This is a genomic window from Halobacillus sp. AWM4_238, assembly GCF_056158265.1.
Genome location: NZ_JBSWSY010000002.1, coordinates 2,658,903 through 3,442,500, shown reverse-complemented (window position 1 = coordinate 3,442,500; position 783,598 = coordinate 2,658,903). Strand labels below are relative to the sequence as shown.

715 protein-coding genes, 39 tRNA genes, 17 rRNA genes, 1 other RNA gene, 4 pseudogenes, 9 riboswitches and 4 other annotated features (2 of these 789 only partly in view) are annotated in these 783,598 nt (G+C 44.3%); of the genes and pseudogenes, 320 read left to right on the top strand and 456 right to left on the bottom strand.

Annotation, left to right across the window (positions count from 1 at the left end):
- The 15 genes from ACXACN_RS17205 to ACXACN_RS17135 form a co-directional block, all read right to left on the bottom strand.
- Positions 1-1,648: ribosomal RNA gene (locus tag ACXACN_RS17205) — 23S ribosomal RNA — on the bottom strand (it extends 1,268 nt beyond the left edge of the window).
- Positions 1,649-1,819: 171 nt separating this feature from the next.
- Positions 1,820-3,384, bottom strand: a 16S ribosomal RNA gene (locus ACXACN_RS17200).
- The 16S and 23S rRNA genes sit together here with 12 tRNA genes alongside, the layout of an rRNA operon.
- A gap of 120 nt (positions 3,385-3,504) precedes the next feature.
- Positions 3,505-3,581 (bottom strand) — tRNA-Ile (locus ACXACN_RS17195).
- An 18-nt stretch (positions 3,582-3,599) separates the two neighbouring features.
- Positions 3,600-3,673 (bottom strand) — tRNA-Gly (locus ACXACN_RS17190).
- A 31-nt stretch (positions 3,674-3,704) separates the two neighbouring features.
- Positions 3,705-3,781, bottom strand: a tRNA-Pro gene (locus ACXACN_RS17185).
- 4 nt (positions 3,782-3,785) lie between these two features.
- A tRNA-Arg gene (locus tag ACXACN_RS17180) sits at positions 3,786-3,862 on the bottom strand.
- Between the two features lie 69 nt (positions 3,863-3,931).
- Positions 3,932-4,019, bottom strand: a tRNA-Leu gene (locus ACXACN_RS17175).
- A gap of 48 nt (positions 4,020-4,067) precedes the next feature.
- Positions 4,068-4,149 (bottom strand) — tRNA-Leu (locus tag ACXACN_RS17170).
- An 8-nt stretch (positions 4,150-4,157) separates the two neighbouring features.
- A tRNA-Lys gene (locus ACXACN_RS17165) sits at positions 4,158-4,233 on the bottom strand.
- A gap of 105 nt (positions 4,234-4,338) precedes the next feature.
- Positions 4,339-4,413 (bottom strand) — tRNA-Gln (locus tag ACXACN_RS17160).
- 7 nt (positions 4,414-4,420) lie between these two features.
- Positions 4,421-4,497 (bottom strand) — tRNA-Asp (locus ACXACN_RS17155).
- Positions 4,498-4,511: 14 nt separating this feature from the next.
- A tRNA-Glu gene (locus tag ACXACN_RS17150) sits at positions 4,512-4,583 on the bottom strand.
- 9 nt (positions 4,584-4,592) lie between these two features.
- A tRNA-Ser gene (locus ACXACN_RS17145) sits at positions 4,593-4,683 on the bottom strand.
- 4 nt (positions 4,684-4,687) lie between these two features.
- A tRNA-Asn gene (locus ACXACN_RS17140) sits at positions 4,688-4,762 on the bottom strand.
- Positions 4,763-4,937: 175 nt separating this feature from the next.
- Positions 4,938-5,381 carry a SprT family protein gene (locus tag ACXACN_RS17135; protein WP_474966057.1) on the bottom strand — a complete coding sequence of 148 codons (444 nt, stop codon included), beginning with the start codon at positions 5,379-5,381 and terminating at the stop codon, positions 4,938-4,940.
- Positions 5,382-5,456: 75 nt separating this feature from the next.
- Between ACXACN_RS17135 and cmpA the strand changes: the two genes are divergently transcribed.
- Complete coding sequence (cmpA, locus tag ACXACN_RS17130; protein ID WP_474966056.1) at positions 5,457-5,567, top strand: cortex morphogenetic protein CmpA; 111 nt, start codon at positions 5,457-5,459, stop codon at positions 5,565-5,567.
- A 45-nt stretch (positions 5,568-5,612) separates the two neighbouring features.
- Here cmpA and ACXACN_RS17125 read toward each other — a convergent pair whose 3' ends face one another.
- From ACXACN_RS17125 to acpS, 15 genes are all read right to left on the bottom strand, one after another.
- Positions 5,613-7,754, bottom strand: coding sequence for a Tex family protein (locus ACXACN_RS17125; RefSeq protein WP_474966902.1), 2,142 nt, complete (start codon positions 7,752-7,754; stop codon positions 5,613-5,615).
- Positions 7,755-8,581: 827 nt separating this feature from the next.
- On the bottom strand, positions 8,582-9,157 hold the full coding sequence (locus tag ACXACN_RS17120) for a PP2C family serine/threonine-protein phosphatase (protein WP_474966054.1): 576 nt from the start codon (positions 9,155-9,157) through the stop codon (positions 8,582-8,584).
- Positions 9,158-9,177: 20 nt separating this feature from the next.
- On the bottom strand, positions 9,178-9,957 hold the full coding sequence (gene sigB / locus ACXACN_RS17115) for an RNA polymerase sigma factor SigB (RefSeq protein WP_474966053.1): 780 nt from the start codon (positions 9,955-9,957) through the stop codon (positions 9,178-9,180).
- Positions 9,929-10,405, bottom strand: coding sequence for an anti-sigma B factor RsbW (rsbW, locus tag ACXACN_RS17110; protein ID WP_474966052.1), 477 nt, complete (start codon positions 10,403-10,405; stop codon positions 9,929-9,931). The genes sigB and rsbW overlap by 29 nt, the downstream gene beginning before the upstream one ends.
- Positions 10,406-10,407: 2 nt before the next feature.
- The gene (locus tag ACXACN_RS17105; protein WP_474966050.1) at positions 10,408-10,737 is read right to left on the bottom strand and encodes an STAS domain-containing protein; all 330 of its coding nucleotides are present in this window, start codon (positions 10,735-10,737) and stop codon (positions 10,408-10,410) included.
- Positions 10,738-10,802: 65 nt separating this feature from the next.
- Positions 10,803-11,813 carry a SpoIIE family protein phosphatase gene (locus ACXACN_RS17100; RefSeq protein ID WP_474966049.1) on the bottom strand — a complete coding sequence of 337 codons (1,011 nt, stop codon included), beginning with the start codon at positions 11,811-11,813 and terminating at the stop codon, positions 10,803-10,805.
- Between the two features lie 15 nt (positions 11,814-11,828).
- Positions 11,829-12,230: an anti-sigma regulatory factor gene (locus tag ACXACN_RS17095; protein WP_474966047.1), complete on the bottom strand. Its 402-nt coding sequence runs from the start codon at positions 12,228-12,230 to the stop codon at positions 11,829-11,831.
- 2 nt (positions 12,231-12,232) lie between these two features.
- Entirely contained in the window at positions 12,233-12,589 is a 357-nt protein-coding gene (locus tag ACXACN_RS17090; protein WP_089654561.1) for an STAS domain-containing protein, read from the bottom strand.
- A gap of 4 nt (positions 12,590-12,593) precedes the next feature.
- Complete coding sequence (locus ACXACN_RS17085; RefSeq protein ID WP_474966046.1) at positions 12,594-13,463, bottom strand: RsbT co-antagonist protein RsbRA; 870 nt, start codon at positions 13,461-13,463, stop codon at positions 12,594-12,596.
- 313 nt (positions 13,464-13,776) lie between these two features.
- Positions 13,777-14,127 (bottom strand): type II toxin-antitoxin system PemK/MazF family toxin, encoded by a 351-nt coding sequence (locus tag ACXACN_RS17080; RefSeq protein WP_035511328.1) that lies wholly within the window; start codon positions 14,125-14,127, stop codon positions 13,777-13,779.
- A 5-nt stretch (positions 14,128-14,132) separates the two neighbouring features.
- On the bottom strand, positions 14,133-14,414 hold the full coding sequence (locus ACXACN_RS17075) for a CopG family ribbon-helix-helix protein (protein ID WP_027956786.1): 282 nt from the start codon (positions 14,412-14,414) through the stop codon (positions 14,133-14,135).
- Between the two features lie 162 nt (positions 14,415-14,576).
- Positions 14,577-15,737 carry an alanine racemase gene (gene alr, locus ACXACN_RS17070; protein WP_474966045.1) on the bottom strand — a complete coding sequence of 387 codons (1,161 nt, stop codon included), beginning with the start codon at positions 15,735-15,737 and terminating at the stop codon, positions 14,577-14,579.
- A gap of 222 nt (positions 15,738-15,959) precedes the next feature.
- Positions 15,960-16,982: a LolA family protein gene (locus ACXACN_RS17065; RefSeq protein ID WP_474966043.1), complete on the bottom strand. Its 1,023-nt coding sequence runs from the start codon at positions 16,980-16,982 to the stop codon at positions 15,960-15,962.
- A 53-nt stretch (positions 16,983-17,035) separates the two neighbouring features.
- Complete coding sequence (locus tag ACXACN_RS17060) at positions 17,036-18,535, bottom strand: NAD(P)H-hydrate dehydratase (protein WP_474966042.1); 1,500 nt, start codon at positions 18,533-18,535, stop codon at positions 17,036-17,038.
- A gap of 73 nt (positions 18,536-18,608) precedes the next feature.
- On the bottom strand, positions 18,609-18,968 hold the full coding sequence (gene acpS, locus ACXACN_RS17055; protein ID WP_474966041.1) for a holo-ACP synthase: 360 nt from the start codon (positions 18,966-18,968) through the stop codon (positions 18,609-18,611).
- 228 nt (positions 18,969-19,196) lie between these two features.
- On the opposite strand from acpS, the gene ACXACN_RS17050 reads away from it, so the two are divergent.
- Entirely contained in the window at positions 19,197-19,964 is a 768-nt protein-coding gene (locus ACXACN_RS17050) for a rhomboid family intramembrane serine protease (RefSeq protein ID WP_474966039.1), read from the top strand.
- A 241-nt stretch (positions 19,965-20,205) separates the two neighbouring features.
- Here the strand turns inward: ACXACN_RS17050 and cshA are convergent, their stop codons facing one another.
- Positions 20,206-21,684, bottom strand: coding sequence for a degradosome RNA helicase CshA (cshA, locus tag ACXACN_RS17045; protein WP_474966038.1), 1,479 nt, complete (start codon positions 21,682-21,684; stop codon positions 20,206-20,208).
- 218 nt (positions 21,685-21,902) lie between these two features.
- On the opposite strand from cshA, the gene ACXACN_RS17040 reads away from it, so the two are divergent.
- Together ACXACN_RS17040 and ACXACN_RS17035 are read left to right on the top strand one after the other, a co-directional pair.
- A complete protein-coding gene (locus ACXACN_RS17040) occupies positions 21,903-22,817 on the top strand; it encodes a DMT family transporter (RefSeq protein ID WP_474966036.1) in 915 nt (304 codons plus the stop codon).
- A 78-nt stretch (positions 22,818-22,895) separates the two neighbouring features.
- Complete coding sequence (locus ACXACN_RS17035) at positions 22,896-23,753, top strand: DegV family protein (protein ID WP_474966035.1); 858 nt, start codon at positions 22,896-22,898, stop codon at positions 23,751-23,753.
- A gap of 34 nt (positions 23,754-23,787) precedes the next feature.
- On the opposite strand, the gene ACXACN_RS17030 is transcribed toward ACXACN_RS17035, so the two are convergent.
- From ACXACN_RS17030 to ACXACN_RS17015, 4 genes are all read right to left on the bottom strand, one after another.
- Positions 23,788-25,062, bottom strand: coding sequence for an MFS transporter (locus tag ACXACN_RS17030; protein ID WP_474966033.1), 1,275 nt, complete (start codon positions 25,060-25,062; stop codon positions 23,788-23,790).
- A 14-nt stretch (positions 25,063-25,076) separates the two neighbouring features.
- A complete protein-coding gene (locus tag ACXACN_RS17025; RefSeq protein ID WP_474966031.1) occupies positions 25,077-25,769 on the bottom strand; it encodes an alpha/beta hydrolase in 693 nt (230 codons plus the stop codon).
- Positions 25,770-25,978: 209 nt separating this feature from the next.
- On the bottom strand, positions 25,979-26,374 hold the full coding sequence (locus tag ACXACN_RS17020; protein WP_474966030.1) for a YppG family protein: 396 nt from the start codon (positions 26,372-26,374) through the stop codon (positions 25,979-25,981).
- A gap of 137 nt (positions 26,375-26,511) precedes the next feature.
- Positions 26,512-26,793, bottom strand: coding sequence for a glutaredoxin family protein (locus tag ACXACN_RS17015; RefSeq protein ID WP_474966028.1), 282 nt, complete (start codon positions 26,791-26,793; stop codon positions 26,512-26,514).
- 296 nt (positions 26,794-27,089) lie between these two features.
- On the opposite strand from ACXACN_RS17015, the gene ACXACN_RS17010 reads away from it, so the two are divergent.
- Positions 27,090-28,187 (top strand): SDR family oxidoreductase, encoded by a 1,098-nt coding sequence (locus ACXACN_RS17010; protein WP_474966027.1) that lies wholly within the window; start codon positions 27,090-27,092, stop codon positions 28,185-28,187.
- Between the two features lie 85 nt (positions 28,188-28,272).
- Here the strand turns inward: ACXACN_RS17010 and abc-f are convergent, their stop codons facing one another.
- The 4 genes from abc-f to ACXACN_RS16990 form a co-directional block, all read right to left on the bottom strand.
- The gene (gene abc-f, locus ACXACN_RS17005; RefSeq protein ID WP_474966025.1) at positions 28,273-30,129 is read right to left on the bottom strand and encodes a ribosomal protection-like ABC-F family protein; all 1,857 of its coding nucleotides are present in this window, start codon (positions 30,127-30,129) and stop codon (positions 28,273-28,275) included.
- Positions 30,130-30,403: 274 nt separating this feature from the next.
- On the bottom strand, positions 30,404-30,868 hold the full coding sequence (locus tag ACXACN_RS17000) for a MarR family winged helix-turn-helix transcriptional regulator (RefSeq protein ID WP_474966900.1): 465 nt from the start codon (positions 30,866-30,868) through the stop codon (positions 30,404-30,406).
- Positions 30,869-30,962: 94 nt separating this feature from the next.
- The gene (locus tag ACXACN_RS16995; RefSeq protein ID WP_474966024.1) at positions 30,963-31,886 is read right to left on the bottom strand and encodes a YegS/Rv2252/BmrU family lipid kinase; all 924 of its coding nucleotides are present in this window, start codon (positions 31,884-31,886) and stop codon (positions 30,963-30,965) included.
- A 31-nt stretch (positions 31,887-31,917) separates the two neighbouring features.
- Positions 31,918-32,997: a hypothetical protein gene (locus tag ACXACN_RS16990; protein ID WP_474966022.1), complete on the bottom strand. Its 1,080-nt coding sequence runs from the start codon at positions 32,995-32,997 to the stop codon at positions 31,918-31,920.
- A 198-nt stretch (positions 32,998-33,195) separates the two neighbouring features.
- Here ACXACN_RS16990 and ACXACN_RS16985 point away from each other — a divergent pair, with 198 nt between their 5' ends.
- The 7 genes from ACXACN_RS16985 to ACXACN_RS16955 all read left to right on the top strand — a co-directional run bounded on the left by ACXACN_RS16985 (position 33,196) and on the right by ACXACN_RS16955 (position 42,915).
- Positions 33,196-33,648: a MarR family winged helix-turn-helix transcriptional regulator gene (locus ACXACN_RS16985; protein WP_474966020.1), complete on the top strand. Its 453-nt coding sequence runs from the start codon at positions 33,196-33,198 to the stop codon at positions 33,646-33,648.
- Positions 33,645-35,027 carry an MATE family efflux transporter gene (locus ACXACN_RS16980; RefSeq protein ID WP_474966018.1) on the top strand — a complete coding sequence of 461 codons (1,383 nt, stop codon included), beginning with the start codon at positions 33,645-33,647 and terminating at the stop codon, positions 35,025-35,027. The genes ACXACN_RS16985 and ACXACN_RS16980 overlap by 4 nt, the downstream gene beginning before the upstream one ends.
- A gap of 733 nt (positions 35,028-35,760) precedes the next feature.
- On the top strand, positions 35,761-36,432 hold the full coding sequence (locus ACXACN_RS16975) for a hypothetical protein (RefSeq protein ID WP_474966016.1): 672 nt from the start codon (positions 35,761-35,763) through the stop codon (positions 36,430-36,432).
- A gap of 23 nt (positions 36,433-36,455) precedes the next feature.
- Positions 36,456-37,709, top strand: a complete 1,254-nt coding sequence (locus ACXACN_RS16970) for an efflux RND transporter periplasmic adaptor subunit (RefSeq protein ID WP_474966014.1) — start codon at positions 36,456-36,458, stop codon at positions 37,707-37,709.
- Positions 37,710-37,949: 240 nt separating this feature from the next.
- A complete protein-coding gene (locus tag ACXACN_RS16965; RefSeq protein WP_474966012.1) occupies positions 37,950-38,963 on the top strand; it encodes an LLM class flavin-dependent oxidoreductase in 1,014 nt (337 codons plus the stop codon).
- A 1,249-nt stretch (positions 38,964-40,212) separates the two neighbouring features.
- Complete coding sequence (locus ACXACN_RS16960) at positions 40,213-41,166, top strand: BMP family lipoprotein (protein ID WP_474966010.1); 954 nt, start codon at positions 40,213-40,215, stop codon at positions 41,164-41,166.
- A 12-nt stretch (positions 41,167-41,178) separates the two neighbouring features.
- A complete protein-coding gene (locus ACXACN_RS16955) occupies positions 41,179-42,915 on the top strand; it encodes a methyl-accepting chemotaxis protein (RefSeq protein WP_474966008.1) in 1,737 nt (578 codons plus the stop codon).
- Positions 42,916-42,930: 15 nt separating this feature from the next.
- Here ACXACN_RS16955 and ACXACN_RS16950 read toward each other — a convergent pair whose 3' ends face one another.
- Together ACXACN_RS16950 and ACXACN_RS16945 are read right to left on the bottom strand one after the other, a co-directional pair.
- Positions 42,931-43,182 carry a DUF2164 domain-containing protein gene (locus ACXACN_RS16950; RefSeq protein WP_474966006.1) on the bottom strand — a complete coding sequence of 84 codons (252 nt, stop codon included), beginning with the start codon at positions 43,180-43,182 and terminating at the stop codon, positions 42,931-42,933.
- Between the two features lie 19 nt (positions 43,183-43,201).
- Positions 43,202-43,804 (bottom strand): class I SAM-dependent methyltransferase, encoded by a 603-nt coding sequence (locus ACXACN_RS16945; protein ID WP_474966005.1) that lies wholly within the window; start codon positions 43,802-43,804, stop codon positions 43,202-43,204.
- A 156-nt stretch (positions 43,805-43,960) separates the two neighbouring features.
- Here ACXACN_RS16945 and ACXACN_RS16940 point away from each other — a divergent pair, with 156 nt between their 5' ends.
- Genes ACXACN_RS16940 through ACXACN_RS16920 form a run of 5 tightly spaced genes read left to right on the top strand, consistent with a single transcriptional unit; the run spans position 43,961 to position 48,419 of the window.
- Positions 43,961-45,187: an ABC transporter substrate-binding protein gene (locus ACXACN_RS16940; RefSeq protein WP_474966003.1), complete on the top strand. Its 1,227-nt coding sequence runs from the start codon at positions 43,961-43,963 to the stop codon at positions 45,185-45,187.
- Positions 45,168-46,019 carry an ABC transporter permease subunit gene (locus ACXACN_RS16935; protein ID WP_474966002.1) on the top strand — a complete coding sequence of 284 codons (852 nt, stop codon included), beginning with the start codon at positions 45,168-45,170 and terminating at the stop codon, positions 46,017-46,019. Before ACXACN_RS16940 ends, ACXACN_RS16935 begins: the two co-directional genes overlap by 20 nt.
- Entirely contained in the window at positions 46,016-46,816 is an 801-nt protein-coding gene (locus ACXACN_RS16930) for an ABC transporter permease (protein WP_474966000.1), read from the top strand. The genes ACXACN_RS16935 and ACXACN_RS16930 overlap by 4 nt, the downstream gene beginning before the upstream one ends.
- Positions 46,813-47,778 carry an ABC transporter ATP-binding protein gene (locus ACXACN_RS16925; RefSeq protein WP_474965999.1) on the top strand — a complete coding sequence of 322 codons (966 nt, stop codon included), beginning with the start codon at positions 46,813-46,815 and terminating at the stop codon, positions 47,776-47,778. Before ACXACN_RS16930 ends, ACXACN_RS16925 begins: the two co-directional genes overlap by 4 nt.
- Positions 47,775-48,419, top strand: coding sequence for a TVP38/TMEM64 family protein (locus tag ACXACN_RS16920; RefSeq protein ID WP_474965997.1), 645 nt, complete (start codon positions 47,775-47,777; stop codon positions 48,417-48,419). Before ACXACN_RS16925 ends, ACXACN_RS16920 begins: the two co-directional genes overlap by 4 nt.
- A gap of 553 nt (positions 48,420-48,972) precedes the next feature.
- Here the strand turns inward: ACXACN_RS16920 and ACXACN_RS16915 are convergent.
- The 5 genes from ACXACN_RS16915 to ACXACN_RS16895 all read right to left on the bottom strand — a co-directional run bounded on the left by ACXACN_RS16915 (position 48,973) and on the right by ACXACN_RS16895 (position 53,829).
- Complete coding sequence (locus ACXACN_RS16915) at positions 48,973-50,055, bottom strand: FAD-dependent oxidoreductase (RefSeq protein WP_474965995.1); 1,083 nt, start codon at positions 50,053-50,055, stop codon at positions 48,973-48,975.
- Positions 50,056-50,110: 55 nt separating this feature from the next.
- Positions 50,111-50,467 carry a thioredoxin family protein gene (locus ACXACN_RS16910; protein ID WP_474966899.1) on the bottom strand — a complete coding sequence of 119 codons (357 nt, stop codon included), beginning with the start codon at positions 50,465-50,467 and terminating at the stop codon, positions 50,111-50,113.
- 33 nt (positions 50,468-50,500) lie between these two features.
- Entirely contained in the window at positions 50,501-51,316 is an 816-nt protein-coding gene (locus ACXACN_RS16905; RefSeq protein ID WP_474965994.1) for a DUF368 domain-containing protein, read from the bottom strand.
- A gap of 228 nt (positions 51,317-51,544) precedes the next feature.
- Complete coding sequence (locus tag ACXACN_RS16900) at positions 51,545-53,059, bottom strand: glycine betaine uptake BCCT transporter (protein WP_474965992.1); 1,515 nt, start codon at positions 53,057-53,059, stop codon at positions 51,545-51,547.
- Between the two features lie 203 nt (positions 53,060-53,262).
- Entirely contained in the window at positions 53,263-53,829 is a 567-nt protein-coding gene (locus ACXACN_RS16895; protein ID WP_474965990.1) for a nucleotidyltransferase domain-containing protein, read from the bottom strand.
- Positions 53,830-53,955: 126 nt separating this feature from the next.
- Between ACXACN_RS16895 and ACXACN_RS16890 the strand changes: the two genes are divergently transcribed.
- Together ACXACN_RS16890 and ACXACN_RS16885 are read left to right on the top strand one after the other, a co-directional pair.
- Positions 53,956-54,507 (top strand): GNAT family N-acetyltransferase, encoded by a 552-nt coding sequence (locus ACXACN_RS16890; RefSeq protein ID WP_474965988.1) that lies wholly within the window; start codon positions 53,956-53,958, stop codon positions 54,505-54,507.
- An 85-nt stretch (positions 54,508-54,592) separates the two neighbouring features.
- Positions 54,593-56,101, top strand: a complete 1,509-nt coding sequence (locus tag ACXACN_RS16885) for a BCCT family transporter (RefSeq protein ID WP_474965987.1) — start codon at positions 54,593-54,595, stop codon at positions 56,099-56,101.
- Between the two features lie 96 nt (positions 56,102-56,197).
- On the opposite strand, the gene ACXACN_RS16880 is transcribed toward ACXACN_RS16885, so the two are convergent.
- From ACXACN_RS16880 to ACXACN_RS16855, 6 genes are all read right to left on the bottom strand, one after another.
- Entirely contained in the window at positions 56,198-56,335 is a 138-nt protein-coding gene (locus ACXACN_RS16880) for a hypothetical protein (protein WP_474965985.1), read from the bottom strand.
- Positions 56,336-56,349: 14 nt separating this feature from the next.
- Positions 56,350-57,372 carry an AimR family lysis-lysogeny pheromone receptor gene (locus tag ACXACN_RS16875; protein WP_474965984.1) on the bottom strand — a complete coding sequence of 341 codons (1,023 nt, stop codon included), beginning with the start codon at positions 57,370-57,372 and terminating at the stop codon, positions 56,350-56,352.
- 157 nt (positions 57,373-57,529) lie between these two features.
- Positions 57,530-58,141, bottom strand: coding sequence for a metal-dependent hydrolase (locus tag ACXACN_RS16870; RefSeq protein WP_474965982.1), 612 nt, complete (start codon positions 58,139-58,141; stop codon positions 57,530-57,532).
- A gap of 109 nt (positions 58,142-58,250) precedes the next feature.
- A complete protein-coding gene (locus ACXACN_RS16865) occupies positions 58,251-58,535 on the bottom strand; it encodes an iron-sulfur cluster assembly accessory protein (RefSeq protein ID WP_474965981.1) in 285 nt (94 codons plus the stop codon).
- A gap of 148 nt (positions 58,536-58,683) precedes the next feature.
- The gene (locus ACXACN_RS16860) at positions 58,684-59,100 is read right to left on the bottom strand and encodes an organic hydroperoxide resistance protein (RefSeq protein WP_474965979.1); all 417 of its coding nucleotides are present in this window, start codon (positions 59,098-59,100) and stop codon (positions 58,684-58,686) included.
- Positions 59,101-59,173: 73 nt separating this feature from the next.
- A complete protein-coding gene (locus ACXACN_RS16855; RefSeq protein WP_474965978.1) occupies positions 59,174-59,455 on the bottom strand; it encodes a YkvA family protein in 282 nt (93 codons plus the stop codon).
- A 314-nt stretch (positions 59,456-59,769) separates the two neighbouring features.
- On the opposite strand from ACXACN_RS16855, the gene ACXACN_RS16850 reads away from it, so the two are divergent.
- Positions 59,770-60,321 carry an NADPH-dependent FMN reductase gene (locus tag ACXACN_RS16850; RefSeq protein WP_474965976.1) on the top strand — a complete coding sequence of 184 codons (552 nt, stop codon included), beginning with the start codon at positions 59,770-59,772 and terminating at the stop codon, positions 60,319-60,321.
- Between the two features lie 66 nt (positions 60,322-60,387).
- Here ACXACN_RS16850 and ACXACN_RS16845 read toward each other — a convergent pair whose 3' ends face one another.
- Complete coding sequence (locus ACXACN_RS16845) at positions 60,388-61,026, bottom strand: lytic transglycosylase domain-containing protein (protein WP_474965975.1); 639 nt, start codon at positions 61,024-61,026, stop codon at positions 60,388-60,390.
- A gap of 745 nt (positions 61,027-61,771) precedes the next feature.
- Here ACXACN_RS16845 and ACXACN_RS16840 point away from each other — a divergent pair.
- On the top strand, positions 61,772-61,963 hold the full coding sequence (locus ACXACN_RS16840) for a hypothetical protein (RefSeq protein WP_474965973.1): 192 nt from the start codon (positions 61,772-61,774) through the stop codon (positions 61,961-61,963).
- Positions 61,964-62,029: 66 nt separating this feature from the next.
- Here ACXACN_RS16840 and ACXACN_RS16835 read toward each other — a convergent pair whose 3' ends face one another.
- The 7 genes from ACXACN_RS16835 to ACXACN_RS16805 form a co-directional block, all read right to left on the bottom strand.
- A complete protein-coding gene (locus ACXACN_RS16835) occupies positions 62,030-62,473 on the bottom strand; it encodes a YueI family protein (protein ID WP_474965971.1) in 444 nt (147 codons plus the stop codon).
- 63 nt (positions 62,474-62,536) lie between these two features.
- The gene (locus ACXACN_RS16830) at positions 62,537-63,418 is read right to left on the bottom strand and encodes a diacylglycerol/lipid kinase family protein (RefSeq protein WP_474965969.1); all 882 of its coding nucleotides are present in this window, start codon (positions 63,416-63,418) and stop codon (positions 62,537-62,539) included.
- Between the two features lie 26 nt (positions 63,419-63,444).
- Positions 63,445-63,903 (bottom strand): GNAT family N-acetyltransferase, encoded by a 459-nt coding sequence (locus tag ACXACN_RS16825; protein WP_474965967.1) that lies wholly within the window; start codon positions 63,901-63,903, stop codon positions 63,445-63,447.
- 14 nt (positions 63,904-63,917) lie between these two features.
- Complete coding sequence (locus ACXACN_RS16820) at positions 63,918-64,193, bottom strand: GNAT family N-acetyltransferase (RefSeq protein WP_474965966.1); 276 nt, start codon at positions 64,191-64,193, stop codon at positions 63,918-63,920.
- A 304-nt stretch (positions 64,194-64,497) separates the two neighbouring features.
- Complete coding sequence (locus ACXACN_RS16815) at positions 64,498-65,940, bottom strand: carbon starvation CstA family protein (RefSeq protein WP_474965964.1); 1,443 nt, start codon at positions 65,938-65,940, stop codon at positions 64,498-64,500.
- 139 nt (positions 65,941-66,079) lie between these two features.
- A complete protein-coding gene (locus tag ACXACN_RS16810) occupies positions 66,080-66,808 on the bottom strand; it encodes a LytR/AlgR family response regulator transcription factor (RefSeq protein WP_474965962.1) in 729 nt (242 codons plus the stop codon).
- Entirely contained in the window at positions 66,805-68,550 is a 1,746-nt protein-coding gene (locus ACXACN_RS16805) for a LytS/YhcK type 5TM receptor domain-containing protein (RefSeq protein WP_474965960.1), read from the bottom strand. The genes ACXACN_RS16810 and ACXACN_RS16805 overlap by 4 nt, the downstream gene beginning before the upstream one ends.
- 729 nt (positions 68,551-69,279) lie before the next feature.
- On the opposite strand from ACXACN_RS16805, the gene ACXACN_RS16800 reads away from it, so the two are divergent.
- On the top strand, positions 69,280-70,062 hold the full coding sequence (locus ACXACN_RS16800) for a carbon-nitrogen family hydrolase (protein ID WP_474965959.1): 783 nt from the start codon (positions 69,280-69,282) through the stop codon (positions 70,060-70,062).
- Positions 70,063-70,127: 65 nt separating this feature from the next.
- Here the strand turns inward: ACXACN_RS16800 and ACXACN_RS16795 are convergent, their stop codons facing one another.
- Together ACXACN_RS16795 and ACXACN_RS16790 are read right to left on the bottom strand one after the other, a co-directional pair.
- The gene (locus tag ACXACN_RS16795) at positions 70,128-71,219 is read right to left on the bottom strand and encodes a nitric oxide synthase oxygenase (protein ID WP_474965957.1); all 1,092 of its coding nucleotides are present in this window, start codon (positions 71,217-71,219) and stop codon (positions 70,128-70,130) included.
- A 66-nt stretch (positions 71,220-71,285) separates the two neighbouring features.
- On the bottom strand, positions 71,286-72,614 hold the full coding sequence (locus tag ACXACN_RS16790; RefSeq protein WP_474965956.1) for an FAD-dependent oxidoreductase: 1,329 nt from the start codon (positions 72,612-72,614) through the stop codon (positions 71,286-71,288).
- 136 nt (positions 72,615-72,750) lie between these two features.
- On the opposite strand from ACXACN_RS16790, the gene ACXACN_RS16785 reads away from it, so the two are divergent.
- Together ACXACN_RS16785 and ACXACN_RS16780 are read left to right on the top strand one after the other, a co-directional pair.
- Positions 72,751-73,923, top strand: coding sequence for an aminotransferase class I/II-fold pyridoxal phosphate-dependent enzyme (locus ACXACN_RS16785; RefSeq protein ID WP_474965954.1), 1,173 nt, complete (start codon positions 72,751-72,753; stop codon positions 73,921-73,923).
- 235 nt (positions 73,924-74,158) lie between these two features.
- Entirely contained in the window at positions 74,159-74,335 is a 177-nt protein-coding gene (locus ACXACN_RS16780; protein WP_474965952.1) for a hypothetical protein, read from the top strand.
- Positions 74,336-74,388: 53 nt separating this feature from the next.
- Here the strand turns inward: ACXACN_RS16780 and ACXACN_RS16775 are convergent, their stop codons facing one another.
- Positions 74,389-75,843 (bottom strand): aldehyde dehydrogenase family protein, encoded by a 1,455-nt coding sequence (locus ACXACN_RS16775; protein WP_474965950.1) that lies wholly within the window; start codon positions 75,841-75,843, stop codon positions 74,389-74,391.
- A gap of 67 nt (positions 75,844-75,910) precedes the next feature.
- Complete coding sequence (locus tag ACXACN_RS16770; protein WP_474965949.1) at positions 75,911-76,354, bottom strand: GNAT family N-acetyltransferase; 444 nt, start codon at positions 76,352-76,354, stop codon at positions 75,911-75,913.
- Positions 76,355-76,574: 220 nt separating this feature from the next.
- Between ACXACN_RS16770 and ACXACN_RS16765 the strand changes: the two genes are divergently transcribed.
- Together ACXACN_RS16765 and ACXACN_RS16760 are read left to right on the top strand one after the other, a co-directional pair.
- Positions 76,575-77,954 (top strand): DUF2254 domain-containing protein, encoded by a 1,380-nt coding sequence (locus ACXACN_RS16765; RefSeq protein WP_474965947.1) that lies wholly within the window; start codon positions 76,575-76,577, stop codon positions 77,952-77,954.
- 175 nt (positions 77,955-78,129) lie between these two features.
- The gene (locus ACXACN_RS16760; protein WP_474965946.1) at positions 78,130-79,011 is read left to right on the top strand and encodes a cation diffusion facilitator family transporter; all 882 of its coding nucleotides are present in this window, start codon (positions 78,130-78,132) and stop codon (positions 79,009-79,011) included.
- Positions 79,012-79,052: 41 nt separating this feature from the next.
- Here ACXACN_RS16760 and ACXACN_RS16755 read toward each other — a convergent pair whose 3' ends face one another.
- Positions 79,053-79,478, bottom strand: coding sequence for a pyridoxamine 5'-phosphate oxidase family protein (locus ACXACN_RS16755; protein WP_474965944.1), 426 nt, complete (start codon positions 79,476-79,478; stop codon positions 79,053-79,055).
- A 208-nt stretch (positions 79,479-79,686) separates the two neighbouring features.
- Between ACXACN_RS16755 and ACXACN_RS16750 the strand changes: the two genes are divergently transcribed.
- Positions 79,687-80,532 carry an alpha/beta fold hydrolase gene (locus ACXACN_RS16750; RefSeq protein ID WP_474965943.1) on the top strand — a complete coding sequence of 282 codons (846 nt, stop codon included), beginning with the start codon at positions 79,687-79,689 and terminating at the stop codon, positions 80,530-80,532.
- 116 nt (positions 80,533-80,648) lie between these two features.
- Here ACXACN_RS16750 and ACXACN_RS16745 read toward each other — a convergent pair whose 3' ends face one another.
- Positions 80,649-81,269, bottom strand: coding sequence for a class I SAM-dependent methyltransferase (locus ACXACN_RS16745; RefSeq protein WP_474966898.1), 621 nt, complete (start codon positions 81,267-81,269; stop codon positions 80,649-80,651).
- Positions 81,270-81,500: 231 nt separating this feature from the next.
- Positions 81,501-81,674, top strand: a riboswitch (cobalamin riboswitch).
- Positions 81,675-81,818: 144 nt separating this feature from the next.
- Here ACXACN_RS16745 and ACXACN_RS16740 point away from each other — a divergent pair.
- From ACXACN_RS16740 to ACXACN_RS16720, 5 genes are all read left to right on the top strand, one after another.
- Entirely contained in the window at positions 81,819-84,032 is a 2,214-nt protein-coding gene (locus tag ACXACN_RS16740; protein ID WP_474965942.1) for a ribonucleoside-diphosphate reductase subunit alpha, read from the top strand.
- Positions 84,033-84,049: 17 nt separating this feature from the next.
- A complete protein-coding gene (locus tag ACXACN_RS16735; protein ID WP_474965940.1) occupies positions 84,050-85,090 on the top strand; it encodes a ribonucleotide-diphosphate reductase subunit beta in 1,041 nt (346 codons plus the stop codon).
- 214 nt (positions 85,091-85,304) lie between these two features.
- Positions 85,305-85,646 carry a P-II family nitrogen regulator gene (locus ACXACN_RS16730; protein WP_474965939.1) on the top strand — a complete coding sequence of 114 codons (342 nt, stop codon included), beginning with the start codon at positions 85,305-85,307 and terminating at the stop codon, positions 85,644-85,646.
- A 29-nt stretch (positions 85,647-85,675) separates the two neighbouring features.
- Entirely contained in the window at positions 85,676-87,079 is a 1,404-nt protein-coding gene (locus tag ACXACN_RS16725) for an ammonium transporter (protein WP_474965937.1), read from the top strand.
- Positions 87,080-87,297: 218 nt separating this feature from the next.
- Entirely contained in the window at positions 87,298-87,393 is a 96-nt protein-coding gene (locus ACXACN_RS16720) for a putative holin-like toxin (protein WP_146818406.1), read from the top strand.
- Between the two features lie 198 nt (positions 87,394-87,591).
- On the opposite strand, the gene ACXACN_RS16715 is transcribed toward ACXACN_RS16720, so the two are convergent.
- Positions 87,592-88,545 carry a YndJ family transporter gene (locus ACXACN_RS16715; protein WP_474965936.1) on the bottom strand — a complete coding sequence of 318 codons (954 nt, stop codon included), beginning with the start codon at positions 88,543-88,545 and terminating at the stop codon, positions 87,592-87,594.
- Positions 88,546-88,730: 185 nt separating this feature from the next.
- On the opposite strand from ACXACN_RS16715, the gene ACXACN_RS16710 reads away from it, so the two are divergent.
- Positions 88,731-89,297, top strand: a complete 567-nt coding sequence (locus ACXACN_RS16710; RefSeq protein WP_474965934.1) for a sigma-70 family RNA polymerase sigma factor — start codon at positions 88,731-88,733, stop codon at positions 89,295-89,297.
- Entirely contained in the window at positions 89,290-89,937 is a 648-nt protein-coding gene (locus ACXACN_RS16705; protein WP_474965932.1) for a hypothetical protein, read from the top strand. Before ACXACN_RS16710 ends, ACXACN_RS16705 begins: the two co-directional genes overlap by 8 nt.
- A 96-nt stretch (positions 89,938-90,033) precedes the next feature.
- Here the strand turns inward: ACXACN_RS16705 and ACXACN_RS16700 are convergent, their stop codons facing one another.
- The 4 genes from ACXACN_RS16700 to ACXACN_RS16685 all read right to left on the bottom strand — a co-directional run bounded on the left by ACXACN_RS16700 (position 90,034) and on the right by ACXACN_RS16685 (position 93,922).
- Positions 90,034-90,669, bottom strand: coding sequence for a uracil-DNA glycosylase (locus ACXACN_RS16700; protein WP_474965930.1), 636 nt, complete (start codon positions 90,667-90,669; stop codon positions 90,034-90,036).
- A gap of 37 nt (positions 90,670-90,706) precedes the next feature.
- Positions 90,707-91,693: a sodium:calcium antiporter gene (locus ACXACN_RS16695; RefSeq protein WP_474965928.1), complete on the bottom strand. Its 987-nt coding sequence runs from the start codon at positions 91,691-91,693 to the stop codon at positions 90,707-90,709.
- A gap of 147 nt (positions 91,694-91,840) precedes the next feature.
- Entirely contained in the window at positions 91,841-93,352 is a 1,512-nt protein-coding gene (locus tag ACXACN_RS16690; RefSeq protein ID WP_474965927.1) for a phytoene desaturase family protein, read from the bottom strand.
- A gap of 12 nt (positions 93,353-93,364) precedes the next feature.
- Positions 93,365-93,922, bottom strand: a complete 558-nt coding sequence (locus ACXACN_RS16685) for a methyltransferase family protein (protein ID WP_474965926.1) — start codon at positions 93,920-93,922, stop codon at positions 93,365-93,367.
- A 173-nt stretch (positions 93,923-94,095) separates the two neighbouring features.
- Between ACXACN_RS16685 and ACXACN_RS16680 the strand changes: the two genes are divergently transcribed.
- The gene (locus ACXACN_RS16680; protein ID WP_474965924.1) at positions 94,096-94,254 is read left to right on the top strand and encodes a hypothetical protein; all 159 of its coding nucleotides are present in this window, start codon (positions 94,096-94,098) and stop codon (positions 94,252-94,254) included.
- Here the strand turns inward: ACXACN_RS16680 and ACXACN_RS16675 are convergent.
- From ACXACN_RS16675 to ACXACN_RS16650, 6 genes are all read right to left on the bottom strand, one after another.
- Positions 94,251-94,472, bottom strand: coding sequence for a hypothetical protein (locus ACXACN_RS16675; protein ID WP_089654745.1), 222 nt, complete (start codon positions 94,470-94,472; stop codon positions 94,251-94,253). The two genes, ACXACN_RS16680 and ACXACN_RS16675, sit on opposite strands and share 4 nt — an antisense overlap.
- An 834-nt stretch (positions 94,473-95,306) precedes the next feature.
- Positions 95,307-96,545 carry a dicarboxylate/amino acid:cation symporter gene (locus ACXACN_RS16670; RefSeq protein ID WP_474965923.1) on the bottom strand — a complete coding sequence of 413 codons (1,239 nt, stop codon included), beginning with the start codon at positions 96,543-96,545 and terminating at the stop codon, positions 95,307-95,309.
- Positions 96,546-97,441: 896 nt separating this feature from the next.
- Positions 97,442-99,220, bottom strand: a complete 1,779-nt coding sequence (locus tag ACXACN_RS16665; protein WP_474965922.1) for a PLP-dependent aspartate aminotransferase family protein — start codon at positions 99,218-99,220, stop codon at positions 97,442-97,444.
- A 137-nt stretch (positions 99,221-99,357) separates the two neighbouring features.
- Positions 99,358-99,468: riboswitch (SAM riboswitch) on the bottom strand.
- A 73-nt stretch (positions 99,469-99,541) separates the two neighbouring features.
- Positions 99,542-100,687, bottom strand: coding sequence for a trans-sulfuration enzyme family protein (locus tag ACXACN_RS16660; protein WP_474965920.1), 1,146 nt, complete (start codon positions 100,685-100,687; stop codon positions 99,542-99,544).
- Positions 100,688-100,745: 58 nt separating this feature from the next.
- Complete coding sequence (locus ACXACN_RS16655) at positions 100,746-101,345, bottom strand: NUDIX hydrolase (protein ID WP_474965918.1); 600 nt, start codon at positions 101,343-101,345, stop codon at positions 100,746-100,748.
- A gap of 118 nt (positions 101,346-101,463) precedes the next feature.
- Entirely contained in the window at positions 101,464-103,638 is a 2,175-nt protein-coding gene (locus tag ACXACN_RS16650) for a sensor domain-containing protein (protein WP_474965917.1), read from the bottom strand.
- Between the two features lie 114 nt (positions 103,639-103,752).
- Between ACXACN_RS16650 and ACXACN_RS16645 the strand changes: the two genes are divergently transcribed.
- Positions 103,753-103,923, top strand: coding sequence for a hypothetical protein (locus tag ACXACN_RS16645; RefSeq protein ID WP_474965915.1), 171 nt, complete (start codon positions 103,753-103,755; stop codon positions 103,921-103,923).
- A gap of 905 nt (positions 103,924-104,828) precedes the next feature.
- The gene (locus tag ACXACN_RS16640) at positions 104,829-106,271 is read left to right on the top strand and encodes a hypothetical protein (RefSeq protein WP_474965914.1); all 1,443 of its coding nucleotides are present in this window, start codon (positions 104,829-104,831) and stop codon (positions 106,269-106,271) included.
- A gap of 33 nt (positions 106,272-106,304) precedes the next feature.
- Here the strand turns inward: ACXACN_RS16640 and ACXACN_RS16635 are convergent, their stop codons facing one another.
- Positions 106,305-107,069 carry an alpha/beta fold hydrolase gene (locus tag ACXACN_RS16635; protein ID WP_474965912.1) on the bottom strand — a complete coding sequence of 255 codons (765 nt, stop codon included), beginning with the start codon at positions 107,067-107,069 and terminating at the stop codon, positions 106,305-106,307.
- 156 nt (positions 107,070-107,225) lie between these two features.
- On the opposite strand from ACXACN_RS16635, the gene ACXACN_RS16630 reads away from it, so the two are divergent.
- Positions 107,226-107,804 carry an SCO family protein gene (locus tag ACXACN_RS16630; protein ID WP_474965911.1) on the top strand — a complete coding sequence of 193 codons (579 nt, stop codon included), beginning with the start codon at positions 107,226-107,228 and terminating at the stop codon, positions 107,802-107,804.
- 108 nt (positions 107,805-107,912) lie between these two features.
- Here ACXACN_RS16630 and ACXACN_RS16625 read toward each other — a convergent pair whose 3' ends face one another.
- Positions 107,913-108,815 (bottom strand): DUF1002 domain-containing protein, encoded by a 903-nt coding sequence (locus ACXACN_RS16625; RefSeq protein ID WP_474965909.1) that lies wholly within the window; start codon positions 108,813-108,815, stop codon positions 107,913-107,915.
- 460 nt (positions 108,816-109,275) lie between these two features.
- Between ACXACN_RS16625 and ACXACN_RS16620 the strand changes: the two genes are divergently transcribed.
- Both ACXACN_RS16620 and ACXACN_RS16615 read left to right on the top strand, forming a co-directional pair.
- Entirely contained in the window at positions 109,276-109,662 is a 387-nt protein-coding gene (locus ACXACN_RS16620) for a DoxX family protein (RefSeq protein ID WP_474965908.1), read from the top strand.
- A 45-nt stretch (positions 109,663-109,707) separates the two neighbouring features.
- Complete coding sequence (locus ACXACN_RS16615) at positions 109,708-110,232, top strand: type 1 glutamine amidotransferase domain-containing protein (RefSeq protein WP_474965906.1); 525 nt, start codon at positions 109,708-109,710, stop codon at positions 110,230-110,232.
- Positions 110,233-110,268: 36 nt separating this feature from the next.
- On the opposite strand, the gene ACXACN_RS16610 is transcribed toward ACXACN_RS16615, so the two are convergent.
- Complete coding sequence (locus ACXACN_RS16610; protein WP_474965904.1) at positions 110,269-111,435, bottom strand: acyl-CoA dehydrogenase family protein; 1,167 nt, start codon at positions 111,433-111,435, stop codon at positions 110,269-110,271.
- A 390-nt stretch (positions 111,436-111,825) separates the two neighbouring features.
- Between ACXACN_RS16610 and ACXACN_RS16605 the strand changes: the two genes are divergently transcribed.
- Complete coding sequence (locus ACXACN_RS16605; protein ID WP_474965902.1) at positions 111,826-112,695, top strand: dimethylarginine dimethylaminohydrolase family protein; 870 nt, start codon at positions 111,826-111,828, stop codon at positions 112,693-112,695.
- Between the two features lie 46 nt (positions 112,696-112,741).
- Here the strand turns inward: ACXACN_RS16605 and ACXACN_RS16600 are convergent, their stop codons facing one another.
- Entirely contained in the window at positions 112,742-113,212 is a 471-nt protein-coding gene (locus ACXACN_RS16600; protein WP_474965901.1) for an acyl-CoA thioesterase, read from the bottom strand.
- Positions 113,213-113,349: 137 nt separating this feature from the next.
- Positions 113,350-113,530: riboswitch (cobalamin riboswitch) on the bottom strand.
- A 130-nt stretch (positions 113,531-113,660) separates the two neighbouring features.
- Positions 113,661-113,762, top strand: a riboswitch (purine riboswitch).
- Between the two features lie 239 nt (positions 113,763-114,001).
- Between ACXACN_RS16600 and ACXACN_RS16595 the strand changes: the two genes are divergently transcribed.
- Positions 114,002-114,589: a xanthine phosphoribosyltransferase gene (locus tag ACXACN_RS16595; RefSeq protein WP_474965899.1), complete on the top strand. Its 588-nt coding sequence runs from the start codon at positions 114,002-114,004 to the stop codon at positions 114,587-114,589.
- Positions 114,586-115,878 (top strand): nucleobase:cation symporter-2 family protein, encoded by a 1,293-nt coding sequence (locus ACXACN_RS16590; RefSeq protein ID WP_474965898.1) that lies wholly within the window; start codon positions 114,586-114,588, stop codon positions 115,876-115,878. The genes ACXACN_RS16595 and ACXACN_RS16590 overlap by 4 nt, the downstream gene beginning before the upstream one ends.
- 92 nt (positions 115,879-115,970) lie before the next feature.
- Here ACXACN_RS16590 and ytvA read toward each other — a convergent pair whose 3' ends face one another.
- The 3 genes from ytvA to ACXACN_RS16575 form a co-directional block, all read right to left on the bottom strand.
- Positions 115,971-116,777: a YtvA family blue-light photoreceptor gene (gene ytvA / locus ACXACN_RS16585; protein WP_474965896.1), complete on the bottom strand. Its 807-nt coding sequence runs from the start codon at positions 116,775-116,777 to the stop codon at positions 115,971-115,973.
- Positions 116,778-116,857: 80 nt separating this feature from the next.
- Positions 116,858-117,427 (bottom strand): nucleotidyltransferase family protein, encoded by a 570-nt coding sequence (locus ACXACN_RS16580; RefSeq protein ID WP_474965895.1) that lies wholly within the window; start codon positions 117,425-117,427, stop codon positions 116,858-116,860.
- The gene (locus ACXACN_RS16575) at positions 117,424-118,272 is read right to left on the bottom strand and encodes a LysR family transcriptional regulator (protein ID WP_474965893.1); all 849 of its coding nucleotides are present in this window, start codon (positions 118,270-118,272) and stop codon (positions 117,424-117,426) included. The genes ACXACN_RS16580 and ACXACN_RS16575 overlap by 4 nt, the downstream gene beginning before the upstream one ends.
- Before the next feature lie 105 nt (positions 118,273-118,377).
- Here ACXACN_RS16575 and ACXACN_RS16570 point away from each other — a divergent pair, with 105 nt between their 5' ends.
- Positions 118,378-119,583 (top strand): MFS transporter, encoded by a 1,206-nt coding sequence (locus ACXACN_RS16570; RefSeq protein ID WP_474965892.1) that lies wholly within the window; start codon positions 118,378-118,380, stop codon positions 119,581-119,583.
- Positions 119,584-119,860: 277 nt separating this feature from the next.
- Here the strand turns inward: ACXACN_RS16570 and ACXACN_RS16565 are convergent, their stop codons facing one another.
- The gene (locus tag ACXACN_RS16565) at positions 119,861-120,334 is read right to left on the bottom strand and encodes a GNAT family N-acetyltransferase (RefSeq protein WP_474965890.1); all 474 of its coding nucleotides are present in this window, start codon (positions 120,332-120,334) and stop codon (positions 119,861-119,863) included.
- Between the two features lie 54 nt (positions 120,335-120,388).
- Positions 120,389-121,279 carry a LysR substrate-binding domain-containing protein gene (locus ACXACN_RS16560; protein ID WP_474965888.1) on the bottom strand — a complete coding sequence of 297 codons (891 nt, stop codon included), beginning with the start codon at positions 121,277-121,279 and terminating at the stop codon, positions 120,389-120,391.
- Between the two features lie 110 nt (positions 121,280-121,389).
- On the opposite strand from ACXACN_RS16560, the gene ACXACN_RS16555 reads away from it, so the two are divergent.
- The 3 genes from ACXACN_RS16555 to ACXACN_RS16545 all read left to right on the top strand — a co-directional run bounded on the left by ACXACN_RS16555 (position 121,390) and on the right by ACXACN_RS16545 (position 124,040).
- Positions 121,390-122,382 carry a YeiH family protein gene (locus ACXACN_RS16555; RefSeq protein WP_474965887.1) on the top strand — a complete coding sequence of 331 codons (993 nt, stop codon included), beginning with the start codon at positions 121,390-121,392 and terminating at the stop codon, positions 122,380-122,382.
- A 186-nt stretch (positions 122,383-122,568) separates the two neighbouring features.
- Complete coding sequence (locus ACXACN_RS16550; RefSeq protein ID WP_474965886.1) at positions 122,569-123,474, top strand: DMT family transporter; 906 nt, start codon at positions 122,569-122,571, stop codon at positions 123,472-123,474.
- An 11-nt stretch (positions 123,475-123,485) separates the two neighbouring features.
- Positions 123,486-124,040, top strand: a complete 555-nt coding sequence (locus tag ACXACN_RS16545; protein WP_474965884.1) for a cysteine dioxygenase — start codon at positions 123,486-123,488, stop codon at positions 124,038-124,040.
- A gap of 35 nt (positions 124,041-124,075) precedes the next feature.
- On the opposite strand, the gene ACXACN_RS16540 is transcribed toward ACXACN_RS16545, so the two are convergent.
- From ACXACN_RS16540 to ACXACN_RS16495, 10 genes are all read right to left on the bottom strand, one after another.
- Complete coding sequence (locus ACXACN_RS16540; RefSeq protein WP_474965883.1) at positions 124,076-125,227, bottom strand: AI-2E family transporter; 1,152 nt, start codon at positions 125,225-125,227, stop codon at positions 124,076-124,078.
- A gap of 61 nt (positions 125,228-125,288) precedes the next feature.
- Entirely contained in the window at positions 125,289-126,200 is a 912-nt protein-coding gene (locus ACXACN_RS16535; protein WP_474965882.1) for a DMT family transporter, read from the bottom strand.
- 112 nt (positions 126,201-126,312) lie between these two features.
- A 5S ribosomal RNA gene (rrf, locus tag ACXACN_RS16530) occupies positions 126,313-126,426 on the bottom strand.
- Positions 126,427-126,515: 89 nt separating this feature from the next.
- A 23S ribosomal RNA gene (locus ACXACN_RS16525) occupies positions 126,516-129,431 on the bottom strand.
- Between the two features lie 171 nt (positions 129,432-129,602).
- Positions 129,603-131,167: ribosomal RNA gene (locus ACXACN_RS16520) — 16S ribosomal RNA — on the bottom strand.
- Between the two features lie 537 nt (positions 131,168-131,704).
- Positions 131,705-132,724 carry a thiazole biosynthesis adenylyltransferase ThiF gene (locus tag ACXACN_RS16515; RefSeq protein WP_474965880.1) on the bottom strand — a complete coding sequence of 340 codons (1,020 nt, stop codon included), beginning with the start codon at positions 132,722-132,724 and terminating at the stop codon, positions 131,705-131,707.
- 21 nt (positions 132,725-132,745) lie between these two features.
- A complete protein-coding gene (locus tag ACXACN_RS16510) occupies positions 132,746-133,546 on the bottom strand; it encodes an SDR family NAD(P)-dependent oxidoreductase (protein WP_474965878.1) in 801 nt (266 codons plus the stop codon).
- Positions 133,547-133,735: 189 nt separating this feature from the next.
- Positions 133,736-133,891 carry a hypothetical protein gene (locus tag ACXACN_RS16505; RefSeq protein WP_202410145.1) on the bottom strand — a complete coding sequence of 52 codons (156 nt, stop codon included), beginning with the start codon at positions 133,889-133,891 and terminating at the stop codon, positions 133,736-133,738.
- A 305-nt stretch (positions 133,892-134,196) separates the two neighbouring features.
- Positions 134,197-134,964 (bottom strand): 3D domain-containing protein, encoded by a 768-nt coding sequence (locus tag ACXACN_RS16500; protein ID WP_474965877.1) that lies wholly within the window; start codon positions 134,962-134,964, stop codon positions 134,197-134,199.
- A 407-nt stretch (positions 134,965-135,371) separates the two neighbouring features.
- Complete coding sequence (locus ACXACN_RS16495) at positions 135,372-136,139, bottom strand: MerR family transcriptional regulator (RefSeq protein WP_474965875.1); 768 nt, start codon at positions 136,137-136,139, stop codon at positions 135,372-135,374.
- Positions 136,140-136,362: 223 nt separating this feature from the next.
- Between ACXACN_RS16495 and ACXACN_RS16490 the strand changes: the two genes are divergently transcribed.
- A complete protein-coding gene (locus ACXACN_RS16490; RefSeq protein ID WP_474965874.1) occupies positions 136,363-136,833 on the top strand; it encodes a DinB family protein in 471 nt (156 codons plus the stop codon).
- Positions 136,834-136,941: 108 nt separating this feature from the next.
- On the opposite strand, the gene ACXACN_RS16485 is transcribed toward ACXACN_RS16490, so the two are convergent.
- Both ACXACN_RS16485 and ACXACN_RS16480 read right to left on the bottom strand, forming a co-directional pair.
- The gene (locus tag ACXACN_RS16485) at positions 136,942-137,634 is read right to left on the bottom strand and encodes a Type 1 glutamine amidotransferase-like domain-containing protein (protein WP_474965872.1); all 693 of its coding nucleotides are present in this window, start codon (positions 137,632-137,634) and stop codon (positions 136,942-136,944) included.
- Entirely contained in the window at positions 137,631-138,539 is a 909-nt protein-coding gene (locus ACXACN_RS16480; protein ID WP_474965871.1) for a formate/nitrite transporter family protein, read from the bottom strand. Before ACXACN_RS16480 ends, ACXACN_RS16485 begins: the two co-directional genes overlap by 4 nt.
- Before the next feature lie 112 nt (positions 138,540-138,651).
- Between ACXACN_RS16480 and ACXACN_RS16475 the strand changes: the two genes are divergently transcribed.
- Positions 138,652-138,825, top strand: coding sequence for a hypothetical protein (locus ACXACN_RS16475; protein WP_474965869.1), 174 nt, complete (start codon positions 138,652-138,654; stop codon positions 138,823-138,825).
- A 55-nt stretch (positions 138,826-138,880) separates the two neighbouring features.
- Here the strand turns inward: ACXACN_RS16475 and ACXACN_RS16470 are convergent, their stop codons facing one another.
- From ACXACN_RS16470 to ACXACN_RS16455, 4 genes are all read right to left on the bottom strand, one after another.
- Positions 138,881-140,347 (bottom strand): HD-GYP domain-containing protein, encoded by a 1,467-nt coding sequence (locus ACXACN_RS16470; RefSeq protein ID WP_474965868.1) that lies wholly within the window; start codon positions 140,345-140,347, stop codon positions 138,881-138,883.
- A gap of 206 nt (positions 140,348-140,553) precedes the next feature.
- Positions 140,554-141,006 carry a DUF4064 domain-containing protein gene (locus ACXACN_RS16465; RefSeq protein ID WP_474965866.1) on the bottom strand — a complete coding sequence of 151 codons (453 nt, stop codon included), beginning with the start codon at positions 141,004-141,006 and terminating at the stop codon, positions 140,554-140,556.
- Between the two features lie 17 nt (positions 141,007-141,023).
- Positions 141,024-141,980 (bottom strand): ABC transporter permease, encoded by a 957-nt coding sequence (locus ACXACN_RS16460; protein ID WP_474965865.1) that lies wholly within the window; start codon positions 141,978-141,980, stop codon positions 141,024-141,026.
- Positions 141,973-142,893 (bottom strand): ABC transporter ATP-binding protein, encoded by a 921-nt coding sequence (locus ACXACN_RS16455; RefSeq protein ID WP_474965863.1) that lies wholly within the window; start codon positions 142,891-142,893, stop codon positions 141,973-141,975. The genes ACXACN_RS16460 and ACXACN_RS16455 overlap by 8 nt, the downstream gene beginning before the upstream one ends.
- A gap of 902 nt (positions 142,894-143,795) precedes the next feature.
- On the opposite strand from ACXACN_RS16455, the gene ACXACN_RS16450 reads away from it, so the two are divergent.
- The gene (locus ACXACN_RS16450; RefSeq protein WP_474965862.1) at positions 143,796-144,938 is read left to right on the top strand and encodes a conserved virulence factor C family protein; all 1,143 of its coding nucleotides are present in this window, start codon (positions 143,796-143,798) and stop codon (positions 144,936-144,938) included.
- A 12-nt stretch (positions 144,939-144,950) separates the two neighbouring features.
- The gene (locus ACXACN_RS16445) at positions 144,951-145,379 is read left to right on the top strand and encodes a BrxA/BrxB family bacilliredoxin (protein ID WP_474965861.1); all 429 of its coding nucleotides are present in this window, start codon (positions 144,951-144,953) and stop codon (positions 145,377-145,379) included.
- 36 nt (positions 145,380-145,415) lie between these two features.
- Here the strand turns inward: ACXACN_RS16445 and ACXACN_RS16440 are convergent, their stop codons facing one another.
- Entirely contained in the window at positions 145,416-146,606 is a 1,191-nt protein-coding gene (locus tag ACXACN_RS16440; RefSeq protein WP_474966896.1) for an MFS transporter, read from the bottom strand.
- 410 nt (positions 146,607-147,016) lie between these two features.
- Here ACXACN_RS16440 and ACXACN_RS16435 point away from each other — a divergent pair, with 410 nt between their 5' ends.
- Positions 147,017-147,163: a hypothetical protein gene (locus tag ACXACN_RS16435; RefSeq protein WP_474965860.1), complete on the top strand. Its 147-nt coding sequence runs from the start codon at positions 147,017-147,019 to the stop codon at positions 147,161-147,163.
- A gap of 46 nt (positions 147,164-147,209) precedes the next feature.
- Here ACXACN_RS16435 and mscL read toward each other — a convergent pair whose 3' ends face one another.
- Positions 147,210-147,701 carry a large conductance mechanosensitive channel protein MscL gene (gene mscL, locus ACXACN_RS16430; protein WP_474965858.1) on the bottom strand — a complete coding sequence of 164 codons (492 nt, stop codon included), beginning with the start codon at positions 147,699-147,701 and terminating at the stop codon, positions 147,210-147,212.
- A 211-nt stretch (positions 147,702-147,912) separates the two neighbouring features.
- Entirely contained in the window at positions 147,913-149,031 is a 1,119-nt protein-coding gene (locus ACXACN_RS16425; RefSeq protein WP_474965857.1) for an IscS subfamily cysteine desulfurase, read from the bottom strand.
- Positions 149,032-149,128: 97 nt separating this feature from the next.
- Between ACXACN_RS16425 and nadB the strand changes: the two genes are divergently transcribed.
- The 4 genes from nadB (at position 149,129) to ACXACN_RS16405 (ending at position 152,956) form a co-directional block, all read left to right on the top strand.
- Positions 149,129-150,694 (top strand): L-aspartate oxidase, encoded by a 1,566-nt coding sequence (nadB, locus tag ACXACN_RS16420; RefSeq protein ID WP_474965855.1) that lies wholly within the window; start codon positions 149,129-149,131, stop codon positions 150,692-150,694.
- Positions 150,675-151,526 carry a carboxylating nicotinate-nucleotide diphosphorylase gene (nadC, locus tag ACXACN_RS16415; RefSeq protein ID WP_474965854.1) on the top strand — a complete coding sequence of 284 codons (852 nt, stop codon included), beginning with the start codon at positions 150,675-150,677 and terminating at the stop codon, positions 151,524-151,526. The genes nadB and nadC overlap by 20 nt, the downstream gene beginning before the upstream one ends.
- Entirely contained in the window at positions 151,523-152,623 is a 1,101-nt protein-coding gene (gene nadA, locus ACXACN_RS16410) for a quinolinate synthase NadA (protein ID WP_474965852.1), read from the top strand. The genes nadC and nadA overlap by 4 nt, the downstream gene beginning before the upstream one ends.
- A 150-nt stretch (positions 152,624-152,773) precedes the next feature.
- Positions 152,774-152,956: an H-type small acid-soluble spore protein gene (locus ACXACN_RS16405; RefSeq protein WP_474965851.1), complete on the top strand. Its 183-nt coding sequence runs from the start codon at positions 152,774-152,776 to the stop codon at positions 152,954-152,956.
- A gap of 93 nt (positions 152,957-153,049) precedes the next feature.
- Here ACXACN_RS16405 and ACXACN_RS16400 read toward each other — a convergent pair whose 3' ends face one another.
- The 3 genes from ACXACN_RS16400 to ACXACN_RS16390 form a co-directional block, all read right to left on the bottom strand.
- Positions 153,050-153,664, bottom strand: a complete 615-nt coding sequence (locus ACXACN_RS16400; protein ID WP_474965850.1) for a PH domain-containing protein — start codon at positions 153,662-153,664, stop codon at positions 153,050-153,052.
- A gap of 124 nt (positions 153,665-153,788) precedes the next feature.
- Positions 153,789-156,878 (bottom strand): isoleucine--tRNA ligase, encoded by a 3,090-nt coding sequence (gene ileS / locus ACXACN_RS16395; protein ID WP_474965849.1) that lies wholly within the window; start codon positions 156,876-156,878, stop codon positions 153,789-153,791.
- 108 nt (positions 156,879-156,986) lie between these two features.
- Positions 156,987-157,214, bottom strand: a binding site (T-box leader).
- A gap of 769 nt (positions 157,215-157,983) precedes the next feature.
- Positions 157,984-159,174 carry an IS110 family RNA-guided transposase gene (locus ACXACN_RS16390; protein ID WP_474965780.1) on the bottom strand — a complete coding sequence of 397 codons (1,191 nt, stop codon included), beginning with the start codon at positions 159,172-159,174 and terminating at the stop codon, positions 157,984-157,986.
- Positions 159,175-159,588: 414 nt separating this feature from the next.
- Between ACXACN_RS16390 and ACXACN_RS16385 the strand changes: the two genes are divergently transcribed.
- From ACXACN_RS16385 to metH, 11 genes are all read left to right on the top strand, one after another.
- On the top strand, positions 159,589-160,365 hold the full coding sequence (locus ACXACN_RS16385) for a class I SAM-dependent methyltransferase (protein ID WP_474965847.1): 777 nt from the start codon (positions 159,589-159,591) through the stop codon (positions 160,363-160,365).
- A gap of 66 nt (positions 160,366-160,431) precedes the next feature.
- Complete coding sequence (locus tag ACXACN_RS16380) at positions 160,432-161,763, top strand: cytochrome ubiquinol oxidase subunit I (protein WP_474965846.1); 1,332 nt, start codon at positions 160,432-160,434, stop codon at positions 161,761-161,763.
- Positions 161,764-161,795: 32 nt separating this feature from the next.
- A complete protein-coding gene (locus ACXACN_RS16375; RefSeq protein ID WP_474965844.1) occupies positions 161,796-162,821 on the top strand; it encodes a cytochrome d ubiquinol oxidase subunit II in 1,026 nt (341 codons plus the stop codon).
- 843 nt (positions 162,822-163,664) lie between these two features.
- Complete coding sequence (gene glsA, locus ACXACN_RS16370; protein WP_474965843.1) at positions 163,665-164,633, top strand: glutaminase A; 969 nt, start codon at positions 163,665-163,667, stop codon at positions 164,631-164,633.
- Positions 164,623-165,069: a DUF4385 domain-containing protein gene (locus ACXACN_RS16365; protein WP_474965841.1), complete on the top strand. Its 447-nt coding sequence runs from the start codon at positions 164,623-164,625 to the stop codon at positions 165,067-165,069. Before glsA ends, ACXACN_RS16365 begins: the two co-directional genes overlap by 11 nt.
- A gap of 83 nt (positions 165,070-165,152) precedes the next feature.
- On the top strand, positions 165,153-165,485 hold the full coding sequence (locus ACXACN_RS16360; RefSeq protein ID WP_474965840.1) for a hypothetical protein: 333 nt from the start codon (positions 165,153-165,155) through the stop codon (positions 165,483-165,485).
- A gap of 54 nt (positions 165,486-165,539) precedes the next feature.
- On the top strand, positions 165,540-165,929 hold the full coding sequence (locus tag ACXACN_RS16355; protein WP_474965838.1) for a hypothetical protein: 390 nt from the start codon (positions 165,540-165,542) through the stop codon (positions 165,927-165,929).
- Between the two features lie 128 nt (positions 165,930-166,057).
- A riboswitch (SAM riboswitch) is annotated at positions 166,058-166,167 on the top strand.
- A 242-nt stretch (positions 166,168-166,409) separates the two neighbouring features.
- Positions 166,410-167,528, top strand: coding sequence for a methionine biosynthesis PLP-dependent protein (locus tag ACXACN_RS16350; protein WP_474965837.1), 1,119 nt, complete (start codon positions 166,410-166,412; stop codon positions 167,526-167,528).
- Positions 167,525-168,703 carry a cystathionine beta-lyase gene (metC, locus tag ACXACN_RS16345; RefSeq protein WP_474965836.1) on the top strand — a complete coding sequence of 393 codons (1,179 nt, stop codon included), beginning with the start codon at positions 167,525-167,527 and terminating at the stop codon, positions 168,701-168,703. Before ACXACN_RS16350 ends, metC begins: the two co-directional genes overlap by 4 nt.
- A gap of 3 nt (positions 168,704-168,706) precedes the next feature.
- Entirely contained in the window at positions 168,707-170,566 is a 1,860-nt protein-coding gene (locus tag ACXACN_RS16340) for a bifunctional homocysteine S-methyltransferase/methylenetetrahydrofolate reductase (protein WP_474965835.1), read from the top strand.
- Entirely contained in the window at positions 170,547-174,002 is a 3,456-nt protein-coding gene (metH, locus tag ACXACN_RS16335; RefSeq protein WP_474965833.1) for a methionine synthase, read from the top strand. The genes ACXACN_RS16340 and metH overlap by 20 nt, the downstream gene beginning before the upstream one ends.
- A 195-nt stretch (positions 174,003-174,197) precedes the next feature.
- Here the strand turns inward: metH and ACXACN_RS16330 are convergent, their stop codons facing one another.
- Positions 174,198-175,175, bottom strand: a complete 978-nt coding sequence (locus ACXACN_RS16330; RefSeq protein ID WP_474965832.1) for an NAD(P)/FAD-dependent oxidoreductase — start codon at positions 175,173-175,175, stop codon at positions 174,198-174,200.
- 661 nt (positions 175,176-175,836) lie between these two features.
- Here ACXACN_RS16330 and ACXACN_RS16325 point away from each other — a divergent pair.
- From ACXACN_RS16325 to ACXACN_RS16305, 5 genes are all read left to right on the top strand, one after another.
- Positions 175,837-176,160, top strand: a complete 324-nt coding sequence (locus tag ACXACN_RS16325) for a PadR family transcriptional regulator (protein ID WP_474965831.1) — start codon at positions 175,837-175,839, stop codon at positions 176,158-176,160.
- A complete protein-coding gene (gene chrA, locus ACXACN_RS16320) occupies positions 176,153-177,331 on the top strand; it encodes a chromate efflux transporter (protein WP_474965829.1) in 1,179 nt (392 codons plus the stop codon). Before ACXACN_RS16325 ends, chrA begins: the two co-directional genes overlap by 8 nt.
- Positions 177,332-177,460: 129 nt before the next feature.
- Entirely contained in the window at positions 177,461-180,259 is a 2,799-nt protein-coding gene (locus tag ACXACN_RS16315) for a sensor domain-containing phosphodiesterase (RefSeq protein WP_474965828.1), read from the top strand.
- Position 180,260: 1 nt separating this feature from the next.
- Entirely contained in the window at positions 180,261-181,895 is a 1,635-nt protein-coding gene (locus ACXACN_RS16310; RefSeq protein ID WP_474965826.1) for a thiamine pyrophosphate-binding protein, read from the top strand.
- 93 nt (positions 181,896-181,988) lie between these two features.
- Entirely contained in the window at positions 181,989-182,462 is a 474-nt protein-coding gene (locus ACXACN_RS16305; RefSeq protein ID WP_474965825.1) for a PCYCGC motif-containing (lipo)protein, read from the top strand.
- A gap of 72 nt (positions 182,463-182,534) precedes the next feature.
- Here ACXACN_RS16305 and ACXACN_RS16300 read toward each other — a convergent pair whose 3' ends face one another.
- The 7 genes from ACXACN_RS16300 to ACXACN_RS16270 form a co-directional block, all read right to left on the bottom strand.
- Positions 182,535-182,924, bottom strand: coding sequence for a VOC family protein (locus ACXACN_RS16300; protein WP_474965823.1), 390 nt, complete (start codon positions 182,922-182,924; stop codon positions 182,535-182,537).
- Positions 182,925-183,070: 146 nt separating this feature from the next.
- On the bottom strand, positions 183,071-183,820 hold the full coding sequence (locus tag ACXACN_RS16295; RefSeq protein ID WP_474965822.1) for a sulfite exporter TauE/SafE family protein: 750 nt from the start codon (positions 183,818-183,820) through the stop codon (positions 183,071-183,073).
- Between the two features lie 27 nt (positions 183,821-183,847).
- A complete protein-coding gene (locus ACXACN_RS16290) occupies positions 183,848-184,228 on the bottom strand; it encodes a hypothetical protein (RefSeq protein ID WP_474965821.1) in 381 nt (126 codons plus the stop codon).
- A 95-nt stretch (positions 184,229-184,323) separates the two neighbouring features.
- Positions 184,324-184,848: an RNA polymerase sigma factor gene (locus ACXACN_RS16285; RefSeq protein WP_474965819.1), complete on the bottom strand. Its 525-nt coding sequence runs from the start codon at positions 184,846-184,848 to the stop codon at positions 184,324-184,326.
- Positions 184,849-184,866: 18 nt separating this feature from the next.
- Positions 184,867-186,864 (bottom strand): DUF6449 domain-containing protein, encoded by a 1,998-nt coding sequence (locus tag ACXACN_RS16280; protein ID WP_474965818.1) that lies wholly within the window; start codon positions 186,862-186,864, stop codon positions 184,867-184,869.
- The gene (locus ACXACN_RS16275; RefSeq protein WP_474965817.1) at positions 186,839-187,738 is read right to left on the bottom strand and encodes an ABC transporter ATP-binding protein; all 900 of its coding nucleotides are present in this window, start codon (positions 187,736-187,738) and stop codon (positions 186,839-186,841) included. The genes ACXACN_RS16280 and ACXACN_RS16275 overlap by 26 nt, the downstream gene beginning before the upstream one ends.
- Entirely contained in the window at positions 187,731-188,108 is a 378-nt protein-coding gene (locus ACXACN_RS16270; RefSeq protein ID WP_474965815.1) for a GntR family transcriptional regulator, read from the bottom strand. The genes ACXACN_RS16275 and ACXACN_RS16270 overlap by 8 nt, the downstream gene beginning before the upstream one ends.
- A 209-nt stretch (positions 188,109-188,317) precedes the next feature.
- Between ACXACN_RS16270 and ACXACN_RS16265 the strand changes: the two genes are divergently transcribed.
- Complete coding sequence (locus tag ACXACN_RS16265) at positions 188,318-189,118, top strand: DUF2935 domain-containing protein (RefSeq protein WP_474965814.1); 801 nt, start codon at positions 188,318-188,320, stop codon at positions 189,116-189,118.
- 87 nt (positions 189,119-189,205) lie between these two features.
- Here ACXACN_RS16265 and ACXACN_RS16260 read toward each other — a convergent pair whose 3' ends face one another.
- Positions 189,206-189,802 (bottom strand): flavin reductase family protein, encoded by a 597-nt coding sequence (locus ACXACN_RS16260; protein WP_474965812.1) that lies wholly within the window; start codon positions 189,800-189,802, stop codon positions 189,206-189,208.
- A 143-nt stretch (positions 189,803-189,945) separates the two neighbouring features.
- Here ACXACN_RS16260 and ACXACN_RS16255 point away from each other — a divergent pair, with 143 nt between their 5' ends.
- Positions 189,946-191,361 carry an alanine/glycine:cation symporter family protein gene (locus ACXACN_RS16255; RefSeq protein ID WP_474965811.1) on the top strand — a complete coding sequence of 472 codons (1,416 nt, stop codon included), beginning with the start codon at positions 189,946-189,948 and terminating at the stop codon, positions 191,359-191,361.
- Between the two features lie 35 nt (positions 191,362-191,396).
- On the opposite strand, the gene ACXACN_RS16250 is transcribed toward ACXACN_RS16255, so the two are convergent.
- The 3 genes from ACXACN_RS16250 to ACXACN_RS16240 form a co-directional block, all read right to left on the bottom strand.
- Positions 191,397-191,654, bottom strand: a complete 258-nt coding sequence (locus tag ACXACN_RS16250; RefSeq protein WP_474965809.1) for a hypothetical protein — start codon at positions 191,652-191,654, stop codon at positions 191,397-191,399.
- A gap of 105 nt (positions 191,655-191,759) precedes the next feature.
- Positions 191,760-192,341 (bottom strand): cell wall hydrolase, encoded by a 582-nt coding sequence (locus ACXACN_RS16245; protein ID WP_474965808.1) that lies wholly within the window; start codon positions 192,339-192,341, stop codon positions 191,760-191,762.
- 130 nt (positions 192,342-192,471) lie between these two features.
- Entirely contained in the window at positions 192,472-192,909 is a 438-nt protein-coding gene (locus tag ACXACN_RS16240; protein WP_474965806.1) for an OsmC family protein, read from the bottom strand.
- A gap of 205 nt (positions 192,910-193,114) precedes the next feature.
- Here ACXACN_RS16240 and ACXACN_RS16235 point away from each other — a divergent pair, with 205 nt between their 5' ends.
- Positions 193,115-193,696, top strand: a complete 582-nt coding sequence (locus ACXACN_RS16235; RefSeq protein WP_474965805.1) for a CDP-alcohol phosphatidyltransferase family protein — start codon at positions 193,115-193,117, stop codon at positions 193,694-193,696.
- 123 nt (positions 193,697-193,819) lie between these two features.
- On the opposite strand, the gene uvsE is transcribed toward ACXACN_RS16235, so the two are convergent.
- The 6 genes from uvsE to ACXACN_RS16205 form a co-directional block, all read right to left on the bottom strand.
- The gene (gene uvsE, locus ACXACN_RS16230; RefSeq protein WP_474965803.1) at positions 193,820-194,776 is read right to left on the bottom strand and encodes a UV DNA damage repair endonuclease UvsE; all 957 of its coding nucleotides are present in this window, start codon (positions 194,774-194,776) and stop codon (positions 193,820-193,822) included.
- Positions 194,777-194,958: 182 nt separating this feature from the next.
- On the bottom strand, positions 194,959-195,783 hold the full coding sequence (locus tag ACXACN_RS16225) for an aldo/keto reductase (RefSeq protein ID WP_474965802.1): 825 nt from the start codon (positions 195,781-195,783) through the stop codon (positions 194,959-194,961).
- 115 nt (positions 195,784-195,898) lie between these two features.
- Positions 195,899-196,735 carry an SAM hydrolase/SAM-dependent halogenase family protein gene (locus ACXACN_RS16220; RefSeq protein ID WP_474965800.1) on the bottom strand — a complete coding sequence of 279 codons (837 nt, stop codon included), beginning with the start codon at positions 196,733-196,735 and terminating at the stop codon, positions 195,899-195,901.
- Between the two features lie 79 nt (positions 196,736-196,814).
- Entirely contained in the window at positions 196,815-197,303 is a 489-nt protein-coding gene (locus tag ACXACN_RS16215; protein WP_474965799.1) for a DUF1189 family protein, read from the bottom strand.
- A 14-nt stretch (positions 197,304-197,317) separates the two neighbouring features.
- The gene (locus ACXACN_RS16210; protein ID WP_474965798.1) at positions 197,318-197,566 is read right to left on the bottom strand and encodes a YuzB family protein; all 249 of its coding nucleotides are present in this window, start codon (positions 197,564-197,566) and stop codon (positions 197,318-197,320) included.
- Between the two features lie 33 nt (positions 197,567-197,599).
- Positions 197,600-198,532 carry a bifunctional riboflavin kinase/FAD synthetase gene (locus tag ACXACN_RS16205; RefSeq protein ID WP_474965796.1) on the bottom strand — a complete coding sequence of 311 codons (933 nt, stop codon included), beginning with the start codon at positions 198,530-198,532 and terminating at the stop codon, positions 197,600-197,602.
- A gap of 141 nt (positions 198,533-198,673) precedes the next feature.
- Here ACXACN_RS16205 and ACXACN_RS16200 point away from each other — a divergent pair, with 141 nt between their 5' ends.
- On the top strand, positions 198,674-199,213 hold the full coding sequence (locus ACXACN_RS16200; RefSeq protein WP_474965795.1) for an HD domain-containing protein: 540 nt from the start codon (positions 198,674-198,676) through the stop codon (positions 199,211-199,213).
- 39 nt (positions 199,214-199,252) lie between these two features.
- Here the strand turns inward: ACXACN_RS16200 and ACXACN_RS16195 are convergent, their stop codons facing one another.
- From ACXACN_RS16195 to ACXACN_RS16185, 3 genes are all read right to left on the bottom strand, one after another.
- A complete protein-coding gene (locus ACXACN_RS16195) occupies positions 199,253-200,746 on the bottom strand; it encodes a UDP-N-acetylmuramoyl-L-alanyl-D-glutamate--2,6-diaminopimelate ligase (RefSeq protein ID WP_474966895.1) in 1,494 nt (497 codons plus the stop codon).
- A gap of 265 nt (positions 200,747-201,011) precedes the next feature.
- Positions 201,012-203,078 carry a heavy metal translocating P-type ATPase gene (locus ACXACN_RS16190; protein ID WP_474965793.1) on the bottom strand — a complete coding sequence of 689 codons (2,067 nt, stop codon included), beginning with the start codon at positions 203,076-203,078 and terminating at the stop codon, positions 201,012-201,014.
- Between the two features lie 14 nt (positions 203,079-203,092).
- The gene (locus tag ACXACN_RS16185; RefSeq protein ID WP_474965792.1) at positions 203,093-203,431 is read right to left on the bottom strand and encodes an ArsR/SmtB family transcription factor; all 339 of its coding nucleotides are present in this window, start codon (positions 203,429-203,431) and stop codon (positions 203,093-203,095) included.
- Between the two features lie 204 nt (positions 203,432-203,635).
- Here ACXACN_RS16185 and ACXACN_RS16180 point away from each other — a divergent pair, with 204 nt between their 5' ends.
- The gene (locus ACXACN_RS16180; RefSeq protein WP_474965790.1) at positions 203,636-204,295 is read left to right on the top strand and encodes a type 1 glutamine amidotransferase domain-containing protein; all 660 of its coding nucleotides are present in this window, start codon (positions 203,636-203,638) and stop codon (positions 204,293-204,295) included.
- Positions 204,296-204,332: 37 nt separating this feature from the next.
- Here the strand turns inward: ACXACN_RS16180 and ACXACN_RS16175 are convergent, their stop codons facing one another.
- Entirely contained in the window at positions 204,333-204,563 is a 231-nt protein-coding gene (locus tag ACXACN_RS16175; protein ID WP_474965789.1) for a hypothetical protein, read from the bottom strand.
- Between the two features lie 148 nt (positions 204,564-204,711).
- Between ACXACN_RS16175 and ACXACN_RS16170 the strand changes: the two genes are divergently transcribed.
- The gene (locus ACXACN_RS16170; RefSeq protein ID WP_474965787.1) at positions 204,712-205,131 is read left to right on the top strand and encodes a VOC family protein; all 420 of its coding nucleotides are present in this window, start codon (positions 204,712-204,714) and stop codon (positions 205,129-205,131) included.
- A gap of 117 nt (positions 205,132-205,248) precedes the next feature.
- Here ACXACN_RS16170 and ACXACN_RS16165 read toward each other — a convergent pair whose 3' ends face one another.
- From ACXACN_RS16165 to ACXACN_RS16135, 7 genes are all read right to left on the bottom strand, one after another.
- Positions 205,249-206,373 carry an NAD(P)/FAD-dependent oxidoreductase gene (locus tag ACXACN_RS16165; RefSeq protein ID WP_474965786.1) on the bottom strand — a complete coding sequence of 375 codons (1,125 nt, stop codon included), beginning with the start codon at positions 206,371-206,373 and terminating at the stop codon, positions 205,249-205,251.
- A gap of 673 nt (positions 206,374-207,046) precedes the next feature.
- Positions 207,047-208,237, bottom strand: coding sequence for an IS110 family RNA-guided transposase (locus ACXACN_RS16160; RefSeq protein WP_474965326.1), 1,191 nt, complete (start codon positions 208,235-208,237; stop codon positions 207,047-207,049).
- Positions 208,238-208,647: 410 nt separating this feature from the next.
- Entirely contained in the window at positions 208,648-208,866 is a 219-nt protein-coding gene (locus ACXACN_RS16155) for a hypothetical protein (protein WP_474965785.1), read from the bottom strand.
- 61 nt (positions 208,867-208,927) lie between these two features.
- Complete coding sequence (locus ACXACN_RS16150; RefSeq protein ID WP_474965784.1) at positions 208,928-209,311, bottom strand: carbonic anhydrase; 384 nt, start codon at positions 209,309-209,311, stop codon at positions 208,928-208,930.
- 81 nt (positions 209,312-209,392) lie between these two features.
- Complete coding sequence (locus ACXACN_RS16145) at positions 209,393-211,102, bottom strand: DNA-binding protein (RefSeq protein WP_474965783.1); 1,710 nt, start codon at positions 211,100-211,102, stop codon at positions 209,393-209,395.
- Positions 211,103-211,192: 90 nt separating this feature from the next.
- Positions 211,193-212,152: an MBL fold metallo-hydrolase gene (locus tag ACXACN_RS16140; RefSeq protein WP_474965781.1), complete on the bottom strand. Its 960-nt coding sequence runs from the start codon at positions 212,150-212,152 to the stop codon at positions 211,193-211,195.
- Positions 212,153-212,642: 490 nt separating this feature from the next.
- Positions 212,643-213,833, bottom strand: a complete 1,191-nt coding sequence (locus ACXACN_RS16135; protein ID WP_474965780.1) for an IS110 family RNA-guided transposase — start codon at positions 213,831-213,833, stop codon at positions 212,643-212,645.
- Between the two features lie 422 nt (positions 213,834-214,255).
- On the opposite strand from ACXACN_RS16135, the gene ACXACN_RS16130 reads away from it, so the two are divergent.
- Positions 214,256-214,609 carry a hypothetical protein gene (locus tag ACXACN_RS16130; RefSeq protein WP_474965778.1) on the top strand — a complete coding sequence of 118 codons (354 nt, stop codon included), beginning with the start codon at positions 214,256-214,258 and terminating at the stop codon, positions 214,607-214,609.
- Positions 214,610-214,712: 103 nt separating this feature from the next.
- Here the strand turns inward: ACXACN_RS16130 and cydC are convergent, their stop codons facing one another.
- The 3 genes and pseudogenes from cydC to ACXACN_RS16115 form a co-directional block, all read right to left on the bottom strand.
- Positions 214,713-216,425 (bottom strand): thiol reductant ABC exporter subunit CydC, encoded by a 1,713-nt coding sequence (gene cydC, locus ACXACN_RS16125; protein WP_474965777.1) that lies wholly within the window; start codon positions 216,423-216,425, stop codon positions 214,713-214,715.
- A complete protein-coding gene (gene cydD, locus ACXACN_RS16120; RefSeq protein ID WP_474965776.1) occupies positions 216,422-218,149 on the bottom strand; it encodes a thiol reductant ABC exporter subunit CydD in 1,728 nt (575 codons plus the stop codon). The genes cydC and cydD overlap by 4 nt, the downstream gene beginning before the upstream one ends.
- A gap of 651 nt (positions 218,150-218,800) precedes the next feature.
- Positions 218,801-218,932, bottom strand: a pseudogene (locus tag ACXACN_RS16115) (hypothetical protein); the annotation flags it as partial.
- A gap of 374 nt (positions 218,933-219,306) precedes the next feature.
- Here ACXACN_RS16115 and cudC point away from each other — a divergent pair.
- Positions 219,307-219,861: a choline uptake/conversion transcriptional regulator CudC gene (cudC, locus tag ACXACN_RS16110; RefSeq protein ID WP_474965774.1), complete on the top strand. Its 555-nt coding sequence runs from the start codon at positions 219,307-219,309 to the stop codon at positions 219,859-219,861.
- A 155-nt stretch (positions 219,862-220,016) separates the two neighbouring features.
- Positions 220,017-221,606: a high affinity choline transporter 1 gene (locus ACXACN_RS16105; protein ID WP_474966894.1), complete on the top strand. Its 1,590-nt coding sequence runs from the start codon at positions 220,017-220,019 to the stop codon at positions 221,604-221,606.
- A gap of 68 nt (positions 221,607-221,674) precedes the next feature.
- Here ACXACN_RS16105 and ACXACN_RS16100 read toward each other — a convergent pair whose 3' ends face one another.
- The 10 genes and pseudogenes from ACXACN_RS16100 to ACXACN_RS16055 form a co-directional block, all read right to left on the bottom strand.
- Positions 221,675-222,193, bottom strand: coding sequence for a P-loop NTPase family protein (locus ACXACN_RS16100; protein WP_474965773.1), 519 nt, complete (start codon positions 222,191-222,193; stop codon positions 221,675-221,677).
- A 4-nt stretch (positions 222,194-222,197) separates the two neighbouring features.
- Positions 222,198-222,908 (bottom strand): nucleotidyltransferase domain-containing protein, encoded by a 711-nt coding sequence (locus ACXACN_RS16095; RefSeq protein WP_474965772.1) that lies wholly within the window; start codon positions 222,906-222,908, stop codon positions 222,198-222,200.
- Entirely contained in the window at positions 222,905-223,321 is a 417-nt protein-coding gene (locus ACXACN_RS16090; protein WP_474965770.1) for an NUDIX hydrolase, read from the bottom strand. The genes ACXACN_RS16095 and ACXACN_RS16090 overlap by 4 nt, the downstream gene beginning before the upstream one ends.
- A gap of 23 nt (positions 223,322-223,344) precedes the next feature.
- Positions 223,345-224,583, bottom strand: a complete 1,239-nt coding sequence (locus ACXACN_RS16085) for an MFS transporter (RefSeq protein WP_474965769.1) — start codon at positions 224,581-224,583, stop codon at positions 223,345-223,347.
- Complete coding sequence (locus ACXACN_RS16080; protein WP_474965767.1) at positions 224,580-225,629, bottom strand: ArsR/SmtB family transcription factor; 1,050 nt, start codon at positions 225,627-225,629, stop codon at positions 224,580-224,582. The genes ACXACN_RS16085 and ACXACN_RS16080 overlap by 4 nt, the downstream gene beginning before the upstream one ends.
- Before the next feature lie 189 nt (positions 225,630-225,818).
- On the bottom strand, positions 225,819-226,772 hold the full coding sequence (gene trxB, locus ACXACN_RS16075) for a thioredoxin-disulfide reductase (RefSeq protein ID WP_474965766.1): 954 nt from the start codon (positions 226,770-226,772) through the stop codon (positions 225,819-225,821).
- Between the two features lie 104 nt (positions 226,773-226,876).
- Complete coding sequence (arsC, locus tag ACXACN_RS16070; RefSeq protein WP_474965764.1) at positions 226,877-227,299, bottom strand: arsenate reductase (thioredoxin); 423 nt, start codon at positions 227,297-227,299, stop codon at positions 226,877-226,879.
- Between the two features lie 28 nt (positions 227,300-227,327).
- Positions 227,328-228,623 (bottom strand): arsenic transporter, encoded by a 1,296-nt coding sequence (locus ACXACN_RS16065; protein ID WP_474965763.1) that lies wholly within the window; start codon positions 228,621-228,623, stop codon positions 227,328-227,330.
- Positions 228,624-228,635: 12 nt separating this feature from the next.
- Entirely contained in the window at positions 228,636-228,983 is a 348-nt protein-coding gene (locus tag ACXACN_RS16060; protein ID WP_474965761.1) for an ArsR/SmtB family transcription factor, read from the bottom strand.
- 59 nt (positions 228,984-229,042) lie between these two features.
- A pseudogene (locus ACXACN_RS16055) lies at positions 229,043-229,240 on the bottom strand (helix-turn-helix domain-containing protein); the annotation flags it as partial.
- 192 nt (positions 229,241-229,432) lie between these two features.
- Here ACXACN_RS16055 and ACXACN_RS16050 point away from each other — a divergent pair.
- A complete protein-coding gene (locus ACXACN_RS16050) occupies positions 229,433-229,750 on the top strand; it encodes an ArsR/SmtB family transcription factor (RefSeq protein ID WP_474965760.1) in 318 nt (105 codons plus the stop codon).
- Between the two features lie 190 nt (positions 229,751-229,940).
- Positions 229,941-230,810 (top strand): permease, encoded by an 870-nt coding sequence (locus tag ACXACN_RS16045; protein WP_474965759.1) that lies wholly within the window; start codon positions 229,941-229,943, stop codon positions 230,808-230,810.
- Positions 230,811-230,960: 150 nt separating this feature from the next.
- Here the strand turns inward: ACXACN_RS16045 and ACXACN_RS16040 are convergent, their stop codons facing one another.
- Positions 230,961-231,287 (bottom strand): four-helix bundle copper-binding protein, encoded by a 327-nt coding sequence (locus ACXACN_RS16040; RefSeq protein ID WP_474965757.1) that lies wholly within the window; start codon positions 231,285-231,287, stop codon positions 230,961-230,963.
- Positions 231,288-231,413: 126 nt separating this feature from the next.
- On the opposite strand from ACXACN_RS16040, the gene ACXACN_RS16035 reads away from it, so the two are divergent.
- On the top strand, positions 231,414-231,713 hold the full coding sequence (locus tag ACXACN_RS16035; RefSeq protein WP_474965756.1) for a phospholipase: 300 nt from the start codon (positions 231,414-231,416) through the stop codon (positions 231,711-231,713).
- Positions 231,714-232,296: 583 nt separating this feature from the next.
- The gene (locus tag ACXACN_RS16030; RefSeq protein WP_474965755.1) at positions 232,297-233,445 is read left to right on the top strand and encodes an FtsW/RodA/SpoVE family cell cycle protein; all 1,149 of its coding nucleotides are present in this window, start codon (positions 232,297-232,299) and stop codon (positions 233,443-233,445) included.
- Between the two features lie 68 nt (positions 233,446-233,513).
- On the opposite strand, the gene ACXACN_RS16025 is transcribed toward ACXACN_RS16030, so the two are convergent.
- From ACXACN_RS16025 to sigW, 7 genes are all read right to left on the bottom strand, one after another.
- The gene (locus ACXACN_RS16025) at positions 233,514-234,050 is read right to left on the bottom strand and encodes a hypothetical protein (RefSeq protein WP_474965753.1); all 537 of its coding nucleotides are present in this window, start codon (positions 234,048-234,050) and stop codon (positions 233,514-233,516) included.
- Positions 234,051-234,167: 117 nt separating this feature from the next.
- Entirely contained in the window at positions 234,168-235,970 is a 1,803-nt protein-coding gene (glmS, locus tag ACXACN_RS16020) for a glutamine--fructose-6-phosphate transaminase (isomerizing) (protein WP_474965752.1), read from the bottom strand.
- A 494-nt stretch (positions 235,971-236,464) separates the two neighbouring features.
- On the bottom strand, positions 236,465-237,814 hold the full coding sequence (gene glmM / locus ACXACN_RS16015; protein ID WP_474966892.1) for a phosphoglucosamine mutase: 1,350 nt from the start codon (positions 237,812-237,814) through the stop codon (positions 236,465-236,467).
- A 58-nt stretch (positions 237,815-237,872) separates the two neighbouring features.
- Positions 237,873-238,865 (bottom strand): CdaR family protein, encoded by a 993-nt coding sequence (locus tag ACXACN_RS16010; protein WP_474965751.1) that lies wholly within the window; start codon positions 238,863-238,865, stop codon positions 237,873-237,875.
- A complete protein-coding gene (gene cdaA / locus ACXACN_RS16005) occupies positions 238,858-239,670 on the bottom strand; it encodes a diadenylate cyclase CdaA (RefSeq protein WP_474965749.1) in 813 nt (270 codons plus the stop codon). Before cdaA ends, ACXACN_RS16010 begins: the two co-directional genes overlap by 8 nt.
- 201 nt (positions 239,671-239,871) lie before the next feature.
- Complete coding sequence (locus ACXACN_RS16000; protein ID WP_474965748.1) at positions 239,872-240,528, bottom strand: zf-HC2 domain-containing protein; 657 nt, start codon at positions 240,526-240,528, stop codon at positions 239,872-239,874.
- A 15-nt stretch (positions 240,529-240,543) separates the two neighbouring features.
- On the bottom strand, positions 240,544-241,107 hold the full coding sequence (gene sigW / locus ACXACN_RS15995) for an RNA polymerase sigma factor SigW (protein WP_474965747.1): 564 nt from the start codon (positions 241,105-241,107) through the stop codon (positions 240,544-240,546).
- Positions 241,108-241,265: 158 nt separating this feature from the next.
- Between sigW and ACXACN_RS15990 the strand changes: the two genes are divergently transcribed.
- Positions 241,266-241,460 carry a Spo0E family sporulation regulatory protein-aspartic acid phosphatase gene (locus tag ACXACN_RS15990; RefSeq protein ID WP_474965745.1) on the top strand — a complete coding sequence of 65 codons (195 nt, stop codon included), beginning with the start codon at positions 241,266-241,268 and terminating at the stop codon, positions 241,458-241,460.
- A gap of 11 nt (positions 241,461-241,471) precedes the next feature.
- Here the strand turns inward: ACXACN_RS15990 and rocF are convergent, their stop codons facing one another.
- From rocF to ACXACN_RS15905, 17 genes are all read right to left on the bottom strand, one after another.
- Positions 241,472-242,374: an arginase gene (rocF, locus tag ACXACN_RS15985; protein WP_474965744.1), complete on the bottom strand. Its 903-nt coding sequence runs from the start codon at positions 242,372-242,374 to the stop codon at positions 241,472-241,474.
- 323 nt (positions 242,375-242,697) lie between these two features.
- Positions 242,698-242,770 (bottom strand) — tRNA-Ala (locus ACXACN_RS15980).
- A gap of 3 nt (positions 242,771-242,773) precedes the next feature.
- Positions 242,774-242,848, bottom strand: a tRNA-Gly gene (locus ACXACN_RS15975).
- 16 nt (positions 242,849-242,864) lie between these two features.
- A tRNA-Lys gene (locus ACXACN_RS15970) sits at positions 242,865-242,937 on the bottom strand.
- 182 nt (positions 242,938-243,119) lie between these two features.
- Positions 243,120-243,194 (bottom strand) — tRNA-Gln (locus ACXACN_RS15965).
- 109 nt (positions 243,195-243,303) lie between these two features.
- Positions 243,304-243,389, bottom strand: a tRNA-Tyr gene (locus ACXACN_RS15960).
- A 16-nt stretch (positions 243,390-243,405) separates the two neighbouring features.
- Positions 243,406-243,481 (bottom strand) — tRNA-Thr (locus tag ACXACN_RS15955).
- Positions 243,482-243,493: 12 nt separating this feature from the next.
- Positions 243,494-243,569 (bottom strand) — tRNA-Val (locus tag ACXACN_RS15950).
- A gap of 6 nt (positions 243,570-243,575) precedes the next feature.
- Positions 243,576-243,650: transfer RNA gene (locus tag ACXACN_RS15945), tRNA-Glu, on the bottom strand.
- A gap of 21 nt (positions 243,651-243,671) precedes the next feature.
- Positions 243,672-243,743, bottom strand: a tRNA-Thr gene (locus ACXACN_RS15940).
- A 3-nt stretch (positions 243,744-243,746) separates the two neighbouring features.
- Positions 243,747-243,821 (bottom strand) — tRNA-Asn (locus tag ACXACN_RS15935).
- Between the two features lie 42 nt (positions 243,822-243,863).
- A 5S ribosomal RNA gene (gene rrf / locus ACXACN_RS15930) occupies positions 243,864-243,977 on the bottom strand.
- A gap of 90 nt (positions 243,978-244,067) precedes the next feature.
- A 23S ribosomal RNA gene (locus tag ACXACN_RS15925) occupies positions 244,068-246,983 on the bottom strand.
- Between the two features lie 167 nt (positions 246,984-247,150).
- Positions 247,151-247,226, bottom strand: a tRNA-Ala gene (locus ACXACN_RS15920).
- 8 nt (positions 247,227-247,234) lie between these two features.
- Positions 247,235-247,311: transfer RNA gene (locus tag ACXACN_RS15915), tRNA-Ile, on the bottom strand.
- Between the two features lie 85 nt (positions 247,312-247,396).
- Positions 247,397-248,961, bottom strand: a 16S ribosomal RNA gene (locus ACXACN_RS15910).
- A 473-nt stretch (positions 248,962-249,434) separates the two neighbouring features.
- Positions 249,435-249,656 carry a hypothetical protein gene (locus ACXACN_RS15905; RefSeq protein ID WP_089654407.1) on the bottom strand — a complete coding sequence of 74 codons (222 nt, stop codon included), beginning with the start codon at positions 249,654-249,656 and terminating at the stop codon, positions 249,435-249,437.
- Between the two features lie 118 nt (positions 249,657-249,774).
- Between ACXACN_RS15905 and pdaB the strand changes: the two genes are divergently transcribed.
- Positions 249,775-250,533: a polysaccharide deacetylase family sporulation protein PdaB gene (gene pdaB, locus ACXACN_RS15900; RefSeq protein WP_474965743.1), complete on the top strand. Its 759-nt coding sequence runs from the start codon at positions 249,775-249,777 to the stop codon at positions 250,531-250,533.
- Between the two features lie 46 nt (positions 250,534-250,579).
- On the opposite strand, the gene ACXACN_RS15895 is transcribed toward pdaB, so the two are convergent.
- On the bottom strand, positions 250,580-251,179 hold the full coding sequence (locus ACXACN_RS15895) for a KinB-signaling pathway activation protein (protein WP_474965741.1): 600 nt from the start codon (positions 251,177-251,179) through the stop codon (positions 250,580-250,582).
- A 140-nt stretch (positions 251,180-251,319) separates the two neighbouring features.
- Here ACXACN_RS15895 and gerD point away from each other — a divergent pair, with 140 nt between their 5' ends.
- Positions 251,320-251,973 carry a spore germination lipoprotein GerD gene (gerD, locus tag ACXACN_RS15890; RefSeq protein WP_474965740.1) on the top strand — a complete coding sequence of 218 codons (654 nt, stop codon included), beginning with the start codon at positions 251,320-251,322 and terminating at the stop codon, positions 251,971-251,973.
- Positions 251,974-252,021: 48 nt separating this feature from the next.
- Here gerD and ACXACN_RS15885 read toward each other — a convergent pair whose 3' ends face one another.
- From ACXACN_RS15885 to spoIIE, 99 genes and pseudogenes are all read right to left on the bottom strand, one after another.
- Positions 252,022-253,074 carry an Mrp/NBP35 family ATP-binding protein gene (locus ACXACN_RS15885; RefSeq protein WP_474965739.1) on the bottom strand — a complete coding sequence of 351 codons (1,053 nt, stop codon included), beginning with the start codon at positions 253,072-253,074 and terminating at the stop codon, positions 252,022-252,024.
- Positions 253,075-253,155: 81 nt separating this feature from the next.
- Entirely contained in the window at positions 253,156-253,881 is a 726-nt protein-coding gene (gene cwlD, locus ACXACN_RS15880) for an N-acetylmuramoyl-L-alanine amidase CwlD (RefSeq protein WP_474965737.1), read from the bottom strand.
- A gap of 117 nt (positions 253,882-253,998) precedes the next feature.
- Positions 253,999-254,847: a VOC family protein gene (locus ACXACN_RS15875; RefSeq protein WP_474965736.1), complete on the bottom strand. Its 849-nt coding sequence runs from the start codon at positions 254,845-254,847 to the stop codon at positions 253,999-254,001.
- 184 nt (positions 254,848-255,031) lie between these two features.
- Positions 255,032-255,424 (bottom strand): 30S ribosomal protein S9, encoded by a 393-nt coding sequence (rpsI, locus tag ACXACN_RS15870; RefSeq protein WP_474965735.1) that lies wholly within the window; start codon positions 255,422-255,424, stop codon positions 255,032-255,034.
- Between the two features lie 18 nt (positions 255,425-255,442).
- Entirely contained in the window at positions 255,443-255,880 is a 438-nt protein-coding gene (gene rplM, locus ACXACN_RS15865) for a 50S ribosomal protein L13 (protein WP_075038156.1), read from the bottom strand.
- A gap of 218 nt (positions 255,881-256,098) precedes the next feature.
- A complete protein-coding gene (gene truA / locus ACXACN_RS15860) occupies positions 256,099-256,839 on the bottom strand; it encodes a tRNA pseudouridine(38-40) synthase TruA (protein ID WP_474965733.1) in 741 nt (246 codons plus the stop codon).
- Positions 256,840-256,855: 16 nt separating this feature from the next.
- Positions 256,856-257,652 (bottom strand): annotated as a pseudogene (locus ACXACN_RS15855) (energy-coupling factor transporter transmembrane component T family protein).
- Positions 257,645-258,517 (bottom strand): energy-coupling factor ABC transporter ATP-binding protein, encoded by an 873-nt coding sequence (locus ACXACN_RS15850; RefSeq protein WP_474965731.1) that lies wholly within the window; start codon positions 258,515-258,517, stop codon positions 257,645-257,647. Before ACXACN_RS15850 ends, ACXACN_RS15855 begins: the two are co-directional and overlap by 8 nt.
- A complete protein-coding gene (locus ACXACN_RS15845; protein WP_474965730.1) occupies positions 258,493-259,332 on the bottom strand; it encodes an energy-coupling factor ABC transporter ATP-binding protein in 840 nt (279 codons plus the stop codon). The genes ACXACN_RS15850 and ACXACN_RS15845 overlap by 25 nt, the downstream gene beginning before the upstream one ends.
- Before the next feature lie 190 nt (positions 259,333-259,522).
- Complete coding sequence (rplQ, locus tag ACXACN_RS15840) at positions 259,523-259,882, bottom strand: 50S ribosomal protein L17 (RefSeq protein WP_474965728.1); 360 nt, start codon at positions 259,880-259,882, stop codon at positions 259,523-259,525.
- 45 nt (positions 259,883-259,927) lie between these two features.
- Positions 259,928-260,872: a DNA-directed RNA polymerase subunit alpha gene (locus tag ACXACN_RS15835; RefSeq protein ID WP_089654419.1), complete on the bottom strand. Its 945-nt coding sequence runs from the start codon at positions 260,870-260,872 to the stop codon at positions 259,928-259,930.
- A gap of 179 nt (positions 260,873-261,051) precedes the next feature.
- Complete coding sequence (gene rpsK, locus ACXACN_RS15830) at positions 261,052-261,447, bottom strand: 30S ribosomal protein S11 (RefSeq protein ID WP_146818455.1); 396 nt, start codon at positions 261,445-261,447, stop codon at positions 261,052-261,054.
- A gap of 30 nt (positions 261,448-261,477) precedes the next feature.
- The gene (gene rpsM / locus ACXACN_RS15825) at positions 261,478-261,843 is read right to left on the bottom strand and encodes a 30S ribosomal protein S13 (RefSeq protein WP_146818457.1); all 366 of its coding nucleotides are present in this window, start codon (positions 261,841-261,843) and stop codon (positions 261,478-261,480) included.
- A 24-nt stretch (positions 261,844-261,867) separates the two neighbouring features.
- Positions 261,868-261,981 (bottom strand): 50S ribosomal protein L36, encoded by a 114-nt coding sequence (gene rpmJ / locus ACXACN_RS15820; RefSeq protein ID WP_002509257.1) that lies wholly within the window; start codon positions 261,979-261,981, stop codon positions 261,868-261,870.
- Between the two features lie 28 nt (positions 261,982-262,009).
- Complete coding sequence (gene infA, locus ACXACN_RS15815) at positions 262,010-262,228, bottom strand: translation initiation factor IF-1 (RefSeq protein WP_008636026.1); 219 nt, start codon at positions 262,226-262,228, stop codon at positions 262,010-262,012.
- Positions 262,206-262,541, bottom strand: a complete 336-nt coding sequence (locus ACXACN_RS15810; RefSeq protein WP_035511657.1) for a KOW domain-containing RNA-binding protein — start codon at positions 262,539-262,541, stop codon at positions 262,206-262,208. The genes infA and ACXACN_RS15810 overlap by 23 nt, the downstream gene beginning before the upstream one ends.
- Before the next feature lie 16 nt (positions 262,542-262,557).
- Complete coding sequence (gene map, locus ACXACN_RS15805) at positions 262,558-263,304, bottom strand: type I methionyl aminopeptidase (RefSeq protein WP_474965727.1); 747 nt, start codon at positions 263,302-263,304, stop codon at positions 262,558-262,560.
- Positions 263,301-263,954, bottom strand: a complete 654-nt coding sequence (locus tag ACXACN_RS15800) for an adenylate kinase (protein WP_474965726.1) — start codon at positions 263,952-263,954, stop codon at positions 263,301-263,303. Before ACXACN_RS15800 ends, map begins: the two co-directional genes overlap by 4 nt.
- 43 nt (positions 263,955-263,997) lie before the next feature.
- The gene (gene secY, locus ACXACN_RS15795; RefSeq protein ID WP_474965724.1) at positions 263,998-265,290 is read right to left on the bottom strand and encodes a preprotein translocase subunit SecY; all 1,293 of its coding nucleotides are present in this window, start codon (positions 265,288-265,290) and stop codon (positions 263,998-264,000) included.
- A complete protein-coding gene (gene rplO / locus ACXACN_RS15790; protein WP_089654425.1) occupies positions 265,290-265,730 on the bottom strand; it encodes a 50S ribosomal protein L15 in 441 nt (146 codons plus the stop codon). The genes secY and rplO overlap by 1 nt, the downstream gene beginning before the upstream one ends.
- A gap of 30 nt (positions 265,731-265,760) precedes the next feature.
- Complete coding sequence (gene rpmD, locus ACXACN_RS15785; RefSeq protein ID WP_089654426.1) at positions 265,761-265,943, bottom strand: 50S ribosomal protein L30; 183 nt, start codon at positions 265,941-265,943, stop codon at positions 265,761-265,763.
- 18 nt (positions 265,944-265,961) lie between these two features.
- Positions 265,962-266,456, bottom strand: a complete 495-nt coding sequence (gene rpsE / locus ACXACN_RS15780) for a 30S ribosomal protein S5 (protein ID WP_326315280.1) — start codon at positions 266,454-266,456, stop codon at positions 265,962-265,964.
- 23 nt (positions 266,457-266,479) lie between these two features.
- Positions 266,480-266,842 carry a 50S ribosomal protein L18 gene (rplR, locus tag ACXACN_RS15775; RefSeq protein ID WP_074736217.1) on the bottom strand — a complete coding sequence of 121 codons (363 nt, stop codon included), beginning with the start codon at positions 266,840-266,842 and terminating at the stop codon, positions 266,480-266,482.
- Between the two features lie 35 nt (positions 266,843-266,877).
- Positions 266,878-267,414 (bottom strand): 50S ribosomal protein L6, encoded by a 537-nt coding sequence (rplF, locus tag ACXACN_RS15770; protein WP_474965723.1) that lies wholly within the window; start codon positions 267,412-267,414, stop codon positions 266,878-266,880.
- A gap of 30 nt (positions 267,415-267,444) precedes the next feature.
- Positions 267,445-267,843 (bottom strand): 30S ribosomal protein S8, encoded by a 399-nt coding sequence (rpsH, locus tag ACXACN_RS15765; RefSeq protein WP_089654429.1) that lies wholly within the window; start codon positions 267,841-267,843, stop codon positions 267,445-267,447.
- A gap of 30 nt (positions 267,844-267,873) precedes the next feature.
- Complete coding sequence (locus tag ACXACN_RS15760; RefSeq protein ID WP_035511674.1) at positions 267,874-268,059, bottom strand: type Z 30S ribosomal protein S14; 186 nt, start codon at positions 268,057-268,059, stop codon at positions 267,874-267,876.
- Between the two features lie 26 nt (positions 268,060-268,085).
- Positions 268,086-268,625 carry a 50S ribosomal protein L5 gene (gene rplE, locus ACXACN_RS15755; RefSeq protein ID WP_115824707.1) on the bottom strand — a complete coding sequence of 180 codons (540 nt, stop codon included), beginning with the start codon at positions 268,623-268,625 and terminating at the stop codon, positions 268,086-268,088.
- Between the two features lie 26 nt (positions 268,626-268,651).
- Positions 268,652-268,963, bottom strand: coding sequence for a 50S ribosomal protein L24 (gene rplX / locus ACXACN_RS15750; RefSeq protein ID WP_474965721.1), 312 nt, complete (start codon positions 268,961-268,963; stop codon positions 268,652-268,654).
- Positions 268,964-269,003: 40 nt separating this feature from the next.
- Positions 269,004-269,372 carry a 50S ribosomal protein L14 gene (rplN, locus tag ACXACN_RS15745; protein ID WP_035511677.1) on the bottom strand — a complete coding sequence of 123 codons (369 nt, stop codon included), beginning with the start codon at positions 269,370-269,372 and terminating at the stop codon, positions 269,004-269,006.
- Between the two features lie 42 nt (positions 269,373-269,414).
- Positions 269,415-269,678: a 30S ribosomal protein S17 gene (gene rpsQ, locus ACXACN_RS15740; protein WP_035511679.1), complete on the bottom strand. Its 264-nt coding sequence runs from the start codon at positions 269,676-269,678 to the stop codon at positions 269,415-269,417.
- A gap of 24 nt (positions 269,679-269,702) precedes the next feature.
- Positions 269,703-269,903, bottom strand: coding sequence for a 50S ribosomal protein L29 (gene rpmC / locus ACXACN_RS15735; RefSeq protein ID WP_008636054.1), 201 nt, complete (start codon positions 269,901-269,903; stop codon positions 269,703-269,705).
- The gene (rplP, locus tag ACXACN_RS15730) at positions 269,893-270,327 is read right to left on the bottom strand and encodes a 50S ribosomal protein L16 (protein WP_027953416.1); all 435 of its coding nucleotides are present in this window, start codon (positions 270,325-270,327) and stop codon (positions 269,893-269,895) included. Before rplP ends, rpmC begins: the two co-directional genes overlap by 11 nt.
- A gap of 18 nt (positions 270,328-270,345) precedes the next feature.
- Entirely contained in the window at positions 270,346-270,987 is a 642-nt protein-coding gene (rpsC, locus tag ACXACN_RS15725) for a 30S ribosomal protein S3 (RefSeq protein WP_035511682.1), read from the bottom strand.
- 3 nt (positions 270,988-270,990) lie between these two features.
- On the bottom strand, positions 270,991-271,332 hold the full coding sequence (rplV, locus tag ACXACN_RS15720) for a 50S ribosomal protein L22 (protein WP_035511684.1): 342 nt from the start codon (positions 271,330-271,332) through the stop codon (positions 270,991-270,993).
- Between the two features lie 20 nt (positions 271,333-271,352).
- The gene (gene rpsS / locus ACXACN_RS15715) at positions 271,353-271,631 is read right to left on the bottom strand and encodes a 30S ribosomal protein S19 (protein ID WP_035511685.1); all 279 of its coding nucleotides are present in this window, start codon (positions 271,629-271,631) and stop codon (positions 271,353-271,355) included.
- Positions 271,632-271,688: 57 nt separating this feature from the next.
- Positions 271,689-272,522, bottom strand: a complete 834-nt coding sequence (rplB, locus tag ACXACN_RS15710) for a 50S ribosomal protein L2 (protein ID WP_474965720.1) — start codon at positions 272,520-272,522, stop codon at positions 271,689-271,691.
- Between the two features lie 36 nt (positions 272,523-272,558).
- The gene (gene rplW, locus ACXACN_RS15705; protein WP_474965719.1) at positions 272,559-272,846 is read right to left on the bottom strand and encodes a 50S ribosomal protein L23; all 288 of its coding nucleotides are present in this window, start codon (positions 272,844-272,846) and stop codon (positions 272,559-272,561) included.
- Complete coding sequence (rplD, locus tag ACXACN_RS15700) at positions 272,846-273,469, bottom strand: 50S ribosomal protein L4 (protein WP_474965717.1); 624 nt, start codon at positions 273,467-273,469, stop codon at positions 272,846-272,848. The genes rplW and rplD overlap by 1 nt, the downstream gene beginning before the upstream one ends.
- A 21-nt stretch (positions 273,470-273,490) precedes the next feature.
- Entirely contained in the window at positions 273,491-274,126 is a 636-nt protein-coding gene (gene rplC / locus ACXACN_RS15695) for a 50S ribosomal protein L3 (RefSeq protein ID WP_474965716.1), read from the bottom strand.
- 32 nt (positions 274,127-274,158) lie between these two features.
- A complete protein-coding gene (rpsJ, locus tag ACXACN_RS15690) occupies positions 274,159-274,467 on the bottom strand; it encodes a 30S ribosomal protein S10 (RefSeq protein ID WP_089654435.1) in 309 nt (102 codons plus the stop codon).
- A 573-nt stretch (positions 274,468-275,040) separates the two neighbouring features.
- Entirely contained in the window at positions 275,041-276,231 is a 1,191-nt protein-coding gene (gene tuf / locus ACXACN_RS15685; RefSeq protein ID WP_474965715.1) for an elongation factor Tu, read from the bottom strand.
- A gap of 128 nt (positions 276,232-276,359) precedes the next feature.
- Positions 276,360-278,438, bottom strand: coding sequence for an elongation factor G (gene fusA / locus ACXACN_RS15680; RefSeq protein ID WP_474965713.1), 2,079 nt, complete (start codon positions 278,436-278,438; stop codon positions 276,360-276,362).
- Between the two features lie 42 nt (positions 278,439-278,480).
- Positions 278,481-278,951 (bottom strand): 30S ribosomal protein S7, encoded by a 471-nt coding sequence (gene rpsG, locus ACXACN_RS15675; protein WP_160916734.1) that lies wholly within the window; start codon positions 278,949-278,951, stop codon positions 278,481-278,483.
- 51 nt (positions 278,952-279,002) lie between these two features.
- On the bottom strand, positions 279,003-279,422 hold the full coding sequence (rpsL, locus tag ACXACN_RS15670; protein ID WP_474965711.1) for a 30S ribosomal protein S12: 420 nt from the start codon (positions 279,420-279,422) through the stop codon (positions 279,003-279,005).
- A 94-nt stretch (positions 279,423-279,516) separates the two neighbouring features.
- Positions 279,517-279,768, bottom strand: coding sequence for a 50S ribosomal protein L7ae-like protein (locus ACXACN_RS15665; protein ID WP_474965710.1), 252 nt, complete (start codon positions 279,766-279,768; stop codon positions 279,517-279,519).
- Between the two features lie 142 nt (positions 279,769-279,910).
- On the bottom strand, positions 279,911-283,522 hold the full coding sequence (gene rpoC, locus ACXACN_RS15660) for a DNA-directed RNA polymerase subunit beta' (protein WP_474965708.1): 3,612 nt from the start codon (positions 283,520-283,522) through the stop codon (positions 279,911-279,913).
- A gap of 72 nt (positions 283,523-283,594) precedes the next feature.
- Positions 283,595-287,122, bottom strand: a complete 3,528-nt coding sequence (gene rpoB / locus ACXACN_RS15655) for a DNA-directed RNA polymerase subunit beta (protein WP_206948243.1) — start codon at positions 287,120-287,122, stop codon at positions 283,595-283,597.
- Between the two features lie 311 nt (positions 287,123-287,433).
- The gene (locus ACXACN_RS15650) at positions 287,434-288,039 is read right to left on the bottom strand and encodes a class I SAM-dependent methyltransferase (RefSeq protein WP_474965707.1); all 606 of its coding nucleotides are present in this window, start codon (positions 288,037-288,039) and stop codon (positions 287,434-287,436) included.
- 153 nt (positions 288,040-288,192) lie between these two features.
- Entirely contained in the window at positions 288,193-288,558 is a 366-nt protein-coding gene (gene rplL / locus ACXACN_RS15645; RefSeq protein WP_474965705.1) for a 50S ribosomal protein L7/L12, read from the bottom strand.
- Between the two features lie 49 nt (positions 288,559-288,607).
- Positions 288,608-289,108, bottom strand: coding sequence for a 50S ribosomal protein L10 (gene rplJ / locus ACXACN_RS15640; RefSeq protein WP_089654444.1), 501 nt, complete (start codon positions 289,106-289,108; stop codon positions 288,608-288,610).
- 43 nt (positions 289,109-289,151) lie between these two features.
- Positions 289,152-289,297 (bottom strand) — a sequence feature (ribosomal protein L10 leader region).
- Positions 289,298-289,348: 51 nt separating this feature from the next.
- Entirely contained in the window at positions 289,349-290,044 is a 696-nt protein-coding gene (gene rplA, locus ACXACN_RS15635) for a 50S ribosomal protein L1 (RefSeq protein WP_089654445.1), read from the bottom strand.
- Positions 290,045-290,161: 117 nt separating this feature from the next.
- A complete protein-coding gene (gene rplK / locus ACXACN_RS15630) occupies positions 290,162-290,587 on the bottom strand; it encodes a 50S ribosomal protein L11 (RefSeq protein ID WP_035511717.1) in 426 nt (141 codons plus the stop codon).
- A gap of 152 nt (positions 290,588-290,739) precedes the next feature.
- Positions 290,740-291,276 carry a transcription termination/antitermination protein NusG gene (gene nusG, locus ACXACN_RS15625; protein ID WP_474965703.1) on the bottom strand — a complete coding sequence of 179 codons (537 nt, stop codon included), beginning with the start codon at positions 291,274-291,276 and terminating at the stop codon, positions 290,740-290,742.
- A 128-nt stretch (positions 291,277-291,404) separates the two neighbouring features.
- Positions 291,405-291,581 carry a preprotein translocase subunit SecE gene (gene secE, locus ACXACN_RS15620; RefSeq protein WP_089654447.1) on the bottom strand — a complete coding sequence of 59 codons (177 nt, stop codon included), beginning with the start codon at positions 291,579-291,581 and terminating at the stop codon, positions 291,405-291,407.
- Positions 291,582-291,621: 40 nt separating this feature from the next.
- Entirely contained in the window at positions 291,622-291,771 is a 150-nt protein-coding gene (gene rpmG, locus ACXACN_RS15615; protein ID WP_074736204.1) for a 50S ribosomal protein L33, read from the bottom strand.
- Positions 291,772-291,850: 79 nt separating this feature from the next.
- Positions 291,851-292,507, bottom strand: a complete 657-nt coding sequence (gene sigH / locus ACXACN_RS15610) for an RNA polymerase sporulation sigma factor SigH (RefSeq protein ID WP_089654448.1) — start codon at positions 292,505-292,507, stop codon at positions 291,851-291,853.
- Positions 292,508-292,588: 81 nt separating this feature from the next.
- A complete protein-coding gene (locus tag ACXACN_RS15605; protein WP_474965701.1) occupies positions 292,589-293,098 on the bottom strand; it encodes an NYN domain-containing protein in 510 nt (169 codons plus the stop codon).
- 3 nt (positions 293,099-293,101) lie between these two features.
- Entirely contained in the window at positions 293,102-293,845 is a 744-nt protein-coding gene (gene rlmB / locus ACXACN_RS15600; RefSeq protein ID WP_474965700.1) for a 23S rRNA (guanosine(2251)-2'-O)-methyltransferase RlmB, read from the bottom strand.
- Positions 293,845-294,243 (bottom strand): Mini-ribonuclease 3, encoded by a 399-nt coding sequence (locus ACXACN_RS15595; RefSeq protein WP_474966891.1) that lies wholly within the window; start codon positions 294,241-294,243, stop codon positions 293,845-293,847. Before ACXACN_RS15595 ends, rlmB begins: the two co-directional genes overlap by 1 nt.
- A gap of 10 nt (positions 294,244-294,253) precedes the next feature.
- Entirely contained in the window at positions 294,254-295,654 is a 1,401-nt protein-coding gene (gene cysS / locus ACXACN_RS15590; RefSeq protein ID WP_474965698.1) for a cysteine--tRNA ligase, read from the bottom strand.
- The gene (cysE, locus tag ACXACN_RS15585) at positions 295,644-296,300 is read right to left on the bottom strand and encodes a serine O-acetyltransferase (RefSeq protein ID WP_474966890.1); all 657 of its coding nucleotides are present in this window, start codon (positions 296,298-296,300) and stop codon (positions 295,644-295,646) included. Before cysE ends, cysS begins: the two co-directional genes overlap by 11 nt.
- 78 nt (positions 296,301-296,378) lie before the next feature.
- Positions 296,379-296,598 (bottom strand) — a binding site (T-box leader).
- Positions 296,599-296,642: 44 nt separating this feature from the next.
- Positions 296,643-298,112 (bottom strand): glutamate--tRNA ligase, encoded by a 1,470-nt coding sequence (gene gltX, locus ACXACN_RS15580; protein WP_474965696.1) that lies wholly within the window; start codon positions 298,110-298,112, stop codon positions 296,643-296,645.
- Between the two features lie 57 nt (positions 298,113-298,169).
- Positions 298,170-299,360, bottom strand: a complete 1,191-nt coding sequence (locus ACXACN_RS15575) for a bifunctional 2-C-methyl-D-erythritol 4-phosphate cytidylyltransferase/2-C-methyl-D-erythritol 2,4-cyclodiphosphate synthase (RefSeq protein ID WP_474965694.1) — start codon at positions 299,358-299,360, stop codon at positions 298,170-298,172.
- A 98-nt stretch (positions 299,361-299,458) separates the two neighbouring features.
- A complete protein-coding gene (locus tag ACXACN_RS15570; protein WP_474965692.1) occupies positions 299,459-300,553 on the bottom strand; it encodes a PIN/TRAM domain-containing protein in 1,095 nt (364 codons plus the stop codon).
- Between the two features lie 154 nt (positions 300,554-300,707).
- The gene (gene disA / locus ACXACN_RS15565) at positions 300,708-301,781 is read right to left on the bottom strand and encodes a DNA integrity scanning diadenylate cyclase DisA (protein WP_474965690.1); all 1,074 of its coding nucleotides are present in this window, start codon (positions 301,779-301,781) and stop codon (positions 300,708-300,710) included.
- Positions 301,782-303,161, bottom strand: a complete 1,380-nt coding sequence (radA, locus tag ACXACN_RS15560; protein ID WP_474965689.1) for a DNA repair protein RadA — start codon at positions 303,159-303,161, stop codon at positions 301,782-301,784. It abuts the gene before it with no gap.
- Positions 303,162-303,418: 257 nt separating this feature from the next.
- Complete coding sequence (clpC, locus tag ACXACN_RS15555) at positions 303,419-305,878, bottom strand: ATP-dependent protease ATP-binding subunit ClpC (protein ID WP_474965687.1); 2,460 nt, start codon at positions 305,876-305,878, stop codon at positions 303,419-303,421.
- A gap of 18 nt (positions 305,879-305,896) precedes the next feature.
- The gene (locus ACXACN_RS15550; RefSeq protein ID WP_474965685.1) at positions 305,897-306,967 is read right to left on the bottom strand and encodes a protein arginine kinase; all 1,071 of its coding nucleotides are present in this window, start codon (positions 306,965-306,967) and stop codon (positions 305,897-305,899) included.
- On the bottom strand, positions 306,967-307,515 hold the full coding sequence (locus ACXACN_RS15545; RefSeq protein WP_474965683.1) for a UvrB/UvrC motif-containing protein: 549 nt from the start codon (positions 307,513-307,515) through the stop codon (positions 306,967-306,969). Before ACXACN_RS15545 ends, ACXACN_RS15550 begins: the two co-directional genes overlap by 1 nt.
- A gap of 20 nt (positions 307,516-307,535) precedes the next feature.
- Complete coding sequence (locus ACXACN_RS15540) at positions 307,536-308,000, bottom strand: CtsR family transcriptional regulator (protein ID WP_474965681.1); 465 nt, start codon at positions 307,998-308,000, stop codon at positions 307,536-307,538.
- A gap of 169 nt (positions 308,001-308,169) precedes the next feature.
- On the bottom strand, positions 308,170-308,859 hold the full coding sequence (locus ACXACN_RS15535) for an MgtC/SapB family protein (RefSeq protein WP_474965679.1): 690 nt from the start codon (positions 308,857-308,859) through the stop codon (positions 308,170-308,172).
- Between the two features lie 84 nt (positions 308,860-308,943).
- Positions 308,944-309,057, bottom strand: a 5S ribosomal RNA gene (gene rrf / locus ACXACN_RS15530).
- Between the two features lie 89 nt (positions 309,058-309,146).
- Positions 309,147-312,062: ribosomal RNA gene (locus ACXACN_RS15525) — 23S ribosomal RNA — on the bottom strand.
- A gap of 171 nt (positions 312,063-312,233) precedes the next feature.
- Positions 312,234-313,798, bottom strand: a 16S ribosomal RNA gene (locus ACXACN_RS15520).
- 117 nt (positions 313,799-313,915) lie between these two features.
- Positions 313,916-313,991, bottom strand: a tRNA-Ala gene (locus ACXACN_RS15515).
- A gap of 13 nt (positions 313,992-314,004) precedes the next feature.
- A tRNA-Pro gene (locus ACXACN_RS15510) sits at positions 314,005-314,081 on the bottom strand.
- 7 nt (positions 314,082-314,088) lie between these two features.
- Positions 314,089-314,165 (bottom strand) — tRNA-Arg (locus ACXACN_RS15505).
- A gap of 11 nt (positions 314,166-314,176) precedes the next feature.
- Positions 314,177-314,265, bottom strand: a tRNA-Leu gene (locus ACXACN_RS15500).
- A gap of 56 nt (positions 314,266-314,321) precedes the next feature.
- Positions 314,322-314,396, bottom strand: a tRNA-Gly gene (locus ACXACN_RS15495).
- A 6-nt stretch (positions 314,397-314,402) separates the two neighbouring features.
- Positions 314,403-314,484: transfer RNA gene (locus tag ACXACN_RS15490), tRNA-Leu, on the bottom strand.
- 7 nt (positions 314,485-314,491) lie between these two features.
- A tRNA-Lys gene (locus tag ACXACN_RS15485) sits at positions 314,492-314,567 on the bottom strand.
- Positions 314,568-314,741: 174 nt separating this feature from the next.
- Positions 314,742-314,817: transfer RNA gene (locus ACXACN_RS15480), tRNA-Thr, on the bottom strand.
- Between the two features lie 15 nt (positions 314,818-314,832).
- Positions 314,833-314,908: transfer RNA gene (locus ACXACN_RS15475), tRNA-Val, on the bottom strand.
- Positions 314,909-314,933: 25 nt separating this feature from the next.
- Positions 314,934-315,047: ribosomal RNA gene (gene rrf, locus ACXACN_RS15470) — 5S ribosomal RNA — on the bottom strand.
- 144 nt (positions 315,048-315,191) lie between these two features.
- Positions 315,192-318,107: ribosomal RNA gene (locus ACXACN_RS15465) — 23S ribosomal RNA — on the bottom strand.
- 171 nt (positions 318,108-318,278) lie between these two features.
- Positions 318,279-319,843, bottom strand: a 16S ribosomal RNA gene (locus tag ACXACN_RS15460).
- A gap of 376 nt (positions 319,844-320,219) precedes the next feature.
- Positions 320,220-321,710, bottom strand: coding sequence for a lysine--tRNA ligase (gene lysS / locus ACXACN_RS15455; protein ID WP_474965677.1), 1,491 nt, complete (start codon positions 321,708-321,710; stop codon positions 320,220-320,222).
- A 208-nt stretch (positions 321,711-321,918) separates the two neighbouring features.
- Complete coding sequence (folK, locus tag ACXACN_RS15450; protein ID WP_474965675.1) at positions 321,919-322,416, bottom strand: 2-amino-4-hydroxy-6-hydroxymethyldihydropteridine diphosphokinase; 498 nt, start codon at positions 322,414-322,416, stop codon at positions 321,919-321,921.
- Positions 322,413-322,778 carry a dihydroneopterin aldolase gene (folB, locus tag ACXACN_RS15445; RefSeq protein ID WP_474965674.1) on the bottom strand — a complete coding sequence of 122 codons (366 nt, stop codon included), beginning with the start codon at positions 322,776-322,778 and terminating at the stop codon, positions 322,413-322,415. Before folB ends, folK begins: the two co-directional genes overlap by 4 nt.
- 1 nt (position 322,779) lies before the next feature.
- Entirely contained in the window at positions 322,780-323,604 is an 825-nt protein-coding gene (gene folP / locus ACXACN_RS15440) for a dihydropteroate synthase (protein ID WP_474965672.1), read from the bottom strand.
- 122 nt (positions 323,605-323,726) lie between these two features.
- Positions 323,727-324,653 (bottom strand): cysteine synthase A, encoded by a 927-nt coding sequence (gene cysK, locus ACXACN_RS15435; protein WP_474965670.1) that lies wholly within the window; start codon positions 324,651-324,653, stop codon positions 323,727-323,729.
- 151 nt (positions 324,654-324,804) lie between these two features.
- Positions 324,805-325,695, bottom strand: coding sequence for an Hsp33 family molecular chaperone HslO (gene hslO / locus ACXACN_RS15430; RefSeq protein ID WP_474965668.1), 891 nt, complete (start codon positions 325,693-325,695; stop codon positions 324,805-324,807).
- Between the two features lie 5 nt (positions 325,696-325,700).
- Positions 325,701-326,492 carry a type III pantothenate kinase gene (locus tag ACXACN_RS15425; RefSeq protein ID WP_474965666.1) on the bottom strand — a complete coding sequence of 264 codons (792 nt, stop codon included), beginning with the start codon at positions 326,490-326,492 and terminating at the stop codon, positions 325,701-325,703.
- 129 nt (positions 326,493-326,621) lie between these two features.
- The gene (gene ftsH / locus ACXACN_RS15420) at positions 326,622-328,646 is read right to left on the bottom strand and encodes an ATP-dependent zinc metalloprotease FtsH (protein WP_474965664.1); all 2,025 of its coding nucleotides are present in this window, start codon (positions 328,644-328,646) and stop codon (positions 326,622-326,624) included.
- Positions 328,647-328,763: 117 nt separating this feature from the next.
- On the bottom strand, positions 328,764-329,303 hold the full coding sequence (gene hpt / locus ACXACN_RS15415; protein WP_474965663.1) for a hypoxanthine phosphoribosyltransferase: 540 nt from the start codon (positions 329,301-329,303) through the stop codon (positions 328,764-328,766).
- 11 nt (positions 329,304-329,314) lie between these two features.
- A complete protein-coding gene (gene tilS, locus ACXACN_RS15410; RefSeq protein WP_474965661.1) occupies positions 329,315-330,709 on the bottom strand; it encodes a tRNA lysidine(34) synthetase TilS in 1,395 nt (464 codons plus the stop codon).
- Between the two features lie 157 nt (positions 330,710-330,866).
- The gene (locus ACXACN_RS15405; protein WP_474965660.1) at positions 330,867-331,787 is read right to left on the bottom strand and encodes a protein kinase domain-containing protein; all 921 of its coding nucleotides are present in this window, start codon (positions 331,785-331,787) and stop codon (positions 330,867-330,869) included.
- Positions 331,768-332,505: a vWA domain-containing protein gene (locus tag ACXACN_RS15400; RefSeq protein WP_474965658.1), complete on the bottom strand. Its 738-nt coding sequence runs from the start codon at positions 332,503-332,505 to the stop codon at positions 331,768-331,770. Before ACXACN_RS15400 ends, ACXACN_RS15405 begins: the two co-directional genes overlap by 20 nt.
- Before the next feature lie 64 nt (positions 332,506-332,569).
- Positions 332,570-335,017 carry a stage II sporulation protein E gene (gene spoIIE / locus ACXACN_RS15395; protein ID WP_474965657.1) on the bottom strand — a complete coding sequence of 816 codons (2,448 nt, stop codon included), beginning with the start codon at positions 335,015-335,017 and terminating at the stop codon, positions 332,570-332,572.
- A 277-nt stretch (positions 335,018-335,294) separates the two neighbouring features.
- On the opposite strand from spoIIE, the gene ACXACN_RS15390 reads away from it, so the two are divergent.
- Both ACXACN_RS15390 and ACXACN_RS15385 read left to right on the top strand, forming a co-directional pair.
- Positions 335,295-335,371: transfer RNA gene (locus ACXACN_RS15390), tRNA-Met, on the top strand.
- 21 nt (positions 335,372-335,392) lie between these two features.
- Positions 335,393-335,464 (top strand) — tRNA-Glu (locus ACXACN_RS15385).
- Positions 335,465-336,204: 740 nt separating this feature from the next.
- Here ACXACN_RS15385 and ACXACN_RS15380 read toward each other — a convergent pair.
- The 25 genes from ACXACN_RS15380 to metG form a co-directional block, all read right to left on the bottom strand.
- A complete protein-coding gene (locus ACXACN_RS15380; RefSeq protein WP_089654586.1) occupies positions 336,205-336,591 on the bottom strand; it encodes a S1 domain-containing RNA-binding protein in 387 nt (128 codons plus the stop codon).
- Positions 336,592-336,669: 78 nt separating this feature from the next.
- Positions 336,670-337,053 (bottom strand): FtsB family cell division protein, encoded by a 384-nt coding sequence (locus ACXACN_RS15375; protein WP_474965656.1) that lies wholly within the window; start codon positions 337,051-337,053, stop codon positions 336,670-336,672.
- 15 nt (positions 337,054-337,068) lie between these two features.
- Complete coding sequence (gene yabQ / locus ACXACN_RS15370) at positions 337,069-337,656, bottom strand: spore cortex biosynthesis protein YabQ (protein ID WP_474965654.1); 588 nt, start codon at positions 337,654-337,656, stop codon at positions 337,069-337,071.
- Entirely contained in the window at positions 337,653-337,958 is a 306-nt protein-coding gene (gene yabP, locus ACXACN_RS15365; protein ID WP_474965653.1) for a sporulation protein YabP, read from the bottom strand. Before yabP ends, yabQ begins: the two co-directional genes overlap by 4 nt.
- 479 nt (positions 337,959-338,437) lie before the next feature.
- Entirely contained in the window at positions 338,438-338,701 is a 264-nt protein-coding gene (locus tag ACXACN_RS15360) for an RNA-binding S4 domain-containing protein (protein ID WP_089654590.1), read from the bottom strand.
- 3 nt (positions 338,702-338,704) lie between these two features.
- On the bottom strand, positions 338,705-340,171 hold the full coding sequence (gene yabN, locus ACXACN_RS15355) for a bifunctional methyltransferase/pyrophosphohydrolase YabN (protein WP_474965651.1): 1,467 nt from the start codon (positions 340,169-340,171) through the stop codon (positions 338,705-338,707).
- On the bottom strand, positions 340,168-341,754 hold the full coding sequence (locus ACXACN_RS15350; RefSeq protein ID WP_474965649.1) for a putative polysaccharide biosynthesis protein: 1,587 nt from the start codon (positions 341,752-341,754) through the stop codon (positions 340,168-340,170). Before ACXACN_RS15350 ends, yabN begins: the two co-directional genes overlap by 4 nt.
- A 91-nt stretch (positions 341,755-341,845) precedes the next feature.
- Positions 341,846-342,382, bottom strand: a complete 537-nt coding sequence (spoVT, locus tag ACXACN_RS15345) for a stage V sporulation protein T (RefSeq protein WP_089654593.1) — start codon at positions 342,380-342,382, stop codon at positions 341,846-341,848.
- A 531-nt stretch (positions 342,383-342,913) separates the two neighbouring features.
- Positions 342,914-346,450: a transcription-repair coupling factor gene (mfd, locus tag ACXACN_RS15340; protein ID WP_474965647.1), complete on the bottom strand. Its 3,537-nt coding sequence runs from the start codon at positions 346,448-346,450 to the stop codon at positions 342,914-342,916.
- A gap of 49 nt (positions 346,451-346,499) precedes the next feature.
- Positions 346,500-346,730: an anti-sigma-F factor Fin family protein gene (locus ACXACN_RS15335; protein ID WP_115824771.1), complete on the bottom strand. Its 231-nt coding sequence runs from the start codon at positions 346,728-346,730 to the stop codon at positions 346,500-346,502.
- A 76-nt stretch (positions 346,731-346,806) separates the two neighbouring features.
- Entirely contained in the window at positions 346,807-347,370 is a 564-nt protein-coding gene (pth, locus tag ACXACN_RS15330; protein ID WP_474965645.1) for an aminoacyl-tRNA hydrolase, read from the bottom strand.
- A 308-nt stretch (positions 347,371-347,678) separates the two neighbouring features.
- Positions 347,679-348,332, bottom strand: coding sequence for a 50S ribosomal protein L25/general stress protein Ctc (locus ACXACN_RS15325; protein ID WP_474965643.1), 654 nt, complete (start codon positions 348,330-348,332; stop codon positions 347,679-347,681).
- A gap of 79 nt (positions 348,333-348,411) precedes the next feature.
- Positions 348,412-349,365 carry a ribose-phosphate diphosphokinase gene (locus tag ACXACN_RS15320; RefSeq protein WP_474965641.1) on the bottom strand — a complete coding sequence of 318 codons (954 nt, stop codon included), beginning with the start codon at positions 349,363-349,365 and terminating at the stop codon, positions 348,412-348,414.
- A gap of 15 nt (positions 349,366-349,380) precedes the next feature.
- Positions 349,381-350,760, bottom strand: coding sequence for a bifunctional UDP-N-acetylglucosamine diphosphorylase/glucosamine-1-phosphate N-acetyltransferase GlmU (gene glmU, locus ACXACN_RS15315; protein ID WP_474965640.1), 1,380 nt, complete (start codon positions 350,758-350,760; stop codon positions 349,381-349,383).
- Between the two features lie 157 nt (positions 350,761-350,917).
- Entirely contained in the window at positions 350,918-351,217 is a 300-nt protein-coding gene (gene spoVG / locus ACXACN_RS15310) for a septation regulator SpoVG (protein ID WP_075038302.1), read from the bottom strand.
- 158 nt (positions 351,218-351,375) lie between these two features.
- On the bottom strand, positions 351,376-352,206 hold the full coding sequence (gene purR / locus ACXACN_RS15305; RefSeq protein ID WP_474965638.1) for a pur operon repressor: 831 nt from the start codon (positions 352,204-352,206) through the stop codon (positions 351,376-351,378).
- Positions 352,207-352,259: 53 nt separating this feature from the next.
- Positions 352,260-353,132: a 4-(cytidine 5'-diphospho)-2-C-methyl-D-erythritol kinase gene (ispE, locus tag ACXACN_RS15300; protein WP_474965637.1), complete on the bottom strand. Its 873-nt coding sequence runs from the start codon at positions 353,130-353,132 to the stop codon at positions 352,260-352,262.
- Between the two features lie 115 nt (positions 353,133-353,247).
- Positions 353,248-353,427 (bottom strand): small, acid-soluble spore protein, alpha/beta type, encoded by a 180-nt coding sequence (locus ACXACN_RS15295; RefSeq protein ID WP_089654602.1) that lies wholly within the window; start codon positions 353,425-353,427, stop codon positions 353,248-353,250.
- A gap of 168 nt (positions 353,428-353,595) precedes the next feature.
- Complete coding sequence (gene veg, locus ACXACN_RS15290) at positions 353,596-353,856, bottom strand: biofilm formation stimulator Veg (RefSeq protein WP_035511778.1); 261 nt, start codon at positions 353,854-353,856, stop codon at positions 353,596-353,598.
- A gap of 804 nt (positions 353,857-354,660) precedes the next feature.
- Positions 354,661-355,545 (bottom strand): sporulation peptidase YabG, encoded by an 885-nt coding sequence (gene yabG / locus ACXACN_RS15285; protein WP_474965635.1) that lies wholly within the window; start codon positions 355,543-355,545, stop codon positions 354,661-354,663.
- Positions 355,546-355,614: 69 nt separating this feature from the next.
- Entirely contained in the window at positions 355,615-356,484 is an 870-nt protein-coding gene (gene rsmA / locus ACXACN_RS15280; protein ID WP_474965633.1) for a 16S rRNA (adenine(1518)-N(6)/adenine(1519)-N(6))-dimethyltransferase RsmA, read from the bottom strand.
- Positions 356,474-357,037 carry a ribonuclease M5 gene (gene rnmV, locus ACXACN_RS15275; protein WP_474965631.1) on the bottom strand — a complete coding sequence of 188 codons (564 nt, stop codon included), beginning with the start codon at positions 357,035-357,037 and terminating at the stop codon, positions 356,474-356,476. Before rnmV ends, rsmA begins: the two co-directional genes overlap by 11 nt.
- Before the next feature lie 99 nt (positions 357,038-357,136).
- Positions 357,137-358,387: a ubiquitin-like domain-containing protein gene (locus ACXACN_RS15270; RefSeq protein ID WP_474965629.1), complete on the bottom strand. Its 1,251-nt coding sequence runs from the start codon at positions 358,385-358,387 to the stop codon at positions 357,137-357,139.
- Positions 358,388-358,594: 207 nt separating this feature from the next.
- Positions 358,595-359,371 (bottom strand): TatD family hydrolase, encoded by a 777-nt coding sequence (locus tag ACXACN_RS15265; RefSeq protein WP_474965627.1) that lies wholly within the window; start codon positions 359,369-359,371, stop codon positions 358,595-358,597.
- An 80-nt stretch (positions 359,372-359,451) separates the two neighbouring features.
- Positions 359,452-361,407: a methionine--tRNA ligase gene (gene metG / locus ACXACN_RS15260; protein WP_474965625.1), complete on the bottom strand. Its 1,956-nt coding sequence runs from the start codon at positions 361,405-361,407 to the stop codon at positions 359,452-359,454.
- A 416-nt stretch (positions 361,408-361,823) separates the two neighbouring features.
- Between metG and ACXACN_RS15255 the strand changes: the two genes are divergently transcribed.
- The gene (locus tag ACXACN_RS15255; protein WP_075038313.1) at positions 361,824-362,099 is read left to right on the top strand and encodes an AbrB/MazE/SpoVT family DNA-binding domain-containing protein; all 276 of its coding nucleotides are present in this window, start codon (positions 361,824-361,826) and stop codon (positions 362,097-362,099) included.
- 122 nt (positions 362,100-362,221) lie between these two features.
- Here the strand turns inward: ACXACN_RS15255 and rsmI are convergent, their stop codons facing one another.
- From rsmI to tadA, 21 genes are all read right to left on the bottom strand, one after another.
- On the bottom strand, positions 362,222-363,097 hold the full coding sequence (gene rsmI / locus ACXACN_RS15250) for a 16S rRNA (cytidine(1402)-2'-O)-methyltransferase (RefSeq protein ID WP_474965623.1): 876 nt from the start codon (positions 363,095-363,097) through the stop codon (positions 362,222-362,224).
- Positions 363,094-363,360 carry a GIY-YIG nuclease family protein gene (locus ACXACN_RS15245; protein WP_474965622.1) on the bottom strand — a complete coding sequence of 89 codons (267 nt, stop codon included), beginning with the start codon at positions 363,358-363,360 and terminating at the stop codon, positions 363,094-363,096. Before ACXACN_RS15245 ends, rsmI begins: the two co-directional genes overlap by 4 nt.
- A complete protein-coding gene (locus tag ACXACN_RS15240) occupies positions 363,350-364,093 on the bottom strand; it encodes a tRNA1(Val) (adenine(37)-N6)-methyltransferase (RefSeq protein WP_474965620.1) in 744 nt (247 codons plus the stop codon). Before ACXACN_RS15240 ends, ACXACN_RS15245 begins: the two co-directional genes overlap by 11 nt.
- Before the next feature lie 185 nt (positions 364,094-364,278).
- Positions 364,279-364,623 (bottom strand): DNA replication initiation control protein YabA, encoded by a 345-nt coding sequence (gene yabA / locus ACXACN_RS15235; RefSeq protein ID WP_474965618.1) that lies wholly within the window; start codon positions 364,621-364,623, stop codon positions 364,279-364,281.
- Between the two features lie 15 nt (positions 364,624-364,638).
- Positions 364,639-365,466, bottom strand: a complete 828-nt coding sequence (locus tag ACXACN_RS15230) for a PSP1 domain-containing protein (RefSeq protein WP_474965616.1) — start codon at positions 365,464-365,466, stop codon at positions 364,639-364,641.
- Between the two features lie 7 nt (positions 365,467-365,473).
- Complete coding sequence (holB, locus tag ACXACN_RS15225; protein ID WP_474965614.1) at positions 365,474-366,460, bottom strand: DNA polymerase III subunit delta'; 987 nt, start codon at positions 366,458-366,460, stop codon at positions 365,474-365,476.
- Positions 366,461-366,473: 13 nt separating this feature from the next.
- Positions 366,474-366,914: a YaaR family protein gene (locus ACXACN_RS15220; protein WP_474965613.1), complete on the bottom strand. Its 441-nt coding sequence runs from the start codon at positions 366,912-366,914 to the stop codon at positions 366,474-366,476.
- A gap of 18 nt (positions 366,915-366,932) precedes the next feature.
- On the bottom strand, positions 366,933-367,262 hold the full coding sequence (locus ACXACN_RS15215; RefSeq protein ID WP_146818749.1) for a cyclic-di-AMP receptor: 330 nt from the start codon (positions 367,260-367,262) through the stop codon (positions 366,933-366,935).
- 54 nt (positions 367,263-367,316) lie between these two features.
- Positions 367,317-367,946, bottom strand: a complete 630-nt coding sequence (gene tmk / locus ACXACN_RS15210; RefSeq protein WP_474965611.1) for a dTMP kinase — start codon at positions 367,944-367,946, stop codon at positions 367,317-367,319.
- A 2-nt stretch (positions 367,947-367,948) separates the two neighbouring features.
- Positions 367,949-369,364, bottom strand: a complete 1,416-nt coding sequence (locus tag ACXACN_RS15205) for an aminotransferase class I/II-fold pyridoxal phosphate-dependent enzyme (RefSeq protein ID WP_474965610.1) — start codon at positions 369,362-369,364, stop codon at positions 367,949-367,951.
- A gap of 265 nt (positions 369,365-369,629) precedes the next feature.
- A complete protein-coding gene (locus ACXACN_RS15200; protein ID WP_474965608.1) occupies positions 369,630-369,812 on the bottom strand; it encodes a sigma factor G inhibitor Gin in 183 nt (60 codons plus the stop codon).
- A gap of 172 nt (positions 369,813-369,984) precedes the next feature.
- Positions 369,985-370,098: ribosomal RNA gene (gene rrf / locus ACXACN_RS15195) — 5S ribosomal RNA — on the bottom strand.
- A gap of 90 nt (positions 370,099-370,188) precedes the next feature.
- A 23S ribosomal RNA gene (locus ACXACN_RS15190) occupies positions 370,189-373,104 on the bottom strand.
- A gap of 171 nt (positions 373,105-373,275) precedes the next feature.
- Positions 373,276-374,840, bottom strand: a 16S ribosomal RNA gene (locus tag ACXACN_RS15185).
- A gap of 529 nt (positions 374,841-375,369) precedes the next feature.
- A complete protein-coding gene (locus tag ACXACN_RS15180; RefSeq protein WP_474965606.1) occupies positions 375,370-375,633 on the bottom strand; it encodes a pro-sigmaK processing inhibitor BofA family protein in 264 nt (87 codons plus the stop codon).
- A gap of 71 nt (positions 375,634-375,704) precedes the next feature.
- Entirely contained in the window at positions 375,705-375,920 is a 216-nt protein-coding gene (locus ACXACN_RS15175; RefSeq protein ID WP_474965604.1) for a YaaL family protein, read from the bottom strand.
- Positions 375,921-375,935: 15 nt separating this feature from the next.
- Positions 375,936-376,532: a recombination mediator RecR gene (gene recR / locus ACXACN_RS15170; protein WP_474965603.1), complete on the bottom strand. Its 597-nt coding sequence runs from the start codon at positions 376,530-376,532 to the stop codon at positions 375,936-375,938.
- Positions 376,533-376,543: 11 nt separating this feature from the next.
- The gene (locus tag ACXACN_RS15165; protein ID WP_474965601.1) at positions 376,544-376,861 is read right to left on the bottom strand and encodes a YbaB/EbfC family nucleoid-associated protein; all 318 of its coding nucleotides are present in this window, start codon (positions 376,859-376,861) and stop codon (positions 376,544-376,546) included.
- 25 nt (positions 376,862-376,886) lie between these two features.
- Positions 376,887-378,614, bottom strand: coding sequence for a DNA polymerase III subunit gamma/tau (dnaX, locus tag ACXACN_RS15160; RefSeq protein ID WP_474965599.1), 1,728 nt, complete (start codon positions 378,612-378,614; stop codon positions 376,887-376,889).
- A gap of 135 nt (positions 378,615-378,749) precedes the next feature.
- Positions 378,750-379,015, bottom strand: an RNA gene (gene ffs / locus ACXACN_RS15155) — signal recognition particle sRNA large type.
- 50 nt (positions 379,016-379,065) lie between these two features.
- A complete protein-coding gene (gene tadA / locus ACXACN_RS15150) occupies positions 379,066-379,548 on the bottom strand; it encodes a tRNA adenosine(34) deaminase TadA (protein ID WP_474965597.1) in 483 nt (160 codons plus the stop codon).
- An 81-nt stretch (positions 379,549-379,629) separates the two neighbouring features.
- On the opposite strand from tadA, the gene ACXACN_RS15145 reads away from it, so the two are divergent.
- Positions 379,630-380,916 (top strand): glycosyl hydrolase family 18 protein, encoded by a 1,287-nt coding sequence (locus ACXACN_RS15145; RefSeq protein WP_474965595.1) that lies wholly within the window; start codon positions 379,630-379,632, stop codon positions 380,914-380,916.
- 48 nt (positions 380,917-380,964) lie between these two features.
- On the opposite strand, the gene ACXACN_RS15140 is transcribed toward ACXACN_RS15145, so the two are convergent.
- The 5 genes from ACXACN_RS15140 to acsA form a co-directional block, all read right to left on the bottom strand.
- Positions 380,965-381,756, bottom strand: a complete 792-nt coding sequence (locus tag ACXACN_RS15140; protein ID WP_474965593.1) for a DUF3891 family protein — start codon at positions 381,754-381,756, stop codon at positions 380,965-380,967.
- Positions 381,757-382,532: 776 nt separating this feature from the next.
- Positions 382,533-383,045 (bottom strand): type 1 glutamine amidotransferase domain-containing protein, encoded by a 513-nt coding sequence (locus ACXACN_RS15135; RefSeq protein WP_474966888.1) that lies wholly within the window; start codon positions 383,043-383,045, stop codon positions 382,533-382,535.
- A gap of 75 nt (positions 383,046-383,120) precedes the next feature.
- Positions 383,121-384,458 (bottom strand): lysine N(6)-hydroxylase/L-ornithine N(5)-oxygenase family protein, encoded by a 1,338-nt coding sequence (locus tag ACXACN_RS15130; protein ID WP_474965591.1) that lies wholly within the window; start codon positions 384,456-384,458, stop codon positions 383,121-383,123.
- A 30-nt stretch (positions 384,459-384,488) separates the two neighbouring features.
- On the bottom strand, positions 384,489-385,799 hold the full coding sequence (locus tag ACXACN_RS15125; RefSeq protein WP_474965589.1) for a purine/pyrimidine permease: 1,311 nt from the start codon (positions 385,797-385,799) through the stop codon (positions 384,489-384,491).
- Positions 385,800-385,957: 158 nt separating this feature from the next.
- Positions 385,958-387,667, bottom strand: a complete 1,710-nt coding sequence (acsA, locus tag ACXACN_RS15120) for an acetate--CoA ligase (RefSeq protein ID WP_474965588.1) — start codon at positions 387,665-387,667, stop codon at positions 385,958-385,960.
- A gap of 367 nt (positions 387,668-388,034) precedes the next feature.
- On the opposite strand from acsA, the gene queF reads away from it, so the two are divergent.
- Positions 388,035-388,529 carry a preQ(1) synthase gene (queF, locus tag ACXACN_RS15115; RefSeq protein ID WP_474965586.1) on the top strand — a complete coding sequence of 165 codons (495 nt, stop codon included), beginning with the start codon at positions 388,035-388,037 and terminating at the stop codon, positions 388,527-388,529.
- 37 nt (positions 388,530-388,566) lie between these two features.
- Here queF and aldA read toward each other — a convergent pair whose 3' ends face one another.
- The 4 genes from aldA to ACXACN_RS15095 form a co-directional block, all read right to left on the bottom strand.
- Positions 388,567-390,018, bottom strand: a complete 1,452-nt coding sequence (aldA, locus tag ACXACN_RS15110; RefSeq protein WP_474965585.1) for an aldehyde dehydrogenase — start codon at positions 390,016-390,018, stop codon at positions 388,567-388,569.
- A gap of 643 nt (positions 390,019-390,661) precedes the next feature.
- A complete protein-coding gene (locus ACXACN_RS15105) occupies positions 390,662-390,913 on the bottom strand; it encodes a hypothetical protein (protein ID WP_474965583.1) in 252 nt (83 codons plus the stop codon).
- Between the two features lie 105 nt (positions 390,914-391,018).
- On the bottom strand, positions 391,019-391,129 hold the full coding sequence (locus tag ACXACN_RS15100) for a YjcZ family sporulation protein (RefSeq protein ID WP_089650761.1): 111 nt from the start codon (positions 391,127-391,129) through the stop codon (positions 391,019-391,021).
- Between the two features lie 104 nt (positions 391,130-391,233).
- Entirely contained in the window at positions 391,234-391,890 is a 657-nt protein-coding gene (locus ACXACN_RS15095) for a M50 family metallopeptidase (protein ID WP_474965582.1), read from the bottom strand.
- A 97-nt stretch (positions 391,891-391,987) separates the two neighbouring features.
- On the opposite strand from ACXACN_RS15095, the gene modA reads away from it, so the two are divergent.
- Both modA and modB read left to right on the top strand, forming a co-directional pair.
- A complete protein-coding gene (gene modA / locus ACXACN_RS15090; protein WP_474965581.1) occupies positions 391,988-392,773 on the top strand; it encodes a molybdate ABC transporter substrate-binding protein in 786 nt (261 codons plus the stop codon).
- Positions 392,770-393,444 (top strand): molybdate ABC transporter permease subunit, encoded by a 675-nt coding sequence (gene modB, locus ACXACN_RS15085; protein ID WP_474965579.1) that lies wholly within the window; start codon positions 392,770-392,772, stop codon positions 393,442-393,444. The genes modA and modB overlap by 4 nt, the downstream gene beginning before the upstream one ends.
- Before the next feature lie 33 nt (positions 393,445-393,477).
- On the opposite strand, the gene ACXACN_RS15080 is transcribed toward modB, so the two are convergent.
- Positions 393,478-393,550, bottom strand: a tRNA-Arg gene (locus ACXACN_RS15080).
- A gap of 197 nt (positions 393,551-393,747) precedes the next feature.
- Here ACXACN_RS15080 and ACXACN_RS15075 point away from each other — a divergent pair.
- A complete protein-coding gene (locus tag ACXACN_RS15075) occupies positions 393,748-394,389 on the top strand; it encodes a deoxynucleoside kinase (protein ID WP_474965578.1) in 642 nt (213 codons plus the stop codon).
- The gene (locus ACXACN_RS15070; protein ID WP_474965577.1) at positions 394,386-395,069 is read left to right on the top strand and encodes a deoxynucleoside kinase; all 684 of its coding nucleotides are present in this window, start codon (positions 394,386-394,388) and stop codon (positions 395,067-395,069) included. Before ACXACN_RS15075 ends, ACXACN_RS15070 begins: the two co-directional genes overlap by 4 nt.
- Before the next feature lie 35 nt (positions 395,070-395,104).
- Here the strand turns inward: ACXACN_RS15070 and ACXACN_RS15065 are convergent, their stop codons facing one another.
- Positions 395,105-395,560, bottom strand: a complete 456-nt coding sequence (locus ACXACN_RS15065; protein WP_474965575.1) for an NUDIX hydrolase — start codon at positions 395,558-395,560, stop codon at positions 395,105-395,107.
- A 77-nt stretch (positions 395,561-395,637) separates the two neighbouring features.
- Complete coding sequence (locus ACXACN_RS15060) at positions 395,638-396,846, bottom strand: MFS transporter (protein WP_474965573.1); 1,209 nt, start codon at positions 396,844-396,846, stop codon at positions 395,638-395,640.
- 267 nt (positions 396,847-397,113) lie between these two features.
- On the opposite strand from ACXACN_RS15060, the gene ACXACN_RS15055 reads away from it, so the two are divergent.
- Positions 397,114-397,458, top strand: coding sequence for a winged helix-turn-helix transcriptional regulator (locus ACXACN_RS15055; RefSeq protein WP_474965571.1), 345 nt, complete (start codon positions 397,114-397,116; stop codon positions 397,456-397,458).
- 145 nt (positions 397,459-397,603) lie between these two features.
- On the opposite strand, the gene ACXACN_RS15050 is transcribed toward ACXACN_RS15055, so the two are convergent.
- The 6 genes from ACXACN_RS15050 to guaB all read right to left on the bottom strand — a co-directional run bounded on the left by ACXACN_RS15050 (position 397,604) and on the right by guaB (position 404,170).
- Positions 397,604-397,696 (bottom strand) — tRNA-Ser (locus tag ACXACN_RS15050).
- 244 nt (positions 397,697-397,940) lie between these two features.
- Positions 397,941-399,215: a serine--tRNA ligase gene (serS, locus tag ACXACN_RS15045; protein ID WP_474965570.1), complete on the bottom strand. Its 1,275-nt coding sequence runs from the start codon at positions 399,213-399,215 to the stop codon at positions 397,941-397,943.
- Positions 399,216-399,392: 177 nt separating this feature from the next.
- Positions 399,393-399,614: a binding site (T-box leader), on the bottom strand.
- A gap of 37 nt (positions 399,615-399,651) precedes the next feature.
- Positions 399,652-400,242, bottom strand: coding sequence for a pyridoxal 5'-phosphate synthase glutaminase subunit PdxT (gene pdxT / locus ACXACN_RS15040; RefSeq protein WP_474965568.1), 591 nt, complete (start codon positions 400,240-400,242; stop codon positions 399,652-399,654).
- Between the two features lie 17 nt (positions 400,243-400,259).
- A complete protein-coding gene (gene pdxS, locus ACXACN_RS15035) occupies positions 400,260-401,144 on the bottom strand; it encodes a pyridoxal 5'-phosphate synthase lyase subunit PdxS (RefSeq protein ID WP_474965567.1) in 885 nt (294 codons plus the stop codon).
- A gap of 119 nt (positions 401,145-401,263) precedes the next feature.
- On the bottom strand, positions 401,264-402,595 hold the full coding sequence (locus ACXACN_RS15030) for a serine hydrolase (protein WP_474965565.1): 1,332 nt from the start codon (positions 402,593-402,595) through the stop codon (positions 401,264-401,266).
- Positions 402,596-402,700: 105 nt separating this feature from the next.
- The gene (gene guaB, locus ACXACN_RS15025) at positions 402,701-404,170 is read right to left on the bottom strand and encodes an IMP dehydrogenase (protein WP_474965564.1); all 1,470 of its coding nucleotides are present in this window, start codon (positions 404,168-404,170) and stop codon (positions 402,701-402,703) included.
- Between the two features lie 173 nt (positions 404,171-404,343).
- Between guaB and ACXACN_RS15020 the strand changes: the two genes are divergently transcribed.
- Entirely contained in the window at positions 404,344-405,060 is a 717-nt protein-coding gene (locus tag ACXACN_RS15020) for a YaaC family protein (RefSeq protein WP_474965563.1), read from the top strand.
- A 17-nt stretch (positions 405,061-405,077) separates the two neighbouring features.
- Here the strand turns inward: ACXACN_RS15020 and ACXACN_RS15015 are convergent, their stop codons facing one another.
- The 8 genes from ACXACN_RS15015 to dnaA form a co-directional block, all read right to left on the bottom strand.
- The gene (locus tag ACXACN_RS15015) at positions 405,078-406,133 is read right to left on the bottom strand and encodes an HD-GYP domain-containing protein (RefSeq protein WP_474965561.1); all 1,056 of its coding nucleotides are present in this window, start codon (positions 406,131-406,133) and stop codon (positions 405,078-405,080) included.
- A 410-nt stretch (positions 406,134-406,543) separates the two neighbouring features.
- A complete protein-coding gene (gene gyrA, locus ACXACN_RS15010) occupies positions 406,544-409,099 on the bottom strand; it encodes a DNA gyrase subunit A (protein ID WP_474965560.1) in 2,556 nt (851 codons plus the stop codon).
- 81 nt (positions 409,100-409,180) lie between these two features.
- Complete coding sequence (gyrB, locus tag ACXACN_RS15005; RefSeq protein WP_474965559.1) at positions 409,181-411,103, bottom strand: DNA topoisomerase (ATP-hydrolyzing) subunit B; 1,923 nt, start codon at positions 411,101-411,103, stop codon at positions 409,181-409,183.
- A 65-nt stretch (positions 411,104-411,168) separates the two neighbouring features.
- Positions 411,169-411,453 (bottom strand): extracellular matrix regulator RemB, encoded by a 285-nt coding sequence (gene remB, locus ACXACN_RS15000; RefSeq protein WP_474965557.1) that lies wholly within the window; start codon positions 411,451-411,453, stop codon positions 411,169-411,171.
- Positions 411,454-411,462: 9 nt separating this feature from the next.
- Positions 411,463-412,581, bottom strand: a complete 1,119-nt coding sequence (gene recF, locus ACXACN_RS14995; RefSeq protein ID WP_474965555.1) for a DNA replication/repair protein RecF — start codon at positions 412,579-412,581, stop codon at positions 411,463-411,465.
- Between the two features lie 15 nt (positions 412,582-412,596).
- Positions 412,597-412,818 (bottom strand): S4 domain-containing protein YaaA, encoded by a 222-nt coding sequence (gene yaaA / locus ACXACN_RS14990; protein WP_474965553.1) that lies wholly within the window; start codon positions 412,816-412,818, stop codon positions 412,597-412,599.
- Positions 412,819-413,168: 350 nt separating this feature from the next.
- Positions 413,169-414,308 (bottom strand): DNA polymerase III subunit beta, encoded by a 1,140-nt coding sequence (dnaN, locus tag ACXACN_RS14985; RefSeq protein WP_474965551.1) that lies wholly within the window; start codon positions 414,306-414,308, stop codon positions 413,169-413,171.
- Between the two features lie 174 nt (positions 414,309-414,482).
- Positions 414,483-415,838, bottom strand: a complete 1,356-nt coding sequence (dnaA, locus tag ACXACN_RS14980) for a chromosomal replication initiator protein DnaA (protein WP_146814498.1) — start codon at positions 415,836-415,838, stop codon at positions 414,483-414,485.
- Positions 415,839-416,509: 671 nt separating this feature from the next.
- On the opposite strand from dnaA, the gene rpmH reads away from it, so the two are divergent.
- From rpmH to ACXACN_RS14940, 8 genes are all read left to right on the top strand, one after another.
- The gene (rpmH, locus tag ACXACN_RS14975; RefSeq protein ID WP_160910483.1) at positions 416,510-416,647 is read left to right on the top strand and encodes a 50S ribosomal protein L34; all 138 of its coding nucleotides are present in this window, start codon (positions 416,510-416,512) and stop codon (positions 416,645-416,647) included.
- A gap of 265 nt (positions 416,648-416,912) precedes the next feature.
- Entirely contained in the window at positions 416,913-417,266 is a 354-nt protein-coding gene (gene rnpA / locus ACXACN_RS14970) for a ribonuclease P protein component (protein ID WP_474965550.1), read from the top strand.
- Between the two features lie 112 nt (positions 417,267-417,378).
- Positions 417,379-418,137 (top strand): YidC family membrane integrase SpoIIIJ, encoded by a 759-nt coding sequence (spoIIIJ, locus tag ACXACN_RS14965; protein ID WP_089650737.1) that lies wholly within the window; start codon positions 417,379-417,381, stop codon positions 418,135-418,137.
- Complete coding sequence (gene jag, locus ACXACN_RS14960; RefSeq protein ID WP_474965549.1) at positions 418,137-418,751, top strand: RNA-binding cell elongation regulator Jag/EloR; 615 nt, start codon at positions 418,137-418,139, stop codon at positions 418,749-418,751. Before spoIIIJ ends, jag begins: the two co-directional genes overlap by 1 nt.
- 858 nt (positions 418,752-419,609) lie before the next feature.
- Complete coding sequence (gene mnmE, locus ACXACN_RS14955) at positions 419,610-420,986, top strand: tRNA uridine-5-carboxymethylaminomethyl(34) synthesis GTPase MnmE (RefSeq protein WP_474965547.1); 1,377 nt, start codon at positions 419,610-419,612, stop codon at positions 420,984-420,986.
- Positions 420,987-421,036: 50 nt separating this feature from the next.
- Positions 421,037-422,926, top strand: coding sequence for a tRNA uridine-5-carboxymethylaminomethyl(34) synthesis enzyme MnmG (gene mnmG / locus ACXACN_RS14950; RefSeq protein WP_474965546.1), 1,890 nt, complete (start codon positions 421,037-421,039; stop codon positions 422,924-422,926).
- Between the two features lie 17 nt (positions 422,927-422,943).
- Positions 422,944-423,660, top strand: a complete 717-nt coding sequence (rsmG, locus tag ACXACN_RS14945) for a 16S rRNA (guanine(527)-N(7))-methyltransferase RsmG (RefSeq protein WP_474965544.1) — start codon at positions 422,944-422,946, stop codon at positions 423,658-423,660.
- Positions 423,661-423,764: 104 nt separating this feature from the next.
- Positions 423,765-424,259 (top strand): metallophosphoesterase family protein, encoded by a 495-nt coding sequence (locus ACXACN_RS14940; protein WP_474965542.1) that lies wholly within the window; start codon positions 423,765-423,767, stop codon positions 424,257-424,259.
- Positions 424,260-424,285: 26 nt separating this feature from the next.
- On the opposite strand, the gene nei is transcribed toward ACXACN_RS14940, so the two are convergent.
- From nei to ACXACN_RS14915, 5 genes are all read right to left on the bottom strand, one after another.
- Positions 424,286-425,197: an endonuclease VIII gene (gene nei / locus ACXACN_RS14935; RefSeq protein WP_474965541.1), complete on the bottom strand. Its 912-nt coding sequence runs from the start codon at positions 425,195-425,197 to the stop codon at positions 424,286-424,288.
- An 18-nt stretch (positions 425,198-425,215) separates the two neighbouring features.
- Complete coding sequence (locus ACXACN_RS14930; protein ID WP_474965539.1) at positions 425,216-426,085, bottom strand: SDR family oxidoreductase; 870 nt, start codon at positions 426,083-426,085, stop codon at positions 425,216-425,218.
- 93 nt (positions 426,086-426,178) lie between these two features.
- Positions 426,179-426,646 (bottom strand): hypothetical protein, encoded by a 468-nt coding sequence (locus ACXACN_RS14925; protein WP_474965538.1) that lies wholly within the window; start codon positions 426,644-426,646, stop codon positions 426,179-426,181.
- Between the two features lie 23 nt (positions 426,647-426,669).
- On the bottom strand, positions 426,670-427,656 hold the full coding sequence (locus ACXACN_RS14920; protein WP_474965536.1) for a DUF3231 family protein: 987 nt from the start codon (positions 427,654-427,656) through the stop codon (positions 426,670-426,672).
- Positions 427,628-427,858 carry a hypothetical protein gene (locus ACXACN_RS14915; protein ID WP_474965535.1) on the bottom strand — a complete coding sequence of 77 codons (231 nt, stop codon included), beginning with the start codon at positions 427,856-427,858 and terminating at the stop codon, positions 427,628-427,630. The genes ACXACN_RS14920 and ACXACN_RS14915 overlap by 29 nt, the downstream gene beginning before the upstream one ends.
- A gap of 104 nt (positions 427,859-427,962) precedes the next feature.
- On the opposite strand from ACXACN_RS14915, the gene ACXACN_RS14910 reads away from it, so the two are divergent.
- Genes ACXACN_RS14910 through ACXACN_RS14900 form a run of 3 tightly spaced genes read left to right on the top strand, consistent with a single transcriptional unit; the run spans position 427,963 to position 431,652 of the window.
- Positions 427,963-429,474, top strand: coding sequence for a spore germination protein (locus ACXACN_RS14910; RefSeq protein ID WP_474965533.1), 1,512 nt, complete (start codon positions 427,963-427,965; stop codon positions 429,472-429,474).
- A complete protein-coding gene (locus ACXACN_RS14905) occupies positions 429,467-430,576 on the top strand; it encodes a GerAB/ArcD/ProY family transporter (RefSeq protein ID WP_474965532.1) in 1,110 nt (369 codons plus the stop codon). Before ACXACN_RS14910 ends, ACXACN_RS14905 begins: the two co-directional genes overlap by 8 nt.
- Complete coding sequence (locus tag ACXACN_RS14900) at positions 430,573-431,652, top strand: Ger(x)C family spore germination protein (RefSeq protein ID WP_474965531.1); 1,080 nt, start codon at positions 430,573-430,575, stop codon at positions 431,650-431,652. Before ACXACN_RS14905 ends, ACXACN_RS14900 begins: the two co-directional genes overlap by 4 nt.
- Before the next feature lie 88 nt (positions 431,653-431,740).
- On the opposite strand, the gene ACXACN_RS14895 is transcribed toward ACXACN_RS14900, so the two are convergent.
- From ACXACN_RS14895 to ACXACN_RS14880, 4 genes are all read right to left on the bottom strand, one after another.
- Positions 431,741-432,244: a hypothetical protein gene (locus tag ACXACN_RS14895; protein WP_474965529.1), complete on the bottom strand. Its 504-nt coding sequence runs from the start codon at positions 432,242-432,244 to the stop codon at positions 431,741-431,743.
- The gene (locus tag ACXACN_RS14890) at positions 432,241-432,714 is read right to left on the bottom strand and encodes a hypothetical protein (RefSeq protein ID WP_474965528.1); all 474 of its coding nucleotides are present in this window, start codon (positions 432,712-432,714) and stop codon (positions 432,241-432,243) included. The genes ACXACN_RS14895 and ACXACN_RS14890 overlap by 4 nt, the downstream gene beginning before the upstream one ends.
- Positions 432,715-432,937: 223 nt before the next feature.
- On the bottom strand, positions 432,938-433,966 hold the full coding sequence (gene splB / locus ACXACN_RS14885) for a spore photoproduct lyase (protein WP_474965527.1): 1,029 nt from the start codon (positions 433,964-433,966) through the stop codon (positions 432,938-432,940).
- The gene (locus ACXACN_RS14880) at positions 433,960-434,220 is read right to left on the bottom strand and encodes a transcriptional regulator SplA domain-containing protein (protein WP_474965525.1); all 261 of its coding nucleotides are present in this window, start codon (positions 434,218-434,220) and stop codon (positions 433,960-433,962) included. The genes splB and ACXACN_RS14880 overlap by 7 nt, the downstream gene beginning before the upstream one ends.
- A 169-nt stretch (positions 434,221-434,389) precedes the next feature.
- Here ACXACN_RS14880 and ACXACN_RS14875 point away from each other — a divergent pair, with 169 nt between their 5' ends.
- Entirely contained in the window at positions 434,390-434,914 is a 525-nt protein-coding gene (locus ACXACN_RS14875) for a GNAT family N-acetyltransferase (RefSeq protein WP_474965524.1), read from the top strand.
- A gap of 63 nt (positions 434,915-434,977) precedes the next feature.
- Here the strand turns inward: ACXACN_RS14875 and ACXACN_RS14870 are convergent, their stop codons facing one another.
- On the bottom strand, positions 434,978-436,162 hold the full coding sequence (locus ACXACN_RS14870; RefSeq protein ID WP_474965522.1) for an MFS transporter: 1,185 nt from the start codon (positions 436,160-436,162) through the stop codon (positions 434,978-434,980).
- Positions 436,163-436,822: 660 nt separating this feature from the next.
- On the opposite strand from ACXACN_RS14870, the gene noc reads away from it, so the two are divergent.
- The 4 genes from noc (at position 436,823) to ACXACN_RS14850 (ending at position 440,213) form a co-directional block, all read left to right on the top strand.
- Positions 436,823-437,689: a nucleoid occlusion protein gene (noc, locus tag ACXACN_RS14865; RefSeq protein WP_474965520.1), complete on the top strand. Its 867-nt coding sequence runs from the start codon at positions 436,823-436,825 to the stop codon at positions 437,687-437,689.
- A gap of 115 nt (positions 437,690-437,804) precedes the next feature.
- The gene (locus ACXACN_RS14860; protein WP_474965518.1) at positions 437,805-438,578 is read left to right on the top strand and encodes a ParA family protein; all 774 of its coding nucleotides are present in this window, start codon (positions 437,805-437,807) and stop codon (positions 438,576-438,578) included.
- Positions 438,559-439,407 (top strand): ParB/RepB/Spo0J family partition protein, encoded by an 849-nt coding sequence (locus ACXACN_RS14855; protein ID WP_474965517.1) that lies wholly within the window; start codon positions 438,559-438,561, stop codon positions 439,405-439,407. The genes ACXACN_RS14860 and ACXACN_RS14855 overlap by 20 nt, the downstream gene beginning before the upstream one ends.
- A gap of 101 nt (positions 439,408-439,508) precedes the next feature.
- Positions 439,509-440,213: a DUF554 domain-containing protein gene (locus ACXACN_RS14850; RefSeq protein ID WP_474965515.1), complete on the top strand. Its 705-nt coding sequence runs from the start codon at positions 439,509-439,511 to the stop codon at positions 440,211-440,213.
- 3 nt (positions 440,214-440,216) lie between these two features.
- Here the strand turns inward: ACXACN_RS14850 and yyaC are convergent, their stop codons facing one another.
- Entirely contained in the window at positions 440,217-440,843 is a 627-nt protein-coding gene (gene yyaC, locus ACXACN_RS14845; protein WP_474965514.1) for a spore protease YyaC, read from the bottom strand.
- Between the two features lie 89 nt (positions 440,844-440,932).
- Between yyaC and ACXACN_RS14840 the strand changes: the two genes are divergently transcribed.
- The 7 genes from ACXACN_RS14840 (at position 440,933) to rpsR (ending at position 445,808) form a co-directional block, all read left to right on the top strand.
- Positions 440,933-441,952, top strand: a complete 1,020-nt coding sequence (locus tag ACXACN_RS14840) for a YkvI family membrane protein (protein ID WP_474965512.1) — start codon at positions 440,933-440,935, stop codon at positions 441,950-441,952.
- Between the two features lie 52 nt (positions 441,953-442,004).
- Positions 442,005-442,931 carry a mechanosensitive ion channel family protein gene (locus tag ACXACN_RS14835; RefSeq protein WP_474965510.1) on the top strand — a complete coding sequence of 309 codons (927 nt, stop codon included), beginning with the start codon at positions 442,005-442,007 and terminating at the stop codon, positions 442,929-442,931.
- Positions 442,931-443,125 (top strand): DUF951 domain-containing protein, encoded by a 195-nt coding sequence (locus ACXACN_RS14830; protein WP_089650710.1) that lies wholly within the window; start codon positions 442,931-442,933, stop codon positions 443,123-443,125. The genes ACXACN_RS14835 and ACXACN_RS14830 overlap by 1 nt, the downstream gene beginning before the upstream one ends.
- Before the next feature lie 398 nt (positions 443,126-443,523).
- Positions 443,524-444,621 (top strand): redox-regulated ATPase YchF, encoded by a 1,098-nt coding sequence (ychF, locus tag ACXACN_RS14825; RefSeq protein WP_474965508.1) that lies wholly within the window; start codon positions 443,524-443,526, stop codon positions 444,619-444,621.
- 138 nt (positions 444,622-444,759) lie between these two features.
- On the top strand, positions 444,760-445,053 hold the full coding sequence (gene rpsF / locus ACXACN_RS14820) for a 30S ribosomal protein S6 (RefSeq protein WP_226582281.1): 294 nt from the start codon (positions 444,760-444,762) through the stop codon (positions 445,051-445,053).
- Positions 445,054-445,064: 11 nt separating this feature from the next.
- Positions 445,065-445,559, top strand: a complete 495-nt coding sequence (gene ssb, locus ACXACN_RS14815) for a single-stranded DNA-binding protein (protein ID WP_226593440.1) — start codon at positions 445,065-445,067, stop codon at positions 445,557-445,559.
- A 21-nt stretch (positions 445,560-445,580) separates the two neighbouring features.
- The gene (gene rpsR / locus ACXACN_RS14810; protein WP_115822996.1) at positions 445,581-445,808 is read left to right on the top strand and encodes a 30S ribosomal protein S18; all 228 of its coding nucleotides are present in this window, start codon (positions 445,581-445,583) and stop codon (positions 445,806-445,808) included.
- A 337-nt stretch (positions 445,809-446,145) separates the two neighbouring features.
- On the opposite strand, the gene ACXACN_RS14805 is transcribed toward rpsR, so the two are convergent.
- Complete coding sequence (locus tag ACXACN_RS14805; protein WP_474965507.1) at positions 446,146-446,583, bottom strand: Rrf2 family transcriptional regulator; 438 nt, start codon at positions 446,581-446,583, stop codon at positions 446,146-446,148.
- Between the two features lie 183 nt (positions 446,584-446,766).
- Here ACXACN_RS14805 and hmpA point away from each other — a divergent pair, with 183 nt between their 5' ends.
- Complete coding sequence (gene hmpA, locus ACXACN_RS14800) at positions 446,767-447,987, top strand: NO-inducible flavohemoprotein (protein ID WP_474965505.1); 1,221 nt, start codon at positions 446,767-446,769, stop codon at positions 447,985-447,987.
- Between the two features lie 76 nt (positions 447,988-448,063).
- Here hmpA and ACXACN_RS14795 read toward each other — a convergent pair whose 3' ends face one another.
- Both ACXACN_RS14795 and ACXACN_RS14790 read right to left on the bottom strand, forming a co-directional pair.
- Complete coding sequence (locus ACXACN_RS14795; RefSeq protein WP_474965504.1) at positions 448,064-448,699, bottom strand: YczE/YyaS/YitT family protein; 636 nt, start codon at positions 448,697-448,699, stop codon at positions 448,064-448,066.
- Between the two features lie 116 nt (positions 448,700-448,815).
- The gene (locus ACXACN_RS14790) at positions 448,816-450,480 is read right to left on the bottom strand and encodes a peptide ABC transporter substrate-binding protein (protein ID WP_474966887.1); all 1,665 of its coding nucleotides are present in this window, start codon (positions 450,478-450,480) and stop codon (positions 448,816-448,818) included.
- A gap of 278 nt (positions 450,481-450,758) precedes the next feature.
- Here ACXACN_RS14790 and ACXACN_RS14785 point away from each other — a divergent pair, with 278 nt between their 5' ends.
- The 3 genes from ACXACN_RS14785 (at position 450,759) to ACXACN_RS14775 (ending at position 455,199) form a co-directional block, all read left to right on the top strand.
- A complete protein-coding gene (locus tag ACXACN_RS14785) occupies positions 450,759-451,919 on the top strand; it encodes a pyridoxal-phosphate-dependent aminotransferase family protein (protein ID WP_474965503.1) in 1,161 nt (386 codons plus the stop codon).
- 2 nt (positions 451,920-451,921) lie between these two features.
- Positions 451,922-453,505 carry a phosphoglycerate dehydrogenase gene (gene serA, locus ACXACN_RS14780; protein WP_474965501.1) on the top strand — a complete coding sequence of 528 codons (1,584 nt, stop codon included), beginning with the start codon at positions 451,922-451,924 and terminating at the stop codon, positions 453,503-453,505.
- 176 nt (positions 453,506-453,681) lie between these two features.
- Positions 453,682-455,199, top strand: coding sequence for an AbgT family transporter (locus tag ACXACN_RS14775; RefSeq protein ID WP_474965499.1), 1,518 nt, complete (start codon positions 453,682-453,684; stop codon positions 455,197-455,199).
- Positions 455,200-455,256: 57 nt separating this feature from the next.
- On the opposite strand, the gene ACXACN_RS14770 is transcribed toward ACXACN_RS14775, so the two are convergent.
- Complete coding sequence (locus ACXACN_RS14770; RefSeq protein ID WP_474965498.1) at positions 455,257-455,781, bottom strand: NUDIX hydrolase; 525 nt, start codon at positions 455,779-455,781, stop codon at positions 455,257-455,259.
- Positions 455,768-456,583: a histidinol-phosphatase HisJ family protein gene (locus tag ACXACN_RS14765; RefSeq protein WP_474965497.1), complete on the bottom strand. Its 816-nt coding sequence runs from the start codon at positions 456,581-456,583 to the stop codon at positions 455,768-455,770. The genes ACXACN_RS14770 and ACXACN_RS14765 overlap by 14 nt, the downstream gene beginning before the upstream one ends.
- A gap of 163 nt (positions 456,584-456,746) precedes the next feature.
- On the opposite strand from ACXACN_RS14765, the gene ACXACN_RS14760 reads away from it, so the two are divergent.
- From ACXACN_RS14760 to dnaB, 4 genes are all read left to right on the top strand, one after another.
- Positions 456,747-457,691 carry a YybS family protein gene (locus tag ACXACN_RS14760; RefSeq protein WP_474965495.1) on the top strand — a complete coding sequence of 315 codons (945 nt, stop codon included), beginning with the start codon at positions 456,747-456,749 and terminating at the stop codon, positions 457,689-457,691.
- Positions 457,692-457,724: 33 nt separating this feature from the next.
- Positions 457,725-459,698, top strand: coding sequence for a DHH family phosphoesterase (locus tag ACXACN_RS14755; RefSeq protein ID WP_474965493.1), 1,974 nt, complete (start codon positions 457,725-457,727; stop codon positions 459,696-459,698).
- Positions 459,695-460,141 (top strand): 50S ribosomal protein L9, encoded by a 447-nt coding sequence (rplI, locus tag ACXACN_RS14750; protein WP_474965491.1) that lies wholly within the window; start codon positions 459,695-459,697, stop codon positions 460,139-460,141. Before ACXACN_RS14755 ends, rplI begins: the two co-directional genes overlap by 4 nt.
- A gap of 182 nt (positions 460,142-460,323) precedes the next feature.
- Positions 460,324-461,685 carry a replicative DNA helicase gene (gene dnaB / locus ACXACN_RS14745; protein WP_474965489.1) on the top strand — a complete coding sequence of 454 codons (1,362 nt, stop codon included), beginning with the start codon at positions 460,324-460,326 and terminating at the stop codon, positions 461,683-461,685.
- A gap of 120 nt (positions 461,686-461,805) precedes the next feature.
- Here the strand turns inward: dnaB and ACXACN_RS14740 are convergent, their stop codons facing one another.
- Both ACXACN_RS14740 and ACXACN_RS14735 read right to left on the bottom strand, forming a co-directional pair.
- Entirely contained in the window at positions 461,806-462,663 is an 858-nt protein-coding gene (locus ACXACN_RS14740; RefSeq protein ID WP_474965487.1) for a Cof-type HAD-IIB family hydrolase, read from the bottom strand.
- Positions 462,654-463,436, bottom strand: a complete 783-nt coding sequence (locus ACXACN_RS14735; protein WP_474965485.1) for a DeoR/GlpR family DNA-binding transcription regulator — start codon at positions 463,434-463,436, stop codon at positions 462,654-462,656. The genes ACXACN_RS14740 and ACXACN_RS14735 overlap by 10 nt, the downstream gene beginning before the upstream one ends.
- 304 nt (positions 463,437-463,740) lie before the next feature.
- On the opposite strand from ACXACN_RS14735, the gene ACXACN_RS14730 reads away from it, so the two are divergent.
- A complete protein-coding gene (locus ACXACN_RS14730; RefSeq protein WP_474965483.1) occupies positions 463,741-465,030 on the top strand; it encodes an adenylosuccinate synthase in 1,290 nt (429 codons plus the stop codon).
- A 117-nt stretch (positions 465,031-465,147) separates the two neighbouring features.
- Positions 465,148-465,687 carry an LOG family protein gene (locus ACXACN_RS14725; protein ID WP_474965482.1) on the top strand — a complete coding sequence of 180 codons (540 nt, stop codon included), beginning with the start codon at positions 465,148-465,150 and terminating at the stop codon, positions 465,685-465,687.
- 26 nt (positions 465,688-465,713) lie between these two features.
- Here the strand turns inward: ACXACN_RS14725 and ACXACN_RS14720 are convergent, their stop codons facing one another.
- The gene (locus ACXACN_RS14720; RefSeq protein ID WP_474965480.1) at positions 465,714-466,196 is read right to left on the bottom strand and encodes a hypothetical protein; all 483 of its coding nucleotides are present in this window, start codon (positions 466,194-466,196) and stop codon (positions 465,714-465,716) included.
- A gap of 124 nt (positions 466,197-466,320) precedes the next feature.
- Between ACXACN_RS14720 and ACXACN_RS14715 the strand changes: the two genes are divergently transcribed.
- The 9 genes from ACXACN_RS14715 (at position 466,321) to ACXACN_RS14675 (ending at position 475,609) form a co-directional block, all read left to right on the top strand.
- A tRNA-Asp gene (locus tag ACXACN_RS14715) sits at positions 466,321-466,397 on the top strand.
- A gap of 203 nt (positions 466,398-466,600) precedes the next feature.
- Positions 466,601-466,673 (top strand) — tRNA-Phe (locus ACXACN_RS14710).
- A gap of 376 nt (positions 466,674-467,049) precedes the next feature.
- The gene (locus tag ACXACN_RS14705) at positions 467,050-468,333 is read left to right on the top strand and encodes a M23 family metallopeptidase (RefSeq protein WP_474965479.1); all 1,284 of its coding nucleotides are present in this window, start codon (positions 467,050-467,052) and stop codon (positions 468,331-468,333) included.
- A 304-nt stretch (positions 468,334-468,637) separates the two neighbouring features.
- The gene (gene yycF, locus ACXACN_RS14700; RefSeq protein WP_160910528.1) at positions 468,638-469,342 is read left to right on the top strand and encodes a response regulator YycF; all 705 of its coding nucleotides are present in this window, start codon (positions 468,638-468,640) and stop codon (positions 469,340-469,342) included.
- Between the two features lie 7 nt (positions 469,343-469,349).
- Positions 469,350-471,188, top strand: coding sequence for a cell wall metabolism sensor histidine kinase WalK (gene walK, locus ACXACN_RS14695; RefSeq protein WP_474965478.1), 1,839 nt, complete (start codon positions 469,350-469,352; stop codon positions 471,186-471,188).
- Positions 471,185-472,558, top strand: a complete 1,374-nt coding sequence (locus tag ACXACN_RS14690) for a YycH family regulatory protein (protein WP_474965476.1) — start codon at positions 471,185-471,187, stop codon at positions 472,556-472,558. The genes walK and ACXACN_RS14690 overlap by 4 nt, the downstream gene beginning before the upstream one ends.
- A 14-nt stretch (positions 472,559-472,572) precedes the next feature.
- A complete protein-coding gene (gene yycI, locus ACXACN_RS14685; RefSeq protein ID WP_474965475.1) occupies positions 472,573-473,493 on the top strand; it encodes a two-component system regulatory protein YycI in 921 nt (306 codons plus the stop codon).
- 14 nt (positions 473,494-473,507) lie between these two features.
- Complete coding sequence (locus ACXACN_RS14680; RefSeq protein WP_474965473.1) at positions 473,508-474,302, top strand: MBL fold metallo-hydrolase; 795 nt, start codon at positions 473,508-473,510, stop codon at positions 474,300-474,302.
- Positions 474,303-474,382: 80 nt separating this feature from the next.
- The gene (locus ACXACN_RS14675; RefSeq protein ID WP_474965472.1) at positions 474,383-475,609 is read left to right on the top strand and encodes a S1C family serine protease; all 1,227 of its coding nucleotides are present in this window, start codon (positions 474,383-474,385) and stop codon (positions 475,607-475,609) included.
- A gap of 406 nt (positions 475,610-476,015) precedes the next feature.
- Here ACXACN_RS14675 and ACXACN_RS14670 read toward each other — a convergent pair whose 3' ends face one another.
- Together ACXACN_RS14670 and ACXACN_RS14665 are read right to left on the bottom strand one after the other, a co-directional pair.
- Positions 476,016-476,717, bottom strand: coding sequence for a DUF2306 domain-containing protein (locus tag ACXACN_RS14670; protein WP_474965470.1), 702 nt, complete (start codon positions 476,715-476,717; stop codon positions 476,016-476,018).
- 111 nt (positions 476,718-476,828) lie between these two features.
- Entirely contained in the window at positions 476,829-478,169 is a 1,341-nt protein-coding gene (locus ACXACN_RS14665; protein ID WP_474965468.1) for an alanine/glycine:cation symporter family protein, read from the bottom strand.
- 269 nt (positions 478,170-478,438) lie between these two features.
- Here ACXACN_RS14665 and ltaE point away from each other — a divergent pair, with 269 nt between their 5' ends.
- Together ltaE and ACXACN_RS14655 are read left to right on the top strand one after the other, a co-directional pair.
- Entirely contained in the window at positions 478,439-479,461 is a 1,023-nt protein-coding gene (gene ltaE / locus ACXACN_RS14660) for a low-specificity L-threonine aldolase (RefSeq protein WP_474965466.1), read from the top strand.
- Between the two features lie 41 nt (positions 479,462-479,502).
- Entirely contained in the window at positions 479,503-479,688 is a 186-nt protein-coding gene (locus ACXACN_RS14655) for a hypothetical protein (RefSeq protein WP_474965464.1), read from the top strand.
- Between the two features lie 36 nt (positions 479,689-479,724).
- Here the strand turns inward: ACXACN_RS14655 and ACXACN_RS14650 are convergent, their stop codons facing one another.
- A complete protein-coding gene (locus ACXACN_RS14650; protein ID WP_474965462.1) occupies positions 479,725-481,086 on the bottom strand; it encodes an FAD-dependent oxidoreductase in 1,362 nt (453 codons plus the stop codon).
- 289 nt (positions 481,087-481,375) lie between these two features.
- On the opposite strand from ACXACN_RS14650, the gene ACXACN_RS14645 reads away from it, so the two are divergent.
- The 9 genes from ACXACN_RS14645 (at position 481,376) to ACXACN_RS14605 (ending at position 490,877) form a co-directional block, all read left to right on the top strand.
- The gene (locus ACXACN_RS14645; RefSeq protein ID WP_474966886.1) at positions 481,376-482,479 is read left to right on the top strand and encodes an endonuclease; all 1,104 of its coding nucleotides are present in this window, start codon (positions 481,376-481,378) and stop codon (positions 482,477-482,479) included.
- Positions 482,480-482,653: 174 nt separating this feature from the next.
- On the top strand, positions 482,654-483,121 hold the full coding sequence (locus ACXACN_RS14640) for an NUDIX hydrolase (protein WP_474965460.1): 468 nt from the start codon (positions 482,654-482,656) through the stop codon (positions 483,119-483,121).
- A gap of 66 nt (positions 483,122-483,187) precedes the next feature.
- A complete protein-coding gene (locus tag ACXACN_RS14635) occupies positions 483,188-484,462 on the top strand; it encodes a M48 family metallopeptidase (protein WP_474965458.1) in 1,275 nt (424 codons plus the stop codon).
- A gap of 163 nt (positions 484,463-484,625) precedes the next feature.
- Positions 484,626-485,990 carry a sigma-54 interaction domain-containing protein gene (locus tag ACXACN_RS14630; RefSeq protein ID WP_474965456.1) on the top strand — a complete coding sequence of 455 codons (1,365 nt, stop codon included), beginning with the start codon at positions 484,626-484,628 and terminating at the stop codon, positions 485,988-485,990.
- Positions 485,991-486,194: 204 nt separating this feature from the next.
- The gene (locus ACXACN_RS14625; protein ID WP_160916565.1) at positions 486,195-486,890 is read left to right on the top strand and encodes a CoA transferase subunit A; all 696 of its coding nucleotides are present in this window, start codon (positions 486,195-486,197) and stop codon (positions 486,888-486,890) included.
- Between the two features lie 18 nt (positions 486,891-486,908).
- Positions 486,909-487,589 (top strand): 3-oxoacid CoA-transferase subunit B, encoded by a 681-nt coding sequence (locus ACXACN_RS14620; protein WP_474965455.1) that lies wholly within the window; start codon positions 486,909-486,911, stop codon positions 487,587-487,589.
- Between the two features lie 12 nt (positions 487,590-487,601).
- Positions 487,602-488,378, top strand: coding sequence for a 3-hydroxybutyrate dehydrogenase (locus ACXACN_RS14615; protein ID WP_474965453.1), 777 nt, complete (start codon positions 487,602-487,604; stop codon positions 488,376-488,378).
- A gap of 18 nt (positions 488,379-488,396) precedes the next feature.
- On the top strand, positions 488,397-489,575 hold the full coding sequence (locus ACXACN_RS14610; RefSeq protein ID WP_474965452.1) for a thiolase family protein: 1,179 nt from the start codon (positions 488,397-488,399) through the stop codon (positions 489,573-489,575).
- A gap of 18 nt (positions 489,576-489,593) precedes the next feature.
- Entirely contained in the window at positions 489,594-490,877 is a 1,284-nt protein-coding gene (locus ACXACN_RS14605) for a GntP family permease (RefSeq protein ID WP_474965450.1), read from the top strand.
- Between the two features lie 47 nt (positions 490,878-490,924).
- On the opposite strand, the gene ACXACN_RS14600 is transcribed toward ACXACN_RS14605, so the two are convergent.
- Positions 490,925-491,230 carry a hypothetical protein gene (locus ACXACN_RS14600; protein WP_474965449.1) on the bottom strand — a complete coding sequence of 102 codons (306 nt, stop codon included), beginning with the start codon at positions 491,228-491,230 and terminating at the stop codon, positions 490,925-490,927.
- Positions 491,231-491,393: 163 nt separating this feature from the next.
- Here ACXACN_RS14600 and rlmH point away from each other — a divergent pair, with 163 nt between their 5' ends.
- The 3 genes from rlmH to ACXACN_RS14585 all read left to right on the top strand — a co-directional run bounded on the left by rlmH (position 491,394) and on the right by ACXACN_RS14585 (position 494,830).
- Entirely contained in the window at positions 491,394-491,873 is a 480-nt protein-coding gene (gene rlmH, locus ACXACN_RS14595; RefSeq protein WP_474965447.1) for a 23S rRNA (pseudouridine(1915)-N(3))-methyltransferase RlmH, read from the top strand.
- Between the two features lie 292 nt (positions 491,874-492,165).
- Entirely contained in the window at positions 492,166-493,296 is a 1,131-nt protein-coding gene (locus ACXACN_RS14590) for a DNA methyltransferase (RefSeq protein WP_474965446.1), read from the top strand.
- A gap of 19 nt (positions 493,297-493,315) precedes the next feature.
- Positions 493,316-494,830 carry a DNA methyltransferase gene (locus ACXACN_RS14585; RefSeq protein ID WP_474965444.1) on the top strand — a complete coding sequence of 505 codons (1,515 nt, stop codon included), beginning with the start codon at positions 493,316-493,318 and terminating at the stop codon, positions 494,828-494,830.
- Positions 494,831-494,880: 50 nt separating this feature from the next.
- Here ACXACN_RS14585 and ACXACN_RS14580 read toward each other — a convergent pair whose 3' ends face one another.
- Positions 494,881-495,957: a phospholipase D-like domain-containing protein gene (locus ACXACN_RS14580; RefSeq protein WP_474965442.1), complete on the bottom strand. Its 1,077-nt coding sequence runs from the start codon at positions 495,955-495,957 to the stop codon at positions 494,881-494,883.
- A 222-nt stretch (positions 495,958-496,179) separates the two neighbouring features.
- Between ACXACN_RS14580 and ACXACN_RS14575 the strand changes: the two genes are divergently transcribed.
- Positions 496,180-496,497, top strand: a complete 318-nt coding sequence (locus ACXACN_RS14575; protein WP_474965440.1) for a hypothetical protein — start codon at positions 496,180-496,182, stop codon at positions 496,495-496,497.
- Positions 496,498-496,639: 142 nt separating this feature from the next.
- On the opposite strand, the gene istB is transcribed toward ACXACN_RS14575, so the two are convergent.
- Positions 496,640-497,359, bottom strand: a complete 720-nt coding sequence (gene istB / locus ACXACN_RS14570; protein ID WP_474965438.1) for an IS21-like element helper ATPase IstB — start codon at positions 497,357-497,359, stop codon at positions 496,640-496,642.
- On the opposite strand from istB, the gene ACXACN_RS14565 reads away from it, so the two are divergent.
- The 9 genes from ACXACN_RS14565 to ACXACN_RS14525 all read left to right on the top strand — a co-directional run bounded on the left by ACXACN_RS14565 (position 497,347) and on the right by ACXACN_RS14525 (position 505,965).
- The gene (locus tag ACXACN_RS14565; protein ID WP_474965437.1) at positions 497,347-498,543 is read left to right on the top strand and encodes a DUF927 domain-containing protein; all 1,197 of its coding nucleotides are present in this window, start codon (positions 497,347-497,349) and stop codon (positions 498,541-498,543) included. The two genes, istB and ACXACN_RS14565, sit on opposite strands and share 13 nt — an antisense overlap.
- 173 nt (positions 498,544-498,716) lie before the next feature.
- Positions 498,717-498,845, top strand: coding sequence for a hypothetical protein (locus tag ACXACN_RS14560; protein WP_474965435.1), 129 nt, complete (start codon positions 498,717-498,719; stop codon positions 498,843-498,845).
- On the top strand, positions 498,838-500,520 hold the full coding sequence (locus ACXACN_RS14555) for a recombinase family protein (protein WP_474965434.1): 1,683 nt from the start codon (positions 498,838-498,840) through the stop codon (positions 500,518-500,520). Before ACXACN_RS14560 ends, ACXACN_RS14555 begins: the two co-directional genes overlap by 8 nt.
- Positions 500,521-500,627: 107 nt before the next feature.
- Positions 500,628-500,828 carry a hypothetical protein gene (locus ACXACN_RS14550; protein WP_474965432.1) on the top strand — a complete coding sequence of 67 codons (201 nt, stop codon included), beginning with the start codon at positions 500,628-500,630 and terminating at the stop codon, positions 500,826-500,828.
- 289 nt (positions 500,829-501,117) lie between these two features.
- Positions 501,118-501,432, top strand: coding sequence for a hypothetical protein (locus ACXACN_RS14545; protein ID WP_474965431.1), 315 nt, complete (start codon positions 501,118-501,120; stop codon positions 501,430-501,432).
- A gap of 535 nt (positions 501,433-501,967) precedes the next feature.
- The gene (locus ACXACN_RS14540) at positions 501,968-503,086 is read left to right on the top strand and encodes a reverse transcriptase domain-containing protein (protein ID WP_474965429.1); all 1,119 of its coding nucleotides are present in this window, start codon (positions 501,968-501,970) and stop codon (positions 503,084-503,086) included.
- Positions 503,087-503,228: 142 nt separating this feature from the next.
- Positions 503,229-504,092 (top strand): hypothetical protein, encoded by an 864-nt coding sequence (locus ACXACN_RS14535; protein WP_474965428.1) that lies wholly within the window; start codon positions 503,229-503,231, stop codon positions 504,090-504,092.
- 13 nt (positions 504,093-504,105) lie between these two features.
- A complete protein-coding gene (locus ACXACN_RS14530; RefSeq protein ID WP_474965426.1) occupies positions 504,106-505,302 on the top strand; it encodes a HEPN-associated N-terminal domain-containing protein in 1,197 nt (398 codons plus the stop codon).
- 156 nt (positions 505,303-505,458) lie between these two features.
- On the top strand, positions 505,459-505,965 hold the full coding sequence (locus ACXACN_RS14525; protein ID WP_474965424.1) for a GNAT family N-acetyltransferase: 507 nt from the start codon (positions 505,459-505,461) through the stop codon (positions 505,963-505,965).
- A gap of 148 nt (positions 505,966-506,113) precedes the next feature.
- Here the strand turns inward: ACXACN_RS14525 and adhP are convergent, their stop codons facing one another.
- The gene (gene adhP, locus ACXACN_RS14520; RefSeq protein ID WP_474966884.1) at positions 506,114-507,136 is read right to left on the bottom strand and encodes an alcohol dehydrogenase AdhP; all 1,023 of its coding nucleotides are present in this window, start codon (positions 507,134-507,136) and stop codon (positions 506,114-506,116) included.
- A gap of 410 nt (positions 507,137-507,546) precedes the next feature.
- On the opposite strand from adhP, the gene ACXACN_RS14515 reads away from it, so the two are divergent.
- From ACXACN_RS14515 to ACXACN_RS14450, 14 genes are all read left to right on the top strand, one after another.
- Entirely contained in the window at positions 507,547-508,563 is a 1,017-nt protein-coding gene (locus ACXACN_RS14515) for a LacI family DNA-binding transcriptional regulator (RefSeq protein ID WP_474965423.1), read from the top strand.
- Between the two features lie 81 nt (positions 508,564-508,644).
- Complete coding sequence (locus tag ACXACN_RS14510; protein WP_474965421.1) at positions 508,645-510,759, top strand: amylo-alpha-1,6-glucosidase; 2,115 nt, start codon at positions 508,645-508,647, stop codon at positions 510,757-510,759.
- Between the two features lie 22 nt (positions 510,760-510,781).
- Positions 510,782-512,062 carry an ABC transporter substrate-binding protein gene (locus tag ACXACN_RS14505; RefSeq protein ID WP_474965420.1) on the top strand — a complete coding sequence of 427 codons (1,281 nt, stop codon included), beginning with the start codon at positions 510,782-510,784 and terminating at the stop codon, positions 512,060-512,062.
- Between the two features lie 146 nt (positions 512,063-512,208).
- Complete coding sequence (locus ACXACN_RS14500) at positions 512,209-513,093, top strand: carbohydrate ABC transporter permease (protein WP_474966883.1); 885 nt, start codon at positions 512,209-512,211, stop codon at positions 513,091-513,093.
- 12 nt (positions 513,094-513,105) lie between these two features.
- Positions 513,106-513,927, top strand: coding sequence for a carbohydrate ABC transporter permease (locus tag ACXACN_RS14495; RefSeq protein WP_474965418.1), 822 nt, complete (start codon positions 513,106-513,108; stop codon positions 513,925-513,927).
- A gap of 502 nt (positions 513,928-514,429) precedes the next feature.
- The gene (locus ACXACN_RS14490; protein WP_474965417.1) at positions 514,430-514,801 is read left to right on the top strand and encodes a CidA/LrgA family protein; all 372 of its coding nucleotides are present in this window, start codon (positions 514,430-514,432) and stop codon (positions 514,799-514,801) included.
- Positions 514,794-515,483, top strand: coding sequence for an LrgB family protein (locus ACXACN_RS14485; protein WP_474965415.1), 690 nt, complete (start codon positions 514,794-514,796; stop codon positions 515,481-515,483). Before ACXACN_RS14490 ends, ACXACN_RS14485 begins: the two co-directional genes overlap by 8 nt.
- Before the next feature lie 324 nt (positions 515,484-515,807).
- Positions 515,808-517,319 (top strand): malate:quinone oxidoreductase, encoded by a 1,512-nt coding sequence (locus tag ACXACN_RS14480; protein ID WP_474965414.1) that lies wholly within the window; start codon positions 515,808-515,810, stop codon positions 517,317-517,319.
- 325 nt (positions 517,320-517,644) lie between these two features.
- Positions 517,645-518,049, top strand: coding sequence for a VOC family protein (locus tag ACXACN_RS14475; RefSeq protein ID WP_474965412.1), 405 nt, complete (start codon positions 517,645-517,647; stop codon positions 518,047-518,049).
- A 171-nt stretch (positions 518,050-518,220) separates the two neighbouring features.
- Positions 518,221-519,483, top strand: coding sequence for an MFS transporter (locus ACXACN_RS14470; protein WP_474965411.1), 1,263 nt, complete (start codon positions 518,221-518,223; stop codon positions 519,481-519,483).
- Entirely contained in the window at positions 519,437-520,057 is a 621-nt protein-coding gene (locus tag ACXACN_RS14465) for a TetR/AcrR family transcriptional regulator (protein WP_474965410.1), read from the top strand. The genes ACXACN_RS14470 and ACXACN_RS14465 overlap by 47 nt, the downstream gene beginning before the upstream one ends.
- Positions 520,058-520,145: 88 nt before the next feature.
- Positions 520,146-521,132, top strand: a complete 987-nt coding sequence (locus tag ACXACN_RS14460; RefSeq protein ID WP_474965408.1) for an aldo/keto reductase — start codon at positions 520,146-520,148, stop codon at positions 521,130-521,132.
- 310 nt (positions 521,133-521,442) lie between these two features.
- On the top strand, positions 521,443-523,281 hold the full coding sequence (locus tag ACXACN_RS14455; protein ID WP_474965407.1) for a cell wall-binding repeat-containing protein: 1,839 nt from the start codon (positions 521,443-521,445) through the stop codon (positions 523,279-523,281).
- A gap of 201 nt (positions 523,282-523,482) precedes the next feature.
- Positions 523,483-525,480, top strand: coding sequence for an acyltransferase family protein (locus ACXACN_RS14450; RefSeq protein ID WP_474965406.1), 1,998 nt, complete (start codon positions 523,483-523,485; stop codon positions 525,478-525,480).
- A 205-nt stretch (positions 525,481-525,685) separates the two neighbouring features.
- On the opposite strand, the gene ACXACN_RS14445 is transcribed toward ACXACN_RS14450, so the two are convergent.
- The 3 genes from ACXACN_RS14445 to ahpC form a co-directional block, all read right to left on the bottom strand.
- Positions 525,686-527,563: an LTA synthase family protein gene (locus ACXACN_RS14445; RefSeq protein WP_474965404.1), complete on the bottom strand. Its 1,878-nt coding sequence runs from the start codon at positions 527,561-527,563 to the stop codon at positions 525,686-525,688.
- Positions 527,564-527,713: 150 nt separating this feature from the next.
- Entirely contained in the window at positions 527,714-529,249 is a 1,536-nt protein-coding gene (gene ahpF, locus ACXACN_RS14440; protein WP_474965403.1) for an alkyl hydroperoxide reductase subunit F, read from the bottom strand.
- A 15-nt stretch (positions 529,250-529,264) separates the two neighbouring features.
- Positions 529,265-529,828, bottom strand: a complete 564-nt coding sequence (ahpC, locus tag ACXACN_RS14435; RefSeq protein ID WP_474965401.1) for an alkyl hydroperoxide reductase subunit C — start codon at positions 529,826-529,828, stop codon at positions 529,265-529,267.
- A 520-nt stretch (positions 529,829-530,348) separates the two neighbouring features.
- Between ahpC and ACXACN_RS14430 the strand changes: the two genes are divergently transcribed.
- The 4 genes from ACXACN_RS14430 (at position 530,349) to ACXACN_RS14415 (ending at position 535,270) form a co-directional block, all read left to right on the top strand.
- Complete coding sequence (locus ACXACN_RS14430; protein ID WP_474965400.1) at positions 530,349-531,179, top strand: PRD domain-containing protein; 831 nt, start codon at positions 530,349-530,351, stop codon at positions 531,177-531,179.
- A 203-nt stretch (positions 531,180-531,382) separates the two neighbouring features.
- Positions 531,383-532,756, top strand: a complete 1,374-nt coding sequence (locus tag ACXACN_RS14425; RefSeq protein WP_474965399.1) for a sucrose-specific PTS transporter subunit IIBC — start codon at positions 531,383-531,385, stop codon at positions 532,754-532,756.
- Positions 532,757-532,858: 102 nt separating this feature from the next.
- Positions 532,859-533,815, top strand: coding sequence for an aminoimidazole riboside kinase (locus ACXACN_RS14420; protein ID WP_474965397.1), 957 nt, complete (start codon positions 532,859-532,861; stop codon positions 533,813-533,815).
- Between the two features lie 3 nt (positions 533,816-533,818).
- A complete protein-coding gene (locus ACXACN_RS14415) occupies positions 533,819-535,270 on the top strand; it encodes a glycoside hydrolase family 32 protein (protein WP_474965396.1) in 1,452 nt (483 codons plus the stop codon).
- 71 nt (positions 535,271-535,341) lie between these two features.
- Here ACXACN_RS14415 and ACXACN_RS14410 read toward each other — a convergent pair whose 3' ends face one another.
- A complete protein-coding gene (locus tag ACXACN_RS14410) occupies positions 535,342-536,844 on the bottom strand; it encodes an esterase/lipase family protein (protein WP_474965395.1) in 1,503 nt (500 codons plus the stop codon).
- A 197-nt stretch (positions 536,845-537,041) separates the two neighbouring features.
- Between ACXACN_RS14410 and ACXACN_RS14405 the strand changes: the two genes are divergently transcribed.
- A complete protein-coding gene (locus ACXACN_RS14405; RefSeq protein WP_474965393.1) occupies positions 537,042-537,410 on the top strand; it encodes a hypothetical protein in 369 nt (122 codons plus the stop codon).
- Between the two features lie 63 nt (positions 537,411-537,473).
- Here the strand turns inward: ACXACN_RS14405 and ymzB are convergent, their stop codons facing one another.
- Entirely contained in the window at positions 537,474-537,815 is a 342-nt protein-coding gene (gene ymzB / locus ACXACN_RS14400) for a protein YmzB (RefSeq protein WP_474965392.1), read from the bottom strand.
- Positions 537,816-538,041: 226 nt separating this feature from the next.
- On the opposite strand from ymzB, the gene ACXACN_RS14395 reads away from it, so the two are divergent.
- Positions 538,042-538,731 carry an LppM family (lipo)protein gene (locus ACXACN_RS14395; protein ID WP_474965391.1) on the top strand — a complete coding sequence of 230 codons (690 nt, stop codon included), beginning with the start codon at positions 538,042-538,044 and terminating at the stop codon, positions 538,729-538,731.
- 15 nt (positions 538,732-538,746) lie between these two features.
- Here the strand turns inward: ACXACN_RS14395 and ACXACN_RS14390 are convergent, their stop codons facing one another.
- Positions 538,747-540,207, bottom strand: a complete 1,461-nt coding sequence (locus tag ACXACN_RS14390; protein WP_474965389.1) for a DASH family cryptochrome — start codon at positions 540,205-540,207, stop codon at positions 538,747-538,749.
- A gap of 240 nt (positions 540,208-540,447) precedes the next feature.
- Here ACXACN_RS14390 and ACXACN_RS14385 point away from each other — a divergent pair, with 240 nt between their 5' ends.
- Positions 540,448-541,350: a hypothetical protein gene (locus tag ACXACN_RS14385; RefSeq protein ID WP_474965388.1), complete on the top strand. Its 903-nt coding sequence runs from the start codon at positions 540,448-540,450 to the stop codon at positions 541,348-541,350.
- Positions 541,351-541,397: 47 nt separating this feature from the next.
- Here the strand turns inward: ACXACN_RS14385 and ACXACN_RS14380 are convergent, their stop codons facing one another.
- The 5 genes and pseudogenes from ACXACN_RS14380 to ACXACN_RS14360 all read right to left on the bottom strand — a co-directional run bounded on the left by ACXACN_RS14380 (position 541,398) and on the right by ACXACN_RS14360 (position 546,558).
- The gene (locus ACXACN_RS14380) at positions 541,398-542,018 is read right to left on the bottom strand and encodes an NUDIX hydrolase (protein ID WP_474965387.1); all 621 of its coding nucleotides are present in this window, start codon (positions 542,016-542,018) and stop codon (positions 541,398-541,400) included.
- Positions 542,019-542,078: 60 nt separating this feature from the next.
- Positions 542,079-544,023, bottom strand: a pseudogene (locus ACXACN_RS14375) (ABC transporter permease).
- On the bottom strand, positions 544,013-544,774 hold the full coding sequence (locus ACXACN_RS14370) for an ABC transporter ATP-binding protein (RefSeq protein ID WP_474965385.1): 762 nt from the start codon (positions 544,772-544,774) through the stop codon (positions 544,013-544,015). The pseudogene ACXACN_RS14375 and the gene ACXACN_RS14370 overlap by 11 nt, the downstream one beginning before the upstream one ends.
- A 99-nt stretch (positions 544,775-544,873) precedes the next feature.
- On the bottom strand, positions 544,874-545,878 hold the full coding sequence (locus ACXACN_RS14365) for a sensor histidine kinase (RefSeq protein WP_474965384.1): 1,005 nt from the start codon (positions 545,876-545,878) through the stop codon (positions 544,874-544,876).
- Entirely contained in the window at positions 545,875-546,558 is a 684-nt protein-coding gene (locus tag ACXACN_RS14360) for a response regulator (protein ID WP_474965382.1), read from the bottom strand. The genes ACXACN_RS14365 and ACXACN_RS14360 overlap by 4 nt, the downstream gene beginning before the upstream one ends.
- A 202-nt stretch (positions 546,559-546,760) precedes the next feature.
- Between ACXACN_RS14360 and ACXACN_RS14355 the strand changes: the two genes are divergently transcribed.
- The 3 genes from ACXACN_RS14355 to clpP all read left to right on the top strand — a co-directional run bounded on the left by ACXACN_RS14355 (position 546,761) and on the right by clpP (position 549,321).
- Positions 546,761-547,828, top strand: a complete 1,068-nt coding sequence (locus ACXACN_RS14355; protein ID WP_474965380.1) for a branched-chain amino acid aminotransferase — start codon at positions 546,761-546,763, stop codon at positions 547,826-547,828.
- A gap of 240 nt (positions 547,829-548,068) precedes the next feature.
- On the top strand, positions 548,069-548,725 hold the full coding sequence (locus ACXACN_RS14350; protein WP_474965378.1) for a sigma factor-like helix-turn-helix DNA-binding protein: 657 nt from the start codon (positions 548,069-548,071) through the stop codon (positions 548,723-548,725).
- Between the two features lie 14 nt (positions 548,726-548,739).
- Positions 548,740-549,321 carry an ATP-dependent Clp endopeptidase proteolytic subunit ClpP gene (clpP, locus tag ACXACN_RS14345; RefSeq protein WP_474965377.1) on the top strand — a complete coding sequence of 194 codons (582 nt, stop codon included), beginning with the start codon at positions 548,740-548,742 and terminating at the stop codon, positions 549,319-549,321.
- A 27-nt stretch (positions 549,322-549,348) separates the two neighbouring features.
- Here the strand turns inward: clpP and dapA are convergent, their stop codons facing one another.
- Positions 549,349-550,245: a 4-hydroxy-tetrahydrodipicolinate synthase gene (dapA, locus tag ACXACN_RS14340; protein ID WP_474965376.1), complete on the bottom strand. Its 897-nt coding sequence runs from the start codon at positions 550,243-550,245 to the stop codon at positions 549,349-549,351.
- Between the two features lie 124 nt (positions 550,246-550,369).
- Positions 550,370-550,548: riboswitch (Lysine riboswitch) on the bottom strand.
- Between the two features lie 487 nt (positions 550,549-551,035).
- Here dapA and ACXACN_RS14335 point away from each other — a divergent pair.
- A complete protein-coding gene (locus tag ACXACN_RS14335) occupies positions 551,036-552,295 on the top strand; it encodes an MFS transporter (protein WP_474965374.1) in 1,260 nt (419 codons plus the stop codon).
- A 310-nt stretch (positions 552,296-552,605) separates the two neighbouring features.
- Here the strand turns inward: ACXACN_RS14335 and ACXACN_RS14330 are convergent, their stop codons facing one another.
- From ACXACN_RS14330 to desA, 3 genes are all read right to left on the bottom strand, one after another.
- Positions 552,606-553,214 carry a response regulator gene (locus tag ACXACN_RS14330; protein ID WP_474965373.1) on the bottom strand — a complete coding sequence of 203 codons (609 nt, stop codon included), beginning with the start codon at positions 553,212-553,214 and terminating at the stop codon, positions 552,606-552,608.
- Between the two features lie 2 nt (positions 553,215-553,216).
- A complete protein-coding gene (locus tag ACXACN_RS14325) occupies positions 553,217-554,347 on the bottom strand; it encodes a sensor histidine kinase (RefSeq protein ID WP_474965371.1) in 1,131 nt (376 codons plus the stop codon).
- A 68-nt stretch (positions 554,348-554,415) separates the two neighbouring features.
- Positions 554,416-555,465, bottom strand: a complete 1,050-nt coding sequence (gene desA / locus ACXACN_RS14320) for a Delta(5) desaturase DesA (RefSeq protein ID WP_474965370.1) — start codon at positions 555,463-555,465, stop codon at positions 554,416-554,418.
- Positions 555,466-555,698: 233 nt separating this feature from the next.
- Between desA and ACXACN_RS14315 the strand changes: the two genes are divergently transcribed.
- Positions 555,699-556,133 carry a universal stress protein gene (locus ACXACN_RS14315; protein WP_474965368.1) on the top strand — a complete coding sequence of 145 codons (435 nt, stop codon included), beginning with the start codon at positions 555,699-555,701 and terminating at the stop codon, positions 556,131-556,133.
- 160 nt (positions 556,134-556,293) lie between these two features.
- On the opposite strand, the gene ACXACN_RS14310 is transcribed toward ACXACN_RS14315, so the two are convergent.
- A complete protein-coding gene (locus ACXACN_RS14310) occupies positions 556,294-556,992 on the bottom strand; it encodes a bacteriorhodopsin (protein ID WP_474965367.1) in 699 nt (232 codons plus the stop codon).
- Positions 556,993-557,396: 404 nt separating this feature from the next.
- Here ACXACN_RS14310 and ACXACN_RS14305 point away from each other — a divergent pair, with 404 nt between their 5' ends.
- The 3 genes from ACXACN_RS14305 to ACXACN_RS14295 all read left to right on the top strand — a co-directional run bounded on the left by ACXACN_RS14305 (position 557,397) and on the right by ACXACN_RS14295 (position 561,483).
- Positions 557,397-558,314: a proline dehydrogenase family protein gene (locus ACXACN_RS14305; protein WP_474965365.1), complete on the top strand. Its 918-nt coding sequence runs from the start codon at positions 557,397-557,399 to the stop codon at positions 558,312-558,314.
- A gap of 33 nt (positions 558,315-558,347) precedes the next feature.
- A complete protein-coding gene (gene pruA / locus ACXACN_RS14300) occupies positions 558,348-559,895 on the top strand; it encodes an L-glutamate gamma-semialdehyde dehydrogenase (RefSeq protein WP_474965364.1) in 1,548 nt (515 codons plus the stop codon).
- Between the two features lie 283 nt (positions 559,896-560,178).
- Complete coding sequence (locus tag ACXACN_RS14295) at positions 560,179-561,483, top strand: PucR family transcriptional regulator (RefSeq protein WP_474965362.1); 1,305 nt, start codon at positions 560,179-560,181, stop codon at positions 561,481-561,483.
- A 32-nt stretch (positions 561,484-561,515) separates the two neighbouring features.
- Here ACXACN_RS14295 and ACXACN_RS14290 read toward each other — a convergent pair whose 3' ends face one another.
- Positions 561,516-563,165, bottom strand: coding sequence for an FAD-dependent oxidoreductase (locus ACXACN_RS14290; protein ID WP_474965361.1), 1,650 nt, complete (start codon positions 563,163-563,165; stop codon positions 561,516-561,518).
- Between the two features lie 199 nt (positions 563,166-563,364).
- On the opposite strand from ACXACN_RS14290, the gene ACXACN_RS14285 reads away from it, so the two are divergent.
- Entirely contained in the window at positions 563,365-563,715 is a 351-nt protein-coding gene (locus ACXACN_RS14285; RefSeq protein ID WP_474965360.1) for a YidH family protein, read from the top strand.
- A 47-nt stretch (positions 563,716-563,762) separates the two neighbouring features.
- Here the strand turns inward: ACXACN_RS14285 and ACXACN_RS14280 are convergent, their stop codons facing one another.
- Entirely contained in the window at positions 563,763-565,157 is a 1,395-nt protein-coding gene (locus tag ACXACN_RS14280) for a sodium/glutamate symporter (protein WP_474965358.1), read from the bottom strand.
- 291 nt (positions 565,158-565,448) lie between these two features.
- The gene (locus ACXACN_RS14275) at positions 565,449-566,663 is read right to left on the bottom strand and encodes a dicarboxylate/amino acid:cation symporter (protein ID WP_474965357.1); all 1,215 of its coding nucleotides are present in this window, start codon (positions 566,661-566,663) and stop codon (positions 565,449-565,451) included.
- Between the two features lie 335 nt (positions 566,664-566,998).
- Here ACXACN_RS14275 and ACXACN_RS14270 point away from each other — a divergent pair, with 335 nt between their 5' ends.
- The 3 genes from ACXACN_RS14270 to ACXACN_RS14260 all read left to right on the top strand — a co-directional run bounded on the left by ACXACN_RS14270 (position 566,999) and on the right by ACXACN_RS14260 (position 570,912).
- On the top strand, positions 566,999-568,417 hold the full coding sequence (locus ACXACN_RS14270; RefSeq protein WP_474965355.1) for an NAD(P)H-binding protein: 1,419 nt from the start codon (positions 566,999-567,001) through the stop codon (positions 568,415-568,417).
- Positions 568,418-568,478: 61 nt separating this feature from the next.
- Positions 568,479-568,646, top strand: coding sequence for a hypothetical protein (locus tag ACXACN_RS14265; RefSeq protein ID WP_474965354.1), 168 nt, complete (start codon positions 568,479-568,481; stop codon positions 568,644-568,646).
- A 982-nt stretch (positions 568,647-569,628) separates the two neighbouring features.
- The gene (locus ACXACN_RS14260) at positions 569,629-570,912 is read left to right on the top strand and encodes a globin-coupled sensor protein (RefSeq protein ID WP_474965353.1); all 1,284 of its coding nucleotides are present in this window, start codon (positions 569,629-569,631) and stop codon (positions 570,910-570,912) included.
- A gap of 124 nt (positions 570,913-571,036) precedes the next feature.
- Here the strand turns inward: ACXACN_RS14260 and ACXACN_RS14255 are convergent, their stop codons facing one another.
- The 4 genes from ACXACN_RS14255 to ACXACN_RS14240 are packed head-to-tail and all read right to left on the bottom strand — an operon-like array spanning position 571,037 to position 572,648.
- Positions 571,037-571,546 carry a YtxH domain-containing protein gene (locus ACXACN_RS14255; protein ID WP_474965351.1) on the bottom strand — a complete coding sequence of 170 codons (510 nt, stop codon included), beginning with the start codon at positions 571,544-571,546 and terminating at the stop codon, positions 571,037-571,039.
- A complete protein-coding gene (locus tag ACXACN_RS14250) occupies positions 571,546-571,770 on the bottom strand; it encodes a hypothetical protein (RefSeq protein ID WP_474965350.1) in 225 nt (74 codons plus the stop codon). The genes ACXACN_RS14255 and ACXACN_RS14250 overlap by 1 nt, the downstream gene beginning before the upstream one ends.
- Positions 571,767-572,216 (bottom strand): DUF948 domain-containing protein, encoded by a 450-nt coding sequence (locus ACXACN_RS14245; protein ID WP_474965348.1) that lies wholly within the window; start codon positions 572,214-572,216, stop codon positions 571,767-571,769. The genes ACXACN_RS14250 and ACXACN_RS14245 overlap by 4 nt, the downstream gene beginning before the upstream one ends.
- Positions 572,217-572,234: 18 nt before the next feature.
- Positions 572,235-572,648, bottom strand: a complete 414-nt coding sequence (locus ACXACN_RS14240) for a DUF948 domain-containing protein (RefSeq protein ID WP_474965347.1) — start codon at positions 572,646-572,648, stop codon at positions 572,235-572,237.
- 775 nt (positions 572,649-573,423) lie between these two features.
- On the opposite strand from ACXACN_RS14240, the gene glgB reads away from it, so the two are divergent.
- From glgB to ACXACN_RS14190, 10 genes are all read left to right on the top strand, one after another.
- Positions 573,424-575,343, top strand: a complete 1,920-nt coding sequence (gene glgB / locus ACXACN_RS14235; RefSeq protein ID WP_474965345.1) for a 1,4-alpha-glucan branching protein GlgB — start codon at positions 573,424-573,426, stop codon at positions 575,341-575,343.
- Entirely contained in the window at positions 575,333-576,493 is a 1,161-nt protein-coding gene (locus tag ACXACN_RS14230) for a glucose-1-phosphate adenylyltransferase (protein WP_474965343.1), read from the top strand. The genes glgB and ACXACN_RS14230 overlap by 11 nt, the downstream gene beginning before the upstream one ends.
- A 12-nt stretch (positions 576,494-576,505) precedes the next feature.
- Complete coding sequence (gene glgD / locus ACXACN_RS14225; protein ID WP_474965341.1) at positions 576,506-577,612, top strand: glucose-1-phosphate adenylyltransferase subunit GlgD; 1,107 nt, start codon at positions 576,506-576,508, stop codon at positions 577,610-577,612.
- A 121-nt stretch (positions 577,613-577,733) separates the two neighbouring features.
- Positions 577,734-579,164: a glycogen synthase GlgA gene (gene glgA / locus ACXACN_RS14220; RefSeq protein ID WP_474965339.1), complete on the top strand. Its 1,431-nt coding sequence runs from the start codon at positions 577,734-577,736 to the stop codon at positions 579,162-579,164.
- Between the two features lie 29 nt (positions 579,165-579,193).
- On the top strand, positions 579,194-581,632 hold the full coding sequence (locus tag ACXACN_RS14215; RefSeq protein ID WP_474966882.1) for a glycogen/starch/alpha-glucan phosphorylase: 2,439 nt from the start codon (positions 579,194-579,196) through the stop codon (positions 581,630-581,632).
- 24 nt (positions 581,633-581,656) lie between these two features.
- Positions 581,657-583,576, top strand: coding sequence for a glycoside hydrolase family 13 protein (locus ACXACN_RS14210; protein WP_474965338.1), 1,920 nt, complete (start codon positions 581,657-581,659; stop codon positions 583,574-583,576).
- An 11-nt stretch (positions 583,577-583,587) separates the two neighbouring features.
- The gene (locus tag ACXACN_RS14205) at positions 583,588-583,962 is read left to right on the top strand and encodes a PH domain-containing protein (protein WP_474965336.1); all 375 of its coding nucleotides are present in this window, start codon (positions 583,588-583,590) and stop codon (positions 583,960-583,962) included.
- 301 nt (positions 583,963-584,263) lie between these two features.
- The gene (locus tag ACXACN_RS14200; protein ID WP_474965334.1) at positions 584,264-585,628 is read left to right on the top strand and encodes an FAD-binding oxidoreductase; all 1,365 of its coding nucleotides are present in this window, start codon (positions 584,264-584,266) and stop codon (positions 585,626-585,628) included.
- 229 nt (positions 585,629-585,857) lie between these two features.
- Positions 585,858-587,174, top strand: a complete 1,317-nt coding sequence (gene rpoN / locus ACXACN_RS14195; protein ID WP_474965332.1) for an RNA polymerase factor sigma-54 — start codon at positions 585,858-585,860, stop codon at positions 587,172-587,174.
- A gap of 59 nt (positions 587,175-587,233) precedes the next feature.
- Positions 587,234-588,058, top strand: a complete 825-nt coding sequence (locus ACXACN_RS14190) for a YihY/virulence factor BrkB family protein (protein ID WP_474965331.1) — start codon at positions 587,234-587,236, stop codon at positions 588,056-588,058.
- A 69-nt stretch (positions 588,059-588,127) separates the two neighbouring features.
- Here ACXACN_RS14190 and ACXACN_RS14185 read toward each other — a convergent pair whose 3' ends face one another.
- Entirely contained in the window at positions 588,128-589,201 is a 1,074-nt protein-coding gene (locus tag ACXACN_RS14185) for a DmpA family aminopeptidase (protein WP_474965330.1), read from the bottom strand.
- Between the two features lie 366 nt (positions 589,202-589,567).
- On the opposite strand from ACXACN_RS14185, the gene gltB reads away from it, so the two are divergent.
- From gltB to ACXACN_RS14160, 5 genes are all read left to right on the top strand, one after another.
- A complete protein-coding gene (gene gltB / locus ACXACN_RS14180) occupies positions 589,568-594,148 on the top strand; it encodes a glutamate synthase large subunit (RefSeq protein ID WP_474965328.1) in 4,581 nt (1,526 codons plus the stop codon).
- 19 nt (positions 594,149-594,167) lie between these two features.
- Positions 594,168-595,655 carry a glutamate synthase subunit beta gene (locus ACXACN_RS14175; RefSeq protein ID WP_474965327.1) on the top strand — a complete coding sequence of 496 codons (1,488 nt, stop codon included), beginning with the start codon at positions 594,168-594,170 and terminating at the stop codon, positions 595,653-595,655.
- A 445-nt stretch (positions 595,656-596,100) separates the two neighbouring features.
- Positions 596,101-597,291 (top strand): IS110 family RNA-guided transposase, encoded by a 1,191-nt coding sequence (locus tag ACXACN_RS14170; protein ID WP_474965326.1) that lies wholly within the window; start codon positions 596,101-596,103, stop codon positions 597,289-597,291.
- 785 nt (positions 597,292-598,076) lie between these two features.
- The gene (locus tag ACXACN_RS14165) at positions 598,077-600,113 is read left to right on the top strand and encodes a catalase (RefSeq protein WP_474965324.1); all 2,037 of its coding nucleotides are present in this window, start codon (positions 598,077-598,079) and stop codon (positions 600,111-600,113) included.
- Between the two features lie 999 nt (positions 600,114-601,112).
- On the top strand, positions 601,113-602,462 hold the full coding sequence (locus ACXACN_RS14160) for a dipeptidase (protein WP_474965323.1): 1,350 nt from the start codon (positions 601,113-601,115) through the stop codon (positions 602,460-602,462).
- Positions 602,463-602,487: 25 nt separating this feature from the next.
- Here the strand turns inward: ACXACN_RS14160 and ACXACN_RS14155 are convergent, their stop codons facing one another.
- On the bottom strand, positions 602,488-603,123 hold the full coding sequence (locus tag ACXACN_RS14155) for a GrpB family protein (protein WP_474965322.1): 636 nt from the start codon (positions 603,121-603,123) through the stop codon (positions 602,488-602,490).
- Positions 603,124-603,233: 110 nt separating this feature from the next.
- Between ACXACN_RS14155 and ACXACN_RS14150 the strand changes: the two genes are divergently transcribed.
- The 5 genes from ACXACN_RS14150 to ACXACN_RS14130 are packed head-to-tail and all read left to right on the top strand — an operon-like array spanning position 603,234 to position 608,176.
- On the top strand, positions 603,234-604,163 hold the full coding sequence (locus tag ACXACN_RS14150) for a hypothetical protein (RefSeq protein WP_474965321.1): 930 nt from the start codon (positions 603,234-603,236) through the stop codon (positions 604,161-604,163).
- Between the two features lie 15 nt (positions 604,164-604,178).
- The gene (locus ACXACN_RS14145) at positions 604,179-604,817 is read left to right on the top strand and encodes a DUF4129 domain-containing protein (RefSeq protein WP_474965319.1); all 639 of its coding nucleotides are present in this window, start codon (positions 604,179-604,181) and stop codon (positions 604,815-604,817) included.
- Positions 604,814-605,941: a DUF4350 domain-containing protein gene (locus ACXACN_RS14140; protein ID WP_474965317.1), complete on the top strand. Its 1,128-nt coding sequence runs from the start codon at positions 604,814-604,816 to the stop codon at positions 605,939-605,941. Before ACXACN_RS14145 ends, ACXACN_RS14140 begins: the two co-directional genes overlap by 4 nt.
- Positions 605,938-606,867, top strand: coding sequence for an AAA family ATPase (locus tag ACXACN_RS14135; protein WP_474965315.1), 930 nt, complete (start codon positions 605,938-605,940; stop codon positions 606,865-606,867). The genes ACXACN_RS14140 and ACXACN_RS14135 overlap by 4 nt, the downstream gene beginning before the upstream one ends.
- Positions 606,818-608,176, top strand: coding sequence for a DUF58 domain-containing protein (locus tag ACXACN_RS14130; protein WP_474965313.1), 1,359 nt, complete (start codon positions 606,818-606,820; stop codon positions 608,174-608,176). The genes ACXACN_RS14135 and ACXACN_RS14130 overlap by 50 nt, the downstream gene beginning before the upstream one ends.
- Here the strand turns inward: ACXACN_RS14130 and ACXACN_RS14125 are convergent.
- Entirely contained in the window at positions 608,154-609,128 is a 975-nt protein-coding gene (locus ACXACN_RS14125; protein ID WP_474965312.1) for a stage II sporulation protein M, read from the bottom strand. The two genes, ACXACN_RS14130 and ACXACN_RS14125, sit on opposite strands and share 23 nt — an antisense overlap.
- Before the next feature lie 92 nt (positions 609,129-609,220).
- Between ACXACN_RS14125 and ACXACN_RS14120 the strand changes: the two genes are divergently transcribed.
- Positions 609,221-610,015, top strand: a complete 795-nt coding sequence (locus ACXACN_RS14120; protein WP_474965310.1) for an RDD family protein — start codon at positions 609,221-609,223, stop codon at positions 610,013-610,015.
- A gap of 101 nt (positions 610,016-610,116) precedes the next feature.
- Here the strand turns inward: ACXACN_RS14120 and ACXACN_RS14115 are convergent, their stop codons facing one another.
- Positions 610,117-610,281, bottom strand: a complete 165-nt coding sequence (locus ACXACN_RS14115) for a hypothetical protein (RefSeq protein ID WP_474965309.1) — start codon at positions 610,279-610,281, stop codon at positions 610,117-610,119.
- Between the two features lie 452 nt (positions 610,282-610,733).
- Between ACXACN_RS14115 and ACXACN_RS14110 the strand changes: the two genes are divergently transcribed.
- The 11 genes from ACXACN_RS14110 (at position 610,734) to ACXACN_RS14060 (ending at position 624,399) form a co-directional block, all read left to right on the top strand.
- Entirely contained in the window at positions 610,734-611,924 is a 1,191-nt protein-coding gene (locus ACXACN_RS14110; RefSeq protein WP_474965308.1) for a carboxylate--amine ligase, read from the top strand.
- Between the two features lie 122 nt (positions 611,925-612,046).
- A complete protein-coding gene (locus ACXACN_RS14105) occupies positions 612,047-613,594 on the top strand; it encodes a Mur ligase family protein (RefSeq protein WP_474965306.1) in 1,548 nt (515 codons plus the stop codon).
- A gap of 48 nt (positions 613,595-613,642) precedes the next feature.
- Positions 613,643-614,353: a cysteate racemase gene (cuyB, locus tag ACXACN_RS14100; RefSeq protein ID WP_474965305.1), complete on the top strand. Its 711-nt coding sequence runs from the start codon at positions 613,643-613,645 to the stop codon at positions 614,351-614,353.
- A 59-nt stretch (positions 614,354-614,412) separates the two neighbouring features.
- A complete protein-coding gene (locus ACXACN_RS14095) occupies positions 614,413-614,694 on the top strand; it encodes a hypothetical protein (protein WP_474965303.1) in 282 nt (93 codons plus the stop codon).
- A 448-nt stretch (positions 614,695-615,142) separates the two neighbouring features.
- Positions 615,143-616,036, top strand: a complete 894-nt coding sequence (ftsX, locus tag ACXACN_RS14090; protein ID WP_474965302.1) for a permease-like cell division protein FtsX — start codon at positions 615,143-615,145, stop codon at positions 616,034-616,036.
- 53 nt (positions 616,037-616,089) lie between these two features.
- Positions 616,090-617,442, top strand: a complete 1,353-nt coding sequence (locus tag ACXACN_RS14085) for a murein hydrolase activator EnvC family protein (protein ID WP_474965301.1) — start codon at positions 616,090-616,092, stop codon at positions 617,440-617,442.
- Positions 617,443-618,327: 885 nt separating this feature from the next.
- Entirely contained in the window at positions 618,328-619,290 is a 963-nt protein-coding gene (locus ACXACN_RS14080) for a S8 family peptidase (RefSeq protein WP_474965299.1), read from the top strand.
- A 400-nt stretch (positions 619,291-619,690) separates the two neighbouring features.
- On the top strand, positions 619,691-620,878 hold the full coding sequence (locus ACXACN_RS14075; RefSeq protein WP_115823108.1) for a ParM/StbA family protein: 1,188 nt from the start codon (positions 619,691-619,693) through the stop codon (positions 620,876-620,878).
- Between the two features lie 9 nt (positions 620,879-620,887).
- Positions 620,888-621,487 (top strand): hypothetical protein, encoded by a 600-nt coding sequence (locus tag ACXACN_RS14070; RefSeq protein ID WP_474965298.1) that lies wholly within the window; start codon positions 620,888-620,890, stop codon positions 621,485-621,487.
- An 861-nt stretch (positions 621,488-622,348) separates the two neighbouring features.
- Positions 622,349-623,041, top strand: coding sequence for an ABC transporter ATP-binding protein (locus ACXACN_RS14065; RefSeq protein ID WP_474965297.1), 693 nt, complete (start codon positions 622,349-622,351; stop codon positions 623,039-623,041).
- Entirely contained in the window at positions 623,041-624,399 is a 1,359-nt protein-coding gene (locus ACXACN_RS14060) for a hypothetical protein (protein WP_474965295.1), read from the top strand. The genes ACXACN_RS14065 and ACXACN_RS14060 overlap by 1 nt, the downstream gene beginning before the upstream one ends.
- 27 nt (positions 624,400-624,426) lie before the next feature.
- Here the strand turns inward: ACXACN_RS14060 and ACXACN_RS14055 are convergent, their stop codons facing one another.
- Positions 624,427-624,675 carry a DNA alkylation repair protein gene (locus tag ACXACN_RS14055; protein ID WP_115823113.1) on the bottom strand — a complete coding sequence of 83 codons (249 nt, stop codon included), beginning with the start codon at positions 624,673-624,675 and terminating at the stop codon, positions 624,427-624,429.
- A 144-nt stretch (positions 624,676-624,819) separates the two neighbouring features.
- Between ACXACN_RS14055 and ACXACN_RS14050 the strand changes: the two genes are divergently transcribed.
- The 6 genes from ACXACN_RS14050 to ACXACN_RS14025 all read left to right on the top strand — a co-directional run bounded on the left by ACXACN_RS14050 (position 624,820) and on the right by ACXACN_RS14025 (position 630,285).
- Positions 624,820-625,422, top strand: coding sequence for a hypothetical protein (locus ACXACN_RS14050; protein WP_474965294.1), 603 nt, complete (start codon positions 624,820-624,822; stop codon positions 625,420-625,422).
- Positions 625,400-626,056 carry a response regulator transcription factor gene (locus ACXACN_RS14045; protein WP_474965292.1) on the top strand — a complete coding sequence of 219 codons (657 nt, stop codon included), beginning with the start codon at positions 625,400-625,402 and terminating at the stop codon, positions 626,054-626,056. The genes ACXACN_RS14050 and ACXACN_RS14045 overlap by 23 nt, the downstream gene beginning before the upstream one ends.
- Positions 626,057-626,069: 13 nt before the next feature.
- Positions 626,070-626,501, top strand: a complete 432-nt coding sequence (locus ACXACN_RS14040; protein ID WP_474965291.1) for a GAF domain-containing protein — start codon at positions 626,070-626,072, stop codon at positions 626,499-626,501.
- Positions 626,498-627,835: a PAS domain-containing sensor histidine kinase gene (locus ACXACN_RS14035; RefSeq protein WP_474965289.1), complete on the top strand. Its 1,338-nt coding sequence runs from the start codon at positions 626,498-626,500 to the stop codon at positions 627,833-627,835. The genes ACXACN_RS14040 and ACXACN_RS14035 overlap by 4 nt, the downstream gene beginning before the upstream one ends.
- 321 nt (positions 627,836-628,156) lie before the next feature.
- A complete protein-coding gene (locus ACXACN_RS14030) occupies positions 628,157-628,630 on the top strand; it encodes a cytochrome c oxidase subunit II (protein ID WP_474965288.1) in 474 nt (157 codons plus the stop codon).
- Positions 628,627-630,285, top strand: a complete 1,659-nt coding sequence (locus ACXACN_RS14025; RefSeq protein WP_474965286.1) for a b(o/a)3-type cytochrome-c oxidase subunit 1 — start codon at positions 628,627-628,629, stop codon at positions 630,283-630,285. Before ACXACN_RS14030 ends, ACXACN_RS14025 begins: the two co-directional genes overlap by 4 nt.
- 160 nt (positions 630,286-630,445) lie before the next feature.
- Here ACXACN_RS14025 and ACXACN_RS14020 read toward each other — a convergent pair whose 3' ends face one another.
- Positions 630,446-631,018: a biotin transporter BioY gene (locus ACXACN_RS14020; RefSeq protein WP_474965284.1), complete on the bottom strand. Its 573-nt coding sequence runs from the start codon at positions 631,016-631,018 to the stop codon at positions 630,446-630,448.
- A 257-nt stretch (positions 631,019-631,275) separates the two neighbouring features.
- Here ACXACN_RS14020 and ACXACN_RS14015 point away from each other — a divergent pair, with 257 nt between their 5' ends.
- A complete protein-coding gene (locus ACXACN_RS14015) occupies positions 631,276-633,192 on the top strand; it encodes an LTA synthase family protein (RefSeq protein WP_474965283.1) in 1,917 nt (638 codons plus the stop codon).
- A 189-nt stretch (positions 633,193-633,381) separates the two neighbouring features.
- On the opposite strand, the gene ACXACN_RS14010 is transcribed toward ACXACN_RS14015, so the two are convergent.
- The 7 genes from ACXACN_RS14010 to ACXACN_RS13980 form a co-directional block, all read right to left on the bottom strand.
- Positions 633,382-634,158 carry a sulfite exporter TauE/SafE family protein gene (locus tag ACXACN_RS14010; protein ID WP_474965281.1) on the bottom strand — a complete coding sequence of 259 codons (777 nt, stop codon included), beginning with the start codon at positions 634,156-634,158 and terminating at the stop codon, positions 633,382-633,384.
- 79 nt (positions 634,159-634,237) lie between these two features.
- Complete coding sequence (locus tag ACXACN_RS14005) at positions 634,238-634,468, bottom strand: sulfurtransferase TusA family protein (RefSeq protein WP_474965279.1); 231 nt, start codon at positions 634,466-634,468, stop codon at positions 634,238-634,240.
- Between the two features lie 67 nt (positions 634,469-634,535).
- Positions 634,536-635,666 carry an MBL fold metallo-hydrolase gene (locus tag ACXACN_RS14000; protein WP_474965277.1) on the bottom strand — a complete coding sequence of 377 codons (1,131 nt, stop codon included), beginning with the start codon at positions 635,664-635,666 and terminating at the stop codon, positions 634,536-634,538.
- 44 nt (positions 635,667-635,710) lie between these two features.
- A complete protein-coding gene (locus ACXACN_RS13995; RefSeq protein ID WP_474965275.1) occupies positions 635,711-636,274 on the bottom strand; it encodes a sulfurtransferase TusA family protein in 564 nt (187 codons plus the stop codon).
- 44 nt (positions 636,275-636,318) lie between these two features.
- The gene (locus ACXACN_RS13990) at positions 636,319-636,615 is read right to left on the bottom strand and encodes a rhodanese-like domain-containing protein (protein WP_474965273.1); all 297 of its coding nucleotides are present in this window, start codon (positions 636,613-636,615) and stop codon (positions 636,319-636,321) included.
- A 17-nt stretch (positions 636,616-636,632) separates the two neighbouring features.
- A complete protein-coding gene (locus tag ACXACN_RS13985) occupies positions 636,633-637,112 on the bottom strand; it encodes a DsrE/DsrF/DrsH-like family protein (RefSeq protein WP_474965271.1) in 480 nt (159 codons plus the stop codon).
- Positions 637,113-637,173: 61 nt separating this feature from the next.
- Complete coding sequence (locus ACXACN_RS13980) at positions 637,174-637,431, bottom strand: metal-sensitive transcriptional regulator (protein WP_474965269.1); 258 nt, start codon at positions 637,429-637,431, stop codon at positions 637,174-637,176.
- Positions 637,432-637,584: 153 nt separating this feature from the next.
- On the opposite strand from ACXACN_RS13980, the gene ACXACN_RS13975 reads away from it, so the two are divergent.
- Positions 637,585-638,298 (top strand): DUF421 domain-containing protein, encoded by a 714-nt coding sequence (locus tag ACXACN_RS13975; protein ID WP_474965268.1) that lies wholly within the window; start codon positions 637,585-637,587, stop codon positions 638,296-638,298.
- A 61-nt stretch (positions 638,299-638,359) separates the two neighbouring features.
- Here ACXACN_RS13975 and ACXACN_RS13970 read toward each other — a convergent pair whose 3' ends face one another.
- Complete coding sequence (locus ACXACN_RS13970) at positions 638,360-638,743, bottom strand: DUF302 domain-containing protein (protein WP_474965266.1); 384 nt, start codon at positions 638,741-638,743, stop codon at positions 638,360-638,362.
- A 458-nt stretch (positions 638,744-639,201) separates the two neighbouring features.
- Positions 639,202-639,321, top strand: a riboswitch (SAM riboswitch).
- Positions 639,322-639,402: 81 nt separating this feature from the next.
- Between ACXACN_RS13970 and ACXACN_RS13965 the strand changes: the two genes are divergently transcribed.
- The 9 genes from ACXACN_RS13965 to ACXACN_RS13925 all read left to right on the top strand — a co-directional run bounded on the left by ACXACN_RS13965 (position 639,403) and on the right by ACXACN_RS13925 (position 649,831).
- The gene (locus ACXACN_RS13965; protein ID WP_474965264.1) at positions 639,403-640,431 is read left to right on the top strand and encodes a methionine ABC transporter ATP-binding protein; all 1,029 of its coding nucleotides are present in this window, start codon (positions 639,403-639,405) and stop codon (positions 640,429-640,431) included.
- Positions 640,421-641,083 (top strand): methionine ABC transporter permease, encoded by a 663-nt coding sequence (locus ACXACN_RS13960; RefSeq protein WP_474965263.1) that lies wholly within the window; start codon positions 640,421-640,423, stop codon positions 641,081-641,083. Before ACXACN_RS13965 ends, ACXACN_RS13960 begins: the two co-directional genes overlap by 11 nt.
- Positions 641,084-641,095: 12 nt before the next feature.
- Positions 641,096-641,932, top strand: coding sequence for a MetQ/NlpA family ABC transporter substrate-binding protein (locus ACXACN_RS13955; RefSeq protein ID WP_474965261.1), 837 nt, complete (start codon positions 641,096-641,098; stop codon positions 641,930-641,932).
- A 16-nt stretch (positions 641,933-641,948) separates the two neighbouring features.
- Positions 641,949-643,136, top strand: a complete 1,188-nt coding sequence (locus tag ACXACN_RS13950; RefSeq protein WP_474965260.1) for a M20 family metallopeptidase — start codon at positions 641,949-641,951, stop codon at positions 643,134-643,136.
- Positions 643,137-643,229: 93 nt separating this feature from the next.
- Positions 643,230-643,970 (top strand): Cof-type HAD-IIB family hydrolase, encoded by a 741-nt coding sequence (locus tag ACXACN_RS13945; RefSeq protein ID WP_474965258.1) that lies wholly within the window; start codon positions 643,230-643,232, stop codon positions 643,968-643,970.
- 1,047 nt (positions 643,971-645,017) lie between these two features.
- Positions 645,018-646,166, top strand: coding sequence for an acyl-CoA dehydrogenase family protein (locus tag ACXACN_RS13940; RefSeq protein ID WP_474965256.1), 1,149 nt, complete (start codon positions 645,018-645,020; stop codon positions 646,164-646,166).
- Positions 646,167-646,177: 11 nt separating this feature from the next.
- Complete coding sequence (locus ACXACN_RS13935; RefSeq protein WP_474965254.1) at positions 646,178-647,320, top strand: thiolase family protein; 1,143 nt, start codon at positions 646,178-646,180, stop codon at positions 647,318-647,320.
- 2 nt (positions 647,321-647,322) lie between these two features.
- Positions 647,323-648,090 (top strand): 3-hydroxyacyl-CoA dehydrogenase, encoded by a 768-nt coding sequence (locus ACXACN_RS13930; RefSeq protein WP_474965252.1) that lies wholly within the window; start codon positions 647,323-647,325, stop codon positions 648,088-648,090.
- 184 nt (positions 648,091-648,274) lie between these two features.
- A complete protein-coding gene (locus tag ACXACN_RS13925) occupies positions 648,275-649,831 on the top strand; it encodes a fatty acid--CoA ligase (protein ID WP_474965251.1) in 1,557 nt (518 codons plus the stop codon).
- A gap of 97 nt (positions 649,832-649,928) precedes the next feature.
- Here ACXACN_RS13925 and ligD read toward each other — a convergent pair whose 3' ends face one another.
- Positions 649,929-651,686, bottom strand: coding sequence for a DNA ligase D (gene ligD / locus ACXACN_RS13920; RefSeq protein WP_474965249.1), 1,758 nt, complete (start codon positions 651,684-651,686; stop codon positions 649,929-649,931).
- An 819-nt stretch (positions 651,687-652,505) separates the two neighbouring features.
- Between ligD and ku the strand changes: the two genes are divergently transcribed.
- The 6 genes from ku (at position 652,506) to ACXACN_RS13890 (ending at position 658,800) form a co-directional block, all read left to right on the top strand.
- On the top strand, positions 652,506-653,342 hold the full coding sequence (ku, locus tag ACXACN_RS13915; protein WP_474965247.1) for a non-homologous end joining protein Ku: 837 nt from the start codon (positions 652,506-652,508) through the stop codon (positions 653,340-653,342).
- 74 nt (positions 653,343-653,416) lie between these two features.
- Complete coding sequence (locus tag ACXACN_RS13910) at positions 653,417-653,596, top strand: hypothetical protein (RefSeq protein ID WP_474965246.1); 180 nt, start codon at positions 653,417-653,419, stop codon at positions 653,594-653,596.
- The gene (locus tag ACXACN_RS13905) at positions 653,589-654,197 is read left to right on the top strand and encodes a Fic/DOC family protein (RefSeq protein WP_474965244.1); all 609 of its coding nucleotides are present in this window, start codon (positions 653,589-653,591) and stop codon (positions 654,195-654,197) included. The genes ACXACN_RS13910 and ACXACN_RS13905 overlap by 8 nt, the downstream gene beginning before the upstream one ends.
- A gap of 211 nt (positions 654,198-654,408) precedes the next feature.
- Positions 654,409-655,914 (top strand): asparagine synthase B, encoded by a 1,506-nt coding sequence (asnB, locus tag ACXACN_RS13900; RefSeq protein WP_474965242.1) that lies wholly within the window; start codon positions 654,409-654,411, stop codon positions 655,912-655,914.
- Positions 655,915-656,148: 234 nt separating this feature from the next.
- Entirely contained in the window at positions 656,149-657,117 is a 969-nt protein-coding gene (eutB, locus tag ACXACN_RS13895) for a hydroxyectoine utilization dehydratase EutB (RefSeq protein WP_474965240.1), read from the top strand.
- Between the two features lie 12 nt (positions 657,118-657,129).
- Positions 657,130-658,800 (top strand): PucR family transcriptional regulator, encoded by a 1,671-nt coding sequence (locus tag ACXACN_RS13890; protein ID WP_474965239.1) that lies wholly within the window; start codon positions 657,130-657,132, stop codon positions 658,798-658,800.
- 18 nt (positions 658,801-658,818) lie between these two features.
- Here the strand turns inward: ACXACN_RS13890 and ACXACN_RS13885 are convergent, their stop codons facing one another.
- Positions 658,819-659,346 (bottom strand): DUF3221 domain-containing protein, encoded by a 528-nt coding sequence (locus ACXACN_RS13885; protein ID WP_474965237.1) that lies wholly within the window; start codon positions 659,344-659,346, stop codon positions 658,819-658,821.
- Between the two features lie 111 nt (positions 659,347-659,457).
- A riboswitch (TPP riboswitch) is annotated at positions 659,458-659,567 on the top strand.
- Between the two features lie 106 nt (positions 659,568-659,673).
- Here ACXACN_RS13885 and thiW point away from each other — a divergent pair.
- The 5 genes from thiW to thiE all read left to right on the top strand — a co-directional run bounded on the left by thiW (position 659,674) and on the right by thiE (position 663,171).
- Positions 659,674-660,162 (top strand): energy coupling factor transporter S component ThiW, encoded by a 489-nt coding sequence (thiW, locus tag ACXACN_RS13880; RefSeq protein WP_474965235.1) that lies wholly within the window; start codon positions 659,674-659,676, stop codon positions 660,160-660,162.
- Positions 660,163-660,167: 5 nt separating this feature from the next.
- A riboswitch (TPP riboswitch) is annotated at positions 660,168-660,273 on the top strand.
- Positions 660,274-660,315: 42 nt separating this feature from the next.
- A complete protein-coding gene (tenA, locus tag ACXACN_RS13875; RefSeq protein ID WP_474965233.1) occupies positions 660,316-661,002 on the top strand; it encodes a thiaminase II in 687 nt (228 codons plus the stop codon).
- Complete coding sequence (gene thiD / locus ACXACN_RS13870) at positions 660,999-661,811, top strand: bifunctional hydroxymethylpyrimidine kinase/phosphomethylpyrimidine kinase (protein WP_474965232.1); 813 nt, start codon at positions 660,999-661,001, stop codon at positions 661,809-661,811. The genes tenA and thiD (ACXACN_RS13870) overlap by 4 nt, the downstream gene beginning before the upstream one ends.
- Positions 661,802-662,560, top strand: coding sequence for a hydroxyethylthiazole kinase (gene thiM, locus ACXACN_RS13865; protein ID WP_474965230.1), 759 nt, complete (start codon positions 661,802-661,804; stop codon positions 662,558-662,560). Before thiD (ACXACN_RS13870) ends, thiM begins: the two co-directional genes overlap by 10 nt.
- Positions 662,557-663,171, top strand: coding sequence for a thiamine phosphate synthase (gene thiE, locus ACXACN_RS13860; protein ID WP_474965228.1), 615 nt, complete (start codon positions 662,557-662,559; stop codon positions 663,169-663,171). Before thiM ends, thiE begins: the two co-directional genes overlap by 4 nt.
- Before the next feature lie 212 nt (positions 663,172-663,383).
- Here the strand turns inward: thiE and ACXACN_RS13855 are convergent, their stop codons facing one another.
- Entirely contained in the window at positions 663,384-664,604 is a 1,221-nt protein-coding gene (locus tag ACXACN_RS13855; RefSeq protein ID WP_474965227.1) for a threonine synthase, read from the bottom strand.
- 190 nt (positions 664,605-664,794) lie between these two features.
- Here ACXACN_RS13855 and ACXACN_RS13850 point away from each other — a divergent pair, with 190 nt between their 5' ends.
- The 10 genes from ACXACN_RS13850 to ACXACN_RS13805 all read left to right on the top strand — a co-directional run bounded on the left by ACXACN_RS13850 (position 664,795) and on the right by ACXACN_RS13805 (position 675,481).
- Positions 664,795-665,997, top strand: coding sequence for a M24 family metallopeptidase (locus ACXACN_RS13850; RefSeq protein ID WP_474965225.1), 1,203 nt, complete (start codon positions 664,795-664,797; stop codon positions 665,995-665,997).
- Positions 665,994-666,986, top strand: coding sequence for a cyclodeaminase (locus ACXACN_RS13845; protein WP_474966880.1), 993 nt, complete (start codon positions 665,994-665,996; stop codon positions 666,984-666,986). Before ACXACN_RS13850 ends, ACXACN_RS13845 begins: the two co-directional genes overlap by 4 nt.
- The gene (locus ACXACN_RS13840; protein WP_474965224.1) at positions 666,967-668,160 is read left to right on the top strand and encodes a cystathionine gamma-synthase family protein; all 1,194 of its coding nucleotides are present in this window, start codon (positions 666,967-666,969) and stop codon (positions 668,158-668,160) included. Before ACXACN_RS13845 ends, ACXACN_RS13840 begins: the two co-directional genes overlap by 20 nt.
- Positions 668,161-668,172: 12 nt before the next feature.
- The gene (locus ACXACN_RS13835; protein ID WP_474965222.1) at positions 668,173-669,363 is read left to right on the top strand and encodes a M20 metallopeptidase family protein; all 1,191 of its coding nucleotides are present in this window, start codon (positions 668,173-668,175) and stop codon (positions 669,361-669,363) included.
- Positions 669,360-670,430: a homoserine dehydrogenase gene (locus tag ACXACN_RS13830; RefSeq protein WP_474965220.1), complete on the top strand. Its 1,071-nt coding sequence runs from the start codon at positions 669,360-669,362 to the stop codon at positions 670,428-670,430. Before ACXACN_RS13835 ends, ACXACN_RS13830 begins: the two co-directional genes overlap by 4 nt.
- The gene (locus tag ACXACN_RS13825; protein ID WP_474965218.1) at positions 670,427-671,866 is read left to right on the top strand and encodes an aldehyde dehydrogenase family protein; all 1,440 of its coding nucleotides are present in this window, start codon (positions 670,427-670,429) and stop codon (positions 671,864-671,866) included. Before ACXACN_RS13830 ends, ACXACN_RS13825 begins: the two co-directional genes overlap by 4 nt.
- A 78-nt stretch (positions 671,867-671,944) precedes the next feature.
- Positions 671,945-672,151, top strand: a complete 207-nt coding sequence (locus ACXACN_RS13820; RefSeq protein ID WP_474965216.1) for a hypothetical protein — start codon at positions 671,945-671,947, stop codon at positions 672,149-672,151.
- A gap of 733 nt (positions 672,152-672,884) precedes the next feature.
- Positions 672,885-673,658, top strand: a complete 774-nt coding sequence (locus ACXACN_RS13815; protein ID WP_474965214.1) for a CAP domain-containing protein — start codon at positions 672,885-672,887, stop codon at positions 673,656-673,658.
- 66 nt (positions 673,659-673,724) lie between these two features.
- Positions 673,725-674,420, top strand: coding sequence for an SGNH/GDSL hydrolase family protein (locus ACXACN_RS13810; protein WP_474965212.1), 696 nt, complete (start codon positions 673,725-673,727; stop codon positions 674,418-674,420).
- A 74-nt stretch (positions 674,421-674,494) separates the two neighbouring features.
- Complete coding sequence (locus tag ACXACN_RS13805) at positions 674,495-675,481, top strand: Gfo/Idh/MocA family protein (RefSeq protein WP_474965210.1); 987 nt, start codon at positions 674,495-674,497, stop codon at positions 675,479-675,481.
- Between the two features lie 47 nt (positions 675,482-675,528).
- Here the strand turns inward: ACXACN_RS13805 and ACXACN_RS13800 are convergent, their stop codons facing one another.
- Together ACXACN_RS13800 and ACXACN_RS13795 are read right to left on the bottom strand one after the other, a co-directional pair.
- The gene (locus ACXACN_RS13800) at positions 675,529-675,894 is read right to left on the bottom strand and encodes a winged helix-turn-helix transcriptional regulator (RefSeq protein ID WP_474965208.1); all 366 of its coding nucleotides are present in this window, start codon (positions 675,892-675,894) and stop codon (positions 675,529-675,531) included.
- A 16-nt stretch (positions 675,895-675,910) separates the two neighbouring features.
- Positions 675,911-676,108, bottom strand: coding sequence for a hypothetical protein (locus ACXACN_RS13795; protein ID WP_474965206.1), 198 nt, complete (start codon positions 676,106-676,108; stop codon positions 675,911-675,913).
- A gap of 349 nt (positions 676,109-676,457) precedes the next feature.
- Here ACXACN_RS13795 and ACXACN_RS13790 point away from each other — a divergent pair, with 349 nt between their 5' ends.
- The 5 genes from ACXACN_RS13790 to ACXACN_RS13770 all read left to right on the top strand — a co-directional run bounded on the left by ACXACN_RS13790 (position 676,458) and on the right by ACXACN_RS13770 (position 683,132).
- A complete protein-coding gene (locus ACXACN_RS13790) occupies positions 676,458-678,161 on the top strand; it encodes an ABC transporter ATP-binding protein (RefSeq protein ID WP_474965204.1) in 1,704 nt (567 codons plus the stop codon).
- Positions 678,158-679,975, top strand: coding sequence for an ABC transporter ATP-binding protein (locus ACXACN_RS13785; protein ID WP_474965202.1), 1,818 nt, complete (start codon positions 678,158-678,160; stop codon positions 679,973-679,975). The genes ACXACN_RS13790 and ACXACN_RS13785 overlap by 4 nt, the downstream gene beginning before the upstream one ends.
- A gap of 55 nt (positions 679,976-680,030) precedes the next feature.
- Positions 680,031-680,930 carry a vanadium-dependent haloperoxidase gene (locus tag ACXACN_RS13780; RefSeq protein WP_474965200.1) on the top strand — a complete coding sequence of 300 codons (900 nt, stop codon included), beginning with the start codon at positions 680,031-680,033 and terminating at the stop codon, positions 680,928-680,930.
- A gap of 1,021 nt (positions 680,931-681,951) precedes the next feature.
- Complete coding sequence (locus ACXACN_RS13775) at positions 681,952-682,407, top strand: cupredoxin domain-containing protein (RefSeq protein WP_474965198.1); 456 nt, start codon at positions 681,952-681,954, stop codon at positions 682,405-682,407.
- A gap of 68 nt (positions 682,408-682,475) precedes the next feature.
- Positions 682,476-683,132, top strand: coding sequence for a LysE family translocator (locus ACXACN_RS13770; protein WP_474965196.1), 657 nt, complete (start codon positions 682,476-682,478; stop codon positions 683,130-683,132).
- A gap of 214 nt (positions 683,133-683,346) precedes the next feature.
- On the opposite strand, the gene ACXACN_RS13765 is transcribed toward ACXACN_RS13770, so the two are convergent.
- Together ACXACN_RS13765 and ACXACN_RS13760 are read right to left on the bottom strand one after the other, a co-directional pair.
- Positions 683,347-684,903 carry a PTS transporter subunit EIIC gene (locus ACXACN_RS13765; RefSeq protein ID WP_474965194.1) on the bottom strand — a complete coding sequence of 519 codons (1,557 nt, stop codon included), beginning with the start codon at positions 684,901-684,903 and terminating at the stop codon, positions 683,347-683,349.
- 77 nt (positions 684,904-684,980) lie between these two features.
- Positions 684,981-686,333 (bottom strand): 6-phospho-alpha-glucosidase, encoded by a 1,353-nt coding sequence (locus tag ACXACN_RS13760; RefSeq protein WP_474965192.1) that lies wholly within the window; start codon positions 686,331-686,333, stop codon positions 684,981-684,983.
- A gap of 213 nt (positions 686,334-686,546) precedes the next feature.
- Here ACXACN_RS13760 and ACXACN_RS13755 point away from each other — a divergent pair, with 213 nt between their 5' ends.
- A complete protein-coding gene (locus ACXACN_RS13755) occupies positions 686,547-687,257 on the top strand; it encodes a GntR family transcriptional regulator (RefSeq protein WP_474965191.1) in 711 nt (236 codons plus the stop codon).
- A gap of 42 nt (positions 687,258-687,299) precedes the next feature.
- Here ACXACN_RS13755 and ACXACN_RS13750 read toward each other — a convergent pair whose 3' ends face one another.
- From ACXACN_RS13750 to ACXACN_RS13710, 9 genes are all read right to left on the bottom strand, one after another.
- Positions 687,300-688,409, bottom strand: a complete 1,110-nt coding sequence (locus tag ACXACN_RS13750; RefSeq protein WP_474965189.1) for a GerAB/ArcD/ProY family transporter — start codon at positions 688,407-688,409, stop codon at positions 687,300-687,302.
- A 17-nt stretch (positions 688,410-688,426) separates the two neighbouring features.
- Positions 688,427-688,639, bottom strand: coding sequence for a hypothetical protein (locus ACXACN_RS13745; RefSeq protein ID WP_474965188.1), 213 nt, complete (start codon positions 688,637-688,639; stop codon positions 688,427-688,429).
- Between the two features lie 11 nt (positions 688,640-688,650).
- Positions 688,651-689,847, bottom strand: a complete 1,197-nt coding sequence (locus tag ACXACN_RS13740; RefSeq protein ID WP_474965187.1) for a Ger(x)C family spore germination protein — start codon at positions 689,845-689,847, stop codon at positions 688,651-688,653.
- A gap of 2 nt (positions 689,848-689,849) precedes the next feature.
- Positions 689,850-691,409: a spore germination protein gene (locus tag ACXACN_RS13735; protein ID WP_474965185.1), complete on the bottom strand. Its 1,560-nt coding sequence runs from the start codon at positions 691,407-691,409 to the stop codon at positions 689,850-689,852.
- Between the two features lie 217 nt (positions 691,410-691,626).
- A complete protein-coding gene (locus ACXACN_RS13730) occupies positions 691,627-692,454 on the bottom strand; it encodes a carbohydrate ABC transporter permease (RefSeq protein ID WP_474965184.1) in 828 nt (275 codons plus the stop codon).
- Positions 692,455-692,469: 15 nt separating this feature from the next.
- Positions 692,470-693,783, bottom strand: coding sequence for a carbohydrate ABC transporter permease (locus ACXACN_RS13725; RefSeq protein ID WP_474965183.1), 1,314 nt, complete (start codon positions 693,781-693,783; stop codon positions 692,470-692,472).
- A 71-nt stretch (positions 693,784-693,854) separates the two neighbouring features.
- The gene (locus tag ACXACN_RS13720; protein WP_474965181.1) at positions 693,855-695,192 is read right to left on the bottom strand and encodes an ABC transporter substrate-binding protein; all 1,338 of its coding nucleotides are present in this window, start codon (positions 695,190-695,192) and stop codon (positions 693,855-693,857) included.
- 31 nt (positions 695,193-695,223) lie between these two features.
- Complete coding sequence (locus tag ACXACN_RS13715; RefSeq protein ID WP_474965180.1) at positions 695,224-696,240, bottom strand: LacI family DNA-binding transcriptional regulator; 1,017 nt, start codon at positions 696,238-696,240, stop codon at positions 695,224-695,226.
- Between the two features lie 174 nt (positions 696,241-696,414).
- Positions 696,415-696,906: a GNAT family N-acetyltransferase gene (locus ACXACN_RS13710; protein ID WP_474965179.1), complete on the bottom strand. Its 492-nt coding sequence runs from the start codon at positions 696,904-696,906 to the stop codon at positions 696,415-696,417.
- Positions 696,907-697,083: 177 nt separating this feature from the next.
- On the opposite strand from ACXACN_RS13710, the gene ACXACN_RS13705 reads away from it, so the two are divergent.
- The 9 genes from ACXACN_RS13705 to ACXACN_RS13665 all read left to right on the top strand — a co-directional run bounded on the left by ACXACN_RS13705 (position 697,084) and on the right by ACXACN_RS13665 (position 709,443).
- Positions 697,084-698,391: a lysine N(6)-hydroxylase/L-ornithine N(5)-oxygenase family protein gene (locus tag ACXACN_RS13705; RefSeq protein ID WP_474965177.1), complete on the top strand. Its 1,308-nt coding sequence runs from the start codon at positions 697,084-697,086 to the stop codon at positions 698,389-698,391.
- Between the two features lie 1,041 nt (positions 698,392-699,432).
- Positions 699,433-700,470, top strand: coding sequence for an N-acetyl-gamma-glutamyl-phosphate reductase (argC, locus tag ACXACN_RS13700; RefSeq protein WP_474965176.1), 1,038 nt, complete (start codon positions 699,433-699,435; stop codon positions 700,468-700,470).
- Positions 700,471-700,490: 20 nt separating this feature from the next.
- Positions 700,491-701,717: a bifunctional ornithine acetyltransferase/N-acetylglutamate synthase gene (argJ, locus tag ACXACN_RS13695; RefSeq protein WP_474965175.1), complete on the top strand. Its 1,227-nt coding sequence runs from the start codon at positions 700,491-700,493 to the stop codon at positions 701,715-701,717.
- Positions 701,680-702,489: an acetylglutamate kinase gene (argB, locus tag ACXACN_RS13690; RefSeq protein WP_474965173.1), complete on the top strand. Its 810-nt coding sequence runs from the start codon at positions 701,680-701,682 to the stop codon at positions 702,487-702,489. Before argJ ends, argB begins: the two co-directional genes overlap by 38 nt.
- Positions 702,486-703,646: an acetylornithine transaminase gene (locus tag ACXACN_RS13685; protein WP_474965172.1), complete on the top strand. Its 1,161-nt coding sequence runs from the start codon at positions 702,486-702,488 to the stop codon at positions 703,644-703,646. Before argB ends, ACXACN_RS13685 begins: the two co-directional genes overlap by 4 nt.
- Before the next feature lie 111 nt (positions 703,647-703,757).
- On the top strand, positions 703,758-704,822 hold the full coding sequence (locus ACXACN_RS13680) for a carbamoyl phosphate synthase small subunit (RefSeq protein WP_474965170.1): 1,065 nt from the start codon (positions 703,758-703,760) through the stop codon (positions 704,820-704,822).
- Positions 704,812-707,814, top strand: coding sequence for a carbamoyl phosphate synthase large subunit (locus ACXACN_RS13675; RefSeq protein ID WP_474965168.1), 3,003 nt, complete (start codon positions 704,812-704,814; stop codon positions 707,812-707,814). Before ACXACN_RS13680 ends, ACXACN_RS13675 begins: the two co-directional genes overlap by 11 nt.
- Positions 707,814-708,770: an ornithine carbamoyltransferase gene (gene argF / locus ACXACN_RS13670; RefSeq protein ID WP_474965166.1), complete on the top strand. Its 957-nt coding sequence runs from the start codon at positions 707,814-707,816 to the stop codon at positions 708,768-708,770. The genes ACXACN_RS13675 and argF overlap by 1 nt, the downstream gene beginning before the upstream one ends.
- 187 nt (positions 708,771-708,957) lie before the next feature.
- Positions 708,958-709,443: a GyrI-like domain-containing protein gene (locus tag ACXACN_RS13665; RefSeq protein ID WP_474965164.1), complete on the top strand. Its 486-nt coding sequence runs from the start codon at positions 708,958-708,960 to the stop codon at positions 709,441-709,443.
- Between the two features lie 104 nt (positions 709,444-709,547).
- On the opposite strand, the gene ACXACN_RS13660 is transcribed toward ACXACN_RS13665, so the two are convergent.
- The 4 genes from ACXACN_RS13660 to ACXACN_RS13645 all read right to left on the bottom strand — a co-directional run bounded on the left by ACXACN_RS13660 (position 709,548) and on the right by ACXACN_RS13645 (position 715,009).
- A complete protein-coding gene (locus tag ACXACN_RS13660; RefSeq protein WP_474965162.1) occupies positions 709,548-710,915 on the bottom strand; it encodes a PTS ascorbate transporter subunit IIC in 1,368 nt (455 codons plus the stop codon).
- Between the two features lie 40 nt (positions 710,916-710,955).
- Positions 710,956-711,225: a PTS sugar transporter subunit IIB gene (locus ACXACN_RS13655; RefSeq protein WP_474965160.1), complete on the bottom strand. Its 270-nt coding sequence runs from the start codon at positions 711,223-711,225 to the stop codon at positions 710,956-710,958.
- A 22-nt stretch (positions 711,226-711,247) separates the two neighbouring features.
- Positions 711,248-713,359, bottom strand: a complete 2,112-nt coding sequence (locus ACXACN_RS13650) for a BglG family transcription antiterminator (protein WP_474965158.1) — start codon at positions 713,357-713,359, stop codon at positions 711,248-711,250.
- 240 nt (positions 713,360-713,599) lie between these two features.
- Complete coding sequence (locus ACXACN_RS13645) at positions 713,600-715,009, bottom strand: Na+/H+ antiporter NhaC family protein (RefSeq protein WP_474965157.1); 1,410 nt, start codon at positions 715,007-715,009, stop codon at positions 713,600-713,602.
- Between the two features lie 133 nt (positions 715,010-715,142).
- On the opposite strand from ACXACN_RS13645, the gene ACXACN_RS13640 reads away from it, so the two are divergent.
- From ACXACN_RS13640 to ACXACN_RS13630, 3 genes are all read left to right on the top strand, one after another.
- The gene (locus ACXACN_RS13640) at positions 715,143-715,583 is read left to right on the top strand and encodes an SRPBCC family protein (RefSeq protein WP_474965155.1); all 441 of its coding nucleotides are present in this window, start codon (positions 715,143-715,145) and stop codon (positions 715,581-715,583) included.
- A 734-nt stretch (positions 715,584-716,317) separates the two neighbouring features.
- Positions 716,318-717,463, top strand: coding sequence for a DEAD/DEAH box helicase (locus ACXACN_RS13635; RefSeq protein ID WP_474965154.1), 1,146 nt, complete (start codon positions 716,318-716,320; stop codon positions 717,461-717,463).
- A gap of 80 nt (positions 717,464-717,543) precedes the next feature.
- Positions 717,544-718,248: a CAP domain-containing protein gene (locus tag ACXACN_RS13630; protein ID WP_474965153.1), complete on the top strand. Its 705-nt coding sequence runs from the start codon at positions 717,544-717,546 to the stop codon at positions 718,246-718,248.
- 99 nt (positions 718,249-718,347) lie between these two features.
- Here ACXACN_RS13630 and ACXACN_RS13625 read toward each other — a convergent pair whose 3' ends face one another.
- Positions 718,348-718,956 (bottom strand): hypothetical protein, encoded by a 609-nt coding sequence (locus tag ACXACN_RS13625; protein ID WP_474965152.1) that lies wholly within the window; start codon positions 718,954-718,956, stop codon positions 718,348-718,350.
- A gap of 270 nt (positions 718,957-719,226) precedes the next feature.
- On the opposite strand from ACXACN_RS13625, the gene ACXACN_RS13620 reads away from it, so the two are divergent.
- Positions 719,227-720,504 (top strand): diguanylate cyclase domain-containing protein, encoded by a 1,278-nt coding sequence (locus ACXACN_RS13620; protein ID WP_474965150.1) that lies wholly within the window; start codon positions 719,227-719,229, stop codon positions 720,502-720,504.
- A gap of 14 nt (positions 720,505-720,518) precedes the next feature.
- Positions 720,519-721,910, top strand: a complete 1,392-nt coding sequence (locus tag ACXACN_RS13615) for an amidase (protein WP_474965148.1) — start codon at positions 720,519-720,521, stop codon at positions 721,908-721,910.
- Between the two features lie 692 nt (positions 721,911-722,602).
- Here the strand turns inward: ACXACN_RS13615 and ACXACN_RS13610 are convergent.
- Positions 722,603-723,355 (bottom strand): alpha/beta hydrolase family protein, encoded by a 753-nt coding sequence (locus ACXACN_RS13610; protein WP_474965146.1) that lies wholly within the window; start codon positions 723,353-723,355, stop codon positions 722,603-722,605.
- Between the two features lie 153 nt (positions 723,356-723,508).
- On the opposite strand from ACXACN_RS13610, the gene ACXACN_RS13605 reads away from it, so the two are divergent.
- The 3 genes from ACXACN_RS13605 to ACXACN_RS13595 all read left to right on the top strand — a co-directional run bounded on the left by ACXACN_RS13605 (position 723,509) and on the right by ACXACN_RS13595 (position 727,319).
- Positions 723,509-724,549 (top strand): ATP synthase beta subunit C-terminal domain-containing protein, encoded by a 1,041-nt coding sequence (locus tag ACXACN_RS13605; protein ID WP_474965144.1) that lies wholly within the window; start codon positions 723,509-723,511, stop codon positions 724,547-724,549.
- Positions 724,550-724,719: 170 nt separating this feature from the next.
- Positions 724,720-725,892: an MFS transporter gene (locus tag ACXACN_RS13600; protein WP_474965142.1), complete on the top strand. Its 1,173-nt coding sequence runs from the start codon at positions 724,720-724,722 to the stop codon at positions 725,890-725,892.
- Positions 725,893-726,026: 134 nt separating this feature from the next.
- Positions 726,027-727,319, top strand: coding sequence for an alpha/beta hydrolase family protein (locus tag ACXACN_RS13595; protein WP_474965141.1), 1,293 nt, complete (start codon positions 726,027-726,029; stop codon positions 727,317-727,319).
- A 99-nt stretch (positions 727,320-727,418) separates the two neighbouring features.
- Here the strand turns inward: ACXACN_RS13595 and ACXACN_RS13590 are convergent, their stop codons facing one another.
- From ACXACN_RS13590 to ACXACN_RS13580, 3 genes are all read right to left on the bottom strand, one after another.
- Positions 727,419-728,141, bottom strand: coding sequence for a Bax inhibitor-1/YccA family protein (locus ACXACN_RS13590; protein ID WP_474965139.1), 723 nt, complete (start codon positions 728,139-728,141; stop codon positions 727,419-727,421).
- Positions 728,142-728,202: 61 nt separating this feature from the next.
- A complete protein-coding gene (locus ACXACN_RS13585) occupies positions 728,203-728,823 on the bottom strand; it encodes a response regulator (protein ID WP_474965138.1) in 621 nt (206 codons plus the stop codon).
- Complete coding sequence (locus ACXACN_RS13580) at positions 728,801-730,156, bottom strand: sensor histidine kinase (protein WP_474965136.1); 1,356 nt, start codon at positions 730,154-730,156, stop codon at positions 728,801-728,803. The genes ACXACN_RS13585 and ACXACN_RS13580 overlap by 23 nt, the downstream gene beginning before the upstream one ends.
- A 181-nt stretch (positions 730,157-730,337) precedes the next feature.
- Here ACXACN_RS13580 and ACXACN_RS13575 point away from each other — a divergent pair, with 181 nt between their 5' ends.
- From ACXACN_RS13575 to ACXACN_RS13565, 3 genes are read left to right on the top strand one after another with little or no spacing between them, the layout of a single operon-like run.
- Positions 730,338-730,943, top strand: a complete 606-nt coding sequence (locus ACXACN_RS13575; protein ID WP_474965135.1) for an anthranilate synthase component II — start codon at positions 730,338-730,340, stop codon at positions 730,941-730,943.
- On the top strand, positions 730,940-732,682 hold the full coding sequence (gene pabB, locus ACXACN_RS13570) for an aminodeoxychorismate synthase component I (protein ID WP_474965133.1): 1,743 nt from the start codon (positions 730,940-730,942) through the stop codon (positions 732,680-732,682). Before ACXACN_RS13575 ends, pabB begins: the two co-directional genes overlap by 4 nt.
- Before the next feature lie 20 nt (positions 732,683-732,702).
- Complete coding sequence (locus tag ACXACN_RS13565) at positions 732,703-733,074, top strand: thiol-disulfide oxidoreductase DCC family protein (protein WP_474965132.1); 372 nt, start codon at positions 732,703-732,705, stop codon at positions 733,072-733,074.
- 596 nt (positions 733,075-733,670) lie between these two features.
- On the opposite strand, the gene ACXACN_RS13560 is transcribed toward ACXACN_RS13565, so the two are convergent.
- Positions 733,671-733,832, bottom strand: a complete 162-nt coding sequence (locus tag ACXACN_RS13560) for a hypothetical protein (RefSeq protein ID WP_474965130.1) — start codon at positions 733,830-733,832, stop codon at positions 733,671-733,673.
- 111 nt (positions 733,833-733,943) lie between these two features.
- Here ACXACN_RS13560 and ACXACN_RS13555 point away from each other — a divergent pair, with 111 nt between their 5' ends.
- Positions 733,944-734,768 carry an STAS domain-containing protein gene (locus ACXACN_RS13555; protein WP_474965128.1) on the top strand — a complete coding sequence of 275 codons (825 nt, stop codon included), beginning with the start codon at positions 733,944-733,946 and terminating at the stop codon, positions 734,766-734,768.
- Between the two features lie 74 nt (positions 734,769-734,842).
- Here the strand turns inward: ACXACN_RS13555 and ACXACN_RS13550 are convergent, their stop codons facing one another.
- A complete protein-coding gene (locus tag ACXACN_RS13550; protein ID WP_474965126.1) occupies positions 734,843-735,847 on the bottom strand; it encodes an NADP-dependent oxidoreductase in 1,005 nt (334 codons plus the stop codon).
- A 101-nt stretch (positions 735,848-735,948) separates the two neighbouring features.
- Between ACXACN_RS13550 and ACXACN_RS13545 the strand changes: the two genes are divergently transcribed.
- On the top strand, positions 735,949-736,686 hold the full coding sequence (locus ACXACN_RS13545; protein ID WP_474965125.1) for a GNAT family N-acetyltransferase: 738 nt from the start codon (positions 735,949-735,951) through the stop codon (positions 736,684-736,686).
- A 70-nt stretch (positions 736,687-736,756) separates the two neighbouring features.
- Here ACXACN_RS13545 and ACXACN_RS13540 read toward each other — a convergent pair whose 3' ends face one another.
- Both ACXACN_RS13540 and adh read right to left on the bottom strand, forming a co-directional pair.
- On the bottom strand, positions 736,757-737,125 hold the full coding sequence (locus ACXACN_RS13540; protein ID WP_474965124.1) for a DUF779 domain-containing protein: 369 nt from the start codon (positions 737,123-737,125) through the stop codon (positions 736,757-736,759).
- Positions 737,126-737,177: 52 nt separating this feature from the next.
- Positions 737,178-738,698, bottom strand: coding sequence for an aldehyde dehydrogenase (gene adh, locus ACXACN_RS13535; RefSeq protein WP_474965122.1), 1,521 nt, complete (start codon positions 738,696-738,698; stop codon positions 737,178-737,180).
- Between the two features lie 195 nt (positions 738,699-738,893).
- Between adh and ACXACN_RS13530 the strand changes: the two genes are divergently transcribed.
- The gene (locus tag ACXACN_RS13530) at positions 738,894-739,769 is read left to right on the top strand and encodes a 5'-3' exonuclease (RefSeq protein WP_474965121.1); all 876 of its coding nucleotides are present in this window, start codon (positions 738,894-738,896) and stop codon (positions 739,767-739,769) included.
- A gap of 34 nt (positions 739,770-739,803) precedes the next feature.
- On the opposite strand, the gene ACXACN_RS13525 is transcribed toward ACXACN_RS13530, so the two are convergent.
- From ACXACN_RS13525 to ACXACN_RS13510, 4 genes are all read right to left on the bottom strand, one after another.
- Positions 739,804-741,075, bottom strand: coding sequence for a tetratricopeptide repeat protein (locus tag ACXACN_RS13525; RefSeq protein ID WP_474965120.1), 1,272 nt, complete (start codon positions 741,073-741,075; stop codon positions 739,804-739,806).
- Between the two features lie 151 nt (positions 741,076-741,226).
- A complete protein-coding gene (locus ACXACN_RS13520; protein WP_474965118.1) occupies positions 741,227-741,862 on the bottom strand; it encodes an SDR family oxidoreductase in 636 nt (211 codons plus the stop codon).
- Between the two features lie 83 nt (positions 741,863-741,945).
- Complete coding sequence (locus tag ACXACN_RS13515) at positions 741,946-742,884, bottom strand: PD-(D/E)XK nuclease family protein (RefSeq protein WP_474965117.1); 939 nt, start codon at positions 742,882-742,884, stop codon at positions 741,946-741,948.
- A gap of 44 nt (positions 742,885-742,928) precedes the next feature.
- Positions 742,929-743,240, bottom strand: a complete 312-nt coding sequence (locus ACXACN_RS13510; protein ID WP_474965116.1) for an MGMT family protein — start codon at positions 743,238-743,240, stop codon at positions 742,929-742,931.
- Between the two features lie 746 nt (positions 743,241-743,986).
- On the opposite strand from ACXACN_RS13510, the gene thiD (ACXACN_RS13505) reads away from it, so the two are divergent.
- Positions 743,987-744,790: a bifunctional hydroxymethylpyrimidine kinase/phosphomethylpyrimidine kinase gene (thiD, locus tag ACXACN_RS13505; RefSeq protein ID WP_474965114.1), complete on the top strand. Its 804-nt coding sequence runs from the start codon at positions 743,987-743,989 to the stop codon at positions 744,788-744,790.
- Positions 744,791-744,968: 178 nt separating this feature from the next.
- Here thiD (ACXACN_RS13505) and trhO read toward each other — a convergent pair whose 3' ends face one another.
- From trhO to ACXACN_RS13490, 3 genes are all read right to left on the bottom strand, one after another.
- Positions 744,969-745,910 carry an oxygen-dependent tRNA uridine(34) hydroxylase TrhO gene (gene trhO / locus ACXACN_RS13500; protein WP_474965113.1) on the bottom strand — a complete coding sequence of 314 codons (942 nt, stop codon included), beginning with the start codon at positions 745,908-745,910 and terminating at the stop codon, positions 744,969-744,971.
- 85 nt (positions 745,911-745,995) lie between these two features.
- The gene (locus ACXACN_RS13495; RefSeq protein ID WP_474965112.1) at positions 745,996-747,357 is read right to left on the bottom strand and encodes an MFS transporter; all 1,362 of its coding nucleotides are present in this window, start codon (positions 747,355-747,357) and stop codon (positions 745,996-745,998) included.
- Between the two features lie 227 nt (positions 747,358-747,584).
- Complete coding sequence (locus tag ACXACN_RS13490; protein ID WP_474965110.1) at positions 747,585-748,133, bottom strand: cysteine hydrolase family protein; 549 nt, start codon at positions 748,131-748,133, stop codon at positions 747,585-747,587.
- Positions 748,134-748,550: 417 nt separating this feature from the next.
- Between ACXACN_RS13490 and ACXACN_RS13485 the strand changes: the two genes are divergently transcribed.
- From ACXACN_RS13485 to ACXACN_RS13460, 6 genes are all read left to right on the top strand, one after another.
- On the top strand, positions 748,551-749,039 hold the full coding sequence (locus ACXACN_RS13485) for a PTS sugar transporter subunit IIA (protein WP_474965109.1): 489 nt from the start codon (positions 748,551-748,553) through the stop codon (positions 749,037-749,039).
- A gap of 22 nt (positions 749,040-749,061) precedes the next feature.
- Positions 749,062-750,471 (top strand): PTS system trehalose-specific EIIBC component, encoded by a 1,410-nt coding sequence (gene treP, locus ACXACN_RS13480; protein WP_474965107.1) that lies wholly within the window; start codon positions 749,062-749,064, stop codon positions 750,469-750,471.
- Between the two features lie 24 nt (positions 750,472-750,495).
- The gene (treC, locus tag ACXACN_RS13475; RefSeq protein WP_474965106.1) at positions 750,496-752,178 is read left to right on the top strand and encodes an alpha,alpha-phosphotrehalase; all 1,683 of its coding nucleotides are present in this window, start codon (positions 750,496-750,498) and stop codon (positions 752,176-752,178) included.
- An 18-nt stretch (positions 752,179-752,196) separates the two neighbouring features.
- The gene (gene treR / locus ACXACN_RS13470) at positions 752,197-752,910 is read left to right on the top strand and encodes a trehalose operon repressor (RefSeq protein WP_474965105.1); all 714 of its coding nucleotides are present in this window, start codon (positions 752,197-752,199) and stop codon (positions 752,908-752,910) included.
- A gap of 87 nt (positions 752,911-752,997) precedes the next feature.
- Positions 752,998-753,507 carry a DUF6933 domain-containing protein gene (locus ACXACN_RS13465; RefSeq protein WP_474965104.1) on the top strand — a complete coding sequence of 170 codons (510 nt, stop codon included), beginning with the start codon at positions 752,998-753,000 and terminating at the stop codon, positions 753,505-753,507.
- 248 nt (positions 753,508-753,755) lie between these two features.
- Entirely contained in the window at positions 753,756-755,153 is a 1,398-nt protein-coding gene (locus ACXACN_RS13460; RefSeq protein WP_474965102.1) for an MBL fold metallo-hydrolase, read from the top strand.
- A 181-nt stretch (positions 755,154-755,334) separates the two neighbouring features.
- Here ACXACN_RS13460 and ACXACN_RS13455 read toward each other — a convergent pair whose 3' ends face one another.
- The gene (locus ACXACN_RS13455) at positions 755,335-755,457 is read right to left on the bottom strand and encodes a hypothetical protein (RefSeq protein ID WP_474965101.1); all 123 of its coding nucleotides are present in this window, start codon (positions 755,455-755,457) and stop codon (positions 755,335-755,337) included.
- Complete coding sequence (locus ACXACN_RS13450; RefSeq protein WP_474965100.1) at positions 755,454-756,734, bottom strand: helix-turn-helix domain-containing protein; 1,281 nt, start codon at positions 756,732-756,734, stop codon at positions 755,454-755,456. Before ACXACN_RS13450 ends, ACXACN_RS13455 begins: the two co-directional genes overlap by 4 nt.
- Before the next feature lie 319 nt (positions 756,735-757,053).
- Between ACXACN_RS13450 and ACXACN_RS13445 the strand changes: the two genes are divergently transcribed.
- Positions 757,054-759,003 carry an aconitate hydratase gene (locus ACXACN_RS13445; RefSeq protein ID WP_474965098.1) on the top strand — a complete coding sequence of 650 codons (1,950 nt, stop codon included), beginning with the start codon at positions 757,054-757,056 and terminating at the stop codon, positions 759,001-759,003.
- 48 nt (positions 759,004-759,051) lie between these two features.
- On the opposite strand, the gene ACXACN_RS13440 is transcribed toward ACXACN_RS13445, so the two are convergent.
- Positions 759,052-760,005 carry a ring-cleaving dioxygenase gene (locus ACXACN_RS13440; RefSeq protein WP_474965097.1) on the bottom strand — a complete coding sequence of 318 codons (954 nt, stop codon included), beginning with the start codon at positions 760,003-760,005 and terminating at the stop codon, positions 759,052-759,054.
- Between the two features lie 80 nt (positions 760,006-760,085).
- Positions 760,086-760,790 carry a YqjF family protein gene (locus ACXACN_RS13435; RefSeq protein WP_474965095.1) on the bottom strand — a complete coding sequence of 235 codons (705 nt, stop codon included), beginning with the start codon at positions 760,788-760,790 and terminating at the stop codon, positions 760,086-760,088.
- Positions 760,791-761,027: 237 nt separating this feature from the next.
- Between ACXACN_RS13435 and ACXACN_RS13430 the strand changes: the two genes are divergently transcribed.
- Positions 761,028-761,639, top strand: a complete 612-nt coding sequence (locus ACXACN_RS13430) for a trimeric intracellular cation channel family protein (protein WP_474965094.1) — start codon at positions 761,028-761,030, stop codon at positions 761,637-761,639.
- 631 nt (positions 761,640-762,270) lie between these two features.
- On the opposite strand, the gene cysK (ACXACN_RS13425) is transcribed toward ACXACN_RS13430, so the two are convergent.
- The 3 genes from cysK (ACXACN_RS13425) to ACXACN_RS13415 all read right to left on the bottom strand — a co-directional run bounded on the left by cysK (ACXACN_RS13425) (position 762,271) and on the right by ACXACN_RS13415 (position 764,852).
- The gene (gene cysK, locus ACXACN_RS13425; RefSeq protein WP_474965092.1) at positions 762,271-763,200 is read right to left on the bottom strand and encodes a cysteine synthase A; all 930 of its coding nucleotides are present in this window, start codon (positions 763,198-763,200) and stop codon (positions 762,271-762,273) included.
- Positions 763,201-763,278: 78 nt separating this feature from the next.
- Positions 763,279-763,914 (bottom strand): YpmS family protein, encoded by a 636-nt coding sequence (locus ACXACN_RS13420; protein ID WP_474965090.1) that lies wholly within the window; start codon positions 763,912-763,914, stop codon positions 763,279-763,281.
- 17 nt (positions 763,915-763,931) lie between these two features.
- Positions 763,932-764,852 (bottom strand): SGNH/GDSL hydrolase family protein, encoded by a 921-nt coding sequence (locus tag ACXACN_RS13415; protein ID WP_474965088.1) that lies wholly within the window; start codon positions 764,850-764,852, stop codon positions 763,932-763,934.
- A gap of 173 nt (positions 764,853-765,025) precedes the next feature.
- On the opposite strand from ACXACN_RS13415, the gene ACXACN_RS13410 reads away from it, so the two are divergent.
- The 3 genes from ACXACN_RS13410 to ACXACN_RS13400 all read left to right on the top strand — a co-directional run bounded on the left by ACXACN_RS13410 (position 765,026) and on the right by ACXACN_RS13400 (position 768,735).
- Positions 765,026-767,305: a helicase C-terminal domain-containing protein gene (locus ACXACN_RS13410; protein WP_474965086.1), complete on the top strand. Its 2,280-nt coding sequence runs from the start codon at positions 765,026-765,028 to the stop codon at positions 767,303-767,305.
- A 215-nt stretch (positions 767,306-767,520) separates the two neighbouring features.
- Positions 767,521-768,015 carry a carboxymuconolactone decarboxylase family protein gene (locus ACXACN_RS13405; RefSeq protein WP_474965085.1) on the top strand — a complete coding sequence of 165 codons (495 nt, stop codon included), beginning with the start codon at positions 767,521-767,523 and terminating at the stop codon, positions 768,013-768,015.
- Positions 768,016-768,147: 132 nt separating this feature from the next.
- Positions 768,148-768,735, top strand: coding sequence for a biotin transporter BioY (locus ACXACN_RS13400; protein ID WP_474965084.1), 588 nt, complete (start codon positions 768,148-768,150; stop codon positions 768,733-768,735).
- A gap of 34 nt (positions 768,736-768,769) precedes the next feature.
- Here the strand turns inward: ACXACN_RS13400 and ACXACN_RS13395 are convergent, their stop codons facing one another.
- The gene (locus tag ACXACN_RS13395) at positions 768,770-769,171 is read right to left on the bottom strand and encodes a hypothetical protein (RefSeq protein WP_474965082.1); all 402 of its coding nucleotides are present in this window, start codon (positions 769,169-769,171) and stop codon (positions 768,770-768,772) included.
- A 181-nt stretch (positions 769,172-769,352) separates the two neighbouring features.
- Here ACXACN_RS13395 and ACXACN_RS13390 point away from each other — a divergent pair, with 181 nt between their 5' ends.
- From ACXACN_RS13390 to ACXACN_RS13340, 11 genes are all read left to right on the top strand, one after another.
- Positions 769,353-770,453, top strand: coding sequence for a M24 family metallopeptidase (locus ACXACN_RS13390; protein ID WP_474965081.1), 1,101 nt, complete (start codon positions 769,353-769,355; stop codon positions 770,451-770,453).
- Between the two features lie 248 nt (positions 770,454-770,701).
- Positions 770,702-771,049, top strand: a complete 348-nt coding sequence (locus ACXACN_RS13385) for a lmo0954 family membrane protein (RefSeq protein WP_474965079.1) — start codon at positions 770,702-770,704, stop codon at positions 771,047-771,049.
- 21 nt (positions 771,050-771,070) lie between these two features.
- Complete coding sequence (locus ACXACN_RS13380) at positions 771,071-771,712, top strand: PspA/IM30 family protein (RefSeq protein WP_474965078.1); 642 nt, start codon at positions 771,071-771,073, stop codon at positions 771,710-771,712.
- 66 nt (positions 771,713-771,778) lie between these two features.
- A complete protein-coding gene (gene liaF / locus ACXACN_RS13375) occupies positions 771,779-772,498 on the top strand; it encodes a cell wall-active antibiotics response protein LiaF (protein ID WP_474965077.1) in 720 nt (239 codons plus the stop codon).
- Positions 772,495-773,535, top strand: coding sequence for a sensor histidine kinase (locus ACXACN_RS13370; RefSeq protein WP_474965075.1), 1,041 nt, complete (start codon positions 772,495-772,497; stop codon positions 773,533-773,535). Before liaF ends, ACXACN_RS13370 begins: the two co-directional genes overlap by 4 nt.
- Complete coding sequence (locus ACXACN_RS13365; RefSeq protein WP_474965073.1) at positions 773,532-774,164, top strand: response regulator transcription factor; 633 nt, start codon at positions 773,532-773,534, stop codon at positions 774,162-774,164. Before ACXACN_RS13370 ends, ACXACN_RS13365 begins: the two co-directional genes overlap by 4 nt.
- Positions 774,165-774,714: 550 nt before the next feature.
- A complete protein-coding gene (gene rpiA / locus ACXACN_RS13360) occupies positions 774,715-775,413 on the top strand; it encodes a ribose 5-phosphate isomerase A (RefSeq protein WP_474965072.1) in 699 nt (232 codons plus the stop codon).
- An 82-nt stretch (positions 775,414-775,495) separates the two neighbouring features.
- Positions 775,496-777,022 (top strand): RQC-minor-2 family DNA-binding protein, encoded by a 1,527-nt coding sequence (locus tag ACXACN_RS13355; RefSeq protein ID WP_474965071.1) that lies wholly within the window; start codon positions 775,496-775,498, stop codon positions 777,020-777,022.
- A 321-nt stretch (positions 777,023-777,343) separates the two neighbouring features.
- The gene (locus ACXACN_RS13350) at positions 777,344-777,988 is read left to right on the top strand and encodes a DUF4166 domain-containing protein (RefSeq protein ID WP_474965069.1); all 645 of its coding nucleotides are present in this window, start codon (positions 777,344-777,346) and stop codon (positions 777,986-777,988) included.
- Positions 777,989-778,001: 13 nt separating this feature from the next.
- Entirely contained in the window at positions 778,002-778,838 is an 837-nt protein-coding gene (gene kynA / locus ACXACN_RS13345; RefSeq protein ID WP_474965068.1) for a tryptophan 2,3-dioxygenase, read from the top strand.
- Positions 778,839-779,510: 672 nt separating this feature from the next.
- A complete protein-coding gene (locus ACXACN_RS13340; RefSeq protein WP_474965067.1) occupies positions 779,511-780,896 on the top strand; it encodes a polysaccharide deacetylase family protein in 1,386 nt (461 codons plus the stop codon).
- Between the two features lie 75 nt (positions 780,897-780,971).
- Here the strand turns inward: ACXACN_RS13340 and metX are convergent, their stop codons facing one another.
- Positions 780,972-782,024: a homoserine O-acetyltransferase MetX gene (metX, locus tag ACXACN_RS13335; RefSeq protein WP_474965065.1), complete on the bottom strand. Its 1,053-nt coding sequence runs from the start codon at positions 782,022-782,024 to the stop codon at positions 780,972-780,974.
- Positions 782,025-782,047: 23 nt separating this feature from the next.
- Positions 782,048-783,598: the 3' portion of an O-acetylhomoserine aminocarboxypropyltransferase/cysteine synthase family protein gene (locus ACXACN_RS13330; RefSeq protein ID WP_474965064.1), read on the bottom strand. 144 nt of this gene lie beyond the right edge of the window; 1,551 of the gene's 1,695 nt are visible here — the last part of the coding sequence; its start codon lies beyond the right edge, outside the window; the stop codon is at positions 782,048-782,050.

The following is a 783,598-nucleotide window of genomic DNA, read 5'->3' as shown; positions in this document are numbered from 1 at the left end:
GGTACGGGCACCTCTTTCCTCACTAGAGGATTTTCTTGGCAGTGTGAACTCAGGAGCTTCGGTACTTTATTTCCCTCCCCATCACAGCTTGACGTTGCCGGACGGATTTGCCTATCCGACCGTCTCACTGCTTGGACGCGCACATCCAGTGGCGCGCTCTCCTTATCCTCCTGCGTCCCCCCGTCGTTCAAACGGAAAGGAGGTGGTACAGGAATATCAACCTGTTGTCCATCGCCTACGCCTTTCGGCCTCGGCTTAGGTCCCGACTAACCCTGAGAGGACGAGCCTTCCTCAGGAAACCTTAGGCATTCGGTGAAAGAGATTCTCACTCTTTTTTCGCTACTCATACCGGCATTCTCACTTCTAAGCGCTCCACCAGTCCTTACGGTCTGACTTCACAGCCCTTAGAACGCTCTCCTACCACTGATCATAAGATCAATCCGCAGCTTCGGTGGTGTGTTTAGCCCCGGTACATTTTCGGCGCAGAGTCACTCGACCAGTGAGCTATTACGCACTCTTTGAATGATGGCTGCTTCTAAGCCAACATCCTGGTTGTCTAAGCAACTCCACATCCTTTTCCACTTAACACACACTTTGGGACCTTAGCTGGCGGTCTGGGCTGTTTCCCTCTCGACCATGAACCTTATCACCCACGGTCTGACTCCCAGAACAAAGTCTATGGCATTCGGAGTTTGACTGAATTCGGTAACCCGATAGGGGCCCCTCGTCCAATCAGTGCTCTACCTCCATGACTTTCTATTCTGAGGCTAGCCCTAAAGCTATTTCGGAGAGAACCAGCTATCTCCGTGTTCGATTGGCATTTCACCCCTACCCACACCTCATCCCCGTAATTTTCAACTTACGTGGGTTCGGGCCTCCAGTCAGTGTTACCTGACCTTCACCCTGGACATGGGTAGATCACACGGTTTCGGGTCTACGACCGCATACTCACTCGCCCTATTCAGACTCGCTTTCGCTGCGGCTCCGCTTCTACTGCTTAACCTCGCATACGGTCGTAACTCGCCGGTTCATTCTACAAAAGGCACGCCGTCACCCATTAACGGGCTCCGACTACTTGTAGGCACACGGTTTCAGGTTCTCTTTCACTCCCCTTCCGGGGTGCTTTTCACCTTTCCCTCACGGTACTGGTTCACTATCGGTCACTAGGGAGTATTTAGCCTTGGGAGATGGTCCTCCCGGATTCCGACGGAATTCCTCGTGTTCCGCCGTACTCAGGATCCACTCCGGAGGGAGAAAGATTTCGACTACAGGGCTGTTACCTGCTCTGGCTGACCTTTCCAGATCGATTCGTCTATCTTCCTCCTTGGTAACTCCAATGGAGTGTCCTACAACCCCAGAAAGCAAGCTTTCTGGTTTGGGCTGATTCCGTTTCGCTCGCCGCTACTCAGGAAATCGCGTTTGCTTTCTCTTCCTCCGGGTACTTAGATGTTTCAGTTCCCCGGGTGTGCCTGCCTATACCTATGTATTCAGTATAGGATACTGTTCCATTACGAACAGTGGGTTTCCCCATTCGGAAATCTCCGGGTCAAAGCCTACTTACGGCTCGCCGGAGCATATCGGTGTTAGTCCCGTCCTTCATCGGCTCCTAGTACCAAGGCATCCACCGTGCGCCCTTATTCACTTAACTATCGTCGTGAAAAGACGTTTACAATTTCAATTAGATGTCTTGTCATCAAATGTCTCATCGTTAGATGAAGACAATGATTCCTTATCCAGTTTTCAAGGTTCACAAGTTGAAAGATCGTTTGATCTCTCAAAACTGAACAACCAACACAGTACGTTTCCGTTATATCCTTAGAAAGGAGGTGATCCAGCCGCACCTTCCGATACGGCTACCTTGTTACGACTTCACCCCAATCATTGGCCCCACCTTCGGCGGCTGGCTCCAAAAAGGTTACCTCACCGACTTCGGGTGTTGCCAACTCTCGTGGTGTGACGGGCGGTGTGTACAAGGCCCGGGAACGTATTCACCGCGGCATGCTGATCCGCGATTACTAGCGATTCCGGCTTCATGCAGGCGAGTTGCAGCCTGCAATCCGAACTGAGAATGGTTTTATGGGATTTGCTACACCTCGCGGCTTCGCTGCCCTTTGTACCATCCATTGTAGCACGTGTGTAGCCCAGGTCATAAGGGGCATGATGATTTGACGTCATCCCCGCCTTCCTCCGGTTTGTCACCGGCAGTCACCTTAGAGTGCCCAACTAAATGCTGGCAACTAAGATTAGGGGTTGCGCTCGTTGCGGGACTTAACCCAACATCTCACGACACGAGCTGACGACAACCATGCACCACCTGTCACTTGGTCCCCGAAGGGAAAGCCCTATCTCTAGGGTTGGCCAAGGATGTCAAGACCTGGTAAGGTTCTTCGCGTTGCTTCGAATTAAACCACATGCTCCACCGCTTGTGCGGGCCCCCGTCAATTCCTTTGAGTTTCAGCCTTGCGGCCGTACTCCCCAGGCGGAGTGCTTAATGCGTTAACTTCAGCACTAAGGGGTGGAAGCCCCCTAACACCTAGCACTCATCGTTTACGGCGTGGACTACCAGGGTATCTAATCCTGTTTGCTACCCACGCTTTCGCACCTCAGCGTCAGAAACAGACCAGAGAGTCGCCTTCGCCACTGGTGTTCCTCCACATATCTACGCATTTCACCGCTACACGTGGAATTCCACTCTCCTCTTCTGTCCTCAAGTTCCCCAGTTTCCAATGACCCTCCACGGTTGAGCCGTGGGCTTTCACATCAGACTTAAGGAACCGCCTGCGCGCGCTTTACGCCCAATAATTCCGGACAACGCTTGCCCCCTACGTATTACCGCGGCTGCTGGCACGTAGTTAGCCGGGGCTTCCTCGTTAGGTACCGTCAAGGTACCGCTCTATTGGCACGGTACTTGTTCTTCCCTAACAACAGAACTTTACGATCCGAAGACCTTCATCGTTCACGCGGCGTTGCTCCGTCAGACTTTCGTCCATTGCGGAAGATTCCCTACTGCTGCCTCCCGTAGGAGTCTGGGCCGTGTCTCAGTCCCAGTGTGGCCGATCACCCTCTCAGGTCGGCTACGCATCGTCGCCTTGGTGAGCCGTTACCTCACCAACTAGCTAATGCGCCGCGGGCCCATCTGTAAGTGATAGCAAGAAGCCATCTTTCAACTTTCCTTCATGCGAAAGAAAGTATTACCCGGCATTAGCCCCGGTTTCCCGGGGTTATTCCGATCTTACAGGCAGGTTGCCCACGTGTTACTCACCCGTCCGCCGCTCGTTCCACGAGCTTCACCCCGAAGGGATCCACTCGCTTCCCGCGCTCGACTTGCATGTATTAGGCACGCCGCCAGCGTTCGTCCTGAGCCAGGATCAAACTCTCCATAAAAGTTAAGTTTGACTTGCTCATTTGCACACCGAATGTGCTTTGTTTCAAATTCCTTCTATAAAGAAGAAATGTTTTGACGTACTGGTTGGTTCGTTCAGTTTTCAAAGATCAAATGAATCATGGTGGGCCTGAGTGGACTTGAACCACCGACCTCACGCTTATCAGGCGTGCGCTCTAACCAACTGAGCTACAGGCCCCGATGACATTCAATAAAATGGAGCGGGTGAAGGGAATCGAACCCTCATCATCAGCTTGGAAGGCTGAGGTTTTACCACTAAACTACACCCGCAAGTGTATCAAATTGTTATTTAGGATTTCGATGGTCGGGAAGACAGGATTCGAACCTGCGACCCCTTGGTCCCAAACCAAGTGCTCTACCAAGCTGAGCTACTTCCCGTTAATGGCGCGCCCGAGAGGAGTCGAACCCCTAACCTTCTGATCCGTAGTCAGACGCTCTATCCAATTGAGCTACGGGCGCATTAAAAAAGCGACATTTATTATCTTAACATCTTTTGTGTGTTGACGCAAGTACTTTTTTTAAAAAAGTTGGTGCGGCCGAGAGGACTTGAACCTCCACGGGATTACCTCCCACTAGGCCCTCAACCTAGCGCGTCTGCCGATTCCGCCACGACCGCAAAATTGCTGTAGTAAACAATGGGATGCTGATCATGATAATTGGATAATGCGGGTGGAGGGACTTGAACCCCCACGCCGTGAAGCACTAGATCCTAAATCTAGCGTGTCTGCCAATTCCACCACACCCGCATAATAAATGGTGAGCCATGAAGGATTCGAACCTTCGACCCTCTGATTAAAAGTCAGATGCTCTACCAGCTGAGCTAATGGCTCCTTTTAAAGGAATCTGTAACACTCAATGACGTTGTTGTTTTTTGAAGCACAAGAAACATCATATAACTTATTCAGCTTTTTGTCAACTCTTTTTTGAAAAGAAAATGGCTGGGCCAGCTGGATTCGAACCAGCGCATGACGGTACCAAAAACCGTTGCCTTACCGCTTGGCTATGGCCCAAAAAGAGTGGCGGTCCGGACGGGACTCGAACCCGCGACCTCCTGCGTGACAGGCAGGCATTCTAACCAACTGAACTACCGGACCTCTATAAGGTTAAGTGACCCGTACGGGATTCGAACCCGTGTTACCGCCGTGAAAGGGCGGTGTCTTAACCACTTGACCAACGGGCCAAAAATAAATGGCGGAGAAGGAGGGATTTGAACCCTCGCGCCGCTTACGCGACCTACACCCTTAGCAGGGGCGCCTCTTCAGCCACTTGAGTACTTCTCCGTGATGGCTCCAACGGTAGGATTCGAACCTACGACCGATCGGTTAACAGCCGATTGCTCTACCACTGAGCTACGTTGGAATAGTTCGTAATGTCCGTTGCTGTTTATCAGCGACGTTTTATATCTTATAACATTTTGTCCGCGGTGTCAAACCTTTTTTTCATGAATATTTAAGTCGTTTTTCATGTGTTTTTGGCTTGTTTTGTTAGGACTTACCTAATTTAACATGTGGTGAATCTTTCGTCAATGGAAAATTTACTTCTTTTTTATATTGCCTTTACATTTCCCACAACCGAAGCGTTTCGTGTCCACCCTTCTTTTCCGCTTGTATGTTTGTCCGCATTTTGTACAAACATAGTGGTGGAAGTTCCCTCTTTTTTCAGAAGGTAAAGGTGAACAATGTCTTGGGGAACCTGTTTCTTTTAATAATGCCTTGAACTCAGGATCACGATGCCCAAAACCTTTCCCTTCAATATGAAGGTGATAATGACAAAGTTCATGTTTAATGATGCCTTCTAATTCGACACCATCTAATTCTACTATATACTTCGGATTGATTTCAATCACTTTTTTAGAAGGAATGTATCTTCCTCCTGTCGTCCGAAGACGAGAATTGAAGTATACATCATGAGCAAAAGGCTTGTCAAAATGTTTTTTTGATAATTCGTCTGTCCATTGCTGCAATTCCTGATCTGTCATAGGAACACCTCCCTTGTCTTTTGCATACTGTATCATAAGAATGAAAAAAGTTGAATATGAAGGAGATGACTTCTTATGCCCTCCTGGTTGAAGAACCAAATGACAAAAGCATTCTTGAACAAAGACAAATATCAGATAAAAATGCTGAATCAATGCTGGTATTACTATCAGCATCTACACAAATAAAAAACTACCCGGAAAGAATCTCTCTCCAGGCAGTTTCATATAGAATCACCCTTGATTGATCATGGTCAAAGCAATCCTCTGTTTTTGTACATCCACTTGATCCACCCAAACGGTAACAACGTCCCCTACCGCTACTACGTCCATGGGGTGTTTTACAAACTTGTTGGCAAGCTTTGAGATATGGACAAGCCCATCTTGTTTCACACCAATATCTACGAAAGCACCGAAGTCCACAACATTTCTTACAGTTCCTTCCATCTCCATCCCCTGCTCTAAATCTTCCATTGAAAGAACATTTGTTTTCAACAATGGCTTAGGCAGGTCATCCCTTGGGTCCCGGCCAGGTTGAACGAGTGATTTCACAATATCCTGCAGTGTCAGTTCACCAATGTCCAGCTGTTCAGCTACCGAAGATATGTCCACATTTTTCAATTCTTCTGCTAATTGATCCGTTCCGATATCTCCCGTGGTAAATCCGAATTTCTTCAAAAGTTCCCTTGTCGCTTTGTAACTCTCCGGGTGGATCGGAGTGCGATCAAGAGGTTCTTTCCCATCTAGTATTCGCAAGAAACCAATACTTTGCTCAAATGTCTTTGCACCTAAGCGCGGAATATCTTTGAGTTCGGATCGCTTTGTAAACTTTCCAAGCTCCTCTCTCTTTTTCACTACATTGTTCGCAACCGTTTTACTTAGCCCAGATACATATTGCAATAAAGATGAGGATGCTGTATTCACATTCACTCCTACCTGGTTTACCGCCGTCTCAACAACGAACGTCAACGATTCATTCAGTTTTTTCTGAGTTACATCATGCTGGTATTGACCAACACCGATTGATTTTGGATCGATTTTCACGAGCTCTGCCAGTGGGTCTTGGACACGACGTGCTATAGATACTGCACTTCGTTCTTCTACTTGGAAATCAGGAAATTCTTCACGTGCAAGTTTCGACGCTGAGTACACGCTGGCCCCAGCTTCATTCACGATCATATAAGAGGCTTTCAGTTGATGCTTTTGGATCATATCTGCAATAAACTGTTCCGTTTCTCTGGAAGCTGTACCATTACCGATAGCCATTAGCTCAATGTCATACTGATCCATAAAGGAAAGGATCTTTTTCTCCGCTCCTGCCGTATCGTTCTTAGGTGCTGTTGGATAGATGACTCCAATATCCAACACCTTGCCGGTTTCGTCCACGACGGCAAGTTTACAACCAGTACGGTAGGCAGGGTCTACACCGAGAACCACTTTCCCTTTCAAAGGAGGCTGGAGTAAAAGGTTTCGCAAGTTACTTGAGAAAACTTCAATTGCCTGCTCCTCTGCCTGTTCGGATAATGCCCCCCGGATCTCTCTTTCAACAGATGGCTGAATTAATCGTTTATAACTGTCTTGGATCGCTTCTTCCAAAATAGAACGGATTCTTCCAACGGTGTGGCGTTTAATGACATTCCTCTCCAGGAATTGAACAATAGCTTCCTCTGGAGGCTGAACAGACACTTTAATGACCTCTTCTTTCTCCCCACGGTTAAGAGCAAGCACACGGTGGGAAACGATAGACCGAACAGGTTCTTGGTAATCATAATACATTTCAAAAATGCCCTTTTCGTCTTTATCTGCTTTCTTTTCAGAGGAAGAGATGACACCTTTGTCGTGTGTTTGCTTTCTAATCTTCTCTCGATATGTAGGGTCATCTGAAATCCATTCGGCAATAATATCGTTCACACCTGCCTGGACATCTTCAACTGTATTCAATTCGTGTTCATCAGAAAAGAAGTCTTTGGCTTCTGTCTCAAAGTCAATGTTCTGTTGTTCCCAAACTTGAATCGCGAGAGGCTCCAGCCCTTTTTCCTTGGCAACTGTTGCTCTTGTACGACGCTTTTGCTTATAAGGTCGGTACAAGTCTTCCACCTTTTGCAATTTTTCAGCGGATTCAATTTGATGGCGTAAGTCTTCCGTCAGTTTGCCCTGTTCATCAATGAGGCGAATGACTTCTTCCTTCCGTTGAACAAGATTCGATACGTAGTTCCATTGATCTTCAATTTCTTTGATTTGTACTTCATCCAATCCACCTGTCAGTTCTTTTCTGTAACGGGCGATAAACGGAACGGTATTTCCTTCTTCAAGCAGTTCAATCACTTGCTTGATTGTCTGATCTTTCAATTTCGTCTGTTTAGCTACGAGCTTCATAAGCTCGGTATTTTTATTTGCTTCACTCAACAAAATGACCTCCTTCAATGACGTCTCATCCATTGTATCAAATTTAAAAATAGAATACTTAAAGACTCCGCGCGTTGCATCTATGTATTTAATTAAAGCTCCCTTTTCTTGAAGACTCAGTTTCGAGGCGTTTGTAAGAATTTAGGGGCTCCGGGAAACCGTTCGCTTTCCATGGGGCGGGCGGTGAACCTCCTCAGGCTACGCCTTCCGGGGTCTCACCTGTCCCACACGTCCCATAGGAGTCTCACCGTTTCCCTCCGCCCCTTGACCATAAGAGGATCTCGAAACTATTTCCTGGTTAAGCTGCTTTACCTACAAAGAGTGGAGGATGTTAACTTCCATGGACTATTCTGGATATGAAGCGTGGTATAGAGCTCATTATGCCTACAACACCAATGTAGTAAAGGAAACTCTTCCCTCCTACGCGGGCATTAAACGCTATGTATCGAGCTTTTATGCCCTGAATACCCGACATAAAGAGGTTGTTATTCTCCTCTTTATTCATTAATATAATTTTCCAGAAGTGATTTCGAGAGACTTCCATGGCAAAGGGGCGGAGGGGAATGGGGAGACTCCTGCGGGAAAAAGTGCATGGTGAGACCCCACAGGACGCAATCCGAGGAGGCTCACCGCGCTCCCGCGGAAAGCGAGTCATTCCCCGAAGCCCCCATCCACTCAACAAAAGTCTCGAAATCAAGTCTTCCACAATCCTGCCATTTACTTTAATAAAATAAGACGATCGTTCAGACAAAAACAATAAAACCCTTCATTCTACCTGTTGGTTTGAATGAAGGGTTTTAATTATAAGCTATAGCAATCAGTGTAATATCGTCATCACGTGATTGACCGTATAATTCTTTATAGTGTTGAGTAATTTGCTCAACGTCTTTGGAATGAGTAAACTTTGAAGACAGACGACGGTCATTGACTCCGTCTGAAAACATAAGAAACACCATCCCTTTCTGCACAGTCCCACGAGAGATTCTGAGCCTTCGTGGATATCCTGATAGGTAACCAGCAAGTGGAATGTTTCGATTGCGTTTTCCATCAGGATCCACGGTGATGACTCCGATGTTACCAATCGATGAATAAGAGTAGGTAAGAGCTTTAAAATCTATCTTTAAAATCCCGAGAACAACTCCTCGTTTCCCTACCAACACTTCATTGCATTTTTTTACAAGGGCTTCTAATGTTAGATCAGGATGTTCCTCTATCACTTCCATAACCGCCTTGGATGATTCGCGGGCCATTTCGCCACTTCCGAGACCGTCGGCAAGCGCACAAAGGAATGAATCCTCTGTTTCCTTATAGAAATAGCTATCTCCGCAATAATAATTCCCTTTTTTGGCTTTTTGGAAAATTGATAAGTCCACCCGTTTATTCTCCTTTTCCACTAGAATACCTCGACAGACTCAGACTGCAAGGCTTCTCTCAGCTTCCTCAATGCTCTCCTCTGCAAACGGGATACGTGCATTTGGGAAATTCCCAATCGTTCACCTGTATCTTTTTGACTCATATTTTCAAAGTACGTGCATTGCAGGATTTCCTGTTCACGTTCGCTGAGAATCGGCAGAATCTTCTCTAGAAGCATTCTCTGATCAATGTTGGAATAGCCGTCTTCCTGGTTTCCAATTAAATCAAGAATAGTGACGGTACTTCCATCAGAATCTGCTTCAATTTTACGGTCAACAGAAAGAGCTTTGTAACTTTTGCCCATTTCCATCGTCTCCAGAACATCTTCTTCCGATACTTCTAACTCATCCGCGATTTCTTTAACGGATGGAGAGCGCTGCAGTGTATTCGTCAGCTCTTCCGATACTTTCTTGATTTTAGGCCCAAGCTCTTTAATTCTACGAGGGACGTGGACGCTCCATGTTTTGTCACGAATGAAGCGTTTGATTTCCCCAATGATCGTAGGAATGGCAAACGACTCAAAAGACTTTCCGAATTCGGCATCATACCTTCTGATAGCCGCTAACAATCCAAGCATGCCGACTTGAACCAAGTCTTCATGGATGGTGCTGTTTTTTGAGTATTTACGAGCAATGGATTCTACAAGATCCTTATATACGAGAACGACCTTCTCCTGAATCTCTTCATCTCTTGGATTTTCTTGTAGATGGGCGATCCATTCATATACTTCTTCATTGTGGTGTTGTGATTTGGTCGCCATCTTGACCCACCCCGGTTTCATGGAGATATTTTGTCATAAGGACAATGACTCCATATTTGCTATTGATTTCAACTTTGTCCATCAGAGCGTCAATGAGAAACAGGCCAAAGCCTCCTTCACGCAGTTCTTCAATATCATCATCCTGCTTGTAAGGACCGATATCCTCCTTGATCTCACCAAGGTTAAAGCTTCCACCGTGGTCAGCAACCATGACTTCAAGTCTGTCCTGATAAACACCGAAACCGATGGTGATTTCACCCTCCCCTGTTTCTTTGTAGGCATGTTTTACACCATTGGTAATGGCCTCTGAAATGGCTACTTTCAAATCTTCAATATCTTCATAAGTGAATCCCATCCGGTTGGCAATCCCTGATATGCTCAGGCGCACAACACCAATGTATTCCGCTTTGGCAGGTATCTTCACTTCAACAAAATCAAATGGTTCCATGTTTACATTCCACCTTGCACTGTAGACTCGATGTTCATGATTTCAGTCAATCCCGTAATCTTGAAGAGACGGTAAACACGGTCCTGCATATGGACAAGGCGCATCTTCGATTCATGCTCCTTCGTCGATTTCAATGCACTAATGAATACACCAAGACCTGTGGAATCCATGTAATTCACATCTTGAAAATCCACTTCTACCACCTGGCCTTTTTCTTTCGTCAACGGCAGCAATGTATCCTTTAATTTGGGTGCTGTGAATGCGTCCACCTCTCCGGTAAGAACGACATTTGAAACCCCTTCATTGTTCGTAACATCTATAGATAAATTCATCATAATCCCTCCCAATGTTTCCTAAAAAAACGCGTTACATGATCTGTACCCTTCATGATCATTCATTAAACGTTTCTTCGTAAAATAATCAGTGTGAAATCATCTCTCAGCTGGAAGTCCTGCAGACGCTCAAAATGTTTATACACTTGATCCACAATTCCCTGTGCCGGAAGATGGGAATACTGTTTGATGACATGTAGGATCTCTTCCTGATCGATGAAACGGTCTCCTTGCCTGCATTCGGTTACACCGTCAGTCAGAAGGATAATCATATCTCCCTTTTCTACTTTCTTTTCATACTGCTTATACGTAACCTCAGGGGATACACCCAGGACGAGTCCTGGCACATCGATTTCTTCAAACTCATCACGATCTTTATGATAATAATAACCTGGTTCATGACCGGCTGACGAAAAAGTGAACGTATGCTCGTTCGAATTATACAAGCCATAGAACATTGTAATGAACATGCTGGCATCCACGTTTCGCTCGACTACCCGGTTTAAACTGCCCAGAATGACACTAGGGTCTGTCCGCATACCTGAAAAACTGTCCATCGAATATTTGATCATGGACATACAGAGAGCAGCAGGGACACCTTTACCTATGACATCGGCTACAGCGATCCCAAGGCTGCCTTTCCCGTCATGGACGAAGTGGTGATAGTCTCCATTCATTTGCTTCGCAGGTACGCTCAAAGCCCCGACATCAATATCAGCTAAATCCGGTTTCACTGTCGACAGTAACGTCTTTTGCATATTGGCAGCGACAGAAATTTCCGATTTAAGCTCAAGCTGCTTTTCCCTCAGCGTCTGATACTCCTGATAGGCCAATCCATAAGAGATCATCGTCTCGAGAAGAAAGTTCATCGATGACTGAATATACTCCGGCATATCCGGGTATATCTCTTGTAGCGATTGGATATGAACATTAATGATCTCTTCAGGGGATATGTTCTGCTGCATGGAGTGCTTACTAAACTGTTCCGCTTGATATAGAGCTTGCTCATCCTGGGTTTTTATATACTCTTGCAATAGTTCTTTATAATTTTCTAAATCGAGCTTCAATGTGTCCATCACTTATTACCTCCTCTAACGGAGCCATTTGACGACAGTGATTTCCGTACCTTCTCCTTCTTGAGATACGATATCAAAGTCATCCATTAACCGTTTAACACCCGGCAGCCCTGCTCCGAGCCCTCCTGATGTCGTGAAACCGTCTTCCATAACTTGGCTGATATCTTTGATTCCAGGTCCTTCATCTGAAGCCACAATCCGAATCCCCTTTTTGTTCATATCTTCCAAGGCTTCGAAACAGACTCGTCCTGTTCCTGCATATAAATAAATGTTCCGTGCCAGTTCGGAAATGGCCGTGGCAATCCTTGCTTGATCGACAGTCCCGAAGCCGATCTTTCTGGATATATCTCGCCCAAGTTGCCTGGCTCCGACGATGTCCCACTCCTTCTTAATATTGACACAGGATTGAAAGTCCATAATCACTCCTCCAATTCCTGGCGAAGTTTGATCAATCCTTGTTCTAGATCTAACGCTGTCGGGACATCTTGCATGTGTATACCTAGGTCAATAAGAGTCATAGCGACTGCCGGCTGGATTCCCGTCAAAACAACTTTGGCCCCCATCAAATCCGACATCGTGACAACGTCTCCCAGTACTTTAGCAATGAAAGAATCGATAATATCAACGGATGTCAAATCAATGACGACACCTGTCGCTCCGCTCTCATGAATTTTGCTCAGAAGATCTTCCTGGAACTGAATGGCCGTTTGGTCATCCAAGTCGATTTGTATGGAAATGAGTAAATAGTTATGAAGCTTTAAAATAGGTATCCTCATGTTTTCACTCCCTATCTAGTGAATCAATTAGTTTTTCGATGTCTGCGTCATTGTTCTGGGTCTCTTCAATACGACGATTTGTTAATTCTAATGCTGTTTGGAACCCTTTCCGCAATGAACTCTTCGTAGGGAACTTCCCTAAATCGATTCCGAGGTTCACAATCGTCTGAGCAATTTCCGGACGGATTCCTACTAAAATGCACCGAGAACCGATCAGTCGCACAGCCTCAGCCGCCTGGATAATGTGGTGGGCAACCATCGTATCAACGACCGGAACACCTGTAATATCAATCAAAACAACTTCAGCGTTATGTTTGATCACTCCGTCCAACAGGTTTTCCATGATTAATTTTGCCCTCTCCGTGTCGATGGTTCCGATCAGAGGCATGATCGTGATATTTTCCATCACAGGAATCAAAGGTGCAGAAAGCTCTTGAAGAGCCACTCTTTGCAAGGAAACGATGTGCTCCCAGCTTCCTGAATATTCGTTGACAAGACGGTTGATAATCGGGTCGACCCATCCATCTACCCTTCGAAGGACTTCCGAAAAGTAGTCCGAGTCGATTTTTTCCGATTGTTTCAGGATGAAATCTGTTACGACCCGGCGAAAGACTTGCATCCCATCCGTCAAATAACTCAACGGCCACCCGAGATTAATCAAGCGTTCAGAGAAATCATCCAAATCAGAAGATAACCCCTGCTTCTCAATACTGGAAAAGATCACGTTGACAAATTCACGGTTTGTACTTTCGAACATCTCATCAGAAATCGTCGATGTATAATCATTCTTCTTATGGGTGTTGACTTCCTCTAACCACATTTTAACAATGTCATCACTGTGCTCTACTACTACATTTTTCAAACGTTCATCCATTATCTAAACCTCCGCCTCATAACCCTCTATTGTTCGTCCTTATGCTATTTGAATATAATGTTATCAGAAAAAGACTTTCTTTCACACCTTTTACCCCCTTGCGATCTTCAGGGCAGTATCCACGTCGCTTACACATGAGTATCCTTCCCAAACCCTTCGCAAAATTACAAGTCTATCCTATAAAAATCCGCAAATAAAAAAACACGCCAACAACGATTCCCTCTCTACTTCCATTATAAACTACAAAACCAAAAAAAAATAAAGTTACCCTTGAAAGGGAAACTTTATTTTTCATCCACGACGTGATTTCCGATTAAAAGTCGATCAAACCGAGGCTGATCTGCAAGGCTTTATTCACCTGCTGCATCATCGGTTCGTCAAGTTGAGTAATCTTATCGGTCAAACGCTGCTTGTCAATCGTTCTGATTTGTTCCAGTAGGATCACAGAATTTCGTTCGAACCCGTATTTTTCTGCATTAATTTCGACATGTGTTGGAAGTTTGGCTTTTTGTATTTGCGCTGTAATCGCGGCTACGATCACGGTAGGGCTAAAACGATTACCAATATCATTTTGAAGGACGAGTACAGGACGAACCCCGCCTTGTTCAGATCCCACAACTGGGGACAAATCAGCGAAATAAACGTCACCTCGTTTGACTATCACTGGCTTCACACCCCGCTCACTAGTTGCTCCAGGGTGTGTTCGGCCTCCTCTTCAGCTTGAAACGCTTCTGAAGCGATATTTAAATTGATTTTCGCCATTTCCATGTAGCCTCTACGCATGGATTCTCTAATATGTCGCTGTTTCTTCTCACGCAAATACATTTTCGTTGCTTGACACATGAAATCGCTCCGATCACTGTTATCGAGTTGAATGAAGCCATCCACTTCATTGAGTAGGTTATCCGGAATCCGGATGACAATCTCCTGCATGCTATCGGACAAAACCATACACCTCCACCATCTTCTCTCAAAAGAAACCAGTCAATTAGTCCACTCTAATCTTATCAAACGGGAGTGTCCATTGCAAAGGAGTGTTGGGATTTTTTCGTGAATTATGAAAGCTTTTATCCTTGCATCGGGAGAATTGTCCGGAAACAGGAGGAAGTTTCCTCACAACAAGGAGTTTCTCACTTCTACCGTTCTCCCATCTACTTGAAAAACTCTCGGCACCCTTTGGCTGATCATACAGGGAATCTCATAATTGATTGTTTCGAGATGCTCTGCTGTTTCATCGGCTGAAATCTCTTGATCCCCTTGTTTACCAATTAAGGTAACCTTTGTCCCTATAGGATATTCCTGATCCAGCCGAATCATGAATTGATCCATGCAAATTCTTCCGACAATAGGCTGACGCTTGCCGTCGACGAGCACTTCTGCTCCTTGAAGCTTTCGGATCCATCCATCCGCATAACCAAGCGGAATCGTGCCGATCCATTCTTCTTTTTCCGATGTGTACGTAGCCCCGTAACTGACGGATTCTCCGGGCTCAATTTTTTTCACATGAACCAACCGGCTCGACAAAGAAAAGGCAGGCTTTAAATCAATCGGCCGTTCTTTCTTGACGTGAGGGGAAGGGTAAAGTCCATACATACTGATGCCGAAACGGACAAAATGATCCATCCGCTCCGGGACCCTCATACTTGTCGCACTGTTACTCGTATGAATTTCGACATCTTCTGCCCAATTCCTCTTAAAATGAGAAAACATTTCGTCCCAGCGCTCTTGTTGTTTATTAAAGTAATCAAATTCATCCTCATCCGCTGTGGCAAAATGTGTGAACAAAGCTTTCAAATGAATCTCAGGGGTCTCAGCAAGAATAGTTAGGACATCTTCTAATTCCGACACGGTTCTTACACCGATGCGCCCCATTCCCGTATCGATCTTCACATGCAGTTTCAAAGGATTCGAACTCAAGAGACCCGAAGCTTTCTGCAGCCACTCTGTTTGAAAAGCCGTTAAAGCAATGTTGTTCTCCGCAGCGACTGGAGCATCCTCCGGGCGCGTCCAGCCCATGACGAGGACCGGGGCGTCAATTCCTGCCCTTCTCAGTTTCAATGCTTCATCCAGGAGTGCGACAGCAAGACTCTTCGCCCCCGCTTTCAAGGCAGCTTTCGCAACTTGCACATCCCCATGTCCATAGGCATCCGCTTTGACCACCGCACAAATGTCTGTCTCTTTTCCCAACCGTTGTTTCAATTGCTGTATATTATACTCAATTGCAGTCAAATCAATCTCTGCGATTGAATCTCGATAATACGTATCCCTTGCCACTATAACCGCTCCTCTCTCTGTATCTATTTATTATTGAATGAGAAGAAGTCGGTGTCAAATATCGTTGAAAAAGCAGGGATATTGCTTTGTTTTTATTTGTGGACTCTTAAGAAAGCAAGGACTCCTGGGAGCCTGAGGATTGGAGCTTGAGGTACATCTTCCTCATCAGATTGATGGAAGAGCAAAAAATAAAGCAGACCGTTAAGCCTGCTCCTTCCATTGTTATTTGACCATCGCAGCTGTGTTGATTGAGCTTGCGACAGCAATCATTTCATCTTGCGTCAGTTCATTGCTCGCCAGCTGGTAGGTCGTTCCATTATGGTTCCATTCCAGGCGGTTGTGTTCGAAGGCTGCAAAAACGCCATCCCAAAGCTGGACAGGATCACCGTTCACCTGAACCGAGTATTGAGCACTGGCTGCTTGAACTTCCGCTTTTTCCTGGACCAATGTGAAGTCTTTATCCCCCGCATAGGTCATAATGAATCGTTTTCCTTCTTCTGTTTTCACTTCACGCTCGTCTGCAAGTTCAGCACCGAACGTCTCTTGTGGATAAAGGACCTCCTCGAGCTCTTCCCCTTCCATGTTGGCAACAGGGGCTTCTGTCGGAGCCATGGCCATATTCTTATCAACATCAAAGTCTTCCTTCTTCATGGAATCATCCTTCGAGAAGTTTGCGAATTGGACTTCCACGAGAGCATTCATGTCCTGATCGAACACTTTCACCATTACAGGGTGGTACGTTTTCTTATCAAAATAAATCTCCTGGAACGGCAGGGTTTTGTTATTTTGATAGTTTGTCTTCGTCTTGAACACAAAGTAGTTTTCGGAAGCATTGAACTCTGCATCCGGATCGGCTTTAATGTCATTCAACAGCGAAGCATAAAGGTAAGGCTGACTGGTGTTTTGAGGCCACTCACTTTGGAACTTGAAGCTCTTGTTCAAGGCAGGCGTCAAGACATACACACCGCTGTCATTCTTTAATATGATCTGGCTTCCTTTTTCATCCTGATCATTTTGGAGCTTCACGCGGTAAAAATCATCTTTTTTATGCCAGACTTGAATGTTGTATTTCTGCTCTTCCTTTCCTGTACGCATCTTCATATTCGCTTCGGTCTTATAACCAGCCATCTCTTCCGACTGTTTTTCGAGCTTTTTGACGACATCTTCTTTCGACTGTGAGCCACAAGCTGTCAAAGCACCTAAGACGAACAAGCTGAACAACAGGATCAGAAAACGTCTTTGCATAAGACTCAACTCCTTTGTCTCTACTTAAGGACAAAGGGAACGTATGATATGGATCAAGAAGAAAATGTACGGAACGTCCGGGATAAACCTTCAATAACGTCAGAGGCGAGTAGGTCAACCTTCGAATGTCCGTCCTGCACGAGTAGATCAGCCGTCGATCCATGGAGGATGCAGCCATTGCTTAAGGCATCCATCACCGATTCTGTCTGCATCATCATGCTGAGCAGAATACCTGAAAGAACATCACCGCTTCCACCTTTAGCGAGGCCTGCATTGCCAGAGGTGTCTACCCGCTGTTCACCATCAGGACCCGTAATAATCGTGGAAGGTCCTTTGAGAACGAGGTACACGCCGTGCTTTTCAGCAAACTCTTTGGAATAGAAAAAAGGAGAATTCAAAATCTCATGGATAGAAAGACCCGTCAAGTGGGCGAACTCACCAGGGTGGGGCGTTAAAACGGTTGGAGCTTTCCTCTTTTCCAACTCCTGGAGAACACCTTTGATAAGGTACAGACCGTCGGCATCCACCAGTAATGGGGTTTCTTTTTCCTGAACCAACCGCTCCAGGACCGTTTCCTTCATAGAGGCGTGGCCCATTCCCATACCGACAGCAATGCCATCATATCCTTCTAGATCAGGAACTTGTCCTTCTTCTTCCTCTTCCACAAAAGTCGCTTCCTGCACAAACGGAGAAATCGACGGAATCGCTGCAGGGTCCGTGGATATCGCAATCAGTCCCGCACCGCTCCGCAGAGCTGCTCTTGCTGTCATAGCGACAGAACCGGGCATCAAGCGGGATCCACCGATGACCAACCCTTTTCCGTGCGATCCTTTATGCGAATGAGCATCCCGATCAGGCAAGGTCCTTTTGACATCAGACGCATCCCAAACCTTTCTTTTGTGCTCCGGAAATTGTTTGAGAGGGAGTCCGATCTCAACGACCGACCATTCACCATAGTATGGCTGTGTGTGTTGCAAAAAGGCACTCTGCTTCGGCGCTTCGATGATCGAAGTGTAATGAGCTTGAAACGCTTCAAATACGTCTTCTCCTTCATCGGCCGGCACACCAGAAGGGAGATCGACCGCAAGCCTTAAGATTGACTCCTCATTGCAGAGACGGACAATATCCGAGTAGGGCTCTTTCAGCCGCCCTTTCACACCGATCCCTAACATGGCGTCGATGCATACGTCTGCTCGACATAGAGAAGTATTCAAGTCTTCCGAACTCTTCAATAGTTTGTACGGGTGACCAGAAGCTTGGAATATCCTCTTGTGTGCTTCTGCATCTCCAGTGATCTTTGCGTCCGGAACGACTTGCCAAGCCTCCACATCGTATCCAAGGTTCAACAACGTCCTGGCAATGACGAATCCATCACCGCCATTATTGCCAGCCCCTATCAGGACGACAATCGCATGCTCTTTTTGAATGTGGCGGAGCAAGTCATACGTAACCGCTCTCCCAGCATTCTCCATGAGCATCTTCCCATCTAGTCCAGCAGCTTCCATGGCCACTCGATCCCGTTCGTACATTTCTTGTGCGGTAACAATATCCAATTCGTTCCCTCCTACCCGCATTACAATGTTATGAGACAACCTATGTAATTATGTCTGCCCTCCTATTCCCTCACTAGCACTCTTCCAAAACTACTTGAGCAATTGCATGTTCTGAACTATGACTGATGGATACCCACACATGGTAGTGGTCATAACCGTCCGCCCTCATCATCGGGGCGCCTGTCGTTTCATCTGATAGAATTTCGACGTCATGGAAACCAAGTGTTCCGATTCCCGTACCTGTGGCTTTGGCAAAAGCTTCTTTTGCTGCAAACCGCCCAGCCAAATATTCCACCTTTCTTTTTTCATTCAACGTATCGTACCGAAGTTGTTCCGCTTCAGTCAGTATTCGTTGAACAAAGCGTTCTCTTCGCTTTATACTTTGTTTAATACGATCCAATTCAATAATATCGACACCGATGCCTTTGATCACGATTCATCTTCCTTTTCATTAACAATCTATGAACAGTATACCCGAATCTTTTCACGGTAAAAAAGAATACGAGGAAGCAGCACAGATTACATTATAATAGGAGTGCCATCCCCCTTAGACACTCCCCCCTCAACCCGGGGTGCAGCATCGTGGATGTAGTGGAATGGGATGAGGGCCTGGATAAGGCTCGCCCCTCCCTTAATCTTGTACGTAAAAAGGAGATTAGTCATGTTTGTACGAACGGAGAGTTTTAAAGAATTTATACGGTTTTATCCGATTGTTTCATTTCTCGTCGGGCTTCATTTCGCCTTATGGCTGTTGATGGATTTTCTTCAGCTTGGTTTTGCGGTGGACTTGAAAGAATGGGGCATCGGGATGAACGCCCTGATTTTGAACGGAGAGTACTGGCGCCTCGTCACTCCTATTTTTTTACACGGCGACTTCACCCACGCCCTGTTCAACTCTTTTTCCCTCGTCCTCTTCGGTCCGGCCCTTGAGCAGATGCTAGGAAAAGGAAAGTTTATCATTATGTATTTATTTGCTGGCATTGCCGGCAACCTCGGCACGTTTATCGTCAATCCTGATGCCTACTATTGGCACCTCGGAGCCTCCGGAGCCATCTTCGGTATTTTTGGCGTTTATCTATTTATGGTCATGAATCGGAAGCACTTGATTGATACAGCTAACTCGCAAATCATCCTCGCCATCTTTGCCATCGGCTTATTCATGACGTTTGCAAGGCCAAACATCAACATTTACGGCCACCTATTCGGGCTGATCGGCGGATTCGCCATTGCACCTGCCATATTGAAAAACGCCCAACGCTTTTCTTTATGGCAAGTCCGCACGCGTCATTCACGTTCGGATAGTGATGAGATCGCTTTTGACCCGAATCGATGGCAGAAAAGAAAATACGGGAGGAAGAACACAGGGAAGTATATTTTCTGGGGCATCATCATCTTCCTTGCCTTGTTTGCACTTGTAAACCGCATGTAACGGCTTCACCCCTTGGGGTGGAGTCTTTTTTATAGCTCGCCTCCTGAAGCCTCATGATCTGCTGGCTGTTCCCGAAGTCACCGATAAAAGTGGTGAAGTCACTGATAAATAGTCAAAACCAACCGATAACTGCTGAAAACTCACCGATAAAATTCCGAACGACCACATAAAAGAATAATCTCCTTTGGAAGCAAAAAAAGTCAGCCCTCATACCGAGGACTGACTTTTTCAATAGCCTTATTTAGCTACGGCCTTTGCTTTGGTAACTGCCGCGCTTGCTTCCGCCTTTGCCGCTGAAGTTGCGGTTGCGGGATTTGTTTTTGTTGTTGAAGTTGCGCTTGCCGCCTCCGCCTTTGCGGTAGCCGCCTTTTTTCTTACTCTTGTCACGCTGGGCGTTTTTCACGCTAATTGGTTGAACTGAAGACAAACGAACAGGTACTTCACTGCGTTCTTTTGTCATCATTTTCAGTGCAGCTGCAACAAGGTCTGTAGACTCATACTGTTCAAGCAGTTCGTTAGCTGCCTGCTTGTAGTTATTCAAGTCGTTGTTTGCGACCGTTTCTGCCAGCTTCTCAACCGCTACTTTTTGCTGACCGCGTGCTGCTTCTTCAGAAGATGGAACTTTCAAGCGCTCCACTTTCTTCTTCGTGATCTTCTCAATCAAATGAAGCTGATCTTTTTCACGTGGCGTCACAAAGGAAATGGACTTCCCTTTACGGCCGGCACGTCCTGTACGACCGATACGGTGAACATAGCTTTCTGGATCCTGCGGAATATCAAAGTTGTACACGTGAGATACATCGGAAATGTCCAATCCACGTGCCGCAACGTCTGTTGCAACAAGGATCTCGATGCGCCCGCGTTTGAACTTGTTCAACGTGGACATACGCTTCCCTTGCGTCAAGTCACCATGGATACCTTCCGCACTGAAACCGCGTGCTTGAAGCCCGTCAGCTACTTCATCAACACGACGCTTCGTACGACCGAAAACGATCGCTAGTGCAGGGTCGTGGATATCAAGAAGACGTGTCAGTGTATCGAATTTGTGCTTCTCAGGAATTTCTACGAAGAACTGCTCGATGTTTTCCACCGTCATTTCTTTCGCTTTCACTTTTACTTCTTCCGGGTTGTTCATCAATGTCGTTGCAATGTCGCGGATTTCTTTCGGCATCGTTGCAGAGAAAAGAAGCGTTTGGCGCTCTTCCGGCAATGCTTTCAAGATATCGCGGATATCATCGATGAAGCCCATGTTTAGCATTTCATCCGCTTCATCAAGTACGGCAGTGTGAACTTCTTCCAACTTGATCGTTTTACGACGGATGTGATCCAGCAAACGTCCTGGTGTTGCTACGACGATGTGGTTGTTTTTCAGGGCACGGATTTGGCGCTCCATGTTGGATCCACCATAGATCGGCAGGACACGAATGCCTTTTCCTTTACCTAGACGGTTAAGCTCCTCTGCTACTTGAATAGCCAGTTCCCTTGTCGGGGCGATGACAAGTCCTTGAACGGCTTTCACTTGCTTGTTGATTTTTTCGAGCATTGGAATACCGAATGCAGCCGTTTTTCCCGTACCTGTCTGAGCTTGACCAATGACATCTTTCCCTTCTAGTCCTAGAGGGATCGTTTGTTCTTGTATTGGTGTTGTTTCCTCAAAACCCATTACGTCTAATGATTTTAGGATAGGTTTTGATAATCCTAGTGATTGAAATGTTGTCACAGTAATTTCATACTCCTTTATTGTTAAATCTTCTACCTATATACATGTAAAAAAAGCCTTCTGCCACAGGAAACGGGAGAGGCTTCTCTGGTATCTGCCTGATAGATTCATTCATCATAACACATATAACATAGTTAATTCTACACATTTCGGCTATGCTTTTCAATCGTAATAATGATAAAATGAGGAAAAACTGACGATACCAGAGGAGGGCTCACTTGGAAAAGCCTCCAGTTCAACCATATATTATTTTGTTTATTGGCGTCCTTTCCATTTCCACTTCCGCGATTTTCGTCAAACTCGCAGGAGATGCACCGGCTGCGATCATCGCTTTTTACCGTCTTGTCATTGCGGTCGGAATTATGGCTCCTTATGTATTATGGAAACATTTCGATGAAATAAAACAAACAAATAAGAAAGATTGGATACTCGCGATATTCTCAGGTGTTTTCCTCGCCTTCCACTTTATATTGTGGTTTGAGTCCTTGGATTATACGACTGTCGCAAGTTCCGTTGTCCTGGTTTCCCTCCAGCCGGTCTTTGCCTTTATGGGAACTTACCTCTTTTTTAAAGAGCGCTTCACAATCGGAGCCATTCTGAGCCTTGTCATTACATTGACAGGAAGTGTCATCATCGGATGGGGTGACTTGCAGATCAGCGGTATGGCTTTATTTGGTGACGTGCTGGCCATGTTTGGTGCTATCACCGTTACTGGTTACTTCCTGCTTGGTCAGAACCTACGTAAACGGCAGTCCATCATGACTTATACGTTCATTGCGTACGGAATGGCAGCGGTCACACTACTCCTTTATAACCTGGCACTCGGCTATTCGTTTACCGGTTACAGTGGAAATCAGTGGCTTATTTTCTTAGGTCTCGCGATCATCCCGACGTTCTTCGGCCATACCCTGTTCAACTGGACATTGAAATGGATAAGCACCTCAACAATCTCCATGGCTGTACTCGTCGAACCGATTGGGGCTTCGATTTTAGCCTATTGGATTTTAGATGAATGGATCACATGGACACAGTGGCTCGGAGGATCGATTGTGATTTTCGGTCTGATGATGTTTATATTGAGCACGATGAAAAAGGTGAAACCGAAATTCACTCATGAAACAGACCCTCGATAGACCGATAAGTTTGATATAATACGGAATAAGTATGGGGCTTCCCAAAAGTACGATGAATTTAAGAGAGCAGGTGAAGAAATGACGATACAACTGATTATAGATGGAGGCGGCGATCTGCCTCATGGAATGATGGAGGAACATAAGATCCATTATGTACCGCTAAACTTACACTTCGGAGACGAACATTTTAAAACAGGTGAAACGATTGATCTGCCTACGTTTTACGAAAAATTAAGACAGTCCGAGGAACTCCCTCGTTCTTCTTCTCCAAGCCCGAACGATTTTTACGAAAAATACAAACAAATCGACGCAGGCGATGAAATTCTTGTGCTTGCCCTTACCCAAGGTTTGAGCAGCACATATGAGAGTGCTGTCATGGGCAAAGACATGCTCCTTGAGGAAGAACCCGATCGTAAAATTGCTGTTCTTAATACGAAGACAGCCTCTTGCGGCATTGCATTGCTCGTGAATGAAGCGACGGCTCGCATGGATGAAGGCTACAATTTCGAGCAGCTCGTTTCCCATATGGAAGAACGAATTGAGAAGACAACGACGCTTTTCATTTTGAAGACGTTGGAAAATGTCATTAAAGGCGGACGACTGGATAAGGTCAAAGGAGCCCTTGCTAAGACGCTGAATATCAAGCTCCTTATGAAAGCAAGCGATGAGGAAGGCGCAGTGGAAGTGACGGAGAAAGTACGGGGAAACAAAAAATCTTTACGCCGCTTCGTTGAACAAATCGGAGAGTATGCTTCGAATCTGGAAGACCGCGTGATCGCCATGTCCCATTGCAACGATGAGGACAGAGGGATCAAAGTATTGGATCAAATCAAAGAACGTTATAATTTTAAAGATTCTCTTTTCATGGAGACCGGCCCACTCATCTCCACCTATGCAGGAGAAGGCGGGCTCGTCATCGCTTTCTTTAAAGATTAAAAGACGTCAGAGGATGCTTCCCTCTGACGTTTTTTCATGCATGGTAATCCTCATATTTCGGTTGGGGTGACAATAAGGCAAGGATACCTGCTGTCACCGGGAACAGAATCGTCAGCAATAGGACTTCCTGATACCCTCCCAGCCAGTCGAAAAATAAACCGAACGGTAATGGACCAAGTGCTGAACCGACGACCATGACCGTTTGCGCAAGTCCCTTGATGCTGCCGAGATGCTCCCGCCCGAAATAATTCGGCCAGACAATATTCAATACGATCCTTTCAAAGCCATTCACAAAGCCCCAGAATACGCCGAAGGCAACCGCCATCCACCATGAATTCGTAAACAAAAGGATGAGCAATGTGAAGATATGGCCAAAGAACGTAATAGCCAAAATATAGTGCACTTTGAAGCGATCGACCAGGTAACCACTCACGAAAGTAACCGGAAATCCGATCACGGCCATCAATGTGAGGACCATCGCAGCTACCCCTGTATCAAGCCCTCTCAAATCCATAATCGATACAATGTGAAAGGTGACCGCCGTGTTTACGAGCGCAGGGACGATGACACAAAACAATATGAACCAAAAAGCTCTCGTTGCCATCGCCTCTTTCAACGTCCAACTCTTTTCATTGACGTCAACATTCGGGTTATTCAGCTCTTCTCCTTTAACCGGTTTTGGTGTACCATCAGGCACTTCCCCGATCTGCTCCGGTTTGTTACGCACAAAGAAAAACGCCAAAGGGACAAAGAGAATCAGCAGGGCGCCTCCCCAAATCCCCCATGTCATCCTCCAGCCGAAAGATTCGATCAGCCATGTATTCAGCGGCGGCAGCAACGCGGAACTGGCGAATCCACCAATCGCCATGATGCTGAGAGCTCTCCCTCTCCTTCTAATAAACCACTGCGGCACAAGCGTATTCGGGATCAATGTCATGGACCCCTGCCCGAACAAACGAATCATAAAAAAGCCTAAAAACATCATGATCGGCCCGAGTAAAAAAGCATTCCAAAACAAAGCTAAAGCTAAACATGAACCTACGGCTACCATCATGGCCCTCTGCCCAAAACGGTCGATCAGGCGGCCCATCATAAACAAGGTGATGCCCGCTCCCAATGTCGCGGCTGAATAAATACCAGAAACCACCGAACGAGAATACCCAAAATCTTCTATGTAGTAATCAATAAAAATAGAGATTGAATAGGTTTGGCCTGGTCCTGAAAAGAACACACCTAAACCTGCAATCATCACAACAACCCATCCATAATAAAAAGGCGTCTGGATGGGTTGTCCACGATTATTTTTCATTATTTCCCTTCCCCCTAAGGTTGACTTACAAAGTCCATCACTTTGTCAAACAATTCCTCACTGTCATCCCCATGACAAATCAAGTGCTTCGACTTCTTCAAGAACAGGACCTCTTTTTCTTCAGAAGGAATTTCTTCTTCCAAATACAAAGCCGCTTTCCTAGGCACCATCCCATCCAGCTCTCCCTGGATGATGAGCACCGGACAGCGGACCTGTTGCAAATAAGGCCTAGTGAATTGTACACATTTCATAAATTCGAACGTAGAAAAAAGATAGGTATCCTGCATCTTTTTCTGGTACCTGAGAAAAAGTTCATTATCCGCAAGGACTCCATTCCACGCATCCGCAACCATGCCAAGAATATCCTTATACATTTGCGGTAGACTGACATACTTGCCTGCTGCTGATAAAAGAACCAAACGATCCAGATGATACTTGGCGGTCAAATAAGCAGCAATCATTCCGCCCATCGAAAAACCGATGATATAAATCGTATCGTGTTTCTTCATTAGATCCAGCAAAGCGAGCTCTGCCGCTGCAATCCATTCTTGATAATAGTGCCCTTCAAGGTCCAAGTCCTCCCCGTGCCCCGGAAGCGTTGGGTTGGCGATTTCCCAATCCGTCCGATTTTCCAAAAAGTCGACGAGGGGTTGGACTTCATCCGGGCTTCCTGTGTACCCGTGAATACATAAACACCCAATACTCATGTTCCTAAGCCTCCAACCGATCCTTATATTTCGTTATGCGAAACATTATAGCACAACCATTTTCCATCTTTTACCCTCTTACCGCCTGAAATTGCATGTCAAATAGACTGGGTTCTCATCTTAGTTGAGGTGAAGCATCGACACCTCCATTCCAAGGATGTAAATGATGGTTACTAAAGAAAATGCGCGCTAAATAAATAGCGCGCGGCTTACTTGATGCCTTTAACGAATGTACCGATCCCTTTTACAATTGGACTGACATCCTTCACGGTCTTTACGACCTGACCGGTGGTTGACATCATCTTATCAAAATCGAGCTGGCCGTCTTCTTTTTGAAAATAACTCATCACACCTTTGGACATCTGACCAACGTTGACTGAAGAGTTCGGATTCCCGCTCTCAGTATAACCTGTATAATCGTAACTATTCATATTCACATATGGATTTTGATAACCATACATGGCTTGATTATACGGGGCGTAACCCCAGGAGTTCCCCTGGTTATTCGGCAATTGCTGATAGTTCATCTGCTGATTGTAAGGAAGACTGGTCGGATACCGATACCAGTTGTTATTGTAATAATAGTAAGGATTATATGGGTACATGAATGTTCCACCTTTAACGTATGATACTTCAGCCTATGAAAAAGCACACGAAAAAGTGAAACGAAAGCGAATGACTTCTTGCGTTTTGAAGCTTTTGGACAAAAAAAACAAGTGATGATCATCACTTGTCGAAACCATTAGGAAAAGTTCATGGAGTCAGACCTCACATACGGAGGATTTTCTTTTATTCTCAGCTTCTGTTTCATTTTACGTTCCTGATAACCGAGTATTTTTTCTCCATCTATAAATACAGCGGGTGTACCATAAATGTTGTTGCTTTGCAGTTCTCTGAAATGGTCACGGTTCCTGGATACATTCCGCTCTTCATATTCAATTTCCCAATCTTCCAATGTTCCGAGTACTTTCTCACAATAGTGACAGTTCCGACTGGTGTACACGATCACTTCCGGGTTACCCAAAGCTCCCCCTCCTTGTAACTATTCCAATTCTATCTAGAATTTTTATACCCGTTTCCAAGGCAGCTAAACCTATTTCCTCATTAAAATCCGCTCATTTTTTGTCATGGTTTTGTTGTTTTCTTGTTGCACCTTTTACATTTAACTCTTTTGAATAGAGTGTCAGGGCGATGATCCAGGACGAACCTTCCCCGCATTCTTATCCCTGTACGCCGACGAATAAATGAATAGGAAAAAGAAGGAAGTCCGTCTGTTCTTCACGAAAAAAGAAGGATACCAATCAGGGAGGCGAAATGGACATGTCCAACACGTATTTGTTTACTGGTTTCCCGGGATATCTAGCTTCAGCGTTGATCAAAAATCTTTTTCAAAGCAGGAAGTCCTTAGAGAAAATCTACCTTCTTCACCTTCCTTCTATGGAAAAACAAGCGAAAAAGCAAATCGAGGGATGGCAAAAGGAAAAGGATGTGAATACAGAAAAAATCGAACTCGTACAAGGAGACATTACACAAGCCGGATTAGGGCTAGAGTCTTCAACGTCCACCCAACTCCTACAAGAAGTGACCCATGTTTTCCATCTTGCCGCCCTTTATGATTTGGCCGTCCCTCTCCTACCTGCATGGAAAGTAAATGTACAAGGGACGAGAGAGGTGAATCGTTGGCTTTCCAGATGTCTGCATTTGGAACGTTACATTTATTTCAGCACGGCCTATGTTTCAGGAAAACGGGAAGGGGTCGTGTACGAAACGGAACTTTCTCATGGACATGGCTTTAAGAATCATTATGAATACACGAAGCACGAAGCCGAAAAACTCGTTCACCGGATGTGTAAAGATATTCCGACAACCATCATTCGTCCCGGAATCGTGGTCGGCCATACCCGATCAGGTGCGACAGCCAAATTCGATGGACCCTATTTCATCTTGAATTTAGTAGAGGCTTTAAGGAGTTTACCCGTACTTCCCTATTTTGGAAAGGGGAAAGCGCGCGTCAACCTTGTCCCCCAGGATTATGTCATTGAAGCGACAAACTACCTGGCTCATCACCCAGAAAGCAGCGGAAAGACCTATCACCTTACAGACCCCAATCCTTACACAGCTAAAGAAATCTACGAGCAGCTTAGTTATGTCTATACGGACAAGTACCCTCGTTTATCTTTACCGCTCGGTCTTGCCAACCAATCATTGAAGATCCGTCCTTTACGGAAAGTGTTAGGCATTCAAAGAGAAGCTCTTGATTACTTTCTCTGTAGTGCAGACTATGACAATCGACAGACAGAAATGGACTTGGCTGGATCAGACCTCTTTTGTGCGGACTTTTTCTCCTATACCGACGCTCTCGTCGACTATTACCGTGAGAAAAAAGACGACCCAACTAAACATGTTTCCATTCTATAAGATTGTTGTTTCATATATTTACAAAACCGAAAACGGGCAGGAAACCTCTAAGTTTCCTGCCCGTTTTCTATCATGATACCGCTGATCACTGCGCTTCCATCCAATTTTCATAAAGAGTTTCCAAGTCTTTTTCCAACTCGTCTTTGTGATGTTGAAGTTTCATTAACTCATGAACATCGTCTCTGCTTAGCATCTGCTGATCAATGGTTGTGATCTCTTGCTCCAGACGAGCAATTTCATTTTCCCAATCGACTTTCGGTTCTTCCTTCACAGGCGGCCTTTCTTTTTTCTCCCGTTTGACCGCCCGCTCTTCTTCCCGCGCCTCTAAAAGGGAATGCCAATGTTTCTTCGTCTCTTCATACGTACCGATATACCGATGAAGTTTTCCATCCACTAGAAAAGCGGTGTGGGTGAAACATTGATCAAGGAAATGGCGGTCGTGGGAAACTCCGATAACAGTTCCTTTAAATTGATTGAGCGCTTCTTCAAGAACTTCCTGCGACTCGACATCGAGGTGATTGGTCGGTTCATCGAGAATGAGCACTTGAATATCCTGGTGCATGAAGATCGCGAGCTTCAAACGCATCTGTTCCCCACCGCTCAGGTGGCGGATCTTACGAAAGACGTCATATCCATAAAACATAAATCCCGCAAGCTTGTGACGCGCATCCCCTTCCGTCACCCGGATGTGGTCCCTGAAGTGGTCAATCATCCGCTGGTCTCGATCGGCTTCCTGTAGTGGATTTTGAGGAAGATAGCCCACTTTGATCGAAGGCGCCCGCTTGATTGTCCCCGAACTTGGTGTCTCTTTCTCTAATAACAACTTCAAAAGTGTTGATTTACCACTACCGTTAGCTCCAACAATGGCAATCCGGTCCTGATAGCGAACGTGAAGGTCGACATCGTTCAAAATCGTTTCGCTGCCATACTGCTTCTTCAGCGCTTCAACAGTGAAAACGTCTTTCCCCGTCCGTCCATCCACTTCAAGGGAAAGGTCCATTTTCTTCGGATCGATCAAGGGCCGATCGATTTTCTCCATTCGATCTAACGCTTTTTCCATGCTTTTTGCTTTTTTGAACAGTTTAGGGTTCGGAGGATTGGCTTCATTCGCCCACTGCCTCAACCGCCGGATTGCTTCTTTCATCTTTTTAATTTTCTTCTGCTGTTCTTCATATTGATGAAATTCAGCCAGTAGTTTTTCTTCTTTTTGTTTTTCAAAAGCGGTGTAGTTGCCTTTGTACGAATCAATTTCTCCGGATTCCAAATCCATAATGTCTGTAACGATATGATCAAGAAATGCGCGGTCATGAGAGATGATACAAATGGTTCCCTCGTAGTCCTGCAAGTACGCTTCCAGCCATTCGATCGCCTGTAGGTCTAAATGGTTAGTCGGTTCATCAAGCAATAGGACGTCAGGGTCTTCTAACAATAACTTAGCAAGGCCTAGTTTCGTTTTTTCTCCCCCGCTCAAACTGGAAAATGGCTGATCAAGCAGGTGATTGATCTTCAACCCGTTCGCCACTTGTTTGATGGAGGCATCCATTTCGTAGCCACCTCGCTGAGTGAACCGCTCCTGGATTTCCCCATAAGCAGCAATGGCTCTCTCCATTTTTTCAGGGTCTGTCATATCCTTTTCCAGTTCTTTCATCCGTTCAGCTAAAGAAACGAGTTCCGTAAAGGCAAGCTGCAAGTACTCTCTCCCCGTGTCTGTCCAAACCGTTGGAATCTGTTTCAAATAACCGATCGTCGCTCCCTTTTGAATAAAGAGATCGCCACCATCCAACGGTTCCTCTTTTGTCATGATTCTGAAAAGGGTGGATTTCCCGCTGCCATTTCGCCCGACTAATCCAACACGTTGATACGGCTTAATTTCCATATCTAAAGATTCGAACAATACTTCTCCACCAATAATTTTATATACATTCTTTAATGTCATGATCATTGCCAATTCCTCCTAAAGACTTTTTGAAAACACAAAAAAAGCCAGAGGTCCCGTTACCTCTGACTTTATCTGTGCATAATCAGGTATGAGACGCTACATTTCTTCACTATTCAGAACCCATTTTGGACATACGTGTCCCGTTGGCAGCTGAATCGTGAATAATCGCACGGCGTACATAGTTGATTTGGTAGTCAAGCACGTGCATCTGTAACATCTTCATACCCTCCTTTGTCTTTAGAATTACTCCCATTATATCCGATCGTCAGAAAATTGGCTACTCGTTTTTAGAATCTGCAGATTTCCCAAGTTTCTTCAATAATTCGATGGCATCGTTCTTCTCTTCATCTGTCAGACCATCCATGATGGACTCAATTTCTTTCCAATGATCAGGGAATATGCCATTCAACAGATCCCGTCCTTTATCCGTAATGGATGCATAAGTAATACGTCGGTCGTTTGGACATGGGACGCGTTTCAAATATTCCTTTTTCTCAAGCTTGTCCACCACATAGGTGATACTTCCGCTCGCGAGCAGAATTTTCTCCCCGATCTTCTGAAGTGGCTGATCTCCTTGATGATACAGAAGCTCAAGCACTCCGAATTCAGTCGGGTTCAACTCATATCGTTGGATATCGTCCTTGACTAAATCTGCGATGGTGCGCTGAGCTTTTGTCAATACGACAAACAGCTTCAACGAAGGATCTTGTTTCTTCTTGCGGTACAGTTCTTGTTCGTTCATCACGTTCGCCCATCCTTTACAAAAGATAAAGATAGTATAAGTTTAACAAATTCTAACTGTCAAACCACCCCTTTTCCGCAAATTCACGGTACCCTTAAGGGTTGACCATGTTTCGCAGGGCGTTCGGTCCTCCACTTAAGAAGGTGAAATGACCCGGAAGCACTTCCAATTTCTCCGGTGTCTTCCCTTTAATTTCCCCATCCATATCTACATTTTGTTTTAATTCAACATCGATGTTTATCCTCTCCCCTTGATAATGGAAGAGCTCTTGAAATTCGTCCTTATCGGTCTGCGGCCGCCCCATTGTCATAAGTTCTCTGAATAAGGTCAGGTTGGAATTTTTCACAATCAGGACGTCAAACTTCCCATCTTGTAAGTCAATAGAAGGGACGGGGAGTCGTCTTGTCCCTAAGAATTGGCCATTCATGACAAGGATCATCACCGCCTCTCCATCAACCTCCTCGCCGTCGACGGTCAGTTTGAAACGAAAAGGTGTGGCTTGATTCATCGTTTTCAATGCACTCATGAAATAACTGAGTACACCGAACCGGTTCTTTTGGTTTTCGTCAATGTTCGAAGACGTTTGCGTCACAAGTCCGATGCCCCAGAAGTTAATGAAGTAGTCGTCTTCTGTCTTTCCTGCATCAACAGAAACCTCTTCCCCTTCAATGATGGAGGCAGCCGCTTGATTGAGACGCTGAGGTGTATCCATCACACGACTGAAGTCGTTGCATGTTCCTCCAGGCAGCACACCAATCACCGGACGCTTTTCCATCGGCGCAAGACAGTTAATGACTTCATGCACCGTCCCATCCCCCCCAAAGATGAAAAAGACTTCAACCTTGGGGCCGTAATGCCTGCAGTTTTCATACAAATCTTCTAAGGATACGGTTTGGATGACCCTTAACTCCTTCACCTCTTTACTCAACACGGGCAATACTTGTGAAAGAGCCGTCTCTATCTCCGCTTCGTTCTTTTTTCCGTTATATATAAAGATTCCACTTTGATAACGAGGCATAGAATCCCTTCCTTCCTCTTATCATAATTGACTAAATGTCTTCCTTTGAAACCATACGTGCTTCATTTAATGCTTGTAAAAACCTCTCCGGCTCATCGACGGTCACGAATATTTTCTTCACTTCACGTTTTAGACCGAATACACGGGTTCCCTCCACCGAATCGCTCAACCGAAGCTCAAACTGCGGGGCCACTTTTTCAAGTCCTGAAAGCATCATATGGAAAGAATGATTATCTTCTGGTAGGGTCTCTCTATCATACCTGCGAATTTCCATCACTTTTTCTAATGGGACCGTCATGTGAAAACGAAGTCCTTTTTGAAAATGAAGGGAGTCATTTTGAATCACGACAGGACTCTTACGAATCGCCTGGTAGTCGGCTATTAAAAAAGCGAGGGCATAAAAATCAAGGATGGTCGCAACCCAGGCAATTGTGTGACTGTACTGCATGAGCATCACATGAACAGCAATGATTTCGATGAGCATGGCGTGGACGAGCATGAGAAAAACACCGAAGTACTCACTATTTCTATGGTAGCTGAAGGTTTGACCACCCCCAGGGACCTTATCGAGGTGCGGGAAAAAAGTGTAACGAATGACGGAAGCATCTGTGGAGATCAGTCCGATGAGACGCTCCAATTTGGGATATCCCATAAAGGTTTTTTGATTCGCTGAGGAAATTCTAGAAAGTAAGTGAGGCAAGGTATGGAACGATTGCTTGAAGTTATTTCTCCACACTTTTAGTTTTTTTACAAACAGCATGAAGAGGAAAAGTTCTAAGAGGATGAAACCTGCTTCAACGAGGATAATGGAAACATTCATGAATTGCAGGTGTTCTTTCGCATAGGTTGGTACAATCCAGTGGACGAAACCTGCCCCTAGAAGCCAGAGAGGAGCAAGCAATGACAGGGTCGGTTTTCTCCGAAGGACAAATAAGAAAAGGACGACCGGGAGCACAATCATGACATCAAAGACAGTCGCCCACACAAGAAGCGGCGGCACTGGACCTGTACCTTCTAATTTTTGAATGAAGAAGTTTGAAATAAGTAAGGCGCCAATGAAAAGCATGCCTCCGTAGAACGATTTCGGATGCTTTTTTATTGTTTCGACCATAACGATATCTCCCCCACCTTATTCTTTTTCCTTTATTTTACTATAGCGCAGCAGACATGATTTAGATTTGGTGGTGAAAATTCTGTCTCATTAAAAAATGTTCACCGGTCTGCCATATCTGCCCCAAAGCTAAGCACTTTTGTTTACTTCTAAGTGAAGTCCCATTATACTATTATTTGTTTAGGGGGCTAAGTAAATATGAAACAGAATTTGGATCAAAACTTAGGGTACCACATCAATATGGTCGCTCATTTTTTACAAAATATATATAACCAGAGGTTAGGAGAGTACGGCTTGACCCACTCACAGGCGAAAGTCATCTACTTCCTGGCTAAAGAGGGAGAGCAGTCCCAAACGGCTCTGCAAAAACAGCTACACATCAAAGCATCATCGATGAACGGGTTAATTGAAACCCTATCAAAGCACGAGCGGATTATAAAAAGGTCCTGTCCAAAAGACAAACGGACAAAGCTCGTAAACCTCACAGATAAAGGACAAGAGTTGCATGCCACCATTCTAAAGATCATCGCTGATATTGAAGAAGAAGCCAATCAGGGGCTATCACCAGAAGAACAGCAGGTGATGGTGTCCTGGTTAAAGAAGATGCAGAACAACTTGAAACCTAAAACATCAAGGAGCGAAGACAAATGAAACAACAAAGTCAACGGTTAGGGACCCAACCGATTCCGAAATTATTAACGAACTTATCTGTGCCCGCTATGATCGGTATGTTCGTCATGGCTCTATACAACGTCGTTGACACGCTTTTCATCGCACGCGGTGTAGGGATATTAGGAGTATCCGGTGTGAGTATTGCCTTTCCTGTCATGATGATCATCATGGCCATTGCCGCAGCGGTCGGTATTGGTGGTGCGTCCGTCATCTCCAGACGTTTAGGTGAGAACAAACAGGAAGAAGCCAACCAAGTTTTCGGGAACATCCTTTTTACGATCGTTCTCGTTTCAAGCTTCGGATTCATCGGTGCCTTTACTTTTCTTGAGCCGTTACTGAAGCTGTTTGGAGCGACAGACAACATTATGCCATATGCTACGGACTATTTGTTCCCGATTATGCTTGGATCTTTGTTCTTCTCTTTCTCTTTCACGACGAACAGTATCATCCGTTCAGAAGGAAACTCCAAATTTGCCATGATAACGATGATCATCCCAGCTGTACTAAATATGATTCTTGATCCGATCTTTATTTTCGGATTGGATATGGGTGTTCAAGGGGCTTCCGTCGCCACCGTCATATCCCAGGCGACCGTCAGTATCGTCGTTTTGAATTACTTTTTAAAAGGGAAATCTTCTCTGGTGGTCAAAGCTTCCTACTTGAAGCCGCAATGGACGGTGATCCGGGAAGTGCTGACTATTGGTATGCCAGCTTTTATCCGTCAAGTATCCGGAAGTGGAATGATGATTGCCATCAACCTGATGCTCATCAAATTCGGAGGCGAATTCGAAGTCGGAGTCTTCGGGATCGTCCACAAACTTGCGATGTTTACCATCATGCCGATGATTGGCGTCCTTCAAGGAATGCAGCCGATTATTGGATATAATTACGGAGCTAAGAATTACGAGCGCCTAAAAGAAACGGTCATGCTCGGTATGAAGGTCGTCACCGTCATTTCTGCAGGCATTTTCATTTTAATGATGGCGTTCCCCGAAGGATTGATGAACATCTTCACAGGTGATGCAGAGACCATTGAAACAGGAGCCTACGCCATCCGCATCATGTTCGCTCTTGCCGTTCTGATCGGGGCCCAGGTCGTCAGTGGTGGTCTTTATCAAGCATTGGGAATGGCAAGGCCGGCTCTTATTTTGTCAATGGCCCGCCAAGTCCTGTTCTTGATTCCACTTGTCTTGATCTTACCTAACTTCTTCGGAGTGACAGGTGTATGGCTCGCCTTCCCTATTTCCGATTTGTTCGCTTTTGCTCTATCCATGATCTTCCTCTATAAAGATCGCACACTATTTTTCAAAGCGAAAAATCAAGATCCACCCTACCAGACAGCGCCTACTCAAGGCTAAATGAAAAGCACGGTGCATCCAGCACCGTGCTTTTTCTGTCTCTATAAACGGTAATGTTAATCTTTAATACTAGAATTCGAGATGGTTCGGGGTTCGTTGCTGAGTTGAGCGTCAGGGGTGGTTGGGAAGCAACTCGCTTTCCTGCGGGGATGACGGCAAGCCTCCTCGGACTTCGTCCTGTGGGGTCTCGCCAGCCAATCCATTCCCGCGGGAGTCTCGCAGCTTCCCATCCACCCCATTCCATGTATTAGAGAAACGAACCCACGCACACGCATGGAGGGTCTTCCAAAATCACTGCTTCTTAACTGAAAAGCGCTATATAGCAAGCTTTAGAATACAATTGTCTCTTCTCATTAAGTTAAATCGACCAAATCCTATGACGCAGGAAAACTGCTTATTCTGGAAGTGGTTTCGAGATACTTATAAGAGAAAGTGGCGGAGGGGAATGGCGAGACTCCTGCGGGAAAAAAGTGCAGGGTGAGACCCCACAGGACGCAGTCCGAGGAGGCTCACCGCGCTCCCGCGGAAAGCGAGCTATTCCCCGTAGCCCTATCCACTCAAAAAACATCTCGAAACTGAGTCTTCAAGAGAAGGGAGCTTTTATGAAGAAACCTAATGGGGTTTGTTCACCTAACTTTTACCAAATAGTTTGTACGGTAATTATAGCAACAACTGACAATTTCCGTTAGAATAAGACAGAGAGTTTTATTTTATAAATTAAAGGATGGAACGCATGACATACTCGATTCATTTAATAAAGCTATTTACAAGCCGTGAAGATCATTTGTTCAAATTAAACGAAGCGGAACGGCTCAAAAACGTTTGGAATCTATTATTCTTCTTACTAGGTTTAACGATTCTTACATATGGCTGGACGGCGTGGCTTGGTCTCGGTACGGATGCGATTTCTGCCAATATGTCAGACTTGAACAGAGTTGAATATGAGATAAGGAAAGCTTGGTTCTTAATCGGACGCATCGGTTTCGCCATTCTTTTATTTCTATTCACGCTTTTCATTTCGTCTTTCTTTTTCTGGTTATTCAACAACGTGTCTTATAAAAAACTCTTTATACTGCAGATGAATGTATTGCTGATCATGCTGATTGAAAGGATTACCTGGATTCCACTAATGGTCTATGCAGGTATTGATTGGTACGTCTCCCCCTTTTCTTTCGGTGTGATCGCCTCTTATTTCACTACCATTGATTGGGTCATTTACCTATGCGGAGCCATTTCCATCTTCCAGCTTTTCATCATCTGGTACCAGGTCAAGTGCATTTCCTGGCTTTCCAATACGAAAATTGGCTGGATCTGGCTCGGGGTTGTTTTTTGGAACATGTTGTTGTGGGCAGGTACGGCCGCCCTCTCTAAATTCGATTTGTATCTCCTTTATCTACTCAGATAAGAAAGCAGCAGGTGTAAAGATCTATGAAAAAAATCAATGTTAAAGGCAGAATCCTGGGAATTTTGATTGTCGCCTTCGTTACGACCAATGCTTTCCTCATCTTCCTTGATGAAGGAGAACATGTGGACCGGAAATCATATATCCATGAATGGTCCAAGACAATCACCTATGATTTATTTAAAAAAAGGGATACGAAAGCTGTATTTACGTCAGAAGAAACAGAGCCTGTTTATTTCAATGAAGATGTTGGATCGTTTAATGAATTTCTTGTTGAAGAAGGGGACACCGTCAGCGAAGGGGATGACCTCTACACGTACGACGTATTGAACTATTATCAAGAAGAAGACCGTCTACAAGCTGAAGTCAACAGGTTAGAGTCGGAGATTGACGCCATCAATGACTTGATAAACGAAGTGGAGAGCTACCGGGTGCCAGATCCACCGGACACAAACAACAAAACAAATCCTTTCGGTACTAATTCCGATACGAGTGACGCTCTTCCCCCTTCCTACATAGAAACCGAGTACATGAAAGAAGAGAAGATGGCCGAACAAGAAGCAGAACTTGCGAAACAAGAAGCCATGCTCAAGATGGTGGAAGACCAACTGGACCAGCTTCAAAGCGATGGGGATCGCATAACCGTGACAAGCGCGTTTTCAGGTACGGTATCCAAGATTTCTGAAGACCTTCAAGCCCCCCTTCTAACATTAGAGTCTACGAACCTAGTATTAGAAGGAACTCTTCCTGAACAGGAACGAAAGAACGTTGAAGAAGAGATGGTCGTCGAAATCCATGTACCCGAACTAGAATATGAAACGACAGGGACATTAACATCTGTGGACGATTATCCAGAAGAAGTCGAGGTCCACAGATCCAGCCGCTATCCTTTCAACGTTTCCCTGGAAAACCCTTCAGAGGAATTGCTTGCTGGCTATCATGCGGATTTAAAAATCATTACAGATGAAGCATTAGGTGTAGTCACCGCTGTTGAAAAGGCGTTAGAAACGGAAGAGAACCTTTATGCATGGGTGATGACTGGAGAAGGAACATTAGAGCGACGCGAGATCGAAACAGGTATTGAAGAACAAGGACTCGTAGAAATATTATCAGGGCTCGAAGATGGGGAGTGGCTCGCAGTAGCGCCGAAAGATGAATTCAGGAATGAAGCAGTCTTTTTCACCCCACTACACACCGATGACCTCAGAGTGCGCCAAATGTTCAAGATGGAACGTCGTTCTATGTTGACTTACGGTTTACTAGGCATCCTTGCCAGATAACTTTAGAAAAACAGGCTGTCACCCAGACAGCCTGTTTTTTCTATATTCACCCACCATATATCCTTAATCCTTATTATGGAATATAGCAGGATTGTTGAAGACTTGATTTTGAGAGTTTTTAGTTAGATTCATTTAGAGAAAAGAATGAAAAGAATGGTTTAACATTTGCATCTGTACGTAGCAAATGGGACCATAGTAGTTAGATAGAATCATAACGAAAGAAATAAATGGGGTATGAAAATGAAATTAAGTGTATTGGATCAATCCCCAATCTTAACTGGGACAGACCCAAAAGAAGCCTTGAAACAAACGACAGAGCTTGCAAAATGGACAGACAAACTTGGATTTCATCGCTTCTGGGTGTCTGAACATCATAGTACGAGCAGTCTCGCAGGGTCGGCACCTGAAATCCTTGCTGCCCACCTGGCTGCCCGCACAAAAAATATTCGAATTGGTACAGGAGGCGTTTTGCTTCCCCACTACAGCTCTTATAAAGTAGCGGAATCTTTTCGAATTCTCGAAACCCTCCATCCTGATCGCATCGACCTTGGAGTAGGCCGGGCTCCTGGTGGAATGCCAAACGTCAACTTAGCATTAAACCGCGGGAAGGTACCTAGCATCGAAGATTATCCATCACAAGTGGAAGAGTTGATGGCTTATTTACATGGACAGGACCCGCACGGGATGGACGTATATGCTACACCAAAAGGAGAAACAGCACCACCCGTGTGGATGCTCGGTTCAAGCGGGACAAGTGCTCGCTTAGCTGCAGACTTAGGTGTCTCCTACTCCTTCGCCCATTTCATTAATGGACGCGGTGGAATTCGAGCCATGGATCGTTATCAAGATTATTTCGTTTCCTCGATGCAGCAAAACAAACCGGTCGGTAATGTTTCAGTGTTTGTTGTTTGTGCTGAAACCGATGAATATGCGGAATACCTGGCTTCCAGTCTGGACCTTGCCCTTCTACAAATTGAACAAGGTGGGAAACGGACACACTTCCCTACTCCGGACGAAGCGCTGAGCCATTCGTACACCATCTTTGAAGAAGAAAGAATTCAGGACAACAGAAACCGGATGATTGTCGGGTCTGTTGAAAAGGTAAAGGAAGAAATTGAACAATTAGCGGAGAGCTACAACGTAGATGAAGTCATCGTTAACACGATCGTCACTCCATTCGAAGATCGTTTGCGATCCTACGAGCTGCTCGCCGATGCTTTTCAATTAAGCCACACAAAAACCACGATGACGTAACGTCATCGTGGTTTTTCATTCCCATTATTCAACTATTTGGCAGGATTGTTGAAGACTTGATTTCGAGACTTTTGCGGGAGTTAAGGGGCTCCGGGAAAAGGTTCGCTTTCCGTGGGCGAGTGATGAGCCTCCTCGAGCTAACGCTCTGCGGGGTCTCATCTACCACGCACTTCCCACAGGAGTCTCACCTTTTCCCTCCGCCCCTTTACCATGGGAGACTCTCGAAATCACTTCTGGGAAAATCAGCTTTTATGATTGAGAAAAGTAGATCATATAACCTCTCCACAGCGGTCATACAGAATGCATAAGCTTGATACAGAGCTCTTTTATGCCTGCTAAGGAAGGGGAATGCGAGACAATCTCTCAAGGTATACGGGTTCGTTTTTATTACGAATGGGGTGGTTGGGAAGCCACTCATCTAGCTCCATAGCCCAGACACTCACGTCATAAGCAGAACAGCAAAGGAATGAAAGGGCACGTTCCTTTGCACTGCTTATGCCAGTCGTGTCTACCAGGGCGATTCCGCATTTGAACACTTTCCTGTGGGGGAGTGGCCAGCTTCATCGGGCGGTCTGCCCCACTAAAGGATCTCGCCGATCTCCTTTCTTCCACGGGAGTCTCGCAGCTTCCCAACCACCCCTTTGATAGTAAGGAGAAACGAACCCCTCTACCAGGAAGGAGCATCTTCCACCATCACTACCTACTGTAAGAAAGCGCTCTATAACAAGCGGTTATAAGCTCTATCCATACGATGGAGTTTTTTTGTTATTGCTCACAATTCGTATAGGAAACGCCTAATTCTGGAAGTGGTTTCGAGACACTAAAATGGCAAAGGGGCGGAGGGGAATGGCGAGACTCCTATCTTAAGTGTGCAGGCGCCTTGATCAGCGGCGTATGGACTGGACTGAGCTGGCGGAGATAAAGGAAACACGAAGAACGAAGTGATTCGATGTTGACTTATCGTACAGAAGCGAGGGAAGTCTCACTAGCCGCTAGGCACCGGAACCGGATATCTACGAGGAAAAAAGTGCTTGGTTAGACCCCACAGGACGCAGTCCGAGGAGGCTCACCGCGCTCCCGCGGAAAGCGAGCTATTCTCCGCAGCCCCATCCACTCAACAAACATCTCGAAACTGAGTCTTCCACTAAAGGGAGCAATTGTGGAAGGGAGAGATTAAGTCTTCCTTCCTATTTAAATCGTCCTGGTTGTTTCCGATATTTATAGATGTCAGACATCATAACAAGGAGTGGTGATTTTGCAACGTCTCTACATACCCTTCGTCCTCCTTTCCTTACTCGCAGGATTGGTCGGATGTGCGAACAATGAAACGAAAGAGAATACAGAAGAAACGATTAGCGCTGGTCTGATCGTTACAGACAGCGGGCTCGGCGATGATTCTTTCAGTGATTCTGCTTTTCAAGGACTCGAACAAGCCCGTGATGAGTTAGGCATTACTTTCGATTATCGCGAACCGTTCGATCAGGATTACGAAAAGAATGCTCGTGAGCTGTTGGAACAAGACCATGATGTCATCATTGGACTTGGATACAATTCACAAGCAGCTATTGAAGAATTAGCGAAAGAAAACCCTGACCAATCATTCGTCATGATTGATGCTGTTTCTGAACTTGAGAATGTAACGTCCATTACCTTTAAGGAAGATGAAGGAAGTTTTTTGATCGGCCTTATTGCTGGAATGAAAACAAAAACAGGCACCGTCGGTTTTATTGGGGGTGAAAAAATCCCGGTCGTGGAACGCTTTGAAGAAGGATTCCACGCAGGGGTGAAAGAAGCGAATCCAGATGCGAAAATCCTTAAACAATATGCAGGAACGTTTGATGATGATGAACAAGGAGCTTCCATCACGAACGACATGGTGAAAGAAGGCGCTGACTTCGTCTTTCCAGCCGCAGGTTTTACAGGGATCGGAGTTTTAAAAGAAGCTCAAAAACAAGGCATTTACGCCTTTGGTGTGGATAGCGATCAATTTTTCGTAGCCGAGGATGCTGTCGTCTCTTCCATGCTTAAAAATGTCAATGTCGCTCTTTATGATGTAATGAAACTCTTAAGTGATGGTCAAGAGCTCGATGGGGGCACACAAACACTTGGCATTCAGGAAAATGGCGTAGGTCTTGCTCCGATTCGCTTAATCGAGTTGTCGCCGGATGAACAAAAACGATTAAATGAAGCGACAGGAAAGTAAGGGGGAAACATAATGACCATCGGAAAAAGACTCTATACAATGACGCTCATTCCACTACTTTTATGCCTGGCCCTCATCAGTTTCATCGTTTTTCAAATGATGGATTTGCAACGCTCTTCCAATCAAGATGTTCAAATTTTACTTGAAGGCAAAGAACTGCATGGTCAACTCGTCAGTGTGGAACAGGCTTTAACGACTTACGGATACAACCCGTCAGAAGCTTCCCGTAGCGAAGCAGAAGGACTGATCGAACAAACCGCCGCTATCTTCGGGGATATCGAGCCGTTGATTGTAACTGAAAATCAGGAACAATGGTACAATCAGGCACAATCGAAATTTGAAAATTGGACAGAGATTGCTTCAGGAGCGCTGGCTAGCAACGATACCAATGAAGTGCAACGCCAGGCTGCACGCACAGGAGGAATCATAAACGATATCTTTATGCTTCAAAAAGAAGCCCAATCCTGGTACGACGCTCAAATGACGGACCAAAAACAGACGATTCAAAATTTGATCCTGTTCACCATCATCGCAGCAGCCGTACTGGTTGTTTCTACGATTCTATCAACGACAAGATTGACGAAACACATTGCGCGTCCCATTCGTTATCTTGCGGAGCAAGCATCTGAAGTGGCGAATGGAAATTTAAAAACTTCCATTGAAGTGAGTGATAAAGAGAAAGACGAAATCGGTCAATTGAAGCGATCGTTCCGTACGATGATTGATAACTTGGAAGGAACTGTCCAATCCGTTCATCATATCGGACAAAATGTACAAGATTTCAGCTCACGTCTTCACAATGAGATGGGTGGTCTTTCTGAAATCTCGAGCCAAGTAGCAAATTCAACGGATGAACTTGCGCAAGGGAGCCAATCCATATCGGAAGACGTCCAGGATGTGGCCAATCTCATGGATGACCTTCATCAAGGGTTTGAAATGAACCGGGAACAGGGGCAGGAATCCAGGAAGGCCAGTCAACAAGCCCTCACTTATGTGGATGAGGGACAAGCGAGCATTACAGACCAACGCGCACTCATGGATCGAAGTGCTGCGTCCATTGGAAACGTAGAGAAATCTGTCAATCATTTCATTCAATATACGGATCAAATTGAATCAACCGTCAAACTCGTCAATGACATTGCAGAACAAACGAATCTTCTTGCCTTGAATGCTGCCATTGAAGCAGCACGTGCGGGGGAACATGGAAAAGGTTTCGCAGTGGTGGCGGAAGAGGTCCGTAAACTTGCTGATCAGTCCACCTCAGCTACGGGACATATCACAGAAATGGTGGTACAAATTAGAGATGGGGTTCAAGTCATCGAACGGGAAATGCAGGAGACCATCCAAATTTCTGAGAAGCAGAACCATTCCGTAGATACGTCTAAGTCAGCTTTTGAGAGAATAAGCGCTCAAGTAGGGGCCATCGACAAACAATTGGAAGCACTCGTCAGCGGCTTGGACGAATCCAAAGATAAGAGTGCGAATGTTTATGTTTCTATAGAGAATGTGAGCAGTATTGTTGAAGAGACAGCCGCAGGCACAGAAGAAATTTCTGCGTCTACTGTCGAGCAGCAAGCAGCCTTCCGACAGATGATCAAAGAAACCGATCACCTGGAGAATATGGTGGCCGACTTGAACGAGCAGCTGGAACATTTTGAGTGGAAGAACCAAGTAGAAGAACAAATAGAAAAAAATCATGAAGAAGATTTCAAAGATGATGATGAAGAAATCCACACCGCTTCAGCTTAATGAAGCGGTGTTTTTTCACCTGCGTTTCGGCTTACCTGCTGGACGTTCAAGGGAACGGAGATCCTCATCGACATTCATAATTTTTTGTTCGACCATTTGCCTTGCGTCGTCTACTCCTTTGTTATAAAAAAAAGGTCCCATCTCTTCAGCTAATTTATGTACCCATTGTTCAGCTGCGAGGTCACCGATCACCTCGCCTCTCTCCAATTCAAAGTATTCTTTGACCTGCTCCACCATATATTCTCTTTCTTCCTTTTTCAATTTCATATCCCTTCCCCCTTTTCCCTTATCGTACCATACCCCTTTTCATACCTGTAACACTGACAGCATCATTCGGCTTCTCCGGTTTGTAGTGGATGCATACATGGCTAAATCCAGCTTTCACAAGAAGATTCTGCAATTGCCCCCCCAGTACTTCTGTCGTCTCATCCGTCGCTTCTTCTTCATGCGGGACAACTGTCAGTGCAATTTTTCCATTTTCACGGAGCAATGTACGTAGATGATTGAGAATTTCTATGGGTTGATGCCAAAAGGTGACGTTGTTAACGGCATAGATTTTGTCCAAAGGCTTTTGAAAATGAAGCAGTTGATAGGCTTCACCATGAAAAATACCGATTTGCTTTGTCCTCTTTTGCTTGTTTAACTTTCTTAATACCGTCTCAACCATCGTTTCTGAAGGGTCAATGCCATACAAAGCCTCCGTGCCTAGTGAAGCAACTTTATTTAAAGCTGCCCCCGAACCAAACCCCACCTCTAAAACCCGATCTTCCTTTACAACGTCCAGGAAAGAAATAGTCCAGTCATTCAACTCCCTGTTTTCACTTTCCATAAACATTCCTGCAAGCTTGCCTGCTACTCCTTCTGGTTTAGCAAATTGGTTGTAAATCATTTCTCTTTCCTCCTCTTCCTTCCTTTTACCCCTATCTATTCAGCATCACGCATTAAAAAGTAGTTTTGGTTTTTTTCTCATCGCTTTGTTTGTATGATAAATGACAGAGGTGTTTATGAAATTTTAGTATAATGTGAAGTATAGGGGGAGATTCGGTTGAAAAAGTTTATACCACTTTTCCTGCTGGCGGTCCTTGTTATGACAGCCTGCAGCGAAACATCTACAAATAATAAAGATTGGACAGAAGCTTCGTGGAAAGAAATTGAATCAGCAGCAGAAAGTACAGAAGTCCGGCTTTACATGTGGGGGGGCGATGAAGGAATCAACGCTTACATTGACGACTATGTCGCACCACAACTCGATGAGCGATATGATGTATCGCTGGAACGCATCCCCCTCAACACACCAGAGATTTTACAAAAGCTACAAACTGAAAAACAAGCAAACAAACAAGAAGGCTCGATTGATGTGATTTGGATCAATGGAGAAAACTTCAAAAATGCGAAAGAAAACGAATTGCTCATGGGATCCTTTACAGAAGTCCTCCCTAACTTCAACGAATACTACAATGCAGAAGACCCTGCTTTCCAAACGGATTTTGGGACAAAAGTAGAAGGAATGGAAGCCCCGTGGGGGAAAGTCCAGTTTGTGTTTCATTATGATTCAGAAAAAATAACCAATCCTCCTTCCACATTCGAAGAATTACAAACGTGGGTGGCTGAAAACCCTGGTCGGTTCACCTATCCGCGAGCAGAAGAATTCTCAGGGAATGCGTTCTTAAGGCACGTCTTATACGCCCAAGCAGAAATGCCTTCGGATATTTATGAGCAACCTTTAGAGGAGAGTGACATCACTGCAACTGCCGAGCGCACCTGGTCTTACCTTAATGAAATGGAGCCCCATTTATGGCGATCAGGAGATCATTACCCGAACAGCCTGACAGAGTTGGATCAGTTGTACAGCCAGGGAGAAGTATGGATGACGATGGGATACAACGAATCTCGCGCCGAATCACTGATCGAAGAAGGCGTGTTTCCTGAATCAACACGTTCGTTCGTCATGGAACCTGGATCCATTGGAAATACACATTTCCTTTCCATTCCTTTCAACAGCCCGAATCAACCCGGTGCGTTGACGGCCATCAACTTCATGCTTTCTCCAGAAGCCCAACTGGAAAAATATAAGCCGGATGACTGGGGAGAGAATACACCGATCAGCATCGATCAATTGCCGAAAGACATGAAAGAAAAGTTCGAAGCGGTCGAACGCGGGGAGAGCGTTCTATCAACAGAAGAACTGGAAGAAAGCTTCCTTCCAGAATCAGAAGCCGATTATGTCGATTGGATGAAGGAACAGTGGTTTAATGAAGTTGTTCAAAAATAGAACATTCCTGCTCTTTCTCCCTGCAGCCTTCTTTTTGGTTATCCCTTTCTATGGGTTCATCCACGCTGTCATCCAAAGCTTTGGTACAGAAGGTTTAGCGCATTACAAAGAGATTTTAAATTCAGAACGGTTTCTTTCTTCTGTCTGGTTCAGTATCCGAACTGCAGGAATAGCTACCCTCATTTCCATCATCCTTGGTCTTGGGTTCACCAAGTTGTTCTACCCATTGCTGCACAACGTCTCCCCTAGGTTGATGGTTTGGATTCCGATGCTTTTTCCTCATTTCGTGTGGGGATATATGGTCATTCTCATGCTATCGGAAACAGGGTGGATCGCGCAGGCCTTAACAGCGGTCGGTTGGTTGGAGAATACGTCGGGATTTCCCGTATGGACGCGGGATCAGCAAGGCATAGGAATAGTCATCACCTATGTATGGAAAGAAGTTCCTCTTGTTATTCTGCTTCTTTTTCCTGTGTATGCAGCCATACGCCCGGAATATTACGCTCTCGTAGACAGTTTGGGAGGAAACGCATGGCACCGATTTACTACAGTGGATCTGCCTCACCTCCTCCCCGTTTTAGTGGAGTCATTTTTAATCATTTTCTCCTTTACTTTGGCCGCCTACGAGGTTCCAGCTCTAATAGGCACTACTTATCCGGAGATGATATCCGTTCTCGGGTATGAATGGTTTTATGGAAGCTCATGGGACGACCGACCATTAGCCTTTGCCGCTATGGTCATGACTAGCTTATTCCTATTGTTCCTGACCTTAATGAGCTATTATGGCTTAAGCCGGCCTAGATGGAGAGCGATGAGGGGGGATCGACAATGATTCGAAAAAAAGCCATGTTTCTTATTCTCTCCACCCTCTTTGTCGTTACCCCGCTCACCGCTTTGCTTTTGCAAAGCATCAGCGCTCCCTGGCGCTTCCATACAGGACAAGGCATAGCATTCGGGGGACAAGGGTACTCCACCCTCTTTCAAAACCCACAATTGTGGGAGGCAACATTCATTTCTATCGGGATTGGATTTGCAGTGCTGTTGATCAATATCACCATCGGATTGTTTACAGGCAAAGCTCTAGCCTCCTATGCTTCCCGTGGCAAAGCCTGGCTGGAAGCTCTCGTGTTATCCCCCATTCTTATTCCGTCCTTGGCTATTGCAATGGGGTTGCATTTATTCATGATTCGAATCGGTCTGGCAGACACCATTTGGGGCGTCATCCTCATACACTTGGTGCCGACCGTTCCATACAGTATCAAGATCTTTCATAACAGTTATCAACAAATCGGAAAAAAAATGATGGAGCAGCCTCACATTCTCGGAGCGGGATTTTGGACGCAGGTCTTTACGGTAGAACTCCCTTTATTGAGGCCCGCAATCCGTAGCCTAACCTTCTTAACGATTGTGATCAGCTTGAGCCAATATGCCATCACCGCTATTATTGGCGGCGGCCGTGTACTAACATTGCCATTAGTCTTTTTTCCTTTTCTAGAAAATGCCAACACATCAATCATGGCGGCATTTTCGATTTGGTTCGCACTGATCCCGGTTTTCATGTACATCATCATTGAGGCTCTGATGATGTTTCTCCCATACTCTCAACTGCCATGGAGGAATCATCGATGACACAGACAAAATTAGAAATGAAAAAGATAACCAAAACTTTCCAACAGGATACGGTCTTGAATAATTTGAGCTTCCATCTGAAGAAAGGCGAAATCATGAGCATCGTCGGACCTTCAGGAAGTGGAAAAACGACATTGCTCCGTATTCTTGCAGGACTGGAGAAGCCAAGCGATGGCGTGATCATGATGAATGGAAAAGATATTACTAAACAAAAAGCGAACCGCCGTGATATCAGCCTTGTGTTTCAACAGCCATTGCTTTTCCCGCACATGACCGTTAAAGAGAATATCGCTTACGGAGCAAAAGTCTCAAAGAAGTACAAAGAAGACAAAGTAGAGTCTTTACTTGAAGCTATCGGGATGGCCCGTTTCCGCAGCCATTATCCTTCCGAAATATCGGGCGGACAGCAACAGCGTACGGCCCTCGCCCGTGCGATGGCGACAGAACCTGAAGTGATTCTGTTTGATGAACCTTTCAGCAGTTTGGATCCCTCTTTAAGACAAGAGCTAAGATACTGGGTCCGTGACTTTCTCGACTCAAGAGAAACAACAGCGGTGTTTGTCACACACGATATGGAAGAGGCAATGATAATGGGAGATCAAATTGCCGTCTTCCAAGAAGGAAAATTCCAACAAATCGGCACAGCTGAAACATTACACAAATCACCAGCAAACTTGAGGGTCGCTTCCTTTTTAGGCGGCCATCTCATTTTGAATGAACAAGAGTTTGCACCATTACATGCTGTTCGAATAGGCACTAGAGAAGCACCCGAAAGCGGAGTGAGCTTCCACGCAACTGTCGAGCATATCACTTACCAGCACGGCCAGCCGGTTGCCCATTTATATGTGAACGAACTGGAGAAAAAAATATCTCTTCCCATCGGGGATTCTTCTCTGAAAGGGGAAGTCCAAGTAACGATTGCGGATGATTCGATTCAAACTTTCAGTGGTGAGATCCTATGAACAAAAAAAACATCGTACGGACAGTTCTGTTCCTTGCCCTATTTATTGGTGTTGCATGGTTTGTCCGCTCCCGCTTTGACGTAAGCGCGGATAACATCCGCTCCTATATCCTTTCATTTGGAGCTATCGGACCAATCATTTTCATGGGACTGTATGCCATCGGCCCCATCGTCGTGTTTCCTACTTCCGTTCTTTCGCTTGCCGCAGCTTTTGCCTATGGAATCTGGCCAGGCATGTTGTATATCGTGATCGGGGCTACAGGCGCCGGTGTGACTGGGTATATCATGGGGAGATTTTTCGGAGACTCTGTACTCAAATTTCATCAGTCCAAATGGGCAGGGAATATTTATGAGCGAATGCAGGGACAAGGGTTCCTCTACGTGTTCATCCTACGCCTTATTCCTCTGGTCGGATTTGATATATTGAGCTATCTGGCTGGAATGACAAGAGTGAAGTTTCTCTCTTTCGTCCTGGCTACGGTGATCGGCATGCTTCCTGGAACGTTCGCTTACAGCCTCGTCGGAACGAGTCTCGCGAGCGGGGATCGTACACTGATTCTCATCGCTTTCAGTGTCTTCATCCTCCTACTCGTCACCACCTACCTCTTCCGCAACAAAGTAAGAACATGGCTGAAGCTCTAAACTCAATTCAACTAAATGGAAAGATTGTGGAAGACTGGATTTCGAGGTGTTTTCGGGGTTCGTTACTGAGTTGAGCGTCAGGGGTGGCTGGGAAGCAACTCGTCTAGCTCCATCGCCCACGGGAGTCTCGCAGCTTCCCAACCACCACATTTGATCATGTGAAAAAAGAACCCCTACACCAAGCAGGAGCACCTTCCACCATCAATCAATTATCTGTAACAAAGGTTATAAGTTCTACCCATACGATGGAGGGTTTGTATTATAGCTCCCCCAATACGTATAGTAAACGCCTAATTCTGGAAGTAGTTTCGAGATACTCTTATGTTCAAGGGGCGGAGGGGAATGGGGAGACTCCTGCGGGAAAAAAGTGCATGGTGAGACCCCGCAGGACGCAGTCCGAGGAGGCTCACCGCGCTCCCGCGGAAAGCGAGCCATTCCCCGCAGCCCCATTTACTCAACAAAAGTCTCGAAACTAATTCCTCCCAAACGGAAGCTTTAGTGTAAAAGAAAGAGTCTTTGAAAGTGTCCGGAGGGGACATTTCAAAGACTCTTTTTACTTATATTTGGCCATGAAATCACGATCAATTTTGTTTTTTAACTCCCATGCTTTCTTATTATGCGAACTGAGAGGACCGTACACAAGGAAGCCTTTTTTCCCGCCTGTAGATAAAATGTATAGTGCATTTTTCTGCGGAACGAAAGAGTCCAGAGGTAAGTTAGAAAGGTAGTTCTTTAAGTTCTGCCAAAGGACGGGACCTTGCCTCACTGCATAAACACCACTTTTCGGAAGGTTCGGATAGTCCATCATCGTGACACAATCACCCGCACCGAAAATGAAATCATAGTCACGGAACTGCAGTGTTGATCGTACAAGAGCGAAATATCGTTCGTCTATAGCTAGCGAAGACTTATCAAAAATGGGATCTCCGAGGGCTCCCCCGAGCCACAGCACACCCGTATGGCGGACTCGATTGCCTTTATCCGTTTTAACAAACTCTTCAAACACTTCTTCCACACGTTCGTTCTGCCAGATACGCACACCTTTCTTCTCAAGCAACCTTCTCAGTCTTTCTGATACCCACTTTGGTCCATCAGCAAGGATTCGATCAGAGGTGATCAAACGAACTTGCCCGGGGATTTTGTGTTTATCTTTATAGGCCTGGATCGACATTGCAAGTTCTGTTCCGGCCGCACCACCCCCTACGATCAGGGGCTTTGTAGACTCTCTCAATGTGTTCATTTGATCTGTAAATTTGTAATTCGGCTTAATCGTCCGGGCAGCAGTATCCTCAAACGATAGCGGCAAACTTTTCGATCCAATATCAAAACTGACGACATCAAAAGGATAAACAGACCCATCTTCGCACACGACCTTTTTTTGTATCGGTTTTATAAAGGCGGCTTTCTTAGGAATCCAATGGACGTTGGCTGAATGTGCTAACTGACGAATATCGACCCGAATATCCTTTTCAGAATAAATTCCTTCTGTGTACCCTGAAAACATTCCAGAATAATACTGAAAGGTCGAAGGGGTAATCATACAGACATCGACCTGTCTCCAACTGTCGTTCTGCAATTGTCTTAAGATTTCAAGGTGGGCGTGACCAGCTCCAACCAGCAATAACCTTTTTGACAAGAGAGCACCTCCTTACAGAAAACGCCCACATGGCAGAACCATGTGGACGCGTTTTTTAAAGACTTGCTTGTAGAAACTCCTCTACTTCTTCAGGAGTTTTAGCATTCGCACTATGAAGGTGGGCTTTTTTGTTGCCATCTTTAAAAATCAGGATACTAGGAATCCCCATGACCTCATACTTTTGTGCGATCTCTGGAAGTTCATCGCGATTGACGTTATACCAATCGTATCCGTTATACTCCTCGAGAATGTCTCCGATAAACATATCCATGCGTCGGCAGTCCGGGCACCAATCCGCTTCGAATTTCACAATGACAGGACGGTCACTTGCAATGGTTTCGTTAAACTTATCTGTTGTATGAATAGCTTCCATCAAACTCAATCTCCTTTGTAAATAGCTACTTCCTATCATAACCAAAATGTATGGATTTGTCTTTTATCAGGCTTACTTGTATTCTACTCTTCCTAAAAGCCACGCAGCAAGAAGACCACCAAGGAATGCAACGATGCTGACGATCATCATCGCTCCTGTTGCAGGGACTCCAGGAAAAATGACAAATACAGAACCGATGACTAGACCGATGATAACCGCAAAGGTTCCAGACGTATAGTTCTCAAGAAAGAACTTCACAATCTTACTCATCACAACAATTCCACAAACAATTCCTGCTCCCACAACAGCGATAATATCGATCCGGAAGTCAGAAATGCCTGAAGTTACAGTCGTGTACACCCCGATGATCAATAAGATGAATGAACCACTAATTCCCGGTAATATCATAGCACTACTGGCAATCCATCCAGAGAAGAATAGCAGCACGTATCCAGCAAACGTTAAGTTTTGCATCGGATCCGACTCTGCTGTCTGGAAAAATGCCATCGAGGCGACTAAGACAGCTCCGATCAACAGTAACAAAAAGTGTTTCGTTTTAAAGTTATGCTTCACGTCTGCTTTATGTGTTAAGTACGGCAACACTCCAATGATCAGCCCAAGGAAAAAAAACTGAGTCGGACCTGGATAGTGTTCAAATAACCACTCAATCAAGTTAGCCATCAATCCGATGGCGATAACCACTCCAATTCCGAGTGGCAATAAGAATTTTAAATGTGTTTTCCATTCTTTACTGAAGAATCCGTTAATAGCTTCAATCAGACGGTCATATATGCCGAGGACAACAGCTATTGTCCCTCCGCTCACACCTGGAACGACGTCACTCGCTCCCATTAGCATGCCACGGTAAATATTTCTCCATTCCCACATATCTTTGTCTCCTTTTATATCTAACCCTTTTCCTTTTTATTCTATCAGATTTTTTTTGGGTTTTAAGATACATTTTCATAAAAAATAGGGTGAGATTGAAATGAAGCTGGTGTTGTAATGATTTAGGCCCACTGTAAAAAGACCCACTGACTCTCCATCCAAAAAACCTAAAGCAAGCCTTACTGAAAAGGAACTTCCGCATTCGTCCCCGGAAGTTCCTTCGAAAAATCAGGCTGATGTTTTTTCTTCTTTGTCCTTCCCTCGATCGAGCGCGATTTTGTCAGCACGGATCGCTTTATACAAGGATACGACCATTAATATCATGATGAATGAGAATGGAAAAGCAGCTGATATGAGCGCATTCTGCAGCGCCTGCAGTCCACCTGAATACAAGAGCACAGCGGCCATTGATGATTGGATAATCCCCCATACGAATTTAACCATTGTTGGTGGGGTAAGTGATCCGTTTGTCGTCTGCATCCCCAAGACAAAGGTCGCAGAGTCCGCGGATGTAATAAAAAATGTCCCAATTAATACCATGGCGATGATCGACAAAATTAGCCCAATTGGATAATTATCAAACGTTCCGAACATGACCTGCTCTGTAGGGAGATCGGAAAGTCCTCCTTGGTCTTGTTGGACTTTAATCGCGGAAGATCCAAAAGTTGAGAACCAAAGAAATCCTATCGCAGACGGAACGAGCAGGACACCTGATAAAAATTCTCGAACTGTTCGGCCCTTAGATACACGTGCGATGAAAATTCCGACAAATGGAGACCATGCAATCCACCATGCCCAGTAGAAAACAGTCCAACTGTTGATCCATGTACGATTTTCTTCACTGTTCGGTGCCAAACGGAAACTCATGGACGGCAAGTTTTGCAAGTATGCGCCGATCGTGTCAGTAAACATATTCATAATGAAGAGAGTCGGACCAACAATCAACATGATTGCTAGTAAAGCGATTGCCAAAACCATATTCGTATTACTCAAATAACGAATCCCTTTACTTAACCCGGTATAGGCGGAAATCATGAATAAGACGGTAACGACCCCGATAATTAACAGCTGAACCCCAAATGAATCTTCGAGCGGGGTCAAGAATGTCAAACCACCATTGATTTGAGCTGCACCAAACCCAAGGGTCGTGGCTACACCGACAATGGTTGCAAAGACAGCGATAACATCGACCACTTTACCCCATGGTCCATCCATTTTATCTCCGAACAGGGGCTTGAGTGTCGAACTGATTAAGGCTGGTGCCCCTCGTCGGAATTTGAAGTAGGCGAGCACCAGAGCTACAATAGCGTAGATTCCCCATGCATGAACTCCCCAGTGAAAGTACACGAAACGCATGGATTCGTTCAAAGCGGCTGCTGTTCCAGTCTCTGCTGTCGGAGCATTATTGGCATAAAAGTATATCGGTTCTGCCGCTCCCCAGAATACAAGACCGATCCCCATCCCAGCACTGAATAGCATGGCGAACCATGTAGCGTAATTGTAATCTGGTTTGTCCTCAGGCTTTCCGAGTTTCATTTTTCCATAAGGGCTGAAAATCATATAAAGACAGAAAATCACAAAACCAGTAACAATCAGTAAGTAATACCATCCAAAGTGGACAGAGATGTAAGACTGAATATTTCCAGTGATGCTTTCAAGATTTTTCGGGGCAACTGCACCCCAAACGACTGAAAATAGTGCAATGGCTAATGTAACCCAAAAAACGGATGTGACTTTTTTCATTGTTAACTCCTTTCCGAAACTTGTGCGTATTTTCGTTACGAGAGGATGTACATTCGAGGGGGAAGCTTTTGATGTATAGTTAAACGAATACCCAAACGAAGAAAAACTAAACAATTTGTCGAGTTTTTTCTACATAAATATAGCCCAAAAGACGGATGCCTTCCGGGCTTTTATCTCTTTATAAATTTTATCGGTCGGTGTGTTCAGTAAAGCAAAGCTTCCAGCCACTGGTGTTCTGGTTGATGATGCATAAGTGCCTGCTTTAACCACTCCTTTTGATGTTCATTCAAGTATGAGAATACGTGCTGGAAGTCCTCCCTATCCTTTTCGTTTGTATAGGTGGATTTATAGAGAAGGACAAGCTCCGGGTTCAAATATGGATACCCATGCTCTGACTGTAAATGCATGCGACTGATTTCAAATGTAATGGAAGGGTCTCTTCTAAACTCCCATCGATGCTTTTTCTTTTCATTAAGAAGGATTTCTAATGTATGACCCTCTTGAGAAAAGGCATGGATTTCGTGGACAGGAAGGAGGAGGGTCTCCCCCTCCCAACGCTTCCGTTCCTTCTGTTCGACAACATACAAATCCCACGATTGTAATGCTCGGTATAGTTCGTGCTGATCTTCACGAAAGATTGCAATTTCTACATCCTCATGATGCCTGGTTTCTTCCCCAATATGAAGATCAATCGCCCATCCACCTGCAAACATCCAATCCCGATCAAATGCATGGATCCACTGGCAGACGTCATGACATTTCTCAAACATGTGCCACCTCCTCTCTTTCATCTTGTCCTTGTAGAAAAACTCTTAACCTCCCCCCTCCGCCTACTCTTTCATTTGGAAAAGCTTTCTTATACGATGGAATATAGTAGAAAACATGGAGGGACTCATATGCTAAAAGGTAATCTAGTTGAACTGCGTCCTGTATCAAAGGATGACTTAAAACACTTATTCAAATGGGCGAATGACGAAGAAATAGCAAACCTTGGTCACGGAAGCGCTTCTGCCTATCAGAACAATAATCCTAAAGAGGACCTAGAAGCTTTCTATGAAAAAAACCTTACCGCTCAACCTCTATGGGAAAACGGGCGTGTTTTCATTGTTTATACCATCAGTACAGGGGTGCCGATTGGAAAATGCAGCTACAGGCAACTCAATCCTGTGACACGCTCAGCAGAGATTGGTTTAAGCATCGGGGAAAGAGAATACTGGGGGCATGGGTATGGGGAAGATATCATCCAAACGTTGCTGAAACACCTCTTTTACACTCTGAATCTTGAACGTATTCAACTGGATACGTGGAGCGGCAATAGACAGGCACTAAGACTCTATGAAAAAGCAGGATTCCAGACAGAAGGAAGACTAAGAAAAAATGAATATGTGAACGGTGCTTATTATGACACCATCCTTATGGGGATGCTCCGTTCCGAATTCGATGTGTAATGTTTTTAATAGGAAAATGTAGGGAATGGTTATATCGACCATCTGATTCATGTTTATCGATTTTGATTCATGAAAGGAGTCCACGATGAAAGATCAACTCAAGAACCCTGTTTTCCTCATTTCTGCAACCGTCATCACTGTCCTCGTCATCGTTGGCGCAATCAACCCTGAAGGTTTCGGTACAGTAGCTGGGGCCTTATTTGAATTTACTACCATTAATTTCGGTTGGTTTTACCTCATCTCTGTATTCGGATTTGTCATTTTCCTGGCGGGTCTTGGACTGAGTAAATATGGAAAAATCAAGATCGGTCCTCAAGATTCAAAACCTGAATTTCCATTCTTTACGTGGATCGGCATGCTCTTCTCCGCCGGATTCGGTGTAGGACTCGTATTTTGGGGAGTAGCAGAACCGATGAGCCACTTTTTCGAAACACCATTTTCAGAAATGGATGCCCAAACCAATGAGGCTGCGCGTGTCGCTATGGGCTATTCCTTTTTCCACTGGGGCATCAACCAATGGTCTGTATTTGCTATTGTCGGTCTGCTTATTGGCTTCTTACAATTCAGAAAGGATAAGAATGGTCTCGTATCTACCGCTCTTGAACCCGTACTGGGAAAATCAAAGCCTGTCAAATACACCATCGACTCTTTAGCCGTTATCGCTACAGTGATGGGGATCGCCACGTCTCTTGGACTGGGAATCCTTCAAATGAACGGTGGATTGAACGCGGTTTTCGGCATTCCGAATAGTACAACCATTCAACTTCTCATTACAGGGGTGCTGCTCGTCTTATACTTAACTTCATCCAGTACTGGATTGGAGAAAGGAATCAAATGGCTCAGTAATTTAAACTTGGCCCTTTGCTTAGTCCTCCTCTTGTTCGTTTTCTTTGCCGGCCCCACTGTTTTTATTTTGAATAGTTTCACTTTGGGGATAGGAGATTACATTTCAAATTTTGTGGGGTATAGTCTAAGATTGACCCCTTATGAAGGAGGTACCTGGCTCAGGGAATGGACGATTTTCTATTGGGCGTGGGTCATTGCATGGTCTCCGTTCGTTGGAGCTTTCGTTGCCCGCGTTTCCCGAGGTCGAACCATCAGGGAATTCATTTTTGGGGTCCTTGTCGTCCCACCGTTGATCGCTTGTTTATGGATTGCCGTTTTCGGGGGTACAGCCTTAAATAGTGACCTGAACAACGGAACGAAGATTGCTGAAGCGGTCAACAATGATATAACAGTCGCTCTCTTTGAAGCCTATGAATATCTGCCTCTCACAGGTATTCTATCCTTTTTATCGATTTTGTTAATTGCGACGTTCTTGATCACATCGGCTGACTCTGCCACTTACATTTTGGCTAGTATGACAACGAATGGCAGCCTGACCCCCGCTCTTGCTATAAAAATCATTTGGGGTATTCTAATGGCAGCGATTGCCGGCGTGTTGCTTGTCGCGGGTGGGTTGGATGCCTTGCAGACAGCTTCTCTCGTTTCCGCACTTCCGTTTACGGTGATTATTATTCTATTCGTGTATGCGTTTACGAAGATGATCCGTCAAGAACCCCTGCCTGAACGACGCAAAAATAAGAAAGATTAGATAAGAACATCAGAAAACCAGCCATTGGATCATTTCCTGGATTACCAAAAAGGTGCCCTTCTCCAATACAGGAAGGGCACCTGATCTGTGTTAACTTTAAACTTCTGGATTCTCTATACTCCAATATCCTCCATCTCCTGGATCCACGTGAGTGGTCTTGGTCTCTCCTATTCCCCAAGCGGCTGCGATGGTAAGAAAAAGAACAACAACGAGTCCAGCTATTCTTCTCATCAAAGAAAAACCTCCTGTTATTTTTCTATTCTTTCTAAATAAGCAAGCGGAAGTTGGGCAAAGAAGTAATCCCCTTGTTCATGGATGAAACGTCGATAGGAATGCATCAGCATTTCCCTGTTTCCTGTAGCCAGCCCTAAATAACTTTCCTGAAAGGGCGTCAGGGAAGGCAACGTAAGCAAGACCTGCTGAGTTTTTTCATAATCTCCCCGCGCCAGAGCAAGGTGCGCCCCCTCTACAGGATCTGTAGTTGATACCCCTTCTGTTTTTTGGTGAAAAGCAGATATGAAGGGCAGAGAGCGATTTTTCACAGTTTCTAAAAATTTCAAGAGCTGATGATTTTCCGCAATTTCCATAGACTTTAATAACGATTCCATAGAAGATTCATAGCCGTTAAAGAGCTGACACAATGCCAAATCATGATGCATGCGACTTTTTCTCCTTGGCGAAACTTCTGTATTAATCATTTTATAGGCATAACGACTTGCAAGAATGGAGTTATTGGTCTTCCAATAATGATAAAAAAGCAGCTCTTGATAACGTTGATTTAAGTAATAATACATCAAAGGCTCGTCTACATGCTGAAGCGCCTGATCACATTCATCTAAATATTTGTCTAAAGCTGTAAACACTTTCAAATCCTGATACGAATAAACGAGAGTGAACAAATGCAGGCATCTCAATGATGGATGAGTAAAATGGAGACCTTTTAAATCATCTAAAACATATTTCTTTTGATCTCTGCCTGTCTGAGACAGGAGGACGCGATACAGATGCCCTGCCCCTTTATCGATGTACGGGGAAGCAATAATGACAGACAACTCTTTCAAAAAATCATTCATATAAAAAAATTCCATACAGACAATTTGTTCATCGATATGTGTAGGGAAGTGGGAAAGGATGTAATCTTTGGTATGTAAGACAGCGTCTTTTCTAGAGAATTTTTTTAAATAGCCCAGGTAAACATCATATAAAGAGGAAGTGCGGCTCATTTGAAGCTTCCGCAATGGGCTTGGTTCAATTAATTGGTCATCCGTCATCACACACGCCCTCCTTATCTTTCTTTACCTTTATTTTATTGAATTTTCGAAAATATGTCTATACAAAATCTTAAAGCTCTTGAAATATTAATGGAATATATTACCTTACCAAATTCTCAAATGCGGAAACAAAAAAAGACACTACTCCTTTGTAGTGTCAGAAAATGCTTGAGGTAAGGTACCACACGTTCCATAAAAGCAAGCTGTACACAATGAGACGCTCACTGTTGGATCCCGTGCGAAAAGTAAAGATAAATTGTAAATGTTTCTTTGAGAAGGGATAGGCCAACGGGATTCCCTTTTTTGTTATGTAATCACCGAACAAATGGGAAACCACTCCGATGATCAAGCCCCCAATATACATACGAGGAATGGCGAATGCTTGCTCAAGGATGATGCCGTATCCGATGAGTACCCCCACAAATAAGACAGAGTGGGTCATTTTTCTATGCCCACGAATCATAATGAGGATAGGTAACAGCAGCATAACAAATATTTTTAATTGGTCTCGATATGTATCCAAATACTCCGGCACAAACAAGTAACAAAGAAAGGCGACCGTAAAGATCGTCATGAGTCCCCGCCAAAACTTATGACCAAGAGTAGATGTTGGAGTGTCGATATCCGGCAAAAGCGAGCCGAATAGAACGAACACAAAAAATAAAACCGTTTGAAGAGGTTGTTCAGGCATCCACTCGAACGTAGGGAGTAAGGTCATTGCCCCAACCCCGAAAGTGAAGCCCACAACCTGGTGTCCTGATGCCATCATGATGTGCAGCGATCCTCTCTAACAAGTATGTACGATTCACTAAAAGTGGACCGCCCATTTCCGGGACGGTCCTTTTATAAAAATACACCCACGAACCTGTGGGTATCAATCAACAGTCTTTCTCAGGCAGCCCCAGCATCTGAAACTTCGGCCCTTCCATTGTCTGCTTTCCTTCAATGGTCAAGGATTCAGTCATATGGGCAATTCTACGATCTATGGCTACTGGAATAGCATTGATATGCTGAAGTTCATCATCGCCTTCCGGTTCACCAATCGTCATCCCAATATCTGGTTCCCCGCATCCGTAACCGGCAAAAAACAAACGCAGGCATGCTGCATCTTCATCTTCCAGGATTTGACTCAGCAAATCCCTGGCTTGGTCGGTGATTTTCATCGTCTTCACCCCTTCGACTATAAAATACCATAATTACCAAGGATCCTGGTAGTAATATGAATCGCTTCTCATACGTTTCCACTATTCTTCCCTTCCCATAAATAAAAATCCCTGGTGGAGGTTCCACCAGGGATGAAGGATTATTTTTTTATACGGCGCTCGCATTGATTTCAACGTCGATGTTTCCACTTGTCGCTTTAGAATATGGACATACTTTGTGTGCTTCCTCAGCAAGTGACTCCGCTTCTTCCTGAGAAACGCCTTTCACTTTCACATTGAGGACAACTCCCACTTTAAATCCATTGTCCGATTCATCTTTCAATAGGCTGACGTCAGCAGTGATTTCAGATTCGATCTCTTTCTTCTGTTTACTTGCAACCAAGTTCAACGCCCCATCATAGCAAGCGGAATAGCCAGCTGCAAACAACTGCTCTGGATTTGACCCTTTTTCATTACCTTCACCAGGCATAGAAAGGTTCAAATCGATTAAACCATCATCTGATTTTACATGGCCGTTTCTTCCACCTTGTGCTGTTGCGTGTGCGGTAAACATTACATTACTCATTATCCATCACTCCTTGACTTATTATTGAATCCACAACAATTACATACCTCATCTTGCCGTTGATTAAACATTTCTATTCATCATACACGCGATACTCCTTCTGCATGTCCACCGGAGCCATCTTCACCATCCATTGCATGATGTATGTGAACACCGCCAAATCATCGACAAGACCGAGAAATACGAGGAAATCCGGGATGACGTCCCATGGAAACAGAAGATAAGCCACTAAGAGTCCAACAGAAAACCACTTCTTCCCTGCACTCACATCTTTTGATTTAAAAAACTGCACAAGAAAAGGCACCGATTTTCTAACATTAAAAAGGAACTTAATTCTTCGCCATAAACGGATCATCGTCTTCCCTCCTCCCCCTATTATACACTTCTTATTTCGACATAAAGCAAGAGGAATCCTCACAATTGCTTAAATAAGACGTATACTTTACCATAAAAAGAAAAGAGACTATTCCACACCTGTCCCAATCGTCTTTTTTCATGCTTACCCAGAATGAAAAAAGACAGTTGAATTTCGAACCGCACCCACTAAGCAGAATTTCATAAGATAATCGGGCCATCCCAACACATACTACCATTAGTTACATAGCCCACTTTATATAGTTCTGCATACGATACAATAGCTCAAAGAAAATTGAAGGGGAGAAAGTTGTCATGAAGATCCTACTATTGAACGGAACGATCGTCGGGAAAAAGACCCGGACGCTCCTTGATGAAATCGAAAAATATATACAACAGCTGCCAACGGATCATACGACGAAGATTGTGGACCTCGAGAACTACGAGCTTCAATTCGTAGATGGCCGCCCTGCTGAAGAGTACAATGAAGATATGAAAAAATTGATCAGCGAAATTGAAGAAGCAGATGCTTATGTCATTGCCACTCCCGTTTTTCAAGGTTCAATTCCAGGCACCTTGAAAAACGTATTCGATGCTGTATCTCCACTTGCAATGCGCTATAAACCCGTGTCTATTGTCGCCAATGGAGGAACTTTGCAACATCACCTTGTCGTAGAAAATCAATTGAAACCCATCCTGAATTATTTCCGGTGCATGGTGACACCGAACTACGTCTACACTCATACCAATCACTTCTCCACACAAGGAGAGCTCATTGATGAAGACGTCCGCAACCGCTTGAAAGAAATGACGATCGTCTTTAATCAATACATGCAGATGAGTCGTGAACTTGAACCAGATAAATAGGAAATGGAGCGGATCTTCATTTCAATAGAAAGAAGTGCGGGATCTATGTAAGACTCCCGCACTTCTTTATGCTCTTCCGAGTATTTTGGTTATGTAATTCTGCGTTTCCCGGAATGGTGGTACCCCATCATGTTTATCTACGTTCCCAGGACCAGCATTATAAGCAGCGAGCGCTAATTCGATATTGCCATCATAGCGATCGAGCATCTGCCTCAGGTATTTTGTCCCACCCATCAAGTTTTGCTCGGGATCAAATGGATCCTTTACACCAAGACCCTCTGCCGTCGCAGGCATAAGCTGCATCAACCCTTGGGCCCCGGCGTGACTGACGACTCCAGCATCAAAGTTTGATTCAGCCTTCACGACAGAACGGACCAAATTCTCATCAACTCCATATCGCTCCGAAGCCTTTCTTATGAGCTGATCCACATCTACGTTCCCACCGGTGACCTTTGGAATATCATCCGACTCCTTAATATGTTGAGCAGGAACTGCCCCTTGATTAAAACTGACGCTGTGCACTGGTTGTGACCGTTGGCTTGACGAAGAAGGTACAGCTGAACGATACGATTGCTCCATCGCCGCGTTGAACAGGCTTTGAAACGTAATATCCTCCATACCGCTTGAAAAAGTGTTCGAATTCCGATTCCCTAACATAGACATGGCCTGCATTTGAATCATTAGCTGGATCTTACTGACATCCATGTACTCATCTCCATATCGTTAATAAATCAAGTGTACAAGATTCATGCTTTTTCAACAATCACTCTTATGAGTATATTTTACAATTTACCAATACTAGTCAAAACTTGAGAAAATCTTTTCTTAAAACCGCTATTCAGTTATCATTTTTGAGCGTTTTTTTCCCAAAGCAACACCCACTAAAAAGGTGATACAATATAAAATAGCAAAAGAGATACCGAATCGTGCTCGTGCCCTGTCGTGCTGGTTGTCCACGACATTGCACCTAACTTTTTTCAAATGTATTCATTTCTTTCTTGAGTACTCTCTTTTGTCTCTTACGTCGAATCACCCTATTATTTTTCCCCGCCAGGAAAAATACCTGTAAATTTCATGGTCTGTCTCCCTTCAATGAGAAGACACATACCATCTCCCCCTTTTGCCCATTCAAAAGGGGGCTTTTTTTATCCTCATTTATTCCTACTAATGCTCCCTTTACTTGAAGACTCCGTTTCGAGACTTTTGTTGAGTGGATGGGGGCTACGGGGAATAGCTCGCTTTCCAACCACCCCTGACGCTCAACTTAGCAACGAACCCCGAACCATCTCGAAAACTGAGTCTTCCACAAAACTGCCAAATTGTTGAATAAAGACTTAGGATTAGACAAGATTTGTGCTTTGTGTGGACAAGCTGGCAAATTATTTTTAAAAAGCTAAATATTCCACGTTTGTACATCATATATTTGAAGTACAAAGGAGGTGGAATAAAGATGGATTTCAACAACCGTGTCTTTTTGTTCCTAGCTGCTCTGCTTTCTGGGTATGCGCTTTACAGTCTCGGTGATAGTGGTGGAAACTTCTTCGATCAATTCTTGTTCTACGCCGGCTATATCGCAATGATACTTTTTTCTTTTGCTATTATTATCGTCGGGCTGGCAAGGTTCTTAAATCAGTACAAATAGAAAAATGGCCTCTCCCTGTGGGAGGGACGTGTGAAAAAAGGCTGCGGATCCTCCGCAGCCTTTCTTTTATTTGGGTGACTTGAAAAACGACTTGAAGAAGTTTGTCCAGCCATTCTCATCAGATGACTCTTCCAGTTCTTTGTGTTCTTCAACCTTTATATCCTCTTTTTCAATCGCGTAATCCAATGTGAGGACAGCCCCAAATTCTGAATGAGTACCCTGATTCGAAACGATCGAGTGGTGAATGTTATGCTGCTCGGCTAAATCCATGTAGGGAGATAAGAACCGGTAGCTCACATCACCGTTTAACAGCAACTCGGCATTTGGATAGCTTTTCATTTCGTCTGCTAACTCTTCCTGCCCCTGCTTCTGCATTACTTGCCCTTTTGTCAAGGCAACAAGGACTCGTTCTCTCAGTGTACCAAGGTATTGTTTTCTTTCTCCTGGTTTTGTCTGCCGGCTCCCATACATTCCTTCCTGTAAGTAATCTTCCATATCTGGTTTCTTCATAGTTGCACCTCATTCACTCCTAGTATGGTACAGAAAAAAGGCTGTACACATGACAGCCTTCCCCTATTTTACAACTACGGATATGTGAGATGGAAGAACGGACAACTCCACGGGCAGGGAATCGCCTTCTTCTCCGTCGACGTTGGTTACCATCCTGTCCTGTGATGTAATACGGATATGATCCGCTTGGAAGTATTCCACATCCTGCTCATCCTTAAGTCCACCTCTAAGAATGGCCGAAACAATGGATGCGAGACGAATCAAGTTCACTTTAGGCACGATATACCCATGAATTTTTCCGTCATTCACATTCGCTTCCGGGGATAGTTTTTCAAAACCGCCGGCAGAGTTTGTTAAAGCCGCCAGGAAAAGAAAGGACTCTCCTTCCCATGCTTTATCATCATATTCAATCCGCATGGGATAACTGCTATGCTGGGTCAAGGTTTTCATTCCTTCCATCATATAAGCAAACGGCCCAAATTTCGTCTTTTGTTCAGGAGTCACTTCATATGTTGCTTCAGCAAGGGCTCCCGCTGCGACGATATTAACAAAATATTGGTCATTAATTCTCCCGATATCTACGGATTTTGTCTGGTCGGAGCGGAGAACGTCAATCGCTTCTTCCACCTTCAATGGAATATTAAGGGCTCTTGCAAAATCATTAACCGTCCCAAGTGGAATGATTCCCAAAAGAGGTCGGTGACTTTCATCCACCATCCCATTGATTGTCTCATGCAGGGTGCCATCTCCCCCCATAGAAACGACAAGGTCAAACTCATCTCTGCAGGCGTTCTGGCAGTATTTTGTGGCATCCAGCTCTTTTTCTGTTTGAGCAACCTCCACATCGTATCCTTTTTCCGTCAATATTTCTTCTATTTCTTCAACATGATCGATGGCTTCTTCTTTTCCTGAAGAAGGGTTTACGATCAGCATAGCCTGTTTCATTCTCTTTCTCCTCTCACAAACATCCATCATTCTTCTGATTGGTATTCATAAAGGGTGCTGACAGAAGAGAAGCCGATTTTGCGGATGAATTCGCTCACTCCATTCTGATGCGGCCGGAGACTTGTCTGGATAGCTTTTGCATCCTGTTCTTTCATCCAGTTGACTAATTGGTCACACAGGCTTGTCCCTATGCCTTCCCGTCTATAAAATTCATCCACAAATACTTCCCGCACATAACCGTACACAGCCTCTTCCCCATGTGTTTCGATAATGCCCAGGACATATCCGATCATTCTTCCATTCATATCAGCAACCAGAAGTTTCTGTTTCGGGTTTTTTGCTAAAAATTGATCGGCCGCCCAGTACTTGCGGTTCTTCACTTCATCATTGGTCAGCCTTTCGGAGCTGGTCACATGAAGAAAATCAATGCTGTACCTTGTAAAATGCATCAAATCCTTTTCCTCAGGTTCCCTTATATCGACCATCAAAAACCCCTCCTCTACGCTTTTAACACCACTTGATATTCAGGTGTATTTTCTATAACGTCCCGGGCGAAGGAGCAGACCGGGTCGATTTTCAACTTATGTTTACGTGCGTAATTCACGGCATAATCAATCAATTCACCGCCTAGTCCTTGTTCACGTTCAGACGGCGCAACGAAAGTACTTGTAATGACCATTGTATTATCATTCTCTTCAAATAGAAGCTGAGCTTTTGGGTCTTGTTCCTCTCCTATATAAAACGTTCCATTTTTCTGTTGGATTTCTTGTTCCATGACAATCTCTCCTTTCCCTATAAAGGATACCCTTTCATCTTCAAGAAAAACATAACTGCTCAACGAGGAGCTTTGAAGATGAGATATTCGGTGATGCTATTTTAGAATTCGACACCTTTATTTGAGTATTCGACAACACAATTTTAGTATCCGACAGCGTTATTTGAGTATTCGACAACGCTTTTTTAGAATTCGACACCCTTATTTGAGTATTCGACACCAAAAGAGTGTTGCTTAACATTCCTCTTCCCTCATTAAATATAAAAAAAGAGCACCTACTATATATAGTAAGTGCTCTACAAAGTTATGCTGTTTGTTTTAAGTCTTCCTCTAATGGGATGTCCTTCTCTAATCCGCGGCGGGCGGCGATGATGAACGCTGTAACGACCGCAACCGTACCGAGTGCTGCAACGACGTAAGAAACATTCAGAGACAATCCGAATCCGATCGGAGCATTCAGGATATAGGTGAATGTGGCCATAGTCATGAAGGTCGCAGGCACGGCGGCGACGAAGTAATTTTTACGGGAAAGGAACAGGTACATGGCTCCTACCCAAAGCGCGATGACGGCTGTTGATTGGTTTGCCCAGGAGAAGTATCTCCATAGCAATGTGAAATCAATGCGTGTCAAAGCGAATGAGATGACGAACAGTGGAAGAGCAATCCATACACGGCTCATAATTTTCTTTTGTGGAACCTTAATATAGTCCGCTATAATCATACGAGCGCTTCGGAATGCTGTATCTCCGGATGTGATTGGCAGAATGATGACACCAAGGACAGCCAGAGTACCACCCACAGCACCCAACATAGCGATTGAGACTTCACTGACAACAGCTGCTGGTCCACCGCTTGCAAGAATCTCATTGAGTCCTGCAGAACCGTTGAACAAACTCATTGCTGCCGCTGCCCAGATCATTGCAATAATTCCTTCTGCAATCATCATTCCGTAGAAAATACGACGTCCTTGTTTTTCTTTTTGCGTCGTTCTTGAAATGATAGGTGTCTGGGTCGCATGAAACCCTGACAAGGCACCACAAGAAATAGTTAAGAACAACAATGGAAAAATCGGTGCGTTGTCTGGGTGCATATTAGTAAAGCTCAATTCTGGAATAGGTGCTCCAGTTACAACAAGGGATACTCCAACTCCAATGGCACTAATGAGCAGAAGAGCCCCGAAGATCGGATAAAAGCGGCCGATAATCTTATCAATTGGAAGCATCGTTGCTAATAGATAGTAAGCAAAAATCACAAGTAAAATAACAGGTAGAGCGAGCCAGCTGCTTGTCATGTTGTGTAAAAGATCCGCAGGTGCTGTAACGAATACAGTTCCTACAAGAACAAGTAAAAGGATCGCAAACGCGTTGACGACGTGTTTCATGACTTTCCCTAAAAACTTCCCTGCGAGTTCAGGAAGGTGGGCACCACGGTTACGGATGGAAATCATCCCTGTTAAATAATCGTGGACAGCTCCCGCAAAAATGGCTCCAAACACAATCCATAGAAAAGCGACCGGGCCGTATAGGGCTCCGAGAATTGGACCGAAAATCGGCCCCACTCCCGCGATGTTCAAGAGCTGGATTAAAGCATTCTTCTTCTCTCCCATAGGCAGGTAATCGACACCATCACCGTGGGAATAAGCAGGTGTTTCACGACCTGCGTTGACACCGAACATTTTTTCAACATATTTACCGTACGTAAGATAACCGACAATTAAAAGTGCAATACTCACTAGAAAAGTAATCATTTAGCATCCTCCTTTTCGCGCTCGTCTGTAATCGCTTACAAACAATATATCAAGAGAACGCTTACAAAAGGGGATTTAAGATTAACATGTCAAGATTGATGTTCAAGATGTCGAAAATCATGATCGAAATACAACCCCATTACAATTCCAGCTTCTTTCGTAATTCCTTCACATAGTTCCGACTTACGGAAAGCTTTTCCTCTGTATCCAGAAGTTCCAGCTGATAGGCTCCATTGAACCACGGAGTTAGCCGATGCACGTAATCCAGGTTCACAAGATAACTTTTATGGATTCTGAAAAAAGAAAAGCCATGAAGCCGCTTCTCTACATCTTTAAGTGCATCTTTTGTCTCGTAGACCCTTTGTTTGCCGACAATTTTCGTTACCCGATCTTCTCTGTGTACGTACATGATTTCAGCTGGGTCCAGGTACTCAATCGTGTCTTCTACTTCAACAGCCAATTTGGAAGGAGGTTGGACGGGCTTCACTTCCACAGGCTTACATTTATTTTCTATCCTTTCTACAGTTTCACTTAACTGTTCTTCATCGAAGGGTTTGAGTAAGTAATCGATCGCCTTTTGACGGAATGCTTCCACCGCAAAATCTGGGTAAGCGGTGGCAAAAACGATTTCCGGAACTTTCTTCAGCTCTTGAACCGCCTTCGCTACCGCCATTCCATCCATCTTCGGCATCTCTACATCAAGAAATAGGACATCCGGCTGAAGCTTCAACGTCTGCATGACTGCTTCATCGCCTGACCCAGCTTCTCCTACAACTTCTATGCTCTCATAACGTTCAAGTAAAAAATTCAATTCGTCTCGACTGAACCGCTCATCATCGACGATAAGCACGGTTATTTTTCCGTTCATGACTCTGACTCCTTTTTGTGAAGAGGGACCGTAAATGCAATGGTTGTCCCTTGTCCCTGTTCGCTTTCTATTCGTAGCTTCGCATTCTTTCCATGCATGTATTCTAAGCGTTTGTTGACATTATACAACCCAAATCCCGTCCCACTTTCAGACGATACCGATTTTTCTCCCAACGTTCGTAACCTGGTCGGCTCAATTCCTTGTCCGTTATCCGCCACACTGATATTGACATGTTCTCCATCCCTACGGATGGAGATCGTGATTTCAGCTCCCCCGTCCTGGTTTCTGATTCCATGCTTGATGCTGTTCTCGACCAGCGGCTGCAAGGTCAAGGGAGCGATTCGTGCTTCTAAGGCTGATTCATCAATATCATAATGAACATGCAGGCGATCGACGAAGCGTGTTTCTTCAATGAGCAGATAAGACTTCACATGTTTCAACTCTTCTTTTAAAGTCATCCATGTTTTTGTGGTTGCCCCTAAGTTTTGCCTAAAGAACCGGGAGAGAGCGATAAGAAGTGCTCTTGCGCGGTCAGGTTCCGTACGAGTCAATGACACGATGACGTTTAACGAATTGAACAAAAAGTGTGGATTGACTTGTGCCTGCAAGGCCTTCACTTCAGCTTCGCGTGCCAGTTCTTGTGCTTTTTCAGCATCAGCAAGCTCAAGCTGCTGACTAAGAAGAGCGCTCAACCCTTGAATCAACTCCAAAAGAACATTAGAGATGTCTTTTTGTGATGAAACGTAAAACTTCAATGTTCCGACGACTTCTTGCCGCTTCTTCAATGGAACGATCACGGCTGCCCCAAGCGGACAACCTGGATGTTGACATTGAATCTCTTCATGTCTGACTACGACACGCTCCCCAGTCTCAATGACATCACGGGTAGCGTCTGTTTGGATCGGCTCTCCCGCCTTATGATGATCATCCGCCTGTCCCACATGAGCGAGGATTTTTTGTTTATCCGTCATAGAAATTGCACTCACTTGGACTTCCCCATAAATGATCCGACACGCCTTTTCTGCAGAGTCCATCGTCAACCCTTTTCGAAGATGGGACACCGTCGATTCAGCTAATTTGAGTGCTTTTTGGGCCTGTAATGCTCCAACTTTCTCTTCTTCATGAAGAACATTGCGAATGATCAATAAAAACAACGCAGATCCAAGTCCATTCGCCACAATCATAGGAACTCCAATTTCCTGGACAAGGGACCATGCACGTGGATATGGATCAGCGATGAGGAGAATGATCCCCATCTGCACTGTCTCTGCAAGGGCCCCTACAAACAGCGCCGTCTTCAGTTTCAAAGGTTCCTCTTTTTTATGGAAGTAACCAGCGATGATCCCTGCTACTACGGCTGAAATTCCGCAAGCGACTCCCGTGAAACCTCCAAGAAAAAAGCGATGCAAGCCAGCTATGATCCCGGCCCCTATGCCAATCCGGTAACCTCCGAAAAGGCCGGCAGCCACAATGCCGATCACCCTTGAATTCGCCAGTGCTTCCGATTCGATAAGATTATAAGCCCACCGTCCATAATCAAGTGAACTTGTGTCATACGTGATGCCTGTATATGTACCAATAATTCCAAACAACCCGAAGAAAGCGATCGCCATGTATCGCTGACGTTGATCCAAAGTTTTTTGGTCGATCAACTCTCGGAAAAAACGAAAGCGAGTAATAATGAAAGCGACCGTTACAATAATTCCAAGCCTCTCAAGCATTGGGAGGAACAACTCAAACATAATCCCACCTCCTTCTTCCTTCCCTTTCTTTCATATATGCTCCCTTTTAGTTTAAGACTCAGTTTCGAGGCTTTTGTTGAGTGGATGAGGGCTGCGGGGAATAGCTCGCTTTCCGCGGGAGCGCGGTGAGCCTCCTCGGACTGCGTCCTGTGGGGTCTCACCCTGCACTTTTTTCCCGCAGGAGTCTCGCCATTCCCCTCCGCCCCTTTCCCATATAAGTATCTCGAAACTACTTCCAGAATAGCAGTTTTTCTGGGTCATAGGATTTGGTCTATATAACTGAAAGAAAGATCCAATTGTATTCTAAAGCTTGCTATATAGCGCTTTTCAGTTAGTAAGCAGTGATTTTAGAAGACCCTCCAAGCGTGTGCGTAGGTTCGTTTCTCTAATGCATGGAATGGGGTGGTTGGGAAGCTGCGAGACTCCCGCGGGAATGGAATGGCTGGCGAGACCCCGCAGAGCTTTAGCTGGCTTGCCTCAATCACCAAAGGAAAGCGAGTGGCTCCCCACCCCTGACGGTCAACTCAGCAACGAACCCCGAAACATCTCGATCCTGAGTATTCCACAATCCTGCCATATAGTCGAATAGTAGGTTATGTTTATTGTAGCATGGACGGTTTGTTTCGATACACAGAATAAAAGTAAGACCTTTCAGAAGAATGACGGTTAGAAAACATTAGGGAAACGTCAGAATTTTTTGATACACTAAAAAGAAAATGAGGTGATAGGATGACAACAAAAATAGCAATCATACAAATGGACATCGTCTTTGGAAATCCAGAAGAGAACCGGAAACACGCACAGGAGAAAATTAAAGAAGCCGCTGCACAAGGAAGCGAGGTCATCTTGTTGCCTGAATTATGGACGACAGGCTATGACCTTTCCCGTTTTGAAGAGATAGCTGAAACACTCGAAGGACCAACACATCAGCTCTTGATCTCATTAGCAAAGGAACTTGAGGTCACCATTGCTGGTTCTGTGGCAGAAGAAGAGAATGGGAAGTTTTACAACACATTCGTTGCCTATAACGCGGTTGGGGAGCGTCTCGTAACTTACCGGAAAGCGCATTTATTCCGTTTGATGAATGAAGAAAAGCATTTAGAATCAGGGAATCAAAAAGGAAACTTCGATCTTGAAGATGTGCCGGTAGCCGGTGTAATCTGTTATGATATCCGCTTCCCTGAATGGATGAGAACACACATGTTGAATGGTTCACGTGGGTTGTTTGTCGTTGCCGAGTGGCCAAAACCGAGGGTTGAGCATTGGCGCAATCTATTGATTAGCCGGGCCATTGAAAATCAATGCTTCGTCATCGCATGCAACCGTGTAGGTGCGGATCAAAACAATGAATTTGGAGGCCATTCCATCGTTGTGGACCCGTGGGGCAATGTGATCGCTGAAGGTGGTTTTGATGAGGAAATCGTATATGCGGAGGTCGACTTCACTGCTGTCGAAGCTATCCGTGAGCAAATCCCTATTTTTCAGGACCGACGTCCGGACCTGTATGAATGATTTCTTCTTTTATCACTGTTGATCAATACCATCTTTAAATAAGAAAATAAAAAAATCCTTCCGAATCAATCGGAAGGATTTTTTTCATAAGCCGGTGTTTGATAGAAATAGTTCGGAGTATCCATCCGGTTTTCGTATGCCGAATGGAAAATATGTGTCGTTGCTGGTGAAACCGGTGGGATGAGCCATGTCCAGTCACCGGTGACCTCACGTCCACATGCATGTTCTTTTTTCTCGAACTGATGGAACTGTTGAGCGGCTGTGTGGTGGTCAACAAGGGTTACACCATCGGATTGATAGGAAAACAGCACAGCCTGGTTAAGCTCAACCAAGGCTCGATCCTTCCATAAGGATGAATGTCGTTTCGTATCAAGTCCCATGGCTTCTGCTACAACGGGCAAAAGGTCATATCGAAAGTCATCGGCTAGGTTACGGGCACCAATTTCCGTTTCCATATAAAAACCGTTGAACGGAGCCGCTGTATAATCCAGCCCGCCGATTTCAAGTCGCATATCGGAAATAACCGGGACAGCATACCAACGCAGGTCTAAATCTTCAAACCATGTAAATTCAGGGTGACGCAGCGGAACTTCCTTCACCTTGTAAGAAGGAATATCGAACCACACGGGCCTCCGTCCATTCATTTGTACCACCAGAGGCAGCACATCAAATGCTGTGCCATCCCCTTCCCATCCTAGCTGCTGACATTCTTTCGTAAATGCTATAGAAGCAGGGTCACCTGTAACGTTTCCGTGTTCTTCATAGCCAGCGTAACGGACCAGTTGGTGATTCCAAACGCGTACATCTTCCTCTGAGGTCTTGGGTTTAAAGATGGTGATTGTTGAACGGATGCGCCCGCCATTCGTCGCATAATCCAAATGGTCAAGGAGAGCATCACGCATGCCTTCCTCTGTATCAATATGTCGGGCATCAAAAACATTCAATGTATTCCAGAAAAGACGCCCAATGCAGCGGTTGCTGTTCCGCCAGGCGACCTTGGCGCCGTATTCAAGTTCATGATAGGTATGGGTATAGCTCCCTGTCTCACTGATTTCCTGCTCAATTTCCTTGAGCCTCTCATCTGTACCAGTAAGCTGTTTTTCCTGATGATATTGGCGAAGAAACGCTTCCGCCTTTTTATATAAATCTGTATTCACAGCATGAATCCTCCTGTATGGTGCTTCATTCCTATCCTACCATACATGAAGACAGACCTACACGATTCAGTCTGCTTTACGGGCGGGCTGTTGTACAGGGTCCCACACGCTGTTATAAGGAGGAGCGTAGGCGAGGTCCAGGTCTTCCAACTCGTCTATCGTCATTTCATGGAAAAGAGCAGTGGCGAGGACGTCGATTCGTTTATCAGACCCCTGTCCTCCGATAATTTGAGCTCCAAGCAACTGCCTCGTTTGCTCATGATACACAACCTTTAATGTCATCGGGTCCTCTTTCGAATAATAGCCGGCGGCATGTGTCGATTTGATGGTCATCGTTTTAAATGGAATCTTTTCATTTTTAGCCTCCCGTTCCGAAAGACCGGTTCGGGCAAGCGTTAAATCAAAGAACTTTAATATCGAAGTACCCACAATCCCTCGGAACGATCTTCTCTTATCGATCATGTTGAGTCCTGCAATTTGTCCTTGCTTGTTGGCATGCGTACCTAATGGGATATAGTCCTCTTTCCGTTTGATCCGGTGATACTGGGTGGCACAATCCCCGGCAGAATAAATGTCCAAAATGCTTGTTTCCATAAAGGCATTGACGGAGATCGCGTCGTTTCTCCCTTTGTACACTCCTGTATTTCTCATAAAGGATAAATTCGGTGCGACCCCTACGGCAACAAGAACAAGATCCGATTCATATTCTCCTTGATCGGTGATGACCGAATGAACATGATCATCTCCTTTGAATCCTTCGACCGATTCTCCAAGGTGCAGTTCCACACCGTTTCGCTCTGCTTCTTCGTGGATTTTCTCCCCCATATCCTCATCGAAAATTTTCGCCAGTTGGGGCCCACGGTCAATCAGCCGTACTTTCTTTCCTACGGACACGAAGCTTTCGGCCATTTCAAGACCAATGTATCCTCCGCCGATGATGGTCACTTGTTTCTTTTCCTTTGTGGTTGCCGCCATGATCTCCTTTATATCGGGAATGGTCTTTAGTGTGTAAATGCCTTCAAGTTCCCGGCCTTCCCATGGAGGCATGACTGGTGACGCTCCAGAAGCGACTAAGAGACGATCATAAGACAACTCAAATTCACGTCCCTGGTCATCTTTTCCGTAAACAACTTTATGGTCACAATCCACTTCGGTGACTTTGTGATACGTTCGAACGTCGATGCCATATTTCCCTCGAAACGTTTCAGGGTCACGGGCGATGAGGTCATCCGTTGACTCTACCTCACCACTCAATACATACGGCAGTCCGCATTGTCCATAAGAGGTGATTCCTCCTTGTTCTAATACGGTAATCGTGTGCCCCTCGCTATTTCTAACAATTTGCATAGCTGCACTCATCCCGGCAGCATCTCCTCCGATAATAACAAAATCCAACCCAATCACTCCTTTTTACGTACCTTCTATTCTCTTATTCTTTGCCTATATGGTTCCCTCTCAAACTTCTCTCATGTTAAACTAACCATATTATCTTTTTGTACGACTTTTCAAAAAAATACCCGAGGTGAAAAACATGAAACAATTTCAAACATCCAAAGCCATCCAACGTCTTCCCGATCAATTTTTCGCAACCATGATTGATAAATTAAATCTATACAAGAATCGTGGATATGACACCTTGAACTTAGGGCAGGGAAACCCTGACCAACCCACTCCCTCCCACATTGTGCAGTCCCTAAAGGAAGGGGCCGAAAACCCTGATTTCCACAAATATCCTCCCTTCCACGGGTATGAATTTTTAAAGGAAGCTGTAGCAGAATTTTATAAACGTGAATATGATGTGGACATCGATCCAGAAACGGAAGTGGCCATTATGCCCGGCAGCAAAACGGGTCTCGTTGAGCTTAGCCAATGCTTTCTCGATCCAGGCGATGTCGCGCTTGTTCCTGACCCTGGTTATCCTGATTACTGGTCTGGTATTGAAATGGTAGGCGCAGAAATGAAATCCATGCCCCTTCGTGAAGAGAATGGTTTTTTGCCTGACTACGGAGAAATCGATGAAGAAAGCTGGAACAAAGCCAAGCTCATGTTTTTAAACTACCCGAATAATCCAACCGGAGCGATGGCCGATGCAGACTTTTTTGCAGAAACCATCGAAGAAGCAGAAAAGAACGATGTCTGTGTCGTCCATGACTTTGCCTATGGAGCCATTGGATTTGATGGGAATAAACCGCTCAGTTTCATGCAATTCGAAGGTGCAAAAAACGTCGGCGTTGAAGTTTATACCATGTCAAAAACGTACAATATGGCCGGTTGGCGGGTCGCTTTTGCTGTCGGTAACCCAAGCGTAATTCAAGCCATAGAGGTCATTCAGGACCACTATTTTTGCAGTATCTTCGGTGGTTTGCAGAAAGCTTCCGCCACTGCTTTATTGAGTTCACAACAATGTGTCACAGACCTTGCCGAAACCTATGAAAAAAGACGAGACCTTCTTGTCCATGGTCTGGAAGAAGCGGGATATCATGTAGCCCCTTGCCAAGGTTCCTTCTTTACTTGGCTGCAAGTGCCTGAAGGGTATACTTCTCAAGGGTTTGCGGACGATTTGTTGGAAGAGACAGGATTATTTGTTGCCCCGGGAATCGGATTCGGTAAATATGGAGAAGGCTATGTGCGAATTGGATTAAACAATTCTGAAGAAACTTTGCGTGATGCGGTTGAACGCTTTAAGGCGTTTAAAAAGAAATAAAACAAGGACAAAGACAGGACTTCCCTAAGAGGAAGTCCTGTCTTTTTTTACTTCTAAACAAATCGGCGACCCCTTATATTCATAAGCTTCAAAAACCACCGTTGACCTTCTCCTCCTGTCGAATAAAGTCTAAGCATTATAGAATTTTTTTAAAAGTAAATATTGAATACTTGTTCAAAATGTATTTTAATTAGTTATACAAACATTCTACATGAACTTTACAGGAGGGGTTCAAGTGTATGCGCTTGTAAGAAAAGATGACCGTGTATTAGAAATTCTGAAAGACCCGATCGACCGTAGAGAGAGGGTCTTCACCAAAGAAGAAGAAGCATTGAAATATGCTAAGAAGTTGAACCTATATATACAGTCCGGGCCAAAATGGGAAGTTGAGAAATATAAACTCAAACAATAAGAAGCAGAAGCTCTATCCTGAGAGCTTCTGCTTCTTTAATCCAATGCAATCACCTAAAATGGAAATTCGCGATAGCCGTTCATTACACCAATCCACTTGACGGTCGTAAACTTATCTAACGCCCACTCGCCTCCGAAACGGCCAAGACCTGACTCTTTTTCACCACCAAAGGCGACATGTGCCTCGTCATTGACGGACTGATCATTCACATGGATCATCCCCGTCTCTACGCGTTTGGCTACTTCCACACCACGATGCACGTCACGGGTGAATACAGAACCGCTCAACCCATACGGAGATTGGTTCGCCGCTTCGATCGCTTCCTGTTCCGTTGACACTTGGATAACGGATGCCACTGGCCCGAAGATTTCATTCGCAGCAATAGGCATGTCGCTCGTAACGCCCGTCAAGACTGTCGGTTGCATGATACTGCCATCCAAATCGCCTCCAGTGAGAATTTCAGCGCCCCGGCCTACACTCTCTTTTAAATCCTCTTGAATCCGCTCTATGGCATCATGGTTGATGAGTGGACCAATCACGGTATCTGCTTCTGATGGATCGCCAGCTTTCAGACGCTCTACCTTTTCTTTAAATTTCTCGATGAATGCATCGTGCACATGTTCATGAACAATGATTCTGTTTAACGACATACAAATCTGTCCCTGATGAAGGAACTTCCCGAAAGCCGCTGCTTCCACCGCTTGATCGATGTCCGCATCTTCAAGAACGATCATGGCATTGTTTCCACCGAGCTCTAAGGCTGTCTCCTTTATATATTTCCCAGCGAGTTCACCAATATGGCTGCCGACTTCGGTTGATCCTGTAAATGAAATCAACTTCGCTGCCGGATGTTTCACGAAAGCATCTCCAATTTCTGAACCTCGACCAACGACGACATGGATCACTCCTTCAGGAAACCCTGCTTCCTCGAAAAGGTCAGCAATGAGTAATCCAGATGTAACTGGTGCATCAGAAGCCGGTTTGACAACAACGGTGTTTCCGGTCGCCACAGCTGGGGCTATGGACCTCATTGCTAGATGAAAAGGGAAATTCCATGGGCCGATGACACCGATCACCCCTTTTGGAGAACGATACACCCGGTTTTCCTTTCCTGGTGTATTGGACGGGAGAATCTGTCCGCTCATCCGTGTCGGAAAACTGGAAGATTCCCGGATAATGCTGACAGCCGCTTGAAATTCCACTTCTGCTTTAACAAGCGTACTACCTGCTTCTTTCACAAGCCAGTCCACGATTTCGTCTTTCCTCTCGTGGACGATTTTTAGAAGTTGATCAAAATACGCCTGTTTTTTGGCAGGGGGTGTCATCATCCAGGATTCTTGAGCCTTTGTGGCTCCCTCATAGGCTTCGTTAAGGTCATCTTCGTTTGCAGAGGGAATCGAAGCAATCGTTTGCTGTGTATAAGGGTTAATATTCTCTACATATTTTTCACTGGAACCGTTCTTCCACTGACCATTGATGTATTGTTTAGTAAACGTTTTTGGACTCATTTCAAGACCTCCATTCGGAAACTTTTCACAAAGCTATCATTCCCGGTCATAGAGGAAGTGAAACGATTTAGACTTCCATCAGCATATCGACGTGTGGAATCCCGTCTTCAAGATAAACGTCTGAAACTTCTTTGAAACCGAAAGATCCATAAAACTGACGCAAATGCTCCTGCCCATGAAGCGAAATATGAGTGACCTTGTAATCTTCTTTCAATACTTCAATGGCCCGGTCCATTATTTTTCGGGCATATCCAAACCCTCGATGCCCCTCTTTGACGAGTACGCGTCCAATGCTGTGGTACTTCTCACCTTCCATTGGCGGAACGATGCGCAAGTACGCCACCATTTCCTTTTCTTTTTCCATCCAAATGTGGAGACTATCCTCGTCCCTTCCATCGATTTCTGGGTAAGGACACTCCTGTTCAACGACAAAAACCTCAACCCGTGTCTGCAAAATCTCATACATTTCCTTTTTTGAAAGTTGAGCAAACGTTTTATGTACCCATTCCATTCTATATCCCCCTCTTTCATGATTATCTATTCAATATACCTTACCGTTTTTGACCTGACAAAGCTTCATCTATGCAAATGTAAGAATTCACGACTATCCATTCCGTCTTCTCGATGATTGGGTTTGAAAGTTTTTGTAGAAAAATATCCTATTCTCGTTTTATTGATCCGGGTGAAGGGGAAACTACGATTACAATTCCTAGCAGGAAAGGAGGGAAACGATGCTTATGTTTCTAAAGTTATTACCCGTATCATTACGGAAATATATGAAAATGTCTAAACGGCAGCGAAAACATGAAATACAGATGACCTTATGGTACATGCCTTTTTACTATATTTTATTGTCTATTTTATTTGTTGTGGTGACTTTGCTGTTGGATCTCGTTTTCCAAATCGAGCAGTATACTTTTGAATTTTTTCGAATCAATGCAGAAATCACACGCATGCTTGTCAGTACACTCATCGGGGGAATTTTGACACTCAGTGCTTTTACATTGAACTCCCTGCTCGTCGTGTTGACGACATTTAGTGGTCAGTTCTCTCCACGAATGCTCCTCAACTTCGTATCAGACCGCAGGACGCAGCACGCGCTTGGGATTTTTAACGGGAATTTTGTCTATGTGCTTCTGGTCTTCCTATTTATCGGGAACACGAGACACGAATTTTTTGTAGCGGTTCCCATCGTCACGATATTCCTAGCCTTTACGTCCGCCGTTACATTCATCTATTTCATTAACCACGCAACTACTTGGATGCAAGTGCATAACATCACTGATACGATGAAACATTCTTCCGAGCAAATGATCAACCAAACCTTGAGGAAGGACCTCGAACCTTACCGAACAAAAGAACCAGGAGACTTAATGGAAGCGGAACGCTCGAATGCGAAACCGATCAGAGCCATTAAGTCTGGATACATTCAGCTTGTGGATTATAGAAGGATGATTGAAGAAGCAAGAAAAGATGACGTCCTGATACAATTCCATGCTCAAGTGGGAGATTACATCTTAAAAAACAACCTCTTGTTCAGCTACTGGGGGCCAGGGGCTGAATCCATTGATGAAGATAAGTATTGCAAAATGGTCATTATTGATTACAAAGAAACAGAACTGCAAGATATCCAAATGGGGATGCACAAACTAGCCGAAATTGCCATTAAATCTCTTGGTAATGATGACCCGAAAACCGCAACCAACACCATCCATCAGATGGCTGAGCTGATGCTTACGGTTGAGGATTATATTACATTCACCCCTTACTTGATGGATAAAGAGAAACAAGTACGAGTCATTCTGCTTTCTGAATCGTTTGAGTCCTACATCTATCGTGGCTTTGGCTATATTCGTCACTATGCTCGTGACAATCATCTGATCATTACGGAGCTCGTGGATGCCATTGCTATGGTCGCAGAATCCATCGACAGATCGAAGCACCAAATGTTATGGGGATTCGCGTGCAATACCATCGACCATATTGAAACTAAAGTCATTTATGAGCTGGACAAAACTTTTCTATTGGAAGCATTGGAGAGATTAGCAAGAGTAACAGGCAATAAGCTCGATTATTATTCGATTCAACGCCGGTTCTACCCCGTGGATTAAAATCATGGCATTGGGAAAAGTTCAGGAATCGTCTACCTGAACTTTTTCATGATTGTGGAATGGTAGAGGTCTATAGTCAGTTGGATGTCGATATAACCTATACGAATTGACATTGGCCTCCATTTTTCCTATCTTATATATATGAACATATAATCATATATGAGAGGTGAGCATCATGGGACATCATCACCACCATCACATCGATTCAACAACTGGCAAAATCAAAACCGCTTTCTTCCTTAATTTCTTTTTTACGATTATCGAATTGATCGGCGGTCTATTGACAAATAGTATGGCGATTCTCTCCGATGCATTACACGACCTTGGAGACTCCCTTTCTCTCGGTCTCGCCTGGTACTTACAAAAATTCTCCCGAAAAGGACATTCGGATCATTTTTCATTTGGTTACCGGCGATTCTCGCTTTTGGCGGCATTAATCAACAGTGTGGTCCTTATCGTCGGATCTGTCTTCATTTTGACAGAAGCCGTCCCTCGTCTATTGAATCCTGAGCAGCCGAACGTCGGAGGTATGATTGCTATTTCCATCCTGGGTATCCTCGTCAACGGGGCAGCTGTTTTCCGGCTTAAAGGCGGAGACTCCATGAACCAGAAGGTCATGACCTGGCACCTGCTTGAGGACGTCCTTGGCTGGGTAGCCGTCCTTGGTGTCAGTATCGTTATGCTGTTTTTTGATGTACCAATTCTGGATCCGATTGCTTCGATTGGCATTACATTATTCATTTTATATAACGTGGTAAAAAATCTTACCCAGACGATGCGACTCTTTCTGGAAGGGGTACCGTCCGGAATTAACCTTGAGGATTTGATTCAAGAAATAAATAATTTGGATGATGTGAGATCCAGTCACCACACCCACCTTTGGTCGATGGATGGAGAGAATCATGCGTTTTCCACTCACATCGTTGTACGTGCGGAAGCGACAAAAGAGGAGATTTGTAAGGTGAAGGAGGAAGTGAAAAAGATTTTACACCCTATTTCACTCGAGCACATTACTCTGGAAATTGAATACGAAGACGAATCTTGTTCCCTTGAATAAAAAAGTGGCCAGCTGCAAGCAGCTGGCCACTTTTTACTTTTTTATAGATCTAGACGTTCAGGTGTATCTTCGCCACGGTTCATATAGCGTATATTTTCAGGGAAGATTTCAAGGACCACATATTCTGGATCATCTTTGCCATCAAACCAGCGATCCATGTGATCGTTCCATAACTTATCTTTGATTTCCTGGTCTTCACGAATCTTTGCCTGTCCTTCGACTTCTAAATACGAATCTCCGTAACCTTCCCCTTCGTATCCGAGGAGAATATGGACATGTGGGTTCGCTTCGATTTCATCCGCTTTATGTGTTTCTCTGTTCGTCGGTGTGTAGAACGTGAATTCGTCATCATTCCAAAATGTCATATAACGCGAATGGGGTTTATTGTCCTTTACAGTGGCAAGTGTTCCAACTTTATGTTGCTCCATGACTTCGTGGATCTTCTTCCTTAATTCTTCTTGATTCAATGGAAAGCTCCTTTCCGTAATCCAATCTTTTTACAATTTCAGTTTTCCCCGAAAAATGGGAGATAAACCCTTCGATGTACACGGGTGGGTCAGGGTATGCTAAGGATATCTTCGACACATTGTCATTGTTTTTTCATAAATATACCAAGACGCGACACGCGTTACCCGTTACACTATTCATAGATCTGTTTTTCAGGAGGAAAACGTTATGCTATGGAAAAAATGGGCACCGATCTTGTTGGGTTCCCTGCTGATCGGTCTGCTCTTTTTCATGATCAACTCGAGACCGGGAAGTTCAGAACCCGTGGATCGTGAAGACCTTGTCCCCACTTTGTTCGTCCATGGCTTTAAAGGTGGACCACGCAGCTTTGAAACGATGATGGACCGGATGCAGAATCTCCAATGGGGACAGAAACATATGACGGTTTATGTTTCCAGTCGAGGACATGTCACCATTCGTGGCGATTTTGCAGACACGCACAACCCCTTTATTCAAGTGCTGTTTGAGAACAACCGCGCAAGTGTCTATAACCAAACGCACTGGCTTTCTGAAATCATGCGGCGTTTAAAGGCCGATTACAATATCCAACAAGTAAACCTCGTCGGCCATTCAATGGGAGGTCTAGCATCGGTCAATTACTTGCTGAGTGACCACCAGTACTCTGTGCCTCGAGTAGAGAATTTGTCCGTAATCGCAAGCCCTTTTGAAGGCATCGAGAAAGAAGGCTACTTCGCATCCAACTACGGAGCAGCAACGACTGACTTGCGACCGGACTCTGAAGCTTTAAAGCAGATGGTAAAGAACAAAGATCAGTTTCCAAATGATGTGGATGTATTCGCCATTGCTGGGGTCATTAACGTCGATGATCTTGAAGACGAGCATTGGGACGGCCTTGTCCACGCATCCAGTGTGAGTGGATTAAAAGAAATCGTCCCCTTTGGGCAGTATGAAGAAAAACGCCTCTACAACCCATTAGCCACACATTCAGGCCTCCACGAACTTGAAGAAGTCGACCAACTACTGAGAGAATTCCTGTGGAAGGATGGAGATTAACAAGGTGCAGACCAGGTCATACATTTTTTTACATTCATGTACGGAACTGGCGGACCAGGTCATACAAATATTCCCAAACAAAAAAGCACCCGCTTTTCGGGTGCTTTTTTTGATGTCTATTGCTTTTCAAAGATGAAGATCCACATAAAGGTTAAAGCTTGCTTTAATTCTTCATCCAGTTCAGCGATGTGGTGGTCTTCCACTCCACGCTTGTACACTCCTTGACCTTCTACATAGGTCCAGCTGGTTTCCTCTGCCATTTTTTGAAGTTCCCATGGCATCATCGTGTTGCAAATGACTTCTTCTCCGTATACCCTGCGGTAACTATTGATGCGTGGCATCGCTGTAGGTCCGAGTAATCCGATACATAACCGGCCTCCCGGCTTTAAGATCCGCTTCATTTCTTCCAGGCCTTTGTACGGAACCTCTGTCCACTCTAGTGAATTAATTGCCATCGCTGCATCAAAAGAGTCTCCCTCAAACGGCAGGTTTGTCAGATCTCCTTGAACAAATGAGATTCTTTCATCGTTCACTCGCTTGTTCGCACGCGTCACCATGTCCTCTGACAAATCGAGTCCTGTAACGTCAAAGCCCTCCTTGTAAAGCAAGTACGACCCATATCCATCACCGCATCCAAGATCAGCAACCTTCCCTCTCGTTATGTGTTTGGTCAAAAAAGGAACAATGCTGCTCCTGCTCCCGTCGTCCCACATCTCCCGACTTTTGGAATTCCACATTTCTGCACGATCGTTCCATTGTTTTTCCGCTTCCTTATGCCAATTAAATGTTTGAGCCACACCATCATCCCTTTCGAAAATATTTCCTATCCCCCATTATAGCGGATCATGAAAGAGAAGATAGCTCTATTCTTGTCGATGATCAATAAAAAAAGAGTTGCATGATTTCTTCTTCAGCGTTATGATGTAAACACAATATAAGCTAAACAAAATTAAAAAACACACTATATATAGTATCTACGAACAGAAGATGCCACTAGGCTTAATAGGGAATCCGGTTAAAATCCGGAGCTGCCCCCGCAACTGTCGCCACTCGCGAAATGGACATTCCACTGTGCTCAGCACGGGAAGGACCAGAGTAAGATCGAGTGCCAGCCAGGAGACCTGTCTTCGTTCGTCGCAGTTTCAACTTCTTCGGGGATTGAGAAGATGAAGCGATGGAACGAAGACTCTCATGTCTTCTCTTCGTTTCATGGTTTCATCCGCTCAATTTCTGTTGAGCGGATTTTTTATTTTTCTAAACCCTCACTTTTAAGGAGTGAAAAGAGAATGGAAACCATAACAAAAAACAGCTCATGGCAGGAGAGCATACAACAATTGAAAGCAGAGTTCCCCCATTTACATGTGCAGCAACTGATCGATAAATCACCGACCCTTAAGAATGATAAACACGCATTCATTCTGGAATGTCTGTCAGAAATCGATGAAACCAGTCCAGACTGGACGTATATAGCAAGCCGCATCCACCTCGAAGACCTGTACGAAACGTCTGCACACCATCGATCTACAACTGGCCCTTATGAGAACTTTCATGAGCTGATACAAACATTAATTGAAAAAAACATTTACTCCAAGAATCTTCTTACATACTACACGAAACAAGAAATAGACGAATTGGAAGCTTCCATCGTACCTGAACGCGACCATCTCTTCACATACATTGGCTTGAAAACGTTAAGTGACCGCTATCTTGCGAAAAGCAAAACGAAAGAAGTTTATGAACTTCCTCAAGAGCGTTTCATGATCATCGCCATGGTATTAATGGCGGAAGAAAAAGCATCCAAACGCCTTCCTCTAGTCAAAGAAGCATATTGGGCGCTGAGTCATTTGTACATGACTGTCGCTACTCCTACCCTCGCCAATGCTGGTAAACGATATGGGCAGCTGAGTTCCTGCTTCATTGACACAGTCGATGATTCCTTACAGTCCATCTATGACAGCAACACCGATATCGCCAACCTGAGCAAGCACGGAGGGGGCATCGGGGTTTACTTAGGTAAAATCAGAAGCCGTGGAAGTGACATCCGCGGATTTAAAGGGGTTTCTTCAGGGATCCTCCCATGGATGAAACAGCTCAACAACACGGCGGTCAGTGTGGATCAACTTGGTCAGCGCCAAGGGGCAGTCGCTGTCTATTTAGACGTATGGCACAAAGATATCTTTCCTTTTCTCGATAGCCGCTTAAATAACGGGGACGAACGCCAGCGAACCCATGACCTATTTACAGGAGTATCTATCCCCGACCTTTTTATGGAGGCGGTCGAAAACCGCGAGGACTGGTACTTGTTCGATCCTCATGAAGTCCGCAGCATCATGGGTTACTCGCTGGAAGACCATTATGATGAAAAAAAGGGGTCCGGGTCCTTCCGAGAAAAATATGCGGCATGTGTCGCCCATCCAGACCTTTCTAAAGAAAAAGTGCCCGCGATCGAAATTATGAAGCGCATCATGATCGGTCAACTTGAAACAGGTACGCCATATATGTTCTACAGGGATGAAGTCAACCGCATGAACCCGAACAACCACACGGGTATGGTTTATTGCAGCAATCTGTGTACTGAAATTACTCAAAATCAGAAACCGACCATTCAGGATGAACAATACGTCGAAGATGGCAAAATCGTCACCGTCAAGACACCAGGAGATTTCGTTGTCTGCAACCTGTCGAGCATCAATCTCGGACGTGCCGTTACGAACGGAGTTTTGAAGCGCTTGATTTCCATTCAAGTTCGTATGCTCGATAACGTCATCGACCGGAATACCCTACCTGTTTTACAGGCCCAACTCACCAACCAATCCTATCGTGGTGTTGGACTCGGAACGTTCGGATGGGCCCACCTTCTTGCTAAGAAGAAAATAGATTGGGAATCACAGGAAGCGCTCGACTATACAAAGGAAGTATATGAAGCCGTCGCTTATCATGCCATAGAGGCAAGTTCGGAGTTGGCTCGAGAAAAAGGAAGCTACCCTCAATTCGAAGGATCAGATTGGCAGACGGGAGAATTTTTCATTAAACGAACGCTTGACCAAGATGGCACATGGAACTGGAAAGCCTTACAGGACAAGGTATCCAAGGACGGAATGAGAAATGGATACTTGATGGCGGTGGCACCAAACTCAAGCACCTCTCTCATTGCAGGAAGTACAGCCAGTATCGATCCGATTTTCAAAAAGTTTTATTCAGAAGAGAAAAAAGATTACAAGATTCCTGTCACGGCGCCTGATTTAACTCATGAAACCTATGGGTACTATCCATCCGCCTACGATGTCGACCAACATGCAAGCATCAGGCAGAACAGCATCAGGCAGAAGTATGTGGATCAATCTGTCTCGTTTAATCTTTATGTAAGAAATAACATCCAGGCGAAAGAACTGTTGGATTTGCACTTGTCCGCATGGAAACACGGTTTGAAGACGACCTATTATACCCGCTCAACATCCAGTCAGGGAGAATTCGATGATTGTGAAGTCTGTTCATCATAAAAAGGAGGAAGTCTACCATGACAGCATCGATACAAAAAAGAAAACTGGTGGATTATGAAGCACCGAATGCCTCAACAGGAGTGATCAACGGAAGAAGTTCAAACATATTGAATTGGGATGACACCCGCTATCCATGGGCCTATCCGATGTACAAGACAATGCTTGCAAATTTTTGGATCCCCAATGAAATCAACATGAGCAACGACTTGAAGCAATGGCCAGAGCTCTCAGAGCAGGAACAAACCGCATTCAAGAAAATTATCGGACTGCTCGCTTTCTTAGATTCGGTACAGACCGATTATTCAGGTAAAATCGCTGAGTATTTAACCGACTCCAGTTTATCTGCCTTAATGCAAGTGCTTGCCTTTCAGGAAGTCGTGCATAATCAATCCTACTCTTACGTACTGTCCACGCTCGTCGATCAAAGAGAACAGGAACAGATTTTTGATTATTGGAAGCATGATGAAGTGCTCAAAGAACGCAATACCTTTATTACCGATGGCTACCAAACGTTTGCTGATGACCCTTCTGTAGACAGTTTTCTAAAATCCATCGTGTATGATGTCGTTCTTGAAGGACTCTTCTTCTATGCCGGATTCGCTTTCTTCTATAATCTCGCTCGGAATCAGAAGATGGTTTCCACAAGTACAATGATCAACTATATTAACCGTGATGAACAAATCCATGTCAGCTTGTTCGGGCATATCTTTAACGAAACCTTACGTGAAAATCCTGAATTGGACCGAGATTTCTATCTTACATTCGTAAGTGATACGTTTAAACAAGCAGCTGATTTGGAAATCAAATGGGCACGGCACCTGATCGGAAACCAATTCCCAGGCATACCCATCCAGGACTTAGAAGATTACATCCGTTACATCGCCAACAAACGCTGCCGGCTCCTCGGTGCAGAAAAACCGTTTCCTTCCTATACGGAAAATCCATTAAAATGGATCCGAGCTTACCAGGAAGTCGATGAAGGAAAATCCGATTTCTTTGAACAAAAATCACGCCAGTACACCAAAGTATCCGAATCCAACGGCTTCGACGATCTATAACGCAGTCACATACCAGAAATTACCTGACCAGGTCATCCATAATTTGGATGACCTGGTCTTCCTTTTAATCAAGTAAGCGCTTTTATGTCATCTTTTCTTACATATTATCAAAAAGTGTATTGATTTTTCAGAATATTTACTTTATAGTTAGTTTTAATTACTTACCCACCGTGTCAGGAAACCTTACACGGAATGAAAAAGGAGGACTATAGTCATGAAGAAGGTGGAAGCAATCATCCGTCCTGAAGCGTTCCAGGAATTGAGGCAGAGCCTTGATGAATTAGGCGTAAAAGGACTGACAGTATCCGAAGTTGCTGGATGCGGTCAACAAAAAGGGCAGGAAGGGATCTTCAGAGGCAGCCGATTTGAAATCAAGCTATACCCCAAGGTCAAAGTAGAAATGGTCGTAGAGAACAGTGAATTAGGATCTGTCATTGATGTCATTATCAATACCTGCGCTACAGATGAAGTCGGTGATGGGAAAATTTTCGTATCTACTATTGATGAAGTGTTCCGCATCCGAACAGGAGAAACAGGCAAGCAAGCACTAATCTAATACTTTATATCGAAAGGAAGATTTTATTTATGAGAAAAATCGTCCCTCTGTTCCTATTTGCACTTCTTGGATTCCCGGTTGTGGCAAGCGCTGAAACAGCCGTATCCGCAGAATCTGTCCTGCAGTCCGTCGACATGGTATGGGTCATGATTGCCGCTTTCTTAGTCTTCTTCATGCATGCAGGCTTTGCTATGGTTGAGTCTGGATTCACTCGTTCAAAAAATGCACTGAACATCTTAATGAAGAACTTCATGACGATGTCCATCGCTGCCGTTCTTTATTTTGTGGTCGGATACGGGATCATGTTTGGTACTTCTGGCGGCGGAATCATTGGGATCGATGGTTTCCTACTAAACGGTCAAGAAGATCAAATCGGATTTTTCGTGTTCCAGGCTGTGTTTGCCGCCACGTGTGCAACGATCATCTCTGGTGCCGTTGCTGAACGTATGAAACTAGGCTCTTATCTTCTACTTACTGTTGTAATGACCGGATTTATCTACCCTGTCGTCGGTCACTGGGTTTGGGGTGGAGGATGGCTTTCCGAGCTCGGTTTTGTTGATTTCGCCGGTTCAACAGTCGTCCACTTAACAGGAGCACTTGGTGCGATCGTCACCGTTATGTTTTTAGGACCACGTCTTGGTAAGTATAACGGCAAGAAAGTGAACGTCATCCCTGGTCACAACATCCCTCTAGGCGCACTCGGTGTCTTCATCCTATGGTTCGGCTGGTTCGGGTTTAATGGAGGAAGCACGCTAGCTGCAGATCCATCTCTCGTTCCTTCCGTTATTGCAACTACTTTGTTATCGGCATCTGCAGGAATTATCAGCTCCGCCTTCTATTCTTACGCAAAGTTCAAACGCATAGATGCATCCCTCACTTTGAATGGTGCCCTTGCAGGCTTAGTAGGAATTACAGCAGGGACAGCCAACGTTTCCTTAGCTGGCGCTCTTGCCATCGGTTTAATCGCCGGTATCGTGCTAGTAGAAGCCGTTCAGTTTCTTGATCGAATCGTTCGCATTGACGACCCTGTCGGTGCCATCGCTGTGCACGGAATCTGCGGCATTTGGGGTACAATCGCTGTCGGCCTTTTCGCTGTTGAAGGTGGTCTCTTCTACGGCGGCGGAGCCGGTCTTCTAGGCATCCAGGCAATCGGTGTCCTATCTGTCATTGCATGGACGATGCTTACTACAGCCGTCGTTGTCTTCATCGTAAAAAGTACGGTCGGTATCCGCGTTTCACGACAAGAGGAAATCTCAGGCCTTGACTTCTCCGAACACGGGTCCCAGGCCTACGAAACGAGCCGAGGAATTTTCAATGAGAACATCAACCCTAGCGCCGATGGTGACTTCGGTGTCGGATTGCTTCACAGACTTGATGGCTTGAACTCTGAACAAAAACCGCAAACACCTACAGAAACAAAGACAGCACAATAACATTTAAAAGTGGATTCACCTTGGTCCCCCTACAAACCCAAGGTCAATCATATAAAAAAACTCCGGCTTTCATTAAGGATGAGCCGGAGTTTTTTAGTTCCTTCTGTCTATTTTACGAACATACGTTCTTATTTTTCGGTAAATATGATATCCTTGTAGATAGATACCGTTCTCTATTAAAAGAAAAAGACTGTGATAGAAAGGGTGTGAGGCCATCGATGAGCACATATGAATCTCTTATGATCATGTTCGCGTTCGGAACGTTCATCATTACGCTCCTTGCGCTCATTATAAAAATGAACAATAAAAAATAGGCCCCACACGAAGTGAAGGCCTAAAATCCATTATATGCGAACGGTATCCTGGCGACAGTTGCAGCTGTCGCCATTTCACTTTTTATTATAGCATAAAACCTAAATAACTGAAGAGGAAGCTTTTGCTATAATCCTCACCAGGTTTTGACACATATGGACAGGGCCTCCTGAGTTCCACGTGAAACATACACCACCCAGTCATTCACTGTCAGAGATGATCCGTTGCGGCTTTTTCACTCCCCGCCACGCGAAAACAATCAGCCATAAAAAGAGCAAGGCCGAAAAGAAACCATATGGGGGAATAGTCGCAAGCAACCCCACACTACTCAAACGACCAATACTCAGCCCCTTCCACAGTGCACTGCCGACAATACTGAACCCCAAAATGCTCGTCAGAATCAGCGCCGTCTGTACCCAAGGCTTAAACTCAACCGATAACCAGAACCACCAAAGGCACATCCAAATAAATAAAACGGAAAAGATGACGATCGAGAGAATAATTGCTACCGTTCCATATAAAAAACTGAAGAAACCGATCACAGGACTGAGTAGGACCAACACAACTAAAGAGCGGTAAGCAGCATCGACTTTCGCACGCGGCTTAACTTCTACCTCTTTTCGATACCTCCCAAACACCCCGGTGATCACCGCCAGTAAGAAAACGACTCCATGAAAAAACAAAGCCAGTACCATCCATTCGCGGGTAGAAAATGAACCGATGTTTTGTATAGGGAGACGGGATAAGAAGAGAAAAAGGCCCGCGAAAGCAAAATAAAGAAAACCGACATCAATACAGACTTCTTCTACCTTCGCCCCTTGACGTAATCGGATGCGCCACACGCCCCCAGCGGCCACTGATACTGTATAAAGAAACCAAATCATTCCCCAAGCTGCCGCTTCCCAACCTGCCTGCATAGTTAAAGATAGAACCCCCGATATAGAAAATGGAAACAAACATAAGAGACAGTGCCACGTCCACTGACCTGCTCGATCCCCTCTTGATTCTTTGATGGCTTCTTCAAGCAAAAGTGGAACAAGGACAAATAAACTGAAACCTATAGAGAATTCGATCCAATCAATTGGAAAAGAGATTTTCCATAGGATCCATAAGAAAAACCCTCCAACAGCAAGCCAACGTCCAGGTCTTTGCATTCCATACCCCTCCGGTAATCGTAGAGAATTGTGCAGGCGTTCTTTCAAACACCTGCGATCCTCCCTCATTTTTTATAAAGGAAAACGGTTTTGTCTATCGAATACATAGATAAGCGAATTAGAAATGGAACAAAACGAAAACTTATTCTCGGGGAGTGTCGTCTAAACAGATGAGGTGGGAAAAATTGATACGCAACCAGCGCTCACAATCTACATATGAACCCGAAGAACTGGATGAGGAACAGCTAGAAGCATGGATTCAGGAATACGGCCATGATTTGAAATGGCTCGCTTATTCGTATGTAAAAGATTATGCGATTGCCGAAGATATTACTCAAGAAACGTTTATTAAAGCATACCAGAAATATGCCAGTTTCAAAAAAGAATCGACCATAAAAACATGGTTGTACAAAATCACAATCAACTTATGCAAGGATCATTTAAAGAGTTCGTACATGAAGAGAGTCGTCAAAAAAGGGACGGACCTATTCCGCTCCATCCCATCTACCAGGGAAACGCCAGAAGAATCCGTGCTGCAACAGGATGAGGACGAAACCCTTCTGGCTCATGTGCTGCAGCTTGAAGATAAATACAGAGAAATCATCATCTTATATTACTTTGAAGAGTTCGACATCAATGAGTTGGCGAACGTGTTGAATACAAGTCCGAACACCGTAAAGACTCGTTTAAGACGCGCCCGTCAACTATTGCAGGAACGGTTAACATCGGAAGGGAGTTCCCAGAGTGAGTGATTTAATTGATCGCAAATTAAAAAAAATGGACCGGAATGTGAAGTATGACCAGGTCCCATTTGATGAAAGACACATGAAAAAAATGGTGCTTAAATCTTCATATAAAAAGCAAAAAAAACAATTCTCACTAAGTATGAAAACACTACTCATCCCAACAGCAACCATTCTTTTATTTACAGGATGGCAACTTTCACAAAACCAAGAAACTCCAGGAACAGCTGGGTTACTGACAAGCAAAGACACGCCCCCCGAGTTGAAAACAGCTGTTGTAGAGCCACCTTCTACATTTGTGAAAGCGGACAACTCACAAAAACAACAGACGTCAAAGATGGTTAGGGAAACGTACGTGATCCATGAGGATGAGCAGTTTTTCCAAACAGCAAAGAGGGTCACTCCAAAAGAACTTGGAGAAGTCATCGGTACAATCAACCATCAAAACCACGACGAGGAGTCTGTTGCATTAGAGAGCGTCACCGCTTTTCTTCCTGAAACAAAGATTTACAGAATCAAAGGAGAAGAAGGAAAGGACAAAATCGCCATCCGCAGCTGGAGAAGTACAGGAATAGGTTCTGCAACGGCTAGCACAGAAGGCTACTTTGTTTTCGAAAAAAATAGCATGAATCACAAAGGAGATAGTTAATCCCCCTTCTCCATATAGAAAAAGAGCCACCGATCAAGGTGACTCTTTTTCTATATGGAGAAGCTCATGGTCGCTCACGGACGAAAAATCTATCGTTCATTTCTTTTCCTGTCTCATGTAAGCTTTCAAGCGATCAAGGGATTGATAGATAGCTTCCTTAATCTTCGGATTATAAAAAATGGCTGCCGGATGATAGAGGGGAACAATGGTATAGTCATTCTCTGTTACCTCATATCCCCCTCCCGCTTCTTTCTGTACAGGGGTACGGATGACTTCACCGACGACATTGCTGATTTTCCCTTTATCACCGGTCAGACGTTCGTAGGCCACTCCCCCAAGAGCGATGATGATCTCAGGATTCATTCTTTCAATTTGATAGTCAAGCAACTTGGCGTGGGCATAAATTTCTTTTTGGTTTGGTTTACGATTGGCTTTCCGCTTGCCTCCACTACCCTTCTTGTTCGTTTTCACCCATTTATAAGGCCGGCTCCTTACAACACTGGTAATGTAAACCTCTTCTCTGGACAAACCGAGGTAGTCCAGCTGTTTGTCCAGTTCATCCCCTGCCCGTCCAATAAAGGGCTCTCCTTTAACCGCCTCATTTTCCCCAGGGGCTTCACCGACAATCATGACCCTGCCACGATCATCCCCCTTGCCAAGAACGAAACCTTCAACAGCATAGGGTTCTATCCTTTGTTTTGCTTCATCCACTAGGCATTCAGGCCAATCCATCGACTTCCACCATCCTTTTAAAAGCAGTCATTTCCCATTATTTCATCTGAAATGCCAGGTACGTAGTAACAAAATAAGTCACAATGATGAGCAAGGAAGGAATTAAGTAATTCCATGCACGCGCGTGCTTCCTTGTAATGCTGTAAATGATTAATAGAATAAACACGATCGATGTCACCCCAGTGACCATGTTTGCAGGTGACGATTCTTGCAACAAGTTCCCTTTAAAATAAATGAAATCCGTAATTGCAAGAATCATTAAATTAAATGCGTTACTACCTAGTAACGAGCTGATTCCCAGATTAAAATTCCTTAGTTTAAGAGCTGTCCCTACACTGACGGCATCAGGTAAAGAAGTACTGATGGCTACTAAGAAGGCACCGATAAAGGATGCACCAATCCCTGTTATGACGGATATCCGTTCAGCTGTAATCGTTAGGACACTACCAATAACCATGATAAGAAAAGCATATAGAATGAAGCGCCAAAGCACCTGTTTGTATGAGTAGTCCTTGTAACGTTCATTTTGTCGTTTCACTTTTCTTCCTTGGTATTCTGTACGGTCATTGATGAACTTCGAACCAATAAAGTAGAGAGCTACAATAACAATTGACGTATAACTGATGTGAAAAATATGGGTGGGCAAAGTCAAACTCAAACCGGCGATGACAATGAGTGTCATTAAAATCACAAGCCAGCCGTATAACTTACTTTCCGCTGTGGCATGCGTCAATATTTGATAGCGACGATAGACAATATCAAAAATCGCAAGCCCCATGATATTGAAAAGGTTGCTTCCGATTAAATTTCCAACAGCCAAATCAGGACTGTCAATGACAATCGCCGTAACACTTGAGGTCAATTCAGGCAGCGAGATCGCTATCCCAATCATCGCCCCCATGAAAGCAGAAGATGCACTCGTTTTTTCCTTCACGGCATCCCCGAAGATTGCAAGTCTTGAGGCTATGAAAAAGGTTAAAATACCCGATATGAAAAACAGAGCAAAGATCATCCAGTCGCTCATAAAAAAACTCCTTCAACTCAACTTCAATATGGCATTTTACAACCATTCCCTACCTTCCGCAGACATAAACAGTAAATGAATGGAACACAGGATTTTCTTGCTTCTCATGCAAAAAGCTCAGTACCACGAAGGCACTGAGCTTTTGAATTATTGGTGAACCGGTTCAGACTCTCTCTCTTTAATCAAGTCCGCAGTCAACTGTCCAGACAATGTGACCATAGGGACGCCTCCACCTGGGTGAGTAGAGCCACCAACAAAATAAAGCCCGTCATAAATTTGACTCTTGGAAGGAATTTTAAACCCACCATTGGACTTGCGGTCAGCCGCTATCCCATAAATGGATCCGCCATTTGGACCATACAAGGTTTCTAGATCTTCAGGAGTGAAACGGTACTCAAACTCAATAGAATCGCGCAACCCTTCCATACCCATGCGTTCTAGCTTATCCAACACCGTTTCACGGTAAGCATCCCAGTCAATCGGTTTACGCTTTTTATTTTCAAGCGGTGGGACGTGTGTCAGTACAAAAAGGTTGTCCTTTCCTTCAGGTGCTTGAGTTTCATCAGATCTTGCCGAAATCCCGATATAGATCGTCGGGTCATCCGCAGGCTTGCCTTCTTCGAAGATCTGCTTGAATTCTTTTTCCGGATCTTCAGAGAAAAGGAAGTTATGATGCTTCAAGTTCTCAAACTTGCGATCCGTACCCAGCAATAACACCAGTCCTGATACCGTCGGGTCGAACTTCTTCTCGAGGGATTTTGTTTCTTTCTTCACCTTCGACGTTTGTGGCGCCAGCTTCCGATAAGCTGGAATGACCTCAAGGTTAGAGACGACGATATCCGCTTCGTGAATCGTGCCCTCCTCCGTTTCTACACCGATGACACGATCACCGTCAACGACGAAACGTTGGACTGGAGTATTTAAATCCACATCGATACGAAGCTCTTCCATAAGACGCCCCATACCTTCAGCAATCTTGTACATGCCACCTTTGACATAATGGATGCCGAGGCCAAGCTGAACATAAACAAGTTGATTCAAAATCGCCGGCGTCGCGTAAGGGTTGGAGCCGACATACATGACAAAATAATTGAAAAGCTGTTCCAAGTATTTATTATCAAAGTGTTTGTGTGTCGCTTTCGCCACCGTGTTCATCGGATCCATCTGGAACAATTCACTCAATTTATGATGCTTCTTCAAGTCTTTCAAGTCTTCAATACTGTATTTATAAAAACTCTTCATACAAAGTTCATACATATCCTGGCTGTAGGATAGGAAATCGGTCAGCTTTCGATTAGGTCGATCTGTAACCTTCGCCATTTCCTCCAGCATATTAGGAAGATCACTCGTCACATCCAGTTGTGTTCCATCTTCAAAAAGTGTGCGCCACTGAGGTTCAACACGTTCCACCGTTATATAGTCTTCTAAACGACGGTGCACACTTTCAAAAAGCTGTTCGAGCACCCATGGCATCGTTAATATGGATGGACCAGTATCAAATGTGAACCCTTTCCCCTCCCGGCGGTTCAACTTCCCACCGATGTTGCTGTTCTTTTCGATAATCTTCACATCATAGCCATCTGCTGACAGTCGAATAGCTGCTGACATGCCACCTAGACCTGCTCCAACTACAACCGCTGTTTTCTTTTTCAAATCCATCCACCTCCAAAATTAATAGACAAAAGGAATCAGCCGGTACCTCGAACGGCACCATTTCCTGTATCGGTCTCCATGCTGCTCCACGAGCATCGCTTCCTCAAGCTTGATTCTATGTAGTAACGCGATTGTCATGAAAATCCCACAAATAAGCGCGGCATACAGGTTGCCAAGCCCTGAACAAAACCCGATAATGATGAATAAAAGCCCTGTGTAGAGAGGGTGCCTGAGCAAACGATAAGGACCACTGCTAACGAGGCGGTCGCCTTCTTGAACAGAGACGTTTCTCGTAAATTGGTCTTTCAAATGAAGAATGCCCCAATATCTCAACCCCACCCCGAGAGCATATACCGCAAGTCCACTCCACCAGATGGCTTGATGATGGATAATGCCGATTTGCCATTCCTGCATAAAAAGAGAAAATATGAGTGTTAAGACAACGGCAGCGAGAATAAGTAGAAAAGAACGGCGTTCATAGGAGCCGCCACCTCCCGACCGATCATTTCTGAAAATAAAAAACTCTGCCAGCCATAGGGCTGTAATCATTAAAAACAATCCATCAAACAGGGTCATGGAGCACCCGCCTCTCTGGATACTATCTTCCATTGTTCCCTTTCCAACCTGTAGATAAACCACACCTATACCTTCCATTTTCCATACATCCAGATCCTTCCCTTCCCTTCCCTCGCATATAAGATCAATTTCCATTACAATAGCAACAATACGAACGAAAGAAGGGAAAGACCTTGGACATTTTTTATAGTGTTTTTATTCTATTGGCTGTGATTGCCACTTACTTCGTGATCTTTAAAAAGCTAACGAAGTCCACGTATTGGACGATGGCCATTGTAGGCACCTTGTACATAGCCATTCTAGTATTCAGTTTTTTCTATGATTTTCCTTAGAGGTTTTTGTTCTGTTTATTAATGGCTTCACGGATATGGTAGAGTTCCGCGTACATGGCTGTCGCATAGACACTGATGATACTCAAGAACATAGATAGCACGAAAACAGAGCCATCAAGACCAAATCCAAGGACGGAAGAAAACCCGATGATGGCGCCGATAATAATACCGATTCCTGTAAGAAAGATTATTTTTTGTAACGTCACTGAATAAAACATTGCATCACCTCTTCCAAGTTATCTATCTTTTACTATACCCATGTGAGGCTTTAGGTACACGTCACCCCTCTCCTATTCTTCGTTACTTATATTCTTCTTTCTCAACCAAAACCCTTTGTATCCAATCAACAAATCCAATAGCTTCCCATAAAAAAGTCCAGCTGTTTGCATAAAACAGCCGGACTCATCATAAAGTTCCCCTCTCTTCCATAAACTCTCCTGTTTGTGGAAGACTCAGTTTCGAGACGTTTGTTGAGTGGATGGGGGCTTCGGGGAATGACTCGCTTTCCGCAGGAGCGCGGTGAGCACACACCTCGCATCCTTAGAGGAAGCCTTGTCCTGTTGAAAGAATGAACAGACAATTCCTGGCCATGGATACGGGGTCAGGGAAACAACGATTTGCAGTGTTTTGGATCAGTCAGGAGAAAGACATACACGTTCGTGTTTCCATTCGGTTTTCATGCGGACGTTTCCCAGCCCCTGTTTCCTCGCTTTATTCATGCAGGACCTTTGGTTAAAACGATTCTAAAACGGCGTCGGTGTGCAGGTCTTCATTACATAACTCGTCCGGTTACGGTTAGAGGCGATTTCGAGAACCTCATATAGCAAAGGGGCGGAGGGAAACGGTGAGACTCCTGTGGGAAGTGCGTGGTAGATGAGACCCCGCAGAGCTTTAGCTCGAGGAGGCTCATCACTCGCCCACGGAAAGCGAACCTTTTCCCGGATCCCCTTAGCTCCAACAAAAGTCTCGAAATCAAGTCTTACAGAATCCTGCCACTTTATATAAAAATAAAAAGTGCAACCAAAAAAGGTTGCACTTTTGTGTAGAATGCTTTATGCTTCCATACGTTTGGCATCTTCATCAATGCCGTGTTTTCTTTCAGATTCAGCGACTACAACCGCACATGCAGCATCTCCTGTGATGTTCAAGGATGTACGCAGCATATCAAGCAGTCGGTCGATACCAATAATTAACGCGATCCCTTCAACTGGTAGGGAAACTTGGTTAAGAACCATTGCAAGCATAATCAGTCCGACACCAGGAACCCCAGCGGTACCGATACTCGCAAGGACTGCTGTAAGAACGACCATGACCAGTTGAGCAAAGGATAGGTCAGAACCGTACACTTGAGCGATGAAGATCGTGGCCACACCTTGCATGATGGCTGTACCATCCATGTTGATGGTAGCACCCAACGGCTGGACGAAACTACTGACTGGCTTCGGTACATTCAAGTTCTCTTGAGCTGTTTTCATGGAAATCGGCAGTGTTGAACTACTGCTGGACGTACTGAAACCGACCGTCATGGCAGGGAAGAACCCTTTAACGAACTTAATCGGATTCATTTTTCCAAGGAAAGCAACAGCAGAGCCGTATGTGACGATTCCGTGGATGATCAAACCGAGGATGACGACAATCATGTACATAGCCATCCCTTTCATTCCATCGATTCCCATTGTTCCAATTGCAGAAGCAAGGAGACCGAATGCACCATAAGGAGCAAAACGCATAATCAAGTTCACAAGGAACATCATGATTTCATTTCCTTGTTCGACAAGTTTGTAAATACCCTCTGTTTTCTTACCAAGCATCGCTAATGCGAAACCGATGAAGATGGCGAAGGCGATAATTTGAAGCATGTTCCCTTCGGTCATTGCCTGGATCGGGTTCGTCGGGATAATGCTTGTAAATGTTTCGACGACGCCAGGCGCTTCTTTAGCCTCATACTCTGCACCTGCTGGGTTAATGTCGATATTGCCCGGTTGGAAAAGATAAGCAAGTGAAATCGCGATACTAATCGCAATTGTTGTTGTGACAAGGAAGAACGCAATGGTCTTTCCACCGATTCTACCTAATTTCTTTGGATCACCTAGAGAAGCAGTACCTAGTGTGATCGAGAAAAACACGATCGGGACAACTAGCATTTTAATAAGATTTAAGAAAACTGTACCTAAAGGACCAAAAACAAAAGCATCTAACGTACTGAACAGATCTGGTGCAGCTAAATGAAGACCTAAGCCTACAACAGCACCAAGAATTAAACCTATAAAAATCTTGGTTGTTAGTTTCATGAAGGAACCTCCTAAACATTATGAATGCGCTTACTTATTATTTTGTTTAAAAAGTGAAAATTCTTTAAAGCGACATGACCCCAGTCATGTCCAAGAGCATTAAAAAAAGACTTGCTTACAATATGAAATTGAGTACCTTTGAGCCTCATCTTGAATGAGTATAAGACTCGTGATTGATGGTTGCAACCAACGCGTGTGGAAATGTGCTTTATAAATTATATCATAGAATGTTTGAAAATTGAATAGAATTTGCTGTTAGTTTCTTTTACAAGTATTTCCCCGATGGTGTTGTACAACTTTCAATGGCCATTGAAACCGCGAGGATTATAGTTATTTCTATATTGCTAGAATGTTTAGAATATATTATATATTCTAAAACCCCCGTTGTCTATGCATATAATTTTATCCTGCTGCATAAAAAAACGGCTGCGTCTGCGACAGCCGTTCTTTATTAAGAATACACTTTTGCCCGCTTCTTTAATTCCCAACGCAGTACTTTTCCGCTAATCTGCGTTATCGGAAGCTCTTCAATAATTTCAATTTCTTTGGGAGCGCAGTGGGGGACAAGCTCTTTTTTTCCAAAACGCTTAAAGATCTTCTCCTTTGTCAAACCCATCATTCACCACAACAACAGCTTTCACGATTTCTTCGCTTACCAGGTGGGGCTTTCCAACCACCCTAACTCCCGTATAGCCGGGTGCTCAAGCAATTTGCCCTCCACTTCAAAAGGACCGACCCGCTCTCCAGTAAAATAGATAACCTGTCATCATTCCTGCTCTGGAAGATTACGTATCCCTCCTCATCCATGTGAGCTAAATCCCCAGCCAGAAACACCTCACTATAACCTCAAAGTGATGAATGCCTTCTATAACTCCCACCCTCCTCTTTTTGGGTTATTAGATTTCACAGGCGTATGTGTCAATCGCCCCCCGCAAACGTTGGGCCTCTTTATACGTACAGCGGTTATGAACGACTTCAAGTCCTGCTTCACTTGCAATTTGGGCCGCCTTCGGTGCGATGACACCTTCTTGCAGCCAGAACACATCCGGGCGGATATCTGCCGCTTCTTTCGCAATTTCAATGGCTGCTTCTGGACTGCGGAACACTTGAACGACATCAACTTTGAATGGAATCGATCTCAGGTCTGGGTACGCCTTCTCTCCAAGTACTTCTGTTTCTCTCGGATTGACGGGGATGATTTGGTACCCGAGCCTTTGCATTTTTCGAGCAAGACGGTGGCTCGGACGTGATGGCTTTCCGCTCAATCCGACAACGGCTAAACGTTTAGGGCGCGTCTCTCCATCTTCTTTTGTTTTAGAAGAACTCAAAGCCCACTTGATCACACCCTCATCATTTTCAGTGATGGCTGTTTTCTCCGTCTCTCTTCCAGTTGCTTTCGCAATGGCACGATCAAGATCATTGATCAAATCTTTGCTCGATTCAAGTCCTATAGATAGACGAATTAATTCTTCCGTCACTCCACTTGCAGCAAGTTCTTCAATAGACAATTGCTGGTGCGTGGTGGAAGCGGGGTGAATGATCAATGATTTCGCATCTCCTACGTTAGCTACATGGGACCAAAGGGAGATATGATTGATCACTTTTCTACCCGCTTCCCTTCCGCCCTTGATGCCAAAGTTAACGATGGATCCGTAGCCTCCTTCAAGGTATTGATTTGCCAGCTTGTGAGCTGGATGTGAGGACAACCCTGGATATGCCACCCATTCCACATCAGGATGACCTTGTAAGTACTCCGCAATTTCCTGAGCATTGTCTCCATGACGAGCAACACGCAAATGCAACGTCTCCAGCCCTTGTAATAACAAGAATGCATTTTGAGGACTCAAGCAGGAACCAAAGTCACGAAGCAACTGAACACGCAGTTTCGTAATATAAGCGAGCGTTCCAAAGTCAGCGGTATAAACAATCCCGTTATAACTGTCATCAGGCTCTGTGAAAACCGGGTACTTGCCGTTTCCCCAATTGAATTGTCCCCCGTCTACAACGACTCCTCCGATTGCTGTCCCATGGCCTCCGATCCATTTTGTAGCGGAATGGATAACGATATCAGCCCCATGCTCTATGGGACGGCATGTATATGGAGTTGCGAATGTATTGTCGATGAGAAGGGGTATCCCGTGTTCATGAGCCACAGCCGCTACCTTTTCAATATCCAGTACATGAAGGCTTGGGTTTCCAATCGTTTCTGCGAAAACCGCTTTGGTTTGATCCGTGATGGCTTTGCGGAAATTTTCCGGGTCCTCAGGGTCAACAAAGCGAACTTTAATGCCATATTGCGGTAAAGTGTTAGCGAACAAATTATAAGTCCCTCCATAAAGGTTCGCTGCAGCAACGATTTCATCTCCAGAACCTGCGATGTTCAGAATGGACAGAGCGATGGCTGACATCCCGGAAGCCGTTGCAACAGAAGCCACTCCGCCTTCCAGGAGGGCCATTCTTTTTTCAAAAACATCGACGGTCGGATTACCGATACGGGAATAGATATTCCCAGGCTCATCAAGAGCAAAAAGGCTCTGGGCGTGTTCGGTGTCGTGAAAAACGTAAGAAGTCGTTTGGTAAATGGGGACAGCTCGTGATCCTGTCGTCGGATCGGGCGACTGTCCTCCGTGCAAAGAAATTGTATCGACATCATAGCTTTCAAAAGAATTCGTCATGATTATTTCCTCCTTAAAAAGTACTCCAACCTTATTGGCATAGTAGGCATTATACGTATGAAACGTCACTGAACCTTTTTTCGAACAGCAAAAAACCCTCTTCCAAATAAGAAGAGGGTTTGTCATTTCGGTTCCTCCTCTTATCTGCCAGATCCATGTGATCTGTAGGACTTGGCACCTTTTCAAACCGATGTTTGAAGGTTGCCGGGCTTCACAGGGCCTATTCCCTCAGCCTCTCTTGATAAGAGATGTATGCAGTTGAATGATTATGTTGAGAATTATAACGAATAACAATCAGAAAAGTCAATTATTTTAGAAAATTTAATATTCGGAACCTGCGATTGCTCTTGCCAGCTGTTTAATGATATCTTCATGATCTTCGATTCCAATCGACAAGCGGATGACATAGTTATTGATGCCGATTTTCTCACGTTCAGTGTCTGATAACGCGCGGTGAGAGGTACGGACAGGGTACGAAACCGTTGTCTCTACCCCCGCTAACGTAGGAGCAATTTTTATCCATCCAAGAGACCGGAAAAAAGCCTCTATATCAACGGAATCTTCAAGCTCAATGGTAACAATGGCCCCGTTTCCTCTTTCCGATACCCGCTCAGGATAATAGACGGCACGAACCGTATCATGATCACCAAGAGCTTTAGCTACCTGCTTTGCATTGTAGGATTGTTTCTTCATCCTAAGACCTAAAGTTTTGGCTCCTCGTTGAGTAAGCCAGGCTTCAAACGGACTGAGATTCGCACCAAACGTGACAACCTTTTGGGTCGCTGCTTGAATCAAATCCTCATTTCCGACTAGCACCCCGCACGTCACGTCACTGTGTCCTCCGATGTACTTCGTGCCACTGTGTACAACGAGATCGACGCCATGTTTGTACGGCTGCAATAAGTATGGAGTGGCGAATGTATTATCAACCATTGTTTTCACATTGTTCTCACGAGCAAGAGCGACTAACCCCTCTAAATCCTCAACCCGCAGGAAGGGATTCGAAATCGATTCAGTATAAAGGAGCTTTGTTTGGTCCGTGATCGCATTCGAAACATCGTCCAGATTTTGAAAAGAAACCATCGTAACTTCAATGCCAAAGGTGGGGAGCTCTTTTGTGATCAGCTTGTGTGAACCTCCATATACATCTTCTGCTGCAACAATATGATCTCCTGGTTTTGCAACAGCGAGAATACCGGCAAGGATGGCGGACATACCAGATGAAGACGCTACTCCGGCTGGCGCTTCTTCCAGTTCTGCAACCGTTCCTGCAAGTTCATCTGTATTAGGGTTCCGCTCTCGCGTATATAAATAAGGGCTGTCTCCCTCATAATAACTTTCTAAATGGTCCAAATCTTTGAATGTAAAAGCGGATGTCTGATAAATCGGTGTACTCTTGCTATTTGGGACAAGACTTTGATCCGTCTTATGATGGACTATTTTTGTATCAAAAGATGCATTCGTCATCGTTCGTCTCCTCTCTGTTCACTTAATGCAAAATTATATAGAACAACGAGGAATATTGTCAAAGTTTTGCGACATATTCACGGATCGCTTGCAGGATGTAACGAAAATAACCATTTTCATGTGGGACAAGGTTTTTACATGTCACTTCTTTTTCTTTACCGTTAAGAATTGAAACCCCTATCGCCCCGCATCTTTGATTCATCACACTTACCAAATCATTCAGTGACACAGAAACGATGTCCTCCACCTCTTCACCAATCGTAAAAGTCATGTCATCTGTCCACGGAAGGAAGTAAATACGACAAATCTCTCGGTCTATAGTAGCCCCATCCTGTAATTGTTCTTTAAAATTACCCTGATGGATGAACTCTTCAGGCAGAACCGTCAAACCGACTTCTTCCCTGATTTCACGGACACCAGCCAGAAGCACATCTTCCCCTGCTTCCATATGTCCAGCAGCGGTAATATCAAACAAACTCGGGAAATCCTCCTTGTGATCAGCTCTTTGCTGAAGCAGTACATGGGTAGTGTCACCTTTATTTGCGAACATCCAACAATGAAACGTTTCATGCCAATCCCCATCCAGGTGGACTTTGTTTCTTTCTTTTATTCCGATTGGCTGCTCCTTTTCATCAAAAATTGTTAACCACTCTTCCATAAGGCTCCCCTTTCTCTTTCCTAATTTAACCCTCTTCTGCTCTAGAATAAACGCTCTTCACACAAAACGAAAAGAGCTCAGAGCATGTTATTCTGAGCATGTTGCCCCCTTAAAGAAGTTAAAGGCCTTGAGTGGTATCTGAAAATCCTTGAATAAAGTCGATTACACAATCAGCCGGCACAGGTTTACTGAAGTAGTACCCTTGATATTCATAACAGCCTTTTCGTTTTAAGTAGGCAATATGATCACTTGTTTCCACACCTTCAGCAATTACTTGAAGATGAAGACTCTTCGCCATACTGATGATGGCATTAACGATCGGTACTTCTTCCTCACGATCATTAATTTGATTGATGAACGACCGATCAATTTTTATCGCATCAACCGGCAATCGATTCAAATAACTAAGGGAAGAAAAACCGACCCCAAAATCATCCAGATGAACTTTTACTCCTTTTGCCCGTAAACGGTTCAACGTGTCTGTGGTGCGACCGAAATCTTGAAGAACCATCGTTTCCGTAATTTCAATAATTAAACTTTCAGGAGTGAGCCCTGAATAATCGAGTGCTTTGAGTACTTTTTTTGTAAGATTCACATCTTTGAACTGATGGGCAGACAAGTTCACCGATACCTTCATATCGGTTCTTTCACTTTCCACCTGCCATCTTTTGGTTTGCTGACAAGCTTCATTTAATACCCATTCCCCGATGTCTATGATCATCCCCGTTTCTTCAGCAAGGCGGATGAAATAATGCGGAGATAACAAACCGTAATCCGGATGGTTCCAGCGGATGAGGGATTCATATCCGATTACCCGAGATGTTCTCCCGCACACTTGAGGTTGATAATAGAGCTCAAACTGATGTTTATCAAGAGCATGGTGAAGAGATTGTTTCAAGTGGAGCTCTTCTCTCATTTGTTGACTCATCTTTTCTTCATAAACCGCATAGCGGTTCTTTCCGCTTCTTTTCGCTTGATGCATCGCAGCATCTGCATTTCTAAGAAGCGTTTCCCCATCATAATAATCCCGCAGGTAAGCGGGTGTGAACGTGACACCGATACTCACGGTATTATAGAACTCTTTTTCTCCAATTAGGAAAGGGCGTCGCATCGAATGAATAACATGGTCACTGACTGCAATTAATTCTTCCATGCTTTGGACATCCTTGAGAAGGACAATAAATTCATCACTGCTGATTCTGGAAATTACCGCATCACGCTGAGCGAATGTCTGCCTCAAGTAACGGGAAAACTGACGAAGCAGCTCATCGCCTTTGGTATGCCCCCAAGAATCATTGATCATCTTGAAATTATCAATATCAATAAGCAAGAGAGCCCTATTGTTTTCTTTTTCATTGACAGACTGATTTTCATCTTCAAGGATTCCTGCCAGATAGCTGCGGGTAACGAGCCCTGTCAAAGGGTCGTACTGTGAGAGCATCTCCAGTTTCTTCTCCGCTTGCATGCGAGAAAGCTCATTCGCTGTCCGATCGACAAATATCTGAAAAAGAGCCTTGCTCAGAGGGCCACTCGTCTGTGCCCGGTTATCCATAATCGCAAGGATCCCTATCACTTCACCATCTGAGTTATGCAAAGCCTTCCCTAAATAACTCTCCACCTCATAGTCCTTGATTGTGAGGTCTTCAGGGAAAAGTTCCCCTACACCTTTCGGATAAAAACATTCACGATTCATCGTTACTCTCTCACAAGGCGTTCCTTTTAACGGATAGTGCAGCCCCGAACTAATTTTTCCTTTGTGAGAGAGGGATATAGCTGTCAATTCATCTTTAGCTACTCCAGTCAATTCTCCAACCAGCACGGTGTCTACACCAAGAACCGAAGATAAATACCCAACAAGAAAATCAAAGAACTCCTGTCCTTTATAAGAAAGGAAAGCATCCCCGATTTCCACAATCGCTTTTTTTATCCGATCCAATTCATCAATGTAAGCAGGATCACCCATCCCTGTATATCCAATCCTCTCCCCATTCTCATTAAAAAATGGCGTGACGAGATCCTTTTTCCATTCATATTCCCCATTGACCAAAAGACGGTAATTTAAATAAAAAAAATGACGATTCTCGTTCGTCATCTCATGATGGTGCACATATCCCCAGTCATCCTTATGTATGAACCGCATGACATCCTGACATTTTAAAACGGTTGAATTCAGCTTCCATTGATTCTTTAAACGTTCAGTCACATAGATGTTCTCTTCTTCAATATCAAAGAACCACATAGGGATGGAAAGCTGCTTGAGTGTGTCCCAGGGATGTTCAATGATTCGAGCCATTCCGTTCACCTACTCCAAATTTTTTAATTTCCCTCTACCTAGATATCGGAAAATTACAACTAAAGTTTAATCCTTTTTTCACGAGGAAAACTACCCAAAAAGGAGGAAGTACTTATGAAACAGAAAAAGCAAAGACGAGGGAAGGTTGAGCCCACCAATGAAATGGCACAAGTATTTAACCGAAAGTTAAGCTATAACCAATCCTTTTCTCACCAGGCGGATGATTCAGAAGTTCACTCTGAAAGCGAAGCCCTCTATCACCACTATTCAGACGATGAAGATTAAGAAAGTGATCTCGATATCGAGATCACTTTTTTTGTTCCTCCTCCCTAAATGACCGAAAATTCTGTTATCCTATGAATGGAACACCTACAAATTTTTACAAGAATTTAAAACGTTGTGATTATATATAGAGTCAATTGAAGAATATGGCAGGAATTTTGAAGACTCAGATTCGAGATGCTTTCGGGGTTCGTTTGCCGAGGGAGGCGTCAGGGGTGGCTGGGAAGCAACTCGCTTTCCTGCGGGGATGACGGCAAGCCTCCTCGAGCTAAAGCTCTGCGGGGTCTCGCTAGCCAATCCATTCCCGCGGGAGTCTCGCAGCTTCCCAACCACCCCATATGAGAGATGAGAAAAACGAACCCACCTATACGAATAGAGCGTTTTCCATTAACACTGCTATCCAATTAAAAAACGCTTCATAGCAAGCTTTATAATACAGATGACTGCTTGTTTGTAATTGGATTCGCCAACTTCCATTTCGCTGGAAAGCTGCTTATTCTGGAAGTAGTTTCGAGATACTTATATGGCTGAGGGGCTGAGGGGAATGGCGAGACTCCTATCTTAAGTGTGCAGGCGCCTTGGTTAGCGGCGTATGGACTGGACTGAGCTGGCGGAGATAAAGGAAACACGAAGAACGTAGTGATTCGATGTTGACTTATCGTACAGAAGCGAGGGAAGTCTCACTAGCCGCTAGGCGCCGAAACCGGATATCGAAGAGGGAAAAAAGTGCAGTGTGAGACCCCACAGGACGCAGTCCGAGGAGGCTCACCGTGTTCCCGCGGAAAGCGAGCTATTCCCCGCAGCCCCCATCCACTCAACAAAAGTCTTGAAACTGAGTCTTCAAGAAAAGGGAGCTTATGCGTAAAACGTATTCGAGATTTTCAACAAAAAGAAAGGGTTATTGACATATGAAGAAAGGCACCAATAAGAAAAAGTCGATATTAATTGTGGTTTCAATGATTGTTTTTGCCATAGGGGCTTACTTTTTCACGGGTAGCAGTGAAGAAAAGCTAGCTCTTAATCCAGATACAAAACCGATGAGAAAAGCAAAATCAGTAGACCTTGAAGAATTCCCTATCCAGTGGCGTGAAGTCGATACATTCGATCAGGTGAATGAGTTTTATGAAAAACAAATCCATGGTTTATCACTTGCCAGGGAAAAGAACTTAACCGTTCGTCCGCAGGAATCGACTCCGATCCCTGATAAAGATGGACGAATGCAAATCAATGAGGTTTGGCACAGCGGTACAACCATCCATGTTTTGTACAGCATCGACCTTTCTGCGTTAACGAGAAAAAAGGAGGAAGGTGATGACAACAAATACCTCATTCAATCTCCATCTGTAGAGAGCATAAACATTGAATCCTTGGATGAGAAAAACAAACAATCGTTCCAGCACCATTCGCAGCCTCTTCACCGACGCGATACCGTGGTTTATGAAAATCGAGTGTACAGTGTCATTCAGCTTCCTCCTATTACGGATGAATGGGGATACAGTTTTCACCCAAACGATATTAAGGACTATGACGAAGAATATTTAACCTCTTTCAACCTGCGAATTGACCATCGTACGATTGAAACCGAGGGAATGCCTATCCGTTATGTCCACGACCTAGACGAACATGTGCTTGAAAGTTATACAACAGATGAAGTGTATGCTGACGATCTAGTGACAGTGGAACCGAAGTCCGTCAACATCGGTGTTGCCTCAAGCTATGTAAAAATGAAGGTGAAGGCAGAAGGAAAAGAAATTGGCCAGTCCGTACATGCGATTGTGAAAACTGAGGAAGGACCTGATCACCCTGTGGTCTTTTATCTAAATGAGACAGAAGAAAAAGATGTGTATGAAGCTTGGTTTCAACCACCATCAGACCAAGTTGCAGGAGACATCAGCCTTGAACTTCAGTCTCTTCATATCCAAGACGATACGCCCTATTCGTTCACCGTTGATATGTCCACATTTAAGAACCATCTAAATGAATCAGTAGTTTTAGATAAAAAAGTGGGAGAAGCCTACAACACCGATATCATTCTTGAGCAGGTCGAGTCATTTTCAAGGACCAATATGAATCTTCAGCTGACGTATGAACCTCATGAAGCCGATCAAGAAGAAAAATTGGTTGGGGCTCAATTGGCACCCTTGAATCGACTCCCTGAAAATCGGGAGAACCATGTAAAAGTTGAAACGAATGAAGGGAAGACGACAGAAGCTACTATTTGGGGGCACGGGAAGAGAGGGGACATCCACTTCCAGTTTCCAGCATTACAAGACGCTGAGGAAATCACCGTTACTGTAAAGAAAATGGTATACGCTCATCAATTGAGTCATACCTTTGACTTGAACAAATAGGGAAAAGCAGAGGATGATTGCTCCTCTGCTTTTTTATATTTCTTCGTGAACAAAACGAATCAAGGCTTCATTGAAACGGTCATAATGAGTAGCGGGCGTTTGGTGGTAAGCATGTTCAATCACTTCCATTTTTACATGGGGACATACACGATAGTATTGGGAATGCTCATTGATCCAGAATTCTTTATTGCCGTACACGAGCAAAAGCGGTTGAGTCAGCCTACTCAATCGCCCACTGCAATCAAAAGAAAGAGCACGGTTGTAATAGGTGTACCAACATTCCGGGTCGGACTTCGCCATGTGTTCATTCAATTCACGTTTAATTTCGTCATCTTTAAAATGGGAATGGCTGAGTAACTTGGCGAGCGTCTCCGGGCTTTTATCCACCCAGTACATCCCACCTTGAAATTCAAACCGGAGTCCTCCTGTAGCAACCTTAGGGAAACCGCCCGCAAGAATGACCGCCTTCGTCCGTTCAGGGAAGGTAAGTGCAAATTCCTGAGCAATCATCCCTCCGCAAGAATAGCCGACAACCACGATTTGATCGAGGTTCAAATGATCGATAAGCTGAACGACTTCCCTTGCGTACATCGATACATCAGGCGCATGAGAAATTACTTCAGAATCTCCGTTTCCACTGAGGTCTGGAAAAATAACACGAAACTCTCTTGCAAGGGAATGCTGCATTTTGAATACTTTCCTCCCCATCCCAGGAGGATGAATAAAAACAAAGGCTTCCCCATTTCCTCGATCGTCATAAAACAATTGTGCCCCTGATTTTTCTGTAAAATAAGGCATTCGCTCTTCATCCCCTAACCGATATTCATGGAACCTTAGCATTCCCAGAAGGACTGAAATTATGTCCATTTAACGAATATATTAAGGTTCGATTGACCTTACTTTCATGCAGGCGTAAACTAGACCTGTATCATAATGTCCGGAAGGGGAAACAAAATGAAACGCTTTCTATTACTTAGCTTATTCGCATGTACAGTCATTTTCCTGACTGCTTGCGGATCGAATGAATTAGAGAATACGCTGGATTGGGAAGTTCAATCCTTTGAAGGAACCACACAAGCGGAGGAAAGCTTTTCTACGGATGAGATGGACGGAGAAGTTTGGCTCGCAAACTTTATCTTTACTAACTGCAACACAGTTTGCCCGCCAATGACAAGGAACATGGTCAAAGTTCAAGAGCAGTTGAAAGAAGAAGGTATCGATGTTGAAATTGTATCCTTCAGCGTAGACCCGACTGTGGATTCTCCCGAAGTTTTAAAAGAGTTTGGTGAAAAATATGGAGTTGATCACAGCAACTGGTCATTCATCACCGAATATACACAGGAAGAGATATCTAATTTCGCTCAAGAAAGCTTTAAGACTTCTGCAGTAAAAACGGAAGGCAATGATCAGGTTATTCATGGAACAGCATTTTACCTAATCAATGAAGAAGGCATGGTCGTAAAAAAATATAAAGGTGACACAGAAGTCCCTTTTGAACAAATAATTGAAGACACCAAAACCATCGCCAATTAAAGAGAACCTCCCCTCCATATAAGGAGCGGGAGGTTCTTTTAGAAGAAAAAACACCCCAGTCCATCCAAATAAAGATGACTGGGGCGGCAAAACTAAGGCAGAAGCTATCTAGTTGAATAGTGAGTTGATAAAATTACTTAAGGATTTAAAGAAATCTTGAACGGCATTCCGCAAACTGTTCCAAAACCCATCGTCATTGATTAAGTCCTGGATATTGCCCGTCAGGTCTTCCAATTGTTTTTGAACTTGATCAAAGTTGATGTTCAAGTTGCGCATCTGTTCAAATAAGTCGACCAAACGCTGGCGGTCTTCTTCACTCAATTCAATGTTCAAGGATTGAAGTTGATCTTGTACGATCTGCTCCACTTCTTCCCTTGTCACTGGGTCCTGCTCAGCAATTTGCTTCTTGATTTCGGTCAGCAATTCACTGATCTTATCCCGGTCGATCCCTTCCTCCTCGGCGATATCTGTTGCGATATCAAGCTCATCACTTGCTACCTTCATCCGTTCTTCATCCAGCTTCACGCCTTTTGCATCGTAAGCTTTATAGATGCCCGTAAGCGCAGAGTGACCACTGACCTTTACTGAGGAAGCGACCAGCACATCCGCATTCTCCACACCAGCCGTCAACAATGCATTTGTGTACATTTCTTTCGTCACCTGTGTTATGTTATCTGGTGTTACGATTTCAATGTTCAAGCCTTCTCCATTATCCTGATGAATGATTTTGACAGAAGAATACATATTCGAATTCGGGTTTCCCCCGATATAGTTGGCTAGATCCTGGCCATTTACAACAAATTCATCGACCTGGTCATGCTGATTCACTTCGAGCAGCTCGGTTACGTCATCTTTTTGTGCTTCAGACAAAGCTTCTCCATAAACAACAATCGGCAGACCTAACTTTTCGTTGATGCCCTGATCCCCTGTCGATGCTGAGATGCTTGAAGGCAAAGCGAAAGCTGTAAACAAAACGACGATCAACATCCATAGACTGACACGTGTTTTCATGTTCTCGACCCCTTGTGAAAATGGTAGATTCCCCTTACGTTATGCGGAACCTCCCATCTATTATACCCGATGCATAGATGCACGGGTTGTCATAATAGACGTACGAGGGAGAGAAAAAGTTTCAAACTAAACAAAACATTTCTTTACGATAGGCTTTATATGAACATCATAAAAGTTATCTAAATAATATAGCTAGATTGCAGAAGGCTCGATTTTTAGACTTTGAGTGGTTCGTTGCTAAGTAGAGCGTTAGGGGTGGTTGGGAAGCTGCTTATTCTGGAAGTAGTTTCGAGTAACTCATGTGTTTGGTGAGACCCCGCAAGACGTTAGCCTGAGGAGGCTCACCGCGCTCCAGCCCAACTCGCTCATCAAACGTCTCGAAACTAAGTCTCCAAGAAAAGGGAGCTTTTATGGAACTGTTTTATAGGATAGATAATTGAAAGAAAGGATGGACGATGTTATGAAGATTGCACGTCAAATCGGACTTTATGTATTTGCTGTGGCTCTGTTTTACGCAGGAATCACCCACTTCATGTATGACCACGGTTTTGCACGGATGCTCCCCTCCTGGGTGCCGCTTAAATTAATTATTGTATATGTAACTGGAATTACGGAATGGCTTCTGGCTCTCCTCCTCGTCTTCCCTCAGACTCGAAGAGCGGCCGGGTTCGCTACGGCGGCTTTTTTATTCATCGTTTGGCCTGCAAATTTTTATGCAGCCATTTATGGCATCCCAGCTCCATGGAGTGATGAAACAAACCAGACGGCTTTATGGATCCGTATCCTCTTCCAACCTTTGCTTATTTGGTGGGTGCTCATCGTTTCTAAAAATTCGAAAGAGGTGTAACCATCTGATAAAATGGGGATAGTGAAAAGGACAAGGAGGTTGTATATGCGATTAGAAGGAAAGAAAGTCATCCAATTGGTCAGTAAAGATTTCGAAGATCTTGAACTTTGGTACCCGGTTCTCCGCCTTCAAGAGGAAGGGGCAACCGTTCATCTCGTGGGTGAAAAAGCGGATGAAGAACATCCTGGAAAGTATGGCGTTCCTGCGACAGCTGATTTTGCATTTGAGGACATCGATCCGTCCGACTATGACGGGATTCTCGTTCCAGGGGGATGGTCTCCAGATAAACTCCGCCGTTATGATAAAGTCATTCAAATGGTTCAACACATGAACAATGAACGCAAACCAATCGGTCAAATTTGTCATGCGGGCTGGGTGCTGATTTCAGCCGATATCCTGAAAGGTCGCAAAGTGACCAGCACACCAGGAATTAAAGATGACATGATGAATGCGGGTGCGGAATGGGTCGATGAAGCGGTCGTCCTGGACGAACATATCGTTTCTGCCCGTCGTCCACCTGACTTGCCTCCATACGCTAAAGCATTCGCAGACTTACTCGCAGATCAATAATAAACGAAAACCAGAGCGTTAAACGCTCTGGTTTTTTTATTCTTCTTCCGCAATCGCTTGCTTAGCAAGCATCGAAACAACCGCATCATCCATTGGAGGGTTATGCAAACCTGCCCGTACATCACGGTAATATTTTTCAAAAGCATAGGTTTTCGATAGACCCCGACCACCCGCAATACGCATCGCTAGATCGACGACTTCATTTGCTGTATTCGTGACAGCGAGCTTGACGGCAGCAAGCTCTGCCCCCATATACTCCCGTTGCTCCGGTTCTTCATCCCATTTTCCAGCAATGGAATATAAGAAAGAGTGGGCTTGGAGCAGCTTCCACTCCATTTCCCCTATCTTATCTTGAATGTGAGCGACCTCAGATATAGGCGTATCCAGACTATTCGGTTGAAAGTCCTTTGCAAAAGCAATGGCATCATTGCGAGCGGCCACAGCAATTCCTAAATAACAGGCAGGAATATGCAACAGCCATCCTTTGGCCGAAGGTTTACTTCCCTTCTTCAATTCAACAAGATCGGATTCTTGAAGCTCTACGTCTTCCATCACAAGGTCATCACTTGCCGTCCCTCTCATCCCGAGTGTGTCCCATGTTTTATCAACAGATACCCCTGGCTGATGACGGTCAATTAAAAACCAACCGACGGTATCCTGGTCTTCTACATAGGCAGAAACAATATAATAATCCAAATGCTCAGCCATAGAAGTAAATGACTTTCTTCCATTTAAAATGTATTGATCTCCACGACGAGTCGCTTTGGTTTCCGGTATCCCTCCACGCGTCGGACTCCCGGTTGCAGGCTCAGTAGCTGCTCTATTTACCACTTTTTGCTCGGAAACCACTTCATTCACAAGGCGATCATACGACTCTTTGTCCCATAATTGTTCCTGAGCAAGTTCCATCATGATCCCCATGTGCCATCCGATTGATAATGCGACCGCTCCATCACCTTCCGCAATTTTTTCCTGCATGAGTAAGAATTCATATAAAGATAATCCGTCCCCACCCTCAGATTTCGGTAAAGACATCGATGGGTATTTCACTTCTTTGATCACTTTTAGTGTTTCATAAGAGAAAGATGCGTCACGATCCGTTTCTTCCCTATGGCTGCGAGCCTCTGCAGCAATGCGATCTGCTTTTTCAAACAATTCCTGCTGTCGATCGTTTTTTATCAAACGTTCCCATACACCTGCCAAATTCACCACTCCCGATTCCTAATTATAATTAAATCATACCTGACAACTCGGGATGAAGCCAATGCCATGCTTGTCTCAATCATTCCCTTACAACATACCCTATGTACAAAAAATCATTCTGTATCAGCAAAAGTCTCTCCACATCCGAATTTTGTCCATAACGCCCATTTCCCCAAATTTTCTCACGACATTTCCCGGGAAATGTCGAAACATAACGATGGTTCCCATGAGAGACTTGAAAAATGCCTGCTCTCTATACCTCACCTATTCATTCAGGTTTCATGTATGGTAAACGATACAATGGGATCGCTCTTCTTACATGGAAATTCTTGTTTGATTATCGAATAGCTGGGGAAGAAAAGGGATATGAACAAAAGGAGGATAAGAAACATGGTCGGAATAGTTTCCGAAAACACTGTTCAATGTGACACTGAATATACAAAGCTATATAAAGTGGTGGTCGCCAAACCTTCTTACATGAAAATCACGGATGTTATTAACGAAACTCAAAAACATTACAAAAAGGAGAACATAGATGTCCATTTAGCTCTTCAGCAACACGAACATTTCATAAAAATGCTGGAAGAACACAAGGTTGAAGTTATAAACCTTTCAAATCACCCCGAATTCCATGAACAAGTGTTCACGCGAGATATTGGATTCACCATTCATGATCGCCTGTTTATCAGCTCCATGAGCGAGAAGGTACGGAAAGAAGAAACAGAAGTCCTTCGAAATTGGGCAGGAGAGAATGACGTACACCTTGAAAAGCCATTCTCTTCATCCATCGAAGGGGGAGATATTCTTGTAGATGGGGCCACGGTTTGGGTCGGAGAAACAGAAAGGACGTCAAAAAAAGCGATTCATGAACTTCAATCACGCCTTCCCGATCATCAGGTCATACCTGTCCCTCTGAGGAAAGACATTCTCCATCTGGACTGCGTATTTAACATAATAGATGAATCAACTGTGATTCTGTATCCTCCTGCTTTAAAAAGAAAAAGCCTGGAAGCTATCGCTACGCGTTACAATATAATTGAAGTTACTGAAAAAGAGCAGTTCACAATGGGACCGAACGTTCTTTCCATAGGAAGCCGTAACGTGATCAGTTTGCCTCACAACGAGCAGCTAAACACACAGTTAATAGAAAAAGGATTTCATGTCATTCCCGTCAATCTCTCAGAAATCATTAAATCCGGTGGATCCTTCCGCTGCTGTACATTGCCGATAAAAAGAAAGGAAAAAGAAACCCCACTTTAAAAAAGTAGGGTTTCTTGGTGATTCATTTATTTTGATCATGGACCAGTCATCTAAGCGCAGGCCTGTTTTTTCGGTGTGCTCTCCTGAATGGAGCCGTATCATATAAACGTATTTCTTCTTCTGTCTCAGGTAAGATGGGAGGCACCGGTTTTGGTTTTCCTTCAACATCGACGGCGACCATCGTTAAAAATGATTCTGTCGTCATCACTTGGCGTCCTTTCAGCAAATCATCAGCAAAGACTTTCACATACACTTCCATTGATGTTCGTCCTGTACTCGTCACAGAAGCTTCCAAGGTCAAAGCGTCCCCTACCTTTGCAGAAGATAAAAAATCCACAGAGTCAATCGAAGCGGTGACAACCACACAGTTTGAATGCTTCATTGCGGTTAGTGCCGCAATCTCGTCAATATACGAGAGAACTTTGCCTCCGAAAATGGTATCCAGATGATTTGTGTCCGGTGGTAGTACTAATCTTGTTTGAGTCATGCGAGAATAATGGACAGGTAAAGATTCCATGAATGGGTTCCTCCTTTTAAAAAGTGACTAGCCCTCAAAGAGAGATACGAAGATAACCGATCTCCTTCGATTCATGGAACCGCAAAAAGCTCTTGATGAATCCAATACACGTAACATCCTCCTATCTCCCGTAGGAATTCATGTTCTTCCTCATGGCAGGTCTCCTGGCTCAGGTTCATCAGCGCATAGTCCTTCCCATTTGTGAGACAGTGGATCATCTATGCACCTCCCCATTACAGTGGCGGGACCGCGTTGGCTTTTCACCAAACTTCCCTTTTCAGCTTCAATGACGAAGCCACCATAAGGCGATCAATTTTTCAAAAAAATCTTTCTCTCAACCACTATCTCCCAAAGCTCCTCCCTTGTCAACACGAACAAAAACCTAACGATCGGCTAATAAATTCCATAATAAGGGTTGATTACGAACAATAAACTGTTATACTGTTCATATCATTCGAATATAAGTTTTCATATAATCGCGGGGATAGGGCCTGCAAGTTTCTACCGGTTTACCGTAAATGAACCGACTATGAAAAGCAGTACAAGACACCGGGGCATTTACGTCCACGGTTTTATTGTTGTTGTCTTCGTCATGCACGAAAAGACTTGCTTTCCATAGTGGAAACAAGCTTTTCGTGCTTTTTTATTTTCAAGTTTCCTTATGTTTCGCTCATTGGACAGAGTTTTGAAAAGATCCAATAAAACCACTCACATAAGGATTGAAATAAAATCATCACTGCAAGAGCTTCCATGGAAAAGCGGTACACAAAAAAGAAAGGTGTGTTGGATATGGAACAGTTGAAAAAGAAAATCATGGATGAGGGAAAAGTTTTATCTCCTTCTATCATTAAAGTGGATGCGTTTCTGAATCATCAAATAGACCCCGTGCTCATGAAAGAAATCGGCGAAGAGTTTGCGAGACGTTTCAAAGATACGGGGGTTACAAAAGTGCTGACCTTAGAATCCTCAGGGATCGCACCCGCTCAAATGACAGCACTCAGTCTTGGTGTTCCCATGGTTTTTGGAAGGAAGAAAAAATCCTTAACCATGAAGGACCACCTTTACACATCAAAGGTACATTCTTTTACAAAGCAGGAAACCAATGAAATTTCCATTTCCAAAGACTTCTTAACTGAGGATGACCACGTCTTGATTCTTGATGATTTTCTAGCCAATGGACAAGCAGCAAAAGGGCTGATCAACATTGCTGAACAAGCAGGAGCTTCCCTTTCCGGCGTGGCTATTGTCATTGAGAAAGGGTTTCAAGACGGTGGACGCCTATTAAGACGCCAAGGGATAAAAGTGGAATCCCTTGCCATCCTTTCATCGCTTGAAGACCAAACGATTCGATTTGAAACACAGGAGGTATCCACATGAAAACGACCGCTTTAGCTATTCAACATTTATTAGCGATGTATGCCGGGGCGATTCTTGTTCCATTGATTGTCGGTGGAGCGCTTGGACTGGATTCTAAACAACTCACTTACCTTGTCGCCATTGATATTTTAATGTGCGGGGTGGCTACCCTCCTGCAAGTTGTCCGCAACCGTTATTTTGGAATCGGCCTTCCTGTCGTCCTTGGCTGTACGTTTACTGCTGTCGGTCCAATGATCGCCATCGGAGGTCAGTACGGCATTTCGGCCATTTATGGATCCATTCTCGTTTCCGGGCTATTCGTCATCCTTATCAGCCGCTTCTTTGGAAAACTTGTCCGTTTCTTTCCCCCTGTCGTGACAGGAACCGTTGTAACCATTATCGGAATTACTTTGATTCCTGTTGCCATCAACAATATGGGGGGTGGCCAAGGAGCTGATGATTTTGGTTCACCAGCAAACCTAGCCCTATCTTTTGGGACGCTGATCTTCATCGTACTTTTGTATCGTTTTACAAAAGGATTCATGCGCTCAATCGCCATTCTGATCGGTATTTTAGGTGGCACCCTTGCTGCTGCTCTTTTTGGAAGAATAGATTTTTCAGCTGTCCATGAATCGGCTGTCTTCCATATGGTCGAACCTTTCTACTTTGGGGCACCGAGCTTTCAATGGTCAGCCATTTTAACAATGATTTTAGTTGCTATGGTGTCTCTTGTTGAATCCACTGGTGTATACTTCGCTTTAAGTGAGATGACCGAGAAGAAATTGAATGAAAAAGATTTAGCAAATGGTTATCGTGCAGAAGGAATAGCCATTCTCTTCGGAGGAATATTTAACGCCTTTCCTTATACCGCTTTTTCTCAAAATGTCGGTCTCATGCATATGACTGGTGTCAAATCTCGACTTGTGATCTTCGTTATGGGTGGAATGTTGATTGCTTTAGGGTTCATACCTAAAATTGCTGCCTTTACGACGATTATCCCCACCGCTGTGTTAGGTGGTGCAATGATCGCCATGTTCGGAATGGTCATTGCTCAGGGCATTAAAATACTCAGTCGAATCATCTCTGAATCTCATGAAAACTCCATGATTGTCGCCTGTTCCGTTGGCATGGGGCTAGGAGTCACTGTTGTCCCTGAATTATTTGCCAAACTCCCTGATAGTGTACAAATTCTTACAAGCAACGGCATTGTGGCAGGCAGCGTGACAGCCATCGCACTCAACATCGTATTCCATATGCTACCGAAACGCACAACTAAAGAAGTTCACCAATTACACGAAAAGAGCGCTTAGTAACTGACCAGGTCATACATATTTTGGAAATATCCTACAAAGAAAAAGCAGCGCCGAATCCATTGGTATTGGTTCGGCACTGCTTCTCTCTATTATGATTGCCCTCTTAATACTTTCAGGGCTTGTTTCACTGTAGCGTATGTCTGAAGCGACAGTTCACTAAAGTCTGCGTAAGGAGTACTTTGGATGGCAAACGACGGTTTGATTCCTGTAATCACGAGCTTGGTTCCCATCAGATCCAACAGCTGATTCATCTGATAGATCCCCATATGAACGGCTTCATTATAGGAATGCACGGCAGACATGTCCAGGATCAAGTAATCCTCTTTCGTTTCTTTCACATGGTGACTGACCGCTTCCAGCATTTGTTGAAGTCGATCATCATCAATGGTTCCCACAAGCGGGAGCACAGAGATATTGTCCTGTACGGGGACAATAGGCGTCGATAATCTTTTTACCTCAGACAAATAATGCGTGATTAGTTCTTCTTGTTCGCGACGTTTTGTCACATCCTTTTGGACGCCAACGAAATACACTTGATCCATCTGTTCGATATACACCGGAAAGATATGTAGTTCGTTCCAGAACATCGTACCGTCTTTACGATAGTTCTTTATTTCTACCTCTACAGGTACTTGCTTAGAAAGGCCTTCACGAAGCTGATCCACATGTTCAGGGTTCGTATCGCTCCCTTGCAGAAAGCGACAGTTACGCCCGAGAATCTCCTCTCGGTCATAACCCGTCAGGTCGAGAAACCCCTGATTGCAATAGATCATCGGGTTATCCTCTTGCTCCGGATCACTAATGACGACTCCAGCACCGACATGGTCGATGGCTGCTTTTATAAATTGATTTTGTTGAATCTCTTCTAATCTAGAAAACATAAGCTCTTCCGACACGTTAGAACATCCCCTCCGAGGTTGGAATGAATTACTTTAATAATAAAATGAATGGCACTGATTATGCAAGTGTCTTCCTTTTACCAGGGTAGAACCGTAAGCTCCGGCCATCGTTTCTTCCATTTCTCAGCCTTATTCCAATAAACTTTTTCTGGGATCAAGCGTTTATTCGGACGGATAATTCCTTGAAAAAGATCCTCTAAACCGAAAGGCGCATACACTTCATATTCACCCTTCCGACTTCGCTTGACTCCCACCGATGAAGCGGTCGTCGGCCACGTATCAATGGCATCTTGGACAGATGTGTATGGGCGGATTTTCTGGTTGAATTTTTCTTCATACCAAAGGTGTACAAGCGCCTCGTTTGTTACATCGATAGAAAAAGGCAGATCACTACAGGCAGCACTCCACTGTTTTTCGAGGTTTTTTTCTTCTTCCAGAGTCCCTGAAGCATCAAAATAAAGGAGGTCTGCATCCCCTATTCCGTAGTCTGCAGGATATCCGAATTGGTGATTCCATACGCTTTGGGTGATGACACCAGCACCGATCCAAAACTCGTGGTCATACATGTCAGAAATATCAAAGAGCGGACGGATATAAGGGGTCCACGCCTCAATGACCTTGACTAGTTGCTTTTCTCTCATATTCATTCCCTCACCTCATTTCTAATGTGTTCAAGAAATGCTTCAACCTGTGGCAATGCTCGACTTCCCGGTTTTACGCATGCCCATGTTTCCCTAACCATGGCTTCCCCTTCAGCCTCTAGTGGCAGCCAACTATAGGCCTGCTTATCTTCTTTGATAATGCTCTCTGGGAGGACTGTCATTCCCAGTCCCCGCTTCATCATTTCTTTGGCCGTTTCAAAATGATCGACTTTGATTGAACGTTTGACCAACATTCCAGGTTCCCGCGACATCCACGTTTCTATAAGCTTCTGAAAACCTGGATCACTCTTAAATTCAATGAACGGACGCTCTTCTTTTTCCATAGCGACAGAATCCAGGAGAAAAAGAGGATCACTCAACAGATGAACGATTTCGTAGTCTTCAATGGGTTCCCCTCGAACGATGGCAATATGGAAGGAAGATGCAGCCTGTCGTATTTCTTCACTCACTCCCGTAAATAAGTCAATCATTACGTCAGGGAATGCTTTTGTGAAAGATTGCAGCACATCCGGAAGAAAGTGTTGGCTGTACAAAGAAGAAGCGCCGAGTGAAAGTGTCCCGGCTACCTTCCCCTCCACTTGGGCCAATTTTTCTTTTAATAGATCTTCCTGGTACAGTACATGTTCCGCATGTGTAAGGACAACTTCCCCGAAAGGTGTTGGAAGCAAGCGCTTCGGTGTACGGAGAAAAATCTGCCCGCCCAGGTGTGCTTCGATGAATTTCAAACGCTGGGTAATAGCTGGTTGTGAAATCAAAATAGATTTGGCTGTTTTACGGATGGTTCCACATTGATTCAAATCAAGTAGAAGTTGGTAATCTTCGATTTTCATCTAAATCCCCCCCATAACGGATCGTTATCACTTTCTATCATAATGCAATATTATCCAAATCAGTAAAAAGAACGTACGATACATGTAGATGAAGGAGGGGAAAACATGAACAAGGCGAACACGAAAAGACTGATGAGCGGTTATTTTTTGTATGAAAGTGGTCGTGCGATGTATTTCGTCCTCATCACATGGTTTTTATATCAATGGACGGAAAATGCTTTTTATACCGGGTTATTCGTAAGCTTTGGTTTCATCCCCGGTCTTTTCTCCAACGTGATTTTCGGCGTTCTGGTCGATCGCAGCAACAGGAAGAAGCTTGCGATCCTCGCAGGTGTGACTAGCATCATCTGTTTAGTATTGCTAACGGGAGCATTCTTAGGGGGATTGGAACAACCTTGGCTGATGATTACTGCGCATATGGTTATGCAAACGGCAGGTTCATTATTTCGTCCTTCGTTACAAGCTCTAGTGGCTGAAGTATTTCCGAAAGATTATCTTCCAAAGATCTTCTCCTGGTCAGGGTCTTCGACTGTTGCTGGCAGTTTAGCGGGAGCGGGGATTGGAGGTTTGTTGGCAGGTCTTGTGGCTGTCGAAGCTTCGTTGTCTATCGTTATCCTCTTATTCGGATGTGCTACAGCCACCATTCAGACGATTCGTTACACGCCAGTAGAGAGGGGATCTCGCAGCGACGCTTCCTCTTTTTTGGATGAGATGAAAGAAGGGTTCCTTTATGTACATCAAAACCGGATGCTTTATGGATTGTTTGTCATGCTCATGCTCGGACAGCTCACCTTCCACACGACTCTCGGATTTTTAAGCGTCTACACAAGTTCTTACCTAAAGCAGTCGGCGCTCATCTATGGCTTGCTCGACAGCACATTCTCTATCGGCGGCATTCTGGCTGGACTCATTGGGACATGGTGGTGGGCGAAATCGCAAAACCGGATCGGAGTATGGTCGCTTCTCTTGACCGCTGCAGGGCTCGGGATCGTTAGTTTCACCACCCTTATTCCTACAGCTTTTATCGGCTTTCTTATGATCGGTATGGGGACATCGTTTGTTCGCGCCCTTTTGCAGTCTGTGCAGCAAATGGCAACAGATCCCCGTTTTCATGGCCGCATTTCCAGCTTGCGAATGCTATGCAATCAAACGTCAGTCGTGGTGACCGGCCCTCTATTCGGTATGCTTGCCTCTTCCCAAGGAGCATCTGCTGTTTTCCTAGCCCTCTTTTTCCCTATGATCGGTGGTGTCATTTGGGCCCATATCTATTCTAAACAGCCAGCATTCAAACAACTAACAAAATCGGCTTAAAAGCGCCAAGCAAAAAGGTATGCTTCTTTATGTAGGAGCATACCTTGAGTGGTGTCATTCAGCTCTGCTTATCTCGTCTCTTCCTTCGGTGTGCGATAAACCTTTTCGACCTCTACTCCCAGCGTCTTCAAATAGTCGACAATCTGGTCTAGTCTCTTCATTTTTTCACCTCAGTATTTGAAATAAGATTTGTCACAGAAACACATCCATTTTCCTTACGAACGGGAATGTACAAACGTTTCAACTTTTTCTATAAAGACGATACCCGTAGTTTCTACTACTTAAGCACCTTTTTAAACATTTGCACATTTTTCATCTCTATTTCTCCCAACCCTATTACCTGCTCTTCCTTGATGACGAACCCCCGCTTCTGAAAAAAAGGTCTCGCGACGGCACTCGCTTCAGTCGTGAGCACCTTCACACCTTTCTCCTTCGCACGTTCCTCTAAAAGGTCGAGCATCTGAGTGGCAAGACCTTTCCTTTGCTTGCCTGAAGCTACATACAAAAAATCAATGTGAGCATCCACAAGACTAGCGAAACCGATGATGTTGTTGTGATCGTCCTTGGCGACGAGTGCGTAGGCCTCAAGAAAACGTTGATGAAAATGAGGTTGATCTTTGATCCCTTCCGCCCAGGCTGTCCGTTGCTCTTGATTGTAAAACCTGGGGGATATGCCCAGAATCGATGTTCTGACCATCCCAATCACTTGGTGAATATCTTCTTTCTGTAGACGCTCGATGGCCCAAACCAAACTACTCTCTCCCCTCTATCATAACAAAGCTGCAAACAAATGCGTGTAATGGTTTTATGACAATTCATACAATTTCATGACGTGCTGAATGAAAACTTGAGCACCTTCCGTAATTTCTTCTTCATTTGATGGAGTGACAATCGAGAAATAGCGCGTTGTCGAGTGGATATAAGGAAGATCCATAATTAATTCTGCAGCATCTGTGTGTTCAACTACCGTTTTTGAGATAAAAGAAAGACCAAGCCCTTCCTTTACCCCTTGGACGACTCCGTGGTTGCTCCCAATCGTAATCGTCTTTTTCGGTCGGATGTTTGATGATTCCAACATATAATTAAGCATCGCTCTCGTCCCTGAACCCCCTTCACGAGTGATCCACGTATGATCCTGTAAATCTTGAAAGGTTACCTCCTCTTTCTTTCTCAAAGGATGCGTCCGGGGAACAATAACGACCATCTCGTCTTCCATGAATGGAAGAGAACTCAATCCCTGCTCCGTCACTTTCCCTTCCACAAGTCCCAAATCAAGTTCATGCTGCTGCACTTCCCGGTTGATTTGTTCAGAATTAGCAATACGCACTTGTAATTCTACCGCTGGATACAGGTCGTCAAAGGCTTTCAATATAGAAGGAATGATATATTCCCCAACGGTGTAACTTGCACCAATATGGATATGTCCCCCTACCTGCTCGTGAAACTGTTTTACTTCATTCTTGGCTTTATCCAGAACTCCAAGGACCTGCCTCGCCCTTCGGTACACCATCTCCCCTGTAGCTGTCACTTTGAAATGTTTCGGTGAGCGATCAATCAGGGATGTTTGAAAAAAATGTTCCAGATTCTTGATGTGTGCACTGACGGTCGGCTGCGACAGATTTAAAAGAGCAGAAGCTTTTGTAAAACTCTTTTCGTCAATGGCTGTGATGTAGGTTTTCAATGCTTCAAAATCCATTTCACCTGCTCCAATCATCAGTTTTTTCTATGATTACCATTATAAAGTTTTATTTTACGAATGACTAGGCAGCACGTATGATAAATGAAGGAAACAAAGGAGGTCCATCTATGAACCACACATCTTATTCACCTCTCCTTAAAGGAATCGGATTTACAGCTATCCTTGCTGCTGTAGGATTTCTACTCGCGATGCTGCCGCTGTTGAACCAGGTCGGTCCTCTCGCCACAGCTATACTCCTTGCCGTTTTGTACCGGCATTTTTTTGGTTATCCAGAAGGCATCCGATCGGGAATTCATTTTTCAGCTAAAAAATTATTGCGACTTGCAATTATTTTGTTCGGATTGAAATTAAATATTAATGTCATTCTTCAAGAGGGCTTTCCTCTTTTAATAAAAGGAACGATTGTCATCGTGTTTGCCATTGGTCTCATGCTCTTCTTAGCCAAACTATTTGATGCGGATCGGTCGATGATGGCCCTGCTCGGGATCGGAACAGGCATATGTGGAGCATCGGCCATCGCAGCCGTTACACCCATTTTGAAAGCCAAAGAAGAAGACACCGCCATCAGCGCAGGTGTGATATCTGTCGTCGGTACGTTATTCGCTATTGGATACACCCTCATTCGCCCTGTTTTACCAGTAGATGCAGAAGCTTACGGGATGTGGGCTGGAATTAGCTTGCACGAGGTAGCGAACGTGGCCCTTGCCGGAGAACCCGCTGGAGATGAAGGTCTGGGTATGGCACTTGTTGCCAAGCTCAGTCGTGTCTTCCTCCTTGTACCGTTCAGTCTGCTATTGATCTGGTATATGAACAATAAAGGAACAGAAGAAAGTCGTTCGTCTATTGCTTATCCCTGGTTCCTTGTTGGTTTTATCCTCATGAGCCTATTCGGAAGTTTTGTGAATGGCTCAATTTTCACGATACCAGATGCACTCATGAATGCCGTATCGACAGTAACTTCTTTCATTTTAACGATGGCTATGGTTGGTCTCGGTCTCAGCGTGAGTTTACACGACGTCAGACATCGAGCACTGAAGCCGATGCTCTTATTGATTGTGACATCCATCCTACTATCGGTACTCACCTATTGGATCATTTAAAAAGTTCAGGGATATCCTGGGCTTTTTTTGTATGGTCCAACGTTTCTTGTCTAACAATCAGAATATTCGTCGAAAAAGTAGCGCGGCACAGCCGTTCTGTTACGATAGAAGAGAGACACGGAGCCTCATGCTTGTCCTTTCCCTGCATATAGTGTAGGGAGACTAGATAAGGAAAGGACAAGGTCTATGAGCTCTCCTTCACAAATCAGCGCTTCGCTCTATGCATTTCTTTCTATTACCTTCTGGGGTGTGTCTTTTGTTTCTACTAAAGCCGTTTTAGGACATTTGGATCCCTTTTCCCTGCTTGTCGTCAGATTCGGAATTGGATCGGTCTTTTTATTGATGCTGGTACTTCTATTTCAATACCCGTTGAAAATACATATAAAGTACCTCCCACATGTACTCATCTTAGGGGTCCTCGGCGTATTTGTTCATCAGGTGGTCCAGGCGACAGCCTTACTGACCATACACGCATCCGATGCCGGCTGGCTCATTTCATTTTCTCCTGTGTTCACCGTCTTTCTGTCCTTTATATTCTTGCAGGAAAAGCTCAGTATGAAAAAAATTGTTGGCATTACTATTGCCATCACAGGAGTTTTGATGATTACAACCATTGGGAGCGGTCAGGCCATCAGTTTTTCTTTAAGTCTTGGCTATTTGCTTATGATTCTAAGTACGTTGAACTGGGCTGTTTACTCCGTGCTTTTAAAAAAGCTAGCTGTTCCTGTCCCTCCCCTCGTTCTTACTTTTTATATGAGTACGACAGGATTCCTTTTGACATTGCCTTTCTTTATTAGAAACCATGGATTGTACCAATTACGCACGCTCTCACCGGAACACTGGGCACACCTGCTTTTTCTCGGCATTTTTGTCTCGGCCATCGCTTACTGGTATTGGGCGAAAGCTCTAGAGGTCATGCAGGCGACGCAGGTTTCTGTGTTTCTTTATTTTGAACCACTGGCTACTCTGGTTGCTGCCATCATCCTTCTAAATGAAAAATTCATCGCATCCTCCCTGTTCGGAGGTCTTTTAATCATTGCAGGAGTGATGCTTGTCCAAGGGAAATTCCCATTAAGAAAACCTATTGAATAAGGAGGATTTCTATGACGATGATCAAACGTGTCGTGGGTGTATTCGAAAGTCTTGATGACCACTCACCAGAAACCTTGAAAAAAACATTGATTGAGCTTGGAATCACTTTAGATGAGTTAGCCCCGTACTTACAGGACCCCGAAGGAAAGCCCTATTACCGCCAAATGATATACGAAGATGACCACGTAGAAATGATCGTCATGAATTGGGCGGATATTGAGTGTGCGCCCCACGATCACGGACAGTCCACCGGTTGGATCCAGGTTATGAATGGAACGACAAAGCAAACCGTTTACCAGGCCCATGGCGAAGCCCTACCTTCTCCAATTTTCACAGAGTTCAAGGAGAATGGGAGTCTTTTTTTCGCCCCCGAAAAAGGAATCCACAAAATGGGCAAAGAAGGTTCAACACCTCTTGTGACCCTGCATTTGTATTCACCACCTATTCGCGGTATGCGGGTTTATGACCTTGAAACCTGTGCCGCCTGCGTCGTATCCAGCGACTGCGGAGCATGGTGGCCGGAAGAACAACGGCAGCGTTTGAAAGAAATCAAATTACAGAAATAAAAAAAGGAAGTGGTTGAACTCAACCACTTCCTTCTTTATTGAACCTTATATTGATTCTCTTCATCCACAAATCGGTTATATCGCTTTTGAAACCAGTAATAAATATGAGATACGAGGACTTTTAAGATCGCGTAGCCAGGGATGGCCAAAATAATCCCGACGATTCCAAATAAATGACCTGCTGTTAACAAAACAAAGATGATGGTAACGGGATGAACGTGCAAACTTTTCCCCATAATTTGTGGGGATATGAACTTCCCTTCCAACAACTGCACGATCGTCCAAACGAAGACTAGCTTCACAACCATAAAAGGTGAAGTCACAATAGATATAATCAATGCAGGTGTAATGGCTATAACAGGTCCTAAGTATGGAACCACACTTGTCACACTAGCGATAGCCGCGAGTAACAAAGCGTAATCCAGTCCGATAATGAGAAAGCCAATGTACATCATGATCCCGATGCAAAAGCTGACAATGATCTGTCCTTGAATGTAAGCCGACAGTTGATGATCAATGCCTTTGAATACACTGGAGATCTCTGGACGTATCTTCGGTGGGAACATCCTAATGATGAACGATGGAAGACGGTGCCCATCTTTTAACAAATAAAAGAGAATGAACGGCAAGGTCACTAGCGCAACGACTACATTCGTCACGGTGGATATGATATTCGTGATCCCTTCTACGGTCTCGGACGCATAAGAAGAAATATAATCAGGGATCTGATTCAACATGCCATCCACGTCTTCAAATAGATTCGTATAGTAGACAGAAAAAATCGAATTTCTTAACCACTCATCGATCGTATTCAACAAATCTTGTACGTAACGAGGCAGCTCTTCAGCCAGACTGATTAACTGCTTTTCAAGAAATGGAATAATGAGAACTACAAGCATGGTGATGATCCCGACCAATGCCATCAGGGTGAGCAAAATCCCCCAGATTCTTTTGATTTTCCAAGATTCAAGTAGATTGATGATCGGCCGCAATAAATAATAGACAACAATAGAAAGGATTAACGGCAAAGCTACCGTTTTAACAAAAATTAAAAATGGATCAAAGATGAATCCTACGTTTGAAAAAACGAGGATATTCAGTCCGATCAGCAGGATGACACCTAATATAAATAAAAGTTTCCGACCTCCGAAAAAGCGGATGACCGGCGTAGAATCCCAGCGGTTCATATACCATTCACCTCAACTACATCATTTATCACATTCTATCACACTCTTAAACAACAGAGCCCTAACTGGCTTTTTTCCCTACAAAAGGACCGTTCACACGTTTTTTCCTCGTAGACAGATATACCCCAGCAAAAATTACACCTAGTCCAAGAAGCAACTGACTTGTAACCGGTTCACCAAGCAGCAAGTTCCCCCAGAAGAGAGCCGTTACAGGGACAAGGTATGTGACCATACTCGCAAACTCAGCACTTCCTCGATCGATCATATAATAGAAAAGTAAATGAGCAATTCCAGAGCCAACACAGCCTAGACCGATGACGCTGATGGTAAAAGGAACATCCATATCTTGCCCGATAGAAGTGAAAAGTGTAGGTTGTGTCAAAAGAATACCAGTCAAACCAACCATTGCCCCAACGAGGAGAGCAATGCTAGTCAAAAGGATCACATCGAACCCTCGTAAGTATTTTCTCGTAAAGTGTGAGACAAATCCATAGCACGATGTTGCGAGAATCATTGTTCCAATACCGATGAAGTTATTGGATTGTATGTTCGTAAACTCAAAGCCGGTCAGTATCAAAATTCCGAGAAAACCGAGGAAGATTCCACCCCACTGCCATCTATTTAAGAATACCGAAAAGATAAGAAAACCAATCAAACCGGTCATGATCGGGGTGGTTGCATTGAGAACCGCTGCTGTATTACTTGTCACCACGGTCTGACTTAAGGCAATCAGTCCCCAGGGAAGACCCGCATTAAACACACCTACAACCATCAATACACCCCAAGGGATCGATGAAGGAAGCTGATGTTTCTTCCACTTATAAAAAACCAAAGGAAGAAGGATCGCGGCTCCTGCAAGACATCTGAAAAAGACTGTCCCCCATACCCCTGCTGTACCGATCAACGTTTCTATAAAAACAAAAGATAATCCCCATATCAAACTTAAGGAGAGTAGAGCACCGTATAGTCTCATCGTTTACTTCCCTTTCCGCTCTTGCCAATATTCCTATACTTTACCAAATCCAAAGGGAACTCACAATACAAAAACACCCCTTCAGGAAATATTCCTGAAGGGGTGTGAAATGACGTGGCGGCGTCCTACTCTCACGGGGGTAAACCCGACTACCATCGGCGCTGAAGAGCTTAACTGCTGTGTTCGGCATGGGAACAGGTGTGACCTCTTCGCCTTCACCACCACATCAATATAAAGTTTGAGGTAAACCCTCAAAACTGGATAAGGAAACATCTTTTTGAAAAAGAAACGCTTTTCACGACTGATTGAAATCAGATAGATAAGTCATCGATCCATTAGTATCCGTCAGCTCCACGTGTCACCACGCTTCCACCTCGGACCTATCAACCTCATCGTCTCTGAGGGATCTTATTACCTTATAGGTAAGGGAAATCTCATCTCAAGGGGGGCTTCATGCTTAGATGCTTTCAGCACTTATCCCGACCACACGTAGCTACCCAGCGATGCTCCTGGCGGAACAACTGGTACACCAGCGGTGTGTCCATCCCGGTCCTCTCGTACTAAGGACAGCTCCTTTCAAATTTCCAACGCCCACGACGGATAGGGACCGAACTGTCTCACGACGTTCTGAACCCAGCTCGCGTACCGCTTTAATGGGCGAACAGCCCAACCCTTGGGACCGACTACAGCCCCAGGATGCGATGAGCCGACATCGAGGTGCCAAACCTCCCCGTCGATGTGGACTCTTGGGGGAGATAAGCCTGTTATCCCCGGGGTAGCTTTTATCCGTTGAGCGACGGCCCTTCCATGCGGAACCGCCGGATCACTAAGCCCGACTTTCGTCCCTGCTCGACTTGTAGGTCTCGCAGTCAAGCTCCCTTGTGCCTTTACACTCTGCGAATGATTTCCAACCATTCTGAGGGAACCTTTGGGCGCCTCCGTTACCTTTTGGGAGGCGACCGCCCCAGTCAAACTGCCCACCTGACACTGTCTCCGGACCGGATCACGGTCCTGGGTTAGAATGTCCGTACAGCCAGGGTAGTATCCCACCAGCGCCTCCACCGAAGCTAGCGCTCCGGCTTCCAAGGCTCCTACCTATCCTGTACAAGCTGTACCAACATTCAATATCAGGCTACAGTAAAGCTCCACGGGGTCTTTCCGTCCTGTCGCGGGTAATGTGCATCTTCACACATAGTATAATTTCACCGGGTCTCTCGTTGAGACAGTGCCCAAGTCGTTGCACCTTTCGTGCGGGTCGGAACTTACCCGACAAGGAATTTCGCTACCTTAGGACCGTTATAGTTACGGCCGCCGTTTACTGGGGCTTCGGTTCAACGCTTCGCATAAGCTAACGCATCCCCTTAACCTTCCAGCACCGGGCAGGTGTCAGCCCCTATACTTCGCCTTACGGCTTCGCAGAGACCTGTGTTTTTGGTAAACAGTCGCTTGGGCCTTTTCACTGCGGCTCCTCGGCAGAGGAGCACCCCTTCTCCCGAAGTTACGGGGTCATTTTGCCGAGTTCCTTAACGAGAGTTCTCCCGCTCACCTTAGGATCCTCTCCTCGCCTACCTGTGTCGGTTTGCGGTACGGGCACCTCTTTCCTCACTAGAGGATTTTCTTGGCAGTGTGAACTCAGGAGCTTCGGTACTATATTTCCCTCCCCATCACAGCTTGACGTTGCCGGACGGATTTGCCTATCCGACCGTCTCACTGCTTGGACGCGCACATCCAGTGGCGCGCTCTCCTTATCCTCCTGCGTCCCCCCGTCGTTCAAACGGAAAGGAGGTGGTACAGGAATATCAACCTGTTGTCCATCGCCTACGCCTTTCGGCCTCGGCTTAGGTCCCGACTAACCCTGAGAGGACGAGCCTTCCTCAGGAAACCTTAGGCATTCGGTGAAAGAGATTCTCACTCTTTTTTCGCTACTCATACCGGCATTCTCACTTCTAAGCGCTCCACCAGTCCTTACGGTCTGACTTCACGGCCCTTAGAACGCTCTCCTACCACTGATCATAAGATCAATCCGCAGCTTCGGTGGTGTGTTTAGCCCCGGTACATTTTCGGCGCAGAGTCACTCGACCAGTGAGCTATTACGCACTCTTTGAATGATGGCTGCTTCTAAGCCAACATCCTGGTTGTCTAAGCAACTCCACATCCTTTTCCACTTAACACACACTTTGGGACCTTAGCTGGCGGTCTGGGCTGTTTCCCTCTCGACCATGAACCTTATCACCCACGGTCTGACTCCCAGAACAAAGTCTATGGCATTCGGAGTTTGACTGAATTCGGTAACCCGATAGGGGCCCCTCGTCCAATCAGTGCTCTACCTCCATGACTTTCTATTCTGAGGCTAGCCCTAAAGCTATTTCGGAGAGAACCAGCTATCTCCGTGTTCGATTGGCATTTCACCCCTACCCACACCTCATCCCCGTAATTTTCAACTTACGTGGGTTCGGGCCTCCAGTCAGTGTTACCTGACCTTCACCCTGGACATGGGTAGATCACACGGTTTCGGGTCTACGACCGCATACTCACTCGCCCTATTCAGACTCGCTTTCGCTGCGGCTCCGCTTCTACTGCTTAACCTCGCATACGGTCGTAACTCGCCGGTTCATTCTACAAAAGGCACGCCGTCACCCATTAACGGGCTCCGACTACTTGTAGGCACACGGTTTCAGGTTCTCTTTCACTCCCCTTCCGGGGTGCTTTTCACCTTTCCCTCACGGTACTGGTTCACTATCGGTCACTAGGGAGTATTTAGCCTTGGGAGATGGTCCTCCCGGATTCCGACGGAATTTCTCGTGTTCCGCCGTACTCAGGATCCACTCCGGAGGGAGAAAGATTTCGACTACAGGGCTGTTACCTGCTCTGGCTGACCTTTCCAGGTCAATTCGTCTATCTTCCTCCTTGGTAACTCCAATGGAGTGTCCTACAACCCCAGAAAGCAAGCTTTCTGGTTTGGGCTGATTCCGTTTCGCTCGCCGCTACTCAGGAAATCGCGTTTGCTTTCTCTTCCTCCGGGTACTTAGATGTTTCAGTTCCCCGGGTGTGCCTGCCTATACCTATGTATTCAGTATAGGATACTGTTCCATTACGAACAGTGGGTTTCCCCATTCGGAAATCTCCGGGTCAAAGCCTACTTACGGCTCGCCGGAGCATATCGGTGTTAGTCCCGTCCTTCATCGGCTCCTAGTACCAAGGCATCCACCGTGCGCCCTTATTCACTTAACTATCGTCGTGAAAAGACGTTTACAATTTCAATTAGATGTCTTGTCATCAAATGTCTCATCGTTAGATGAAGACAATGATTCCTTATCCAGTTTTCAAGGTTCACAAGTTGAAAGATCGTTTGATCTCTCAAAACTGAACAACCAACACAGTACGTTTCCGTTATATCCTTAGAAAGGAGGTGATCCAGCCGCACCTTCCGATACGGCTACCTTGTTACGACTTCACCCCAATCATTGGCCCCACCTTCGGCGGCTGGCTCCAAAAAGGTTACCTCACCGACTTCGGGTGTTGCCAACTCTCGTGGTGTGACGGGCGGTGTGTACAAGGCCCGGGAACGTATTCACCGCGGCATGCTGATCCGCGATTACTAGCGATTCCGGCTTCATGCAGGCGAGTTGCAGCCTGCAATCCGAACTGAGAATGGTTTTATGGGATTTGCTACACCTCGCGGCTTCGCTGCCCTTTGTACCATCCATTGTAGCACGTGTGTAGCCCAGGTCATAAGGGGCATGATGATTTGACGTCATCCCCGCCTTCCTCCGGTTTGTCACCGGCAGTCACCTTAGAGTGCCCAACTAAATGCTGGCAACTAAGATTAGGGGTTGCGCTCGTTGCGGGACTTAACCCAACATCTCACGACACGAGCTGACGACAACCATGCACCACCTGTCACTTGGTCCCCGAAGGGAAAGCCCTATCTCTAGGGTTGGCCAAGGATGTCAAGACCTGGTAAGGTTCTTCGCGTTGCTTCGAATTAAACCACATGCTCCACCGCTTGTGCGGGCCCCCGTCAATTCCTTTGAGTTTCAGCCTTGCGGCCGTACTCCCCAGGCGGAGTGCTTAATGCGTTAACTTCAGCACTAAGGGGTGGAAGCCCCCTAACACCTAGCACTCATCGTTTACGGCGTGGACTACCAGGGTATCTAATCCTGTTTGCTACCCACGCTTTCGCACCTCAGCGTCAGAAACAGACCAGAGAGTCGCCTTCGCCACTGGTGTTCCTCCACATATCTACGCATTTCACCGCTACACGTGGAATTCCACTCTCCTCTTCTGTCCTCAAGTTCCCCAGTTTCCAATGACCCTCCACGGTTGAGCCGTGGGCTTTCACATCAGACTTAAGGAACCGCCTGCGCGCGCTTTACGCCCAATAATTCCGGACAACGCTTGCCCCCTACGTATTACCGCGGCTGCTGGCACGTAGTTAGCCGGGGCTTCCTCGTTAGGTACCGTCAAGGTACCGTTCTATTCGCACGGTACTTGTTCTTCCCTAACAACAGAACTTTACGATCCGAAGACCTTCATCGTTCACGCGGCGTTGCTCCGTCAGACTTTCGTCCATTGCGGAAGATTCCCTACTGCTGCCTCCCGTAGGAGTCTGGGCCGTGTCTCAGTCCCAGTGTGGCCGATCACCCTCTCAGGTCGGCTACGCATCGTCGCCTTGGTGAGCCGTTACCTCACCAACTAGCTAATGCGCCGCGGGCCCATCTGTAAGTGATAGCAAGAAGCCATCTTTCAACTTTCCTTCATGCGAAAGAAAGTATTACCCGGCATTAGCCCCGGTTTCCCGGGGTTATTCCGATCTTACAGGCAGGTTGCCCACGTGTTACTCACCCGTCCGCCGCTCGTTCCACGAGCTTCACCCCGAAGGGATCCACTCGCTTCCCGCGCTCGACTTGCATGTATTAGGCACGCCGCCAGCGTTCGTCCTGAGCCAGGATCAAACTCTCCATAAAAGTTAAGTTTGACTTGCTCATTTGCACACCGAATGTGCTTGTTTCAAATTTCTTCTATAAAGAAGAAATGTTTTGACGTACTGGTTGGTTCGTTCAGTTTTCAAAGATCAAATGTTTTGTTTGCCGCTTCAAAACAGCGACTTAATTAATATATCATGCGTGGTTGTTTTCGTCAACAACTTTTTTATGATTTATTTTGTTAAGCTCTTTGCGGCTTGCCGCTCTGTTAACGCGACAAGTAATAATATATCATGGCATTCTGAATGACGCAATAGGTTTTTCAATACTTTTTTAGTTTTCTAGAGTACTAGAATATCATTGATGTGTTTCTTCCTTATTATATAGTGAGAAAATAAAAAGCGAGCAGATTTTTGCTCGCTTTCAGTACCGCCCTTTTCTTTTTCTCATGAATTTCTTTATGATCGGATAAACCACCGGTCCATACTTGAACACACGTTTTAAAATTCGTCCCATGTTGCACTCTCCTTATTAGTTGTTGGTCTACCTATTCCCTTTTCTCGTCCTACACAAACAGAATTAACCACCAACGATTTTATGATACAACGTCTTTGCTTCCGTTATATCTTTTGTGCCATGGATCAAAACGCGGCCGTCCCGAAAAAAGACCATGCGGTGCTGAGAGTTATTAAAAGATAACAGGAAAGGGTTCTCCTGAATCTTACCATCTGGAAGCCTGTTCCTTAACTCTGTAAAGTCTCTCCGTCCTTTGTTGCCCGGACGTATCTGCACCGTATCCCTCCCGCATAAAACAGCCACTTTTGTCATCTCGTCTCCATGAAGAAAAGGAAATGACGGTTCTTCCCCGCAAGATGGACAGTCTTTCCTTTGAATACGTCCAGTTTTAATAGAAGTATAGTCGTTCGTCCAAAGATCGAAAGTGACAAGGCCTTTTCGTATTGAATGAATATCTCCTACAAGGATCTTCAAAGCTTCCGTCACTTGATGGGCTGCAACCATTTGTACAACCGGACTGATCACCCCCACCGTATCACAAGTGGCTCCACCCAAGGGAATGCTTCTCATCAAACATGATAAACAAGGGGTGCTTCCAGGAATAATCGTATAACTCATGCCATGACTCCCTACACACCCTCCATAAATCCATGGAATTTGTTTTTTTTGTGTGAAATCGTTGATGAGCATACGTGTCTCGAAGTTATCTGTTCCATCTATGATCATATCAATGCCTTGTGAGTACTGTTCCAGCTCTTCTGCTTGTACATCATCTACAACTGCATAAATTTGAACGTTACTATTCACTTTTTCCAAACGATCTTTTGCAGCCATCGCTTTAGGCATGCGGTTTTCAGCATCTTTTTCCGTGAATAATTGCTGCCTCTGTAAGTTGCTGAATTCCACATAATCCCGGTCAATGATGGTTATTCTACCGACCCCTGCCCTTACAAGCTGTTCAGCACTGCTTGTACCGAGTGCACCAATCCCAATCAGAAGCACGTGCGATTCTTTTAAACGGCGCTGCCCTTTTTCTCCTATTGGTTTGAAAAGCTGTTGTCTTGAGTATCTGTCTTCTAGCAAAGGGGCAACCTCCTTTATTCCTTATCGCATGACGCTTCCTCCAGATATCTTCAAAGATTCCCCGACAATGTTAGTAGAAGCCTCTGATAAAAGATAGACAATAGACCTGGCCACTTCGTCGGGTTCACTCAATTTCCCTGAAGGAATGCCTTGTTCAGCCACTTTTCTTTGTTCTTCATAACTTCTGCCTTCCCGTTCCCCTTTTGAACGAATGGCTTCCTGCCCCATAGCTGTATCTACGTATCCGGGACATACGGCATTAACGCGAACGCCGTACTCGATCGCTTCATGTGCGAAAGACTGGGTGAAACCTGTAATTGCAAACTTCGAAGCGCTGTAGGCTGTTCCGGAATGCGTCCCTCTCAATCCAGAAAGGGAGGACAAATTCACGATACTTCCGCGTCCGTTCGCTTTCATATCTTTATAAACTTCCTGAGTGAAAAGGACGGTAGAAAAATAGTTAAGCTCCATCACTTTACGCAAGTCTTCTTCTTTTAAACCTTCAAGCGGTCCACCACCGATGATGCCAGCAGAATTAACAAGCCCAGTTACTGGTCCAACAGCCTCCCTGGCTTCTCTTACAACTTTTATCCTGTCTGCTTCATTGTTCAAATCACCGGGGCTTATGAAGACTTTCGCCTCTCCATTTATCGTAGCACATTCTTCTTTTAACGAGGCCAGTTTCTCCTCCCTCCTTCCTGTGATGGTCACATGACCCCCAGCTCGGACAACTTCCTTGGCTGTGTCATATCCGATCCCACCTGTCGCACCAGTAATAAGGATGTGTTCTCCACTAAATGCTTCGCTTGAAAAAATGTTCATGTTTTCGCCTCCTTAGCGGATACGATAACCGAACCCTTCTATATGTAAACCTTCCCTAAATAAAAAATCAGCGCTTCATGACTGATCTTGTCAATGAAACGCTGATCCACGGGACAACTTGCTTTAAAAAGTCGACCATGTTAATTCTTTTTTTGTTCCTTCTCATAGCTGCCTCCACGACTTCTAATGCTATTTCCGTTTGTTAGTCTGCTTACGGAAAGAGAATAGAACCTTTCCACTCCGTGTACGCTTTACGCCTTTAGCCTTTGATTGGACTTGGGCTTCCGGACTGTTTTTGTAATCCTGATCGAACAGCTCACGGGCTTTTGAGTATAGCAGAGTCATCGTGGTGTCCTCCCTTCTTTGTTAGTATATAAAACGATTCCCCTTGATAATATTAGTAAAACTTCGTATACGCAAGAAAAAAATACAATTTATACGTTTTTTTCTATTTATAGAGTCTATTTAAGGAATCATCATCTCTAATCAATATCCACACGGGTTGATTTTAAAACGTATTTATGTTGAAAAATGTCGTTTTTTATAATTTTATGAGTGATTCCAATGTTCTTTTCCAAGATAAGTTTTATCGTGCTTTTGAGCGGAAAAACAAAAAGAGACGACCCGCACCGGGATCGTCTCCATCTATATTATTCGTATACTTTTACTTGTACATTTTTACGTCCGAAGTCTAGAGCATCGGAACGATCTGCCATGAATACATCAATGCGGTTACCTTGAATAGCACCACCGATATCGCCGGCGATCGCTTTACCATAGCCTTCTACATAAACTTCAGAACCGAGCGGGATCACGTTCGGGTCTACGGCAATAACTTTTTGATCTGGATTTGCTCTCAAATCAATACCAGTATAAGTTGTTCCGGAGCAACCTTCACAGAAAGCTGTATAAGCTGTCGCTTCCATATTTAATGTTTTGACTACACCATCTTCAGCTGGTTGGCTGGATGTTTGCTCAGCTTCTGCTTCTTCGTTGCTTGAGCTCTTTTCAGATGTTGACTGCTCAACAACTTCTGCTCCATCAAGGGTTAATCTCTCTCCAGGAAAGATTAGGCTGGAGTTAAGATTGTTCCAAGCTTTCAACTCTTGCACACTTACTTTGTTTGCTTGTCCAATGCTGTATAGCGTGTCACCGGATTGAACCGTGTGAACATTGCTGGAAGTTTTAGCTTCTGCGTTCTCTCCCTCATTAATAGAAAGTACTTGATTAGGGAAGATCAAATTAGAGTTCAAACCGTTCTCATCTTTTATATCATTCACAGACACTCCATTGTTCTGAGCAATGCTCCAAAGAGTATCTCCTTTTTCTACTTTAATCTCATCTGCACTTACTGCTGTTGCTGTTACTGCCGAAACCGATGCGACCGCCGCCAAAGAAACAATTGTTTTTTTCATCATGTTTAATTTCCTCCTTGGAAAACAGCTTTCGCTCAGCCCTCGGCTAAGCGCTGTCTCAAAATCACAATTTCTACTTTAACACGCTCAGCTCATATGCCAATAACAGGAACACAACAATAACTTTTCAATCATTACATCATCATTACTCCATTGTAATAATTCGGTCGTAGTGGATAAATGTACCTACAAAATGTAGTGAAAAGGTGATTATATTTAAGGAACACCAAATATTGTGCGTCAATTAATGGGAATATTTGCAAGACCTGGTACGGTAGATAAAGGAAGAAAGCATGAGTAAACCCATCAAAAAACCGTTCCTCACAGGTTTTGTGCCTGTGAGGAACGGTTTTTTATTGGGATTAAATGTATGACGTGGTCACATCATTCATTCATTCTACATAGGGGTTCTATTGTTTTTCTTGTTGGTCGCAGTAGGTGTGCATGGCTTTTCTTAGAAATTCGGCATAGCCTTCTCTCCATTTGTCAATGTTTTTCGTGAAGCGAGGATCGTTGACGTACATATCTGCCAACCCTCTGAAAATCTCAAGGTTGCACTCGTAAAAATGATCCGTGATATGCTGGCGTTTTTTATCAATCAGCTGCTGCACGTCTAAATCAGAAGGGGCACGATCCATTAATTTCACAAGCTCCCGATCTATTTCTTCTCCTTCTGTTTGAATCTTGCTCCAATCCGCTTCTGTATATGTTGATGTTTTCTTTTTGGATTGTTTATAGGCGTCCGTACTTCCCCAACGCTCCTCCACTTCTTTTTCATACTTCTTCTGGTGAGCTTCTATTTCACTGTTATCAAACGGACGGAAACGGTCTTCATTCTTCATCCTTCCTTCTCCTTCCATCGTTTGGAGTGTGTGATCTACCGACTCAATGATCCGTTCCAAACGTTTTTTCTTTTCCTTCAAAATTTTTCTGTGATGCTTCAAGGCTTCTGCTTCATTAAAATCCGGACCATCCAGAATATCCTTAATCTTTTGCAACGAAAAATCCATTTCTTTAAAGAATAGAATTTGCTGAAGGCGGGCCACCTCCTCTTCACTATACAAACGATAGCCTTTTTCGTTCGTATAACTTGGTGACAACAAATCGATATGATCATAGTGGTGAAGTGTGCGCACACTGACACCCGTCATTTCCGCCATTTCTTTCACTTTGTACATAGGTGATCACCTCATCTTTAACAATAAGCTATGACGTAACGTTAGAGTCAACTCGCTGTTCGAAATATTTACGGAGGATGGATGTAGGACTTTTTACGGAGGGAAGAAACATAAACTTAGGGCGATTTTCGTCGTTTCCTGTAGTTTTTCGCTTTGAAAAGGGATTTAGTCGAACGTCGGAGAATAAAAGGAGGAATAACAATTTTAATAAGGTTGTGTTCCTATGAATATGTACTGTCAGAGCGCTTTTCATCAATTAGAAATCGTTATTGCATCCATTTCCGAAATGGTCGGTCAGTTATCAGAAGAAGATTTAACACTAAGACCGACGGAGGGAAAGTACTCCATCGGGGAATTGCTCGAACATATTGCAGCGATTCCTGCGGCGGATGGGCACATCACAGAAGGGGCTTCAAAAGAAGAGATGGAGCACTTCTATGAAACGGTATCCATGAAAACAAAAGAAGAAATTTTAGAACGCTTATTTGAGAACTTCGCCCAATTAAAAGCACAATTTGAAAACTACACCGAAGAGCATCTTTACACAATGACGACGTCTTGGTGGGGAGTGACCAATACCCGCTTTGAATGGCTCATCCAAACGGTCGCCCACATGTACCACCACCGTGGTCAATTGCACGCCATGTTAGTACACACCTATAAGAAAGATCCTGAGATCCTATTGTTTGAGTAGCTCTTGAAAACTACCGTGCCGATCCATCCCTATCTCGGATGATCCGGCCCACCTTTTTCCTACAAAAGAAACCCTCTCGTGCTGAATTTTCTGCACGAGAGGGTTTCTTTATCCTAAGTAATCCATCGTTTGTACATTTTCTTCAACTTCTCCGTCTTCCACTCTTACATAGTAGCCCTTCGCCTCTTTGCGTGAGCTTACACTTTTCACAGGTTCCGTATTCACGAAATGAACGGCCGCTCCGTCATCGAGCGCGTACCCTGGACGAATTGTTCCATCTTTTATAAAAGAAGTGTACTTGGGCTTCCGTTGTTCCTCCCCATCATAATGAGGACAGCAACTTCCAGGGAGAAAACCAAGGCATTCCAATGGTTCTAGCTGGTCGCCGTAGGAATCCGTCACCCCTTCATCAAACCAGCAAATGGCCCCGGCACTAATGCCGGCCAGAACGATTCCTTGTTCCCATGCTTCTTTCATGATCTCATCCAGACCCCATTCCCGCCAAAGGACGAGCAGGTTTTTGGTCGATCCTCCACCTACGTAAATGATGTCCTGATGGAGCAGGAAATTCCTTATATCCCTTGTAGGTGGCTTAAACAAGGACAAATGGGTCGCTTCTGCTTTTTCTTTGAATGCCTCATAAAAGCGTTCAATATAACTATCGGAATCTCCACTGGCCGTAGGGACAAAGCAGATTTTAGGTCTTTCTTTTTCCACTTGTTTCAACACGTAATCATCCAAAAGCGGGTTTTCGGGCTCCATGGAGAAGCCTCCCCCACCCATGGCTATGATTTGTTTCATTGTTTTTCCCCCTTCTTATTTTTCTTACTTCCCAGGGAAGTCTGGATGTCTTCTTTGTAAGCATAGGAGAATAGCAAGGATACCAGAATGGCTCCACCGATTAGATTTCCGATACTTGCAGGTACAAGATTGAAAAAGATATATTCATACCACGTGTATTTATCAGAAGCTAATATTCCCATGCTGAAATACCCCATATTCGCAGCACTGTGCTGGAAGTTACCTGCTACAAAAAGAACGACTGGCAGGGTAGTTCCAAGGATTTTACCTGTTAAATCCCTGGCGGAAGTGGTCAAGAAGGCTGCCATTCCGATGAGCCAGTTTGCGAGCACACCGGAAACAAGGACTTGAAACCACCCTTTTATTCCATGGTCCATAAATTTCATTTTGTGACCTAAGTACATTTCAAGTTCAGGGTAAAAGGTATTGGCGAATGATCCCGACCATTGAATGAGTACAGCTACAAGGAATGCTCCAATGATGTTCCCAATATAGGAAGACATCCAAAATTTATAAATGTTCCTTTTCATTAAGCCTGATTTGTTAAACAAATAGGATGGTAAAAGAACATTGATTTCTGTAAAGAGGACGGCCCCTGATATGAACACCATCGAGTATCCCGCAGCGAATCCAAGACCTGATAAAAGGTGATAGATTCCCTTTGTCTCAACTCCGACCGCGAGAAGAACTGAAAATACAGCTCCGAAAGTCATGAAAGCACCTGCCTTCAGAGCCAGTAAAAATTGAGCACGGAAGGGTTTGTTTAAGTGATCTCTTCCCTTTTCACCAAATTCATCTACAATCTGCGATGGGAGGTAAAATTGACGCCCAGGCCGATCTATTTTCTGGTTGGAATCATTGCTTTCATTTACATGCGTATTCTGTTCATTTTCCTCATTTGCCACGGTCATCCCTCCAATGATTTTCACATTCCCGATTCTTAAATAATGTAATCTTACCTGTATAACATGAGGCGTTTGAGAAATGGTAAGAAAAACAAGGAAAAGAGGTATGAAGATGCCCAGGGATGAATACTGCCTCGCTTGCGATGGAGAAGGTCTGCTGATGGATGACGAAGAATGGCGCTATACTTGCAAGGTTTGTGGCGGGAGTGGTTTCCGCCCGCAGGAAGGAAGGGTTTATGACCGTCAGAGTGCAGATGTGGATGCAATGAACAGGTACTTGGATTAACCCCACGTTCTTTGAATGATAAAAAAGCGCTCAGGCTCAGCCAAGCGCTTTTTCATTATAAGTCCCGCCTCATTTCATCTAAAAACAAATCTGCAAAATACGGATCCCATTGCGTCCCTTTTCCTTCTTCAATAATAGCTAATGCTTTTGTAACCGGCATTCCCTGTCGGTAAGGACGGTCAGATGTCATCGCATCAAACGCGTCTGCCACTGCCATCAGTCGTCCGAATAAAGGAATATCGTCTCCTGCCAGTCCATCAGGATATCCTTTTCCGTCGAACCGCTCATGGTGATGACGCACTCCTGTCAAAACAGGGGAAAGGGATTCAGGCAATTGAACTTGCAGAAGAATGTTAGATCCAATCACTGGGTGTTCCTTGATCTTCGCGAATTCTTCCTCGCTCAAACGTCCTTCCTTTAACAATACATCATCACGAATTCCAATCTTGCCAATGTCATGAAGCAAAGCGGATTTTTTTAATAGGTCCAATTGTTTCTCATCAAAACCCGCCTTGCGCGCAATGAGATCCGAGTATTCAGCTACCCGTTTAGAATGTCCAGCGGTATAAGGGTCCCGTGCATCCAGGGTCGCAGCAAAAACGGTAAAAAAACTTTCAAGCAGGCGCTCATTCTCTTCGTCTCTGTCTTTAATACCTGTGACCATATGATTGAACCCTGTGACCAATTCTGCAAATTCATCGACGTACAAGTTTTCCATCGACTTCATTTCTCCCTGACGCACATCAAGGAAACGTTCGCTCAAATGCTCCATCGGTTTCTGAATGCTCCTATAAAGCAAAAGAGCAGCGAGCGCTCCGATCCCCATAACAACAAGAGCAATGATCGACGCCCAGTTCCAATATCCATTGATCCCTTCTCCTTCAGACAAGCGGACTTGAGAGGCCAACAAGAATAGAACAACCGGGAAAACCGCTGTAAACATCGAACTCAAGAATAACTTCGTCTTAATACTAATGGAAGTTTCTCTCTTGTAATCCATAAAGCCGCCTTTCTCATAAATCGAGGGCAGCAGCAATTGAACGGCCCGGTCTGTCAAAAAGAATTCAATCAACGCATGCATAACGGCGATTAAGACAGCGCCCATCCATGCAAAGCCTATGTAATAAAGCGGAAGGTCTACAAGTCCGCGTTCAATCGACACCCATGCGAGGAGAGATGCAGGAATGGAAAGTCCGAATAAATGCGGTCCAAGAATTCGCCTTACCGTTAGCTGTGGGAATTTATGGGCTCTCAGCAAGGCATCTTTGACTGCCCTTCGAGAGTTGGAGTGCCCACGAAACAGTTGTTGAATAGGACGGACATGGCGCTTGTACATGATAATCTCACCCGTCAACATGACCCCAATGGACCCCAACATAATTAAAAGTAAGTATATGATTTCCTGAGAATTAAGCTGAAGGGTGTGAAAAATAAACAAACTTCCCACACCACCAACAGCGACAGCTGAACCCCATATGTAATTCATCAACATACGTCTTTGAAAAAAAGTGAATGGCTCCATCCGGTAAACTCCTTCAAATCATTCATTTCTTCTTTCTTTTTGTTATTCAACAAATTTCGTCGAATTCCTACAAAAGCGTGTCCCTTTTAATGAAAACTTCGTTCCAGCACCCGTGTGTACCCTACTAAACATTCATTTAATGAACGCATTGAATGTACGAATGGAGGCAAAAAAAAGCGTGGCAGAAAAGCCACGCCTCTTTCGACCTAATAACTGATTGCTTCATCGGTTGCCGTTTTTTTCGGTTTACGAACAAGCGCAACAATTCCGGCAATCAAGTATGCCACACCGCCGAACAGTCCCATGAATACCGTAGCAAACGTAAAGATAATGGCGGAAATGATTAAAATAATTCCCGCTGCTTTAGGTTTCTTATTCCCTTTAAGAAATACAGCTGAGAGAATACCTAAGCCCATAGCAATCAAGGACGCGATTAAGACAAACATCGCGAAGGACCCCATCATCTCAAACATCTGTGTCATATCTGCGGCACTCATCTCCCCTTCCATTTGAACTTCCGGGGAGTTCATGAAGTTTTCAATCTCTTGTTGTATTTGCGGGTTGTCTGCAGAGTTTAACAATAGACCACTCAACAGTACAGGAAGTCCAAATAGGACGATCCCAATGATCGTAATTACGATTTCTACCGTACGTTTCAATTCTTTCTCCTCCTTTATTATGCTCCTGCTACGTCACGCTTCGTAAAGAATCCCCATGATAATGCCATGAATACTATATAATATACCGCTAAAACTGTGACGGAAAACCCAAGAGAAGTTCCAGACACGAGCGGGGTCCCTGACATATATTGACTCAAGTCTGTGTTCGCAAACAGGATATATTTCGCCCACTCTTTTTCCATGAAGAACAGGACAATCGAGCTTCCAGCCATCATCAGGAAAATCGCTAAGCCGATGGCAAGGGAAGTATTTCTAAATACAGAGGCAATCATAAAGGCGAACGTAGCCATCATAATCAATTCTACAAAACTCCATAAGTATTGTGAAACAGTAAATGAAAAAATGCCGGCATCTTTGATCTCACCCGCTTGAGTATATACATACGTCTGTGAAAAGCTGCCCATGCCAAACAATAGAGATCCCACCAAAAAGGACAAAATGTATAAGAGGAAAAGCATCATCAACGCATATATAACCACCGATACGTATTTAGCTAATAAAATCTTCGTTCTTGAAATCGGACGAATTAATAGGAGCTTGATTGTCCCCCAGCGGAATTCATTGGCCGTGATCCCAGCGGCTACGATGATGGTAAATAGACTCACCAACGCCACCAACCCCCGGTTGTCACGAATGAAATCCCATGCATTATAGGCTGTCGGCTTCAGATCATTTCTAATCCGGTATTGATTCATCTCCACATTCGTATAGCCCGGATACTTAATCTCAGGAGGTTGCTCCCCCGCTGACATTAATTGTTCGTTCTGCTGTTGAAGTTCCTGTTTCCATTGATCACCAGTTGGTGATTCCCCACCGGTAATGGCATCATCAATTTTAAACAGCGTCCCTATCCCAACAATTAAAACAACTAACAAAATAGCCATGATCCAGGTCGCTTTTTGATTATAGAGCTTCATTTGTTCATTTTTAATCAGTTGAATAAAATTACTCAATGGCTCCCTCTCCAATCAAGTCTAAGAATTTGTCTTCCAATGTCGATCGGTTGACGTTCACACTATAGATTTGGATTCCTTTTTGCACGAGGTCTGCGACGACAGATGGAATCTGCTCCTTCTCCACTGTAAAGGTCAGGAGATTCTCGTTTTGATTCACATCCTTGCCGGTCATTTCTTTGAGAGCGACCATTGTTTGGTCGAGAGGTGTCGCTTCGATGGATACTTCTTTTTCATCTGTTTGCTGAAGCGCATCTTGAACCGTTTGAATCGAAATCAATTCTCCATTTTTGATGATGCCAATCCGGTCACACATCATCTCCATTTCTGAAAGAATATGACTGGATACAATAACCGCTACCCCTTCTTCTTCAGCCAATCTCCGGATATACGCACGAATCTCCCTGATCCCGGATGGATCCAACCCATTTGTTGGTTCATCCAGGATGAGGACGGATGGGTTATGTAAGAGTGCTTGAGCGATACCGAGGCGCTGACGCATTCCAAGTGAATATTTGCCTACCTTTTCTTTCATCCGTTTTTCAAGTCCAACAAGCTTGACGACTTCTTTAATCCGCTCTTCTGTAACCCCAGGCATCATCCTCGCATAGTGAACAAGGTTTTTCCAACCGCTCATGAAAGGATACATTTCAGGGTTCTCTACGATCCCACCCACATGACGAATCGCACCTTTGAAATTGTTCTGCACACTCTCTCCCTGGATAATCACATCCCCATCCGTCATCTTCATCAACCCGACCATCATTCGTATGGTCGTAGTCTTCCCGGCTCCATTAGGACCAAGAAAGCCAAACACTTCCCCGCCATAGATATTAAAATTCAGACCCTTAATAATCGTTTTATTTCCAATTGTCTTTGTGACATTCTTCAACTGCATCACAGGCTCCGCCATTCTTCCCCCTCCTTTTATTCAACACACCTATTGTACGACACAAAATGAATCAGGTTTCATGTTTTAGAAATTTCATACAATGTTCAGGTATATGGCAGGCTTCTGTAAGACTCAGTTTCGAGGCTTTTCGGGGTTCGTTGCTGAATTGAGAGTAAGGGGTGGTTGGGAAGCAACTCGTCTAGCTCCATCGCCCAGACACTCGCGTCATAAGCAGAACAGCAAAGGAATGGAGGGCACATTCCTTTGCTGTTCTGCTTATGCCAGTCGTGTCTACCAGGGCGATTCCGCATTTGAACACTTTCCTGTGGAGGAGTGGCGAGCTTCCTCGGGCGGTCTGCCGCACTAAGGGATCTCGCCGATCTCCTTTCTCCCACGGGAGTCTCGCAGCTTCCCAACCACCCCATTTGAGAGAGATTAACGAACCCACTTACACGAATGGAGCGTCTTCCATTAACACTGCTTTTCAGTTAAAAAGTCTTTTCATAGCAGGCCTTATAGTACAAATGACTGCTTGTATTTAGTTGGATTAACGAACTTTCATTATGCTGGAAAGCTGCTAATTCTGGAAGTGGTTTCGAGATACTTATATGGCAAAGGGGCGGAGGGGAATGGCGAGACTCCTGCGGGAAAAAAGTGCAGGGTGAGACCCCACAGGACGCAGTCCGAGGAGGCTCACCGCGCTCCCGCGGAAAGCGAGTCATTCCCCGCAGCCCCCATCCACTCAACAAAAGTCTCGAAACTGAGTCTTCCACAATCGGGAGCTTTATTGGAACATGGGATGAGGGTTGGACCTGATGCGTGGATGAGCTGGGGAATCTTTGATAAAATAGGAGCATGGAATGAGGGCAGATCCCTCGGAACCGGATGGAAAGATCACCAAACCGTATAGGGGGTTATACTCAATGAAAATCGTATCCATTGAACCGACACCTAGTCCAAATTCAATGAAGATCAACTTGAACGAGACTTTGCCGGACGGCGAGACTCATAATTATAAAAAAGATGACGATCTCCAAGGTGCTCCAGACTTTGTCCAGCATCTCTTCGAAGTTGAAGGTGTCAAAGGCCTCTATCATGTCACTGATTTCATCGCTTTAGAAAGGAATGCACGTGTTTCATGGGAAGCGATTCTTCCTGAAGTAAGGAAAGTATTCGGATCGGAAACAGATGAAGAAACCCCTTCACAAAAACAGGAAGAACCAGATGAGCATTTCGGAGAAGTTCGTGTGTTCGTCCAAATGTTCCGCGGTCTTCCGATGCAGGTAAAGCTTGAAGAAGGCGAAGAAGAAACGCGTGTAGGTCTTCCTGAACGTTTCATGGAAGCAGCTATGAAAGCAGCACCAGCTTCTCCGAATATGATCATGGAGCGTAAATGGGTGGAACAGAACCCGCGCTATGGTGATGTAACTGAAGTTGGTGAACAGGTAAAAGAGGAACTTTCTGCAAGTTATGACGAAGAACGACTGGAAACGCTTGTTAAACAAGCGTTTGATCAAGAGTCGGTTGATGTTGAACCGAAGAAAGAAAAGACGAAAATCAGCCTGGAAACGCTGGATCATGACGATTGGAAAGTTCGTTATGCGGCTTTAGACCGATTGGATCCGACAGCAGAAGATTATCGCCTGCTTGATAAAGCCCTGGATGATGAAAAGGCTTCGATCCGACGTCTGGCAACAGCTTACCTTGGAATGATCGAAGAAATGGAAACACTGCCTTATCTCTACAAGGCTCTCCATGACAAATCGGTCACTGTCCGACGCACAGCTGGTGATTGCATATCGGACCTCGGTTTCGTAGAAGCGATGCCGAAAATGATGGATTCACTTTCTGATTCCAACAAACTCGTCCGTTGGCGTGCAGCGATGTACCTGTATGAGCTTGGCGATGAAACGGCTCTTCCTGCCCTGAAGGAAGCAGCTGATGACCCTGAGTTTGAAGTCCGTCTACAGATCAATATGGCGATTGAAAGAATTGAAGGCGGCAAGGAAGCGAAAGGATCTGTATGGCATCAAATGACTCAGGCGACAAAGAAAAAACAACAATAGGAGGTTACAAATATGAACCCGTATGAAGCTTATATGAAAGAAATTTCCCAGCCGATGCGTGATGAATTGACGAACGCCGGCTTTACTGAACTGACAACCCCTGAAGAAGTGGACACGTTCATCAACGAAACGAAAGGAACGTCTCTTGTGGTAATCAACTCTGTTTGTGGTTGTGCAGCAGGGTTGGCGCGCCCATCCGCACGCGAATCCCTCAACAATGAAAAGCGTCCGGATAACATTGTAACAGTCTTCGCTGGCCAGGATCGTGAAGCCACCTCTCGCATGCGTGACTATTTGGAAGGATACGAGCCTTCTTCCCCATCTATGGCTCTTCTGAAAGATGGACAGGTTCTCCACTTTATCCCTCGTGAAGAAATCGAGGATTATGAAGTAGAAGAAATTGTAGCCAATCTCACGAACGCTTATAACCAATACTGTTAACAAAAAGCGCCTTCCGTCACAACGGAAGGCGCTTTTTCATGCGGTTTTTGGCTGGTCACCGCTTTTTTCCGGCTTAATCAAAATGAGAACAATCAATAAAAGAAGCCCACCTAAGGCACCACTGGCGATATAGCTAATATTTAAATACTCCTTCATCAGTAGCGACATAAGTGGCGGACCTGCAGCTACGCCTATGAATCTTGATGAGCTGTAAAACGAGGTAATGGTGCCACGCTCTTCTTTTTCAATTCCTTCTGTAATAAGAGCATCCAGGGTTGGAAGCATCCCGCCAATCGCTGTCCCTAATATACTTGTCACGACTAAAAGCAGGAACAACTTCTCGTTTACGTATCCGACAAAAATGACGCTTGCCGATACCATCATGAGAGCAATGACAAGCACCCATTTCATGACCGTTGTGTCGCCTTTGATTTTCTTTCCGGTCACAAAGGCCGACACACATAATGTGAATAGTGGAATCGCGAGAACAAAGCCCTTTTTCACCCCTTCGATGTTGTGGGTCTTTTCAAGAATATCCGACATGAAGAACAACACAGCAAACAAAATGAGCATGGCGTAAGCCCCTATTAGAAATACAGGATACAGCCATTTCCCTTCCTGTTTAAAGATTTCCTTCGTTTTCTTTAGGAACTGCTTGAACGGTTGAGGCTTTTCCTTTTTCTCTTTAGGAACCTTGATAAAAAAGAAAACGAGAACGATGGATATTAAACTGAAAAAGGAAATAGAAAAGAACGGTAAAAACCATAAAAACACAGCAAAGAGAGACCCAAGTATGGGACTGAGTACTTTTCCAAATGTATTTGATGTTTCAATGATACCTAGGCAAGAGCTCGCTTTTTCATCATTGTCTTTATATAAATCTCCGACAAGAGGCAGGATGATCGGAGTCGCCCCAGCTGCACCGATTCCTTGTAGAATTCGACCGATCGTAATCCATAGAAAGGGCTCATCTAATTTCCAAGACGAAAAACCGGCGATAATCCCTCCAATGAAAGCCAGGACTAAACTCGGAAGGATGATTAATTTCCTTCCGAAACGGTCGGATAAGTAACCGGCAACAGGAATAAGGATAATGGCCGCTACTGAATAACTGGTAATGATTGTGCTGGATTGAAAAGATGTGATGCCCACTTTTTTCTCGAAAATCGGCAATACTGGAATAAGCATTGAATTTCCGAGCGTCATTACAAGGGGGATCGAAGCCATACTGACTAGGCACCAACGGCTTACTTTGTTTTCCAATGCAATTCCTCCCACGTTTTCATAAACGTAGGATGCCCTATTCTAATGGATTAACGATGAGAAAAATCTGGATATCTTTACGTCGCTTTTATGTTCACTTTTATAGGCTCACTGGATAAACCAAAAGCTTGTCCCGCCTGTTCCCATTCATATTTTTCGTAGAACCCTTAACCGTGGCTAAACAAATAGGATCGATCGCTTATGATGAGAGTAAAAATGAATACGGTCTATTTATCCTTTATAAAATGACGACGCTAGTATTGACGTAGAACAACAACTGATTTCATTACCATATAATTACACTCTCTTCACTTTCCCTTAACAAAGGACGGGTATCTTTTATACGTAACTCACTTTGGAAAGGGGATATTTACATGTTGAAGAAATGGATGTTGGCATTAGGTTTAGTATCTGTTTTAACCCTTGCTGCTTGTGGTGGAGAAGAAGACGGAGAGATGGACGAAGAACAAACGGAAGAGCAGGAACAAAGTGACACCGAGAGCGAAGACAGCGAAGAATAATACAATTAAAGATCAAAAGGCGGATCCCTTTAAGGATTCGCCTTTTTTATTTGATTCGCCACTTCGTCTTCACTTGTTTGCGAGGAGAAGGGTTGATTTCAAGGGAAGATGAACAATTCGGGCAGATGATGGCCTGTGTCGGAATCGGCATGCAGCAGTAAGGGCATTCCTTTTTTGTCATTCCATGTAAAGGGTGCTGATGAGGCTTTTTCCATCGATTGATTTGGCGAACGACTAGAAAAACAGCAAATAAGATAATCATAAAACGGACGGAAGCTGTAACGAAAAGACCATAATTGATGGTAGCCGCTCCCGCTTCTTTAGCAGCTGAAAGCGAAGGATAGACCGAACCATCGAGACTGAGGAACATATTCTCGAAATTCATCCTTGTGTACAAAACACCGACGGGCGGAAGTAGAATATCGGTCACAAGTGAATCAATGAACCCACTGAAAGCAGCACCCAGGACCATCCCCACTCCCATATCGACTGCACTTCCACGGACGGTGAACTGTTTGAATTCATGAAACAATCCCAATTCAGGCCCTCCTCTCACCCATCATCCTATGAAACAAAAGGACAAACTATGATGCGGGAGGAAGAATTTATAGACCTGGCCACCTTCCTCACTGACTTTGGTACCAGATATGCGTTTCTTCCTGATGGTACCCGGTACGTATAGGAATCGTTCTGTACCTGGTACGCCAATAGAGCAGAGCGGTGCCAGGTACAGGAATTCCAAATTCGATTTACCTCTTCACGGTTGGCTTACGTAACTCACTTAAAAACAGGGCAAGTTTCTCCACCTCTTGTCTCGTCTGATGATGACTGAAAGAGAGACGGATGAAAGACTTGGCTTCTTCAGGATCAACCCCCATGGCGAGCAATGTACCCGGTGGCTCCTGGCTTCCTGCGCGGCACGCACTACCGACGGAAAAATGAAAACCTTGCCGGTTCCCCTCAAGCATTGCCCATTGTCCTTCCATTTCAGGTAAAAGCATTCCAATGATCGGTACAGCACTAAGTGACGTTTCTCCGACCAGTTTCCACTCCCCAGCTTCCAGAAATGTTCGTTTCAAGTCCAATACCTTTGCCTGGATCGACCTTGTTTCTTTGACCATTTTTTCAGCGGCAACCGTAAATGCCGCAATGCCCGGGATGTTGACGGTCCCCGATCTGATTCCTCCTTCATGCGTGCCTCCGGGTAGTTTAGGAGAAAAAGAAAGCGACGGCCGTATGTAAACCGCTCCGACTCCCTTCGGCCCGTATACTTTATGTGCACTGATTGACAGACTGTCCACATAAGGAGCTACTTCTTCCATTGGTACTTTTCCGAACGATTGAACACAATCACTGTGAAAAAGAATGTTGTACGCCTGGCAAAGATCAGAGAGTTGCCGAATCGGCTGGATCGTTCCGATATCTGAGTTCACATGCTGAATGGCGAGAAGAACGGTATCCCCTTGAATAGCTCTCGCAATGGCTGCCGTAGAAACGATTCCTTCCTCATTCAAAGGCACCCTTGTCACTGAATATCCTTCTTTTTCGTATTTATGAATAAGGTTTCGTACAGAAGAGTGCTCAGCTTCCGTTGTGATGATGTGCTTCCCTTTTCCGGCTTTTAAAAGAGCATCGATTGCAAGTTCGTTACTTTCCGAACCGCCACTTGTAAAGTAGACCCCATTTTGATCGATACCAAGGAGTTCAGCTAAAGTCTTCCGGCAATGCTCCAATAACGCATCAGCTTTTGTTCCGGGGTCATGTAAACTTTTCGTATTCGCAAAATAGTTGCTTGAAGCTTGAACGTATGCCTCTAGCGCACCTTCATCCACCGGGCATGTAGCCGCATAATCAAAGTAACCCTCCACATTTCTCTCTCCTTTTTCAACTAAATCTCTTGTCAATAGTTTAACAGTGTGTGAATATAGGTGTAAATACACATGTATAGTTATGGAGGTTAAATTCATGATGCGGACCGCAGATATCATCATCATCGGCAGTGGCGTAGCGGCCTTACAACTCGCCCGACATCTTGCTGCGGATAAAAATGTGATTCTTCTCACAAAGTCCTCACTCGGTCATGGGAATTCTCGTTTAGCTCAAGGTGGAATCGCTGCAGCCATTGGCGACAAGGATCACCCCTTTTATCACTTCATCGATTCGGTCACCGCCGGACGATCGTTGAATAACCATCAAGCCACACTCATGATGACTCAAGAAGCCCCTCAAATCATCAAAGAACTTGAAACAGAGGGTTGTGCTTTTGATTATGAAGAAAAGGGCGTCCTCGCTCTCGGAAAAGAAGGCGCACACACTCAAAACCGCATCATACACGGCGGTGGAGATCAGACAGGAAAAGTGATTATGGACTATTTGCAATCTTCCCTCCCCAGTCATGTCGAAGTGTTTGAAAACCATTCTGTCTTTGAATTGATAACTGATAAGAACGGACGCTGTTACGGCGTAAAAAGCAAAGATACTGATGGAATTCACGAATTTCGCGCCCCCCATACCGTCCTTGCAACAGGCGGATGCGGACAATTGTATGCCTCTACATCCAACGATTCAACCGTCACTGGTGATGGCATGGCACTCGCGTATCAAGCAGGCGCAGAACTCTCAGATATGGAATTCATCCAGTTCCATCCCACTCTTTTGTACATACAAGAAAAACCAGTCGGGTTGATTTCCGAAGCTGTAAGAGGAGAAGGAGCGGTACTTGTTGATGAATACGGAACACCGATCATGGAAAACGTCCACCCTCTTAGAGATCTTGCCCCCAGGCACATCGTCTCTCAAACGATTTATCAAAAAAGGAAAAACGGAAAGAGCATCTACCTGGACATTCGAGAGGTTGATGAATTTCAGCAAAGGTTTCCTCACATCACAAGCCTCTGTCTGAAGTTCGGTGTGGATATGAAAAAGGGGCGGATTCCTGTAGCGCCGGGCTGCCATTTTTCTATGGGTGGAGTAAAGACGGATATCGTCGGCAGGTCAACGATCAATGGTTTGTATGCGATTGGAGAAATCGCTTGTACGGGTGTGCACGGAGCCAATCGTCTCGCAAGCAACTCCCTCCTTGAAGGGCTTGTTTATGGAAAGAGACTGGCCAAACATTTGCAAGATTGTGCGGGACCTTCCTTTTATCCAAAGGAGGGAATCGAGAAAAGAAATCCCCCTGATCTTCCCCTTCCTTCTGAAACAGAGATCCAGGAGCGGATGATGGAATACGTCGGGATCGTGAGAAATGGCCTGAAGTTAAGCAGTCACCTGCAGTGGTTGGAATCTTTCGTGTATCCGCCTGAATGGGCCGACTATGACTTAAGTATGCTCACATTCGAACAAATGACGAGACTATTCATGCTGCAAACGAGCTGGTTCATTACAAAATCGGCCTTGGAGCGCGAAGAGAGCCGCGGCGGCCACTATCGCAGCGACTTTCCTGAAGAACAATGGGATTGGCAAAACAAACAAATCATCAGACAAAGAACATTAGAAATGAGGGAAGCTCATGAACCATTGGAGACGTAGACAACAGTTAGAGGCCTTTTTCACGGAGGACATCGGCGAACATGATTATAGCACCGACTTTTTATTTCCGAAAAATCACCAAGGCAGACTCACCTTCACATCTAAAGCAGAAGGAATTTTTTGCGGCGCCGACATCATCACGGATGGTTATCAACTGCTGGATTCCAGCATAAAAGTCGATCTCTTTATTGATGACGGAGATTGGATGCGTACAGGAGAAACGATCGCCACGATCGATGGCCCTGTGAGTGAACTATTAAAAGGGGAACGCGTCATCCTCAACCTCATACAACGGATGAGCGGTATTGCCACATTGACAAAGGAAGCCGTCGAAGCGTTGAATGATGAAAACATACGGATATGTGACACACGGAAAACTACCCCGGGATTACGCTCTTTTGAAAAGTATGCGGTAAGAACGGGCGGCGGCTACAATCATCGTTACGGACTTTATGATGCCGTCATGCTGAAGGATAACCATATTGCATTCTTCGGTTCGGTTCGTGAAGCACTCGCCAAAGCGAAAGAGGCGGTTGGTCATACCGTCAAAATTGAAGTGGAAACCGAAACGGAAGACCAGGTTCTGGAGGCTGTAGAAGCTGGTGCCGACATCATTATGTTTGATAACCGGACGCCAGCAGAAATCAAACATCTCGCTACATTGGTGCCCTCTTCGATTACGACAGAGGCATCCGGAGGAATCACTCTCGAAACCTTACCTTATTACCGCGGACTCGACATTGACTACCTTTCACTCGGATTATTGACCCATTCCGCCAAAGCTCTTGATATCAGCGCCCGTGTAGCCACAACAAAGGAGGAAGTACGATGAACCTTTTTGAAACGATTGAAAAAAACACCCTGCCAGATCGGTATAAAACGATGGAAACAGCGGAACTTGAGCAGAGAGTTCTCCAAGTAAAGAGAGCAATGGGAGAGAAACTATTCTTACCTGGTCACCATTACCAAAAAGATGAAGTCATCCAATTTGCCGATGTACGCGGAGATTCTTTAAAACTCGCCCAACTATCCGCTTCACAAAATGAAGCCGAAGCCATCGTTTTTTGCGGCGTTCATTTCATGGCAGAGACAGCAGACATTTTGACCCGGGCAGACCAGCATGTATACCTTCCAGATATGCGCGCAGGGTGTTCCATGGCAGATATGGCGAACATCCAACAAACGGAGAAGTCATGGGACCGTCTAATGGAAATGTTTGATGACACCATCCTGCCCCTCACCTATGTGAATTCAACAGCAGCCATTAAATCTTTTGTCGGTCGACACGGGGGTGCCACCGTCACTTCTTCGAATGCTGCAGATATGTTGAAATGGGCGTTTTCTCAGAAAGAACGAATCCTCTTCCTGCCGGATCAGCATTTGGGACGAAATACCGCCTACGACCTCGGCATCCCACTCGGTCAAATGGCTGTCTGGGATCCGATCAGAGAAGAACTCCTCTATGATGGACCATTAGAAGCCGTCAAAGTGATTTTGTGGAAAGGGCACTGCTCTGTTCATGAGAACTTTAGGGTCGCAAACGTGGAACAAGTGCGAGCGGATTACCCGAACATGAAAATCATCGTCCATCCGGAGTGCAGCCGTGAAGTCGTGGAGCTTTCTGACTTTTCAGGATCGACCAACGCCATCATCCAGGCGATCGAAAATGCACCACCCGGCAGTGAGTGGGCGATTGGGACGGAGATGAACCTCGTCAACCGAATCATCCAGGAACATCCGGAGCAGCAGATCATCTCCTTGAACCCGAGAATGTGTCCATGTCTGACAATGAACCGGATCGACCTCCCCCACCTCGCCTGGTCGCTGGAGTCGTTAGTGGAAGGCCAGCCACAGAACTTGATACGGGTCGAGGATTCCGTTGCTTCTGATGCACGAAAAGCATTGGACCGGATGCTGGCTCGTGCATAAATAGGAGGAAAGTGACCTAATGGACAGGGATAGCGACGTAACACGGAGGAAAAGTACCCGAACCCTTAGGGAAAGTGACTTAACGTTTGATATGGAGAATACCGCAGCCCTTTCTTGAGAATATTACGTTTAAAAGGAGGGGGTGCTGAGATGAACAAAGAACGTGCAAAAGAAATCTTCAAATCTGAAGACATGATTCCGGTCATGCACGAAGACCGCGAAATTTACATTGAAGAGGTAATTGAACGTAACGAAATGGCGCGTATTCATCCGACGGATCAGCCGAACATCGTTCAAAAAGTTCCTTTATATGAATTGAAGGAGCAGCAATAAGCCATAAGCCGCACTCAAAACTGAGGCGGCATTTCTTCTGAATGTATGTGAAGCAAAACCCGGATCATGTCACGACCATGATCCGGGTTTCTTTTAATTCTGAATATACTTTTTAAACACATCATCAAAATCTTTTCTGGTGTTCTCTTTGTATTTTTGGGTAAACCACTCATAGGCAAAGGCAGCCGCTTCACTGAATTCTTTCGAAATATCATTTTCATGGAACCGGTTGTCATGGATGAGATCCTGAGCCATTCCGATGCTGTCCTTTGCGAAAGCTGACTGACGCTGATTTTCCTCCTGAATGTGAGAAATCGCAACGAGGGACTTGTACAAGTCCGCAATGGCTTCTCCTTCATCCTTAGCGATATCAATGCTCAAATACTGATCACCGATATTAAACTTGATTTCCAAATCCAAATCAATCGTTCCCGCCGTTTCCACCGAGACATTCCGGATGGGGTGCTGATAATAGTCATAGCGGTGAATGTTCCGTTTACTGCTTGTCGCTTTTTCACCATCGAGATGGATGAGCGCCCGATTCGTAAAGCAGTATTCATCACTTTTTGATTTGATTAGAAAATGAATGTTCTCTCCATCCTCCGTCAGTACAAAATCATCGGACTGGGCTTTATCAAAATCTTCTTTTCTGATAATTTTTCCGATGTCACTCAATCCTAGTGCATCACTCGCCATTTTCTTGAACATGTTTATACCTCCCATTGATCGTACTCGTTAGTTATTTTCGATACAACAACTTCAAATCCTCCTTCTACATAATTTCTTTAAAAACGAAAAAGGCCTGAGCATTTTATGCCCAGACCTTTGTTCATTACTTTTGAAGCGCTAGTTTCAGCTGGTGATCACCGACTGTGTATTCTTTCATGAATTCTTTTTCACCGACCGTCAAATCGTTCACAAGAACATTATCACGGATCAGCTGCTCATTTTGTTGGATTGCTTCTTTTACGTCTGCATCCCCATCCAGAGCGATATCGACACGAAGATCGATTGGTAGGTCCTGCTGCTTCCGCTCATCCTGTATGACACGGATGACTTCACGCGCAAGGCCTTCAAGGCGTAGCTCTTCTGTAATTGTTGTATCAAGAACGACGTGGAAGTCCTGGTTGGATCCCATGGAAAGTCCAGCATCCGCAACGCGTTCCACGTTCAACAGATCCATCGTCACTTCGACTTCTCCGTCTCCCGTCGGTACAATTACTTTTTCGTCCTGGACGATTTTCGCTGCTTCTTCATCGGATAGTTTCTCGAGATACCCCTTCACAACGCCGACGTTCTTCCCTAGGACAGGTCCTGCGGCACGGAAATTCAGCTTCACTTCATAACGGACAAGGTCATCAGAAGATTGCTTTACGACTACTTCTTTGACGTTGATCTCATCACGGATAATGCTGCTGTATTCTTCGAGTGCTTTCCCTTGATCCGGGTTGACCGGGATGACGACCAGCTCAGATAGTGGCTGCTTCGTTTTTACGGACTCTGTATTACGGACACCTCGAGCAAGCTCAACTACTTGAAGGACGGCATCCATATCTTTTTCAAGTTGTGTATTTACAACTGTATCGTCCACTTTCGGGAAGTACGCCAGGTGCACACTTTCCCCCGTCAAGTTTTGATAGATGTCATCAGCAAGGAATGGCGTGTAAGGTGCCATCAGTTGACTCAGTTGTGCCAACACTTCGTGAAGTGTATGGTAAGCGGCTTTCTTGGACTCTGTCATGCCTGCTTCCCAGAAACGATCACGAGAACGGCGGATGTACCAGTTACTCACTTCATCGACATACTTCTCTAGAGCTTTCGCGGCTTTTGTGAAGTCGTAGTCGTTTAATGCTTCTTCGACAACACCTGTCACACTGTTCAGGCGGGAAAGAACCCATCGATCAAGCAAGGTCTTTTCGCCTTCTTCATTTTTATCAAATGTGTACCCATCGATATTGGCATACAGTGTGTAAAAACCATGCGTGTTCACAAGAGTGTCGATGACTTTCGATTTCGCTTCGATCACGACACGTTCGGAGAAACGTTTGTTGTTCCATGGCGCACTGTCAGCAAGCAGAGCCCAACGGAAGGCATCGGCACCGAATTTCGTTACAAGATCTGTCGGATTCAAGGCATTTCCTTTACTCTTGGACATTTTGCGTCCTTCTTCATCAAGGATATGACCGGTAGAAAGGACACGCTTGTATGGTGCTTTTCCTGTAAACAATGTAGAAACAGCGAGCAGGCTGTAGAACCATCCACGTGTCTGGTCGATTCCTTCACAGATGACGTCCGCAGGGAACTGCTTCTCGAACTGATCTTTGTTTTCAAACGGATAGTGCTGCTGGGCAAATGGCATAGAACCAGAGTCGAACCATACGTCGATGACTTCGGGTACACGGTTCATCGTGCCATTACACTTCTCACACGTCACCTGCACACGGTCAACATAAGGCTTGTGAAGCTCGACATCACCGATATCGCCGATGGCTTTTTCTTGTAGATCCGCTTTGCTGTGCGGTGCGTACTGATGGTCACAAGAATCACACATCCAGATTGGAAGTGGTGTTCCCCAGAAACGGTTACGACCGATGTTCCAGTCGACCATGTTTTCAAGGAAATTACCGAAACGGCCGTCTTTGATGTGGTTCGGGTGCCAAGTCACTTCCTGGTTGTTTTTGATGAACTGATCTTTCAGTTCGGTCGTCTTGATGAACCAGCTCTCGATTGCGTAGTAAAGCAATGGAGAATCACAACGCCAGCAATGCGGGTAGCTGTGCTCGTATTTTTCTTTATGGAAAAGCAGGCCTTCATTCGCCAGGTATTTCACGATGTCTACGTCACAATCTTTAACGAAACGTCCTTCAAACGGAGGGATATCCTCTGTATATCGTCCCTGACCATCAACGACGTTGAAGAAGGACAAGTTGTTTTCTTTCACCAAGTTGTAGTCATCTTCACCATAGGCAGGTGCGATGTGAACGACACCTGTACCGCTTTCAGCATTGACGAAGTCTGCTTCGACTACGAAGTGACCACGCTCAGGCTTCACGAACGGGAATGGCGGCTCATATTCAACATCTTTGAATTCGCTCCCTTTATGCTTGGAAACGACTTCGTACTCTTCTCCGAGGTTCTTCTCAGCAAGAGCTTCAGCAACGATGTACACTTCGCCATCTTTCTTAGCCTTGATGTAGTCAAGGTCCGAGTGCACAGCCAGTGTTACGTTGGCAGGCAATGTCCAAGGCGTCGTCGTCCACCCTAGGAAGAATTCATTTTCAGAACCCTTCACTTTGAACTTCGCCGTTGCGGAAAGGTCTTTGACATCTTCATAACCCTGCGCTACTTCGTGGGAACTCAATGTTGTCTGACAACTCGGGCAGTATGGCGTCACACGGTGACCTTTGGAAAGCAGGTTGCGCTTGTGAAGATCACTCAGGATATACCAGACACTTTCGATATAACGATCCTGAAGAGTCACATAAGGGTCATCCATATCAAGCCAGTAGCCGATGGATTCTGTGAATTCACGCCATTCTTTTTCATAGTTGAAGACACTTTCCTTACATTTCTCAATGAACTTCTCTACGCCGTATTCTTCGATCTGCTGCTTACCAGAGATGCCAAGCTGCTTTTCGACTTCCAGTTCAACCGGCAATCCGTGTGTATCCCAGCCGCCCTTACGGAGAACTTGATAGCCTTGCATCGTTTTGTAACGTCCGACAAAATCCTTGATGACGCGGCCAAGCACGTGACCTGCGTGAGGAAGACCGTTTGCTGTCGGCGGTCCTTCATAAAAAACAAATGTTTCTGCACCTTCGCGCTCGTTCATAGAGCGACGGAAGACATTTTCTTTATTCCAGTAATCTTTGACACGATTCTCGCGGTCTAATGCCGCTTCTTTCGTATTGACACTGCGCATTTCTTCCACCTCTTACCCTTTAATTTTGTATAGAAAAATCATTACGAACTTCCAAACGCAGCAGGTTCAGCGTCTTTTGAAAAAATAAAAATCCGCCCCTGCTGTAATAACAGGGACGGATTTGATTCCGCGGTACCACCCATATTCCGCACACCCCGTGCACGGCTCTCGGTTCACTAAACGGATAACGGCCGCCTACCGGTTCCACTTACTCTGCAGCATTTCAGCGGAACTTCTCAGAGATGATCTTCAGCTCATACCTGCCATCGCTTCACACCTACCAGCGACTCTCTTGAGGCATAAATAAAAGCCTACTCTTCTCGTCAACGAAACTATACGTATCTTCTCCATATCCTACAATGTAATCTTTTGTATGTCAAAGCTTTCTTACCCTCATCCTCGCCCATTTTCCATTAGCTTATACGTATTCACAAAAGCTTATCACTTTCTATAAAGAATCGATATTATCGCTAATCACCTGTTTTGCTTACAATAAAAATAAGCTCTGTTAAACGTTAATGAAAAGCTCCCGTTTGTTTAAGACTCAGTTTCGAGACGTTTGTTGAATGGATGGGGGCTGCGGGGAATAGCTCGCTTTCCGCGGGAGCGCGGTGAGCCTCCTCGGACTGCGTCCTGTGGGGTCTCACCCTGCACTTTTTTCCCGCAGGAGTCTCGCCATTCCCCTCCGCCCCTTTGCCATATATGTATCTCGAAACTACTTCCAGAAATAGGTACTATCTATACGTAATGGGAGCTATATCACAAAGCTTCCATCGTATGGATCGTGCTCATAACCGCTTATTATAGAGCTCTTTCTTGCTATAGGTCGTGATGGTGGAAGATGCTCCTTCCTGGTATAGGGGTTCATTTTTCACATAATCGAATGGGGTGGTTGGGAAGCTGCGAGACTCCCGCGGGAATGGATTGGCTGGCGAGACCCCGCAGTGCGAAGCAGGCTTGCCTCAATCACCAAAGGAAAGACCAGCTATAAAAAGTCAAGTTTGGAAAGTAAAATTTCATTATTCTTTATGAAGCATTCTGTCCATGCCAAATAAACCTCGTGGAAGAGGAATTTAAAAGCTTCTAGCCCTTTACTGATATGGCATTAATTTAGGCGAGGTTCGTAAGGCTTCTTATCCCTTAATATCGCAAAGATAATGTGAGTCAGCTTACGGGCTACAGCTCCCACAGCTGTTCCGTGAGCTTTCCCACGATTTCTTAGTTTCTTATAATGCTGAGATAAAGCGGGATCTTGAAAGCTAGCGACAAATGCAGCTTGCCATATGGCACGACGGAGATATGGAGACCCTCTCTTTGATATCTTCATCCTGTTTCCTTGGAAGTTGCCTGATTGGTGTACTGAAACATCTAGGCCTGCGTAGGCAACGAGTTGTTCAGGACGTTCAAAACGGTCAACGGAACCAATCTCCCCTAATATAGCTGCCGCCAGAACATCACTAATCCCTATAATTGTGGTTAAGTAGTGGTCCTGACGATTCGAAAGCTCTGTGAGCGATGTTTCTATCTCGCTGATTTGTCTGTCTAACAGGGATAGTTGTTCAAGAAGAAGGTGAATCTGCATCCGAAAAGCTTCACCACCTATGGATATTCCGAAACTTTCTTGTGCTTTTTCTTTCAATTGATCCGCCTTTTCATGAGCTCTTCTCTCGCCATATCTTCCTTTACTGGCTTGATTTAGGAGCTCAGCGAGCCTTTTTGTATCAATGGATAGAAGGTCTTCAGGTAATGGATAATGAAGGAGAACTTCGGTAGAGGATACACCGAAAATATCAGAAAACAACCGTTCATACTCCGGAAATACCTGATCCAGTAGAGAAATAATCTTTCGTTTGATATCTGAACTTTGATCTACTAAGGAGTATCGAAGTCGCTCCAAGTGCTTTAACTGAAGAAGGTCATCTTCAATAAATGGAGTAGCTGCCGGGTTATCAATTCGGATAACCTGAGCGATGAGGTATGCATCCTGTACATCTGTTTTCGTCTTTCGAATATAAAAATTGCGTAAGGCATCGGATTGTAGAGGATTGAACGAGGTCACTTTGAATCCAAGCTTATGTAAGAATGAAAACACGGATAACCAATAATGCCCTGTAGCCTCAAGTCCACATGCGCAATTGTCTGGTGTGATCTCATGTTGATTTAAGAACTTTAGAAGTTTGTCACTCCCTGATCTAGAATTGGAGAAACGCACGGTTTTACCTATGGCTTGACCATGTTCATCAATTAACCCAGCCTCATGATTCTGTTTTCCAATATCAATACCGAGATAATTCAAGCAAATCCACCTGCCCTGTAATAATTACCAGATGAGAGAGTTCCTCCGTATCTTTACAAGTATCCAGGCTCGTTAGATATACGACAACGATGTGTCATCCAGCTTATTCGGATCATCCTGTAAAGAGGGAGGTGTCATACTTTCCTACGAAGACGTGGCTTCAAGCGAGGTGTCGACACCTCCATCTGATTCCCCTCATTATACCTTGTATGAAGATAGTGAGGTCCACCAGAAGCAATCTGGTAACTATAATATACGAGCGAGTGGCTTCCCAACCACCCCTGACGCTCAACTCGGCAACGAACCCCGAAACATCTCGAAACCGAGTCTTCCACAATCCTGCCATATTCTTTAGGAACTATGAATCAACACCATTTAACAGAGGATAAATAAAAGGAAAGAAGGGGTCAAAAAATGTCAGAAGAAGTGAAACGTCAGGTCCAGGAAGTATTTTCGAAAAACAAACAGGCGTATATAGACAGCGCTTCACATAAGAAACAATCCGACCTTGATGGCATTGTCGAGTGGCTGAAGCCGGACTCTGCCCACAAAGCATTGGATATCGCTACAGGAGGCGGACATGTGGCAAAGGCCTTAAGCATCCATTGCGGAACCGTTTTTGCGACAGATCTTACGAAAGACATGCTCCAGAACACCGCACGTCATTTAAGCTATTTACCAAACATCGAATATGTTGTCGCAGATGCCGAACAGCTCCCATTCCTTGATGAAAGTTTTGATCTCATCACCTGCCGGATCGCTCCCCATCACTTCCCTTCCCCACACCATTTCATCGAAGAAGTAGCACGTGTCTTAAAAAGCGACGGCCGTTTTTTGATGATCGACAATGTGGCACCAGAAGATGATGAGTTGGATGCGTTTTATAACCAATTTGAAAAGGAGCGGGATTACAGCCACGTCCGAGCCCTCAAAATCAGTGAATGGGAACACCTTTTCCAAAACAGTCATTTGAAAATCAAGCAACATCTCACACGAAAGAAAGGCATGTATTTTCCAGACTGGGTCGGCCGTACATTGGACAACAAAGCTGATCAAAAAGCTGTCGAAGATCTTTTTAAACAAGCACCAGGTAAGGCAAGGAGGCACTTCTCCATTATTGAAAAAAACGGACGCGTTCAATCGTTTGCGATTGATGAGTATATGGTAATCGTAGAAAAACCTTCCTCCTGACGAATAATCCACCATCACATTGGAAAAATAAACGAGGTATTGAATTCGTATGTGAGGTGGAGATCAATGGATATCGTCGTAATGGCCCGGGCTCTGTTCGGAACGTCCCTTGGGTTTCATATTATTTATGCAACGATCGGCGTTGGACTTCCGGTCATGATCATCATCGCGGAAGTCCTGCATTTTATTAAAAAAGATCCGGATTATGCCTTGATGGCGAAACGATGGACGAAAGGTTTCGCTATATTATTGGCTGTTTCCATTGCTTCGGGAACAATTGTCGGTGTCATGATCTCACTCTTATTCCCTGACTTCATGGAAATAGTCGGACAGGTCATCGCTCTTCCATTCCAAATGGAGATTTTCGCTTTTCTCATTGAAGCCGTCTTCATGTCGATCTATTTGTACGCGGCCGACCGTCTGCCACCGACACTAAGACTCGTCAGTATCATTTCCGTCGCCCTTGGAGCCACAGCATCCGCTATTTTGATCACGGACGTACACGCATGGATGAACACCCCTGCAGGCTTCACAATCACACCAGATGGTGAAGTCACAAATGTCGATACGTGGGCTGCCTTTTTCAACCCGAGCTTCGGGGTCACCGCCATCCATGTCACTCTCTCAGCTTACATGACCGTTGCTTTTCTTGTCGCATCCATTGCCGCTCTTCGGCTCATGAGAAGTAAAATCACGAAAGCTGAGCGTGCCTACCATAAAAAAGCACTAACGATCGCTCTCTATTTTGGCGCCCTCATGTCTCTTGCGACAGCAATCAATGGGCACGAAACAGCTCAGATGCTCCATGAGTACAACCCTCGTAAACTGGCAGCTGCGGAAGGTTTGTTTGAAACGCAACGTTACGCTCCGTTATCTGTTGGTGGTTACACTTCTCTTGAAGATCAACGGGTGAAATATGCGGTTGAAATCCCATATGGACTCAGCTTTCTTGCTGGTGACCGATTGGATACAGAAGTGATGGGACTCAATGAATGGCCCGAAGAATTATGGCCGCCGCTCTATGTCCACATCCTCTTCAATGTCATGGTCGGAATCGGTACGGTCCTCATTATGATTGCGTTCATCGCTTTGTTCTGGAAACACGTGTTGAAAAAAGAGTTTCCAAGCTGGCTCCTGGCTACACTAGTTGTCAGCGGACCTCTCGCGATGGTTGCCATCGAATCAGGCTGGTGCTTCAGCTGTATCGGACGTCAGCCTTGGACAATCACAGACGTTCTCCGAACAGGTGATGCCGCGACCAAGTCGAACAGCGTGGGCTTTCTTTTCTACTTGTTCATGACTCTATACATTACTTTGCTTTTTGTTACTGGATTCGTGATGCGGTATTACTTCAAACGAAATCCGGTTAGCAACGACTTGAAGGCACGGGAAGCGTAAGAAAACAACATCCCAGAAAGGACGTACAACCTATGGAAGCATCCACATTAGCGATTACAATCTTATGGAGCTTGCTTTTTGTCTACTCCATCTTAGGTTCTCTCGACTTCGGTGCAGGATTCTGGGGCATGATCTATGGAAAGAACGAAGAAAAAAGCGCCGCCCAGATTGCGAACCGGTTTCTTTCTCCGACATGGGAAGTGACCAACGTCTTTCTCGTCATTTTCGTTGTATCTGTCGTCACTTTTTTCCCGTTTGCGACGACTCTGCTCAGTAATGTACTGCTCGGGCCGGTCGGGCTCGGGATTCTATTGCTGACGATCCGGACAACGTTCATGGTTTTCCAGCATCATGCTGATCGATACAAAGACCTGCTCCGACTGACTTCCGGCTTTACAGGATTGATCATTCCTGCCCTTCTCGTCAGTATTCTTCCGATTACTTTAGGAGGGTTCGTCAGTTTTGAAGATGACTATCCCCGCTTGCAATATGGAGAACTGCTCACCCACCCGACCTTATATATGCACATTTTGTTCGGATTATCGACTGAGTTGTTCATCTCTGCTATTTTCTTAATGGACTACGCCAAGGAAGCAGAAGACTGGAATGCATACGACACGTTCCGAAAGCATTCCCTTTGGCTTGGACCTGTCAGTATCGCCATCGCTATGTTGACCATCGGTACATTCCCTGAAGAAGCTTCCTGGATTGTTGAGAACATTCAGCAGAACTGGTTGGCCTTCGGTTTCTCCCTATTGTTCTTCATCATCGGTTATGCCCTCCTTTTCATCAGGAAAAAAGATGGCCGGAGAGGCTTGGCACGTCCCGCTGTCATCATGATCGGATTTCAATACGCCATCGCTATTTATGCGTATGGATCCGCGCACTTGCCTTACTTGATTTACCCGGATTTGACCATCGCAGACGGATTCACGAACCCGGATACGTTCTACCAGATGCTCATCGTATATGCCGTCGGATTCGGCATTCTCATCCCAGCCTTCTACCTATTCTGGCGCCTCTTCCTTAAAGATCGCCGCTACTTGAAACAGGAATAACACAGAACGGCACCCTCCCCATGGGTGCCGTTTTTCATGCTCTCAATGAGAGCACACCTCTGGTTTACCCTCTTTAAAGAAAGGGGTAAATACTACAAGACTCTACGTATGAAACAATATGCCAGGATTGTGGAACACTCGATTTCAAGACATTTCGGGGTTCGTTTGCCGTGGGAAGTCAGGGGTGGCTGGGAAGCTACTCGCTTTCCTGTGGGGGAGTGGCGAGCTTCCTCGGGCTACCGTCCTTCGGGATCTCGCCGATCTCCTTTCTCCCACGGGAGTCTCGCAGCTTCCCAACCATCCCATTCAGATATTGTGAAAAACGACTCCCTTCACCATGAGGGTGTGTCTTTCACTACCTCGGTAGTGAAGGCATAAAGCGCTCTATATCAAGCTTTCATATGTAGAATAGCTGCGTGGATGTAAACACTCTCCTATTTCCTTGTGTACTAAGCAACTTATCCGAGAAGTGGTTTCGAGACACTCTTATGATAAAGGGGCGGAGGGGAATGGCGAGACTCCTACCTTAAGTGTGGAGGCGACTTGGTCAGCGGCGTATGGACTGGACTGAGCTGGCGGAGATAAAGGAAACACGAAGAACGGAGTGATTCGATGTTGACTTATCGTACAGAAGCGAGGGAAGTCTCACTAGCCGCTAGGCGCCGGAACCGGATATCTACGAAGAAAAAAGTGCTTGGTGAGACCCCACAGGACGCAGTCCGAGGAGGCTCACCGCGCTCCCGCGGAAAGCGAGCTATTCCCCGTAGCCCCCATCCACTCAAAAAAAGTCTCGAAACCGAGTCTTCCACAATCGGGAGCGTATATGAAGAGAGGAGAACTGTTATGCAGGAATTGACGAACGATTATCTCGAGGAAGCTATTGAAGACAGCCGGCCGTTCGCTTCAAGTGGGAATGTCAATATGAGCATTCCCGGATACGACGATACGATCAAAGATTACCTCGGTGTGACCATCATTACGACAGACGGTGAATGCTTTGCCGCCGGTGATAATCACAAGTATATCCCGATGCAGAGCACCTCGAAAATCATCGGTCTTATGCTCGCCTTGCAGGACTTCGGAAAAGAGCGTGTATTCCAAACGGTGGGCATGGAGCCCATGGGGGATTTCTTCAATTCCATCAGTCAGCTGGAGTCTTACGATACAAGCAAACCTTTCAATCCCATGATTAATGCCGGAGCCATCGCCGTATCTGCTTTAATCAAAGGACAGAGCGTCGAGAAACGTTTCAACCGCTATATGGATTTTTTACGAAAGATAACGAATAATGATGAGCTCGAAATGAGTGAAGAAGTGTACGAAGCGGAGAAATCGAATGGTGCGCGGAACCGCTCTCTCGCCTACTTTATGCAGAGTACCGGAACATTGGTCACGGACGTAGAAGAAGCGCTAGACCTTTACTTTCGAATGAACTCTGTCATGATGTGCTGCCATGATTTTGCACGTGTGGGGCTGTTTCTAGCTAAAGGAGGACTGGATCTTGAAACAGGAGAAAAACTCATTCCCTCCCATCATTTACGCACGGTGAAAGCGATCATGATGACATCAGGAATGTACAACTCTTCAGGACACTATGCCGTAGAAGCTGGGTTTCCTTGTAAGAGCGGGGTATCCGGAAGCATCATCGGCTCATCCCCCGGCCGTATGGGAATCGGGGTCGTGGGTCCTGCGATCGATGAAAAAGGAAACAGCACCGCTGGTGGAGCCTTGATCAGAAAGCTTTCTCAAGATCTTGAACTAAATATGTTCGGAATCGAAAACACAGAAAGGAAGAATAAAAATGGCGTTTGATTACGACCTCGATTTTGATACAATCGATTTTCGCAAAAATCCAGAAAAATATCGAGTGGGCCGAGGTGAGCAAGGGGTACTTCTCGTCGAACCATACAAAGGTGAAATCCTGCCCCACTGGCGCTTCAAAACACCAGAGATTGCCAAGGAATCATCAGAAAAAATCTATCAAATGTTTCTCGACTATAAAGAAGAGGATGATTTTGTGGGCATGGATATGGCACGGAAGTTTTTGCAGATGGGATACACGCGCTCGCGAAGGTACGCGAATTATAAGGGCGGGAAGAAGTATGACAAAAATGGTGAAGTGAACGATCGCGACATCGACGATGAGAAAGCAGCATCCGCTGAAATTTTCGAGAAAAAGTGGATCGAGGTCAGGGAGGATGAGGACTATTTAAAGAAAAAGAAAGCCCATCAAAAAGAATACGGATGAAACGTTGACATATTTGATCGTTGAACGTAGGATAACATTAACCCGAGTAAACAAATCGGATTAATGAACCTAGGGGTGTGCCCGTGAAAACTTACCCACTTCTTGTTAACCTGCTGTTCATGATGATCTCCTGGTCGATTGGGGTTTATGCCCTATCTGTCATTTACACTTCAACGATCATCATCCCCTTCTTCAATGATTTCATCTGGATCCGCGACTACAAAGGACTCCTCGGCTTAACGACGATCTTCACCGTCCTGACGATTCCTCTGCTAGCATTTTTATATAACAAACGTAAACAGATGTCGAATAAGAGAATATGGTACGGGCTGAATGGGGCCACACTCCTGCTATGGGTCGGTACGCTTGCTTTACAAGTCAAAACCGTCCTGTACAATTTAGGCATTTGTCATTAATAGACAGGACTTCCACCTTCTCTGTCGAACCATGGAGGGAGAGGAGGAATGGATGTGGACTTTCTAACCTTTTATGAAGAGTATAAACGGAGAGCTAGTCAACAAGATTTGGATCACTTAAAAAGAGTAACATCGCGAAACCTCGAAGCAAGAGAGATTCGTCACGGCGAACGGGTGGATTATTCTTATGAAGAGTCGATCGAAGGATGGGCTCAAGCTTTTGAACACTTCCAAAATCAAGACATGATATGGATCTACACCGATCATTCCATCACCCAGCTGGACGAAAACAAACAACTGGCTGCTTTTTGGGTTTCCATTCGCTTAAACGGTGAACTCTTGGAAACTTCCAACCTTTTCTTTGATACATTCGAAAAACAAGAGGGTAAATGGCAGCTTGTCCGCTCCTACATCGAAGCCGGAGTACAAAACCCTTCCATGTAAGCCTGCTTTTGAAAAAGGAGGCTTTATTCTTATTCGGGAAAAGTTTTCGGAAAATTCTTTCTAGCATATTGTCAAAACTTTCTGAGTAGTGTAGAGTAATCAGCAATTAGAAAAAATTACAATTGAATCTCTTATCAAGAGAGGCAGAGGGACTGGCCCGACGAAGCCTCAGCAACCACTGGTTCGACCAGAAAGGTGCTAACTCCAGCAAGTTGTTTTACAACTTGAAAGATAAGAAGAAGAGCCGTCCACACAAAAGTCTTCTTCTTCGAGAAGGCTTTTTTTATTTTTATTTTACAGAAATTAGGAAGACCCACTTTCAAGACTTTAGTTTGGGTGGAGCATAGCGGCGGGAGTGACTCGCTTTCCCGAACCACCATCCAAACATACAAACGTCTCGAAGTTACATCTTACACGAGAGGGAGTTACTGTTTAACCAGCGTTTATTTTGAACCAATAACTTATAAAGGATGTGGTGTTATGTGTCCACACAGGGATACGAAATTCGTTCAGACTGGAAACCAGCGGCATGAGCCTACCGGCGCGATTAACCCTCCCATTTACCTTTCCACCCCTTACCGCCATCCTGGTTTAGGGGAGTCGACGGGCTTTGATTATTCGAGGACCGGAAATCCCACCCGCCAAATTCTCGAGTCTTCCATCGCAGATATTGAAGGCGGAGATGCAGGTTTTGCGTTCAGCTCAGGGATGGCTGCGATCCAAACCGCGTTATCTCTTTTTAAGAAAGGCGATGAGATCATCGTTTCCGAAGATTTGTATGGCGGGACGTTCCGTTTGTTTGAACATATGGAAGAACGTTATGACCTCAGGTTCCATTATTGTGACAGCAACAACCTTGAACGGATCCACGACTACATCAATGAGCGGACGAAAGCCATCTACGTGGAAACACCGACAAATCCGCTGATGCATACAGCAGACATCAAGCAAATTTCAACGGTCGCGAAAGCTCATCACCTTCTGCTCCTTGTCGATAACACCCTGTACACTCCGGTGTTGCAGCAGCCGATTGCAGAAGGTGCAGATGTGGTCATTCACAGTGCTACGAAATATTTGGCCGGTCATAACGATGTCCTTGCCGGTATTCTTGTTAGCAAAGGAAAAGACGTAACGGAGAAGCTCGCTTTTCATCAAAATACATCGGGCGCTGTCCTTTCCCCTTTTGATTCATGGCTTGTCATGCGCGGAATGAAGACCCTCCCTCTCCGGATGCGTCAGCATGAAAACAATGCAAAATCCGTTGTTGCCTTTTTAGAAGAACATCCGCACGTGACAGATGTTTTCTATCCTGGTCAAGGTGGGATGGTTTCCTTCAAACTTCAATCCGAAGCTTGGATCGATCCATTCTTACGGAACTTGAAGTTAATCAGTTTTGCCGAAAGCCTTGGAGGTGTAGAGAGTTTCATCACCTATCCTGCAACTCAGACTCATGCAGATATTCCAGAAGAGACCCGGATCAGCTACGGCGTCTGTAACCGACTGCTTCGTTTCTCTGTCGGCGTCGAACATATCGATGATTTGATTCAAGACCTTGATTATACCCTCACCCAACTACCGAAGGAGGAATCTGTACGATGACCGATCATTCTTTGCAAACGCGATTGTTGCACAGTGATTATAAATTCGACCCGCATACAGGCGCTGTCAGTGTCCCCATTCAACAGGCATCCACCTTTCATCAGCAGGATTTCGACAACCCCGGGGACTACGACTACAGCCGATCCGGAAACCCGACCCGACGAGCTTTGGAGGAGACCATTGCCGGTCTTGAGAGCGGCACAAACGGCTTTGCTTTCGCTTCAGGGATGGCTGCCATTTCAACAGCCTTCATGCTGTTATCAAAAGGCGACCATGTCGTCATCACCCAGGACGTTTATGGAGGCACCTTCCGCATGATCCACGATGTGCTCATCAGATTTGGAATCGATCACACATTCGTTGATATGACGGACCTTCATGAGGTGGCGACGGCGATTCAGCCTAATACGAAACTTTTGTATATAGAAACGCCGTCCAATCCCACGCTTGAGATTACAGATATTCGTGCTGTCGCAAAGTTAGCGAAAGCGAACGATTGCTGGACATTCGTCGATAACACATTCATGACACCCGCCCTTCAACGACCGCTCGAACTTGGGGCAGATCTCGTCCTCCATAGTGCGACGAAATTCATTGCCGGTCATAGTGATGTGGTTGCAGGCCTTGCCGTAACAAGAGATCAAGAGATTGCGGAGCAGCTCGGATTTTTACAAAATTCATTCGGATCGATTCTAGGCGCACACGATTGTTGGCTCGTGCTTCGCGGCTTGAAAACTCTCCATTGCCGAATGACTCAATCGTCAGCATCTGCTGTTAAGATTGCAGAGAAATTAAGCGCCCACCCGCACGTGGAACAGGTCTACTATCCTGGCTTCCGTTTTCATCCTGGCAGCTCGACCCAGACGTATCAGGCAGAAGGGGCCGGAGCGGTATTATCATTCCGTTTGCGGGATGAAGATGCGGTCCGGCAGTTTACAAAGCACGTGGAGCTCCCTGTTTATGCCGTAAGTCTTGGGGCGGTCGAATCGATCTTGTCCTATCCTGCCCGGATGTCTCATGCATCGATGCCGAAAGAAGAACGTGAAAAGCGAGGGATAACAGACGGGTTGCTTCGTTTATCTGTCGGTCTTGAGAACCCGGATGATTTGATCAAGGACTTTTACCAGGCATTAGAAAAATCAGGATCTCAAGCATTCTTACAAACAGGAGGTTGAACAATGGATCTACGCGAAGCTTTACACCACCAGACGATGATTGGAGACGGAGCTATGGGCACCCTCCTCTACTCTTATGGCATCGATCGATGTTTTGAAGAATTGAACCTCTCCCACTCTGAAGAAGTATTGAACGTCCACCGCGCTTACGTGAACGCTGGTGCGGACGTCATCCAAACGAATACTTACGGCGCCAATTATATTAAACTGGAACGCTACGGCCTTCAAGATCAAGTCAAAGAGATCAATGCCGCTGCTGTCAAACTTGCCAAACAAGCGGCCGGTGACGAGCAATACGTAGTCGGAACCATCGGTGGCGTCCGGGGGGCCCGCAAACAAGCCATATCGACAGAAGAAATCAAGCGCAGCTTCAGGGAACAGCTGTACTGTCTTCTTTTTGAAAAAGTCGACGGCCTTCTGCTTGAAACCTTTTATGATTTAGAAGAGATCAAGACTGTTTTAAAGATTGCTAGAAAAGAAACACACCTGCCGATCATCGCTCAAGTATCCATGCATGAGGCGGGTGTCCTGCAAGACGGCACCCCACTTCCCGATGCACTCAAACAGCTGGAAGACTTAGGCGCTGATGTTGTCGGCGTCAATTGCAGACTCGGACCTTATCACACGATTCAATCGTTAGAAGAGGTTCCGCTTCCGGAGCGTGCTGTGTTGTCAGCTTATCCGAATGCAAGTTTGCCCGCCTACCAGGATGGTAGGCTCGTTTATCCAACGGACCCGACATATTTCCAAAAAAGTGCCCAATCCCTTTTTGAGCAAGGCGCCCGTCTGATCGGCGGCTGCTGCGGAACGACACCGGAACATATCGAAGCCATTGCTGCTAGAGTCAAAGGAAAAGCACCGATACAGGATAAGGTGGTTCCATTCAAAAAGAAGACGGAGGTGCGGGTGTCCAATCCGATTGATCCACGTCCCCACCTTCATGAAAAAGCCAAAAAAGGCCGTTCTATCATCGTTGAACTTGATCCGCCGAAAAAATTGAAGACCGATCGCTTTTTTGAAGGAGCGAAAGCTTTACAGGAAGCGGGTGTCGATTCTGTCACACTCGCAGACAACTCTCTCGCTTCTCCGAGAATAAGCAACACGGCGATGGCATCAATCATTAAAGAGAAGTATCAGGTGGACCCACTCGTCCACATAGCCTGCCGGGATCGCAATTTACTAGGTTTGCAATCTCATTTAATGGGGCTTCATGCTCTCGGCATTCGTCAGCTCCTTGCCGTTACAGGAGATCCAACCAAAATAGGGGATTTCCCGGGGGCCACTTCGGTGTATGACCTGAACTCTTTTGATCTCATTCATTACATCAAGCAAATGAACAAGGGCATCTCTTTTTCCGGAAAAAATCTAGGTGAGAATACGTCCTTTTCGGTAGCTGCTGCGTTTAATCCGAATGTGCGCAACTTGAACCGTGCCGTCGGACGAATGGAGAAGAAAATCAAATACGGGGCTGACTACTTCATCAGTCAACCGGTCTTCAATGAAGAGCAGATCATCGAGGTCTATGAAGCGACCAAACACATCGATGCCCCGATTTATATTGGAATCATGCCGCTGACAAGCGTACGGAACGCTGAATTTTTACACAACGAAGTTCCCGGTATCACGCTTGCTCCTGAGGTCCTGGAAAAAATGGAACTCGCCGGCACAGACAAAGAGAAAGCACAGGCAGAAGGTCTTCGTATCGCAAAGGCACTCATTGATACAGCCCTTGACCTGTTCAACGGTATTTACTTAATCACACCATTTTTACGTTACGAAATGACCGTAGAATTGACGAACTATATTAAACAACAAACGGCAAAACGAGAAAGGAAGATTTCCGATGGCATCCACATCGTTTAACGAACAACTGAAACAGCGGATCCTCATACTCGATGGTGCGATGGGAACGATGCTGCAGGAAGCCGACCTTTCCCCTCAAGACTTCGGTGGAGAAGCGTTCGATGGTTGTAATGAATACTTAAACCTGACTTATCCAGACTTGCTCGATACCATTCACTCCCGCTATCTTGAAGCAGGTGCAGACATCATTGAAACGAATACGTTCGGGGCAACCAACCTCGTCCTTGATGAATATGATCTGGGTCACCTGGCAGAGGACATCAATGTGGCAGCAGCGAAAATCGCCAAAAAGGCTGCTGCCCGATTCCATACAACGGACCGCCCCCGCTTCGTCGCCGGCGCCATGGGTCCAACAACGAAAACACTTTCTGTAACCGGCGGGACGACTTTTGAAGCATTGGCCGGGGGCTATGAAGAACAAGCCCGAGGGCTCATCAAAGGCGGTGTCGATCTCCTTTTATTAGAAACGTCCCAGGATATGCTCAATGTGAAAGCCGCTTTTCTCGGCATCACACGTGCGAAAGAAGCCTTAGGCAAAGACCTGCCCCTGATTGTGTCCGGTACGATTGAACCGATGGGGACGACCCTCGCTGGTCAAAGCATCGAAGCTTTTTACCTTTCCCTTGAACATATGAACCCAAGTGTTGTCGGACTTAACTGCGCCACAGGTCCTGAGTTTATGCGTGATCATCTACGTTCCTTATCAGACCTCGCGACGTCCGCCGTCAGTTGTTATCCAAATGCCGGACTTCCAGATGAAGAAGGCCATTATCACGAAACTCCAGAATCACTGGCTGCGAAAGTAGGCGGTTTTGCTGAAAAAGGCTGGCTGAATGTCGTCGGCGGATGCTGTGGAACGACACCGGATCACATTCGCGCCATTGCAGCAGCGGTCAAAGGGTTCAAGCCGAGGGAAGCACCTTCCAGCCACGCCCATGCCGTTTCAGGAATCGAACCGTTGGTTTACGATGATCCCGGCGATCGGCCGATTCTCGTCGGGGAGCGTACGAATGTCATTGGCTCACGGAAGTTCAAGCGCCTGATTGCTGAAGGAAAATTTGAGGAGGCCTCCGAAATTGCCCGGGCACAAGTGAAAAAGGGCGCACAGGTTATTGATATCTGCCTCGCTGACCCTGACCGGGATGAAATTGAAGACATGGAAGCTTTCATGAAACAAGTCGTGAACAAAGTCAAAGTTCCGCTCGTCATCGATTCGACGGATGTGGACGTTATTGAAAAAGCGCTCACGTATTCTCAAGGAAAAGTCATCATCAACTCCATCAACTTGGAGGACGGAGAAGAACGTTTCAAAGAGGTCCTCCCCCTCGTCAAACAATACGGAGCGGCTCTTGTTGTCGGTACGATTGATGAAGAAGGGATGGCTGTAACGGCGGAAAGAAAACTTGAAATTGCCAAACGGTCGCATGACATTCTTGTGGAAGAGTACAGCATCAACCCGCAGGATATCATCTTCGACCCACTCGTCTTCCCTGTCGGCACAGGGGATGAGCAATACATCGGTTCAGCCGAGGCAACCATAAAGGGCATCCAGCTCATAAAAGAACACCTTCCCCTATGTCAGACCGTCCTTGGTGTCAGCAACGTCTCTTTCGGCCTTCCTCCCGTCGGCCGTGAAGTATTAAACGCCGTGTACTTGTACCACTGTACAAAAGCAGGACTGGACTACGCCATCGTCAACACAGAAAAGTTGGAGCGCTACGCCTCCATCAATCAGGATGAAATTGATTTGGCTGATGCCCTGCTTTTCAAAACCGATGCCGAAACTCTCGCGGCATTTACTGCCTTTTACAGGGGAAAGAAAAAGGAAACCAAAGTGCCAACATCGACGATGACTCTCGCTGAGCGTCTCGCTCATTATGTTGTGGAAGGTACAAAGGAAGGTCTGATTCCTGACTTGGAGCAGGCGCTGACTGAGTACGATGCCCCGCTCGCCATCATTAACGGACCATTGATGGACGGGATGGCAGAGGTTGGCCGTCTTTTCAATGACAACCAGCTGATTGTAGCGGAAGTTTTACAGAGCGCTGAAGTGATGAAGGCATCCGTCGCATTTTTGGAACCTCATATGGAAGCAGACGATTCATCGAACAAAAAAGGGAAAGTCCTGCTCGCCACTGTCAAAGGCGATGTTCACGATATAGGCAAAAACCTCGTCGAAATCATTTTAAGCAACAATGGTTTTGAAGTGGTCGACTTGGGGATCAAAGTGACCCCTGCTGAACTGATCCAGCAAATCAAAAAGGAACAGCCAACAATTGTTGGACTATCCGGATTGCTTGTTAAATCCGCGCAGCAGATGGTGTTGACGGCCCAGGATTTAAAACAGCAGAACATCTCTCTTCCCATACTCGTTGGAGGGGCCGCGTTGTCCAGGAAGTTTACGCATACGAAAATCGCACCCGAGTATGATGGACCTGTCCTGTATGCAAAAGATGCGATGGACGGTCTTTCCATTTCCAATCAACTCAGCAATGAAGAAGAACGGGATCAATTTTTACAGGAGCAGGAAGACAAGAAAACCGCAGCGATTACCCGTGCGGCAAACACTGCTTCACGGGACGGCGGCGGAACCGCAGTCGCTGCGAAACCTAAATCAACGGTATCCACAACGGTACCTGTATTCAAACCGCATGACTTTAAGAAACATATCATTCGGAACCACCCAGTTGCCCATATTGAACCCTATATCAATAGGCAGATGCTGATCGGACACCACTTGGGCCTGAAAGGAAAATTCGATAAACTACTCGCGGAAGGAAACGAGAAAGCTGTCCATCTAAAAAGTGTCGTCGATGGTTTGCTTACACGTGCGAAAACAGAAGCATGGATTCAGCCTTCCGCCATGTACCGCTTCTTCCCGGTCCAGTCCGACGGAGACGATGTCATCATCTATGATCCCAATGATCATCAGACGGTCATAGAACGCTTCACCTTCCCACGGCAAAACAAAGAGCCATTCCTCTGCCTTGCAGATTACTTGCGCTCTGTCGAGAGTGGCGAAATCGATTATGTCGGGTTCTTTGCGGTTACAGCAGGAAAAGGGATCCGTAAGCGTGCAGTGGAACTGAAGGAACAAGGACACTACTTGGAAAGTCACGCGTTGCAGGCGCTCGCCCTTGAGACGGCGGAAGGTCTTGCCGAACAGGTCCATCAGAAAATTCGCGACAAGTGGGGATTCCCTGATCCGACGGACTTTACGATGCAGGAACGTTTCTCCGCTAAGTATCAAGGTCAGCGCTACTCCTTCGGTTATCCAGCCTGCCCGGAACTGGAGGATCAGAAGAAATTGTTCCAGCTCATCCGACCTGAGGAAATCGGGATCGAGCTGACTGAAGAATGCATGATGGAACCGGAAGCATCCGTCACAGCGATGGTATTCGCCCATCCGGAAGCGCGTTATTTCAATGTGATGTAGGGTTGAGCTCTTAGCCTGAGTTTATCAGTAACTTTGAGACTTTTATCAGTGAGTTTTGGACATTTATCAGTAGGGTTGATGCTTTTATCGGTGGCTTTCGACCATTTATCAGTGAGTTGAGCCAATTTATTAGCAGTGCGCCTTTCTATTGAAAAAAACGCCGAACGACAGCATCAGCTGCAGTTCGGCGTTTTTTTATTGATGCTTATAAATGACGGTACTGTACACTTGTGATTTGGCTTTCGGATCCAAATGCTTGGCGGCACTGTTCACCGCTGCCATCGCTTCATTGAACCCGGAAGCGATGAGCATCGTTTTCGCTGGATACACGGTTGCATCGCCGGCGACAAACACGCCTTCCATACTTGCGCACATATCTGTCGAAACAGGGATTCTGCCTTTGTCGGTTTCAAGGCCCCATTCGTCATACAAGCTTTTATCGATCTGCAAACCCTCGTACACGAGGATATGATCGATCTCGAGAACCGCCCCGTCCTGGAGAAGCAATTCTTTCATATTTTCATCTCCACGCAGCTCTTCAATAGCCTGATTTTTATGGATGTGAACAGAAGAAGTCTCGACCTTTGCGACATCCTGTTCATATACCGCTTTGAACTCATCGCCGCGATTTAGGAGGTGAACCTCCTCAGCTACCCCTTCAAGGGCGAGCGACCAGTCGATCCCGACACGGTTTTGCGAAACGACGGCAACTTTTTGCCCTCGATACTGTTCCAGATTTTGAATGGTATAGTGGATCTGCTTCCCGTCATAAAATTTGCTGCCTTTTACTTCAAGCGGCTGCATTTCAAACGTGCCAAGACCTGATGCCACAATGACCGTCTTTGTATGATGCGTTTGGCCGTCATCTGTTTCCAACAATAAGGTTCCATCTTCTTTTCTCTCAATAGATGTCACCTTCACCCCTGTTACAAAAGCAGGCTGTATCATTTCCGCCTGTTCTTTCACGTTCGTAACAAGGTCTTCGCCTGTGATGCCTGGGAAGCCACCAACGTCATAGATTTTCTTTTCCGGATAGAAAAAGGAAACCTTCCCCCCGACCTGATGTTGGTACTCAATGACTTTTGTCTTTAAATCTCTCATTCCACTATAAAAAGCGGCGTATAAACCTGTTGTTCCTCCGCCAATGACCGTTACATCGTACAACTCTTCCATGGATGTGAGCTCCTTTTCTATTGGTTTCTATAAGCATTTAGATAAATTACGGGGCTGACCATCTCCACGACAACCCTATTTGAATCTCTGAAGGTGCGATGATTTTTTTCCGTTCCTATTAAAAACATAGCCCGGGCAATGCAGCTGATAGGAGCCTCTCATTGATATACCAAGCCGAAAGTTCTGCTGCCGAAAAGATCAAGGAAGGCGCTTCCTCCCCCAGCTATATCAGAGAAAAATGAAAGCAATCAACAAGGCTGGTGATCCTCTCAACCTATGTATCTATGATGTTACACTAATTGATAATGATTTTCATTATATTATCATAAACTTCCATAGAGGAACAAACCCATGTCAATAAAGGATCGTCACAAGAACCGCTATGAGGTAGAGGGTCTCTATAGAAAAAGGTGTGGCGCATCTCATTAGACAGAACAACTCGATTGGGCAGAACTCCCGACTGCGCAAGACGGTCAGTGGTACCTATTGAATGACCGGAGTTACTAGATCAATTGTCAACACCCATGGCATGACAAAGAAATGTTATGTAAATAGGATGTAAATCTTCGCGCAAACTCCGTAAAAATTGCGCGTTTTTCCTTGTCTTCTTTGTTTCGATATCGTATATTGATATCGGATTTCGATAGAGGAGGTGCTTACCTTGCTCAGGGACTTTTTCTTAGGATCCATAAAGATCCATATTCTCTATCATGCAAACATTGAACCGATCTATGGAGCATTTCTTATGGAAGAACTTGCTTCCCATGGCTACGACATCAGTCCGGGAACCCTCTATCCTACACTGAAACAACTCCATAAAGACGGATTGCTTGAGAAATATGAAGAAAAAGTAGAAGGAAAGATTAGGAAGTATTATGTCATTACGGACAAAGGCAGAGAAGTGCTTGCCGAAGGAAGAGAACAAGTCCGTGAACTGGCAGAAGAAATTTTAGGTAAAGATTGGAGGAATTTTGACGATGAATAAACCAAAAGGATCTCTTTTAGAAATATTTAAAGCATCCACAAAACTGGGACTAACATCTTTCGGTGGTCCAGTTGCTCACCTGGCTTACTTTAAGGATGAGTACATCGACAGAAAAAAATGGTTGGATGACAAAACATACGCAGACATCATCGCCCTGTGTCAATTTTTGCCGGGACCTGCAAGTAGTCAGGTCGGCATTGCAATCGGTATGCTCCGGGGAGGGTTGCTCGGCGGCATCATCTCATGGATCGGTTTCACCGCACCATCCATTATTGTTCTTGTTCTTTTTGCTCTGTTGTATCAATCGTTTGACCTCGCGGATGCGAATTTCATCCATAGCTTAAAGGTCGTAGCAGCAGCCGTTGTTCTCCATGCCTTAATTGGTCTTGGAAAGAAACTCACACCGGATCGTCCGCGAATTGCTATCGCGTTAGTGTCAGCACTTATATTACTTCTTTATCCATCCGCCTGGATGCAGTTATTGATCATACTTGCCGCTGGATTATTTGGTTGGAAAATGTTCTCAAGCATGGTAGAATCCAAAATCCAACCATTCCCTGTGACGTTTTCGAAAAAAACCGGCGTTGCTTCTCTTAGCGTATTGGTGGCTCTTCTCGCTATCTTGCCAATCCTTGCAAGAAACACTGAAAACGTACTGATCCAATTGTTCGATACATTTTTCCGTGTTGGTTCTCTCGTATTCGGCGGCGGCCATGTCGTCTTGCCAATGCTTGAGCGGGAAGTAGTGCCGACTGGATGGTTAACGGCCAATGAATTCCTTGCTGGCTATGGAATGGCACAGGCCGTTCCAGGTCCATTGTTCACGTTTTCAAGCTACCTTGGAACAATGATTGAAGGCATTGCAGGTGCTCTCGTAGCCACTGCAGGTATTTTCCTGCCATCCTTCTTGTTTTTAATAGCCGCTCTGCCATTTTTGAATGAATTAAGAAAGCGTCCAGCCTTCCAGGGCGTCCTCACAGGAGTTAACGCAAGTGTTGTCGGCATTCTTCTTGCCGCTTTTTATGACCCTGTGTTGAAAAGTTCAATCATGGAAGGAGCAGACTTCGCTCTTGCTGCCATACTTTTTGCTCTTTTACACTTCTTCAAAGTTCCAGCCTGGGCCATCGTGTTGATTGGCGTAGGAGCTGGTGCAATTTTGAATATAATGTAAAAAAATGGCGCAAAAACACCCTTTTTGCGCCTTTTTCTTTGTTTTTTGTAAAAAATTACGATCCTGATGCAGGAAGTTGATTATAATAGTCGAACTTTATCAAAACATGACAACTATGGAGGTTTTTCAATGGCTGAAGAACAAACTAGATATTCTCGCCTCGCTCAAATCACACAGCTCATTAACACAGAGCATGATTTAGGCGATGTATTAGAACACGTGGTCACAGCCATATCTGAAGAAATCATGAGGTGCGATTCTGTCGGCATTTATTTGCCTCGTGAGGATGGTACCTATCAAGGCTATGTCGGAAAACCGGCCTTGATCAATGGGATGACACTAGATATGCACATCGTAGACCCGGAATATGATCTCCTTGCTAAAGAGGTCATTGAAACAAAGAAAACCATTTACATACCTGACACATCCAAAGATGACCGACCAGACCAACGGGCCATTCAAGCATTCAAAATCAAATCTCTGCTCGTCGCTCCGATCTCATATGAAGATGAACTCTACGGCCTTGTCTTTTTGTTTGATTACGGGACGCCGATGAATTTAACAGGATCAGAAATTGAGTCGGTGAAGGCGTACGTCAACATGGCTGCTGTGGCTATTAGAAACGCAAACAATCTGACACGTAAAGAGAAATTGATCAGCGAAAAACAACTGTTGCTCAATGTTACCCGTGACCTTTCCTTATGTTCCTCTCTACAAGAAGCGCTGGACAAATGCTTCTATTATCTAGGTGAAGTCCTTGATAATCCGAATATCGGCGCCCACTTCATAGACCCCATTGCAGAACACAAGCTGAAGCCAGCGAGTCTCAGTAAAGAAAGCGAGTGGACAGAAGAAGACTGGAAGGAAACTCACCAAAAAGTCCATTTCAACCATAGAGAGGACCCCGTTTTCCAGGAAGTCATCGATACAAAGACCTCCATTCTTGTCCCGGATGTTATGAATGATCACCGCACGAACAAAGAAATCTGTGAAAAGTTTGGCATGAAAGGCTTGTATATGATTCCGCTTGTGTCGCTTGGTGAAGTGCTCGGTGCAGTTGCCATCGTAAACCTGAAACAAACCGGTCAGGTCTACTCTGACTCAGCCTGCCAATTAGCTGAATCGATTGTGGATACAACCGCACCCGTCCTTTTCAACCTCCTCTATATGGAGAAGCAGGAGATGATTATACAGGACCGCACTTCAGAGTTGATTCAGAAGAATGATGAGCTGGAAGAGGCGATTTCTGAACTAACGCAAATCAGTCGTGAGAAAGATTTGATTCTGAATTCTGCCGGGGAAGGGATTTTTGGAATCGATCTTGATGGACACATTACCTTCGCTAACCCTTCCGCGACCGAATTGTTGGGTTATGAAAGTGAGAAAGAAGTGATCGGTGCTCCTTATTCCCATGTATTTGATAATCAAAAAACGTTCTTAGAACATTACGAGCAAAAAGATGGCCATACAGACAAAGATCATTTTTTCTTTAAAAAGTGTGGAGGGACGTTCCCTGTAGAGTATGTCATTACCCCTAAACTGGAAAACGATCGTACCATCGGTTATGTGGTCACTTTTAAAGATGTAACTTCAAGAAAGCAAATGGAAGAAAAAATTAAATACCACGCCTATTATGACAGTGTCACAAATATTCCGAACCGCGTGCTGTTCCAGGACCGCCTCAATCAGGCACTTCAATATGCGGAGCTCGCAAATAAACCGGTGGCCATTCTCTTCCTTGATCTCGATCGCTTCAAGAAAATCAATGATACGTTTGGTCATAGTTTCGGAGATAAAGTTCTGCTTCATGTAGCAGAGCGTTTACAAAAGGCAGTGCCGAACGGAGCGACCGTCTCGAGACAAGGCGGTGACGAGTTCATTATCCTTCTGCCGACAATCGACCGGGAAGAAGGCGCTGTTAAATGTGCGAAAAAAATTCTAGAAGCCTTTAATGATTCATTTGTAATTGGGGATCAGGAAATTTCCATTAAAACGAGCATCGGCATCAGTCTATTCCCAGAAAACGGGGATACCGTCGAGACGTTAATCAAACATGCGGATGTTGCGATGTACAAAGCCAAAGACCTATCCGGCAACCAATATCAACTGTTTTCACCAGAAATTGAAAGCCGCACGCTTGAACAGATCCAGCTGGAGAATGACCTTTTCAAGGCGCTGCAGAAAAATGATGAATTTGAATTGTATTACCAGCCTAAATTTGATGTGCGCACAGAAAAACTCATTGGTATGGAATCACTGATCCGATGGAATCACCCACAACGGGGCACCCTCCCTCCCGGCAAATTCATTCCTCTCGCAGAGGAAACGGGTCTCATTACAAACCTGGGGGAATGGGTAATACGAGAAGCTTGTCAGCAAATGAAAAAATGGGTTTCTTCTGGATATACGGAATTGATTGTATCCGCTAATTTATCTCCTCAACAATTCAATCAACAGAACCTTGTGCGAACGGTGGCTGACATATTAAGTGAAACCGGCCTCCCTGCTAAGCACTTAGAACTTGAACTAACGGAGAATTTAATCATCCATAATACGGAGCACACATTAAGAACGATCGGACAATTGAAAGAATTCGGTGTTCAAATTTCCATTGACGATTTCGGTACAGGGTATTCTTCGCTTGGCTATTTGAAGGATTTCCCTGTCGATACTTTAAAGATTGACAAGTCCTTCATCAATGACGTCACGACAAATCAGAACAATGCGGCAATCACGAAAACCATCATCACTCTTGCTGACAGCCTTCAGCTCAATGTCATTGCTGAAGGGGTAGAAAAAGCAGACCAGGCCGCTTTTCTAGCAGAACACGGATGTCACTGGATCCAGGGGTTTTATTACAGTCATCCGTTACAAGCAGATACATTTGAAAAACAATTCTTAAAATCATTCATAAAAAGGGGATCATGATATGAAATCAGTTCGCGCTGTACTGGATTACTTTGTTGCTGGTAAGGTATCTTATATTTTTGGAATTCCGGCAGGTTCGGTAAATGCTTTCTTTGATGAACTTTACGATACGCCTTCCATCACACCAATTGTTACAAAACATGAAGGAGCCGCTTCTTATATGGCTGCTTCTTATGCTAAATACTCGAACTCCCTCGGTGTCTGTATCGGAAGCAGCGGTCCAGGAGGGACAAATCTAGTGACGGGAGCTGCAAATGCCATGCGTGAACATCTCCCTGTTCTATTCTTAACTGGAGCCGTTCCAGTCGATACTGTTGGTTTGAACGCTTCTCAAGAACTTCATGCGGACCCGCTTTACCACTCTGTGACGAAGTACAGCCAGAGAGTCGACCGTGCAGAAGATTTGCTTCCTGAAATTCACAAAGCCGTAGAGATCGCGATGACAGGAGTTCCCGGTCCCGTGCACATCGCCATGCCTATTGATGTGCAGTTGACAGACATTTTAGAACCGGCTATTCCGACATTCCCACAACGAACACCATTGCTTCCAACGGATGAGCTTGTCATGGAAACCGCTCAAAAGCTTGCATCAAGCGAAAGCGGCTATCTATTTGTAGGACAAGGGATTCGAGGAGCAGTGGATGATGTTCTTGAACTGGCCGAAACGTTGAACTGGCCGATTGTGACAACTCCACAAGCCAAAGGGTTCATTCCTGACCATCACCCTTTGAAAAAAGGAATCTTCGGTTTTGCCGGACATGAAGAGGCTTCCGACCTCATCAATAACGGAAAAGAAGAAACCGTGCTTGTGCTCGGCTCAAGCCTTGGTGAAACAGCCACAAATAACTGGAATCCAAATCTAGCGAAGAACCGGACCCTTATTCAGGTGGATTATGACGCGACTGTGTTCAATAGAAAATATCCTGTCGATCACCCTCTTCATGGAGACATCGATGTAACGGTTTCTTCTCTCATTACAGCCTTGAACGGACTGGGTGTTAAACGGTCACCTATCCCTGCTTTTGAGAATGCCGTTCCGGATGTAACAGAAGAGTACAACTCACAAAACGTCTTATGGTCATTGCAGGAAAAGCTCCCTGCGGACACTCGCTTCACCATTGACATCGGGGAGTTCATGGCATACGTCGTTCATTATATGGGAGTGAGAAGTGAAGATTCCTTTGATATCAACGTCCACTTTGGAGCGATGGGTAGTGGAATCGGAAGTGCTATTGGAGCAAAATTGGCAGACCCAGCACGTCCAACCGTAAGCATTACGGGGGATGGTTGTTTCTTCATGCACGGCATGGAACTGCTAACGGCGAAAGAATACGACATCCCCGTTCTGTTTATTGTCATGAACAACTCAAGACTCGGCATGGTCCATCATGGTCATACACTTCAATACAAACGAGCCCATGAGCGATTCGGTCAAGAAGAGGTTAACATCTCCCAAATGGCTGCATCCCTCGGCATTCCTAATGCACGTATTGAATCCATGGAAGACCTCAATGACGAACACTTATCAACGGTTCTTCACAGCGAAGGTCCTGCTGTCTTAGAGGTATCTCTCGTTGATGATAACGTCCCTCCTATGGGCGACCGGGTAAAGTTCTTGTCCTCTTTCGGAAAATAAATGTGACGGATGAACGAACTTTATAGAAAAACATTGAAACTACAAGCCACCCTCTTTATGATGAAACTATCAACATGAAGAGGGTGCCTTTTTATGAAAAAATCATTCGTGCTTATCCTTACGCTTTTGATCAGTACCTTCCTAACCGGGTGCTCGTCAGAATCCGAAGAGGAAGCCCATACCGAACACGCTCACGGGGACATTAGAGAAGAGACAGCATCTGTGACGACACTTCCATCATTCATGGACAATAAACCAGAGGAAGTGCACGACATCTACATGGCTGCTGCCCAGAATAAAGATTTGCTAGAGAACATCCCTTGCTACTGCGGATGCGGGGAGAGCGTCGGTCACCGGGACAACTATGACTGCTTCGTCCACGAAACTAAAGAAGATGGCAGCATTGTCTGGGATGACCACGGCACAAAGTGCGGCGTTTGTATGGAGATTGCTGCCCAGTCAATCCTAGACTACCAGGACGGGAAATCTATTAAAGAAATTCGTGAAAAGATCGACTCTAAGTACGAGAACGGATACGCAGAACCGACTCCAACACCATCCATATAAACTAAAAAAAGACCAGAGCTTCTGGTCTTTTTTTAGTTTACAGTGACTGTACGGCAAGCAATCCTAGGATGATCATTTTTCCTCCCTTGTTTCCATGACAGCAAAATAATTGTCTTCATTATCCGCAAAGTTAAATACCCTGCCTGACGGGAGATGGACAATTTCGCCCACCGTCATTTTTTTATTTAACAAGTCACGATGAAGTTGATCGAATTGTTCAGAGAAAAACATCAAAGAAGGTGGATCAAGGTTTAGTTCTGGAGACATTTCAGCAACGAACGCTTTATCGTGAAGGATTATGGTTGTTTCAACCCCCTCCTTAGGAGCAATCTCAATCCATTTCATCCCTTGACCGTTATTTTCTTCAGAAATGACAAGGAAACCTAATTGCTCGGTCCAAAATTTCACGGCTTCGTCCTGGTTATGGACATACAACATAATTTGACCTACTTTACTAATCACACATCCCACTCCCTCATAGTGATACTTAACTATTCGCTGTTTGGAGTGAATATCCTTCTCCCTTTAAAAGAGATCATGGAGATAGTACTTCTTAGATGGTTTCAAACTCAAATCTTCAACAACTCCTAAATGAAGATGGGCCATTCTTATGTAAAAAATAGTTTGATTGCCATGGCAACAACAGCGACGATCAGGAATCTTTGGATCCATTTGTCCCCATGCTTCACAGCGAATTTACTCCCTAGAAAAGCCCCGATACTTGTACCGATGGCAAGGGTAATTCCGTATCCCCAGTGGATTTGGTCATTAACGATAAAAACAACCAAAGCCGATAACGTGTAAACGGCAACGACAAAAACTTTAATGCTGTTAATCTTCACCAAGGACATTCCTGTTACTAACGTCAGGGCCGCGATGATGACAAAACCTACCCCAGCTTGAATAAACCCTCCATAGATTCCTATACAAAAGAAGATCAGAGCCAAATCGATTCTCTTCACCAGAGAGTCCGGACTGCTTGCACCAGACAGATTTTTGTGAGGTTTCCATATCATAATCACTAAAACGACAATCATCACGATTGATAATATCCGGTTGAATACGTCATCAGGGATATTCACCGCGATCCCGGCGCCAACGATGGAACCGATGAGGGCCGGAATGGCTAATAGGAGACTGAACTTGCCATCAAAATAACCGTCCTTGCGGTAAGAGACGATAGCCACAAGGTTCTGTGCCATCAAGGCAATCCGGTTTGTACCATTCGCTACTGCTGAAGGTAGCCCGAAGAAAATAAGGATCGGCAACGTCAACAAAGAACCCCCGCCAGCGATAACGTTAATAAAGCCTGCCCCCACCCCTACCGCTAAAATAGCGAGAAAAGATAGAATGGTCACGAACTCTCCCCTTTCCTTTTCTATAGATTATCGTGCACCTGCACGATCAATATAACCTGCAACATCATCCAAATTCGTCGTCTTTAAAACAATTCCTTCTCGATCTAAAATAATGTAAGTCGGAAAACGCGTAATCTCTTCTCCATGGGCTTGGATGGACGCTTCTTTCTTCACTTGAATATCCACCTGTGTAAGGTCGATCGCTTCATTGACCTGCATTTTTGCTACAAGATCATACATTCGTTCATATTCTGGATCCGCCTCCCCTTCTACAGGAACCTCCTCAACAAACGCCTGAAAGTGAATGTCTCCTTCTCGCTCAGGTAAAGGCAGAGAATCTTGATTACTGGTACACCCCGCGAAAATACAAGATAAAAGAATCCAGAATACGACATACGTTTTTTTCATAACCCTTCACCTCCTTTTCATTATTTCTTCATACAAAAAAATATAACATCCTTCCTCAAAAAAAGCAGAACCTCCGATTTGAGGTTCTGCTTGAATTATGCTGTAGAAGATTGATGATGCACCGCTTCTCCTAATTTCCCCTTCATCGCTTGTCTTGCCCGGTGAAGGCGTGATTTAACAGCTGCTTGGGTAATATGTAGCGTTTGTGCAATTTCCTTTTCCTGCAATTGTTGATCATAACTCAGTTGAAACACTGCGCGAAGTTTAGGAGACAACGTGCTGATCCGTTTTTTGACATCTTCTTCCAGATGACGACATTCACAAATATGTTCAACATCAGATGCCGTGTGGTCGTAAACCCCTTGAGACACCGGCACCTCCTCCATAGACAAAAGGACCGTCTTCTTTTCTTTGCGCAAAAGATCAATCGATTTACGATGGGCGATGGTGGAGAGCCACGCCCCCACCTTCCCTTCGTCACGGATCTCATCAAGCTTGTCGTATGCTTTAATAAATGTTTCCTGAAGAATATCTTCTGCCGAACAAGGGTTTTTCGTCACTTTTAAGGCTGCATAATAGACACGATGGTAATACTGCTGATACATCTCACAAAAGTCCATCTTCCTCAATCTCTCCCTTTATTCGAAGTGTTCCTTTACAAAATCCGGTGCTTCTCCTTCGCTGAAACTTAAGAGATCATAATGGTTTGAGTTGCGTTCATCAAAATAGAAAGCAACGATATAGTCCCCTGATTCTTGATTTTCCCGTCCTTGCAGCAACCGATTAATTTTGTCGTTATTACTAACTTCCAGTGGTTCCACATCTTCTTCTTTCAACTGATCAAACGCGTAATGGACGTAGTCGTGAGCAAATTCACGTTCCTCGGGCCACTTGTAAACTTCAGTACGCTCAATGTCTTCTGCTTGAATCATTATTTGTTCATACAACTCTTCCTGCTTCATCCATTCCATCGTTTTTTCAAACGTCGGGTAGAGTTGAACATGATAAGGATTCTCCCTCATACCGTCCACAGTAAACGATACGCCTGAAGACAGACCTCGGGGTGCGACCATCTGTTCATAGGATAATTGACTGATATCCTGCTTCAATGCTTCCATAAAGACTGAGATGGTTTCAGGGTCATAAAGCTCTCCCCCGCCCCGCCCTGCATTTGGATGAATCATCAACTGACCGATGTCCGAAGAGTCAAGGCCTAAGACTGGATATTGAATATTTTTGTATTCTTCCGTTTCATACACAGACTTTTTCTCTGCTTTTACGGCTTCTTCATCTACTCGATATTGACGGTAAACCTCACTTCCATCCTCCATTTGATAAACGAAAAAGAAACCGTCTTCCCCACGACTTAACGGATTGCTGACCTCAATAAGTTTTTCATGAAGCTCCAAGGAAGACTGGATGGCATCTTCCGACGTAATATATGGAATTTCCAAATCTTGATTGACAAGTTCTCGATAATTCCCGTACCCACTGCTAATGAAGATTTTTTCAACTTCACTCTTCTCCGGAACATAGGACTCGTAATTCTTCCAAAGAAGCGGAATCACGGTGATAAGGATACCCGCAGTTAAACCATACCCGACCCACCGTTTAAAATGCTTCCAATTAAATACTCTCCAAGTCTTTTCCAGCAACATGGTAGCTGCAGCAAACCCGAAGATTCCCCCGATTACATAACCTGTAACCATCCAACTGTACGAATGTTGCGAGCCCATAAAGTACATGCCACCGAAAAGGGCGAAACAGAACGTTACACCTAACGTGAAAACAGGGTTCAAGACGCTTACAGCCAGTGCGCGACCCGCAGATTCAATTGAACGCTTTCTGTATAGCCACAAGGACAACCCATAAAATGCAACAGCCAAGCAGCCATAAATCAACAAGGCTAGCATTTCAACAGGAACCATCGCTTGTTCAGGTCCATAACCTCCGTATTGTAAAAGGTCCGCGAGTGGTGAGAAATATTGAAAGGAGCTCTCCAGAATCATGTCAATTGAATACCCTTTGATGTAAGTACTAAGATGAAACGCGACCAACCCATACAAACCTGCAGGTAAGAACAAGAGGATATAAGTAAGGACCCCCTGCACCGCTGACAAACCCGTAAGTGTTCCAACAAAAACCCCTGCCATGAAAATTAGAAACGACATGGTCAAAAATATCCAAAGCCAGTAGCTGGCGTTTTGGATAGTGTAGAATTCAGTCACATCTGTTAGTCCACTTGCAATAAGAAGAATCAAATAGTTTAGTAGAATTGGCAAAAACAAGAGTATTATGCCTGAGAGAATATGATGGTTGAACATTTTCTCTCTTCTCATCGGAAAGCTATGAGCAAAATTTGCTGCTCCTTTTACATGTAGATAACGGAACAAGAATACCGCCATCAAGAGTGGCATGACGAGAAGAAACAGAAGTTGAAGCTCAAAAGCGAACACGTGACCAAATAAACCGGCATCATCGGTAATCATCGTTGGTTCTTCTCTACTCAATTCCATAAACAATTGCATAGGTACGATGAAGAACAACCCTAAAAAGTAAACGATACTGATCCATCCGACATTCCGGAAATCCTGCTTGATGATTTCTTTGTTAAACGAGGATGTTTTCGAACGCATACCCTACACCTCCCATTTCATAGATAAAGATCTCTTCCAGAGTAAGTGGAAGCCTGTCGTAAACGAGTGGGCGGTGCTTGTGTATCTCATCTGAAATGTCAGATTCACTTCCACGGACAATCAGCAACCAGACGCTGCCTCGTCTTTCTTTGTGAAGAATATCCAAATTCGTTGAGGACGGCTGGAATGAATCCTCATTGAAAGCGACCTGGATTTTATGAACATCGGCTTTCAAATCGTCCAAATCACGTTCTAGGAGAATTTCTCCTTTATGTAGGATTCCAACGTGATCACAGATATCTTCGACCTCCCTCAGATTGTGGGAAGATATCAAGACCGTCATTTCCCGTTCGGCCACATCCTGGATAATTAAATTCCGCACTTTTTGCCTCATAACAGCATCTAGACCATCAAATGGTTCATCGAGGATTAAAACATCCGGCATGGCTGACATCGACAACCAAAAAGCGACCTGCCTCTGCATTCCTTTGGAGAACTGACTGATTTTCTTCTTTTCATCCAGCTGAAAGACGTCCTTTAACTTCTCATATCGCTCTTCATTCCAATTGTCGTACATGGACCGGTGGTAATCTGCCATTTGCCTGGTCGTGTACTGAGGCAGGAAGTAAAGACTGTCAGGAATAAAAACCAACTTTTGTTTAACGGCTTCATTCTCAAACACGTCCCCTTCCAAAATATGAACCTGGCCGTTGTTTTGTTTGAGAATACCCGAAAGGATTCTCATCAATGTCGTTTTCCCTGCCCCATTGGATCCGAGCAGACCATAGATGGAACCTTTATTTACGCGGAAAGAAACACCGTTCAATATTTTCGTGCGATCGAACGATTTGTTCACTTCCTTGACCTCAATCATCCTGCTGACCCCCTTCAACTTCAGCGAGAAGAGCTGCGATCTCTTCTGATGTCATTCCTAAATAAATCGCTTCCGCAAACAGTTTTTTCAACTCTTCTCTCACTTTTTTCAACTCCTCTTTATTGTCCACTTTTCCAGAAGGATGCACGAAGCTTCCCTTCCCCTTCAACGAGTAGATGTACCCTTGCGATTCCAACTCCCGATATGCTTTTTGAATCGTATTCGGGTTGATCGTCAACTGTTGGGCAAGTTCCCTCACGGAAGGTAATTTTTCATCTTGTTTTAAAACGTCATTGATGATCAGTTGCTTCAGCTTTTCAACGAGCTGCTCGTAAATCGGCTTCCGGCTCCTGACGTCCAACTCAAACATCCAGCCACCTCCATCGGTGTATTTCATCTGTATTAACTGTATTATTACTTATAATACAGTAGTATATAGGAGAATATTCCATTTGAGAAGCCCCTTTTCACATTTTTTCCAAACCATCTTAAGCCTGATGCAGGAAACCTGACTGTTCATGAAGCGAGTATGAAATGAATACTATGGAAAGGATGACCAACAAAAAAAGGGTGATGGAGATGAAAACCTATACAGAACAAGCGAGTTTTGAGCATTTGTTCTGGTTGCAGATTCTTGGAGATCATGCGCGGTTTATCCGGGATTCTTTGTACGCGTCCGAAGAAGAATGGGTAAAGAAAGCACGGACATACGTTACCCAATGGGATGACCTTTTAAGACAAGTGCGCGAAGGTCAAGTTGAGGATATGATCGCTTTTTCAAAGAACGTTGGTGAAAAAGCACGCAAATTTCATAAGTTCAAACTGAACCTGATCGAACATTCCCTTTTTGGAAAAGTAAAGATTCATTTGAGTCCGACCTTTCTCAACCATATGGTCAATGAAGTAGAAGAATATTTGCTTGTGCTTGGATTTTTAGGTAAAGGGGAGGTCCCTCCGTTATTTCATGAACTCCACCACCACATGTTGTGGCTGATGGATGCCTCGGGGCATGCAGGGGCCATCTATTCGGAAACGGATGCTGTAGAAAAAAGATTGAAAGAAAAAAGCGAAACGTTCCGGGAGCATTTTGATCAGTTCTACATAAAAGCCGTCGAGATGAAAGGATATTTAAGAACAAACCAGCACTCCTTCCCAGCCCTGAAACGGTTTAACAACGAAGTGGAACTGGAGATGAAGATCTTCCGTACGTTTTTAAAAGAATTAGAAGAAATGGAAATGAACGAAGTCGTTCTCGGAACTTTTTCCACACTCATGGCTGATCATATGGCTAGAGAAGAATGTTACTACCTATACAAATTAGCAGAAACCACGAATGGGGAGTATCCCACATGCAGCCCCACCAAACCAAGGGTGGAGTGAATCACCAAATTACCAAATACTGTATGACCTGGTACGCCAGTAAATGGTAAAAAGCCGCAGGACCTGAATGGGTGCCTGCGGCTTTTTTTATTTGGGAAGGTCGTTGTTTGGCAGCGGGAAGAATTCACGGATGTAGCTGTAATCTCCGGCCATTCGTCCGACAGGTTTCAGTTTGTGTGGATTTACTTTGTCTGTTTCTTCGTAAACGTCATCCTTGATGTGGTATCCAACCAACTTTCCTAACACCAGGTGTCCTTCACCGATTTGGATGATTCGATCGAGCTCGCATTCCATGTGAACCGGGGAATTTTTCACTCTTGGTACGTGAACGAAATCTCCACTTTCTACTTCAGTCCCCGCCTCTTCGAACTCATCGACATCAGGACCATATGTTTTGCTGCTTTCATGCATCTGATTAGCCAAGGGTTCAGAAACGACATTGATAATAAACTGCTCCGTTTCTTTAATGTTTCTTAACGTGTCTTTTTCCTTTTTCGCACCTCCTACCGAAAAACAAAGCGTAATCGGACTCATGGATGCCACGGTAAAAAAACTGAATGGAGCCAAATTACGTGTGCCGTCCTGGCTTAAGGTTGATACCCAGGCAATCGGACGCGGCACGACAGCCCCTTTGATTAACTTGCTCATGGAATGGTCTTGAAAATTCTCTTTACTAATCCTCATCGGATCCCTCCTCTAGCTTTCATCTAGTGTACACCTTCTCCCCTCGAGACTCACACCTCTCATTCCATCCGTGATGGGTTTAACATTTTATGTAAAGGGAATATATGGGTATCTTACACAGTCTGTCGAAAGGGGAACTTTCATTGGGAGATTTATGGAATAGTATTAAAGAAGGGATCACCACTGTTTCCGACTTTTTATGGACGTATCCATTGTCGATCATTTTAATTGTGGGTGGGATCTTCCTCACCATTCGAATCAAGTTTTTTCAATTCCGCTTTTTTGGACACGTTCTACACCAAACCATTGGACAAATTTTCAAGAAAACGAAAAAGAAAGGAACCATAACCCCCTTCCAAGCTTTCACTTCAGCATTAGCCTCGACCGCAGGGGCAACGAATATCGTTGGGGTCCCTGTCGCTATTTCTTTAGGTGGTCCGGGTGCTCTATTCTGGATGTGGGTTGTTGCTTTGATTGGAATGGCCACAAAGTACAGTGAAATCTTATTAGGCATGAAATACAGGGAAAAGAATGAGAAAAACATTTGGGTCGGCGGACCGCAATACTACATAAAAAAGGCCCTGGGATGGAAATGGGTCTCTACCGCCTTCGCCTTTTTCTTAATGATTGAATTAATCCCAAGTACAATGGTGCAATCAAACTCCATCGCCACTCAGACGGAAGGGGCATTCGGGTGGCCGGTTGAAATGACAGGTCTCATTATGTGTGCCGCCATCGCCATCGTCGTTTTCGGTGGAATCAAGCGTATTGCCAAGGTCACAGATAAGATGGTCCCCGGCATGGTGCTTATTTATCTCGGTGTTTGTTTGTATGTTATTTTTGCCAACATCGATCAAATCCCTTATGTATTTGGATTGATTTTCACACACGCGTTTACACCGATTTCTGCCACTGGTGGTTTTGCCGGTGCTGCCGTTGCCCAGGCGTTAAGATGGGGGATTGCACGTGGCCTCTATTCTAATGAAGCAGGTCTTGGTACAGCTTCAATTGCCCACGCGGCAGCTAAAACAGATCACCCTTCCCGCCAAGCATTATGGGGAATCTTCAGCGTTTTCGTTGATACGATCGTCATTTGTACTGTCTCCGGTTTAACGGTCCTCGTCACCGGAGCATGGCAGGAAGTCGGTGGAAGCGACGCATCGAATATGATCAACGTTGCCATCGGTACTGAATTTGGTGATGCGTTCGGTGGCAGCTTCATCACGGTTTTTTTACTCTTTTTCGTCATTACGACGATTGGCGTTCTCGTCTTTTATGGGGAAAAACAAGCAGAATATCTGTTCAGCTTACGCGCGGCCAAAATAATGCGGATCGTCTACATTGCCGCTGTATTCGTAGGAGCCATTGGAGGACTGCAATTCGTCTGGCAGTTCCTCGACTTGATTTTAGCTTTCGTTCTTCTGACAAACATCATTCCTTTATTGTTCCTGCATAAGGAAATCGCTGCGTTGACAGATGACTATGTTAATCGCGTGTTCAAAAAGCGCACGAAGAAAAGGCAAGTCCAATTGTTTCATGAGGAAGAGGATGCGAGTTAAGTTATGCCAATCCGATTATAAAAGGAGATTCCCGTTTAGGAATCTCCTTTATCTTTTTCCCATTTCCCCTCTTTGATCAATTGCTCTTTAAGTACGTTGAATAAATTGTCATGAACACGCGCATAGGGAGTTCCATTCGCCTTTGTCCGCTCTGGGTGCTTAGAAGAATGCTCAATGGTCGTTACATGATGGGGCTTTTTTCCTTCTTTCACATTCAGCACATAGAGTTGAATCGTATGTTCATCCCGTTGATGAATATTCATTTCCATGCCATAAATCATTTGATTGCTCATCGCTCTCTCCCCTTTTCTTATATAGCCACACTCCTACATTCGTACGTCCCAGTGTAAAAAAAGTTACAAAAAAACAAGCACCTGAGAGGTGCTTGTTTAAAAGGTTTATCTAAGGAAAACGTGGTCACCGATAACTGTGGTTACTTCTTTGCTGCTCAAATAATCACTTTGAGCTTTATCTGGGTTGTAGAAAAAAAGAGACTCACGGTCATACCCCTGATAAGCAATGGCCTCATTGACCGCACGTTTTGACTCAGCGCTTGCCGGCTGATTGATCGTACCATTCAAAACGGGAGAAAACTGAATGCCATCATAAATTACGCCATATAAGGAGTCTGGGAAAAGGTCACTTTCTACACGATTCAAAACAACTGTAGCAACTGCAACTTTACCCGCGTAGCTTTCACCCTTCGCCTCTGCTTCTACTAGTCGAGCTAGTAGATCTTTTTCAGATTCGCTAAGAGCAACAGGAAGTTGAAGCTGCTCTCCAGGGTAAATTTGTGCATCCTTTTTATTGTTCATGGCTTGTACTTGTTGCGTAGAAACGCCATGTTTCATAGCAATTTTATAGATAGAATCGCCCTTCTGGACGGTATGAGTATCGGCATTGGCAAAACTCTCGACAGGAAAGGAGAAAGCAAGTAAACTAACGGCTGCAATTCCTGTAAAAAAGAACTTTTTAAACATTAAGAATCTACCTCCTCGTCAGGTTCTCTAATAAGGTAACACAGGAGGTAGAACGGTTTCATTATTAATTCTTTCCATCGTTTCCATGGAAATTATTTAAGCATAAGAAAAGGCCCCAAGGAGCCACTTCTTATGCTTTTTTCCAATCTACATTCAAGGTGATCCCTGCTGCTTTCAACGTTGTGAAAACAGGACAGCGCTGATCAACGGTTTCCTGGAGTTCATCGATACGTTCTTGGGATTCCGAAGTTTCTACATCCGCTCTAATGTTTACCGTATCAAAGTAAGGCTTCACATCAGCCGTACCCATCAACCCGCGCATATCCAGCGTTCCGTTAATATCAAAGGAGATGCTTTGAAGATCAAACTTCATTTCTTTTGCCACCATATTCGCAATTACCGTTTCACAGCCTGCAAGGGAACCTAACATGGCTGCAAGTGGGTCTGCACCTTCGTCTGTCCCGCCCATTTGCTTCGGTTCATCAATCGTCAATGAATGCTTGCCAGCCTCAATTTCCGATTTCATCCCTTGGGACTTACTCGAAATGGATACTTTATGTTCTGACATGTCTGATTCCTCCTTGTTCGTTATACAGGCACTTTTCACCCTGTTCGTATCATTCAAACCTTATTGACCCCGTATTGTAATCTGTCTTACATAAAAAGCAGAGTTCTTCTATATCCCCCAAACGTGTGCTATCGTCTAAAGGGAGATCATTTAGGGTAAATTGTTAATGAAACGTTGTTATTATTAGCTAAAGTAGGTGTTTTTTATGCTTGATACGCACGCAAGGAGGTTCGTCCAACCATCCATTGAACGGACAGCTTCATACTTTTTAAAAAAAGGCCGGACAGCCAACGAGATTACAGTGCTCGCTTTGTTCGTCGGCCTTTCCACAAGCGTACTCTATGTTTTGGGCTTTCCCATCTTAGCAGTGGTGTTTTTGTGGCTTTCCGGATTTTTAGATGCCGTGGATGGGACAATGGCAAGAAATACAAAAACCTCCCCCTTCGGAACCGTGATGGATATCACTTTCGATCGAGTCGTCGAAATCGGGATGATCGTCGCCATTGCATTCGTACATCCAGAGGTACTATGGCCGCTTCTCCTTCTTAGCGTTTCCATTATCCTTTCCATGACCATCTTTTTAGTTGTAGGAGCCGTGTCTGAGAAGGCAGGAATCAAATCCTTTTACTATCAGGCTGGACTTGCGGAGCGAACAGAAGGCTTCGTTCTCTTCAGTATCATGCTCTTATTTCCTTCCTTTCTACTCTGGTCCACGCTGTTATTCTTTGCTGTCGAATTGTTTACGGGGATCCAACGGTTCATGGAAGCAAAACGGATATTAAACTAAAACCCACCCCGGCTTAGACGTTAAGCCAAGGTGGGTTTTTCTTTTTTATGTGACAGCTACTCATTTTGTTTTCTTTTCGCTCCCTACAAACCTTGTCCTTCATCCAAAAAAGAGGACGCGAAGTTAAACGTCCAGAGTCGCCTCTCCTACTCTTTTCACACCACGAATATTTGAAAAATCTTCGACAAGCTTTGAAAGGGCACGATCTTTTTCTTTTGCTTCAATCATGAAGTCTACGGGGGTGTTGAGAGCTTTCAATTCTTTCAAAAGAGGACGAATAAAATCCGCATCCACAAAGTCCGCATGACTTCTGAATGCTTTTTCCGACTTTGGCGATGAGATATGAATCTTTGGTGGCAGGCCTAGTCTGTCCCACGTTTTATAGAAGCGTGGCAGGATTTCAGACAATGGTTCATCTTCCGTGTGATTGGCCATGTAATGATGATAATCGAACATCATCGGGATCTCCTCTTTTTCACACACATCAAGAGTTTCCGTTGTCGTATAGGTTTTATCATCATTTTCAAGCGTCATCTGTTTCTTAATGGGGTCCGGCAATTTCTTTATATTTTCATGAAAGCGAGCAACCGCTGCTTTTTTATCTCCATACGCTCCTCCCACATGCAAATTGATATGAGATTCATTATGAAGCCCCATCGCTTCAAGCATCGCATAGTGGTATTCCATATCTTGAACTGCATTGTCTGTTACATGGGGACGGTCACTTGTAAAAAGTGTGAACTGGTTTGGATGAAAACTCGTCCTCATTTGGTGTGCCCGCACTAATTCACCAATCTCTTCAAAAAGATGGCGAAATGGGGTGATGTAATCCCACTCTACCTCATCATGAGTCGCGAGCGGAATCAACGACGAAGAAAAACGATACAAATGGATTTCCCTCGCGATGTTGTAATGGATGATGCGGCGTGTACGCTGCAAGTTCATTTCTGCAATTTTGTGAAGCTGCTCCAGAGCTTCCTCATGCCCTAATTTCTTATATCGTGCAAACGTCATCGTTTTTGCCGGAGTCGCTTCCCATAAATCCAGCGCATGCGACACGTAACCGAACCGAATGATCATACAAAAGCTCCTTTACCGAAAAAAATGGATACCATTATGTTCCCCATATCTGACGGGAATAACATGGGGGTGGGTTTGTGATTGTCTGAGTGTTCTTCAGGGCATTGCTCATGGTCTTTGGGGCGACTCTGTCATTCATCCATAAAAAAAGACTGCCATTAAAGGCAGTCTTTTTCTATCTATTATCGTACGTTCATTTCAGATGGTTTCGGACCTTTGCGCTCCCCGCGGTCCAGTTTGTTGATAGCAGCCATGTCCTCAGCTGTCAGAGCAAAATCAAACACGTCGAAGTTTTCTTCGATGCGGTGTGGAGTGACAGATTTCGGAATGACGACGGTGTCGTTTTGCAAATGCCAGCGGATGATCACTTGCGCAGGTGTTTTGCCGTGTTTTTCAGCAATGGACTGGATGGTATCGTTTTTCAATACTTCTCCACCTTGCATCAAAGGACTCCACGCTTCAAGCAGAATGCCATTGTCGCGGCAGAAGTCTTTCAGCTCGTTTTGTGCCAAGAACGGGTGACACTCGACCTGGTTGACAGCCGGCTTCACTTCACACTCATCAAGCAGACGCTGCAAGTGGTCGATATCAAAGTTACATACGCCGATGGCTTTGACTTTTCCGTCTTTTTTCAGCTGTTCAAGCGCTTTATATGTTTCTACGTATTCATCAAATTCTGGTGTCGGCCAGTGAATCAAATAAAGGTCCACATAGTCTAACCCTAGTTTATCAAGACTCGTTTCAAAAGCCTTCAATGTATTTTCGTATCCTTGGTCTGTGTTCCAGACCTTTGTCGTAATGAACAATTCGTCACGAGCTACACCACTCTGGCGGATCGCTTCGCCGACCTGTTTTTCGTTTCCATAAATGGCAGCCGTATCAATGGAGCGGTAGCCTGTTTCAATCGCTTTTTTAACGGCTGGTACTGCGTCTTCTTCCTCGACTTGCCAAACACCAAAGCCTAGTTGAGGCATTTCGATGGTGCTATGTAGCGTAACTGTTTTCATTGATCATTCTCCTTTTCCAATGAGAGTTTTACATCGGTAAGTGTAGCATAGCAGGTCCCCACAAGCTTTTATTTTGCTCATGGACGAGAAAAAAACTCCCCGCTTCAACGAGGAGTTACTTTTCAAAGTGAATGGTCCAATTCGACCCTGTCCGAATGTTGTAGGCCCTTGCGAAAGATCCCTGGTTAATCGCAACAGCTAAGTTATCGAGACTGTTCACATAAACGAGCGGTTCACCTTTATGAGTATCTGCGAACGAGCGCCCGAAGGTCATAGAATTATAATAGACTTCATCTCCGTTATGCAAAATGGATACATTCAGCGTATCTCCATAATCGATGCCCATTTCCTTGAAAAGGTCTCGCGGTATGTTCGTCCAGAGGTTACCGAAACGGATATCGAGAATATCAATGATGCCTGAGACGGTAGATTCGTTAACAGTAGGATCTTTCACAGAAATCCGTTCAACCGAGTTTGTATCAAGCGCAGGGCCGACTTCTTCAAAAGTGATAACCCCGGCAGCTAAACGCGCCCCTGTATAAGCATAAACATCGCGTCCATGAAACGTGTAGGATTCTCCGGAACGAGGCAGGCGGTTCACTTTTTCATCAATCTCCCGCACTTCCACAATTCCTTCCGTTCGTGCAATGTGGGTCAATGTTCCGTTGTCAGGGGTGATCACATAGTGACCGGAACCTGTCTTTACCCCGATACTTTTGCGAGTCGAACCTACTCCAGGATCAACGACAGATACGAATACTGTCCCTTCTGTCCAGTAAGCCATCGTCTGCCATAGACGGTAGGATCCTTCCCAGATATTGAAAGGGGGGATGTCATGTGTCAAATCGAAGATCGACAATTCATGATCGACCGAATGGGCCACCCCATGCATGGCACTTACAGCTCCATCGCTGATTCCGAAATCTGATTGCAAAACTAATGCTCTTGTCATCGTACCCCCACCTTTTTTTCATTAAATAATGAATATTCTAACACATAAAAAAGCAAATAGAAAAAGTACCAGCACAAACTTAAGGTTTCGCTGGTACTTTTGGATAAACCGTAATCATCCGGTACATGTAGGAGACGAAAATCGCCATAAAGATAAGAGCACTGATGGCGTTCGGTACGGTCATATATTTTAAAAGTACGCTTAAAATTAAAGGCAGCGTACATGCATAGGCGGTCAACTTCCACAACTGCTGGTACGTTAGCTTACGGGAAAGAGCTTTTCTCATAAGCAGGCTTCCACCAGCAAGAATCGATACTCCCACAAGGATAAGAAAAACGATTAACAAAGGGTAGAATACGAGGAACTGCGCCATATACATCCCCCGTGACACCTCTGTCAGGTTCGTTTCTAAATACAAGATTGATGTGATCATGTCCGGTAAAAAGAGCAGCAGCAACAAAACGAACAAGTAACCGATCGTATGGGTGATGCCTTTCCGGTTCAAATGGAACATCGCTTCTTTTTTCGGCAAACGCAAGCTGTTGAAAAGTGAATCAAAAAACCCCATGGTCTTCTCCTGCCTTATTCAGCGTATATAGCTAATTCTTCTTCGATTTTCGTACGGATTTTCTGCAATGCTTCTTCGGGTGATTTTCCAAAAACCCGTTGGTTATTGACAAGTGCGTATGGGCGGAGGGCACACATGCCGCAGAAGGATAAGCATTCACTAATGAGTACCGCCACTTCCGGGTATTCGGATTCGATAATACTTTCGATATCCATTTCATTGATTAAGTTTCCATCACAAACTTCAACAACGACAATTCCCATGGTGCTTCCTCCTTTCTAAGGTGTTCATTCTATTTATATACCTAAAATCGTGCGTGCATCCTTTTCATCCTGGTGCATTTGTTGTATCAAGGCATCCATCCCGTCGAAATTCTCTTCATCGCGCATGTGACGCAGGAATTGGACGGTTACTTTCTGGTCGTACAAGTCACCGGAAAAATCGAGCAGATAAGCTTCCACTTTGTAAGAATCTCCGTTGACCGTTGGACGATAGCCAGCACTGATCAACGTGTAATAGTATTCTGGTGCTTCCTGAACTTTTTTCACAAGGCCAAGGTAGACGCCTGGTTTCACCTTGACATATTCTTGAATACCTCCGACGTTCAATGTCGGAAAGCCTAATTTCCGTCCAAGCTGTTCTCCTTTTTCTACGATCCCTGTGATTTCAAAAGGTCGTCCGAGCATCGCCTGAGCAGCTTCCATGCGCCCTTTTGTCACATGGTTGCGGATATCTGTACTGCTCACTTTTCTGTCATGAAGCTGGACACCCGGAACGATGGAAACATCGGCTCCGATTTGCTGACAAAGTTCTGCCAGTCCTTCAGCATCCGACCCTCTCCCTTTGCCAAACCGGAAGTCTTCACCCACAATGACATGACGAACATTCAGACGGTTCAAGTGCTGAAGCACAAATTCTTCAGGAGATGTCTTTGCATATTCTTTTGTGAAATGGACGTGATAATATCGATCGACACCGAACTGTTCCAATCGGGTTTGGCGATCTTCAATCTTCGATAGTGAATATTTAAATGACTCATCGCCTCTCAGCACCCATTTCGGGTGATCAGAAAAACCGTACACAGCGATTTTATCTTCCTCTGTTGCGAGTCTTTCTGCCTCTTGCAGGAGAGACTGATGCCCTAAATGCACACCATCCATTTTGCCGATGATTAATACGACGGGCTCTGAGTTGTGAGGCGGTTGTCCTTGTACTTCAATCATTTCCATTTGCAAAGCATCCCCTTCAACCTGTTGATTAAACCTATTAATTATATAACATCCATTCTTATTTAATCAACCTTTATCACTTTTTGCAATCATTCTGCCCCTTTATTTGTTATGATGAACAAAAAAAGGAGCGGGTAGTCGATGATTGAAAAAGCGAAAGCGTTCGCAGCCAAAGCCCATCAAGGACAAAAGCGGAAGAACTCTTCAGAAGACTATATCATCCACCCCACCCGGGTTGCTGAGCTCTTACGACAATCAGGATTCCGGAAAGAACTGATCTGTGCTGGCTACCTTCACGATGTGGTCGAAGATACCCCCTACACATCCATCGATATTGAGCACGCTTTTGGTGAAGATGTCAGCCGTCTTGTAGCCGCTCACACGGAAGATAAAAGCAAGTCTTGGAAAGAACGAAAACAACACACCATCGACACCGTCAGGAAAGGATCGTTTGATGTGAAAGCGTTGATTATCGCCGACAAGCTGGACAACTTACGCTCATTGTCTAAAGACATCGATACCTACGGGGACGAGGTGTGGAAAAGCTTTAACGCAGGGGCCCATGCTCAGAAATGGTACAACCAATCCCTCGTTGAGGTGATGACAAACGGACTGAATCCTGAAGAGGTGCCCGCGTACTTTGATGAGTACAAACAATTAGTTGAACAAACGTTTGATTAAAAAAACATCCAGCCTCGAGAGCAGAGGCTGGATGTTTTTTTATTGAGCGACCGAAGGGAAAAAGGTTTCTATGATTTTTTCATCCGAGTGAGGAATCTCTTCTCCTTTGACGATTTGCGAATTGTTAATACAACCACTCGTCAAAAGAATAATGTCTCCTCCCTCTCCTAACTGCATGGATTTACGAACGCCTTCTTCCCTCGTCAATGTCGGATGGATGTTTGGAGCGATAGGATCGACAAAGCCTGTCATCACTTGATCTACGATGGTTTGCGGGTCATGATAGCCAGGATGATCGACCGTGACAATGACTTCATCCGCTTTCCCCTCAATCGCTTTCGCCATTTTCGGCATCTTATTGAAATCCCGGATACCAATACCTGCAATCATGACGATTAAACGTCTGTGATCCAGCTTCTTAACCTCTTCCAACAATCGGTTCAACGCTACAGGAGTATGCGCATAATCCAAAATCACCTTTTGATTTAACGGCGTGTCTATAACCTGGAACCTTCCTTCCGGGCCTTCAAGGTTTGAAAGCACGTCCAACACTTCCCCTAAAGAATAGTTCAGATGGAAAGCTGTAGCGATCGCAGCCAATACATTCGCAACATTGTACGTGCCATAGACGGGTACGAAGACTTTTTTCGTCTCGCCTTTATAAATAAAGTCAAACAGTGACCCGTTTTCCATGACTTCAATGTTTTCTGCTGATAAATCAGCCTCTGGATGACCTTCGATACTGTAAGTCAAAAGACCATCCTTCCCAAGCGCTAACAGTTCAGCAGCCATTCCTTCATCATCAATATTGACAACCCGGTGGTTCGCCTGTTTGAACAGACGCATTTTACACTCTCTGTAATGATCGATGGTCCGGTGGTATTCCAAGTGTTCTTCAGAGAAGTTCGTATGGACAGCAACGTCATACTGAATTCCCTCTACGCGACACTGATCGAGAGCAATCGAGGAAACTTCCATAACCGCCCCTTCATCATCCAAGTTTCTGAGATCGCGGAAGATCCGGTGCAAATCCAAAGATTCCGGCGTTGTCGGGGTGCTTTTTTTATATTGTAACTTACGCTTTGAAGACCAGATCCCTGTCGTACCGATTGAACCAGTAGGAAGACCAAGCAAAGTCATTAACGACCTGATATAAGCCGTGACCGTCGTCTTGCCGTTCGTTCCGGTTACTCCGATGGTTTTGAGCTCTTCATCAGCCAATCCGAAAAAGTCCTTTGAAAAAACAGCCATCGCCGAACGTACATGATCTACGAGTAGGAAGGTTGTACGATCATACGTTTTTGAGAGGTCTTCCATTGCCTCTTGATCACTTCCGATAATCGTCGTCGCTCCAAGGCCGATGGCTTCTTCCATATACTCATGGCCGTCAAAGTTTTCCCCTTTCAAACAAAAAAATGCGGCTTGAGGTTCGACCCTTTTCGAATGAAAAGCAAGCGTTCGAACCTCCTGCTGCGGGGGACCGTATCTATGCTTCATATGAAGTTTTTTCATTTCATCAAATTGTATCTTCATAGCCATTATCCTCACTCTTTATATATGGTTTATCGTCGTCTTTTCATAGTAAAAGTATGTATGCATGGCAAGTGGTTTTGACGGAAACAAAGCCACTTTTTACCGTACGATCATGAGGTACTTTTCCCTTTAGACACCTCCTCACAAACACAAAAGCCATACACAAAACAAAAAAGGGCCACTTAGCCTATGCTTCTTCCATAAAAACCCACACCAGGTCATCCAGTATTTGGATGACCTGGTGTGGGTTTTATTTCTATATCGGTCACTCGTCTTTCATGAGGAGGATGGTCAGGCTGATAAGGGTAACAAGAATAGTTGCGCCCATATCGGCTAGAATAGCGAACCAAAGCGTGAGCCATCCTGGAATGGTGAGGAGAAGGGCCAATACCTTCAAACCAAGAGCAATCCCAATGTTCCATTTGACGACCGCATTCACCCGTTTAGCGATTCTGAATGCGTTTGGCAGTTTGCCAAGGTGGTCCTGCATAAGAACGATATCAGCCGTTTCAATCGCACTGTCCGTTCCTTTCCCCATTGCGATCCCTAAGTCAGCCATCGCCAGAGCTGGAGCATCGTTAATTCCATCTCCAATCATGGCAAGTTTAGATCCTCTTTTTAATTCTTCCACTTTTTCTACTTTTTGGTCCGGCAACAACTGTGTATGGATATCGGTAACACCGATCTCTTCAGCTACTTTTCCAGCTGTCTTTTCATGGTCTCCGGTCAGCATGATGGTGTGTTTGACACCTAAAGAATGAAGGCGTTTGATTAGCGTACGGCTTTCCTTCCGTACTTCATCCGCTACTCCGAACATCCCAAGTACTCCTACTTCATCAGAAACGATGACAAGAGTAAATCCATCTTCTTTAAAACGTGTGATGTCTGCTTTAACAGCCTCTGAGAGCGTTAAATGGCTCAGGGTTTGTTCGCTCCCCACATAGTAGGTCTTACCTTCAATGACCGACCGGACGCCTTTTCCAGGAATCGTATCCACAGAGGAAGGTTCCAAAACACTCGCTTGTTGCACACGTTCATCCTGTAAGATCGCTGTAGCAATTGGATGAGAGGAATGCCTCTCAACAGTATGAGCCACAGTGAAAAAGCGTTTATCTTCATAAACATTCACCGCATGAACTTTCGGTTCTCCCTTTGTCAGTGTCCCAGTCTTATCAAAAGCAATGCTCTCAATTTTCCCGAGCTGTTCAAGGAAAGCTCCGCCTTTAACGAGGATGCCATTCCGTGCATTTTTTGTAATGCCTGACAGAATGGCAATGGGGGATGACAAGATCAATGCACAAGGGCAGCCGACGATGAGAACCGCCAAGCCCTGATACAATGATTCTCCCCAAGAAGCAGAGAAAAACAAGGGAGGAGTGATCATAACAAACCCCGAGATCACCATGATCAACGGTGTATAATATTTAGCAAATCGGTTGATGAAGAGTTCTGTCGGTGTCTTCCTCTCCTGCGCTTCTTCAACTAACTGAAGAATTTTAGCGAGAGAAGAGTCGTTGTAAGCTTTCGTGATTTCAACTTTCAGTAACCCTTCATTATTGATACTTCCTCCGAAAAGATTTTCACCTGGCTTTTTGTCTACAGGAAAGGATTCCCCTGTAATCGCTGCTTCATTCACAGAACTGTATCCAGCGACAACCACTCCGTCGGATGGGATTTTCTCACCTGCTTTGACGTAGACTAAATCCCCCTCTTGTAACTCTTCAATGCCAACAATTTCTTCCATCCCATCATCGAGAAGTCGTGTGGCTTGTTTGGGGGCGACCTTCAATAATTGCCCCATTGAACGCCGTGCCTTTTCCATCCCAAGGCCTTCCAAGTATTCATTTAACCCGAAAAGAATGGCTACAAGCGTTGCTTCTTTCCATTCGCCGATAGCTACAGCGCCAACGAGAGCAATAGTCATCAGCGTATCAATGTTGAATTTCAACCGAGTTAAATTTTTCACGCCCTTCCAGAATGTCTGATATCCACTAATGGTGATGGCGGCCAAATACAGGATAATCATGACGAAAGGAGCAACGCTTCCTTCCAGTAAAAAGGTTGCTCCGAAAATGAGTGAAGATATAATGATGAGCTGCTTCATATTCGCGCCGTGACTATGATTGTGAGAAGCTTCTTCATCCACAAGAGAAGCACCGTCAGACTTCAGAATCCGGCGTACTTTCTCCATATCAACGCCGTCTTGAACTCTCAACTTACTGGATGAAAACTGAAGCTCAGAATCTTCCCCGTGATTGAGCTTCCGGATCTCCTCTTCCATCTCTGCTGCGCAATTCGCGCATGATAAACCTTGCAGTTTGTATTCCTTCATTCTCTTTATCCCCTTTAATGGTGAAGAGCGTGATTGATGGTTTGTTGCAATAGGTCGATGACGTGCTCATCATCGTGGGAATAAAATAAAGTCGTACCCGCCCTTCGATACTTCACCAAGCGTAGATTCTTCAAAAACCGCAGCTGGTGAGAAACGGTCGATTGGCGAAGTTCTAATGTATCGGCAATTTGATTGACGGACATTTCTTGTTCACATAGTAAATGTAAGATTCTGATACGAGTAGGGTCCGACAACGCCTTGAATGTTTGGGAAACAACAAACAATGTCTCTTCATCCAATTGATTGACGCGACTTTTCTTCTGATCTTCTGGTTTATTTTTATCTTCACTCATGATATCGACACCTTCCTTATATGCGCATATATTCATATATACAATTATCGTATGCACCACATTCCATTTTGTCAATGTGCGCACGCCTATGTTTGATCCATGTCAAAACGGGAAATTCAATCTATGTGCGACAAAGCAGAATGTTTGTCACTATTTGATTTCACATACTAAAATAACGATTACTATCAAAGGAGGAGTACAATCATGTCTAAAAAAGTACTGATGGTCGTAACGAATCACGACAAAATTACAGACGAGCAACCGACAGGAATTTGGTTATCTGAATTCGGCGAAGCATACAACGAGTTTCAAAAGCACGGCTATGAAGTGACGGTAGCAAGCCCGGAAGGTGGCCGCGCCCCTGTCGACCCAGGTAGTGTCAGCGAAGATGAACCACAAGAGATTCTTGATACAAAACCACACTTGGAAAATACAACACCCATTGCAGACGTAGAAGCTGAAAACTACGATGCCATTTTCCTACCGGGCGGTCACGGAACCATGTTCGATTTTCCGGAAAATGAAAAACTGCAAAAACTGCTGCGTAACTTCTATGAAGCTGATAAAACTGTTGCCGCCGTCTGCCACGGTCCTGCAGGCCTTGTCGGGGCGACGTTGTCTAACGGTGAACCGTTGGTCAAAGGAAAACGCGTCAACGCATTCACTGACGCAGAAGAAGTGGAAACGACGCTCGATCAACACATGCCATTCCTGCTTGAAAGCAAGCTGAATGAGCTGGGAGCAACATTCGTGAGTGGGCCAAACTGGTCCGAGCATTTTGAAGTGGACGGCCACCTGATTACCGGTCAAAATCCACAATCCACCGAAGCTGTCGCCAAAGAAGTCGTCAAACAACTAAACTAATATGTAAAGGGTCCTGTATTGCAGGACCCTTTTTTCATCATTCATCGTCGTCTTTCCAACGGCCAAACAAATATGCGTACAGCTTTTGGGATACACATACAAATGAAACGAGCCAGAGAATCAACAGGCCGATGACGATCCACCCTTTGATCCACGTCAATCCAGTAATAATAGTATAAGTCGCTGTTCCAAATAATAATAAGGTTACAGTCGCATGCAACACAAAGGATGACAGGATCTTGAAGCTATTGCTGATCCAGGCAGGCATATAAAATCACCTCCTGCTCTACTTTATGTGATAGATTCAAATTAGCTTGTACTCTTTGGTATATTATTCCTAAACAGATGCGTGACGGACATTTAATAGAAATGATTATGTTAAAATGGGGTCGAGTTTGCAGCAGAGGAGAATGAACGTGGAAAAGAAACTGGATCACATCGGAGTTGCTGTCCGCAATATTGAAGACAGCATTACCTTTTATACCAACATCCTTGGCGGAACATTAATAGACCGCTACCGTAGTGAAGCAAAAGGAGTAGAAAGTGAAATTGCTATCATCGATATCAAAGGCGATCGTACTGAATTATTGATGCCGACGAATAACACAACTTCCCCCATCGCTCGCTTCATTAAGCAAAAAGGAAAAGGGGTTCACCACATCGCGTATGATGTCGGAGATTTGGATCAAGCACTGAAAGAATTAGAGGCACGAGGCATCCGGACCTTGGAATGGTCGTTACGGACAAACAAACACGGGCGTCGCCTCATTTACTTAAATCCAGCTGATACAGAAGGAACGATCATTGAATACTGCGATTACCCTGACCAGAAGTAAGACACAGGAGTAGGAAGTCATCCCAAAGGACAGCTCTTTCTAATTCATCGGCATTATCGAAAAAGAAAACGAAAAATCCTTGCCGTCTCGTTGTACGGCAAGGATTTTTTTAGCTATTTACTTTGATCCAAGAGCTTCCGCCACATCATAATCAGCAGGATCAAGCTCCGTTTCTTTTCCAAGGACGAGACGGGCAAGCTCTGCTCCAAGGTAAGGTCCAGACGTAAGCCCTGAAGCGCCTAAACCGTTAGCGACATATAAGTTGGACCACTCAGGAATCCCACCAAAAACAGGCAGGGACCCAGGCGTGAACGGCCGAAAGCCGACACGTGTTTCAGCAAAAGTGCTGTCATGAAGCCCCGGTGCCACTTCAAGCGCTTTATCAAACACATAATGCAGACCACCTACGGTAGAACGACCATCGAAACCTGCATCTGTTTCATGTGTAGCACCAATAACAACACGGCCGCCCCCGAAGGAAAGCATGTACTGATTGTTCGGCGGCATAATGACAGGCCAGTTTTCGGTTTCCGTATCCGGCAGGTCCAGATGAACGATTTGTGCTTTTTGTGGGTGCACAAGAAAATCAATGCCGAGTGGCTGAAGAATCGGTTTGGCCCATGCACCAGCCGTCACAATGACTTCATCTGCTTCATGACGGATTCCGTCTACTTCCACTGCGGTAACCTTCTTTCCTTCATGAATAAGGCTAGCATCTCCATGCACCCGTTGTACCCCATGCTTCTCCGCGACACGAAGAAGAGCGTCTCTCAACTCACGTCCATTGACACGGGCCGCACCACTAACGTGAATCGCATCGTACCCATCCGCGAGTGGTGGGAACATTTTTTTTGCTTCTTCCGAAGAAATCCTTGTAATTTCACCAATTTCAGGAGCGCCATCTTCTCTCCGTTTCAAAGCACGCTCAATCGTTTTTTCTAATTTAGCTTCATCTCTTTGTAGACTGATCGCTCCTACCCGTCGATAGCCTGTCCGGGTTTCCCCTTCCACTTCAAGCTGACGGATCAATTCAGGATAGTACCGGGCACCACCTTTGACGAGACGGTACCACCGCTTGTTGCGCCGTTGGGCGAGCCACGGACAGACAATTCCAGCTGCCGCTTCTGTCGCCTGACCCTCATCTTTCCTGTCGATGATCGTGACATCAGCACCTTCTTTTGCTAAGTGGTAAGCGGTAGAGGCTCCCAGCACTCCCCCGCCCACAACGATATATTTCTTCATAGGTAAACACCTTTTCATTCGTATTTTCATTTCCATGACCATTGTATAAAAAAAGAAACCTCTACTCAAATCCCTCTTCAACTATATGGCAAGATGGTGGAAGGCTCAATTTCGAGACTTTTGTTGAGTGGATGGGGCTGCGGGGAACAGCTCGCTTTCCGCGGGAGTGCGTTGAGCCTCCTCGGACTGCGTCCTGTGGGGTCTCACCAAGCACTCTCTTCCCGCAGGAGTCTCACCATTTCCCTCGGCCCCTTTGCCATGGAAGATCATCGAAATCACTTCTTGAACAATCAGCTTGAATGACTGAGGAAAGTGGATTATATAACCTCTCCACAGCAGACATTCAGAATTTATAAGCTTGATACAGAGTGCTTTTTGCCTACCTTAGTATGGGAAATTGCAGACACTCCCTCTAGGTATAGGGGTTCGATTCTCACATGATCGAATGGGGTGGTTGGGAAGCTGCGAGACTCCCGTGGGAGAAAGGAGATCGGCGAGATCCCGCAGGGCGTTAGCCCGAGGAAGCTCGCCACTCCCCCACAGGAAAGACCAGCTATAAAAAGTCAAGTTTGGAAAGTGAAACTTCATTATTCTTTATGAAGCATTCTGTCCATGCCAAATAAACCTCGTGGAAGAGGAATTTAAAAGCTTCTAGCCCTTTACTGATATGGCATTAATTTGGGCGAGGTTCGTAAGGCTTCTTATCCCTTAATATCGCAAAAATAATGTGAGTCAGCTTACGGGCTACAGCTCCCACAGCTGTTCCGTGAGCTTTCCCACGATTTCTTAGTTTCTTATAGTGCTGAGATAAAGCGGGATCTTGAAAGCTAGCGACAAATGCAGCTTGCCATATGGCACGACGGAGATATGGAGACCCTCTCTTTGATATCTTCATTTTGTTGCCTTGGAAGTTGCCTGATTGGTGTACTGAAACATCTAGGCCTGCGTAGGCAACGAGTTGTTCAGGACGTTCAAAACGGTCAACGGAACCAATCTCCCCTAATATAGCTGCCGCCAGAACATCACTAATCCCTATAATTGTGGTTAAGTAGTGGTCCTGACGATTCGAAAGCTCTGTGAGCGATGTTTCTATCTCGCTGATTTGTCTGTCTAACAGGGATAGTTGTTCAAGAAGAAGGTGAATCTGCATCCGAAAAGCTTCACCACCTATGGATATTCCGAAACTTTCTTGTGCTTTTTCTTTCAATTGATCCGCCTTTTCATGAGCTCTTCTCTCGCCATATCTTCCTTTACTGGCTTGATTTAGGAGCTCAGCGAGCCTTTTTGTATCAATGGATAGAAGGTCTTCAGGTAATGGATAATGAAGGAGAACTTCGGTAGAGGATACACCGAAAATATCAGAAAACAACCGTTCATACTCCGGAAATACCTGATCCAGTAGAGAAATAATCTTTCGTTTGATATCTGAACTTTGATCTACTAAGGAGTATCGAAGTCGCTCCAAGTGCTTTAACTGAAGAAGGTCATCTTCAATAAATGGAGTAGCTGCGGGGTTATCAATTCGGATAACCTGAGCGATGAGGTATGCATCCTGTACATCTGTTTTCGTCTTTCGAATATAAAAATTGCGTAAGGCATCGGATTGTAGAGGATTGAACGAGGTCACTTTAAATCCAAGCTTATGTAAGAATGAAAACACGGATAACCAATAATGCCCTGTAGCCTCAAGTCCGCATGCGCAATTGTCTGGTGTGATCTCATGTTGATTTAAGAACTTTAGAAGTTTGTCACTCCCTGATCTGGAATTGGAGAAACGCACGGTTTTACCTATGGCTTGACCATGTTCATCAATTAACCCAGCCTCATGATTCTGTTTTCCAATATCAATACCGAGATAATTCAAGCAAATCCACCTGCCCTGTAATAATTACCAGATGAGAGAGTTCCTCCGTATCTTTACAAGTATCCAGGCTCGTTAGATATACGACAACAATGTGTCATCCAGCTTATTCGGATCATCCTGTAAAGAGGGAGGTGTCATACTTTCCTACGAAGACGTGGCTTCAAGCGAGGTGTCGACACCTCCATCTGATTGCCCTCATTATACCTTGTATGAAGATAGTGAGGTCCACCAGAAACAATCTGGTAACTATAATATACGAGCGAGTTGCTTCCCAGACACCCCTGACGCTCAACCAGGCATCGAACCCCGGAACATCTCGAAACTGAATCTTCAAGAAAAGGGAGCTTTCGTTTAAGAAGAAGGGCAAAGGTAAACCCCGGAGTAAGGACTCCAGGGTTTGGGGGTTGAGTTTATTTACTTTGATTGCACAAATAGTTGTAACAGGCTTCAATGTCGCTCACGCAATCATGAATGCCCTCTTTTTCAATTTCGATCAAAGCAAATGGATTCAAGGTAATGGTATAGGAAGCAATGTGTAGGATTGGGTTCTCCTCCGTTAAATTCTGCAGTTCTTCATAAACCGGATCCCGCTCTTTTTCAACGAAATCGAACCAGCTTGCTTGTTCCATACCGCCACTCCTTCACGAATGTTCTAGTAAGAACTATTCGCCATAAGGAAGAAAAATCCTCTTATGCAGTGATGACTTCAACTTCCCACTGATCGTTGACATAGAGACCAATGACTTCGACGTTGAAGCCCCAGGACTTCACGAGGTCTACTGATTCCTTGATTTGACCCGCTTTCTCTTCGCGACCGACAGGGTTTCCGGCACAGTTGTAGTGGCCGACAATCGCCACAACACCTGATCCGTGCTTATCTACAGAGATATCAATCTTTGTTTTGACAGCGGCCAGTTGATCTTCAGATCCTTCCAATAAAAACTTGGTCGGGCCTGCTTCTGTAATCATGTCGATGTATTCGGTGCCGTATCGTTCCTGCATCCAATGGATGACGGGGAGCTGTACGCGTCCGTCCATACAATTAATTGCTGTAGCAAACGTTTTTTCTGCCATAAAAAATCCCTCCAAATTAAAATTTATATTTATCTTATCATAACAAAAAAACAGCAGGAGTGGGTGTCCTGCTGCTTTTGATCAATTAATGCCTTGAATTTGCATCCCTTCTACTGTTGCTGTGCCATTTTCTCGGATACGTGCCTCGATATTCACTTGATCTCCTTCTCTTAGGAAAATAGCGAGAGGGGCTTTGCTTGTGCTGACCGTATAGATGGTCGTTTCCCCTTTTAATAAAAATTGGACAGACTGCCTGGAGTCGGTAGAAGTGACAAGCACGCGGTTGATGGTTCCTGACTTCTCCGTCAAGTCGACCCCTTGACTTCCCTCTATACTACTAGGGTCCTGGGCAATTTGCAGACGGTATGCGTTCAACGTCTGCTTGGCTGTATCTCCAAAAACAGCAAAGTCTGAATCCGCTGCCTTGATGTACGCGTACTGCTTGAACAAGCCATTGGGATCAAGTACGTTGACAATCCATGTCGGGTGACCGTCCACGTTGTAGAGAACCGGCATCGTCCCTGTCCAGTTCTTCTCAGGATACTGTTTGTTCACGATCTGCACAGCGCCTTTACTATCCATGATCCCTTGATTTTGCTGACCATTGTAATAGGTAAGGGCACCGGTCCGCGCATTGATCAACGTATATCCAAGGGCAGAATCAATATTTTCTTTTGGTGAAGCCATATCAGTAAAGTAGAACATTTCACCCGCTTCGTTGAAAATAGGAGTGACACTGCTTTCGGTTCCTGACTCATTCGGTATTTTTACATCTTTTTTCCCAAAGATTGAATTTAGCCATCCATTCACATATTTACCGAAATACTCGTTTTCAATAGCTGCAAGTTCAGAGCTGACCGACCCTTCGACGAAATCAGGAGCTTCAGAAGAATCATAGGTTTCGATGTCACCTGAGACCGGATCAACAATAGCCACTTTGATATCACTCATGTCCGGACGGTTGGAAAACAGGAGCGGCTTATAAATCGTTTGGACGTACCAAGGTTTGCCTTCGTCATCCACTTCGATCTGTGCATCACCACTCTGAATATAATCCGGATGTTTTCCATAAACGACACGCTGCACATTGTGATTGAAGAAACTAGAGTTCGTGTACCTCATTTTGCTCTGGACGAATTCAGGCTGTGCATTGATATTCGTAGCGGCAATTGTAAAGTACCCTTCTGTCTCATTTCCTCGTAAATAACGCCAGAAACTTGAAAACTCTACGGGAGCTACATAAGTAATTTCGCCATCAATTTGTTGGGCTTGTAGTTTTCCTAGATCATAGAATTGTGTATTCGGAACGACACTCATCGCTTTTTGTACTTTGTTTCTAGCTGATTCAGGTGCGACAGAAATAGGTGTATTTTCCTCATTCAAAGGACGCGCTTCTTCTTCTTCTGATTTCGAAATGCTTTCATAGCTGTCCTCCAGAGCTAAAATGCTGTAAATGAAAACACCAATGACTGCAACTGCTACGACTAATACAACGATCCCGGAAAGTGATTGATGCATCGTCTGATATTTCACGGGTACTCTTGCTCCACCGTACACTAACGGAACAAAAAGAACAGCCACAATTACATTGAGGATCAACATATTCGGCACCGTAATGGTCGGCATGAATGCGTAAACGATGAAGAACATTACGATAAGGCCGAACACTAGAACACCCAGTGCCGTTCTCATGATCTTCTTTCTTCTCATTCGATTTTTCACATAGACGATGATCGACAACGTCAAAAATAATAGAAAAGATAATACCGTTGTTAATAAGATTCCAATCATTCTACTTCCCCCTTCTTTCTCCATATTCATTACGTTGGAATATAGCGTTACGTTTCAATTATATATTCAATCATGAGAAAAAGCAGAACCTTACGTTCTGCTTTTCTTATTCAGATAGTCGACAAGCCCCATCGAACAAACGTCTATATCCAGTTTCAGAATATCATAGACCTCATGGTCCTGCGGTATCCCTTTTTCACTTAAATAAGACGATACACGGTTGTGAAGCCGCTCTTGAACGCCCTCCAACCCTTGACCTTGTTCTAAAGAATCCTTCGCTTCACTTACAAAAACGGGAATCCAGCCACTGACTTGGTCAAACGTTTGATCAGGATATTCCGTCTTCCCAAAATGCCCAAAATAGAGGCAGGAAGGGTTGATTTCCTGAAATCGGCGAATGGAATCAAGCATCGCTTCCGGGTCGAACTGATTCGGTGATGTCGTTGGCAAATAGAACGTAAGCCCATGATCTTCTGTGTGATGATAGCGGATCCCTGCTGTATCCCCCGTGAAAATCCCGTTGCTCATGGAATCATGAATCCCAAGGTGATGCTTCGCGTGTCCGGGAGTATCATAAAATGTGAGTGTACGGTTCTGTGAAAGCTTCAGAATGTCTCCATCTCCCTTTGTTTCCAGTCTATCTTCCGGGATCGCCAGAATTGGGTCGAACAATTCCTCAAACGCTTCCCCATAAACGGCTTTCGCTCCTTTAATTAAACGCGAAGGATCTGCGAGATGCCGCTTCCCCTTTTCATGGACAATAACTTGTGCGTTCGGGCATTCTTGCAAAAGCAGTCCCGCTCCTCCGGCATGGTCCAAGTGGATGTGAGTCAAAACAACATACGCTACTTTTTCTTTAGAAATCTCCAATTCTTCCAAACCAGCCAACACTCGAGCAACAGATGGGCTTGGACCCGTTTCTACGAGGGTAATGTCATCCCCTAATAAAACGTATGTACCTGTACGTCCTTCAAACCCCATATCATAGCCATCAATCAAAAACACATCGTTTCCTAAATCCATGGGCGCTCTTTTTTTCAATTCGTTCACCTCACCTTATGAATTATCTCTAGTGTACTAGAATTCAATCCATAATGATAACGCTTTCTTTTATAGGGGATATTCCTTCTTGTTGATTTTATTTTGGAAGGCTCCGTTTCGAGACTGTTGTAAGCATTTAGGGGCTTCGGGAAAAGGTTCGCTTTCCATGGGGCGGGCCTCCACAAATAAAATAAGAGGCTCCCCCTTTCCCTCTGCCCCTTTACCATTAGAAGACGCACCTTTAGGGTAAGGGGTTCGTTCTTCTCATCTCATGGGGTGGTTGGGAAGCTGCGAGACTCCCACGGGAATGGATTGGCTGGCGAGACCCCACAGGACAAAGTCCGAGGAGGCTTGCCGTCATCCCCACAGGAAAGACCAGCTATAAAAAGTCAAGTTTGGAAAGTAAAATTTCATTATTCTTTATGAAGCATTCTGTCCATGCCAAATAAACCTCGTGGAAGAGGAATTTAAAAGCTTCTAGCCCTTTACTGATATGGCATTAATTTAGGCGAGGTTCGTAAGGCTTCTTATCCCTTAATATCGCAAAGATAATGTGAGTCAGCTTACGGGCTACAGCTCCCACAGCTGTTCCGTGAGCTTTCCCACGATTTCTTAGTTTCTTATAATGCTGAGATAAAGCGGGATCTTGAAAGCTAGCGACAAATGCAGCTTGCCATATGGCACGACGGAGATATGGAGACCCTCTCTTTGATATCTTCATCCTGTTTCCTTGGAAGTTGCCTGATTGGTGTACTGAAACATCTAGGCCTGCGTAGGCAACGAGTTGTTCAGGACGTTCAAAACGGTCAACGGAACCAATCTCCCCTAATATAGCTGCCGCCAGAACATCACTAATCCCTATAATTGTGGTTAAGTAGTGGTCCTGACGATTCGAAAGCTCTGTGAGCGATGTTTCTATCTCGCTGATTTGTCTGTCTAACAGGGATAGTTGTTCAAGAAGAAGGTGAATCTGCATCCGAAAAGCTTCACCACCTATGGATATTCCGAAACTTTCTTGTGCTTTTTCTTTCAATTGATCCGCCTTTTCATGAGCTCTTCTCTCGCCATATCTTCCTTTACTGGCTTGATTTAGGAGCTCAGCGAGCCTTTTTGTATCAATGGATAGAAGGTCTTCAGGTAATGGATAATGAAGGAGAACTTCGGTAGAGGATACACCGAAAATATCAGAAAACAACCGTTCATACTCCGGAAATACCTGATCCAGTAGAGAAATAATCTTTCGTTTGATATCTGAACTTTGATCTACTAAGGAGTATCGAAGTCGCTCCAAGTGCTTTAACTGAAGAAGGTCATCTTCAATAAATGGAGTAGCTGCCGGGTTATCAATTCGGATAACCTGAGCGATGAGGTATGCATCCTGTACATCTGTTTTCGTCTTTCGAATATAAAAATTGCGTAAGGCATCGGATTGTAGAGGATTGAACGAGGTCACTTTGAATCCAAGCTTATGTAAGAATGAAAACACGGATAACCAATAATGCCCTGTAGCCTCAAGTCCACATGCGCAATTGTCTGGTGTGATCTCATGTTGATTTAAGAACTTTAGAAGTTTGTCACTCCCTGATCTAGAATTGGAGAAACGCACGGTTTTACCTATGGCTTGACCATGTTCATCAATTAACCCAGCCTCATGATTCTGTTTTCCAATATCAATACCGAGATAATTCAAGCAAATCCACCTGCCCTGTAATAATTACCAGATGAGAGAGTTCCTCCGTATCTTTACAAGTATCCAGGCTCGTTAGATATACGACAACGATGTGTCATCCAGCTTATTCGGATCATCCTGTAAAGAGGGAGGTGTCATACTTTCCTACGAAGACGTGGCTTCAAGCGAGGTGTCGACACCTCCATCTGATTCCCCTCATTATACCTTGTATGAAGATAGTGAGGTCCACCAGAAGCAATCTGGTAACTATAATATACGAGCGAGTAGCTTCCCAACCACCCCTAACTCTTAATAAGAGAGAACCCCGTAAATCTTATTGAAAGACGTCATGATCCTTCCATATCCTTTTACAAGTCAGAAGAAAATGGATTGTCACACTTTTGGGTTGGGTGAATATCATGGATTTTGAGGAGTTGGTTAAAATGACAGAAGAACGAGATATGCACCAAAAAGGTCATACGAAGCCGACCTATGAGCAGTGCAATAAAATGAAAGATTACCATGTCATGGTTCAAACCACGGATGGAAACAGCTTTGATGGAATCATCATCGACGTGAACAATGATAAGGTAACCATCTTGATCAGTGAAGACGTGATGGTGGATGAGGATGGCAATGAGATGGAGGAACGCCAATATGGATATGGGCGTCGTCGCGCACGCCGCTTCCGTCGCGGAGTATTTCCAATAGCCGGCCTTGCTACTCTGGCTCTATTCCCTTACTTTGCACGACCTTACCCCTACTACTACCCATATCCGTACCCTTACTACTACTAAGCCTTCCGATTCTAAAAGCCCCCGATGTTCACTTATCTCAATTACATGGAAAAAATTACCGTACCAGGTCATCCATATTATGGAATGTTTGGTACGGCATTTTTTATGTGCTGAAGATGTTTTTTTCGATTTGTTTCATTTCGTAGAAGTGTCCTTGTTTTTGCATGAGCTCATCATACGAACCTGCTTCAGCGACTTCCCCTTCAGCCATAACGATGATTTGATCCATCTTTTCAAGGCCGCTCAAACGGTGACTGATGAGGACGACGGTATCTTGAGAGGCCCGTTCATACAGGTGATCGAATATCATTCGTTCGGTCAAAGCATCGACAGAGGATGTCGGTTCATCGAGCAGCCAAAGACGCTTCCCTTTCAGAAAAGCCCTGGCTATGGACAAGCGCTGACGCTCTCCACCTGAAAGGTTTTCCCCTTTTTCGAAAACGGGTTGATCCAGATCAAAATCCAAACCGACCTCCTCGAGCACAAGCTTTATCTCTTCATCGGTCAGCTCTTCTCCTGCAAGCATGAGATTCTCACGGATCGTCCCGTAGAAATAATGGTTCTCCTGAAGAACGACGTTGCTGTTTTCCCATATGCTCTCTTCTGAAAGTTGCGTCATGTCCTTGCCATTGATCATTAGCTCACCCGTCGATGGGGTTTGAAACTTCATGAATAGTTGAAGCAGGGTTGATTTCCCGGAGCCACTTGCACCAATAACGGCAGTTTTACTGCCTGCTGGGATGGACAGGTTCACATTTGTAAGTGCCTCCCGTTCTTCGTCTGGAAAACGGTAACTGACATGGGATACTTGAAATTGAGGGGCCTGATCTTTCTCAAGGTTGTACGTTTCTGACACAGCCGTTCCGTCTTCCTCTACAATGGAAAAAAGTCGCTCCGCTGCCTGTTTGCTGTCGTCAAGGTGACTTGGCAGTACAGCCATAGGCGCTGCATTTTCAAAAACCGTCAAGGAGATCATGACGAGCATCGCCAGGAACAGCCCGTTCAAATCGCCTTCAGCAACTAGGAAAGCACCGAGAGCTGTGACGATCCATGAGACCAGGAGTGTTGCAAACGTGTTCCACGAATGACTCGCAAGCATCTGACGACTGTCCCGCTCATCCTCTGCAATATAATCTTCGGAAGTTTGCAAAAGCATCCCCTTTTTCTCTTCAAGCTGCTGGTAAATTTTTAGATCACGAAAGCCATAAAGCCATTCTGCTGCTTCGGTCGATAAATCTCCACGTGCCTGTCTTACATGGGTTGCTATTTTCCGCTGTTTAACCGTGTACCAAGCTGGAATCAGCACCCCCGTAACGACAAGGCCCAAGAGAAGGACGATGGCCACAGAAATCGAGAAGATGGATGTGAAAACAATCGTCCCCAAGAAGATGATGACAAGAACAACCGGTGGATAATAGACACGTAAAAAGAAATTTTGCAAGCTCTCGACATCACCGACAATGCGTGAAAGCAAATCACCACTTCGGAATCTCTGAAAAATCCTCGGGGCATGCGGCTCTAATTTTTTATAAAAAGCTACTCGCAAATTGCTTAAAATGGTAAAGGTCGCCCTATGGGAAAAATACCTTTCAGCGTATCGCCCAAGCGCTCTTGCAAATCCGAACAACTTCAAAAAGGCGATGAGCACCGTCAAGGCATACAAAGGAGGAATGAGTGCCGCTCGAGAGATTAAATATCCACTCGCACCAAACAATCCCACCGCTGACATACCAGCGAGAAAACCGAAAACGATGGAAAGCACGATATCCCTTTTTTCCATTACGACTAAACGGATGACTTCCTTCAGTTCTTTCATGCGGAATCCCCTCCTTGATGGACGGTCACCATATCCCTGTATTCCTGTACGGTTTCCAATAATTCGTCATGTGTCCCTTTCCCTATCAGATGACCACGATCAAGCAACAGAATTTGATCAGCCTTTTTGATCGTATGCAAACGGTGGGCAACAGTGATGATAGTCGCTGTTTTTGCAAGCTCCTCCATGGAGGCTTGAAGCACACGTTCCGTTTTCAGATCCAGACCTGTCGTCGGTTCATCAAACAGGATGACGGACGGCTTTTTCAAGAATGTACGAGCAAGAGCGAGGCGTTGCTTCTCTCCTCCAGAAAGCCCGCGTCCCGCTTCACCGACTGGGGTGTCGTAGCCTTTTTCCAGAGTGGCAATCAACGGAGCAATTCCCGCTTTTTCCGCGGCTTCCTGGATTTCTTCCTCTGAATGATTCCCGCTTCCTCCAATCGCAATGTTTTCAGCAATCGTTCCCGAAAATAAATACGGATGTTGAGAAATGTAGCTCACTTGTGAAAACCATTCCTTCTCCTCATAGTCAAAAAGAACCTGATCATTGATTTTAATAGATCCGTTTGACGGTTTAGCAAGGCCTGATAAGAGGTGCAGGAGTGTCGATTTACCCGCTCCGCTTTTACCGACGATTGCCACCTGAGTGTAAGGCGCGATGGATGCCGTCAAATCTTTCAATGCGAACCCTTCTTCGTAGTGAAAATTCACTTGTTCAAGCTTGATATCAGGAGAAGATTCTCCCTTTAACACACTACTCCCCCATTCGATGTTTTCCTCGTCTTTCTCAAGTTCTTCTGCCAGTTGGTTGGAAGCCCCTGATGCGCCCCTTCCTGTATGGAAAGCACTACCGAAGTCTTTTAGCGTCAAATAAAACTCAGGAGCAAGAATGAGTATGAAAAATGCAGAGAAGAAGGAGACACTCTCGTAAACAACGAGCCGGATGGCAATCTCTAATGCAATTAACCCAATGCTGAGCATGGAAATGAACTCAAGCATCAATGAAGAGACAAAGGCGACTTTCAACACTTCCATCGTCGCATCACGAAAACCGAGGCTGCTTGATTCAATCTCTTCCTTTTGCTGCTTGGAACGTCCAAAAAGTTTCAACGTCGTCAAGCCTTGAAGCGTGTCTAGAAACTTGCCGGAGAACGTGTTCAACTTCTCCATCTGCTCTTCTGATTTTTTCTTTGTCATGACACCGATAATCGCCATAAATAACGGGATGAACGGGGCTGTGATGATCATGATCAGCCCTGAATAAAGGTGCTGGGTAAAAACAACAACAAGGATCATCAATGGAATAATCATCGTCTGGATCATCTGTGGAATGTAGCTGCTGAAGTACCCGTCAATCTCGTCCACCGAATCCATCAGTAGACTAACCTTCCTCCCCGATTGCCCTTGTAAAGACGCTTGGACAGGATTGCGGGAGTATTTCTCAATGATGGACTGACGGAAATGACGTTTCGCTTTGGAAGCAAGCTTAATACCTGCGCGGCCATTCAGCCATGTGAACAACGTACGTCCAGCAAGCACAAGTAGCAATCCTGCCAGAAGTGGAAGGATAGTCTGAAAACGTTCCTCACCAAGGAAGATCCGGTCGACAATGGCAACAAAAAAGTAGGATTGACCAATGATCGTGGCACCAATCAACACGGACGTGAGGACCAACAGCATGAACACTTTTCGATCTGAGAAAGCAAGTCTGCTGAGGTACTTCATTTATATAAAACTCCTTATAAGCCATTTTGTGAAACAATTCACATTATCTACATTATAATTGATAAAGCAAAACATTGCTAAAAATAAAACCTGATGATTCTATGACAATTCTATATCATCGTCTCCTTAATAAACAGCTGTCATACGTAACCCTAAAGTCACCGGGGACGATACCTTTTCTACATCTTTTCCCTCTATTTATTTATGGACACCTTTTGCTATGTAAAAAGAAGCCCTCGATGTACCTCTTCCACTATTCTAGCGATCTTCAGCCTGCCATTCTCCTAAGGAAAGAGAGTGGTTTTATCTAGTAAAAGTTTCTTGGAATATGGACAAAATAAAAAAACCTACAGGGTTCATATCCCTGTAGGCTTGTGTGATTGATACCACCTGTATCTATATGTTGCGGCCGTATCTTTAACCGTCGTATGCCACAAGTCAGAAGCAAGCTTATTCGGCGTCTTTAATATGTTGGATCAATGAATAGAAACAACTCGGCCGATCTGGCCATTACTCGCAGTTTTACCAGAAGTCGACACAGGGATCTGGGGATTCCCTTATCAGCGATTGGGGATGACCAGAACCTTTCCTTCAGCCCCACTCTTATCCTTGGGATTCTCTAACTAAATAACCATTCAAAAATGGTGCACCCTATAGATAGCAGCCGTTATGCGATACAACGCCTACACAGGTACGCCCATCTACAAATTCTGCTTTTTTGCGGTCGCTTGACCAGTGAGAACCAGCCAGACCATATAAAGTAGGGTTAGCAAACAAAATGGCCTCCTCAACACTTGATTATTTCAATCAATATCCGGTCCCAACAACTATAGAAGGTCGATATGAATGGAATTACGTCCGTCTCCATTATAGGTGGGACCACCCTTAGGGGCATTCGTTATTCTTTCCTTCTGAGATACCGTTAACTTTGTTAATAAAAAATTTAACTTTTTGAATACTCTTTACGTTAACAACCCTCAGCAAGCTTGTCAAAGCGAAAAATTTTTTAAATCGGCTATAACCTATGAGATGATGGGGCTTAAGGCGATTTTATTAAATCATGGATTTTGACAAGCGATATTTATTCGTTAAGATTAAGTCTGTAAAGAAAAAATTTAATAAAGTTAATTGCTTTTACGCCTGTGAGGAGGTTTTTAATGACAAACCATCATGAAGAAAGCTCCAGACAGACCATTGAGCACGCGAAAGGACTTGTGATCGATTCCATTGCGGAAACGATGGATTTGTATGGAGTGACCCGGAGTGCAGGGACTTTATATGGGACCATGTACTTTGAAGATGATATGACGTTGGATGAAATGCGTGAAAAACTCGGAATGAGTAAGCCTAGCATGAGTACAGGAGTGAAGAAGCTCCAAAATTACAATATTGTCAAGCAAACGTTTCGAAAGGGAACACGCCGTCAGACTTTTGTAGCTGAAAAAGACTTCTTCAATTTCTTCTCCAACTTTTTTACGAAAAAGTGGTTGAGGGAAGCTAAAACCAATTTGGACGCGATCAAACTTGCCCAAAAGGAATTGAAGGATCTCCTGGAACATTCTGAAACCGACGAAGGGGTAAAAGAAGAAGCGGAGCAAGTCTATCAGCAACTCGAAGCATCCAAACCTTATTACCATTGGTTACAGAAGCTCGTTGATTCTATTGAGAGCGGAGAAATTTTCGAATTTCTTCCTGTCGACCAAGAAAAATAAAATACCGCCTCTCTGAATAACGGTCATCTGTTATTTAAGGGAGACGTATGGACTTTATAATTTGCAGAATATTCAGATAAAAATAAGTTAAAGGAGTGACGTCATTGCAATCAAATCAACAACCATCTTTTTTCGCTAAAAACAAAGCCGCAATTATGATCGGAACGCTCTTAGGTGTTTTCGTCCTCTACATGGCCTTCACAAATGAAAACATTCAATGGGGCGGTTTTATCGCCATGATTGTTTTTTATGCCCTCGTTTATTACATCGGTGCCGTCTTCGCCACAAATAAATCCGGAACTCTAGCAGACATGATGGTCGCAAACCGCAGCTTACCCCTCGGAGTCGCTATGTTCACAATGGCTGCCACATGGGTCGGCGGAGGTTATGTCAACGGTACGGCTGAATTTACTTACAGCGACGGTCTCGTATGGGCTCAAGCTCCATGGGGTTACGCTTTAAGTCTAATCATTGGGGGTATTTTCTATGCCCGTAAAATGCGCCGCTATGAATTCCTCACCATCATTGATCCACTAGAACAACGTTTCGGTAAAAAAATGGCGGGTGTCCTTTACATTCCTGCTTTACTTGGGGAAATGTTCTGGAGTGCCGCAATTTTAACCGCTCTTGGTACAACATTTGGGACCATCCTGAACATAGATTTCACCACATCCATCATCCTTTCAGGAATCATCGCCATCGCCTATACCGTGGCCGGAGGCATGTGGGCTGTCGCCTATACAGACGTCTTCCAAATGGCCATTCTATTAATCGGTCTCCTTTTAGTTGTTCCATTTACGTTGGGTCACGTTGGCGGCCTTGAAAATGCCTGGGGAGACTATTCAGCCGAATTCGGTTCTTACGCCAATCTATTTCCACCCTTGAATGGATGGCAGGATCCCGCATGGGGGAACTGGTTCTGGAACTGGATCGACTATGCCCTCCTTCTCATCTTTGGTGGTATTGCTTGGCAAGTCTATTTCCAGCGTGTCCTTTCAGCAAAAAATGAAAAAACCGCGATGTGGCTATCCATCACAGCAGGAATCATCTGTATCCTTGCAGCCATCCCTGCCGTTCTGATCGGAATTGTCGGCGTGAATATGGACTGGGCAAGCATTGGACTTCCAACTCCTGAAAACCCAGCTGTCATTCTGCCGCACATCCTAAGGTATTTAACACCTGAACTCGTATCCGCTATTGGACTCGGAGCTCTCGCAGCAGCGGTCATGTCCTCCATGGACTCGTCCATTCTTTCTGCATCTTCGATGGCTTCATGGAATGTGTATCGCCCTTTGCTTAAACCGAACGCAGACTCTGATCAATTGAAAAAAGTCATCAAGCGCACAATCATCATCGTAGGTGTCGGAGCTATGATTATTGCATTAAATGTGAAAAGTGTTTATACGCTGTGGTATTTAGCATCTGACCTCGTGTACACGATCCTTTTCCCGCAGCTTACCATGGCACTCTTTTACAAAAACGCGAACCTTTATGGATCCATCGCCGGATTGTCTGTCGCTTTATTCCTTCGTTTAGGTGGCGGTGAACCAGCATTAGGGCTGCCGGCATTCCTGCCATATCCTATGATCAACCCTGACGGAATCGTCCTGTTCCCGTTCCGTACCCTTGCTTGTATAGCAGCATTTATCATGATTTTCGTTGTCTCTGAATGGACGAAGAAAAAATGTAAACCTATGCCACTTCTCATGCCAGAGGAGAGAAAACAAGAGAATAAGGCTTCTTAATTGATACGAAAAGCGCTCCAAATCAGCCATTGGAGCGCTTTTTTATGAGGTAAGTTCCATCTTATTCTCTATGAAACGTGATGAAGGAATTTCTGTATATCTTTCTTCGATCTTAGTTGGATCACACGCTTCTCACGACCAATTTCCTGAAACGAGAGGAGTCGCTTCTGCATGTTCTTTTTTCGTTTCCGATAGGTCGTCAGAATAAACTTCAAAAAGTCTGCTTCCATTCGTTCGCTGCAGCCTTCCCCAAGGTCTGGACGCGTGCTTCCCCTGTATGTCCACCACCGCTTTAAGACCCGAAATAAACAGGTCGCTAAAGGAAGCTCTAAATAGATGATCGTGTCCGCTCTCTCTGCCCGTATCTCGTATGTATTTCTATAATTTCCTTCAATGATCCACTGGTCTTTTTCTACCACGTTTCTCTGTCTCTCCGAGAAGTCTTCAAGAGTCGCTTCCTGCCACCCCGGCTCCCAATAAAAACGATCCAGATGATACACATCGATCTCAAGCTTCTCTCCTAGTTTCTTTGCAAACGTCGATTTCCCAACACCTGAAGAAACACCAAGCACCATGATTCTCTTCATCCGTCTACCTCCTTTTCAATTTTCCGATAGAAAACCCCTCAAACAACCGACCTCCGTATGGATTCAGCACCTCATCAACCAATTCAATGACCCTCTCTTTCTCCCCACTTTTGTAAAAATGGTCAAGACACTGGATCAATCGCTCCGCAAAAAGAGCATCATAGTTTCGTAGTGACCGAGGCAGCCATTTTGATGAACCGCTCCATTGTCCATGCGCTCGTAAATAAAACTCACTCGTCTGCTCTGCTAGTTTCGCTGCAATAAAAAGGGATTCCCCAAGATCTGAACAGCCTACGAAGTCTTCCAGGGCATCGGTAAGAAAATAGCGCTTTTGGTCGAGTGTCTCATCTGACCAGGCGTCCGGTCCCTTCTTCAACAGATCCGCTGCTTCATTTTTGACAGCTTCCAATCGATCATCCCACTTCAGTACCTGCCCCTCCGTAACCATTCGCGGCATCGAAGGTTGTCCCCGCTCGCAATCACTTTCGAAAAAAGCACGGTAGGAGGACCAACTATGAACAAAAGCTTCGACCGGCCATGCACCCGCATAAAAAGACTCGCGAAAAGAAGACGGTACGTTCGAATCGAAGATCACCACGTCCAAATCGGATGTGCTTGTCGCCTCTCCCCTTACGACGCTTCCCGCGAGAAGGGCAGCCTCACAAGTTGGATAACGCTCAGCGATCATATGTTGTGCAGCTTCAAATGCCTTCATCCGCTCACCCTTTCCAAAATAACTTCCGCTCTCTTGTCGATTGCCTCAGGGAGAGCATTACAGCTGAAATACTTTAAATCCAGCGTTTCTACATCATCCACTTTGAAGTTTCCACGAATCCCGGACGCTGAAAAACAAGCAATGACATTGTAGACCTCATCTCCATTCGGGTACCGGTAGAAAAAGTCTTCCCCTGAAAACGTTCCGACTAAATGCACATCCCGGGCCAACAAGCCTGTTTCTTCTTCCAGCTCTCTGACCGCCGTCTGCTCGAGGGTCTCTCCTGGTTCCATCGCCCCGCCCGGAAGCCCCCATTCTTTTGTATCTTTCCGGTATTGAAAAAGCAGTTCTCGCTGATCATTCTCAACAAGAATGGTAGCACCTGCAACAACAAGTGGCTGTGTTCCAATCATTCTTCTCATTCTTTGAACGTAGTCTATTTCAATCCCTCTCCTTCAACCTTTTTCAAGGAAGGGTGCAAATAAATGAAAGAAGCGAAGGTGGAGATAATCCCTCCCATAACGAGAGTCATGGATGTGCTTATGTATTCACCAATGAACCCAGCCGTCAATGCAGCAACAGGCATCAATGCCCATGTCATGAACCGGCTCGTCGCCTGCACCCTTCCGAGTAAATGCTGCGGCGTCAGCTTTTGTCTTAACGTTACAATACATGGACTGCTGATGGAAGCGCAAATGGTCCCGACAGCATTCAATAGAGCCAGCATAAAGAAAGATTGATAGAAACTGAATAGGATGATGGAAAGACCACCTATTGTTCCACATCCAAAAAGGAGCGTACGGTAGGCTAATCTCTTTCTAAGAATAGGAGCAAGCATAGCCCCTCCAATGGCACCTAGGCCGCCAATCGAAAGGATCCATCCGATTGACACTCCAGTGAATCCAACTGTTGCTTTTAAATGAACGATGAGCATTGTTAAAAAAAGTGTCGTTCCAAAGACAGAGAAGAACATCGCAATATTTGTGTATAGAAGTGGCTTTTGATCTTTTACATAGCGGAACCCTTCTTTCATCTCATCGAAAAACGCACACTTGTTAACTTGGGAAGGCTCCTCTTCCAACTGCAAACTCCAAACCACTAGAAAACCAATGAAAAATGTAAGGCTGTTGATGATGATTCCCACTCCTGGATTGTAAAACGTTACAATCCAGCCCCCAAGCCCTGGAGCAAGAAAGACAGCCGTATGAAACATTCCTGTGTTCCATGAGTTTACAAGGTCGAGATCCTGCTTTCTTACGAGTTTTGGAACAGATGCAAATTGTGAAGTTTGATAAAGTTGTCCAAGCACACCAATAATGAACGCCGTCGGGTAGAGAACATAGACGGTGATCGTTCCATACAGGAACAATACGCCAATGCTGCCGAGTAAAAGAAAGCGGGAGAAATCACAAAACAAAAGAATCCGCTTCCGGTTGAGCCGGTCAGCAAAAACACCCGCAAGCGGCTGCATGAATACAGGGACTCGTTCGATAGCCGCGACTATTCCCATGCTGAGCGGTGAGCCGGTAAGAGCCAGTACCATCAAAGGGAGTGCGATCAAGTAGATTTGATCACCAAAAAAGGATACTAAATTACCTCCCATGAAACGGAAAGCCTGCCGGTTGGCCTTGAATGCCGGTTTCTCCTCGGCCTCCCATACCTCTGCTCTATTCATTTTTCCTCTCCTAAAAACAACTCCAATTCTTTCGGAAGCATTTCCCACGCGCGGGGACTAACATGGTACCGCGGGCCATAAGCGACGATGAGCCGGGCGGATTTCAATAACTTCAAATGATGATAAACCGTCGTTTTCCCCATACCGATTTCCTCGGTCATTTCTTTCAAGGTACGCCCGCCCTCCATCAGGATCTTTAACATGCGTAAGCGATTCTCATCTCCGAGTGCCTTGAATTTTTGAACGAGCATCTGATCCGGAACATAAGGATCATGAGGATGGATGTTTTCATTGGATACAGGGTAATAGAAGATCTTCGCTCCTTCAATATCCGCTTCCACATTCCAGGGACGGTATATGTATTGTGGAATCATGAGGACTTTATACACACTAGGTTCCGGCACGTAACGAATGCCCTGGGTCGCCCACTCCACAAAATCCTCCGCTTCCATCTTCGCTATCCGCTTATTCTTTGAATCGGCATCGCGTTCTAGAATCCCTCTAAGTTCTTCCTCTTGCGGCTGAACAACCGACTCAAACCAACCTGTCATCACCTGTTGGATATGACTCTTTAAATGGCTCCCATCCACCTGACTGATATAAGCGATGTAACGCGGGAAAAACACATTGTCTTTAGATGCTTCCTGGAGCCGGGCCACTGCCCTCTGATCTCCTTGAGAAGCAAGTGTTCGATCTTCCTGATGGTCTTTTCCTAGATAAGGAATCGCGTGGTAACGCATTTCTTCTTCTTCAAGTCCTTCGACGAAATGGTTGAATTCCGATACGGATTCCACATCCTTTTCATGAAGCAATAGCAAGATCGTTTTCCATGTATTCTGTTTCTGCACCATTTCTAAATGACCCAACATTTCCTCTGACAACGATTGTTTGATTGCCTGCCATTGTTTATCTGTGTACTCCAGCGTGTCCAATAGTTTTTCATTCGTGATCGCAGCGATGCCTAAGGCGGCTTCCCACAAAAGGGAATGCTTCACTTCCACTCGATACGTCTCTCGCTTTCTCGAACCCATAGAAAATACTTCCATCTCATCACCTCTTACAGCCATTCTATACTTGTAGAATTATAAATTCAATATAATTTGAACTAATATTCAAAAAATACACGAAGTTGTTTTTCCATTATTTGCATGACCTGGTACAACATTATTTGACAGATGATTATTGACACAAAAAAGCATCGATCTGTACGAACAGATCGATGCTCACTGTCATGATTAGGATAAGTTTTCGCTCCAGTCAATCGTGGCTTCCCCTTCAAGGAAACGCTCTGTGTCCATGGCTGCCATACAGCCTGTGCCTGCAGCTGTAATCGCTTGGCGGTACTTTTGATCCTGCACATCCCCACACGCGAAAATCCCTGGGATATTCGTATTGGTCGTACCTGGATCAACGAGAATATAGCCTTTTTCATCCATATCCAGTTTCCCTTTCACAAAGTCGGTATTGGGGTTATGACCAATCGCCACAAATATCCCATCCGTTTCAATGACATCTTCTTCTCCTGACTCATTGTCTCGAACTTTGATGCCACTGATTTTCATGCCATCCGACACCATTTCGACCGGCGTTTTGTTTAAGGCCCACGTCACTTTATCATTTTCTTGAGCTCTCGTTTGCATGATTTTCGATGCACGGAGCTCATGGCGACGGTGGATGACTTGGACCTCGCTCGCAAATTTCGTAAGGAAAGTTGCCTCTTCCATTGCGGAGTCCCCTCCACCGATGATGACGACTTTCTTTCCTCTGAAAAAGAACCCATCACACGTCGCACATGTGCTGACGCCTTTTCCGAGGTTTTCCTTTTCACCTGGAATGCCGAGCATTTTTGCTGATGCTCCTGTAGAAATAATCAACGTTTCCGTCTCTAGTTCACCTAAACCATCGACATGAAGCTTGAATGGACGCTCCTCTACTTCTACATCGGTCACCCATCCACGCTTGAAAGTGGCGCCGAAACGTTCCGCCTGCTTTTTCATGTTATCCATAAGCTCTGGACCCATGATGCCGTCAGGGAACCCTGGAAAATTTTCAACTTCTGTCGTAAGCGTCAACTGACCGCCTGGCTCCGGCCCCTCAATGACGAGTGGTTCCATGTCCGCTCTTGCTAAGTAAACGGCTGCCGTCAACCCGGCAGGGCCTGTGCCTAAAATAATGGATTTATAAGCCATTCCAAACTCCTCCTTCAACAAAAGGTTTCCTCCTTAGAGGTATAACCTTATTTGATGCGAGTCATGCCTATTTCCACTATATTCAGTTCAGCTTGGAATATTTTTCACTCACCCGTTTCAGCGAACGTTTGGATACGTGCTTCAATTTCGTCACGCACACGTTGGAAGAATGCCCACTTCTCTTCTTCTGTTCCTTCTGCTTTCGCAGGATCATCGAATCCCCAGTGGAAACGATTCACATGTGGAGGCGTCATCGGGCACTTATCGTTTGCATCTCCGCAAAGAGTAATCGCGTATTCAGCATTGTTCAAAATATCCGCGTCGATGATATCAGAGGTTTGATCTGTAATATCGACATCCACTTCGTTCATCGCTTTCACTGCGTTCGGGTTCAACCCGTGTGCTTCAATTCCTGCTGATTTGACCTCATACTTGTCGCTCAAGTATTTCTTACCAAAACCTTCCGCCATTTGGCTGCGGCAAGAGTTTCCTGTGCATAGAAAATAAATGACTGGTTTGTTAGACATGTAGCATTTCTCCTTTTTGTTTGTAAGATTAGAGAATCAATAACCATAGATATAGACCGACGAGTGTAATGAATAAGGTCGGCACGGTAAGGATGATTCCGACTTTGAAATAGTACCCCCATGAAATACGGAACCCTTTCATGGATAGAACGTGGAGCCACAATAAGGTCGCTAGAGACCCAATCGGTGTAATCTTCGGCCCAAGGTCTGATCCGATCACATTGGCATAAATGAGGGCTTCCCTCATCGTACCTGTCGTATTCGTATCAGCTATAGCAAGAGCATCAATCATGACGGTCGGCATGTTATTCATGATGGAAGAAAGAATGGCTGCAATGAAGCCCATGGACACTGTGGCAGTAAACAAGCCCTGGTCTGCCGTGTACTGAATGACATTGGAAAGGATATCAGTCAAACCGACATTTCGAAGTCCGTAAACGACCACATACATCCCCACAGAGAAGAAGACGATCGCCCATGGTGCCCCTTTAATGACATCTCCTGTTTGCACAGCCGCACTTCTTCTCGCCATCAACAGGAAGAAGATCGCGACAATTCCAGCAATGATGGAAACAGGAATCCCAAGTGGTTCACTTGCGAAATAACCAATCAACAGAACAGCAAGGACGCCCCACGACATACGGAACATCTTGTGGTCCTGGATCGCTTCCTTCGGCTTCTTCAACTGAGATAAGTCGTAATTGTCCGGAATACTCTTACGGAAAAATAAGAACAAAACAAGAATACTTGCAACGAGTGAAAACAAGTTCGGAACAATCATACGTGAAGCATACTCTATAAACCCAATATCGAAGAAGTCTGCAGATACAATGTTCACGAGGTTACTGACAATCAGTGGCAGAGAAGTCGTATCTGCAATGAAACCACTCGCCATAATGAACGGGAGGATCATGGCTTTTTTGAAATTCAAGTTCCTTACCATCGCAAGAACGATCGGTGTCAGTATCAATGCCGCTCCGTCGTTTGCGAACAGTGCAGCAACAACAGCGCCCAATAAAGTCACATAAACGAACATCCGCTTCCCGTCACCTTTAGCCACACGGGCCATATGAAGGGCCGCCCATTCGAAGAATCCAATCTCATCTAAAATTAACGAAATAATGATAATGGCAATAAAAGCTAATGTCGCATTCCAGACAATATCGGTAACGGCAAGCACGTCTTGAAAATCAACGACACCAAAAATCAAAGCAAGAATGGCACCCGCACAAGCGGACCAGCCGATTCCAAGATTTTTAGGCTGCCAAATGACAAAGACGAGCGTAAGTACAAAAATAATCGTAGCAATCCATGCTAAACTCAAAAAACAATCCCCCTAGCTATCGCATTGGATCCGCAATCCCGCTTCTTCCAATGCTGTCAATTTCTCTTTTTGGTCTGGAATTTGTTCCAAAACCTGTTGTATGATCGGATATGTTTCATGTGATGTGTTCAAGGAATAGAAAATCCACTGCCCTCTTCGTTGTTCTTTCACAAGACCAGCGTCCCGCAGCTTTCTCAAGTGCTGACTGATCGAAGGCTGACTCATCTGCAACACTTCCACAAATTCACACACACAGCAATCACTATCTTTTACTAAACCAAGAATGGTAAGCCGCGTCTTATCTCCTAAAAGCTTCAACGTTTGAGCGGCTTGTTCTAACTCAATGATTGTCTTTTCCATCAGAATCACCTCACCCTCCATCATAATATAAGTATATGCTTATATATGCAAGAGAAAATTTATATCCACTTAGAGCATTCAGATGAGGTCTCGCACCAAATCCGCCCTGAAACGACCTCTGGTTCCAGTTGAAAAACTTCGGAGAGCTTCTTTATGAGATGGGAAGAGGGATAAATCTTTTCGCATTCCAATCGTTCAACGAAGCTGACGTCCTCCCCCAAGAGAAAAGCCACTTGCTCCTTACTCATCAACTTAGGCTCTCTTAAACGACTCCTTCATGGTTGCATATAAGAATATACTTATACAATACTCCCTCAACGTAAACCTCATGTGAAGAGGAGGTGTCATTCGTGTTAAATCAAATTTTTTTGATTTAACACTTGCTTCAAAGATCACCAGCGCTTACAATGAAAATTAATCAATTATTTTTGATTTAAGGAGGTTGTACAATGAAAGAGACCCCCGTTCAGGAATCATCCCTGTCGAAAACTTTTCAAACCTACCAGAAAAAATTTAAAGCCTTAGCTGATGAACGCCGACTGCAAATCATGCATCAAATCACTCAGCAAAAAGAGGTGTGTGTCTGTGATCTTTCTGACACCATGGAGCTACCTCAATCGAAACTTTCTTACCACCTTAAAATTTTGCTTGAAGCGTCTCTGATCAAGAAAGAAACAAGAGGAACCTGGAGCTATTATTCTTTAAATGAAGAGGAAGTAAACCATTTATTATCCGAGGAGCTCTGCTGTCTGTTCCGACATGATTGATCCAAAGCGCATGAGTGGCTGCGCTTTCCTTTTTCGTTTATTAATCAAAAAATATTGATTTATGAATGTGACCATATGTTTATAACAGAAAAGCGAAAGCATCCGTTAGAGAAATCGATTAGAAAACTATAGATTCGCTATACAAGTATCAACGGTATATCAACTTTTTTTGATGAAAGGTGTGATGGAAATGCAAGACACAATCTACAACTTTTTCTCCCTGGCAACGGAATTAACGATTCTGTTTATTGGTATATCGTTTCTTATCTATCTTTTTCAAGGATTCATTCCTTACGAACGCTTGGAATCGCTTATGAATAAAAGTCATCCGCTCATAGGTGCAGGAATTGCTGTGCTTTTCGCGTTTGTGACCCCTTTTTGTTCCTGTTCAACCATTCCAATCGTTGTTCATCTCTTAAGGAATCAAATCAGCTTTCCCATCGTTATGATTTTTCTGTTCGCTTCTCCTGTATTAGACCTTACCATTCTCACGCTTATGACAGCCATCCTTGGTTGGAAGGTCGCCTTATACTACACCCTTATCACAGCTGTTCTATCTATCGCGATCGGATTCCTATTGCATGAATTAGGATTCGAAAAACAACTCAAACCTGTAATCATGGAAAACTACCAGCCCCCCACTTCTACAAACAAGGTGGACATCAGTCAGGCAATCTCGGAAACATGGTCACTTATGAAAAGTGTCTATCCCTTTTTATTGATTGGAGCAGGGGTGGGTGCCTTTATTCATGGCTTCGTACCTGAAGAGTGGATCACCCGTTACATGGGAGGCGAAAGCTGGTGGCTTGTACCCATTGCTGCACTCTTAGGACTTCCGTTATACATCCGCTTATCCACAATGATTCCTATTTCACACATGATGATCGCCAAAGGAATGGCATTGGGGCCCGTAATGGCTTTGATGATCAGTTCAGCAGGTGCTAGTCTTCCGGAAGTAAGCCTGCTTCACAGCATATTCAAAAAGAAATTGGTTTTCACCTTTGTAGGTTCAGTAATTGCCATGTCCACCCTATCCGGTTTTCTTTTCTACTTGATTTAAAGGAGGTGAGTATATGAATGTATTTAAAAAACTTTTTGAAAAGAAAAAAGAAAAAGCTTGCTGCAAAGTCGTGATAGAAGAAAAGAAAGAAAATAAACATGCTACAAAATAAAAATACGGCCCTTCGAGAGAAGAGGCCGTTCTTATGATTTAAGCCACCTGCTTACACGCTTCAGCACACTCATAACAAGCTTTTGCACATTCCTGACAGTGCTGATGATCATGCTTCTTACATTCATCTCCACAAGCCTGACAGATCTTCGCACAAACCCCTGCTAATTCAGAAACAAACGGAGAATTTCTGGAAATCGCCTGTTCTAAGTATCCGCAAATATCGGCACATTCACGATCCGTACGAATACATTCCGCCATCATTTTTACGTCTCCCTCTTTCAAACAAGCGTCATAACAATGGTTACACGCTTCCATACAAGCATGAAGCTTCTGAATAAGATCCTGATACTTTTCATGTGACATCCAATCTCCTCCTTTTTTGGTGTTCTTTAGTATGTATCTCAAAAGAGACTTTTATAAACCGATAGAGGATAGAAGACCAAACAAAAAGTATATTTTAATCATAGACTATTCTAGCCAATCTTTTTGATGGAGGAGAAAACCATGTATAGAAGGAGAGGACCGATACGCAGACCGGGATTCTGTGTCTTTCCCGGCTACAAATACTGCGGGCCAGGATGCAGCGGCCCAGGTGAACCTGTGAATGCCGTGGATGCCGCGTGCAAAGCACACGATGAATGCTATCGTTACCGCAGAGACTATTGTGCTTGTGACCTTGCTTTCATCAATCAGCTAGAAAGGTTACAAAATCCATATACTACAGAAGGTCGTCACGCCAGGACTTTATACAAATACATGAGAGTCCAGCGACTCTTCACCTGCTTCTAAAAATACGCTCCACCCCTAATCACCAACCTTTTGGTGATTTTTTATATGGACGATGATGGATGTGAGTGATTCAAAGATCTAGCTGGATTATGGAAAACTTAATTTCGGAGTGAAGGGGGCTGCGGGGAATGACTCACTTTCCACAGGAGCACGGTGAGCCTCCTCGGACTGCCGTCCTGGAGGTCTCACCAAGCCCTCTCTCCCCGAAGGAGTCTCCCCATTCCCCTCCGACCCTTTCCCATGTAAGATTCTCGAAAATCACCTGGAATAATAGGCTTTTATGATTTATCAAATTGTATAATATAAATCTCTCACAGCGGGTATTAAGGAACGAGTGTCAGGGCGAGGAAGATAGAAGACCCTTTTTCCCGTAGCCCTTAAACGCATACCAATGTTTCGAAACCAAGCCTCCCACAATACATATCTGATACATAAGTGTTACATTTTCACACCCATGTTCAAAAAGAATGCTTTATAATTGAAGAATAAGGAAGAGTTCACTTTTCAAACGTGTTACATGTGCTTATAATAGTCATCAGCACGCTTTTTTGCTTCGCCAACATGAGAGGATGTATAACCAAAGATGAAATTTGAAGAAAGATTCGATTGGCAGCTCTTTTTTATTATGTGTTGTTTCATAGCCGTCAGCGCAGTCGCTCTTTTCAGTGCCCAACAAAGCACACAATATAATGATAACTTCGTACTTAAACAGTTGGTTTGGTATGGACTCGGTGGAATCGTCATCGGTTTTATGCTGCTTGTCGATCCTGAAGATTTCAAGAAGATCAGCTGGTACTTATACGGATTCGGTATTATTCTATTAATCGCTCTAATCGTTGCTCCCCCATCAATCGCCCCTGTCATTAAGGGACAGAAGAGTTGGTTCGCCCTTCCAGGGTTATCTTTACAACCTGCGGAGCTTGTAAAGATATTTACCATTCTTGTCCTCGGGCGAATTTCCGTTGAACATAATCATAAGCATCGCTCTTCCATAAAGATGGATTTGTTCTTATTGTTAAAATTAGGAGCGGCTACCGGCCTCCCGGTTCTGTTGATCATGCAGCAGCCCGACTTGGGGACAAGCCTTGTGTTCATCGCTATTTTAGCGGGATTTGTTCTGATCTCAGGCATCTCCTGGAAAATCATATTGCCGATGTTCGCCGCCATTTCAGCTATGGGGACGGGACTGATCTGGCTTGCACTAAAAGCGCCTGAACTGCTCGACCGCTATTTGGGCGTGAAGGAGTACCAACTCGGTCGTATTTACTCCTGGTTCCAGCCGACCAAATATGAAGACTCTTCCGGCTATCACCTCGTCAAAGCGATGAGAGCGATTGGTTCCGGACAGCTTTATGGTAAAGGATTCGGCGAAAGGGAAGTGTACTTACCAGAAGCCCAAACCGATTTCATTTTCAGTATCATCGCAGAAGAATATGGTTTTCTCGGTTCTTGTATCGTCATCATTTTATTCTTCCTGTTGATCTACCGCTTCACAACCATTGCTTTTAAAGCGAACAGCAATTACAGCTCATATGTAATGGTCGGAATCATCAGCATGATCGCCTTCCACGTATTCCAGAACATCGGAATGTCTGTACAGCTGCTTCCGATTACAGGGATCCCACTTCCGTTCATTAGTTATGGAGGGAGTGCCCTGCTCGGAAACTTGATGGCGCTCGGAATTGCTTTTTCGATATCCTATCACCATAAGACCTATATGTTTGGCGAATAGAGAAACACCATACAAAAGGGGACGTCTTCGGACGCCCCTTTTTTTAACCGTATAATTCTCGTATACCATCAATTCCTATCGATCGAATTGGCGATTTCCACTAACTCATCCGGGAAAAATTGATCAGAAACGCGTTGATCCATACTTAACCTGTACTGCCATTGCTCCGTTTCAAAAATGAAGACGTGAAAACCCGGGACTTTTACAAAAACCCCTTTCCCTCCTGTCTCCAACCTTACCTGTTCTATGATTCGCTTTTCATGAATGTATAGATTGTTCTCTACAGGACGAAGATCAACATTAAAATGGTTTTCAGGTACATGCTCATTCAAGTACTCCACATTTAATTCCACATTGTCTTTGCCGCCTAACACATTCACCCTGGCTAACACATGAGTAAATGCCAAGGAAGGAAGCTTCTTTGGCAGAAATACTTTCCTGTTCATTTGCTGTTCAAATTCTTTCACTGCTTCTTCCAACGATTTGTATCCATATTCAGCATAGAACTCTTCAAGAGGCTTGGGCTGATCCACTTGGGCTTGAACGGGCGTATGGAAAAACCACAGGCCTGTCATTAACAATAAAACGAGGGCATATTTCTTCATTCAAGCACCCCTAACTACATTCCAATAGATGTATTTTCCCCATGTTTTCTTTCTCCTATCCAGATGCAAGTATGAAAAAAACTGGCACCCGAACCGGGTGCCAGTTTCACTAAATCTTTATTCTACCGTAACACTCTTTGCAAGGTTACGTGGTTTATCAACATCACAGTCACGGTGAAGCGCTGCATAATATGAAATCAGCTGAAATGGAATGACAGAGACAAGAGGTGTCATAAGGTCATGGACTTGAGGAATGACGAAAGCATCGCCCTCTTTGTTCAAGCCTTCCATACTGATGATCATGCTGTTCGCACCACGTGCCTCCACTTCCTGGACATTTCCACGGATGGAGTAATTGACATTCTTTTGTGTTGCAAGAGCAATGACAGGTGTACCATCTTCAATCAAAGCAATCGTTCCGTGCTTCAATTCACCACCGGCGAAACCTTCCGCCTGGATGTAAGAGATCTCTTTCAACTTCAGAGAGCCTTCCAGTCCTACGTAATAGTCAATGCCGCGGCCGATGAAGAAGCAGTTACGAGTGGTAGATAGATACTCTCGAGCCAAGTCTTCCAATTTTTCTTTTTGATCGGTTAAAGCTTCCATACTCGTCGCTACGATGGCTAGCTCCTGCATTGGATCAAAATCAAGTTCAATGCCCTTCGCACGCGCTGTATCGACGGCTAGAATTGCAAGCACAGCCATTTGTGCTGTATACGCTTTTGTAGAAGCTACAGCAATTTCAGGTCCTGCATGCAGGTGCATCGTATAGTCTGCCTCACGGGAGAGGGTGGACCCTGGCACGTTCGTAATCGTCAGCGCCGGGTGGCCAAGTTCTTTTGTCTGCACAAGGACAGAACGGCTGTCTGCCGTTTCACCACTTTGAGAAATGTACACGAACAATGGTTTCTCAGAAAGGAGTGGCATGTTGTAAGAGAATTCACTAGCTACATGAACTTCCACTGGGATGTTCGCTAGTTTTTCGATGAACTGTTTACCTAGAAGTCCGGCATGGTAACTCGTACCTGCTGCGATGATATAGATACGGTCGCACTCTTTCATCGCTTGGCGAATTTCAGGATCCAGCTTGATTTCATCTTTCTCATTTTGATATTCCTGAATGATTTTACGGATGACGAACGGCTGTTCATCAATTTCTTTCAGCATGAAGTGAGGGTATGTTCCCTTCTCGATATCTGTTGTATCCAGTTCTGCTGTAAAAGGTTCACGCTCAACTTTCGTACCATCAGGCTTTTGGATTTCAACACCATCACGACGAACGGTTACGGTTTCTTTATCCATAAGCTCAAGGAATTGATCCGTTACGTGAAGAGCTGCCATGGAATCACTGGCTACAACGTTGAAATCATCGCCGATTCCAACTAGGAGCGGACTCTTATTCTTAGCAACATAAATCGTATCGTGATCTTCACGATCGATCATCGCAATGGCATAAGAACCCGTCAAAAGATCGACTGCTCTACGGAAGGCCGCAGCTACATCGTTCATTTCTTCATTCAACACTTCGATCAATTGAACAATGATTTCCGTATCTGTTTCACTCTTGAACTCTACACCGCTCAAGTACTCGTCACGAACGTCCACATAGTTCTCAATGACGCCATTGTGAACGATTGTGAAGCGTCCGGAAGTGCTTTGGTGCGGGTGTGCGTTTTCTTCACTAGGAGCGCCGTGCGTCGCCCAGCGTGTATGACCGATGCCATGTGTTGCTTTAACACTTGAATCGACTGCTTCACGCAAGGATGCGATCCGACCTTTTACTTTCGTTACGTCCACTCCATTTTCGTTCAACGTTGCAATACCCGCTGAATCATAGCCGCGGTACTCAAGCTTTTCCAATCCATTCAATAAAATCTCTTTTGTATCCTTCTGTCCGATATATCCTACTATTCCACACATAATTGTTGTCCTCCTGTTATCGGAGAAGGGCAACGAATGCACCGTGTATTTCAGGGGCTCTTCGCTGCCCCTCTCCCGTTATTCTTTCTGTAATCACTTCGTCCTGAATGTTTTGTTCGGAAAGTCACCTTCCCGTTTTACATTCGGACATGCGGTTGAAGTGTGGCAACCGGGAGGCATCCGCCGAATACTCGATGAACCTCCACCTCGTCAACTGTGTTCATGTTAAGCCGTCACACACAGTCCTGGCGCTTTATAAATGGGTATAACCTCGATCCTCCTTAACTGTTTCAAAATAAAGTCCTTCTTGTCTGTTTTCCGCTTGAATGGTTTCTCAAACTTCGAATTCGGCATTTTTTAAAAGGACATGTTTAATTGTACACAGCCCCCTGAGACGGGTCAATAAAAATTGTAACCGTTACAGAAATGTAAGGACCTTGTAATAGGATATGCGCAGATCACACGTCATGTGTGACCTGCGCAAGCCCTTGTATCTACTCGTTCAAACCAAGTTCTTCTTCAACGACTTGGACAACCTTATCGCAATATTCTTCGCATTGTTCTTCGGTTGGCGCTTCTACCATGATCCTTACAAGAGGTTCTGTTCCGGAAGGGCGTACTAGAACACGTCCACTCCCATTCATTTCCTCTTCTACCGCCTGGATAGCTTCCTGGATTCTAGGATGCGTTTGAACTTTATTTTTATCAATGACGCGAACATTCTTCAGTACTTGAGGGAATTTCTCCATTTCACCGGCAAGCTCTGATAGTGGTTTGCCTGTTTCTTTCATGACATTAACCAATTGGAGAGCCGAAAGCATGCCATCTCCAGTCGTGTTGTGATCAAGGAAGATGATATGTCCAGATTGCTCTCCCCCAAGATTATAACCACCACGTCGCATTTCTTCCATGACGTAACGATCCCCTACAGCTGTTTTATCACTCTTCATCCCATTCGCTTCCACAGCTTTATAAAAGCCAAGGTTACTCATGACCGTAGAGACGACAGTCGAATGATTCAACGTACCATTCTCATTCATATGTTTAGCACAGATGTACATGATTTTGTCTCCATCGACAACATTGCCTTTTTCATCAACCGCAATTAGACGATCTCCGTCCCCGTCAAAGGCAAGTCCAACATCCGCTTTCTTCTCTTTCACAAGGTTTTGTAATGGCTCTGGGTGTGTGGAACCGACACCATCATTAATGTTCAAACCATCCGGCGATGAACCGATTGAAGAAATATCTGCTTCAAGGTCCGCAAATAAATGGGATGCCAGTGATGAAGTCGCTCCATGGGCACAATCGAGTGCGATATGCATGCCTTCAAAATCATAGTCAACGGTTTGCTTCAAGTGCTGCAAGTACTTTTGTCCGCCCTCAAAGTAGTCATTGCTTTGACCAAGGTCCGATCCTGAAGGTCTCGGAAGGTCATCTTGCTCTGCGTCAATCAATGCTTCAATTTCCTGTTCTTGATCATCGGTCAATTTAAAGCCATCTGGACCGAAGAACTTGATTCCATTATCCTCAACAGGGTTGTGGGAAGCTGATATCATAATTCCTGCTTCTGCTTGTAGTGCTTTCGTCAAAAAAGCTACGCCTGGTGTAGAGATGACACCAAGTCGCATAACCTCTGCTCCAATCGACAGTAACCCGGCAGCCAATGCACCTTCGAGCATCTCACCTGAAATCCTTGTGTCACGTCCAATTAAAACTTTCGGACGCTCGACACCTTTAGTTACGACATAACCGCCGTAACGCCCAAGTTTGAATGCAAGCTCCGGTGTCAATTCCTTATTTGCGACTCCTCGTACGCCATCCGTTCCAAAATATTTACCCATAATCATCTGACCTCTCTTTCTATGCTTTCCATCGATCTATGTTTCAACCATTGATTCGTTAAGGTTGCTCTGTGCTGCTTTCTTCTTCTGCTTCACCTTCAACAACTTCAATATCCACTTCAATCGTTTCAGGTTGAACAGAAGTTACTCCTTCAGGAAGCGGTATATCGACTTCTACGGTTTGATCTTCTGTCACTTCTGATACATCAACAGGGACTTCTGGAAGCTCATTAATGCCATCCAGCACTTCTTTCGGTCCGGAAATGATGACTTCTTCTGTTTCCGTACTGACGGATTCAATGAGTACGCCTTCCGTATTCCCTCCACGGGCAGCAACATTGATCGGGACGCTTTTCGTCCGGGAGGATATCGGTACAGATACATTCACAGTCGTTGGATCTACGAGGACATTCAGCTCATTCCCCTGATTATCGTAAACTTTGACCGGAGCTTCCTGTGCTTCAATCGACTCCGTGGCCCCTCCGACATCAATGATTGCTTTCACAGAGGCTACACGATCAATAACCGAGGATGCCCCCGTAATCGAAACTTGTGAAGGGTCTACCTGTGGTTCACCGAGTTCGAGCGTACTGTCTAAATTCGTTTGATTGATATAATCAATGTTTACTTCATAATTCTCTGTTATTTTTTCCTCAATCGTCACTTCGATGATTTTAGGATCAAGAGTGACCGCAAGCTGGTTGGATATGCCTGAGTGTTGTAAAGACACCTCATGTGTACCCGGACCGAGCCCGTTCAAATCTACAAAAACCGTAAAGTTCTTCTGCCGGGAAACGGGAGCGACAGCAGAGGTCGGCCCCTCAACAGAAACCGATACTTCTTGAGGAATTCCACTTACTACATATTCTTCACTATCGAACCTGATTTCCAATGGAATGTTTTCCATAACTTCCATGTCAGAAGACGACTGATTAAAGAATAAAGAATCAGAATCCATATTGTTGTCTACATTGACTGTCACCCATAGAAGTCCAGCAAGCATAAGGGATATAATCCTTATAAACCAAATACTCTTGAACCAATTATCCATTTTTCTTCCCCCTCCAGTTCCAACTTTTCACCGCAGGGGCGGAGTAATCCAATTCAGTACGCAATATTTCTTCTAACTTTACTTGATCAAGATCTCGATGCAATTCCCCGTTCTTGGTACAGGAAATAGCTCCTGTCTCCTCTGATACAACGATGGTTAGAGCATCCGTCACTTCACTGATTCCCATGGCTGCTCTGTGTCTCGTCCCGAGTTCTTTCGAAATGAAAGGACTCTCCGAAAGCGGAAGATAACAGGCAGCAGCGACGATTTCATCGTTCTTAAGTATGACCGCTCCATCATGGAGAGGTGTGTTCGGTATGAAAATATTGGTAAGCAGCTCGTTCGACAAATGTCCGCCGACGCGGATGCCTGTCTCCACGTAATCTCCCATACCAGTATCACGTTCTATGGTGATCAATGCACCGATTCGGCGTTTAGCCATATAGTTACAAGACTTTATGATCGCCTGTAACGTTTTCTCGGTGTCTTCTTCTTCTGAAGTATTCCTGCTGAAGAAACTTCCTCGTCCCAGTTGTTCTAAAGCTCTCCTGAGTTCAGGCTGGAACAAGATGATAATCGCGAGGAAACCCCACGTAATCGCTTGTGACATCAGCCACCTTAATGTGGTCAGTCCAAATAAATTACTCAATAACCATATTCCCAGAATAACGAAAATACCTTTTAAAAGCTGAACGGCTTTCGTACCCTGGATCAGCATGATTAATTTATATACAACAAACCAGACAAGGGCGATATCCACGGTAATCAAAAAATAATCTAAAACATCCAATCCCCCATCAAGCATGCCTACACTTCCTTTTAGATAAAATAAACCTTAAAAATTCACATTTACCATTATATCACATAACCTTTCCTGTATATATGGAGAACATACCGTTCTGCCCAAACCCCCATACGGTTCCCTACTTTTTAATTTTTTCAGACGAACTTTCGGTCCTTCCTTTTCAAAAAAAGAAAGCAAGGAAGCCTACGCCTCCTTGCTTAACTAATCCGATTGAAATGAGAAGATTGCTTCGAAGGTCTTTTTCGTATGATACCAAATCCATTCGTAAACCTCGTTGACTTCTGTCAGTTCGCCAGAATAAGCCCGAAGATTGTTGCGGTCAAGCTCATCACCCGGTTCCACTTGTTCAGAAGAATCATTGAGGATGTCTCCATTGATCAGGGTGATATCTCCATCGACCTTCCCATCAATTCTCAAATCTCCATTTCTAACGACAAGATCGCCTTCAACCGTAACCCCTTCAGGGACAATGACCGTATGATCTCGTATTTCCAGATTCTCTTGCTTGGAAACCGTCACTTGTTGGTCCTGATTCCATTCGGTGAATATGCCACCAAACATCAATATGAAAAAGACGGCAGCAGCTGTGAGCAAAGGATGCTTCTGAAGCTTACGGATATAGTTCTTCCTTTTTTTCTCTTTTGGCAGATTCGCCATCACATTGGCAGTAAAACGTGGCGGCGCAGAAACAGGTGTCGTATTCTTAATCAGTGTCGTCGTCCTTTTTAATTCATGAAAGTGGTTCTGACAGGATTGGCAGCTTTGTAAATGATCTCTCAGTCGTCTCTCTTCTTCTTTATATAATTCTCCATCTAAATACTTATGCATGAGTTCAATTGCTTCTCTCTTGCAATTCATTCCCTCTCAACTCCTTCACACATGTCGAAGCCTTTTTCTTAAAGCCTCTCTACCTCGATGGACCCTCGTCTTGACTGTTCCCACAGGAATATCGAGAACTTCCGCGATCTCTTGAAGAGCAAGCTCATCTAAATATCGAAGCACGATTACACTACGATATTTGGGCGGCAGCGCTAGTATTTCCTTGTGAATGTACGTCTGCAATTCAAGACTTTCCACTTCTTCTTCAGGGAGAGCTTGATCTGCAGCTAGTTGCGAATACATGTCTAACCCTTCCGTCCCCTTCACTTCTGCATCCAGATGATAGTCAGGCTTTTTTTTACGGATCCGGTCGATCGACAAGTTCGTTGCTATCCGATACAGCCAAGTTGAGAATTTCCTTTTCTCATCAAAGGTATGGAGGTTTGTGTAGGCTCTGATAAAAGCTTCCTGAGCCAGATCTTCAGCTTCATACGAGTTCCCAACCATTCGCAGGCAAATATGAAAAACTTTGTTCTGATAAAAAGATACAATGTCTTCAAATGCGGATTGGTTCCCTTTTTTTACCTCTTTTATTTTTTGCTTAATCATGGTTTCCATCTACTATACCTCCGCTATACGTGCGGTCGATAACCTTTACGGATGACCTCGCCTCAAAGTTTCATAAATTTGATATTTTTTAGCTAATATAAGTTTAACTTTTTTTAGTATCGGTTATAAAGCTGTAAATGTAAAAAATTTCTTAGGAGGATAAAAAAATGACGCAAGTGACCGCTTTGAAGAAGGAAATCGAAGCTTGTCGTGGGGAAATGATTCGTTTAGCCGGTCTCCATCAATTAAGCTCGCCAGAAGTCGTACGAATCAGTGTAAAACTGGATCGCTTGTTGAATGAATACGATGAAATAACCTATAAAAAACAGCAACCCACCTTGCAAAAAGCGGGTTACTGCTAGAGTTGTCCATTTTATTTTAAGCTCTCACCAAATAGAGAACCCATTAAACCTACCGCTACGCTAGCGGTTTTATTTTTTTCATCGAGAATCGGATTCACTTCTACGAATTCCGCGGATGTGATCATTCCTGATTGATGAAGCATCTCCATGGCAAGATGGCTCTCACGATAGCTTAAACCACCCATAACAGGGGTTCCCACGCCAGGGGCTTCATTAGGGTCCAGTCCATCAAGGTCCAGACTTAAATGAACACCATCCGTACGGTCCTTCAAGTAATCAACCGTCTCCTCCATCACTTGTGTCATTCCCATACGATCAACTTCGTGCATGGTATAAACTTTGATACCCTTCTCTTCAATAAGGACTCTTTCTCCTTCATCTAAAGAACGAGCTCCAATAATCACGATATTTTCTGGTTTAATCTTCGGCTCATAATCATGAATGCTGGTCAGTTTCTCATGGCCGACCCCCAAACTTACAGCAAGCGGCATCCCATGAATGTTTCCAGATGGAGAGCTGTCGGCTGTGTTTAAATCACCATGAGCATCGTACCAGATGACTCCGAGATTCTCATAATGTTTCGCAACTCCCGCAAGAGTCCCCATTGCGATACTATGATCTCCCCCAAGCACAAGTGGGAAACGCTTATTTTCTACAACTTCATCAACCGCTTTAGCAAGTCGGCGGCTTCCTTCAGCGATTTCATTTAAGTTACGTAAGTTATCCTGCTTCTCATCTGTATTGTGTTTCGGACGAGGAATCTCAATGTCCCCTAGATCTTCAATGTTATATTTCAATTGCTCTAGACGTTCAACCATACCTGCATAACGAATAGCACTCGGTCCCATATCTACGCCTCGACGCATCTGTCCAAGATCCATAGGTACACCGATAACTGAAAGCTGTTTATTCATCAAAGTTCCTCCTTTTTTCTCTACTTATCATTGTATCCGTTTTTCCTAGAATGACTCAACTGGACATGTTTGTGCATATATATACGAGATAGAGTATGAAAACGTATGTAATCATGCATGTTTACAAGGTTCAGTATATTTTTCCATATATTAGTCGGTCGTTTGTGCGTGAAAAACAATCGCATTCTACTTCCATCTTTACTTGGATGGAGGTCGATAAACAAGCAATATCCTACATCGATTCTTACCACCGACAGAATGGTGGATAAGAGCTCAGATGAACAAAAAAACCTGACATCAAAGTTGATGTCAGGTTCATAGAGTGGAGCCTAGCGGGATCGAACCGCTGACCTCCTGCGTGCAAAGCAGGCGCTCTCCCAGCTGAGCTAAGGCCCCATATGGAGCGGGAGACGGGATTCGAACCCGCGACCCCCACCTTGGCAAGGTGGTGTTCTACCACTGAACTACTCCCGCATATAAAATTGAAAGATGAGCCATGAAGGATTCGAACCTTCGACCCTCTGATTAAAAGTCAGATGCTCTACCAGCTGAGCTAATGGCTCATATGAAAACATAATGCTCATTATTTTGTAAGCAATGTGCTCGTTACGTTGATAGATTTCTCGGTGAAGCATACGCTCCTCGCAAAGCCTACAAGGAAGAAGATTCAATGAGGTTTACGCCTTCTCTACCAGATGAGCTAATGGCTCACATTATTATATCCAGTATAACATCTTTTAGAAAATGGCTGGGCCAGCTGGATTCGAACCAGCGCATGACGGTACCAAAAACCGTTGCCTTACCGCTTGGCTATGGCCCAACAGTTACAAAAATAGTATGAACCATCTAAAGATCATTATACAAGGAATGTTAATTTTCATAAAAAATAGCTGATCAAGGATGTCAGCCGTTATAGTCAAAGAAAAAAATGGTGGAGGGAGTAGGACTCGAACCTACGAACCCGATGGGAGCGGATTTACAGTCCGCCGCGTTTGGCCAACTTCGCTATCCCTCCACTTTGACTAAATAAGTGGTGCCGGCCAGAGGACTTGAACCCCCAACCTACTGATTACAAATCAGTTGCTCTGCCAGTTGAGCTAGGCCGGCATATGAAATTAATGGTGGAGGATGCAGGGTTCGAACCTGCGACCCCTTGCTTGTAAGGCAAGTGCTCTCCCAGCTGAGCTAATCCTCCGATAAGTGGTGACCCGTACGGGATTCGAACCCGTGTTACCGCCGTGAAAGGGCGGTGTCTTAACCACTTGACCAACGGGCCATGTGCATGTTTGTTTCTCAGAGCTTCCAGCCGGATTTGAACCGGCGACCCCTTCCTTACCATGGAAGTGCTCTACCACTGAGCTATGGAAGCAAGTGGCTCCAACGGTAGGATTCGAACCTACGACCGATCGGTTAACAGCCGATTGCTCTACCACTGAGCTACGTTGGAATAATGTCATTCATCAAAAGCATTAATAAGGAAAGAGAATCAATGTGGCGGCGTCCTACTCTCACGGGGGTAAACCCGACTACCATCGGCGCTGAAGAGCTTAACTGCTGTGTTCGGCATGGGAACAGGTGTGACCTCTTCGCCTTCACCACCACATCAATATAAAGTTTGAGGTAAACCCTCAAAACTGGATAAGGAAACATCTTTTTTGAAAAAGAAACACTTTTCACGACTGATTGAAATCAGATAGATAAGTCATCGATCCATTAGTATCCGTCAGCTCCACGTGTCACCACGCTTCCACCTCGGACCTATCAACCTCATCGTCTCTGAGGGATCTTATTACCTTATAGGTAAGGGAAATCTCATCTCAAGGGGGGCTTCATGCTTAGATGCTTTCAGCACTTATCCCGACCACACGTAGCTACCCAGCGATGCTCCTGGCGGAACAACTGGTACACCAGCGGTGTGTCCATCCCGGTCCTCTCGTACTAAGGACAGCTCCTTTCAAATTTCCAACGCCCACGACGGATAGGGACCGAACTGTCTCACGACGTTCTGAACCCAGCTCGCGTACCGCTTTAATGGGCGAACAGCCCAACCCTTGGGACCGACTACAGCCCCAGGATGCGATGAGCCGACATCGAGGTGCCAAACCTCCCCGTCGATGTGGACTCTTGGGGGAGATAAGCCTGTTATCCCCGGGGTAGCTTTTATCCGTTGAGCGACGGCCCTTCCATGCGGAACCGCCGGATCACTAAGCCCGACTTTCGTCCCTGCTCGACTTGTAGGTCTCGCAGTCAAGCTCCCTTGTGCCTTTACACTCTGCGAATGATTTCCAACCATTCTGAGGGAACCTTTGGGCGCCTCCGTTACCTTTTGGGAGGCGACCGCCCCAGTCAAACTGCCCACCTGACACTGTCTCCGGACCGGATCACGGTCCTGGGTTAGAATGTCCGTACAGCCAGGGTAGTATCCCACCAGCGCCTCCACCGAAGCTAGCGCTCCGGCTTCCAAGGCTCCTACCTATCCTGTACAAGCTGTACCAACATTCAATATCAGGCTACAGTAAAGCTCCACGGGGTCTTTCCGTCCTGTCGCGGGTAATGTGCATCTTCACACATAGTATAATTTCACCGGGTCTCTCGTTGAGACAGTGCCCAAGTCGTTGCACCTTTCGTGCGGGTCGGAACTTACCCGACAAGGAATTTCGCTACCTTAGGACCGTTATAGTTACGGCCGCCGTTTACTGGGGCTTCGGTTCAACGCTTCGCATAAGCTAACGCATCCCCTTAACCTTCCAGCACCGGGCAGGTGTCAGCCCCTATACTTCGCCTTACGGCTTCGCAGAGACCTGTGTTTTTGGTAAACAGTCGCTTGGGCCTTTTCACTGCGGCTCCTCGGCAGAGGAGCACCCCTTCTCCCGAAGTTACGGGGTCATTTTGCCGAGTTCCTTAACGAGAGTTCTCCCGCTCACCTTAGGATCCTCTCCTCGCCTACCTGTGTCGGTTTGCGGTACGGGCACCTCTTTCCTCACTAGAGGATTTTCTTGGCAGTGTGAACTCAGGAGCTTCGGTACTTTATTTCCCTCCCCATCACAGCTTGACGTTGCCGGACGGATTTGCCTATCCGACCGTCTCACTGCTTGGACGCGCACATCCAGTGGCGCGCTCTCCTTATCCTCCTGCGTCCCCCCGTCGTTCAAACGGAAAGGAGGTGGTACAGGAATATCAACCTGTTGTCCATCGCCTACGCCTTTCGGCCTCGGCTTAGGTCCCGACTAACCCTGAGAGGACGAGCCTTCCTCAGGAAACCTTAGGCATTCGGTGAAAGAGATTCTCACTCTTTTTTCGCTACTCATACCGGCATTCTCACTTCTAAGCGCTCCACCAGTCCTTACGGTCTGACTTCACGGCCCTTAGAACGCTCTCCTACCACTGATCATAAGATCAATCCGCAGCTTCGGTGGTGTGTTTAGCCCCGGTACATTTTCGGCGCAGAGTCACTCGACCAGTGAGCTATTACGCACTCTTTGAATGATGGCTGCTTCTAAGCCAACATCCTGGTTGTCTAAGCAACTCCACATCCTTTTCCACTTAACACACACTTTGGGACCTTAGCTGGCGGTCTGGGCTGTTTCCCTCTCGACCATGAACCTTATCACCCACGGTCTGACTCCCAGAACAAAGTCTATGGCATTCGGAGTTTGACTGAATTCGGTAACCCGATAGGGGCCCCTCGTCCAATCAGTGCTCTACCTCCATGACTTTCTATTCTGAGGCTAGCCCTAAAGCTATTTCGGAGAGAACCAGCTATCTCCGTGTTCGATTGGCATTTCACCCCTACCCACACCTCATCCCCGTAATTTTCAACTTACGTGGGTTCGGGCCTCCAGTCAGTGTTACCTGACCTTCACCCTGGACATGGGTAGATCACACGGTTTCGGGTCTACGACCGCATACTCACTCGCCCTATTCAGACTCGCTTTCGCTGCGGCTCCGCTTCTACTGCTTAACCTCGCATACGGTCGTAACTCGCCGGTTCATTCTACAAAAGGCACGCCGTCACCCATTAACGGGCTCCGACTACTTGTAGGCACACGGTTTCAGGTTCTCTTTCACTCCCCTTCCGGGGTGCTTTTCACCTTTCCCTCACGGTACTGGTTCACTATCGGTCACTAGGGAGTATTTAGCCTTGGGAGATGGTCCTCCCGGATTCCGACGGAATTCCTCGTGTTCCGCCGTACTCAGGATCCACTCCGGAGGGAGAAAGATTTCGACTACAGGGCTGTTACCTGCTCTGGCTGACCTTTCCAGGTCGATTCGTCTATCTTCCTCCTTGATAACTCCAATGGAGTGTCCTACAACCCCAGAAAGCAAGCTTTCTGGTTTGGGCTGATTCCGTTTCGCTCGCCGCTACTCAGGAAATCGCGTTTGCTTTCTCTTCCTCCGGGTACTTAGATGTTTCAGTTCCCCGGGTGTGCCTGCCTATACCTATGTATTCAGTATAGGATACTGTTCCATTACGAACAGTGGGTTTCCCCATTCGGAAATCTCCGGGTCAAAGCCTACTTACGGCTCGCCGGAGCATATCGGTGTTAGTCCCGTCCTTCATCGGCTCCTAGTACCAAGGCATCCACCGTGCGCCCTTATTCACTTAACTATCGTCGTGAAAAGACGTTTACAATTTCAATTAGATGTCTTGTCATCAAATGTCTCATCGTTAGATGAATACAATGATTCCTTATCCAGTTTTCAAGGTTCACGCCCTTATTCAGGGTTGAATATAAAACACAAAATGATTTCTTGTGTTTTGGTGTAACATTTAAATGGTGGAGCCTAGCGGGATCGAACCGCTGACCTCCTGCGTGCAAAGCAGGCGCTCTCCCAGCTGAGCTAAGGCCCCTTTTTGAATGGTGGGCCTGAGTGGACTTGAACCACCGACCTCACGCTTATCAGGCGTGCGCTCTGACCAACTGAGCTACAGGCCCATCCAATTAAAGGAAGATCATATTTTCATAGTTTGATCTCTCAAAACTGAACAACCAACACAGTACGTTTCCGTTATATCCTTAGAAAGGAGGTGATCCAGCCGCACCTTCCGATACGGCTACCTTGTTACGACTTCACCCCAATCATTGGCCCCACCTTCGGCGGCTGGCTCCAAAAAGGTTACCTCACCGACTTCGGGTGTTGCCAACTCTCGTGGTGTGACGGGCGGTGTGTACAAGGCCCGGGAACGTATTCACCGCGGCATGCTGATCCGCGATTACTAGCGATTCCGGCTTCATGCAGGCGAGTTGCAGCCTGCAATCCGAACTGAGAATGGTTTTATGGGATTTGCTACACCTCGCGGCTTCGCTGCCCTTTGTACCATCCATTGTAGCACGTGTGTAGCCCAGGTCATAAGGGGCATGATGATTTGACGTCATCCCCGCCTTCCTCCGGTTTGTCACCGGCAGTCACCTTAGAGTGCCCAACTAAATGCTGGCAACTAAGATTAGGGGTTGCGCTCGTTGCGGGACTTAACCCAACATCTCACGACACGAGCTGACGACAACCATGCACCACCTGTCACTTGGTCCCCGAAGGGAAAGCCCTATCTCTAGGGTTGTCCAAGGATGTCAAGACCTGGTAAGGTTCTTCGCGTTGCTTCGAATTAAACCACATGCTCCACCGCTTGTGCGGGCCCCCGTCAATTCCTTTGAGTTTCAGCCTTGCGGCCGTACTCCCCAGGCGGAGTGCTTAATGCGTTAACTTCAGCACTAAGGGGTGGAAGCCCCCTAACACCTAGCACTCATCGTTTACGGCGTGGACTACCAGGGTATCTAATCCTGTTTGCTACCCACGCTTTCGCACCTCAGCGTCAGAAACAGACCAGAGAGTCGCCTTCGCCACTGGTGTTCCTCCACATATCTACGCATTTCACCGCTACACGTGGAATTCCACTCTCCTCTTCTGTCCTCAAGTTCCCCAGTTTCCAATGACCCTCCACGGTTGAGCCGTGGGCTTTCACATCAGACTTAAGGAACCGCCTGCGCGCGCTTTACGCCCAATAATTCCGGACAACGCTTGCCCCCTACGTATTACCGCGGCTGCTGGCACGTAGTTAGCCGGGGCTTCCTCGTTAGGTACCGTCAAGGTACCGTTCTATTCGCACGGTACTTGTTCTTCCCTAACAACAGAACTTTACGATCCGAAGACCTTCATCGTTCACGCGGCGTTGCTCCGTCAGACTTTCGTCCATTGCGGAAGATTCCCTACTGCTGCCTCCCGTAGGAGTCTGGGCCGTGTCTCAGTCCCAGTGTGGCCGATCACCCTCTCAGGTCGGCTACGCATCGTCGCCTTGGTGAGCCGTTACCTCACCAACTAGCTAATGCGCCGCGGGCCCATCTGTAAGTGATAGCAAGAAGCCATCTTTCAACTTTCCTTCATGCGAAAGAAAGTATTACCCGGCATTAGCCCCGGTTTCCCGGGGTTATTCCGATCTTACAGGCAGGTTGCCCACGTGTTACTCACCCGTCCGCCGCTCGTTCCACGAGCTTCACCCCGAAGGGATCCACTCGCTTCCCGCGCTCGACTTGCATGTATTAGGCACGCCGCCAGCGTTCGTCCTGAGCCAGGATCAAACTCTCCATAAAAGTTAAGTTTGACTTGCTCATTTGCACACCGAATGTGCTTGTTTCAAATTTCTTCTATAAAGAAGAAATGTTTTGACGTACTGGTTGGTTCGTTCAGTTTTCAAAGATCAAATTTCTATCCAGCCGCTTCATCAGCGACTTTACTAGTTTATCACTTTCAGTTGTTTGTGTCAACAACTTTTTTGTGAAGTTTTTTTGATGTCGTTTTGGCGACATTTAATAATTTATCATGTCTGCCTTGCAGTGTCAATAACTTTCTCGAAAGAATTTTTGTTAGTTTCTGCTGCGTTGTTTTGTTTTCCGACAACGTTTAATAATATAGCATAGACTAAAAAAGAAAAGCAATGGTTTTTTTGAAATTCATTTAAAAAAGTTATATTAAAAAGAAAGAGCACATAAGAAAAGCCCTGATAATCATTCAGGGCTCACTAGTGTATCTTTAATATTATGGATAAGCTGAAGTGAGTAAAGCATTAATTTTGTTTCTTCTTCCTCGGCATATATTGTAGACATTCTTCTCTCGTTGCAAATCTCCGGAAGATTTGAAAAAGAACTTCATACCTTTCTTCCATCGCTCTTTTTAGTCCTTGGTCGATTCTGTGGTCTCCTAGGTCAAACGTGATCTCTTCCATCTCTCTTTTTAACAAATACTCAATTTCACGACGTTCCTGTTCATTAATCATTAAACCATGCACCTTAAAGGACCTCCCTTAAACAACTCTCTTTATTTTTACCCTAATTCTTGTGTTTTTAGCATAGGTTGTCCTTTTTTTCATATGTATAGAACATATTGGAAGGAAGGTGAATCGTGCAATGAGTTTCTACACTTGGAAAATTGAGCGGATCAAACGCTATGGAGTTGTAGTAGCTTTAGCCTTTTTTTGCGCCCTCTTCTTGTGGATCGGACAGTGGAGTCAACTCCCCGTCTTTTCAAATGAAGGAGAACCTCGCGCTTTGACACAAGGAAGCGATAAAAATTCGTACGTTGCACTGACATTTAATATAAGCTGGGGGACAGAAAAAGTTCACGACGTTTTGAAGCAGCTGGAAGCCAACCAGGCCCAGGCGACTTTTTTTCTTAGTGGGGAATGGGCCGAGCGTCACCCTGATATCGTCAAAGCCATTCATGAGGGGAAGCATGAAATTGGGATGATGGGATACAAATACGAAAGTTACCTTGAACAAAAGCCTGCACAAGTGAAACAAGACATGAATCATGCCAGAGAGGCATTTAAAAAGTTAGGTTTTGAAGAAATCAAATGGATCCGGCCTCCCCATGGCCATATGAACAAAGAGGTTTTGAAAATGATTGAAAAGGAAGGGATGCAAGCCGTTCAATGGAGCATTAATCCTCGAGACTGGGAAAATCCAGGTACGAACACCATCATTGATACCGTCCTTAATGAAGGTTCAGAAGGAGATATCATACTGATGCATGCATCTGACTCGGTGAAGCAAACGGCGAAAGCCCTGGAAGTCATCTTGCCGGGTTTGAAACAAAAAGGATTGAAACTCGTAAACATTTCTGAACTTGTCAGTGGTGGAGAATCAGAAACCACTCAAATTCAATAGCCCAACAAAAAAAAACCACCGCTCTTTCGTTGCGGTGGTTTTTTTTTTAGGCAGCTTTTTCAGATGTGTTTGTTATACGGTGAAGTAAAATTAATTGGTAAGCATTACAGATGAACAAAGGAATAATCATCAGCCATACATAATCACTACCCTGGGCTCTCAAGGCCGGCACCCATTCTACACTCGTGACAACGACCATAAAAAACAGAGCAGGAATGAAGGCGTGCCACTTTGTTTCCTTTGCTTTTATATAAGCAACGATTATGGAAAGAACAAGGAGACCTAAGGCTGTCCATAAAAAGGGCCATATGGTTGCGCCTTCTGCGGCCTGATACCTGAAGTACACAAGATCAAATAGCGTAAAGACGATCAAGAACAGTTGAACCGGGGTCCATAGAGAACGAAAGATCCCTTTTCCAAACTGATTGACTGTAAGATAGGCGAAAAAACCCATTTGACTAATGATGCTGAATATAAATCCTAGCCCAGCAAAAAATAACAGCAAGCCGAAGAGCTCAAAAAATTGGAACGGGTTTAGCACTTCAGCATAAGAATCATATTTAAAAATAAAACTGATGATCAACGTCGTCAAACCGCCGATCCATAAGGTCGTTAAAAACAACCTTACCCATTTACGACTATTCACGAAATTTCCCCCTACTATGCAAAAGACTATACCACCGTATTTTACCACGAAGTCGAGCTTTTTTCCTCCGCTCCTCGTATAAATTCTGCCGAATCGCAGATAGTAAACGTAAGGAGAACTTAAGAAAGGGGACATGCAAAATGTCCAAACTCCGATTCTTATGTCCCGTCCTACTTCTTGTACTTCTGGCTGCCTGTAACGGCGCAACAAGTGCGAGTGAACAGACGGATTATGATACAACGAAAAAAATGATCGTTGATATTCTGAAATCGGACGACGGGAAGAAAGCGATGACTGAAGTTCTTTCAGATGAGAAAATGCAGCAACAGATGGCTCTTGAGTCAGAGGTTGTTTCGCAAGCTGTCCAAAAGACGCTCATTTCTGAAGAAGGAAAAGCTTTCTGGAGTAAGTTGTTCTCCGATCCGAAGTTCGTCCAAGAGTTCAGCAAAGTCCTTGAAGATCAGCAGAAAAAGCTGATGAAAGGATTGATGAAAGATGCTGAGTACCAAAAATTGATGATTGAGCTTTATAAAAACCCTGAAATGATGAAGGAAATGGTTACCGTCATGGAAGGGCAGCAATTCCGTGCACACCTGCAAAAAACAATAGAAGAGACTTTGAACAGTCCGGTTTTCCAAGCCAAGATGAGTGAAACCTTATTGAAAGCAGCGGAAAAAATGCAGAGCGGCAGCGGTGGTAAATCTGATTCCTCCGGTGAAGGAGGAGAAAGTAGCAGTGAAGAACAATCAGGCAGTGGTGGTAGCGGTGAAGGTGAAAAAGGCCAGCAAAGCTAACCACAGGCCAAAAAAACACGCACTTCTTAGAGAAGTGCGTGTTTTATATTAATACTTATCAATCACTTTAGCAGCCATATTACGGTAAATGACACCAATCGGATGATCCGCCTGATACACAGATGGTGCGAAGACTTCCTCTTCTTCGTAAGGCTGTTGAAGCGGCACATGTCCGAGAACTCCGGTTTGCAGTGTTTCTGCAAGCTTCACGCCGCCTCCTCTTCCGAAGACGAATTCTTTGTTCCCTGTCTCTTTACTTTCAAAATACGCCATGTTTTCAACGACACCAAGAATTTCGTGTTCTGTTTTCAAAGCCATTTGACCTGCACGTGCAGCTACGAAAGCAGCGGTAGGGTGCGGAGTCGTAACGATGATTTCTTTAGAAGACGGAAGCATGGAGTGTACGTCCAATGCTACATCACCGGTTCCTGGTGGGAGATCGAGAAGAAGGTAATCGAGATCTCCCCATTCTACTTCTTTGAAAAAGCTCGTCAGCATTTTGCCAAGCATAGGTCCTCGCCAGATGATCGGAGAGTTATCTTCCACAAAGAAGCCCATTGATACGAGCTTAACCCCAAACCGTTCGACAGGAATAATCTTCTCCCCGCGAACGACTGGGCGTTCTTCTACACCCATCATATCAGGCACGCTGAATCCGTAAATATCCGCATCAATAATTCCGACTTTCTTGCCCAGGCGTGTTAAAGCTACAGCAAGGTTGACGGTGACTGTAGATTTACCAACGCCCCCTTTACCACTAGCGATGGAGATGAACTTCGTCCCTGTATTTCCACCTAGAAGAGAGGCTTCTTGCTCCTGCTCCGCTTCAGGTTGGAACCTTTGAAGCACTTCATCTGGAAGCTGGTCGAAACGTAACCCAACCGTCGCTGCTCCACCGCTTTTCAGTGCATTGACAATCTTCTGCTGCAATTCCATCTGTTCAGCAGTATTTGTCTTTCCGATCAGGATTTTCACGCTGACATGATTCTTATCTTCTTTAATTTTTATCTCTTCAACCCCACCGGTTTCTTCCAACGTTTTATGTAAAAACGGGTCTTCGATTGAATGGAGGATTTCTAGTACTTTTCCTTCTGTCAACAAGCCGGTTCACCATCCTTAGAAAAATGTTTCACTACGGCTAGTATAACATATATGAAACGCTTTCTAAGTGATTTGCTTCAATCAGTCTTCAGAAGGAAGCTCTCTTTCTGTGACATACCGGAGCACACCCTGGTAAATGGATGCTGACATTTTCCGTTGGTAATTATCATCTTTTAACAATTCACGTTCCTCGGGGTTCGATAAAAACCCACCTTCCACTAAGACACCTGGGGCTTTTGAATGCTTAAGAATATAGATGTTGGACAATCCAAAAGCTCCACGATCCGTATTCCCCATATTCTCCTTGATTTCGGTTTGAATGAACTTGGCCAAGGTTTTACTTTCTTCATTTTTCGGATAGTAAAAGGTCTGGGCCCCGCTCCATTTTTCAGATGGAATGGCATTCAAATGTAAACTGATGTATAAATCCGCTTCTTTTTCTTCAATGTACTGAACCCTGTTCCGTACATCTTCCGCCTGCCTGCGCCGCGCCTTTTCCGCCTCATCTGATGCGAGATCATTGTCGTCATCACGGGTGAGGTACACGAGTGCACCTGCTTGCTGCAAATAATCACGGAGGTATTCGGCCATTTTCAATGTAATGACTTTTTCTTCCGTACCATCTTTGCCAGAAGCACCAGCATCAGGTCCCCCATGTCCTGGATCCAAAACGATCACTTTTCCAGATAAAGGGGACGACCATACCGTCCATGCATCTTTTGCTTCCTGAATCGGGTAGGATACAGCGCACACCAGTACAATCACCCCTGCTAACCATAAAAATGTCTTCAACCTAGGTTTTCGCATGCCTCACACTCCCTTATACTCCTCCCTCTTTCACTATATGGGACAAGATAGACAAATATGTAAAGGCACGACTTTTTCAGCAAGGAGAACAGCATACAATGGATTGTTTCATTCCATTCATACGTACAATCGAATACGGTTCCTGGAGGGATCCAGCGTATAGATGACCTCTTCCCTTTCCTCGACGGAAGCTCCCATTTGCTGTAACCTCTTCACTGCTTCCTTCCTTGCATGGGCTTGAGGAAAATGAATATCAAACCATTTCAATCCTGCTTCCTGAGGCTCCGGAGCAGGGGCCTCCAACCCTTTCCATGTGTTGAGTCCAATATGATGATGGTACCTTGCCGATGATATAAACAAGGCTTGATCACCAAGGCGGCTGACTACATCAAAACCCAACCCGTCACAATAAAACTGCTTCGCTTTTTCCAGATCAGATACATGAAGATGGATGTGCCCCATGACCGTACGAGCAGGAAAGCCCATCCATCCGGTGTTGGTTTCAAAACGGAACAACTTCTCAAAATCCAACGGGTCAACGGTCATCTTCACCTCATCTCCTGACCATTCCCATAATGAGGACGGCCGATCGATATAAACTTCCATACCATTTCCATCAGGGTCATAAAAGTAGATCGCTTCACTAACGAGATGATCAGCCGAAGCCACCTGAATGTTGTTGTTGATTAAACGTTTGACCAAATCAGCAAGGTCTACCTTTTCTGGCAATAGCAGAGCAAAGTGATAAAGACCCGTTGCTTTTCTATTTGGTGGTACAAGATCCTTATCTTCCTCAAGAACAAGCAGCGGATTTCCATCCCTACCTGATAAGTATGTAACACCACTGGATTGCTTCCATATTTGAAAACCGATGATGTCCTTGTAAAATTCCAACGATCGCTTTAGATCCATAACTTTTAATGTGACCTGTGTGACATGGGTGTTTTCTTTTTCATGAAAAAGCATGTGAATCCCTCCATGTGTAAATCTTTTCCCTCAGTATAGCGGAATAAAAAAAGGACAAACATTTATATGCTTTGAAGTATGCCTGACACGACAGATTGCCCCTCCACGAATGAAAAATCCATCATTAAAAAACAAAAAAAGACTCCCAACCGAGTCGGTTGAGAGTCTTTTGTATAAGCATCGATTAACGCTTGGAGAATTGTGGAGCGCGACGAGCACCTTTAAGACCGTATTTCTTACGCTCTTTCATACGTGCGTCACGAGTCAATAGACCAGCGCGTTTCAATGGTGTACGGTATTCAGGATCCGCTTTTAGCAAAGCACGAGCGATTCCGTGACGGATCGCACCTGCTTGTCCTGTGAATCCACCACCATCTACGTTTACATATACATCATAGTTACCTTCTGTTTCCGTAACAGCTAGAGGCTGTTTCAGAATCATACGAAGGGTTTCGTATGGGAAAAAGTCTTCAGCATCACGTTTGTTTACTACTACACGACCAGTTCCTGGAACGAGACGTACACGAGCTGTTGAGCTCTTACGACGACCAGTACCTGTGTATTGTACTTGTGCCACTAAGATTACCTCCTTTGATTATCCGCGAAGTTCGTAAACTTCTGGTTTTTGTGCTTCATGTTTGTGTTCAGCGCCAGCGTACACATGAAGTTTCTTGCCCATCTTACGTCCAAGACTTCCTTTTGGAAGCATCCCTTTAACAGCAAGCTCTAGCATTTGCTCAGGGTATTTCGTACGCATTTCGTTAGCCGTACGGGATTTCAAACCACCCACGTGGTTAGAGTGACGATAATAGATCTTATCGTTGATTTTGTTTCCTGTAAGTTGGATCTCACCAGCGTTGATGATGATGACGTGGTCACCTGTGTCAACGTGTGGTGTGTATGTTGGTTTATTTTTACCGCGAAGGATCGCAGCAACTTCGCTCGCTAAACGGCCGAGTGTTTGCCCTGCAGCATCCACAACATACCATTTACGTTCAACGTTGTTTTCATTTGCCATGAAAGTTGTGCGCATATCGGTTTCCCTCCTGAAATGATTGATTTCTCATAGACTTCGTTACTACTTTATCATTTATCTCAAATACGATTAGTTTTCCGGGGCTAATCGTGGTATAGAAATAAAATGCCATAGAATATAATATAACACCTTGTAACTATATGTCAAGGGCATGCACACCTGGATTCGTTGTTTTTTTAAACAAAGACGTGCGACTTTCTTCAGGTCAAACGCTTCTAGTAAAACACATTCCATAAAAATAACCCTTGTGGTGGTGCTGTCTTCCCTGCTTCATTACGGTTTCTCGCTTCTATGATCCGTTTTAAATCTCCGGGGTTACGTTCGTTTCTACCGATCTCTAACAACGTTCCTACTAGGATTCGCACCATATTATAAAGGAAGCCTGAACCTCGGAAGACAAATAAAATGTCGTCTCCCTCTTTTGTAACCTCCGCTTTATAAATCGTCCGAACCTTGGTTCCTTTGATATCTGTCTTTGGTGAGCAAAAAGAGGTGAAATCATGCTCTCCCTCAAGGTGCCTGCACGCTTCTTGCATACGGGTGATATCAAGCTCAGCCCGGACGTGGTGAGTATAATGACGCCGGAAAAGGTCAGGCTCATGAGCATTATGCACATAATAGCGGTACTCTTTCCCCTTCGTATCATACCTGGCATGAAAATCATCAGGAACCTGATCAGCAGAGACGACCTGAACGTCATCCGGAAGAAGCGAGTCCAGTGCTCTCTTCCAATTAGCTTTAGGGATGTGTAGAGGAGTATCAAAGTGAATCACCTGACCGATCGCATGAACACGTGCATCCGTACGTCCAGAAGCGACCACTTTCACGTTCTCCCCTTTATGCATTTTTTTTAATGCTTTTTCAAGCTCTGCCTGGATTGTATTCCCATTGGGCTGAACTTGATAGCCGGCGTAATTCGTCCCATCATAACGGATGACCATTCGCATTCTTTTCATAAAACGTTCCTCCCCGTCAGCTTCTCGTCATGAATAGCGCGATAACCAATAGAGCAAACAGGACATACAAAGAAATATCAAGCTTTGATATCTTCAGTTCCCTCAACTTCGTACGTCCTTCCCCACCTTGATAACCACGCGCTTCCATCGCCATAGCGAGCTCCTCTGCACGTTTGAATGCACTCACGAACAAAGGGACTAGGAGAGGCACAATCGCCTTCACACGGTCTTTTAACGCTCCTGTACGAAAGTCCACACCCCTGGAGGCTTGTGCTTTGGAGATTTTCTCGGTCTCCTGCATCAATGTTGGAATGAAACGGAGGGAGATCGACATCATCAACGCCAGTTCATGGACCGGGAACTTCACTTTTTTCAATGGACCCAACAGCTCCTCGATGGCGTCTGTAATTTCAATGGGCGTTGTCGTCAAAGTGAGCAGAGAGGTCACAAGGATAAGGAGGAAGAACCTTAACGAGATAGCTCCCCCTGAACGAGGCCTTCTCTATAAACATCCCAGCCAAAAATAGAAAAAGCGACGTCCCCTTCCCTCGTAACAAACAAGTGAAGGAGGAACGTAAACACAATGAGGAACCATACCGGTTTCAAACCTTTCATGATGTACTGGAAAGGCACACGGGAAAGCAAGGCGCTTCCAACTGCAAAGAGAGCAAGGACCCCATAGCTCATAACAGAGTTAGCAAAAAATACGATCACAACATAAAAGAATATGATAGCGATTTTCGAACGAGGGTCAAGGCGGTGGATCACGGAATCTGTCGGGATATACTGTCCGATAATTAAAGAGCTACTCATGATCGCTGCCCCCTCTCACTTTATGGGCTAATTCTTTTGCTAACTCCGCTATCGTCTGTCCATGGTATTCCATGTGAAGGCCATACTCTTTCTCCGCTTTACTTAAAAAGGAGATGACTTCCGGTACATCCAACTGGACTTGCTCAAGGTCTTCCTTCTGGCGAAAGATCTCCAAAGGCGTCCCTTCTTTGTACAGTTCCCCATGGTTCATAATCAGAATGTAGTCAGCGTAGGCAAGAGCATCCTCCATACTATGAGTAACAAGGATGGTTGTCAGACCCTTATCATGATGAAGGTCATAAAACATGTCCATCACTTCTCTTTGGCCGCTAGGATCAAGGCCTGCCGTCGGTTCATCCAGAACAAGAACTTCAGGGTTCATCGCAAGCACACCAGATATAGCCACCCGGCGCATCTGCCCCCCACTTAAGTCGAATGGTGAACGGTCGAGCAAGTCTTCAGGAAGTTTTGTCGCCTTAACGGCCGCTTTCGTTCGTTGCTCGATTTCTTCCTGAGAAACACCAAAGTTCTGGGGGCCGAAGGCGATGTCTTTCGCAACGGTTTCCTCGAACAACTGGTGCTCTGGGTATTGGAATACAACGCCGACTTTTTCACGAAGCTCTCTCAAGTGCTTGTTTTTCACACCGGCTTCGATCGTATAGTCACCCAGTTGTATTTTTCCTTCGGTTGGTTGTAACAGTCCGTTCAAATGTTGAATAAGTGTCGATTTCCCTGAACCTGTGTGACCGATAACAGCTACAAAAGATCCAGATTCAATAGAGAATGTCATATCATTCAGTGCTTTATGTTCGAATGGACTGTTCGGTTGATAGGTATAGCTTACGTTTTCAAACGAGATACGCATAAGTCCTCCAACAACTCCTGGTGATTGAGTGGCTCACGAGATAGGCTCAAACCTTCGTCTTTGAGGTAATCAGCCATTTTACTTACAAATGGAGTATCCAAGCCAATTTCAGTCAACTGTTCTTTTCTTGAAAATACGTCCCGAGGAGTCCCTTCCATCCAAACTTCCCCACCATTCATGACAATGACTCTGGAAGCCAATGTAACTTCTTCAAGGTCATGGGTGATGGTCACTAAAGACAGGTCTCTTTCCTGCTGAACGTCGCTGACGGTTTTCATGATTTCTTTTCTGCCTTTGGGATCAAGCATGGCAGTTGCTTCATCAAGAATGATAAATTCAGGGGATACAGCAAGAACGCTCGCGATTGCAATGCGCTGCTTCTGGCCTCCCGATAGCCGGTGCGGTTCATGTCTCTCGTATGCTTCCATACGGACAGCTTTCAGGCTTTCTTTAATACGCTCAACCATAAGCTCGCGAGGCATCCCGTGGTTTTCCATTCCGAACGCAACATCATCCCTGACGGTCGTCCCTACAAACTGGTTATCTGGATTTTGAAAAACCATCCCGACCTGTTTTCTTACTTCCCATACCGTCCCAGGTGTCACTTTCATTCCATTGACGATAATTTCCCCTTCTTGAGGAAATAAAAGTCCATTCATTAACTTAGCAATCGTGGATTTGCCCGAGCCATTATGACCAATGATGGCCACCCACTCATCCGGACCTATGGTGAAGCTCACATCCTTCAGCACCCAGGGCATGTCATCCTGGTATTTAAAAGACACATGACGAAACTCGACTTGTCTCTCTCCCATCTGTGTTCCTCCTCTGCTCAACTGACTATTTCCCAGGAAATACGACATCATTTCCTATCAACCGAGGGATGGATCAACAAAGTGTCGAATCCATCCATACGGTGTCTATCTTCTATTTGAATATAAAAAAAGGGCTGGATGTAACCTCGCGATGAGATTCAGTCCTGCCCTTTTACCCTCATGGTATTCATTAAACTAGTTCAATGATCGCCATTTTCGCTCCATCACCTTTACGCTCGCCTAGCTTAAGCACGCGAGTGTAACCACCTTGACGGTCTTCATAGCGTGGGCCGATGTCAGAGAATAGCTTTTGCAAAGCTGTTTGCTCTCCTTCTTCGTCCGCTTTCGCATTGTAAAGGAATGATTCAGCTTGACGACGGGCATGTAGATCGCCGCGTTTCCCTAGTGTAATCATTTTTTCTACAACAGATTTAAGCTCTTTCGCTTTAGCTTCTGTTGTTTCCAAACGTTCGTGAATGATCAAGTCTGTCGCTAAGTTACGAAGTAGCGCCATACGCTGATCTGTTGTACGTCCTAGTTTTCTAGCCATTGATAATCCCTCCCTTATCTGAATCTCTTAGATGTGTTCTATTAATTAATCGTCTTTTCTTAAACCTAAGCCCAGTTCGTCCAACTTGTGCTTCACTTCTTCAAGTGACTTGCGACCAAGGTTACGTACCTTCATCATGTCTTCTTCAGACTTATTCGCAAGTTCCTGCACTGTGTTGATACCAGCGCGTTTCAAGCAATTGTATGAACGGACAGAAAGGTCAAGTTCTTCGATTGTCATTTCTAGAACTTTTTCTTTTTGGTCCTCTTCTTTTTCAACCATGATTTCAGCTTTTTGAGCTTCATCTGTAAGGCCTACGAAGATGTTGAGGTGTTCCATATAGATTTTAGCGCCAAGAGAGATCGCTTCTTCCGGACGAATGCTGCCATCCGTCCAAACATCCAACGTCAATTTATCAAAGTTCGATGTTTGACCGATTCTAGTGTTCTCTACTTGATACGTCACACGGGATACAGGCGTAAAGATAGAGTCAACTGGAATAACGCCGATCGGTTGATCCTCATGGTTGTTTCCTTCAGCCGGACGATATCCTCGGCCGCGTTCTGCTGTAATACGTGCACGGAAGCTGGAGTTGCTATCTAATGTTGCGATGTGAAGATCTGGATTAAGAACTTCTACATCACTGTCGTGCGTAATGTCAGCCGCTGTAACTTTTCCTTCACCCTGTACATCAATCTCCAAAGTCTTTTCTTCGTCAGAATAAACCTTCAAAGCTAGTTTCTTTAGATTCAGAATGACAGTGGTTACGTCTTCGACGACACCTTCAATCGTTGAAAACTCATGAAGAACCCCGTCAATTTGAACTGATGTGACAGCAGAGCCGGGAAGTGAGGATAATAGGATACGACGCAAGGAGTTCCCTAGAGTTGTACCATACCCACGCTCAAGCGGTTCTACGACGAACTTACCAAAAGTAGACTCATCGCTGATCTCGACCGTTTCAATCTTTGGCTTTTCAATTTCGATCATTTACACTAAACCCTCCTTCAAAACGTCGAAACCCCGGTTAGACAATAGGTCTAACCGAAATTCCTCAGGTAGGCAGTCCCGATAAAAAGACAACTGCATATTTTCTCTGTCTACTGTGTTGCTGATTAAAAGCTATCATAACCCATTATAGACAGGGTGACAAATTCTATTCAGAACTATTATACGCGACGACGTTTTGGTGGGCGGCAACCATTGTGTGGTACTGGAGTTACGTCACGGATTGCCGTAATTTCAAGACCTGCTGCTTGTAGAGAGCGGATCGCTGCTTCACGACCAGCACCAGGGCCTTTAACTGTTACTTCAAGAGTTTTCATACCGTTGTCCATAGCGTCTTTCGCTGCAGCTTCAGAAGCCATTTGAGCAGCGAATGGAGTAGATTTACGGGAACCTTTGAAACCAAGGGAACCAGCACTGCTCCAAGCAATAACGTTACCTTGAACATCAGTGATCGTTACGATTGTGTTGTTGAAAGTAGAGCGGATGTGTGCCACACCGGTCTCTATATTCTTTTTCACGCGACGCTTACGACTACGAGTGTTTCCTTTACGTGCCATATAGTTAGCTTACCTCCTTTGTGTTGCTTATTATTTACGTTTGTTAGCCACGGTACGACGTGGACCTTTACGAGTACGTGAGTTGTTTTTCGTCTTCTGTCCGCGAAGTGGAAGTCCACGACGGTGACGGATACCGCGGTAAGAACCGATCTCAATCAAACGCTTGATGTTTAGAGAGTTCTCACGACGAAGGTCACCTTCCGTGTTGTGTTGTTCCACTGCTTTACGGATTTTACCTAGTTCGTCTTCTGTAAGATCGCGAACGCGAGTGCTTTCAGAAACGCCAGCTTCAGCTAGTACGTCTTTGGCAAGGGATTTCCCGATACCGTAAACGTAAGTTAGGGATACGACTACTCGCTTGTCACGAGGAATATCTACACCTGCAATACGTGCCATAAGTTACGTGCACCTCCTTCAGTTTTAGCCTTGTTTTTGTTTATGCTTAGGGTTTTCACAGATAACCATGACTTTACCTTTACGTTTGATGACTTTGCATTTTTCGCAAATTGGTTTTACAGAAGGCCTTACCTTCATCATCCATACCTCCTTTAAGATCGGAGTTTTATTTATAACGGTACGTAATACGTCCTTTAGTTAAGTCATAAGGGGAAAGTTCTACCGTTACCTTGTCTCCTGGTAAGATTCGAATGAAGTGCATGCGAATTTTACCGGAAACGTGAGCTAGAACGGAATGACCGTTCTCGAGTTCAACCTTGAACTGTGCGTTCGGTAAGGTTTCAACGACGGTCCCTTCTACTTCAATTACATCGTCTTTCGCCATCGAGTTGATCTCCCTTCTTCAAATCAGTCACTGCTTCATTGACATATTTTGATACGGCAAATCGAAGCTTGCCATTTGTGACACGACCAGTTTCCAGAAGGCTGTCCTGGACTTCCGGAGAGATGAAATCCATAAGCTCAACATGTTGCAAATTCTTTTTCTTTGGTCGATCATACTTACGTTTCTCTCCGTCGGCAAGCAGCACAAAGCGGCCATCCAGTACATCGATTACTACCGCGTACTGTCCTGCCTCACGCCCCTGCACAATACGAACAATTTGACCTATTCGCGGACTCGACTCAGATTCGTTCAAAAACGATCACCTTCATTTAGGATTTTGTAAGGATTTCGTATCCTTCATCCGTAATTGCAATGGTGTGCTCAAAATGAGCGCACTTTTTGCCATCTTGAGTGACTACCGTCCAATGGTCACCGAGCGTCTTCACGTAGCGAGACCCTGCGTTCACCATCGGTTCTACAGCCAATACCATTCCAGGCTTAAGCCGTGGTCCTTTGTTAGGTGGGCCGTAATGAGGAATTTGAGGATCCTCATGAAGCTCCTGTCCTACTCCGTGTCCCACGTACTCCCTTACGATTGAAAAGCCCTCGGGCTCAACGAAGCTCTGGATTGCATGGGATATATTTGAAAGGCGTACACCTGGTTTTGCTTCATCAAGTCCTTTGAACAATGATTGTTCCGTTACTCTCAGCAGTTCCATGGTTTCATCATCGACGGTTCCGACCGGGTACGTCCAGGCCGAATCTCCGTGATAACCTTTATATTTGGCACCAATATCGATGCTGATGATATCACCTTCGTTCAATACCCTGTCTCCAGGAATACCATGAACGAGTTCTTCGTTGACAGATGCACAGATACTTCCACGGAATCCATTATAACCTTTAAAAGATGGGATTGCATCCATACTGCGTATGAATTCATCTGCAATCTTATCCAATTCTCCAGTTGTTATACCTGGTTGGATATATTGTTCCAACTTTTGGTGCGTCAAGGCGACAATTCGCCCTGCTTCACGCATGATATCTAATTCCCGTGGAGTCTTAGTTATAATCATTTAGCCAGTTCTCCCAGCTTTTGATCGATGTCTTGGAATACTTCGTTGATATCTTTGTCACCTTCGAATGATACCAAGTAGCCTTTCTCTTGGTAGAAATCAAGCAGAGGCTGCGATTGCTCGACATTGACCTCCAGGCGCTTTCTTACGGTATCAGGCTGATCGTCTTCGCGCTGAATCAACTCAGAGCCATCGTGATCACACTTCCCGTCTTCTTTCGGCGGGTTGAAGACCACGTGATAGGTAGCACCGCATGTCGGGCAGATGCGTCGTCCAGTAAGACGCTCGATGAGTTGCTCCTTAGGAACATCGATATGAAGAACATAGTCCAAAGACTCCTTCATATCAGTCAAGAGGTTCTCAAGGGCTTCTGCTTGGGCGATCGTCCTCGGAAATCCGTCTAATAGAAATCCTTTTTGACAATCGGGTTTACTAAGACGCTCGCGAACGATTCCGATGGTCACTTCATCGGGAACCAATTCACCTTTGTCCATATAGGATTTAGCTTCTTTGCCCAGTGCTGTTCCTTCTTTGATAGCTAATCGGAACATATCTCCAGTTGAGATATGAGGGATGTCATATTTTTCGACTATCTTCTCAGCCTGAGTACCTTTACCGGCACCAGGAAGACCCATCAGAATTAAATTCAACGTGTTCCCCTCGCTCTCATTTATACATTAGCTTTGATGCTAATTATTTAATGAATCCTTGATAATGGCGTTTCACAAGCTGACTTTCCAACTGCTTCATGATCTGCAGGGCAACCCCTACAACGATGAGCAATCCGGTTCCTCCAATTTGTATACTTGGTGGCAACTGAGCGGCAGAGCCCAAGATGATCGGTAGGATTGAGACAGCTGCAAGGAAGATGGATCCTACGAACGTCAATCGGTACATCACACGAGTCAAGTACGTTTCCGTATTGGCTCCAGGACGAATCCCTGGGATATACCCGCCTTGCTTCTTCAAGTTTTCAGCCATTTGTTCCGGGTTAACCTGAACAAAGGTGTAGAAGTAAGTGAAGGCGATAATCAACGCAACATAGATAATCATTCCAGGCCAGTTTTGATAATCAAATATATATTGAATGACAGAGGCGACTTCGCTGTTCTCAAAAAGGCCAGCGACGGTTCTCGGTGCGATGATGAAAGAAATCGCAAAGATTACCGGAATAACTCCTGCAGCATTCACTTTTAGTGGTAAGTGAGTCGAATGCCCACCTACTGGCGAACGGTTAACCAACCGTTTTGCATATTGAATAGGAATCTTACGAAGGGCTTGTTGGATGAAGATGACTCCCACAACAACCGCAACAATAACAAGTACAATCAGAGCGATGATGACCAAATTAATGAACAATTCTTCTCCAGCACCGGAAATGTATTGATCATACAACTGGTTTACTCCGTTCGGGATTGCAGCAACAATTCCTGCAAAAATCAGGATGGAAATACCATTTCCAACGCCGTGTTCAGTGATTTGCTCACCAAGCCACATAAGAAACGCTGTACCGCCTGTCAAGACAAGAGCAATGATAAAGAATTTAGTAACCCCTGGATCAGCAATCAATTGACCACCAGCCAGAGCGTTAAAACCAATAGACATACCAATGGCTTGAATGAAAGCGAGCACGATCGTTCCATAGCGGGTAAACTGAGCTAATTTTCGACGGCCGACTTCACCTTGCTTTTTCCATTCCGCAAACTTAGGAACAACGTCCATCTGCAACAATTGCATGATGATGGAGGCTGTAATGTAGGGCATGATCCCCATAGCAAAGATGGAGAAGTTTTGTAATGCCCCGCCTCCGAATGTGTTTAGAAATCCAAACGCATTCTGTTCATCCATGAAATTGATGGCTTCTCTATTTGTAAAAGGAACCGGGATGAATGTTCCCAGGCGAAAAACGATGAGCATCAACAAAGTGAAGATAATCTTCCGTCGAATATCACCCACGCGCATAAAATTGGAGATTGTCCGGAACATTAAATCACCTCAGTTTGACCGCCCGCTGCTTCAATTGCTTCTTTCGCGGAAGCAGAGAACTTGTGAGCTTTCACTGTAAGTTTCTTTTCGATTGAACCTTTAGCTAGTACTTTGATTCCGGCTTTTTGGTTACTTACCACACCAGACTCTAGCAATAGCTCAGGAGTAACCTCTGTGCCTTCTTCGAAACGATTTAGGGCATCAAGGTTGATAATCGCAAATTCCTTACGGTGAACGTTAGTGAAACCACGCTTAGGTAGGCGTTGGAATAGTGGCATTTGACCACCTTCGAAACCTGGGCGCGTCTTGCTTCCTGAACGCTGGCCTTGACCTTTGTGACCACGGCCGGAAGTTTTCCCGTTACCAGATGCCATACCACGACCTACGCGGTTACGTTCTTTACGAGTACCTTTAGCAGGTTTTAGTTCATGCAGTTTCATGCGTTGCACCTCCTTATATACTTTGTAGAATTAAACTTCTTTAACCGAAACTAGGTGAGACACCTTATTAGCCATACCTCGGATCGCTGGGTTATCTTCAAGTACGACAGTTTGACGGATCTTATTCAGACCTAGCGCCTTGACAGTAGAGCGCTGATCTTGCGGTCTACCAATAACACTGCGCGTGAGGGTAATTTCTAACTGTTTAGCCATTTTATTTCCCTCCTTATCCTACAGTTCTTCTACTGATTTACCACGAAGTTTAGCGACGTCTTCTGCACGCTTAAGCTCGCTAAGTCCAGTGATTGTAGCACGTACCATGTTGATTGGCGTGTTAGAACCAAGTGACTTAGATAGGATGTCTTGAACACCTGCAAGCTCAAGTACCGCACGGACAGGTCCACCAGCGATAACTCCAGTACCTTCTGCTGCTGGCTTCATAAGAATGTTACCTGCACCAAAACGGCCGTTGATTTCGTGTGGAATTGTCGTGTTCTTCACGGGTACTGTGATTAGATTTTTCTTAGCATCATCAATGGCTTTCTTGATCGCTTCCGGTACCTCTTGGGCTTTCCCTGTACCGAATCCGACATGACCATTTTTATCTCCTACTACAACCAAAGCAGCAAAACGGAAACGACGTCCACCTTTAACTACTTTAGCTACACGGTTGATGGTAACTACGCGTTCTTCAAGATCAAGTTTGTTAGGGTCGATGTTTGTAATCATTTATGTCCCTCCTTTAACTATTAAAATTCTAGGCCGGCTTCGCGAGCGGCTTCAGCTAGTGCTTTCACACGTCCATGATACAAGTAACCTCCACGGTCGAATACAACAACTTTATAACCGTTGTCAATCGCACGCTTAGCAACTAGTTCACCGACTTTTTGAGCAGCCTCGACATTGCCTGTAGCATCAAGGTTGAAGTCATTGTCGACAGTAGACGCACTTGCTACCGTTACTTGGCTTTCATCGTTGATTAGCTGAGCATAAATGTGTTTGTTAGAGCGATATACGTTCAAGCGTGGGCGTTCAGCTGTGCCAAAGACATTCTTACGAACGCGTGCATGACGCTTTTTACGTACGACATTTTTATCTGCCTTCGTGATCATCAGGGTCACTCCTTTCTATACGTTAGCTATGAACCTTACTTAGCTGTTTTACCTTCTTTTCTGCGTACATATTCGCCTTCGTAGCGAATTCCTTTACCTTTATAAGGCTCTGGAGGACGGATCGCACGAATCTTCGCAGCAACAGCACCAACAAGTTCTTTGTCGATCCCTTTTACTGTTACTTTCGTGTTGGATGGAACCTCGATTTCGATTCCTTCGTGGTTATCGACTTCAACAGGGTGGGAGTAACCAGCGTTGATTACAACGTTTTGTCCCTGTTTCTGCGCACGGTAACCTACACCGATGATTTCAAGACTCTTTTCATAGCCTTTAGAAACACCTTCAACCATGTTACCGATCAGGCTGCGTGTAGTTCCGTGAAGAGCACGGTGTTCTTTGTGGTCGCTCGGACGAGCTACAGTAAGGATGTTGTCCTCAACTTTAACTGTGATGTCCTTGTGGAATGTACGAGTCAATTCCCCTTTAGGACCTTTTACTGTAATCGTGTTGTTATCCTGGATGATTTCTACACCTTCAGGAATTTCAAGTGATTTTAAACCTACGCGAGACATATGTTTGCACCTCCTGTCTGATCTGTTTTTTTACCAGATGTAAGCTAGAACTTCGCCACCGATGGCTTGTTCACGAGCTTCTTTATCTGTCAATACACCTTTTGATGTGGATACGACGGCTACACCTAGACCGTTAAGAACTTTCGGAAGTTCTTCAGCGTTAGCGTAAACACGTAGACCTGGCTTACTGATACGCTTCACACCAGTAATTACACGCTCGTTGTTTTGACCGTACTTAAGGAAGATGCGAAGAACACCTTGCTTGTTGTCTTCAACAAATTCGTAGTCACGTACAAAACCTTCACGCTTAAGGATATCAGCGATTTCTTTTTTAACGTTTGAAGCTGGAAGCTCAAGCTTCTCGTGACGCACCATGTTAGCGTTACGAATACGCGTCAGCATATCTGCAATTGGATCTGTCATTGTCATAACTCATTAACCTCCTTCCCTGTTTCGGGTTTACCAGCTGGCTTTTTTGACACCAGGGATTTGACCTTTATATGCAAGTTCACGGAAACAAATACGGCAAAGCTTAAACTTACGAAGTACGGAGTGCGGACGTCCGCAGCGTTCACAACGCGTGTATTCGCGCACTTGGTACTTCTGTTTACGCTGTTGCTTCGCGACCATTGATTTTTTAGCCACTATTTTCCCTCCTTATAGTTAGCTCATTATTTTTGGAACGGCATACCGAACTGAGCTAGAAGTTCACGTGCTTCTTCGTCAGAGTCAGCAGTAGTGACAATAACGATATCCATACCACGCACTTTGTTTACTTTATCGTAATCGATCTCTGGGAAAATCAATTGCTCTTTAACACCAAGTGTGTAGTTTCCACGACCGTCGAAAGCTTTTTTAGAAATACCACGGAAGTCACGCACACGTGGTAGAGATACAGCAATCAGTTTTTGGAGGAATTGGTACATACGCTCTCCACGAAGTGTAACCTTCGCACCAATTGGCATACCTTCACGTAGGCGGAAACCTGCAATTGATTTCTTCGCTTTTGTGATTACTGGCTTCTGTCCAGTGATCAATGTTAGTTCTTCTACAGCTGTATCAAGTGCTTTCGCGTTTTGAACAGCGTCACCTACACCCATGTTGACAACGATTTTCTCAACTTTTGGTGTTTGCATGATGGAGTCATATTCAAATTTGTTCATCAATGATGAAACAACTTCTTCTTGATATTGTTTCTTTAGTTCGTTCATCGTGTGGCCCTCCTTTCTTCTATGGCTTATTTATCTAGTGCTTCACCAGATTTTTTCGCGATACGAACTTTCTTGCCGTCCTCGACTTTGTAACCAACACGTGTCGGTTCACCAGACTTAGGGTCGATTGGCATTACGTTTGATACGTGGATCGCAGCTTCTTGTGTAAGGATTCCACCTTGTGGATTCTCCTGAGAAGGTTTCGCGTGCTTTTTAACTTCGTTCACACCTTCAACAAGAACACGATCTTTTTTCGGATATGCTTCAAGGACTGTACCTTGTTTGCCTTTATCCTTACCAGTAATAACCATTACTTTGTCACCTTTTTTTACGTGCATTCTTCGCGCACCTCCTTAACAAGGCATTTCATTCAGGCTTTTATAATACTTCTGGAGCTAGAGATACAATCTTCATGAATTTAGCATCACGAAGTTCACGAGCAACCGGTCCGAAGATACGAGTACCGCGTGGTCCTTTGTCATCACGCACGATTACTGCTGCGTTTTCATCAAAACGGATGTAAGAACCATCTTTACGGCGAACTCCACTCTTAGAACGTACGATAACAGCTTTTACAACTTCACCTTTTTTAACAACGCCTCCTGGTGTTGCCTGCTTCACAGTAGCAGTGATGATATCACCGATGTTAGCTGTTTTGCGGCCGGATCCACCCAATACTTTGATCGTTTGGATTTCACGAGCACCAGAGTTGTCTGCGACTTTCAGACGAGATTCCTGTTGAATCATAACATGTAACCTCCCTTCGGATTAACTCCGAGCGAACTTTATTTAGATAATGACAGACTCTTCAACAACTTCTAGAAGACGGAAACGCTTAGAAGCAGACAATGGACGAGTTTCCATGATGCTTACGATGTCGCCGTTTTTCGCTTGGTTGTTTTCGTCATGCGCTTTGAACTTTTTGGAATACTTTACGCGCTTTCCGTAAAGTTTGTGGAACTTATAAGTTTCTACTAGTACGGTGATGGTTTTATCCATCTTGTCAGAAACGACACGGCCAGTATAAACCTTACGATTATTACGTTCAGTCATGTGAGGGTGACCTCCTCTCATCTATTAGTTATTTACGCCTAGCTCACGTTCACGAGCAACGGTCTTCATACGTGCGATGGACTTGCGAACTTCACGGATACGTGCAGTGTTCTCAAGTTGACCTGTTGCCAATTGGAAGCGTAGGTTGAAAAGTTCTTCTTTAAGAGACTTAACTTTTTGTTCAATTTCGGCAGTGGTTAATTCACGGATCTCATTAGCCTTCATTGATTTCACCACCAATTTCTTCACGTTTTACGAATTTCGTACGGATCGGCAGTTTGTGTGAAGCAAGACGCAACGCTTCGCGTGCAACCTCTTCAGATACACCTGCGATCTCGAACATGATTTTCCCTGGCTTCACAACAGCTACGAAACCTTCTGGAGCACCTTTACCGGAACCCATTCGTACTTCTAGGGGCTTAGCAGTATAAGGCTTATCAGGGAAGATTTTAATCCAAACTTTACCGCCACGCTTCATGTAACGAGTCATCGCAATACGCGCTGCCTCGATTTGGCGGGCTGTGATCCATGCTGGATCGATTGCTTGCAAACCATATTCACCGAATGCTACTTCAGTACCGCCTTTTGCACGGCCTTTTAAGCTAGTACGGTGTTGACGACGATATTTAACACGTTTAGGCATTAACATAATGCTTTTCCCCCTTCCTTACTTGTCAGTTTTAGTTGGAAGGACTTCTCCACGATAGATCCACACTTTAACACCAAGCTTACCGTAAGTAGTGTCAGCTTCTGCAGTTCCGTAATCGATGTCTGCACGAAGTGTGTGTAGTGGTACTGTTCCTTCACTGTAATATTCAGCACGAGCGATATCCGCGCCACCTAGACGACCAGATACTTGGGTACGAATACCTTTTGCTCCTGCACGCATAGCGCGTTGGATTGTTTGTTTTTGAGCACGACGGAAGGATACGCGGTTCTCCAATTGACGTGCGATATTGTCAGCTACAAGAGTAGCGTCTAGATCTGGCTTTTTCACTTCAACGATGTTGATGTGAACGCGTTTACCAGTTAGTTGGTTTAGAGCTTTACGAAGTGCTTCTACTTCAGAACCGCCTTTACCGATAACCATTCCTGGCTTAGCTGTGTGCACAGTAATGTTTACACGGTTTGCTGCACGTTCGATTTCTACCGTAGAAAGAGCAGCATCTTTAAGACGATTTTCAACATATTCACGAATCTTGATGTCTTCATGTAACAAGTCTGCATAGTCTTTGCCAGCGTACCACTTGGATTCCCAGTCGCGGATTACGCCGATACGAAGACCTACCGGATTAATTTTTTGACCCACTGATTATCCCTCCTTTTTTTCTGATACGACCACTGTAATGTGGCTTGTGCGTTTGTTGATTTGGCTTGCGCGGCCCATTGCGCGAGGGCGGAAACGTTTAAGAGTTACGCCTTCGTTTACAAACGCTTCGGAAACGTATAGGTTTTCCGGGTCCATTTCATAGTTGTGTTCTGCGTTAGCGATCGCGGAGTTAAGAAGTTTCTCAACTACTGGAGATGCGCCACGCTGTGTTAGACGTAGTGTAGCTAGAGCTTCACCTACATTTTTTCCTCGAATTAAATCAATCACTAAACGAGCTTTACGAGGAGCGATACGAACGGTTTTAGCAACTGCTTTAGCTTGCATTAGAGTGCCTCCTCTCTATATTAGCGTTTTGTTTTCTTATCGTCGCCAGAGTGTCCTTTGAACGTACGGGATGGCGCGAATTCACCAAGTTTGTGACCTACCATGTCTTCAGTCACATAAACTGGTACGTGCTTACGACCGTCATAAACGGCGATTGTGTGTCCGACGAAGTTAGGGAAGATCGTAGAACGGCGAGACCAAGTCTTTACGACCTGCTGTTTATTATCTTCGTTCAACTTCTCGACTTTTTTCATTAAATGATCATCTACAAAAGGTCCTTTTTTCAGGCTGCGGCCCATGAATAAACCTCCCTTCGCGATTGAGAGACGGGTGTTATTGCCCGCCCGACAATCCCGTTATTTTTTACCGCGTCTACGCACGATATATTTATCAGACGGCTTGTTGCGTTTTCTCGTTTTGTATCCAAGAGTTGGTTTACCCCATGGAGATACTGGAGATGGCATACCGATTGGCGCGCGTCCTTCACCACCACCGTGTGGGTGATCACTAGGGTTCATTACGGAACCACGTACTGTAGGGCGCTTACCTTTCCAACGAGAACGTCCTGCTTTACCTACACTGATTAGTTCGTGCTCAAGGTTACCAACCTGACCGATTGTTGCACGGCAAGAGCTTAGTACCAAGCGAACTTCACCAGAAGTAAGACGTACAAGCGTATATTTATCTTCACGACCAAGGAGTTGTGCAGAAGCACCTGCAGAACGGACAAGCTGTCCTCCACGTCCTGGCTTAAGTTCTACGTTGTGTACGATTGTACCAACTGGAATGTCTTTCAACTGAAGAGCATTACCTGGTTTGATATCTGCACCTTCACCAGAAATAATTTCCGTTCCAACCTTCACACCTTTTGGAGCTAGGATGTAACGTTTTTCACCATCAACGTAATTGATTAGTGCAATGTTAGCGGAGCGGTTCGGATCATATTCGACTGTAGCAACGCGTCCAGGTATTCCATCTTTGTCACGCTTGAAGTCAATAATACGATACTGACGCTTGTGGCCTCCGCCCTGATGACGAACTGTCAGCTTACCCTGGTTGTTACGTCCACCTTTTTTATGAAGTGGAGTGACAAGGGAGCGTTCAGGCTTATCAGTTGTGATTTCAGCGAAATCAGATACTGACATGTGTCGACGACCGTTAGTAATTGGTCTGAACTTTTTAATCGCCATCTTTATTTCCCTCCTTCATATTTCAATTCGTTTATTTTATGCTTCGAAGATTTCTAGTTCTTCGCTGTCCTGAGTCAACGTGATAACTGCTTTCTTACGATCAGAGCGGTAACCGCCGTAACGACCCATACGCTTGAATTTACCTTTAAGGTTCATTGTGTTGACAGATGCAACTTGAACGCCAAAGATCTCTTCAACTGCTTTTTTAATTTCAGTTTTGTTAGCTTTCGGGCTAACTTCAAACGTATATTTCTTTTCTCCCATAAGATCAGCAGAATGTTCAGTAATGACAGGGCGCTTGATAATATCGCGTGGTTCTTTCATTATGAGAGCACCTCCCCTGCTTTTTCAGCTGCTTCCTTAGTAAGGATCAGCTTGTCATGCGTTAGCAAGTCTAACACACTTACTTGTTCTACAGGAAGACTCTTCACTGTAGGGATGTTATTAGAAGAAAGAGTTACGTTTTCGTCTGCTTCAGCAGTAACGATCAATGCTTTCTCGTTAACATCTAGTGCCTTAAGAATGTTTGCAACTTCTTTTGTTTTTGGAGCTTCTAGAGAAAGGCTCTCAAGAACAATGATGTTGTCTTCTTTCACTTTAGAAGAGAAAGCAGACTGAAGTGCCAAACGACGTACTTTTCTTGGCATCGTGTAGCTGTAGCTGCGTGGTGTAGGGCCAAATACAGTTCCGCCGCCTACCCATTGTGGTGAACGGATAGATCCTTGACGTGCACGGCCTGTACCTTTTTGGCGCCATGGCTTACGTCCGCCGCCACTAACTTCAGAACGTCCTTTTACTTTGTGTGTGCCTTGGCGAAGATTCGCGCGTTGCATCAACACAGTTTCGTGTAATACGTGAGTATTAGGTTCAATTCCAAAAACGGATTCGTTCAGTTCGATTTCACCAACGTTAGAACCGCTTTGGTTTAATAGTGCTACTTTAGGCATGACATATCCTCCCTTCGTTTATTATTTGCTAGCCTTAATTGCACTTGTAATCTTAACGTAAGATTTTTTCGCGCCTGGTACATTACCTTTGATAAGTAGTAGATTACGCTCAGCGTCCACTTTCACTACTTCAAGGTTTTGTAGAGTTACTGTTTCGCCACCCATTTGTCCTGCAAGACCTTTGCCTTTGAAGACTTTAGATGGGTCAGCACCTTGTCCCATAGAACCGGAACGACGGTGGAAACGGGAACCGTGAGTTTTAGGTCCAGTAGATTGGTTATGGCGCTTGATTGCACCCTGGAAACCTTTACCTTTAGAAGTTCCTGTAACGTCAATAGCGTCACCAGCTTCGAAAATATCAACTTTAACCTCTTGACCTAGTTCATAGGTGTCAAGGTTTGTATTACGGAATTCACGAACGTAGCGCTTAGGTGTTGTGCTTGCTTTATCAGCATGCCCTTGAGCAGCTTTCTTCAAGCGGTTTGACTTTTCATCAGCAAAACCTAGTTGGATCGCTTCGTAACCGTCGTTTTCTGTTGTTTTCTTTTGAAGAACAACGTTTGGCTCAGCCTGAACGACTGTTACTGGGATCAACTCACCATTATCAGAGAAAATCTGAGTCATGCCGACTTTTCGTCCTAAGATTCCTTTCGTCATCCGTTACACCTCCTATTATCTTTACGATTTATTTATAGTTTAATTTCGATATCCACACCAGATGGTAGATCCAAACGCATAAGTGAATCAACAGTCTGTGGTGTTGGATTAACAATGTCGATTAGACGTTTGTGTGTGCGCATTTCGAACTGCTCACGAGAATCTTTATACTTGTGAGTCGCACGAAGTACAGTATAAACAGAACGCTCTGTCGGAAGCGGGATCGGACCAGATACATTAGCTCCGGAACGCTTCGCAGTGTCTACGATCTTTTCTGCGGACTGATCAAGTACTCTGTGATCATACGCCTTTAAACGAATACGAATTTTCTCTTTTGCCATTATTTTCCCTCCTTCTTCGCCCATTTTTGAAATAGACATTCTCCGCGAAAAAACTTGACCACTAGCCATGGCAAAGGGGCCGGGTGTGTCAACAACCTTTCGCTTCATCGCCTTTTATGACCAACATTACTTATTATATAGAAGAAATGCGGTCATTGCAAGGATAAATCCATATTTTTTTCATCACGGACACTTAAAATATTATACTAGCGTTCCGTGTGTTTTTCAAGGGGGAAACAAGCATTCACTCGGTTCCTCCGATTTCATCGATCACTTCTTTGAAATCCATTGTCCATTAAAACAAATATGCAGAAGGATATCAACCGTCTCTGTTTAAACAAAAATTTTTAAAACATTCACTCAGATCATTTGATTGATTTCCACGTGTCAGTGATGGATCTATATAATAGCGATGAACGACAAAACAAATTGACCTCTTATTGCGATCGGCCAACATGGTAAAGGAAATACGACCATTTTCTTAGGTGAGATTACATGTCAAGCAATGTACTTCTTCAATAAAAAAGAGCAACAGCCAGAAGCTGTTGCTCTTTATATAGGTTGTAACTGAAATTACTTAGTGATTTCAGAAACTACGCCAGAACCTACTGTACGTCCACCTTCACGGATAGAGAAACGAGTTCCGTCCTCGATCGCGATTGGGGAGATAAGTTCTACAGTCATTTCAACGTTGTCTCCAGGCATAACCATTTCTACGCCTTCAGGAAGTTGAATAACACCAGTTACGTCCGTAGTACGGAAGTAGAACTGTGGGCGGTAGTTAGAGAAGAATGGAGTGTGACGTCCACCTTCGTCTTTAGCTAGTACATAAACTTCAGCTTTGAAGTTTGTGTGTGGTGTGATTGAACCAGGCTTAGCTAGTACTTGACCACGGTTGATGTCTTCACGCTTTACACCACGAAGAAGTGCACCAATGTTGTCGCCAGCTTCAGCGTAATCAAGAAGCTTACGGAACATTTCAACACCAGTTACGGCAGTTTTGCTGGACTCTTCAGCCATACCGATGATTTCAACTTCGTCACCGACTTTAACTTGTCCACGCTCAACACGGCCAGTTGCAACTGTACCACGGCCAGTGATAGAGAATACGTCCTCAACTGGCATCATGAATGGCTTGTCAGTGTCACGATCTGGAGTTGGAACATACTCGTCAACTGCGTCCATTAGGTCGTAGATTGCTTGCTCGTACTTCTCTTCACCTTCAAGAGCTTTAAGAGCAGAACCGCTGATTACTGGTACGTCATCACCATCGAAGTCGTACTCAGAAAGTAGGTCGCGTACTTCCATTTCTACTAGTTCAAGAAGCTCTTCGTCGTCTACCATGTCAACTTTGTTCAAGAATACAACGATAGCTGGTACACCTACGTTTTTAGAAAGTAGGATGTGCTCACGAGTTTGTGGCATTGGACCGTCAGCTGCAGATACAACTAGGATCGCGCCGTCCATTTGAGCAGCACCAGTGATCATGTTCTTAACGTAGTCTGCGTGACCTGGGCAGTCAACGTGTGCATAGTGACGAGATTCTGTTTCGTACTCAACGTGTGCAGTGGAGATTGTGATTCCACGCTCACGCTCTTCAGGAGCACCGTCGATCATGTCGTATGCCATTGCTTCACCAGAACCAGAACGCTTGTGAAGTACAGTCGTAATCGCTGCAGTTAGAGTTGTTTTACCGTGGTCAACGTGTCCAATTGTACCAATGTTAACGTGGGACTTGGACCGGTCAAATTTTTCTTTACCCATTGTATATTTCCTCCTTTAGATAAGTAACAATTTTGGTTTTTAAAGATTTATAGTGCAGCTTAGGAGTAAGCAATAGTCACTCCTAAGCTTACAATACAAGTTATACTTTAACTCGTCTAAAAAATCAATTATTCACCAGCATTTTTCTTGATGATTTCCTCAGAGATGCTCTTCGGAACTTCTTCATAGTGGTCGAAGTGCATTGTGTACGTACCACGGCCTTGAGTGTTGGAACGCAACGCTGTTGCATAACCGAACATCTCAGAAAGTGGAACAAATGCTTTAACCACTTGTGCATTACCACGAGTTTCCATACCTTCTACACGTCCACGACGGGAAGTTACGTCACCCATGATGTCGCCCATGTATTCCTCAGGAATAACAACTTCTACTTTCATCATTGGTTCAAGTAGAACAGGCTTACACTTGTTTTTCGCCTCTTTAAGTGCCATAGAAGCGGCAACTTTAAAGGCCATTTCGTTGGAGTCGACATCGTGGTAAGAACCATCGTATAGAGTCGCTTTGATGTCAACCATAGGGTAACCAGCTAGTACACCGTTTTCCATAGATTCTTTAATTCCTTGTTCTACGGAAGGAATGTATTCACGTGGTACAACACCACCGACGATCTTGTTGACGAATTCAAAACCAGCGCCTTCTTCGTTTGGTTCGAACTCAACCCATACGTGACCGAATTGTCCACGACCACCGGATTGACGTACGAACTTACCTTCCACTTGTGCACTTCCACGGAATGTTTCACGGTAAGCCACTTGTGGAGCACCAATGTTCGCTTCAACTTTGAACTCACGTCTCAAACGGTCAACGATGATATCTAGGTGAAGTTCACCCATACCCGCGATGATCGTTTGACCCGTTTCAACGTTCGTTTCTGTTTGGAACGTTGGATCCTCTTCAGCTAGTTTACCAAGAGCGATAGACATCTTATCTTGGTCAGCTTTAGATTTAGGCTCGATAGCAACAGAGATTACCGGATCAGGGAAGTCCATGGACTCAAGAATAACAAGACTCTTTTCGTCACATAGTGTATCACCCGTACCTGTATCTTTAAGTCCTACCGCACCAGCGATATCCCCTGCATATACAGTGGAGATCTCTTCACGAGAGTTGGCGTGCATTTGTAGGATACGTCCTACACGCTCACGCTTGTCTTTCGTGGAGTTTTTCACGTATGAACCAGCATTCAAAGTACCGGAATACACGCGGAAGAAAGTCAATTTACCTACATAAGGGTCTGTCGCAACTTTAAATGCCAATGCAGAGAAAGGCTCGTTGTCGTCAGGCTTACGTACGACATCTTCTTCTGTTTGTGGTACGTGACCTTCAATTGGAGGTACATCTAATGGAGATGGTAGATAGTCAATAACACCATCAATCAATAGTTGAACACCTTTGTTTTTGAAGGCAGAACCACAGAATACTGGGTAGAATTCAACACTTAGAGTAGCTTTACGGATCGCATCCTTAAGCTGTTCGTTTGTGATTTCTTCTCCCTCTAGATACTGCATCATCAAGTCTTCATCAAGTTCTGCAACAGCTTCTACAAGCTTGCCACGATACTCTTCAGCTTGATCTTTGTACTCGTCAGGAATCGGGCGTGCTTCAGCACGTGTTCCCAAGTCGTCCATGTAGTAGTATGCTTCCATCGTTACTAGGTCGATGATTCCTTCGAACTCATCTTCCGCACCGACAGGAAGTTGAACAGCTGCTGCATTCGCTCCTAGGCGGTCTTGCAACGTGCCTAGGGAGTAGATGAAGTCAGCTCCGATTTTGTCCATTTTGTTAATGAAGACAATACGTGGAACACCGTATGTCGTAGCTTGGCGCCAAACAGTTTCTGTTTGAGGCTCAACACCAGATTGTGCGTCAAGGACAGCTACGGAACCATCAAGTACACGCAGGGAACGTTCAACTTCTACAGTGAAGTCTACGTGTCCTGGAGTATCAATGATGTTGATACGGTGACCTTTCCACTGAGCAGTTGTAGCGGCGGAAGTGATTGTAATTCCGCGCTCTTGTTCCTGCTCCATCCAGTCCATTTGGGAAGCTCCTTCGTGAGTTTCACCAATTTTGTGGATACGTCCTGTGTAGAAAAGAATACGCTCTGTCGCCGTTGTTTTACCAGCGTCGATGTGAGCCATTACCCCGATATTCCGAGTCTTTTCCAAGGAGAACTCTCTAGCCATGCATCTTTCTCCTTCCTGTTTGAACCTTTATTTTTTTGGTGATTACCAGCGATAGTGAGCGAATGCTTTGTTCGCTTCCGCCATTTTGTGCATTTCTTCGCGACGCTTCACAGATGCACCTGTGTTGTTAGCTGCATCTAGAATTTCGTTAGCTAGGCGCTCTTCCATCGTTTTCTCTCCGCGAAGACGCGCATAGTTTACGATGAAACGCAAGCCTAGTGCCTGGCGACGTTCTGGACGAACCTCAACAGGTACCTGATAGTTGGAACCACCTACACGACGAGCGCGTACCTCCAATACAGGCATTACGTTCTTCATTGCTTGATCAAATGCTTCCATAGCGTCATTACCGCTACGTTCTTGAACAAGTTCAAATGCTTTATAAAGGATTTTCTGTGCTTTACCGCGCTGACCGTTAACCATGATTTGGTTGATCAAGCGAGTAACAAGCTTAGAGTTATACATTGGATCTGGTAACACATCACGTTTAGCTACTGGACCTTTACGTGGCATATGTTCCCCTCCCTTCTTCGGTGTTTTATTTAAGCGATATTCTCATACCGATTATTTTTTAGCTTTTGGCTTTTTCGTACCGTACTTGGAACGACCTTGCATACGGCCATCAACACTTGCTGTGTCAAGGGCACCACGGACAACGGTGTAACGTACACCCGGCAAGTCTTTAACTTTACCGCCACGGATAAGAACAACACTGTGTTCTTGTAGGTTGTGGCCTTCACCAGGGATATAAGCGTTAACCTCAAGCTGGTTAGTTAGACGAACACGTGCATACTTACGTAGGGCAGAGTTCGGTTTCTTAGGTGTCATTGTTCCAACACGTGTGCAAACACCACGTTTTTGTGGAGCAGAAAGGTCAGTCATACGCTTTTTATAGCTGTTGTAACCTTTGTTCAAAGCTGGAGAGTTAGACTGCTTCGTTTTGCTCACGCGTCCTTTGCGTACCAATTGGTTAATAGTTGGCATGTTTGTATCCTCCCTTCGTACTTTTTTAATACCACACATCCAGGTGGTTCATAAAAAGGCAAAAAACAAAGCTTTCGCGTTAGACGCCAAAACTTTATTGCTTTATCGCCACTGTAGCCGCACCAACATCAATACCACATGCATTCCCGAGTTCCTTCATCGAAGTTACTCGTGTGTGAGGAATGTTCAGTTGTTGGGCTAATTTAGCTACTTTAACTGTCATCGACTGATCAGCATCGTCAGCCGTTATGACTTCAACCACTTCGCCATTTTTCATGGCTTTTAGTGTTTGTTTGGTTCCAATGATTATATCGGATTTAGCCTGTGCTACTTTTTCATAAGACATCTTCATATCCTCCAAAGTAACAAGGATAAATGGAAGCACCTTGATTATAATATCACTCACCCAAATGCATGTCAACTGCATCCGGGTGAGTTTTTTAGTGCTTCCTTTAATTTTACACCTTGTTAACATCTACTTCTTTATTTTAAGAATGTGTGACTTCTTCCGTCACTTCTGGAACCTCTTGTCTTTGCTGCTCGGATTGCGCTTGGATCTTGCGGTATCGAGTCATACCCGTACCTGCAGGAACAAGCTTACCGATAATAACATTCTCTTTCAGTCCTAGCAACTCATCACGCTTACCTTTAATCGCTGCGTCTGTAAGGACACGTGTTGTTTCCTGGAACGATGCAGCGGATAGGAAGCTGTCTGTTTCAAGAGACGCTTTGGTAATACCAAGGATGACCGGACGACCGACTGCCGGTTGGCCACCTTCCATAAGCGCTTTTTGGTTCGCATCTTTGAATTGGTGAATCTCAAGTAGAGAACCTGGAAGTACATCTGTGTCACCAGAGTCAAGGACACGTACTTTACGAAGCATCTGGCGCACCATAACTTCGACGTGCTTGTCGGAGATTTCAACCCCTTGCATTCGGTAAACTTTCTGTACTTCTTTGAGAAGGTATTCTTGAACGCCATCAAGACCTTGAACGGTCAGCAATTCTTTAGGATCAATGGAACCTTCTGTTAGAGGTCCACCAGCTTTGACCTCATCACCAACGGACACTTTCATACGCGCACCATAAGGAGCGGTGTAAGAACGTGATTCTACAGCACCTTGAACGACGATTTCCTGCTTCTCTTTTACTTCATTGATTTCATGAACCGTACCGTCAATCTCTGTGATCACAGCTTGACCTTTCGGATTACGGGCTTCCACAATCTCCTGGATACGCGGAAGACCCTGCGTGATATCGTCTCCGGCTACACCACCTGTGTGGAAGGTACGCATAGTAAGCTGTGTACCTGGCTCACCGATGGATTGTGCAGCAATGATTCCAACTGCTTCGCCGACTTCAACTTCATCACCTGTAGCAAGGTTACGGCCATAACATTTCTTACAAACTCCGTGTTTCGTATTACATGTGAATGCTGTACGAATCACGATCTCTTCAATGCCAGCATCAACGATTTGACGTGCGACATCTTCAGATATAACTTCATTTCTTTCAACCATAACAGCATCAGTTTCAGGGTGTTTCACTGTCTGGAATGCTGTACGTCCGATCAGACGGTCGATTAATGGTTCAATCACCTCTGTTCCCTCTGTCAATGCAGCAACAGGGAGTCCTCGGTCCGTTCCACAGTCATCTTCACGGACAATGACATCTTGAGCTACGTCTACAAGACGACGAGTCAAGTAACCGGAGTCGGCTGTCTTAAGGGCCGTATCGGCAAGTCCTTTACGGGCACCGTGTGTGGAGATGAAGTACTCAAGTACCGTCAAACCTTCACGGAAACTGGACTTGATCGGAAGTTCGATGATTCGTCCAGCCGGGTTGGCCATCAGACCACGCATACCAGCAAGCTGCGTAAAGTTAGAGGCGTTACCACGGGCACCGGAATCACTCATCATGAAGATCGGGTTACGCGGGTTCAAGGACTTCATCAGACGGTTCTGAATATCATCTTTAGCCGCAGACCAGATTTCGATGACGCGATCATATCGTTCCTCTTCAGTGATAAGACCACGACGGAACTGTTTCAAGACTTTATCTACTTTCTCCTGCGCTTCATCAAGGATTTCCTGCTTCTCTGGAAGTACGACAACGTCGGATACACCGACAGTAATACCGGCCTTCGTGGAGTAAGCAAAACCAAGGTCCTTCATGCGGTCAAGCATCTTAGACGTTTCACTGATGGAGAAACGCTTGAACACTTCTGCGATGATATCCCCAAGGATTCCTTTCTTGAATGGAGATACTTCTTCGCGCTTGGAAATCTCCTCGCGGATATCCGTACCTTTTTCAATGAAGTAATGATCAGGAGTCTTGATTTCCAAGTTCTCTTTCGTCGGTTCATTGATATAAGGGAATGAATTCGGCAGCATTTCGTTGAAAATCAACTTACCTACTGAAGTTAGTAGAAGCTGCTGATTCTGTTTTTCAGTAAATGTTTCGTTATTCAAAGAGCTAGCCTGAACAGCTACACGGGTGTGCAGGTGGGCATAGCCGTTTTGATAAGCCATCAATGCTTCATTCAAATCTTTGAAGAACATGCCTTCTCCGATGGCACCTTCTCTTTCCAGAGTCAAGTAGTAGTTACCTAATACCATATCCTGGGAAGGTGTAACGACTGGCTTACCATCCTTAGGGTTAAGAATGTTTTGAGCAGCAAGCATCAAAATACGTGCTTCCGCCTGAGCTTCAGAAGATAGTGGCACGTGTACAGCCATTTGGTCTCCGTCGAAGTCGGCGTTGTATGCCGTACATACAAGCGGGTGCAGACGAATGGCACGACCCTCGACAAGTGTCGGTTCAAAGGCCTGGATACCCAAACGGTGCAACGTTGGTGCACGGTTGAGTAGAACCGGGTGTTCTTTGATGACATCTTCAAGGACATCCCATACTTCATGATGCACGCGCTCGATTTTGCGCTTCGCTGATTTGATGTTATGAGCAAGACCTCGGGATACAAGCTCTTTCATAACAAATGGTTTGAACAATTCCAGAGCCATTTCTTTTGGAAGACCACACTGGTACATCTTCAAGGATGGTCCTACAACGATAACGGAACGTCCGGAATAGTCAACACGCTTACCTAGCAAGTTCTGACGGAAACGACCTTGCTTACCTTTCAACATGTGAGAAAGGGATTTAAGCGGGCGGTTTCCTGGCCCTGTTACAGGGCGGCCACGACGACCATTATCAATCAATGCATCGACAGCTTCTTGCAGCATACGTTTCTCGTTTTGAACGATGATTGTCGGTGCTCCAAGGTCCAACAAACGCTTCAAGCGGTTGTTACGGTTGATTACACGACGATACAAGTCGTTCAAATCGGATGTCGCAAAACGTCCACCATCAAGCTGGACCATTGGACGAAGTTCCGGTGGGATGACCGGAAGTACGTCAAGAATCATCCATGATGGATCGTTTCCTGAGTTACGGAAAGATTCCAATACTTCAAGACGCTTGATCGCGCGAGTACGACGTTGTCCTTGAGCTGTTTTCAGCTCTTCTTTCAACGTATCTACTTCACCATCAAGGTCGATATCAAATAGGAGCTTGCGGATGGCTTCTGCACCCATAGCCGCCTGGAATCCTTGTCCGAACTTCTCGCGGTAAGAGCGGTATTCTTTTTCAGAAAGCAGTTGCTTCTTCTCAAGTGCCGTCTCACCTGGATCCGTAACAATATAGGCTGCGAAATAGATGACTTCCTCCAATGCTCTTGGAGACATGTCCAACACAAGACCCATACGGCTCGGAATTCCTTTGAAGTACCAAATGTGAGAGACAGGGGCAGCTAGCTCTAGGTGCCCCATACGCTCACGGCGTACTTTAGCCTTTGTTACTTCTACGCCACAGCGGTCACAAACGACACCCTTATAACGGACACGCTTGTATTTCCCACAGTGACACTCCCAGTCTTTCTGCGGGCCGAAAATTCGCTCGCAGAAAAGACCGTCTTTTTCTGGTTTCAACGTACGATAGTTGATGGTTTCTGGCTTCTTAACCTCACCGTAAGACCAAGAACGAATCTTATCCGGTGAAGCCAGGCCAATTTTCATATACTCAAAGTTATTTACATCTAGCAAGGGGCCTACCTCCCTTTCAGTATCCAGGTTTTACCCTAAACTTAGAACACGAGCAGCAGCAGTATTTCTATCTTAGTCGTCTAAGTTCAAATTCTCGGATTCTTTGGTTTGCTCTTCTTCGATATCACGCATTTCGATCTCTTGTTCATCACCAGAAAGGATTTTTACATCCATTCCCAAACTCTGCAGCTCTTTAATTAGAACCTTGAATGATTCAGGAACGCCAGGCTCAGGAACGTTGTCACCTTTAACGATAGCTTCGTACGTTTTCACACGTCCGACGACATCATCTGATTTAACAGTCAAGATTTCTTGAAGAGTATAAGCAGCACCGTATGCTTCAAGTGCCCATACCTCCATCTCACCGAAACGCTGTCCACCGAATTGCGCTTTACCACCAAGTGGCTGTTGCGTAACCAATGAATACGGTCCAGTTGAACGGGCGTGCAATTTATCGTCAACCATGTGCGCCAGTTTGATCATATACATGACACCGACGGATACTCGGTTATCAAATGGATCTCCAGTACGTCCATCATACAGGATCGTTTTGGCATCACGGGCCATGCCTGCTTCTTGCAACGTTTCCCATACATCTTCCTCGCGGGCACCGTCAAATACTGGGGTAGCAATTCTTTCACCCATCAAACGAGCAGCCATACCCATGTGCAGCTCTAGTACCTGACCGATGTTCATACGTGATGGAACACCTAGTGGGTTCAACATGATGTCTACCGGGGTACCATCCGGAAGGAAAGGCATATCTTCTTCTGGAAGAATCTTAGAAATAACACCTTTGTTTCCGTGACGACCAGCCATCTTATCCCCTTCAGAAATCTTACGCTTCTGAACGATATAGACACGAATCAACTGGTTCACACCTGGTGGTAGTTCGTCTCCGTCTTCACGGTTGAAGATTTTCACGTCAAGGACAATTCCGCCTGCACCGTGTGGCACACGCAAGGATGTGTCACGGACTTCACGGGCTTTTTCACCGAAGATTGCATGAAGGAGACGCTCTTCTGCAGATAGTTCAGTCACACCTTTTGGCGTAACTTTACCAACAAGCAGATCACCATCGCTTACTTCAGCACCCACGCGGATAATTCCACGGTCGTCCAAGTCACGAAGTGCGTCTTCACCAACGTTTGGAATGTCACGAGTGATTTCTTCTGGTCCGAGTTTCGTATCACGAGCTTCGGATTCGTATTCTTCTATATGAATGGACGTGTACACATCATCTTTCACGAGACGTTCACTCATGATGATGGCATCCTCATAGTTATAACCATCCCATGTCATGAAAGCGACAAGTGGGTTTTGACCTAGAGCCAATTCACCCATATCCATGGAAGGTCCGTCTGCAAGAATTTCTCCTTGCTTCACGCGATCCCCTTTAGAAACGATTGGTCGCTGGTTGTAACAGCTTCCTTGGTTAGATCGAATGAACTTCTGCAGGCGATAACGATCAAGATCACCCTCGACCTCTTTGCCATCTACTTCAGAAATGCGGCGCACACGAACTTCTTTTGCTTCTACGCGCTCTACAATTCCTTCATGTCTACAAATAACAGCCGCACCGGAATCTTTACCGGATACATATTCCATACCTGTACCGACAAGCGGAGCATCAGGTTTGAGCAATGGTACTGCTTGACGTTGCATGTTCGCACCCATCAAGGAACGGTTGGAGTCATCGTTCTCAAGGAAAGGAATACATGCCGTCGCAGCAGATACAACCTGCTTCGGAGATACATCCATGTAGTCGATACGATCACGGCTAACGACCGTGTTCTCACCACGGAAACGAGCGATAACTTCTTCATCCGTGAAAGCACCGTCATCTTCAAGCTTAGCGTTCGCCTGTGCGACAACGTAATTGTCTTCCTCATCAGCTGTCAGATAGTCGATTTGAGCCGTTACTTTATTCGTATCAGGATCCACACGACGATATGGTGTTTCGATGAAACCAAACTCGTTCACTTTCGCATAGGAAGAAAGGGAGTTAATCAAACCGATGTTTGGTCCCTCCGGCGTTTCGATCGGACACATACGACCATAGTGGGAATAGTGTACGTCACGAACTTCGAATCCTGCACGCTCACGAGTCAGACCACCAGGTCCCAATGCTGAAAGACGACGTTTATGCGTCAATTCTGCCAACGGGTTGGTTTGGTCCATGAACTGAGATAGCTGCGAGCTGCCAAAGAACTCTTTAATTGAGGCAATGACAGGGCGAATGTTAATCAATTGTTGTGGTGTGATGGAAGATGTGTCTTGAATAGACATACGCTCACGAACCACACGCTCCATACGGGAAAGACCGATACGGAACTGGTTCTGAAGTAATTCACCAACCGAACGTAGGCGGCGGTTACCAAGGTGGTCAATGTCATCTGTTCCACCGACATCGTGCAACAAGTTGAAGAAATAACTGATGGAAGAAAGGATATCCGCAGGGGTGATGTTCTTCACGTCACGATCAATGTTTGCATTGCCGATGACATTGATAGAACGTTCACCTTCTGGGTCCGTCGGGTCAACGATCTTGACAGACTGGACTTGGATTGGGTCTTCAAGGACTCCGTCTACCGGGTCCAACGTTTCTTCACTCAATGTGCCTTCTTCATCATCAAAGTGAGGGATCAGCTTGTTCAATAGGCGACGATCAATCTTGTCCCCTTTTTCAGCGATCACTTCGCCTGTTTCTTCATCTACTAGCGTTTCTGCCAGCGTTTGGTTAAACAAACGATCTTTGATATGAAGCTTTTTATTCATTTTATAACGACCAACACGTGCTAGGTCATAGCGTTTCGGGTCGAAGAAACGGGACACAAGCAAGCTCTTCGCATTTTCTACCGTTGGCGGCTCGCCAGGGCGCAGACGCTCGTAGATTTCAAGCAATGCTTTCTCTGTGTTTTCCGTATTGTCTTTTTCCAACGTGTTCTTCAAGTATTCGTTATCACCAATAAGATCGATGATCTCCTGGTCCGTACCGAATCCTAAAGCACGTAAAAGCACGGTAATTGGTAACTTACGAGTACGATCGATACGGACGTGTACGACGTCTTTTGCATCGGTTTCAAACTCAAGCCACGCTCCGCGGTTCGGGATGACGGTAGCTGTGTAACCTCTCTTACCATTCTTATCAATCTTCTTGTTGAAGTACACACTAGGAGAACGAACAAGCTGAGAAACGATAACACGCTCAGCACCATTAATTACGAAGGTACCTGTGTCTGTCATCAGTGGGAAATCACCCATGAATACTTCTTGTTCTTTCACTTCTCCCGTCTCATTATTTAAGAGACGTACTTTCACACGTAGTGGTGCGTTATATGTTACATCGCGATCCTTTGACTCATCGACTGGATACTTTGGTTCGCCAAGACTGTAGTCCACAAACTCCAGTGACAAATTACCTGTGAAATCTTCGATTGGAGAAATATCCTGGAACATTTCCTTCAAGCCTTCTTCTAAGAACCAATCATAAGAAGCGGTTTGAATTTCAATCAAGTTCGGTAATTCTAATACCTCACTGATGCGTGCATAACTTCTGCGCTGGCGGTGTCGTCCATACTGAACTAGTTGACCTGTCAACTGATTCACCCCTCAAATCAAGCATTTTAATAACGAAAAAAGGGTTCGGCAAGACATGCCGAACAGGCTTGCGGTTGATCTTGCCACAAGCACTATTTAAACATTCGCCTTACAACGAATGGTGATTCTTCATTTCTCTCTAACGTTAGACAAAAAAGAAAAAGGCTTTTCATACATAAAAACCTCATTTACTTTCGGTGTTCGATTTTACCATTCTGACCATCTATCAACTTTTTATACGTATTTGTAAAAAAAGACTTGACAGACTTCAGATATATTGGCATTTTTCAATACTAGCACAACAAATAGGGCTAGTCAAACTTTTTAGCTTTAAGGATGTAATACCCTTTTTGTTTGTTCATTACCTCTGCATTTCCGAACAACTCTTCAAGTTTCTTTTTAGCAGATGGTGCCCCTTGCTTCTTTTGAATCACGACCCACAACTCTCCTTCATCAAGTAGAGCTTCCTTCGCTTCTTCAAACATCGCGTGTACGACTTGTTTCCCAGCTCGGATGGGCGGGTTTGTTAGAACAGCCGCAAACTTCCGATCATCTATTGCCTTCAAACGATCACTTTCTTGAATCGTGACGTTCCTAACTTCATTATCCGCTGCATTTTTCTCCGCAAGCCTCAAAGCACGCTCATTGACATCGACCATCATTACATGGCGATCTTCATATGCTTTAGCTAAAGACAAACCGATCGGGCCATATCCACAGCCAAGGTCAAGGATATCTCCCTGAATACCCGGCCCCTCGAAGCTTTCGATCATTAAACGAGATCCGAAATCCACTTCTTTTTTAGAAAAAACGGCATTATCCGTAGTGAATGTGAACTCATGACCGAGCAACTCAAAGTCCCACGTCTTTTCTTCACTGCTTGTCGTTGTTTTCTTTGAATAATAATGCTCCGACATAATCCGAACACCTTCTTTTTCATCTATTGAAATGGCAAGGTTTTATTCCTGATTCCAACAAGTCTAGCAAAACGAATGCCCTCTTGCTGAATTTGTCTGTTAAGAAAAAGAAAGCCCGCCGATAAATCAGCGAGCTTTACTTTAAACATTCTCTTACTTAACTTCGACAGAAGCGCCTGCTTCTTCAAGCTTAGACTTGATTTCTTCAGCTTCTTCTTTAGAAACAGCTTCTTTAATTTTAGCTGGAGCACCGTCAACCATTTCTTTCGCGTCTTTAAGACCAGCACCAGTGATTTCACGTACTGCTTTAACTACTTTGATCTTAGAAGATCCAGCAGATTCTAGTACTACATCAAATTCAGTTTGCTCTTCAGCAGCTTCGCCACCTGCAGCAGGCGCGCCAGCAGCAACTGGAGCTGCAGCAGATACACCAAATTCTTCTTCAATTGCTTTAACTAGGTCGTTAAGCTCAAGAACAGACATTTCCTTAATCGCTTCGATAATTTGTTCGTTAGACATGAGAAATTCCTCCTTAGTTTTTGTTGTTATGGTTTAAACGAACGCTAACTTACGCGCTTTCTTCTTCTTTTTGATCCGCGATCGCTTTCGTAGCGTATGCGAAGTTGCGGATAGGTGCTTGTAGTACGCTTAGGAACATAGATACAAGACCTTCGTAGTTTGGAAGGTTTGCAAGTTCTTTGATTTGCTCAAGAGTTGCAACTTGTCCTTCAACTACTCCACCTTTAATCTCAAGGCTATCGTGATCTTTAGCGAAGTTGTTCAATACTTTAGCCGCAGCTACAGCATCGTCCTCATGGAAAGCGACAGCTGTCGGTCCTTGTAGGACTTCGTTAAGTTCAGATAGTTCCACTTCATCAGCAGCACGACGGACCATTGTGTTTTTATACACTTTGAAATCTACGCCTGCTTCACGAAGCTGGGTACGAAGTTCAGTAACTTCTGCTACATCAAGTCCGCGGTAGTCTACAACGACTGCAGATTTACTGTTGCGGAACTTGTCAGCCAAGTCAGATACAATCTGTTTCTTCTGTTCGATAACACTGCTCATTGTTCCACCTCCTATTGACTTTTCATCATACCGTTCGAAGGTTTTACTCATAAGAAAACACCCCCACATAGACATGGAGGTGTTTCATAGAGCAGGGCAGATCGCGCTGCTCTATTTATATCACACACCTCGGCAGGACATTAAGCGGAAATCCGCTCCTGCTGTCTACGGTATAACGTATTTATTTATACAACGCTACCTAGTATATATCGTAGGTAACGGAAAGTCAACACTTTTTTATTACTTTGTGTAACCAGAAACGTCTACTTTGATTCCAGGTCCCATCGTAGATGAAACAGCAGCGTTACGCATATAAGTTCCCTTAGATGCTTGTGGCTTCGCTTTAACAAGTGTTTCAGTGATTGCTGCGAAGTTTTCAGCCAACTTGTTCTCATCGAAAGAAGCTTTCCCGATTGGAACATGGATGTTTGCTGCTTTATCAACGCGGTATTCTACTTTACCTGCTTTGATTTCGTTAACAGCTTTTTCTACTTCGAATGTCACTGTACCTGTTTTAGGGTTTGGCATAAGACCTTTTGGTCCTAGTACACGACCTAGCTTACCAACTTCAGCCATCATGTCAGGAGTTGCTACTACGACATCAAACTCGAACCAACCTTGGTTGATCTTGTTGATTAGGTCTTGTTCACCTACGTAGTCAGCACCTGCTGCTTCTGCTTCTTTCGCTTTATCACCTTTAGCGAAAACAAGCACACGCTGAGATTTACCTGTACCGTGTGGAAGCACCATCGCGCCACGGATCTGCTGGTCCGCTTTCTTAGGGTCTACACCTAGACGGAATGCTGCTTCGACAGTTTCGTCAAAGTTCGCTTTTGAAGTTTCTTTTACAAGCTTGATTGCTTCTTGCACATCATAAGCTTTTGTACGGTCAACAAGCTTCGCTAGCTCTTGTTGCTTTTTCGTTTTCTTAGCCATTATTTATTTCCTCCTCGTTGTGGTTTTAACGGATTTTCCTCCCACGAATAAAGGTTGCGAAAGAGTCACAAGCTCCATTTCCGCAACCTTTTCCTATCTCCATGTGACGCTGTGGGATTAATCTTCGATCGTGATTCCCATGCTGCGCGCTGTACCTTCAACCATGCGCATAGCAGCTTCAACGTCAGCAGCGTTCAAATCAGGCATTTTCGTTTCTGCGATTTCGCGTACTTGGTCGCGCTTAACAGAAGCTACTTTGTTACGGTTCGGTTCACCGGAACCTGATTCAACTCCTGCCGCTTTCTTAAGAAGAACAGCAGCTGGTGGAGTTTTCGTAACGAATGTAAAGGAACGGTCCTCATAAACCGTAATTTCTACTGGAATGATCGTACCTGCTTGTTCCTGTGTACGAGCGTTAAATTCCTTACAGAATCCCATGATGTTAATACCTGCTTGACCTAGTGCTGGTCCAACTGGCGGTGCTGGGTTCGCTTTACCTGCAGGAATCTGAAGCTTTACAACATTAATAACTTTTTTAGCCACGAGACACACCTCCTTAAAGTCCGTGATGTGGTAATAGGGTTCAACCCCTCCCACTCATTGCGATATCTACGCAATCGCCCTCTTTTGGGGCGCATATAGAACATAAAAATTCTAGCATCTTTATCTCCAATATGCAAGGGGAGAGATAAATTTTATAATTTTTCGATTTGGGTGAAGTCTAACTCTACCGGAGTTTCACGCCCGAACATATTGACATGGACTTTCACTTTTTGTTTGTCCGTATCAATATATTCAATGGATCCTGTGAAGTTTGCGAAAGGTCCGTCTGTTACTTTAACACTTTCCTTCACCTCGAAGTCAACCTCTGCTTTCGGTTGTTCGTTCATGCCCATGCGCTTAAGAACGGTTTCTACTTCTTCAGGAAGTAGAGGGATCGGCTTGGATCCGGAACCGGTGGAGCCAACGAAACCAGTTACCCCCGGTGTGTTCCGTACCACGTACCAAGAATCGTCTGTCATGACCATTTCAGCCAATACATAACCAGGGAATACTTTTTTCTTCGCGATTTTCCTCTTGCCATTCTTAATCTCTGCTTCTTCATCTTCGGGAACAAGAACACGGAAGATCTTGTCTTCCATTCCCATTGATTCCACACGCTTCTCCAGGTTTGTTTTCACTTTGTTCTCATAACCTGAATAGGTGTGCACTACATACCATCTTTTTTCCATATTCGCAGGACAAGTGCTTGCCCTTCCCTCCCTTATACTAGAGTTGATGAATATTACTCCAACATGAAAAAACCCGCAGAACGGGTTTTTGTAAGTCTATCTCCTATTATAGCATAAAATCCACTCTACTATTCTTGAGCTATGAGTTCAAGCACCTGGGAAATCCCAAGATCTACAATAGCGAAGAATACAGCCACAAAAGTGACAGTCAAAATAACAGTGATCGTGTATTTCCACAGTTCCTGACCTTTTGGCCAGCTCACCTTCTTCATCTCTCGCGCTACATTCTTGAAGAACTTAAACATGCTGTAATACCCCCAAACTTGCGCCAACTGGCTTCCTTCTCTATTTCGTCTCGCGATGTAAAGTATGCGTTCCGCACTTTTTACAAAACTTACGGACTTCAAGACGTTCGGATTGGTTGGATCGATTTATATATGAACTATAATTCCGACTTAAACATTCTGTACAAGCTAAAATAACTTTTTTTCTCATTATCCGTCACCTCAATCTAGAGAGGTTTACACATACTCACTAAATGTAGCACTCTTACCGATTACTGTCAATGCAGCTCTCACAGAGTGATTTCATTGATTTCCAAGTATTTTTCGAGCTTTCTCTTCACACGTTGTAAAGCGTTATCAATAGATTTCACGTGTCGATCTAGCTCAACGGATATCTCTTGATAGGAACGTCCATCCAAGTAGAGGGTCAGCACTTTTTTCTCTAAATCACTTAATAACTCCGACATTTTCTCTTCCATGTCTGAAAACTTTTCTTTATTTACAATCAATTCTTGTGGGTCGATCGCTTTGGAACCAGCTATAACATCTAGTAATGTCCGGTCTGATTCCTCATCATAAATAGGCTTGTCCAAAGAAACGTAGGAATTCAACGGGATATGCTTCTGTCTTGTGGCGGTTTTAATAGCGGTGATAATTTGACGGGTGACACATAATTCTGCAAATGCTTTGAAAGATGACAATTTGCCCTCTCTGTAATCGCGGATGGCTTTGTATAAACCAATCATCCCTTCTTGGACGATATCTTCCCGGTCTGCGCCAATAAGAAAGTATGTCCGAGCTTTCGCGCGCACAAAATTCTTGTACTTATTAATCAAGTAATCCAGCGCCTGGACCTGTCCTTGATTAATCCGTTCAACGACTTCTTCGTCATCAAGCTTGCTAAGATCCAAATCGTTGGTGCTTTTCTCCGTTTGTAAGATGCTCACACAGGATCCCTCCGACCGTGCTACCTCAATATAGCAATATTATACAGTACGATCTTAAAAAGCGTCAACAAGTTGTCAGAATTATTTATCTCCTCGCCGCCATTTCTCAAACAGTTCCCTAACTTCTTCTTTGATGGGGATCTTCGATTGATACGGGTATTGATTCTGGCTTTCGACATCTTTCTCTATTTGGTTTTCAATATTCTTCACTTCAATATACAGCTCTCTTGCTGATTTCCTGAACGCTCCCTGACCAAAGATGGTCCGTTGTTCGGCATAATCCGACGTCGCTACATAAACTTGAGTACGAACATCATTCAATTCTCCAACCATTTTTTCAATCCGCTCATCTGCCGTCTCATTTTCTTTTGTAAAGATGACTTCCACTTTGTAATTTTTTTGTTTTTTTTCAACTCCCCGGACATGGTAAGCATCAAAAACAATCATGATCCGGTCCCCAGTATAGGACTGATACTCTGCCATCATCTCAACAAGGAGATCCCGGGACTGCCCGAGATCTTTCTCCTTCAGTTTTTTTAATTCCGGCCAAGCGCCAATCATATTATAACCATCGACGATTAAGACGTTCATGCCTTATTCCCCTAACGGATGACGCTTTCTATAAACTTCGTACATCAATAGGGAAGCTGCCACGGACGCATTCAATGAAGTCACTTCTCCAGCCATCGGAAGACTTACCGTCCAATCGCACTTGTCTTTCGTTAAACGGCTCATGCCACGGCCTTCACTGCCAATGACGAGGGCAATGGGCATTTTTCCGTCCAGCTGACGATAATCTTCTGTGCCTACCGCGTCTGTACCGACAACCCAGACGAACCTTTCTTTCAACTCATCAATGGTCCGGGCGAGGTTCGTTACGCGGGCCACTGGGATATATTCAATCGCACCTGTCGATGTTTTTGCGACCGTTGCCGTTAAGGAAACGGAACGCCTCTTCGGTATGATGACACCATGAGCTCCAGTCGCATCGGCCGTTCGCAAAATGGAACCGAGATTGTGCGGGTCTTCAATTTCATCACAAATAATGAAAAACGGAGGCTCGTCCCTTTCTTCCGCTTTTGCAAATAAATCTTCCAAATCACTGTATTCATAAGCAGCGACTGAAGCAATTACCCCCTGATGATTCCCGTCAACCAGCTGGTCAATTTTTTTCTTCGGCACCTTTTGGACGAGGAGCCCCTGTTCTTTAGCTAACTGTTCAAGCTTTTTATATGCCTGGTGCTGCAGTTGATCCGATACCATCACTTTATTGATCGGTCTACCGGAACGGATTGCTTCCTGGACCGGGTTCTTTCCTATGATCCACTCTCCACTCATTACGCTTCACTCCTTTCTTCAACGGTTTGAATGGCATGTTGTATTAACGTTTCCAGCCGCTCTGTCTGACCGGATAAATACAAAAAGCCCAACACCGCTTCAAATGCGGTCGAATAACGATAAGTCTGTACGTTGGTGTTTTTAGGGACAGATCCCGATTTAGCGTTCCGCCCTCTCCTGAGTACACCTTCCTCTTCTTCTGTCAGTCTTCCTTCCTCCAGCCATACGTTGACAACGCCTGCCTGGGAGGGAGCGGATACAAACTGAATCGCCGCCTGGTGAAGGTGTTGAGGCTTCACCTCTCCTTTTTCAAGCAGGTGTTGTCTGACGTAAAGTTCATAAACTGAGTCACCCATATAAGCGAGAGCAAGGCTCTTCATTTGTTTTGCATTTGCCATCGCCATCGTCTTAGCCCCGCTTCCATCTCGTGCCCTGGGAAGTATCTTCAAGGATGATGTTGCGGTCTTTCAACTCATCGCGAATCTGATCGGCACGTTCAAAGTCACGGTTTTTTCTTGCTTGTATACGCTCTTCAATCAAAGCATCCACTTCCGCATCAAGCAGCTCTTCCTGTGCCTGCAGCTGAATGCCAAGAACTCCTGTCAATTCCTCGAACAACTCTTCAAATGCCGTTAAGACCTTTTCATGCGTCTGATCCTCTTGTAAATATAAGTTCGCCGCTTTAGTTAAATCGAACAGGACTGAAATCGCATTGGCGGTGTTGAAATCATCGTCCATTTCTTTAAGGAATTGCTCTTTGAAACCAGCCACTTTATCAAGCCACTCGCCTTGGTCATCTTCCAGGCTCATCGTCGTTTTTTTCCTGTGCTGAATGTTCTCGTACGCATTCTTGATCCGGTCAAAGCTGCTTTTAGCGCCTTTCAACAACTCATCACTGAAGTTGATCGGGTGACGGTATTGCACACTCAGCATGAAAAAGCGGATGACTTGAGGGTCATGCTTCTTCACAAGATCATGAGCAAGGATGAAGTTCCCGAGAGACTTCGACATTTTTTCGTTGTCTATATTAATGTACCCGTTATGCATCCAATACCGCGCAAAAGATTCCCCATTATGCGCTTCTGATTGCGCAATCTCATTTTCGTGGTGAGGGAAGGTTAAGTCTTGCCCGCCTGCATGAATATCAATCGTTTCCCCAAGGTATTTCTTCGCCATGGCAGAGCACTCGATATGCCAGCCCGGACGACCGCTTCCCCACGGACTATCCCAAGTAACTTCGCCTTCCTTCGCATCTTTCCAAAGGGTGAAATCAAGCGGGTCTTCTTTCTTATCCCCCACTTCGATTCTCGCTCCGGACCTTAACTCATCAATGGACTGGTGAGAAAGTTTTCCGTATTGATCAAAGGATCGTGTGCGGAAATATACATCCCCTCCCGATTCATAAGCAAACCCTTTGTCGATCAATCCCTGGATAAAGCTGATGATCTCATCCATGTTTTCGGTCACACGTGGATGATCTACCGCTTCTTTTACCCCGAGTGCTCCTACATCTTCTTTGTAAGCAGCGATGAAACGATTAGCGATATCTGAGACTCCTTCGTCCATTTCATTGGCAGCTTTAATCAATTTATCATCGACATCCGTAAAGTTAAGCACATAGTGCACATCGTAGCCCCGGTATTCAAAATATCTTCTCACCGTATCAAAAACGATGGCCGGTCTTGCATTTCCGATGTGAATATAGTTATAGACCGTTGGGCCACAGACATACATCTTTACTTTTCCTTCTTCCAATGGCTGGAATGGTTCTTTTTTTCTTGTCAGTGTGTTGTATAGTTTAATTGCCATGTTGGTTCACTCCTTTGGTTTCCTCCAATTGTTGGCGCAGTTCTGCCATTTCCTTCTCCATTTCATTCAACCGGTCGTACACAGGATCGGGAAGTTTATGGTGATCCAGGTCCTTCTTTTGAACCTTTTTTCCATCCTGGATGACGACGTGACCCGGGATCCCAACGACCGTTGAATTGTTCGGAACATCGTGGAGCACAACAGACCCTGCCCCCACTTTAGAGTTCTCTCCGATCGTAATGGATCCGAGCACTTTCGCTCCCGTCGCTACTAATGAATTGTCAAGGAGAGTCGGGTGTCTTTTGCCTTTTTCTTTCCCAGTCCCTCCAAGCGTCACCCCTTGAAAGATCGTTACATTATCTCCAATCTCACACGTTTCACCGATCACGACGCCCATCCCATGGTCAATGAAAAAGCGTCGCCCGATCTTCGCTCCGGGATGGATTTCAATGCCTGTCAAGAAGCGGCTGCATTGGGATATGAGCCGGGCCAGGAAGAAAAACTTACGTTTGTGACAAGCATGGGCCACCCGATGTGCCCATATCGCATGCAACCCTGAATAGGTCAGAATCACCTCAATATATGAACGAGCAGCAGGATCTTGATCGAACACCACATCAACATCATCTTTAAACATTTTGAACAGCCCCATACTTGCTCCCCTCCTTGTTCTGAAACAGAAGCGCACTCGTGTAAAACAAAAAACGCGTCTCTGTGCCATTGGCACAGAGACGCGTTAAACGTGGTTCCACTCTGTTTGGGATCGACTCTTTTGTCTATCCCCGCTTCACCCTTGATAACGGAAGGAACCCGCTTCGGCATACTTCGTTCAGCCGAAGACTCCGAGGTGCATTTCAAAGGCTTCTCTACGAATCACTCCCAGCCAAGGTGATTCTCTCTGTAGAAGAGAGGGGCCTCTTACTTCTCCTCATCAACGTTTCGTATAGGTATCTCTACTATATGATATTCTTTCCCACTTGTGAACGAATTAAGCTTGTAACTTGCTTAGTACATCATTCAAACGGACCGTTACCGTCTCAAGTCCGAGCAAGTGAATTGCGTTCGGTAATTCAGGACCGTGAGTTTGACCTGTTGTCGCTACACGGACAGGCATGAACAATTTCTTCCCTTTATGCCCTGTCTCTTTTTGAACAGCTTTGATTTGTTTCTTGATGTTTTCAGGCGTGAATTCCTCAAGCTCGTGGAGGTTCTTCTTGAACGTTTCCAACACTTCTGGCACTTGTTCTCCTTCAAGAACTTCCATAGCGGCCTCATCGTACTGGATCTCCTGTTTGAAGAACAACTCAGTAAGTTCAACGATTTCTGCTCCGTAGCTCAATTGTTCCTGATAAAGGCTGATCAGTTCACGTGCCCACTTGCGATCTTCCTCGCTCATATCTTGAGACAAGCGTCCAGCCTCAACTAAATGAGGTAGAGCAAGTTCAACTACGCTGTCCAAGTCAGATGCTTTGATGTACTGGTTGTTCATCCATTTCAGCTTGGCCGGATCGAAGACCGCTGGTGAAGTGGAAAGGCGATCAGCATCAAAGATCTCAACAAGTTTATCCTGAGTGAAAATTTCTTCCTCCCCAACTGGTGACCAGCCGAGTAACGTTATGAAGTTGAAGAGAGCTTCTGGAAGATATCCGAGATTTTTATATTGTTCAATGAACTGAAGAATATGTTGATCACGTTTACTCAGTTTCTTACGTTCTTCGTTAAGGATCAAAGTCATATGCCCGAACTTTGGAGGCTCCCAATCGAAAGCTTCATACACCATCATTTGTTTCGGTGTATTTGAAATATGCTCTTCTCCACGCAGAACGTGTGTAATTTTCATTAAGTAGTCATCAATCGCAACAGCGAAATTATACGTTGGTGTTCCGTTCTGCTTAACAATGACCCAGTCACCAAAATCGCTGGATTCAAAAGTGATGTCGCCACGGACGATATCATTAAACGTGTACGTATGGTCTTCAGGGACACGGATACGAATACTAGGCTTGCGGCCTTCCGCTTCAAACGCTGCAATTTGTTCCTCTGTTAGATCACGGTGAGCACCCGAGTATTTAGGCGCTTCGCCTCGTGCCATTTGAGCTTCGCGTTCTGCTTCAAGTTCTTCTGCTGTCATATAGCATTTGTATGCAAGACCTCGCTCCATCAATTCGTCGACATGTTTCTTATAAATATCCAGGCGTTCCATTTGACGGTAGGGGCCATATTCTCCCCCTTTTTCTGAACTCTCGTCCCATTCGATTCCCAACCACTTCAAGTAGTCGAGCTGGCTCTTTTCACCGCCCTCGACGTTTCGCTTTTCATCTGTATCCTCAATACGAATGACTACCTTCCCACCTGCATTTTTCGCATAAAGGTAGTTGAATAGAGCAGTTCTTGCGTTCCCAATGTGAAGGTGCCCTGTCGGACTTGGTGCATAGCGCACCCGTACTTCGTTAGACATAATTGTTCCCCTTTCCTATTCCGGTCTATATCCTTGACTTATTTTATCATTTTTTGTTTAGGAATGCTGAGTATTTTGCAACAGAACGACCGCTTGAGCAGCTATGCCTTCTTTCCGGCCTGCAAAACCGAGCTTTTCCGTAGTCGTTGCTTTTACATTAATCTTTCCGGGTTCCACCCTTAGGAGGGTCGCGATATTTTCACGGATCTTTTCAATGTATGGGGCCATTTTCGGTGCCTGGGCAATGACCGTACAATCGATATTTCCAAGTTCGTACCCGTGTTCCGTTACGATATCCCACACATGCTGAAGCAGTTGACCAGAGTCTGCATCTTTGAAGGTAGGATCGGTGTCTGGAAAATGTTTGCCGATGTCCCCTTCTCCGATTGCTCCAAGGCATGCATCTGCAATTGTGTGCAGGAGGACATCTGCGTCGGAATGGCCGATCAGCCCCTTTTCATACGGGATTTCAATACCTCCGATGATACAAGGCCGCCCTTTCGTTAACTGGTGTACATCAAATCCTTGCCCAACACGAAACATAAGACCATCCTCCACCTTTCCTTTTCTCTGGTTATTCAAGTACGCTTTAGCTTTATGTAAGTCTTCTGGAGTCGTAAGCTTGATATTGTCATAGCTTCCCTCAACGATTGCCACTTCTCTTCCCAAACGCTCGACAAGAGAGGCGTCGTCTGTGCCGTAGTATCTGCTTTTCCTCGCTTGTTCATGCGCTTCATAAATCAAATCATAGGAGAAGGCTTGAGGTGTCTGTGCCGCCCACAACGTACTTCTATCCAATGTATCCAAATGATGACCTGATTTCTGCTTGATCGTATCGGTCACAGGTACAGCGAGAAGAGCGGCTTCTTTTTCATAGGCTGTCACCGACAATTCATGCAAAAGCTCTTGTGATACAAACGGACGCGCTCCGTCATGAATAAACACAGGTAGTTCTCGCTGCCTGACTGCTTTCACCCCTGCAAATACACTATCTTGTCGTTCTGCTCCCCCATCGACCAGGGAAACCGAGTGTTGGAGCGGATACTCACGTAATAGTTGCTCCATCTGAGACCGTTCGCGTTCGTTGGTTACTAATATTAACTCTTCACACCACTCATCTTGATCGAAGACGGAGAGGGTATGACAGATTAACGGTTGATCACCGATTTTCAAAAACTGCTTATTGCGACCGGCGAGCATCCGTTTACCCTGCCCTGCCGCAAGTATAATGGCTGTATATTTTGTCATGCGTATCCATCCCACGTTTGTTTAGACGTTCATAAAACAACAAAAGCGATAACACGCATGTTATCACTTTTGTCATTCTCTATTTGTTTATACCGTTTTTACAAGGCTTTTTCAAGTGATTTCGGCTTCGCAAAAATCATACGGCCGGCAGATGTCTGCAACACGCTTGTAACTACGACTTCAATCGTCTTTCCGATAAAGTCTTTTCCTTCTTCGACAACGATCATCGTGCCGTCGTCCAAATAAGCGACCCCTTGATTCTGCTCTTTCCCGTCTTTGATCACTTGAATTGTCATCTCTTCCCCTGGAAGCACGACCGGTTTCACAGCATTCGCAAGATCATTAATGTTCAAGACTTGGACATTTTGAAACTCACAAACTTTATTCAAGTTGAAATCATTGGTCACGACAATTCCATCCATGACCTTGGCAAGCTTCACCAGCTTACTGTCTACTTCCTGAATGTCTTCAAAGTCCCCTTCGTAAATTTCAACATTTACAGGGAGATCCTTCTGAAGACGGTTCAAGACATCCAAACCACGACGTCCACGATTTCTTTTTAGACCATCAGAAGAATCAGCGATATGTTGCAATTCTTCCAGCACAAATTGTGGAATGACAATGGTTCCTTCAAGGAAATGTGTATCACAAATATCCGCAATACGGCCATCAATAATCACACTCGTATCCAAGATTTTTCTTTTTGGAACCAAAGCGGGGTCGACCGTGGATTCTCCTTGAAGGTCTTCGTCTAACTTCTTGTCTTTCTTTGAAACTAAATTCAAAAATTCGTCTTTACGCTTAAAACCGACCTGAAAACCGAAGTATCCTAATAAGAACGTTAAAAAGATCGGAACGACTTGGTTAACCACTTGGATCTGGATATCTTGTACAGGGATATTGATCAAATAGGCGATAATCAACCCGACGATCAAACCGAGGCTACCAAACAGCAAATCCGCTACCGGCGCCCGGACGAGGGTATCCTCCACCCACCTTAAGAAATCGACAATATAATCCACAATCCAAAAAGTAAATAAAAATAATATAAGTGCTCCTAGTACGGCCCCTAAGACAGATTGTATCCAATTCTGCCAAGTCAGACCCATGGTTGTAAACAGCTCTGGGAAATAGAGGTAACCTATGGTTCCGCCGGTTATAACAATAAACAACTGTACGATACGTTTAAGCACTTGTATTCACCTCCTCAAACACAGTATGACCAAACCTAACAACCATTAACCATATAAAAAAGGAATGATGATTTTTAACTTAGCATAACTTCCAAAATAAGTCAATCTTCAAACAAATTATCATATCACATAGATAATAAATAAGTCAATGTTCTTATATATGACGGTCCACGAACAACTGTTCCTGTATCCGGTCGAGGCCATCTCTGATTTTCATTGCGCGGATTTCTCCAACACCGTCCACTTTAACCAGCTCTTTTGAGGACGCTTGGATCAGTTCTTCAAGCGTACTGAACCTTTCAACTAAATGCTCAATAATCAGCGCCGGCAGCCTTGGGATCCTGCTTAGTATCCGGTATCCTCTTGGAACGATGGGATCTGACAATTTCGTACTTGGTGAATAACCCATGAGCTTCAACACTTGCTCATCTGAGAGAAGCTCCGTGTTGGTGATCTCCTGCATTTTTCTCAAAATATAATAAGGTTCATAATCAGGGCGCTTACTATAATCGCGCAATAGCAATGTCGCTTCGTCTTCGATATTCGACACCAATTCTGTTAATTGCAATTGAATCAGTCGTCCCTCTGTGCCGAGTTCATTCACATAGTTTAAAATCTCCGTTTTCGTCCGCAGCACCATCTCAATTCGGTGGACGACCTGAACGACTTCAGAAAAGGAAACCATGTTCTCAAACTCCATGGCACCGAGATTCGTCACACTTTGGTCGAGCACATTTTTATACTTTTCCAATGTCTGAATCGCCTGATTGGCTTTCGTTAATATGACGCCTATATCTTTCAGTGAATAACGAAGGGACCCTTTATACAACGTGATGACGTTTCGGCGCTGAGATATAGCGATGACGAGAGCACCCGTTTGTTTAGCTACACGCTCTGCCGTCCGGTGCCGCATTCCTGTTTCTGTGGAGAGGATATCTGGATCCGGCATCAACTGCGCATTCGCATAAAGAATACGCGTCCCTTCATCGTTTAAGATTAACGCCCCATCCATCTTCGCCAGTTCGTAAAGGTGGGCTGGTGTGAAGTCAGACTGGATATGGAACCCTCCATCCACAAGATCACGCATGTGATCGCCATATCCGAGCACAATCAACCCGCCTGTTTTGGCACGAAGGACGTTGTCAATGCCGTCTCTCAAGGGGGTGCCGGGTGCCACCAGTTGAAGAATTTCTCCAATTCCATGTTCTTTGATTTCATGCCATTCCATTTATGAATCCCCCAGTGTAACCTTCATCGCCTCCTGAACGGTACTGACACCGATGACCTCAATTGTTGAAGGAGGCGTCCAGCCATCCATGTTCTTCTTAGGGATGATGACTCGTTTGAATCCTAATTTCGCCGCTTCCTGAACTCTTTGCTCAATTCTAGCCACTCGACGTATTTCACCGGTCAAGCCAACCTCACCGACAACAACATCATCTCCGTTGGAAGACTGATCACGAAAACTTGAGGCAATACTGATCGCAACGGCTAAGTCGATCGCCGGCTCATCCAACTTCACTCCACCAGCCACTTTGACATAAGCATCCTGGTTCTGAAGCAGAAGACCCGCTCTCTTTTCCAGGACAGCCATTAAAAGCGGGACTCGACTGTTATCAAGCCCAGTAGCCATACGCCTCGGGTTTCCGTAAGCCGTGGGAGAGATCAGCGCTTGAATTTCTACAAGGACCGGCCTTGTCCCTTCCATGGAAGCCACTACAATGGAACCTGCGGCCCCTTGCGAACGTTCTTCAAGGAAGATCTCAGAAGGGTTCAGCACCTCTTCCAAACCTTTCTCCTTCATTTCGAAGATCCCCATTTCATGAGTGCTTCCGAAGCGGTTTTTTACACTTCTTAAAATCCTGAACGTATGATGCCGCTCCCCTTCGAAGTAAAGGACCGCATCTACCATATGTTCCAGCAGACGTGGACCAGCAATTGAACCTTCTTTAGTAACATGCCCAACAATAAAAATAGGAATACCTTTGCTTTTGGCAATTCTCATCAAGTGACTGGTACACTCACGTACTTGCGAAACGCTTCCTGGAGCAGAAGTGACGTCTTCTTTAAAGATGGTCTGGATCGAGTCTATGACAACGAACTTCGGTTCAATGGTTTCGATTTGGTTAATAACATCCTGTAAGTTCGTTTCTGATAAGACATACAGTTCATCAGATGTAATATCCAGGCGTTCAGCCCGAAGCTTTGTTTGTCTTGAAGACTCCTCACCGGATATGTAGAGGACAGGGAAATCTTTTTTGGCGATCTGCGCAGATACTTGAAGTAAGAGAGTGGATTTACCGATACCCGGATCTCCGCCGATCAAAACTAAAGACCCCGCAACGATTCCTCCACCTAACACCCGGTTAAATTCAGGCATATCCGTTGGCATACGCGGTTCTTTTTGTGATTTGATTTGTGTGATTTTTTCTGGTTTCGTTGTTGCGGAAGTGGAGCTTGTCTGAAACACATGTCTGGAATTCGCCGGTGCAGCCGTCATTTCTTCGACCAGTGTGTTCCATTGATTACACCCCGGGCATTTTCCCATCCATTTAGGTGTCTCATACCCACATTCCTGGCAAACAAACTTTGTTTTCCTCTTTGCCAAGATTATCTCGCTCCTTATTCTTATTATTCTATACGTAAAAGATTGTGAAAGAGTTTCACAGTCTTATCATTTGTATTAAATCTTTAGTAAAAGCATAGCGGAAGATGAAAAAAATCGGAAGGCAAACCCTTCCGATTTTTCTTAGGCTCTGTTCACTATATGATTCATTTCTAGGAAATAGAAGAAGGGGAGCAGCCCTTTCTCCATGTTCCTTCAACCATTTATGAGTCAAGCCTTCATGACTTCTATTCAACTAATTAATTTGTAGACTCTTGCTGCGTGTGGACGACAAAATTCTTATCGTCATCAAGGTCGATTTTCACACTTTGCCCTTTGGCAATGTTCTCTTTCAAGAGTTCTTCTGAGAGCAGATCCTCAACGTTCTTCTGAATAGATCGACGCAATGGACGCGCTCCGTATTCAGGATCGAATCCTGATTCTGCAATGTGCTGGATAGCAGCATCAGACAAGACGAAGTCGATCTCTTGTTCTTTCAGACGTTTGCGCAGTTCCTCTACCATCAAGGTTACAATATCTTTCATGTGTTTTCTCTCTAGAGAATGGAACACGATCGTTTCATCAATACGGTTCAAGAATTCTGGACGGAAAGCTTTCTTCAAAGCATCCGTAACTTTAGACTTCATGTCTTTGTAGTCCTGATCCGTGTCACCCATCGAGAAGCCGACATATTTGTTCTGCTTCAATTCCTGCGCACCGACGTTTGATGTCATGATCAATACGGTGTTACGGAAATCGACGACGCGGCCTTTAGAATCCGTCAGTCTACCATCTTCAAGGACTTGAAGTAAAATGTTGAATACTTCAGGGTGCGCTTTTTCAATTTCATCAAGGAGAACGACAGAGTAAGGCTTATTGCGTACCTTTTCTGTTAATTGTCCACCTTCTTCATAGCCGACATAGCCTGGAGGTGAACCGACAAGGCGAGATGTGCTGTGTTTTTCCATATACTCGGACATATCGATTCGAATCATCGCATCTTCTTCACCGAACATGCTTTCTGCTAACGCACGGGCAAGTTCTGTTTTACCGACACCTGTTGGTCCAAGGAAGATGAATGAACCAATTGGACGCTTCGGATCTTTAAGTCCGGCACGGGCACGGCGGATGGCTTTAGAGATCGCTTTGACCGCTTCTTCCTGGCCGATCACACGGTTATGAAGCGTGTCTTCAAGGTGAAGAAGGCGTTCGCTCTCATCTTTCGTCATCTTGGATACAGGCACTCCTGTCCAAGTGGATACGACAGAAGCAATATCTTCAACCGTAACTTCGGAATCTTCCTGTCCTTGTTTCTCTTTCCACTCGTCTTTCGTTTGTTCCAGCTCATCTCTTAAGCGCTGTTCACTGTCTCTCAAGGAAGCAGCTTTTTCAAATTCTTGACTCTGTACAGCTGCATCTTTCTCTTTCCGTACTTCTTCCAGTTTCTGCTCCAACTCCTTCAAGTTCGGTGGAGCTGTATAAGAACGCAGGCGAACTTTAGAAGCAGCTTCGTCAATCAAGTCAATCGCTTTATCCGGTAGGAAGCGGTCTGTAATGTAACGATCGGAGAAACGAACAGCAGACTCGATGGAATCATCCGTAATCGTCACACGGTGGTGGGCTTCATAACGGTCGCGAAGACCTTGAAGGATCTGGATCGATTCATCAAGGTTCGGTTCATCCACTTGAATCGGTTGGAACCTACGTTCAAGAGCAGCATCTTTTTCAATATATTTACGGTACTCATCAAGTGTCGTAGCACCGATACATTGCAGCTCTCCTCGGGCAAGGGACGGCTTAAGAATATTGGATGCATCAATCGCACCTTCTGCACCACCAGCACCAATCAATGTGTGAAGCTCATCAATGAACAGGATGATGTTCCCCGCCTGACGAATTTCTTCCATGACCTTTTTCAAACGGTCTTCAAACTCACCGCGATACTTGGTCCCGGCAACAACCGTACCCATATCAAGCGTCATCACTCGCTTATCACGAAGAATTTCAGGCACTTCATTATTCATAATCTGTTGAGCCAAACCTTCTGCAATAGCTGTTTTACCTACACCAGGCTCACCGACGAGAACCGGGTTGTTTTTCGTACGGCGGCTCAATACTTGAATGACACGCTCGATTTCTTTGCTTCGACCGATGACAGGGTCAATATTCCCCTCTTTCGCGATCGCCGTTAGATCACGTGCAAGTGAATCAAGGGTCGGTGTATTCGCATTCGCTGCCTGGGCACCTGATCCGCCTCCACGACGGTTCTGGCCACCTGTAGACTCATTGTTTCCAAGCAGTTGTAACACTTGCTGACGAGCCTTATTCAAGCTGACACCGAGGTTATTCAATACACGTGCAGCTACACCCTCTCCTTCACGGATCAATCCGAGAAGAATATGTTCTGTCCCTACGTAAGAGTGTCCCAGTTTACGAGCTTCATCCATGGAAAGCTCAATGACTTTTTTCGCACGAGGCGTATAATGAATCGTCTGGGAAACTTTCTCTCCCTTGCCGATTAATTTTTCAACTTCCTGTTGAATCTTTGAAGACTCAAGACCTAATGCGGTTAGTGCTTTGGCAGCTATGCCTTCCCCTTCACTGACTAATCCTAAAAGGATATGCTCTGTGCCAATGTTATTGTGACCTAACCGTACGGCTTCTTCTTGCGCCAGCGCCAATACTTTTTGTGCTCTTTCTGTAAATCGCCCAAACATCATGGACATTCCCTCCTAACATTATTCTTCGTTTTCTAATTGAAGTCGTTCCCGAATTAAGGATGCTCTTCTTACGTCTCTTTCATCAGGAGATAAAGTAGACTTTGCGTATTGTTGCAAGAATCCAGGCTGTGTAAGGACCATCAATTCATTTAGAATTGTGCGCGGAATATGATCGATGAAACCTATATCAATGCCCAATCTCAGGTCAGAAAGGCATTTCGCTGCCTCCTTTGATTCTATGATTCGACTATTAGTCAAAACACCATAGGAACGAAAGATGCGGTCTTCCAACTGAATGCTGGAACGAGCCATTAAAGCTTCTCTCGCCTTCCTCTCCTGTTCAATCAACTGCTTGACGACACTATGAAGATCCTCCACAATATCCTCTTCCGATTTACCAAGTGTAATCTGATTCGATATTTGATAAATACTCCCCATGGCTTCGCTGCCTTCCCCGTAAATGCCTCTCACAACAAGACCCAGTTGGTTTATAGCAGGTGTCATCCGGTTGATTTGGTTCGTCATGGATAGCGCGGGCAAATGCATCATGACAGATGCTCTCATTCCCGTACCCACGTTTGTCGGACATGAGGTTAAATAACCCCGCTTTTCATCAAAGGCATAGTCCACTTTTTCTTCAAGCCAATCATCCAATTGACTGGCTTGTTCTAATGCTTGATCCAACTGAAAACCCGGGAAATATAACTGTATGCGAATATGATCCTCTTCATTAATCATGATGGATACTTGCTCATTTTGAGAAATGAGAGAGGCGGACTTATCCGCTTTTTCAGCCAAGTGTGGACTGATCAGGTGTTTCTCTACCAGTACTCTCTTTTCAATCGGTTGTAAATCTTTCATCTGAATCAGTTCAAAATCTTTATAATCCCTGAAAGACTGCTCTTGAAACTCTTGATGAAAGAATTCCAATACTTTATTCAAACTCTCTTCAGAAGCGATAATAGGAAAAGGATGTTGTGAAAAGTTACGAGCAAGTCGTATACGGCTGCTAAGCACTATATCGCTGTCTGGCCCCTCTTGCTTCATCCATGGGCTGATCGCTTCATTCATGAATTGCTGTAAAGACATTACTCATCACCATCCTCCCTGTGATGCAGTTGACTTTCCAAAGATCTTATCATATCTCTAACTTTCGCTGCCTCTTCGAATTCTTCCTGCTCAATTAATTGTCGAAGATTAGTTTTATATTCTTCCATCTCTTTTTTCAGGTGCAAGTTTCCACCTTCGCGTTTAGGAATTTTCCCATTATGTTTCGTATTGCCACTGTGAACACGACGAAGGATGGGGTTTAGTCGTTCATCGAAGGTTTTATAGCAATCTGCACACCCAAACTTCCCTACCCGTGCAAACTCCTCATAGCTGAGTCCACAATTGGGACATGTCAGTTTCGGCTTTTGAGTATAAGAGTGAGCGTTCTGCCCTTTTAAAGGAGAAGGTCCCTCGGAATGGAACAGACCTGAAAGGAGATCATTCAAAGTGAAGTTCTCTTCTCCATAACTCATGTACCCGTTTTCTTTTGCACACTTTTCACATACATGGACTTCCGTCTTTTGACCATTCAATACCTGCGTTAAATGGACCGTTGCTGGGCGCTGATGACATTTTTGGCACTCCATCTGAATCTCTCCCTTCTCACTCAACATTTATATTTAAGGGTAAATAGCATGGCTGTCATGATTCGTGCGCGAACTTCATCGCGAAGAGGTAAAGAAAAAGCAAGAACGTCACGATCGATGACACTTGCCATTAGTTTGCTTTCCCTGTCCGTGATGATCTCATAATCTACCAGCCGTTCAAGAACATCGATGGCTTTGGATTGAGACACATGCGGGTTGATCAAATCCATCACCTCTTCAATCATTTCTGACCCTTTTCGATGTTGAATCCGGCTGATTCGTATATATCCGCCGCCGCCTCTTTTACTTTCTACTATATATCCTTTTTCCACAGTAAAACGTGTCTTAATCACATAATTGATCTGAGAAGGTACACAATCGAATTTTTCGGCAAGTTCACTCCGTTTGATTTCTATCGCGTGGTGACGATTCTCATCTAAAATCTCCTTGAGATATTCTTCAATAACATCAGAGATATTCCGCATGCTCCCTCCCCCTCTTTTGACTTTGACTATCTTTGACTTTAATTTTATTATACTCAAATTTTCTTGTCATGCAACTTGTTTGTTTAGAAGAATTACATCTTCTATGTTTCCCCGTTTCATACCGAAATAAAACAAAAAAACTGCACAGAATCAACTGTGCAGTCCTTTATTATTGATGGCCGCATTCTTCTACACCATCCATCAAAGATAGACGCTCTAAAAGAAGCGATCGATCATACTTTTGTCCTTTATTTAGCTCAATGACCACTTTTTTTTGAGTCTGGTCCAGTGCTACAATGTCGATTTTTCTGATCTCCAGCTTCATCTGATCAAAAATGGTTAAGACATGGTTGATTGGTGAATCCTTACTGATGGTCACTTGGTAAATATTTTTACGATTACCATTAAACTTCTCTTTCTCGATCTTGTTTAAGAATACTAAGCTCATCAGGACAAAGATCGTAGTAACCGTCGCTACATCATACATTCCAGCTCCAACTACTAGCCCTATCCCAGCCACTGTCCAAATGGAAGCTGCTGTAGTCAATCCTCTAATCGTCATTCCATTAACGATAATGGTTCCTGCTCCTAAAAATCCAATGCCACTAATCACATAAGAGGGAATACGGGCTGGGTCGAACCTGACTTGTTCATATTGATCAATGAACGTTTCAAATCCATACAAAGAAAGGAGCATCATCATACAAGCCCCCACTCCAACAAGAATATGGGTTCGAAAGCCGGCTGAATGATTTTTAACTTCCCTTTCGAATCCTATCAATCCTGAAAGGATGAGTGCAAAAAATAATCGAAATACAAATAAAAGAATGTCATCGTGAAAGAAATATGACCAGTTCAAGTGATCCCTCCTTTCTTTATATCTATGTTGATGGTAGTTCATATAGAAAAAAACCAGAAGAATGACCTTCTGGTTTTTAGAATAATGTGGCGGCGTCCTACTCTCACGGGGGTAAACCCGACTACCATCGGCGCTGAAGAGCTTAACTGCTGTGTTCGGCATGGGAACAGGTGTGACCTCTTCGCCTTCACCACCACATCAATATAAAGTTTGAGGTGAACCCTCAAAACTGGATAAGGAAACATCTTTTTGAAAAAGAAACGTTTTTCACGACTGATTGAAATCAGATAGATAAGTCATCGATCCATTAGTATCCGTCAGCTCCACGTGTCACCACGCTTCCACCTCGGACCTATCAACCTCATCGTCTCTGAGGGATCTTATTTGCTTAAAGCAAAGGGAAATCTCATCTCAAGGGGGGCTTCATGCTTAGATGCTTTCAGCACTTATCCCGACCACACGTAGCTACCCAGCGATGCTCCTGGCGGAACAACTGGTACACCAGCGGTGTGTCCATCCCGGTCCTCTCGTACTAAGGACAGCTCCTTTCAAATTTCCAACGCCCACGACGGATAGGGACCGAACTGTCTCACGACGTTCTGAACCCAGCTCGCGTACCGCTTTAATGGGCGAACAGCCCAACCCTTGGGACCGACTACAGCCCCAGGATGCGATGAGCCGACATCGAGGTGCCAAACCTCCCCGTCGATGTGGACTCTTGGGGGAGATAAGCCTGTTATCCCCGGGGTAGCTTTTATCCGTTGAGCGACGGCCCTTCCATGCGGAACCGCCGGATCACTAAGCCCGACTTTCGTCCCTGCTCGACTTGTAGGTCTCGCAGTCAAGCTCCCTTGTGCCTTTACACTCTGCGAATGATTTCCAACCATTCTGAGGGAACCTTTGGGCGCCTCCGTTACCTTTTGGGAGGCGACCGCCCCAGTCAAACTGCCCACCTGACACTGTCTCCGGACCGGATCACGGTCCTGGGTTAGAATGTCCGTACAGCCAGGGTAGTATCCCACCAGCGCCTCCACCGAAGCTAGCGCTCCGGCTTCCAAGGCTCCTACCTATCCTGTACAAGCTGTACCAACATTCAATATCAGGCTACAGTAAAGCTCCACGGGGTCTTTCCGTCCTGTCGCGGGTAATGTGCATCTTCACACATAGTATAATTTCACCGGGTCTCTCGTTGAGACAGTGCCCAAGTCGTTGCACCTTTCGTGCGGGTCGGAACTTACCCGACAAGGAATTTCGCTACCTTAGGACCGTTATAGTTACGGCCGCCGTTTACTGGGGCTTCGGTTCAACGCTTCGCATAAGCTAACGCATCCCCTTAACCTTCCAGCACCGGGCAGGTGTCAGCCCCTATACTTCGCCTTACGGCTTCGCAGAGACCTGTGTTTTTGGTAAACAGTCGCTTGGGCCTTTTCACTGCGGCTCCTCGGCAGAGGAGCACCCCTTCTCCCGAAGTTACGGGGTCATTTTGCCGAGTTCCTTAACGAGAGTTCTCCCGCTCACCTTAGGATCCTCTCCTCGCCTACCTGTGTCGGTTTGCGGTACGGGCACCTCTTTCCTCACTAGAGGATTTTCTTGGCAGTGTGAACTCAGGAGCTTCGGTACTATATTTCCCTCCCCATCACAGCTTGACGTTGCCGGACGGATTTACCTATCCGACCGTCTCACTGCTTGGACGCGCACATCCAGTGGCGCGCTCTCCTTATCCTCCTGCGTCCCCCCGTCGTTCAAACGGAAAGGAGGTGGTACAGGAATATCAACCTGTTGTCCATCGCCTACGCCTTTCGGCCTCGGCTTAGGTCCCGACTAACCCTGAGAGGACGAGCCTTCCTCAGGAAACCTTAGGCATTCGGTGAAAGAGATTCTCACTCTTTTTTCGCTACTCATACCGGCATTCTCACTTCTAAGCGCTCCACCAGTCCTTACGGTCTGACTTCACGGCCCTTAGAACGCTCTCCTACCACTGATCATAAGATCAATCCGCAGCTTCGGTGGTGTGTTTAGCCCCGGTACATTTTCGGCGCAGAGTCACTCGACCAGTGAGCTATTACGCACTCTTTGAATGATGGCTGCTTCTAAGCCAACATCCTGGTTGTCTAAGCAACTCCACATCCTTTTCCACTTAACACACACTTTGGGACCTTAGCTGGCGGTCTGGGCTGTTTCCCTCTCGACCATGAACCTTATCACCCACGGTCTGACTCCCAGAACAAAGTCTATGGCATTCGGAGTTTGACTGAATTCGGTAACCCGATAGGGGCCCCTCGTCCAATCAGTGCTCTACCTCCATGACTTTCTATTCTGAGGCTAGCCCTAAAGCTATTTCGGAGAGAACCAGCTATCTCCGTGTTCGATTGGCATTTCACCCCTACCCACACCTCATCCCCGTAATTTTCAACTTACGTGGGTTCGGGCCTCCAGTCAGTGTTACCTGACCTTCACCCTGGACATGGGTAGATCACACGGTTTCGGGTCTACGACCGCATACTCACTCGCCCTATTCAGACTCGCTTTCGCTGCGGCTCCGCTTCTACTGCTTAACCTCGCATACGGTCGTAACTCGCCGGTTCATTCTACAAAAGGCACGCCGTCACCCATTAACGGGCTCCGACTACTTGTAGGCACACGGTTTCAGGTTCTCTTTCACTCCCCTTCCGGGGTGCTTTTCACCTTTCCCTCACGGTACTGGTTCACTATCGGTCACTAGGGAGTATTTAGCCTTGGGAGATGGTCCTCCCGGATTCCGACGGAATTCCTCGTGTTCCGCCGTACTCAGGATCCACTCCGGAGGGAGAAAGATTTTGACTACAGGGCTGTTACCTGCTCTGGCTGACCTTTCCAGGTCGATTCGTCTATCTTCCTCCTTGGTAACTCCAATGGAGTGTCCTACAACCCCAGAAAGCAAGCTTTCTGGTTTGGGCTGATTCCGTTTCGCTCGCCGCTACTCAGGAAATCGCGTTTGCTTTCTCTTCCTCCGGGTACTTAGATGTTTCAGTTCCCCGGGTGTGCCTGCCTATACCTATGTATTCAGTATAGGATACTGTTCCATTACGAACAGTGGGTTTCCCCATTCGGAAATCTCCGGGTCAAAGCCTACTTACGGCTCGCCGGAGCATATCGGTGTTAGTCCCGTCCTTCATCGGCTCCTAGTACCAAGGCATCCACCGTGCGCCCTTATTCACTTAACTATCGTCGTGAAAAGACGTTTACAATTTCAATTAGATGTCTTGTCATCAAATGTCTCATCGTTAGATGAAGACAATGATTCCTTATCCAGTTTTCAAGGTTCACAAGTTGAAAGATCGTTTGATCTCTCAAAACTGAACAACCAACACAGTACGTTTCCGTTATATCCTTAGAAAGGAGGTGATCCAGCCGCACCTTCCGATACGGCTACCTTGTTACGACTTCACCCCAATCATTGGCCCCACCTTCGGCGGCTGGCTCCAAAAAGGTTACCTCACCGACTTCGGGTGTTGCCAACTCTCGTGGTGTGACGGGCGGTGTGTACAAGGCCCGGGAACGTATTCACCGCGGCATGCTGATCCGCGATTACTAGCGATTCCGGCTTCATGCAGGCGAGTTGCAGCCTGCAATCCGAACTGAGAATGGTTTTATGGGATTTGCTACACCTCGCGGCTTCGCTGCCCTTTGTACCATCCATTGTAGCACGTGTGTAGCCCAGGTCATAAGGGGCATGATGATTTGACGTCATCCCCGCCTTCCTCCGGTTTGTCACCGGCAGTCACCTTAGAGTGCCCAACTAAATGCTGGCAACTAAGATTAGGGGTTGCGCTCGTTGCGGGACTTAACCCAACATCTCACGACACGAGCTGACGACAACCATGCACCACCTGTCACTTGGTCCCCGAAGGGAAAGCCCTATCTCTAGGGTTGGCCAAGGATGTCAAGACCTGGTAAGGTTCTTCGCGTTGCTTCGAATTAAACCACATGCTCCACCGCTTGTGCGGGCCCCCGTCAATTCCTTTGAGTTTCAGCCTTGCGGCCGTACTCCCCAGGCGGAGTGCTTAATGCGTTAACTTCAGCACTAAGGGGTGGAAGCCCCCTAACACCTAGCACTCATCGTTTACGGCGTGGACTACCAGGGTATCTAATCCTGTTTGCTACCCACGCTTTCGCACCTCAGCGTCAGAAACAGACCAGAGAGTCGCCTTCGCCACTGGTGTTCCTCCACATATCTACGCATTTCACCGCTACACGTGGAATTCCACTCTCCTCTTCTGTCCTCAAGTTCCCCAGTTTCCAATGACCCTCCACGGTTGAGCCGTGGGCTTTCACATCAGACTTAAGGAACCGCCTGCGCGCGCTTTACGCCCAATAATTCCGGACAACGCTTGCCCCCTACGTATTACCGCGGCTGCTGGCACGTAGTTAGCCGGGGCTTCCTCGTTAGGTACCGTCAAGGTACCGTTCTATTCGCACGGTACTTGTTCTTCCCTAACAACAGAACTTTACGATCCGAAGACCTTCATCGTTCACGCGGCGTTGCTCCGTCAGACTTTCGTCCATTGCGGAAGATTCCCTACTGCTGCCTCCCGTAGGAGTCTGGGCCGTGTCTCAGTCCCAGTGTGGCCGATCACCCTCTCAGGTCGGCTACGCATCGTCGCCTTGGTGAGCCGTTACCTCACCAACTAGCTAATGCGCCGCGGGCCCATCTGTAAGTGATAGCAAGAAGCCATCTTTCAACTTTCTTTCATGCGAAAGAAAGTATTACCCGGCATTAGCCCCGGTTTCCCGGGGTTATTCCGATCTTACAGGCAGGTTGCCCACGTGTTACTCACCCGTCCGCCGCTCGTTCCACGAGCTTCACCCCGAAGGGATCCACTCGCTTCCCGCGCTCGACTTGCATGTATTAGGCACGCCGCCAGCGTTCGTCCTGAGCCAGGATCAAACTCTCCATAAAAGTTAAGTTTGACTTGCTCATTTGCACACCGAATGTGCTTTGTTTCAAATTCCTTCTATAAAGAAGAAATGTTTTGACGTACTGGTTGGTTCGTTCAGTTTTCAAAGATCAAATAATTGGTGGAGCCTAGCGGGATCGAACCGCTGACCTCCTGCGTGCAAAGCAGGCGCTCTCCCAGCTGAGCTAAGGCCCCTTTATATTAGGAATGGTCGGGAAGACAGGATTCGAACCTGCGACCCCTTGGTCCCAAACCAAGTGCTCTACCAAGCTGAGCTACTTCCCGTTAAAAATGGCGCGCCCGAGAGGAGTCGAACCCCTAACCTTCTGATCCGTAGTCAGACGCTCTATCCAATTGAGCTACGGGCGCATATTTGTTTATGGTGCCGAGGGCCGGACTCGAACCGGCACGGTGGAAACCCACCGCAGGATTTTAAGTCCTGTGCGTCTGCCAATTCCGCCACCCCGGCTTGGCAATTTTATGTTTAACATCGTTGTCGTTCGTTAAGTAGCTTGGTAAAATTTTTGGAGCGGAAGACGGGATTCGAACCCGCGACCCCCACCTTGGCAAGGTGGTGTTCTACCACTGAACTACTTCCGCATAAAGTGCGGGTGGAGGGACTTGAACCCCCACGCCGTGAAGCACTAGATCCTAAATCTAGCGTGTCTGCCAATTCCACCACACCCGCAAATGAATGGTGAGCCATGAAGGATTCGAACCTTCGACCCTCTGATTAAAAGTCAGATGCTCTACCAGCTGAGCTAATGGCTCGCATTAGAAAAACTCTCATTAGTTCTTCAGTGCATGTGCTCGTCGCGTTAGTAGATCATTCGGTGAAGCTTGCGCTCCTCGCAAAGCCTACGATGAAGTGAATCAAAGAGGTTTACGGCTTCTCTACCAGCTGAGCTAATGGTTCTTATCGTGAATGTTAGCACAAGCAACTCATGGTGCCGGCCAGAGGACTTGAACCCCCAACCTACTGATTACAAATCAGTTGCTCTGCCAGTTGAGCTAGGCCGGCTAACTTGATAAGAAATGGTGGAGGATGCAGGGTTCGAACCTGCGACCCCTTGCTTGTAAGGCAAGTGCTCTCCCAGCTGAGCTAATCCTCCGGATTATTATGAAATTATATTAAAGGCTTGGCAGCGTCCTACTCTCACGGGGGTAAACCCGACTACCATCGGCGCTGAAGAGCTTAACTGCTGTGTTCGGCATGGGAACAGGTGTGACCTCTTCGCCTTCACCACCAAACCTTTTTTCAAGGACAAGATATATTGTACTGTCCTTTGAATGAAATTTCAAGGGGTAAATTCAAGTTTTTTTGAAAACCCTCAAAACTGGATAAGGAAACATCTTTTTGAAAAAGAAACGTTTTTCACGACTGATTGAAATCAGATAGATAAGTCATCGATCCATTAGTATCCGTCAGCTCCACGTGTCACCACGCTTCCACCTCGGACCTATCAACCTCATCGTCTCTGAGGGATCTTATTTGCTTAAAGCAAAGGGAAATCTCATCTCAAGGGGGGCTTCATGCTTAGATGCTTTCAGCACTTATCCCGACCACACGTAGCTACCCAGCGATGCTCCTGGCGGAACAACTGGTACACCAGCGGTGTGTCCATCCCGGTCCTCTCGTACTAAGGACAGCTCCTTTCAAATTTCCAACGCCCACGACGGATAGGGACCGAACTGTCTCACGACGTTCTGAACCCAGCTCGCGTACCGCTTTAATGGGCGAACAGCCCAACCCTTGGGACCGACTACAGCCCCAGGATGCGATGAGCCGACATCGAGGTGCCAAACCTCCCCGTCGATGTGGACTCTTGGGGGAGATAAGCCTGTTATCCCCGGGGTAGCTTTTATCCGTTGAGCGACGGCCCTTCCATGCGGAACCGCCGGATCACTAAGCCCGACTTTCGTCCCTGCTCGACTTGTAGGTCTCGCAGTCAAGCTCCCTTGTGCCTTTACACTCTGCGAATGATTTCCAACCATTCTGAGGGAACCTTTGGGCGCCTCCGTTACCTTTTGGGAGGCGACCGCCCCAGTCAAACTGCCCACCTGACACTGTCTCCGGACCGGATCACGGTCCTGGGTTAGAATGTCCGTACAGCCAGGGTAGTATCCCACCAGCGCCTCCACCGAAGCTAGCGCTCCGGCTTCCAAGGCTCCTACCTATCCTGTACAAGCTGTACCAACATTCAATATCAGGCTACAGTAAAGCTCCACGGGGTCTTTCCGTCCTGTCGCGGGTAATGTGCATCTTCACACATAGTATAATTTCACCGGGTCTCTCGTTGAGACAGTGCCCAAGTCGTTGCACCTTTCGTGCGGGTCGGAACTTACCCGACAAGGAATTTCGCTACCTTAGGACCGTTATAGTTACGGCCGCCGTTTACTGGGGCTTCGGTTCAACGCTTCGCATAAGCTAACGCATCCCCTTAACCTTCCAGCACCGGGCAGGTGTCAGCCCCTATACTTCGCCTTACGGCTTCGCAGAGACCTGTGTTTTTGGTAAACAGTCGCTTGGGCCTTTTCACTGCGGCTCCTCGGCAGAGGAGCACCCCTTCTCCCGAAGTTACGGGGTCATTTTGCCGAGTTCCTTAACGAGAGTTCTCCCGCTCACCTTAGGATCCTCTCCTCGCCTACCTGTGTCGGTTTGCGGTACGGGCACCTCTTTCCTCACTAGAGGATTTTCTTGGCAGTGTGAACTCAGGAGCTTCGGTACTTTATTTCCCTCCCCATCACAGCTTGACGTTGCCGGACGGATTTGCCTATCCGACCGTCTCACTGCTTGGACGCGCACATCCAGTGGCGCGCTCTCCTTATCCTCCTGCGTCCCCCCGTCGTTCAAACGGAAAGGAGGTGGTACAGGAATATCAACCTGTTGTCCATCGCCTACGCCTTTCGGCCTCGGCTTAGGTCCCGACTAACCCTGAGAGGACGAGCCTTCCTCAGGAAACCTTAGGCATTCGGTGAAAGAGATTCTCACTCTTTTTTCGCTACTCATACCGGCATTCTCACTTCTAAGCGCTCCACCAGTCCTTACGGTCTGACTTCACGGCCCTTAGAACGCTCTCCTACCACTGATCATAAGATCAATCCGCAGCTTCGGTGGTGTGTTTAGCCCCGGTACATTTTCGGCGCAGAGTCACTCGACCAGTGAGCTATTACGCACTCTTTGAATGATGGCTGCTTCTAAGCCAACATCCTGGTTGTCTAAGCAACTCCACATCCTTTTCCACTTAACACACACTTTGGGACCTTAGCTGGCGGTCTGGGCTGTTTCCCTCTCGACCATGAACCTTATCACCCACGGTCTGACTCCCAGAACAAAGTCGATGGCATTCGGAGTTTGACTGAATTCGGTAACCCGATAGGGGCCCCTCGTCCAATCAGTGCTCTACCTCCATGACTTTCTATTCTGAGGCTAGCCCTAAAGCTATTTCGGAGAGAACCAGCTATCTCCGTGTTCGATTGGCATTTCACCCCTACCCACACCTCATCCCCGTAATTTTCAACTTACGTGGGTTCGGGCCTCCAGTCAGTGTTACCTGACCTTCACCCTGGACATGGGTAGATCACACGGTTTCGGGTCTACGACCGCATACTCACTCGCCCTATTCAGACTCGCTTTCGCTGCGGCTCCGCTTCTGCTGCTTAACCTCGCATACGGTCGTAACTCGCCGGTTCATTCTACAAAAGGCACGCCGTCACCCATTAACGGGCTCCGACTACTTGTAGGCACACGGTTTCAGGTTCTCTTTCACTCCCCTTCCGGGGTGCTTTTCACCTTTCCCTCACGGTACTGGTTCACTATCGGTCACTAGGGAGTATTTAGCCTTGGGAGATGGTCCTCCCGGATTCCGACGGAATTCCTCGTGTTCCGCCGTACTCAGGATCCACTCCGGAGGGAGAAAGATTTCGACTACAGGGCTGTTACCTGCTCTGGCTGACCTTTCCAGGTCGATTCGTCTATCTTCCTCCTTGGTAACTCCAATGGAGTGTCCTACAACCCCAGAAAGCAAGCTTTCTGGTTTGGGCTGATTCCGTTTCGCTCGCCGCTACTCAGGAAATCGCGTTTGCTTTCTCTTCCTCCGGGTACTTAGATGTTTCAGTTCCCCGGGTGTGCCTGCCTATACCTATGTATTCAGTATAGGATACTGTTCCATTACGAACAGTGGGTTTCCCCATTCGGAAATCTCCGGGTCAAAGCCTACTTACGGCTCGCCGGAGCATATCGGTGTTAGTCCCGTCCTTCATCGGCTCCTAGTACCAAGGCATCCACCGTGCGCCCTTATTCACTTAACTATCGTCGTGAAAAGACGTTTACAATTTCAATTAGATGTCTTGTCATCAAATGTCTCATCGTTAGATGAAGACAATGATTCCTTATCCAGTTTTCAAGGTTCACAAGTTGAAAGATCGTTTGATCTCTCAAAACTGAACAACCAACACAGTACGTTTCCGTTATATCCTTAGAAAGGAGGTGATCCAGCCGCACCTTCCGATACGGCTACCTTGTTACGACTTCACCCCAATCATTGGCCCCACCTTCGGCGGCTGGCTCCAAAAAGGTTACCTCACCGACTTCGGGTGTTGCCAACTCTCGTGGTGTGACGGGCGGTGTGTACAAGGCCCGGGAACGTATTCACCGCGGCATGCTGATCCGCGATTACTAGCGATTCCGGCTTCATGCAGGCGAGTTGCAGCCTGCAATCCGAACTGAGAATGGTTTTATGGGATTTGCTACACCTCGCGGCTTCGCTGCCCTTTGTACCATCCATTGTAGCACGTGTGTAGCCCAGGTCATAAGGGGCATGATGATTTGACGTCATCCCCGCCTTCCTCCGGTTTGTCACCGGCAGTCACCTTAGAGTGCCCAACTAAATGCTGGCAACTAAGATTAGGGGTTGCGCTCGTTGCGGGACTTAACCCAACATCTCACGACACGAGCTGACGACAACCATGCACCACCTGTCACTTGGTCCCCGAAGGGAAAGCTCTATCTCTAGAGTTGTCCAAGGATGTCAAGACCTGGTAAGGTTCTTCGCGTTGCTTCGAATTAAACCACATGCTCCACCGCTTGTGCGGGCCCCCGTCAATTCCTTTGAGTTTCAGCCTTGCGGCCGTACTCCCCAGGCGGAGTGCTTAATGCGTTAACTTCAGCACTAAGGGGTGGAAGCCCCCTAACACCTAGCACTCATCGTTTACGGCGTGGACTACCAGGGTATCTAATCCTGTTTGCTACCCACGCTTTCGCACCTCAGCGTCAGAAACAGACCAGAGAGTCGCCTTCGCCACTGGTGTTCCTCCACATATCTACGCATTTCACCGCTACACGTGGAATTCCACTCTCCTCTTCTGTCCTCAAGTTCCCCAGTTTCCAATGACCCTCCACGGTTGAGCCGTGGGCTTTCACATCAGACTTAAGGAACCGCCTGCGCGCGCTTTACGCCCAATAATTCCGGACAACGCTTGCCCCCTACGTATTACCGCGGCTGCTGGCACGTAGTTAGCCGGGGCTTCCTCGTTAGGTACCGTCAAGGTACCGTTCTATTCGCACGGTACTTGTTCTTCCCTAACAACAGAACTTTACGATCCGAAGACCTTCATCGTTCACGCGGCGTTGCTCCGTCAGACTTTCGTCCATTGCGGAAGATTCCCTACTGCTGCCTCCCGTAGGAGTCTGGGCCGTGTCTCAGTCCCAGTGTGGCCGATCACCCTCTCAGGTCGGCTACGCATCGTCGCCTTGGTGAGCCGTTACCTCACCAACTAGCTAATGCGCCGCGGGCCCATCTGTAAGTGATAGCAAGAAGCCATCTTTCAACTTTCCTTCATGCGAAAGAAAGTATTACCCGGCATTAGCCCCGGTTTCCCGGGGTTATTCCGATCTTACAGGCAGGTTGCCCACGTGTTACTCACCCGTCCGCCGCTCGTTCCACGAGCTTCACCCCGAAGGGATCCACTCGCTTCCCGCGCTCGACTTGCATGTATTAGGCACGCCGCCAGCGTTCGTCCTGAGCCAGGATCAAACTCTCCATAAAAGTTAAGTTTGACTTGCTCATTTGCACACCGAATGTGCTTGTTTCAAAATTCTTCTATAAAGAAGAAATGTTTTGACGTACTGGTTGGTTCGTTCAGTTTTCAAAGATCAAATGTTTTGTTTGCCGCTTCAAAACAGCGACTTAATTAATATATCATGTGTAGTTGTTTTCGTCAACAACTTTTTATGATTTATTTTGTTAAGCCGTTTGCGGCTTGCCGCTCTGTTAACGCGACAAGTAATAATATATCACGGGATTTGAAACCGTGCAATAGTTTTTCCGTAAAAAGATAATTCAGATTATTATCCTGCTGTTAGCAAGTTTCCCTGTCCATAAAAGAACAATCCCACCAGAAGAATCTGGCGGGATTGAAAGCTTATGATTCACGATTTCTCATTTGCGGGAACAGTAACACATCACGAATAGATGGGGAATCTGTCAGGAGCATAACTAGACGATCAATCCCGATTCCCAGGCCACCTGTTGGAGGCATTCCATATTCAAGGGCTTCAATGAAGTCTTCATCCATCATATGAGCTTCATCGTTTCCTTCTTCTCTTTCTTTCAGCTGAGCTTCGAAACGTTCTCTTTGATCGATCGGATCATTTAACTCAGAGAAAGCATTCGCGTGTTCACGTCCAACGATGAACAATTCAAATCGATCCGTAAATCTTCCATCCTCTGGATTCTTCTTCGCAAGAGGAGAGATTTCTGTCGGATGACCATAAATAAAAGTAGGCTGAATCAATTTTTCTTCTACACACTGTTCAAAGAATTCATTCACAATATGACCAAATGTCATCGTATCCTTAATATCAATGCCATGTTCTTTTGCAAGTTCTTTGGCACGATCATCAGACATTTGTTCCCAAAAGTCTACGCCTGTGTGTTCTTTAATGGCATCTACCATATGAAGACGTGTCCATTCTGGCTCTAGATCAATTTCTTGTTCATTGTAAGTGACTTTTGTTGTACCTAGAACTTCTTTAGCAATATGAGCAACCATATTTTCCGTCAGGTTCATGATGTCATGGTAATCGGCATAGGCTTCGTAAAGCTCAATCATCGTAAATTCCGGATTATGACGAGTTGAGATCCCTTCATTACGGAATACACGTCCAATCTCATATACCTTTTCCAATCCACCTACGATCAAACGCTTCAAGTGAAGCTCGATGGCGATACGCATATATAACTGCATGTCCAAAGCGTTATGGTGAGTCACGAAAGGACGGGCAGAAGCTCCTCCTGCAATCCCGTGCATCAAAGGAGTTTCTACTTCTAGAAAACCTAAGCCGTCTAAATAACGGCGCATCGACTGAATGATCTTACTGCGTAGGACAAACGTGTCTCTGCTATCAGGATTTGTAATGAGGTCTAAGTAACGTTGACGATAACGTTGTTCAACATCTTGCAACCCATGAAACTTTTCTGGAAGTGGACGAAGGGACTTTGTAAGCAATTGATAGCCTTCCGCTTTTACGGATAACTCTCCCACGTTGGTTTTAAACATTACACCGGAAACTCCTACAATATCCCCTAAATCAGCAGATTTAAATAGATTATCGTAAGCTTCTTCTCCGATTTCATCTTTACGAACGTACAGTTGAATTTGGCCAGTCAGGTCCTGAATGTGGGCAAAACCCGCTTTCCCTTTTCCACGCTTTGTCATGATACGTCCAGCGATGGTTGCTGGGAACTGCTTTTCCTCCAGTTCCTCTTTTGTATATGAATCGTACTTCTCTATTAGATCTTGGGCGTAGTCTGTGCGATCGAATTTGTCACCGAATGGGTCGATGCCCTGTTCGCGGTGAGTATTCATCTTATCGCGACGCACCCGCATATGTTCATTAAGTTCTTCTGTCATTGCTTATCACTCCATTCCCTAATCTTTTTGGGTACATACCGTTACAATAACAAAAACTGCCAGCATAGGACTGGCAGCATCTAACTATCGTTTAGTATAAAAAAGTACTATGAGCGTGTCAATGTTAAGAGGGTATGGATTCTCGCATTTTCCCTCTCGTTCAACATCCATCCTATTCATGTGTGCTATGAAACCTTACCTATTAGAATTAAATAACCCCCCACTTGTTCATGCTTCTCACTTCTTCGGAAGGAAGCAACCCGAGAACCCCTCCTGCTGTTTGTTGTAAATGAGGGAGGTACGCTTGAGCATCAACATCAGCTAAAGGGACCATTACAAACGCCCGTTCATGCATGTGAGGATGAGGGATGGTTAATTGATCCGTTCTCATTTCTTCATGATTAAAAAGCAAAATGTCGAGGTCAATCGTTCGAGGTCCCCATTTAATCACACGTTTCCTTCCCAATTCCTGTTCAATTCCCTGGCAGTAATCCAGCAACATGAAGGGGGATAAATTCGTTTCCACTTGAATCGCCATGTTCAGAAAGTCGTTTTGTTCGGTGTAACCGACAGGGGCCGTTTCATAGACCGACGACTTTTTCTGGACTGTTATATCCTCATGCTCATCCAGTAGGGAAATCGCATCTTTCAAAAATGATTCTCGTGGTGAAATATTCGAACCTAAGGCAATATAAGCGATATTCATGTTTCTCGTCTCCGGTAGATTTCAATGGCCACTGACTTATAATGACCCGGGATTGGAGGGTCAGGTTTGTATACTTTCACCAAGCATCCATCTAATAGCGAAAATTCATCGAACAGTTCATTAGCAAGTTTTTCCGCCACCGTTTCGACTAGTTTATGGTGTTCTCCTTCCACTGTTTTCTTTGCAATCTCGTAGATGGCACCATAATCAATCGATTTTGTCATATCATCAGATTCTGCTGCCGGCTTCAAGTCCAATTCGAGCTCTAGATCCACATAGAACCGTTGTCCAAGTTTATTTTCTTCAGGAAAAAGGCCGTGGTAACCCCAAAATTCCATCTGATTTACATAGATTTTATCCATTTCATTCACCCTTTCCGAGCATAGCATCCATCATTTTCGTCATGCGTACAATGGGCTTCACATCATGAACCCTCACAATATCCACGCCCTGTGCCACTCCATAACAGACGGTTGCACCTGTTCCTTCCATTCGTTCATCTTTCGGTAGGTCCAGGGCTGTACCGATAAATGATTTCCTGGAGGTCCCTAACAAGAGGGGGTACCCAAGTTCTTTTAAGTCTTCCAACTGGTTCATAACCTCCATGTTCTGTGATTGCGACTTAGCAAAACCGATACCGGGGTCTAGAATAATGCTTTCATCTTTCACTCCGTAGTCCTTGGCGATCTGAACGCTTTTAAGTAGATCCTTCTTCATGTCCTCCATTAATGATCCATAATTTCTGTCCGAACGGTTATGAGTAAGGATGATCGGCACACCATATTGGGCGGCGACTTTAGCGATTGCAGGTTCTTTTATCGCTCCCCATACATCATTGATGATGGACGCCCCTGCCTCCACTGCCTTTTCAGCTACTTCTGCTTTATAAGTATCAATGGAAACAGGAAGAGAGACCGCCTTTTTTACCGCCTGGATCGCTGGGATTACTCGGGCCAGTTCTTCCTCAGCAGTTACCGGACTATGACCAGGGCGTGTAGACTCCCCGCCGATATCAATGATATGCGCTCCCTCTTTTTCCATCATTTTTGCTTGTTCTACAGCATGATCGAGATCAAAGTAAAGACCTCCATCGGAAAAAGAGTCCGGCGTAATATTGAGGATGCCCATGACAAGAGTTTCCTTTGTTAGATCGAACGTTTTTTCAAAAGTTCTTAATTTGGTGTTCATCTATTTCCCTCGTTTCCATCATTCTCTTTCCCTATCTTACATCATTTCAAAATTTCTATCACACGTTCATGGCAGAAACACCAAATAAAAACTGCACCTCTGTGAGGTGCAGTTGGCTACCGTTATTCTTCATCGAACTGATAAAGCGGGGTGGATAAATAACGCTCCCCGTTACTCGGGATGATGGCTACAACTTTCTTTCCTTTGCCGAGCTTTCTGGCAACCTGCTTCGCTACATGAATAGCAGAACCAGAAGAGATTCCCCCTAGAATCCCATCCTTTTTAGCAGCATCTCTTGCTGCCGCAAATGAATCTTCTTTCGTTACTTTAATTACTTCATCATAGATTTCCGTATTCAGAATGCCCGGTACAAAACCCGCACCAATCCCTTGGATCTTATGTGGACCAGGATCGCCGCCGGATAATACTGGAGATTCTTCCGGTTCAATCGCATAAATTTGGATATCCGGGTATTTCTCTTTCAATACTTTACCCGCACCAGTGATGGTTCCACCTGTTCCGATACCCGCAACGAATGCATCCAGTTGGTCACCCATCTGCTCAATGATTTCCGGACCGGTCGTTTTTTCGTGAATGAGTGGGTTGGCTTCATTGTTGAATTGCTGAGGCATGAAGTAACCTTTCTGTTCTTGAAGTTCAGCCGCCTTCTTGATGGCCCCTTTCATTCCTTCACTGCCTGGAGTGAGAACGAGTTCTGCTCCATAAGCACGCAGCAGGTTGCGACGTTCTTGACTCATCGTGTCCGGCATAACGAGAACCGCTTTATAACCTTTGGCCGCTGCGATCATGGCTAAACCAATTCCCGTGTTTCCGCTCGTCGGTTCAACAATCGTGTCGTCTTCTTTGAGACTTCCGTTTTTTTCAGCTTCTTCAATCATCGAAAGAGCGATACGGTCTTTAACGGAACTACCCGGATTCATGTATTCCAGTTTCAGATAAATGTCCGCACTGTCTTCCTCTGCACTTCCATTCAGTTTCACCAATGGAGTTTGCCCGACTAATTCGCTTACGTTATTAACGATTCTCAATACACTCACTCCCAAAACCAAGTATTTTAATAGGATTTAAACCTAATGTACTGAAAAAGATTTAAATTGTCAAACATTTCAATCATGTCTTTATTAAATAAAAAGACGAAACCAACGTTTCGCCCTTTATTATATCGTGTTTCATTTTAAATTATGATGTGGAATCCGCGTCTTGAGATTGCAACTCCTTCAGATCCTGCACATTGAACTGGTAATCTTCATTACAGAAGTGGCACTTCGCTTCTGCTCCCTGATCCTCGTTAATCATGCGCTCAATCTCTTCATCCCCAAGACTGGCGATGGCCATTTCCACCCGTTCTCGCGAGCAATGGCATTGGAACTTCACCGGCATCGTGTCAAGAACACGCACATTTTCTTCTCCAAGGACGGTATGCAAAATCTCTTCGGGAGTTTTGCCGTCACGTACGAGAGAAGAGATGGCAGGCATTTGTGAAAGCCTCTTTTCAATTTCACTCGTTGTCTCTTCATCTGCACCAGGCATCATTTGGACAATGAATCCGCCTGCAGCAAGAATAGAATAGTCCGTATCTACAAGCACACCAGCTCCTACAGCTGATGGCACCTGTTCTGAGTTTGCAAAGTAATAGGTGAAATCTTCACTGATCTCACCAGACACCAAGGGTACTTGACCTGTAAAGTGGTCTTTCATCCCTAAGTCCTTAACGATGCTCAAAGATCCTGAAGTTCCGACCGCTCGCGATACATCCAACTTCCCTTGAGCGTTGGATTCAAAGTCAACATGAGGGTGTTTGATATATCCACGAACTTCTCCTTTAGAATTCGCATCTACGATGATGGCACCAGCTGGGCCGTCACCTTCTACCTTTATCGTGAGCTTATCATTACCTTTAAGCATAGCTCCCATCATACCGCCGATCGTAAGTGTACGTCCTAGTGCTGCAGATGTCGTTGCCCACGTATCTTGTCTGCGTCTTGCCTCTTCAACTGTTTCTGTTGACTGAATGGCATAAGCTCTAACTTGGCCGTCGAAACCTATGGCACGCACTAAATAATCTGACATGCTGTTCATTCTCCTTTAAACGCTTTTTTCTCTTTGTTTCTTTGATATATCTTATGAAGACCTTTTAGTGTCAAATAAGGGTCTACATGATCGATCGTCCTTGACTGACCGGCGATCAAATTGGCAAGACCTCCTGTAGCGATGACTGTCGGTGTCTGATCAGAAGTTTCCTTCATACGACGCACGACTTCATCGACCTGACCTACGTATCCATAGTATACACCGGACTGCATCGCTTCAACTGTGCTTTGTCCAATGACATGTTCCGGACTTTTGATTTCGATCTTCGGCAGTTTAGCTGCTTTCGCGTATAAAGCTTCCATCGAAATATTCACACCTGGGGCAATAGCTCCTCCAAGGTACTCGCCTTCAGCATTAATATAACAATAAGTTGTCGCTGTGCCAAAATCGATGATCACTAAAGGAAGTGAATACTCATCGATAGCCCCTACAGCGTTGACCACTCGGTCCGCTCCAATCTCATTTGGGTTTGGGTATTTCATCGGCAATCCGTGATCTACCATTCCCTCTCCTATAATCATCGGTTGTTTTTTGAAATAATACCGTGACATACGATCAAGTGCAAACATAATCGGTGGTACGACGGAAGAAATAATGACGCCGTCCATATCTTCAAAACTTAACCCTTCATGATCGAAGAGAGATTTAATCAACATTCCGAATTCGTCTTCCGTTTTATGACGATCGGTTTTGATCCTCCACTGATACTTCAAAGAGTCTTTTTCAAATACGCCTAACACAGTATTGGTATTTCCCACATCAAGGACAAAATTCATACATGAAGCCTCCCGTGTCATTTCCTTCGGCTACCATCATATCACAAGAACCTGGTGTTTCGCTCTTTCACGACACAGAAAAAGCCACACCCCCCATTTACGGGTGGATGCGGCTTTACTCATGAACCATTAAGAACGGCGATCCTCTGAATCAGATGGACCTTCATCTTTATTATCTTCTTTCGTTTCTTCATGAGTCTCAGTCTCTTCTACTTGTTCATCATCTTTAGACTGGATGGTCACACGGACATCCTCATTGTCGGAAGACGTGTTGTTCTTGATTTTCGCATTGTGCTTACGTGCGATTTCTTCAAGTTCTTCATCAGTCGGTAGACGACCTTTATCAAATAGAGAGCGGATTTGAGTGGCATCAAGCGTTTCGACATCCAATAGTGTCTTCGCAATCAACTCAAGTTTATCTTTATTTTCAGTAAGGATCGTTTTCGCACGGTCATAACAGTACTGAATGAAGTTTTGAACTTCTTGATCAATTTCATAAGCGATTTGATCACTGTAGTTCTGTTCGTTCTGAATGTCGCGTCCAAGGAAGACTTGACCGCCAGAATTAGAACCGAACTGAAGGGGACCGAGTTTCTCACTCATCCCGTACTCTGTAACCATTTTACGTGCAATATTGGTTGCACGCTGGAAGTCGTTGTGAGCTCCGGTACTTACTTCACCAAAGATAATTTCTTCAGCTACTCGACCACCGAGTAATCCTGTAATCTTATCGAACAATTCTGGTTTCGTCATAAAGTAACGATCTTCTTTAGGAAGCATGACGGCATATCCACCCGCCTGTCCACGAGGAACAATCGTAACTTTGTGAACCATATCTGCATCATCAAGTACCATACCAATGACTGTGTGTCCACTTTCGTGGTGGGCAACAATGTCGCGCTCTTTCTTAGAAATGACACGACTCTTCTTGGCAGGCCCAGCGATGACACGATCAATCGCTTCATCTACGTCATCCATGTCGACTTTCTTCTTATCTCCACGCGCAGCTACTAGAGCAGCTTCGTTCAATAAGTTCTCCAAGTCGGCACCAGAGAATCCTGGTGTGCGGAGCGCAATTGTCTTCAAGTCGACGTTTTCAGATAGTGGCTTGTTCTTCGCGTGTACAGCAAGTACCGCTTCACGACCTTTGACATCTGGACGATCGACTGTGATTTGACGGTCAAAACGACCAGGACGTAGAAGTGCAGGGTCCAGAATGTCTGGACGGTTGGTTGCTGCGATGATAATGATTCCTTCGTTAACACCGAAACCATCCATTTCAACTAGCAACTGGTTCAACGTTTGTTCACGCTCATCGTGACCGCCGCCAAGACCAGCTCCACGTTGACGACCGACGGCATCAATTTCATCAATGAAGATAATGCCTGGTGCATTCTTTTTCGCATTTTCAAACAAGTCACGGACACGGGACGCACCGACACCGACGAACATTTCAACGAAGTCAGAACCACTGATGGAGAAGAATGGTACTCCCGCTTCACCAGCTACGGCACGTGCAAGCAATGTTTTACCTGTACCCGGAGGTCCAACTAATAAGACACCCTTAGGAATACGGGCACCAACAGCAGAGAATTTACGTGGATCTTTAAGGAAGTCTACGACCTCAACAAGCTCCTGCTTTTCTTCATCTGCTCCGGCAACATCTTTGAAACGCACTTTCTTCTTCTCTTCTGAGTACATCTTCGCCTTACTCTTACCAAAGTTCATAACACGACTTCCGCCGCCTTGAGCCTGGTTAAGCAAGAAGAAGAACAAAATAAAGATAATGACGAACGGGATGATCGACGTTAGAAAAGTCACCCATGCGCTCGGCTGCTCTTCTTGTTCGACAGTCAGATTACTTTGTTCCTGAGCTGTCTGTGTGATTTGAGCAATCACTTCATCATTAGCAGGAAGTTGCGCGACGAATGTCTCGCCCTCTTCTGCTCCCTGTTCCGTACCAGTTACACGAATCACCCCATTGACAGGCTGTATCGTCATTTCCTGGATTTCACCATTATTCAATTTATTGTAGAATTCATTGACATTATATTCTGTTTGCGGATCACCTTGACCTCGGAATAGACCGACCACGCCGATAACCACGAGGAAGATAAGTAAGTAAAATATGGTATTACGAAAGATCCGGTTCATTGCCTACCTCCTCCCAAACGAGAAAAACTATAGTAAATACTACCATACCAAAAACGGCCGACACAACTAATTACCCTTGACATGAACATTTTCAAACGTGCCATCGCAGGTTGACTCTCAGCCTCCATAAACCTCAGGCTTCAACACTCCGACGTAAGGAAGATTACGATACTTCTCTTCATAGTCCAGGCCGTACCCGACAACGAATTCGTCAGGGACTTCGAAACCGACTGTATCTGCTTTGATATCCGCGCTTCTTCCTGTCGGTTTATCAAGCAATGTAACAATTTTGATCGATCTTGCTTTACGATATTTGAACAAGTCGACAAGATAGGCAAGAGTTCGACCACTATCGATAATATCTTCAATAATCAAAATGTCCCTGCCCTCAACCTTCGTATCAAGGTCTTTAACAATTTTGACTTCTCCTGAAGATTCCATACCTCCGTGATAGCTGGAAACATCCATGAAGTCCATTTCCAAATGGGTTTCCATGCGTTTCAGCAAGTCAGTCATAAACGGAAGGGCGCCTTTCAGTACCCCGATCGCCAAAGGAAAACGATCTTCATATTCTTTCGAAAGTTCCGCTCCCAGCTCTTTACACTTCGCCTGAATTTCCTCTTCAGAAATCAAGACCTTTTCAATTTCGTTATGCATGATTGCTCCTCCTACGTGTCTGCTTTGTTTTTATAATGTAACCGAAGCCATGGACCTGATGAAAGGCTCATACGCTCCCCGCCTTTTTTCAAACCGACGACCCAAAGAACCTTTCCTACTTGATCTGTAACGATCGGCCATGTAGGGCGCAGACGGGCCGGGATCTTTTGGTCGATAAAAATATCTTTTACCTTTTTCGACCCATTCATCCCCCTTAGACGCATTCGGTCCCCCTCCTGCCTCGTGCGGACGACAAGAGGAAGTTTTACGTGATACGAATCACATAGATACGTATAAGTATCCTCTGCACCGTCCCCGCTGAACCAATCCGCCCTGATTTTCGATCCGTCAGGAAGTTGTAGATCCTCACCGACTTCAATCACGTATGAATATCCTTCCATTCTCTGCTCTTTCGCAAAAGAAAAGGTAACGTCATCATAGGCACGTGTGATTTTCAACCCTTCCGGAAAGTCTAAGGAAGCATTCGGTTTTTCATCATTCAAAAGGTTCATGAACATTTCTTCATGCAAGTAAGAAATGTCTTCGTTTTGGTTCACATACAGATAGTTCAATATTAGATGAAAGGCTGTCCTTTGTAAAGCAAGCGGGAATGTTTTGAAAGTTTGTTTTGATAATTGTACGAATTTCTCAACATTTGAAGAAAAATGTACCGTTTCCAAGACTTTTTGGGCCTGCTCATTTATGTATGACCTTTCTTCTCTCACTCTCTCACTCCATCCTTGCATATGCTTATGAAATTGAGGGTTGCTCTTTTTCATGAAAGGAAGGAGGTCATGTCTGATCGCATTGCGGGTGTACGCGGTTTCCTCATTGGAAGGGTCGATCCTCACCTTTAATGCTTTTTCATCCAGAAAAGAAGTGATTTGGTCTTTAGAAATCGTAAGGAATGGACGAATAATCATTCCGCATGCAAACGGGCGTGTGGCAGGTATTCCCTGTACCGCTTCGGGGCGCGCACTGCGCATAAGCTGCATTAGAATCGTTTCCGCCTGATCGTCCCCGTGATGTCCCATAGCAAGAGCATCCGCTTCATAGGCATACATCATCTTCTCAAAAAACGCATACCTCAACTCCCTTGCTGATTCCTGCGTACCTTTTCCTGTATCTCTCTTGTACGTGTTGACATCTACAGAGGTTCCGACAAATTCGACTCCCCATTCTTCACACAGATTCTCAACAAAACAAAGGTCTGCTTCAGACTCTTCTCCTCTCAGTTGATGATCAACAGAAAGGACAATTAAACGTAGGGAGAGTTTTTCTTTAATCGTACACAAAAAATGCAGGAGAGCGACCGAATCCGGCCCTCCAGAAACCGCTACCAATATGGTTTGGTTCGGCTGGATCATATGGTGTTTTGAGATGAAAGTATGGACATCATGATCCATCAGGTGTTTCCTCCTGTATCAGTGTGTATATCTGTTCCTATCGTATCACTATTCGTAAGCACTTCAAAAGATAAGCCTCCATATCTTCATTATTTTTGTAAAGAAGGTGGTACGCTCCCCCCTCCCCACCTTTAAACCCCTTCATAAAAAGATCGAATCAGAAGTAAAAACTAGCAATCGACACGGCAAAAAACAATCCCGTGGCAATCGTTAAAGCAGCCAGTTCGCCATTCTCCGCTTTTTTGTGATGCACTCGCCTCTGACGCGATATTACCGGAGGACTCTTGCGTTTCATCAGTACATTGGAAAGACTACCTTTCATTTGAGCGGCATTTTGAATGTTTCCTTTCCAACATTGTTGAATGATCCGTCTATAAGGTTTCAGGGACGGGGAAGAAGCCAATTTGTTTTCTAATGTTTTTAGAGGGTGTGCTCCTTTTTCAAACCTCTTTGGATGGCCCATCTCCATCATGATCATGGTCACGGCAAACAAATCATAGGTCGGTTCTGCTTTTCGTGATCCCATGTTCCAATAACCCCGGTCATAAAATTCGGTGTATTCTTTAATGGCTCGCCCTACAGCCGTTACTCCACCCACATCAATCCAACGGACTTTAGATCCCGATACAAGCAGATTGTCTGTCTTCAAATCACCGTATACAAACCCCGCATTATGAAGGTTCTCTAGATCTGAAAGCAATTGGACAGCTAAAATACCAATCCAATCCTTCGTCTTTCCTGTCAAAAATTCTCTCACTGGGGTTCCTTCTACGTATTCCATCACATAAAAAGGGTGTGTCCTCGCTGAACGATCGACCCAATCATCGACATCAACAAAAGAAGGTCCAAGTTTTACCCCTTGGACCTTACTGAACTTCTTGAGCATATTTACTTCTAGCATCATTCGTGAACTATCTTCCCCAATCTTCAGGGCATACGTATCCCCTTGATGGGAACGGCATAAAAAAACAGTTCCGCAGGCTCCAGCACCCACTTTTTTGATGATGGTATAAGTACGACCGCTCCATTTCCCGGTTACTCGACTTCCAGGGGATAAGTCAAAAACCTGTTTCTTCATATGGATCTTCCTCATTTCTCAACCGCTCATCGATCGGTTTCCCTGCAAACGCATAAAGCGCCTCTTTCAACGCTGGGCCCGTCGGCGTGTATCCTCCACCGTTCAACTTTGAGAAGATTCCATGTATTTCACCCAATTCCGGTGTCCACCCTACCATTTTCGTAATGGTTTTTTTAGGATCCGGGAAAGCATACACACTGAATTGGTTTTCCCCTGATCTCGCATTCAAGCTAAGGGACAAGTCAAAAAGAGCATCTTTCACTGTCGGCAACTTGTGGTGCATACTTGCACTTGTATCCACTAACACAAGTACCTCAAGATCACAGCTCTCTCCGAGCTCATCCACCACTTCCACCACTTCTCCCCGCTGCTCCGGAGGAAGCTCTTCAATGGTCTGCTTTTTCCCGAGGATCTCTTGTAATTCTTTATTAACGACCCCTTGAATCGTTTGGGTCATGGCTTGTCTCGTCACCATTTGCACGGTTTGGGACAAACTTTTCTGATATACAATTTGACTGACGCCTCCACCTGCCTCAGCAATCGATTCTACTTCTTCAAGCCCTTGTGGCTTGCCATTTTGCCGATCGTCAAGAACGCCAATCACATTGACCGTTATTCCCTGATTCCTCGCAAGCGCTGCGACGACGACAGGGTCTTCTCCATGGTTCGAGCATCCATCTGTCAATAAAAGAATCTGCTTTAATCGGCCTGGTTTCATTGTGTATATCCCTCCTGATTCGTTGCTTCCATCATCGCCGAAAAGGAGGATTTCTATACTATACTCAGGCCTCTTTTTTCACTGAAGGAATCGACGCCCACTCCGGCATATAACGATCGATCCGCGCTACGATAATCGTCATATCATCCACGATTGTTCCCGATTGTGTACGTATCACCTCTTCTAATAAAAGATCAGCCATCACTTGCGGATCTTCATCTGATATTTCCCTGATCTTCCGCTTAAGCCACATGTCTACATTCCCGATTTGCTTCGGTCCTTCTAGGATCCCATCACTCATCATGATCAGGAAGTCCCCTGCCTTCAATTGTTCACTCCTCATATCCACATCGACATCCGGGATAATACCCATTGGCAGATTTCCGGCCTCGATGGTGAAAATTTTATCTCCTCGTTTTATATAGCTCGGCGTGCTGCCGACCTTAATGAACTTGGACGTCGCTTGATGCAGATCAATGACTGCTAAGTCCAACGTTGAAAAAATTTCATCATTCGTCCGTAACGACAATATGGAATTGATCGACTGAATGGCTACGGACTCTTGGATGCCCGATTGCAAAATCTGTTTCAATAGCCTCAGTGTTTCCATACTTTCCTCATGAGCACGTTCACCGTTGCCCATTCCATCACTAATTGCTAATGCATACTTCCCCCTTCCCAGCTCCATCATCGTAAAGCTGTCCCCTGATACGAACCCTCCCCCCTTAGCGGCGTGCGCTACGCCGGATTCAATTGCATAATGCTTGGCCGAACCAAAGGATAAATAGCACCTTCCATGCGGATATGGAGAAATCTCTTCCATCGTCACAACAATCGTTTCTCCTAATATATCCGAAAGCACAGGCGCGATGATCTTGGCTCCTTCCCCTCTGTAATTATCAATCTCCACAATTAATTCGAGGTCCATATTCCCCGCATCCAAAGAATAGATTTCTAATTTTTGAATAACCATCCCCATTCGTTCAAGAGCATGGTAGATCACTTGTTCCTTGAGCTCATGGTGTTCACGCTCTTTCACAATTTCTTTTGCAAAATTATTCATAACATCAGAAACGCCCTGGAGCTGTTCGGCTACAAACTTTCGACTTTCCAGCACCTGGCGCTTTAATTCCTTATTGGCATGATAAAACGACAATTCATGTTTCATCGTATCGATCAACTTCTGCGACTTGACGCAGTGCTGATCGACGTTTTTACGTACGACACGGCTCGGGTCCCCGTTTTCATCCAATTCATGCATAAGATCCGTCATTAAGTTATGGGTATCTTCAAATTGATTGACCCAACATTTTTCTTTCTTAAAGCATGATTGGCAGGTCTTCTCCGTGACATGACTTAAAAAGTAGTCCACTTCCTGCGCTTCCCCACTATCCTCCTTTGGAGACTCTAAATGTGTAAAACTTTTCGATAAAGCCTGAAAAACGTCCGAAAACTTCCCGACCCGTACGGCCGTGACGTCTCGCACTTTTTGTAAGTATTTTTGTTGTTCCGAATGATGTTCATCGGTACCCGGAACATATCTTGATAATTGCTTGACCCACGAGTTCGGGGTCAACATGAACAAAGCCACCGCCCAGGCCGAAGCCCATAACGAAGATGGCAGATCCGTTCCACTACTCACGTAAAACCCAATCAGTAATGTACCGACGATAAGTCCAGCGCTCACCCCGGCTTTTTTTCCTTCTTTTAATAACCCCCCTAATAAACCTGAGAAAGCGAGCAGGCTCATTTGATAGATGTGATCCATATTCGATAAGCTTAATACCATACCAGTCACTACACCGACCGTTGACCCAATCGCAGCTCCGGCAATATAAGCCATTAAAATAACTAAATAGCGAGCAAAAATATCGACGACAGCAACGCCCTGGATCTGCCAGCCGATCATCCCTGTTAATACAGAAGCCAGTAATATAATTAAACAAACAATCTCTTCATTTTTCAGAGACGGTTGATATCTTTGTGGTGTTAAAAGCGGAATGCTTTGCATAAAGATGAGTACAAGGATAGAAGCTAGTACTCCTTCCGCTACCATCAAAGTAAGTTCGTAGAGCTGCCAACGATCCAGCAGAGCGAGACTCACCGTTCTCGGAATCAAGCTTGCCATCAACGCGATCATCGGCAGCCATTTCTGGGGGTGATTTGTTTTGCGCAATGCCAGACTTAAGAGCAAAAAAGTCGTCGACACCCCTACAATGAAACCCGCATGACCGTAGCTGTATGTAGAAGCCCCGGCGGCCATCATAATTGTGACGGGTATGACAAGCGGACGCTTTAACCACCAGATCACCGCTAAAAACGCTACGCCAAAAGGGGCCATCGAAGACAAAATGATCGCTCGTCCTAATAATAACGCCAGCACCATGTGGAAGACCCCTTTGTTCGCCATAAAGGAAAAAGTACCGAATGAAGCCTTTTGCAACCCTCTCACGATCCCAGATCCTCGAACGGCCGACTGACGACTTTCACGTTTTGATACAGTTCCTAACATTTTCATCACTCCTTCTTTGTGAAACCTATTAAACCACACCCAGAACAAGCATTTTGTCAAAACAACAGGAGAGCAGAAACAAAAACTTCGATGGTTTTCACAAGAAGAAAGGTCGTTTCTACAAAATCTCCCTACCCGTACCCTTGAACGTTCCAAAAATCTTCCTCATTCCCTAGCGAAATAGACAGAGTTATCTGATATTTTTATTTCTTGTTGACAGTTTATTTATCATGGTGTAATATATTTTTTGTGCTTCTGAGAGAGAAATCAACAAAATGGCGGTGTAGCTCAGCTGGCTAGAGCGTACGGTTCATACCCGTGAGGTCGGGGGTTCGATCCCCTCCGCCGCTACCATTATCTTTTCAATTACATAATGGCCCGTTGGTCAAGTGGTTAAGACACCGCCCTTTCACGGCGGTAACACGGGTTCGAATCCCGTACGGGTCATCAGAAACATTCTTGTCCTAAAAAAGTCGCGTCTCTAATAAAGAGACGCGACTTTTTTCTTTATTAAACAAATTATACTTATTAAACAATATGGCAGGTTTCTGTAAGACTTGATTTCGAGACTTTTGTGCTGTAGGTAGGGGCTGCGGGGAATGACTCGCTTTCCGCGGGAGCGCGGTGAGCCTCCTCAGGCTAACGCCTTGCGGGGTCTCACCCTGCACTTTTTTCCCGCAGGAGTCTCGCCATTCCCCTCCGCCCCTTTGCCATGGAAGATTCTCGAAATCAATACTGGCACAATCAGCTTGAATGACTTAGGAAAGTAGATCATAACCTCTCCACAGCAGGCATTGAGAATTTATAAGCTTGATACAGAGCACTTTATGCCTGCCTTAATATGAGGAAGAGGGAACAATTCCTCTAGGTATAGGGTTCGTTTCTCCTTATTATGAAAGGGGTGGTTGGGAAGCTGCGAGACTCCCGCGGGAATGGATTGGCTGGCGAGACCCCACAGGACGAAGTCCGAGGAGGCTTGCCGCCATCCCCGCAGGAAAGCGAGTTGCTTCCCAACCACCCCTGGCGCTCATTATGGCAACGAACCCCGATTATCTCTAAACTGAGTCTTCCACAAACGGGAGCTATAGTTGAGGAAATGAAGGCATACAAAAAAGCAGATCCGTGATGGATCTGCTTTTTTTATTTATGAAGACGTGCACCTTTTACTCATTGTCCTAGACAGCAAGCTATCCTCTTTTAGCACCTCGACCTCCACGTTTGGATTCCGTGTGCTTCTTCAGTGATGCTAGACGCTCGTCACTATCCTTAATAAAACGGTTCATTTTCTGTTCGAATGATTCAGCCGGCTTACGAGGTTTCTGTGGGCGACGACCGTAATTCTCTTTTGCTTTCTTGATGGAAAGACCAATCTTCCCATCATCTCCGACATTAATGACCTTCACATCCACCTGGTCTCCCTGGCTTAAGTGCTCATTAATATCCTTTACGTAGTTATCGGCAACTTCACTAATGTGAACTAAACCCGTCTTACCATCTGGAAGCTCGACGAACGCTCCGAAGTTAGTGATTCCCGTTACCTTACCCTGCAGCTTGCTGCCTACTTCAATTGACATAAAAAAAATGCTCCTCCTTAAGTTTTCGATAAAAAAATTATCCTTCTTATATATTATATATAAGCTTTGAAAAGAGTGTCAATAAGACGGGTCCTCATTAGGCATTTTAAATATGATTTCTCCTTCTTTTGAGAAGAAATAATTCGTTCGCGCAATCTGCAGCACATATTCTTCATCCTTGAGAAGCTCAATTTCCTGCTCTAAACCTTTTTCCTCTTTTTTCAAAGCGGTCATCTCTTGTTGTAACTGTTCGTATTTCTCCTGCTTACTTGCATACAAGGACTGTTGTTTCATAGAATAAAACACCATGGAGCCAGCAACGATCGACACTAACAGGGCAAACATAACGAGACGGCGGACTAATCGCTTTTTCTTGCGTTGGTGTCTGTCCATATAGGCATCGTAGTGCTTCATGTATGTAGAATCCAGGCGTGCCACAGACTCCGTTTGTCTCTTTGCCATGAAAGTAGGCCTCCTTTACTTCTTAATTCGTTTCATCCAATTGTTCAATGTATTCTTCATTTTATCCAAAAACCCTGCTAAATCACTTAAGTAATTTTTCATGTTTTTCGGCAAGAGTCGCCAAATGATTCGAAAAATTAGCCGGATTGGATAAAATACGACAAGAAACAATATAATGATACCCTTTAAAAGTATCTTATAAACGCCAAGAAGTAAAGAAATTATAAGGAAAATGATGGATTTCGCGGGGATGAAAATTAAATAATACACGGTCTTCTTCAAAAAGCGGAAAATCGCCATGCTGATCCTTATCCACGTTTCAAGTGTTTTTAAGTAAATGTTCTGAAACAATGCACGATACGCAGCATAGCCACAAACGATTGCAACAAAAACATAAACCCGCAACTCTCCATAATTGGCGAGGTATAACAAATAAAAGAGGAAAGAGGCTTGAAAGAGCCAAAAGCTCAGTTGATAAACGATTTCAAGCCAGTTCCTCTTCCTTTTACCAAAAAAACGCTCAAAAGTATCCATGGAAGCCCCGACAAACATCCCTCCACCAATCATGGTAAGGATCGTTATGAATTGAGTGGTGAGGGTCATTTGAACAGCTTGCTAAACAGGCCTTTAGCTTTCTCCCCTTGATGCTCGTCCAAGTAGGTCATTTCATACATTTTTCCTTTAATCGAGACGACTCCTGAATCCAGATCCAGGTTTTTCATTTGCAGGTTCTGCCCGCGGACTACAAGATACCCCATCGATGTTTGGAGGAGGAACTCTTCACTATCAAAGCTATCCACCTCTTTCACACCTGAGATCTCTATATTTCTTCTATTCCATACTTTCACATTATGCTCTGCTGGTTGCTGACTGCGTATCCCATGATTCTTTTCATAACCTTCCATCTCATCACAGCCCCCTTCTCTAGTACAAGCTATGAAGAAAAAGAGGAGATTAGAACATTAGAATGCGGAAGCGCCTTGGTCAGCCCCGACTAGCATAAGCAAAGCATCTTCTGTGAGATGCATTTTCCTCACAGAGAGGATTTGCTTATGACCTCGAGGGGCTAGGCGCTGGAGCTGGACTTCACGTAATGTGGAGGCGACCCGGGAGACACGACAAGCATAAGACAAGCCACAGAGTGGAGCGAACTTCCTCCACGGAGTGGATTGACTTATGACCTCGAGTGTCTGGGAGCCGGAACTGGAACATTAGAATGCGGAAGCGCCTTGGTCGCCATCCCAGACACTACTTGTTTACGAACAGTGCCAGGCACGACTCTCCACACGAGTGGTGGCTGGCACCAATTAGAGCGACACAGGGGTCAGGCATACAAAAAAGGATAATGCTCAAAAAACCACTGCCAAACTCGGCAGTGGTTTTGTTAGGATTGATTGACGGGCTCTTCTTTTTTGATTTCATAAAGAGTCGCCGCTTCATTTTTTGTGACATTCTCTTTTAATGATTTCACTTCAATCGTCAGTACTTTCTGTCCGAATTGAATGGTCAATTCATCTCCGACCGCTACGTTACTTGCAGCTTTGCTCTGGGCGCCATTGATGCTGATACGCCCTTGATCCGCTACTTCTTTCGCCAGCGTACGTCTTTTGATTAAACGGGAGATTTTTAAAAATTTATCCAAACGCATGAGTTATTCCGCTCCTTTATGTTTTGCTTTCGCTTTTACCCACAATTCCTCTAATGCATCTAAATCATAATCTTTTAATTGATGGCCTTGTAACTGAGCATCTCTTTCCATAGATGAAAGACGGGTTCTGAATTTGCGATTCGTCCTCTGCAGGGCATTTTCACTACTGATCTTGTAGTGTCTAGCAAGATTAGCAATGGCAAACAGCCAATCCCCGAATTCCTTTTCCATCTCTTCACGATCCCCAGCGTCCCGTGCTTCCTTGAACTCCTGCCACTCTTCCTCCACTTTTTCTATGACAGGAGCGACGGTATCCCAATCAAATCCTACTTTAGCTGCTTTCTTCTGCAACTCTTCCGCTTGTAGGAGGGCCGGGAAACTCTCAGGTACGGAATCAAGAATAGAGTCTGGTTGTTCCCCTTTTTCTTCGGCTTTGATGGCCTCCCAGTTGGTGATGACTTCATCAGAGGAATCCACTGTAATTTCACCAAATACATGCGGATGTCTACGGATCATTTTTTCCGTTATGGATACTATTACGTCGTCGATTGTAAAATATCCTTCATCTTCCCCAATTTGGCTGTGCAGCATGACTTGCAGCAACACATCGCCAAGCTCTTCCACCATATGGTCATCATCCATCCGGTTGACGGCATCAATAAACTCATAGGCTTCTTCAATCATATATTTCCTTAGTGATTCGTGCGTCTGTTTTCGGTCCCAGGGGCAGCCTTCTGGACTTCTTAAAGTCTTAATAATTTCTCTCAGGCGGAAGAATTGGTGATTGAGTGCTTCCTTTTCGACAGGAGGAATATAAACACTCGTTAAATTATTCACTTCCACACTACGATCCAGCTCTTCTAAAGGGACCTTCGTAATCTGTTCACTTTCACTACCCGCTGCAGTAACTATAGTAACAGGGTGGTCTGCCGGTAGATCTTCAAGCAATGTCAATTTGACTTCTGAAGCAATCATTGAATCGTAAACCTGACATAAGATCAGGTGATTTAAATACTGAAGTTCTTCGCGCTTAAAATCTGTCGCATCTGCAAACTGAAACCCTTCAATCGGGTCGATTTCAAGCGCGGTGAACGTGGCATCAAGAAAACTCTGCCCGCCTTTGATATTAAGGTATACTTCCCCTTTGTCCCTCGCTTCCATCAACAATTGAACCGTCTGTTCAGCAAGCATAGGGTGACCGGGAACGACATAGGTTAAATCCTGGTCACGAGAAAGGGCAAGAAGTTGGGAGACAATTTCTGTGTACACCTCTCCAAATTGATCGTAGGATTCATATACGGAATCAAAACTTTCAAAGGTGACTCCTTCTTTTTGCAGCACTTGGATGACTGGATGGTCGAGCGTTCGTGCATAGAGATGGGGTTGATTCTGTGTCAATTCACGATAGACCCCGAGTGGAAGCTGCTCTAAATCGGCAGCTCCAAGTCCGATAATTGTTATAGTGTTCATTGGTCCATTCCTTTCGGCGAAAGTTTCCATACGACCTTACGAAAAGGCATGGCATGTAATTCTTCATATGTGAAGCTGCCCGTTCTGAGGAGAAGGACGGCATAAATGATAGCCCCGATTCCACTTACAGACAACGTGTATAGGAATACAGGAAACCTTGAATCTAAATCAAAAACCAGGAAAGCAAGCATTTTAGCCAGCCATATTCCGAACGTCATTCCAATAAGAGAGAGCAGGACCCCTTTCCATGGGAGGCTGGTCCAGTTTCCTAAAGGAACTTCATGTCTTAAGGTTACGATATTTCCAATCAAAACAAAAGCGACAGCCATCACTGAAGCGATGGCTGCTCCGTGTAAATCGAATAAAGGAATCCACAGCATATTTGCAACCCACTTCATAATCAATCCCCCGGCAATAATCATCGCTGTTTGTTTCATGTATCCAAGCCCTTGCAATATAGAAGAAAGCGTTATAGACAACGAACTTCCAAGGATAACGAGCATTAAGATTCTTAACGCGCTCGTTCCTTGATCATCCTGGAAAAAGGACTGGTTGATGGCAGGGAACAAGAAAATGAGGCCAGCCGTTGCTCCAGCAGAAAGAAAAACAGTCATTTTCACGGCGCTCACCACTTGCTTTTTCACTTTTTCAGAATTCTGCTTCATCCTTGATCTGGTGACAGAAGGAATGATGGCAAGAGCGAGCGAAGAAGCAAGAACCGTCCCTAATTGAATGAGGGGCTGGCCCCTGTCAAATACCCCTTTCCACATACGAGCATCTTCCAGCGCTATCCCTGATTTTTGGAGATACGGCACCAACGTCAAGGCATCAACAAGCTGCAAGGACAGAAGCAGCATGTAGTTTAAGCAAATAAGGATGCCGTGTAGAAAAATGGTCCGCTTATACGAAATCTGTTTGTCCCATTTCTGCCAAGTCCACATGTCTCCCCTTTTCAGCAACCAATACAAAAGGAACGAAAACGCAGCAACAGCACCTACCATGGATCCTAGAGAGGCCCCTATTCCTATTGTATAGACGTCCGTTCCCCGCATGACTAAAACAGCAGAACCAATGATGATTCCGACCCTGAACACTTGTTCAATGATTTGCGATACAGCTGTCGGGCCCATGTCATTCTGTCCTTGAAACGCTCCTCGAACGACGGAAACAAACGGAACAAGAAGAAAGACAGAGAAGGCTGTCTTTAGAGAAGGTGTTAATTTGTCATCACCCATAATAGAAGCGATCCAGGGAGAAGATACAAAACCCACAACAAAAATAAGACCAGATGCCGCCATCAACCACCAGAAAACAGGCAGATAGAAGGAGGGAATGGACAATGGAGATGATTGATCATGGATGTCTGACACGATTTTCGAAATGGCTGCTGGAAACCCATACAAAGCAAGAATCAGTGCGATGCCAAGGATTGGATACACTTGTTGGTATACATAAAAGCCAAGGTCTCCGGTTAAGTTCTGAAGCGGGACTCGATATCCTGCACTGATCACCTTACTGATCAACCCGGCTAATGTTAAAATGAATGCCCCTTGTAAAACAGAGCGTGAACGTAATTTGGTCATATTGGACCCTTTCTAATATATGTATTCAGAACATTCATTATATCATAGGAAAAGGTCAGACCCCGTACCCGCTCGGATCTGACCTTACTTGCTACTCCATTTGTTTGGCTAAAAAACTAGCGGCTGTCTGTACAGCTTTACTCACACCGTCTTCCAATGGAGAACCTTCTTTGTTGAAGGCGACGACGCAGCCGATGGGGTCCCCTTGCGCAATGATAGGATAAATAAGATATGAGATCACATCTTCTTCCTGACCCCTCGTCAATTCAACCGGCTCTGGATGCTTTTCAAAAGACATGGTTCTAGAATCCATGACCTCTTCGATCTTAGATCCGATCGATCGGTTCATATAATCCTTTTTCGCACTTCCCGCCACCGCTATATACTCATCACGATCACATATCAACACAGGAGCTTCTAAAGACTCACTGAGCGCTTCTGCGTATTCTTTAGCAAAATCACCCAACTCGCTGATAGGTGAATACTTCTTAAGTATGACTTCACCTTCACGGTCTACAAAAATCTCTAAAGGATCACCTTCACGGATCCTCAGCGTGCGGCGGATCTCTTTCGGGATAACAACACGTCCTAAATCATCAATACGACGTACAATACCAGTTGCTTTCATTCTTTATGCTGCCTCCTTTTCTGTGATGACTGCCAATCTATACCTGTTGAAGCGCAAGCAGAACAAGCGGGTGATTAAAGATAGTATGATTCAGCAATAAAAACCTATACACCCTTTGGATGGATTTTTTCATAAAAAATGTAAACTTGAAATGTGGAGGTGCCTTGGGAAGCTTCGACAAGCATATGCGAAGCATCTTTTGTGAGGTGCTTTTTCCTCACAAAGATGATTTGCATATGACCTCGAGAAGCTAGGCACCGGAACTGGACATCAACGGATGTGAAGGCGACTGATTTGACACGACAAGCATAAGACAAGACATGTAGTGGAGCGGTCTTTTGGTACCAGGTACGGGAAGGTAAAAAGCTGTACCTGGTACCGCGCAACAAAAATGTGGTACCAGGTACGAAATTCTTTCTTCTTTACACCTGGTACCGAGCGTCATGAATTTGGTACCGCATATAAATATGTAAGTGAACTGTATAGAAAGGAATTAGAAAAACCTCATCCCTCTACAGGGATGAGGCAGGATTAAGCGGTTGAAACTTCTCTCATCATCTCAGGCAGCTTGCTAATAAACTCTTCGACAAGCTCATATCGTTTGAATTCTGTCTTGCGATCCCAGGTAAAGGTTACTTTCAATTGGGAATCCTCCGTACCTAGTTGAACCATACGACCGTACTGGTTGGCAAATTCGAACAGTTTGGTTCCATCGATTTTCTGACTTTGCTCGGCTTCCATCAGCATTTCGATCTTCTTTTTCTTCTCGGTCACGTTCTCAATCCTTGAACGTTTCGCTTGCAAACGAATAGAAGAAACACGGAACAAATTATCAACCTCTTTAGGATAATCCCCGAACCGGTCAATCAATTCATCTCGCAAGTCATGGATATCTTCAACCGTTTCAATTGCCTGGAATACTTTGTACATGTCAATCTTCTGCTTTTCATCAGCGATGTATTCATCTGGAATATAAGCATCCAGCATCATATCAAGTTCCGGCTGGAATGGCTGAATACTCTCCGGTTCTTTGCCTTGTCTCTTCGCTTCTATGGCATCTTTCAGCATTTGTGAATACATATCGAATCCTACAGAGTCGATATACCCGTGTTGTTGAGCTCCTAAAAGGTTCCCGGCACCACGGATGGACAAATCACGCATGGCGATTTTGAATCCAGATCCGAGCTCCGTGAATTCTTTAATGGCCTGCAATCGTTTCTCGGCTACTTCTGTCAACACTTTGTCCTTTTGATAGGTAAAGTAAGCATAGGCTACCCGATTCGACCTTCCGACACGACCACGCAGTTGATACAACTGACTTAATCCCATACGATCTGCATCATAGACGATGAGTGTATTCACATTTGGAATATCGACACCTGTCTCAATAATTGTCGTACTGACAAGCACATCAAATTCACCTTCAAGGAAAGAGAACATAACATTTTCAAGCTCGGTCTCATTCATCTGTCCATGGGCAAACGTGACTCTCGCCTCAGGGACGAGTTCAGCAATTTGCTGGGCCATCCGTTCAATGTTTTCCACTCGATTGAACAGGAAAAACACCTGTCCGCCCCGGGCCATTTCCCTTTCCACCGCTTCCCGAAGGAAAATCGGATTGTATTCAAGCACGTAGGTCTGAATAGGAAAACGGTTGGCTGGCGGTGTTTCAATGACAGACAAGTCTCTGACCCCAAGCATGGACATGTGTAAGGTTCTCGGAATCGGTGTCGCTGTCAACGTCAGCACATCCACATTGTTTTTCAATTGCTTGATCTTTTCTTTATGTTTTACTCCGAAACGTTGTTCTTCATCGACGATCAATAATCCTAAGTCTTTGAACTGCATATCTTTCGATAAGATGCGGTGAGTTCCAACGACTACGTCTACAAGGCCCTTCCTCAGGCGGTCCGTTGTTTCTTTCTGCTGCTTTTTCGTACGGAAACGACTCATAAGACCAATGTTAATCCCAAAGCCTTGGAAGCGCTCTTGAAGAGTCTCATAGTGCTGCTGAGCAAGAATGGTGGTAGGTACTAGCAAAGCCACCTGTTTCCCGTCGACTATCGCTTTAAAGGCGGCACGAATCGCGACCTCTGTCTTTCCATAACCAACATCACCGCACAACAGGCGGTCCATCGGGCGCACGCGTTCCATGTCGGATTTGATTTCTTCGATACAACGGATCTGGTCTTCCGTTTCCTCATAAGGGAAAGCCGCTTCAAAATCTTTTTGCATTTCTCCATCTTCACTGAAGGCATACCCTTTGGAAGCTTCCCGCTCGGCATAGAGCTGAATCAAATCATCGGCAATGTCTTCAACTGAAGATTGAACACGGCTCTTCACCTTTTTCCACTCACTGCCTCCGAGCTTATAAACTTTCGGCTCTTTCCCTTCCGAGCCCACATACTTCTGAATCAGATCGATTTGATCGATGGGTACATATAACTTATCGTTTCCAGAGTAATTGACCATAAGAAAATCCTTATGGTTCCCACCCATTTTCAGCGTTTCAATTCCTAGGTATTTCCCAATCCCGTGGCTTGAGTGGACTACATAATCGCCCACCTTTAGTTCCTGATAGTTTTTGATCCGCTCGGCGTTCGACATTTTTTGTTTACGTTTCGGTTTAGCTGTCCTTTTCTTGAACAGTTCGTTTTCCGTCATGACTGCAAGCTTATGCATCGGCCACTCGAACCCATGACTGATGTTTCCTGTGATAATGGTTGGTTTCACTAACGGAAGCTGAACGTCCCCTTCCGCAATAACCGCTTCCATATCATAGTCACGAAGAACACCTTCGATTTTGGATTTTCTACTTTCATCTGGAGCCAGAATCACCACAGAGTAATCCTGCTTTTCCCAGCGATCCATCTCATTTTTCAATAAGTTCATCTGGCCATGGAATTGCTGCATCTGGCGACTTGAGATATTCACGATATTCTGTGGTTGTGTGTTAGGGATGTGCCTCATAAATACAGATAAATAAAGGCGCGGATGCTCAATTTTCATCCAGGCTTCCTGCCAGTCAAAAGAAAGATGGAGCTCTCTTACAGTCTGGTTAGCCTCCAGCATACTGTTGTGCCATTCCGCTTCTTCCTGGTCCAGACGATTGGCCGTTTCCTGGATCCGGCTCATTTCATCCAGAATGACAATCCCCTTCTCCGGCAGGTAGTCTAGTAGACTGACAGGTTCTTCGTAGAAATACCCAATGTACTTATAAATTTCCTGAAAATGCTCTTTAGCTTTCAAAAGATCCAAATCGTGCTCAATGACTTGGGCGAGCGTCTCTTTGGCATCTTGTCTGGTCAGTTTCTTCAAGGAATGGCTCAGAGCGTTCTCCAGACGATCATGGGCTCTGGCAAAATCTTCGTCCTTCAGTAACAATTCCGTAGCCGGCCCGATTTGAACCTCGTCGCGTTTGTCATGTGAGCGTTGCGTTTCGGAATCGAACGTTCGTATTGAATCGACTTCCGTATCGAACAATTCAATGCGGTACGGAAACTCAGCGGTCAAAGGATACACATCCATGATCCCTCCGCGAAGAGAAAACTCCCCGGGGGTGGCTACCATCTCTGTGCGGTCATATCCCATGTTCACCAATCGTTCTAAGTATTCGTCGAGGTTGATTTCTTCCCCAACACGAAAAGGGAGCTGACTTTGCTCCCAGTAAGATTTCGGTGGCATCATTCGTTTAAGTGCAGCCACAGGCGCAATCAGAATCCCTTTTTCCTGAGACAGCCAACGACTTAATGCGTCGATCCGCTGACTCCTCAATTCAGGGCTCGCTACGGCTATTTCTGATGCGATCAATTCATTGACCGGATAAAGGTGAACCTGATCTTCTTCGGTCAATTCTTGCATATCCTCATACAATTGTTGAGCTTGAATCAGCTGATGAGTCACGATGATGACCGGCCGTTCCAAGGACTCTTGAAGCATGGAAACCATGACACTTCTTGAAGCCCCGGATAACCCTGCCACCATCTGTTCTTTCATCCCCGATTGAAAGCCTTCGACAACAGAATGAATCTCATCCTGCGGAAGTAAATAATCCTTAATACCTTGCATAACGAATTCCTCCACCACCCAGATTCCCGATACATTCAGAAATCAAGATTTACTGTATAAAAAAGTCGAGCTCATGGTAATGTGGATTGTCGTCTAATGATTCTTTGCACGAGTCACAAATGGTTCTGATGTCCATGTCGCCACTCGCTGTCATATGAACCATTTGCTCTTGGTCCTGATCATTTAAGATATCAAAACCCAACTGGGACACATCCACATGTTTCGCATCTAATTCTCCGACCTGGTTCTCACAATGACGGCAAAAATAACGTATTTTCATTTCCATCCTCCTTGAAGGGTTGATGGTAGATAGTTTTACCGTCATCGGGGACTGTTATACGAACACAGTGCTCCCGTCACTTCACATTAAAATCATTCATCACTACGTTGAATGGCTGCTCGATCCAAGCTTCACAAGCTCTTACCGCATCTTCAATGCTTTCTTCGACTGGTCCTTGTTCTTCTTTAGAGAAGCCACCTAATACATGATCGATGACCGTTTTTGATCCCTCCGGACGGCCCACGCCGACACGCAACCGCTTGAATTCTTTTGTACCTAGTTGATCTATAATATTACGAATGCCGTTATGTCCGCCATGGCCACCCTTTTTCCGCAATCGAATCTTCCCTGGTGGTAAGTCCAAATCATCATACACGACCAATACATCTTCGAGATCGATATCATAGAAATCCATCAAAGGACGAAGGGCTTCCCCTGATAAATTCATGTACGTTTGGGGTTTCAAAAGAATGATTTTCTCCCCATTGAAACGCTCCATTGTGAATAGACCGTTGAATTTTTTCTGACTCAAGGACCACTGATTTCGTGACGCCAATGCATCTATAATCATAAACCCGATATTGTGACGGGTATCTTCATACTTTTTCCCTGGATTACCAAGTCCTACAATACACTTCATACATAACTTCCTTTTCTGTCTTTGTACTATTGATTCATTATATCAAAAGGAAACGCGGAAAGATGTCTAAATCCGTTTCCTCCATGCAAAAACTTGCTCCTAATCTGTCGTCCGTTTATAAAATCCCCTTAACCTGGATTCTTAAACCACTGGGCAGCGACAAAAAATGGGGACACCAATAACATAAGCCCATCAATAGTTATAAACCTTCTTTAAGACCATTGATTGACTTATGCCCACAGGAATATTAAAGAGTGTACGATTAAAAAGGGCGCGCCTGATTGGCCACGCCCTTTGTGTGTTCTGCATTACTTTTCTTTTTCTTCGGAATCTTCCTCTGCATCCTCTGATTTCTCATTGATGACTTCAGGTTCAGCATCAGAATCTGTGTCCGGCTCATCTTCCGGCATCTCTTCCGGAGGAGTAACGGATACGATCGTCGTATTTTCATCTTCGGTAATCTCATAGTTACGGGACTCTTTTAAGTCACCAACCATGATGCTGTCACCGATATTCAATTCTGATATGTCAACGACGATTTCCTCAGGAATATCGCGTGGCTTCGCGCGGACAGCCAAATCGTAAAGGGGTTGTTGAACAACGCCGCCTTCTTTACTTCCTGCCGCTTCCCCTTGTAGGTGTACAGGAACTTCGACATCCATTTCCTCAGACATATTTACAATATAGAAATCTGCGTGGATCAATTCATCTTTCAATGGATCGACTTGATATTCATGCAACATGACATCGACTGTGTCTTTTCCATCAATATCAAGGGAGATAATCGCGTTCTTACCTTCATCACGAACGGTTTTAAGTAGTTCTATGCTGTTAACAGCAACCGTGATCGGTTCTTTATCCTTCCCGTATACGACACTAGGAATATTTCCTTCCTGTCGAATTTCACGGGTGACAGATTGCTTGAGATTTTGTCTTTGATTTGCTTTTAATGTAATAGCCAAATTAATCAACCTCCAGTAATTTACCAATCATTAATTCAGTTTCCCGTTAAAAACAAGAGTTAAACCTACTTATTCAAAATTAGTCAAATAAAATACTAATGGATTGACGTTCATGAACACGGACAATGGCTTCACTGATCAAGCCAGCTACAGAAAGCTCTGTAATTTTCTCGCTTGATTTCTCTTCGCCAAGTGGAATCGTGTTTGTAACCACAAGCTCTTTAATTTTTGAATTGTCAATTCGCTCGATGGCAGGTCCTGATAGTACAGGGTGAGTACAACAAGCAAACACTTCTTTTGCTCCATTCTCGACAAGAGCGTTTGCTGCCAGTGTAATGGTTCCCGCTGTATCAATGATGTCATCGATAAGGATGGCCGTCTTCCCTTCAATGTTACCAACGATGTTCATAACTTCAGCAACGTTTGGACGCGGACGACGCTTATCAATGATAGCGATAGGGGCTTTTAGACGGTCTGCCATTTTACGTGCCCGTGTTACACCTCCATGGTCAGGTGAAACGATGACAACATCCTCAAATTTCTTCTCTTCAAAGTAATCAGAAAGAATCGGAACACCGACAAGGTGATCGATAGGCAAGTTGAAGAATCCTTGGATTTGCGGTGCATGCAGATCAAGCATCAAGACGCGGGATGCTCCTGCCGTTTCAAGCAAGTCAGCAATCAATTTCGCAGTAATTGGCTCACGAGCACGCGCTTTTCTGTCTTGTCTTGCATAGCCGTAATAAGGCATGACAATATTGATTGATTTTGCTGAAGCACGCTTTAATGCATCGATCATAATTAGGAGTTCCATGATGTGTTGGTTAACAGGCTCACATGTAGATTGGACTACATATACATCACACCCACGGATACTTTCTTCAATGTTAATTTGAATCTCTCCGTCACTAAAGCTCGTGACTGTACATTTACCTAGCTCGACTCCAATGTTATCAGCAATCTCTTTCGCCAACTCAGGATTTGAGTTCAGTGAGAATACTTTCAGTTTTGAATCCTTATATCCAGTTGCCATGGATGGAACCCTCCGTTAATCTTTTTTGATCGATTTCATTTTAGTTGCATAGCCTTCCTTGTTCGTCTGACGGGAACGGGCAATCGACAAAGCCTCGGACGGGACATCCTTGTTAATTGTAGATCCCGCAGCGACATAAGCTCCTTTTCCGACAGTGACAGGAGCAATCAAGTTGGAATTGCACCCGATGAACGCATCGTCTTCAATGGTCGTTAAATGCTTGTTTTCTCCATCGTAGTTCACTGTGATGGTTCCACAACCGATGTTCACACCATTTCCAACTTCAGCATCCCCAATATAACTTAGGTGAGAAGCTTTGCTGCCATCACCGAAAGAGGCCTTCTTCACTTCCACAAAGTTTCCGACTTTCACATCGTCACCTAGAGAGGATTGCGGACGGATGTGAGCAAATGGCCCAATCTGGACACGGGACCCAATTTTACTATCAGCAGCGACACTTTGTTTAATGGTCGTCTCACTACCCACATGACAATTTGTAATCGTCGAATGTGGACCGATAAGAGCATCATCTTCAACGGTCGTTGTACCTTCCAAAACGCTTCCAGGATAGATGACAACATCTCTTCCTATGGTCACATCCGGACCAATATACGTTTGTTCAGGATCAACAAGCGTAACCCCATTTCTCATATGTTGCTCGTTAATGCGTTGTTTCATTAGCTTTTCTGCTTTTGACAAGGCAACACGGTCATTAACACCAAGAGATTCTGAGAACTCCGGTGTTTGATATGCACTGATCGTTTCGCCTTGATCTTTCAGAATTTCAATGACATCCGGCAAGTAATATTCACCTTGTACATTATCATTAGAAACGTTTTTAAGAGCATCAAACAACATCGCATTATCAAAACAATACGTACCTGTATTGATTTCTTGGATCGCTTGCTCTTCATCAGATGCATCTTTTTGCTCAACAATTCGTTCAACCTGGCCATTTCCGCCACGGATGACACGTCCGTACCCATGAGGGTCTTCTGCATGTGCCGTTAGAACCGTTGCCTTCGCTCCTTCAGCATCATGATGATCGAGAAGCTTTTGAAGCGTCTCTCCTGTCAACAATGGCGTATCGCCACAAACGACCACGGTCGTACCTTCTCTATCAGCCAAAATATCATCGGCTTGTAAAACAGCGTGACCTGTTCCCAACTGTTCCTCCTGGACGACATAATGACTATCCTTACCAAGCTGTTCCTGCACTTTTTCAGCACCAAAACCTACAACGGTAATCAATTCTTGCAAATCTAATGTATTCAACTGGTCGACCACGTGCTGAACCATCGGTTTTCCACATACTGGGTGCAAAACCTTATAAAGTTTTGACTTCATACGTGTACCTTGGCCAGCGGCTAGAACGACAGCATATCGATTAGTCATGAACGTACCTCCATCCTAAATATCCACTTTGAATCATATCTCAATACAACGCGTATTTCAACATTTAGGGGAGGAACGCAGGCGGAATTCCTACCAAGATCTACGACCAAAAAAAGAGTCTAACCTGGTTCGGTTAGACTCTTGTTGTGCGTAAGTATTAAGAAGCGCCGGCTTCTTCGAATTCCACCTCAGCTTCTTCCTCATCACCAGCACGGTGATAAGCTTCAAGTACAGCGTCCTGGATCTTTCCACGAGTACCTGAATTAATCGGGTGTGCAATGTCACGAAACTCTCCATCCGGAGTTCGTTTGCTCGGCATAGCCACGAACAACCCATTGTTGCCATCAATCACCCGTATGTCATGGACAACAAACTCCTGGTCCAAGGTAATAGAAGCAATTGCTCGCATTCTTCCATCGGTATTCACGCGTCGCAGTCTTACGTCAGTTACTTCCATTAGTTTCACCACCTTTTATACAAAAGAACTTATGTAAGACAAATTCCACAAAACGGGAAAAAATCCTTCTAATTTTTCTAAAAAATTTTTATCATTCTGTTTATTCAGCGGTGAAACCATGAAGAAAGCCCTCATACAAAAGGATGAGGGCTCTTTTTTTAATCATATTTTTTTATATTATCTAATAAGTTTCCTGGCCGTACTTCAATGGAGGACTTACGTTCATCTGCATTCATGATCTGCACAACCGATAAATAATCATCCACGACACGATCTTCTTCCTCATCTTCCGCTTCTGCAAGAACACCGATTCCTGCTAATTCGGCATCAAATTCCAATAATAAGTTCCGCATCCCATTAATCGTTCCACCAGCTTTCATGAAATCATCAATGATGCAAACCCTTGACCCTTGAGGAAGAGATCTCTTCGTTAGAACCATCGTTTGAATCTTCCTTGTCGAACCGGACACGTAATTGATACTTACCGTTGATCCTTCAGAAATTTTCGGATCCCTTCTGGCAATGACTACAGGAACGTTCAAGTAGGAAGCGACTGCATAGGCAAGAGGAATCCCTTTCGTTGCAACCGTCATGACCACATCGATGTCTTTATAACGAAAAGCTGAAGCGAACAGCTTGCCTATGCTGCGCGTTGTTTCAGGATCCCCCAGCAAGTCGCTCATAAATAAATAGCCTCCTGGAAGGAGACGCTCGGGGTCCTCCAGCTTCTCACATAATGCTTCAACGAAACGGTGGCTTTCTTCTTTTGAGAAAGCAGGGATATATTTCACTCCCCCTGCAGCTCCAGAAATCGTTTCTAAATAGCCGATCCCTTCATGTTGAAACATTTTATTGACGATACCTAAATCTTCACTGATGGACGATTTCGCAGCATCGTACTTCTCCGAGAAAAAAGGAAGGGAAATAAGCTCTCGAGGTCGATCGAGAATATAATGAGTCATGGCGACAAGTCGTTCGCTTCTTTTCATACAAAGACACCTCTAAATCCGAATGTTTTCATTAAATATAACAAATTTGTACGTTATTTATCAAGTGATTCCTTGTAGCCGAGCATACGAACCATATAAACTTCCGTACAAAATCCCTTTAGGCTGTTATAGATCCTCTGAGCTCTTGCATCCTGTTCAACGAGGGAAAAGACGGTCGGTCCACTGCCACTCATGAGGACGGCATCGGCCCCAGCCTGTTTCATCTGCTCTTTAATTTGACCGACTTCCTCATGCATCTGGAGCGTCACACCTTCCAGCGTATTGCCAACGTTTTTACAAATGTCCGAGTAGGATCCCTCTTTCAGAGCTTCTACCATAGCACCTGTATCCGGATGCTGAGCAGCATTCAAATCAAGATTTTTATAAACCGACTGTGTCGATACTCCAAGGGTAGGTTTGGAAAGGACTACCCAACACGGAGGAGGGGCAGGCAGGTGTTGAATTTTTTCACCTCGGCCGGTGGCAAGCGCCGTTCCTCCATACACACAGAAAGACACATCCGAACCGATTTCCGACCCGAGTTCAGCCAATTCATCCATACTCAGCCCTAATCCCCACATCCGGTTTACCCCGCGGAGGACAGCTGCTGCATCACTACTCCCTCCTGCAAGGCCAGCAGCTACAGGAATATTCTTTTCGATAAAAATCTTTACACCCTGGGTGACTTTGAAACGATCTTTCAACAATTTAGCTGCTCTGTAGGCTAAATTCCGCTCATCATTAGGGACAAAACGGCTTTCCGATTCCACTTTGATTTCATCTTCAGAGAGGAGAGTCAATTCAATGCGATCAGCAAGATCGACTGTTGTCATGACCATTTCTACTTCATGAAACCCGTCCGCACGTTTATGTAAAACATCAAGAGACAAATTAATTTTCGCAGGAGCTTTTTCAAGTATTTGCATGCAAGCACCTCATCTTCTATATGATTCTGAAAGCATTGTACCACATTTGATGGCTGGATGACGGGGCATGAGAAAGGAAAAAGCCCCCGGAGCATCAAGCGCCAGGGGTAAAAACTTACTGTTGGTTGTTCACCATTTGTTCTTCTGCCATTTGAATTGCTCGTTTTACCATATTGCCGGCATCCCGCCCAGAAATGCCGCCCCATCCGTCTTTCTCTACCTTGTCGTAAAACCCAAGTTCTTTCGCGATCTCTTCTTTCAACGAATCGGACATCATGCTGCGCTTACGTCCCATCGTCTTCAGCTCCTTTCGCTTTCACTCAGCTACGACAAGGTTAGTATGTGCGTAACATGCATCGGACAAGCAAGGGAGTTGTATGTAAGGTTGGTAATGATTCCTTCTTTATCTTTGTGAATGATATTCCATTTTGCAGACAAAATAAAAAAGCAGCAAACGGTGGGTTCACTGCTCAAGTGCCATAGTCTGTAGATCATCGAAATTTAATTCGACTGTCTCTGTAAGTACATCTGCATAGCTGTAAGATACACGTTCAAAAGCATTTTCTTCTTGATCAAGTTCTACAATGAAAACAGCAGGATATGTTTCTGCCAATACACCGGATCGCTCAATAGTTTTACGGCGTCCGCCGTTTGCTTTCAATGTTAGACGTTTACCAATTTGCCCTTCAAGGGATTGCTTAATTTCTACTAACGTTTTAGCCACTGCACTCCACCTCACTGTAAATTAGTGTATCACGATTCTGGGACAAAGTCAAATAAAATTATTAATTATACCAACTGCGCATTCACAATGCAACAGAATGATATAAATAATCGGTCCTGGTTAGCTTATCCATTTCAAGGAAAACTATGTAACCTTTTTTTATTTTGTTCTTATCCACGTACATACACCCTTTTTTACTAAAGCTCCCTATTCTTGAAGACCCAGTTTCGAGATGTTTGTGTGGTTCTAGGGGCTCCGGGAAAAGGTTCGCTTTCCATGGGCGGGCGGTGAGCCTCCTCAGGCTACGCCTTCCGGAGTCTCACCTGTCCCACACGTCCCATAGGAGTCTCACCGTTTCCCTCCGCCCCTTTACTATATATAAGTGTCTCGAAACTACTTCTGGAATAAGCAGCTTTCCAGCTTGATGGAAATGTGAGCGTTATACCTCCCTCCCTTGTGAATTTGGATTCTGAAAGCTTGGTAGAGAAGGTTTTATGTCTTCTGAAGCGGTTTATATGATCCACTATCGTTATTGATAAAAGCTGATCTTTTAGAAGTGGTTTCGAGAGACTAATTAGGCAAAGGGGCGGAGGGGAATGGGGAGACTCCTGCGGGAAAAAAGTGCTTGGTGAGACCCCACAGGACGCAGTCCGAGGAGGCTCACCGCGCTCCCGCGGAAAGCGAGTCATTCCCCGCAGCCCCCATCCACTCAACAAAATTCTCGAAATCAAGTCTTCCACAATCCTGCCATTTAGTTGAAGATGGATATAAACAAAGCCGTCATGGGGAAATGACGGCTTTGTTTTATGGTTCTTTTATTTCTTCTGTTTGATTTTCCGTGTAAGGCATGCCGATGCGGAGCAATCCTTTTGTTTCAATTCCACCAAGGCCGTCTTCCCCGCTCACGGTATTGCGGATGACTTCCCATATGTTGATGTGGTCCATAAACGAAGTGTACGCCACCCGTGCTGCGACGTAGACAGGGTCGATGGCGTGGATGTTCACTCGTGCCGGGGAACTTGCGAAGTTCGCACCTGCCCTGATGATGGATTCAAAATGGGATTGGCAGGCACCGGCAAAAACGACCATTTGATCGAAGTTTGGATATACTCTTCTTATATTCCTGACCGCTTCTACAAAGTACTTGGAATGACGATAAGACTCTAACTCCCTCACTGTTCCTTTCGCTTTGGAGTAAGAGTCGTGTCCCGTTAAAACGACAATTTCCGGATGCACTTTTTCTATTAGAGACAGGACTTGGTTCGGCATTTCTTTTTCATGAAGGTATTGTCCATGAACTTGCAGACCAAGTTGTTCATATAAAGCAATGCACTTCTTCAAAAACAATGGATCTCCATCTATATGAAGAATACGGGGCGGAATTTGAAAGTAATTGGTTTCTTTACTATTTGCATACCCGCTTCCCGCTTCTGCTTCCCTTTTTTCTTTGAGCAGCCTGTAGTCCTGTCGAAACAAACGGTAGGAGTAGGCTTCTTTCTCATCGACTTCACTTTTTCTACGGTGATACTCAGCTCCGGTTACTTTTTCAAGATCATCGAGAGGGGCGTCGGCCTCGAGTCGTACGTGCTCGCCCATCAATTTTAAGAGCGGTCCCTTCTCAGTCTTCACTCGAAAAATGATGTCGTGCTGATAGGATTTCCGTGTTACAAGGTCTCCACTTGATATCATCACTTCCCCACCTCACTCTATACACTACTGTAGTGTATGTGTGAACATGGGCATTGTGTCTATTTGATACTACTTATATAAAACGTTGGCTAAGTCGGCGAATTCCTGCATTGATAAAGATTCTCCTCTTCTTGAAGGATCAATGTTGACCTTTTCCAAAAGGCTTCTAAGCTCTTCTTTATCCATTTTCCCTTTAAAATGACGGGCTAAATTGTTCATTAACGTTTTTCTTCGCTGACCAAACGTCGCTTTTACGACGTCGAAGAAGAATGCTTCATCCTCAACCTCAACAGGTGGTTTCTCCCTCATTTCTAGATGTAAAACGGAAGAATCGACATTCGGCTGGGGCATGAACACGGTCTTAGGTACATTCAAAACGACACTTGCATCTGTATAGTACTGGACGGCAATGGAAAGAGAACCATAACTTTTCGTGTTCGGTTCAGCAGCCATACGATCGGCTACTTCTTTCTGGATCATGACTGTTATACTGTCGATGGGCAACCGATCCATCAGGAGTTTCATCAAAATAGGGGTCGTAATATAATAAGGAAGGTTAGCTACTACACGAACCGGTTGACCAGGCTTAAAATGGTCAGCGATCACACGGGCGACATCTGCTTTGAGAATATCCTGGTTGATGACTTCGACGTTGTTGTAGGCCTCAAGGGTTTCCTCCAAAATCGGAAGAAGACGCTGGTCGATTTCAAAGGCAACCACCCGGTCCGCATGCTGAGCCAATTGTTCAGTCAATGCCCCGATCCCCGGTCCGATCTCTATCGCACTTGCTGAGTGGTCGATTCCTGCCTCTGCTATAATATTTTTCAAAATGTTAACATCAATTAAGAAATTCTGCCCCAAACTTTTCTTGAATGAAAACCCGTAAGTTTGCAGAATTTCCTTTGTTCTAGTCGGTGTAGCTACTGCTTTACTGTTCATCTCTTTCCTCCTGTATAATCTGATCCATCACTTCTTTTAGTTGGTGGGACGAAATGTGGAACATATTCAATCGTTTCAACAACTGTTTTCCGTTCGTCTTCCCTATTCTAAGGGCAATTCCCAATTTTTCACGGCGCTTGGAAGCTTTCGGTCCACCGATGAGTCCAAAGTTGACGAGATCAGCTTTTTCGATTTCACCTTCTTGGATATCCACGAGTTCATAAACTGCAGATAATGCTTCCTGGATGTCGGCAACCGAAGCATGCTCAATTCCAATCCCCTTGTCATGTTTGGCACGAGCCCGATGTTTTGGTAAAAAGGCATGTTTACACCCTGGTACATGTTCACTCACGATATGCCTGATCCGTTCACCTGGGTAGTCAGGATCTGTAAAAATAATGACCCCTCTTTTATCCTGGGCATGTTTAATTTGCTCAAGAACGATCTCATCAATAGCCGATCCATTCGTTTCAATGGTATCTGCATCTACGGCTGATTTAATTCGTGCGGTATCATCTTTCCCTTCCACGACAATCACTTCTTTAATTTTCACGTACTTTCCTCCTGTTGCATTCCCTTCATCATCTTTCCATAGCATACCATGAGTCTATACACGGAAAAAAGCAGAGGAACAATTCCTCTGCTGTCTCCATTAATCCAATATTTTAACTTTTACATTACGAGTCCCGAATTTAAGAGCTTCGCTTCTAGATGGAACAAAGAGATCGATGCGGTTTCCATTAATGGCACCGCCTGTGTCTCCTGCAATGGCATAGCCATATCCTTCAACCCAAACACGACTCCCGAGCGGAATGACGTTCGGGTCAACGGCTACGACCTTTTTGTTAGGATTCGCTTTCAAGTTGATGCCTGTAGCCGTAATACCAGAACAACCTGTGCAGTTTGCGGTATAAGCGGTGGCATGCATATATAACGTTTTCGCTCCACTTGTATCGTTTCGTGACACGGTTGTAGAAGTTTGGCTGGAAGAAGAACGGGAAGAGCTGGACGAGCCTGAAGCAGCAGCCGTCGCTTTTTTCTCTACTTTCGTTCCAAGAGCAACCACTTTTGTTTGGCTCTCTTTTTCCACCGTTTCTTTGACTAGTTCACGGCTTGCTTCTTCACCGTTTTTCAAGATCACTTCATATTCCTTAGTGATTAAGCCTTTTTCACCACTGGAAACGACTTTCTTTTCTCCTTTTGGAAGAGAACCGTCTTTCTTCGTTTCCACTGTGAAGTCCACTTCCTCTTCTACGATGTCAGTTACTTTTTCAACTCTCGTAATCGCGACTTTTTCATTTGAGGAAAGTTCTTCTTCTTCACTGAGGTTCAATTCATCCAATTCTTCCAGGATGATTCCCTCTTTTTGAAGCAATTCGTCGACCGTGGATGCGGTCGTCCAAACGTTTCTGGATTCTCCTCCGTCATCAACGGTCACTTGGAAGGCTTGTTGGACATTGATGTCCATGCCTTCTTCGATTAGAGCATCAGGATCATGGGAAACTTCATCCCGTTCTTTGAACTCAAGTCCCTCCTGCTCAAAGAATTCCTCCACCGTTGAGGCTGTTGTAAAGTATTCTTCTGTATGGGTACGATCGATGGCTAGTTTGATAGACTTAGATGCTATGTACGTGACATCCATTCCATATTCAACCGGATCGGATAAGTTATGTGATAATTCATCATGTTGTTGGACAGTAACATCGAGCTCTGATAATAATTCGTCGATTGTATCAGCATGGGTGCGTATAAGTTCTTTTTGCCCATTTTGTGTCACTTGAACAGAAGCTTTCGTCGCTTCATATGAAACGGTTACTAAAAAGGCGATGCATAGGACGGCAATCACAGTTGCCCATACCATCATGTGACTAATGGCTGATTTTAACAGGTTTCCTATTTTCATCCTTTGGCCTCCTTTCTAAAGCACGCGTTTTATTGTAGTCAAGCGACAATGTCATGTCAAATGGTGCCCCTTTACGTAAAAAAAGAGGAGCCAGCATGACCATCACTGACTCCTCTATTATGCTATTTTACCTAGACGATTAACATAACAAACATGTTACAGTTCCCATACAATTCGGTCACTTTTGTAACATATTCTCCAAAATCTTCATGACTTCGACTGGATTCCAAAAAATTCGAGGGCATTCGAGGTCGTCCTTTCGCTGACCTCTTCATAGGAAATCCCCTTCAATTCAGCGATTTGTTCTGCTACAAGCTTCACGTATGCGGGTTCATTGCGTTTCCCGCGATTCGGATGTGGTGCAAGGAACGGACAGTCCGTTTCGACTAACAAATGGTCAAGGTCCACCGCTTTTGCCACTTCTTTAGGTAATTTTGCATTTTTAAACGTGACAGGACCTCCCAAGGAAATCATAAAGTTCATGTCCATGCATTCTTTCGCTGTTTCGACCGGTCCACTATAGCAATGCATAATGCCTCCGACTTCTGCCGCATTCTCTTCCTTCAGGATTTCAACGATATCATCGGTCGCTTCACGATTGTGGATGATGACCGGCATCTTCACTTTCTTGGCCAGGCGGATTTGTTTACGGAATACCTCTTTTTGTACGTCTTCCGGTGATTTATCCCAATGATAATCCAGTCCCATTTCACCAATGGCGACGACTTTAGGATGCTGAGATAATTCCTCAATCCATTGAAGGTCCTCATCCGTCATATCAATGGCATCAACCGGGTGCCAGCCGACAGCGGCATAAATATTTTCATACCGCTCTGCGATCTCCATCGCTTTCGGGATGGTTATCCTATCAAATCCCACCACCGTCATATACTGGACACCAGCTTCTTGAGCTCTTTCAATTGTTTCTTCCAAGTCCTCCTCGAACTGATCTGCGTTCAAGTGAACGTGCGTATCAAACAACATTCATTCTCCCACCTTCATCTCATAATCTTCATGTAAAAAAGGGAAAGCACTATGGAGAGCTTTCCCTTTTTATTGGTCTGTTATTTCACTTTGGTTCCATTCTTCAGGGTCTGGTCTACAGATGCTAAAGAAAGGCCGTTGTCATCTTCACCAGCAAGAATCATCCCTTCAGACAATTCCCCGCGGAGTTTTACAGGCTTCAAGTTGGCTACACAAATGACTTTCCTTCCGACTAAATCTTCCGGAGTGTAGTGTTGAGCAATGCCTGATACGACTTGACGCTGCTCATATCCAAGATCCAATTGGATTTTCAAAAGCTTGTCTGCTTTTTTCACCTGTTCAACTTTCATGACTTCAGCGACACGGAAATCAAGCTTCATGAAATCGTCAATCGTTACTTCTTCCGCTTGATCTTTTTTCTCCTCTTTCTTTTCTTCTTTTTGAGGAGCGGATTGCTTCATCATGTCTTTGATGATTTGAGTCTCTTCCTCTGCATCAAGACGCGGGAAGATCGGCTGATCTTTTTGTACTTTCGTCCCAGCTGGAAGGACTCCAAATTCACTTAGGCTCTCCCATGCTTTATGCTCGTCTGCTGTTACTCCGAGCTGTTGGAAGATGCGCTCTGGCGTCTGCGTCAAGAACGGCTGCAGCATAATGGCGATTTGACGAAGAGATTCAGCCAAGTGGGCCATCACGTTACCCAGACGTTCTTTCTGGCTGTCATCTTTAGCCAGTACCCAAGGCTGAGTTTCATCGATATATTTATTCGTACGGCTGACGAATTTCCAAAGATCAGCTAGAGCCACGGAAAACTCCATGTTCTCCAAAGAATCTTCGACCGATACTTTCGTTTCCTGGGCAAGTTTTTCAAGACTCTCGTCGAATTCATCTTCCCCTAGTTTCACCGCTGGAATGTCACCTTCGAAATATTTGCTGATCATTGCGACCGTACGGTTCAACAGGTTGCCGAGGTCATTCGCAAGATCATAATTGGTGCGCTCCACGAATGCTTCTGGTGTAAAGACTCCGTCAGAACCGAACGGTACTTCACGAAGCAGGTAATAGCGAAGAGCATCCAGACCATAACGATCGCTCAATTGAACGGGATCCACGACATTGCCTTTGGATTTAGACATTTTTCCGTCTTTCATTAAAATCCACCCGTGGGCGAATACCTGCTTCGGCAAAGGGAGATCCAGAGCCATCAGCATGATCGGCCAATAGATCGTATGGAAACGGACAATTTCTTTCCCGACTAGCTGGACATCTGCAGGCCAATATTTTTGGTACTTGGAATCATCATCACTTCCGTAGCCAAGTGCTGAAATATAGTTACTCAACGCATCAATCCATACGTAAATGACGTGTTTCTTATTGCCAGGCACGCCAATTCCCCAATCGAACGTCGTCCTGGAAACAGCTAAATCTTCAAGGCCGGGTTTGATGAAGTTGTTGATCATTTCATTCTTACGGCTCTCCGGCTGGATGAATGTCGGGTTCTTTTCGTAGAAATCAAGCAATTGATCGACATAGTTGCTCATCTTGAAAAAGTAGGATTCTTCTTTTACTTTTTCTACTTCACCGCCACAATCCGGGCAGCGGCCGTCTTCAAGCTGACGTTCTGTGAAAAAGGATTCACATGGAGTACAATACCAACCTTCGTACTCATCCAAATAAATGTCACCTTTTTTCATTAAGTAATCAAAAATCTTCTCGACCACAACTTTGTGTCGATCCTGCGTCGTACGAATGAAATCATCATAGGAAATATCAAGTTTATCCCACAATTGCTTAATTCCGCTCACAATATCATCAACGTAAGCTTGTGGAGAGACTCCTTTTTCTTCTGCTTTTCGCTGGATCTTCTGTCCATGTTCATCCGTTCCGGTCAAATACATGACATCGTATCCCCGTAAACGTTTGTAGCGTGCCATTGCATCACCCGCTACGGTCGTATAAGCATGTCCAATATGCAAATTACCACTAGGGTAATAAATAGGCGTCGTTATATAAAACGTCTTGTTTTCCTCAGGCATCCTGTTCCCTCCTAAAAAATCTTCTTACCATAAGTCAAAAAAGGTCATGGTATCATTCTATCGATTTATCTTCTTTATTTCCATTCCTAACATTAAAATATACCGAATTTTACTTAAAACTGTCAAAACAACCAAACATTATAATTTCACATCTGTAAATACTTTGGTAAAATAAAATGTATATAGACAGGTTGGATAAACCAACCAGTTATGGGATGAAAGGGATGGGTGGATGTGAAAAAAGGCCTGATTGAAACCCTTCACTCACCCATTTTCAATACCTGCACCAGTATGTTGATTTGGAAAATCTTATCCCTTTTTAAGTAATTGACACGTCTGGGAATGGTTGGTACTATATTGTCGAGACATATGTCGAAACATGACAGCAAAACTTTTGATTGAGGGGAGACAGAAAAATGAAATCTACAGGTATCGTACGTAAAGTCGACGAGCTCGGTCGGGTGGTTATTCCGATTGAACTACGTCGTACACTAGGAATTAACGAAAAGGACGCGTTGGAGATTTATGTGGACGATGACCGCATCGTTCTAAAAAAGTATAAGCCCAACATGACTTGTCACGTCACAGGGGAAGTTTCAGATGAAAATATGAAACTGGCAAATGGCAATCTAGTCCTGAGCAAAGAAGGCGCACAAATGCTCCTTTCAGAACTACAAGACAACCTAAAATAAATGAGAATTAGAGATAAATAAAAAAGAGACGATTGACTGGTAACAGAGAGAAAAAAGACATATGTTAAATACCCCCTTACTGCTTACAGGCCTTGCAGTAAGGGGGTTTTTTAATGCTTTCTTTATTTTTCTTCCACATGATAGGCCTGATAGACCTCCCGTTTGGGAAGTTTACGGTCTAATGAGGTTTGCTTAATTGCCTCTTTATTTTTCATTCCATCACTTTCGATGTAGTGCTGAACGTGATCCACAACAGATAGGTTGACCCACCACTGGCTAGCCTCCGTCTCCACATCGTCCGCTCCTTCAATCACTACACAAAACTCCCCGCGGACGTGTTCAGAATGAGACCAATCCACTAATTCCCTCAACTCCCCACGCACATACTCTTCATATCGTTTCGTGAGTTCCCTGACTAAGGAGGCTTTGCGATCCCCGAGCACTTCATAAACGTGGCTCAACATCTCTTTTAATCGGTGGGGAGATTCGTAAAAGATCAAAGTGGCTTGAATCGATTGGAGTTGCTCTAAAACGGTGGCGCGATCTTTCTTTTTCCGAGGCAGAAACCCATAAAAGTAAAACGCTTCTGTTGAAAGTCCTGACCCTGCAAGGGCAGGCAGTGCTGCATTCGCTCCTGGTAAAACGACAACGGGAACATCGGCTTCCACCGCCCTTTGGACAAGGTCTGTTCCCGGATCTGATATTCCCGGCATGCCGGCATCACTGACAATAGCAATATTCTGACCATCGCGGAGCCTTTCAATCAACTCCGGCCCTTTGGTATGTTTGTTATGTTCATGGTAACTCACAAGTGTCGTAGAAATTTCGAAGTGATTGAGCAATTTTCTAGAATTCCTCGTATCCTCTGCACCAATCATATCCACTTCTTTCAAAGTATGGACGGCACGGTAGGTCATATCTTCTAAATTACCGATTGGAGTGGGAACAATGTAAAGCGTCCCATGGTCATGATCTATGAAACTTTTTTGTACGTTCATCCATGCTCACCCTTTCTTTGCTCAATCCAGTATTCTTTTTCTTTTTTCGTCATCCGTTTCAATCGGTATTCCTGTTTTAAGGCTTCTGACTTCGTTTCATACACTTCGTAAGCTTCCAGTACAAGCGGCCCTCTACCTCTCGTGTACTTAGCCCCTTTGCCACTCTGATGCTTTTCTAACCTGGATTCAATATTGTTGGTGTATCCGGTATAAAGGGTCCCATCATTACATTTGAGCATATAGACGAAATGACTATTCTCCATAAAGAATTTCCCTTAGTTCTTGAGTGTATTCGTCGTCATTCGTAAGAGCGTAAAGCGGAGGAAGAATTTTTAATCCAGGCTTTCCATCTCTCACTCCCTCAATCAGAAGAATATTCGCCTCTTTTCCTTCTTTCGGATAGACGAGTCGCATCCGTTTCGGTTCCAACTTATACTTCTTGAATAATTGAATGATTTCAACCATCCGCTCAGGACGATGAACCATAGAAACCTTCCCTCCGGATTTCGCAAGTCGACTGCATGATTCGACCACATCTTCTAAACTGCAATGGATTTCATGTCTTGCAATAGCCAGATGCTCATTTAAGTTCTGTTCATCTGCTTTCGGGGTAGGAAAATATGGAGGGTTGCATGTGACAAGATCAAACTTGTTATTGCCGTAATGACCGGGCATATCCTTCAAATCTCCATGGATCATGTCGAGTTGACCTCCAAGGTCATTCAACTCAATGTTACGGAGGGCCATATCATAAAGCCGTTCCTGAATTTCCACCCCGGTAATCGGAACGTTGGACCGTGTCGAAAGAAAGAGGGGGACGACCCCATTCCCCGTACATAAATCCAGGATTTTTCCGCGCGTTTTTGGTACATAAGTAAAATCAGCGAGTAACACAGCATCCAATGAAAATGCGAATACGCTCGGGCTTTGAATAATGCGCATGTTTTCCTTCGCTAATAAAAAATCAATTCGTTCATCGCCATATAATTGAACCATTTCTGCTTTCCTTTCTTTTTTCACTCTATTTTCTATGATCTATCACTTTGACACTCAGTTTCGAGACTATCGTGTGAGTTTATGGTGGCTGTGAAACGGTATCTCGATTACCACTCTTAAACAACCCTGCCATGATATAAAGAGAGCCCTTCCTCGGACGAGCAAGGAAAGGCTTGGACCTGGAATTATTTCTTTTTGTTCAAGAAAGATAAACAAAACAGGCAATCTTCGTCTCTCGGGCTGCCAAAATGAAGATTACAAATATGAAAGCCTTCTTCGTACAGTCTCGCGAGGTTATCATAACCTTCACCGACAACTGCGCCCTTGTCCTGTTTGGAGCCTGAAGAGGACTCCTCCTTTTCATTTTCTTTCTCTAATCGTTGTCGCAAGTGATGATTTTCAAGCGATAAATGCTGGTTTTCTTCTAAAAGATAAGCCAGCTGTTTTTTTAAATCGCCGAGCTGTTCATAGAGCTCACCGATTTGACTTTCAAAATGGGATACTTGTTCAAATATGGCTTTCTTCTTCACGCTCGACTCCACCCTTTATTCTGAGGCTTCGGTTTGAAGAACTCCTTCATCGATCAGCTCTTGCAGAGAGTATTCAAGGACACGCTCTTTGTCGCGGAATTCAATCTGCACCATACGTTCGAGCATATTAAGTCCAACGACTTTTCCTTTACCGAAGGATGTCGCAATGCTTTCACCGAGGTCAGGAAGCTCTTTCTTCGCATATTCATAATCATCATTTTCATACTTGAGACAACACATCAAGCGGCCACATAGTCCAGAAATTTTCGCTGGGTTCAGCGATAAGTTCTGATCCTTGGCCATTTTTATAGAAACAGGTTCGAAATCACCTAAAAACGTTGAGCAACAAAGCATCCGTCCACATGGACCGATTCCTCCGAGCATTTTCGCTTCATCTCTGACACCAATCTGGCGCAGTTCGATCCTCGTCTTGAATACAGACGCAAGATCCTTGACTAATGTACGGAAGTCCACACGGCCATCAGCCGTAAAGTAAAAGATGACTTTATTACGATCAAACGTGTATTCGACATCCACAAGATTCATGTCCAATTTATGTTCACGGATTTTCTTTTCGCAAACCCGGTAAGCTTCTGCGGCGTTGTCTTTGTTTTCATCCACCGTTACTTTATCTTTATCATCTGCCATACGAATGACTTTTTTAAGAGGTAAAACAACGTCTTCTTCATCTATGGATTTATTAGCAATGACAACTTTTCCGAATTCGATCCCGCGTACGGTTTCGACGATGACATAATCATCTGTCGTCATCCGCAATTCCCCCGGATCGAAATAATATACCTTACCCGCCTGCTTAAATCGGACACCTACAACTTCGATCATTCGATCATCACCTCTGTAGTTGAAGGGTAAGTTGTTCCATCACTAAATTAGGATGGACATTTTGATTTATCTTTCGCTTCGCCTCAAGAATATTTGTTAAGCTTCGCGCTGCTGACTGACGTGACCATCGCATCGCTGCCTGGTTCAATTTTTCTCTCTCTGTCGTAAAAATAATTGATTCTTCCCGGTCCAAAAGTTGGTTAATCACATCTTGGAACCAAAGCATCAATACATCCAGACCACGCTGCATCTGCGTTCGCTCCTTGAAATGAGGCATCCACTGATGATTGATAAACAAAAGTCCTTCATTTGGTTTATTTTGAAGCACTTCAATTAATTGTATCACTAATTTTCGCACATTCGCAAACCACTCATCTTCATTCATCTCAAGGGCTTCTGTCAAGTTATTCGTTAGGGAAGAAAGCAGTCTCGCATTTGATTCAGAAACCCCTTCCTGGACCAGTTTCTCCTGGATACGAAATGGATTCAGAGGCTGGAAGGCGAGCAGTTGACAGCGGGACCTGATGGTATCCAGAATGGTCGATCCGCTCTCTGTCAGCAGCATGGCTGTCGTCTGCTGACTCGGTTCCTCTAAGAATTTCAATAACCGGTTTGAAGCGTTGACCGTCATTTTTTCTGCATCGACGATGATGTAGACTTTTCGGTTTGACTCCAGACCCGTGTAGGTAAATTCTTTTTGCAAATGAAGGATTTGTTCTTTTTTTATGGATTGTCCCTCAGGCTCAATCCAGTGCAAGTCTGGATGGTTTCCTGAATCAATTCTGTGGCAGTCCCGACAACTCTGGCAAGGTTCAGCCCCTTCTCTGCTTTTACAAAAAATGCTTTTCGCAAAAAGGATGCTCATCTCCCGTTTACCGGTGCCTCGATCGCCTTGGAACAAATAGGCGTGTGAAATCCGATCCTTTTTGAAACTGTTGACCAGCATTTGCGCAGCTAGAGGCTGTATGTCTTTCATTTGTGTCCAAGTCTGCATACTACTTCCGTCCTTACGTATATAAATTAATGAGCAAACCTTTGATTTCACCGATCAGCCCTAGAAGGTCAACGGTTCGTTTTTCTTGATCCATAACCGCCTCTGTCAATTCAGACAGCTTCTCATCGACAGATTCTACAATGGTCAACTTGCGGGTCTGTCCCTGTGCATTCCAACTATGAGAATGCTTCAGGTTCATCCCATATTGAACGGATTCTTTCATGAAGTCTTTGATCAGACGCTTATATTTAGCCAAGTCACGGAAGGACCGAGCCCTAGCCACCCGTTCCCCCTGTGCTGTGATACTATTCAAGAGTCGATTCAATTGGGCTTCTTGAAGCTGTCGTGATTGAGACTGAACCATAGCATCAAAACCAGGCTTCCCGTTCAACTGATGAGAGGATTGTTTTTTTGCCGCATCCATCTGTGTCCGTATTTCTTGATTGATCTTCATACTTGTACCCCTTCTAAGTTAAAACTGAAAAAAGGAATCGACCGGCAAAATGAATACAGTGGCTCCTCCTACCTCAACCTTCACTGGTTTTGGAATATAAGAATCCGCATTCCCACCCATCGGTGAGATGGGAGCAACCATCTGTTCACGCTGACTGCAATTATCTTTAATAATATCTAAAGCATCATCCACTTCGTCATCCTCACAACCAATCATGAAGGTTGTGTTGCCTTCGCGTAGGAATCCACCTGTCGTTGATAGTTTAGTCGTTTTGAAATCATTCTCGGCTAAGGCATCCGTCAAGCGATTGCTGTCTTTATCCTGAACGACTGCAATAATCATCTTCATGCCAGCATACCCTCCTGTTGGGTGTTTTCTCCTATTATAACAAATGCCTGGAAATTATGATGACAAGTGACTGCTTAATACTTGGTAGGCATCTTTTTTCACGGACTCAAATTCCTGATCGGCATCGATCACCTTGATCCGGTCCTTATTTTCAACAGCCAACTGATGATAGGCATCATAAACCTTTTCATGAAAATCAATATGTTCAAGGTCAAGACGATTCTTCTCTCTTCCTTGGTTCTCAGCGATCCTCTCCAAACCACGCTCTGGCTTGATATCAAACAATAATGTCAAATCCGGCATGTGGTCATCAATCGCAAATTCATTGATTTTAAGCACTTCCTCCAAGCCAAGGCCTCGAGCCGCTCCCTGATAAGCAAGACTAGAATCTACAAAACGGTCACAAAGGACAATTTTGCCTTCGTTTAATGCGGGGATGACTTTTTCCACGAGATGCTGCCTGCGTGCAGCTGCATAAAGCAGAGCTTCTGTACGTCCATCCATTTCTGTATGAGAAGGATCAAGGATCACTTCTCTTACCTTTTCCGCAATACGAATCCCCCCAGGCTCTCTCGTTTCAAGCACTGGATAGCCTTGTTTCGTCAATTCTTTTCCGATCTCACGCAGGATGGAAGATTTACCGGCTCCATCGCCGCCTTCGAAAGTTACAAACAAACCTCTCACATCTATTCTCCTTTAAAAACAAGAACCCCTTGTTCCATACCTGTATTTTGAAAACGTGCACCCTGACTCAACAAAGCATGCACATAATTGATGTTTCGATCATTCAACCGCTCTCCTTTCATGACTAAAGGGATGCCTGGTGGATAAGGGATGAGTGCTTCTGCTGCCACACACCCTCGAGCATCTTGCCAGTCCACTCTCACCACGTCCATTTCTTGCATGAGCGAATAGCTGTACTCCAGCTTTTGAATCGCTGGAAATTGAATCTGATCCTCTATTATTGTAGCACGGTTCGGGACCTTTTTTAATTGGGAATCCAAGGTGTTCAGCCGGTCTTCCAAATCCAGCAGATCTACACTCGGGGCGAGTCCTAACACGAGTAAAACTTGATTTGTCGTCGCAAGTTCCGGTACAATCCCTGCTGCGTCCAAAGCTTCCGCTACTTCAAACCCTGTTCCGATTTTAATCTGCAGGGTAAGCTTCAACGGGTCATCCGTGGTTCTCACATCCCAATAGCTATACGCCTTAAACAAGGCCTTTACTTGTTCTAAGAAAGTAAGCAAGTCCTTCTGATCAGCAGGCTGCCAAGAAGCTAAATAAGCCCTCGCCACATCTAAACTTGCCATCAGTGGATAGGAGGGACTGCTCGACTGCAGCATTTGCAAGTAATGACGGATGCGATTCCCATCGATCCGGTCTCCTTGTACGTGTAGGAACGAGGCCATAGTCATTGCAGGGGCCATTTTGTGCGCAGACTGAGCCACAACATCTGCACCTGCAGATAGAGCCGTCTTTGGGAAGGGAGTCCCTAGATGAAAATGGACCCCGTGGGCTTCATCAACCAGTAAGGGGATACACGAATGATGGACGACTTCTGCGATTTTCTCCAAGTCATACGTCCGCCCAAAGTAATCTGGATACGTCAAAAACACGGCTTTACTATCAGGATAATCCATCAATGCTTGCTTGACGTCCTCTGCAGCAACGAGACTGTGTCGTCCTGTTTCCCGTTCATACCTGGGAGAAATAAATATAGGAGATGCACCGGAGAGTTCGAGAGCATTCAGTACGGACTTATGACAATTTCTCTGTACAATAATCTCATCCCCTGGTCGGCAAACAGATAAAATCATGGCCATATTTCCAATCGTTGTACCATTGATCAGAAAAAAAGTTTGATTACTATGAAAAAAATTACTCGCTAACTGCTGAGCTTCTTGAATGACACCTTCTGGGGCATGCAAATCGTCCATACCCTCCACTTCTGTCGCATCCAACTGTAAGATCGATTGAAAATTATCAAGGGCCTTCTTATCAAACACTTTTCCATACTTATGGCCAGGTACATGGAAAGATAAAGGATTTCGTTCTATATTCCGTTTAAGCGCTTCGTATAGCGGCATATATGTAGTATTCATATCAATCACCTTCTTCCATGTTCAAGCTTACATAAATAGCCTCAGACAAGCAATACACCATTCAGTGTTGAAGAAATGCAAGGGTGTTAACGGCTAGACACCCTTGCATCCACTTTCTACAAAGACACATGGTTAATAGCGCGGATGCCTAAGCGCTGAAAACAAGTGTGATTTTTTTCTATACCTGATGGAGAACATAAAAACATCCACCCTTGTGATCAGGATGGATGTGTATTCTTCTTCATAGCTGCTACGCTCGTTTATATTAAGAGGGAATCATCGAACGATGGGCTTTTGCCATACGTTTTACAAAATAATCATATTTCGGGTCATCGGCAGGGGTATCAATCATTTCTTCTTCACAATCTTCACAAATAAAAACCCTTAATAGATAAATTCCCTTTTCTGTCTCTTTTTCGCATATACTGCATTGATCTTTACGGCTCACTCGCTCTCCTCCTCTCCTTCATCACTATTTCTTTACTTTTAGTATCTCCGAATCTATCAACCTTATACGTCAATATGAAAAAGAATAGTATTTATATAATCAAAGAGGAAGAATGAGATAAAACAGAAAGCACAAAAAACCTCCAGGAATAATCCTGAAGGTTTTCTAATTGACGTGGCGGCGTCCTACTCTCACGGGGGTAAACCCGACTACCATCGGCGCTGAAGAGCTTAACTGCTGTGTTCGGCATGGGAACAGGTGTGACCTCTTCGCCTTCACCACCACATCAATATAAAGTTTGAGGTAAACCCTCAAAACTGGATAAGGAAACATCTTTTTTGAAAAAGAAATGCTTTTCACGACTGATTGAAATCAGATAGATAAGTCATCGATCCATTAGTATCCGTCAGCTCCACGTGTCACCACGCTTCCACCTCGGACCTATCAACCTCATCGTCTCTGAGGGATCTTATTACCTTATAGGTAAGGGAAATCTCATCTCAAGGGGGGCTTCATGCTTAGATGCTTTCAGCACTTATCCCGACCACACGTAGCTACCCAGCGATGCTCCTGGCGGAACAACTGGTACACCAGCGGTGTGTCCATCCCGGTCCTCTCGTACTAAGGACAGCTCCTTTCAAATTTCCAACGCCCACGACGGATAGGGACCGAACTGTCTCACGACGTTCTGAACCCAGCTCGCGTACCGCTTTAATGGGCGAACAGCCCAACCCTTGGGACCGACTACAGCCCCAGGATGCGATGAGCCGACATCGAGGTGCCAAACCTCCCCGTCGATGTGGACTCTTGGGGGAGATAAGCCTGTTATCCCCGGGGTAGCTTTTATCCGTTGAGCGACGGCCCTTCCATGCGGAACCGCCGGATCACTAAGCCCGACTTTCGTCCCTGCTCGACTTGTAGGTCTCGCAGTCAAGCTCCCTTGTGCCTTTACACTCTGCGAATGATTTCCAACCATTCTGAGGGAACCTTTGGGCGCCTCCGTTACCTTTTGGGAGGCGACCGCCCCAGTCAAACTGCCCACCTGACACTGTCTCCGGACCGGATCACGGTCCTGGGTTAGAATGTCCGTACAGCCAGGGTAGTATCCCACCAGCGCCTCCACCGAAGCTAGCGCTCCGGCTTCCAAGGCTCCTACCTATCCTGTACAAGCTGTACCAACATTCAATATCAGGCTACAGTAAAGCTCCACGGGGTCTTTCCGTCCTGTCGCGGGTAATGTGCATCTTCACACATAGTATAATTTCACCGGGTCTCTCGTTGAGACAGTGCCCAAGTCGTTGCACCTTTCGTGCGGGTCGGAACTTACCCGACAAGGAATTTCGCTACCTTAGGACCGTTATAGTTACGGCCGCCGTTTACTGGGGCTTCGGTTCAACGCTTCGCATAAGCTAACGCATCCCCTTAACCTTCCAGCACCGGGCAGGTGTCAGCCCCTATACTTCGCCTTACGGCTTCGCAGAGACCTGTGTTTTTGGTAAACAGTCGCTTGGGCCTTTTCACTGCGGCTCCTCGGCAGAGGAGCACCCCTTCTCCCGAAGTTACGGGGTCATTTTGCCGAGTTCCTTAACGAGAGTTCTCCCGCTCACCTTAGGATCCTCTCCTCGCCTACCTGTGTCGGTTTGCGGTACGGGCACCTCTTTCCTCACTAGAGGATTTTCTTGGCAGTGTGAACTCAGGAGCTTCGGTACTATATTTCCCTCCCCATCACAGCTTGACGTTGCCGGACGGATTTGCCTATCCGACCGTCTCACTGCTTGGACGCGCACATCCAGTGGCGCGCTCTCCTTATCCTCCTGCGTCCCCCCGTCGTTCAAACGGAAAGGAGGTGGTACAGGAATATCAACCTGTTGTCCATCGCCTACGCCTTTCGGCCTCGGCTTAGGTCCCGACTAACCCTGAGAGGACGAGCCTTCCTCAGGAAACCTTAGGCATTCGGTGAAAGAGATTCTCACTCTTTTTTCGCTACTCATACCGGCATTCTCACTTCTAAGCGCTCCACCAGTCCTTACGGTCTGACTTCACGGCCCTTAGAACGCTCTCCTACCACTGATCATAAGATCAATCCGCAGCTTCGGTGGTGTGTTTAGCCCCGGTACATTTTCGGCGCAGAGTCACTCGACCAGTGAGCTATTACGCACTCTTTGAATGATGGCTGCTTCTAAGCCAACATCCTGGTTGTCTAAGCAACTCCACATCCTTTTCCACTTAACACACACTTTGGGACCTTAGCTGGCGGTCTGGGCTGTTTCCCTCTCGACCATGAACCTTATCACCCACGGTCTGACTCCCAGAACAAAGTCTATGGCATTCGGAGTTTGACTGAATTCGGTAACCCGATAGGGGCCCCTCGTCCAATCAGTGCTCTACCTCCATGACTTTCTATTCTGAGGCTAGCCCTAAAGCTATTTCGGAGAGAACCAGCTATCTCCGTGTTCGATTGGCATTTCACCCCTACCCACACCTCATCCCCGTAATTTTCAACTTACGTGGGTTCGGGCCTCCAGTCAGTGTTACCTGACCTTCACCCTGGACATGGGTAGATCACACGGTTTCGGGTCTACGACCGCATACTCACTCGCCCTATTCAGACTCGCTTTCGCTGCGGCTCCGCTTCTACTGCTTAACCTCGCATACGGTCGTAACTCGCCGGTTCATTCTACAAAAGGCACGCCGTCACCCATTAACGGGCTCCGACTACTTGTAGGCACACGGTTTCAGGTTCTCTTTCACTCCCCTTCCGGGGTGCTTTTCACCTTTCCCTCACGGTACTGGTTCACTATCGGTCACTAGGGAGTATTTAGCCTTGGGAGATGGTCCTCCCGGATTCCGACGGAATTCCTCGTGTTCCGCCGTACTCAGGATCCACTCCGGAGGGAGAAAGATTTCGACTACAGGGCTGTTACCTGCTCTGGCTGACCTTTCCAGATCGATTCGTCTATCTTCCTCCTTGGTAACTCCAATGGAGTGTCCTACAACCCCAGAAAGCAAGCTTTCTGGTTTGGGCTGATTCCGTTTCGCTCGCCGCTACTCAGGAAATCGCGTTTGCTTTCTCTTCCTCCGGGTACTTAGATGTTTCAGTTCCCCGGGTGTGCCTGCCTATACCTATGTATTCAGTATAGGATACTGTTCCATTACGAACAGTGGGTTTCCCCATTCGGAAATCTCCGGGTCAAAGCCTACTTACGGCTCGCCGGAGCATATCGGTGTTAGTCCCGTCCTTCATCGGCTCCTAGTACCAAGGCATCCACCGTGCGCCCTTATTCACTTAACTATCGTCGTGAAAAGACGTTTACAATTTCAATTAGATGTCTTGTCATCAAATGTCTCATCGTTAGATGAAGACAATGATTCCTTATCCAGTTTTCAAGGTTCACAAGTTGAAAGATCGTTTGATCTCTCAAAACTGAACAACCAACACAGTACGTTTCCGTTATTTCCTTAGAAAGGAGGTGATCCAGCCGCACCTTCCGATACGGCTACCTTGTTACGACTTCACCCCAATCATTGGCCCCACCTTCGGCGGCTGGCTCCAAAAAGGTTACCTCACCGACTTCGGGTGTTGCCAACTCTCGTGGTGTGACGGGCGGTGTGTACAAGGCCCGGGAACGTATTCACCGCGGCATGCTGATCCGCGATTACTAGCGATTCCGGCTTCATGCAGGCGAGTTGCAGCCTGCAATCCGAACTGAGAATGGTTTTATGGGATTTGCTACACCTCGCGGCTTCGCTGCCCTTTGTACCATCCATTGTAGCACGTGTGTAGCCCAGGTCATAAGGGGCATGATGATTTGACGTCATCCCCGCCTTCCTCCGGTTTGTCACCGGCAGTCACCTTAGAGTGCCCAACTAAATGCTGGCAACTAAGATTAGGGGTTGCGCTCGTTGCGGGACTTAACCCAACATCTCACGACACGAGCTGACGACAACCATGCACCACCTGTCACTTGGTCCCCGAAGGGAAAGCCCTATCTCTAGGGTTGTCCAAGGATGTCAAGACCTGGTAAGGTTCTTCGCGTTGCTTCGAATTAAACCACATGCTCCACCGCTTGTGCGGGCCCCCGTCAATTCCTTTGAGTTTCAGCCTTGCGGCCGTACTCCCCAGGCGGAGTGCTTAATGCGTTAACTTCAGCACTAAGGGGTGGAAGCCCCCTAACACCTAGCACTCATCGTTTACGGCGTGGACTACCAGGGTATCTAATCCTGTTTGCTACCCACGCTTTCGCACCTCAGCGTCAGAAACAGACCAGAGAGTCGCCTTCGCCACTGGTGTTCCTCCACATATCTACGCATTTCACCGCTACACGTGGAATTCCACTCTCCTCTTCTGTCCTCAAGTTCCCCAGTTTCCAATGACCCTCCACGGTTGAGCCGTGGGCTTTCACATCAGACTTAAGGAACCGCCTGCGCGCGCTTTACGCCCAATAATTCCGGACAACGCTTGCCCCCTACGTATTACCGCGGCTGCTGGCACGTAGTTAGCCGGGGCTTCCTCGTTAGGTACCGTCAAGGTACCGTTCTATTCGCACGGTACTTGTTCTTCCCTAACAACAGAACTTTACGATCCGAAGACCTTCATCGTTCACGCGGCGTTGCTCCGTCAGACTTTCGTCCATTGCGGAAGATTCCCTACTGCTGCCTCCCGTAGGAGTCTGGGCCGTGTCTCAGTCCCAGTGTGGCCGATCACCCTCTCAGGTCGGCTACGCATCGTCGCCTTGGTGAGCCGTTACCTCACCAACTAGCTAATGCGCCGCGGGCCCATCTGTAAGTGATAGCAAGAAGCCATCTTTCAACTTTCCTTCATGCGAAAGAAAGTATTACCCGGCATTAGCCCCGGTTTCCCGGGGTTATTCCGATCTTACAGGCAGGTTGCCCACGTGTTACTCACCCGTCCGCCGCTCGTTCCACGAGCTTCACCCCGAAGGGATCCACTCGCTTCCCGCGCTCGACTTGCATGTATTAGGCACGCCGCCAGCGTTCGTCCTGAGCCAGGATCAAACTCTCCATAAAAGTTAAGTTTGACTTGCTCATTTGCACACCGAATGTGCTTGTTTCAAAATTCTTCTATAAAGAAGAAATGTTTTGACGTACTGGTTGGTTCGTTCAGTTTTCAAAGATCAAATGTTTTGTTCGCCGCTTCAAAACAGCGACTTAATTAATATATCATGTGCAGTTGTTTTCGTCAACAACTTTTTTATGATTTATTTTGTTAAGCCGTTTGCGGCTTGCCGCTCTTTTAATGCGACAAGTAATAATATATCATGTCTGTTGTTTTGCGTCAACAACTTTTTTCATGATTTTGTTTGGCTCGTAGTCGCTCTCTTAATGCGACGCTTACTAATATAGCATGGGGTGAATTCTTCCGTCAATAACTTTTCAAAAAAAGATACATATTTTCAAAGAATGTTAGTGAAAAGAGAGAGATCCCTTACTAGAGGAAGGTTTTATGGCCATTACATGCCGCATTATATAATAAGGAAAGATCTTAATAACAGGAATTCTCCACAAAATTAAAAGAGGAAGCTTTAAGCTTCCCCTTTTAAATGATCCAAAAATGAATCGCTGTTAAAGACAATACTCCAGGAACACCCAATATAGCTGACACGATGGCTGTGAAACCGTTAATTGGAACATGGAGCCCGAATTGGGCACCAAACAAGTTCACAAAGAACAATAGAATGACAGCTACAATCAACCTTGTCATGACCTGGCCGACCACCTTCAACGGCTTATTCGGCATACCTATAATGAGTAATAAAGGAATAGCCAGTCCCAATAAGAGAATGACGAGTACCGGATCCATAAAAAACCCCCTTGTCCAAGAAACTGTTCTATCAACAGTCTATGCTCGTAGACAAGAGGGTAGTACATCCTTTAAGACAAGGCGTTGATTCCTCTGAATCTCGCTTCTCTTAATAAGTAGAAATATTTCGCTTTGATGACAGCTAAATCATTCAAGCCTTCTTCGCTTGGTTCGATGCTTTGTTCAATGATTGTGTTTAAAGTTTCCCACTCCCGCTTCAACTCTTTAATATGAATGAGGAGCTCTCGATCCAATTCTTTTTTCACAGTCTTTTTTCTACCAAACAAACCTTCTCACCCCTCTTAAAGTTCTCTTCTTCCTTCAAGAGCTTTGGACAGGGTCACTTCATCAGCATATTCAAGGTCTCCCCCGACTGGAAGCCCATGAGCAATCCGCGTCATTCGAATACCCGATGGTTTCACAAGACGGGAAATATACATCGCTGTCGCTTCGCCTTCAATATTTGGGTTTGTTGCGAGAATCAATTCTTCTATTCCCTCATCTTTCAACCGGTTGATCAGGCTTGCTACGTTGATGTCTTCCGGACCAATGCCATCCATTGGGGAAATCGCTCCGTGAAGCACATGATACTTCCCACTGAATTCTTTCATTTTTTCCATGGCGATGACATCCTTTGGATCCTGGACGACGCAAATCAATGTTTGGTCTCTGGAATCATCCTGACAGATGGAGCAAGGATCCTGGTCTGTGATGTGACCGCAAACAGAACAATGGGTGAGCTCCCTTTTTGCATTTACAAGGGATTTAGCAAAATCGAGGACATCATCCTCTTCCATTTCTAAAACGAAAAAAGCCAGGCGAACAGCCGTCTTCGGTCCGATTCCTGGCAGTTTCGTAAAACTGTCGATCAGTTTTGATATAGGTTCCGGGTAATACATGAAAATTCCTCCTAGAACATTCCTCCAGGCATACCTTTCGTGAATTGTCCCATAGTATCATTCGTTTTGTCATCGACTTGCTTCAAGACGTCATTCGTAGCTGTGATGATCAAATCTTGGAGCATTTCTACGTCATCAGGGTCGACAACTTCTTCATTAATCTCAACGTCGGTAATTTCTTTCTTTCCGTTCGCTGTTACTTTTACCATGCCGCCACCAGCAGACGATTCGAATGACATGTCATAAAGCTCCTCTTGAGCTTTCATCATTTTCTTCTGCATTTTCTGCATTTGTTTCATCATATTGTTCATGTTTCCTCCACCACGCATGGAGCATTCCTCCTTTAAATAGCTGTTAATCTTGTACTTCTATCAAATCATCTCCGACCAGTTTCCTGGCTTCTGAAACTAAGGGATCCTCTTCACCCGTTTGCGGTGAAGAAGGTTCACTTTCATCTCCTTCTACTGCAGGCTCTTCGTCAGATGATTGTTTCTGTTTTCGGACGTATTCTTCCCTGATTTCCTGCCAGTTTGGTTCAGGGATCGGAATAATCGTCATCGGTTTCCCAATGAATTCAGTCAGCAGTGGCTCAATTGTCTTCTGGTGTTCTGATGCCAATGAGCAATGGATGTCATACCGGAAGGCAAGAACGAGCGCCTTAGATGAGGCCGCTCTTGGCTTACTGTTCAAAAGCGTTGCATGAGCCGGAGCGTTCGTTCGCTTCAAAGCTTCCATAAAGTCTGCCCAGCGCCCCTGAACGTTCTTAATGTCTTCCTTTGAAGCTTCGTTTAACACCTGGCGAATACGTTCATAAGGAACATTATACCCTTTTTTTCCGGATTTTGCAGGGGCTCGCTTTTTCGCCGGTGCCTGAGGTTGTGCTGTTGTACTAACCCCTTTTTCCTTGAGGGTTGAAAGCTCCTTTTCCAGGCTTTCAATCTTCCTTGCCAGCTGATCGACGGCTTCTGATTGGACTGGCTGCCCCTGGGAGGGACCTACCTGTACTTCAACCATATTCAGCATGGCAATTTCAATAAATACTTTCGGGCTCGTCGTCCATTTCATTTCCTGCTGGCAACGATTCAGTTCGCGGATTGCTTGCTGAATCCAAACGGGAGATAATTCGCCTGATAAGCTTTTGAAAGCTTCATCAGGAATCGCTCGTTCCAAATTATGCTCAAGGTCTGGTGCACTTTGGAACAAAAGCAAATCCCTCAAATAATAGATCAGGTCGAAAACAAAACGCCCAGGGTCTTTTCCTTGTTGAATCAAGTCATCCACCGCTTCAAGCGCTGCTCTTGCATCCTGATTATGCAGCGACTGCAAAACCGCTGTCAATTTGCTTTGAGATACAGACCCCGTCACGGCAAGGACGTCTTCAATCGTCACTTCATCATCACTGTAGGAAATCGCCTGGTCAAGGAGACTTAAAGCATCACGCATTCCACCTTCAGCGGTGAGCGCAACAATCTCAAGCGCTTCTTTTGCAATAGAGATCTCTTCAACGGATGTAATCTTCTCCATCCGGTCTACCATCGCTTTTTGAGAAATCCGCTTAAAATCAAATCGCTGACATCTGGATATGATCGTCAATGGAATTTTATGAGGTTCTGTTGTAGCAAGGATGAATATGACGTGCTTTGGAGGTTCTTCTAATGTTTTCAATAAAGCATTGAAAGCCCCCATGGAAAGCATATGAACCTCATCGATAATGTACACTTTGTAAGGCACTGCACTAGGAGCGTATTTCACCTTGTCCCGGATCTCCCTGATTTGCTCCACACCATTGTTTGAAGCGGCATCAATTTCAATAACATCTGAAATGGACCCGTCTTGAATTCCAAGGCAAGCATCACACTCGTTACACGGTTCCTTTACAGGGGAACGCTCGCAGTTGACGGCTTTGGCGAAAATTTTGGCAGCACTCGTTTTCCCTGTCCCTCTCGGTCCAGAGAATAAATACGCATGCGAAAATTTATCCTGCTCGATCGCATTCTGCAGTGTTCGTGTAATATGCGTTTGTCCGACGATTCCTTCAAAATTTCGCGGGCGCCATACGCGATATAAAGCCTGATAGCTCATAAAACCGTTCTCCCTTTTTAGTCTCTTCCTCATTATACCTGATTCAAGGTTGTGATGTGAACCTTCAAAGATAGGTATAAAAAAAGAGCTGCTATGAACGAATCATAACAGCTCCTTGCGCTTTTTTATGTAATGCCGTGCACCCATCTTCGATGATGTGGCCCTAAGCGTTACTTATGGTTGTGGCTCGACCCAGGCACTCCCACGGCACACGGGAGAGACAGCTTACTGCTGCTTCCTTCCGGACCTGACAGGATTCACTGGTTCCCGTTGCGCAGGACCTGGGTGTCAACACCACTCACATAAGGCAGACCTTAAGGCCGCACCACCTCGGATGGGGATTCGGCCTCGCTATAGCGGATTGCGAGTACAGGGCACCGCTACCTCCCCGCTTAGCACGGCATTAACAAGTATAGCGAGTTTTCGAGAAAAATGCAATGATAAAACACTGTTAATTATTAGTCGACGACTTATTTTTCTTACGCTCGCGCAGGTTCCGGAAGAAATCCGTCAATATTTTTCCGCATGTTTCTTCCATAACTCCTGGAAGAACTTCTGATGTATGATTGAAGCGGTTGTCGTCCAAAAGATTAAGAAGCGTACCTGCAGATCCCGCTTTCGGATCCTTCGCACCGTAAACGACCCGGGGAATTCTCGATTGCAGAATAGCCCCCGCACACATCGGACAGGGCTCTAGAGTGACATACAACGTGCATTCTTCCAACCTCCAGCTCCCTATTTGCTTATTCGCCCTTTCAATGGCGATAAATTCTGCGTGAGACGAAGCCAGCTGGGACGTTTCCCTTTGGTTGTATCCGGTGGCAATCACTTCTCCATCTTTCACGATGACAGCCCCAATCGGAACTTCCCCTTCGCCCTCTGCTTTTTCAGCTTCTTCTAAAGCAAGTTTCATATAATGTTCATCGTCTAGCATGATGGTCCTCCTGTGATTTTCAAGAATAAATCCTTTTTCATCTCTCATACATTAATAAAGATGAGAAAGGAGCGAAGTCATATGCAAATCCACGTTGTTCAAGAAGGAGATTCGGTGTTCTCCATTGCTGGTCTCTACGATAGTACGCCAAACGCCATTACCGAGGCAAATGAACTGGAAACCCCGGGAGACCTTGTCATCGGTCAGGCTCTTGTTATACCGATTGTCGGTCAATTTTATTTTGTCCAGCAAGGGGACAGCTTATATTCTATTGCCCAACAATTTAACACTACGGCAGAAAAACTTGCACAAGTAAACGGTCTGCAAGCCGGGGTCACTCTTGCTGTTGGTACACGTCTATACATTCCAGATGAGCCCCCTAGGCCGATTACAGCGAATGCTTATATTGAACCTTTCGGAGGTGAAGTTTCAGATACGCTCCGTTCTTCTGCTGAAAACAGAGCAGGATCACTGACCTACCTAGCTCCGTTCAGTTATGAATTACAAGAAGACGCTTCCCTGAAGGCTCCACCACTTGATAATTTCAAAGAAATCGCTCAACAAAACGATACCGCACTAATGATGGTTGTCACAAACTTGGCAGAAGACGGATTCAATGCTGAATTAGGCCGGAAGATTCTTTCCGATGAAGCTTTACAGGATAAACTGCTCGACAACATCATTCAAACGACAAAACAAGTAGGGTATAAAGACGTCCATTTTGATATGGAGTTCCTCCCCCCTGAAATGAAAGAAAACTATAACCAGTTTCTGAGAAAAGCAAAAAAACGATTGGCAGCAGAAGGTTTACTCATTTCCACAGCTCTTGCCCCTAAAACGAGTGCCGATCAAAAAGGAGCATGGTATGAGGCCCACGACTACAAAGCCCACGGTGAAATTGTGGACTTCGTCGTTTTAATGACCTATGAGTGGGGATACAGCGGAGGTCCTCCACGAGCAGTAGCTCCCATTGGCCCGGTGACGGAAGTCGTGGATTACGCATTGTCAGAAATGCCGGCTGAAAAAATCCTTCTCGGTCAAAACCTGTATGGCTATGACTGGACGCTTCCTTATGAGCCTGGTGGGGAGTTTGCAGAAGCAATCAGTCCACAGCGTGCCATTCAAATTGCTAGAGAAAACAATGTCCCGATTTCCTATGATCAGAAAGAGCAAGCCCCTTACTTCACATATACCGATGATGCCGGGAAGAAACACGAAGTATGGTTTGAAGATGCCCGTTCGATTCAACAAAAATTCGACTTGATCAAAAATCGCGGTCTGCTTGGAATCAGCTATTGGAAACTGGGACTTTCCTTTCCTCAAAACTGGGTGTTGCTCGATGGACAATTCAGTATTGATAAGAAATAAAAAAATCCTCTCACCGATCCTATAGTAGGAAGAACATAAAACAGTCGCTTACACCCTTGGGGATGTAAGTGACTCTTCTTTTGTCACAAAAGTGACGACGTTCTTTTTTACCTCTGTGTCATGAAACGCTTGTGACAGTCCTTTTTCTTCAATGGCCGTTTTTGAAACCGGTCGGTAAGGGACCTCGATGCTGAACGGCTTTTCAAACGGAAAAGGAAAGACGGAAACATGTTCTTCATCCACCCAATGGGCGATCATGCCCTTCGGAGCGAAATCAAAGGATTGCCTGAAGCCATTTTGGAACCATGGAACTTCTTCTTCCTTTGGAATTCCAGGTTCCTGCATGCATACATAAAGAGAAAGATCATCACAAAATTGCAACCGGCGGAAATGAAGGTCATAGACATCATAAGGAATATCCATTTCCATCGCTTCAAACAGTTCCTGCTGACGTGTTTTTTCCTCCGCTAAAAACGTTTGTATTGCCGGATCCTGCTCATCCTGAGAAAAGAACGAAGCGTAGTGCATACTGCAAAGCATACCGGCATACAAGGAACCGCCGGCTACCTCTTCAATACCGCGTTGATACGCCTGCAATTTTTTCTCTAAAGGATAATCGACGAATGTATAAGGGCGTTGTTTTTCCTCATTCCATTCAGGATGATCATCGAGTGGAATCCAGGCTCTGTCATGATGCTGAATCGCCCAATCCGCTTCTTCTCTCAATTTTGAGCGCAATAAAAAATTGTTCTTCCAATGAGCGACGATTTGAGCTGATATTTTGGCGTGCTCGTGCTGGGGAATCATGTGAAAGTGGTTTTCTTTTTCAATGACAATCATCGGTTGGTCCTCCTTCTTCTATACGTAAGCATCTATGTAATACAGAACGATCCGTGGTCTTCCTTACATTATATAGGAACTTGCGTCTCCTCTCTACAATAGGAGGTTACAAAATTAACACGATTTTCAGATCATCGTTATTCAACAATAGGGCAGGATTCTTGAAGACTCGATTTCGAGACTTTTGTGGAAGTTAAAGGGCTCCGGGAAAAGGTTCGCTTTCCGTGGGCGAGTGATGAGCCTCCTCGAGCTAACGCTCTGCGGGGTCTCATCTACCACGCACTTCCCACAGGAGTCTCACCGTTTCCCTCCGCCCCTTTGCCATGGGAGACTCTCAAAATCACATTTGGGAAAATCAGCTTTTATAATTGAGAAAAGGGGATCATATAACCTCACCACAGCAGTCATACAGAATGCATAAGCTTGATACAGAGTTCTTTTATGCCTAATAAGGAAAGGGAATACGAGACACTCTCTCTAGGTATAGGGGTTCGTTTATCCTTTATTATGAATGGGGTGGTTGGGAAGCTGCGAGACTCCCGCGGGAATGGATTGACTGGCGAGACCCCACAGGACGAAGTCCGAGGAGGCTTGCCGTCATCCCCGCAGGAAAGCGAGTTGCTTCCCAGCCACCCCATACGCTCTACTAGGCAACGAACCCGGGAACATCTCGAAACTGAGTCTTCAAGAAAAAGGAGCTATACAAAAAGGATGGTAGATTTATTGAGAGGAAGAAAAAGGCCATGGGGAGAAGTTCCCCATGGCCCTTTGTTTATCTATTTCATGAGTTTTAATGCTTCGCGGTTGAACGCTGGGATGTCATCGGGTTGACGACTTGTGACCAGCTGATCCTGACAGACGACAACTTCCTTATCTTGATAATCGACTCCTGCATACTCCATATCGACAGAGATGGATTTGAAGCCAGTCGCTGTACGTCCTTCGAGTGTCTTTGCTGTGATTAGCAGCTGTGGACCATGGCAGATTGCAAAGACGGGTTTCTTTTCATCCATAAAGTGTTTCGCGAAAGAAACGAATTTCTCATCCCCACGTAGGATGTCCGGTGAAAACCCACCAGGGATGAACAAAGCATCAAAGTCTTCAGGTTTCACATCATTGATGGATGCATCGATCTTAACAGAAGCTTCTCCCTGTTTTCCTTCCACTTCTTTGCCTGCATCCCATTCGATGGTCGTTACTTCATGACCTTCGTTTGAGAACGCCTCTGCCGGTTGTGTATATTCTACATCTTCAAACATGGACGTCATGACACAAGCAATCTTACTCATATCTACATCATCTCCTTGAATGTATGGGTTAGATTTCAACACATCATCTATCTTCCCTTATGAGATCGTCTTAAACTACTTTTCCATTTTGTGGTTATTTAAGTCTTTCATGGAAAACTGCTGGAAGGTTGTATCCGATTGGTTTCGGTATACTTCTCTCCCTGCAATCGTGTTGATGATATGAACATTCCGGTGTACGGATAATCCTAAATTCGTAGCCCCTGCCCCGTGCGAGTGGACGAGATTGGTTAATGTGAAAAAGTGATGGTCACGCTCATCGTTGAAAAGGAGCTGATAATCACGTGATACTTTGTACATCCCTTCTTCTTCCCACTCGATTTTTTCTTTAAAACGGGTCATGAACCAGTCAGGAAAATGAGGCTTGTAACCTGTAGCCAACACGACTTTTTCTGTCGGATAGGTATATTCGACTTCTTCCTGCCATTGTTTACATTGAAGATGATACCCGTCCTCTTTTGCCTCAATCCCTGTAATTTCAGTCATTGGTTGAATAAGTACCCGACTATCCTTCATACCGGCTGTGCGATGGTATAGCTTTGTGTACAGCCTCGTTAGGGTATCTGGATCAATGCCTTTCCGTAATGGCCCGAGTGTATCAAGCGCATCTTTCCGTTGATGGAGACTCAAGGAATGAAAGTAATCCACGAATTCCGGTGTGAACATTTCCTGGGCAAACTTCGCGGTATCCAACTGAAATAGCCCACCGGATCTCGTAAAGAGGCTTAATTTCATATCCGACTGTCGATCCTGTTCTTCTAATAAATCAAGAAAAACCTCCAATGCACTCTGCCCTGATCCGACGATGGTTACATGTTTCGCTTTCAGTAAATGGTCTTTTTCGAAAAGATAGCGACTCGTATGCAACACGTCTTCATTGGGTAATCGATCCATCCCGTCCAAAATCAACGGTTCGCTTCCGGTCCCCATGACAATGTGCTTTGCTTGATAATATTTTTCCTCACCCGTAGATGTTTCTTTTACCACTACTTCGTAATGGGGAAAATCGACATCTTTATGGTCCTTCACGTCAACAACGGTATGTCCAAAAAATAGGTGATCCAACTGTTTGGCCACCCACTGCATGTAGTGGTTGTATTCTTGACGCGGAATCTCAAAATGCCGATGGAAGAAGAAAGGGAACATTCGGTCGTGCTCATGCAAGTAATTCATAAAGGTATAAGGGCTTTTAGGATCTGCAAACGATACAAGGTCCGCCAAAAAAGGCACCTGCAGATCCATGGTTTCAATCAGCATGCCTGGATGCCAGACAAACTCTGGGGTCTTGTCAAAAAAGACGGCATCTAATTCTTCCGTTTGATCGAGTAATGCGGCCATTCCTAAGTTATAAGGACCGATTCCTATTCCAATGACATCATATATTTTATTTTCCATTCCATCACTTCCTTGTACCATCAATTTTCCCTATGATGATGTGTTTGATTCCTTCCAAAGCCGGTCCAAAGCAATGACGAGCACAGTCCCGACCAACAATCCATTACTCAGTAAGTTTTGTAAGATTGCCGGAACACCACTGAAGGCTTCTGGTGGGAGAAACATCAGTCCAATCCCCAGTAAGAAGGAAAGTCCTAAAATGGTCAGCCTTCGTTCATCCAGCGGTTGACTCGTTATGTTTGATATCCCAAGTCCCATCAATTGGACAAAAGTTGCGAGCAAAGCTGCGTTTGCTACTGGCGCAGGGATCCCTGAAATAAAAGCGACAACAGGTGGGAAAAAAGAAAACATCACTAACAACAATGAAGCATACAAAAACGGACGCTTTCTTTTTTGACCTGTCAATTGCATGAAACCTGAAGATGACGCAAGCGAAACATTGGCCACCGCTGAAAAGAGGGCGGTGATTCCATGGTTAATCCCAAGAAAGCTGCTGCCTTTATTAACCTGATCATATGTATACTGCGGTTTTCCATAGATTGTATGACTGACCGCAATAATGGACGCCACCAAATTCGATAATAAGATCACAGCAGTAATAAATCCTAAAGGGAGCGTTGCCCATGTCAGTTGAGGAGGTCCCCATGCAAAAATCTCCGGTAAAGAAAAAGCCGAAGTTCCACCTTTGTCATTGACTGTTTCATTGAAAGTCATGGCATACAATACCCATCCCAAACCAATTCCAATCAAAACTGCGAAACTTTTCAACCAGCCCTTCCCTATGACTGATAATCCGATCACAAGGGAAAGCGTAACAAATCCTACAAGCGCCTGTTTTCCATCTACAGCTCCTGACGCCTGCTGCATACCCAACATCCCCTGCAAAAACGTCCCACTTAACTGAACGGTAAGTAAAAATAAAAAAGCCCCCGTGACTAGTGGGGTGAACACGTACAGTACCCGGTGGGACAACCCGAATACGCCAAACAGCAATAGAAAAAGCCCCGTCCATATCATCGTTCCCTGCAGGACTTGTAACGTTTCCATATAGCCGTCGCCAGACTGTGACCCGCTATAGGCCATAACAGCAAAAATACTGATCCACAGCCCAGCAGGACCTTCCATGATCGGAAGACGGTGACCGAAAACGCCTTGCAGGAAGGAAGCTATTCCTACGACAAAGAATGTCCGTTGCATCAAACCTGCCACTTCATTGAAGTTCAATTCAAAGATAGACCCGATAACAATGGGCAAGGCCACTGCACTCGCCAATAAAAATACAAACCATTGAATAGTTTCTAATGAGCCGTCCAATACCCGTGTAGAATCTTCCTTTATCATTGTTCCACCTGCAATCTATGTAATTTCTCTCCACATCTTACCATACGATACTTGGAAATTATGATTTCACGCCTGCTCGTTCCACGTGAAACAACCTTTTATACGAGTACGATAAAATGTAAAAAGCACAACCCAAAATTGGGCTGTGCTTTCGTTCATTACTCTTCAAGAGTAGATGTATCGCCTGTCGGTAATCCAAGCTCCCAAGACTTCAATAGACGTCTCATAATCTTACCACTTCGGGTTTTTGGAATGGTATCTTTGATTTCAATTTCCCTTGGAGCGGCGTGAGCGCTTAACCCTTTCTTAACAAACTGACGGATATCTTCGAGCAGTTCATCAGATTGTTCATGCCCTTCTCTCAAGGTAATGAAAGCTTTTATGATTTCTCCGCGCTCAGGGTCCGGCTTTCCGATAACTCCAGCTTCTGCTACCGCTTCGTGTTCGATCAGCTTGCTTTCCACTTCAAACGGACCGACACGTTCACCGGAAGTGTTGATCACATCATCGAGGCGCCCCTGGAACCAGAAATAACCGTCTTCGTCTTGATAAGCACTGTCACCGGAAACGTACCAGCCATTTAAGAAATAACTTTCATATTTGCCTGGGTTGTTCCAAACCGCACGCATCATCGATGGCCATCCTTGTTTGATGGCAAGGTTCCCCATTTGATTTGCTGGCAGTTCATTCCCTTCGTTATCGACAATAGCCGCTTCGATGCCTGGGAATGGTTTACCCATGGATCCTGGACGCATATCCATCGCCGGATAGTTACAAATTAACATTCCACCGGTTTCCGTCATCCACCACGTATCGTGGATGCGCAAGTCGAAAGCAGAAAGCCCCCATGTTACAACTTCAGGATTCAGTGGCTCTCCTACACTCAACACATGGCGAAGAGAAGATAAGTCATGTTTTTTCGCTACTTCTTCTCCAGCGCTCAACAGTTTACGGAAAGCCGTTGGAGCGGAATACCAGACTGTAACATTTTTCTCAGCAATCGTTCCATACCAATCATCAGGACTGAATCGTCCACCACGGATGACGTTCGTTACCCCATTCAACCATGGAGCAAAGATTCCGTAACTTGTCCCTGTCACCCAGCCTGGGTCTGCTGTACACCAGTACACATCATCTTCTTTAAGGTCCAGCACCCATTTACCTGTTTGGTAATGCTGAAGCATGGCATTGTGGACGTGATAGACTCCTTTAGGCTTGCCTGTTGAACCAGACGTATAGTGAAGAAGCATCCCATCTTCAAGGTCCACCCACTCGATATCAAATTCATCCGAAGCGTTTTCCATTTCTTCATCATAAGAAATGTAGTTGCCCGGTGCATCGCCGCCGACTAGAACGACTTGTTTCAAGTTTGGAAGTTCATCCGCAGGTACACGCTCAAGTAATTCAGGCGTTGTAATAAGCATCGTTGCTTCACTATCTTCTAAACGGTCTCGGACCGCTTGTTCCATAAATGCTTCAAAAAGCGGTCCCGCAATCGCTCCTACCTTAAGAATCCCAAGGAATGTTGCATAAAACTCAGGACTTCTCGGCATGAAAAGAAAGACACGATCGCCTTTTTCTATATTGTGTTTTTTCAATACATTTGCAAATTGGTTACTCTTCAGCTTTAAATCTTCAAAAGTAAGGGTCTCTTCTCTGTCAGGTGCAGAGTAGATCAGAGCTGCCTGATCTTTCTTATCAGGATTTTCTGCATGGCGATCGACAGCCTCGTAAGCAATATTAACTTTACCTGTCTCGTTCCATGTGAACTGTTCTCTTACTTCTTCCCACTGGAAATTCTCGTACGCTTCTTTGTAGTTTTCCATGTTGTGATTGCCTGTTCGAGCTGGAATTGGTTTCATGTCCATATTCATCATCACCTCATAAGAATGTTTTGTAAACGTTTTCCCTTTGTGGCAAAAGAAAGCTCTGATCCTTTCAGAGCCACGAACTGCATACTTTTCTGAAAATTTTATGAATTAATTCCATTGTAGGGGATTTCTCCTCATATTTAAAGAGATATCTCCAAAGATTTACAGAATTAGGACATGGGGACGAGGTAAATTGACAGCATTCTCCTCTGTTTATATAATGAAACAAGCATAAAAAGCTTCATAGTAGAGGTTTCTTAGCCAACCCCTCTATAAAAAACTAAGGACGACGTCTTATGATAAGCCGCAGCCCTTAGCCGCTGCGGCTTTTTTTTTGAAATACTGTTAAAAAGGAGCATGACCCATGCCAGGACGAAACGACCAAGAGCTTGATTTATCTCTCCTTGGTAACCAAGGAACTTCCTATTCTTTCGAGTATGACCCGGAGGTCCTCGAAACGTTTGATAACCAACATCCGAACCGTGACTACTTTGTAAAGTTCAACTGTCCGGAATTCACGACTCTGTGTCCGAAGACCCGCCAACCAGATTTTGCTACCATCTACATCAGCTACATCCCAGACGTTAAAATGGTGGAAAGCAAATCACTCAAACTCTACCTCTTCAGTTTCCGTAACCACGGGGATTTTCACGAAGATAGCGTCAATACAATCATGAACGATTTAATCGAGTTAATGGATCCCCGTTATATTGAAGTTTGGGGCAAATTCACCCCTCGTGGTGGAATTTCCATTGATCCATTCTGTAATTATGGAAAACCAGGCACGAAGTTTGAACAGATGGCGGACCATCGCTTGATGAATCACGATCTTTACCCTGAAAAAGTTGATAATCGATAAAAAAAGAGCTGCGACATAAATCGCAGCTCTTTTCGTTTTATTTTTTATCATCTTTATACTGCATATAAACGACTTGCGTGACAAGAAAATCTTCCATTCCATGCTTACCGTCTGCTCCACCAAGTCCTGACTTTCTCATTCCTGCATGATAGCCTTGAACGGCTTCAAAGTTTTCACGATTAACAAAGGTTTCCCCAAATTTCAGTTCATTCACTACACGCATCGCTTCATTCATGTCATCGGTGTAGACAGAAGAGGATAAGCCATAATCCGTATCATTACCCTTTTCAATCGCTTCATCTAATGTCTTGAATGTTGCCACAGGGATCACAGGACCGAAAATCTCTTCCTGCATAATCTTCATGTCATGTTCTACACCCGTGAGGATCGTAGGCTTATAGAAATAACCTTTATCCAAGTCGCCACGTTCTCCACCAATTTCAACCTTCGCTCCTGCATTCACGGCTTCTTTCACCATGCTCTCTACTTCTTCAAGGCGATCTTCGCTTACAAGAGGACCAACATTCGCTTCTTTATTTTCACGAGGGTTTCCCATAGTCATCGATTCAAATTTATGACGTAATTTAGAGAGAAGCTCATCTGCCACACTTTCATGCACATAAACTCGTTCAGCATTTGTACACGCTTGTCCATTGTTAGCTAGACGAGAAGTCGTAATACTATCAGCTGCGACATCAAGGTCTGCATTTGCTGTGACGATGGCAGGTGCTTTACCTCCAAGTTCCAAATTCACTTTTGTAATATTTTGCGCTGCTGCTTCCATCACTTTCGTCCCTGCCGGAATACTACCCGTCATGGATATCATGTGTACATTTGGATGAGAGGCAAGTGTGTTTCCAATCTCTGAACCCGTTCCAGTAACCACGTTGTAAACACCTTTAGGGATTTCCTCCATCGAATCGACGATTTTTGTGAATTCCATAGCGGTGTTCGGTGTCTGCTGACTCGGTTTCAATACTAATGTATTTCCTGTTACCAGCGCCGTTGCTACTTTACGGGCTAAAATGAATACAGGAAAGTTCCAAGGGACGATTCCTGCCACGACGCCGATTGGCTTTTTATAAATAAAGATGTTCTCATTTTTACGATCACTCGGAACGATCTCTCCTTCAATTCTCCGTGCCCATTCCGACATATACCGGAAATAATCGATAGCCAAATCCACTTCTCCGCTAGCAAGCTCATAATCTTTCCCTTGCTCTTCTTGTAATAGATCGATAAAGGTCGCTCGGTTTTCCTCTATACGATCGCCAAGCTCCCTTACAATTTTACCGCGTTCAATATTAGGCGTAAGCTCCCAGTCTTTTTGAGCTTCAAATGCTGCTTTCACCGCCCGGTTCACATCGTCCTCCGTGCCTTTAGGAATTTGAGAAATAACCTCTTCGGTCGCCGGATTTAGAATATCAATCCATTCGGATCCGTTTGATTCTGTATATTCACCGTTAATGTATAGTTTGTGTTGCTGCATGCAAATAACCTCCTGTTGGGATTTACCAGTTTCATTCCCCATGTGATTCAAAATAAACAAACCAGTATTCAACGATATGTGGGGATTCTGTAAGACTGGATTTCGAGATGGTTCGGGGTTCGTTGCTGAGTTGAGCGTCAAGGGTGGTTGGGAAGCCACTCGCTTTCCAGCGGGGTCTCTCCAGCCAACCCATTTCCTCGGGAGTCTCGCAGCTTCTCAACACCCCATTCGATCATGTGAGAGACGAACTTCTATACCAAGTAGGAGCATCTTCCACCATCACTACCTATAGTAAGAAAGCGGTCTATAACAAGCGGTTATGAGCTCTATCCATACAATGAAGGTTTTGTTTTATTGCTCCTAATACGTATAGAACGCATCTAGTACTGGAAGTAGTTTTGAGATCCTCATATGTTCAAGGGGCGGAGGGGAATGACGAGACTCCTTCCTTAAGTGTGCAGGCGCCTCGATCAGCGGCGTATGGACTGGAATGAGGTGGCGGAGATAAAGGAAACACGAAGAACGGAGTGATTCGATGTTGACTTATCGTACAGAAGCGAGGGAAGTCTCACTAGCCGCTAGGCAACAATAGGGTGTTGTACGATATTATTAAGCATAAAAAAAGTCCTGTGGGGACAGGACTTTACCATTCGAGGATGAAACCTTTGATTTTCTTGCCGTCTCCTGACTCGGATTGCTGCTCAGCCTCGAAATAAGGGTTTTCTTCCTTAAAATGATAGGAAATACTCTCAGGCTTGAGATAAAGCTTGTACTCCAAATCCGTCACCTTTGGCAGGGAGATGTCGGCAACGGTGGACTGGTCACCCTCTTCATCAATAAGAAGAATATCAATGTGATCATACCCGTGTGCAACTAAGTGTTCTTTTAAATCCATAAACGACTCCTCCGTCCAATTATTCTAATTTCCTCATACCCTTTTCCGACTTACCAAAAACGTTTGATTTTATGTAACAGCGGGAAAAGATTCCCGCTTTATTTATTAGTATCCGTAACCGTAACCTCGGCCACCCATATAAGATGCACCGATGATGATCAAAAGGATGAACAAAACAACCAATAGCGCGAAACCGCCACCGTATCCTCCGCTCATTCCATTCCCCCCTCTCTTACTTACTTTACTACCTTATTCAAGAGGGCTAAAGAAGGCAGGGCATTAGCGGAATTTAATCTTTTTTCTTCTTATCCTTCACACCATCAGAAGGAAAAGACACGCTTAATGGAGATGAGGGCAAAGTACAGGGCCTGAACGAAGAAGGCCACTCCCCACAAAGGGGCGGGAATAAATGTTGTCGCTCGTGCTAAATTTGCTGCGTCACCAGCTTGCCCAGGGGATATAAAACTGATCCACATCACCTCAAAGGCACTGGTCACAGACTCGACAAGGACGAGCGATGCTAGAAAGATCAGGACATATTGGACCACTTGTTCATGACCGGTTCTCAACAACCATAGAAACCCCGCTCCAAATGTAAGGATCCAGAATAGTCCATATACATTCCTCACCCAGAAAAGTAGATTGAGGGTAAGGAATGCCATGAGAATATAGATCATCCATTGATATTGCCCACGACTGATTAGGAAAAAGAAAATAAAAGCAAAGAAAGAAGCAAACACGTAACCAGCCATGCTCGTTAATACCTGGCCGATCCAAGATGTATGTCCGGTCAAAGCAAACCCCGATGTATTAGGAAACAGAGAAACCCTCCTTACTTCTCCTCCTGTAATCAGCGCCATCAAAGAATGACCACTTTCATGAATCATGGTATTCAGAATAGCAAAGTATTTTCCTACCACAGGAAGTTGCGTGAGCAGTAAAGCAAGAATAAGAGCGGTAAGAACCTGAAATTTCATATAGTGCACTCCTTTTTTAAAATAACCTTTTCATCGCTTTCTACTTACATATGACGTATCTTAAGAATAGAATCTATGGCACCAAAGGGGAATGGTCATGCGAAAATTCATATGGATAGGGAGTTCAATCATATTCCTAGTTTTGTGCAGCTGCGCACCTTCTTCGGATACGAGCGATACAAGCGTCAGAATTGCGGCTGCTTCGAGTTTGAAAGATGTGATGGAAGAGCTGACTTCTCGATTTGAGGACCATTACAATATAGAAGTTGAAACTATTTACGGAGGTTCAGGTAAACTGGCAAGACAAATCGAACAAGGGGCTCCCGTAGACGTATTTTTGTCTGCAGATCTCCGGTGGGTCAAGCTTCTCGATGAAAAAGAACTTGTTGAAATGAATTCATACATAGAGCTTGCTTCCAACAGAATGGTCCTGATCGGAGATGACTCCAAAAATCATTTGGAAAGCATTCAGGAGTTAGATCTCAAGGAAAGCGATAAGCTTGCTATCGGAAACCCCGAAAGTGTGCCTGCAGGTACCTATACGAAACAAGCGTTGGAAAAGATTCAAGTATGGAGCAGGTTGGAAGATCAGACGGTTTTCGGAAGTGATGTACGGCAAGTACTTGCTTACGTCGAATCTGGACAAGTGGATTATGGTTTCGTCTATGCCAGTGATGCCATGATTTCAGACCAGGTAACCATTCTTGCACAAGTAGACCCTATTCTCCACGATTCGATCGTCTATCCGGGAATTGTTATTTCGGAAAGCCGGACTAAGCATCACGGACAGAAACTTCTCTCCTTTTTAGCAAGCGATCAAGCAACAGAAACTTACAAAGCCTATGGATTCAATCCTATGAGAGGTGGAAAGATAGAAAAATGAACGTCGAACCTCTTCTATTGTCCTTGAAAGTAGCAGGGATCGCTACTTTCATCGTATTCGTATTCGGAACCATCAGCGCAAGAATCATTTCCAGAAAATTATTTCCCGGGAAAAGTATTGTAGAATCGATGCTTTTACTCCCCCTTGTCCTTCCTCCGACAGTCATTGGATTTGCCCTACTTTATTTATTTGGCAAAAACGGATGGATGGGGCAATGGCTCATGAATTGGTTTGGTTTTCAGGTTATTTTTTCATGGACAGGGGCTGTCATTGCGTCGGCCGTTGTCTCTTTTCCTTTGATGTACCAGAGTGCATCGGCAGCTTTTCAAAATTATGATCAAAACCTGGAACATGCAGCTTTGACGATGGGGGCTTCAAAAATGAAGATATTCTTCACTATATCCCTTCCATTAGCCTGGCCTGGACTACTGGCAGGGTTAGTCATGACCTTCGCCCGTTCCCTCGGTGAGTTCGGGGCCACATTAATGATTGCAGGTTACATTCCTGGTGAAACAGATACCATTCCTCTCGCCATCTATTTCGCGGTCGAATCAGGTCGAATGGAAGAAGCTCTTATGTGGGTCATTGTCATTCTCTGTCTAGGATTCAGTGCGGTCTTATGGCTCAACACGTGGAGCCGTCAGAAAATTAATTTTGTAAGGAAAGCATAAAAAAAAGCTGAAGCTACGATAAGCTTCAGCCAGCGCCCCCGGCAGGATTCGAACCTGCGGCACACGGTTTAGGAAACCGATGCTCTATCCCCTGAGCTACGGGGGCGTATAAACGTACGAGTAATATTATACAAAATAAACCAAAGATTGAAAAGGCAAATGAACCTTAAAAATATCGCTTGGATGTTACTTACACCGTAACGATGTGATAAAATATTATTTGTCTGTCAAAAAGTATCGTATTTTGTAAGTGAGTGATAAGCACTCACGTTTTTTTGAATTGAGTTTGAAGGAGGAAAAGAGATGGGAGATTTACCTTTCATATCCGTTGAAGGGCCCATTGGGGTTGGGAAAACGTCTCTGTCTAAAAAGCTCGCCTCCCAGTTTGATTTTCATTTGCTGAAGGAAATCGTTGAGGAGAACCCATTTTTAGGCAAGTTTTACGACAATATAGAAGAATGGAGCTTCCAAACAGAGATGTTTTTTCTGTGCAACCGTTTCAAGCAGCTGGAAGACATCGATCGCAAATTTTTGCAAATGGGGAAGCCGGTGGTCGCCGATTACCATATATCCAAAAATATGATTTTTGCACAGCGTACGTTAAGAGAAGAACAATTCGTAAAGTATGCGCAGATTTTTGATATATTGACACATGATATGCCTAAACCGAATATGGTCGTCTATTTACATGCGAGTTTAGATACACTGCTTGAACGCATCCGCATGCGTAACCGTGATGTAGAGGCAAATATTCAACCTTCTTATCTTGAACAACTCTCTCAAGACTACGAAGACTTCATGAGACATTTTGAAGCCACTCATCCAGATATTCCTGTGATTCGTTTAAACGGGGATCATATAGATTTCGTAAAACATCAAGATGATTTAAATTATATTGTTGATCAAGTTGAGCAGCATTTAAATAAAGGAGAAGTTATCAAATGAATGCACGTGAACGCTATGGAATTCCACATGACAGCGTCATAACGATTGCAGGTACGGTCGGTGTCGGCAAGTCAACGATGACCAATGCTCTCGCTGATGCCCTCAACTTCCGCACCTCTTTCGAAAAAGTGGACACGAACCCTTATCTCGACAAATTTTATCAGGATTTTGAACGCTGGAGCTTCCATTTACAGATCTATTTCTTAGCAGAACGCTTCAAAGAACAAAAGAAAATCTTTGAATATGGAGGCGGGTTCATTCAGGACCGCTCGATCTACGAAGATACCGGCATCTTCGCACGGATGCACTACGAAAAAGGGACAATGTCTGCAACCGATTATGAAACGTATCGCAACCTGTTTGATGCGATGGTGATGACACCATACTTCCCTCACCCCGATCTTTTGATTTATCTAGAAGGGTCATTCGATGATGTTGTATCCCGCATCAAAGAGCGTGGACGTCCAATGGAACAAGAAACGCCGATCGAATATTGGGAAGAGATGTTCACCCGATATGACAACTGGATTGATAATTTCAATTCTTGCCCTGTCCTTCGCCTCAATATTGCCGATTACGACGTATTGAATGACGAAAAAAGCATTGAACCCGTCCTAGAAAAAATCGGACACTTTATCCAACAGTCACGCAAATGGCGCTCCAGTCATTTATTGACATAATCATACAGAAAAAACTCCTGTACGTTCAGCCAACGTCAGGAGTTTTTTTGTACATAATCTTCAATCATCATCCGATGACTGCCAATCATCTTCTCAGGCAGATCATGAAGCTTAAAAAACTTCACCTGCACGGTTTCCCCTGGATCGAATGCATAGTCTCCACGATACTGACTGGTAAAATACGCGGTGGTTACAACGTAAAACTCATCTCCATTGGGTGCACGACTGAACTGGTCCTCCCCTGAATAGACATTCAATAATTGCAGATCATCCACTTCCAGCCCCGTTTCTTCCAAAGCTTCGCGTTTCGCCACTTGTTCAGTGCTTTCACCAAGTTCCATCAACCCTCCAGGCAGCCCCCATACACCTTCAGGAGACGTTCGTTCCTGCAGTAATATTCGACTCTTTTCATCAAGGATCATCACAACAGATCCAACTAATATAATCGGACGATGACCAATGATTGCACGTAAGTCCTCGACATAGCCCATGCCATACCTCCTCTCTCCACTCACTTATTATAACAAGAAAAAAAGGACCCCTTTGAATAAGGAACCCTTTTCTTCATTTATTGTTCCATCGTTTTCAGAAGCTTCGTTAAGATAACAGCGCCCACTACCATCACTGCACCGATCCATGGTGTATGAACAAGTCCGATGGTATCAACGATGACGCCACCAACAAAGGAGCCAATAGCAATACCTACATTGAATGCGGCGATATTCAGCGCTGAAGCTACATTTACCGCAGATGGAACATACTTTTCAGCTAACTGAACAACTAAAATCTGCAAAGCAGGAACGTTCATGAAAGCAAACAATCCCATGAAGAACAATACAACCAAACTCAACACTTTAAATGGAATAACGAAAGCCAAAAGGAGTAATACGATCGACTGCAAGACAAACATCCAAAACAACGCCTGGATTGGATTCTTATTGGATACTTTTCCTCCAATCGTATTTCCGATCGCTACCGCAACTCCATAGATCAACAGGATCACACTCACAAATTTCGGATCGAAGCCTGTTACTTCTTCAAGTAAAGGAGCAAGGTATGTGAATGCCACAAATGTTCCGCCATAGCCTAAACCTGTGATGGCGAAAGATAGGAGAATTCTTTTCTCCGTTAAGATTTTTATTTGGTCACGAAAACTCGCTGGAGGTGCTTCTTCCAAGTTTTTCGGGACAAGCAAAGCACTTGCGATGATCCCAATCAATCCGAGCAAAGCTACTCCGGCAAATGTCGCCCTCCATCCAAAGGTTTGTCCAATGAATGTCCCCAGCGGAACACCGGTCACGGTCGCTACGGTCAATCCAGTAAACATAAAGGCAATCGCACTTGCCCGCTTATGTTCAGGGACTAGACTTGCAGCGATTGTTGAACCGATGGAAAAGAAGATTCCGTGAGAGAAAGCCGTGATGATCCTTGCAAGTAAAAGCAAAGCAAAACTTGTCGAAATCGCGGCCACCAAATTACCAATAATGAAGACAACCATCAGAGCCAGTAATAACCTTTTTCGACTCATCTTATTTGTTAGAGCTGTTAAAACCGGGGCTCCGACAGCTACTCCGACAGCATAACCTGAGATCAATACGCCGGCGAGTGTAATAGATATTGAAAGATCATCAGCCATCGTTGACAACAACCCAACAGGCACGAACTCTGTCGTCCCTATCCCAAACGCACTAATGGCAAGAGCTAATAAGGCAAACGGAAAACTTTTTGTTTTATGATCCAGAGCATCAGCTTGGATATTCTCTGCGTGTGAACTCATAATTTTCCTCCTAGTGAAATTAGATAAGAATGATAACTGATCCGTTGTCTCCAGGGCGCCTCTGAATGACAAATCTTATTATGAAGGCCGATTTACCAATTGAGAAGTACGCACTTCTATGTGCTATAGGCACTTGGGGGTAACATTTGTATGAAATAGGGGAATGTGAGTGCAAATTCTTTTTAACTTACGCTTTTTTCGTGTATAGTAAATCATCGGATATACAGGCTAAAAAGAAACATAGGCGCTCTAAGGGAGGTAGATGGGATGCCAAAATATAATATACCGGTCGAAGCTGCCCTTGAAGTGATCGGAGGAAAGTGGAAGGTAGTCATCCTTTGTCACTTGATTGAAAACAAACGGCGAACCAGTGAATTGAAACGTATCATGCCAGGAATCACACAAAAAATGTTGACCCAGCAACTGAGAGAATTGGAAAGAGACGGGGTCATTAAGCGTATCGTCTATAACCAGGTTCCCCCTAAAGTGGAATATGAACTGACGGATTACGGCTGGACATTGAAAAGTGCGCTAGACATGCTGTGTGCTTGGGGAGAGCAGCATATCGAAAAAACCTATCCCAATAAAGAAGAAGTATTATTGGATTCTTAAAGAAAGATGAATAAAAAAAAAGCCCTCACCTATGTTCGGTGAGGGCCTTACTATGTAGGCATACAAAATAAAAAAATCGTTACAAGAAGTAACGATTTCTGTTCTATAAATCTCCAATATTTATGCGCTATTGTTGATAATAATATGGCGGAGGAGGAGGGATTCGAACCCCCGCGGGGCGTAAACCCCCTGGCGGTTTTCAAGACCGCTCCCTTCAGCCGGACTTGGGTACTCCTCCGTGTGACCGACAATAAATATAATATCATGGTTGTCCGTATCCGTCAACAAATTCCTTTAACTTTTTTAAAAAGAAGTGGTTGTCGAACAATCGCGAAAAATTGCCACCTCGTTATTATACAAATTCATTCCTATAGAGTCAAGGTGTTCCACAGCATGAGAATGGGAACCGAATGGCCCAGATCCTTTTAAAAGAAAAACGCCTGGAATCCTTTACAGAATCCAGACGTCTTTTCTTGGTACTCTTACTTGATGACTTCTTTTCCACCCATGTAAGGACGAAGAACTTCTGGTACAATGACCGTTCCATCTTCCTGCTGATAATTTTCAAGGATAGCTGCAACGGTACGACCGATGGCTAAACCAGAACCATTCAATGTGTGTACGAATTCAGGCTTGCCTTTTTCTTCTCTGCGGAAACGGATGCCTGCACGGCGCGCTTGGAAATCTTCAAAGTTTGAGCAAGAGCTGATTTCACGGTAGGTTTCCTGGCTCGGGATCCACACTTCGATGTCATATTTCTTAGCTGCTGTGAATCCTAAATCTCCTGTGCACATGCTCATCACACGATAAGGAAGCTTTAATAGTTCCAGGACTTTTTCTGCGTGGCCCGTCAGCTCTTCTAATACACCATAAGAATCTTCAGGCTTTGCCAGCTGCACAAGCTCGACTTTATTGAATTGGTGCTGACGAATCAATCCTCTTGTATCCCGGCCGGCAGATCCAGCTTCAGAACGGAAATTCGTGCTGAAGGCTACGAACTTTTGTGGAAGGTCTTCAGCAGACAGGATTTCTTCTCTGTGGAAATTTGTCACGGGTACCTCGGCTGTTGGTACGAGGAAATAATCCCAGCCTTCAATTTTAAACGCGTCTTCTTCGAATTTCGGTAATTGACCTGTACCTGTCATCGCTGTGCGGTTAACCATTTGTGGCGTCAGCATTTCCTCATAGCCATGTTCATCGGCATGCAGGTCCATCATGAAATTCAATAAGGCACGTTCCAGCCTGGCACCTAGTCCTTTATAAAATACGAAACGGCTTCCTGTCACCTTGGACGCCCTTTCAAAATCAAGGATGCCTAAATCTGTCGCTACATCCCAGTGAGGCTTCGCTTCAAAATTGAAGGTCGGGATCTCCCCTGCTTTTCGTGCTTCGATGTTGTCTTCTTCATCTCCACCGACAGGTACACTTTCGTGAGGGATATTCGGAATGGATAAGAGAAGTGTTTCAAGTCTCTCTTCTACTTCTTTCAGCTCGGTATCAAGAGTTTTAATTCGGTCGCCGACTTCGCGCATTTCTTTAATTTTATCATCTGCGTCTTCCTTCGCTTTTTTCAGCTGGGAAATTTCCTTAGATACTTCATTACGCTTCGCTTTCAATTCCTCTGTTTCCTGAATCAACTCACGGCGCTTGCTGTCCAAGTCACCGAACGCATCTAAGTCCGAGAGGTCTTCCCCGCGGTTTTGCAGTTTCCCTTTGACTTCATCAAAGTTCTGACGTAAATATTTCATGTCCAACATGTTTACTTCCTCCTTCATTTGATCTATGTTTATTAATTTTACTCATACGCTTATAAGCGGCTTCGTCATAATCCTTTTTCAAGGAATGATCGTTTAGTGGACGGTTTACTTTCCGTATCCAATAAACCCAAACAATGATCTCGAAACCCGCTGTAAACAAAAAGCTCCCGTCCCTAAAATAGGGACGAGAGCTTTGGTTTATGCTTCCCGCGATACCACCCAAGTTGAAGGTACATGTGACCTTCCGGCTTCACTCATAACGGTGAGTACCGGTCTGACTTACTGCATTCAGTCAGACACTCGAGGATGGATTCACATGGCTTCTCCGTCAGTTCACACCAGCCACTGACTCTCTTAGAGAAGAAGGGACATGTTACTATTTCCTGTCATCGCGTTTATTTATCGTTTGTGTTACATAAGATTAGCGGATTCAGAATTATAATGCAAGTGTTTTTTTAGCTTCTTCCACCATTTGAACAAAGTGAGCGGTTAAACGATGGTCATCCGTCAATTCCGGATGGAAGGAGCAGGCTAAATAATGGCCTTCCTGAGCGGCTACAATATGGCCGTCGTAGCGGGCCAACACGTTCGTATTTTCTCCTACCCCTTCAATATAAGGAGCACGGATGAAAACGGCATTGAATCCTTCTGCCACGCCTTCTATATCAAGATCGGCTTCAAAGCTTTCGCGCTGACGTCCAAAAGCGTTACGACGCACTTTTATATCCATGACCCCTAAATGGACATCATAAGAACCATCGATTTCCGATGCGAGTAAGATGAGCCCTGCGCACGTACCGAAGATCGGTTTGCCGCTTTTTCCGAATTGTCGGATGGGTTCTAGAAATTCATACTTATCGATCAGTCTGCGGATGGTCGTACTTTCGCCACCAGGGATAATTAAGCCATCGATCTCATTCAGCTGTTCTGTCCTTTTGACAACGACAGCACTTGCTCCTGCCGCTTCGACTGAACGCACATGCTCACGGAAAGCTCCTTGCAGGCCTAGTACACCGATAGTAGTCATGCTGCATTCTCCTTTGCTTACTGGCTGCGATCTTGCATACGCTGTTCAGGAGTAAGAGTGGACATTTCCATCCCCTTCATGGCTGTTCCAAGACCTTTAGACAATTCACCAATCAACTTGTAATCGTCATAATGTGTCGTTGCTTCAACGATTGCACGTGCAAACTTTTCAGGATTGTTGGATTTGAAAATTCCAGATCCAACAAATACCCCATCTGCTCCAAGCTGCATCATCAAAGCTGCATCCGCTGGAGTTGCGATACCGCCAGCAGCGAAGTTTACAACAGGCAGACGACCTTCTTCACGGATCTCCATCAATAGATCGAATGGAGCACCATTATCTTTGGCATAGACCATCACTTCATCTTCTGAAAGTCCACGAAGGTGACGAATCTGAGACTGAACTTGGCGCATATGGCTGACAGCCTCTACAATGTTCCCTGTTCCCGGTTCACCTTTTGTACGAAGCATGGATGCACCTTCACGGATACGACGTGTCGCTTCACCGAGATTACGGCAGCCACATACGAACGGAACCGTGTACTCATCTTTTTTGATGTGATAGATTTCATCAGCTGGAGTAAGAACTTCACTCTCATCGATATAATCAACGCCCATCGCTTCAAGGACACGTGCTTCTGTAATATGCCCAATACGAGCTTTGGCCATAACTGGAATTGAAACAGCATTCATCACTTCTTCAACAATCGTAGGATCAGCCATTCGAGCAACTCCGCCTGCTGCGCGGATATCTGCTGGAACACGTTCAAGAGCCATTACGGCTACTGCTCCCGCTTCTTCAGCGATTTTCGCTTGTTCTGCGTTTACGACGTCCATAATGACGCCACCTTTTTGCATTTCTGCCATGCCGCGTTTTACGCGATCCGTACCTGTTTGTGCCATGTTGATTCCTCCCTAACAGCTATATTAATGTAAGCATTTATATTGAATCATAGATTCTTATCCTCTATTGTAACGCATTACTATATTAAATCCTACTGGTTATATAGGGATTTTTTCACCTAAAACCAGCCTTTAACCATGTCGACTGCGCCTGTGAAGATATCACTGAAAAATTCACCAATGGCACCAAGGGTAAGCATGAACCAGTTTGCTTTTTCTACACTGGAAGAAGTAACAATCTCGACGGTTTGTCCACCATCAGAAAGAATATTGCCATAATCCTCTTCGCCGTTGTACACAAGCTTCGCTGTCCCTACTTTTTGCCCTTTTTCTACTGGGGCGACTAAGTTGCCTTCATCATCCAGCTGGTCCTCAGAGATGTTGAACTGGATTTCATATTGATCTTCTTCTCCGTTTTTAACAAGCGTGCTCAGTGCCGCACTCGTTTCAATTGCCACTCCATCTTCTTTTCCTTTTGCAACGGTGAGCGTGGACTCCTCTTCAGGAGTTGCTCCTGCTGCAAAAAGCTCTTGACGATCAAATTGGTTGAAACCGTAATCTAGAAGCTGTTTGGTTTGATTGAAACGGGAAGCTCTGGAATCTGATTTCATGACGACTGAAATGAATCGTTGCCCATCTCGTTCTGCTGTTCCTGTAAACGTGTTTTGCGCAAGTTCTGTGTAGCCTGTCTTCAATCCGTCCATTCCTTGGTACTCGAACTGCTGCAAGTTTTGCCCTGGCATACCCGGAAGCATCCAATTCCAGTTCGTCACGGTTTGTCCAGCAAAATCAAGCGTCGGTTTGCTTGAGATTTCAAGTGCTTCCGGATAATCGTTCGTTAAGTGATAAGCGAGCAGTGCTGCCGACTTAGCTGAAAGCATATTCGTTGCTTCAGGATCTGTTCCTTCAGGATAATTGTCTCCCAAGTGGGAGTTATTCAGTCCTGTGGAGTTCACGAAGTCATAATCAGGCAGACCCATTTCTTCTGCTTTTTCATTCATCATCTGAACAAATTCGCCTTCGCTTCCAGCAATTAATTCAGTAAGAGCAATGGTTGTCGCATTATCTGAGTTAATGGCCATTGCTTCGTACAGTTCACGAACAGTATATTGTTCATCCAACTTGAGGCCGACTCCTGAGAATTCAGGATTCGCCGATATATCATAAGCATATTGACTAATTTGTGTCGTTGTATCCCAGCTGATCTGCCCTTCCTCAATCGCTTCCATGACAAGATATTCGGTCATCATCTTCGTCATGCTGGCAGGAGGTAAGGTCAAATCTGCCTCTTTTTCAAATAAAATCTTTCCGGTTTCCGCGTCCACGAGTATTGCCGATTCTGCGCCAACATCTACGCTTGCGTATGTATGTCCAGGATTCATGGACACAGCAAAGAACCCCATAAGCAATGCCACCATCAAGGCCATAGATGTTTTTAATCTTTGTGTCAACTTTCTCAACCTCCACCCTTAAAATATGCATCTTTGTTATTTTATCACATGCGTATATAAAAGAATAGACAGGGAAAAGTCCCTGTCTATCACTTTTTATACGGGTCAAACGGAGTAGTTTGGCGCTTCTTTTGTAATTTGAACATCATGCGGGTGGCTCTCTCTTAAGCCAGCCCCTGTAATTCTAGTAAACTGCGCTTCTGTTCGTAGGGCATGAATCGTTGATGTTCCACAATATCCCATACCAGAGCGTAGGCCACCGAGAAGTTGATGAATGGAGTCAGCCAATGGTCCTTTGTATGGCATACGTCCTTCGATCCCTTCCGGCACAAGTTTCTTCGCTTCCTGCTCGTTTTGGAAGTAACGATCCTTGGACCCGGATTCCATGGCCCCGACAGATCCCATTCCCCGGTATACTTTGAACCGGCGGCCCTGGAAGATTTCTGTTTCGCCAGGGCTTTCGGATACGCCTGCAAGCAAGCTTCCGAGCATAACGGCATGTCCGCCTGCAGCAATAGCTTTCACAATATCACCAGAATACTTGATTCCCCCGTCGGCAATGACAGGCTTATTGTATTTCTCCGCCTCTTTCGCACAGTCGTAAACAGCCGTAATTTGAGGAACGCCGACACCAGCAACGACACGCGTCGTACAAATCGACCCTGGTCCAATTCCGACTTTGATCACGTCTGCGCCCGCTTCAATCAATTCTCTCGTTGCTTCTGCTGTCGCGACGTTTCCTGCGATAATATTCACTTCCGGATGACGGTCACGGATGCGCTTCACCTGCTCAATTACACCCTGTGAATGGCCATGAGCGGTATCCACGACAAGAGCATCTACCCCGGCTTCCACTAATTTATCAATCCGTGTCATAGCGTCTGCTGTTACACCGACAGCTGCGGCACAAAGAAGACGGCCTTGTTCATCTTTCGCTGATAAAGGAAATTCGATCACTTTCTCGATATCTTTTATAGTAATCAAACCTTTAAGGATCCCATTGTTATCTACCATCGGAAGCTTTTCAATCTTATACTTCTGCAAGATTTTCTCTGCTTCATCCAACGTCGTCCCTACAGGAGCTGTCACAAGGTCTTCACTTGTCATGACGTCACTGATTTGGATGGAATAATCTTCGATAAAGCGGAGGTCACGGTTGGTGATAATTCCGACAAGTTTTTGTTCTTCCACGTTATTAACAATCGGCACACCGGAAATACGGAATTTCCCCATTAAATGTTCCGCATCAAATACTTGGTGTTCCGGAGTCAAAAAGAACGGATTCGTAATGACGCCGCTTTCGGATCGTTTCACTCGGTCCACGTGTTCCGCTTGCTCTTCAATCGACATGTTCTTGTGAATGACACCAAGCCCTCCCTGTCGTGCCATACCGATCGCCAATTCAGCTTCTGTGACCGTATCCATTCCAGCACTGAGAATCGGCATATTCAGACGTAAGGTGGGAGACAACTCTGTCGCCAGTGAAACATCACGCGGCAATACATCGGACTTTGCAGGCAAAAGTAACACATCGTCAAACGTTAAACCTTCTTTTTTAAACTTGTCTTCACGCATGCTTGACCTCTCCTTTTCTTCTTAAAATAGTTTGGGTGAAAGTGGGTAAAATAAGTGGTATATTCGCGAAACACCATTTCTTATTGTTATTTACAATACGACAATGGTCGTGCTTTTTCAACCATAAAAAAATGGAGGGGAATTCCTTTTATGTTAGAAAGGAGGAGCTTACTTTGCACTCCACGGAACCGATTCTCACTTACCTTCAAGTGACCGCACATACAAGACCCTTTTTGTTTTCCTGTTATGAAAAAATAAACCATTCAAGAGCTGAGCATCATGCCTTCAATAATGCAGAGCGATTCATTCACGGCCTCACCCTTGGTCAGGATTATTGGTCAACGGCTTTACATACACCACTGAGTGTAAAGCCTCTTCTTTTTTATTATGGCATGAACCATTTCATTAAAAGCTGTCTGCTAACCGTTGACCCAGGGTACCCTGCAACCGCAAAAGTTCTTGCTCATGGGCTGTCGACCCGAAAAAGGAAAAAACAGCACTACCGTTTTTTAGAAGACGACATCCGTATACAACCCCACGGGTTATTTCCGCATGCCGCTGAGCATTTGTTTCAATTTTCCTCAGAAAAAACGAAGATATCCATGGATGAACTGCTTCGGCCGCTTCCTGAAATGGATGCGTTGTTTCAACTTAAAAAGCCAAACCCAATTGCAATTGAAGAGGATTGGCCTGAGTTACTAGCTTATTTCGCTGTCCTTTATAACTTGAGCATGCTCGTCCGTTATGAAGGGGAGTGGTGGGGGGAGATGGAGCAGATGAAAGATCGGGAAGATTATGTGTTCATCATTCATTTTCTAAATTCAGCTGCCGACCGAATTCCAAACATGTTCGCAACATGGTTAAAAGACCAATTCACATCCATTTCATGATGTGAATTGGTCTTTGTTCATTCAAACACTTCTACAATATGTAGATCAAGCTGTTCTTTCAGCGGGAGGATCTGCCCGTCTTCAATCAAACGTACAAGGGGTCTTGTCGGGTTCGTCTTTTCCACGAAAATAACTTCTGCTTCACGATGATCAGACAAGCGGATTTTCGTTCCCGTGGAATAACTGGTCATTTCTTTCACTAATGTACTAATCACTTTATGATCATAGCGCCCAAACTGCTCCTGCAAAATTTCTTCAAGCACTTTATATGGCGATTGTTTCCTCCGGTACATCCTTTCAGATGTCATGGCATGGTACATATCACAGACGGCGATTATCTGACTGAACGGATGAATTTTATTCTGGCTGACTCCTAAAGGGTAACCGGTCCCATCCAGCCTCTCATGATGTTGTAAAATAGCGACTTTGGCGTGTTTGCTTAAAGAGGAGATCTTTTCTACATGACGATAACTATAAGTGGGATGGTTTTTCACCATCTCATACTCCCTCTCTGTTAATGGGCCTTCTTTCCACACAATTCGTTGACTGATTTTAGACATTCCGCTATCTGCTAAGAGACCGGCCAATCCGACTTGGATCCATTCACCATAGTTGTATCCCATCTTTGAGGCCACATAACTGGATAGCAGCCCCATAGATACACTGTGATGAAAGATGTAATCGTTACTGGATGCATACTGATGAAGCGAGAAAACTTCACGACTTTTTGAATCAACGGTACGCTCTAGAAGGGGAACCATCACTTTTCGAATGATGCTCATATCCACAGGAGTTCCACCTTGCCATGAAATGAACCATTTCTTATACTCCTGCACTGCAGCTAAGTAGCATTCAAAAAATGGAAGAGTCTTCTCCTTCGTCCCCCGATCTGACAGTTGATTCTCTTCATGTTCTGAGAGATGATCAGCTAAAAAAAGCGAACCGTCTGAACGTCGGTTGGAAACTTCCACGACATCAATTTTGAATTTTTTCAGTACATCAATATGGACGGGCTGAAGGGTCGTATGTTTAGGAATAATCGGTCGACTGGTCCGTCCCATAACATCTTTCATCAAGAGACATCCCGGTTCCAAATTTGAGGTAGCTACCCTCATAAACGAACCCCCTTTCTCTAGTTTTCTTTTTCGTGTCACGCACTTTTACATCCAATGATTTTTACACATGAGATTCCGTATGATTACACCTCATATCGGTAGCTTTGTATATGAAAAAAGCTCGTCTAGCTCCATCTCCCTAGACACTCACATTAAAAATCTACCGTAGTTCTGTCCTATTCGGTATTTTTATAGATCAACACCAACGTTGAGCTGCGTTCTACAAGAAATGAATATAGTTCTATATTACCATGAACAATTCAAAAAAATAGAAAAATTTATTAAATATTAATCGACATCTCACAGTCTTTTGCTCCAAATAATAAAAAATCGCCTGCCGAAATTAATCGGCAGGCGACGTTTCTCACTTAAGATTCATCTGGTTCTTCTTCTGTCTGGTCGCTGGATGGTTCAGCACTTTCTTCAGAAGACTCATTTTGAGCTTCTGCTCCTTTTTCAAGTGCTTCTTCTATCAGTTCTTCTTCCTCTTTTTCTGATTCGACACGTGCGACAGTGGCTACTTCTTCTCCATCACCAAGACGAATTAAGCGGACGCCCTGTGTGTTTCGCCCCGTTTCTGAAATACTTTCCATTGGCATACGAATCAACACACCGCTCGCTGTAATAATCATGATGTCTTCATCGCCATTGACGGCTTTCGTAGCGACGACTTGACCATTTTTATCTGTCAGATTACACGTGATGATTCCTTTACCACCACGGTTGGTAATCCGGTATTCATCAGCTGGCGTGCGCTTTCCGTAACCTTTGCTCGTCACGGTGAGTACTTGCAAGGAATCGTCGAGGATTTCCATCGATACAACTTTATCGTCTTCACGAAGGGAAATTCCTTTGACACCTGCAGCTGTACGTCCCATCGCTCGGATTTGATCTTCATTGAAACGGATCAAGTATCCATTTTGCGTACCGATCATGATGTCTTTCGTTCCATCCGTCAGTCGGACAGAAATCAGCTCGTCATCTTCACGTAATCCGAGAGCAATCAAGCCGCCTTTTCGGATATTCGCAAATTGGGAGAGCGTCGTCCGCTTCGTGATTCCATTCTTCGTAGTAAAGACGAGGTACCAGTCATCTACAAAGTCTTCGACAGAGATGACAGCATTGATCCACTCATCACGTTCAACATTCAACATGTTGATGATTGGAATTCCTTTGGCGGTCCGGCTGAACTCAGGAACTTCATACCCTTTGGCTTTATAAACTTTCCCCTTGTTGGAGAAGAAAAGGAGGGTATTGTGTGTCGACGTGGACAATAGATGTTCAACGAAGTCCTCTTCGTGCGTACCCATACCCTGGACGCCTCGTCCTCCTCGGCGCTGGGAACGGTATGTGGAGGCTGGAAGACGTTTGACATAGCCCTGGTGAGTGACGGTTACGATGACCGTCTCTTCAGGGATCAAGTCCTCATCCTCAATGAAGTCTGTTCCGCCAAGGATGATTTCTGTACGGCGCTCATCATTGTAGCGTTCTTTCACATCCAGTAGTTCTCCACGAATGATTTCAAGAACTTTTTCATCGTCAGCAAGAATCGCTTTCAATTCTTGAATCAGTTTCATTACTTCCTGGTATTCATCTTCAATTTTTTCACGCTCTAGGCCTGTCAGACGCTGCAGGCGCATATCAAGGATCGCTTGTGCTTGTTTTTCAGACAGTCCGAAGCGCTCCATCAAACCAGTACGTGCGATCTCAGTCGTTTGAGATTCACGGATGAGTGAAATGACTTCATCCAGGTGGTCCAGAGCAATACGAAGACCTGCGAGGATGTGCGCACGTGCTTCTGCTTTTCTAAGTTCATATTCCGTACGTCGACGAATGACGACTTTCTGGTGTTCCAAATAATGCTCAAGGCATTGTTTTAAGTTAAGCACTTTCGGATGACCATTGACGAGTGCGAGCATATTAATGCCAAATGTCGATTGTAAGGCCGTCATTTTGTAAAGATTGTTGAGAAGGACGTTCGGATTGACGTCCCGGCGCAATTCAATGACGATTCGCATTCCATTTCGGTCTGACTCATCACGAAGATCTGTGATGCCGTCGATTTTTTTATCGCGGGCAAGATCTGCGATTTTTTCTACGAGACGGGCTTTGTTCACTTGATAAGGAAGCTCTGTCACGATTAAACGGGCTTTCCCATTTGCTTGTTCTTCAATTTCTACATGTGCACGAACCGTGATGGAACCTTTTCCTGTTTCATAGGCTTTGCGAATTCCACTCAGTCCTAAAATTTTACCGGCCGTCGGGAAGTCAGGACCATAAATATGGTTCTCCATCAGTTCCTGGATGGTAATCTCCGGGTCTTTACTTAGTGCAAGTACCGCATCTATAACCTCACCCAGCTGGTGTGGAGGGATGTTTGTCGCCATTCCGACCGCGATTCCTGATCCTCCATTGACAAGCAAGTTCGGAAACTTAGCAGGAAGGACTTCAGGCTCACGCTCTGTCCCATCATAGTTATCGTTATAATCAATTGTATCTTTGTTGATGTCGCGCAGGATCTCCATGGAAATCTTGGACATGCGTGCTTCCGTATAACGCATGGCGGCTGCGGCATCCCCGTCCACCGAACCAAAATTTCCGTGTCCATCAACGAGCATGTAACGGTAGTTGAAATCCTGTGCCATACGGACCATCGTGTCATAGACAGCAGAGTCTCCGTGAGGGTGGTACTTACCAATAACCTCCCCAACGATACGTGCAGACTTTTTGTAAGCTTTGTCCGCATGCATACCAAGGTCATGCATCGCATATAAAATCCTTCTGTGCACTGGTTTCAGGCCATCTCTGACATCAGGAAGGGCTCGGGCCACGATGACACTCATCGCATAATCCAGGAATGAGGTGCGCATTTCATGACTGATGTTAACTTCCTGTACGCGCGGACGTTCGGGTTGATCCACCATTCTTTTTACCTCCTAGTTACCTAAAAGGGGAAAGGAAATATTCGACTCCCTTTCCCGTTCTTTCATGACATTCGATTTATATTAAACATCAAGGTTTTGTACATATTGGGCGTTCTCTTGAATGAAGTTACGGCGAGGTTCGACTTTGTCTCCCATAAGAATGTCGAAGGTCTCATCTGCCCCCATGGCATCTTCTAAGCTGACCTGAAGCATCGTCCTCGTTTCGGGGTCCATCGTCGTTTCCCAAAGTTGTTCTGGATTCATCTCTCCAAGACCCTTGTAACGTTGAACACTAGGCTTCGGTGAGCTGGACAGTTCTGCCATCTTCACATCCAGCTGCTTATCACTGTAAGTGTAGTAGATCGCTTTTCCTTGCTGGATCTTGTAAAGTGGCGGCTGAGCGATATAAATATAGCCATGTTCAATCAATGGACGCATATAACGATAGAAGAACGTCAATAGTAAAGTACGGATGTGGGCACCATCCACATCGGCATCGGTCATGATGACGATTTTATGATAGCGCGCCTTAGAAATATCGAATTCTTCACCGATTCCAGTTCCAAGGGCTGTGATGATGGCACGTACTTCGTTGTTGGAAAGGATTTTATCCAGGCGTGCTTTTTCAACGTTAATGATTTTACCACGCAATGGCAAAATGGCCTGGAAATGACGATCCCGCCCCTGCTTGGCAGATCCACCGGCAGAGTCACCCTCAACGATATAAAGTTCAGAGATGTTGGCATCTTTGGAAGAACAGTCCGCCAATTTCCCGGGCAAATTGGAAACCTCTAGCGCATTTTTACGGCGCGTCAATTCACGGGCTTTCTTGGCAGCCATCCTTGCTCTTGAAGCCATCAAACCTTTTTCAACAATCGTTTTCGCCATGTTCGGATTTTCGAAAAGGAACTTTGTGAAGCTTTCAGAGAACAAAGAGTCTGTAACCGTACGGGCTTCACTGTTACCGAGTTTCGTCTTTGTCTGACCTTCGAACTGCGGGTCCGGGTGTTTGATTGAGATAATTGCTGTCAAACCTTCCCTGACATCGTCTCCTGTCAAATTCGGATCCGTCTCTTTAAACATATTATTTTTACGCGCATAGTCGTTAATCACACGTGTCAAACCGGTCTTGAAACCAGATTCGTGTGTCCCGCCTTCATACGTATGAATGTTGTTGGCATAGGAATAAATATTGCTCGCAAATCCGTCGTTGTACTGCATGGCGATTTCAATGGAAATCTCATCTTGTTCATCCTCAATGAAGAAGGCATCATGCAGCGTTTCACGTGTGCGGTTCATGTGTTCAACGTAGGAAAGGATTCCGCCTTCGAAATAGTAATTCACAGGCTCTTCATCCGTACGTTTATCTTCAATCGTGATCGTAAGGCCTTTGTTTAGGAAAGCAAGCTCCCGCAAACGATTAGCAAGAATCTCAAACTTATATTCCTGTGTCTCTGAGAAGATTTCAACATCTGGTTTGAATTGGATGCGTGTTCCTGTCTGATCAGTCTCTCCGATCACCTTCAAGTCTTCTTCAGGAACACCACGGTGATAAGCCTGGTAATGGATTTTCCCATCACGATGGACGAACACTTCTAGTTTCGTAGATAAGGCGTTTACGACGGACGCCCCTACACCATGGAGTCCTCCGGATACTTTATAACCGCCCCCGCCGAACTTACCTCCGGCGTGAAGAACGGTCAAAATGACTTCAACAGCTGGACGTCCCGTTTTCTCCTGGATCCCGACTGGAATACCACGGCCGTTATCGGTAACCGTAATGCTGTTGTCTTTTTCAATCGCGACTTGAATATGATCGCAAAAACCGGCCATTGCTTCATCGATACTGTTATCGACAATTTCCCATACGAGGTGGTGAAGGCCTTTCTCGTTGGTGGAACCAATATACATGCCTGGACGTTTTCTTACCGCTTCTAATCCTTCCAGTACCTGTATTTGACTCTCATCATATGCCTGCTGCTCTTCGATAATATCTTCCTTCATGGTACTCACCTACATTTCTCAAGTGGTTTATCTCTAATCCCTTACGTCTCTCATCTATCGGTATATTATAATTCGGACTCTTCCGAGAAATCTTCCAGTTTGTTCAGTGTGGTCATCATGTTCGCTCGTTTTTTCAAGGTGTAAACAGATAGTGGGCTGAAATAGATGACATCATTCGTAATCACTATCGCTTTCGCCTGATGGTCTTCCGTTTCAATGACCTGTTTTTCCTTACGCTGATTATGAATCATTTCTTCGATGATCGAAGAAGATGAAATCAAACTATGATCAATGATTGCCACAACATCCTTCGATTGGATGACGTGATCATCGCCAATATGAATGAACAATTCGCCACCTCATTTCTCTATGTCTATCGTTCCTTCTCTCACGCGGAAAATTTCTGCCTGTTCCAGTGCCTCATGTTCTATTCCATCGATACTCGTCGTAGAAACAAACGTCTGCACTTTCCCTTGGATCGTGTGAAGCAAGTGCGATTGCCTGAAGTCATCCAGTTCACTAAGTACGTCATCAAGAAGCAAGATCGGGTACTCACCTACTTCACTATGAATCAGTTCAATTTCAGCGAGTTTCAAAGACAATGCCGTTGTCCTTTGTTGGCCCTGTGATCCATACGTTTGGACGTCTTTTCCGTTCACGTAAAACACTAGATCATCCCGGTGTGGTCCTGCCAACGTCGTCCCGCGTTCCACTTCTTTTGATTCAATTTCTTGAAACTTTTCGGAGAATGTATCTTTTATTGTTTCCAAATTCATATCCTCTGATACTCGTACACTCGCATCATAAGCAATTTCAAGTTTCTCCAGTTGCCGACTGATTCCTTCGTGAATCGGTGTTGCCCACGACCGGAGAAGCTGCAGGAATTTAAACCGGCGTTCGACAATCGTCGTTGCATGTTCAATTAACTGCTCTGTCAAAACACCGAGCATCGTCCGGTCCGCTCCCGGCTTTCGTTGCAAGTCTTTCAACAGATGATTTCGCTGTCTGAGAATCTTCTGGTATTGACCTAAGTGATAAATATATGTGGGTTGTATTTGGCCGATTTCCATGTCAATAAACCGACGACGCACCTGAGGACTCCCCTTTACAAGATTGAGATCCTCAGGTGCAAACATGACCACGTTCAAAGCGCCGATGTAGTCACTCAGACGCTTCTGCTCGATATGATTCAATTTCGCTTTTTTCCCTTTTTTAGAAACAACAATTTCCAGAGGGAAACGGCGATTACGTTTAAATATACTCCCTTTTATTTTACCATACTCTGCATCCCACTGTATCAGTTCTTTATCTCTCGGCGTACGATGGGATCTTGTAAAAGCAAGGACATAGATCGCTTCCATCAGATTGGTCTTTCCCTGGGCATTTTCACCAATGATGACATTGATCTTATGGTCAAACGTCAAGGAGAGTTCATCATAGTTCCTGTACGAACGTAATGATAACTCATGGATATACATAGAAGAACTCCTGACCTAAGCTTCTTTGACAACAGTGAAGCTGCCGAATTCTTCAACTTCTACTGTATCGCCCACATACAGTTTGCGGCCACGACGATTGTCAATTTCTCCGTTTACATAAACTTCAAATTCCGACAAGAAAATTTTCACCATTCCACCAGATTCGACAATATTAGCCAACTTTAAAAATTTCCCTAATGGAATATATTCTGTACTGATCCCGATCTCTTCGTTCATATCATTTCACCCTATTTCATGAATTCACCTATCTTTCATTTTACTAAAGATAGGTGTGTAAAGAAAGTGTGAGAGAAAGAAACAGGACTGTGTACCTCTTTCATCTCTCATTCACTGACATATCAACCTCTTTATATCCTAATTATTCCAGATTTCGTTCGACTTCGATCCTTGCCATTCACCCTAATACTTAGAGGGCTAACTAATTACTGTCGTGAAAACGAACGGTTATTAACAAAACCTCGTCCACCTTAGGGTTTACAAGTTGAGAGATAGAAATCTAAACCAAATGAAAAAGGTGCTCTATGCAAAACATAAAGCACCTTCTTACCTTTACCTTTTTACTAAATTTAATAAGTTCTTACCGGGAGAATCAATTGTAAGATTTGGTCGTCATCAACGGGACGAATTAAAAACGGACGCATCGCTCCTGTAAACTCAACTTTCACTTGATCATAATCCACCGCTTTCAGTGCATCCATCATGTACTTGGCACTGAAGGAAATTTTAAGATCCTCTCCGTCGACAACAGTCGCCATCACTTCTTCGACAACATTTCCGACTTCAGGGGAATTTCCGGTAATCTCAAGATGATTATCTTCTTTAGTAATTAAACGAACGACATTGTTCCGGTTCTCTTTCGCAAGTAGAGACGCACGATCCACCGACTGCAACAATTCCTTCGTATCAATTTTAACGATGGTTTTACTTTGTTCAGGGATCAGGCGTGAAGTTTCCGGATAATTTCCATCGAGCAAGCGAGACAGGAAGTACAGATGTTTCGTCCGGAATAACACCTGATTATCGGTCACACTCACTTCAATCGTTTCTTCAGAATCATCAAGAATCTTATTCAATTCAGTCAAGCTTTTACCAGGAATGACAACAGCCGGCAAGGATTTTCCTTCTGGCTGCTCCAATGGAATTTTTCTTGATGCTAACCGGTGGCTGTCAGTCGCAATAAATTCAAGATGTCCATCATCGAGTTTCACGTGAACACCCGTCAAGATTGGTCTTGTTTCAGAAGTGGATACAGCAAAAACTGTTTGTCGAATCAAATTTTTCAGTAGATCGATGGGCAGTTCAAAGCTTTCTTCTGTATGAAGCTGTGGGAGTTGCGGGTACTCTTCCGGGTCCTGTCCATTCAAATGGAATTCTGCATTTCCAGAACGAATCGTTACATTACGCGTATGATCACTTTCTATTTCCACCGTGTTTTGAGGAAGTTTACGTACAATATCAGGAAAATACTTAGCCTGAAGGACAATGCTTCCTGGTTCAATATTTTCTACATAAACGATTCCGTCTTCTTCACTAGGAATAAAAGATTCAATGGAGATATCTGAATCACTACCTGTTAATTTAATTCCTTCTTCACTGGCTTCGAGTTTCATTCCGGTAAGAATTGGGATCGTCGTTCTGGATGAGATAGCTTTCATGACGTTTTGGACACTATTGATTAATTGATCCCTTTGGATAACGAATTTCATTTTGAATACACTCCTCCTACTTGAGCATATATTAATTATTTTTATATAAAATGCAGTAATAGTACTAGTATGGGCTGTGGAAATGTGGATAACAAGGTCAAACCTTTACACTGTGTGTTTATCCACATGTGGATAGGGTGTTGATGAATGTGCAACCTCTATTCACATTATCCACTAGTGAGATTTTAATTGTTCACGGATTTCGTCCAATTCTTTTTGCAGCTGTTGGTCATCGGCGACCATTTTTGAAATTTTTTCATGAGCATGAATGACGGTTGTATGATCACGTCCTCCAAATTCTTCTCCTATCTTCGGCAATGAAAAATCCGTTAATTCTCTGGAAAGATACATTGCAATTTGTCTAGGGAAGGCGACGGATTTTGTCCGCTTCTTCGCCGGGAAGTCTTCCAATCTCACATTGTATTTCTCACCGACCATTTCTTGAATCGCTTCTATAGTAATGACCTTAGGTTTCGAGCTAGGAATGATATCTTTCAGAGCTTCTGCTGCAAGGGATGCATTGATATCACTATTGATTAAGGAAGAATAGGCAACGACACGAATGAGCGCACCTTCAAGTTCGCGGATGTTCGTGTCGATTTGATTAGCGATATAGAGCATCACTTCGTTTGGAATATCCAACCCTTCTGCTTTTGCTTTTTTACGTAGGATGGCAATTCGAGTTTCTAAATCAGGTGGTGTGATGTCTGTAATGAGACCCCATTCGAATCTTGAACGGAGACGATCTTCCAGTGTAGGAATTTCTTTTGGCGGACGGTCACTGGAAATGACAATCTGCTTGCTTTCTTCATGAAGTGTATTGAACGTATGGAAGAACTCTTCCTGAGTTTGTTCTTTTCCAGCAAGGAATTGGATATCATCTATTAAAAGCACGTCGACACTCCGGTATTTATTACGGAAGTTGACGGCCTTGTTGTCTCGAATGGAGTTAATAAATTCATTTGTAAATTTCTCTGATGATAGATATACGACTTTGGCATTCGGGTTATGGTCGAGCACATAGTGTCCGATCGCATGCATCAAGTGTGTTTTACCAAGCCCTACGCCACCATAGATAAACAATGGATTATAAGCTTTGGCCGGTGCTTCTGCGACAGCCAGGGACGCCGCATGAGCGAAACGGTTGCCTGATCCAATCACAAAGGTATCGAACGTATATTTAGAATTCAACATGCTTTGTGGTGATTCTTCATTCCCGTTGTTTTTGACATTCGGCACTTTCTTAGATGATAGTTTCACATCTTCTAGTGAGTCGTCTTTAGATTCCGGAATAATGAACTTTGTATCAAGTTCCGCCCCTGTCACTTCGTATAAAGTTTCCGTAATCAAGCTTTCGTATTGATTTTCAAGCCAATCTCTGGCGAATTCATTCGGAGCAACGATCGTAAGCGTATTTTCATTTAAAGAATCTGCTTTGGTTGCTTTCAGCCAAGTTTCGAAACTCGGTTTGCTGATTTTTTCTTTAATTTGCTCGAGCGTATTGTTCCATAATTCATTGATGTTCTCCAAATTGTCTCACCCCTCTCTGTTTCAGTGGAAAACAAAAAAACCTTTCGTTCTCTTTTTCGAACGTAGCAAAAGGATCGAAAGGCATTCGTATAAGGTTTGTATAATAGCTATCGTTAAAAAACCTCTGATCGGATGTGGATGTCCGAAAGTTGATTTTACTAGAGTTCTAGAAAGTTATTTTCAATATCCACACTCCTGTGCATAACTACATAAACAGTCGTGTTAATAACTGTCCACACGTTATCCACAATCTGTGGAAAAGATTTTTGGTGTTCAGAAGTCATTCACGGTTAAACACAAATATAATACCAGATAAAAACGGCAGTTGCAATGGTCCACGCTAACTTATCCACAATTTCAACGGCTTGTAGACAAAACTCATCCACAGCACTATATTTTGTGATTTTCTTGTCGATATTTGTTGTGGACAGTAAAAAGGCAGGTTTAAATTATACACAGATCCTGTGAATGTTCGCCAGGGGGAGTTTTTGTTCGCTTATTTATGACAGGAATCGTCAATTGTTATAGTACAGGGCTGTTATATAACGGGTGGAGATCTCTCAAGTTTGACTTGGAAATAACAGTTGACAAAAGTGACAGCCATTTATTATACTAATCGGGACTGCCTTTTAGATGTATTATTGGAATTTTCCTCAGGAGGTGTATATATAATGAGTAAACGCACATTTCAACCAAATAATCGTAAGCGCAAAAAAGTACACGGCTTCCGTGCACGTATGAGCAGTAAGAACGGTCGTCATGTTCTTGCCCGCCGTCGTCGTAAAGGAAGAAAAGTTCTATCAGCATAGGCCACTGAAAACAATCAGTGGTCTTTTTTTCAGTATATGGTCAAAAGTGGGGCGGTTTTACGTCCCTCTTTTGTTTTTTTATAGAGAAGAAAAGCATAAAATTTCTCGTTGTTTCTTTATAGATCTTTGATGGTCTTAAAAGTTTAGACAAGGATAAAAAGAGATGTTTTCCTACATAATGGTAAAAGATCTCTTACTGGGAGAATAGTGGAAGGCAAAAACGGTCTGCCCAAGCCTTCTTGTTTGTAGTTTTGGAGGGTGTTCGATGAAAAAAGCTTATCGTATTAAAAAAAATGAAGATTTTCAAAAGGTTTTTCGTCGCGGGCAGTCGTTCGCCAACCGCCAGTTGGTCCTTTATTATATGAAAAAGGAAGAGCAATCTCATTTTCGAATGGGATTATCCGTCAGCAAGAAAATCGGTCATGCGGTTATGAGGAACCAAATCAAACGGTATTTGCGGCAAGCTTTTCATGAACTGGAAGAAGAGATCCACCCGCATTACGACCTTGTCGTCATAGCCCGTAAACCGACGAACCAAATGGAATTTCATGAAATAAAGAAAAGCCTGACCCATGTGTTATCAAGGTCAAAGCTATTAAATAAAAAAATTCGCACGTAATCATATAGAATTATGGTGTCAACTAATGCTAAACTTATGATTGTCGTATAGTCATTCATCGGTTTATATTTAAAAAAGATAGAAGAGCGATTTCAGTAAGGAGGAAGGAACGTTGCGGAATAAATTACTCATCCTGGTCGCGATGACAGGTGTGCTTACGTTCCTATCCGGGTGTATGGAAGTCAACCAAGAGATCACCTCGGATAGTACAGGATTTTGGAATGAATATATCGTTTATCCATTGTCACAAACATTGTTATTTTTCGCCGATGCCACGAATGGAAGCTACGGGTTGGCGATTATAATCGTTACCATCATTATTCGTCTCTTGCTTTTGCCTTTGAACGTCAAACAACTGAAAAGTTCAAAAGCCATGCAGGATATTCAACCGGAATTGAAAGAACTAAGAGAGAAATATTCTTCTAAAGATGCTCAGACACAACAAAAGCTTCAACAAGAAACGATGCAGCTTTTCCAAAAAAATGGTGTCAATCCACTCGCGGGTTGTTTGCCAATTATTGTTCAAATGCCGATTTTGATTGGTTTTTATCATGCAATTATGAGAACAGAAGCGGTCCAAACCCATAACTTCTTATGGCTTGAGCTTGGACAAGCGGATCCATTCTTAGCGATTTTGACAGCAGCAACAACATTCCTGCAGCAGAAATTGATGATGGCTGGGGGAGCGGCTGCACAGAATCCACAAATGCAAATGATGCTTTACATCATGCCTTTGATGATCGGTACATTCGCATTCTTCTTCCCATCAGCCCTTGCGTTGTACTGGATTGTCGGTAACATTGTTATGATTCTTCAAACCATTTTCATTCGTAAACCAATGATGAAAGATGAGACAGGAGGAGCAAACTAGTGAAGCAATGGACTGCTACGGGGACTACAGTTGATGAGGCGATCCAAACAGCACTAGAGCAATTACGCACATCAAGAGATCAAGTCGATGTCGAGATCATTGATGAAGGTAAAAAAGGATTTCTCGGTTTTGGTACGAAACCAGCGATAGCAAAAGTATCTATTAAGAAAAATCCAGTGCAGGACGTCGAAACATTCATCCATGAAGTAGCAGAACAAATGGGCGCTCCTGTCCAGGTCAAAACAGAGCTTCGTCAACGCGACATTTATATGGAGCTTGAAGGTGAAAAGATAGCAATGATGATCGGCAAGCGAGGGCAAACTTTGAATTCCCTTCAATATTTGGCCCAGCTCGTCGTGAATCGTGAATCCGATGTCTTCTACACCGTTATGTTAGACGCAGAAGGCTATCGTGGTCGAAGAAAAGAAACTTTAGAAAACCTCGCGCACCGACTGGCAGAAAAAGCAGTACGTACCAATCAGGAAGTGAAGCTTGAACCGATGCCGTCGTACGAAAGAAAAATCATTCATAGTGCGCTGCAAAACCATAGAAAAGTCGAGACGGATTCTGACGGGAATGATCCCCGCAGACACGTCGTCATCCGACCTCAATAATGTTTTTATCATGCTTCTGTTCATCTCTCGTGAACAGAAGCATTTTTTATGGACTCCCATTCACAAACGCTCCCTTTTCTTGAAGACTCAGTTTCGAGACTTTTGTTGAGTGGAGGGGGTCTGCGGGGAATAGATCGCTTTCCGCGGGAGCGCGGTGAGCACACACCGCACATCCTTAAAGGAAGCCTTGTTTAATTGAAATAATAAATCACAATTCCTGGCCATGGATACGGGGTCAGGGAAACGACGAATTTGAGTGTTTTGAATCAGTCAGTAGAAAGACATTCACGTTCGTGTCACCATACGGTTTTCATGAGGACGTTTCCCAGACCCTGTTTTCTTGCTTTATTTGTTCAGGATCTTTGGTTAAAACGACTCGATAACGGCGTGGGGGAGCAGGTCTTCATTACAGGGGTCGTTCGATTACGGTTTAAAGGGGATTTCGAGAACCTCATATAGTAAAGGGGCGGAGGGAAACGGTGAGACTCCTGTGGGAAGTGCGTGGTAGATGAGACCCCACAGAGCTTTAGCTCGAGGAGGCTCATCACTCGCCCACGGAAAGCGAACCTTTTCCCTCCGCCCCTAAATCCCCACGAAAGTATCGAAATTGAGTCTTACAGAATCCTGCCATATTGTTTAATAAATAGCTGGTATTCGTATTGTTCTTTTGGATGGTGGAGAAAATGATAGAAGGGGTTATGCACATGTGGATAACTAAAAGGAGCGGAAATAGGGAATATACGTGTTGATATCTTTTCAAAACACGTGGCGGTGTGGTAAGGTAGTATGTTAGTGACAACAATAATATTCCTGTTGTGGATAAATATAAATCAAACATTTTTCAGGAGGTGAGTGCGTGTGGAAACAGATACGATAACCGCAATTTCGACCCCAATGGGAGAAGGAGCGATCGCAATTGTCCGTTTAAGTGGACCCGAAGCTGTGGCGATTGCTGCAAGCCTTTTTAAGGGGAAAGATTTGAACGGGGTCGACTCCCACACCATGCATTACGGAAAGATTATAGACCCGGAGTCGGGCGAAATGGCGGAAGAAGTGATGGTATCTGTCATGCGTGCCCCGAAAACTTTTACAAGAGAAGATATTGTGGAGATCAACTGTCATGGCGGTTTAGTTTCTGTGAATCGTCTCTTAGAGATCGTGTTGGCAAGTGGTGCGAGATTAGCGGAACCCGGAGAATTCACGAAGCGGGCCTTCCTCAATGGTCGTATCGATCTTTCTCAGGCAGAAGCGGTCATGGACTTGATCCGCGCGAAGACAGATCGGGCGATGGATGTCGCTTTAAAGCAGATGGACGGCCGATTATCGAAGTTGATCCAGGAATTACGACAAAAGCTTCTTGAGACACTCGCTCATGTCGAGGTGAACATCGACTATCCGGAATATGATGATGTCGAAGAGATGTCTCATGAAATGATGGAAGAAAAAACAAAAGAAGTACACGGAGAAGTCACCCGTATTCTTGAAACCGCGAAACAAGGGAAGATTTTAAGGGAAGGACTGGGTACGGCGATCATTGGTCGTCCGAACGTCGGAAAATCCTCCTTGATGAATGCCCTTGTCCATGAAAATAAGGCGATTGTGACTGAAGTTCCCGGGACGACACGTGATGTGATCGAAGAATACGTCAACGTCCGTGGTGTTCCCCTTCGTCTTGTTGATACAGCAGGAATTAGGGAAACCGAAGACATCGTCGAACGAATCGGTGTCGAACGTTCCAGGCAAGTACTAAAAGAAGCTGACTTGATCCTGTTTGTGTTAAACTATGGGGATGAGCTGAGCGAAGAGGATGAAAAGCTTTTTGAAGCGATCCGGGATATGAATATCATCGTTATCGTCAACAAAACGGATTTGGAACAACAGTTGAATCTTAATCAAGTAAAAGATTTAGCCGGAGATCATCCAGTAATTACAACCTCCTTGATCCGTGAAGAAGGGATCGACCAATTGGAACAAGCGATTGGAGATACATTCTTTGAAGGAGATCTTGATGCTGGTGATATGACGTATGTTTCGAATGTCCGCCATGTTCAGCTATTAAAACAAGCGAAACAAGCCCTTGAAGATGCCCAAAACGGCATGGAAATGGGGGTTCCGCTTGATGTCGTCCAGATCGATGTGACAAGGACGTGGGAGATCCTCGGGGAAATCGTCGGGGATACGGTTCACGAAAGTTTAATCGATCAACTATTCTCTCAATTCTGCTTAGGAAAATAAGCGTTCTGTGTGAACGATATTCAATATATTAAAAAAGGAGAGTCATCCGAATGACATATGATGCAGGGCATTATGATGTAATTGTTATTGGTGCTGGTCATGCCGGAGTTGAAGCAGGTCTTGCTGCCGCGCGTCGTGGAGCGAAGACATTGATGCTGACCTTGAACCTCGACCTTGTTGCTTTTATGCCGTGTAACCCGTCCATTGGTGGTCCTGCGAAAGGGATCGTTGTCCGTGAAGTGGATGCTTTAGGTGGAGCGATGGGGCGCGTCATTGATAAAACGCACATTCAAATGCGTCTATTGAATACGAGAAAAGGTCCTGCGGTACGCGCATTGCGTGCGCAAGCAGACAAACCGTTATATATCAAAGAAATGAAGCGAGTCCTTGAAAACCAGGAGAACTTGACACTTCGTCAGGCGATGGTTGAAAAAGTATTAGTCGAAGATAACCAGGTGAAAGGGGTCGTGACTGAAACGAAAGCGGCCTACTACGCCCCAACAGTGATCGTAACGACAGGGACGTTCATGCGCGGACGTGTGATCATTGGCGACTTATCTTATGAAAGTGGCCCGAACAACCAGCGTTCCACCGTATCTCTTTCTGAACAATTGGAAGAGATGGGTATTGAAATGGTTCGTTTCAAGACTGGAACACCAATGCGCGTCAATAGTCACACCATCGACTATTCCAAAACGGAAATCCAGCCAGGGGAAGAAGAACCACGTTCTTTTTCTTATGAAACGACAGAGTTCATCACCGATCAAATTCCGTGCTGGCTAACGTATACGAACGAAGATACGCACAAAATCATTAACGATAACCTAGGACTATCTGCGATGTACTCAGGAGCGATTAAAGGAACAGGTCCACGTTACTGTCCATCCATCGAAGATAAGATCGTCCGTTTCAATGACAAACCGCGTCACCAGATTTTCCTGGAACCTGAGGGAAGAGATACCGAAGAAGTCTATGTACAAGGTCTTTCCACCTCTTTACCAGAGTACGTGCAGAATGAAATGATGCGTACTGTTCCAGGTCTTGAAAAAGCAGAAATCATGCGTGCCGGTTATGCGATTGAGTATGATTCTGTTGTGCCTACACAGTTATGGCCGACACTTGAAACGAAACAAATCGAAGGGCTGTTTACAGCTGGACAGCTTAACGGTACTTCCGGTTACGAAGAAGCAGCCGGGCAAGGGTTGATGGCAGGAATCAACGCAGCTGCGAAGGCGCTTGATCTTGAACCATTGATTCTAGACCGTTCTCAAGGATACATTGGCGTCATGATTGATGACCTTGTGACCAAAGGGACGGGTGAACCGTATCGTCTGCTTACTTCCCGTGCGGAGTTCCGCTTGATGCTTCGTCACGATAATGCGGATCTTCGTCTAACAGAAATCGGCTATCAGCTTGGTTTGATTCCTGAAGACCGCTACGAGCGTTTTACTGAGAAGAAACGATTGATTGAAGAAGAGAAAAAGCGTCTCGACAAAGTCATTTTGAAAGAGACGGACGAGGTTCAATCAGTCATAGAAGAAGCGGGCGGCTCGAAACTGAAAGACGCCATCCGTGCCACTGATTTGCTGAAGCGTCCAGAAATGAATTACAGTCACTTGGAACGTTTGACTCCAAGCGATGTTTCCCTGCCTGAAGATGTTAAAGAGCAGGTGGAGATCCAGGTGAAATACAGTGGTTATATTAAAAAAGCCCTGGAACAAATTGACCGCATGAAGAAGATGGAGACGAAAAAGATTCCTGAAGACATTGATTACGATGCGATTCACGGTCTTGCCACAGAAGCGCGTGACCGTTTGAAATCCGTCCGTCCTCTATCTGTAGGGCAGGCTTCCCGTGTATCAGGGGTAAACCCGGCGGACGTTTCCATTCTGCTTGTTTACATCGAACAAGGGAAAATCGCTCGCGTATCCGGGGAATAAATTGAAAGGATGGACTTATGGATATCAACACCTTTCTTAAAGCATTACAAGGACATGGCATCGAACTCGACAATCACCAGCAGCGCCAGTTCGAAAAGTATTTTGAAATTCTCGTCGAGTGGAATGAAAAAATGAACCTAACTGCAATCACCGATCAGGAAGGCGTCTATTTGAAGCACTTTTACGATTCACTAACGGCCGCCTTCTACTATGATTTCAATCAACCGCTTCGCATTTGTGATGTTGGAGCGGGGGCCGGTTTCCCAAGCTTGCCTTTAAAAATCGTCTTTCCCCAGTTGAAAGTAACGATTGTCGATTCTTTGAAAAAACGAATCACATTTTTGAATCACTTAGCCCACGAGTTGGAATTGGATGATGTCGCTTTTTATCATGATCGTGCCGAAAATTTCGGAAAAAACGCGAACTTCCGTGAAAGTTATGATCTTGTGATGGCCCGCGCCGTTGCGCGAATGTCCGTTCTAAGTGAATTATGTTTGCCGCTGACTGCGAAAGGCGGCAGGTTCATGGCGATGAAAGGTCCGAACTTGAAGGATGAAATGGAAGACGCTTCGATTGCGATACAAACCGTCGGTGGTGAAGTGCTTGATGTTCACACGTTTGAATTGCCGGAAGAGGGCAGTGAGCGGAACATTGCTATCATTGAGAAAAGAAGAAAAACACCGAAGAAATACCCGAGAAAAGCGGGAACACCGAATAAAACACCGATTCAATAACAGCGTTAGCCTCTCTGCCTCTGGTAGAGAGGCTATTTTATTAGGGAATAGGAAAAACAGTACATTAACTGAGAGTTGCAGGACATGGAAGGAGGGGAGCAAGAATGGAGATCATCGTGCTGTCAGATACGCATATGCCAAAAAAAGCGAAACAGATTCCAGAGCGTTTTTTGAAAGAATTGAAGGACATAGATGCCATTATTCATGCTGGAGATTGGCAGTCTTTAAACCTATATGAAACATTGAAAAAATATGCTCCTGTTTACGGTGTATATGGCAATGTGGACGGGGAGGATATTCAAAATAAATTCCCAGCCAAACAAATGCTGGAATGGGAAGGATACAGGGTTGGACTTGTCCATGGCCACGGAGAGAAAAAGACGACAGAAAAACGTGCGCTGGAAGCTTTCGAGGATGATGACTTGGATGTGTTGATTTACGGGCACTCTCATATCCCGGTTCTCCGTTACTTTAAGAAGACGCTATTGTTCAATCCGGGATCGCTTACTGATAAAAGGCGCGTGCCCATGTACTCATTTGGGAAACTCTCTTTAGCTCAAGAAGGAATTCATGCTGAACATATCTTTTTTAAATCCTGATGAAAATGTTAGAGAAATTATTTCGTTTAAACGGAAAAAAGCAGGTGTAACTGGTGGCACAAGATCAGCTTGTTTAGGAAGATAAAAAATCCCGCTCCTTTTACGATGAGGGAGCGGGATTTTTTTGGCATGTCGGGCAGTAGTAGCAACGCCTGGAAGCGGCACGGAATTTGATAATTTCTGTTCCATCGATCCGGCACGATTGACCTTCCCTGTTGAAGACCCAGTGCTCTGTATTCGTACCGCTTTTTACCTTGTTTTTTCAATTCTTCCGCAAGGGCTGGGTCGTTCGTAACCCCTTTGTTTTCATAAGAACGCCACATGAGATCGATGCACGCTTGGGCTGCACGGTGAAGCTGTTTGTTGGTACAATCCATTGGTCTAGAGAATGGAGAGATCCCAGCTACGAATAGTATTTCACTGCGCAAGTAATTTCCTATTCCTCCGATGAATGCTTGATCGAGTAATAGAGAAGTCCATTTTCTTCTTACAAACCTTTTGTCTTGAAAACGAATAAACAACTCATCCGGTGTCACTTTCTCACTTAAAAGATCCGGCCCGACCTTTGAAAGGAAGGGGTGTTCTTCCTCCTCTCCATCTTTTAGCACTTCAATATCTGAAGCGCTGTAAAGAAGGGCGGACTTCTTTACATTGTGAAGGGCGAGCCGTAATTGACGGTTTGTTTTTGGATAGTTGTAAGCGTTCCTGGTGTACCATTTTCCATACAATTGGTTGTGCGAATAAATGACATGATCATTGTCAAAGCGGATGAGCATCGCTTTCCCTTTTGTGTCGACCTTTGTGACGGTTGATCCGCGTAGAACTTCTTCATATCCTTGTAAGTGCTCAAAGGCAAAGTGGAGATCGATGATGGCTCGGTTTTTTAATGCTTTTTCGACTGAATCGGCTGCTCGTCTGATCTCTGGTCCTTCTGGCATCTATTCCATTCCTTTCGACTAGCTGGAAGTAAACATTCCACCGTTGATATGGATGGACTGACCTGTGATGTAGGTTGAATCATCAGAGGCAAGCAGGACGTAGCTTCCAACATGCTCTACCGGCTGCCCTGGACGTCCCATCGGTGTGTTGGTACCGAATTCTTCCACTTTTTCTTCCGGGAATGTAGCCGGAATAAGTGGAGTCCATATCGGTCCTGGGGCAATGCCGTTCACTCGTATGCCTTTGTTTACCAACTGTTTAGCCATGGAGCGGGTAAAGGCGACGACGGCTCCTTTGGTTGCTGTGTAGTCCACAAGCTCAGGGTTTCCGACATATGGATTGACAGAGGCTGTATTAATAATGGCACTTCCTTGTTTGAAGTGAGGAATGGTCGCTTTCGTCAAATGGAACATGGAAAAGATGTTCGTTCGAAAGGTGCTCTCCAATTGTTCGGTCGAAATGTTTAACAGATCATCTGTCGGGTGTTGTTCTGCGGCGTTATTGACGAGAACGTCCAATTGCCCAAGCTCATTCACTGTACGTTCGACCGCTGTTTTGCATATTTCCTCATCCCCGACATCTCCGGGAATCAGGATGGCACGGCGCCCTTCCTCTTCAATTTTCTTCTTCGTATATTCAGCATCTTCATGTTCCTCTAAATAAGAAAGCGCAACGTCTGCGCCTTCTTTCGCATAGCTTATGGCGACCGAACGTCCAATCCCGCTGTCAGCACCTGTGATCAAAGCTACTTTTCCAACTAATTTATGTCCACTTTTATAATCTTCATCCGCTTGCAGAGGAAGGGGGTTCATTTCTTTTTCTACTCCTGGCTGCTTGGATTGTTCCTGTCCTTGTTGACCGTTTGTTTGACGTTGTTCTCTATTCATTCGTGTGTCCTCCTCTAATCGTGTTTGTTTGATGTCATTCCACCATTATGGAAAAATCAAACAAACATAACAAAAACCCCTTTAAGGATCGACCTATGAGGGGCTTGTAGAAGAGCGTAATAATAATGATCGTACGAAAAGTCCAATGACGATGCCGGGCAGCAGGAATAAAATCGGCAGCCAAACCGGCCCGATTAAGACCCCTCCTACCTTAAAAAGAGGAGAATAGATCAGTCCAATGGTAACGGAGTAGGCACAAAACGCAAAAGGGACGAAGGTATACGGGGGACATTCCCCATCGGCCTTACAATAAGCATCCCAGACAGCGAACATGTACACACACGGGTAGAACATCAGCCACTGATAATCCGTTACTTCGATGGCCTTCTCTATATTACCGTGGAAGCTATGAACAATTGCCATGTTGAAGGAACTGTTCACGTTGAGAACCACTTCTAAAAGAATGAAGGACAGTCCCTTGATGACCTGTCCATTCAATAGCTGTCCAAATCCAGGAAAGGCAATGCTCCATAATAAAATTTCCAATCGTTTTTCTTTCATATCAATTCCTCTTCCGCTAGAGATTATTGGATGAGTTTCTCTCTGTCTGGAGCTTGAGGGGGTTCTTCAAACCATCCATTATGGATCATGATATCCAGACCGTCTTTCGCATAGATCGCTGTCTCTAAAATCAACTTTTGATAGGTGAATACGATATCGTAGCGCAGACTGACTGCTGAACTTGTTGCATAATTCCCCTGTCCAGAAGAAGCGAGTACGCTGATTAAATACATCATGAGTCGATCAGAGAAAACAGGATCCGTCCGAGTGGATAGAAAGTTAGCAGAGACCATTGGAGTCATGATCCCAGATTGATCCAGAAGGTTTGAAAAAAGCTTCCGGTGTTTAATGGACATCTTCTTCCCTTGTTTCATATACTCCTTGACTGTTTTGTTCTTACTTGTTTGAGCGAACCCCTGGCACAGCACTTCTCCGATTGTGTTGTTCTTTATGTTTTCATACAAGTGGGTAATTTCCATGGTATTCAAAGATCGTTTACTGAAAGGGTGGTAATAACTTTTCGATTCAATGTATTCCGTTTCTTTATTTATGGCAATTTGAGGAGGTCTTGTATAAATGCCTTTATGAAGTCCTATATTTACACATTCGTTGAAAAGTTGGTCTTGTTTACGCATCCGTTCGCTGAAAAAATGGCGAACATCTTCCCTGGAAGAGGCTCCTAATGAAAACCCATCTGAAGTTAGTCCTGCTTGCCCCATATGTTCGAGAAAAGTCAGCATGAATGGATCTGTAAACAGTTTCGGGGCATTAGGATTCAGGTCATCCATGGAATAGCCATTGGGAACAGGGAGGTCAGCTTCCTCAAAAAAACGACGGCAATCATTTACTCCTTGTTCAGCGATATCCTTAGCTAGTCCAATCAGAGGTTGGATTTGTTCGTCCTTATGGGTCAATTGGAAATGTTCCAAGACAGGGATGGCCATACTATTTTGAATATACTGTGTCCATAAGAGTCCAATTTCATTGGCTGTCAGTGTTTTTTGGGACATATTGATTTCCCTCCTGTGATGATGATGGTGGTTCTAATTTGCTTTCTTTCACTTCATCCTTGAATAACAAGTAACCTGGCAAAAAGAGCAAGTTTATTATGAAGGCGTAGATGAGCAATTTAGCTAACCAATCGATGACGAACACGGTGGATAAGAACACGAGAGCAATGATGACTAGTGGGGATACATAGGCATAAATCATGGTTCGTCCTCCTTTTCCCTTTTATGCTTTCCGTCCGGGTATAAATTATTACGAAAAGAGGATGATAGGAGAAAGAAGTCAGATCTCGAATAAAGGAGTTCGTCATGTGGAAATGGAAGCGGAAAGAAAAACAGCAGCCACAAGAGCAACAGCAAACAAAGAAGCAGAGCGACACTCTTTCTGAATTTATTCAAGTCATGCAACAGTCCGAAGATTTCGTTCGTTACCAATTAAGTGGCCGTACGAGGTGTACGATTTCTTATTTGAAGACGATGTGTGACTCAATCATTCTGAATCGTAGTGTCTTGTCGACGTTAAATAGTGACTCTCTCCACACGCTTCATGACATGCAAGAAAGAATTCCTGTAGAGAACATTCGTAAAACCTCCAAACTGGATTTAATTGAAGAAAAATTTATGTATGGCTATATCATGATCCAGGTCCACGATGAGGATGAAGAAGTGCTGCTGATTCCTGCGATCTCCTTAGAATCAAGAAATGTCAGTATTCCAGAAGTGGAATTCAGTGTCGTAGGACCCAAAGAGGCGTTTGTTGAGACACTGAACACAAACATTAATCTTTTAAGAAAACGCCTTCCTCTGCCACAGTTGACCGTCAAAGAAACGAATATCGGGAAAGTGACAAAAACACGTGTGGCCATCGTTTACATCGATGGGGTGGCGAATCCGGATAATGTGGATACAGTGGAACAAAGGTTGAAAGGAATCGAAATTGATCAGGTGATGGACAGTTCGTTTATCACTCAGATCATCGCAGATAACTCCAATTCTCCTTTCCCTCAATTCTTGGATACGGAAAGGCCAGACCGTGTTGCATCTACCCTCATTGAAGGGAAAATTGCCATTCTCGTAGATGGATCCCCCCATGCTTTGACCTGTCCGACAACGGTCGTTGAATTTTTCGGCGCTTCGGACGACTACTTTCTTCCGTGGCATTTAGCGACCGCTTTCCGTTTGATCCGTTTGTTTGCCGTTATCTTTTCTGTATTGAGTACACCTTTGTACGTAGCTGTGCTTACGTATCATCACGAAATGATTCCAGCAGCCTTGATGGCCACGATTGTTTCTTCCCGGTCGGATATTCCCTTTCCACCGATATTGGAAGTGATTGTTCTGGAATTGGCGATTGAACTGTTACGTGAAGCTGGGGCCAGACTCCCGACGAAGATCGGACAAACGATCGGTATCGTAGGAGGTATCGTCATTGGTACTGCAGCGGTGGACGCGGGGTTAACGAGTAATGTTTTGTTAATCATCGTCGCCCTCAGTGCACTGGCTTCCTTTACGACACCTGTTTATCAAATCGGTAATACGATCCGATTGATTCGTTTTCCATTTCTAATTGGTGCCCAGCTCTGGGGGCTTGTGGGGGTTTCAATGTGTATGGTCTATTTCATAGGTCATCTCATCAAACTACAATCGATCGGACGTCCTTTTTTCGAACCGCTTTATCCACTCAGAATCAAAGACTTAAAAGATGCTTTTATTCGTCTGCCTTTCAATAAACAGACGGAACGACCTGTTCTTATGAGAACAGAAGATACACAACGAATGAATTCATCACGTGTAAACGCAAAGAGGGATATCGATGAATAAGTTGAACAACAGCCAGGGAGTGAAGATCCCTGAAAATTTTTTAGTGACACCAACCTATGTCTTCTTTTTAATTACCAGCATGCAGGTTGGAGTGGGAATCCTCGGATTTGAAAAATATTTAGTTGAAGAAGCCGGGTATGATGCATGGATCGCTATTTTAATTGCTGGGGGAATTCTTCATGTCGTCTTATGGATGATCTACCGTCTCCTTCAAAATGGCGGGGGCGATATGGTCGAGATCCATAGAAGTATTTTCGGGAAATATATAGGAGGTTTTTTAAGCCTCCTATTTTGTGCTTACTTCACACTCCTTACCTTTACAGTAATCATCACTTTCATTGAAGTCATCAAAGTATGGGTGTTTCCAGGGCTTCAAGTATGGATGTTTGCTCTCGTACTCATATGGTTGGTGTATTATTTGGTGAGTGGTGGATTTCGAGTCATCACCGGCATTTGCTTGATCAGCGTAATCATCGGTTTACCGATTCTCCTGCTTAAATTCTTTCCTGTACAGGCAGGTCATACGATGAATATTTACCCTATGATTACTCACGATTTGAAGGATATCCTTGGAGCTACTAAACAAAGTATCCTTAGTTTTATCGGGTTGGAATTTTTGCTCATTTATTATCCCTTCATTAAAAATCCTGAAAAGTCCAAGAAATGGGCACATTTTGGTGTGTTTTATACGACGATGATCTATTTGATCAGCATCCTCGTAACATTCGTATATTATAGCGAAGAACAACTTAGACAAGTCGTATGGGGGACGATCTCCGCTTGGAAAATCGTAGAGTTTCCTTTTATCGAGCGGTTTGAATATGTAGGAATTGCCATGTGGCTTTATGTCGTCCTGCCAAATATCTGCCTCGGTTTATGGGGAGCGACAAGAATTCCAAAGCGTTTATTCAATGTGAAGCAAAAACACTTTGTCATCATTTTTTGCCTTTCCCTTTATTTCCCGGCGGCCCTTTTAGACGGAAGACCTATCATTGATAAGGTGAACAACTTGTCAGGACAGCTTGGATTATATGTTTTAATGTATATTCCTATTTTATTGGTACTGAAGATGATTTCAGATAAGGTGAGGAAACGGACATGAAGATGAATTTTATTATAGTGGTGGTGTCTGTCGTACTATTAGCGGGATGTGCGCCTAGTGTAAGCGTGGAAGAAAACGCGATCGTACAAATTATTGGCTATGATTCAGGCGAAGAAAAACTGATACAAGGAACGGCGTCCATCCCTCAGTATGGGAAAAGTGAGGATAAGCAGGCGGCCTCGGAACTTTACTTGACTGTCGATGCCGATTCGAGCAAAGATGTCGTAGTAGAAATACAAAAACAGTCATCCAAACCAATTTCCATTGGAAAACTAGCCGTTACGTTGTATGGAAAAGAACTAGCTGAGAAAAATTTGGATGATATTATCGATGTACTTAGCCGTGACCCCCGTCTAAGCAGAAACATGTTTTTAGGCGTTGTCGATGGTTCGGCAAAAGAGTTAATCGAAAGTGGGTATACTCAGGATGAAACAACTTCGAAGCATTTGCAGGGACTGATTGAAAATAACACGCGCCATAACTTTCCTTCCACAAGTTTACATGACTTCTTATATGCGTATTACGCCGAAGGGATGGATCCGTTCTTACCTTTGCTGAAGAAACGGGAATCCTTTGTCGAACTCTCTGGTGTCGCGTTTTTTAAAAAAGGATTGTTTGTTGCTGAAGTTCCAGATACGAAAATCTTCACATTCAAACTGTTAAAAGAAAATTTCACCAAAGGCATGCAGGACATCCCTTTTGAGGGAGGGACGATAATGATGGATAATATCGGATCAAGCGTTGATTATGAGATCGTAGGGTCTATGGACAATCCTAAGGTAAAAGTCAAAATTAGTATGAAAGCTGAAATTAATGAAATGTCAGGGGTGGATCGCAATGCTAATCCTCAGTTAGCGAAAGACATGGAAGAAAAATTTGTCGAGTTTTACGAAAAACAGACAGATGAGCTCCTCTCATTATTTAAGGAAAAAGGAATCGATCCGCTCGGTCTTGGTAATTTCGCAAAGACGAGAAAAAGAGATTTTGACATTTCCAAATGGGAGGACAACTATTCAGATCTTGATATTGAAGTGAACGTAGACGTCAAGATTACCGAGTATGGAATATTCTCATAACCAAAAAAATTCTATGGAAAAATCGAAAGGTCATCCGTGTAGTGGATGACTTTTTTTTATTCTAAAGGAACAAGACCTTCTTTACGTTTTAACTTTCCTTAAGGACCTGACTTTCGAATCGAATCCGTTCAAAATAAAGAGCTGTAAATGTCTGGGTGGTCAAAAATACTGCAAAAGAATAGGGGATGCGATAGCCGTTCTGAAACTCGACAATTCCTAGTTTGGTAAACCCCCACTGCATACTGACTCCAACAATGACCCATAGTAGAATGTAGAAAATGAATGTTCTCTTATGAATGTTGAACATGTCATAAAAGTATATGAAAAAATAACTGAAAGGAGCAAAAATTAAGTAATAGCAAAAGTCGAATAACTCATAATGGTTGGTATCATTTAAAGTGAAAAAATCAATAAGACCTCCACCAATGGTGAAGTCGAAAAAAACACCAATCGTAAATCCGAGCAGCATTAACAGCCAAGTGATTTCCCGTTTAAACTTGAAAGGGAGGATAAAAAAAATGGTATAGGCCAAAGCCATGAGAATCAAGATGGATATTTCATTTGTATCGAAACGTTCCCATAGAAAATTCAAGAGTGTTTCACCTCATTATGCTTTAAACTTTTGGTCACCTTCCATACCCCTAGGCTGCAAAGGTGAAGGAATACATAGTAAACTGCATCAAATCCCAGATTCCAGTTTTTGTAAGACGATATATCGAGCACCCTGGACAAAACAGTAAGCAAAATCAAGGATAAGACGGAAACACATAAGATAAGCCCTTTTTTCATAGCAGATGTAGAAGAGTGATACAAATTTAATTGGACGATTAAAAGCGTAGGGATAATCACACTTCGGAAAAGCAAGAATCCAGCATAGTTTGCAGGATCTTCTGTTATTTTGACGTACTTCAACTCTTCATTAATGATCCATGTCCAGTTAATGCTGATGACACTTATCGTAAAAAAGACAAAGGAATTATCTATGAGGGTTAAGGGCTTAGGGATAATGATGAAGATGCAGATGATAAACCAAGCACATGCGAAAAACACAGTAAAAGCCATACAAATCCTCCTTCTCATCTCCCCTATTGTTTGTGTTTTGCTCGAAAAATATGTCCATAGATCTCTCACTTCATGGAACGACATGGTTTCTTCAGTTATTTGGCAGGTTTCTATAAGACCTGATTTCGAGACTTTTGTGGGAGTTAGGGGCTCCGGGAAAAGGTTCGCTTTCAGAAGATATTCTGGAAATAGAAAACTCAGAGCGGGGCTCTGAGTTTTTGTTTCACGTGAAATATTCGAGGCTTGCTTCAGGAAAGTATTGATTGATGTAGCCACCAAGTACACTCTTCATTTCTTCTTGTTCGTCTTTTTGATAGACATACTTCCCGATTCCATACTTGCCCCACTTGTATTTGCGTTTTTCTTCATCCATTTCAAGCTTTGTCATCGGATAATTCTTTTGGATGACACGCTTGGCCGGTTTTGTAAAACGGTGTTGGATCAATTCGAAGGTCAAATCTTTCGTGGCGTAGTCCGGTAATTTGTCCTGTAGTTTTTCAAAAAGGATGCGGTACCCTTCTTTCCAATCTTCGTACAAATAAATCGGTGCAATGATAAATCCGAGTGGATAGCCCGCTTTGGCCACTTTAGCGGCAGCCTCAATACGGTCATCCAAACGGGATGTGCCAGGTTCTAAGTATTTGATGACATAATCCGCGTTCATGCTGAAGCGGAACCTTGTTCTTCCGTTGTGCTTGGCATCGAGAAGATGGTCCACATGCGCAAATTTCGTAACAAAGCGAAGTCTGCCGTGTTCCGATTCTCCAAAGTATTCAATCGCTCGTTTCAATGAATGGGTCAAGTGATCGACCCCGACGATATCTGATGTACAGGATGCTTCAAAACGGGTTTCCTCAGGAGCTCGTTCCTTCATATATTGCTCAGCAGCATCAAACACTTCCTCAACATTGACATACGTACGGATGTAAGGCTTACTTCCCATCGTTGTCTGTAAATAACAATAATGACAATGCCCCATACACCCTGTAGCAAGTGGGATGGCATATTCAGCAGAAGGTTTGGATGTATCGAATTTGAGTGTCTTCCTGACCCCGACAACAAGTGTAGATTTGGCAATTCGGTATTTTTGAAAATCATTTTCACCAGGTAGGTTACGGACTTGGTTGTGGGAAGTGGTTTCTCTAATCTCGATGCCCATCTTTTCGAATTTTTCCTTTAGTTCCCGTCCCAAAGGATATTCGAGGGCTCTGGGTTCAATATAGACGAGTTCCGGAACGAAAGGTTTTACCACAGTTCACCCTCCGATTCTACTCCCCCACCGAAGGCATCATGATACGCACGTTCTGCTTCCCCTTCGGATGCATAGATAGCGATATTCTCATCCAGAGGAAAATAGGTTTCATATAAAAATAAGGACAATTCACCTGGGTGTTCAGGGTTGTTTACGACAGCGGCTTCTTGTACATTGGCAACGTCATACGTGTGTGGGTTCCTGTATATCACGTAAACGATGTCTCCCGCCTTGTAGTTTTGTTGTAGATCCATTCGATCACCTGCTTCTCATAGTATTGACTTTCACCTGTGGATCCTATCTTTTATCTAATCGTGCTCATTTTTCCACAAATGTCGACTTTTATTACGACTTTGCAGTTAAAAAAGGATTATTCTTTATTTAACTAGAAGTAATGCCTATACCACGAGAGGAGGTTGGAACATGGAATTACATACAGAAAGACTTTATTTGAGACCCTACACGAATGACTTAGCTGAACGGGTAGTTGAATTGGCCGGGGATGAAGCCGTCGCTGCGACAACCTTTGTTCCTCACCCTTACACGCTTGATGTCGCTGAGGATTGGATTGCCCTTCATAAGGAATGGATAGAAAAAGGGACCGCTTATCCTTTGGCGATGATCATAAAAGACTCCAATGAGCTCGTTGGCACGATGACGTTGAGGGTCGATAAAAAACACCATAAAGGTGAACTCGCCTACTGGGTTGGGAAACCTTATTGGAACCTTGGGTATGCAACAGAAGCGGCCATCAGGGTGGTGGACTTCGGCTTTGAAGAATTGCAACTGCACCGCGTATGGTCAGCAGCAATCGTATCCAATCCAGGGTCCACTAGAGTGATGCAAAAAGCCGGTCTGAGCTATGAGGGAACGTTGAAGCAAGACATCTATCATTGGGGAGAATACAAAGATATTGATGTATATGGAAAAATTAAAAACGATGGATAAGTTTCATGTGAAACAAAAGCCCGCCCCGACTAAGGTCGGACGGGCTTTATTGTTTTTAAAGCGTTATGTCTCAGCTTGACGAACAGGAATCAAGGCACCTATCAATGCGACCCCTGCACAAACTAGGAACATAGGCATAAATCCGAAAGGTGCAATACCGCTCACTGCTGTGAAAATGATCAGGTCAAAGAGAGAATCCAGGATGGAGAGCAGAGAAATAGTCGTTGCTCTCACATTTGAAGGGATGATGTCGTTCGCCAGCTGTGAATAAACAGGATAGCGGATGGCACTCACAAGTTTCAAAAGGATGATCGCCAAAAGAACCGTCCAGAGCTGCGTATGGAGAATAGCCGCAGCTGCAAGGGCCAGGACAGCTAGAATCCCCGTGATGAATAGGAGCTGTACGCGCGTCACCTTTTTTGTCATCCACCCAATGGATCGTGCCGCAACAAAACCGATGAGTGCTGTAACCGCGTAAACCAACCCAATTCCGTAAACCGGCAGCCCTGCATCAACCAACAGTTTTTGATCAAACTGCTCAAAGATAGCGACGGCTGGAATGAAAACAAGAGAGATGTTCATGAACATCCACAGCACTTGTGGTGATTTCCGGATGGCCTGATACCCTTCTATTACTTGTTTAACCATTGGCGTCCTTACACCGCCTTGGTTCGAAGGATTCTTAATGAACAAAAGAAAGATGAATTGAATGATCATGAAGAAAACACCAAGTATAAGAAGGAGCTGGAACTGGCTTTCATTTAAATCCTTAGCTAAGAAAGCCCCGATGATCACAACGAATATAGAGACGATAAAGCGTGCGGATCCAATCTGGCCCATGGCACGATCCATGGTATTCTCTTCTTTACTTTCTCTCAACGATTCATAGACAAGCGCTTCGTCCGCCCCGCTGAAAAATGTAGCGGCGAATCCCGTAAGAAAGCTGCTTGTGAAAAACACCCATGGGTCAAATGCAAAAATCAATAACCCATGGGCAAGGATACTGAGCATGGAACCGATAAGAAAGGCCTGTTTGGCACCAAACCGGTCGGCAATGACCCCTGTAGGAATTTCACCGAAAAGAACCCCGATACTAAAAAACGTCATGACGAGGAGAATCATCGTCTCATCAAGTCCTCTAGCAAAATAAAATAGTGTAAGGACAGGCTGAATGAAGCGGAAATTCCCGAAAATTTCTGCCCAAAATAAAAGGCGGATGTTATGAAAGGCTAATGTACCCTTTTTCAACATGTTTCCTCCTGCAAAGTAAAATCCGGTAATAGCAGGAGATCAAGCGTAGGTGTAAATTAAGAAGCTCTCACCCTGCTGATGGAATGGCCCGTTCTGTGGAATTTTTTTGCATATCAATATCCTCCTAAATATTAGTCAATCTTATATATTATTCTTCCCTGCTCTATATTCCTGCTTAACCCCCAAAACGATCGCTTCCTCGGACGGCGTCCTGCGCGATATAGTCTATCTCCTTCTCCCTATATAGATATAAAGGTCTCTATGTCGAGGTTTTACGTTCTGGATGCAGCCCCATCCTCTTAAAAAACATCTTAAAATCAAGTCTTAAACAAAACTGCCATATAGTTTAAGAAGATTTGGAATTTAGAAAATCTATCGACTTGATTTGTCAGGAAAAGTCATGAAAAAGAGACCATCAAATAGCGGAAAAGCCCACATCTTATTAGAAAAATCTGCGTTTTCGACAAACCCGACCCTCAATTCTTCAATCTTGTAGATACTTTTCATAGATTAAATGTGATAAAATGAATAAAGAAATGAAAAACGGCATACGTACGCGCAGCAGTTGAGTAGCCTGCGGCGCTTTTTATGTTTCAAAATATAGGGTATATACAATAAATAAGCGTATGCTCGATCGTATAAAGGTGGTGTCTGATCGTGTTACATCCTTTTGGTCGTTTGTTCGGGCTAGGGGACAAACCGGATTCGGATAATGAAAACAATGAAGAAGAAGGCTACAACCCCGACGAGGTTGTACAAGTTCCAGTCGAACGCGTGCAGCCCAACCGTTACCAACCTCGAGCGATTTTCAACAACGAGAAGATTAGCGAACTCGCCCAGACGATACATACGCATGGGATGATTCAGCCGATCGTTCTCCGTCGGTTAAATGAAGAAGAGTATGAGTTGATCGCCGGTGAACGTAGGTGGCGTGCGGTCCAGTCTCTTGGCTGGGATACAATTCCTGCGATTATCCGCGAGATGAATGATTCACAAACGGCCTCTGTTGCTCTTATTGAAAACTTACAGAGGGAAGAATTGACCGTCATTGAAGAAGCAGTCGCTTATGCAAAGCTTTTGGAACTGCACCAAATTACACAAGAAGCCTTGGCTCAAAGGCTTGGAAAGAGTCAATCGACCATTGCAAATAAATTACGTTTATTAAAACTGCCAGATTCAGTTCAACAAGCTGTCATGGATAAGAAGATCACGGAACGTCATGCCCGGGCTCTCATTGGTTTGAAAGACGTAGAACAACAGGAAAAAATCTTGGCCGAGATTATTGAAAAGCAGTTGAACGTGAAACAGACGGAAGAACGGATTGCTAAAATGAATGACCCAGCGCCAAAGAAAAAGAAACCGAAGATCAAAGGCGTGAATAAGGATATGCGTATCGCCATGAATACGATTCGCCAATCCTTGACAATGGTGACGGATACAGGAATCGATTTAGAGACGGATGAAGAAGATCACGATGATTATTACCAGATTACAATTAAGATTCCTAAAGGAAAGAAAAAATAACAGCCTGAACGACCCATCTTGACTTCTGTGGAGATGGGGCTTTTTTTAAGTCATTTTACCTAATGATTCCAATAAAATGGTAAAATGAAACAAAGATAGTAAGGCAGGTGACATCATGGGGAAAGTGATTTCAATCGCCAATCAAAAAGGCGGGGTCGGTAAAACAACTACGGCGGTTAATTTAAGTGCATGTCTTGCACATTTGAATTATAACGTTCTTTTGGTGGATATAGATCCTCAAGGCAATGCGACCAGTGGGATTGGAGTAGAAAAAGGAGATATGGATCAGTGTGTCTATGACGTCCTCGTCGATGATGTGAAAGCGGAGGATGTTAAGACAAGTACAATCGTAAGTAACCTTGATACGATACCAGCAACCATTCAATTGGCTGGAGCGGAAATAGAATTAGTCCCGATTATTTCCCGGGAAGTAAAGTTGAAAAAGGCGCTGGATGAAATTAAAAATGATTATGATTACATTATTATTGACTGCCCCCCTTCTCTTGGGCTTTTAACCTTGAATGCTTTAACAGCCTCTGACTCCGTTATCATCCCTGTTCAATGCGAATACTATGCCTTGGAAGGTTTGAGCCAGCTTTTGAACACAGTACGTCTCGTCCAAAAACACATGAACCATGATTTGATGATTGAAGGTGTATTGATGACCATGCTGGACGCCCGCACAAATCTCGGTATCCAAGTCATTGAGGAAGTGAAGAAATACTTTCGGGACCGGGTTTATCAATCGATTATCCCTAGGAATGTCCGTCTCAGCGAAGCACCAAGTCACGGCCGGCCAGCGATTCTTTATGATGCCAAATCACGTGGCGCAGAAGTATATTTAGATTTAGCGAAGGAAGTGATTATGAATGACGAAAGGGTTAGGTAGCAAAGGCCATGAGGCTTTAGGCGCTTTTTTCAACAACAAGACGTCAACGGAAGATATACAACATGTAGCGATTAAAGACTGTCGTCCGAACCCTTATCAACCCCGCAAACAGTTTGATCAAGAAGCCTTGGAAGAATTGAAGCAGTCCATTGCAGAACATGGAATCTTGCAACCTTTAATTGTCAGAAAGAGTATTAAAGGATTTGAAATAGTTGTCGGGGAGCGTCGTTTTCGCGCAGCTCAAAAAGCCGGCCTCACGCATGTGCCAGCAATTCCGCGGGATATGACGGATGAGCAAATGATGGAGATTGCTTTGCTGGAGAATTTACAGAGAGAAGACCTCTCTCCTATTGAAGAGGCAAAGTCTTATGAACAATTGATTGAAGATCTTGGGGTGACCCAGGATGAGCTCTCCAAACGCTTAGGAAAAAGCCGTTCTCATATCGCCAACCTTATCCGCCTCTTAGCTCTGCCTAAAGCCGTAACAGACAAAATCAATGAAGGCACCCTTTCCATGGGGCATGGACGTGCCTTATTAGGATTGAAGGATCGGGATTTACAATTGGAAGTTCTGAAAAAAATTGAAACGGATTCCCTTAATGTTCGACAGGTAGAGCAGATGATTCAAGATCTGACGAACAAGCCTTCAAAAAAGAAAGAAAAGAAACCAAGGGATATTTTCTTACAGGAACGTGAGAAGAACTTGAAAGAACGCCTGGGGACAGGAGTGAAAATCCATAAAGGAAAACGTAAAGGGAAAATAGAAATCGAGTTCACGAACAATGAAGATTTAGAGCGAATAATCGATTTGTTTGCAGATAAAGAGTGAAAACTGGAGGTGGATGAATCTCTAGTTCTTTCTTTTTTATGAAACCATTCCTTTTTTATTTCCTTCGGTGAACTCAATAAAAAGGTAATGGAGAGATTGTGATGGTTTTACTGGGAGCATTAGTCAACGGTTTGTGTATCTTCATTGGTACATTATTCGGGCTTTTTTTCACAAAGATTCCTGAGCGGTTTAAAGAAACGGTTATGAGTGGTGTGGGTCTAGTCGTCCTTCTGATCGGTGTGCAAATGGCATTGGAAACGGAAAACATTGTCATTGTCCTGCTCAGTTTGCTTTCGGGTGCAATCATAGGTGAGGCGGTTCATCTGGAAGATAAGCTTGAATACATCGGGCGCTGGATCGAACGGAAATTTACAAAGCCCAACCAAACGTCCAGCATTGCGCAGGGGTTTATTACGGCTTCGCTTATTTTCGTCATCGGTGCTCTTGCCGTCATTGGAGCCCTTGACAGCGGTCTTAGAAATGATCATGAGGTGCTGATTACAAAAGCAATTATTGATGGCTTTGTTTCATTAGTACTGACGTCCACGCTAGGGATTGGTGTCATATTTTCTATTATTCCAGTCGTCCTCTATGAAGGATCCATTGCTCTTTTAGCGACACAAATCAATAACTGGATCCCCCAACATATCCTTGACTTATTTATTATTGAAATGACGGCAACAGGTGGCTTGATGATTGTAGCCATAGGCATGAATTTGTTGAAATTAACTAAAATCCGTGTTGCGAATTTCCTTCCTGCTTTACTAACAGTCGGCATCATTTTAACAGTCTCCCAGTGGTTTTAAGCGTCACTGAAGACTTTTTTTGAAGTTTTGGGAAGTAGTTGTGAAGGTGTGGAAAGGCTTCGTTTCCATATGAACCTGCTTCCTTTTTGCTTCCGTTAATTGGATGGCCGCGGCTACTTTTGCTGCCATCTGCATCACGACATGCAGTCTTGTATTCTGTAACACCACATGTTCCATAAACCCACTGACATTGACCATTCCGCTAATGTGTAGTTGACCTACAGGCGGAAGGTCTTTTTTTAATGCCGATCCTGGGTTTAGCGAACCTTTCCCAAGCACAACCGATCCGACAGAGGACGATTTTCCAAGGCATGCATCAATGGCAAGAATATAGGGATTGGGATGGTTTTTTCTAATTTCAGCCAATCGTTCTTTCAAATTCAACGCATGCAATGGATCCTCAAGGGTTCCATATATATGGAACCGTTCTAGTACATGATCATGGAGCATTGATCCTACCAAAGGGCCGAACGAATCTCCTGTGGAGCGGTCGGTTCCAATACAGGCGATTACGATTTCTTTGGAAGGTGGAAGCCATTCTTGCAAGTAAGTGCTCAATAAATCACTCATGGCTGGATCGTCGGTGTTTACGCGTTTCTCTTCTTTTGAAAACTTGTCCTTGAAATTCATAGCTTCTCCTCCAGACACATAGTAGTAACAGTATATAAGGTTGTCCGCGGTTCTATACGTGACAAATACATAGATGTGGAGGAACGGTCATGTTAAAAGCAGGGTTCAAGTGGATGTTCTTAATCATAGGGACAATGATCGGTGCCGGTTATGCTTCTGGAAGAGAGCTTTGGCAGTTTTTTGGACACGATAGCAGCTTGGCGATTTTCTTGTTCTCCCTCATGTTCATCATTTCTTGTAAAGCCATACTGGATATCAGTTTTAAAAAACAGACCGGGCATTATCTTCCCGTTCTCCGGGCCGTAGTCGGTAAACACCTGACCGGGGTCTATGACTGGATGATCATCATTTATCTTTTTACTACGACCGTCATCATGCTTGCAGGAAGTGGGGCCACGTGGCAGGCATTTAATTTTTCCTACCGGATCGGTGTCCTCGCGATTGTCATTCCTCTGATCCTTTTGTTCGTTTGGGATGTGAAAGGGATCGTCATCGTGAACAGTTTTGTTCTTCCTCTGCTTATATCAGGACTACTGTTCGTTTTGATTTTGTTTATCAGGGATCAGCAATTGTCTCTATTTGGACATGTCCATGAGATGAGCAACTGGATGTCCGCTTTTCCTTTTACGGCATTGAACATCCTTCCATTGATTGCTGTTCTCGGTGCGATCGGTAATCAGGTTAAAAACAAAGGGGAAATCTGGATTGCGAGCATCGGCAGCGGGGTTATTCTTGGGGCGGTTTCTTACCTTTACAACAACAGCCTAATCCAAATCTCGGAAGATATCATTTTGTATGAAATCCCCCTTTTCGCGATTTTAAAACATTACCCGTATGAAATGATGATTTTCATGTCACTTATGCTATGGATCGCGATTTTTACGACGGCTGCATCCGGGACGCTCGGTCTTGTGACAAGATTCAGAGATTACGTAAAACAACCTCTTTGGATACTTGCCATGGCAGTGATTGCTGTAATGCTTCCTTTTACATCATTTGGATTTTCAACACTCATTGAATACTTGTATCCGCTATATGGCATCCTGAACCTGTATGTTTTAGTTTCTCTTCTTCTATACCCGATTCTTTCCCGATTCAAATTTCGCTAGAAACCTGTTAAAATAGATGTCATATTCATAGACGGAAACAGGAGGGAAAGTGGTGACCGATGCTAAACAAGCGGTAGATGATGCGAAAACAAAATGGGATGAGATCGTCGACTATGTGACGGGTCCGGATCTGTGGATCACCGTTGGATTTGGCGCTTTGGAGATTGTTCTCATTTTGTTGTTCTCCTTTGTGGTTATTCGAGTTGGAAGGAGAGTCATCACCCAGTTCTTTGCTAACAAAAGGCGCGGCCCTTTTCGGATTACCGAAAGAAGAGAAGCTACGCTCAACAAATTGGTTTTGAACACAATGTCTTATGTTGTTTACTTTATGGCCTTCATCATGATTCTTGAAACGTTCAACTTTGAAGTCGGTGCGTTACTTGCCGGCGCTGGTGTAGCTGGCCTTGCCATCGGTTTCGGTGCACAGAACCTTGTCCGTGACATCATTTCTGGTTTCTTCATTATTTTTGAAGATCAGTTTTCTGTCGGGGATTATATCCAGACATCTGGAGTAGAAGGTTTTGTGGAAGAAGTCGGCCTCCGTACGACGAAAGTGAAGGCATGGACGGGCGAAGTTCATATTCTCCCAAATGGGAATGTCACACAGGTGACGAACTTTTCCGTGCATAACAGCATTGCCGTCGTCGATGTAAGCATCGCTTATGAGGAAGATATTGAAGCTGCTGAGAAAGTCATACAGGAATTGTTGAAAGAGATGCCGGAACGACATGAATCGATGCTGAATGTACCTGAACTGCTTGGTGTTCAAACACTTGGAGCATCGGATGTCGTCATGCGGATCATTTGTGAAGTGAATCCGATGGAGCATTGGGCTATGGCCCGAGTTCTCCGCAAAGAAGTGAAGAACAGACTCGATGCAGAAGGAATTGAAATTCCATTCCCTCGTATGGTGATGTATTCACGTGACGAAGAGCCGAATGAACCCGTCGATCATGGAGAAAAAGGAGGAGTTTCCTGATGGCTGATAAATCCTATGAGTTGAATGATATTGTGCAGATGAAAAAACCGCATCCTTGTGGAGAGAATCGATGGAAAATCATCCGTATGGGTGCAGATATCCGAATCAAATGTGAGGGTTGCGGTCACAGCGTGCTCGTTCCTCGAAAGAAATTTGAAACGAAGATGAAAAAGGTTCTGGAAACTAGTGAATGATCTTCTCCCCTTCTGTATTCAGAAGGGGTTTTTCTATGTGTATTTATGTGAAGTTATGAACAGAAAATCTGGAGCTCTTCGTACAATTATTGGTACCAGGTACAGAACGATAGAACTCTGTACCAAATTCCGTACCCGGTAGCATTCATAGGTTGTTCATACCGGGTACCAGTTTGGATGGCTCTCAGGTACAAATATTTTTAAAAACAAATAAAAAAGATCTTTCTTCCTATCTTTTTCAAGGAATAATGAATTTGTTACTGTAGAAAAAGGAGTTTTTTAGAAGAAACAACCGAAGCTTTCCCGTTTTTGCATAGGTTGTTATTTTCAAGTACAGAATCTATAATTAAGTGGACTAACATGCATGTATGTAAATCCTTAAGGAGTGAAAGTCTCATATGGCACTAACAGCAGGAATCGTAGGTTTACCGAACGTAGGGAAATCTACGTTATTTAACGCAATCACACAAGCAGGCGCTTTGTCTGCCAACTATCCGTTCGCCACAATTGATCCGAACGTCGGGATCGTGGAAGTTCCGGATAGTCGTCTGGAGAAGTTGACCGAGCTTGTGAACCCTAAGAAAACTGTACCGACAGCTTTTGAATTCACAGATATTGCAGGAATCGTTAAAGGCGCGAGTAAAGGGGAAGGACTAGGAAACCAGTTCTTGTCTCATATTCGTCAAGTGGACGCGATTTGTCACGTAGTACGAGCTTTTGAAGATGAAAACATCACCCACGTATCCGGTCAAGTCGATCCGATTACGGATATTGAAACCATTAACCTTGAGCTGATTTTGGCAGACCTTGAAACCGTATCGAAGCGCATGGATCGTGTTGCTAAGATGGCGCGTCAAAAGGATAAAGAGGCCGTGGCCGAGTATGCGGTGCTTGAAAAACTGAAAGATGCATTAGAGGAGGAAACTCCTGCCCGTGCTGTCGATTTCAGCAGCGATCAAGAAAAAATTGTTAAAGGCCTTCATCTACTGACTTCTAAGCCTATCCTCTATGTGGCAAACGTAAGTGAAGATGAAATCGGCGAAGCTGATAACGACAGAGTGAAACAAATTCGCGAATTTGCTGCAAAAGAAAACGCGGAAGTTATCGTCGTGTGTGCAAAAATTGAATCAGAAATCGCTGAACTTGATAATGAAGAAAAAGAAGAGTTCCTTGATGATCTTGGGATTGAAGAATCTGGTCTTGATCAATTGATCAAAGCGACTTACAACCTACTTGGTCTAGCCACGTACTTTACAGCTGGTGAACAAGAAGTCCGCGCATGGACATTTAAAGAAGGTATGACTGCTCCACAGGCAGCCGGTATCATTCACACAGACTTCGAACGCGGGTTCATTCGCGCAGAGACCGTATCTTATGATGATCTCGTTGATGCAGAATCTATGGCAGTAGCCCGTGATCGTGGTCGTGTCCGTTTAGAAGGTAAAGAATATTTGGTTAAAGATGGCGACGTCATCCATTTCCGTTTCAACGTATAAGCGAGGATCCTTCCGTTAAAAGGTTGTAAATCTTGGACAACTTTGATACAATACTAAATTGTGAGTAATTCAATAAAGATTACTCCTTGCTCCTTTGATAGAAAAGGAGCCGTCAAGTCCATAAGGAGGTGAAAACGGATGAGTAGAAAATACGAAATCATGTATATCATCCGCCCAGACATCGAGGAGGAAGCGAAAACATCTGTCAAAGATCGTTTCAGCAAAATCCTAACAGATAACGGTGCGGAGATCGAAGAAGTTAAAGAAGTTGGCAAGCGTCGTCTTGCTTACGAAATTAACGACTACCGTGATGGGATCTATGTAACAGTTGATTTCACAGGTACACGTGAAGCAATCAACGAATTCGACCGTCAAGCGAAGTTCACGGATGATATTATCCGCCACATCGCTGTACGCGAAGATGACAAATAAGGAGTGTTCTGATGTTAAATCGTGTCGTATTAGCCGGCAGATTGACGAAGGATCCTGATTTACGCTATACGCCAAACGGAGTAGCTGTTGCCAACTTTACAATTGCTGTTAACCGTCCTTTTTCGAATAACTCAGGAGATCGCGATGCCGATTTCATTAACTGTGTGGTTTGGAGACGTGCGGCTGAGAACTTAGCTAACTTTATGAGTAAAGGAAGCTTAGTTGGAGTTGATGGACGTTTACAGTCCCGCAGCTTCGATAACCAAGAAGGTAAGCGTGTATTTGTAACAGAAGTTGTTGCAGATAGCGTGCAGTTCCTAGAGTCCAAAGGTGCTTCCCAAGGCGGGGGTAACCGTGGAGGTTCAGGATACCAATCAAATCAGAATCAACAACCATCAGGAAACAACTTCGGTTCTAATAACAACAATAACCAACAACGAAATGACGACCCATTCGCAGATAATGGGGAGCCAATCGATATATCAGATGATGATTTACCATTCTAAATAAAAAGGAGTGAATGCTACATGGCACGTCGTGGACGCGGAAAACGTAAAAAGGTGTGTTTCTTCACAGCTAACGGAATCACACACATCGACTTTAAAGATGTGGATTTGCTAAAACGTTTCGTTTCTGACCGTGGGAAGATCCTTCCTCGCCGAGTAACAGGAACGTCTGCAAAATATCAGCGTAAATTGACGAAAGCGATCAAACGCGCTCGTACAATGGCCCTACTTCCTTACACTACGGAGTAAGAGTAGCGCAGCAAACCCCTTGATGACTCCAACGAGCCATCAAGGGGTTTTTTTATCGTTATCCTTATTAAAGGATATGGCAGGATTGTTGAAGATTCAGTTTCGAGATGTTTCGGGGTTCGTTGCTGGGTTGAGCTTAAGGGGTGTTTGGGAAGCTACTCGCTTTCCTGTGAGGGAGTGGCGAGCTATTCCCCCGCAGCCCCATCCACTCAACAAAAGTCTCGAAACTGAGTCTTCAAGATAAGGGAGCTATTACGCAGTAAGTACTTTTATCAGGTAGTATCATTCAGCAAAAAAGCATGGCTGTTTCTCTTCTTTATGAAGAAACAGCCATGCTTTATTTTAGTCCCATTAATGTTCTAAGCTCTTGTTTGTTCGTCAGCAGGTCTTCGAGTGTGTATTGATCGAGGACAGCTAGAAAGGCTCGTAAGGCTTCGTGAAGCACGCCTTTCAGTTTACATGCCGGGGTGATGACGCAATAGTTGGTGGCACAGTCAAAGCATTCGAGCAAGTGAAAATCGTCCTCCATGGTCCGGACAACGCTTCCTATGTTGATGTCTACAGGTTCTTTCGCCAGCCGAATGCCCCCAGAACGTCCTCGTTGGGTTTCAATCAGCTCTAGTTTGTTCAATTCGTGAATGATCTTTCCTAAATGGTTTTCAGAGATGTGAAAGACTTCGGAAATTTCCTTTTTATTCGCAAGCTCGCCCTCTCGTTTTGATGCAGTGAAAATCAGGACTCTCAAAGCGTAATCGGTGTATTTTTTGAGACGCATTTTTCTTAACCCTCACCCTTGTTTTTCTTATCATCTTATCATAAACCGTCTTAACTGTCTTAATTGAGCAATGTTTCTTTTTCTGTCATAATTGGAGTCTTTTATCTATTGCTTTCATGATCGAGTGCTTCTTATAATAAAAATGTATATAAAATACATCAAATAATGAAGGAGTTTTTAAGTATGTCTACAAAGGCGACTGAAATTCTCGATCAACAGATGATAAGGACTATTAAATCAACGGTTCCGGTATTAGCAGAACATGGAGAAGCGATTACGACTCACTTTTACAAACGAATGTTTGAAGACCATCCAGAGTTGAAGAACATCTTCAATCAAACTCACCAGCGGAAAGGGGATCAGCCTAGGGCGCTTGCGAATACGGTTTATGCGGCAGCCCAATACATTGATCAACTGGAGGTCATTGTGCCACGTGTCAAACAGATTGCAGAAAAGCATCGTAGTTTGAATGTGAAACCTGAACATTACCCGATTGTGGGAGAATACTTACTAAAAGCCATTAAAGAGGTTCTTGGATCTGCAGCTACCCCTGACATCATGGAGGCATGGGAAAAGGCTTACGGGGTCATTGCTGATGCTTTTATTGGAGCGGAGCAAGAGTTGTACCAGGAAGCAGAACAGCAAAAAGGCGGATGGACCGGATTTCGTATATTTAATGTCGTGGATAAGGTTAAAGAGAGTGAAGAAATCACTTCTTTCTACCTGGAGCCGAAGGACGGAAAAGCTTTACCTGTTTACAAACCTGGACAGTATTTAACAATCAAGGCAGAAATACCAGGGGAAACCTATACGCATCTTAGACAATACAGTCTTTCTGATGCCCCGGGGAAGCCCTTCTACAGAATTAGTGTAAAAAAAGAGCGAGGGCTCTTCAACCATCCCGATGGCATGGTTTCTTCCTGGCTGCATGATCAAGTGAATCCCGGTGACTCTATTCCGGTCAGTGCCCCTGCAGGCGATTTTTACTTGGATAATCATACGGAACGTCCACTCGTCCTAATTAGCGGAGGTGTAGGACTCACTCCTCTGATGAGCATGTGGAAATATGCGGAGAAGGCTCAACCAGATCGACCGGTTCATTTCATTCACGCTGCTAGAAACGGACGTGTGCATGCGTTTAAAGAGGAAATCGAAGAGTCGAAAACGGGGACAGCTCACCTTATTTATGAAAAGCCTGAGGAGAAAGATCTTTTGAAAGGACTGCACAAATCAGAAGGGTACATTACGCTTGATTGGCTGAAATCGGTTGCTCCTAAAGAAGCGGAATTTTACTTTTGCGGACCGGAAGGGTTCATGAAGGCTGTTTATGCCATGCTGAATCGTTGGGACATTCCTGAAGATCGCATTCATTATGAGTTTTTTGGACCTCAAGGAGAGTTATAAAAAAGAGTCGGAATCAAAGTTTGATTCCGACTCTTTTTTCGCCTGGAAAAATCCAGGCGCGCTCCTGGATTTGTTTTTATGAACAGGATGGGGCAACAGGGTGCAGGCGCTGATCGAATTTGTTGATTTGCGCCATGAATGCTTGAATAACTGGCCCACTGAACAAAGTGATCAGTACAGTTCCTATGCCGATCGCCCCATTGAAGAGAAAGGCGAGGATCACTAGGAGAATACTGATAAGTGCCCTGGAGATGGAAACGTTCCAGCCGGTCATTTTACTGACAACGAGCATCATCCGGTCGAATGGATTCGGAGCGAAATCCGCTTGAAGGTTGAGTGCGATACCCAGGCCTGCAATGATCATGCCAGCAATTAGGCAAATCATCTGCGTCCAAAAAACGTCCGGGTGGATGGGATCACGAAGGGTGAAAACCCAAAAATCGATGCCGATTCCTGTTAAAAGAGAGGTGGCCAATGCAAGGAGTTCTGGTCGCCTTTTTGCTGCAATGGCATTAAATACGATCATGCTGAATCCGACGACAATTTCCCAACTCCCGATTGTTAGACCGAATGTCCGGTGTAGACCGACGAGAAGAGCATCAAATGGAGAAGTACCTAGAGCAGATTGAATTGTCAGAGCGATGCCTAGCGTCATAATGATAATGCCTACTATATAATACATGGTCCTCAAATAGATGCGCTTCACGTCCATCCTCCCTTTCTTTTTTTCATACCTTTAGAGACTATATCGCGAATAGGCGGGGAATTTCAAGACTATAAATGTAAAAAAACGGCAGGGGGAGTTCCCTGCCGTTCTTAGGAGTTCTTTTACTCTTCTACATAAGCCCATTTGAATTCGAATTCAGGACCTGTTGCTGTTGTGAAGACCCCTTTAATTGATGGACGGAAAAGCTGAGCTTTTGCATCCTGGTAGATTGGTGCTACTGCTTGATCTTCTTCTAAAAGAAGTCTTTCAGCTTCCAAGAATGTTTCATAGCGTTTTTCAGGCTGTTGGGCATATTCGCCGTTCGCTTTTTCAATCAACGCGTCATACTCTTCGCTGGAGTAGCCCATGTTGTTGTTTTGACCACCTGTCAGGTACATGTTCAAGTACGTGTTCGGGTCAACATAGTCTGGACCCCATGTAGCAGCTTCCATTTCAAATTCGCCCTCGTTATCACGACGGACACGTTCTTTGAAAGGAACTTCCATCAAGTTGATGGTCACGCCTTCCAGGTTTTCTTCTAGTTGGTTCTTGTAATAAGCAAGAACATCTTTGGAAGTACCTGTATCATCACCAAGGAGTTCGATTTCAACAGAATCGGTGCCTAGTGCTTCCAGGCCTTTCTGCCAGTGTTCTTTTGCTTTTTCCACATTATATTCGACCAATGGACCTTGAGCTTCACGGAAGTCTTGGTCACTGTCCGGCATAGATACGAAGTTGGATGGTACGTATCCTTCTGCTGGTACAGATCCATCATTCAAGATGACGTCAACGAGTGATTGACGGTCAATCGCATAGGAGATTGCTTTTCGGACGTCTGCATTCGCAAGTGCTTCGTTATTTTCCTGATTGAACTTGAAGAAGTATAGGTATGGTTTTTCCGCAACGTTGAAAGCGTCGCTTGTGCGGTACTGGTCGACGAACTCAGCGTTTAGTTCTGTCTGGTCAATCTCACCAGTATCGTACAGGTTAACACCTGTAGAAACTTCTTTGATGACTTTTGCATTGATTGTTTCTAATTGAACGGTATCTGCATCCCAATAAGTATCATTCTTCTCAACGGTCCAGCCTTCGCCGTGGTTCCACTCCGTCATTTGGAATGGTCCGTTGGAGATGGTGTATTCAGCTTCTGTAGCAAATTTATCGCCCTGCTCTTCTACATATTCCTGGTTCAACGGCATGAATGTAATGAATACCGTCATGGATTTAAAGTAAGGCACAGGCTTTTCAAGTTCTACGACAAGCGTTTTATCATCTTCTGCTGTGGCACCGAGGTCTTCAAGCTCTGCTTCGCCATCACTGATGGCTTGGGCATTTTTAATGATCCCTCCAAGGAAGTAAGGACCGTACTCAGATCCAACTTCTGGGTCCACGGCTCTTCTCCAAGCGTAGACGAAATCTTGGGCTGTGACAGGGTCACCGTTAGACCATTCAGCGTCACGTAATTTAAATGTCCATGTGAGTCCATCTTCACTTACTTCGGAACTTTCTGCCATTCCATCTACAAGTTGACTGTTCTCATCAAGACGGTATAGACCTTCATAAGTCTCACCAGCCCACTGGAATCCGACGGAATCGGTAATTAGTGATGGATCCATACTAGGAATCTCACTTTTCGCTGTTACGGTAATCTCTTGATCTCCGGAAGCTTGTCCCTCATCGGACTGTTCAGTTGTGTCTTCTGTTGTTTCGTCCGTGTTTTCTTCACCTGTGTCTGTTGACGTTTCACTGTCTCCTCCGCTACAAGCTGCAAGGAATAGTGCGAACATCAGTGCTATTAACACTAATAGATGCTTTCTCAAAGTGATTTCCCCCTATTTCTAATTTTCTAAAAATAATTACTTTTTGAATTATACAGATAAAGAATGAAAAAATCAAAGTCCTTTATTCGATAAAATGAGAAAAGATGCCGACAAACAGAATATTCTAATTTAATTGACAATGGTTCTTTCTTTGGTAGGATTAGAGAATATCATTGCTTTTCTAAAGCATAAAAGGATTATAGGAGAAGAGTGAATCACTGAGTATAGAGGAGGTAGAAGGAAGTATGAAACATGAATGGGATTTGTTGCACACCCCTGGCCCTACGCCGATTCCACCGAGCGTAGAACGGAGCATGAGCCAACCAATGATCGGCCACCGCGGGGGAAAGGCGAAAGATTTAATCCATGCCATCGCTCCTAAACTGAAACCGGTGTTCGGTACATCTGGAGAGGTTCTTGTTGTTACTGGAAGCGGCACGTCTTCGCTGGAAGCATCTGTCGTAAACACGACGAAGCCCGGGGACAGAGTGATTGTCGTAGTCGCTGGAGCCTTCGGAGATCGTTTTGCCCAAATTTGTGAGACGTATGAATTGGTTGTTGTGCGTGTAGAAGTTCCATGGGGAAAAGCGGTCAAGGTCTCCCAGGTGGAAGAAACTCTTCGAGAATACCCGGATACGAAAGCCGTATTTCTTACGCACTGTGAAACATCTACAGGAGTTATGCATCCAGTGGAACAAGTAGCCGAGCGTGTGAAGAACATTAGTTCAGCTCTTGTGATTGTCGATGGAGTTTCATCTATTGGAGGAGCCAAAGTGAACATGAACCAATCTGGAATCGATATCTTAGTTTCAGGTTCTCAAAAAGCGATGATGCTACCTGCAGGACTCGCGTTTTTAGCTGTCGGAGAACAGGCATGGGCTGTGATTGATGGAAATCCGCGGCCTCGGTTTTACTTAGATTTACGGAAATACCGCCAACAGCTTGAAGGGGGTCAAACGCCTTTCACCCCTGCTCTTTCCCTTCTCTTCGGTCTCCAGCAAGTCCTGGAATTGTTGGATGAGGAAGGCTTAGATCGGGTTTTTGACCGTCACGAAACGATGAAGGAAATGACACGAGACGCTTGTCGTGCCCTGAATCTGCCCTTGTTAGTTTCTGACGAAGATGCTTCAACGACCGTAACATCGGTCCGACCAGAATCCTTTGAAGCGGAACAACTGAGAAAAATAGCCAGGGAAGAGTTTGGCCTGATCTTAGCTGGCGGACAGAAGCATATGAAGGGAGAAATTTTCAGGATCGGACACATGGGCTACTGTCGTCCTGCCAATGTTCTTCAATATATAGGAATTCTAGAGATTGTTTTGAAGCGTTTAGGTCATGAGTTCGAAGCAGGAGCGGGTGTCGCTGCTGCACAATCTGCTTATTTGGAGCGTACTAGGGAGGAATAACGATGCACCGCGTATTGATTAGTGACCCATTGAGTGAAGATGGAATTAGACCTCTATTAGAGGCCGAAGATATCGAAACCATCATGAATCCGAATCTGTCTTATGAGCAATTGTTAGAGGAAATCGGATCAGCAGAAGCACTTATCGTGAGAAGTCAGACGCAAGTAACAAGAGAGGTCATTGAACATGCCCCACATCTGAAAATTATCGGACGTGCGGGTGTGGGCGTTGATAACATTGACCTTGATGCGGCAACGGAAAATGGCGTCATTGTTGTGAATGCTCCGGATGGGAATACGATATCCACAGCAGAACATACGATGGCGATGCTCATGTCGTTGGCGCGGAACATTCCCCAAGCCTATCATCAGCTTCAACAGAAGCGTTGGGAACGTAAAAAGTTTGTTGGCGTGGAGTTGAAAGACAAAGTACTCGGTATTGTCGGGTTCGGACGAATTGGCCGCGAAGTCGCTCAGCGAGCCAAAGGTCACCGCATGAAAGTTATCGCCTTTGATCCATTTTTAAATGAAGAAAAGGCAGAAAAAGCAGGGGTCACGCATGGGACTTTAGAGGAAGTTCTCAAACAGGCAGACTTTTTAACTGTTCATACCCCTCTGATTGAGAAGACGAAGCATCTGATCAACAAAGAGGCTATTGCTATGATGAAGACGGGAGCTCGTATTTTGAACTGTGCTCGTGGAGGGATCGTAGAAGAGAACGCCCTTTATGAAGCGGTCCAATCTGGAAAAATTGCCGGTGCAGCCCTTGATGTATTTGAAGAAGAGCCCGCGACGGAGCACCCATTATTGTCTTTGCCGGAAGTGATTGCCACCCCTCACCTTGGCGCAAGCACAATTGAAGCACAGGAAAATGTCGCAACAGACGTAAGCTTTGATGTGCTGGAACTCTTGCGTGGAGGAACAGTGAAGAATCCGGTCAACCTACCTTCCGTGTCATCCGAAATGATAGAGAAGCTTTCGCCATATTTCAGCCTCTCTGAACGTTTGGGCGCCTTTTTATCCAAAGTGGCTGAGGGTACGCTTGAGCGTGTGAACGTTTACTATAGTGGCGATTTGCTTGAAGTTGATACCATGCCTCTAACGAGAATTGCTGTCAAAGGGATATTGAGACGCCATATAGGCGAACGGGTCAATGATGTAAATGCGTTCAAGACAGCTTCTGATAAAGGAATTACGATCAATGAGCAGAAGTCGACGCAAACAAAAGGATTCACGAACTTGATTACCGTCGAAATTGAGACCGATCAGGAAAAGCGTAGTCTTGCCGGTACGCTGCTTAACGGTTTAGGCGCGCGCATCGTGCAGTTTGATCAGTATTCCATCGACGTTGTTCCAGAAGGGCATCTCGTAGTCATCCGCCACACTGACCAGCCAGGAGCAATCGGCCGGGTGGGAAGTCTGCTTGCGGAACATAAAGTCAACATTGCAACCATGCAGGTTGGCCGAACAAATGAAGGTGGAGAAGCTGTCATGGTGCTGACTGTCGACAAACCGGTCGAAGGTGACTGTAACGAAAAGCTTGCACAAATTGAAGACATCAAGCAAGTGCAGTGTCTAACGATTTAATTGAATCCAATGCCATAATAAAAAGACAAACTCCGACAGTTTGTCTTTTTATTATGGAAGAAAAGCGGTTACATATTTAATTTTTAAAAACCTAGTACAAAAGTTTTGACTTTGAGACTTTATCTTGTTAGATTTAATTCCGACTTTATTCATCAACTTTAAAAGGAGGGGGAAGTTTGAAGGAGAACAAAACAGAGATCTCATCTGGTCGTAAGTTTTTATTCCGTATTTTAGATGGCATCGAATGGCTTGGGAATAAGCTTCCATCACCATTGTTGCTTTTTGCTATACTAGCATTTATTGTTGTGATTATTTCTGGCATCTTTTCCGGTGTATCTGTCACGAATCCGACGACAGGGGAAGCCGTAGAGGTGAAAAACCTTTTCAGTCTGAGTGGGCTGGATTATATATTTAACAGCGCGGTCGATAACTTTATCGGGTTTCCACCGCTTGGAGCCGTCCTTGTGACGATGCTCGGTATTGGTCTTGCTGAACAGACAGGATTGATCAATGCTTCTCTAAAAGGAATTGTGTTTTCATTCCCTCAAAAATTGCTGACTGCCGCTCTAGTTTTTGCCGGTGTCATGTCCAGTGTCGCAGTTAATGCAGGTTATGTTGTCCTTCCGCCGCTTGGAGCGGTCCTTTTCTTAGGACTTGGGCGACACCCGCTTGCTGGTCTTGCTGCCGCCTTCGCCGGTGTGTCTGGTGGGTTTGGTGCCAACCTTGCGCTCACGTCTACCGATGCGATCCTACAGGAGTTGACGGCAGAAGCGACGCGTACAATTGACCCTGCTTATGCAGAAACGATTACGGTTACGATGAACTACTTTTTCGCCGCCGTGTCCGTCATTCTAATTACTTTTATCGGAACGCTCGTCACTGAAAAAATCGTTGAACCCCGCCTTGGTAAGTATGAAGGCGATCAGGAAGGTGAAATCGATGAACTGACGGCCCTTGAGAAAAAAGGGATGCGTCTTGCTGGAATCGGTTTTCTCATTACGTTTGCTCTGATGGCGTACTTGTCTTTCGGTCCTCTGCGTGGAGATGGGGCTTATATTGAATCGCCATTCTTCAGTGCTCTGGTATTCGTAATTTTCCTACTATTCCTAGTGCCTGGCTTAATTTATGGAATGGTTACGAAAGAGATTTCAAATGACAAGGACCTAACCAAATTGCTTGGAAAAACAATGGCAAGCATGAGTGGTTATATTGCTCTTGCTTTTACGGCTGGTCAGTTTATCGCGTATTTCCGTGAAACGAACTTAGGGACTGTTATTGCTTTTCGAGGGGCAGACTTTTTGAACTCTACAGGATTTGACGGGGTCGGGCTGATCTTAACGTTTATCGGGCTCACGATGGTCGTCAACTTCTTTATTGGAAGTTCTTCAGCGAAATGGACAATATTGGCCCCTGTATTCGTTCCGATCATGATGAACCTGGGCTATTCTCCAGAGTTCACGACATTGCTCTATCGAATCGCAGACTCAGTAACAAACATGATTACTCCATTGCTTCTATACTTCCCGGTCATCATCGCGTTTGCTCAGCGCTATGATAAGAAACTTGGGATTGGAACACTCATTTCCATGATGATTCCTTATTCCGTTGCTTTCTTACTCGGCTGGTTGTTGTTATTGCTTGTATGGGTACTCTTAGGGATCCCAGTAGGACCTGGAGCGCCCATTCAATATTAATAAAAAAGCTCAACGTCGGTGTGACGTTGAGCTTTTTTGCGTTTAGCTTCTAAAGAATTAGGAAGTTTGCCTGGAGTTTAGGAGTTGTTTCAAGACGTCATTCTCTCGTTGGATCCATAGATTTTCGTTTGAATGCTCGAGAATTTTTTCGTTATGGACAATGGCTTGATCAATGCTTATCCAAACAGGTGTGAATTCCTGGTTTGCTTCATAAGGATCCAACTTCGGTTCGCCTTTTTCTCCTGACCATTCACAAAAATAATAACGGGAGGTCATTTCAAAAACGGCTTCAGGTTCATACACGTCTCGATGACTTTCCACCACCATGCCTGCATATTGCCTCATCTGGCAATTCATGAACCCCGTTTCTTCTTGAATTTCTCTTGTGAGGGCTTCCTCGTCTGTTTCTCCATCTTCGACACCACCGCCAGGCAGTTTGTAATCTCCGAATTTGGACTGTACCATCAGAATTTTTCCTTGTTGAAAAAGAATGCCTCTGACTGCAAGTCGATGGTTTATTTTGTACCCATCGTTCTGTGGAAGCCCGATCCGTTTTTCGAAAATGTGGTCAGCCAATGTCATGCACTTGTCTCTTGCGATTGGTGAAAGTATGAATTTCTGTATACCCGACAGATTTAGCTAAATCGATGGCTTCTTCATAGCGGTATCCAATATGATCCGGTTTGTGGGCATCTGAGCAGAGAACGATTCCAACTCCTTCATCTTTGCATATTTGTAGAAGTGTTGGATCAGGGTAGAGTTCTCCCACGGGTTTGCGTAATCCTGCTGTACTGATTTCAATGCACGTATCTGTTTTTGCGAGGGCTTTCGCTGCACGTTGGTATTGTTCCTTTAAAAATTCTTTATCATCTGGACGGTAGCCGAACACTTTGATGACATCGATATGACCGACAAAATCAAAAAGTCCTGACTCTGCAAGGGTGACGACACGGTCAAAGTATTGCTGATAGACATCTTTCAGGTCCCGTTTTTCATATTCATCGCGGTAGATGGCTAGGTCGATGCCCCATTCATCGATCCAGTGGACAGAACCGATCACATAATCAAAAGGGTGGGAAGAAATAAAGTCTGCCATCTCCTTCTCTTTTCCGGGCATGTAATCCATTTCAATGCCCATTTTGATCGGGAGTTCAGCTTTGGCTGCTTCATCAAACATCTTTTGGTAGGTTTCAAAGTCAAGGGTACGACGGTTCTCTACCCATGGATTAGAGAGGATATCGCGTGTTTCCTGAAAGAAATACGCATGTTCAGATATTCCTAATTCTTCGATTCCTTCTTCTTTCGCTTTCGTTATGTAGGTTCGTAGATAGTCGACATCAAGGTTTCCGGTTTCCGCCATATGGACGTGGTAATCAGTGCGCATGTGGGGCCCTCCTCTATCGAATTTTATTCATCATAACAAACATTAGAAAAAATCACCAAGAAGAAGCGGATGGAAGCATTTGATACGAGAAGTAGGAGGGGGTGATATGTTAAAATAGGGAGGTTAAGACAAGCGCGATAGAAATAGAGGTGCTTTATCAATCATGAATGACACGAAAAGGTTGACGGAAGGGGCTTTAATGACCGGCATATATCTGCTATTGTTATTGGTAATCATTTTTGTGCCGGTTATGGGACCATTATTATTAATGATCCTGCCTGTTCCATTTGTTTATTATAGTTATCGTTATGGTGGAAAAGCAGGGGGCCTTATGTTTGTGGCCACTGTCATTTTTACATTATTATTTGCCACCGTATTTGCAGCTTTCACCTTGCTTGCCGGGATTGGCGGGCTATTTTTGGGAACCGCTATGCATCACAAACGCTCATCCTATGAAACTCTGGCCATTGGGTCTGTGGGGTTTGTCATCGGTCTCCTTGGTATTCTCTTAGTCACGCAGGTCTTTCTCGGGGTTAATTTAATGGAAGAACTGAAAAGTGGGATGAATCAAGGGTACGCCACTTTCGAAAGAATTTTCTCTGGACTGCTGGATGGAGAGAATGTAGAGACAGACTTGGCTGAGATGGGCGAATTGATTGATTTCATCCCGGATATTGTACCAAGTATATTGGCTATGAGTGGCGTAATTATCGCTTTCGTCAGCCAATGGACCACCTATAAACTGATTAACCGGATCGAAAATCAGTCCATGGGATTCGCGGATTTTAAGAACTTCAAGTTGCCCACATCAATATTATGGTATTACTTTGTTGCGATGATCCTGAATCTCGTTACGATGGATGGAAATGATCTCATTTATTTAGCTGCCTTGAATGTATTCATTCTAACGGGAGCACTGATCGTCCTACAGGGATTTTCTTTCGTCTTTTTCTATGCATGGAAGAAAAAGTGGTCAAAAGCCATACCGATTCTTGTGGTTGTATTTTCCATACTTCTTCCACAAATCGTGATGTACCTTGTGAGAATAATCGGTATAATTGATATAGGATTTCCAATGAGGGAACGTGTGGAAGAAAAGAAAGAATGAACGCTCTCAAGAAGATGGTAGGAGCTGAATGCAATGCCTAATTTTTTTAAAAAACCAACAATGAGCGGACACTTGTGGATCATCTATTTGATCTCTCTCATTCTGCTTGGCTTCATCTGGTACTATCAATGGATGCTGGGACTGATGATGACGTTGTTTTTAGCTGCGTCCATTTTTTACAGTGTCCGCACCGAACAGAATATGATCAATGAGACAGAGGAATATATATCGACCTTATCCTACAGGGTGAAAAAGGTCGGCGAGGAAGCTCTGTTGGAAATGCCCATCGGAATTGTTCTGTATAGTGAAAACTATATGATTGAATGGGCGAATCCTTATATGAACAAATTTACGGAAGAGGATACGATTGTCGGAGAATCATTGAAACGACTTTCCGATCACCTGATTCCATGTGTGAAAGACGAAGAAGATGAAGTCTGGATTACGATTGCTGGTTATAAATTCCAGACGATCATCAAAAGAGATGAACGCCTGCTTTACTTATTTGATCGAACACAGCAGACGGAAATCCACAACCGATATGAAAATGAACAAACGGTTCTTTCAATCATCTTCCTTGATAACTACGAAGAAATTACCCAGGGAATGGATGATACGGCCAAAAGCCATATCAACTCACAGGTGACTTCCATTCTGAACAAGTGGGCTGGGGATTATGGCATTTATTTGAAGCGGACCTCTCAAGAGCGCTTCATGGCTGTCATGAACCAAGAAATTCTTTATATGTTGGAAAAAGCGAAGTTTGAGATTCTTGATGATGTACGTGAATTGATTACAGACCAGAACGTTCCGTTGACGCTGAGTTTCGGAATCGGTGTCGGTCCAGTCAGCCTTCCTGAGCTTGGAGAGTTGGCTCAGTCCAGTCTCGATCTGGCCCTTGGACGTGGAGGAGATCAGGTCGCCATCAAAGATGATTCAGGGAAAGTCCGTTTCTATGGCGGAAAGACGAATCCGATGGAAAAAAGGACGCGTGTGCGTGCCCGTGTCATCTCGCACGCTATGAAGGAACTTGTTCAAGCCAGTGAAAAAGTTTTGATCATGGGTCACAAGTCACCGGATATGGACTCTGTCGGGGCTTCGATTGGAATCCTGAAGATTGCCCAGGCCAATGATAAGAAAGCTGCCATTGTCCTCGACCCTGATGATATCGACACAGGCGTTCAACGGATGGTCGAGGAGATTGAGAAAGATGAAGACCTTTGGCACTATTTCATTCCACCAGATGATGCTTTAGAAATGGTGACGAACGAGACGTTGCTGGTCGTTGTGGATACACACAAACCTTCCATGGTCATCGAGGAAAAGTTACTGTCCAAAACAGAGCATGTTGTCGTTATCGATCACCACAGGCGTGCAGAAGAATTCATTGCTGATCCGACGCTTGTTTATATGGAACCGTACGCATCATCGACAGCGGAACTTGTCACAGAGCTGCTCGAATACCAGCCGAAAAAATTGAAACTGTCGATGCTCGAATCGACCGCTCTGCTCGCAGGGATTATCGTCGATACCAAAAGCTTCACGCTCCGTACAGGATCGCGTACCTTCGACGCTGCCTCATACTTGCGATCCAAAGGAGCGGACACCGTACAAGTCCAGAAGTTTATGAAAGAAGACCTCGATGTCTACATTCGCAGAAGCAAGTTGATTGAACGGGCTTCTGTTTACCGGGACGGCATTGCAATCTCCACTGGAGATCGTGGAGAAACTTATGGTCCTGTCATCATTGCCCAGGCAGCGGATACGCTGTTGACAATGAGCGGCATCGTTTCTTCCTTTGTCATTTCTGAACGGAGTGATGGTAGAATTGGTATTAGCGCCCGTTCATTAGGGGATATCAACGTCCAGGTGATCATGGAGAAAATGAACGGTGGCGGACATTTGACGAACGCTGCTACACAACTGGATGATACAACGATTGAAGATGCGAAAGCATTGTTGCAAGATATTATTGATGAATATTTTGAAGGGGGAGACACAGAATGAAAGTAATTTTCAAAGCGGATGTTAAAGGAAAAGGTAAAAAAGGCGAAATTAAAGAAGTGAATGATGGATACGCGCGCAACTACCTTCTGAAAAACAATTTGGCAGTAGAAGCGACGAAGGGGAACGTCCAGGCACAAAAAGCCAAAGATGCCAAAGCCGAGCAACAAGCACAAGAAGAAGTCGAGGAAGCGAAGCAATTAAAAGAGACGCTTGCATCTCTTGAAGTGAAGCTTGTGGCGAAGTCCGGAGATAACGGCCGCCTGTTCGGTTCCATTACAAGTAAGCAAATTGCTGAGCAATTAAAGAAATCCCACAATATTAAAATTGATAAACGTAAGATTGAGCTTGATGATCCCATCCGGACGTTGGGCTATACGAACGTTCCTGTGAAACTTCACCCAGAAGTCACGGGTACGATCAAAGTCCATGTCGATGAAAAGTAAGTCTTGAACGATCAAGCGCCCAATCCATTTTACTGGAGCTATTGGGCGCTTCTGTTTTGTGTTGCTGGCTCACGTCCCTCTTATTCATAACGAATAGGAAGGATGTATAAAATAACCGTACAACGTGTGGTTGTTTGTGACGGACGGGCCATCCGTGCTTTAGATTCAGAGGAGGAACAACAGTGAGTGAAATGTGGAACGATCGTACCCCGCCCCATAATATAGAAGCAGAACAGGCGGTCCTCGGTGCGGTCTTTTTAGAACCAGAAGCGATGTCGACAGCTGCTGAGTATCTTCTTCCTGAAGATTTCTACCGGGCGGGCCACCAGCGAATTTTCGAAGTGATGCTTTCGCTCTCAGATAAGGGAGAGCCGATTGATCTCGTGACCGTAACGGCAGCTCTTTCCAACAATCAGGTGCTCGAGGAAGTCGGAGGGGTCTCATATCTGACAGATATTGCAAACTCTGTGCCGACAGCTGCGAATATCCAGTACTACACGAGCATTGTGAGTGAAAAATCGACCCTTAGAAGTTTGATCCGTACGGCGACGAATATCGTAACAACGGGCTATTCCGAAGAAGAGGACTTGGAGGATGTCTTGAACGCCGCAGAAAAAGATATTCTCGAGGTATCCCAAAGGAAAAATTCCAGTGCCTTTAAAAGCATTAAGGACGTACTGATTGATGTTTATGACAACATCGAACAGTTGCACCATAATGACGGAAGTACGACAGGTATTCCAACAGGGTATCGTGATCTCGATCATATCACCTCTGGTTTCCAACGGAATGATTTGATTATCATTGCCGCCCGTCCGTCCATGGGTAAGACCGCGTTTGCTTTGAATATTGCGCAGAACGTAGCGGTCCATACTGATGAGAATGTGGCGATCTTCAGTTTGGAGATGGGGGCTGATCAACTGGTCTCCCGTATGATCTGTGCGGAAGGAAACATCGATGCCCAGCGTCTCCGTACAGGGCAGATGGAAACAGAGGATTGGAACAAACTAACGATGGCCATGGGAAGTTTATCCAATGCTGGGATATATATTGACGATACACCCGGAATTCGCGTCAGTGAAATCCGTTCCAAGTGCCGTCGTCTTAAACAGGAGCACGGACTTGGCATGATTCTGATTGACTATTTGCAGTTGATTCAGGGAAGTGCCAACTCCAAGGAAAACCGTCAACAGGAAGTATCGGAAATTTCACGTTCCTTAAAAGGATTGGCTCGTGAGCTTAATGTTCCTTTGATTGCTCTATCTCAGCTCTCCCGTGGGGTTGAATCAAGACAGGATAAACGCCCAATGATGTCTGACTTGCGTGAGTCCGGATCGATTGAGCAGGACGCCGATATTGTTGGCTTCCTCTACCGTGATGATTACTATGACCAGGAATCGGAAAACCAGAACATCATTGAAATTATCCTTGCTAAACAACGTAATGGTCCGGTGGGAACGGTCTCTCTAGCCTTTGTAAAAGAATACAATAAGTTCGTCGACTTGGATCATCGATATTCTGATGCCGATGTACCACCGGCGTAGACAAGGAAGACGCCCGAGACATTTTGTCCGGGCGTCTTTTTTAATTAGCTTCAAAGAAGCCATCTATATCATCATCCCCATCACGCCTCCCAAAAAAGTCACGCTGGGGATAGGATGATCCTAATGAGTTAAGAAGTGGTCGATCGCATAAGCGACGCCATCTTCATCATTCGTTTTCGTAAGGAAGCTGCTGGCCTTTTTCACTTCATCCTTTGCATTCCCCATCGCAGCACTGTAACCTGCCGTGTTTATCATAGATAAATCGTTGAAGCTGTCTCCAATGACCGCTGTTCTTTGTATTGATCGATTCAATTGTTGAGCCAATTGGAGGACGGCATTTCCTTTAGAAGCCAGCCTATGTTCCATTTCGAAGTTATGATCGGCAGAGCTCACAAGAGTCAAGTTAGGGTGGTCTTTAAATCTTTGCCAACCTTTTAATCGCTTTTCTTCGTCAAAGGAGAAGGCGAGAATGTTGTACACGTCCCTTTCCTTATGGAGAATTTCTTTGTAGGAGTCTATATGCAAAAAAACAGACTGACTGAATTGCTTTTCGGCTGCTTTTTCAAGCCTGGACAAATCCGCTTCCGGGTTGGCGCTGCGGATCCGGTCGAGCTCAATGTTCATAATCTCACGCCCATTTTGCGGAGATAAAATCACGTCATCGTCAATCGCTTCATAGTAGAAACCTTCTGTTTCAAGCCATTCTAGTATGTCAGAGACATCTTCTTTTTCCATAGGTATAGATGAAAAAAGGGAACCGTCCGGGTGATGAATCGTAGCTCCATTGGCAGCAATCGTCCATGTTTTAAGGTTAAGACCCGAAAATAGGTTTCGGACATCGAAGGATGCCCTTCCTGTCGCAATGACTACCTCAACTCCCTCCGACTGTGCACGCTGAATAGCCTGAATATTCTTTTGGCTGATTTCATTCCGCGAATTTAACAGTGTCCCGTCTAAATCAATGGCAATCATGTCCATAAATCCGTTCTCTCCTCTTCGGTAACAATCAAGTCCACATTATGCTCGTGCAAGATTTGTTGGAATTCTTCATCAGGAAGTTGGTCTGTGATAATAACATCTACATCTCCAAGTTCTGCGAAAGTGAAGAACTCGGTCACCCCGAATTTCGTATGGTCCGCAAGAACAATCACTTGTTCTGCCTGTTTGATCATGTTCCGTTTGACCATGCCGTCTTCCTCATGGGCAATGGAAAGTCCCGTTTCAGAAATTCCCACCACGCCGATAAACGCCTGGTCCACATGATAGCTCCTTAAACGCTCGATGACCGAGGCGCCGTAAAGGAACTGGTGCTCTTTTTGAAGGAAACCGCCAAGCAGTTGGATAGACACGCTCTCAACATTCGATAATATTTCCGCCTGGTGAATGGAATTGGTGATTACCGTGATATCCATGGGCCGAATTTGATTCGCACATGCCTGAACCGTTGTTGACGTATCCAAAATGATTTTGTCTCCTGGTCGGATAAAAGAAGATGCTTTTCTACCGATCTGCTGTTTTTCAAAAGAAACGGTTTTTAATCGATGAGAATAATCTTGAATGGCAGGATTTGTACGTGGGAGGATGGCACCACCGCGTGTACGTACAATCGCTTTTCGTTCCTCCAACTTTACTAAATCCCGCCGTGCTGTATCTCTTGATATATCAAACATCTCACATAGTTGATCAATGGAAACCCTGCGATTTTCTTTTAGAAATTGCAAGATTCCAATCAGACGTTCTTCCTGATACATTGAATCCTCCTTCCGTTTTCAGCTCTTATAAGTGATTATAAGTAATTGTTTAATTAAAATCAATTAAAAATAAGTTATTTTAAGTTTTGTTGAAATTATTAGTTAATATATCGATTCTATGATAAAAATAAAGTATTCAATGTCTTGATGAGCCAACAGATAGTGGATCATCTCACGGGTTTATAATCGAACAATAATAATGTAATTATAATTTAATGTTCGGTTTTAGCGTTGACTTACTAGGTGTAAATTGGTAAACTGACGATGGATTAGATATTTAACAAATTTTTGGCGGAGGTGCCTTATGTCTTCTGTAGTTGTAGTCGGAACCCAGTGGGGGGACGAAGGAAAAGGCAAGATTACTGATTTTCTATCACAAAATGCTGAAGTTGTCGCTCGTTATCAGGGCGGGAACAATGCAGGACATACGATTAAATTCGATGGAGTAACCTATAAACTTCACTTGATTCCTTCAGGGATCTTTTTTGATAATAAAACATGTGTGCTTGGAAACGGAATGGTGATTGATCCGAAAGCGCTGCTTGAAGAATTGAAATACTTACATGATAAAGGGGTATCCACTGACAACCTGAGGATCAGCAACCGTGCTCATGTTATTCTTCCATATCACTTGAAATTAGATGCGCTGCAAGAAGAAGAAAAGGGCGCGAATAAGATCGGAACAACCAAAAAAGGAATCGGTCCTGCTTATATGGATAAAGCCGCTCGTACAGGCATCCGTATTGCTGATTTGCTTGATAAGGAAAGCTTCCGCGAAAAGCTCGAGCAGAACCTTGCTGAGAAGAACCGTCTTTTTGAAAAAGTGTATGAAACAGAACCGTTCGCGGTGGAAGATATTCTTGATGAATACTATGACTATGGCCAACAGATCGCTTCCTACGTGTGCGATACATCTGTCGTTTTGAACGATGGGTTGGATGAAGGTCGTCGTGTTCTTTTTGAAGGTGCCCAGGGTGTAATGCTCGATATCGATCAGGGGACGTATCCTTTCGTTACTTCTTCTAACCCGATTGCGGGTGGAGTAACGATTGGTTCTGGTGTGGGACCATCGAAAATCAAACACGTCGTCGGTGTTTCAAAGGCTTACACGACCCGTGTTGGAGATGGACCTTTCCCGACAGAGCTTGAGAATGAAGTCGGAGATCAAATCCGTGAAGTAGGCCGCGAATATGGAACAACAACAGGACGTCCAAGGCGTGTGGGTTGGTTTGATAGTGTCGTGGTCCGTCACGCCCGCCGTGTAAGTGGGATTACTGATCTTTCATTGAACTCTATTGATGTACTGACAGGCATCAAAACATTGAAAATCTGTACGGCTTACAAGTACAAAGGGGAAATCATTGAAGAGTTCCCGGCAAGCTTGAAAGTTCTTGCAGAATGTGAGCCTGTTTATGAGGAAATGCCAGGCTGGACGGAAGACATTACAGATGCTAAAACACTGAACGATCTTCCTGAGAACGCTCGTCATTATATTGAGCGTGTATCCCAACTGACAGGCATTCCGTTGTCTATTTTCTCTGTTGGTCCTGACCGTGCACAAACGAATGTTGTCCGTAGCGTTTATAGTGAATAAACTGAAAGTCTGGCTTACTCAGCCAGGCTTTTTTTCATAAATATTCAGGTGGATATAGGTCGTAATCGGAAGTTAGGGTAAACTTTACATAAAAGAACAAGAAAAGGAGTGTTTCACGTGAAACGCATTTGTGTTTTTGCTGGGTCGGCAACGGGAAATGACCCGGTTTACATAGAAAAAACGAAAGCATTAGGGAAAGGGTTGGCAGAAAAGAATATTGAGCTGGTATACGGCGGTGCTAAAAGCGGTTTGATGGGGGTGTTGGCTGACCAGGTATTAGACAATGGGGGAAAAGTGACGGGTATTATGCCGAGCCACCTTTTTGAAAAAGAAATCGTACACCCGAACCTAACTGCAATGATTGAGGTTGACTCGATGCATGAAAGAAAAGCAAAGATGAGCGAGCTTGCAGATGGTTTCATTGCCCTCCCTGGAGGCTTCGGTACATTTGAAGAGCTTTTTGAAACGGTCAGCTGGGCTCAAATCGGTCTTCATACGAAACCACTCGCCCTATTCAACATCGCGGAATACTATACCCCGCTCGTTCAGCTCATTGAACATGCCATAAAAGCAGGGTTTGTACCTAGAGATAACCGTAACCTTTTCATAGATGCCAAAGACCCTGCAACTTTATTGAGGGAAATGCAGCAGAAATAAAAGACGCGCCTCTCGAGGCGCGTCTTTTATACTTGGATCGTTTTAAAGAAAATGAGTCCAAAATAACGATATGTCAATTTAATACTATCAATCGAGGATTCTTCAGTGATGCTTAATCCGTAGATCGTCGTTGGTGAGGCATCGTGTGACGCAGCCATAGCTTTAGTGGCAAGCGGCGAAGTTTCCGGGGCGAGTGGAATGGTTTCATAATCATTGAACGCATACGCATCTTCAACAAGCGCATATGTATCGGTGATCATGAACCCTTTTTCAGTATCACTGATTTGCATCTTAATGTTCTTGGGACGTTGGTTGTTATTGATCGACACATCTGTAATTTGGATGTTTCCAAGCATACTTTTATTTCCTAATGCGACGATAACGGTTTGCTTATCTTCTGTTGTACCGATGGACCCATGGGTGAGCGGTGGGTTTAGTTTTAAAAATCCAATAAAAGAGACAAAGAATAGGATAAGAACGAAAATCGTGTAGCGAAAAACCTTTTTCAAATAACCCCTCCTTTCTTTTTAATGGACAACATTCAAGTAAAAATCTATATTTCTAGTAAAATGACTATTGCTTACGTTTATCCTGTGTGGTAAGATAGTTATCGTTGCGGTAAACAAGCTATGTGGTCCGGTAGTTCAGTTGGTTAGAATGCCTGCCTGTCACGCAGGAGGTCGCGGGTTCGAGTCCCGTCCGGACCGCCACTTACATTATACCATTTGAGGTAGTCGAATACACACGTAACGTGCTGTGCTCATTAGGTTAAAAAGTCGAATGGGCTAATAAATATAATACCTTACATGGGCTCGTTAGCTTAGTCGGTAGATAAGCCGTAAACTCCAGCGAATTACTTTCTTTGGAGGATTTGCGAGGAGCAAAAGCAACATTTGAACTTAATACTGTATATGGCTCGGTAGCTCAGTCGGTAGAGCAACGGACTGAAAATCCGTGTGTCGGCGGTTCGATTCCGTCCCGAGCCACTCTCAATAAAGCTTGCGGAAAATCTCCGTAAGCTTTTTTTGTATTCTTTTATGAAAATGTACGGAGTTTTTATTCAACTTATTCAATGATAGGGTATGTCCATTGAAACCAGGGGTACTAGGTACAGGCTTCTTTCCCCAACTCTTTTGGGTCACACACACGTCTAAAAACAAAGTTTTCAAGATTAGGAAGATTATATGTAATAAATGTTTATTATAATAAACAATTCAGTATGAAAATATGACTATTCCTTCGTAATTTTGGTAAGAATATTATATCTTTTTTACATATGAGAATATCTATTTCTTATAATTCTTCTCTATGATAGATTAACTTAGGGAAAGTTTAGACAGGTGCATCAGGAGGAGCAATATCATGTGGAAGAAACTAGCTGTCATAGCAATTTCCGTCGTAAGTGTAGGTGTAGGAACGGCCTATGCCGAAAGTTCACTGCCGTCGGTTTATCACGTTTATATAGATGATCAACATGTAGGAATGATAGAAAATCAAGCAGAAATAAAATCGGAATTACGAGAACGTTTGGAGAAGGTTGAAGAAACTCATGAAGATTTGAGCCTCTCTTATATGGAAGACGTCACGTTCAAGGAGCAGAAAGTTTTGTCTGTTAAAGATGAATCCTCGGAAGTCATGGATTCTCTACAGGACGAATTAACCTTTGCTACGGATATTGTACGTCTTTACATCAACGGAGAACCGATCGCTCACCTTCCAAACGAAGTTGCAGCAGAAGAAGTCATATCATCTGTGAAAAAAGAATATGTCGGGGAAGATGATCTCCAGAGATTAGAAAAAGGATCTTCTGAGCTGCCGGATGTGGAAGAAACGAAGGTGATGGATGTCGGTTTATCGGCTCCCGTCACTATGGAAAAAGATCAGGTCGAACTATCACAGGTCCATACAGTGGACGAAGCTGTGTCCAGGATTAAAGAAGGCCAACCTTATCCAAGCGATCCTTCTCAAAACGCATCCTTTATAGGGATGATGGCAAAATCAAAGAAGCCACTTGTAGATGTGGTAGTCATTGAGAAAGAGCGTAAGGAAGAAAAGATTCCTCATAAAGTAGAAATAAAGATGACAGATGAACTGTATAAAGGTGAATCTGAAGTGAAGCAGTCAGGGGAAAATGGAAAAAGGGAGCTATTGGTCCAACGAACGTACAGGAATGGTGAAGAAATCAAAGAAGAGACGATTGAAAAAAATGTCGTGAAAGAACCGATAAAGAAGATTGTCCTTCAAGGAACAAAGAGAGTTCCTTCTAGAGGTACCGGTGATTTTATTTGGCCGGCTGTCGGCGGTGTCATTACGAGTAAGCAGGGAGAACGCTGGGGACGTTACCATAAAGGCATCGACATTGCTGGTGTTTCCGATAAAACGATTAAAGCCGCTGATAATGGAAAAGTGGTCGAAGTCGGATACCGGAATAGTTTTGGGAATAAGGTCGTTATTGATCACGGAAATGGATATGAGACAATCTACGCTCACCTCTCCTCCATCGATGTCGAACAAGGTCAAACCGTTAGAAAAGGGGAAAAACTAGGGGATATGGGAACAACAGGACGATCCACAGGGGTCCATCTTCATTTTGAAATCCATAAAGAAGGTTCACTCGAAAACCCTCTATCTCATGTATCCCCTTGAGCCTGACCGCTATGATTTAATCATAGCGGTTTTTTTATCAGTCTTGGGATGACGACACTTGAATTGGGTTTTAGACATAACACTCATTTTTATTCACTATTCGCCACATTCCTCACAATGAGTGTTTTAAAACTGGTAATCGTTGGATTTGTTTTTAATAGGAAGAGTAAGAAATAAGCATGATAAGAATTATAGGTGAAACGGCTGATTTCGAGAGAGGTTTATGGTGAAATAAGACATTTACCATTAAATAAGTTAAAATGAAAAGATAGAAAAGATGACGAGGAAAAGGATGTGAAGGAATATGGCACAAAAAATTTTAGTGGTCGATGACGAGAAACCAATTGCGGATATATTGAAATTCAACTTAGAAAAAGAAGGTTATGAAGTCGTATGTGCATATGACGGTGATGAGGCGATTGCAAAAGCCGATGCGGAAGAGCCAGAACTGATTCTCCTTGATATTATGCTGCCAAACAAAGACGGCAATGAAGTCTGCCGTGAGGTCAGGAAGCGTCATAATATGCCAATCATTATGTTGACTGCCAAGGATGCAGAGATTGATAAAGTCCTTGGACTCGAAATGGGTGCGGACGATTATGTAACTAAGCCTTTCAGTAATCGTGAACTGATTGCAAGGGTGAAGGCAAATCTGCGTCGTCAACAACAGGAGCCTGAAGACAGTGCTCAGCAAACGAAGGATATTGAAATCGGCCGTCTGGCGATTCACCCGGATGCATATACGGTGACTCGTGACGGAAATCATATTGAATTGACTCATCGTGAGTTTGAACTTCTTCACTATCTTGCCCGACATATCGGACAGGTCATGACTCGTGAGCATTTGCTTGAAACGGTGTGGGGCTATGACTATTATGGTGACGTTCGTACCGTCGACGTAACGGTCAGACGCCTGCGTGAAAAAATTGAAGAGAACCCTAGTAACCCAATGTGGATTGTTACCCGTCGCGGGGTTGGGTATTATTTGAGAAACCCAGAGCAGGAGTAACGCCTTTATGAAAGAAGTGGGCTTCTTTCAGTCTGTTAGGCTGAAGCTGATTCTTGTATATATTTTGTTATTGTTATTGGGCATCCAAGTCATTGGTGTCTATTTTGTCGATCGATTGGAAGAGCAGTTGGAAACCAACTTTACGAATTCAATCGAAGGGCAGTTAAATTCTCTCACCTACAGCTTACAAAATGCGTTCAATACAGACCGGGGAGAAGATGCCCTACCTTTGAATGCGGACCTTCAAAGCCTCATTAATGATTTTAGTGATGATAACACAGATATCGGAAAACTCATGGTTGTTGATAATAACCAGAAAGTACTTGCAGCCACGACGACGAGCGACCAGTCCCCGATCGGAAAAAAAGTGACGGATACTGCCATTACGAAGGTGTTCTTATTCGGAGAGGCTACAGAACCGGAACCACGCCGAGAGGAAGGAACCAACAACCGTATGTTCCGCGGGACAAATCCAATTACGGATGAGTCCGGGGACGAGATTGTCGGGGCTCTTTATTATGAAGTATATATGAATGATATCTACGAACAACTCGGAGAAATCATCAGTATTTTCGCCAAAGGGACGGTCTTAGCCATCACGGTCACGGCCTTGCTCGGAATATTGGTGGCGAGGACCATCACAAAGCCGCTGACGGAAATGAAAAGACAAGCGCAAGTCATGGCGACAGGAGACTTTTCCCAGAAGGTCGATGTGAAAGGAAACGACGAAATTGGACAGTTAGGCCATACGTTCAATGATTTGAATGATAAATTAAAACTGGCCACAGCAACGACAGAAGGCGAGCGCCGGAAATTGAGCTCTGTGCTTTCTAATATGTCGGATGGTGTCATTGCGACAGACCGACTTGGTGCGATCACACTTATGAATGCTCCGGCCTCAAGATTAATTGGACAGACATTCGAGGACGTCCAGGGGCAGTCTCTTGTAGATGTTCTTGATTTGAGTGATCAGGTTGAAAACATATCAGAGGTGGAAGAAGCAGGGTCTATGATCATCGATTTAAGCAGTGATGATAACCATCTTCTTCTTAAAGCCAACTTTTCCGTAGTTGAAGATGAAAACCATGACATGAATGGTTTTATTACAGTCATCAGTGATGTAACCGAACAACAACGGGTAGAGAAAGAAAGACGAGAGTTTGTTTCAAACGTATCGCACGAACTGCGCACACCGTTGACGACAATGCGGAGTTATATAGAGGCATTGAATGATGGGGCGTGGCAGGACCCGGATATTGCACCAAGATTCCTTGATGTGACCCAAAATGAGACGGACCGAATGATTCGTTTAGTGAATGATCTATTGCAGTTGACGAAAATGGATCATAAAGAAACAAGCCTGATGAAAGAGCGCGTGGAGTTTGTCAGCTTTTTCGATCATGTCATCGAACGCTTTGAAATGAACAAAAATGAAAATGTAGAGTTCGTTCGCAATTTGTCGAATAAGAACATGTATGTGTGGATGGATAAAGATAAGATTACTCAAGTGCTTGATAACGTCATTTCCAATGCCATCAAATATTCCCCAGAAGGTGGAAGCATACGGTTTAACGCTCATTCAACGAAGAAACAGCTGCGGGTAAGTATTACAGATGAAGGAATAGGTATGCCTCCGGACACCGTCGATAAAATCTTTGATCGCTTTTATCGTGTCGATAAGTCCCGTGCCAGAGAAATGGGAGGAACCGGACTGGGCCTTGCTATTGCCCGGGAAATGATTGAAGCTCATCACGGAAAAATATGGGCGGAAAGTCGTGAAGGTAAGGGCACGACTGTCCACTTTACATTGCCGCTCATGAGTCAGAAGCGGAGGGGACAGTCATGAAAAAAGAAACCATGAAGTCCGTTATTTTGGTTATTCTCATCGCCTTCAGCCTAGTTTTGACGGTAGCTCTTTGGACGTATCAGCCCGTGAATGAACCGTTAGAAGATGATGTGTTCATTGAAGATACAAAATTAGAAGATATAGGATCAGAGCGTACGATTCCCAACCTGGTCCCTCCGGATGAAGTTGTTTTTCATGAACAAAATTCTTATTTTACATTCAAAGATAACATTGATTTAACAGCTTTTTACCAACAAAAGATGCAGCAGTGGAACCTATCCAATCTTAATACGAACCCGAGAATGATCAATATTGATAGCCATAGCAAAATTGTTGAGGTTATTTTTCCTGCTCGTCTGCCAATCCAGGTCATCGGTGATCTTTTTCAAGTGAATGAAGGTCTCCCAATGGAGGGACTGCAGGCCAACTTTAATCGAATATTCTTATTGAGTCATTCCCAAGAAGGAAGTGCTGCTTCCAGTGCTTCTTATGCTTTATGGTTTGTGAATAGTGACGATGAGGGAAGTGAAATCACGCTTCAGGCAGATATTAGTGCAGCTTCTGGAGAGCGTGCAATCCAAGAACTCGATAATAAAGAAGAATTGGTAGAAATGTCGCGTGTAGCGGATGTCCTGCAGATTGATCCTGAGGATGGAACGAATGCTTCCCACATTTACGTACCTAAAAACCCTGTAAGTATATCGGAATATGTCCTGCAAACAGGGGCTGTAAACGTGAAGCCGATTCAAAATGACATTTTTCCTTCTAATACACGAGTGTTTAAATCACGAACGAATAGTGGCGAAAACATCACAAAAACATTCCAACGACGTTTGACGCAGTTTGATAAGAGAATGGAATACGATTTAACGATTCCCAACTCAGCAAACCAGAAGAACTTGACGGAATATGAGTTGTTTGTCCAAAGTATGGAGGATATCAATAGTCATATGGGTTGGACGGATGACTTTCGTTTGAACTCGATCTTGAGTGGTCGGGATGAAGTTCGTTATCGTCTCTACTTTAATGACCGTCCTGTCCTTGAGAATGTTGAAACGTATAAGTTAGCAAGCGTCCAATTAAGCTATCAACAAGGTCAAATTCAGGAATATGACCGCCCGCTCGTCCAATACAGCAGCATCAATGAAAGTGAAACAAACCTTTTATCTGGTGTGGACGTCCTTTTGGATCTTCAACGAGGGGGCGAATTGGAAACATCCAGGATTAAAGATCTGGCGATTATGTACACGCTTGAAGAACAAAGGAATGACTTGGTGTACAGCTTGATTCCTGAATGGTACATGTTGACGAATAGTGGGTGGACGAAAGTTTATCCAGAAGAAAGGTCCCAAAATGCAGAGGTATCATAACGAGGAGGCAAAACATGCAGTGGGGGCAAATTAAAACATTATTTATTATCAGCTTTTTAATCCTCGACCTCTTCCTGCTGCAGCAATTGTTAGGCAAGCAAGCGGAGGATGAATTGGGGCAGATTTCCACCGTTGCTGAAAGTATTGAAACCGAACTGGAAGCCAATGACATTTCCATTGCGGATGATGCGATTCCTGAGGATTTGCCTGAGGTTACTCCGATTGAATCTGAGAGTACACATACGCTTCCTGATGATGTCATGAGCCAGATTGAAGATATGGATGAGAGTGATCAAGAGATTGAGTTTAAAGAAGATGGTCAGGTTTTACAAGTCACTTTGGATGAACCTGTAGAAGTAACAGAAGATACGATGCAGAGTGTCGTTGCGGATCTCGTCCCTTTTGCTTCTCTCTATTCCTACTGGGGCTGGAACGAAGAAGAGGGAGCGGCTCTCTTCTTTCAGGCGAAAAACAATAAAACGGTTTATTTCAACAATAATGGATATTTGTTAATGAATATCGTAGATGGTGAAATTACAGGATATATTGCGACCTTGCTCTCATTTGAAGATGGGGAATACTCGGGCTCAGGTCCCTCTAGTAACACGGAAGTCAATATCGAACCGTTAAGTGCGATTCGGATTCTATTTAATAACGGGCTGATTCAGCCTGGAGATGAAATTACATCGATGGATATTGGCTACCATACGAGTTACAGCCTACCTGCTGGAGAAGAAAACGAGACGCAGGTGTTTGCGTCGACTTGGAAAGTGACGGTCAATGGAGACCGCAATCATTTCCTCTATACCTTGGATGGGACCATCATCGAGTATATTAATGAAGAATCATTTATATCGGATGTTAAACGAGAATTCGGATTGAAAAGTGCAGGAGAAGACCAAACAGCAGTAAGTGAAAATAGAGAAATCAATTAGATGGAGTGTATGGAATGAGCATGAGATTTAGTGTACTTGCTTCTGGCAGTACGGGGAACGCATTCTATATTGAATCGGGAGATGAGAGAATATTAGTGGATGCAGGATTAAGTGGTAAGAAAATGGAAGGCTTGCTTGATCAGGTCAACATCGACCCACACTCTTTATCACGGATCCTGGTCACTCACGAGCATAGTGATCACATCAAAGGTCTTGGGATCATGGCGAGGCGCTATAACCTGCCTATATACGCCAACGAAAAAACATGGAATGCGATGGAAGGCCAAATTGGTAAGCTTTCCATCGATCAGAAGTTCCATTTTTCTATGGAGGAGACGAAGGCCTTCGGGGGAATGGATGTGGAATCCTTTGCCGTTTCCCATGACGCGGCAGACCCCATGTTCTATACGTTTCATAAAGACGGAAAAAAGGTTGCCCTCGTCACTGATCTTGGATACGTTTCTGAACGGATTAAAAAGACAATAGAAGGGGCGGACGCCTACATCTTTGAATCAAACCATGATGTAAGTATGCTTCGTATGGGACGGTATCCATGGAACGTGAAACGACGAATATTAGGGGACTCCGGTCACGTTTCCAATGAGGATTGCGCTCTCGCCCTTACTGATATCATTACGGACCAGACGAAAAGAATTTACCTTGCGCATTTGAGTCTGGACAACAATATGAAAGATCTTGCCCATATGTCTGTGAAGAATATATTAGATGAGCGTGGTTTTGAAGTAGGCAGCCACGTTGAACTGCATGATACGGATCCACAAGAAGCCACACCAATCTTTGAGGTTTAAAAGGTTTTAAATAGTAAAGAATAAGGAAACAGTACCTTAGAAATCTACGGAGAGCGTGAGAAAGGTAAGGTGAAAGAGGCGTGGGTTATTATGATGATCATTCTCCTAATCGTCAGCAGAAACAGCAGCGCAGACGGTGGGTGATGCCGACGATTGTAGGAGGAATTTTAGGAGCCGTTCTTGTGTTACTGGCTTTGCCTGCTTTGGTTCAAACAGAGTTGCTTCCTTATGATATGACGATTCCCGAGGACGAAAGTGGACTTGTTGAAGATGATCAAGAGCTTACGGGTGGCACGACTAAGAACGTCCAACTGGATGTAAATACTCAAATCACTGAGGTGGTTGAAAAAGTGACGCCTTCCGTTGTTGGGGTGGTCAATTTGCAGACCCGCCAAGATTTTTGGCAGCAGGAAGGGGACTCCGCCCAACAGGCAGGTGTGGGATCCGGTGTGATTTATAAGAAGGAAGACGGCACAGCTTATGTGGTGACGAACAACCACGTCATTGAAGGGGCAAGTGAAATTGAAGTCGTCCTTGCTGATGAAACAAGGGTCAAAGCTCAGCTGATTGGGGGAGATTTATTTACTGATCTAGCTGTATTGAAAATGCCATCCGATGAGGTGGAACAAGTAGCAGAGCTTGGAACTTCTGAAAACTTGAAAGTCGGTGAACCAGCAATCGCCATCGGCAACCCGCTTGGCCTTAGTTTCGCAGGATCGGTTACTCAAGGAATCATCAGTGGTAAGGAACGGGCCATTCCTCAGGATTTTAATGGAGATGGAATGGAAGACTGGCAAGCAGAAGTCATTCAGACAGATGCAGCGATAAACCCAGGAAATAGTGGGGGTGCACTCATTAACATTGATGGTCAATTGATAGGCATCAACTCTATGAAGATTGCTCAATCTTCCGTAGAAGGAATCGGTTTTGCTATACCCATTGATTCAGCCAAGCCAATTATTGATGAATTGGAACAGTACGGTCAGGTGAATCGTCCGTACATTGGGATCGAAGCGTATGGACTGAATGAGGTACCGACGTCTGAATGGAGCAATACATTAAACCTACCTTCAGATGTAGAAGGCGGGTTGTATATCAGAAGTATCCGTCAAATGTCTCCAGCTGCTAAAGCCGGTCTTGAGCCACTGGACGTTATTACAGCTCTTGATGGCGAACCTGTACGGGACATTATCGACTTGCGTAAATACTTGTACAATGAAAAGAATCCTGGTGATGAGATGAAAGTCACGTATTATCGAGATGGTGAGCAAACCACGACCACGTTGACACTGGGTTCTCAAGAGTAATCCACACAAAAAGAGTATCCTCTTCAGGATACTCTTTTTTACGGTCAAATTTCGATATAATTCTACAATATTCAATTCAATGTTATCCACAGGGTGTGAATAGTATTCTGGATAAGTGTCATATATGGTAGTAGAAAATATGTTCGCTACCATATAGATTTATCCCTTGTGCATATGTGGATAAAATCAGTGGATAACCTGTTTATATTCAGGGGAAAGCTGTGAATATCAGAAAATTGACAAGGTTTGTGCATAAGTCTGTGGACAATTGTGGGTAACTATATTCGTTAGTCTCTTTCTTCCACATGTGTATAAATTTCAAAAGGGTTTTCCACCATTTTTAATCGTTTGCGTTTGTTTTATCCCAGCAAAATTTGTCTGATGGTAACGAAAATCGAGAATTCTTTTAAGCACTGTGTTTTTTTGCTTTATGAATGTTGAATTTCTTGCGGTAGTAACCATTGAACGCGTAAATCAAAGGTGTCAAAATGGCGGTGGGAAGAAGCCACAACCAGATACTTATGCTTGATATGTTCAACAACCGGGGAGCACCAAAGACAGTAAAAGCTGTAAGGGTCGCAATTGAACAGCCGATTAAATTTCCGAAGTGCTCAAAATACCAGTGCATTTTACTTTTAGGTGGGGTCATCCAGTAATACAATTGTCCTCCACCAAGCATTAATCCAAGTATAGGGAAGTATTGAAGCAATGGAAAGTCGTACATCCAGCCAATCCCTATGGTGATGGCTGACATGAGGATGAGTAAGCTTGAAATTCCTAAATCGTAAACGTTGCGGTGTCTTTCTTTACGTCGCTTAAAACGGAGCACGCGAATTCCCATCCATGCCGTTGCCGCACTTAAAGTGGCGATAAAAAGCAGGAAAAAGGAAAAAGCCCTTGCTTCTGGTACCGTAAAATCAAAAAAGATACGATAGACTCCCATATACAGAGCTGTTGCTGCTACCGTGTACATGGCCGTGACGTAAACCCAGCCGACCTTCTTGTGGATATTCCCTCCTTTTTTCGTTACGAGCGGGATCCAAAAGATAGTCAAAGCCGTGAATCCGGCTATGATATGGATGGTGAGCAGAATTGAAAATAATAACATAACCACTTCCCCTTTCACACAACCTCTTCCTTACTATACGATTTCCTGACCGGTCTCTCCTCCTTTTTTACTAAATGATTACAAAAAAAGACCGGCCTGTAGCCGGTCCTTCTAATTGAGTTGATCTTGTTTCCATGTTTTCTTAATGATTTTGGTTAAGGCCAGGATGGCAATCAAGTTTGGCAGCACCATGAGCGCGTTGAACGTGTCGGCCATCTCCCAGACAAAGTCCACTTGGACAAGTGATCCTGCCACAATGAAAATCAACACAAGGCCGCGGTAGTAAGGAATTCCTTTTTCACCGAATAAAAACTTCACGTTTACTTCCCCGAAGTAGGCCCATCCGAGAATCGTTGTGAAGGCGAAGAATAGAAGACAGATGGCGATGAAAGGAATACCGAATTCTCCGAGCCCGCGTGCAAATCCTTCCTGTGTAATTGCACTCCCTTGCAGATCGGTTTGATGGGCATCTGTAATCAAAATGACCATTGCGGTGAGAGTACAGATGATGACGGTATCGATGAAGACACCCACCATGGCCACGAGACCTTGGTGGGAGGGTCGCTTAACGTTTGCGATCGCGTGCGCATGAGGGGTCGAACCCATGCCGGCTTCATTAGAAAATAGTCCACGAGCAATACCGTAGCGGATCGCTTCTTTGATTGTGGCACCGAGGACACCACCCCCAGCAGCTTCTGGACTGATGGCGGCCTGAACAATCAATTGCAGCGTTGGAAGAACCTGATCCCAAAAGTTCACTAGTATGACGAGACTTCCAATGATATAGAGAAGGGCCATGACAGGGACGACATTTCCTGCGAAATTCGATATTCTGGAGATGCCTCCGAAGAGAATGAGTCCGATGAAAAAGGCGACGACCAATCCTAAGCCAAGGTTAAAGGCGATGGAACTAGATCCAAACGCTTCGTTCATCGCAGTCGTAATTGCGTTGGACTGCACCATATTTCCGACAAACCCGAGAGCAATGATAATGGCAATAGCAAAGAAGCCTGCGAGCCATTTGCTACCAAGCCCATCCCGGATATAATACGCAGGGCCACCGTGGACCTGGTCTCCTTTTTTCACTTTATAAAGCTGAGCAAGAACGGCTTCTGCAAAAATAGTCGCCATTCCGAAGAAGGAGCTGAGCCACATCCAGAATATCGCTCCGGGCCCTCCGGCTGCGATGGCTGTCGCGACACCAGCAAGGTTTCCTGTTCCGACTTGTGCAGAAATCGAAGTGGCAAGTGCCTTGAAGGAGTGGATCCCTTCTGTTTTTTCTTTTTTGAAAAGCGGGGCAAAGGTCTGCTTGAATCCTTGTCCAAGGGAGCGGACTTGGATGAAGCGCAGCTGGAAGGTCAGCCATACGCCTGTACCAAGCAGCAAGATCAACATGACAGGTCCCCATAAAAAGCTATTAATCTCTATGAATACGTTAGTTACTTGTTCCATGCTAAGATCCTTTCTTTCATTAACATATGACCATGAAAAAGAGTATCTCACTTGCAAACGTTTTAGTACAAGAGGAATTGTTTTCTTTCGTTATTCGGCAGCGTAAATTTAGTATTCGACTAGGCTTTTTGAGAATTCGACAGCATTATTTTAGTATTCGACATAGCTATTTAAGAATTCGACAACGACATTTAAGTATCTGTGGCTCCCGTAAAACTTTTCAAACGTTGCGGAATTTACGTACAATAGAAAAAAGAGGAGGCGTACTTATGATTGATTTACGAAGTGATACGGTAACCAAACCAACAATGGCCATGCGTCAGGCAGCTTTTGAAGCAGAGGTCGGGGACGATGTGTACGAAGAAGATCCGACGGTGAAAAAGCTTGAAGACAAGGCGGCGGAAATGCTCGGTAAAGAGGCGGCTTTATTTGTGACAAGTGGGACGCAAGGGAATCAGATTGCAGTACTGACTCACTGTAGTCCTGGGGATGAAGTGCTGTTGGAAGCAAACGCTCACCTTTTTTTATATGAAGGTGCATCGATGTCCGCACTTGCTGGTGTCCAGCCGCGGACGATTCAAGGCAAGCGTGGGGTGATGGACCCTGAGGATGTAAAAGCAGCGATTCGACCGGACGATATACATTTTCCGGAAACGAGCTTGATCTGCCTCGAAAACACACATAACAAAGCAGGCGGAGTTGTCGTTCCGCTTGAGAATATGCAGGCTATATATGAAGTAGCAAGAGAAGCGGGAATCCCTGTCCACCTTGATGGTGCGCGTTTGTTCAACGCTTCTGTCGCTTCCGGCATTTCACTGCGCCGGTATGCGGATCAAACCGATACCGTGCAGGTGTGTTTGTCGAAAGGGTTGGGAGCGCCGGTTGGTTCAATCATTGCCGGATCCTACGCCTTTATCCAAAAGGCACGAAAATGGAGAAAGCGTCTTGGAGGAGGAATGCGTCAAGTCGGGATGGTTGCTGCACCAGCCTATGTCGCCTTGACTGAGATGGTCGATCGGTTAGCGGAAGACCATGCCCATGCAAGGGAGTTGGCGAACGGTCTTCAGCATGTGGATGGATTAAAGATTGAAAAAGTGGAGACGAATATCGTGCTCGTTCATGTACATGGACGAGGTGAAACGGCCGAATCCTTTTTACATAAACTGAAGCAAGAGGGGATTTTAGCTGTGCCATTCGGTCCGACAACAGTAAGATTCGTAACCAATTATGATGTTAGCGCAAGAGACATTGACAGGGTCATCGATGTGGTTATTTCCCGTTTCCAGTACTAGGATTATCTTTTATTGAATAGGGTATAGATAGGCAATAACCCATGGAGGTGGCTGTCATAACGGACATCCGAGCAAATCAAGTCAGACGAGGGACGTCGGTCAATGATGAAAAGTTTGCTGAGATGTTGTATAAAGATTCGTTTGTGGATGGCATTCCGTTGGATGAGCTTGGCAAGGATTTGAGAAAGATGAAACGATATAGAAAAGAATTAGAAAAACGAAGATAAGAAAAGCCCCCATGGATGCCTCCATGGGGGTATTTGTTATACAAGTTCAGGCAAGCGTTTAGGCTCCTGTGATTGTGCTTCAAGCCCAGCTTTATTCAGGAAGTTCCATGGTTGGTTGAAGTGCGGCTGGAAAAAGAAATCCGTGTACGCGAGTTCATCGATCGTCATCCCTGTTTGAATGCACACGCTCATCGTGTTAATGGATTGTGTCACATCTGCTTTGGAAATGACTTGGGCACCAAGGATGCGTCGGGTATCCGGGTTGATGGTCACTTTCAGCATCACTTTTTCTGCTGTTGGCATAAATGCGAGACGATGAGTATCCTCAATTGTGATACTTTTCACATGAACGTCTAAAAGTTGAGCGGATGTTTCCGTAAGTCCAGTAGAAGCCATATTGAAGTCGAAAATATGAAGACCTGATGTGCCTTGTGTTCCGACGTGTTTCATCTCAGGATCGATTAAGTTGCGGGCGACTAACGTTCCCATACGCACGGCATTCGTCGCCAGTGGAATATACATGTGTCCGCCTGTCGGGTTATAAGGTACCGCACAACAGTCTCCGGCAGCCAAAATATCTGGGTCACTCGTGTGCATATATTCATCGACTTTGATGGCACCGTTATCAAGCATATCCACTTTTCCTTTTAATAGCTCTGTATTCGGCCTGAAGCCGACGCAAAGGATGACGAGGTCTGTTTCATACGTTCCATTGTTTGTTGTAACTGTGGAAACCGCTCCGTGTGATCCCTCAAAGCGTTGAACCGTTTCATTCATAGCCAGTTTAATCCCCCGTGCTTTGAAATCGTCTTCGACCATTGTTGTGAATTCTTCGTCCAAATATTTGTTCAAGATACGATCTGCACCATCAATGAGCGTCACGTCTTTGCCTGCTTTTTCAAAGGCTTCGACGAGTTCCACCCCGATATAACCAGCTCCTACAACCGTCACCTTTTGGGCGTCTTTCGCGCGCTCGATAATTGTATTTGCTTGATGGTAGTTCTTCGCAAGCAGGATGTTATCCAGTCCAATGCCTTCGATCGGAGGTGTGACGGGCCATGAACCAGTCGTCATGACGAGCTTGTCATACGAATCGTGAATTTTTTCACCGGTGACAAGGTTTGTAGCTTCAATCGTTCTTCCGACTGTGTCGATGTTTTCCACGTCATGCTGCATTTTCATCGTCACACCAAGTTTGTGCAGCTCTTCAGGAGAAGAGTAGAACAACCCTTGCGGATCATCGACGACCCCTCCAACGTATAAGGCTAACCCGCAAGAAAGGAAAGATATATTGTCATTTCGTTCATAAACCGTAATGTCTGCTTCAGGGTAAAGTTTCGCCATATTTGTAACCGCAGCTGTGCCTGCGTGTGTGCTTCCGATAACAGCAATTTTCATGTGTGAATCCTCCTTGAATGTTCATGTGAAATGTTTCACATGCTGAATATAGTTTTATTATAAGGTGGTTTCTTTTAAAAAACAACCCTTTTGCTCAATGTTTCACATAATAATTTTTCCTTTTTCTGTTCGACCAGGTCATACATATTTTGGAAGGTTTTTATGTGCTGTGTTAAGGATCTGTGAGGTTTGTATTAATTTTAGGGTTGGGTGAAGGAAATGACGATTGGGCATGGAAGTGGTAGGCGAAGGTCTAATTTTTATTAAGGGAGTGCTTTATTTGAAAAGGATGTTCGTTTTCGTATTTAGTCTTATTTTTCTTTTATCTGTCCATGGTGTTCAAGCTGATGGAACGATAACCGTAGCCGATGCTTTGACTACCCCGAATGGAACAGATGTAGCAGTAGAAGGTTATATTGTAGGCGTACCTGTAAATATTGATACGGTTGAACAGAGCAATTTCACTAGTAATTATGCTTTAGCCGTAGCGGATGATGTTTCCGAAACGCAGGTGGACGATATGATTTTTGTGAAATTGGATTCGGAATACCGTAGTGAATATGGATTACAAAACAACCCAGGCTTGATGGGTACGAAAATCAGTGTAGATGGTACAAGGGATGATTATTTCGCTCACCAGGGGATCGAATACGTAACTTCAATATCCAAAGTATCTAATACTGATGGTGGAGGTAATGATGGAGGTACATACACAGGCAGCTATTATCAAGAGGCTGAAGGATTGTCTGGTTATGCATTGAAACAGTCACTGCATAATATTATTGACGACCATACTGAGCTTTCTTATTCCAACGTTTGGGATGCACTGCGTCATACAGATGAAGATCCATCAAACCCAAACAATGTGCTGCTTTTGTACTCTGGAAAGTCCTACAGCAAATATGATAACGGTGGGTATGTGGACGATTGGAACCGTGAGCACGTCTGGGCAAAGTCACATGGAGATTTCGGAACGTCGATGGGAGCGGGGACAGATATCCACCACCTCCGCCCGACGGATGTAACGGTCAATTCGCGTCGTGGAAATTTGGATTTTGATGAAGGAGGATCCGCCTTCTATGAAGCCCCAGGTACCTATTATGATGGGGATTCTTGGGAGCCTCGTGATGCTGTGAAAGGGGACGTCGCCCGAATGATTTTTTACATGGCCGTCCGTTATGAAGGGGACCAGGGAGAGCTTGATTTAGAAATCGCTGATTATGTAGGGACGAGCGGTCCATACTTAGGAAAGCTTTCCGTGTTGAAAAACTGGCATTCACAGGATCCTGTCGACGACTTTGAACGAAATCGGAATGAAGTGATCTACAAGGACTACCAGGGGAACAGAAACCCATTCATCGATCATCCTGAATACGTCGAACAGATTTGGTAAAAGAAATGAGAACAAAAAACCGGGCCTCTACGAGGGTCCGTTTTTTTGCGGGTTTAATTTCCAATATATGTATGACCTGGTCCGACAATATTTGGTATCCTGATCGATTGATGCAGGAGTTTGGTTTTGGGGTGTAGTAGTTTATAGGGGATGAGGTTTAGAAGGAGGGATTGGATGGCTAGGGATGTGCGTTTTAAGGTGGATCGTCAGCGGTTCAACTATCGGGCTGCAGGGATAATGATAGAAAACGAACACGTGCTTTTACATAAACAAGTGAATGATTCTTATTGGGCGCTTCCAGGCGGCGGTATTGAGCTGGGAGAAGCTTCTGAAGATACGATTGTGCGGGAGATGAAAGAGGAGCTGGGCTATGACGTCAACGTGGAAAGAACGGTATGGATGGCAGAGGCGTTTTTCGAATATCGTGGGGATGACATGCATGAGGTGGCTTTTTACTATTTATTAAACAGTGATACACCAGAGTTCCAAGAAGGACCTTTTGATGGTCTAGAAGGAGAGCGGCTGATCTATCAATGGATCTCACTAGATGCCTTAGAAACAATTGAAGTACGACCGCCCTTCCTCAAAGAAGCATTAAGGAATGTTCCATGTGAAACATCGCATCTTATTATGAAAAGGTAAGAGAGTTCTAGTCGCTGGCATCAGCTCGTACAATGGTACGAGTCCTATTTATCCGGAGGTGGGGAAGTGAAGAAAAAGTTCGTCACTTGGACACTCGTGTTGTATGCCATTTATGGTCTTTTGCTAGGCCTTTATTTCTTCCAGTGGACTGATGTTGGAGTACCGCCAGCTTACGAAGGAACGGCGGCTGATCCAGCTACTTTTATGACGGATCGGGAGCTGGATCTGAGTCAGGAATATTCGCGGTATCAGAACTTCTTATCTTTTCTCGGAGAGCCGCTCGAGTGGATCATCTACCTTGGTGTTATGATTTTTGGTGCCTCGGTCGTCTTTAAAAATTTTGGCAAACAGATTTCCCGTTTCCGTCTCATTCAAATTCCGCTTTTTGTTTTACTACTGCAAACGTTGACGACCATCCTTTTGTTTCCTTTGGACTATGCGAGGCGTTGGTTATCTGTGGAATACGGCATCTCTACGCAAACCTTCTCCAGCTGGATGCGCGATGAGTTGATCGGATTTTGGATCGGTTTTATCATCATGTCCCTCCTCATTACAGTCCTTTACTTCCTTATGAAAAAGTTTGAGAAGCGCTGGTGGCTAATTGCCTGGGTGCTCATGATCCCGTTTTTATTTTTCATGATGTACTTACAGCCCGTCGTCATCGACCCGCTCTACAACGACTTCAGTGAGCTTCAAGACAAGAAGTTGGAAGAGAAAATCCTTGCCTTAGCAGATAAAGCAGACGTTCCGGCTGACCGTGTGTATGAAGTGAATATGTCCGAGAAGACGAACAGCATGAATGCTTACGTGAACGGCATCGGATCGAATTTGCGTATTGTGCTATGGGATACGACGCTGAACCGCCTGGAGGAAAATGAAGTGCTGTTTATCATGGCTCATGAAATCGGCCACTATGTCATGAACCACTTGTATTGGAACTTGGCTGGCGTGATTGTCGCGACCTTCTTTGGCCTTTATTTCACCTATCATTTGCTGCGGTACGCAACGCGTAGATGGGGTGACCGGCTAGGATTTACAAAAGTATCGGATATCGCAAGCTTGCCCATGTTCTTCCTCATCTTGACGATGCTATCGTTCTTATCGAGCCCTGTGGAGCTTGCGATTTCAAGGAATGCCGAAACAGATGCCGACCAATACGCGATTGAAATGACCCAGGATCCGAATGCGGCGATCGGTTCGTTCCAGGAGCTCACCGTAAACGGCTTGAGCGACGTCCATCCTCCTGCGCTCGTAAAATACTTACGCTACGGACACCCAACGATGATGGAACGCATTCACATGCTCGAATCGTACCAGAATCTCGAAATGAAAGAAGACTAGAAGATTTTCAATATTCGCCACACCAGGTCATCCATATTCTGGATGACCTGGTGTGGCATTTTTTAGGTTGTATCTAGTATGTGCGGGGGTATTCTGATAGACTTTTAGTAAATGAGTTTGTAAACGCTATCATATTAAATAGGAAGAAAGAGGAGTGTGCGGGATGCTTTCCATGCTTGAAGATTACCGTAATCAAGTACTTGAGACGTTGTTTGGGAATGTGGAACATTGCATTGTTGTCGTCGATCGGGAAGGCTGCATTTCTTATATGAATGAAAGCTACTGCCGGTTCATTGATGTTGACCAAACGACCGTGAAAGGAAAACATGTGACGGACGTCATTGAAAACACTCGTATGCATATCGTTGCGGTTACAGGGGAAGAAGAAATGGCAGATCTTCAGCAAATCCGTGGCGATTATATGATCGCTCATCGCATTCCTTTATGGGAAAACGGTAAGGTCATTGGTGCGCTCGGCATGGTTCTTTTTCGTGATACAGATGAGTGGAAAATCATGAACACACATATTAAGGATCTGCTTCTTGAGCTTGAAACGTACCGCAACCAAATGCAGCAGAAAAACGGAGCCAAGTACTCCCTGCATGACATTATTACGAGCTCCCCGGATGTGTTGCAGTTGAAGGAAAAGATTCGCAAAACGGCACACAGCGATGTGTCCGTCCTATTGCGCGGGGAAAGCGGCACAGGGAAAGAGCTGTTTGCTCACAGCATTCATCACCTTAGTGAACGGAGTACAAAACCTTTTGTGAAGGTAAACTGCGCGGCCATTCCTGAGGACCTTATTGAAGCCGAGCTGTTCGGCTATCAGGATGGGGCATTTACGGGGGCGAAAAAAGGGGGCAAACCTGGGAAGTTCCAACTCGCTCATGGTGGAACTCTTTTTCTTGATGAAATTGGGGATATGCCTTTAAAAGCGCAGGTGAAAATTTTGCGCGCACTCCAGGAAGGCGAAATTGAAGCCGTCGGAGCTGTTCAGCCGCAGGAGGTGGACGTACGCATCATTGCTGCGACCAATCAATCCCTGGAGGAGATGATTCAGGAACAGCGCTTCCGTGAGGACCTCTTTTACCGGATCAATGTCGTCCAGATTGATATTCCTCCTCTACGTACGAGACGAGGAGACATCAAAATTCTCTCCAAATATATATTGCAAAAGATCTCCGATCGTACGGGCAAACGAGTACAGGAATTTTCCCAAGAAGTCGAAGACGTTTTTTACCATTATCCATGGCCGGGCAATGTAAGGGAGCTTGAAAATGTCATCGAGTCAGCGGTGCATATGACGGACGGGGAAACGGTTCAATATGAGGACCTTCCTGCTCATCTTCAAAAAGAATCCGTTCCTGTACAGGACGCGGAGACGCTGAAACAAATCGTTGAACAGGCCGAAAAACAAGCCATCCAAAAAGTTGTGAGAGAAGCGGATGGCGATAAAAGTATGGCTGCGAAGCGGCTTGGAATCGGAAAATCAAGCCTTTATGATAAATTGAAAAAGTACAAGCTCTGACCATTCCAGAATCCAGGAAACCATTCCGAAATTCCGGAATGGTTCTTTTTGTATGCTTTTGTAAGGGTTTTCATTATTGCTGAACACCGAATTCCAGAAATCCGTAACAGCGATTTCACAAAAGATTCAAAATCATTGATATACCAACACCGTAAAGTTGGCACGAAACTTGCATGTAAAGGGGTGAAGGGAGTGTGAAGACTCATGAAACAAATTTATTCATCATTTCATGAAGCTGTAAAAGATATAAAGGATCATTCAACGATTATGGTGGGAGGATTCGGGCTTGTCGGAATACCCGAGAACTTGATTCTCGCTCTTGTAGAATCGAACGTAAAACATTTGACGGTTATTTCTAACAACTGTGGTGTTGACGATTGGGGTCTGGGACTACTTTTGAAAAATAAACAGATTGATAAAATGATTGGCTCGTATGTGGGGGAAAACAAGGAATTCGAGCGTCAGGTACTCGCTGGTGAGCTTGAGGTCGAACTGACGCCTCAAGGAACTTTAGCTGAGAAAATCCGAGCAGGTGGAGCTGGCATCCCGGCTTTTTACACACCAGCAGGAGTCGGTACACCAATCGCGGAAGGCAAAGAGGTACGCACCTTTGACGGCAAGGAATACCTTTTACAAGAAGGGTTGACGGCAGACTTCAGTCTTGTTCGTGCGTTTAGAGGCGACCGCCACGGAAATCTCGTGTACAACAAAACAGCACGCAACTTCAATCCGATGATGGCAGCAGCTGGTGCCGTGACGATTGCAGAAGTGGAGGAACTCGTTGAACCGGGTGAACTGGAAGCAGACGCGATTCATACGCCGGGCATTTACGTGCAAGGACTGATTGAAGGGCAGCAGGAGAAGCGCATTGAACGATATACAGTAAAAGCAGAAGCATAAATAGGAGGTAGATGAACAATGGCAGTACAAAAAGACAAAGCGGCAATCCGCGAAATGATTGCCAAACGAGCAGAGCAGGAAATTGAAAGCGGTTACTATGTAAACCTCGGAATCGGCATGCCGACAATGGTCGCGAACTACATTCAGCCGGATAAAGAAGTCGTACTTCAGTCAGAAAACGGTCTCCTCGGGATCGGTCGCTCTCCTTATGAGCATGAAGTGGATCCAGACTTGATCAATGCCGGAAAAGAAACGGTGACGGCGTCTGTGGGTGCCGCTTACTGTGACAGTGCGGAATCGTTTGCGATGATCCGCGGCGAGCATCTTGATTTAGCGATTTTAGGTGGCATGGAAGTCGCAGAAAACGGTGACCTTGCTAACTGGATGATTCCAGGAAAAATGATTAAAGGCATGGGTGGTGCCATGGATATCGTACACGGTTCGAAGAAGGTCGTCATCATCATGGATCACGTCAACAAACACGGCGATCCGAAGATTTTAAAAGAGTGTAAACTTCCACTGACAGGAAAAGGTGTCGTCGATCGTATCATCACTGACCGTGCGGTTATGGATGTGACGGAGGAAGGTCTGAAGCTTGTGGAAATCGCTGAAGGATGGACCGTGGACGAAATCAAATCACAAACAGAAGCGGACCTCATCATCAGTGACGAACTTTTAAAAATGCCATCCACGAAATAAGGAGGAAAATTCATGGTTGAAAATAAAGTCGTATTTATTACAGGTGCAGCGAGTGGGATCGGCTATGAAATTGGCACTGAATTCGCCCGCAACGGTGCGAAAGTAGCGCTCAGCGATATCAATGAAGAAAAAGTGAAAGAAGCGGCGGATCGTTTAAATCAAGAAGGTCTCCAGGCAATTGGACTCGTTTGTGACGTGACGAAAGAAGAGCAGATCCAGAATGCGATGGACGAAACGGTAGAAAAATTCGGCCGTTTGGACGTGCTCGTCAATAATGCCGGTTTGCAGCATGTCGCATCGATTGAAGACTTTCCTACTGAAAAATTTGAACTGATCACAAAAATTATGTTGGTGGCACCGTTTATGGCTACGAAACATGCTTTCCCGATCATGAAAAAACAAGGGTTCGGACGTATCATCAACATGGCATCCATCAACGGACTGATTGGTTTCGCCGGTAAGTCTGCCTACAATAGTGCAAAACATGGTGTGATCGGCCTTACGAAAGTGACGGCTCTTGAAGGGGCGGAAGGCGGCATCACGGTTAATGCCGTGTGTCCGGGGTACGTTGACACACCTCTTGTACGCAACCAGCTTGAGGATCTCGCTAAAAACCGTGGGGTTTCTTTGGAAAAAGCTCTGGAAGAAGTCATTTACCCACTTGTTCCACAAAAGCGTCTCTTGTCTGTCCAGGAAATCGCGGATTATACACTGTTCCTTGCCAGCAACAAGGCCAAAGGGGTCACAGGTCAAGCGGTTGTCATTGATGGCGGCTATACGACTCAATAAACGAAAGGGGATGTTCATATGAAACCAGTCTATATCATCGAAGGGGCCCGTACTCCATTCGGTACGTTCGGAGGCGCACTAAAAGATGTCGATCCGACCGATTTAGGGGTGACGGCAAGTAAAGAAGCATTAAAACGAAGCGGCATTTCCGCAGAACACATTGATCTTACCATCATGGGAAATGTGATTCACTCTTCGCAAAACGCGCCTTACTTAGCGCGCCATATATCATTGAAAACAGGCGTCCCGCACACAAGCCCGGCTCTTGCAGTCAATCGTCTGTGTGGTTCCGGGATGCAGTCGATCATATCGGCTGCCCAATCCATTCAGCTTGGTGAAGGGGAAACGGCTTTGGCCGGTGGTGTGGAAAGCATGAGTCTCGCGCCTCACGTGATGCGCGGCAGTCGTTTTGGCACGAAGCTCGGTACACCGAAAATCGATGACATGCTCTGGTCCGCTTTGACGGATGAGTACATCGGGGCAGGTATGGGTGTGACCGGTGAAAACCTTGCGGAGAAATATGAAATCTCAAGAGAACAGCAGGATGAGTATGCGACTCGCAGCCACAAGCTTGCAGCAGAAGCCCGTTCAACTGGAAAATTTGCAGATGAAATTGTCGCTGTCGAAATTAAGACACGCAAAGGTACAAAGGTAGTCGATCAAGATGAGCATATCCGTGAAGATACCAACCCAGAATCCTTATCCAAACTGAAGCCTGCCTTCAAAAAGGACGGCACGGTGACAGGTGGAAATGCAAGTGGCATCAATGACGGCGCTGGTGCTGTTGTGTTAGCAAGCGAAAATTATGTGAGCGACCACAGTGTTCAGCCAATCGCTAAAATCCACTCCTGGTCTGTTGCCGGCGTTGAGCCTGAATACATGGGAATCGGACCTGCACCTGCGATACGTCAGGCATTGGAAAAAGCGGAACTAACGCTTGATGATATGGACCTCATTGAAGTGAACGAAGCGTTCGCCTCTCAATACCTTGCCGTTGAAAAGGAGCTCGGCCTGAACCGTGACAAGGTGAACGTCAACGGTGGAGCAATTGCCCTCGGACATCCGATCGGCGCAAGCGGCACGCGTGTGTTGTACACGATGATCAAGGAACTTAAACGAAGAGGTGGACGTTACGGCGTCGCATCGCTATGCATCGGCGGCGGTCAAGGCATCGCCATGGTCGTCGAGACTCAATAAACATAAGGAGGAAAAACCATGCTTGGAATTTTTCTCGGACTTGCCGTATTGATGGCCCTTGCCTACTTGGGCTGGTCCATCATCTGGGTGGCGCCCATCGCAGCTGGTGTTGTCGCCCTCACCGGCGGTCTCGATCTACTTGAAGCCTATAAAGATACATACATGGGCGGGTTCGTCGCCTTTGCGAAAGACTGGTTCCCTGTCTTCATGCTCGGAGCCATCTTCGGAAAACTGATGGAAGACACAGGGATGGCTCGTTCCGTCGCGGTCGCCCTTACCAAACTGATCGGTACGCAGCGCGCCATTTTGGGTGTACTCGTATCCGCAGCTGTTTTGACGTACGGCGGAGTCAGCTTGTTCGTCGTAGTTTTTGCTGTGTATCCATTGGCACTCTCTCTGTTCCGTGAAGCCAATATCAGTCGAAAGCTGATTCCAGCAACTGTTGCGTTAGGTGCCTTTACGTTTACGATGACGGCTTTGCCAGGTTCGCCGCAAATCCAGAACCTGATCCCGATGGAATACTTTCAGACGGATGCCATGGCAGCACCTGTCATGGGTGTAATTGCCGCCATCATTATGGGTGGTGGGGGCTATTTTTACTTGAGGTGGCGTGAGAAAAAACTCGTTGCCCAGGGAGAGGTATTTACTGAACCGAAAGAGAAGAAAGAAATGGAACAGCCGGACACCACACCGAATTTTTTCTTGTCCCTTTTGCCATTATTAACGGTTCTTCTTACATTGAATCTCTTAAACTGGGACGTTGTAACGGCCTTGATCTCCGGAATTGTACTGATTATGCTCCTGAACGTCACGATGTACAAGAAGTTCATCCCATCCATGAACAGTGGAGCGGGCGGGTCTGTCATCGCGATCATCAACACGAGTGCAGCGGTCGGCTTCGGTACGGTCGTTCGTGAAGTCCCCGGCTTTGCCAACTTGACACAGTTGCTGATGGGGATTAAAGGAAACCCATTGATCTCAGAAGCGATCGCTGTCAACGTGCTTGCAGGTGCAACCGGTTCCGCATCAGGCGGTATGGGAATTGCGCTTGAAGCGCTAGGATCGAAATATTACGAGATTGCCATGAACACAGGTATCAGTCCGGAAGCCTTCCACCGTGTCGCTTCCCTCTCCTCCGGCGGTCTCGATGCGCTTCCGCACAACGGAGCGGTTCTGACACTGTTTGCGATTACGGGAATGACGCACAAAGACAGCTACAAGGATATCTTTGTCGTCGCTGTCCTTATTCCGGTGATCTCAGTTGCATTTGTTATTTTATTGAATACGATTGGTATTCTATAAGATTGAAAGAAAAAGGAACCCTTTTGAACAAGGGTTCCTTTTTGCTGTTATTTATTTTTTCTATTGAACGTCTTATCTTTAAGAGACTTAAAAGCTTTGGATGAGGAGTCAACGGTTTTCCCAATAACGTCCGAACCTTTCTCAGAGGCTTTCTTAACGATATTGCCTGAAGAATCCACGGTTTTTCCAATGAACCCGCCTTCACCCGTGATCGATTTGATAATCTTTCCAGAAGTGTCGACCGTATTATGAATGAAGTCATTCGCTTCTTTGGATACACCCTTCACAAAACCATCGTCTTTCTTATCCTGCTCATTTTCCTTAGAGTAGTTGTTTTTTTCGAAATCACTCATGCTGTCATCTCCTCCTTGGAAGTAATGGCTTACAACTCATGTCTATGTATTAAACCGACAGTTATGAGTGATTTCCATAATTTGTATGACCTGGTCCGTCTAATTATGGAAATTCACTTCGTGGTACACTAGAGACAAATGAAGCGTTACGGAGGAATACAGCATGAAAATTACAATTGTCAGTGTTGGGAAATTGAAAGAAAAATATTTGAAGCAGGGGATTGCGGAATATGTGAAACGATTAGGTCCATATGCCAAAGTGGATGTTGTTGAAGTGCCAGATGAAAAAGCGCCGGAAAACTTAAGTGAAGCGCAGATGGTGGAAGTGAAGCAGAAGGAAGGCGAACGAATCCTTTCAAAGATCTCACAGGATACTTACGTCATGACACTTGAAATCGAAGGCAAGCAGCTGACGTCTGAAAAGCTTGCGAAGAAGATGGATGAGCTTGCAACATACGGCAAAAGTAAGGTGGCGTTTGTGATCGGTGGTTCGCTCGGGTTGAGTGATGAGGTGCTGGAGCGGAGTGATTTTGGGTTGTCGTTTTCGAATATGACGTTCCCTCACCAATTGATGCGGTTGATGTTGGTGGAGCAGGTGTACCGGGCGTTCAAGATTATTCGAAACGAACCGTATCATAAGTAAATGAGGTTTTTTGTGTATTTTGATAAATGTCACTTTGAAACCATTCCAAAATACAAGTAATAGGGTATTTTTCTACAATTTTTAATTAATATGGTAGACGAAAATTCAAAATTAGGTATTTCACCTAAGTGAAAAATGTATGTATAGTTGTCTTAGTTAAGGATTTATCTGTGATGTATAATCAGCTTTTATGATATAATTATTTAGTTATTTATACTGAATTAGGTAACTACTCTAATAATGTGTTACATGAACAAAGCTTTACATTTGAGTTATTAGAAAGGTGCGAAATATGGTCAATATAGAGGATGTAATTAAAGATAAACTTAATAATATAGATTGGAATTTCACTACTTCAAGAACAACTAAAGGTATTCACTCAATCCATCCTTATCCAGCAAAATTTATCGCAGAGATACCAAGAACTTTGATTGAAACTCTTCCTTTGCCTACAGAAACTGCTATTATGGACCCTTTTTGTGGGAGTGGAACTACTTTAGTAGAAGCTCAAAAGAAGGGCATACCTTCTGTGGGGGTAGATTTAAATCCAATAGCATGCTTAATTAGCAAGGTTAAAACGAATCCATTACCTATTAATTTTATAGAAATGGCAGAACTATGCGCTAGAAATGCAAAAGATAATGTTATACAGACTACTAATAAAATACCTAATATTGACCATTGGTTTAAAAAAGATATACAAAATGTAGTTACTTCATTGAAAGAAGAGATTGATAAGGTAGATAATGCTGAAGTGAATGAGGCACTAAGCCTTGCATTATCTAGTATTTTGGTCAGGGTCTCAAATCAGGAAAGTGATACACGATATGCTGCTGTTGAAAAGAGTGTTACTGCTGCTGATGTTTTTACTCATTTTTTAAGAGCTTGTAGAAATATTAGTGAGTCTTTGGACGAAAATCTTTTTACTAATAACGTTTCTGCTGAAATAATAAATAAAAGTATTCTTGATGTCTCTTCCTCGGATATAAACCAAAAAATTGGGATGGTTATTACTTCTCCACCTTATCCCAACGCTTACGAATATTGGTTGTATCATAAGTATCGAATGTGGTGGTTAGGATATAATCCTAATGAAGTAAAAACACATGAAATAGGGGCGAGAGCCCATTATTTTAAAAAAAACCACCAAACCATTGAAGACTTTAAAAACCAAATGGACAAAGTAATTGGGTTACTTTCAGATTTAGTGGTATCTTCTGGGTACATTTGTTTTGTGGTTGGCCGTTCTGTTATTCATGGGACAGAATATAATAATGCCAGTATTATTGAAGATATAGCTTTAAAGCACAACCTTGAAGTAGTTTCTATTATTGATAGAGATATTGCTAAGCACAGAAAGTCCTTTAACTTATCTCATGCAAAAATAAAAAAAGAGTCATTACTAGTATTTCAAAAAAAATAAGTATAGGGTGCAAAGTGAAATGAATTATCGTTTGTATTGGAACCAGTACAAGTATTTACCTTATGAAAAAGAGTTAGCAATCAAAGAGGTAAAGGCATTAATAGAGACCAAAGAGCTTCATGATAATGGGGAATATGTTTTTATATCGACAGATGAAAGTAAATATGTGGATGATAAGTTATATCAATTAACATACTTTTCAAGAATTGAATCGAAAGATAAAATAGTAATTCCTATTCAAACAAAGCTGGAAGGAAACGACTATAAAACCTCAAATAAAAGACAATCTACAAGGTATTCTGCACATGGTATTCATGAATATAAGGGGAAGTTTAACCCTCAAGTGGTTAGAGCGATACTAAACATTTTTAAAATTAGAGAGGGAAATAGTGTCATAGACCCCTTTTCAGGGAGTGGTACTACAATGTTAGAATGCTCTCATCAAAATATTAATGCGGTTGGATTAGATATAAACCCACTAGCATTACTAATAGCAAATTCAAAACAAAAAGCAATAACGACGCCTGCCCATGAGCTTTCTACAAAAGGTAATAATATTATCACAAATTATAAAGAAAGAAAAGCTTTAAAAGAAGTACCGAAAAAATTGACTAAGAGAGAAGAATATTTGCTAAGTTGGTTTCCTGAAGAGATATTTAAGCAAATTGAGACATTTAAAGAAATTATACAAAATGAAACAGGCGATTTGAAAAACGTATTCTCAATAATACTTAGTAACCACATTCGTGACTATTCTTTACAGGAACCAGCAGATTTAAGAATAAGAAGACGAAAATCTCCTTTTCCAGACAAACCATTAGTAGATGTTTTTGAGAAGGCAATACACAAATTTGTAAATAATATAAGGGATTTTCAAGAATATAAAGGTGTCGAAACAAAAAGGAATAATGCATTCCATTATGATAATAGAGTTTTAGGAGAAGAAGAAGGGGTTATAGAAAAGGAATATTTTGATGCGGGGATTACTAGCCCACCCTATGCTACTGCACTTCCTTATATAGATACGCAACGCCTTAGCTTAGTCTGGTTGGGATTAATACCAGCCAATGAAATAATGGCTCTGGAAAGCGAACTTGTTGGGAGCAGAGAATTAAAAACCTCTCTGAAAAAAGAGTGGAGTGAAAAGATGTCAAAGAATGAATCCAAACTACCAAAAGAATTACACGAATTTTGTATGAAGTTACAAAATTCGTTAGGCGAGAGTGATGGATTTAGAAGACAGGCTGTACCGTTACTCCTTTATAGATATTTATCCGATATGTCATTAATGTTTAAAAATCTCCTTCCCTATTTTAAAGCAGAAGCTCCTTTCGCTCTTATAGTAGGTCATAATCAAACAACTTTAGGAGGCTCAAAGTTTGATATAGATACGCCTAACCTTCTTCGTGAAATTGCCATAAAAGCTGGTTGGAAACATGAAGAAAGTATCGAACTTCAGACATATCAAAGATACGGTATACACCATAAAAATGCTGTTAAAAATGAAACACTTTTGATAGTACGTAAACCCTAACTAAAACAGGTATTGTTCTTTAGCAACAATGCCTGTTTTAGTTGTATTAATTAAAATTTCGCCCCAATAATATTACCGAATTCTTCGTTCGATAGATAACCATACCGTTTACCTCTGCTTCCAATAAAACTAATAGCAAATGGGTTTAATGCATTATATTCGGCACTACCTTTCTGGAAAATTCTTAGTTCGTAATCTGAATCGCCCACTCTAGTAATAGCTGCTATGTCATCAGAACTGGCCACGTTTGTATATCTAAGTTTTCCTGTACCTAATCTAAAATCAAAGTTGTTTTCTGCTTCAAATGTAACTCTACAGTTAGTATCTAGGTAATTGATGTCTATATAATTCATATTGATGATACTGGAATATGTTGCTTTTTCTCCTCGTTTGTTTCTTATTGTTAAAGGAGGGAAAAAATCATAACTATCTTTGCTAAGCCAAAAGTACTGAGTACCCTTAGCCGCTTTACTCCCTTTAGCCGCTTGAATTCTGGCAGTATCAGCATGGCCTAATGTCATAATCAAAGTTACACTTTCAGTTTCATCTAAAGTAATACTTCTTGCACGTTCATCATAAAGCAGGTTCCAACCAGGTGAAGAGTCCATAGGGCCGTTGATTTGGTGAATTTGCCAGTTTTGATTAAACATCTCGTTGGTCATTTCTTCCCATGAAAAATTCATAGAGGACACCGAGTTCGAATCTAGATATAATGAAGCTTCTATATTTTGAGACATTCCTGGACCTGTAAAATTACCGGATGAAATTACTAAGGAATCTCCTTCTTCTTTACTCACGCCATATAACTTAGAGTGTAGAATTCTCTTTCTATTTATTATATAAACTTCTACTCCTCTATTGATTAATTCTTCTACTACTTGTTTACTGGATAACCTTTGAGATGTGTTTCCCCCTAGAATTGCTACTACTCTTCCACCAGCGTTGATATGCTCTGAAAAAGTTTCATAAAATCTCACACCGCCATTATAATTAGCGAATCCTGATATTATGTAAAAAGTTCCTTGACCGGGTGTTTGATTAGAAACCCATGCTGATTCAAGCATTCCTAACAAACCCTTAGGTCTACCTGTAGCGTAAACATTTGGATGTAAAGAAAAATGATTCATTTATACACACCTTTTTGAATGGATTAATGGAACTAAATAAATATTACCATAAATATCTATTAAATTGAAAAAACATATTTTGATGTAGAACCACGTACTATTTAAATGATTTCATTTATGTCTTTTGAGCAAAATAAAGAGAGAATTATCAAATTATAACCTTACCTTTAATTTTTAGAAGGGAATTTTATCCTGAAACATATATAAAAAGGAGGAAAATAAATGTGTTATTTCGGTTCAGAAAATTTTAGTATATTTATGTGGAAGCAATTTGGGATTTATATAGAGGAGGAGCAAGTTGGGGAGGAAAGTGTGTTGCTTTACAAAGAAGAGTTAGATGTTGACCTTTTTTCAGAGAAAGTTTTGGGAGTTGCTCCAGACCTAGTGATGTTCCAGACATGTTCTTATGAAACAAACGTAAATGAGTGGATAGTGAGTGTGGCCGCAGATGCCGATACTAACTATCCACTCTTTTTAATTTGCTTGAAAGACGGTGAAAAGATTTATGAAGAACTGTTGTCTAGGGATGAGGAGGAGTAAAGAAATGACTAACCAAGAAGTTATTATGGATGAAAAATGGTACAGGACAATTAGTGAATTAGAAGAACGTTCTTATCAAAAGGTTATGTTTGATATGGAGGACTTTTGTAACCGTCAAGTTGTTTTGAACACTTTTTGCTCATTAATTTTGAACACTTTTCGATTCAAATAGAGATTGCCGATGTTTTATTCGATGGCTATCTCCATTTAGGTGAATTACCTGAGATCGATGCAATAACCGATCCAAAATGGCTGTAGTAATTCCCTGGTCACCTAGTAACTCTCCCCACTCCTCAGGTCCTTTATTAGATGTCAATATGATTGAACTTCGTTCATATAAGTGATTGATTAAATGAAAAAACAAATTGGCTTCATGCTGATCCATTGCCATATACATCAGGTCGTCAACAATGACCAGATCGGATTCTCTTATACGCTTGAGGCGTAGCTGCGCTTTGCGGATGTATTCTTCTGTCTTTAATAAAGGGACTAACTCTCCCATAGATATGAAGGCAACTCGATGTCCTCGTTGAATCGCCTCTAACCCTAATCCAATGGCCAAATGAGTTTTACCTACACCGGGAGGCCCAAGAAATATCAAATTAAATAACTGTTCCAACCACGAAAGTTCTTGTAATTGTCTAAGCTGACGCTCGCTAAGTGAAGGCTGTTCATCATGCTTAAACTCCGACAAACTTTTCTCATAAGGAAACTTCGCCCACTTCAAGTGTTTTTGAATCATCTTTTCTTCTCTACGTTTTTCTTCATAAGTGAGTAGTTCATGAAGCAACTCTTGGTAAGTCCAGGAGTGAGCTTCTGCTTTCCTGAGGAAAGCAGGGAGCTCCTTAGATGTCTCTGACATTCTTAATTGATGAAATTGATCTTGTAGCCGCTCAAATAGTTGGCATGTTAAATTGTTCTGGTGTAGAGAATTTGGAAAGTTTATTGGTTCACATAGTTGGTTCTTCTACTACCGGAAAAACTACAGCAGGAATGCTAGCGGTTGCCCTCGGGGGTAGTCCAACAAACAACGGTGAAGGTTTACTTCAAACATATAACGGCACAAAAAATGCGATGGCTCGTAAATTAGGTGGAAACCATGGAATGCTTATGGTTTTGGACGAATCTACAATGAATTTAATGGATTCTCAAAACCTCAGTTCCTTTATATACGAATTAGCACAAAATACAGAGAAGTCTAGATTAACGAAAGACTCCGAATTGAAAGAAACTAAGTCTTGGAATACCACGATTGTCTCTACAGGTGAAAGTTCTATTATTGGTCGGTCAAATAACAATGAAGGATTGCGTGTAAGACTATTTGAATTTACTGATGTCAGTTGGACTAAGAGTGGTAACAATGCTGATAAACTAAAAAAAAGATTGCTGAATAATTATGGACATGTCGTACCTTGTGTAGTTCAAAAGATGTTAGAGCTAGGTCCCGAAAAAGTCTCTTCAATGTTAGGTGATAATAAACAAGATATGATTCAACGATTACCAAAGACAAAGTTCAGAGATAGAGTATCCACTAAGTTTGCATTAGTCATTACAGCAGCAGAATTATTTGAGCTAACTTTTGATATGAGGCTCTCAGCTGATGAGATTTTTGAAATGCTTATAAACCAAGAGAAGAAATCTATGTCTGAAAGAGAAATGGCTCCTAAGTTCTACAATCAACTTCTGCAACACATTCTACGTTATAGAAAGAATTTCAAGATTGATAATCAAAAAATAGCAAACTCTCAAGAGGTCTGGGGAAAGATAGAAACAACTTCTTCCCAGACTTCTTGCTATATCCTTCCAGTAGTTTTTGAGAAGTTAGTAAAAGAATTAGGTTACTCAGATAGTAAGGTTCTTATCGGTGAATTAAAAAGGATGGGTTACATCATTCATGAAAAAAATAAAAATCAGCAAAGAAAAGTAGTATTTACTAAGGATGAATCTGATTTACGACAAGAGAACGTAGGTCAGTCAAGTTATAACGCAAAAGGTGATTATACTTATTGCATCACCTATAAAGGAAATATACTGAGCGATATGTAGGGAGCAATCCCCCTATTTCCCCTTTTCCCCCTTTAAAATAATTATAAAGAAAATGTGAGTAAATAATTGATTGTTATATAGAATCAGATAAATTTACAGGGAGAAGAGGGGAGTAGGGGAATAATATTTCAAATATATATTATAAAACTGACTAATCAAGGGGAACTTCAGAAATGAACTACGATGAAGAAAATAATAATCAATATAGTAACCTCCTAGATATCATGGCTGAGATGGTGACTACTTATATAACTAATAATGATTTAAAACAAAATGGGGACAGGAGTGGTAATAGTGAATAATGTATATAGTCAGACATTAAAAAATGACACGGTTTCAAATGATATTAAAATAGCGGCTATCTATGTTCGTGTATCTACCAAAGAACAGGCTGAAGAAGGTTATAGTATTGATGAACAAATTCATACTTTGAAGGAACTATGTAAAAGTGAGGGTTACGAGGTTTTTAAAGTGTACAGTGATAGAGGGATAAGTGGAAAGGATATAAAAAACAGGCCCGGGTTACAAGAATTACTGCAGGATGCTAGTCAAAAATCATTCAATACTGTATTGGTTTGGAAATTAAATCGTCTATCCAGAAAAAGTTTGCATCTTCTAAGTGTAATTGATTTATTAAAAAAGAATAACATAGCCTTTCGCTCAGCTACAGAAAAGTATGAAACTGAAACACCAGGAGGAAATTTACAGTTTCAGATGATGGCAGCATTTGCAGAATTCGAAAGGGCTAATATAGGTGAAAATGTAAAGATGGGGATGAAAGCAAGGGCAAGAGAAGGCTCTTGGAATGGTGGGCAAGTTCTAGGATACGATGTAGTTAGCACTCCAAGTGAAAACAATAATAAAAGAAAAACCTCTAAGCTTGTCCTTAACGAATTAGAAGCACAAACCATTCGTAGGATTTTCAGTCTTTATACAGGTGGAATCGGATATAAGTCAATTGCTAACAAACTAAACAAAGAAGGGCATCGAACCAAAAAAGATAAAGATTTTTCCATCAACGCAGTTAGAACTATCCTAACCAATCCTCTTTATGCAGGCTATATTAGATACAATGTTCGTAGGGATTGGAATGAAAAGAGAAGAAATAATATTAACCCTAACCCCATCATTGAAAGAGGACGACACGAGCCAATTATCTCTGAAAAGACATGGGAGAAAACAAAAAGCATAATGAAAAGTCGAGGCGGCCGCCCAAACCGTATTCATAGTGGTGAGTTTCCATTGACGGGAATTTTAAAGTGTCCTGCTTGTGGAGCAGGGACGGTCATAGGAAGGACAACAAATACTAATAAAGATGGAACGAAGAGGATTCTTGAGTATTACGTGTGTGGTGCCTGGAAGAACAAAGGCACAGCTGTATGTCGCTCTAATAGTATTAGAACCGATTATGCGGACAAGTATGTACTTGAAAAGCTATCGAACATAGCTGATAAAGACAAGCTGATAAGAGACATTGTTGATAGAGTGAATAATGGAAATCTAGAAAGGTTGGCTCCTCAAAAGCATGAATATGAAACACTCAAGAAAAAATTAGAAGCTATAGAAGCTCGTAAGGATAAAGTATTGGGGTTATATGAAGATGATATTATTACGAGACCAGAACTTTCAAATCGATTAACTAAGATTAATGAAGAAAAGGAATACCTAGAGGTAAGGCTAGCACCACTCGCACAGCAATTGAGTCAGGATAGTCAACCGGAAATTTCATTTGATATGGTAAGGGAAGTGATGAAGAACTTTGTGCAGGCATATAAAGAATCTATGTCCCGAGAGCAAAGGAAGCACTTACTACACCTACTCATTGACACGATAACGGTTGATGAAAATAGAAAGATTGAAACAATAAGAATTCAACTGAATAAGCAAGTAGCAAGTCACTTCACCATTAAAGGGGGAGCAGATTCATCCATTAGCGATGAGTTTGCTCCCCCTTTTTCTGTGTTTTTGGATTTATAAACTTTAATGGAGGCATTTGAAATGAACGTTTTAGATGTATTTTGGAACTTTATTTATGAGTATCACCCTCAATTAGCTTTTAAGATTGGATGGTGGATAGTCAACTTATGAATGTCGAAGAAATAGTAAATGTAAAAGTAAGAGAACTACTTCCAGGTCAAATAACCGAGGTGAATTGCATTGTGTTTTTCTATGAAGGAGGAACTAAGAACGTAGTTTACTTATTGCAGGACAAGCAAGGCAAGCAGAACATTGCTATCGGATTACTAAAGAATGATGAACTAGTTGATGCAGTCAATTTGTCATAATGCCATAATCAAAATCTTATAAGATGTTCCGTTGAGAATTCCCCCCTAGGCGTATTCTCTTTTTTAATGGAAAAAACTCAATTTAAGGAGGTGATTTTATGAAAGCTGTGGAGTTATTCAAAGCAGGAGTAATGTTTGGTATTTCAATCTATGTGTATGTGAAAGAGCAATTATAAATTGATGAGAAGGGATGGAAACCTATGCAATATTTCGTTATAGGAACTGCTGTTGGCGTTGCACTATGTGTTTTAGTTAATCATGGGCGAAGAAGGTATAAGGAGGGAGCTGTGTGATAAAGATTCACAATTATAATGAGTTGCTAGACATGGAGTCAGAGTTTCCTAAGGAATTCGTAAAATATCTTAAAGAAGAATTTCATTTTATGCATGAGTATTTTGGGAATGGTACTAAACTGATGGACTTTAAATTAGAAAGCTTTAATGCTCTAGTAATATTTGAATCGCATGAGGAGTGTGTGAAAACTATAAAGCTAGAAAGGTTAATAGAATATTTAGAGGAAGTTCAATTAACTTACTATACAGTATTAAGGTTAGGTATAAATATGGGTGAAGATGTACAATTGCATTATTATTTGAAAGGTTGAAATCATCTGAATTTAATTTGGAAAAATATATCAATTCATGATAGAATAGTAGTGTCTCACAAAAGAAGTTGTGAGGGTTATAGGTGAATTTCTGTCAAGCATTAACCATTCGCAGATTATCTTTGTTACTACACAGATAACAATCGCAATGGACATTGCTGAAGAATATTGCATCTGGACTTCAACTCCTCCAGTTGTAATCGACCTTTCAATTATACTAATCAAAATATAACGTGTTCGTGAATTTAGTAGTCCTATTATAGGCTAGCGATAGTCTATAAGTGAAACCAAGTATGCTTGCAAGGGGAAAACTGCGGTGACGCATGATAATAGACTACGATTAGATACTCTTGCAAGCTCTTCAAAAATCCAAGAGTCCAAGTACAAGACTAAGAGATATGTACATTTCGACAGAAAAGTTTCATTTAAAAGAGTAAAACATAAAGTCAAGGACCCATGCTGGATTGCTCAGCATGGGTTTTACCCGTTTATACATTTTCAGATAAGGTTCAATAAATATATAAAAAAGAAAAACATGAAGAAAACTAAAGAACGGGAGATATTTTACGCTTCCCATATTGATAGTTTCATATACAAGTATTATGGAGATTTATTAAATAATAGATATAATGAGACAGTTAAGGACCTTGGAACAGACCAAGTCGCCACAGCTTATAGAAATAATTTAGAAGGTAAAAGTAATATAGATTTTGCTAAAGAAGTAATCGATTTTATAAGGCAACAAGATAATGCTTACATTTATGTTGCGGATTTCACCAGTTTCTTTGATAACCTGGACCATAAATACTTAAAAGAAAAGTTAAAAGCAGTTTTAAATGTAAAAACACTTCCTGAAGACTTTTTCGCTGTATTTAAAAACATAACTAAATACTGCTGGATAGAGAAAGAAGACATTGATAGAGAAATGAAGAATAAAGGCATAGATAATCGTGAGAAGCTATCACGGTATTTTAGTAACGAAAAAGAATTTAGAGAGTTTAAAAAAAGTAATATTCATAATAATAAGAAATCTTACGGAATTCCTCAAGGAGCGGGAATAAGTTCCGTTTGCTCAAATATTTATCTAATGGAATTTGACCGTTTACTAAATAATCATGTTCAAAAGTTGAATGGTCTTTATAGAAGGTATTGTGATGATTTAATTATCGTTATTCCAACAGACGATATTGATGATTTTGACCGTAAGTCTCTAACAAATTTTGTTGATATTATAAGAGGTAATATCCCACGGCTAGAAATTCAGCCAGAAAAGACAGATGAATTGTATTACTCCGATAACGTAATATTGGATTTAAACAATTCCTCCACCAAATTAGATTATTTAGGTTTTAGTTTTGATGGTTATAATGTGAAAATAAGAGAGAAAAGCCTTTTTAAATATTATAGTAGAGCTTATAAAAAAGTCAGGATATGCAATAGGCTAACAAAAAAATCTAACCAAAAGGCTCAAAGGAAAAGTTTATTTAAAAACTATACTCACTTGGGTAAGAAAAGCAAAGGTCATGGTAACTTTCTTAGTTATGCTTCAAGAGCACAACAGATATTTGATAATGATGCAACTACTAACAATCTCATGGAACATCAGGTTAAGAATCATTGGAAACGAATTAATGCACGTCTAGAAAACAGATAGCTCATTATAGGTATTTCTTCAATAGTTAATTAACATTAGTGCTATTCCTAACGTGTAACCTCTCTTAATTAAGGGAGGTTTACTTATGACAAAAAAGCAATTATTTAAAATTTAGGGAGTGTCTAAAATAGGTTTATCATCATTGTCAACTGTTGAGATGCAAGCTGCATTATCTCTTTTAAAAAAAGCTAGTGATTATCAATTTGAACTCAATAAAACTTCTTTTAAGCGTGAGTTAATTGATAGAGCAACACCGGTGGTGTGGTTCGGTGAAAATGTACCAGGTAATATTGTGACTATAGGTACTAACCCCTCTTCACGAGAATTCCTAGGAAATGATAATAAGTTATTAACAGGTAGTAAATCAAGACTTTATGTTAGGGAAGAGTGTGTTTCGTTAGAGGAGTATAAAAAGGATGAAAAACAACTAAAAAAAACAATTGAGTATTTCCGCACATATTTTTATAGAAGCACTGTGTATCGCAATTGGTTTGGGAAAAAGATCGGAGCTAAACTTGAAGGGTTTTTAAATGGCATGGGAGGTTCTTTGTATAAATCAAATAATTACACCCCTGTGGTTCATACAGATTTCTTTCCTATTCCTACTAAATCACAAATGGGAAAGATACGTGAAAAGGAGCAATTGCTAAACTCTGAGTTTGCTAAACACTTCTTAGTAGAGACCCTTAATTTCTTAGCGCCATCACTCATAATTGTTTTAGGACGTGAACATTGTAAAAGGTTTGAAGCTATTAATTCGAAAGAAAAAATCGGTGAGGTAAAGTCAGTAGTTGATTTTCCATCAGCCAAGTATCAGCTTAGTACCTATTCTTATTTAAATGTCCCGGTTGTTGGTCTTCATTTTAAGTCTTCAGAGCAATTTATCGGTTTAGGTGGTAAGAGTGATATTAATGGTAGGAGCTATGGTGAATATGGAAAAAAATCATCTCTACGTTTCATAGGAAAAGAAATAAAAATTAATTTAGAAAGTGACAACATAGGGTAGCGGAGGTCTTTTGATGGGAATTCATGATATTTACTTAGATAGACAAAGAGAATACGGCTTTACTACATTTGGTAATAAAAACGTATGTGGTGAATGTATTGATGAGCACTACATACAAAAATTTATTGAAGAAAAGGCATATTCTAGTTTTTGTGATTATTGTGGTAATGAAGATGAGGATGGTTCTTTTATAGCAGCAGATATAGATGAGGTAATGGAGTTTATTATTGACCACTTAAAATATGAATGGGGTCATCCTGACAATGAGGGGGTAGGGTTTGATTCGAGAGAAGGGGGATATTTAGGTGTTAGTGTGTACGATGGATGGGATTTTGCAGGAGATATTTTATGTCATGAAGCAGAAATAGTAAATAGTAGCTTAATAGAAGATATAAGAGATAATTTAGCTGATACTATGTGGTGTGAAGTTGACCCTTACGCTCTATCGCAGGGGGAGGAATTGTTTTTTACATGGAAATCATTTTCAAATCAAGTAAAATACGAAACTAGATATGTGTTTTCCGATTCTTCTGGAATCCAAAATACAGAAGGCTCATTGGAGCCGTTTGAAATAATTAAATTCATTGGTTCTTGGGTAGAAGATATAGGTTTAATTGATGAATTGCCTTCTCAAAAAATTTATCGAGCTCGGGTTTCTAGCAAGGGTGAAGTATTTAAATCCCCTCGGGAGATAGGGACACCACCAAGAGATTATTCTCTAAATTCTAATAGGATGAGTCCTGCAGGGATTCCAATGTTCTATGGAGCGATTGATATAAATACAGCCCTTCTGGAAGTAAACTATCAGGCAGGAGAGGGTAGTGTAGCCAGTATTGGTGAATTTATTAATTCTAGTTCACTAACTGTTCTTGACTTAACTTCCTTCCCAAAAATGCCTAGTATTTTTGATGAAAAAGAAAGAGAAAAAAGATATGTAATAAATTTTTTCTATAATTTCCTTGATGACTTTACTAAACCAATTAGCAAAGACGGGAAGGAACATATTGACTACGTGCCCACTCAAATTGTAACAGAATATTTTAGGCGCATATTTTCTACTAAAGATGATGGAAAGCTAGATGGTATTGTATATCGTAGTTCAAAAAACGGGGAAAAATCTTTTGTGTTATTTTTTGAAAATGAAGATTTTGGGGACTCATCCAGTTCATCTGAAATGATTTTAAATAATGTTTCATTTTTACCTAGCTAAGTTAGTAAGATATGAAAACCTCATTTTGATTAGTTACGGAGAACCGTATCATAAATAACCACGTTCGAAGTTAATCGGAAACTCTCATGTGTTTCATATCGATTGTTTCATGGAGAAAATAGAGTCGTGAGAAACTTTGAAGGGAGGGAGTCGTGTTTGTCTAATCGTTCACATTTAAATGGCGGTAAGAATATGACCTTTCAATCAGTAAGGTGTTCTATCAGGCCTTTCGTTGATGAAGACATAGATGATTTTATGTTGTATCGGAATAACCCAGAATGGATGAGGTTCCAAGGGTTTAAGGGATTATCGCGAGAAGAATATAAAGAAACCTTATTAAAAGAACCGTCCTTAGAAAATGGGGTACAATTGGCCATCATAAGTAAAGAAGAGCAACATCTTATAGGGGATGTCTTTATAAAAAAAGAAGCGATTACGATCTGGTTTGGGTATACAATTAGCCCTTCATTTAATAGGCAAGGGTATGCATATGAAGTAGCTAAATCAATGCTTGTATGGATAAAACAGCAAGGAGAATATAAGATTAAAGCAGGTGTATCACCTGAAAATATACCTTCGATTCGACTGCTGGAGAAATTAGGTTTTTCACTGGTTGATGAGGAGGATGGTGACCTCATTTATTCATTGCATCAAGATAAATAAACTTATAGATATAACCCTCAATTCGCTTGTTAAATACAGATTCAGTCTCTATTTCTGGGAGGCCTTCCGGTCATTTTACCTCTATATATGGACAACCAAAAAGCCTGGATCACTATTCTATAGTAATCCAGGCTTTTTTCTATGATTATTATTGATGTTTAAAATCGATGACCATACGTCCTTGAATCTTCCCCTGCTCCATTTCTTCAAATACATCCTGGACTTCATGTAAGCAGCGAGTCTGAACAACAGGTACGACCTTACCCTCTGCTCCGAATTGAAATGCTTCTTCTAAATCTCTGCGAGTACCTACCAAAGACCCAATGACTTCAATCCCATCAAGGACGAGTCGCGGGATATTTAAGTCCATCGTTTCGGATGGTAAGCCGACAGCAACCACCTTGCCGCATGCACGAACCGCATTAACGGCTGAGTTAAAGGCTGCCTTAGAAACGGCTGTGACAACGGCAGCATGAGCTCCGCCGAGTTGTTCTTGAATGATCTTTTCAGCATCCCCTTGTGTGATAGGGTTAATCGTTAGATCTGCACCAATTTCTTTGGCTAAGGATAATTTATCATCATTTATATCTACAGCAATTACTTTAGCATTAAACACATTCTTCGCGTACTGGATAGCAAGGTTACCTAATCCGCCACAACCATAGACGACGATCCATTGCCCCGCTTTGATGTCAGAAACTTTGATGGCTTTATAAGTGGTCACCCCGGCACACGTAATACTGCTCGCTTGAGCTGGATCCAGTCCATCAGGAACTTTCACTGCATAGTCAGCTGTTACGATACATTGCTCAGCCATTCCTCCATCAACACTATAGCCGGCATTTTGAACGTTTCGACAAAACGTTTCTTTGCCTGTTGTACAATACTCACATCGACCACATGCTTGGAACATCCATGCAATGCTGACCCGATCGCCAACATTCAAGCTGGTCACATCATCCGCCACTTTAGAAACAATCCCGATTCCTTCATGACCGAGAACTCGTCCATTCACCTGGCCAAAGTCACCAGCTGCTACGTGCAGGTCCGTATGACACACGCCACAGCATTCTACATCTACTAGAGCTTCTCCGGATTTCAATGGACGTACTTCTTTTTCAATAACCTCAATGTTTGATTTAGCTTCTGGATTAACGACTACTGCTTTCATCATGTGATTTCCCCTTTAACAGTTTAAGATTCAAGAGCTATCTACACATTTTTCACCGTTAAGTATGATTCATGTTGAAGAAAAATCTAGTGAATGGTCTCTACGAGTTCATTATAGCACCTCTAGTTCATTCTACTTTGTGAAATAGTGAACAAATTTCAAACTTTACGATTTTCTATAGATCCAAGCATGAATGGCCCTACCCATTTGGTTGTTCTGAAAAAGCAGCCTTTATTGAATGGCACATTGCAGAAATATTTCTTGCAAAACTCTAAATGCCTATGTTGCACTATACAACGCGTGCGAAATAGTTTTTTCTATGATTCAGGGGTTGTAAAACGCTTTCACTAAGTGTAAACTGAATTCAAGTCAAATCCAAAACGTTTTGGAAAGAGAGCTAGGAGACAAATATGGCTACAATAAAAGACATTGCAAAACTAGCAGGAGTATCCGTAACTACCGTTTCAAGGGCCTTAAACGGGTATTCGGATGTCAATGCAGATACGAGAAAAAGAATTGAACAAATTGCCAAAGAAATCGAATACAGTCCTAATGCCTTAGCTCGGAGTCTTGTCATGAAGCACACGAAAACGATTGGACTTTTGGTTTCTGGTTTATCCAGAGATGGAGCAAAGGATAACATCGTGTTTGATGTGTTAACTGGAATCAATGAGTATTGTGGATCAATGGGGTATGACTTGGTTTTATTCAATACCACCACATCGAAACAGAAAGAAAAAACATATGCCCAATTGTGTCGTGAGCGACGTGTGGACGGGGTCATCGTGCAAGGGATTAAAAAAGACGACCCTTACTTAATTGAAATTTTTGATAGTAACATTCCTTGCGTGCTGATCGATGTACCAGTGGAAAGTGAAAACACAGGTTATGTATCGACGGACAATGTGGCCGGTTCTATGAAAGCTATCCGTCATTTAGCGGAGCTTGGACATACCAACATTGCTATGGTGAACGGTCATGATCAAGCCTACGTCAGTAAGGAAAGAAGAAAAGGTTTTGAGTTGGGCATGGTACAGGAAGGGATCGACATTCACCCGGAATGGGTCGTGAATGGAGAATTCATAGAGTCGAAGGCGGAAGAAGTCGCTTATCAACTTTTGCAAAACCATCCTGAAATTACGGCGGTTTTTTGCTCCAGTGATTTAATGGCTTTAGGTGTCATGAGAGCAGCCTTTGAACTAGGGAAGACCGTTCCAAATGAATTGTCCATTGTTGGATATGATGATATCACTCTAGCTTCTTATGTAACTCCAGCCTTAACGACCATTGCACAGGATACTTTCCGTATGGGGTATGAAGCGGCTGACTTACTATTGAAAATTCTTCACCAGACGGATGAAAAAAGGGTTCAGTTGATTGAAAATGAACTGAAAGTGAGAAAAACGACAACAAAAAGCAAAAATTAAATTTTTTTAGTGAAATTCCGAAACGTTTCGGATATATTTTTTACCGTTTACCCGAAACGTTTCGGTCGGGAGGATGAGATCATGGAGTACCACGTACTTAAAGACAATGAGTTGTTTTTATTGACCGATTTGAAAGGGGACATCCCTCTAAACCACAAGTATGGACTTGGGTTATACAAAAAAGATACGCGATTTATCAGCCAGTTGAAGATGACAATCAATGGAGAGGATCCCATCCTGCTGAAATCAGATTCTAATAAAACTTTTGAATCTAGTCTTTTACTGACAAACCCTCACATTGAAAAAGAGGGAGAGGTGGAGCTGTGGCGTGAATCCATAGAATTGAAGAGGCACCGTTTCATCTATAGTGATGTTCTCTATGACAGCATTACTGTACGAAACTACAATCCAAAACCTTTAACCTTTACGATTGAGCTTTCCCTGGATGCAGATTTCTCTGATATGTTTATCGTTCGTGGTTTTCAAAGTGGAACGACTGGTAAAAAGCAGGCTGTTTCCCAAACGGGTGAACATCTCGTGTTTTCCTACGTGGGAGCGGATGAAGTTAAGAGGGAGACGGTAGTATCTTGGGACGAAGATGAGAAAGTTGATGTCAAAGATCAAACCATTCAAGTACAGGTTACGTTAGACCACGACGAGACGAAAGAACTTTACTTTTCTATTGCCCCTTCACTGGCAGAAGAAGAGGTCGAAGTTTTAGACAATACCTTGGCTTATCAAAAGCTCAAAGAGAAAACTAGAACCTGGAATGAAAACGTTACCAAAATATCTACAGACTATAAACCATTACAAAATCTAGTTGATATTGGTATTGAAGATTTGCGGGCATTGTCTACAGATGTTGGTTATGGACCTTTCTTCGTAGCTGGTTTGCCATGGTTTGGTGTTCCGTTTGGAAGAGATAGCTTGATTGCAGCCCTCCAAATGCTTCCGTTCCAACCCGAAATCGTACGAGGGACACTAAGGACGATGGCTCATTATCAAGGGACAAAGAAAGACTCATGGAGAGATGAAGAACCAGGGAAGATTATGCATGAAATAAGGTACGGAGAACTTGCCAATACAGATCAAGTGCCTTTCACCCCTTATTATGGGTCCATTGATTCCACGCCTTTGTTCCTCATTCTAGTTACCGAATATGTCCATTGGTATAAGGACATGAACCTTTTAGATGAGTTAGAAATGAACATCGAAGCAGCACTAAGGTGGATTGATCAGTATGGCGACAGGGATGGGGATGGTTTCGTAGAGTACCATCAAGAATCATCCAAAGGAATTGCTAACCAGGGGTGGAAAGATTCCGCTGACTCTGTAGTCCATCGAAACGGAGAATTCGCCAAATCTCCAATCGCTCTAGCTGAAGTTCAAGGCTATGTATATCAAGCCAAAGCTGGTTTGGCTCAGATTTATGAAGCGAATGGTCATATAGAAAGAGCAGAGGAATTGCAAACACAAGCCAATGCATTGAAGAAGAAATTTGAAGAAGCTTTTTGGATGGAAGACAAACAATTCTACGCTATTGCTCTAGATGAAAATAAAAAGCAAGTGGGGACAATCACTTCTAATCCAGGACACATTTTGTTCTCAGGGATGTTGAATGGAGAAAGAGCACAAAAAGTAATGGATACGCTCGTATCCCCGGCTATGTTTTCTGGCTACGGCATACGTACGATGGGAGAAGGTGAGGCGGCGTATAACCCAATCAGCTATCATGACGGAAGTGTCTGGCCACATGATAACAGTATGATTTTACTAGGTATGGGGCTTTTAAAAGGTTCTGAACAAGCGAATAAGGTAATCTCAGGGCTTATTGAGTCTTCCCTTTCATTTGATAACCAACGACTTCCAGAATTATTTTGTGGATACAGCAACGAGGGAGGGAGGCCCGTCCCGTATCCTGTTGCTTGCTCCCCGCAAGCATGGGCGGCTGGAGCACCTCTGACCTTCATAAGAACAATGCTCGGTCTATATCCAAATATCAATGATGATCAACTGATCATTGATCCAAAACTGTTGCCTCAAATGAATGAATTGAAATTGGATAATCTTCCTTTAGGTGATGGTTTCTTATCTATAGCTGTAACTAAAAAGTCAACCGGACATCACGTAGATGTTTTAAAGAATACTACAGGTCTTCTTATTCAAACAGTAGAAAACGCAAGTGTGAATGTATAAAAAAACGAAGGGATCGATGGATATGAAAATCAATAAAATGTTGGCCACTGTAGGGATTTCAAGCATGTTGTTAGGAACAGCTCTTGTTGGGTGCAGCAGCGATTCTTCTAGTGATGGTGGAAGTGATGGCGAAAAGACAGTCGTAGAATTGGCCGGTTGGGGGTCTACACCTGAAGAGGAAAAACTATTGAAAGAAACCATCGCTTCGTTTGAAGAAAAACACCCTGACATTAAAGTAAAACATGAAGTCATTGCTGATCAATATATGGACGTTACAAAAACCCGCTTGGTAGGTGGGGAGGCAGCGGACGTCTTTTATCTAGATGCATTAGAAGCTCCTTCACTTATTGATACGGGGGTTTTGGAGCCTTTAGATGAATATGTGAGTGAAGACTTTGAAGTAGAAGATTTTGAAGAGCCACTTTTGAACGCGTTTAAAGTAGATGGAACACAGTATGGTTTTCCAAAAGATTTCTCTACATTGTCCTTATTTTATAACCAAAATGCCTTTGAGGAAGCTGGTCTAGAGGGGCCTCCAGAAACATGGGACGAACTTGAAGAATACGCGAAAAAATTAACGGTCGATGAAGATGGAGATGGACAACCGGAACGATACGGAGTTGGTTTCTCTAAGGAACTTGCTCGTCAATTCTACAAATTCCAGCCATATGGAGGACATGTGGTCAATGATGAAGGAAAAGCTGCTTTTGCTAGTGAAGAGGCAATCAATGCACTAAAACCCGTCATTAAAATGTATCAAGAAGATCAAAGCGCAGGGCTGCCTTCTGATGTTGGTACAGACTGGGGAGGAGATATGTTTGGCCAAGGAAAAGCGGCCATGGTCATTGAGGGGAACTGGGCCATTCCGTTTTTAGAGGATAACTTCAGTGACCTGAACTTCACAACAGCTGAATTACCAACCATCAATGGAGAGAAAGCGACGGCTGCTTTCACGGTTGCATACGTTATGAACAAGCAGTCTGAAGTGAAGGAAGCGGCTTGGGAATTGATTTCTTATCTTACTGGTAAAGAAGGGATGGAAACATGGACGAGCAAAGGGTTCGCATTGCCAACGCGCAAGTCTGTGGCCGAAAAGCTTGGATATGATGAAGATCCCCTTCGACAATCGTTTGTAGAAGGAGCATCCTATGCTCAACCATGGCAAGCAGGTGAAAACCTTCCTACGATTATGACAAACTTTGATAACCAATTCATAAGTGCCCTGCTTGGGGAACAAACACTTGAAGAAGCCTTGCAGAAAGCTCAAGACACGGCCAATAAAGAAATTGAGTCTTCTAATTAAAGATGGAAGGGGGCGGATCCGCTCCCTTTTATATGACATAAGAAAGAGGTGTCGATATGGTTCCACTGAAAAAAGAAGACCATTTACAAGTGAACGAGAATAGAAGCTTCAAACAAAAGAAACAATCCAAAAAGCCGAAGAGAGTGATGACAAAGACATTTAAAGAAGGGTTCTCAGGTTATCTATTTATGACCCCAACCATTTTTACCATTGGAATTTTTGTAGTCATACCTATTTTATATGCTTTCTACTTATCTTTTAATGATGTTCAACTGCTTGGTGGAATTGGGTATGAGTTTATCGGCCTTGATAACTATACAAGGTCCTTCGATGATGAGCGAGCTATGATCGCACTAAAAAATACGGCGGAATACGTCTTAATCGTTGTCCCTGTCCAAACCTGTTTAGCTTTATTGTTAGCTGCTGCTTTAAATTCCAATATTCGAGGGAAAAACGCTTTCCGAATTATCTTCTTTCTACCAACAGTCACATCGTCAGCTGTTCTGACCATTATTTTTATGTGGATGTATAATCCCGACGGGCTCATTAATACCCTCTTAGCTTTTTTACAATTACCTACGTACAATTGGCTTGCTGATCCAAGCATTGCTTTGAAATCGATTATGATTATGAATATTTGGGCGACGGCTCCTTTCTTTATGGTTATTTATTTAGCTGCTATGCAGGACATCTCCGATTCGGTTTACGAAGCAGCGACCATTGATGGGGCGAACTGGTGGCAGAAATTTATATTCATCACAATCCCAATTTTGAAACCGGTCACTTTTTTTGTTGTCGTCATGGGTGTCATTGGTACCTTCCAACTCTTTGATCAGTCCTATATCTTCTCAGGAGGATCAGGCGGCCCGAACAACTCTACGCTAACCATTGTGCTGCTCATTTATCAGTATGCTTTCAAATCGCTCGATATGGGTTATGCCTCTGCGCTCGCAGTTATTCTGGCATTCATCATCATGGTGGTTACATTGATTCAGAAGAAATTCTTCGGTGAGGAAAAGCTTCATGATTAAGGGGGATCAGAGATGAAGAAACGACTATTTTCCAAGCCTTTCATTTACACAATCTTAATTCTATACGCGGTCATTACGTTCATCCCGTTTTTATGGGCCATTCTTTCTTCTTTCAAATCACTTGAGGAGATCGTATCGGGGATTACGTTTATACCGGAAACTTTTACATTTGATAACTACATCCAAATTTTCTCCCAGGAGCCTCTGTTTTTGAGGTGGATGTTCAATTCCATATTTATTACAGCATGTATGGTAATTTTGAACATCATTTTTAACTCAATGGCCGGCTATGCATTGGCAAGAATTAAGTTTGCCGGGCGGAAGTTTTGGTTCTTCTTGATTCTAGTTGTTCTCATGATTCCATTCCAAGTCACCTTAATTCCTAGTTACCTGATCTTAAAGATGTTTGGGTGGTTGAACACCTATCAGGGGCTGATCATTCCTGGCATGGTCAATGCGACGTTCATATTTATGATGAGACAGTTCTTCTTAAACTTTCCCAAAGAGCTTGAAGAAGCTGCGCAAATGGATGGACTTAGTCGGATCGGGACGTTTTTCAAGATTGTTATGCCGTTAGCTAAGCCTGCACTCGCTGCACAAGCGGTCTTCATTTTTATGTCTTCTTGGAATGATTTTATGAGACCGTTAATTATTATGTCAGATGAAGAAATGTTCACACTTACCTTAGGGTTAAATACGTTTAAGGGACAGTATATTAGCTTTTGGAATCTAATTATGGCTGCATCGACACTCATGACGATTCCTTCTTTATTGATTTATGCCTTCTTTAACCGCTATTTCATAAAAGGAGTAACCTTCACAGGAGGAAAATAGGATCTTCACTCTTACTTTCTGTAACAAATCAGAATCAGGGGCGTTCCTGTCTTTCGTCATTTGATGTTTGATTTATTACCATGTAAAGCCTGTTCTTCACCATGAGAACAGGCTTTTTATATTGGATAAGTAAAAACTAAGAACTTGCCTTTTCCTCTTTCCGTTGGTTTATCTCACTAGGCCTCAGCCAGCGTCCGTGATCTGTATTCGACACATACTGCTGAAGGGTGTTTTATTCTTAATTCCAAGCGAATGGGGTTGATTTTAGGTATTCGGATGGATATCTTATTCCCTATCCAGGATGATGTAAACACCAAAAATTTTCATTGGAATTTTATTTTCTAGGAATATGAGGAATACGAAAATGTCAATTAGTATTCATAGAAAATTCCTTTAAGTAGTTGAATTCTTTTCATGGGAAAAAGGTTTTTGTCTGGTCCTCACATTCCTATATAATAAAGGAGGAAAACTTCCATCTCACAACTAGAAAGAAGGATCGCACGTGTCAAAAGCAGTCACCATCATTCTCCAGATCATCGGTTTATACCTAATCTATCTAATCGGAACACTCATACAAACTACATTTAACCTGTTCATCCCCGGCAGCGTCATCGGCCTGGTCATTCTGTTTTTACTCCTATCTCTTAAAATGGTTCCCGAACCCTGGTTCAAGCAGGGCGTCGGCTTCATGATCAAACATCTTCCGTTCTTTTTTATCCCGGCAACGGTAGGTGTCATGAGCTACGCGTATGTTTTTGAAGGGAAAGGAGTTCTGTTAATTCTCATTGGATTATTGAGTACCGCTTTAGTGATGGGAATCTCAGGATTCGTCGCGCAATGGATGGCAAGAAGGAGGGAGGCTGTTCATGAATAATTTTCTTCTAGCTTCGGCCTTTGTCATACTGACCATTCTTATCTATCAAGGAGCGTTGTTCGCTTATCGCAGGTTTCGTCGGATCTACACGGCCCCGATCATCTTATCTACCTTGACGATCATCCTTTTGTTACTACTTTTCGGTCTAACGTATGATACGTACATGGTAGGGGGCAAGTGGATTGACCATTTGCTTGGTCCGGCAGTCGTTGCCCTTGCTTATCCGCTGTACCAGTATCGTGATCTGCTAAAAAGAATGCTATTGCCAATCGGAGTAGGAACGCTGGTAGGCGCTTTTATTGGGGTGACTTCTGGGCTTCTGCTCAGTAAGTGGGCCGGGTTCAGTGAGTTGATCATTCACTCGATTGTTCCAAAATCGGTAACGACACCTGTGGCGATGTCTATTGCAGAATCCAGCGGTGGCGTTATGCCGTTAGCAGCTGTATTTGTTATGATTGCAGGCATTGGAGGAGTACTTATCCATCCTGTGGTGATGCGCTATGCTCGTTTGACCCACCCTCTAGGGAAAGGGGTCGGTATGGGGAGTGCTTCGCATGCCATTGGGACAGCGACTTCGATGGAACGTGATCCGCTTGAAGGATCTGTCAGTACAATCGCGATGGTGTTGAGTGCTGTTATCGTGTCGGTTTTTGCGCCTGGTTTAACGTTATTGCTCATGTGAAAAAAGTGTTTGCCACCTTCTTAGGAGGCAGACACTTTTCTTATTTTTTAGGCGGATGAAATGACTGATTGCTATGAGAAAGTCGACTTTGAGGAGGCCGAGCATCCATGGCTTCAGTGCACTGGATAATTAGGCCATGCGGAGCGTTTCCCTGAACAACTCTGGGCTTTCCTGAATAGTCTGAAGTAAGTTTTTTATTTTCTTATTCATGGAAAATAAAAGGGAATCACCTATGTAAGGGCTGCCAAATATTTTAATTTTTCGATAATAGTGATACACTGAACATAGATAAAAATATCTGATAATAGGGAGAATGAAAGGGAAATGAGCAAAAAATACTCGAAGACAGACGTGATTTTAATTGGTGCAGGGATCATGAGTGCGACATTGGGATCCTTGCTTAAAGAGTTGGTGCCGGACTGGAACATTCGCGTGTTTGAAAGGCTTGGAAGTGCAGGGGAAGAAAGTTCAAATGTATGGAACAATGCTGGAACAGGCCATGCTGCCCTTTGTGAGCTGAACTACACGAACGAAAATGAAGACGGTAGCATCGACATGACAAAAGCCATTAAAGTAAATGAACAGTTTCAAGTCTCCAAGCAATTTTGGTCTTATCTCGTAAAAAACAACCGAATTAGTAGCCCGAATGAATTCATTATGCCACTGCCACACATGAGTTTTGTTCAGGGAGAGAAAAATGTTGATTTCCTAAGAAAGCGCTTTAATGCTATGATTGCGAACCCGTTGTTTGAGGGTATGGAATTTTCCGATGATCCAGACAAACTGGAAGATTGGATCCCTCTGATTATGAAGAATCGCACGATTTCAGAACCGATCGCAGCAACGAAAATTGACGCTGGAACAGACGTGAATTTCGGATCGTTGACGCGGAAAATGTTCAATCACTTGGAAAACGCGGACCTGGAAATCAACTACAAGCACAGTGTTGAGGACATCAAACGTGCTGAAAACGGTTCTTGGGAAGTGAAAGTGCGCGATCTTCAAAATGATAAGATTGAATACCATACGTCCAATTTCGTCTTCATCGGCGGCGGAGGCGGGAGTCTGCATTTGCTTCAAAAAACAGGGATTCCTGAATCTAAACAAATCGGTGGATTCCCTGTCAGCGGTCTATTCATGGTGTGCAACAACCCTGAAGTGATCGCTGAACACCGTGCCAAAGTGTATGGCAAAGCGAAGGTAGGTGCTCCACCGATGTCCGTACCTCACTTGGATACTCGATTCATCGATGGCAAGGAGAGCCTGTTATTCGGTCCATTTGCAGGCTTTTCACCAAAGTTTTTGAAAACAGGCTCTTTGCTTGATCTAATCACTTCCGTTCAAAAGGATAATCTTAGGACGATGGTTGCTGCAGGCGTGAAAAACGTTTCCTTGACGAAATACCTCATCGAGCAGGTCATCCAATCGAAGGAAAAACGCCTGGAAGAACTGCGGGAGTTTATCCCAACGGCAAAAGCGGAGGATTGGGACCTCGTCACCGCAGGTCAACGGGTCCAGGTCATCAAGGATACCGAAGGCGGAGGTAAAGGAACACTTCAATTCGGAACCGAAGTCGTCAGTTCAAAAGACGGGTCGATTGCTGCCTTGCTTGGAGCTTCTCCAGGAGCTTCAACAGCGGTTTCTGTCATGCTTGAACTTATGGAAAAATGCTTCCCAGACCAGCTGAAGGAATGGGAACCGAAGATTAAAGAGATGATTCCTTCCTATGGAAAAGAGTTGGTTAAAAACCCTGAATTGATTCGTGAAATTCATGCGACGACAGAAGAGACGCTTGGTCTTACCGAGGAACAGGAAGAGAGTCCGGTGAATATTTGAAAGCAGTGAAAAGTGCCCATTTCCACACAAGTGGAAAGGGCACTTTTTTAATTAGGTAATGTCCCGTAACTCGTGTTCAATGTCCTCTAGCTGGATTTTATTGTCCCCCTAAATCCCATTCATTGTCCTCTAACACAGCTTTACCGTCCTCTAACTAAAGAGTGATTGTCCTTTTTCTTATTCAGTCTAATGTTGTATATGGTTTTCATACTTTCCGCTAATGGTTTTCCCCTCAGAACCGATTACTATTGGTTTACAAGAGAGCATTCACTTGAAACTGGTTTCATTGATAGGAAGGCTATAGGTAAATGGAAGGGGAAAGTGTATGAAATTTTCAAGGTTTGAAGCATCACAAATAAGAATAGCGAGACCAACCGACCAATTGGATCAAGTGATAGAGTTTTATGAGGCAGGACTTGGTTTAGAGCGACTCACAGACTTCTCAGGACACAGCGGGTATGAGGGTGTGGTTTATGGATTACCGGGAGTTCCTTATCAGCTGGAGTTTACTCGGCATGAAGCGGGAAGCCCATGTCCTGCGCCTTCGAAGGATAATTTGCTAGTCTTTTATATAGAAAATAGGAGGGAATTGTTGGATGTAACGGAAAGACTTCATCATAAGGGAAATGACGAAGTAGAACCTGAAAACCCCTATTGGAAGGAAAAGGGGGTGACGGTGGAGGATCCGGATGGTTGGAGAGTTGTTTTGATGAATACGAAAGGGATTTGAAGAAAAAGTAGTGGTGATTATAGTTACGAAATAGCTCGGAAGTGATTTTTCGCTTTCGGGCTTTTATGTGCGTTTAAATTTTATTATTACAGTTGCAAAACGACATTGGTGTCGCTATAATAAAGTTAACAAAACGACACTGGTGTCGTTTAACTGAGAGGGGCCCAAACAATGGAACGCTTATGGAAAAACAAAGGGTATATGACTCTGATGTCCGCTCAAGCCATTTCGAGTATCGGTGACTGGCTTAGCATTGTAGCGATTATTTCGCTTGTCGGGTTGAAATGGGATGCATCACCGCTTGAAGTGTCGTTAATATTTTTATGTTTGGCAGTGCCGATGGCTTTGTTCGGGCCGGTTGCTGGAATAATTGCAGACCGCTTCAGCCGAAAAACCCTTATGATCGTCTCTGATGTCGTACGTGCAGGGTTGATTTTAATATTGACGATTGCTTCATCGCTTTGGATGGTCTATGCTACACTCCTGACGATTGGAATTTTTTCCGCTGTCTTCATTCCTGCGAAAAACGGTAAGTTGAAAGAAGTGGTGCCGGAAGAGGATATGAAAGGGGCGATGTCGATCACCTCGATGATTGATTCCTCCACAAAAATTCTCGGTCCACTCGTTAGTGGATTGCTTGTCGCACTCTTCGGAGCTAAACAAGTGTTTATCATTGATTCGGCTACATTCATCGTATCTGCAGTCATCCTTTTATTTGTTCCAAACGCTGTTCGTTTGGATACGTCGGAAGAAGAAGTAAAGAAAAGCTCGTTCAAAAAAGAGTTCGCTCTTGGATTTTCTTTCATCAAATCCAATCGTTTTATGATCATAGGGTTGGTTCTCGTTGGGCTGAGCCTGCTGATCCTGCAATCAGCTGATTCTCAGTTAATCGTCTTAATTCGTGAGCTGACGCAAGCGTCACCGGATTTGTTCGGTTATCTCGTAACGGGTTCTGGCCTCGGAATGTTCACAGCAGGATTCATGCTAGCTAAGAAAACGGATTATAAAGCCTATCCGCTCATGCTTCTCGGGGTCTGTGGGATCGGGGCGAGTTTTGGGATAATGGGGATGCTTACGTATTATGATCTCAATTATTCGATCCTATGGGGCCCGGGCCTCGGGTTTACGGCGGGTTTCTCAGCAAGCCTGATTTTTGTCCCATTCCAGGCGACCGTCCAGGTGAACACACCTGTTCATATGACTGGTCGCGTGTTCGGGGTCATCAACAGTGTTATGACGACTGCGACCATTATAGGTCCGCTTGTTGGTGGGTGGATTGCGACCATGATCGGAGTCATACCGACGTTTTCAATCACGGCAAGTCTCCTCGTCTTCGTATCCATTATAGGATTTGTGACGAAGCGAAAAGTAGAGGGAGGGAAGAAATATGTCTCCTCGAGTGAGCAAGGAACACCTGAAGCAACGACGAGCTGATATTATGCAAGCTGCAAGGAGCGTTTTCATTCAGCACGGTTATGAACACACGACGATGAAGCATGTCATGGAAGCTGCCGGTGTCAGCCGCGGCGGTCTCTACCAATATTTTTCAAATAAAGAGGACCTGTTTGAAGCTTTGCTTGAAGAAGGGCTGAAGGACCAAGCGAATCAGACGGAGGTTTCTTTGGAAAAAGTAGATTCCTGCTGGAATTTACTGATGCAGCTTTTGTTTGGGGAAGACGGTAGCCCTGATGCTGAGATGGACCCTCTTGCACCTAGCAAACTCGAGTTTTTCATTACGGGACGGAACGATGAACGAAGACGCGAGTACGGGGAAAAGCGTTACGAGCTGGGGCTTACTATATATGATGAGCTTATCAAGAAAGGTCAGAGATCAGGTGAGTTCAGTAACCGCTATGACAGCGAACTTGTGGCCCGTTCTATCATCACTTTTACTGACGGTCTGGCTCTTGATCATGCCATTTTACCGGAAGAGAAGGTGAAACTGAAGGAACAGTCAGAGATTTTTGTCGAATATTTGAAAATGGCTTTAAACGTAACCTCCTCATGATACGGAGTTACTTCTACTTGTGAAAATGTTTGGTTATTCGAATAGTTGGAAATACAACTATAGGATTTGACAAAAGGAGGAATCACACATGAAATCTCTAGAGAATGCTTTGAAACATAGAGTAGGACTCGGCACAGCGCCCTTAGGAAATATGTTCAGAAATGTTCCTGAAGAAGAAGCCCGCGCAACAATTCAGACCGCCTGGGACCAGGGAGTGCGCTATTTTGATACAGCTCCTTTCTATGGTGCTGGATTAGCCGAGATGCGTGTCGGAGAGGTGTTATCGAATTACAACCGGGATGATTATGTGATCAGTACAAAAGTTGGTCGTTACCTGACGGATGAGACGGAAGAGAACGAAGGGTTATTCGAACATGGCCGAAATAATAAAGTCATTACTGATTATACAGAAGACGCAACGAAGAGATCGATCGAGCAAAGTCTCGAACGGTTAAAAACCGATCGTTTAGATATGGTCTTCGTGCATGACGTGTCTCCAGATTTCCACGGAGATGAGTGGTTGGCCAAATTTGAAGAAGCGAGAACTGGAGCCTTCCGTGTATTGTCACGTCTTCGTGAAGAGGGGGTCATTCGCTCGTGGGGACTTGGAGTTAATACGACAGAACCCATCGAACTTGCGATGGAACTTGAGGATACAACCCCGGACGTTTGCTTGTCCGCAACGCAATATACGCTCCTTCAGCACGACCGAGCACTACAACGCATGATGACGATGGCTGAAGAGAAGGATGTAGACATCGTTGTCGGCAGTCCCTATAACTCCGGCGTTTTACTCGGAGGAGATCACTTTAACTATGAAAAAGCAGGTGCCGATATGATTGGAAGGGTCAATCAGTTAAAAGAGATTGGCGACAAATATGATGTGCCATTGAAAGCTGCTGCTCTTCAATTCTCAGCAGCCCACCCAGCTGTTAAATCAGTTATTCCTGGCTCGACGCGTCCAGACCGGATCAAGGAAGATTTGGAGATGATTCAGCGCGATATTCCAAAAGCATTTTGGGATGAGCTTGTGGAGAGAGGATTTGTATCACCAAAAGCTCCATTGCCAAGTTAATTAGGAAGAAATCAAAGGGAGCCAAGAATGGCTTCCTTTTTTTGATATTTTTTTCAGTACAATTGTCGGAGATCGAGCATCTCCCCAAAGCCGTGCATGTTTCTATAGATCCAGCTCAGTCTCTGCCCCAAAGTCCCTGTGACTAGTTTTGACCTTCTTTTTAGGAGATTATTAATGAAAACAATGCTTACTACTCAGAAGTGAAGTTAAATTTTGGTTTTTAATTAAGAGGAATGTCTGGGTCACCCTTCCAATTTTAAGTAGAAATGGTAGTATAATAGATGCGTATATTAGCTCGAGGAGGGGTAGGATGAAAAAAACATTCGGATTATTACTAACACTAACACTTGTGTTCAGCTTATTTCCGTACCAGGCACTAGCCACGACTGGAAATTCTGTAACACTTGCAGCCAACGAAAATTATCCATGTGCGAAAAGCGGAGCAAAGGTGACATGCAATGAAATCAATGAAATGTTAACTGAAAGTGCTTTAGAGCGCGGGATTCCACCAGAAGTAGCCAAAGCTGTGGCTTTCGCTGAATCCACGTGGCAACATTGGGTGGATGAAGATCAAACCGAACCCAATATCCAAGATGATGGTGGTATTGGCATCATGCAGGTAACCGATAGTGGATATGACGAAAAGAAATTGAAAAACGATATTCAATACAACATTAATGTAGGTCTCGATATCCTGAACGATAAATGGAACCGTGGAGTCCGCGGTGTGAGTCCGACGGTCAATGATAACTCCAAAGACACAATTGAACACTGGTACTTTGCTGTTCTTGCGTATAACAGTTTGAGTGAAGTTAACAGCCCGATTAAGCGCGCGGATGGAAAAGTAAACGAGTCCGCCTATCAGGAGAAAGTGTTCGATATTATTGAGAAGTATAATAATGAATTAGATTTACAGGAGCTTCCTTTAGAAAAAGACGATTTTACATACGACCCAAATGATAATGATACTGCTTTGAACTTCAACAAAATGCATTATCAAGTTCCTGCCCCTTTAACAGAGTCAAGGCAGATGTATAAAGCAGGGGATAAGGCTCTGACGATTAATGAAACGATGCTGAGAGATACGAAGAATGGTCAAGGTGGAGAAAAACTTGATCAGCGGGAAGTCGTAAAAATCAAAGACGCGACTATTCTGTATGATACTTCTGAACAATCTCCGGGACGTCACTGGGTTCGCTACCACGTCCAGCTTGATGACGGCCGAGAGGGGTTTGTTGCTTCTGGTGCGATTGAGCCGGTGACCTCACGTCTAAAAGGGGAAACACGAATTGAAACAGCTATTGATATTTCTGAGAAAGGTTGGCAGAACGGCACGGATACAGTCGTGTTAGCCAAAGCTTTCGATTTTCCAGACGCGCTAGCTGGTGCTCCATTAGCCTACCAATATGACGCACCCATCCTTTTGACGCGTACCGGTTCATTGGATCCTTCTACAAAGGAAGAGATTGAAAGATTACATGCCGATCGTGTCATCATTCTTGGAAGTGACGGGGCGGTAAGCAAGGCTGTAGAAGACGAATTAAAAGCTATGAACCTGGATAGCGTGAAGCGAATTGGTGGAAAAGATCGCTATGAAACGGCTCGAATGATTGCAGAAGAAATTGACTCTGACAAAGGCAAGGTCGTGTTAACTACAGGTCTGAATTACCCGGATGCACTGGCGGTCGCTCCTTATGCTGCTCGTCAGGGACTTCCAATACTACTCACTCGCCCTCAGTCTGCTCCCGCCGCAACGGAAGCTGCTCTTGAAAACCAATCTCACGTGTACGTGATAGGCGGCGATGATGTGGTTAGTGATGGTGTCCTTCAAAACTTCGGTGGTAGCGCAGACCGAATTTCAGGAGCGACACGATTTGAAACAGCCGCTGACATCATTAACACTTTTGATCTTGGTGATCAGCAGGCACTTGTTGCAACAGGCTACAACTATGCCGATGCTTTAACTGGGTCGGTACTTGCAGCGAAGAAAAATGCCCCACTGTTGTTAGTCAGAGAAGAGAATGTACCCAATGCGATGGAAAAAACAATAAACAAAAGAAAAATTCACAACTACATTCTCCTAGGGGGATCTGATGTTGTTGACGTGGCCGATCCATTGGCGAAATTAGCTCTTAACATCAAAAAATAATGAAAAGAACCGGGGGCGCTACCCCCGGTTCTTTTTATTGACAATCAGCTGTGATAAAGACTATGGAAGGGATGTTATTTTTTTCTAAAAATCTAGTAAACAATGCTCGAATCTAGTCATTCCATGTTAAGATTGGTCAAGGTACATAAAGGACGCAGGGACAGACGCAGGTCCCGCAGTATGTTAAGGGAGTGTGTACAATTGAACGATTTACGAGCACCTGAAAAAAGATTTCGACCGGAAATCGAAGGAGTAAGGGCAATTGCTGCACTGTTGGTGGCGGTTTATCATATTTGGTTAGGGTCGGTATCAGGCGGTGTAGATGTCTTTTTCATTGTGTCCGGTTATTTGATTACGACTTCTTTACTTTCAAGAATGGTAAGAGAAGGTCGTATTCATATAGGGGAATACATATTAGGACTTGGAAGAAGACTTTTTCCTGTAGCCTTTACAGTTATTTTGTTCGTTTTGGTCGGGTCCATTTGGGTCATGCCCAAAGCCCAATGGAAACAGATTATCGCAGAAGGTTTTTCATCTGCTCTCTATTTTCAAAACTGGCAGCTGGCATTCAGCTCTGTCGATTATTTAGCGCAAAATAACCAGGCGAGTCCTTTTCAACATTTTTGGGCGTTGTCAATCCAAGGTCAGTTCTACGTCACTTGGCCACTGGTCATTATGCTGGCCTATTTCTTAGCTCGAAAACTTTTGAGAACCCCTGTCCGGAAGACGCTACTCGGCGTACTCACGGCCATGTTTGTCCTGTCGTTTTCTTATTCAATCTATAAAACAGCTGTAAATCAGCCCTGGGCGTATTTTGATACGTTTGCTAGAGTTTGGGAGTTCAGTCTTGGTGGAATATTAGCCCTTATGATTCCTTACCTTTCCTGTAAAAAATCTGTCTCGATTGTAATGGGCTGGCTGGGACTTGCAATCATCGTGTTCACCGGTATGGTTTTACCAGTATCTAGTGTCTTTCCTGGCTATGTAGCGCTTTTGCCAACGACTGGTGTCATTCTGATTATCATCTCAGCTGAAAACAGTGGACGATGGGGTGTGGATCGGTTACTTGGTTCAAAGCTGCTACTTAAATTCGGTGGTATATCCTATGGATTTTATTTGTGGCACTGGCCACTGCTTATTTTCTACTATACTTACTTTGATACCGACACGATTTCGACGCTAGCGGGACTAGGCATAATTCTAATTACATGCGTGCTCGCCTACGTATCCGTTCATTTCATTGAGACTCCCGTGCGGAGTTTAAGTGTAAAAACAAGTAAGAAACGGATTGTGACGGCTTTGACAGTTTTTGTTATACCGGTTCTTGCTGTCAATCTATCTTGGGAAGTTTACAGCAATCAAGTGCAAAGTAAAACGTATGAGGTAGAAGATTACCCAGGAGCACGTGCCATATCTGATCACGTACAACCGGCGTCTGAAAAGGAACCCTACCCTTCGACGATTCAAGTGCAGGAAGAGTTGCCGGCCTTTTATGACACGCGCGATTGCTTCACCTACACAAGTGAATCAGGCATGAAAACATGCTCGCGCGGAGACACGGAAGACCCGGACTATACGATCGCACTTGTCGGAGGATCCCATTCTGGACACTGGTTCCCGGCATTAGATGAAATATCGGATGAATTGAATTTACAGATCAATGTTTACAACAAAGATGCTTGCCGCTTTTCTGCGGACGATTTTGATGGTCTATTAAATGAAACGTGTATGGAATGGAATGAAGATGTCTTAAACGACTTGTTGGCGAATCCTCCTGATGTTGTATTCACCACATCGACAGTCAATAGTGAACCTCATGTTCCAGAAGGATACATTAAACAGTGGGAAAAACTTGAGGGTGTAACTGAAATCCTCGCTGTTCGTGATAATCCGCGTATGGAAGAAGACGCACCGCTTTGTGTGGATGAAAAAGATGATATCGAAGACTGTGCCGTCCCACGAGATAAGGCGTTGTCAGAAGAGGTCCCATGGGAAAACACAGATGGAATTCCGGATCATGTAACGTTTGCCGATCTATCGGATTACTTTTGCGATGAAGATCTATGTGAACCAGTCATCGGCAATGTGATTGTCTATCGTGATCAACACCACTTGAGTACGGCCTATTCAAGAACACTAGCTCCCGCTGTCGAGGAGCATTTAATAAAGGTGTTAAAAAAAGTGGACCAAAAAGCATAAAACAGCAAAAAGGCGGGTGGATTTTCCACCTGCCTTTTTATATTTTCAAGGGATAAAACAAGAGAGGAATGAATGGTATTTAAGGTTGAAGCGGAAAGATCAGTCTATGGTTTAATACATTCACTGGTGGATTCACCTATGAAAAATCGTTGGTCATTCGCTACAAATTAAAAAATCCCCTCCTCTAAAAGAGAAGGGGAACAGCTTACTTTAAGCTTTCAAAATAGGCGTCAGACCATTGAAGAAGCTTCAGAGTATCTTTACGTTGAGCTTCAAAGTGCGAAGAGGGATTCTCAAATTCATCCTCTATCCTTTGATTTGTATTTAAATCGAGAATACGTTCATCAAAGCGGCTGTTCTTAGCTATAAAGAAAGTATCTTTATTAAAGAACGAGCTTGTGGGTACGTAATAACGCATCCCCAAGAGGTTATCGGAATAATGCGAAAGGTTATGGCCGAAGTATATGGTATTCGGTTCAACACCCAACAGATTCAGGAGTGTCGGCATCATATCAATTTGTCCTCCAAGATGATCTACGACTCCTGAAACCTCATCCTCTCCGGGTACACTCACAATAAACGGAATATTAAAACGGTTCAATAACGAATAGCGTTCACCAACAAAGTCTTTTAGCAAATCTTGGTCTTCACTTTTCAGTAACTTCCCGTGTAAGCCAGAGTGATCTCCGTAAAGGGCAATGACAGATTCTTCCCATAGCCCTGAATCTTTGAGATCTTGAAAGAAATCACCAAGGACTTGATCCGCGTAATGGACCGATTGCATATAGTTCCCTGTCAATGTCCCTTCATAAGCGGCAGGGAGATCAAGTCCCTCTTTATCTTCTGGCATTTCAAATGGAGTATGGCTCGTTAAGCTCAGTACATGAGCGTAGAAATTTTCATGATTGGAATAAATCTCTTTTAAAGCATCCATGGATCTTTCATAAAACAAACCATCCGACGGTCCAAAGCCAATCGTGTCTTTTTCTCCATAAAACTCTTTTGCGTAATAGTCATCAAATCCAAGGGCAGGATATAACTCGTCCCGGTTCCAGTAAGTCACATCGTCGGCATGCATCGTTACGGAGTGATACCCTCGATTACCGAGCATACGTGGAAGGGACGGAAGCTGCATGTTGCCAACCTGCTCTGTAGTCGCTTGATTTCCAAGCGGATAAAGGGACGTGTTCATCAAGAACTCCGCATCTGAAGTGTTTCCTGAACCGATTTGTTGATAGACATCGGAAAAATATAGACTATCATCAAGCCACTGATTAATGGTTGGAGTAATTTCCTGACCATTAATAGATTTACCGATGACGAAATCTTGCAGGGATTCAATTTGAATCACAATCAGATTGCGGTCTTTGGCGATACCAAAATTATCGTGTTCGTTCATCGGCACGTAATCATTACCTTTAAGCTCTTGGATTCGTTCGAGCGTTACATTTTGTTCTTCACCAGTAAAAGCAAATGCCGTCTCGCTGTTTGAATTTTCACGGTAATATTGAATGAATTGCGTTTGGAAAAATCCATTTTCCTTTGCGAATAAAGCATGATCCAACACCACTTCATCCTTGTTCACTTGGAAATTGAAAATAGACACGATCGTACTTACTACGAGTACACCGGTCATAACAAGATTGGAGGTCTTACTAGAAGGATAAGACCATTTTTTCGCGAAAATCCAAAGGGCAGCAAGAATAAGGAAGTCTGCAAAGAATATAAGGTCAGCTTTGTTAAAGAGCATCCACATACTCTCATTTACACTTCCTACCTGGTTCAATTGAGATAGATCATAATAGGTAGGAATGGTACTGAAATACCTTTCATAAATAAGCATGCCTATAAATAATGCGGATAAAAGTAAATCAAGAATTATGTATACGACAAGCTTCCCACGTTTGAGAATTAATTCGACGATAGACATAATGATAAGGACTAGACTCATTTCAAACCAGAAGCTTGCCAAAGGATTGAAGTCGTAGAGAAGCCAGTACCTTAAAAGGATAAACTTTAATGTTAGGACAACAGTAAAAAAGAAGAAGGAACTCTTCATTAATCTTTTTAATGATTCTTTCATATTCATACACCTCAATAATAGTTTATCGAAGTGTTAAGTTTTTGTAAATATATTGTAAATTTTCAGCTTGAAGGGAGTAGGTAGGGGAGGATTATTATTTAGTAAAAAGAACGAGGGATAGGAGAAATCCTATCCCTCGTCTATTTTGCATTAGTTACGGATCAAGTAGTCAAAAGCACCAAGCGCGGCGTTTGCACCATCACCCATAGAAATGATGATCTGATTGTGCGGGCAGTCGGTGACGTCACCAGCAGCAAACAATCCTGGAACGTTCGTTGCCCCATTTTTGTTTGTGATGATTTCTCCGATGCGGTTCATTTCAACGGATTCGTCTACCCATTCCGTGTTTGGTACAAGTCCGATTTGGACGAAGACACCATCAAGGTCGATGTGTTGCTCTTCACCAGATTCACGGTCAATGTATGTGATTCCATTCACATTATCATCACCCGTAATTTCTTTTGTTTGAGCATTTGTTTTCACTTCGGCATTCGGAAGACTCTTCAAGCGGTCTTGGAGGACTTCGTCTGCTTTTAGTGTGTCTGCGAATTCAAGTACGGTAACGTTTTGGACGATACCAGCAAGATCAATCGCTGCCTCGACACCAGAGTTTCCGCCTCCGATGACGGCAACGTCTTTGCCTTCAAACAATGGTCCATCACAGTGTGGGCAATAGGCTACGCCTTTGTTCTTATACTCTTCCTCGCCAGGTACGCCAAGTTGACGCCAGCGTGCCCCGGTGGAGATAATGACAGTCTTACTCTTCAGAACACCGCCATTTTCGAGTTCAAGTTCAAATAAGTTGTCGTCGTTCTTTTGCAAGTTTTTCGCACGTTGTAGATTCATGATATCGATCTCATAATCTTTGACGTGTTCCTCCAGACTTGCGGCAAACTTCGGTCCTTCTGTGCTCTTCACACTAATGAAGTTTTCGATGGTCATCGTATCAAGGACTTGTCCTCCAAATCGTTCGGCAACGATTCCGGTACGGATGCCTTTACGTGCAGAGTAAATGGCTGCACTTGCGCCTGCAGGGCCACCACCAATGACGAGAACCTCATAAGGCTCACGGTTGGTAAACTCCTCCGGGGAGGGTCCTTCACTAATTTTCGCAACGATTTCTTCAAGTGTTGTACGTCCACCACTGAAGAATTCACCGTTAAGGAATACAGAAGGAACGGCCATGACGTTTTTCTCTTCTGCTTCTTCTTTGAACGCTGCACCATCAATCATCGTGTGCGTAATGTTCGGGTTCAGCACGCTCATGATATTCAGGGCCTGGACAACATCCGGGCAGTTGTGACAGCTCAAGCTGACAAACGTCTCAAAATGGAACTCACCGGAAATGTTTTTGATTTGATCGATCATTGTATCATCGATTTTCGGAGCTCTACCGCTCACTTGCAGTAAAGCAAGAACCAAGGACGTGAATTCATGACCAAGCGGAACACCGGCAAAGGTTACGCCAGTTTCTTCTTGCGGGCGGTTTACGCTGAAACTTGGAGTGCGCTTCAATTCAGAGTTTTGTTCTGTGATTTTCGGTGACATGGATGCAAGCTCATCCGTGAGAGCCAGCATATCACGGGAGACTTTGTCGTCTCCCGCGCTGACTTTCAGTTCGATGTCACCTTCTAAAAGCTTTAGATACTCTTCTAATTGTGCTTTTATTTGTGCATCGAGAACCATCTATCATTCCACTCCTTAAATTTTGCCGACTAGGTCAAGGCTTGGTGTTAGTGTATCTTCGCCTTCTTCCCATTTTGCTGGGCAAACTTCACCAGGGTTATTGCGTACATATTGAGCTGCTTTGATTTTACCGATAAGGCTGTCTGCATCGCGGCCGATTCCGCCTGCATTGATTTCTACAGTTTGAATGACGCCATCTGGATCGATAATGAATGTACCGCGTTCAGCTAGGCCATCTTCTTCGTTTAGTACGTCGAACTGACGGGAGATCTGCTGAGAAGGGTCACCGATCATTGCATAAGTGATTTTGTTGATTTTTTCAGAAGCATCGTGCCAGCCTTTGTGTACGAAGTGAGTATCTGTGGAAACAGAGTATACTTCTGCACCTAGTTCTTTAAGGGCATCGTAGTTGTTTTGTAGATCTTCAAGTTCTGTCGGGCAAACGAAAGAGAAGTCTGCTGGATAGAAGCAAACAACGCTCCACTGACCTTTGAAGTTTTCTTGTGAAACATCGATGAAATCACCGTTTTTGAATGCTTTTGCCTGGAATGGTTGTACTTCTTTACCGATTAGAGCCATAGTAGAATTCCTCCTGTAAAGTATGTTTGATTAGCTGCTGGGATGATGCAGCTTTTTATAATAATTCTAATTCAGTAACTATTATTATATAAAACCGACTATTTGTCAACAAAGACAAAAATCTGTCGAAATTTTATCCTCAGCTACCTGAATGAGAATGATTATACAAAAATTTCTCACGGTTTCTAGTGTAACAAGAAATAGGGAAAGGGTTTAGTAATTAGCCTTCCCGATTTCCTTTTATTATAGAATCATATTGAGGAAATAATTTCATGTTAAAACCTGCTTTCTTTTGTTTGGATTTTGTAAAGGTAAAACAAGAAAAAACTATTGGATTTGTGCAGCTTTCTATTCCCGGAAATGAGTAAATATATGCTTCTTCTTCCCATGTTCCATTGTGAACCCCCGTTCCAAGTTCTCTTTATGACCTCTATTTTTGGCAATCGCCCATTCGATTGTCATAGAAGCCTTGCTTCGTGGTAATATTGAAGAAGTAACCATTCGAGCGGAGGAGCTTACTATGCGCATTTTCAAAATCCTGAACAACAATGCAGTCGTTGTTTACGATGGTCCCCAGGAAAAGATCGTTATGGGAAAAGGCATCGCTTTTCAAAAGAAGCGGAACGACATTGTACCTAAACATAAAATTGAGAAGATCTTCCTCTTACGTGATCAATCCTCAGAAAAATTTCAACAGCTATTATCAACGTTGCCGGAAAAGCATATCGAAGTGGCCGAACGAATTATCAGTCATGCAGAAGGGCATTTGGAAGCGCCATTGAACGACCATATCCATATCGCCCTCACCGACCACTTATCGTTTGCTTTGGAACGGCTGGAGCAAGGGTTTCCAATCCAAAATAAACTGACAAATGAAATTAAGTTCTTATATAAGAAGGAATTCGAAGTCGGGATGTGGGCGAAAGAAGTGATCAAACGCGAACTGGGTGTCGAAGTTCCCATGGACGAGATTGCTCACATCGCGCTTCACGTTCATACCGCTAAAATGGACTCGCCTTCAATGAGTGAATCGTTACAGACGGCGACCATTTTGCGTGATTTCGTTGAGCAAGTTGAAGAGATTGCCGGCATTACTATTGAAGAGACGAGCATTAATTACCAACGTTTAATTACTCATCTCCGTTTTGCGTTGAATCGTGTGGAAGAGGGCAGCAACTTCGAACCGATTGATGAAGATATGCTTGAGTTGATCCAAACAAAATATAAGGAAGCTTATGTGACATCGGAGAAAGTGGCAGGCTACTTGAAGGAAGAATACGGCGTTCATTTTCCAGATTCTGAAATCGCCTACATCGCTTTGCATATCCAGCGGCTGTTAAACGTAAATTAATTTTATTAAGGGATTGACGACAGCGTTTTCATTGGTTAGAATAAGATTGTTCAAAGTTGAATAATGCAGGATTGTTACTGGTAAAGCAGGCAAGACCTAAAATGTGTAGAGTTGGTTAGGTGACTCGTGTATGCGAATGACCTACCCATACTGTGCGCGTTTTAGGTCTTTTTTATTTTCAAATAAACAAGGAGGAAAACATCATGAATCATAAAGAAGTAGCTGAACAATTGGTTTCTTTGCTTGGCGGCAAGGATAATGTTGTCAGTGCCACTCACTGTGCCACACGTTTACGTCTCGTCATTGATGATGAGAGTCAAATTGATAAAGCAGCCATTGAAGAACTTGATGGAGTCAAAGGGGCGTTCTCCAGTTCCGGTCAGTTCCAAATCATCTTCGGGACAGGGACGGTCAACAAAGTATTTACCCACTTTGGACCAATGGTGGGAGCATCTGTGGAAGAAGAGGAAAATGACAAATCCGTTTCCCACAAGGATGCAGCCAAAAGTAAAATGAACCCACTGGCTCGCTTTGCCCGTACGCTATCAAATATTTTCGTTCCAATTATTCCGGCGATCGTTGCTGCAGGTATGCTGATGGGGCTTCTCGGCCTGATGAACACGTACAACTGGGTCGACCCTGAAAGTGGAGTGTTCGTCATGCTAGATATGTTCTCGTCCGCTTCCTTCATCATTCTGCCGATATTAATCGGTTTTAGTGCAGCGAAGGAATTCGGAGGGAATACGTATTTAGGTGCCGTGATCGGTGGAATTATGACCCACCCGAATTTATTGAATCCGTGGGGCCTTGCTGATGCCCAACCGGAATCGCTTGATTTTCTAGGCTTCGGTGTTGAAATGCTTGGTTATCAGGGAACAGTTATTCCTGTTCTATTGACGGTTTATGTGATGGCTAAGATGGAACAAGGCTTCCGTAAGATTGTGCCAAATGCGATTGATCTTTTACTGACGCCTTTCTTGACCGTTATTTTCACAGGATTTGTTGCCCTGCTAGTCGTTGGACCACTTGGACGTACGCTCGGTAATGGACTGACTTCTGTGCTTGGCGTTGTTTATGAAACTGCCGGTCCGATTGCCGGGTTCATCTTCGGTGGTTTGTACTCCACAATCGTACTGACAGGGGTGCACCACAGTTTCCACGCGATTGAAGCAGAACTGTTGAATGTTGGTGGGAACTACTTGCTTCCGATTTGGGCTATGGCGAACGTGGCTCAAGGGGGAGCAACAATTGCGGTCTTCTTCAAGACAAAGAGTAAGAAAACGAAAGAAATCGCTCTTCCAGCAGGAATCTCTGCTTTCCTTGGGATTACAGAACCTGCGATTTTCGGTGTGAACTTGAAATACCGTCGTCCGTTCATTGGAGCGGCGATCGGTGGTGCCTTAGGTGGCGCTTATGTGGTGTTCACAAAAGTGATGGCGAATGGAATCGGTCTGACCGGTTTGCCTATGTTCGCGATTGCTCAAGATCCGATCAACTACGGAATTGGCTGCTTGATCGCCATCGGTGGTTCGATCATTGCAACACTTCTGCTTGGTTGGAACGAAGATACGAAATAATAATGACGAATCCTTACCAGTCGTTGAACTGGTAGGGATTTGTTTTGTATAGATGAATGGAAGATAATAAAGGGAAGAACGACTTTAGGAGGAGGATGAACGATGAAAAAAGGTGTCATTTCACTCGGGGAAGCACTGATTGATTTTATCCCGTTAGACGCAGAAAATACGAACTATCAAAAAAGTCCAGGTGGGGCGCCGGCGAACGTTTCCGTCGGTGTAGCAAGGCTTGGGGCGACATCTACCTTCTTAGGAAAAGTCGGTGATGACGTTCTCGGTCGTTTTATGAAAAAGACACTCACGGATTACGGTGTACAGACCCACAGTATGTTTCTGACTCCAGACGTAAGAACAGGCGTTGTTTTTGTCACAAATGCCGAAGACGGGGAACGCAGCTTTGATTTTTACATCAATCCAAGTGCGGATCAGTTCCTTGAAGCAAGGGAAATCGATGTGTCAGATTTCGATACCCATAAAGTGCTCCACTTCGGGTCGATATCGATGATCGGGGAGACGGTGAAAGAGGCGACGCGACATGCAGTAGCTTTGGCTAAAGAAAAAGGGATGATCGTCTCGTATGATCCGAATTTACGACTGCCGCTCTGGGACTCAGAGGAACAGGCAAGGGAAACGATTGTATCCATGCTGTCTGAAGCAGACCTTTTGAAAATATCAGAGGAAGAGTTGGAGTTCATCACTGGTGAAACAGACATCGAGCGTGGGCTTGAGAAGCTTGAGGCTTACGACATACCTTTGACACTGATTACGATGGGCGCAGAAGGTAATTATGTATGCACATCTGAGGGTATAGAGCATGTGCCTGCAATGAAAGTGAAAGCGGTAGACACGACTGGTGCTGGCGATGCGTTTGTTTCGGGCATGTTGTACTCCTTGAATGAATACGAAGGGGATGTGACGGCCATCAAGCTTACGGAAGCGGTGAAGATGGCTAAGTTCGCCAGTGTCTCTGGAGCACTCGCAGCATCAACGAAAGGTGCGATGACAGCCCTTCCGACAAGGGATGAAGTGATCAAGCACCTTGAAGAGGCAGGCGAGTAATCCATGAGTAAAGATCAGGAACTGCGTCAGGCTGCATTTGAAGAAGTGGAAAAGCACCAGGATCTTGTGCACCAGGACCCTTATCGTCTGCACTATCACATCATGCCACCCGTCGGTCTTTTGAATGACCCGAACGGTTGGATTCAGTGGAACGGGACCTACCACTTGTTTTATCAGTGGATGCCGTTTAAAACGGGGCACGGGGCGAAGTTCTGGGGCCATTATTCGTCCGAGGATCTCGTTAACTGGACGCATGAAGACATTGCTCTTACGCCTTCGGAGTGGTTTGAGAAAAACGGCTGTTATTCAGGTTCTGCCATTGAGCATAACGGCGAGCTTTATGCTTTTTACACAGGAAACGTAAAGGATGAGGAAGGTAATCGCGAGTCTTATCAATGTCTTGCTGTATCTCAAGACGGCATTCATTTTGATAAAAAAGGACCGGTTGTACATTTGCCGGAAGGATATACCGCACATTTCCGTGATCCGAAAGTGTGGGAGCAGGATGGCACTTACTTTATGGTTGTCGGTGCTCAGACGGAAGACTTGAAGGGAGCGGTTGCCCTGCTTCGTTCTACGGATTTACATGAGTGGACCCATGTCGGGGTTTTAGCCGGCGGAGGAGAAGGTCAGCTAAGTGAATTTGGCTACATGTTCGAATGCCCGGATTTATTTCATCTGGGTGGTGAAGATGTGCTTGTTTTCTCACCTCAGGGACTTGAATCTGAAGGGATGAAGTATCAAAACGTCTATCAGGCGGGGTATGTTGCCGGAACGTTTGAGGCTCAGAATGGGTCCTATGAGCATGGTGATTTTTATGAGCTGGATCACGGCTTTGATTTTTATGCACCTCAGACGACGGAGGATGGAAATGGCCGACGGATTCTGTTCGGCTGGATGAGCGTGCCTGATCAGGATGAACAGGATCACCCGACTGTGAAGCATCAGTGGCTGCACAACATGACCCTGCCGCGTGAACTGAAGCTAGTAGATGGACGAGTCTATCAAACCCCCGTGGCAGAGCTTGAAGACTTGCGAGAAGATGTTGCGGTGGAACGACGTGTAGAGCTTGATCATGAGACGCTTGAGGTCGACGGCGTCCAAGGGAAGTCGGTCGAACTGAAGCTTGAGGATATCGATATTTCTGGAGGTTGGTTCGCCCTTGAGATCGGCGGAGCGGCTCGCCTCGTTTATTCTAATGAGCAGAGGATCTTCACACTGGAACGTGAAAGCTATGTCGATGGTGTCGTTGAAAAGCGACAGACGGAAGTTGTGAACTTGGAGGATGTGCATATTTTCATGGATACATCCTCTGTAGAAGTGTTCGTGAACGGAGGCGCACAAGTTTTCACTGCCCGCTTCTACCCAGCACCTAATTGCGACAGTATCCAATTTACCGCATCAGACAAAACCACCCTTAACCTCAAAAAATGGGATTTGCGGAAAGTGTTTTAATTACCATTATCTGTATGACCTGGTACGCCAATAAATGGAAAAAGACGGTCCTTTTAAGGGACCGTCTTTTTTTATGGTGCGTAGAGTTTGCCTTTGTCATCGATGTAAACGGATTGGATGATGGTCCGTTCGAGCGGGGTACCTTCGTAAGTGCCTTTCACATCAATGGTCATATTGTAGACACCTTCACCCAGACTTGGGATCTTGAAGTCTTGTCCATTTTTCTTCGCTCTCATTTTCTTCTGTTTTAACTTCCATTTTTTATCATAGTATTCAATGGTCATACGGGTTTGGACGCTCAGCTTTTTGTTCCCTTTGACCTTCATGCGATCCTCTTCAATTTCACTACTCAGCATAGCATCGATAGGGCTTTTGAAGGTCGTAGTCAGGAGGTAGCGTTCTTTTTTATTGGTTTTTGTTTCAATTGTCCATTCCCCTGCCTCCGGTTTCTCAATGGTGATGGCGTGGTGATAGGCCCCACTTAAAAATTCAGTATCGTCAGCTGTCACAAGGAATTCGTCATATGAAACGTTGCTTGGGGATGTTAGAGCTATGGAGGTATCTTTTTGGTCACTGATCCAGTCGAAGGTGACGGCTTCTACCTCTTTTTCAACCGCTACCCTTTTTATATGGTTTCCGACGTATTCTCCACCTGCTACGTAATGACCGGCAGGAGGAGACTCCGCTTCTTCCATCACAGCAGCTGTCTCGAAATTAACGGCTGAAGCAGAATCGAACGTTTCTTCATGTAAGTAATTTCGGAAGAGGTTGAAAGTAGAGGAACCTTCTTTAATCGTCGTGTGGTTCCACCTTACGATTTGAATTTCTGTCGCGTAAGGAAGGCGGGAGCTTTGGACAGTTACGGCTCCATCATTGCTTCCATAGGCCTGTAAATAAAGACCTCCCCAATAGAGGGCATTTCCAAAACTTCCCCATTTCGTTCCCCCAAATGTGTAGAAAGGTGTGTTGTACACATTGGCATGGGTATCAGTCAATGAGCGGTAATACGCCATGTACCCGGTTTGGAGCGAATGGGTGCCATCATTCTTACTTCCAATGATGCCAGCAAGCCATCCCGCCCAGCTGCTGTAGGCAAGGTCTGCGAGCTGTGAGCCATGATGAGGAGAGGATAATGTAATGACACGCTCAATATACGGATCTGCTCCGTAGTGAACGAGGGCGGCCTGGGTATCTACACCACCTTTACTATGGGCCACGACTACAACTTTTTCACCGAAGTAGTCATGGATGTCTTTGACCTTTTCAGCTAATAGGGCTCCGTTATCCCACATACTTTTGCCAGCATTGAGGTCGATAAAAGCTGTTTCGTATCCGTTTTGATTTGCAATTTCGTACATATCATTTTTCTTACACCAGGTATCTGATGAGCTGTTCAATCCGTGAACGAATAGTATAGGATGCGAGTTGTCGGAGATTGTGGATGGGGGTTCTCCTACATGCCATTTGCCGGGATTCCCTGAGGATCCATCCTTGATTCCCCCGGTCAAATAGCCAGGTGGTCTTGAGAAAAAAAAGGATGCAAAAATGCGATAAAACTTCTTAAGATTAAACATTGACTGTCTCCTTTTATATAAGCTTTAAGGATTTGTAAAAGTTGTCCATGGCATGTCTCCTTTTATACCATTCTTTACAGCGTGTTCATTTCCTTCATAAGGTAAGGGGAACTTTTGTTGAAATATGTCTCTTAGACCTTCCGCTTACGGGGGGGCACACATAGGATATACCATGAGCAAATGGGGGAGGAATGAGGATGTCCTACAGAATCACTTCAGGTAATCGTCTTCTTTTCGTCACTGAACCAGGCGGGCAAGTCATCGAGGAAGGACAAACGGTCGATTTGACGGAAGAATATCCGGCGGGCATCGATGTCAGCCCTTTTTACACCATTCGGGTAGCTGGAGGGAACCGTGTAGTCTCAGAAGGAGCCGTCACGTTCAAGTTACTTATGAAAGTCAATCAGGTCAGTTTTTTAACCCTTGACCAGATTACGGTTTATCCGGGGGAAAGGTTCAACCGCACCTATAACGTGCCGGGATTGGGTCTTGGGGTTAAGGCGGAAGCAGAAAATGATGCCGGCGTGGATGCCGTGGATTTAGTTGTGATTGGATTTAAGTTTTAAGATAAATTCAAGGAATATAAGCAAATTAAAAGGACGCCTCCGTTAAAAGACGTCCTTTTTGTCTTATTCTTTTTCAATGGTGTAGGTCCCGCGTGAGGTCTCCAATGTGAAGCGGTCATTCAAGTATTGATATCGGGTCGAATCCTCCAGGGGAATTTCATAGTAAGGTGATGGCAGCGGTTGAGCGCTTTGAGCATCGGTTTGTGTTTGACCTTGGCCATGTAAGTAGAGCGCGTGCATCGGTGTGTAATCGTCGAGTCGGCGCGTGTGAGTTTCATAAGATATATGGTCAAGATTCATACAGATGGTATCTTCATCGCGGAGTTCTTGCTTCTGAATGCGAATGTCTTCTCCTTGCCACTGCTGTAAGCGCTGGTTAAATTCTTCTATGGTTAAATCGTTCATGCTGATCCCTCCTGCGTTTATCTTTTCCACCAGGGTCGTAAACATGCAGGTGTTGCTTTCTATATCATGGTAAAATGATGGAAAAGATGTAAGATCAGGTGTGATACCGATTCATTTGCAGGCATATCCTTGATACACCTCATTGATTAATGAAAAAGAAAGACATCAAATGAATGTAGGGTGCATTGGCAATGGTTAGAATGATTTCGAAGGAGGCGGCCAACCCATGAGAAAGTCTGGACAAGTGTTTATGCTGATCCTTTTGCTCGCTTTTCTGACCGCTTGCGTGCAAGGAGACCTTAAGCTGAAAATTAATAAGGACGGAAGCGGTGAACATACGATCACCGCAGGTGTCGAAGAAGAGGCTCTAAACCGATTTGGAGAACGGGCTGGTGATATGCTCGATTCTGTTTCCGAAGAGCTTGCGTCAAAAGGTTACGAAGTGGAACCCTATGAGGAAAATGGGTTCACCGGTTTTCGGGCGAAAAAGGACTTCGACGACGTACAGGAGATGGAGATCCTGCCGGTGTCCGGCGGAATGACGGACGCAGGTGTTGCGCCTGCAATCGGTGATGTTCCTGTTGAGATGACGACAGAAGGTGGTCTTTTCACAACGACGTACAAAGTGGAAGCGCAGCTCGACCTTTCAAATTCAGGTGTTATCGGAGGGATGCAGTCACTCGTCGCGGAACAGTTGGACCTGACGTTTACACTTGACCTTCCTTTAAAACCGAAATCACATAACGCCGATCGTGTAGATGGGGACGTTTTACAGTGGGATATCCGTGCTGCTGGTGAAACGAATATCATGGTAGAGATGGTTGTACCGAACGTGAAAAATATAGTCCTTGCTGCTGGAGCGGTTATTTTTATTATCCTTTTCCTGTTCATCTTCATAAGAAAGAAGCGAACATAGCAAAAACTCCCGGATTCAACGGGAGTTTTTTTGTGCTTGCTCAAAGTCTCCTTTCCGCTTTTTCATGGAATCATACAAGTCAACGATAGGTAGAGGATAGTCTTCACCTAGGTACATACCATACTGCTCTTGCTCGACCATACCCATCTCTCTTGGCTGGTGGATCCAAGGGGCAGGAAGGTCCCTTAATTCAGGAAGCCAGTATCGCAAATAGGAACCTTCGGGGTCATAGGTATGCGCCTGCTTTTCTACATTGAACGCCCGGAAAGGCACAGCGTCATTCCCAACGCCAGAAATATACTGCCAGTTTCCGTAGTTGCTAGCTACATCGTAATCGACCAACTGTGATTCAAACCAGGCCGCTCCGATGCGCCAATCAAGGCCAAGGTTTTTTGTGAAAAAGCTGGCCACATTCTGTCGAGCACGGTTAGACATGAATCCAGTTTTCTTCAACTCCCTCATGCCGGCATCAACGAGTGGATAACCTGTCGTGCCGTCCATCCAGCGTTGCAGAAGTTCCTGATCGTAAGTCCAAGGGATATAGAGTCCTTTCAGTCCTGAAGCATGAAAAATTCGATCGCCATATTTCTGGTGGACGAGATGAAAATAATCCCGCCACAGCAATTCAAAATAAAGTTTGTACGTGGACTCATTTTTCCCGTATTTCTGCTCATAGATCCCGATCTGCTCAAGGACGACCTTTGGGGATAGACATCCGTTGGCAAGGTAGGGAGAGAATTTAGAGGAGTCATCTTCCTTCAACATGCCATTCCTCGTATCCTTGTACACCTTAAGCCGGTCGGCATCAAAAATATAATGAATTAAACGTTCTTTTGCTTTTGAAGAACCACCAGGATAACGTGGCGGCTGGTCCAAACCATTTAAACCAAGCTCCTTTAAAGTAGGAAGGTCCCCTTCAGGCAGGTCCACAGGCAAGCGAAGGCCACTGACTGATGCCGGAATGGATATTTCTGTAAGACCTGGTACACCACTCTTTTCCAATTTATTGCGGAATTGTGAAAAGGTGTCTGGGAGTTCGGTGATCTTGAACGGCAGGTCTTTAGGTGCGTATAGGTTATGGCCGTGGTCGATGGTGAAGGTCGTATGAGGAAGTTGTTCACGGACCTTTTGCTCGACGAATCGTTCTTCACTGCCGATTTCTTCGTGGAGAAAGACTTCTTGTATATTGAAAACATCGGAAATGGACGTGAACACTTCATCTGGCAGTCCATGCCTGACGAGAAGGGGGACACCTAATCGGTTCAAATTCTTTCGTAAATCTATGACGCTTTCCCGGATGAATTGGGCACGATGTGCTCCGGTCTTCCGAAACCCGTAGGGAGAATTCTGATATTGTGTCTGATCAAATACGTAAACCCCAAGAACCGGTAGTCCGCGAGCAGCTGCACGCAATAGCGGTCGGTGGTCGTGTACGCGTAAATCGTTTCTGAACCATACAATGACACAGGAATCCATACGATCACCTCTTTCTTAGGCTAGTGTACCCTCTCTTTCATAGGACGATAAAATCTCAATGGGTCAGGGATTCACTTGAACAGTTTGTAAAGAATTAAGTTATCGCTTTCCTTTATTCGACAAGAACAGGTATAGTAAATATAGATACGAGCAACGGTAGACAAAAACTTCATAGAATCCTGCCATAATCAGGTGTCTACATGTAGAACCCCGCAGCAAAATATTCATGGAGGGTGGACAATGTTCAAGTGGTTTAAGAAAAAGAAGAAGGGGTCGATGACCATCATCGTCACAGTATTGTCGCTTGCCATCATTGGAGCTTGTACTGTTGGACCTGAAAAAACGGAAGCGAAGGATGGGCTCAGTCAGACGGAGGATTTGAAGTATTCAGTAGAAGCGACAGTACGACTGTACATTCAATATTGTAAAGAGGAAAAAGAGCTGCTTCCGATCTCAGATACCTTGGATAGGATTCATAATTTAAACAAAGTGGAAGCGATGGACCTGTTTTTGGAGAGCTATTATAAAGAAGTGAAACCGAAGGATATCCGTAATGTCGTAGACGGTGTATATGGCATTGACCTTGATGCGGTTTCTGAACTGGGTGCCGGGAAACAGACGAGCACCTATTCAGAAGATGTGCTCAGCCTGGTGAGACAGGCTTATGAAGAAGACATCAGTGACGAAGCCATCACGAAAATGACAAAGGTAGAAGTCATGGACTTGTACTGGGAAGCTCTCGACGGCAAAATGTCTGGTGATGATATACGGAAGATGATCAATGCAATCTTCGGTATCAATTTGGCAGGTATTTCAGGACTTGAAGGCACAGGGGTTGCACTCTTTTCAAAAGAACAATGGATCTCCCATTACGAAGATGATTTGTTCGTTGTCCATACAGGAGCGGATGATGTAGACGTTTGGGTTTATCCATCGGATCACTTCAAAGAGCTGACAGGATTGAAACAGAATCCTCGTGAATTGGAAGTTGCCCTGACCTCGTTGGGATTTGAATATAGTGCAGAAAAAGATGCGCTCTACTATGCAAACCCTACAGGAGAGTCTGTGCCTGACAACTTCAAAGGACAGACACTTGGCACAATTATCGGTGTAATCAAAGCGAATTATGAAGACTTGAAATAAAGAAAAAGCTCTGCGTCAGAAGGCGCAGAGCTTTTCTTGTTAGGGATTTATTTTTTTAGGATATCTACGAAATGAGCAACGATTCTTGCCGTCATTCCCCAGATCACTTTATCTCCGTATATATAAAAGTACTCCTCAAGCTGACGTGTCCGCCAGTTGTACTCTTCCCCTCCTGGAATTAGCTCGTAAGGGAAGTTTGCTTCCGGCTGGGCTTCGAAATGGACGTAGTGGATCCGTGGTCCATTTTCTAGGAAAAAGGAGAGTGGAACCGTAAATACTTCCCGTACTTCATCAGGGTTTCGTATGAGTTCGTCTTCTGTTACATCCAAATATCCGGCAAACGTGTAAACGATCATGCCGAAGGGGGAAATCAAGTAGTCAAGGGGATGCACTTCTTTGAATTGTCCTGGCCTCACACCCAATTCCTCTTCTGTCTCCCGCATAGCGGCTTGTTTCGCCGAAGGGTCCTCAGGGTCAATTTTCCCACCTGGGAAGCAGATCTCGCCCGGCTGCCTTCTGAGTTGGTGCGAACGCACTTCGAAGACGACATGAAGCTCGTCATCCTTTTCGATTAGTGGCAAAAGGACAGCAAACTTTCTGAACTGTTCGTGCCCAAGAACAGAGGGATCGTGTTTTTTCACTGTTTCAAAAATGGTTTTTGCGTCCATAGTCTCACCTCGTCTTTTTACTATACCAGAACATCGTTCGGAATAGAAAAGAGGCACTCGTTAGAGGGCCTCTTTAATAATTTTCTTATAATAGAGAACAGACAACAGTCCGAAAATTGAATAGAAAGCTGTATACAGCGCCATGACGATTAGCATCGGAGTCCATAGTTCCGTTCCGAAGAAGAACCATCCCGATTTGACCGCAAAGTAACTGTGTAAAAGACCGAGCAATAAAGGGATGCCGAAGTTGAACAGCTGTTTCCCTTGGATTCCTTTTAAAAGGTCCCCGCGGGTGAACCCGAGCTTCCTTAAGATCGTGTAGCTGCCTTTTTCATCTTCTCCTTCGTCCATCTGTTTGAAATATAGCACACATCCGGAAGTGATCAGGAATGTGAGGCCGAGAAAGCCGACGATGAACATGATAATCCCCATGTTTTGCTTCTGCGACACGGCGCTGTACCATTGTGAACCGTTGTCTCTCCCTTCATCCAGTCCCATTTCGGCAAATATCTCGTAAGCTTCTTCCTGTTTTGTTGAATCCTCTAGATTTATACCTGTATATAAATTGGATTTTGATTGAATCTCAGAGTTATAGTTTTGGCTTAATTCTTTGAATAACGCATCATCAACGACGCCGATCGGAAGTCCACCCGCGACGTAATAGGAGGAGAGGACATAATCTTCTTCCAGCCCTCGATAGTCCAGTTTGCGCCAGTCTCCCTGCAATAATATTTGTGCTGTCCCTTCATCTTGAAGCGAGATGAAAGACTGCATCAAATCTGTATAGCCCGTGAGTTTCATTTCGCCTTCATCCAGTTCAATATCGTCTGAATGAACCTCACTGATGACGGGAAAAGTCGTCTGTTCTGTGTTGAAGTTCAAATCTTCCAAATTTGCATCGAGGATGTCTTTGACGTTGAATTCTGCTTCATAAACAGGTATGGGGTTTTCTGTATAGGTGATGCCTTTCTCTTCAAGCCGTTTCATAAAGTCATCCGCTTTTTTGGGTGCAACGATGGCAAAGTCATCAGGCACTGTCTTCTCGGCTAATTTTTCTGCAGAAAAGTAGGAAATGTACATGAGCGAAAGCAAGCTGATGGCAAGTGCAGAAACCGTTGTAATGACGGTAAGTAAAAAGGCGTTCGACTTCATACGGAACATGACAGATGATAGGGAAAGCACTTCATTGATGGTAAGGTAGCCGTTTTTATTTTTTCGAATCAAATTGGAAACGAAGCGGACCGACCCTTTATACAAAAAGTACGTTCCGATGATGACTGATCCTAGTATATAGAGCATAGCCAGATAAAAACCTGTGATTGTCGTTATACTTCCTTCAAACAGCTGGGAGGATAAATAATATCCTGAGGCTATCAATCCAATTCCGAGTAGTCCCATCATATGTTCCCAGATCGAGAGCTTCTTTACTTTCCCTTGTGCACTTGAGGTGACATGGAAAAGAGAGAGGATCGACTGTCTGTGAATGAATAGAAAATTCGTTGCCATGATGAGCAGGTAAATCCCGGCAAAAACCATCAGCGTCTGAAAAAAGGCCGGAGTTGAAAAATTAAGCTCAGCGACTTCATCCACCCCAACAAACCCGGAAAAAGCTCATAAGGATCAACTTGGACAGTGCAAAACCGATAAAAATGCCGATCGCAAGGGAACCGAAGTAAATGATTAAGTTTTCGATCCCTAAAATGCGTACAATCCGATTTTTCGTCATGCCGATCAACTGAAACAAACCGATTTCCTTGCTTCGTCTCTTGATGAATAAGGCATTTGCATAGAGCAGAAAAATCCCCACAATTGTAATGAGAAAAATAGATGCAACCTTCACTGTTGCTTCGCCTTTGATCGATCCTTCCTGGCTCATCGACGGGTCATATTGTAAGGTAACGAACGAAAAGTATAAGGCGACACTGAAAATGAGGGCAAATACATAGAGATAGTAGTTTTTCAGGTTCTTTTTCAAGTTGCGGAAGATGAGCTGATTAATGGTCATACTGCACACCGCCAAGCACGCCTTGAGTTTTCATAATATCCTTCAGGAACGTTTGTCTCGTCTGGTCGCCTTTATTGAGCTGTGTGTAAATCCGGCCATCTCTAATGAAAATGACGCGGTTGCTGTAACTGGCGGCGACAGGATCGTGTGTAACCATCGCAATCGTCGCCTCGCGCTTTTTGTTCAAATCACTCAGTTTACCTAAAAGGTCGGAAGCAGATTTGGAATCCAGTGCTCCTGTTGGTTCATCTGCGAAAATGATGCTCGGTTCGTGGATGAAGGCACGTGCTGCTGAGGTGCGCTGTTTCTGTCCGCCTGAGATTTCATTTGGGTATTTATGCTGGACATCCTCAATTCCCAGTTCCTTCGCAACCCGTTCGAATTTCGCTTGTGCTTCTTTTTTGGACACGTTTGAAATGGACAGAGGGAGGAGAATATTCTCTTTGACCGTCAATGTATCTAACAAATTGTACTCCTGAAAAATAAATCCAAGGTGGTGTTTGCGGAACTCGGCAAGTTTTTTATCCTTTTGACTTGTAATCTCTTGATCGTCAATGGTAATTGATCCGTGACTGACACGGTCGATGGAGGACAACACATTGAGGAGCGTCGTTTTTCCCGATCCTGACGCGCCCATAATCGTAACGAACTCCCCGCGCTGAATGGATAGGTCGATGCCCTCCAACACGTGTTGTTTCATAAACTTGTTGCCATAACTTTTATGAAGCTTGCGTGCGACTAGTAAACTCATTTCGTTACCCCCTTCACTGTATGACTTCATTGTAGAACCACTCAACCTCTTTTTCCTTCGATTCATCTAACAAAATCACGAAAGCATGTGACAGTTTTGTCACATGCCCTCAAGTTTCGTAAATTCATTCGGTTCCGGAAACAGGAGGGTGAAGGTTGTTCCTTTTCCTATTTCGGATTGCACCTCAATGTCAATCTTCAGCGCTTTCCGGATTCGGTCCGTTAAGTAAAGGCCCATTCCAGTCGCTGATTGATTCTGATGTTCAGTCGTCGAGGTGAACCCTCTTTCGAAGATGCGTGGAAGATCTCTTGAATCGATGCCGCGCCCTTCATCCTGGATTGTGAGACTTACGCGACCGGCTTCTTCCTTACTTGCAAGCGTGATTTCCGATTTCTCGCTGTACTTAATCGCATTCGTTATCAGCTGCCTGCATATGAACGCCAGCCACTTCGCATCCGTGAGCACCGTTTCAGCTTGAAGATCAATATCAAAGCCAATCTCTTTTTGCATGCACCACGATCGTAATGATTTGATTTCATTGAATAACAATGGCTCCATTTCTACTTCTTCTATGTAAAGGTCATTTTCAATAAAAGGAATACGTTTCTGGTGCAGCTGCTGATCGAGAAGGAGGTGGATACGCATCCATTCAAAGGTCAGCTGTGACTTCAGCTTATAGTCGTCCATTCGGTCGATGATTAACCACATCGCGGTCAAAGGAGTTTTCACCTCGTGAATCCATGATAGAAGCTCATCCTTTTCCTGTTCGAGGAGACTCTGATTTCGGGAAGCCTCCTGTTTCAAACGTTTCATTTGATCGTGCACATTTGTTTCAATCACAGCTTCAAAAGGGCTTCCCGCTTCGGGGAATGTTGTCAGATCAAGGTCATTGTCCCGTTCTTCCAGTTCTGTATAGAAGCGGGTTTCTATTCGGTAGCGGATGAAAAGGAAAAACACGACGAGAATACCTGACAGCATGATGTAGTAGAGCATGGAAGAAAGCGGAACGGTTTGATCAACGAATGCGATAAAAAAGGCAAGGAGCTGGAGGATAACGATCAGCAGGATCCAACTGAACCGTTCGGCAAGAAATTTCCGAATCATGACACATCCCTCGCGACATACCCCTGACCGACCTTCGTTTCTATAGCATCCCCTAGTCCGAGATCAGCGAGCTTTTTACGTAATCGATTAACGTTAACCGTGAGCGTGTTGTCACTGACGAACCGTTCATCGTCCCAAAGACGTTGGATGATTTCCTCCCGGCTGACGATTTTGCTTTTCTTCGCAATCAGCTGTTTTAGGATGAGCATTTCATTTTTCGTAAGATCGACGGTTCCATCATCATTCGAAACCCGGTTCCGCTCATAGTCGATGGTCGCACCAAGCCATGTTTTTAATTCATTTTGGTCATGATTGTAATTGTACACACGACGAAGGATAGCCTGAATTTTGGCGATCAGTACATCAAAGTGGAACGGTTTTTGTACGAAATCGTCCGCCCCGAGGTTCATTGACATCACCATGTCTGTCGGGTGGTCCCTCGAGGACAGGAAGATGATTGGAACATTGGAATGTTCGCGAATCATCCGGCACCAGTGGAAGCCGTCAAACTTCGGAAGTTGAATGTCGATGATAACGAGGTGCGGTTCCACTTCTGTAAACACATCCATCACCCGGTTGAACTCCTCAATTCCAGCAACGTCGTAAGACCACTGTGATAGACGTTCTTTCATCTCTTGAAAAAGTGTGTGATCATCTTCAATTAAGAGCAGTTTGAACAAAAGGGACGCCTCCTTTCCGCATTTTACCTTTTTTTAGTATAGCAAAAGAGAAGGAGGATACGCATTTTATTACAAAAAAGCGGTAGTGTAGTAAAAATATTTCGATCATTCCGTCAAATCCTCTTTAAAAAAGATGGGGATGGGCGTACAATGGATACTACTATTCAAAAACCACTAAAATTCAAACCATAAAAAAGGAGTCATGAAAATGTCATTGAACATCGTTGAATCCCCCCATAAAAAAGCCAAACCAGAAAGTGAAAAGATTCCTTTTGGACGTACCTTCACTGACCACATGTTTGTGATGGACTATGAGGTGAGTAAAGGCTGGCATGAGCCGAGGATTGTCCCTTATGAGCCGCTGACCCTCGATCCAGCCGCCATGATCTTTCATTACGGACAAACCGTTTTTGAAGGGTTGAAAGCCTACCGCACGGATGATGACCGGGTGCTTCTTTTCCGCCCAGAGAAAAACTTCGAGCGATTGAACTTGTCGAGTGACCGCTTGAGCATACCACAGGTCGATGAGCAGGAAGTACTCGGTTATTTGAAAGAATTGGTCCAATTAGAAAAGGACTGGGTTCCAGCCTTTGAAGGAACGTCGCTATACATACGCCCATTCATTATTGCGACCGAACCGAGCCTTGCAGTGGCTCCTTCCCAATCGTATAAGCTGATGATCATTTTATCTCCGGTCGGACCGTATTTCTCAGGTGGGATCAAGCCGGTAACCATTAACGTAGAAGACAAATTCACGCGTGCGGTTAAAGGCGGAACAGGCATGGCAAAAACCGCCGGCAACTATTCTTCCGGCTACCAGGCTCAAGCAAAAGCCGTAAAAGAAGGAAACAACGATGTCCTTTGGCTCGATGGTGTAGAAAAACGCTATATTGAAGAAGTCGGCAGCATGAATATCTTTTTCAAAATCGATGGAGAAATTGTGACGCCAGCCCTTAGCGGAAGTATTTTGCAAGGAATCACACGTACATCTATCCTGGAGCTTTTACGGAAGTGGGAAGTACCTGTGACAGAACGCCGGATTTCGATTGAGGAACTGCACCAGGCCTATGAAGACGGCAAACTAGAAGAAGCCTTCGGAACAGGTACAGCCGCTGTCATTTCTCCTGTTGGTGAACTGAACTGGCTTGGCAAGAAGATGGTCATCAACAATCACGAAATCGGTGCACTGTCTAAGGAGCTGTATGATACGATTACAGGCATTCAGCGGGGAAGAAAAGAAGATCGGTATAATTGGACAGTCGAAGTATAAAGACAAGCCTCAGGAGTTGATACCTGAGGCTTTTTTCATTTTCGTTTTGAATCAAAAGATGGATCAGACTAAAACACGATGAGGAAGTTTTCCTTTTTTACTCAAACTGCATGTACGCCCTCCATAACCTGTTTGTCCTAAAGGGGTTTAAATCAGGGAAATAGAATAAAAATAAAACACCCGTATCTTTTTCAAGGATTTTTCCGTTATAGCTGTGAGAGGTCGAAAGGAGTGTGAATGGTGGAACGGCGTACAAGTGCTTTCAATGGGAAGCTGGGGCTTGTGGAAATGGAAAAGGATTATGACAAATTGTTACGCTATTGTCTATTCTTAACTCGAGATGGATGGGATGGGAAAGATCTTGCCCAGGAGGCCGTTTCGAGGGCTCTTAAACACTATGATCCTGAGAAGGTCCGACCAGCTCTTCTTAAGAAAATCGCCTACCATGTTTGGGTGGACCAAAAGCGTATGGATAAAGAGGAAACCTTGATGAAAGTGGTATCGGAAGACATTGTAAACAAAGAAGAGGCTGTGGATGATACATTGGTTCAACTTCTGCTAGAAAATTTGACGGTGAAGCAGATGCTCACATTCGTATTGAAGGAAGCTTTTCAATATAAAATTGGAGAAATTGCAGAGCTGCTTCAAATGAAAGAAACAGGGGTCAAGGCGTTATTGAAGCGATCGCGGGATAATCTGCATAGATGTCGGGAATCGGGAAGGCTTCAGGTCATACGAACCCGATCAGAAGACGACCTTCTCTACCAAACGTTAATCAGAACGCTGACCATACAAGATCCAACGGTCCTAATTGAAAAAATTCCGCTTCTCCTCAAACCTGCTTCCAGAAGTCAGTATCCAGATTCACCTTTGAACGTCCTCTCTTTAGCAGTGTAAAGGAGGGAAATTTAATGAATACCATTCCGTATGTCATTGAACAGACGAGCAGAGGGGAGAGGTCCTATGACATCTACTCTCGACTTTTGAAGGACCGGATCGTGATGGTGAGTGAAGAAATCAACGATCATATGGCTAACAGCATTGTCGCCCAGCTCTTATACCTCGCAGCCGATGATCCCGATAAGGATATCTCCGTATATATCAACAGTCCAGGTGGATCGACAACTGCAGGGTTTTCGATTCTGGATACGATGCAGTACATTCAGCCTGAGGTACGAACGATCTGTACGGGGATGGCAGCATCTTTTGGAGCGATGCTTCTACTGGCGGGGACAAAAGGGAAGCGATTCGCCTTACCTAATAGTGAAATCATGATTCATCAGCCGCTTGGTGGCGCACGGGGTCAGGCGGCTGACATTGAAATATCGGCGAAACGCATCATTAAGTTAAGGCAGCACATCAATGAAATCATCGCAGAAAGAACTGGGCAGCCTGTCGAAAAGGTGGCCGAAGATACGGACCGTGATTATTTCATGAGTGCAGACGAGGCGAAAGAATATGGAATCATCGATGAGATTGTTCACAAAAAATGAAAAACCGCCCGGATTGGGCGGTTTTTCTTATGAAGCGGTAACGGCTTCTTTTGGCTGCACTTTTACAAGTTCGCTGAGCACATGCTTTTCTTCCTCTTCTGAGAGCGGCAGAAGGGGAAGACGGACTCCGCCAACCTCCACGCCTCTCGCACGAAGCGCCGCTTTCACAGGGGAAGGGCTTGGGGCAGAGAAGATGGCATGCATGACCGGAACAAGCTTTTGGTGAAGACGGGCGGCAAAAGCAAAATCGCCTTCGCGGAAGCTTTGAATCATCTGCTGCATTTCATTTCCGATGACATGAGAAGATACAGAGACGATTCCTGTACCTCCGATCGATACGAATGGAAGCGTATTGGAATCTTCACCACTATACACAGAAAAATCTGCGGACGTTTCACGAATGATTTCCGTCGCTGCATCAAGGTCTCCACTTGCCTCCTTGATGGAAACGATATTTTTAATTTGTGATAAGCGAATGACAGTCGCAGGCTCCATATTGACGACACTTCTGCCTGGAATGTTATAAAGCATCACAGGAAGTGAAGTGGATTTGGCAATCGTAGTGAAGTGCTGATAAAGACCTTCTTGTGTTGGCTTGTTGTAATAAGGGGTCACGAGCATGACGGCGTCAACTCCCGCCTCCTCAGCCTTTTCAGTCAATTGAATGGACGCTCTTGTGTTATTGGATCCGGTACCTGCAATGACAGGCACTCTTCTGTCAACGACTTCGACAACGAATTTAAAGAGGCTCACTTTTTCCTCTGTCGTCAATGTCGGTGATTCACCTGTTGTTCCTGCAATAACAAGGGCATCCGAACCGTTGGCAATCAAATGGTTGACTAACGTTCGCGTTGCTTCAAAATCGATGTTTTCTTCCCTGTCAAATGGGGTCACCATCGCTGTTAATACTTGGCCGAAATTCATAACCTCACACACCTTTGTTTAGAATTTTGTATACGTTCGAGGTTGTGAGGGCCCTACGGCAGTAAAAATAAAAACGGCAACAACGAGGGCGTCGCTGCTGCCGTAGAAACTTTTAGCCGTTCCTGCGTAAGATAGCCCTCCATATAGTTTCCTATATGACAGTCCTGTACTTGTTCAGCAGCAGAACCAGCAGCAGGGAGATGAGATCCCTTTCGCTTCGGCAATTTCCCCTTTCCACCTTCATCTCAGGAGCTCATTCTCCTCCGAAACGTGTACTCATGTCATTGCACCTCTATCCTTACTTCAAAATCAATTGAAATAAGAAAATATTTAGTTAGTGAAAGGGTATCAAAAAAATCTAAATCTTACAAGTAGAATGACAAGGGAACAAACGATTCGACAAAATTTCTTTGGTTCTTATCTTAAGCAATCTGGCAGGATTGTGGAAGACTTAGTTTCGAGACTTTTCGGGGATCGTTGCTGATTTGAGAGTAAGGGGTGGTTGGGAAGCCACTCGCTTTCCTGCGGGAAAAAAGTGCAGGGTGAGACCCCACAGGACGTAGTCCGAGGAGGCTCACTGCGCTCCCGCGGAAAGCGATTTATTCCCCGCAGCCCCTAGAACCTCACACAAACATTTTGAAGCTGGGTCTTCCGCAATCGGGAGCTTTTATGGAGGAGGTTTAAGAAATCAGTCTCGGGGCGGATGGGGAATCATTCTCTGGCACATCGTTGATGGCATGAAGGTTTTATACAATTGAATCAACCAATATAAAACGAAGGTGTGGTTCAGATGACAGTTAATGACATCGCATTGCAACAGTCAGAAACGGAAACGAGAGAGATTCCCTCCATATTCAAGAATCGAAATTTTTTACTTCTTTGGGGCGCGGCGCTTTTATCAAGTTTTGGCATCTCCTTTTTCCTTTTTTCCCAGAGCTGGTATGTCGTCAATGTCTTAGGTTTAGAAGCTTCGCTGGGCTTTTTGTATATTGCCGTCAGTATTCCACGTGTGCTTTTTATGATTATCAGTGGAACGGTCGCGGATCGCTTTGATAAGGCGAAGATTATGTTCTTGTCTGATTTTATTCGTGGAGTGCTGCTCATTGGTCTTGTCGTATGGTTTCTCTTCGGAGGAATCACGTTATGGACGTTTGTGACGTTCGCTTTTTTCTTCGGTATTCTGGATTCGTTTTTCTGGGCAGCGGAAAGTGCTGTCATTCCTTCGATTATTCATAAAGAAAATCTAACAAGAGGGAATTCGATCATTCAGATGACTAATCAGACATCATTTATCCTTGCTCCTATGCTTGCAGGAGTTCTCATTGCCTTTGGAAACTATGAAATTGTGTTTACTACAACGGCGGTCATGCTCATTGTTGCGAGTGTTTTGATTTCCTTCATGCGTGTACCCAAGGTGCGAGAAGGATCGGAGGAACAGAAAAGATTTTGGGATGATTTTAAGGAAGGGCTGCTCTATGTAAAGCATTCACGCGTCATTTCACTTGTTGTGTTGACAACGATTTTCATGAATCTTTTTTTAGTCGGCCCTTTGACGATGGGGCTTCCGTTGTTTGTAAAGACTGTTTTAGAAGGAACCGCGATGGATTTCAGCTTTCTTGAGGCAGGTTTGGCTGTAGGGATGCTCTTTGGTTCCGTTGTGGTTGGTGTGTTCAATGTGAGAAAAAATAGGGGTAAAATCGGCATTCTTGCTTTGATTATTGCTGGGATCGCGTTTACAGGACTCAGCTTTACGACAGAAATCTGGATGAGTATTCTTTGTCTTGGGATTTTCGGCTTCGCCTTATCAGGGTCCAATATCCCATTCATTGCCGCAATACAAAGTTTGATTGAAGAGAAGATGCTTGGGCGGGTGATGGGTCTCATTTCACTTGCCTCCATGGGACTGATTCCCGTCAGCTATGCTTTAACGTCAGGGGTTTTAGCTTTAGGTGTCTCCATCCATCACATTATGGCTGTCGGTGCGATTTTAGTGACTCTTTATTCAGTGTTCATCTATTTTAGGTTTGAAGAGTTGAGAGAAATTGAATAAGTTACAAATCTAACGGTGATCGATGAGTAAGCGTTAAAGGGCATCTATTTTAGTGAGAATGGTAAATGGAGAAGAACGCGTTGTATAAATGTTCAAGGATCTGTTTTTCAATATGGTCCTCTTTTGAAAAAACAACGTGACTCTCCGTACGCTGAACAGATCAATCGAATATGTTCCCCAAACGGCAGAATGGGCATTGTAGCTTGCCAGCGCAACTAAAAGAACAAGTCCACCATGATCGCTTTAAATCCAAAAACCTCGTCCCTTAAAAGGCCGAGGTTTATTACTGGAGTAGATGAATAAAAAGGAATCAGCGGGATTTTTTGTACCAGCCTTTTTCTTTGAATCTAGAGATCGCTTCGATGCGGTTGCTGACCTCTAGTTTTTCTAAAATCACAGAAACATAGTTCCGAACGGTCCCTGGGGTGATGAACAGCTCCTGAGAAATGTCTTTGGTGTTTTTCCCATCGGCCATCAGTTGGATCACCTCACGCTCACGTTCTGTTAATGGGTTTTGCTGTGTGAACGCCATGTCGACGAGTTCTGGGTCAAAGATGCGCTGTCCGTTGGTAATTTTTCGAATGGCTGTGGCCAGTTCTTCACTTGGACTATCTTTCAGCAAATATCCACTGACACCTGCCCGGCGTGCGCGGTCAAAGTAGCCGGGACGGGCAAACGTTGTCAAAATGATCACCTTACAAGGTTCTTCATATAATTCTTCAGCGGCATCCAACCCATCTTTCACAGGCATCTCAATATCCATGATGCACACATCAGGATTTAATTTTTTTACGAGCTCACAGGCCTCTTCTCCGTTTTGAGCCTGGCCTACAACTTCCATGCCGTCCTCTAAGTCGAGAAGAGCTCCAAGGGCGCCAAGAAGCATGCGCTGGTCTTCGGCAATGACGATCCGGATCATGCTTATCCCTCCTTTTCTTTGTTCTTGATAACGTTTGGAACGTGGAATTGTAGTTTCGTGCCATTTTTTGATTCGATTTCAAGCTTTCCGTTTACAAATTCGAGTCGCTCCCGCATGCCTTGTAACCCATTGCCACGAAAAGGATCCAACGAAGTAGGGAGTCCTTTTCCATCATCTTCAATGGTGATAAGAATTTCCGTTGGGGTTTGGTGGATGGTCACGCGGCAGGTCGTTGCTTTGCTGTGTTTCACAGTATTCGTCGCTGCTTCTTTCAAACACATGCTTAGCACATTTTCTACGAGAAGCGGGGTATTGGTGACATGGGGATCACCTTCGAATTGGAAATTCATTTCCGCGGCTTCGATAATCTGCTGGACGCGGACGATTTCGTCTTCAAGCTTCGTCCCTTTCATATTCGATACCATCTCCCTGACTTCCTTCAAAGCTGTCCGGGCTGTGTTGCGGATATCCTCCACTTCTTTATTGGCTTTTTCCGGATGAACCGTCATCAACTTGCGAGCCAGGTCACTTTTCAAACCAATCATTGAAAGTTTTTGTCCAAGTGTATCGTGGAGGTCTCTCGCAATCCTTTCGCGCTCTTCAATGACCATCAGTTGAGAAATTCGTTCATTCGCATCTTCCAATTCCCCCTCAAGTTTTTGTTGCTGGTTCCGATACCGGACGGTGAATGGAAGCAGGATGACCCCGATGACCGTGATAATTATGAAGGGGAGGTTCGGGAATAGAGAATCTATTTGATAAATGAAGGTTGTCGTGATGGCAATCAACGTCGTCGTCAAATGGACAATATAAAGAGATAAAAAGCCGCCGAGATGTTTGATGTTACCGATGAAATAGGCGATAAATAAGGCAAAATAAATGTATCCGAACAAGGCCGTCATGACGATGCTGATGACCATTTCAACACTTACCCATAAATAGACGAATCGGCTGTTGGATATGAACGACAGACGGTATGCGAGGAAGAAGATCAGCGTCATCAAAATGCCGAACAGCATTTCGTATATGGATGAGGAACGAAAGATGAAGAAAAAGGGCAACAGACAAAAAATGATCCAGACGTAAATGCTAAGCCCTGTATTTTTGGGAATGATTTGATACCAGTTCTGCACGCGTGTGCACCTCCTTTTTTATAGCATAAAGGAAAAGCCCATTCGAGGGAATGGACTTTTCATCTTCTTCATTCATCCTGGAAGCTTGGCTGCCTTTGATTCAGCATCGCTACCCGCTTCTTTTTCAAAAGTGATTTCACTTCCTTAAAGGATACGAATGTTTTATTTTCTGTGTCATACAGCCTGAATCGAATCGATTCGAGACTGGTTGCTAACGTAATTGTGGTCGCATGTTTCAGTGGCGGAGTGTTTTCATGAGCTTCTTCCAAGGCATAGTTCGGAACCCTTGGGCTCAGGTGATGCACGTGGTGGAAGCCGATATTACCGGACACCCACTGAAGAACTTTAGGAAGCTTGTAATAAGAGCTTCCATCGACGGCTGCTTTTACAAAATCCCATTCGGATTCGTCTTCGAAGTAGGAATCTTCGAATTGGTGCTGTACATAAAACAACCAGATGCCTAGAACACCGGATACATACAGGACCGGAATTTGAATGATTAAGAAGGCTTCCCATCCAATCGCAAAGATGAGCAAGCTGTACAGAGCGACAACTGCTAGGTTTGTTACATACGTATTGATGCGCTCTTTCTTTTTCGCGCCTTTTCGGTTGAAACGGTTGGAGACAAGGAACAAGTAAAGAGGACCGAAGCCAAACATGACGATTGGGTTGCGATAAAGACGGTAAGCGAGTCTTTCTTTCCACGATGCTTCTATATACTCGTCCACAGTCATGACCCATATGTCCCCGGTACCACGTTTGTCTAAGTTTCCGCTGGTTGCATGGTGAATCGAATGGCTTCGTTTCCACTTGTCAAAAGGAAACAACGTCAGAATGCCTGTAATCGTTCCGATGATGCGGTTGGCCTTTTGGCTTTTCAAAAACGACTGGTGCGTACAATCATGGAAGATGATGAAAAGACGAATGACGAATCCACCGGCCATCATAGCTACAGGAACAGCAAGCCATACAGAGAGGGATAAGCTCGCATAGGCTAATACCCACAACAATATAAACGGGATGACTGTATTAATTAACTGGAGGATTCCTGCTTTTGTATCAGGTTTCGCAAAGGCTGAAACGCTCTTCTTCAGCTCTCGTTGTTTATCCTTGTTCATAATAACGACTCCTTCATAATTCTTCATGTTACTTATGATAGGAAAAACTCCTGAAATTTATAAGACATAAACGTCAGGACATTTATATGACACTTGTCATGGGTGATTGTCTATTCTTAGGAGGTGGGCATGGATAGTGAAGTTTAGGTTGAGAGGAAACGACCATTAAGTAAGCGCTTTCTTTGTGGTATAATAGAAGTATGAAACGATACTCTATTAAAGGAGGGTCCCCCATGACCAAACGGATTCTCGTTGCGTATGATGGGAGTGACTTGAGTAGGGAAGCGGTATGGGAAGCAAGGAATCAGCCGTGTGAAACGCCTAATAGGGAAATTCATATCGTATCAGTCGTTAAACCCACAGGACCGGCCACAAATGCTGCGGTCTCCCATAGTATAGGGGATGAAATAGCGGATCAGCTGCGTTCAGAAATGGATGTGCTGAAAGAACAAATGGCTTCATCACAAGTGGGTGTCGTTACAGAGGTCATTGTAAGTAATGTAGAAGAAAATCCTGGATTTAGTATTTGTAAATATGCGGAGGAGCACACGGTGGACTTGATTATCGTCGGAAACCGCGGACTTGGGAAAGTGAAGAAGTTGTTTTTGGGAAGTGTGAGCAATAACGTCGTCCAGCACTCCTCCTGCCCCGTGCTAGTCATGAAATAAAAAACCGAAAGCCTAAAGGTTTCCTTTCAGGCTTTCGGTTTTTTTATGTCCTGGAATTTAGGATTTTTGGATCCATACATCCATATTCTGGTTGACCTATTCTGGTTGACTAGGTCTTACATATTTTCACAGACCAGATCATACATATATTTCCATTTCATCATTCTTCATTGCTTGGAGGGGCTAGCTGTCGCAGACCTCCAACATCAATGAGGGTGAATCCGATCTTGGAAAGGATGGGAAGGATGATGAAAGCTGTGGTTTCGGTTGCCTGCTGTGTCCATCCGGTTCCAGATGGTCCTAAGAGCCAGGCGGCTGGGTAACAGACCCAGAAGACAGTCAAATAAGCAGCTGTTCGCTGGTAATGTTTCTTCAGCTTTGTCCCACCTTTAATGGCAATCTTTCTCAATGGATACCAAATCAGATAAAGGATGATGACGAGAGCGACCACACCGAGGATATACCAAATGTATTTAATAGACTCGGAGGAAAAGCTAGCGATCAACCCGGTTAGAATCATAAATACGTCAGCTGCTATTAACGCTGCAATCAATGCTTTGTCTTTTTTCTTTTGATAATACATTGCGGTCAAAGCGAGTGCGAGCAATAGGAGGGGCGTCGTTACCACCCAGTCCAAGTAGCGTGCGAAAAAAACGGTCTTATCCGGTCGTTCGAGTAATCCCTGCCCTAAGGCAATCGATAAGTAAGCCGCGCCCGACCATGATGGAATAATGATGGCAATGACATACTCATACTTAGGTACACCACGTGGGTTCCGACTTAAATAGACGAACGTCAAGGCTCCAGCCAGCATAACAAACGTATAAATCCAGTGCAGAGAAACAATATAATCACTCATTGTGACACCCCATTCTTCTATCAAATCACTTTCCATTCTAGTCAAAAAAGAAGAAAGCTAGACATTTACAAATCCTGGCGTACCAGGTCTTACTTAAATTACCATTAACCCCGTGAAACACTTATGAAAATTTTTAAGTCATTTCTAATATACGACCACTGAAAATAATGGGTATTATTGTAAAAATGTTGTGTGTTCCCGCTGAGTCGCCTTCATAAACAAGGGTGGGCGGCTTTTGTGTTTAAACTATAAAACTAGCGGGTTATCTTTGTGTTTGCTACACGTTGCCTAATGTAAGCGCTATTCGTTACAATTTTCTTAACAGTTAAAAGATTATTACTTCCATTCCACCTAACGAACCCATTGGTGAATCAATAGGAGAATGATGAAAGGGTGTGGTGATCTTGGAAGCCATCAGTAAGAACTTTTTCTTATACCTTTCCAACAATAAGTTGTTAGATCGCTTTGCTAAGCGCTTTGGCAGTAAATTTGGGGCTGACAAGATAGTAGGGGGAGAAACGTTCTCCCAGGCAATTCCATTAATACAGCAATTGAACCAGGAGGGTTTGGTCGTTACGGTCGACCATTTAGGGGAATTTGTAGACTGTGAAGAGGAATCCAGAGATCGTGCAGGAGAATGCATCCGTAGCATTCAACAGATTGCGAGTAATCAGCTGCAATCGGAAGTATCTCTTAAACTGACATCGCTTGGTCTGGACATCAGTCGCGAGCTGGTTATGGAAAATATGGAAATGATTTTGAAAGAAGCCCAAAAGCATGACATTACGGTCACCATTGATATGGAAGACTCGTCACGATGCGGGGCTACCTTAGATATTTACCAGGAGTTGAAAAAGGACTACCCGAACTTGGGGACGGTCGTTCAGTCTTACCTTTATCGCTCTGATGAGGACCTTGATCGTCTAAATGAATGTCAACCTTACTTGCGCCTTGTGAAAGGGGCTTATAAGGAATCAGGGAAAGTCGCTTTTCCTGAGAAACATCTCGTCGACGATAATTTGAAGCATCTGATCGAGAAAAACTTGTTGAATGGCAACTATACAGCCATTGCAAGCCACGATGATGCGATGGTCGATTACACGAAAAAACTTGTGGAAGAACACAACATCCCAAAAGATCTTTTTGAATTTCAGATGCTCTATGGCATGAGAAATCAAATGCAGAGAGACCTTCTAAAGGAAGGCTACAAAGTAAGAGTGTATCTTCCTTATGGAGAAGATTGGTACGGGTACTTCATGAGAAGGCTCGCTGAAAGACCAGCGAATATCGCCTTTGCATTAAAAGGTGTTTTCAGTAAATAAAAACTTCTACACATTAGAAAGGGGAATTTTATCATGGTCCAGCCTTATAAACACGAACCATTCACAGACTTTACAATTGAAGAAAACAAGAAAGCTTTCGAGGAAGCATTGAAGCAAGTGAAAGAAGAATTAGGGCAGCATCATGATCTTCTCATCGATGGCGATCGCATTCGTACAGACAATACGATTACCTCCACAAACCCTGCAGACACGAAGCAGGTTGTAGGGACCGTATCCAAAGCGAACGAAGACTTAGCCGAAAAAGCCGTTCAATCGGCAGCGACTGCTTTTGAAGACTGGAGAAAATGGGATCCGCGTGCCCGCGCTGAGCTTCTATTCCGTGCAGCTCACATCATCCGTCGTCGTAAGCATGAGTTTTCCGCTTATCTCGTGTATGAAGTAGGGAAACCATGGAAAGAAGCCGATGCCGATACGGCAGAAGCGATTGACTTCCTTGAATACTACGGCCGTCAGATGATCGAGTTGAAAGAAGGGAAGCCGGTAGAAAGCCGTCCTGGCGAGCAAAACCGCTATATCTATACATCCACAGGCGTTGCAGTCGTCATTCCGCCTTGGAATCTTGCTTTTGCAATCATGGCAGGTACTACGGTTGCTCCACTAGTGACAGGAAGCACTGTCGTTATGAAGCCGGCAAGTAACAGCCCGGTCATTGCTGCAAAATTTGTTGAAGTATTGGAAGAAGCAGGTCTACCGAAAGGCGTCTTGAACTTTGTTCCAGGAAGCGGCGGGGAAGTTGGTGACTATCTTGTCGACCACCCGAAAACAGCCTTGATTTCCTTTACAGGTTCCCGCGACATCGGAACACGCATCATCAAGCGTGCTGCAGAGATTCAAGAAGGTCAGAATCACTTGAAGCAAGTGATCGCTGAAATGGGCGGAAAAGACACCGTCGTTGTCGATAAAGAAGCGAATATCGAAACGGCGGTTGATGCCATCATCGTATCTGCATTCGGATTCTCCGGTCAAAAATGTTCTTCCGGTTCCCGCGCCGTCGTTCATGAGGATGTGTATGACGAAGTGTTGGAAAAAGTAAAAGAACGTGCCGAGCAGCTGACCGTCGGGAACGCTTCTGAAGAGAATGTCTACATGGGTCCAGTCGTCGATCAAGGTGCTTATGATAAGATCATGAGCTACATCGAAATCGGTAAAGAAGAAGGACGTCTCGTTACAGGCGGTAAAGGAGACGACTCGAAAGGGTACTTTATCGAGCCGACGGTCTTTGCAGATCTTGCTCCAGACTCCCGCATGCAGCAGGAAGAGATCTTCGGACCAGTCGTCTGTTTCACTAAAGCGAAGAACTTTGATGAAGCGATCGACATTGCCAACAACACAGAATACGGTCTTACAGGTGCGGTCATCTCCGATAACCGTGACCACCTTGAAAAAGCGAAATACGATTTCCACGTAGGAAACTTGTACTTCAACCGTAACTGTACTGGAGCAATTGTTGGATATCAGCCATTTGGCGGCTTCAAGATGAGTGGAACAGACTCCAAAGCCGGTGGCCCTGATTACCTGGCTCTTCACATGCAGGCGAAGACGATCTCAGAAATGTTTTAAATAAATCCTAAGGCTCTCCCAAACTTGGGGGAGCCTTTTTCATAGCTTCCGATCTTCAATATTCATAACATCTTTTGTAAGAATGCTGACTGGATGAGAACACTCGCTTGGAAAGCCTCCCAGAGATCGACGTCCCTGGGTTTCGCCTACCTATGAAAGAATCGAGTCATTCTCGCGTAACAAACGCTCAGCTATGGTGTTCAAGCAAAGCGGTATTCTAGATGTCTTTGATATATTTCTTTTTCTTTCCATCCACAACCGATATAATGGAGGGTAACGAAACATGACATTCAACCTACTCGGAAAGGTCAGGATTCCTATGGAAGTCAAAGAATTGATCCTTCAGGCAGAAGATATTCATAAAGCGACAGAGCTGATCAGTTCAAAGTTGAAGAAGCCTGTCATTATTGAAAATAAGAATTTTGAATTAATTGCCTATAGTTCGACGTTTGATGATTTCGATCAGACACAGCAGAAAACGATTCTTTCTAAAAAGTGCCCGATCTTTATTATCGATCGTTTAAAGAAAGAAGGCATCGTTACTCGTCTGGAAAAACAATCGGAACCTATTCGTGTTCATCCTATGGAAGACCTTGGATTCCAACAGCGTGTTGTCATTGCGGCCAAGCACCTTGGACATACGCTTGGATACGTGTGGATTCAGGAATCGGAGCTATCCTTAAACGCAGAAGAAATGCAATTCTTAGAGGAAATCACCGGTCATCTTGGGAAGTTGATCTATGACCAGTTCATGAAAGAGAACGCAAAAGAAGGACGAAAAGAGGAGCTTCTTTGGCAGCTGCTTCATCACGAATACCCCAGTGAGAGTCAGTTTCGTCATGATGCCTCTCTCGCTCAACTTAAGATCCCGGAGCGATTCTCCATCGTCGTTTTCTCTGTGACGGCTCCACAATATAAGTCGATGCTGGATGATCTGGAAAGCACGGTCAATCGTTTTCGGACGAATCGACATCTGTATTACTTGAAAACCGAATTTCAGTTGATCCTGTTCATCGAGGGCAGGGAGTCGGATCGTTTTTCATCAAGGGATATCGCAAGAGACCTCATAGAGGTTGTTAAAGTGGAAACAGGAGAGGAAAATTTTTATCATTTCCTCATAGGCGTTGGGAAGGAATACACAAAGATTTATTATATGCGTAAAAGTTTCCTCGAGGCGTTGGAAGTTATTGAAACAGCAAACTTCATTGGGCCACGCCCTGAAACGATGCCGCGTGAGTTTTCCAAGCTGGGCCTTTACCGATACTTAGCAGCCTTGTACGAGAAAAACAGTTCGGAGGATTATTACAGTGAAGATCTTCTGACACTGATTAAAAACGATACGAGGAAGCAGACGGAGCTTCTTTTCACCTTGGAAGCGTACCTTGCAAACAACGGAAAAGGAAAGCAGACAGCAAATGAATTGTTCATTCATCCGAATACGCTGAATTACAGAATCAAGCAAATCCAGGAGCTGACGAACATCGATTTCTCTGACTTTAATATGAAAGCCTACTTATATACCGAGTTGTTGTTATTGAATAATGTTGAGAGCTATTACGAACGGTACAAAGCAGCGTTGCAAAAATAAAAGGAGGGGCATGATGATGCCCCTCCTTTTCCTTATGCTTGGACGGCGCCTTCATAAGTTTTGTAACCACCGCTCAAATTCTTGGCATGAAAACCGTTTTGTGTGAGGATTCTTGTTGCCAGATACCCTCTTAAACCGACCTGGCAGTGTACATAAACAGTGCGATCATTAGGCAATTCATTCAATCGGTCCCGTAATTCTCCTAAAGGAATATTGATAGACCCTTCAATGGCTCCGTACTCCCTTTCTTTTGATTCTCTGACATCCAAAATGATCTCACCTTTTGCAAGGAGGTCCGTTACTTCATGGTAGTGAAAGACGGACACCTCATCATTCATCACATTTGAAGCAACGTAACCTGCCATGTTCACAGGGTCTTTAGCGGATGAGAAGGGAGGGGCGTAGCCCAATTCTAAATCTGCCAAATCTGTTACTTTCAATTCCCCTTTGATGGCTGTCGCGATCACGTCGATTCTTTTCTCTACTCCTTTTTTGCCGACACCTTGTGCTCCTAGTATTCTTCCTGTGTTCGGATCGAAAAGTAACTTCAAGGATATTGGGCTTCCGCCAGGGTAATAGGATGCGTTTGAAGCTGGGTGTATATGAATGGCTTCATAATCTTTATAAAGATCTTTCAAAAGCTTTTCGTTATTTCCTGTAGTCGCCACGGTAAGGTCGAAAATTTTTGCTGCAGATGTTCCCAATGTACCCGAATAGGATACGGGTTGACCATGGATGTGGTCGGCAACCAAGCGCCCTTGCCGGTTGGCTGGCCAGGCAAGTGGGATCAACGTAGAGGTTTGCTGGATATAATCTTTGACTTCTATCGCATCTCCGATTGCATAAATGTTCTCATCCTCCGTTTGAAGGTGTTCATTTACGAGGATACCGCCGCGGGCTCCGATGTCGAGATCCGCTTTTTTAGCAAGGTCGTTTTCAGGTTTGACGCCAATGGATAAAATGGTTAAATCGCTATTCATGGAACGGCCGCTTTGTAAAAGGATTTTTCTACCCTGGTCTTCAAATGCGTGGACACCGTCATTGAAAATCAAGTTCACTCCATGGCTTTTCAGTTCTTTGTTAACTATGCTTGCCATTTCGTAATCAAGTGGGGGCATCACCTGGTTACCAAGTTCAACAATGGACACCTGCACACCGCGTTGGAGAAGGTTTTCAGCCATTTCAAGACCGATGAACCCTCCACCTATTATGACTGCCCGTTCAGGTGTTCTTTCGTCCACCCACGCTTTAATCTTATCTGTATCAGGAACTGTACGTAGAGTGAACAAATTTTCTGCTTCTTGTATTCCTTTGAGAGATGGAACTATAGGCTTCGCACCAGGAGATAGTATGAGAGTATCGTATGTTTCTTCATATGTTTCTCCAGTATCCACTTTGCGAATGGTGAGCGTTTGTTTCTCACGGTTAATTTCTGTCGCTTCACTAAGGTTGCGTATATCGAGATTGAACTTCTTTGACATTCCTTCAACGGTTTGGACAAGGAGCTTGTCTCGATCGGTGATTACTTCTCCTATATAATAGGGTAAACCGCAGTTTGCAAAAGAAATGTAAGGTCCTTTCTCGATCATGATGATTTCATTTTCTTCACTTTGGCGTCTTAATCTGGCTGCAGCAGTTGCACCGCCAGCCACACCGCCTACAATGATAATTTTTTTTGCCATCTTAACCCTCCCCTTCTCCCCTCAATGTGAATTCATTCACATTGAGACATATCTATAGCTTACTCCGTGCTGACCTTAAATACAATATACCCCTGTGTGTATATTTTGTGACAGTCTTATATTAACAAAAGCGAGGATTCGTGCATGAGTTGCTTGTGACGTTGTAAGATAGAGATAACAGAAAGAGGAGGCGGGAATCATGGAAGATGAAAGAAAGCTCATCCAGCAGCATTTAGCCAATGAGCGTACCTACTTAGCCTGGATTCGAACAAGTATTGCCCTTGTAGGAATTGGGTTTTTAGCAACGACGGTACATATGTCAGCCTTACAGACAGCCGGGGATTTGGCGAACGGTCTGGCTATGCTCGTGAGTATTTCTTCTCTCTTTCTCGGTTTAATGACGATTATCGGTGCGACTGTGAATTATTATCATACTCGGAAGAATATCAATGAGAACCGCTTCGTATCATCGAACAGGATTATTGTTTATATGACGTCTGTGGCCTTTTTGCTTTTTCTTTTAGTGACCATCTATTTATTCTTTGTATAATTTTCTGCTAAAAAAACAACGTCTACCCATGGGCAGACGTTGTTTTTTTAGGTTGCTTTTTGTTTACCAAAGTAAAAGAGTCCGAAAAAGATACCGACTGCAGTCATGGCTACCGCTACAATCAGCGTGGGCCACGGTCCAAATTGAGCAATGAACGGAACGGACAAGGCGGTTACAAAGCCTCCACCCAAGAAGGGTTCATAAAAGAGTTGCTTGTATCCGAATGCTTCAAAAGCAGGAGATTTATTGTCAGGGTCGACAACGCGCATCAGTAGTAGCCCCGTCGCTGTGACACCCATGGATTGTCCAAAGTCACCAATTCCACGTTCGAACCAGTACTGTGGAATCATTCTTGGAGCAAGCACGAGAAAGCCGAACAAGTTCCAGGCAATTCCCGCAGACGCTAGAATGACGAATGGAACGAAGTATTCACCGATGACATCCAATGAGACGGTAGAGATGGCCGTCAGAATTAGGATATCCAGCGCAAGTCCCTGAATTCTGTTGATCATTCTTCGATCGACAAGGTTGTATTTATCCTTCTTGCTGAAAAAGATTTGAAGAGCGATTCCTCCCATCATGGCGAGTGGGAACAATGGAATATAGCTCATAAAGTCAGAACCGATGGTGACAGACTCAAGCCCAATCAACCCTTGCAACAATAACCAACCGATTAAAATCGCGATGAATACAATAGACAAATGGAAAGATAGCGGTTCAATCGATTCCGGGCGCAAGGTCATTTTTCCTGCAGGCTCACGATTCTGGTACTCCATAACTCCACGCTTTCTCAAATCAGAAAAGTCTTCTACGTCTTCAATGACTTTCGTTTTTTTATTACGAACGCCCCAGTTGATAAGGATGATTCCAAAAATGACACCAGATAAAACACCGATTGTAGCAAGTCCAATGGCTAAATCAAAAGCTTCTGCAAAGCCAAGCTCTTCGAATGTGCTCGCCATACCTGCTGCTGTCCCGTGACCACCTTCAAACGCAACCTCAATCAAAGCGCCTGACATGGCAGGGAGGTCAAAAAAAGGTACTAAGATCAGGACAGCGAGCGTGATTCCGACTACATATTGCCCCCATCCGACAGACCATCCAAGAGCCAGCTGCGGACCCGCATAATACCAGATATCTTTTAACTTCGGAATGGCAGCTCCGAGAAAAAGAGAAGCAAAAACGACATTAATCATAAGTCCAGGAAGAGCCGACCAAACCTCAATAATAGATGCCGTCATGATCCCATTTGAAAGAAAGCTGTCTTCAGGCATGAATTTACCAAGTACTTGTGGACCCAGGAAGAGTGCGAGAAACCCTCCAATAATGGATGAAGGTAAGAATAAATTTTGTAATAACGTCCATTTGACTCGGATGATTTTTCCGATCAAAAGGAAGACACCGATGTATAGAAGTGCGAAGCCTATTTCGTTCGGAGTCATATGGTCACCTCTTTCTTACAGGGGGATGTTTTCCCAATTCATTATTTTTTAACATTTACTCACTTTCCCGCGTATTTCTTTTGTTGAAACTACATTTTTATAAAATTTTTTTGGATGACACACTTGTTCATGTGAAGGGCAAGGGATGAATAAGCCTATGTTGATGCTGAGCTTCTTAGGGCAGTTGTGTCCATAAGATGATTCCGGAATTGGGAGTGGCACGCAAGGCCCACCTCAACATTTAGTAATAAAAAAATCCCCCGTCTGTGTAGGACGGGGGATTGGGGTTGTTTAGGATTGATTTTTTTCAGTTTTATTAATGATTGTGGTTCCAACAAGGTCACCGGTTACGTTTAAGGCTGTTGCCCCCATACCGATTAGAACGTCCACGGATGCAAGGAGCGCAACGGCTTCCATTGGCAGCCCAACTTGAGAGAACACAGTCGCAATCATAATGATTCCGGCTCCCGGAACTCCGGCTGTCCCGACCGAGGCGAGTGTTCCTACCAGGACGATTTGAAGGATTGAGACAAAGCTTAATGGATCTCCGATAATATTAGCAGCGAATACAGCAGACACAGCAATCCGTATCGCTGCCCCATCCATATTGATCGTCGCTCCTAAAGGAAGGCTGAATCCATATAAGCTTTTATTCAAGCCCAGGTTTTTCGCTGCATTTAAGGTGACAGGCAGCGTACCAGAACTACTCTGTGTAACAAAGGCTGTTAACATAGGAGTACGGGCTTCCTTGAAAAAGGCCGCCGGCTTGCGCTTACTAATAAATAGGAAAAGGATATAAATAGCTAACTGTACAACTAAGCCTACATAAAGAACAACAATGAAGTTTCCTAACTCCAATAACGTGTTTGCTCCTTGTGTACCCACAACTTCAGCGATAATGGCAAAAATACCGATGGGTACATATTGAAGGATCCCCTTCATGACGATTAAAGTCGCTTCATTCAAACCGTTAATGACTTTGAACAGGTGACCTCCCAAACTTTGATAAGTATTGGTAGATCGCATGTAAGAGAGTGCCAAACCAAAAACGATGGCCGTGAAAATAATTCCAAGCAAATTCATTTCGGTTAAGGCCACAAGGATATTTTCCGGTACGATGTTTAAGAGTACACTTGTGACTCCAGGGTTTTCAGGAACATCGACCGTTTCATTTCCAAGGCTCATCCCTGTACCAGGGTTAAACAGAGTGGCAACAGACACACCCACGATCATGGCGAGTGCAGATGTTCCCAAATAATAAAGGAAAACCTTTCCTCCCATCCGTCCCAAGGAACCGATGTTGGTCTGATTGATTCCTACAATAAGGGTGAACAGAATCAACGGTACAATGATAAATTTCAATAGACGGAGAAGTAGGTCACCAAAAGGAGCTAGAACAGCAGCTTCTTTCCCAAACAGAAGACCGACAGATACACCGAGGACCAAGGCTACGGTAATTTTTTTAATTAATGATGTTTGTGTGTAGATTCTCCACAACTTACTCATGGTGAACCCTCCTTTTTCATGTTATTTAAATAGGTTAATGCTTATTGGTTTACTAAGGTTTACTAGGGTACCATAAGGCATGTGATTTAGGATGTCAACGTTGTTGCTTCACTCTCAAACGCTCTTTATTAAGGCCATCCACATATCCCTTGATAAAAAGGTTTTTTAGGGCCTCAAAATAGCCATAAGTCGAAGATTTTTCTTTTCTTTAACGAAAATCTCGAAATCGAGCCTTACACAATCCTGACATATCATTTAGGATTGCTCAAAGGATAGGTGTTACGTATCGAGCGGCTTAGGGTACTAGGGTTAAAAAACGAAAAGGAAGTGACGGTGTGGAAAAGAAGAGAGTAGTCGCTCTTGCTGGGGCGAGTGGGTATATAGGACAAAATTTGATGGAAAAGTTGAAGGAGCGTTCTGACATCATCGCCCTTTCCAGGAGTGGCGATAAGAAGGAAGATCGTGACCAAGTGACCTGGCGAACGTGTGACTTATATTCCATGGCTGATGCAGAAAAAGGACTGGATGGGGCGGATATCGCTGTATATCTGGTGCATTCGATGATGCCCTCAGCCAAATTGACACAAGGCTCTTTTGAAGACATGGATGTCATCCTTGCTGATAATTTCGCTCAAGCAGCAAAAAAAGTAGGGGTAAAGCAAATCGTTTACTTAAGCGGAATCATTCCTGAAGGGGAATCAGGACTTTCTCGTCACTTGAAGAGTCGGTTGGAAGTAGAAAAGATTCTAGGAGCTTACGGAGTGCCTGTGACAACGATACGGGCAGGACTTATTGTTGGTCCTAGAGGGTCTTCATTCCCGATATTGAAGAAGTTAGTCAAGCGTCTTCCTTTTATGGTTCTCCCGCAATGGACGAAAACTAAAACGCAGCCTATTGCTTTACCCGATGTCATCGGGTCCATGGAACAAAGTATCGGTGAAGAAAATTTGAAAGGGCGCTCCATAGATGTTGGGGGGCCTGACGTGATGACCTATGATGAGATGATGGAAAAAGTAGCAGGGGTTATGGGCAGGAAACCTTTTATGGTCAATGTTCCCTTCTTGACCATTGACCTATCAAAACTATGGGTAAGGCTTGTGACAGGCTCTCCAAAAGAAATGGTATATCCTCTTATAGAAAGTCTGATTCATCCGATGGTTACACATCCTCACAACAAAGTGGAAGGAATTAGTGAAGGGAACACTCCTTTCGAAGAAGCCGCCGAATGGGCGTTGAAAGAGGAAGAAAAGCAGAGCGAAGCAAAATCGTACAGACCTAACCTCCCTGCCATGCAGGATGATGTCCGGTCTGTTCAACGTATTCCGCTACCTCAAGGACATTCTGCAGACTGGATAGGGAAGTACTATGTGAAATGGCTGGAAAAGGTCTTAAATCCATGGGTGAATACGACCGTTGATGAAACCCATTGTTGTAAAATCGGGGTGATTTTTAACGATACTCCTCTGCTTGAACTCACTTATTCAGCTGAAAGAAGTACACAGGACCGTGCCTTATATTATATAGACGGAGGCCGTTTGACCAATAAAGAGAAAAACGTCAGAGGAAGACTTGAATTTCGTAAGATTCCGGGTAAAGATGAAGCGATAGTAGCTATTCATGATTACATGCCATCACTGCCATGGTTTTTATACAAATATACCCAGGCGAAAGCTCATTTGGTTGTCATGGCTCTGTTTCGCAGGCATTTAGAGAACTGGGGCACACACGAACCTTCGTTTCAAATTCATGAATAATATCGAGTGACGGAAACATAATAACCTTGTAAGACATTTTGTTTTACACGAGGTGATTAGGATGGGCAACAAGGAGAAAAAACCGGATCGCCAGTTCAAGGAAAGAAAGAACCATGGTGAACACCGGAATGGCCGAAAAGCTCAATTCAAAAACCACAGTACCCACTTTGGAGAAGTTCCAAATGAGTACATCGACCGTGAGCGTTTAGGATACGACGCTGACGCGTAACCCGATCCCCCATACGGCCTTGAGCCGTATGGGGGATTTTCTTATTTTTCATACCCCCCTGAAATCCAACTATATGGCAGGATTCTTGAAGACTCGATTTCGAGACTTTTGTTGAGTGGATGGGGCTGCAGGGAATGACTCGCTTTCCGCGGGAGCGCGGTGATCCTCCTCGGACTGCGTCCTGTGGGGTCTCACCCTGCACTTTTTTCTTCGTGATATCCGGTTTCGGTGCCAAGCGGCTAGTGAGACTTCCCTCGCTTCTGTACGATAAGTCAACATCGAATCACTCCGTTCTTCGTGTTTCCTTTATCTCCGCCAGCTCAGTCCAGTCCATACGCCGCTGATCGAGGCACCTCCACACTTAAGGTAGGAGTCTCGCCATTCCCCTCCGCCCCTTTGCCATATATGTGTCTCGAAACCACTTTCAGAATTAGGCGCTTACTATACATATTGGGAGCTATAACAAATATCTCCATGGTATGGAGAGAGCTCATAACCGCTTGTTATAGAGCGCTCTCTTACTATAGGTGGTCATGGTGGAAGTTGCTCCTTCTTGGTGTAGGGGTTCGTTTCTCACATGATCGAATGGGGTGGTTGGGAAGCTGCGAGACTCCCGTGGGAGAAAGGAGATCGACGAGATCCCTTAGTGCGGCAGACCGCCCGAGGAAGCTCGCCACTCCCTCACAGGAAAGTGTTCAAATGCGGAATCGCCCTGGTAGACACGACTGGCATAAGCAGAACAGCAACGGAATGTGCCCTTTCATTCCGTTGCTGTTTTGCTTATGACGCGAGTGTCTGGGCGATGGAGCTAGACGAGTTGCTTCCCAACCACCCCTGACGCTCAACCAGGCAACGAACCCCGGGAACATCTCGAAACTGAGTCTTCCACAAAAGGGGGCGTTTGTGGAAGAAGGAGGGGGCTTAACTGTTCGTCCGTTTGAGTCGATATTAGTAGGAGAGAGTCAAATTAAGGAGGATGAACATGGGTTTATTCATGACGAAGAAAAAAGAAGAAGTGAGACCGCTTGGAGAAGGGTTCACAGGAAGCATAGACGTGCCAGAAGAATCAGATCTACATAAACAGTTTGAAATGGTTCATCTAAGTAAACAGGATCTCGCCATCCTACAATCCTTAAAGCCAGTCATCAGCCATCACATTGATCGAATCGTAACGCAATTCTATAAAAACTTGGAAAATGAACCTTCCTTAAAAAGGATCATCAATGACAACAGTTCCGTAAACAGATTGAAGCAGACGTTAAGTGTTCATGTTCAAGAAATGTTCAACGGTACTATTGATACCGAGTTCATTGAGAAAAGAAAACGAATTGCTAAAGTTCATTTGAAAATCGGTTTGGAGCCGAAGTGGTACATGTGTGCTTTTCAAGACCTTTTATTATCGTTTATGGATATTTATGAACAGGATTTGCCTCGTGCTCATTATGTTCAGGCGTTGCGATCAACGACCAAAATACTGAATATTGAACAGCAGCTTGTCTTGGAAATGTTCCAAACAGAAGCGGAAGAATGGCGACAACAGGAAGTGGAGAGAAGAGAAGAAGCTTATCGGAGGGTCGATCTAATGTCTGAAGAAGTGGCAGCTGTCTCTCAGCAAGCCAGTGCATCGACTGAACAACTGACAGAACAGACGGATAAGATTGTCGGTGACTCGAAAAAAGGATCGCAAGTTGCGCAACAAGTCGAGCAGCAATCCATGGACGGAAAGCATCGTCTGGAAATCCAACAGAAGCAAATGAACCAAATTCAAGAAAACATCAATGAAATATCAGGGGATATGGAGAAATTAAAGCATGTTTCTGAAGAAATAAGTAAAATTGTAACGATTGTTTCTTCGATTGCGGAGCAAACGAACTTGCTATCATTGAATGCGTCGATTGAGGCAGCAAGGGCCGGCGAGCACGGTGCAGGCTTTACCGTAGTTGCGAATGAGGTGCGTAAACTATCGGAGCAGACGCAGAATTCTGTGGCTGAGGTATCGGAGTTGATCACAGCAACAAGTGGGCAAATTCACAACGTTTCAAGTAATGTCGGCAACATCAACACAATGATATCGGAAGGTGCAGAAAGCATGGAGCAGATCAATCAGTTCTTCACTGAAATCGTATCGGCTATGGGGCAGAATAAAGCTTATAATGCCGGCATTGAATCAGAACTGGAACAATTCGCTCAGGTTATTGAGGAAATCAATGGGGCAGTCGATAAAGTTGCGGCATCTTCGCTTCAGTTGACGGAACTTACAGACTAAACGTGAAAAAGAAAACGAAGATCCTTTTAGAATTTTATGAAGTCCCAGGTATGGATAAGGTCGTTATGTCATAGAAAAGAGGCTCAGCATTTTCCTATGCTGAGCCTTTTCACTTTCTTATGGATTAACGCTGAGGGTTTACTTCAACGACTTTTTCTTCAGAGACTGATGTACGATCCTCTTCGGAATCATCTGTAATCTCACTTTTCGCTTCCTTTGCTTTATCGCCAACTTCCTGCAAATCTTCTCCAGCATCTTTCGCTGTGTTAATAATTTCTTCAGATTCTTCCTTAATATCTTTAGCTTTATCCGCAATTTCTTTACCTTGGTTGTTAAATACGTCCTGAACGGTTGCGGCAGCTTCACTTACAATGTTTACGACATTTCGGACGCGGGTGACAAGGTCATCTTTTTTTGCTGATGGATCTTCTTTTACTTCAGAAGCATAGTCAGACACCGCGTCTTTTGTTGAACGAGTGCTTTCTTTCAACCGTTTTCTTTCTTTTGGATCTTTAATAAGGATGACAGCTCCGCCGATTAATGCTCCTGTCAAAATAGCAATCGGTAGTTTTTTGTTGCCTTTTTTCTTAGGTGTTTCCGCTTGTGGTTGCTGGTTTACATTTTGGTTTTCCATTAGGATGTTCCCCTTTCAAATGTTAAGTTTTTTTCTGCCTCGATCCGTAATTTTTCTTTTGTCGCTTGCAGGTCTTCATACTGATTTCTACCTGTTTCGTAAAATTCCTCTTTTTTGCGATCATACTTCATTTTTGAAATGGAAGGTTCTTTGATCCATACCCTCAGAGCTAATCCACTGACAAAACCGGCGGTGATGCCGATGATCCATTCGAGTGCCTTCATGAGGATGGGGTCTCCAATTGAGCAGCCTTCATTTCTTTTCGCTTTTGTGAAAAGTAATAAGTCAATGCAAGAGCCCCATAAATACCTCTCCATCCCTCTTCATTGATCTTTTGTTCGCCTTCATGTGTCGTTTGTTTCAATGAGTAGGTCATATCTACAAGAGATGAAGTAAGCTTTCTGGACGACTCACCAATATCTCCAACGATATAGAAAAGAGGACTGAGAGCCCGAATCTTTTCATTGACGTCTGCTAGTGTATCATTGCTGTTGTGCAGAACCCCTGTCGTCTCTTTCATGACAGAATCCAATTGATCCGGCAGTTGATCGACAGTTTTTTGTACCCCTCCAAGGACTCCTGCCAAGTTATTCAACGCTTTTATAAGGAAAATGGAGACGATTGCAAAAGCGATTCCAATAATAAGTACACCAATACCTAAATAGTCCATGTGAAAAACCTCTCTTCCTTATTGTGCTTTTTTTCTCTTCCATTTTAAGTATAGTTCAAGCGCTGCATCCCCCCAACGAAGTGCTTTTGCTACCTGTTCATCTCGTTCGTGAGAGGCGTGAGCAACACTTTCAGAAACGCCCTGGATGGACTGGTTGACGTGCCCGACCGTCGTTCCGACATTGCTGAGGGCGTCCATCAAACCGTCGAGTGTTTTCGTTTTGGTTTCAATATCTGAAGCGATATGATTTGTTTTCTTGAGTAAGCTTTCTGATTCTGTTGTGATGCCCTGCATCTGTCCTTCTACTTTTTCTAGTGTTTGTGACACACTCGTCATCGTACTGGATGCAGCTTTCAGTGTTTTTACAACAAAGATGGCTATGAATGCAAAAGCAATCGCGATGATGAGTAAACTAATTCCCGCTAATGACATGACTCTTCACCTCTTTAATGTTTTAGGGATTCCTCTACCTGCTATTTCCGAATAAAGAAGAACTTCTGGAAAATCGTCTTCGTGTCTCCAGCTGCCCTTTTAATCTTGTAGAGCTATACCACTAATCTTTTTCGATGAAACACCGTCTAAGCTAGAAGTTTATGTAAGTACCCAAATCGTCCATTTTCCGTACTAACGATTAAGGCTGGTACAAAACAATAGATTTTCGCATGATAGAACCTTTAGAACTCTTCGGTGCAGTGAAAATTCATAGTTACCATGCTTGGATCTCTTTTTTTTCCATTTCTTTCTCTCAGCTACATCTTTTTAGTCTCAAGCGCAAGAACTTACTCGTCTATTTCCCATAGAGAGGGTAGATTTCTTACTAATAGAAAAAATCCCCAGAGGATCTCTGACTAAGAAAAAATTAAATTCTATTCAAATGTATTAGTCTAATAAATTCAAAAAACAAATAGTATAAAAGACCTATATTTAGAAAATTTTAGTTTGGTAAGGTTTTTCCATAAGAGGAAGCGGGAATCACAAATTATGAAAACGCTTACTATAAATGGATGGAGTGAAAATAGTAAAAAAAGTGAATTTGCGGGGGTATTCGTCAATATTCGACAAAACTTTTCAGAAGATTTTTATTAATAGCAATTGTAAAAGATGTTCTCTGATTTTATGATAAATATAGGCAAAAAAAAACAGGTGAATTTTTTGCATGTTTATCACAAGAAACTAAAAATCTACTAGTTTAATGAGGAGTGATGGTGTGGTCCAAGATACAACTTTAGAGCATGATGTCTATTTATTCCATGAAGGAAACCTCCGTTACAGTCACAGGCTGCTCGGAGCGCATCCGGATACAAGGAACGGAGAAAAAGGAATCCGTTTTACGGTCTGGGCTCCTAATGCGGTTCAGGTGAGTGTCGTCGGGATGTTCAATAATTGGGACGGCCGGGAGAATCCAATGGAAAAAATGAATGATAACGGAATTTGGATCGCCTTCATTCCAGGTCTTGAAAAAGGCACGATCTACAAGTATGAGATATTAACAGCACATGGACACCTTCAGTTGAAAGCGGATCCATATGCGATCTCCAGTGAGCTTCGACCTGATACCGCTTCTGTCGTCTACCCATTAGACAATTACTCGTGGGGGGATGACGAATGGATGAAGCAGAGGAAAGCGAAGAACCCCTATGAATCTCCAATGTCCATCTACGAGCTTCATTTAGGTTCATGGAAATACATCGAACCTGAGGTTTTCTATAATTACCGGGACTACGCCGAAATGGTGATTCCTTATGTTAAAGATCTAGGGTACACGCATATTGAACTTCTCCCCTTGACAGAACATCCCTTCGATCGTTCTTGGGGTTATCAGGCGACCGGGTATTATTCTGTCACCTCCCGCTATGGAACTCCTGATGATTTTAAATATTTTGTCGACCAGTGTCATAAACATGGAATCGGTGTCATATTGGATTGGGTTCCGGGTCACTTTTGTAAGGATGCCCACGGGTTACGACGCTTTGATGGAGAAGCCCTTTATGAATATGCGAATCCTAGCAAAGCGGAAAAAACGCAGTGGGGAACGCTTACGTTCGACTTTGCTAGAAATGAAGTCCAAAGCTTCCTGATCTCAAATGCTGTTTACTGGCTGAAGGAATACCATCTGGATGGTTTGCGAGTTGATGCTGTGGCGAGCATGCTTTATTTGGATTTTGGCAAGGAAGATGGCGATTGGGAGTTGAATGAGTACGGCGGTCGTGAAAATTTAGAAGCCGTTTCGTTTATTAAGAAAATGAACGAAGCAATCTTTGAGGAAACTCCCGATGTATTGATGATGGCTGAAGAGTCAACTTCGTGGCCACTTGTCAGTGCGCCTACTTATATCGGTGGTCTCGGCTTTAATTATAAATGGAACATGGGCTGGATGAACGACATGCTCAAGTACATGGAGATGGACCCGATTCATCGGAAATACCACCATAACTTGATCACATTCTCGTTGTTCTATGCTTTTTCCGAAAACTTTGTATTACCGATTTCTCATGATGAGGTCGTTCATGGAAAGAAATCGTTACTAAATAAAATGCCGGGCGATTACTGGCAGAAGTTCGCGAATTTGCGAGCGTTCCTAGCCTATATGTATGCCCACCCAGGGAAGAAACTCATGTTCATGGGAGGTGAATTCGGGCAGTTCGATGAGTGGAAAGATTTAGAGGATTTGGATTGGGAGTTATTAGACTATGATTCCCACGCATCCATTAAGGATTATACGAAACAGTTGCACCAAATGTATCAAGATATGCCTGCCTTATGGGAGCTCGATCATAAGGAAGAGGGATTCATGTGGATCGATGCCAACAACTACGAACAGAGCATCATATCATTCGTCCGCAACAGTCGTACAACGAATGACCAACTAGTGGTCGTCTGTAACTTCACTCCAGAAGTCTACCACGATTATAGAGTAGGAGTACCGGAACAGGGCTCATATAAAGAGATCTTCTCGAGCGACGCGGAACATTTCGGAGGTTCTGGGCAAACGAACGGTCTGCCTTTAGATAGTGTACCTTCCCCATGGCAAGGACAAGATCAGCATATTACCATGACGATTCCCCCGCTCGGTGTGAGCTTCTTGAAAAGAACTTCAGTATCCAAGGAGGAAAATCATGAAAAATAAAGAATGTGTAGCAATGCTTCTGGCTGGCGGCCAAGGAACCAGACTGAAGTCACTAACCAAACAAATCGCAAAACCTGCCGTTTACTTTGGCGGAAAATATAGAATCATCGACTTTCCATTGAGTAATTGTACGAATTCAGGAATCGACACAGTGGGTGTCCTGACCCAATACGAACCTTTGATTTTGAATGACTATATCGGTATTGGGGACACATGGGATCTGGACCGCAAATATGGCGGTGTCTCCGTTCTGCCTCCATTTATGCAGGCTGAAGGCGGCGGTTGGTATACAGGAACAGCCAACGCTATTTACCGGAACTTGAAGTTCTTGAATCAATACGATCCGGAGCACGTCCTTGTTCTTTCCGGAGACCATATTTATAAAATGGATTACGGTGCGATGCTTGATTATCATAAAGGATCGGGTGCCGATGCAACGATATCGGTAATTGAAGTGCCGTGGGACGAGGCAAGCCGTTTCGGAATTATGAACACGGATGAAGAGGGTAAAATAACTGAGTTTGATGAAAAACCTGCAAATCCGAAGAGCAACCTGGCGTCTATGGGTGTCTACATTTTCCGATGGGATGTATTGAAACAGTATTTAATCGAAGATGCGGAAAACGAAAATTCCTCCAATGACTTTGGGAAGGACATTATCCCATCTCTCCTTAACGATTATAAGAAGTTAATGGCTTACACATTCGAAGGTTACTGGAAAGATGTCGGGACGGTCGACAGCCTTTGGGAAGCCAATATGGATCTTTTGAAGAGAGAGCCTGAGTTGGATTTGAATGACTCAAAATGGCGCATCTATTCAAAGAACCCGAACCAGCCACCGCAATATATCGCGCCGACGGCCCATGTGAGAAATGCCTTAATTAATGAAGGCTGCCGCATAAAAGGAACGGTAGATACTTCAATCATTTTTTATGGTGTACACGTGGACGAATCCTCGGTTGTCAAAGATAGTGTCATAATGCCTGATGTGAAGATCGGTAAAAATGTGAAGATTAACCGTGCAATCATATCTAAAGGCAGCGTTATTGAAGATGGGGCAGTTATCGGTGACCCATCCCCAGACAGTGAAATCACACTCGTGGCAGACGAGGGAAGTGTCCTTGCCACAAGTTTTGCTACCAATAGTTAAAGGGAGGATATTATGGATCGTATAGCAGGAATCATAAACTTAGATCACGAACAAGACATGTTAGATGAGTTGACCTATTTCCGTTGTGGCGCAGCCGTACCATTTGGAGGGCGCTACCGGATGATCGACTTTGCAATATCAAATATGACGAACTCCAGGATCGAATCCGTTGCTGTATTCGCCCGCCGGAAGTACAGGTCGTTAATGGATCACTTGGAGCAGGGGAAAGCTTGGGATTTGGACCGCAAGCGTGGGGGGCTGTTCATCCTTCCTCCAGATTGGAATGACCCTACCGATATTTCACGTGGAGATTTACAGCATTTCCACAACAACATCGACTTCATCAATCGAACCCTGGCTGAATATATTGTCGTTTCAGGCTCACAGCACATCTGCAACATTAATTATCAAGATGTCCTGCAAGAGCATAAGAACTCTGAAGCAGATGTAACGGTCATTTATAAAAAGGTGGATGAGCTTCAGCCTGAGCATCAAAGGGCACATAAACTGGATGTTGATGAAAACAACCGAGTAACAGCCATCCATAATGATCACACGAACAATAATGTGTACATGGATATGTACATCATTGAGAAAGATCTCTTATACCGTTTAATCGAAAAGTGCATCGCGCACGGATGTTCTAACTTTTTCCTTGATGGAATTAAAGCCCAACTGCCTGACATCAATATTCATGCTTACGAATACCACGGCGGTCATGCATTGATTAATTCGGTGGAAAGTTACTACCGAAACAGTGCGAAACTTTTAAATCCAGAAGAACATGATGAATTGTTCAAAGACGATGCTCCTGTTTTTACGAAAGTTAAAAATGAAGCCCCTTCCAACTATACAGCTACATCCAGTGTTTCCAATACGATGGTTGCCAATGGATGTGTCATTGAAGGTCATGTCGAGGACAGTATTCTCTTCCGCGGTGTAAAAGTCGGTGAAGGAGCTGTCATTAAAAATTCAATCATTATGCAGCGATGTGAAATTGAAAGCAATGCCGTTTTAGAGAACGTCATTCTTGATAAAGATTGCAACATTTCAAACGGGAAGACATTAATTGGTGCTCCAGAGAAACCGTATGTTGTAGCAAAAAGAAGATCAATGTAATACCCCCAATGGAAGGGACTGTCCGGACTTTATCACTCTGACAGTCCTTTTCATGTCATAAGCTCATTCGTGATGTTTTGAACATGTTTCCAACTAATATACCTAAAGGAGTGGGTCAAACGTGAATGTATTAATGATTGGTTCTGAGTGTACCCCTTTTATAAAAACAGGAGGTCTTGCCGATGTGCTGGGATCTCTTCCTCATGCCTTGAAAGCGCAAGGAGCAGACGTACGTGTTATCCTCCCAAAATATGAAAATATGGATGACCACTGGAAAGGTCAGATGGAACATCTTGATGAATTGAGCGTCAAGCTGGGCTGGCGCAACCAGTATGCGGGAATCGAATATATCAACTATGAAGGGATTCCTGTTTATTTCATAGATAACGAGTATTATTTCAAACGTTCCAACCTTTACGGATATGATGATGAAGCGGAACGGTTCGTGTTCTTCAACCGCGCCGTAATGGATTGGGTCTGTGAGATGGACTGGACGCCAGATGTTCTTCATTGCCACGACTGGCAGACGGGGTTGATTCCGGTTTACTTACATACCCATTACAAGGAAGTTGAAAAACTTCAAGGTATGAAAACCGTTTTTACCATCCATAATTTGAAGTATCAAGGTGTATTCGCCCAATCCGTCCTTCATGATTTGATGGACTTTGATGAAAGTATGATGTCCGAAGACGCATTCGAATTTTTCGGAGACATCAATTTCATGAAAGGTGCCTTGAATTACGCGGATTTCATTACAACTGTTAGTGAAACTTACGCAAAAGAGATTCAAACACCTTATTATGGGGAAAACCTAGATGGAGTGTTACGAAAGCGTACTGATGAATTGATAGGGATCGTCAACGGCATCGACGATCAAAACTATAACCCTATGAAAGACGATGCCCTGGCATTTCCTTATCGCAGTTCTTTGATTAAGAAAGGCCAAAACAAAATGTGGCTGCAGGCGGAGCTTGGTTTGCCTGTCAGAAAAGATGTTCCAATGATTGGCATCGTTTCCAGATTGGTGGAGCAGAAGGGGTTCGATTTGATCGGGCGTGTCATCGATGACTTGTTGTATCACGATGACGTCCAAATCGTACTCCTAGGTACTGGTGAATACCAATATGAACAGATGCTCCAGTGGGTTCAGGACAGACACCCAGAGAAAATGTCTACAAATATCCGATTTTCAGAACCTTTTTCCAGACAGATTTATGCGGCGAGCGATTTATTCCTCATGCCGTCCCGATTTGAACCATGCGGCATCGGGCAGCTGATTGCTTTACGATACTTGGCTGCTCCGATTGTAAGAGAAACGGGAGGACTTGCGGACACAGTAGAGCCATATAATGAAGAGACGGGAGAAGGGAACGGATTTACATTTACCAACTACAATGCCCATGACATGCTGTACACCATTCGCAGAGCGATCGAATTCTATCAGGAACCTGCTACATGGCAAAATCTTGTAAAGAACATTTGCAAGAGTAAGTTCACATGGAAAAACTCTGCTGATCAATATATGGATCTTTATCAATCCATGTTTCGTTAGCAGGGGTGATAGGAGGAACCTTCATGGTGATGTTCAGTGACAAAGAAGAATTCAAGTCAGAGTTCAAAGCGCAGTTGGAAAGTAAGTTTGGTAAGACCATTGACACAGCATCCGAGTTTGATACGTACCGTGCACTCGGGGCGTTGATCTCAGAGAAGATCAATAAAGATTGGTTGAAGACAAATCGAGAGTACAAAACGAACAAGACGAAGCAAGTGTATTACTTTTCAATGGAATTCTTGATGGGACGTCTGCTTGGGAATAACTTATTGAATTTGGATGTACTCTCGCTTGTCGACGAAGGGTTATCAGATCTTGGGCTATCTTTATCAGAACTTGAAAAGAAGGAAAGTGATGCTGGTCTTGGTAATGGCGGCTTAGGACGATTAGCTGCTTGTTTTCTCGATTCCCTTGCTTCTTTAGAATTAGCTGGACATGGCTATGGACTCCGGTACCGATATGGAATGTTTGATCAGCATATCATGGATGAAAAACAAGTGGAATTTCCTGATTATTGGCTTTCAAAAGAATTTATATGGGAAGTCCGCAGACCGGAAGATGCGATTGAAGTCCGCTTTGGCGGAGATGTATCCTCAACAAGAGACAAAGATGGAAAACTTCATTTCAAATATGAACACTATGAACCAATCCAGGCCGTCCCTTATGATGTGCCTGTTGTCGGTTACCACAACGACACCGTGAATACGTTAAGGTTGTGGTCAGCAGAACCTAGCGTGGAGGACACGATGACAAAAGCGGAAAAGGAAGGGGTTTTCGGTCATTTTCTAGATCATAAACGATCGCTTGAGTCCATTTCAGATTTCCTTTATCCCGACGACTCCACAGAGGAAGGCAAGAGACTACGTTTGAAGCAGGAATATTTCCTCGTCTCTTCTGGAGTACAATCGGTTGTTCGGTCCTTTGAAAGGCTTGGACTTCCCTGGTCTTCGTTCCCTGAAAAAGTAGCCCTTCATATTAACGATACACACCCGGCACTCGTCATTCCTGAACTGATGAGGATTCTCATGGATGAAAAAGGGATTGGCTGGGAGGAAGCGTGGGAAATAACGCAGTTATCAGTATCTTATACGAACCACACGACCTTAAGTGAAGCTCTCGAATCGTGGCCGGTCGGACTGGTAAGGACGTTGCTCCCTCGGATCTTCATGATCATTGACGAGATCAATGAACGGTTTTGTCAGGGTTTATGGAAAACGTATCCAGGTGAATTCGATCGAATCGCTGATTTAGCCATTGTGGCTGATGGGCAAGTGAAAATGGCCCACTTGAGCATTGTTGGCAGTCACAGCATTAACGGAGTGGCGAAGCTCCACACAGATATCTTGAAAGAACGTGAAATGAAGCGTTTTTATAACACCTTTCCTGAGCGTTTTAACAATAAAACGAACGGCATTACCCACCGTCGCTGGCTGATGCACGCAAACAGGCCGTTGTCCTCTTTGATCACAGAAGCTATTGGGGAAGAGTGGATGAAAGAGCCTAAACAACTGAGCCGATTGCTCGACCGGAAAGATGATCTTGCTTTTCTTGACCAACTTCATAAAATCAAACAGAAAAATAAAGTGGAATTTGCCAAATGGGTGAAAAACACACAAGGAATTACGGTCGATCCGAATTCCATCTTTGATGTTCATATCAAGCGACTTCATGGATATAAAAGACAATTGCTTAATGCCCTTCATATTATGCATTTATATAACGAATTGAAATCAGACCCGACGCTGGATATTGTTCCAAGAACCTTCTTCTTTGGAGCTAAAGCAGCGCCGAGCTATCACTTTGCTAAAAAAGTGATTCAACTCATCAACCGCATCGCATCTGTGGTCAATAACGACCCTGATGTGAAGGATTATATAAAAGTGGTCTTTCTGCCGAACTATTCGGTTTCCATTGCTGAGAAGATTATTCCAGCCAGTAATGTCAGTGAACAAATATCAATGGCTACAAAAGAAGCCTCAGGAACAGGTAACATGAAGTTCATGATGAATGGAGCGCTGACCCTTGGGACTATGGACGGTGCGAATGTGGAGATCCACGACCTTGTCGGGGACGAAAACATTTACATCTTCGGTTTAAGGTCCGATGAAGTGTGGGATTATTACCGAAACGGATCCTATTCTTCCCGCTTGCTTTATGATAGTGATGAGCGTATCCGACATACGTTGGACCAGCTGATCCATTACAGTCCTATCTCTAAAGGGGAGACAGATTTCCAGGAAATTTATGATGCCCTTCTTACCTATAACGATGAATACTTTGTGCTCAAAGACTTTGCCAGCTACGTATTAGCTCAGAAAAAAGTGAGTCAGGATTATCAACGCAAACGTCAGTGGAACTTGAAGAGTCTTGTCAATATCTCTCAATCCGGAATTTTCTCAAGTGACCGGACCATTCAGGAATATGCCCGAGATATTTGGGATATTGAACGGGTGAAGACCTTGAAGTAAGGGACTATTTAGGGGGACGGATGTGTGAGACAAAAGGATATGTATCACAATAGTTTTGAAGAATCTTATCGAGAGCCTTTCGGTGCAGCACCGAAGGGTTCTCCTGTTACGCTCAAAATTGATATCAGCGACCGATACAGGGTTTCCCACGTCATTCTTCACTACATCTTAGACCGTACAGACGATGAGAAAACGAAGGAGATGGACCTCTGCAGTCAGGAACATCAGCAAGTGACTTATGAAGCGACTATTAGGATGCCGCAAAGACCGCAGCTTATCTGGTATTTTTTCGAAATCACCCTAGAGGATCAAACCCTTTTTTATGGACGCGAAAAAAGCTATGAAAGTGGAGAGGGGAAGGTGTACGATCATATTCCTCCTTCTTGGCAGATTACGGTGTACGACCCTTCTTATAAAACCCCGGAATGGTGGAAGAACGCAACGATGTATCAAATCTTCCCCGACCGTTTTTATGCAGCAGGAGAGCTCGATATGGAAAAAGCTCCTGAGACGAGTCTGATTCATGCGCATTGGGAAAATGATCCTGTCTACATTCGGAATGAACGAGGGGAAGTTATTCGTTGGGACTTCTTCGGAGGTAACCTAAAAGGGATCACGGAAAAACTCGATTATATAGAATCTTTAGGGGTATCCGTCATCTATTTGAATCCTATCTTCGAAGCGGAAAGCAATCACCGTTATGATACAGGCGATTATCACAAGATCGACCCTCTCGTTGGAACAAAAGAGGACTTGGAAACATTGATCAAGGAAGCGTCTGAGAGAGGAATCGAAATTATGCTTGATGGTGTTTTCAGTCACACCGGAAGCAACAGCATCTATTTTAATCGAGAAGGCAAGTATGACTCTCTTGGCGCGTATCAGTCGAAAAACTCCCCGTATTATAGCTGGTACACGTTTCACCAGTATCCCGATGAATACGATGCCTGGTGGGGCGTTGGGACGCTTCCTACATTGAATAAGGAAAATGAAGATTATCAGGATTTCCTTGTCCATGATGAAGAGAGTGTCATCAAAACGTGGCAGCAATCCGGAATGAAAAACTGGCGTCTGGACGTGGCTGATGAATTGACCGATGATTTAATCAGTCAAATCTATCGACAGTTGAAACAAAAGGATGAATCAAGCGTTCTTCTGGGGGAAGTGTGGGAGGATGCTTCTAATAAAACGGCCTATGGAAAACGCCGGGACTACTTTTTGGGTGGAGTGCTGGATTCCGTGATGAACTACCCCATGCGGCGATTGATGCTTGACTTCATGAAAGGTGAAATGGATGCGTATACTGTTCACCGCCGCCTTATGACGTTAAGCGAACATTATCCGAAAGAGTATTTCTATGCGGTTATGAACATGCTTTCCAGTCATGATGTGGAGAGGATTCAAACGATGTTGGAAGACTATCTACCTGATGACTTTAGTCAACAAGAAGCTGAGAAACTCATCATCAAGCAAATTAAATCTCTCAGTCTATGGCTCTATGCTTTTCCGGGAGTACCTTCTTTATACTATGGAGATGAAGCAGGTGTTACAGGTGGTGCTGACCCTGATAACCGGAAACCATACCCTTGGGGGCGAGAGAATAAAGAGTTGCTAGATTGGTATCAAAAGATTGGACAGTGGAGAAAAGAACACACCGCTCTCCGCACGGGTCATTGGAAATCTTTTACTCCTGATCGGGAAGTCATCGGCTTCGAACGCTGGACAGAAAACGGCGTGGATCATTTTAATGCAGAAGCCAATGATGAACGAATGCTCTATTTATTCAACAGGAACACGAGAAAGAAAATAGGAATCAACATACCGATTCAAAAAGGAAAATGGCAGGACTTAGAAAACAAAAAAAGGATTTTTAGTTCAAAGAACAATGTTTTATCCATTGAACTGGAACCTTGTGAAGCCATGTTATTACGTTTAATGAAATAGGAGGGGAACCGATGGGATTCTTGGATGGTCTAATGGGCAATGCTAGTCAGGTGGATGTCGATAAGCTTGAAAGAGAGCTCGAAGGAATCCTTATTGAAGGGGAAAATATTCAAAGCGGATATAAAGTGTTGAGAGACTCTTTCTTATTCACAGACCGCCGCTTGCTCCTTATCGATAAGCAAGGCATGACAGGGAAGAAGGTCGAGTACCACTCTATTCCTTATAAAAGTATCACTCACTTCAGTGTAGAGACAGCGGGCAGCTTTGACCTTGATTCAGAACTAAAGATCTGGCTTTCCGGAACGAATGAACCAATCGGGAAGCTCTTCAAAAAAGACAGCCCCATTGAAGAAGTGCAGCAAACCCTCGCTACTTATGTATTATAAATGTTTCACGTGAAACAATTCTGAAAATAAGCCTGGATATTACAATCCAGGCTTATTTTTTATGTGTATACCATTACAATTAGTTAGGGAATTGGTGCCAATTTTGATATTCCGGCTGTTTCAGCAGGGAGACCGATTTATCAAAATCATTCTATCCTTATTGAGAGATTGTGGGACTACCTTCTTGATTTAAATGATAGATTTTAAAGGAACTGGTATTTTATGAGAGGTAGTAGTAATATAGTCGGGTGTCATTTTTTTCATTAAGGTTTAGTGAGTTTTATAAAAGGGGGAGTTTGGAATGACAAACTTGAAAGGTGAAATCCAAGGAAAAGTCTTAGTACCTAGTGATGAGCAATACGAAGAGGCAAGGAAAATTTTTAATGCGGCCATAACACAACGCCCATCAATCATCGCCGTATGTGAATCAGCAAATGATGTTACAGAAGTGGTGAAGTATGCAAAGGAAAATGACCTGGAAATTGCGGTAAGAGGCGGAGGCCACCATGTATCGGGGACATCATTAACAGAAGGTGGAGTACTGATTGATCTTTCCCAGATGACTTTTGTGGAAGTACATAAAGAATCGCAAACTGTATCTGTCCAAGGAGGGGCTACGCTTGCACATATTGATGAAGAAACCCAGAAATATGGAATGGCTATGCCAACCGGGACGGTTTCTGAAACAGGAATTGCGGGTCTTGCCTTATCTGGTGGTGTCGGGTATTTACGAGGAGTATTAGGTTTATCCTGTGACCAATTAGTGGAGGCTAACATTGTAACCGCTGCTGGAGAACAATTGGTAGTTAACAAGGACACAAATGCTGATTTATTCTGGGCTGTTCGCGGAGGAGGAGGCAACTTTGGTATAGTTACTGCATTCAAATTCCATCTACATCCAGTTGGCCCTGAAGTGTTGGCGTTTGATGTAATGTATGATTTGAAGGATGGCATGCAGGTGTTCCGTAATTTAAACGACTATTTAACGGATGCCCCTGATGAAGTCAGTGTCAATATGACTGTCATGGATTTGCCTCCAGCCCCAATGCTCCCGGAATTCTTGCACAATAAAGAGGTTATGGTGATTGCTGGGATGTATGCGGGTGATGCAAATGATGGCAAGGCTATCATTGAGCCTTTGAGAAAGTTAGCGGAACCAATCATCGATCAAACTGGCGTCATTCCATATTCAAACCTGCAGAAGAAGTTGGACCCTATGGTACCCCAAGGGGCTAGCTTTCAAGGAACCTCGCTGTTCTTCAAAGACCTTAGCGAGGATACCTTCAAACAATTACTAGAAGAAAAAGACAAAGCACCAGGCGGACTATTATTCCAGCTATGGGAAATGCATGGACAAGTCAACCGTATCCCTGCTGATTATAATGCTTTTTCCGTTCGAGACAGTCAGTATTTATTGCTGCTGGACCTTATTTATGAACCAGGCAATGATGAAGCCGCTCATGATTGGGCCCGTCAATTCTATGAGAACTTCGCTCCACTTTCATTGAACGGTGCCGCATACTTAAATGGCATTGATCCAGATGAAGATGTCATTGAAAAGACCTATGGATCCAACCACCAGCGCTTACAAGAAATTAAAGCAAAATACGACCCTCACAACGTATTTTCGAGGAACCATAATATCAAACCTAAGCAAAAAGTCTAAACTAAACTAGGTACCCGCTTCTTATTTAAATTAGGGAGCGGGTTTTTCCTTACAAACAACAACTCAACAATATGGAAGTCTTCAAGAATAGGGAGCAATAGTGTTAAAACTACACTAGGAAACTAAAAATTCCATATTTATTTGAATTTTTGGTCTGATTAGCCCATCATAAGTAATAGATATATAGTGTTAAACAACAATGAAAGCGTTATCAAAACGAGGTGTGGATATGAAGCTTGAATTGACTCATAAGCAAACGACAGGCTTAGTAATGACAACACAAATGCGTCAAGCGATCACGATGCTTCAATGGACATCTGCTGAATTATGGGAACATATCCAGCAAGAAGTCGATGAAAACCCCATTTTAACGTTAGAAAATCCAGGCGTACATCCTTCCAACCACCATCACCCCAAAGCCTATCGCGATCCAATTGATCAGATTGTCGCCGCTGAAAAAGATTGGCGTGACGGACTGGTGGAACAAGCGGGCTGGTTGAAGATTGATAAGCCATTGAAAGATACGCTCCTCTTTTTAATTGGAAATTTAGATGAGCGTGGGTTTTGCACAATATCTGAAGAAGAGGCGGCGCTGCAAATCGGTCAATCTTTGAACACGGTTAAACGGGCGAGGCGCCTTTTACTACAATTTGAACCGATGGGAGTCGGATGCTTGGATTTTAAAGAATTCTTACTCTTACAAGTAGAAAGAAAGCATCCGGATTCTTCTGTACTTTCTATATTAATCGGAAATCATTTAGAAGATCTGGCCTCTCAGAACTTCCATAAGGTAGCTTGTGAGTTGGACCTGGAGGAGTCGTGTGTCGTTGAATCCTTTGAAATCATCCAGTCCTTAGAACCACGGCCATTGCTTCCGGATTACGGACAAACCAATATTCCGGCAATGCCCGATTTGATACTGGAAAAAAAAGACGGTGGCTACGTGCTTCGTGACCCTTTTTCTGTCAGTGGTCAAATTAAGTGGGATGAGCAGTTGGTTCGAATGTACAAAGAAGGAAAGGATGCCCATGAATATTTGGACGGATGCTATAAAAAAGCGCGATGGCTTTTGCAAAGTATAGAGCAACGGCAACACACCATTTTGAAAGTGGCAGAAATGATTATTAAACACCAAAAAGGATTTTTGAATGGTGGGGATCTGAAACCACTCACTTTAAAAAAGGTGGCCAAAAAACTGGGTGTTCATGAATCGACGATCAGCCGGACCGTTGCTAATAAAATCTTGCAGACGCCTAAAGGGTTATACGAATTAAGGAGCTTTTTTGTAACGGGGTATCAATCGGCTGACGGACAGGAAATCTCTTCTCAGTCCATTAAAGTGTTAATAAAAGAAATGATCAAAAACGAAGACCCTCTAAAAGCATTATCTGATCAAAAAATGGCGACAGAATTAAAAGAGAAGCATAATGTCAAAGTGTCACGCCGAACCGTTGCCAAATATCGAGAGTCTCTCAATCTCCCATCCTCATCTAAACGAAGAGCATCCGCACGGGAAGGGATTTCTCCTATTCTTCTACATTCCTAGGTTAAGGCCCTGAAAAATAGGGGATAGTCTAGTAGAAGATGGATGAGGAGGATTCCGTGGTGAAAAAATTTATATCTTATGTGAAAGATGTGATAGCCGAATTTCAAAAAGATAACATCCCCTTGCTTGGCGCAGCACAGGCGTACTATTACTTATTAGCAATTGTTCCACTATTAATTTTGGTGCTATCGATTCTCCCCTATTTGAATATAGACGCTGAAACCGCGATCCAGGCCATGAGCAATGTAATTCCCAGTGATACTGCCCAAGTCTTTAGAGAGAATATCGTAGCTGTGGTAGAGAAACCAAGTGGAGGGCTACTCACTGTAGGGATCTTAGGGACCCTTTGGTCTGCTTCAAACGGAATCAATGCGTTCATACAGTCCTCAAACTTGGCTTACAACGTGGAAGAGACAAGATCGTTCATTAAAGTACGTCTACTTTCGATCGCATTGACGATTGGTATGATCTTGGCAATTATCGTTGCGCTTGTACTGCCTGTATTCGGCCAAGTGTTGATTGATATGATTAACATGCCGTCTCAAACGGCTATCCTATTGCAAGTCCTGCGGTGGACGTTGAGTATCGTCGTCATCGGTGCCGTTCTCATGGCCCTTTATCATTTTGCGCCAAATAAGAACATTCCCTTTAAACATATCCTACCTGGTGCGATTATTACGGCTGTGCTCTGGCAGCTGATTTCCCTCGCGTTCTCTTTCTATGTGAGTAATTTCGGTAATTACTCAGCAACGTATGGAAGTCTTGGAGGAATTATTATACTGATGTTATGGTTCTTCCTTACAGGCATCATCTTAATGGTAGGCGCTGAAATTAATGTCATTTACCACCGACGACATGGAGATGACAAAACGAAAGCTGCTTGAATCGAATACAAAAAGGTAATGAAAAAGGAACCATCCCTCGTTGGAGGGGGAGGTTCCTTTCTTAGTGTCCTATTTTTCAATGGACTGCCATTGGATTGGATACTTTTCAAGTAATTCTGTCAATGTTGGCCTTTGATGGTTGTCTCTCCCAATTACCGGTGAGGCTTGGAACAAAGAATTCAGGATGGCTTCTTCCGTAGCTTCCCCAGCCGCCCGAAAAGCTTCATCCATATTATCCTCATGAATAGCTTGAAGCTTGACCGTTTCTTCAGGCTTCTCATGGGGGATGGTTGCAGCTGTAGAAAATCCGAGGACGACATCGCCACTTCCATTTCCGATCGTTGATCCCGTTTTCGATAATCCGGTCACGGTCCGTTTGCAAATCCTTTTCAATTGTCGATCTGAAACAGGGAGGTCAGTTGCTACGACAATCATGATCGACCCTCTATCTTTTTCCTCTTCCGCCTGAATATACTCCTTGAGTTGTTGCCCGACCGGTTGACCATCAATCCGAAGATCACTCAATTTGCCGAAATTCGTAAGGGTCAGAACGCCTATGGTATAGTCGCCATGTTTGAGCTGAACCCTCCTTGAAGCAGAGCCGATTCCACCCTTCAATGAATAACACACCATCCCTCTCCCTGCTCCAATACAACCTTCTGTGAAGTGAGCTTCGGCATTTGCAATGGCTTGTAAAACATGTTCCTTCGTCACCGCCTGTTCCCTAATGTCATTGATATACATATCGTTGCATTCTCCGATGACAGGGTTGACGGTACCCGTTGTCCTTCCGACTTCCGGGTTTCGTTCCAGTGTGTAAGCGACGAGAGCATCATAAGCGGCACCAACCCCAAACGTGTTGGTCAATACAATGGGAGTTTCCAGTGTCCCTAGTTCTTCCACCTGAATGGTCCCCGTCGTCTTGCCGAACCCGTTAATGACATGAGCAGATGCCACCGTTTTATTTTGAAAAAGATTGCCCCTGTGTGGAAGGATGGCAGTAACTCCTGTCTGGATTCTGTCCTTATTCAACGTATGATGGCCGATCGTTACACCGGGAACATCGGTAATCTGATTGCGCTTTCCGATAGGCATAGAACCTATAATGATCCCGTGCTCTCTCAATGTTTTATTGGTAAACATGGATACACCTCCACTTGCCCTATTCGCATTGGAGCAGGCAAAATCCTCCTTCATGTATGTTCATACAATCCAGAGATTTTATATGCATATTCCGAATGAAAAATAGATTTATTTTTGTATAAAACGAGTATAAGAGAAAAAAATTTTTTTGATTTTTTCAGTTTTCTTGGTTGCGCTTACATCCTTCTAATATTCGGGTTTCTAAAGAAATTAAATTGTCGCATAATCGTGAAAATTCAGCGTTTGTAAGCGTCAAGAGCGTGATTCTTCAGGCCTTTCATGCTATACTAGTAAGAAACTGAAAAGACAGAATTTTTTAATTTTTGCCTGTAACCTACAAGAATATGTCCGCTAGGGGGAAAAAATATGCAAAAACACGGATATCCTGTTCCGCAGGGGCTATATCATCCGGAAAATGAGCATGAAGCTTGTGGAATCGGAGTGATCGCCAACATCGATGGAACAAAGAGTCACAGTATCGTAGAGAATGCCATCACTATTCTATGTAATTTAGAGCACCGTGGTGGACAATCTGCTGATGTCAGTACAGGAGATGGGGCTGGCATACTGACACAAATACCTCACCATTTTTTCGAATCTCAATGTGAGAAAGAAGATATATACTTGCCTGAAGCCGGCAAATACGGAATCGGTATGATTTTCTTCCCGGAAGATCATGAAACAAGAACCGAGTGTATGAAGACATTTGAACGTATTGTCGCTGAAGAAGGACAAGAGTTTTTAGGCTGGCGTACGGTTCCGGTGAACGATTCGTTTGTTGGGGAAGATGCGAAGAAAACTAAACCGTTTATACGTCAGGCTTTCGTTGCTCCATCTGGAACTGTCCAAACACAAATGGATCTGGAGCGCCGCCTGTACATCATTCGTAAGCGAGCGGAAATCGAGATCGCTGGAAAAGACGGGTACGATGACTTCTATATCAGCAGCTTGTCATCGAACACGATCGTCTATAAAGGAATGTTGATTCCTGAACAGCTGGATTCTTTTTATATCGATCTGAATCACCCTGATTTCAAAACAGCCCTTGCTTTAGTACACTCCCGCTTTAGTACGAACACCTTCCCGAGCTGGAAACGTTCGCACCCGAACCGATTCACGATTCACAATGGAGAGTTTAATACATTACGAGGCAATGTTAACTGGATGAGAGCACGCCAGGAGCTTTGCAACTCGGAATATTTCAGTGAAGAAGACTTACAAAAGCTCCTTCCTGTCATCGATTCCAACGGTAGTGACTCTTCTATGTTTGATAATGCGTTTGAATTCTTATATTTGTCCGGCCGTTCGCTTGCTCACACAGCTATGATGATGGTTCCTGAACCATGGTCCAATGATGAAACGATCCAGGAGGACAAGAAGAATTTTTATGAGTACCATAGCTGCTTAATGGAGCCGTGGGACGGTCCGGCGGCTCTTGCTTATACAAATGGAAAGCAAATCGGTGCGTGTCTTGACCGTAACGGATTGCGTCCGGCACGTTACTATGTGACAAAAGATGGAATGATTGTCCTTGGGTCTGAAGTGGGTGCCCTTGATATTTTCGCGGACGACATTTTGTATAAAGATCGTCTTGCGCCAGGAAAGATGCTTCTTGTAGACCTTGAAGAAGGAAAAATCATTCCTGATGATGAGATCAAACTGCAAATTGCTCGTGAGCATCCGTATAAAGAGTGGATCGAAGAGAACAAGTTTGATTTAGAGGACCTGCCTGAACCAATGACCGAACACCGTCCGGTCGAAAACTTGATTGACCAGCAGCTAGCATTCGGATATACGACAGAAGAATTAAATAAAATTCTCCTGCCGATGGTCAACGATAAAAAAGATCCCGTCGGTTCGATGGGGTATGATTCGCCGCTTGCCGTCCTTTCTAAAAAACCACAATTGCTGTACAGCTACTTCAAGCAGTTGTTCGCACAGGTGACAAACCCGCCGATTGATGCCATCCGTGAAAAATTGATCACAATGGTGGAAACGACGATTGGAGCAGAAGGGAATCTGGTCGATCCAAAACCAGAAAGCTGCCGTCAAATCCGATTGCAAACACCTATTTTGACCAATCGCGAACTTGAACAGATCCGTCAGCAGGATGTGGAAGGGTTCGCAGCCCGTACGCTTTCTATCCTTTTTGATGCAAAAGAAGGGGGCATGGAGACTGCGCTTGATCGGCTGTGTGATGAAGCAGATGCAGCTGTAGAAGATGGTACGACGCTGATCGTTCTCTCTGATCGTGGAATTAGTGAAGCGTATGCAGCTATACCTTCTTTGCTTGCAGTATCCGGATTGCATCATCATTTGATCCGTAAAGGGACGCGTACGAAAGTAAGTCTGATCATCGAATCCGGAGAAGCTCGTGAGGTGCATCATTTTGCGACACTGCTCGGTTATGGAGCAGAAGGAATCAACCCTTACCTTGCTTATGAATCCTTGAGAGATCTGATGGAACGCGACCTGCTTGAAGCAGAGTCCCATGAAGCGGCTGTGCAGACGTATATCAATTCTGCAACGGACGGGATCATCAAGGTCCTTTCAAAGATGGGGATTTCTACAATTCAAAGTTATCGTGGGGCGCAGATTTTTGAAGCCGTTGGAATTCATAAAGATGTGATCGACCAGTATTTCACCCGAACAGCTTCTCGCCTTGGAGGGATTGGTCTCGATATCATCGAAAAAGAAGTGCTCATGCGCCACGAAGTTGCGTACGGAGAAACACGTGGGTCGAATCGCACACTAGAAGCTGGTGATGAATATCAGTATCGCCAGAACGGAGAAGATCACCAGTATAACCCACAGACAATTGCGACATTGCAGCACGCCTGCCGTTCAAACGACTATGATCTTTTTAAACAATATTCCAAGATGTTGACTGATGAAAAACACAATTTACAGTCCTTGCGTGGATTGCTTTCCTTCAAGGATCGTCCGTCGATTCCAGTTGAGGAAGTAGAGTCTGTCGAAGATATTTGCAGACGATTCAAGACGGGGGCGATGTCTTTCGGTTCGATTAGTGAAGAGGCACACGAAGCCTTAGCCATTGCTATGAACCGTATCGGAGGCAGAAGTAATTCGGGTGAAGGTGGAGAAGATCCAAAACGCTTCACACCGGAAGAAAACGGTGATTTGAAACGTAGTGCCATTAAACAAGTGGCATCCGGTCGTTTTGGCGTTAACAGTCATTACCTTGTCAATGCCGATGAAATTCAAATCAAAGTTGCACAAGGAGCGAAGCCGGGTGAAGGTGGACACCTTCCAGGTAAGAAAGTGTATCCATGGGTAGCAGAAGTTCGTGGTTCCACACCTGGTGTCGAATTGATCTCGCCACCACCGCACCATGACATCTATTCCATTGAAGACTTGGCAGAGCTCATCTATAACTTGAAAAACGCTAATCCGAGAGCGCGCGTCAGTGTGAAGCTCGTTTCCGCCGTAGGTGTTGGTACAATCGCTGCTGGGGTAGCGAAAGGTCGTGCTGATCTCGTGTTAATCAGTGGTTACGATGGAGGAACGGGTGCAGCACCGAGAACAAGTATTAAGCACACCGGTCTCCCATGGGAAATCGGTCTTGCCGAAACACACCAGACCCTTGTCCTTGACCGACTGCGTGATCGAATCGTCGTTGAAACAGACGGAAAAATGATGACTGGTCGTGACGTTGTAGTCGCCTCTTTGTTAGGAGCGGAAGAATACGGATTCTCAACCGCACCGCTCGTTGTCCTCGGATGTGTCATGATGCGTGTTTGTCATTTGAACACATGTCCGGTTGGTGTAGCGACACAGGACCCTGAGCTTCGTAAAAAATTCACAGGGGAAGCGGATCACCTCGAGAACTTTATGCGCTTCATCGCACAAGAAGCTCGTGAACTTATGGCAGAGCTCGGATTCCGTACAATCAATGAAATGATTGGTCGTACCGACGTATTGCAGACGAACGAAGCCATCGACCACTGGAAAGCCAAAGGCGTTGACTTGTCAGCCTTGCTTTACCAGCCTGATGTTCCTGCAGATTATGGTCGTTTTGCCGTGAGGAAGCAGGATCATGGGCTTGAGAAGACGCTGGATATGGAAGAGTTGATCCCGCTTTGTAAGAAAGCCATTGAAACCGGTGAGCCGGTGGAAGGCACAGGATCGATCCGGAACATCCACCGTGTCACAGGTACAATCCTTGGTAGTGAAATCACACGCCGTTATGGGGCGGAAGGACTTCCAGAAGACACGATCAAGTTGACCTTCAAAGGGTCTGCAGGTCAAAGTTTTGGTGCCTTTATTCCAAAAGGAGTCACCCTTCGTCTTGTCGGGGATTCCAATGACTATGTAGGAAAAGGATTGTCTGGTGGTAAGATTATCGTCCATCCATCACCGAAGTCATCGTTCGTACCAGAAGAGAACACCATTATCGGAAACGTAGCTTTATACGGCGCTTCAGCCGGAGAAGCTTACATCAATGGTCTTGCGGGTGAACGCTTCTGTGTCCGTAACAGTGGAGCAGACGTCGTTGTCGAAGGTGTCGGAGACCATGGATGTGAATATATGACAGGCGGGAAAGTCGCCGTCCTTGGGGGCACTGGACGTAACTTTGCGGCAGGAATGTCCGGAGGAGTCGCTTACGTACTGGATGAGTCTGAGCAGCCGTTTGATACAAAATGTAATAAAGAACTCGTGCATCTGCAGCAGTTGACAGATGCGAATGAAATTCAAGAACTCTATGACATGATTGAAAAACATGTTTCCTATACAAACAGTCCACGAGGACAACGTATCCTTGCTAATTGGAGCGATTATGTATCTAAATTCGTTAAAGTCATCCCGAGAGATTACTTGGCAATGCAGGAACGAATTAAGAATTTGAGAGAGAGTGGTCTTGAGAAGTTTGACGCAGAAATGACCGCTTTTGAAGAACGAAACAAACCTGTAGAAACAGTCAAATAACGGAGAAGGGGGAGATCTGATGGGTAAGTCTACTGGATTTATGGAATACACACGCCAATCCACACCTGAGCGCGATCCTGAAACAAGAATAAAAGATTGGGAAGATTACACGCTTCCCCTGTCAGATGAAGAAGCACAAAAGCAAGGGGCACGCTGCATGGACTGCGGCGTTCCTACTTGCCACTCCGGAATGGAGATCAACGGCATTACGAGCGGTTGCCCGGTCTATCACCTGATACCTGAATGGAACGACCTTGTATATCAGGGGAAATGGAAGGAAGCCCTTGCCAAAGAACATGAAATGAACAACTTCCCGGAGTTCACTGGTTTCGCCTGTCCTGCACCATGTGAAGGAGCTTGTGTTCTAGGGATCAATGAACCACCGGTAGCCATTCGCAGTGTAGAAAGATCGATCATAGAAAAAGGCTTTGAGGAAGGCTGGGTGAAGCCTGAACCTCCAGCTTATCGTACAGGTAAAAAAGTAGCGGTTGTCGGTTCAGGGCCTGCAGGTCTTGCAGCAGCCGCACAGCTGAACAAAGCAGGCCACTGGGTGACAGTTTATGAGCGAAACGACCGCGTCGGTGGATTGCTTACTTATGGAATCCCTGAGATGAAGCTGCCTTATTCCGTGGTCGAACGCCGCGTAAACATTTTGAAAGAGGAAGGCATCCAGTTCATGACGAACACAGAAGTTGGTCGTGATTATCCTGTATCCCGATTAAATGAAGAGTACGACACAGTCATTCTTTGTGGGGGAGCGACAACGCCAAGGAATCTCGAAGTAGATGGACGCAACTTGAAAGGCATCCACTATGCGATGGACTTCCTACACTCCAACACGAAGAGCCTTCTTGATTCCGATCATGAAGACGGAAACTATATTAGTGCAAAAGATAAAAATGTCATCGTCATTGGTGGCGGGGACACAGGAACGGACTGTATGGCGACTTCAATGCGCCATGGCTGTAAGACCTTGACTCAATTTGATATTTACGATAAAAAAAGTTCCACACGTGACAACGAAGTAAACCCTTGGCCTCAGTACCCAATCATCCACCGCGTGGAGTATGGCCAGAAGGAAGCGGAAGCGACATTCAATAAAGACCCACGTGCTTATGCGGTCATGACGAAAAAATTCGTCGGAGATGAAAACAACCGTATTACAGAAGTACACACGATTGATGTCGCGCTTTCTTACGATGAAAATGGCAACAAAGTCCGTACTGAAATTCCAGGTACAGAAAAAGTATGGGAAGCAGATCTTGTATTGCTCGCGATTGGTTTCAGTGGACCAGAACAAGATCTTATTGAAAAACTAGGCATCGAAACGACTGTACGTTCAAATGTTGCTGCCCAGTACGGGAAGTACACAACGAACGTTGAGGGCGTATTCGCTGCTGGAGACATGCGTCGCGGCCAAAGCTTAATTGTCTGGGCCATTAATGAAGGACGCGAAGTCGCACGCGAATGCGACCGCTACATGATGGGAGCATCTCAGCTGCCATAAATAGAATGAACCCTTTTAGCCACCTCCGAAACGGAGGTGGCTTTTTATGTTTAGCACCTTAAACACATGATCCGTTTACTAAAAGAGTTATTCAACAATATGGCAGGATTGTGGAAGACTCAGTTTCGAGATGTTTCGGGGTTCGTTGCTGAGTTGAGCGTCAGGGGTGGTTGGGAAGCCACTCGCTCGTATATTATAGTTACCAGATTGTTTCTGGTGGACCTCACTATCTTCATACAAGGTATAATGAGGGCAATCAGATGGAGGTGTCGACACCTCGCTTGAAGCCACGTCTTCGTAGGAAAGTATGACACCTCCCTCTTTACAGGATGATCCGAATAAGCTGGATGACACATTGTTGTCGTATATCTAACGAGCCTGGATACTTGTAAAGATACGGAGGAACTCTCTCATCTGGTAATTATTACAGGGCAGGTGGATTTGCTTGAATTATCTCGGTATTGATATTGGAAAACAGAATCATGAGGCTGGGTTAATTGATGAACATGGTCAAGCCATAGGTAAAACCGTGCGTTTCTCCAATTCCAGATCAGGGAGTGACAAACTTCTAAAGTTCTTAAATCAACATGAGATCACACCAGACAATTGCGCATGCGGACTTGAGGCTACAGGGCATTATTGGTTATCCGTGTTTTCATTCTTACATAAGCTTGGATTTAAAGTGACCTCGTTCAATCCTCTACAATCCGATGCCTTACGCAATTTTTATATTCGAAAGACGAAAACAGATGTACAGGATGCATACCTCATCGCTCAGGTTATCCGAATTGATAACCCCGCAGCTACTCCATTTATTGAAGATGACCTTCTTCAGTTAAAGCACTTGGAGCGACTTCGATACTCCTTAGTAGATCAAAGTTCAGATATCAAACGAAAGATTATTTCTCTACTGGATCAGGTATTTCCGGAGTATGAACGGTTGTTTTCTGATATTTTCGGTGTATCCTCTACCGAAGTTCTCCTTCATTATCCATTACCTGAAGACCTTCTATCCATTGATACAAAAAGGCTCGCTGAGCTCCTAAATCAAGCCAGTAAAGGAAGATATGGCGAGAGAAGAGCTCATGAAAAGGCGGATCAATTGAAAGAAAAAGCACAAGAAAGTTTCGGAATATCCATAGGTGGTGAAGCTTTTCGGATGCAGATTCACCTTCTTCTTGAACAACTATCCCTGTTAGACAGACAAATCAGCGAGATAGAAACATCGCTCACAGAGCTTTCGAATCGTCAGGACCACTACTTAACCACAATTATAGGGATTAGTGATGTTCTGGCGGCAGCTATATTAGGGGAGATTGGTTCCGTTGACCGTTTTGAACGTCCTGAACAACTCGTTGCCTACGCAGGCCTAGATGTTTCAGTACACCAATCAGGCAACTTCCAAGGCAACAAAATGAAGATATCAAAGAGAGGGTCTCCATATCTCCGTCGTGCCATATGGCAAGCTGCATTTGTCGCTAGCTTTCAAGATCCCGCTTTATCTCAGCACTATAAGAAACTAAGAAATCGTGGGAAAGCTCACGGAACAGCTGTGGGAGCTGTAGCCCGTAAGCTGACTCACATTATTTTTGCGATATTAAGGGATAAGAAGCCTTACGAACCTCGCCCAAATTAATGCCATATCAGTAAAGGGCTAGAAGCTTTTAAATTCCTCTTCCACGAGGTTTATTTGGCATGGACAGAATGCTTCATAAAGAATAATGAAGTTTCACTTTCCAAACTTGACTTTTTATAGCTGGTCTTTCCTGTGGGGGAGTGGCGAGCTTCCTCGGGCGGTCTGCCGCACTAAGGGATCTCGCCGATCTCCTTTCTCCCACGGGAGTCTCGCAGCTTCCCAACCACCCCATTCGATATTGTGAGAAACGAACCCACCTACACAAATGGAGCATTTTCCATTAACACTGCTTTCCAGTAAAAAAAGCGCTTCATAGCAAGCGTTAAAGTACAGAGGACTGCTTGTTTTTAGTTGGATTCACGAACTTACATTACGCTGGACAGCTGCTTATTCTGGAAGTAGTTTCGAGATACTTATATGGCAAAGGGGCGGAGGGGAATGGCGAGACTCCTGCGGGAAAAAAGTGCATGGTGAGACCCCACAGGACGCAGTCCGAGGAGGCTCACCGCGCTCCCGCGGAAAGCGAGTCATTCCCCGCAGCCCCTAGATCCTCACACAAACATCTCGAAACTGAGTCTTCAAGAAAAGGGAGCTTTTACGGAATTGTTACTATAAGAACGTACGTTAAAGAATTAGAGCTTCTTCGTTGTTTACGAACACCTTCCGACAAAATACTTTTTTAGAAAAACAATGGTGTGTTTATTCTGTCGAATCGTTGGGTACGTAGATTGTAATGTTTATTTATTACATTCCATTCTAAGGAGTGGTTTTCAAGGAGGAGCTCAATGAGTAATAAAAGATCAAGTAAAGATGAGCAGTTGGATCAGTTTCGGGTAGATGACTCAGGAAAACATATGACGACCAACATGGGAGTTAAAGTGTCAGAAGATGAATTCTCACTGAAAGCCGGTGAGCGTGGTCCAACTTTGATGGAAGACTTTTATTTTCGCGAAAAAATGACGCACTTCGACCATGAGCGTATTCCTGAGCGTATCGTTCACGCAAGAGGCTTTTCTGCGCATGGCGAATTTCAATTATATGAATCTCTTGAGAAATATACCAAGGCTGATTTTCTGAATGATACATCAAAAACAACGCCGACATTTGTAAGATTTTCAACGGTTGCTGGATCCAAAGGTTCTGCAGAAACTGTACGTGATGCACGAGGTTTTGCAACGAAATTTTACACAGAAGAAGGAAACTATGATCTAGTCGGAAATAACATACCTGTATTTTTTATCCAAGACGCTATCAAATTTCCTGATCTTGTCCATGCAGTTAAACCTGAACCACATAATGCTATGCCTCAAGCGGCTTCTGCTCATGATACGTTCTGGGACTTCGTTGGACAAAACCAGGAGTCTGCTCACATGGTCATGTGGACGATGTCTGACCGTGCCATCCCTAGAAGTCTCCGAATGATGGAAGGCTTTGGTGTTCATACGTTCCGGCTAGTAAACAAAGAAGGAAAAGCGCACTTCGTCAAATTCCATTGGAAGCCTGTTCTTGGTACGCACTCTCTTGTGTGGGATGAAGCTCAAAAAATTAATGGTAAAGACCCGGATTTCCATAGAGGAGATCTTTATAATTCTATTGAAAATGGTGATTATCCTGAGTATGAGCTTGGAATTCAAGTAATTCCTGAAGAGGATGAGTTCAAATTCGATTTCGATATTCTTGACCCAACGAAGTTGTGGCCGGAAGAAGATGTTCCTGTTCAAATCGTTGGAAAAATGACATTGAACCGAAATGTGGATAACGTGTTTGCGGAGAATGAACAAGTGGCATATCACCCAGGCAACGTTGTTCCTGGCATCGACTTTACGAATGACCCATTGTTGCAAGGACGTCTGCACTCTTACACAGATACCCAACTGATCCGTCTTGGAGGACCGAACTTCCATGAGCTTCCAATCAACCGTCCCGTCTGTCCGTTTTTCAATAACCAAAGAGACGGTTACGGACGTCAGACAATTAATCGAGGGCAAGTCAGCTATCATAAAAATGCTCTAGCTAAAAACACACCAACGCCTGCAAGTGAAGAAGAAGGCGGTTATACTCATTATCAAGAAAGAGTGGATGGACACAAAATCCGCGCCCGCAGCAATAGTTTTAAAGATCACTTTTCGCAGGCTACATTATTCTGGAACAGTATGAGTGATCATGAAAAAGAACATTTGATTCAAGCATTCAGCTTTGAGCTTGGAAAAGTAGAGAATGAATACGTCCGTGAAGAGGTTGTCAAAATGTTTTCCAATGTTAGCCTAGAGCTTGCTCAAGGATTTGCTAAGAACATTGGTGTCACTCCTCCGGAAAGCGGTGGATCAGACGTGAAGAAATCTTCTCCTGCACTCAGTCAGGCGAACACCGTTCATAAAACTTCTACTCGTAAAGTAGGAGTCATATTAGCCAACGGATTCAAAGGAAAGGACGTCAATCAAGCACTTGAGAAGCTTTCTTCAGAAGGAATCGCAACAGAAATCATTAGCGACAAGCAAGGAAAAGTCATAGGGGATGACCGGTCAGAATTGAAAGTCGATCACACCTTCCTAACGACTGATTCTGTTTTATATGACGCGCTCTATGCAATCGGAGGAAGCAACGAGGAAGAAGCGTTCAAAAAACACGCCTCTCATTTCCTTAACGAAGCATTTTCGCACTACAAACCGCTTGGTGCTACCCACAATGCTGTTCAGTGGTTGAGTGATAACAAGCTCGCTGACCACAGAGGGGTTGTGTCTGGCGATGATGTCGACGGATTCACCGAAGAGTTCATACAGGCAGTTGCTGCCCACCGTCATTGGGACCGTCAACTGATATAAATAAAAATTCCGCTGCCTTCCCTAAGGCAGCGGAATTTTTTATACATGTTATACGAACTTTGACTTGTAAGGGTAAAAGGGACGATTTTTCGTATCGTTTGTTTAAAATGCGTGATGATAAGGGAAAAGATGAATAAATACGAAAAGATGAAGAGGTGAATCCATGATTCGTACAATCTTAATGATCATCGGTTTAATTGTTGTGATTAGCTTCATTATTTCCCTGCTATAATAGAAATTTATTTAGATGAAACGAAAGTGACCAGTAATCAAATGCTGGTCATTTTTATATTTATGGTTATGAATAAGCAAATCATTAAAGTATATGGCAGGTTTCTATAAGACTCGATTTCGAGATGTTTTTTGAGTGGATGGGGGCTGCGGGGAATAGCTCGCTTTCCGCGGGAGCGCGGTGAGCCTCCTCAGGCTAACGCCTTGCGGGGTCTCACCAAGCACTTTTTTCCCGCAGGAGTCTCCCCATTCCCCTCCGCCCCTTTACCATGGAAGATTCTCGAAATCACTTCTGAAAGAATCAGCTTGTATGATTGAATAAAGATGAGAATGTTCACCTCCTGACGTCGGGTATTCAGGACCTAAAAGCTCGATATATAGCGCTTCATGCCTGCGTAGGAGGGAAGAGTTTCCTCTACTACATTGGTGTTAGGTATAATGAATAAAACCCTCTACTCCTTGTAGATAATAGCAGCTTATCACGGATGTAGTTTCGAGACACTCTTATGGTCAAGGGGCGGAGGGAAACGGTGAGACTCCTATGGGACGTGTGGGACAGGTGAGACCCCGGAAGGCGTAGCCTGAGGAGGCTCACCGCCCGCCCCATGGAAAGCGAACTGTTTCCCGGAGCCCCTAAACTCTTACAAACATCTCGAAACTGAGTCTTCAAGAAAAGTGAGCTATTGTGGAATGGAAGAGTTGTCTGTGTTTCAGCCATTGAGGAAATTTCGGTATAATGAAAGCAAATGAATACAAGGAGGACAAAAGGTGAAAGAAGCAGTCGAGTTACATAAAGAACAATTTATCGAAGAACTGAAACAGTATTTAAGCATACCAAGCATATCGTCCTTGTCTAAGCATAAAGCTGATGTCAAAGAGGCCGCGGATTGGACAGCCAGTGCCTTGGAAGAAGCGGGCATGGAGAATGTGGAGGTCATCCCAACAGAGGGACATCCGATTGTTTATGCGGATTGGCTTCATGCAGAAGGAAAGCCGACCGTTCTTGTGTACGGCCACTATGACGTCCAGCCAGAAGATCCGCTTGATTTATGGGAAACCCCTCCCTTTGAACCGGTGATCAGAGACGGGAAGATTTTCGCACGTGGAGCTACAGATGATAAAGGTCAGCTATTTATCCATATCAAAGCTGTCGACCTTCTCATGAAAGAGAAGGGAGAGCTTCCGGTCAATGTGAAGTTTGTTATTGAGGGAGAAGAAGAAATTGCAAGCCCGAATCTTGGTCCGTTCATTAATGAAAATGCGGATCAACTAGCTTGTGATGCGGTAGTCATCAGTGATACGTCCTTTAGTGAAAAAGGACAACCAGCCATCTGTACATCTTTACGTGGGGCTTTGGCTATGGAAATGACCGTCACAACAGCCAATTCCGATTTACATTCGGGTGCCTACGGCGGAGGTGTTCCAAATTCGATTCATGCCCTCGTCCAGTTGTTGGATTCCCTGCATGAAGAAAATGGCCGTATTGCCGTTGAAGGTTTTTATCAGGGTGTCCCGGAGCCAACAGAAGCGTTAAGGAAAGAAGTAGCAGAAGTCCCCTTCAATGAAGAACGTACAAAGCAGGACCTTGAACTGGACGAACTTTTCGGAGAGGAAGGGTTCACTTTTCAGGAGAGAATCGGTATTAGGCCGACGCTTGAAATCAATGGAATAACAGGAGGATTTCAAGGGGAAGGGTTGAAAACGATTGTTCCAAAAGAAGCGAGTGCGAAGATCAGTTGCCGTCTAGTTGGGGAGCAGGATCCCCAGGCAGTTTTTGAGGCGATTCAACGGCATGTAAACGAAAATCGACCAGTTGGGGCGAACGTTAACCTGCATCAGTATATTAAAGCAGATCCTGTCGCGATTGATTCAAGGAATCTTTATATTCAAAAAGCAGCAGATGCATTTGAAAGTGTGTATGATGTGCGGCCACACTTTCCGAAAGAGGGTGGATCGATTCCGATCGTTGAAGTATTCGGTCGTGTGTTAGACGCCCCCGTCGTTTTGATGGGCTTTGGCCTCCCGACGGAAAACCTGCATGCACCAAATGAACATTTTCATCTTGAGAATTTCACTAAGGGAATCGAAACGGTTTGTAAATACTTTCAAGAGTTATAAAGGAAAAAGGCTGAGAATAAGGTTCTCAGCCTTTTTTATGTGCAAGATCAAGAATTGACTGGATGAACGGACCTTTTTTTTCTGTATAGACAGAGCGTTCTTCCTTGAAAGTTTCAGCCAACTCTTTTTTTAGAGATTCGTAGGCTTTTGCGTATTCTTGGTTGGTACGTAAGGCGTCACGGAATGTGATTTTTTCCTCCCACTCCGACCCTTTCCATTCACAGACGTGCAGGTGGATGGTGTTGTGCGAAGCAGTCTCTTTTTTGAAAAAGCGTCTTGTTTTTAATTCAGGTTTCGGAACATATTCGTACCCCATCTGTGAAAGGGGGCGAATGTAGCGTGTGAATTCATCCAGATCCCCCACTCCTAATAACATATCTATAATTGGCTTTGCGGCCAGGTGTGGAACAGAAGTGCTTCCGATGTGTTCGATGGGAAGGGTTGCATCATCCAGTTTTTGCAGAATGGCTTCTTTCTCTTTCTGGAATGTTTCAGTCCATTCGTGTTGATAAGGGGAAAGCTGAACGTGATTTTTAAGCTTACGTTTGTCGCAGGAGAAGCAGGTTAAGGTTTTGTCTACCAACAAGACCCCGTTCAAGAACCCGTTTTCGCAATAGATTGTAGTGCCGCATTGGGCACAGATGCCAGCCTTTTCGTGCATGACGGTCACCTCTTCTACTTTTTAGATTTTGGATAAGTCTGTCTTTTTTTGTCAAAACAAAACGTTAAAATGTTAGAATAGTAGCAAGATACCTGTTTAGGAGGATGATGATGGAACAACTACAGACAAAGCCGAAGACGTTTGGCGAGATCCTTGATCATACATTCAGTATATCAAAGAAAAATTTCGGTCCTTTATTCCTTACACTACTTATTATTTTTGCGCCGCTCTACATAATTGATTACTTGTTCATGATACTGAGTGGGATCAGTTTGTTCCGCGAGCCGTCAGGAGGAGGATTCGCCGAAGGGGTGCTGAACAACCTGGATACCGCAGCAGCCACCCAGGAGCTTGTTGCAGCAAATCTTGGCATTGGTATGGAAATGTTGTATTTACTTGTTTCTACTATTCTTGCCATTATTATCTTTCCAATGGCCCAGGCATCAGTCATAGTGGCGACAAGCAAAGCGCTTAAGGAAGAAACGTGGTCGAAGGGTCAAGCGATTAAAGGAGCGTTCTCAAGGTTTTGGCCTCTGATTGGAAGCACAGCCTTGATGGGAATCATATTCGGAATCTCTATCTTTATCGGTTTTCTTCTTTTCGGTATTTTAGGAGGCATCAGTTTTGCGAGGGATGGCTTTGGGGTTGGTTTTATCATGTCAATCATCCTGGGGCTGTTGTTTTTCTCTGCGGTCGCTTTCTTTGTGACCAAACTGAGCATGTTCTTTGGAGCGATCGTCTTCCAAAAAGTAGCCCCTGGCTTTTCAAAAAGTTGGCAGATGACGAAAGGGCGCTTCTGGTCGACCTTCGGGTTGTTCGTCGTCTTTTTCATCATTACCATCTTGCTTACGTCTGTCATGGAAGGGGTCTCAGTCCTTCTCTTAGGAGGCAGTCTTCTCGGTCGTGTGCTGACAGACCTTGCTTCCATCATTACGACTTTGTTTATGATGGTCGGTTATACGGTTTTGTTTTTTGATTTGAAAACAAGGAACGAAGCGGATGATTTGAAAGATATGATTGCTTCTTACAAAGAATCATGAACGTAGGTGAATCATATGAGCCGATCAAATGAAGGAAAAGAGCAACTGAAGGAAATACTTGAGCGTCCAGAGTATCAAGCCTATGAGCAGGAACCTCTTACGGCAAGTGAACGTCTTATGGATGTTATCGCCCGATGGGTAAAAGACATGCTAGAAACATGGTTTCCCAATCTCCAAGTCTCTGATTCAGTCATCAATGGTTGGATCTATTTCTTCGGTTTCATCGGAATCGGCATTCTGTTGTTTCTGGTCACTAAACTTACACGACGACTCTCTGGTGAAAAGAAATGGTCAGAAAAGCGTACGTTCAGCATAACTTCCGACTTGTCCTGGTCATCGGAAGAGCATGTACAGGAAGCGGATGTGAGAGCTGCAGAAGGCCATTTTTCTGAAGCAGCCCGACATCTATTCCTTGGAATGCTGCTAGATTTTGATGCGCGAAACCTCGTCGAGGTGAAAGCATGGAAAACGAACGGAGACTATGAAAAAGAACTGCAAGATTCTGACCATGAGATCATTGCTGACTTTTCCATTCTTGCAGAGATCTTTGATCAAACCACCTATGGGAATCGAACACTCCAGAAAGAAGAGTTTGATGAATTTCGTTTCCGGGCGCTTCAGTGGATGGATCAAGAAGGGAGGAGAAACGTGTGACCTCTACGAAAAAAACATGGGTTTGGATTGGGGTCACCTTTGCTCTCCTTGCAGCCGTTCTCTACTGGTTGTCCAGTGGTCGGCCGGAAGCGTACCCTCCGTATCGATCTGAATCCCCTTCACAGACAGGAGTCAAAGGCTACTATACCCTTCTTGATGAACAAGGGGAGGAACCATCACGATGGGACAGCCACCCGAGTCGCTTACCGGAAACAAGTAGACGACAGACCCTTTTGATGATCGAACCATTTTCTACTGTCAGTGGAGCTGAGATGGAAAAGTATGAAGAGTGGATGGAAGAAGGGAATACCATCTGGCTGATGAAAAATAATCCTGTCGGCTATTTTGATACCCAAGTAGAATATGGTGTCTTCTCTCCAGGTGAAACAATGGTGGAAGATGATCGTGGTCGTACATACACCGTAGAGGTCCAACATGAGCATCGATTAAAGACAAAGGATCCTGATCATGTCCTTTTGAGCGATTCTCAAGGGGTGCTGGCCTTTAAACGCCCTTATGGGGACGGTGTGCTGATCGTAGGGATGAATCCGGACTGGTTCACCAATGGAAAGATTACGGAACGGGAACATTATGAAGTGATTTCGTCACTATTAACTTCAGAAGTTGAGGGTAGCCGGATATGGTTTGATGAATACATCCATGGCCAGGACGGTTTTTTTGCGGGGATGGACGTATATCCGAAGTGGCTGATTGTCTTCGGCGTTCAGCTTGCTTTGTTCATGCTTTTCTTTTTATGGATGCAGGGAAAACGGTTCGGTCCCTCGTTCATGCCGAGAGAAGCGGTTGTCCGATTCGGGGACGAACGGTTACATGCTCTTGCAGCCTGGTACCGGAAAGGTGAGTTTTACAGAGAGGCGTTAGCAATCCAGGAATCCTACATTCGAAAGCTTTTACAGGAGCGGTTCGGCGTATCTTCTCATGCGTCTTGGCAAGAGATCCGTCACACGCTATCCTATCGATTGCCAGATCAGGATTTTGAGAATTGGGAGAAATGGACGAAAAACGTGGAGTCGTTGGATAACAAAACCGACGTTGATAAAAAAGCTTTTTTAAATGGGGCGCATACATTCGATCAGATGAGGAAAGAGGTGCAAAGGTCATGAATGAAAATTTATCTGCATTGATACAAGCCTATGAACAGAGAGTTTATGGGCAGTCCGGGAATGTCCGTTTGATGCTGGCATCTGTTCTTGTGGGTGGGCATGTGTTATTGGAGGGTGTTCCTGGTACAGGAAAAACTAAAATGGTAAGAACGTTAGCAAATCTCCTTGGAGGTGACTTCAAGCGCATTCAGTTCACGCCGGACCTTCTACCGAGTGATATTACTGGTAGCATGATCTACAACATGAAAACGGGTGAATTTGAGACGATGAAAGGTCCTGTGTTTACGAATGTTCTGCTTGCTGATGAAATTAACCGGACACCTGCGAAAACACAAGCCGCCTTGCTAGAAGCAATGGAAGAAAAGCAGATGACCATTCAGGGTGAGACGTATTCGCTACCGGCGCCTTTTTTCGTTGTCGCGACCCAAAACCCGGTAGAATTTGAAGGGACTTATCCACTACCGGAAGCGCAGCAGGATCGTTTTTTGTTCAAATTACATATTGATTTTCCGTCTATGGAAGAAGAAGTAGCCGTGCTGAAGAAGATGATGGTTCCAGGACAAGAAGGGGAAGCTGTACAACCGCTATTGACGGTTGAAGAGTTCAATGGGATCAGTGAAGAGATCACAGGCGTCACAATGACCGATGAAATGTATGGTTACATTATGTCGATCGTACGCAAGACGCGTGAAACGGAAGCGGTCCGCCATGGTGCAAGTACGCGGGCGGGCATCTCTATCGCGAAGGCTGCGAAAGCATGGGCATACTTGGAGTCACGGGAGTACGTTACCCCGGATGATGTTAAAAAGGTGGCGATTCCCTCCTTGAGACATCGGGTGATTTTAGCGCCACACATGGAACTGGAGGGAGTGACCCATGACCAAATCATTCAAGAACTTGTGGGATCAGTTCCTGTTCCGCGATAGCGGGATTGTTCCAACGAAGCGTCTCCTGGTGCTTCTCTTCTTCTTATCGCTTGTATTGATCCTGCTCACCTGGGCAGGCAGTTCCTGGGCTTTCACCATTGCTACGAATGGGGCGGTTCTAGTATTGAGTTTGATGGACCTTACCTTTTCCCCTAAAAGAAAAGACCTCCAAATTCAACGGGTAATAAATGGAGAATTGGAGCGGGGAAATGAAAACGAGGCCACTGTTGTGATCAGAAATTCTTCAAACAAAAGGATGAAGGTGGAAGTTGTCGATCACTTTCCCCAATCATTCAGCCAACCTTTTCCCTTGATAAAAGAAATAGAGGGAAATGAAGAAGCGCACGTCACGTTTTCTTTTCACGCTGAGCAACGCGGAGACTACTTACTTCCTCACCTTCATATCCGCTATTGTTCCCGCTTCGGTTTATGGGAGAAACAGATGAAAGTGGAGCAATTTGAAAACATCCGGATTATTCCAGATCTCACAGAAAGCAGAAACTTCCTTGAGGACGCGCAGCGTTTTCTTCTTTACGAAGGAACGCGATTGAAGAAACGTCAGGTGGGTGCAGGAGAGTTCAGTAAAATCCGGTCGTATGTGGTGGGGGATGACATCCGTAAAATCAATTGGAGACAAACCGCAAAGGTGCAGAACCTGATGACCAACGAGTATGAACCAGAGCATGGAAAGTTTGTCACTTTATTGATCGACTGTGGGCGGATGATGGGCGTCGAGCTAGAGGAAAATAACCGCTTGGAAAAGTCACTGGAAGCTGCGTTGACAGTGGCGACCGCTGCTTTGAAAAGGGGCGATTACGTGGCGGTTCTAGCATTTTCAAAGCACGTTCACGTGTATGTTCCGCCTGCAAAAGGGATGGCTCATATGCAAACCATCCTGAAACAGATATATAACTTGAAAGTGGAAGGGTATGAATCAAACTATACGGCCGTGTTCCAACACCTGCAGAAGGTGCAAAACAGAAGGAGTCTTCTATTATTGTTCAGTGATGTGAGCACCTTTCTATACGAAGAAGCAGCGCTGCATTACTTGCAACGATTGCGGCGCTCGCATCTGTTTTTAATGATCGGGATTGAGGACAGAGTCATCGATTCCCAGACGAAGCGGGCCCCGGAGGATGTACAATCCACACTAGTGAAAACCATGGCCCAAAAGCATGTATTGGATAAAGAACAGGAATTGAAAAAGTGGGAACGACAAGGGCTCCAAATGATAGAGGCACCGGAAGAGGAACTTGCGACGGCAGCTGTTTCCCACTACATCAATATTATGAATCGAGGGCTTCTTTAGATTTTCCTGCATTGATTTTTCCAACGACTACGTAGGCTAGAAGCCCGAGAACAGTAATGAAGGCAAACGAATATTTCGCCTCAAGAGATAAGGTTGATGGGGTGATGTAACCTTCTACAATCCCTGCGATTATAAAGAGCGGAATTGTTCCAATCAACAACAGAACGGATTGATAGGCATAGGTTTTTAATTGATAGCTGCGCGTTCGTTTGCCGGGAACCCAGAGTTTATAGCCCATTAAAAGACCTGCCCCGCCTGCAATGAAAATGGCGGTCAGTTCAATGATTCCGTGTGGGACGATGTAGGCCCAGAAGTCATACGATTTTTCATGCACCATGAACAAGGCAGCCAGGGCACCGACGATGATTCCGTTGTAAACCAGAAGGTAAACAGTCAACACCCCGAAGGTCACGCCCCCTGCAAAAGCTAGAAAGGCAACTTGTATATTATTGGTCATAATCTCTGCTGACATGACCGGTGAATTCACTCCTCCATCTTGTGTTCCGAGTCGGCTCGGATCGACGGCTTGAGAGATGGAATCGGGCAAAATTGTGTAAAGACTCATCGGATCTTGGTAGACAGCTAGAAAAGCGGCTAGACCACCAAAAAAGAATAAAAGCATGCTGATGACCACGAATTTCCATTGCTCTCCAATGAGCGTGATGAATGAACTTCCGAACATTTGCCTAAGTTGTTTCCAGTTGGAGGTACTTTCCTGGTACAGCATGTTATGTGCTTTTGTCACGAGGTCGTTTAAGTAATCCGTCGTTTCTTCTTCTGAAAAATAGGTTTGACTGTATGCCAGGTGCTGGGTGACTTTTTGGTAAAGTCGCTGAAACTCTTCTAAATGTTTCGGAGTCCATTGCTGTCTGTTCTTATGTAGCAACTGAATCAGTTCTTCTAAACGTTTCCACTCTTCACGGTGGCGTTGGACGAAAGATCGATAGTTCATAGTTTCACCTGCAATACGGGAATTTTTTACATTCTATATCTATTATAGAAAAACGAAAGACATATGGGAACCCATAAAGAAGGAGGAAGAAGATGGAGGAAAGGTGGAGTGTAAAGACCCCGGAACATGTGACTTTGAATTTTCAGCTGGCAGGCTTAGGAAGCAGGGGAGCGGCTCAAATGGTCGACGCCATTCTTTTAGGCCTCTTATATAGCGGAATGATTGCGATCCTCATCTTCTCAGAAGCACATGTGGACTTCATGATGGAAGGCCGTGGGTGGCTGATTGCATTTGTCATTCTCATCTTATTTGGCATTCAGTGGGGCTATTTCTTTTTATTCGAATGGTTCAGCGGAGGACAAACTCCAGGAAAAATGATGCTGGGGCTTCGTGTTGTTAAAGAGGATGGAGGAAAAGCAACGGTTCTGTCCATATTGATACGAAATTTATTAAGAATTATCGATATGCTGCCATTTTATTATCTTATAGGCATGTTGATGGTTTTCTTCCATCCCCAGCACAAAAGGCTGGGAGATCTTGTGGGAGGCACGATCGTCATCCACGAACGGAAAAAACAACGTTCGAAAAAGAAACAGACACTCGTAGAAAAAGAAATCGAAAACCGTGCCTTGAAGCCCCATCATGGAGTGATTGGTACCTGGCAAAGGCAAAACGTTACGAAAAAAGATTGGGACCTTTTGAAAACCTATGTATATCGGTACCCGACGTTAAAACCTGCAGAAAAAAGCACCATGACCAAAGAAGTAGCGGAAATCCTTCTGCCCAAACTTGGGCTGGAGGCTGGAACGGAGAGTGAAGACGAATTAACCACTCGACTTTATGCTGCTTTTATAGAGTTAAGAGAAGAATGGGAAATCCAGTTATAACAGCCGTTTTTCTCAGGGGAAAGCGGCTCTTTGTTAAGGTTTATACTCATATAAAAAGAAGGTGGCTCCTGCTTGTGCAGGGCCACCTTCTTTTTTAGCATTTATTTGAACGTCTGATGACTGAAGTCGACCTCAGCAGGAACTTGTTCTTGTTGAAGCGTAGGATTCTGGATATTCTTAAAGCGACGGGCAACTTTATCAACGGCATATAAAACAAGGAACGTAAGCAAAACGGTCAAAGACAACACATAAAGAGATGTAAGCATGAGCTATTATCCCCTTTCCTCTTCATATTTTCAGGTTTGAACAAACATAACCTTCTCCCATGGATCAGCCCGTTTATTCGCCTTTATTTTATTAAATCCTTGTATATAATACCAAATTCTACACTGAAGTAAATATATTTACGTAAATTCTTTTCTATTCTTCTAAATCCTTATCTATACACATGGGTGCAAGGTTAAATCAGCATAAAAAGAAGGTTCAGACTCCGATCGGAAGCAAGGACTTTTCAATCATCACCTTGTTAAACGGAGTCACCCCTTGTCCTTAGATATCCTCTGATAGTTCGGGCTAAGCGAAGAGGGTTTACGTTTTGTTAGGTACCTGTTTGTGGTAAAATAGATATGTTTACATATAGAAAGAAAGCAACCAAAATAAATACGTGTTCTATATAATTTTTCAAGTACAATTCAACAGATGGAAAAGGGGATATCTCATGGCGAATAAAGCGGTTGTTCTAGGAGCGAACTATTATATTGGACTGAGTACGATCAGATGTCTAGGCATTCATAATGTTCATGTTGCAGCAGTGGACTATGACTGGGAAGGTGCCTATGGGCTTGAGTCCAAGTATTGTTCAGAAGCATTGATTGGCCCTCATTATAAGGAAGATCCAGAAGGTCTGAAGACGTTCTTGATTGACTATGCCAAAAAACAAGACGAGGTCCCTGTGCTTATACCGACAGCCGATCCGTATGTGGAATTCGTGGATGAATATCTACTGCAATTAAAGGAATATTTCCTTATTCCTCAAACGGAACAAGGGTTATATACTAAGATAATGGACAAGGGTACCCTCCACACGCTTGCATCCCAGCATGGTGTAGCTGTTCCGGAAACGGTCCAAGTGGATGATGAGAATCTTGTAGAAAGAGTCGAAAAGGAAATCCAATACCCTTGTCTTGTGAAGCCGGTTGATTCACCAGCTTTTGTATCGAAATTTAGAAGGAAGCTTTTCAAAGTTCACAATAAAGAAGAACTGCTCGAGAAGGTGGAACAAGCGAAAGAAGCAAGTATTGAAGTGATCGTTCAGCGGATCATACCTGGTTTTGATGACCATATGTACACGTTTGATGCATATTTGGATCAAAACTCCAAGGTGACGCATTGGGTAACTTGCCAGAAACTTCGCCAATTCCCTGTGAATTACGGGGCATCTGTATATACCCAGCAAAAATATGTCCCGGAGCTTTATGACCTTGGGGCGAAGTTTTTAGAAGGAATCGGATATAAAGGTTTCGCTGAAATTGAATTTAAAAAGGACTCCGAAACCGGCGAATACTATTTAATTGAAATCAATGTGCGTATTACAAATCTGAACCACCTATTGCAGAAGACAGGCATCAATATCCCTTATATCACTTATAAAGAGTTGACTGGGGATCCAGTCGCACCAAAAGCTGTGGAAGAGGATCAGAACCTTGTTTTCTGGTATGCCTATGAGGACCTTCTGGCTGTCAGGGAATATATCAAAACCGGACAACTCTCTCCTCAGAAAGTCTTGAAGTCATATTTCAGACCGAAAGCCCACGCGATTTGGGACCCGAAAGATCCCAAACCAGCGTTCTCCTTTGGAAAGAAATTGGCGACTCTTGTGGTAAACAAAGTGACAAAGAAAAACAGGTAACCATGGTGATGAGAATATAGATGGTGGACCGTAGGAAAAGCTAACCAGTAATCGAACTATATAGGACGGAACGAAGTTGAACTCAAAGGACCGGAAAAACAACGCAGGGAAGGTAGATAAGAATGGCTAAATTAAAAGAATTGCTATCATTCATTAATGTCATCGGATCATGGAATGATAGGGACTTGGACGTCCGAGGACTCGCATATAATTCAAGAAACGTAGAACAGGGAGATGTGTTTGTCTGTATTAAAGGGTTCAAGACAGACGGGCACAGGTACGTAGCGGAAGCCGTTAATAATGGAGCGGCTGCCATTGTGGTCGAGGATCACCAATCTGGATGGGATGATCTTCCGCAATATCAAGTCAAAGACAGTCGTCGTGCTCTAGCTGCACTGAGCGATGCTTTTTACAGTCATCCCTCAAGAGCTATGAAGACCATTGGAATTACAGCGACAAATGGGAAAACGTCCACTTCATTCATGACTGATGCCATTCTGGAAGAGCATGGCCTTAAAACAGGCTTGATTGGTACGGTCGTGGTCAAATTTGGCGACTACTCTGAACCTACAAAATTGACGACACCTGAATCCCTCGACCTGCACCACTATTTCGCTCAAATGAGAGACCAGGATGTATCTCACGTCACGATGGAAGTTTCCTCTTCAGCCTTGGATTTAAGTAGAGTCGGAAGTGTAGACTTTGATATCGTTACATTAAATAATATAAGCCGAGAGCATATCGATCTGCATGGTTCTTTTGAAGAATATTTCAACAGTAAAGCAAGCCTGATTCGTAATGCGGGTGAAGATAAATGGGCGATTCTGAATCTTGATGATTCGTATTCGGCTTCATTGGTTGACGAAACGAAAGCCAACTTGCTTACATTCAGTGTAGAAACTGGAGACGGAGATTTGGTATGTAAAGACTTGGACCTTACCACAGGAAGGGCGAAGTTTACGGTGGAAATACGCAAGCCATTTACTGTAGAGGGGACAACCTATGAGCCGCAGGAGTTCTCAATTGAACTTTCTACTCCAGGGTTTCACTCTGTGTACAACTCCATGGTAGCGATCGCTGTAGGGCTGTTGAATGAGGTACCGATTCCAACAATTCAAGCCGGACTAAAAGGGTTCGGTGGTGTTGAGCGGCGCTTTGAAATGGTCTTTGAGGATGATATTAAAATTTTGGACGACCATTTTGCCAACTATGGAAATATCAACGTAACCTTAAATACATTGCAGCAAATGGAATACTCAAATCTAAAGCTCGTCTATGCGATACGTGGAAGTCGTGGGATTACAGTAAACAAAGAAAATGCGAAAGCTATTGTGGAATGGGCACCTAAATTGGGGCTGACAGAAGTCATCGCAACGCTCAGCCATTCCCATGTGGATGAAAAAGACCGGGTGACCGAAGAAGAGCTTCGTGTGTTTCAGGAAATGATGGAGGAAGCAGGTATCCGTGTAGACTTGTATAAAGAGTTGGATGATGCCATCCACCATGCGCTCTCAGAAGCAGAAAAAGACGATGTCGTTTTGTTAGCAGGATGCCAGGGGATGGACCCTGGAGCAAAAATTGCCCTGGAACAGTTGAACAAGACACGTCCGGAAATGGATGAAGAGAAATTGTTCAAGCCGTTGAAGAACAGAGTTGCAGGGATCCTCTGACTAAAATGTTTCAGCAAGAGACCGGTCCTTTCGTTAGGAGGAAAAACAGTGAATGATAAAATTATCGGCATTCTCGGGGGGATGGGACCTGAAGCAACGGCCGAATGTTATATGAAGATTATCCGAGCGACGAATGCAAGGAATGATCAAGAACATTATCGAGTGATTATAGATAGCAATGCGAAGATTCCTGACCGTACAGAAGCCATTTCAGGAAAAGGGGAGAATCCTGTTCCTGAAATGATTGATGCGGCTAAAAACTTAGAAAAACTTGACGTGGATGTGGCTTGCATTCCCTGTATGACCGCCCATTACTTTATCGAAGAGGTTCAAAAGGCTGTGTCATTCCCATTATTAAACGCTTTTCTGGAGTTGAAGAAGTACATCCAAAATCATTTTCCATCCGTTCAAAAAATCGGTGTGCTCGCTACTACCGGGACCCTGCAGACCGGACTTTTCAAAAAGTATTTTGATCATTTAGAAGTGATCGATCCCACACCTTATACACAAAATGATAAAGTGATGAGGGCTATCTATGGTGAAAATGGAATAAAAAGTGGGAACACAGATGGAGAACCTCTCCAACTACTGAAGGACGCTTCGCAAGAGCTGTTGGACAATGGGGCACAGTTGATTATCTCTGGCTGTACGGAAATTGGTCTCGTGCTGAAGCCTTATCACCTTCCTGTTCCTCTCATCGACCCTATGGAAGTCGTCGCAAACGTTGTTGTAAAAGAAACTGTTTATCAAAAGTCATGAAAAGCGAATCCCCTTCTTATATTTGTAACAAGCAACATTCTTCAGGAGGGGGTCGAATCATGGCTAAATGTGAGTTTGAGCAGTTTTTGTCAGAGTCCTTTAAAGAGGGCATATCTTTTCGGGAATTGAGGCTTTCGGAAAAAGAGGTATCTCACCTGAAGTCCCATTACCCTTCTGCCATCATTAGAAGGACGAGTGAAGTGAACGACGCTCTGAAAAAATCCTGGTATGAAGTCCAGCTATCACCAATCGGTAAAAAACCCGAAAGCCTGGACTCCATCCGTCAGGAAAATTTTCGGCTCAGGCGAGAGCTGGAAACCTTAAGGAAAATGAAAAAATAAGACAATTCCAACTGGATTGTCTTATTTTTTTGTCTACTTTTAGAATTTCAACCTACATTTTTTCTTCTCTTAGACGTTTCACATAGGATTTAGGGTGCGAATTTTGGTCTTATAAACCTACGACTTTATACACCGGGGCAGTTCTTCTATAGATCATATTTTGTCGATAGAAAAGGCAATTATAGGTGAGTTTTGTTACGATATGAAACATAAATGTAATAATAATTTGTCTTTATTTAGCGAATATCTTTGATATAATGAGGTAGGAAAATGCAACAGACGACTTAAAGTACATACAACAGTCAACATAGATTAACAAAATGAGAGTTTAGTAGGAAGTGATATAAATTGTTCGATCTGCATCACCGCAGTCTAGCACCTTATGTTCTGAGGAATTCTGTTCTATACGCCGGAGAGATTGAACAGAATACACGGGGTGACCAGCATAATGAAAATTAAAACTTTCGGTCGCCACGGTAAAGAAGGAGTAAAAAGCTTAACTAGAAACAGGTGGATGTCCATAGCGTCTATTTCTGCTGTGACTGTAACCTTGTTGCTGGTTGGAGTTTTTGCCACATTGCTGATGAACTTAAACGACTTTGCATCTCAGATCGAGGAAGATGTAGAAGTTCGTGTCTTTATAGAGCGAACGGCTGAAGATGATAGCCGTGAAGCTTTAAAGAACAAAATTGAAGAAGTATCGGCGGTTTCATCTGTTCAGTTCCAGTCTAAAGAAGAAGGATTGGATAAACTGATTGATAGTCTAGGCGATGATGGGGAAGTGTTTGAATCTCTGAAGGATGAGAACCCATTAAACGATGTCTATATCGTCAAAACAGATGATCCAGAAGATACGATAACTGTCGCACAGACGATTGAAGATTTTAATAGTGTCGCAAAGGTTGAATATGCCAAAGAAACCGTTCAGCGTCTTTTCAATGTTATGGATGTAGCTCGTAATGTAGGATATGCGGTAATCGCCGGTCTTCTATTCACAGCGATGTTCCTAATTGCGAATACTATTCGAATTACGATCGTTGCACGTAAGAGAGAAATTGAAATCATGAAAATGGTCGGAGCGACCAATTGGTTTATACGATGGCCATTTCTTTTCGAAGGTTTGCTGATTGGTATTCTGGGGGCACTGCTGCCTATTGCAGTCGTAGTGTTCGGTTATGATTACCTTTACACAGAAGTAACCACGAGATACCCTACACTATTCATTGAATTGCTACCCGTATACCCATTCGTGCTTAAAGTATCCGCACTGTTGATTCTGATGGGAATTGTCATTGGGCTATGGGGAAGTTTCACGTCCATTCGTAAGTATTTAAGAGTTTAAATCTATTGTTCTACCAAAAATAAAAAGGTAAGGATTCGGGGGAGGAAGAAAGTTTGAAGTTGAGAGTTTTAGTAGCCGCTCTGTCCGTCAGTCTTATTCTATCCGGTTTTCCACTCTATTCCCAGACAGTCAACGCGGAGACGAACCAGGAAAGACTAGAGGAAAACCGTTCGAAGCAATCTGAAATGGAAAAAGAAAAACAAAAGAAGCAGGAAGAGATTGATAAGCTTCAACAACAGCAGGAAGAAGTAAACGCAGAAATCGCACAGTTGGACAAGCAAGTCATGGAAACGATGAACAAGATTGAAACAAAAGATAATGAAATTGCCAAAACAGAAGAAAACATCGAGCAATTGAAAGCAGACATTGCTGCACTTGAAAAAAGAATTGCCGAACGAGATGAACTTCTAAAGGATCGCGTTAAATCCATGCATCAAAACGGTGGAGCGATTGATTACCTGGATGTTCTAATGGGCGCTGAAAGTTTCGGTAACTTTTTAGAGCGTGTCATGAGTTTGAACACCATCGCAACACAGGATAAGGAAATTCTAGAACAACATAAAGCAGATAAAGAAGAAGTAGAAAAGAAAAAAGCTCAGGTTGAAAATGAACTAGCAGCTTTAGAGCAAAAGCTGGAAGAGTTAGAAACTTTGAAAGCAGAACTTGATCAGAAAAAGCAAAAAAAGAACCAATTGATGGAGAGTCTCGAAAGAGATGAAGAACTCGCGCATAACCATGTGATGGATATTGAAGAGGAACAGGAAACCCTTGCTGCGCAGGAAGCTGCAATTCAGAAGGAAATTGAACGTGAACGTGAAAGAAAGCGTAAAGCGGAAGAAGAAGCTAGAAAGAGAGCAGCTGAAAAAGAAGCTGCAGAAAAGAAAGCAAGTGTATCAAACACGAGCAGCAGTAATTCAAGCTCAGATTCAAGCTCGGATTCAAGCTCGGATTCAAGCTCTTCCAGTCAATCTTCCTCCTCAAATAGTGGAGCTCTATTCAGCTGGCCAGCAAGTGCACCAGCTACATCAGAATACGACCGTAATCGAATACACCCGATTACAGGGGTGCCGAAATTACACTCAGGAATTGATTTAGCTGCTGGAGGAACGATTCCGATTCGTGCGTCGGCAGACGGAACAGTCATCCGTGCCAATTATTCATCAAGCTACGGAAATGTTGTCATGATCTCCCATCGTATCAATGGACAAACGTTCACTACGGTATATGCTCACTTGAGAAGTACGCCTGCCGTCTCTGCTGGACAGTCTGTATCTAGAGGCCAGTTCCTTGGAAATATGGGTAGCACTGGGGCTTCAACAGGTCAACACCTTCATTTTGAAATCCATGAAGGAAGCTGGAATGGAGCACGTTCTAATTCTGTAAACCCACGTAAGTACTTGCCATAAAAATAGTAATGATAAACAAACCGGTGGAAAATCTTTACGATTTTCCACCGGTTTTTGTTTTGATCATCTCAACTGTGAGGTTGTCGCTAGCACATTAAGGAAAGCTGTACGGCATTTTATAAGTACTGAAAACCTTATGTGAAAAAACATTTGGTTCTTAAATTTCTAGGTGTTGTTAGAAACATATGCACCCTCTTGTGTACGTATTCAGCCGATTCAACCATTATCTGTACGCTCTATAGTCTATAGGTGGTCGAGAAAGCCAATCACTTTCATTACATGTGGTTATTATATGGATAAGCAGATAAAAGTGCTAACGACTTATTCACATGTGAATAAGTCTAATCGTAGGATTAAATGAATGACACTTCTTTCTATCGTGAACCATTGCGTCATGCAGTTTATGTACAGGTCGGGTATCTTTTGAATGAAATACTTGCCATCCACCTCAAAAAGCGGTCTTATTTGTGATATAAGCTTGAATTACTTTCTTTTTAGGGATAGGAGTAACATTAGATTGTGGAGGAAGTGGTGCTGAAAGGGTGAGGTCTTCGTTGCATATAGGACAAGCCCAGGGTCCGTTACTCCCACTACTATAGGATGCTCTATGACATTTGGGACACATCTTCTTTATCACAAATCATCCTCCTTCACTAACTGTAATGGTGTTCTTTATAAAGAATGATTATTTTTATTATACCTAAAATATGTTATATAACAAGCTTTATTAAGAACAATTATTCATTGTATCTAACAGGTAGTCATATATAAGTCCCCTTTTTCTTTATATTGTGAACGTAACATACGTTCGGTGTTATACTTAAGAAAGATCACTCTTCATGACCAGTCTTCCAGCTTGTAGTTCATAAATGAAGGAGGAAGATGATGAATCGAATGAAATTGATTCCTTACCGCATGGACGCTATTTTGAATACGACGAATGAAGTTCCTAATGGTGTTCATATGGTTGAAGCTCAAAGTTTATGGAATGAGACGCGACAGGGTAAGAGCAGTGTGGTAGCTGTTATTGATACGGGGTGTCAGAGCGATCATCCAGACTTAAAAGGGCAAATTGTAGGTGGGCGTAACTTTACAAACGACCATGAAGGAAATCCTGACAACTATGAAGATAATAACGGACACGGAACTCACGTTGCAGGCACGATCGCTGCTCGGGAAGATGGAAAAGGCGTCGTTGGTGTAGCTCCCCAAGCGAAACTCCTTATTCTCAAGGTTCTCTCTGAAGAGGGGAGTGGGGAATATCAGTGGATTACAGATGCTATTGACTATGCGGTTCAATGGAGAGGGGAGAACAATGAGCGTGTGCGAGTGATCTCTCTGTCACTTGGAGGACCAGATGATACACCAGAACTAAGGAATTCGATCTTAAAAGCTATCTCTGAAGGGGTTTCCGTTGTTTGTGCAGCAGGTAATGAAGGGGATGGTCGTGAAGATACGATGGAGTATGCCTACCCGGGAGCTTACAATGAAGTCATCCAAGTAGGCGCCGTAGATGAAAGGCGTGGCTTAGCCTCATTCACGAACACGAATGACCAAATTGATCTTGTAGCACCAGGTGTTAACATCCTTTCCACCTATCTTGAAGGGAAATACGCTCGATTATCAGGAACATCAATGGCAACTCCTCATGTTTCTGGTGGCCTGGCTCTCATCATTCCTTTAGTAGAAGCTCAGTTTCAGAGGAAAATGTCTGAATCAGAAGTGTTTTCTCAACTTATTAAACGAACAACTCCACTAGGTCATTCAAAAGTGGCTGAAGGAAACGGTTTAATGTCCTTAGCATTGACAAAGAAATTAGAAGGTTTATTTAGTACCTACATCACATAATCATAATTCCAAAAAGAGAGGTCTTTTCCTCTCTTTTTTTTGTGAAGAGTAAGCCCATCGTTTAGAAAATAGAGGAAAAACTAAGTCCATGTTTTTGTGTTGGATAAAGTGAATTTATGGAGAATCTTCTGGTGTTTGCAATTATGAAAACATGTGTACAAAAATGATTACATGTGTGCAAAAAAGAAAACATAATGATTGCAATAATGTTTACATGTATACAAACTCGCACGCATGGCTTGCCGTCGGGTTGTGTGCGTTATTGTATTCATGTAAACGTAAATGTACACAAGTATACAAATATGAATACGTAAAAAGGCGCATTGACTATTTTCTGATTGTTTAATAGATTTAAAGAAAGGTGAGGTCAAATCTAGTAAAAGAAAAGGAGAGCTGTTTAATGACGAAATCTAGAATTGCAGCTGTTGATGTTGGAAACGATGCCGTGAAGGCGAACTTTGGAAAATTGGAATCTTCTTTATACATTCCTAACGTGGTCGCAAGAGACCTGGAGGATCGTCCTGTTATTGGAATTGAAGACTTAGATGATAAGGATCCACTCGATAATCTACATATTCGAGTGCACTCCCCTGCTCTACGTGAAAACAACGCTATTTATCGTGTGGGGAATTTAGCTACAAAAACGACAAACTCTGCTGAGCTGGATCCAGGAAGTTACAAATCAGAAGAAGATCAAACATTGATTATGTTGTTTGCCTCTCTGGCTATGGACGCTGTTACTGGGAAAGATGCGCAATCAGCTAAAAACAATGTGCTTGAAGCGAACTATACACTTGGGACAGGGTTGCCATTACGTGAAGTAAAAGAAGGAAAAGACGTGGGTTATCGCTCACAACTTCTTGGGTCTGTGCACCAGGTAGAATTTTTAGTTACTCCGAAATATCAAGGGATGAAAGTAAATATTAAATTTGATGAAGTCAAAGTCTATCCAGAAGGTTTTGCTGCTTACGTGAACCTGGTGATGGACAATGATTTGAACATCATCAATAAAGAGTTGGTCGATAAACAAATTTTGATTCAAGATATCGGAGGACTTTCTACAGATATCGCTGTCATTAGAAATCGAAACGTGGATGATGACAAGGCACAGGGTTTCAATCTTGGAGTTTCTGAGTCCTTGGAAATGATCCGTGATGAGATTCTTACGAAACACGGGGTGGAACTAGACAGCCGTCGTGACGTTGTGGATATCATTACACGTAAAAACGATCGCCATCACATTATGGTACGAGGAAGCCGCACGAATGTACACGACATTACCGATCGCATTCTACTTGAACTTGCGAAGAAACAATATCGTTATCTGAGAAATGTATGGCAGAAGAATTCCCAGTCTGAAATCTGCTATTTCGTCGGTGGCGGTTCAGCTGTTCTGAAAGATTATATTAAAACCTTGAATAATAAACTGGATGGCTTTAATATTGAGTTCTTTGAAGATGAGAATGAGAGCATCTGGATGATGGCCAATGCTTATTATAAGCTCATTTCGGATTATATTCGCAAGAATTCCAAGCTAGAGGACAAGTCTAATAAAAAAGTAGAACAAAAAGCCGGATCTTCTAAATAAGGTGATTGGATGAGTTCTTCTAGAAAAAGTGTGGAGAGGGGACAGTCGATTACATTCCGGGTCCCCTCAGACACACCGGATCATTTATTAAAACAGCTGTCCCAGTTAAAAGAAAAGGAACGTAGAAATTTCTCAAGCAAAATCGCTCAGTATGTCCTTGATGGAGTAAACCAGTCCTTTACGAAAGACAAGGAAACGGTGACCATCCCGCTTCCGAAAGCTCTTACGAAAGAGCAGAAGAGTTGGATTAAACATGAACATTCAGAAGCTCTGATCGGCAGCATCCTTTATCAACTCATGATGGATCCTGTCAGAGCCACCACTTTGCTTGCATCGTTAAATAGCAATGCTTACAACATTGATGATGCTCTTTATCTTCAAGAAGAGGCTGCTACAGAAGAAGACACCACAGTCCCGACAAAAGTTGAACCTGAGAAGGAGAAATCTGTCATGCCGGAAACCCCGCTTGAGATCGATGGGGATGATGATTTGGATGATTTAGACCTGGATAATTTACAAGCTGATTTCCAGGAACAACGGGAAGAAGAAGTGGTAGAAGAAGATGACGATGACCTGCTCGGTGACTTTTTATCAAGAATGAATCGATGATCATAAGCCCCTCGTATAAGCGGAGAGGGCTTATTTTTATTGAATAAACTCTCTTAAACCCTACAATTACTTACACATAAGCTCCTTTAACTTAAAGACACAGTTTCGAAACTTTTGTTGAGTGATGGGGGATGCGGGGAATAGCCCGCTTTCCGCGGGAGCGCGGTGAGCCTCCTCGGACTGCGTCCTTCGGGGTCTCACCCTGCACATTTTTCCTCGTAAATATCCGGTTCCGGCGCCTAGCGGCTAGTGAGACTTCCCTCGCTTCTGTACGATAAGTCAACATCGAATCACTCCGTTCTTCGTGTTTCCTTTATCTCCGCCAGCTCAGTCCAGTCCATACGCCGCTGACCAAGGCGCCTCCACACTTAAGATAGGAGTCTCGCCATTCCCCTCCGCCCCTTGAACATAGGAGGATCTCGAAACTACTTCCAAAATTAGGAGCGTTCTACACGTATTAGGAGCTGTAACACCAAGCATCCACTGTATGGATAGAGTTCATAATCGCTTGTTATATAGCTTTTTCTAGCTATAGGTAGTGATGGTGGAAGCTGCTCTTTCCTGGTATAGGGATTCGTTTCTCACATAATCGAATGGGGTTGTTGGGAACCTGTGAGACTCCCGCGGGAATGGATTGGCTGGCGAGACCCATCAGTGCGAAGCAGGCTTGCCTCAATCACCAAAGGAAAGCGAGCGGATTCCCAACAACCCCTGACGCTCAACTTAACAACGAACCCCGGAAAGTCTCGAAACTGAGTCATCCACAATCCTTCCATATACTCTAATAACTTCGTTTGGATAAAATTTGAAACTATTTGATTGATGGATTCGTATGTAAACCAAATAGATGGAGGTGTGGGTATGGGAGTGGTATTGGATGTTAAAAATTGCAGTGTTGATATCCAAAAAGAAAGAATCTTGAGTGACATCACTTTTTATGTGAGAAGAGAGGAACTCGTAGCACTGGTTGGTCATAATGGGGCGGGGAAATCAACGCTGATGAAAACGATGATCAGCTCACGGGAAAAAGTCACGGGGACATTATCCATTGCAGGATATGACCAGGATAAGCACTATAAAGCGTACAAAAGGAGTTTTACATACATACCGGAAGAACCGCTTTTGTTCAACGAATTGACCGTTTATCACCACTTTAAACTTTATCAGAAGAGTTACGCTGTTCCTGAAGACCTATTTGAAAGCCGAGTCAATACCTACACAGAAGGGTTTGAATTGAAGGACAAACTGGATGAGTATCCTGAAGCTCTATCCAAAGGGATGCGGCAGAAAGTCCAGACGATTTGTGCTCTTATTCCTGATGTACCTGTCTTATTCATTGATGAGCCGTTCATGGGATTGGATGTCTATGCAGGGCATTTCCTTGAGGAAGAGTTAGTAAGGAAAAAAGCGCAGGGCACAAGTATTGTATTAACCACTCATCAACTCGATAAAGTATCTCAGCTTGCCGACCGCTATGTCATGCTTGTGGAGGGGAACGTATCTTCTACGGGAGATGTGTCACAATTTCACGAGTTGGAAAGAAGGTCGACATGATGGAGCAAATGACGACCTATTCCGTGTATAAATGGCTGAGAAAAAAACGCAGGCAAAAAAAGTTCGACCTTTATAAAAAGACCTACGATATGGTTATTGATCCTGTAGTAGTTTTTTATAGTGGATTGTTCATCATTTTTTGTTTGTTCCTCGGTTATGACTGGATGCAACGGTTGATTCCGCTTTTAGATGGAAGAGGGGAGGTCATAGCGGAATACGCTTTCTTCCTGCCTTTTTTGGCCATCATAAGTGCGGCTGTTACTTCTTTTACAGACCCAGGCATTCGTTTCTCATCTTCAGAACTTCAGCTTAGTTATATGCCTCACTCAAGGAAGCGACTCCTCTCCTATTTGTTTTTAGAAAAGTACATCGTTCAACTTCTTACCATCATGATGATCCCTCTCCCATTTGCGCTTATATTGATGTCATGGGAATCTGCTTTGCTTTGGGTATCCATCCTGGTTGTTAGTTATCCCCTATCATTATGGTTGCAGTGGAAACTATTTTCAGAGCGCATGCTCTATAAAGTGAGCGTGTCCCTAATCACCGCAGTTCTTGGAGTATTATTTTTCATAGGTTTCCCTGTGATCGTACAATACCTCGGTTTAGCCATACTTATTGTTCTTATTACGTTGTTAAATGAAGAGGAGAACTGGGGGAAAGTCGTCGATATTAACGATGCTCGTGTGTGGAACATGTGGTTGGTTGGCTATTTCACAGAGGTGAATATTAAGCCATCGAAAAGATTCGGGATTACACAGTCCATTTGGAAAAAGAAGAGAGGGCGTTATTATTCGATAAAGCATCTCTATGAACGGATTTGGGTCAGTTATTTCCAAAGATCCGCGGATGTGATCTGGAAAACCATTCCTACGGTTTGTTTAATTATTCTTATCATTCCGATGAGGGTCGATTGGATGTTAATGTTTACTCTACCTATTGCCATAGTCGTCTATCATGAGGTCGCAGGAGGGCTCTTTTCCGATGTGAAGAATGTGTTTCATTCGCTGCCGCTCGAAGAGTCCAAATGTAAAAGCAGCTATTTGAAATGTGCGTATATGGGGTTTTTACCTGTATTACTATCATTCATCAGCATTCAGGTGTTCCTTGGTGAATCGGTTGTAGCAATTGGGATGCAATTGATTGCAGTATTGATCTTTGGTTATGTAGATCTTACCAGGGTAATAGATGAACGCTTGATGATCCTCCAAAAGGAAAATTTTTATCGTGAAGAATGGAGAAGACTGGCTGGTCTCATTCTTCTTGGTGCTGGAATCTATCAACCTTTGTTCTTACTCGGCCTTCCACTTGTTTTGTTCAAGTTCGGCCGACCAGTCCGAAAAGAGATCACCACATAAAAAGACCCCCTGTTCTTATACAGAGGATCAATTTAAACGATTGTGTTCTGCGAAGGCGATAAAAGACTTCTCATCTTCAATCAAACCGCACGCGCCGCATTGGACTTTTACTTGCGGACCTTTGTAGGCCATGTGAAAAGGGTCCATATTTTCTGATGAATAACTCTCATCTGGTTCCCCTGTTCTAGGATTCATTTTTACTGCTTTTGCTTCCTGCTCGATTAAATTAAAGCGGGAGCGATTGGTTTTACAATTGGGACATAGATAAGGCTGCATGCGTGTCCACCTCCGTTCTTACGTTTCCCAGATTCACTAAAATTATGAACAGGACTGCGAAAATCAGGGAATGCCCTAATATCCGTCCGCTCCTTTTGGAGGTATGATGGTGGTAAGATTAAGTGTGATCGAGGTGGAGAAAGGATGAAAGAAACGATGGAACTTCCAGGGGATGGAATCATCTCTATGTATGAATCAATGTTACATGATTTATCTTATGATCTTCATGAAAGGTACAGCCACCTTTTGACAGGACTGCTTCATCAATTGGAACAGGAGGGAAGGTCATCAAAATCTGCTCTTTTGTTAACTCATGTGATTGATGATATGAGAAGTAAGTCGAATGGGTCTACCCCCTTATCCCTTTCGAAAAGGGGAGTGGTACCTGCCATCAAACAGTTTAGCAAAGAAATAGGCAAGCAGTTTGGGGTAACGGTGCGCCTTTTGAGTGAGGGTGGAACATTTTCGATAGATCAACGAGTTTTATTCCGTATGATTCAACAAACCATCCTCTTGATTGTCGAGCATGCGGACACCGATACGATAGACATCCATATGGAAGGGGAATCGATTTCGTTCTTATTCCATTCGCCGCATGAACCATTCGATTTGGATGAAAAGGGTTTTCTTCGTTCTGTACAGAAAGAGACAGATATGGAGTTGAAAATCGAGCAGAGGTCAGGGCAGTGGTGTTGGATCTATTTAAGGAAGAGGGGGAATGAGGATGACTTCCATCGTGATCGTTGATGACCATGCTGTCGTCCGTTCGGGGTTACGAATGCTCTTGAATGCAGTGGATGATTTTGAAGTTGCAGGAGAAGCCTCAGAAGGAGATGAAGCTTTTGCTCAAGTAGAGGAGAAACATCCGAACGTCGTCTTAATGGATTTGTCCATGCCTCACGGTAAAGACGGGTTATCGGCGACATCAGAGATAAAAAAACAGTTTCCTGATACGCACATCTTAATATTAACAATGCATGATGATGAAGAGTATTTATTTCGGGCCATTGAACTTGGTGCCTCCGGTTGTATTTTAAAGAATGCTCCTCATGAAGAGCTTGTAAAAGCCATCCGTCAAGTAGCGGAGGGAGATGCTTATTTGTATCCATCAGCGACGAAACGCTTGATGGAAGACTATATGAACAAGCTGAAAAAAGGGGCAGTGTCGGACTCTTATCGTTTGCTGACCGACAGAGAAAGGGAAGTGCTCGCCCTTGTCGCGAAAGGATTCGCCAATAAGGATATAGCTGAGAAACTGGTGATCAGTGTCAAAACGGTTGAAGCTCATAAGGCGCATGTGATGGAGAAATTACAGCTTAAGACCCGGCCGGAACTAGTGGAATATGCTTGGAAGAAAGGGTTACTTGGATATTCTCTATAAAGGGGATGAACGTATGAGGCGATCGTTAGAAGACTTATGTTTAAAGGTTGTCACAACTACAGATGCATCTCTAGTTGCTATAGCTGAGTTCGATTCCCTTTCTGAAGGGATCAGGTGGACGTATGCTGATCGCCCGCTGAATGGACGGTATAAACGGATGAACGTCATGTACGGGAAAGGAGTGGCGGGCAGAGTTCTGCAAACTGGCACAACTTTCAGGTGTGAGAATGTTGCAGACCTACCTTTGCCGCTTAGAGAGTATCCAATCCTATTATCTGAGAAAATATGTGCTTTTGTAGCCATTCCGATCGTTACTTCCTCTCTTTTCGGGGCTGTGCTATTAATTGCTTATCGAACCCCCCATGCGTTGCCAGATAAGAAGGTGTGTGACCACATAGCATCTTCTATTCAAGGATATTTTCAAGAAAGGGAAGTGGTGGAATGAAAAAAGGAACGCTTTCACCAACCCTTCCCAGCCGAAGGGAAGGTTTTTTAATCGTAAGGGAAGACGGCGCTGTTACGTGTTTCAATGGTCGGGCAGAGGATTTATTTCAACGGAGTAGTGAGGAGGTCGTGCTGGAAGATTTGTTTCTTCATCTGTCCCTAAGCGACCTACATAACTGTGAAAAAGGCGTCCTTCTGGAGCATTACATTACCCCGGAGGGGGGGAGTCCCTTTCCGGTTTTCTTAGTTGTTCACGATTCGGTCATCTCAGATATGCGTTACTTTTATATTACAATTCAAAATCTTGCGGAAAGAATTTCGCTTGATCGCGAAAGTTATGAACCTTTCAAAGAACTGCTTGATATCAAGTATGCATTAGATGAGTCTTCCATTGTCGCTCTAACAGACAAGAGAGGAAGAATCAGGTATGTAAATGAAAAATTCTCGGAAATATCCAAGTACGACGTCGAGGAATTGATTGGTCAGGATCATAGAATATTAAACTCCGGGTACCATTCAAACGAATTTTTCAAAGAGCTGTGGCGTACAATAGGCACCGGCCTCGTATGGAAAGGAGAAATCAGGAACAAAGCAAAGGATGGGTCCTATTATTGGGTGGATACCACAATTGTTCCTTTTCTGGACGATAAGGGAAAGCCTTATCAATATTTAGCTATACGCAATGAAATCACGGAGCGGAAGCGTGTGGAACAAGAGCTCCAACATATGATGACAAAAATCATTGATGTGCAGGAAAATGAGCGGAAGCATGTATCGAGAGAACTGCATGACGGGATAGGTCAAGAGTTATACAGCCTCCTTATAACTGTTCAGAGGTTGGAAAAAGAATACACACACCCGTTGATTGACCAGATGACCACAGACATCGGTCATTTAATTCAGAGTGTGAGGGATATGTCCTGGGAACTAAGGCCATCCGCATTAGATGAACTGGGACTAATGCCTGCTGTACGCTCATTCATTAGTCGATTGGACAAATCATATGGATTGAGCGTCACTTTCCAATCTGATGTTCGCTGCCGCTTATCCCCTGATGTTGAAACAAGCATTTATCGAATCATCCAGGAAGCGCTGACCAATGTTAGAAAATACGCAGAGGTAGAGAAGGCGGAGGTACGGATCTGGGAAGAAGAGGGTATTCTCCTAATCGAAATATCTGATGAAGGAAGAGGTTTCTCAGTTGGCCGCTCTAATAAAGGTGTAGGGTTGTTCAGTATGGAAGAACGAGCACGTGCTGTTGGTGGTTTATTATCGATCAAATCCGCTGTACATAAAGGAACGACCATCATAGTGAGAATCCCCTTAGAAGTCTGATCCTGGATCAGGCTTCTTTTTTATGGAGTATGGTTCAACAATAGGGAGCTGCTTAAACTCGTTTTAAAGTTTTAAAAAGGAATAGGGGATTTCTCTATTCAAGATGAGGGGATTCCCCAATATTTTATTTTACCACCGCTCGATACAATAAATGTAGATCATTTGAAGGGATGAGGGGGGGCGGATTGGGATGAAGAAACGGGACGAAAACGTAGATTTGAAAGGAACCCTAGTGAGTGTTCTGGCCGTAGGGGCGATCATAATATTCATGTGGGTGAGCGTTTACTTTTTATATATTCAGCGGTTATAGGGGGGAAAGGTATGCATTTACACAAGTATGAAAAAATATGGCTTATTTTTGGAATCATGGCATTAATCATCTTTTTATCTGTTGTCGGCGTCAGTGCCTTTCATCAAGGGCATACACCATCAGGAGGGCATATGAAAATTGATCCTGAAAAGGTATATGAAACGGCCCCTTTCGATCAACCAGGGGTTCATGAAAAAGAAGATGGCACTTATGAAGTGGTCATGGTAGGAAAAGCTTTCGGGTACGAACCTGGAAAAATTCAAATCCCAGCTGGAAAAGAGATCCTGTTTACGGTTACAAGTGAAGACGTCGTTCACAGTTTTTCTGTTGTAGGGACAAACGTGAACATGATGGTCGTACCGGGGCAGGTCAACCATAAAAAGCATACGTTTCAAGAACCAGGGACGTATCTTGTTATTTGTAATGAATATTGTGGTTCCGGCCACCATTTTATGAGTACAGAAATCGAGGTGATTGAACAATGATGATGGGACAAATAGCAAAGGGAGAACGGAAACTGGCCCTGTCGAACTTAGGTTTTGCCTATGCAGCCTTTTTAATAGGGACACTTTGTGGTCTGCTGCAGGTTTTTATAAGAAATGATGCACTCACGTTACCTGGGTGGCTCGATTATTACCAAGTGTTGACGGCTCACGGGGTGTTGCTTGCGATCGTCTTCACGACATTCTTCATTTTTGCCTTTTTCCAGGCGGGGATGAGCCGCACGCTGGGATCATTCGGTCCTAAAGTCCTTCTATGGAACTGGGTTGGTTTTATCGTTACATCATTAGGGACCCTTTTAGTAGTCATCATGGTCATTGGAGGCCAGGCCTCGGTCCTTTACACCTTTTATGCTCCTTTACAAGCTCATGGACTGTTCTATGTCGGTCTTGCCTTATTTGTTATCGGTACATGGATTCAAGGGTTTGGTTTAATTGGTCATTACCAGGCTTGGAGAAAACAGCATAAAGGAGAATTCAGCCCGTTATTTGCTTTCATGACGGTCGCTACGCTGATTATGTGGGTGATCGCTTGTCTTGGGGTTGTAGCAGCTGTTTTGTTTCAATTCATCCCTTGGGCCTTTGGCATGGTGGACGGCATTAACGTTGAATTGAGCCGGTCATTATTTTGGTATTTTGGTCACCCGCTCGTGTACTTCTGGTTACTTCCAGCCTATATGGCGTGGTATATAATCGTACCAAAGATTCTCGGGACGAAAGTATTCAGCGATTCACTTGCGCGATTATCATTCGTATTGTTTATTCTTTTCTCGATTCCTGTAGGTTTTCACCATCAATTGACAGAACCCGGAATTGCAAGCTTCTGGAAGTTCCTGCAAACCGTATTAACGTTTATGGTCATTATCCCTTCTTTAATGACAGCCTTTTCTATGTTCGCAACGTTTGAATTGAGGGGACGGGAGCTTGGAGGGAAAGGATTGTTCGGTTGGTTCCGGAAGTTACCGTGGAGGGATGTTCGATTTACTTCCATCTTTATCGCCATGGCTTTCTTCATACCTGGAGGCGCAGGTGGAATCATCAACGCAAGCTTCCAAATGAATGAAGTCATTCACAATACGCTCTGGGTCGTCGGACACTTCCATATTACTGTCGGGACTCCTGTAGCCATGACCTTCTTTGGTCTCACGTTTTGGTTGATCCCGTACTTGACGGGAAGGCGTTTTACAAAAGCACTGCAAAAGCTCGCTTTTATTCAAATCATTTCATGGTCAGTAGGGATGCTCCTCATGAGTACAGCCCAGCATCTTCTTGGGTTGTTAGGAGCCCCGAGGCGAACCGCCTATACAGGTTATGCTCATGACGATGCTCTTGCGTGGTTTGATGGGGTTTTATCGAATCATGTGACGATGGCTGTCGGTGGAGCCATACTCTTTTTGTCGGCCTCATTACTGATATTTATTGTCATCCAATTGTGGTGGGTGGCACCTAAGGCTGACGTTCATGAGGCAGAATCGTTTCCGATCGCCTCCAGTGATGCTTCTGCAACTCCTGGTTTTTTGGAGAATTGGAAGATATGGATCGGCATCGCCTTAGTGATGATTGCTATAGCTTACACGATTCCTTTAGCAGATCTTATCCAACATGCACCACCAGGTTCAGGCAGGTTCCAAACCTGGTAGGAGAGGGGGGAAGAGAATGTCATTCGCATTTGCTTTTACAGTAGCGTGTATTCCGCTATTTTTGGTTGTCAGTACCATTCTCGTAGATTTACAAACGGAAGAATAAGAAGAACGCCGTGTTCCATCACGGCGTTCTTCTTATTTCCCTGGAAATATAAGCTTACGAGGCTGCGGGTTGAGGATTTTCTTTTATATATCTTGCCTGAATCAGTCGTTTTCTGACGATGATGCCAATCCAACTTGCAAGAAAAGCTTTAATGAGTCCTACCGCGATAAAAGGATAGACACCGGCGGCTAGGGCCTGGTTCCAAGTCATATCCAGGACAAATTTCAACTGAATGGTGCCGCATATCAACGTAATGATCATACCTGTTATGTTTGCAACGATGGCCATGGGCAAGTTGAAGGACGTCTTCTCTAAAATATACCCAGTGATGAAAGCTGTTAAAATGAAGCCGAATATGTAACCACCTGTCGGCCCCGCTAAGACTTGTGCTCCCCCACTAAACCCCGCGAATACAGGGAGGCCTACCGCACCTAGAGATGCATACCCAACCATTGCTACAGCTCCCTGCCTGCTTCCTAGAATCGTAGCCGTAAGCCCGACAGCTAACGTTTGTCCACTGATCGGAACGATGGGAAGAGGGATTTCAATTTGGGCCATGATTGCTGTAAGGGCTGCAAACAATGCCCCGTTAACGATGAACCTCAACCTTTTACTTTGTGGTGACACGATCAACACTCCTCTTTGTTAACTTATATATTCATAGGTTAACACAAAACAAAGGGTTGGTTTGAGTAGATTTATAATCTTTTTTCCTTCTATAGGAGAAAGGGCGGAAGTATAGGTATTGAGCTTCATTTTTCTATTGGTAAGCCTTGATATAAATGAAGCAAATGTGTCAGAGTTTTTAAACTATCTATAAGTGGTACAAAAAAGATTTGAGATGAGGTAAAATAGGGTAATGTAAAATTAACGGAGGTTTTACAATGTTTACAAATAATAAATATATAAATAAAAAAACGGGTTTAAGACTATTAATCTACCTATTCGTTATTGGACTTTTTTGGTTAAAAATGAACTATATACAAACAAGCATCTTTTCGTTGAATGTAGAGAATTCGAATGAAGCAAACATTCTGGCATTCAATCCACTGAGCAGTATTTTTCTCATCTTCGGATTGGGTATTTTACTTGCCGGACGTCGGGGAATGTTCGTTTCCTATATCTTAGGTTCGATTCTTTTATACGTAAATGTTCTCTTTTACAGAGAATACAATGATTTTATAACGATCCCGATGTTAAACCAGGTAGCAAACCTCGCGGACCTCGGAGGCAGTATCACCACGATTATAAGTCCTGTTGATGCCTTGCTGTTTGTCGATGTTCTTATTGCGGCTTTTCTATTATTCTACTTGAAACCTTCACGCTTCCAGGCCTTCAAGCCAAAGCGCAGGGAAGGGATTGTTCTTGCTATCGTCGCTGTTCCATTGTTTATGATTAACTTGCAGTGGGCTGAGCAAGAGAGAACGGATCTTTTGGAGAGAACGTTCGACCGTAACATGCTCGTGAAGTATATCGGTGTCATCAATTACCATGTCTATGATGTGGTGTTGCAAGGGAAGACCGAAATGAAAAAGACACTGGCAGACAGTAACGAACTTGTACCGGTCATCAACTACTTGAACGAAAGTAAATCTAAAGACAGCGATCGTTTAGAAGGTGTTGCAGAAGGTAAAAACGTCATTATGCTTTCACTTGAAAGTACACAGACATTCGTTGTCGACAATACGTTACACGGTCAAGAGTTGACCCCATATTTCAACGATTTGAAAGAAGAAGGCATTTACTTTGATAACTTCTATCACCAAGTCAAGCAGGGACGTACGTCAGACTCTGAGTTTTTACTCGCGAACTCCATGTACCCTTTGAATCGCGGAGCTGTTTTCTTCACGCATTCATCGAATGAATATGAAGGACTCCCAGGGTTGCTTGGAGATAATGGTTATTTTACCAACTCTATGCACGCGAATGACAAAACATTCTGGAACCGAAATGTCATGTATGACTCTCTTGGCTATGACGAATTCTTCTCTAAGGAAGATTATACGGTCACACCGGAGAAATCTCATGGTTGGGGTTACTTGGATGAATATTTCTTCGAAGATTCGTTGAACATGATGAAAGAAATGGATCAACCATTCTATTCGAAGATGATTACATTGACCAACCACTATCCTTTCACACTTCCTGAAGAGCAGAAGCTCATTGAAGAAGGGGAAACGGGGAGTGGCACGTTAAACCGTTACTTCCAAACGATCCGTTATCAGGATGAGGCATTGAAGAAATTCGTTGAAGACTTCAAGAATTCAGAGCTTTATGAGGATACCATTTTAGTCATTTATGGTGATCACTTCGGAATTTCTGAAAATCACCAAAAAGCGATGGGCGAGTATTTGGATAAAGAAATCAATGACTACGAGCAATTCCAATTGCAGCGTGTACCGATGTTGATTTACGGCCAAGGCATTGACGCTGAGAAAAACCATACCGTTGGTGGTCAAGTCGACCTTCGTCCAACATTGACGAACTTGTTAGGCATTGAAGACGATAATCCAATCCAATTCGGGCATGACCTTCTGGATGAAGATCGTCGTCAATTGATGATTACTCGTGATGGTAACTTTGCAAGCGAAGAATATGTCGGTATTCAAGGGACTTGCTATGATCGTGAGACAGGGGAAAAGCTAGAAGCAGACCTTTGTAATGAAGGGTTTGAAAAGGCTCAAGAGGAATTGGAGATGTCTGATTCCATAATCTATGGTGACTTGCTGCGTTACCTAGATGAAACCGAGATGGTTCAAAGCGAGAGCAATGAGCCGAATCAAAATAAGCAAGAAAAATAATGACAGCCCTCTCTCCTTTAGAAGGAGAGAGGGCTTTTTTTGTTCTGATCTACAGTTTATAAAGATAACCAATGAATAGTGTATTTGATCCAGTTCGCTTTCTTTTATTATGGGGCAAGTATAAAAAATAAATGACATACCAAAAGAGCAGAGACTCTATATAGTTCTGCTCCTTTGGTATACCTCGTATTAAAAGATATCCATCCATACTTTGATTGTCGTCCCTAAAATTAATAAGGCAAGGATGGTCTGAAGGATCTTTGTGTTTACTTTCTTTCCTGCCATTGCGCCCAGAGGTGCAGCCATTAAGCTTGCCACTACCATAATCGCTGCAGGGAAATATTCGACCTGGCCTGTGGTCACTTTTCCGACGGTCGCTCCGATGGAAGAAATCAATGTAATGGCAAGAGAAGAGGCAATAGTCATTCTTGTCGGAATTTTAAGCACAACAAGCATGATTGGTACCAATAAGAAAGCCCCAGCAGCACCGACAATCCCTGCTCCGATTCCTACAATTAATGCAAGTAGGGCAGCTAAGGGTTTATTAAAGGTGACCCCCTCCAAAGGTTTGTCATCAATGCCTTTTTTCGGCACGAACATCATAACTGTCGCAATGAGAGCAAGGATGCCGTAAACGATGTTGATGCCGTCTTCAGCCATGAACCTTGATCCATAACCACCGATGAAGCTGCCGATCAAAATACTGACACCCATATATAAAATGAGCGATTTGTTCAGGTAACCTCCTTTACGATAGGCCCATACACCACCAATCGTTGCGAAAAAGACCTGAACGGCACTGATGCCGGATACTTCATGGGCGGTGAAGGCTGTAAAACCAACAAGCGGCGGAATATAAAGCAGCATCGGATATTTGATGATAGAACCACCAATGCCGAGCATTCCGGATATATATGAACCTATGAAGCCGATGAGAAAAATCGTGATAATTAATCCGAATTCCATAGTCCGTTGACCTCCTATAAAAAAGGGAACCGTCACAGGTTCCCTTTATTCCATAATGGTTCAATCAGGTGTTCCCTGATTATTCTCCCTTTTTAATCCAGAACTTGAATACACCGCTGTCTTCTTCTGTTTGTAGAAGTTCGTGACCACCGGACTTCGCCCATGCGGTCAAGTCTGCTTTTGCCCCTTGGTCTGTTGCATGAATTTCAAGTACTTCTCCTGCTTCAATGTCTTTCATTGCTTTCTTTGTTTTCACGATTGGCATTGGGCAAGCTAGTCCTGTTGCATCAAGTGTTTTTGTTACGTTCATAATTGAATACCTCCAAATGTTTATTAATTAATAGTAGGGGAGCCTGGGTTCCCAGGCTTATGAGTTTTTACCTTACAGCACAACGGTTCGGACCGATTTCCATTTCACGCTGTTCTTCATTGTCTGGGCTGATTTTACCCATATTTGTTTTACGGATCTCTTGATAAGCGTTTGGTTGAGGTGGCAGATTCTCTGTCACCATTTTTCTGAACTCATCTTGATCATCAATGTTCAAACCATGGTTCTTTTCAAAAAGGGTCCCTAGTTTTTCAGCGACGGTACCGTCTTCGTTCAACTCATCCATGATCATGAAGTGAGCAGGAAGGACGATCAGTTGGTCAGAAAGCTCTTTATAACGTGTATAAAGGGTTTCTCTTAAATCCATCACCCAGTCATCGGCTTTGCCGGCAAGGTCCGGTCGTCCGATAGAGTCGATAAACAGGATGTCGCCTGTCATCAGATATTGATCATCCACGACGAAAGAAGTAGATCCTTTCGTGTGGCCAGGAGAATACAACGCATGAATATCAATGTTTGTATCTCCTACCGTGACATGGTCTCCATCACGAAGTGGTTGGTAATGGAATGTCACATCACCCGCATCTTCTGGGGGCAACCAGTACGTGGCACCTGTTTGTTCTGCAATCTTACGTCCACCAGAAATGTGATCGGCGTGCAAGTGCGTATCAAAGACGTTCGTGATTTTAACATCCAATTCTTTAGCAAAATCAACATACACATCTGTCATTCTGGTAGAGTCGATGATCGCTGCTTCTCCGTTAGATACGACCATGTAGGAAAGGCAGCCTTTACCGATACGTACGAACTGATAAAGCTCGCCGCCATCTTTCAGGTCATTGACTTTGACCGGCTCCAAGTGCTCACTCCAGGCTTTCATTCCGCCTTCTACGGAGTAAACATTTTCGAATCCTTCTTCCACAAGCATTTCAGCAACCATTTGGGATGAGCCGCCTTTGGCACAAACGACAGCAATCTCTTTATCTTTGGGCAGCTGATCTACGATTTCTTCGACACCATCAAGGAGATCGAAATAAGGAACGTTCAAATAAGAGAAGTTTTTGCCTTCGATTTTCCAGTCTTGGTATGCATCTTCTGTTCGTACATCAAGAAGGAATAGCTCTTCATTATTCAACACTTTATTCGTAATTTCTTTTACCGTCATGTTTTTAACCGTCATCTTATTACCTCCTGGGGTATTAGTTTTTATAAAAAAATATAGAATTAAAGCTTCGTAGTTTTGCCATTCCAGCCACTCATGCCTGGAACGACATTGTAAACATTCTCAAAACCTTTTTCCGTAAGCTTCTGAGCAGCGAGGTCACTGCGGCTTCCTGTACGGCAAACGATATAAACATTCTTCGTACGATCCAGTTCATCTGCACGTTCATCAAGTTCTCCAAGTGGAATAGACGTTGCTTCAGGGATATGATCAAAGGCATACTCTGCCGATTCGCGCACGTCTAATACTAGGACGTCATTGTTACTGCGAAGAGCATCCAATTCTTCGTTGTTTACGACATTAGGATGTTTTTTCTCTTGTTCTTCTTCATTGCTGGATTTGCGGACATAGTGCTTGAGTACGTCTCCCTCTTCAATCGTACCCAAGTACTGATGGCCTGCACTTTTCGCCCAAGCTTCAAGGTCTGCTTTAGACCCTTTGTCTGTGGCTTGAATTTCAAGGACTTGACCAGCTTCGATGTCCTTCATTGTTTTCTTCGTCTTCACAATAGGCATAGGACAAGCTAATCCTTTGGCATCTAACGTAAGATCTGTTTTCAATTCCATTCTTACATTCCTCCTCTACCCTTTAAGGTATATCGTTCAATTATTTATTTTGTAGGACCTTCCCAGCTCATCATGCCGCCTTCCATGTTCGTCACATCGAATCCTTTGTCTTCAAGGATTTGGGAAGCACGGCCACTGCGACCGCCAGAACGGCAAACCATAATATAAGATTTATCCTTATCCAATTCATCTGCACGCTCTTCGACAGTACCTAGAGCGATGTGTTTGGCACCAGGAATCATTCCTTCTGCTACTTCTTCATCTTCACGGACATCGATAATGTTTAGTTCTTTACCTTCAGATCGTTGTTGTTCCACTTCTTTTGCTGTCATTGTTTTCATTATTGATTCCTCCTTAATTAGATAAACAGGTTAACATTGCCGTTTTCTGCATCTGCAAGGTATGCAGCAACACCTGCGTATTGAATGTCATCTAGTAATTCTTCCTTTTGCAAGCCTAAAAGGTCCATGGTCATTGTACATGCGACCAAATTGACTTCTTGTTCTTGAGCCATTTCTATAAGATCTGGCAATGGCATCGCATTGTGTTTTTTTATGACATCTTTAATCATCTTAGGACCGAATCCTGCAAAGTTCATTTTGGAAATGCCCATCTTATCTGCTCCACGCGGCATCATTTTGCCAAACATTTTTTCCATGAACCCTTTCTTCACTTGGATGTTTTCATCCTTTCGAAGGGCGTTCAGTCCCCAAAATGTGTGGAAAATCGTTACTTCGTGATCGTAAGCGGCTGCCCCGTTTGCGATGATATAGGCAGCCATTGCCTTATCATAATCCCCGCTGAATAAGATAATATTCGTCTTTTTTGTTTCAGACATGTTTCATCCTCCTTGTTTAATATAGATATACGCGTATGGGTATATTAGATTGTAAAAAAATTTATCTGCTTTTGACAAGCAGTTGAACGGCTTCGTTGATTGAAGCTTCTTTGTTTTTTTGATCTTCAGCTTCCTGGATGCACTCCACAAGGTTGGAGCTAACCACGAGCCCGATCGCACGGTCAATCGCACTTCTGGAAGCGGAAAGCTGCGTAATGACATCTTTACAGTCTTTGTTTTCTTCCATCATTTTCAAAACGCCTCGTAACTGACCTTCTAGACGTTTCACTCTGTTCTTCATTGCGTTGTTGTATTCCATCGAATTGACCTCCCTTGTGAAGTTATTTTCTGTCGCTGTTGAACAGTACATGACTAATCATATACCCCGTTAGGTATATTGTCAACACCCCGGTACGTATTTTTTTGGATAAGGGATCATACCCCGTGTAAAGATAAGGGAGAGGTGAAGAACATGGATATGTGGATGGAAACACTTAAAGTGATTGGAAGGATCATGACCATCTTGCCATTACTCCTGGGAGTAGGGTTATTTATGGGAAAAAGATCAATTGGAGAATTACCTGTATTCGACTTTTTGGTAGTGCTTGTTCTTGGTTCTGTTGTAGGGGCGGATATTGCTGACCCTAAGATTGATCATGTACATACCGTGACGGCTATTGTTTTCATTGCTCTCTTACAAAAATTCATCGTAACGTTAAAATTACGAAACAGGAAAGTAGGGAAACTCCTGACTTTTGAGCCGACGATCGTTATTTTCGAGGGGGAAATGATTGAAGAGAACATCTCCCGCATTCAATATTCTCTTGATAATATTACACACATGCTCAGAGAGCAAAATGTATTTGAAATCAATAATGTTGAACTTGGCATCATTGAACCGAACGGCCAACTGTCCATTAAACTGAAAAATGCCAAAGAAGCCGTAACCCGAGAAGATATGGGGTTCCCATATAGGGGTGGGGGTTATGACATCCCCCTTATTCTGGATGGACAAATGCAACAAGATCTTTTAGCTCGCGCAGGTCGGGACATGGATTGGTTACGTACCAAGCTGGGTACCCATGATGTCTCGGAGGTGTTTTATGGTGCGCTTACCAGCCAGGGTGAGTTTTACTTTTCATTAAAAGGAAAAAAAGCAGAGTCTTTACCTCCTATTGAACATTGATATTTTTTGATAATGAGATTTAAAAGAAAAGAGCCGCTAAAATAGCAGCTCTTTCATTTGGTTATACACTTTGATCCATACAAACCTTCAAACGTTCTTCAATGTCACTTGCCATCTCTTGAATGTTTTCATCCTCAACCATTTGAGTAAGAGAAGTCGGCTTAGGCATACCGATTTTTGTTTTGTTTCCTTCTACATAGATAACCATTTTACAAGGGAGGAAATAACCAGCCAATACGTTTTCATTTAACACGCGTTGCGCTTCTACAGGGTTACAAACTTCCAAGACTTTAAATTCTTTTTCAAATTCCAATCCTTTTTCATGAAGCTTATCTTTGATGTCAAAGGTCCATAACACCCCGAACTTTGCTTCTTTGAGATTAGCCTCAAGACTCTCAATCGCTTCATACATCCCTTTGTCCGTTTCCACCGTATAGTGAAACATGAAATACCTCCTTGGTAATTAGTTCTCCTTATCTATACCCATTAAGGTATTAGGGTAATCTCTCAAATAATTATATTTCACTAAATCTCCCGTTTGTGTAAGACTCCGTTTCGATATGTTTGGGTGAGTTTAGGGGCTCCGGGAAACTGTTCGCTTTCCATGGGGCGGGCGGTGAGCCTCCTCAGGCTACGCCTTCCGGGGTCCCACCTGTCCCACACGTCCCATAGGAGGCTCACCGCGCTCCCGCGGAAAGCGAGCTATTCCCCGCAGCCCCCATCCACTCAAAAAAACATCTCGAAATCGAGTCTTAAAGAATCCTGCCATATTGCTTAATAACTATAGGGAAGAAATAGCGTAGTCCTACTATGAAAAATTCGGAAAGTTTAGTGAATTAAATTGACAAAGCTTTTTTGCTGTATTATGATTGGCAACATCAATAAAAAAGCAAATGACTTTTCTTCTTATCTAGAGAGGTGGAGGGACTGGCCCTACGAAACCTCGGCAGCGGAACTGATCCGTCGAAACGATCAGAAACTGTGCCAACTCCAGCATGTGCGGATGCATGTGAAAGATGAGAAGAGACGGTATCTCATACATATTGAGAGCCCCTCTTCTTATTTTTTAGAAGAGGGGCTCTTTTTGCGTCTAGGAGGGACAGAATGATTCAATTCGAAGATGTTTCGAAGGTTTATCAGCACAATGGGAGCGACTTGCGTGCTGTGGATCAAGTGGACTTGACTGTACATAAGGGAGAAATTTTTGGTGTGATCGGCTTTAGTGGAGCTGGTAAGAGTACCCTGATCCGTTTGGTCAATTTACTCGAACGCCCCACAGAGGGAAGGGTGCTGGTCAATGGTGAGGATTTGACGCAGCTTTCAAAACCAGACTTAAGACAAGTAAGGAAGCGGATTGGGATGATCTTTCAACATTTTAACTTGCTTGAATCAAAGACGGTTCACCATAATGTGGCTTTCCCACTTTCTTTATCAGGGACACCGAAAAAAGAAATCGATCGAAGAGTAGCAGAAATTCTCGAATTTGTCGGATTGTCCGATAAAGCGAAACAGTATCCGGAAGAGTTATCCGGAGGGCAGAAGCAAAGGGTGGGAATCGCCAGAGCTTTAGCAACTTCTCCTGAAATTTTGCTTTGTGATGAAGCAACATCAGCCCTTGATCCTGAAACGACGAAGTCAATTCTGAAGCTATTGCGGAAGGTACGCGATGAATATGGCATAACGATTTTGATGATTACACATGAAATGAATGTGGTCCGTGAAGTGTGTGACCGCATTGCTGTAATGGAAAGTGGACGGGTTATTGAAAAAGGATCGATCTTTGATTTGTTTTCCAGTCCTCAACATCCAACCACGAAAAACTTTGTGAAGACCGTGATGGAAAATGACATCCCCGCTTCAATACTAAATGGAATCGAGGAAAGGGGTTCTTCAAGGCATATTTATCGTGTGACTTTTGTTGATGAAAGTGCCGGAGAACCCGTTCTATCTCAAGTGTCTAAAAGATTTGATGTGGAAGTTAACGTACTGTTTGGACAAATTACGGAGCTTCAAGGAATACCGTTCGGTCATCTCGTTGTGGAACTTCAGGGGCCGGACCAAGAAATCTTACGAGTGATTAACCATATTCAACAAAGAGTATCTGTACAGGAGGTGACTTCCCATGCAGGTTAACTTAATGGAATTTTGGCCAAGAATTTGGGAGGCGACGTATCAAACCATTTTGATGGTTGGAATCTCATTATTGGCAGCTACTTTAATCGGTTTACCGTTAGGGATCATCCTAGTCGTTACGAGGCAGGGAGGTTTGTTAGAAAACAAAACGCTTTTCGGTTCCTTCAGCTCGGTCGTTAACTTTTTCCGTTCCATTCCTTTCATCATTCTGCTCGTGGCCATTTTGCCATTTACGAGGTTAATTGTTGGTTCGTCTATAGGTACAGCAGCAGCCGTTGTACCGTTGGTTATTTTCTCAGCCCCTTATATTGCTAGGTTAGTAGAAAGTAGTTTACTTGAAGTGAAGCCAGGCGTGATCGAGGCGGCTGAAGCAATGGGTGCAACCCCGTGGCAGATTATTCGTCGTGTTTACATACCTGAAGCGTTAAGCTCCATCGTTCTTAATTTGACGATTGCAACCATTGGCCTTGTCGGCGCTTCCGCCATGGCTGGATTTGTCGGCGGGGGAGGACTTGGGGATCTTGCTATCTCTTATGGGTATCAACGTTTTGAAACGGACATTATGATTGCCACCGTATTATTGCTTGTACTCATTGTGCAAATCACACAAACGATTGGAAATTTCACATCTAAAAAGATTCGTAGACAATAGGAGGTTTTAATTATGAAAAAATGGATCGTTACACTAAGTATTTTACTGACTGTTGGGATTTTGCTTGCCGGTTGTTCGAACGAAAGTGGAGCAGCTTCTGAAGAAACGAAGAAAGTCAAAGTTGGATTGAATGGGTCTGGCGTGCCGATTTGGGAGAAAATCAAAGAAAAAGCCGCAAATGAGAATATTGAAATTGAACTCGTTGAATTCGCCGATTATGTACGACCGAATATGGCTCTTGCGGATGGAGATATTGATTTGAACGCTTTCCAAACCGTTTCTTATTTTGATTCATTCATTAAGGAACATAACCTGGATCTTGCTCCTATTGGTACGACCTTGATTGCGCCGATGGGTATTTATTCTGATCAATACGAAGATGTCAGTGAAATCCCTGACGGAAGCTCCATCGCATTACCGAAAGAAGCGACAAACATGGGGCGTGCGTTGCTCCTTCTCCAAGAGTCAGGCTTAATTGGTCTCCCTGATGACTTTGATGGAAATGGGGATTTGAGCAAGATTGAAGAAAACCCTAAAAATTTGACTTTCGAACCGATTGTTGCAGCTCAGACGCCGCGTGTTCTTCCTGATGTAGCAGCATCGATCATCAATAATGGTGTCGCTGTGGAAGCAGGATTTGTACCTGTAGAGGATGCGATTGCGATTGAAGATGAGACAGCACAACCTTACATTAACATCATTGCTGCTCGTGCAGATGAAACAGATAATGAAACATATCAAAAAATTGTGGAGATTTATCAGCAAGAAGATGTAGCCCAACATATCGAAGAAGTTTATAACCAATCGCTGATTCCGACGTTTGTTCCATTAAAAGAAATTGGTTGGTAAAGGAGCTTTCACTCGTATGAGTATAGAATTATATCAGTCCCTGGAGGACACCCTCTTAGCAAATATAAAGAAACAACAACCGACGTATATAGAAACCAGTCACCTTATTCACTCAAACCCGGAAGTGGGGAATGAAGAATACTATGCTTCTCAACAGCTCCAAACGCTTCTTGAAGCAGCGGGTTTTGATGTGGATGCAGAAATCCCTGAACATCCAACGGCATTCAAGGCAAGGAAATCCTCCGGAAAACCTGGTCCGAAAATCGGTTACCTGGCAGAATATGATGCTCTGCCAGGGCTGGGCCACGCGTGTGGACATAATATCATCGGTACGGCTTCTGTAGCTGCAGCCATTGCTTTAAGTGAAATCCTTCCTCAAACAGGAGGGGAAATTATTGTACTCGGTACACCAGCAGAAGAAGGAGGACCAAACGGCAGTGCGAAAGGAACGTTTGTCAGGCATGGTCTTGTCCAAGAATTGGATGCGTGCATGATGGTCCATCCGCTGGGGCGGACATCTGGTTCCGCTCCTACACTTGCCGTCGATCCCGTTGACTTTGAATTCTTCGGAAAAACAGCTCATGCAGCCAGTAATCCTGAAGACGGAATCAATGCGCTGGACGCTGTCATTCAGCTGTACAATGGATTGAATGCTTTGAGACAGCATGTCACCGATGATGTCCGTATCCATGGTGTAATTTTAGATGGAGGCGACGCACCGAACATTGTTCCTCAATACGCGAGAGCGAGGTTTTATTTACGAGCTGCTACAAGGGAAAAATGTGATGATCTGACGAAAAAAGCAGAAAAGATCGCAAAAGGTGCAGCGGAAATGACAGGAGCTACTTATAAGATGATCCGCATTCAGAATGGGGTCGACAATTTCAAAGTGACTCCGCTGTTCGACCGAGTCTTCCAAGAAAAAATCACATCTCTTGGGGAAAGTTATTTTGAAGACAGGAAGGGACTAGGGTCAACGGATGCGGGCAACATAAGCCAAGTCATCCCTACCATCCACCCTTATATAAAAATGGGTCCAGAGAGCCTTGTTGCCCATACAGATGAATTCAGAGAAGCGGCCAAATCAAAACAAGGAGATGAAGCTCTCATCAAAGGAGCGACAGCACTTGCTCAAACAGGTTTGGAATTATTGACAGACGAACAATTGTTAAAAGAAATCCAAGAAGAATATGCTAGACTCTAACCAAAAGCCAGACCATTAAAGGTCTGGCTTATCGATTGTGTATGGGGGTTCCATATATTAAAATGGGTACATTAGAGAGAGGACGTGAATCACATGACAAAAGACATCAAATTGATTGCTCTAGACTTAGATGGAACAACTGTTAATCATGAAGGCGAAGTATCCGAGGCTAATAAAGCAGCTATTAAAAAAGCCAAGGAAAAAGGGATCCACGTTGTATTGAGTACTGGAAGGTCTCTATCGCGGTGCCGTAAAATCGCTGAAGACCTCGGACGCTCTTCCTATATTGTGACCATCAATGGGGGAGAGATTTATGATCATGAATTTAACCTCGTCGAACAAAATCGACTTGAAGATAAACATGTGGAGCGTCTTTGGGAATTGAAAAAAGAGCACGGCCTTTATTTTTGGTCCTCCACCGTGCAAGGCTTGTACAACAGCCAAAATCCATTCGATCAAGAAATTGTAGACTATGACTGGTTGAAGTTTGGTTTTGATATTGAAGATGACGAAGTAAGACAAGTCATTCTCGATGAAGTCAATGCGAATGAGGACTTGGAAGTAACCAACTCCAGCCCTACAAACATTGAAATCAACCCAGCGGGTGTAAACAAAGCAGCTGCTCTTTTGAAAGTCTGCCAGTGGCTTGATCTAGAAATGGAACAAGTGATGGCGGTTGGAGACAGCATGAATGATATTGCGATGATTCGCGAAGCGGGCTTCGGTGTCGCCATGGGTAACGCCCAGGAGCCAGTGAAAAAGGAAGCAGATTTTGTTACAGCTTCCAACAAAGAAGACGGCGTTGCCTTTGCTATCGAAAAAGTCATAGACTAACCCCAAAAACCAGCCCATACCAGGCTGGTTTTTTTACATCCATTGTCCCCTAAAGCTCCCTTTTCTTGAAGACAAGTTTCGAGACGTTTGTTGAGTGGATGGGGGCTGCGGGGGATAGCTCGCTTTCCGCGGGAGCGCGGTGAGCCTCCTCGGACTGCGTCCTGCGGGGTCTCACCAAGCACTTTTTTCCCTCTTAGATATCCGGTTTCGGCGCCTAGCGGCTAGTGAGACTTCCCTCGCTTCTGTACGATAAGTCAACATCGAATCACTCCGTTCTTCGTGTTTCCTTTATCTCCGCCAGCTCAGTCCAGTCCATACGCCGCTGACCAAGGCGCCTCCACACTTAAGATAGGAGTCTCGCCATTCCCCTCCGCCCCTCTGCCATATAAGTATCTTGAAACTACTTGCAGAATTAGGCACTTTATACGTATTAGGAGCAATAGCACAAAACCTCCATCGTACGGACAGAGCTCATAACTTCTTGTTATAGAGCGCTTTCTTACAATAGGTAGTGATGGTGGAAGATGCTCCTTCCTGGTGGAGGGGTTCGTTTCTCCTAACTATAAAAGGGGTGGTTGGGAAGCTGCGAGACTCCCGTGGGAGAAAGGAGATCGGCGAGATCCCTTAGTGCGGCAGACCGCCCGAGGAAGCTCGCCACTACCTCACAGGAAAGTGTTCAAATGCGGAATCGCCCTGGTAGACACGACTGGCATAAGCAGAACAGCAACGGAATGTGCCCTTTCATTCCTTTGCTGTTCTGCTTATGACGCGAGTGTCTGGGCGATGGAGCTAGACGAGTAGCTTCCCAGCCACCCCTGACGCCTCACATAGCAAACGAACCCCGGAAAGTCTCGAAACTGAGTCTTCAACAATCCTGCCATATTGTTTAATATTCATTATTCGCGCTGGTGTGGGTCGGGACTGTAATGGAGGATGTCGAAATCCTTCTAAATACATAAATATGTAAGCGTTTTCTGTTTGAGGCAGGAAAAGAAGAATAAAAAGAGAATTACATCCAATAGCGAAGAATGCTCAGGGAGGAAGACTATGAAAGCATCTTACATAACAGAAGAACATGAAATACTCCGTCAATCTCTACGGAAGTTTTTAGAAAAAGAAGCTTATCCCTATTATGACGATTGGGAAAGGGCGGGGGAAGTACCCCGGGAGTTCTGGAGAAAGCTTGGAGAACAGGGATACCTTTGCCCTTGGCTCGACGAGAAATATGGTGGGTTTGGAGCAGATTTCGGCTATTCCGTTGTCATCAATGAGGAAATGGAAAAAGTGGGGACAGGACTGATTGGAGTCGGTTTGCACAATGATATTGTCGTTCCTTATTTGGAAGCTTACGGAACAGAAGAACAGAAACAAAAATGGCTTTCAAAATGTACCACAGGAGAATGTATTACAGCGATTGCGATGACAGAACCGGGTGCAGGTTCAGATCTTGCTTCAATCAGGACGACAGCTGTAGAAGATGAAAAAGGATTTATGTTGAATGGTGAAAAAACATTCATCACGAATGGGATCCACGCGGATCTGGTTGTCGTGGTGTGTAAAACGGATCCCCATGCCTCTCCAGCGTATAAGGGAATCAGTCTGTTGGTCGTTGAAAGGGATACGCCTGGTTTTTCCCGTGGGAGAAAGCTCGATAAAATCGGTCTGAACAGTCAGGATACGTCAGAGTTGATTTTTGAGGATGCACTTGTCTCTAAGAAGCACCTTCTTGGTAAAAAAGGAGAGGGTTTTTATTACTTGATGAATCAGCTGCAACAGGAGCGCTTGATTGTAGGAATCGGAGCCATTGCTGCCTGCGAACGTATGCTAGAGTTGACGATTGCATACGTGAAGGAACGTAAAGCTTTTGGGAAATCGATTGCTTCTTTTCAAAATACTCAATTCAAACTTGCTGAACTTCAAACAGAGGTGGAAATCGGGAGGACATTCCTGGATCGGACGATTGAAGCGCATATGAACGGGGAGGAAGTTGTCAAAGAGGTGTCGATGTCCAAGTGGTGGACGACAGACCTTGTGAAGAAGGTAGCGATGGAGTGTATGCACCTTCACGGTGGCTATGGATATATGGAAGAGTATGAGATTGCGAGAAGGTTCCGTGACGCGCCGGTCACTGCAATTTACGCGGGATCCAATGAAATTATGAAAACGATTATCGCCAAAAAGATGGGCTTAGTATAGGAGGATAAGATATGAATGAAGTCGTCATCGTCGAAGCAGTACGAACACCTGTGGGAAAAAGAAATGGAGGGCTCAGCGAAATCAGGCCGGATATCCTTCTGGCTGATGTCCTTAAGGAACTGGTTAACCGAGCTTCTCTTGACCCTATAGAGGTTGAAGATGTAATCGCTGGTTGTGTGAGCCAAGTCGGGGAACAAGCAGGAGATATTGCCAGGATTGCTGCCCTGACTGCTGGATTTCCAATGGAAGTTCCTGGGGTAACTCTTGATCGTCAGTGTGGATCGAGCCAACAGGCCATCCATTTCGGTTCCCAGGCCATTGCTTGTGGGGATATGGATGTCGTCATTGCCGGTGGTGTGGAAAGCATGTCCCGAGTTCCGATGTTCTCAAACATGCAGGGGACATCATTTAATGAACGGTTAACGTCCAAATACGAGATGATCAATCAAGGCCATTCAGCAGAAAGGATCGCAGAACAGTGGCAATTGAGTAAAGAAGAACTGGATGCTTATGCTGCTGAAAGTCATCGGCGTGCGCTTATGGCCATTGATGAAGGAAGGTTTGAAAAGGAAATCATGCCCGTGACTTTAGGGGACTCTCGTGTGATTCAAACAGATGAAGGCCCCAGAGCAGGAACATCTGTCGACACCCTTGCTTCGCTGAAAACAGTTTTCCAAGAGAATGGCAAAATCACCGCAGGAAATGCGAGTCAAATTAGTGATGGCGCTGCAGCTGTCCTGTTAATGTCACGAAGAAAAGCGGAGACATTGGGGTTGAAGCCACGCTTTCGGATTGTCTCCAGAGCTGTCGTCGGTTCTGATCCTACCTTAATGCTCACAGGTCCGGTTCCCGCAACTCATAAGGTCTTACAAAAAGCTGGACTGAGCCTTGAAGATATCGATCTCTTCGAAGTGAATGAAGCTTTTGCCCCTGTACCTTTGTTTTGGATGAAAGAGACAGGTGTGCCACATGAAAAATTGAATGTGAATGGAGGAGCCATTGCGCTTGGTCACCCGTTAGGTGCCACCGGAGCGAAACTTATGACCACTCTGATTCATGAATTAGAAAGAACAGAAGGAAAATACGGACTTCTTGCCATCTGTGAAGGACACGGAATGGCGAACGGTACGGTCATTGAAAGATTGGAGGGATAACTATGGATGTTCATGAGGTTGTAGCGGTTGTGACAGGAGGGGCCTCAGGCCTTGGTGAAGCGACAGTAAGAAAAATTACAAGAAATGGCGGGAGTGTCGTAATTTTAGATCAAAACGAAGAAAAAGGCGTGGCACTTGCAGAAGAATTGGGCTCTTCAGTGCGGTTTGTCAAAACGGATGTCACTTGCGCAGATGAAATTGAGCGGATGCTCCAAATGACAATCGATACATTTGGGCAAATAAACACGGTAATCAACTGTGCCGGCATCGTAACAGGAGAGAAAGTGGTTGGAAGAAATGGTCCGCATCGCCTGGAATCTTTTACTAAAGTCATTGAGGTGAACCTGATTGGGACATTTAATGTGATTCGTTTAGCAGCTGAAAAGATGCAGGAGAATGAGCCCAATGATTACGGAGAGCGAGGAGTCATCATTAACACAGCTTCCATCGCTGCCTATGAAGGGCAAATTGGTCAGGCGGCTTACAGTGCCTCCAAAGGTGGCGTAGCAGCGATGACGATGCCGCTCTCAAGGGAACTCGCCCGCCACGGCATCCGTGTAATGGCTATTGCTCCGGGATTATTTGAAACCCCAATGTTTGAGCAGCTTCCTGAAGAAGCACGAGAGGCGCTTGGGAAAGCGACACCATTTCCTTCGCGGTTAGGAAAGCCTTATGAGTTTGCTAAGTTAGCTTTAAGCATTTTAGATAACCCAATGCTTAATGGGGAGGTGATCCGTCTAGACGGTGCCATTCGAATGCAACCCAAGTAAATGAGTACCTTGTCGGTAAGCCCCTATTACTTAGAAAGTAAGGACAAAGGAAAGCGCGCCTTCTTCCTTCCACAGAAAGATTTGTCTGAAGTACTCCGGTATGTAATCGTTCCGTATGTTTTTGGTCTATTGTGCACGTTGGCATATAGGAATTTATTAAAAAATCAAAAGGAGTCGATGAGAAATGGGACCAACACTTAGGAGTATGTTTGAGCAGACGGTAGCGAAGTACGGAGATAAGGAAGGATTGGTTGATCTACGCCTTGGCACACGCTGGACATACGGGGAATGGGATCAGGAAGTAAACCGAACTGCGAACGCTCTGAAAGCCTCAGGGGTGGAAAAAGGGGATAGAGTGTCAACGGTTCTTTTTAACACGGCTGAATACGCAACGGTGCTGTTTGCTTGCATGAAGATTGGGGCCGTATTCAATCCAGTGAACTTTCGACTTATGGAAAAAGAAATCGAGTTCATTTTGAAAGATGCAGATCCGAAAGTGGTCGTGTTTGAAAAAGCGACAGCTGCTCAAATTGCTCCCGTAGCGAAAGAAATGACAAGTGTAGAGTTCTGGTCCATTGACGAAGAAAACCTGCCTTATGCAATGAATTATTATGAACGGATCGATGGAGTGACGAGAGAACGGCCGGTTTGTGAGCTGCAGGAGAACGACCCTTATATCATCATGTATACTTCTGGAACAACAGGGCTTCCGAAAGGTGTGATCCACTCGCATAGAAATATGGTCGATCAGGCTCTCATCATGACAGCTTGTTTGAGACTGACGGAAAATGACCGAGGACTGACGGTAGCCCCTATCTTCCATTGTGCAGAGCTTCATTGTGCATTCTTTCCAAGAGTGATGATTGGGGCGACGAATGTCCTGTTGCACCACTTCGATGCACCTGAAGTGATTAGAACGGTCAGGGAGGAGCAGATTACATCCTTCTTTGCAGCCCCTACAATGTGGAACATGATGTTGCAAGAGAAATTTACAAAAGAGGATTTTCAGACATTAAGACAAGGTCTCTATGGAGGAGCGCCGATGGCACCTGCTTTGACGATGAAACTGCATGAATCTCTGGGTGTCCAACTAGTACAGGCCTATGGTATGACGGAAATGGGACCGGCAATTACAGCGCTTACCGAAGAAGAGCAGGTCACAAAAGCAGGATCGGCGGGCAGAGCGCTTTTGAACCATGAAGTACGTGTAGTGAGAACGAATGAGCATGGACCGGCAGAGCCTGAAGAGATTTGTAAACCGAAAGAACTGGGGGAAATTATCGTTCGAGGGCCGAGTATGATGAAAGAGTACTATAATAGGCCGGAGGCGACAGAAGAAGCCATGTACAAAGGTTGGTACCATACAGGGGACATTGGATCATTCGACGAAGATGGGTACCTCTGGGTCAGTGATCGTGTGAAAGACATGATTATTTCCGGCGGTGAGAATATCTATTCCAGGGAAGTGGAAGATGTCTTGTTCGATCATCCTGCTGTCCTGGATGCAGCCGTTGTCGGTGAGCCGGATGAACTATGGGGAGAAACAGTGGTGGCCTACATTGTCAAAAAAGATAGCGGCGTTACTGAACAAGAACTCGATGAATTCTGTACTTCAGGGAATCGGCTGGCCCGTTATAAACGGCCAAGGCGATATGAGTTTGTAGATGAACTTCCACGAAACGCAAGTGGTAAATTGCAAAAGTACAAGTTAAGAGACCGAAGTAAATCATTATCAGAATAAAAATATAGGAAAAGGCTGACGGTGACGACCGGCAGCCTTTTTTTATGTGACTTTTATGTGATATGGTGCCACATTTCCCGGGCAATATTCGACAAATTCATTGTAGCAATCGCTTCAATTTTTGAATGGGCTGACGCCCTCTGACTTCATCATACATAGCAAAAGGGCACCCAAATTCAGCTATTCGTCCAGGTACAGTATGGATTGTAAATGACTCCGGGCGTAAATCTCCCGTCACTTCTTTCCAATGAAGGGGTGTAGCGACGGTGGCTGTTTCGGTAGCTCTTGTCGAATACGGGGCAATAATCGTTTTGCCTTCTGCATGTTGGACGTAATCTATATATAAACGATCCCCACGATTTTTCTTCAACCGTTCAATTGTGAATAGGTCAGGTTTTTCGTTAACGAGGAGAGTAGCTAACGTTTCAGTGATTTTCCTCGTCTCCTCATAGCTTAAATCTCCCTCTTGGATAGGGATATGAATTTGCATGCCTTTATTTCCGGATGTTTTGACAAAGCTAATGACTTCTAGTTCATCAAGGAGATGTTTTAGCAAACGAGCGGCCGTAATCGCTTTACTGAAATGACTTCGATCTTTAGGATCCAGATCAAGAACAATTTCATCAGGTCTTTGCCCCCCGGCTTTCTCAAAAGGGATATGGTATTCCAATGCCCCCTGGTTGGCAAGCCATAGAAGAGAGAGAAGGTGATCGCAAATGATATACGGATCGCCATCTTCCATCCACATATTCAGAAAGTCAGGGGCGTGGTCGGGAAAGTGTTTTTGGTAAAAGGACTCTTTGTAAATCCCATCAGGATAACGGATTACTGTTAATTTTTTTTCCTGAATGAATGGGAGAATGTGAGGGGCTAATTGCCGGATGTAAACAAGAAAATCCTGTTTAGAAACATCCTCCCACAAAAGTTTATCAATATTGGTGGGATCAAAGTTGTCAGGAAACATAGACAGATCCCATTGTTTCTTGGTTTCTGTGCAATCTTCAGGATCCAGATCAAAGCGGAACTGATGGAAGAGTGGTTCACGAAGTTCACCTTCTTCAGCACTCAAACAGTGCACTTCTACACATGTGCCGGGATCTATATGCCATGTCTTTTTATTCTTAGTTCCATGTTCTTTGAAAAATGTTCGCAGCGTCTCGCTCTCATCATCTGTGAGGCCGTGTTTAAACTTCCCTAGAGGGACGGGCCTGCCGTCTTTGTAAAGCCCTACGTGATAATATCCATTCTCGGGGTCGTACCTTTGTAAAAAACCGGATACTGATCTCCATTGTTTCCACTTCAACCATTGCCTCCCACGGTCGCCTGGCTGATAAGTGCTCTTTTTCAATTTCGCAACGATCCCTTCCGCTTGATGCAACTCTGCAATGGTTTGGATCTTTTCTATATCTTCGTATTCGTCTATCTTTCTGATGTGAGGATGGTTGAGTTGGTCAAGGAGCTTGGTCATGTTTTCTCTTCTCTTCCATAAAGGATTAGAACTTTTTTCTACTATGTCAAAGGCCATAAACGTAGCAGGCCTTTGTTCAGATGCAGATCGTATTTTCTCCTTGTTTCGCATTCGTCCTCTTGTTTGAAGGACTTCGAAGTTCGCTTGATATGGGCTATTCAATATGACCAGTTCGCCATCCAGGGTAAATGGCAGGAGCTTCTTAGGAATTTCCATCTGAACGATTTCAGGAAATCTGTCGCTCATGTCTTTTCCATTCCTGCTCCAGAGCTTGATCCCTTCCTCGCGTGCTTCGAGAATAGCTCTGAACCCATCATACTTCACTTCATACACCCACTCATCCCCCTCAGGGAGTTCCATCGTCCCCATCAACAGCATCGGCTTCATCTCCACCATCTCCTTTCCTTTAACCTTTCTTGCATGAAAGCTCCCGTTTGTGGAAGACTCAGTTTCGAGATGTTCCCGGGGTTCGTTTGCCGTGTTGGGTGTTAGGGGTGGTTGGGAAGCCACTCGTCTAGCTCCATCGCCCAGACACTCGCGTCATAAGCAGAACAGCAAAGGAATGGAGGGCACATTCCGTTGCTGTTCTGCTTATGCCAGTCGTGTCTACCAGGGCGATTCCGCATTTGAACACTTTCCTGCGGGGATGACGGCAAGCCTCCTCGGACTTCGTCCTGTGGGGTCTCGCCAGCCAATCCATTCCCGCGGGAGTCTCGCAGCTTCCCAACCACCCCTTTCATAGTAAGGAGAAACGAACCCCTATACCTAGAGGGAGTGTCCCATTTCCCCTCCTAAGGCAGGCATAAAGCGCTCTGTATCAAGCTTATAGATTCTGAATGCATGCTTGTGGAGAGGTTATATAATCCACTCTCCTCAGTCTTCTCAGTCATTCAAGCTGATTGTTCCAGAAGTGATTTCGAGAATCTTCCATGGAAAAGGGGCGGAGGGGAATGGGGAGACTCCTGCGGGAAAAAAGTGCAGGGTGAGACCCCGCAAGGCGTTAGCCTGAGGAGGCTCACCGCGCTCCCGCGGAAAGCGAGTCATTCCCCGCAGCCCCTATCCACTTAACAAAAGTCTCGAAACTGAGTCTTCCACAATCCTGCCATTTAGTTGAATAGGTTGGCCTTTGTTATGTAGTTTATCCATGGATGCGCAACATATTTTTTGAGTGAATCGTGAAACCTATAGGAAAAAGGAGTGGTCGGGATGCACACGATGTGGAAAGGGACCATAAGCTTCGGACTTGTGAATATTCCAGTGAAACTACATGCAGCAACAGAGAATAAGGACATCAAGCTACGTCAGCTTCATGAAGAATGTAAATCACCGGTGGAATATGAGAAGCGTTGCCCTGTTTGTGAGCGGGAAATTGAGAGTGAAGAAATTGTAAAAGCTTATGAGTATGCAAAGAACAAGTTTGTCGTTTTAGATAAAGAAGACTTGGAACAGCTGAAAAAAGAACAGGAAGACAAAGCGGTCGAAATCATCGATTTTGTGAAATTAGAAGAAATCGACCCGATTTATTTTGAGCGAAGTTATTTTATTTCCCCAAGCGAAGGAGGGTCAAAAGCATACAGTCTCCTTCGTCAGGCCCTAGGAGACACAGAGAAGATCGGAATTGCTAAAATCATCATCCGATCCAAGGAACAATTGGCGATTGTCCGGGTGTATGAAGATACGCTTGTCATGGAAACGATTCATTATCCTGATGAGGTCAGGTCTGTCCAGGATGTTCCTAATGTTCCGGAAGAGACGGAGTTAAGTAAGAAAGAATTGAGTACAGCTGTTACGTTGATCGATCAGTTGACGGCGGAATTCGATCCTGAAAAATATAAAGATGAATACCGGACGGCGCTGATGGAACTAATTGAAGCGAAGAAAAACAATGAAGAAGTCACAACGGCCAAAGATAAGCCGAAGCCGGATAACGTGACGAACTTAATGGACGCTTTGGAAAAATCATTGGAGAAAACGAAGGGGTCTAAGAAGAAGAAAACAACGAAGAAAAAGACGACCACATCTGGTAAGAAAAAGACTTCTTAATAGGGTCTCATCGTCTATAATACCTTCATCTGTAGTATAATGAAGAGTATATGAATAAAGTTCGGAGGGATTGGATGACCGTACGTTCGGAGGAAGAAGTGGAATTACTTATGCGTCCGGCCTTGGCTTCTCTTGCTGTCGAAGGAGACCGTTTGAACAAGAAACAGAAAATGCTTGTGAAAAAATGTCTCACGGGTGAGATCACTCACCAGGAATTCGTCAAACGGGCGTTGGAACTGGCTCGTCATGCCTAACACAAGGTACGGGAATGAAAAGTCGAAGTATTGTTATCCCGGGTCAAACGTGTTGATCAATCATTTTGATATCAAGAATGATAAAACATTGACAGCGCTGGAGACGATGCTTACGGCACAAAGGCTGGCTGAGCTCCAATCTACCCCGGTAGAAGGGGATTTTGACCTGCGTCATCTACAAAGAATTCACGTCCGCCTTTTTTCTGATCTTTATCCCTTTGCTGGAGAAATTCGAACAGAGAACATTACAAAAGACGGATTTTCTTTTGCTCAGGCGAGATTCATACACGATGCGGCGGAACCGATCTTTCAGCAGTTAATGAGAGAAGATTGGAAAAGTATGAACAGGGTCCTGGTTGTAGAGAAATTGGTTTATTACATGTCAGAAATTAATGTGCTCCATCCTTTTAGAGAAGGAAATGGGAGGAGTTTGCGGGAGTTTATCCGATGCTTAGCTTTAGAAGCGGGGTATCATTTGGATTGGTCCGTGGTTCCACCTGAAGAAATTTTTCAGGCGAGTGTCCAGTCTGTTAAAGATGGGAGCGCGCTTGCTCAGGTCATTAGTCAGTGTTTGACTACTTATCAAAAGCCTTCAGCTTGATACAAAGCTGGAGGTTTTTTGCATGAAGAGAGAGGATGTGACTTGTATGAGCGTCCATTCCGAGAATGTCTCCTCTATCTGTTTCCATTTTGTTTTTTTCGCGTGTTTTGCTTCCATTTGCTTACAGATCCGGTTTGAAGAACGATGGAAAAAAGCGTAGCCTGAGTCGTATGCAAATCTTGCATAGAAACTTAGGAGGTCATTAAAACTTATGTGTGGAATATTCGTGACACAAGGAGAGATGAGTGAAAAACAAATGAATGATGTGCTGGAACTGCTTTACCATCGTGGTCCAGACGAGGGGAAGTCTGTCGTTACCGACCGTGTTCATCTAGGACACAGACGATTATCGATTATCGGACTTGACGATGGCATCCAGCCGATTCATACCGAAGACAAAAAACGTTGGATCGTCTGTAATGGCGAAATTTACAATTATGAAGCCATTAAAGAATCCTTAGCTGAAGAAGTCTCTTTTCTCACAAAATCAGACAGTGAAGTGGCTTTGAAATTAGTCGAAAAGAGAGGGCCTGAAGCTATCCATCAGCTTGATGGAATGTTCGCATTTTTTATCGCTGATGAGGAGAGCGATTCGTTTGTCGTAGCCCGTGATACGCTTGGGATCAAGCCGCTCTATTACGGAAAGGATCGAAAAGGGCAGTATGTTTTTTCATCTGAACTAAAAGCCATTGAACCTTTTGTGGATGAGGCGAAAGAATTTCCTCATGGCCACTATTTCACACCGGAAGATGGTTTCGTCTGCTACCGTAGAATCCAGTCCCCTAAACAATCTTACACGGAACATGAGATGACCGAAGTGTTTACGACCATTCAACAAACCATGAACGAAGCTGTTCGAAAAAGACTGATCGCAGACGTTGAAGTAGGGGTACTGCTTAGTGGGGGATTAGACAGTAGTTTAATTGCCGCTATCGCGGATCAGCAGAAGCAAGAGGACAAAACTCTTAAATCATTTTGTGTAGGTACGGAAGGAAGTGCGGATATCATCAACGCGCGAACAGTTGCTGAAGCGCTTGGAACCGACCATTATGAATATATTTATACAGAAGAAGAATTGATTGAGGCCGTCTCGGATGTCATTTATCATCTGGAGTCTTACGAGCCTTCCCTTGTGCGGAGCGCCATCCCAAATTATTTCGTGTCTAAACTCGCATCACAACATGTAAAGGTGATTTTATCTGGAGAGGGAGCGGATGAATTATTCGCTGGGTATGCCTATATGGAAAAATATCAAGATACCACTTCCATGAACAAAGAAATCATTCGTGTTCTGAATACTCTCCACCACGTGAATCTGCAACGAGCGGATCGTATGAGCATGGCACACTCTATTGAACTTCGCGTACCATTCCTGGATTTAGATGTTGTGGAGAATGCTTTGCAGATCCCTGCTGGCTTGAAAGTTCACAAAAAAGACCGCATGGAAAAATGGCTGCTTCGAAAAGCTTTCGATGGCATCATTCCTGAAAAAGTATTATGGCGTAAGAAAGCAGAATTCTCAGAAGGAAGCGGTGCTCTGGACTTGTTGGAACTTCATGCAGAAAGAACGATTACAGACGAAGCTTTCGAAAAAATTCAAGCCGAAGCACCGGTGGACTTACGGTCTAAACAGGAAATGTTTTTTTATCAGATATTCAGGGGTCACTTCCCGGAAGAAAAAATGCTCCATACCGTAGGCAAATGGGCCACGGCTTAACTAAAAAAAGACAGATGCCAAGTGCATCTGTCTTTTTTCATTTCTCGCTCCAAACCAAAGGGCATAAAAGTCGCGCTGAAAAAGCCATTCTAGAAGTGGGAACACTGCCTCAAAGCTCCTTTGAAAAAAAGTGGGTTTTACCACTTTAAACTTTATGTGGTGTTCCACTATAATAAAAATAACTGAAAATTCAAAACAAATTTCCGTGCGCATACAAGAAAGGGGAAGTGAGGAATGACCAGCCTTTCTTTCAGAGAAATTTGGGCAGCGAAGAAGCGTATCTCTCCGTTTGTCCAATCCACGCCTATTCTGTACTCAGAACCTCTTTCTGAGCATACAGGGGCTACTGTTTATTTAAAGCTCGAGCATACTCATCCAACAGGTTCATTCAAGCTCAGAGGGGCAGCAAACAAAATCTTATCTTTTGACGAGGAAGAATTGAAAAACGGTGTCACTACTTTTTCAACAGGCAATCATGGCATAGCTGTTGCATATGTCGCCGCACAGTTAGGGATTCCTTGCAAGGTATGCATATCCAATCGTGTTCCGAAGGCGAAGGTGAGTCGCTTAAAGAAGCTGGATGCGTCTGTGGAAATTGTCGGTGACAGTCAAGACGATGCAGAAGCAAGGTGTGCGGAATTGGAAAAAGACGAAGGGATGAAGGTAATCAAGCCTTTTGATGATCGGGAAGTTATTGCCGGTCAAGGTACGATTGCACTTGAAATTATGGAACAGTGTCCGGAAGTCGATGAAGTAATCATTCCTTTATCTGGAGGTGGACTGTTGTCAGGGATTGCTTTTGTGATGAAATCCATCGAACCTTCCATACGTGTGACAGGTGTGACGATGAAAAAGGGTGCGGTGATGCAAGCAAGCCTCGCCGTGGGGAAACCTGTCATTCTTGAGGAATCTCATACCTTGGCAGACAGTCTACTTGGAGGAATCGGTACAGAGAATCGGTACACATTTCCAATGACGAGGGCTTATATGGACAAAGGGGTGCTCGTGGAGGAGGAACAGATTGAAGAGGGGCTGATTTTTACCCTTGAACACCATAAGATGGTTGTAGAAGGAGCAGCGGCAACTGGGATTGGTCATTTGCTTCGTTGTCAGGGTCTGGAAGGGGAAAGTGTCGTTGTTGTCATGAGTGGAAACAATATCGACCATGCTGTGATTACAGATCTTTTGGCTAAACGTACGTAGGGAGGAGTGGAGATGGGGGTTGCGGTAAAGGATGTCTTAAAGCTTCCGGTGTTCGAAAAGGCAAAGGTACAGACAACGATGTATGATCGTCGGGTGGACTGGATTTCAGTGATTGAAACTCCTGTGGAGAACTTTGTAAGGAACAATGAATTTGTCTTGAGTACTGGGGTCGGGTGTGCGGAGGATGTTTTGGCTCTCGAAGGATATGTACAAGATGTGATTCGCTCGGAAGCCTCCGTCCTCGCATTTGCCACAGGACGTCACCTTTATAAAATTCCGGACCGGATCTTAAAACTGGCGGAAAGACATAAGCTGATTGTAATGGAAATTCCATGGGAAGTGCGGTTTGGAGATATATTACAGGATGTATTTCGGCTGATCAGTGAGGAAAATCGTCAGGAGCAGCTACGGACGGAAGAGATACGACAGGAGTTGATCAACTGTGTCCTGAATGGAAAAGGGCTGCAGGAAATCACTTCAATCATCTATGAGAACACCGGCATTCCTACGGCCATCAGTGATCATAACAAACAGATTCGGGCAAATCAGTATTTTGATCGTTATTACATCGATGTTTTGAATGGGCATGAGACTTCGCGGGAAGGAACACTTGTAGAAACAGAGATGGATAGTGATCATCCACTTCGTCATTACATTGAAACTTATGAAATCGCAGGTCAGCAGTGCTATCAGCTTACGATTTTATCAAACTATAAGAAACAGGGATATATTTTATTCAAACCCAAAGATATAAAGGATTTAACGTGGGTGAACTTTCACATCTTAGAACATGCGCTTACGGCCTGTGCTTTATATTTTGTCAAAGAAAATGCGATTGAAATGACCGAAATCAGGCTCAAAGATAACTTTTTGCTGGATTTAGCTAAGCAGGAAAGGGAGATGGACAGAGCCCTTTTATCCAAAGCGCAGCTTCTAGGTTATGATTTAGAGAAGCCTTATATTTGTCTCGTCGGCCACATCCGTTTTATTCAGTCAGAGGAAGAACGGACCACTTCGTCTGTGCCTCAAGTCAAATCGTCATCCATCAACAGCAGGAATTATTATATTCAGAAGGAAGTCACGCATGCAGGAGATGCGCTGCACAGAAGGACGATGACCACTTTTGATGAAGGGGAGGTCATTGTTTATTTGGAAACGGATCGCCCGGATTACGAAGAAACAGCGAATCAGTTTCTTGACCTGATTGAGCGGAGGCTGCATGAGTTATTGAAAGGGGTTACGATTAGCTGGGGGATTTCCTGCCATAAAGGTGGGTATCAAACTTTTCATAAAAGCTATGAGGAAGCGGAGACGGCATTGAAAATCGGTCAGCAGCATGAAGAAGGGGAGCGGACGTTTTTCAATGATACCAGGATGAATCGCCTGCTTATGGCACTTTCCCACGAAGAAGAAATCGGAGTGATTGTTTCCGACACGTTAGAGAAACTGATCGATTATGATCAGAAACGGCAGACAGAATTGATTCATACATTTATGGTTTACAACAAATACAACAGCAATGTCAGTCAAACAGCGAGAGCGTTGAATCTGCACCGGCAATCCTTACTGCATAGATTGAGAAACATTGAACATTTGACCGGACTATCTCTTCTCAATGCAGATGATCTTTTTTTGTTGGAACTTAGCGTGAGGTTATGGCTTTTGAAAAAAGTGGATGCATAGAGCGCTCCCGATGGCGCTCTACTTTTCATCTTTGACCGTCGTTTTCCATACTCCCTGGCTTCCCCCGCGTCGATCCAGCTTCACGGTCCACTGGTCGGACTCTTCATCAAAGGAGAGCAAAGAAACGATCAGCACATCTGTTTGTTCTGGTTCTGTTTCGGATAACGCTGTAGAAAGAGCTTCGGAAGCTTTTAAATCCGCTCCTTGAACTTCACTCATTTCAAGCTCCTGGACTTTTTCAGCTGTGGCTTGTTCTGGATAGGACTCAGCGATCTCCCCATCTACCCAGACCTCGACCTGTTTGCCGATCCATAGACCTTCAGGAGCTCCGGAGACCCACATGGCGCGTCCTTCCTCCCCTGATCCATTATCCATTGGTGTGACAACCAGGATCCGGTCCTCATCCTGATTCATGACAAAACCACTCATGTCCGGATCAGATGCTTCCACTTCATTCTGGTCTACTTCTTCTGTCTTAGAAATTCCACATGCACTAAGGAATAAAGAGGAAACCATGAACATACCAAGAATCCATCTCATTTTCATTATTCACACACTCCTTATCTTCTTATGTTGACGTATGAGCGGAAGGAAAAGTTTCACATGACAGAAACATCCAATTTTGTTATGATGAAAATCACCAAGCGAATAAGATTATGAAACTACTAGGGGAGCCTGAATGGGCTGAGAGGAAAGCGAACAAGTTTTCCGACTCTTACGAACCTGATCTGGTTAATACCAGCGGAGGGAAGTAGTCTGATGATACGTATATCGACTTACTTCATACCAGGCCAGGTCCTCTAAGGATCTGGCTTTTTTATTTGACTCCATTCAGCTCCTGTAAGGAAATCCTGTAAGGAAAGGTGGTGAAAGATGAAAAAGACTAAATTACTCACAACGATGGCTGTGCTTGTTGCCATTGGAACGCTTGGTGCTCAATTCCTTTGGTTCCCGGCTGGAATCGCGAAAGCTTATCCAGTTCAGCATGCGGTAAATGTGATAGCGGCGGTGGTTCTTGGACCCGTACCGGCGGTCGTGATCGCGTTTGTCATCGGGCTCTTACGATTCTTATTAGGGCTCGGCACCTTTCTTGCTTTTCCAGGCGGAATGTTTGGTGCATTCATGGCAGGGCTTTGTTACCGGATGTACGAAAGAAAAAGGTCTGCGGTCGTTGGTGAAGTGCTCGGTACTGGAGTGCTCGGGGCTTTAGCATCTGCTCCACTGGCATACGTCCTGATGGGAAGTTCAGTAGGTGTTTTCGCGTTTGTACCATCTTTTGTCGTAAGCAGTGTCTCGGGGGCTTTGATTGCTGCCTTCATTTTATCACGAGTGAAAGTTGAAAACATGATCTTACAACCATAATACACGGAAACTGCTAGGGGCGCGAGTATTCGCTGAGATAAGGAGACATTCCTTGGTCCCTCAATACCTGATCCGGGTCATGCCGGCGGAGGAAAGTAGTATCGATCCCCTTCTGTCCTCTAGTAGCTTCCGAGAATAATAGGAGGCTTTATCGTGTCTTTTTCCAATCAATTGAGAAATGAAAATCAAGACATCTATCAAAAAATCTTCACTCATCCCTTTGTCCAGTGTATTGGAAAAGGGATTGTCTCAAAAGAAGCGTTAACTCACTATATCAAGGCTGATTATGAGTATTTGAACGCCTTTATGCACGTCTATGGAATAGCTATATCCAAGTCTCCGGGAAGAGAAGACATAAAGCTGTTCAATGAACAGATCGATTTTATCCTGAACAGCGAAGTCCATCCTCATCATAATTTTTGTGAACAGATTGGCGTTTCCTATGAAGAACTGCAAGGATATCCATTGCCGCCAACCGCTGATCACTATATGAAACACATGCTTTTTCATGCCCATCATGGCGGCATTGGAGAAATATTAGCAGCCTTGCTTCCGTGCCCGTGGACCTATTATGAAATCGGAGTCGAGCTTATGAACAGCTATCAGCCAGGACCTGAACATCCTTTTCTTCCTTGGATCGAGTTTTACGCAGATGAGGAAGTGAAGAGCCTGACCACGGTGTTATGTGAGCGTCTGGATCAGTATGCGGAACGTGCCTCTGAAGCAGAAAAGAAGCGGATGAGAGAAGCATTTCGTAAAAGTTGTCAGCTGGAATATGCCTTTTGGGATATGGCTTATACGCAAGAGCAATGGCCTTGCGAAAAGGAGGGTGTGAGATGAGACAAGTCTCATGTGCGTTGACGATCGCCGGTACCGATCCCAGCGGGGGTGCCGGTATTCAAGCAGACTTGAAAACCTTTCAGGAGTTAATGAGTTATGGCATGAGTGTTGTCACCTCAGTCGTATCCCAAAACACGACAGGAGTGAAGGACGTTCATCATCTGCCGGACCCATTCATTTTGAGTCAGCTGAGAGCTATTTCAGAAGACATGCCTGTTCAAGCGCTGAAGACAGGAATGATTGCTAATAAGAGCATGATGAAAGTCATTAGCGAGTGGTTGGATGAAGTGGATGCTCCTTATGTCATGGATCCTGTTATGGTTGCTCAGAGCGGGGACCCGTTGATTGAAAAAGAAGATCAACGTTTTTTGAAAGAATATCTCGTACCGAAAACATCGCTCGTCACGCCCAACATCCCTGAAACGGAAGTGCTCGTCGGTGAGAAAATTGAAACAGAGGCGGATATGAAAGAAGCGGCCGAAGTGATCGTAACTGAATTAGGAGCAGGCGCGGCACTTGTCAAAGGAGGGCACCTCAAAGGAAGAGCCGTTGACTTTTTATACGATGGTGAACGCTTCTATGAATTTGGATCTGAACGTCTTGATTCTACCAATACGCACGGCACAGGGTGTACGTACTCAGCAGCCATTACGGCTTATCTGAGTCAGGGACACGCCTTACCAGAAGCCGTCAAGGAAGCGAAGTACTTTGTGACTGAAGCCATCCGCCACTCCTTTGATTTAGGAAAAGGAAGCGGACCGACCAATCATTTTGCTTTACGTGAGGAGGTTTTCAACCAATGGCTGTAGATATTATCGATAAAGTGAGAGAACAACGCCCGCTGATCCATCACATCACGAATGCGGTCGTCATGAATTTTACAGCGAATGGACTTATTGCTTTCGGAGGATCACCGATAATGGCCAATGCCAAACAGGAAGTGGCAGACGTCACCCGTTTATCACAAGGGCTGTTATTGAATATAGGAACCCTACACGAAGGCCAGGTGGAAGCGATGATCGTTGCAGGCAAGGCCGCCAATGAGAAAGGCATTCCAGTCGTTTTCGACCCCGTCGGCGCCCCTGCCACCCGTTATCGTTCAGACGTATGTCAGCGGATCCTGCAGGAGGTCAAACCGACCGTCATCAAAGGAAACGCAGGCGAACTCGCCCACCTCGTCGACTTGGATGTGGAGACGAAAGGCGTAGACTCTACAGGAGAAGCGGACCGTGAATCCATCGTTCGTTTCGTTGCAGAAAAATATCAGACCGGAGTCGTTTGTACAGGTGAAAAGGATGTGGGGTGGATGGAAGGTGAAGTTTTTGTTAACGAAACCGGTCATCCTCTGCTTGCACAAGTGACAGGATCCGGCTGTTTGTTAGGTTCCTTGCTCACTGCGGGCTTATCAGTCGAAGGCGATCCTTCAGAAAAGGTTCTGGCAACATTGAGCCATTATGGCAGGGCAGCGGAACAAGCAGCGGCTCACCCTGATGTAGAGGGTCCCGGGACATTCATCCCGCGGTTGATCGATGCTTTAGCGGGGAGTGTGGAATCATGAAAGCTTCTACACTTAGAAAATACTTCATCATGGGCAGTCAAAACTGCAACAAAGACCCTTTGTTCGTTTTGGAAGAAGCGATTAATGCTGGAATCACCTGCTTTCAATTTAGAGAAAAAGGCGAAGGCGCACGAACTGGAGAAGCGAAGTACAGCCTGGGCCATAAGCTGCGCCAACGTTGCGAGGAAGCGGATGTTTTATTTATCGTCAACGATGACATTGAACTTTTTGATGCGCTTAAAGCAGACGGAATTCACGTCGGGCAGAGTGATGAGAGTGTAAGAGAGATTCGTTCGAACTATCCAGACACCATCATAGGCTTATCGGTATCTAATAGAAATGAGCTGGATCGAAGTCCTGTTGACCTTGTGGACTATTTAGGGGTTGGACCGATGTACAGGACGACTACGAAAAAAGACGCCAACCCTGTAGCTGGACCTGAATGGGTGAAGGACGTCAAACGACAGTATCCACACATGCCTGTCGTCGGGATTGGGGGCATATATGCTGAAAATGCTGCAAGAGTGATGGAAGCGGGAGCTGATGGTGTTGCAGTTATTTCAGCTATTACACAAGCAGCGGACATATCTGATGTCGTACAGTCCTTATAAAAAAAGAGACTCATGCTTTTGCATGAGTCTCTTTTTTTTACTCTATCGACCTTTCAAAAATGCTTCGATACTGATAAATCCTCCGAAGTCACTGATAAAATTCCGAAAGCCACCGATAAATGTTCAAAAGTCACTGATAAAATTCCGAAACTTACCGATAAAAGCTTCCTTTGCCCGGATAGTTATATCGGAAGAAGGGGAAGTTGAGAGTTTTATACCTTGCTTTCCAGGCTGTCTCCAGGTTGAAGAATAGGAATATCAATCTGGACGGTTTCTGGATATTTGATGCCTGCCCCCGTATTGAGTACAACCACTTCATCCTCTGAGGAAATCCAGTTTTCTGCTCTTAACTTTCTGGCAGCAGAAAATGCAGCAGCCCCCTCAGGGCAAACGAATGCCCCTTCTTTTTGTGCGACTTTTTCCTGTTCAGTCAAAAGCTCCTGATCGCTGACGGTGACTGCACATCCATCGGTATCATACAAAGCATCGAGGACAAGGAAATCACCAATCGCCTTTGGTACATTGATGCCGAAAGCGATGGTTTCAGAGTTTTTCCAGAAGGAAGATTCTCTTTTTCCCTGCTGCCATGCTTCAACGATCGGAGCGCAGCCTTCGGATTGGACGGCTACGAGCTTTGGCATTTTGTCTTTAGCGATCCACCCAAGCTCCTGCAGCTCTCTCAAAGCTTTATGGATTCCAATCAATCCAACGCCTCCACCTGTAGGGTAGAGGATGACATCAGGAACCCTCCATCCTAATTGTTCGGCAATTTCAAGCCCCATCGTTTTCTTTCCTTCGATTCTATACGGCTCTTTTAATGTGGACACATCGTAGAGGTTTGATTTTTTTACAGCTTCCGCTACGATTTTACCAGCATCGCTAATCAGTCCATCAACGAGAAAAAGGTTAGCCCCTGATAACGCGCATTCGTTGCGGGTGATTTTCGGAGCGTCGACGGGCATGACGATGGTCGATTCCATCGATGCTCTTGACGCATACAAAGACCAGGCGGCTCCCGCATTGCCATTGGTCGGCATCGCGAGTTCTTTCACACCTAGCTCTTTCGCTTTTGATACCCCAACCGCAGCCCCTCTCGCTTTAAAGGACCCGGTTGGGGTAATTCCTTCATCTTTCATATGCAACGTTTGGATATTCATATCGTTCTGGAGAGTGGGGAGAGGAATTAAAGGACTCATGCCTTCTCCCAGTGAAGTTTTGTATGTAGGGTCTTGGAGTGGTAAAAGTTCATGATAACGCCATAGGTCGGGGGTGCGTTCTTTGAGCTGCTCGGTGGACCAGGTTTCTTTTAATTTGTCTAGATCATAGTTTACGAGTAAAGGAGACCCGCATACGCATAGATGTTGACGTTCGGTTGCTTGATAGATTTCCTCACATTTCGGGCAGTACAAATGAGATAAATAACTATAGGTCATCGTCATGTCCTCCTTGGTTTCGGTTACTCGTATCTTAACATATGAAATGATGGGAAAGGTGCATGACGACATTGTACTAAGGACATCTTCAAAACTTCATACACTTTTTACATTACAAGAAAAAGTATCTTTGAATACAATGAATGTACAGTCGTTTAAAAATTCAGATAACTAGCGCGGAGGGGATGAAATGGTTCTTCCTTTTGACATTTTAGAGTACCACCAGCGTTTGGAAAAGACGAAGAAGCGCATGGCTGATCAAGGAATTGACGTGCTTTTGATTACAGACCCGGCAAACATGAACTATCTTTCTGGTTATGATGCCTGGTCTTTTTATGTTCACCAAATGCTTGTGATCATCATTGATGAACCACAGCCGCTGTGGATTGGCCGCTATCAGGATGCGAACGGTGCCCGGGTGACGACGTGGATCTATGATGAGAATGTCATTGCCTACCCGGATTACTACGTCCATTCAGATGTTTACCATCCGATGGATTTTATGGCGGATATTTTGCTTCAAATTGGTCAGGGGAAGAGGAAATACGGTGTTGAAATGGATCATTACTATTTTACGGCTCAAGCTTTGGAAAGGTTGAAGAATGGGTTATCGAATGCCACTTTCCAGGACGCGACCCTGCTTGTGAATGGGGTGCGTATCGTTAAATCTGATCAGGAAATCGAGTACATGAGAAGGGCAGCCCAAATTGCGGACCTTGCGATGACCAAAGGCGTGGAGAGCATTTATCCAGGCGTTCGGGAATGCGATACCGCGGCCGAAATTTACTATCACATCGTGAGGGGGACCGCGGATTTTGGTGGCGAATATCCAGCCATCGTCCCACTGCTTCCGACCGGGGAGCATACATCCATTCCGCATCTTACATGGTCAGACCGTCCTTTTTTGAAAGGAAATGCGGTCATCATCGAACTGGCTGGTTGTTATAAGCGCTACCACGTTCCTCTTGCTCGGACCGTTTCAATCGGGGAACCCAATGAAAAAATGAAACAAGTCGCGCCGGTTGTTTTAGAAGGCATTCAAAATGTTCTGGACTTTGCAAAGCCTGGGGTGACATGTGGAGAACTCGAAGAAATATGGAGAAAGAGTATTAAGAAGCACGGATTTGAAAAAGAAGCTCGCTTAGGATATTCCGTTGGTCTTAATTATCCACCAGATTGGGGCGAGCATACAGCAAGCATTCGAAAAGGAGATTCGACGGTCCTGGAACCGAATATGACGTTCCATTTGATTCCTGCGCTGTGGTTCGATACAGACGGGATTGAAATCAGTGAAACCTTTAAAGTCACAAATTCGGGAAGTGAGCGTTTCACCACTTACCCGCAGGAGTTGATCATCCGGGACCACATGGATTTGAGCGGACAAATCAGCTGAAGGAGGTAGGTCATATTAGACTCTATGAACGGAAGGCCATTGAAAAAGTGATCCGTCTTGATACCCATCTTGTAGGAAAAATAGAAGAAGCCTTCACCTCATTAGTGGAACAGGAAACAGTAATGCCGCCGATTATGCGGATCGACGTTCCTGATCATAATGGTGAATTGGACATCAAGTCCGCCTATATCCAAGGCCAGGACAGCTTTGCTGTTAAACTGTCTTCCGGCTTTTTTAATAACCCTGCAATGGGAATTCCGAGCGCGAACGGACTCATGATTCTAATCAATAGTTTCACAGGTGAGCCTCTGGCTGTCCTGGCGGATGAAGGGCGGCTGACAGATTTGAGAACAGCTGCTGCAGGTGCCGTGGCTGCAAAATATGGAAGCAAAGAAAACTGCCGTTTCGCAGGGATTGTCGGCACCGGAGCTCAATCACGTCTTCAGCTCCAAGCACTTACTCTCGTTCGTCCGATTGAGCATGTGTTCCTTTATGGAAGAGATGGAAATAAAGCTTTGGCGTTCAAGCAGGAGATGGAGCAGAAACTGGGATTTCATGTGACGGTCTGTGATTCAGTTGAACAGGTTGTAGCGGAAAGTGATCTCGTTGTAACGACGACACCTTCCAAAGAACCCTTGATTTATGGGGATTGGGTTAGACCGGGACTTCACATCACCGCTATGGGGTCGGATGCTGAGCACAAGCAGGAATTAGATGCCTCCGTTATGGAAAAAGCGGATGTCATCGTCTGTGATGTGAAAGCTCAGTCCGTCCGTTTGGGAGAATTGCGTTCGGCTCCGAATGAACAAGCTCGTGCGGTGGAACTCGGCCAAGTGACCAGTCAAAGACGTTCGTTCCGGAGGTCAGAGGAGGAGATTACGGTCTGTGATTTGACAGGGACGGGTGTTCAGGATACAGCCATTGCAAGACATGTGTACCATCAATTATTAGCCTGGGAGGGTGTTAAGGATGAAAAACGCGAAGTTTAGTACAAAATCGATTTGGGCTGGTGAGAAAGAACAACTCGCATTCGGAGCGACACAAGTACCTGTCGTTCACAGTGTCTCCTTTGGTTATGACGACATGGATGAATGGTACGAGGTGGCTGTCGGCAATAAGCCAGGTCACATCTATGGGCGAAATACAAACCCAACCGTTCAGGCGTTTGAAGAGAAAATTCGTATCTTAGAAAATGCAGAAGCTGCTACAAGCTTTTCTACAGGAATGGCGGCGATCAGTAATACGCTCGGAACGCTGCTTTTCCCTGGCGATCGTGTGGTTTCGATTAAGGATACGTACGGAGGAACGAATAAAATTTTTACGGAATTCCTTCCGAAACAGCAAGTAGAAGTCGTGCTTTGTGAAACGGGGAATCATGAAGCTCTTGAAGCCGAAGTCGCAAAAGGGTGCAAAGTACTGTATCTGGAAAGTCCGACGAACCCGACGGTGAAAATTACCGACATCAAGCGGATGGCTGCCGCTGGAAAGGCTGTAGGAGCAACCGTGGTGGTTGATAATACCTTTGCCACGCCTGTGAATCAAAACCCGTTAGACCTTGGAGCCGACCTTGTCATCCACAGCGCGACCAAGTTTTTAGGCGGGCATGCCGATGCTTTAGGCGGGGCCGTATGTGGGAGGAAAAGTCTAGTTGAAGCTATCTATCACTATAGGGAAATTAACGGGGCGACCCTTGATCCTATGGCCGCTTATTTGCTTTTAAGAGGCATGAAGACACTGAAGCTTCGGGTAGAGCAGCAAAATCAAAATGCTGCAGCGATTGCGGAACATTTAAAAACATTCGACCTGGTGGAAGAAGTTTTTTATCCTGGTCTGCCTTCCCACCCTCATCATCAAGTCGCAAAACAACAAATGAAGGGTTTTGGAGGGATGCTCAGCTTTGCTGTGAAAGGTGGGGTGGCCACCGTCCGCGACCTTCTGCCAAAACTGCAATTCGCCAACCGTGCTGCCAATTTAGGTTCAGTGGAAACCGTGGTAGGACCATCCAGAACAACGAGTCATGTGGAATGCACCCCTGAAGAACGTGCAGCGATGGGGATTCCAGAGGGGTTGATTCGTTACTCGGCAGGAATTGAAGATATTGAAGACTTGAAAAATGACCTTTCCCAAGCTTTCCAATCGTTGCAAACCTATGTGAAAAAGTGAGGAGGGGAGGATGTGAAGACCGAAAAGTCAGACCTCGTCATGCGCTCGAACCAGCTTTTTGATCGTTTGTCGGGGTGGCGGAGGGACTTCCACCGCTTCCCTGAACTTAGCTTTCAGGAAAAGCGAACGAGTGAAAATGTGGTAAAGATATTGGAAAGCTTCCACATGTTTGAAATTGAAAAGAATGTTGGAGGCTTTGGGGTCGTCGCTACTCTCAGCCATGGGGATGGGCCTGTCGTGGGAATCCGTGCGGATATGGATGCCCTTCCCATCATGGAAACCTTGAACGTTGATTGGGCCTCGCAACAAGCAGGTGTGATGCATGCGTGTGGTCATGATGCGCATATGGCCATCTTGCTCGGCATCGCGCAGTTGTTGGCTGAAGACGCAAGAACTGGACGTTTTCAAGGAACGGTCAAACTCATCTTTCAACCAGCAGAAGAAAGTTGTGATAGCTCAGGGGAAACGGGAGCCATGAAAATGCTGGAGTCAGGCAGACTGGAAGATCTGGATGCTATCCTCTCTCTTCACATGTGCCCCTGGAGGAAGTACGGCAGTATTCAGTGGAATGACGGACCGAGTATGGCGAACAATGATGAATTTCATTTGAAAATTCACGGAAGCGGGGGCCATGCGGGATATCCTCAGCATGTCAAAGACCCCATATGGATGGCGACTTATGTGTTGCAGGCGTTGTACAGTCTGAATGGTCGTAAAATAGATCCACAAGATGTCGGGACAATAAGCGTCGGGCAGGTGCACGCGGGGGACGCCAACAATGTGATTCCAAGTATGATTGAGATCAAAGGCACCCTAAGATCCTACAAGGATGATGTAAGAGAAAAGTTATGTACGGAAATCCATCATGTGGCCAACGTTGTCACAGCGCTCGGCGGAGATTATTCACTCCACATTCAGCGTGGTGAACCCTCTTTAATCAATGATCCCAGAATCAACCGTATCATAAGGGAGGCGGCAGATGGTTTGGATATGTATGAACAGCCCTTTGGTATGGGGAGCGAAGACTTCAGTCATTTCACTAGAAAAATGCCAGGGGCGATGTTTTTTCTAGGTTGCGGTCTGAAAAGGGAGCGGAGTCTTCATCAGTCAGATTTCGATATCGACGAACGCTCATTGCCGGTCGGTGTGAGCGTGCTTTTGAAAAGTGCTTACTTAATACTTGAGCGAGGAGGAGTCCATTGAGTATAAAAATAGCCATGATTGGATTCGGTGGTGTAGGTCAGGCGTTTGCAGAAATTGTGGAAGAAAAACATAAAGAACTTCAACAAAACTATGGACTGGATGTTGAAATCGTGGCCGTATCGGATGTCATGAAAGGATCTGTTTACCAGGCGGACGGCTTAAATATTCCGAAGTTACTGGAGTGTGTCAAACGGACGGGCTCTGTGGAGTCCTATTCAACTTCCAGTCAAACCACTTTTGGCTGGAGCAGCATAGAAACCATAGAGAAATGCCACGCCGATGTCATTATTGAAGTGACCTACACGGATGTCAAGACGGGAGAGCCTGCACTCACTCACTGTCATCGAGCTTTTGAAACAGGAAAAAGTGTGATTACGACAAACAAAGGCCCAGTTGCCCTCGCATATCAAGAATTAACCGAAAAAGCCGATCAACATGATGTGTTTTTCGGATTTGAAGGAACGGTCATGAGTGGGACGCCGGCGCTAAGGCTCCCACTAGAAACCTTGGCTGGCAATCAAATAAAAGAAATTAAAGGGATATTGAATGGTACGACCAATTATATTCTTACAGCTATGGAGAGTGGAATGACATTGAATCAAGCGTTGGAAAAAGCTCAAGCTCTCGGTTATGCAGAGGCCGACCCTACGAGTGACCTTGAGGCATACGACGTCAGATATAAAGCGGCTATATTATCCAACCATGTTTTTGGTGTTCATCTCGATCCGAACGAAATTTTCTGTGCAGGAATCACAGGACTGACCGTAGACGATATCAGAGAAGCGGAAAAGGAAGGTGAAAAATGGAAGCTGCTTGCACGCATATCTCAAGATAACGGAAAAGTGAAGGCGACTGTCCGCCCCGAGCGGATTAAACGAGAGGATCTCTTGGCGGGTGTGACCGGTGCAACGAATGCGATCGTCTATGAATGTGATTTGTCAGGTCCGATCATGCTCACAGGAGCGGGGGCAGGGTTAAAGGAAACGGGATTTTCTTTATTGATCGACCTGATTCATTGCCACAAGCAGAAACAGGAATCCAAAATCGGAGGAGGAAGCCATTCATGACGACGAAGGTGCAGAGTTATAAAATGTTAATCGGGGGAGAATGGCGAGAAGGTCTGCGCAGCTTTGATGTATGCAACCCACAGAACAATGAAACCCTGGCCACTGTCCCCTCCGCCACAAAAGAAGAAATGTTGGAAGCCATTGTAACGGCGGATGAAACGTTTCGAATGAGAGACCCTCTTCCCACTCATGAAAGGGTCCGCATTTTAAGTAAAGCTGCTGATCATTTGGAGCTAAACCACGAAGCATTCGCTGCAACCATCGCTTGTGAAGGCAGTAAGACCATTACGGAAGCTCACTCAGAGGTTTCACGAGCGATTCAAACGTTACGAATTAGTGCGGAGGAAGCAAGGCGGTTAAAAGGAGAAACCATCAACTTTGATCAAAATCCCGGCAGTGAAAAAAGAGTTGGATATTATCAACGGTATCCTGTGGGGGTTGTAGGAGCCATCACTCCATTTAATGACCCTCTCAATTTAGTCGCACATAAAATTGGCCCAGCCATTGCTGCAGGGAACGCCATTGTAGTCAAACCAGCTTCAGCTACCCCTTTAAGCGCATTGAAGCTTGCAGAGGCCTTTGTAGAAGCTGGACTTCCTGAGGGTTATCTCTCCGTCGTTACTGGGTCAGGAAAGGAAGTCGGAGATACACTGATCAAGCATCCAGCCATCAAAATGGTTTCTTTTACAGGGGGATCAGAGGCTGGAGAAGCCATCACGAGGAAAGCTGGAACGAAGAAAATAAGCATGGAGCTTGGGTCGAACTCCCCGGTCATCGTTCTAAATGATGCGGATGTTTCCAAAGCTGTCCATGCTTGTTGTTCGGGTGCTTTTTCAGCGGCCGGACAAAATTGCATCGGTGTTCAAAGAATATTTGTAAGCGAAGAAATTTTTCCTGAATTCATTGATGGCCTGGTGGAAGCGACCGTAGCTCTGAACGTCGGCGATAAAATGGATGAAAGAACAGATGTAGGCCCGATGATTAACGAGAAAGAAGCGATCCGTGTATCACAATGGGTGGAAGAAGCCATAGACAAGGGGGCGAAAATTGAAGCTGGCGGGACCCGTGATGGCTCCTATTATATGCCAACCATTTTGACCCATGTCCCACCGGAAGCCACAATCATGAGAGAAGAAATTTTCGGACCCGTCGTCCTTGTCAATCCTGTCGCTGATTTAGAGGAAGCAATTGAAAAATCCAATTCCGTCAATTATGGATTACACGCAGGAATCTTTACCAATGATATCAATCAGGCTTTCAAAGCCATAAGAAAAATGGACGTTGGTGGGATCATGATCAACGACAGCAGCGATTATAGGATTGATGAAATGCCGTTCGGAGGGACGAAAGGATCCGGGATTGGTCGTGAGGGGGTACGGTTTAGCATAGAATCCATGACCGAACAGAAAGTCATATGTTTCAACCTTGACGACTAGAAAAGCTTCCTCAACCCGTCTTTTTGTGTTTGTTAAACGTCTGGTGAGGGTACTCCTTCACAAAAGGAGGTTATGGTATTGGCACAATTTTATGTGAATCAAAACCAGCAGACGGGTGGCGAACACGAAGTGCATGTGGAAGGCTGTGACTTTATGCCTTTTGAGAAGAACTTATTGGAATTAGGCGGTCATAACGACTGCGCCAACGCACTCGAAGTTGCCCGAAATACTTATGATGAAGTGAACGGCTGCAAACACTGCTGCCCCGATTGCCACACCAAATAACATGCCCAAAAACCTGAACATCCTCAAACGGACTGTTCAGGTTTTTTAATTTATTAAAGTATATGGCAGTTTTCTATAAGACTTGATTTCGAGACTTTTGTGCTGTGGATCGGGGCTGCGGGGAATAGCTCGCTTTCCGCGGGAGCGCGGTGAGCCTCCTCGGACTGCGTCCTGTGGGGTCTCACCCTGCACTTTTTTCCCGCAGGAGTCTCGCCATTCCCCTCCGCCCCTTTGCCATAGAAGATTCTCGAAATCACTTCTGGAACAATCAGCTTGAATGACTGAGGAGACTGAGGAAAGTAGATCATATAACCTCTCCACATCAGGCATTCAGAATTTATAAGCTTGATACAGAGCGCTTTAAGCCTGCCTTAGGAGGAGGAATGGGAGACACTTCCTCTAGGTATAGGGGTTCGTTTCTCCTTACTATGAAAGGGGTGGTTGGGAAGCTGCGAGACTCCCGCGGGAATGGATTGGCTGGCGAGACCCCACAGGACGAAGTCCGAGGAGGCTTGCCGTCATCCCCGCAGGAAAGCGAGTTGCTTCCCAACCACCCCTAACACCCAACACGGCAAACGACCCCCGGGAACATCTCGAAACTGAGTCTTCCACAAACGGGAGCTTTTGTTAAGTAAAGAGGAATTGGTGTGCTGAAATGGTACTTCTTCTCAGGGATATTGTTTGCTGTCATGCAAATAGTAAACGTGAAGATTAATCCTGAGGAGGATGCATGATGAAGAAAAAGTGGTTCATTTTATTCGCAGCGCTCATGATGATTGCCATGTTAGCTGCTTGTAATACATCGGAAGAACGCGCACGTGAAAGTCAGCGCAACAATTTGAATCAAGTTAGTTTTGGTCCGGAAGACCAAGGAATGCAGGGGGATGGAAATCAACCAGGAGATTTGACTCGTGGAGGAAACGGTCAAAATCGTTTCGATGCCAACATTCCTTTTGAAGGGATGAACCCAAATGGTACAGGAGCCATCCAAGGTCCGTACTTTTTTGATCAAGATGGTCGTTACACAGAAGGTCCACGAGGTGGGGACCAGGCGCAAAGGCAAGTCCCAGATCAACCGAATCAAGCCGATCAGAATCGTGATAATACTGCACGGGAGAGCGATCAGGCAAATGGCGATTTCCAACAACAGGTCATTGATTTGACGAACAAAGCTCGAGAGAAAAATGGTCTGAAACCTCTTAAGAATAGCAATGATGTAGAAGAAGTTGCTCAAACAAAATCTGAAGATATGGCGAAGAATGATTATTTCTCCCATACATCACCAACTTATGGAAGTCCTTTTGAAATGTTGAAGGAATTCGGTGTGGATTATTCTACAGCCGCTGAGAACATTGCTGCAGGGCAGCAGTCGCCTCAATCGGTTGTCGACGGCTGGTTAAATAGTTCGGGTCACCGTAAGAACATTATGAACAAGAGAATCACGCATATTGGTGTCGGTTATGCAGAAGACGGCAATTACTGGGTGCAGATGTTTATTGCAAAATAGGTGGATGTGACGCTTGGTTTTCATCAGGCGTCATGTTTTACATATAAATCGAGGCAGGGGAAAAGAATGAAGAATTTATGGATCCTGGTCATGGTGTTCGCTATCTTTCTGGCACCTTCTGACATAGCAGCATTTAAAGAAGAAAGATTGGTTGCCATCGGCGACTCGATTCCATTTGGGTATAATTTGGACAACAAAAATGAAAACCCTCCAAAAGGATCGTTTCCGTCTTTAATTGGTATGAAAAAGGATATAGAAGTGACCAATTTAAGTATTCCCGGCCTGACATCTGATGAACTGTTAACAGCCGTTCAAACCAATGATATCTTCAGAAAGAGTCTGAAGGACGCAGATTATGTCATCGTGTATATAGGGGGCAACGATTTATTGAACGTCGTCAAAAAGAATGGGGGATTGGATGGCTTAAAAATGGAAGAGGCAGCCCCGGTCATAAGAGATCTCATTTACAATGTCTATTCGACGATTCTTGAAATTGAGACTTTAACGAAAGGGAAAGTTCTCGTCTACAACATATACAATCCATATCCTGCTGCGGGTGACCAGTTAAGCACCCCGCTCGCTTATATTAACCAGCAATACGCTTCCCTAATCAAGCTGCTAAAACACTTTGCATCCGTCACCCTTGTTGATGCTTATAAGGCCTATGATGGGCACCCTGAATACATCATTCAAGGGGATGTTCATCCAACGCCTAAAGGCCAACAGGTCCTGGCTGAACTAGCTTTGAAGCACATGGACTAAGTCAAACTTGTGTGTGGGTGTTTCTTCCAAGTTTCATGTATAATGAGGGTACGTTTTTCTTGGAGGTGTCTTACATGGTTAAATTCGGAATTATAGGAACCAATACGATTACAGAAAAGTTTATCGACGCAGCGAAACAGCATCCTCGTTTTACATTGCAGGCCGTTTATTCTCGCACAGAAGAGAAAGCAGCGGCTTTTGCATCAAAACACGGTGCGCATGAGACGTATACAGACATAAAAAAGATGGCATCCAGTTCCAATGTGGATGCAGTTTATATTGCGAGTCCTAACGCCTTCCATGCGGAGCAGGCGAAAGCAATCATGAAAGAAGGAACGCATGTCTTATGTGAAAAACCGATGGCTTCCAATCAACAGGAGATCGCTTCCATGATTGAAGTAGCAAAAGAAGAAGGTGTCCTGTTAATGGAAGCCGTGAAGTCTACATTGATGCCGGGCTTCCTGAGCATACAGGAACACCTACATAAAATAGGGGAAGTGAGACGCTTTGTCGGGAACTTCAGTAAGTATTCCTCTCGTTATGATGCCTATAAAAGAGGAGAGGTACTGAATGCTTTCAAACCGGAACTGTCAAACGGCTCTCTGATGGATCTTGGCATTTATGGAATTTATCCGATGGTCGTATTATTTGGAGCCCCCAACCATGTCCAGGCTAATGCCGTGTTTTTGGATTCTGGTGTTGACGGACAGGGCAGTGTGGTCGCAGCTTATGATGGGATGGAAGGAGTGGTGATGCACTCTAAAATTGTTGATTCCCATGCACCTTCGGAAATTCAAGGTGAAAAAGGGACCCTACTTATCCCGAATATTTCTGAACCGAAAGATATAAGAATTATTTACAGAGATGGTTCAGTAGAAGAACTTTCTTTTGAAGATGAGTTTTCACCTATGTATTATGAAGCGGCTGAATTTATCAGACTGATGGAGAAGGAAAAAGATCGGTCTGAGAATAATTCGTTGGAGCATACGCTGATCACAGCGAAGGTCATGGAGGAAGCTCGCAGGCAGATCGGCCTGGTTTATCCTAACGATCGTTCTTAGGGTCCTGCAGAAAGAGGCACTTGTTTTTAGGATGTGCCTCTTTTTTTCTATTGTTCTTTCAGTTGATTTGATACGTCCGAGAGGCTCTCTTGCTGGTCCATCCTTTGCTTATGGTGAACCCCCCAGTGGTTCATCTTCTCCAAGAATGAGACCGTTGTTCGTCCGTAAGGGGTCACGTGGTACTCTACTTTGGGAGGCACGGTTTCATAGTCGATTCGTTCAACTAAATCTTCCTGGATGAGTTTCTTTAACTCTCTGGCGAGGATTCGGGAAGAGATATCTCCATCAAGGGACCGACGCAGTTCATTGAAACGCAGATGATTTTCGTGGATTAGTTTCCAAAGAATTAACCCTTTCCACTTTCCGCACACGACTTCAAGAGTGACATCAAGGCCGATCCCATCTTTCTTCATCTGCATACACCTCGCGTTATTTTTTTGTAATTTGCTCTTTTTTTTGCATGGCTTTTTCGTAACCTTCCAATATTCCTTGGGCATAGACTTTGTTCAAAACTGTCATCGTCTGTGGGATGACGTTTTCTTCTTCCAATTCCGGGACCTGGTTTAGCAGGTCTACGAGTTCTAGCAATTCTTCAGAAATGGGAAAAATCGGTTTTATGTCGTCCATAAAAAGGATCACCTTCCTGTTCGTTCGGGAAAATACTGTGAATATTATTTTATTTGCTTTTTATAAAGGTAACAAGTACTTACATATTTGTTCGTGTTCACTGCCTATTATGACGTAAAGTAGTGTAAATAATCAATAAGTAAGTCCGTGTTTTTGGCTCAATGGCGCGATTTTCAGAGGGGTTGTTGTTATACAAAAGTTATACCGATATACCTTTATTTGCCGTTTTCTGTATAACGCAACCACACTCTTTTCTGGAGTTATGCATAAGCATCACGTTCATCTAACTGGATGATGTTTCCATCTGTATAACGGGGCTTCGTATCGATAAACGTTTGGAGGATTTTGTATGCGTACGATTTTTTCTTATACCCTACCTTATAAAAAGTCTGCCTGGATCGCACTTTCTCTTATGTTCATAGAATTATTGGTTGAGCTGTCCCAGCCCATCCTCATGGCCAAAATCATAGATGACGGCATCATAGCGAAAGACTTCAATACAGTTCTGCTATGGGGTGGCATGCTCTTAGGTTTGTCTTTGCTCGCCTTTACGGCAGGTGTAACCAACTCTTTCTTTGCTGCCGACCTTAGTCAAGGTGTGGGTTATGACCTGAGGAAAGATTTATTTTCAAAAGTTCAACAGTTTTCGGCTCGTCATTTTCAACACATGACGACCCCGAGCCTGGTCACAAGGATCACGAATGATGTGATTCAGATTCAAAACCTGCTATTCATGTTTGTCAGAATTGGGCTCAGAGCTCCACTTTTCATCCTTTTTGCTTTAGTGATGACTTTTACGATCGACATAGAACTTGGATTCCTGCTACTAGGCAGTGTACCTGTATTTTTATTATTTTTATTCTTTCTTCTTACAAAAGGGGTCAAGTGGTTTAAGAAAGTTCAGCAAAAACTCGATGGCCTTAACACAATCATTCGGGAAAATATAGCCGGGATCCGATTAATCAAGGGGTTCAACCGAAAAAAACATGAAGAAGAGAGATTTCAACAGGCGAACGAATCATTGGTTCTTCAGAATAAAAAAGCCTTGTGGCTCATGGAGGTGGCCATGCCTGTTGTCATGTTAGGGATGAACATCGTCATCCTGGTCCTCCTTTTTGTTGGTGCACAAATCCTTAGCTTTGCGGGTGTGGAAGCTGGTGAATTGGTTGCCATCATCAACTATGCGACAAGAATTTTATTCACCTTCTCTGTTTTTACGTTCCTGATCATGGTCATCTCGCGAGGGCAGGCCTCAGCTGAAAGGATTGCAGACGTTCTGCATCAAACTACGGATGATGATACATCAGGCGAGGCCAAAGATTTGGACGGTACGGTCCGCTTTTCTGATGTCTCTCTTCAACGGGGAGGATCCGTTGTCCTTAAAAACTTGAACTTCCATGCGGGGCCAGGAACCACTGTCGGCATTATTGGGGAAACAGGTTCAGGAAAAACATCTTTGCTTCATTTAATACCCCGATTGTATGAAAAAAATGCGGGTCAACTCTTTTTGGATGGGGTGGAAATTGAAAATCTCCAGGTGAAAAATATTAGAAAACAGATCAGTCTTGTCCCACAAGAGGTGCATTTGTTTTCAGGTACGGTCAGGGAAAACATTGCCTGGGGGAAAAGAGGAGCGACACATGAGGAGGTTGTGGAAGCGGCTAAACAGGCGCAAATTCATGATTTTATTAAAGCGTTGCCAAATGGTTACGAGACACAAATCGGCCAGAGAGGTATTGTCTTCTCTGGTGGTCAGAAACAGCGTCTCTCTATAGCGCGGGCTCTGGTGCGTAAGCCCAGGATTTTGATTTTGGATGATAGTACAAGTGCCTTGGATGCTCATACCGAAAAGAAGCTTTTAAGCACTCTCGACGAACAGCCCTGTACGGTATTCATTGTTGCGCAAAAAGTCAGTTCCATCCAAAAGGCTGACCTCATATTGATTCTTTACCAAGGGGAGATTATTGCTCAGGGCACGCATGATGAATTGCTTCAGCAAAGTAAATATTACGCTGAAATCCATAAATCTCAGCAGGAGGGGGTGACGTCATGAGGGGAGATACTAAACCAAGGGTAGGGCATGCTCAGGGGATTGGTTCAAAACCTCCCAAAGTAGAAAACGTCAGGGTTACACTCCGTAGAATCTGGGGTTATATGGCCAAGGAAAAAGTGAGATTTACGATCGTAATGGCAGCCATACTTATCAGTTCTTCCTTATCTTTGCTGGGTCCTTATCTTCTAGGGCAGACGGTTGACATGGTTATAGAAGATCCTACATCTGACACGCTCCTAAACATGTTGGGCATCTTGTTTCTTGTCTACTTGTCTTATTCGCTTTTTTTATGGATGCAGAATTTTTGGATGATCGGCATTGCTCAAAACTCGGTTCGATTAATGAGGTCCCATCTATTTTCTCACGTACAACTACTGCCCGTTCGCTTTTTCCAAAAAATGCAACAGGGAGAGTTGATGAGCAGGCTCACGAACGATATTGAAAACGTAAGCCGTACCTTAAACACAGCAGTCGTACAATTCTTTACAAGTTTATTGACAATCATCGGTACATTGATCATCATGTTTTGGTTAAGTCCCATGCTCACATGTCTGACCCTGACCATTGTTCCTGTCATGTATTTTGGGATGAGGTGGATCACAAATCGCACCGGTCCTTATTTTAAGGAACAGCAAAAGGACCTTGGCAAAGTTAATGGCTATGTAGAGGAAATGTTCTCCGGTCAGCCGATCATTAAAATGTTCTCCAAAGAGGATGATGTCATCGATGAGTTTCGAGAAAAAAATAAAGCATTGATGAAGTCCGGCTACTATGCACAAGTGTACACAGGATTTATTCCTAAACTAATGAACATGTTGAATAATGTTAGCTTCGCAATTATCGTCGGAGCAGGTGGGCTGCTGACTCTAAACGGCTCAATATCCATAGGAATCATCGTTACGTTTACGACTTACTCTCGTCAGTTTACTCGTCCATTGAATGATCTAGCCAATCAATTTAATATGATCCTCTCGGCAGTAGCAGGCGCAGACAGGGTCTTCCAAGTCATTGATGAAAAGGAAGAAAGACTGGATGAGAAGAATGCCCATGACATTTCGAATATTCAAGGTGATATCCGATTCGAGCAAGTTCATTTCTCTTATGAAGAAGAACAGCAGACGCTCTCAGATATTACCTTTGAAGCGAAATCAGGTCAAACGGTAGCTCTCGTTGGCCCTACAGGGGCAGGGAAAACAACAATTATATCTTTGCTGTCACGTTTCTACGACCCGGACTCAGGACGGATTCTGTTAGATGGAGTCGACTTAAAAAGTGTGACAAGAAACAGTCTACGAAACCAGATGGGTGTCGTACTCCAGGATGCCACCATGTTTCATACGACCATAAGGGAGAATATCCGTTACGGACGACTGGAAGCTTCAGATGACGAGGTCGAAGTAGCGGCCAAGTCAGCCATGGCTCATGATTTTATCACCCAATTACCGAATGGATACGAAACGGTCCTCGATTCCGATGGGAAAGGGGTAAGTCATGGGCAAAGACAGCTGTTGTCCATAGCTCGTGCCATGATTGCAGATCCATCTCTGCTCATTTTAGATGAAGCAACAAGCAGCATCGATACCGTGACAGAAATGAAAATAAATGCCGGGCTTGCAAATTTAATGCAAGGGCGTACGAGCTTCGTTATCGCTCACCGCCTTCATACCATCCGAGCGGCTGATCTGATTCTTGTTCTTAAGAGCGGAAGGATCGTGGAAAAAGGGAACCACCAGACGCTTATGGAAAAAGACGGTGACTATGCAGCCCTCATCCAAGCCCAGACTTCCGACCTGCATAAAAGAAGGTACGGGTAATCTTTACACCTCCGCCCATCTTCTGGCATAAGATGAGGAAAAGGGAGGGGTGACCATGTCACTAAATCAACCGTATCCTTATTGGACCGATTTGCCTTATGCTGGTGAAAGCCGCCCACCATTAGAGAATGAAGGGGTAGAGTACGAAGCGGGGAGATGGAAAACTTATTTTATTGAACACAGTCGCAGGCACGGGTTTAAAACGTTGGATGGACGCCCGATCCGACTAGCCATTAAGGATCCAAAGAACATTGACTTCTACAATGAATTGAAGGTAGTGAAAGAGACACTATCCCACCTGACAGAAGAGCAAAAGAAGATTGCGATGTACTGGGGAGAGGGGGCAGCCTCAAAACAATGGACACCCATTGTGGACCGTTTGATTGATACTTATGGTGTTGAAGCCCCCCGGGCTGCCCGTATGTTAGGAGCCGTTTTCAGCGGGATGAATGACGCATTTGTCGTTTGCTGGTCATTAAAATACCGCTGGCTCGTACCGAGGCCGAATCAATTGGACCCTCAACTGCGAACGGTTATTTGCACGCCCAAACATCCTTCCTATCCATCCGGACACGCAACCGTATCCGGGGCTGCAGAAGTTATCCTTAGCTACTTTTTCCCGGCAGAGCGCAGGAAGCTCAAAGCAATAGCGGAGGAAAACGCTCTCTCAAGACTTTACGCCGGTGTCCACTTTCCTTCGGATAATGACGAAGGTCTACGTTTAGGGAGACAGATCGGACGTATCGTCATTGAAGAGTTGAGAAAAGACGACATCGGTGGTAAGCCGTTGGATCTTCCATTTACGGAGTATCGAAATGCCGACATTTTACCATCTGATTATAGGCAGGTCATCCCTTTCCGATTTGACCATAAATGCGGCTCCCTGCTGCTCGATTCAGATGAAGAAGATTCTTCCTCTTACACCGAGTGGATCAACCCGAAAATATTCTACTAACCAAAAGAACCACGTCCCAGGCGTGGTTCTTTTATTCTTGTTTATAACAGGATTCTGTAAGACTCAATTTCGAGACTTTTGTGGGGGTTTAGGGGCTCCGGGAAAAGGTTCGCTTTCCGTGGGCGAGTGATGAGCCTCCTCGAGCTAACGCTCTGCGGGGTCTCATCTACCACGCTCTTCCCACAGGAGGATCACCGTTTCCCTCCGCCCCTTTGCTCTATGAGGTTCTCGAAATCCCTCTAACCGTAACCAGACGAGTTCTGTCATGAAGATTTGCTTATCCACGCTGTTATAGAGTCGTTTGAAACAATGGTCCATCACAAATAAAGCGAGGAAACAGGGTCTGGGAAACGTCCGCATGAAAACCGCATGGAGACACGAACGTGTGTGTCTTTCTACTGACGGATCCAAAACACTGCAAATCGTCGTTTCCCTGACCCCGTATCCATGGCCAGGAATTGTCATACTTTATTTCAACCAGACAAGGCTGCCTTTAAGCATGCGTGGTGTGTGCTCCCCGCGCTCCCACGGAAAGCGATCTATTCCCCTCCGCCCCTTTGCCATGGAAGATTCTCGAAATCACTTCTGGAACAATCAGCTTGAATGACTGAGGAGACTGAGGATGGATCATATAACCCCTTCACATCAGACACTCAGAATTTATAAGCCTGATACAAAACGCTTTATGCCTGCCTTAGGAGGGTGGGATGGGAGACACTTCCTCTAGGTATAGGGGTCGTTCTCCTTACTATGAAAGGGGTGGTTGGGAAGCTGCGAGACTCCCGCGGGAATGGATTGGCTGGCGAGACCCCACAGGACGAAGTCCGAGGAGGCTTGCCGCCATCCCCGCAGGAAAGCGAGTTGCTTCCCAGCCACCCCTGACGCTTAACCAGGCAACGACCCCCGGGAACATCTCGAAACTGAGCCTTCCACAAACGGGAGCTTTACTTTAAAAAGTAGACAAGTTTTCGGTGTCTCTTTGCATATAAATGAACGAACGAAAAAATAGGAGGGGTATGGCGTGGATGCGTGGATTTTATCTGCACGAAAAATCGGTTTACTTTTAGGTGCCATCATTATCGCTTTTGCAGCTTATTTCATAGGAAGTTTCTTCTGGAAAGGGGCCGTCTCGACCTCCACTGAGCCTGTGAATGGAGAGCCCCGAGTGATCAACATGGTGACAGGGGAATTTAAAGCAGAAACCGCTGATGGAAAAGAAATCGAAGCTTATCGTTGGGATCCGGGAACGATTTTCGTGGAGAAGGATGAACCTTTCAAATTGAGCATGTACGGCGTCAATGGAAAAGAACACCCGTTTTATATTGAAGGTACGGACGTCAAAGGCATGGTGGAGCAAGGAAAAGAGACAGTGGTAGATCTTCAGTTCAAAAAGGAAGGCATCTATCGTCTGATTTGCACAACCCACGCTGAAATCGCTTCTGATGGTCCAATGATTGCGTACATTGTTGTTGATTAAATGGCAAAGAGGGACGGGATCATCGTTCCTCTTTTTCTCAGTCCTTTTGAAGAAAAAGGAGGGAAGATTTGGTTGTCTTAATTGTAAGTTCCATTGTGTTAGGTTTATCCATTGCCGCACCTGTCGGACCAATAAACATCGAAATTATGCGAAGAGGGCTTATTTATGGGTTTTGGCCAGCTTTTTGTGTAGGACTCGGGGGAATGTCTTCTGATCTGGTATTGATGGCGGCGATGTTTTTTGGAGTGGGTGTGTTTCTTACTTGGACATGGGTCCAAATTACATTGATGCTCGTTGGGTGTATCGTCTTGGTCCACGCGGGTTGGACAAGCCTTCGTTCCAAAGAGGAATGGAGGGTGGAGGAAAGTTCAGTGAGGAAAAATCTAAAGGGCGAAGCGTTCCTTTCCTATATAAAAGGTGTGGTCATTGCGGGTACGAATCCAATGAATCTATTGTTTTGGATCAGTATTTATGGCTCTGTTTTGAGTGGGGCATTACAAGAAGAGAATATGTTCCGGTCATTCATCATCAGTTCTATGGTTTTTCTGGGGATCGGGTTGTGGAATGCGAACTTGGCTTTCTTTGTACATTTCGGGAGGTACATCGTCCATTCCAATCTTTTAAAGTGGATTCAGGGTCTGGCGAGTTTGATCCTCATCTACTACGGTCTTAAGTTCGGGTGGATTGGGATAAGTGTCCTTTTTGAAAATTTTGCGATGCCATAGAGTCATGGTTCAGTTGGATCTAATTCGTTATCCGTATCCTAAGAGTGATATAAGATGAAAAAGGAGTCCCTGTTCAACAGGAACTCCTTTTATGATGGATGTGAATGGATCGCTATCCATTGAATCATCCGTATATCAATCCAATCATCAATATATCGACCAAGTTCATAACATACCAATTAACCTTAGAGGTTATCCGTTGAAAAACATCTTCTTAAGAAGCATTCGACTCTTTGATGATCCGGTTGATTTCATTCTTGTACAGGTCAGAACGTCCACCGAAGATTGCCTGAATATTCTGGTCCACTTTCACGACACCTGCAGCTCCAAGTTCTTTCAAGCGCTCCTCATTGATCTGACCTACTTCAGCGACTTCGACACGTAATCTTGTAAAACAAGCATCCACGTGTTTCAAGTTCGATTCTCCTCCAAGAGCTTCCATGATGGCTGCGGCCGTCTCTTTTGTTTGAGCGCCTTTCCCGCCTTTCTTCTGCTCGTTGAAGTCTTTACGTGTGTAGAGCTTGTTCTCTTGTCCTCCACGACCTGGTGTAGCAAGGTCCCACTTTTTGATGGCAAAGGAGAAAGAGAAATAATAGATGACGAAGAATACAGCACCTGCGACAAGGTTCATCCACCAATTTCCTGTGCCTGGCAACGCGTTTACGAGGATGAAGTCAATCAACCCGGAACCGCCTGCCCAGCCCAGGTGAACGTCAAGCATGTACATAACGGCAAATGAAATACCGGCAAGAAATGCGTGAAAGACGAAAAGCAATGGCGCGACGAATAGGAATGTGAATTCAATCGGCTCAGTAATACCTGTTAAAAAGGCTGTACCTGCGGCAGCAATGAGCATTCCTTTAACCACTGGTTGGTTCTTCTTGTCAGCGCGGCGGTACATAGCAAGTGCCGCTCCTAGCAGTCCGAACATGATGACAGGGAATTTACCTGCCATGAAGCGACCAGCTGTAACCTCTACCCCTTCTGCAATCTGTGCGAGGAAAATGTACTGATCTCCGGAAACGGCACTACCAGCAACTTCTGTTGTTCCACCTAGAGACGTCCATAGGAATGGAGCGTACCAGATGTGATGCAAGCCTGTCGGGATCAATGCCCGTTCTAAGAATCCGTAAAGTCCGATATACAAGGGGTTTGTGGCGCCGTTGGCAATGACGTTGGCAACAGCATTGATGCCGCCTTGAATCGGAGGCCAAACAACCATCATAGCAAGCGCAAGGAAGATGGACGAGAAGACCATGGCAATTCCAACTGAACGATCGCCGGCAAAGAATCCGAGCACTTCAGGAGGGTCAAATTCATGGAACTTGTTATAGATCCAGACGGCTAAGAGACCGACGACAATTCCTCCAAGGACACCTGTTTCAAGTGTCGGAATTCCGAGAGCCATCCCATATTCTCCGCTTTCACTGACCATTTCAGGAGTGATTCCTAAAGCGAAGGAGATGGTTTTGTTCATAATAATATAACCGAGTAGAGCAGCTAAAGCAGCAATTCCTGATCCACCAGTCAAGCCGATAGCGACACCGATGGCGAAGATGACGGCAAGGTTGTTAAAGATGCTGATTCCGATATCAGACATTCCGTTACCTATAAGTTGAATGATGTCATTTTGCAAAAAAGTGAGTGAATCAGCGAGTGGTCCAGTCAATGCAGCTCCGAATCCTAGCAAAATACCGGCAGCGGGAAGCAGTGCGACGGGAACCATCAATGATTTTCCAAACTTCTGTAAGCTTCCAAAGTATTTCTTCATTCTGATCCTCCTTTATGGGGAAACGCTTTCTTATTTGTGATAGAGGAGACCCCGGAATGGGCCGGGGTCCCAGGGTATTATTTTGATGTCACAAGCTGTTTGTTCGCGTGCAATTCAGGCCAGTACTGTTGGTTCGCTTCAATCATGTCATCCAAAATTTTGCGGGCACGAGGGGCGTCTACAACCGTACGGTTCAATGTCAATGCCTGAAGTGCTTTTTCATAGCTGTTTTCATAGTAAGCATCGACGACAAGCTTCTCGTAGGCAAGCTGCCCTTCAATTAATCCTTTATAAAATGTGGAAATGTTTCCAACAGCGAATGGCTTCGGCCCACGATTTGTAATCATGGATGGAACTTCCACCATCGCGTCATCTGGAAGGTTGGCAATTGTACCATTGTTTTCAACCATAACGATGAAAATGTCACCGTTATTGTAGGCCATGGATGCAGCCACGCGGATCATGTAACGGCCGTGGATGTCGACTTCAAGTTCCACATTAGCGGTTGTCCCGTCGGAAATGATCTGATCAGCCAAAGTATGGACACGTTTTTCACGGCCATTGATCACTTGGCGGGCACGAGTATTTTTCACATCTTCTTTTTCTACCATTTGAGAAGGGTAGAGGTAATATTGCAAGTAAGTGTTCGGCAAATACTCAGGGAAGTCTGTTACCATTTGTTCGACTTGTTTGAACGTTTTAATCCAAGAAGGATCGTTTGCGATTTCCGCATCTTCAGGAATGAAGCCGTCCTCTGTAATCGCGCGCTTGATGGTGTCTGTATGATCGTTTCCATCTTTGTCGAGAATCTTCGTAAACCAACCGAAGTGGTTAAGACCGAAATATTCAGGAACTAGATCGAAGACGTCTTTTCCAAGGATGCCTGCGTAGCTGACCATGATCGCTGCCGGCATATCGCAAATGTTTAATAGTTTTTTATCTTCTGGGAACTCTCGGCGCAGAGCTTCGGCTACAATGGCTGCTGGGTTTGTATAGTTTAGGATCCATGCATTTGGAGAATAATGACGGATGTCATTGACAAGGTCGATCATATCTCCGATGGAACGCAGTCCATAAGCCATTCCGCCTGGTCCACAAGTTTCCTGGCCGACAGCTCCATGGTTTAGAGGAATTTGCTCATCCTGCTCACGCATAGCAAGGCCACCTGTTCGAATTTGAACGAATACGAAATCGGCATTGGTCAACGCCTCTTCTTTATCCGTTGTGTAATGGAAGCTCTCAAGCTCCGGATACTTTTCTCGAAGGATGATTTCTGATGCTTTTGCAATTTTCTCCTGACGTTCTGCGTCCGTGTCATAAAAGGTAATCGTTTTCAAAGGAAACTGTTCTTTTTCGGCTACAAGACTCATAATCATACCGATCGTGTACGTACTTCCGCCACCAACGACAACAAGATTTTGTTTTTTCATATTTATGACCTCCAGTAAAGGTATTGGATTTGTTTTATTTTTAACTTAATATGAATATAATACATATTTGTGAAAGCGTCAACATTTGTATCGAAATTTTTTTGACATTTCGTTATAATGGGTATTAAAGATAGGTTTTGACTTGGTTACATATGTGGGAATGGAACGCCGCATCACTGCATGAAACAAGTCATTAGTTAGGGAGGAATAAGAATGGCTGCGCCGTTATATCGTAGAATTGCTCAACAGATTAAAGAGGAAATTCAATCAGGAATTTGGAAAGAAGGAGAAGCAATTCCTACAGAAATGCATTTATCAGAAAGGTACGAGGCTTCCCGGGTGACGGTCAGGCAGGCAATCAAAGGTCTCGTTGAAGAAGGGCTCCTTGAGAAGGTGCAGGGGAGCGGGACGTACGTGAAAGAGCAGAAGATCGAACACAATATCTTCGAACTATTGAGTTTTACTGAAGAAATGAGAAGTTTAAATAAAGAACCGGTCAACAAAATCCTTCATTTTGAATTGAAAGAGGCAGACGATCATGTGAAACGGATGCTTAAACTTTCAGAAGGGGAAAAAGTCTTTTACGTTCGTCGGCAGAGACTTGTAGATAATATTCCTTACGTTGTTGAGGATACGTATTTACCAGTCTCTATGTTTCCGAACCTTTCCTATGGAATTATGACGGGATCGAAATACGATTATATTGAAAAGGAAGTGGGGATGAAGATCAAAGACAGTTTCCAGGAAGTCATCCCTGTTTTGCCTCCACAGGATATAGCAGAAGCGCTTACGGTCGAGGAATCCATGCCGATTTTAAAAATTCAATCGTATAGTGTTTTTGTTGATGGAACGATCTTTGAATACAGCGAAAATCACTTTAAGAGTGATGAATACAAATTCACACTCAGGGCTTCAAGGCCTTAGATCGCTAGAATTGTCTACTAGAATGAGAAACTAAGGAAGATTTTAGTGAGGTTTGTCAGCTTTATTTTGTGTCTTCGCCTTAATGAGCAAGCCCAACCAAACAATTAAAGGAAGAATCAGGCCATGCGTCATGGCATAGGGAAACCATGTGTTATTAATGAAGGTCTCAAAATAAGCAACATCCGGATATGCAATGATGGATAATACGACCATCCCCATTCCCAGCGGCAACAACAAAGGGCGATGGTCTTCCATGGTCAGGAATTGGGCAATGCCTAGGGTCGTTGAGTAATACAAAATAACCATTTTGAAGAAGATGGTAATCATCCAAATAATCGCGATAATAATTTCTAACCCTTCTAAAAAGCCTGCAATGTTTATTTTTTGAGCTAACTGATAGCTTGGATACGTATTCAATGCAGTTAAATCACTGCCTAAGATTAAAATACATAATAAAGTGATTAACGTTAAGACAGAACAGCCAATAAACGTTCCTAACAACCAGGCTTTTTTCTTTGTTTTCGTATCTTTGACACAGGGGAGAATCATTAGAAAGGCCACCATTTCTAACAGGGGTGTGCCAATGACGAACGAAGAAGTACTCAAAACAGGAACGATTCCTTCGCTGAGAATAGGTTGTAAATTTTCCATTTTTATTTGAGGGAACAACGAGATGGTGAAAAAGATAAGCAACAAGGTAACCCAGGGCATAAACATTTCTGAAGATCGTCCAATAACCTCTATCCCTAGGTAAGCCCCCCATACCACCACAATTAAAAAAAGGATATGAGTAAACTGTAGAGGGGTTTCTGGAATGATTTCAGTGGTCATAAAGTCTCCGATGTTTCTTAACACAAGGGAAGCCAGTATATATAGAAAAGAGAGATAGAAAAACATAAGTACTCTGCCGAACCAATTCCCAAAGACAGCAATCGTAGCCTGAACGAATGTTTGTCCTTTCATCAGGGTAGCGATGTGATTGTATAGGAAAATAAGGAGCAATCCGACCGCAACAGAGATAGAGATTGAAATCCAGGCATCCTGTTTGGCATGAGCAGTAAGTGGAGTAGGGACAATCAGAATAGAACTTCCTACGGAAAACAAAATGACAAGAAACATAAACTGACGGGGATTGATCGTCTGGTTATCCATATTTACACCTCTTATCCTTAGAATCCAATGATTTTATAGAAGGTTTGAATGAAATCAAGGGGGTTGGGTATATCTACTCCGCGGCTTTCCAAAGCACCAAGGATGGTGAAGGAAAGCAGAAAAAACGTGAACATCCACGCATCTTTTTTTCTGTTCTTCTTGTAGAGTTTAGGAAATTCAAGTAAGAAAATCCCCAGGGCGAGAATGATGATGGAGAACATGGCCCACATATGAATCACACCTATTCTTCTTTAGTGATGGGTTGTGTAGAATTCCCTTTTCTTCGAATTTGAGCTTTGACTTGAATGTCGACTTTTAATTCTTTAAATTTGTTGTTCCAACTCTTTTCAACCGTTTTCCAATAGTCTGGGTTTTTCCTGTGAATGAGGTTACCGAATCCGAAAATATCACTCCCGAATTCTTCTTGCGCTGCTCTTAGCGCAGTTTCCATTTGTTGTTTGACCTTTTTTTCAACATCTTCATTAATCATTTCAACAGATTCTGCTTTCGTAAGGTCTATAGGGCAGTCCAATTCTGTTATGTTGCCTTCTAAATCCATTTCAATCGATATAGAAGGGGTACCATCATTAAATTGTGCCTTCGAACGACTGTCTGTCCGAATCACTTCTACACTTATGAGCCCTTCACCTTCGCAAGGGTACGTGATTGTTGTACTTTCCATGTCTCCCATAATATAGTTCACACCTCTGCTCTCCTCTGGTGTTAACCAACCGACCAAACGATCTTCTTCCATAACAGCGAGACTATCAATTCGCAATTGGGTAGGGGCATCGATTTTTTCTATGTTCTCAATTGATGTCCCATATTCAGCATCCCCATCCAAGAGCAGGCCTGTCAGCACTGGGTTTTGCCCTTTGCTTCGGATTTGGGAAATCAGTTCATCAATCACAATTCCTTTTGAACTTCCAAGGCTTCTCTGAACGGCTTCCATGGAATGCATGATTTTGTTGGCAGGAATTCGTTCGTACGGGGTGAGGATCTTTAAAAGATCTTTCACTCCTGCATCCTTTGCAATGGTCACAAAAAATGCGGTTCGGAATTCATGGTCTCTATAAAAGATATCAAGGGAGGGAAGGATCCCCTCTTCCGCTAATTTGTTACCAATTACCAGAAGGCGCAATTGTGACAGGTACATTTTCCTCGGAGACTTTTGCGTCATATTGCGAAAAGCTTCAAACAGGGAATCACCTCTAGATTCATAAATCGAAACCGGTGGTCTTGTAGTTGGAGCATCTGTCGCAATTTCGGACGGGTTGATCACTTGAGTGACTAACAGGTACTGATCGTCCTCTGTTTTATCGATCCCTACAGCTACGACGATCCCCAGGTCATCCAATTCTTTACTATTCCAACATCCAGATAGAAGGAGGAGGCAGACTGCTATGGTGATTGCTTTGCCATATAAGTTTCTATACATCTTTACCTCTCCTTTGACGTGGAATCGACACGTTTTGGGTTGCTCTTTGTAAACAAACGGGGACGTGAAAGAAGTCCCCAGTGGGGCAAGCGGATCAACACATCTTTTTGATCACTCCCAATCATAGGAGCGAGAGGAGCCATATAGGGCTTACCAAAGGATTTTAAGCTGCATAAGTGAAAAATCATGGCAATCATCCCTAGAATAATTCCGTACAACCCGAAGGTGGCCGCAAGAATCATAAATGGAAAGCGGAGCAATCGTATGGAGATGGCCATGTTGTAAGCAGGGAACACGAAACTGCTGATGGCTGTAATGGAAACGACGATGACCATGGCTGGAGAAACAAGGCCTGCTTGAACAGCGGACTGGCCGAGTACGAGTGCTCCAACAATGGATACAGCGGAACCAACAGGTTTTGGAAGACGGACCCCAGCTTCTCGAAGGACTTCGAAAGTTAATTCCATCATTAATGCTTCCACAAAGGCAGGAAAAGGAACCCCTTCCCTTTGAGAAGCAAGACTGATCAAAAGCGGTGGAGGAATCATTTCTTGATGGAATGTTGTAAAAGCAATATAGAGCGATGGCATGATTAAAGCAACGGAAAAACAAAACAATCGCAGCAATCGGATGAATGTTCCAATGTCTGCTCGTTGGTAATAGTCCTCACTGGATTGCATGAAGTTCACAAATAGAGCAGGCACTAACAGAACATTCGGCGTGCCATCTACTAGAATAGCGACTCGGCCTTCCAATATACCACCAGCTATGGCATCCGGCTTTTCTGAATTATAAACCGTAGGAAACGGGGAATACTGTGCATCCTGAATGAATTCCTCAATGTATCCACTCTCTAAGACAGCATCGATATCGATTTGATCGAGTCTCTCATTCACTTGATCAAGAACTTCTTTTTCAGCTGTGCCCTCTAAATAAACAACAGCAACATCTGTACAAGTTTTTCTTCCGACGGTTTTTGCCTCTACTCTAAGGTTAGGGTCTTTAATTTTTCGTCTTAAAAGAGCGGTATTTGTTCTGATCGTTTCAGTGAAAGCTTCTTTCGGTCCCCGTATGACGCTTTCAGATGTAGTTTCTTGAACGCCCCTGTCACGCCATCCTTTTGTACTTGCGGATAATGCTCTCGTTTGCTTGTCTAAGAGCAGGATGGTTTCACCAGCGAGTAATTTCTTCAGAAGGTCGTTCTGATCTCCCACTTCTGACATTTCACCAATAGGGAGGTTCGCCTCCTTAATGGATTCATACAGGTGGTGCGTTACATGCTTTTTTTCTGGAACCTCAAGCATTAAGGATTCCAAAATAAAGTCTTGTACTGTGTTCTTATCTACTAGACCATCCATGTAAAGGACAGCAGCAGTCGTTTTATGAATGGTAAAGGTTCGTGTGACAAGGTCGGAGCTGTTTCCAAGTGTAGTGCGAACATCAGTCAAATTTTCATCCAATGACAGATGGAGAGGTTGAGTTCTCGTGGCTGTCTTTTGATCCATGGTTTTATCCTTCACAGTCTCCCACCTCTCTACGTTGTTTTGTAATAGCTTGTGCATGTGTTGGGAATTTATGTAAAGGTTATTTGCTTTAAATAGTATTTGATCAGCTGGTGAGTAAAAGAGGGGGTGTGATTGTGGGAGGAAACAGTTGGCTCTTTGGGAATTTGCAGATGAAATCCTGTGCATGCCCCCCAAAACTACGTTTCAATGGAGGTTTCAAAGTTGATGGACAAAAAAGACTGCTCCTCTGAGGAGCAGTCTTTTTGCTGAAGCGTTATTCTTTTACAGCACCAGAGGTCAGTCCGGATACGATCCTTCGTTGGAAAAGTAAAACCATGATGACGAGAGGGACCGTTACGATGACGGTTGCTGCTGAAATCTCTCCCCATGGAATGGTGTATTGCCCCTGAAACATCGCAATCCCGACCGGAACGGTTTTGTGACTCTGCGCCGTGTTGATCGTTAAAGCAAAGAGAAATTCATTCCATGCGGCAATGAATACGAGAATGGCTGTTGTGAAAATACCAGGGACGGCAAGCGGCAGAATGATGCGGAAATACGTTTGCATCATGGATGCGCCGTCCATTTTTGCAGATTCCTCAAGGTCGAATGGAATCTTGCGGAAGAAGGTCACAAGCAACCAGATCGATAATGGCAGGGCGAACGTCGTATAAGGGATGATCAATCCCAAGTAGCTGTTTGTCAGTCCGATGTTTTTCAAAAAGATGTAGATAGGTGAAATCGTTGCGATTTGAGGAAACATTGAGACAGACAAGACTACCCCGAGAATAATTGCTTTCCCTCTAAATCGTAACCTTGCAATGGCATAAGCGGCAAAAGCTGCGACGAACACTGTATAAACGGTTGTGATAGTTGCTACGACCGTACTGTTCCATAGATAAAGCAAAAATGGGTGGTTCGTAAATACCGATACATAGCTGTTCACCGTAGGATCCGTCGTGAACCATTGGAACGCTGCTGGACCGAAGAGCTCGGACAAGGGTTTGATGGAGCTCAGAAGGATCCAGAGGAACGGAAACATGATGATAAAGATAAAAGCAGCCAGAAAGATATAAAATCGTACGCCCGCTTGTTTTTTCATTGTACGTTCACTCCTTTACTTTTTCACTCCGTCACCGAGCAAGTCGGATCCAAGGAATTTAATATAGATGGTTGAGATGATGGCTACACAGAGGAAGACGATGACAGCAAGGGCTGAGCCTTCTCCAAAGTTCGTCTGTGTGAACATGACCTTATAAGCGAGCATCGATATGACTTCCGTCGAGTTCGCAGGGCCTCCACCAGTCAAAACATAGATCAAGTCAAAAACACGGAAGGCATCAAGCGTACGGAAAAGCAGAGCGACGAGAATCGCAGACTTGATCAATGGCAGCGTAATCGTTGTGAACTGTTTCCATTTGCTTGCACCGTCAATCGAAGCGGCTTCATATAAAGAGGAAGGAATCGTCTGCAAACCTGCAAGCAGTAAAAGCGCCATATATGGCGTTGTTTTCCATACATCGGTAAGGATGACCGAAGCCATCGCTCCTGCTTGGGTAGTAAGAAGAACGCTCATGCTGTCCACGATGCCGATATCAGCAAAGAACTTCGCAATGATTCCATTTTGTCCATCATATAAAAATTTCCACATCATGGCGGATACAGCGGTTGGAATGGCCCAAGGGATTAATATGGATGCCCGGACTAGACCCCGTCCGAAGAAAGCTTTATTGATTAAAAGCGCAATCGCCATTCCGAGGACCAATTCAAACCCTACAGAAACGGTTGTGAACAGAAACGTGTTTCCGAGCGATCTCCATAATCGTCCATCTGATAAGTTCTGAGTATAGTGAGAGACGCCGATGAAATTCGGTTTGACGATGCTTTCGTTCAAGCCCTCTGCTAAACCGGTCAATCGGTTGGCGTTCTGCAATTGATCTCCGGCAGCAAGGTCATCCAGCCGTTGTTTTACAGACCCGAATGTCTCTTCGAATTCCTGTCCGAACTGCCGCTCAATCTCAACGAACTTCAATTCATCACTCGGCACTTCGAAGTTGAACAAAATTTCATTTACTTCTTCGTACCGTTCTGCTATGTTTTCATCCTGCAAAAGTTCTTGGTCGTATTGTTCTATGTTTGATTTGATTTCAGTCAGTTCTGTGGATACGTTCCCAGAAGCATCGTCAATTTCGTTATCAAGCGCTGTAATTAGAAAAGGTTGATGGTTCAAGTAGCGTTCTAAATCAAGACTATAATCTAAATGAATGCTGGATTTTGTCGGATCATTCAGTCGGTAATCGAAAAGGCTGAAGTAAAAGGATTGGATAACAGGCCAAATCGCAATCACTAATATGAGGATTAATGAAGGGGCGACAAGGAAATACCCAAGTCTTCTTTCTTTCTTCTGTGAGTCGTTCAAGTTCTTGGCCACGGTTTGGTTCCTCCTTTATTTCATAGAGGGTTCAGCCTCCAGGGAAAGCTCCCTGAAGACTGAAAGATCTGTTACTGCATGACTGCCTGTAGTTCTGTTTCCATCGTTTGAACAGCTTCATCTGGTGTCATTTCGCCAGCAATCGCTTTAGAAATGTTGATCTGAAGAATTTCTGATACTTCAGGGTAGTTTGGTGCTACCGGACGGGAAACAGCTGCTTCTAGGGCATTTTGGAAACCTTCTTCAGCAAAGAACGGGTTAGCATCCAAGATTTCTTGATCTTCAAAAAGCTCAGGAAGAGTAGGGGCAAGTCCACCGTGGATGGCAGAGATTTTCTGACCTTCAGGACCTGTCATAAACTTCACGAATTCCCAAGCTTCTTGTTTGTGCTCGGAGAATTTGTTGATCGCCGTCATCCATCCGCCAAGAGCGGCTGCACTTCCAGCATCTCCAGCAGGAAGGGGAGCGACACCGACATTGCCGACAATTTCTGATTCATTTTCGTCATTGGCAAGATTCCACTGGTATGGCCAGTTACGGATGTATGGAGATTGTCCTTCAATAAACGCTGTATGGGACTCTACTTCTGTGAAGGTGTTGATGTTTCCAGGTACGAAAGAAGATTGTGCGACTTCGACAAGCTTGGAAATCCCTTTGATTGTTTCAGGACTGTTAATCGCTACTTCGCCATTTTCATTAAGAATTTGTCCACCGTAGGAAGCGATAAATTCCACCGCATTACAAACAAGTCCTTCGTACTGTTTGGCTTGCATCAAGTAACCGAACTCTGTTCCACCTTCACCATTATTGGCTTGAGCAGATTCGACCAGCTCATCCCATGTACCAGGAACTTGATCTTCACTGACCACGTCTGTGCGATAGAAGAGCATACCTGTATCAATGAACTTCGGCATCGCCCATTGTTTTCCGTTAAAGTTAGCAGCAGATAGAGCTCCTTGGTTGTAGCTTTCTGTATCAATGCCTTCCTGTTGAAGGAAACGATCAAGTTCTTGAACGTATCCAGCCTGGGCGAACTCCGCCGGCCAAATAACATCAAGATCCATGACATCAATTTCACTACTCTCGGCGTTTAGCATCGTCACGTACGCATCGTGTTGCTGCCCAGTATCGGAAGGCATTTCACGGAACGTTACGTTAATATTCGGGTTCTGTTCGTTGAAAGCTTCGACAAGGCGTTCGGTTGCTTGAGTAGAATCCTGTCCACGAGCATAAACGATTTCCACCACTTCGTCTGACGCTTCGGCATCTTCATTACCGCTGCTGTCTGATGTTGTGTCGTCGTTTGAAGAGTCCTCTGTACCTGATGCCCCTTCATCTGATCCACTACATGCAGCTAACGCCAGAACCATAATCAACAATAGGGACAATAACCAATGTTTTGTTTTCATTCCATAACCTCCTGTAATTTTAAGAAAGGATTTATTCCACAGCGCGCAACGAGTGACCTGACGTTGATTCACGTACAATCAATCTTAGAGGGAACTCATAGCGCTCTTTTTGTGGCTTTTCATTGGTAGTGATTTTTTCGACGATCACTTTAACGGCTTGTTTAGCCATTTGTTCAATCGGTTGTTCGACCGTTGAAATTTTCGGGTCCATGATTCTGGAAATGACCTGATTATCAAATCCAATGACGGCTAACTCATCAGGAACTTTCCACCCATGGTCTTTGGCACTTGTAATTATTCCTGCAGCGACTTCATCGCTCCCTGTAAAAACTGCCGTCGGGGGCTTTTCCAAGGCTTGTATCCTCTCAAACACGTTCATTCCATCTTTTATAGAGTAGGCATCATAAAAACTATAGCGATCATCAAAGAATAGACCATGCTCTTCTAAAGCTTGATCAAAACCCTTTCTCCTGTGACTCGCGACCATACTTTTGTGCCCGCCAGAACAGTAAGCGATTCGTTTATGCCCTTGATTGATCAGATGCTTGGTTGCAATGTAGGCTCCATATACTTGGTCAAGCTTGATGATCGGAATTTTTGCTGATTCTTCGAATTCATTGCACATAATTAAAGGGCCGTAATGTAAGTAATCAGCGATGGTCTCCCATTCATTCTCATAAGATGTCAGGATGATGCCGTCCACTTGTTTTGTCTTCAGCAACTCCAAGTGTCCGACTTCTGTTTCAGGTGAATACATCGTCTGGCAGATCAAGAGTTGAAATCCCTGCTTGGAAGCTTCTACTTCTATGGATTCAACAAGTTGTCCGAAAAAGGGGTTCATCAACCTCGGTACGATGACTGCAATGATTTTCGTTTTCTTATTTCTTAGGCTGCGGGCAGAGGAGTTAGGAACATAACCCAGGGTGTTCATAGCGTGATAGACTTTTTCTTTCTTGGATGGAGAAACGTGAGGATAATGGTTGATCACTCTGGATACAGTAGATTTGGAAAGGCCAGCGAGCTTCGCTACATCATCTATGGTTACCACTACCAAACCTCCTTGTTGTTTTATTTTTTGAAACCGATTTCAAAAAAGGGGAGAATAACATGAATGAATAGCAAACTAAGGAGTAGTTTCTTTGAAAACGTTTTCAAAACTTGTTTAAAGTATATGGCATGTATAGGCAAATGACAATACTAATTTCGAAAAATTCTATACAATTTATGTCGAATGATGTAGTTCTTTTGTGTCAGCTTTATCTAGAGACTTGCGTAAATAAATCATATCCATTCCTCTGATGCCATTTTCATAAAAAGGATCCGAGTACTGAAGAAAGAAGTCATGGTGAATGTCATGGAACCGAAAACCAGCTTTTTGATAAAAAGCTAAGTTCTCAATACTGGAATTCGATGTTCCGACGAGCATGTCCATGTACCCTTTCTTTTGGTATAGGGTACACGCCTCATTGATCACCTGTTTCCCAAACCCTTTTCCCCGATAGGCTTCCTTGATGGCGACATTTTTGATTTCGACCGTGCGCTCTCCAGGGAAAATGAACAAACAGACGCCAATATGTACATCGTCAATGTAGATGGTATAGAAAGAACCGTCATCGATATAGCCTTCGATGATGGCTTCAGATTCGTCGGCAAGCAGAAGATCTGCCATAAAACGGCGGCGGTCATTTGTTTCTACTAAATGAATACGGCTCATATGATTCTGCTCCTTCCTGTTCGGCTATTATCGTAAGGATGTGGTTATGATAACATAGGGTTGGAACATCCTTTTCAGAAATCAGGGATTTTTCTGAAAAGGATTCATCTTTATTACGGGAATAGAAAACCACTTCTCTAAACATTTGGGGAATGTAACATAAAGGAGTCGTCGATGATGGAACAACGAGAAAAGATTTACGATTTGATCGGAGTAGGAGTAGGGCCATTTAATTTAAGTCTGGCTGCTTTGTTGGATGAATTGGATGAAGTCGAACCATTATTCTTTGAACAAAAGGAAGCTTTCGACTGGCATCCGGGGATGTTGATCGAAGGGACAAAGATGCAAGTCCCTTTTATCGCTGATTTGGTGACAATGGCAGATCCGACGAACAAGTACAGCTTTCTGAATTACATTAGTAAAAATGAACGGATGTATCAGTTCTATTTTTTGCAGCGGCTCGACATCCCGAGAAGAGAATACAACGATTACTGCCAATGGGTCGCAGAACAGTTGGATAGTTGTCAATTCGGAAGAAGAGTTACGAATATAAGCCACTATGATGATAACGAACAACTTTTCATGGTCGAAGTGACCAATGTGGATAGTGGGGAGGTAAACGTTTATCGTACGAAGAATTTGGTAATGGGGACAGGAAGTGTACCGGTCATGCCGCGCTCGTTCCAAAATGCTTCTTCAGAGAATGTTTTCCATACAGCAGATTACCTTCCGAATCAGGACCGCTGCCGTAAAGCGGAATCGATTACAGTTGTCGGATCTGGTCAAAGTGCTGCCGAAACCTTCCGTGAACTGCTGAAAGAACAACGCGACTGTGGGTATCGACTCGATTGGATTACACGTTCTCCAAGCTTTGAATCCATGGAAGAGTCGAAACTGAGCCTTGAACACTTTTCACCGGATTATGTGAATTATTTTTACCAGCTTCCACAAAAGCAAAAAGATGAAATCTTCGCTAATCAAGGATTGTACTATAAAGGAATTAGTAATCATACGATCAATGACATCTACAACCTCCTTTACGAGTATTCAGTCGGACGAGAAGAGCTGAATGTCGGACTGCAGGTCCTTAGTGAAGTGAAGGATGTCCGTCCAAAGGCAGAAGGTGGCTATGAACTTGAATGTTACCACTATCAGAAAAAGGAAACCTTCACTCATCAAACGGATCTTGTCATTGCAGCCACAGGTTACAAGCCTCTTGTACCGGACTTTGTTCACCATTTGGAAGATTTTCTTGAATGGGATGAAGAAGGAAGATACAAAGTGACGGAAGATTACCGACTTGTCACAACGGAAGAGACGCCGAATGAAATTTATGTTCACAGCGGGATTTCCCATACACACGGAGTCGGGTCCACCAACCTTGGGCTGTCCATCCACCGAAATAAAGTCATTATCAACCATCTTTTAGGACGTGAAGTTTTCCCAATGAACGAAAAAACCATTTTCCAATCCTTCGACATCTAACCACCCCCCCCAGCCACCCAAGGCTGGGGTTTTTTCATGATTTCATGAAGAATATGGCAGGATTGTGGAAGACTTGATTTCGAGACTTTTGTTGAGTGGATGGGGGCTGCGGGGAATGACTCGCTTTCCGCGGGAGCGCGGTGAGCCTCCTCGGACTGCGTCCTGTGGGGTCTCACCAAGCACTTTTTTCCTCTTAGATATCCGGTTCCGGCGCCAAGCGGCTAGTGAGACTTCCCTCGCTTCTGTACGATAAGTCAACATCGAATCACTTCGTTCTTCGTGTTTCCTTTATCTCCGCCAGCTCAGTCCAGTCCATACGCCGCTGATCGAGGCGCCTGCACACTTAAAATAGGAGTCTCGCCATTCCCCTCCACCCCTTTGCCGTAGAAGTGTCTCGAAATCACATCTGGAACAATCAGCATGTATGATTGAATAAAGAGGAGAATATTAACCTCTCCAGGGGTCGGTTGTTCAGGACGTAAAAGATCAATACATAGCGTTTCATGCTTGCGTAGGACGGAAGAGTGTCCTTTACTCCATTGGTGTTGAAAGCATAACGGGCTCTATACCATCCTCCTTATTCAGAATAGTATCCATGGAAGTTAACATCCTTTACTCCTTGTGGGTAAAGCAGCTTATCCCATAAGTAGTTTCGAGATCCTCTTATGGTCAAGGGGTGGAGCGAACTGTTTCCCGGAGCCCCTAAACGCATAACAAAAGTCTCGAAACTAAGTCTTCCACTATCGGGAGCTTTAGTGATAAGGAGGCTGTTGATAATGTGTATAAAATTGTGCATATGTGAATAAATCCATAGATTGGAAAAGAGAAAGGTCACTTATCCACATGTGTATAAATGGTAGTTCATTTCATTTTCTCAAAATCCGATTTCGTCAGGGAATGTTGAGATTATGCAGTGTATACATTAAGAATCTGTAAAACTGACAAATTGTGATGGGAATCTATTGACATCTGGTTCTTAAGGGTTAATAATATTGTAAATATACAGATGAAATAATAAATATACATAGAGGTGGATAAAGAGTGAAAGCAGGGATTGTAGGTGCGACCGGGTACGGCGGTATAGAATTGCTCCGCTTATTAACCAATCATCCACAGGTTGAAGCGATAACCTTGTATTCATCTTCCCAGGCCGGGGAGAAATTTGAAGACATTTATCCTCAATTTCGTGGGGAAGAGTCTTATGAGTTACAAGATTTAGTACCAGAAAAGATGAAGACTGATCTGGACGTGATTTTCCTTGCGACTCCGTCTGGGGTTTCGAGCACACTGACACCTCAACTGAAAGGCGGCCACGCAAAGGTCATCGATCTTTCAGGAGATTTGAGGATCAAAGAACCTACGTCTTATGAACAGTGGTATAAAAAAGAAGCAGCTCCTGATGATACATTGAACAGCGCGGTCTATGGGTTGCCTGAATGGAATAAGGAACGAATCGAGCGGGCTGACATAATTGCCAATCCAGGCTGCTATCCGACGGCGACCTTGATCGGGTTAGGACCGGTAATCAAGGAAGGGTTGGTGAAACCTGACTCCATCGTGATTGATGCAAAATCAGGCGTGTCAGGTGCTGGGAAGAATCCAAATCCAATCACTCATTTTGCTCATGCACAGGAAAATTTTCAAATCTACAAAGTGAATCAACATCAGCACATTCCGGAAATTGAACAACAATTGTCCCTTTGGGACGAGCGGATAGAGCCGGTCACTTTTTCCACCCACCTTGTACCGATGACAAGGGGAATTATGGCGACCATCTATTTTCAATTAAAAGAAGAGATGAGTGAAGAGGATTTGCGGCAGAAGTTTAAGAACTACTATGAGCTGCAACCATTCGTCAGGGTCCGTGAAACGGGTGGATTTCCTTGCACGAAAGATGTGTACGGTTCTAATTTTTGTGACATCGGCCTTACCATAGATCCCCGGACGAAGCGGGTGACCATTGTAAGTGTTATTGACAATTTAATGAAAGGCGCTGCCAGTCAGGCGGTCCAAAATATGAATCTAGTATTTCAATATGATGAGAGAACAGGGCTTGCACCACTGCCTGTTTATCCTTAATGAAGAGAGGGAGAGATGGTTTGTTACAAGCGAAGAACACCCAAACAATCGAAAAGATAGCTGATGGTTCCATTCTTACGCCGAGAGGATACAAGGCAGGAGGAATTCACAGTGGATTAAGGTATCGAAAAAAGGACTTCGCTCTTCTTATGAGTGAGCGACCAGCTTCTGCAGCGGCTGTGTACACTCAAAGCCATTTCCAGGCCCCGCCTCTCAAAGTGACGCAGGAAAGCATTGCTGAGCAAGGGAAAATTCAAAGCGTTGTCATCAACAGTGCAGTCGCCAATGCATGCACAGGAGAAGAAGGTCTTGCCAATGCCTACGAGATGCGCCGCATGATTGCACAAAGGTTTGAGATTCCGGATGCATACGTCGCAGTTGCCTCTACAGGTGTAATTGGACAGCAGCTTCCGATGGAAAAGATTGCCCACGGCTGTGAGAATGTAGAGCCTTCAGCAGATGGATATAAAGATTTTCAGCAAGCGATTCTTACCACAGATACTTGTCAAAAGCATGCGTGTTATCAGGTGAAGGTGGAAGGAAAAACCGTCACCATCGGCGGAGCAGCTAAGGGATCGGGAATGATTCACCCGAATATGGCGACAATGCTTGGTTTTATCACTACGGACGCAACTATTGAATCCAGTGATTTACACCGCGCCTTAAGCCCTTCTATTGAAAATTCCTTCAACCAGATTACGGTTGATGGGGAGACATCGACCAATGACATGGTTCTGACGCTTGCGAATGGAGAAGTAGATCATGAACCATTGACGGAAGAACACCCGGACTGGGAGGCTTTTCAAAACGCTCTTCAGCTTGTTTGTGCCGATCTAGCCAAACAAATCGCCAAAGATGGAGAAGGGGCTACAAAGCTGATTGAGGTGGAGGTCACCGGTGCGCGGACGAACGAAGAAGCGCGAATCATCGGCAAAAAAGTGGTCGGTTCGAGCCTTGTGAAGACGGCTGTTTATGGTCTGGATGCCAACTGGGGTAGGATTGTCGGCGCGATTGGCCATAGTGATGCTGAAGTCGATCCAAATCAGTGTGATATTTATATTGAAGATCAACTGGTGTTTAGCAACGGGACGCCTTGTCCATTCTCTGAAGAACAAGCAACAGAGGACTTAGACAATGAAGAAGTAAAAATAACCATCCATCTACATGAAGGGGACGGGAAAGGTACAGCGTGGGGGTGTGACTTGACTTATGACTACATCAAAATCAACGCAAGTTACAGAACCTAAGCCTGTTATCGTCATCAAACTCGGTGGAAGCATGCTCGATCACCTGACGGATGACTTTTATAATAGTTTTCGAGACCTGGATGTACATTACCAAGTAATTATTGTCCATGGTGGAGGACCTGCAATTACAAAATGGATGGATCAACTGGACATCGAAGGTGAATTTCATGATGGGTTACGAAAAACGACACCAGAGACGCTCGAAATTGTAGAAATGGTCCTTGGGGGTTCTGTGAACGGTAAAATTACAGGCCACCTGATGGAAAAGGGTATGAAAGCCGTCGGAGTCAAGGGGTCTGAAGCCTCGTTGTTACAAGCGGACTATATGGATTTGGAGAACCTTGGTTTTGTAGGGAAGGTGAAAGAAGTAAATCCGGCTATTCTGGAGCATCTTCTCTCCCAGGGTTACCTTCCCGTCGTTGCACCCTTTGGGAAAACCGAGGATCATCAAACGGTTAATATTAACGCAGATGTAGCAGCTGGAGCTATCGCTATGGCTGTAGGAGCTGAAAAACTTCTATATGTCACGGATGTTCCGGGGATCCTTGTAGAAAACGAATTGATCGACTCTACGACTCCCGAGGATATCGATCGGATGATAGAGCAAGAGATCATTTATGGCGGAATGATTCCTAAGGTCCGTTCGGCAACGGACGCCTTATCTGAGCATTTACAAGAAGTAAGAATAGTAAGTGGAGAACAAGCGTTGATGGATGGTGATTCGTTGAATGGCACATCCATTAGAGCGAAAAGAAAGGAGCCGGTGGAGTGAGTTTATTTCCTACGTATAACCGCTTTCCTTTAACCATTGTATCTGGAAAGGGAACGACGGTGACTGATGATCAGGGGAAGGATTATTTAGACTTTGTTTCTGGGATTGCTGTTTGTAACCTCGGTCATCGCCCCCCTGAGGTTCAGGAAGCGCTGCAAGAACAGTTGAATCAGGTATGGCATGTGTCAAACCTGTACCACATTCCCGTTCAGGAAGAGGCGGCGGATCTGTTGTGTGAGGCGTCTGGACTACAGTATGCCTTCTTCTGTAATAGTGGGGCAGAAGCGAATGAGGCGGCTATTAAGCTGGCCCGTAAACATACAGGAAGAGAAAAGATCCTTACATTTAAACAATCGTTCCATGGGCGCACTTTTGCTACGATGAGTGCGACAGGGCAGGAGAAAATTCATGATGGGTTCGGTTCTCTGCTTCCGACTTTCGAATACTTCCCTTATAACGATGTACAAAAAATAGAGGAAGTTCATGACGGTCATGTGGCTGCAATCATGGTCGAAGTCATTCAGGGAGAAGGGGGAGTCGTACCGGGAACCGAAGAATTTCTAAAAACTGTTGAAGAAAAATGCCGGGAATTAGGTGCCCTTTTGATTATTGATGAAGTCCAAACGGGGATAGGACGTACAGGCAAAGCCTTCTCTTATCAACATCATGGCCTTGATCCGGACATCGTGACAGCTGCCAAAGGATTAGGGAGCGGATTCCCTGTAGGGGCTATGTTAGGCAAAGCCGAGTTGAAAGATTCCTTCACAGCTGGTTCTCACGGTTCTACATTCGGTGGGAATCCGCTAGCCTCAACAGCGGTAAAGGCTACGTTGAATAAAATCTTCCATTCTGATTTTCTCGAAGGAGTCACGGAAAAAGGGGAAGTATTCAAAGATAAGCTCGAAAATTCGTTGGCACGCTTTAACAGTGTAAAAGAAATACGCGGCAAAGGCTTGATGCTTGGAATCTCTATATCGGGTGAAGCGATTCAAATCGTTCACTCATTAAGGGAACAAGGACTCTTGGCTGTAGTTGCCGGTCCGAATGTATTAAGGCTGCTGCCTCCGCTGACTGTGAAATATGAAGAATTAGACCAAGCGGTGGCAATGATTACCGAAGTGGTCCAGCAGCACGAAGACAGTATGCAAAAAGCATAGAAAAGGTGTAGGCGGTGATGTTCACAATCGTGTTCAGCACCGTCTTTCCCAGAAGATAAATGTATAAAAATACGAGATATATAATAAATATTCATTTTATGGGGTGATGGAATGAAAGGATACTTATGTTTACAAGACGGAACGACATTCGAAGGGAATGCTTCCCAGTGCTTTGACCGGAACGTCCAGGGGGAAATTGTATTCTTTACCGGCATGACCGGATACCAGGAAGTTCTTACCGATCCCTCTTATAAAGGTCAAATTGTAGTATTTACGTACCCACTAATCGGAAATTACGGGGTTAATGATGAGGATGGTGAAAGCCAAGAGATACAAGTAAGTGGTGTGGTCATGTATCAATGTGCGGAGGCTCCTTCCCATTTTCAGTCCAGGAAGTCCCTGGGAACCTACTTGAATGAACAAAACATTCCATACATGACTGAGGTAGATACAAGAGAAGTAACCAAGGCAATCCGAGCAGAAGGAACGCAGCAAGCCGCCTTTTCTCTCGAGGGAAGTTATCAGTTTAATCCATCAAAAAGTAATCAGATCCAACAAGTGAGTGGTGAGAAGGTAGATACCTATGGAGAATCAGGGATGCATATAGCACTCATCGATTTCGGTTGGAAGAAGTCGATTTTGCACGCTCTGCTTGAAAGAGGGTTGCGGGTTTCTGTTCTCCCTTTCTCTAAAGTCAATCAGCTGGATGAGCTTCACCCAGATGCTATTGTTCTATCAAATGGACCAGGAAACCCGAAGGATACCAGGGAGGTTCTGCCACTCTTGAGAAAGGCTTTAGAGAAGTACCCGGCATTCGGCATTTGTATGGGACATCAAGTGATTGCCCTTGCTTATGGAGCGGATACGACGAAGCTGACATTCGGTCATCGTGGTGCGAATCATCCCGTCAAGGATGTGGTATCCGGAAAAGTGTTTTTATCTTCGCAGAATCATAACTATGTAGTTCAAGAAGACAGCCTGACTGGAACGCCTCTCGTCAAACGATTCTTCAACGTGAATGACGGTTCCATTGAAGGGTTGATGCATGATTCTAAACTGATTATGTCCGCACAATTTCATCCGGAGGCCCACCCAGGACCGAAAGATGCGGAATGGCTGTTTGATGATTTTATTAAACTAGTGAAGAACAAAGGGGTGAAGACACATGTCTCGTAAAGTACTAGTCATTGGATCAGGACCGATAATGATCGGGCAGGCCGCAGAATTTGATTACTCGGGGACACAAGGGTGTCTCGCACTGAAGGAAGAAGGTTGTGAGGTCGTCCTCGTCAACAATAATCCTGCAACCATCATGACAGACCATGATGTGGCTGACGTCGTTTATTGTGAACCATTGACGGTCGAAAGTCTAACGAAGATTATTGACCTGGAAAAACCGGATGCCCTCCTTGCTGGACTCGGAGGACAGACAGCCCTCAACCTTGCCGTTGAACTGGAGAGGGAAGGCGTTTTACAGGCATATAACCTGGAGTTGTTAGGGACCAGTGTCTATTCCATTCAAAAAGGGGAAGACAGAGAATTGTTCCGTGGGTTGATGCATGAATTATCCCAACCTGTCCCCGAAAGTGAAGTGATTACGACGGTTGAGCAGGCAAAAGCTTTTGCGGAGGAAGTCGGATTCCCGATTATCAGTCGACCTGCTTATACGCTTGGAGGACGTGGCGGTGGAATCGTTCACAGACCTGAGGAGCTGGAAGAGTTGATTGCAACGGGTTTGAAAGCGAGTCCGATCCATCAAGTCATTGTTGAAAAGAGTATCGCAGGTTTCAAGGAAATTGAATATGAAATCATGCGGGATCACAATGGAACGTGCATTTCTGTTTGTAACATGGAAAACTTCGATCCTGTGGGTGTTCACACGGGAGACTCGATTGTTGTTGCTCCTTCTCAGACATTGTCGGATAACGATTACCAGATGCTTCGGACAGCAGCATTCAAAATTGTTTCTGAACTCGATGTCATCGGAGGATGTAATGTCCAGTTCGCGCTTGATACAGAAAGTCGTCAATACTACGTCATCGAGATTAATCCGCGTGTCAGTCGTTCGTCAGCCTTGGCTTCAAAAGCCACAGGGTATCCGATTGCAAAAATGGCAACAAAGGTAGCCCTCGGCTATGCGCTGGACCAGCTTGAAAATCCACTCACCGGTCATACGTACGCAAGCTTTGAACCAGCCCTTGATTATGTCGTCGTCAAATTCCCGCGCTGGCCGTTCGATAAATTTTCAGAAGCGGACCGCAAGCTTGGGACGAAGATGCGGGCAACAGGGGAGGTCATGGCGATTGACCGCACGTTGGAAGGGGCTTTTCAAAAAGCTGTCCAGTCCCTGGATACAAAAATACCTGACATTCAAAACCCGTGGGAACATCTGGAGAAACCGACAGACTTACGTTACTTCGCTATCCTCCACCTTCTAAGAAATGGAGAAAGTCTGGAGTTCATTCACGAGAATACGAAAATTGACCGCTTCTTTTTACATGTACTGAAAAATCTTGTTGATTTAGAAAAGGGTCTGCAACAGGAAGGTTTGGATGAAGCGCTTTTGAAGCAAGCGAAAATATGTGGGTTTTCAGATGGGGAGATTGCCCACAATGCTGGATTATCTGAAAAAGATGTGCAGAAAAGGAGAGAAGAATTTGGGATTCTCCGTCACTTCAAATTGGTCGATACGTGTGCAGCAGAATTCGAAGCAGCAACAAACTATGTGTATAGTACCTTTGCTGGTGTAAATGAAATTTCCCCACTGCCCGGAAAGAAAAAAGCGTTGATTCTAGGATCCGGACCCATTCGGATCGGCCAGGGGGTTGAATTTGATTATAGTGCGGTCAAGGCGATTCAGAGCCTGCAGAAACAAGGATGGACGACTATCATGGTAAACAACAACCCAGAAACCGTCAGTACTGATTATGAAACAGCAGATCGCCTTTACTTTGAACCGATTCAAAAAGAAATTATAACTTCCATCGTTGAACATGAAGGCATCGACCTTGTATTCACTTCATTCGGCGGCCAGACCGCCATCAACTTAGCAGGCGAATTAGAGGCGGACGGGATCCCGCTTGCCGGAGTTGGTACAGACGTTTTGGATGCCCTTGAGGATAGAGACAAATTTTATCTGGCTTTAAACGAATTGAATATCCCTTATGTTTCGGGGGCGACTTGTCATACCAAAGATGAAGCCCTGCAAGCAGCGGAAGATTACTCTTTTCCGATTCTTTGCCGCCCGTCTTATGTTATCGGTGGGCAGGGGATGGTCATCGTCAAAGATATGGCCGAATTGGAGCAGTCGCTTCAGGAAACGGATGATCGTCACTTTCCGATTGTTCTCGATACGTTTATGCAGGGGATAGAAGTAGAAGTGGACCTTGTTGCCGACGGACAACACATTTACCTTCCTGAGGTGATTGAACATATAGAACCAGGTGGTGTTCATTCCGGAGACAGCATGGCCCTTTTCCCATCGAAGCTTGGGGATGAAGTGAAGGAGACCATCGAGTCCTACTCTCGTAAAATCGTACGCCATTTTAATTACAAAGGGATTATGAACATCCAGTTTCTACTAAGCGGAGAAAAAGTATATGTGCTGGAAGTGAACCCGAGAGCGAGTCGTACGGTACCGATTGTGAGTAAGGTGGCGAACATTCCTCTTGTTGATTTAGCGGTTCGTGTTCTGGCATCCGGTGAAATCGATTTGTTGTCTATTCCGAAACCTGTATTTCAAAAAACAGCCGTGAAGTACCCTGTCTTCTCCTCTTATGCTTTAACGGAGCTTGACCATAAGCTTGGTCCGAATATGAAATCAACAGGGGAGGGCATGTGTCTAGGGGAGTCCACAAATGAAGCCTTGCGAAAAGTATTCTCCCATTTACCGAATGTGCATGATGTAAAAGATTCCTGCTTCGTCGAAGGGGATGCAGTTTATTCTTCTACGAATTTTGAGGAGTGGCTTCAGCTTGATGAAGCTTCCATATACGTAAATGATGGATCCGGTTCACAGGCAAGTGAACGCCGAATCAAGGCTGTGAAGAATGGAATGACCGTTTTTAGTGAGAAAGCCACGTTCGACGCCTATATTCAATCGTTGACTTGCAGAGATTATCACCCTGCCCCACTTCCGGGGAATACACGTGAAGGAGTGCGATCGTAATGAATTTGATTGAACAAATGTATTCGACAGATGGTTCCATGCATGGGAAGGACGTATTGACTTGGCTTGACTATAACCAATCAGAAGTCTCCCAATTGTTAGCTCAGGCTCAACATTTGAAAGAGAACCCTTATTCGCAATCTTTAAAAGGGAAAAACCTGGCGATGATCTTTGAAAAGTCATCCACACGAACCCGCGTTTCTTTTGAAGTTGGTATGGTGCAAATGGGAGGGCATGCCCTTTATTTAAACACAAAAGACATTCAGGTGGGCCGTGGCGAAACAATTGCCGATACGGCTCGCGTGCTCTCGGGGTACGTAGACGCAATCATGTTCAGAACGTCCTCACATGAACGATTGAAGGAACTTGCTGAAAACGCCTCTGTTCCTGTCATCAATGGTCTATGCGACATCTATCATCCATGTCAGGCACTTGCCGATATTTTTACCATATTAGAATTGAAAGGGCGTTTGAGCGGAGTAAAGGTCGTTTATATCGGTGACGGAAACAACGTAGCTCATTCGCTGATGATTTTATCAGCTATGATGGGCATGGAAATGGTCGTTTCAGCACCGGATGGATATCAGCCGGATCCTCGGATTACAGAAAAATCAAAAGAGATTGCCAAACGCTATGGCGGATCGGTCGAACTGGTAGTAGATCCAGAAAAAGCTGTGCAGCATGCGGACGTCATTTATACAGATGTTTGGACAAGTATGGGGCAGGAAGAAGAGAGTGAGAAACGCCTGTTGGATTTTAAGGGTTATCAGGTGAATGAGGCGTTAGTAAGCGCGGCCAAATCCGATGTCTCTTTCTTGCATTGCCTTCCTGCCCATCGTGGGGAAGAAGTGACGGCAAGCGTCATTGACGGGAGTCATTCCGCGGTCTTTCAGCAAGCTGAAAATCGAATGCATGTCCAAAAAGCCATTTTACAAGCGGTCGTCGGGTGGAAGTGAATTTATGAGCATAATTCAACCCGAACAAACAATAGGATATAGGAATAGGACCTCATAAATAAAATCATTTAAAAAGATGGTCGAAAGGCTACGAATTTCATCGAACACACAACTTTTACAAGGAAATCTAGGATCGATGTGGAAGTAGTTAGAGAGAATATTCAAAACCAAAAGGAGTGGCCATGCAATGAGTAAGCAATTGACAACCGCTGTGGAACCCCAGGTTGTTCGTAGGTCCAATATCAAGGTCGTTGGTGTCTCTTGTCAAACCATGATGGATGAACGAGAAATTAAGATTCCAAGGTTGATGGAGCAGTTCCATACGACAAATTTGCCGAAAGTAAGAAATAGAGTCAACGCGCCACGTTCCATTGGAATGTTCGTTGATCCGCCTAATTGGAATGAAATGACCGATGCTTTTTATTGGATTGCTGCTGTAGAGGTCGATAGCTTCGAGAAAGTTCCGCCAAACATGATCACAAAGACCATCCCTGCTCATACGTATGCCATGCTTGAATATGATCCTTCTGTTCATGACTTTAATCCTTACGCTTATCTGCATACGTGGATAAAGGACGAAGGGTATCAACAAGTAGAAGGGTTCGGCTTCGAAGAATACCGTCCTTACACAGGTGCTGAAACGAGTTACCGCTTATTCCTCCCAATAAAATAATGAAGAAAAAGCAAGGATACACTGTAGCGTGTCTCCTTGCTTTTTTGGTGCTTACAACACAGAGAAAACACTCCCTGATCAAAGCAGGGAGTGTTTCCTTACGTTTATGCGACATTTGGATCGCTGTTTTTTTCATTTGATTTTGATTTGCGACCGAATAAGAATGGGATGGCAAGGAGAAGAAGGATCACCGCAAAAATGACAATGTTGGAATCAATGAGGTTAATGAGATTGCCTAAAACGACTCCGACTACACTAAAGTCAGCATCTCCAAACGTTGTTCCCTGGAAGCCTAATGAGCCTAATACCGGCAGTAATAGAGCAGGCAAAAAGCTGATCATGACCCCATTAGCCATAGAGCCGATAACCGCACCTCTTCGACCACCCGTAGCATTACCGAAGACTCCGGCAGCTGCACCAGTGAAGAAGTGAGGAACCAACCCAGGAACGATCACTTTCAATCCTAGCAGAGGTAAGAATAACATGCTTACAAGGCCGGCAATAAAGCTGGATAGGAATCCGATGATAACGGCGTTCCCTGCGAAAGGAAAGATGGCTGGACAATCAAGTGCAGGTTTGGCGTTAGGGACAACTTTATCTGCAATACCTTTGAAGGCAGGAACGATTTCGCCAAGCAGCATGCGTACACCGGCAAGAATAATATATACTCCTGCTGCGAATGTAAGCCCTTGCATGAATGCGAAGACCAGGAAGTTCTGTCCGGCGCTCAATTCCCCTTCAACGAACGCGGGTCCGGCCGCACCTGCAACGACGAAGAACAGAATGATCATCGTTAATGATACAGAAACGGATGTGTCTCTTAGGAAACCGAGGGATTTCGGTACTTTAATTTCTTCTGTTGATTTAGACCCCTTACCAACACGCTTTCCTACAAAAGAAGCGACAAGGTAACCGATCGAGCCGAAGTGGCCGATAGCGAAATCATCGGAACCTGTAACTTTCCGTGTGAAAGGCTGAAGCATGGCAGGGAATAGCACCATCAATCCTCCAAGGATGATCGATCCCAGGATAATCAAAGAAATGCCTGAGAATCCACCGGTTGATAAGATAACTGAGATCAGGCAGGCCATGAACATCGTATGGTGTCCGGTTAGAAAGATATATTTAAAAGGGCTGATTCTTGCAAGAATAATATTGACGACCATTCCGAATAACATGATCATTGCCGTTTCTGTACCGAAAGTTTCCTGGGCAAGGGCAACGATCGCTTCATTGTTCGGGATTACGCCGTCTACGGCGAAGGCTTTATTGAACATACTGCTGAACTGTCCCAGGGACTGTACGAGAACGTTCGCACCAGCCCCAAGGATGACAAAGCCCATTACCGTTTTAAGCGTTCCAGAAACAACATCCCCTGTATTTTTGCGCTGAACTAGGAGTCCGATCAGGGCAAATAAACCGACAAGGATCGCAGGTGTACCTAAGATGTCTTTCATTATTAAATCAATCATGGGAGACGCTCCTTTGTAGTGGATTAGGGTTTATTGGACTTTATAGATTCTGGCCTTCCAAAGCTTCACGAAGCTCAGTTTTATCCATAAGGTTCTTTAATTTCACAACATTTTTTTGTCCGTCTTCCAGACTTTCTACGATGTCTTCAGATCCTAAATAGACATCTGCTTGTTCCGTCTTGGCTGTTGTTAAATCGGTGTGAGAAACTTCCGCTTCTTTCCCCATTTCGTTCAATGCTGCTTTAATATTCATCTCCACAATCATACTGCTTCCTAAACCGTTTCCACATACAACTAATACTTTTTTCATGACAAATTCCTCCTCAATAATATTAAACTTCTACCGTTTGGTTGATTAAATCAATGACTTGATCTGAGTGATCGGTGGATATTAAGCGCTCTACCTGGCTTTCATCTGATAATAGTTCTGTAAGCTGCGCCAATGCCTTTAAGTGGGTTTGATTATCGATGGCGGCCAGTACGATGACAAGCTGTGCTCTGTGCTTCTCTTTTTCAGAAAAATACACGGGTTTTTTAAGTCTTAATAAACTCATCCCCAGTTGTTCAACGCCCGCTTCTGGACGTGCGTGAGGGATAGCGATTCCTGGAGCAATGACAATATAAGGACCAAGTTCATTTACGTTATCAATCATCGCCTGTACATACTCCGGACGGATATACTGTTGATCAAGCAGCGGTTTGGAAGCCACCTCGATCGCTTCTTCCCAATCGGATATATGGTCTCTGAGCTGTATCGTTTGTGCGGTCAATAATTCATTAAGCATGGGCTTTTTCAGCTCCTTTGTCTGTGGGGTGTTTCGTTCTAATAGGTGGGACAATTCCCTTTTCAGTTCGTCCTTGCGATGAACCGTCGCATGACGTTCAATGATATGCATCAAGTCGTCCGCAGGATCGTTATCTGTAGAATTCGGTCCAAAAAGTTCATTCATTCGCTGGATGACTCGTTCCTTTTCCACATTGGTTAAGATAGCAGGAACATGAACAACAGGGATGTCTTTCGTCTTGATGAATTTTGTTGAAAAAATGACATCCGCCTGATGAGTGTTTCGCTGGTACTCTCTCATAGATAAGGTGTCCGTGATCGTTAATCCGGCGATTAAATTTTCAAGTTGTGTGCGTAACATATTGGATGTGCCTATGCCATTTTCGCAAACGATGATGGCTGTGTGTTTTGTCTCCACCTGTTTCTTTTCTTTAGTGATCCACCCTCCAAAGTGAAGAGTAATATAGGCAGCTTCCTCATCTGGAATTCCCTTCCCGACGTATAGCTCTAAGTGCTTCATCACTCGTTTTGTCAGATGGAAGATATCCGGGTAGGTTTCCTGGATGGTACCAGCTAAATCATTGGCGATTTTCACGCCGTATTTTAATCGGTAATACGTAGGTTTGATGTGAGAAATTAAGTTTTCTGCAAGTCCTTCCTTATCATCAAACACGACGCAGGAATACAGTTGAAAATCATGGATCATTTGATGGACGACTTCTTGCAACCCGGATAATTCCCGTTCGGAATATCGGCTGAAATCATCATGCTGAACTTTAGAACCTAAGAGATTCATAGTAATGAAGCAAACTTCATCCTCAGGAAAATCGATTTCCCACCATTCTTCGAGAGCTTGTGTAATGAGTAAGGCCCCCTGGTGAGCTTTGGTCTGATTGAGCACATGTTTTTCTTCTTTTTGGACGGTGATAAACTTCTCATCATCGATACGTTTTTTAACCATTAATAATTGGAAGGATAGTATTTCCAACATTTCATCAGTCAGGGTCAATCCTAATTCCTTTTCAGCTTCAAAAAGGATTTTCTTCACTTTTCGTCTCTGTGCTGTCTCCTGAGACCATGTGTCTGATTCGGGCTGGATCATCTGATGAACCTTATTTCTGACGTTTTGCCAGTCAGGTTGCGAAAAAATGGTAGCGAGAATATTGGAAAGCATCGTTCTCTTTATATCCTCAGGACCGCTTAACCGGTATCCGATGTTCCTTTTGTAATAGAGCTCGAGGCCTGCTTCTTTGAACTCCTTCTTGATGGTTTTGATCATTTTTGCGATGGTTCCCCGGCTCATGAACGTCATATCCATGAAATGCTGCATCGATGCTTCGTGTTCTTCCAGTAAGATTTTAGCTTTAATGAGAATTTCTCGCTCCTGCCTGGACAGTTGGTATTGCCAGTCATCGAAGCTCTTGTCCTGAATGTCCATCAAATGTGCTTTCGATGAAGGAGGTAAAAATAATCCCTTTCCATGCTTGCTCTGAATCGGAGCCAGTTTATTATCAAGAAGCCAACTGTTGATTTGATCAATATCATAGTAAATGGTCCGTTGAGATACTTTCATCCTGTCGACGAGATCCTTAGTGGGAACGGGATTGGTTGAATGTTGAATCATTGATAACAAATGTGCACGTCTATTATCCAATACCATGGGGGTCCCCCTTGTGTGATCTTGTTGAGTTATTTTTGCAAAAATATAAACTTTAGTATTTGATGATCATCTTGTGAGTTTAGTATAAACGCTTTTCGAAGGTTATGTAAGGGGTTTCAGTGTGTGGTTTTTGTAGATGTTGAGTTTGCAAAATTGCACAGTTAGGGGTGATGTTGGAATAAAATTCAAAAAAAGAAAAAAGGTCCTTCTATTTAGAAGGACCTTTTTAAAAGAATAGGTCTATAAAAAGAACGACAAACCGAAGTAGAGGACAGCTGCAAAAGACGCTGCGATTAAAGCGGGCTTCAGCTTGAACCTGGCATACTTAACAGGGTTCAAATTCAGGATGCCGGCTGTCGTATTCGTATCATCACTTAAAGGAGAGGCGAATGCGCCGAATGTGCCGCTGGCAAAGACGGCTCCGATGACAATCGGCAGTGAACTTCCAGCTACAGTGGCAATGGAGATCCCGACAGGCATGAGAATTCCCCATGTCCCCCAGGATGATCCAATAAAATAAGACAGACCACAGCCTACGATGAAAAGAATGACAGCTACGAATCCAGCAGGAATCCAATCGAATGACTGGGATATGGTATCCGCGAACTTCAATGCTTCCGATCCGCTGCTCAGTCCCCAAACCATGGCAAGCAGAACGATGACACTCATCATTTCGTTTCCGCCATCAATCAGGGTATTCATCATTTTCCTAAGCTTCTCGTTGCGGAATTTCAAGTAAACGACAAATCCAATTAAGGTAAGAACAACTGCCAATACCATGGCGTCAAGAACATGGGCATTAATCAAGGCACCAAATCCTGTTTTTCCATCTTGTATTCCGACCATATACATAAGGAAGAACGTGAGGACGATGACACTGATTAAAGGAATAATCAAATGCCACGGCTGGGCAGGGAGATTCTTTGTGACGGCTGGATGACAATCTTCCCACTGGTCATCATCATCCCTTTTTTCTTGATCCATGTTTTCTGCATCGGTAGCGGGTTTTTTGTTCTTATGGAAAAAGCTCATATAAAAACCGACGGCTAGCATGGAAAAAGCGAAAAAGTTGAACGGAATGCTGCTGATATATAAAGAATAAGCATCTCCCTCAGTGTTTGCCTGCTTCAAGGATAGTTCTATGACCGAAGTCATATATCCAACAAATGCCGTGGCAATCGGAATCAGGACAACGAGAGGAGAGGCTGTTGTTTCGATGACGAATCCGAGCTCCTGTTTCGTCATCGGGATATTCCTTCTCAATGCTTTCATTACAGGACCAATGGTAACGATTCGGAAGCTGGGTGCACTGAAGGTACCTAAAGAAGATAACCACGTAAGGATGAACGCGCCTTTTTTATGGTCGATTCGCTCTGTCGCTTCTTTCACGAACCCTTTGATCCCTCCTGACATTTTTACAAGTCCAATCAAAGCAGAAAACACATATAGAAAAAGGATGATTTTCAAATTGGCTTCATCCCTTAATCCTTCAATGATGAAGCCCAAGGCAGTCATCATCCCGCCCAGCCAGTTCGGGTCGATCAGGTAACCGGCCACCACAACAGCGAATAGTAAACTTGGAATGACTTGTTTCGTCCATATAGCTGTAATGATGACAACGATAAAAGGAACCACGGAAATCCAGCCCATACATATCCCTCGCTTCTTTTGTGCTTCTTTTAGCTTGTGTGTGTTTGGCAAGGATATTCTTGTCATGCAAAAAAGGAGTCAGGGCGTGGAAAGCGAATATAGGGTGTAGAGCTTTTAACTGAGGAGGATGCTTATGGCTTTTATGAATCAGTCCATCATCATCAAAAAACCTGTGGAGGAAGTTTTCGAGAAAGCGACGGATTTCAAAAACAGCCCTGAAATTATGGATACAGTCATTGATGTTCAACTATTAAGTGAGGGCCCAGTCAGAGAAGGGTACAAGTTCCAGGAAACCCGTGAAATCAGAGGGAGGAAAGCACGATCGGTTATTGAGATCACCGATTTTGAGCCCAATCGAAAATACTCTGCCCGCAGTCACCATCATGGATTGGATTTACGGTATCATTATGAATTTGTCCAGACGTCAGAGGGAACGAAGGTGGACTTTCGGGGAGAGCTCTTCACAGAAGGCTTAAGGAATAAATTGATGCAGCCGCTCATTAAACAGATCATCAAAAAAGAAGACCAGGACCACCTTCAACATTTGAAGAAGTTTATCGAATCTTCTTCTTAATGGTGGTATAATAAAAGTAAGCTATGGATCATGTATGAAAGGCCTCTCCATTATCCAATATGGAAAGAGGTCTATTTTTTATTTCCAAAAAGTCCCCTTTCAACTAACTGGCAGGATTTTGTAGGTCTTGATTTCGAGATGTTTGTTGAGTGGATAGGGCTGCGGGGAATGACTCGCTTTCCGCGGGAGCGCGGTGAGCCTCCTCAGGCTAACGCCTTGCAGGGTCTCACCAAGCACTTTTTTCCCGCAGGAGTCTCGCCATTCCCCTCCGCCCCCTTTGCTATGGAAGATTCTCGAAATCACTTCTGTAACAATCAGCTTGAGTGACTGAGGAAAGTGGATCATATAACCTCTCCACAGTAGGTATTCAGAATTTATAAGCCTGATATAGAACGCTTTATGTCTGCCTTAGGAGGAGAAATGGGAGACACTTCATCTAGGTATAGGGGGGCGTTTCTCCTTACTATGAAAGGGGTGGTTGGGAAGCTGCGAGACTCCCGCGGGAATGGATTGGCTGGCGAGACCCCACAGGACGAAGTCCGAGGAGGCTTGCCGTCATCCCCGCAGGAAAGCGAGTTGCTTCCCAACCACCCCTGACGCTCAACCAGGCAACGCCCCCCTGGAACATCTCGAAACTGAGTCTTCCACAATCGGGAGCTTTAGTGGAAGGAGAGGGCGGGTAATAGGAAGGTATATATGGAATGATAAAGATATATAGAAAGGAACGATTATAGATGACAGATATTAATCCATCGTGGTTTGAGGAATTATCCCCATCTACGAAAGAGGCATGGCAGGTTTCAGGATTTGAAAGTATGACGGAAGTACAGGAACAAGCCATTCCTTTCATTTTACAAGGCACAGATGTAGTAGCTGAGGCTCCTACAGGCAGTGGGAAAACGTTGGCATACCTGCTACCTCTGATTGAAAAAGTAGACCCGGAAAAAAAGCATACACAAGTGTTGGTTATGGCTTCTTCCCATGAACTAGTGATGCAGATTCACCAGGAAGTTCAGACTTGGACAAAAGGAAGCGGAATCACCAGCATGACAATGATTGGTGGGGCGAATATCAAGCGCCAGATGGACAAGTTGAAGAAAAAGCCACATATTGTTGTTGGTACACCAGGTCGTGTGTATGAGTTGATCCAGAAGAAAAAATTGAAGGCGCATGAAATCAAGGCGGTCGTAATGGACGAAGCTGATCAACTCCTTGTTCCAGAGCACATTCATACCGTGGAAGATGTGTTGAAGAGCACGATGCGTGATACGCAGACGTTGTTGTTTTCAGCTACATTGCCTGAAGAGGTCATTGAAATAGCTCAAACATTCATGGATGAGGAAGCAGAAGTGATTCGGGTGACAGAAGAACTGAAAAAACCGGATGTGACTCATACGTATGTTGTTTGTGAGGATAGAGATAAAATCGAGATGTTAAGAAAACTGGCGCGGATGGAAGCGTTCAAAGGTCTTGCGTTCATGCAGGATATTGCTAAGCTGAACGTCATGGCTGAAAAACTCGCATACAAACACCTGGATATCGGATTGCTACACAGTGATGCAAAAAAAGAACAGCGGGCGAAGGCGATTAAGGAATTCCGGAAAGGGGAATACCCATTACTACTGGCAACAGATGTTGCGGCCAGAGGACTGGACATTATGGAAATCAACCATATCATCAACCTTGACGTTCCGAACGACGTCACCTCCTACATTCACCGTGCTGGTCGGACAGGACGAATTGGATCTCAAGAAGGAACCGTTGTTTCACTCGTGAACCCTGTAGAAGAAAAGCGTTTGAAAAAGTTTGCGCGGGATCTGGAGTTGACTCTTCATGAAGTAGAGATTTATAAAGGAGAGTTGAAAGAAGCCCGGCGTTAAATTTTGCCGTTTGCCTTTGGAGCGATGCCATGGAATACTGGAGGAGAGTACTTCTAGCCTGAAATGAGGAGAGAATCCACATGATTAAAAAGTTTTTTCTCTTTCTTGTGGCCTTGTTTGTCATTATTGTCATTGCGACACCAGTTTCAGCCGAGGACTTTTGGAAAGAAGGCCCGAGGGCTTCCTATGAAAAGGTATCGCGACATGTCCAGGGCTTAGTAGAGAATACAGATATAAAAAATGAGTTTCAGAATTTTGCCGTAGATGTCCAGTCATTCTTTAAGTTTCTAGAAGAGGTGGAATGGAAATATCCTGATGCACCTCCAGAAGAGCAAGCGTCTTCAGACAGCCCAAGTGAACGTGTATCTGAAAGTTCCCTCACAGGATACACATTAAAAGAGTTTGAGCAGGAAGTTATTGCTCTTGTCAACGAAGAGCGAGAACAGCGTGGGCTGCATCCATTACAAACGCATAATCGTTTAAGTGCCTTAGCCAATGTTAAATCGCAGGATATGGCGGACAAAAGCTACTTCAGCCATACCTCGCCGACCTACGGTTCTCCATTTGAGATGATGGACGAATTCGACTTCCGTTACCAGACAGCAGGTGAGAACATTGCTGCCGGTCAACGGACTCCTGGGGAAGTCGTAGAGGGGTGGATGAACAGCGATGGACACAGAGCCAACATCCTTCATAAAGACTTCACTCATATTGGTGTAGGATACTTGGAAGGCTCAGGACCTTATAAAAGATATTGGACACAACTATTCATGACCCCGCGTTAATCAAAAATCCGGATTCCCAATCAAACTAGAGGAATCCGGATTTTTTATGTTCTATACGGAAAGGTTATGAAAAGATTTCTCCATAGAAGAGAACTTAGATTATTCTTTTGAGACAGGCTTGAAGTATCCTTGGACGTTTATCGGGTCGGTTTCTTTCTCGGCATCGGCCCAATCTAATATTAAAGAAAACAGCTGGGTAATCATAACCATGACCCCTGTGTATAAGAAGGCTCCAGCATCAGCTGCCTCACTGAAGTAAAAAGAAGCCTCGTGATAGACCACAAACAATAAAGAGGCCAGCAATAGGTAAAGGAAACGTCTCATGAAGCTTAGGGTTTGGATAAACGGGCATTTTAGCAATAAAGGAGCCCAATAAATGAAAGATCCAAAACCAATAAGTAAAAGATGAACAAACAAACCAAGAGGAAGGTGAAAAAACAGGTCAAAGCTTGCGATTGCCCCCGTTACAAAGATGAAGGAACTTAAAACGGGTCGACGGCTTAATTTTATAACCCAGCGGAGGCTGGAACGGAACCAAAGATGTTTGTGATTGGCGTATAGAATTATGGCAGGGGCCAGTCCAAAGCAGACCATACTCCTGACATATTGAATCGGGGTGGGCGATAAAAGGTGATGGATCGTTAGAGCGATGAGCATGCATAGGGAATAGAGAAGGAATGTCAGATCAAGTTTGTTAAAGACTTTCATTTGTGACTCATCTCCTGAAAGCTTTCGGTTTATTTACCCTCCCCATTTTCAAATAAACCTATGTAGAAAAACATACTCAAAGAATAAAAAAGCGTAAGGGGCGGTAGTTTATGCTGTCATAAACGAAGAGTATACTCGATGATTTAGAAAAATGTAAAAAGTCTGTTTATAAATGGAAGAAGGGAATGAACTAATGTTATAATTTTAAGGTTAAAACATTATTTTCTAGTTCTTTTCACCTTATTATTAACAGGAAAGAAGTGCTTACATATGAATGCCATTTACTCCTTGACGAACCAACCCATGATCTTTAAGAACTTATTTCAAGATTTAAGCGACGCCGTAGCCATTATACAAAATGTTGAAGGGAAAATGACCTTCACCTACACCAATGGAACGATGCAACGGGTGTATGGGGATCTTCAAGGCCGTCCTTTGAATGACCTTTATTGCGAGGCAAAACGAAACCATATAGAGGAGACAATGGAAAGGGCGGAGAGTTCTCGCGAAACTTTGATTGAAAGCTATGATGGTTTTCCGAATCCTTTTCATATCACCTATTCCATACAATCCGTAGAAAGCGGGAAGACTTTTCTTCTATACATAAAAATGGGCTCTACCCAAGCCATGAAGTTGATTGAGGAGAAAGAACGCCAACGGGTAGAAAGTGAGAGTCGTTATGAGTCAGTAGTCGAAACTTCGCCGGACTCTATTTTTCTGCATGATCAAGAAGATCGTATCATTTATGTGAACCAGGCGGGAATCGACTTGCTGGGAGCAGAAACAGCGATAGAATTGCTTGGTCAGGATATAACAAAATTTCTCTACAATGAACCTTATGAAAAGGCGCGGGAACGTCTGGACATATTACTATCAGGAGGTCATGTAAAAGGTCCGATTGAGCGCCAGATTCAAAGAGTCGATGGAGCCATTATTGATGTCGAACTGAATGGAGGTCTTGTGGAATATCATCAAATGAAAGCTGTCCAGACGATTTGCCGCAACATATCGGAACGAAGAAAACACCAGCATCAATTAGAAGAGATGGCGTATCAAGACCAATTGACAAAGATACCAAACAGGCGCTACTTTTTTGAAAAGTTGGAGGATGAGCTGAAACGAGCAGACAACAAGAACTCGATCTTTGCCTTGTTATTCTTTGATTTAGATAACTTCAAACAAATCAATGATCGTTATGGACATCACATCGGTGACGAATTGCTTGTCATTTTTACTAAACGTCTCCATCAGGGGTTAAGAAAAACAGACACACTCTCTCGTTTGGGTGGCGATGAATTTGTCATTCTATTATCAGATTTAGTTGACCCTGATCATCCTCGTAAAGTTGCAGATCGCATGCTGGATCGCGTACTTCGGCCGATCCATCTGCAGGGACATGAAATCGGGATCAGTGTTTCCATTGGAGTATCCATCTATCCAGAACATGGGATGAACGTGGGAGATCTCCTCACAAAAGCCGATCGAGCGCTTTACAAGGCGAAAGAAAATGGAAGAAGCTGTGTGTCCGTTTATACTTATGATTCATGAAAGGAGCGTCAGTTTTGGAGATTCAAGAACTTCACCAGTTTGATGCCATCGCATTAAAAGAAAAAATAGAAAACAACGAATTGAAGATCTCAGAAATCATCAATCACTATAAAGCAGTCATCGAACGTAAAAACCCTGAATTGAATGCTGTGGTCCACTACATCAACGAACCGGTACGTGAAGACGGCTATTTTAAAGGGCTTCCTTTTCTTATTAAAGATTTGAATGCTGTCCAAGGCCATCCGTTGTCATACGGTTCTAAAGTGATGAAAGGTTTTGAGGCGACGTGGGATGATGAGATTGTGAAACGCTTCAGAAGAGGTGGACTTACCTTTATTGGGAAAAGCAATACACCCGAGTTCGGCTTTACGCCTGCAACCGAATCCGTCCATCTGGGTTTCACGAAAAACCCGTGGAACAAGAAATATTCACCTGGCGGATCAAGCGGAGGAGCCGCCGCAGCTGTCGCATCTGGTATGGTTCCTTTTGCACACGCCAGCGACGGAGGAGGGTCAATTCGTATCCCTGCTTCCAATTGTGGTTTGTTCGGATTAAAACCAACGAGGGGAAGGACACCTTTTTCCATGCATCTCAACAGCCTTGCCGTCAGTCATGGCGTAACAAAATCAGTAAGGGACAGCGCTGCACTCCTTGATCTACTGGAAGGCCCGCAAAAAGGGGACCTCTTTGCAACTCCTGCCAAAGGGGAGTCTTACGCTGGAATTTCTCATGAGGACCTTGGGTCATTAAAAATTGCTTATATGGCAGATTTCGGAGAACTGATGTCTATACAGCCTGATGTCCAGCAAGCCATCCGTGAAACGGCAGAACTCTGTGAATCACTCGGGCATGAAGTGGAAATTGCCTATCCAGACTTTGATCTTCATCGCTTCATGGATGCGTTTGTTACAGTATGGGTTGTTGGCGGAGCTCTAGCGGTCAAGGGTGCCGCAAGAATGAATGGGGTAAGCCCGAGCGTACAGAATTTAGAGAAAATGCTTTCGACATTGATTGAAAAAGCAGAGGGTTATACCGCGATGGAATACGAGCAGGCACGGATGTTTTTAGCGGCAGAAAGCGTGAAATTCCACGCGTTCTTTGATCAGTATGATGTTCTCTTGCATCCAGTCAACTCAAAGTCAGCCTTACCCTTAGGTTGTTACAATGGAGAAGAAAATACGATCGATGAAATATTGTCGGTGTCTGCCCAATACGCTCACCTTTCCCCTGTAGCGAACGTGACTGGACAGCCGGCGATGAGTGTTCCTCTTTACTGGAATGACGAAAATGTCCCGATCGGCTCCCATTTCACAGGGCGGTTCGGCGATGAGCGAACACTGTTAAAGTTAGCCTCACAGCTTGAAGAAGCACGCCCCTGGTGGCACAAGTATAACGAGATTATCTAAAAGAACCCGAAGTCCCTGCCAGGGACTTCGGGTTCTTTATCTATATCCCTTCTTCAAAAAATGGCAAGGTCGTGGAACACTCGATTTCGAGGCTTTTGTGTTGTGGGTAGGGGCTGCAGGGAATAGCTCGCTTTCCGCGGGAGCGCGGTGAGCCTCCTCGGACTGCGTCCTGTGGGGTCTCACCCAGCACTTTTTTCCCGCAGGAGTCTCGCCATTCCCCTCCGCCCCTTTGCCCTGGGAGACTCTCGATATCACTTTTTTAAAAAAAGTTTTTGTGATTGAGGAAGATGGGAATTCTCAGTAATCATTCAGAAAAGTAAAAGCTTGATACCAGACACTTCATTCATCTAAGGAGGGAAAAGAGAGGGAGTGTCTTCCACTATCTTGGTGTTGCATGCACACTGCGATTTCTATCAAGCTTTCGTATTCACAATGGTGGACATAGAGGTTAATAACCTCCGCTTTCTTTTACTTAAAGCTGCTTATTCTGGAAGTAGTTTCGAGACACTCTTACGATCAAGGGGCGGAGGGAAAAGGTGAGACTCCTATGGGACGTGTGGGACAGGTGAGACCCCGGAAGGCATAGCCTGAGGAGGCTCACCGCCCGCCCCATGGAAAGCGAACCTTTTCCCGGAGCCCCTAAACGCATACCAAAATCTCGAAACGATCCTTCAAAGTAAAGGGGGCGCTTGTTAGAAGTGTTTGTGTAGCCAGTCGACTGCTGCTTTTTCGACGTGGTCCAGGTATCCTTCGAAGCTGTGGGGAGCGCCTTCGATTACTGTCAGTTGAGAGGAAGGAGGAAGCCATTTCATCCCTTTTTGAGTTAGAGGAAGAAGAATTTCTTCTTCCCCCTGATCACCATGGACAATGAGGCAAGGACAATGGATGGAGGACAACAACATTTCCTGGTCTATTTGTTCAAAGTCTACTAACATCTGTTTTGCTATCACAATCTCTTCACGGTAAGGATCTTCAACGGGATGGTTCAAATAACCGGTTTCTTTTAGTTTCTCAAGTTGATCGGGAGTGAATTCCTCTGTCCAATCATAGGTCACGGGACCGGTCCCTGCTCCAGTAAGAATCATGGTTTTAATATACCTGGATTGATAGCTTTCGAGGCAAACGCGTGCCCCTAAACTGTGGCCGTAAAGAGCTATTTCAGTAAATCCTTTGGTAACAGCATAGTGAATGGCAGCTGTGAGGTCGTTCACTTCAGCTTCTAAGCTCAAGGGCCGGTCTTCACTTTCTCCACAACCTCCGAAGTCAAACCTCAGTACATGATAACCGAGGCGTTGAAAGCTGCCAGCAAATCGATCGAATCTTCCCTTCGATGAGCGGTTCGACCGAAATCCATGACACATAATAATCAGTTTTTCATTAGTTCCTTCCTGAAATAATCCCCTTAATTGCAGTCCCTCGTTGTTACGAAATGTTATCCTCTCCATGAGTCGACCCTCCAATGCTTTTTTATTAGCTTACCATGAACGATGGAATAGAATTGTGGTATTTTGAGCGTAAAAATAATTACTTCTTAAAGAAATTTAGTTGCTTTTTAAAGTAATTATGATTACTATATAAAGTAACAAAGGAGGAAAATGATGGAATCCATTCATTTAAACGTCGCGCTTTTGAGGAGGCGTGTCCCGAACTTAACGAAGGCGGCAAGATCTGTTGGCTTAAGACCTGCAACCGTTTCGAATTTGTGTACAGGAAAAATCGCCTTGGGGAGAACGGAAGTACGAACATTAGTCGCTTTGGCTGGTTTAGCGGAATGCAGTGTGGATGAACTGATTATCAGAGGGGAGAAATTCGAGATGATTGAAACGGGAATTAAGACGATTGACTTGTTTGCACCTTTGGCTAAAGGGGGCACCGCTGGTTTAGTTGCTAGACCGGGCATGGGACAACTGGTGGTTTTAGCAGAAATTTTTCACCGTTTAAAGAAAGAAGGAAACTCTATCGTCCTGCTTCAGCCGGAAGGGGATCACCCGGAGATTTCGGATATTACAGCGGATGTTGATTCCATTCACCTCGACATAGACGAAGCGGAAAAAGCTGTTCTTCAAGCATCGAAAAAGCATGAGGTTCTTTTCGTATCGGATCGTTCTCACGTGCAGAATGGCAGCATCTATCAACTACAGGAAAAATGGGCCGGGGAGGCATCTGTAACTACATTTCTCGTGGATTTAAAAGGGGAGGCGGTAGATGAAGAGCTTCCTTATGGACCGTTGGAGACGTTGTGGCAATTTGATATGGATCTATCTGCCCGGCATATGTATCCTGCTATCCACCCGATCTACTCCACATCTTCCGTTTTAGAAGGTGCCAATTTGGATCAGGAGCATTTTTCAACACAACAAAAAGCTCAAAAGCTGCTGCGCCGGTATCGTGAACTGAAATCCATTGTCCGAGCGAGCGGGATGGATCCATTATCGGATGCAGATACCCAGTTGTATAAGCGTGGAGAAAAATTGGAGTTCTACTTGACTCAGCCATTCTTTGTAGCCGAAGCATTTACGGGTGTGAAAGGTGCCCATGTTCCAATGAAAAAGATGCTGACAGATGTACGGAAAATTACGGATGGGGGTTACGATCACAAAGGGCTTGAAGAATTCAATATGGTCGGCAGCCTGGACTAAATGTAGAAGTTGGAATTTGAGGAATGGACCATGTGTAAAGGGTAGAGGAGTAAAAAGAAAAAAATTTTCATGAAAAAACGTTTACATGAAAAAAGTCAGTTTGAGCTGAAAATCGGCGGGGAATCTCCTGAAAACGTTCGAAATTCAAAAATTTTTCAGGAGGAACCCATATGACAAAGGGAAAAAGTATCCACGCTTTAATTATTCTTATGTTCACCCAATTTATTTCGGGTGGTGTAACCAATACAAAAGGAATTGTACTGGATCAAGTGGAAAAGGATCTGGGATTAGATATGAGCCAGTTCGGTCTAGTCGTCTTCATCTTCCAACTTGGATTTACGCTTGCCAGTGTCCTGATCGGTTACTACACCGATAAAAAGGGCTTGCGTACGATGACGATCATCGGATCGATTGTTATGGGACTCGGTTTTCTTGGTACAGGACTTGCTCCTAATATTATGTTTTTCTTAGGTTTTTATATGATCGTTGGCTTTGGTTTAGGTGCGCTTGGTGTTGCTTCCAACGCGATTATTCCCGCAGCCTACCCAAAAAAGCAAAATCAGATGTTCAACTTTGCAATGGGGGTCTACGGTTTAGGAATGGTGGTGTTTCCGCAATTTCTAAACTACATGTTCCAATTTGCATCGTGGCGTTATTTTTATGTGGGAATTGCGGTTAGTTTAGTAGCTGTGATCATCTATATTACGAGCGTAGCTTTTCCATCAGGTAAAGCAGAAAAAATCGATTTGAAAGCATTTATTCCGATGTTGAAAGACGCACAATTCGTATTTCTTATGATCTTTCTCGTCTTCCAAGTGTCTGCAGAAGTATCGTTCATGAATTTCTTCCCGACCTATTTGAAATCGCTGGATATGGGAGGCATGTCAACGGCTAATAAAGAGGATATGGTGGCAACCATTTTATCTGTCTTCTCGATCTTCTTCATGGCTGGTCGCCTCGGTGTCGCCTATCTGACCAACTGGATCAATGAACGGGTCATTCTGATCACGTTCTCTGCCGGTGCATTGTTGATGGTCGGTGCTAGTTTTCTAGTAGCTGAGAATTTCCCTTACTTGTTCGCTGGGGCAGGATTGTTCTTCTCCACATTGTTCCCGACCGCAACAGCGTTTGGTACTCAGCTATCTAAAACGGGTGGTTCTGCGCTTGGGCTGATCTATATTGCGGCAGGAATCGGCGGTGGTATTGCTGGTTATATCATCGGACTGGCTTCTGAAATATTCGGAATGGCCGGTGGTTTCAGTATCGTCATTATTTTCCTAGCACTCATGTTTATAACTACCCTATTCCTGAATAGTAAAAAGTCAAGTCAGACTCAAGCATAGATGCAGGCACTCCGTCACTTTTGGCGGAGTGTTTTCTGTGAGATGACATCAAAAAACAGATGACAGGGTTTCTTTTTCCCTTGTTATAAATTTCCTCCATCTCTTGTAAAATAGGGGATATGAGGGGGATGACGATGAAAAAACTAATTTTGATAGGTCTATTACTTTTAATAGTTACAGGTTGTAACGAAAAAAATGAGGAAGCTGAAGGAAAAGGGAAGAAAGAATTAGAAGGTCATTGGGAGGGGCAAATTGAAGTACCCAATCAACCATTGAACATCATGGTCGATTTCCAGTCTAGAGAAGAGTGGACAGGGACAATCACGATTCCCACTCAGAATGTTACGGATTTTTCATTAACGGAGATCGATATAAATGAAGGAAGGGTCTATTTTCAAATGCCTCTACCTGGGCAGTCTGTTCAGTTTGATGGAGAGATAGAAGGAGATCAATTGAGCGGGACGTTTACTCAGAACGGACAAAGTTTCCCATTTTCATTAAAGAAAGGAGAAAAAGTGGTGGAGGAAGAAGAGGGAGAGTTCTTATCCATTGAAACGTCCACAGGGCAATTATATGGAGAGGTATTGCTGCCTGAGAAAGAAGGCCCTCACCCTGTCGCATTAATTATCCCTGGCTCAGGGCCGACCGATCGGAATGGGAACTCTCGAGGCGCCGCAGGAAACAATGATAGTCTCAAACTTTTGGCTGAATCCTTAGCAGACAAAGGGATTGCTTCCTTAAGATATGATAAAAGAGGCGCAGGGGAAAATAGGGAAGCTGTCACAGATCAAGGTGACATGAGGTTTGAAGTATTTATTGATGATGCTAAACAGTGGCTGGAAACATTAGAAGGTGATGAACGTTTCACAAATATTGCTGTGATTGGTCACAGTCAAGGCTCACTTGTCGGTATGATGGCAGCAGGAGCTGAAACGACAGAAGCATTCGTATCTTTAGCAGGTGCCGGACAACCTATTGATCATGTGTTAGAAAAGCAACTTAGTGATAGTTTACCAGAAGACTTGTTCCGAGAAAGTCAAACGATTCTTGAGAAAATGCGGGAAGGGGAGACGGTACCTGATGTCAGTCAGTCCCTGCAAGGGGTGTTTGCCCCGGATATTCAATCCTTTCTACTTTCATGGATGGCTTACGACCCTTCGGAGCAATTAAGTGAACTTAATGTTCCGACATTAATTGTTAATGGAACGCATGATATTCAGGTGCCGGAATCAGAAGCCCAACTTTTGAAAAAGGCAGAACCTGAGGCGGAACTCATGCTTTTCGAAGGGATGAACCATGTGCTGAAGGAAGCCCCTGAGGATAGGGAGGGAAATTTAGCGACGTACACAAACCCTGACCTGCCCCTTGCAGATGGACTTGTCGATGGCATCATTGATTTCTTGAATCAGCATGGCTTTGACCAATAAGAATGGAATAGGATGATGGCATTCATGTTGAATACTAGGCTGTGAAAAAAGAAAAGAGAGTGACTTCCTGTGTCAGGAAGTCACTCTCTTTTTTAGTATTTAGCGTCTGAGTTTTTGAAGAAGGCGGAGTATTTCGATGTATAACCAGACGAGGGTCACGATTAACCCAAATGCTCCGTACCATTCCATGTACTTGGGTGCACCTCGGTTCACACCTTTCTCGATGAAGTCAAAATCAAGAACGAGGTTCAAGGCAGCAATGGCCACGATAAAGAGGCTGATCCCAATTCCTATAGGGCCACTGGAATGAAGGTAGGGAACAGTCATGCCGAAAAAGTTCAGGACAAAATTCACAAGATAGACGAGGAAAATGCCCAACGTGGCAGAAACCACCATCAAACGGAAATTTCTTGTGACTTTGATGACTCTTGTTGCATAAAGAATCAACAACGCTCCCATCACGGCAAGCGTTAAGCTGACGGCTTGAATGACAATACCGGAATAAGCCCCCTCGACGAAGGCGGAAATACCGCCGATAAAAAAGCCCTCAAGTGCTGCGTATATAGGGGCCGTAACGGGTGCAGCTTTTGGGAAGAAGGCGGTAATCAAAGCGAAAATAAGTCCTCCAATGGCACCGATGATCATCATGAGCGTCACATCGACTCCGAGTGAATACTGGTACCATGTGTAGGCTGCTGTTCCTAGCAAAAATAAGAACAGGAGGGATATTTTTGCCGTCGTCCCACCCAGGGTCATCGCCTTTCCTGATGCTGTCGATCGTTGAAATGTATCTTCTTTCAAGACGGGATTTCCCGATCTCATCGTACCACTCCTTCTTTATGAATCTTCTTCATGCTATACCCTTTCTGGTCATGTGAGACACTTAATGGGCATACCACTTGTAAAGCTTTTTCGGTCGTCCAATTTTCTGGTGGCTGACCACTTGTTTAACTTTGCCTTCCTCTAGTAAGTGCATGAGGTATCGGTAGACGGTTGGGTAGGCAAGGCCGATGTCTTTTGATATGACATCCACAGGATAGGCATCACGATTTTCCTGCAAGTAGTTCGAAATGGAGTGCAAGGTTCCTTTGCTGATTCCTTTGGCGGTAAAAACATCATCATTTTCTTCATGCTTGTTTTTCATATTCGCAATTTGCGCATGCAGCTTTATTCTTGAAATGAGATCAGGTGCTTTCACAGGCTTTAAGGCAAAATCGGTGGCGCCCTCTTCCAGGAAGCGGTCAGCAACTTCTTGTCTCTCATCTACTGTCAGTACAAGAAGGGGAACAACGGTATTATGTTTGCGGATTTCTCTTACCGTTTGGAGGCCATCCATTTCCGGCATATGATAATCGACAAGGATGACGTCATACGTTCCTTTTAAAAACAGATCGACACCTTCGCGTCCGTTTACCGCCGTGTCTGATTCCCACCCGGCATGTTTACAAAACTCTGTCAGCATGTAACGTAAGGATTCATCATTATCCATGATCAGTATTTTCATCTTGTACTCTCTCCTTCGGTAAATGGATCCAAAATGTCGTTCCGACTCCTTGTTCACTTTCAATAGACAGCTCTGCGCCGTGTTCATTGACGACATTTTTAACAAATGTCAGCCCTACACCAGGATGGGATTTAGTGCTGTATCCTGCGTTCCAAATTTTATTGATATTGGATTGGCTGATGCCATGGCCATTGTCTTTCACCCCGATCAAAATGCCTGATTGTTCTACTTTAGTAGCAATGGTTACTTTAGCATCTTTCTTTCCTTCAACAGCATCGCTGGCATTATCAATCAAGTTGACAAGCGCTCGTGTCATTCTGATTTTATTAATATAGATTTCAATATTTTCATCAGCGTCCAAATCGAACGCATAGATCGTTGCTGAGTCTGATAGTTTATTTGCTCGGACATATTCAATGAACGTTTTTAAAGTGCACCAATTTTTCTTCTCATGATACAGGATTTCAGAGACCATATCGCTGGTCGCTTGAATGGATGAAGATATTTTATTGGTGTACCGAAGGATTTCGTCATCCTTCGTTTTCATTTGGATCAGACTGTTCAGACCCTCCATCAGGGATAAGGGAGTTTTCAAGTCATGGACAAGATGTAATGCTTCTCTTCCAGAGCGTGACTCGACCATATCAAGCCGGGCGATATCCAGGTCCTGCCTCATTTTCGCCTTTTGTTCAGCAACGGTTAAGTATACAGCTAGGAAGGTGGCATTAATGATGAATACAGCAAAAAAGACGAGGCTGTAAAAACTCAATGTACTGCCGAAGCCTAACTCTGCAGCTATTCTTTTGACTTCCATAGAAATTTCCCCGCCACCGAATCCGAAGGCGCTTAGGAACAGGACCGTATCCAGCCATTGGAAGCCGAACAACAATTGAGCGAGAATAAAAGCTTTGAAAACAGGGCGTAATTGACCATTTCCTAAAAAATGAAGAACGGCGATCGATAATAAAAGGAAAATAGCCGGACCTCCGAAATGATAATGGATTGAATTGTACCCGTTAATCAAGGCGTAAACCAATGGGATGATGATCACAGGAGCTGCAACCTTCAGCCATGGTCGGTTCAACTTTACTCCAAGCTCATCTCCAAGCAAAAGAGCACCAATGTAATGGGGGAGGGCTCGTACTGTATTTAACATGACTAGTCCGAACGCAGCCATCATCAATGTCGCCCCGGATGGAGCGGCCTGAAGCCTTTCAATGACACCAGCAAGGCCGGACCTCTCCACACTAAGCCATAGAGGCATCGTTATGCCAATCAATATGAGAACGATTTTAATCCATATACTCTTCGACCTTAGCAGTTCTGATTTCAATGAAATTCACCCTAACGACGATATCTTTCTATATATTCTAATATATGAAACTGATTATTTCGATTCTTTTTTCCATTGAAGCGCTACCAAGTGATTTATTTTCCATCCATCTCTTCTATGGAAAACGTAGCAGAGGGTAGTATAATAGACATATATTCGAGGATGAAAGGTGTCCGCAACTATGATTATTATCATCGATAACTATGATTCATTCACATATAATTTAGCGCAATATTTTAAGCAGATGGATCCGGAAGTGATTGTGAAAAGAAACGACGAATGGGAAATCGAAGAGATACGTTCGCTAGAGCCCAGTCTTATTGTCCTTTCTCCGGGGCCGGGGAGGCCGGAAGAATCAGGCATATGCAAGGATGTTCTGCACCATTTTGGTGGGGTTTTTCCGATATTGGGCATATGTCTTGGCCACCAGCTGATGGTTGAACACTTTGGTGGGAATGTCGTCAATGGAAATCAACCCATGCACGGGAAAGTGACGGCGATCACGAATGACGGCCGCACCCTGTTTCACAGACTTCCGGGATCTTTCCGAGTCACCCGTTATCACTCTTTACAGGCAGATTTACATTCGTTGCCAGAAGAGCTTGAAGTGACAGCCCTTTCTGAAGATGGTGTCATTATGGGGGTCCGCCACCGCGATAAAAGGATGGAAGGAATCCAATTCCATCCTGAATCCATAATGACGGAATTCGGGTATGATTTGCTTCGAAACTTTTATGACCAGTCTATTCGCTACAATACAGCGAGAAGAGAGGAGGTAGGCGTATGACAACCTCACCTTTTCTACAGTTTGAATTTGCAAATAACAAGGGGGATTCTGATACTAAAGTGTTCCGACACCCGGTAGAGGTTCTCACTACTGAAGATATAAACAAAGTGAAAGCAGTCTTTGATCGAGTGGAACAAAGACTGGACGAGGGGTATTATGTCGCTGGTTATGTATCTTATGAAGCTGCTCCTGCTTTTGACCCAGCCTTACGCGTTCATTCTCACTCCGAATGGCCACTGGTGTGGTTTGGGGTATTTGATGGATTTGATACAGAGCTAGAACGTACGAGTTCTGACACGTTTCATGTATCCGACTGGGAGTTGCGTGGAGATTATGCTTCCTATCAAAAAGGAATAGAGGAAGTGAAAGCAGGGATTGAACGAGGCGATACGTATCAGGTGAATTTCACGACCCGAATGGAAGCCTTTTTTTCAGGGGACGATTACACTTTTTATAGAAAACTTGTAAGGAATCAGCAGTCCTCCTACAGTGCGTACCTGAATACGGGGGACCGGAGGATTCTTTCTGCTTCTCCGGAATTATTTTTTCGAGTTGATGGAAACACATTGAAAACAAAACCAATGAAAGGTACGGCAGCAAGAGGACGTTTTGACAAAGAGGATGAGTCCAAGCGCCGTTATCTTCAGACATCAGAAAAGGAACGTGCCGAAAATCTTATGATTGTCGACTTGTTAAGAAATGACCTGGGCAGAATCGCAGTACCCGGAAGCGTCCACGTCCCCAACCTTTTTGAAGTGGAAACCTATCCAACGGTTCACCAGATGACTTCAACTGTGGAAGGCCTTTTACCGGAGGATTACACCATGTACGAATTGTTTCAATCTTTGTTTCCGTGCGGGTCTATAACTGGAGCTCCAAAGGTAAGGACTATGGAATACATTCGAAGGTTAGAAGACTCCCCTCGTGAAGTGTATTGTGGTGCCATAGGTTATATGACACCAGAGAAAGACGCCATCTTCAATGTTCCCATTCGTACAGTCATGATTAATCAAAAACAGGAAAAAGCCGTTTTTGGTACAGGTGGGGGCGTGACTTGGGATTCAACTTCAAAAGGGGAGTTTGAAGAATTGAAGACGAAAGCGCGCCTTCTGACTGAAGATCGGCCCCAATTTCAACTTTTGGAGACGATGAAATTGGAGGATGGCACGATCGATTTGCTCGAAGATCACCTCGACCGCGTCATAGCAACAGCTTCGTATTTTAATTATCCAATTAGTAGAAGTGATTTAGAAGAGAAATGCGCTCAATTATCAGACGCCTATCAAGAAGGTCTCTATAAAACCCGCATGCTTGTTGATGAAGAAGGGAAGACGAATATAGAAGTCCATAATTTACAGCCGCACGCATCTCGTGTGACCGGCATCTTATCTGAATATCCTGTAAACGAAGAGGATCCTTTTCTGTTTCATAAAACCACTCATCGGGATGTCTACCTTCGTCATCAATCAAAAAAAGCAGAAGCCACGTTGCTGTGGAATCGGAGAGGGGAATTAACAGAGTTCACGATCGCTAACCTGGTTGTGAGAGTCGAGGGACAGTATTATACTCCTCCTGTGGATAGTGGGTTACTAGCGGGGACGTATAGGAAAGAGTTATTAAGATGTGGAAAACTGAAAGAAAAGGTCCTCTACAAAAAAGATATCCACACGTTCGATGAAGTATGGATGATTAACGCTGTTAGAGGCTGGGTAAGGGTTGAATTAGAGAACGCTCAATAATTTAAAGGAGTGTTTGTTGGATGAAGAAACATATTGTTTTTTATGATGCACAATGTCCCTTTTGTTTTTATGTAAAGAAAACGTTCCGCACGTTTGACTGGTTCCATCAAATTAAGTGGGTAGCGGTGCAGGAGACAGCAGGAACGGGGAAATATCCTTACTTGGAAGGGCGCAATACGCTGGATGAGATTCATATGCTGACAAAAGAAGGAGAGGTGAAGCAAGGGTTCGAAACCATTCGTAAACTGTTGCTTTCCTTGCCGTTATTCGCTGTGATAGGTATTCTTCTTTCCTTCCCAGGAGTCGACCGGGTTGGTTCCCCCTTATACCGCTGGTTTTCTGATCACAGACACCAATGGTTCGGCCGTTACGACCTCCCCCGCTACGCCTAAAAAACTCTCTTCAGCAAGGGATTTATTACAGTATATGGCAGGATTGTGGAAGACTTAGTTTAGAGATGTTTCGGGGTTCGTTGCTGAGTTGAGCGTCAGGGGTGGTTGGGAAGCAACTCGCTTTCCTGCGGGGATGGCGGCAAGCCTCCTCGGACTTCGTCCTGTGGGGTCTCGCCAGCCAATCCATTCCCGCGGGAGTCTCGCAGCTTCCCAACCACCCCATTCGATTATGTGAGAAACGAACCCCTGTACCAAGAAGGAGTAACTTCCACTATCACAAGCTATAGTAAGAAAGCGTTCAATACCAAGCGGTCATGAGCTCTTTCTAAACGATGGAGGCTTTGTGTTACAACTCACAATCCGTATAGAACGCACCTATTAATGGAAGTAGTTTCGAGATCCTCCTATGTTCAAGGGGCGGAGGGGAATGGCGAGACTCCTGCGGGAAAAAAGTGCAGGGTGAGACCCCGCAGGACGCAGTCCGAGGAGGCTCACCGCGCTCCTGCGGAAAGCGAGCTATTCCCCGCAGCCCCCATCCACTCAACAAACGTCTCGAAACTGAGTCTTCCATAAAAGGGAGCTATTCTGAAAGAGGGTTATTTGCGTTTTTTTCTTAACATGCTGAATGAACCAAGGATGATGACGATGATGGCGAAGGTGAGTGATGTCCACTGGCCATTCGCGACGCCTTGGTAAAGACCGTGCGAGAGAAACAATAAACATAAAATGAGAAACAAGACCAACGATACTTTATTCATAGTGTCCTCCTAAGCGTAAACTGCCTTTATCATACCGGACGACGTTCGTTTTATCTAGTGTTCTGTGTTACATTATTATTGGATAATAATTTGAGTTGAGGGGTTTCCAAGATGAGAGATGAAATTACATATATCGGTGAAAAAATCGAGAAACACTCGGACCAGCTTGCAAATCGAGTGCGAGAATTGAAAACAGAAGAATTCGGGGCTGGCACCATCCGGACAGCGAATTGGGAAGAGCTCTTTTCTTATATTGGACAAGTGGTAATCGGGGAAGATACGACCTCCATGCATCACATTGAAATGTGGGCAGACCGTGAAGGAGAGCAGAAAGTAGAGGCGGAAGTCGAGCTGGATCAATCCCTTCGAACGATGAACTTTGTTCGGCGAGCGATCTGGGGCATCTTTTCTGAAGAACTATCCAACGATGAATTTTCTTCCCCTACCGTAGTTCATATCTGCAAAACTATTAATGAAGTATTAGATGAAATTACGAAACACTTTAGTCAAACGTACTCCAAAAACATACGCCTAGAATGGGAAAGAAAAGAAAAGCGAATGGCGGAGCTATCGGTTCCGGTTGTACCGATTACAAAGGGTGTAGCCGTTTTGCCGTTGATTGGAGAAGTAGATACCAACCGAGCCCACTTAATCATGGAGACTTCCTTAAATAAAAGCTCGGAGTTTGAATTGGATTACATTTTCATTGATGTTTCTGGAGTTCCAGTGATTGATACGATGATTGCTCACTACATATATCAGGTCATTCAAGCTCTTGAACTTGTTGGTGTACATGCGACTTTAACAGGGTTGAGACCAGAAACAGCGAAATCTCTCGTAGATATGGGTGTAGACTTTACTCAAATCCATACGAAGGCAGGCTTGCATCAGGCTTTAGAAGAAATCGGCATTTATATTCATCATGGTGACTCTTAATTCGATCAATTGAGAAAAGGGACGGAGAAATTACATTTCTCCGTTCCTTTTCGCTTGGTTTTTTATCCGTCTTGTTATTTCGTTGGTTCAGCCACTTTGACAAGCTGTTTGCCAAGGTTGGCTCCTTCGAATAAACCGAAAAATGCATCAGGGATGTTTTCGAAGCCTTCTGTGATGGTTTCTTCGTATTTCAATTGGCCTTCCTGAAGCCATTGAGCCAGGTGAGAAAATCCTTCTTGGAATCGATCCTGATAATCTCCAACGGTAAATCCTTTCATGAGTGCACTCGATTTGATCAAATGCATTTGCATCCGTGGTCCTTGATCATTTGGCACATTGTAAGAGGCGATCGCTCCGCACTGGGCGATGCGTGCGAATTTATTCAACAATGGATAGACTGCATCTGAAATATCGCCTCCGACATTATCAAAATAGATGTCTATTCCATTCGGACAAGCTTCTTCAAGACGCTCTGGTACATTCTCTGTTTTGTAGTTGATGACTTCATCAACACCAAGTTCGTCTTTTAAGTACGTTAATTTTTCGTCTGAACCGGCGATACCGACTACATGGCAGCCTGATATTTTACCGATTTGGACAACGGCGGAACCAACGGCTCCAGCGGCTCCTGAAACCACTAGTGTTTCGCCTTCTTGGGGCTGTCCGATATCCATCAGTCCGAAATATGCTGTAAGTCCTGGCATGCCAAGGATCCCTAAGGATGTCGTAACAGGACCAAGACTTGGATCAACTTTCCTGAGGGTATCTGCTGAAGCTGCTGCATACTCTTTCCATGGCAGCATCCCTGTGACGATGTCACCTTCTTGTAAGGCATCTGCTTTCGATTCCACAACTTCTCCCACAACGCCACCTTCCATGGGTTCGTTCAATTGGAAAGGAGCAATATAGGATTTAGCTGCGCTCATGCGGCCCCTCATGTAAGGGTCAACGGAGACATAAAGCAATTTGACGAGGACTTCCCCTTGAGATGGAACAGGGCGCTCCGTTTCTGCTAGTTTAATATGTTCGTGTGTGGGAGCGGCTTCTGGACGTTTGACTAATTGGATTTCTTTGTTCATTTTTATCACTCTCCTTGCTTGTATCATAACGGGTTCCTTCCCCCATTGGGAAATGATTTGTTTAAAGATGTAAGGTACGATAAACGAAAGGGGGCAAAGCTATGAAAGATCGACTTTATGAAAAAGTAAAATTCGTTGAGGGAGAAAATTTTGTTACGGTTGAAGAGACGCGAGCCCTCACTGATGAAGAGCTGAAATCATTGTCTCATGAGTTTGTAAGAGATCCAAAGTATGATGGCATGAGTCATCGGACGCTCCTTGTTTCTTCAACCTTTCAAAATGAGACGACCGATTACATAAAAGGTCTTGGTTTTAAGCATCATGATGACGTTTATTTTGTCCGTTGTGACTTAACTGAAGGAAGAAGGAGAGAGGGAGGAACACCATTTCTTGAATTAAGATCCCTCAGGCATGAGGCCGAGGCCGTTTTTAAAGAGACATGGCGTCAATCGATGAAGGGATCGCTGAACGCTCCCCAGTCCTTGAACATGGATGAGCAAATGAAAAGTGTCAAAAAAGAATTGGGACCAGGATATATCGATACCTGCTTGACCGCTTATGAAAATGGAATCCCTATAGGCGTGATCATGCCACATATTGAACCAGGGACAACGGCGGAGGGAAGGATCTTTTACTTTGGATTGATACCAGGAGAACGAGGAAAGAACAAAAGTACGACTCTATACAAAGAGGGGTTAGACTTACTCAGAAAACATTTCAAAGCGTCCTATAGCGTTGGTGCCACAAGCATCTATAACAAACCGATGTTGAGAGTTTTTGAGAAATGCGGTTGTACCGTGACAGAAAGGGTGGGTGTTTACAAATATTCAAAGGAATGACTTTCCCATAGAGAATATAATGTTTGATCAAGGAATAAGAAAACGCCCAGGAATCCTGGGCGTTTTTCGTTTATGATTCTATGTTTTCCTTCAGTTCTTTGTACTCCTCATCGGTAAATGCACGCGAGCGAGTGAGGAACCTTTTTCCTTCGACACCTTCAAGTGAAAACATCCCACCGCGGCCATCCACGACATCAATGATCAGCTGGGTATGCTTCCAGTAGTCGTACTGCTTTTTATTGATGTAAAAAGGAGTATCCCCGATTCTCCCAAGTAAAACATCTTGACTGCCGATGAGAAGGTCGCCTTCTTCATAGCACATCGGTGAACTGCCATCACAGCATCCACCGGATTGGTGGAAAAGAAGGGAGCCGTGTTTTTCCTTCAGCATTTCAATCAATTCAAGAGCGGCGTCCGTTGCTCTTACACGTTCAACCATCTTTTCAGCTCCTTTCGTTGTGCCGAAAATACAGAGGATTTACGCGCCTATTTTAAAAGAATCCAAGCTTCTGCGGGCTGTAACTAACAAGCATGTTTTTGGTTTGTTGATAATGACTGAGCATCATCTTATGATTTTCTCGACCTACACCGGACATTTTATATCCGCCGAAGGCTGCATGAGCAGGGTAAGCGTGGTAGCAGTTGGTCCAAACACGTCCGGCTTCGATTCCGCGGCCGAATCGGTAGGCTGTATTCATATCACGAGTCCATACCCCAGCACCCAATCCATAAAGGGTGTCATTGGCGAGCTTCATCGCTTCTTCTTTGTCTTTGAATGTGGTGACAGATAAGACAGGACCGAAGATTTCTTCCTGGAAAATTCTCATGCTGTTGTCGCCTTTAAATACCGTCGGTTGCACGTAGTATCCTTCTTTCAAGTCCCCTTCCAATTGATTACGGGCTCCTCCAGTCAGGCATTCTGCACCCTCATCTTTCCCGATTTCCAAGTAAGACAGGATTTTCTCCAATTGCTCGGAGGAAGCTTGAGCACCCATCATTACTTCAGGATCAAGCGGATTCCCTGTCTTGATTTCCTTCACTCGTTTGATGGCACGATCCATGAATTCATCATAGATGGATTCTTGAATGAGGGCACGTGAAGGACATGTACAGACTTCACCCTGATTCAAAGCAAACATGACCATTCCTTCAATTGTTTTATCTAAGAAATCGTCATCTTCACGCATGACATCTTCAAAAATGATGTTTGGTGATTTTCCACCAAGTTCAAGAGTAACAGGAATGATATTTTGAGAAGCGTATTGCATAATCATTCGTCCAGTGGTTGTTTCGCCAGTAAAAGCGATTTTACTGATGCGAGGGCTTTGGGCTAAAGGTTTACCAGCTTCTAAGCCGAAACCGTTAACGACGTTTAATACCCCAGCAGGCAACAAGTCTTCAATTAATTCCAGCAGATACATGATAGATGCTGGTGTCTGTTCCGCGGGTTTCAAGACAATCGCGTTCCCAGCAGCGAGAGCGGGGGCAATCTTCCATGTCGCCATGAGTAGTGGGAAGTTCCATGGAATAATTTGACCGACGACTCCTAGTGGCTCGTTGAAATGATAAGCGACCGTATCATGATCAATTTCCCCGATGGAACCTTCTTGAGATCGGATGACAGAAGCGAAATAACGAAAATGGTCGACCGCCAGCGGGAGGTCAGCATTCAGAGTCTCGCGGACTGCTTTCCCGTTCTCCCATGTTTCTGCAATGGCCAAACTCTCAAGGTTTTCCTCCATACGGTCTGCGATGCGGTTCAGAATCAATGAACGTTCTGTAACGGAGGTTTTCCCCCAAGCGTCTTTTGCCTTGTGTGCGGCATCAAGGGCGAGCTCGATATCTTCCTCTGTTGAACGTGCAACCTGACAAAACGTTTGTCCCGTGACAGGGGTGACATTATCGAAATATTGTTTTTTTACAGGTGCGGTCCATTCTCCGCCAATAAAGTTGTCATAGCGTTCCTTGAATTGAACTTTAGATCCTTCCGTGTTTGGAAAAGCATATACCATAAAAAATCCTCCTAGTCATTTGCTTTTGCAACCGCTTACAAAATGATTTATGTAAGTAGGCTCGCTTACTTTTTAAAGTATCACTTGTACAGAATATTGTCAATTTACAGACAAATATGTGAAAATTTCTAGTACGAACAAAAGAGAAAGATTGTTATAATGAAACTATTCATAGGTCAAAGGAGTTATTAGAATATGACAACAACCAATCGAGTGATGCTCGTGGATGGCATGGCGCTGCTTTTTCGTGCGTTTTATGCTACAGCGATGAGCAATTATTATATGATCAACAGTAAAGGAATCCCGACGAACGGAGTCTACGGCATGATGAAACACATGTTTATGGCAATAGAAACCTATCAGCCTACGCATGTGATTTGCTGTTGGGATATGGGAAGTAAGACGTTCCGGAATGAACTCTTTCCCGATTACAAAGCAAACAGGGGAGCGCCTCCAGAAGAGTTGATCCCACAATTTGACTTAGCAAAAGAAGTTGTAGAAGCCCTGGATATTCCTAATGTGGGCCAAGTCGGATATGAAGCAGATGATTGCATGGGGACGCTGAGTCGAGCGTACAGTGAACATTCCCAAGTCTTCTTATTGACAGGGGATCAGGACCTTCTTCAATTGTTGCAGCCGAACGTAAATGTCGTGTTATTGAAGAAAGGGTACGGCAATTATGCTGAATATCAGGAGGAATCCTTCACCGAGGAAAAAGGTATTACACCGCAGCAGATGATCGATTTGAAAGCCCTCATGGGAGATTCCAGTGATAACTATCCTGGTGTCAAAGGAATTGGAGAGAAGACCGCTTTGAAGCTTCTTCTTAAATACGGATCCATTGAAGGGATCCTAGAGAATATCGAAGAACTGACAAAAGGGCAGCGTACTAAAATTGAAGACAACCTGGATATGCTGCATCTCTCCAGGAAGCTTGCGGCCATCCATTGTGAAGCGGATGTGGATTGTTCCTTAGAAGAGGCTCTGTTTTATATTAATGACGAAAAGATGAGCGCAAAATTTGATGAGCTGGAATTTAAGAACTGGGAAAAAAATATCGTGCGCATGTAAAAAAGGTCGGAGGTGTGAACCCTCCGACCTTTTTTTATAGTAGATCTTTCTTTTGTGTTTTTCGATAGTTATTCACTTCTTTAAAGTAAATGGCTGCTTTTTTATACATCCGCTTATCATAATAAAGGTTCCCAAGCATTTCGCAATAGTTCTTGTAATCTCCATATTGATTGTTTTCCCTTGAGTAAGGGATGATCTCATTTTCAAGCTTGCTTAAAAAGAAGTTTTCGCGGGTTTTTTCAAGAATTGTGTTTTTGAGGATGAAAAATTTATATATATAAGTTTGATTTTCGTATTCTTCAGCCTTTTTTTCACCTATTTCGATATATTCCCAAGCCCTCTCTGTATTTCCTGCGTAATAGTGAGTAGAAGCAAGGAGGCGAGCAGTATTTACATAGTAGTACCCATCATTATTTTCAAGAGCAATCTTATGTGCTCTCTCCAGCAGGTCCAGTGCTTCTTCATACCTCTCTTGGTTAGCATAAACATATCCCAAGTTATGATAGACTCTTATCTCATCAATAGAAGTTAAGTGGTATTTAGAGATTTTTTTCAACTTCAAGAAATATTCCTCAGCTATTTGATAAATTTCCAATGCTCTATAATTCAGTGCAATGGTCATGTAAGTGTCTACAATACGACTATAATCGAAGTCCTTAATATATCCCTCTAGCGCTGTATGGGCATAATAGTTGGACTCTACAGCAGCTCTTGACTGTGAATAAGTAAGGGCCAAGTGAAAATAGGTTTCACTGTCGGTGAATGGAAGTTTATTCAAAAGCTCCTCTGTTTTGTGGAAATGATGAAGGGCATTTTTTAGTTGGTGGTTTTTCAACAGATAATGAATTCCTACCGTTTTGTGATAGAAAAATTTATATTCATCGGTCGTATAGGGGTATAAATCATCAATCTCTTTTAAATCTTCATCCGATAGAGGTCCTTCATTCAATTTCATCGTGTGGCGAGCTTTTACAATGGTATATAAATGATTGAGCTCTGTGTTTTGATTTGTGATTAAGGCATCTTTACATTTCTTAAAGTATTCATCCATCAATGGAAGGTCTCGACGTTGAATGACTTCATGCCATTCCAGAAGTTGTTGGTGAATGGTTTCATCAAATTCTTGGTTAATGCCAGTCAGCTTGATCTTTAACCGTTCTCCTAACAGACGATAAATTTCATCACTGGCGTTAATGGTATCGTGTTCAATTTTACTCAAATAGGATACCGAGCAAATTCCTGATGCAAGTTCTTCTAATGTCATATTCTTAAATTTACGGTGTTGTTTAATTAACGAACCTTTCATATTCACTACTCCTTTAAAGCGCCAATTACTTACATTATAGCAAAATACCTTGCTGTTCAATGTATATGCTTTCCATTTTAGGGTTTTATAGGAAAGTGGGGAGGAGAATATGTAAAAAGCTCAATCACATTAAAGTGATTGAGCAGTTTTATCATGATAGTGTTTGTAAGGCTTCTTCAATTTGAGTATCTCCTGAGATCATTTCGAATGTTTTATGATAAGCGTTTGGTTCGTGGAGGGCAGCAATCATGGTCTTAGCCACGTCTGCGCGGGGGATTGTCCCTTGATCAACGGTTTCGCCGACCTGAATTTTGCTTGTGCCGTTGTCGTTTGTCAAACCACCAGGGCGTACGATGGTGTAATCAAGCTCCGTTGACTTCAAGAAGTCATCCGCTGCCCCTTTCATTTCTAAATAATGCTTCAATTCTTCAGGGCCTCGCTCTGGATTTCCAGCACCCATGCTGCTCAACATAATGAATTTCTTTATGCCAAGATTTTCAGTTGCTTTTGCAAGATTGATCGCTCCATCACGGTCAACGGCCTCTGTTTGCTCAGCACCTGTGCTTGAACCTGACCCAGCAGCGAAGATGACAGCGTCCATGCCTTTGACCGCATATCCGACATCTTTGGTAAGATCTGCAAGGACGGGAGTACCGCCTAACTTCTCAACCGTTGCTTTCTGTTCTTCTTTACGAATCATACCGTACGGCTCATGGCCGTCATTTTTCAGATTTTGAATAAGTAGTCGTCCTGTATGTCCATTTGCTCCTGCTACAAGTACTTTCATCTATAATCACGACTCCTTCGGGAAATAAGATTACAATACTTGTTTAGCCCGTATCCGTATCTAATAAACATACGGACATGCGGTCAAGAAGGAAAGCAAAGCTCCTGATAGTTACAACGAGCGCAAACCCTCGGGTCCTCCTGCATTGGAAATTGATCGACAGGGAGAGGTTGATTTTTCGCTTCATCTTCCAAGTAGAGCTTCATTTGCTCCATACTGATCTGGTACAAGTGTTGGACATTTATGAGGTCCTGCTCTGTTAAATGATGTTCGACATGCGTACCATCAACCAAATATTCGTTGCGTACGATGATGTCATCAAGCGATTCAATTCCATGTTTGTGTTGCAGGTAAAGAGCATAAAGGGCAAGTTGATTCCGATCCTCCTCGGAGGATTTTCCTGTCTTCCAATCCACAATCAGCCACTTGTCATTGTCGAGATCTTTATATACAAGGTCCATGACAATATATACTTTCGCTTCATCCGTTTTAAGGTAACGGAAGGTTTCAGATTCCATGAACTTCATTTGTTCTTTGTTACGTACATCTGTGAATGTTTTGCTGGAGTAAAAATTGGCCACCGTTTTTTGGAGACGGTCCGTGATTTTACGCACCTTGGCTTCAGGGAGAGTGTCTGTTTGGCTGTAGTAGATTTCATGAAGCATTGTATAATGCTTCGGTCTGTTCATCCATAAATGCTCTTTCTTTGTTGATTCAACAAACCCGCGATTCAAGTGATGACGGACTTCATCAGTGAATTCTTGTTCAGTCATAACCGTTTGATTCTTCAATACGCGTTGAATGGTCTGATAAATTAAATCATGGACAACACTTCCGAAGTGCATTTCCAAATTGGTCATTTTCTTTAATCGATATGCCTGCTTGGCTAATGTATCGGCAGCACGTAACCATCCATTATGAGAAACATAATAATCATACGCATATTTCCTTGAACAAGTTAACATCGTTTTATGTCTAGACAAGGACCAAGATAATTCGGGGTAGGGTTTCACTTCAAACATAAATAACATCCTTCGTTCGTTTCATAGATTTATTGTTTCTATCTCTATTCTTCAAAACAGAGGGGATCATCGTGTTGGTATTCTCTCATTGATATTTTATCATGGATGACAACGACCCCATCCATTTCCAAGAGGTGGCTCTGTCTGGCGGAGTCTTTAATGGCAATCTCGCCTTTTGCATTGACTACACGATGCCAGGGGAGATTATGTTTATCACTCATGCTATGAAGCGCACGTGCCACTTGTCTCGCTGCTCTGGGATTTCCAGCACAGGCAGCTATTTGTCCGTATGACATCACGCGCCCTTTTGGAATGCTACGGATGATTTGAATGATGCGTTGTGTAAATGGCTGCATAAGCCAGCCTCCTTACTATATATTTTAATCTAAATAATCCCCACGTTAACTTCACAAAAGCTCCCTTTTCTTGAAGATTCAGTTTCGAGACTTTTGTTGAGTGGATGGGGGCTGCGTGGAATGACTCGCTTTCCGCGGGAGCGCGGTGAGCCTCCTCGGACTGCGTCCTGTGGGGTCTCACCCTGCACTTTTTTCCCGCAGGAGTCTCCCCATTCCCCTCCGCCCCTTTGTCATATAAGTATCTCGAAACTACTTCCATAATTAGGCGCTTTATACGTATTAGGAGCAATAACACAAAACCTCCATCGTATGGATAGAGCTCATAACTGCTTGTTATAGAGCGCTTTCTTACAATAGGTAGTGATGGTGGAAGATGCTCCTTCCTGGTGGAGGGGTTCGTTTCTCCTTACTATAAAAGGGGTGGTTGGGAAGCTGCGAGACTCCCGTGGGAGAAAGGAGATCGGCGAGATCCCGCAGGGCGGTAGCCCGAGGAAGCTCGCCACTCCCCCACAGGAAAGCGAGTAGCTTCCCAGCCACCCCTGACGCCTCACATAGCAAACGAACCCCGGAAAGCCTCGAAACTGAGTCTTCAACAATCCTGCCATATACTTTAATAAGTTCCATGTTAATAATCAACAGCTATTTAAACAAAGCGTAAATTTTAAAGGATGACTAGGCTGTGTGTATAGAACCTTGCTTTTATTACTGATACAATTTCTATAGATGAAAGAGAGGAGATAAGTAGGATGAGTATACCAAAAGTTTTAACTATCGCCGGTTCTGCTGCACAGGGAAGTGCCGGCATTCAAGCGGATCTTAAAACATTTCAAGAGTTCAACGTATATGGAATGAGTGCTGTAACAGCGATCGTAGCGAACAACCAGCAAACAGAGCAAGGCATATTCACGCAGCCCATTGATGCCATACAAGCCCAAATCCACGCCTCCCTTGAGCATGTAGGAGTTGATGCCCTTAAAACCGGGATGCTGTTTACAGAGGATATCATTAAAGCAGTAACCAGTCTTATTCAGGAGTCTGGCATTTCAAAAGTCGTTGTGGATCCAGTGATGATTGGAAAGATGGGGTCCCAATTATTGAAAGATGAAGCGATTGAAACCCTTACCAAAGAGCTGGTTCCTCTTGCGAAAGTTGTGACTCCCAACTTACATGAAGCAGCAAGAATGCTTCAATGTGAAGTACCAACAACCCCTGAGGATATGAAGGTCGTTGCCAGAGATCTGTATCATCTTGGTGCAGAGTATGTCCTTGTAAAAGGGGGCAGCTTGAAGGATTATCCTGCCGTGGATATGCTTTATGACGGATCAAGTATCACCGAACTTGAAACTGAACGAGTAGAAACCATTCATACAAGCGGGGCAGGGTGTACGTATTCAGCTGCCATCACAGCAGAACTTGCCAATGGATGTTCTGTGGAAGAAGCAGTCAGGCGGGCGAAGTCGTTCGTAACCAGTGCGATCCGCCACGCCTTATCCTTCGATCGTGGCATAGGCTCCACCTACCACGCCGCCCATAGAATGGTGAATGATTGAAAGAAACACGCGGGGATATTGAATCCTTGATTTTAAGATGTTCGATGTAGGGTAGAAGGGTTGGGAAAGTGAGCCTTTTCCCGACCACCATCTTTCACGGGTGTGTCTGGGAGTCTATACAAACGTAGCAGAAGCAATTAAAAATCCCTCTTCCACTGAAGGGAAAGAGGGATCGATGTTAACCGTTGACGCGGTCGTATTTATCAATTTGTTTCTTGCGGACGACATCCCAGCGGTTCTCGGGATGTTCTTTACATTCTGCTGTACATGCGGCATGTTGCTTTTCTTCACATTCTTCACAACATACATATTGACGGTTACATACCGGGTTGCTGCAGTTGATCATACGATCTTCTGCTTTCCCGCAATGTTCGCACTCTGCAATAACCTTTTCTTCCACTTGGTTGATTGGGACAGAAATGCGCTCGTCGAATACATACATTTTTCCATCGAAAAGCTCGCCTTTGACTTCTGGGTCTTTGCCGTAAGTGGTAATGCCACCCTCAAGCTGATAGACATCTTCGACGCCGTTCTTCTTAAGAATACCTGTCAGCTTTTCACAACGGATGCCTCCTGTGCAGTAGGTAAGGACCTTTTTATCCTTCCATTGATCTGCGTTTTCAGCAACCCATTCAGGGAACTCACGGGAGTGGTTAACATCCGGCTGAATCGCATTGCGGAAATGCCCGATGCGGTATTCATATTCATTACGACCGTCAATGATGATCGTATCTTCATCTTTCAGCAGTTCATTAAATTCTTTTGGTTTCAAATGTTTACCACCGAACGTCTTCGGATCAATATCATCCTCTTCAATACTCCAGTTGACCAGCTCAGGCTTCACGCGGCAATGCATCTTCTTAAATGCGTGTCCTTCATGCTCATCAATTTTGAAATGGATATCGGCAAAACGCTCATCAGAGCGTACAAAGTCCATATATTCTTCCACTTGTTCAACGGTACCTGAAACTGTCCCGTTAATTCCCTCGTGAGAAACGATGATCCGTCCCTTCAAGCCAAGGTCTTTACAGAATTTCAGGTGGTTTTGGCAATATTCTTCATAGTCAGGAAGGTCGACATACTTATAATACAGCAGAACTCGGTAATCTTTTGAGCTCATAAGTGATTCCTCCTATATTTATATCTATACAGTAGTAAATAACAGAAATGTCCAAAGTCCATCATATGCGATTTGTGAACGGATTTCAAATGTCAGTTTTTTGAACAAATTCCAAGCGTCTGACTTGGTAGGAATACATACACAGCACTAGAATGGAAGCTGTCATTAAAAGGATCAGTGATCCAAAGGGCAGGACGAAGTTTTCGGCGGTATAGGGTTGTGGGTTTAGCTCTAACAATATTCCGGCAAGAACGGAACCGGTCGCACTTCCTATAAATTGCATTTGCTGCTTGAGTCCGATCCCGGCACCGATTTGTTCTTTTGGAAGGATACGCGAAACTTCGTTGGTCGAGCTTGAGGATAAACTAGAGAATCCGAAGCTCGTGAACATATAGGCAAACATGATCATATAAGGGCTTTTTCCAGCTAGTATAAAGAAGACGAGCGCTGATATCATCAGCAAAACCTGAGACAAAAATAGAATTTTTATGTTTCCATAAGCATCAATCAGTCGCCCCACGTAAATCGCAGCTACGGCTGATAGCATAGCGCCAGGGAAAATAATGAATCCAATAGCGGCAGCCCCGCGTCCATACACTTGTTCAAGCATGATCGGCATTAAAAACAGAACAGCGAAGTGTAGGGTGAAGCCCACATAGCTTGTAAATACAATTTTTCGATAATGGCTATTCTTTACAAGTTCAGGTTGGAGAAAAGGGGCCTTGGTACGGTTGACTCTCCACCATAGCAGGGAAGCGGAAAGGAGCCCACCAAGCAGGTAGTAAGGAGTTAACGTTGAAATATAAAGCAAAAACAAGGTGGCGCTCATTCCGGATAACAAAGCACCAAGGACATCGAAACGTCCTTTTACAGATTTTTCAACAGGCATAAACTTGTAAAGAACTGGAATGACGAGGAAAACCATAATCGTCACAATGAACAAGTAGTTCCAATTGAGGTAGTCTGTAATCAAACCACCAATGACGGGACCAAGTCCAAAGCCTAAGGACGTGGCAGAGGCAATCAAAGCATACGCACTTCCCCGTCTTGTCATGGGGATATATCTACCAGCAAAGACCATGGATAAACCAGGGATCGAAGCTGCTCCTGCCGCCTGACATAACCGGGCGATCAACAACCAGATATAACTGTCTGCCATAAATCCGATGATGGAAGAGAGGCTGAACATACAGATCCCTATCGTTAATAATGTCCGAATGGGGACATAGTCAGACAAGCGTGTAAAAGTTATCGTAAAAATGGCTAACACGATGGAATAACCGGATACGATCCAGGCCCCTTCTGAAGGCAGGAGGGAGAAATCTTTTAATATATTTGGCAAAGCGATATTAAACATCGTCGTGTTCATAACAACTATGAGAATCGTAGCAGCTAATATAAATACTGTACGGAAATGTTCCTGGGAAGGACGAGAAGTCAGTGGCATATCGTCTCTTCTTCCTTTCTATGATTTCATTAGACACTCGAAATACTATACCACATGTTTCCTAGAGTGAAAAATGACACACGTAAAAACTCCCGTTGAAAGCATCAGCGGGAGTTTTCCATCGTCTAGGGAATGCTTTGTTTAAAGATGTGGAAAAAATCCTTAAGAAGCGGGGTATAAATCAAGGATCAGACGCTCATGATACGTTTCGTTCCTGGCGAGTGATCTTATTGTATGGTTGCACCCAGGGTGGACTCAAAGTGTGTTAGCGCCCAATTGTGGCCGGCTTCATTAAAGCTTGCGACTCCATCTTTGTGTACATGGATGTTATAGGCAAGGTTATAAGCATCGATGGCTGTGTGCAGCACACAGATATCTGTACAAACTCCGACGAGATGAAGTTCAGTAATTCCACGTTCTCTAAGTTTTAAGTTCAGGTCTGTTCCTGCGAAAGCACTGTATCGAGTTTTATCCATGTAAAGGGTATTGGCCTTTTGTTTGTTTTCCTTATAAAGTTTTTGCAACGAACCGTAAAGCCCCCGTCCTTTCGTACCACGGATGTTATGAGGAGGGAAAAGCTCTGTCTCCGGATGATAGGGATCCCCCTCTTCATGTACGTCCACCCCGAATACAACAAGGTCTTCCTCTTTCATAAATGCCTCCGCTACTTCATGGATGTACTTTTCCAGAGCTTGTGCAGGTGGTCCGCAGGTCAAGGCCCCATCATTGTCTACAAAATCGTTCGTATAGTCGATGATGATTAACGCACGTTTCATTAAATCCCCTCCCGTGTCTTTACACATATCTTAACAGATTAGAACGGAAACGCGTAGACCGAATGGATCATCCTACATTCCCGAAATTGAGAAATACAAAAGAATCAATCAAGTGAGGGGTGGAAAATCATTTTTTTAGTTTAAGGGTTCTTTACGGAACGACAGAAGCTGAATTCTTCTTTCTATATGGTTTACATAGATGAAAATACAACAAAGATTTTTAAGGGGTACCCATGAATCAAAAAGCTCAACAATTTTGTCATTTATAAGTTTTTTAATGGGAAGGAAGGGAATTCCATTTATATATTCGTGTTGTTAACGGTTGCAAAACATGTATATACAAATTATAATCATAATTAGTTGATGTATATACAAGTTTTAAATGCTTCTATGTAAGCGTTTGAGGAGGAGAAATATATGTTTAAGAAGTTGTTTGGAAATAAAGAGACAAAATTGGAAGTAACATCACCATTAAATGGTAAGAAGGTAGCGTTGGAGGAAGTACCGGATCCTGTATTCTCACAGAAAATGATGGGAGAAGGTATTGCCGTGGAGCCTAAGGACGGTGAAGTGTTAAGCCCTGTAGAAGGTACGATTGTACAATTATTCCCAACGAAACATGCAGTAGGTTTGGAAACGAAAAGTGGAGCGGAAATTCTTATCCATATCGGTCTTGAAACCGTTGCAATGGAAGGAGAAGGTTTTGAAGCTTTTGTGGCTCAAGGAGATAAGGTGAAAGCAGGAGACAAATTGATTTCTTTCGACTTGGACCTCGTGAAAGAAAAGGCTAAGAGTACGGTAACACCAATCATTGTCACAAACAGTGATGACTTTGATGTTCAAGTGGCTGAAGATGTTGAATTGAGCGCTGGTTCTACACCACTGATGACAGTTAAAAGAAAGTAAAATTTACAGGGAGGTAAAACAGATGAACCATAAAAAACAGGCCGAAGAAATACTGGAAGCCATCGGCGGAAAGGAAAACTTGTCCGCTGCAACCCACTGTGTCACACGTCTGCGTTTGGCGTTACACGATGAGGGAATTGTCGATCAGGAAAAACTGAACAACATCGATGCCGTTAAAGGATCTTTTTCAACGAATGGTCAATTCCAAATTGTTGTCGGACAAGGGACTGTTGATAAAGTTTATAAAGAATTTGTTGCTCTTGCCGGTGTAGGGGAATCATCTAAAGAGGAAGTGAAAGAAGCTTCCAAGCAAAAAATGAATCCTATTCAACGAGCGATTAAGACCCTGGCGGATATCTTTATACCGATCCTACCAGCAATCGTTACGGCTGGTTTGCTGTTAGGTATCAACAATATCCTGACAGCAGAAGGGATCTTCTGGGACGAGCAGTCCATTATTGATGTGTACCCACAATGGTCAGACATAGCCAATATGATCATCATTATCGCCAACACCGCCTTTGTGTTCTTACCGGGACTCATAGGTTGGTCTGCGGTTAAGAAATTCGGTGGTAGTCCGATTTTAGGTATTGTTATAGGTCTAGTCCTTGTTCACCCGGAACTATTAAATGCTTGGTCCTACGGGGATGCAGTGGCTGAAGGATCTGTACCTACTTGGGATTTATTCGGATTGACCGTTGAAAAAATTGGTTACCAGGGACAAGTACTGCCTGTCCTTTTCGCTTCATACTTGTTAACGAAAATTGAACTGTTCTTACGTAATCGCATACCTGATAACATTCAATTGTTGTTTGTCGGACCTATTTCTTTGTTGGTCACTGGTTTCTTGACGTTTATTATTATTGGTCCAATCACATTTGCTATCGGTAACTGGATCACGGATGGTCTAGTAAGTGTTTTTGATACATTCGCTTGGTTAGGTGGTCTTATTTACGGTGGTTTATACGGCGTGTTAGTTATTACAGGGATGCACCATACGTTCCTCGCTGTTGATATTCAATTGGTGGGAAGTACGGGAACGACATTCTTGTGGCCGATGCTTGCTCTCTCGAACATCGCTCAAGGTTCTGCCGCATTTGCTATCTGGCTAGCTTCAAAAGACGATAAGCTCAAAGGTTTGGGTGTATCTTCAGGAATCTCTGCTTGGCTTGGAATTACTGAGCCTGCTTTATTCGGAGTCAACTTGCGCTTCAAATATCCATTTATTATTGCCATAACCTCTTCTGCCATTGCAGGTCTTTATATCTCAGCTCAGGGAGTGTTGGCAAGTTCCATTGGAGTTGGAGGCGTACCTGGAATCTTTTCAATCGTTGCGGAGTACTGGCTCGACTTTGCCATCGGTATGGTCATCGTAATTGTCCTGCCTCTAGTCGGAACATATCTCTATGCGAAGCGAAAAAAAGACGTATAAAAACTTTAAAACGGTGGTGCTACAATGATTGAACAACCTTGGTGGAAAAAAGCTGTCGTTTATCAAATTTATCCGAAAAGCTTCAATGACACGACAGGAAGCGGAGAAGGCGACATCCAGGGGATTATAGAGAAATTGGATTACTTGCATAAACTCGGGGTCGATGTCCTTTGGCTGACCCCGATGTACAAGTCTCCGCAAAATGATAATGGATATGATATTAGCGACTATTACGACATCCATGAAGAATATGGGACGATGGAGGACTTCGACCGTCTGCTTGCAGAAACACATAAGCGGGGCATGAAGCTTATAATGGATATCGTCGTCAACCACACGTCCACGGAACACCAATGGTTCCAAGAGGCCAAAAAGTCAAAAGACAGCCCGTATCGCGATTATTATATCTGGCGTGATCCTGTGAACGGAGAAGAGCCAACGAATTGGCAATCAAAATTCGGTGGCAATGCGTGGGAATTTGATGAAAAAACGGGTCAGTATTACTTGCACTTGTTTGACGTAACGCAAGCCGATTTAAACTGGGAAAACGAACAGATGCGTGAAGATATTTATGAAATGATGCGTTTCTGGGGTGAAAAGGGAGTGGATGGCTTCCGTCTGGATGTCATTAACCTGATCTCCAAAAATCAGGAGTTCCCGAACGATGATGGAAGTGTTGCACCTGGAGACGGCCGGAAATACTATACGGACGGACCTCGCGTTCATGAATTCATGCAGGAAATGAACCGTGAAGTTTTCAAGCCTTATGACTTGATGACTGTCGGAGAAATGTCCTCCACGAGCATTGAACATTGTATTAAATACACGGCTCCCGACCGCGATGAATTGAGCATGACGTTCAATTTCCACCATTTGAAAGTGGACTATCCAAACGGTGAGAAATGGACGGTTGCTGATTTTGATTTCCATGAGCTGAAACAAATTCTCTCAAAATGGCAGCGTGAAATGAATAAAGGAAATGGATGGAACGCTTTGTTCTGGTGTAACCATGACCAGCCACGCGTATTGTCTAGATTCGGGGATGATGAAAATTATCCGGAAGAATCAGGGAAGATGCTTGCAACCACCATCCATATGATGCAGGGTACCCCGTACATTTACCAAGGGGAAGAATTTGGTATGACGAACCCCAAATTCGAAAGCATAGATCGTTACCGTGATGTCGAGTCACTGAATATGTACGATGAGTTGAAAGAAAAAGGGGTAGGCGAGGAGGCAATCATTGAGATTTTGAAACAGAAGTCTCGTGACAATTCCCGTACTCCTGTACAATGGAACGGAGAAGAAAATGCCGGCTTTACTGAAGGAACTCCATGGATCGATGTAGCGGATAACTATAAAGAAATCAATGCAGAAGTGGTTATGAGCAAAGAAGATTCTATTTTCAATCACTATCAGAAGTTGATTGAATTACGTAAGTCCCACGACATCATCACTCATGGGGATTATCGTTTGTTGTCCCCGGAACACAGTCATGTATTTGCTTATCTGCGTGAGTGGAATGGGGAGCAGTTGCTTGTTGTGAACAACTTCTATGGTGAAGAAACGACGTTCACAATACCAGAAGATGTCCACGTATCTGGTGAGGCTGAAATTCTGCTGAGCAACTACGATGATTCTACAAAAGATTACCGTGAAATCAGCCTTCGCCCATACGAGTCGGTCGTTTATCATCTTACCGATTAACTGGTGAGGGGGCGCAATATGAAAAACAAGTATGTCGAGATTTACCATGAACTCGTTAGAGATATGCAGAAAGGAGAGTACACAGCAGGTGTAACTCTCCCTTCTGAACACGATTTGAGTGCGCGTTTTGAGACTTCACGAGAAACGATTCGAAAAGCATTAAACTTGCTTTCTCAAAATGGTTATATTCAGAAAGTGCGTGGTAAAGGATCCGTTGTCCTTGATCGCGATAAATTCGAATTTCCTGTTTCGGGTTTGACGAGCTTTAAAGAGCTCTCAGAGCGTTTGGGACAAAGTTTTCAAACACATGTGCATGAGCTGACGCTTGTTCATGAGCCTATGATTTGTCGGCAGCTCAATTGTTTAGAGGGTTCTCACCTTTGGAAAGTTGTACGTTCAAGGGAAATTGGTGGAGAACGAATCATTTTAGATAAAGATTTCTTAAGACAAGATCTTGTCCACGATCTTTCAAAAGAAATTGCTCAAACGTCGCTTTATCATTATATCGAAAATGAACTGGGGCTCGACATCAGCTTTGCGAAGAAGGAGATCGTCGTCGAACCAGTGACAGCTGAAGATGAAGAATTTCTGGATTTGAATGGTCATGACCAAGTGGTTGTTATTCGCAGTTATGTTTATTTAGGAGATACGACAGCCTTTCAATTTACAGAGTCCAGACACAGACCAGATAAATTTCAATTCGTCGACTTTGCTCGAAGAACAAAGGTGTAAGGGGAGCCATTTTTTGGTTCCTCTTTGTTTTTTAATCGTTACACAGGTAAAATAGATTTATCGACTAGTAAGAACGGGGTGTGCAAATTGTTCGTAATTGGAGCAACAAAAAAGTTACAAAACGAAATCGATCAACCGATTGAAGAGGTAGAGGAATATACAGATGTACCGGAAATATACCAGTGGCATGCAAACGTCGTCACCATCAATCGAAGAAAATGTCTTCTATTAATGAATAACGCAACAGGACTGAACCTGACGTTATTTGGTTTGAGAAAGCAGCAATTTCAACATCTCGACAGTGTAATTAAAGGTTCACTAAAGCAATTGTTCCAACTGTTAGGGATTGAGAAAAAAATCGCCGATCAAATGTTAGAAGCTGCCGGTGAAATCGTTTATACCAAAACAAAAAGTCGTAGAGTGCTCGGTATGTTGAATGAAATTAAATTCTTTTCTGAAGATGAGGCAGCAGGAAAAGCGTATGAAGATTTAGATGTTGCTAAAATTAATGAATTTAACAATATAAAGCTTGTATTTTCTAATTTGGATCAGATCACTCCCCTTCAAGAATTTACTCATTACTTTGAAAAGCAGTAGTGCCTAAGCACTGCTGTTTTTTGTTTCTAGGTTATGGGTTGTTCAGAAGTAAGATCTTGGCCCTACGGTGATTCGAGCGCTCGTTTCCATTTTGTTTATTTGTTCAAGTAAACAAAAAGACTGGACAAGGAAAATAAGAATGAGTATTTTATAGCTTAGAGATATCATGATACTAAATGGTTATGTTTCTTTTATACGCATGAGGGTATATTATCTAACAAGAGATTTAATAGTTGGAGGGTTGTTACATGTTTTTTAAATCATACTTTGATGAAGAGTTAGCACAGATGTCATACATGATTGGCTGCCAAAAGACGGGAGAGGCCATGGTCATAGACCCTGCCCGGGATTTATCTCCTTATTATGAAACAGCCAAAAAAGAAGGGTTTCATCTGTCTGCTGCTGCAGAAACTCATATCCACGCAGACTTTCTTTCAGGTGCGAGAGAACTTGCGAACGAAAAAAATCTCAGATTGTACCTATCCGATGAAGGTGATGATGATTGGAAGTATCAATACCTTGATGAGGCCAATCACCAACTTGTGAAAGATGGCGATGAGATTTATGTAGGGAATGTAAGACTTGATGTAATCCACACCCCTGGCCATACCCCCGAGAGTCTTTCTTTCTTATTGACGGACGAAGGAGGAGGTTCTTCCGTACCTATGGGGATCTTCACAGGAGACTTTGTCTTCGTTGGGGATGTTGGCCGCCCCGATCTACTTGAAAAATCTGCCGGAGTTGAGGGGACAGCAGGCAAAGGGGCAGCTGATATGTATCAATCCATTCAACGCTTCAAAGAACTTCCCGACTATGTGCAAGTATGGCCGGGTCACGGAGCAGGAAGTGCGTGTGGAAAATCATTAGGAGCGGTTCCGTCTTCAACAGTAGGTTATGAAAAAGAAAATAATTGGGCACTCCAACACAATAATGAAAAAGCATTCACAGAGGAATTGCTGGATGGACAACCGGAACCGCCCAAATACTTTGCCATGATGAAAAAGTTGAATAAACAAGGTCCCTCTCTTGAAAAAGAGAGAGAAGTAGACAGTGTTTCCATATCAACTATAGATCAGTTCATGTCTGATGAGTATGTCGTGGTGGACACAAGACCATCATCTGAATTCTCGAATGGTCATTTAAAAGGAACCATCAACATCCCTTATAATCGTTCCTTTACAAATTGGGCAGGTTGGTTGATTGAATATGATCAAAAGATCGTCGTTATATCCTCTAAAGAATCTATTTCAACAATTAAGCGATCCTTAGAGGCGATTGGATTGGATGATCTTGTAGGATATGTGGATGAATTAGAAATCAATGGCTATGGTGGATTAGAAACGTATGCAAGCATTACAGCAGAAGAACTCGAGAACAAATATAGAGGACACGGAGATTACGTGATCATTGATGTGAGAAATGATAGTGAATGGGGCGACGACCACATCGAAGAAGCCCAGCACATCATGCTTGGAAAGCTGAAAGAAAGCATGGAAGAGGTGCCTTCCAATAAAACACCTATAGTCCATTGCCAGTCAGGAATGAGGTCAGCGATTGCTGCAAGTTTATTACAGGCATATGGATATAAAGATGTATTGAACTTGGAGGGTGGTTTTTCAGCTTGGAAAGAGCATAAAGGAAAGTGAACGCTTAATTATTCTATAGCCTGCCTTTGATCAAAGGCAGGCTTTTTTTAAGGCAAAAAAAGACCTCTACCATAAAGATAGAGGCAAAAGTTTGTATAGGTATAGGATTAGGGGAGGTGTTAATTATATAAAAATTGAATTAACACACAAAATTAAAAAACTTAAATCAATGTTGTAGAAATTAAATGTGATCCACAACTAGTGGACGAGGGTGAGATTCCTCAGCAGTGTCGACATAATCAGCACCTGCCACAAAAGATAAAATAGCAGTAAGTATAGCAACTACACCAATTAGTTTTTTCATAGTAACATGCCTCCTAGATTAGAGTATTTATTTAATAAATCAATTGCTAACCGTAAATATTTAGACGACTTTTTATAACTTCTTTCAGATTCTAAAAGTTCAGAGACAATTAAGCAGTATCTAATGACAAAACGATGTTGTTTCTTTTCTAGGAAATGAGGTATTGCAACATTTTCTAAGTATTGAGCAGTATTCTCATCCTTATTAATCAACATAGTATAGATGTTCAAGTGAATATTTGCCGTTAGTGTGTCCTCTGCAGAAGTCTCTAAGTAAGAAAAACCCTTCTCTATCCATGTAAGACATTCTTCATACCTGGCTAATTTGTAGGTTTCCAGTACTAAACAATATATTGTTTCGAAAATCTCATGAACTGAGCCCATATCTGACTTATATGAGAGGCTTTTCTTATAATTCATAAGTGCTGATTGATAATTTCCGCGTCTGGATTCGATGACGCCGATATTGTGAAAAACCAAGCCTAGTTGATAATAATCTTGGGTTTGAGTTGCTATTTTACTAACTAAATGATAGTTTTCAAGCGCTTTTCCGTAATTTTTAAGTCTACCGTAATTAATTCCTAATAAGATATGACAGTCAGCACTTTTCACTAAGTTATATTGCTGTTGATAGATTGCAAGTGCTTGATCTGCATTGAAAATTGATGCAGAAATATTATTTGATTGGCTAGCACTTAGTGAAAGGAGATAGTATAAATCACTTTCTTCCCAGTCCTCTAAGTCAATAGAGACGCTGTAATTCTTAGCCTCCATCAACTTGAGATAAGAGTCTTCAAAGTCTCCGCGGTAATAACTGACTAGGCCTGAACTTAAATGGAAGTAATACTCCATCTCTTCATCAAATGTATCCTCATGCTGACGGATACTTTTCCATACTTTGTAAGCCGCCTCCACCTCGTTTTCTAGCAACAGATGGCGAATGCGGAACAATTCGAAAAATATATACAAATGATGATTATTCAGCGTATCTTTTTGTTGTTTGAGTTCTTCCTTTAGTTCCCTGGCCTCTTCTTTCCGTTTAAAGACGATCATCTCATACCATTCCTTCAACTTTTCCTTGGAAGGATGGTGGTAAGAAGAGTCATGGAAATCGAGTCCTAGTCGTTCGTAGAGGTGTTCAAGTACCTCGAACGCAGGGACGGTTTGGTCGTTCTCAATTTTAGACAAATACGCCGGCGAGATAATCCCATCTGCGAGCTGGTTTTGTGTCAAACCTTGCTTTACGCGATGGAAACGAAGCACTTTACCATATTCCATTTTTCTCACACCTAGTTGATCAACTGTTGATTTTTCAGAGTGTTTGCTCTTTCAAATCTATATTTAGAATACATGTTCGTTCTGGGATTTTCAACAAAATTCACTAGTTTCCCAAGTCGGGAAAATTTTGAGGCTTTAAGGGGACTTTGGAAGGGGGACTTTCATAGATTTCCATTTTGTGGTTCTTAATTGCCTTTAAAGAGGGACTTTTTGGAACTTATGAGTAATCATACATCATTACGGGTATAAAAGGTATAGGAATTTTATAAATAGTGCCATCAAGATCGTCATCAACTACAAGTGAGAAGGAGGAGTAGATGTGGGATATAATGTCACACAAAAATTGATTAGGGATCACTTGGTAGAGGGGGAGATGACCCCTGGATCAGAGATTGGACTGAAAATTGATCAAACGCTTACACAGGATGCCACCGGGACAATGGTTATGCTCGAGCTGGAAGCCATGGGTATTGATCGAGCAAAAACGGAAGCTTCTGCGCAATACGTGGATCACAATTTAATTCAGGAAGATAGCAAAAACCCGGATGATCATCTTTTCCTTGAGAGTGCGGCGAAGCGATTCGGACTGCATTTCAGCAGACCGGGAAATGGTGTGAGCCATCCCGTTCATATGCAGCGATTAGCGAAGCCAGGGAAAACATTACTTGGTTCTGACAGTCATACATGTGCCAATGGCTGTATGGGTATGCTTGCGATGGGTGCGGGTGGCATTGATGTAGCCATGGCCATCGCCGGTGAACCTTTTTACGTGAAAATGCCGAAAGTCTGGGGAGTGAAGGTGACTGGAGAACTTCCGGACTGGGTGAGTGCAAAAGATGCCATTTTAGAAATGCTTAAAAGGCATGGCGTCAAGGGCGGAGTCAACCATGTCTTTGAATATTACGGTCCTGGTTTGAAAAACTTAACGGCCATGGATCGTCACGTCATTGCTAACATGGGTGCTGAGCTTGGCGCAACAGGCACGGTGTTTCCATCAGACGAGGAAACGAAACGCTTTATGAAGCTTCAAGGAAGAGAAGATGAGTGGTTAGAACTCGTTGCCGATGACGATGCGACCTATGATGTTCACGATGAGCTGGATCTTTCTTCACTAGGTCCTATGGTGGCTAAGCCATCGAGCCCAGGCAATGTGGTTCCAGTGGAAGAAGTGGAAGGAGAGCCGATCTACCAGTCTTACATTGGTTCGTCAGCGAACCCTGGATACCGTGACTTTGCCATTGCTTCGAAAATTGTAGAGGGTAGGCATATTGCAGATGGAGTATCGTTTGATTTAAACCCAACTTCACGTCAAATGCTGATAGACCTGTCTCAAGAAGGTCACATTGCTAATTTCCTTCAATCAGGAGGTCGCCTCCACCAGGCCGGCTGTAACGGTTGTATCGGAATGGGACAGGCACCAGCAACAGGCAGGAACAGTTTGCGTACGACTCCACGTAACTTCCCTGGACGCTCAGGTACAAAAGAGGACAGTGTCTTCTTATGTAGTCCTGAAACGGCCGCCGTCTCAGCTCTGACCGGAAAGATTACAGACCCAAGAAAATCTGAGTTCGACTTTCCAAAAGTGAAGGATTTGGACAAGCCAACGGTGGACACAAGGTTGCTTGATCAACCTTTACCTTTTGAGGAAGCTAAAGATGTAGAGTTAGTGAAAGGTCCGAATGTGGCCTCCATTCCAGAGATGGGTGAGCTCCCTGACGACATGGAACTCCCGATTTTACTGAAGATGGGAAATGATATATCCACAGATGAAATCTTAGCAGGTGGCGCGCGTGTCCTTCCATATCGAAGCAACTTACCTGAAATCAGTAAATTCACCTTCGAAATCGTCGACGAAACGTACTATGATCGTGCCATGGATATGAGGGATGACGGAGGTCATGCTGTCGTAGCCGGCGCGAACTACGGTCAGGGGTCCAGTCGTGAACATGCGGCTCTAGCACCAAAATACCTCGGTCTAAAGGTTGCGATTGTAGAAGACTTTGCCAGAATTCACTGGCAGAACCTTGCGAACTTTGGAGTGTTACCATTAACCTTCACGGACCCATCAGACCTTAATGACTTAGAGCAAGGGGATGTGCTTGTGTTCAAAGGTCTTAGAGAGAAGATTAAGCAGTCTCCACAGATCGAAGTTGAAGTGAAAGGAAAAGATAAAACGCTTAAACTTGAGCATGCTCTTTCTGAACGGCAAATTGAAATCATGCAAATGGGTGGCTTAATCAATTGGGTGAAGAATAGACTGGAAGCATAATAAAACTCCGGCTGGGTTTATCCCAGCCGGAGTTTTCAGTGTCTACCATTATGATCTTGATGTGTCCAGTGGAGTCAAACTTCCTTCAATTTCCTCGCGCTTGTGCTCTAAGAAAGGGGGAAGAGCAAGGCTTTCTCCAAGATGATCCATATCCTCATCAGTTGCAAAACCAGGTCCATCTGTAGCCAGTTCAAACAGGATGTGATTGGCCTCCCGGAAATATAGGGACTTAAAATAGTAGCGATCGACTAGACCTGAGTTCGGATAGCCTGCAGCCTGAATGATTTCATGCCATTTCTTCAATTCGTCTTCATCATGAACACGGAATGCCACGTGGTGAACGCTTCCTCGGCCGGGTTTTTCGGGTTGTTCATCGGGTTTTTCTTCCACATGAACTTCTGACCCTGTACCTCCCTCGCCGGTTTCAAAAACGGTCCACTGCTCATAGGTTCCTTTCTTTCGAAATCCTAAGAGCTCAGTAAGGACTTTTTCTGTTTTAGCGGCTTCATTAACGGTAAGGTGAACGGGACCAAGTCCGGTAATGCCGTATTCCTCAGGTACGGAAGCTTGCTCCCACGCTTTACCTGCTTCTACACCATGATTATTTTCATCGGAGATAAGGATGAGTCGCTGCCCCTCAGGGTCTCTGAAGGAGAGTGTTTTTCGGCCGAATCTTTCTTTTATGTCATCTTGTTCAACAGAGTGATCTTGAAAGCGTTTCTTCCAGTACTCTAGCGCTTCATCGTTTTTTACACGAAGGGATGTTGTGGATATGCTTCTTGTTCCAGGGTACGTGTGTCCTGCTCTGTGAATTTCAAAAAAAGTTAAGTCCGTTCCAGGTCGACCTTTTTCATCTGCATAGAATAAATGATACATGGATGGTGCATCTTGATTGACTGTCTTTTTGACTAGACGCATGCCCATAACATTTGTATAAAAATCATAATTGCTTTTAGCATTGGCGGTTATTGCGGAAACGTGATGAATGCCCTTCAATTGCATGGTCATTCCTCCTTGTTTTCAATAATCTTGAATTCGAGATAATTGTATACTCTTCAAATAAAACTGTCAAAGCTTATGTTTCAGGCTTTTCTTTCAAAAGGGAAAATTCTTGTTTGCAGTGACTTTGAGAAGTAAGTGATCGGCTTTGTTTCAACTATAGAAGCAGGAAGGAAATCCAAAAGATGGTTGGTCTTGATTTCAGCTTCCGCTTTTTGAAGCCGCCAGTTCTTATGGAGAATAGGTCCTTTGTATACCTTCGAATTGCCTCTTACTACCCACAGTGCGTACCTCTCTGTTAACCAATAGAGAAGAGATCCTGGCTGCGCGTGTAGCGGTTCCGATACTGTATAAAAGCTTGCGTGAAAATGAGAAGCAGGATACCCCTTATGTATCCGTCTGCTTGTGAACTGGTAACCCGATTTCGTTTGATCCATTCTCATTTTTGCATGGACATAAGGCAATCCAAAAAGCTTGCGGGCAAGGAATACCCCAAGAGGGTGGTTGGCATCGAGGGTTAAGAAATACACCCCGGGTTCCCCGTTGAATGTCACGTATGTTCGAACATTTAATTCAAGCAGGTCATTTCCAAATGGGAGAGAGGGGAGAGCCCGGAAACGGATATTTTGCATTCGGAAGGGAACGACGGCAATCCATGCGGAATTGTCATATTCATCGATTTCAAAAGCAGAAGGAATGAAAGGGCGTAGGATTTCTGATGGGACAGGCCAATGCATAAAAACCAAGTCATTCCATTCCTGATGCATTATCCAATGGTTTCGGTCCATGTGTATCACCTCTACCATGGTTTACCCTCTGGAACATGTAATCATACATCTCTATGTGGCAAAGGATGAGGACGATTAGCAGGCGATCATTGTTGTTCACATCTTTTTAGGTCTGACTTTAACATTCTACTAAAAATATTTAGATTCACCTCTAATATTGATGATAATTTGTTATAATCAATCAGTCTGAAATTAATGGAAGTAATATAGAAAAGCATCATGAGGGAGGGGAAGACGATGACATGGGAAATATTAAACATACTAGCCGTGTCGGCGTTCGCTTTTAGTGGAGCGATTGTAGCATTAAATGAAAGATACGATATATTTGGCACGTTCATTCTTGGTATTGCGACACCATTTGCTGGAGGAATTATAAGGAATATTGCCCTGGATGTACCAGTTATCCATGTCTGGGAACAAGGCTATCTCTTTTATGTAGCCCTCGGTACGATCGCCATTGTCTATTTCTTCCCTAAAACATGGGTCATGACCTGGGACCGGTGGAATATCTACCCCGATGCGATCGGCCTATCTGCATTTGCACTTCAAGGGGCATCTTTTGCGATAGAAAATGGATTTCCTCTGGGAGGGATCATCTTCGCAGCCATCCTTACAGGCGTAGGGGGTGGGGTGACAAGAGATGTTCTGGCTCAGCGCCGACCCATGGTCATGCACCAGGAGATTTACGCCGTGTGGGCATTGATGGCAGGACTATTAATCGGGGTGGGTTGGATCGATATCGGGAGCGCCTGGCAAACCTATATGATCTTCCTTCTTGTCATCATCTGTCGTGTCGCCTCCTTCCATCTAGGCTGGCACTTACGCTTCAGAGACCTCTACCGCCTGTAACCCCCTAAAGGTTATTAAGCTATATGGCAGGTTTCTATAAGACTTGATTTCGAGACTTTTGTGCTGTGGATAGGGCTGCGGGGAATAGCTCGCTTTCCGCGGGAGCGCGGTGAGCCTCCTCGGACTGCGTCCTGTGGGGTCTCACCCTGCACTTTTTTCCCGCAGGAGTCTCGCCATTCCCCTCCGCCCCTTTACCATATAAGTGTCTCGAAACCACTTCCATAATTAGGCACTTCCTATACGTATTGGGAGCTATAACACATATCTCCATCGTATGAATAGTGATCATAACCGCTTGTTATAGAGCGTTTTCTTACTATAGGTAGTGATGGTGAAAGATGCTCCTTCCTGGTATAGGGGTTCGTTTCTCACATGATCGAATGGGGTGGTTGGGAAGCTGCGAGACTCCCGTGGGAGAAAGGAGATCGGCGAGATCCCGCAGGGCGGTAGCCCGAGGAAGCTCGCCACTCCCCCACAGGAAAGCGAGTTGCTTCCCAACCACCCCTGACACCCAACACGGTAAACGACCCCCGGTTATCTCAAAACTGAGTCTTCCACTAAAGGGAGCTTTAGGTGAAGATGGGATTTAAAAAGCACTCAGAGTTTGGGAACTCTGAGTGCTTTGTTGGTTTTAGTAGCGGAATAAGTCTCCGGAGAGGTAACGTTCCCCAGTGTCTGGGGCGATACATACGATAACTTCACCAGGCTTTTTCTTTTTGGCGACTTGAATAGCTGCCCAGCAGGCGGCTCCACAGGAAGTTCCTAGGAGCAAGCCCTCTTCGCGAGCGAGCCTGCGGGTGATGTCATAAGCATCTTCATCGGTGACTTGGAAAATTTCGTCGTAGATTTCCTCATTTAAAATCGAAGGGATGAAACCTGGACTCGTCCCTACAAGTTTATGCTTGCCTGGTTTTCCACCGGAAAGTACGGGGGAACCAGCAGGTTCTGCTACATGGATGGTCAGATCCTCAAAACGCTTTTTAAGCTCTTCCCCTGTACCTGTAATGGTTCCGCCGGTACCAGCCGTGGAAACGAAAGCGGATAGTGGTTTACCTAACTCATCCATGGCTTCTATAATTTCTGCAGCCGTTGTGTGGCGGTGGGCGTCCGGATTGGCCATGTTTTCAAATTGCATCGGCATGAAACTTCCTTCAATTTCATTGACCAGCTCTTTTGCTTTGGCGATAGCTCCCGGCATTTTTTCATCTCCAGGTGTCAGGACAATTTCGGCACCGTAGGCCTTTAGAAGGTTGATTCGTTCCTGGGTCATGGTATCTGGCATAACAAGGATGGCTTTGTAACCTCTTGCTGCTGCGTTCATAGCAATTCCAATTCCTGTGTTTCCGCTTGTGGGTTCGATGATGGTAGACCCTTTTTTTAGGTGGCCATCTTTTTCAGCTTGTTCCATCATATTGTAAGCGGCACGGTCTTTGACACTTCCGCTTGGGTTGTATTTTTCCAATTTCATATAAATGTCGGCTCCGCCTTCTGGCGCAAGTCGATTCAGCTTAACTAAAGGTGTATCTCCGATTAGATCGGCAATATTATTAACCACGCGCATATCTGTCACTTCCTTATCATCGGGAATGGTAGTCCAATTTTATCATAGTTGAATGGTCACCATCATCTGCTTTGCTTGTCATTCCATATGATCGTTTACAACGCGTTGTGCGAATTGGAAAGTATTGCTGGGGACAGCAATTTTAAACGCAAGCTGATTGGAATTCAAGTTGAAGCGGTCGACTTTTACATTGAAATTGCTTGCTGTGTCCATTTGGGTGACCGCCACATAGATATTTTCTTCATTCGGATTTACGATGACCCATTCAGGTAAGTTATAGTTGTCTTTTACGAATTCTAATACTTTTTTGTTAGGTAGGGGAAGCTTTCCTAAGGAGATTTTCTCTTGCCTTAAAACAAGGTCTCCATTTTCCTGCACTTCAGGGTGTAACTCTACATTTATAGGGATGACCTGATCAAAGGCCTTAATGTTTCCTGATAACGTAACATTTCGGTCTAAGGTGATCGAATAGTCGAAAACCGTTTGAGTAGAGAGTTCTGACAGGTATTCATTGGCGAGTTGTTCCATATTTTCTTTTGTAGAAACGATGGTGAACTCTGCATCAGGGCTTTCTTTCTCTTGATCCACATTAACGATGGTATAGGAGCTTGGCAAGAAAACTAAAGCGACAAGCCATATGACTATGCTCACATTGATTAATGCCAAAAGCCAAAAGGATGTTCTCCATTTATTATTTAACAATAGTCGTCTCATCTTATTCATTCCACCTGTTATTGTTCGATGTCTTCTCTAATGTATTGTAACACGCGCTCTGCCATCTTTTTATAACCTCTTTCATTGGGGTGGAAAAGGTCTTCTTCCCAAAGGAGCTCTTCTTCGTTTCCTTCAAACAAGTCTCGGATGGGGATGAAGGTGGCCTGTTCATAGTCATCGGTGACTTGACGGCTGATATCATTCCAATCTCCCATGATTTGTCCAAGTTCAGGAATGTTATTGAAGTATTGATTAAAAGGGTTATAGAGACCCAGTAGATACACAGGGGCATCAGGATTCAATTCCTGAACGCGGTTGAAAATGTTGCGCATCCGATTTTCATAACCATCTTGTTCTGCAACGAAATCCTGGTAATTCAGACTTGTGAAGTTATTTTTCACAACTTTCATAACATCGTTGGCACCAATGGTAATCAGAATCAGGTCCGCTTCTCCCAGGGAATCGGCAATTTCTTCTTTTTCCATCCGATCGAGCATTTGGTCTGTCCTATTCCCACGTTTTCCATAGTTTGTTATATTGAGGGTCGCTCTATTCGGATTAGAATTGAGGCTTTCTTCAAGGATTCCTATATATCCACCATTTTCTGTAGAGTCTCCGACACCTTGTGTCAAAGAGTCACCAATAGCAACGATATTCAAATCATCTTTAATAAACACATCCCTTGCACTCTCAATCACACTTGTAAAGACCTCACGTAATCCCTCACTCAATTTACCTTCTTCTTTACTTTCCTGTTCCCCTTCTTCGGGTTTTTCGGTTTCCAACTGTTGTTCTTGAGCAGGGGTGGTTTCTGCTTTTTGTTCTGTTTCTTTCGGTTCAGTCGACTCTTCTTCCGGGGTATATATAAAAGCTGCTACTATAAAAAAGGCAATCAAGAAGGAGAGTGCGACGGCTGCCATCCATCTCCATTTTTTCAAGGCTGAATCCCTCCTGAAGGGTAATCTCTCTTCTATTATATGTGCTTCCCATCTATTGGGAAATGAAAAGTTTTATCCACAATTATATCATGGTCCTATACAATAGACATACGGAAAAGAGTGTAAGAAGATGAGGGTAAGAAAATAAATCCGCTAAACAGGGAGGGAAATCGATGGATACACAGATGACGATTTCCGTTCGAGACCTTGTCTCTTATGTGTACAGGACGGGAAGTATTGACGAACGTTTTCAAACGAATACAGCGCTTGTAGAAGGAACGGCCATACATCAGGAAGTGCAAAAGAAGTATAAAGAAAAAGACGAATCAGAAGTGTTCCTGGAATATGAGTTCCATCAGGAAGGGATGAGTCTTAAGGTTCAAGGACGGTGCGATGGATTATTGGACTCGGAAGAAGGACCGGTGATCGATGAAATCAAATCTACATCAAGGGATCTTGATGAAATTGACAATACCACTTATCCCCTCTATTGGGCCCAAGCCAAAGGGTATGCCTTTATCTATGCAGCCCAAGAAGAACTTCAGAAGATACAAGTGCAATTGACGTATGTTCAGAAAAGAACCAAAGATAAAAAGCGGATTCTACGTACATTTACATATGAGGAACTGCATCAATTTATGGAAGAAACCGTTAGCGAATACGCATCTTATGCGCGAATTCTTCTTCATATACGAGAACAAAAAGAAAAAACAGTCCCTGATTTAAGTTTTCCATTTCCAAGCTATCGCGAGGGTCAACGGAAGCTGGCAGGCAGTGTATACCGGACGATTGAAGAAAAAAGGAACCTGTTTGCCCAAGCGCCGACAGGGATCGGAAAGACAATATCCACCTTATTTCCAGCTATTAAAGCGCTGCAGTTGGAAGGCTTGGAAAGAATCTATTATTTAACCGCAAAGACCATAACAAGAGCAACAGCTGAAGAAGCTTTGCTGAAAATGGGAGACATGGGTCTTAAGCTGCGCTCGGTCACATTAACAGCAAAAGATAAAATCTGTTTCCAAGAAGAAACAATCTGTCAGCCGGATTACTGTGAATATGCCGACGGTTACTATGACCGAATTAATGGAGCCATCGTCGATATTCTGTTAAATGAAACACAGATGACACGTGCTGTTATTGAATCCTATGCAAAGAAACATAAGGTTTGCCCATTTGAATTCTCACTGGACCTCACGGATGTGTCTGATGTGATCATCGGTGACTACAATTACATTTTTGATCCTAGGGTTTCTCTAAAACGGCTGATGCCCGATCGGAAGAAAAAAACAGCGCTGCTCGTGGATGAAAGCCATAACCTTGTCGAGCGTGCTCGTGATATGTACTCGGCCTCTATTTCCAAGCAATCTTATCAAGGTGTAGCGGCCGAATGGGAGGGGGAAGAAGACAATTTAGTCAAAGTGGCTGATGCGATTGGAAAAGATTTAGAGCGTTTTTATTCTCAAACGGAGGAATTCGTCCAACTGGAGCAGGTGCCGGGAGAATTGGAAGAGAACGTGGAGCGCTTCCTTTCAGAGGCGGAAACGCTCCTACAGGAAGATGCGGAAGGGGAAAGGTCTGAACGGTTGGTGGATGTATATTTTCAGTCGCAGAGGTTCTTGAAAATACTCGAATATGTAGATGAACACTACCGCTTGTTGGGAGAAAGTACGAGAGAAGGAGACTTCATTTTGAAGCTGTTCTGTCTCGATCCTTCTCATGTTCTGCATGAAACGACCAAAACTTTCAGGTCAGGGGTGTTTTTCTCAGCGACTCTTTCACCATTTGCTTATTATAAAGAGATGCTTGGAGGTACCAAAGACGACTATATCCTACATTTGCCTTCCCCATACGATTCGTCGCAAATTGACGTGATGATTACTCCTTTGTCAACGAGGTATAAAAGCAGAGAGAAGACGGTAGGTGAACTAACCAAACGATTGAATGATCAGGTGGAACTCCACCAAGGGAATCACCTTTTCTTTTTTCCATCTTATCACTATATGGATATGGTGTATCGCGAATTTAAAAAGTTCTCTTCTGTGGATGCAGTCGTGCAGGAGCGAGGGATGGATGAGGAAAGAAGAGAGGACTTTCTTGCTCAATTCGAGGTAGGTGGTCGCCTGGTTGGATTTGCTGTGCTGGGAGGTATATTTTCTGAAGGTGTTGACCTCCGAGGGGATCGATTGAATGGTGTAGCGGTGGTAGGTATTGGGCTTGCTCCAAGAAGCTTTGAAAAGGAATTGATTAAAGATTACTTCAATCAAAAAGGAAGAAACGGCTATGATTATGCTTATGTTTATCCGGGTATGAACAAGGTTTTGCAAGCAGGAGGACGGTTAATTCGCTCCGAAGATGATCATGGGTCAATTCAGCTTGTCGATGACCGCTTTCTTTCGCGGAAATATTTGCAGCTTCTACCTGATGATTGGGGAAATTATCGAATCCTTAAATGATTTGATTTCCCAGGAAATATCATGCCGGAAATTGGGAGTCGAAGGTGGAGGAGAGTCAAATTTTCTCCAGAATTCATTAGCTTTCGAACGAATGAAACGAGAAATTCAGTAAATTCCACGAAATGAGTCTATACTACTTTATACAAAGGAAGAAGTCTCGATTTGAATCATTGTGATAGTCTGATAAAAAAGAATCAAGAAGGAGTGGTAAAGTCATGCCATGGATCAAACCTGTTAAACAAAAAGAAATGAAGCAAATGGATAGAGAAAACATTCCGGATCCAGCCCCTTTGTTTGATCGGCTGTTGGCAAATGATGAAAGGTTATATGAAGCTTTTCTTCCATTACAGCAAGCGATAAAAAAGACGGACATCCCGGACGATTTGAGAGAAGCGGTGATTACCTTCGTTTCTATGAAGAATGGTTGCAAATACTGTACCGAGAGTCACTCCAAATTGCTTGAACAACTGGTGGATCAAGAAGACGTGTTGGGTTGGCTTGATCATTATAAGGAATCAAACATGAATGAGGAGTGGAAAGCGGTACTCACGTATGCGGAGCGATTAATTGCTACACCTGCAGAAGTGACAAAAGCCGATGTAGAACGCTTGAAGGAACTGGGATATGATGATCAAAAAATGGCAGCGGTGAACCAAATCGTTGCTTATACAAGTTATACGAACCAGCTCTCAATGGGGCTTGGTCTTTAAAATCGGAAAGGGGTGCCATTAATGATGGCACCCCTTTTTTGTTAACTTGTGAAAATTACAGTTGACATTTTAGGGTGTACTCTCTTATCTTTATATTAGTTAATGAGACTCATTACATAGGAGGACATCGAAATGAAATCTTCTCGTTTATCGGCTTATGACATTACTCTGGGGAGCTTATTCGTCGCATTGATGGCGATTGGAGCTAACATCACTGCATTTATGCCATTCTTACAAGTGATGGGCGTGCCCCTGACGCTTCAAACATTCTTTGCTATCCTGGCAGGACTCGTCCTCGGGAGCAGGTTAGGTTCATTCTCTGTTCTTGTTTATGCTCTTTTAGGACTAGTAGGTGCACCGATTTTTGCTGGGTTTAAAGGTGGCATATCCATGCTTATATCCCCAACGTTTGGATTTATTTTATCGTTTATTTTTGTCGCTTATGCCGCGGGTAAGATTGCGGAGTCTAAAAGAAATCTCCCAACATATATCACTGCAGCCCTTGCCGGCATAGCTGTGAACTATTTTGTTGGTGTCAATCTTTTTTATCTCGCTATGAACTTCTGGGTTGGCGGCGACGGCATCGGATTTATACTAGCTTGGTCGAGCATGGTCCCCTTCTTAATCAAAGATATAGGCTTATCCATCGTGGCCGCTTTCTTTGCGATCCGATTAGAAAAAACATTATTGCAGCGTACACCATTAAGGCAGGCAGCATAACAAAAGAGATCCGCTATCGATAGCGGATCTCTTTTTATACGTTTTCTGAGATTTGTTTTCCGTGAACGAATGTCATGATGGCAAATAAGACGAAAGCGATGAGAAGTGTCGTTCCTCCAGCGATGAAGAAAATCGTGTTAAACGTGTTCATACCAGGAATAGGCTGGGTATAGTAGAGCCACATACCTACGGTTAAACCAAACACACCAAAGAAAGACGTCCACACGTGGGCGGTGGCAAGCTTAGAATCTTCAGGTATGGAGAACACTCTATAATAAATACCGAAAGCAAAAAGGGAAAGCCATCCAACAACAAGAATGTGCGCGTGTATTGCACTCAATTGCAGTCCCCCTCCGCCGGCCATATGAGAACCCATGAATGCGCCGATCAACGCATAAATCGCAGAGACTCGTACGAAAAAACGAGTACGGTCCATATCATTCACCTCCTGATTTAATGATCACCTTTTGCCATTATATCGAACGCTTCCGATTATGAGAATGATAAAAGTCAAAGTGTCGCTAAACATTCACTTCTATTTTCGCACTTTTGTGTGATTTGGATTGCTTAAATGTTTGAGCTATGATGAAAGAAGAATTTAAGAGGAGTGATCAAAGATGGAACATCGATTAGAACAATTTTCTCAATACCTAAAAGATACAAACGTGGATGCAGCGTTTATTAATTCAACAGAAAACTTCTTTTATTTAACAGGATTTCATACAGACCCACATGAGAGACTACTTGGATTGCTCGTTTTCCCTGAAGCGGACCCGATTGCTGTCCTTCCGGGGATGGAAAAAGGACAAATCCGTGATGCTGGTTGGACAAAAGAAGTGATTGGTTATGCCGATCATGAAAACCCATGGCAGATGATGGCGGACAAGATGAAGGAGAACGGCATCACAGATGTGAAAACGGTTGGAATCGAAAAGCAGGTCCTCTCTTACGGGAGAAGTGAATCATTCTTCGATCTTTTTGAAAATGTAGCGGTTGCAGACATTGAAGGCCAATTAAACGATATGCGTGTCGTTAAAGACGACCATGAAATCAGCATTATAAAAGAAGCTGCAGAGCTAGCCGATTATGGAGTGAGCGTAGGAGTGGAAGCCCTTGAAGAGGGGATTACTGAGATGGAAGTTCTCGCTAAGATTGAGTATGAGCTGAAGAAAAAAGGTGTGGCGGAGATGTCCTTTTCCACTATGGTCCTGTTCGGTGAAAAATCGGGTCAACCCCACGGGAACCCTGGAGACCGCCGCTTGAAACCAGGAGATTTTGTCTTGTTCGACCTTGGTGTCGTATGGAATGGCTACACATCTGATATTACCCGAACCTTTGCTTACAAAAAGGTAAGTGAAGAACAGCAGAAAATCTACAATAAAGTGAAGGAAGCGCTGGATGCTTCGCTTGCAATCAGTAAGCCGGGAACACGAATCGGTGATCTTGACCAAGTCGCACGTGACATCATTACAGATGCAGGGTACGGAGATAAGTTTCCACACCGCATCGGTCATGGTCTTGGGATTAACGTGCACGAATTCCCTTCCATGAGTCATTTGAATGACGGCGTTCTGAAGGAAGGCATGACGTACACGATTGAGCCTGGAATTTATGACCCGGAAGTCGGCGGGGTTCGTTTGGAAGACGATGTCCTTGTTACGGATGACGGGTACATCACATTGACTCAAACACCGAAAGAATTGCGCATTATCGAATAAGAAAGGCCGCCTTTTTAGGCGGTCTTTTTTTGTTTTTGCGGTAGGTAATGTCCTCTAACTTCCATTCAACGTCTTCTATCCCGTATTTAATGTCCTCTAACCTAAATCTGTGAAATATAAGATCACTCTTCTTTTCTCTACCATACTATACGCCTCTGGTCTTAGATGAAAATATATCCCTGGCTCATTACGACAGGTTTCTATTCTCGATATGATAAAGACAAGAAAACAGCAAGGAGGGAAAAACGATGAAGAAATTTTTACTATTCCTGGCTGGATTAGTCGCTCTTACCGTATTGCTCGCCAATGTAGGACCGATGATCCTCCTCGGTGTAAGTGTGTGGCTGCTTTATGTTGTCTTCAAGCAGTTCATGAAAAGTGACTCCACGGCCGGAAAGATTGGCTGGGTTGTCGTCGGGTTGATCGTCCTAAGTGTAGCTGTCTCCAATGTCTATGCAGTGATCGGTGTAGCCGCTGCTTTTGCTCTGTACTGGATTTATAAACATTGGACAAGCAAAAGCGAAACGATCCGTTCTACAAAGTCCGATGATCCTTTTACTAATTTCGAACGCCAATGGGCAGAAATGAACAAATAAACCAAAGGAGAGATTTTCAGTATGGCTAATTTATTTACAAGATTAAAAGATTCCATTACCGCAGACTTGCATGAGGCTTTGGATCAAAAGGAACAGAAGAATCCAGTGGCCATGTTAAACCAGTATTTGCGTGAAAGTGAAAAAGAAACGGAGAAGGTCAGAAAGCTCGTGGAGCGCCAGTACCGCTTGAAAGATGAGTTTTCTCGTGAGTATCAGAAAGCACAGGATATGGCGGACAAGCGCAGACGCCAGGCTGAAGTTGCTGAAAAAGCCGGTGAAACCACAATGTATGATTTCGCCGTTAAGGAGCAGCAAGAGTATGAGGCAAGGGCCGATCGTCTCCAAGCATCAAGAAGAGACAGTGTTGAGCAATTGGAGGCTCTGGAGCGTAAGTATGAAGAAATGAAACATAAATTGAAGGACATGCATTTGAAGCGGATGGAACTGATGGGACGTGAGAATATTGCTCGTGCTCATCATCGCATGAATCGTGTGATTGAGGAAACAGCGGACAAGCCTTACTCCAGATTTTCAGAAATCGACCGCTACATTGAGGACCTTGAGTACAAAGTGAACAGTGCGTATTACCACAGTACGTTCGATAGTAAAATGTCACAGTTGGAAAAAGAAATGGAGAAACGGGAGGAAGTACCCGCTAAATAGAAAACATGATATGATAAAGGCGCAGTTTTCTGCGTCTTTATCGATTTATAGAGGGGGATGACCTTTATGCTTAAAAAACTTTCGACAGATACAATCAACACGATTTTAATCATAGGGGTGATTCTCCTCGTTGTGGAAATCGTCTTTTTTAACGGAGGCCTCGTATTTTCTGTCATTTTCTCCGGGGTTCTTATGTATATCGGGTGGAAAAACTATCGTCCACTGTGGAGGAAAATCCTCTTCTGGGTGGGGCTGATCAGTTTAATTTTTACCGTATTAAGTATGATTGCTGTAAGGTTTCTTGTCATTGCACTGATTCTTATATTTCTAAGGGATTACTTTAAATCAAAGGAAAAGCCGGCATACGTCCGGCCTGAGATCATCGACCCTCATCACGAGATCCCTGAGCAGGAACCGTTGTTAAGGCAGAAATTTTTTGGGGATGATTCTACTCCGAAAACGTCTTACGAATGGAAAGATATCAATATTCATGGTGGGTTCGGAGACAGAATCGTCGATTTGAGTCAAACGGTTCTTCCTCACGATGAAGCTGTCATTTCCATCCGACAATGGATTGGTAATTTGACGGTTTATGTCCCATACGAAGTAGAGGTAAGTATTCATCACAGTGCTCTCATAGGACGTGCTTCGATCTTTCAATATAAAAAGTCGAACGTGTTCAATCAGGTGGTCTCCTATCAAACGGATGGGTACCGTAAAGAAAAACCACGCGTGAAAATTATCACTTCTGTGGTTTCCGGAGAACTTGAGGTGAAGCGCGTATGAACGTATGGCACAGGCAATTGTTGTCCGGTACCCTTACTTTTTTCGGGTTTACTATTTTGTTGTTGGCCATTACGTTTTATGCCTTTCCGTTTACCTCATGGGGGGAGCTGTTGGAAAGGGAAGTCTTTGATCTTCCTTATCTTTTCTTTGTTTTGTTCATATCTTTATCCTTCGGGTTTGTGGTGGGAGTCATCCAAGGATGGTTTTGGCGTAGGCAGCTCTTTACCATTGAACATCGCTTGTCTGAACTGACAAAAGGAAATGAGCTTACAGAAGAAGAGGTTGATTTGCAAGAGATGGAACAGATCGACCATGCTCTTAAGCAACTGGAAGAAAAAATAACGAAACAAACCGAACTCGCTCAACGTATGGTTACGGAGAGGGCAGAAGAACGCGAGAAGAGTCTGCAGGAAGTGGTGATTCAGGAAAGGAACCGGCTGGCAAGGGAACTTCATGATTCTGTCAGCCAGCAACTATTTGCAGCTTCGATGATGATGTCTGCCATTAATGAAACGGATTCAAATGATTGGCAGGCAACAAAAAAACAAATGCAGATGGTCGAACGCATGATTCATCAGTCACAACTTGAAATGAGGGCTCTGCTTCTCCATCTAAGACCCGTTGCACTGAAGGATAAGTCTTTGTCAGAAGGAGCAGAAGAGCTGCTGTATGAACTCACTCAAAAAGTACCGATGGAAATTGAATGGTCCGTCGAACCCTTGACCCTGGAAAAAGGCATCGAAGATCAGCTTTTCCGGATTCTTCAAGAGTCGGTATCGAATACGCTGCGGCATGCTAAGGCGCATTCGTTGAGTGTGATGTTGATTGAGAGGGATCATTACGTCATCCTCCGCATTATGGATGATGGCATTGGTTTTGATGTGGAAGAGGCGAAGGCAAGCTCCTATGGCCTGCAAAATATGCATGAACGTGCGTTTGAAATAGGGGGAACATTGAAGGTTGTGAGTGTTAGAGATCAAGGCACGCGGTTAGAAGTGAAAGTTCCCTACCGGACAAGAGGAGGCGATGAAGAATGATTACCGTATTATTTGCTGATGATCATGAAATGGTGCGCATCGGTGTATCGGCATACTTATCTGCACAACCAGATATTGAAGTCATAGCGGAAGCGGACGATGGAAAGGCAGCTGTAGATCTGGCATTGGAACACCGTCCTGATATCATATTAATGGACTTGGTGATGGACGAGATGGACGGGATTGAAGCGACTAAACAAATCACTCAACAATGGCCTGGAGCAAAAGTCATTATCGTCACAAGTTTTTTGGATGATGAAAAAGTGTATCCAGCCCTTGAAGCAGGAGCGACGAGTTATATGCTCAAAACATCAAAAGCCGAGGAAATCGCGAAAGCTATACGCTCTACATACGCAGGTCAGTCCATTTTAGAACCTGAAGTGACAGGGAAAATCATGACTAAAATGCGTACACCAGAGGGAGTCCAACTTCACGAACAGCTGACAGGCAGAGAAAAAGAAGTGCTTCTCTTAATGACGGAGGGGAAAACCAACCAGGAAATATCAGATCAACTGTTTATTGCACTGAAAACTGTAAAAGTACATGTAAGCAATATTCTCGGAAAACTCCAAGTGTCCGATCGAACCCAGGCGGTCATCTATGCCTTCAAACATGAGTTAACCAAATAAAACCTCGACCACATAACGGTCGAGGTTTTTGCATATATAGAAATACTGTGCTCCATATTAAACAAACGCTTAATCAATAAATTGACAGGGGCACGTGAAACGGAATGTCACCTGTTTTATGGCAAGGCAGGGAGAGAGGCTTGGGAGACTTGCAAGCCAGTTCAGCGCTTTGCAGAATCAAGTCTAAGAGAGGTTGTTGTCATCCTCCCATTTCCACTCACTACTACACTCTTACGACTCATTCGAACGGAGCGCTCAACAATAACAAGCTTCCATCACCTGAAGGTTTATTGGTTTAATGTGACGAGTACGATGGCAGTGATTAGAATGAAATAGAAGATGAATAACTTCAAGTACACTCGTTTCATTTCCATCCCCTTCTTCCTGTAGTACTTTGGATTACCTTATATCTATGTGAAGAAGATGTTAAGAATGACAAAGATTTGATAAAGGTGAGGGGGGCGGGGCATCTTCATCTGGTACACTTTCTTTACCACCCATGCTTTTTTTTCACGTCATTCGGGAATACCAAAACAAAGAGGTGATACTTGTGAAATGGAAAAATAAATTAGCTGATCAGCCTGTCTGGTCAGGTGACATTTCAAATCGAGAAAAGAAAGAAGCGGTCGCTCAGCAAGTGAGCCAGTTTGTAAAGGATGGAGATGTCATCGGCATCGGTTCAGGATCGACATCATTTCTTGCTTTACAAAAGATCGCGGAGAGGGTAGCGGAGGAAAAGCTTTCAATCTTGGCTATTCCCACTTCTAAAGAGGCAGAGATGAACTGCAGCTATTATGGATTGACGACGACTTCCCTCCTCCATAACCAACCGGATTGGGGATTTGATGGAGCAGATGAGGTGGATGGAGACCATCGGCTCATAAAAGGAAGAGGGGGCGCTCTTTTTTCTGAAAAGCTCGTGATGGCAAGTGCTGCTAAAACGTATATTTTAGTAGATGAAAGCAAACAGGTGGAAAGACTAGGAGAAAAGTTTGCGGTTCCATTAGAGGTCGACCCACGAGCCGTACATCTTGTGGAAACGACTCTCCAAACTTTTGAATGCGATCAAGTTGATCTGAGGATGGCGACAGCCAAGGACGGGCCGGTTTTGACGGAAGCTGGCAATCTGCTCATGGATGTTAGGTTTTCAAAAATACACGATTCGTTGGAAAAAGAGTTGAGCGCCATACCAGGAGTCATTGAAACGGGGCTTTTCATTGGGTATTCCGTGGAAATTTTAAAAGTATGACGCCCATTTTACTTATAATTGTTGGTACATCGTAATACTTTTTCTATAATAGTAGTAAATCCTTATTCAAAGGGGAATCATTATGGGACTGCCAAACAGGATTGCTTACCAGGATCAACGATACCCGTATGTAGTACTTGCACCGATCGGAAAGAAGAACAAACAAATCCGGTCGATTGGACATAAATTTGAACGGGGGTTACTATCCAGGCTGAACGACGCAATCGTGGGTCAAATCAACGAAAAAGCTCTAGATGTTGAAAACATCCGCCCATATTTAGGGCTCACAGGAAGAGCTGTCCTTCCGGTTTCTTTTGAAAAAGAAGAGACCATTCACCCACATTTGTTGCGCCCAGAATTGTTTTTATGGAGGTCCTTGTCAGAAGAACATGGACTACCTTTAAAAGAAGAATATTTATACAGTACAGATTTTACTCAACTCTCCTCTGAGCAACTTTATGAACACATAGGGGAAGTGCTTGAGGATTATCTGTTTTTATCTCATATTAGTGAATACGATCGCAAGCATTGGATCGATAAAATTGCTGCTGCCTTTCACAATCACCCGATCGTACAATTGTTCCATGATAAAAAGGACGTTATCGACGGGGTGGAAGTTATGAATCAATCTGCACTGATATCGGTCCTGAATTACCCGGAAGATGTCGCCTATTGGCGTCACAGGGTTAACATCGTTATGCGTCCTTTCCGCACATTACCGGCAGATTGGCTGGAGGGAAGGGGAGGAAGCTGCCCTCACGAAAAATCACTCAGCTTCCATTCGAAGGAGCGGTGCATCCGTTGTTCTTGCGAAAAGTGCGACTATACACTGCACTACAACATCGATGAAGACAGAGTGGCTCTTGAAGAGGCATTCGATGTAGAGCTAGCCACGAAGCGGGTCCTAACGATTGAGAAACAGTTCAATGAAATCGCTAAACAAAACGAGCGTCTTCTTGAACACCTCATTCAGTTAAGAGGCTTGAAAAAACAACTGACAGTCGCCCGGAAAACACTGGAGGAAAGTTTAGATGTCGTTAAACAAATCGAACGCTATCAACGAAAAGCAGTGGATATGAAATCGTATCCACTCCTCCACATGTATGACAAATTAAATCGAAGTCAGATTCCGGAATGTACGACTGAATCTGAGTTGTTATGGCTATCTCAAATTCAGCTGGATGACGTAAGAATGCTGAAAGAACTACGTGATTGGCAAAGAGTTGTTCCAGAAAATGTATATCCAATGACAAGTCATGTTTTGGAAGAGTTAAAAAACAAGTTGAGTGAAGTCCGATATGAAAAGGACGATGTCATCATCACCCTTAAAGGAAGGTCATTGACGTATGCAGACACTCAACAAGTACTGGACTTGATCTATTATTACGGGACTGATTATCCGGCCCATACCTTAGTCCAAGTGCTTGCCGGAAAAGCGACAAACAAGCTTAGGCAACTTCATTTGCACGAAACGCGATGGTTCGGTATCCTTTCGAACTGGCCTGAAAAACATATTCAAAAACTCTTCAACCAGCTTGAAAAACAAGGGTGGCTGATGAAGCAGCAAAAGGGGTATTCCATCAGCGACTATGCTGAAGAAGTCATGTAAACGGGTGTAGGGGGACTGAATTGAAATCCCTCACATGTTTGGAGATTCCTTGCATATCCACAAATACAATCATAAAGACCTGCTGAAAAGGCAGGTCTTATTTCATTGCGTGTGTAATAGAAAGCGGTTACTTATGCTATAATGCCAATACATACATTCAAAAAAAGTGGGTTTCTAAATAATACCATATTCGAATTCAAATCGTTTCATACCTGTTTTACAACCCCTAAATATGGAAATTTACATAAATGGGATAGGTGCAATGATTTGAAACCATCCACGAACATAGACGGAAAAAATTGTGTTGAGAGGAGTTTTTCTATGAAATCGATTTTTCATCGAGCCCTAGGTGAGCAATTCCATAATCTCCATTCCGAGCTTCAAAAAAAGTACGGCTTGACGAGTAAACAAAACCTGATGATCCTTGGACAAGGAAGAATGACTGAAATCAGAGGGACACATCCACTGCTGCGGCCTTTTCTCCAGATAGGGGCAAAAGACCACCTTGTCTTTGCAGAAAGAGGAAAAGACGTTCCATTCACCCTTGAGAATTATATTTACGAAGATGAAAGAGGACGTGAAACCATCAGTTGGATTCGAAGATTTTTCTTTCCTTACTCTATTCGGGGTTTCGATGCAGCCATGCGCTTTGATGAAGAAAAGGGCTGCATTGTTGATGATTTAGGAAAGACAGGCTTCATACAAACCGAATTAGATCTTCATGTTACAGCTGAAGGCGGTTTATATATGGAGTCGAAAGCAATGAATGTGGATGGTCTGCTGTCCATGGCTCATCCGACGACCAGTGTGTACGAACATTATGACGAAAAGGAAGAAGCATTTCGTGTCCATGTGCATGCTGAGCACCCTGTCTTAGGAACACTTCTTATGTATGAAGGGACCGTTCATACTGAATATTTACCGATGACTTTTAACAACATTCCTGAACGTGGTGTTTTAGACTGAAGGAGGGTCATCAATGAAAAATCATGAAAATAAGGGTAGCGAGAACGTCCATACTGATTTTTCCAGTCGGATGACCTATGGTGAATATCTAAACTTGGATGAACTGCTATCTGCACAAAAGCGTCTTTCATCTCATCATGATGAGATGCTTTTTATTATCATTCATCAAGTCAGTGAACTATGGATGAAGCTGACCTTACATGAGCTTCATGCTGCAACAGAAGCGATAAGAAAAGATCAAATGCAGGCGGCGTTCAAAATGCTCGCCCGAGTGTCGAGCATACAAAAACAGATTATTCAAGCATGGGATGTTTTATCAACATTGACCCCATCAGAATATATGGAGTTCCGTGACCACCTCGGCCAGGCGTCCGGATTCCAATCTTACCAGTACAGGATGATAGAATTTGCACTGGGGTATAAAACCTCTCACGTGTTGAAAATTTATGAAAAAGACCCGGTGTTGCACCAACGCCTTGAAGAAGCTTATCATGCCCCAAGCCTTTACGATGCCGCCATCGAGAAGCTGTCGGAGGCCGGTTTTCCGATATCAGAACAGTTGATGAAGCGAGATTATACGCAGCTATATGAAGAGGATTCCACTGTAGAAGCGGCCTGGACGAATGTGTATAAAGACGTGGAACAGTATTGGGACTTGTATCAGTTGGGGGAGAAGCTCGTCGACATTGAAGACAGTCTCCAGCAATGGCGTTTTCGTCACATGAAAACCGTAGAACGGATCATCGGTCACAAAAAAGGCACAGGCGGATCCTCAGGCGTTGGCTACTTAAAGAAAGTCCTCGACCACCGTTTCTTCCCCGAACTATGGGACGTCCGCACCAACATCTAACTAGAACTTTCCTTATTGGAGAGTTCTTTTTTTATTCCGCAATATGTCAGCACTCTGTAAGACTCAATTTCGAGACTTTAGTGGAGGGAGGGGGCTCCAGGAAAAAGGTTCGCTTTCCGTGGGCGAGTGATGAGCCTCCTCGAGCTAACGCTCTGCGGGGTCTCATCTACCACGCACTTCCCACAGGAGTTGCAGCTACCCAACCACTCCATTTCGATCATGTGAGAAACAAACCCCTATACCAAAAAGGAGTATCTTCCACCATCACTTCCTAGAGTAAGAAAGTGCTCTATAACAAGCGGCTATGAGTTCTATACATACGTATGGAAGTTTTTTGATACAGCTCCTAATACGTATAGAATGCGCCTAATTGTGGAAGTTGTTTCGAGAAACTTATAAGGCAAAGGGCGGAGGGGAATGGCGAGACTCCTGCGGGAAAAAAGTGCAGGGTGAGACCCCACAGGACGCAGTCCGAGGAGGCTCACCGCGCTCCCGCGGAAAGCGAGTTATTCCCCGCAGCCCCCATCCACTCAACAAAAGCCTCGAAACTGAGTCTTCAAGAAAAGGAGTTTGGTGAATTAACTTAATTTACTGAATATATCGAAGTAATTAAGTCATTGTTACATTTGTGTTACAATAGATTGTGTGACTATGAGATAAAGAGGGAATCGTATGAGACAACCGATTATATATACCATTTTGTTTGTTTTGTTGACAGCATCCGGCTGTTCATTCATTGCAAATGCGAATGAAGAGTCGGGAGAGAAGACAGATAAAGAGACGATGTATGACGTAAGTATAGAAACAGAAATCGATGAATATGAAGAATATCACATGACTGCGCATTATCCGCAGACACCCAATAACCAAATTGACCAAACCATTATAGATTATGTGAATCAGCAGAAAGCCTTGTTTAAGCAGGAAAGCTATAAAAGCAAGCAGAAAAACGAGGGAAACCTATCCCACGAACTGCACATTGATTTTGAGGTGATTCATCAAAATCAACGCTTTTTTGTTGTGAGGTTTATTGAAACCATTGATCTCGGTAAAGATGGGATCATGACCAGTCAAACGATCATGAATTTTGATAAGAAGAACGGCAAAGCCTTATCACCAGAAGAATTGTTTAAGGAAGACGTCTATTATGTTGATCGTTTTCATGCCTGGACGAAAGAGAAGATAATAGACGCAGGTGGAGATGCATCGAAAATTTTAGAGAAGCTTGACGCTAAGCCTGAATTCTATGAAAATATCGCTTTGACTGGGGAGGGGGCTCTTGTATTTATAGAGAGTCCTACTAATAATGAACCTTTGCGTGTAATGATTGGGAAGGATAAAGTATCCAAACTCCTTCGGTCAGAGTATGCAGGTGCTCTGAAAAAGGGACCTGAAGCACAGCCTAAGACAGGCTCAGAGGATTATGATCCAAAGAGCGATGACGAGTACTTGGACTTTTCTTTGGATGAGAACCTTGGAGAAGGAAAAGAAGTGGCGTTAACGTTTGATGATGGACCTCACCCGGAAGTGACCAGAGGAATTCTTGATGTATTGGATAAATATGAAGCAAAAGCCTCCTTCTTTATGATAGGTAAGCGGGTAGGTTACTATCCGGAGGTGGCTCGTGAAGTGAGTGAACGCGGGCATGAAATCGGAAATCATACGTGGGATCATGTGCGTTTGGAACGTTTGTCGCCTGAGCAGGTCAATCAGCAGATCCTATCTACTCAAACGATTCTTGAACAAGTGACCGGACAAAAGGTAGACTTACTTCGACTGCCCTTTGGAAATGTCCCTTCTGAAACGTATCAAGAAGAAATCAACGTTGTCCCGTGGACCATTTATTCAGAAAAATGGGCAGATCAAAAGCCGGAAGTAGTGGCGGAAGATATTCTTTCAGAAGTAAAAGAAGATTCGATCATATTGCTCCATGATCTTCAGAAATACACGGTGGAAACTGTAGATCTTTTACTGGAGAAATTATATTCCAAAGGATATAGAGTTGTTCCAGTCGGCCAATTGCAAGATACACAAGAAAACCGTTCCGTTTTAGAATAAAAACGGAACGGTTTTCTGCTTTTACAAATCCGTCCTCTTCCTTTGAAAGGTCCATAGACCGTAGGGGAGGGGGGACTATTTCAAGTGTTCTTCTAACCATTTGCCCCAGCGTTCAAATTCTACGAGAAATCCATCGTGACCATAATCGGTGGATATGTGGTGATGTTTCCCTTTATTGCAGAACGTAGTGAAAGATTTGATTAGAGCATCCGGATAGAGAAGGTCGTGCTCGAAACTGAATGTATGAATCTCTGCTTGATAAAGCCGAGCAGCTTGTTGCCATCCATTCCTATCCCGACCGATGTCATGGTTGTTCATAGCATCAAGAAGGTACAGATAGCTGTTGGCATCAAAGCGTTCTTTGATTTTATCTCCTTGGTAATCTAAATACGATTGAATTTCATAAGAAGCATCAGCATCATACGACCGGTCAAATCTTTTTTCAAATAAAGTACTGCTTCGGTAGGTGACCATCCCGGTCATCCGAGCGATTTCAAAACCTTTAAGGTCTTCATTGGAATGGTAATTTCCATTACGGAAATTAGGATCGCTTTTGATGGCTCTTGCACCAATGTGATTAAAAGCGATGCCATAATCGCTTAAATAAGGAGTCGCTGCCAGTATGAATAATTTTTTCATAAATTCAGGGTAAAGAAGACCCCATTCGTACGTTTGCATCCCTCCAAGTGATCCGCCAGCTATAGCGTGGAGATGAGTGATGCCTAAGCGATGTAAAGCTGCATATTGAGCATGGACCATATCCCGAATTGTAACTTTCGGGAAGGTTTGGCGATAGGGATTTCCTGTGTCGGGATCCATACTCGCAGGTCCTGTAGACCCGTGACAACCACCGAGTACATTGAAGGTGATCACTTGATAGTGGTTGGTGTCGATTGGACAACCTTCACCAATTAAACCGGCCCACCAGCCACGTTCCTCCCTTGAACCGACAGCGAGCTGGTTGCCTGTTAAAGCGTGGCATACGAGGATAACGGGAGCATCTGTCGGCCCGTATCTTTCGTAAGCAAGTTCAACGTTCGAAAGCTTGTCACCAGACTCGAAGGTAAAAGCTCCGATTGATATCGATTGATTGGTTCGCGGGTGGCTGGCGGGGTTTTTTAATGACATGCTTTTCATTCTCCTTTCTTTCTTTATACCGATACGAGGGAGGTGGAAAGATCTTTCCCAGACCGGATATTCACAACAGCGTCATAAAGGCTGACCCCTGAAATAATGGCTTCATCTTCGTGCGCGCTTGGTTTGCGTATCCACAGCAAGGTTGGCTTTATATCCTTCGCTAAGTTCAAGACATCATCATCCGCTTCTTCAACATAGACAATATCCCAGTTGATATTCTTTTCTTTTTGAAGATCCTCAAGGTGAGAGAAGGCGAGAACTTGATACCCTAACCGCTCTAATTTGTTCTGCTCCTGAAGAAGTGCGCTTTGGCCAACAATCCCGATCACTCTCTTTCTCAAGTCCCCATCCGAACGGTCTAAGGATGAAGATAAAACGGGCTCTGCCACATGTTTGGTTTTCCCGTATGGTTTCCGTTGTCCAGTAGCATGGAAAATGGCGTTGTCTAAATCCTGGATCAAATCTTCTACGGATTCTAAACCGACAGATAAGCGGACAAGTTCTTCAGTGACACCAGACTTAGTCAAGTTTTCGTCGTTTAATTGTTGGTGAGTCGTGGAAGCTGGGTGAATGATTAACGATTTGGCGTCGCCGACATTGGCCACATGAGACCAGATGGTGCTTTGATCAATTAGTTTGCGTCCGGCTTCGCGTCCCCCTTTAATTCCGAAGACAACAATCGATCCATGGCCGTAGTGGAAGTATTTTTTGGCTAATGAATAAGTGGGGTGGTCTTTCAATCCTGGATAATTGACCCATTCAACCCCATCATGTTGGTTTAAATACTCAGCAATTTCTAAAGCTTGATCCGCATGGGTTTGAACTCGTAAGTGTAACGTTTCCAATCCTTGTAAAAGTAAGAAAGCGTTTTGTGGGCTGAGACATGCCCCAATGTCTCGGAGCAGCTGCACACGAAGTTTTATGGCGAAAGCGGCAGGGCCTACATCAATACCGAAACGGATGCCATTGTAACTTTCATCAGGATCTGTGAACCCTGGGAATTTGTCATGGTTCCAGTTGAAACGTCCACTATCAACAACAACACCACCAATGGCGGTTCCGTGGCCACCAATCCATTTAGTGGCAGAGTGGACAACGATGTCTGCTCCCCAGTCGATAGGTCTACATACATACGGGGTAGCGAATGTATTGTCGATGATTAAAGGGATGTGGTGATCGTGAGCGACATCTGCGACCGCTTCGATGTCCAGTACATTTAAACTCGGGTTTCCGATGGTTTCTGCAAAAATCGCTTTTGTATTAGGAGTGATAGCCTTGTCAAAAGCTTCTGGATCATCCCCTTCTACGAAATGGACATTGATTCCATAGCGAGGGAGGGTGTGGACAAACAAATTGTACGTCCCTCCATAAAGGTTCGTCGAAGTCACAATATCATCCCCGGATTGAGCGACATTCAGAATGGCCATCGTAATGGCAGACATGCCTGATGCGGTCGCCACAGCCGCAGCACCGTCTTCAAGAAGGGCGATACGTTTTTCAAATACATCGACGGTCGGGTTTCCGATACGTGTATAGATGTTGCCAGGTTCCGCAAGTGCAAAGAG

What these genes read in the sequence shown, in the direction of transcription:
- ACXACN_RS16685 (WP_474965926.1), bottom strand. Translation starts at nt 93,922, where the DNA reads ATGACCCTGTTTGATGGATTGTTTTTAATGATTACAGCCCTATGGCTG.
- ACXACN_RS14050 (WP_474965294.1), top strand. Translation starts at nt 624,820, where the DNA reads ATGAAAGAAACGATGGAACTTCCAGGGGATGGAATCATCTCTATGTAT.
- ACXACN_RS17105 (WP_474966050.1), bottom strand. Translation starts at nt 10,737, where the DNA reads ATGAATTTATCTATAGATGTTACGAACAATGAAGGGGTTTCAAATGTC.
- ACXACN_RS15380 (WP_089654586.1), bottom strand. Translation starts at nt 336,591, where the DNA reads ATGTCAATTGAAGTAGGCAGCAAGCTGCAGGGTAAGGTAACGGGAATC.
- ACXACN_RS16655 (WP_474965918.1), bottom strand. Translation starts at nt 101,345, where the DNA reads ATGGAAGAGTGGTTAACAATTTTTGATGAAAAGGAGCAGCCAATCGGA.
- gerD (WP_474965740.1), top strand. Translation starts at nt 251,320, where the DNA reads ATGTCCAAACTCCGATTCTTATGTCCCGTCCTACTTCTTGTACTTCTG.
- ACXACN_RS14485 (WP_474965415.1), top strand. Translation starts at nt 514,794, where the DNA reads ATGAATAATTTTCTTCTAGCTTCGGCCTTTGTCATACTGACCATTCTT.
- ACXACN_RS16725 (WP_474965937.1), top strand. Translation starts at nt 85,676, where the DNA reads ATGAGAAAAATCGTCCCTCTGTTCCTATTTGCACTTCTTGGATTCCCG.
- ACXACN_RS15540 (WP_474965681.1), bottom strand. Translation starts at nt 308,000, where the DNA reads ATGCGGAATATCTCTGATGTTATTGAAGAATATCTCAAGGAGATTTTA.
- ACXACN_RS14365 (WP_474965384.1), bottom strand. Translation starts at nt 545,878, where the DNA reads ATGATTCGGAAATTTCTTGCCGAACGGTTCAGTTGGATCCTGCTGATC.
- ACXACN_RS14285 (WP_474965360.1), top strand. Translation starts at nt 563,365, where the DNA reads ATGGAAGATGAAAGAAAGCTCATCCAGCAGCATTTAGCCAATGAGCGT.
- ftsX (WP_474965302.1), top strand. Translation starts at nt 615,143, where the DNA reads ATGAAAATTAAAACTTTCGGTCGCCACGGTAAAGAAGGAGTAAAAAGC.
- ACXACN_RS13515 (WP_474965117.1), bottom strand. Translation starts at nt 742,884, where the DNA reads ATGTTTGAAGTGAAACCCTACCCCGAATTATCTTGGTCCTTGTCTAGA.
- ACXACN_RS13640 (WP_474965155.1), top strand. Translation starts at nt 715,143, where the DNA reads ATGGCTTTTATGAATCAGTCCATCATCATCAAAAAACCTGTGGAGGAA.
- ACXACN_RS13630 (WP_474965153.1), top strand. Translation starts at nt 717,544, where the DNA reads ATGATTAAAAAGTTTTTTCTCTTTCTTGTGGCCTTGTTTGTCATTATT.
- ACXACN_RS14290 (WP_474965361.1), bottom strand. Translation starts at nt 563,165, where the DNA reads ATGGCAAAAAAAATTATCATTGTAGGCGGTGTGGCTGGCGGTGCAACT.
- ACXACN_RS15605 (WP_474965701.1), bottom strand. Translation starts at nt 293,098, where the DNA reads ATGAACGTCTTAATCGTCGATGGTTATAATATGATTGGCGCTTGGCCG.
- ACXACN_RS16275 (WP_474965817.1), bottom strand. Translation starts at nt 187,738, where the DNA reads ATGATTGAGGTCAAGGAAGTGAACAAATCGTTCGATCGCACGAAAATA.
- metH (WP_474965833.1), top strand. Translation starts at nt 170,547, where the DNA reads ATGGCATCCACATCGTTTAACGAACAACTGAAACAGCGGATCCTCATA.
- ACXACN_RS16945 (WP_474966005.1), bottom strand. Translation starts at nt 43,804, where the DNA reads ATGATTTACAACCAATTTGCTAAACCAGAAGGAGTAGCAGGCAAGCTT.
- ACXACN_RS14805 (WP_474965507.1), bottom strand. Translation starts at nt 446,583, where the DNA reads ATGCGTCTCAAAAAATACACCGATTACGCTTTGAGAGTCCTGATTTTC.
- ACXACN_RS13760 (WP_474965192.1), bottom strand. Translation starts at nt 686,333, where the DNA reads ATGAAAAAACAAAATCTTGTTGTCGTTGGTGGCGGAAGTACGTACACG.
- ACXACN_RS13855 (WP_474965227.1), bottom strand. Translation starts at nt 664,604, where the DNA reads ATGACCTATAGTTATTTATCTCATTTGTACTGCCCGAAATGTGAGGAA.
- tilS (WP_474965661.1), bottom strand. Translation starts at nt 330,709, where the DNA reads ATGGATCATGATGTCCATACTTTCATCTCAAAACACCATATGATCCAG.
- ACXACN_RS13800 (WP_474965208.1), bottom strand. Translation starts at nt 675,894, where the DNA reads ATGAAGAAAGATGGGATCGGCCTTGATGTCACTCTTGAAGTCGTGTGC.
- ACXACN_RS13435 (WP_474965095.1), bottom strand. Translation starts at nt 760,790, where the DNA reads ATGGACCGAAACCATTGGATAATGCATCAGGAATGGAATGACTTGGTT.
- ACXACN_RS13665 (WP_474965164.1), top strand. Translation starts at nt 708,958, where the DNA reads ATGAGTAAGCAATTGACAACCGCTGTGGAACCCCAGGTTGTTCGTAGG.
- ACXACN_RS13910 (WP_474965246.1), top strand. Translation starts at nt 653,417, where the DNA reads ATGACCGTACGTTCGGAGGAAGAAGTGGAATTACTTATGCGTCCGGCC.
- ACXACN_RS13370 (WP_474965075.1), top strand. Translation starts at nt 772,495, where the DNA reads ATGAACGTATGGCACAGGCAATTGTTGTCCGGTACCCTTACTTTTTTC.
- cdaA (WP_474965749.1), bottom strand. Translation starts at nt 239,670, where the DNA reads ATGCTTGATGGGGGATTGGATGTTTTAGATTATTTTTTGATTACCGTG.
- clpP (WP_474965377.1), top strand. Translation starts at nt 548,740, where the DNA reads ATGAATACCATTCCGTATGTCATTGAACAGACGAGCAGAGGGGAGAGG.
- liaF (WP_474965077.1), top strand. Translation starts at nt 771,779, where the DNA reads ATGCTTAAAAAACTTTCGACAGATACAATCAACACGATTTTAATCATA.
- rplI (WP_474965491.1), top strand. Translation starts at nt 459,695, where the DNA reads ATGAAAGTAATTTTCAAAGCGGATGTTAAAGGAAAAGGTAAAAAAGGC.
- ACXACN_RS14255 (WP_474965351.1), bottom strand. Translation starts at nt 571,546, where the DNA reads ATGGAAAACCAAAATGTAAACCAGCAACCACAAGCGGAAACACCTAAG.
- holB (WP_474965614.1), bottom strand. Translation starts at nt 366,460, where the DNA reads ATGCAGACTTGGACACAAATGAAAGACATACAGCCTCTAGCTGCGCAA.
- gyrA (WP_474965560.1), bottom strand. Translation starts at nt 409,099, where the DNA reads ATGGTGGATCAACCCGAACGTCCGCGCGTACAGGAAGTTAACATCAGT.
- ACXACN_RS14455 (WP_474965407.1), top strand. Translation starts at nt 521,443, where the DNA reads ATGAAAAAAACATTCGGATTATTACTAACACTAACACTTGTGTTCAGC.
- secE (WP_089654447.1), bottom strand. Translation starts at nt 291,581, where the DNA reads ATGTTTAAGTTCTTCAAGAATGTAGCGCGAGAGATGAAGAAGGTGAGC.
- nadC (WP_474965854.1), top strand. Translation starts at nt 150,675, where the DNA reads ATGAACCATTGGAGACGTAGACAACAGTTAGAGGCCTTTTTCACGGAG.
- ACXACN_RS16280 (WP_474965818.1), bottom strand. Translation starts at nt 186,864, where the DNA reads ATGCGTTCGAAAACATCCTCGTTTAACAAAGAAATCATCAAGCAGGAT.
- ACXACN_RS13675 (WP_474965168.1), top strand. Translation starts at nt 704,812, where the DNA reads ATGTCTCGTAAAGTACTAGTCATTGGATCAGGACCGATAATGATCGGG.
- cwlD (WP_474965737.1), bottom strand. Translation starts at nt 253,881, where the DNA reads ATGCGAAAACCTAGGTTGAAGACATTTTTATGGTTAGCAGGGGTGATT.
- ACXACN_RS16700 (WP_474965930.1), bottom strand. Translation starts at nt 90,669, where the DNA reads ATGGATTGGCCTGAATGCCTAGTGGATGAAGCAAAACAAAGGATAGAA.
- ileS (WP_474965849.1), bottom strand. Translation starts at nt 156,878, where the DNA reads ATGCGCAGTGTCAATACGAAAGAAGCGGCATTAGACCGCGAGAATCGT.
- ACXACN_RS14640 (WP_474965460.1), top strand. Translation starts at nt 482,654, where the DNA reads ATGGCTAGGGATGTGCGTTTTAAGGTGGATCGTCAGCGGTTCAACTAT.
- ACXACN_RS16490 (WP_474965874.1), top strand. Translation starts at nt 136,363, where the DNA reads ATGAATATGTACTGTCAGAGCGCTTTTCATCAATTAGAAATCGTTATT.
- ACXACN_RS16500 (WP_474965877.1), bottom strand. Translation starts at nt 134,964, where the DNA reads ATGATGAAAAAAACAATTGTTTCTTTGGCGGCGGTCGCATCGGTTTCG.
- serS (WP_474965570.1), bottom strand. Translation starts at nt 399,215, where the DNA reads ATGTTGGACATGAAATATTTACGTCAGAACTTTGATGAAGTCAAAGGG.
- ACXACN_RS16560 (WP_474965888.1), bottom strand. Translation starts at nt 121,279, where the DNA reads ATGGATTTTGAAGCATTGAAAACCTACATCACAGCCATTGACGAAAAG.
- ACXACN_RS16205 (WP_474965796.1), bottom strand. Translation starts at nt 198,532, where the DNA reads ATGGAAATGATTGAAGTACAAGGACAACCGCCTCACAACTCAGAGCCC.
- ACXACN_RS16775 (WP_474965950.1), bottom strand. Translation starts at nt 75,843, where the DNA reads ATGAGTCCAAAAACGTTTACTAAACAATACATCAATGGTCAGTGGAAG.
- ACXACN_RS14850 (WP_474965515.1), top strand. Translation starts at nt 439,509, where the DNA reads ATGGTTTTACTGGGAGCATTAGTCAACGGTTTGTGTATCTTCATTGGT.
- ACXACN_RS16890 (WP_474965988.1), top strand. Translation starts at nt 53,956, where the DNA reads ATGCTAAAAGGTAATCTAGTTGAACTGCGTCCTGTATCAAAGGATGAC.
- ACXACN_RS16590 (WP_474965898.1), top strand. Translation starts at nt 114,586, where the DNA reads ATGAAAACGACCGCTTTAGCTATTCAACATTTATTAGCGATGTATGCC.
- ACXACN_RS15060 (WP_474965573.1), bottom strand. Translation starts at nt 396,846, where the DNA reads ATGAGTTCACACGCAGAGAATATCCAAGCTGATGCTCTGGATCATAAA.
- ACXACN_RS15220 (WP_474965613.1), bottom strand. Translation starts at nt 366,914, where the DNA reads ATGAAGATCAATCAAGAAATACGGACACAGATGGATGCGGCAAAAAAA.
- ACXACN_RS16875 (WP_474965984.1), bottom strand. Translation starts at nt 57,372, where the DNA reads ATGACGGATGACCAATTAATTGAACCAAGCCCATTGCGGAAGCTTCAA.
- ACXACN_RS14585 (WP_474965444.1), top strand. Translation starts at nt 493,316, where the DNA reads ATGAATTATCGTTTGTATTGGAACCAGTACAAGTATTTACCTTATGAA.
- ACXACN_RS16485 (WP_474965872.1), bottom strand. Translation starts at nt 137,634, where the DNA reads ATGAAACAAATCATAGCCATGGGTGGGGGAGGCTTCTCCATGGAGCCC.
- arsC (WP_474965764.1), bottom strand. Translation starts at nt 227,299, where the DNA reads ATGTCTAACAAACCAGTCATTTATTTTCTATGCACAGGAAACTCTTGC.
- rpsF (WP_226582281.1), top strand. Translation starts at nt 444,760, where the DNA reads ATGAGTAGAAAATACGAAATCATGTATATCATCCGCCCAGACATCGAG.
- ACXACN_RS15550 (WP_474965685.1), bottom strand. Translation starts at nt 306,967, where the DNA reads ATGTCTTTACAGCAATTCATGAATGAAGCGATCAGCCCATGGATGAAG.
- ACXACN_RS15135 (WP_474966888.1), bottom strand. Translation starts at nt 383,045, where the DNA reads ATGAGTAAGATTGCTTGTGTCATGACGTCCATGTTTGAAGATGTAGAA.
- ACXACN_RS16905 (WP_474965994.1), bottom strand. Translation starts at nt 51,316, where the DNA reads ATGTGGGAATGGAGAAATATTTACCGTGGCATGCTAATGGGAGCGAGT.
- thiD (WP_474965232.1), top strand. Translation starts at nt 660,999, where the DNA reads ATGAGACAAGTCTCATGTGCGTTGACGATCGCCGGTACCGATCCCAGC.
- tuf (WP_474965715.1), bottom strand. Translation starts at nt 276,231, where the DNA reads ATGGGTAAAGAAAAATTTGACCGGTCCAAGTCCCACGTTAACATTGGT.
- glmM (WP_474966892.1), bottom strand. Translation starts at nt 237,814, where the DNA reads ATGGGTAAATATTTTGGAACGGATGGCGTACGAGGAGTCGCAAATAAG.
- ACXACN_RS15375 (WP_474965656.1), bottom strand. Translation starts at nt 337,053, where the DNA reads ATGGCAAAGAGACAAACGGAGTCTGTGGCACGCCTGGATTCTACATAC.
- ACXACN_RS13815 (WP_474965214.1), top strand. Translation starts at nt 672,885, where the DNA reads ATGAAGAAAAAGTGGTTCATTTTATTCGCAGCGCTCATGATGATTGCC.
- ACXACN_RS16690 (WP_474965927.1), bottom strand. Translation starts at nt 93,352, where the DNA reads ATGGATTTGAAAAAGAAAACAGCGGTTGTAGTTGGAGCAGGTCTAGGT.
- hpt (WP_474965663.1), bottom strand. Translation starts at nt 329,303, where the DNA reads ATGCATAACGAAATTGAAAAGGTCTTGATTTCTGAAGAGGAAATTCAG.
- ACXACN_RS15015 (WP_474965561.1), bottom strand. Translation starts at nt 406,133, where the DNA reads ATGAAAGATGTTATGGGACGGACCAGTCGACCGATTATTCCTAAACAT.
- rpsK (WP_146818455.1), bottom strand. Translation starts at nt 261,447, where the DNA reads ATGGCACGTAAAGGAAACACTCGTAGTCGTAAGCGTCGCGTGAAAAAG.
- ACXACN_RS17010 (WP_474966027.1), top strand. Translation starts at nt 27,090, where the DNA reads ATGTCCAACACGTATTTGTTTACTGGTTTCCCGGGATATCTAGCTTCA.
- ACXACN_RS16290 (WP_474965821.1), bottom strand. Translation starts at nt 184,228, where the DNA reads ATGAAAAAAACGTATGTCGTATTCTGGATTCTTTTATCTTGTATTTTC.
- ACXACN_RS16910 (WP_474966899.1), bottom strand. Translation starts at nt 50,467, where the DNA reads ATGATAGGAAGTAGCTATTTACAAAGGAGATTGAGTTTGATGGAAGCT.
- ACXACN_RS15265 (WP_474965627.1), bottom strand. Translation starts at nt 359,371, where the DNA reads ATGTTGTTTGATACGCACGTTCACTTGAACGCAGATCAGTTCGAGGAG.
- aldA (WP_474965585.1), bottom strand. Translation starts at nt 390,018, where the DNA reads ATGCAGCAACACAAACTATACATTAACGGTGAATATACAGAATCAAAC.
- ACXACN_RS16195 (WP_474966895.1), bottom strand. Translation starts at nt 200,746, where the DNA reads ATGAAGATACAATTTGATGAAATGAAAAAACTTCATATGAAGCATAGA.
- treC (WP_474965106.1), top strand. Translation starts at nt 750,496, where the DNA reads ATGATTGAACAACCTTGGTGGAAAAAAGCTGTCGTTTATCAAATTTAT.
- ACXACN_RS16090 (WP_474965770.1), bottom strand. Translation starts at nt 223,321, where the DNA reads ATGATTGGAACACAGCCACTTGTTGTTGCAGGTGCTACCATTCTTGTT.
- ACXACN_RS15230 (WP_474965616.1), bottom strand. Translation starts at nt 365,466, where the DNA reads ATGATCGAAGTTGTAGGTGTCCGATTTAAGCAGGCGGGTAAGGTATAT.
- ACXACN_RS14680 (WP_474965473.1), top strand. Translation starts at nt 473,508, where the DNA reads ATGAGCATGAGATTTAGTGTACTTGCTTCTGGCAGTACGGGGAACGCA.
- ACXACN_RS17095 (WP_474966047.1), bottom strand. Translation starts at nt 12,230, where the DNA reads ATGGACTTTCAATCCTGTGTCAATATTAAGAAGGAGTGGGACATCGTC.
- ACXACN_RS14215 (WP_474966882.1), top strand. Translation starts at nt 579,194, where the DNA reads ATGTTCAGTGACAAAGAAGAATTCAAGTCAGAGTTCAAAGCGCAGTTG.
- ACXACN_RS13450 (WP_474965100.1), bottom strand. Translation starts at nt 756,734, where the DNA reads ATGGAATATGGTAAAGTGCTTCGTTTCCATCGCGTAAAGCAAGGTTTG.
- ACXACN_RS13525 (WP_474965120.1), bottom strand. Translation starts at nt 741,075, where the DNA reads ATGAAAGGTTCGTTAATTAAACAACACCGTAAATTTAAGAATATGACA.
- ACXACN_RS13550 (WP_474965126.1), bottom strand. Translation starts at nt 735,847, where the DNA reads ATGAACAAAGAAATCCAATTAGTCAAACGTCCAGAAGCCGCTCCCACA.
- ACXACN_RS14135 (WP_474965315.1), top strand. Translation starts at nt 605,938, where the DNA reads ATGAATGAAAATTTATCTGCATTGATACAAGCCTATGAACAGAGAGTT.
- secY (WP_474965724.1), bottom strand. Translation starts at nt 265,290, where the DNA reads ATGTTCCGGACAATCTCCAATTTTATGCGCGTGGGTGATATTCGACGG.
- ACXACN_RS16650 (WP_474965917.1), bottom strand. Translation starts at nt 103,638, where the DNA reads ATGGCTCGAATCATTGAACATCCCTGGGACACACTCAAGCAGCTTTCC.
- mnmG (WP_474965546.1), top strand. Translation starts at nt 421,037, where the DNA reads ATGACATATGATGCAGGGCATTATGATGTAATTGTTATTGGTGCTGGT.
- ACXACN_RS16060 (WP_474965761.1), bottom strand. Translation starts at nt 228,983, where the DNA reads ATGGAAAAGACAATCATTGAGTTAGAACAAGCCGCTCAAACGTTGAAG.
- ACXACN_RS13585 (WP_474965138.1), bottom strand. Translation starts at nt 728,823, where the DNA reads ATGAAAATACTGATCATGGATAATGATGAATCCTTACGTTACATGCTG.
- tadA (WP_474965597.1), bottom strand. Translation starts at nt 379,548, where the DNA reads ATGCTAGACGATGAACATTATATGAAACTTGCTTTAGAAGAAGCTGAA.
- rpsS (WP_035511685.1), bottom strand. Translation starts at nt 271,631, where the DNA reads ATGGGCCGCAGCCTGAAAAAAGGACCTTTTGTAGATGATCATTTAATG.
- argF (WP_474965166.1), top strand. Translation starts at nt 707,814, where the DNA reads ATGAATTTGATTGAACAAATGTATTCGACAGATGGTTCCATGCATGGG.
- ACXACN_RS14690 (WP_474965476.1), top strand. Translation starts at nt 471,185, where the DNA reads ATGAAAAAAGAAACCATGAAGTCCGTTATTTTGGTTATTCTCATCGCC.
- ACXACN_RS14250 (WP_474965350.1), bottom strand. Translation starts at nt 571,770, where the DNA reads ATGAAGGCACTCGAATGGATCATCGGCATCACCGCCGGTTTTGTCAGT.
- ACXACN_RS16745 (WP_474966898.1), bottom strand. Translation starts at nt 81,269, where the DNA reads ATGTGGAATTCCAAAAGTCGGGAGATGTGGGACGACGGGAGCAGGAGC.
- ACXACN_RS14130 (WP_474965313.1), top strand. Translation starts at nt 606,818, where the DNA reads ATGACCAAATCATTCAAGAACTTGTGGGATCAGTTCCTGTTCCGCGAT.
- ACXACN_RS15165 (WP_474965601.1), bottom strand. Translation starts at nt 376,861, where the DNA reads ATGCGTGGTGGAGGAAACATGAACAATATGATGAAACAAATGCAGAAA.
- ACXACN_RS14065 (WP_474965297.1), top strand. Translation starts at nt 622,349, where the DNA reads ATGGGAGTGGTATTGGATGTTAAAAATTGCAGTGTTGATATCCAAAAA.
- desA (WP_474965370.1), bottom strand. Translation starts at nt 555,465, where the DNA reads ATGAACAAGGATAAACAACGAGAGCTGAAGAAGAGCGTTTCAGCCTTT.
- rplO (WP_089654425.1), bottom strand. Translation starts at nt 265,730, where the DNA reads ATGAAACTGCATGAACTAAAACCTGCTAAAGGTACTCGTAAAGAACGT.
- ACXACN_RS16625 (WP_474965909.1), bottom strand. Translation starts at nt 108,815, where the DNA reads ATGAAAACACGTGTCAGTCTATGGATGTTGATCGTCGTTTTGTTTACA.
- ACXACN_RS15425 (WP_474965666.1), bottom strand. Translation starts at nt 326,492, where the DNA reads ATGAATTTTGTCCTTGATGTGGGAAATACCAATACTGTGTTAGGCGTA.
- ACXACN_RS16475 (WP_474965869.1), top strand. Translation starts at nt 138,652, where the DNA reads ATGCCCAGGGATGAATACTGCCTCGCTTGCGATGGAGAAGGTCTGCTG.
- ssb (WP_226593440.1), top strand. Translation starts at nt 445,065, where the DNA reads ATGTTAAATCGTGTCGTATTAGCCGGCAGATTGACGAAGGATCCTGAT.
- ACXACN_RS14390 (WP_474965389.1), bottom strand. Translation starts at nt 540,207, where the DNA reads ATGGATTCCTGTGTCATTGTATGGTTCAGAAACGATTTACGCGTACAC.
- ACXACN_RS16665 (WP_474965922.1), bottom strand. Translation starts at nt 99,220, where the DNA reads ATGACGAATTCTTTTGAAAGCTATGATGTCGATACAATTTCTTTGCAC.
- rpmH (WP_160910483.1), top strand. Translation starts at nt 416,510, where the DNA reads ATGAGTAAACGCACATTTCAACCAAATAATCGTAAGCGCAAAAAAGTA.
- ACXACN_RS16835 (WP_474965971.1), bottom strand. Translation starts at nt 62,473, where the DNA reads ATGAAGAAACCAGATATGGAAGATTACTTACAGGAAGGAATGTATGGG.
- rpoN (WP_474965332.1), top strand. Translation starts at nt 585,858, where the DNA reads ATGAAGCTTGAATTGACTCATAAGCAAACGACAGGCTTAGTAATGACA.
- ACXACN_RS16930 (WP_474966000.1), top strand. Translation starts at nt 46,016, where the DNA reads ATGATTCGAAAAAAAGCCATGTTTCTTATTCTCTCCACCCTCTTTGTC.
- ACXACN_RS17125 (WP_474966902.1), bottom strand. Translation starts at nt 7,754, where the DNA reads ATGAAGCTCGTAGCTAAACAGACGAAATTGAAAGATCAGACAATCAAG.
- ACXACN_RS13380 (WP_474965078.1), top strand. Translation starts at nt 771,071, where the DNA reads ATGGCTAATTTATTTACAAGATTAAAAGATTCCATTACCGCAGACTTG.
- rplW (WP_474965719.1), bottom strand. Translation starts at nt 272,846, where the DNA reads ATGAAAGAACCACGCGATATTATCAAGCGCCCTGTCATTACTGAACAT.
- ACXACN_RS13780 (WP_474965200.1), top strand. Translation starts at nt 680,031, where the DNA reads ATGTCACTAAATCAACCGTATCCTTATTGGACCGATTTGCCTTATGCT.
- ACXACN_RS13530 (WP_474965121.1), top strand. Translation starts at nt 738,894, where the DNA reads ATGACAACAACCAATCGAGTGATGCTCGTGGATGGCATGGCGCTGCTT.
- ACXACN_RS13655 (WP_474965160.1), bottom strand. Translation starts at nt 711,225, where the DNA reads ATGAAAAAAGTATTAGTTGTATGTGGAAACGGTTTAGGAAGCAGTATG.
- ACXACN_RS14590 (WP_474965446.1), top strand. Translation starts at nt 492,166, where the DNA reads ATGGTCAATATAGAGGATGTAATTAAAGATAAACTTAATAATATAGAT.
- ACXACN_RS16550 (WP_474965886.1), top strand. Translation starts at nt 122,569, where the DNA reads ATGAGCTCTCCTTCACAAATCAGCGCTTCGCTCTATGCATTTCTTTCT.
- ACXACN_RS16165 (WP_474965786.1), bottom strand. Translation starts at nt 206,373, where the DNA reads ATGAAGAAATATATCGTTGTGGGCGGGGGAGTGCTGGGAGCCTCTACC.
- modB (WP_474965579.1), top strand. Translation starts at nt 392,770, where the DNA reads ATGAACGTCGAACCTCTTCTATTGTCCTTGAAAGTAGCAGGGATCGCT.
- ACXACN_RS13935 (WP_474965254.1), top strand. Translation starts at nt 646,178, where the DNA reads ATGAATGAAGTCGTCATCGTCGAAGCAGTACGAACACCTGTGGGAAAA.
- ACXACN_RS13490 (WP_474965110.1), bottom strand. Translation starts at nt 748,133, where the DNA reads ATGAAACGTGCGTTAATCATCATCGACTATACGAACGATTTTGTAGAC.
- ACXACN_RS16920 (WP_474965997.1), top strand. Translation starts at nt 47,775, where the DNA reads ATGAACAAAAAAAACATCGTACGGACAGTTCTGTTCCTTGCCCTATTT.
- ACXACN_RS13945 (WP_474965258.1), top strand. Translation starts at nt 643,230, where the DNA reads ATGACAAAAGACATCAAATTGATTGCTCTAGACTTAGATGGAACAACT.
- ACXACN_RS13965 (WP_474965264.1), top strand. Translation starts at nt 639,403, where the DNA reads ATGATTCAATTCGAAGATGTTTCGAAGGTTTATCAGCACAATGGGAGC.
- treP (WP_474965107.1), top strand. Translation starts at nt 749,062, where the DNA reads ATGAACCATAAAAAACAGGCCGAAGAAATACTGGAAGCCATCGGCGGA.
- ACXACN_RS16580 (WP_474965895.1), bottom strand. Translation starts at nt 117,427, where the DNA reads ATGAATATGAGAGAAAAGCAACTAGTCAAGGTCATTGAGGCGTGGACC.
- ACXACN_RS13790 (WP_474965204.1), top strand. Translation starts at nt 676,458, where the DNA reads ATGCGTACGATTTTTTCTTATACCCTACCTTATAAAAAGTCTGCCTGG.
- ACXACN_RS15875 (WP_474965736.1), bottom strand. Translation starts at nt 254,847, where the DNA reads ATGCTTTTTCATGAAAAAGAAAACACCCATGTCACACAGGTCACATTA.
- ACXACN_RS14505 (WP_474965420.1), top strand. Translation starts at nt 510,782, where the DNA reads ATGAAAATCAATAAAATGTTGGCCACTGTAGGGATTTCAAGCATGTTG.
- ACXACN_RS16620 (WP_474965908.1), top strand. Translation starts at nt 109,276, where the DNA reads ATGAAGATTGCACGTCAAATCGGACTTTATGTATTTGCTGTGGCTCTG.
- ACXACN_RS13765 (WP_474965194.1), bottom strand. Translation starts at nt 684,903, where the DNA reads ATGAAGAAATACTTTGGAAGCTTACAGAAGTTTGGAAAATCATTGATG.
- rpsG (WP_160916734.1), bottom strand. Translation starts at nt 278,951, where the DNA reads ATGCCACGTAAAGGTCCAGTAGCTAAACGTGATGTGTTACCAGATCCA.
- yabQ (WP_474965654.1), bottom strand. Translation starts at nt 337,656, where the DNA reads ATGACCCTCACCACTCAATTCATAACGATCCTTACCATGATTGGTGGA.
- ACXACN_RS14230 (WP_474965343.1), top strand. Translation starts at nt 575,333, where the DNA reads ATGAAAAATAAAGAATGTGTAGCAATGCTTCTGGCTGGCGGCCAAGGA.
- ACXACN_RS15595 (WP_474966891.1), bottom strand. Translation starts at nt 294,243, where the DNA reads ATGGCAAATGCAAAACAAATGAAGAGCCTTGCTCTCGCTTATATGGGT.
- ACXACN_RS16555 (WP_474965887.1), top strand. Translation starts at nt 121,390, where the DNA reads ATGAACCACACATCTTATTCACCTCTCCTTAAAGGAATCGGATTTACA.
- ACXACN_RS16045 (WP_474965759.1), top strand. Translation starts at nt 229,941, where the DNA reads ATGCAAGACACAATCTACAACTTTTTCTCCCTGGCAACGGAATTAACG.
- ACXACN_RS16330 (WP_474965832.1), bottom strand. Translation starts at nt 175,175, where the DNA reads ATGGAAGAGTTGTACGATGTAACGGTCATTGGCGGAGGAACAACAGGT.
- ACXACN_RS16950 (WP_474966006.1), bottom strand. Translation starts at nt 43,182, where the DNA reads ATGAAATTGAAAAAGGAAGAAAGAGAATATATGGTGGAGCAGGTCAAA.
- ACXACN_RS14060 (WP_474965295.1), top strand. Translation starts at nt 623,041, where the DNA reads ATGGAGCAAATGACGACCTATTCCGTGTATAAATGGCTGAGAAAAAAA.
- rpsH (WP_089654429.1), bottom strand. Translation starts at nt 267,843, where the DNA reads ATGACAATGACAGATCCAATTGCAGATATGCTGACGCGTATTCGTAAC.
- ACXACN_RS13455 (WP_474965101.1), bottom strand. Translation starts at nt 755,457, where the DNA reads ATGAAAAAACTAATTGGTGTAGTTGCTATACTTACTGCTATTTTATCT.
- ACXACN_RS16935 (WP_474966002.1), top strand. Translation starts at nt 45,168, where the DNA reads ATGAAGTTGTTCAAAAATAGAACATTCCTGCTCTTTCTCCCTGCAGCC.
- ACXACN_RS16095 (WP_474965772.1), bottom strand. Translation starts at nt 222,908, where the DNA reads ATGAAGGCATTTGAAGCTGCACAACATATGATCGCTGAGCGTTATCCA.
- ACXACN_RS14095 (WP_474965303.1), top strand. Translation starts at nt 614,413, where the DNA reads ATGGCTAAATGTGAGTTTGAGCAGTTTTTGTCAGAGTCCTTTAAAGAG.
- ACXACN_RS15145 (WP_474965595.1), top strand. Translation starts at nt 379,630, where the DNA reads ATGCAAATCCACGTTGTTCAAGAAGGAGATTCGGTGTTCTCCATTGCT.
- ACXACN_RS17025 (WP_474966031.1), bottom strand. Translation starts at nt 25,769, where the DNA reads ATGAGTATTGGGTGTTTATGTATTCACGGGTACACAGGAAGCCCGGAT.
- rpmJ (WP_002509257.1), bottom strand. Translation starts at nt 261,981, where the DNA reads ATGAAGGTAAGGCCTTCTGTAAAACCAATTTGCGAAAAATGCAAAGTC.
- ACXACN_RS13355 (WP_474965071.1), top strand. Translation starts at nt 775,496, where the DNA reads ATGGGACTGCCAAACAGGATTGCTTACCAGGATCAACGATACCCGTAT.
- nadA (WP_474965852.1), top strand. Translation starts at nt 151,523, where the DNA reads ATGAACCTTTTTGAAACGATTGAAAAAAACACCCTGCCAGATCGGTAT.
- ACXACN_RS16965 (WP_474966012.1), top strand. Translation starts at nt 37,950, where the DNA reads ATGAAATTAAGTGTATTGGATCAATCCCCAATCTTAACTGGGACAGAC.
- spoVG (WP_075038302.1), bottom strand. Translation starts at nt 351,217, where the DNA reads ATGGAAGTAACTGACGTAAGACTGCGACGCGTGAATACCGATGGAAGA.
- ACXACN_RS14795 (WP_474965504.1), bottom strand. Translation starts at nt 448,699, where the DNA reads ATGGACGTGAAGCGCATCTATTTGAGGACCATGTATTATATAGTAGGC.
- ACXACN_RS16000 (WP_474965748.1), bottom strand. Translation starts at nt 240,528, where the DNA reads ATGAATTGCAAGAGAGAAGCAATTGAACTCATGCATAAGTATTTAGAT.
- ACXACN_RS17020 (WP_474966030.1), bottom strand. Translation starts at nt 26,374, where the DNA reads ATGTACCCATATAATCCTTACTATTATTACAATAACAACTGGTATCGG.
- pabB (WP_474965133.1), top strand. Translation starts at nt 730,940, where the DNA reads ATGACAACCTCACCTTTTCTACAGTTTGAATTTGCAAATAACAAGGGG.
- ACXACN_RS16820 (WP_474965966.1), bottom strand. Translation starts at nt 64,193, where the DNA reads ATGGAACAAGAAATCCAACAGAAAAATGGAACGTTTTATATAGGAGAG.
- ACXACN_RS16825 (WP_474965967.1), bottom strand. Translation starts at nt 63,903, where the DNA reads ATGGTCGATATAAGGGAACCTGAGGAAAAGGATTTGATGCATTTTACA.
- pdaB (WP_474965743.1), top strand. Translation starts at nt 249,775, where the DNA reads ATGAGTTTCTACACTTGGAAAATTGAGCGGATCAAACGCTATGGAGTT.
- ACXACN_RS16245 (WP_474965808.1), bottom strand. Translation starts at nt 192,341, where the DNA reads ATGTTTAAAAAGTTCTTTTTTACAGGAATTGCAGCCGTTAGTTTACTT.
- ACXACN_RS14310 (WP_474965367.1), bottom strand. Translation starts at nt 556,992, where the DNA reads ATGAGTGATTATATTGTTTCTCTGCACTGGATTTATACGTTTGTTATG.
- ACXACN_RS15055 (WP_474965571.1), top strand. Translation starts at nt 397,114, where the DNA reads ATGCCAAAATATAATATACCGGTCGAAGCTGCCCTTGAAGTGATCGGA.
- ACXACN_RS16540 (WP_474965883.1), bottom strand. Translation starts at nt 125,227, where the DNA reads ATGAACCGCTGGGATTCTACGCCGGTCATCCGCTTTTTCGGAGGTCGG.
- ACXACN_RS14145 (WP_474965319.1), top strand. Translation starts at nt 604,179, where the DNA reads ATGAGCCGATCAAATGAAGGAAAAGAGCAACTGAAGGAAATACTTGAG.
- rplR (WP_074736217.1), bottom strand. Translation starts at nt 266,842, where the DNA reads ATGATCACGAAGGCAGATAAAAATGTCGTACGTAAAAAGCGTCATGCA.
- adh (WP_474965122.1), bottom strand. Translation starts at nt 738,698, where the DNA reads ATGGTATATGCTTTTCCAAACACGGAAGGATCTAAAGTTCAATTCAAG.
- ACXACN_RS16470 (WP_474965868.1), bottom strand. Translation starts at nt 140,347, where the DNA reads ATGGAGCCATTCACTTTTTTTCAAAGACGTATGTTGATGAATTACATA.
- rsbW (WP_474966052.1), bottom strand. Translation starts at nt 10,405, where the DNA reads ATGGAACCATTTGATTTTGTTGAAGTGAAGATACCTGCCAAAGCGGAA.
- rnpA (WP_474965550.1), top strand. Translation starts at nt 416,913, where the DNA reads ATGAAAAAAGCTTATCGTATTAAAAAAAATGAAGATTTTCAAAAGGTT.
- rplJ (WP_089654444.1), bottom strand. Translation starts at nt 289,108, where the DNA reads ATGAGCAGTGTTATCGAACAGAAGAAACAGATTGTATCTGACTTGGCT.
- ACXACN_RS16340 (WP_474965835.1), top strand. Translation starts at nt 168,707, where the DNA reads ATGGATCTACGCGAAGCTTTACACCACCAGACGATGATTGGAGACGGA.
- ACXACN_RS16640 (WP_474965914.1), top strand. Translation starts at nt 104,829, where the DNA reads ATGAAGAAAGGCACCAATAAGAAAAAGTCGATATTAATTGTGGTTTCA.
- ACXACN_RS16380 (WP_474965846.1), top strand. Translation starts at nt 160,432, where the DNA reads ATGGATATCGTCGTAATGGCCCGGGCTCTGTTCGGAACGTCCCTTGGG.
- ACXACN_RS16855 (WP_474965978.1), bottom strand. Translation starts at nt 59,455, where the DNA reads ATGATCCGTTTATGGCGAAGAATTAAGTTCCTTTTTAATGTTAGAAAA.
- ACXACN_RS16695 (WP_474965928.1), bottom strand. Translation starts at nt 91,693, where the DNA reads ATGAGCGACTGGATGATCTTTGCTCTGTTTTTCATATCGGGTATTTTA.
- ychF (WP_474965508.1), top strand. Translation starts at nt 443,524, where the DNA reads ATGGCACTAACAGCAGGAATCGTAGGTTTACCGAACGTAGGGAAATCT.
- trhO (WP_474965113.1), bottom strand. Translation starts at nt 745,910, where the DNA reads ATGAGCTCAAAAGATTACCGAGTTCTGCTGTATTATAAGTATGTCGAC.
- ACXACN_RS16810 (WP_474965962.1), bottom strand. Translation starts at nt 66,808, where the DNA reads ATGAACGGAAAAATAACCGTGCTTATCGTCGATGATGAGCGGTTCAGT.
- cydD (WP_474965776.1), bottom strand. Translation starts at nt 218,149, where the DNA reads ATGAAGTACCTCAGCAGACTTGCTTTCTCAGATCGAAAAGTGTTCATG.
- ACXACN_RS14460 (WP_474965408.1), top strand. Translation starts at nt 520,146, where the DNA reads ATGAAATCTCTAGAGAATGCTTTGAAACATAGAGTAGGACTCGGCACA.
- ACXACN_RS14730 (WP_474965483.1), top strand. Translation starts at nt 463,741, where the DNA reads ATGTCTTCTGTAGTTGTAGTCGGAACCCAGTGGGGGGACGAAGGAAAA.
- ltaE (WP_474965466.1), top strand. Translation starts at nt 478,439, where the DNA reads ATGATTGATTTACGAAGTGATACGGTAACCAAACCAACAATGGCCATG.
- ACXACN_RS15850 (WP_474965731.1), bottom strand. Translation starts at nt 258,517, where the DNA reads ATGCGTATCTCGTTTGAAAACGTAAGCTATACCTATCAACCGAACAGT.
- rpmD (WP_089654426.1), bottom strand. Translation starts at nt 265,943, where the DNA reads ATGGCTAAACAGTTAGAAATTACCCTCACGCGCAGTGTTATTGGTAGA.
- ACXACN_RS16210 (WP_474965798.1), bottom strand. Translation starts at nt 197,566, where the DNA reads ATGGGAATTGTCGTTGTTGAAGTTTGTGATGGAAACTTAATCAATGAA.
- ACXACN_RS14925 (WP_474965538.1), bottom strand. Translation starts at nt 426,646, where the DNA reads ATGAAAGAAAAACGATTGGAAATTTTATTATGGAGCATTGCCTTTCCT.
- ACXACN_RS14610 (WP_474965452.1), top strand. Translation starts at nt 488,397, where the DNA reads ATGAAACCAGTCTATATCATCGAAGGGGCCCGTACTCCATTCGGTACG.
- folP (WP_474965672.1), bottom strand. Translation starts at nt 323,604, where the DNA reads ATGAACACCAAATTAAGAACTTTTGAAAAAACGTTCGATCTAACAAAG.
- recR (WP_474965603.1), bottom strand. Translation starts at nt 376,532, where the DNA reads ATGTATTACCCGGAACCTATATCAAAACTGATCGACAGTTTTACGAAA.
- ACXACN_RS14655 (WP_474965464.1), top strand. Translation starts at nt 479,503, where the DNA reads ATGGAGGTGGCTGTCATAACGGACATCCGAGCAAATCAAGTCAGACGA.
- cysK (WP_474965092.1), bottom strand. Translation starts at nt 763,200, where the DNA reads ATGCGCGTGGTTAATAATATTGCCGATCTAATCGGAGATACACCTTTA.
- rlmB (WP_474965700.1), bottom strand. Translation starts at nt 293,845, where the DNA reads ATGAGTGGAGAGTGGATCATAGGAAAGAACCCGGTCCAGGAAGCAATC.
- cysS (WP_474965698.1), bottom strand. Translation starts at nt 295,654, where the DNA reads ATGGCAATTAAACTATACAACACACTGACAAGAAAAAAAGAACCATTC.
- ACXACN_RS13395 (WP_474965082.1), bottom strand. Translation starts at nt 769,171, where the DNA reads ATGGACCGTACTCGTTTTTTCGTACGAGTCTCTGCGATTTATGCGTTG.
- ACXACN_RS16645 (WP_474965915.1), top strand. Translation starts at nt 103,753, where the DNA reads ATGAAACAGAAAAAGCAAAGACGAGGGAAGGTTGAGCCCACCAATGAA.
- ACXACN_RS17100 (WP_474966049.1), bottom strand. Translation starts at nt 11,813, where the DNA reads ATGGACACATTGAAGCTCGATTTAGAAAATTATAAAGAACTATTGCAA.
- ACXACN_RS16145 (WP_474965783.1), bottom strand. Translation starts at nt 211,102, where the DNA reads ATGATTGGAATCTTATTAACAACGGTATTATCTTTTCTATTATTTTTG.
- ACXACN_RS14000 (WP_474965277.1), bottom strand. Translation starts at nt 635,666, where the DNA reads ATGACGGTTAAAAACATGACGGTAAAAGAAATTACGAATAAAGTGTTG.
- ACXACN_RS15065 (WP_474965575.1), bottom strand. Translation starts at nt 395,560, where the DNA reads ATGGGCTATGTCGAGGACTTACGTGCAATCATTGGTCATCGTCCGATT.
- ACXACN_RS13785 (WP_474965202.1), top strand. Translation starts at nt 678,158, where the DNA reads ATGAGGGGAGATACTAAACCAAGGGTAGGGCATGCTCAGGGGATTGGT.
- ACXACN_RS13950 (WP_474965260.1), top strand. Translation starts at nt 641,949, where the DNA reads ATGAGTATAGAATTATATCAGTCCCTGGAGGACACCCTCTTAGCAAAT.
- ACXACN_RS16040 (WP_474965757.1), bottom strand. Translation starts at nt 231,287, where the DNA reads ATGTCACATGAAAAGTATCAGGATCTTATTCAGAAGCTTCATGCTTGT.
- ACXACN_RS13925 (WP_474965251.1), top strand. Translation starts at nt 648,275, where the DNA reads ATGGGACCAACACTTAGGAGTATGTTTGAGCAGACGGTAGCGAAGTAC.
- rlmH (WP_474965447.1), top strand. Translation starts at nt 491,394, where the DNA reads ATGAAAATTACAATTGTCAGTGTTGGGAAATTGAAAGAAAAATATTTG.
- ACXACN_RS16030 (WP_474965755.1), top strand. Translation starts at nt 232,297, where the DNA reads ATGAAATTTGAAGAAAGATTCGATTGGCAGCTCTTTTTTATTATGTGT.
- ACXACN_RS14155 (WP_474965322.1), bottom strand. Translation starts at nt 603,123, where the DNA reads ATGCACGAAAAGGCTGGCATCTGTGCCCAATGCGGCACTACAATCTAT.
- ACXACN_RS14755 (WP_474965493.1), top strand. Translation starts at nt 457,725, where the DNA reads ATGCCTAATTTTTTTAAAAAACCAACAATGAGCGGACACTTGTGGATC.
- ACXACN_RS13575 (WP_474965135.1), top strand. Translation starts at nt 730,338, where the DNA reads ATGATTATTATCATCGATAACTATGATTCATTCACATATAATTTAGCG.
- ACXACN_RS14265 (WP_474965354.1), top strand. Translation starts at nt 568,479, where the DNA reads ATGGGCAACAAGGAGAAAAAACCGGATCGCCAGTTCAAGGAAAGAAAG.
- argB (WP_474965173.1), top strand. Translation starts at nt 701,680, where the DNA reads ATGACTACATCAAAATCAACGCAAGTTACAGAACCTAAGCCTGTTATC.
- ACXACN_RS16535 (WP_474965882.1), bottom strand. Translation starts at nt 126,200, where the DNA reads ATGAGACTATACGGTGCTCTACTCTCCTTAAGTTTGATATGGGGATTA.
- ACXACN_RS14045 (WP_474965292.1), top strand. Translation starts at nt 625,400, where the DNA reads ATGACTTCCATCGTGATCGTTGATGACCATGCTGTCGTCCGTTCGGGG.
- ACXACN_RS16595 (WP_474965899.1), top strand. Translation starts at nt 114,002, where the DNA reads ATGGAACAGTTGAAAAAGAAAATCATGGATGAGGGAAAAGTTTTATCT.
- ACXACN_RS16740 (WP_474965942.1), top strand. Translation starts at nt 81,819, where the DNA reads ATGGAAACCATAACAAAAAACAGCTCATGGCAGGAGAGCATACAACAA.
- ACXACN_RS16385 (WP_474965847.1), top strand. Translation starts at nt 159,589, where the DNA reads ATGTCAGAAGAAGTGAAACGTCAGGTCCAGGAAGTATTTTCGAAAAAC.
- gltB (WP_474965328.1), top strand. Translation starts at nt 589,568, where the DNA reads ATGCAAAAACACGGATATCCTGTTCCGCAGGGGCTATATCATCCGGAA.
- spoVT (WP_089654593.1), bottom strand. Translation starts at nt 342,382, where the DNA reads ATGAAAGCAACTGGTATTGTACGTCGTATTGATGATTTAGGACGTGTT.
- ACXACN_RS14480 (WP_474965414.1), top strand. Translation starts at nt 515,808, where the DNA reads ATGAGCAAAAAATACTCGAAGACAGACGTGATTTTAATTGGTGCAGGG.
- trxB (WP_474965766.1), bottom strand. Translation starts at nt 226,772, where the DNA reads ATGGCTTATAAATCCATTATTTTAGGCACAGGCCCTGCCGGGTTGACG.
- gltX (WP_474965696.1), bottom strand. Translation starts at nt 298,112, where the DNA reads ATGTCTAACGAAGTACGGGTGCGCTATGCACCAAGTCCGACAGGGCAC.
- pth (WP_474965645.1), bottom strand. Translation starts at nt 347,370, where the DNA reads ATGAAGTGTATTGTAGGACTTGGTAATCCAGGGAAAAAGTATGAAGAT.
- ACXACN_RS16100 (WP_474965773.1), bottom strand. Translation starts at nt 222,193, where the DNA reads ATGAAGAGAATCATGGTGCTTGGTGTTTCTTCAGGTGTTGGGAAATCG.
- ACXACN_RS15255 (WP_075038313.1), top strand. Translation starts at nt 361,824, where the DNA reads ATGAAATCTACAGGTATCGTACGTAAAGTCGACGAGCTCGGTCGGGTG.
- rplV (WP_035511684.1), bottom strand. Translation starts at nt 271,332, where the DNA reads ATGCAAGCTAAAGCAGTTGCTAAAACCGTTCGTATCGCTCCTCGTAAA.
- ACXACN_RS14105 (WP_474965306.1), top strand. Translation starts at nt 612,047, where the DNA reads ATGGCTAAATTAAAAGAATTGCTATCATTCATTAATGTCATCGGATCA.
- ACXACN_RS13510 (WP_474965116.1), bottom strand. Translation starts at nt 743,240, where the DNA reads ATGCAGCCATTTACACAACGCATCATTCAAATCATCCGTAGCATTCCA.
- ACXACN_RS13385 (WP_474965079.1), top strand. Translation starts at nt 770,702, where the DNA reads ATGAAGAAATTTTTACTATTCCTGGCTGGATTAGTCGCTCTTACCGTA.
- ACXACN_RS16760 (WP_474965946.1), top strand. Translation starts at nt 78,130, where the DNA reads ATGGGACATCATCACCACCATCACATCGATTCAACAACTGGCAAAATC.
- ACXACN_RS13430 (WP_474965094.1), top strand. Translation starts at nt 761,028, where the DNA reads ATGACATGGGAAATATTAAACATACTAGCCGTGTCGGCGTTCGCTTTT.
- eutB (WP_474965240.1), top strand. Translation starts at nt 656,149, where the DNA reads ATGACCAGCCTTTCTTTCAGAGAAATTTGGGCAGCGAAGAAGCGTATC.
- ACXACN_RS14905 (WP_474965532.1), top strand. Translation starts at nt 429,467, where the DNA reads ATGAATAAGTTGAACAACAGCCAGGGAGTGAAGATCCCTGAAAATTTT.
- ACXACN_RS14650 (WP_474965462.1), bottom strand. Translation starts at nt 481,086, where the DNA reads ATGAAAATTGCTGTTATCGGAAGCACACACGCAGGCACAGCTGCGGTT.
- ACXACN_RS14580 (WP_474965442.1), bottom strand. Translation starts at nt 495,957, where the DNA reads ATGAATCATTTTTCTTTACATCCAAATGTTTACGCTACAGGTAGACCT.
- rpsL (WP_474965711.1), bottom strand. Translation starts at nt 279,422, where the DNA reads ATGCCAACTATTAACCAATTGGTACGCAAAGGACGCGTGAGCAAAACG.
- serA (WP_474965501.1), top strand. Translation starts at nt 451,922, where the DNA reads ATGCACCGCGTATTGATTAGTGACCCATTGAGTGAAGATGGAATTAGA.
- ACXACN_RS16105 (WP_474966894.1), top strand. Translation starts at nt 220,017, where the DNA reads ATGATCGGAACGCTCTTAGGTGTTTTCGTCCTCTACATGGCCTTCACA.
- ACXACN_RS14410 (WP_474965395.1), bottom strand. Translation starts at nt 536,844, where the DNA reads ATGTTTAATCTTAAGAAGTTTTATCGCATTTTTGCATCCTTTTTTTTC.
- ACXACN_RS14880 (WP_474965525.1), bottom strand. Translation starts at nt 434,220, where the DNA reads ATGGATCTACAACAAAACTACAAGGCGGGAGACATCGTTTACGTGATA.
- ACXACN_RS14540 (WP_474965429.1), top strand. Translation starts at nt 501,968, where the DNA reads ATGAAGAAAACTAAAGAACGGGAGATATTTTACGCTTCCCATATTGAT.
- ACXACN_RS16975 (WP_474966016.1), top strand. Translation starts at nt 35,761, where the DNA reads ATGACATACTCGATTCATTTAATAAAGCTATTTACAAGCCGTGAAGAT.
- ACXACN_RS13340 (WP_474965067.1), top strand. Translation starts at nt 779,511, where the DNA reads ATGAGACAACCGATTATATATACCATTTTGTTTGTTTTGTTGACAGCA.
- rplQ (WP_474965728.1), bottom strand. Translation starts at nt 259,882, where the DNA reads ATGGCTAGAAAACTAGGACGTACAACAGATCAGCGTATGGCGCTACTT.
- ACXACN_RS14005 (WP_474965279.1), bottom strand. Translation starts at nt 634,468, where the DNA reads ATGAACGTAACAAAAACACTTGATGCAACAGGACTAGCTTGCCCAATG.
- ACXACN_RS16450 (WP_474965862.1), top strand. Translation starts at nt 143,796, where the DNA reads ATGAAAATCGTATCCATTGAACCGACACCTAGTCCAAATTCAATGAAG.
- ACXACN_RS14080 (WP_474965299.1), top strand. Translation starts at nt 618,328, where the DNA reads ATGAATCGAATGAAATTGATTCCTTACCGCATGGACGCTATTTTGAAT.
- ACXACN_RS16190 (WP_474965793.1), bottom strand. Translation starts at nt 203,078, where the DNA reads ATGAAGGAATACAAACTGCAAGGTTTATCATGCGCGAATTGCGCAGCA.
- ACXACN_RS15130 (WP_474965591.1), bottom strand. Translation starts at nt 384,458, where the DNA reads ATGGAAAATAAAATATATGATGTCATTGGAATAGGAATCGGTCCTTAT.
- ACXACN_RS13420 (WP_474965090.1), bottom strand. Translation starts at nt 763,914, where the DNA reads ATGAGACGACTATTGTTAAATAATAAATGGAGAACATCCTTTTGGCTT.
- ACXACN_RS14705 (WP_474965479.1), top strand. Translation starts at nt 467,050, where the DNA reads ATGTGGAAGAAACTAGCTGTCATAGCAATTTCCGTCGTAAGTGTAGGT.
- ACXACN_RS14855 (WP_474965517.1), top strand. Translation starts at nt 438,559, where the DNA reads ATGACGAAAGGGTTAGGTAGCAAAGGCCATGAGGCTTTAGGCGCTTTT.
- ACXACN_RS15295 (WP_089654602.1), bottom strand. Translation starts at nt 353,427, where the DNA reads ATGGGACGTAAGCGCAGCATGATGTCCGATTCGTTGAAAGAAGAGATC.
- ACXACN_RS14015 (WP_474965283.1), top strand. Translation starts at nt 631,276, where the DNA reads ATGTTTACAAATAATAAATATATAAATAAAAAAACGGGTTTAAGACTA.
- ACXACN_RS14465 (WP_474965410.1), top strand. Translation starts at nt 519,437, where the DNA reads ATGTCTCCTCGAGTGAGCAAGGAACACCTGAAGCAACGACGAGCTGAT.
- lysS (WP_474965677.1), bottom strand. Translation starts at nt 321,710, where the DNA reads ATGACAGAAGAACTTAATGAACATATGCGGGTGCGTCGCGATAAGATG.
- rocF (WP_474965744.1), bottom strand. Translation starts at nt 242,374, where the DNA reads ATGAATAAACAGCTTTCAGTTATCGGTGTACCTATGGATCTTGGACAG.
- ACXACN_RS13735 (WP_474965185.1), bottom strand. Translation starts at nt 691,409, where the DNA reads ATGCACAAGCTATTACAAAACAACGTAGAGAGGTGGGAGACTGTGAAG.
- recF (WP_474965555.1), bottom strand. Translation starts at nt 412,581, where the DNA reads ATGTATATCCATGAGTTATCATTACGTTCGTACAGGAACTATGATGAA.
- ACXACN_RS13645 (WP_474965157.1), bottom strand. Translation starts at nt 715,009, where the DNA reads ATGGGCTGGATTTCCGTGGTTCCTTTTATCGTTGTCATCATTACAGCT.
- ACXACN_RS13720 (WP_474965181.1), bottom strand. Translation starts at nt 695,192, where the DNA reads ATGAAAACAAAACATTGGTTATTGTCCCTATTGTTGATTATGGTTCTG.
- ACXACN_RS16815 (WP_474965964.1), bottom strand. Translation starts at nt 65,940, where the DNA reads ATGATTACTTTTCTAGTGAGTATTGCACTTTTAATTGTCGGTTATCTT.
- ACXACN_RS14830 (WP_089650710.1), top strand. Translation starts at nt 442,931, where the DNA reads ATGGCTGATAAATCCTATGAGTTGAATGATATTGTGCAGATGAAAAAA.
- sigW (WP_474965747.1), bottom strand. Translation starts at nt 241,107, where the DNA reads ATGGAAACCATGATTAAGCAAAAAATAAAAGAGGTAAAAAAAGGGAAC.
- ACXACN_RS17090 (WP_089654561.1), bottom strand. Translation starts at nt 12,589, where the DNA reads ATGAGGATACCTATTTTAAAGCTTCATAACTATTTACTCATTTCCATA.
- dapA (WP_474965376.1), bottom strand. Translation starts at nt 550,245, where the DNA reads ATGAATTTCGGCCAAGTATTAACAGCGATGGTGACCCCATTTGACAGG.
- rpmC (WP_008636054.1), bottom strand. Translation starts at nt 269,903, where the DNA reads ATGAAGGCTAATGAGATCCGTGAATTAACCACTGCCGAAATTGAACAA.
- acsA (WP_474965588.1), bottom strand. Translation starts at nt 387,667, where the DNA reads ATGGACATGAAACCAATTCCAGCTCGAACAGGCAATCACAACATGGAA.
- yaaA (WP_474965553.1), bottom strand. Translation starts at nt 412,818, where the DNA reads ATGAACGAAGAGATCGGGATCAGTACAGAATATATTCCATTAGGGAAA.
- ACXACN_RS16405 (WP_474965851.1), top strand. Translation starts at nt 152,774, where the DNA reads ATGAACAAAGAACGTGCAAAAGAAATCTTCAAATCTGAAGACATGATT.
- ACXACN_RS13635 (WP_474965154.1), top strand. Translation starts at nt 716,318, where the DNA reads ATGACAGATATTAATCCATCGTGGTTTGAGGAATTATCCCCATCTACG.
- ACXACN_RS16615 (WP_474965906.1), top strand. Translation starts at nt 109,708, where the DNA reads ATGCGATTAGAAGGAAAGAAAGTCATCCAATTGGTCAGTAAAGATTTC.
- ACXACN_RS13995 (WP_474965275.1), bottom strand. Translation starts at nt 636,274, where the DNA reads ATGGAATTGAAAACAGATCTTACGTTAGATGCCAAAGGATTAGCTTGT.
- ACXACN_RS13595 (WP_474965141.1), top strand. Translation starts at nt 726,027, where the DNA reads ATGAAAAAACTAATTTTGATAGGTCTATTACTTTTAATAGTTACAGGT.
- ACXACN_RS13885 (WP_474965237.1), bottom strand. Translation starts at nt 659,346, where the DNA reads ATGAAAATGAGATGGATTCTTGGTATGTTCATGGTTTCCTCTTTATTC.
- ACXACN_RS15075 (WP_474965578.1), top strand. Translation starts at nt 393,748, where the DNA reads ATGGGAGATTTACCTTTCATATCCGTTGAAGGGCCCATTGGGGTTGGG.
- ACXACN_RS14615 (WP_474965453.1), top strand. Translation starts at nt 487,602, where the DNA reads ATGGTTGAAAATAAAGTCGTATTTATTACAGGTGCAGCGAGTGGGATC.
- ACXACN_RS16270 (WP_474965815.1), bottom strand. Translation starts at nt 188,108, where the DNA reads ATGTTTGAGTTGGACGTCAGGAGCCGGAAGCCGATTTACGAGCAGCTC.
- ACXACN_RS14010 (WP_474965281.1), bottom strand. Translation starts at nt 634,158, where the DNA reads ATGGAATTCGGATTAATTATCACGATTTTTCTCATCGGCTTCATAGGT.
- ACXACN_RS14175 (WP_474965327.1), top strand. Translation starts at nt 594,168, where the DNA reads ATGGGTAAGTCTACTGGATTTATGGAATACACACGCCAATCCACACCT.
- ACXACN_RS16830 (WP_474965969.1), bottom strand. Translation starts at nt 63,418, where the DNA reads ATGAAACAGGCTATGCTGATCGTAAACCCTTCTTCAGGAAAAGAAGAA.
- ACXACN_RS15665 (WP_474965710.1), bottom strand. Translation starts at nt 279,768, where the DNA reads ATGTCTTATGAAAAAGTAGCACAGGCTAAATCCGATATAATCATTGGA.
- ACXACN_RS16785 (WP_474965954.1), top strand. Translation starts at nt 72,751, where the DNA reads ATGAAACAATTTCAAACATCCAAAGCCATCCAACGTCTTCCCGATCAA.
- yyaC (WP_474965514.1), bottom strand. Translation starts at nt 440,843, where the DNA reads ATGAATTTCAAGGACAAGTTTTCAAAAGAAGAGAAACGCGTAAACACC.
- ACXACN_RS16265 (WP_474965814.1), top strand. Translation starts at nt 188,318, where the DNA reads ATGAAAACCTATACAGAACAAGCGAGTTTTGAGCATTTGTTCTGGTTG.
- ACXACN_RS13555 (WP_474965128.1), top strand. Translation starts at nt 733,944, where the DNA reads ATGAGAGATGAAATTACATATATCGGTGAAAAAATCGAGAAACACTCG.
- rplF (WP_474965723.1), bottom strand. Translation starts at nt 267,414, where the DNA reads ATGTCTCGCGTAGGTTTAAAATCACTTGAAATTCCTGAAGGTGTAGAA.
- rplP (WP_027953416.1), bottom strand. Translation starts at nt 270,327, where the DNA reads ATGTTAATGCCTAAACGTGTTAAATATCGTCGTCAACACCGTACTAGC.
- ACXACN_RS15140 (WP_474965593.1), bottom strand. Translation starts at nt 381,756, where the DNA reads ATGATTGTCATTGAAAAAGAAAACCACTTTCACATGATTCCCCAGCAC.
- ACXACN_RS15350 (WP_474965649.1), bottom strand. Translation starts at nt 341,754, where the DNA reads ATGACCAAATTACGTTCACGCTCTGTTTTACAAGGGGCATTCATTTTA.
- glmU (WP_474965640.1), bottom strand. Translation starts at nt 350,760, where the DNA reads ATGACTAATCGATATGCTGTCGTTCTAGCCGCTGGCCAAGGTACACGT.
- ACXACN_RS16310 (WP_474965826.1), top strand. Translation starts at nt 180,261, where the DNA reads ATGAAATCAGTTCGCGCTGTACTGGATTACTTTGTTGCTGGTAAGGTA.
- ACXACN_RS15125 (WP_474965589.1), bottom strand. Translation starts at nt 385,799, where the DNA reads ATGATAAAGGAAGATTCTACACGGGTATTGGACGGCTCATTAGAAACT.
- ACXACN_RS16225 (WP_474965802.1), bottom strand. Translation starts at nt 195,783, where the DNA reads ATGAAAACAGTTACGCTACATAGCACCATCGAAATGCCTCAACTAGGC.
- hslO (WP_474965668.1), bottom strand. Translation starts at nt 325,695, where the DNA reads ATGTCAGATTATTTAGTGCGTGCCATAGGTTTCGACGGCCAAGTTAGA.
- ACXACN_RS14790 (WP_474966887.1), bottom strand. Translation starts at nt 450,480, where the DNA reads ATGTTCGCACTATTCCTTGCAGCTTGTAGCGGAGGAGACAGTGAAACG.
- ACXACN_RS16750 (WP_474965943.1), top strand. Translation starts at nt 79,687, where the DNA reads ATGCTATGGAAAAAATGGGCACCGATCTTGTTGGGTTCCCTGCTGATC.
- thiD (WP_474965114.1), top strand. Translation starts at nt 743,987, where the DNA reads ATGAGTATACCAAAAGTTTTAACTATCGCCGGTTCTGCTGCACAGGGA.
- thiM (WP_474965230.1), top strand. Translation starts at nt 661,802, where the DNA reads ATGGCTGTAGATATTATCGATAAAGTGAGAGAACAACGCCCGCTGATC.
- ACXACN_RS14915 (WP_474965535.1), bottom strand. Translation starts at nt 427,858, where the DNA reads ATGATTTATGCCTATGTATCCCCACTAGTCATCATTGCTCTCGTGTTC.
- ACXACN_RS16735 (WP_474965940.1), top strand. Translation starts at nt 84,050, where the DNA reads ATGACAGCATCGATACAAAAAAGAAAACTGGTGGATTATGAAGCACCG.
- ACXACN_RS13975 (WP_474965268.1), top strand. Translation starts at nt 637,585, where the DNA reads ATGGATATGTGGATGGAAACACTTAAAGTGATTGGAAGGATCATGACC.
- ACXACN_RS16495 (WP_474965875.1), bottom strand. Translation starts at nt 136,139, where the DNA reads ATGTACAAAGTGAAAGAAATGGCGGAAATGACGGGTGTCAGTGTGCGC.
- ACXACN_RS14510 (WP_474965421.1), top strand. Translation starts at nt 508,645, where the DNA reads ATGGAGTACCACGTACTTAAAGACAATGAGTTGTTTTTATTGACCGAT.
- ACXACN_RS14115 (WP_474965309.1), bottom strand. Translation starts at nt 610,281, where the DNA reads ATGCTTACATCTCTTTATGTGTTGTCTTTGACCGTTTTGCTTACGTTC.
- ACXACN_RS15320 (WP_474965641.1), bottom strand. Translation starts at nt 349,365, where the DNA reads ATGGCAACTGGATATAAGGATTCAAAACTGAAAGTATTCTCACTGAAC.
- rplC (WP_474965716.1), bottom strand. Translation starts at nt 274,126, where the DNA reads ATGACGAAAGGAATCTTAGGACGAAAAGTCGGCATGACTCAGATTTTC.
- ACXACN_RS13905 (WP_474965244.1), top strand. Translation starts at nt 653,589, where the DNA reads ATGCCTAACACAAGGTACGGGAATGAAAAGTCGAAGTATTGTTATCCC.
- ACXACN_RS13745 (WP_474965188.1), bottom strand. Translation starts at nt 688,639, where the DNA reads ATGTGGGCCATGTTCTCCATCATCATTCTCGCCCTGGGGATTTTCTTA.
- asnB (WP_474965242.1), top strand. Translation starts at nt 654,409, where the DNA reads ATGTGTGGAATATTCGTGACACAAGGAGAGATGAGTGAAAAACAAATG.
- disA (WP_474965690.1), bottom strand. Translation starts at nt 301,781, where the DNA reads ATGGAATGGCATGAAATCAAAGAACATGGAATTGGAGAAATTCTTCAA.
- ACXACN_RS13795 (WP_474965206.1), bottom strand. Translation starts at nt 676,108, where the DNA reads ATGGACGACATAAAACCGATTTTTCCCATTTCTGAAGAATTGCTAGAA.
- ACXACN_RS15245 (WP_474965622.1), bottom strand. Translation starts at nt 363,360, where the DNA reads ATGGAGAATAGTCATTTCGTCTATATGCTCAAATGTAATGATGGGACC.
- ACXACN_RS16440 (WP_474966896.1), bottom strand. Translation starts at nt 146,606, where the DNA reads ATGGCTTCGATCCCCCTTGTAATGACGCTCGGAAATTCAATGCTTATT.
- ACXACN_RS13825 (WP_474965218.1), top strand. Translation starts at nt 670,427, where the DNA reads ATGACGACGAAGGTGCAGAGTTATAAAATGTTAATCGGGGGAGAATGG.
- ACXACN_RS14245 (WP_474965348.1), bottom strand. Translation starts at nt 572,216, where the DNA reads ATGGACTATTTAGGTATTGGTGTACTTATTATTGGAATCGCTTTTGCA.
- glsA (WP_474965843.1), top strand. Translation starts at nt 163,665, where the DNA reads ATGCAGGAATTGACGAACGATTATCTCGAGGAAGCTATTGAAGACAGC.
- spoIIE (WP_474965657.1), bottom strand. Translation starts at nt 335,017, where the DNA reads ATGTTAGGAACTGTATCAAAACGTGAAAGTCGTCAGTCGGCCGTTCGA.
- ACXACN_RS13495 (WP_474965112.1), bottom strand. Translation starts at nt 747,357, where the DNA reads ATGCCACTGACTTCTCGTCCTTCCCAGGAACATTTCCGTACAGTATTT.
- dnaN (WP_474965551.1), bottom strand. Translation starts at nt 414,308, where the DNA reads ATGAAATTCGTTATCCAAAGGGATCAATTAATCAATAGTGTCCAAAAC.
- ACXACN_RS13365 (WP_474965073.1), top strand. Translation starts at nt 773,532, where the DNA reads ATGATTACCGTATTATTTGCTGATGATCATGAAATGGTGCGCATCGGT.
- ACXACN_RS14765 (WP_474965497.1), bottom strand. Translation starts at nt 456,583, where the DNA reads ATGCGCACTGATTACCACGTCCATATGGCGGAAACCGGAAACCTTGAT.
- ACXACN_RS16765 (WP_474965947.1), top strand. Translation starts at nt 76,575, where the DNA reads ATGCTTATGTTTCTAAAGTTATTACCCGTATCATTACGGAAATATATG.
- metC (WP_474965836.1), top strand. Translation starts at nt 167,525, where the DNA reads ATGACCGATCATTCTTTGCAAACGCGATTGTTGCACAGTGATTATAAA.
- ftsH (WP_474965664.1), bottom strand. Translation starts at nt 328,646, where the DNA reads ATGAACCGGATCTTTCGTAATACCATATTTTACTTACTTATCTTCCTC.
- glgD (WP_474965341.1), top strand. Translation starts at nt 576,506, where the DNA reads ATGGATCGTATAGCAGGAATCATAAACTTAGATCACGAACAAGACATG.
- purR (WP_474965638.1), bottom strand. Translation starts at nt 352,206, where the DNA reads ATGAAAAGAAGCGAACGACTTGTCGCCATGACTCATTATATTCTCGAT.
- ACXACN_RS17000 (WP_474966900.1), bottom strand. Translation starts at nt 30,868, where the DNA reads ATGAACGAACAAGAACTGTACCGCAAGAAGAAACAAGATCCTTCGTTG.
- ACXACN_RS15095 (WP_474965582.1), bottom strand. Translation starts at nt 391,890, where the DNA reads ATGAAATTTCAGGTTCTTACCGCTCTTATTCTTGCTTTACTGCTCACG.
- ACXACN_RS16990 (WP_474966022.1), bottom strand. Translation starts at nt 32,997, where the DNA reads ATGGTCGAAACAATAAAAAAGCATCCGAAATCGTTCTACGGAGGCATG.
- yycI (WP_474965475.1), top strand. Translation starts at nt 472,573, where the DNA reads ATGCAGTGGGGGCAAATTAAAACATTATTTATTATCAGCTTTTTAATC.
- ACXACN_RS15545 (WP_474965683.1), bottom strand. Translation starts at nt 307,515, where the DNA reads ATGGAGTGCCAAAAATGTCATCAGCGCCCAGCAACGGTCCATTTAACG.
- ACXACN_RS13660 (WP_474965162.1), bottom strand. Translation starts at nt 710,915, where the DNA reads ATGATTGATTTAATAATGAAAGACATCTTAGGTACACCTGCGATCCTT.
- ACXACN_RS15180 (WP_474965606.1), bottom strand. Translation starts at nt 375,633, where the DNA reads ATGGATCCGGTACTCGTCATTCTCTTATTGGGACTGGCTATTCCTTTA.
- ACXACN_RS14630 (WP_474965456.1), top strand. Translation starts at nt 484,626, where the DNA reads ATGCTTTCCATGCTTGAAGATTACCGTAATCAAGTACTTGAGACGTTG.
- ACXACN_RS13740 (WP_474965187.1), bottom strand. Translation starts at nt 689,847, where the DNA reads ATGTATAGAAACTTATATGGCAAAGCAATCACCATAGCAGTCTGCCTC.
- ACXACN_RS14035 (WP_474965289.1), top strand. Translation starts at nt 626,498, where the DNA reads ATGAAAAAAGGAACGCTTTCACCAACCCTTCCCAGCCGAAGGGAAGGT.
- guaB (WP_474965564.1), bottom strand. Translation starts at nt 404,170, where the DNA reads ATGCGTGAAGACAAGTTTAAAAAAGAAGGTTTAACGTTTGACGATGTG.
- truA (WP_474965733.1), bottom strand. Translation starts at nt 256,839, where the DNA reads ATGAAAAGAATGCGAATGGTCATCCGTTATGATGGGACGAATTACGCC.
- ahpC (WP_474965401.1), bottom strand. Translation starts at nt 529,828, where the DNA reads ATGGCTCTAATCGGTAAAGAAGTACAACCATTCCAGGCAAAAGCATTC.
- ACXACN_RS14070 (WP_474965298.1), top strand. Translation starts at nt 620,888, where the DNA reads ATGAGTTCTTCTAGAAAAAGTGTGGAGAGGGGACAGTCGATTACATTC.
- gyrB (WP_474965559.1), bottom strand. Translation starts at nt 411,103, where the DNA reads ATGAAGGAAGATATTATCGAAGAGCAGCAGGCATATGATGAGAGTCAA.
- ACXACN_RS16235 (WP_474965805.1), top strand. Translation starts at nt 193,115, where the DNA reads ATGCTTGATACGCACGCAAGGAGGTTCGTCCAACCATCCATTGAACGG.
- ACXACN_RS16010 (WP_474965751.1), bottom strand. Translation starts at nt 238,865, where the DNA reads ATGGATAATTGGTTCAAGAGTATTTGGTTTATAAGGATTATATCCCTT.
- ACXACN_RS14910 (WP_474965533.1), top strand. Translation starts at nt 427,963, where the DNA reads ATGTGGAAATGGAAGCGGAAAGAAAAACAGCAGCCACAAGAGCAACAG.
- rpsJ (WP_089654435.1), bottom strand. Translation starts at nt 274,467, where the DNA reads ATGGCAAAAGAGAAAATTCGTATTCGTTTAAAGGCGTATGATCACAGA.
- ACXACN_RS14940 (WP_474965542.1), top strand. Translation starts at nt 423,765, where the DNA reads ATGGAGATCATCGTGCTGTCAGATACGCATATGCCAAAAAAAGCGAAA.
- ACXACN_RS13850 (WP_474965225.1), top strand. Translation starts at nt 664,795, where the DNA reads ATGGTTCTTCCTTTTGACATTTTAGAGTACCACCAGCGTTTGGAAAAG.
- ACXACN_RS16900 (WP_474965992.1), bottom strand. Translation starts at nt 53,059, where the DNA reads ATGAAAAAAGTCACATCCGTTTTTTGGGTTACATTAGCCATTGCACTA.
- folB (WP_474965674.1), bottom strand. Translation starts at nt 322,778, where the DNA reads ATGGATAAAATCTATGTAAATCAGATGGAATTTTGGGGTTACCACGGC.
- pruA (WP_474965364.1), top strand. Translation starts at nt 558,348, where the DNA reads ATGGTCCAGCCTTATAAACACGAACCATTCACAGACTTTACAATTGAA.
- ACXACN_RS16845 (WP_474965975.1), bottom strand. Translation starts at nt 61,026, where the DNA reads ATGGATGTCAGTAAGATCCAGCTAATGATTCAAATGCAGGCCATGTCT.
- treR (WP_474965105.1), top strand. Translation starts at nt 752,197, where the DNA reads ATGAAAAACAAGTATGTCGAGATTTACCATGAACTCGTTAGAGATATG.
- ACXACN_RS13520 (WP_474965118.1), bottom strand. Translation starts at nt 741,862, where the DNA reads ATGAAAGTACTTGTAGCAGGAGCAAATGGACATACAGGACGACTACTT.
- ACXACN_RS14735 (WP_474965485.1), bottom strand. Translation starts at nt 463,436, where the DNA reads ATGTATCAGGAAGAACGTCTGATTGGAATCTTGCAATTTCTAAAAGAA.
- ACXACN_RS16605 (WP_474965902.1), top strand. Translation starts at nt 111,826, where the DNA reads ATGGTCGGAATAGTTTCCGAAAACACTGTTCAATGTGACACTGAATAT.
- ahpF (WP_474965403.1), bottom strand. Translation starts at nt 529,249, where the DNA reads ATGGTTCTCGATGCACAAATAAAAGCACAATTAGAAGAGTATCTAAAG.
- ACXACN_RS13620 (WP_474965150.1), top strand. Translation starts at nt 719,227, where the DNA reads ATGAATGCCATTTACTCCTTGACGAACCAACCCATGATCTTTAAGAAC.
- ACXACN_RS15575 (WP_474965694.1), bottom strand. Translation starts at nt 299,360, where the DNA reads ATGACAAAATATACAGCCATTATACTTGCGGCAGGGCAGGGTAAACGG.
- map (WP_474965727.1), bottom strand. Translation starts at nt 263,304, where the DNA reads ATGATTATAACTAAGACTCCACGGGAATTAGATATCATGCGTGAAGCA.
- ACXACN_RS16600 (WP_474965901.1), bottom strand. Translation starts at nt 113,212, where the DNA reads ATGGAATCTTTACCTGTCCATTATTCTCGCATGACTCAAACAAGATTA.
- rsmG (WP_474965544.1), top strand. Translation starts at nt 422,944, where the DNA reads ATGGATATCAACACCTTTCTTAAAGCATTACAAGGACATGGCATCGAA.
- ACXACN_RS16155 (WP_474965785.1), bottom strand. Translation starts at nt 208,866, where the DNA reads ATGGAACAAGCAAGCTGGTTCGATTTCGTTGAAAAAGAGCGGGATCCG.
- ACXACN_RS17075 (WP_027956786.1), bottom strand. Translation starts at nt 14,414, where the DNA reads ATGGTTTTGTCCGATAGCATGCAGGAGATTGTCATCCGGATTCCGGAT.
- ACXACN_RS14665 (WP_474965468.1), bottom strand. Translation starts at nt 478,169, where the DNA reads ATGGAACAAGTAACTAACGTATTCATAGAGATTAATAGCTTTTTATGG.
- queF (WP_474965586.1), top strand. Translation starts at nt 388,035, where the DNA reads ATGCCAGGACGAAACGACCAAGAGCTTGATTTATCTCTCCTTGGTAAC.
- ACXACN_RS14670 (WP_474965470.1), bottom strand. Translation starts at nt 476,717, where the DNA reads ATGTTATTATTTTCAATTCTGCTCACCATCCATATCATAGCCGGATTC.
- ACXACN_RS16985 (WP_474966020.1), top strand. Translation starts at nt 33,196, where the DNA reads ATGAAACAGAATTTGGATCAAAACTTAGGGTACCACATCAATATGGTC.
- uvsE (WP_474965803.1), bottom strand. Translation starts at nt 194,776, where the DNA reads ATGATCATTCGGTTCGGTTACGTGTCGCATGCGCTGGATTTATGGGAA.
- ACXACN_RS16885 (WP_474965987.1), top strand. Translation starts at nt 54,593, where the DNA reads ATGAAAGATCAACTCAAGAACCCTGTTTTCCTCATTTCTGCAACCGTC.
- ACXACN_RS14445 (WP_474965404.1), bottom strand. Translation starts at nt 527,563, where the DNA reads ATGAAAGAATCATTAAAAAGATTAATGAAGAGTTCCTTCTTCTTTTTT.
- ACXACN_RS16215 (WP_474965799.1), bottom strand. Translation starts at nt 197,303, where the DNA reads ATGGGGTTTTTTGATTCACTTTTCAACAGCTTGCGTTTGCCGAAAAAA.
- ACXACN_RS17065 (WP_474966043.1), bottom strand. Translation starts at nt 16,982, where the DNA reads ATGCAAAGACGTTTTCTGATCCTGTTGTTCAGCTTGTTCGTCTTAGGT.
- ACXACN_RS14475 (WP_474965412.1), top strand. Translation starts at nt 517,645, where the DNA reads ATGAAATTTTCAAGGTTTGAAGCATCACAAATAAGAATAGCGAGACCA.
- ACXACN_RS15835 (WP_089654419.1), bottom strand. Translation starts at nt 260,872, where the DNA reads ATGATCGAAATTGAAAAGCCAAAGATTGAAACGGTCGAGATCAGCGAT.
- modA (WP_474965581.1), top strand. Translation starts at nt 391,988, where the DNA reads ATGCGAAAATTCATATGGATAGGGAGTTCAATCATATTCCTAGTTTTG.
- ACXACN_RS14530 (WP_474965426.1), top strand. Translation starts at nt 504,106, where the DNA reads ATGGGAATTCATGATATTTACTTAGATAGACAAAGAGAATACGGCTTT.
- ACXACN_RS16285 (WP_474965819.1), bottom strand. Translation starts at nt 184,848, where the DNA reads ATGGACTTTTGTGAGATGTATCAGCAGTATTACCATCGTGTCTATTAT.
- ACXACN_RS14600 (WP_474965449.1), bottom strand. Translation starts at nt 491,230, where the DNA reads ATGAGTGATTTCGAAAAAAACAACTACTCTAAGGAAAATGAGCAGGAT.
- ACXACN_RS14240 (WP_474965347.1), bottom strand. Translation starts at nt 572,648, where the DNA reads ATGTCATTAGCGGGAATTAGTTTACTCATCATCGCGATTGCTTTTGCA.
- rplL (WP_474965705.1), bottom strand. Translation starts at nt 288,558, where the DNA reads ATGTCTAACGAACAAATTATCGAAGCGATTAAGGAAATGTCTGTTCTT.
- rsmA (WP_474965633.1), bottom strand. Translation starts at nt 356,484, where the DNA reads ATGAACAGTAAAGCAGTAGCTACACCGACTAGAACAAAGGAAATTCTG.
- ACXACN_RS17030 (WP_474966033.1), bottom strand. Translation starts at nt 25,062, where the DNA reads ATGAAAAATAATCGTGGACAACCCATCCAGACGCCTTTTTATTATGGA.
- ACXACN_RS16130 (WP_474965778.1), top strand. Translation starts at nt 214,256, where the DNA reads ATGACAGAAGAACGAGATATGCACCAAAAAGGTCATACGAAGCCGACC.
- ACXACN_RS14185 (WP_474965330.1), bottom strand. Translation starts at nt 589,201, where the DNA reads ATGTTTACCAATAAAACATTGAGAGAGCACGGGATCATTATAGGTTCT.
- istB (WP_474965438.1), bottom strand. Translation starts at nt 497,359, where the DNA reads ATGTCAGAGACATCTAAGGAGCTCCCTGCTTTCCTCAGGAAAGCAGAA.
- ACXACN_RS14380 (WP_474965387.1), bottom strand. Translation starts at nt 542,018, where the DNA reads ATGGACGCAAAAACCATTTTTGAAACAGTGAAAAAACACGATCCCTCT.
- ymzB (WP_474965392.1), bottom strand. Translation starts at nt 537,815, where the DNA reads ATGAACGATTTAACCATAGAAGAATTTAACCAGCGCTTACAGCAGTGG.
- ACXACN_RS14395 (WP_474965391.1), top strand. Translation starts at nt 538,042, where the DNA reads ATGAGAAAGTCTGGACAAGTGTTTATGCTGATCCTTTTGCTCGCTTTT.
- cudC (WP_474965774.1), top strand. Translation starts at nt 219,307, where the DNA reads ATGACAAACCATCATGAAGAAAGCTCCAGACAGACCATTGAGCACGCG.
- nei (WP_474965541.1), bottom strand. Translation starts at nt 425,197, where the DNA reads ATGCCAGAAGGACCAGAGATCAGACGAGCAGCCGATTCAGTCGAAAAA.
- pdxT (WP_474965568.1), bottom strand. Translation starts at nt 400,242, where the DNA reads ATGACTACTATCGGTGTACTAGGCCTGCAAGGAGCTTTCCGTGAGCAT.
- ACXACN_RS14370 (WP_474965385.1), bottom strand. Translation starts at nt 544,774, where the DNA reads ATGAGTTTACTAGTCGCACGCAAGCTTCATAAAAGTTATGGCAACAAG.
- ACXACN_RS14470 (WP_474965411.1), top strand. Translation starts at nt 518,221, where the DNA reads ATGGAACGCTTATGGAAAAACAAAGGGTATATGACTCTGATGTCCGCT.
- ACXACN_RS14605 (WP_474965450.1), top strand. Translation starts at nt 489,594, where the DNA reads ATGCTTGGAATTTTTCTCGGACTTGCCGTATTGATGGCCCTTGCCTAC.
- ACXACN_RS16730 (WP_474965939.1), top strand. Translation starts at nt 85,305, where the DNA reads ATGAAGAAGGTGGAAGCAATCATCCGTCCTGAAGCGTTCCAGGAATTG.
- ACXACN_RS16630 (WP_474965911.1), top strand. Translation starts at nt 107,226, where the DNA reads ATGAAACGCTTTCTATTACTTAGCTTATTCGCATGTACAGTCATTTTC.
- ACXACN_RS13610 (WP_474965146.1), bottom strand. Translation starts at nt 723,355, where the DNA reads ATGGAGAGGATAACATTTCGTAACAACGAGGGACTGCAATTAAGGGGA.
- ACXACN_RS14315 (WP_474965368.1), top strand. Translation starts at nt 555,699, where the DNA reads ATGACCAAACGGATTCTCGTTGCGTATGATGGGAGTGACTTGAGTAGG.
- ACXACN_RS13980 (WP_474965269.1), bottom strand. Translation starts at nt 637,431, where the DNA reads ATGGAATACAACAACGCAATGAAGAACAGAGTGAAACGTCTAGAAGGT.
- ACXACN_RS14275 (WP_474965357.1), bottom strand. Translation starts at nt 566,663, where the DNA reads ATGAGTAAGTTGTGGAGAATCTACACACAAACATCATTAATTAAAAAA.
- ACXACN_RS16510 (WP_474965878.1), bottom strand. Translation starts at nt 133,546, where the DNA reads ATGAACATTTTTTCAAGCGAAGCATTTAGTGGAGAACACATCCTTATT.
- ACXACN_RS13560 (WP_474965130.1), bottom strand. Translation starts at nt 733,832, where the DNA reads ATGAATAAAGTATCGTTGGTCTTGTTTCTCATTTTATGTTTATTGTTT.
- ACXACN_RS16570 (WP_474965892.1), top strand. Translation starts at nt 118,378, where the DNA reads ATGAACAAGGCGAACACGAAAAGACTGATGAGCGGTTATTTTTTGTAT.
- ACXACN_RS16305 (WP_474965825.1), top strand. Translation starts at nt 181,989, where the DNA reads ATGAAAAAATCATTCGTGCTTATCCTTACGCTTTTGATCAGTACCTTC.
- ACXACN_RS17050 (WP_474966039.1), top strand. Translation starts at nt 19,197, where the DNA reads ATGTTTGTACGAACGGAGAGTTTTAAAGAATTTATACGGTTTTATCCG.
- ACXACN_RS13410 (WP_474965086.1), top strand. Translation starts at nt 765,026, where the DNA reads ATGGATACACAGATGACGATTTCCGTTCGAGACCTTGTCTCTTATGTG.
- ACXACN_RS14550 (WP_474965432.1), top strand. Translation starts at nt 500,628, where the DNA reads ATGAATGTCGAAGAAATAGTAAATGTAAAAGTAAGAGAACTACTTCCA.
- ACXACN_RS13605 (WP_474965144.1), top strand. Translation starts at nt 723,509, where the DNA reads ATGGAATCCATTCATTTAAACGTCGCGCTTTTGAGGAGGCGTGTCCCG.
- ACXACN_RS14165 (WP_474965324.1), top strand. Translation starts at nt 598,077, where the DNA reads ATGAGTAATAAAAGATCAAGTAAAGATGAGCAGTTGGATCAGTTTCGG.
- ACXACN_RS14355 (WP_474965380.1), top strand. Translation starts at nt 546,761, where the DNA reads ATGAAAATGTCATTGAACATCGTTGAATCCCCCCATAAAAAAGCCAAA.
- ACXACN_RS14620 (WP_474965455.1), top strand. Translation starts at nt 486,909, where the DNA reads ATGGCAGTACAAAAAGACAAAGCGGCAATCCGCGAAATGATTGCCAAA.
- ACXACN_RS13840 (WP_474965224.1), top strand. Translation starts at nt 666,967, where the DNA reads ATGAAAAACGCGAAGTTTAGTACAAAATCGATTTGGGCTGGTGAGAAA.
- ACXACN_RS13930 (WP_474965252.1), top strand. Translation starts at nt 647,323, where the DNA reads ATGGATGTTCATGAGGTTGTAGCGGTTGTGACAGGAGGGGCCTCAGGC.
- ACXACN_RS13590 (WP_474965139.1), bottom strand. Translation starts at nt 728,141, where the DNA reads ATGAGATCGGGAAATCCCGTCTTGAAAGAAGATACATTTCAACGATCG.
- ACXACN_RS16365 (WP_474965841.1), top strand. Translation starts at nt 164,623, where the DNA reads ATGGCGTTTGATTACGACCTCGATTTTGATACAATCGATTTTCGCAAA.
- hmpA (WP_474965505.1), top strand. Translation starts at nt 446,767, where the DNA reads ATGTCTACAAAGGCGACTGAAATTCTCGATCAACAGATGATAAGGACT.
- ACXACN_RS13955 (WP_474965261.1), top strand. Translation starts at nt 641,096, where the DNA reads ATGAAAAAATGGATCGTTACACTAAGTATTTTACTGACTGTTGGGATT.
- ACXACN_RS14150 (WP_474965321.1), top strand. Translation starts at nt 603,234, where the DNA reads ATGGAACAACTACAGACAAAGCCGAAGACGTTTGGCGAGATCCTTGAT.
- ACXACN_RS16980 (WP_474966018.1), top strand. Translation starts at nt 33,645, where the DNA reads ATGAAACAACAAAGTCAACGGTTAGGGACCCAACCGATTCCGAAATTA.
- ACXACN_RS16085 (WP_474965769.1), bottom strand. Translation starts at nt 224,583, where the DNA reads ATGAATAGAGCAGAGGTATGGGAGGCCGAGGAGAAACCGGCATTCAAG.
- thiE (WP_474965228.1), top strand. Translation starts at nt 662,557, where the DNA reads ATGAAAGCTTCTACACTTAGAAAATACTTCATCATGGGCAGTCAAAAC.
- ACXACN_RS15215 (WP_146818749.1), bottom strand. Translation starts at nt 367,262, where the DNA reads ATGAAGATGATTATTGCAGTCGTTCAGGATAAAGACAGCAATCGCTTG.
- ACXACN_RS16715 (WP_474965936.1), bottom strand. Translation starts at nt 88,545, where the DNA reads ATGCAAAGACCTGGACGTTGGCTTGCTGTTGGAGGGTTTTTCTTATGG.
- clpC (WP_474965687.1), bottom strand. Translation starts at nt 305,878, where the DNA reads ATGATGTTTGGGCGATTTACAGAAAGAGCACAAAAAGTATTGGCGCTG.
- ACXACN_RS16350 (WP_474965837.1), top strand. Translation starts at nt 166,410, where the DNA reads ATGTGTCCACACAGGGATACGAAATTCGTTCAGACTGGAAACCAGCGG.
- folK (WP_474965675.1), bottom strand. Translation starts at nt 322,416, where the DNA reads ATGAATATCGCTTATATTGCCTTAGGTTCGAATATTTCACCACGAGAA.
- ACXACN_RS13990 (WP_474965273.1), bottom strand. Translation starts at nt 636,615, where the DNA reads ATGAAAACAATGACAGCAAAAGAAGTGGAACAACAACGATCTGAAGGT.
- ACXACN_RS15070 (WP_474965577.1), top strand. Translation starts at nt 394,386, where the DNA reads ATGAATGCACGTGAACGCTATGGAATTCCACATGACAGCGTCATAACG.
- ACXACN_RS16180 (WP_474965790.1), top strand. Translation starts at nt 203,636, where the DNA reads ATGTCTAAAAAAGTACTGATGGTCGTAACGAATCACGACAAAATTACA.
- ACXACN_RS13625 (WP_474965152.1), bottom strand. Translation starts at nt 718,956, where the DNA reads ATGAAAGTCTTTAACAAACTTGATCTGACATTCCTTCTCTATTCCCTA.
- ACXACN_RS14560 (WP_474965435.1), top strand. Translation starts at nt 498,717, where the DNA reads ATGAACTACGATGAAGAAAATAATAATCAATATAGTAACCTCCTAGAT.
- ACXACN_RS15100 (WP_089650761.1), bottom strand. Translation starts at nt 391,129, where the DNA reads ATGAGCGGAGGATACGGTGGCGGTTTCGCGCTATTGGTTGTTTTGTTC.
- metX (WP_474965065.1), bottom strand. Translation starts at nt 782,024, where the DNA reads ATGTCATTAAAAAACCCCGCCAGCCACCCGCGAACCAATCAATCGATA.
- ACXACN_RS14025 (WP_474965286.1), top strand. Translation starts at nt 628,627, where the DNA reads ATGATGATGGGACAAATAGCAAAGGGAGAACGGAAACTGGCCCTGTCG.
- ACXACN_RS14055 (WP_115823113.1), bottom strand. Translation starts at nt 624,675, where the DNA reads ATGCAGCCTTATCTATGTCCCAATTGTAAAACCAATCGCTCCCGCTTT.
- ACXACN_RS14425 (WP_474965399.1), top strand. Translation starts at nt 531,383, where the DNA reads ATGAATCATAAAGAAGTAGCTGAACAATTGGTTTCTTTGCTTGGCGGC.
- ACXACN_RS14110 (WP_474965308.1), top strand. Translation starts at nt 610,734, where the DNA reads ATGGCGAATAAAGCGGTTGTTCTAGGAGCGAACTATTATATTGGACTG.
- ACXACN_RS14075 (WP_115823108.1), top strand. Translation starts at nt 619,691, where the DNA reads ATGACGAAATCTAGAATTGCAGCTGTTGATGTTGGAAACGATGCCGTG.
- ACXACN_RS14645 (WP_474966886.1), top strand. Translation starts at nt 481,376, where the DNA reads ATGTTCGTTTTCGTATTTAGTCTTATTTTTCTTTTATCTGTCCATGGT.
- ACXACN_RS14890 (WP_474965528.1), bottom strand. Translation starts at nt 432,714, where the DNA reads ATGGCTTTTACTGTGTTTTTCGCATGTGCTTGGTTTATCATCTGCATC.
- ACXACN_RS13730 (WP_474965184.1), bottom strand. Translation starts at nt 692,454, where the DNA reads ATGAAAAAACAAGCGGGCGTACGATTTTATATCTTTCTGGCTGCTTTT.
- rplB (WP_474965720.1), bottom strand. Translation starts at nt 272,522, where the DNA reads ATGGCGATTAAAAAGTTCAGACCAATTACTAACGGTCGTCGACACATG.
- ACXACN_RS16050 (WP_474965760.1), top strand. Translation starts at nt 229,433, where the DNA reads ATGAAAGAGACCCCCGTTCAGGAATCATCCCTGTCGAAAACTTTTCAA.
- rsmI (WP_474965623.1), bottom strand. Translation starts at nt 363,097, where the DNA reads ATGAACGTACAAAAAAGTTTCATAGATCATGACCATGGGACGCTTTAC.
- ACXACN_RS13485 (WP_474965109.1), top strand. Translation starts at nt 748,551, where the DNA reads ATGTTTAAGAAGTTGTTTGGAAATAAAGAGACAAAATTGGAAGTAACA.
- ACXACN_RS14030 (WP_474965288.1), top strand. Translation starts at nt 628,157, where the DNA reads ATGCATTTACACAAGTATGAAAAAATATGGCTTATTTTTGGAATCATG.
- ACXACN_RS16850 (WP_474965976.1), top strand. Translation starts at nt 59,770, where the DNA reads ATGAAGATCCTACTATTGAACGGAACGATCGTCGGGAAAAAGACCCGG.
- ACXACN_RS14330 (WP_474965373.1), bottom strand. Translation starts at nt 553,214, where the DNA reads ATGATCCGGATCGTCATTGCCGAAGACCAGCGCATGCTTCTTGGCGCC.
- ACXACN_RS16250 (WP_474965809.1), bottom strand. Translation starts at nt 191,654, where the DNA reads ATGAGCAATCAAATGATTTATGGCATGGAAATGAATATTCATCAACGG.
- ACXACN_RS14420 (WP_474965397.1), top strand. Translation starts at nt 532,859, where the DNA reads ATGAAAAAAGGTGTCATTTCACTCGGGGAAGCACTGATTGATTTTATC.
- ACXACN_RS16575 (WP_474965893.1), bottom strand. Translation starts at nt 118,272, where the DNA reads ATGAAAATCGAAGATTACCAACTTCTACTTGATTTGAATCAATGTGGA.
- ACXACN_RS14405 (WP_474965393.1), top strand. Translation starts at nt 537,042, where the DNA reads ATGTCCTACAGAATCACTTCAGGTAATCGTCTTCTTTTCGTCACTGAA.
- ACXACN_RS14875 (WP_474965524.1), top strand. Translation starts at nt 434,390, where the DNA reads ATGGAATTACATACAGAAAGACTTTATTTGAGACCCTACACGAATGAC.
- sigB (WP_474966053.1), bottom strand. Translation starts at nt 9,957, where the DNA reads ATGGCGACCAAATCACAACACCACAATGAAGAAGTATATGAATGGATC.
- ACXACN_RS16315 (WP_474965828.1), top strand. Translation starts at nt 177,461, where the DNA reads ATGGCTGAAGAACAAACTAGATATTCTCGCCTCGCTCAAATCACACAG.
- nadB (WP_474965855.1), top strand. Translation starts at nt 149,129, where the DNA reads ATGATGCGGACCGCAGATATCATCATCATCGGCAGTGGCGTAGCGGCC.
- ACXACN_RS16435 (WP_474965860.1), top strand. Translation starts at nt 147,017, where the DNA reads ATGTTGAAGAAATGGATGTTGGCATTAGGTTTAGTATCTGTTTTAACC.
- ACXACN_RS13755 (WP_474965191.1), top strand. Translation starts at nt 686,547, where the DNA reads ATGGCTGCGCCGTTATATCGTAGAATTGCTCAACAGATTAAAGAGGAA.
- ACXACN_RS15205 (WP_474965610.1), bottom strand. Translation starts at nt 369,364, where the DNA reads ATGAATACTACATATATGCCGCTATACGAAGCGCTTAAACGGAATATA.
- ACXACN_RS14120 (WP_474965310.1), top strand. Translation starts at nt 609,221, where the DNA reads ATGGAGGAAAGGTGGAGTGTAAAGACCCCGGAACATGTGACTTTGAAT.
- ACXACN_RS14785 (WP_474965503.1), top strand. Translation starts at nt 450,759, where the DNA reads ATGAAACATGAATGGGATTTGTTGCACACCCCTGGCCCTACGCCGATT.
- ACXACN_RS13940 (WP_474965256.1), top strand. Translation starts at nt 645,018, where the DNA reads ATGAAAGCATCTTACATAACAGAAGAACATGAAATACTCCGTCAATCT.
- chrA (WP_474965829.1), top strand. Translation starts at nt 176,153, where the DNA reads ATGAATAAACCAAAAGGATCTCTTTTAGAAATATTTAAAGCATCCACA.
- cmpA (WP_474966056.1), top strand. Translation starts at nt 5,457, where the DNA reads ATGCCCTCCTGGTTGAAGAACCAAATGACAAAAGCATTCTTGAACAAA.
- ACXACN_RS14125 (WP_474965312.1), bottom strand. Translation starts at nt 609,128, where the DNA reads ATGAACTATCGATCTTTCGTCCAACGCCACCGTGAAGAGTGGAAACGT.
- ACXACN_RS14040 (WP_474965291.1), top strand. Translation starts at nt 626,070, where the DNA reads ATGAGGCGATCGTTAGAAGACTTATGTTTAAAGGTTGTCACAACTACA.
- ACXACN_RS14385 (WP_474965388.1), top strand. Translation starts at nt 540,448, where the DNA reads ATGTTCAAGTGGTTTAAGAAAAAGAAGAAGGGGTCGATGACCATCATC.
- walK (WP_474965478.1), top strand. Translation starts at nt 469,350, where the DNA reads ATGAAAGAAGTGGGCTTCTTTCAGTCTGTTAGGCTGAAGCTGATTCTT.
- ACXACN_RS14495 (WP_474965418.1), top strand. Translation starts at nt 513,106, where the DNA reads ATGAAGAAACGACTATTTTCCAAGCCTTTCATTTACACAATCTTAATT.
- rplX (WP_474965721.1), bottom strand. Translation starts at nt 268,963, where the DNA reads ATGCACGTAAAAAAAGGTGACAAAGTAATGGTTATTACTGGTAAGGAT.
- ACXACN_RS15240 (WP_474965620.1), bottom strand. Translation starts at nt 364,093, where the DNA reads ATGGTTCAATTATATGGCGATGAACGAATTGATTTTTTATTAGCGAAG.
- ACXACN_RS15845 (WP_474965730.1), bottom strand. Translation starts at nt 259,332, where the DNA reads ATGGGAGAGAGACAAGTCGAGTTTCGTCATGTGTCTTTTAAATACCAG.
- rpsQ (WP_035511679.1), bottom strand. Translation starts at nt 269,678, where the DNA reads ATGACTGAACGTAATAATCGTAAGGTTTATACTGGCCGTGTCGTTTCT.
- ACXACN_RS14565 (WP_474965437.1), top strand. Translation starts at nt 497,347, where the DNA reads ATGTCTCTGACATTCTTAATTGATGAAATTGATCTTGTAGCCGCTCAA.
- rplE (WP_115824707.1), bottom strand. Translation starts at nt 268,625, where the DNA reads ATGAACGAACTAAAGAAACAATATCAAGAAGAAGTTGTTTCATCATTG.
- ACXACN_RS16445 (WP_474965861.1), top strand. Translation starts at nt 144,951, where the DNA reads ATGAACCCGTATGAAGCTTATATGAAAGAAATTTCCCAGCCGATGCGT.
- glmS (WP_474965752.1), bottom strand. Translation starts at nt 235,970, where the DNA reads ATGTGTGGAATAGTAGGATATATCGGACAGAAGGATACAAAAGAGATT.
- rplD (WP_474965717.1), bottom strand. Translation starts at nt 273,469, where the DNA reads ATGCCTAAAGTAGCACTATTAAACCAAAGCGGTTCTAACGTTGGTGAA.
- ACXACN_RS14335 (WP_474965374.1), top strand. Translation starts at nt 551,036, where the DNA reads ATGACAGTTAATGACATCGCATTGCAACAGTCAGAAACGGAAACGAGA.
- dnaX (WP_474965599.1), bottom strand. Translation starts at nt 378,614, where the DNA reads ATGAGCTATCAGGCTTTATATCGCGTATGGCGCCCGCGAAATTTTGAA.
- ACXACN_RS16870 (WP_474965982.1), bottom strand. Translation starts at nt 58,141, where the DNA reads ATGATGGCATCAGGACACCAGGTTGTGGGCTTCACTTTCGGGGTTGGG.
- ACXACN_RS16865 (WP_474965981.1), bottom strand. Translation starts at nt 58,535, where the DNA reads ATGAAAATCACCGACCAAGCCAGGGATTTGCTGAGTCAAATCCTGGAA.
- mfd (WP_474965647.1), bottom strand. Translation starts at nt 346,450, where the DNA reads ATGCAAGGTATTAAGGATTATTTACTTCCGCAGGATGAGATTCATTCT.
- ACXACN_RS13390 (WP_474965081.1), top strand. Translation starts at nt 769,353, where the DNA reads ATGGAACATCGATTAGAACAATTTTCTCAATACCTAAAAGATACAAAC.
- rpsR (WP_115822996.1), top strand. Translation starts at nt 445,581, where the DNA reads ATGGCACGTCGTGGACGCGGAAAACGTAAAAAGGTGTGTTTCTTCACA.
- ACXACN_RS13600 (WP_474965142.1), top strand. Translation starts at nt 724,720, where the DNA reads ATGACAAAGGGAAAAAGTATCCACGCTTTAATTATTCTTATGTTCACC.
- rpmG (WP_074736204.1), bottom strand. Translation starts at nt 291,771, where the DNA reads ATGAGAAAAAAAGTTATTTTAGCTTGTACAGAATGTTTAAGTCGGAAT.
- yabN (WP_474965651.1), bottom strand. Translation starts at nt 340,171, where the DNA reads ATGAACACTATAACAATTATCGGACTTGGAGCTGCCGATTTAGAGCAG.
- ACXACN_RS13540 (WP_474965124.1), bottom strand. Translation starts at nt 737,125, where the DNA reads ATGGTTGAACGTGTAAGAGCAACGGACGCCGCTCTTGAATTGATTGAA.
- ACXACN_RS15650 (WP_474965707.1), bottom strand. Translation starts at nt 288,039, where the DNA reads ATGTCGGAGCATTATTATTCAAAGAAAACAACGACAAGCAGTGAAGAA.
- kynA (WP_474965068.1), top strand. Translation starts at nt 778,002, where the DNA reads ATGAAAAATCATGAAAATAAGGGTAGCGAGAACGTCCATACTGATTTT.
- adhP (WP_474966884.1), bottom strand. Translation starts at nt 507,136, where the DNA reads ATGAAAGCAGTAGTCGTTAATCCAGAAGCTAAATCAAACATTGAGGTT.
- ACXACN_RS16505 (WP_202410145.1), bottom strand. Translation starts at nt 133,891, where the DNA reads ATGACTCTGCTATACTCAAAAGCCCGTGAGCTGTTCGATCAGGATTAC.
- ACXACN_RS16660 (WP_474965920.1), bottom strand. Translation starts at nt 100,687, where the DNA reads ATGACGAATGCATCTTTTGATACAAAAATAGTCCATCATAAGACGGAT.
- ACXACN_RS15335 (WP_115824771.1), bottom strand. Translation starts at nt 346,730, where the DNA reads ATGAAAATACGTTATTTTTGCCGTCATTGTGAGAACCAGGTCGGAGAA.
- ACXACN_RS13805 (WP_474965210.1), top strand. Translation starts at nt 674,495, where the DNA reads ATGGTTAAATTCGGAATTATAGGAACCAATACGATTACAGAAAAGTTT.
- ACXACN_RS15270 (WP_474965629.1), bottom strand. Translation starts at nt 358,387, where the DNA reads ATGAAAATAGGAAACCTGTTAAAATCAGCCATTAGTCACATGATGGTA.
- ACXACN_RS13750 (WP_474965189.1), bottom strand. Translation starts at nt 688,409, where the DNA reads ATGGATAACCAGACGATCAATCCCCGTCAGTTTATGTTTCTTGTCATT.
- ACXACN_RS16260 (WP_474965812.1), bottom strand. Translation starts at nt 189,802, where the DNA reads ATGAGGATTAGTAAAGAGAATTTTCAAGACCATTCCATGAGCAAGTTA.
- pdxS (WP_474965567.1), bottom strand. Translation starts at nt 401,144, where the DNA reads ATGGCACAAACAGGTACGGATCGCGTAAAACGCGGCATGGCAGAAATG.
- abc-f (WP_474966025.1), bottom strand. Translation starts at nt 30,129, where the DNA reads ATGATCATGACATTAAAGAATGTATATAAAATTATTGGTGGAGAAGTA.
- ACXACN_RS14500 (WP_474966883.1), top strand. Translation starts at nt 512,209, where the DNA reads ATGACAAAGACATTTAAAGAAGGGTTCTCAGGTTATCTATTTATGACC.
- ACXACN_RS14900 (WP_474965531.1), top strand. Translation starts at nt 430,573, where the DNA reads ATGAAGATGAATTTTATTATAGTGGTGGTGTCTGTCGTACTATTAGCG.
- ACXACN_RS17035 (WP_474966035.1), top strand. Translation starts at nt 22,896, where the DNA reads ATGACGATACAACTGATTATAGATGGAGGCGGCGATCTGCCTCATGGA.
- ACXACN_RS16185 (WP_474965792.1), bottom strand. Translation starts at nt 203,431, where the DNA reads ATGAGTGAAGATAAAAATAAACCAGAAGATCAGAAGAAAAGTCGCGTC.
- ACXACN_RS16240 (WP_474965806.1), bottom strand. Translation starts at nt 192,909, where the DNA reads ATGTCAGAACATAAAGTATCCATTTCGAGTAAGTCCCAAGGGATGAAA.
- rpsM (WP_146818457.1), bottom strand. Translation starts at nt 261,843, where the DNA reads ATGGCACGTATTGCAGGTGTAGATATTCCTCGTGACAAGCGAGTAGTC.
- ACXACN_RS14625 (WP_160916565.1), top strand. Translation starts at nt 486,195, where the DNA reads ATGAAACAAATTTATTCATCATTTCATGAAGCTGTAAAAGATATAAAG.
- ACXACN_RS14430 (WP_474965400.1), top strand. Translation starts at nt 530,349, where the DNA reads ATGCGCATTTTCAAAATCCTGAACAACAATGCAGTCGTTGTTTACGAT.
- ACXACN_RS16970 (WP_474966014.1), top strand. Translation starts at nt 36,456, where the DNA reads ATGAAAAAAATCAATGTTAAAGGCAGAATCCTGGGAATTTTGATTGTC.
- ACXACN_RS15400 (WP_474965658.1), bottom strand. Translation starts at nt 332,505, where the DNA reads ATGAAACCAGGCCGATTAAAGCAGATTCTTTTATTGACAGATGGATGC.
- ACXACN_RS15105 (WP_474965583.1), bottom strand. Translation starts at nt 390,913, where the DNA reads ATGGATTTAAAAGAACACTTAGTTGCACACGGGTATGATCACATTGAT.
- rplN (WP_035511677.1), bottom strand. Translation starts at nt 269,372, where the DNA reads ATGATTCAACAGGAATCTCGTCTGAAAGTCGCAGACAACTCTGGTGCT.
- nusG (WP_474965703.1), bottom strand. Translation starts at nt 291,276, where the DNA reads ATGGAAAAAAGATGGTATGTAGTGCACACCTATTCAGGTTATGAGAAC.
- ACXACN_RS14760 (WP_474965495.1), top strand. Translation starts at nt 456,747, where the DNA reads ATGAATGACACGAAAAGGTTGACGGAAGGGGCTTTAATGACCGGCATA.
- fusA (WP_474965713.1), bottom strand. Translation starts at nt 278,438, where the DNA reads ATGGCTAGAGAGTTCTCCTTGGAAAAGACTCGGAATATCGGGGTAATG.
- cydC (WP_474965777.1), bottom strand. Translation starts at nt 216,425, where the DNA reads ATGAAAGAACTGAAGGAAGTCATCCGTTTAGTCGTAATGGAAAAAAGG.
- ACXACN_RS14295 (WP_474965362.1), top strand. Translation starts at nt 560,179, where the DNA reads ATGACATTCAACCTACTCGGAAAGGTCAGGATTCCTATGGAAGTCAAA.
- ACXACN_RS16035 (WP_474965756.1), top strand. Translation starts at nt 231,414, where the DNA reads ATGGAGGAGAAAACCATGTATAGAAGGAGAGGACCGATACGCAGACCG.
- ACXACN_RS13460 (WP_474965102.1), top strand. Translation starts at nt 753,756, where the DNA reads ATGTTTTTTAAATCATACTTTGATGAAGAGTTAGCACAGATGTCATAC.
- ACXACN_RS16805 (WP_474965960.1), bottom strand. Translation starts at nt 68,550, where the DNA reads ATGTTTGAGTTGTTCCTCCCAATGCTTGAGAGGCTTGGAATTATTGTA.
- ACXACN_RS16995 (WP_474966024.1), bottom strand. Translation starts at nt 31,886, where the DNA reads ATGCCTCGTTATCAAAGTGGAATCTTTATATATAACGGAAAAAAGAAC.
- ACXACN_RS14205 (WP_474965336.1), top strand. Translation starts at nt 583,588, where the DNA reads ATGGGATTCTTGGATGGTCTAATGGGCAATGCTAGTCAGGTGGATGTC.
- ACXACN_RS16895 (WP_474965990.1), bottom strand. Translation starts at nt 53,829, where the DNA reads ATGTTTGAGAAATGTCATGACGTCTGCCAGTGGATCCATGCATTTGAT.
- ACXACN_RS16670 (WP_474965923.1), bottom strand. Translation starts at nt 96,545, where the DNA reads ATGAAACTAACAACCAAGATTTTTATAGGTTTAATTCTTGGTGCTGTT.
- ACXACN_RS13680 (WP_474965170.1), top strand. Translation starts at nt 703,758, where the DNA reads ATGAAAGGATACTTATGTTTACAAGACGGAACGACATTCGAAGGGAAT.
- ACXACN_RS13960 (WP_474965263.1), top strand. Translation starts at nt 640,421, where the DNA reads ATGCAGGTTAACTTAATGGAATTTTGGCCAAGAATTTGGGAGGCGACG.
- ACXACN_RS14860 (WP_474965518.1), top strand. Translation starts at nt 437,805, where the DNA reads ATGGGGAAAGTGATTTCAATCGCCAATCAAAAAGGCGGGGTCGGTAAA.
- ACXACN_RS16175 (WP_474965789.1), bottom strand. Translation starts at nt 204,563, where the DNA reads ATGCCTGCCTGGATCAGCAATAGCTTCAAGATCCTGTCATCCTTTGTG.
- ACXACN_RS16080 (WP_474965767.1), bottom strand. Translation starts at nt 225,629, where the DNA reads ATGGAAGTATTTTCTATGGGTTCGAGAAAGCGAGAGACGTATCGAGTG.
- ACXACN_RS16220 (WP_474965800.1), bottom strand. Translation starts at nt 196,735, where the DNA reads ATGACAAGAGCATTAGTTTTGCAATCAGATTTCGGAATCAGCGATGGA.
- ACXACN_RS14260 (WP_474965353.1), top strand. Translation starts at nt 569,629, where the DNA reads ATGGGTTTATTCATGACGAAGAAAAAAGAAGAAGTGAGACCGCTTGGA.
- ACXACN_RS13650 (WP_474965158.1), bottom strand. Translation starts at nt 713,359, where the DNA reads ATGGTATTGGATAATAGACGTGCACATTTGTTATCAATGATTCAACAT.
- yabG (WP_474965635.1), bottom strand. Translation starts at nt 355,545, where the DNA reads ATGATATCAAGTGGAGACCTTGTAACACGGAAATCCTATCAGCACGAC.
- ACXACN_RS16150 (WP_474965784.1), bottom strand. Translation starts at nt 209,311, where the DNA reads ATGGCAGAAAAAACGTTTGCTACAGCAATTAATTGTATGGACGGACGC.
- ACXACN_RS14920 (WP_474965536.1), bottom strand. Translation starts at nt 427,656, where the DNA reads ATGTCCCAAAAAACACTGACAGCCAATGAAATTGGACTCTTATGGACA.
- ACXACN_RS16455 (WP_474965863.1), bottom strand. Translation starts at nt 142,893, where the DNA reads ATGGCGGAGCCTGTGATGCAGTTGAAGAATGTCACAAAGACAATTGGA.
- thiW (WP_474965235.1), top strand. Translation starts at nt 659,674, where the DNA reads ATGAAAAAGACTAAATTACTCACAACGATGGCTGTGCTTGTTGCCATT.
- ACXACN_RS14770 (WP_474965498.1), bottom strand. Translation starts at nt 455,781, where the DNA reads ATGACATTGGCTGACCACATTTTCGAAAAACGGATCGGGCTTCCACAG.
- ACXACN_RS14200 (WP_474965334.1), top strand. Translation starts at nt 584,264, where the DNA reads ATGACAAACTTGAAAGGTGAAATCCAAGGAAAAGTCTTAGTACCTAGT.
- ACXACN_RS16545 (WP_474965884.1), top strand. Translation starts at nt 123,486, where the DNA reads ATGACGATGATCAAACGTGTCGTGGGTGTATTCGAAAGTCTTGATGAC.
- ACXACN_RS16840 (WP_474965973.1), top strand. Translation starts at nt 61,772, where the DNA reads ATGGATTTCAACAACCGTGTCTTTTTGTTCCTAGCTGCTCTGCTTTCT.
- ku (WP_474965247.1), top strand. Translation starts at nt 652,506, where the DNA reads ATGCACACGATGTGGAAAGGGACCATAAGCTTCGGACTTGTGAATATT.
- ACXACN_RS14280 (WP_474965358.1), bottom strand. Translation starts at nt 565,157, where the DNA reads ATGACTCCGAACGAAATAGGCTTCGCACTTCTATACATCGGTGTCTTC.
- ACXACN_RS16955 (WP_474966008.1), top strand. Translation starts at nt 41,179, where the DNA reads ATGACCATCGGAAAAAGACTCTATACAATGACGCTCATTCCACTACTT.
- ACXACN_RS13890 (WP_474965239.1), top strand. Translation starts at nt 657,130, where the DNA reads ATGGGGGTTGCGGTAAAGGATGTCTTAAAGCTTCCGGTGTTCGAAAAG.
- ACXACN_RS14740 (WP_474965487.1), bottom strand. Translation starts at nt 462,663, where the DNA reads ATGGACATGATTGCCATTGATTTAGACGGGACACTGTTAAATTCGCGG.
- ACXACN_RS17135 (WP_474966057.1), bottom strand. Translation starts at nt 5,381, where the DNA reads ATGACAGATCAGGAATTGCAGCAATGGACAGACGAATTATCAAAAAAA.
- ACXACN_RS13810 (WP_474965212.1), top strand. Translation starts at nt 673,725, where the DNA reads ATGAAGAATTTATGGATCCTGGTCATGGTGTTCGCTATCTTTCTGGCA.
- ACXACN_RS17085 (WP_474966046.1), bottom strand. Translation starts at nt 13,463, where the DNA reads ATGGATGAACGTTTGAAAAATGTAGTAGTAGAGCACAGTGATGACATT.
- ACXACN_RS16860 (WP_474965979.1), bottom strand. Translation starts at nt 59,100, where the DNA reads ATGAGTAATGTAATGTTTACCGCACACGCAACAGCACAAGGTGGAAGA.
- ACXACN_RS16925 (WP_474965999.1), top strand. Translation starts at nt 46,813, where the DNA reads ATGACACAGACAAAATTAGAAATGAAAAAGATAACCAAAACTTTCCAA.
- yycF (WP_160910528.1), top strand. Translation starts at nt 468,638, where the DNA reads ATGGCACAAAAAATTTTAGTGGTCGATGACGAGAAACCAATTGCGGAT.
- ACXACN_RS13705 (WP_474965177.1), top strand. Translation starts at nt 697,084, where the DNA reads ATGGAACAACGAGAAAAGATTTACGATTTGATCGGAGTAGGAGTAGGG.
- ACXACN_RS14840 (WP_474965512.1), top strand. Translation starts at nt 440,933, where the DNA reads ATGTTAAAAGCAGGGTTCAAGTGGATGTTCTTAATCATAGGGACAATG.
- ispE (WP_474965637.1), bottom strand. Translation starts at nt 353,132, where the DNA reads ATGCAAATACTTGAAAAAGCTCCTGCGAAAATTAATTTGTCTCTTGAT.
- ACXACN_RS13350 (WP_474965069.1), top strand. Translation starts at nt 777,344, where the DNA reads ATGAAATCGATTTTTCATCGAGCCCTAGGTGAGCAATTCCATAATCTC.
- ACXACN_RS15990 (WP_474965745.1), top strand. Translation starts at nt 241,266, where the DNA reads ATGACGCAAGTGACCGCTTTGAAGAAGGAAATCGAAGCTTGTCGTGGG.
- ACXACN_RS13545 (WP_474965125.1), top strand. Translation starts at nt 735,949, where the DNA reads ATGAAAGATCGACTTTATGAAAAAGTAAAATTCGTTGAGGGAGAAAAT.
- ACXACN_RS16200 (WP_474965795.1), top strand. Translation starts at nt 198,674, where the DNA reads ATGATTGAAAAAGCGAAAGCGTTCGCAGCCAAAGCCCATCAAGGACAA.
- rplM (WP_075038156.1), bottom strand. Translation starts at nt 255,880, where the DNA reads ATGCGCACAACTTTCATGGCAAATGAAAACAACGTTGAACGTAAATGG.
- ACXACN_RS16770 (WP_474965949.1), bottom strand. Translation starts at nt 76,354, where the DNA reads ATGGAATGGGTACATAAAACGTTTGCTCAACTTTCAAAAAAGGAAATG.
- ligD (WP_474965249.1), bottom strand. Translation starts at nt 651,686, where the DNA reads ATGAAGCCGATGCTGTTGATGGGGACGATGGAACTCCCTGAGGGGGAT.
- ACXACN_RS14575 (WP_474965440.1), top strand. Translation starts at nt 496,180, where the DNA reads ATGTGTTATTTCGGTTCAGAAAATTTTAGTATATTTATGTGGAAGCAA.
- ACXACN_RS16375 (WP_474965844.1), top strand. Translation starts at nt 161,796, where the DNA reads ATGGAAGCATCCACATTAGCGATTACAATCTTATGGAGCTTGCTTTTT.
- ACXACN_RS13400 (WP_474965084.1), top strand. Translation starts at nt 768,148, where the DNA reads ATGAAATCTTCTCGTTTATCGGCTTATGACATTACTCTGGGGAGCTTA.
- ACXACN_RS16675 (WP_089654745.1), bottom strand. Translation starts at nt 94,472, where the DNA reads ATGTTTTATTCAGTGACGTTACAAAAAATAATCTTTCTTACAGGAATC.
- ACXACN_RS14515 (WP_474965423.1), top strand. Translation starts at nt 507,547, where the DNA reads ATGGCTACAATAAAAGACATTGCAAAACTAGCAGGAGTATCCGTAACT.
- ACXACN_RS14930 (WP_474965539.1), bottom strand. Translation starts at nt 426,085, where the DNA reads ATGAATAGAGAACAACGTCAAACAAACGGTCAACAAGGACAGGAACAA.
- ACXACN_RS16025 (WP_474965753.1), bottom strand. Translation starts at nt 234,050, where the DNA reads ATGAAGAAATATGCCCTCGTTTTATTGTTAATGACAGGCCTGTGGTTT.
- ACXACN_RS16635 (WP_474965912.1), bottom strand. Translation starts at nt 107,069, where the DNA reads ATGCCTTATTTTACAGAAAAATCAGGGGCACAATTGTTTTATGACGAT.
- ACXACN_RS14415 (WP_474965396.1), top strand. Translation starts at nt 533,819, where the DNA reads ATGAGTAAAGATCAGGAACTGCGTCAGGCTGCATTTGAAGAAGTGGAA.
- yabP (WP_474965653.1), bottom strand. Translation starts at nt 337,958, where the DNA reads ATGGAAGGTTATGAAAAGAATCATGGGATACGCAGTCAGCAACCAGCA.
- ACXACN_RS13440 (WP_474965097.1), bottom strand. Translation starts at nt 760,005, where the DNA reads ATGCAATTGAAGGGCATTCATCACGTTTCCGCAATAACCGCCAATGCT.
- metG (WP_474965625.1), bottom strand. Translation starts at nt 361,407, where the DNA reads ATGCCTGAGGAAAACAAGACGTTTTATATAACGACGCCTATTTATTAC.
- ACXACN_RS13985 (WP_474965271.1), bottom strand. Translation starts at nt 637,112, where the DNA reads ATGTCTGAAACAAAAAAGACGAATATTATCTTATTCAGCGGGGATTAT.
- ACXACN_RS13565 (WP_474965132.1), top strand. Translation starts at nt 732,703, where the DNA reads ATGAAGAAACATATTGTTTTTTATGATGCACAATGTCCCTTTTGTTTT.
- ACXACN_RS16800 (WP_474965959.1), top strand. Translation starts at nt 69,280, where the DNA reads ATGACAACAAAAATAGCAATCATACAAATGGACATCGTCTTTGGAAAT.
- ACXACN_RS16400 (WP_474965850.1), bottom strand. Translation starts at nt 153,664, where the DNA reads ATGTTCAAGAAAATGGCGAGTGATGCACTAGGATTGAGTGACATCGGA.
- infA (WP_008636026.1), bottom strand. Translation starts at nt 262,228, where the DNA reads ATGGCGAAAGACGATGTAATTGAAGTAGAAGGGACCGTCGTTGAAACC.
- ACXACN_RS15405 (WP_474965660.1), bottom strand. Translation starts at nt 331,787, where the DNA reads ATGAAGAAACAGGTTTTTGACTTATCCCCTGGAAGTCGAGTAACCGGG.
- ACXACN_RS13710 (WP_474965179.1), bottom strand. Translation starts at nt 696,906, where the DNA reads ATGAGCCGTATTCATTTAGTAGAAACAAATGACCGCCGCCGTTTTATG.
- ACXACN_RS15360 (WP_089654590.1), bottom strand. Translation starts at nt 338,701, where the DNA reads ATGCGTTTGGATAAATTTTTAAAAATCTCCCGTTTAATCAAAAGACGT.
- ACXACN_RS13405 (WP_474965085.1), top strand. Translation starts at nt 767,521, where the DNA reads ATGCCATGGATCAAACCTGTTAAACAAAAAGAAATGAAGCAAATGGAT.
- rplA (WP_089654445.1), bottom strand. Translation starts at nt 290,044, where the DNA reads ATGGCTAAGAAAACGAAAAAGCAACAAGAGCTAGCGAAGCTTGTTGAC.
- ACXACN_RS13970 (WP_474965266.1), bottom strand. Translation starts at nt 638,743, where the DNA reads ATGTTTCACTATACGGTGGAAACGGACAAAGGGATGTATGAAGCGATT.
- ACXACN_RS16720 (WP_146818406.1), top strand. Translation starts at nt 87,298, where the DNA reads ATGAGCACATATGAATCTCTTATGATCATGTTCGCGTTCGGAACGTTC.